Annotated in this window: 697 protein-coding genes, 7 tRNA genes, 8 pseudogenes and 1 riboswitch (1 of these 713 cut by a window edge); of the genes and pseudogenes, 381 read left to right on the top strand and 331 right to left on the bottom strand. The window is 67.2% G+C overall.

What is annotated here, in order from left to right:
• The 3 genes from ABNQ39_RS23595 to ABNQ39_RS23585 all read left to right on the top strand — a co-directional run.
• Nucleotides 1-3,430: the 3' portion of an AAA family ATPase gene (locus ABNQ39_RS23595; protein ID WP_376961077.1), read on the top strand. Its footprint begins 413 nt before the window's first position; only the last 3,430 of its 3,843 coding nucleotides appear in the window; its start codon lies off the left edge, out of view; its stop codon occupies nt 3,428-3,430.
• Nucleotides 3,431-3,966: 536 nt separating this feature from the next.
• Nucleotides 3,967-4,746, top strand: coding sequence for a phage tail protein (locus ABNQ39_RS23590; protein ID WP_376961076.1), 780 nt, complete (start codon nt 3,967-3,969; stop codon nt 4,744-4,746).
• Nucleotides 4,747-4,794: 48 nt separating this feature from the next.
• Nucleotides 4,795-5,574, top strand: a complete 780-nt coding sequence (locus ABNQ39_RS23585; protein WP_376961075.1) for a phage tail protein — start codon at nt 4,795-4,797, stop codon at nt 5,572-5,574.
• 114 nt (nt 5,575-5,688) lie between these two features.
• On the opposite strand, the gene ABNQ39_RS23580 is transcribed toward ABNQ39_RS23585, so the two are convergent.
• The 13 genes from ABNQ39_RS23580 to ABNQ39_RS23520 all read right to left on the bottom strand — a co-directional run bounded on the left by ABNQ39_RS23580 (nt 5,689) and on the right by ABNQ39_RS23520 (nt 18,975).
• A complete protein-coding gene (locus tag ABNQ39_RS23580; RefSeq protein ID WP_109050503.1) occupies nt 5,689-6,531 on the bottom strand; it encodes an AAA family ATPase in 843 nt (280 codons plus the stop codon).
• Between the two features lie 27 nt (nt 6,532-6,558).
• Nucleotides 6,559-6,891, bottom strand: a complete 333-nt coding sequence (locus ABNQ39_RS23575; protein WP_376961074.1) for a DHCW motif cupin fold protein — start codon at nt 6,889-6,891, stop codon at nt 6,559-6,561.
• Nucleotides 6,892-6,965: 74 nt separating this feature from the next.
• Nucleotides 6,966-9,635 carry an alanine--tRNA ligase gene (gene alaS / locus ABNQ39_RS23570; protein ID WP_376961072.1) on the bottom strand — a complete coding sequence of 890 codons (2,670 nt, stop codon included), beginning with the start codon at nt 9,633-9,635 and terminating at the stop codon, nt 6,966-6,968.
• Between the two features lie 184 nt (nt 9,636-9,819).
• Nucleotides 9,820-10,608: a twin-arginine translocase subunit TatC gene (gene tatC / locus ABNQ39_RS23565; protein ID WP_109050505.1), complete on the bottom strand. Its 789-nt coding sequence runs from the start codon at nt 10,606-10,608 to the stop codon at nt 9,820-9,822.
• Nucleotides 10,609-10,623: 15 nt separating this feature from the next.
• Nucleotides 10,624-11,163 carry a Sec-independent protein translocase protein TatB gene (tatB, locus tag ABNQ39_RS23560; protein ID WP_376961069.1) on the bottom strand — a complete coding sequence of 180 codons (540 nt, stop codon included), beginning with the start codon at nt 11,161-11,163 and terminating at the stop codon, nt 10,624-10,626.
• A gap of 74 nt (nt 11,164-11,237) precedes the next feature.
• The gene (locus tag ABNQ39_RS23555; RefSeq protein WP_376961067.1) at nt 11,238-11,477 is read right to left on the bottom strand and encodes a twin-arginine translocase TatA/TatE family subunit; all 240 of its coding nucleotides are present in this window, start codon (nt 11,475-11,477) and stop codon (nt 11,238-11,240) included.
• Between the two features lie 161 nt (nt 11,478-11,638).
• Nucleotides 11,639-12,256, bottom strand: a complete 618-nt coding sequence (scpB, locus tag ABNQ39_RS23550; RefSeq protein WP_376961065.1) for an SMC-Scp complex subunit ScpB — start codon at nt 12,254-12,256, stop codon at nt 11,639-11,641.
• A complete protein-coding gene (locus ABNQ39_RS23545; RefSeq protein WP_376961064.1) occupies nt 12,249-13,079 on the bottom strand; it encodes a segregation and condensation protein A in 831 nt (276 codons plus the stop codon). Before ABNQ39_RS23545 ends, scpB begins: the two co-directional genes overlap by 8 nt.
• An 11-nt stretch (nt 13,080-13,090) precedes the next feature.
• Complete coding sequence (locus ABNQ39_RS23540) at nt 13,091-13,768, bottom strand: site-2 protease family protein (protein WP_376961063.1); 678 nt, start codon at nt 13,766-13,768, stop codon at nt 13,091-13,093.
• Nucleotides 13,769-13,784: 16 nt separating this feature from the next.
• The gene (gene nagZ / locus ABNQ39_RS23535) at nt 13,785-14,903 is read right to left on the bottom strand and encodes a beta-N-acetylhexosaminidase (protein WP_376961062.1); all 1,119 of its coding nucleotides are present in this window, start codon (nt 14,901-14,903) and stop codon (nt 13,785-13,787) included.
• A complete protein-coding gene (locus ABNQ39_RS23530; RefSeq protein WP_376961060.1) occupies nt 14,875-15,960 on the bottom strand; it encodes an SPOR domain-containing protein in 1,086 nt (361 codons plus the stop codon). Before ABNQ39_RS23530 ends, nagZ begins: the two co-directional genes overlap by 29 nt.
• On the bottom strand, nt 15,957-17,717 hold the full coding sequence (argS, locus tag ABNQ39_RS23525; protein ID WP_376961058.1) for an arginine--tRNA ligase: 1,761 nt from the start codon (nt 17,715-17,717) through the stop codon (nt 15,957-15,959). Before argS ends, ABNQ39_RS23530 begins: the two co-directional genes overlap by 4 nt.
• A gap of 58 nt (nt 17,718-17,775) precedes the next feature.
• A complete protein-coding gene (locus ABNQ39_RS23520; RefSeq protein ID WP_376961056.1) occupies nt 17,776-18,975 on the bottom strand; it encodes a deoxyguanosinetriphosphate triphosphohydrolase in 1,200 nt (399 codons plus the stop codon).
• A gap of 206 nt (nt 18,976-19,181) precedes the next feature.
• Between ABNQ39_RS23520 and erpA the strand changes: the two genes are divergently transcribed.
• The 4 genes from erpA to ABNQ39_RS23500 all read left to right on the top strand — a co-directional run bounded on the left by erpA (nt 19,182) and on the right by ABNQ39_RS23500 (nt 21,239).
• Complete coding sequence (gene erpA / locus ABNQ39_RS23515; protein WP_376961054.1) at nt 19,182-19,538, top strand: iron-sulfur cluster insertion protein ErpA; 357 nt, start codon at nt 19,182-19,184, stop codon at nt 19,536-19,538.
• A 49-nt stretch (nt 19,539-19,587) separates the two neighbouring features.
• Entirely contained in the window at nt 19,588-20,361 is a 774-nt protein-coding gene (gene xth / locus ABNQ39_RS23510) for an exodeoxyribonuclease III (protein ID WP_376961052.1), read from the top strand.
• 130 nt (nt 20,362-20,491) lie between these two features.
• Nucleotides 20,492-21,064, top strand: a complete 573-nt coding sequence (locus ABNQ39_RS23505) for a hypothetical protein (protein WP_376961050.1) — start codon at nt 20,492-20,494, stop codon at nt 21,062-21,064.
• Nucleotides 21,065-21,149: 85 nt separating this feature from the next.
• Nucleotides 21,150-21,239 (top strand) — tRNA-Ser (locus ABNQ39_RS23500).
• 129 nt (nt 21,240-21,368) lie between these two features.
• On the opposite strand, the gene ABNQ39_RS23495 is transcribed toward ABNQ39_RS23500, so the two are convergent.
• Both ABNQ39_RS23495 and ABNQ39_RS23490 read right to left on the bottom strand, forming a co-directional pair.
• Nucleotides 21,369-22,049, bottom strand: coding sequence for a hypothetical protein (locus tag ABNQ39_RS23495; RefSeq protein WP_376961048.1), 681 nt, complete (start codon nt 22,047-22,049; stop codon nt 21,369-21,371).
• A 30-nt stretch (nt 22,050-22,079) separates the two neighbouring features.
• Complete coding sequence (locus ABNQ39_RS23490; protein ID WP_376961046.1) at nt 22,080-22,550, bottom strand: DUF488 domain-containing protein; 471 nt, start codon at nt 22,548-22,550, stop codon at nt 22,080-22,082.
• Nucleotides 22,551-22,925: 375 nt separating this feature from the next.
• On the opposite strand from ABNQ39_RS23490, the gene pepN reads away from it, so the two are divergent.
• Complete coding sequence (pepN, locus tag ABNQ39_RS23485) at nt 22,926-25,583, top strand: aminopeptidase N (protein WP_376961044.1); 2,658 nt, start codon at nt 22,926-22,928, stop codon at nt 25,581-25,583.
• A 120-nt stretch (nt 25,584-25,703) separates the two neighbouring features.
• Here pepN and ABNQ39_RS23480 read toward each other — a convergent pair whose 3' ends face one another.
• The 3 genes from ABNQ39_RS23480 to ABNQ39_RS23470 all read right to left on the bottom strand — a co-directional run bounded on the left by ABNQ39_RS23480 (nt 25,704) and on the right by ABNQ39_RS23470 (nt 27,562).
• Nucleotides 25,704-26,084 carry a c-type cytochrome gene (locus tag ABNQ39_RS23480; RefSeq protein ID WP_376961042.1) on the bottom strand — a complete coding sequence of 127 codons (381 nt, stop codon included), beginning with the start codon at nt 26,082-26,084 and terminating at the stop codon, nt 25,704-25,706.
• Nucleotides 26,085-26,213: 129 nt separating this feature from the next.
• Nucleotides 26,214-26,945 (bottom strand): SRPBCC family protein, encoded by a 732-nt coding sequence (locus ABNQ39_RS23475; RefSeq protein WP_376961040.1) that lies wholly within the window; start codon nt 26,943-26,945, stop codon nt 26,214-26,216.
• A 161-nt stretch (nt 26,946-27,106) separates the two neighbouring features.
• Nucleotides 27,107-27,562 (bottom strand): hypothetical protein, encoded by a 456-nt coding sequence (locus ABNQ39_RS23470; RefSeq protein WP_376961038.1) that lies wholly within the window; start codon nt 27,560-27,562, stop codon nt 27,107-27,109.
• Between the two features lie 218 nt (nt 27,563-27,780).
• Here ABNQ39_RS23470 and folK point away from each other — a divergent pair, with 218 nt between their 5' ends.
• The 3 genes from folK to ABNQ39_RS23455 all read left to right on the top strand — a co-directional run bounded on the left by folK (nt 27,781) and on the right by ABNQ39_RS23455 (nt 29,273).
• Entirely contained in the window at nt 27,781-28,314 is a 534-nt protein-coding gene (gene folK, locus ABNQ39_RS23465) for a 2-amino-4-hydroxy-6-hydroxymethyldihydropteridine diphosphokinase (protein ID WP_376961036.1), read from the top strand.
• A gap of 98 nt (nt 28,315-28,412) precedes the next feature.
• Nucleotides 28,413-28,820 (top strand): hypothetical protein, encoded by a 408-nt coding sequence (locus ABNQ39_RS23460; protein ID WP_376961034.1) that lies wholly within the window; start codon nt 28,413-28,415, stop codon nt 28,818-28,820.
• A gap of 294 nt (nt 28,821-29,114) precedes the next feature.
• Entirely contained in the window at nt 29,115-29,273 is a 159-nt protein-coding gene (locus tag ABNQ39_RS23455) for a hypothetical protein (RefSeq protein ID WP_167421726.1), read from the top strand.
• 148 nt (nt 29,274-29,421) lie between these two features.
• Here ABNQ39_RS23455 and ABNQ39_RS23450 read toward each other — a convergent pair whose 3' ends face one another.
• From ABNQ39_RS23450 to ABNQ39_RS23430, 5 genes are all read right to left on the bottom strand, one after another.
• Nucleotides 29,422-29,805: a response regulator gene (locus ABNQ39_RS23450; protein ID WP_376961032.1), complete on the bottom strand. Its 384-nt coding sequence runs from the start codon at nt 29,803-29,805 to the stop codon at nt 29,422-29,424.
• Nucleotides 29,806-29,816: 11 nt separating this feature from the next.
• Nucleotides 29,817-32,957, bottom strand: coding sequence for an efflux RND transporter permease subunit (locus ABNQ39_RS23445; protein ID WP_376961030.1), 3,141 nt, complete (start codon nt 32,955-32,957; stop codon nt 29,817-29,819).
• 6 nt (nt 32,958-32,963) lie between these two features.
• Nucleotides 32,964-34,115, bottom strand: a complete 1,152-nt coding sequence (locus ABNQ39_RS23440) for an efflux RND transporter periplasmic adaptor subunit (RefSeq protein WP_376961028.1) — start codon at nt 34,113-34,115, stop codon at nt 32,964-32,966.
• A 154-nt stretch (nt 34,116-34,269) separates the two neighbouring features.
• Entirely contained in the window at nt 34,270-34,572 is a 303-nt protein-coding gene (locus tag ABNQ39_RS23435) for a hypothetical protein (RefSeq protein WP_376961026.1), read from the bottom strand.
• Between the two features lie 102 nt (nt 34,573-34,674).
• Nucleotides 34,675-35,568 carry a glycosyltransferase family 2 protein gene (locus ABNQ39_RS23430; RefSeq protein ID WP_376961024.1) on the bottom strand — a complete coding sequence of 298 codons (894 nt, stop codon included), beginning with the start codon at nt 35,566-35,568 and terminating at the stop codon, nt 34,675-34,677.
• Between the two features lie 396 nt (nt 35,569-35,964).
• Between ABNQ39_RS23430 and ABNQ39_RS23425 the strand changes: the two genes are divergently transcribed.
• Together ABNQ39_RS23425 and ABNQ39_RS23420 are read left to right on the top strand one after the other, a co-directional pair.
• The gene (locus ABNQ39_RS23425) at nt 35,965-36,591 is read left to right on the top strand and encodes an ATP-dependent Clp protease proteolytic subunit (RefSeq protein WP_376961022.1); all 627 of its coding nucleotides are present in this window, start codon (nt 35,965-35,967) and stop codon (nt 36,589-36,591) included.
• Between the two features lie 137 nt (nt 36,592-36,728).
• Nucleotides 36,729-37,166, top strand: a complete 438-nt coding sequence (locus tag ABNQ39_RS23420) for a PRC-barrel domain-containing protein (RefSeq protein ID WP_376961020.1) — start codon at nt 36,729-36,731, stop codon at nt 37,164-37,166.
• A gap of 71 nt (nt 37,167-37,237) precedes the next feature.
• Here the strand turns inward: ABNQ39_RS23420 and ABNQ39_RS23415 are convergent, their stop codons facing one another.
• Nucleotides 37,238-37,534, bottom strand: a complete 297-nt coding sequence (locus ABNQ39_RS23415; RefSeq protein ID WP_098737565.1) for a hypothetical protein — start codon at nt 37,532-37,534, stop codon at nt 37,238-37,240.
• A 65-nt stretch (nt 37,535-37,599) separates the two neighbouring features.
• Nucleotides 37,600-38,778, bottom strand: a complete 1,179-nt coding sequence (locus ABNQ39_RS23410; RefSeq protein ID WP_376961018.1) for an OpgC family protein — start codon at nt 38,776-38,778, stop codon at nt 37,600-37,602.
• A gap of 578 nt (nt 38,779-39,356) precedes the next feature.
• Here ABNQ39_RS23410 and ABNQ39_RS23405 point away from each other — a divergent pair.
• Complete coding sequence (locus ABNQ39_RS23405; protein WP_376961016.1) at nt 39,357-40,010, top strand: peptidoglycan-binding domain-containing protein; 654 nt, start codon at nt 39,357-39,359, stop codon at nt 40,008-40,010.
• A gap of 96 nt (nt 40,011-40,106) precedes the next feature.
• Here ABNQ39_RS23405 and ABNQ39_RS23400 read toward each other — a convergent pair whose 3' ends face one another.
• The 8 genes from ABNQ39_RS23400 to ABNQ39_RS23365 all read right to left on the bottom strand — a co-directional run bounded on the left by ABNQ39_RS23400 (nt 40,107) and on the right by ABNQ39_RS23365 (nt 49,582).
• A complete protein-coding gene (locus ABNQ39_RS23400) occupies nt 40,107-41,948 on the bottom strand; it encodes a chloride channel protein (RefSeq protein ID WP_376961014.1) in 1,842 nt (613 codons plus the stop codon).
• Between the two features lie 61 nt (nt 41,949-42,009).
• Entirely contained in the window at nt 42,010-43,401 is a 1,392-nt protein-coding gene (locus tag ABNQ39_RS23395) for a hypothetical protein (protein ID WP_376961012.1), read from the bottom strand.
• 126 nt (nt 43,402-43,527) lie between these two features.
• Nucleotides 43,528-44,229 carry an ABC transporter ATP-binding protein gene (locus ABNQ39_RS23390; RefSeq protein ID WP_376961010.1) on the bottom strand — a complete coding sequence of 234 codons (702 nt, stop codon included), beginning with the start codon at nt 44,227-44,229 and terminating at the stop codon, nt 43,528-43,530.
• Nucleotides 44,226-45,950 (bottom strand): branched-chain amino acid ABC transporter ATP-binding protein/permease, encoded by a 1,725-nt coding sequence (locus ABNQ39_RS23385; RefSeq protein WP_376961008.1) that lies wholly within the window; start codon nt 45,948-45,950, stop codon nt 44,226-44,228. Before ABNQ39_RS23385 ends, ABNQ39_RS23390 begins: the two co-directional genes overlap by 4 nt.
• Complete coding sequence (locus ABNQ39_RS23380; protein ID WP_098737558.1) at nt 45,943-46,815, bottom strand: branched-chain amino acid ABC transporter permease; 873 nt, start codon at nt 46,813-46,815, stop codon at nt 45,943-45,945. The genes ABNQ39_RS23385 and ABNQ39_RS23380 overlap by 8 nt, the downstream gene beginning before the upstream one ends.
• A gap of 4 nt (nt 46,816-46,819) precedes the next feature.
• Nucleotides 46,820-47,971 (bottom strand): ABC transporter substrate-binding protein, encoded by a 1,152-nt coding sequence (locus ABNQ39_RS23375; protein WP_376961005.1) that lies wholly within the window; start codon nt 47,969-47,971, stop codon nt 46,820-46,822.
• An 82-nt stretch (nt 47,972-48,053) separates the two neighbouring features.
• Nucleotides 48,054-48,169, bottom strand: a riboswitch (TPP riboswitch).
• Between the two features lie 33 nt (nt 48,170-48,202).
• Nucleotides 48,203-49,117, bottom strand: a complete 915-nt coding sequence (locus ABNQ39_RS23370; protein ID WP_376961003.1) for a DMT family transporter — start codon at nt 49,115-49,117, stop codon at nt 48,203-48,205.
• A 132-nt stretch (nt 49,118-49,249) separates the two neighbouring features.
• On the bottom strand, nt 49,250-49,582 hold the full coding sequence (locus ABNQ39_RS23365; RefSeq protein WP_376961001.1) for a (2Fe-2S) ferredoxin domain-containing protein: 333 nt from the start codon (nt 49,580-49,582) through the stop codon (nt 49,250-49,252).
• A 186-nt stretch (nt 49,583-49,768) separates the two neighbouring features.
• Between ABNQ39_RS23365 and ABNQ39_RS23360 the strand changes: the two genes are divergently transcribed.
• The 6 genes from ABNQ39_RS23360 to deoA are packed head-to-tail and all read left to right on the top strand — an operon-like array spanning nt 49,769 to nt 55,318.
• The gene (locus tag ABNQ39_RS23360; RefSeq protein WP_376960999.1) at nt 49,769-50,908 is read left to right on the top strand and encodes an ABC transporter permease; all 1,140 of its coding nucleotides are present in this window, start codon (nt 49,769-49,771) and stop codon (nt 50,906-50,908) included.
• A gap of 3 nt (nt 50,909-50,911) precedes the next feature.
• On the top strand, nt 50,912-51,886 hold the full coding sequence (locus ABNQ39_RS23355) for an ABC transporter permease (RefSeq protein ID WP_376960997.1): 975 nt from the start codon (nt 50,912-50,914) through the stop codon (nt 51,884-51,886).
• A gap of 4 nt (nt 51,887-51,890) precedes the next feature.
• Complete coding sequence (gene cdd, locus ABNQ39_RS23350) at nt 51,891-52,310, top strand: cytidine deaminase (protein WP_376960995.1); 420 nt, start codon at nt 51,891-51,893, stop codon at nt 52,308-52,310.
• Nucleotides 52,311-52,325: 15 nt separating this feature from the next.
• Nucleotides 52,326-53,159, top strand: coding sequence for a purine-nucleoside phosphorylase (locus tag ABNQ39_RS23345; RefSeq protein ID WP_376960993.1), 834 nt, complete (start codon nt 52,326-52,328; stop codon nt 53,157-53,159).
• Nucleotides 53,156-53,995 (top strand): deoxyribose-phosphate aldolase, encoded by an 840-nt coding sequence (deoC, locus tag ABNQ39_RS23340; RefSeq protein ID WP_376960991.1) that lies wholly within the window; start codon nt 53,156-53,158, stop codon nt 53,993-53,995. The genes ABNQ39_RS23345 and deoC overlap by 4 nt, the downstream gene beginning before the upstream one ends.
• A gap of 3 nt (nt 53,996-53,998) precedes the next feature.
• Entirely contained in the window at nt 53,999-55,318 is a 1,320-nt protein-coding gene (gene deoA / locus ABNQ39_RS23335) for a thymidine phosphorylase (RefSeq protein ID WP_376960989.1), read from the top strand.
• A 51-nt stretch (nt 55,319-55,369) separates the two neighbouring features.
• On the opposite strand, the gene ABNQ39_RS23330 is transcribed toward deoA, so the two are convergent.
• Entirely contained in the window at nt 55,370-56,563 is a 1,194-nt protein-coding gene (locus ABNQ39_RS23330) for a nicotinate phosphoribosyltransferase (protein ID WP_376960987.1), read from the bottom strand.
• A gap of 434 nt (nt 56,564-56,997) precedes the next feature.
• Between ABNQ39_RS23330 and ABNQ39_RS23325 the strand changes: the two genes are divergently transcribed.
• From ABNQ39_RS23325 to ABNQ39_RS23310, 4 genes are all read left to right on the top strand, one after another.
• A complete protein-coding gene (locus ABNQ39_RS23325; protein ID WP_376960985.1) occupies nt 56,998-57,492 on the top strand; it encodes a flagellar basal body-associated FliL family protein in 495 nt (164 codons plus the stop codon).
• A gap of 131 nt (nt 57,493-57,623) precedes the next feature.
• Entirely contained in the window at nt 57,624-58,991 is a 1,368-nt protein-coding gene (gene gor, locus ABNQ39_RS23320) for a glutathione-disulfide reductase (RefSeq protein WP_376960983.1), read from the top strand.
• Between the two features lie 173 nt (nt 58,992-59,164).
• Nucleotides 59,165-59,647 (top strand): hypothetical protein, encoded by a 483-nt coding sequence (locus ABNQ39_RS23315; protein WP_376960981.1) that lies wholly within the window; start codon nt 59,165-59,167, stop codon nt 59,645-59,647.
• 278 nt (nt 59,648-59,925) lie between these two features.
• Nucleotides 59,926-60,822: a manganese catalase family protein gene (locus ABNQ39_RS23310; RefSeq protein WP_376960979.1), complete on the top strand. Its 897-nt coding sequence runs from the start codon at nt 59,926-59,928 to the stop codon at nt 60,820-60,822.
• Between the two features lie 49 nt (nt 60,823-60,871).
• Here ABNQ39_RS23310 and ABNQ39_RS23305 read toward each other — a convergent pair whose 3' ends face one another.
• Entirely contained in the window at nt 60,872-62,236 is a 1,365-nt protein-coding gene (locus tag ABNQ39_RS23305; RefSeq protein ID WP_376960977.1) for an AmpG family muropeptide MFS transporter, read from the bottom strand.
• 320 nt (nt 62,237-62,556) lie between these two features.
• Here ABNQ39_RS23305 and ABNQ39_RS23300 point away from each other — a divergent pair, with 320 nt between their 5' ends.
• Complete coding sequence (locus ABNQ39_RS23300) at nt 62,557-63,948, top strand: class II 3-deoxy-7-phosphoheptulonate synthase (RefSeq protein WP_109449780.1); 1,392 nt, start codon at nt 62,557-62,559, stop codon at nt 63,946-63,948.
• Nucleotides 63,949-64,025: 77 nt separating this feature from the next.
• On the opposite strand, the gene ABNQ39_RS23295 is transcribed toward ABNQ39_RS23300, so the two are convergent.
• The 7 genes from ABNQ39_RS23295 to ABNQ39_RS23265 are packed head-to-tail and all read right to left on the bottom strand — an operon-like array spanning nt 64,026 to nt 70,747.
• The gene (locus ABNQ39_RS23295; RefSeq protein WP_376960975.1) at nt 64,026-65,087 is read right to left on the bottom strand and encodes an ABC transporter substrate-binding protein; all 1,062 of its coding nucleotides are present in this window, start codon (nt 65,085-65,087) and stop codon (nt 64,026-64,028) included.
• A gap of 30 nt (nt 65,088-65,117) precedes the next feature.
• On the bottom strand, nt 65,118-66,236 hold the full coding sequence (locus tag ABNQ39_RS23290; protein WP_376960973.1) for an NAD(P)/FAD-dependent oxidoreductase: 1,119 nt from the start codon (nt 66,234-66,236) through the stop codon (nt 65,118-65,120).
• Nucleotides 66,236-67,621 carry an NAD(P)/FAD-dependent oxidoreductase gene (locus ABNQ39_RS23285; protein ID WP_376960971.1) on the bottom strand — a complete coding sequence of 462 codons (1,386 nt, stop codon included), beginning with the start codon at nt 67,619-67,621 and terminating at the stop codon, nt 66,236-66,238. The genes ABNQ39_RS23290 and ABNQ39_RS23285 overlap by 1 nt, the downstream gene beginning before the upstream one ends.
• Entirely contained in the window at nt 67,618-67,908 is a 291-nt protein-coding gene (locus tag ABNQ39_RS23280) for a (2Fe-2S)-binding protein (protein WP_376960969.1), read from the bottom strand. The genes ABNQ39_RS23285 and ABNQ39_RS23280 overlap by 4 nt, the downstream gene beginning before the upstream one ends.
• A gap of 40 nt (nt 67,909-67,948) precedes the next feature.
• On the bottom strand, nt 67,949-68,743 hold the full coding sequence (locus ABNQ39_RS23275) for an ABC transporter permease (RefSeq protein WP_376960967.1): 795 nt from the start codon (nt 68,741-68,743) through the stop codon (nt 67,949-67,951).
• Nucleotides 68,744-68,750: 7 nt separating this feature from the next.
• Nucleotides 68,751-69,656 (bottom strand): ABC transporter permease, encoded by a 906-nt coding sequence (locus ABNQ39_RS23270; protein ID WP_376960965.1) that lies wholly within the window; start codon nt 69,654-69,656, stop codon nt 68,751-68,753.
• Nucleotides 69,653-70,747: an ABC transporter ATP-binding protein gene (locus tag ABNQ39_RS23265; RefSeq protein WP_376960963.1), complete on the bottom strand. Its 1,095-nt coding sequence runs from the start codon at nt 70,745-70,747 to the stop codon at nt 69,653-69,655. The genes ABNQ39_RS23270 and ABNQ39_RS23265 overlap by 4 nt, the downstream gene beginning before the upstream one ends.
• Nucleotides 70,748-70,935: 188 nt before the next feature.
• Between ABNQ39_RS23265 and ABNQ39_RS23260 the strand changes: the two genes are divergently transcribed.
• From ABNQ39_RS23260 to ABNQ39_RS23230, 7 genes are all read left to right on the top strand, one after another.
• Nucleotides 70,936-71,808 carry an IclR family transcriptional regulator gene (locus ABNQ39_RS23260; protein WP_376960961.1) on the top strand — a complete coding sequence of 291 codons (873 nt, stop codon included), beginning with the start codon at nt 70,936-70,938 and terminating at the stop codon, nt 71,806-71,808.
• Nucleotides 71,805-71,972, top strand: coding sequence for a DUF2256 domain-containing protein (locus ABNQ39_RS23255; RefSeq protein ID WP_376960959.1), 168 nt, complete (start codon nt 71,805-71,807; stop codon nt 71,970-71,972). Before ABNQ39_RS23260 ends, ABNQ39_RS23255 begins: the two co-directional genes overlap by 4 nt.
• Nucleotides 71,973-72,259: 287 nt before the next feature.
• Nucleotides 72,260-73,285 carry a BMP family protein gene (locus ABNQ39_RS23250; RefSeq protein WP_376960957.1) on the top strand — a complete coding sequence of 342 codons (1,026 nt, stop codon included), beginning with the start codon at nt 72,260-72,262 and terminating at the stop codon, nt 73,283-73,285.
• A gap of 17 nt (nt 73,286-73,302) precedes the next feature.
• The gene (locus tag ABNQ39_RS23245; protein ID WP_376960955.1) at nt 73,303-74,871 is read left to right on the top strand and encodes an ABC transporter ATP-binding protein; all 1,569 of its coding nucleotides are present in this window, start codon (nt 73,303-73,305) and stop codon (nt 74,869-74,871) included.
• Entirely contained in the window at nt 74,861-75,910 is a 1,050-nt protein-coding gene (locus tag ABNQ39_RS23240; RefSeq protein ID WP_376960953.1) for an ABC transporter permease, read from the top strand. Before ABNQ39_RS23245 ends, ABNQ39_RS23240 begins: the two co-directional genes overlap by 11 nt.
• Before the next feature lie 6 nt (nt 75,911-75,916).
• Nucleotides 75,917-76,840 carry an ABC transporter permease gene (locus ABNQ39_RS23235; RefSeq protein WP_376960951.1) on the top strand — a complete coding sequence of 308 codons (924 nt, stop codon included), beginning with the start codon at nt 75,917-75,919 and terminating at the stop codon, nt 76,838-76,840.
• Nucleotides 76,840-78,132, top strand: a complete 1,293-nt coding sequence (locus ABNQ39_RS23230; protein ID WP_376960949.1) for an amidohydrolase family protein — start codon at nt 76,840-76,842, stop codon at nt 78,130-78,132. The genes ABNQ39_RS23235 and ABNQ39_RS23230 overlap by 1 nt, the downstream gene beginning before the upstream one ends.
• 63 nt (nt 78,133-78,195) lie before the next feature.
• On the opposite strand, the gene hisC is transcribed toward ABNQ39_RS23230, so the two are convergent.
• Nucleotides 78,196-79,287 carry a histidinol-phosphate transaminase gene (gene hisC, locus ABNQ39_RS23225; protein WP_376960947.1) on the bottom strand — a complete coding sequence of 364 codons (1,092 nt, stop codon included), beginning with the start codon at nt 79,285-79,287 and terminating at the stop codon, nt 78,196-78,198.
• A gap of 150 nt (nt 79,288-79,437) precedes the next feature.
• Nucleotides 79,438-80,334 carry a chorismate mutase gene (gene pheA, locus ABNQ39_RS23220; RefSeq protein ID WP_376960945.1) on the bottom strand — a complete coding sequence of 299 codons (897 nt, stop codon included), beginning with the start codon at nt 80,332-80,334 and terminating at the stop codon, nt 79,438-79,440.
• Between the two features lie 235 nt (nt 80,335-80,569).
• Here pheA and metX point away from each other — a divergent pair, with 235 nt between their 5' ends.
• From metX to ABNQ39_RS23200, 4 genes are all read left to right on the top strand, one after another.
• Nucleotides 80,570-81,787 (top strand): homoserine O-acetyltransferase MetX, encoded by a 1,218-nt coding sequence (gene metX, locus ABNQ39_RS23215; protein ID WP_376960943.1) that lies wholly within the window; start codon nt 80,570-80,572, stop codon nt 81,785-81,787.
• A 21-nt stretch (nt 81,788-81,808) separates the two neighbouring features.
• On the top strand, nt 81,809-82,417 hold the full coding sequence (gene metW, locus ABNQ39_RS23210) for a methionine biosynthesis protein MetW (protein WP_376960941.1): 609 nt from the start codon (nt 81,809-81,811) through the stop codon (nt 82,415-82,417).
• Nucleotides 82,418-82,494: 77 nt separating this feature from the next.
• Entirely contained in the window at nt 82,495-82,749 is a 255-nt protein-coding gene (locus ABNQ39_RS23205; RefSeq protein WP_376960939.1) for a DUF3072 domain-containing protein, read from the top strand.
• A 224-nt stretch (nt 82,750-82,973) separates the two neighbouring features.
• On the top strand, nt 82,974-83,543 hold the full coding sequence (locus tag ABNQ39_RS23200) for a PRC-barrel domain-containing protein (protein ID WP_376960937.1): 570 nt from the start codon (nt 82,974-82,976) through the stop codon (nt 83,541-83,543).
• Nucleotides 83,544-83,547: 4 nt separating this feature from the next.
• Here ABNQ39_RS23200 and ABNQ39_RS23195 read toward each other — a convergent pair whose 3' ends face one another.
• The gene (locus ABNQ39_RS23195; RefSeq protein ID WP_376960935.1) at nt 83,548-84,963 is read right to left on the bottom strand and encodes an MFS transporter; all 1,416 of its coding nucleotides are present in this window, start codon (nt 84,961-84,963) and stop codon (nt 83,548-83,550) included.
• Nucleotides 84,964-85,125: 162 nt separating this feature from the next.
• Between ABNQ39_RS23195 and ABNQ39_RS23190 the strand changes: the two genes are divergently transcribed.
• Together ABNQ39_RS23190 and ABNQ39_RS23185 are read left to right on the top strand one after the other, a co-directional pair.
• Nucleotides 85,126-85,311 carry a hypothetical protein gene (locus tag ABNQ39_RS23190; RefSeq protein WP_376960933.1) on the top strand — a complete coding sequence of 62 codons (186 nt, stop codon included), beginning with the start codon at nt 85,126-85,128 and terminating at the stop codon, nt 85,309-85,311.
• A gap of 3 nt (nt 85,312-85,314) precedes the next feature.
• The gene (locus tag ABNQ39_RS23185) at nt 85,315-85,512 is read left to right on the top strand and encodes a hypothetical protein (protein WP_376960931.1); all 198 of its coding nucleotides are present in this window, start codon (nt 85,315-85,317) and stop codon (nt 85,510-85,512) included.
• 48 nt (nt 85,513-85,560) lie between these two features.
• Here the strand turns inward: ABNQ39_RS23185 and cueR are convergent, their stop codons facing one another.
• Together cueR and ABNQ39_RS23175 are read right to left on the bottom strand one after the other, a co-directional pair.
• Entirely contained in the window at nt 85,561-85,947 is a 387-nt protein-coding gene (gene cueR / locus ABNQ39_RS23180; RefSeq protein WP_376960929.1) for a Cu(I)-responsive transcriptional regulator, read from the bottom strand.
• 8 nt (nt 85,948-85,955) lie between these two features.
• Entirely contained in the window at nt 85,956-88,409 is a 2,454-nt protein-coding gene (locus ABNQ39_RS23175; RefSeq protein ID WP_376960927.1) for a heavy metal translocating P-type ATPase, read from the bottom strand.
• A gap of 178 nt (nt 88,410-88,587) precedes the next feature.
• Between ABNQ39_RS23175 and ABNQ39_RS23170 the strand changes: the two genes are divergently transcribed.
• Nucleotides 88,588-89,148, top strand: a complete 561-nt coding sequence (locus ABNQ39_RS23170; protein WP_376960925.1) for a hypothetical protein — start codon at nt 88,588-88,590, stop codon at nt 89,146-89,148.
• A gap of 100 nt (nt 89,149-89,248) precedes the next feature.
• Nucleotides 89,249-89,893, top strand: a complete 645-nt coding sequence (locus ABNQ39_RS23165; protein ID WP_376960923.1) for a trimeric intracellular cation channel family protein — start codon at nt 89,249-89,251, stop codon at nt 89,891-89,893.
• 175 nt (nt 89,894-90,068) lie between these two features.
• Here ABNQ39_RS23165 and ABNQ39_RS23160 read toward each other — a convergent pair whose 3' ends face one another.
• Nucleotides 90,069-91,331 carry an ABC transporter substrate-binding protein gene (locus ABNQ39_RS23160; RefSeq protein ID WP_376960921.1) on the bottom strand — a complete coding sequence of 421 codons (1,263 nt, stop codon included), beginning with the start codon at nt 91,329-91,331 and terminating at the stop codon, nt 90,069-90,071.
• Between the two features lie 316 nt (nt 91,332-91,647).
• On the opposite strand from ABNQ39_RS23160, the gene ABNQ39_RS23155 reads away from it, so the two are divergent.
• Nucleotides 91,648-92,436, top strand: a complete 789-nt coding sequence (locus ABNQ39_RS23155; RefSeq protein ID WP_376960919.1) for a metallophosphoesterase family protein — start codon at nt 91,648-91,650, stop codon at nt 92,434-92,436.
• Between the two features lie 69 nt (nt 92,437-92,505).
• On the opposite strand, the gene ABNQ39_RS23150 is transcribed toward ABNQ39_RS23155, so the two are convergent.
• From ABNQ39_RS23150 to ABNQ39_RS23140, 3 genes are all read right to left on the bottom strand, one after another.
• Nucleotides 92,506-92,582, bottom strand: a tRNA-Pro gene (locus ABNQ39_RS23150).
• Between the two features lie 262 nt (nt 92,583-92,844).
• Nucleotides 92,845-92,921 (bottom strand) — tRNA-Pro (locus tag ABNQ39_RS23145).
• Nucleotides 92,922-93,067: 146 nt separating this feature from the next.
• Complete coding sequence (locus ABNQ39_RS23140; RefSeq protein ID WP_109490959.1) at nt 93,068-94,084, bottom strand: polyprenyl synthetase family protein; 1,017 nt, start codon at nt 94,082-94,084, stop codon at nt 93,068-93,070.
• 117 nt (nt 94,085-94,201) lie between these two features.
• Here ABNQ39_RS23140 and ABNQ39_RS23135 point away from each other — a divergent pair, with 117 nt between their 5' ends.
• The 3 genes from ABNQ39_RS23135 (at nt 94,202) to ABNQ39_RS23125 (ending at nt 96,129) form a co-directional block, all read left to right on the top strand.
• On the top strand, nt 94,202-94,408 hold the full coding sequence (locus ABNQ39_RS23135) for a putative signal transducing protein (protein ID WP_109449728.1): 207 nt from the start codon (nt 94,202-94,204) through the stop codon (nt 94,406-94,408).
• Nucleotides 94,405-95,175 (top strand): tRNA1(Val) (adenine(37)-N6)-methyltransferase, encoded by a 771-nt coding sequence (locus tag ABNQ39_RS23130; RefSeq protein ID WP_376960916.1) that lies wholly within the window; start codon nt 94,405-94,407, stop codon nt 95,173-95,175. Before ABNQ39_RS23135 ends, ABNQ39_RS23130 begins: the two co-directional genes overlap by 4 nt.
• A gap of 63 nt (nt 95,176-95,238) precedes the next feature.
• Entirely contained in the window at nt 95,239-96,129 is an 891-nt protein-coding gene (locus tag ABNQ39_RS23125; protein WP_376960914.1) for a S49 family peptidase, read from the top strand.
• A 13-nt stretch (nt 96,130-96,142) separates the two neighbouring features.
• Here ABNQ39_RS23125 and oxlT (ABNQ39_RS23120) read toward each other — a convergent pair whose 3' ends face one another.
• Entirely contained in the window at nt 96,143-97,438 is a 1,296-nt protein-coding gene (oxlT, locus tag ABNQ39_RS23120; RefSeq protein ID WP_376960912.1) for an oxalate/formate MFS antiporter, read from the bottom strand.
• A gap of 386 nt (nt 97,439-97,824) precedes the next feature.
• Here oxlT (ABNQ39_RS23120) and ABNQ39_RS23115 point away from each other — a divergent pair, with 386 nt between their 5' ends.
• Nucleotides 97,825-98,040 carry a hypothetical protein gene (locus ABNQ39_RS23115; RefSeq protein WP_376960910.1) on the top strand — a complete coding sequence of 72 codons (216 nt, stop codon included), beginning with the start codon at nt 97,825-97,827 and terminating at the stop codon, nt 98,038-98,040.
• Nucleotides 98,041-98,067: 27 nt separating this feature from the next.
• Here ABNQ39_RS23115 and ABNQ39_RS23110 read toward each other — a convergent pair whose 3' ends face one another.
• The 7 genes from ABNQ39_RS23110 to ABNQ39_RS23080 form a co-directional block, all read right to left on the bottom strand.
• The gene (locus ABNQ39_RS23110) at nt 98,068-98,475 is read right to left on the bottom strand and encodes a hypothetical protein (RefSeq protein ID WP_376960908.1); all 408 of its coding nucleotides are present in this window, start codon (nt 98,473-98,475) and stop codon (nt 98,068-98,070) included.
• 193 nt (nt 98,476-98,668) lie between these two features.
• Complete coding sequence (locus ABNQ39_RS23105) at nt 98,669-99,157, bottom strand: YajQ family cyclic di-GMP-binding protein (RefSeq protein WP_098737515.1); 489 nt, start codon at nt 99,155-99,157, stop codon at nt 98,669-98,671.
• A gap of 101 nt (nt 99,158-99,258) precedes the next feature.
• Nucleotides 99,259-100,272 (bottom strand): peptide ABC transporter ATP-binding protein, encoded by a 1,014-nt coding sequence (locus ABNQ39_RS23100; protein WP_376960905.1) that lies wholly within the window; start codon nt 100,270-100,272, stop codon nt 99,259-99,261.
• The gene (locus ABNQ39_RS23095) at nt 100,272-101,261 is read right to left on the bottom strand and encodes an ABC transporter ATP-binding protein (protein WP_098737512.1); all 990 of its coding nucleotides are present in this window, start codon (nt 101,259-101,261) and stop codon (nt 100,272-100,274) included. Before ABNQ39_RS23095 ends, ABNQ39_RS23100 begins: the two co-directional genes overlap by 1 nt.
• A gap of 4 nt (nt 101,262-101,265) precedes the next feature.
• Entirely contained in the window at nt 101,266-102,189 is a 924-nt protein-coding gene (locus ABNQ39_RS23090) for an ABC transporter permease subunit (protein WP_376960903.1), read from the bottom strand.
• 9 nt (nt 102,190-102,198) lie between these two features.
• The gene (locus ABNQ39_RS23085; protein WP_376960901.1) at nt 102,199-103,209 is read right to left on the bottom strand and encodes an ABC transporter permease subunit; all 1,011 of its coding nucleotides are present in this window, start codon (nt 103,207-103,209) and stop codon (nt 102,199-102,201) included.
• A gap of 239 nt (nt 103,210-103,448) precedes the next feature.
• Entirely contained in the window at nt 103,449-105,047 is a 1,599-nt protein-coding gene (locus ABNQ39_RS23080; RefSeq protein ID WP_376960899.1) for an ABC transporter substrate-binding protein, read from the bottom strand.
• Nucleotides 105,048-105,446: 399 nt separating this feature from the next.
• On the opposite strand from ABNQ39_RS23080, the gene ABNQ39_RS23075 reads away from it, so the two are divergent.
• Together ABNQ39_RS23075 and ABNQ39_RS23070 are read left to right on the top strand one after the other, a co-directional pair.
• A complete protein-coding gene (locus tag ABNQ39_RS23075) occupies nt 105,447-106,397 on the top strand; it encodes a DMT family transporter (RefSeq protein WP_376960897.1) in 951 nt (316 codons plus the stop codon).
• Between the two features lie 84 nt (nt 106,398-106,481).
• Entirely contained in the window at nt 106,482-107,357 is an 876-nt protein-coding gene (locus ABNQ39_RS23070) for a ChbG/HpnK family deacetylase (protein ID WP_376960895.1), read from the top strand.
• Nucleotides 107,358-107,362: 5 nt separating this feature from the next.
• Here the strand turns inward: ABNQ39_RS23070 and ABNQ39_RS23065 are convergent, their stop codons facing one another.
• Both ABNQ39_RS23065 and ABNQ39_RS23060 read right to left on the bottom strand, forming a co-directional pair.
• Nucleotides 107,363-108,997 (bottom strand): AMP-binding protein, encoded by a 1,635-nt coding sequence (locus ABNQ39_RS23065; RefSeq protein ID WP_376960893.1) that lies wholly within the window; start codon nt 108,995-108,997, stop codon nt 107,363-107,365.
• A 355-nt stretch (nt 108,998-109,352) separates the two neighbouring features.
• Nucleotides 109,353-109,856, bottom strand: coding sequence for a hypothetical protein (locus tag ABNQ39_RS23060; RefSeq protein ID WP_376962661.1), 504 nt, complete (start codon nt 109,854-109,856; stop codon nt 109,353-109,355).
• Nucleotides 109,857-110,803: 947 nt separating this feature from the next.
• On the opposite strand from ABNQ39_RS23060, the gene ABNQ39_RS23055 reads away from it, so the two are divergent.
• Nucleotides 110,804-111,607 carry a response regulator gene (locus tag ABNQ39_RS23055; protein ID WP_098737505.1) on the top strand — a complete coding sequence of 268 codons (804 nt, stop codon included), beginning with the start codon at nt 110,804-110,806 and terminating at the stop codon, nt 111,605-111,607.
• Between the two features lie 130 nt (nt 111,608-111,737).
• Here the strand turns inward: ABNQ39_RS23055 and purU are convergent, their stop codons facing one another.
• Nucleotides 111,738-112,604, bottom strand: coding sequence for a formyltetrahydrofolate deformylase (gene purU / locus ABNQ39_RS23050; protein ID WP_098737504.1), 867 nt, complete (start codon nt 112,602-112,604; stop codon nt 111,738-111,740).
• Nucleotides 112,605-112,827: 223 nt separating this feature from the next.
• Here purU and ABNQ39_RS23045 point away from each other — a divergent pair, with 223 nt between their 5' ends.
• Complete coding sequence (locus ABNQ39_RS23045) at nt 112,828-113,214, top strand: hypothetical protein (protein ID WP_109449699.1); 387 nt, start codon at nt 112,828-112,830, stop codon at nt 113,212-113,214.
• Nucleotides 113,215-113,370: 156 nt separating this feature from the next.
• Here ABNQ39_RS23045 and ABNQ39_RS23040 read toward each other — a convergent pair whose 3' ends face one another.
• Nucleotides 113,371-113,538, bottom strand: a complete 168-nt coding sequence (locus tag ABNQ39_RS23040) for a hypothetical protein (protein WP_199235334.1) — start codon at nt 113,536-113,538, stop codon at nt 113,371-113,373.
• 257 nt (nt 113,539-113,795) lie between these two features.
• On the opposite strand from ABNQ39_RS23040, the gene ABNQ39_RS23035 reads away from it, so the two are divergent.
• The 3 genes from ABNQ39_RS23035 (at nt 113,796) to ABNQ39_RS23025 (ending at nt 116,936) form a co-directional block, all read left to right on the top strand.
• Nucleotides 113,796-114,638, top strand: a complete 843-nt coding sequence (locus ABNQ39_RS23035; RefSeq protein WP_376960890.1) for an N-acetylmuramoyl-L-alanine amidase family protein — start codon at nt 113,796-113,798, stop codon at nt 114,636-114,638.
• Nucleotides 114,639-114,860: 222 nt separating this feature from the next.
• Nucleotides 114,861-115,466, top strand: coding sequence for a BON domain-containing protein (locus ABNQ39_RS23030; RefSeq protein WP_376960888.1), 606 nt, complete (start codon nt 114,861-114,863; stop codon nt 115,464-115,466).
• A gap of 12 nt (nt 115,467-115,478) precedes the next feature.
• On the top strand, nt 115,479-116,936 hold the full coding sequence (locus tag ABNQ39_RS23025) for a hypothetical protein (protein WP_376960886.1): 1,458 nt from the start codon (nt 115,479-115,481) through the stop codon (nt 116,934-116,936).
• A gap of 18 nt (nt 116,937-116,954) precedes the next feature.
• On the opposite strand, the gene ABNQ39_RS23020 is transcribed toward ABNQ39_RS23025, so the two are convergent.
• The 7 genes from ABNQ39_RS23020 to ABNQ39_RS22990 form a co-directional block, all read right to left on the bottom strand.
• Complete coding sequence (locus ABNQ39_RS23020; protein WP_376960884.1) at nt 116,955-117,953, bottom strand: NAD(P)H-quinone oxidoreductase; 999 nt, start codon at nt 117,951-117,953, stop codon at nt 116,955-116,957.
• A 422-nt stretch (nt 117,954-118,375) separates the two neighbouring features.
• Nucleotides 118,376-119,293: an IclR family transcriptional regulator gene (locus tag ABNQ39_RS23015; protein ID WP_109050104.1), complete on the bottom strand. Its 918-nt coding sequence runs from the start codon at nt 119,291-119,293 to the stop codon at nt 118,376-118,378.
• 124 nt (nt 119,294-119,417) lie between these two features.
• Nucleotides 119,418-120,293, bottom strand: a complete 876-nt coding sequence (sucD, locus tag ABNQ39_RS23010; protein WP_376960882.1) for a succinate--CoA ligase subunit alpha — start codon at nt 120,291-120,293, stop codon at nt 119,418-119,420.
• 1 nt (nt 120,294) lies between these two features.
• Entirely contained in the window at nt 120,295-121,494 is a 1,200-nt protein-coding gene (sucC, locus tag ABNQ39_RS23005) for an ADP-forming succinate--CoA ligase subunit beta (protein WP_376960880.1), read from the bottom strand.
• Between the two features lie 260 nt (nt 121,495-121,754).
• Entirely contained in the window at nt 121,755-123,029 is a 1,275-nt protein-coding gene (gene frc, locus ABNQ39_RS23000) for a formyl-CoA transferase (protein ID WP_376960878.1), read from the bottom strand.
• Between the two features lie 63 nt (nt 123,030-123,092).
• On the bottom strand, nt 123,093-124,856 hold the full coding sequence (gene oxc, locus ABNQ39_RS22995) for an oxalyl-CoA decarboxylase (protein ID WP_376960876.1): 1,764 nt from the start codon (nt 124,854-124,856) through the stop codon (nt 123,093-123,095).
• Between the two features lie 43 nt (nt 124,857-124,899).
• The gene (locus ABNQ39_RS22990; RefSeq protein WP_085083968.1) at nt 124,900-125,589 is read right to left on the bottom strand and encodes a GntR family transcriptional regulator; all 690 of its coding nucleotides are present in this window, start codon (nt 125,587-125,589) and stop codon (nt 124,900-124,902) included.
• Between the two features lie 294 nt (nt 125,590-125,883).
• Between ABNQ39_RS22990 and ABNQ39_RS22985 the strand changes: the two genes are divergently transcribed.
• Nucleotides 125,884-126,717, top strand: a complete 834-nt coding sequence (locus ABNQ39_RS22985) for an IclR family transcriptional regulator (protein ID WP_376960873.1) — start codon at nt 125,884-125,886, stop codon at nt 126,715-126,717.
• A 3-nt stretch (nt 126,718-126,720) separates the two neighbouring features.
• On the opposite strand, the gene ABNQ39_RS22980 is transcribed toward ABNQ39_RS22985, so the two are convergent.
• On the bottom strand, nt 126,721-128,436 hold the full coding sequence (locus ABNQ39_RS22980; protein ID WP_376960871.1) for a methyl-accepting chemotaxis protein: 1,716 nt from the start codon (nt 128,434-128,436) through the stop codon (nt 126,721-126,723).
• A gap of 214 nt (nt 128,437-128,650) precedes the next feature.
• Nucleotides 128,651-129,571, bottom strand: a complete 921-nt coding sequence (locus tag ABNQ39_RS22975) for a LysR family transcriptional regulator (RefSeq protein WP_376960869.1) — start codon at nt 129,569-129,571, stop codon at nt 128,651-128,653.
• Nucleotides 129,572-129,834: 263 nt separating this feature from the next.
• On the opposite strand from ABNQ39_RS22975, the gene ABNQ39_RS22970 reads away from it, so the two are divergent.
• Complete coding sequence (locus ABNQ39_RS22970) at nt 129,835-130,680, top strand: hypothetical protein (RefSeq protein WP_376960867.1); 846 nt, start codon at nt 129,835-129,837, stop codon at nt 130,678-130,680.
• A gap of 53 nt (nt 130,681-130,733) precedes the next feature.
• Here ABNQ39_RS22970 and gcl read toward each other — a convergent pair whose 3' ends face one another.
• Together gcl and uraH are read right to left on the bottom strand one after the other, a co-directional pair.
• Nucleotides 130,734-132,503, bottom strand: coding sequence for a glyoxylate carboligase (gcl, locus tag ABNQ39_RS22965; RefSeq protein ID WP_376960865.1), 1,770 nt, complete (start codon nt 132,501-132,503; stop codon nt 130,734-130,736).
• A 123-nt stretch (nt 132,504-132,626) separates the two neighbouring features.
• Complete coding sequence (gene uraH / locus ABNQ39_RS22960) at nt 132,627-132,977, bottom strand: hydroxyisourate hydrolase (RefSeq protein ID WP_376960863.1); 351 nt, start codon at nt 132,975-132,977, stop codon at nt 132,627-132,629.
• 189 nt (nt 132,978-133,166) lie between these two features.
• Between uraH and puuE the strand changes: the two genes are divergently transcribed.
• Nucleotides 133,167-134,084: an allantoinase PuuE gene (gene puuE, locus ABNQ39_RS22955; RefSeq protein WP_376960861.1), complete on the top strand. Its 918-nt coding sequence runs from the start codon at nt 133,167-133,169 to the stop codon at nt 134,082-134,084.
• Nucleotides 134,085-134,095: 11 nt separating this feature from the next.
• Nucleotides 134,096-134,608 (top strand): 2-oxo-4-hydroxy-4-carboxy-5-ureidoimidazoline decarboxylase, encoded by a 513-nt coding sequence (uraD, locus tag ABNQ39_RS22950; RefSeq protein ID WP_376960859.1) that lies wholly within the window; start codon nt 134,096-134,098, stop codon nt 134,606-134,608.
• 172 nt (nt 134,609-134,780) lie between these two features.
• On the opposite strand, the gene ABNQ39_RS22945 is transcribed toward uraD, so the two are convergent.
• The 7 genes from ABNQ39_RS22945 to oxlT (ABNQ39_RS22915) form a co-directional block, all read right to left on the bottom strand.
• Entirely contained in the window at nt 134,781-136,175 is a 1,395-nt protein-coding gene (locus tag ABNQ39_RS22945) for an NAD(P)(+) transhydrogenase (Re/Si-specific) subunit beta (protein WP_376960857.1), read from the bottom strand.
• A gap of 4 nt (nt 136,176-136,179) precedes the next feature.
• Nucleotides 136,180-136,599 (bottom strand): NAD(P) transhydrogenase subunit alpha, encoded by a 420-nt coding sequence (locus tag ABNQ39_RS22940; RefSeq protein WP_376960855.1) that lies wholly within the window; start codon nt 136,597-136,599, stop codon nt 136,180-136,182.
• A 13-nt stretch (nt 136,600-136,612) separates the two neighbouring features.
• A complete protein-coding gene (locus tag ABNQ39_RS22935) occupies nt 136,613-137,782 on the bottom strand; it encodes a Re/Si-specific NAD(P)(+) transhydrogenase subunit alpha (protein ID WP_376960853.1) in 1,170 nt (389 codons plus the stop codon).
• Between the two features lie 152 nt (nt 137,783-137,934).
• On the bottom strand, nt 137,935-138,438 hold the full coding sequence (locus ABNQ39_RS22930) for a CBS domain-containing protein (protein ID WP_376960851.1): 504 nt from the start codon (nt 138,436-138,438) through the stop codon (nt 137,935-137,937).
• A gap of 86 nt (nt 138,439-138,524) precedes the next feature.
• Nucleotides 138,525-139,553 carry a 2-dehydropantoate 2-reductase gene (locus tag ABNQ39_RS22925; RefSeq protein ID WP_098737473.1) on the bottom strand — a complete coding sequence of 343 codons (1,029 nt, stop codon included), beginning with the start codon at nt 139,551-139,553 and terminating at the stop codon, nt 138,525-138,527.
• Between the two features lie 226 nt (nt 139,554-139,779).
• Nucleotides 139,780-140,523 carry a sulfite exporter TauE/SafE family protein gene (locus tag ABNQ39_RS22920; RefSeq protein WP_376960848.1) on the bottom strand — a complete coding sequence of 248 codons (744 nt, stop codon included), beginning with the start codon at nt 140,521-140,523 and terminating at the stop codon, nt 139,780-139,782.
• A 302-nt stretch (nt 140,524-140,825) separates the two neighbouring features.
• Nucleotides 140,826-142,130: an oxalate/formate MFS antiporter gene (gene oxlT, locus ABNQ39_RS22915; RefSeq protein WP_376960846.1), complete on the bottom strand. Its 1,305-nt coding sequence runs from the start codon at nt 142,128-142,130 to the stop codon at nt 140,826-140,828.
• Between the two features lie 476 nt (nt 142,131-142,606).
• Between oxlT (ABNQ39_RS22915) and ABNQ39_RS22910 the strand changes: the two genes are divergently transcribed.
• Entirely contained in the window at nt 142,607-143,050 is a 444-nt protein-coding gene (locus ABNQ39_RS22910; RefSeq protein ID WP_376960843.1) for a GNAT family N-acetyltransferase, read from the top strand.
• An 89-nt stretch (nt 143,051-143,139) separates the two neighbouring features.
• Here the strand turns inward: ABNQ39_RS22910 and ABNQ39_RS22905 are convergent, their stop codons facing one another.
• Nucleotides 143,140-143,361 (bottom strand): hypothetical protein, encoded by a 222-nt coding sequence (locus ABNQ39_RS22905; RefSeq protein WP_098737466.1) that lies wholly within the window; start codon nt 143,359-143,361, stop codon nt 143,140-143,142.
• Nucleotides 143,362-143,788: 427 nt separating this feature from the next.
• Between ABNQ39_RS22905 and ABNQ39_RS22900 the strand changes: the two genes are divergently transcribed.
• Together ABNQ39_RS22900 and ABNQ39_RS22895 are read left to right on the top strand one after the other, a co-directional pair.
• Nucleotides 143,789-144,244, top strand: coding sequence for a CBS domain-containing protein (locus ABNQ39_RS22900; RefSeq protein WP_209798293.1), 456 nt, complete (start codon nt 143,789-143,791; stop codon nt 144,242-144,244).
• A gap of 98 nt (nt 144,245-144,342) precedes the next feature.
• A complete protein-coding gene (locus ABNQ39_RS22895) occupies nt 144,343-145,272 on the top strand; it encodes a histone deacetylase family protein (RefSeq protein ID WP_098737462.1) in 930 nt (309 codons plus the stop codon).
• Nucleotides 145,273-145,327: 55 nt separating this feature from the next.
• Here ABNQ39_RS22895 and ABNQ39_RS22890 read toward each other — a convergent pair whose 3' ends face one another.
• The 3 genes from ABNQ39_RS22890 to ABNQ39_RS22880 all read right to left on the bottom strand — a co-directional run bounded on the left by ABNQ39_RS22890 (nt 145,328) and on the right by ABNQ39_RS22880 (nt 148,549).
• On the bottom strand, nt 145,328-147,031 hold the full coding sequence (locus ABNQ39_RS22890) for a pyruvate, phosphate dikinase (protein ID WP_376960840.1): 1,704 nt from the start codon (nt 147,029-147,031) through the stop codon (nt 145,328-145,330).
• Nucleotides 147,028-147,576 carry an NAD(P)-binding domain-containing protein gene (locus tag ABNQ39_RS22885; protein WP_376960838.1) on the bottom strand — a complete coding sequence of 183 codons (549 nt, stop codon included), beginning with the start codon at nt 147,574-147,576 and terminating at the stop codon, nt 147,028-147,030. Before ABNQ39_RS22885 ends, ABNQ39_RS22890 begins: the two co-directional genes overlap by 4 nt.
• 190 nt (nt 147,577-147,766) lie before the next feature.
• Complete coding sequence (locus tag ABNQ39_RS22880) at nt 147,767-148,549, bottom strand: NUDIX hydrolase (RefSeq protein WP_376960836.1); 783 nt, start codon at nt 148,547-148,549, stop codon at nt 147,767-147,769.
• 200 nt (nt 148,550-148,749) lie between these two features.
• Between ABNQ39_RS22880 and pyk (ABNQ39_RS22875) the strand changes: the two genes are divergently transcribed.
• The gene (pyk, locus tag ABNQ39_RS22875) at nt 148,750-150,216 is read left to right on the top strand and encodes a pyruvate kinase (RefSeq protein WP_376960834.1); all 1,467 of its coding nucleotides are present in this window, start codon (nt 148,750-148,752) and stop codon (nt 150,214-150,216) included.
• Nucleotides 150,217-150,273: 57 nt separating this feature from the next.
• Here the strand turns inward: pyk (ABNQ39_RS22875) and ABNQ39_RS22870 are convergent, their stop codons facing one another.
• Nucleotides 150,274-150,963 carry a GntR family transcriptional regulator gene (locus ABNQ39_RS22870; RefSeq protein WP_098737452.1) on the bottom strand — a complete coding sequence of 230 codons (690 nt, stop codon included), beginning with the start codon at nt 150,961-150,963 and terminating at the stop codon, nt 150,274-150,276.
• Nucleotides 150,964-151,117: 154 nt separating this feature from the next.
• Nucleotides 151,118-151,813, bottom strand: a complete 696-nt coding sequence (locus ABNQ39_RS22865; protein WP_376960832.1) for a thiamine phosphate synthase — start codon at nt 151,811-151,813, stop codon at nt 151,118-151,120.
• A 332-nt stretch (nt 151,814-152,145) separates the two neighbouring features.
• Here ABNQ39_RS22865 and oxlT (ABNQ39_RS22860) point away from each other — a divergent pair, with 332 nt between their 5' ends.
• Nucleotides 152,146-153,453 (top strand): oxalate/formate MFS antiporter, encoded by a 1,308-nt coding sequence (oxlT, locus tag ABNQ39_RS22860; protein ID WP_376960830.1) that lies wholly within the window; start codon nt 152,146-152,148, stop codon nt 153,451-153,453.
• A gap of 80 nt (nt 153,454-153,533) precedes the next feature.
• Here the strand turns inward: oxlT (ABNQ39_RS22860) and ABNQ39_RS22855 are convergent, their stop codons facing one another.
• From ABNQ39_RS22855 to ABNQ39_RS22840, 4 genes are all read right to left on the bottom strand, one after another.
• Nucleotides 153,534-153,944 (bottom strand): flagellar basal body-associated FliL family protein, encoded by a 411-nt coding sequence (locus ABNQ39_RS22855; RefSeq protein ID WP_376960828.1) that lies wholly within the window; start codon nt 153,942-153,944, stop codon nt 153,534-153,536.
• A 203-nt stretch (nt 153,945-154,147) separates the two neighbouring features.
• Complete coding sequence (panC, locus tag ABNQ39_RS22850) at nt 154,148-155,056, bottom strand: pantoate--beta-alanine ligase (RefSeq protein ID WP_376960826.1); 909 nt, start codon at nt 155,054-155,056, stop codon at nt 154,148-154,150.
• 182 nt (nt 155,057-155,238) lie between these two features.
• The gene (locus tag ABNQ39_RS22845) at nt 155,239-155,403 is read right to left on the bottom strand and encodes a sugar tyrosine-protein kinase (RefSeq protein WP_098737443.1); all 165 of its coding nucleotides are present in this window, start codon (nt 155,401-155,403) and stop codon (nt 155,239-155,241) included.
• A gap of 215 nt (nt 155,404-155,618) precedes the next feature.
• A tRNA-Val gene (locus ABNQ39_RS22840) sits at nt 155,619-155,693 on the bottom strand.
• A gap of 254 nt (nt 155,694-155,947) precedes the next feature.
• Here ABNQ39_RS22840 and ABNQ39_RS22835 point away from each other — a divergent pair.
• Nucleotides 155,948-156,778, top strand: a complete 831-nt coding sequence (locus ABNQ39_RS22835) for a DUF3108 domain-containing protein (RefSeq protein ID WP_376960824.1) — start codon at nt 155,948-155,950, stop codon at nt 156,776-156,778.
• Here ABNQ39_RS22835 and ABNQ39_RS22830 read toward each other — a convergent pair.
• Nucleotides 156,723-156,989 carry a hypothetical protein gene (locus ABNQ39_RS22830; RefSeq protein WP_376960822.1) on the bottom strand — a complete coding sequence of 89 codons (267 nt, stop codon included), beginning with the start codon at nt 156,987-156,989 and terminating at the stop codon, nt 156,723-156,725. The genes ABNQ39_RS22835 and ABNQ39_RS22830 overlap by 56 nt on opposite strands.
• Nucleotides 156,990-157,491: 502 nt before the next feature.
• On the opposite strand from ABNQ39_RS22830, the gene ABNQ39_RS22825 reads away from it, so the two are divergent.
• The 4 genes from ABNQ39_RS22825 (at nt 157,492) to ABNQ39_RS22810 (ending at nt 163,150) form a co-directional block, all read left to right on the top strand.
• Nucleotides 157,492-157,902, top strand: coding sequence for a hypothetical protein (locus ABNQ39_RS22825; RefSeq protein ID WP_376960820.1), 411 nt, complete (start codon nt 157,492-157,494; stop codon nt 157,900-157,902).
• Nucleotides 157,903-158,713: 811 nt separating this feature from the next.
• Nucleotides 158,714-160,066 (top strand): bifunctional UDP-N-acetylglucosamine diphosphorylase/glucosamine-1-phosphate N-acetyltransferase GlmU, encoded by a 1,353-nt coding sequence (gene glmU / locus ABNQ39_RS22820; RefSeq protein WP_376960818.1) that lies wholly within the window; start codon nt 158,714-158,716, stop codon nt 160,064-160,066.
• 66 nt (nt 160,067-160,132) lie between these two features.
• Nucleotides 160,133-161,959, top strand: coding sequence for a glutamine--fructose-6-phosphate transaminase (isomerizing) (gene glmS / locus ABNQ39_RS22815; protein ID WP_376960816.1), 1,827 nt, complete (start codon nt 160,133-160,135; stop codon nt 161,957-161,959).
• A 738-nt stretch (nt 161,960-162,697) separates the two neighbouring features.
• Complete coding sequence (locus ABNQ39_RS22810) at nt 162,698-163,150, top strand: Rid family hydrolase (protein WP_376960814.1); 453 nt, start codon at nt 162,698-162,700, stop codon at nt 163,148-163,150.
• 3 nt (nt 163,151-163,153) lie between these two features.
• Here ABNQ39_RS22810 and ABNQ39_RS22805 read toward each other — a convergent pair whose 3' ends face one another.
• The 9 genes from ABNQ39_RS22805 to ABNQ39_RS22765 all read right to left on the bottom strand — a co-directional run bounded on the left by ABNQ39_RS22805 (nt 163,154) and on the right by ABNQ39_RS22765 (nt 172,466).
• Nucleotides 163,154-164,467, bottom strand: coding sequence for an amidase (locus ABNQ39_RS22805; protein WP_376960812.1), 1,314 nt, complete (start codon nt 164,465-164,467; stop codon nt 163,154-163,156).
• Nucleotides 164,468-164,571: 104 nt separating this feature from the next.
• A complete protein-coding gene (locus ABNQ39_RS22800; RefSeq protein ID WP_200190460.1) occupies nt 164,572-165,270 on the bottom strand; it encodes an RraA family protein in 699 nt (232 codons plus the stop codon).
• 20 nt (nt 165,271-165,290) lie between these two features.
• Nucleotides 165,291-166,085: an SDR family oxidoreductase gene (locus tag ABNQ39_RS22795; RefSeq protein ID WP_376960809.1), complete on the bottom strand. Its 795-nt coding sequence runs from the start codon at nt 166,083-166,085 to the stop codon at nt 165,291-165,293.
• A gap of 45 nt (nt 166,086-166,130) precedes the next feature.
• On the bottom strand, nt 166,131-166,988 hold the full coding sequence (locus ABNQ39_RS22790; RefSeq protein ID WP_376960807.1) for an aspartate dehydrogenase: 858 nt from the start codon (nt 166,986-166,988) through the stop codon (nt 166,131-166,133).
• A 65-nt stretch (nt 166,989-167,053) separates the two neighbouring features.
• Nucleotides 167,054-167,947, bottom strand: a complete 894-nt coding sequence (locus ABNQ39_RS22785; protein WP_376960805.1) for a polysaccharide deacetylase family protein — start codon at nt 167,945-167,947, stop codon at nt 167,054-167,056.
• A gap of 28 nt (nt 167,948-167,975) precedes the next feature.
• Nucleotides 167,976-168,938 carry a substrate-binding domain-containing protein gene (locus ABNQ39_RS22780; RefSeq protein WP_376960803.1) on the bottom strand — a complete coding sequence of 321 codons (963 nt, stop codon included), beginning with the start codon at nt 168,936-168,938 and terminating at the stop codon, nt 167,976-167,978.
• Complete coding sequence (locus ABNQ39_RS22775) at nt 168,935-169,942, bottom strand: ABC transporter permease (RefSeq protein ID WP_376960801.1); 1,008 nt, start codon at nt 169,940-169,942, stop codon at nt 168,935-168,937. Before ABNQ39_RS22775 ends, ABNQ39_RS22780 begins: the two co-directional genes overlap by 4 nt.
• Nucleotides 169,939-170,943: an ABC transporter permease gene (locus tag ABNQ39_RS22770; protein WP_376960799.1), complete on the bottom strand. Its 1,005-nt coding sequence runs from the start codon at nt 170,941-170,943 to the stop codon at nt 169,939-169,941. Before ABNQ39_RS22770 ends, ABNQ39_RS22775 begins: the two co-directional genes overlap by 4 nt.
• Nucleotides 170,940-172,466 carry a sugar ABC transporter ATP-binding protein gene (locus ABNQ39_RS22765; RefSeq protein WP_376960797.1) on the bottom strand — a complete coding sequence of 509 codons (1,527 nt, stop codon included), beginning with the start codon at nt 172,464-172,466 and terminating at the stop codon, nt 170,940-170,942. Before ABNQ39_RS22765 ends, ABNQ39_RS22770 begins: the two co-directional genes overlap by 4 nt.
• A 154-nt stretch (nt 172,467-172,620) precedes the next feature.
• Between ABNQ39_RS22765 and ABNQ39_RS22760 the strand changes: the two genes are divergently transcribed.
• Nucleotides 172,621-173,634 carry a LysR substrate-binding domain-containing protein gene (locus tag ABNQ39_RS22760; RefSeq protein WP_376960794.1) on the top strand — a complete coding sequence of 338 codons (1,014 nt, stop codon included), beginning with the start codon at nt 172,621-172,623 and terminating at the stop codon, nt 173,632-173,634.
• Nucleotides 173,635-174,039: 405 nt separating this feature from the next.
• Here the strand turns inward: ABNQ39_RS22760 and ABNQ39_RS22755 are convergent, their stop codons facing one another.
• Both ABNQ39_RS22755 and ABNQ39_RS22750 read right to left on the bottom strand, forming a co-directional pair.
• Nucleotides 174,040-174,207: a hypothetical protein gene (locus ABNQ39_RS22755; RefSeq protein ID WP_376960792.1), complete on the bottom strand. Its 168-nt coding sequence runs from the start codon at nt 174,205-174,207 to the stop codon at nt 174,040-174,042.
• 41 nt (nt 174,208-174,248) lie between these two features.
• Nucleotides 174,249-174,431 (bottom strand): annotated as a pseudogene (locus tag ABNQ39_RS22750) (DDE-type integrase/transposase/recombinase); the annotation flags it as partial.
• 219 nt (nt 174,432-174,650) lie between these two features.
• On the opposite strand from ABNQ39_RS22750, the gene ABNQ39_RS22745 reads away from it, so the two are divergent.
• The gene (locus ABNQ39_RS22745) at nt 174,651-176,303 is read left to right on the top strand and encodes a hypothetical protein (RefSeq protein ID WP_376960790.1); all 1,653 of its coding nucleotides are present in this window, start codon (nt 174,651-174,653) and stop codon (nt 176,301-176,303) included.
• Nucleotides 176,304-176,325: 22 nt separating this feature from the next.
• Here the strand turns inward: ABNQ39_RS22745 and ABNQ39_RS22740 are convergent, their stop codons facing one another.
• From ABNQ39_RS22740 to ABNQ39_RS22730, 3 genes are all read right to left on the bottom strand, one after another.
• Nucleotides 176,326-177,501: an FAD-dependent oxidoreductase gene (locus tag ABNQ39_RS22740; RefSeq protein ID WP_376960788.1), complete on the bottom strand. Its 1,176-nt coding sequence runs from the start codon at nt 177,499-177,501 to the stop codon at nt 176,326-176,328.
• 19 nt (nt 177,502-177,520) lie between these two features.
• Nucleotides 177,521-179,374: a LodA/GoxA family CTQ-dependent oxidase gene (locus ABNQ39_RS22735; protein WP_376960785.1), complete on the bottom strand. Its 1,854-nt coding sequence runs from the start codon at nt 179,372-179,374 to the stop codon at nt 177,521-177,523.
• A gap of 65 nt (nt 179,375-179,439) precedes the next feature.
• Nucleotides 179,440-180,750 (bottom strand): ferritin-like domain-containing protein, encoded by a 1,311-nt coding sequence (locus tag ABNQ39_RS22730; protein ID WP_376960782.1) that lies wholly within the window; start codon nt 180,748-180,750, stop codon nt 179,440-179,442.
• 329 nt (nt 180,751-181,079) lie between these two features.
• Here ABNQ39_RS22730 and ABNQ39_RS22725 point away from each other — a divergent pair, with 329 nt between their 5' ends.
• Nucleotides 181,080-183,023 carry a di-heme oxidoredictase family protein gene (locus tag ABNQ39_RS22725; RefSeq protein ID WP_376960780.1) on the top strand — a complete coding sequence of 648 codons (1,944 nt, stop codon included), beginning with the start codon at nt 181,080-181,082 and terminating at the stop codon, nt 183,021-183,023.
• Here the strand turns inward: ABNQ39_RS22725 and ABNQ39_RS22720 are convergent.
• The 3 genes and pseudogenes from ABNQ39_RS22720 to ABNQ39_RS22710 form a co-directional block, all read right to left on the bottom strand.
• Nucleotides 182,920-183,162: pseudogene (locus ABNQ39_RS22720) on the bottom strand (hypothetical protein); the annotation flags it as partial. The gene ABNQ39_RS22725 and the pseudogene ABNQ39_RS22720 sit on opposite strands and share 104 nt — an antisense overlap.
• Before the next feature lie 67 nt (nt 183,163-183,229).
• Nucleotides 183,230-184,636 (bottom strand): L-serine ammonia-lyase, encoded by a 1,407-nt coding sequence (locus ABNQ39_RS22715; protein WP_376960777.1) that lies wholly within the window; start codon nt 184,634-184,636, stop codon nt 183,230-183,232.
• 115 nt (nt 184,637-184,751) lie between these two features.
• Nucleotides 184,752-185,951 (bottom strand): HAAAP family serine/threonine permease, encoded by a 1,200-nt coding sequence (locus ABNQ39_RS22710; RefSeq protein WP_376960775.1) that lies wholly within the window; start codon nt 185,949-185,951, stop codon nt 184,752-184,754.
• A gap of 438 nt (nt 185,952-186,389) precedes the next feature.
• Between ABNQ39_RS22710 and ABNQ39_RS22705 the strand changes: the two genes are divergently transcribed.
• Entirely contained in the window at nt 186,390-187,478 is a 1,089-nt protein-coding gene (locus ABNQ39_RS22705) for a LytS/YhcK type 5TM receptor domain-containing protein (protein ID WP_376960773.1), read from the top strand.
• A gap of 27 nt (nt 187,479-187,505) precedes the next feature.
• Nucleotides 187,506-188,677 (top strand): IS3 family transposase gene (locus ABNQ39_RS22700; RefSeq protein WP_376960771.1). Its coding sequence is split into 2 segments (ribosomal slippage): nt 187,506-187,791 and nt 187,791-188,677, totalling 1,173 coding nucleotides; the frame shifts between segments, so codons are not numbered across the junction.
• A 91-nt stretch (nt 188,678-188,768) separates the two neighbouring features.
• Here ABNQ39_RS22700 and cas8c (ABNQ39_RS22695) read toward each other — a convergent pair.
• The 4 genes and pseudogenes from cas8c (ABNQ39_RS22695) to ABNQ39_RS22680 all read right to left on the bottom strand — a co-directional run.
• Nucleotides 188,769-190,613 (bottom strand): type I-C CRISPR-associated protein Cas8c/Csd1, encoded by a 1,845-nt coding sequence (gene cas8c / locus ABNQ39_RS22695; RefSeq protein WP_376960719.1) that lies wholly within the window; start codon nt 190,611-190,613, stop codon nt 188,769-188,771.
• Complete coding sequence (gene cas5c, locus ABNQ39_RS22690; protein WP_376960717.1) at nt 190,610-191,173, bottom strand: type I-C CRISPR-associated protein Cas5c; 564 nt, start codon at nt 191,171-191,173, stop codon at nt 190,610-190,612. Before cas5c (ABNQ39_RS22690) ends, cas8c (ABNQ39_RS22695) begins: the two co-directional genes overlap by 4 nt.
• A gap of 725 nt (nt 191,174-191,898) precedes the next feature.
• On the bottom strand, nt 191,899-194,049 hold the full coding sequence (locus ABNQ39_RS22685; protein WP_376962659.1) for a beta strand repeat-containing protein: 2,151 nt from the start codon (nt 194,047-194,049) through the stop codon (nt 191,899-191,901).
• A gap of 183 nt (nt 194,050-194,232) precedes the next feature.
• A pseudogene (locus ABNQ39_RS22680) lies at nt 194,233-194,445 on the bottom strand (calcium-binding protein); the annotation flags it as partial.
• A 265-nt stretch (nt 194,446-194,710) separates the two neighbouring features.
• On the opposite strand from ABNQ39_RS22680, the gene ABNQ39_RS22675 reads away from it, so the two are divergent.
• Nucleotides 194,711-195,787 (top strand): IS5 family transposase, encoded by a 1,077-nt coding sequence (locus tag ABNQ39_RS22675; protein WP_376960723.1) that lies wholly within the window; start codon nt 194,711-194,713, stop codon nt 195,785-195,787.
• Between the two features lie 542 nt (nt 195,788-196,329).
• Here ABNQ39_RS22675 and ABNQ39_RS22670 read toward each other — a convergent pair.
• From ABNQ39_RS22670 to ABNQ39_RS22620, 11 genes are all read right to left on the bottom strand, one after another.
• Complete coding sequence (locus ABNQ39_RS22670) at nt 196,330-196,602, bottom strand: hypothetical protein (protein ID WP_376960769.1); 273 nt, start codon at nt 196,600-196,602, stop codon at nt 196,330-196,332.
• Nucleotides 196,603-196,951: 349 nt separating this feature from the next.
• Nucleotides 196,952-197,374 carry a TIR domain-containing protein gene (locus ABNQ39_RS22665; protein ID WP_376960767.1) on the bottom strand — a complete coding sequence of 141 codons (423 nt, stop codon included), beginning with the start codon at nt 197,372-197,374 and terminating at the stop codon, nt 196,952-196,954.
• Nucleotides 197,361-197,846 carry a hypothetical protein gene (locus tag ABNQ39_RS22660; protein WP_376960765.1) on the bottom strand — a complete coding sequence of 162 codons (486 nt, stop codon included), beginning with the start codon at nt 197,844-197,846 and terminating at the stop codon, nt 197,361-197,363. Before ABNQ39_RS22660 ends, ABNQ39_RS22665 begins: the two co-directional genes overlap by 14 nt.
• Nucleotides 197,846-198,127 carry a hypothetical protein gene (locus tag ABNQ39_RS22655; protein WP_376960763.1) on the bottom strand — a complete coding sequence of 94 codons (282 nt, stop codon included), beginning with the start codon at nt 198,125-198,127 and terminating at the stop codon, nt 197,846-197,848. Before ABNQ39_RS22655 ends, ABNQ39_RS22660 begins: the two co-directional genes overlap by 1 nt.
• Nucleotides 198,128-198,852: 725 nt before the next feature.
• Entirely contained in the window at nt 198,853-199,263 is a 411-nt protein-coding gene (locus tag ABNQ39_RS22650; protein ID WP_376960761.1) for a hypothetical protein, read from the bottom strand.
• 73 nt (nt 199,264-199,336) lie between these two features.
• Nucleotides 199,337-199,903, bottom strand: coding sequence for a hypothetical protein (locus ABNQ39_RS22645; RefSeq protein ID WP_376960759.1), 567 nt, complete (start codon nt 199,901-199,903; stop codon nt 199,337-199,339).
• A 12-nt stretch (nt 199,904-199,915) separates the two neighbouring features.
• On the bottom strand, nt 199,916-201,520 hold the full coding sequence (locus ABNQ39_RS22640) for a hypothetical protein (protein WP_376960757.1): 1,605 nt from the start codon (nt 201,518-201,520) through the stop codon (nt 199,916-199,918).
• 410 nt (nt 201,521-201,930) lie between these two features.
• Nucleotides 201,931-202,146: a hypothetical protein gene (locus ABNQ39_RS22635; RefSeq protein WP_376960755.1), complete on the bottom strand. Its 216-nt coding sequence runs from the start codon at nt 202,144-202,146 to the stop codon at nt 201,931-201,933.
• A gap of 244 nt (nt 202,147-202,390) precedes the next feature.
• Complete coding sequence (locus tag ABNQ39_RS22630) at nt 202,391-203,005, bottom strand: hypothetical protein (RefSeq protein WP_376960753.1); 615 nt, start codon at nt 203,003-203,005, stop codon at nt 202,391-202,393.
• A gap of 216 nt (nt 203,006-203,221) precedes the next feature.
• The gene (locus tag ABNQ39_RS22625; RefSeq protein ID WP_376960751.1) at nt 203,222-205,714 is read right to left on the bottom strand and encodes a tetratricopeptide repeat protein; all 2,493 of its coding nucleotides are present in this window, start codon (nt 205,712-205,714) and stop codon (nt 203,222-203,224) included.
• 505 nt (nt 205,715-206,219) lie between these two features.
• Nucleotides 206,220-208,490: a tetratricopeptide repeat protein gene (locus ABNQ39_RS22620; protein WP_376960749.1), complete on the bottom strand. Its 2,271-nt coding sequence runs from the start codon at nt 208,488-208,490 to the stop codon at nt 206,220-206,222.
• 213 nt (nt 208,491-208,703) lie between these two features.
• Between ABNQ39_RS22620 and ABNQ39_RS22615 the strand changes: the two genes are divergently transcribed.
• The 4 genes from ABNQ39_RS22615 to ABNQ39_RS22600 all read left to right on the top strand — a co-directional run bounded on the left by ABNQ39_RS22615 (nt 208,704) and on the right by ABNQ39_RS22600 (nt 210,418).
• Complete coding sequence (locus tag ABNQ39_RS22615; protein ID WP_376960747.1) at nt 208,704-209,021, top strand: hypothetical protein; 318 nt, start codon at nt 208,704-208,706, stop codon at nt 209,019-209,021.
• Nucleotides 209,022-209,093: 72 nt separating this feature from the next.
• On the top strand, nt 209,094-209,261 hold the full coding sequence (locus tag ABNQ39_RS22610) for a hypothetical protein (protein WP_376960745.1): 168 nt from the start codon (nt 209,094-209,096) through the stop codon (nt 209,259-209,261).
• Nucleotides 209,262-209,862: 601 nt separating this feature from the next.
• Nucleotides 209,863-210,159, top strand: a complete 297-nt coding sequence (locus ABNQ39_RS22605) for a BrnT family toxin (RefSeq protein WP_376960743.1) — start codon at nt 209,863-209,865, stop codon at nt 210,157-210,159.
• A gap of 46 nt (nt 210,160-210,205) precedes the next feature.
• The gene (locus ABNQ39_RS22600; protein ID WP_376960741.1) at nt 210,206-210,418 is read left to right on the top strand and encodes a BrnA antitoxin family protein; all 213 of its coding nucleotides are present in this window, start codon (nt 210,206-210,208) and stop codon (nt 210,416-210,418) included.
• Nucleotides 210,419-210,493: 75 nt separating this feature from the next.
• Here ABNQ39_RS22600 and ABNQ39_RS22595 read toward each other — a convergent pair whose 3' ends face one another.
• The 10 genes from ABNQ39_RS22595 to ABNQ39_RS22550 all read right to left on the bottom strand — a co-directional run bounded on the left by ABNQ39_RS22595 (nt 210,494) and on the right by ABNQ39_RS22550 (nt 216,843).
• Nucleotides 210,494-211,351, bottom strand: a complete 858-nt coding sequence (locus ABNQ39_RS22595) for a hypothetical protein (RefSeq protein ID WP_376960739.1) — start codon at nt 211,349-211,351, stop codon at nt 210,494-210,496.
• Nucleotides 211,352-211,417: 66 nt separating this feature from the next.
• Nucleotides 211,418-211,738 carry a hypothetical protein gene (locus ABNQ39_RS22590; RefSeq protein ID WP_376960737.1) on the bottom strand — a complete coding sequence of 107 codons (321 nt, stop codon included), beginning with the start codon at nt 211,736-211,738 and terminating at the stop codon, nt 211,418-211,420.
• Nucleotides 211,739-211,967: 229 nt separating this feature from the next.
• A complete protein-coding gene (locus ABNQ39_RS22585) occupies nt 211,968-212,504 on the bottom strand; it encodes a hypothetical protein (RefSeq protein WP_376960735.1) in 537 nt (178 codons plus the stop codon).
• 155 nt (nt 212,505-212,659) lie between these two features.
• Nucleotides 212,660-213,910, bottom strand: a complete 1,251-nt coding sequence (locus tag ABNQ39_RS22580) for a type II toxin-antitoxin system HipA family toxin (protein ID WP_376960733.1) — start codon at nt 213,908-213,910, stop codon at nt 212,660-212,662.
• Nucleotides 213,876-214,079, bottom strand: coding sequence for a hypothetical protein (locus ABNQ39_RS22575; protein WP_233474981.1), 204 nt, complete (start codon nt 214,077-214,079; stop codon nt 213,876-213,878). Before ABNQ39_RS22575 ends, ABNQ39_RS22580 begins: the two co-directional genes overlap by 35 nt.
• A gap of 806 nt (nt 214,080-214,885) precedes the next feature.
• Nucleotides 214,886-215,260: a helix-turn-helix domain-containing protein gene (locus ABNQ39_RS22570; RefSeq protein WP_376960731.1), complete on the bottom strand. Its 375-nt coding sequence runs from the start codon at nt 215,258-215,260 to the stop codon at nt 214,886-214,888.
• 22 nt (nt 215,261-215,282) lie between these two features.
• Complete coding sequence (locus tag ABNQ39_RS22565) at nt 215,283-215,528, bottom strand: toxin-antitoxin system HicB family antitoxin (protein WP_376960729.1); 246 nt, start codon at nt 215,526-215,528, stop codon at nt 215,283-215,285.
• Nucleotides 215,528-215,842 (bottom strand): hypothetical protein, encoded by a 315-nt coding sequence (locus ABNQ39_RS22560; protein ID WP_376960727.1) that lies wholly within the window; start codon nt 215,840-215,842, stop codon nt 215,528-215,530. Before ABNQ39_RS22560 ends, ABNQ39_RS22565 begins: the two co-directional genes overlap by 1 nt.
• An 87-nt stretch (nt 215,843-215,929) precedes the next feature.
• Entirely contained in the window at nt 215,930-216,259 is a 330-nt protein-coding gene (locus ABNQ39_RS22555; RefSeq protein ID WP_376960725.1) for a helix-turn-helix domain-containing protein, read from the bottom strand.
• A 392-nt stretch (nt 216,260-216,651) separates the two neighbouring features.
• The gene (locus tag ABNQ39_RS22550) at nt 216,652-216,843 is read right to left on the bottom strand and encodes a helix-turn-helix domain-containing protein (RefSeq protein ID WP_376962657.1); all 192 of its coding nucleotides are present in this window, start codon (nt 216,841-216,843) and stop codon (nt 216,652-216,654) included.
• 321 nt (nt 216,844-217,164) lie between these two features.
• On the opposite strand from ABNQ39_RS22550, the gene ABNQ39_RS22545 reads away from it, so the two are divergent.
• Entirely contained in the window at nt 217,165-218,241 is a 1,077-nt protein-coding gene (locus ABNQ39_RS22545; protein WP_376960723.1) for an IS5 family transposase, read from the top strand.
• Nucleotides 218,242-218,718: 477 nt separating this feature from the next.
• Here the strand turns inward: ABNQ39_RS22545 and ABNQ39_RS22540 are convergent, their stop codons facing one another.
• The 3 genes from ABNQ39_RS22540 to cas5c (ABNQ39_RS22530) are packed head-to-tail and all read right to left on the bottom strand — an operon-like array spanning nt 218,719 to nt 222,153.
• On the bottom strand, nt 218,719-219,744 hold the full coding sequence (locus ABNQ39_RS22540) for a CRISPR-associated protein (RefSeq protein WP_376960721.1): 1,026 nt from the start codon (nt 219,742-219,744) through the stop codon (nt 218,719-218,721).
• A 4-nt stretch (nt 219,745-219,748) separates the two neighbouring features.
• Nucleotides 219,749-221,593 (bottom strand): type I-C CRISPR-associated protein Cas8c/Csd1, encoded by a 1,845-nt coding sequence (cas8c, locus tag ABNQ39_RS22535; protein WP_376960719.1) that lies wholly within the window; start codon nt 221,591-221,593, stop codon nt 219,749-219,751.
• On the bottom strand, nt 221,590-222,153 hold the full coding sequence (cas5c, locus tag ABNQ39_RS22530) for a type I-C CRISPR-associated protein Cas5c (RefSeq protein ID WP_376960717.1): 564 nt from the start codon (nt 222,151-222,153) through the stop codon (nt 221,590-221,592). Before cas5c (ABNQ39_RS22530) ends, cas8c (ABNQ39_RS22535) begins: the two co-directional genes overlap by 4 nt.
• Nucleotides 222,154-222,303: 150 nt before the next feature.
• Between cas5c (ABNQ39_RS22530) and ABNQ39_RS22525 the strand changes: the two genes are divergently transcribed.
• Entirely contained in the window at nt 222,304-223,203 is a 900-nt protein-coding gene (locus tag ABNQ39_RS22525) for a LysR family transcriptional regulator (protein ID WP_376960715.1), read from the top strand.
• A 416-nt stretch (nt 223,204-223,619) separates the two neighbouring features.
• A complete protein-coding gene (locus tag ABNQ39_RS22520) occupies nt 223,620-228,458 on the top strand; it encodes an NAD-glutamate dehydrogenase (protein ID WP_376960713.1) in 4,839 nt (1,612 codons plus the stop codon).
• 357 nt (nt 228,459-228,815) lie between these two features.
• Here the strand turns inward: ABNQ39_RS22520 and ABNQ39_RS22515 are convergent, their stop codons facing one another.
• On the bottom strand, nt 228,816-229,292 hold the full coding sequence (locus ABNQ39_RS22515; RefSeq protein WP_376960711.1) for a VOC family protein: 477 nt from the start codon (nt 229,290-229,292) through the stop codon (nt 228,816-228,818).
• A 447-nt stretch (nt 229,293-229,739) separates the two neighbouring features.
• On the opposite strand from ABNQ39_RS22515, the gene ABNQ39_RS22510 reads away from it, so the two are divergent.
• Complete coding sequence (locus tag ABNQ39_RS22510; protein ID WP_376960709.1) at nt 229,740-229,871, top strand: hypothetical protein; 132 nt, start codon at nt 229,740-229,742, stop codon at nt 229,869-229,871.
• A gap of 55 nt (nt 229,872-229,926) precedes the next feature.
• On the opposite strand, the gene ABNQ39_RS22505 is transcribed toward ABNQ39_RS22510, so the two are convergent.
• The 3 genes from ABNQ39_RS22505 to ABNQ39_RS22495 all read right to left on the bottom strand — a co-directional run bounded on the left by ABNQ39_RS22505 (nt 229,927) and on the right by ABNQ39_RS22495 (nt 235,123).
• On the bottom strand, nt 229,927-231,072 hold the full coding sequence (locus ABNQ39_RS22505; protein WP_376960707.1) for a glycosyltransferase family 9 protein: 1,146 nt from the start codon (nt 231,070-231,072) through the stop codon (nt 229,927-229,929).
• Complete coding sequence (locus ABNQ39_RS22500) at nt 231,072-233,714, bottom strand: tetratricopeptide repeat protein (protein WP_376960705.1); 2,643 nt, start codon at nt 233,712-233,714, stop codon at nt 231,072-231,074. Before ABNQ39_RS22500 ends, ABNQ39_RS22505 begins: the two co-directional genes overlap by 1 nt.
• Nucleotides 233,715-234,304: 590 nt before the next feature.
• On the bottom strand, nt 234,305-235,123 hold the full coding sequence (locus ABNQ39_RS22495; RefSeq protein ID WP_376960703.1) for a MarR family transcriptional regulator: 819 nt from the start codon (nt 235,121-235,123) through the stop codon (nt 234,305-234,307).
• A 1,130-nt stretch (nt 235,124-236,253) separates the two neighbouring features.
• On the opposite strand from ABNQ39_RS22495, the gene ABNQ39_RS22490 reads away from it, so the two are divergent.
• The 4 genes from ABNQ39_RS22490 to ABNQ39_RS22475 all read left to right on the top strand — a co-directional run bounded on the left by ABNQ39_RS22490 (nt 236,254) and on the right by ABNQ39_RS22475 (nt 240,987).
• On the top strand, nt 236,254-237,198 hold the full coding sequence (locus tag ABNQ39_RS22490) for a replication initiator protein A (protein ID WP_098737169.1): 945 nt from the start codon (nt 236,254-236,256) through the stop codon (nt 237,196-237,198).
• A 190-nt stretch (nt 237,199-237,388) separates the two neighbouring features.
• A complete protein-coding gene (locus ABNQ39_RS22485) occupies nt 237,389-238,411 on the top strand; it encodes an AAA family ATPase (protein ID WP_098737168.1) in 1,023 nt (340 codons plus the stop codon).
• Nucleotides 238,401-239,255, top strand: a complete 855-nt coding sequence (locus ABNQ39_RS22480; RefSeq protein ID WP_098737167.1) for a ParB/RepB/Spo0J family partition protein — start codon at nt 238,401-238,403, stop codon at nt 239,253-239,255. Before ABNQ39_RS22485 ends, ABNQ39_RS22480 begins: the two co-directional genes overlap by 11 nt.
• A 208-nt stretch (nt 239,256-239,463) precedes the next feature.
• Nucleotides 239,464-240,987, top strand: coding sequence for an ABC transporter substrate-binding protein (locus tag ABNQ39_RS22475; RefSeq protein WP_376960700.1), 1,524 nt, complete (start codon nt 239,464-239,466; stop codon nt 240,985-240,987).
• Nucleotides 240,988-241,114: 127 nt separating this feature from the next.
• On the opposite strand, the gene ABNQ39_RS22470 is transcribed toward ABNQ39_RS22475, so the two are convergent.
• Both ABNQ39_RS22470 and ABNQ39_RS22465 read right to left on the bottom strand, forming a co-directional pair.
• The gene (locus ABNQ39_RS22470; RefSeq protein ID WP_376960698.1) at nt 241,115-241,756 is read right to left on the bottom strand and encodes a hypothetical protein; all 642 of its coding nucleotides are present in this window, start codon (nt 241,754-241,756) and stop codon (nt 241,115-241,117) included.
• A 143-nt stretch (nt 241,757-241,899) separates the two neighbouring features.
• On the bottom strand, nt 241,900-243,882 hold the full coding sequence (locus ABNQ39_RS22465; protein WP_376960696.1) for an ATP-binding response regulator: 1,983 nt from the start codon (nt 243,880-243,882) through the stop codon (nt 241,900-241,902).
• Between the two features lie 258 nt (nt 243,883-244,140).
• Here ABNQ39_RS22465 and ABNQ39_RS22460 point away from each other — a divergent pair, with 258 nt between their 5' ends.
• The 10 genes from ABNQ39_RS22460 (at nt 244,141) to ABNQ39_RS22415 (ending at nt 260,895) form a co-directional block, all read left to right on the top strand.
• Nucleotides 244,141-247,329, top strand: a complete 3,189-nt coding sequence (locus ABNQ39_RS22460) for a response regulator (RefSeq protein WP_376960694.1) — start codon at nt 244,141-244,143, stop codon at nt 247,327-247,329.
• Nucleotides 247,330-247,494: 165 nt separating this feature from the next.
• Nucleotides 247,495-251,535 carry an NACHT domain-containing protein gene (locus ABNQ39_RS22455; protein WP_376960692.1) on the top strand — a complete coding sequence of 1,347 codons (4,041 nt, stop codon included), beginning with the start codon at nt 247,495-247,497 and terminating at the stop codon, nt 251,533-251,535.
• A gap of 270 nt (nt 251,536-251,805) precedes the next feature.
• On the top strand, nt 251,806-252,564 hold the full coding sequence (locus ABNQ39_RS22450) for a hypothetical protein (RefSeq protein ID WP_376960690.1): 759 nt from the start codon (nt 251,806-251,808) through the stop codon (nt 252,562-252,564).
• 172 nt (nt 252,565-252,736) lie between these two features.
• Nucleotides 252,737-253,630 (top strand): SMP-30/gluconolactonase/LRE family protein, encoded by an 894-nt coding sequence (locus tag ABNQ39_RS22445; RefSeq protein WP_376960688.1) that lies wholly within the window; start codon nt 252,737-252,739, stop codon nt 253,628-253,630.
• A gap of 18 nt (nt 253,631-253,648) precedes the next feature.
• Nucleotides 253,649-254,599, top strand: coding sequence for a LysR family transcriptional regulator (locus ABNQ39_RS22440; RefSeq protein WP_376960686.1), 951 nt, complete (start codon nt 253,649-253,651; stop codon nt 254,597-254,599).
• A 224-nt stretch (nt 254,600-254,823) separates the two neighbouring features.
• Nucleotides 254,824-255,324, top strand: coding sequence for a formate dehydrogenase subunit gamma (locus tag ABNQ39_RS22435; protein ID WP_376960684.1), 501 nt, complete (start codon nt 254,824-254,826; stop codon nt 255,322-255,324).
• Complete coding sequence (locus ABNQ39_RS22430) at nt 255,321-256,901, top strand: formate dehydrogenase beta subunit (protein ID WP_376960682.1); 1,581 nt, start codon at nt 255,321-255,323, stop codon at nt 256,899-256,901. Before ABNQ39_RS22435 ends, ABNQ39_RS22430 begins: the two co-directional genes overlap by 4 nt.
• 23 nt (nt 256,902-256,924) lie before the next feature.
• Nucleotides 256,925-259,780: a formate dehydrogenase subunit alpha gene (fdhF, locus tag ABNQ39_RS22425; protein WP_376960680.1), complete on the top strand. Its 2,856-nt coding sequence runs from the start codon at nt 256,925-256,927 to the stop codon at nt 259,778-259,780.
• 20 nt (nt 259,781-259,800) lie between these two features.
• Nucleotides 259,801-260,643 carry a formate dehydrogenase accessory sulfurtransferase FdhD gene (fdhD, locus tag ABNQ39_RS22420; RefSeq protein WP_376960678.1) on the top strand — a complete coding sequence of 281 codons (843 nt, stop codon included), beginning with the start codon at nt 259,801-259,803 and terminating at the stop codon, nt 260,641-260,643.
• A 24-nt stretch (nt 260,644-260,667) separates the two neighbouring features.
• Nucleotides 260,668-260,895: a formate dehydrogenase subunit delta gene (locus ABNQ39_RS22415; protein ID WP_376960676.1), complete on the top strand. Its 228-nt coding sequence runs from the start codon at nt 260,668-260,670 to the stop codon at nt 260,893-260,895.
• A 26-nt stretch (nt 260,896-260,921) separates the two neighbouring features.
• Here ABNQ39_RS22415 and ABNQ39_RS22410 read toward each other — a convergent pair whose 3' ends face one another.
• From ABNQ39_RS22410 to ABNQ39_RS22400, 3 genes are all read right to left on the bottom strand, one after another.
• The gene (locus tag ABNQ39_RS22410; protein WP_376960674.1) at nt 260,922-261,683 is read right to left on the bottom strand and encodes a class I SAM-dependent methyltransferase; all 762 of its coding nucleotides are present in this window, start codon (nt 261,681-261,683) and stop codon (nt 260,922-260,924) included.
• Nucleotides 261,684-261,826: 143 nt separating this feature from the next.
• Nucleotides 261,827-262,216, bottom strand: coding sequence for a VOC family protein (locus tag ABNQ39_RS22405; RefSeq protein WP_376960672.1), 390 nt, complete (start codon nt 262,214-262,216; stop codon nt 261,827-261,829).
• A gap of 7 nt (nt 262,217-262,223) precedes the next feature.
• Entirely contained in the window at nt 262,224-263,729 is a 1,506-nt protein-coding gene (locus ABNQ39_RS22400) for a L,D-transpeptidase family protein (RefSeq protein WP_376960670.1), read from the bottom strand.
• A 368-nt stretch (nt 263,730-264,097) separates the two neighbouring features.
• Here ABNQ39_RS22400 and urtA point away from each other — a divergent pair, with 368 nt between their 5' ends.
• The 7 genes from urtA to ABNQ39_RS22365 all read left to right on the top strand — a co-directional run bounded on the left by urtA (nt 264,098) and on the right by ABNQ39_RS22365 (nt 270,693).
• On the top strand, nt 264,098-265,408 hold the full coding sequence (urtA, locus tag ABNQ39_RS22395) for an urea ABC transporter substrate-binding protein (protein WP_376960668.1): 1,311 nt from the start codon (nt 264,098-264,100) through the stop codon (nt 265,406-265,408).
• Between the two features lie 175 nt (nt 265,409-265,583).
• Nucleotides 265,584-267,221, top strand: coding sequence for an urea ABC transporter permease subunit UrtB (urtB, locus tag ABNQ39_RS22390; RefSeq protein WP_376960666.1), 1,638 nt, complete (start codon nt 265,584-265,586; stop codon nt 267,219-267,221).
• Nucleotides 267,222-267,224: 3 nt separating this feature from the next.
• Complete coding sequence (urtC, locus tag ABNQ39_RS22385) at nt 267,225-268,385, top strand: urea ABC transporter permease subunit UrtC (RefSeq protein ID WP_376960664.1); 1,161 nt, start codon at nt 267,225-267,227, stop codon at nt 268,383-268,385.
• A 3-nt stretch (nt 268,386-268,388) separates the two neighbouring features.
• Nucleotides 268,389-269,135, top strand: a complete 747-nt coding sequence (gene urtD, locus ABNQ39_RS22380; protein ID WP_098737146.1) for an urea ABC transporter ATP-binding protein UrtD — start codon at nt 268,389-268,391, stop codon at nt 269,133-269,135.
• Nucleotides 269,136-269,149: 14 nt separating this feature from the next.
• Nucleotides 269,150-269,845, top strand: coding sequence for an urea ABC transporter ATP-binding subunit UrtE (gene urtE / locus ABNQ39_RS22375; protein ID WP_109048892.1), 696 nt, complete (start codon nt 269,150-269,152; stop codon nt 269,843-269,845).
• Nucleotides 269,846-269,957: 112 nt separating this feature from the next.
• Nucleotides 269,958-270,353, top strand: coding sequence for a COG4315 family predicted lipoprotein (locus ABNQ39_RS22370; RefSeq protein ID WP_376960661.1), 396 nt, complete (start codon nt 269,958-269,960; stop codon nt 270,351-270,353).
• 187 nt (nt 270,354-270,540) lie between these two features.
• A complete protein-coding gene (locus tag ABNQ39_RS22365) occupies nt 270,541-270,693 on the top strand; it encodes a hypothetical protein (RefSeq protein WP_167421718.1) in 153 nt (50 codons plus the stop codon).
• A gap of 41 nt (nt 270,694-270,734) precedes the next feature.
• On the opposite strand, the gene ABNQ39_RS22360 is transcribed toward ABNQ39_RS22365, so the two are convergent.
• Together ABNQ39_RS22360 and ABNQ39_RS22355 are read right to left on the bottom strand one after the other, a co-directional pair.
• Nucleotides 270,735-271,616, bottom strand: a complete 882-nt coding sequence (locus ABNQ39_RS22360) for a 5'-nucleotidase, lipoprotein e(P4) family (protein ID WP_376960659.1) — start codon at nt 271,614-271,616, stop codon at nt 270,735-270,737.
• 123 nt (nt 271,617-271,739) lie between these two features.
• Nucleotides 271,740-272,372, bottom strand: coding sequence for a glutathione S-transferase family protein (locus tag ABNQ39_RS22355; protein WP_376960657.1), 633 nt, complete (start codon nt 272,370-272,372; stop codon nt 271,740-271,742).
• A gap of 108 nt (nt 272,373-272,480) precedes the next feature.
• Between ABNQ39_RS22355 and ABNQ39_RS22350 the strand changes: the two genes are divergently transcribed.
• Nucleotides 272,481-273,380 (top strand): LysR family transcriptional regulator, encoded by a 900-nt coding sequence (locus ABNQ39_RS22350; protein WP_376960655.1) that lies wholly within the window; start codon nt 272,481-272,483, stop codon nt 273,378-273,380.
• 44 nt (nt 273,381-273,424) lie between these two features.
• Here ABNQ39_RS22350 and ABNQ39_RS22345 read toward each other — a convergent pair whose 3' ends face one another.
• Nucleotides 273,425-274,420, bottom strand: coding sequence for a formylglycine-generating enzyme family protein (locus tag ABNQ39_RS22345; RefSeq protein ID WP_376960653.1), 996 nt, complete (start codon nt 274,418-274,420; stop codon nt 273,425-273,427).
• 223 nt (nt 274,421-274,643) lie between these two features.
• On the opposite strand from ABNQ39_RS22345, the gene ABNQ39_RS22340 reads away from it, so the two are divergent.
• The 8 genes from ABNQ39_RS22340 to ABNQ39_RS22305 all read left to right on the top strand — a co-directional run bounded on the left by ABNQ39_RS22340 (nt 274,644) and on the right by ABNQ39_RS22305 (nt 280,560).
• On the top strand, nt 274,644-275,165 hold the full coding sequence (locus ABNQ39_RS22340) for a ferritin-like domain-containing protein (RefSeq protein WP_376960651.1): 522 nt from the start codon (nt 274,644-274,646) through the stop codon (nt 275,163-275,165).
• Between the two features lie 160 nt (nt 275,166-275,325).
• The gene (locus ABNQ39_RS22335) at nt 275,326-276,147 is read left to right on the top strand and encodes a hypothetical protein (protein ID WP_376960649.1); all 822 of its coding nucleotides are present in this window, start codon (nt 275,326-275,328) and stop codon (nt 276,145-276,147) included.
• Nucleotides 276,148-276,219: 72 nt separating this feature from the next.
• Nucleotides 276,220-276,717, top strand: coding sequence for a PaaI family thioesterase (locus ABNQ39_RS22330; RefSeq protein WP_376960648.1), 498 nt, complete (start codon nt 276,220-276,222; stop codon nt 276,715-276,717).
• Between the two features lie 182 nt (nt 276,718-276,899).
• Nucleotides 276,900-277,364 (top strand): 50S ribosomal protein L13, encoded by a 465-nt coding sequence (rplM, locus tag ABNQ39_RS22325; RefSeq protein WP_098737140.1) that lies wholly within the window; start codon nt 276,900-276,902, stop codon nt 277,362-277,364.
• Nucleotides 277,365-277,366: 2 nt separating this feature from the next.
• Nucleotides 277,367-277,855 carry a 30S ribosomal protein S9 gene (rpsI, locus tag ABNQ39_RS22320; RefSeq protein WP_376960645.1) on the top strand — a complete coding sequence of 163 codons (489 nt, stop codon included), beginning with the start codon at nt 277,367-277,369 and terminating at the stop codon, nt 277,853-277,855.
• A gap of 132 nt (nt 277,856-277,987) precedes the next feature.
• Nucleotides 277,988-279,064, top strand: coding sequence for an N-acetyl-gamma-glutamyl-phosphate reductase (gene argC, locus ABNQ39_RS22315; protein ID WP_376960643.1), 1,077 nt, complete (start codon nt 277,988-277,990; stop codon nt 279,062-279,064).
• 177 nt (nt 279,065-279,241) lie between these two features.
• Complete coding sequence (locus tag ABNQ39_RS22310) at nt 279,242-279,778, top strand: gamma carbonic anhydrase family protein (RefSeq protein ID WP_098737137.1); 537 nt, start codon at nt 279,242-279,244, stop codon at nt 279,776-279,778.
• A 170-nt stretch (nt 279,779-279,948) separates the two neighbouring features.
• Nucleotides 279,949-280,560 (top strand): OmpA family protein, encoded by a 612-nt coding sequence (locus ABNQ39_RS22305; protein ID WP_376960641.1) that lies wholly within the window; start codon nt 279,949-279,951, stop codon nt 280,558-280,560.
• A 136-nt stretch (nt 280,561-280,696) separates the two neighbouring features.
• Here ABNQ39_RS22305 and ABNQ39_RS22300 read toward each other — a convergent pair whose 3' ends face one another.
• Nucleotides 280,697-281,380 carry a pyridoxamine 5'-phosphate oxidase family protein gene (locus ABNQ39_RS22300; RefSeq protein WP_376960639.1) on the bottom strand — a complete coding sequence of 228 codons (684 nt, stop codon included), beginning with the start codon at nt 281,378-281,380 and terminating at the stop codon, nt 280,697-280,699.
• A 133-nt stretch (nt 281,381-281,513) separates the two neighbouring features.
• Between ABNQ39_RS22300 and ABNQ39_RS22295 the strand changes: the two genes are divergently transcribed.
• From ABNQ39_RS22295 to ABNQ39_RS22260, 8 genes are all read left to right on the top strand, one after another.
• Nucleotides 281,514-283,019, top strand: coding sequence for a PLP-dependent aminotransferase family protein (locus tag ABNQ39_RS22295; RefSeq protein WP_376960637.1), 1,506 nt, complete (start codon nt 281,514-281,516; stop codon nt 283,017-283,019).
• A 337-nt stretch (nt 283,020-283,356) separates the two neighbouring features.
• On the top strand, nt 283,357-286,707 hold the full coding sequence (treS, locus tag ABNQ39_RS22290) for a maltose alpha-D-glucosyltransferase (protein WP_376960635.1): 3,351 nt from the start codon (nt 283,357-283,359) through the stop codon (nt 286,705-286,707).
• 182 nt (nt 286,708-286,889) lie between these two features.
• Nucleotides 286,890-289,178, top strand: a complete 2,289-nt coding sequence (gene glgB / locus ABNQ39_RS22285; protein WP_376960633.1) for a 1,4-alpha-glucan branching protein GlgB — start codon at nt 286,890-286,892, stop codon at nt 289,176-289,178.
• Between the two features lie 554 nt (nt 289,179-289,732).
• Nucleotides 289,733-291,871 (top strand): glycogen debranching protein GlgX, encoded by a 2,139-nt coding sequence (gene glgX / locus ABNQ39_RS22280; protein ID WP_376960631.1) that lies wholly within the window; start codon nt 289,733-289,735, stop codon nt 291,869-291,871.
• Between the two features lie 154 nt (nt 291,872-292,025).
• The gene (locus ABNQ39_RS22275) at nt 292,026-293,111 is read left to right on the top strand and encodes a response regulator (RefSeq protein ID WP_376960629.1); all 1,086 of its coding nucleotides are present in this window, start codon (nt 292,026-292,028) and stop codon (nt 293,109-293,111) included.
• 121 nt (nt 293,112-293,232) lie between these two features.
• Complete coding sequence (gene malQ, locus ABNQ39_RS22270; protein ID WP_376960627.1) at nt 293,233-295,422, top strand: 4-alpha-glucanotransferase; 2,190 nt, start codon at nt 293,233-293,235, stop codon at nt 295,420-295,422.
• A gap of 156 nt (nt 295,423-295,578) precedes the next feature.
• A tRNA-Gln gene (locus ABNQ39_RS22265) sits at nt 295,579-295,652 on the top strand.
• A 132-nt stretch (nt 295,653-295,784) separates the two neighbouring features.
• Nucleotides 295,785-298,109 carry a tyrosine-type recombinase/integrase gene (locus ABNQ39_RS22260; protein WP_376960625.1) on the top strand — a complete coding sequence of 775 codons (2,325 nt, stop codon included), beginning with the start codon at nt 295,785-295,787 and terminating at the stop codon, nt 298,107-298,109.
• Nucleotides 298,110-298,237: 128 nt separating this feature from the next.
• On the opposite strand, the gene ABNQ39_RS22255 is transcribed toward ABNQ39_RS22260, so the two are convergent.
• The 4 genes from ABNQ39_RS22255 to ABNQ39_RS22240 form a co-directional block, all read right to left on the bottom strand.
• Nucleotides 298,238-300,433 (bottom strand): hypothetical protein, encoded by a 2,196-nt coding sequence (locus tag ABNQ39_RS22255; RefSeq protein WP_376960623.1) that lies wholly within the window; start codon nt 300,431-300,433, stop codon nt 298,238-298,240.
• A complete protein-coding gene (locus ABNQ39_RS22250; protein ID WP_376960621.1) occupies nt 300,430-300,858 on the bottom strand; it encodes a plasmid mobilization protein in 429 nt (142 codons plus the stop codon). Before ABNQ39_RS22250 ends, ABNQ39_RS22255 begins: the two co-directional genes overlap by 4 nt.
• Nucleotides 300,859-301,133: 275 nt before the next feature.
• Nucleotides 301,134-302,234 (bottom strand): DNA-binding protein, encoded by a 1,101-nt coding sequence (locus ABNQ39_RS22245; protein ID WP_376960619.1) that lies wholly within the window; start codon nt 302,232-302,234, stop codon nt 301,134-301,136.
• Between the two features lie 241 nt (nt 302,235-302,475).
• A complete protein-coding gene (locus ABNQ39_RS22240) occupies nt 302,476-303,264 on the bottom strand; it encodes a hypothetical protein (RefSeq protein WP_376960617.1) in 789 nt (262 codons plus the stop codon).
• A gap of 282 nt (nt 303,265-303,546) precedes the next feature.
• On the opposite strand from ABNQ39_RS22240, the gene ABNQ39_RS22235 reads away from it, so the two are divergent.
• Together ABNQ39_RS22235 and ABNQ39_RS22230 are read left to right on the top strand one after the other, a co-directional pair.
• Nucleotides 303,547-304,089 (top strand): hypothetical protein, encoded by a 543-nt coding sequence (locus ABNQ39_RS22235; RefSeq protein ID WP_376960615.1) that lies wholly within the window; start codon nt 303,547-303,549, stop codon nt 304,087-304,089.
• A 29-nt stretch (nt 304,090-304,118) separates the two neighbouring features.
• A complete protein-coding gene (locus ABNQ39_RS22230; RefSeq protein WP_376960613.1) occupies nt 304,119-304,418 on the top strand; it encodes a hypothetical protein in 300 nt (99 codons plus the stop codon).
• A 742-nt stretch (nt 304,419-305,160) separates the two neighbouring features.
• Here the strand turns inward: ABNQ39_RS22230 and ABNQ39_RS22225 are convergent.
• From ABNQ39_RS22225 to ABNQ39_RS22210, 4 genes are all read right to left on the bottom strand, one after another.
• On the bottom strand, nt 305,161-305,463 hold the full coding sequence (locus ABNQ39_RS22225; RefSeq protein WP_376960611.1) for a hypothetical protein: 303 nt from the start codon (nt 305,461-305,463) through the stop codon (nt 305,161-305,163).
• A gap of 295 nt (nt 305,464-305,758) precedes the next feature.
• Nucleotides 305,759-306,142, bottom strand: coding sequence for a hypothetical protein (locus ABNQ39_RS22220; RefSeq protein ID WP_376960609.1), 384 nt, complete (start codon nt 306,140-306,142; stop codon nt 305,759-305,761).
• A gap of 663 nt (nt 306,143-306,805) precedes the next feature.
• Nucleotides 306,806-308,167, bottom strand: a complete 1,362-nt coding sequence (locus ABNQ39_RS22215) for a hypothetical protein (RefSeq protein WP_376960607.1) — start codon at nt 308,165-308,167, stop codon at nt 306,806-306,808.
• A gap of 259 nt (nt 308,168-308,426) precedes the next feature.
• Entirely contained in the window at nt 308,427-308,972 is a 546-nt protein-coding gene (locus ABNQ39_RS22210) for a hypothetical protein (RefSeq protein WP_376960605.1), read from the bottom strand.
• 346 nt (nt 308,973-309,318) lie between these two features.
• Here ABNQ39_RS22210 and ABNQ39_RS22205 point away from each other — a divergent pair.
• The 3 genes and pseudogenes from ABNQ39_RS22205 to ABNQ39_RS22195 all read left to right on the top strand — a co-directional run.
• Nucleotides 309,319-309,444: pseudogene (locus ABNQ39_RS22205) on the top strand (transposase); the annotation flags it as partial.
• Nucleotides 309,445-309,679: 235 nt separating this feature from the next.
• On the top strand, nt 309,680-311,422 hold the full coding sequence (locus ABNQ39_RS22200; RefSeq protein WP_376960603.1) for a retron Ec67 family RNA-directed DNA polymerase/endonuclease: 1,743 nt from the start codon (nt 309,680-309,682) through the stop codon (nt 311,420-311,422).
• A gap of 71 nt (nt 311,423-311,493) precedes the next feature.
• Nucleotides 311,494-312,250, top strand: a pseudogene (locus tag ABNQ39_RS22195) (IS5 family transposase).
• Between the two features lie 355 nt (nt 312,251-312,605).
• On the opposite strand, the gene ABNQ39_RS22190 reads toward ABNQ39_RS22195, so the two are convergent.
• On the bottom strand, nt 312,606-313,199 hold the full coding sequence (locus ABNQ39_RS22190; RefSeq protein ID WP_376960601.1) for a hypothetical protein: 594 nt from the start codon (nt 313,197-313,199) through the stop codon (nt 312,606-312,608).
• A 540-nt stretch (nt 313,200-313,739) separates the two neighbouring features.
• Between ABNQ39_RS22190 and ABNQ39_RS22185 the strand changes: the two genes are divergently transcribed.
• The 9 genes and pseudogenes from ABNQ39_RS22185 to ABNQ39_RS22145 all read left to right on the top strand — a co-directional run bounded on the left by ABNQ39_RS22185 (nt 313,740) and on the right by ABNQ39_RS22145 (nt 328,136).
• A complete protein-coding gene (locus tag ABNQ39_RS22185; RefSeq protein WP_376960599.1) occupies nt 313,740-316,784 on the top strand; it encodes a BPTD_3080 family restriction endonuclease in 3,045 nt (1,014 codons plus the stop codon).
• Nucleotides 316,784-318,676, top strand: a complete 1,893-nt coding sequence (locus ABNQ39_RS22180; protein WP_376960597.1) for a GmrSD restriction endonuclease domain-containing protein — start codon at nt 316,784-316,786, stop codon at nt 318,674-318,676. Before ABNQ39_RS22185 ends, ABNQ39_RS22180 begins: the two co-directional genes overlap by 1 nt.
• On the top strand, nt 318,676-321,723 hold the full coding sequence (locus tag ABNQ39_RS22175) for a site-specific DNA-methyltransferase (protein ID WP_376960595.1): 3,048 nt from the start codon (nt 318,676-318,678) through the stop codon (nt 321,721-321,723). Before ABNQ39_RS22180 ends, ABNQ39_RS22175 begins: the two co-directional genes overlap by 1 nt.
• Before the next feature lie 50 nt (nt 321,724-321,773).
• Nucleotides 321,774-322,478, top strand: coding sequence for an EcsC family protein (locus ABNQ39_RS22170; RefSeq protein WP_376960593.1), 705 nt, complete (start codon nt 321,774-321,776; stop codon nt 322,476-322,478).
• Nucleotides 322,479-322,493: 15 nt separating this feature from the next.
• On the top strand, nt 322,494-323,309 hold the full coding sequence (locus tag ABNQ39_RS22165) for a hypothetical protein (RefSeq protein WP_376960591.1): 816 nt from the start codon (nt 322,494-322,496) through the stop codon (nt 323,307-323,309).
• Nucleotides 323,310-323,319: 10 nt separating this feature from the next.
• A complete protein-coding gene (locus tag ABNQ39_RS22160; protein ID WP_376960589.1) occupies nt 323,320-325,419 on the top strand; it encodes a 3'-5' exonuclease in 2,100 nt (699 codons plus the stop codon).
• 506 nt (nt 325,420-325,925) lie between these two features.
• The gene (locus ABNQ39_RS22155) at nt 325,926-326,231 is read left to right on the top strand and encodes a DUF6538 domain-containing protein (RefSeq protein ID WP_376962655.1); all 306 of its coding nucleotides are present in this window, start codon (nt 325,926-325,928) and stop codon (nt 326,229-326,231) included.
• Nucleotides 326,232-326,258: 27 nt separating this feature from the next.
• Nucleotides 326,259-327,429, top strand: a pseudogene (locus ABNQ39_RS22150) (IS3 family transposase).
• A gap of 257 nt (nt 327,430-327,686) precedes the next feature.
• A complete protein-coding gene (locus ABNQ39_RS22145; RefSeq protein ID WP_376960587.1) occupies nt 327,687-328,136 on the top strand; it encodes a hypothetical protein in 450 nt (149 codons plus the stop codon).
• Between the two features lie 118 nt (nt 328,137-328,254).
• Here ABNQ39_RS22145 and ABNQ39_RS22140 read toward each other — a convergent pair whose 3' ends face one another.
• The 4 genes from ABNQ39_RS22140 to ABNQ39_RS22125 all read right to left on the bottom strand — a co-directional run bounded on the left by ABNQ39_RS22140 (nt 328,255) and on the right by ABNQ39_RS22125 (nt 332,355).
• On the bottom strand, nt 328,255-329,016 hold the full coding sequence (locus ABNQ39_RS22140; protein WP_376960585.1) for an ABC transporter permease: 762 nt from the start codon (nt 329,014-329,016) through the stop codon (nt 328,255-328,257).
• Nucleotides 329,013-329,912 (bottom strand): ABC transporter ATP-binding protein, encoded by a 900-nt coding sequence (locus ABNQ39_RS22135; protein WP_376960583.1) that lies wholly within the window; start codon nt 329,910-329,912, stop codon nt 329,013-329,015. Before ABNQ39_RS22135 ends, ABNQ39_RS22140 begins: the two co-directional genes overlap by 4 nt.
• Before the next feature lie 113 nt (nt 329,913-330,025).
• Nucleotides 330,026-331,597, bottom strand: a complete 1,572-nt coding sequence (locus tag ABNQ39_RS22130) for a sensor histidine kinase (protein ID WP_376960581.1) — start codon at nt 331,595-331,597, stop codon at nt 330,026-330,028.
• Nucleotides 331,598-331,662: 65 nt separating this feature from the next.
• On the bottom strand, nt 331,663-332,355 hold the full coding sequence (locus ABNQ39_RS22125; protein WP_376960579.1) for a response regulator: 693 nt from the start codon (nt 332,353-332,355) through the stop codon (nt 331,663-331,665).
• A gap of 137 nt (nt 332,356-332,492) precedes the next feature.
• Here ABNQ39_RS22125 and creD point away from each other — a divergent pair, with 137 nt between their 5' ends.
• A complete protein-coding gene (creD, locus tag ABNQ39_RS22120; RefSeq protein ID WP_376960577.1) occupies nt 332,493-333,848 on the top strand; it encodes a cell envelope integrity protein CreD in 1,356 nt (451 codons plus the stop codon).
• The gene (locus tag ABNQ39_RS22115) at nt 333,845-335,257 is read left to right on the top strand and encodes a glycoside hydrolase family 3 N-terminal domain-containing protein (protein WP_376960575.1); all 1,413 of its coding nucleotides are present in this window, start codon (nt 333,845-333,847) and stop codon (nt 335,255-335,257) included. Before creD ends, ABNQ39_RS22115 begins: the two co-directional genes overlap by 4 nt.
• A 1,823-nt stretch (nt 335,258-337,080) precedes the next feature.
• Here the strand turns inward: ABNQ39_RS22115 and ABNQ39_RS22110 are convergent.
• Nucleotides 337,081-337,287 (bottom strand): response regulator transcription factor, encoded by a 207-nt coding sequence (locus tag ABNQ39_RS22110; protein ID WP_376960573.1) that lies wholly within the window; start codon nt 337,285-337,287, stop codon nt 337,081-337,083.
• On the opposite strand from ABNQ39_RS22110, the gene ABNQ39_RS22105 reads away from it, so the two are divergent.
• Nucleotides 337,256-337,429 (top strand): hypothetical protein, encoded by a 174-nt coding sequence (locus ABNQ39_RS22105; protein WP_376960571.1) that lies wholly within the window; start codon nt 337,256-337,258, stop codon nt 337,427-337,429. The genes ABNQ39_RS22110 and ABNQ39_RS22105 overlap by 32 nt on opposite strands.
• On the opposite strand, the gene ABNQ39_RS22100 is transcribed toward ABNQ39_RS22105, so the two are convergent.
• On the bottom strand, nt 337,426-337,770 hold the full coding sequence (locus ABNQ39_RS22100; protein ID WP_376960569.1) for a response regulator: 345 nt from the start codon (nt 337,768-337,770) through the stop codon (nt 337,426-337,428). The genes ABNQ39_RS22105 and ABNQ39_RS22100 overlap by 4 nt on opposite strands.
• A 464-nt stretch (nt 337,771-338,234) precedes the next feature.
• Here ABNQ39_RS22100 and ABNQ39_RS22095 point away from each other — a divergent pair, with 464 nt between their 5' ends.
• The 3 genes from ABNQ39_RS22095 to ABNQ39_RS22085 are packed head-to-tail and all read left to right on the top strand — an operon-like array spanning nt 338,235 to nt 345,954.
• The gene (locus ABNQ39_RS22095; protein WP_376960567.1) at nt 338,235-344,045 is read left to right on the top strand and encodes an MBG domain-containing protein; all 5,811 of its coding nucleotides are present in this window, start codon (nt 338,235-338,237) and stop codon (nt 344,043-344,045) included.
• An 11-nt stretch (nt 344,046-344,056) separates the two neighbouring features.
• Entirely contained in the window at nt 344,057-345,280 is a 1,224-nt protein-coding gene (locus ABNQ39_RS22090; protein WP_376960565.1) for a POTRA domain-containing protein, read from the top strand.
• Complete coding sequence (locus ABNQ39_RS22085; RefSeq protein WP_376960563.1) at nt 345,214-345,954, top strand: ShlB/FhaC/HecB family hemolysin secretion/activation protein; 741 nt, start codon at nt 345,214-345,216, stop codon at nt 345,952-345,954. The genes ABNQ39_RS22090 and ABNQ39_RS22085 overlap by 67 nt, the downstream gene beginning before the upstream one ends.
• A 50-nt stretch (nt 345,955-346,004) precedes the next feature.
• Here the strand turns inward: ABNQ39_RS22085 and ABNQ39_RS22080 are convergent, their stop codons facing one another.
• From ABNQ39_RS22080 to dapA, 6 genes are all read right to left on the bottom strand, one after another.
• A complete protein-coding gene (locus tag ABNQ39_RS22080) occupies nt 346,005-346,421 on the bottom strand; it encodes a DUF3830 family protein (protein ID WP_222528017.1) in 417 nt (138 codons plus the stop codon).
• Nucleotides 346,422-346,471: 50 nt separating this feature from the next.
• Entirely contained in the window at nt 346,472-347,896 is a 1,425-nt protein-coding gene (hydA, locus tag ABNQ39_RS22075) for a dihydropyrimidinase (protein ID WP_376960560.1), read from the bottom strand.
• 63 nt (nt 347,897-347,959) lie between these two features.
• Nucleotides 347,960-348,649: a GntR family transcriptional regulator gene (locus ABNQ39_RS22070; RefSeq protein ID WP_376960558.1), complete on the bottom strand. Its 690-nt coding sequence runs from the start codon at nt 348,647-348,649 to the stop codon at nt 347,960-347,962.
• Nucleotides 348,650-348,662: 13 nt separating this feature from the next.
• Nucleotides 348,663-349,358 (bottom strand): amino acid ABC transporter permease, encoded by a 696-nt coding sequence (locus ABNQ39_RS22065; protein WP_376960556.1) that lies wholly within the window; start codon nt 349,356-349,358, stop codon nt 348,663-348,665.
• 91 nt (nt 349,359-349,449) lie between these two features.
• Nucleotides 349,450-350,280 (bottom strand): ABC transporter substrate-binding protein, encoded by an 831-nt coding sequence (locus ABNQ39_RS22060; RefSeq protein ID WP_376960554.1) that lies wholly within the window; start codon nt 350,278-350,280, stop codon nt 349,450-349,452.
• Between the two features lie 47 nt (nt 350,281-350,327).
• Nucleotides 350,328-351,221, bottom strand: coding sequence for a 4-hydroxy-tetrahydrodipicolinate synthase (gene dapA, locus ABNQ39_RS22055; protein WP_376960552.1), 894 nt, complete (start codon nt 351,219-351,221; stop codon nt 350,328-350,330).
• A 137-nt stretch (nt 351,222-351,358) separates the two neighbouring features.
• On the opposite strand from dapA, the gene ABNQ39_RS22050 reads away from it, so the two are divergent.
• The 4 genes from ABNQ39_RS22050 to ABNQ39_RS22035 all read left to right on the top strand — a co-directional run bounded on the left by ABNQ39_RS22050 (nt 351,359) and on the right by ABNQ39_RS22035 (nt 357,463).
• Nucleotides 351,359-354,316 carry an FAD-dependent oxidoreductase gene (locus ABNQ39_RS22050; protein ID WP_376960550.1) on the top strand — a complete coding sequence of 986 codons (2,958 nt, stop codon included), beginning with the start codon at nt 351,359-351,361 and terminating at the stop codon, nt 354,314-354,316.
• A 47-nt stretch (nt 354,317-354,363) separates the two neighbouring features.
• Nucleotides 354,364-355,092, top strand: a complete 729-nt coding sequence (locus ABNQ39_RS22045) for an amino acid ABC transporter ATP-binding protein (protein WP_376960548.1) — start codon at nt 354,364-354,366, stop codon at nt 355,090-355,092.
• A 131-nt stretch (nt 355,093-355,223) separates the two neighbouring features.
• Nucleotides 355,224-355,889, top strand: a complete 666-nt coding sequence (locus ABNQ39_RS22040) for a GntR family transcriptional regulator (protein WP_376960546.1) — start codon at nt 355,224-355,226, stop codon at nt 355,887-355,889.
• A gap of 143 nt (nt 355,890-356,032) precedes the next feature.
• A complete protein-coding gene (locus ABNQ39_RS22035; protein WP_376960544.1) occupies nt 356,033-357,463 on the top strand; it encodes an MATE family efflux transporter in 1,431 nt (476 codons plus the stop codon).
• Between the two features lie 45 nt (nt 357,464-357,508).
• On the opposite strand, the gene ABNQ39_RS22030 is transcribed toward ABNQ39_RS22035, so the two are convergent.
• Entirely contained in the window at nt 357,509-358,318 is an 810-nt protein-coding gene (locus ABNQ39_RS22030) for an AraC family transcriptional regulator (RefSeq protein WP_376962653.1), read from the bottom strand.
• A 93-nt stretch (nt 358,319-358,411) separates the two neighbouring features.
• Here ABNQ39_RS22030 and ABNQ39_RS22025 point away from each other — a divergent pair, with 93 nt between their 5' ends.
• The 3 genes from ABNQ39_RS22025 to ABNQ39_RS22015 are packed head-to-tail and all read left to right on the top strand — an operon-like array spanning nt 358,412 to nt 361,661.
• On the top strand, nt 358,412-360,568 hold the full coding sequence (locus tag ABNQ39_RS22025) for an FUSC family protein (protein WP_376960542.1): 2,157 nt from the start codon (nt 358,412-358,414) through the stop codon (nt 360,566-360,568).
• Nucleotides 360,565-360,780 (top strand): DUF1656 domain-containing protein, encoded by a 216-nt coding sequence (locus ABNQ39_RS22020; RefSeq protein ID WP_376960540.1) that lies wholly within the window; start codon nt 360,565-360,567, stop codon nt 360,778-360,780. The genes ABNQ39_RS22025 and ABNQ39_RS22020 overlap by 4 nt, the downstream gene beginning before the upstream one ends.
• A complete protein-coding gene (locus ABNQ39_RS22015) occupies nt 360,777-361,661 on the top strand; it encodes an efflux RND transporter periplasmic adaptor subunit (RefSeq protein WP_376960538.1) in 885 nt (294 codons plus the stop codon). Before ABNQ39_RS22020 ends, ABNQ39_RS22015 begins: the two co-directional genes overlap by 4 nt.
• Nucleotides 361,662-361,678: 17 nt before the next feature.
• Here ABNQ39_RS22015 and ABNQ39_RS22010 read toward each other — a convergent pair whose 3' ends face one another.
• From ABNQ39_RS22010 to ABNQ39_RS22000, 3 genes are all read right to left on the bottom strand, one after another.
• The gene (locus ABNQ39_RS22010) at nt 361,679-362,203 is read right to left on the bottom strand and encodes a hypothetical protein (RefSeq protein ID WP_376960536.1); all 525 of its coding nucleotides are present in this window, start codon (nt 362,201-362,203) and stop codon (nt 361,679-361,681) included.
• A 90-nt stretch (nt 362,204-362,293) separates the two neighbouring features.
• Complete coding sequence (locus ABNQ39_RS22005) at nt 362,294-365,389, bottom strand: efflux RND transporter permease subunit (protein WP_428846408.1); 3,096 nt, start codon at nt 365,387-365,389, stop codon at nt 362,294-362,296.
• Nucleotides 365,386-366,510, bottom strand: coding sequence for an efflux RND transporter periplasmic adaptor subunit (locus tag ABNQ39_RS22000; RefSeq protein WP_376960534.1), 1,125 nt, complete (start codon nt 366,508-366,510; stop codon nt 365,386-365,388). The genes ABNQ39_RS22005 and ABNQ39_RS22000 overlap by 4 nt, the downstream gene beginning before the upstream one ends.
• An 83-nt stretch (nt 366,511-366,593) precedes the next feature.
• On the opposite strand from ABNQ39_RS22000, the gene ABNQ39_RS21995 reads away from it, so the two are divergent.
• From ABNQ39_RS21995 to ABNQ39_RS21980, 4 genes are all read left to right on the top strand, one after another.
• On the top strand, nt 366,594-367,508 hold the full coding sequence (locus tag ABNQ39_RS21995) for an oxidoreductase (protein WP_376960532.1): 915 nt from the start codon (nt 366,594-366,596) through the stop codon (nt 367,506-367,508).
• 181 nt (nt 367,509-367,689) lie between these two features.
• Nucleotides 367,690-369,021, top strand: a complete 1,332-nt coding sequence (locus tag ABNQ39_RS21990; protein WP_376960530.1) for an MATE family efflux transporter — start codon at nt 367,690-367,692, stop codon at nt 369,019-369,021.
• Nucleotides 369,022-369,093: 72 nt separating this feature from the next.
• Nucleotides 369,094-369,681 carry a TetR/AcrR family transcriptional regulator gene (locus ABNQ39_RS21985; protein ID WP_376960528.1) on the top strand — a complete coding sequence of 196 codons (588 nt, stop codon included), beginning with the start codon at nt 369,094-369,096 and terminating at the stop codon, nt 369,679-369,681.
• Nucleotides 369,682-369,724: 43 nt separating this feature from the next.
• Nucleotides 369,725-370,384 (top strand): TetR/AcrR family transcriptional regulator, encoded by a 660-nt coding sequence (locus ABNQ39_RS21980; RefSeq protein ID WP_376960526.1) that lies wholly within the window; start codon nt 369,725-369,727, stop codon nt 370,382-370,384.
• Nucleotides 370,385-370,426: 42 nt separating this feature from the next.
• Here the strand turns inward: ABNQ39_RS21980 and ABNQ39_RS21975 are convergent, their stop codons facing one another.
• Nucleotides 370,427-371,176: an SDR family oxidoreductase gene (locus ABNQ39_RS21975; RefSeq protein WP_376960524.1), complete on the bottom strand. Its 750-nt coding sequence runs from the start codon at nt 371,174-371,176 to the stop codon at nt 370,427-370,429.
• Between the two features lie 97 nt (nt 371,177-371,273).
• On the opposite strand from ABNQ39_RS21975, the gene ABNQ39_RS21970 reads away from it, so the two are divergent.
• On the top strand, nt 371,274-372,224 hold the full coding sequence (locus tag ABNQ39_RS21970) for an AraC family transcriptional regulator (RefSeq protein ID WP_376960522.1): 951 nt from the start codon (nt 371,274-371,276) through the stop codon (nt 372,222-372,224).
• Between the two features lie 21 nt (nt 372,225-372,245).
• On the opposite strand, the gene ABNQ39_RS21965 is transcribed toward ABNQ39_RS21970, so the two are convergent.
• The 8 genes from ABNQ39_RS21965 to ABNQ39_RS21930 all read right to left on the bottom strand — a co-directional run bounded on the left by ABNQ39_RS21965 (nt 372,246) and on the right by ABNQ39_RS21930 (nt 379,991).
• On the bottom strand, nt 372,246-373,094 hold the full coding sequence (locus tag ABNQ39_RS21965; protein WP_376960520.1) for an enoyl-CoA hydratase: 849 nt from the start codon (nt 373,092-373,094) through the stop codon (nt 372,246-372,248).
• Nucleotides 373,095-373,119: 25 nt separating this feature from the next.
• Nucleotides 373,120-374,187, bottom strand: coding sequence for an ABC transporter ATP-binding protein (locus ABNQ39_RS21960; RefSeq protein ID WP_376960518.1), 1,068 nt, complete (start codon nt 374,185-374,187; stop codon nt 373,120-373,122).
• Entirely contained in the window at nt 374,184-375,950 is a 1,767-nt protein-coding gene (locus tag ABNQ39_RS21955; RefSeq protein WP_376960516.1) for an ABC transporter permease, read from the bottom strand. Before ABNQ39_RS21955 ends, ABNQ39_RS21960 begins: the two co-directional genes overlap by 4 nt.
• Before the next feature lie 117 nt (nt 375,951-376,067).
• On the bottom strand, nt 376,068-377,123 hold the full coding sequence (locus ABNQ39_RS21950) for an extracellular solute-binding protein (RefSeq protein ID WP_376960514.1): 1,056 nt from the start codon (nt 377,121-377,123) through the stop codon (nt 376,068-376,070).
• A 60-nt stretch (nt 377,124-377,183) separates the two neighbouring features.
• Nucleotides 377,184-377,942 carry an SDR family oxidoreductase gene (locus ABNQ39_RS21945; RefSeq protein ID WP_376960512.1) on the bottom strand — a complete coding sequence of 253 codons (759 nt, stop codon included), beginning with the start codon at nt 377,940-377,942 and terminating at the stop codon, nt 377,184-377,186.
• On the bottom strand, nt 377,939-378,400 hold the full coding sequence (locus ABNQ39_RS21940) for a MaoC family dehydratase (RefSeq protein WP_376960510.1): 462 nt from the start codon (nt 378,398-378,400) through the stop codon (nt 377,939-377,941). The genes ABNQ39_RS21945 and ABNQ39_RS21940 overlap by 4 nt, the downstream gene beginning before the upstream one ends.
• The gene (locus tag ABNQ39_RS21935; protein ID WP_376960508.1) at nt 378,397-378,813 is read right to left on the bottom strand and encodes a Zn-ribbon domain-containing OB-fold protein; all 417 of its coding nucleotides are present in this window, start codon (nt 378,811-378,813) and stop codon (nt 378,397-378,399) included. The genes ABNQ39_RS21940 and ABNQ39_RS21935 overlap by 4 nt, the downstream gene beginning before the upstream one ends.
• Nucleotides 378,814-378,821: 8 nt before the next feature.
• A complete protein-coding gene (locus tag ABNQ39_RS21930; protein WP_376960506.1) occupies nt 378,822-379,991 on the bottom strand; it encodes a thiolase C-terminal domain-containing protein in 1,170 nt (389 codons plus the stop codon).
• 430 nt (nt 379,992-380,421) lie between these two features.
• Here ABNQ39_RS21930 and ABNQ39_RS21925 point away from each other — a divergent pair, with 430 nt between their 5' ends.
• The 22 genes from ABNQ39_RS21925 to ABNQ39_RS21820 all read left to right on the top strand — a co-directional run bounded on the left by ABNQ39_RS21925 (nt 380,422) and on the right by ABNQ39_RS21820 (nt 407,173).
• A complete protein-coding gene (locus tag ABNQ39_RS21925; protein WP_376960504.1) occupies nt 380,422-381,624 on the top strand; it encodes a CaiB/BaiF CoA transferase family protein in 1,203 nt (400 codons plus the stop codon).
• Nucleotides 381,625-381,758: 134 nt separating this feature from the next.
• Nucleotides 381,759-382,670: a LysR family transcriptional regulator gene (locus tag ABNQ39_RS21920; protein WP_376960502.1), complete on the top strand. Its 912-nt coding sequence runs from the start codon at nt 381,759-381,761 to the stop codon at nt 382,668-382,670.
• A gap of 70 nt (nt 382,671-382,740) precedes the next feature.
• The gene (locus ABNQ39_RS21915) at nt 382,741-384,261 is read left to right on the top strand and encodes a malonate--CoA ligase (RefSeq protein WP_376960500.1); all 1,521 of its coding nucleotides are present in this window, start codon (nt 382,741-382,743) and stop codon (nt 384,259-384,261) included.
• On the top strand, nt 384,258-384,758 hold the full coding sequence (locus ABNQ39_RS21910; RefSeq protein WP_376960498.1) for a thioesterase family protein: 501 nt from the start codon (nt 384,258-384,260) through the stop codon (nt 384,756-384,758). The genes ABNQ39_RS21915 and ABNQ39_RS21910 overlap by 4 nt, the downstream gene beginning before the upstream one ends.
• A gap of 94 nt (nt 384,759-384,852) precedes the next feature.
• Complete coding sequence (locus ABNQ39_RS21905) at nt 384,853-386,280, top strand: ABC transporter substrate-binding protein (protein ID WP_376960496.1); 1,428 nt, start codon at nt 384,853-384,855, stop codon at nt 386,278-386,280.
• Complete coding sequence (locus ABNQ39_RS21900) at nt 386,277-388,784, top strand: ATP-binding protein (protein ID WP_376960494.1); 2,508 nt, start codon at nt 386,277-386,279, stop codon at nt 388,782-388,784. The genes ABNQ39_RS21905 and ABNQ39_RS21900 overlap by 4 nt, the downstream gene beginning before the upstream one ends.
• A gap of 11 nt (nt 388,785-388,795) precedes the next feature.
• Nucleotides 388,796-390,142, top strand: a complete 1,347-nt coding sequence (locus ABNQ39_RS21895) for a sigma-54-dependent transcriptional regulator (RefSeq protein ID WP_376960492.1) — start codon at nt 388,796-388,798, stop codon at nt 390,140-390,142.
• Nucleotides 390,143-390,305: 163 nt separating this feature from the next.
• Entirely contained in the window at nt 390,306-391,661 is a 1,356-nt protein-coding gene (locus tag ABNQ39_RS21890) for an extracellular solute-binding protein (RefSeq protein ID WP_376960490.1), read from the top strand.
• A gap of 86 nt (nt 391,662-391,747) precedes the next feature.
• On the top strand, nt 391,748-393,460 hold the full coding sequence (locus ABNQ39_RS21885; RefSeq protein ID WP_376960488.1) for an ABC transporter permease: 1,713 nt from the start codon (nt 391,748-391,750) through the stop codon (nt 393,458-393,460).
• A 14-nt stretch (nt 393,461-393,474) separates the two neighbouring features.
• Nucleotides 393,475-394,590, top strand: a complete 1,116-nt coding sequence (locus ABNQ39_RS21880; RefSeq protein WP_376960486.1) for an ABC transporter ATP-binding protein — start codon at nt 393,475-393,477, stop codon at nt 394,588-394,590.
• Nucleotides 394,591-394,602: 12 nt separating this feature from the next.
• On the top strand, nt 394,603-395,289 hold the full coding sequence (gph, locus tag ABNQ39_RS21875) for a phosphoglycolate phosphatase (RefSeq protein ID WP_376960484.1): 687 nt from the start codon (nt 394,603-394,605) through the stop codon (nt 395,287-395,289).
• Complete coding sequence (locus ABNQ39_RS21870; RefSeq protein ID WP_376960482.1) at nt 395,283-395,810, top strand: histidine phosphatase family protein; 528 nt, start codon at nt 395,283-395,285, stop codon at nt 395,808-395,810. Before gph ends, ABNQ39_RS21870 begins: the two co-directional genes overlap by 7 nt.
• A 275-nt stretch (nt 395,811-396,085) precedes the next feature.
• Nucleotides 396,086-397,255 carry a transporter substrate-binding domain-containing protein gene (locus ABNQ39_RS21865; protein ID WP_376960480.1) on the top strand — a complete coding sequence of 390 codons (1,170 nt, stop codon included), beginning with the start codon at nt 396,086-396,088 and terminating at the stop codon, nt 397,253-397,255.
• Nucleotides 397,256-397,277: 22 nt separating this feature from the next.
• The gene (locus ABNQ39_RS21860) at nt 397,278-397,883 is read left to right on the top strand and encodes an ANTAR domain-containing response regulator (protein ID WP_376960478.1); all 606 of its coding nucleotides are present in this window, start codon (nt 397,278-397,280) and stop codon (nt 397,881-397,883) included.
• Between the two features lie 540 nt (nt 397,884-398,423).
• Entirely contained in the window at nt 398,424-399,671 is a 1,248-nt protein-coding gene (locus tag ABNQ39_RS21855; protein ID WP_376960476.1) for a transporter substrate-binding protein, read from the top strand.
• Between the two features lie 55 nt (nt 399,672-399,726).
• Nucleotides 399,727-400,596 carry an urea ABC transporter permease subunit UrtB gene (gene urtB, locus ABNQ39_RS21850; RefSeq protein WP_109446928.1) on the top strand — a complete coding sequence of 290 codons (870 nt, stop codon included), beginning with the start codon at nt 399,727-399,729 and terminating at the stop codon, nt 400,594-400,596.
• Between the two features lie 134 nt (nt 400,597-400,730).
• Nucleotides 400,731-401,870 carry an urea ABC transporter permease subunit UrtC gene (gene urtC, locus ABNQ39_RS21845; protein ID WP_376960473.1) on the top strand — a complete coding sequence of 380 codons (1,140 nt, stop codon included), beginning with the start codon at nt 400,731-400,733 and terminating at the stop codon, nt 401,868-401,870.
• Between the two features lie 14 nt (nt 401,871-401,884).
• Nucleotides 401,885-402,634, top strand: coding sequence for an urea ABC transporter ATP-binding protein UrtD (urtD, locus tag ABNQ39_RS21840; RefSeq protein WP_376960471.1), 750 nt, complete (start codon nt 401,885-401,887; stop codon nt 402,632-402,634).
• The gene (gene urtE, locus ABNQ39_RS21835) at nt 402,627-403,322 is read left to right on the top strand and encodes an urea ABC transporter ATP-binding subunit UrtE (RefSeq protein WP_376960469.1); all 696 of its coding nucleotides are present in this window, start codon (nt 402,627-402,629) and stop codon (nt 403,320-403,322) included. The genes urtD (ABNQ39_RS21840) and urtE (ABNQ39_RS21835) overlap by 8 nt, the downstream gene beginning before the upstream one ends.
• A gap of 116 nt (nt 403,323-403,438) precedes the next feature.
• On the top strand, nt 403,439-404,479 hold the full coding sequence (locus ABNQ39_RS21830) for an aliphatic amidase (RefSeq protein WP_376960467.1): 1,041 nt from the start codon (nt 403,439-403,441) through the stop codon (nt 404,477-404,479).
• 84 nt (nt 404,480-404,563) lie between these two features.
• The gene (locus tag ABNQ39_RS21825) at nt 404,564-405,364 is read left to right on the top strand and encodes a CbbQ/NirQ/NorQ/GpvN family protein (protein ID WP_376960465.1); all 801 of its coding nucleotides are present in this window, start codon (nt 404,564-404,566) and stop codon (nt 405,362-405,364) included.
• A gap of 42 nt (nt 405,365-405,406) precedes the next feature.
• Nucleotides 405,407-407,173, top strand: coding sequence for a nitric oxide reductase activation protein NorD (locus ABNQ39_RS21820; protein WP_376960463.1), 1,767 nt, complete (start codon nt 405,407-405,409; stop codon nt 407,171-407,173).
• Here the strand turns inward: ABNQ39_RS21820 and ABNQ39_RS21815 are convergent.
• The 4 genes from ABNQ39_RS21815 to ABNQ39_RS21800 form a co-directional block, all read right to left on the bottom strand.
• Nucleotides 407,152-408,297: an ABC transporter permease gene (locus ABNQ39_RS21815; RefSeq protein WP_376960461.1), complete on the bottom strand. Its 1,146-nt coding sequence runs from the start codon at nt 408,295-408,297 to the stop codon at nt 407,152-407,154. The two genes, ABNQ39_RS21820 and ABNQ39_RS21815, sit on opposite strands and share 22 nt — an antisense overlap.
• Nucleotides 408,294-409,520: an ABC transporter permease gene (locus ABNQ39_RS21810; protein ID WP_376960459.1), complete on the bottom strand. Its 1,227-nt coding sequence runs from the start codon at nt 409,518-409,520 to the stop codon at nt 408,294-408,296. Before ABNQ39_RS21810 ends, ABNQ39_RS21815 begins: the two co-directional genes overlap by 4 nt.
• Before the next feature lies 1 nt (nt 409,521).
• Entirely contained in the window at nt 409,522-410,508 is a 987-nt protein-coding gene (locus tag ABNQ39_RS21805) for an HlyD family secretion protein (RefSeq protein ID WP_376960457.1), read from the bottom strand.
• 216 nt (nt 410,509-410,724) lie between these two features.
• Nucleotides 410,725-411,720: a LysR family transcriptional regulator gene (locus ABNQ39_RS21800; protein ID WP_376960455.1), complete on the bottom strand. Its 996-nt coding sequence runs from the start codon at nt 411,718-411,720 to the stop codon at nt 410,725-410,727.
• A gap of 363 nt (nt 411,721-412,083) precedes the next feature.
• Between ABNQ39_RS21800 and ABNQ39_RS21795 the strand changes: the two genes are divergently transcribed.
• The 11 genes from ABNQ39_RS21795 to ABNQ39_RS21745 all read left to right on the top strand — a co-directional run bounded on the left by ABNQ39_RS21795 (nt 412,084) and on the right by ABNQ39_RS21745 (nt 423,022).
• The gene (locus tag ABNQ39_RS21795) at nt 412,084-412,209 is read left to right on the top strand and encodes a DUF4167 domain-containing protein (RefSeq protein WP_376960453.1); all 126 of its coding nucleotides are present in this window, start codon (nt 412,084-412,086) and stop codon (nt 412,207-412,209) included.
• Between the two features lie 331 nt (nt 412,210-412,540).
• Nucleotides 412,541-414,958 (top strand): PAS domain S-box protein, encoded by a 2,418-nt coding sequence (locus tag ABNQ39_RS21790; RefSeq protein WP_376960451.1) that lies wholly within the window; start codon nt 412,541-412,543, stop codon nt 414,956-414,958.
• A gap of 199 nt (nt 414,959-415,157) precedes the next feature.
• Entirely contained in the window at nt 415,158-416,444 is a 1,287-nt protein-coding gene (locus ABNQ39_RS21785; RefSeq protein ID WP_376960449.1) for an alanine racemase, read from the top strand.
• Nucleotides 416,445-416,465: 21 nt separating this feature from the next.
• The gene (locus ABNQ39_RS21780) at nt 416,466-417,134 is read left to right on the top strand and encodes an amino acid ABC transporter permease (protein ID WP_109046899.1); all 669 of its coding nucleotides are present in this window, start codon (nt 416,466-416,468) and stop codon (nt 417,132-417,134) included.
• Nucleotides 417,135-417,148: 14 nt separating this feature from the next.
• Nucleotides 417,149-417,799, top strand: a complete 651-nt coding sequence (locus tag ABNQ39_RS21775; protein WP_174475026.1) for an amino acid ABC transporter permease — start codon at nt 417,149-417,151, stop codon at nt 417,797-417,799.
• Nucleotides 417,786-418,514, top strand: a complete 729-nt coding sequence (locus ABNQ39_RS21770) for an amino acid ABC transporter ATP-binding protein (protein ID WP_376960446.1) — start codon at nt 417,786-417,788, stop codon at nt 418,512-418,514. The genes ABNQ39_RS21775 and ABNQ39_RS21770 overlap by 14 nt, the downstream gene beginning before the upstream one ends.
• Nucleotides 418,515-418,580: 66 nt before the next feature.
• Nucleotides 418,581-419,384 (top strand): transporter substrate-binding domain-containing protein, encoded by an 804-nt coding sequence (locus ABNQ39_RS21765; RefSeq protein WP_376960444.1) that lies wholly within the window; start codon nt 418,581-418,583, stop codon nt 419,382-419,384.
• Between the two features lie 33 nt (nt 419,385-419,417).
• Nucleotides 419,418-419,762, top strand: coding sequence for a RidA family protein (locus ABNQ39_RS21760; RefSeq protein WP_376960442.1), 345 nt, complete (start codon nt 419,418-419,420; stop codon nt 419,760-419,762).
• Nucleotides 419,763-419,867: 105 nt separating this feature from the next.
• Nucleotides 419,868-420,902, top strand: coding sequence for a succinylglutamate desuccinylase/aspartoacylase domain-containing protein (locus ABNQ39_RS21755; RefSeq protein ID WP_376960440.1), 1,035 nt, complete (start codon nt 419,868-419,870; stop codon nt 420,900-420,902).
• A gap of 43 nt (nt 420,903-420,945) precedes the next feature.
• Nucleotides 420,946-422,040 carry a LacI family DNA-binding transcriptional regulator gene (locus ABNQ39_RS21750; protein WP_376960438.1) on the top strand — a complete coding sequence of 365 codons (1,095 nt, stop codon included), beginning with the start codon at nt 420,946-420,948 and terminating at the stop codon, nt 422,038-422,040.
• Between the two features lie 373 nt (nt 422,041-422,413).
• Nucleotides 422,414-423,022, top strand: a complete 609-nt coding sequence (locus tag ABNQ39_RS21745; RefSeq protein WP_376960436.1) for an undecaprenyl-diphosphatase — start codon at nt 422,414-422,416, stop codon at nt 423,020-423,022.
• A gap of 59 nt (nt 423,023-423,081) precedes the next feature.
• Here the strand turns inward: ABNQ39_RS21745 and ABNQ39_RS21740 are convergent, their stop codons facing one another.
• The 4 genes from ABNQ39_RS21740 to ABNQ39_RS21725 are packed head-to-tail and all read right to left on the bottom strand — an operon-like array spanning nt 423,082 to nt 427,416.
• Nucleotides 423,082-424,653 (bottom strand): gamma-glutamyltransferase family protein, encoded by a 1,572-nt coding sequence (locus ABNQ39_RS21740; RefSeq protein ID WP_376960434.1) that lies wholly within the window; start codon nt 424,651-424,653, stop codon nt 423,082-423,084.
• Between the two features lie 56 nt (nt 424,654-424,709).
• Entirely contained in the window at nt 424,710-425,732 is a 1,023-nt protein-coding gene (locus tag ABNQ39_RS21735; protein WP_376960432.1) for an ABC transporter substrate-binding protein, read from the bottom strand.
• 28 nt (nt 425,733-425,760) lie between these two features.
• Complete coding sequence (locus ABNQ39_RS21730; protein WP_098737107.1) at nt 425,761-426,534, bottom strand: ABC transporter permease; 774 nt, start codon at nt 426,532-426,534, stop codon at nt 425,761-425,763.
• Nucleotides 426,535-426,537: 3 nt separating this feature from the next.
• On the bottom strand, nt 426,538-427,416 hold the full coding sequence (locus tag ABNQ39_RS21725; protein WP_376960430.1) for an ABC transporter ATP-binding protein: 879 nt from the start codon (nt 427,414-427,416) through the stop codon (nt 426,538-426,540).
• Nucleotides 427,417-427,650: 234 nt separating this feature from the next.
• On the opposite strand from ABNQ39_RS21725, the gene ABNQ39_RS21720 reads away from it, so the two are divergent.
• Nucleotides 427,651-428,367, top strand: a complete 717-nt coding sequence (locus ABNQ39_RS21720) for a GntR family transcriptional regulator (RefSeq protein ID WP_109447464.1) — start codon at nt 427,651-427,653, stop codon at nt 428,365-428,367.
• 22 nt (nt 428,368-428,389) lie between these two features.
• Here ABNQ39_RS21720 and ABNQ39_RS21715 read toward each other — a convergent pair whose 3' ends face one another.
• Entirely contained in the window at nt 428,390-428,788 is a 399-nt protein-coding gene (locus ABNQ39_RS21715; protein ID WP_376960427.1) for a nuclear transport factor 2 family protein, read from the bottom strand.
• 80 nt (nt 428,789-428,868) lie between these two features.
• Between ABNQ39_RS21715 and ABNQ39_RS21710 the strand changes: the two genes are divergently transcribed.
• The 7 genes from ABNQ39_RS21710 (at nt 428,869) to ABNQ39_RS21680 (ending at nt 437,569) form a co-directional block, all read left to right on the top strand.
• Entirely contained in the window at nt 428,869-430,104 is a 1,236-nt protein-coding gene (locus ABNQ39_RS21710) for an amidohydrolase family protein (protein ID WP_376960425.1), read from the top strand.
• Nucleotides 430,105-430,196: 92 nt separating this feature from the next.
• Nucleotides 430,197-431,087, top strand: a complete 891-nt coding sequence (locus tag ABNQ39_RS21705; protein ID WP_098737104.1) for a LysR family transcriptional regulator — start codon at nt 430,197-430,199, stop codon at nt 431,085-431,087.
• 131 nt (nt 431,088-431,218) lie between these two features.
• Entirely contained in the window at nt 431,219-432,232 is a 1,014-nt protein-coding gene (locus ABNQ39_RS21700) for a 2-hydroxyacid dehydrogenase (RefSeq protein ID WP_376960423.1), read from the top strand.
• The gene (locus ABNQ39_RS21695) at nt 432,229-433,449 is read left to right on the top strand and encodes an enolase C-terminal domain-like protein (RefSeq protein WP_199235409.1); all 1,221 of its coding nucleotides are present in this window, start codon (nt 432,229-432,231) and stop codon (nt 433,447-433,449) included. Before ABNQ39_RS21700 ends, ABNQ39_RS21695 begins: the two co-directional genes overlap by 4 nt.
• A 51-nt stretch (nt 433,450-433,500) precedes the next feature.
• Nucleotides 433,501-434,589 carry a maleylacetate reductase gene (locus ABNQ39_RS21690; RefSeq protein ID WP_376960421.1) on the top strand — a complete coding sequence of 363 codons (1,089 nt, stop codon included), beginning with the start codon at nt 433,501-433,503 and terminating at the stop codon, nt 434,587-434,589.
• 56 nt (nt 434,590-434,645) lie between these two features.
• On the top strand, nt 434,646-435,683 hold the full coding sequence (locus tag ABNQ39_RS21685; RefSeq protein ID WP_376960419.1) for a TRAP transporter substrate-binding protein: 1,038 nt from the start codon (nt 434,646-434,648) through the stop codon (nt 435,681-435,683).
• Entirely contained in the window at nt 435,680-437,569 is a 1,890-nt protein-coding gene (locus ABNQ39_RS21680; protein WP_376960417.1) for a TRAP transporter large permease, read from the top strand. The genes ABNQ39_RS21685 and ABNQ39_RS21680 overlap by 4 nt, the downstream gene beginning before the upstream one ends.
• Nucleotides 437,570-437,644: 75 nt before the next feature.
• Here the strand turns inward: ABNQ39_RS21680 and ABNQ39_RS21675 are convergent, their stop codons facing one another.
• On the bottom strand, nt 437,645-438,508 hold the full coding sequence (locus ABNQ39_RS21675) for an IclR family transcriptional regulator (RefSeq protein WP_376960415.1): 864 nt from the start codon (nt 438,506-438,508) through the stop codon (nt 437,645-437,647).
• Nucleotides 438,509-438,709: 201 nt separating this feature from the next.
• Here ABNQ39_RS21675 and ABNQ39_RS21670 point away from each other — a divergent pair, with 201 nt between their 5' ends.
• From ABNQ39_RS21670 to ABNQ39_RS21650, 5 genes are all read left to right on the top strand, one after another.
• Nucleotides 438,710-439,486 (top strand): enoyl-CoA hydratase/isomerase family protein, encoded by a 777-nt coding sequence (locus ABNQ39_RS21670; RefSeq protein WP_376960413.1) that lies wholly within the window; start codon nt 438,710-438,712, stop codon nt 439,484-439,486.
• A 119-nt stretch (nt 439,487-439,605) separates the two neighbouring features.
• Nucleotides 439,606-440,706, top strand: a complete 1,101-nt coding sequence (locus ABNQ39_RS21665; RefSeq protein WP_376960411.1) for an ABC transporter substrate-binding protein — start codon at nt 439,606-439,608, stop codon at nt 440,704-440,706.
• A 25-nt stretch (nt 440,707-440,731) separates the two neighbouring features.
• On the top strand, nt 440,732-441,829 hold the full coding sequence (locus ABNQ39_RS21660) for an ABC transporter ATP-binding protein (protein ID WP_376960409.1): 1,098 nt from the start codon (nt 440,732-440,734) through the stop codon (nt 441,827-441,829).
• Nucleotides 441,826-443,589 carry an ABC transporter permease subunit gene (locus tag ABNQ39_RS21655; RefSeq protein WP_376960407.1) on the top strand — a complete coding sequence of 588 codons (1,764 nt, stop codon included), beginning with the start codon at nt 441,826-441,828 and terminating at the stop codon, nt 443,587-443,589. Before ABNQ39_RS21660 ends, ABNQ39_RS21655 begins: the two co-directional genes overlap by 4 nt.
• Before the next feature lie 58 nt (nt 443,590-443,647).
• Nucleotides 443,648-445,186: an AMP-binding protein gene (locus tag ABNQ39_RS21650; RefSeq protein WP_376960405.1), complete on the top strand. Its 1,539-nt coding sequence runs from the start codon at nt 443,648-443,650 to the stop codon at nt 445,184-445,186.
• A gap of 112 nt (nt 445,187-445,298) precedes the next feature.
• Here the strand turns inward: ABNQ39_RS21650 and ABNQ39_RS21645 are convergent, their stop codons facing one another.
• From ABNQ39_RS21645 to ABNQ39_RS21615, 7 genes are all read right to left on the bottom strand, one after another.
• Nucleotides 445,299-446,213 carry an SMP-30/gluconolactonase/LRE family protein gene (locus ABNQ39_RS21645; RefSeq protein ID WP_376960403.1) on the bottom strand — a complete coding sequence of 305 codons (915 nt, stop codon included), beginning with the start codon at nt 446,211-446,213 and terminating at the stop codon, nt 445,299-445,301.
• Entirely contained in the window at nt 446,210-447,727 is a 1,518-nt protein-coding gene (locus ABNQ39_RS21640) for a tripartite tricarboxylate transporter permease (RefSeq protein ID WP_376960401.1), read from the bottom strand. The genes ABNQ39_RS21645 and ABNQ39_RS21640 overlap by 4 nt, the downstream gene beginning before the upstream one ends.
• Nucleotides 447,728-447,766: 39 nt before the next feature.
• Nucleotides 447,767-448,273, bottom strand: coding sequence for a tripartite tricarboxylate transporter TctB family protein (locus tag ABNQ39_RS21635; RefSeq protein WP_109447488.1), 507 nt, complete (start codon nt 448,271-448,273; stop codon nt 447,767-447,769).
• 170 nt (nt 448,274-448,443) lie between these two features.
• On the bottom strand, nt 448,444-449,409 hold the full coding sequence (locus ABNQ39_RS21630) for a Bug family tripartite tricarboxylate transporter substrate binding protein (protein ID WP_376960398.1): 966 nt from the start codon (nt 449,407-449,409) through the stop codon (nt 448,444-448,446).
• 51 nt (nt 449,410-449,460) lie between these two features.
• Nucleotides 449,461-450,111, bottom strand: a complete 651-nt coding sequence (locus ABNQ39_RS21625; protein ID WP_376960396.1) for a 2-dehydro-3-deoxy-6-phosphogalactonate aldolase — start codon at nt 450,109-450,111, stop codon at nt 449,461-449,463.
• Entirely contained in the window at nt 450,104-451,111 is a 1,008-nt protein-coding gene (locus ABNQ39_RS21620) for a 2-dehydro-3-deoxygalactonokinase (protein ID WP_376960394.1), read from the bottom strand. The genes ABNQ39_RS21625 and ABNQ39_RS21620 overlap by 8 nt, the downstream gene beginning before the upstream one ends.
• On the bottom strand, nt 451,075-451,908 hold the full coding sequence (locus tag ABNQ39_RS21615) for an IclR family transcriptional regulator (RefSeq protein WP_428846407.1): 834 nt from the start codon (nt 451,906-451,908) through the stop codon (nt 451,075-451,077). Before ABNQ39_RS21615 ends, ABNQ39_RS21620 begins: the two co-directional genes overlap by 37 nt.
• 280 nt (nt 451,909-452,188) lie before the next feature.
• Here ABNQ39_RS21615 and ABNQ39_RS21610 point away from each other — a divergent pair, with 280 nt between their 5' ends.
• Nucleotides 452,189-452,965, top strand: a complete 777-nt coding sequence (locus tag ABNQ39_RS21610; protein WP_376960392.1) for an SDR family NAD(P)-dependent oxidoreductase — start codon at nt 452,189-452,191, stop codon at nt 452,963-452,965.
• A 9-nt stretch (nt 452,966-452,974) separates the two neighbouring features.
• On the opposite strand, the gene ABNQ39_RS21605 is transcribed toward ABNQ39_RS21610, so the two are convergent.
• On the bottom strand, nt 452,975-456,238 hold the full coding sequence (locus tag ABNQ39_RS21605) for an efflux RND transporter permease subunit (RefSeq protein ID WP_376960390.1): 3,264 nt from the start codon (nt 456,236-456,238) through the stop codon (nt 452,975-452,977).
• On the bottom strand, nt 456,235-457,302 hold the full coding sequence (locus tag ABNQ39_RS21600; RefSeq protein ID WP_376960388.1) for an efflux RND transporter periplasmic adaptor subunit: 1,068 nt from the start codon (nt 457,300-457,302) through the stop codon (nt 456,235-456,237). The genes ABNQ39_RS21605 and ABNQ39_RS21600 overlap by 4 nt, the downstream gene beginning before the upstream one ends.
• Before the next feature lie 72 nt (nt 457,303-457,374).
• Here ABNQ39_RS21600 and ABNQ39_RS21595 point away from each other — a divergent pair, with 72 nt between their 5' ends.
• From ABNQ39_RS21595 to ABNQ39_RS21585, 3 genes are all read left to right on the top strand, one after another.
• Nucleotides 457,375-457,722, top strand: coding sequence for an ArsR/SmtB family transcription factor (locus ABNQ39_RS21595; protein ID WP_428846406.1), 348 nt, complete (start codon nt 457,375-457,377; stop codon nt 457,720-457,722).
• On the top strand, nt 457,719-457,922 hold the full coding sequence (locus ABNQ39_RS21590) for a YgaP family membrane protein (RefSeq protein ID WP_376960384.1): 204 nt from the start codon (nt 457,719-457,721) through the stop codon (nt 457,920-457,922). The genes ABNQ39_RS21595 and ABNQ39_RS21590 overlap by 4 nt, the downstream gene beginning before the upstream one ends.
• Nucleotides 457,923-458,100: 178 nt before the next feature.
• Entirely contained in the window at nt 458,101-458,352 is a 252-nt protein-coding gene (locus ABNQ39_RS21585) for a hypothetical protein (protein WP_376960382.1), read from the top strand.
• 12 nt (nt 458,353-458,364) lie between these two features.
• Here the strand turns inward: ABNQ39_RS21585 and ABNQ39_RS21580 are convergent, their stop codons facing one another.
• Complete coding sequence (locus ABNQ39_RS21580; RefSeq protein ID WP_376960380.1) at nt 458,365-458,910, bottom strand: GNAT family N-acetyltransferase; 546 nt, start codon at nt 458,908-458,910, stop codon at nt 458,365-458,367.
• A 5-nt stretch (nt 458,911-458,915) separates the two neighbouring features.
• Nucleotides 458,916-460,169, bottom strand: a complete 1,254-nt coding sequence (locus ABNQ39_RS21575) for an MFS transporter (RefSeq protein WP_376960378.1) — start codon at nt 460,167-460,169, stop codon at nt 458,916-458,918.
• Nucleotides 460,170-460,244: 75 nt separating this feature from the next.
• Here ABNQ39_RS21575 and ABNQ39_RS21570 point away from each other — a divergent pair, with 75 nt between their 5' ends.
• Nucleotides 460,245-461,144 (top strand): LysR family transcriptional regulator, encoded by a 900-nt coding sequence (locus ABNQ39_RS21570; protein ID WP_376960376.1) that lies wholly within the window; start codon nt 460,245-460,247, stop codon nt 461,142-461,144.
• A gap of 183 nt (nt 461,145-461,327) precedes the next feature.
• On the top strand, nt 461,328-463,724 hold the full coding sequence (locus ABNQ39_RS21565; protein WP_376960374.1) for a PAS domain-containing hybrid sensor histidine kinase/response regulator: 2,397 nt from the start codon (nt 461,328-461,330) through the stop codon (nt 463,722-463,724).
• A gap of 28 nt (nt 463,725-463,752) precedes the next feature.
• On the opposite strand, the gene ABNQ39_RS21560 is transcribed toward ABNQ39_RS21565, so the two are convergent.
• Nucleotides 463,753-464,451: a GntR family transcriptional regulator gene (locus tag ABNQ39_RS21560; protein WP_376960372.1), complete on the bottom strand. Its 699-nt coding sequence runs from the start codon at nt 464,449-464,451 to the stop codon at nt 463,753-463,755.
• 94 nt (nt 464,452-464,545) lie between these two features.
• Between ABNQ39_RS21560 and ABNQ39_RS21555 the strand changes: the two genes are divergently transcribed.
• On the top strand, nt 464,546-465,769 hold the full coding sequence (locus ABNQ39_RS21555; protein ID WP_376960370.1) for a benzoate/H(+) symporter BenE family transporter: 1,224 nt from the start codon (nt 464,546-464,548) through the stop codon (nt 465,767-465,769).
• A 79-nt stretch (nt 465,770-465,848) separates the two neighbouring features.
• On the opposite strand, the gene ABNQ39_RS21550 is transcribed toward ABNQ39_RS21555, so the two are convergent.
• Nucleotides 465,849-466,253, bottom strand: coding sequence for a 6,7-dimethyl-8-ribityllumazine synthase (locus tag ABNQ39_RS21550; protein ID WP_098737077.1), 405 nt, complete (start codon nt 466,251-466,253; stop codon nt 465,849-465,851).
• Between the two features lie 399 nt (nt 466,254-466,652).
• On the opposite strand from ABNQ39_RS21550, the gene ABNQ39_RS21545 reads away from it, so the two are divergent.
• On the top strand, nt 466,653-467,759 hold the full coding sequence (locus tag ABNQ39_RS21545) for a hypothetical protein (protein ID WP_376960368.1): 1,107 nt from the start codon (nt 466,653-466,655) through the stop codon (nt 467,757-467,759).
• The gene (locus ABNQ39_RS21540) at nt 467,756-469,210 is read left to right on the top strand and encodes a hypothetical protein (protein WP_376960366.1); all 1,455 of its coding nucleotides are present in this window, start codon (nt 467,756-467,758) and stop codon (nt 469,208-469,210) included. The genes ABNQ39_RS21545 and ABNQ39_RS21540 overlap by 4 nt, the downstream gene beginning before the upstream one ends.
• 16 nt (nt 469,211-469,226) lie before the next feature.
• Here the strand turns inward: ABNQ39_RS21540 and ABNQ39_RS21535 are convergent, their stop codons facing one another.
• Complete coding sequence (locus tag ABNQ39_RS21535; RefSeq protein ID WP_376960364.1) at nt 469,227-470,222, bottom strand: bile acid:sodium symporter family protein; 996 nt, start codon at nt 470,220-470,222, stop codon at nt 469,227-469,229.
• A 300-nt stretch (nt 470,223-470,522) separates the two neighbouring features.
• On the opposite strand from ABNQ39_RS21535, the gene ABNQ39_RS21530 reads away from it, so the two are divergent.
• From ABNQ39_RS21530 to ABNQ39_RS21475, 12 genes are all read left to right on the top strand, one after another.
• Complete coding sequence (locus tag ABNQ39_RS21530; RefSeq protein ID WP_376960362.1) at nt 470,523-471,695, top strand: isovaleryl-CoA dehydrogenase; 1,173 nt, start codon at nt 470,523-470,525, stop codon at nt 471,693-471,695.
• Between the two features lie 51 nt (nt 471,696-471,746).
• Entirely contained in the window at nt 471,747-472,928 is a 1,182-nt protein-coding gene (locus ABNQ39_RS21525; protein ID WP_376960360.1) for an acetyl-CoA C-acyltransferase, read from the top strand.
• 65 nt (nt 472,929-472,993) lie between these two features.
• Nucleotides 472,994-474,127, top strand: a complete 1,134-nt coding sequence (locus ABNQ39_RS21520) for an acyl-CoA dehydrogenase (protein ID WP_376960358.1) — start codon at nt 472,994-472,996, stop codon at nt 474,125-474,127.
• A gap of 30 nt (nt 474,128-474,157) precedes the next feature.
• The gene (locus ABNQ39_RS21515; RefSeq protein WP_310119496.1) at nt 474,158-475,765 is read left to right on the top strand and encodes a carboxyl transferase domain-containing protein; all 1,608 of its coding nucleotides are present in this window, start codon (nt 474,158-474,160) and stop codon (nt 475,763-475,765) included.
• A 10-nt stretch (nt 475,766-475,775) separates the two neighbouring features.
• A complete protein-coding gene (locus tag ABNQ39_RS21510) occupies nt 475,776-476,558 on the top strand; it encodes an enoyl-CoA hydratase/isomerase family protein (RefSeq protein WP_376960355.1) in 783 nt (260 codons plus the stop codon).
• 5 nt (nt 476,559-476,563) lie between these two features.
• Nucleotides 476,564-478,567 (top strand): acetyl/propionyl/methylcrotonyl-CoA carboxylase subunit alpha, encoded by a 2,004-nt coding sequence (locus ABNQ39_RS21505; protein WP_376960353.1) that lies wholly within the window; start codon nt 476,564-476,566, stop codon nt 478,565-478,567.
• 3 nt (nt 478,568-478,570) lie between these two features.
• Entirely contained in the window at nt 478,571-479,470 is a 900-nt protein-coding gene (locus tag ABNQ39_RS21500; protein WP_376960351.1) for a hydroxymethylglutaryl-CoA lyase, read from the top strand.
• Between the two features lie 867 nt (nt 479,471-480,337).
• Nucleotides 480,338-481,072, top strand: a complete 735-nt coding sequence (locus ABNQ39_RS21495) for a hypothetical protein (RefSeq protein WP_376960349.1) — start codon at nt 480,338-480,340, stop codon at nt 481,070-481,072.
• Between the two features lie 28 nt (nt 481,073-481,100).
• Complete coding sequence (locus ABNQ39_RS21490) at nt 481,101-481,925, top strand: response regulator transcription factor (RefSeq protein ID WP_376960347.1); 825 nt, start codon at nt 481,101-481,103, stop codon at nt 481,923-481,925.
• A complete protein-coding gene (locus ABNQ39_RS21485) occupies nt 481,906-483,525 on the top strand; it encodes a sensor histidine kinase (RefSeq protein WP_376960345.1) in 1,620 nt (539 codons plus the stop codon). The genes ABNQ39_RS21490 and ABNQ39_RS21485 overlap by 20 nt, the downstream gene beginning before the upstream one ends.
• A 153-nt stretch (nt 483,526-483,678) precedes the next feature.
• Nucleotides 483,679-484,173 carry an Lrp/AsnC ligand binding domain-containing protein gene (locus ABNQ39_RS21480; protein ID WP_098737064.1) on the top strand — a complete coding sequence of 165 codons (495 nt, stop codon included), beginning with the start codon at nt 483,679-483,681 and terminating at the stop codon, nt 484,171-484,173.
• A gap of 276 nt (nt 484,174-484,449) precedes the next feature.
• Nucleotides 484,450-487,413 (top strand): methyl-accepting chemotaxis protein, encoded by a 2,964-nt coding sequence (locus ABNQ39_RS21475; RefSeq protein WP_376960343.1) that lies wholly within the window; start codon nt 484,450-484,452, stop codon nt 487,411-487,413.
• 4 nt (nt 487,414-487,417) lie between these two features.
• On the opposite strand, the gene ABNQ39_RS21470 is transcribed toward ABNQ39_RS21475, so the two are convergent.
• Nucleotides 487,418-487,987: a TetR/AcrR family transcriptional regulator gene (locus tag ABNQ39_RS21470; protein ID WP_376960341.1), complete on the bottom strand. Its 570-nt coding sequence runs from the start codon at nt 487,985-487,987 to the stop codon at nt 487,418-487,420.
• A gap of 77 nt (nt 487,988-488,064) precedes the next feature.
• Nucleotides 488,065-489,816, bottom strand: coding sequence for an AMP-binding protein (locus tag ABNQ39_RS21465; RefSeq protein ID WP_376960339.1), 1,752 nt, complete (start codon nt 489,814-489,816; stop codon nt 488,065-488,067).
• 200 nt (nt 489,817-490,016) lie between these two features.
• On the opposite strand from ABNQ39_RS21465, the gene ABNQ39_RS21460 reads away from it, so the two are divergent.
• The 7 genes from ABNQ39_RS21460 to ABNQ39_RS21430 all read left to right on the top strand — a co-directional run bounded on the left by ABNQ39_RS21460 (nt 490,017) and on the right by ABNQ39_RS21430 (nt 498,417).
• Nucleotides 490,017-490,910 (top strand): ABC transporter ATP-binding protein, encoded by an 894-nt coding sequence (locus tag ABNQ39_RS21460; RefSeq protein ID WP_376960337.1) that lies wholly within the window; start codon nt 490,017-490,019, stop codon nt 490,908-490,910.
• The gene (locus tag ABNQ39_RS21455) at nt 490,910-492,844 is read left to right on the top strand and encodes a long-chain fatty acid--CoA ligase (protein WP_376960335.1); all 1,935 of its coding nucleotides are present in this window, start codon (nt 490,910-490,912) and stop codon (nt 492,842-492,844) included. Before ABNQ39_RS21460 ends, ABNQ39_RS21455 begins: the two co-directional genes overlap by 1 nt.
• 11 nt (nt 492,845-492,855) lie before the next feature.
• Nucleotides 492,856-493,743 carry a branched-chain amino acid ABC transporter permease gene (locus tag ABNQ39_RS21450; protein ID WP_098737060.1) on the top strand — a complete coding sequence of 296 codons (888 nt, stop codon included), beginning with the start codon at nt 492,856-492,858 and terminating at the stop codon, nt 493,741-493,743.
• A gap of 7 nt (nt 493,744-493,750) precedes the next feature.
• The gene (locus ABNQ39_RS21445; RefSeq protein WP_376960333.1) at nt 493,751-494,824 is read left to right on the top strand and encodes a branched-chain amino acid ABC transporter permease; all 1,074 of its coding nucleotides are present in this window, start codon (nt 493,751-493,753) and stop codon (nt 494,822-494,824) included.
• A 53-nt stretch (nt 494,825-494,877) separates the two neighbouring features.
• Nucleotides 494,878-496,170 carry an ABC transporter substrate-binding protein gene (locus ABNQ39_RS21440; protein ID WP_376960331.1) on the top strand — a complete coding sequence of 431 codons (1,293 nt, stop codon included), beginning with the start codon at nt 494,878-494,880 and terminating at the stop codon, nt 496,168-496,170.
• A gap of 77 nt (nt 496,171-496,247) precedes the next feature.
• Entirely contained in the window at nt 496,248-497,102 is an 855-nt protein-coding gene (locus ABNQ39_RS21435; protein ID WP_174470311.1) for an ABC transporter ATP-binding protein, read from the top strand.
• Between the two features lie 85 nt (nt 497,103-497,187).
• The gene (locus tag ABNQ39_RS21430; protein WP_376960328.1) at nt 497,188-498,417 is read left to right on the top strand and encodes a phenylacetate--CoA ligase family protein; all 1,230 of its coding nucleotides are present in this window, start codon (nt 497,188-497,190) and stop codon (nt 498,415-498,417) included.
• Between the two features lie 57 nt (nt 498,418-498,474).
• On the opposite strand, the gene ABNQ39_RS21425 is transcribed toward ABNQ39_RS21430, so the two are convergent.
• Nucleotides 498,475-499,098, bottom strand: a complete 624-nt coding sequence (locus ABNQ39_RS21425; RefSeq protein WP_376960326.1) for a glutathione S-transferase family protein — start codon at nt 499,096-499,098, stop codon at nt 498,475-498,477.
• A 105-nt stretch (nt 499,099-499,203) separates the two neighbouring features.
• Complete coding sequence (locus tag ABNQ39_RS21420; RefSeq protein WP_376960324.1) at nt 499,204-499,440, bottom strand: hypothetical protein; 237 nt, start codon at nt 499,438-499,440, stop codon at nt 499,204-499,206.
• 173 nt (nt 499,441-499,613) lie between these two features.
• Here ABNQ39_RS21420 and bla point away from each other — a divergent pair, with 173 nt between their 5' ends.
• Nucleotides 499,614-500,519, top strand: a complete 906-nt coding sequence (bla, locus tag ABNQ39_RS21415; RefSeq protein WP_376960322.1) for a class A beta-lactamase — start codon at nt 499,614-499,616, stop codon at nt 500,517-500,519.
• Between the two features lie 7 nt (nt 500,520-500,526).
• Here the strand turns inward: bla and ABNQ39_RS21410 are convergent, their stop codons facing one another.
• From ABNQ39_RS21410 to ABNQ39_RS21395, 4 genes are all read right to left on the bottom strand, one after another.
• Nucleotides 500,527-500,763 carry a hypothetical protein gene (locus ABNQ39_RS21410; RefSeq protein WP_376960320.1) on the bottom strand — a complete coding sequence of 79 codons (237 nt, stop codon included), beginning with the start codon at nt 500,761-500,763 and terminating at the stop codon, nt 500,527-500,529.
• 50 nt (nt 500,764-500,813) lie between these two features.
• Nucleotides 500,814-501,305: a hypothetical protein gene (locus tag ABNQ39_RS21405; RefSeq protein WP_376960318.1), complete on the bottom strand. Its 492-nt coding sequence runs from the start codon at nt 501,303-501,305 to the stop codon at nt 500,814-500,816.
• 38 nt (nt 501,306-501,343) lie between these two features.
• Complete coding sequence (locus ABNQ39_RS21400) at nt 501,344-503,389, bottom strand: protein kinase domain-containing protein (protein WP_376960316.1); 2,046 nt, start codon at nt 503,387-503,389, stop codon at nt 501,344-501,346.
• Nucleotides 503,390-503,808: 419 nt separating this feature from the next.
• Nucleotides 503,809-505,644, bottom strand: coding sequence for a PHA/PHB synthase family protein (locus tag ABNQ39_RS21395; protein WP_376960314.1), 1,836 nt, complete (start codon nt 505,642-505,644; stop codon nt 503,809-503,811).
• Nucleotides 505,645-506,082: 438 nt separating this feature from the next.
• On the opposite strand from ABNQ39_RS21395, the gene ABNQ39_RS21390 reads away from it, so the two are divergent.
• Nucleotides 506,083-506,385: a hypothetical protein gene (locus ABNQ39_RS21390; protein ID WP_376960312.1), complete on the top strand. Its 303-nt coding sequence runs from the start codon at nt 506,083-506,085 to the stop codon at nt 506,383-506,385.
• A gap of 129 nt (nt 506,386-506,514) precedes the next feature.
• Here the strand turns inward: ABNQ39_RS21390 and ABNQ39_RS21385 are convergent, their stop codons facing one another.
• Together ABNQ39_RS21385 and ABNQ39_RS21380 are read right to left on the bottom strand one after the other, a co-directional pair.
• Complete coding sequence (locus ABNQ39_RS21385; protein WP_376960310.1) at nt 506,515-507,930, bottom strand: HlyD family type I secretion periplasmic adaptor subunit; 1,416 nt, start codon at nt 507,928-507,930, stop codon at nt 506,515-506,517.
• 67 nt (nt 507,931-507,997) lie between these two features.
• Nucleotides 507,998-509,626, bottom strand: coding sequence for a type I secretion system permease/ATPase (locus tag ABNQ39_RS21380; RefSeq protein WP_376960308.1), 1,629 nt, complete (start codon nt 509,624-509,626; stop codon nt 507,998-508,000).
• Between the two features lie 451 nt (nt 509,627-510,077).
• Between ABNQ39_RS21380 and ABNQ39_RS21375 the strand changes: the two genes are divergently transcribed.
• From ABNQ39_RS21375 to ABNQ39_RS21365, 3 genes are all read left to right on the top strand, one after another.
• Nucleotides 510,078-510,605, top strand: a complete 528-nt coding sequence (locus tag ABNQ39_RS21375; protein ID WP_376960306.1) for a peroxiredoxin — start codon at nt 510,078-510,080, stop codon at nt 510,603-510,605.
• Between the two features lie 295 nt (nt 510,606-510,900).
• The gene (locus ABNQ39_RS21370; protein WP_376960304.1) at nt 510,901-511,893 is read left to right on the top strand and encodes an extracellular catalytic domain type 2 short-chain-length polyhydroxyalkanoate depolymerase; all 993 of its coding nucleotides are present in this window, start codon (nt 510,901-510,903) and stop codon (nt 511,891-511,893) included.
• An 8-nt stretch (nt 511,894-511,901) separates the two neighbouring features.
• Nucleotides 511,902-512,978, top strand: coding sequence for an extracellular catalytic domain type 2 short-chain-length polyhydroxyalkanoate depolymerase (locus ABNQ39_RS21365; protein WP_376960302.1), 1,077 nt, complete (start codon nt 511,902-511,904; stop codon nt 512,976-512,978).
• Nucleotides 512,979-513,047: 69 nt separating this feature from the next.
• Here ABNQ39_RS21365 and eno read toward each other — a convergent pair whose 3' ends face one another.
• Together eno and ABNQ39_RS21355 are read right to left on the bottom strand one after the other, a co-directional pair.
• Complete coding sequence (eno, locus tag ABNQ39_RS21360; protein WP_174470298.1) at nt 513,048-514,325, bottom strand: phosphopyruvate hydratase; 1,278 nt, start codon at nt 514,323-514,325, stop codon at nt 513,048-513,050.
• A gap of 147 nt (nt 514,326-514,472) precedes the next feature.
• Nucleotides 514,473-515,255, bottom strand: coding sequence for an alpha/beta fold hydrolase (locus tag ABNQ39_RS21355; protein ID WP_376960300.1), 783 nt, complete (start codon nt 515,253-515,255; stop codon nt 514,473-514,475).
• 131 nt (nt 515,256-515,386) lie between these two features.
• Here ABNQ39_RS21355 and murJ point away from each other — a divergent pair, with 131 nt between their 5' ends.
• On the top strand, nt 515,387-516,937 hold the full coding sequence (murJ, locus tag ABNQ39_RS21350; RefSeq protein WP_376960298.1) for a murein biosynthesis integral membrane protein MurJ: 1,551 nt from the start codon (nt 515,387-515,389) through the stop codon (nt 516,935-516,937).
• 229 nt (nt 516,938-517,166) lie between these two features.
• Here the strand turns inward: murJ and ABNQ39_RS21345 are convergent, their stop codons facing one another.
• Nucleotides 517,167-518,009, bottom strand: coding sequence for a sulfurtransferase (locus ABNQ39_RS21345; protein ID WP_376960296.1), 843 nt, complete (start codon nt 518,007-518,009; stop codon nt 517,167-517,169).
• A 269-nt stretch (nt 518,010-518,278) separates the two neighbouring features.
• Between ABNQ39_RS21345 and fliN (ABNQ39_RS21340) the strand changes: the two genes are divergently transcribed.
• The gene (fliN, locus tag ABNQ39_RS21340) at nt 518,279-518,581 is read left to right on the top strand and encodes a flagellar motor switch protein FliN (protein ID WP_014188019.1); all 303 of its coding nucleotides are present in this window, start codon (nt 518,279-518,281) and stop codon (nt 518,579-518,581) included.
• Nucleotides 518,582-518,730: 149 nt separating this feature from the next.
• Nucleotides 518,731-519,984 (top strand): diaminopropionate ammonia-lyase, encoded by a 1,254-nt coding sequence (locus ABNQ39_RS21335; RefSeq protein WP_376960293.1) that lies wholly within the window; start codon nt 518,731-518,733, stop codon nt 519,982-519,984.
• Here ABNQ39_RS21335 and ABNQ39_RS21330 read toward each other — a convergent pair.
• Entirely contained in the window at nt 519,965-520,687 is a 723-nt protein-coding gene (locus ABNQ39_RS21330) for a hypothetical protein (protein WP_376960291.1), read from the bottom strand. The two genes, ABNQ39_RS21335 and ABNQ39_RS21330, sit on opposite strands and share 20 nt — an antisense overlap.
• 252 nt (nt 520,688-520,939) lie before the next feature.
• On the opposite strand from ABNQ39_RS21330, the gene gatB reads away from it, so the two are divergent.
• Nucleotides 520,940-522,391, top strand: a complete 1,452-nt coding sequence (gene gatB / locus ABNQ39_RS21325; protein ID WP_376960289.1) for an Asp-tRNA(Asn)/Glu-tRNA(Gln) amidotransferase subunit GatB — start codon at nt 520,940-520,942, stop codon at nt 522,389-522,391.
• A gap of 165 nt (nt 522,392-522,556) precedes the next feature.
• Nucleotides 522,557-524,347, top strand: a complete 1,791-nt coding sequence (locus tag ABNQ39_RS21320; protein ID WP_376960287.1) for a PAS domain-containing sensor histidine kinase — start codon at nt 522,557-522,559, stop codon at nt 524,345-524,347.
• A gap of 41 nt (nt 524,348-524,388) precedes the next feature.
• Here ABNQ39_RS21320 and ABNQ39_RS21315 read toward each other — a convergent pair whose 3' ends face one another.
• The gene (locus tag ABNQ39_RS21315; protein ID WP_098737227.1) at nt 524,389-524,625 is read right to left on the bottom strand and encodes a hypothetical protein; all 237 of its coding nucleotides are present in this window, start codon (nt 524,623-524,625) and stop codon (nt 524,389-524,391) included.
• Between the two features lie 282 nt (nt 524,626-524,907).
• On the opposite strand from ABNQ39_RS21315, the gene ABNQ39_RS21310 reads away from it, so the two are divergent.
• A tRNA-Ser gene (locus ABNQ39_RS21310) sits at nt 524,908-525,000 on the top strand.
• A gap of 895 nt (nt 525,001-525,895) precedes the next feature.
• Here the strand turns inward: ABNQ39_RS21310 and ABNQ39_RS21305 are convergent.
• The 9 genes and pseudogenes from ABNQ39_RS21305 to ABNQ39_RS21265 form a co-directional block, all read right to left on the bottom strand.
• Nucleotides 525,896-526,090, bottom strand: a complete 195-nt coding sequence (locus ABNQ39_RS21305) for a hypothetical protein (RefSeq protein ID WP_376960285.1) — start codon at nt 526,088-526,090, stop codon at nt 525,896-525,898.
• A gap of 328 nt (nt 526,091-526,418) precedes the next feature.
• Complete coding sequence (locus ABNQ39_RS21300) at nt 526,419-528,578, bottom strand: M48 family metallopeptidase (RefSeq protein WP_376960283.1); 2,160 nt, start codon at nt 528,576-528,578, stop codon at nt 526,419-526,421.
• A 538-nt stretch (nt 528,579-529,116) separates the two neighbouring features.
• A pseudogene (locus ABNQ39_RS21295) lies at nt 529,117-529,824 on the bottom strand (methyl-accepting chemotaxis protein); the annotation flags it as partial.
• A gap of 314 nt (nt 529,825-530,138) precedes the next feature.
• Nucleotides 530,139-530,531, bottom strand: a complete 393-nt coding sequence (locus tag ABNQ39_RS21290) for a hypothetical protein (RefSeq protein WP_376960281.1) — start codon at nt 530,529-530,531, stop codon at nt 530,139-530,141.
• A 471-nt stretch (nt 530,532-531,002) separates the two neighbouring features.
• Nucleotides 531,003-531,548: a Hint domain-containing protein gene (locus ABNQ39_RS21285; protein ID WP_376960279.1), complete on the bottom strand. Its 546-nt coding sequence runs from the start codon at nt 531,546-531,548 to the stop codon at nt 531,003-531,005.
• 798 nt (nt 531,549-532,346) lie between these two features.
• Entirely contained in the window at nt 532,347-532,670 is a 324-nt protein-coding gene (locus tag ABNQ39_RS21280) for a PsiF family protein (RefSeq protein WP_376960277.1), read from the bottom strand.
• A gap of 280 nt (nt 532,671-532,950) precedes the next feature.
• Nucleotides 532,951-534,141 carry a mannonate dehydratase gene (uxuA, locus tag ABNQ39_RS21275; protein WP_376960275.1) on the bottom strand — a complete coding sequence of 397 codons (1,191 nt, stop codon included), beginning with the start codon at nt 534,139-534,141 and terminating at the stop codon, nt 532,951-532,953.
• 49 nt (nt 534,142-534,190) lie between these two features.
• On the bottom strand, nt 534,191-535,714 hold the full coding sequence (locus ABNQ39_RS21270) for a mannitol dehydrogenase family protein (protein WP_376960273.1): 1,524 nt from the start codon (nt 535,712-535,714) through the stop codon (nt 534,191-534,193).
• A 169-nt stretch (nt 535,715-535,883) separates the two neighbouring features.
• On the bottom strand, nt 535,884-537,257 hold the full coding sequence (locus ABNQ39_RS21265) for an MFS transporter (protein ID WP_376960271.1): 1,374 nt from the start codon (nt 537,255-537,257) through the stop codon (nt 535,884-535,886).
• Nucleotides 537,258-537,810: 553 nt separating this feature from the next.
• Here ABNQ39_RS21265 and ABNQ39_RS21260 point away from each other — a divergent pair.
• On the top strand, nt 537,811-539,520 hold the full coding sequence (locus tag ABNQ39_RS21260; RefSeq protein ID WP_376960269.1) for an ELWxxDGT repeat protein: 1,710 nt from the start codon (nt 537,811-537,813) through the stop codon (nt 539,518-539,520).
• 21 nt (nt 539,521-539,541) lie between these two features.
• Here ABNQ39_RS21260 and ABNQ39_RS21255 read toward each other — a convergent pair whose 3' ends face one another.
• The 6 genes from ABNQ39_RS21255 to fliG form a co-directional block, all read right to left on the bottom strand.
• Nucleotides 539,542-540,600 (bottom strand): biotin-dependent carboxyltransferase family protein, encoded by a 1,059-nt coding sequence (locus ABNQ39_RS21255; protein WP_376960267.1) that lies wholly within the window; start codon nt 540,598-540,600, stop codon nt 539,542-539,544.
• A complete protein-coding gene (gene pxpB, locus ABNQ39_RS21250; RefSeq protein ID WP_376960265.1) occupies nt 540,600-541,319 on the bottom strand; it encodes a 5-oxoprolinase subunit PxpB in 720 nt (239 codons plus the stop codon). Before pxpB ends, ABNQ39_RS21255 begins: the two co-directional genes overlap by 1 nt.
• 10 nt (nt 541,320-541,329) lie before the next feature.
• On the bottom strand, nt 541,330-542,631 hold the full coding sequence (locus ABNQ39_RS21245; protein WP_376960263.1) for a TRAP transporter large permease: 1,302 nt from the start codon (nt 542,629-542,631) through the stop codon (nt 541,330-541,332).
• Nucleotides 542,632-542,634: 3 nt separating this feature from the next.
• Nucleotides 542,635-543,144, bottom strand: a complete 510-nt coding sequence (locus ABNQ39_RS21240) for a TRAP transporter small permease (protein WP_376960261.1) — start codon at nt 543,142-543,144, stop codon at nt 542,635-542,637.
• A gap of 101 nt (nt 543,145-543,245) precedes the next feature.
• Entirely contained in the window at nt 543,246-544,280 is a 1,035-nt protein-coding gene (locus tag ABNQ39_RS21235) for a TRAP transporter substrate-binding protein (protein ID WP_376960259.1), read from the bottom strand.
• Nucleotides 544,281-544,490: 210 nt separating this feature from the next.
• The gene (gene fliG / locus ABNQ39_RS21230) at nt 544,491-545,513 is read right to left on the bottom strand and encodes a flagellar motor switch protein FliG (RefSeq protein WP_098737244.1); all 1,023 of its coding nucleotides are present in this window, start codon (nt 545,511-545,513) and stop codon (nt 544,491-544,493) included.
• Between the two features lie 171 nt (nt 545,514-545,684).
• On the opposite strand from fliG, the gene ABNQ39_RS21225 reads away from it, so the two are divergent.
• The 14 genes from ABNQ39_RS21225 (at nt 545,685) to ABNQ39_RS21160 (ending at nt 559,957) form a co-directional block, all read left to right on the top strand.
• Complete coding sequence (locus ABNQ39_RS21225) at nt 545,685-546,380, top strand: MORN repeat-containing protein (protein WP_376960257.1); 696 nt, start codon at nt 545,685-545,687, stop codon at nt 546,378-546,380.
• A gap of 122 nt (nt 546,381-546,502) precedes the next feature.
• The gene (locus ABNQ39_RS21220; protein WP_376960255.1) at nt 546,503-547,396 is read left to right on the top strand and encodes a MurR/RpiR family transcriptional regulator; all 894 of its coding nucleotides are present in this window, start codon (nt 546,503-546,505) and stop codon (nt 547,394-547,396) included.
• A 55-nt stretch (nt 547,397-547,451) separates the two neighbouring features.
• Nucleotides 547,452-548,297, top strand: coding sequence for a D-amino acid aminotransferase (locus ABNQ39_RS21215; protein ID WP_376960253.1), 846 nt, complete (start codon nt 547,452-547,454; stop codon nt 548,295-548,297).
• Nucleotides 548,294-550,207: an ABC transporter ATP-binding protein gene (locus ABNQ39_RS21210; protein WP_376960251.1), complete on the top strand. Its 1,914-nt coding sequence runs from the start codon at nt 548,294-548,296 to the stop codon at nt 550,205-550,207. The genes ABNQ39_RS21215 and ABNQ39_RS21210 overlap by 4 nt, the downstream gene beginning before the upstream one ends.
• Nucleotides 550,208-550,252: 45 nt before the next feature.
• Nucleotides 550,253-551,785 (top strand): glutathione ABC transporter substrate-binding protein, encoded by a 1,533-nt coding sequence (locus tag ABNQ39_RS21205; RefSeq protein WP_098737254.1) that lies wholly within the window; start codon nt 550,253-550,255, stop codon nt 551,783-551,785.
• Nucleotides 551,786-552,078: 293 nt separating this feature from the next.
• Complete coding sequence (gene gsiC, locus ABNQ39_RS21200; protein WP_376960249.1) at nt 552,079-552,999, top strand: glutathione ABC transporter permease GsiC; 921 nt, start codon at nt 552,079-552,081, stop codon at nt 552,997-552,999.
• Nucleotides 552,996-553,883 carry an ABC transporter permease subunit gene (locus tag ABNQ39_RS21195; RefSeq protein WP_376960247.1) on the top strand — a complete coding sequence of 296 codons (888 nt, stop codon included), beginning with the start codon at nt 552,996-552,998 and terminating at the stop codon, nt 553,881-553,883. Before gsiC ends, ABNQ39_RS21195 begins: the two co-directional genes overlap by 4 nt.
• The gene (locus ABNQ39_RS21190; RefSeq protein WP_376960245.1) at nt 553,858-554,952 is read left to right on the top strand and encodes a P1 family peptidase; all 1,095 of its coding nucleotides are present in this window, start codon (nt 553,858-553,860) and stop codon (nt 554,950-554,952) included. The genes ABNQ39_RS21195 and ABNQ39_RS21190 overlap by 26 nt, the downstream gene beginning before the upstream one ends.
• Nucleotides 554,949-555,782 (top strand): M55 family metallopeptidase, encoded by an 834-nt coding sequence (locus tag ABNQ39_RS21185; RefSeq protein ID WP_376960243.1) that lies wholly within the window; start codon nt 554,949-554,951, stop codon nt 555,780-555,782. Before ABNQ39_RS21190 ends, ABNQ39_RS21185 begins: the two co-directional genes overlap by 4 nt.
• Before the next feature lie 11 nt (nt 555,783-555,793).
• Entirely contained in the window at nt 555,794-556,765 is a 972-nt protein-coding gene (locus ABNQ39_RS21180; RefSeq protein WP_376960241.1) for an isoaspartyl peptidase/L-asparaginase family protein, read from the top strand.
• Nucleotides 556,766-556,928: 163 nt separating this feature from the next.
• A complete protein-coding gene (locus ABNQ39_RS21175) occupies nt 556,929-557,879 on the top strand; it encodes a zinc-dependent alcohol dehydrogenase family protein (protein WP_376960239.1) in 951 nt (316 codons plus the stop codon).
• 36 nt (nt 557,880-557,915) lie between these two features.
• On the top strand, nt 557,916-558,338 hold the full coding sequence (locus tag ABNQ39_RS21170) for a CopD family protein (RefSeq protein WP_376960237.1): 423 nt from the start codon (nt 557,916-557,918) through the stop codon (nt 558,336-558,338).
• An 84-nt stretch (nt 558,339-558,422) separates the two neighbouring features.
• On the top strand, nt 558,423-558,902 hold the full coding sequence (locus tag ABNQ39_RS21165) for a VOC family protein (RefSeq protein WP_376960235.1): 480 nt from the start codon (nt 558,423-558,425) through the stop codon (nt 558,900-558,902).
• A 161-nt stretch (nt 558,903-559,063) separates the two neighbouring features.
• Nucleotides 559,064-559,957: a DUF5677 domain-containing protein gene (locus ABNQ39_RS21160; protein ID WP_376960233.1), complete on the top strand. Its 894-nt coding sequence runs from the start codon at nt 559,064-559,066 to the stop codon at nt 559,955-559,957.
• Between the two features lie 50 nt (nt 559,958-560,007).
• Here ABNQ39_RS21160 and ABNQ39_RS21155 read toward each other — a convergent pair whose 3' ends face one another.
• From ABNQ39_RS21155 to ABNQ39_RS21120, 8 genes are all read right to left on the bottom strand, one after another.
• A complete protein-coding gene (locus ABNQ39_RS21155; protein WP_376960231.1) occupies nt 560,008-561,009 on the bottom strand; it encodes an ABC transporter ATP-binding protein in 1,002 nt (333 codons plus the stop codon).
• Nucleotides 561,006-562,010 (bottom strand): ABC transporter ATP-binding protein, encoded by a 1,005-nt coding sequence (locus ABNQ39_RS21150; protein WP_376960229.1) that lies wholly within the window; start codon nt 562,008-562,010, stop codon nt 561,006-561,008. The genes ABNQ39_RS21155 and ABNQ39_RS21150 overlap by 4 nt, the downstream gene beginning before the upstream one ends.
• A 35-nt stretch (nt 562,011-562,045) precedes the next feature.
• On the bottom strand, nt 562,046-563,104 hold the full coding sequence (locus tag ABNQ39_RS21145; RefSeq protein ID WP_376960227.1) for an alanine racemase: 1,059 nt from the start codon (nt 563,102-563,104) through the stop codon (nt 562,046-562,048).
• 81 nt (nt 563,105-563,185) lie between these two features.
• Entirely contained in the window at nt 563,186-563,569 is a 384-nt protein-coding gene (locus ABNQ39_RS21140) for a RidA family protein (RefSeq protein ID WP_149224340.1), read from the bottom strand.
• 22 nt (nt 563,570-563,591) lie between these two features.
• Nucleotides 563,592-565,196, bottom strand: coding sequence for an N-acyl-D-amino-acid deacylase family protein (locus ABNQ39_RS21135; protein WP_376960224.1), 1,605 nt, complete (start codon nt 565,194-565,196; stop codon nt 563,592-563,594).
• Nucleotide 565,197: 1 nt separating this feature from the next.
• Nucleotides 565,198-566,106, bottom strand: a complete 909-nt coding sequence (locus ABNQ39_RS21130; RefSeq protein ID WP_376960222.1) for an ABC transporter permease — start codon at nt 566,104-566,106, stop codon at nt 565,198-565,200.
• A 14-nt stretch (nt 566,107-566,120) separates the two neighbouring features.
• Entirely contained in the window at nt 566,121-567,062 is a 942-nt protein-coding gene (locus ABNQ39_RS21125) for an ABC transporter permease (protein ID WP_376960220.1), read from the bottom strand.
• 208 nt (nt 567,063-567,270) lie between these two features.
• Complete coding sequence (locus ABNQ39_RS21120) at nt 567,271-568,845, bottom strand: ABC transporter substrate-binding protein (protein WP_376960218.1); 1,575 nt, start codon at nt 568,843-568,845, stop codon at nt 567,271-567,273.
• 144 nt (nt 568,846-568,989) lie between these two features.
• Here ABNQ39_RS21120 and ABNQ39_RS21115 point away from each other — a divergent pair, with 144 nt between their 5' ends.
• The 6 genes from ABNQ39_RS21115 to ABNQ39_RS21090 all read left to right on the top strand — a co-directional run bounded on the left by ABNQ39_RS21115 (nt 568,990) and on the right by ABNQ39_RS21090 (nt 573,711).
• Nucleotides 568,990-569,790: an IclR family transcriptional regulator gene (locus ABNQ39_RS21115; RefSeq protein WP_376960216.1), complete on the top strand. Its 801-nt coding sequence runs from the start codon at nt 568,990-568,992 to the stop codon at nt 569,788-569,790.
• A gap of 326 nt (nt 569,791-570,116) precedes the next feature.
• Nucleotides 570,117-570,323, top strand: a complete 207-nt coding sequence (locus ABNQ39_RS21110; protein WP_376960214.1) for a hypothetical protein — start codon at nt 570,117-570,119, stop codon at nt 570,321-570,323.
• A 154-nt stretch (nt 570,324-570,477) separates the two neighbouring features.
• A complete protein-coding gene (locus ABNQ39_RS21105) occupies nt 570,478-571,437 on the top strand; it encodes an AAA family ATPase (RefSeq protein WP_376960212.1) in 960 nt (319 codons plus the stop codon).
• Between the two features lie 53 nt (nt 571,438-571,490).
• A complete protein-coding gene (locus ABNQ39_RS21100; protein WP_376960210.1) occupies nt 571,491-571,688 on the top strand; it encodes a hypothetical protein in 198 nt (65 codons plus the stop codon).
• Between the two features lie 226 nt (nt 571,689-571,914).
• Entirely contained in the window at nt 571,915-572,778 is an 864-nt protein-coding gene (locus ABNQ39_RS21095) for a cell wall hydrolase (protein ID WP_376960208.1), read from the top strand.
• 231 nt (nt 572,779-573,009) lie between these two features.
• Nucleotides 573,010-573,711, top strand: a complete 702-nt coding sequence (locus tag ABNQ39_RS21090; protein WP_376960206.1) for a CBS domain-containing protein — start codon at nt 573,010-573,012, stop codon at nt 573,709-573,711.
• A gap of 30 nt (nt 573,712-573,741) precedes the next feature.
• On the opposite strand, the gene ABNQ39_RS21085 is transcribed toward ABNQ39_RS21090, so the two are convergent.
• A complete protein-coding gene (locus ABNQ39_RS21085; RefSeq protein WP_376960204.1) occupies nt 573,742-575,037 on the bottom strand; it encodes an NAD(P)/FAD-dependent oxidoreductase in 1,296 nt (431 codons plus the stop codon).
• 166 nt (nt 575,038-575,203) lie between these two features.
• Between ABNQ39_RS21085 and ABNQ39_RS21080 the strand changes: the two genes are divergently transcribed.
• Together ABNQ39_RS21080 and hglS are read left to right on the top strand one after the other, a co-directional pair.
• Nucleotides 575,204-576,127, top strand: coding sequence for a LysR family transcriptional regulator (locus tag ABNQ39_RS21080; RefSeq protein WP_376960202.1), 924 nt, complete (start codon nt 575,204-575,206; stop codon nt 576,125-576,127).
• Between the two features lie 103 nt (nt 576,128-576,230).
• Complete coding sequence (hglS, locus tag ABNQ39_RS21075) at nt 576,231-577,649, top strand: 2-oxoadipate dioxygenase/decarboxylase HglS (protein WP_376960200.1); 1,419 nt, start codon at nt 576,231-576,233, stop codon at nt 577,647-577,649.
• A gap of 1 nt (nt 577,650) precedes the next feature.
• On the opposite strand, the gene ABNQ39_RS21070 is transcribed toward hglS, so the two are convergent.
• Both ABNQ39_RS21070 and ABNQ39_RS21065 read right to left on the bottom strand, forming a co-directional pair.
• Entirely contained in the window at nt 577,651-579,501 is a 1,851-nt protein-coding gene (locus tag ABNQ39_RS21070; RefSeq protein ID WP_376960198.1) for a sensor domain-containing phosphodiesterase, read from the bottom strand.
• A gap of 144 nt (nt 579,502-579,645) precedes the next feature.
• A complete protein-coding gene (locus ABNQ39_RS21065) occupies nt 579,646-580,182 on the bottom strand; it encodes a GAF domain-containing protein (protein WP_376960196.1) in 537 nt (178 codons plus the stop codon).
• Between the two features lie 460 nt (nt 580,183-580,642).
• On the opposite strand from ABNQ39_RS21065, the gene ABNQ39_RS21060 reads away from it, so the two are divergent.
• The 8 genes from ABNQ39_RS21060 (at nt 580,643) to iolB (ending at nt 591,636) form a co-directional block, all read left to right on the top strand.
• Complete coding sequence (locus ABNQ39_RS21060) at nt 580,643-581,785, top strand: HlyD family secretion protein (RefSeq protein ID WP_376960194.1); 1,143 nt, start codon at nt 580,643-580,645, stop codon at nt 581,783-581,785.
• A complete protein-coding gene (locus ABNQ39_RS21055; RefSeq protein WP_376960192.1) occupies nt 581,782-583,386 on the top strand; it encodes a DHA2 family efflux MFS transporter permease subunit in 1,605 nt (534 codons plus the stop codon). The genes ABNQ39_RS21060 and ABNQ39_RS21055 overlap by 4 nt, the downstream gene beginning before the upstream one ends.
• Before the next feature lie 92 nt (nt 583,387-583,478).
• Nucleotides 583,479-584,519: a LacI family DNA-binding transcriptional regulator gene (locus tag ABNQ39_RS21050; RefSeq protein ID WP_376960190.1), complete on the top strand. Its 1,041-nt coding sequence runs from the start codon at nt 583,479-583,481 to the stop codon at nt 584,517-584,519.
• A gap of 249 nt (nt 584,520-584,768) precedes the next feature.
• On the top strand, nt 584,769-585,779 hold the full coding sequence (locus ABNQ39_RS21045) for a Gfo/Idh/MocA family protein (protein WP_376960188.1): 1,011 nt from the start codon (nt 584,769-584,771) through the stop codon (nt 585,777-585,779).
• Between the two features lie 134 nt (nt 585,780-585,913).
• Nucleotides 585,914-587,845: a bifunctional 5-dehydro-2-deoxygluconokinase/5-dehydro-2-deoxyphosphogluconate aldolase gene (locus ABNQ39_RS21040; RefSeq protein ID WP_376960186.1), complete on the top strand. Its 1,932-nt coding sequence runs from the start codon at nt 585,914-585,916 to the stop codon at nt 587,843-587,845.
• 59 nt (nt 587,846-587,904) lie between these two features.
• Entirely contained in the window at nt 587,905-589,752 is a 1,848-nt protein-coding gene (iolD, locus tag ABNQ39_RS21035; protein ID WP_376960184.1) for a 3D-(3,5/4)-trihydroxycyclohexane-1,2-dione acylhydrolase (decyclizing), read from the top strand.
• A gap of 57 nt (nt 589,753-589,809) precedes the next feature.
• Nucleotides 589,810-590,700 carry a myo-inosose-2 dehydratase gene (gene iolE, locus ABNQ39_RS21030; protein ID WP_376960182.1) on the top strand — a complete coding sequence of 297 codons (891 nt, stop codon included), beginning with the start codon at nt 589,810-589,812 and terminating at the stop codon, nt 590,698-590,700.
• A 126-nt stretch (nt 590,701-590,826) separates the two neighbouring features.
• Complete coding sequence (gene iolB / locus ABNQ39_RS21025) at nt 590,827-591,636, top strand: 5-deoxy-glucuronate isomerase (RefSeq protein WP_376960181.1); 810 nt, start codon at nt 590,827-590,829, stop codon at nt 591,634-591,636.
• Between the two features lie 108 nt (nt 591,637-591,744).
• On the opposite strand, the gene ABNQ39_RS21020 is transcribed toward iolB, so the two are convergent.
• From ABNQ39_RS21020 to ABNQ39_RS20900, 25 genes and pseudogenes are all read right to left on the bottom strand, one after another.
• Entirely contained in the window at nt 591,745-591,990 is a 246-nt protein-coding gene (locus tag ABNQ39_RS21020; protein WP_098737311.1) for a hypothetical protein, read from the bottom strand.
• Between the two features lie 42 nt (nt 591,991-592,032).
• Nucleotides 592,033-594,717 carry a bifunctional acetaldehyde-CoA/alcohol dehydrogenase gene (adhE, locus tag ABNQ39_RS21015; RefSeq protein ID WP_376960180.1) on the bottom strand — a complete coding sequence of 895 codons (2,685 nt, stop codon included), beginning with the start codon at nt 594,715-594,717 and terminating at the stop codon, nt 592,033-592,035.
• A gap of 320 nt (nt 594,718-595,037) precedes the next feature.
• On the bottom strand, nt 595,038-596,069 hold the full coding sequence (gene arsB, locus ABNQ39_RS21010) for an ACR3 family arsenite efflux transporter (protein WP_428846416.1): 1,032 nt from the start codon (nt 596,067-596,069) through the stop codon (nt 595,038-595,040).
• 57 nt (nt 596,070-596,126) lie between these two features.
• Complete coding sequence (locus ABNQ39_RS21005) at nt 596,127-596,567, bottom strand: arsenate reductase ArsC (RefSeq protein WP_376962647.1); 441 nt, start codon at nt 596,565-596,567, stop codon at nt 596,127-596,129.
• Nucleotides 596,568-596,652: 85 nt separating this feature from the next.
• Complete coding sequence (locus ABNQ39_RS21000) at nt 596,653-597,702, bottom strand: tyrosine-type recombinase/integrase (protein ID WP_376960178.1); 1,050 nt, start codon at nt 597,700-597,702, stop codon at nt 596,653-596,655.
• Nucleotides 597,703-597,764: 62 nt separating this feature from the next.
• Nucleotides 597,765-597,827: pseudogene (locus ABNQ39_RS20995) on the bottom strand (hypothetical protein); the annotation flags it as partial.
• Between the two features lie 345 nt (nt 597,828-598,172).
• The gene (locus ABNQ39_RS20990; RefSeq protein ID WP_376960177.1) at nt 598,173-598,499 is read right to left on the bottom strand and encodes a hypothetical protein; all 327 of its coding nucleotides are present in this window, start codon (nt 598,497-598,499) and stop codon (nt 598,173-598,175) included.
• Nucleotides 598,486-598,788, bottom strand: coding sequence for a hypothetical protein (locus tag ABNQ39_RS20985; protein WP_376960176.1), 303 nt, complete (start codon nt 598,786-598,788; stop codon nt 598,486-598,488). The genes ABNQ39_RS20990 and ABNQ39_RS20985 overlap by 14 nt, the downstream gene beginning before the upstream one ends.
• A complete protein-coding gene (locus tag ABNQ39_RS20980) occupies nt 598,775-599,089 on the bottom strand; it encodes a hypothetical protein (RefSeq protein ID WP_376960175.1) in 315 nt (104 codons plus the stop codon). Before ABNQ39_RS20980 ends, ABNQ39_RS20985 begins: the two co-directional genes overlap by 14 nt.
• Nucleotides 599,082-599,582: a hypothetical protein gene (locus tag ABNQ39_RS20975; RefSeq protein WP_376960174.1), complete on the bottom strand. Its 501-nt coding sequence runs from the start codon at nt 599,580-599,582 to the stop codon at nt 599,082-599,084. Before ABNQ39_RS20975 ends, ABNQ39_RS20980 begins: the two co-directional genes overlap by 8 nt.
• The gene (locus tag ABNQ39_RS20970) at nt 599,579-600,346 is read right to left on the bottom strand and encodes a DNA cytosine methyltransferase (protein WP_376960173.1); all 768 of its coding nucleotides are present in this window, start codon (nt 600,344-600,346) and stop codon (nt 599,579-599,581) included. The genes ABNQ39_RS20975 and ABNQ39_RS20970 overlap by 4 nt, the downstream gene beginning before the upstream one ends.
• Before the next feature lie 3 nt (nt 600,347-600,349).
• Nucleotides 600,350-600,961 carry a hypothetical protein gene (locus ABNQ39_RS20965; protein ID WP_376960172.1) on the bottom strand — a complete coding sequence of 204 codons (612 nt, stop codon included), beginning with the start codon at nt 600,959-600,961 and terminating at the stop codon, nt 600,350-600,352.
• 14 nt (nt 600,962-600,975) lie between these two features.
• Entirely contained in the window at nt 600,976-601,290 is a 315-nt protein-coding gene (locus ABNQ39_RS20960; RefSeq protein ID WP_376960171.1) for a hypothetical protein, read from the bottom strand.
• A 39-nt stretch (nt 601,291-601,329) separates the two neighbouring features.
• Nucleotides 601,330-601,764 carry a DUF1367 family protein gene (locus ABNQ39_RS20955; protein WP_376960170.1) on the bottom strand — a complete coding sequence of 145 codons (435 nt, stop codon included), beginning with the start codon at nt 601,762-601,764 and terminating at the stop codon, nt 601,330-601,332.
• Nucleotides 601,761-602,135: a DUF968 domain-containing protein gene (locus tag ABNQ39_RS20950; RefSeq protein WP_376960169.1), complete on the bottom strand. Its 375-nt coding sequence runs from the start codon at nt 602,133-602,135 to the stop codon at nt 601,761-601,763. The genes ABNQ39_RS20955 and ABNQ39_RS20950 overlap by 4 nt, the downstream gene beginning before the upstream one ends.
• Nucleotides 602,136-602,141: 6 nt before the next feature.
• Nucleotides 602,142-602,831, bottom strand: a complete 690-nt coding sequence (locus ABNQ39_RS20945) for a hypothetical protein (RefSeq protein WP_376960168.1) — start codon at nt 602,829-602,831, stop codon at nt 602,142-602,144.
• 2 nt (nt 602,832-602,833) lie between these two features.
• A complete protein-coding gene (locus tag ABNQ39_RS20940; RefSeq protein WP_376960167.1) occupies nt 602,834-603,598 on the bottom strand; it encodes a hypothetical protein in 765 nt (254 codons plus the stop codon).
• Complete coding sequence (locus ABNQ39_RS20935; protein ID WP_376960166.1) at nt 603,595-603,852, bottom strand: hypothetical protein; 258 nt, start codon at nt 603,850-603,852, stop codon at nt 603,595-603,597. Before ABNQ39_RS20935 ends, ABNQ39_RS20940 begins: the two co-directional genes overlap by 4 nt.
• A gap of 10 nt (nt 603,853-603,862) precedes the next feature.
• Nucleotides 603,863-604,129 (bottom strand): hypothetical protein, encoded by a 267-nt coding sequence (locus ABNQ39_RS20930; RefSeq protein WP_376960165.1) that lies wholly within the window; start codon nt 604,127-604,129, stop codon nt 603,863-603,865.
• Between the two features lie 294 nt (nt 604,130-604,423).
• Nucleotides 604,424-604,732: a hypothetical protein gene (locus ABNQ39_RS20925; RefSeq protein ID WP_376960164.1), complete on the bottom strand. Its 309-nt coding sequence runs from the start codon at nt 604,730-604,732 to the stop codon at nt 604,424-604,426.
• Between the two features lie 2 nt (nt 604,733-604,734).
• Complete coding sequence (locus tag ABNQ39_RS20920) at nt 604,735-604,995, bottom strand: hypothetical protein (RefSeq protein ID WP_376960163.1); 261 nt, start codon at nt 604,993-604,995, stop codon at nt 604,735-604,737.
• 1 nt (nt 604,996) lies between these two features.
• The gene (locus tag ABNQ39_RS20915) at nt 604,997-605,350 is read right to left on the bottom strand and encodes a hypothetical protein (RefSeq protein WP_376960162.1); all 354 of its coding nucleotides are present in this window, start codon (nt 605,348-605,350) and stop codon (nt 604,997-604,999) included.
• 424 nt (nt 605,351-605,774) lie between these two features.
• Entirely contained in the window at nt 605,775-606,008 is a 234-nt protein-coding gene (locus ABNQ39_RS20910) for a hypothetical protein (protein ID WP_376960161.1), read from the bottom strand.
• Nucleotides 606,009-606,043: 35 nt separating this feature from the next.
• Nucleotides 606,044-606,223 carry a hypothetical protein gene (locus ABNQ39_RS20905; RefSeq protein ID WP_109046773.1) on the bottom strand — a complete coding sequence of 60 codons (180 nt, stop codon included), beginning with the start codon at nt 606,221-606,223 and terminating at the stop codon, nt 606,044-606,046.
• 27 nt (nt 606,224-606,250) lie between these two features.
• Nucleotides 606,251-606,490, bottom strand: a complete 240-nt coding sequence (locus tag ABNQ39_RS20900) for a hypothetical protein (RefSeq protein ID WP_109046774.1) — start codon at nt 606,488-606,490, stop codon at nt 606,251-606,253.
• A 180-nt stretch (nt 606,491-606,670) separates the two neighbouring features.
• Between ABNQ39_RS20900 and ABNQ39_RS20895 the strand changes: the two genes are divergently transcribed.
• The 4 genes from ABNQ39_RS20895 to ABNQ39_RS20880 all read left to right on the top strand — a co-directional run bounded on the left by ABNQ39_RS20895 (nt 606,671) and on the right by ABNQ39_RS20880 (nt 608,129).
• Nucleotides 606,671-606,856, top strand: coding sequence for a hypothetical protein (locus ABNQ39_RS20895; RefSeq protein WP_109046775.1), 186 nt, complete (start codon nt 606,671-606,673; stop codon nt 606,854-606,856).
• Nucleotides 606,857-606,891: 35 nt separating this feature from the next.
• Nucleotides 606,892-607,266: a hypothetical protein gene (locus ABNQ39_RS20890; RefSeq protein WP_211100331.1), complete on the top strand. Its 375-nt coding sequence runs from the start codon at nt 606,892-606,894 to the stop codon at nt 607,264-607,266.
• 211 nt (nt 607,267-607,477) lie between these two features.
• Nucleotides 607,478-607,711: a hypothetical protein gene (locus ABNQ39_RS20885; protein WP_146255346.1), complete on the top strand. Its 234-nt coding sequence runs from the start codon at nt 607,478-607,480 to the stop codon at nt 607,709-607,711.
• Between the two features lie 82 nt (nt 607,712-607,793).
• Nucleotides 607,794-608,129, top strand: coding sequence for a DUF2335 domain-containing protein (locus ABNQ39_RS20880; protein ID WP_158285483.1), 336 nt, complete (start codon nt 607,794-607,796; stop codon nt 608,127-608,129).
• 869 nt (nt 608,130-608,998) lie between these two features.
• On the opposite strand, the gene ABNQ39_RS20875 is transcribed toward ABNQ39_RS20880, so the two are convergent.
• A complete protein-coding gene (locus ABNQ39_RS20875; RefSeq protein WP_158285484.1) occupies nt 608,999-609,319 on the bottom strand; it encodes a helix-turn-helix transcriptional regulator in 321 nt (106 codons plus the stop codon).
• Nucleotides 609,320-609,430: 111 nt separating this feature from the next.
• Here ABNQ39_RS20875 and ABNQ39_RS20870 point away from each other — a divergent pair, with 111 nt between their 5' ends.
• The 4 genes from ABNQ39_RS20870 to ABNQ39_RS20855 all read left to right on the top strand — a co-directional run bounded on the left by ABNQ39_RS20870 (nt 609,431) and on the right by ABNQ39_RS20855 (nt 611,205).
• Nucleotides 609,431-609,637: a transcriptional regulator gene (locus ABNQ39_RS20870; RefSeq protein WP_199235169.1), complete on the top strand. Its 207-nt coding sequence runs from the start codon at nt 609,431-609,433 to the stop codon at nt 609,635-609,637.
• A complete protein-coding gene (locus ABNQ39_RS20865; RefSeq protein ID WP_376960160.1) occupies nt 609,634-610,464 on the top strand; it encodes a phage antirepressor N-terminal domain-containing protein in 831 nt (276 codons plus the stop codon). Before ABNQ39_RS20870 ends, ABNQ39_RS20865 begins: the two co-directional genes overlap by 4 nt.
• A 75-nt stretch (nt 610,465-610,539) precedes the next feature.
• Nucleotides 610,540-610,782, top strand: a complete 243-nt coding sequence (locus tag ABNQ39_RS20860) for a hypothetical protein (RefSeq protein ID WP_376960159.1) — start codon at nt 610,540-610,542, stop codon at nt 610,780-610,782.
• 3 nt (nt 610,783-610,785) lie between these two features.
• Nucleotides 610,786-611,205, top strand: coding sequence for a hypothetical protein (locus ABNQ39_RS20855; RefSeq protein ID WP_376960158.1), 420 nt, complete (start codon nt 610,786-610,788; stop codon nt 611,203-611,205).
• 97 nt (nt 611,206-611,302) lie between these two features.
• Here ABNQ39_RS20855 and ABNQ39_RS20850 read toward each other — a convergent pair whose 3' ends face one another.
• Together ABNQ39_RS20850 and ABNQ39_RS20845 are read right to left on the bottom strand one after the other, a co-directional pair.
• The gene (locus ABNQ39_RS20850) at nt 611,303-611,623 is read right to left on the bottom strand and encodes a hypothetical protein (RefSeq protein ID WP_376960157.1); all 321 of its coding nucleotides are present in this window, start codon (nt 611,621-611,623) and stop codon (nt 611,303-611,305) included.
• Nucleotides 611,624-611,800 (bottom strand): hypothetical protein, encoded by a 177-nt coding sequence (locus ABNQ39_RS20845; RefSeq protein ID WP_376960156.1) that lies wholly within the window; start codon nt 611,798-611,800, stop codon nt 611,624-611,626.
• Nucleotides 611,801-611,853: 53 nt separating this feature from the next.
• Here ABNQ39_RS20845 and ABNQ39_RS20840 point away from each other — a divergent pair, with 53 nt between their 5' ends.
• The 11 genes from ABNQ39_RS20840 to ABNQ39_RS20790 all read left to right on the top strand — a co-directional run bounded on the left by ABNQ39_RS20840 (nt 611,854) and on the right by ABNQ39_RS20790 (nt 615,640).
• Complete coding sequence (locus tag ABNQ39_RS20840; RefSeq protein ID WP_376960155.1) at nt 611,854-612,318, top strand: hypothetical protein; 465 nt, start codon at nt 611,854-611,856, stop codon at nt 612,316-612,318.
• Nucleotides 612,319-612,432: 114 nt separating this feature from the next.
• Nucleotides 612,433-612,609 (top strand): hypothetical protein, encoded by a 177-nt coding sequence (locus ABNQ39_RS20835; RefSeq protein ID WP_376960154.1) that lies wholly within the window; start codon nt 612,433-612,435, stop codon nt 612,607-612,609.
• On the top strand, nt 612,606-613,073 hold the full coding sequence (locus ABNQ39_RS20830; RefSeq protein ID WP_376960153.1) for a hypothetical protein: 468 nt from the start codon (nt 612,606-612,608) through the stop codon (nt 613,071-613,073). Before ABNQ39_RS20835 ends, ABNQ39_RS20830 begins: the two co-directional genes overlap by 4 nt.
• Before the next feature lie 2 nt (nt 613,074-613,075).
• Entirely contained in the window at nt 613,076-613,261 is a 186-nt protein-coding gene (locus tag ABNQ39_RS20825) for a hypothetical protein (RefSeq protein WP_376960152.1), read from the top strand.
• Nucleotides 613,261-613,683, top strand: coding sequence for a RusA family crossover junction endodeoxyribonuclease (locus ABNQ39_RS20820; protein WP_376960151.1), 423 nt, complete (start codon nt 613,261-613,263; stop codon nt 613,681-613,683). The genes ABNQ39_RS20825 and ABNQ39_RS20820 overlap by 1 nt, the downstream gene beginning before the upstream one ends.
• Nucleotides 613,680-613,928: a DUF2312 domain-containing protein gene (locus tag ABNQ39_RS20815; protein ID WP_376960150.1), complete on the top strand. Its 249-nt coding sequence runs from the start codon at nt 613,680-613,682 to the stop codon at nt 613,926-613,928. Before ABNQ39_RS20820 ends, ABNQ39_RS20815 begins: the two co-directional genes overlap by 4 nt.
• 1 nt (nt 613,929) lies before the next feature.
• On the top strand, nt 613,930-614,418 hold the full coding sequence (locus ABNQ39_RS20810; RefSeq protein WP_376960149.1) for an HNH endonuclease signature motif containing protein: 489 nt from the start codon (nt 613,930-613,932) through the stop codon (nt 614,416-614,418).
• Nucleotides 614,419-614,421: 3 nt separating this feature from the next.
• The gene (locus tag ABNQ39_RS20805) at nt 614,422-614,691 is read left to right on the top strand and encodes a helix-turn-helix transcriptional regulator (protein WP_376960148.1); all 270 of its coding nucleotides are present in this window, start codon (nt 614,422-614,424) and stop codon (nt 614,689-614,691) included.
• Nucleotides 614,688-614,876 carry a hypothetical protein gene (locus ABNQ39_RS20800; RefSeq protein WP_376960147.1) on the top strand — a complete coding sequence of 63 codons (189 nt, stop codon included), beginning with the start codon at nt 614,688-614,690 and terminating at the stop codon, nt 614,874-614,876. Before ABNQ39_RS20805 ends, ABNQ39_RS20800 begins: the two co-directional genes overlap by 4 nt.
• Nucleotides 614,873-615,094, top strand: a complete 222-nt coding sequence (locus ABNQ39_RS20795; RefSeq protein WP_376960146.1) for a helix-turn-helix domain-containing protein — start codon at nt 614,873-614,875, stop codon at nt 615,092-615,094. Before ABNQ39_RS20800 ends, ABNQ39_RS20795 begins: the two co-directional genes overlap by 4 nt.
• A gap of 3 nt (nt 615,095-615,097) precedes the next feature.
• Nucleotides 615,098-615,640: a hypothetical protein gene (locus ABNQ39_RS20790; RefSeq protein ID WP_376960145.1), complete on the top strand. Its 543-nt coding sequence runs from the start codon at nt 615,098-615,100 to the stop codon at nt 615,638-615,640.
• Nucleotides 615,641-615,666: 26 nt separating this feature from the next.
• On the opposite strand, the gene ABNQ39_RS20785 is transcribed toward ABNQ39_RS20790, so the two are convergent.
• Nucleotides 615,667-615,957, bottom strand: a complete 291-nt coding sequence (locus ABNQ39_RS20785; RefSeq protein ID WP_376960144.1) for an XRE family transcriptional regulator — start codon at nt 615,955-615,957, stop codon at nt 615,667-615,669.
• A gap of 114 nt (nt 615,958-616,071) precedes the next feature.
• Here ABNQ39_RS20785 and ABNQ39_RS20780 point away from each other — a divergent pair, with 114 nt between their 5' ends.
• The 42 genes from ABNQ39_RS20780 to ABNQ39_RS20575 all read left to right on the top strand — a co-directional run bounded on the left by ABNQ39_RS20780 (nt 616,072) and on the right by ABNQ39_RS20575 (nt 640,605).
• Nucleotides 616,072-616,683, top strand: a complete 612-nt coding sequence (locus tag ABNQ39_RS20780) for a YdaU family protein (RefSeq protein ID WP_376960143.1) — start codon at nt 616,072-616,074, stop codon at nt 616,681-616,683.
• A complete protein-coding gene (locus ABNQ39_RS20775) occupies nt 616,680-618,200 on the top strand; it encodes a DEAD/DEAH box helicase (RefSeq protein WP_376960142.1) in 1,521 nt (506 codons plus the stop codon). Before ABNQ39_RS20780 ends, ABNQ39_RS20775 begins: the two co-directional genes overlap by 4 nt.
• Nucleotides 618,181-618,564 (top strand): hypothetical protein, encoded by a 384-nt coding sequence (locus tag ABNQ39_RS20770; RefSeq protein ID WP_376960141.1) that lies wholly within the window; start codon nt 618,181-618,183, stop codon nt 618,562-618,564. The genes ABNQ39_RS20775 and ABNQ39_RS20770 overlap by 20 nt, the downstream gene beginning before the upstream one ends.
• On the top strand, nt 618,561-619,487 hold the full coding sequence (locus tag ABNQ39_RS20765; RefSeq protein ID WP_376960140.1) for a toprim domain-containing protein: 927 nt from the start codon (nt 618,561-618,563) through the stop codon (nt 619,485-619,487). The genes ABNQ39_RS20770 and ABNQ39_RS20765 overlap by 4 nt, the downstream gene beginning before the upstream one ends.
• Before the next feature lie 33 nt (nt 619,488-619,520).
• On the top strand, nt 619,521-620,060 hold the full coding sequence (locus tag ABNQ39_RS20760; protein ID WP_376962645.1) for an HNH endonuclease signature motif containing protein: 540 nt from the start codon (nt 619,521-619,523) through the stop codon (nt 620,058-620,060).
• A 31-nt stretch (nt 620,061-620,091) separates the two neighbouring features.
• On the top strand, nt 620,092-620,403 hold the full coding sequence (locus tag ABNQ39_RS20755) for a hypothetical protein (RefSeq protein ID WP_376960139.1): 312 nt from the start codon (nt 620,092-620,094) through the stop codon (nt 620,401-620,403).
• Complete coding sequence (locus ABNQ39_RS20750; protein ID WP_376960138.1) at nt 620,400-620,702, top strand: hypothetical protein; 303 nt, start codon at nt 620,400-620,402, stop codon at nt 620,700-620,702. Before ABNQ39_RS20755 ends, ABNQ39_RS20750 begins: the two co-directional genes overlap by 4 nt.
• Complete coding sequence (locus ABNQ39_RS20745; protein ID WP_376960137.1) at nt 620,699-620,983, top strand: hypothetical protein; 285 nt, start codon at nt 620,699-620,701, stop codon at nt 620,981-620,983. The genes ABNQ39_RS20750 and ABNQ39_RS20745 overlap by 4 nt, the downstream gene beginning before the upstream one ends.
• 330 nt (nt 620,984-621,313) lie before the next feature.
• On the top strand, nt 621,314-621,721 hold the full coding sequence (locus tag ABNQ39_RS20740; protein ID WP_376960136.1) for a hypothetical protein: 408 nt from the start codon (nt 621,314-621,316) through the stop codon (nt 621,719-621,721).
• Nucleotides 621,714-621,959, top strand: a complete 246-nt coding sequence (locus tag ABNQ39_RS20735; protein WP_376960135.1) for a hypothetical protein — start codon at nt 621,714-621,716, stop codon at nt 621,957-621,959. Before ABNQ39_RS20740 ends, ABNQ39_RS20735 begins: the two co-directional genes overlap by 8 nt.
• Nucleotides 621,952-622,329: a hypothetical protein gene (locus ABNQ39_RS20730; protein WP_376960134.1), complete on the top strand. Its 378-nt coding sequence runs from the start codon at nt 621,952-621,954 to the stop codon at nt 622,327-622,329. The genes ABNQ39_RS20735 and ABNQ39_RS20730 overlap by 8 nt, the downstream gene beginning before the upstream one ends.
• Before the next feature lies 1 nt (nt 622,330).
• The gene (locus tag ABNQ39_RS20725) at nt 622,331-622,585 is read left to right on the top strand and encodes a hypothetical protein (protein WP_376960133.1); all 255 of its coding nucleotides are present in this window, start codon (nt 622,331-622,333) and stop codon (nt 622,583-622,585) included.
• On the top strand, nt 622,575-622,883 hold the full coding sequence (locus tag ABNQ39_RS20720; protein WP_376960132.1) for a hypothetical protein: 309 nt from the start codon (nt 622,575-622,577) through the stop codon (nt 622,881-622,883). Before ABNQ39_RS20725 ends, ABNQ39_RS20720 begins: the two co-directional genes overlap by 11 nt.
• Complete coding sequence (locus ABNQ39_RS20715; RefSeq protein ID WP_376960131.1) at nt 622,873-623,166, top strand: hypothetical protein; 294 nt, start codon at nt 622,873-622,875, stop codon at nt 623,164-623,166. Before ABNQ39_RS20720 ends, ABNQ39_RS20715 begins: the two co-directional genes overlap by 11 nt.
• A complete protein-coding gene (locus ABNQ39_RS20710) occupies nt 623,159-623,701 on the top strand; it encodes a hypothetical protein (protein ID WP_376960130.1) in 543 nt (180 codons plus the stop codon). Before ABNQ39_RS20715 ends, ABNQ39_RS20710 begins: the two co-directional genes overlap by 8 nt.
• A gap of 2 nt (nt 623,702-623,703) precedes the next feature.
• The gene (locus ABNQ39_RS20705; RefSeq protein ID WP_376960129.1) at nt 623,704-623,910 is read left to right on the top strand and encodes a hypothetical protein; all 207 of its coding nucleotides are present in this window, start codon (nt 623,704-623,706) and stop codon (nt 623,908-623,910) included.
• On the top strand, nt 623,907-624,191 hold the full coding sequence (locus ABNQ39_RS20700) for a DUF6378 domain-containing protein (protein ID WP_376960128.1): 285 nt from the start codon (nt 623,907-623,909) through the stop codon (nt 624,189-624,191). The genes ABNQ39_RS20705 and ABNQ39_RS20700 overlap by 4 nt, the downstream gene beginning before the upstream one ends.
• A gap of 88 nt (nt 624,192-624,279) precedes the next feature.
• Entirely contained in the window at nt 624,280-624,975 is a 696-nt protein-coding gene (locus ABNQ39_RS20695; RefSeq protein ID WP_376960127.1) for a hypothetical protein, read from the top strand.
• A 463-nt stretch (nt 624,976-625,438) separates the two neighbouring features.
• A complete protein-coding gene (locus ABNQ39_RS20690; RefSeq protein WP_376960126.1) occupies nt 625,439-625,978 on the top strand; it encodes a hypothetical protein in 540 nt (179 codons plus the stop codon).
• A gap of 500 nt (nt 625,979-626,478) precedes the next feature.
• Nucleotides 626,479-627,261, top strand: a complete 783-nt coding sequence (locus ABNQ39_RS20685) for a DNA-methyltransferase (RefSeq protein ID WP_376960125.1) — start codon at nt 626,479-626,481, stop codon at nt 627,259-627,261.
• A gap of 9 nt (nt 627,262-627,270) precedes the next feature.
• Nucleotides 627,271-627,669: a hypothetical protein gene (locus ABNQ39_RS20680; RefSeq protein WP_376960124.1), complete on the top strand. Its 399-nt coding sequence runs from the start codon at nt 627,271-627,273 to the stop codon at nt 627,667-627,669.
• Nucleotides 627,663-627,932, top strand: a complete 270-nt coding sequence (locus ABNQ39_RS20675) for a hypothetical protein (protein WP_376960123.1) — start codon at nt 627,663-627,665, stop codon at nt 627,930-627,932. Before ABNQ39_RS20680 ends, ABNQ39_RS20675 begins: the two co-directional genes overlap by 7 nt.
• Complete coding sequence (locus ABNQ39_RS20670; RefSeq protein WP_376960122.1) at nt 627,925-628,161, top strand: hypothetical protein; 237 nt, start codon at nt 627,925-627,927, stop codon at nt 628,159-628,161. Before ABNQ39_RS20675 ends, ABNQ39_RS20670 begins: the two co-directional genes overlap by 8 nt.
• A complete protein-coding gene (locus tag ABNQ39_RS20665; RefSeq protein ID WP_376960121.1) occupies nt 628,152-628,367 on the top strand; it encodes a hypothetical protein in 216 nt (71 codons plus the stop codon). Before ABNQ39_RS20670 ends, ABNQ39_RS20665 begins: the two co-directional genes overlap by 10 nt.
• 45 nt (nt 628,368-628,412) lie before the next feature.
• Entirely contained in the window at nt 628,413-628,739 is a 327-nt protein-coding gene (locus tag ABNQ39_RS20660; protein ID WP_376960120.1) for a hypothetical protein, read from the top strand.
• Nucleotides 628,740-628,741: 2 nt separating this feature from the next.
• Complete coding sequence (locus tag ABNQ39_RS20655) at nt 628,742-629,935, top strand: PBSX family phage terminase large subunit (RefSeq protein WP_376960119.1); 1,194 nt, start codon at nt 628,742-628,744, stop codon at nt 629,933-629,935.
• 7 nt (nt 629,936-629,942) lie between these two features.
• Nucleotides 629,943-631,394, top strand: coding sequence for a DUF4055 domain-containing protein (locus ABNQ39_RS20650; RefSeq protein WP_376960118.1), 1,452 nt, complete (start codon nt 629,943-629,945; stop codon nt 631,392-631,394).
• 84 nt (nt 631,395-631,478) lie between these two features.
• Nucleotides 631,479-632,240 (top strand): DUF6651 domain-containing protein, encoded by a 762-nt coding sequence (locus ABNQ39_RS20645; protein ID WP_376960117.1) that lies wholly within the window; start codon nt 631,479-631,481, stop codon nt 632,238-632,240.
• A 137-nt stretch (nt 632,241-632,377) separates the two neighbouring features.
• Nucleotides 632,378-633,544 carry a P22 phage major capsid protein family protein gene (locus ABNQ39_RS20640; RefSeq protein WP_376960116.1) on the top strand — a complete coding sequence of 389 codons (1,167 nt, stop codon included), beginning with the start codon at nt 632,378-632,380 and terminating at the stop codon, nt 633,542-633,544.
• A gap of 73 nt (nt 633,545-633,617) precedes the next feature.
• The gene (locus ABNQ39_RS20635) at nt 633,618-634,286 is read left to right on the top strand and encodes an NUMOD3 domain-containing DNA-binding protein (protein ID WP_376960115.1); all 669 of its coding nucleotides are present in this window, start codon (nt 633,618-633,620) and stop codon (nt 634,284-634,286) included.
• A 10-nt stretch (nt 634,287-634,296) separates the two neighbouring features.
• Nucleotides 634,297-634,476 carry a hypothetical protein gene (locus ABNQ39_RS20630; protein ID WP_376960114.1) on the top strand — a complete coding sequence of 60 codons (180 nt, stop codon included), beginning with the start codon at nt 634,297-634,299 and terminating at the stop codon, nt 634,474-634,476.
• 4 nt (nt 634,477-634,480) lie between these two features.
• Nucleotides 634,481-634,876: a hypothetical protein gene (locus ABNQ39_RS20625; RefSeq protein ID WP_376960113.1), complete on the top strand. Its 396-nt coding sequence runs from the start codon at nt 634,481-634,483 to the stop codon at nt 634,874-634,876.
• A 1-nt stretch (nt 634,877) separates the two neighbouring features.
• On the top strand, nt 634,878-635,672 hold the full coding sequence (locus tag ABNQ39_RS20620) for a phage minor head protein (protein ID WP_376960112.1): 795 nt from the start codon (nt 634,878-634,880) through the stop codon (nt 635,670-635,672).
• Nucleotides 635,672-636,625 carry a hypothetical protein gene (locus ABNQ39_RS20615; RefSeq protein ID WP_376960111.1) on the top strand — a complete coding sequence of 318 codons (954 nt, stop codon included), beginning with the start codon at nt 635,672-635,674 and terminating at the stop codon, nt 636,623-636,625. The genes ABNQ39_RS20620 and ABNQ39_RS20615 overlap by 1 nt, the downstream gene beginning before the upstream one ends.
• Nucleotides 636,626-636,628: 3 nt before the next feature.
• Nucleotides 636,629-637,111, top strand: a complete 483-nt coding sequence (locus ABNQ39_RS20610; RefSeq protein ID WP_376960110.1) for a hypothetical protein — start codon at nt 636,629-636,631, stop codon at nt 637,109-637,111.
• Nucleotides 637,112-637,118: 7 nt separating this feature from the next.
• Nucleotides 637,119-637,553 carry a hypothetical protein gene (locus ABNQ39_RS20605; RefSeq protein ID WP_376960109.1) on the top strand — a complete coding sequence of 145 codons (435 nt, stop codon included), beginning with the start codon at nt 637,119-637,121 and terminating at the stop codon, nt 637,551-637,553.
• A gap of 8 nt (nt 637,554-637,561) precedes the next feature.
• Entirely contained in the window at nt 637,562-637,750 is a 189-nt protein-coding gene (locus ABNQ39_RS20600; RefSeq protein ID WP_376960108.1) for a hypothetical protein, read from the top strand.
• On the top strand, nt 637,737-638,465 hold the full coding sequence (locus ABNQ39_RS20595; RefSeq protein WP_376960107.1) for a hypothetical protein: 729 nt from the start codon (nt 637,737-637,739) through the stop codon (nt 638,463-638,465). The genes ABNQ39_RS20600 and ABNQ39_RS20595 overlap by 14 nt, the downstream gene beginning before the upstream one ends.
• 94 nt (nt 638,466-638,559) lie before the next feature.
• Nucleotides 638,560-639,060 (top strand): hypothetical protein, encoded by a 501-nt coding sequence (locus tag ABNQ39_RS20590; protein WP_376960106.1) that lies wholly within the window; start codon nt 638,560-638,562, stop codon nt 639,058-639,060.
• A gap of 54 nt (nt 639,061-639,114) precedes the next feature.
• Nucleotides 639,115-639,528: a hypothetical protein gene (locus tag ABNQ39_RS20585; protein WP_376960105.1), complete on the top strand. Its 414-nt coding sequence runs from the start codon at nt 639,115-639,117 to the stop codon at nt 639,526-639,528.
• A 28-nt stretch (nt 639,529-639,556) separates the two neighbouring features.
• Nucleotides 639,557-640,300, top strand: coding sequence for a hypothetical protein (locus tag ABNQ39_RS20580; RefSeq protein WP_376960104.1), 744 nt, complete (start codon nt 639,557-639,559; stop codon nt 640,298-640,300).
• Nucleotides 640,301-640,365: 65 nt separating this feature from the next.
• A complete protein-coding gene (locus tag ABNQ39_RS20575; protein WP_376960103.1) occupies nt 640,366-640,605 on the top strand; it encodes a hypothetical protein in 240 nt (79 codons plus the stop codon).
• Nucleotides 640,606-640,607: 2 nt separating this feature from the next.
• Here ABNQ39_RS20575 and ABNQ39_RS20570 read toward each other — a convergent pair whose 3' ends face one another.
• Nucleotides 640,608-640,988: a hypothetical protein gene (locus ABNQ39_RS20570; RefSeq protein ID WP_376960102.1), complete on the bottom strand. Its 381-nt coding sequence runs from the start codon at nt 640,986-640,988 to the stop codon at nt 640,608-640,610.
• 94 nt (nt 640,989-641,082) lie between these two features.
• On the opposite strand from ABNQ39_RS20570, the gene ABNQ39_RS20565 reads away from it, so the two are divergent.
• From ABNQ39_RS20565 to ABNQ39_RS20500, 14 genes are all read left to right on the top strand, one after another.
• On the top strand, nt 641,083-646,953 hold the full coding sequence (locus tag ABNQ39_RS20565) for a phage tail length tape measure family protein (RefSeq protein ID WP_376960101.1): 5,871 nt from the start codon (nt 641,083-641,085) through the stop codon (nt 646,951-646,953).
• Nucleotides 646,950-648,548 carry a hypothetical protein gene (locus ABNQ39_RS20560; protein ID WP_376960100.1) on the top strand — a complete coding sequence of 533 codons (1,599 nt, stop codon included), beginning with the start codon at nt 646,950-646,952 and terminating at the stop codon, nt 648,546-648,548. The genes ABNQ39_RS20565 and ABNQ39_RS20560 overlap by 4 nt, the downstream gene beginning before the upstream one ends.
• Before the next feature lie 9 nt (nt 648,549-648,557).
• A complete protein-coding gene (locus ABNQ39_RS20555; RefSeq protein WP_376960099.1) occupies nt 648,558-649,430 on the top strand; it encodes a hypothetical protein in 873 nt (290 codons plus the stop codon).
• Nucleotides 649,430-650,644 carry a hypothetical protein gene (locus ABNQ39_RS20550; protein WP_376960098.1) on the top strand — a complete coding sequence of 405 codons (1,215 nt, stop codon included), beginning with the start codon at nt 649,430-649,432 and terminating at the stop codon, nt 650,642-650,644. The genes ABNQ39_RS20555 and ABNQ39_RS20550 overlap by 1 nt, the downstream gene beginning before the upstream one ends.
• A 7-nt stretch (nt 650,645-650,651) precedes the next feature.
• On the top strand, nt 650,652-651,860 hold the full coding sequence (locus ABNQ39_RS20545; RefSeq protein ID WP_376960097.1) for a hypothetical protein: 1,209 nt from the start codon (nt 650,652-650,654) through the stop codon (nt 651,858-651,860).
• An 8-nt stretch (nt 651,861-651,868) separates the two neighbouring features.
• Nucleotides 651,869-652,504, top strand: coding sequence for a DUF4376 domain-containing protein (locus ABNQ39_RS20540; RefSeq protein ID WP_376960096.1), 636 nt, complete (start codon nt 651,869-651,871; stop codon nt 652,502-652,504).
• Between the two features lie 3 nt (nt 652,505-652,507).
• Nucleotides 652,508-652,792, top strand: a complete 285-nt coding sequence (locus tag ABNQ39_RS20535) for a hypothetical protein (protein ID WP_376960095.1) — start codon at nt 652,508-652,510, stop codon at nt 652,790-652,792.
• Between the two features lie 117 nt (nt 652,793-652,909).
• Nucleotides 652,910-653,479, top strand: a complete 570-nt coding sequence (locus ABNQ39_RS20530; protein WP_376960094.1) for a glycoside hydrolase family protein — start codon at nt 652,910-652,912, stop codon at nt 653,477-653,479.
• Nucleotides 653,480-653,556: 77 nt separating this feature from the next.
• The gene (locus ABNQ39_RS20525; RefSeq protein WP_376960093.1) at nt 653,557-654,033 is read left to right on the top strand and encodes a twin-arginine translocation signal domain-containing protein; all 477 of its coding nucleotides are present in this window, start codon (nt 653,557-653,559) and stop codon (nt 654,031-654,033) included.
• Nucleotides 654,030-654,248, top strand: coding sequence for a hypothetical protein (locus ABNQ39_RS20520; protein ID WP_376960092.1), 219 nt, complete (start codon nt 654,030-654,032; stop codon nt 654,246-654,248). Before ABNQ39_RS20525 ends, ABNQ39_RS20520 begins: the two co-directional genes overlap by 4 nt.
• Nucleotides 654,238-654,510 (top strand): hypothetical protein, encoded by a 273-nt coding sequence (locus ABNQ39_RS20515; protein ID WP_376960091.1) that lies wholly within the window; start codon nt 654,238-654,240, stop codon nt 654,508-654,510. Before ABNQ39_RS20520 ends, ABNQ39_RS20515 begins: the two co-directional genes overlap by 11 nt.
• Entirely contained in the window at nt 654,507-654,677 is a 171-nt protein-coding gene (locus tag ABNQ39_RS20510; protein WP_376960090.1) for a hypothetical protein, read from the top strand. The genes ABNQ39_RS20515 and ABNQ39_RS20510 overlap by 4 nt, the downstream gene beginning before the upstream one ends.
• 76 nt (nt 654,678-654,753) lie before the next feature.
• The gene (locus ABNQ39_RS20505) at nt 654,754-654,930 is read left to right on the top strand and encodes a hypothetical protein (protein WP_376960089.1); all 177 of its coding nucleotides are present in this window, start codon (nt 654,754-654,756) and stop codon (nt 654,928-654,930) included.
• 43 nt (nt 654,931-654,973) lie between these two features.
• Complete coding sequence (locus ABNQ39_RS20500; protein ID WP_376960088.1) at nt 654,974-655,288, top strand: hypothetical protein; 315 nt, start codon at nt 654,974-654,976, stop codon at nt 655,286-655,288.
• Between the two features lie 270 nt (nt 655,289-655,558).
• Here ABNQ39_RS20500 and ABNQ39_RS20495 read toward each other — a convergent pair whose 3' ends face one another.
• The 10 genes from ABNQ39_RS20495 to ABNQ39_RS20450 all read right to left on the bottom strand — a co-directional run bounded on the left by ABNQ39_RS20495 (nt 655,559) and on the right by ABNQ39_RS20450 (nt 660,054).
• Entirely contained in the window at nt 655,559-655,771 is a 213-nt protein-coding gene (locus ABNQ39_RS20495) for a hypothetical protein (protein ID WP_376960087.1), read from the bottom strand.
• A gap of 95 nt (nt 655,772-655,866) precedes the next feature.
• The gene (locus tag ABNQ39_RS20490) at nt 655,867-656,100 is read right to left on the bottom strand and encodes a hypothetical protein (protein ID WP_376960086.1); all 234 of its coding nucleotides are present in this window, start codon (nt 656,098-656,100) and stop codon (nt 655,867-655,869) included.
• Nucleotides 656,097-656,483, bottom strand: coding sequence for a hypothetical protein (locus ABNQ39_RS20485; RefSeq protein WP_376960085.1), 387 nt, complete (start codon nt 656,481-656,483; stop codon nt 656,097-656,099). The genes ABNQ39_RS20490 and ABNQ39_RS20485 overlap by 4 nt, the downstream gene beginning before the upstream one ends.
• Nucleotides 656,484-657,129: 646 nt before the next feature.
• Nucleotides 657,130-657,480 carry a hypothetical protein gene (locus tag ABNQ39_RS20480; RefSeq protein ID WP_376960084.1) on the bottom strand — a complete coding sequence of 117 codons (351 nt, stop codon included), beginning with the start codon at nt 657,478-657,480 and terminating at the stop codon, nt 657,130-657,132.
• 41 nt (nt 657,481-657,521) lie between these two features.
• Nucleotides 657,522-657,992: a hypothetical protein gene (locus ABNQ39_RS20475; protein WP_376960083.1), complete on the bottom strand. Its 471-nt coding sequence runs from the start codon at nt 657,990-657,992 to the stop codon at nt 657,522-657,524.
• Nucleotides 657,989-658,258 carry a hypothetical protein gene (locus ABNQ39_RS20470; RefSeq protein ID WP_376960082.1) on the bottom strand — a complete coding sequence of 90 codons (270 nt, stop codon included), beginning with the start codon at nt 658,256-658,258 and terminating at the stop codon, nt 657,989-657,991. Before ABNQ39_RS20470 ends, ABNQ39_RS20475 begins: the two co-directional genes overlap by 4 nt.
• Nucleotides 658,242-658,766 carry a hypothetical protein gene (locus ABNQ39_RS20465; protein ID WP_376960081.1) on the bottom strand — a complete coding sequence of 175 codons (525 nt, stop codon included), beginning with the start codon at nt 658,764-658,766 and terminating at the stop codon, nt 658,242-658,244. Before ABNQ39_RS20465 ends, ABNQ39_RS20470 begins: the two co-directional genes overlap by 17 nt.
• Before the next feature lies 1 nt (nt 658,767).
• Nucleotides 658,768-658,980, bottom strand: a complete 213-nt coding sequence (locus ABNQ39_RS20460; RefSeq protein WP_376960080.1) for a hypothetical protein — start codon at nt 658,978-658,980, stop codon at nt 658,768-658,770.
• 229 nt (nt 658,981-659,209) lie between these two features.
• Nucleotides 659,210-659,800 carry a GIY-YIG nuclease family protein gene (locus tag ABNQ39_RS20455; RefSeq protein WP_376960079.1) on the bottom strand — a complete coding sequence of 197 codons (591 nt, stop codon included), beginning with the start codon at nt 659,798-659,800 and terminating at the stop codon, nt 659,210-659,212.
• Nucleotides 659,797-660,054, bottom strand: a complete 258-nt coding sequence (locus ABNQ39_RS20450; protein WP_376960078.1) for a helix-turn-helix transcriptional regulator — start codon at nt 660,052-660,054, stop codon at nt 659,797-659,799. The genes ABNQ39_RS20455 and ABNQ39_RS20450 overlap by 4 nt, the downstream gene beginning before the upstream one ends.
• A 146-nt stretch (nt 660,055-660,200) precedes the next feature.
• On the opposite strand from ABNQ39_RS20450, the gene ABNQ39_RS20445 reads away from it, so the two are divergent.
• From ABNQ39_RS20445 to ABNQ39_RS20405, 9 genes are read left to right on the top strand one after another with little or no spacing between them, the layout of a single operon-like run.
• Nucleotides 660,201-660,575 (top strand): hypothetical protein, encoded by a 375-nt coding sequence (locus ABNQ39_RS20445; RefSeq protein WP_376960077.1) that lies wholly within the window; start codon nt 660,201-660,203, stop codon nt 660,573-660,575.
• Between the two features lie 49 nt (nt 660,576-660,624).
• Nucleotides 660,625-660,915, top strand: coding sequence for a hypothetical protein (locus ABNQ39_RS20440; protein WP_376960076.1), 291 nt, complete (start codon nt 660,625-660,627; stop codon nt 660,913-660,915).
• A gap of 1 nt (nt 660,916) precedes the next feature.
• Nucleotides 660,917-661,114, top strand: coding sequence for a hypothetical protein (locus tag ABNQ39_RS20435; protein ID WP_376960075.1), 198 nt, complete (start codon nt 660,917-660,919; stop codon nt 661,112-661,114).
• 5 nt (nt 661,115-661,119) lie between these two features.
• Nucleotides 661,120-661,344 carry a hypothetical protein gene (locus ABNQ39_RS20430; RefSeq protein WP_376960074.1) on the top strand — a complete coding sequence of 75 codons (225 nt, stop codon included), beginning with the start codon at nt 661,120-661,122 and terminating at the stop codon, nt 661,342-661,344.
• A gap of 10 nt (nt 661,345-661,354) precedes the next feature.
• On the top strand, nt 661,355-661,651 hold the full coding sequence (locus ABNQ39_RS20425) for a hypothetical protein (RefSeq protein WP_376960073.1): 297 nt from the start codon (nt 661,355-661,357) through the stop codon (nt 661,649-661,651).
• Between the two features lie 28 nt (nt 661,652-661,679).
• Nucleotides 661,680-661,880, top strand: coding sequence for a hypothetical protein (locus ABNQ39_RS20420; protein ID WP_376960072.1), 201 nt, complete (start codon nt 661,680-661,682; stop codon nt 661,878-661,880).
• The gene (locus ABNQ39_RS20415) at nt 661,877-662,089 is read left to right on the top strand and encodes a hypothetical protein (protein WP_376960071.1); all 213 of its coding nucleotides are present in this window, start codon (nt 661,877-661,879) and stop codon (nt 662,087-662,089) included. The genes ABNQ39_RS20420 and ABNQ39_RS20415 overlap by 4 nt, the downstream gene beginning before the upstream one ends.
• 11 nt (nt 662,090-662,100) lie before the next feature.
• A complete protein-coding gene (locus ABNQ39_RS20410) occupies nt 662,101-662,346 on the top strand; it encodes a hypothetical protein (RefSeq protein ID WP_376960070.1) in 246 nt (81 codons plus the stop codon).
• Nucleotides 662,343-662,552 carry a hypothetical protein gene (locus tag ABNQ39_RS20405; protein WP_376960069.1) on the top strand — a complete coding sequence of 70 codons (210 nt, stop codon included), beginning with the start codon at nt 662,343-662,345 and terminating at the stop codon, nt 662,550-662,552. Before ABNQ39_RS20410 ends, ABNQ39_RS20405 begins: the two co-directional genes overlap by 4 nt.
• A gap of 255 nt (nt 662,553-662,807) precedes the next feature.
• Here the strand turns inward: ABNQ39_RS20405 and ABNQ39_RS20400 are convergent, their stop codons facing one another.
• From ABNQ39_RS20400 to ABNQ39_RS20390, 3 genes are all read right to left on the bottom strand, one after another.
• Complete coding sequence (locus tag ABNQ39_RS20400) at nt 662,808-663,182, bottom strand: ArsR/SmtB family transcription factor (protein ID WP_376960068.1); 375 nt, start codon at nt 663,180-663,182, stop codon at nt 662,808-662,810.
• A 470-nt stretch (nt 663,183-663,652) separates the two neighbouring features.
• Entirely contained in the window at nt 663,653-664,147 is a 495-nt protein-coding gene (locus ABNQ39_RS20395) for a GNAT family N-acetyltransferase (protein ID WP_376960067.1), read from the bottom strand.
• A 44-nt stretch (nt 664,148-664,191) separates the two neighbouring features.
• A complete protein-coding gene (locus tag ABNQ39_RS20390) occupies nt 664,192-665,367 on the bottom strand; it encodes a PQQ-dependent sugar dehydrogenase (protein WP_376960066.1) in 1,176 nt (391 codons plus the stop codon).
• 209 nt (nt 665,368-665,576) lie between these two features.
• Between ABNQ39_RS20390 and ABNQ39_RS20385 the strand changes: the two genes are divergently transcribed.
• A complete protein-coding gene (locus ABNQ39_RS20385) occupies nt 665,577-666,611 on the top strand; it encodes a sensor histidine kinase (protein ID WP_376960065.1) in 1,035 nt (344 codons plus the stop codon).
• Between the two features lie 182 nt (nt 666,612-666,793).
• Entirely contained in the window at nt 666,794-667,867 is a 1,074-nt protein-coding gene (locus ABNQ39_RS20380) for an NAD(P)-dependent alcohol dehydrogenase (RefSeq protein ID WP_376960064.1), read from the top strand.
• Nucleotides 667,868-667,978: 111 nt separating this feature from the next.
• On the opposite strand, the gene ABNQ39_RS20375 is transcribed toward ABNQ39_RS20380, so the two are convergent.
• On the bottom strand, nt 667,979-669,247 hold the full coding sequence (locus tag ABNQ39_RS20375) for an ABC transporter substrate-binding protein (protein WP_376960063.1): 1,269 nt from the start codon (nt 669,245-669,247) through the stop codon (nt 667,979-667,981).
• A 278-nt stretch (nt 669,248-669,525) separates the two neighbouring features.
• On the opposite strand from ABNQ39_RS20375, the gene ABNQ39_RS20370 reads away from it, so the two are divergent.
• Nucleotides 669,526-670,275 carry a response regulator gene (locus ABNQ39_RS20370; RefSeq protein ID WP_376962643.1) on the top strand — a complete coding sequence of 250 codons (750 nt, stop codon included), beginning with the start codon at nt 669,526-669,528 and terminating at the stop codon, nt 670,273-670,275.
• Entirely contained in the window at nt 670,265-671,722 is a 1,458-nt protein-coding gene (locus tag ABNQ39_RS20365) for an ATP-binding protein (protein WP_376960062.1), read from the top strand. The genes ABNQ39_RS20370 and ABNQ39_RS20365 overlap by 11 nt, the downstream gene beginning before the upstream one ends.
• Nucleotides 671,723-671,886: 164 nt before the next feature.
• Here ABNQ39_RS20365 and ABNQ39_RS20360 read toward each other — a convergent pair whose 3' ends face one another.
• The 7 genes from ABNQ39_RS20360 to ABNQ39_RS20330 all read right to left on the bottom strand — a co-directional run bounded on the left by ABNQ39_RS20360 (nt 671,887) and on the right by ABNQ39_RS20330 (nt 679,789).
• Nucleotides 671,887-672,711: an aldo/keto reductase gene (locus ABNQ39_RS20360; protein ID WP_376960061.1), complete on the bottom strand. Its 825-nt coding sequence runs from the start codon at nt 672,709-672,711 to the stop codon at nt 671,887-671,889.
• A gap of 139 nt (nt 672,712-672,850) precedes the next feature.
• The gene (locus tag ABNQ39_RS20355) at nt 672,851-675,136 is read right to left on the bottom strand and encodes a xanthine dehydrogenase family protein molybdopterin-binding subunit (RefSeq protein WP_376960060.1); all 2,286 of its coding nucleotides are present in this window, start codon (nt 675,134-675,136) and stop codon (nt 672,851-672,853) included.
• Complete coding sequence (locus ABNQ39_RS20350) at nt 675,133-676,122, bottom strand: FAD binding domain-containing protein (RefSeq protein WP_376960059.1); 990 nt, start codon at nt 676,120-676,122, stop codon at nt 675,133-675,135. Before ABNQ39_RS20350 ends, ABNQ39_RS20355 begins: the two co-directional genes overlap by 4 nt.
• A complete protein-coding gene (locus ABNQ39_RS20345; RefSeq protein WP_376960058.1) occupies nt 676,119-676,664 on the bottom strand; it encodes a 2Fe-2S iron-sulfur cluster-binding protein in 546 nt (181 codons plus the stop codon). Before ABNQ39_RS20345 ends, ABNQ39_RS20350 begins: the two co-directional genes overlap by 4 nt.
• 165 nt (nt 676,665-676,829) lie before the next feature.
• Entirely contained in the window at nt 676,830-677,939 is a 1,110-nt protein-coding gene (locus tag ABNQ39_RS20340; protein ID WP_376960057.1) for an ABC transporter ATP-binding protein, read from the bottom strand.
• Nucleotides 677,940-677,946: 7 nt separating this feature from the next.
• The gene (locus ABNQ39_RS20335) at nt 677,947-678,837 is read right to left on the bottom strand and encodes a carbohydrate ABC transporter permease (protein WP_376960056.1); all 891 of its coding nucleotides are present in this window, start codon (nt 678,835-678,837) and stop codon (nt 677,947-677,949) included.
• Nucleotides 678,830-679,789, bottom strand: coding sequence for a carbohydrate ABC transporter permease (locus ABNQ39_RS20330; RefSeq protein WP_376960055.1), 960 nt, complete (start codon nt 679,787-679,789; stop codon nt 678,830-678,832). Before ABNQ39_RS20330 ends, ABNQ39_RS20335 begins: the two co-directional genes overlap by 8 nt.
• A gap of 333 nt (nt 679,790-680,122) precedes the next feature.
• Between ABNQ39_RS20330 and ABNQ39_RS20325 the strand changes: the two genes are divergently transcribed.
• Nucleotides 680,123-681,139, top strand: coding sequence for an oxidoreductase (locus ABNQ39_RS20325; protein WP_376960054.1), 1,017 nt, complete (start codon nt 680,123-680,125; stop codon nt 681,137-681,139).
• Nucleotides 681,140-681,158: 19 nt separating this feature from the next.
• On the opposite strand, the gene ABNQ39_RS20320 is transcribed toward ABNQ39_RS20325, so the two are convergent.
• The 8 genes from ABNQ39_RS20320 to ABNQ39_RS20285 all read right to left on the bottom strand — a co-directional run bounded on the left by ABNQ39_RS20320 (nt 681,159) and on the right by ABNQ39_RS20285 (nt 689,837).
• Complete coding sequence (locus tag ABNQ39_RS20320; protein ID WP_376960053.1) at nt 681,159-682,826, bottom strand: ABC transporter permease; 1,668 nt, start codon at nt 682,824-682,826, stop codon at nt 681,159-681,161.
• 189 nt (nt 682,827-683,015) lie between these two features.
• Nucleotides 683,016-684,002, bottom strand: coding sequence for an ABC transporter substrate-binding protein (locus ABNQ39_RS20315; protein WP_376960052.1), 987 nt, complete (start codon nt 684,000-684,002; stop codon nt 683,016-683,018).
• Nucleotides 684,003-684,124: 122 nt separating this feature from the next.
• Nucleotides 684,125-684,943, bottom strand: a complete 819-nt coding sequence (locus tag ABNQ39_RS20310) for a phosphodiesterase (protein WP_376960051.1) — start codon at nt 684,941-684,943, stop codon at nt 684,125-684,127.
• Between the two features lie 39 nt (nt 684,944-684,982).
• Nucleotides 684,983-686,032 carry an ABC transporter ATP-binding protein gene (locus ABNQ39_RS20305; RefSeq protein ID WP_376962641.1) on the bottom strand — a complete coding sequence of 350 codons (1,050 nt, stop codon included), beginning with the start codon at nt 686,030-686,032 and terminating at the stop codon, nt 684,983-684,985.
• A 28-nt stretch (nt 686,033-686,060) separates the two neighbouring features.
• Complete coding sequence (locus ABNQ39_RS20300) at nt 686,061-686,864, bottom strand: ABC transporter permease (RefSeq protein ID WP_376960050.1); 804 nt, start codon at nt 686,862-686,864, stop codon at nt 686,061-686,063.
• Between the two features lie 5 nt (nt 686,865-686,869).
• Nucleotides 686,870-687,757 carry an ABC transporter permease gene (locus tag ABNQ39_RS20295; protein WP_376960049.1) on the bottom strand — a complete coding sequence of 296 codons (888 nt, stop codon included), beginning with the start codon at nt 687,755-687,757 and terminating at the stop codon, nt 686,870-686,872.
• Entirely contained in the window at nt 687,754-688,770 is a 1,017-nt protein-coding gene (locus tag ABNQ39_RS20290; RefSeq protein ID WP_376960048.1) for an ABC transporter substrate-binding protein, read from the bottom strand. The genes ABNQ39_RS20295 and ABNQ39_RS20290 overlap by 4 nt, the downstream gene beginning before the upstream one ends.
• 29 nt (nt 688,771-688,799) lie before the next feature.
• On the bottom strand, nt 688,800-689,837 hold the full coding sequence (locus ABNQ39_RS20285; RefSeq protein ID WP_376960047.1) for a LacI family DNA-binding transcriptional regulator: 1,038 nt from the start codon (nt 689,835-689,837) through the stop codon (nt 688,800-688,802).
• A gap of 306 nt (nt 689,838-690,143) precedes the next feature.
• On the opposite strand from ABNQ39_RS20285, the gene ABNQ39_RS20280 reads away from it, so the two are divergent.
• A tRNA-Arg gene (locus ABNQ39_RS20280) sits at nt 690,144-690,220 on the top strand.
• A 418-nt stretch (nt 690,221-690,638) separates the two neighbouring features.
• On the top strand, nt 690,639-691,805 hold the full coding sequence (locus ABNQ39_RS20275) for a hypothetical protein (RefSeq protein WP_376960046.1): 1,167 nt from the start codon (nt 690,639-690,641) through the stop codon (nt 691,803-691,805).
• Nucleotides 691,806-691,866: 61 nt separating this feature from the next.
• On the opposite strand, the gene ABNQ39_RS20270 is transcribed toward ABNQ39_RS20275, so the two are convergent.
• The 8 genes from ABNQ39_RS20270 to ABNQ39_RS20235 all read right to left on the bottom strand — a co-directional run bounded on the left by ABNQ39_RS20270 (nt 691,867) and on the right by ABNQ39_RS20235 (nt 700,634).
• A complete protein-coding gene (locus ABNQ39_RS20270) occupies nt 691,867-692,685 on the bottom strand; it encodes a formate/nitrite transporter family protein (RefSeq protein WP_376960045.1) in 819 nt (272 codons plus the stop codon).
• 83 nt (nt 692,686-692,768) lie between these two features.
• Nucleotides 692,769-694,241 carry an MHYT domain-containing protein gene (locus ABNQ39_RS20265; RefSeq protein WP_376960044.1) on the bottom strand — a complete coding sequence of 491 codons (1,473 nt, stop codon included), beginning with the start codon at nt 694,239-694,241 and terminating at the stop codon, nt 692,769-692,771.
• A 294-nt stretch (nt 694,242-694,535) separates the two neighbouring features.
• On the bottom strand, nt 694,536-696,035 hold the full coding sequence (gene pyk, locus ABNQ39_RS20260; protein ID WP_376960043.1) for a pyruvate kinase: 1,500 nt from the start codon (nt 696,033-696,035) through the stop codon (nt 694,536-694,538).
• A gap of 87 nt (nt 696,036-696,122) precedes the next feature.
• Nucleotides 696,123-697,208, bottom strand: a complete 1,086-nt coding sequence (locus ABNQ39_RS20255) for an aldose epimerase family protein (protein WP_376960042.1) — start codon at nt 697,206-697,208, stop codon at nt 696,123-696,125.
• A 255-nt stretch (nt 697,209-697,463) separates the two neighbouring features.
• Nucleotides 697,464-698,186 carry a 2OG-Fe dioxygenase family protein gene (locus ABNQ39_RS20250; protein ID WP_376960041.1) on the bottom strand — a complete coding sequence of 241 codons (723 nt, stop codon included), beginning with the start codon at nt 698,184-698,186 and terminating at the stop codon, nt 697,464-697,466.
• 65 nt (nt 698,187-698,251) lie between these two features.
• Nucleotides 698,252-699,613, bottom strand: a complete 1,362-nt coding sequence (locus ABNQ39_RS20245) for an ATP-binding protein (protein ID WP_376960040.1) — start codon at nt 699,611-699,613, stop codon at nt 698,252-698,254.
• A 21-nt stretch (nt 699,614-699,634) separates the two neighbouring features.
• On the bottom strand, nt 699,635-700,294 hold the full coding sequence (locus ABNQ39_RS20240; protein ID WP_376960039.1) for a response regulator: 660 nt from the start codon (nt 700,292-700,294) through the stop codon (nt 699,635-699,637).
• A gap of 4 nt (nt 700,295-700,298) precedes the next feature.
• Nucleotides 700,299-700,634: a PepSY domain-containing protein gene (locus tag ABNQ39_RS20235; protein WP_376960038.1), complete on the bottom strand. Its 336-nt coding sequence runs from the start codon at nt 700,632-700,634 to the stop codon at nt 700,299-700,301.
• Nucleotides 700,635-700,849: 215 nt separating this feature from the next.
• On the opposite strand from ABNQ39_RS20235, the gene ABNQ39_RS20230 reads away from it, so the two are divergent.
• The 8 genes from ABNQ39_RS20230 (at nt 700,850) to ABNQ39_RS20195 (ending at nt 706,332) form a co-directional block, all read left to right on the top strand.
• A complete protein-coding gene (locus ABNQ39_RS20230) occupies nt 700,850-701,320 on the top strand; it encodes a cytochrome c maturation protein CcmE domain-containing protein (RefSeq protein ID WP_376960037.1) in 471 nt (156 codons plus the stop codon).
• A gap of 13 nt (nt 701,321-701,333) precedes the next feature.
• Nucleotides 701,334-701,465: a hypothetical protein gene (locus tag ABNQ39_RS20225; protein ID WP_376960036.1), complete on the top strand. Its 132-nt coding sequence runs from the start codon at nt 701,334-701,336 to the stop codon at nt 701,463-701,465.
• 24 nt (nt 701,466-701,489) lie between these two features.
• A complete protein-coding gene (locus ABNQ39_RS20220; RefSeq protein WP_376960035.1) occupies nt 701,490-702,026 on the top strand; it encodes a hypothetical protein in 537 nt (178 codons plus the stop codon).
• The gene (locus ABNQ39_RS20215) at nt 702,023-702,445 is read left to right on the top strand and encodes a DUF1924 domain-containing protein (protein WP_376960034.1); all 423 of its coding nucleotides are present in this window, start codon (nt 702,023-702,025) and stop codon (nt 702,443-702,445) included. The genes ABNQ39_RS20220 and ABNQ39_RS20215 overlap by 4 nt, the downstream gene beginning before the upstream one ends.
• Nucleotides 702,446-702,456: 11 nt before the next feature.
• Entirely contained in the window at nt 702,457-702,906 is a 450-nt protein-coding gene (locus ABNQ39_RS20210; protein WP_376960033.1) for a diheme cytochrome c, read from the top strand.
• A 425-nt stretch (nt 702,907-703,331) separates the two neighbouring features.
• Nucleotides 703,332-704,111, top strand: a complete 780-nt coding sequence (locus ABNQ39_RS20205) for a radical SAM protein (RefSeq protein WP_376960032.1) — start codon at nt 703,332-703,334, stop codon at nt 704,109-704,111.
• Nucleotides 704,087-705,016, top strand: coding sequence for a radical SAM protein (locus ABNQ39_RS20200; RefSeq protein WP_376960031.1), 930 nt, complete (start codon nt 704,087-704,089; stop codon nt 705,014-705,016). The genes ABNQ39_RS20205 and ABNQ39_RS20200 overlap by 25 nt, the downstream gene beginning before the upstream one ends.
• Nucleotides 705,013-706,332, top strand: a complete 1,320-nt coding sequence (locus ABNQ39_RS20195; protein ID WP_376960030.1) for a radical SAM protein — start codon at nt 705,013-705,015, stop codon at nt 706,330-706,332. The genes ABNQ39_RS20200 and ABNQ39_RS20195 overlap by 4 nt, the downstream gene beginning before the upstream one ends.
• 210 nt (nt 706,333-706,542) lie before the next feature.
• Here the strand turns inward: ABNQ39_RS20195 and ABNQ39_RS20190 are convergent, their stop codons facing one another.
• The 10 genes from ABNQ39_RS20190 to fliF all read right to left on the bottom strand — a co-directional run bounded on the left by ABNQ39_RS20190 (nt 706,543) and on the right by fliF (nt 718,462).
• Nucleotides 706,543-706,896 (bottom strand): hypothetical protein, encoded by a 354-nt coding sequence (locus ABNQ39_RS20190; protein WP_376960029.1) that lies wholly within the window; start codon nt 706,894-706,896, stop codon nt 706,543-706,545.
• On the bottom strand, nt 706,893-708,779 hold the full coding sequence (locus ABNQ39_RS20185; protein WP_376960028.1) for a hypothetical protein: 1,887 nt from the start codon (nt 708,777-708,779) through the stop codon (nt 706,893-706,895). The genes ABNQ39_RS20190 and ABNQ39_RS20185 overlap by 4 nt, the downstream gene beginning before the upstream one ends.
• Nucleotides 708,780-708,798: 19 nt before the next feature.
• The gene (locus tag ABNQ39_RS20180) at nt 708,799-709,596 is read right to left on the bottom strand and encodes a MinD/ParA family protein (RefSeq protein ID WP_098737810.1); all 798 of its coding nucleotides are present in this window, start codon (nt 709,594-709,596) and stop codon (nt 708,799-708,801) included.
• Entirely contained in the window at nt 709,593-710,864 is a 1,272-nt protein-coding gene (locus ABNQ39_RS20175; RefSeq protein ID WP_376960027.1) for a GTPase, read from the bottom strand. Before ABNQ39_RS20175 ends, ABNQ39_RS20180 begins: the two co-directional genes overlap by 4 nt.
• A gap of 46 nt (nt 710,865-710,910) precedes the next feature.
• Nucleotides 710,911-713,082 (bottom strand): flagellar biosynthesis protein FlhA, encoded by a 2,172-nt coding sequence (flhA, locus tag ABNQ39_RS20170; RefSeq protein WP_376960026.1) that lies wholly within the window; start codon nt 713,080-713,082, stop codon nt 710,911-710,913.
• Nucleotides 713,083-713,122: 40 nt separating this feature from the next.
• Nucleotides 713,123-714,667, bottom strand: a complete 1,545-nt coding sequence (locus tag ABNQ39_RS20165; RefSeq protein WP_376960025.1) for a sigma-54-dependent transcriptional regulator — start codon at nt 714,665-714,667, stop codon at nt 713,123-713,125.
• A gap of 4 nt (nt 714,668-714,671) precedes the next feature.
• Nucleotides 714,672-715,610, bottom strand: coding sequence for a motility protein A (locus tag ABNQ39_RS20160; protein ID WP_376960024.1), 939 nt, complete (start codon nt 715,608-715,610; stop codon nt 714,672-714,674).
• Entirely contained in the window at nt 715,610-715,927 is a 318-nt protein-coding gene (gene fliN / locus ABNQ39_RS20155) for a flagellar motor switch protein FliN (RefSeq protein WP_098737805.1), read from the bottom strand. Before fliN (ABNQ39_RS20155) ends, ABNQ39_RS20160 begins: the two co-directional genes overlap by 1 nt.
• A 34-nt stretch (nt 715,928-715,961) precedes the next feature.
• The gene (locus tag ABNQ39_RS20150) at nt 715,962-716,738 is read right to left on the bottom strand and encodes a FliH/SctL family protein (protein ID WP_376960023.1); all 777 of its coding nucleotides are present in this window, start codon (nt 716,736-716,738) and stop codon (nt 715,962-715,964) included.
• A 62-nt stretch (nt 716,739-716,800) separates the two neighbouring features.
• Complete coding sequence (fliF, locus tag ABNQ39_RS20145) at nt 716,801-718,462, bottom strand: flagellar basal-body MS-ring/collar protein FliF (protein ID WP_376960022.1); 1,662 nt, start codon at nt 718,460-718,462, stop codon at nt 716,801-716,803.
• Between the two features lie 651 nt (nt 718,463-719,113).
• On the opposite strand from fliF, the gene ABNQ39_RS20140 reads away from it, so the two are divergent.
• Complete coding sequence (locus tag ABNQ39_RS20140) at nt 719,114-719,635, top strand: helix-turn-helix domain-containing protein (RefSeq protein ID WP_376960021.1); 522 nt, start codon at nt 719,114-719,116, stop codon at nt 719,633-719,635.
• Nucleotides 719,636-719,665: 30 nt separating this feature from the next.
• On the opposite strand, the gene ABNQ39_RS20135 is transcribed toward ABNQ39_RS20140, so the two are convergent.
• Together ABNQ39_RS20135 and ABNQ39_RS20130 are read right to left on the bottom strand one after the other, a co-directional pair.
• A complete protein-coding gene (locus ABNQ39_RS20135) occupies nt 719,666-720,274 on the bottom strand; it encodes a transcriptional regulator (protein ID WP_376960020.1) in 609 nt (202 codons plus the stop codon).
• A gap of 162 nt (nt 720,275-720,436) precedes the next feature.
• A complete protein-coding gene (locus tag ABNQ39_RS20130) occupies nt 720,437-722,590 on the bottom strand; it encodes an ATP-binding protein (RefSeq protein ID WP_376960019.1) in 2,154 nt (717 codons plus the stop codon).
• Between the two features lie 248 nt (nt 722,591-722,838).
• Between ABNQ39_RS20130 and ABNQ39_RS20125 the strand changes: the two genes are divergently transcribed.
• The 3 genes from ABNQ39_RS20125 to ABNQ39_RS20115 all read left to right on the top strand — a co-directional run bounded on the left by ABNQ39_RS20125 (nt 722,839) and on the right by ABNQ39_RS20115 (nt 725,560).
• Nucleotides 722,839-723,270 (top strand): response regulator, encoded by a 432-nt coding sequence (locus tag ABNQ39_RS20125; RefSeq protein WP_376960018.1) that lies wholly within the window; start codon nt 722,839-722,841, stop codon nt 723,268-723,270.
• A 286-nt stretch (nt 723,271-723,556) separates the two neighbouring features.
• Nucleotides 723,557-724,228 carry an exopolysaccharide biosynthesis protein gene (locus ABNQ39_RS20120; protein ID WP_376960017.1) on the top strand — a complete coding sequence of 224 codons (672 nt, stop codon included), beginning with the start codon at nt 723,557-723,559 and terminating at the stop codon, nt 724,226-724,228.
• A 27-nt stretch (nt 724,229-724,255) separates the two neighbouring features.
• Nucleotides 724,256-725,560, top strand: a complete 1,305-nt coding sequence (locus ABNQ39_RS20115) for a hemolysin family protein (RefSeq protein ID WP_376960016.1) — start codon at nt 724,256-724,258, stop codon at nt 725,558-725,560.
• A gap of 41 nt (nt 725,561-725,601) precedes the next feature.
• On the opposite strand, the gene ABNQ39_RS20110 is transcribed toward ABNQ39_RS20115, so the two are convergent.
• The gene (locus tag ABNQ39_RS20110; protein ID WP_376960015.1) at nt 725,602-725,859 is read right to left on the bottom strand and encodes a hypothetical protein; all 258 of its coding nucleotides are present in this window, start codon (nt 725,857-725,859) and stop codon (nt 725,602-725,604) included.
• Nucleotides 725,860-726,080: 221 nt separating this feature from the next.
• Between ABNQ39_RS20110 and ABNQ39_RS20105 the strand changes: the two genes are divergently transcribed.
• Together ABNQ39_RS20105 and ABNQ39_RS20100 are read left to right on the top strand one after the other, a co-directional pair.
• On the top strand, nt 726,081-726,659 hold the full coding sequence (locus tag ABNQ39_RS20105; protein WP_376960014.1) for a TetR/AcrR family transcriptional regulator: 579 nt from the start codon (nt 726,081-726,083) through the stop codon (nt 726,657-726,659).
• Between the two features lie 137 nt (nt 726,660-726,796).
• Entirely contained in the window at nt 726,797-727,270 is a 474-nt protein-coding gene (locus tag ABNQ39_RS20100; protein ID WP_376960013.1) for a hypothetical protein, read from the top strand.
• 27 nt (nt 727,271-727,297) lie between these two features.
• Here ABNQ39_RS20100 and ABNQ39_RS20095 read toward each other — a convergent pair whose 3' ends face one another.
• Nucleotides 727,298-727,672 carry a DUF1636 domain-containing protein gene (locus ABNQ39_RS20095; protein ID WP_376960012.1) on the bottom strand — a complete coding sequence of 125 codons (375 nt, stop codon included), beginning with the start codon at nt 727,670-727,672 and terminating at the stop codon, nt 727,298-727,300.
• Nucleotides 727,673-727,824: 152 nt separating this feature from the next.
• On the opposite strand from ABNQ39_RS20095, the gene ABNQ39_RS20090 reads away from it, so the two are divergent.
• Nucleotides 727,825-731,322 carry a hybrid sensor histidine kinase/response regulator gene (locus tag ABNQ39_RS20090; RefSeq protein ID WP_376960011.1) on the top strand — a complete coding sequence of 1,166 codons (3,498 nt, stop codon included), beginning with the start codon at nt 727,825-727,827 and terminating at the stop codon, nt 731,320-731,322.
• Nucleotides 731,319-732,230 carry a response regulator gene (locus ABNQ39_RS20085; RefSeq protein WP_376960010.1) on the top strand — a complete coding sequence of 304 codons (912 nt, stop codon included), beginning with the start codon at nt 731,319-731,321 and terminating at the stop codon, nt 732,228-732,230. The genes ABNQ39_RS20090 and ABNQ39_RS20085 overlap by 4 nt, the downstream gene beginning before the upstream one ends.
• A gap of 76 nt (nt 732,231-732,306) precedes the next feature.
• Here ABNQ39_RS20085 and ABNQ39_RS20080 read toward each other — a convergent pair whose 3' ends face one another.
• A complete protein-coding gene (locus ABNQ39_RS20080; protein WP_376960009.1) occupies nt 732,307-732,774 on the bottom strand; it encodes a MaoC family dehydratase in 468 nt (155 codons plus the stop codon).
• Between the two features lie 226 nt (nt 732,775-733,000).
• On the opposite strand from ABNQ39_RS20080, the gene ABNQ39_RS20075 reads away from it, so the two are divergent.
• The 8 genes from ABNQ39_RS20075 to ABNQ39_RS20040 all read left to right on the top strand — a co-directional run bounded on the left by ABNQ39_RS20075 (nt 733,001) and on the right by ABNQ39_RS20040 (nt 743,395).
• Entirely contained in the window at nt 733,001-733,564 is a 564-nt protein-coding gene (locus tag ABNQ39_RS20075) for a chemotaxis protein CheW (protein WP_376960008.1), read from the top strand.
• Entirely contained in the window at nt 733,561-735,030 is a 1,470-nt protein-coding gene (locus ABNQ39_RS20070; RefSeq protein WP_376960007.1) for a CheR family methyltransferase, read from the top strand. Before ABNQ39_RS20075 ends, ABNQ39_RS20070 begins: the two co-directional genes overlap by 4 nt.
• Nucleotides 735,030-735,704 (top strand): chemotaxis protein CheW, encoded by a 675-nt coding sequence (locus ABNQ39_RS20065; RefSeq protein WP_376960006.1) that lies wholly within the window; start codon nt 735,030-735,032, stop codon nt 735,702-735,704. Before ABNQ39_RS20070 ends, ABNQ39_RS20065 begins: the two co-directional genes overlap by 1 nt.
• A 55-nt stretch (nt 735,705-735,759) precedes the next feature.
• Nucleotides 735,760-737,442, top strand: coding sequence for a methyl-accepting chemotaxis protein (locus ABNQ39_RS20060; protein WP_376960005.1), 1,683 nt, complete (start codon nt 735,760-735,762; stop codon nt 737,440-737,442).
• 22 nt (nt 737,443-737,464) lie between these two features.
• Complete coding sequence (locus tag ABNQ39_RS20055; protein ID WP_376960004.1) at nt 737,465-739,711, top strand: hybrid sensor histidine kinase/response regulator; 2,247 nt, start codon at nt 737,465-737,467, stop codon at nt 739,709-739,711.
• The gene (gene cheB / locus ABNQ39_RS20050) at nt 739,708-740,868 is read left to right on the top strand and encodes a chemotaxis-specific protein-glutamate methyltransferase CheB (protein WP_376960003.1); all 1,161 of its coding nucleotides are present in this window, start codon (nt 739,708-739,710) and stop codon (nt 740,866-740,868) included. The genes ABNQ39_RS20055 and cheB overlap by 4 nt, the downstream gene beginning before the upstream one ends.
• Nucleotides 740,869-740,891: 23 nt before the next feature.
• Entirely contained in the window at nt 740,892-741,632 is a 741-nt protein-coding gene (locus ABNQ39_RS20045) for a response regulator (RefSeq protein ID WP_376960002.1), read from the top strand.
• Nucleotides 741,633-741,901: 269 nt separating this feature from the next.
• Complete coding sequence (locus ABNQ39_RS20040; RefSeq protein ID WP_376960001.1) at nt 741,902-743,395, top strand: ATP-binding response regulator; 1,494 nt, start codon at nt 741,902-741,904, stop codon at nt 743,393-743,395.
• The last annotated feature ends 39 nt before the right edge of the window (nt 743,396-743,434 follow it).

Below are 743,434 nucleotides of genomic sequence, written 5' to 3'. Positions count from 1 at the left end.
GCGCCGCTTCGGCGATGGCAAGAAGAGCGTGCTTGAGGAGATCGAGCGGCGGCTCGGACTGAGCTTCGAACAGTTCCGGCGCGCGGTGCTGCTGGCCCAGGGCGACTTCGCCACCTTCCTGAAGGCGCCGCCGCGCGACCGCTCCGCCCTGCTGGAGCTGCTGACGGGGACGGAGATTTACTCGCGCCTGTCGATTGCGGCGCATGAGCGGTCGACTGCGGAGAAGCAGGCGCTCGACAGGCTGCTGGCGCAGGGCGGCGGCATCGGGGTGCTGAGCGACGACGACCGGACTGCCCTGCAAGCCGAAGCCGGCAACGCGACGGAGGCGGTGCGGAGCGGCGAACAGGCGTTGGCGCTCGCCCAGGCGGCTCTGGCCTGGCATGAGCGCGACAGCCAGCTTGCGGCGGCGGAGAGCAAGGCGGTCGCGGCGGCCGAAACAGCGGAGCGCGCGTGGAGCGACGCGGAGGAGCGGCGCAATGCGGTTGTCGCCCTGCGCGGGTTGCAGCCACTGCGGCCGGTGCTGGTGGACGCCGACCGCGCGCGCGACGAGGCGGCGGAGGCCGCAGCGGCAGTAGAGCGGGCGGAGACGGCCCTGGCCGCGGCACGGTTGGCGGTGGATGAGGCGACCGGCCGCCATGGCGAGGCCCGGCGGCGCTTCGAGGCGGCATGTGCCGGGCAGGCCAGGGCCGAGCCCGATCTCGACCGCGCGGCCGACCTGGATGGACGGATCGCGACCCTGACCGGCGAGCAGGGGACCGCCGACGCGGCGGCGAAGGTCGCGGTCCAGCGCAGCATCGCGCTGCGGAAGACCATGCAGGACATCGACGCCACGCTGTCCGCGGCCCGCAGCGATGCCGCAAGGCTGGAGGTCTGGCTGCGCGACCAGGCTGGCTTCGCGGCGGTGGCCGGACAGTGGGAGCGCTGGGAGCGGCTGCTGGCGCGCATCGTCGCCGATGGGCGGAGCGGAAAGGCCGCCACGCAGGAGCGCCAACGGCTGGAGCGGGAGCTTGCGGCGACCGAAGCCACGGCACGCACCATGGAAAGGCGGCTGGCCGAGGCACGGGAGCGGTGCCGTTCGGCCGAGCAGGCGCTGGAGAGCTTGCGCGGCATAGCGGTGCCGTCGCTGGAGGAAGCGCGGCACGCGCGGGCGGAGGCCGGACGCCGGCGTGACGGGCTGCTGGCCCTGCTGGCCACCGGAGAGGCGCGGCAACGGCTGGAAACCGAGCGCACCGCCGCGGACGAAGAGCGGCTGCGGCGGCTGGGCGAGGCGGAACGCGACGGAACGGCGGCGCGGGAGCTTGCCGAAAGCCGGGCCGGACGGCAGGCCGCGGTCGATGAGGCGGAGCGTACCCTGCAACGGCTGCTGCTGGCACAGCGCGAGGATGTCGAAAGCCTGCGCGGCCGGCTGGTCGAAGGCAAGCCCTGCCCGGTCTGCGGATCGGCGGATCATCCCTGGGCGGGCGCCGATGCGACGCCGCTGGGCCGGGTGAGGCGGGATCAGGAAACGCATCTTGCCGGATTGCGCGAAGCCCTGGCCGCGACGGTCGCCCGCCATGCGGCACTGGAAGCGGCGGAACTGGCGGCGCGCAAGGGGGCCGAGACGCTGACCGCGCGGCTGGCGGCGATGGTGCAGGAGGCCGACGGGCTTGAGGCACGCTGGGCCGCGCAGGCGGCGGCGGCCGATTGGGATGCCGAGGGCGGAACGCTCATCGACACACACACAGACATCCTCATGGCCATCCGCGGGCAAGTCGAGGCGGTGGACCGTGGGATGGCGGCCATCGCACAGGATGAGGAGCGGGCGCTCGACCATCGCCGGCAGCTGGATGCGGCGCAGTTGGAGCATCGGCGGCTGGAGACCGCGGCGGCTGGCTTGGCAAGCGAGTGCGAGGCGACCCGGCAGCGGCTGGCCGACGGGCGGCAGGCCCTGGCCCTGGCGGCGGCGGCGCTGGAGCGGGCGGAGGCCGACCGGGACTCCGCGCTGGCCGAGCTGGCCGACGGCTTGGCGGGAGAGGCCGGGTGGCAGGCGCTGCTGGAGCGGGACCCGGAGGCCTACCGGGCCGCTTTGGCAAGGCGGGTGAGCGAGTACCGGGAGAAGAGCGAGGGGCTGGCCCGTGCCGCCCGCGAGGTCGAGCGCGCGAGCGGCGAGCGGGCGGTGCAGAGCGCCGAACGTGAGGCCGCGCAGCGGGCGGAGGACGAGGCGCGCAATCGGGCAGCCGATCTCGCCGGGCGGCTGGCGGAGGCCCGGACGGCGCGCGGCGCGGTGCTGGGCGGACGGCCGGTGTCGGAGGTGCGGACGGCACTGGCCGCACAGAAGCACGAAGCCGAAGCCCTGGTCGAGAAGGCCACCTTTGCCCGGCAGGATGCCATCGCCCGACTGTCGGCCGCGGAGCAGGAGCGGGAAACCCGCGGCGAGGCGGCGAGACGCTGCACCGACAAGGCCCGGACCGTCGGCGAGCGGCTGGAGCGGGAGGTCGCCGGGCGCGGGGTGGGGCTTGAAGAGGTCCGCCGGCTGCTGGCTGTGCCCGAAAGCGAATTGGAAGCGGAAGAGCTGGCGCTGGCGGTGCTGGAACGGGCGCGCGGCGATGCGGCGCTGGTGGTCGCCGAACGGCGGCGTCAACGCGGCGACCATCAGGCTGCGGGCCGCCCGGCGCAGAGCGTCGAGGACGCTGCGGCTGCGGCGGAGAGCATCCGTGCGGTGCTGGAGCGCGACCGCGACCGCTTGGGCTCGGCGCGCGGACGGCTTGAGGCGGACGATGCCAACCGGCGGCGGCTGGCCGGGCTGATGGCGGACATCGAGGCGCAGCAGGCCCGTTGCGCGCTGTGGGGCAAGATGGCCCAACTGATCGGTTCGTCGACCGGGCAGAAGATGCGCAACTTCGCCCAGAGCCTGAGCCTGGACCTGCTGCTGACCCATGCCAATCGGCATCTGGAGGATCTCGCCCGCCGCTACCGGCTGGAGCGGGTGGCCGGGGCCGATCTGGAGATCCAGGTGGTCGACCGCGAAATGGGCGACGAGCGGCGCGGCGTGCACAGCCTGTCGGGCGGCGAACTGTTCCTCGTCTCGCTGGCCCTGGCGCTCGGGCTGTCGGCGATGGCGGCGGGGACTTCCGGCGGGATCGGCACGCTGTTCATCGACGAGGGGTTCGGCACGCTAATCCCGACAGCCTGGACGTGGCGCTGTCCTGCCTGGAAGCGCTGCAGGCCGGCGGGCGTCAGGTCGGCGTCATCAGCCATGTGCCGGCGATGGTCGAACGGATCGGCACGCAATCCGCGTGATGCCGCTGGGCGGCGGGCGCAGCCGGGTGACGGTTCAGTCTGTCGCTGGAGCGGCGCTCGGGCTGGCGATGGAGGAGGTGGAGGGGGTTTGAAGCGGAATGGTCGCAGCGGCCGCCCCTCCCCTTGGCGCCCCCTTCGCTTGGGCCGGTAATTTGAGCTTCATCCGCCGCCCGGTGGGCGGATCGGCCGGTGCAAGGTCTCAGCGCGGCTGTTGACAGACTGGCTTTGCCGATGCTGCCGTCATCCATGCACAGGCAGCGCATGGAATTGACCTTTGCCGAGCTACGCCAGTCTCTGACCTTTTGGTTTTCCGCGTGCTTCACGCTTCAAGCGATTCCGCTTGAAGCGATCACACTCTCACGTGGAGCGAAGAGCAGTCCGCTCCGGTCGGTGGCAATTGGCGTCTGAGCGGCTCCAATTCTGCCATCGGCACCTGGATTTTCCGCGGGCGGGCGACAGACGAAAAGATCACCGCCGCGAAGATGGATTGCCAGTCGCCTGAAGCACAGTCTTTGCGTGCAAAGACCAGCCGGCCGCCGGATACGTTCGATTGTAGAAGAATTTGTATTAAAATGTCGTTTTGCCACCATGGAGGGATGTGGGAGGATAGATGCGCGAAACAAGATCATTTGATCGCATCGTACCCTTTCAAAGGCATCCGGACACACCAGCCATCAGGGGCTCCTCATGCGCAAGACTTTCCTCTACGCCGCATTTGCGATGACAAGCGGCATGGCTCTGTTCAGCACGCCCGCCGCCGCCTGCAACGACAAGTTGTACATCGGCACGATCTGCACCTTTGCGTTCGACTGGTGCCCTCGCAATTACATTCCGGCCGATGGCCGGACCTTGGCGGTCCGTGAGTATCAGGCGCTGTTCTCGCTGGTCGGCTACCGCTACGGCGGCAACAATGCGGATCTCTTCGGCATCCCCGACCTGCGTGGCCGCGCCGCCATAGGCACCGGCACCGGCCCCGGCCTGACGAACATCGCCATCGGCGCCAAGGTCGGCCAGCAGCAGCTGCCGCTGTCGGCGGCGCAGGTTCCGCTGCAGCCCCACACCCACACCGCCACCTTCACCGGTACCGGCGGCGGATCGGGAGGCTCGACCACCGTTCCCTTCACCGGCACCGTCACCATGCCCATCACCGCCGCCGGCACCGGAACCCCGACGTCGGCCCCGGCCTCGGGCACCGTCTATCTCGGCGCCACCGTCTTCGACGATGCCAGCAGCGGTGCCTCGCTGACGGGACCGTACAACACCAGCGGCCCGGCTCCCAGCACCGCAGCCCAGGCCACCGGCACGGCCAGCGGCACCATCACCGTGCCGAACACCGGCATCACCGGAGGCACCGTGGCGGTTGCGCCCGCGGCGGCCGGCGCCACCCAGATGGTTTCCACCCAGTCCCCGGCCATCGGGCAGACCGTCTGCATCGTCGCCAACGGCCTTTACCCGAACCGTCCGTAACCGGACCCGATAGAACAGCCGAATACTTCAAACACCAAGGATATAATCATGCGCAAGATTATCCTCTCCGCCGCCTTCGCGATGACGAGCGCTCTGGCTCTGTTCAGCACGCCCGCCGCCGCCTGCAACGTCGAACCCTACATCGGTACGATCTGCACCTACTCGTTCGACTGGTGCCCGCAGGGCTACGTCGTCGCCGATGGCCGGACTTTGACGGTCCGCGAAAACCAGGCTCTGTTCGCCCTGATCGGCTACCGCTACGGCGGCAACAACGCGGATTTCTTCGGCATCCCCGACCTGCGCGGCCGTGCCCCGATCGGCACCGGCACCGGCCCCGGCCTGGCGAACATCGCCATCGGCGCCAAGGTCGGACAGCAGGAACTGCTGCTGTCGGCGGCGCAGGTTCCGCTGCAGCCCCACACCCACACCGCAACCTTCGTCGGTACGGGCGGTGGATCGGGAGGCTCGACCACCGTTCCCTTCACCGGCAGCGTCACCATGCCCATCACCGCCGCCGGCACCGGAACCCCGGCGTCGGCCCCGGCCTCGGGCACCGTCTATCTCGGCGCCACCGTCTTCGACGATGCCAGCAGCGGTGCCTCGCTGACGGGACCGTACAACACCAGCGGCCCGGCTCCCAGCACCGCGGCCAAGGCTGCCGGCACGGCCAGCGGCACCATCACCGTGCCGAACACCGGCATCACAGGCGGCACCGTAACGGTCGCGCCCGCATCTGCCGGCGCCACCCAGAAGGTCTCCACCCAGTCCCCGGCCATCGGGCAGACCGTCTGCATCGCGACCCAAGGCCTGTATCCGAACCGTCCGTAACGTCTCCCCGGCAATGCCCTGCCCAAAAGGAATGGGCAGGGCATCGTCGCAGAGATTGCGGGGCTTCCGGCGCGTCGTCGACCAGCAGGGGAAACCGGGTTCCGAAACTCCCGGTCACCGCCCCCGCTTGGCCAGGAACGCCAGCCGTTCCAGCGTGTGCACGTCCTGCTCGTTCTTCAGCAGCGCGCCGCACAGCGGCGGGATCAGCGTGCGGGCATCCTTGGCGCGCAGGGTCTCCGGATCGACGTCCTCGACCATCAGCAGCTTGATCCAGTCCAGCAGCTCCGACGTGGAGGGCTTCTTCTTCAGGCCCGGAACCTCGCGCAGATCGTAGAACAGGTTCAGCGCCTCGCGCAGCAGGGCCGACTTCAGGCCGGGATAATGAACCTCGACGATGCGCTCCATCGTCTCGCGCTCGGGGAAGCGGATGTAGTGGAAGAAGCAGCGGCGCAGGAAGGCGTCCGGCAGTTCCTTCTCGTTGTTGGACGTGACGATGACGATGGGGCGCTTGGCCGCCTTGATCGTCTGGCGGGTTTCATAAACGTGGAACTCCATGCGGTCGAGTTCCAGCAGCAGGTCGTTGGGGAACTCGATGTCGGCCTTGTCGATCTCGTCGATCAACAGGACCGGAGACTCCGGCGCTTCGAAGGCTTCCCACAGCTTGCCGCGGACGATGTAGTTGGCGATGTCATGGACCTTCGCCTCGCCCAGCTGGCTGTCGCGCAGCCGGCTGACCGCGTCGTATTCGTAGAGGCCCTGCTGCGCCTTGGTGGTCGATTTGACGTGCCAGGACAGCAGCGGCTTGTTCAGCGCGCGGGCGATCTCCACCGCCAGCACCGTCTTGCCGGTGCCCGGCTCGCCCTTCACCAGAAGCGGCCGCTCCAGCGTTATGGCGGCGTTGACCGCCACCATCAGATCGTCGGTGGCGACGTAGCGGTCGGTACCGGTGAAGCGCATGGACAGGCTCCCTCAAGCGAAGACGTTTCAGTCGACAATGAACAGGGTGGCGCCGATTTCGGTCGAGGAGCGGTGCGGATGATCGCCGAAATCGGAGACCTGATAGCTCATGCCGGCGGTCAGGACGAAGCGGCGGCCATCCTTCAGCTCGGTGATCAGCTCGCCGCTGACCACGAACAGCACATGGCCGCGGTCGCACCAATGGTCGGCCAGATAGCCCGGCGTGTAGTCGACCAGCCGCACCCGCAGCTCTCCGGCGTGGAAGCTGCGCCAGCGGGCAAGCCCGGTCTCGCCCGGATGTTCGGTGACGGGAACGGCGGACCAGTCGGTCACGATGAAGGGAAGAGTCGGGAGTTCCATCGCCGGACCTTATCAAGACGGCACGAACAGAAAAACGGCCCCCGGATCGCTCCGGGGGCCGGTGTTCATCACGATCAGGAGGCCTTCCTGGCCGCAATCGCCTTTTCGATGGCCTCGATGGCCGCCGGGGCCAGCGAGGCGTCGGGGCCGCCGGCCTGCGCCATGTCCGGCCGGCCGCCGCCGCCCTTGCCGCCCAGCGCCTCGGCACCGACACGGACCAGATCGACGGCGCTGACGGTCGCGGTCAAATCGTCGGTCACGCCGATGACGATGGAGGCCTTGCCCTCGTTCGACGCGATCAGCACGACGACGCCGGAGCCGACCTGCTTCTTCAGCTCGTCGGCCATCGGCTTCAGGTCCTTGGCCGGCAGGCCTTCGACCACGCGGGCGGCCAGCTTGACGCCGGCCACGTCCTTGGCCTCGTTGCCGCCGTCGGCCTTGGCGCCACCCCCCATCGCCACCTGGCGGCGCAGATCGGCCAGTTCGCGCTCCATCTTGCGACGTTCCTCGACCAGAACCGCCACACGGGCCGGAACCTCGTCGGGCTTGACCTTGAGGACGCCCGCCGCCTCGGTCAGCAGATGGTCGCGCTCGGACAGCCACGCCTTGGCGCCGGTGCCGGTCAGCGCCTCGATGCGGCGGACACCGGCGGCGACGGCGCCTTCGGAGACGATCTTGAACACGCCGATGTCGCCGGTGCGGCGGACATGGGTGCCGCCGCACAGTTCGATGGAGTAGTCGCGATCCTGCTCGCCATGCGGGCCGCCCATCGAGACGACGCGGACCTCATCGCCGTACTTCTCGCCGAACAGCGCCATGGCGCCTTGGGCGCGGGCCTCGTCCGGGGACATCAGACGGGTGATGACCTCGCTGTTGGCGAGAACGCGGCGGTTCACCTCGTCCTCGATGGCGGCGATGTCGGCACCGGTCAGGCCGGTCGGCTGGCTGATGTCGAAGCGCAGACGCTCAGGCGCCACCAGCGAGCCCTTCTGGGTGACATGGTCGCCCAGGCGATGGCGCAGCGCCTCGTGCAGCAGGTGGGTGGCAGAGTGGTTGGCGCGGATGGCGGAGCGGCGCTCGGTATCAACGCGCAGTTCGACCACGTCGCCGACCTTGAGCGTGCCCTTGGTGACCGTGCCGACATGGGCCCACACGGCGCCCAGCTTCTTCAGCGTGTCGGACACCGCGACCTCGGCCCCGCCGGCGGAGAAGATCACGCCGGCATCGCCGACCTGACCGCCCGATTCGCCGTAGAAGGGCGTCTGGTTGACGACGACCAGCACCTGATCGCCGATGCTGGCGGCCTCGACGCAGGCATCGCCCTTGATAAGGGCGGTGACCTTGCCTTCGGCGACTTCGGTGTCGTAGCCGAAGAACTCGGTGGCGCCCAGCTCGTCCTTGATCTCGTACCACAGCTTCTCGGTGCCGACCTCACCCGAGCCGGCCCAGGACTCGCGGGCCTTGCGGCGCTGCTCGTCCATCGCCGCCTTGAAGCCGGCCTCGTCGACGCCACGGCCCTGGCCGCGCAGCACGTCCTGCGTCAGGTCGAGCGGGAAGCCGTAGGTGTCGTACAGCTTGAAGGCGACGTCGCCGGCCAGCGGCTGGCCTTCGCCCAGATGGCCGACCTCGTCCTCCAGCAGGCGCAGGCCGCGCTCCAGCGTCTGCTTGAAGCGGGTTTCTTCCAGCTTCAGCGTCTCGACGATCAGGGCGCGGGCGCGGTTCAGCTCCGGATAGGCGTCGCCCATCTGCTGGACCAGCGCCGGGACCAGACGGTGCATCAGCGGCTCGCGCGCGCCGATCATGTGGGCGTGGCGCATGGCGCGGCGCATGATGCGGCGCAGCACATAGCCGCGGCCCTCGTTCGACGGCAGCACGCCGTCGGCGATCAGGAAGGAGGTCGAGCGCAGATGGTCGGCGATGACGCGGTGCGACACGGCATGCGCGCCGTCCGGCGAGGTCTTGGTCGCCTCGGCCGACGCCATGATCAGCGCCCGCATCAGGTCGATGTCGTAGTTGTCGTGCTTGCCCTGGAGGACGGCAGCCAGACGCTCCAGCCCCATGCCGGTGTCGATGGACGGCCTGGGCAGCGCCACCAGATTGTCCGGACCCAGCTGTTCATACTGCATGAACACGAGGTTCCAGATCTCGATGAAGCGGTCGCCGTCCTGGTCCGGGCTGCCCGGCGGGCCGCCGGCAATCGACGGGCCGTGGTCGAAGAAGATCTCGGAGCAGGGACCGCAGGGGCCGGTGTCGCCCATGCGCCAGAAATTGTCGTCGGTCGGGATGCGGATGATGCGGTCGTCCGACAGGCCGGCGACCTTGCGCCAGATGCCGGCCGCGTCCTCGTCGGAGGTGTGGACCGTTACCAGCAGCTTGTCGGCCGGCAGACCGTATTCCTTGGTGATCAGGTTCCAGGCGAACGCGATGGCGTCGTCCTTGAAATAATCGCCGAAGGAGAAGTTGCCCAGCATCTCGAAGAAGGTGTGGTGCCGCGCGGTGTAGCCGACATTGTCGAGGTCGTTGTGCTTGCCGCCGGCGCGCACGCATTTCTGCGAGGTGGCCGCGCGCTTGTAGGGCCGCGTCTCGGCACCGGTGAAGACGTTCTTGAACTGGACCATGCCGGCGTTGGTGAACATCAGCGTCGGATCGTTGCGCGGCACGAGCGGCGACGAATCGACCTTCTGATGGCTTTGCTTGGCGAAGAAATCCAGGAACGTGCGACGGATGTCGTTGGCGGTCTGCATACGGTCAAGGCTCCGGGTGCGCGGCTGAGGCCTTTTGTTGGCCGAACCGTGCTTTTAGCGCGAGAATGGCGGCATGTCCACGACGGACGGATTATTACCCTAGGTCAAGGCAGGCAAATTGCCACCGGCGAATTGCCCCAGGGAAATCGCCAATGACAAAATGCTGCGGGCGCGTTGCCGCCGATCACTCGGCTTCCGCGGCGGCCCGTGCCTTTTCGATTCGGCGCCCGATGATGATCGCGATCTCGTAGAGCGCGATGAGCGGCAGCGCCAGACTGACCTGACTGATCACGTCGGGCGGGGTCAGCACCGCGGCGGCGATGAAGGCCCCGACGATGGCGTAGCGGCGCTTCGACGCCAGGGCGTCGGTGCTGATGATGCCGACGCGGACCAGCAGGGTCAGCAGCACCGGCAGCTGGAAGGCGATGCCGAAGGCGAAGATCAGCGACATCACCAGATGCAGGTATTCGCCGACGCGCGCTTCGAACTCGATGGGCAGGGCGTTGCTGCCGTCCGGGTGGAACTCGAAGCCCAGGAAGAAGCGCCAGGCCATCGGGAAGATGAAGTAATAGACGATGCCGGCACCGGTCAGGAACATCACCGGGGTGGCGATCAGGAAGGGCAGGAACGCCTTGCGCTCGTGCTTGTAGAGGCCGGGGGCCACGAACATCCAGATCTGGCTGGCGATCACCGGGAAGGAGATGAAGCAGCCGGCCCAGAAGGCCACCTTCACATACGTGAAGAAAGCTTCCGTCAGGCCGGTGTAGATCATCCGGCGCCCCTGCCCCGCCAGGATGTCGGCCAGCGGCTGGACCAGGAAATTGTAGATCTTGTCCGACACCGCATAGCACAGCAGGAAGGCGATCAGGATCGCGCCTATCGCCCACATCAGCCGGTTCCGCAGCTCGATCAGATGATCGATCAGCGGCATCTTGCTGTCTTCGAGTTCGTCCTGCTGCGTATCGCCGGTCATGGGCCGTCTTTGTCTTCAGGTCTGCTTGTCGGTCGGCTGGGCGGCGGCCACGACGTCCGGCCGCGGGGCCGGAGCGGGCTGCGGCACCGGGGCCGGCGGAGCGGGTTCGGTGGTGATCGGCGAGGTCGTGATCGGCGACGGCGCGCCGGCCGGCCCCACGCTGTCCGTCACCGCCGGAGCAGCCGGTGTCAGCGGCTCCGGGGTTGGCGCCTGGGGCAGGTCCGGTTCCGGCGTGCTGCCGGCATGGCCGTTCAGGCCCACATCGAATTCCTTGGCGTCGAAGGCCTTGCCCACCTCCCCCTTCGGGTCGATGGTGTCCTCCATCATCTTCTTGATGTTCAGGTCGCGGGTCTTCAGCGCTTCCTTGCGAAGCTCGTCCAACTCGGTTTCCCGCATCATGTCGTCGATGTGGGTCTGGAATTCGCGGGCGACGACCCGCGCCTTACGCACCCATTTGCCGAGCGTGAAGATCGCCTTGGGCAGATCCTTGGGTCCAATGACCACAAGCGCGATGACGGCGATCACCATCAGTTCGGACCAAGCGATGTCGAACATGTTCTTCCGGCTTCACGAATGCGGTGGGCAGGGTGGCGTGCGGCGCCTGGTAGGGTCGGCCGCGCGCCTGCCGGTTAGCTGCGGACCGCCTCGTCCTTCTTGGCCGCGGCTTCGGCCGTGTTGGCCGGCTGGTTCGGAATGGTCTTGGCGTTGGCGCCGGGAGTGGCGTCGTCGCTGTCGTCCTGCAACCCAGCCTTGAAGGACTTCACGCCCTTGGCAAGATCGCCCATCACCTTCGGCAGCTTACCGGCGCCGAACAGCAGAAGAACGATCAGAAGAACGATGATCCAGTGCCAGATGCTGAAAGAACCCATGGCGCGCCTATCACGTTTGAACGGCCTTTGCGGCGGGCCGGCACTATGGCAGAAAGGCCGGAGTGCCGCAACGTTCGCCCCACCATCCTTAACCGGTTGTCATTGAGGTTTCACGGGAATTCGCGTGGGCGCCCGAGAAAAACCGAGCCCCCGCCTGCGGCTTACGTCTCGTCGCCCGTCCCGAGCGCGCTGTCGTCGGCCGTCGCCCCCAGCCCCAGCAGCACTGGACGGCTGTCCAGCAGGCCGGCGGCGCGCAGGTCGTCGACGCTGGGCAGGTCGCGCAAGGTCTCCAGCCCGAAATGGTCGAGGAAATGGTCGGTGGTGATCCAGGTCAGCGGCCGGCCCGGCGTCTCCCGCCGCTTGCCCGGCCGGATCCAGCCATGCTCCATCAGCAGGTCCAGCGTGCCCTTGCTGGTCGCGACGCCGCGGATGGATTCGATCTCGCCGCGGGTCACCGGCTGGTGGTAGGCGATGATCGCCAGCGTCTCGATGGCCGCGCGGGAGAGCTTGCGCGACACCTCCTCCTCGCGCCGCAGTTCCGGTGCCAGATCGACCGCGGTGCGGAAGGCCCAGCCGCCGCCGGTGCGCACCAGATTGACGCCCCGCGGGGCGTAATGGGCGCGCAACTCCTCCAGCAGCAGGCCGACCTCCGGCCCGATGCGGCCGGCCAGCGTCTCCTCGTCCAGCGGCTCGCTTGAGGCGAACAGCAGGGCTTCCAGCAGGCGCAGCTTGCCGATGCGGGCCTCCGCCTCGTGGGCGTCGGTGACTTCCTTAATCATGCGATTGCGCTTCTTCCGAAATGTCGCTGTCCTGGGAACCGGGAGCCCGCCCGCGGACATAGAGCGGAGCGAAGGCGCTCTCCTGCCGCAGTTCCACCCGTCCGGCCTTGGCCAGTTCCAGCGTCGCGGCGAAATGCGCGGCGAGCGCTGAGCGGGTCAGCAGCCCGCCGCCCTCCCCGCCCGGCAGGAAGCTCGCCAGCGTCGCCCAGTCCGGCATGCGGCCCAGCAGCGAGGACAGGCGCCGCACCGCCTCTTCCATCGAATAGAGGCGCACCGGGGCGATGTGCAGGACGCCGGATTCCTTGCGGGCGCGCTGCTGGCCGTAAGCGCGCAGCAGGTCGAACAGCGTGACCTCGTAGACCGACTTGCGGCGCAGGTCCAGATCCTCCGGCGCGCCGCGCGGGTGGAGGTCGATGCCCAGCCGCGGGCGGGCGAACAGCTTTTCGGCGACGCCCTTCATCGCTTCCAGCCGCTGGAGCTGGAAGGCGAGCGCCGCCGCCATGTCCTCGCCGGACGGCTCCTCCCCCTCCGGCTCGGGCAGCAGCAGCCGCGACTTCAGATAGGCCAGCCATGCCGCCATCACCAGATAGTCGGCGGCCAGCTCCAGCCGCAATTTCCGCACCTCCGCCACGAAGCGGAGATACTGGTCGGCCAGTTCCAGGATGGAGATGCGCGTCAGGTCGACCTTTTGGTCGCGCCCCAGCGCCAGCAGCATGTCGAGCGGCCCCTCGAAGCCGTCCAGAACCAGCAACAGCTGTTCGGACGCCGACTCCTCCGCGATTGCAGAGGTGTCGGCCTCGCGTTCGGCCAGCAGATCGGCCATTCGATACCCTATCAGTCGTTGCCGGTCAGGACGCGGATGAAGTCGATCACCGCATCGACGGGCGGACCCAGCACCCAATGCATGACGCTGAGGTCCATGCCGATCTGGCGCCCCAGCATCGGCAGCAGGAAGAAGGCCGCCATCAGGATCAGCAGCCCGAAGCGCTCCAGCTTCGCCAGCGGCACCGCCAGGACATCGGGCAGGATGCCGACCGCGACGCGACCGCCGTCCAGCGGCGGCAGCGGGATCAGGTTGAACACCATCAGGATGACGTTGACCAGGACCGAGACCTCGGCGGCGGAGCGGATCCACAGCTCGATATAGCTGTTTTCCGGATTGACCAGCCGCCAGATCACTGCCGAGGCCACCGCCAGCAGGAAGTTGGTCCCCGGACCGGCCAGCGCCACCCACACCATGTCGCGGCGCGGATGGTCCAGCCGGGCAAAATTGACCGGCACCGGCTTGGCCCAGCCGAAGACGAAGCCGGTGGTGAAATACATCAGCGCCGGCAGCAGCACCGTGCCGAACGGGTCGATGTGACGGATCGGGTTGAAGGTGACGCGCCCCAGCCGATAGGCAGTGTCGTCGCCCAGCCGCCAAGCGACGAAGCCGTGCGCCGCCTCATGCAGGGTGATGGCGAGGATGGCCGGCAGGGCCACGGCCGTCACCTGGAAGAGCCATTCCTCCATCGTCCGCTCCCGTCCGTCAGGTCTGCGCCGTGCCGAGAAGCTCGGCCAGCCGGTTGGTCAAAGCCGCGATGTCCGCCGGTTCCGGCGCGTGGCGCATCGCTTCCGCCCGCGCCCAGCGCTCCGCCGCCACCCCGCTCAGCAGCGGAACGGCACCGAGGATCGACCGCATCTCGGCCAGATCGCCGTTGCAGTGGAGCACAACATCCATGCCGGCCGCCAGCACCGCTTCAGCCCGCGCCCTCGGGTCGCCCCGCAGCGCGTTCATCGACAAATCGTCGCTGAACAGCAGGCCGCCGAAGCCGATCGACGGCCCGCGCACCACCTCGCGCACCACAATCGCCGAGGTGCTGGCGGGGGCGGTCGGGTCGATGGCCTTCAGCACCACATGCGCCACCATCGCCAGCGGCAGGTCGGCCAGCGCGCGGAAGGGGGCGAAGTCGGTCGCCTCCAGCGCGGCGCGGCCGGCCTCGACCACCGGCAGCTCGGCATGGCTGTCGGCGAAGGCGCGGCCATGGCCGGGGATGTGCTTGATCACCGGCAGCACCCCGCCGGCCAGCAGCCCGTCGGCGGTGGCGCGGGCGAGGTCGATCACCAATGCTGGGTCGCGCGAGAAGGCGCGGTCGCCGATGATGTCGTGCGCGCCCTCCACCGGAACGTCGCAGACCGGCGCGCAATCCACCGTGATGCCGACCTCCGTCAGCATGTGGGCGAGCAGCCGGCCATTGATCCAGGCCGCTTCGCGCCCGGCGGCGGCATCGCGTTCGCCCAGCGCGCCGATCGCGCCCATCGGCGGATGGGCCGGCCAGTGCGGCGTGCGCATGCGCGCGACCCGGCCGCCCTCCTGGTCGATCAGGACCGGGGCGTCGGCCCGGCCGACGCTGGCGCGCAGATCGTCGACCAGCCGGCGCATCTGATCGCGGCTGTCGCAGTTACGGCGGAACAGGATGAAGCCGAGCGGATCGGCGTCACGGAAGAAGGCGGCCTCGTCGGCCGTCACCTCCAGCCCGGCGCAGCCGAAGACGACCGCGCGCGGGTGGGAGACCTGGGTGGAACTCACAGACTCAAGTCCAACGGAATCGGGGCCGGAAGAATCAGGGCCAGAACAATTAGGGACGGACAACCACACACCCCACATTTTGCGCGCGCAGCTGGGCGCAGGCCGACTTTGCCCGCGACTCGTCGGCGCCGGCACCCTGCACCCGATAGAAGATGCCCTTCTCGCCCAGATCGACCTTGGCGACCTGCATCGACAGCCCGCCGAGCGCGTCGGGATGGCGGCCGGCAAGGCGGCGCCATTCGGCCGCGGCCTCGCCCTCGCTGCGTACCGAGGCCAGCTGGACACGCCAGCCGCCGCTGCCACCGGCCGCCGGGGCGGAGGTGGGAGCGGACCCCGCCGCGGGCTTGGCCGGCTGGGGCGCGGCCTTGGCCGGAGCGGCCGGCATCGAGGCCGCTTCCAGCTTGGCGATCAACTGGCCCATCGACGGGGCAGCGTTCTGCTGCGCCGGCGGGGCGGGAGGCTTGGCGACCGACGCGACCTGTTGTTGCGGAGCCGGCTTGGCCGGAGCGGCCGGGGGCTGCTGCGGCTTGGCGGCGACGCTGAGCGGCGTCTGGAGGGCTGGGGTTTGGATGGCCGGGGCCTGCGCCGCCGGGGCCGGAGCGACCGCCGTCGAGGTGGCGGCGGGCAGACCCGGCACCGGTTCCGGCGGCGCCAGCGGAGCCGCCGCCGCGACCGCCGCGGCAACGCTGTCGCGCGGGACGGTGGCGGTGGCGCCCGGCGGCAGCTGGGCCACCGACGGCACCGAGGGCAGCGGCACCACGGCCGGCATCTGCGGCGTCACCACCGGGCGCGGCAGCGGCACCTCCGGCGGCGGCAGCAGCCGTTCCACCTGATTGCCGCGGCCGCCGTCATGGTCGCGCAGCCGCTCATAGGCCAGGATGTCCTGATGCGGCACCTCCATCCCGCCCGGCTGGTCGGGACGGGCCTTGGACGGGCCGGCCTCCGCGGTCAGCAGCGGCGGCCCGTCGCCGGACAGCCGCGACGGGCCGCGCAGCCCGATCACCGCCGCACCGGCGAACGTCACGACGCCGACCACGGCGAAGCCGAGCGCCAGCAGCCCGCGTCTGTTCGCGGACTGTCGGGGCGGCATCCCATAGGGATTGGCCGCGTAGTTGACGTCGCCGTCGTACTTCATGAACGCAATTCCTCCACCGGTTCCACGCCCATCACCGTCAGGCCCGAGGCGATGACCGTCGCCACCGCGGCGATCAGCGCCAGACGGGCCGTCGTCAGCTCCGCATCGCCCTCGATCAGGAAGCGCAGCGAGGCGTCGTCGCGGCCCCGGTTCCACAGAGCATGGAAGTCGCTGGCGAGGTCGTAGAGGAAGAAGGCGATGCGGTGCGGCTCATGCGCCTCGGCCGCCGCCTCGACCACGCGCGGCCAGGTGGCCATCCGCTTGGCCAGCGCCATCTCCTCTTCGCTGTCCAGCCGGGCGAGGTTCGCCGCGGCGGCGAGCGAGGCCGGCGTCTGGTTCAGCTGCGGCAGGGCGGTCGCGGCATGGCGCAGCACCGAGCGGCAACGGGCGTGGGCATACTGCACGTAGAAGACCGGGTTGTCCTTCGACTGCTCCGTCACCTTGGCGAAGTCGAAGTCCAGCGTCTGGTCGTTGCGGCGGGTCAGCATGATGAAGCGGACCACGTCCCGGCCGACCTGATCGATGACGTCGCGCAGCGTCACGAAGGTGCCGGCGCGCTTGGACATCTTCACCGGCTGGCCGTTCTGCATCAGATGGACCAGCTGGCACAGCTTCACGTCCAGCTCCGCCTCACCGCCGGAAATCGCCCGCGTCGCCGCCTGCATGCGCTTGACGTAGCCGCCATGGTCGGCGCCCAGCACGTCGATCAGCGATGCGGCACCGCGCCGGTACTTGTCGTAGTGATAGGCGATGTCGTTGGCGAAATAGGTGAAGGAGCCGTCGGACTTCTTCAGCGGCCGGTCGACGTCGTCGCCGAAGTCGCTGGACTTGAACAGGGTCTGCGGGCGCGGCTCCCAATCGTCGGGCTTCTTGCCCTTCGGCGGCTCCAGCACGCCGGTGTAGATCAGGCCGCGTTCCTCCAGCGCCGCCAGCGCCGTCTGGACGGCACCCGCCGTCACCAGGGCGCGCTCGCTGCTATAGACGTCCATTGTGACGCCGAGAGCGCCCAGATCCTCGCGGATCCAGCCCATGATCATGCCGATGGCGAAGTCGCGGCAGGCCGGCAGCCATTCGGACTCCTCGGTGCCGACCCAGCGGTTGCCGTCACGCTCGGCCAGGGCCTGACCGACCTCCTTCAGATATTCGCCGGGATAAAGGCCGGCCGGGATCTCGCCGACCTGCTCGCCCAGCGCCTCGCGGTAGCGGATGAAGGTGGAGCGGCCGAGCACGTCGACCTGCGCGCCGGCATCGTTGATGTAGTATTCGCGGGTGACGGCATAGCCGGCCTTCTGCAGCAGTGCTGCCAGTGCGTCGCCGAACACCGCGCCGCGGCCATGGGCAGCATGCAGCGGGCCGGTCGGGTTGGCCGACACATACTCCACATTGACCGGAGTGTTGGCCCCCAGTTCGCTGTCGCCATAGGCGGTGCCGGCGGTCAGCACGTCGCGGATGCGGTCGCGCCAGACATCCGGCGTCAGGCGCAGGTTGACGAAGCCCGGACCGGCGATCTCGACCGACGCCACGTCGGCGCGGCCCTTCAGCTTGGCGACCAGCAGTTCCGCCAGCGCGCGCGGCGCCATCTTCGCCGGCTTCGCCAGGATCATCGCGGCGTTGGTGGACAGGTCGCCATGCGAGGCCTCGCGCGGCGGCTCGACCGTCAGACGGCTGCCGTCCAGCCCGGCGGGGATGGCACCCTCGGCAGCCAGCTCTTCCAGCAGCTTGCGAATATCGGTCTCGAAGGCCTTGAAAATATTCATCGTCTCAGGTCGTCTTTTCAGGAGGTCGCAGGAGCCTGACGGCTCAGGTCTTCACGTTTCAGGTCTTCACATGCAGGTCGAACAGCCGGTCATGTTCGGCCAGCGCGTAGCGGTCGGTCATGCCGGCGATATAGTCGGCCACATGACGGGCGCGCACCGCAAGATCGGCGTCGCCCCCATTCTTGGCGATGTCGCGCTGCCATTCGGTCGGCAGGGTGTTGGGCTCGTCCATGAACAGTTGGAACAGGGCGCGCACCACGCGCTTGCACTTGCTCATCTCGCGGTTGACGCGATAGTGCCGGTACATGCGCTGGCGCAGGAAGGCGCGCAAGGGCCGCTGCGCCTCCAACATCCCGTCGGAGAAGCTCACCATCGCCAGCGGCAGAGCGCGCAGTTCGGCCGCACTGCCCGGCCTGTGCTCCGCCAGCCGCCGCCGCGTCTCCGTCACCAGATCGACGACCATGGCGTTGATCATCCGCCGGATCGTCTCGTGGATCAGGCGCGAGCGCTCCAGACCCGGATAGCGGTCGCAGACCTCGCGCACCAGCGGGCCGACCAGCGGCAGTTCCGCCACCTCGTCCACCGTGAACAGGCCGGCGCGCAGCCCGTCGTCGATGTCGTGGTTGTTGTAGGCGATGTCGTCGGCCAGCGCCGCCACCTGGGCTTCGGCCCCCGGATTGGTGTCCAGCTCCAGATCCCACTCGCCCAGGAAGGCGGCGATGGTGGTCGGCAGGCGATGGCCGGGCAGCAGCGGCAACAGCGGGCCGTTGTGCTTGACCACGCCCTCCAGCGCTTCCCAGGTCAGGTTCAGCCCGTCGAACTCGGCATAGCGCCGCTCCAGCCGCGTCAGGATGCGCAGGGTCTGGTCGTTGTGGGCGAAGCCGCCGAACGGCTCCATGCAGGCGTTCAGCGCCTCTTCCCCGGCATGGCCGAAGGGCGTGTGCCCGAGGTCGTGGGCGAGCGCCACCGCCTCCGCCAGATCCTCGTTCAGGCCCAGCGTGCGGCTGATCGAGCGGGCGATCTGCGCCACCTCCAGGCTGTGGGTCAGCCGGGTGCGGTAATAGTCGCCCTCGTGATAGACGAAGACCTGCGTCTTGTGCTTCAGCCGGCGGAAGGCCCCGGAATGCACGATGCGGTCGCGGTCGCGCTGGAAGCACGAGCGCGTCGGGCTTTCCGGCTCCGCCACCAGCCGCCCGCGCGTGTCCGCCGGGTTGCAGCCATAGGGAGCCAGCCGATCGTGGGAACAGTCCGCCATCATGGGGCGGACACTACCGGCGGGGAATGGCAGGTGCAACGGCGAAGGCGTGCTATGCCCAGGCACCGGCCCAGCCGGCGGATGAGCGTGCCAGATGCGCAACGCTTTCCCGCAACGGTGCCCATACTTTGGCGGCCCATACTTTGACGTGGGCCCCGATCCCCCTTACATTTGTGGCAACTCCCGCACCGCACCAGAGGGGCCATCCCATGCCCGACACCGCGCTCCCCACCGAAACCCGCATCCTCGGCGTCAGCGAAAGCGCCGCCAGGCGCGTCGCCTTCCTGATCGAGCAGGAGGGCAATCCCAAACTGATGCTGCGCCTGACCGTGTCCGGCGGCGGCTGCTCCGGCTTCCAGTACGGCTTCACCTTCGACGAGACCGCGACCGACGAGGACCATGTCTTCGAGAAGGACGGCACGAAGGTGGTCACCGACGACGCCTCGCTCGACCTGCTGGCCGGCGCGACGCTGGATTATGTCGAGGACCTGATGGGCGCCGCCTTCCAGATCAAGAACCCGAACGCCACCGCGTCCTGCGGCTGCGGCAACTCGTTCGCGGTATAAGGCCGCGGTCTGAGACCGGAAGACCAAGAAAAGAAGGCAGGCCTGTTTCGTGAAGATCGCCACCTGGAACGTCAACTCGGCGAAGGCCCGCCTTCCGCTGATCACCGACTGGCTGCGCACGGCGTCCCCGGACGTCGTGCTCTTCCAGGAAATCAAATGCGAGACCGCCGCTTTCCCCGCCGCGGCCTTCGAGGAGCTTGGCTACCACGTCAACGCCGTCGGGCAGAAGGCCTACAATGGCGTAGCATTGCTGTCGAAGGCCCCGGCGGAAGACGTGCTGACCCGCCTGCCGGGCGAGCCGGAGGACGAACAGGCCCGCTATGTCGAGGCCACGGTGTCCGGCGTGCGCATCGCCTCGCTCTACCTGCCCAACGGCAACCCGGTGCCGGGCGAGAAGTTCGCCTACAAGCTGCGCTGGATGGACCGGCTGTACGACCACGCCCGCACGCTGCTGGCACAGGAAATCCCGGTGGTGCTGGGCGGCGACTACAACATCATCCCCGAGGCGCGCGACGTCTTCTCGCCGCAGGCCTTTGCCGGCGACGCGCTGTTCCGCCCGGAGTCGAAGGCCAAGTTCCGCGCCCTGCTGAATCTCGGCCTGACCGAGGCCTACCGCGCCCTGCATGACGACGACCGCGCCTATACCTTCTGGGATTATCAGGCCGGCAGCTGGCCGCGCGACAACGGCCTGCGCATCGACCATTTCCTGCTGTCGCCGCAGGCCGCCGACCGTCTGGCCGGCTGCACCATCGACCGCGGCCCGCGCGGGCTGGAAAAGGCCTCCGACCACACCCCGGTGATCCTGGAGCTGCGCGACGCCTGAGCGGCACAAGTGCGCTGGATGTGGAAAGTCCGTGACAAAAGCATTTTGTTAAAAGTTTCGCTTCTACGATGACCGCGCCGCCCCGCCGAAAAACGGGCCGGAGCAGTCATCGGGGAAGTGCGGAGCGGGCATGGCGTGGCGGCGCAACAACAGCCGGGAACGGGTGAAGTCTCTGCTGGCGGCATTGGAGCGCCAGGCGACCGAAGCCTCCCAGCTTGCCGACCGCGCCCAGCGCGACATGGGCGACGACCGCTTCGCCTCCTTCCTCGACTTCCGCCGCAAGCTGGAGGAAATCCGCGCCCTGTTCACCCTGACCGAGGAGCATCTCCAGGGCGTGGACGAGTCGCGCCTCAGCGACCTGCGCGCCGAGTTCGAGCGGATGGACCTTCTGCTGACCCGCATGCTGGCCCGCACAATGCGCAATTACTTCTCCAGCATGCGCCAGGATCAGGTTCTTCCCATCGGCGCCCGCGAGCTGTTCGAGCCCGAACTGCGCAGCATCGACCAGACCCGCACCCGCCTGCTGAGCCCCCGCTACGCCGACCGCATCGCGCCGGAGATTCTCGACGATCTGGACGCCACGGCCGAGCTGATCCGCAAGACGATAGCCCGCGCCCCCAGCCTGCCCGACTTCTCCGACAGCCCCAGCCCGCCGAAACCGACCCGCCGCCTGCGCACGCTGGGCCGCCCGATCCGGAACTGATGGCCCGCAACTGAGGGGCAAATCGCAGCAGTTTGCGCGCGACACTTGACCCACCGCGACGCATTCGCTACTCCCGTGGGCCGAGGGAAGAGTGGCCGAGTGGTTTAAGGCAACGGTCTTGAAAACCGTCGTAGGTGTGAGCCTACCGTGGGTTCGAATCCCACCTCTTCCGCCATTGCACCAGAAAATATTCAGCCAATAACGCTGCGCTGCATTCAAAGCAGACTCATCTGCTGTATATCACTTAAGCGAATTACACCGTTAATAAGCCAGCGATCTGGATAAACAGAATGCGTCCCCATTGCTAAAAGCATTCCGTCCCGAGGATATATTTCACCAAAGGTTTTTTGTATTTTTCTAAAGTAGATTTTTCCCCGTACTTCCGAGACCAGTTATAATAAGTTGCCTCAAGCTCCCAATCCTGGCATGTTCCATCGCGGTTCCCATCGTCTGTTTTATATCGATATTTGAAACGATACGGGCAGGGTTCGTACGGAATCAGATCTTTACTATTAAACATGTCCTTTTGCGCTCGAAGTTTATCAAATTTTCCTTTTTCGATAGCGAGTTCCTCAGCAGTCTTTTTCTCATAACGAAAATCTCGAATTTCAGCTTTTAAAAGAGCAAGACTTCTTCCCACTTCACGTTCACGGTCTAAGCTAGTTACGATCACGCGAGATAGAAATTTCTGACGTTCGGATGGCTTTAAACATCCAACAATAGACAAAGTATCTTGGTCAATCCTGCGTGATTCCAAGCGCCGATCATCATCCGGTAGACGCCAGCGAAAGCGAATTGTATCCCAGCGGGAAAATTTTTTACCATCTTCTAAGTAGCGAAATGAGACAGGATAGAGTCTTAGCCATTGCCCGTAAATGTCTAATGCTGCACAGCAGACGGTCTCACCATGCTTTTGCCCCACTTGAGGTGAGGCTTTGATTAAAATAACGGCCTCTGCTTCCCCTGACTTTAAATCACTTTCCATCGTCAGCCTTCCTCAAATAGGAATCGGCTGTTACCTGCCCTGCGGCACTCCAATGTGCTTCAAGGTGAACGCTCCGAGCCTTTTCATCTCACCCGCCACAATGTTTCGGTGGCAGAAGCGGTGATCCCGCTCGTAGCATAGTAGACAGGAGATGCTATCGCTCGCAATCTTGATCGCTTCACTCAATGCGCTCTGCGCGCTAAGCGTGCCAAGATGTGTTGAGAAGATCGTATGGAACTGTTCATATCGGCCTGCTCTCGCCGCCTCTCGCCCCTCTTTCGGATCTCCGAGGGGGCGTAGGTGAACATATGTCAGCCCTTGATCCACACAGTGTCGTGATAATGCAGACTTTGAGAATCCGCGACGACGGGATACGGGGATATCTCGAATATCAATGACCGTTTGGACGCCGACCTTAAGCAAGGTAGCTATGAAATCATCTACGACCGCACCCTCATAGCCAATCGTAAATAGTGTATTAGCTGTCACTTGCCCCACCATAATGGCCCTACACACTTCGCGGTCGTTACTGCGCGAACGCGCATGATGCCGAAACAGGAAATTTACCGATATGCGTTTTTAGACCAGATTGGGAGTTCGAGGGAATCGTTTTCCACCTGTGATCAACTGCAATATAAACCTGCAAAAATCAGGGGTATGTGAGCTTCAAAAGCGACATCAGAGCGGACGCGTCAAACGCGCTTCAATCATCAAACGTTTCCAAACTGCGCTATGTACGCTGCCAGCCCCCACCCCCATTCCCACCACCTTTCCTACGGAAGACAACCCACCCCCCGCCTTGCTACAGTCCCTGTTCCTCGGACCTGTCCCGAACGGCTTGATCCGCAAGACAGACACAGACCAGAGACAAGGCACATGGACAAAGGCACGCCGAAGGCCATCCGGCTTCAGGACTATCGCCCGCCGGCGCATCTGATCGACACGGTCGACCTGTTCGTCGACCTGGGCGAGGATGTCACCACCGTCCGCGCGGTGCTCGCGATCCGCCGCAATCCCGACCGGCCGGAGGCGGCGACGGAGCCGCTGTCGCTCGACGGGCAGAGGCTGGATCTGGTGTCGGTGGCGCTGGACGGCCGCACTCTGGGGCCGGACGAATACACCGTCACCCCCGATCACCTGATCGTGCTGGAGGTGCCGGCCAGCTATAAGCTGGAAACCATCGTCCGCATCAAGCCGCAGGAGAACACCGCGTTGGAAGGGCTCTACAAGTCCTCCGGCAACTTCTGCACGCAATGCGAGGCGGAAGGCTTCCGCAAGATCACCTATTTCGCCGACCGGCCGGACGTGATGGCGCGCTACAGCACCACCATCACCGCCGATAAGGCGCGCTATCCGGTGCTGCTGTCCAACGGCAATCTGGCCGAGTCCGGCGATCTCGAGGGCGGGCGCCACTGGGCGCGCTGGGAGGACCCTTTCCCCAAGCCCTGCTACCTGTTCGCGCTGGTCGCCGGCAGCCTCGTCCATGGCGAGGACCGCTTCCGCACCGCGTCGGGCCGCGACGTGACGCTGCGCATCTATGTCGAGCCGGGGAACGAGGACAAGATCGACCACGCCATGCGCTCGCTGATCAAGTCGATGCGCTGGGATGAGGAGGTCTATGGGCTGGAATACGACCTCGACATCTTCAACATCGTCGCGGTCGGCGACTTCAACATGGGGGCGATGGAAAACAAGTCGCTCAACGTCTTCAACACCAAATACATCCTGGCCAAGCCGGAAACCGCGACCGACACCGACTTCCTCAACATCGAGGCGGTGGTCGCGCACGAGTATTTCCACAACTGGACCGGCAACCGCGTCACCTGCCGCGACTGGTTCCAGCTGTCGCTGAAGGAAGGGCTGACCGTCTTCCGCGACCAGGAATTCTCGGCCGACATGCATTCCCGCGCGGTGAAGCGCATCGCCGATGTCCAGGGGCTGCGCACCGTGCAGTTCCAGGAAGATGCCGGCGCCATGGCCCATCCGGTGCGCCCGGACAGCTATGTCGAGATCAACAACTTCTACACCCCGACCGTCTACAACAAGGGTGCGGAAGTCATCCGCATGATCCACACCCTGCTGGGACCGGAAAACTACCGCAAGGGCACCGATCTCTACTTCCAGCGCCATGACGGGCAGGCGGTGACCTGCGACGATTTCGTCGCCGCCATGGCCGATGCCAGCGGCGTCGACCTGACCCAGTTCCAGCTCTGGTACCGCCAGTCAGGCACGCCCGAACTCGACATCGCCGGCAGCCATGATGCGGCGGCCAAGACCTTCACCCTGACGGTCAGGCAGACGGTGCCGCCGACGCCGGGCCAGCCGACCAAGCAGCCGATGCACATCCCGCTGGTCGTCGGCCTGCTCGGCCCCGACGGCCAGGATCTGCCGCTGCGCCTGGACGGCGAGGAAGAGGCCGCCGGCAACAGCCGCATCCTGCATGTGACGGCGGAAAGCCAGAGCTTCACCTTCCGCGACATCGCCGCCCGGCCGGTGCCGTCGCTGCTGCGCGGCTTCTCCGCCCCGGTGAAGCTGAAGACCGACCTGACCGACGCCGACCTCACCTTCCTGATGGCGCACGACAGCGATGCCTTCAACCGGTGGGAAGCCGGCCAGATCCTCGGCACCCGCATCCTGCTCGGCCTCGTCGCCGACAAGCAGGCCGGCCGCGATCTGGTGCTGCCGGAGGGCTATGCCGACGCCTTCGCCAAGATCCTGGACGATGCGGAGCGCGATCCCGCCTTCGCCGCGCAGGCGCTGGTGCTGCCGACCGAGGCCTATCTCGGCACCCAGATGCCGGTGGTCGATCCCGACGCCATCCATGCGGTGCGGGAATTCGCGCGCAAGACGATGGCCGGGCGCCTGCGGGCGCGCTTCCTCGACCTCTACCGCCGCAACAGCAGCCAGGAGCCCTTCTCCGTCGATGCCGACGCCATCGGCAAGCGGGCGCTGAAGAACCTCTGCCTTGCCTATCTGATGGCGCTGGAGGACGATGAGGCGCTCGACCTCTGCCTGACGCAGTACCGCACCGCCCAGGGCATGACCGACGAGATCGCGGCGTTGCAGTTCCTGTCCAACGCCACTTCGCCGGAAGGGGAAAAGGCGCTGGCCGACTTCTACGCCCGCTGGAAGGGCGAGGCGCTGGTGGTCGACAAGTGGTTCGGCGTGCAGGCGATGTCCAACCGCGCCGACACGCTGGCCCGCGTCACCGCCCTGCTCGGCCATCCGGCCTTCGAGATCCGGAACCCGAACAAGGTCTATGCGCTGATCGGCGGCTTCGCCAACGGCAACCCGGTCCGCTTCCATGACGCGAGCGGTGCCGGCTACCGCTTCCTCGCCGATCAGGTGCTGCGTCTGGACCCGATGAATCCCCAGGTTGCGGCCCGTCTGATGGGTCCCTTCTCCCGTCTGCGGCGCTATGACGCGGCCCGTCAGGGGCTGATGAAGGCCGAACTGCAGCGGATCGTCGCCACGTCGGGCCTGTCGCCGGACGTCTACGAGGTCGCGAGCAAGAGCCTGGCCGCCGCCGGCTGAGACTCGGAACCAAAGGACTATTCCCAAACGGAAGGGGAAAAGCAAAGGGCCGGTGGCATCGCCACCGGCCCTTTCGCCGTCCGCAGCGTCCCCCGGCCGCCGGACCGGGGGGCAGCGGCCTTACTTCTGCTCGGACAGGAAGGCGATCAGGTCGGCGCGCTTGGCGTCGTCCTTCAGGCCGGCGAAGGCCATCGTGCCGCCCGGGACGATTTCCTTCGGCGCCTTGATGTAGGCGTCCAGGTTTTCCGCGGTCCAGACATGGCCGGCGGCGCCCTTTTCCTTCATCGGGGCGGAATACTTGAAGCCCTCGATCGAGGCGGCCGGACGGCCGACGACGCCGAACAGCGACGGGCCGACCTTGTTCTTGCCCTGCTCGGCGGTGTGGCAGGCCATGCAGACCTTGAAGACATCCTTGCCGGCGGCGGCATCGGCCGCCTGGGCGGCACCGGCACCCATCACGACCGCGGCGATGGCGGCAACGCCCATCAACAGCTTCTTCATTCTTCGGCTTCCCTTCCGATGGATCCACCGGCCGACGGCGCCGACCGGAATCGCGCGGCAGCATACACATTCCGAAAGGGTGTCAAACCCCTTTGATGCAGCCGTACGACCAATGAACAATCTGACACGTCAACTCATCCAGGCAAGCGATACGAGCAGAACCACAACCACAAGAAGTGCAGCCCACGGCACGTAGAAATTGCCGCCGCCAACACCCGCGCCGCGCCCGACCGGCAGCGGCAGCGGGATTTCCGGCGGCACCTCCGCCATGCGGCTGGCAGGCTTCGCCGTGGGGGGAGCGGCCGGGGCGGGATCGGAATAGACGGCCGGGCGGACAGCCGGCTGGGGCGCCGCGGCGGTGGCCTCGGGCAGGGCGGCATCGAGCGCGGCGGGCTCGACCGCCGGCGGGGCCTCGGCCGGGGCGGGGCCGACGATCTGGGTGAAGCGGGCGAAGAACTCCTCCGCCATCTTGCGGGCGGTGGCGTCGACCAGCCGGGAGCCGATCTGCGCCAGCTTGCCGCCGACCTGGGCCTTGGCGGTGTAGCTGAGCAGCGTGGCGCCGCCGTCGTCGGCCAGCGTCACCGTGGCGCCGCCCTTGCCGAAGCCGGCGGCACCGCCCGATCCTTCGCCGGTGATGGTGTAGCCGTTGGGCGGGTCGAGGTCCGACAAGGTGACCTTGCCGGCGAATTTGGCGCTGACCGGGCCGACCTTGGCGACGACCTTGGCCGTCATCTCGGTGTCGGACTGCCGCACCACATCTTCGCAGCCGGGAATGCACTGGCGCAGGATGTCCGGATCGTTCAGCGCCGCCCACACCGCGTCGCGGCTGGCCTCGATCCGATGGCTTCCGCTCATGTCCATGGTTCGTGGTTCCTCCCACCCTGGTGGCAACCTGGATGCGCCCCGTTGCGGGCGTCGGTTCCCCGGCTGCGGCCGGGGTTGCGGTCGAGAATATGGCATAACCGGGCGCCGCGACAGCCCCGGCCGCCTCATCTCAAAGTCTTAAGCCGCGGCGGGCATGGTCAGCCGGGCGGCGGCGCCATGCAGGTGCTGACGATCGGCGTGCAGGACGACAGCGAGGCGCCGGCCGGGTAGCTGACCTGCTCCACCGTGCCGCGCGGGCCGATCACCACCGTCGCCTCGCATCCCGGAGCCGTACCGCCGCCGACCGGCACCCCGAAGCCGAGGCCGAGCCCGACGCCGCCGCTGCCGCCGAAGCTGCCGGCCCCGATGCCGATGCTGCTGCCGGGGCTGTAGGCCACCGCCGGATGGGCGACATAGGTGTAGTATTCGCGCCCCGACGCCGTCGCCTGCCGGTCCGGCACGCCGGCGCAGGCCAGCAGGTCGGCCTTGGGCATGCCGATCATGGCGGTCTGGGCACGGCGCGCGATCTCCGGGTCGGGGCCGGTGGCGCAGCCGGCAAGGAGGACGGCCGTGCCGCCGAGAAGGATCATCGCAGTGCCCACGGTCCTTGCCATAGCCTTGTTTCGGCCCATCTCTCGTCCTCCACCAGAATATCGTGTCATCGCCGGGTTCTTCTCAACCGGTTGATACAGTGCTGAAACCCCGCCGCTGCCCGTCCGTTCCCGAAGGGCGCCGGGCGCTGCGGACCTGCGGCCCGGAAGTGACGGGCGGGCCCGGATTTGCTAGGAGTTCCGCTTCCTGCCCATACCAGCATATCGGGACCGCCGACGCCATGGCCGAGCTTACGCCCCCCTCCCCCTCCTCATCGACCTCCGCCGCGACGGTCTATCTCGCGCTCGGCGGCAATATGGGCGACCGCGCCGCCAACCTCGCCGAGGCGATCCGGCGGCTGGGCGAGGCGGTGCGGATCGACGCGCAGTCCGCCCTCTACGAGACGGCGCCGATGTATGTGACCGACCAGCCGGCCTTCCTGAACATGGCGGTGCGCGGCACCACCGAGCTGGCCCCGGCGGCCTTGCTGCGCGTCCTGAAGGAGATCGAGGCGTCGCTGGGCCGCGACCTGGGCGGCCTGCGCTTCGGCCCGCGGCCCATCGACGTCGATATCCTGCTCTACGCCGACCGGGTGGTGGCGGAGCCGGAGCTGGAGATCCCCCATCCCCGCATGGCGGAGCGCGCCTTCGTTCTCTGCCCGCTGGCCGACATCGCCGCCGACATCGTCCACCCGCTGCTGAACCGGCGGATCGACGCGCTGTGCGACGAGGTGCCCGGTCGCGAAACCGTCGTCCGCATCGCCGAAGCGCTGTAATTCGGGCAGCCCAAGCGCGGTGGCAAGCGGCCTCCGCACCGCTTATAGTGCCGGCCTGATTGCAATGCCGGCGCCCGCCCGCCGGCCGGGAGAGAGTGTTGTCGGACGATAGCGTGAAACGGACCCTGCTGGTCCAGCCGGGCGGTGCGCCGCTCACCTACACCATCCTGGTGCGCGGCTTCGCCGCCGCGGTGGCGCTCGCCGGCCGCACCGACCGGCCGGAGGTCGGTTTCGACCTGACGTTGACCGTCACCCATCCCGGCCCCGGCTTTCCCGACGACATCGCCGCGGTGATGTCTTACGAGGATATTGTCGAAGACTTGCGTCGTCTTTGCGGCGAATCCAATGTACCCGGTGCCGATTATTTGGCGGACCGCGCCGCGGATTTGTGCCTGTCCCATGCCAAGGTGCGGCGGGTCCAGGTCGATGTCGCCATTCCTGCGGCCGACTCGGGCGGCCCGACCGCTGGCGCCAGCCTGACGCGGGCACGATCGGGGCAGGGCTGAGCGGCCGATCCCCCGGCCGCGCGCCCTAATACTGGAATACACAAAGATATAGCGGCTGTTGACAAAAGGACGGGTGACAATACCACTCCGTCTGAGTTATGGTCGCCATATTGTATTTCAGACCCACAATCCGGACCGAAGGGGGTATATCCCCGGAGGCAATCCGGACACCGAAAGCCGAGACGAGCGCGCAGCAGGGATTAGGCCAATCGCCATTGCCGGCTTCGTCCGTCCGCCGATCCCCCTTCAGGGACGGCTGCGGCACCCGGAGGCCGGACACTAAGGGAGGGACGCATGGACCGAAACACGACGCCGACCCTTTCCGAACTGCTCGAAGATCCGATCGTGATCGCCGTTATGGTGCGCGATGGGATCAGCCCCGACAGTGTCCAGCAGCTTTTCGAGCGCCTCCGCCGGAGCCGTCGAGTACAGGAAGAGCGGCTCGCCGCCTGACCTGCGGGAATCCTGACCTGGGCGTCACGGACGCCCCGAGATAGGCGCCGGATAAGGCCCCGGTCAGGCAAATCGGCTGGAACCCACGACAGCGAAGCGCCGCCCTCCCCTCGGAGAGCGGCGCTTCGCTTTTCCCGGGACAGGCGCTTCACCCCTCCAGAACCGCGCGCACGACCTCCATCACCTCGGCCGGGGTGAAGGGCTTGCGCAGGGTGCGGTGCGCGCCCAGCGCCTCCGCCACCGGCAGCACATCCAGCGACGCACGGGCGCCGCCACCGGAAATCGCGATGATCTTCAGCGACGGCGCACCGCGCCGCAGCTCCATGATCGTCGCCAGCCCCTCCTGGTTCGGCATGAAGATGTCGGTGATGACGAGGTCGAGCGGGCTGTCGGCCGGACGGCTGCGGAACCGCTCCATCCCCTCCACCCCGTCGCTGGCACCGACCGCCTCATGGCCGGCCATCGTCAGCGTGCGGAGCAGAACCGCACGCGCAACGTCGTCGTCATCGATGATCAGAACATTCGCCACCATGCCGCTCCCTGTCATTCGGCCGGATGGGGCGCACCGTGGCCCTGCCCGCCACCATGTCCACCGCCATGTCCACTGGCCGCCTGCTCCGCCTCGCCGGTGTCATCCTGCATCGGCTTCTTGCGGGCAAGATAACTGTAAACCGTCGGCACGACGAACAGGGTCAGCAGCGTGCCGAGCGTCATGCCGCCGACGATGACGGCGCCGATGGCCTGCCGGCTTTCGGCACCGGCCCCCTTGGCATAGGCCAGCGGCACGGCGCCCAGCACCATGGCGCCGGTGGTCATCAGGATCGGGCGCAGACGCAGCACGGCGGCCTCCTCCACCGCCTTGCGGATGTCGGTCCCGGCGCGCTGGAGCTGGTTGGCAAACTCGACGATCAGGATGCCGTGCTTGGTGATCAGCCCAACCAGGGTGACGAGGCCAATCTGGCTGTAGACGTTCATCGTCCCGCCGCTCATCTGCAAGGCCGCCAGCGCGCCGGTCATCGACAGCGGCACCGTCAGCATGATGACGAACGGATCGACGAAGCTCTCGAACTGCGCCGCCAGCACCAGATAGATGAAGGCCAGCGCCAGGATGAAGACGAAATAGAGCCCGGTCGCCGATTCGCGGAACTCGCGGCTCTGCCCGGCATAGTCGGTCTGGGCGGTTGCCGGCAGCACCTTGTTGGCCGCCGCCTGCATGACGGCCAGCGCCTCGCCGAGCGAGGTCCCCGGCGCCAGCGTCGCGTTGATGGTGGCGGAACGCAGCTTGTTGAAGTGGTTCAGCTCCTTGGGCGCCACCCGCTCCTCGACCTTCACCAGATTGGCGAGCGAGATCATCTGGCCCGCTCCGCCGGTCGCGCTGGTTCCGCCGCGCACATAGATGGACGCGATGTCGTCCGGGTTGCGGCGGTCGACGTTGGCGACCTGCACGATCACGTCATACTGCTTGCCGTCCTTCTTGAAGCGCGTCACCTGCCGGCCGCCCAGCAGGGTCTCCAGCGTGCGGCCGACGGTGTCGACGTCCACCCCCAGGTCGGCCGCCTTGTCGCGGTCCAGCGACACCCGCAGCTCCGGCTTGTTCAGCTTCAGATCGGTGTCGAGGTTGGTCAGGCCGGGGAAGTTGCGCGCCTCCGCCATCATGGCGTTGACCATCGCCTGCAGTTCCTCGAAGGGCAGCGAGGTCTGGATGACGAAGTTGACCGGCTTGTCGATCGGGCTCTGGCCCAGCGACGGCGGGTTGGTGACGAATCCGAGGATGCCGGGGATGCCGAACATCTTGGGGAACAGCTGGGCGGTGATCGCCTGCTGCTTCACCTCGCGCTCGTCCCAGTCGATCAGGCGGACGAAGGCGATGCCCTGGTTGACCACCGGGAAGCCGACGACGACGAAGAACTTCTCCAGCACCGGGATCTGGCGGAACAGCGCCTCCATCCGCTGGGCATAGCCCATGGTGTAGTCGAGCGTGGAGCCTTCCGGCGCGATGGCGATGCCGACGATGGTGCCGCGGTCCTCGACCGGCGACAGCTCCGATTTCAGGCCGGTGAACAGAAAATAGCTGGCGGCGGCGACGCCCAGCCCGATCAGCAGCACCAGCGGCCGTGCCCGCAGCGACAGGCGCAGCAGCCGGCGGTAGCCGTTGGTCATCCCCTCCAGGAACCGTTCGATGGCGCGGTAGAGCAGCCCGTGCTTGGCCTCGTGCTTCAACAGCTTGGAGCACATCATCGGCGACAGGGTCAGCGCGACGAAGCCGGAGACGATCACCGCACCGGCCAGCGTCAGGGCGAACTCGGTGAACAGCCGCCCGGTGCGCCCGGTCATGAAGCCGATGGGGGCGTACACCGCCGCCAGCGTGATGGTCATGGCGATGACGGCGAAGCCGATCTCGCGCGACCCCTTCAACGCCGCCTGGAAGGGGTCCATGCCCTCTTCGACATAGCGGAAGATATTCTCCAGCATGACGATGGCATCGTCGACGACGAGGCCGATGGCCAGCACCATCGACAGCAGGGTCAGCGTGTTGATCGAGAAGCCCAGCGCGTACATCAGGGCGAAGCCGCCGATCAGCGACACCGGGATGGTCACCAGCGGCACCAGCGTCGCCCGCAGCGAGCGCAGGAAGAAGAAGATGACCAGAACGACGAGGATGATCGCTTCGAAGATGGTGTGGAACACCGCGTCGATCGACTTGGCGATGAAGACGGAGCTGTCGTACCCGACATCCACCCCCATGCCGTCCGGCACCGCCGCACGGATCTTGGGCAGCGCGTCGTTGACCGCCTTCGACACGTCCAGCGGGTTGGCGGTGGACTGCTTCACCACGCCGATGGCGACGGCGCCGCGGCCGTTGAAACGGGCGCTGACCCGCTCGTCCAGGGCACCCAGCTCCGCCCGGCCGACATCGCGCAGACGGACCAGATAGCCCGCATCGTCGCGCAGGATGATGGCCTCGAACTCCGCCGGGCTGCGCAGGTCGGTTTCCGACACCACGGTGAACTCGCGCGCCACGCTTTCGACGCGGCCGGCCGGAATCTCGACATTCTGCCGGCGCAGCGCGTTCTCGACATCCTGCGGCGTCACCCGGTAGGCGGCCATCCGCTGCGGGTCGAGCCACAGCCGCATGGCGAAGCGGCGCTCGCCGAAGATGCGCACCTGCGCCACGCCGGGCAGGTTTTGCAACCGGTCCTTGACGTAGCGGTCGGCGAAATCGGTCACCTCCAGCGGCGAATGCCGATCGGAGGAGAAGGCGAGATAGATGATCGGCTGGGCGTCGGCCTCGACCTTGGCGATCACCGGCTCGTCGATCTCGCTGGGAAGCTGGGCGCGGACGCGGCCCACCCGGTCGCGCACGTCGCTGGCGGCGACATCGACATTGCGGTCCAGCCGGAAGCGCAGGGTGATCTGCGACTTCTCCGCCCGGCTGATCGAGGACATCACGTCGATGCCCTCAATGCCGGCGAGGCTGTCCTCCAGCGTCTGGGTGACCTGGCTTTCGATGATCTGGGCCGAGGCGCCCTTGTAGGTCGTCTCAACCGTGACGACCGGCTCGTCGATCTTGGGATATTCGCGGACCGACAGGCGCTGGTACGACACGATGCCGATCAGCATCAGCGCGAGGCTCATCACCGTCGCCAGGACGGGACGGCGGATGGAAATGTCGGAGAGGACCATGGCGCGTCAGCTCCCGGCTTTGGCCGGCAGCACCGTCACCGGCACGCCGTCGCGGATCTTCAGCTGCCCGGCGGTGACCACCATGTCGCCGGGGGCGAGGCCCTTGGCGATCTCCACCTCCGCGTTGCGGCGTTCGCCCAACACGACGCGGGTCTGGACCACATTGCCGTCCACCACCTTGAAGACGAACTGGTCCTTGCCGAAGGCGACGATGGCCTGCTCGGGGATCAGCACGGCGTCCGGCACCGTGGTCAGCGTCAGCGACACGCGGGCGAACAGGCCGGGGCGCAGCGAACCGTCGGGATTCGGTACGCGGGCGCGGATCGCCAGGGCGCGGCCGTTCACATCGACCAGCGGGTCGATGGCGTATACCGTGCCCTCGAAGCTGCGCCCGCCGAAGGCATCCACCGCCACCCTCACCGTCTGGCCGACCTTCACCGCCGGCAGGAACATCTCCGGCACGCGGAAGTCCAGCTTGAGGGTGTCGATGTCCTCCAGATTGACGATGTCCTTGCCGGCCTGGACGAAATCGCCGACCGACACCTTGCGCAGGCCGAGGACCCCGTCGAAGGGGGCGGCGATCACCTGCTTGTCGAGCTGCGCCCTGGCCAGCTGCACCGCCGCCTCGTCGGCCAGCAGCTTGGCAGAGGCCTGCTCCCGGTTGCGCAGGGGGCCGGTGTTCTGGCGGACCAGCTGGTCGGCACGCGACAGCTCGGCGCGCGAAAAGGCGATGCTCGCCTGCGCCTGGGCCAGGGTGGCGCGGGCGATGGCATCGTCCAGCCGGACCAGCACCGTGCCCTTGCCGACGCGCTGCCCCTCCTTGAAGGCGATCTCGCTGATGCGGCCGGCGATCTCGGGCCGGACGACCACCGATTCGTTGGACAGCAGCGAGCCGACGGCGGTCACCGTCCGCTCGACCGTGCCGACGCGGACCTGGGCCGCTTCCACCGGCATCGGCGGGGCTCCCCCCGGCGGCTTGGAGGCCCCGGCAGCCCCACCGGAGGCGCCGCCCTGGGCCGGTGCGCCGCCGGAAATGGCACCGTTCACCATCGCGGTCAGACCGGCAACGGTCCCGCCCTGCTTCACGAAATACCAGTAGGCCCCGCCGGCGAGTGCCGCCAGGACGAGGAGTGCAGCGATGCGAAGCGTGTGGCGCATGGGGCCATGATCCGGGCGGGTTTCGCTTTGCCGCAGTGCAACCGACGGGGGCACCGGGCAAACTGAACTATATCGTTCAGTTCACATCCGGAGTCGAGAAGGTTCAGCGATCCGAACCGTCCCTATGTACCGCATCTTTATGACCGCCTATCTCTCAGGTCTTTGCGGTTTCGAGCTTTCCCGCCCGCATCGGCACCGTCCGGCCGCCGCACAGCGTCACCCACAGGTCGGCCGGATCGCCGGCCATCGGCGGGGCATCTGCGTCCATACGCCGCACCTCGCCGCCGTCGAGGTCGAGCCCCGGCGCGCAGCAGGGCGACTCGCCGGCCGGCACCAGGGCGCGGACCCGGCCGTTCTCGATCCGGATATCGCGCAGGCCATCGTGAACGCGCGCGTTCTTCAGCCAGAATTTTCCATTGGCAGGGATGCGGGCGAGGCAGCAGGTCGGGGCATTCATGGGAGTTTACCCGTGTCCGGTCCGGCGATGTGCAACGCAACAAAGCTGACACAGAATGGTAAAGCAAAACCAGCGGGAGCTTGGCGGCTCCGGTTTTTGCCCCTACTGCAGGACCAGGAATTCCTGGAAATTGGCGCAGCGGCCGGCCTTGAACGCTGCCTCGTAGGCGGCGTTGCGGGCGCGCTTGGCGGCGATGGCCTGGGTGAAGCACCGGCGAAGCCCCACGTCCCGGATGCCCAGCCCGTCGCCGGCCAGCCGGTCCAGCACATGGCGGTAGCAGCGCTCCGCCCGCGCGCCACTGTCGGCGGAGAAGGTGATGGAGCCGGCGCGCTGCCGGTATTCATAGAAGGGCGTCGCCACCAGCGGCACCGGCCCGGCGGCGTCGAGAACCCGGACGTTGAAGACCACGTCGTCGCAGAAATTCACGTCGTCGTCCCAGCCCGGCACCAGATCGCGCCGCACCACCGGGAACATCGGCACGGAGGTCGCCAGGAAACCGTCGCCATCCAGCAGGGCCGGCGCCTGCCCGTCCTCATACAGCTGCTGCAACGGCGAATCGTCCTCGTCGCGGACCACGGCGACATTGTCGAAGGCGGCGCCGTTGCCGAGCGCCAGCGGCACCAGCGCGGACAGCCTACCGGGACGGAAACGGTCGTCGGCATCCAGCGGCGCCACCAGCCCCAGCCGCGCCGCCGCCAGCCCGGCGTTGCGCGCCGCGGGCGCCCCGGCGCCCACCCGGCCGGTGCCGGTGAAGACCAGCCGCGGATCGTCGATCCCGGCGGCCAGAAGGGTCGGGCGGTAATCGGTGCCGTCGTCGCTGACGATCACCGCCTCCCACGCCGTCCAGTCCTGCTCCAGCAGGCTTCGCACCGCGCGGGCGATGGTGTCATGGGCGCGATGGGCCGGGATGATGACGGAAACGCCCCCGGAGACACCCTCGGAGACGCTTGCCGATCCGCCCAAGAAGGCACCCTGCCCCGGTCCAGTCCCGCCCATGGCACCGCACTCCAGCACCGTCCGCCATCGGAGTTTGGCGTCGCGGCACGAACGGCGTCAATGCCCCGGCGCGGATTTCCAGCCTCCCCTTACCGGAAGCGTCACCGCATGGTAGGAAGGGTGGTCGTGCCTGCGATGCCGGAGGGCAGCCTCGTGTCGGACGGATGGAACGGTGGAACATCGCCGGAAAACTGTTGCACGGCGTTTCAAACGTCCCATCCGGAGGCGGCCCGACCCATCGATTTTGGCCCGGCGGACGTTGAACATGAAGCCCGGACGGGCTATGTGGTGAAGCAGGCAAGGCGCATGCGGCAGCGGGACAGCGGTCGGGGCATTCCTCCGGCGGCGAATCCCGGTCCCGATACCCCGCTTCCGATACCAGGGAGAAGAACATCAATGGCGCAGGTCGGATACACCCGGTTCGACGATGAACCCGAAAAGGAACCGGACGAGAAGTCGAAGGAAAGCGCCCAGCCGCAGTTCGCCGCCGTGCAGCAGAGCCTGTTCAAGGCGCGCACGGTCCTGATCTTCGGTCAGATCGACATGAAGCTGGCGCAGGTCGTGTCGGCCCAGCTGCTGGCGCTCGCGCATGAGAGCGACGACGACATCACCGTCGTGGTCAACTCGCCGGGCGGCCATGTCGAGGCGGGCGACACCATCCACGACATGATCCGCTTCATCAAGCCGCGGGTGAAGATGCTGGGCACGGGCTGGGTCGCCAGCGCCGGTTGCCACATCTATCTGGCGGCGAAGAGGGAAGACCGCTTCTGCCTGCCCAACACCCGCTTCCTGATCCACCAGCCGCTGGGCGGAACGGGCGGCCGGGCGACGGACATCGCCATCGAGGCGAAGGAAATCATCCGCATGCGCGAGCGTCTGAACAAGATCATCGCGCGTGAGACCGGGCAGACGTTCGAAAAGGTCGCCAAGGATACGGACCGCAACTATTGGATGATGGCCGACGAAGCCAAGGAATACGGCATCGTCAGCCACGTCATCGACACGATGGACGAGCTGAAGTAAAAGTTCCCGTGCCAGACGGAAGAAACCGGGCCTTTCTCCCAATGGGAGGAAGGCCCTTTTTCTTTTGGTAAATGGGAAACTTATCGGTCGGCAGCGGCGTTGATCCGCCACAACATCCAAGAAAGATGGAGCCAACGATGAAACGCTATCTCGTTCTGGGCTGCACCGCCGCGCTGCTCGCCGCCACGCCCGCGCTCGCCGCCTCGGACCACAGCGTGACCAAGTCGAACAACCCGTCGGTTGCGGCAATCGACGACAGCGTCGACCCGGCTCTGATGAAGCTGCACGTCGACCAGTTGAAGGGCAAGGACATCTACGGCGCCAAGGGCGAGAACATGGCGGAGATCGAAGACATCGTCCGCTATAACAACAAGCTCTATGCCGTGATCGATGTCGACCACACCATCGACGTCAGCGACAAGGACGTGGTCCTGCCGCTGAACAAGCTGCACCTGAAGGGCGTCCAGCTCACCCTCGACATGACCGAGCAGCAGCTCCAGGGCCTGGAGAAGTGGCAGAAGGGCCGTTACGAGACCGTAAAGGGCAAGGGTCCGCTGAGCGAACTGTCGCACTGAGTCGGTCCATGCCGAAAGGCGGCGGAGGGGAAGCCCTCCGCCGCTTTTCTCGTTTTTCGGGGATGCTTGCCTTAGACCGAAAGGTTCAGCAAAGATCCGCGCGGCTGGTAGCCCTGCGCATTGACCCTAGCGGCGAGCGTACCGGCGGTGGTGTCGACCGCCTGATTGCCCTGGGTTGCGGTGCGGGCGTCGCGGGTCTGGTCCGACTTGCCGGCCGCCTGCGGAGCCGCGACGGTCTGCGTCCGCACCGCAGGCGCGGTCTGCTGCGCCGCCTGGACCGCCGGGGACATGGCGACCTGCGCCGCGGGCGTCAGCTGCGGGGTTGGCTTCAGCGTCTGGTAGGACGGTATGGCCGGGTTGACTTGCATGGTCGAATTATGCGCTCACCCGGCGCAGGATTCAAGACGCCCAGCCGTAGCTTGCTTTCGCATGTTCACGGCGTTTCGGGCACCGCGGACGGCGTCGAGGCCGTGGACGGCACCGCCGGCTTCGACGGTTGCCGGCGGGTCCGCCGCCGCTCCAGCACCAGCGCCAGGGCCAGCAGCGCGGCGACCCCGACCAGATTGACCGCCAGCACCATCAGGGCACCGTCCTCCGCCACCAAGAGGGCGGAGCCGGCGATGGACAGCACCACGCCGACGCAGAAGACCGGCAGCGAATGCCGGCCGCAGGCGACCAGCAGGCGGGCGGGGGCGGAACGCAGCCACCCCGCATCCCGCGGCACCAGCAGGGCCGCCGCACAGGCCAGCGCCAGGAAATGCAGGAGCCGCATCGGCCCCAGCGTGTCCTTGTCGGCCCAGGGGATCGTCTCCTCCGGCAGCCAGCCCCGGAGCGCCACCGGCGTCACGGCATGGCCGATGTCGGAGGCGGCGAACTTCCACACCGCCATGCCGGCGAGCAGCGCCAGCACGGCCGGCAGCAGCCAGCGCGACTGCGGCAGCCGGACCCGCCCGCTGCGCACCACCAGCGCCAGGGCGGTGCCGAGGAAGAACACGCATTGCCAGGCCAGCGGGCTGAAGTTCCAGTCCTCGTCCCACAGGTTGGGTGGCACCAGCCCGGGGGCCGCCTGTGCCACCAGATAGAGCAGGACCGACAGCGCGACTGCCGCATAGCCGAAGCGGGCGTAGCTCCACAGGAACAGCGGCGCCACCGCCACCAGCAGGATGTAGAGCGCCAAGATGTCGAAGGCGAAGGGCAGATACATCAGCACCAGGGTCCACGCCATCGCCGTGACTGGGGTGTCGAACAGCGGCGCGAAGCTTTCCAGCCGGTTGGACGCCTCCATCGGCAGATCGCCGATATACACGGCGAAGGCCACCACCAGCGCGCTGACCAGCATGGTCAGGATGTTAGCGACCCAGAGTTGACGGCAGCGGTCGAGCGCCTTGCGCTGGCAGGCCGCGAACCCGCGCTCCGCCAGCACCGGCCCATAGGCCAGCGCGATGGCATAGCCGGAGATGAAGACGAAGATCTCGGCCGAATCCGACGGCCCGAAGCGGGCGGGCATCACCTTTGCCAGCGGATTCCCGCCGACATGGTTGATGAAGATGATCAGAAGGGCCACGCCCTTGAAAAGATCGAGCCGGGCGTCGCGTGTCTGACGTTGCTGCATGCAGCCCTCGCCTCTCCTGCTGTCGCGGGCCTCTGCGCCCCTTGTGGAAGCGGCCCCGGTGGGGGTCAGCAGACGAATCGCTACGGTACCCGACCACCTTGGGTCCGGCACCGCCACGACGGATGTAGCCCAACCATGGTGAATTTCGCCGGCCGGGTGTCCAACGCGATGGGGGAATCCTTCCAACGCGGCGCCGGAGGGGAAAAGCGTTAAGCCCTTCTCGGGAGGGGTGTAAAAACCAACCCGTTATCGGGGGAGGCAGGAATCGCGGGTGGACGAGGAGAGCGAAGCACATCGCCGCACCTCCTTCATTTTCATAGTGCCGGACAAGTCGTCCCCGGCGCATGCCGGGCGAGCAGAGCGAAGCGGTGGCGGAGTATTACTCCGGCCGAGGCTCCGTTTGCGCCATGGTGAACGGCGTATGCGGAAAATCGTGAGGCGACGTCAGGGAACAAGAAGGCCCGCTGTTGATTGTTCTTCACATGACCCAGCTGTCGCTTGCCGTGCGGCATGACAGTACAGGCCGCACCGGGCGGCGGGTCGCCAACATCGAAGCGTAATCGAGAAGGATGGCAACCATGCGTGGGATTTCGAAGATCGTCATGACCGCCACTGCGGCCGGCGCCCTGTTCGCGCTCAGCGCCTGCGGCAGCACCGAAACCTCGCGGACGGCCACCGGCGCCGGCACGGGTGCCGTTGCCGGTGCCGTCGTCGGCGGTCCGGTCGGTGCGGTGGTCGGCGGCGTCGGCGGCGCGGTGGCCGGCAACACCATGGACGAGAGCCTGAGCAAGAAGACCGACCGCGTGACTGACCGCGCCGCGGCCGAAGTGAAGGACGAGACCTCGGGCAGCTCCACGCGCCGGTCCTCGGCCAACCATTCGGGCAGCATGGCCTCCAGCACCCGGCTGAGCCACGATCAGGTCCGTGAACTCCAGCAGGCGCTGAACGACCGCAACGACGGCCGCGACATCGCCGTCGACGGCGTCTGGGGCGCCGGCACCCGCAGCGCCCTGATGAAGTTCCAGCGTGACAACGGCCTGCGCGTCACCGGCCGCGCCGACCAGCAGACGATGTCCGCCCTGAACATGGGCAGCACCGGTAACGCCACCTCGGGCAGCACGACCGGCACCACCACGGGCAACACCACCGGGACGACCGGCACGACGAACAACACGATGCCGGGCGACACCACCACCCCGGGTGCCACCGGCACGACCGGCACCAAGCAGTAACATCACCTCACAGCCGTAACCGCATCGCCGGTTCCGGGGCATCGTGACGGCAACCAGCCGCCACGGCGCCCCGGAACCGGCGATGTTGTTTTCCGTTCAGTCCCTTCCCCAGAGACCCCGTTCGCCCAGATCCTCGCCGCGCTGGCGTTCCAGCGCCTGGGAATAGCGGCGCAGCGCGAAGGACTCCGTCACATAGCCGATGATCCGCCGGTCGGTGGGGGAGGACAGCACCGGCAGTGCCTCCACCTCCTCGCTGCCGAAGCGGCTCAGCACGGTGCGGGCGTCGTCTCCGGGCATCAGGACGGCGTCGGCCTTGCTGGCGAGCGAGCCGACCCGGGTTTCGATGACCACAGCGTCCTGGTCGGGGTCGTGGATGGCAGACATGTCGACCATCCCGGCATAGCGCCCCATCTCGTCCACCGCGAAGACCGCCTTGGTCGAACCGAGGGGGTAAAGGAGGCGCAGCGCCTCCACCGTCAGGGTGGCCGGCACCGTCTTGGCGTCCCGGCGCATCAGCCGGAAGGCCGTCAGCTCCGACAGCCAGCCGACATCGTAGGCCCCGCGGATCGGCACGCCGCGCAGGTGGAAACGCCAGGTGGCGAAGGAGTAGCCGAAGGCCTGCCGAACCACGGTGGTCGACAGCACGACCCCGATCAGCACGCCCGACGCCGCCCACAGATCCTGCGTCGTCTCCAGCACCAGCAGCACCATGGTGACCGGTGCGCCGACGACGCCGGCGGCGACCGAGCCCATGCCAACCAGCAGCAGCAGGCCGCCGTCGATCCCCAGCCCGGGCAGAAAGGTCGCAATGCCCTGCCCCAGCAGGCCGCCGAACAGCCCGCCGATGAACAGCGAGGCACTGAACAGGCCGCCACGGAAGCCTGAGCCCAGCGATACCGCCGAGGCCAGGATCTTCGCCACCAGCGTCAAGGCCAGCGCCAGCGCGCCGCCCGCCAGCTCCGGCGGCACCGCGCCGGGGCCGCTGCCCATCACCGCCGGAACCGCCAGCGCCAGCGCGCCCACCATCAGCCCGCCGATGGCCGGGCGCATCCAGCGCGGAACCGGCAGGCGGTTGAAGCCGCGTTCAGCCATCGTCACCGCCTGCATGGCGAGGATGCTGAGCCAGCCGGCCAGGAAGCCGACGCCGCCGCAGGCGGCATAATCCCAGCCGGCGATCTCCACCGGCCGGCCGAGCGCCAGCGGCACCTCGCCGCCGGTCAGCAGGGCCGACGCCGCCACCCCCAGCGCCGCCGCCGCCCCGACCGGGGCCAGAACCGCCAGGGTGTAGCCGCCCAGCACCAGTTCGAAGGCGTAAAAGGCTCCGGCCAGCGGCGCATGGTAGGCCGCGGCAATGGCCGCCGCCGCCCCGCAGCCGACCATGGTGCGCAGGTCGGCCCGGCGCAGCCGCAGCCGCTGGCCCAGCGACGAGGCCAACCCGGCGCCGGCCTGGGTATAGGCCGCCTCCATGCCGACCGACGCGCCCGACGCGTTGGAGAGGGCGGTGGTCACCGTCAGGCGCAGGCTGTCGATCAGGGACATCTTGCCGCCGTAGAGCGCGTTCGCCTCCACCGCGTCGACGATGGCGTTGGGACGCCAGCGCCGCACCAGCAGCGACAGGATGCCCAGCAGCAGCCCGCCCACCGCCGGCACGCCGAGGGTGCGCAGCAGGTCCGGCGCGCCCTGCCCCAACCGCTCGCCATCGGGCACGTCGAAGGCCAGCGTCTGCATCAGCAGCACCGCCTCATGCAGCAGGCCGACCACCAGCCCGACCGCGCCGCCGACAAGTGCTGCCAGCACGACCACGGCGAGCGCGCTGTTGCGTACGCTCCAGCGCTCGGACACGGTGGTGGCGGCGGACGCATCGAGCGTCGCATAGGGATCGCTTCCGGCGCGGGCGTTGTCGCCCACGCCGTCGATGGACGCGGAGTTGTCAGGCATGGTCACGCTGATTGATGGCCCTTCCGTATAGGGTCAATGGGCCGGAAGGGCGTGAGTTCCGTCAGGGCTTCGACGGCTGCGGTTTCGATTGCGGCTTCACCGTCGGCGGAACGGGGGCCGCGGGGGTGGCCGCAGGAGCGGCGGGAGCCGCTGCTGGGTCCGGCGCGGAAGCCGCTGCCGGAGACTGGGCGGCAGGTGCCGGCGCAGCCTGGGCCGGGGCGGGTTGGGCAGGCGCTGGCTGGGCAGGCGGCGCGTCGGTGGTCGGAACGGGCGCCGGGGCGACGCCGGCACGGCGCAGCACCTGGGCGAGGTTGTCGCGCACCTTGTCGGCCAGCTGCACGTCGGGCTCGCCGGCCTCGTGGAAGATGACGGTGAACAGGCGGCGCTGCGACAGCAGGAAGTTCAGCGTGACGTGCAGCTTGCCCTGCGGCATCGCGCAGTCGACCGATCCGGTGCGCAGCCAGACGGCCCCCGCCTGTTCGGACTGGTTCAGGACGACGGTCGGCGTGCCCTCGCAACGCTGCTTCATCGCCTCGGCGAAGCTGTCGGACAGCTCGTCGATCCTGGCGCCTTCGCCCACCGCACGCTCGCGGATGCCGCCGACGATGGGGCCGAAGCGCCAGGCGACGTCGGCCGGACGGCGGTCCTGCGGGATCTTGTCCATCGGCACCAGTTCGGCGTCATGGACCCCGGCGGCGGCCAGCAGGCTGTCCAGCCCTTCCGGCAGGCGGTTCTTCCGCTCCTTGTCCGCCGGGCGGCCGGCCGCGACCTTGATCGGCGGGACGTTGCCGCCCTTGTCGACGCAGGTCTTCAGGTCGCCCAGCACCTTCTTGGTGCCGGCCAGCTTGAAGACGATGCGGTCGCTGGCCGACGAAACCACCAGCTCGTTGCCGCCCATCAGGGCGTTGATCAGCTCTTCGTCCTTGCCGTTGGAAACCACCAGCATGTCCGGCTGGGACGCGACGGCGGTCCGCTCCCGCTTCAGCTTCTTGTCGACCTCGATGGTCACCGGCCACTCGCCGCCCTTCGGCAGGTCGGCGCCGGGGATGCCGATGCCGATGTTGGTCTCGCCCTTCGGGCTGCGCGCGAACATCAGCACATGGCCGGAGGTGAATTCCCCCTCCGCCACGCAATAGGCGAAGCTGCCGTCCTTCTTCTTGGCGGCCCCGCCGTCCCAGCTCTCGATCAGCTCGCCCGGCCCGTCGGGCTTGGCGGGAGCCGAAGCGGACGGGTTGGCGGCCGGCTTGCCCGGAGCACTGTTCGGCGCATTGCCCGGTTTGGCGTCCTGCACCGGACCGCCGGGAACGACGATCTCGGCCTCCGGCTCGGGCAGTCCGTAATAGGCGGCGGGAGGAATCGTCGGCTGCACCGGCACCAGTTCGGCCATCGCCGGAGCCGACGCCACCCCCAGCAGGAGAAGCGCGGACAGCGATGCGGCGAAGCGGGCGGTCATGACGAGGTAATCCGTGGATGGTTGTGGCGGCGAAGCTATCCGCGCCTGCCCCCGTCCGCAAGCCCAACCGCCCGTCCTGTTGCACGCAGCAGACACCTGTTGCACAGGACACGCATAGGGAGGCGCCTAGCCGCCGAAGAAGGTCTCGCGCAGCCTCTCGTCCGACAGCGCCGCCACCGGCCCGTCGCCGACGACCCGCCCCAGCCGCAGCAGCACGGCGCGCGGTGCGACCGCCAGGGCGCGGGCGGCGCTCTGCTCGGCCAGCAGCACGGCCGTGCCGGTGCCGGCGATGCGGCGGACGGCGGCGAACAGCTCGTCGGCCAGCTTGGGCGACAGGCCGAGCGACGGCTCGTCCAGCAGAAGCAAGCGCGGCCGGCCCATCAGCGCCCGCCCCAGGCTCAGCATCTGCTGCTGGCCGCCGGACAGGCGCCAAGCGCTCTCGCGGCTCTTCAGGGCAAGGTCGGGGAACAGGGCGAAGACGCGCTCGACATCCTTTGCGCGGTCGCGGGCGGCGGGCAGGCCGGCGACCTCCAGATTGTCGCGCACGCTCATGCCCGCGAAGACCCGCCGCCCTTCCGGCACATAGCCGATGCCGCGCCGCACCCTCAACTCGGTGGCGAGGCCGCCGATGTCCGCCCCGTCGAAGCGAAGCTCCCCCTGCGCCGGCACAAGGCCGAGCAGAGCCTTCAGCAGCGTCGACTTACCCGCCCCGTTGGCGCCGAGCAGCGCCACCGTCTCCCCCGCCGCAAGGCTCAGCGACACATCGTCGAGCGCGCTCGCCCCGCCATAGCCGGCGGTCAGGCCGCGGATGGACAGCAGCGCGCTCATGCCGGCACCGCCCGGCCCAGATAGGCTGCGGCCACCGCCGGATCCCGGCGCACGCCGCCGGCCGGCCCGTCATAGATGACCCGGCCGCGGTCGAGGCACAGCACCCGGCCGGCGAGCGGCAACAGGAAGCCCATGTCATGCTCCACCAGCAGGATCGCCACGCCCTCCTCCACCAGTTCGCGCAGCAGGGCCGCCAGCTCCGCCTTTTCGCCGTCGGTCAGGCCGGCGGCAGGCTCGTCCAGCAGCAGCACCGCCGGCCGGCGGACCAGCGACCGAGCCAGTTCCACCCGCCGCCGCAGCGCCGCCGGCAGCGCGTCGCAGCCCTGGCCGGCGAGGTCGCCGACGCCCAGCCGGTCGAGCGCCCAGCGGGCATGCGCCTCCGCCGTCCGGGCGTCGGGATCGACGGCAAGGCGCGCGGCGGCGACCGCCTCCAGCACGCCGGCCCCAATCGGCAAGACCGCCGCCTGGAAGCTGCGGGCCAGTCCGGCGCGGGCCAGCCGGTCGGCACGCAGCCCGGTGACCTCGCGTCCACCCAGCCGCACCCGCCCGGCATCCGGCCGCTCCAGCCCCGACAGCAGGTTGATCACCGTGGATTTGCCGGAGCCGTTCGGGCCGATCAACCCGGTGATGGTTCCCGACCGCAGTTCCAGCGACACGCCGTCCACCGCCCGCACACCGCCGAAGGACTTGCGCAGATCGTCGACCGCCAGCCCGTCCGGGGAATTTGGCGGACGCGGCGGCTCCTTCGCCTCGACCGACGCCCGCGGACTGCGGCCGAACAGGCGGGCCGCGATGCGGTCGAGCAGGCCGGTGAGCCCGTCGGGCGCCAGCACCACGGTCGCCAGCAGGGCGACGCCATAGACGACCAGATAGCCGCGCTCCAGGAAGCGGAACCACTCCGGCAGATGCAGCAGAAGCACGGCGCCCAGCACCGCCCCGGCCATCCGCCCCCGCCCGCCGACGATGGCGATGGTGAGGATGGAGACCATGACCGGGAATTCCAGCACCTCCGGCGAGACGACGCGCTGGGTGTGGACGGCCAGCGCCCCGGCGGCCCCGGCGAAGAGCGCACTGATGCCGAAGGCGATCAGCCGCAGCCGCCCGACGTCGAGCCCCAGCGTTGCCGCCGCCAGCGGATCGTCGCGCAGCATCGCCAGCGAGCCTCCGAGCCGTCCCCGCGCCAGCCGCCAGCCGATCAGCCCGCCGAGAGCGACCAGCCCCCAGACCAGCCCGGCCATCGGCAGCCCGCGCGGCACCGCCCAGCCGAACAGCACCGCCGCCAGCACTCCGGCCAGCCCGTTGGAGCCGCCGGTCAGCTCCGGCAGGTTGACCGCCAGCAGATGGAGAACCTGGGCGATGCCGAGAGTCGCCAGGGCGAAGTAATGCGACTCCAGCCGCAGCACCGCCAGACCGACCGGCAGGGCCAGCAGCAGCGGCACCAGCATCGACAGCGGGAAGGTCGCTTCGAAACCGAGCCCGTAGCGGCTGCCGAGGATACCCGTCACATAGGCGCCGACGCCGAAGAAGGCGCCCTGCGCCAGCGACAGCGCACCGCCGAGCCCGAAGACGATCTGGAAACCGAAAGTCGCCAGCGCATAGACCCCGGCAACGGTCAGGACGCGCAGGCCGTAGGGGGACGCGAAGGCCAGCGCATAGACCAGCAGGGCAAGCGCGCCGGCGATCAGCGCGACAGTTTCCGCCGGAGAGTGCCGTTCACCCACGGCGCCGCACCGCTTCGCCGAACAGCCCTTGCGGACGCAGAACCAGAATCGCCAGCAAGGTCAAATACAACGCGCCCAGCGCCACCGGATATGAGAGCACCGACGACACCCCCACCTCGAACAGCGCGATCAGCAGGGCGCCCACCACCGCACCCGGCACGGAGCCCCAGCCCCCCACCGTCACCGCGATGTAGGCCTTCAGAATCAGGTCGCCGCCCGAGGTCGGCGTGACGAAATAGCGGTTGGCCAGCAGCAGCCCGGCCGCCCCGGCACAGGCCGCCCCGATGGCGAAGGTCACCAGGATCATCGCGGTGACCGGCACGCCGCAGGCGCGCGCCATCTCTGGATCCTGCGCCGTGGCGCGCAGCCGGCGGCCGAGCTGCGTGCGGGCGAACACCCATTGCTGCGCGCCGATCAGCAGCCCCGCCACCGCGACGATGGCGAGCGATTGCTCGGGCACCGCCAGCCCGGCGATGTGCAGCGTGTCGTCGCCGAACAGCGGCGGTGCGGCGCGCGGCTCCGGCCCGAACAGGATGGCGGCCCCGTTCTGCAGGATGATGCCGACCGCGATGGTGCTGATGAAGACCGAGACCGGCGGCCGGCGGCGCAGCGGCAGATAGGCCGCCAGTGCCAGCAGCAGCCCCAGCGCCGCCATCAGCGCCAGAACCACCGGCAGCAGGACGATGCCCGGCAGCGGGATCAGCGGCGCCAGCGCAACCGCCAGCAGCCCGCCGGCCATCACGAGATCGCCCTGGGCGAAATTCACCGCCGAGGTGGCGTTCAGCACCAGCACGAAGCCCAGCGCCACCAGGGCATAGGCCGCCCCCAGCGCCACCCCGTTGACCAGCAGTTGAAGCGCCGCCATCCGCTCACTTCGCCGCAAGCGTCGGGTCGTCGTACCGCTTCACCAGCACCGGCACGCGGCTGGCCCCGTCATAGCAGACGATGACGGCGGAATGGGCCATGTTGCCCTTGCCGTCGGACTTGTAGGTCATGGCGAGGCCCCGGAACGTCTCGGCGGACAGCGCCTTGCGGATGGCGTCCGGCGACCGGGCGCCGGCCTTCACCGCCTCCAGCACCATGGTCATGCCGTCATACTGGCCGAGCGCGAAGGCGTCCGGCTCCTTGCCGAAGGCGGCGCGGTAGGCGTCGGTGAAGGCCTTGACCTCCGGCGTGCCGCCCGAGATCGGCGATGCCGCGGTCTCGGCACAGACGCCATTCAGCTCCGCCGGTTCCAGCAGGGCGGCGGTGCTCGGCTGATGCATGGCGGAGCCGGCGACGATGGGCAGGGTCACGCCGCTGGACGCCGCCTGCCGCAACAGCAGCGCGGTCGGGCCGGAATGCAGGTGCAGGACCAGCACGTCCGGCTTGGCGGCGAGCGCCTTGGTCAGCACCGGCAGCAGATCCTTGGCCGCCGGGTCCACCCCCTCCTCGAAGACGGGCGTGACGCCCAGCGCCTTGAAGGCGGCGTCGAGATGGGCCTTGCCGCTCTGGCCGTAGGCGGTGGTCTGGTAGATGACGGCCGGTTGCCGCTTGCCCAGCTCCTCCACCACATAGCGGGCATGGGCGGCCTTGGTCACGGCGTCGCCGGGGAAGAAGCGGAAGACCCAGGGATTGCCCTGCTCGGTGATCGAGGCGGTGCCCGACACGGTGACCAGCGGCAGCTTCAGCTCGCCCGCCAACGGCAGCATCGCCAGCATCTGGGTGCCGAGCATGCTGGCGGCGACCGCGCCCACCGTGCCGCGGCCGGCCGCGCGCTCCAGCGCCGTCACCGCCGCCTCGGGCGAGGTGCCGGTGTCGACGACCTCCGAGGCGATGGCGACGCCGGCCGGTGTCTGCTTCAGCGCCAGGACGGCGCCGTTGCGCTGGCTGGTGCCCTCCAGCGACAGGAAGCCGGTCAGCGGCACCAGCACCGGGAAGGACAGCGTGTCGTCGGCACGGGCGGCGGACGACAGACAGACGGACGACAGGCAGGAGGATGCGGCCAGCAGGCCGATCAGAAGGGAAAGCGTGCGCCGCATGACCGAAAACTCCTCGACACGCGCCGGCGGTTGGGGCGACGCGGAGGGGACGGGGCGCTTTGCAGCAGCTTTCAGCGGGTCCGTCGGGTTCCGGTCGGCTCCCTTCGCCGGCATGACCCGGATCAGGTTCGATGGGTGTTGTCTCAGCCCCCACGGTTGCCGAACCGGCATCCGCATGAGGCACCCCAGCCGTGAACAGGCGGCGAGAGTGTCGCCGCCGGCCCCGTCCTGTCAAGAACCCAACCGGCGGCGCGCCACCATGGTTTCACGATGCAGGATGTAGAGCCCGCTGCCGATGATCACCATGGCGCCGGCCAGGACCGGCACCGTCGGCAGGTCGCCGAACACCAGCCAGCCGAACAGGCTGGCCCAGACCATGCCGGTATATTCGAACGGCGCCACCACCGCCGGCGGCGCGCGGCGGAAGGCCTGGGTCAGCAGGACCTGTGCCCCAGCGCCGATGGCCCCGACCAGCGCCATCAGCCCCAGCGCGAAAGCGGTGGGCGCCGTCCAGACCGGCACGGCCAGCGCCCCGCTGACCAATGTCGTCGTCAGCAGCAGGTAGAGCACGATGGACGCGCTGGTTTCCGTCCGCGACAGGCCGCGCACGGCCAGTGCGGCCAGCGCATAGAACAGGGCGGCGCACAGCCCGACCAGCACCGGCACCAGCGGCGCCCCGGCCGACGGCTGCGCCATCACCACCACGCCGCTGAACCCGACCACCACGGCGGCCCAGCGGCGCCAGCCCACCGGCTCGCCCAACAACGGCGCCGACAGCGCGGTGATGAACAGCGGACCGGCGAAGCTCAGCACATAGACGTCGGCCAAAGGCAGTTCGCGGAAGGCATAGAAGAAGCATCCCATCGAGATCAGCCCGGCGAAGGCGCGCCACACATGCCCCAGGGGCCGCCGCGTCCGCATCGCCGCGATCCCGCCGCCGCATGTCAGGGTGTAGCCGCCCACCAGCAGAAAGGCGACCAGCGAGCGCACGAACATCAGCTGCGGCACCGGGTAATCGGCGGTCAGGAACTTGATGAGCGTGTCCATCGCCGCGAACAGCAGGATGGCGCCCAGGAAGCAGCCGACGGCATAGGGAACCGAATCGGCCTCGGCAGGCAGCAGGTCGGCGGTTTCGGCGTCGGTCATGGACTCGGTTCGGAACGGCAATGGCGGGAGCTGCCCACATTATGGGCAAATGCGCCCGCGTCCCAATGCCGCAACCGCAGGTCTGGTAGGCGCAGCCATACTTAAAGGTTGGCTCGGGCGCCCCCCTTCGCCTCACCGCGTCAGAACCATCACCAGCCGTTCGACCGGCGCATCGTTCACCAGATGCGAGTCGACGATCTCGTCGATGTCCTCCGGGGTTTCCGGCCGGTACCAGATGCCGTCCGGATACACCACCATCAGCGGCCCGGCGGAACAGAAGCCGAGGCAACCGGTCATCGCCATGCCGACATCGGTCAGGCCCTTGCCCTGGATTTTCTGATCGAGCCGCTGCCACAGCGGATGCGCGCCCTTGGCGGCGCAGCTGCCGCGCGGATGGCCGGGCGGACGCTGCTGGGCGCAGCAGAAGACGTGGTGACGGAAGGTCTGCGGGATGTCGAGCGGCATCGGCGATGCTCCATAGCCATAAAATTTCTATGGGTAAGAAGCATGCCAGAATGCTGCGTTGCGGCAAGACTTTTTGTAATCCTTCCAACTCCAGGCGGCGCTTGGATTCCCGGCACCATGAAATGCTTGGTCGGCAGAGCATTGGCGGTTAAGAATCCCCGGCAAGGGGCAATCCAGGAGACGCCGGTGCTGCTGAGCGGATCGGGGAAGGGCCAGCCGGGCGCGGTGCCGGGCTGGGTCGGGTATGCGCTGCTGCCGGTTCTCAACCTCGTCGCGGCCTTCGTGCTGTCGGGGCTGGTGATCCTGGTGATCGGCGAGAACCCGGTGGACGTGCTGTCGCTGCTGCTGTCGGAGGCCCTGGGATATCCCGAGGCCATCGGCTACACCCTCTATTACACCACCGACTACATCTTCACCGGGCTGGCGGTCGCCATCGCCTTCCATTGCGGGCTGTTCAACATCGGCGGCGAGGGGCAGGCCTATCTGGGCGGGCTCGGCGCCGGGCTGGTGGCGCTGGCGCTGACCGGCTGGCCCTGGCCGGTGGTGGCGGTGCTGGCGGTGCTGGCGTCAGCCCTGTTCGGCGCCGCCTGGGCCTTCATCCCGGCCTGGCTCCAGGCCAAGCGCGGCAGCCACATCGTCATCACGACGATCATGTTCAACTTCATCGCCGCGTCGATCATGACCTGGCTGCTGGTGGACGTGCTGATCCGCCCCGGCAGCCAGTCGCCGGAAACCCGCGAGTTCGATCCCGGCGTCTGGCTGCCGTCGATGGACCGGGCACTCGGCTGGTTCGGCATCTCCATCCCGGCCTCGCCGCTGAACCTGTCCTTCCTGTGGGCGCTGGCCTGCTGCCTGCTGTTCCACATCTTCCTGCGCCGCACCCGCTGGGGCTACGAGCTGCGCACCGTCGGCCGCAACGAGCGGGCGGCGGTCTATGCCGGCATCTCGCCGGCGCGCAACATCGTCATCGCCATGCTGATCTCCGGTGCGCTGGCCGGCTTCGTCGGCGTGAACGAGATCCTGGGCGTGCAGCACCGGGTGATCCTGAACTTCACCGGCGGCGTCGGTTTCGTCGGCATCGCCGTGGCGCTGATGGGGCGCAACCATCCGGTCGGGATCATTCTGGCGGCTCTCCTGTTCGGTGTTCTGGCGCAGGGCGGCGGCCAGCTGTCCTTCGAATACCCCACGATCAACCGCGAGCTGGTGATGGTCATCCAGGGTCTGGTCATCCTGTTCGCCGGTGCGATGGAGAACTTGTTCAAACCGCAGGTGGAGGCGCTGTTCCGTCGCCGCGGCAGTGCCGCCGCCGATACGGGGAGGGGCTGAGCGATGGAAGACGCGCTGCTTCTGGCCTTGCAGCTGCTGGGCGCCACCATCCGCGTGGCGACCCCGCTGGTGCTGGCCGCCTTCGCCGGCATGTATTGCGAGCGGGCCGGCGTGGTCGACATCGGGCTGGAAGGCAAGATGCTGGCCGGCGCCTTCTTCTCCGCCGCCGTCGCCTCGGCCACGCTGAACCCGTGGCTGGGGCTGCTGGCCGGCATCGCCGCCGGGGTGGCGCTGGCGATGGTCCATGGCTTCGCCTGCATCACCCACAACGGCAATCAGGTGGTGTCGGGCATGGCGATCAACATCCTGGTCGCCGGGCTGGCGCCGACGCTGGCCTATGCCTGGTTCCAGCAGGGCGGCCAGACCCCGCTGCTGCCCAATCAGGCGCGCATCCCCGCGGTGGAGCTGCCGGGGGTGGAGGCGCTGTCCGGCATCCCGGTGCTGGGGCCGGTCTACCGCGAGCTGCTCAACGGCAACAATGTGCTGATCTGGGTGACGCTGGTCCTGGTGATCGCCACCCATTGGGTGCTCTACCGCTCCCGCTTCGGGCTGCGGCTGCGGGCGGTGGGCGAGAATCCGGCAGCGGTCGACACCGCCGGCCTGTCGGTGGCGACGCTGCGCTATCAGGCGCTGCTGGTCACCGGCGTGCTGACCGGCATGGCCGGCTCGTATCTCTCCACCGGCCATGGCGCCGGCTTCGTCCGCGACATGACCGCCGGCAAGGGCTATCTGGCGCTGGCGGCGCTGATCTTCGGCAAATGGCGGCCGGGCCCGACCCTATTCGCCTGCCTGCTGTTCGCCTTCACCGACGCGGTGCAGGTCCGCCTCCAGGGCGTCGTCCTGCCGGGCATCGGCGTCATCCCGGTGCAGTTCATCCAGATGCTGCCCTATGTGCTGACCGTCCTGCTGCTGGCCGGCTTCGTCGGCAAGGCCATCGCCCCCAAGGCGAGCGGCATCCCCTATGTGAAGGAACGCTGAGCCGATGGCCGACACCGCAGAGCTGCCCCAACTGATCGAAGCGGCCCGCGCCGCGCGCGAGAATGCCCACGCCCCCTATTCCAAGTTCAAGGTGGGTGCGGCGATCCTCGGCGAATCGGGCCGCATCTTCGCCGGCTGCAATGTGGAGAACGCGGCCTACCCGCAGGGACAATGCGCGGAATCGAGCGCCATCGGCGCCATGGTCACCGCCGGCGACCGCCGCATCCGCGCCATCGTCGTGATGGGCGGCGAGGCGGGCGCGGAGGAGATCTGCACCCCCTGCGGCGGCTGCCGCCAGCGCATCCGCGAATTTGCGGCGCCGGACACGCCGGTCCATATCTGCGACCCGGCCGGCCTGCGGCGGAGCTTTCCGCTGGAAACCCTGTTGCCCGAATCGTTCGGCCCCACCAATTTAGCCTTCTGAGCGGAGTTTCCCGACATGACCGCAGCCCGCGCCGCCGCGGACATCCTACACCGTGCCTCCGGCCATCGGCCGCGGGTCGGCATCGTGCTGGGCTCCGGCCTGGGCGGCATCGCCGACCGCATCGCCAACGCGGTCGCCATCCCCTACACCGACATCGCCGGTTTCCCGATCCCCAGCGTGTCCGGCCATGCCGGGCGGCTCGTCGTGGGGCAACTCGGCGGCGTCGAGGTCGCCTGCATGCAGGGCCGCGTCCATGCCTATGAGGGCAACGGCTTCGATGCGCTGAAGACCGCGGTGCGGGCGCTGAAGCTGGCCGGCTGCGACACGCTGGTGCTGACCGCCGCCGTCGGCTCGCTGCGGCTGGAGGTCGGACCCGGCCGGCTGATGGCGATCAGCGACCATCTGAACCTTCTGGCCAGCAACCCGCTGACCGGCCCGAACGACGAGGCTTTCGGCGAGCGCTTCCCCAGCATGACCGACGCCTGGAATCCGGAGCTGCGCAGCCTGCTGAAGGACGTCGCCGCCGGCCTGTCCATCGATCTGGCGGAAGGCGTCTATGCCGCCTATCCCGGCCCGTCCTTCGAGACGCCGGCCGAGGTGCGGATGATGAAGCTGCTGGGCGCCGACGCGGTTGGCATGTCCACCGTTCCCGAATGCATCGTCGCGCGCCATTGCGGCCTGCGGGTTGTCGGCTGCGCCGTCGTCACCAATCTGGGCGTCGGGCTCGGCGACGGGCCGGTCGACCACCACCAGACCCTGACCGCCGCCTCGGCGGCAGCCGCCGACCTGGAGCGCCTGCTGGTCGGCTTCCTCGAACGCCTGCATGAGAAGGACGGGTCCCGGTCATGAAACTGTCTGCCGACCTGCAAAGCGCGCTGGACGCCAGCGCCAACGCCCCGTCCGACGCCGATCTGGCGCGCCGTGCCGTGGGCATGCTCGATCTCACCAGCCTGAACGGCGACGACAGCGACCGGGTGGTGCAGGAACTCTGCGCCCGCGCTGTCACGCCCATCGGCCCGGTCGCCGCGGTCTGCGTCTGGCCGCGCTTCGTCCCCACCGCGCGCAAGGCGCTGGACGGCACGCCGGTGAAGATCGCCACCGTGGTCAATTTCCCGACCGGCGAGGCCGACGCCGCCTCGGTGGCGGCGGAAACCCGGCGGGCCATCGCCGACGGGGCCGACGAGATCGACGTGGTGCTGCCCTACAAGGCCTTCATCGACGGGGCCCGCACCCAGCCGATGAATGTCGTGAAGGCCTGCCGCGAGGCCTGCGGCGACAAGGCGCTGCTGAAGGTGATTCTGGAATCGGGCGCCTTCCCCGATGCCGACCTGCTGGCCTGGGCGTCGCGCGACGCCATCGCCGCCGGTGCCGACTTCCTGAAGACCTCCACCGGCAAGACGCAGCCGGCCGCGACCCTGTCGGCCGCGGCGGTGATGCTCGACAGCATCTATGAATCGGGCAAGAAGGTCGGCTTCAAGGCATCCGGCGGCATCCGCGACGCGGTGGAGGCGGCACGCTATCTGGCGCTGGCCGACCATATCCTGGGGGATGGCTGGGCGACGCCGCAGACCTTCCGCTTCGGCGCTTCCAGCCTGCTCGACGCGCTGCTGTCGGCGGCCGGTCATGGCGAGCGGGACGGCGAACGGGAAGGCGAACGCGAGCCGGCCCCGGCGGGAGGATACTGAGGCATGCTTCCGCAGGAAATCGTCCGCGCCAAGCGCGACGGCCAGCCGCTCGATGCCGCCACCATCCAGGACTTCGTCCGCGGCCTCACCGACGGCCGCGTGTCGGAAGCCCAGGCATCGGCCTTCGCCATGGCCGTCTTCTTCCGCGGCATGAGCCTGGACGAACGGGTGGCGCTGACCCGCGCCATGCGCGATTCGGGCACGGTGATGGAGTGGAAGTCCTTGGGCCTGCCCGGCCCGGTGATCGACAAGCATTCGACCGGCGGCGTCGGTGACAAGGTCAGCCTGATCCTGGCGCCGATGCTGGCCGCCTGCGGCGGTTTCGTGCCGATGGTGTCGGGTCGCGGTCTCGGCCACACCGGCGGCACGCTCGACAAGTTCGAGAGCATCCCCGGCTACCGCGCCAAGCCCGACAACGAGCTGCTGCGCCGGGTGGTGAAGCAGGTCGGCTGCGCCGTGATCGGCGCCACCGACGACATCGCCCCGGCCGACAAGCGGCTCTACGCCATCCGCGACGTGACGGCGACGGTGGAATCGCTCGACCTCATCACCGCCTCGATCCTGTCGAAGAAGCTGGCGGCCGGGCTGGACGCCCTGGTGATGGACGTGAAATTCGGTAGCGGCGCCTTCATGCAGCGCTTCGAAGATGCCGAGGCCCTGGCTGACAGCATCGTCACCGTGTCGAAAGGGGCCGGCCTGCCGGCGGTGGCCCTGCTGACCGACATGAACGAGGTGCTGGGCCGCAGCGCCGGCAACGCGCTGGAGATGCGCGAATGCCTCGCCATCCTGCGCGGCGAGCCGGCCGAACCGCGGCTCTACGAGGTGACCGCGGCGCTGGCCGCCGAACTGCTGGCGCTGGCCGGACTGGCACCGGACGCTGCGGCGGGCCGCGTCCTGGCCGACCGCTCCATCGCCAGCGGTGAAGCGGCGGAACGCTTCGCCCGCATGGTGGCGGCGCTGGGCGGGCCGGCCGACCTGCTGGAGCAGCCCGACCGCCATCTTGAAAGCGCCCCCATCGTCCGCCCGCTGTTCGCCGAGCGGGCCGGCTTCGTCGGCGCCATCGACACCCGCGGAGTCGGCATGGCGGTGGTGGCGCTGGGCGGCGGCCGGACCAAGACGACCGATGCCATCGACTTCGCGGTCGGCTTCGACGGGGTGGCCGGGCTGGGCGACGCGGTGGGGCCGGGCGACCGTCCGCTGGCGATCCTGCACGCCCGCAACGAGGCCCAGGCCGACGAGGCGGAACGCCGCCTGCGCGCGTCGGTCACGGTGACGGACACCGCGCCGGTCCGCGGACCGCTGATCGCGAAGCGTCTGGGGTGAGAGACAATGCCCTCTCCCGGAACAGGAGAGGGCGAATTCTCGGTCGGGACGCTACCGCCGGAACAGGAACTCGCGGCCGACCTTCACGCGGCGCTCGCCGTCATACTCGATGATGTCGGCGGTCGCGTAGGTTTCGGTCCAGCGTTCGGGCAGGTAGCTGCCGGTGCCGATGATGTCCACTGGCGCGTTGGCTTCCGCCATCAGCCGGCACTTGGCCGGGCCGAAGCCGCTGCTGGCGACGATCTTCACCGCCGGGAAGCCGGCATCGTCCAGCCTTTCGCGCACATAGTGGATCGCCGCCGCCGACACGCCGGTGCCAATCAGATAGCGCAGCTGCGTCTCGTCGCGATAGCCGCGGATGGCATGCGGCGCATGGCGCTCCAGCACGGCGTAGGAGCCGGGCGGGTCCAGCCCCTCGACGAACCGGCCGCCGGGGGTGTCGAGCCGCAGCGACAGCTTGCCCTGGGCGGCCAGCTGCGGGAAGCGGCGGCAGACTTCCAACCCGTCGGTGATCTCACGGCCGAAATAATCGACCAGAACGGTCAGGCCGAGGTCGGGGAAGGTCTCGTGGAACATCTCCGCCGCGCGCACCGTCGATCCGGCATAGCCGATCAGGGCGTGCGGCATGGTGCCCATGCCCTTCTCCTGACCGAAATAGGGGGCGGTGGCGTCGGTGGCGTTGCCGATGAAGCCCTTGGCCCCGACCTTGCGCTTGGCCCGGTCGGAGCCGACGGAGGCGGCATAGGCCATCATCTCCGCCATCTCCGTCCCGGCGCAGTGGCGGGCATCCATGGCGAGGAAGGCGACCTTCGGCAGGTCGGCGCACATGGTGAAGGCGTTGTAGGCGGCGACGCTGGCCGGGCCCAGCTTCTGCAACAGGATCGTCTCGCAATCGACCAGATGGTAGAAGGAGCCGGTGATGTACATGATCGGCTCGCCGGCGCCGACCCATTTGCCCTCGGGATAGTTCAGCTCGATCTGGAAGCTGGTGTTGCGTTCGCGCGCCACCGCCTCCAGCCATTCCACCGCAAGGCGCGGGGCACAGACCACGGGACGCCGCATGAAGATGGCGTAGGTGACGGTCTTGTCGCCGAATTTGCCCACCGCCTCCTTGGTGCGGCGGAAATAGGTGTCCGTCCAGTCGGGAACCGAGGCGGAGGACGGGAGGAGAGCCGTCGGCCCCTGTCCACCCTTCCGGCTGCCGGCCGCCTGGTTGCCAGCTGAACGGTTGTCGGTGTCACTCATACCCGTCACCCTCGCCTTTCGCCCCTGTCGGCACATGGCCCTGCACATGAGTCCACGCATCGGTCTGCGCATGGCGTTCACAGTGCTTCGTCGTCGCCGGCCCGGCCCCCGAACAGGGCAGCCGGACGGTTGTGTTGAAATCCCAGCATTATACGTCCCGGCCGGACGGGGGAAGAGCCTTCCCGTCCGGGCGACCCGCCGCGGATGGCTGCGTTGCGTTTTCCGCGGGAAGCCGGATTGCGGCCGTCACGGAATAGATCGGCTGCCGCCAAAGGCCATGTCCCAAGTCAGCAGTTGAAATCCGGCCGCCCATCGACAATCAAAGAAAAAATCCAATAAAATACCTTTATTTGACCTACCACTTCCGCGCTTTTAAGGTTTCAAGCATCGGTTCGTCGGCAACATCCAGGCAGAGCGGAATGAGCAAGGCAGCGATGTCCGCGGAATTGGAGTTCGCCGGATCCAACAGGAACGGCCTGCCCTCCTTCGATGGCACCGGAAACCGGATCGTCCTGGCCTTGCTGGGGCTGATGCTTGCCTTTGCCGGCGCCGGGGTCGGCGGTGTGCTGCTGCTGCGTCCGGTTCCCGCCCAGGGCGCCCATCCCCCGGCACGGGTCGAGGTTTCACCGGCCGTCTATGCCGCCCTGCCTACCCTGACGATCACGCTGAACGACGGCCGCCGCTTGCAGGAGTTGCGGCTGCGCGCCGTGCTGGAATTCGATCCGGCAACCCCGATGGAGGCGGTGACACCCCACCTGCCGCGCATCGCCGACGCCATGGGCCGGCGCCTGCTGGAGGTCGATCCGGCCGAACTGCGCGGGGCCGACGGGCAGGTCTACATCAAGGACGCGCTGCGCTACGTCGCCAACAAGACCATGCGCCCGCTGAAACTTCGACAAGTCCTGATCCAGGACATGCTGCTGCGCTGAGGGCGCGCTTCCCAACGCCCCGCACCTCCCCATATGCTGCCGGTCCACAGTGAACAGGCCCCGACCGATCGCAGGAATCGTCCGGGGGAATTGTTTGCAGGATCAGGGTCCAGTTGCGGAAGGAGACGGCCGTGGCCGAGTTCGATTTCGACCTCTTCACCATCGGGGCAGGGTCCGGCGGCGTCGCCGCCAGCCGGCGCGCTGCGTCCTATGGCGCCAAGGTGGCGATCTGCGAGGGCAGCCGCGTCGGCGGCACCTGCGTGATCCGCGGCTGTGTGCCGAAGAAGCTGCTGGTCTACGCCGCCCAGTTCCGCGACGGTTTCGAGGACTCCGCCGGCTATGGCTGGAGCGCGCCCATGGCGTCCTTCGACTGGGAAACGCTGATCGCACGCAAGGACAGCGAGATCGACCGGCTGAACGGCATCTACATCACCATGCTGAAGAACTCCGGCGTCACCCTGTATGAGGGGTTCGGCCGGATCGTCGACCGCCATACCGTTGAGGTCGACGGCAAGCGCTATACCGCCCGCAACATCCTGATCGCCACCGGCGGCTGGCCGACGCTGCCGCAGGTCGAGGGGATGGAGCATGCCGTGACCTCCAACGAGGCGCTGCATCTGGAAACGCTTCCCCACTCCGTCCTGATCATCGGCGGCGGCTATATCGCGGTGGAGTTCGCCAGCATCTTCCGCGGTCTGGGCGCGGAGGTGACGCTGATGATCCGCGGCGACGATCTGCTGAACGGCTTCGACGACGACATCCGCGTCGCCCTGGCGCAGGAAATGCGCAAACGCGGCATCACCATCATCTCGCGCTGCAAGCCGGCGAAGCTGGAAAAGGGGGCCGGCGGCTATACTCTGACCGACCATATGGGCCGCGAGCATTCCGCCGGTCTGGTGATGGCCGCCACCGGCCGCCGCCCGAACACGAAGAATCTGGGCCTGGAAGAGGTCGGCATCGCCCTGGACGAGGCCGGCGCGATTTCGGTCGACGAGTGGTCGCGCACCTCCGTCGACAACATCTATGCCATCGGCGACGTCACCGACCGCATGGCGCTGACCCCCATCGCCATCGCCGAAGGCCGCGCCCTGGCCGAGACGCTGTTCAACGACAACCCGATGCACATCGGTTACGACAATGTGCCGACCGGCGTGTTCTCCCTGCCGCCGCTGGGCACCGTCGGCCTGACCGAGATGCAGGCACGGGAAAAGTTTGCGAAAGTCGACATCTACAAGGCCGGCTTCCGCCCGATGAAGCACACCCTGTCCGGCCGGGACGAGCGGGTGCTGATGAAGCTGGTGGTGGACGGTGAAAGCCAGCGCGTGCTGGGTTGCCACATGATGGGCATGGACGCGCCCGAGATGATGCAGGCCCTGGCAATCGCGATGAACTGCGGTGCCACCAAGCGCGATTTCGACCGCACCATCGCCCTTCATCCCTCCACCGCGGAGGAATTCGTGCTGATGCGCGAAAAGGCGGAGCCGGAAAAGACGATCTGAACGGACAGCCCCACCGCAAGGCGGCGACGGGCCGTCCGCAACTGGACCATGAGCGGAATCCTCCGCTCATGGTCCAGTTGCATGCCAATAAGGACCGGAAATCCCTGGACCTTGGCCGATTGTGGTACCTACCATGGTGGTACGAATAATTTTCCCAGGGAATGGCTCCAAACATGCGTGGAATTTTTGCAGCGGCTGCCTGCGTTGCGGCGTTCGCCTCGGTCGGCGCGGCTCATGCTCAGACCAAGATCGGCGTCTGGGACGTCAAGATCGACAAGGACTGCGCCATCACGCAGGAGTGGAAGACGGACTCGAAGGACACCGCGACCATCGCCCTGGCCTACACCAACAAGGGCCAGGCGATGGTTCTGATCTTCGGCGATTCCGCCTGGAAGCTGAAGGAGAAGGAAGATCTCTCGATCTCCCTGTCGGTCGATAAGAAGTGGAGCGACAAGGTTCCGGGCGCCGCCATCGACAAGACGATGGCCGTCGTCGGCATCCCGGCCACCTCCAAGGCGATCGACGCCCTGATGAATGGCCGCGAGCTTTACATGGAGATCGACGGCAAGGGCGACGATTACGCCTACACCTATTACCTCGACGACACCCGCAAGGCGATCTCGGCCCTGGAAGCCTGCCGCGCCCAGGCGCAGTAAGCCTCCCCGGCACTTATCGGTGCTTGTCAGCAAAGGCGCCCACCCGGATGTGAAAAACCGGGTGGGCGTTTTTGTTCCACGACCAGCTTCTATACGGAAGGCAATCGTTTCCACCGCCGTTGTGATCCATCCGGCATAACACTCCGAAACAGGCATTCTTCCTGGAACGCTTCTAAAAATCCTGGGTTGAGGACATGAAGCGATCCGGTCCGGACCCGGTCGCGCCGATCCGCGGCCCCCCGCAAGGCGGGCCATCTGACCCAGGAGGAATTCCTCGCATGTTCATGCACAACAAAAAGCTCATGTACACGGTCCGCGTGTCCGAGCCGAATCCGGTGCTCGCCAGCCTGATGCTTGAACAGTTCGGCGGCCCGCAGGGCGAGCTGGCCGCGGCCATGCGCTATTTCACCCAGGGTCTGGCCGATGAGGATCCGGGCCGCAAGGACCTGCTGATCGACATAGCGACCGAGGAATTGAGCCACCTTGAAATCATCGGCTCCATCGTGGCGATGCTGACCAAGGGCGCCAAGGGCAAGCTGGCCGAGGGGGCGGAGGCGACCGCCGACCTGTACGCCAACATCACCCAGGGCAATGGCAGCCACACCCTGTCGCTGCTGTATGGCGGCGGTCCGGCCCTGGTGAATTCGGCCGGGCAGCTGTGGACCGGCGGCTACATCGACAGCATCGGCGAACCGACCGCCGATCTGCGCTCCAACGTCGCGGCGGAAGCGCGTGCGAAGATCATCTACGAGCGCCTGATCAACGTCACCGACGATCCCGGCGTGAAGGATGCGCTGGGCTTCCTGATGACCCGCGAGATCGCCCACCAGAAGAGCTTCGAAAAGGCGCTCTACGCCATCGACAACAACTTCCCGCCGGGCAAGCTGCCGGGCAAGCCGGAATACACCGACAAGTATTACAACACCAGCCAGGGCGAGGGCGACATGCGCGGCCCCTGGAACCAGGGCGCCCAGTGGGAGTTCGTGGACGTCAAGATGGGCGACGCCCCGGTCAACGGCGGCGACGGCAACCCGACGGTCAAGCTCGCCGCTTCGGAACTGGCGGCGGTCAACGCCGTGGCCGCCCGCACCATGTCGAAGCCCGACTCCGATCCGCTGACCGGCGCCGACCTGGGCGCCGGGCCGGGCGCCGGCAAGACCAAGAGCACCACCTGAGGCTAATGGCGGGGGCTGATAAGCGGCTCCTCGGGCATCGCCGTCCCTGTCACTGGGCAGGGACGGCGGCCTCTTCCTCGCGCCTGTGCAGGCCCATCAGCCAGATCAGCAGGCACAGGGCCGGAATGGCGCCGGCCATCGACAGCAGGAAAAAGCTGACCCAGTCCAGCCGCTCCGCCAGCCAGCCCGACGAGGCGCCGAACAGGTCGCCGCCCAGCTTGTACAGGCTGGACAGCAGCGCATACTGGGTCGCCGTGTAAGCGACGTTGCACAGGCTGGACAGGTAGGCGACAAAGGCCGAGGTCGCGATGCCGGCACAGACATTCTCCGCCGCCACGGTGACCGCCAGCATCGACACGTCGTTGCCGCTCCAGGCCAGCACGACATAGCCGAAGTTCGACACCATCTGCAGGATGCCGCCGATCATCAGGCCGCGCAGCACCCCGACCTTTCCCACCAGCAGGCCGCCCAGCAGACCGCCGGCGATGGTCGCCCACAGGCCGAACAGCTTGCTGACGTTGGCGATCTCAACCTTGGTGAAGCCAAGGCTGATGTAGAAGGTCGAGGACATCTGGCCGGCCAGCACCTCCCCCAGCTTGTAGCTGGCGATGAAGGCCAGGATGACCACCCAGCCGCGCCGCTCCATGAACTGGGCGAAGGGCGCCACCACCGCACCGTAGATCCAGGCGAGAAGCACGGCGCTGCGGCCCGACAGGTGCGGCCGGTGGCCCAGCCATTCGGCGATCAGTTTTTCACGGGCGTTCGGCGGCGGCTCCTTCGGTTCGCGGCACAGCAGGATGGTCGCCATGCCGACCAGCACCAGCCCGGCCATAACCTCGTATGCCGTGCGCCAGCCATGGAACTCGGCGATGTAGAGCGCGCCCGCCCCCGCCGCCATCATGCCGAAGCGATAGCCCAGCACCAGCACCGCGGCACCGGCGGCCTGCTGGTTTTCCTCCAGCACCTCGACGCGGTAGGCATCGACCACGATGTCCTGGCTGGCCGAGCAGAAGGCGACCAGCACCGCGCACATGGCGGTCCACCACAGATCCTGCCCCGGATCGGTGGTCCCGAGCCCCAGCAATGCCGCGATCAGCGCCGCCTGCGCCGTCAGCGCCCAGCCGCGCCGCCGCCCGAACAGCCGCGTCATCACCGGCAGGCGCAGCCGGTCGATCAGCGGCGCCCACAGGAATTTCAGCGCATAGGGCATGGTGACCAGCGCGAACAGGCCGATGTTGGTCCGGCTGACGCCCTGCTCGGTCAGCCAGACATTCAGCGTGGCGCCGGTCAGCGCCAGCGGCAGCCCTTCGGAGAAGCCGAGGAACAGGATCGCCAGCACGCGCGGGTCGCGGTAGACCGCCAGCGCCTGCCCCCAGGAGGACAGGCGCGTTGTCCGCCAGGATGTCGGTTTCACCGGGAGGGCTCCTCTAGGGGGTGGTCCGTCGCCCCCGATGTATAAAGGCCGCGGGCATCCGCCGCCAGCGGACCCTGCTCATCGCCCCCCTGCTCATCGACGGAAAGCACAAGGGCCCGACGCGAATTTCCTTTCATCTGAAATCACCCCCGGTGGCAGGCGGCCTATGCCCGCGGCACAGCATTGCCGGCAAGGGAGCCGAAACTATGGAAAAGTTTCCGCGAGTCGCGCTATAGAGTACCTCCCACGGGATTCGCCGCCGGTCGTTCGCCGCCCGCCCGGCCCCCGTTCCGCAATCGTCAAGGAAGAGCAGGCGCGTCATGGTCGAGCGTTGGACACCCGCCAGTTGGAGGACGAAACCGGCGAAGCAGTTGCCGACTTATCCCGACCTGTCCAAGGTCGAGGCGGTCGAACAGCGCCTGTCCTCCTATCCGCCGCTCGTCTTTGCCGGCGAGGCCCGCCGTTTGAAGGCCAAGCTGGCCGAGGCCGCCGCCGGCCAGGCCTTCCTGTTGCAGGGCGGCGACTGCGCCGAGAGCTTCGCCGAGTTCCATCCCAACAACATCCGCGACACCTTCCGCGTCCTGCTGCAGATGGCCGTGGTGCTGACCTTCGGCGCCTCGATCCCGGTCATCAAGGTGGGCCGCATGGCCGGCCAGTTCGCCAAGCCGCGCTCGGCCGACATGGAGACGATCGACGGGGTGGACCTGCCGTCCTACCGCGGCGACATCGTCAACGGCTTCGACTTCACCAGCGACGCCCGCGTTCCCGATCCGGAGCGCATGATGCAGGCCTACACCCAGGCCGCCGCGACGCTGAACCTGCTGCGCGCCTTCGCCCAGGGCGGCTATGCCGACCTGCACAAGGTCCATCAGTGGACGCTGAGCTTCGTCGAGAAGTCGCCGGCCGGGGAGCATTTCCAGGAGCTGGCCACCCGCCTGGACGAGACGCTGGCCTTCATGGCCGCCTGCGGCATCACCGCGGAGACCACCCCGCAGATCCGCGAGACCGACTTCTTCACCAGCCATGAGGCGCTGCTGCTGCCGTTCGAGCAGGCGCTGACCCGCGTCGACAGCACCACCGGCGACTGGTACGACGTGTCGGCCCACATGCTGTGGATCGGCGACCGCACCCGCCAGCCCGACGGCGCCCATGTCGAGTTCCTGCGCGGGGTGAAGAACCCCATCGGCCTGAAGTGCGGCCCGACCACCGACCCGGACGAGCTGATCCGCCTGATCGACATCCTGAACCCGACCAACGAGGCCGGGCGCCTGACGCTGATCGTGCGCATGGGCTCCGACAAGGTGGCGGAGAAGTTCCCGCCGCTGCTGCGCAAGGTCCAGCGCGAAGGCCGCACCGTGGTGTGGTCCTGCGACCCGATGCACGGCAACACGATCAAGTCGACCACCGGCTACAAGACCCGCCCCGTCGAACGGGTGCTGGCCGAGGCACGCGGCTTCTTCGAGGTGCATCAGGCCGAAGGCACCCATGCCGGCGGCGTGCATTTCGAACTGACCGGCCAGGACGTGACGGAGTGCACCGGCGGCGCCCAGGCGATCACCGATCACAATCTGGCTCTGCGCTACCACACCGCCTGCGATCCGCGCCTGAACGCCAGCCAGTCGCTGGAGCTGGCGTTCCTGCTGTCGGAAAAGCTGAAGGAAGGCCGCCAGTCCCGCGAGGCCCGGCGCCGCGCCGCGGTGGCGGCGGAATAAGGCATCCGCCGAAAGGTCCGGCCAAAAGAGAAGGGGGCGTTTCCGCCCCCTTTTTCATGCCCCGGTTATTGCCTGCGTTACCGTTCGATTTCCTTGTTCCAGCGCTGGTTCCAGTCCGGACGCTTCTCGTTGATGACGTCCCAGTCCACCGTGACGGCGTTCTTCATGTAGCCCTGGAACTTGTTCATCTCGTCGGCGACCTCGGCCGGCGGGGTGACCTTGGTGTTGGACGGGATCTGCGCGCCGTACTGCAGGGCGGCGAGCTGCGCCTCCGGCCCGAGCAGATAGGCGGCCAGCTTCTGCGCGGCCTCGTTGTCCGGGTTCTTGGCGACGACGCACTCGCCGACCATCAGAACGACCGAGCCCTCCTTGGGCTGGGCATATTCCACCGGGATGCCCTTGGCCTTCAGGCTGCCGACACCGGTCGGGGTCAGCGGGAAGATGGCCGCCTCGTTGGTCTGCACCATCTCGGCGATCTTGGCCGAGCTGGGGATGTATTCCAGCACGTTCGGGCCGATGGTCTTGCGCCAGGTGGTGAAGCCCGGATCGACGTTGGCCTCGGTGCCGCCCTTGATGCGGTTGTACATCAGGAAGGCGTGCAGGCCGAAGGAGCTGCTGGCGGCCGACTGGACGACGATCTTGCCCTTATACTTGGGATCGGCCAGATCCATCCAGCTGGTCGGCGGCGCCCAGCCCTTCTCGTCGAACATCGCCTTGTTATAGGCGAGACCGGTCATGCCCATGTTGACGCCGACCGCCATGTCGCCCTTCAGGCGCGCGGACTGGTAGACGTCGTTCAGCACCGGAGAGCTGTCCATCTTCTGGCACAGGCCCATGCCGATGGCGCGGTACATCAGCCCGTCGTCGAGGAAGACGACGTGCATCTGGGGGTTGTCCTTCTGGGCCTGCAGCTTGGCCAGGATGTCGGACGAGGTGCCGGGAACCACCACCACCTTGATGCCGGTCGCCTTCTCGAAGGCGGGGAAGACGTTCTCGGTGTAGGTCTTCTCCATCGTGCCGCCGTTCATGCCGATGTAGACCGTCTTGGTCTGGGCGGCGGCGGGGGTGGAGAGCGCGGCGGCGGCCGTGATGGCAACCGTGGCGAGACCGGTGAGCGACAGGGAACGCAAGGTGGGCATGCACGTCCTCCAATAGGCCAAGGGGGGATCTTAAGCGGTCGGTGTGAAGCGGTCGATGCGGAAGGGCTCCAGCGGCATCGGGGTCTCGCCGGTCGTGACCAGTTCGGCCAGCGTCTGGCCGACGCCGGGGCCGATCTGGAAGCCGGCGCCGGAGAAGCCGAAGGCGTGGAACAGGCCGGGCGTGGTACGGCTGGGGCCGATGATCGGGTTGCGGTCGGGCGTATAGCCCTCCACCCCGGTCCAGCAGCGGATGACGTGGGCGTGGCGCAGTTGCGGGAACAGCTCCGCCGCGTCGCGCATCAGGGTCAGCACGGCGTCGCGCTGCGGCCGGGCGCGGTCGGCGTCCAGCGCGAAGCCGCGCCCGCCGCCGACCACCATATTGCCGCGCGGCACCTGCCGGCCATAGACGCCGCCGCCCTCCACCCCGATGTTGACGTCGAGGAAGCGGGGCAGCGGTTCCGTCACCGCCATGTTGGGATGGAGCGATTCCAGCGGCACCGGCTCGCCGAAGGCTTCCGCCACCCGCCAGGACCAGGCACCGGCGGTGTTCAGCAGGAAGCGGGCGTGGACCTCCAGAGCGTCGCCGCTGAGCAGGACGAAGCGGTCGCCGTCCTTCTCCACGCGGTCGACCGGCGTCTGTTCGCGCACCACCGCACCCAGCCTCGCCGCCGCACGGGCGAAGGCGGGGGAGACGAGGCGCGGGTTGGCATGGCCGTCCTCCGGGCAGAGCGATCCGCCGATGGCGCGGTCGCCCAGCGCCGGCCAGCGCCGGCGGAACTCCTCGCCGGTGACGATCTCCAGCCCGAGGCCGAAGCCCTGGGTGCGCTCGCGATAGTCGATCAGGGAGGCGAGATCGGGTTCGCTGCGCGCCAGCTTCAGATGGCCGGAACGGATATATTCGGCGTCGGTGCCCAGCAGCTCCGGCAGCCGGCCCCAGATGGCATGGGCGCGCTGCGACAGCGGCAGTTGCTCCAGCGGGCGGCCCTGCCGGCGCACGCCGCCAAAATTGACGCCGCTCGCCTTGGCGCCGCACCAGTCGCGCTCCAGCAGCGTGACGGACAGGCCGGCCTGCCGCAGGAACAGCGCCGCCGACCCGCCGACGATCCCGCCGCCGACGATGGCGACATCGCACTCGATCCGTTCCCGCATCACGCGACCTCCCGCCGCTCGGCACCGGCAGTAACCGGCAGCGGCTTGATCGGCGGCTGCGCCCGCAGGCGCCCCACCCCATCGGGACCGGTGCCGAGCGTGCGGGACAGCAGTTCCGCGGTGGTGGCGCTGCACATGCGGCCCTGGCAGCGGCCCATGCCGGCGCGGGTCAGCGCCTTGGCTCGGTTCATCTCGCGGGCCTGCCCGCTGCGGGCGACCTCGCGCACCGCACCGGCGGTGACGCCTTCGCAGCGGCAGATCATCGTGTCGTCGGCAATCGCGTCGGCCCAGTCCGCCGGGAAGGGGAAGGCAGCCGACAGGCTGCGGCGGAAGGCTGCGATGCGGGCAAGACGGCCGTCCAGTTCCTTGACCCGCGCATCCTCGACCGGCCGGCCGAGATCCTCCAGCAGCGCCAGCGCCGCGCGCTCTCCCGCCAGTTCCGCCGCATCGGCACCGGAGATGCCGCTGCCGTCGCCAGCGAGATAGACACCGGGAACCGAGCTGCGCCCTGCCCCGTCCCGCTCCGGCAGCCAGGCCCGGTCGGCCTCGTCGAAGCGGAAGCGGCAGCCGGCGAGATCGGCCAGTTGGGTTTCCGACCGCAGCCCGAGCCCGAAGGCGACCGCATCGCAGCCCGTCCGCCGTTCCTGCCCGCGGGCATCGCGCCAGACCAGCGCCTCGACCCGCTCCGCTCCCTCGGCGCGCACAGGGCGGACGCCGTTATGGATCGGCACGCCGTGGGCGCGCAGCCAGCCGACAAACAGCAGCCCCTTCGCCAGCGTCGCCGGATCGCGCAGCATGCCGGCGGTGGCACGGGCCTGGGCGGCGAAGGGCGTGGTGTCGAACACCCCCGCCACTTCGACCCCGGCCTTCAGATACTGGTAGGCGACCAGATAGAGCAGCGGCCCGGTGCCGAGGAAGGCCACCCGACGGCCGACGGCGCAGCCCTGGAACTTCAGCGCCACCTGCGACCCGCCCAGCGTGAAGACGCCGGGCAACGTCCAGCCGGGGAAGGGCAGCACGCGGTCGGTGGCGCCCGTCGCCAGGATCAGATGGCTGAAGGGCAAGGCCTCGCTCGCCCCGTCGCTCAGCAGGTCGAGCGCCCCGGCCTCGCAGTTCCACACCAGCGTGCGCGGACGGTAGTCGACGCGGTCGCGGATCGCCGCCATGGCGCGATGGACCGCGTCGGCCTTGCCGGCCTCGAACCCATAGAGCGCTTTCTTCGGCCGGGTAAAGCCACCATCAGGCGGCTGGCGGTAGATCTGGCCGCCCCAGCGCGCCGCCTCGTCCACCACCACCGGACGCAGGCCGGCGGCGACCAGCCGGTCCGCCGCACGGATGCCGGCCGGGCCGGCGCCGACGATGACGGGGGGGAGAACTTCGCTCACGACGTCCACTCCCCGCCGCTCAGCAGGCGCAGGCCGTCGACGATGAAGGTGCCGCAGGCACGCAACCGCTCGCCCTCCTCCGTCCGCACCCAGCAATCCTGACAGGCGCCCATCATGCAGAAGCCGGCGCGCGGGGTGTCGGCGAACTCCGTCCGGCGCAGCCGGTCGCCGTTGGTGAGCATGGCCGTCAGGATGGTGTCGCCCTCGAGCGCCTCCACCGGACGCCCGTCGAGGGTGAAGCGGACCACGCGCCGGCCCTGTTCGGCCACACGCTGCAGCAAAGCCATGATGACTGGTCTCCGAAGAGAGGACGGCCGGAGCGGACGCTCAGTGCTGGCCGACCAGGATGCGGTCCAACCCATAGACACGGTCGAGCAGAAGCACGGCGACCGCGGTGATGCCGATGATCAGCGCCGAAACCGCCGCCATCATCGGATCGATGGATTCGGTGGCGTACATGTACATCCGCACCGGCAGCGTCACCGTGGACGGCGAGGTGATGAAGATGGACATGGTCAGCTCGTCGAAGCTGTTGATGAAGGCGATCAGCCAGCCGCCGGTGACGCCGGGCAGGATCATCGGCAGGGTGACGCGGCGGAACACGGTGGCCTCGCTGGCGCCCAGCGAGAAGGCGGCCTGCTCCACGCTGCGGTCAAAGCCGGAGATGGCGGCGATCAGCAGGCGCATCACATAGGGCGTGACGATCACCATGTGCGCCGCCACCAGCCAGCCGAAGCTGCCCGCGGCGCCGACGACGGCGAACAGCCGCAGCATGGCAACGCCCAGCACCAGATGCGGGATGATCAGCGGCGACAGGAACAGCGCATTGAGGAAGCCGCGGCCGGGAAATTCATAGCGCGTGATGGCGAGCGAGGCGGGAACCGCCAGCGCCACCGCCAGCGTCGCCGACAGGACGGCGAGCCACAGACTGTTCCAGAAGGACTGGACGAAATCCGGGTGGTGGAACACCGCCTCGAACCAGCGCAGCGAAAAGCCCCTGGTCGGCAGCGACAGCGTGTTTTCCGGCGTGAAGGCGACGAGGCAGACGATCACCAGCGGCGCCAGCATGAAGATGACGACCAACGTGTGGAAGAACAGGGCGACGGGTCCGTTGCGGGTCATGGCGTCTTCACCCCAGCCGGCGGCGGTAGTGGCCTTCCACCATGCGGTGGTAGGTCAGCATGATGATCAGGTTTGCGGCGAGCAGGATGACGGCGACCGCGGCCCCCATCGGCCAGTTCAGGTCGCTGAGATACTGGTCGTAGACCACGGTCGCGACCATCTTCAGCCGCCGCCCGCCGAGCAATCCTGGAATGGCGAAGGCGCTGGCGCTGAGGCCGAAGACGATCAGGCTTCCCGACAGGATGCCGGGCAGGATCTGCGGCGCCACCACCCGGACGATGGCCGTGGCGCGCGAGGCGCCGAAGGAGAGTGCCGCCTGCTCCACCGCCGGGTCCAGCTTCTGAAGCGAGGTCCAGACCGGGATGACCATGAAGGGCAGCATGACGTGGACCAGCGCCACCACCACCGTGCCCTCGCTGTAGAGCAGCTTCATCCGGCCGATGCCGAGCGCGATCAGCGCCCCGTTCACCGGTCCTTCCGGCCCCAGCAGCATGCTCCAGCCGAAGGCGCGGACGACGACTGACACCAGCAGCGGCGCCAGGATCACCAGCAGGAAGATGGAGCGCCAGGGGTTGCTCATCCGGCTGAGGATGTAGGCCTCCGGCACGCCGATCACCACGCAGATGGCGGTCGCCAGCGCCGAGATGCGGAAGGTGCGCAGGAAGATTTCCAGGTAATACTCGTCGGTCACGACCGCCAGATAATGCTCCAGCGTGAAGCCGCCGGTGCGCCCGGTCGCATAGTCGAACTGGTTGAAGGACAGGAGCGCCGTCAGGAACAGCGGGGTCAGCACCAGCGCCGCGAACAGCAGCGCGGCCGGCCCCGACAGGAACAGCGGAGCGGTGGGAAAGCGCCGCTCATGCGTCTCCTCGCCCGGCGAGGCAGGAGCGGCGTCGGGAAGGGTTGCGCTCATCCCGTCACCTCGAGCGCCACGTCGGGAGCCTCCGCCATGGCGCCGCGATGGACGCGGACGACCGACGGCGACCATTCCAGCCCGACCGGGGCGCCCTGCTCCGCCGGGGTGGAGCCGTCGTTCGGCGTCACCACCATCAGCGTGCCGAGCGGCCCGTCGATGTGATAGAGCCACTGGCTGCCCAGGAAGAAGCGGTCGGCGACACGGCCAGTCAGCAGCCCGCCCGACGGCGCGGTCAGGTGCAGCTTCTCCGGCCGGATGCACAGGGTCACCGTCTCGCCCACCGACAGGCCGGCAGTCTCCACCGGCACGGCGATGCCGGCCAGCGACACCGTGGCGCCGGCGCCGGTCGCGGTGACGACCTTGCCCGGCAGGAGGTTGGTCTTGCCGACGAAGCGGGAGATGAACTCCGTCTCCGGATGCTCGTAGATGCGGTAGGGCTGGTCGATCTGGGTGATGCGCCCGGCCTCCATCACCACGACGCGGTCGCTGATCGAGAAGGCTTCCGCCTGATCGTGGGTGACCATGACCGTGGTGGTGCCGACCTTGCGCTGAATCTCGCGCAGTTCGAACTGCATCGCCTCGCGCAGCTTGGCATCCAGGTTCGACAACGGCTCGTCCAGCAGCAGAACCGGCGGGCGGATGACGAGCGCGCGCGCCAGCGCCACACGCTGCCGCTGGCCGCCCGACAGCTCGCGCGGGTAGCGCTTGGCATAGGGCGAGAGGTGGACAAGCGACAGCGCCTCTTCCACCCGCGGCTTGCGCTCGCCCCTGGGCACGCGCTGCATCTCCAGGCCGAAGCTGACATTGTCGAACACGGTCATGTGCGGGAACAGCGCGTAGCTCTGGAACACGATGCCCAGCCCGCGGCTGTTCGCCTTGGCCCGCGTGATGTCGCGCCCGTCCAGCCGGATGGTGCCGGCCGACGGTTCGACGAAACCGGCGATCATCTGAAGGGTCGTGGTCTTGCCGCAGCCCGAAGGCCCGAGCAGGGAGACGAACTCGCCCTTTTCCACCGACAGCGAGACGTCGCCGACCGCGGTCATCGGGCCGTAGCGCTTGGTGATGTTTTTCAATTCGAGGAACGACACGGGGGAATTCTCCCTCTTGCGACAATTGGCCTCGGTCTCCGGGCCTCACCTGTTGCCCCGATGGTTCTGCCGCACCCCCGGTCGCGTCAATCCGCTTTTTCCACCAACAGAAAAGATTTTGCAAAAGCTTCCGATATGCGGAATAGATGGGGCAGCCAACATCACCGATTTTCAGAACGGAGCCGAACATGAGCGCCGACCTCCGCCGCAGGGCAAAAGACAGTGCGGGTGTCGAGAGTTCCGGTTCAGACGAGGCGGGCAGCAAGTCCAGTCTGCAGCGCGGGCTGGCGATCCTGCGCCTGCTGGCGTCCTCCAACGAAGCGGGGGCCCGGCTGACCGACATCTCCCGCGCGCTCGACCTCACCCCGCCGACCGTCCACCGCCTGCTGAAGATCCTGGTCGAAGAGGGGATGGCCGAGGCCGACAAGGCGACCAAGCGCTACCGGCTGGGCATCGACCTGTTCGGGCTGGCGGCGCAGGCCGGCAACCCGAACAACCTGCGCGACATCTGCCGGCCGATCCTGCTGCGCCTGTCGGCGACGCTGCGCGACACCATCTTCCTGCTGGTGCGCAGCGGCTTCGATGCGGTGTGCCTGGACCGCAGCGAAGGCCCCTTCCCCATCCGCTCCTTCACCGGCGACATCGGCGGCCGGGTGACGCTGGGCGTCGGTCAGGGCAGCCTCGCCATCATGGCCTTCCTGCATGCGGAGGAGCGGGAGGAGGTCATCCGCTTCAACCTGCCGCGCATGCAGGGGGTGGGCATCATCGACGAGGTCTATCTGCGCACGGAAATCGCGCGGGTGCGCGACCTCGGCTATGCCAGCCGGTCCACCGGCCTCTTGCCGGGCATGTCCGGCGTGGCGGTTCCGGTGCTGGACCGCGACGGCTATGCCGTGGCGGCGCTCAGCGTCGGCACGATCAGCGAGCGGCTGAACGAAGAGCGGCTGCCGGTGGTGGTCGACATCCTGAAACGCGAATCCACCGCGATCAGCCGCCAGTTGAACCCCTTCGACCCGGTCCTGCGCCGTCCCGCCGCGATTCTGGGCGGCGGCCCGGCATGAAGGGCGTGAAGAAGGCCGACCTGCCGGCCAAGACCTGCCCGGTCTGCAACCGCCCTTTCACCTGGCGGAAGAAATGGGAGCGGGTGTGGGACGAGGTGAAATACTGCTCCGACCGCTGCCGCGGCGACACCCGCAAGCGGGACGGAGATGCGCCGCGATCCTGACCGGATCGTCAGGAAGAATTGCCCTTTATTCAATCACATGCCAGCATTCTGAACAGCCGGAAGTTTCTGCCTGCGAGATGGCCAGCGCTCCCGGCGGATGGCATTTCCGTTGCATTCGAAATTGCGGCCGCACGGGTCCATGGATTTACGGGCACATTCCCGAGTATTCATGACTCCGGCGGCTCGGCCATACTGCCGTCGGCAACGGCGGCCAACGATACGCGACCAACGATACTCAGCGACGAAGGGGACTCATGATGTCGGTTCGGGGGATGGGGGATCGGGCGATGAACGTCTTTGGCAAGGCGGCCGGGGGTATGACGCGCCGTGCGGTGCTGTGCGGCGTCGCCGCAGTGGCCTTCGCGGCGGCGGCCGGCGGTTCCCTGCCGGCATTCGCGGACGGCAAGGTGAAGGTCGCCGGCATCTACACCGTGCCGATCGAGCAGCAGTGGGTCAGCCGCATCCATGTCGCGCTGAAGGCCGCCGCCGACCGTGGCGACATCGAGTATGTCTGGGCCGAGTCGGTCGCCAACACCGACTATGAGCGCGTGATGCGCCAGTATGCCGAAGCCGGCCAGCAGTTGGTCTTCGGCGAGGTGTTCGGGGTGGAGCGCGCCGCCCGCGCCGTCGCCAAGGATTATCCGAAGACCGCCTTCGTCATGGGTTCCAGCTTCAAGCCGCAGGAGCCGAACTTCTCGGTCTTCGACAACTACATCCAGGAACCGGCCTACCTGTCCGGCATGGTCGCCGGCGGCATGACCAAGTCGAACGTCATCGGCATGGTCGGCGGCTATCCGATCCCCGAGGTGAACCGCCTGATGAACGCCTTCATGGAAGGCGCGAAGGAGGTCAATCCACAGGTCAAGTTCTCGGTCAGCTTCATCGGCTCCTGGTTCGACCCGCCCAAGGCCAAGGAAGCCGCCTTCGCCATGATCGACCGCGGCGCCGACGTGATGTACGCCGAGCGCTTCGGCGTGTCCGACGCCGCCAAGGAGCGCAAGGTGCTCGCCATCGGCAACGTCATCGACACCCAGCCGCAATATCCCGACACCGTCGTCGCCAGCGCGCTCTGGCACATGGAGCCGTCGGTGGAGCGCGCCATCGCCGCGGTGAAGGCCGGCAGCTACAAGGCCGAGGATTACGGCCCCTACAGCATGATGGCGCACAAGGGTTCCAGCCTGGCGCCGCTCGGCACCTTCGAGGCGAAGGTCCCCGACGCCGTCAAGGCGAAGGTGACGGAACGCGAGCAGCAGATCCGCGACGGCAAGTTCACCGTGAAGGTCAACGACGCCGAGCCGAAGTCGACGATGTAAAGCCCGGCGTATCCGCAATGTCATCACCCGTGACAGTTGGGCCGGAGGTCGTCCTCCGGCTCGCCGGCATCTCCAAGCGGTTCGGCCCGCTGCTCGCCAACGACGGCATCTCGCTGACGCTCCGCGCCGGCGAGGTGCTGGCGCTGCTTGGCGAGAACGGTGCCGGCAAGACCACCCTGATGAACATCCTCTTCGGCCATTACGTCGCCGACGAGGGCACCATCGAGGCGTTCGGCCGCCCGCTGCCGCCGGGCTCGCCCCGCGCGGCGCTGGAGGCCGGCATCGGCATGGTCCACCAGCATTTCACGCTGGCGGACAATCTGTCGGTGCTGGACAACATCGCCGTCGGCACCGAATCGCTGTGGCGCTGGCGCTCCGACCGGGGCGCCGCCCGCCGCCGGCTGCTCGATCTGTCCCAGCGCTTCGGGCTGGAGGTGCGGCCGGACGCGCTGGTCGGCGAGCTGTCGGTCGGCGAGCGCCAGCGGGCGGAGATCCTGAAGGCGCTCTACCGCGACGCCCGCATCCTGATCCTGGACGAGCCGACGGCGGTGCTGACGCCGCAGGAATCGGCCGGGCTGTTCGAGACGCTGCGCAAGCTGACCGCCGACGGGCTCGCCGTCGTCTTCATCAGCCACAAGATGAACGAGGTCTTCGCCGCCAGCGACACCGTCGCCGTTCTGCGCGCCGGCAAGCTGGTCGCCACCCACGCCACCGCCTCCACCGACCGCGCCAAGCTGGCCGAGCTGATGGTCGGCCGCAGCGTCAAGCCGCCGGCCCCCGCCCCGCTCAGCCCCGGCGAACCGGTGCTGGAGCTGGCGGGCGTCACAGTGGCCTCAGGCCATGGCCGTCCGCTGCTGGACCGGGTGGACCTGACGGTGCGCCGCCATCAGGTGGTCGGCATCGCCGGCGTGTCGGGCAACGGCCAGACGGCGCTGGCCGAACTGGTCAGCGGCCTGATCCGCCCCGACTCCGGCCGGTTGTCCTTGAAGGGCAGCGTGGTCGAGCATGCCGATCCGGCCGACATGGTCCGGCGCGGCGTCGCCCGCATCCCGGAGGACCGGCACAGCGCCGGTCTGGTCGGCGCCATGGCGGTGTGGGAGAACCTGATCGCCGAGCGCTACCACGACTCATCCTTCTCGCGCTTCGGCGTGCTGCGGCGCGGGGCGGCGCGGGCATACGCCCGCGAGGTGATCGAGGAGTTCGACGTCCGCTGCCCCGGTCCCGATGCCCGCACACAGCTGCTGTCGGGCGGCAACATGCAGAAGCTGATCCTCGGCCGCACGTTGGCCCATGGGCCGGACCTGATCCTGGCGAGCCAGCCGACGCGTGGACTCGACATCGGTGCGGTGTCCTACGTCCACAGCCGGCTGCTCGACGCCCGCGCCGCCGGGGCTGGGGTCCTGCTGATCTCCGAGGATCTGGACGAGATCCTGGCGCTGGCCGATTGCGTCACCGTCGCCTATCACGGGCGCCTCACCCCGCTGCTGCCGCATGACCGGGTGTCGGTCAGCCAGCTCGGCCTGCTGATGGCCGGGCATTGGGACGTTTTGCGCGACATCCTGCCGGAGACTGTTGATGCGGCTTGAACCGCGCACCGATACCCCGCTCGCCCTGCGGCTGCTGGCACCGGTGGGCGCCGTCGTGGCGGCGCTGGCGCTCTGCGCCCTGCTGGTCGCCTGGACCGGCGCCCCGGTGCTGCGCGCCTACGGCCTGCTGTTCGAAGGCGCCGTCGGCTCCCGCTTTGCCCTGACCGAGACACTGACCCGCGCCACCCCGCTGATCCTCACCGGCCTCGCCGCCGCCGTCGCCTTCCGCGCCAAGCTGTGGAACATCGGGGCGGAGGGCCAGCTCTACATGGGCGCGCTGGCCGCCGTGGTGGTCGGCGGCGGCATGCTCGACCTGCCGGCCTGGGCGCTGATCCCGCTGGTGATGATCGCCGGCATGGCGGCGGGCGGCGTCACCCTGCTCGGCCCCGCCGTGCTGAAGGTCCGCTTCGGAGTCGACGAGGTGGTGACCACCCTGCTGCTGAACTTCGTCGTCCTGCTGCTGGTGTCGCTGCTGCTGGAAGGGGTCTTGAAGGATCCGATGGGCATGGGCTGGCCACAGTCGGCGCCGGTCGCCGAGGCGGCGGAGCTGCCCAAGCTGGTGGCGCGCACCCGCCTGCATGCCGGGCTCGCCATCGCGCTCGGCCTGTCGGTGCTGCTGTGGCTGATCGACACCCGCACCATCTGGGGCTACGAGAACCGCGCGGTCGGCGCCAACCCGCGCGCCGCCGCCTTCGCCGGCATGCCGGTGACGCGGGTGATGCTGCGCACCGCCCTGCTGTCGGGCGGGCTGGCCGGGCTGGCCGGGGCCGCGGAGGTCTGCGGGCTGAAAGGGTACCTGACGCTCGACCTGTCGCCGGGCTTCGGCTACAGCGGCATCGTCGTCGCCATGCTGGCGCAGTTGCATCCCATCGGGGTGGTCGGGGCCGCGCTGTTCATCGCCGGCATCTTCGTCGGCGCCGACGCCATGAGCCGGGCCATGCCGGTTCCCAACTATATCGCCGACGTCCTGGTCGCCACCAGCCTGCTCTGCATGCTGGTCGCCGGGCTGCTGGCGCGCTACCGGCTGCGGCGGGGGTAAGGGGTTATGGATTTCCTGTCGACCATCCTCGACATCCTGCTGTCGGCCGCCTTCTGGACCGCGGTGCTGCGCATCGCCACCCCCTATGTGCTGGGCACGCTGGGCGAGCTGGTATGCGAACGGGCCGGCGTACTGAATCTCGGCATCGAAGGCATCATGACGCTAGGCGCCATGGCCGGCTGGATGGCGGTTTATCAGGGCGCCGACCTGTGGACCGGCGTGCTGGCCGCAGCATCCTGCGGCGCGCTGCTTGGCCTGCTGCATGCGGCGCTGACCGTGCCGCTCGGCCTGTCGCAGCATGTGACGGGCATCGGCGTGACCCTGCTGGGCACCAGCCTGTCCTATTTCGTCTACCGCCTCGTCCTGCCGCAGGCCAGCACCCCGCCGACCGTCGAACCGTTCCAGCCGCTGGCCCTGCCCGGCGCCCTGGCCCAGACACCGCTGACCTACCTCGCCTTCCTGCTGGTCGCGGTGGTCGCCTATGTCCTCTACCGCACCCCGGTCGGGCTGGCGGTGCGGATGGTCGGCGAGAATCCGGCCGCCGCCGAGGCGCAGGGGCTGAACGTCACCGCCATCCGCATCGGCGCCGTGGTGGCGGGCAGCGCGCTAATGGCGCTGGCCGGGGCTTTCCTCACCCTGTCGGCCTTCAACGCCTTCTTCTTCAACATGGTCAACGGGCGCGGCTGGATCTGCATCGCGCTGGTGGTCTTCGCCTCCTGGCGGCCGGGCAAGGCCCTGCTCGGCGCCCTGCTGTTCGCGGTGTTCGACGCGCTGCAACTGCGGTTGCAGCAGGCGAGCGGCGGCGTTCTGCCTTACCAGCTGTTCCTGATGATGCCCTATCTGTTGAGCATCCTGGCGCTGGTGCTGGTGGCCCGCCGGGCCTCCTATCCGCGCGCCCTGATGATCCCGTACCGCAAAGGAGAACGCTGATGTTCGACCTGATCCTGCGCCGCGCCACCCTGCCGGATGGCCGTGGCAGCACCGATGGCGGCATCGACATCGGCATCCGCGACGGCCGCATCGCCGCGGTCGAGGCCAATCTTGCCGGCGAGGCGGGCGCCGAGATCGACGCCACCGGCCGGCTGGTCAGCCCGCCCTTCGTCGATGCCCATTTCCATATGGACAGCACGCTCAGCTACGGACTGCCGCGCGTGAACCAGAGCGGCACCCTGCTGGAAGGCATCGCGCTGTGGGGCGAGCTGAAGCCGCAGCTGACCCAGGACGCCATCGTCGAGCGGGCGCTCGCTTATTGCGACTGGGCGGTCGGGCGCGGGCTGCTGGCGATCCGCAGCCATGTCGACATCTGCGATCCGCGCCTGCTGGCGACCGAAGCTCTGCTGGACGTCAAGAAGCGTGTCGCCCCCTATCTCGACCTGCAGCTGGTCGCCTTCCCTCAGGACGGTGTTCTCCGTGCGCCGGGTGCGAAGGAGCTGCTGGTCCGGGCGCTCGACATGGGCGTCGACGTGGTCGGCGGCATCCCGCATTTCGAGCGGACCATGGCCGATGGCGCCGCTTCGGTCCGGCTGCTCTGCGAGATCGCAGCGGAGCGCGGGCTGCTGGTCGACATGCATTGCGACGAGAGCGACGACCCGCTGTCCCGTCATGTCGAGACGCTTGCCTACGAGACGCAACGGCTTGGGCTGCACGGCCGGGTGACGGGATCGCACCTGACCTCCATGCATTCGATGGACAATTACTATGTCTCCAAGCTGATTCCGCTGATGGCGGAGGCGCGGCTGGGGGTGATCGCCAACCCGCTGATCAACATCGTCCTCCAGGGCCGCCACGACACTTATCCCAAGCGCCGCGGCATGACCCGCGTGCCGGAGCTGATGGCCGCCGGGCTGACCGTCGCCTTCGGCCATGACTGCGTGATGGACCCCTGGTATCCGCTGGGCTCCGGCGACATGCTGGAGGTGGCGCATATGGGCCTGCATGTCGGCCAGATGACCGGGCAGGACGGCATCAAGGCCGCCTTCGACGCGGTGACTGTCAACCCGGCCAAGCTGCTGCATCTGGACGGCTACGGGCTGGAGCCCGGCTGCAACGCCGATCTGGTGGTGCTCCAGGCCGGCAACCCGGTGGAGGCGATCCGCACCCGCGCCGCCCGCCTGTTCGTCCTGCGCCGCGGCCGGATCGTCAGCCGCTGCGAGCCGGTACAGGCCAGGCTCGACCTGCCGGGCCGGCCGGAAACGGTCGATTTCCTGCTGAAGCGGGGGTGAGGCGAACATGAAAAAGCCCGCCGGAACGGCCGTTCCAGCGGGCTTTTCTGTGTCGGGAAGCCGTTACGCCTTCAGGAAGTCCCGCAGCGCGTCGGCCACCGCGTGCATTTCCTGCTCGGTGCCGATGGTGACGCGCAGGCAGCTCGGCAGGCCGTAGGACGGCATCTGGCGGACCAGGATGCCGCGGGCCTTCAGGAACTGGCGGGCGGCCTCGGCGTCGTCCTTGCCGGCGGGCTGGCCCTTGAAATCGACCAGCACGAAGTTGGTCACGCTCGGATGCACCGTCAGGCCGAGTTCCTGCACGGTGGCGGAGAACCACTCGCGCCACTGCTCGTTGTGGCGGCGGGAACGGTCGAGGAACTCGGTATCCTCAACCGCGGCGACGCCGGCGACATGGGCGGCGTTCGACACGTTGAAGGGACCGCGCACCCGGTTCAGCACGTCGACGATCCCGGCCGGACCGTAGCACCAGCCGATGCGGAGCGAGCCCAGCGCGAAGATCTTCGAGAAGGTGCGGGTCATCACCACGTTGGGGAACCGCTCCACCAGCTCCTCGCCGGCGGTGTAGTCGTCCTTGTTCATGTATTCGGCATAGGCCGCGTCGATGACCAGGATGACGTCCGGCGGCAGGCCGGCATGCAGCCGCGCCACCTCCGACGCCGGCAGATAGGTGCCGGTCGGGTTGTTGGGGTTGGCGAGGAAGACCAGGCGGGTGCGCGGGGTGACGCGGGCCAGCAGGTTGTCGACGCTGGCGGTCAGCCCGTCCTCCGGCGCCGTCACCGGGGTGGCGCCGACCGACTTGGCGCCGATCGGGTACATCAGGAAGCCGTACTGCGAATACAGCACCTCGTCGCCCGGCCCGGCATAGGAGCGGATCAGCAGGCTGATGATCTCGTCCGACCCGGCGCCGCAGACGATGCGGTCGGCATCCAGGTTGAAGCGCTTGGCGATGGCGCCGCGCAGCGCCGCCGAGCCGCCGTCCGGATAGCGGTGCAGGGTCCCGGCCGCCGCCGCATAGGCCTCCATCGCCTTCGGGCTCGGCCCCAGCGCCCCTTCGTTGGAGGCGAGGCGGATATGACCCTGATGCTCGCCGCCGACATAGGCGGCGATGTCGAGAATCCCCGGACGCGGCTGCGGGCCGTTCGGCTGGGTCATGGTCTGCTTACCTTCCGACGATGGTGGATGGGCGGTTCATGGATGGGGTGGAACAGGATGAAACACTGCCGACGGCACTGTTCCAACGTTCCACGAGGGCCGGCAGGATAAGGCAGGAGCTGCCCCGGCGGCTCGCCTCATTCGCGCACATCAGCCCAGAGCGAGTGGCACGGCATAGCCGCCGACGACGTTGACCCGCACCGGGATGTCGCCCGAGCGTTCCAGCAGCTTGGCGAGGCGCGGGTCGCCCTGGCCGACGAAGTCGGCGATCTCGACCAGATGGACCGACGGGCCGCCGCCGCTCATCCCGGTGGCGTGGCCGGCCGGATGCCAGGTGCAGAAGCCGACCGGCGGCAGGCCGCAGGCCTCCAGCGAATCCTTCAGCCGGCCGCGGCTGAGGTCGCCGCCGATCTCGATGCTCAGCAGGGTGCGGTCGTCGCCGGTCGGCTCGTGCGGGACGGCGGCGATGGCGAGCGCGTCGCGGTTCTCGCCGCGGGCATTGCCGCGCCCGCCGAAGGGCAGACGCGCCACCACCTGCGGCCGGCCGGCGTCGGCCGACACCAGGAAGCGCCACCAGGGATCCGAATCGTCCTCGGCCGGATAGGGGACCACGGCGACGGTCGCCGTCCCCTCCGACACGGCGCGGAGCGCTGCGGCGGGAGTGTTGACGGCGGTCATCGGCACGAAGCCGCCGAAATGGTCGCGGGCGACATCCCAGAAGCCGCGGCGGTCCTCCGGCGCATAGACGGCGACGGCGAAGGGACCCTGCATGCGGGTGAAGGCGGTGATCATCTCGCGCCAGATGCGGACGACGACCTGGGCGGGGAAGGTGCCGGCATGGCGGGCCATCAGGCGGCGCAGGATCGTCGCCTCCCGCGCCGGGCGGAGGAAGACGGGCTGGGCGCCGGCTTCGGCCGCGCCATTGCCCTTGGCCGCCCCGATGCGTTCCACCACGGCGGCGCGGCGCATCAGCAGGTCATGGATCGCGTCGTCGATCTGGTCGATTTCGCGGCGCAAATCGTCGAGCGGGGTCCGGGCGGAAGCCATGGGTCAAAAAACCATCGAATGCAGAGCCGGTTAGTAGTAGTCCGCATGCGCCCTGAAATCAAAGAAAACATTGACACTCCGAAGGCCGGCTTCGTAGCTATACGCTCCCGTTCCGCCACAGCTCGCCGGCGGTCTCCGCCAAGGCGCCGCAAGGCTTCCGGCAGCGGAACGCCCGAAGGCCAAACCGCTCGCCCAAAACCGTTTGCCCAGAACAGCGTCCAAGGCAAGAAACGACATGTCCGCGCCTCCCACCGCGCAGCAGCCTCCCCTGGTCCCCGCCACGGTCGCCGACAGCTCCACCATGCCGGGCAAGCGCGTGCGTCTGGCGGGCGACCGGCCGATGCGGCTGGACAGCGGGGTGGAGATCGGCGGCTTCCAGATCGCCTACCAGACCTACGGCACGCTGAATGCCGACAAGTCCAACGCGATCTTCATCTGCCACGCCCTGACCGGCGACCATTTCGTGGTGGAGAGGCATCCGGTCACCGGCAAGCCCGGCTGGTGGGAGATGCTGGTCGGCCCCGGCAAGCCGGTGGACACCGACCGCTATTTCGTCATCTGCTCCAACGTGCTGGGCGGCTGCCTGGGCAGCACCGGGCCGAAGGATCTCGATCCCGCCACCGGCCAGCCCTATGGCCTGTCTTTCCCGGTGGTGACCATCGGCGACATGGTGCGGGCGCAGAAGCTGCTGGTCGAACATCTCGGCATTGAAAAGCTGTTCTGCGTCATCGGCGGCTCGATGGGCGGCATGCAGGTGCTGCAATGGGCGGTCGCCTATCCCGAATCGGTGTTCGCCGCGGTGCCCATCGCCACCGCCGCCCGCCATTCGGCGCAGAACATCGCCTTCCACGAGGTCGGGCGCCAGGCGATCATGGCCGACCCGGAATGGCGCGGCGGCAACTATCTGCTGGAAGGCACCAAGCCGGAGGCCGGTCTGGCCGTCGCCCGCATGGCGGCGCACATCACCTACCTGTCCGAAACGGCCCTGCACCGCAAGTTCGGCCGCAATCTGCAGGACCGCAAGGCGATCACCTACGGCTTCGACGCCGATTTCCAGGTGGAAAGCTATCTGCGCTACCAGGGGGCGGCCTTCGTCGAGCGGTTCGACGCCAACTCCTACCTCTACATCACCCGCGCGATGGATTACTTCGACCTCGCCGCCGATGCCGGGGGCACGCTGGCCAACGCCTTCCGGCCGGGGGGCAAGACCACGCCGGTGCGCTTCTGCCTTGCCAGCTTCTCCAGCGACTGGCTGTTCCCGACCTCGGAATCGCGGGCCATCGTGCATGCGCTGAACGCCGTCGCCGGGAATGTCAGCTTCGTCGAGATCGAGACCGACAAGGGCCATGACGCCTTCCTGCTGGACGAGCCGGAGTTCCATCAGGTCATCCACGGCTTCCTGGAGGGCTGCGCCGAGCATCGCGGCCTGTCCGTCCGCCGCCGCGCGCGCTGATTTGGGACTGGACGACCGACCATGGTGGACATTCGCGACGACCTGAAGCTGATCGCCGAGATGGTGGAGCCGAACAGCCGCGTGCTGGACGTCGGCTGCGGCGACGGCGCCCTGCTGGATCATCTGTCCCACACCAAGAATGTCGACGGGCGCGGCATCGAACTCAGCATGGACGGCGTGCGCCAGTGCGTGGCGCACGGCCTGTCGGTGATCCAGGGCGATGCCGAGACCGACCTGAAGGACTATCCGGCGGAAGCCTTCGATTACGTCATCCTGGGCCAGACGCTTCAGGCGATGAAGCAGCCGCGCGACGTGCTGGAGATGCTGTGCCGCATCGGCCGGCGCGCCATCGTGTCGGTGCCGAATTTCGGCTATTGGCGCGTCCGCATGCAGCTGATGCTGACCGGCCGCATGCCGGTGACGGAAAAGCTGGGCTACCAGTGGTGGGAAACCCCCAACATCCATTTCTGCACGCTGCGCGACTTCGTCGTGCTGACGGAAGAGATGGGCATCACCATCGAGCAGACGCGGATCATCAACCGCGCCGGCCGGGTGACCAGCCACGCCCATTCCGGCTTCGCCAACCTACTGGGCGAACAGGGCGTTTTCCTGCTGCGACGGAATGGCTGAGGTTTTCGGGACGGGGGACGGGAACTTTCCGCCTCCAGATGTGTTCATGATGCGTTCCCCTTCGAGAGGCACGCATCATGACGACCAAGCACACCGCCGATACCCATGACCATGCCGGCCACGAGAATCCGAAGACCGGCGAGGACCATTCCAACCGCGACAAGAACCCCGACGACTGGACCACCGGCGACGAGCCGATGACCGGGGCCCAGGCCTCGTACCTGAAGACGCTGAGCGAAGAGGCCGGTGAAGCCTTCGATGACGGCCTGACCAAGGCGGACGCGTCCAAGCGCATCGACGCGCTTCAGGACAAGACCGGCCGCGGGAAGTGAGGGGGGAAGCAACGCAATATCCCCTCTCCCCCCCGGGGAGAGGGTTAGGGTGAGGGGGGCGCGCGGCGAGGATTCTCCAACAAGTCCGGCATGTGCATCCCCCTCACCCCGACCCTCTCCCCGGGGGGGAGAGGGAGACAGGCGCGGATTCATGTCGGCAACCCAAAGGCACTCTGCGCTGTTAACCAAGGCGATACCTGAATCCGAACGGAAGGGTCGCCCTCATGCTCCGCCCCCTCATGCTTGTTCCGGCCGCGGCGCTGCTGCTGACCGGCACCGCCTTCGCCCAGACCGCGCCGGGCGTCGCCACCTCGCCGCCGCTGATGACCGCGCCGCGGCCGGACGACCAGCCGGCAACCGGACAGATCGCCTCACCGCCGGGGGTCAGCGGCGAAGCGCCGTCGCAGGAGGTGCAGAATCCCGCAGCACCGGTGACGGGCGCGCAGGGCTCGTCACCGCCGGTGGCGGCATTGCCCTCCGCCGCACTCAATCCCGAGCAGGCGCGGGCGATGGTGGGGACGGAGCTGCGCACCCGCGACGGGCAGATGGCCGGCCGCATCCTCGACTTCACCATGGACCCGAGCAGCGACCGGGTCGATCGCATCGTGGTGGCGCCGAACGAGGTGCTGGGGCTGGGCGAGAAGCTGGTGGCGCTGCCGGCCGGCACGCTCGCCAACGGTCCCGACGGGCCGATGCTGGACATCGGGCAGGCCGACCTCGACAAGGCGCCAACCTTCGCCTATGGCAGTGAACCGACGCTGACCCGGCCGGAAAGCCAGCAGCCCAAGCCGTAACCGGTCAGGCGGCCGGGCGGCGGCGGAAGATGCCGGTCAGGCAGGCGAAGAGGCACAGCCCGGCGCCCAGCCACAGCACCACGACGCTGCCGTCCGCCTTACCGATGGCGGTGAAGACCAGTCCGACCGTGGCGGCGCCCAGCGTCTGGCCGAGCAGCCGGCCGGTCGCTTGGATGCCGCTGGCGCCGCCGCTGCGCTCCTTCGGCGCGCTGCTGACCAGCACCTTGTTGTTCGGGGTCTGGAACAGGCCGAAGCCGAAGCCGGCCAGCGCCATCCGCCAGACCACGTCCAGCGTCGACGGGTCGGACGGCAGCAGCGCCATCAAAGCGAGGCCGGCGGCGAAGGCCAGCAGGCCCGCCGCCGCCAGCCGCGTCGGCTCGTAGCGGTCGGCCAGCCGGCCGGAGATCGGCGCGACCAGCGCCACCACCAGCGGCCAGGGCGTCATCAGCAGGCCGGATTCGGTCAGCGACCGGTTCAGCACATCCTCGAAGAAGAAGGGCATCGCGACGAAGACGATGTTCTGCGCGGCGAAGGAGCAGACCGAGGTCACCACCGTCAGGGCGAAGACCGGGCGGCGCAGCAGATCCACCGGCAGCAGGGGGGCCGCCTGCGACAGCTCGCGCCGCACCAGCGTCACGCCGAGCGTCAGGGCCGCCAGCAGTTCCGCCGCCACCAGCCAGTAGGGCTGGCTGCCGTCCACCCCCTTGAAGCCGACGATCAGCAGGCCGAGCATACCGGCGTTCAGCGCGGCGCTCAGCCAGTCGAAGCGGTGACCGGCCGGGTTCGACGCCGGCATCGCCCGCGCCGCCACCGCCAGCGCCGCCAGCCCCAGCGGCACATTGACGGCGAACAGCCAGGGCCAGGAGGCCACCGACAGGATCAGCGCAGCGAGGCTGGGCCCCGCCGCGGAGGACACCGCGACGATCATCGCGTTGTAGCCGACGCCGCGGCCGAGATGGGTGGACGGATAGATGTGGCGGACCAGCGCCAGATTGACGCTCATGATTCCAGCCCCGCCGATGCCCTGCACGACGCGGGCGGCGGTCAGCACCGGCAGGTTCGGCGACAGCGCACAGGCCAGCGACGCCACGGTGAAGAGTGCGAGCCCGAACCAGTAGACCTTGCGGTAGCCGATGATGTCGCCCAGCGACGCGAACGGGAACAGCGAGACGGTGACCGCCAGCTGATAGGCGTTGACGACCCAGATCGCGCTGGCGGCATCGACCGCGAACTCGCGCTGGATGGTCGGCAGGGCGATGTTGGCGACCACTCCGTCCAGCACCGCCATGATCAGCGCGACGGTCATCGCCGTCATCGCCCAATAGCGCTGCGGGATCGGCAGCCCGTCGGACGCCGTCGCCGGCGGCTTGCGGGTTGCGGATTGGGTGGGGGCGAGAGGCTGGACGGGGAGATCTGGCATGGTGGGGATCAGCATAGAGTCCGATCCACTCTGCGCGGTCGCAGCAATTTCGCATGAAAGCATTGCGGACGCGGAGCGCAGGGCTGGGTCCATGTCCGGCCGGAACCCCTCCACCTTCCTTCTGTTGGAAGAAAACGCGAGCCAACAGGAAGGAGCGCCACCATGACCAAGCACATCCCGCCCGTCCCGCCCGAGGGCCGGAGCGACAAGGGGCCCGGCGAGCCGGCGACCAGCGCCTCGCCTGACGACGGCGTCAGCAACCGCGGTGCCCCCAACACCAAGGAACAGGACCAGCAGGGCAACAGCCGGCAGAACACCACCCACCAGGGTTATCAGCAGGATCGGTGAGGCATGAGCAAGCGCAACGAGGCGACCGACCGCCACCATGGCGGCCCCGGCAGCAGCCAGCAGAACGCGGACAAGCCGGAACCGGCGGTGGAAAAGCACCCGCACCCGGGTGAACCGACCAACGGTCCCCAGTCCGGCACATCCGGCGGCGGCGGCGAACGCGACCTCCACCACACCCACGATCCGAAAACGAAGCGGTAGGTGGATCGGGTGTAAAGCCCTCTCCCGCCCCGGGAGAGGGCGCTTACCTCACGACGCCAGATCCTTCAAGATCGGGCAGTCCGGCCGCTCGTCGCCGTGGCAGGCGTCGGCAAGCTCGTGCAGCGTGTCGCGCATCGCCTGCAACTCGGCGATCTTCGCCTCCAGCTCGTCGATGTGCTGGAGCGCGATCCGCTTGACCTCCGAGCTGCAGCGAGAGCGGTCCTGCCACAGCCCGACCAGCTTCTGGATGCGCTCGATCCCGAAGCCCAGCGTGCGCGCCCGCTTGACGAAACGCAGCACATTCACGTCGCGGTCGCTGTAGACGCGATAGCCCGACGCCGTCCGCCCGGCCTCCGGGATCAGGCCGATGGATTCGTAATAGCGGATCAGCTTGGCGTTGACGCCCGACGCCCTGGCGGCGTCGCCGATGGTCATGCCGTCTCTCATCGCGAATCCCCATTCTCGGGCTCATTTTGGGGCGGCGTCCAGCCGCGCAGGGTGAGCGCGTTCACCACCACGCTGACCGAACTCAACGCCATCGCCGCTCCCGCCAGCACCGGGCTGAGGTTGCCCGACGCCGCCAGCGGGATGCCGATCACATTGTAGGCGAAGGCCCAGAACAGCCCCTGCCGGATCTTGGCATAGGTCCGGCGCGACACGTCGATGGAACCGGCGACCAGACGCGGGTCGCCGCGCATCAGGGTGACGCCGGCGCTGTGCATCGCCACGTCGGTGCCGGTCGCCATGGCGATGCCGACATCGGCGGCGGCCAGCGCCGGGGCGTCGTTGATGCCGTCGCCGACCATGCCGACAATTTTGCCCTCCCCCTTCAAGGTCGCGACCACGGCGGCCTTGTCGCCCGGCAGCACCTCGGCGAACACCCGCTCGATGCCGAGCGCCGCGGCGACGGACCGGGCGGCCCCTTGGCCGTCGCCGGTCACCATCACCGGCTCGACCCCCTGCGCCTTCAGCGAGGCGATGGCGGTTATGGCACTGTCCTTCACCGTGTCGCCGAAGGCGACGAGGCCGAGCAGGCGCGGTGCCTCGCCGACCTCGATCAGCCAGGACAGGGTGCGTCCGCTCGCCGACAGTTCCTCCGCCTGCTCGGCGAGGGCGCCCGGCTGCAAACCGGCCTCCGCCACCGCGCGGGCATTGCCGAGTTGCAGGTGGCGCCCCGCCACCGTGCCGATGACCCCGCGGCCGGCCAGCGCGCGGAAACCGCTCGCCGATCCCGGCGCCATGCCGGCGGCGGCGGCGCGGTCGCGCAGCGCATGGGCGAGCGGATGCTCGCTGCCGGCCTGGAGGGCGGCGGCAAGGCGCAGCAGGGTTTCGCCGTCGGTGCCGTCTGCCGGGATCAGGTCGGTGACGCGCGGCTTGCCTTCGGTCAGCGTGCCGGTCTTGTCGAAGGCGACGGCCGTCAGGGCATGGGCGCGCTCCAGCGCCTCGGCGTCCTTGATGAGAATGCCGTGGCGGGCGGCGACGCCGGTGCCGACCATGATCGCGGTCGGCGTCGCCAGACCCAGCGCGCAGGGGCAGGCGATGACCAGCACCGAGACGGCGGTGACGATGGCGGCCTCCAGATCGCCGCCGACGATCCACCAGCCGGCGAGCGTCAGCGCCGCCACCGCCAGAACCGCCGGGACGAACACGGCGCTGACCCGGTCGACCAGCCGCTGGATCGGCGCCTTCGACGCCTGGGCGCCCTCGACCATGCGGACGATCTGCGCCAGCATGGTTTCGGTGCCGACCGCCGTCGTTTCCACCACCAGCAGGCCGTCGCCGTTGATCGAGCCGCCGGTGACGCGGGCACCCGGCTCCTTGTCGACCGGCAGGCTCTCGCCGGTCAGCATCGATTCGTCGACGCCGCCGGAACCCTCGACCACCCGGCCGTCGACTGGCACCCGTTCGCCGGGGCGGACCACCACGTGGTCGCCGACACGGACGCGCTCCACCGGCACCTCGGTCTCGACGCCGTCGCGGCGCAGCCGGGCGGTCGCCGGGCGCAAATCCATCAGGGCGCGGATCGCCGCCGCGGTCTGGCCCTTGGCCCGCGCCTCCAGCCATTTGCCGAACAGCACGAAGGTGATCAGCACCGACGAGGCTTCGAAATACAGGTGCGGTTCGTGTCCGGGGTGGGCCGTCAGCATCAGATAGAGGCTGAGCCCCCAGGCCGCCGAGGTGCCGAGCGCCACCAGCAGATCCATGTTGCCGGCCCCCGCCCGCAGCGCGTTCCAGCCGGCGCGGTAGAAGCGGGCGCCGAGCCAGAATTGCACGACGCTGGCCAGCACCAGTTGGACCGGACCGGGCAGCATCCAGTCGGCCCCGAACAGGTCGCCGGCCATGCCGGCCAGCAGCGGCAGCGACAGCGCCGCGGCGATCAGCACATGGTGCAGCTCGCGCCGGCTGCGGTCGGCCCGCAGTTCCTCTTCCGCCTGTCCGCCGCCTTGCGCGACCGGGGCCGCGCCGTAGCCGACCTTCTCCACCGCGGCGACCAGATCGGCGATGTCGAGGCTGCCGGCGAAGGCGACGACATGGGCACGCTCGGTCGCCAGATTGACCGACGCCGAGTCAACGCCGGGTAGCCGGTTCAACGCCTTCTCCACCCGGCCGGAGCAGGAGGCGCAGGTCATGCCGGTGACCGACAGGTCGAACTCGCGCCGTTCGGCATGGAAGCCGGCGGCCTCGACGGCTTCGGCCGCGGCCCTGGCATCGGGCGGACCGGCAAAGCTCAGCCGCGCCCGCTCCGTCGCCGGATTGACCGAGACGGCGGTGACGCCCGGCACCCGGCCCAGCGCCTTCTCCACCCGGCGGACACAGGAGGCGCAGGTCATGCCCGACACGCCGAGGTCGAGATCGGCGGTCGTCGCAGGGCTGCTGTCGTGCTGGGTCGTGGTCATGCCGGTTCTCCTTCGATTCCGCTCGGCATGACGGGATATGGGGCTTCCAGCGATTGGAAGGTCAAGGGGCGGATCGCCGCAGATCGGCAACATCCCCAACAAAGGGCTCCTGAACAAATCGCCGGAGAGGGCGTTCGTCTCCTGACCGCTTCGCAATTTGCCTGAAGGGACCAGCCCCTTGACCCGCCTGACCATCGCCGAGGCGCAGAGCCGCGTTTCCCACATGCTGACCCATGACGTGGTCGAGGATCTGCGGGCCGTCGAGTATGAGACGCCGCCGCTGGCCGACGCCCCGTCCGCCACGCCGCTGAGCGAACTGCGGCGGACCGAGGTGACCTTCAGCCATGCGCCGGGCTCTCCCGACTGCCTCTATCGCATCGGCGCCTTCGGCGATTCGCTGCTGATGCGGCTTCAGCTGAATGTCCGGCGTTTCGTCGCGCTCTATCAGGTGCCGGTGACGGATCCCATCGACAGCAACACCATCGCCCCGCATTTCGAACGCTGGGCCATCGGCGCCGGCCATGCCGGCTGGACCATCGGCTGGCGCGACGGCGTCGATCCGTGGAGGCAGGACATCCGGGTGGTGGAGACCTACTGCTACGCCATGCTGCCGGAAGACTTCCTCGACGAGCCGCTGACCCAGCTCTACTGGCGCACCGACCTGTTGCAGATGACCCGCGCCTTCATGCTGGAGGCGCGGCGGATGGGCATCCGGCTGTCGGCGCCCGACACGGTGTAGCGGAGGTTGCGGGAGAGGAGGTTTTGCTTGGCGCGGCCGGGGCGGCTGTGCTCAATCGCTGGGCAAACACCCTCCGCTGAGCCCGACCGAGAGCCCATCCATGCCGCCGCTTCCCATTCCGATGCCGACCGACCTCTCCGCCCTGCTGACGGTGATGGATTTCATCGGCGTGTTCGTCTTCGGCCTCAGCGGCGGCACGCTGGCGGTGCGCAAGCGGTTGGACCTGTTCGGGGTGATGGTGCTGTCGCTGGCCGCGGCGCTGGCCGGCGGCGTGGTGCGCGACCTGCTGATCGGCGCGCTGCCGCCGGCCAGCCTGAATGACGACCGCTATCTGATGGTGGCGCTGGCCGCCGGGGTGACCGCCTTCCTGTTCCACAAGCCGATCAACCGGCTGGGCAAACCGGTGATGGTTCTGGATGCCGCCGGTCTCGGGCTGTTCACCGTCGCCGGCTGCGGCAAGGCACTGGCCTTTGGGCTGAGCCCGCTGCCGGCCGCCCTGCTGGGGGCGCTGACCGCTTGCGGCGGCGGTGCGGTGCGCGACCTGCTGGTGGCCGAGGTGCCGCGGGTGCTGCGCGAGGAAATCTACGCCATGGCCTCGCTGCTGGGGGCCGCGGTGGTGATCGCCGGCAACCGCCTGGACCTGCCGCCGGTGCCGGTCGCGGTGGTCGGCGCGCTCGCCGTGTTCACGCTGCGCGTGGTCAGCGTGCTGCGCAACTGGAGCGCGCCACGGGCGCCGGGGAGTTGAGGTAGGCCCTCTCCCGCCCCGGGAGAGGGAGGGGGCCCGCGCCGAAGGCGTGGGGAGGGTGAGGGGTGATCCGAACATGGATCCGATTCTTGGAATCCCCCTCACCCTTCCCATGCTCCGCATGGGCCCCTTCCCTCTCCCGGGACGGGAGAGGGAGCGTTGGGAACGCTTCACATCAAGCGCGCTTGCCCCAGCCCGGCATCGGGAACACCGGCTCGGCTTCCGCCGAGGCCTTGGGCAGCACCACGGTCGGGCGCAGCTTGTGGTTCTGGATGCAGGCGGAGATCAGGTTGGTGTTCTGGCCCTTGTCGTCAAAGGTGATCGCCGGACCGACCATCAGCTTGTCCGACAGGTTGGTCTGGCGGAGCGCCGCCAGCATCGCCGAGGCTTCCGCCGTGCCGGCGCGCTTGAAGGCGTCGGCGGCGATCAGGATCGCCTCGAAGGTGAAGGCGACGTTGAAGGCATAGCCTTCGAACCGGTCGTTCGGGAACTGCTTCTTGAAGGCCGCCTCGACCCGCTTGGTCATCGCCGCCTTGGGATCGTACCAGGGCAGGTTGGTGATGGCGTAGTCGGCGTACTTGCCCAGCACCTTGTAGAACTGCTCGTCATAGAGGCCGGGCGAGCCGGGGGAGACGATGCCCTTGGGCTCCCAGCGCTGCTTCACCATCTCGCGCACCATCATGATGGCGTCGTTGGCGCGGGTGGTGACGATGGCGAGTTCGGCCCCGGTGCCCTTGGCCTTCGCCACCTCGACCGCCAGATCCTGCGCCTTGGGATCGTAGGAGATCGACTCCACGATCTGGAACGGCATGTCCAGCTTGGGGAACAGCGCGTCGATGGCGGCCTTGTTCGCCATGCCGAAGGTATCGTTGGCGTGCAGGAACACGGCCGTCTTCGGCGTGGTGCCGGTGGCGGCGAACAGCTCCTTCATCAGCGACATCCCGTTCGACACCAGCATGGTGGAGGTCGGGAAGTTGCGGAAGACGGTCTTGTAGCCCTGCTCGGTCAGCTTGTCGGCGGCGGCGATGTTCATCACCAGCGGCACGCCGCGCTGCTCGCAGACCTGGGCGGCGGCGGCGGTCTGGCCGCTGTCGAAGGCGCCGACGATGACATGGGCGCCATCGTTGATCAGCTTTTCCGTGCGCGAACGGGCGACGTCGGCGTTCGATTCGGTATCGGCCGACAGCACCTCGACCTTGTAGCCGAGTTCGGACAGCACCGCAGGCGCGATGTCGGCGCCGCGCTGGCAGGCCTGACCGGCCTGGGCCAGCAGGCCGGACCGCGGCAGCAGCACGCCGACCTTCAGCGTGGTGTCCTGCGCGAAGACCGGCGCACGGCCGAAGCCGGCCAGCACGCCGCCGGCAATGGCGGCCTGCCCCAGCGTGCGGCGGGAAAGGGCGAGTCCTCCGGTGGAACGGTTCTTATGGTCGTTGGTCATGATGCTGCGGGGGCCTTTTTTGGCTGGACGCACTGCGGATCGGGTCCGCTCTGATCGACCGAAGAGTTCACCGCGTCCGCCCTCCGTGTCAAAGTGGAATCGCCGAAGTCCTTCGTTTCGCAATGGCCTTCGTTTCGCGAGGGATTGAAAGCACATGCCCGCCAGCGGCCGGACCGTCACCCTCGACGAGGCGCTCGCCATCCCCGCGAATGGCGTGAATGCGGTGCAACAGAAGAAGCCCCCTTCGCCCCCTTGAAGAGCCGGCGGCCCGGACACAGCTGAGTGGGTGAATTGTGACAAAGTCGAGAGCTGCCGCGTGTTGAGCTTGGCACGGAAACTGTGGGCTGATGCCACGTCGGGCGCTTCCTCGGCCGGGCGGACGGGACCGGCAACGGTGCCGCGCGGCATGCGCGTCTATGCGGTCGGCGACATCCATGGCCGGCTCGACCTGCTGGAGCAGATGCTGGGGCAGATCGCCCGCGATGCCGACCAGGCGCCGAACCTGCTGAAATACCTCGTCTTCCTTGGCGATTACGTCGACCGCGGCCCGGATTCGCGGCTGGTGATCGAACGGCTGGCCTGCGGGCTGCCGCCGGCCTTCGGCGCCGTGTTCCTGCGCGGCAACCACGAGGACACGATGCTGGGCTTCCTGTCGGACCTGCGCGTCGCCCCCGGCTGGCTGACCTATGGCGGCGACGCGACCCTGGAGAGCTACGGCATCCCGGCCCCTGACCCCGATGCGCCGGTGGAGCATCTGCAACAGGCGCAGCTGATGCTGAACAGCCTGCTGCCCGCCCATCACCGCGCCTTCCTGACGGGCCTGCGCAACCATCTGACCATCGGCGACTACCACTTCGTCCACGCCGGCGTCCGTCCTGGCGTCCCGCTCGACCGGCAGGAGGACCAGGACAGGCTGTGGATCCGCGAGACCTTCCTGGCGTCGCGCGCCGACCATGGCAAGATTGTCGTCCATGGCCACACCATCGCGCCGGAGCCGGAACTGCTGCCCAACCGCATCGGCATCGACACCGGCGCCTACGCCACTAACCGCCTGACCGCCCTGGTGCTGGAAGGGACGGAGCGGCGGTTCCTGTGCACGGTGTGACACAGCCTTGAGACGACAGCTTGGAAACGACGAAGGGCTCCCGGATTTCTCCGGAAGCCCTTGTCTTTATGGTCGGAGAGAGAGGATTCGAACCTCCGGCCCCTGCCTCCCGAAAGCAGTGCTCTACCAGGCTGAGCTACTCTCCGGTCCTGTCACCACCGGCCGGTCACTCTGAAGTGCGCCGTCCGTCGGTGGAGCGGGTGTATAAACGGTTCCGGCCGGCGACGCAATGCAAAGTCACAGCCCGGCCGCTGCATTTTTGCCATGCCATTTTATGGGGCCATTTTGTCGGGGCATTTCATCCGGCCGTTCCGCCCTACCGGACGGCAGCGCTGAAACGACGGCCCCGAAACGACAGCTTGGAAACGACAAAGGGCTCCCGGATTTCTCCGGAAGCCCTTGTCTTTATGGTCGGAGAGAGAGGATTCGAACCTCCGGCCCCTGCCTCCCGAAAGCAGTGCTCTACCAGGCTGAGCTACTCTCCGGTCCTGTCACCGTCGGCCAGTCACTCTTGAGTGCGCCGTCCGCCGGTGGAGGGGGTGTATAAACGGTCCGGGTCGGGGGCGCAACGCAAAAAATGCGTCATCGTCAAAAAGATCCGGACCGTCGATCCACCCGCTCCGCAGCCTCGTCAGAAATCGCGATCGATCACGAAATCAATGACTTCCAGCAGCGCCTGCTTGACCGGCCCGTCGGCGAACAGGCCCAGGCTGTCACGGGCGATGGAGCCGTAATGGCGCGCACGCTCCACCGTGTCCTTCAGGGCGTTGTGGCGGGCCATCAGCGCCTGGGCACGCTCCAGGTCGCCGTCCTTCTGGTCCAGCTCCTCCATCACCCGGCGCCAGAAGGCGCGTTCCTCGTCGTTGCCGCGGCGGAAGGCCAGCACGACCGGCAGGGTGATCTTGCCCTCGCGGAAATCGTCGCCGACCGTCTTGCCGAGCTTCGCCTGCAAGGCCGAGTAATCCAGCACATCGTCGACCAGTTGGAAGGCGATGCCGAGATTCATGCCGTAGTCGTACAGCGCCATCTCCTCCGCCTGCGGGCGGTTGGCGACGACGGCGCCGACGCGGCAGGCGGCGGCGAACAGCTCGGCGGTCTTGCCCTTGATGACTTCAAGGTAAGCCTGCTCGCTGGTCTCGGTGTCGTTGGTGGTGCGCAGTTGCAGCACCTCGCCCTCGGCAATGATGGCGGAGGCACCGGACAGGATGCGCAGCACGTCGAGCGACTGCACCTCCACCATCATCTCGAAAGCGCGGGAGAACAGGAAATCGCCGACCAGCACGCTGGCCTTGTTGCCGAACACCGCGTTGGCCGAGGCCATGCCGCGGCGCAGGTCGCTCTCGTCGACCACGTCGTCGTGCAGCAGGGTCGCGCTGTGGATGAACTCCACCACCGCGGCCAGCAGCCGGTGATGCTCGCCCTGATAGCCGCACAGGTTGGCGGCCGCCAGCGTCAGCACCGGGCGCAGGCGCTTGCCGCCGGCGGCGATCAGATAGCCCGCCAGCTGGGGAATCATCTCGACCTGCGACTGCATGCGGTCGAGGATGATCTGGTTGACGGCGCTGAGGTCCTCGGCCACCAAAGCGGTCAGGTCGTCGAGCGGGGTAGACTTGCGCCGTTTCGGCTCGAAGTTGGTCACGACCGCCAAGGTCGACTCCACGGATGATTGACGCCAGAATTTGCGCTAGGGAGCATAACGGCCTAGGCTCTTCGGTCAAGTCCGCAGGGGGCCGTTATTTCGAGACGCCCGTCCTTTCGAGAAACCATGACCGAACTGCTGCGCACCACCGATCCCGTCCGCCTGTCCTGGCTGGTCGCCCTGCTGGCCGATGCCGGGATCGAGGCCATCGTGCTGGACAGCTACACCAGCATCCTCGAAGGGTCCATCGGTGCCATCCCCCGGCGGCTGATGGTCGATACCGACGACGCCGCACAGGCCGTCCGCATCCTGCGCGAGGCCGGCGAGGCGTGACCGGCACGATCATTCCGGTTCCGGAACAAGACATCGACGCGCCCGCCGATTTCCTGCTGAACGGCCGGGTCAGGCTGCTCCAGCCCGAGGGCGGCTATCGTGCCGCCATCGATCCGGTCTTCCTCGCCGCGATCACCGCCGCCAGCGCCGGCGAGCGGGTGCTGGATGTCGGCACCGGCACCGGGGCTGCGGCACTGTGCCTCGCCGTCCGGGTGCCGGGAGCGGCGGTGGTCGGACTGGAACAGCGGGCCGACGCCTGCGCCTTCGCCCGCCGCAATGCCGCGCTCAGCGGTGTCGCGGAGCGGGTGACGGTGGTGGAGGGCGACCTGCTGGCGCCGCCGGATGCGCTCCGCGGCGCCGGATTCGACCGGGTGATGATGAACCCGCCCTATCTGAAGGCGGGGGCCGCCAGCGTCCCGCCCGACGGCTGGAAGGCCGCCGCGAATGTCGAAGGCACGGCGCAACTGGCCGACTGGGTGCGCTTCGCCGGCTGCATGCTGAAGCCGCGCGGCACCCTGACGATGGTCCATCGCGCCGACCGGATCGAGGACATCCTGCACGCGCTGCGCGGCCGGTTCGGCAGCCTGGTCCTGGTGCCGCTGTGGCCCAAGCCGGGGGTGGAGGCCAAGCGGCTGCTGCTGGTCGCCCGCAAGGGCGGCAGAGCGCCGGCCCGGCTGACCGCCGGCCTGACGGTGCACAAGGCCGAAGGCGGCTACAGCCCGGAGGCGGAGCGGGTGCTGAGGGACGCGGAAGCGCTCACGATTTAGCGGGGCCGATTTAACGGGAACTGTGCCTTTCAATCGGGAGACTACACTCCCATCTCTGCCGGCATGAGCCTGAAATCCCTCCTCGCCAAACTCCCCTTCGGCCCCTGGCGCAAGGCCGGGCCGCTGGTGTCCGTCGTCCGCCTGACCGGGGTCATCGGCCAGGGCGGTCCGCTCCGCTCCGGCCTGACGCTGGCCGGCGTCGCCCCGCTGCTGGAGCGCGCCTTCGCGCCCAAGGACCAGAAGGCGGTGGCGCTGATCGTCAACTCGCCGGGCGGGTCGCCGGTGCAGTCGGCATTGATCGCCAAGCGGATCCGCGATCTGGCGGAAGAGAAGAAACTGCCGGTCTTCGCCTTCTGCGAGGATGCCGCGGCCTCGGGCGGCTACTGGCTGGCCTGCGCGGCGGACGAGATCTGGGCCGATGAAAGCTCCATCGTCGGCTCCATCGGCGTGGTGTCGTCCGGCTTCGGGCTGCATGGGCTGATCGAGCGCCACGGTATCGAACGGCGCCTCTACACCGCCGGCGACAAGAAGGTGCTGCTCGACCCCTTCTCGCCGGAGCGGGAGGATGGCGTTGCCCATCTGAAGGCGCTCCAGGCCGACGTGCACGAGGCGTTCAAGGCGATGGTGCGGACCCGCCGCGGCAGCCGGCTGACCGGTCCGGAGGAGGAGCTGTTCTCCGGCGCCTTCTGGGCCGGGCGGCGGGCGCTGGCGCTCGGGCTGATCGACGGGCTGGGCGACCTCCGCTCGGTCATGCGTGGGCGCTTCGGCGAGAAGGTCCGGCTGCGCGTGGTGCAGCAGGAGGGCGGCATGCTGCGGCGGCTGAGGCTGCGCGCCGGATACGGCAACGCCCCGGCCTTGGAAGCCGGGGCGCATGAGGCCTTCGCCGATGCCCTGGTCGCGGCCGCCCGCACCTCTCTCGACGAGTGGGCGGCCTGGGCGAAGCTGGGGCGTTGAGGAGAAGCCGCCGTCAGCGCTCGGCGGTGACCGGTGCCGCCTGAAGCCCGTAATCGTCGGCTTGGATGAAGGCCGCGCGCAGCGGCTTCAGGACGAACAATGCCAGCACCGCGGCGACCAGATTGAAGCTGGCGGCGATGTAGAACACGGCGTGCCACCCGAAATGGCTGGCGATGATGCTGCTGAGCGGGACCAGCAGCGCCGCCGTGCCCTTGGCGGTGTAGAGCATGCCGGCGTTGGTCGCCGCGAACTTCGAGCCGAAGGTGTCGCCGGCGGTGGCCGGGAACAGGCTGTAGATCTCGCCGAAGACGCAGAAGAACATCGCGGTGAAGATCACGAACATCACCGGGTTGCGGCCGAGCTGCGTCACCAGGATGATGGCGAGCGCCGCGATGCCGAAGGCGATGAACATGGTGTTCTCGCGGCCGATGCGGTCGGACACCCAGCCGAAGAAGGGCCGGCCGGCGCCGTCGAGGATGCGGTCGATGGAGATCGCCAGCGTCAGCGCCGGCAGGACGAGGCCGAACATGTTGATCGGCGAATCGGCGACGTGGAAGTCGTGGGCGATGGGCGCGATCTGGGCCGCCGCCATCAGGCCGCCGGAAGCCACCATCACGAACATGACGTAGAGCAGCCAGAAGACCGGGGTGCGGATGACGCGGGACGGCGGGTGGTCGATTTTGGTCTGGGCAAGCCCGCTCTTGCGCACCGGGCCGCTCGACTTCGGCGCCTTGCGCAGGAAGAAGGACAGCACGAAGATCACCACGCCCTGCCCGATGCCGAAGACCAGGAAGGCCTGCTCGTAGCCTTGGGAGGCGATCATGTTGGCGATGGGGATGACCGTGGCGCCCGCACCGGCGCCGAAGCCGGCGGCGGTGACGCCCGCGGCGAGGCCGCGCTGCTGCGGGAACCACTTCAGCGCGTTGCCGACGCAGGTGCCATAGACGCAGCCGGCGCCGATGCCGGAGATCACCGCCGCGGTGTAGAGCATCGGCAGCGAGGTGGCCTGGCTGTCGATCACCCAGGAGCCGCCGACCAGCAGGCTGCCGATCAGCACCACCACCTGCGGGCCGTAGCGGTCGACGAACCAGCCCTCGACCGGAACCAGCCAGGTTTCGGTGAAGACGAAGATGGAAAAGGCGATCTGGATCGCTGCGCGTCCCCAGCCATGCTTGGCATCGATGGGATCGACGAACAGCGTCCAGCCATATTGCAGGTTCGCGATCATCGCCATGCACAGCAGGCCGACGCTGAGCTGGAACCATTTGTTGTGCAGAAGACCGCGGTCTTCGGTCGTCTCTGTGGTCATGCCCCAAAGTCCCGTTGAGCGTGGGAGCGCAGGATCGGCGGGGTGTGGCTGTCCGCTGTGGCGGGCCACCCGTATCGCACCGCGTCGAGCGCCGTTCGGACATGACTGTGCGCCTCAACAATCCGTATTCCAAATACCGGATACCGAATGCGTTATTCTTTTCCACATCGTGGAATGCGTTGAAAAGTCTCGCTTTTTTACGCTGGCAGGCATGCACGGATTGCTTGCCTTGCGAACAGAACTGTCAAGGCAGAGCCATGCAGCGCACACATATTTGAAATACGGTATCTGGTATACAGAATATCTTGTTGCGGTGCGGGGACGGGCGCATGATCCGCTCATGTTCAACGGCGCTGACGAGCCGCGCCGCAGCCAGGGGAAATCGCATGATGTCCAGCATCCTGACCCGCCTGTTCGCCGGTTCCGCCACTCTGGCCCCCGCCGGCTTCGCCCCTGCGAGAGTCGACCTCCCCGCTTCGTTCCCGCACATCGCCCTACCGGATCTGTTCGCCGGTTTCCGCACCCGCCATGGCGGCGGCAAGCGTAAGCCGGAGTCGCCGGACGTCGCGCTGTCCTGGGCCGAGTTCGGCCGGGGTTTCTGAAGAGGGTTCTTCCGAACGCGGCCCGGATCAGGCCGCGGAGTTCTGGGTCAGCAGGGTGGTCAGCCAGCGGAAATTGGCCCCGTTGCCGGTCTGGATGGCGCTTTCCACCACCTGCATCGCGGTTGCGGGGTCCTGCGGGTCGGGCACCGGGGATGAGGCGGCCATGCCGGCCCCGCCCTGCCCGTCTTCCTGCGCGAACAGGGTGACGGCACCGACGCCGAGGCGCACGGAGGGTTGGGCGTTCGCCACCACTCCCGTGCCGCCGGCACCGGAGGCGTCGCCCTCCCCGACCCCGTTCAGCGTTTCCAGCATCGCCGCGAACTGGCCGGCCAGCGCGCCGGCCTGCCTGGACGCAGGAGTCCCTTTGCGCTCCAGGACGTCTTCCGCCCTGATGCGCATGGCTTGCGTGGCCTCGCTGTTGGCCATCATCGACATGGGACGATCCCCGGCGGTTTGTGGCGAACCGCAGGGATATACGCAAAAATCACGCCATCAACACAACCGGCGATTCACAAGGGCCGGACCGCTCCTGCGACGATTTGACCGGCAAAAATTTCCCAGCCGCCCGGCAGAAGATTCCCAGCCGCCCGGCAAGGCTTGCCGGGCCAGGGCTGGTCTGGCGGCTCCCTCAGTCGCGGAAGTTCTGGTACTGCAAGGGCTGCTCGATGCCCATCCGCTTGACCACGGCGATGGCGTCCTGCAGATCGTCGCGCTTCTTGCCCGTCACCCGCAGCTCGTCGCCCTGGATCGAGACCTGGACCTTCATCTTGCTGTCCTTGATCCCTTTGACGATGGTCTTCGCCAGATCCTGCGCGATCCCCTGCTTGATCGTCACGGTGTGGCGCAGGGCATCGCCCGCGGCGCGCTGCGGCTGTGCGGTGAAATCCAGCGCCGCGGCGTCGAGCTTGCGGCGGGTCACATAGACGCGCAGCAGCTCCTGCATCTGCGCCAGCTTCGGCGCGTCGTCAGCCAGCAGAACGATCTCGTTCTCGGTCCGCTCCACCGTGCATTTGGAGCCCTTGAAGTCGAACCGGGTTTCGATCTCGCGGCGGACACCGGCGAGGGCGTTGTCGATCTCGTGGACGTCCGTCTCGGACACGATGTCGAACGACGGCATGGCGGCACTCTCCCTGATAGGACTGCGAAACGAATCGGGCCAACCGTAAAGAAGACGGCCGCCGCACTCAACAGCCGCCTTCCGAACGATCGCCACTCCGGTCAGTCCATCTGTTCGGCGTAGTGGCAGGCGACCAGCCGTTCGTCCACGGCGCGCAGCGGCGGAACCTCCGCCGAGCAGCGCTCGGTGGCGAAGGGGCAGCGCTTGTGGAAGGAGCAACCGGGCGGCGGGTTCAACGGCGACGGCAGTTCGCCCTTCGGCACCACCCGGTCCATCCGCAGATCCGGGTTCACCCGCGGCGTCGCCGCCAGCAGGATGCGGGTGTAGGGGTGGCGCGGACGGCTGAACACCACGTCCTTGGCGCCATGCTCCACCGGCTTGCCCAGATACATCACCATCAGCGAATCGGCGATGTGGCGAACCACGCTGAGATCGTGGGAGATGAACAGGTAGGCGAGGTTCAGCTCTTCCTGCAAATCCATCATCAGGTTCAGCACCTGCGCCTGGATCGACACGTCGAGCGCCGACACCGGCTCGTCCGCGACGACGACGCGCGGGCTCAGCATCAGGGCGCGGGCGATGGCGATGCGCTGGCGCTGGCCGCCGGAGAACATGTGCGGATAGCGGTCGACCTGATCCGGGCGCAGGCCCACCTTCCCCATCATGGCGACCGCGCGGTCGCGCCGCTCGTGCTTGTCCATGGCGGTGTTGATGACCAGCGGCTCGGTCAGGATGGAGCCGACCGTCTTGCGCGGGTTCAGCGAGCCGTAGGGATTCTGGAAGACCATCTGCACCGTGCGGCGCAGCTCCTTCATCTCAGCGGCACTGCGCCCGACGACCTCGCGGCCGTCATAGAGCAGCTCGCCCGAGCTGGGCGGCTCGATCATGGTGACGGAGCGGGCCAGCGTCGACTTGCCGCAGCCGGATTCGCCGACCACCGCCAGCGTCTTGCCGGCCTGGAGGCGGAAGGACACGCCGTCCAGCGCCTTCACCGTCGCCATCGGCTTGAAGGCGCCGCGCTTGACCGCATAGTGCTTGCGCAGGTCGCGGGCTTCCAGCACGACCGAATTGCCGGCCGAGGCCTCGAAGATATGGGGTTCGGTCTCGATGCTCATCACAGCGCCTCCCCGGCGGCGGGATGGCCGTCCGGCAGCGGGTAGAAACAGCGCGCGCGCCCGTCGTCCACATCGAACAGCGCCGGGCGTTCGGCACGGCAGCGCGCGTCGGCGAAGCGGCAGCGCGGGCTGAACAGGCAGCCGGCCGGCCGGTCGGCGATTCCCGGCACCATGCCGGGAATCGTCGGCAGCCGGCGCTTGCCGAGCGCCCGCTCCGGCAGCGCGTCGAGCAGGGCGCCGGTGTAGGGGTGGCGCGGCCGTTCGAACAGGGACTGGACGGGCCTCGTTTCCGCCACCTGGCCGGCATACATGACGACGACGCGCTGCGCCGTCTCCGCCACCACGCCCATGTCGTGGGTGATCAGGATCAGCGCCATGCCGCGCTCGCGCTGCAACTGGACCAGCAGGTCGAGGATCTGCTTCTGGATGGTGACGTCCAGCGCCGTCGTCGGCTCGTCCGCCACCAGCAGGCGCGGGTTGCAGGCGATGGCGATGGCGATCATCACGCGCTGGTTCATGCCGCCCGACAGCTGGTGCGGGAAGGCGGACAGGCGGGTTTCCGGCGCAGGGATGCCGACCTGCTCCAGAAGCGCGATGGCGCGGTTGCGCAGCGCCTTGCCGGACAGCCCCTCATGCACGCGCAGGGTCTCCATGATCTGGAAACCGACGGTGAAGCAGGGGTTCAGGCTGGTCATCGGCTCCTGGAAGACCATGGCGACGTCCTTGCCGGTGATCTTCCGGCGCTGGGCGGCGGGCATGGTCAGCAGATCCCGGCCACCGAACATCATTCGGTCGGCGACGACGCGGCCGTTGGAGCCGAGAAGCCCCATCACCGCCAGCGAGGTGACGGACTTGCCGGAGCCGGATTCGCCGACGATGCCGACGACCTCGCCTTCGTCCACGGTCAGGTCGATGCCATCCACCGCGCGGAAGGTGCCGGCGCGGGTGGTGAACTCGACCGACAGGTTCTTGATGTCGAGAAGAGGCATGAGGTCAACGCTTCAGCTTGGGGTCGAGCGCGTCGCGAAGACCGTCGCCCAACAGATTGAAGGCCAGCACCGTCACCAGGATGGCGATGCCGGGCCAGGTCACGACCCAGGGGGCGCGCTGGAGGAACTGGAGCGAGGAGGCCAGCATGGTGCCCCATTCCGGCGTCGGCGGCTGCGCGCCGAGACCGAGGAAGCCCAGTGCAGCCGCATCGAGAATGGCGGTGGAGAAGCCCAGCGTCGCCTGCACGATCAGCGGAGCGACGCAGTTGGGCAGCACCACGATCAGCATCAGGCGCAGCGGCCCGGCCCCGGCGACGCGCGAGGCGACGACATAATCCTTGTTCACCTCGGCCAGCACGGCGGCGCGGGTCAGGCGGGCATAATGCGGGATCACCACCACCGACACCGCCAGCATGGCGTTCACCAGCCCCGGCCCGAGGATGGCGGCCACCACCACCGCCAGCAGCAGCGACGGCAGCGCCAGCAGGATGTCCATGGCGCGCATGATCAGCACGTCGGCCATGCCGCCGAAGAAGCCGGCGACCAGCCCCAGCCCCAGCCCGACGGCCAGCGACAGGGTGACGACGATCAGGCCGATCATCATCGACAGGCGCGCGCCGTACATCAGGCGGGACATCATGTCGCGGCCGATGTCGTCGGTGCCCAGGATGTAGCTCCAGGTCCCGCCCTCCTGCCAGACCGGCGGGGTCAGGATGGCGTCGCGGTACTGGATGTCGGGATCGTGCGGGGCGATGACGCCGGCGAAGATGGCGATCAGCGCGATCAGCGCGATCACCACCAGACCGCCCAGCGCGCCCTTGTTCTGCTTGAAGTGATACCAGAACTCGGTCAGCGGGTGCGGCGGGCGCGACACGGCGATCGGTTCCGGGACGGCGGGCTCTGGATTGGTCGAGAGTTCAGCGGACATGGATTGGCCTCACCGCGCGTGACGGATGCGGGGGTTGAGGACGCCGTACAGCACGTCCACCAGCAGATTGACCAGGATCACCGAGGTGGCGATCAGCAGGACGCCGCCCTGCAGGGCCGGATAGTCGCGGCGGTTGATCGATTCGATCAGCCATTTGCCGACGCCCGGCCAGGAGAAGATGGTCTCGGTCAGGATGGCGCCGCCCAGCAGCGTGCCGACCTGCAAACCGATGACGGTCACCACCGGGATCAGCGCGTTGCGCAGCGCATGCATGCCGATGACCCGGCCGCTGGCCAGCCCCTTGGCGCGGGCGGTGCGGATGTAATCCTCGCCCAGCACCTCCAGCATGGCCGAGCGCGTCATGCGCGCCACCACGGCCAGCGGCACGGTGCCGAGCACGATGGTCGGCAGGATCAGATGCGACAAGGCCGAGCGGAACGCCTCGTAATCGCCGGCCATCAGCGTGTCGATCAGCATGAAGCCGGTCACCGGCTCCACGTAATAGACCAGATCCAGGCGCCCCGAAACCGGGGTCCAGCCCAGCGCGACCGAGAAGAACAGGATCAGCAGCAGGCCCCACCAGAAGATCGGCATCGAATAGCCGGTCAGGCTGGCGCCCATCACGCCATGGTCGAACAGCGACCCGCGCTTGACCGCCGCCAGGATGCCGGCCGGCAGCCCCACCAGCGTCGCGAACAGCATGGCGCACAGCGCCAGTTCGAGCGTCGCCGGGAACAGGGTGACGAATTCGCTCAGCACCGAATTGTGGGTGACCAGCGACAGGCCGAAATCGCCCGACAGCACGTTGCCGACATAATCGAGGAACTGTTGCCAGAGCGATTGGTCGAGGCCCAGTTCATGGCGGAGGGCGGCCAGCCGTTCGGGCGCGATACCCCGTTCGCCGACGCGCACCTCGATGGGGTCGCCGGGAACCAGCCGGATCAGGATGAAGGTCAGAAAGGTGATGCCGAGAAAAGTCGGAATCACCAAGCTTACCCGCGTCAGGATGAAGCGAAGCATCGACGGGTACTCGTTTTTTAAAACTACGGTGAAAACTGGAACGGAGCGCTGGCCCGGCAGAAAAACCGCTCGGGCCGACACCCCGTTCCATCAGGGGCACCTGCCCCCACTCCGGCCCAACCCCGCTTGCGCAGGGTTGGGAACGCCACTCTGTTCAAAAGGTTGGAGGCGCGGAACCCCACGCCTCCAACCCGGTACACCCGGCGCCGCACCCCCTTGTTACAGGGGCGCGTCGCGCATCACTTCAGGTCGACGCCTTCGAAGCGATGGACGCCGAACGGGTCCATCTTGTAGCCGACGACGCTCTTGGCGAGGCCCATGTAAACCACCGAATGGGCGATGGTGTACCACGGGGCCTCTTCCTTGAAGATGACCTGCGCCTGCTCGTACAGCTTGGTGCGCGCGGCGATGTCGGTGGTGCGCTTGGCCTGGACGACGAGGTCGTCGAACTCCTTGTTGCACCACTTCGACAGGTTGTTGCCGCCCGGACGCGCAGCCTCGCAACCCAGCAGGGTGTAGAGGAAGTTGTCCGGATCGCCGTTGTCGCCGGTCCAGCCGAGCATGCCCATCTGGTGCTCGCCCTGCTGCATCCGCTTGCGGTATTCACCCCACTCGTACTGCACGATCTTCGCCTTGATGCCGACCTTGGCCAGATCGGCCTGCATCATCTCGGCGACGCGCTTGGCGTTGGGGTTGTACGGGCGCTGCACCGGCATCGCCCACAGGTCGGTCTCGAAGCCGTTGGGATAACCCGCGTCGGCGAGCAGCTTCTTGGCGCGCTCGACGTCGTAGGGATAATCCTCGATGGCGTCGTTGTACGACCACATGGTCGGCGGAATCGGGTTCTTGGCCGGGACGCCGGCGGCCTGATAGACCGCGGCGACCGTCGCCTTCTTGTCCAGCGCCATGCTGACGGCACGGCGGACGCGCACGTCGTCGAACGGCTTCTTCGTCACGTTGAAGGAGACGTAACCGACGTTCAGGCCTTCCTGCTCCTGAACGACGATGGAGGTGTCCTTCTTCATGCCGTCGATGTCGGCCGGATTCGGATACGGCATGATCTGGCATTCGTTGGCCTTCAGCTTGGCCAGACGAACCGCCGCATCGGGCGTGATCGCGAAGACGAGGTTGTCGAGCGGCTGCTTGCCGCCCCAATACTGTTCGAACGCCTTGTAGCGGATGACGGCGTCCTTCTGGTAGGCGACGAACTGGAAGGGACCGGTGCCGACGGGAACCTGGTCCAGCTTCTCCGGCGTGCCCTTCTTCAGCAGCATCGCGCCATATTCGGCCGACATGATCGGAGCGAACGGCATGGCGAGGTTGGCCAGGAACGGCGCCTCGACCGCGTTCAGCGTGAACTTGACCGTCAGGTCGTCGACCTTTTCGATCGACTTCAACAACTTGGGCATCGCCATGTCGTTGAAGTAATCGTAGGCGCCGCCGGAGATCTTGTGGAAGGGATGATCCGGCTTCCACTGGCGCTCGAACGAGAAGATCACGTCGTCGGCGGTGGCATCGCGGGTCGGCTTGAAATCGCCGACGCTGTGCCACTTGGCACCGGCACGCAGCTTGAAGGTGTAGACCAGCCCGTCGTCGGAGATGGTCCAGGATTCCGCAAGGCCGGGAACGACCTTGGTGCCGCCATGCTCGAACTGGACGAGGTTGTTGTAGACCGGAAGAGCAACGTCGAAGCTGGTGCCGGTCGTATTCAACATGGGGTTGAAGTTTTCGGGGCTACCCTCGGAGCAATAAACAAGGGTCTTCGCCGCCTGGGCCGGCGCCGACAGCGCCAGCGCCGCAGCCATACCAAGCCCGGCACCCAGCAGGATGCGCTTCATTCGTCTTGCCTCCCGATTCCGATTGGAGCGTATGCAAATTTGCCAGAACGCCTTTGGAAATAGCGCCGCCATTTGGCGCGTGCCCAAGGCGCCTGTCAACGCCTACATGCATACGTGGCTATACCGTGGCGCAGGGCACAATTCGTGGCGCCAATACGTCCGTATGGATACATTTTCGCCCCCGAAAACGAAACAGTTGCAAAGCCAACCATCCGGTTGACCGAACCGGCAGCTTCCTACCCCGGCGAATCAGGCCTACCGGGTGTGTCGCCGGGGAAATGCGCGCAGCCGATGGAGGCGGTCGGCTGCCATGCGCACCCGCCGTGAAGTCCGGCGGCGAACCCCATGCTAGGCTGGGTTGCACCTGTCATGAAACCATTTTTCGGATACCGGTCCGGCATGCCCTTTCCGCTTCTGCCGTCCTCCCTGCGGTCCGGGCCGCTGGCCGCCTACAGCCTCTACATCGTCGGGTCCGCGCTGCTGGCCTCCAACCCCGTGGTCGGGCGGGCGGCGGCGCATGTGGTGCCGCCGATCGGGCTGGCCTTCTGGCGCTGGCTGATCGCCTTCCTGATCGTGCTGCCCTTCGCCCTGTCGGGGCTGCTGGCCCACCGCGGCCAGTTGAAGGCGCAATGGCGGCGCTATCTGCTGCTGGGCGTGTTGGGCCAGGGGATTTCAGGGGCCATCGTCTATTACGGGCTGGAACGGACCAGCGCCACCAACGCCAGCCTGATCTATGCCACCAGCCCGGCGATGATCCTGGCGCTGGCCGCGGTCTGGCTGGGCGACGCCATCCGGCCGCGGCAGATCGTCGGCATCCTGCTGGCGATGGCCGGCGTGCTCGTCATCCTGACCCGCGGCGATCTGGAGGCTTTGCGGCACCTGTCCTTCAATGGCGGCGACCTCTTGGTGCTGACCGGGGCGGTGTCCTGGTCGGTCTATACCATCCTGCTGCGGCAATCTGGCACACCCCTGCCGGTGGTCACCGCCTTCGCCGCCAATGCGCTGGCCGGCGTGCTGGTGCTGGCACCTTTCTATGCGTGGGAAACGGTGGCGGTGCGGCCGGTCCCCTTTTCCGTGTCCACCGTCCTGTCAATCGTCGCGGTGGCGCTGTTCGCCTCGGTGCTGGCTCTGCTGGCCTATCAGAAGACCATCGTGATGATGGGCGCGGCCCGCGCCTCCACCGCGCTGTACGTGTCGCCGCTGTGGGCGGCGCTGGCCTCCTGGGCGATGCTGTCCGAGCCGTTGCAGGGCTTCCACCTGATGGGCGTGCTTCTGGTGCTGCCCGGCGTGATGCTCGCCACCCTGCAAGCCCGCAGACCGGCGGCGGAACCGGCGGGCAAAGCGGCCTGAGCGGCATGCCAACCGGTATCGCTTGATCGGCACGGGCCGCCCTCCCATCTTGGCCGGACCTTCGCCACCCGCATCCGCCCGGCCATGACCGATACCGCATCCACCCCCTTGCTGCTCTGCGCCGACGATTACGGGCTGGCGCCCGGCGTCAACGCCGCCATCCGCGACCTGATCGCCCAGGGCCGGCTGACCGCCACTTCGGTCATGAGCCTCTGCCCGCACTGGCGCAGCGGTGCGGATGCGTTGCGCGAGCTGAAGGGCAAGGCCGACATCGGACTGCATTTCACCCTGACAGACCAGCCGCCGCTGGGGCCGATGCCGACGCTGGCACCGGACGGACGGCTGCCGCCGCTGGGGCGGCTGATGGGCTGGGCCTATCGCGGGAGGCTGAACAGCCCGGCGGCACGGGCGGAGATCCGGGACGAACTGTCGCGCCAGATCGCCGCCTTCACCGACGCCTGGGGAGCCCCGCCCGACTATATCGACGGCCACCAGCACATCCACCAGCTGCCGGTTGTCCGCGATGCGGTGGTGGAGGCGCTGGCCTCCCTGCCCGGCGCTTACGTCCGCCTGTGCGGCGAGCCGCTGGCGGCGGTGCTGCGCCGGGGCGTGGCGGTGCCGAAGACGCTGCTGATCGGCGGGCTGGGCGGCGGGCTGAGGCGCATGGTGCAGGACCGCGGTATTCCGGCCAACGACCGCTTCGCCGGCGTCTACGACTTCGCCGGCAGCCGCCCCTTCGCCGACCTGATGTCCCGTTTTCTCGACGGAATTGGCGACGGGATCGGCGGCCGGACTCTGGTGATGGTCCACCCCGGCCTGCCCGACGAGGAATTGCGCCGCGTCGACACGCTGGTCGAGCCGCGTCTTGCCGAATACGACTATCTGCGCGGGCCGGAGTTCGCCGCCCTGCTGGAGGCACGCAACATCCGGCTGACCCGCTTCGCCGGCTTCTCCCGGTAGGAGCGCTACTCCGCCTCGTCCGGCTGCCAGGCGCGGCGGCGCAGCTTGAAGCGCTGGACCTTGCCGGTTTCCGTCCGCGGCAGGGCGTCGAGGAACTCGACCGCGCGGGGGTATTTGTAGGGCGCGATGTGATCCTTGACGAAGGCTTGCAGTTCCTCCGCCAGACGCTCGTCGGGACGGACATCGTCGCGCAGGACGACGAAGGCCTTGGGGATGGTGCCGCGCACCGGATCGGGGGCGGCGATCACCGCACATTCCTGCACCGCATCGTGGCTCAGCAGGATGTTCTCAACCTCCAGCCCGGAGATCTTGTAGCCGGCCGAGACGATCAGGTCGTCGGTGCGGGCGTGATACCAGAAGAAGCCGTCCTCATCGACGTGGAAGGCGTCGCCGGTCAGGTTCCAGCCCTGCTGGACATAGCTTTCCTGGCGCGGGTCGTCGAGATAGAGACAGCCGGTCGCCCCGCGCACCGCCAGCCGGCCGACCTGACCGGGGGGAAGTCGGCGGAACTGGTCGTCCACCACCATCGCCTCATAGCCCGGCACCGGCTTTCCGGTGGAGCCCGGCCGCACATTGCCGGGCACGGCGTGCAGCACGGCGTTCAGCAGCTCGGTGGTACCCAGGCTGTCGAGGATTTCCAGGCCGGTGGCGTCGCGCCAGCCTTCGAAGGTCTGCTGCGGCAGCGGCTCTCCGGCCGAGATGCACAGGCGCAGGCCGGACAGCCCCGTCGCCAGCGCCGGGTCGGCGGCCATACGGCCGATCATGCCGCGATAGACGGTCGGCACGGTGAACATCACCGTCGCCTTGTGGCGGGTGGCGGCCTCGATCAGCCGGTCGGCGGTCCCGCGCTCTAGCAGGATCACCGAGGCGCCGATGCGCAGCGGGAACAGCAGCAGTCCGCCCAGCCCATAGGCGAAGGCCAGCGTCGGCGAGCCGCAGAAGACATCCTCGGCCGTCGTGCCCAGCACGGAGCGCGGCGACAGGTCGGAAATCGCCAGCAGATGGCGGTGCAGATGGGCGGCGGCCTTCGGCGTGCCGGTGGTGCCGGAGGTGAAGGCGATCAGCGCGACGTCGTCCTGCGCCGTGTCGGCGGCCTGGAAGCCCGGCGGCTTGGTGGCGATGCGGTGTTCCAGCTCGCCGTCGCGGAAGCCGACGATGCGCAGCGACGGCAGCGCCGCCTCTTCCAGATCGTCGAGGAAATGGGTGTCGCACAGCGCCATGTCGATGGAGGCGCGCTTCAGCACGTCGGCCAGTTCGGGCGCGCGCAGCAGCGGCATGGTCGGCACCAGCACCCCGCCGGCCTTGATCACCGCCAGCCAGCAGGCGGCCAGCATCGGCGTGTTGGGGCCGCGCAGCAGGACGCGGTTGCCGGTGACCAGCCCGTAATCCTCGGTCAGGACGCGGGCGATGCGGTCGACGGTGTCGCGCATCCGGCCATAGCTCCAGACCTCGCCATCGCCGCCGATCAGGCAGGGGCGGCCGTCCCAGCCGCGCTCGCGCCAGCCGTCGATCAGGACGGATACGGCGTTGAGGCGCTGCGGATACTGGAGTTCGGGACGGTCGAGAATCAGGTCGGGGCGCTGCGACGGCGCCGGCAGCCGGTCACGGGTGAAGCTGTCGAGATGTCCGGATGGCGTCATGCGCTGCGTCGTCTCCCCCCGTTGCAGGACGGGAAGAACGGGGCCGGCGTGATCGGTGGGCGGACCCGGCCGCCACACGCGCGGTTCAGACACGGCCATGCCATCGGCCGGCGCGAATGCGCATCCCTTCATGGGCAATGCTCCATCTCCCCCCGCAGAGGACGCATGAACACGCCTCCGTCTTGTCTTTTATGATCCGACTATAGTGCCAGGGGGAGCAAGTGAGCCATGCAACGAACGAATGGTGGGTGCACCATCAATCGCCATTCGTGCCGGGACAAGTGACTGAAAAGGCCAGTTTTTCGTTGGTAAGACGCATGATCTGGAACGAAAGTACGGGTCGGCGTACCGATCGTCAGCCGTTCTGCAGGTAAAGATCGATCTCGCCCTGCTCCATCACGTGAGCGGTGCCGTGGATAATGCCGTTGGCGATCTGGATGATGCGGTGGATCATCGCGACGGAGGTCTGGCAGTCCATCCGCAGCTTGTCGGGATCGCCGCTGTCGATGTCGGTGCCGATCCGCTCCAGCGTGTGGGCGATCACCTGATGGGCCTGGGCGATGGTGTCCTCGAAGGGACGGAGGAACTTGGACGGCACATGGCCGTAGGCCTCGATCGCCAGTTCCTTGTCGGAGAAGCCGCTGTCGCGGAAATGCTCGGCATAGCTTTTGGGCTGCCAGATGCGGCATTCCTCCAGCATGTCCGGCATGTCCGGGATCATCTCGATCAGCATCACGATTTCGTTGAAGTGATTGAGATAGTCGGTCGCCAGCAGCGTCTTCTCGGAAATGTTCGTGCCGCGCACGCGCTCCCGCCACCGGGCGAAGTCGGCCAGCTCATCCGGCGGAATGCCGTCCATCAGGGACCGATCCAACTCTTGGTCTTCCATGCACAAACCCGGACCCGATGCGGCAGCCCACGCGATACCCCGGCCGGCACAGGTCCGCCGGCCTTGAAACGGCAGGGTGCGCCCAAAGACGCCATGCCCCAACCGTGTGCCGATGTCCTTAACGTTGGATTAAACGCGTTGCAAGTGCCGGCTTGTGAAAGTCCCCGATTGACGGAAGCGAAGCGGCGACATGGCCGTTATCTTGACAGATAAAAGTTCGCCGCCGACGCCACCCGCGTGATGTCGCGGCGGCGCCCGGCGGCGATTAGGATTGGCGGTTCAGGGAGGAATCACACCATGCCAATCTCAACGCCACCGCTGATGGTTGGTTCCCGAGCAGGACAGTCGGCGATTCCAATCGCTGCCTTGGCGGAAAAGAAAAACGCGCCGGCCTGGGGGTTGGCCGGCGCGCACGAGGATCGGGAACACTCGCCTCGCCCTCGCACGGCAGCGGAAAGACCGATGCCGGAGGGCAAAGACAGAGTGGGCTTGTAAGCCTTTCCGAACGGTTAAGTCCGCCCCTCCGGCATTCCCTATGCCTGCCGGTCATAGGCCGCACGCAAGGCCCGCCGTGCCCTGGCTGGCCTTGCTTCATACTATTCAGGCTGAGTAACCCATTGTCGGTATCTCGAATAAATCTTTCGAGTTCACTCCCGTTAGGCCGCGGACTGCGCCATATGAACTCCACCGCTGCAGCTCGGGATGAGTCAGTCTGCTGATCGAAGCAGCGGCGATGGCGTCGTGATCTTCGGCAGGGCCGCCCAGGCGGTCAGGTCGCCGGATTTCAGCGCCGGACATGCGGACCGGGAACAGGCGCCCGGGAGAGATCGAGTTGCACCGGCCGTATCCGGAATTCCGGAAACGGCACATCGGGTGGATGCCAGGAACACGCGCCGCAGAAAGGCACGGGGAGAGAGATGGAGCAGTACACCGGTCACTTCATGCAGCATTTGCCCTACCTGCGCCGCTACGCCCGCGCGCTGACCGGGACGAACGGGCGGGGGGACGCCTTGGTGACCCGCACCCTGGAATGGTACCTGGAGGCGGACGAGGCGGAGAGCGGCCGCGGCGACGACACGTCGCGCGGCACGCTTTATCGCCATCTGCACAAACTGCAGGACGAGGACGGCTCGCCCCCCGCGGTCGCGCCCTATCATCCGGTGGAATCGGCGCTGATGACGCTGGCGGAGACCGACCGCCGGCTCTACCTGCTGGTCAACCTGGAGGATCTGCCTGTCGGTGAGGCTGCCGCCGTGCTGGGTCTTGCCCCGGAAGACGCGGTGGAACGGCTGAGCCACGCCCGCGAGCGTGTCCGTGCCCGGCTGACAGCCACCATCCTGATCGTCGAGGATGACGCCATCATCGCCTACGATCTGGCAGAGACGGTGCGCGGCATGGGCCATATCGTCTGCGGCAACGCGGCGACGATGGACGAGGCGCTGTCGCTGGCGGCGGAGCACCGGCCGACGCTGGCCCTGATGGACATCCGGCTGGCCGACGGCGACAACGGGCTGGAAGTGGCGCGCGAGCTGCGGGCCCGCCGGTTCCTGCCGGTGATCTTCGTCACCGCCTTCCCGGACGATCTGGCCAAGCACGGGTTGGAGCATCTGGGCCCGGTGATTCCGAAGCCCTTCACCCGCGACCAGATCGAACAGGCGATCACGCGCGCCGTGTTCATGCCGCAGCCGGAAGACGCCCGCGAGACGGCGCAGCCCCATTGAGGGGCGGCGCTGCTTCACGCGGGAGGGTTTAGAGTTTTTCTGATGCTTATCGAAGCACCAGAAAAACTCTGAGCTTTTGGTTTTACGTGCTATTCACGCTTCAAACGATTCCGCTTGAACCGATCGCACTCTAGCGGAAGACCACCGTCTTGTTGCCGTTCAGCAGCACACGATGCTCCACGTGGTAGCGGACGGCACGGGCCAGCACGATGTTCTCGATGTCACGCCCGATGGCCACCAGGTCGTCGGGCGTCATCGTATGGTCGACACGCTCCGCCTCCTGCTCGATGATCGGGCCTTCGTCGAGGTTGGAGGTGACATAGTGCGCGGTGGCGCCGATCAGCTTCACGCCTCTCGCATGGGCCTGATGGTAGGGCTTGGCGCCCTTGAAGCTGGGCAGGAAGCTGTGGTGGATGTTGATCACCCGGCCGGCCATCCGCTCGCACAGCGCGCCGGACAGCACCTGCATGTAGCGGGCGAGCACCACGAGGTCGATTTTCTCCTCGTCGACGATCTCCAGCAGGCGGGCTTCCTGCTGCGCCTTGTTGTCGGAGCCGACGGGCAGATGGTGGAACGGGATGTTGTGCCACGCCGCCAGCTGATAGAAATCGCGGTGGTTGGAGACGATGGCCGGAATCTCGATCGGCAGATAGCCGGTGCGGTAGCGGTACAGCAGGTCGTTCAGGCAGTGGCCGAACTTCGACACCATGATCAGCACGCGCGGACGGCGCCGGGCGTCGTGGATCTTCCAGGTCATGCCGAAGCGCTCGGCCACCTGCGCCGCGAAGTCGGCCTCCAGCTGCGCCTTGCCCGGTCCGGCCGGGTTGCCGTTGAAGCTGACGCGCATGAAAAACAGGCCGGAGATGCGGTCGCCGAACTGTGCGCTGTCGATGATGTTGCAGCTCCGCTCCGCCAGGAAGCCGGACACCGCGAAGACGATGCCGACGGTGTCGGGGCAGGAAACGGTGAGGATATAGTCGGAGCCGGTCTCAGACATCGCGCGTCCACCATGGCGTAACAGCAAGAAAAGGGGGAAGCTTCCCTAGCACGAACGCCGCGATGTTGCACCCGCTTCATGAGCGGGTGTGCACATGGCTGTGCCGTCCGGCGCGATTCTCCCCGATGCCGGGCGGTCCACGCCGCTCTGGCATCGGCCGGCCGGCGGTGCGACAATCGGCGACGGCGGCCGGACCGGCCGGCGAAGGAAGACGGAGTCACCCATGGCATCCGGCGGCAAGATCATCGGTGAATACACCAAGGGCAAGGTCGACAAGCTGATGACGGCGGACGCCGCCGACAGCAGCCGCAGCCAGCGCATCCGCCATTTCCTGGAAAACATGGACGCCGCGATCCTGGAGGCCAACTGCGAGGTCATCGGACGCGAATTGCCGAACCTCAACCGCGACTCCTTCCTGCGCATGGCGGTGCGGGTGGCGGAACTGCGTGCCGACTATATCCGTGCCGGCCTGAAGATGTCGGAGTCCCGGCACCCGGACGCTGCCGCCGTCGCGGACCTCGCCCGCCTGCGCGCAGCCTACGAGCAGATGCTGGCGGTGTACGAGGCCGCGGAGCGGGTGATCGAACGCGGATACGCCAAGCTGGGGTGAGGCGCCAGGGTTTCGCCCTTTTCCCTGGAAACAGGACCCGGAAACAAAAATCCCCTTCCCCGCGATCCTGCGGAGAAGGGGGCGCGACCGATCGGTCACGGAATTCAGTGGCGACCCACCCAAAAGACCCCGGTCGGCCAAAGCCGACGGCCGGGGTCAAACGTCGTGGAAATGCTCCAACTCACGACGCAGGCTGGTGGCCTCCTGTTGCAGGCCGACGATCCGGCGGACGTCAGGACTCTGCTGCTGCTCTTCGCGTTCGAGCTTGTCCTCGATATCGCGCTGCTCTTGCCGGATGATGTTGAACAGTGCTTTCCTCAACATCGACACCTCCCGAGCTGATCGCTAAAATTTTAGCGCTTTTTCAATTCGCCATCAAGCAACCAATGACCTCTGTCGAATCCTCGGCACGTCAAGTCTGCCCCGGTTACCGAATGCCCACAAATATTCAGAAACGGTAATCTGGCCGGCCTTGACAATACTTTTGCGCCGCCGCATTGGTTAATGATTCAGGCTAGATGAACGGATGGCACGGCTTGGTGCCGATGCCTTCCCTCCTTTGCAGCACGGTATTTTTGGCCATGGATCGACGACAGCTGCTTGGGCTCGGGCTCAGCAAGCTTTGGTTAACCGCCGTCGGCGCCGCCGGTCTGGCGCTGGCCCAGCCTCTGGGCTCGGGCAGCGCCCAGGCGTCGGGCCGGCGGCCCGACCGCAAGCCGGCCGGCGGCACGTCGCCGCGGTCGCGGCTGGTGATGCTCGATCCCGGCCATGGCGGCAACGATCCCGGCGCCATCGGCACCCGCGGCACCTTCGAGAAGGAGGTGACGCTGGACATCGCCCGCGACGTGGCGCGCATCCTGGCGGAGCGGCATGGCGTCGCCGTCCGGCTGACGCGGCGCGACGACCGCTTCCTGGCGCTGGACGACCGGGTGGCGCTGACGCGCGAGGCCGGGGCCGACCTGTTCGTGTCGATCCACGCCGACAGCGCCCCCAATGCCGATGCCCGCGGCCTGTCCGCCTACATCCTGTCGGAGAAGGCATCGGACTCCTTCGCCTCCCGCCTCGCCCAGCAGGAGAACCAAGCCGACCGCTTCGGCAAGCCGGGGGCGGTCGGCGGCGGCCGGATCGTCAAGGACATCCTGATGGACCTGACGGCGCGCCACACCCGCCATGCCTCGCTGGCCGCCCGCCAGATTCTGGTGGAGGGGGCGGGCAAGGAGCTACGCCTGCTCGAAAACCCGATGCGCGCGGCCAATTTCGCGGTGCTGAAGGCGCCGGACGTGCCGTCGGTGCTGGTGGAAACCGGCTTCCTCTCCAACCCCAGGGACGAGAAAATCCTGCGCGACGCGACCGCCCGGCGGGTGGTTTCCCGCGTCCTGGCCCGTGAAATCGCCGGCGTGCTTTCCAGCCCAGCTTTCGCCTGATTTCGCCGTGAGACTGGCGAAGACGTCGCGGCGACCTGTGCTTCGCGGACATCCCTTCGCACTCGCAGCGACTGCAACATCCGTGCATCACATCGGGACAAAGTGACGATGACTGGTGAAAGCCTCGAATTTCCCCATTGCAAAGACCGTTCCGCCGTGACTTTTTCCGGCCGCGCGCCGATTCTGCCCGGCGCTGGACATGCAGGCGAAAGGAGGCACACTGTGACGGGTTCGAGCCGCCTTTGGACAGTCTTCGCACTCGCCTGCACCGCCGGTGTCTCGCTGGCCGGCTGCGGCCCGCTGGTGCTGGGCGCCGCGGGCGGGACCGCCGTCGTGGCGACGCAGGAGCGCGGTTTCGGCGGCTTCGTCAGCGACACCGAAATCCGTGCCCGCATCAATTCGCTGTGGCTGCAGCATTCCATCGACCTGACCAACCGCATCGGGCTGACCGTCGACCAGGGCCGCGTCCTGCTGACCGGCCGTGCCGCCGACGCGCAGATGCGGCTCGACGCGGTGCGCCTTGCCTGGCAGGCGCAGGGCGTCAAGGAGGTCATCAACGAAATTCAGATCGACAACGGGTCCAGCATCATGGACACCGCGCGCGACACCTGGATTTCGACCCAGATCCGCAGCCGCATCACCTTCGATGTGGATATTCATAGCCAGAACTACAGCATCGATACCGTCGATGGCGTTGTCTATCTGATGGGGGTCGCCAGTTCGCAGGAAGAGCTGGACCGTGCGCTCCAGCACGCCCGTTCGGTGCCCAACGTCCAACGCGTCGTCAGCTACGTCCGTCTGCTCCCGAACCCAAACATCCAGGGTTGAACCCCGACCGCCATGGCCCCCGCCCTATCCCGTGTCCTCGCCGTTCTCCGCACCGCCGCCGTCGCCGCAGCCTTGAGCCTGCCGGCGGCGTTCGCGGCCGGTCCCGCATCGGCGCAGGACGCGGCGGTACAGGATATGGTTGGACAGCAGGACGGGGCGAAGCAGACCGTGCTGGCGCAGGACCAGGACGGAGGCGGGGCGGACAACCCGGCTTCCGGCACCCCCGGCCCGGCCAACCGCCTGTTCGTCCAGGCCTTGCAGCTGATCCGGCAGGCCGACAACACCTATGACGTCGCCGAAGAGGGCCGCCTGCTGAAGGAGGCGGACAAGCTGTTCAACGACATCGTGACGAAATATCCCGACAGCCCGCTGGCGGTGCAGCTCGTCACCAACCAGTTCGTCGGCGATTTCGACTTCTACGAATTCCGCTCGCGCATCCGCGCGCTGGTCTGCAACGACGCGCTGAACAGCCTGTGCTTCCTCCACCGCATCGGCGAGATGCTGCCGCCGGTGGAGACGCCGATCAACGCGGCGCGCTGGGACTGGCTGTCGCTGGCCGTCGCCTACCAGCAGCTGGGCGATGTCGGCCGCGCCAAGGAGATCATGGCGCCCTTCGTCAGCGCGGTCCGCCGCGGCGGCGTCGCCGACAGCTCGGGCCAGGATCTGTTCGTCGCCCGCGCCCTGTCGCTGATGGGGCAGACGCCGCTGGCGCTCGACATCACCCGGCAGATCAACGACTGCTCGACCCGCATCTACAACCTCGCCGACATCGCCAAGGCGGCGGCGTGGCGCGGCGACAGCGGCCTGACCAACGCGCTGGCCGACGAGGCCAAGAGCTACGCCTCCAGCCACAATTGCGCCTGGGAGCTGGGGCTGGTCGCCCAGACGCTGCTGCGCGCCGGCAAGGAGGCGCAGGCCCGCACCCTGTTCCTCAACACGGTCGAGACGCAGTTCTCCAAGTTCAAGGAAACCCGCGGCGACTGCTGCCCGCCGGAACTGGCGGTGGCGGCGGCCGACATCGGTGAGCCGAAGCTGGCGCTGGGCCTGCTCAGCACCGTGCAGGACGAGAATCCGTGGACGATCCCGGCGGTGCTGGGACGGCTCGCCAAGCGCGGCGAGGCGGGGATGGCGGTCGCCTACGCCGAACAGGTGGCGGACATCGACACCCGCGGCGAGGCATTTGCCGAGCTGATCGAGGCGGCGATGAAGCGCGGCGAGCCGGCCGTCGCCAACGACCTGATGAACCGCCTGAACAAGCTGGTGGACGAGGCCGCCGGCCGCCGGCCCGGCCTGCTGGCGCAGCGGGCCAAGGCGGAGAAGGTCTTCTACAACGACGACCGCTGGCGCCGGAGCTTCCAGCTGGCGATCAACGCGGCGGAGAAGGCCAGCAACTTCGTCCGCCGCGACATCGGCGCCCCGCTGCTGGCCGCGCTGGTCCGCATCGAGACCGGGCTGCCGATGCTGGATTGAGCCGAAGAGAGTTTCAGTTCATCCCACCGCCAGCACCAGCTTGCCGACATGCTGGTTGCTCTCCATCAGCCGGTGGGCGTCGGCGGCCTGTGCGAGCGGGAAGACCTCGTGGACGACCGGCTTGACCGTGCCGGCGGCGACCAGCGGCCAGACGCGCGCCTTCAGCTGCTCGGCCACCGCCTGCTTGTAGGCGATGGGACGCGCCCGCAGGGTCGAGCCGGTCAGCACCAGCCGCTTGGTCATGACGGGGAAGAAGTTCACATTGGCCGTCGCGCCGCGGACAAAGCCGATGCAGACATAGCGGCCCTCGACCGCCAGCGCGTCGATGCTGCGGGCGACGTAATCGCCGCCGACGATGTCCAGCACCACATTGACGCCGGCCCCGCCGGTCGCCTCCTTGACCACCGCGACGAAATCCTCCTCGGCGTAGTCGATGGCGCGTTCGGCGCCGAGCCGGACGCAGGCGGCGCATTTCTCGGCGCCGCGGGCGGTGGCGAAGACCCGTGCGCCGAAGGCGGCCCCCAGTTGGATCGCCGTGGTGCCGATGCCCGACGTGCCGCCATGGACCAGCAGCGCCTCGCCGGGCTGGAGCGCGCCGCGCTCGAACACGTTCGACCAGACGGTGAAGACGGTTTCTGGCAGCGCCGCCGCCTCGGCCATCGACAGGCCGTCGGGGATCGGCAGGCACTGCGCCGCCGGCACCACGCAAAACTCGGCATAGCCGCCGCCGGCCAGCAGGGCGCAGACCGGATCGCCGATGCGCCAGCCCTCGACTCCCTCGCCCAGCGCATCGACGGTGCCGGCAACCTCCAGGCCGGGGATGTCGGTGATGCCCGGCGGCGGGTTGTACTTGCCGAGCCGCTGGAGCACGTCCGGCCGGTTGACGCCGGCGGCCTGGACGGCAATGCGGATCTCGCCGGGCGCCGGATCGGGAACCGGGCGGCGCGCCGGGACCAGCACCTCCGGCTTGCCGGGCTGGCTCACCTCGATCGCCGTCATCTGTCTGGAGTCTGCCATTCGGATCGTTCCCCTGCCCTGTTCTCATGAAAGGTCTGGGGGCACTCTGTCGTCGCGGCCGACGGCCAGTCCACGCGGCGATGGATCCGATTTCGTCCTGCGGAAAAGACAAAAAAATGGCCGTGCTGCACACAGCACGGCCAGTCTCCGAGAGAAGCGCGAACATGCAAAACAACACATCCGCCCGATGAGAAAGGAACGCCTTTCCCAAGACAGACAATCGCACGGGCTGCGCCGATTTTCCCGAGAAAAAAGCCGCTTTTCCATTCCGTGGAAACGGCTCTTTTCTCAAGAAAAAGGGCCGCATCCCGTAAGGAATGCGGCCCGAAGTGCGCCAGGGAGGAATGCCAACGTGCACCACCTGCCGTCAGCTCTTGGCGTTCTCTTGCTTTATGCGTCTCTTTGTCCGTGCGAGGAACGGGTCAGTTGGGAACCGGCACGCGGCCACCCAGCTCCTGGGTCACCGCCGCAGCGGCGCGCTTGACCATCTCGCCCAGGGCGCGCAGCCGCGCGTCCTCGATGCGCCGGCTGGAGCCGGACAGCGACAGGGCGCCCATCACACGGGAATTCTCGTCGAAGATCGGGGCGGCGACACAGCGCAGGCCGGACACCCGCTCCTCCTGGTCCAGGGCATAGCCGCGGGTGCGGACCAGGGTCAGGTCGCGGTACAGCGCCGGCAGCGACGACAGGGTGCTGCGGGTGAACTGGCGCATGCCGCGCTGGGTCACGATGGTCTGCACCTTGGTCTCGGGCATGCCGGCCAAGAGCGCCTTGCCGACGGCGGAGCAGTGCAGCAGCGTGCGGTCGGTCTGCGGAACCGCGACCTGGGCGGCGCGGGGACCGCCGACGCGGGCCAGATAGAGCGCCTCGCCATTCTCCTCGACCGCCAGATTGACGATCTCGCTGCTCTCCTCCATCAGGCGGCGCATGCGGGGACGGGCGACATCGACCAGATTGCGGGTCTTCAGGAAATTGGCGCCGGTCATGTAGGCCTGGACGCCGACCACCCAGCCGCGCGCGCTCTGGTCGAAGCGCACATAGCGCTCGTACTGCAGGGTCGTCAGCAGGCGGTGGGTGGTGGAGGGCGACAGGTTCGCGGCCTCCGACAGCTCGGTCAGCGTCATCGGACCGTCGTTGGAGCCGAGGATCGTCAGGATGTTCAGCGCGCGGCACAGCGACTGGACCACCTGGCCGCGCTCGGCCTTGGCCTCCTTGCCGTTGTCGTTCTTCACCCGCGGCGTCTCGATGATCGCGGTCTTGATGATGGCCGCGGCGCCCTCGCTGGGGTCGTCATGGATGATGCGGCGGGCCAGGATGCTGTTTTGGGCTTGCGCTTTCATGTCCCATCTCCCTCGGGGTCCGGCGCGTTGGTTGCGCCTGTCTGTTGCGGCTGATGGCGTGAGTGACAGAAGGCTTGGCTAAGGCCGCGGGACCGTCGCGGACGGCGGTCCCGCGGGGGAACGGTTACCCTTTGAAAATCGCCTGCATGGTAGAGCCCAGGCTGGCGGGGCTGTCGGCGACGGCGATGCCGACCGACTTCATGAAGTCGATCTTGAAGTCGGCGGTGTCGTTGCCGCCGGAGATCACCGCGCCGGCATGGCCCATGCGGCGGCCCGGAGGAGCCGTGCGGCCGGCGATGAAGCCGACGACCGGCTTCCTGGTGCCCGAGGCCTTGATGAACTCGGCGCCGCGGACTTCGGCGTCGCCGCCGATCTCGCCGATCATGATGATGCCCTCGGTCTCCGGGTCCTTCACGAACAGCTCCAGGCTGTCGACGAAGTTGGTGCCGTTGACCGGGTCGCCGCCGATGCCGATGCAGGTGGTCTGGCCGAGGCCGGCCGCCGTGGTCTGCGCCACCGCCTCATAGGTCAGCGTGCCGGAGCGCGAGACGATGCCGATCTTGCCGCGCTTGTGGATGTGGCCCGGCATGATGCCGATCTTGCACTCGTCCGGCGTGATGATGCCGGGGCAGTTCGGGCCGATCAGGCGGGTCGCAGAACCGGCGAGCGCACGCTTGACGCGGACCATGTCGAGCACCGGGATGCCTTCGGTGATGCAGACCACCAGCGGGATCTCGGCGTCGATGGCTTCCAGGATCGCGTCCGCGGCGAAGGGCGGCGGCACGTAGATCACGGAGGCGTTGGCGCCGGTCTTCTCGACCGCCTCGGCGACGGTGTCGAAGATCGGCAGGTCGAGGTGCTTGGCCCCGCCCTTACCCGGCGTGACGCCGCCGACCATCTTGGTGCCGTAGGCGATGGCCTGCTCGGAGTGGAAGGTGCCCTGGGCTCCGGTGAAGCCCTGGCAGATCACCTTCGTGTTCTTGTCGACGAGAACAGCCATGTTACGCGGCCTCCTTCTTCACGGCGGCGACGATCTTCTTGGCTGCGTCGTCCAGATTGTCGGCGGACAGGATCGACAGGCCGGACTCGGCCAGGATCTTCTTGCCCAGATCGACGTTGGTGCCCTCCAGACGGACCACCAGCGGCACATGCAGCTTCACGTCGCGGGCCGCGGCGACCACGCCCTCGGCGATCACGTCGCAGCGCATGATGCCGCCGAAGATGTTGACCAGGATGCCTTCGACCGCGCTGTCGGACAGGATCAGCTTGAAGGCCGCAGTGACGCGCTCCTTCGTGGCGCCGCCGCCGACATCGAGGAAGTTGGCCGGCTCGGCACCGTACAGCTTGATGATGTCCATCGTCGCCATGGCGAGGCCGGCGCCGTTGACCATGCAGCCGATGTTGCCGTCGAGCTTGACGTAGTTCAGCTCGTGCTTGGCGGCTTCGATCTCCGCCGGGTCCTCTTCCGCCTCGTCGCGCAAGGCGGCAACGTCCTTGTGGCGGAACAGCGCGTTGTCGTCGAAGCTCATCTTGGCGTCGAGCGCCAGGATGTCGCCCGAGCCGGTGACGATCAGCGGGTTGATCTCGACGATGGCGCAGTCCAGGTCCACGAAGGCCTTGTAGGCGGCCTGGATGAATTTGGCGGCGGCGCCGACCTGCTTGCCTTCCAGGCCCAGCGCGAAGGCGACCTTGCGGGTGTGATAGCCCTGGATGCCGGTGGCCGGGTCGACCGCGACCTTGACGATCTTCTCCGGCGTGTTGTGGGCGACCTCTTCGATCTCCATGCCGCCTTCGGTTGAGGCGATGATGGTGACGCGGCCGGTGCCACGGTCGGTCAGCAGGCCGAGATACAGCTCGCGCTTGATGTCGGCACCTTCCTCGACATAGAGGCGCTTGACCTCTTTGCCCGCCGGGCCGGTCTGCTTGGTCACGAGGACGCGATTGAGCATCTCGGCGGCGTTGGAGGCGACCTCCTCGACCGACTTGACGACGCGGACGCCGCCCTTGCCGCCCGGATTGTCCTGGAAGCGGCCGGCGCCGCGGCCACCGGCATGGATCTGCGACTTCACCACCCAGACCGGACCGCCGAGTTCGCGGGCGACCGATGCAGCCTCTTCCGGGGTGAAGGCCACGCCGCCGCGCGGAACGGCGACGCCGTACCCCCGCAGCAGATCCTTGGCCTGATATTCGTGAATGTTCATGGTTTTCGTCTCTGTCCCAGTCGGGAATTGTCTTTTGGAGACCGCGGGGAGCCGGAAATTCTTCGGCTGACGGGCGGCGGATTTTTAAAAGTCCGGGCTTCGGCGCCCGCTTCGGCTCTCAGGCGACCGGGAAGGGGACGGTCGGGGAGAGCGGAAGCGGGGTTTTTAAAAATCGGCAGGCTTTTCAAACATTGGGTGCCGGCCCTCCCCCACCCCTCTTCCGCCGAAGCGGGGTGGGTTGGGGAAGAAGGCGGAGACTGTTACTCCGCCGCCAGCCTCTCCACGACGCCGATGGCGCCGCTGTCGCGGATTTCAACGATTTCACGCTCGCCGAAGCCCAGCACGTCGCGCAGGATTTCGTCGGTGTGCTCGCCGAGCAGGGGAGAGCGGGTGACCTCCGTCGGGCTGTCGGACAGCTTGATCGGGTTGCCGACCGTCAGGTAGCTGCCGCGGGTCGGATGCTCCACCTCGACCAGCGTGCCGGTCTCGTAGAGCGACTTGTCCTCGGCGATTTCCTTCATCGACAGGATCGGGCCGCAGGGAATGTCGTACTTGTTGAGAAGGTCCATGACCTCGAACTTGGTCAGGGTCTTGGTCCACTCCTCGACGGTGGCGAAGATGCTCATCAGGCGTGGCAGGCGGGCCACCGGGGTGGCGTAGTCGGGATCGGTGATCCACTCTTCCTTGCCGATGACCTTGCAGATCGACTTCCAGACCGGAGCCTGGGCGATGAAGTAGATGTAGGCGTTGGGATCGGTCTCCCAGCCCTTGCACTTCAGGATCCAGCCCGGCTGGCCGCCGCCCGACGCGTTGCCGGCGCGCGGCACCGTGTCGCCGAACTCGCCGTTCGGGTATTGCGGGTATTCCTTCATCGGACCGTTGGCCAGACGCTGCTGGTCGCGCAGCTTGACGCGGCACAGGTTCAGCACGGCGTCCTGCATGGCGGCCAGCACCTTCTGGCCACGGCCGGTCTCCCGGCGCTGGTAGAGGGCGGTGACGATGCCGAGCGCCAGATGCAGGCCGGTGCCGCTGTCGCCGATCTGGGCGCCGGTGACCATGGGCGGGCCGTCGTCGAAACCGGTGGTCGAGGCGGCGCCGCCCGCACATTGGGCGACGTTCTCGTACACCTTGCAGTTCTCGAACGGCCCGGGCCCGAAGCCCTTGACCGACGCGACGATCATCGCGGGGTTCAGTTCCTGGATACGCTCCCAGGTGAACCCCATGCGATCGAGCACGCCGGGGGCGAAGTTTTCGACCATCACGTCGCAGGTCTTGATCAGCGCCTCCAGCACCTCCTTGCCCTTGGGCGTCTTGGTGTCGAGGGTGATGGACCGCTTGTTGTGGTTCAGCATGGTGAAATACAGGCTGTCGGCGTCCGGCAGGTCGCGCAGCTGGCTGCGGGTGATGTCACCCTCGCCCGGCCGTTCGACCTTGATGACGTCGGCGCCGAACCAGGCGAGCAACTGGGTGCAGGTCGGTCCCGACTGAACATGTGTGAAGTCGAGAATCCGCACGCCCTGAAGTGCCTTGCCCATGTATTTCTCCCCCTGCTTCTTAAGTCGTGTTGGTCGGACCAGGCGCTTCCCCGATGCCGTCCCTTAGGACGGCATCTTGCGGACCGAGCTGGTCGGATTGAGGCTGCCGATGTTGCCGCTTTCGGTGCCGGCGGCCGGGTCGATGACGGCGTTGATCAGGGTCGGACGGCCGCTGTCCATCGCCTCGTTGACGGCGCGGTACAGCTCGTCCGGGTTGGTGACATGGACGCCGACGCCGCCGAAGGCTTCCATCATCTTGTCGTAACGCGAGCCGGGGACGAAGACCATCGGCGACGGGTCGTTCCCGCCGGTCGGGTTGACGTCGGTCCCGCGATAGATGCCGTTGTTGTTGAAGATGACGATGCAGACCGGCAGGTTGTAGCGGCAGATCGTCTCCACCTCCATGCCGGAGAAGCCGAAGGCGCTGTCGCCCTCGACGGCCAGAACCGGCTTGCCGCTCTCCACCGCCGCAGCGACGGCGTAGCCCATGCCGACGCCCATCACGCCCCAGGTGCCGACGTCGAGGCGCTTGCGCGGCTCGTACATGTCGATGATGCCGCGGGCGAGGTCGAGGGTGTTGGCGCCCTCGTTGACCAGCAGGGCGTCCGGACGCTCCTTGATGATGCGGCGCAGAGCGCCCAGCGCACCGTGGAAGTTCATCGGCGACGCGTTGCTCATCAGCTTCGGCGCCATCTTGGCGACGTTCTGCTCACGCTTTGCGGCGACGGTGGCCATCCAGTCGGTCGGCGGGGTCAGGCCGCCGTCGATGCCCTTCAGCATCACTTCCATGACCGACGCGATGTCGCCGACCAGCGGGGCATGGATTTCGACGTTGCTGTCCATCTCCCGCGGCTCGATGTCGACCTGGATGAACTTCTTGGAGCCGGGCTTGCCCCAGGTCTTGCCCTTGCCGTGCGACAGCAGCCAGTTCAGCCGCGCGCCGACCAGCATGACCACGTCGGCTTCCTGCAGAACCAGCGAGCGGGCGGCACCGGCCGACTGCGGATGGGTGTCGGGAAGCAGGCCCTTGGCCATGCTCATCTGCAGGAAGGGGATGCCGCTCTTCTCGACGAAGGAGCGGATCGTCCCGTCGGCCTGGGCATAGGCGGCGCCCTTGCCGAAGATCACCAGCGGACGCTTGGCGCCCTTCAGCAGGTCGAGCGCGCGGTTGACCGCCTCGGCCGACGGATACTGGGCCGGGGTCGGATCGACCACCTTGACCAGCGACTTCGCGCCTTCCGCGGCGTCCATCACCTGCGAGAACAGCTTGGCCGGCAGGTCGAGATAGACGCCGCCCGGACGGCCCGACACGGCGGCGCGGATGGCGCGCGCCACGCCGATGCCGATGTCCTGGGCGTGCAGGATGCGGAAGGCAGCCTTGCACAGCGGCTTGGCGATGGCGAGCTGGTCCATCTCCTCATAGTCGCCCTGCTGGAGATCGACGACCTCACGCTCCGACGAGCCGCTGATCAGGATCATCGGGAAGCAGTTGGTGGTGGCGTTCGCCAGCGCGGTCAGGCCGTTCAGGAAGCCCGGTGCCGACACCGTCATGCAGACGCCCGGCTTCTTCGTCATGAATCCGGCGATGGCGGCGGCGTTGCCGGCATTCTGTTCGTGGCGGAACGAGACGACGCGCATGCCCTCGGCCTGCGCCATGCGCAGCAGGTCGGAAATCGGAATGCCGGGGACGACATACAGGTTGTTGATGTCGTTGAGCTTGAGCGCGTCGATGACGAGCTGGAAGCCGTCGGTCAGCGCCGGCGCGTCTTCGACAACAGATGCTTCCGTGGCCTGGTTCTTAGTGATCGTTGCAGCCGCAGTAGACATATGGGTGACTCCTCCCCGAGGCTCCAAAAAGGTTCAAAGTTGGTTAGTCGAGGAAGGCGCAATGCCGTTCCACGTACTGTGCGAGACCGAGCGTGTGTTCCCGGACGCGGCGCTCCGCGAGATCGGCATCGCGGGCGGCAAGCGCCTCGATGATGTCCCGATGCTCGTGGATGGACTGGTCGGCACGGTCGCCGAGGCCCATCGTCGCGCGGCGGATCGCACGCATATGGATGAAGAAGCGGTCGGTCAGGTCCGAGATCAAAGCGGACCCCGAAGCCTGGACGATGCTTTGATGGAAGACGATGTTGGCGTCCGAATACTCGGCGACATGCTCCGCCAGTTCGGCCTTCGTGTATTTGTCGAACGCGGCGTGCAGGAGTTCCAGCTTCTCCGTGGTGGCGTTTTCGACGAACAGGCGTGCCGCCATGCCTTCCAGGGCGGCACACACCGTGATCATCTCCACCAGTTCGGCCTTCGTCTTGCGCACCACGAAGATCCCGCGCCGCGGTTGGGAGCGGATGAACCCCTCCTGTTCCAGCAGCGCCATCGCCTCGCGCACCGGGGTGCGGCTGACACCCAACGCCTCGCACAGACGGCGTTCGTCCAACCTGATCTCGTTGCTCTGGCCGTAGATGTTCATCTGCGTGATGGCCTGTCGCAGCGATTGGTAGGCCTTGGCCTTGAAGCTCATCCCCTGTTCGAGGGGTTCGACACTGAATCTTTCCCGGTTCATCACGTTTCCGACCCTTTGCGCGCCGACGCCATCGGCGCCGCTTGTTGTCGTGAGCGTTGTTCGTGCGAGCGTTGGGACGATCGCCCTTGGCCCTTGGTACTGAGTGGCGCGTCGTTTTTGAATTATCGATACGGTATACCAGATGCCAGACACCCGCAAGGCCAATTGCGGGCACCTCGAACTATTTCTGCTGCCGACGGAGTTGCGGCCGATTCTGTTCGATTTCTCTGGCTATTGCGCGTTAATCGCCCTAATTTGGCCGTTCAGGATCGCTCATAGCGAAGGAACCCGCGCATGGCCGAAACCCAGCAACTGGCCGGGGCCGCAGACAAGACACCCTCCGGTGCGGCGGAAGAGGCGTCGGATCCGAACTTCATGACCTCGCTGGCGCGCGGGTTGTCGGTGATTCGCGCCTTCACCGAGCGTGAGCCGAACCTGACCATCGCCGACATCGCCAAGATCACCGGCCTGCCGCGGGCGGCGGCGCGGCGCTGCCTGCTGACGTTGATGCAGCTGGGCTATGCGGGGTCGGACGGCCGGACCTTCCATCTGAAGCCGAAGATCCTGGCGCTCGGCTATTCCTTCCTGTCGTCGGCCCCGCTGGCGACGATTCTCGACCCGCTGATCGAGCAGGTCAGCGGGGCGGTGCAGGAATCCTGCTCCGCCGCCGTCCTGGACGAGGACGACGTGGTCTACATCGCCCGTGCGGCGACCAAGCGGATCATGTCTGTCGGGCTGAATGTCGGCAGCCGCCTGCCGGCCTACTGCACCTCGATGGGGCGGGTCCTGCTGGCGGCGCTGCCGGAGGCGGAGCTGAACGCCTATCTGGCGCGGGTGCCGCTGAAGCCCTTCACCGAACGGACGATCACCGCGCCCGACGCGCTGAAGCGCGAGCTGGAACGGGTGCGCGACCGCGGCTTCTCGCTGGTCGACCAGGAGCTGGAGCTGGGGCTGCGCTCCATCGCCGTGCCGATCAGCACCGCCGCCGGAGGGGTTGTGGCGGCGATGAACATCAGCGCCCAGGCCGCCCGCGTCACCTGCCCGGAGATGGAGGTGCAGTTCCTGCCCCACCTGCACCGTGCGTCGGAGGAAGCACGCGTGCTTCTGGTGCGCTCGCGCGGGGTGTGAGGCTCAGCGCGCCCGGATCAGCATCTCTTCCAGATTGCGGTTGATCGCCTCGACGCCGCTCCGGGCCTGATGCATGTTCGACACCACCCCGTCGGTCAGGGCCATCTGTTCCTCGGCGCCGGTTGCAACGCCATGGACCGTGGATTTCACGCTGTCCACCGACTTGGCGATGCCGCCCAGCGCCTCCACAACCTGACGGACGACCTCCTGCATGGCGACGATCTCGACGCCGATCCGCTCGGTGGCGCCGGAGGTCTGTTCGGCCAGAGACTTCACTTCGGTGGCCACGACTGCGAAGCCGCGGCCGGCCTCGCCCGCCCGTGCCGCCTCGATGGTGGCGTTCAGCGACAGCAGCTTGATCTGGGAGGCGATGGCGTCGATGAATTTCGCCACACCGTCCATCGCCGCCGCAGCGTCGTTCAAACGGCCGGTGGCGCTGTCCGCCGCCGCCGTGCGTCGGTCGATCTCATCCACCACCTCGCGGGATTTCAGGATGTCGGCTGAAATCCGCGTTGCGGACATGCACATCTGCTCGACCGACCCGGCGACATCGACGACCTTCTGAACGGTCTGCTTGGAAAACTCGATGGCTTCCAGGCGCGACCTGATCATGCCGGTCACATCGGTGGCGAACTTCACCACCTTCAGCACCTCTCCCGTCTCGGACAGGACGGGATTGTAGCTGGCGTTGATCCAGACGTCGGACCCGTTCCTGGCCCGGCGGCGGTAGAGCGACGTGTGGAATTTCCCGCCGCGCAGGATCTCCCAGAACTCACGGTATTCGGCGCTGGTCTGCTGTTCCGGCGATACGAACAGGCGATGGTTCCGCCCCACCACCTCTTCCAGCCGGTATCCCATCGCCTTGAGGAAATTGTCGTTGGCGTCGAGGATCGTGCCGTCCGGCTTGAAATGGATCACCGCCTGCGACCGGTTGATCGCTTCGATCTGGGCGCGGAAGTCGGCGTTGCGGACCCGCTGCTCGGTCACGTCGGTCGCGAACTTCACGATCTTCCACGGCTTTCCGGTCGGGTCGAGGATCGGCGTATAGGTCGCCTGAATCCAGACCTGCGCGCCACTCTTGGTCAGGCGCCGGAACTCCCCATTGTGATGCTCGCCATGCGCGAGCCTTTGCCAGAAGACGGCATAGGACGGATTGGCGGCGTCCGTCTTGTCCACGAACATCCGGTGATGCTGCCCCTGCACCTCTTCCAGGCGGTAGCCCATCAGATCGAGGAAGCGCCGGTTGGCCGTCAGGATGGTTCCGTCCAATCCGAACTCGATCACCGCCTGCGACAGTTCGATGGCGGCGAGCTTGCCGTTGGCATCGGCCTCCTTCAGCTTCGCCTCGGTGATGTCGGTGGCGAATTTCACCACGCCGACCGGCCGCCCGCCGGGGCCGAGGATCGGGTTGTAAGTGGCGCGCAGCCAGATTTCGCGGCCCGACTTGGTCACCCGCCGGAACACCGCCGATTGGAAGCGGCCCGCCCTCAGCTCGTCCCAGAAATTGCGGTATTCGGCGCTCGCCGTATGGTCGGGGTGGACGAACATGCTGTGATGGCGGCCTCTCACCTCCTCCAGGCCATAGCCCATCACCTCCAGGAAATTCCCATTCGCATCCACCACCGTGCCGTCCATTGCGAACTCGACGACGGCCTGCGACCGGTCAAGAGCCTCAAGCTTGGCCCGCTCGTTGCTTACGCCCCTGGTGAACAGAAACATGGAGTCCTCCCTTCCTCATGCCGCGCCGGACGGATGCGGAAGGGCCAGGGCTTCCCAATTCACCGCTTCATTCCCGATACGAGCCACGATTGGGATCGTCTCCGGAAACAAAGTATCTTGGCAGGCCGACCTCAGCATACGGCAGCGCCAGGGAGGATAGATAAAGCATCCGGGCCGGCCAGTCAGGATTACCCCTAGGGTTTGGCGCCACCGATCACAAGATCGTCTCCGGCGATATTCCCAACAATGCCGACTTGATCTTCGGCACCATATGGTCGGCGAAAGCCCGTACCTTTGCCGGAACCAGCGCGCGATGGGGATAGAGCACGGCCAGCGTCACCGGCTCCGGCAGGAAATCGGGCAGCACCGGTACCAGGGCGCCGCTGGCCAGATGCTCCGCCACCTCCCACAGCGGCTTCATGGCGATCCCCCGCCCGTCGAGCGCCCAGCCGGTCAGCACGTCGCCGTCGTCGGCGTCGAAGCGGCCGGAGACCGGCAGCTTCACCGGCTCGCCGCCCTCCAGCACGCTCCACTGATATTGCTGGGTGCCGGGAAAGCGCAGAAGCAGGCAGTTGTGGCCGGACAGATCTGCCGGCCTTTCCGGCCGTCCGCGCTCCGACAAATAGGACGGGGCCGCCACCAGCACACGGCGCACGTCGGCGATCTTGCGCACGACGAAGCTGGAATCCTTCAGCGCCGCCATGCGCACCGCCACGTCGACCGCCTCGCGCAGCAGGTCGAGCAGATGGTCGGACAGGCGCAGCCGCACCTCGACCAGTGGGTGGGCGGCACAGAAGTCGGGGACCAACGGCGCCAGGATGCGGCGGCCGAAGCTCAAGGGCGCCGTCACCCGCACGCTGCCTGACGGCACGCCGGAGCCGGCGGCGATGCTGCTGTGCGCCCGTTCCACCGCCTCCAGAACCTCCAGGCAGCTCTGGTAGAAATCCATGCCGGTCTCGGTCGCCTGCAACTGCCGCGTCGTGCGGTTCAGCAGCCGGACGCCGAGATGGGTTTCCAGCTGCTGGATGCGGTGGCTGACCATGGCCGGCGACATGCGCAGGTTCCGCCCGGCGGCTGACAGGCTGCCCAGTTCGACGACGCGGACGAAGATGCGCATGTTCTCAAGCAACGCCATGCTCGCGCGGACTCCCTGCCAGACGATTGGGCCGAACCGGTGGGTTTACGGATCGGGACGGACGCTAGCACGCCTCACCCGCCGCTGGGAATTTGCCACTCCCGTTCGGAGCGTTGCAGTGCAAAAACCCACCCGTCCGGCGATTCTGGTGGAGATATGTACGGATGCCCGGCCAAGCAGGCGCCGTAGCCCGGCTTATCGTCAACGGAAGGTCGCGCAGAGCGGGGCCTTCGACAACGCAGACGATCAATCGGGAGGGCAGCATGGGCGAAGGCGACCGGTGGAGCGATCATGGCGGCGGACGTCACGGCAACGGTCATGGCACTGGACACGCCGGGCACGGCATCGGCCATGGCGGGCACCACGGCAATGGCTGGGGCCACGGAAAGGGGCATGGCTGGGGGCACGGCCATCCTGGGGACGGAGACGGCGACGATGCCTATGAGGGTCTGTATGTCCTCGATGTTCGGGGCACCATCGACCTGCCCGTCCCTTTCCTGGACGAGGACGTGCAGACCGGCGATCCGTTCCGCATGACCGTCGCGATGCTGTTCGATGATCCCGCGATCAGCACCGACGACACCAGTTTCCGACGCTATTTCGACGACCAGCCCAACCGGCTGCTTCTATCGGTTCAGGTCGGCGACAGCGAGGTGGAGCATGTGGTGGATGCCTTCGTCCAGCCGAACGACGGCACCACTCTGGTGATCGGCGACGACACGCTCTACCGTGAGTTCCTGACGATTCCGGAGCCGCCGCGGACGCCGGAGGATCTGCTCGCCGTCATCGCCGCCGGCACCTCCACCGACCCCGCCAACAACCAGCAGCTTTGGCTGCGGGCGCAGATCAGCGTGACCGATCCGTCCGGCGCCATGATCGACGATCTGAGCCTGGAGGACAGCGCGACCTTCATTCCGCCGCCCGACGGCGAAGCGGTGGCCACCTTTTCGCGATTCCGCGAAGGCCCGGTCAATTACGATGCCGACCTTTATGGCGTCGTGACGTCTGTGTCGCTGAACAGCATCGACCCCACGGATGTGTTCTCCGCGGAAAGCCTCGCTGCCATCGGCTATCCGCTCCAGACCGGCGGCAGCTGTTTCGCCGCCTGAAAACGCGAAAGGCGCGCCGCCGGGCGCGCCTTCCGTTGGGAAGGACCGGTCGGTCAGACCAGAACGGTCTCGCTCTCGTCCACCGGCAGGTCGAGGGTTTCCTCGAACTCGGTGACGCTGTCGATGTCGGCGCCCATGGAAATGTTGGTCACCCGCTCCAGCACCAGCTCGACGACGACCGGCACCTGATACTGGTCCATCCAGGCCTGGGCCTGGGTGAACGCCTCCTGGATGCGGTCGGGCTCGGTGACGCGGATCGCCTTGCAGCCCAGCCCCTCGGCCACCGCGACGTGATCGACGCCATAGACGCCGATCTCCGGCGCGTTGATGTTCTCGAAGGACAGCTGCACCTGGAAGTCCATCTGGAAGGCGCGCTGCGCCTGCCGGATCAGGCCGAGATAGGCGTTGTTCACCAGCACATGGATGTAGGGCAGCTTGTGCTGGGCGCCGACCGCCAGTTCCTCGATCATGAACTGGAAGTCGTAGTCGCCGGACAGCGCGACGATGCGCCGCTTCGGATCGGCCACGCGGACGCCCAGCGCCGCCGGCAGGGTCCAGCCCAGCGGGCCGGCCTGGCCGCAGTTGATCCAGTGGCGCGGCTTGTAGACGTGCAGGAACTGCGCGCCGGCGATCTGCGACAGGCCGATGGTGGTGACGTAGGTGGTGTCCTGGCCGAAGGCGCTGTTCATCTCCTGATAGACGCGCTGCGGCTTCATCGGCACCTGATCGAAGTCGCTGCGGCGGTGCATCGACCGCTTGCGGCCCTGGCAGTCCTTGACCCAGCCGCCGAGATCCTTGAAGCGCCCCTCGGCCTTCCACTCCTTGGCGACCTCGATGAACAGGTCGAGTGCCGCGCCGGCATCCGACACGATGCCGAGGTCCGGCATGAAGACGCGGCCGATCTGGGTCGGCTCGATGTCGACATGCACGAACTTGCGGCCCTTGGTGTAGACCTCGACCGAGCCGGTGTGGCGGTTGGCCCAGCGGTTGCCGATGCCCAACACGAAGTCGGACTTCAGCATCGTCGCGTTGCCGTAGCGGTGGGCGGTCTGCAAGCCCACCATGCCGGCCATCAGCGGATGGTCGTCGGGGATGGTGCCCCAGCCCATCAGCGTCGGGATCACCGGCACGCCGAGCAGCTCGGCGAACTCCACCAGCTTGTCGGAGGCATCGGCGTTGACGATGCCTCCGCCGGCCACGACCAGCGGACGTTCCGCCGCCGCGAACATCGCCAGCGCCTTCTCGACCTGGGCACGGGTGGCAGAGGGCTTGTAGACCGCCAGCGGCTCGTAGGTCTCGTCGTCGAACTCGATCTCCGCCATCTGGACGTCGATGGGCAGGTCGATCAGCACCGGGCCGGGGCGGCCGCTGCGCATCAGGTGGAAGGCCTGCTGGAAGACGTAGGGCACCTGCGCCGGCTCCAGCACGGTCACCGCCCACTTGGCGACCGGCTTGGCGATGTCGGCGATGTTGATCGCCTGGAAATCCTCCTTGTGCAGGCGGGCGCGCGGCGCCTGGCCGGTGATGCACAGGATCGGGATCGAGTCCGCGATCGCCGAATAGAGGCCGGTGATCATATCGGTGCCGGCCGGGCCGGAGGTGCCGATGCACACGCCGATGTTGCCGGCATTCGCCCGCGTGTAGCCTTCGGCCATGTGCGAGGCACCCTCGACATGGCGGGCCAGCACATGGCGCATCGTGCCGCGCCGCTGCATCGCCGCATAGAAGGGGTTGATCGCGGCGCCCGGGACGCCGAAGCAGACGTCGATGCCCTCCCGCTCCAGCACCCGCACCGCCGCTTCCGCCGCCGTCATTCTCGCCATCGCTCGACTCCTCACCAAACGCGATTGTTGCTGAAGACAGCTAAGCGCGCGGATGGTGGGTACGGCAAATCAACGGGTTGCCTTTTCCACAGGCTGGAAAGCGGTGCCGAATGGGGATGAGCCTCAGCTGCCGCGATACGTCGAATAGGCCCAAGGCGAAACCAGCAGCGGCACATGATAATGCTGGGACGCGTCCTTGATGCCGAAGCGCAGCGGAACCTCGTCGATGAAGTCCGGGCCGTCACCCGAGATCACGCCGATGCGGCGGAAATACTCGCCGGCCATGAACAGCAACTCGTAGCGGCCAGTCTTGAACTCCTCGCCCTGGAGCGCCGGGGCATCGAGCCGGCCGTCGGCATTCGTTGTGAACTCGCCGAGAACGGCGCCGGTGTCGAGCGAGGTCAGGCGGATGTGCATGCCCGGCGCCGGACGGCCGGCGGCGATGTCGAGGACGTGGGTGGTCAGGCGGCCCATGGGGTACGGTCTCCGCAACGATGCGACTTCGGACCCACAGCTTAAGCGCATCCGCCCTGCCCTGCCCACCCGTCCAGATCCGGAAACTGTCTTCGGCCGCCGGAAGACAATCGGCCGGTTGAACCCCCTGCCGCCAATGGCTTAGCGTAGGTTCCGCTTCGACCGCAGCGCGAAAAGGGCGAGACGACGATGACCGGCACCGCTTATCCCCGCGACATGATCGGCTATGGCGCCACCCCGCCGCAGGCCAACTGGCCGGGCGGCGCCCGCGTGGCGGTGCAGTTCGTCATCAATTACGAGGAGGGCGGCGAGAACTGCGTCCTCCATGGCGATGCCGCGTCGGAGGCCTTCCTGTCGGAGATCGTCGGCGCCCAGCCGATTCCCGGCGCCCGCCACATGAACATGGAGTCGATCTACGAATACGGCTCGCGCGCCGGCTTCTGGCGGCTGCACCGCCTGTTCACCGAGCACAACCTGCCGGTCACCGTCTATGGCGTCGCCATGGCGCTGGAGCGCAATCCGGAGGTGGTCGCCGCGATGAAGGCCGCCGGCTGGGAGATCGCCACCCATGGCTGGCGCTGGATCGACTACCAGCATCTGCCGGCGGAGGTGGAGCGCGAGCACATGCTGCGCGCCATCGAAATCCACACCCGCGTGACCGGCTCCCGTCCGCTCGGCTGGTATCTCGGGCGGTGCAGCCCGAACACCTGGCGGCTGGTCGCCGAGGAGGGCGGCTTCGTCTACAACGCCGATTCCTACGCCGACGACCTGCCCTATTGGGACGACAGCCATGGCCGGCCGCAGCTGATCGTGCCCTACACGCTCGACGCCAACGACATGCGCTTCGCGACCAACCAGGGCTTCAACAGCGGCGACCAGTTCTTCGCCTATCTGAAGGACAGCTTCGACACGCTCTATGCCGAGGGGGAGACGGCGCCGAAGATGATGTCCATCGGGCTGCATTGCCGTCTGGTCGGGCGTCCCGGCCGTGCGGCGGCGCTGGCGCGTTTCCTCGATTATGTGCGCGCCCACGACAAGGCGTGGGTGGCGACCCGGCTCGACATCGCCCGCCACTGGATCGCCGAACATCCCTACACCGCGAAGTGAGAGCGCAGCAGATGCCCTACAGCATGGACGATTTGAACCGGATGGACCGCGCCGACTTCGTCGCGGCGTTGGGTGCCGTGTTCGAGGATAGCCCCTGGGTGGCCGACGCCGCCTGGGACAAGCGCCCCTTCGCCGATGCCACGGCCTTGCGCACGGCTATGACCGGCATCGTCCGCGCGGCGGGGACGGAACGGCAGCGCGCCCTGATCCTGTCCCACCCCGACCTTGCCGACCGCGCCAGCCGCCCGGCCAACCTGACCGCCTTCTCGCAGACCGAACAGGCCAGGGCCGGCCTGAACGAGCTGACCGAGGCGGAGGCGCAGGAGCAGCGCAACCTGAACCGCGCCTATCGCGAGCGCTTCGGCTTCCCCTTCATCATGGCGGTCCGCTTCAGCAGCAAGCAGGAGATCCTGGCGGCAATGCGCGAGCGCGTGGCGAACGAGCCGGAGGTGGAGTTCGGCCGGGCGCTGGAGGAGATCTACAAGATCGCCGGCTTCCGGCTGGACGATCTGGTGACGGGATAACGCCGGCCCTTAGAGTGTGATCGGTTCAAGCGGAATCGCTTGAAGCGTGAATCACACGGAAAACCAAAAGCTTAGAGTTTGTCTGGTGCTTCAATAAGCATCAGACAAACTCTAAAACGAAAAAAGCGCGCCGCCCCAACAGGAGCGGCGCGCTTTCTTTTACCAGCAATCGTTACGCTTCCATGGCCTTGACGACCTCTTCGGTGACCTTCTTGGCGTCGCCGAACAGCATCATCGTGTTGGGGCGGAAGAACAGCTCGTTCTCGACACCGGCGTAACCGGCGGCCATGCCGCGCTTGATGAAGAACACCGTCTTGGCCTTCTCCACATCCAGGATCGGCATGCCGTAGATGGCGCTCGTCGGGTCGGTCTTGGCGGCGGGGTTGGTCACGTCGTTGGCGCCGATGACGAAGGCCACATCCGCCGTACCGAAGTCGCGGTTGATGTCCTCCAGCTCGAACACCTCGTCGTAGGGCACGTTGGCCTCGGCCAGCAGCACGTTCATGTGACCGGGCATACGGCCCGCCACCGGGTGGATGGCGTACTTCACGTCCACGCCTTCGTGCTTCAGGCTGTCGGCCATTTCGCGCAGGGCATGCTGGGCCTGGGCCACCGCCATGCCATAGCCGGGGACGACGATCACCGACTGGGCGTTCTTCATGATGTAGGCGGCATCCTCGGCCGAGCCGGCCTTGACCGAACCCTGCGGACCCTTGGCGGGACCGCCGGCAGCGGCACTCTCGCCGCCGAAGCCGCCGAGGATGACGTTGAAGATCGAGCGGTTCATGCCCTTGCACATGATGTAGGACAGGATGGCGCCCGAGGAGCCCACCAGCGCACCGGTGATGATCAGCAGGTTGTTCTGCAAGGTGAAGCCGATGCCGCAAGCCGCCCAGCCCGAGTAGCTGTTCAGCATCGAGATGACGACCGGCATGTCGGCACCGCCGATCGGTAGGATCAGCAGGAAGCCCAGCGCCAGCGCCACGACGACGATCAGCCACATCGCGGCATCGGCGTTCGACTGGACCAGCCAGCCGATCAGGATGACGGTCAGCACGCCGAGCGCCGCGTTCAGCGGATGCTGCATCGGGAAGACCAGCGGCTTGCCGGTGACCAGACCCTGGAGCTTGGCGAAGGCGACGATGGAGCCGGTGAAGGTAATCGCACCGACCGCGGTGCCCAGCGCCATCTCGATCAGCGAGCCCTTGGCGATGGCACCGCGGAGGCCGATGCCATAGGCCTCCGGCGAGTAGAAGGCGGCGAGCGCCACGAAGACGGCGGCCAGACCGACCAGCGAATGGAAGGCGGCGACCAGCTGCGGCAGCGCCGTCATCTCGATCTTCTTGGCCACCACATAGCCGATGGCGCCGCCGATGGCGATGCCGAGCACGATCATCCAGTAGGACTGGACGATGGGCGAGGCCAGCGTGGTCAGGATGGCGATGGTCATGCCGACCATGCCGTAGATGTTGCCCTGGCGCGAGGTCTCCGGGCTGGACAGCCCGCGCAGCGCCATGATGAAGCAGATGGAGGCGACGAGGTAGAGAAGGGCGGACAAGGTTTCCATGGTCTTACTTGCCCTTCTTCTTGAACATGGAGAGCATGCGCTGGGTCACGAGGAAGCCGCCGAAGATGTTGACGGACGCCAGGATGACGGCGAGGAAGCCGAGGACCTTGGAGAAGCCGAATCCGGCCGGACCGGCGGCGACCAGCGCGCCGACGATGATGACCGACGACACGGCGTTGGTGACGGCCATCAGCGGCGAATGCAGGGCCGGGGTGACGCGCCAGACGACGTAATAGCCGACGAAGCAGGCCAGAACGAGCACCGTCAGGCCGGTGACGAAGAAGCTGCCGTGGCTGGCCGCTTCGGTCACCGAGACCGGCGACAGCTGCGCCACCTGGACGGCCAGGGCATCGACCTGATTGGTCAGGGCCGCCAGGGTCTGGCGGAAGGCGGCGATGTTGCTTGCGGGATCCGGGTGTTCCATGGGATCCGCCTCCTCACGCGGGTTGCGCTTCGCGGGCGTCCGCGAAGGCAGGATGCACGATGGCGCCGTCGCGGGTCAGCGCGATGGCCTTGACGATCTCGTCGTCCCAGTTGACCGCCACGCCCGTCTCCTTGCCGTGCAGCGACGTCAGCAGCGCCAGCAGGTTCTTGGCGTACAGGAGCGAGGCGCTCTCGGCGATGCGGCTGGCGTAGTTGGCGTGGCCGACGATCTTCACGCCGTTGGCCGTGGTCACCACCTCGCCCAGCTTGGAGCCCTCGACGTTGCCGCCCTGCTCCACCGCCAGATCGATGATCACCGAACCCGGCTTCATCGACGCCACATGCTCCGCCGTCACCAGGATCGGCGCCTTGCGGCCAGGGATCAGCGCGGTGGTGATGACGAGGTCCTGCTTCTTGATGTGCTCGGCGACCAGGGCTGCCTGCTGTCGCTTGTAGTCGTCGGACATCTCCTTGGCGTAGCCGCCGGCGGTCTCGGCCTGCTTGAACTCGTCGTTCTCGACGGCGACGAAGCTGCCGCCCAGCGACTGCACCTGCTCCTTCACCGCCGGGCGCACGTCGGTGGCCGAGACGATGGCGCCGAGGCGCTTGGCGGTGGCGATGGCCTGGAGGCCGGCGACGCCGACGCCCATGATGAAGGCACGGGCCGGCGGCACGGTGCCGGCGGCGGTCATCATCATCGGGAAGGCACGGCCATACTCGCTGGCAGCATCGACGACGGCCTTGTAGCCGGCGAGGTTGGCCTGGGAGGACAGCACGTCCATGACCTGGGCGCGGGTGATGCGCGGCATGAACTCCATGGCGAAGGCGTTGACGCCGGCATCGGCGTAGGCCTTCACATGGTCGCGGCTGTTGTAGGGATTGAGGATGGCGAACAGCAGCGTGCCCTTACGGATCAGCGCCAGTTCGTCCAGTTCCCCTTCACCGGAAATCAGCGGCCTCTGCACCTTCAGCACGATGTCGGCATCGGCCAGCGCCGAAGCCTCGTCCGCGGCGATTACGGCCCCCGCCGCCTCATAGGCTGCGTCAGGAAGGCTGGAACCGAGACCGGCCCCGCTCTCCACCACCACGTCCAGACCGAGGGCTTTGAATTTCTTGACGGTTTCGGGAGACGCGGCGACGCGGCGCTCGCCCGGGCGGCGCTCCCTGGGTATCGCGATCTTCATGTCGTTTGCTTTCGAAAGCCGGCCTTGGCGGCGGGCAATAATCGGCCCACCCCTGGGTCAAGGCTCCCGGTCAGGGCCGGATCAGGGCGGGCAAGCGCCGAAGCGGCAACTCAGGTGGGGTGGCGGACATGCGCCGACCCCACCCGCAGCACTCACTGGTTGGCAACGACCGGGAAATCCCAGCCCTCGGCCGCCGTGGCGGCGGCTGTGGCGGCAGCCGTGACAGCGGCGGTGGCCGCCGGAACGCCCTCGCCCGACAGCTCTTCCAACTGGCGGCGGATCAGGTCGCGGACGCTGACGACGCCGACCAGGGTGGATCCTTCCAGAACCGGGACATGGCGGATGCCGTGCTCGTCCATCAGGCTCAGCACATGACGGACGGAGTCCGACGGGCTGCAGCAGTAGGGATCGCGCGTCATCAGCGCCGAAACCGCCTGCTCCAGGATGGCGGGACCGCGGTCGACCAGGGCGCGGACGACATCGCGTTCGGAAATGACGCCGACCACCGTGTTGCCTTCGGTGCGGCAGACGTCCTTGACCACCAGCGCGCCGGTGTTCTCCGCCTTCATCAGGCGCAGCGCGGTGGAGACCGTTTCATTGATGCGCACCATGCCGATGCGCGTGCCCTTCTTGCGGAGAATGTCCTCGACCTTCATGACGCTCCACCCCCCTTGAGGCGGCCGGCGCGAACCCAGTCCTGGTGTGCGCCGGCCGCGTCGCCTGACTCGATTTCTGGTTTTGCCTACTGGGCCGCCACCGCTTCCGGCGTGCGGGCGGGAGCGGCGGACTGCGGCCGGCTGTAGCAGCCGGCGGTCTCGCCGCGCTGCTTCACCAGCGCCAGCACCACGTCGATGGTCGGCGTCGGCACGCCCACCATGCGGCCCATCTCCTGCACCACCGACAGCAGCGGGTCGATCTCCATCGGCCGGCCGCGCTCCAGATCCTGGAGCATCGAGGTCTTGTGCGCGCCCACCGCGGCGGCGCCGTTGATGCGGCGCTCCACATCGACGCGGAAATGGACGCCCAGCTTGTCGCCGATGTCCTTGGCCTCCAGCATCATCGCCTTGGCGACGGCGCGGGTGTCGGCATCGCCGCAGATGACCTCCAGCGTGCCGTGGGTCAGCGCGCTGATCGGGTTGAAGCAGAGGTTGCCCCACAGTTTCAGCCAGATCTCGTCGCGGATGCGGTCCAGCACCGGGGCGCGCAGGCCGCCGGCCTCCATCGCCTTCGACAGGGCGACGACGCGGTCCGACTTCGATCCGTCCGGCTCGCCGAGAGAGAATTTGTCGCCATAGACATGCTGGATGACGCCCGGCTCCACCACCTCGGTCGCCGGATAGACGACGCAGCCGATGGCGCGCTGGGGACCAAGGCCCTTCCACTGGACCGAACCCGGATCGACGGTTTCCAGCGTGCGGCCGTCGAACTCGCCGCCGGTGCCGTAGAAATACCAATAGGGAATGCCGTTGACCGCGGTGACGACGGCGGTGTGGTCACCGAGAAGCGGTTGCATCGCGGGCACGACACCGGGGACGGAGTGGGCCTTCAACGCGACGATCACATAATCCTGCGGGCCGAGTTCGGCCGGGTTGTCGGTGCAGCGGGGGTGGACGACGGTCTTCTCCTCCCCCATCAGCAAGGTGACGCCGTTTTCGCGCATCGCCGCCAGATGCGCGCCACGCGCCACCAGACTGACTTCGGCACCTGCCTGATGCAGGCGAACGCCGAGGTAGCCGCCGATGGCCCCGGATCCGTAGATGCAGATCTTCATGCCGGATTCCCCTCTCCCCCGATTTCACTTTTTGAATGCTGTGGGGCTGGACGACGCCAGCCTGCCCGCACCGGCCGCATCCATCGGCTGACCGGTCGCTTTGCAGCGGCATCCAACAGTCTGTCGCGCAAACTGTGTCTGGAGTTTGGTATACCACATACCGTATGTCAATGCGGAATGTGGGGGCTCGGTTGAGATTGCGGACGCCGGATACACCCCGTTCGGATCAGGCTCCCTTCGCGAAAAAGTACAGGGTCAGCACTGCTCCGATGATAACCACCACGGTCTTCAAAAGCTTGGGATCGACCCGCTTCGCACCGATGGCGCCAGCATAGCCGCCGGCCACCGCCGCCAGGGCCATCGCCACCGTTTCCGGCCAGGACACCGCACCGGCGACGATGAAGGTGCCGACCGCCGCCGCGTTCATCAGCATCGCCAGCAGAAGCCGCAGCCCGTTCATGGCGTGGATGTCGCGCAGCCCGAACAGGGTCAGCGCCGCCAGCATCAGGAAGCCGATGCCACCGCCGAAATAACCGCCATAGATCGAGATCAGGAACTGCACCACCAGCACGCTGCGCCCGCCCAGCCGCAGCCTGGACACGATGCCCGGCGCATAGGCGCCGATGGCGAAGACGGCCGTTGCGAACAGCAGAAGCCAGGGCACGAAGCGGGCGAAGGTCGCGTTCGGCGTCACCAGCAGAAGCAGCGCGCCCACCAGCCCGCCGACGAGGCTGAGGGCGGCGAAGACCGGCACATTCACTTGGCCGCCGGCGGCGATCTCCCGCCGGTAGGCCCAGCTGCTGGCCGCCTGCCCCGGAAACAGCGCCACGGTGCTGGAGGCGTTGGCGGCCACCGGCGGCACCCCGGCGAACAGCAGGGCCGGAAAGGTGATGAAGGCGCCACCTCCGGCGACGGCGTTGAGAGCCCCGGAACAGAAGGCCGCCAGCATCAGGACAAGAATACCCAACATGACCGACCCACCCCTTTCGATCCGTGTTGACGGCACCAGCCGTATTCTGTATACAGAATATCAGTCTCCGAGCGTTCTCTGCCCGGACCTGTCAGTCGGGGGTGAGGGTCGTGAATGCGGTTCACGGCCGGCCTCCCAAAACGCGACAAACCGACACCGGGACCAATGCGGTGGTCCCGATGCCGGTTTGTCGTTTTTTCCGGCGGTACTTAGTCCGCCCTTACACTCTTCCGCCGTTACCTGGAGTTCCGGCTGGCCCCCCGGTCAACGGGAACCCTGTCGGCGGAAGGTCCGCGGTTCTTTCAGTCGGCGCCCTCGGTCACCAGCTTGCCGACCGGCTGGGTGGTGTCCTCGGCGATCTGGCGGGCACGCATCGGCTTCAGGACGAACAGGGCCATGAAGGCGGCGATGGCGTTGACCGCGGCGGCGAAGAAGAACACCGCCTGCCAGCTGCCGGTCGAAGACACGATCACGTTGGCGAAGGGAACGACCAGCGACGCGGTGCCCTTGGCGGTGTAGAGCAGGCCGGCGTTGGTGGTGGCGAACTTCGACCCGAAGCTATCGGCGCAGCAGGACGGGAACAGGCTGTAGATCTCGCCCCAGGCGAAGAACACCAGACCGGTCAGGACGACGAAGGCGACCGGGTGCTGGCCCCACTGGTTCAGCGCCAGGATGCCGACCGCTTCGATGGCGAAGGCGACGAACATCGTGTTTTCGCGGCCGATATGGTCGGACACCCAGCCGAAGAACGGACGGGTCACGCCGTTCAGCACGCGGTCGATGGTCAGCGCGAAGGTCAGCGCCGGCAGGGTCAGGCCCATGATGCTGACGGGCATGCCGTCGAGGTGGAAGTCCTTGGCGATCGGGCCGAGCTGGGCCGTGGCCATCAGACCGCCGGCGGCGACCATGACGAACATCAGGTACATCACCCAGAAGACCGGCGACTTCAGCGTCTCCTGCGGGGTGTAGTTGCGGCGGCTCTGAGCAATGTTGCTCTTGGTCTTCGGCAGCAGGGCCGGGTCGGCTTCCTTCAGGAACCAGGCCAGCGCGAAGACGATCAGGCCCTGGCCCAGACCGAACACCAGGAAGGTCTGCTCGAAGCCGGAGGTCTGGATCATGTTGGCGATCGGAACGACCGTCAGGGCGGAACCGGCACCGAAGCCGGCGGCGGTCAGGCCGGCGGCCAGGCCGCGGCGATCTGGGAACCACTTCAGCGCGTTGCCGACGCAGGTGCCGTACACGGCGCCGGCACCGACGCCGCCCACGGCCGCGCCGATGTAGAGCAGCGCCAGCGAGTCGGCGAACGAATTGATAACCCAGGCCAGGGCGCACAGGATGCCACCGACCACGACGACGATGCGGGGACCGAACTTGTCGACGAACCAGCCCTCGACCGGCACCAGCCAGGTTTCGGTCACGACGAAAATGGTGAAGGCGATCTGAATGGCGGCACGGCCCCAATGATACTTTTCATCGATGGGGTTGACGAACAGCGTCCAGCCATATTGCAGGTTCGCAATCATCGACATACAGATCACGCCGATGACCAACTGCATCCAGCGGCCGCCGAGCGGTGCTCCCTGCGCCTCCGAATTCGTATGCTGCATCTTCTATCTCCTCCTAGGAAGCGGTTCTCTGCCGATTCGGGCGTCGCTTCTGTTTTGATGCTTTAGGCGTTTTGTTTTGGTGTCTTCTGAGATGCTTCGGAATTTGATGCTGTTGTTTGCTGTGAGTGGCAGCGCGGCGGGGATGCGGCCCCGGGGCGCTTCACTGCTGTGGGAGGCGGGTTTTCGCCCCCCGCCAAATCGGTGCGGTCCTGATCCGATCTGGAATTATCAATATGGTATACCAGATGCCGAATGCCGTGCAAGCGATTAGTGGAAGGCACGAACTGTTTCCGCAGGCTGCATTCGCGCCGCTGCGGGGCCTACCTCCTGCCATTGGTTTTCCGGCACGCGGAAAGTGTGTCAGGCCAGCTTTTTGCCGGACAAGCTTCTGGCATATGGTATGCCAGCGCCGGGGACGTACCGTCGGTGCCGATGCCCTTTCCGGCAGAACCCATATTGATAAGGAGTCGACCGCCATGGACCAGCAGCAGAACATTGAGATCGTCGTGGCGCGTGACGATGCCGATATCGCCGCCAGCTACCCGGTCATGAAGGAGCTGCGGACCCACATGACCGACCCCGAAGCCTACCGCGCGCAGATCCGCCGCCAGATGGACGACGGCTACAACCTCGCCCTGCTGCGGCTGGATGGCGAGGTCGCCGGCTGCGGCGGCTTCCGCGTCCACGAGACGCTGTCGCGCGGCCGCTATATGTATGTCGAGGATCTGGTGACCAGCTCCGCCAAGCGCTCCTACGGGCTGGGCGACAAGCTGTTCGACTGGCTGGCCGGCGAAGCGCGGGAGCGCGGCTGCGCCCAGATGGAGATCATCTCCGGCATCCAGCGCGGCGAGGCCCACCGCTTCTATCACCGCAAGCGGATGACCATCAAAAGCTTCCAGCTGGTGCTGCCGCTCGCCTGACCGGACAGGGCGACAAAAGCCGGCACAAACGAAAAAGACGGCCCCGGGAGGCCGTCTTTCTCACGATGACAGGAAGGAAGAGGCGCGGATCAGAAGGCGCGCGGGAAGCTCGCCCAGGCCGGACCGGGCGGCAGTTCGTCTTCCGGTTCCTTGAGATCGGCCTCGGTCGGGTTGGCAAGGCGAAGCGGCGCGGAGGAGAAATCGCGCTGCGACTTGCCCGCGTTGGCGATCTGCATCGACAGAATATAGTGGACCGTGCCGCCGAAGACGGACAGCACAAGCGCCAGAACCAGCATTTCCAACATGTTCATCGCTCCAGTGTCTCGGTGGGGTGCTTTTTTGTTTGGTCGGCTTCGGCGTGACAATTCCGTTATGACGCGATGCAGCAATTGGTTCAAGTTTTTTGGTATACAAGGTACATGATGCCGGACATGCGCATACCGCATGCCTCAGCCCATTTGCATGCATAACAAACATATCGCATTACGAACAGTATGGCTGTGCTGCGTTGGTATCATGAGGCAACAGGGCGAGGCCCGTTGCGCTGCACCATCGTATGAGGCGGCCTGAAAATTGGGGCCGCCGCCAAAATTGGTCAGCGAAATTGTTTGATTGGCGTACAGTATTTGGCATACCATATTCAAAGCACGACGCCCGGCCGGGCGCCCTGCCGGCCCTGAAGACGGGCCGCCCCACAGATGGCTTTCCCGCCAGCCGCAGCCGATCAGGAGTCCCGCCATGAAGGTCGAACACATCCTGCGCACCAAGCAAGCCCGCGTCGTCGCCGTGCGGACCAGTGCGACGGTCGCCGACGCCATCCGCCTGATGAAGGCGGAGAACATCAGCGCCCTGGTCGTCAAGGACGTCTGCCGCACCGAAGGCAACACGCTGGCCGGCGTCCTGTCGGAGCGCGACATCGTGCACGCCCTGCTGGAACGCGGCAGCTCGCTGATGGCGATGCCGGTGTCGCAGTTGATGACCCGCCAGCCGGTGACCTGCGCCCCGTCCGACAGCGTGCGGCAGGCCTTGCATCTGATGGAGCAGCATCACATCCGCCATCTTCCGGTTCTGGAGGACGGACATCTAGTCGGCGTCGTCAGCGCCCGCGACTTCACCCGGCTGCAATTGCAGGAGCTGGACGGCACCGTCACCGCGGTCGCGGAACCGCCGGCCGCCGCCACCTACGCCCACTGATCGTTCCACCCGGCCGCCCTACCCGGGCCGCCCCACCCGACTGCGGCGCCGCCGGCACATCGAGTCCGGCGGCGCCTTTGCCATGGGAGTGACCCTCCGTGACCACCCTGATCTTCACCCATCACGACTGCTTCGCGCACGACACCGGCCCCGGCCACCCGGAGGCGCCGGAACGGCTGGCCGTGGTGTGGCAGGTGCTCGATCGGCCGGAGTTCCGCGACCTGGAGCGCCGGTCAGCGCCCGAAGCGGATGTGGAACAGCTGTCGCGCGTCCATGAGCGCTCTTATGTCGATGCGGTCCTGGCCGCGGTCCCGACCGACGGCTATCAGCGGCTGGACGGCGACACGCTGCTGTCGCCGGGGTCGCGCGGTGCGATCCTGCGCGCCGCCGGGTCGGTCTGCGCCGCGGTCGATGCCGTGCTGGCCGGCGAGGCGACCAACGCCTTCTGCGCGGTGCGCCCCTGCGGCCACCATGCCGAACCCGCCCGCGCCATGGGATTCTGCGTCTTCAACAACATCGCCGTCGGGGCGGAGCATGCCCGCAAGATCCATGGGCTGACCCGTGTCGCGGTGGTCGATTTCGACGTGCATCACGGCAACGGCACGCAGGCGATGTTCGCCGACGACCCCAACCTGTTCTTCGCCTCGACCCACCAGTCGCCGCTCTATCCCGGCACCGGCAATTCCTGGGAGCGCGGCGTCGACGGCAACATCCTGAATCTGCCGCTGGAGCCCTACAGCGGCTCCGTCGAGTTCCGACAGGCGGTGGAGCGCGTCATCCTGCCGGCGCTGGAGGCGTTCCAGCCGGAACTGCTGCTGATCTCCGCCGGTTTCGACGCCCACAAACGCGATCCGCTGGCGCAGCTCGGCCTCACCAACGAGGATTTCGAATGGGTGACGCGCAAGCTGGTCGAGCTTGCCGACCGCGTCTGCGGCGGCCGGGTGGTGTCGGCGCTGGAGGGCGGCTATGACGCCACCGGTCTGGCGGAAGGCTGCGCCGCCCATCTGACGGCGCTGATGCGGGCCTAAAAGGGGCGCGTTATCAAGGGGGAAGACGTTCCCTCCCCTCTCGATCTCCTGCCCCTCAATCCGTCGCCAGCCCCACCCCGCATTCGCGCGCCCACTCCAGCAGCCGGGCGGTCGCACCGTCCGGCGCCGGCCGCTGCAACGGGGCCGCCCCCAGCACCACGGCGCCATTGCTGCCGTCGATGGTCAGCAGGTCGCCGGTGCGGACGGTCACATCGCCGACCCGCATCACCCCCTCCTCGACATCGATGCGGAGCATGCGGGCGCCGCAGACGCAGGGCCTGCCCATGCCGCGGGCCACCGTGGCGGCGTGGCTGGTGAAGCCGCCGCGGGCGGTGACGATTCCGATGGCGGCGTGCATGCCGTGGATGTCCTCCGGCGAGGTTTCCGGCCGGCACAGGATCACCGGCGCCCCGCCGCGCGCCAGCCGCACCGCGTCGTCGGTGGTGAAGGCGGCCCGGCCGGTGGCCGCTCCGGGCGAGGCCGGCAGGCCGGTGGCGATGGCCGCCGCCAGCGCATCGGCCGTCAGGGTCGGGCGCAGCAGCTCGTCCAGCGCCTGCGGATCGACGCGGCGCACCGCCTCGTCGCGGGCGATGATCCCCTCCTCCGCCAAGTCCACGGCGATGCGGACCGCCGCCTCGGACGACCGCTTGCCGCTGCGCGATTGCAGGATGAACAGGCGCCCGCCCTCCACCGTGAACTCGATGTCCTGCATGTCGGCGAAGGCACGCTCCAGCCGCTCCGCCACGGTGCACAGCTCGGCATAGACGGCCGGCAGGCGGCGCTCCATGGAGCGGTCGGGGTTGAGCTGGTCGGCGCTCAGCGGGTCGGGGTCGCAGGTGCCGGACACCACGTCCTCGCCCTGGGCGTCGGCGAGGAACTCGCCGCACAGGCCGGGGGCGCCGGTCGAGGGGTCGCGGGTGAACAGCACGCCGGTGCCCGAATCCGGCCCGCGGTTGCCGAACACCATCGCCTGCACCGTCACCGCCGTTCCCAGATCCTCCGGAACGTCGTGCAGGGCGCGGAACGCCACCGCCCGCGGGTTCATCCAGGAGCGGAACACCGCCGCCACCGCCAGACGTAGCTGCTCGGCGGGATCCTGGGGGAAGGGCCGGTCGCAGCGGGTCTCCACCAGCCGCAGGAGGGACGGAAGCAGGCTGCGCCAATCCTCCGCCGTCAGGTCGCCGTCGCGCTGGAGCGCCCGCTCCTCCTTGTGCTCGTCCAGCAGCGCCTCGAACCGGTGGCCGGGCACGCCCATCACAACGCAGCCGAAGGACTGGACCAGCCGGCGATAGCAGTCATAGGCGAAGCGCGCGTCGCCCGACGTCGCCGCCAGCCCTTCGACGCTGCGGTCGTTGAGACCGAGATTGAGGATGCTGTCCATCATGCCGGGCATCGACACCGCGGCGCCGGAGCGGACCGACAGCAGCAACGGACGCCCGGCATCGCCGAAACGCCCCCCGGCCTGCCGCTCCAGCGCCAGGACGGCGCCGTCGATCAGCTCGATCAGGCCGGCCGGCAGCGCATCCTGCGCGCCCAGACCGCGCCCAGCCTCCGCGGCGATGACGAAGCCCGGCGGCACCGGAATGCCCAGCGCCGCCATCTCCACCAGACGTGCCCCCTTGTTGCCCAGACGCCCGACATCGGCCCGGCCGTCACCCAGCCCGGCACCGAAGGGAACGATCACGTCCGGTACGGCCGCCAGGAGGAGAGCGGCCGGATGGCGGAGCGGGGCGATGTCGGGAACGGTCAAGCTGTTCATGATGCACTCAACATGGGTTCGGCCGGCCCGTCGAAGGCCATCAGACGCAGCAGCCGGTGCAGTCCATCCGGATCGTCGTTCTTCCTGTCCGCAGTCCGGGCAAGATGCGCCCGCTGCCCGTCACCGGCTCCGCCGGCACGGACGACGCCATCGCTAAACAGCCGCAGCAGCGGTTCGGCCCGCGCGCAGGCCGCATCGCTGCCGCCCAGATCGATGGTGAAGCCGGGGGTGAAACCGGGAGCAAGCGGCGCATCGGCGGTCAGGACCCCCATGCCGGACAGCCGCGCGGCGTTGGCCACAGCCTCGGACGGCGGGATGCGGGACAGGTCGATCACCAGCGTGCCCGGCGGCAGGGCGCCGGCAAAGCCGTCATTGGCGAAGCGGGCGTCGCCGAACAGGGCGGCCTCGACCGCGCGGGCATCGGGCAACAGCATCATCACGACGTCGCACATCCCGGCTTGGTGACGGAACGCGCCGCGGCCATGGCGGTCGTGGTGCAGCCGGTGCCCGGTCTGCCGCAGCCTGTCCATGATCGCATCGGCCATCTCCCCATTTCCGACGAACCCGACATCCATTGCGCGATCCTCCTGCCTCCGCCCCCGCCGCCGTTACCGTTACCCTCAGCGGGATCCGGCGCCGTGCGTCAGTCTGGAGATTGATTGCGCATTCCGCGTCGCACAATAGCACCATCGCGCAATTTTCACATCGCGGAAACCCGTCCCGACTTACCTAATCTTACCCAAGCCTAACATGTTCGGCCGGTGTCTCCAGTGGCGAAAAGCCGCAGCCCTCCGGAATGCGGAGCACCGGACCGGACGGGGTTTCCACCAGCTGCGGCACGATCGGCGGTGGAAATTCCAATCCAAGACGGGCAAGTGACATCGCCGCCGCCACGTCGGCACAGCCCGCCAGCCGCAGCAGCGTCATCCGGGTGGCGTAGACCAGCCGCCGCCGTCCGGCCCCCGCCTCCGCCAGCAGGCGGCGCGGACTCGCCCACAGGGTGTCGACCGCCTCGCCGCCATCGCAGACCGGTTGCTGCCCGTCCGGGGCCGGGGCCAGATAGAACAGCGTGTCGAAGCGGCGCGGCAGCATCTCCGGCGTCACCCAGCGCGCCAGCGGCGCCATGCGGTCGAGGGCGGGAACGGCGCCCGCCCGCTCCAGCGCCTCGGCGAACCCCTCCCCCGCCGCCAGCGCGCGGCGCAGCTCGTCGAGAGCGCCGGGCGCAAGGGGATCGCGGGACAGCACAACGCCGCATTCCTCCGCGCACTCCCGCAAGGCGGCGACGCGGTGCGCCAGATCGGCCGACGGGTCCCCATCCGGCCAGAACCGGCGCCAATGCGGATCATGGTCCATCGCCTCCATCCGCCCACCGGGGAAGACGGTGGCGCCGGGGGCGAAACGCAGGCCGGCATGGCGTTCCATCACCAGCAGTTCCAGCCCGTCAGGCCCGTCCCGCAGCAGGATCAGCGTGGCGGCGGGATGGGCTGGAACGGGGCTTTGCGGCGCGGTCTCGGGCATGCCCCAGTGTCGCCGACGGGTCGGCCGGCTGTCCATGTGTCGCGGGTGGAACCACTCTCACGATGCGGAATAAGGATCGGGCGCCGTTTGACCGTCCGGCCTAAGACTTCCAGCATCGGCCCAACACCGAACCTCAACTCATCATCGTTCGCCAGTCCCGCCCCTTTTCGCAAAGGGCCGGGCGGAGGAAGGCTGTCGTCATGCCGTTTCACCGCAGCACAAAGATCGTCGCCACGCTGGGTCCCGCCAGCTCGTCGGAAAGCCAGATCACGGCGCTCGCCCGGGCGGGCGTGAATGTCTTCCGCCTGAACGCCAGCCACGGCACCCAGGCCGAACATGCGGAGCGCTTCGCCCGCATCCGTGCCGCCGAAAAGACCGTTGGCCGGCCGATCGGCGTCCTGCTCGACCTCCAGGGGCCGAAGCTGCGGGTCGGCACCTTCGGCTTCGGGCCGGTGGATCTCGCCATCGGCGATCGTTTCCGCCTGGATCTCGACCGCCGGCCGGGCGACAGCCGCCGCGTCTGCCTGCCCCATCCGGAGGTTTTCGCCAGCCTGGAGGCCGGCCTGGACCTGCTGCTGAACGACGGCCGCATCCGGCTGCGCGTTCTGGACTGCGGCCCCGACTTCGCGGAGACCGAGGTGGTGGCCGGCGGCACCCTGTCCGACCGCAAGGGCGTCAATGTGCCGGGTGCGGCGCTGGCGCTCAGCGCCCTGTCGGAGAAGGACCGCAGCGACCTCGCCTTCGGACTCGACCTCGGGGTGGACTGGATCGGCCTCAGCTTCGTCCAGCGGCCGGAGGACATCCTGGAAGCGCGCGAGCTGATCGGCAACCGGGCGCATGTGATGACCAAGATCGAGAAGCCGGCAGCCTTGCCGACGCTCGACCGCATCATCGAACTGTCCGACGCGGTGATGGTGGCGCGCGGCGACCTCGGCGTCGAACTGCCGCCGGAGGACGTGCCGGGCCTGCAGAAGAAGATGATCCGGCTCAGCCGCGCCATGGGCAAGCCGGTGATCGTCGCCACCCAGATGCTGGAATCCATGGTGTCGGAGCCGACCCCGACCCGCGCCGAGGCGTCCGACGTCGCCAACGCCGTCTATGACGGGGCCGATGCGGTGATGCTGAGCGCCGAGTCCGCCTCCGGCCGTTATCCGGTGGAGGCGGTGGCGATGATGGAACGCATCGTCCGCCGGGTGGAGGGCGACCCGCTCTACCGCCGCATCATGGATGCCGACCATCCCAGCCCGGAGGCGACGGCCCCCGACGCGCTGACCGCCGCCGCGCGACAGGTGGCGGAAACCATCAGCGCCGCGGCCATCGTCACCTACACCACCACCGGCTCGACCACCTTGCGCGCCTCGCGCGAGCGGCCCGGCGTGCCGATCCTCGGCCTCAGCGCCAACGAGGCGACGGCGCGGCGGCTGTCGCTGGCCTGGGGCGTCCATGCCGTGCTGACCGACGACGTGGCGAATTTCTCGGAGATGGTCGGCCGTGCGCTGACGGCGGCGGCGGAGACCGGCATCGGCAAGTCCGGCCAGTCGCTAGTGATCACCGCCGGCGTCCCCTTCGGCACGCCGGGCAAGACCAATTCCCTGCGGGTGGTGACCATCGACGGCGACGATATGCCGAAGCTGGAGACGGCGCAGAAGGAGGCGGTGACGGTCTAAGCACGCTGCGGTCGGGGCGGCGTAAACCGCCCTGGCCTGTTCCTCACTCCCGGAAACTTACTCCAGGAAATCGCAGTGCTTCTCCACATGTGCGGCCAGACCCATGGTGTGCTCGCGCACCAGCCGTTCGGCGAGGTTGGCGTCGCGGTCCTCCAGCGCCTTGATGATGGCGCGGTGGTCGTGGATGGAGCGCTCGGCCCGGTCTTCCTGGCCGATGGTCAGCTTGCGGATCGCCCGCATGTGGATGAACAGGTTGTCGGTGACGTCCTGAATCAGCTTCGACCCGCTCAGCTGGATGATGCTCTTGTGGAAGGCAATGTTGGCGTCGGAATATTCGCCGACATGGTCCTTCGGGCTGCGCTGCTCGAAGCTGCCGAACAGGTCCCACAGCTTGTGGATCTCGGCGGCCGGGGCATGTTCGGCGGCCATGCGGGCGGCCATGCTTTCCAGCGCGGCCCAGACCTGGATCATCTCGACGATCTCGGTCTTGGTCTTGCGCACGACGAAGATGCCACGGCGCGGTTGCAGGCGGATGAAGCCTTCCTGCTCCAGCAGGGTCAGCGCCTCGCGGATCGGGGTGCGGCTGACGCCGAGCTTGTCGCTGAGCTGCCGCTCGTCCAGCCGGATCTCGCGGTCATGGTCGTAGATGTCCATCTCCGTGATCGCCTGCTTCAGCGCGTGATAGACCTGACTGCGGAAGGTGGTTCCGGTGTCGAGGGGCTGGACGTTGAGAGCGGGAAAGGTCATGGAGTGGATGTCCTCATGTCTCGCCGGACGTTGCGGCGCAGCCGGGCGGGCCCCCGGTTCGGGACCTTCGGCGTTTTCGTATCCTACATACCAGATGCATGCAAGCCGTTGAGATGTCCAGGGGGACAGGCGTGAATTGCGCCCACGGCCGGCTTCAGCGCGGCAGATCGTCTCCCTCCGGCGCCAGCGCCGCCAGCAGAGGCTTGAGCGCCTGCGCATCGCGCATCGCCAGCCCCATCACCGCAATGCCCGCGGCCCCGGCCGCCCGGCATCCGGCCACCGCATCCGCCCGGTCGAGACCGCCCAGCCCGACCACCGCCATGCCGCAGCGCGCCCCGAGTTCCACCCATCGCCGCAGGCCCGCCTCGCCCAGGCAGGGCCCGTAGCCCGGCTTGCTGGCGGAGGGGAAAACCGGCGAGACGGTCACATAGTCGGCCTGCCCGGCCGCCCGCTCCATCGCCGCCGCACCATCCGAGTCGTGGAGCGACAGCCCGATCAGCGCCCCGGCCCCCAGCAGCGCACGCGCCGCCGCCGGATCGCCGCCGGCCGGCAGATGCACCCCGTCCGCACCGGCCGCAGCGGCCAGCGCCGGGTCGCCATGCAGGGTGACGCGGGCTCCCCACGGACGGGCGCACGCAATCAATGCGCGAGCCAGCTCCAGCCTTTCCCTATCGGGCAAGTCCTTGTCCCGCAAGGATAGCCAGCGCACGCCGCAGACGAACAGACGCTCCGCCACCTGCGGCAGCGGCCGGTCGGCCAGCCTGCGGTCGGTGATCGCCAGCAGCGGCGGCTCGGGCAATGGCGTGGGACGTGAAATGGGACCGAGTCCTTCGGTTGGGCCGATCATCATCGCAGGGCCCGTCCCTTTCGGCCAGTTCCGGGACGGTCATTTTCCCATCCTGCGGAAATCCAGCGGATACAAATCGACAATCCACATGCCCGTTGTCCGTCCGGCAAATGGTTCGTATTGACATCATCCGTTAAACTGATGATCGTAGAGGCGGGCATGGGGCATTTGGCATGCCAGCAACCCCAAGTTGGTGGCAGGGAGCCTCAGCCCGTCGCCTTTTTCCGGACCGGACATGAAACAAACGATGCGGCCACGCGGGAGCCCGAGGTCCGGCAATCCGAACGAAACATGTCGCCGAACAGAACATGTCGGGTGCAATGGGGAGGAAGGACATGGTGCGTGACACGCACGGCAATACGGCCCAGGTCGCACCCTGGGGCGGGCGCTGGATGCAGCTGGCCATCGGCATCGTCTGCATGTCGATGATCGCCAACCTGCAATATGGCTGGACCCTGTTCGTCGAGCCGATCGACGACAAGCATGGCTGGGGTCGCACGGCGATCCAGGTCGCCTTCACCATCTTCATCGTCACCGAAACTTGGCTGGTGCCGGTCGAGGGCTGGTTCGTCGACAGGTTCGGTCCGCGCATCGTCGTGCTGGTGGGCGGCGCGCTGTGCGCCCTGTCCTGGGCCCTGAACGCGGTGGCGGATTCGCTGACCCTGCTCTATCTCGCCGCGGTGATCGGCGGCATCGGCGCCGGCGGCGTCTATGGCACCTGCGTCGGCAATGCGCTGAAATGGTTCCCCGACCGCCGCGGGCTGGCCGCCGGCCTGACCGCCGCCGGTTTCGGCGCCGGCTCCGCCCTCACCGTCGTGCCGATCGCCACCATGATCGAGACCTCCGGTTTCGAGAACACCTTCATGACCTTCGGGCTGGGCCAGGGGATGGTCATCCTGGTGCTGGCCTGGTTCATGGCCGACCCGCCGAAGCACGGCTATGGGCAGGCGCGCAACGGCTCCGCCCCGCAGCGCCGCCACTACACCCCGCAGGAGATGCTGCGGACGCCGGTCTTCTGGATCATGTACGGCATGTTCACCATGGTCGCCGGCGGCGGCCTGATGGTGACGGCCCAGCTCGGCCCCATCGCCACCGACATGGGGCTGATCGATGCCCCGGTCAGCATCCTTGGCCTGACCCTGCCGGCGCTGACCTTCGCGCTCTCCATCGACCGGGTGATGAACGGCATCACGCGGCCCTTCTTCGGCTGGGTGTCCGACCATATCGGGCGCGAGAACACCATGTTCATCGCATTCACCATCGAGGCGGTGGGCGTGATGGCGCTCAGCGCATACGGCGCCGACCCGGTCGCCTTCGTCATCCTGACCGGTCTGGTGTTCTTCGCCTGGGGCGAGATCTTCAGCCTGTTCCCGGCCTGCTGCGGCGACACCTTCGGCTCGCGCTTCGCCGCCACCAACGCCGGGCTTCTCTACACCGCCAAGGGCGTCGCCGCCCTGCTGGTGCCGGTCGGCAACCTGATGGTCGAGGCGACCGGCAGCTGGCAGACCGTCTTCTACAGCGTCGCCATCGTCAACGCGCTGGCCGCCTTCCTCGCCCTGTTCGTCCTGAAGCCGCTGCGCGCCCGCTATGTCGCGGCGGCCACCAGCGCGCCCCCGCGCCTGACCACCCGGCTGGCCGACTGAAAGCCAACCGAGCAACGGCAAGAGCCGCCCGGCCTCTGCGGACAGTCCGCGGGGGCCGGGCTTCTTTTTTGGGGGGCGTGCTATCTGACCACCATCCGGTCGAGCAGGATTTCTCTCACCCGCACGCCGCGCAGTTCGCGGTCGAGGACTCCGGCAATCGTGCTCTTCATCAGCATCGCCCCGTCGGCCCCGGTCAGCTGCTGCGGGTCGAGCTGGCGCATGCGGTCGGACAGCCGGTCGGTGATGCGGGGAACATAGGGGTCGGCCACCTTGCCGTCCACCGACGGGTCGATCTCCAGCAGCACCTTGACGTCCACCATCCGGGCACCGTTGCCGCCCAGGCTGAAGGTCATCAGCGGCAGCGCCGCGTATTTCTTGTCGGGTCCCAGCTGTGTCTGGGAAGCTGGGGAACGGTTGCGGGTGGCAACCAAAGCGGCGGTGGCCCCCAACGCCGCCAGCACCAGCAGCAGGCCGGTCAGAAGGATTGGCATCAGGGAAACCGTTTCCCCCTGCCGGTTGCGACGAACGAGCCGCAAAGTGGCCTTTCCGCCCCCATCGCGGGGGCCACGAAACCCATCGGGGATCCTGCCCGTCCGGGAATGCTAGGCGCACAACAAATGCCGGTCAAATGCCGATCATGCCGGCAACTGCCGATGTTCAGGCCGCCAATGCCGGGGCCCCACTCTTCGGCCGGTCAGCCGGCGGGGATCACCGGCACATTGTCGATCAGCCGGGCCTTGCCCATCCAGGCGGCGGCCAGCAGGCGGGCCGGCCGAGCAACGGCGGTCACCGGCTCCAGCGTTTCGGCGTCGCGCAGCTCGACATAATCGATGGTGCCGAAGCCGGCCTCGGCAATGCGGCCGCGGATGCCGGTCAGCGCGCCGTCGACCTCCGCCCCTGCCGCCAGCGCGGCGGCGGCGGCGGTCAGCGCCCGGTTCAGTTCGGGTGCGCGGGCACGCTCGTCGGCGCTGAGATAGGCGTTGCGCGAGGACATGGCGAGCCCGTCGGCCTCGCGCACCGTCGGCAGCCCTTCGACCCGGACGGGAATGTCGAGGTCGCGGGTGAAGCGGCGGATCACCATCAGCTGCTGATAGTCTTTCTCGCCGAACACCGCCACGTCGGGCAGGGCCTGGAGGAACAGCTTGGTCACCACCAGCGCCACGCCGCCGAACATCTGCGGCCGGAAGGTCCCGCACAGCCCCTCCGCCGGACCGCCGACCGAAATGGCGGTGGCGAAGCCCTGCGGATACATGGCGCGCACGGTCGGCGCGTAGAGCGCGTGGCAGCCGGCCGAGGCCAGCTTGGCGGCATCGCCGCCTTCATCGCGCGGGTAGCGGTCGAAATCCTCGTGCGGGGCGAACTGGGTCGGGTTCACGAAGACGCTGGCGACCACCCGGTCGGCCAGCTCGCGACCGCGCCGGATGAGGCCCAGATGGCCGTCATGCAGGGCGCCCATGGTCGGCACCAGTGCGACGGTCAGCCCTTCCCGGCGCCAGGCGGCGACCTGGGACCGCAGATCCTCGACCGTCCGCAGGATCGGCAGGGTGCCGGCGGACAGGGTGCCGATCGGATTGGAAGACGACGGGGCGGCGGTCGGTGTCATGGCGTCGGTCCTTGGCACAGCGAAACGGGCGCTGGATACCCCGACGGACCGTTCCTGTCCAGAAAAGCTTTCCGCAGGACAGACTGTTGCCGAACCGTCATGGTTCGGCACCCGCGGCGGAGAGGGCGACCTCCCTCTCCGCCGCGGTTTCGGATCGGCGCCTGGCTATCGGCGCCTGGCTATCAACGCTTGAAGGTGATGCCGACCAGATAGGCCAGATTCGCCCAAGCCAGCAGCGTCGCCAGCAGCGCGGTGAAGGACGGCACCAGGATAACCGAACCGATGATGACGGCCAGGACGGCGACCAGCAGGGCGAGAGACAGCAAAGCGATACGGGTATCGTCCATGTGAGTTGCTTTCCGAAGCGGGTGACAGGGATGGCGTCCTGTCTAGCCCATTGCAGCGCAAAAGGGGCTGATCTGCGTCAATCGACCGCGGGATCGCCACTCACATAAGGATTTTACGATATTGGCTTTCCCGCTTCGCGCCTGCGCGGGCAAATCCCGTCGGCCGGGGGCGGAAAGCAAAAAAGGCTCCGGACAATCGTCCGAAGCCTTTTTAATGGTGGGCGCGACAGGGATTGAACCTGTGACCCTTCGCGTGTGAAGCGAATGCTCTCCCGCTGAGCTACGCGCCCGAACCTTGAAACTCTGTACCGAACTCTTTTGCGTCGCGACCGTCTTTCGTCGGCCCCGCCGCTGCGGTGGGCGGGTTTCTACGGCCTTCCCCACCGGGTGTCAAGCGCCAGATTCATCCCCATCTTAAAAAAGATTGCCCACCCGAAACGATGCCCCCGAAACGATGCGACGACCGCAGGAGCTTTGGACCGTGCCCCAGCCCAGCCCCCGCCGCCTTCCACGCCACCTCCGCCACCCTGCCCGGACAGCCCTGATGGCGGCCGGCCTTTCCCTGCCCCTGCTTCCCCTGACGATGGCCGCAGCATCGGCGGAACCGGTGAAGGCGACCTACCGGGTCTTCGTCGGCGGGGTGACCGCGCTGGATGTGACTGCGACGCTGGACGTGGCCGGCGACCGCTACCGCATCGCCGTGTCGGCGGTAACCGGCGGCACCATCGGCCGGCTGTTCAGCTGGCGCACCGACTCCGAGAGCGACGGTCATGTCCGCGGCGACGATCTGCGGCCGGACAGCCACCGCCAGACCAGCCTGCTGCGCGGCGAACCGCGCAACGTCACGCTGACCTACGGACCCCAGGGCGACGTCTCCACCAGCGTCACGCCGCCGGCGGACAAGGACGACCGCGAGCCGGTGCCGCCGGACCTGCAGCGCGGCACGCTGGATCCGCTGACCGCCGTGCTCGACCTGCTGTTCGCGGTGGGGGCGAGCGAGGGCTGCGACCGGTCGCTGCCGGTGTTCGACGGCCGCCGCCGCTACGACATGGTGTTCAGCGAGGTGGGGCGGCGGATCGTCGACCCGTCGCGCTACTCGATCTTCTCCGGCGTCGCCCAGCAATGCCGGGTAAGCTACAAGCCGGTGGCCGGCTATGCCCGGTCATCGTCGAGTGGCCGCTTCTGGCAGCGCACCAACCCTGCCGACCGGCCGCCGGTCAATCTGTGGCTGGCTCCGGTCGCCGCCGGCTCTCCGCCGCTGCCCGTCCGGCTGGAGACGGACAGCGATTTCGGCAGCGTGGTGGTCCACCTGACCGGGGTCACGCCGCCAGCGGCAGACCGCCGGACCGGAACCTCGCCGCAGACTGTGCGCTGACCGTGGCAGCCGGCCCGGCCGGTCCCGTTGTGGAGCGGGTGTCCAGGATCAGGTCGGACAGCGCGATGCCGGCCCGCCGCGCCGCGTCGCTCAGCGCCGTGGCCGACGGCCAGAGGAAACAGCCTTCCAGCTCGAGCATCCTGCCGTCCAGCAACGCCGCAAAGCCGCCCAGTTTGCCCATATGAACGATCCGAGCCATGCGAGAGGCCATGGTGGATTTCCTTCCCATCGGCTGCCGCCGTGACGCGGGCCGGACAACGGCGAAGCACGCCGCCGTCCGACCCGCACCCGGCAGGTTTTTGATTGATTGTCGTGCCTGCCGGCTGCGGCCAACGTCAGCAGCAGGACGGTGAAAGCCAGCGAGCCGGCCGTCAGGGCATCATCCTGCATCATGGCGCGTCCTCCCCCGGATCGGCGTCCCGTCGCCCGGCAGCGCCGGATCGACCCTTGTCAGTCTAGGGGCTTTGCGGGTCCGGCACGCGAGTCCTGAGGGATACCCCTTCCGTTCAAAGGGATAGTATCGGTGTATGTGTCCGTCGGCATCCGTATACAGATCGCCCCTGTGTTGGTGAGCGGCACGCCCTGAACCTACCGACGGTTGAAGCCATCACAGGTTAATGACAAAATTGAGACCGCGTGCAATATCGCGCCAGCCCACGAGTTACCGTCTCTGGAAATGTTCCGGACCACTCAAGGCTGGAGGGCATCGCACAGTGCCGGCGATCAAAGGGAACACTGTGGTTGTGTTGGAGCAGAACGCGGTTCTGCGCCTTGGCATCGAAGCATTGCTGGAGTCCTGGGGATGCCAAGTCGTTTCCGGCGACAACCTGGATGACATCATTGCAGACACCAGGGCGGACAATCTCCGTCCGACGGTGTTGCTTCTTCCTCCGACGAACGGCCAGGAGACCGGCGACCAGCTGGCCAGCCGCTTCGAAGCCGAAATCGGCTATCCCCTGCCGTGGATTGGCATCACCGGAGATTCCAGCCTTCTCCAGCGCTGGAAAGCCGGTGGGTTCAGCGGAATCCTGCTGGAAATGCCCTGCTCGCCCGAGACGCTCCGGGCTGCCCTGCTCAAGGCACTGCGGCAGAAGCACGGATCTTCCAGCCCCCCCACAGCCTGAAAACTCTCTGCACCGGGCATCGCGATATTCGGCCCTTCGTGCAGGACCGACCCCAGGCAGCCCGCCTGACCGTGCGCCCCGGCTCCGGTCAGGTTTCCGGCTGCGCCCTGCATGGCGCCCCCGGCCAGACGTCATCGGACCTCGCCAAGCAAATGGCAGGATGACTATGACGGCTCTGCGATCCAGGCTACCCAGAAAAAGACCGATAGCCGGCTGTGGGTACCATGCCGCGCGGACCTAAAGGCCGAGTTGACGCAGGGGAAGCGAAACGCTACTTGGGTGACAATACTGTTCAATCCCGCTTCCGAACAGCCACAGGACAGAATAGGATTTGGCGGCGCCCCACTCCTGCCAAGAAAAGATCATATGGAACCGAAAGGAAACATTTCCGTGGTCTGTGAAAGGCATCATCCTCTCTGCCGAAAGAATTCGGCCGTCCCGCTCTGGAGATCGCAGCCGTCATCGGATACATGTCACTGAAAGATCCCCGAGTTCCATCAGGTTGGTCAGACCGGCGGGAACGGGTGACCGCAGCCATCGCGAAGCCGCAGAACGACCGACGGAAGCCATAGGAAATCGGGCGGTTAACCCGTTGAAACTATTTGTTTATTGCAGATTGAAACAAAAGTTGACTTGGGCTTCCATGCTGTGCTGTGGCACACCAGTCTTGGAAATGCGGATGGTTCGGCGCCCACTCCGGAAAAAGCGCCGCCCTCTCCAGCAGTGATGTCTTAACGTTTACCGGCTCAAGTACGGCGCCTTCATCGACCGGCTTTCCCTTCCACTTCAAGGCTCGACCAGGAACATCACCATGGCCCATCGTCCGCTCGCCTGCGTGATCCTCGCCGCCGGCAAGGGCACGCGCATGAAATCCGATCTGCCCAAGGTGCTGCACCGGGTTGCCGGCCGGCCGATGGTCGGGCATGTGCTGGCCGCGGTGAAGACGCTCGATCCCGACCATGTCGTCGTCGTGGTCGGCCCTGGCATGGACAGCGTGGCCGCCGCCGTCGCCCCCTACCCCACCGCGGTCCAGCACGAGCAGCGCGGCACCGCCGACGCCGTGCGCGCCGCCTTCGGCCTGCTGGAGGGCTTCACCGGCGACGTCATCGTGCTGTACGGCGACACGCCGCTGGTGACGCCGGACACGCTGCGCGCGCTGGTGCAGGCGCGCCGGCAGGCGGCCGACCCGGCCGTGGTGGTGCTGGGCATGCGCCCCGACGATCCCGGCGCCTATGGCCGCCTGATCCTGAACGCCCGCGGCGGGCTGGAGAAGATCGTCGAGTATCTCGACGCCAGCGAGGAGGAGCGCGCGGTCACCCTGTGCAACGCCGGCCTGATGGCGTTCGACGGTGCGCGCATGGTCGACCTGATCGGCAGCGTCGGCAACGACAACGCCAAGTCCGAATATTACCTGACCGACGTGGTCCAGATCGCGCGCCGCGCCGGCATGGCCTGCGCCGTGGTGGAGGCCGCCCCGGCCGAGGTGGTCGGCGTCAATTCCCGTGCTGAACTGGCGGAGGTGGAGAAGCTGCTGCAACGCCGCCTGCGCAAGGTGGCGATGGACAATGGCGCCACGCTGATCGACCCCGACAGCACCTTCCTCAGCGTCGACACCCGGCTCGGCCGTGACGTGGTGGTCGGCCCCGGCTGCTTCTTCGGCGCCGGGGTGACGGTCGGCGACCGGGTGGAAATCAAGCCCTACTGCCATCTGGAAGGCGTGCGCATCGACAGCGGCGCCGTCATCGGCCCCTATGCCCGGCTGCGGCCGGGGGCGGAGATCGGCCCGGACGCCCACATCGGCAACTTCGTCGAGGTGAAGAACGCGGTGATCGAGGCCGGGGCAAAGGCCAACCACCTGACCTACATCGGCGACGCGCGGGTCGGGGCCAAGGCCAACATCGGCGCCGGCACCATCACCTGCAATTACGACGGCTTCTCCAAGAGCCGGACGGAGATCGGTGCCGGAGCCTTCATCGGCTCGAACAGCGCCCTGGTCGCCCCGGTCGTCATCGGCGACGGCGCCATCGTCGGCGCCGGCAGCGTGGTGACGATGGCGGTGGAGGCCGACGCGCTGGTGGTCGCCCGTGGCAACCAGAAGGCGTACGCCGGCTGGGCAAGGCGCTTCCGCGAACGGAAGCAAAACGAGAAAGCAAAAAAGGCGTAGGATCGGTCCGGGATCCGTTTCTCTCCGGCTCGTCAGCCGGCACCTTTTTCCAGGAGCATCAGGTCCATGTGCGGCATCATCGGCATCAACGGCATCCACGACGCGTCCCCCCGGTTGGTGGAGGGCCTGCGCCGGCTCGAATACCGCGGCTATGACAGCGCGGGCGTCGCCACCCTGGTGAACGGCCATATCGAGCGCCGCCGCGCCGAGGGCAAGCTGGTCAACCTGGACATGAAGCTGCGCGACCAGCCGCTGTCCGGGACCGTCGGCATCGGCCACACCCGCTGGGCGACGCACGGCGGCCCGACCGAGAACAACGCGCATCCGCACGCCACCAAGCGTGTTGCCGTCGTCCACAACGGCATCATCGAGAATTACCAGGAGCTGAAGGACGAGCTGACCGGCCACGGCTATGTCTTCGAAAGCGCCACCGACACTGAGGTGATCGTCCACCTCGTCACCTATTACCTGGACCAGCAGGGCATGACGCCGGTCCAGGCCTCTGCCGCCGCCTTCAAGCGCTTCACCGGCGCCTTCGCCCTGGTGCTGATCTTCGCCGGCGAACATGAGCTGATGATCGGCGCCCGCCACGGCACGCCGCTGGCCGTCGGCTATGGCGACGGCGAGATGTATCTGGCATCGGACGCCTTCGCGCTGGCGCCGCTGACCAACCGCATCTGCTATCTGGAGGACGGCGACTGGGTCGAGGTCAGCCGCACCGCCGCCATCGTCCACGACGCCTCCGACACGGTGGTGGAGCGTCCGGTGAAGACCACGGCGGTGTCCGGAGCCCTGATCGGCAAGGACGGCTACCGCCACTACATGCTCAAGGAAATCTACGAGCAGCCGCAGGTCATCGGCGACACGCTGAATGCCTACATCAACCCGGAGACCGGCACCTTCACCCTGCCGGACTTCCCCTTCGACCTAGCCGGCGCGTCGAAGCTGACCATCGTCGCCTGCGGCACCGCCTATTACGCCGGCTTCGTCGCCAAATACTGGTTCGAGACGCTGGCGCGCATCCCGGTCGAGGTCGACATCGCGTCGGAGTTCCGCTACCGCGAGGCGCCGCTGCCGCCGGGCGGCATCGCCCTGTTCATCTCGCAGTCGGGCGAGACGCTGGATACGCTGGAGGCCCTGCGCTACTGCAAGCGCCAGGGCCAGAAGATCCTGTCGATCGTCAATGCGCCGGAGAGCACCATCGCGCGGGAATCCGACGCGGTGCTCTACACGATGGCGGGGCCGGAGATCGGCGTGGCCTCGACCAAGGCCTTCACCACCCAGCTGACCACGCTAGCCTGCCTTGCCGTCACCGTCGGCCGTGCCCGCGGCGCCATCGACCAGGAGCGGATGCAGCAGATCGCCCACGCGCTGCGCGAAGTGCCGGCCCGCGCCGCCGACGTGCTGGCCCATGACGAGCGGCTGAAGGAACTGGCACAGGAGGTGTCGGAGGCCCGCGACGTGCTGTATCTCGGCCGCGGCGCCATGTATCCGCTGGCCCTGGAAGGCGCGTTGAAGCTGAAGGAGATCAGCTACATCCACGCCGAGGGCTACGCCGCCGGCGAGCTGAAGCACGGCCCCATCGCGCTGATCGACGACAATGTCCCGGTGATCGTGCTGGTGCCGTCCGACGCCCTGTTCGAAAAGGTCGTGTCGAACGTGCAGGAAGTCTGCGCGCGGTCGGGCAAGGTGCTGCTGCTGGCCGACCGGAAAGGCATCGACAAGCTGAAGGACAAGGTCCGCTGGTCGGTCGAGCTGCCCGCCTGCGACCCGCTGGTCGCCCCGCTGCTCTACGCCATCCCGGTGCAGCTGTTGGCCTATCACACGGCCGTGCTGAAAGGCACCGACGTGGACCAGCCTCGCAATCTGGCAAAGAGCGTTACGGTGGAGTAGGCGGGGTTTCTCCGTGAATACTGTTGTTCGCGGAGAATGAAGTCTGAGCATGGTCAATAAAGTTTGCACCTGCCGCCGGGCCAGACGGTAATGCAGACACAAAACTTTGCGCATGCTTGAGCTTTGCAGCGCTCCCGGGAAAGCGTGTCCTCAGTTGAGGAAACGCCTTCCCAGGGGCGAGCATGGCTCGCAATCGTTGTGGCTTCGAAGAAGACAAGGTCACGCTTTTCTATAAGGAAGGTCGTGGTAGCGATCGTGGGGCCGACTACAATCCTTGGTTCACCGTTTGTGATGCACCATCGGGTGGACGCTCGCATCGGCCGCATGGCCTCAAGGCTGGCCGCATCCATCCTCTGAACACCTCGATAAACCACCTTTGCACGCACGTTGAGGGCGACGAAAGAGCCGCCCGTGTGGAGAATCGGGGTCCTTTGGAGGTTGAACTCCCGACTTTTGCTGAAAATTTGTAGATTTGCGGCGTTTTCGGCGCCACACGTGTCCAGTTTGACCCTCAAGCCAGATCAGACGTGCGAACGACTGGCCATGCCTTGCACCGACGGCCGATTGGGGGCGGGACTGAGCGGTCGCAGCGCTGAAAGATGCCAAGTGGCCCGCCACTCGAATCAGCATGCATGAGCAACGGTCATGCATGGAGGCCGGATAAGTCGCTTGTGGAAAGCCGGCGGGATGAAGAGGTTTGGGCCGAGCTTTTCCGCATCGACGATTGGAGACAGTGCCTTGGCAAAGGGAATTGAACGATACCCGCTGGATGAGTCCTCGCCCTACCGGACCCAATTCCTGGAATCGGTGCGGGTGCCGGTCGATGGTACCGAGTTCCTGATGCTGAGCGGGCTGACGCCGCCTGTCATCGACGGCTCCGTGCCGAGCGACCGCGTCGAGGCCTATGGCGACACGGAGGTCCAGACCCGCAACATCTTAACGCAGCTGAAAGCCACGCTGGAGCGGCGCAGCTATGGCCTGAATGACGTGGTCAAGGTCCAGGCCTTCCTCGTCGGCGATGCGCGGATGGGCGGGCAGGCAGATTTCCAGGGTTTTTCCCGCGCCTACGCCGAGGTGTTCGGCACCGCCGGGACCCCGAACATTCCGGTGCGCACCCGTGTGCAGGTGGCCGGGCTGGTGGAGCCGGGCTGGCTGGTGGAGATCGAGGCGATGGCCGCCAAGGCGGGGTGAGGGTCAGAGCGGCATTCCGCCGAACCGCTCGGCGATGGTCAGGACCAGATCGTCCGCGCCCGGCCGCCCGACGATCTGGACCCCCACCGGCATCCCGTTGCCGTCGCGCCCGGCCGGCAGCGACAGCGCCGGCAGGCCGAGCAGGCTGAAGGGGCGGTTGAAGCGCAGGAAGGCCAGGGTGGTGGCACCGGCAATGGTCAAATCGTCGTCGTCGACCCCATCCAGACGCGGGGCCGGCCCGCCGATCACCGGACAGAGCAATACGTCCGCGGCAGCGAAAGCGCCCTCGATCACCGCCGTCCGATGGGCCTCGCGGTCGCGCAATGCCTGATCGTAGGCGTCGCGCCCCACCTCGGCCGCCGCGACCAGACGCCGCCGCACCGCCGCCGGGTACCAGTCCGGACGCTCGGCCAGCGCCGTCCGGTGCAAAGCCGACGCCTCGAACGAGGTGATGGTGCCGGCGCAGGCGTTCAGCGCGTCGAGCGGCGGCAGGGCGACCTCGGCCGCCACCGCTCCGTCCCCGGTCATCCGGTGCAGGACGGACCGGATAACCGCGGCGACCTCCGGATCGACGCCGGTGCGAAGCCATTCCGCCGGCAGACCGACACGCAAAGGGCCGGCACGCAGAGGACAATCGCGTTGTTCCCTGGCGTGTTGTTCCCTGGACACCGGATCGCGCACCACGGCGAACACCGCGCGCAGCAGGGCGGGATCCCGGGCGATGAGGCCGATGACGTCCTGCGACGGCGACAGCGGCGCGATGCCGGGATCGCTGACGGCTCCGGCCGTCGGCTTGAAGCCGAGGACGCCGCACAGGGCGGCCGGGATGCGCACCGATCCGCCGGTGTCGGTGCCGAGCGCGAAGGGCACGATGCCGGCCGCGACCGCCGCCGCCGACCCGCTCGATGACCCGCCGACGGCGAACCGCGCATCCACCGGGTTCAGCACCCGCCCGAAATAGGGATTGAGCCCAGTGGCGGCATAGCAGTGCGGATCGAGGTTCAACGCCCCGATGGCGATGGCTCCGGCCGCCGCCAGACGGTCGAGCGCCACGCTGGTCCGCGCCCCACCCCAGCGGTAGCCGTGCCCAACCCCCACCGTCGGCTGCCGCCCGGCGGTGACGAACACATCCTTGTGGGCGAAGGGCAGCCCCCAGAGCGCCGGTCGCGGACCGTCCGCCGAAACCGCCGACAGGGCCCGCGCCCGCTCCTCCGCATCGGGGAACAGCTCGATGAAGGCGTTGAGCCGGCTGGCGCGCGCCGCGGCCAGGGCGGCTGCGACGGCCCGGGCGGGGTCGCGGGGAGACGCGGCGGTCATGCTTGGGCCCTCTACAACAATGGTGCCGCGGCGCGGGGGGATGGCGGCGATCCCGGAACGGCCCCGTCTCCGGCAGGCGGAAAACGGGGCCGCCCGGCGGGGCGTCAGACGTGGCCGTAGCGTTCCAGCGCCTGCGCCAGGGTCAGGCCGTTCGACAGCTCCTCGCGGATGCGGATCTCGGTCGCGGTCAGCGCCTCCGATTCCGCCAGCACCTGTGGAACGATGGCCGCCGGGATGGCGAGCGCGCCGTCCTCGTCGGCCAGGATGAAGTCGCCCGGCTCGATCCTCACGCGCTCCACCGTGGCCCCGCGCAGGAAGACCGGAACCTGCCAGGCGTTGACCTTCCAGCGGCCGATAGACTGCACGGGCGTGCGGTAGCGGGCGTAGACCGGGAAGCCGTGATGGCCAAGCCAGCGCACGTCGCGGATGCCGCCGTCGACCAGCGCGCCGGTGCTGCCGCGTTCCTTCATGCCGATGGCGATCAGCTCGCCGAAATAGCAGATGCCGTCGCCGTCGCCGCTCCACACCGACACCTCGCCGGGCGACAGCCCCTGGCAGGCCGCCATCTTGTCGGCGTCGCCGCCCAGCGGATAGGGGGTCATCTGGCCGCGAATGGTGTAGGCCCAGCCGGCCAGCCGCCCGGCGGTGGCGGGATAGGGCATGAATTCCGCCGCCAGCCCCTGGTCGGGCCAGCCCATCACGTCGAGCACGTCGGCGACGTTGGAGGTGTCGACGGCCAGGAAGCGGGTGCGGATGTCCTCGCGCTCTGCGGCGGAAAGGACCGTGTCGGTGCTGCTGCTCATGCTGGGGATCCTTCGGACTGTCAGATGCTGGGGATGTAGCCGCCGTCCACCCGCAGGGTGGAGCCGGTGACGTAGGCGGCGCGCTCGCTGGCCAGGAAGGCGACGGCGTCGGCGTATTCGCGGGGCTCGCCGTAGCGGGCCATCGGGATGGCGGCGGTGCTCTCGGCGACGATTTCGGCGACCGGCCGGTTCTCGCGTGCCGCCTTGCTCTCGTCCAGGAAGCGGATGCGGTCGGTGGCGATGCGGCCGGGCAGGACGACGTTGACGGTCACGCCGTCGGCCGCCACCTCGCGGGCCAGCGACTTGGACCAGCCGACCAAGGACAGGCGCAGCGCGTTGGACAAGGCGAGGTTGGGGATCGGCGCGACGACGCCCGACGAGGCGCTGGTGACGATCCGGCCCCAGCGCCGCGTCCGCATGCCGGGCAACACCCGGTCGGTGATGCGGATGACCGACAGCACCATCGCCTCGAACTGCGCGGTCCAGATCTTCGGATCGACGCCGCTGGCCGGCGATGGCGGCGGGCCGCCGGTGTTGTTGACCAAGATGTCGATTCCGCCGAACCGCTCCTCGGCTAGGGCGACGTTGCGGTCGGTGGCGGTAGCGTCGCCGAGATCCCAGACGATGGGGAGGCAGGGTGCGCCGCCGCCGGCAATTTCGGTGAGAGCGGCGCTGGTGGCGGTGAGCGACGGCGCGTCGCGGTCGGCGATGACGAGGTTGGCGCCTTCGCGCGTCAACCCCAAGGCGATGGCGCGGCCGAGCCCGCCCCCGGCGCCCAGCACCAGCGCGGTGCGGCCGGAAAGTCCGAGATCCATGACGAATCCCCCTTCTGTTTTTCGTTTCTTACTGAAATCAGACGTTCAGGAGCCGACGCGCAGCGGCGCGCGCAGCTTGCGCAGATAGGCCAGCACCGACAGGGCGGTGATGCGGCCGGTCTTCGGGTTGTCGGTCGGGATGTTCTCGATGGCCATGGTGAAGGTCGCCGAATCCGCCTCGACCTCGATGCGGTGGGTGTTGCGCTCCAGCGCCGGATCGGCCCAGATCTCCAGCGTCGTGCGGTCGGGGCCGATGCCGGCCAGCGACAGCGCCACCGCCACGTTCAGGTTGGCCGGGAAGCCGACCGCCGCCTCGCGCGGGGTGCCGTGGAAGATGCGCAGCGGCCCGGTGATGTCCTCGATGGCGATGCCGTTCTCGACCAGATAGGGGGCGCCGACCAGCCCGCGCACCGGCTTGCGCGTCACCATGCGCACGGCGCGGATTTCCCCCTCCGCCGCCGCCGTCACCGCGTCGAGCCCGAGCAGCGCCCCGGTCGGCACGACGATCTGTCCGCCATGGGCGCGGGCGGTGGCGACCAGCCCCTCGTTAGCCAGCAGGGCGCCGGAGCTGAGCACCACCGCCGTCTTGCCGGCGCGGAGGAACGGCTCGACGATGGCCGGAAGCAGCGCTGCGGGGGCGCATTCGACGACGAGGTCGGCGAGCGGCTCCAGTTCGGCGATGTCCACCACCGGCACCGGATGGGCCAGGGCGGACAGGCGGTCCGCCGCCGCCGCCTTGTCGCGGGCCGAGACGGCGGTCAGGACGCAGCCGTCGAGCCCCTCGTCGAGCGCCTCGACGATCTTCAGCCCGACGGCGCCGAGGCCGGCGACGGCGACCCGCAGGGGAGGCAGAGCGCGGGCGTGCGCCGGGTTTTGCGACAGCCCAAGGGGCGTCTCAGTCATGATGGAACCTTTCGGATGGGAGCCGGCCCGAGGGGGCCGGCGTCAGGAACGGGTCAGGGACCGGTTCAGGGGGTGGTGGCGGCCGGCGGCGGCATCAGACCGGCGAAATGGTCGGCGATCTGGCCGGCGGTGGCGAACCAGACCTCGTCGCGATGGGCGTCGAGATGCTCCAGCACCCGGCGGAACTGCTTGATGCGGAAGGGCTGGCCGACGATGAAGCTGTGGATGGTGATGCCGTAGGCGAGCGGCTGGTCCTTCGACTGGCGCAGCATCTCGTCGAAATTGTCGATGGCCATATCGGCGAAGGCCGGTGCCGTACCGTCATGCAGGACCACCATCGGCACGTCGTTCACCTCGTGCGGATAGGGCACGCTCAGCAGCGGCCCGCCGGTGGTCCGCATCCACACCGGCTGGTCGTCCATCGGCCAGTCCAGCGTGTAGCGGTAGCCGGCCTCGGCCAGCAGATCCTCGGTGTTGGCGCTGGGATGGGCGCCGGGGCTCATCCAGCCGGCGGGGGGCTGGCCCTCGTGGCGGCGGATGGCCTCGGTCGCCTCGGCGATCAGGCGGCGCTCCTCCTCCAGGCCCATGCCGTTCTGATGCTCGCCGTTGGTGCGGCCATGGGCGACGATCTCGTCGCCGCGGTTCCTCAGTGCCGCGACCAGCTCCGGGCAATGCTCGTAGCATTCGGTGTTGAGCAGCACCGTCAGCGGCAGGCGGTGGGCGTCGAACAGGTCGATCAGCCGCCAGCCGCCGACCCGGTTGCCGTATTCCCGCCACGCCCAATTGTAGCTGTTGGGGTGGCTCAGCCCCGGCGAATAGGGCAGGCCAAGGCCGCTGCCATAGGGGAAATGCTCGACGCAGAGCGCCACATAGACGGCCAGCCGCTTGCCCCCCGGCCAGGAGAAGTCGGGACGGTCGGTGATGGCGGAATAGGGAAAGCGGTTGTGAGAGGGGAGCATCGCTTGTCCTGCCTTCGGTTCGATATGGTCAGGGCCGGTAATCGGCCGGGGCGACGACCGAGCTTAGATCGACCTCGCCCAGCGTGTCAGAGGTGACGAGCAGCGCCGGCAGCACGACCTTGGCCTCGACCGGCTTCTTGCCGGCGGCGGCCAGCGCCTGGGTGAAGGCGGCGCGGCCCTGCGCCACCACCTGCTGGATGGAGGTGCAGGCCAGCTCGCGGTCCTTCAGCAGCTGCTGCGCCGTCGGGCTGAAGTTGGAGGCGGAGACCCGCACCGCCGGCATGCGGCCGGCGGCCTTCATCGCGGCGACCACGCCGGCCGCCATGTCGTCGGTGGCGGCATAGACGCCCTTCAGCTCGGGGAAGCGCTGGGTCCAGTCCTCCGCCGTGGTCAGGGCGGCGTTGCGGTTGTCGGCCAGCCGGGATTCGGCGACAACGGTCACCTCCGGCGCCTCCTTCGCCAGCGTCTCGCGGAAGCCCTTGGCCCGCAGGTCGGACCAGGCCTGCCCGGTCGGCCCGGCCATCATGGCCACCTCGCCCTTGCCGCCGATGGCCTGGGCCAGACAGCGCGCCTGGAGACGGCCCATGTCGTAATGGTCGGCGCTGACCGTCGCGCTGAGCCGGTCGCTGTTGGGCGGCGAGGAAATGCCGACCACCGGGATGCCGCGGCCGACCGCCTGCTCCACCACCGCCCGCACCGCGTCGCCGTTGGTCGCGCCGACGATGATGGCGGCGACGCCGCGCTGGGCCAGATCCTGGATCTGGGCGATCTGCTGGCTGGTGTTGGCGTCGCCGCCGGCGTTCAGCTTGACCAGCGTGACGCCGGCGGCCTTGGCCTCCTGCTCCGCCCCGTAGACGGCGGAGATCCAGAAGGACGAGGCGAGGTTGGGGATGGCGAAGCCGATGGCCTTGTCCTGTGCCAGGGCCGGCGCGGTGGAGAGCAGAAGGAGAGCGGCAAGGCTTCCGGCGAAGCGGATCGGGGAGCGGGTCATGTCCGTGTCCTTGATTGGGAGGGGAAGGACGGCAGAGAGCGCAGAAGCGTTTCGAGAAGGCCGGAGGCGATGATGACCACCCCGACGGCGATCTGGGCGACGAAGGGCGAGACGCCCTGGAGGTTGAGACCGGTCAGCAGCACCTGGATGAAGGCGGCCCCGGTCACGACGGCGGCCACGCTGGCGATGCCGCCGCTGAGCGCGGTCCCGCCGATGACCGCGGCGGCGATGGCCTGAAGCTCCATCCCCGCCCCCTCGGTCGGCAGGCCGGAGCCGGCGCGGACCGTCATCAGCACCCCGGCGAGGCCGGCGAACAGGCCGCACAGGCCATAGGCCCAGAGCTGGACGCGCCGGGTGTCGACGCCGACCAGCGCCACCGCCTCGGGGTTCGAGCCGGCCATCAGGATGCGCCGGCCGGCGAGGCTGCGGCCGACCAGCAGGGCGGCCCCGACCGCCAGGACCAGCGCCGCCCAACTGGCAGGGGGCAGGACCGGCATCGGCTCGAAGCCGAGGCGGGTCACCGCGCCGGCCGCGTCGAGCGGCACCACCTGCCCGTCGCCGGTGATCAGCAGCGACAGGCCGCGCACCGCGATCAGGCTGCCCAGCGTGGCGACCACCGGCTGGAGGCCGAGCGTGCCGACCAGCGCGCCGTTGACCAGCCCGCAGAGCAGCCCGGCCAGCGCCCCGGCGGCCAGTCCGGGCAGGCCCCAGGCATTGCAGGCCATCGCCGCACAGACGCTGGACAGGGCGGCGACGGCGCCGACCGAGATGTCGAAGCCCCGGGTCGCCAGCACGAACATCTGGCCAATGGCGAGCAGGGCGAGAACCCAGACCTGCGCCCCGATGTTGGCGGCGTTGCCCAGGCTGAGGAAGCGCGGCGCGGTGGCCGCGAACACCGCGACCGCCAGGATCAGGCAGAGCGGCGCGACCCGGAAGGGGATGGGAAGGATGGAGCCGGCGGCGCGCAGGCCATCGGCGGAGCGGCGCAGGAGACGGGCGCTCATGACCGGTCCTCCTCCGGCTGGCGGGCGGGCCGGACCGGCAGCAGCAGGAGCAGCAGGGGCGCCCGCTGGAGGATCACGGCACCGAGGATCACGGCGGCGATCATCAGCTGCTGATAGGCGACGGGCAGGTTCAGCAGCACCACCGCGTTGTTCAGCATGGCGATGACCAGCACGCCGCACAGGGTCTGCACCGCCCTCCCCTGCCCGCCCGCCAGCGGGATGCCGCCGACGGCGCAGGCCGCGATGGTCTCGAAGGGCAGGTTGGGGGCGAGGCCGGGCTGGCCGGAGGCAACCCGGCTGGTCAGGATGACGGCGGCAAGCGCGCAGAAGGCGCCGGCCAGCAGATAGCCCGCCAGCACCACCCGCCACACCGGGATGCCGGACAGCCGTGCCGCCGTGCCGTTGGCGCCGACGAGGTACCAGAGCCGCCCGGCGCGGGTGTGGGCGAGCAGGAGGTGCAACAGGGCGAAGCTTGCCGCCGCCGCCAGGATCGGCACCGGGATGCCGGCGACCCGGCCGCGCGCCGGCCAGGAGAAGGCGTCGCTCGGCGGCGCGTCGATCGGCAGGCCGCCGGCCAGAACCGCCGCCCCGCCGCCGGCCACCATCAGCATGCCGAGCGTGACGAGGAAGGGGGGCAGGGAAAAGCGCGCGACCAGCGTGCCGTTGACGAGGCCCACCAGCAGCACCGACGCCGCACCGGCCGCGAAGCCGCCCGCCACCCCGGCGGACGGCAGGGCCAGCACCGTCACCACGCTGGCCAGCGCCGCCGACGCGCCGAAGGAGAACTCGATCCCGCCGAGGATCAGCACGATGGTCTGGCCGCAGGCGGCGATGCCGAGGATGGACCCGACCCGCAGCAGATTTTCCAGATTGCCGGCGCTGGCGAAGCGCGGCACCGCCAGGGCGAAGACACAGAACAGCAGCAGGACGACCCAGACGGCGGCGGGCGGGTTGAGACGGCCGGAGAAGCGGCGCGGCCGGGCGCCGGTCAGGGCCATCATGCCGCCCTCCGCCCGGCCAGCCGGTCCATCAGGGCGGCGCGGCCGGTGCCGCGCGGCAGCTCGCCGTCGAGGCTGCCATGCCGCACGACCAGGATGCGGTGCGACAGAGCCATGACCTCGTCGAGGTCGCTGGAGGCAACGACGACGGCGACGCCCCGGCCGGCGGCCTCGACCAGCGCGTCGTGGATGGTTTCCCGCGCGGCGATGTCGACACCGCGCGTTGGTTCCAGCACCACCAGGACCCGCAGGTCCGGCACCGCCAGATTGCGCGACAGCAGCAGCTTCTGCTGGTTGCCGCCGCTGAATCCGGCGGCCGGCCGCTCCGGCTGGAAGGGGTGCAGGTTCAGCCGGCGCAGCCAGGGCATCAGCGCCGCCGCCTCGCCGCCCGGCCGCAGCAGCCCGCCGCGCGAGAACAGCGCGACGGTCGAGGAGGAGGCGTTCTGGAGCGCCGCCAGCGGGCCGAACAGCCCCTCGGCGTGGCGGTCGGCCGGAACATAGCCGACCCCGGCGGCGACGGCCCGCACGCGGTCGCCCGGCGGCAGCGTCTCCCCCCGCACCGCGAGCGTGCCGGCGGCGACCGGCCGGGCCCCTGCCAGCGCCGCCGCCAGTTCCAGGGCGCCCGACCCGACCAGCCCAGCCAGCCCGACGATCTCGCCGGCCCGCACGGTGATGTCGGCCGCAGCGTCCGCCGGCCCCAGCATCAGTCCGGTCGCGGTCAGCACCGGACCGCCCGGCTGCGGCAACACGCGGTCGCCGGACTCCACCATGTCGCCCAGCATGGCGCGGACCAGCTCGGCGCGGCTGAGCGAGGCCAGCGGCTCGGCGTCGATCACCGCGACGCCGTCGCGCAGGACGGTGATGTCGTCGGCCAGCGCCTCGATCTCGTCGAACTTGTGGCTGATGAAGAGGACGGCGGTGCCCTCCGCGCACAGGCGGCGGACCACACCGAACAACCGGTCGGTCTCGTCATGGGTCAGCGCGGCGGTCGGCTCGTCCAGCACCAGCAGCGTGCAGCGCTGCCCCAGCCCGCGGGCGATCTCCACAAGCTGGCGCTCGCCAACCGACAGCCGCTCGACCGGCAGATCGAGGTCGCAGCCGAGGCCGACCGCGTCCAGCCAGGCCCGCGCCGTGGCACGCGGCACCAGGGCCGGCCGGGCACGCAGACCCGCCGCCCCTGCGATGGCGAAGGCCGATAGGTTCTCCAGCACCGACAGATGAGGAAACAGGCTGAGATGCTGGTAGATCGGGATCACTCCGGCGGCAATCGCCTGCCGCACCCCGGCGAAACGGGTCGGAACGCCGTTCAGCGCGATCCGCCCGCGGTCGGGCTGGATCGCGCCGACGACGATCTTCACCAGCGTGCTCTTGCCGGCACCGTTCTCGCCAAGAAGCGCATGGACCTTTCCCGGCCGCAGCCGCAACGAAGCGTTGCGGAGCGCGCAGGTCGCCCCGTAATTCTTGGCAATGCCGCTGACTTCGAGCGTCCAAATCTTACCGGGATCGCCCCTTGTCTGTCGTGTCATGGCTGTTCGTGTCACGGTAACCCTCGCGCTTGCCCTGTTTCTTTTGAACTCTGACGGTTCAGTGACAGGAAGCGTGCCGGAGGACACCGGACCTCACAAACGACTTGTTCGGCCCCTATGCATGACCTAGGCTCATCCATGGGAGGCCATGCCGATGCCGAAACGACCGCTGCCGCCGCTCAACACCCTGCGCGGGTTCGACGCCGCCGCGCGGCACCTCTCCTTCACGCTGGCCGCCGACGAGTTGCACCTGACCCAGGGCGCGATCAGCCGGCAGGTGCGCGACCTCGAGCTGGCGCTGGACTGCCAGCTGTTCCGCCGCATGACCCGGCGCATCGAACTGACGCCGGAGGGCGAGGATTTCGCCCGCACCGTCCGCGATACCTTGAGTGAGTTGGAGCGCTCGGCGCAGCGGATCGGCCGGTCGCGAACGATGCGCACCCTGACCATCTCGATCCTGCCGACCATCGCGTCGCTGTGGCTGATGCCGCGCCTGCATCTGTTCACGCAGGCCAACCCCGGCGTCGAGGTGCGGATCATCTCGTCGATCGAGCCGTCGAACCTGCTGGCGCACGAGGCCGACATCGCGATCCGCGTCGGCCGCATCCCGGGCCGCCGCTACGAGCGCGGGCAGCCGCGCATCGACCTGGACATGGTGACGAGCTGGGACGGCGTGCAGGCGGACGAGCTGTTCCCCGACATCCTCCGCCCGGCCTGCGCACCGGAGCTTGCGGGCGAAGCTGTGCTGGAGGGCGGGCGGCCGCTGGTGCGCCTGCCGCTGATCCACACCTCCAGCCGCCGTCACGCCTGGCCGGACTGGCTGAAGGCGACCGGCGGACAAGCCGTCGCCGGAACCGGCGGCGAGCTGGAGTTCGGCCATTTCTTCATGTCGCTCGACGCCGCCCGCCAGGGCCGCGGGATCGCCATCGTGCCCGACATCCTGCTGGCGCAGTACGACCGCCGCGCCGAACTGGCGATGCCGCTGCCATCCGAACTGCGCAGTGCCGGCGAATATTACCTGCTGATCCACGAAAGCCGGCTGGACGATCCCCGGACGCAGGCTTTCCGCGACTGGATCCTGGCGGAGGCCCGCAAGGCGCGCGACGGCTTGACGCCCCCGGCCGGCCGGAGCGTCGGCACAATTCCTTCGCAGCTTTCCGATCTTTAGCGCTGGAACCATCCATCATGACGGATCGATCTGCGGCTTCGATGCCATCCGTAGGGGCGGCTCCCCTTTTTTGGCGGCCGGCGCAGGAGGATTGAGGTCCGAAGGAGCCCGTAGCCGCCGTTCACAAATTGCAGCTCGTCGCATGTAACCGCGACCGAACGCATAGCCTCCTTGTCACGGCGGCGTGCCTCCGCTTTTTCGGCGGCGCACGCATCAGGATCTTAAAAACCGTACATGCATGTTTTCATTGCAGCTGCGATCCCGAACATTGTCCAAATCCCCACGGTAGGACAAGGTCGACAGCCGAACTCCCACTCCCGAATTGGCAGCCAGGAAGTGTAAAAGGCGCGTCTGCAGCCATTTCGCTGCGAAGCTGTGACCGGAGGCGATGACGAGGTGTCCGGTCTAGGATTGCGGGGCGGCCCGCCGGGTCGCTTCGGCAATCAGTCCCAACGCGTGTTCGATCTCGTGGGCGTAAGCCTGCCTCGTGGTCGTGAGAACCGCCCGGCCTGCATGCCACTGAAAGAACGCTGCCCCCAGAAATTCCTCCAGCTGCTGAATCTGATGGCTCACGGCTGAGGGTGTCACGCCAAGCTCTTCGACGCCCTGGCTGAAGCGGCCCGATAGGACCGGAGCTTGTCGGCGGTGACCCGAGTGGGCGCGAAGCCGCGCTTCTTCAGTAGCTTGCGCATCAACTTGCCGGCTGCCCTCTTGTTCCGCCGGCGCTGGATAAGAACTCCCAGCACTTGGCCTTCGTCATCGACGGCCCGCCACAGATACATCAGCTGGCCACCGATCACGCGACAACGCCAGCGTCCCTGCTCCAATCAGCGCCCTCTCCACGATTGAAAAATAAACCAAAGTATAGTCAAATATAAGTCCTGAGCTGTCGAAAATCATACACAGGTAATCATGGCGGAGTACCTGAATTTGATGCCGCGAGATACCTTTGTATTCTAAGTAATGATTTTTGTTTGCTCAAGAATCGACGAATCATTGATTGGAGCGATTGACTTATGAGCGTTGCATTGACCCAACTCCAGAACGACCGGCTGGTTCATATCCTGGAGGGACTGAAGGCCGGGAAGGTCCCGTCGGCGGGCGATCCGGCGCATACGGCGTTCCTGCAGGACAACGCCGAACGCAGCGGCCTGACCCCCGAGCGCTACCCGGGGCTGTTCAAGGCCATCGGGAGCGGAGGCGCGGCGACGAGCAGAGCGACCGAGAGCAGCGGCGTTACCGACGGCCAGTATGTCGAGTACATTTCGAGCAGTCAGAGCAACAAGGCGGTCACCGCCCGCGCCGTCCTGAGCCGGATCCGGCCGGTGGCCCAGGCCATCGTCTGGCTGAACGTCGTCAACGAGACCGGCGGCACCAAGACCTCGCTGGCCTCCGGTGTCGCGGTCAGCTTCGCCACCCAGACGATCTTCGTGGAGACCGACCCGGAAACCGCCCTGCCGCCGCTGCCGACGGGCACGATGACCGGCATCATTTCCTTCGCGATCACCTACCAGGACGGCACGGTCGAGGTGTCCTCGACCGCGGCTCCCTGGGCCTCTCAGGCGTCGCGCGACCCGGTCGTCGTCGATCCCGCTATCCGCAGCGACCGCAAGACCGGCGACCTGAACGACATCGTCATCGGTCTGGCGCGCGGCTACGATAACAACCAAGGCACAAAGAATGATACCGACGTTGATTACCGATATTACCAAAATATGCACGATCTTGGGACAAATCCTTTGCTTGTTCCTTTGTACGGGACCATGAGTTTTGACCACGAGCTGGCTCCGCTCGACAGCTACCCTCCGTTCTTGGAATTCTACCTGGCTCACAAGGAGGGCGGCATCTCCGAACTGACCGGCGGCGACGCTTCGCGCTACCTGTCGCACTTCCGAATCGACAGTAACGATGGGAAGACGCTGAAGTTTTTGCTGAGGGCGCCCTTCAACGATCCGGGCGCCGCCGTCGAATTCCCTTCCAAAAATTGGGTTGCGGACACGCGGGCCTTCTTCAGCGCCCGCTTCACCGTGACCTTCAAGGACTATGAAAGGTATGGATCGGGCTGGTCGAGCATCGTCAGCTCGCTGAAGCCGGACACCGATTCGAAGGACGGCGTCGCCTTCATCAAGCCCATCGTCTTTGTCTGGCACTGTCTGGTCGCCGGCACGCAGATCACGCTCGCCGACGGCACGACCAAGGCGGTGGAGGACTTCACGTCCGAGGACGTCGTCGTCAGCGGCGATGGAACGCGGCCGGTGCAGGCGACCCTGGCGCAGCCGCACAGCGGGCCGATCACCGTGCTGGAGTTCGCCGACGGCGCCACACTCGCCGGATCGGCCACCCACCCGGTGGTGACGCCGTCCGGCACGGTCCATGCGGGGGCGCTGGCGGTCGGCGACACGGTGCTGACCCGCCACGGCACGACGACGGTGACCGCCACCCGCCAGGAAACCCAGACCAACGGCAGCCTGTTCAACCTGTGGCTTGTGCCCGAGGGGGCCGGGCCGACGACCATGATCGCCAACGGCATCGTGGTCGGCGACTACCAGATCCAGGTCCAGCTTCTGCGGGACGCCGCCCAGGACGACCGTGCCGTCCGGGCCAAGCTGCCGGAAAGCCTGCATGTGGATTTCGACAGCTGGGTGGCCGACCGGGTGGCGTCGGCCTGATCCAGGCTCACCGCATCCACGCTCACCGCGCGGCCCGGCGGCTCCAGAAGGGGGCGTCGGGCCAGCGGCCCCCGGCGGTGTAATGGCGGGTCCGCTCGGCCAGATAGCGGCGCAGCGTGTCCTCGGCGCGCCGGGCGTAGCCGATCGCGGCGTCGCGCGCTGCGGCGCCGTCGCCGGAGAACCAACGCAGGATGGTGTCAGCGGCCGCCAGCGCGTCGTCGAGCGCCCCGGCGATGCCGGAGGAGGTCAGCGGGTCGAAGCCGATCAGCGCGTCGCCGACGGCGATCCAGCCGGCGCCGACCGCCCGGTCGACATGCTGCGAGGCAGCCGAGAAGACCGCCGGAGCCGTTCCGGCGCCGGGGCCGTCTTCAGGCGGCGGAACCAGGTTGCGCAGGCGCGCGGTGGCCGCCCAGGCGGAGCGGAAGGCGTCCGCGCCGGCCAGACCGCCGGCGCGGGCGATGTCGTCGTCCGTCATCAGGGTGACGATGGCCCGCCCGCCCGGCAGCACCGCCGCGTACCACCAGCCGATCTCCACCGCCTCCACGAAGGAGCGGCCGTGGAAGCCCCCGCCGGCGGGCCCGGCGGCCGGAGTGGCCTCGACCGCCAGGGCGATCAGGCGGTCGAGCCGCCGCCGCCGCGCACCGAGCGCGGTCGCCAGCGGCGCCCGCCGGCCGCCGGCGTCCACAACCACGCGGGCGGTCACGCTGCGCCGACCGCCCGCATCGCGCAGCCCGACGGTCCAGCCGCCTTCCGGCCGGCGTTCGATCCCGGCCAGGGTGGCGGGGGCCAGGAGGCGGGCGCCGCGCTCCGCCGCCGCCTCGCGCAGCCAGCGGTCGAAGCGGGCGCGGTCGAGATGCCAGCCGTGCCCGCTGCCCCGCCGCAGGAAGTCGTCGGCGCTCTCCCCGTCGCCGTTCCACAGGCTGAGATTGCCGTGGTAGGGGCGATGGCCGAGCCGCCCGAGATCGTCCGGCAGGCCGAGCCGGGCCAGCAGCGGTCCGACGTTGGGCGTCGCCGATTCGCCGACCCGCAGCGCCGCCCGCTCCGGCGAGCCGTGGGCGGCGCGGTCGACCAGGACCACGCGCGGCACGCCGGCCGCGCGCAGGGCGAGCGCGGTGGCGGAGCCGGCCGGCCCCGCCCCCACGATCAGGACGTCCGCCGCGTCCGTGCCCGGAGGCGCGCCCGGAATCGGGTCACGCAACGCTTCAGGGGACAACGCTTCAGGGGACATCGGCCACCAGCGGCCGCGCCGGCTCGCCGATCCCCGCGGTGTCGCCCTGGGAGCCGGGCGTGCGGGGAAGCCGGCGCGCCACCTCGACGAAATAGGGATCGCCGTCGGTGCCGATGTTGAAGACGAAGCCGAGCTGGTCCCACAGCTTCACCATGTCCAGGTCGTCGGCGAACTGGATGTAGTCGTCGGCCTTCTGGTTGTACTCGGTGCCGATCCACGACACCTGTGGCCCCAGGGCCGGGCTGGGCTCGGCTAGGAGGGCCTTGGGGTCGGGCGGCAGATAGACGAATTCCGGCCGCTGCGCCGGCCACCACCACAGGATCCGGCCCTCGATGGGCTGCGACGAGCATTCGTTGAAGTCGGCCTGCCAGGGGACGGCCATGTAGCGGCTGACGTCGCCGGGCTCCATGCCCGCCGCCGGATCGAAGCCGAGGCTGAGCGGGCCGGAGGCGTTCACCCGCGCCTTGATGCGGAAGGGGCCGTCGTAGATGGCCGGGTTGCGGGAGATCCAGGTCATCTCGATGCCCGGCGAGAAGGCGCCGCCGACGCAGTTGGCCAGCACGCCGCGGGTGACCGGATCGCCGGCGGTTCCGGCCGGTTCGGCCCCCCGCTCGAACCAGCCGTCGGCCCATTGCTGAAGGAGAAAATACTGGGTGTCGGTCAGGCGCAGGTACTTCGAGGTCGCCGCGGTGACGGTGCCGGGCTTCGAGGCGCCCAGCGCGTCGTCGCCGGCCAGATAGGGCATGGCGGTGGCGCCGGTGCTGGCGTTCACCAGGACGTTGTCCGCGCCGGGCGGGCGGATGATGTCGAGGATGTAGGCGCGGAAGCCGTTGAGCTTGGGATCCGGATCGCCGAGCCTGCCGAAATCGAAGCTGTGCGGCTTCGGCGGGATCGCCGCGACCCAGGGGTAGCGGGCGACCCGCTCGAAGATCGGCTTGATGTCGGTCTCGAAGAAGGGCTTGTAGCCGGTCGGCCCGGTCTTCCACATCCCGTCCGCGAACAGGTCGGGGCGGAGCCCCTGCTTGCGCACCACGACGTCGAAGATGGTGTCGTACAGCGTCACCAGATTGGGGATCTGCGGCGCGTAGGACGGCGGTCCGACCATCACCCAGGCGCCGCCGACCTCCACGTCGGGGGGGCCGTCCTCGTCGTCCAGCAGGCTGATCTTCACCGACACCGGCCCGTCCGAGGTGTCGTCCCACCAGCCGTCGTTGTTGGCGTACTGTCCGATGTGGGGCGACGGCCTGTCCGATCCGGAATGCCCCAGCCCGCCCAGCACCAGAAGGCGGCCCTCCTCGTCGGTGCGCAGCTCGCCCAGCGTGTCGATGGGGTAGGGCTTCAGCCCCTCCGGCGGAAAGCTGCCGGCGTAGCCCGGCGGGATGGTGTCGCGCGAGAAGTGCTCGGCCGGGGCGTCGCTTCCCTCGATCGAGCGGGGGCCGGCGTCGATCATCAGGGCGCGCCGATCCTCCACGCCGGTCCGGTCGGCGTTGCGCAGCGGGTGGTTCGACGCGTAGCCGTCCTCGCCCTTCGAGGTCTGGAACTCGTACCAGCTCGACTTCTTGTTGGCGAGGTGGACGTACCAGCGGATCGAGGCCACGCCCGCGCTTTTCAACGTGACCTCCTCGGGCGGCCCGCCGTCGACGCTGCGCATCAGGCGGAAGCGCGCCGCCTGCCGGCACAGCCGGCCCTCGGCGTCGCGGAAATCCTGCTCCCCGACGGGGCGGCCGTCGGGCAGGGTGGGCAGGGCGCCCTCCGTCTCGGGGCCGATGTAGAAGGCCGTCGGCGCGTTGCCGACGCGGGCGATGCCGATGGCGGGGACGATGGAATAGACGGTGTTGGACATGGTTTTCCCCTCGCTGTCCCGATCTGGCCGGGCTGGGTGGTGCCGTTTGGGCGGTGCCGGCCGGGTTACAGCCCGAGTCCGATGGCGTCGGAGCGGCTCTTCAGCGTCCGGACGCCGTCGATCACCCCATGCAGCGCCTCCCGGTGCTTGGGGGCCGGGCCCGGCGGGGCGGGCGGCGCCACCGGGGCGACGAGCAGCGCGGGCAGCCCCTGGCCGGCCAGCAGTTTGTCGAGGGCCTGCAGCGCCGCGAGGAAGCCGTCGAAGCTGGCGCCCTCGACATACTCGAAGGTCGGGGCGGCGTTGGGCCCGACCGCCGGGTCGCCGTCGGGGAAGACGGGAAGCTGCATCACCAGATTGGCCAGGGTCGGCAGCTGGTTGTGCATCAGCGGCAGGGCCAGCGTGAAATAGGAGTCCGCCGCGCCGCCCGCCTTGGTGAAGGAGGCCTCCAGGCTCTGCAGCATCACGCTGTAACCGATATTGAACGCCTTGACCGCCTGCACGGCCGTGGCGTTGGTGAAATCCGACACCCGCGGGTTGGAGACGATGGGAAGCGTGTCGGGGAAATCCGGCGCATCGGCCACGCGCAGGAACTTGTAATAGTGCGACAGCTCGTAGGGCGTGCCGAGGATCGGCCCGTAGGTGCCGTCGGTACGGGCGCCGTAATGCTCGTAGGCGCCGTAGGGCTGCTGGGGGACCAGCGGGTGGGTCGGGTTCACCGCGCCCTCGCCCTGCTGGACGATCTGCTGGATGCCGAGTTGGGCGCTGTCCGCGTCGGTCACCTTCACGGCCTTGCCGCCGAACTTGCCGAGGTAGATGTCGGTGCGCTGCTCGGCCGCCGGATTCTCGGCGAAGACCGCCGCCGGGCCGTACTGCTCGACACAGCGCTCGATGCCGTCCGAGAGGGCCTTGTAGAGCTGGCCGATGGTCTGATAGTCGCTGCCCTGCGGCGGCGCGGTGAAGGGGGCGGGGGTCTCGATCGCCATGAAGACGTTGCGGAACACCGCCTGCGAGGCCCGGTACAGCCCGACATAGGGTGTGGCGGTGGTGCTGGCCGAGGGCAGATAGGCCGGGTAGACGGGCACCACGCTTCCAGTCAGCTTGGGCTGCCCGCCGATGCCGACCAGGATGTTGGCCGCCTGGTTGAGGTGGAACATCTCCTCCACCACGACGCTGCGCAGCGCCTGGTAGGCGGCCGAGCTCTTGTCGGTGATCGAATAGAGCGCCGTCAGATAGGCGGGCACCGTGGTGAATTCGACCTGGATCGCCAGCTGTGCGGCGGCGCGCAGATCCGCGAGAGTCGAAATCGGCGTGTAGGCGACCGACAGCGGGGCCGCCGCCTTCCCCTGCGCCCGTTCCAGAAGACGTTGTTCAGTCATGGTCCGCGTCCCTCCCGCTCGGTGATGCCGCTCGCGCGCCGCTGTTCCGGCACGCGTTGATGCGTCGCGTCCGCCGAATATCAGGAAGAAATTTCAAATAATCAACGAGTCAATGTCCATTTCCGAATGCGCATACCATGATATGATTTCGGAAGCTTCGCATATTTCTCCGGACTTTATCTGAACGAGCACGAATAATTTTGGAGTTTCCGGCATTACAGGCCGCATAAAATTAGATTTCTAAGTATATTGACCTGAATTATTTGGTTTGATTTTCGAGAATGCTCCGACAGTATCGGGCGATACGCAAAAATCGGGAGTTCATGCGCATGGCAAGCGTTCGCGTCGCGGCATGGCCAATCGTTATAATGGGCCTTTCGGCGTTCCTCACCTCCAAGGCGGGTGCCCAGCAGGCCAACATCACCGAAAGCGTGACGATCCAGCAGCAGGATGTGATGAAGGGTAGCGTACCCCTGCGGCGGATCCTGGAATCCGGCGCGCATTTCTTCAGCTATCCCTACTTTCCGCAGGATGGCTGGGGCGAGGGCGCGGACGGCCCGCGCGCGTGGCAGCGCAAGGCGCTCTACCCGAATTCGCCGTTCAGCCCCTACGCGACGGCGGACGGGACCGTGCCGCCGCCGATCCCCTTCCTGCGCCTGAACGGCATTGACAGCCAGAGCTGCTACGAGTGCCACACGTCGATCGGCGCCACCGTCCAGCCCGACCTCGCCGGCGCCAACCCGCCCGGACCGGCGACCCGCACCCAGCCGGCGATCGGCGGCGCCGCCGGCATCGCCAACACCGCCTTCATCAACGGCCAGTTTCCCAACCCGCTGACCCAGCTGGTCCGCAACCCGCCGCACGTGTTCGGGACCGGCTACACCCAAGCGCTGGCCAACGAGATCACCGGGCTGCTACTCGGGCAGCAGGCCCTGCTCGCCGACCACGCCCGCTACACACCCGACAAACCGGTGACCCTGCCGCTGGCGGCCAAGACCCTGTCCTTCGGCTGGCTGGGCGCCACCTACGACAGCAAGGCGCAGCGGATCGTCTATGATTACAGCCGGCTGACCGGGGTCTCCCCGGATTTGGTCGTGCGCCCGTTCCAGTGGAAGGGCATCGCCTCGTCGGTCCGCCACTTCGCAGCCTCCGCGACCCAGTTCCACTTCAGCATGGAAGGGGTGGAGATCGTCGGGGAGAACAACGACAACGACGCCGACGGGGTGATCAACGAACTGAGCTATGGCAACGTCGGGGCGCTGACGAGCTTCGTTGCGATGACCCGGCCGCCGGTGGTCGAGACCCCGACCGATCCGGCCGCCAAGGCCAGGGGGGCCCGCGGCGCGGCGCTGTTCGCCGGCACGGCGGCCGACGCCGGGCTTCCGGCCGGCATGTGCGCGTCCTGCCATCTTCCGGTGCAGACGCTCAACCGGCCCGTGGTGACGATCGAGTGGGGCACCGTGCTGGGACATCCCGATCAAGCCGGCTCCGACGCCGGGATCGCGCTGCCCTCGCGGGTCCAGGGGCGCGCCGAGGAAACGCGCAGGCGGACCGTCGCCTCGCCGACGCTGGTCAACGCCCTGCCCGGCACCGACCATCTGCCGGTGGTGCGCGAGGCGCGGGCGCGGCTGGCCAAGGCGTCGGCGGATGCCGGCGCGGCCGTCCGCCAGGGCGCGCCGGACGCGGCGGTCGCCGCCCTCTACGCCAAGGCGGTCGCCGATGCCGACACCGTGGCGGTCGGCGGGCTGGAGATCAACCTGAACACACTGGCGAGCCGGGCGTCCACGACGCTGCCGTGGCAAAATCTGGACGGCGGAAAGGCCGAGGATCAGGCAGGGCCGCTGCCGGCCTACGCCCGCGCCCGGCTGCCCTTCAAGACGCCGGACGCTCCCCTGGACGTGCCGCTGCTGAGCGACCTGCGCCTGCACGACATGGGCCCCTGCCTCGCCGACATCGCGCCACAGGGCACCGACGTGGCTGACATCGCCGTTCCCCCGCAGCAATTCCTGACCCGACCCCTGTGGGGCGTTGCCGACAGCTGGCCTTATCTGCATGACGGACGCGCGCTGGATCTGGTCCAGGCGATCCGCTTCCATGGCGGCACCCGCCCGGACAGCATCGCAGCCGAGTTCCCCTACCAATGCGCCGGCAGCGAAGCGGACCCGGTGATCAACGCCTTCTACGCCTTGAAACCTGACGACCAACAGGCGCTGATCGCTTATCTGGCGAGTTTGCGTCTGCCGCCCCTGCCTGGAGCGGTGGTGCCGTTTTGACCGAATAGCGCGCTTCGGCTCCGGTGGGCGGAATGGTGTCGACGAATTCGAGGATGCGCCGGTCATCGAAACAGTCGACCCATTCCAAGCTGGCAAACTCGACGGCCTCCAGGCTGCGCCATGGCCCGCGGCGTCGGATCGGGTTCCGTTGCAAAGTTTGACGCAAAGTTTGACGGTGGGCGCGGAGAGGCGCAGCGCCCACGTCGTCAGGCGGCCCAGTTGATGCCATCGGCGTCCTGCGCCGAGCGCGAGGACAGCGCGACCACCTTGACGGCAAGGCCACCACAGGATGTCTCGCGGTATTTCGGATCCATGTCCCTACCGGTCTCGAACATCGTTTCGATGACCTTGTCGAGCGAGACGAGCGGTTCGCTGGTCCGGTGCAGGGCCATGCGCGTCGCGTTGATGGCCTTTATGGCACCCATGGCGTTGCGTTCGATGCAGGGAATCTGCACCTGTCCGCCGACCGGGTCGCAGGTCAGACCGAGATTGTGCTCCATCGCGATCTCGGCGGCGATGCACACCTGTTCGGGACTGCCGCCCATCAGGTCGGCCAAGCCGCCCGCCGCCATTGAGCAGGCGACACCGACTTCGCCCTGGCAGCCGACCTCGGCGCCGGAGATCGAGGCGTTCCTCTTGTACAGCGCGCCGATGGCGGCGGACGCCAGGAAGAAGCGCACGCAGGCGTCGTCGTCCAGCGGCTTGATGAAGGTGTGATAATAGGCGAGCACCGCCGGGACGATGCCGCAGGCGCCGTTGGTCGGCGCGGTGACGACGCGTCCGCCCGCCGCGTTCTCCTCATTCACGGCGAAGGCGAACATGTTCACCCAGTCGACCACATTCATCGGATCGCGCGACAGCGCTTCCGACGACGCCAGCTGGCGGCGCAGCAGGGCGGCCCGGCGGGGCACCCGCATCGGCCCCGGCAGCACGCCCTCGGTGGTCATGCCACGCTCCATGCAGGCACGCATCGTCTGCCAGATGGCGGAGAAATAATCGCGGATTTCCTGATGGCCGTGCAGGCTGAGTTCGTTCTGCAGGATCAGGCCGGAGAACGACAGACCGGTCTTGCGGCAATGCGCCAGCAGATCGGCGGCCGAGGTGTAGGGGTGGGGAAACTCCACCTCGTCTCCGCTCTGCCTGCCGAAATTCTCCTCGTCGACGACGAAGCCGCCGCCGATCGAATAATAGGTCTTGCCCAGCAGGAGCCGGTCGCCGTCGAAGGCCTGGATCGTCATGCCGTTCTCGTGCCGGGGGAGGTTGGACCGGTGGAAGGTGATGGCGGTCGGCGGGAAGTCGATCTGCCTGCCTTCCCGGCCAAGCGGAAGGCGGTGCGAATTGCGCACCTGTTGCAGAAAAGCGGGGATGGTGTCGATGACGACGCTGTCCGGCAGGTTGCCGGCGAGGCCCAGCATCAGGGCGGCATCGGTGTGGTGGCCCTTGCCGGTCAGCGCCAGCGAACCGTAGATGTCGACCGCGACGCGGGTGGTGGCATCGACACCGCCGCAGGAGCGCAAGGCATCCACGAACTGCTTGGCTGCCCTCATCGGTCCCACCGTGTGCGAGCTGGAGGGGCCGATACCGACCTTGTAGAGGTCGAACATACTGATCATGGCTTGCTTCTTTCCTGTGGGCGGCCCTGGGGCGATGGTCTTCTGGTCGACGCTTCAGGCGGCTGCCCGTCACGTCTGGACGGGGCACCGCCCGAAGCGGAAAGCGGTGTGGGCGTCAGAGGCTGAGCAGGGAGTAGAGGATGGCGGAGATCGCCACGCTGCCGATGAAGATCACCACCACGTTGCCCGGCTGGCCGGCATATTTGCGCATCGCCGGCACCTTGCGGATCGCGTACATCGGCATGATGAAGAGCAGGGCGGCGATGATGGGGCCGCAGAGCGATTCGATCATGCCGAGGATGCTGGGGTTCAGGGTGGCGGCGATCCAGACGGCGGCGACCATGAACAGAGCGCTGAAGCGGTTGATCGCCTTTTCGTCGACCGGCTTGTCCTGGCTGCGCAGATGCTGGGAGATCAGCCCGTTCAGACCTTCGCGGGCGCCGAGATAATGGCCGAAGAAGGATTTGGTGATCGCCACGAAGGCCACGGCCGGGGTCAGCAGCGCCATCAGCGGATTGTCGAACTTGTTGCCGAGATAGGACAGGATGGAGATGTTCTGGGCCTTCGCGTCGGCCAGTTCCTGCGGGCTCAGGCTGAAGACGCAGCTGAAGACGAAGAACAGAACAACCAGCACCATCATGGCGACCGCGTATTTCTCGATGCGGGTGGTCTGGGGTTCCGCCTCTTCGCCATAATGGTTCTGCTGGGCGACGACGAAACGCGAGATCGCCGGGGAATGGTTGAAGGAGAACACCAGGGCCGGGATGCTGAGCCACAGCGTCAGGCTGAACTGTCCGGCGGTCGGCACCTGGTCGAGGATCGCACCGTTCCAGTCGGGGGCGAGATACAGGCCGATGCCCATCAGGACCACGACGAAGGGGTAGACGAGCCAGCCCATGATCCGGACGACCATCTGTTCACCCAGCTTGATGACACCCATCAGTCCGAGAATCAGGCCGAGCGACAGCAGGATGCGGGGCGGCGGCACCATGCCCAGCTGATGCACCATGAAGCTCTGGACCGTGTTGGTCAGGCCGACGCCGTAGATCAGCAGGATCGGCAGGATGGTGAAGAAATACAGCAGGGTGATGAGCTTGCCCGCGGTGCTGCCGAAATGCTCGGTCACGACCTCGGTGATGTCGCTGCCCGGCTTCGACGAGGACAGGATGAAGCGGCACAGCCCCCGATGGGCCAGATAGGTCATGGGGAAGGCGATGACCGCCATGACCGTCAGAGGCCAGAAGCCGCTAAGGCCGGCATTGATGGGAAGAAAAAGTGTCCCAGCCCCAATTGCAGTTCCGAAAAGACCAAGCATCCACATTGTATCAAGCTTGGTCCAAGGCAGTGGAGGATTGCCGAGTCTCGTGGATTCCGTTGAGATGCTGACCATTTTATGCCTCCAGCATGCCTTCCATCGTGGATCTTCAAGCCATCACGATAAGGCTGCGCTTTGTTGACCTGGAGGAAGCCTATCAACGCTCCGCTGGCAATTCCCGGCCGAACTCAGGAGCGGTGGAATAGCGAAATGAGCGGCGGAATGGAAAAATGAGCGGAGGCCGCCGGAGGCGAGCGGTGTGATGGAGGGATGGGCGGTGCGGCAGGCGGTGCCTTTCGCCGCATCTCCAACCCGGTCCCGACCGCCGCTTCTTCCTGGCCTTTCGGCCGCGGATGGGCCAAACCAAGCGCCTCAACCAAGCATGAGCCGCCGCTCGCCTGCCCGCACCGGACGCGCAGGTGCAGGGAGTCCTGACCGATGCAAATTGATCCCGTGGGCCTCTCGCTGGTCCTTCTCCAGCAGATGTGCGTCTATCTCGTGGTGGCCTATCTCCTCAGCCGGACGAAGATCTTCATTCCGCTGACGCACGCCACGATCCGGCCGCCGCACAAGCTGGCCTGCTACGTCATCTTCTCCCTGTTCTGCATCATGGGGACGATCCTCGGCATGCCGGTGGTCCATGCCATCGCCAACACGCCGGCGATCGGCGCGGTGCTCGGCGGCCTTCTCGGCGGGCCGCTGGTCGGGCTTGGGGTCGGCATCACCGGCGGGCTTCACCGCTATTCGTTGGGCGGGGCCTTCGCGCTCGCTGCCGGAATCGACATCGTCGTACAGGGGATTCTGGGTGGCCTGATGCACCGCCATCTCATCCGGCAGGGCAGAACCCGCGCCCTGTTCGATCCCGTAAAGGCCGGTACCCTGACCTTTGCCGGGGTGCTTCTGGAACTGCTGATCGACCTTGCGGTGGCGAAGCCCTTCGACCAGACGCTGGAGATCGTGCGGCTGATCGCGGTGCCGGAACTGATCGCCAACTCACTGGGCGCCGCGCTGTTCATGGGGATTCTGATCGACCGCCGCGCCCTGATCGAGCGGCAGTCCAGCCTGTTCTCCGCCAAGGCGCTGGCCATTGCGGCGCGCGCCGACGGCGTGCTGCGCCGGGGCTTCAACCAGGAAAACAGCATGACCGTCGCGCGGATCATCTATGAGGAGACCGGGGTAGGCGCCGTCGCCATCACCGACCGCGAAAAGATCCTCGCCTTCATCGGCATCGGCGACGACCACCATCTTCCCGGCACACCGATCTCGTCGCTGAACACGTTGGAGGCCATCGCGCACAATGAAGTCACCTATGCCGACGGCAACGAGGTGTCCTATCAATGCTCGATCAGCCCGACCTGCCCGTTGGGGGCGTCGCTGGTCATCCCGCTGGTCGGCGAGGACAGCCATGTCATCGGCACCATCAAGTTGTATGAGCCCAAGACCAAGCTGTTCTCCACCATCAACCGGACGCTGGGCGAGGGCATAGCCAAGCTGAGCCTCCTCCGGATCGGTGGACACCTTTGTTAAGCTCCCGTTGGGAGCGGAGAGGTGGACATGACAACGACACGGCGCTTTTTCACGGACGAGTTCAAGCGAGAGGCAGTGGCCCTGCTGGAAAGCAGTGGCCGGCCCCTGGAACACGTTGCCAAGGAGTTGGGCATCCAGCCGTCGATGCTGCGCACCTGGCGGCGGCGCGTATCCGGGTCAGCGGGGCCAGCGCAGCTCCCCACCAAGCAGGCGCCGGCCCCGCTGGCCGCCGGCGATCAGTCGGCGGAGATCGCGCGCTTGAAGCGCGAACTGGATCGTGTCCGTATGGAACGAGACATACTAAAAAAAACTGTGAGCATTTTCTCGGAGCCTCTGAAATGAGGTTCCGGATCATTGAGGACTGCCGCGACGAATACCCGGTTCGATTGCTCTGCGACGCCCTCGGCGTGTCGTCTTCTGGCTATTATGCTTGGCGCACGCGACCGGAGAGCCCGCGCAAGGCGGCGAACCGGCAGTTGCTCGATGACATCCGGCGACTTCACGCCGATCACCGCGAGCGCTACGGAGCCCCGCGCATTCATGCCGCCCTGCGGGCACAGGGCCGGACCGTCAGCCGGGGGCGCGTCGAACGCCTCATGCACCGTCATGGCCTTCGGGCTCAGCGCCCCCGGGCCTTTCGGGTCTGCACCACCGACAGCCGCCACGCCCTGCCGATCACCCCCAACCTCCTGGACCGCAACTTCGCTCCAACCGCTCCGAACAAGGTCTGGCTCACCGACATCACTTACGTGCCGACCGACGAGGGCTGGCTGTACGTGGCGGTGGTCCTCGACCTGTTCAGCCGCAAGGCGGTCGGCTGGGCCATGCGCGATCACCTGCGCACCGAATTGCCGCTGGCGGCGCTCACCATGGCCCTCCAGTGCCAGCAGCCCGCCCCCGGCCTTCTGCACCATTCCGGCCGCGGTTGCCAATACGCCTCGGCAGACTACCGCAAGGCTCTGAAAAACCATGACATCACCCAGTCGATGAGCCGTAAGGGGAACTGCTGGGACAACGCACCAATGGAAAGCTTCTTCGGAAGCCTGAAATCGGAACTCGTCCACCATCACCGGTACGCGACACGCGAGAATGCCAAGCGCGACCTGTTCGCCTACATCGAAGGCTATTACAATCGCCAACGCCTCCACTCGGCAATCGGCTATAGAACACCTGAGCAGGCCGAGCTTCAGGCCGCATAACCCGGTGTCCATCGTTCCGGGGGAAACTCAGCCGTTCTTCACCTCGAAAAACAGGACGCACTCGTGGCGGTTGGAGACAGCAGGCATGGGCTCATTCCTCCGGTTGGGCAACCGTATCGGCAACCTCTGAATCAGGTTTGCGAGCGTGGCGTTGGTGGTAATAGCCGACAGCGAAGCGGCCTTGTGCCATCGGCTGCAGTTGGCGCGGAAGATTCATGTCCAGATCGCGCATGATCTCGTCGATCTCCCGCTCGAACCAGACAGCGAGGCCGCGGGTCACGCGCTCCCTGTGCAGTACCTTCAAATGATGGGGGGTGGTGCGCAGCAGCAGGGGAAAGACGCTGGCCGGCGTGGCCGAGGCCGCACCGTAATAGCGATCACGGACACTGGCGTTGAGCCGCCCCAAGGCGGCACGCTGGACGTTCTCGAGAACAGCGAACAGCCGTCCGAGCCGGTAGGCCTGGTCGAACTCCGTACGATCGAGGCTCACTGGCACCTCCCTGGCCGGATCGGTGTATGGATTGGCGCTGCCACGCCGGTGCCGGTGGGCAGCACGCTGGAGGATCGCTTTGCACAGGGCAGCACGCGGGCCATCGACAGGTTCACCGGCACGCAAGCGCTGAAGGACCGCCGCCAAAAGGGTCAACGGATAACGCTCTCCCGTCAAAATCGCCCGCATCAGGTCGCTGGCGAGTTGCTGAGGAACCGACCCGGAGCGTCCCTGCCGTGCCATGGCATAGAGCAGCGCCGCCGGTGAGGGAGGTATTTTCCAGGCCGGCGGCTCGATCCGCAGATCGCGCCAGTGAGCGGTCAGCCGATCGATCAGCGCCCCCGCCGTCACCTCCTGCCAGAACCGCACCGACAGGCGTGGGCCGTTCGGCATGAGACCGAGGATAGACACGCGGACACTGGGCTCTATGCCAAGAGCGGCGGCTTGCGCAGCGGCAGGCTTCTCCAGCCATTCCCAGCTACGGCGAAAAACCGGGCGCCCCTCTTCATTGATGGCAGGAGCGGGTGGTCCGGTAGGCGCCAACAGGCTGCCCACCAGTGCCTCGATCCGACGGGCCGCCGCCTCACCATTGACAGCGGCGTCAGCCCAGAACACCATGGTGATGTCCCCGATCCGGAGTTTGGATCGGGTGCCCGGTGCCAGCAGCGCGTTGAGCGCCGCGCCGTACCGGAAGGCAGCAGCTTCCGAGACGGGAGCGTTGTCACCCTGGACCTTGCCATGGGATCTGAAAGCAGGCTGGTGGAAAGACACCAGTGATGCGCCGGTCGTCGGGGCTCCCCACACACCCTTGATCGCAGGGTGCAGGCGAGCAACCGGGGCAACCTGGCCAGTGACCAAACACACCGCCTTGGGTCGGTCACCCTCGATGGCATGGGGTTCCCACGCGGCCTGGGCTGGTGGCCGATCATGCAGAAAGCGCGGCCGACCGGCGGCATCGACATCGTCGAGCAGGCGAAAAACAAGTGTGCGATCGAGCAGCGCCGGCGAGAACGGCGGTTGCCGGAAGCGACTTGGCGTCCAGCTGCGCAGAAAGCGCAAGACCGCCAGGAGGCCAGGATCCTCTGTGCCATCCAGCAGCCGCTCGTGCCAATCACGGAAGGCCTCGGCACGCGCAGAGTGAGCGGTTGGTTCCGTGCCCTCCGGCGGGCTGCCGAGCCCGAGAACGAAGTGACTGTTGTCCCAGAGGAAGAAGGGCCGGGGCTTGATGCCGGATCGCGTGAAGGAGCGTGGGACCGTCATCGACTGCCCGCCGCCGCGGTTCCGTCCGTCAGTGGAAAGGCGGAGGTCGTCACAGGCGACGGGCTCGCCGTCTGCCGACAGCACCAGCCCGAAGGCAATGCGCTCACGGGTGAAACCGAAGGACGGAACATCGCAGCGACGTTCCAGCCGACCATAATGGGAGGTGAGAGAGGCGAGGACCGTCATGACCGCACCGCCGTAACAAAGGGTGGAACGCTGATGACGCCGTCGCGCAGAATGGCGTGGAAAAACCGGGCGGCGTGATTGTCGGCGTAGTCGATATCGAGCAGCATCGGACCGAGATCGCGGTCGCGCTGGTCATCGGGCAATTGATGCTCAGGCATCCGCTCCTCCCACAGCACAACGTCGGCTGGAAACTCGCGGGTGCCAAGATAGGGCGAGCGGAAATACTGGCCGCGCCGGGCCCGGCGACGAAAGATGGTAAGGGGTTCATCCAGCCTGTCACTGCTTGGCGCATCATCCGTCAGATGAAGGCGAGCGGAAATCAAATAATCGACGTCAACCAAGAAAGTCGTGTCACGGCGCTGCCGGATGTCCGCGGCGTCCTGCGGCAGACTTTGAATGTCACCGCTCTGCTTTGCATGGCGCACGGAAATAGCCGAGATGCGGTCACCGATCTCGTTGCGCGTCAGCGACTGGAAGCGAATCGGTTTGAGCACATGAATTTGGTCGATGACCCAGCGCAGCCTGGGACGCCAGTAAACAGCTTCAAGAATTCCGCACAAGATGGCTATGTTAGAGGCTTTTATTCCACGTCGCTCTGTTGGCTCGGGCCGCCATTTTCAAACACGGTTGTGGCGAAACCATTTTATGGTTCCAGCGAGTGCGTTATATGGGTGCTCTCGTAACACTTTATGGTTCCATCCAGACCCGCTCTGGAAGGAACCATAAAAACACAATTGGCACCCTTTGATTTCATTGGGATATCGGCGAAATCTGGAACCATAAAGCGCAACGTTGGAACCATAAAATGGTCTTTGGAGGCCGTTTTGGAACCATAAATTAATACAGTGAAATCTTGGAAACAACGATGGAAGGCTGTATATTTTGTGAGTGTTTTTATACACCCAGAGCGCGAGTTTTGTCCCGAGTGTTGACGGCTGTAAAGGCACAAAATCATTGATTAGCGTATCAGAACTTTACCATTTCATTCCATAATGAGTCCAGCGCAGGCAATGATCTTATCGTCTTCTTTGTCGTAATGAACAATCGTAAGTTTAGCGACGCCAAAACCGTCGGAAACCAGTATGGTCAATTAGAGTATTTCAGCTGTATACTCCCATATTTCTGATTGATGGCGAGATTGACGCTTCAGGCATTTGTCTCTCACCTCCGCGACATTCTGATCTTTCCAGATCAGAATGTTCGCTCTATCACTCTTTGACGGACAACCGACAGCAGTTGGGGCATGCGTGAACGGGGGAAGCAGGAGCTTCCCCCGCTTGTTGGCTCAGAGTGTTACGAACCAGGCACTCGACACAGCCGCAGGTTGGATGCCGACCAGGGTGACGATATCGCTGGTGCCATAGGCGATCACCGCGTCGCCATTCGCATTGGTGTCCACACTGTAGCTCTGGCCGGCCGCCAGACCGATCCGGTCGCCCTGCGATGCGTCGAAATCGGTGATCGCGTCCAGGCCGTCCCCCACGGCGAACGCAAACAGATCGGTGCCGCTCCCTCCGGTCAGCACGTCGTTGCCCAGGCCGCCCAGCAGCGTGTCATTGCCGTCGGCACCATTGAGCGTGTCGTTCCCGGCGTTCCCCGCCAGCCAGTTGTCCAAGCCGTTGCCGATACCGCTGGCGTCATCGCCGCCCAGGAACAACAGCCGCTCGACGTTGTCGCCCAGTGTGAAGGCCGACAGGGTGGTCCGGACCTCGTCGATGCCGGTGCCGGCGCTTTCGATCACCGTGTCGCCGACGCTATCCACCAGATAGACATCGTCGCCAAGTCCACCGATCAGAGTATCGGCACCGAGTCCACCATCCAGCGTGTCGGCGCCCGCACCGCCCGCGATCAGGTTGTCCAATCCGTTGCCGGTGCCGGCAAAAGCCGACGCGCCGGTGTAGGTCAGGGCTTCCACCCCATCGGTCAGGGTGTAGCCGGTGAGGGCGGTCTGCACCTCGTCAATGCCCTCGCCGGCCAACTCGACCACCTGATCGCCAAAGCCGCCGACGAGATAGACGTCGTTGCCGGCCCCGCCGATCAGCAGGTTGCTTCCCGTCCCACCATCCAGGGTGTCGGCCCCATCGCCGCCACTGAGCGTGTCGTTGCCGAGGCCGCCGGCCAGCAGGTTGTCGAGCGCGTTTCCGGTGCCGACGAAGTCGCCGACGCCGCTGTAGGTCAGCAGTTCGACATTGGCGCCCAGCAGATAGCTCGACAGGCCGGTACGGACTTCGTCGGTTCCCTGGCCAGCCAGTTCCGTCACCACGTCGCCGGCATCGTCGACGATGTAAATGTCGTTGCCAGCCCCGCCGGCCATGCTGTCGGCCCCTAGCCCGCCGTCCAAGACGTTGGCGCCGCCGTTGCCGGTCAGCACGTTGTTTAGCGCGTTGCCAGTGGCGCTGATCGCCGCCGAGCCGGTCAGCGTCAGGTTCTCTACGTTGACGCCCAGCGTCCAACTGATCGACGCGTTCACCGTGTCGATCCCTTCGCCGACCAACTCCGTCACTACGTCGCCGGCATTGTCGACGACATAGGTGTCGTTGCCGATGCCGCCGACCAGCGTATCAGCACCGCCACCGCCGTTTAGCGTGTCGTCACCCTCAAGCCCGATCAGCAGGTTGGCTGCACCATTGCCGGTCAGTAGGTTGTTCGCCGCATTGCCGGTGCCGGCGAGGGCGGAGCCGGTCAGGGTAAGGTTTTCGAAATCGGCCATCAGGGTGTGGCTGATCGAACTCTGAACCGTATCGGTGCCTTCGCCCGGCAGTTCGATCAGCACGTCGCCGATGTTGTCAACGACATAGGTGTCATTGCCGGTGCCACCGATCAGGGTATCGGCCCCAGCCCCGCCGTTCAACGTGTCATTGCCGTCCAGCCCGGTCAGCAGATCGGCTCCTGCACCGCTGGTCAGGCTATTGTTCAAGGCGTTGCCGGTGAAGGTGACGGGGCCGGAGCCGGTATAGACGAGGTTCTCGACATTGGCGCCCAGCGTGTAGCTGGAAAGGCCGGTGCGCACGGTATCGGTGCCCTGACCGGCCAGTTCGGTGACGACGTCGCCCGTGTTATCGACGATGTAAGTGTCGTTGCCGGTACCACCCGTCAGGGTGTCGGCGCCGGCTCCGCCGTCCAGCGTGTCATTGCCGGCGTCTCCGGTCAGGCTGTCGTTGCCCACACCGCCAGTGATGAGGTTGTTACCAGTGTTGCCGGTGCCGGTGAAGGCCACAGTTCCAGTGTAGACGAGGTTCTCGACATTGGCCGCCAGGGTGTAGCTGGCGAGGATGGTGCGCACCTCGTCGGTGCCCTCGCCGGCGGCCTCGACGATCACGTCCCCGGCGTCGCTCACGAGGTAGGTGTCGTTGCCGGTGCCGCCGCGCAATGTGTCGATCCCGGCGCCACCATCCAGCGTGTCATTGCCGAAGCCGCCCTGGACAAGGTTGGCCAACTCATTGCCGGTCCCAGTGAATGCGCCACTGCCAATAAAGGTCAGGTTTTCTACGTTAGCAACCAACGTATAACTAGCCAGGGTAGTGCGCACCTCGTCAGTGCCTTCACCGGGCATTTCGACCGTCCTGTCTCCGACATCATCCACGACATAAATGTCGTTGCCGGGTCCTCCCAGTGCCAGGTCCGGCCCTTCCCCGCCGCTCAGCATGTCGTTGCCGGTGCCACCGACCAGGATATCGCTTCCCCCGCCGCCGTTCAGCATATCGGAACCGTCGAACCCATATACCACATCACGCCCGCCTGCGCCGTACAGCTGGTCGTCCTCTGGGGTGCCAGAAATCACAGTGAACGGGTTGGCGCTTTCACCTGCAGCCAAGCCGGTGAATTCCCTCATCCGCACGCCCAATCCAGATCCGTCCTGCCCCGCCCATACGGCGACGAATCCGCCATCAGGAAGAGCTGCAAGAAGAGGACGGTTCTGGTCGCCTGCCGAATCGTCAGTCAACAGGACATTGCCCCCCTGTGCAACACCGGCCGAGTCGTAACGCTGAATATAGACGCTCTGCTTCCCACCATTAGCAGGCCGCGGAAAAAGGCTATGCCCGGCCTGCCGGTCGTGATTCTCTGCGGTCGCAGAGAAAGCGGCCGGTGAGGGGACGATGCGGGGATCGGACGAACACAGCGAGGGCCTGTTCAGCTATGTGAGCTGTGAGGCCCGTGTTCCGGCGAGCCATCCTCTACGACCGATCCGTGCCATCGTTGATGAAGCGCTGGAGGTGATGTCGCCGGCGTTCGAGGGGCTGTACTCGACGATCGGGCGACCGTCGATCCCGCCGGAGAAGCTGCTGCGGGCGCTGCTGCTCCAGGCCTTCTACTCGGTGCGCTCGGAACGCCAGCTGATGGAACAGCTCGACTACAACCTGCTGTTCCGCTGGTTCGTCGGTTTGTCGATGGACGCCCCGGTGTGGGACGTTACGGTGTTCACCAAGAACCGTGAGCGCCTGCTGGCCGGCGATGTGGCGGCCAAGTTCCTGGCCGCCGTGCTGGGTCAACCCCGGGTCAAGGCGCTGCTGTCGGACGAGCACTTCTCGGTGGATGGGACGCTGATCGAAGCCTGGGCGTCGGTGAAGAGCTTCCGGCCCAAGGACGGCAGCGGCGAGCCGCCGGGGCCGGGACGCAACGGCGACCGCGACTTCCATGGTGAGAGGCGGTCCAACGAGACCCATGCCTCGACCAGTGATCCCGAGGCGCGGTTGTACCGCAAGGGCAACGGGCAGCCGGCGAAGCTGGCCTTCATGGGCCATGCGTTGATGGAGAACCGTCACGCCCTGGTGGTGAATGTCCGGCTGACGGCAGCCACCGGCTTGGCCGAACGCGAGGCGGCGGTTTCCATGGTCGAGGCCATCCCCGGCCGCCACCGCGTCACGGTGGGCGCCGACAAGGCTTACGACACCAAGGATTTCGTGGCGAACATGCGCGAGTTGGGCGCCGCTGCGCACGTCGCGCAGAACACGCGCAATCGCCGCTCGGCGATCGACGGACGGACCACCCGCCACCCTGGCTATACCGTGTCCTTGCGCATCCGCAAACGGATCGAGGAGGTGTTCGGCTGGATCAAGGGAGCTGGCTTGCGCAAAACGCGTCATCGCGGCATGGCCCGTGTCGGTTGGATGTTCACCCTGACCGCCACCGCCTACAACCTGATCCGCCTGCCCAAGCTGCTGGCGGCGGCATAATCACGCCCGGACTCCGCCTCAACGGCGGCTCCGGGCGTCTCGCAGCGCGAAAACGTGCTCCATTCTGACAAAAACGGGCGCCGAAAACGTCATTTCCAAGCCTCAGCGCAGGCAAAAAGCCGGAATATGTTCGTTTTTCCGCGACCTGCTAGTGGCCAACTGATGGAGCATTCTGACCGGTGCCATCAGTGCCGACGAGGTGGCCAACCTGGGTTTCGTCGACGTCCAGTTGTCCCATCAGCAGGACCTGGAGGAGGTCGCCGGTGGCAGCCTTCCGCTTTCAGCGCTCGATGTCCCCGCTTTCCAGTCGCACACGCAGGGTGCGACCGGAGCGAAGCGGAGCAGACGGCCGGACACCTCGCGCACTCACAGCGCATCAGAGGTGTCCGGCCCTCTTGTGGTAAGCGGGGGCATCGCATGGTAGCCCGACGCGATCCATAATGCTGAACCCGGAACAGATGGCCCTGCCACGCGCCAGGGCCTCCTAATCTGGATAAGAGATATCGTCGATGATCGTGTTCTGGATCGACCGCCTTTTGATGTTAGCGCAGGCCGACGGCACGAGGATCGCTATCGTCAACCACCGTCGCTTCCCGCAACACGCGTCGGCCATTCTCCGTTATCGTGTATTCGCCATAGACACCGTAATCGGACGGCAGGCCGCTCTGAGCGTTTGCACGGACAGCCCAATCGCTGGATACAAAACGGTCCATCATGGGGTTGTTCTTTTCGCTACCATCATCACTGATTTTTCGGGGGTATTCAGCGAGCCGTTTAAGAAGGTCATGTGCTGATTTCGCAATATAAATGGTCACTTGTATCACTCCATTTCCGTACGTTACATCCCCTACGGGCACACAATGTCAACCTTGTGTCTCACGAGGTTGCCGTTCTGGTCGATGATGTGGAGCGGGCAGAAGAGTCCCGCCTTCATCGGGCGACGAGTGTTGATTCTACGTTGTACATCGTCGGTTGTACGAAATTTTTCCAGCTTACTCGGCACTGCGGCGTTGTGCTGCAGGTCCTGCACGCCACTCAGTCAGTTCGCTGTGACTGACCAAGCAGCGCCTCTGCAGTGACCCAAGCTGCAGGACATTTTCATAGGTAGTAGGGCGAGCGAGAAGGCAGTGCATTGGGCCATCAAGGCCCGGTGCACTGGCCGCATCAGCGCATGACTTTGTTCCAGTCGATTTGGTGCCCCGCCGCCTGCAGCTCTTTGCCCAGCGCCTGCTTCCATCCGTTGCCGTCGTTCATCGGAGTCCAAACGACACCGGCAAAGTCACTGGGGATCTCCACCCGGCCCCGCATCAGGGCGCAGACGTTTTCCCGGCCAAGGCGGCCGATAAAGTAGCCGAGTTCCAGCAGCACGTTCTGGCGTGCCCTGGGTTCAGGCGCGCCTCCCTTGACGTTGCCTTCGTCGTCTGGAGTGAGGAGGACGACCGCAAAGCTGACGTCGCTGTTCGCTTCCACTTTCTCGATGATGGTCCGGCCACGATTCGCCTGCTCATGGAGGATGATGGGATCGAAACCAATGGTACTGAGGAAACGCGCAACCGTCTCACGCGCCTCTCCGTCATGCCCATGCACGATGAAAATCTTGTTGGTCAGCGGTACAACCAGCTGAGGGCGTACATTGCCATGGTTCAGGACATACGCTTTGTAATCGCGCACAAAGGGAATGATAATTTGGCTTGTAACGGCCTGCACCCCCCGACATGACTGAGTTACCAGAGTAACAATACATGTGACCAAAGTCCGCCATTGAATCAGGATTCTCGGCAAACCGTTCAATCAGCTGCAAGGTTAGCCCGAGCATCTGCTCGTGACTGTCGGGCCAAACAAGTTGAGCGCTGCCGACCATGCCCCCCTGAGTTTTCGCACTCTCAAGAAAGTGATCAAGATTCAGCCCTTCCGTCAGAGCTTTGTTGGCTGCAGCGAGGTCAGGATGCAACAGCAGGCGCCCAAGGGTCTTGAGCGGTCGCGGGTACGATTGCAGCTGAGCCGACTGGAGGTCCAACACCGCGTTGTTGATCTGCCCAAACAGATCGTTTCCGATCATCACGCATTACCCTCCAGGCGCGCCGCGGCGGCCTTCTCCAGAATGGCTTCCCGGTACCGCTGCTTCATTCCCTCAATCATGGGGGCAATAAGTGGGTTGGAAGCATAGGCGCCGAGCCGCTCATCAACCATTCCATTGACTGCGCTGATCGCAGCTTCGATGCTGCCAGGGTCATGCGGGTCGAATCTGACGGTGCCGAGTTCGCCACCAATTTCCTGCAGTGCATCCTGCGCCTCTTGCAGCTGGCGCTGAAGCTGGTCAAGTCCTGTCATTTTGAGCATCGCTGACTCGCCTCCCTTTCTCGACACCCTTTTGCCGAGTGTATTCTACCTCGAGTCTGATCAGATACGCGAAAATTTTGATCTCCACTGGCATGCCGGCGAGCGGATCACCCAGGGTGGCGCCATGGAGCGAGCATCAGGCGCAAGGACTCGACGTCGACGTGCTGGCGGCCGCGTTGGAGATCGAGGAGCCAGCCAGGCCGGTGCTGGCCAGCCTGGTCAAGGTCCGCATCGCCACCGGCGGTGCCGGCGAGGTGGCCATAGGCCCCTTTCGCTACAGCGGCCGAACGCTTCGGCCGCTCCTTTGGCAGACAGCAGCAGGTCAATGCCTGCCTGGACATCTCAGCGCCAGCGCGGCGGAGTCGCTTCGCCAAGCCCCAGTTGTGGGCGAACGCTAATGTTTCATCCGGGTATTTGCGTAACCAATTGATATTTCGTATCTGTGGGATCGCTGCTTTACTCAATGAATCATCCTGATTCCGGCGTCAGGCCTGTGTGCAACGGGAAAGCTGACCCCAGAGTATCACCCCTGCCTGGATTTGCGAAACCGGTCCAGTATTCGTTCCGCCTCCTCGATCCTCCCGAGAATCAGAAGGAATTGGACCTTCGGCTGCGCCGCCGCGTGGCCGCCATTCTCCGCAATGGTGGAGGTAGTCATCGCGCACTCTGGATTGGAGCGTCGCGTAGATAGACTCGACGCTCCAATCCCGATCAAACTCACGCAATTAGACGGGGGTCGGAAACCCAACTTTCGCCGGAGCCCCGGTTGCCGAGGTGAACAGTTGAACGATGGTGATGGCCAGTTGTACGGCGCGGTCACCCGCCTTCGCCTGACCGATCAAGTCGTCGACCCGGTTAGCCATCTGTGTGAGCTTGTCGACCGTCGCGGCCGGAGGGGGCACGAGCGCCACCAAGTTGGCATAGAACGCGATCTTGAGCTGATCATGTGCTTCGAGCCGCTGATTGATCTCGTTGATCTGCCCGTTGGTCCGTTGCTTTTCTGCCCCATCGGGCAGGTCAGCGCGCTCAATCTCCAAAACCATGCGAGCGTCCTCCAACCCGTGGCGGGTTGCCCGCCACGCCTGCAGCCACGCGTTGATCTCGTCATCCGTATAGTGGTCGAACGGCCTGGCCATGGGAACCTCGCTGGTAATATTCAGGTCAACGGGACTGGACATTCGGGCACGGCCATAGGTGTCCGCCGCAGCCTCACTGCTTTGGCGCAGTTGGCTTGGCGTCCTGCTCGGCTTTTCGGGCTTCTTCCTGCTTCTTGACGTCATCACGGACCGCCTTTGAATAATTGATGAGGAACTTTGCTCGCTGGTACAGCGGCTCGGCTTTAGACAGTGCGTCGGTTGCCTTCGCCGTCGCCGAAATCGCGTCGATGGCCGGCGTGGGCTTCAACTCCAGCTCAGGCGAACGAGAGGGCGCGAGGTCCGCCGGAATGCTGCTGGTGCTGCCGCGCAAAACGTTGAAGCGGCGGACCTTTTCCTTTTCCCCGGCGGCATCCCAGATGACGATTTGATCGCGCAGAGTAGCTTCGCTTCTGTCGAGTTCAGCGGCTCGGCGCTGTTGAACGGCAAGGCGGGCTTTGTTGACTCGAGCCGTGTCTGCGGCACTCCGTTGAAACTCCTGGTCCAGCATGACCAGGGCCTTCGTAGTCTCCTTAGCGTAGTCTCTAAGGTCGCCGGGCGTATCGCAGCCGGCGAGCGTCACCGACGACAGGCAGCCGCAAACGATGGCAAGCCTGCGTAAGCAATAGTGATTGCACAGCATGGTCGTTCCCCCCTACAACCGGCCAGCGATCGCGCCGAGCCCGGCGCCGGTGACGATCAGCCGGGCAAGTTCCTCCGGTTTGACACCGGCCGCATGGTAGGCGGCGATCTGGTTGATCGGCGTGTCGAGCACCGCTTGGTATGCAGTGTAGGCGTACAGGCTGCTGTCCACCGCCATCTGGTGATCGATGTCGTTCAACTGCGCATCGGCAAGCGCCCGGCCTCGCTCACCCTGGTAGACCGCATCGGCGTAGTGCTTGGCAGCCGCCGCGAACTGCTTGTTATTCAGCCGCGCCTGTCGCAGTCCGGATAGTTCCAGCAGCAAAGCCTCAAATTGGCTTTCTAGTGCGCCGATGCGGTCCTGCGCCCGCGTGATTGTACGCTGTGCCTGTTCGAGGATGGCCTGTTGCCGCGCACGTTCCATGAGCAGTGCGGAAATTGGCGGGGCATTGAGATCGGCGTCAATGGCCGCTACTTGGTCAGCTAGCGTCGGCATCGTCTTGAGGATGGCCTTAGCCGCCGCGATCTCCGACTTGCGCTCGGCTGCGGCAGCGGCGTTGGGCTCCGCCCCGGCGTCGTCCTTCGCAGGGGCCTTCGCCTCCGCTTCCGGCGGATCGATAACCGCCTTCAACACGGTATTGATGGACTCGATGCGCTTGCGCGCGGCGGCCTCCTTACCCAAGCCGACCGCGATTGCAGCGCCATCAAGGCCCTCCAGAGCCTTCGACAGATCCCGGCCACGGGCCAGGACCTCTGGAGCGACCAACGAGGGCGCCTTGACCACGGCGTCCTTGACGGCTCGCTCGCTTCGGGCAACCTCCGCTTTCGCCCTTGCGGCCTCCTTGATGTTGCCATTTAGGCGGACCCTGGCGTTAAGGATTTCGCCGTATGTACTCTTGAGGGCCGAGCCATCCGGCAGGGCAAGAACACTGGTGGCGAGCCTATCGGATCGCTGAACAAGAGTCTGGCAGCGCAGGACATAGTCGTCGTAGCTCTCCTTGAGGCGAGTTTTCAAGGCGGGTATTTGTTCCCGTTCCAGGTGCGTCTGGAATTCTCCCGGCAGGGCAGCCGCGTCCGGTAGTGCCGCGTCGCACGCCGGTGGCTCCAATCCCCAGAGCAGCCAGACGTCCTGCGCCGCGGCGGTGAGTTCCCCGCGAGCACTAGCCAGCGTAATGTGCTGGACTTCGATCTTTCTGGAAAGATCTGTGGTTCCGGCCTGGACGCCTAACGCACTCTCACGCTTGGCGATCATCGTGTTCAGAGACTGGCCTTCAAGCAGCCGCACAATCGCGTTGTCCCGTGCAAAGCGCGCGTGGCGTTCGGCCAAGGCACCGCTACGCTCAGCGAACGCCTTCAAGTTTTCACGCTGGGGATCATAGACCGCTACGGCGGTCGTTTTGGCAAATTGGGCTTTCGCCTCTTTTCCAAGCGCATCTTTGTCTGCGTCGTACAGATGCGCCCCGCCGCACCCAGCAAGCACTAAGACCAGCGCGGCCGGCGCTATAGGCATGAGCCTTTGGCGGTCATGCAACTGCGATGCAAGTATCCTTGAGGTGTGGATGCTGACTCTGTCCGCAACACAGCGCAACATTGTTGCAATAAGGGGAGTTTGCTTCACGACACTCTCCACGCCTATTAACTATGTCTATGCATATTACGCAGATAAATAACTTAAATAATATTGTCCGTAGGTAATAGTGTAGTTCAGATGCTAATATTATAGTATGCATGGCCTATGCATGCGACCAAATGAGAAGCTCTCCATAATCATGATTAAGCTCAAACACATAAGATGTGCCGCGTCATACCAACGGCGCCCGAAGGTTCCATTGAGATGCCGCTGTACCATCTGTTTGAGGCTGAGCAGCAAAGTTCACTTGAAGCCGATGAACTGCATCGCCTGTACAAGGAAGCGAAGAATGCGACGGAGCGGGCGCACATTCAGATCATCTGATTGCTGACCAGCTGGCGCTCGGCCCTGTTCGTTGCCGAGGTGATGAACCGCTCCGGGTTTGTCGGAAACTGTATTCAGGCTGCTTCGCGTAGTTGGTAATCGGTCCCCATGGCGATCACCGCGTTTAGGGTGAAGAGGAGCTTCCTTGCCGTGGCGATAAGAGCGGCTTTGCCCGGTTTTCCGGCGGTCTGAAGCCGCTCCCAAAACTCTCCCTTTTGCGACACCTCTTCACGGGAGAATTCTACCGCGCACATCATCGGATGCGCGAAAAATATGATCGCTGCCGGCATACCGGCGAACGAATCGCGCAGGGCGGCGCCGTGCCGTCGGTGCAGCGGCGCACCAGGCGCAGGGCCTCGACGTCGACGTGCTGGCGGCCGCGGTGGAGATCGAGGAGCCGGCCGGGCGAATGCTGGTCAGCCTGATCCGGATCGCCGCCGACGGCGCCCCAATGCTGGCGCCGGGGCATTCAATTACGTTGAATTTTCCCTGGCGTTCTGCTTGCCACTAGCGCCGTTCTAACATCTTCACAATTCAAATTTCTGGCTCTTTTCCTGAATATTTCTTAAGTGCTTTTGAGAAAAATCTTCTAACGAGGAATATAAATCCAATTAATATAACGATAGCAATGGATATACGATACACCGGCCCGTAAGGATCCTTCATACGTGTGGTAGCATAAATTTGGGCATACCCGGCCGTGTTAACATCAGCATTACCTATTGCCCATATCAAGTCACAATAAACTGTCTTTTCTGCATTAAAACCACTGCTTTGTCCATATGGATAATTGTGCCTCCAGTCGCCCTTACTATTTTGATCGTTGCAAATGAATTCAGTTCTTGGGTTTTCTAACACCCATCCATCGTTTGCTCTAATGCAAAATGTTTCGGATTGTCTCGTTCTTCCATTTAAATAGTAATTTTTTCGGCTATCGGAGGCGCAATTATTCTTTTCATCAAACAATTTTACTTGGTGACTGAGACCAAAAATCTCTTTAATCCATGGTTCGCCTGCCGTATCGCTCAATTCTTTTAAAGAGTGAATAAATTTATTGACTTCCTGAACAACAATGTTGCCTTTTCCGATGGCAACAGCGATCGCTGCAAGGACAGCCGCAAAGAACAGGATGCGGAGACGTATACCCATTTCGGCTCACACCTTATGTTAAAATTGCAATATAATTTTGAAAGCGGAAGATCGGGTTACACACACTTTCATCACTCCCTTTCGCGACATCCCTTCACGGGAGAATTCTACCGCACGCATCGCTGGATGCGCGAAAAATATGATCACCGCCGGCATGCCGGCGAGGTGGCCATGCGCCCCTTTTGCGACACCATCAATGCCGCAGTATAACCACAATCATCGGCCCGCTGCTTCGAGCAGGTGACCGACTAATTCCTTCGCCTTAGGCAATTGAGCCTCATAATAATTGGCATGGGCGTGTTCAACGTCTCGGAAAAAGTTGTAAGCATGCTCGATTTGGTTCAAGGCCCGGCGTGCTATGGCAGGGTCGCGACGCTTTTCAGCAAGGAGCATCAATGTGACACCCTGGTTTCCAAGGCTCATCGCCCAGTCGAGCGGCGCCTGCTCGCAAGTGTATTCTTCCAGCGCAGCGCAGTAGGCGGCGATGGCCTCTTCCAGTAGTTCGGCCCTTCCTTCACGCTCCCCGAGTGTCTGCAGCGCGGTACCGAGATTGTTCTGGGTCATCGCCCAGTCGAGCGGTGACCGCTTCCGGGTGCGCTCCTCCAGGGCAGACCGGAACGCAACGACGGCCTCCTCCAGTAGGTCGGTCTCCCCCTCGCGCCTCCCGAGCGTGGACAGCGCGGTGCCCAGGTTACTCTGCATTGTCGCCCATTGGAGCGGGGCGTCCTCGCGGCTGTATTCCTCCAAGGCGGCTTGATAGGCGACGACGGCCTCCTTCAGCCGGCCGGTCCCTGCTTCGCGTTCATCGAGCATGCACAACACGTTCCCGAGGTTGTTCTGGGTCATTGCCCATTGGAGTGGGGCGCGCTTGCGGCTGCGCTCCTTCAGGGCAGACCGGAACACAACGACGGCCTCTTCCAGCCGACTGGTCCCCGCCTCGCGCTCCCCAAGCTTGGACAGCGCGGTGCCGAGGTTGTTCTGGGTCATCGCCCATTGAAGCGGGTTATGCTCGCGGGGGCGATCCTCCAGGGCGTCCAGGACGACACGGAAGGTCGCGACGGCCTCCTTCAGCCGACTGGTGCCCGCCTCGCGCGCCCCGAGCACGGATAGCGCAGCGCCGAGGTTGTTCTGCGTCTTGGCCCATTGGAATCGCTCGCGCTTGCTGGCTGGCTTCTCCAAGGCGTCCAGGGCGGTCCGAAAGGCAATGACGGCCTCCTTCAGCCGACTGGTCCCCGCTTCGCGCTCCCCGAGCCTGGACAGTGCGCTGCCCAGGTTGTTCTGGGTCATCGCCCATTGGAGCAGCGTGCTCGCACGAGTGTATTCCAACAGGGTGGTGCGGTAGACCGCGACCGCAACAAGCAACGCCGCATTCTCACCCCGGCGATGGCCGCGCTCGTAATATTCTTCAGCCTTATTGAACAGCCATTTTCCCAGCGCATTCTGACTGTTGGCACCCTCGATCACCGCCATCTTCCGGAGCTTTGCCGCAGCCGCTTCTCCGTCGAGGGCAAGTTCATCGAAGCGCACAGCCTCTTCCAATAGACGGACTTGTCGGCGCCGACGCTTCTCCTGCCGGCCCGCCTCCTCCCGCTCCTCCCGAGCCAGTTCCTCCATGAAAGCCGAAGACGCTTCCTTCAATTGGCCTGCTAGAAAGCATCCTTCGGCCTTGCGCCGCGCCGCCTCGAATGTCTTGTCCTCGTTGCTGTGGCGCCCCAGCTCTCGGCTGGCAGTTTCGATCCAGTTGTCCAGCCAGGGAATCAGATCGTCCCGGTCGAGATCTTCTCCGCCGATCCGCTTCAGAATTGCCCGGATCGCTGCTTCCGGAATGCCCTGCGCCACTGCTTGCAGCAGGGTGCCTTTGCCGTGCAACATGGCTAGGATCTCATCAACCTTCTCTTCCGTCCGCTTGGCATACCCATCAATGCGATGCATCGTCTTGGCGGCATCGCCAGCCAGCAAGTTCAGCGTGTCCAAGCCCGCGAGGATCGCCGGAAGTCCGCTGTTGACGCTTTCCAGCGCCGCCAGGGTCTTTCTGGCGAGCTCTTGGGCCACGCCCTGCGTCGCCATGTGGAACCCAGTGGTCGCCTGGGGGTATTTCGTCGGATCCTTGAGCGTCTCGGCGAAGGAGGCAAAGACCAGATCGCCGAAAGATCGCCGGTCGCACCCACCCAGTTGCGCCACCCCCTCGGCGGCGATGCGGACGACGATGGGCGGTACCTCGCCGACGTCGCCCCCGGCGACCAGGGCGGCGAGGGTGGCGGCAAAGCCGGCCGTGACTGCCCCGGCTTCGCCATAGCGATCAGCCATCCCGAGGGAAACCGTCTCCGCGGCTCCCCGCACCACCAGCGGAAGATGGCGGTCGATCGCGGTCGTGCCGGGCGCTGTCCGCCGATCGAAGGTGGCGTCGCGGATGGCGCGCAGCTGCGCGATGGCCAGCCCGTGGAAACGGTCGATGTCGGCGCGCTGGAGGTCGGTCCACTCTGGCGAGCGAGCCGCCTTGCGACCGGCATCAAGGACGTGTTCGGCCGCGTCGATCCAGGCGACGCGCAAGACCCGGATGAGGTCGTGGTTGTCGGCGATGATCGCGAAGGGGTCGAAATCCTGAAGCCGCTCCAGCGCCCACTTCTTCCGGTGTTCCGGGATCAGCGCGAGAGCGGCTTTGGGCAGAGTGCCCAGAATGGCATCGAGGAGCTTTTCCGTGAACGACACTGCCCGCTTTCGCCTTCCCGGTTGTGCATCCTAACTCTATACAGGGCGTTCCGGACTTGGAAGCTGAGGAAAACACAGCCGGGATGATGCGAATAGCGGTGTTGCTCGGGCAAGGCGGTTTGGCCGGGTCGGAGGGCCAGCGAACTGGCTACGTGCCTCCTTTTCGCGACGCGCATTTTACCGCCCCCGTTTCGTGCGCGCATCTTCGGATGCGCGAAAATTTGGATCGCTGCCGGCGGCGCTGAGGTGTAGAACCTGCCGGCGGGTGTGGGCGCCGCGGTGGCGCGGGCATCGTACGCCGGCGGCTTCGTCGACATCGAGCACCAGGCGGAGGCAGCCGACCGGCCGGGCCGGTGGCAATGTTAACTAGACCTCCCAGAGATTTGATACTGGTGAAACGAAGATTCTCGCCATTTTTATTTAAAATTACGTTAGAATATCAAAGAAAATCTAATCATTTCCCTTATTACCGTGGAAGCTTGTTCTAATTTATCTATTTACATTCTCACTGCGCTGATAGATATGCCGGGACGATCTTCCTCAGTGCCTCATTTATTTTTTTAACCTGTTTGGTGTAAGTTCTCGGAGTATCCACCGACAATGCCCGATAGATGGCGAGGGCCTCCTTGTAGGCGGTCTCCGCTTCGGCCAGCCGGCCGGTGTCGCTCTGGAGAATGCCGAGGTTGTTCAGGGTCGAGGCGAGGTCGGGCCGGTAGGCGCCAGGGTCGTGCGCTGCCAACTCGCGATAGATGGCGAGGGCCTCCTTGTAGGCGGTCTCCGCCTCGGCCGGCCGGCCGGTGTCGCTCTGGAGAATGCCAAGGTTGTTCAGGGTCGAGGCGAGGTCGGGCCGGTAGGCGCCAGGGTCGTGCGCTGCCAACTCGCGATAGATGGCGAGGGCCTCCTTGTAGGCGGTCTCCGCTTCGACCGGCCGGCCGGTGTCGCTCTGGAGAATGCCAAGGTTGTTCAGGGTCGAGGCGAGGTCGGGCCGGTAGGCGCCAGGGTCGTGCGCTGCCAACTCGCGATAGATGGCGAGGGCCTCCTTGTAGGCGGTCTCCGCCTCGGCCGGCCGGCCGGTGTCGCTCTGGAGAATGCCAAGGTTGTTCAGGGTCGAGGCGAGGTCGGGACGGTAGGCGCCAGGATCGCGCGTCGCCAACTCGCGCCGGATCGCGAGGGCCTCCTTGTAGGCGGCCTCCGCTTCGGCCGGCCGGCCGGTATCGCTCTGGAGAACGCCGAGGTTGTTCAGGGTCGAGGCGAAGTCGGGCCGGTAGGTGCCAGGATCGCGCGTCGCCAACTCGCGCCGGATCGCGAGGGCCTCCTTGTAGGCGGCCTCCGCTTCGGCCGGCCGGCCGGTATCGCTCTGGAGAACGCCAAGGTTGTTCAGGGTCGAGGCGAGGTCGGGACGGTAGGCGCCAGGATCGCGCGTCGCCAACTCGCGCCGGATCGCGAGGGCCTCCTTGTAGGCGGCCTCCGCTTCGGCCGGCCGGCCGGTATCGCTCTGGAGAACGCCGAGGTTGTTCAGGGTCGAGGCGAGGTCGGGCCGGTAGGCGCCAGGGTCACGCGTCGCCAACTCGCGCCGGATCGCGAGGGCCTCCTTGTAGGCGGTCTCCGCTTCGGCTGGCCGGCCGATGTGGCTCTGGAGAACGCCGAGGTTATTCAGGATCGAGGCGAGGTCAGGCCGGTAGGCGCGAGGGTTGTGCGCTGCCAACTCACGCCGGATCGCGAGGACTTCCTTGTAGGCGGCCTCCGCTTCGGCCAACCGGCCGATGTGGCTCTGGAGAACACCGAGGTTATTCAGCGCCGAGGCAAGGTAAGGCCGGTAGGCGCCAGCATCGAGCGCTACCAACTCGCGCCGGATCGCCAGGGCCTCCTTGTACGTGGCCTCCGCCTCGATCAGACGGCCGGCGTTCCTCTGAAGGATTCCGAGATTGTTCAACGTCGAGGCGAGGTCATGCCGGTAGGCACCGGGGTTGAGCGCTGTCAACTCGCGCAGGATCACCAGAGCTTCATTATAGGCGTCCTCCGCCTTGGTTGGCTGCCCAGTGTCACTCCAGAGTTTACCGAGACTGTTTAGCGTTGAAGCTAGGTCATGCCGGTAGGTGCCAGGGTCACGCGCTGCCAGTTCGCGCCGGCCCACAAGGGCGGCGGTCCATGCCTTTTCCGCTAAGGAAAACTCCCGCTCTTGGTAAGCAGCCCTTCCATAGCCATCGGCGTAAAGCAGATTTTCCGGCGCGTAGCGGAACGCCTTTTCGAAATGAGGCAGCGCCTGCGCCGGAGCGAAGCGCAGCATTTCAAGATTGCCCATGTCGTATTGGATCGCTGCCGCCCTCAGCACGCTGGCTTCCTCCCTAGCTGCCATTTCCTTCAACATCGCTTCTGCCCGATCGAATTCTCCTCGCTTGACCAAATCCCGCGCCTCCTGGACGAGTGCGCTTTGGTCGGGATTATCGGCCAAGCGCACCTCAAGCTCATGATAGCGCCGCTCCCAATCGTCCACTCGCTGGCGTAGGATGTCTGTCAGGTCGTTAAGGTTGCGCAACGTCCGAGAGGTATCGGCCTGCACAAAGAACTCTCGGACTAACTCAGAAAGCTTCGCTTCGAGATAGCGCAGCGCCTCCGGATCGACGTTGGTGCATGAAATCGTCACCTGACCGGAGTTATTGACGATCGGCGGGCTGCATTGACCGCTAGACCGCTGCTCAATGCGGCTTCCTGGAGGTAGGTCGGCCGTATAAGCCGAAGGAACATCGCCGCAGAGAAAAGCCGCCACGATAAACATTATCAACCGCCTGACTGCCATCGTACCGCCTCCCTAATCCAAACGGCTTTGCATCTCCTAGAGGACTCTTCTCCAGACGGGGATAGTGGTATAACAGCATTTGAAAAGGGGTGGGGAGATGAAGAAATGCCCTCAGGGAACGAACCCGGATCGGAACACAGGATTGAACGCATAGCGGCAACCTTTTCAGCAATTGCGATCGTTGGCACAGCCATGTGGCTGCTGATCCGCAACGAGCCGATCGCAGATCCGAAGCTGTTCTTCGCCCTGCGTGTCATCGTGAGCGTTGCCGCCGCCGTCCTCGGCGCCGCTATCCCCGGCTTTCTCCAAGTCCGTTGGTCCCGAGGCGGGCTGGCCGTTCGAGCCGGAGGGGCGCTCGCCCTCTTCGTGCTGACCTTCGTCTACACGCCAGATCTGGTCACTGGCCATGATGCCGGTCCTACGAACGTCATCCAGTCCTCTACCGGAGATGCCAGCCCACCGATCAGCGGAAACTCCGGCAGCATCACGATTCACAATGGGAAGCGGTGAGGCCACAACTGGCGCCGTCGCTCCCTTTCGCGACACCCCTTCACGGGAGAATTCTACCGCGCGCATCGCCGGATGCGCGAAAAATATGATGGCCGCCGGCATGCCGGCGAGCAGATCGCCCAGGGCAGCGCCGCGCCGTCGGCGCCGGACAGTAGGCACCAGGCGCAGGGCCTCGACATCGACCTGCTGGCGGCCGTGGTGGAGATCGAGGAGCTGGCCGGGCCGGTGCTGGCCAGCTGATCGCCACCGGCATGCCGGCAAGGTGGCCATGGCCCTTTTCGCGACAGCGGCCGTCCGCTCCAGGCCGCCTGGTGACGCGATCAGGTGGGGACCGCTTGAGGGTGCTGAGCATGGCCATGCGGCGAGGCGGACGCAAGGGATCGGGCTTGGTCGGGTCCTGTTCGGGGCCTGCGACTCGTCCAGTTGCGACCATCGTTTGCTGCACCCGGCCCCTACATGTGGAGCCAAGGGGATATGATCCCTCGGCTGGTAGCGTCCCACTCGGCCGCGGATGGGGCATAATTCCCCTGCCCGGCTAAGTGCTTGTTCCATATGACACAACCGGAGCGCGGAACAGATTATATGGAAAACGAGCCTGCACAACCGAAAGCGAGGGGGGCACTCGCGGGCGGGGGCTTGACGGAGAACTGAGGAAAATGTATATACATGCGTGTTGCGTTTGTGGTCTGCCTGCCACCTGCGCAACGCAACAACGCACCTGTCGTTAAACAAAACGGTTCATCCGCCGGCGAACCAAACCTGAAGGGGATTAGTATGGCTGGAATTATTAACTACCACACAATCAGATGGCGAGATGCCATCTCCATGGAGATGTTCGAAAATGGACTTCGAATGGGATCAGCGTAAGTACGAGACGAACATCGCTAAACATGACATCGACTTTGAGGATGCTATCTACATCTTCGAAGGAGTTGTATTGGAGAAAAACGACCCACGCGAATACAACGGAGAGACACGCATCATCGCCTACGGCGAGGTGGATGGCCGGCTGCTGGTGGTCGTTTATACCTGGCGCGACAGCGCCCGCCGCATCATCTCAGCAAGGAAAGCCAATGGACGCGAACAACGAGCGTATCACGCGACGCTCTCTAGCGTCGCCCCGCAACCGGACGGCTGACTGGTCGCGGGTTGACCACCAGACCGACGCCGACATCGAGGCCGCCGTGCGCAGAGACGCCGACGCGGCGCCGCTGGCCGACAAATCCTGGTTCGAGACGGCCCGGATCGTCGAGCCGCCGGCCAAGCAGGCCATCAGCATCCGTCTGGATACTGATGTGCTGGAGTGGTTCCGCACCAACAGCGACCGCTACCAGAGCAAGATCAACGCCGTGCTCCGGGCCTACATGGAGCATGAGCGCGCTAAGAAGCGTGCTTAACCCTCCCGCCCGTCCGGCAGCAGCGCCCTGAGCAATCAGTGGCGCAGCTCCCGCCTTCTCTATTTAACTTAAACATCATTGTGATGATTTAAGTAATTCCATTACTTTTGGGTCAAGCTTAATTGAATCAAGCATCCATGCTGCCCCGTCCAATAGAATTTTATCAATATCGCCTTTCTCTCTGGCGCTCATTGAGCTACAGAGTATGTATAACAACGAGTTCCTAGCGGGGCCGATGATTGTTGACATGGAAGGTGGAAGCGGTCGATCAAGATTAGATGACATGTCTGATATTTGGAAATTCCACAGTTTTAAACAATCTGCGATGTCTTCTCCCGATAAGAGCGCAGGAGACGAAACAATTTTAAAGCCCTCTCGGACCTGATATGTGGGCTTCATACGCAACACTTCCGCAAATAATTTCCCAGCAAATTCAGCTATTTCTGAGTTGATTTTGAAATCTTCACCAACGATCCAATTGATGCCGATTGTGCAACGGCGAAGACTAAAGACAAGGATGTCAAGTTTTATAAGGTCGCTGGGCCGGTTAAACCACGATGTCATTCCATATCGGCTATCTGGGTTTCCTTGCTGATAAAGGAAGCGGAGAAACCGTACTGTTTCTTCATCGTTCCAAAGTTCTTGCGGGAACTCCGCCGGGCACTCAAAGCGAGGCACTACCAGATCGCCGAGCCGCGCACAGCAGCGGTCAAAAAGTTTTTCGATATTGTGTCCGATTTTAATTACACTCTCACCATTAAGGACAAGAATTGCTTTGCAGTATTTCTCAATTGCTTGAACCGCCTGCCAATAAAATTCCCGGTGAAAACCATGTATTTTTGCCCATCGGGCCAACTGATAATTTTGGTCAGCCGGCTCAACAAAGAACTCATTTGCAAATACGGACTTTAAGTGATTCAGAGTATAGAACATATATAATCCTCGCTAATATTGAATGCAGCCAACCCGCGCCGAAACTCTGAGGCATAAGAGGTCAAGTTAGCCTCGACCGCGGCTGCGCCGATAGAGGATCATCGCTACAATAGTGGCGATACCGCCAATCAGATAAGCCCCCTCTCCAGCCCCAACCAGCCCCTTATAGAAGCCGCCGAGCGCAACCACCCCGGCTATGATGATCCATCCATAGATCGCACCTGTGCGATCATTGAGCAGCTTCCAGAGGCCGTAGAGGGCGAACGGCGCGAGCAGATACAGGCCGAGCATACCGCCATAACCGCCATATGAACCTCGGCCGTCAGCAAACGCTGATCCGGCAAGCGCGAAAAGCGTTAGCAAACTGGCCAATGCCACACGCCCCATTGCTCGCTCCATCGATCACGCCTTTTCAGGCTCATCCTTTCCCATAGACGCACCGCTCGCTAGATAAAACAGCTAGGAGCTCAACCTGGGAAAGCGGGTCGGTTGTGACGAGGGAAAGCACAGTACGGGCGTTATGACAAGCTGACCCACCGGGATGTCGGAAGGCACGGTCTCACCGTGTTCCCACTTTCCGGACAATCCGCGCACTCTGCAGTGGTGATTCAGTCCTTCAGGAACGATGAGGCGGAGCGAGCTTCGCCAAGTCCAGCTCGCCCTCAGCCCCCCACCCGGCCGTGCCAGCCTTTACCTCAGGTCTGAAGCCTTCGTAGAGCCCAAACGCCCGCCGGGCCAGCTCTGTCGCCGGCAGTGACTCCGCCAGCACTGTCATGGCTTGGCGCACGTCATCCAGATCGTCCCCGAACTTGCTGGCCAAGTAGCGGTCCACCGCCGCGGGCTTGATCTGCTTTCCCCGACTCACCGCGCGCAGCCCGTCCTTTGTGTGCACGGCCGGGATCGACCGCCCCATGAGGTCGATCGGAATCTCCTCGCCCTGCTGGAGCGTCTTGCGCTTGTCGCTCACCGTCTCTGGGGTCGGCTCATAGATCCCGAGCCGGACGCCTTTGGCATGCGCCGTGAGGCCTGATAGAGCCTTTCCCATGGTGAGCGCCTCGTCGCGGTCGAGGCCCAGCCGTTCTGCGACCACCGCAGCCCACAGCGTCAGCACCGGTGCCCTGTTGATCGTGACCTTGCGATGTGAGGCCGACATGATCCCATCCTGATGTGGACACCATCTCCTGAACGGAGCCTCAGGTCGGCGGTTCCTCCGGCTGAAACAGCAGCAGCGCCGGCCGATGCCGAGAAAGATCGTTCTCGCTTGCGTACCAGCCGTCCGCGGTCCGGTGTGCGCACGGGTAACCCCGTTTACGGCAGGTGCGGGACCCTGCGCATGACGACCTCGCGGTCCGTCGCGGACACCTTGTGACGGTCGAGCCACTTGGGGAAGCTCGCAGCGGCCGCACGTATGCGTGCGTAGCACTCGTCGGCTTCCTCGCGGGACAGCCCGAACGCCTCGTGCGCCTCCAGCGCCTTTGACGGGTCCGCCTCGGCCGACTGGTGTCGGGCAGGGCGCAGGACCAAGGCGCGTCGTGCCTGCGGCACCACGTCGAACACCGGCGACAGGCGCCAGCCGTCGCCGTCGTCGATGAAGCCGTGGTTGTGCAGGTGGTCGTCCGTGTTGTTGAGGAAGCAGTTGAGCAGAAGGCGCTCGAACAGCAGCTTGGCGCAGTCGGCGATCCCCGTGCGGCGGGCAGCGATGGCGAGGTCGGCGTAGGACGCGCCTAAGGCCCCGTAAGTGCCGGGCGGCTGGCCAAGGACGGTAGCCGCGCTGGTGTAAGCGTGGCGCACGGCTCCCGTGCGGTCGAACCGCTTCACCAGGAGGACCGAGCGTCCGGCGACCTCCGTCACCCTGTGGTCGGGGGTCTCGATGCCCGCCTCCCGCGCGACGGACAGGCAGGCGGCCTCCACCCGCTGGTGATCGAAGGCGTCGTCCCTCGCCCGCATCTTGACGATCCACGGCTCGCCGTCGACGAAGAGCCTGGCCTTCGGCCGCGCGCCTCCTATGTCGGCGCCGCTGTCGAGCAGCTTGGCGAGGTGCGATCTGGTCGCGACGCCATTCTCGACCGCGTCGGCGGCGTCGGCCAACCCCTCCAGGTCATCCTCATCCCCCGGCAGGTCGATCATGGCCTTGGCCGGGACCCATACCTCGGGCGCCTGGTCGTCCGGACCGAATTGGAGATGGCCGATGCGGTCCCCTCCGGCGGCCGCAATGTACTCCGGCGCCGCCAGCGGGACGTCCGGATATGCCATGGACAGGATCGCCTTGCCCCAGCCGTCCGGGGACGCGTCGTAAAAGGGCAGCGGGATTTCGTGAGGTGGAAGGCTCTGGAACGAGCGTCGGAGCGGCAGGCCGGTCGCCGCCAGTGGCTTCGCCCCCGGACGGCGGCGCCACGCCTCGTCGTAACGGAAGACGCCCTGCCGCATCCGTCCCGGAACGCCCTTGAACGACAGGACGCCCGCCGGAACGGGGGCCCCGTCCACGTCTGCGAAGACGACCATCTCCATCAGACGGCCGTCCGCATCAACCTTCCAGGTGCCCGCCCCGCTTCCTGCCATGAATCTCCTCCAATTCCTCGCCCAACGGATCCGACGCCAGCATGTCGGGCAACCGGTCGGCGTAGCCGAGGACCGACATGACCTTGACCAGCAGGCCGACGTTGACCGTCTCCTTGCCCTTCTCCAGCGCGATATAGGTCTTCTTCGTCACGCCGGTCCTTACGGACATTTCGTCCTGCGATAGGTTCCGCCTCAGACGGGCCAACCTGATCCGCCTGCCCAGCCGCTCCAAGGCATCCGCCTCGGGCGAACTAAGAAGCACCGGCCTCTTCATTTGAGACCCCTTTAATACACATTATCCATCTTTATGTACCTTAAAGGGGCCGTTCGTCAATCCAGCTGTGCGATGCGCCGGAGGTTCGGGGGCGTTCGCAGGAGAGCGCGCCATACGGACAAGGACAGCATGAACCCGCCGAAGCAACGCGGTCCTGTGCCACTCATCCAGAGGACGGCACAGGGTCGAGCCCGACGCACGCCCGTCCGCCGCCCGCAGCTCGCGCCATTGGACGCCCTCACGCAGGAAGAAGCGGAGTGTTTCGATGACTTCCACAATGGACATTGGCGGACGCCCGGGACCGACAAGCCGATCCTCGATCCGGTCGATGATCCCCGCCACCAAGTCCGCAACTGTCGGTCCCATGCCCGCCTCTCTGTGCCAAAGGCACAGGAAACCGACAACAGATCAGAGGGTTTCCGGAGGGGTGTGCATCGGACGAGGGTTCTGGAAACCGCCTCTTAGCAGGGAGACCATATCGCCAACGGAGTGGCGAAGGCTTATCGGGAAAGGTCTAGCTTGTCGGCATCATGCTCCAGCATAGCGACCAGCCGCTCCAGATCACCAGCGACTGACGCTGCATCAATCGGTCGGCCGGACTCGGCCAGTGATCGGTAATGCAACCACAGACGCCGTGCCTGCGCTAATCCTGCGCGCGGTGTGGTTTCGTTCATCTCGCTCAGCCTCCTTTTCTGGACGGTTCAGACAGCCCGTTGAAGGTCGTAGGGCCGGATCAGCACCTCGGGGGGAATCTGGAGCGCTTCGGACAGCCGCCGGATCATCGAGACCGAAAGTGCCCGGCGCCGGTTCAAGACCTCCGACACCCGTCCGCTCGATCCGATAATCGGCTCCAGGTCGGCGCGCGTCATCCCGCGCTGCTCCATCATGAATTCGATCGCCCCGATCGGGTCTGCCGGCGGCATGGGGTGGTGGCGCCGCTCGTAGGCGTCCACCAGCGTCATGAGGATGTCGAGACGGTCGTCCTCCGTTGTGTTGGGCTCGGCATCCCAAAGACGCTCGATCTCGGCAAGCGCAGCCCGGAAGTCAGCTTCAGTCTTGATCGGGGTTACGTCCATCAAATGCACCCTTTCTGGACGATTATTCTATGCGATCGTCATCGCACGGTGCGTTTCCGGCGCCGGACCGGCTCAGGATGTCCTTGGCGCGTCCAGGGGTCGTGCGAGCCGCCCGAGCGGCGAAGTAGCGCGCCGCCTCCGCTTGCGCACCAACGCGCGACCCCAGGGCCGACACGAGGTACTGGTTGAGGCTGACACCGGTCGCGTCGGCGAGACGGGCCGCCTCGTCCTTCAGATCGTCGGGCATGCGGAGGGGAAAACTGGCCATCATAATCTCCTGAGAGCGTTCACCAGCTGTTCGGCGGCGATTCCGAAAGGCCGGGCGCCGGCCGCGAGGTCGGTGATGTTCAAACTCGCGATCATATCGGCCACGCCGTCGATCGTAGTTTCGAGAACATGATCGTCGTCCGGATCATTCGCCACCGGCCGCCAGCGGTAGTCGAAAACCGCGGGCACGCCCAGCGCCGCCAGCGGCATTTGATCGTAGACGTGCTGGGCAGCGCCCTCTGCCGCTGTGCGCACCAGATCGGCGGGATACTCGATCGCCTCGATCTCATACTGCTTCAGCGACACCTTCGCCACGGGAGGCTCCTTTTCGCGACACTCTGATCCCTCAGGACCAGAGTGTCCATTTTGCCACCGGTTGTGCAACTCCACGGGAGGTGAGTTTCAGCGTGTCGGCCACGCCGGCCAGCCGACGCTCTTCTGCGCCACCACAGCGGCCACCAGTTCCGGCTCTCGCTCAATCACCAGAAGCAAAATCTGAGTGGAGGCGTCGGGCTGAGTCTGGTTCTGCTCCCAATCGTGCAGGTGATTGACCGAAAATCCGAAGCGGACGGCGAATTCTTCCTGGGTCAGGTCAAGCTTGGCGCGGATTCCGCGAACGTTGACACCGCCAGGGGGGTGGATGACGCGCACCAGTTCGGGTGGGGCGTTGGATAGATCAGGGGGAGCGTCAGGGTCCTCAGCGATTTGGCGGGCAATGTCCTCGTCAGTCATGGCATCGATAGCTTCCCAGTCAATGTCAGCAAGAGCTGTGGCAATCTCAGGGGTGACGGGTAGGTGAGTCATCGCGCTTTTACCCCTTGTAATTCGAGGCGAAGCAATTCCCTTGTCCTTCTTGCGATGGATTAGGTTTTTGGTATGGTCACAGCGCTACACTCCAGCCCCTGTTGTTATGAATGCAACATGGACTGCCTATACTAACATCAAAGGGAAACTACAGGCATCCCGCATTAAGTGGGATGCAGGTGAATCCATATTATGGCGGACGCAATCTAGCCGTAGGCCACAAAGGCATTGATATAAGCAAATCCACAAGACAGTGTAAAAAATACGATAAAGCGGAATATGATAATACCCCTATCAGGAAATCGAGAAATAAAATAAATCTACTTTATATATTCTTCAATAATATGGATGGCTTCATACGGGTCGAACTCCAGTGCTTTGCTAAGCGAAAGGAACTCTATCACATCGAGACGCCTCTCTCGGCTTTCGTACTTCGCCACAAACGATTGAGGCCTGCCCAAGCGCTTTGCCAACTGATCCTGCGTCAATCCAGCGGTGTGTCTGGCGTCCACCAGAACCGTGATCAGAGCACGGTAAGCAGGGGTATGGATGGACTTCACGAGCGGGCGCCGAAGGAGAAAAAGCCGGCACCTCCGCTAAACCCATTTCCGGATTATCCCAAAATCGGATATTGCTCTCTTCCCTTTCCGTGGCTCATGACCACCCCGCTATGACCATGCCATTGCAATCAGATGCCTCACATGTGACCTCAGCTACGAGCAGGGACAATGTTCTAGCTGTTCTTGACGCTAACAGGCCGCGGAAAAAGGCTATGCCCGGCCTGCCGGTCGTGATTCTCTGCGGTCGCAGAGAAAGCGGCCGGTGAGGGGACGATGCGGGGATCGGACGAACACAGCGAGGGCCTGTTCAGCTATGTGAGCTGTGAGGCCCGTGTTCCGGCGAGCCATCCTCTACGACCGATCCGTGCCATCGTTGATGAAGCGCTGGAGGTGATGTCGCCGGCGTTCGAGGGGCTGTACTCGACGATCGGGCGACCGTCGATCCCGCCGGAGAAGCTGCTGCGGGCGCTGCTGCTCCAGGCCTTCTACTCGGTGCGCTCGGAACGCCAGCTGATGGAACAGCTCGACTACAACCTGCTGTTCCGCTGGTTCGTCGGTTTGTCGATGGACGCCCCGGTGTGGGACGTTACGGTGTTCACCAAGAACCGTGAGCGCCTGCTGGCCGGCGATGTGGCGGCCAAGTTCCTGGCCGCCGTGCTGGGTCAACCCCGGGTCAAGGCGCTGCTGTCGGACGAGCACTTCTCGGTGGATGGGACGCTGATCGAAGCCTGGGCGTCGGTGAAGAGCTTCCGGCCCAAGGACGGCAGCGGCGAGCCGCCGGGGCCGGGACGCAACGGCGACCGCGACTTCCATGGTGAGAGGCGGTCCAACGAGACCCATGCCTCGACCAGTGATCCCGAGGCGCGGTTGTACCGCAAGGGCAACGGGCAGCCGGCGAAGCTGGCCTTCATGGGCCATGCGTTGATGGAGAACCGTCACGCCCTGGTGGTGAATGTCCGGCTGACGGCAGCCACCGGCTTGGCCGAACGCGAGGCGGCGGTTTCCATGGTCGAGGCCATCCCCGGCCGCCACCGCGTCACGGTGGGCGCCGACAAGGCTTACGACACCAAGGATTTCGTGGCGAACATGCGCGAGTTGGGCGCCGCTGCGCACGTCGCGCAGAACACGCGCAATCGCCGCTCGGCGATCGACGGACGGACCACCCGCCACCCTGGCTATACCGTGTCCTTGCGCATCCGCAAACGGATCGAGGAGGTGTTCGGCTGGATCAAGGGAGCTGGCTTGCGCAAAACGCGTCATCGCGGCATGGCCCGTGTCGGTTGGATGTTCACCCTGACCGCCACCGCCTACAACCTGATCCGCCTGCCCAAGCTGCTGGCGGCGGCATAATCACGCCCGGACTCCGCCTCAACGGCGGCTCCGGGCGTCTCGCAGCGCGAAAACGTGCTCCATTCTGACAAAAACGGGCGCCGAAAACGTCATTTCCAAGCCTCAGCGCAGGCAAAAAGCCGGAATATGTTCGTTTTTCCGCGACCTGTTAGACTGCACACCCGCACGCGACATGAACGATGCGGTGATAAGGCCGGCCTCTGAGATATGCAGTTTTCAATCCGCGCACCCGCAAAAGATGCAGTCTTTCCGAGTTGAACAGGCAAGCGGCATCCACGCTGCAAGACCTTAAGCGTCATCTTTACCAGCGTCTGCTGGCGATGATTCAATCCGCGCATCCGCAGGGGATGCAATCGCTTTATGACCTCCCTTAACACGCAGATGTTCAGCACTTTGGACCAATTACGAACCTTCCGACATTCGGCTGCGCTTAAGGTTCGCGCAGAACAAGAACAAGCAGCCAAACCACAAGCTTCTTCAAAACCGGACGATCGCTTCTACACCGGCCGGCATGTTGGTGAGATCAAGGTCGATCTCGTAATCCTCGAACCGCCGTGCCGGCGGTAGAGTCTCCAGCTCGGAGCTGGCAAGGTCATACGTTGCCCCCTGTACCCGGCGCCGAACCGTGACACGGCGAAATAGGCTGGCGGGAGATGCATTGCCGAGGGCGCTATCGTGACGGAAGACGATCAACCGCCGGCTGGCCATTTCCCCACGCGCAGCCGAGTGGTCATGGTCGAACATCCGCTCCAACGCCGTCCACAGCAGCTCGAGGTCACTCTCATCGAAATTGATGCCCTCTGCTTGTTTGGCCGAGATATAGCCATGGACACGATAAAGGGCGTAAGGCACCCGGTACTTGCGTCCCATTGTCCGGTTTTCAATGCGCTCGTCGTCAGAAGCCGCCTCTCCCTCGTGCAGAGGCGTGAGACTATCCAAGTTGGTCCTTAGGTCCGGATCGGGCCGCTTTGCTCTCTGCGTCTTCCGGTTCCGCCCTTCCGGTTCTGCGGTGGCTGCCATACGGGTGATCGTGATCTCTTGCGGCAGGATCGGCTCGACCGATTCGGCGAAGCACAGCTGTACCGGGCCGAGAACCTGACCGCAGTTCACCCCAAAGCCCATCACAGCGCCAAAGGTGCGCACGTCGAAGAAATGATCGAACATAAACCGACGCAGAGCTGCCGCCTCGTCATCGTCCCGCGGTGACAGCCGGGCGGCCGTTGCCACCGCTGCTTCGCCAGGACGTACCGCCCGATAGGCGTCACGGTGCGTCCGGTTGAGAATGGCACCATCGCGCAGGTAGATGCCAAAGCGAGGATCATCGCCGTGAAACAGGCTGACGTAATTGCGGATTTTACGCTTCAGACAAACATCGGTCACCAGCCCATGACTGGTTTCCGGATCGAGGCGCGGCTGGTTGCCAAGGTCGGGGTCGCCGTTGGGGTTGCCGTTCTTCACCTCGAAAAACAGGACGCACTCGTGGCGGTTGGAGACAGCAGGCATGGGCTCATTCCTCCGGTTGGGCAACCGTATCGGCAACCTCTGAATCAGGTTTGCGAGCGTGGCGTTGGTGGTAATAGCCGACAGCGAAGCGGCCTTGTGCCATCGGCTGCAGTTGGCGCGGAAGATTCATGTCCAGATCGCGCATGATCTCGTCGATCTCCCGCTCGAACCAGACAGCGAGGCCGCGGGTCACGCGCTCCCTGTGCAGTACCTTCAAATGATGGGGGGTGGTGCGCAGCAGCAGGGGAAAGACGCTGGCCGGCGTGGCCGAGGCCGCACCGTAATAGCGATCACGGACACTGGCGTTGAGCCGCCCCAAGGCGGCACGCTGGACGTTCTCGAGAACAGCGAACAGCCGTCCGAGCCGGTAGGCCTGGTCGAACTCCGTACGATCGAGGCTCACTGGCACCTCCCTGGCCGGATCGGTGTATGGATTGGCGCTGCCACGCCGGTGCCGGTGGGCAGCACGCTGGAGGATCGCTTTGCACAGGGCAGCACGCGGGCCATCGACAGGTTCACCGGCACGCAAGCGCTGAAGGACCGCCGCCAAAAGGGTCAACGGATAACGCTCTCCCGTCAAAATCGCCCGCATCAGGTCGCTGGCGAGTTGCTGAGGAACCGACCCGGAGCGTCCCTGCCGTGCCATGGCATAGAGCAGCGCCGCCGGTGAGGGAGGTATTTTCCAGGCCGGCGGCTCGATCCGCAGATCGCGCCAGTGAGCGGTCAGCCGATCGATCAGCGCCCCCGCCGTCACCTCCTGCCAGAACCGCACCGACAGGCGTGGGCCGTTCGGCATGAGACCGAGGATAGACACGCGGACACTGGGCTCTATGCCAAGAGCGGCGGCTTGCGCAGCGGCAGGCTTCTCCAGCCATTCCCAGCTACGGCGAAAAACCGGGCGCCCCTCTTCATTGATGGCAGGAGCGGGTGGTCCGGTAGGCGCCAACAGGCTGCCCACCAGTGCCTCGATCCGACGGGCCGCCGCCTCACCATTGACAGCGGCGTCAGCCCAGAACACCATGGTGATGTCCCCGATCCGGAGTTTGGATCGGGTGCCCGGTGCCAGCAGCGCGTTGAGCGCCGCGCCGTACCGGAAGGCAGCAGCTTCCGAGACGGGAGCGTTGTCACCCTGGACCTTGCCATGGGATCTGAAAGCAGGCTGGTGGAAAGACACCAGTGATGCGCCGGTCGTCGGGGCTCCCCACACACCCTTGATCGCAGGGTGCAGGCGAGCAACCGGGGCAACCTGGCCAGTGACCAAACACACCGCCTTGGGTCGGTCACCCTCGATGGCATGGGGTTCCCACGCGGCCTGGGCTGGTGGCCGATCATGCAGAAAGCGCGGCCGACCGGCGGCATCGACATCGTCGAGCAGGCGAAAAACAAGTGTGCGATCGAGCAGCGCCGGCGAGAACGGCGGTTGCCGGAAGCGACTTGGCGTCCAGCTGCGCAGAAAGCGCAAGACCGCCAGGAGGCCAGGATCCTCTGTGCCATCCAGCAGCCGCTCGTGCCAATCACGGAAGGCCTCGGCACGCGCAGAGTGAGCGGTTGGTTCCGTGCCCTCCGGCGGGCTGCCGAGCCCGAGAACGAAGTGACTGTTGTCCCAGAGGAAGAAGGGCCGGGGCTTGATGCCGGATCGCGTGAAGGAGCGTGGGACCGTCATCGACTGCCCGCCGCCGCGGTTCCGTCCGTCAGTGGAAAGGCGGAGGTCGTCACAGGCGACGGGCTCGCCGTCTGCCGACAGCACCAGCCCGAAGGCAATGCGCTCACGGGTGAAACCGAAGGACGGAACATCGCAGCGACGTTCCAGCCGACCATAATGGGAGGTGAGAGAGGCGAGGACCGTCATGACCGCACCGCCGTAACAAAGGGTGGAACGCTGATGACGCCGTCGCGCAGAATGGCGTGGAAAAACCGGGCGGCGTGATTGTCGGCGTAGTCGATATCGAGCAGCATCGGACCGAGATCGCGGTCGCGCTGGTCATCGGGCAATTGATGCTCAGGCATCCGCTCCTCCCACAGCACAACGTCGGCTGGAAACTCGCGGGTGCCAAGATAGGGCGAGCGGAAATACTGGCCGCGCCGGGCCCGGCGACGAAAGATGGTAAGGGGTTCATCCAGCCTGTCACTGCTTGGCGCATCATCCGTCAGATGAAGGCGAGCGGAAATCAAATAATCGACGTCAACCAAGAAAGTCGTGTCACGGCGCTGCCGGATGTCCGCGGCGTCCTGCGGCAGACTTTGAATGTCACCGCTCTGCTTTGCATGGCGCACGGAAATAGCCGAGATGCGGTCACCGATCTCGTTGCGCGTCAGCGACTGGAAGCGAATCGGTTTGAGCACATGAATTTGGTCGATGACCCAGCGCAGCCTGGGACGCCAGTAAACAGCTTCAAGAATTCCGCACAAGATGGCTATGTTAGAGGCTTTTATTCCACGTCGCTCTGTTGGCTCGGGCCGCCATTTTCAAACACGGTTGTGGCGAAACCATTTTATGGTTCCAGCGAGTGCGTTATATGGGTGCTCTCGTAACACTTTATGGTTCCATCCAGACCCGCCATGCGCTTCGACCTGACCGACTTGCGGCTGTTCCTGCACATCGTGGAGACCGGCAGCATCACCGCCGGGGCGGAGCGCAGCGCCATGGCGCTTGCGTCGGCCAGCGCGCGGGTGCGCGGGATGGAGGAGGCGCTGGGCATCCCGCTGCTGGAGCGCTTCCGCCGCGGCGTCCGCCCCACCCCGGCCGGCCGCGCGGTGGTCCACCATGCCCGCCTCGTCCTGCACCAGTTGGAGCGGATGCGCGGCGAGCTGGCGGAATACGCCAAGGGGCTGAAGGGCCACGTCCGGCTGCTGTCCAACACCGCGGCGATCAACGAATTCCTGCCCGATGCGCTCGCCGGCTTCCTCGCCGACAATCCCAGCATCGACATCGATCTGGAGGAACGGCCGAGCCACGCCATCGTCGAGGCGGTGGCCGCCGGGCTGGCCGACCTCGGCGTGGTCGCCGACATGGTCGATCTCGGCGGGCTGGAGACCCGCCCCTTCCGCAGCGACCGGCTGGTCGCCGTGCTGCCGCTGTCGCACCGGCTGGCCGGGCACGACCGGATTTCCTTCGCCGACCTGCTGGACGAGCCCTTCGTCGGCCTCAGCGCCGGCAGCGCCCTGCAGGACTATCTGAACGGCCACGCCACCCGCGCCGGCCGCAGCCTGTCCTACCGCGTGCGGGTGCGCGGGCCGGTGGCGCTGTGCCGGCTGGTCGAACGCGGGGTCGGGGTCGGCATCGTGCCGGAAACGGCGGCGCTGCGGGCACTCGACAGCGGCCTCCTGCGGGTCATGCCGCTGTCCGACCCCTGGGCGCCCCGCCTGCTGGTGCTGTGCGCCCGGAATTTTGCCGATCTTTCCGCCCACGCCCGCCGGCTTGTCGATAGCTTGTCCGAAAACGCCCCGGCGCCGATCTGAAACGCCGTTAGGACAGTATAGCTTACCTGTTCCCTCGGTGGTTTTCCTGAATTTCCGCCGCTTTGCCGGTTCCGCCCCCCTCCTGCCGAATCGAGTCGGCCTCTTCCCTGCCAGCGCACCGCTCCGCCCACCGCCGGATGCGGCGGATGGGCGCTGTGCGCCTTTGCCGCGGCATCGGCGAGGGAGGGGCCATGGCGGGGATGTGAATGCGCTATGGATAAATTCGGCGAACATGTGACTGGGTTGTCCGAATCTTTGGACAAATACCCCCAAAGGGGTGTGAATCGCCGCTTGGTCAGAAATCCTGCCGTTTATTTGCCGTCGAAAAGTCATCGGGGGGGTGGTACTACCAATCAAAAGAAAAACACGCCCAAAGCAAGCACGTCCGAAAAACCCGAGAGGAGACAACCACCATCATGCGTACGGCGACGAAGGATCTGGCAGGCGACTTGCGGCAGCAACTGGCCGAACTGGTGCGCAGCCGGGTTCCGAACGCGCGGGCGGAGCGCTTCGTGAAGCGCTTCTACGCCAACGTGCCCCCCGACGACCTGCTGCGCGGCACCCCGGAACAGCTTTACGGCGCCGCTCTGGCCATGTGGCAGTGGGGGCAGCAGCGCAACGCAGGCACCGCCAAGGTGCGCGTCTACGCCCCGCGTCTGGACGAGCATGGCTGGCAGGCCGAACGCTCGGTGGTGGAGATCGTCAACGACGACATGCCCTTCCTGGTCGATTCCGTCACGGCGGAGCTGAACCGGCAGGGCGTCACCGTCCACCTTATCATCCATCCCGTCACCCGCGTCGTCCGCGATGCCGACGGCCGCATCGTCGAACTGCTGGAGCCCGGCGAAGACGCCGACGGCGCCCACGACGAATCCTTCATGCACTGCTCCATCGACCCGCTGTCGGACCCGGCCGCCCAGGCCCGTCTGCGCGAAGGGATCGAGCGGGTGCTGGCCGACGTCCGCGCCGCGGTCGAGGACTGGACGCCGATGCGCGAGCGCGTGCGCGCCGCCCGCGACGACATCGCCCACGCCCCCGACGCCGAGGAATCGCAGGAGGCCGCCGACTTCCTGACCTGGGTCGACGACGGCAACATGACCCTGCTGGGCAGCCGCCTCTACACCGCCACCATCGGCGGCGCCGGCCAGGAGCCCTGGCTGGAGCTGGTCGAGGGCAGCGGCCTCGGTGTGCTGCGCGCGCCGGAGATCACCGTGTTCGATGAGCACGGCCACGCCGCCGTGCTGCCGGAGGAAATCCGCGCCTTCCTGCACCAGCCGCGCGCGCTTCTGGTGACCAAGGGCACCCGGCAGGCCACCGTCCACCGCTCGGTCCCGCTCGACGCCATTCTGGTCAAGCGCTTCGACGGCCAGGGCAAGGTGGTCGGCGTCACGCTGGCGGTCGGGCTGTTCACCTCGGTCGCCTACAACCGCAGCCCGCGCGAGATCCCGTTCCTGCGCCGCAAGGTCGCCCGCGTCATGGGCCGCGCCGGCTTCGACCCGTCGGGCCATGACGGCAAGGCGCTGCTGAACATCCTTGAGACCTACCCGCGCGACGAGCTGTTCCAGACCCCGTCGGAGGAGCTGTTCGAGACGGCGGTCGGCATCCTCTATCTGCAGGAACGCCAGCGCCTCGCTTTGTTCGTCCGCCGCGACCCGTTCGAACGCTTCGTCTCCGCCCTGGTCTTCGTGCCGCGCGACCGCTACGACACCGCGCTGCGCCGCAAGATCCAGTCGGTTCTGGAATCCGCCTTCCACGGCACCTGCACCTCCTACTTCACCCAGCTGTCGGACAGCGCGCTCGCCCGCCTGCACCTGATGGTGAAGACGGAGCCGGGCAAGCTTCCCCCCGTCGACATCAGCGAGATCGAGGCCCGGCTGGTCCAGGTCTCCCGCAGCTGGGCCGACCGCATGCGCGACGCGCTGGTCGAGGCCCATGGCGAGGAGACCGGCAACGCCCGCCTGCGCCGCTATGCCGATGCCTTCCCAGCCGGCTACCGCGAGACCTTCCCGGCGGAAACCGCGGTCCACGACATCGACCGCATCGAACGGGCGCTGACCGAACAGCGGCTCGGCATCGTGCTGTTCCACCCGCTGGAGGCCGACGGCGACGAGCTGCACGTCAAGATCTACCATCAGGGACGGCCGGTGCCGCTGTCCGATGTGCTGCCGATGCTGGAGCACATGGACCTGAAGGTGATCACCGAGCAGCCCTACGAGGTCCGCCCGGCCGGCGGCTCCATTCCGGCCCAATCGGTCTGGATCCACGACTTCGCCGCCCGCACCCAGAACGGGATGCCGGTGGACTGCGTCAAGGTCAAGCAGACCTTCCAGGACGCCTTCGCCGACATCTGGGACGGCCGGATGGAGGATGACGGCTTCAACCGTCTGGTCCTGCGCGCCGGTCTGGCCGGGCGCGAGGTCACGATCCTGCGCGCCTATGCGAAGTACCTGAAACAGGCCCGCTTCGCCTACGCCCAGGACACCATCGAGACGACGCTGGCCGCCCATCCGCAGACCGCCCGCCTGCTGGCCCGCCTGTTCGCCGCCCGCTTCGACCCGAAGAACCTTTTGGATGAAGCGCCGATCCTGGAGCAGATCGAGACCGCGCTGGATGCCGTCACCAATCTGGACGACGACCGCATCCTGCGCCGCTTCGTCAACCTGATCCGCGCCACGCTCCGCACCAACGCCTACCAGACCAGGCCGGACGGGGCGCCCAAGCCGCATTTGTCCTTCAAGCTCGACAGCGGCTCCATCGAGGAGCTGCCGCTGCCGCGCCCGTGGGTGGAGGTCTTCGTCTACAGCCCGCGCATGGAAGGCGTCCATCTGCGCGGCGGCAAGGTCGCCCGCGGCGGCATCCGCTGGTCCGACCGCCGCGAGGATTTCCGCACCGAGATCCTGGGCCTGATGAAGGCGCAGATGGTGAAGAACACCGTCATCGTGCCGGTGGGCTCCAAGGGCGGCTTCGTCGTCAAGCGTCCCCCGCCCCCGAGCGCCGGCCGCGAGGCGGCACTCGCCGAAGGCATCGAGTGCTACAAGATTCTGATGCGCGGCCTGCTCGACATCACCGACAACTTCGCCGCCGACGGGTCGGTCGTGCCGGCGAAGGATGTCGTGCGCCATGACGCCGACGATCCCTATCTGGTGGTCGCCGCCGACAAGGGCACGGCCACCTTCTCCGACATCGCCAACGGCGTCTCCATCGACCATGGCTTCTGGCTGGGCGACGCCTTCGCGTCGGGCGGCTCGGCCGGCTACGACCACAAGGTGATGGGCATCACCGCGCGGGGCGCCTGGGAATCGGTCAAGCGCCATTTCCGCGAGATGGGCACCGACATCCAGACCACCGACTTCACCGTGGTCGGCGTCGGCGACATGTCGGGCGACGTGTTCGGCAACGGCATGCTGCTGTCCTGCCACATCCGCCTGCTGGCCGCCTTCGACCACCGCCACATCTTCCTCGACCCCGATCCCGACGCGGCGACCAGCTGGGAGGAGCGCAACCGGCTGTTCGCCCTGCCCCGCTCCTCCTGGGCCGACTACGACCGCTCCAGGCTGTCCAAGGGCGCCATGATCGTCGAGCGCAGCGCCAAGACGGTGGAGCTGACGGCGGAGGTCCGCGCCCGCTTCGGCATCGAGCAGGCCCATTTGTCGCCGGTCGAGCTGATGCGCCGCCTGCTCACCGCCGAAGTCGATCTGCTGTGGTTCGGCGGCATCGGCACCTACATCAAGGCCTCGACCGAAACCAACGCCGAGGCCGGCGACAAGGCCAACGACGCGCTGCGCATCGATGGCGGCCAGATCCGCGCCAAGGTGGTCGGCGAGGGCGCCAACCTGGGCGTCACCCAGCGCGGCCGCATCGAGGCGGCGCAGAAGGGCCGCGATGGCAAGGGCGTGCGGCTGAACACCGACGCCATCGACAACTCGGCCGGCGTCGACACCTCCGACCATGAGGTGAACATCAAGATCCTGCTGGGCGATGTCATGGCGCGCGGCGACATGACGCTGAAGCAGCGCGACACCCTGCTGGCCGCCATGACCGACGAGGTGGCGGGGCTGGTGCTGGCCGACAATTACCGCCAGTCCCAGGCCCTGACCATCGCCGAGGCTCAAGGGGCCGGCCTGCTGGAGGCCCAGCTGCGCTTCATCCGCAATCTGGAGCGCAACGGCCGGCTGAACCGCGCCATCGAGTATCTGCCGACCGACGAGGAGCTGGCCCAGCGGATGGCCGAGCGCCGCGGCCTGACCCGGCCGGAGCTGGCGGTGCTGCTGGCCTATGCCAAGATCACGCTGTACGACGATCTGCTGGCCTCGGAGCTGCCGGACGATCCGGCGACGGTCGAGGATCTGCTGCGCTACTTCCCGCAGCCGCTGCGGGACGGCCAGGGCGAGGCGATCTCGCGCCACCGCCTGCGCCGCGAGATCATCGCCACCGCCGTCACCAACAGCCTGGTCAACCGCGTCGGCCCCACCTTCGTCCGCGACATGGTGGAGAAGACCGGCCTCGGCCCGGCGGACGTCGCCCGCGCCTACGCCATCGCGCGGGACGTGTTCCAGCTTCGCCCGCTGTGGGACGCCATCGACGCGCTCGACAACGTCGTGCCGGCGGCCTTGCAGACGGCGCTGATGCTGGAGACCATCCAGCTGCTGGACCGCTCGGTGGCCTGGTTCCTGGCCCACAGCCCGCACCCGCTGGATCTGGGCCGCGAGTCCGCCGCCTTCCGTCCGGGGGTGGAGGCTCTGGCCGCCGGGCTGGACCGCTTCCTCGACGCCGAGGAGTCCTCGCGCCTCGCCACCCGCATCGCCGATGCGATGGCCCAGGGCGTGCCGGAGGAGCTGGCACGCCGGATCGCCGCCTTGCCGGTTCTCGCCGCCGCCCCCGATCTGGTGCGGATCGCCGAGCGCACCGGCCGCGCGGTGGAAGGCGTCGCCTCGGTCTATTTCGGCCTCGGCCGCCGCTTCGGCCTGGAATGGCTGCGCGACCGCGCCGCCGGCGCCAAGGTCGACAACCACTGGCAGCGTCAGGCGGTTGCCGCCATCGTCGACGACCTGTTCGCCCACCAGAGCGCGCTCACCGTGCGCGTGCTGGAAAGCGAGGGTGACGAGGCCGCGGCGGTCGATGGCTGGATCGCCAACCGCAGCCTGGTGGTCGAGCGGGTCGAACAGCTTCTGGCCGAACTGCGCGCCCAGCCGGCGGTCGATCTCGCCATGCTGGCTGTCGCAAATCGGCAGCTGCGCGGCCTGATCGCCGGGTAACCCTGTCACAGGAATAGGAGACGCTCGGTTCGGATGGCTTGGCTGCACTGTCCTGTGCAGCCGGGCCTCCGGAGTGCCGGTGCCTTTACAGGCACGTTCGGGTACCGGCTTTCAGTCTCCTCGCCTCGGGCGGATCCACGCACTCCGTGGATCCGCCCATTTTCTTTTCTCCTGCGTATCTCGGGGGTTGGGTAGCAACGGAACAGAAAACCTACACAAGGAGCTTTCCCGGACCGAAGGGGCGTTATACCAGCGGCTCTTGATCCTGACCTGTCAGGATCAAGAGCTTCGGCGGCATGTGCCGCCGCCGTGCCGGTCGGCACGGATACCAGCGGTCATCATCAATGACCGCTGGTATTACACGACGCGGGAATGTTGAACGGGCGGCTGCATCAGTTCGATGGTGATACCGTCCGGACCGGAGATGTACGCGACCATTGTTCCGCATCGGGGGCCGGCTGGTATCGGCTGCGGCGAACCCTTCACTGCCCACCCCGCCGTCTCAACCCGCGCGATCGCCTTGCGGATATCCGCAACCGTGATGGCGATGTGCGCGGCGCCGATCGCACCTGCGCTACGAGGTGTCTGGCCCAGCGTACGGCCTGTCGAATATTCGAGGAGTTCGACAGGGTAGCCGTTTGGAGCCGTCACCAGCGCCATTCGGCAACGCGGATCGTCAACCCCCGTGGCCTCCCGTAGGAACTCCCCACCCATCTCTCCGCGGCGAGCAAGGTTGAAACCCATCGCCTCAGTCCAAAACTGGATCGCCTCCTCCAACGAGGTGACCGAGAATCCCGTATGGTCCACAGCTATCACGCCAGCATCTTCGGCCATTTTCAATCCTCTCATATCGACCAGTTACGTCTGTGCCCGAGCTAACGATGGCTTTGCGGCTTCACCGCTCGGCCTATCACTACGATGGCGGCTACCGGTCACATATGGTCCAACGAACTCCGGTTTGACGTTACGCAGCAAGGCCAATCCAGACGACAAACCGTGAAATCCTCATGTAGGTTTTCTGTTCCGCTGCTACCCAGCCCCCTATCTCCCACTTGCGGCGGGGAAATGCTCTCTCCCGCCTCTCGCACAAACGAAGTTTGTACTGACGGCGTCAGGCGGATCGAAGATCCGCTGAGAGCCCCGGGAGAGGGAGGCATATGCGACAGCTCTCTGAACCGTGGCAGGCTTTCCAACTCGAAAGCAACTTTAACGATTTGGCCTGTCGCAGCCGATTCAACCGCCAATGCGCCCCGGATGGCCGCTGTCCAGCAGCGCCTTCACATGATCGCAGAGCGGGCCGGCTCCAGCGGCGCGCTCCAGGACGAGAAGCGCACGCGGGTGCCGAACCGCTGCCGCAGCGCCTCGAACACATGGCGGCTGAGCTGGGCATGCCAGTGCAGCGTCTGCGGATAGGCGTCCGGCGGCTACGGGAAACTGACGTGGATGATGGGGTGGATGATGGGATCGCTCATCCCTGCTCTCCCATGGTGGCGGCCGCCAGGGCCAGAATGCGCCGGGCGGCGTCGGCTGGATCGATGGCGGCGATGCAATGCGCCTCGGCCGCCAGACAAGACACGGTGCAGGGCGGCACCGTTGTGGCCGGGCGCAGGACCAGTGCCCGCTCGTCCCGCCCGCCGGTCCAGGGGCGGAAGCGTTCCGGCGCATGGAAGTGGTTCGGATCGCCGCCGATGGGATGGCAGGAGAACACCGCCACCGGCACCCCGGCCGCCGCGGCCAGATGGGCCGGGGCGGAATCCATGGTGATCGCCAGCGCCGCCTCCGCCATCACGGCGGCGGCAACCCGCAGCGGCGTGGCCCCGGTCAGGTCGATGGTCCGTCCCGGCAATGCCGCCGCGAGCACTGCCGCAGCATGATGCTCCGCCGCCGTGCCCAGCACGGCGACCCGCGCATCGAGCGCGCCCGCGACGGCGGAGACCACCGCAGCCAGCCGGTCGGCCGGATAGTCGCGGCGCGGACTGGCCGCGCCCGGCGCCACCGCGATCAGCGGGCGACCATCGCCAGGGCCATCGGACAAGCCGAGAAGCCGCTGCGCCTCCACCCTGTCCTCCGCCGTCAGCGCCAGTTCCAGCGGCCCCAGATCCGCCCCCGCGCCGAGCGCTTCCAGCAGGGCGGCGTTCTGCTCGACCTCGTGCCGCCCCGGCGGCGGGGTCAGCGCCAGCCCATAGGCGCGGTCGAAGCCCTGGTTGCCGTCAGCCTTCCACGGCGTGACCCGCTCGGAAAAGCCGGCGACCAGCTTTGCCCGGCTGTTGGCGGCCAGCGTCGTCGCGCCATGGCGGTCGAAGTCGTAGCGCGGCACCAGCGCCAGATCGAAGCCGGCGCGGTAGCACTCGGCGAACAGCTTCAGCCCGCCGGGGGTGATGCCGCGGAAATCGATGCCGCCGCCCTCCTTCGGCTGCGGCGCCACCACCCCGTCGACCCAGCGGCAGGTCAGGGCCAGATCCGCCACCGCCTCGCGCACCGCCAGCAGGATGCGCGCCTGCGGGGCGGCGGCGCGCAAGCCCCGCAGGAAGGGGGTCGCCATCACGAAGTCGCCGGCCTCGTCCAGCTTGACGACCAGGATGCTGCGGACGGCCGACAGATCGCAGACGCTCATCACCGCCCCTCCCCTTCCACAACATCGAAGGCGACCGCCGGCAACCCGGCGCACCAGCGGCGCCACGCGGTGCGGTAGCCGGCCTCGACCGCGCGGGCATAGCCGGGCTCGTCCATCAGGGCCGAGCGTCGCATCCGCTCGCGCAAACTCTCCCGCTGCGCGTCGAGGAAGGCGCGGTCGGTCGCCAGCCGGACACCCTGCGCCAGATAGGCCTCGTCGTCGCGCGTCACCAGCGCCGCCATCCCGACGGCATCGAGCAGGGTCGCCCCCCAATGGCCGATCAGGGTCGGCCCGGTCCGGTTTAGCACCGGCACGCCCATCCACAGCGCGTCGCAGATCGTCGTCCCGCCATTGGCGAAGACGGGGTCCAGCGCCACGTCGATGGCGACGTAATCCTGGTAGGGATCCGGGGTGATACCGCGCAGCTCCAGCCGCTCCGCCCCGATGCCATGCCGGGCGAAGGCGGCCAGCAGGCGCCGGTCGGCACCGCCGCCGCTGCCCAAGCCCCGCCATTTCAGCACCAGCGTCGCCGTCGGCACCAGCGCCAGCAGCCGCGCCCACAGCGCGATGGTGGCGGCGTTCACCTTGGTGATGTTGTTGAAGGACCCGAAGGTGATGCGGCCGTTGCGGTCCAGCGGCGGCAGGATCGGCGGCGCGAAGGCGGAGTCCGCCGGCCGGTAGCACAGAACGCAGCCGGGCAGCTGGATCAGCTTTTCGGTGTGCAGCGCATCCGCCCCCGGCGGCGCCAGACGGGGGTCGGCGATCTGGTAATCGACGGCGCTAAGCCCGGTGGTGTTGGGATAGAGTGGCAGGCTGACCTGAACCGGCGCCGGGCGGCGCGCCATCAGCGGCATGCGGTTGCGCGACATGTGGCCGCCGGCATCGACCAGGATGTCGATGCGGTCCTCCCGGATCCGCCGGTCGAGCTCCTCGTCGGTCAGCACCGCCACGTCGCGCCAGCGGTCGGCCGCCGCCTGGAAGCGGTCGGTGGTGGCATCGCGGCTGCGGTCGTTGTGATAGCAGGTGACCTCAACCCTCCCGCGGTCGTGCCCCTCGATCAGCGGCAGCAGGAAGTGATAGCCCGGCCCCGGATAGCGCTGGAAATCCGGCGACAGGTAACCGACGCGCAGGATCCGCTCCGGATCACGGCTCTCCACCGCATGGGGGACGGCCGGGACCGCCGGCAGATGGCGTTCGAAGGCGCGATGCTCGCGGAAGACCTCGACCGGATCGGTCTGGTCGTCGAAGCACATGCAGAACAGCATGTTGGAGCGGATCGCCGCATCGTCCGGTGTCCGGTCGAGCGCCGCGCGGAACGCCGCCACCGCCTCCCCATGCAGCCCCAGCGCCATCCGGGCGACCCCGAGATTGGAGTTGGCGAGCGCCAGCTGGTCCATGTCCCCGGCGATTTCGCCAAGCCGTCTGGCGCGGTCGAGCGGCGGGATCGCCTCCTCCGCCGCGTTGGCCTCCAGCCGCAGGGTGCCGATGTTGGTCCAGGCCGCCACAGTGTCGGGCGTCAGAACCAGCGCCCGCCGGTGCCAGGACAGCGCCGCCTCCGGCTGCAAGGCCAGTTGGAAGGTGGATCCGGCATTGGCGGCCAGCGCCGCGTCGTCGGGCGCCACCCGCACCGCACGCAGCACCGCCGGCGCGGCACCCGCCATCCCCAGCGTCGCCCGCGCCAGTCCCAGCCCCGACAGCGCAAGGCCGGAGTCCGGCCTCAGCGCCAGCGCGTGGCGGTATGCCCGCTCCGCCGCCGCGCTCCGCCGCCGGCCATAGAGCCGGCTGGCCAGCGCCAGCACCACGTCGTCGGCCAGCGGTTCGAGCCGCGCCAGCCGTGCGAGCCAGACCGGCTCCTGCGCCGACCCGGTCTCGGAACCGCCCAGGCTGCGGACCGCCGCCGCCTGCGCCGGCACCAACGCCAGCAGCCGGCGCGCCGCCGCCAAAGCAGCTTCGTCGTCGCCCATCTGCCGGCGGAGCTGCATACACTGCTCCAGCGGCTCCACCATTTCCGGCGCCCGTCCCGCCAGCGCCCGGAAGGCCGCCGCCGCCTCGGCGATCCGGCCGGCGTCGCGCAGGGCCGCTCCCCGGTTGAAGGCCGCCAGGACCCGATGCGGCTCCAGCGCAGCCGCCCGCCCGTACCAGTCCGCGGCCGGCAGGAAGCGCCCGCAATCGTACAGCGCGTCGCCCAGATCCGCCGCGGTCCCGGCATCCGCCGGCTCCAGCGCCATCGCCCGCAGCAGCGCCTGCGCCGCCGCGTCCTGCCGGCCCAGCTTTGTCCAGGCCGCCGCCTCCATCCGCGGCAGCGACGGGTCGAGCGGCGCCAGACGGCCCGCCAAGCGGAAGGCCGTCGTCGCATCCTCCCACTGCTCCGCCGCCTCCAGCAGCCGGCCCAGATTGGCATGGAAGAGCGGCTGGCGTGGGTCGGCCTTCACCGCCTGCCGGATCCGCTCGACCCCCTCCGTCAATGCTCCGGTCTGCGCCTTGATCAGCCCCGACAGATGCAGCGCGTCCGCCTGCTTGGGCACCCGCTTCAACACCTGTTCGTAGAGCGTCGCCGCCTCGGCCAGTTGCCCGGTCTGATGATGGGTGACGGCACGGGTCAGCAGCGCCTGTGCGTCGGCGGTCCCATTCGGACGATGCAACGGACGTTTCGGCGGGCGCTGGTTCGGTTTCATCCGCTGTCGGCACTCTCTGGTGGTCCGGCGGATAATGCTGCTCGCCCGGCCCGCGGACAAGCAGGAGTTCGGTTGCGCGCTGAAGCGCCAGTTCGCGCTGCCGGTTCGCCAGGGCGGCTTCGCGGGCACGGGCGCGGCGGCGCTGCTCTTCGGCGCGGGCGCGCAGCTGCTGTTCCTGGCGCAGCCGGCCCGCCAGCCGCCGCAGATCGTCGGCGGCGCGGCTTTCCACCGCCGGCGGCAGGGCGCCCAGCGCCTCGCGAAAGTCGCCCAGCGTCGGAAAGCGGCTCCAGCCGCTGCGGAAAGCCGCCCACACCGCGTCGAAGGCCGCCATCCAGCGGTCGGCCGGCCAGTCCGCCATCGCCCGCACGTCGGCCTCCAGCAGGTCGGCGTCGGGCAGTTCCAGCGCAAAGCGGTCGGCCAGCTTCTCCAGACCGATCAGCACATTCTCGATGCCGATCGGCGGGGTCAGCGTGCCGATGGCCCGCTCGACCCGGTCGGCGAGCGCCCCGATCTCCTCGGGCGCCAGATCCTGGGTTTCGAACCGCAGATCCGCGGCATCAAGCCTGGTCAGCGAGGCGAAGGCGCAAGGCTGCGAGGGTTTCACGGTTGCGGCCGGCGGCATCGGACGCAGGGCCGGCACGCAGGGCACCGCTTCGAAGTTCGGCACGGAGTTCGGTGCGGCGGTCATTGCGGGGCTCCCGGCGGAGTTGAGGGGCGGAGGACTGGACGAAGAGCTGGGCGGATGGCGGAACCGGGCTGGCTGGCTGTTCTGCCGGGGCCACCAGCTCCCGGGCGATCCAGCGGCGCCATGCGGCCCCCGGATCCGGCGGGCGGTAGCCGTTGCGGCGGTGGGCCTTGCGGCACCAGGACACGAACTTCGCCGTCACCCGGCCGGCGTCGACCTCCGGACGCTCCAGCGCCGCCCAGGCCAGATCGGCGGCATCGGGCTGCCAGTCGGCCGACAGCGCCTCGTCCTGCCGAGCCATCTCCCCGCCCTGGAGGGAGGAGGAGGATTCAGGATTCTGGTAATCAAAGGAGATGCCGGCCGGGGAACCGCTGCTGTCAGCCGGCTGACAGGACATGCCGGCGGTGACGCCCTCCATCCCCGCCAGCTGATAAGCGAATCCGCGCAGGCCCCGCCGCGGCTTGGCGCAGACCAGCGCCGATTCCTGCGCGGCTTTCTCCTGCAGGCCCTTCAGCACGGCGTTGAACCAGGCGCGGCTTTGCCCAAGCTCCTCGGCCAGCTCCCCTTGCGTGGCGGTGCAGACACCGTCGCGGTCGGCATGGGCGTAGAGCGCGGACAACACCGCGATGTCGGCGGCCTGGATGCCGGGCATGGCAATCCAGCGCCTGTACATGTCGATGTATGGCTTCATTGCGTTCCCCGTCTGTCGGTCGATCCTTAGGACGGGTGAAGACAAAGGAAGAGCGTCAACGGATTCGCACTGAATCCGCTTGGCTTTGCGGGCCTGCCCTGCCATCATGGAGTCGCCAAACCGCCAGATGTGGGGTGCCCGGGGTTTTCCTCGGTCTCCTCCGTCCGACACGAAGGGCCCGGAGCAATCCGGGCCTTTTGTGTTTTCGGAGGTCGGTGCTCCGTTACGTCATTGTGCTCTCCGTCTGGAGGCCGCGCTTCGCGGTGCCTGGATTCACGTTGCCCGGTGTCATACCGCCCGTCACACCGGCGCGTGGCGCCGGCCAGGAGCTGGCATGGGCGCAGGACGACGGCATGAGGGCGGTTTTCGCCCGTTTTTTGAAATGTGTACGTGGCGTTGCGCGTCTGTCCACGGTCTTGGAAGAATCGCCCGTGGACGGCATTTCGCGGACACCGGGCTGGATTCTTACGGAGGAATCAAGCACTTGCCGCGCCTCTCCTCTCGCCGTCCGGGCCGAAGTGTCGCCGTTGTGCCGAAAGATTCGGCTCCAAACGTCGCCGTTGTGCCGAAAGATTCTTGGCCGTCGGCGGCTTGGCCGGACGGGATGGCTCCGTCGAACGTCGCCGTTCTGCCGAATGATGGAGCGGATTCCGCCCCTCCCCTCCCCGCCCTCGCAGGGAATCGGCGGAGAATCGGGCGGGAATCGGCCCTGCGGCGGATCGTCCGAACGTCGCCGTTCTGCCAGTCGATGCCGTCCCCAGGGGCCTTCGCGCCCGATCCGGGGTACCCAGTCCATACAATAACCGAGCAAAATCAACATGTTGACGTGAGCGTTCCCCGTCCCCCTCCCCACCGGCACGGCAGAACGCAGACGTTGCCGCCACCATTGGCCGGCCGGAGCGGTTCCCTCCCCCGTCGAATCCGCGTCCGGCGCCAGTCCGACCGTCCTTGTCCGTCACGGGCCGCAAAAACTGGCAGAACGGCGACATTCGACCGGGCATTCGGCGCCGGCCGTGGGAATCTTTCGGCAGAACGGCGACGTTTGGCCCGGCAGTGTGGAACCGGGCGGCAGGCTTGTGGATTATGGGTTCAACCCACTTGAGGCCGCCGAGGACCAGCGGAGAGATCGCATGACCCAGACCATCAACGCCGAGCTGCTCGACCGGCCGCTGCAATTGGCTCTGCGGCTCGATTCACCGCTGACCGGCGACGTGCAGAACGACCGCCACATGATGGTCTACAGCCTGTTCGGCCTGTCGAAGGACAAGGCGGAATCGCTGCCGACCTACGATGACGGCAAGGTGCGGATCGAGGTGCGGGCGCCGAAGAATGTCGGCGTTGCGACGATCTGGGACAAGGCGGTGCTGCTCTACGCCATCTCGCTGCTGCGCGAGAAGATGGACTCCGGCAAGGGCTCCAAGCTGGGCGAGCTACACTTCACCACCAGCGACCTCCAGCGTATCGTCGGCAAGACCGCCGGCGGCAGCGCCTACGACAAGATCGAAGGCGCGCTGGAACGGCTCCAGGGCACGCAGATCAAGACCAACCTGGAAACCGGCGGCGAGGGCGAGAGCGGCGCCTTCTCATGGATTTCCGACTACAAGCTGCTCTACCAGCGCAAGAAGGACGGCGAGCGCGCGGTGCGCGGGCTGAAGCTGACGCTGTCGGGCTGGGTCACCCGCGCGGCGCTGGGCCACAATCTGCTGAGCTACGACGACCAGTATTTCGCGCTGAAGCCGGTGGAGAAGCGGCTGTACGAGATCGCGCGCGCCCACCTCGCCCGCGGCCATGCCTTCTGGATGGCGCTGGAGCCGCTGCGCAAGCGCGTGGGCTCCGACAACGACCTGCGCAAGTTCAAGAACGCGCTGAATCCCGTCCTGGCCGCCGACCGCATCCCCGGCTACGGAGTCCGCATCGTCGAGACGGCGGAGTACAAGGAGACGATGAAGGCGCGCGGTGCCGTGCTGGGCCGCGTGCTGAACGCGGAGCTGCCGGTGCTGTTCTGGAAGAAGAGCCAGGGCCAGCCGGAAAACTGGATCGACGTTCCCAAGGTGGAATACGACGAGACGGTTTGAAATTGTCCTCTCCCGCCTCTCGCACAAACGAAGTTTGTGCTGATGGCGTCAGGCGGATCGAAGATCCGCTGAGAGCCCCGGGAGAGGGCCCAATCGCAAACACCCTCCCCCTTCGGTAGACACCCGTTGCCGGAGTCGCGACGACTTGATAGGGTCGCTGCCGACCGGTGCCGGGGCAGGAGGACGGGGCGTGACAGGGGAACAGTTGAAAGCGTTGCGGGAACGGCGCGGCCTGACCCAGACGCAGATGGCGGCGTTCGTCAATGAACTGACGGGCCGCAAATATGACAAGCAGCGGCTCAGCAAATGGGAAACCGGCAAGGAGGCCCTGCCCCGCGACGTGCTGGGCCGGTTGCTTCTACTGGACCTCGAACGGCCGGAAAGCCCCCTGCCCCGCCGCGGCACCACCGTCGCCGTCGGTTTGCAGAAGGGCGGCACCGCCAAGACGGCGACCTCGATCAATCTGGCCTTCATCCTGGCCCGTGCCGGCAACCGCGTGCTGCTGGTCGATGCCGATCCGCAGGGCAACGCCTCCGTCCATGTCGGCGTGCCGCAGACCGACATCGTCGCGCTGACGGAGGCGGGCAGGGTTCTCTACCATGCGCTGATGGGCAAGACGCCGCTCGACGCGGTGATCCGCCCCACCAGCGTCGAGGGGCTGGACGTCGTGCCCTCCAGCATCGCGCTGGCGAGCGCCGACACCGAGCTGCCGGGCAACCTGACCAACGCCCAGACGGCACTGGCCGAGATGCTGGACGGGGTGCGGGACCGCTATGACGTGATCGTCATCGACTGCGCCCCCAACCTGGGTGCCGTGACGATCAACGCGCTGACCGCCGCCGACTATGTGCTGGTTCCCTGCCAGGCGGAGCCGCACGCCATCCTCGGCGTCAGCGCCTTCCTCGACACCGTCGCCAAGATCCAGCGCCGGCTGAACCCGCGGCTGGAGGTGCTGGGCATCCTGCCGACCATGGTGAACCCGCGCCAGACCCAGGACCGCTCGTCGCTCGACGACATCCAGCGCCTGTGGGGCGAAAGCCGCCGGGTGTTCCCGCCGGTGCCGCGCGCCACCATCTACGCCCAGGCCGCGGGCGCCAACGTCATCACGCTGGATGCCGACATCGGCGCGCCGGGGGTGGAGAGCTATGCCGCCATCGCCTCGGCGCTGCTGACCGCCATGGGCCGTTTGCAGGAGACCGTCGATGCCGCCTAAGAAGCTGACCCGGCAGACCGCCGCCACCGTGCTCCAGGCCAAGGAGGCCGGCTTCGCCGCCGAGACCGACCGCATGTTCGGGCTGAGCGGCATGCTGCCCCGGCTGGTCGAGGTCGATCTGGACGCCGTCGAGACCAATCCCGGCCAGCCCCGCACGGTGTTCGACGACGAGGCCCTGCGCTCGCTGGCCGACTCCATCGCCCGCCACGGGTTGCAGCAACCTGTCCTCGTCCAGGAGGGGGAGCAGAAGGGCCGCTACCGGCTGGTGGCCGGCGAACGGCGGCTGCGCGCCCACCGGCTGCTCGGCCGCGGCACCATCGCCGCCATCATCACCAAGGGCCGGCCCGAAGAGATCGCGCTGATCGAGAATGTCCAGCGCGTCGATCTCGACGCCATCGACCTCGCCCGCGGCCTGTCCCAGCTGATCGAGGCGCACGGCTACACCCAGTCGGAGGTGGCGGCGGCGGTCGGCTGTTCGGAGGCCGAGGTGTCGAAGCGCCTGAAGGTGCTGCGCCTGCCCGACGACATCCTGGCCGATTACCGCGCCAACCCCGATGCGGTGTCGCGCTCGGCCCTGGTCGAGCTGGCCTTCGTCGAGGATGAGGCGGAGATGCGCCGGCTGTGGCAGACGGCGCGCACCGGCGGGCTGACGGTGGGTGCGGTGCGGGCTGCCCGCCCGGCGGCCTCCAGCACGGCGGAGCCGATGCGGGTGCTGGGCAAGGCCATCAACCGGATGGACAAGGATCTGGCCGCCATCGACACCGTCGCCCAGGCCTTGCAGCGCGAGCATCGGGAGCGGCTGCAGGCGCTGCGCGACCGCATCGACGCGCTGCTGAATGCCTGACCCAGCGGAGCAGGGCTTTCGATTGCGAAAGCCCGCCCCGGTTGTCCATCTCTCGAAAGGCGCGCTAAAGTTGCTTTCGATTGCGAAAGCATCTGGCGCTCGGGCAGGGTGACCACCTGCCCTGCCCCGTGTTAAGGATCATCCGTCAGGTGATTGAGGGTACGGGGGGTACGGGGCGGCGATGCAGGCGGTGCGGAGACGACATTTCTTGAGCCTGCTCGGCGGCCTGATCGGGGGCGCCGGTCTGGCCGCGGCCCTGCCCCGGCCGGCGATGGCCGCCGGTACCCTGCGGATCGGCTTCAAGTCCCTGCCCGGCGGCCTCAATCCGCTGACCGTCAGCGATCTGGTCGCGCGTCAGGTCCTTGGCTCGATGTATGAGAGCCTGACAACAGTCGATACGAAGGGCCGCATCCTGCCCGGCCTCGCCACCGCCTGGGAAGCGTCCGGGGATGCCCGCCGCTGGCGGCTGACCATCCGCGACGGGGTTACCTTCCACACCGGCCGGCCGCTGACCGCGATCGACGTCAAGCGCAGCTTCGAGGCGGCGCTGGGCGGCGACGGCACCAATTTCGCCGTGCTGGCGCTGTCGAAGGTGCGGGGCTTCCGCGAGCTGCGGGCGAAGACCGCCGGTGAGCTGTCCGGCATCACCGTGATCGACGACCGGACGCTGGAGGTGGTCTGCGACGAGCCCTGCGCCGTCTTCCCCTTCGCCCGCCTGAACATTGTCGATGTCGAGGCGGCGGGGCAGGCCGGTCCCGACTGGTTCCGCACCCTGTCGGCGGGAACCGGACCCTACCGGCTGGTGCGGTCGAGCGACGGCATCCGCATGGATGTGGAGGCCAATCCCGGCTGGCGCGGCGGCTCGGTGCCGTTCGAACGGGTGTCCTTCCTCGCCACCGGCATCGGCAATGACGGCATCACGCTGTTCAACGACAGCCAGATCGACTTCACCTTCGTCGACACCGATGCCCTGCGCGGGGTGATGGACGATCCCGGCTTCAAGCGCTCGCTGTCGAATGTGCCGCGCATGCAGATGCGGGTGGTGGCGCTCGACCCGCGGCGGGTCAAGGCGTTCGGCGATCTGCGGGTGCGCCGGGCGATGTCGCTGCTGATCGACCGCGGCGCCATGGTGGAGCGCTTCTTCCGCGGGGTGGCGAGCGTCCACAACGGCATCGTCCCGCCGGCCCTGCTGTCCAACGAAAGGCTGGAGCCGCTGGCTTACGACCCGCTGCTGGCCAAGCGCCTGCTGGAGGAGGCCGGCTATCCGGAGGGGCGCGGCATCGAGCCTTTCCAGGTCACCGTCGTGCCGGAATACCGGCGGGAGTTCGTCTATTACGTCTCGCAGTGGAACAATGCCGGCATTCCGGCGAAGCTGGTGATGGCGCCGCGGCAGGAGTTCATCGCCCGCTCCCGCCGGCGCGATTACGACGCCTTCCTGTTCGGCTGGACCGCCACCTATCCCGACCCGATGAACTTCCTCGACGAGCTGTTCAGCAGCAACAGCCGCTTCAATCCCGTCGGCTGGAGCAGTGTCCAGTTCGACGGCCTGATCGAGCGCGCGATGGCGATCCCCGATCCCACCCTTCGGGCGGAGGTCTACAAGGACGCCGAATGTCTGGTGATGCGGGATTTGCCGGTGATCCCGCTGGTGGTGCCGGACTATGTGGCGCTGCGCGGCAATGTGCTGAGCGACAATTTCATCACGCCGTTCGGCGGCCTGAACTTCGGCTGACGCTGGTGAAAGGCAGGGGGGCGAAGGGCAGGGTGCGGAGGGCAAGGGGCCAAGGTCACGCCCGCATGAAAAAAGCCCCTGTCCGCTGCCGGACAGGGGCCTTTCCGTCGTTACAGCGACGGGATGGTCAGGCGGCGCCCTGCGGCCGTGCTTCGCGCAGGCAATCCGCGGGCTTCGCCTCGCGCAGGCAATCGGCCGGCTTGGCTTCCCGGAGGCAATCGGCCTGCGCGGCCTCGCGCAGACAATCCGCGGCCTTCGCTTCCCGCAGACAGTCGGCCTGTGCGGCTTCCCGCAGGCAATCGGCGCTCTTGGCTTCCCGGAGACAGTCGGCCTGTGCAGCCTCCCGCAGGCAATCCGCCGCCTTCGCCTCGCGCAGACAGTCGACCTGTGCGGCCTCGCGCAGGCAGTCGGCGCCGGCGAGCAGGCGGGCGCTGTCGCTGCGGGCGGCGTCCATGCGTTCGGCCGGGGCGGTCACGCCGTTGTGATGGAGATACTCGCCATAGACCGCGTCGCAGAACCGGAAATAGGCGCGGGTGTCGGCGACGATGAACTCGTGCCACAGGTCGTCGCAGGCGGCCGATTGCGGAACGATGTCGCGGTCCGGATGCTCGGCGCAGGCCAGAAGGAATGCCTTCAGCTGGGCCAGCGCGATTTCGGACGTGGGGCGGGACATCCCCGCGGCGACCGCGCGGTCGACGACATAGCCGAAGTCGAAGCCAGCGATGATGTCATGGGCACGGGTGGTGTCGGTCTTGGTGGCGCCGCGCATGGGATCCTCCGAAGCTGCTTTTTCGGTTCGCTCTCTGATGGGGGACAGAGATATCCGAGAGCGCCGCTCGGATGTTGTGACACAACATAATCCGATATGTGAGATCATTTTTGGTCCTAAGCCCCAGGATGAGGGTAGGGACCTCAAATCGTCGGAGTCTTATGCGGAGCGGCGATGTCGAGCGCCCCGACCGCCGCTGCCCCCGCCCCCGCCGGCCGGGCCGCCGTCATCTGTTCCACCAGTGCCGACAGGCGGTCCGGCATGATCGGCTTGGCGGCGACGATGACGCCCATCTCCGCCGCGCGGGCGGTTACGGCGCCGTCGAGCCGGCCGGAGATCAGCACCGCCGGGATCCTGAGGCCGAGCCGGTGCCAGACGGTGTCGATGAAATCCAGCCCGTTCTCGGTGGCGGACAGGTGATAGTCGGCGATCATCGCATCGGGCAGGATATCGCCGCCCTCCACCGCACGCAGCCCCTGGGCCACGCTGGAGGCGCCGACGACGCGATGGCCGGCGGTGGTGAGGAACATCGAGATGGCTGACAGCACGAACTGGTCGTCGTCGATCACCAGGATGGCGATCTCGCCACTCTTCGCCGGCGCATCCGCCAGCGTCGCCAGCCCGGCGACAGCCGCCGGGGCAGGGGTGGCAACCATGGCAGGAATGGCCGCGGGGGCAGGGGCGGGGGCAGGCGGAATTTCCGTCCGCAGCATCGGCTCCAGCGCCGGCTCCACCGGCGCCAGCGGCAGGGTGACCGAGAAGACCGAGCCCTTGCCCGGCGTGGAGCGCACCTTGACCGGGTGGTCCAGCACGCCGGCCAGCCGCCGGACGATCGACAGGCCGAGACCGATGCCGTTGTCGCGGTTGCGCTCCGGGTTGCCGATCTGGTGGAACTCCTCCCAGATGGCGTCCAGCCGGTCTTCGGGAATGCCGATGCCGGTGTCGCGCACCTCGACGATCAGGCTGCCGCCGGACTCCAGGCAGGCGACCTGCACCTGTCCGCTGGGTGTGTAGCGGATCGCGTTGTCGATCAGGTTGCCCAGCAGGCGCAGCAGCAGCACCCGGTCGGTCAGCACCGGGGCGCGGTACTGCGGCACGGAGAAGGCCAGCCCCTTGTTGCGGGCGACCGGTCCGTACTGCGAGTCCAGCGCGTCGAACAGGTCGGCGACCTCATGCACCGCGATGTTGGCGGTGACGCCGCCGGCATCGAGCCGCGACACCTCCAGCAGCTCGTCCAGCAGCTGCTTCAGCGTCATCACCACCTGTTCGATCTTGCGCGCCGATTCCGCCACCTTGGGGCTGGGGGCGGTGGCGCGCAGCATGGCGGTCAGCATCAGCAGCGACTGGGCCGGCTGGCGCAAATCGTGGCTGGCGGCGGCCATGAATTTCGCCTTCGACGCCACTGCCTGCTCCGCCCGCTCCTTGGCGATGTGCAGGTCGATGGCGTTCTGGCGGAAGGTGTCGAGCGCCTTGGCCATGCGGCCGATCTCGTCGTCGCGGTGGCGCACCGGCACGGTCACCGTCACGTCGCCGGCGGCCAGATCGGCCATGGCGCGGGTCATGCCGGCAATCGGCAGCGTCACCCCGCGCGTCGCCCAGATCACGCCCAGCACCACCAGCAGCAGCGTGATGGCGCCGATGCCGCCCAGCACCAGCACATGGTGGCGGATGGCCGCGTCGGTCGGCCCGGTGTCGAGCCGGACCAGCAGCGTGCCGATGGTGCGCGATCCGCCGGTGCGATCCTGCCGGGTCAGCGGCACGGCCGCGGCGGTGGCGGCGGGATTGGCCGCCCCATCCGCGACGGCGGGCGAGCCCGGCTTGCGGTAGATGGCGAAGCGCTCGCCATGGGTGCCCAGGATCACCGCCTCGGCGAAGCTGTCGATCGAGCGCAGCGGGCTCAGCGCCGTCAGCGCCTCCTCCGGGTCGAGATCCCACAGCGCATTCGTCACGTCGTCCAGCACGATGCGGGTCGCCATCTCCGCGCGGATGGCCAGCTCGGCCCTGGTGTTGCGCACGTCGGACTGGATCAGCACGACCATCGGCACGGCGACCAGCACCGACACCAGCACCACCGCCGATGCGGTGGACCGGGCAACCAGGCTCCGTGAGAAGATCTTCAAGAACATGCCGAAGCCTACGAAAACACGATCACCACGAACGATGCGCGGCGGCATTCTATCCGAATCGGACGCCAAACACGACAGCGACGTAAATGCCAGCGGTTCATGCGGCTGGCATCCGTAGTAGTAAGAAAAAAGGCAGTATGACTGTTTCGAATCGTTTCTTCTTCTTGTTAAGTTGCGTGTGTAAAAATCGTGGCCGGGTTTCGACGCAATCTGTTGGGAGCGGGGTAGCCGTTGGCGTAGCCGCCGGGGAGCGGAGCAATGGGAACGGGCATCATCATCGCCCTTGCACACGGCGTCGGGCTGCTGGCGCTGGTTCTGCTTGCCTATCGCCATGTCCTGCGGCGGTTCGGCGCCCGGCGCAACGCCTTCGCGGCGCTCTCCGGCCTGCTGTTCGGCGTGGCCGCCGTCCTCTCCATGCTGGACGGCTACCCGGTGGCCGACGGGGTGCTGGTCGACCTGCGCAACGCGATGGTCGGTCTGGCCGGCCTGTTCGGCGGCTGGCCGGCGGCGCTGCTGTCGGCCGCCATCGCCGGGGCGGTGCGGCTGTGGCTGGGCGGGGTGGGAGCGACGAGCGGGCTTGCCGGTCTGGCCCTGACCGCCCTGGTCGCCCCGCTGCTGGCCCGCCCGATGGAGCGTCGCGCCTCCGGCCCAAGAAGCGGCAGCGGCAAGGGCGCCTTCGGCTTCGGCCTGCTGGCGCTGTTCGGTCTGGCGCTTGCGCCGCTGACCCTGCTGGCCTTCCTGCTGCTGCCCGATTTCGCCCTCGCCATGCGGGTGATGGAGGAGGCGGCGCTGCCGCTGATGGCCTTCACCACGCTGGGCATCGGCCTGCTCGGCACCATGCTGGCGCGCGAGCACCGGCGCATCGCCGACGAGGGAGCGCTGGCCGAGAACGCCGCCCTGTTCCGCGCCGTCTTCGACAGTTCCGCCGACATCCATGTCGTTCTCCGCGTCACCCCCGACGGCGGCTTCACCCTGCATTGCGCCAACGAGGCCGCCGCCGGTACCATGGGCGACCGGGTGGCGCAGGCGAAGGGCAAGCCGCTCGACGCGCTGCTGCCGCCCGACCTCGCCGCCAAGGTGATGGCGGACCTGCAATCCTGCATCGACGCCGACGCCCCCACCCGCTTCGAGGAGCAGCACACCCATGACGGCGTCACCCGCTGGTGGGAGGTGTCGCAGGTGCCGATCCGCGACGAGAGCGGCGCCATCGTCCTGCTGTCGGTCGGCGCCCGCGACATCACCCGCCGGCACGAGGCGGAGCGGGCGATCCGCGCCAGCGAGGCGCGCTACCGCCTGCTGGCGCGCAGCGTCACCGACATCATCGGCCGCATCGGACTGGACGGCGTGCGCCGCTTCTGTTCGGAGGCGACGCGCGACAGCCTGGGCTGCCCGCCCGCCGATCTGGTCGGCCGGCCGCTGGTGGAGCGGGTGCACCCCGACGACCGCGACGCCCTGTCCGCCGGCCTCGCCCGCCTGACGCCCGACCGCCCGACCCTGAAGACCACCTACAGGCTGCGCCATGCCGACGGCCGCTGGGTGTGGATCGAGGCGGCGGTGCGGCTGGTTACCGACGACTGGGGGGCGCCGCAGGATTACGTCAGCGTCGAGCGCGACGTCACCGCCCGCAAGATCATGGAGGCGGAGCTTCAGGACGCCCGCCACGCGGCGGAGGCGGCCAGCCGCAGCAAGTCCGAATTCCTGGCGAGCCTGAGCCACGAGCTGCGCACGCCGATGAACGCCGTCATCGGCTTCGCCGACCTGATCGCGCGCGAGTCGGAGGGGCCGGTCGGCAACGCCCATTACCGCGACTTCGCCGTCAACATCCGCGACAGCGGCCAGCATCTCTTGGAGCTGATCAACGAGATCCTAGACCATGTCCGCGCCGAATCCGGCCAGCTGATCCTCGACGACGAGCCGGTCGATCTCGACGCCGCCGCCGTCTTCGCCGTCCGCCTGCTGACCCCGCGCGCCGCCCGCGCCGGCATCGCCCTGTCGGCGCGGGTCGCCCCCGCCGCCCGCCATCTGCGCGGCGACGAGCGGCGCATCCGCCAGATCCTGCTGAACCTGCTGTCCAACGCGGTGAAATATACGCCGTCCGGCGGGGCTGTGTCGCTGACCGCCGATCCGGCGCCCGACGGCGGCCTGCTGCTGGAGGTGCGTGACAACGGCGTCGGCATCCCCGAACAGGATCTGGACCGCGTCCTGCTGGCCTACGCCCGCGTCGCCACCCCGGAGAACCGCCAGACCGAGGGCGCCGGCCTCGGCCTGCCGCTGACCCGCCGGCTGGTGGAGCTGCATGGCGGCACGCTGACCCTGGCGAGCCGGGTGGGGCAGGGCACCACCGTCACCATCCATTTCCCGCCCGAGCGCCTCGCCGGTGAGATGGCCGGAGAGATGGCCGGCGAGGCGGGCGGCGAAGCGGCCGCTGAACCGGCGGCCCAGTCCATGGGGGGCCGGCCCGGCCTGTCGATCCTGATGGTGGACGACGACCACAACATCCGCGAGAACGGCAGCGCCCTGCTGCGCAGCTGGGGCCACCGGGTGACCGCCGCGTCCGGTGCCGGCGAGGCCCTGGTGGTGCTGCGCGGGTCCGAGCCGCTGGACCTGCTGTTCAGCGACATCGTGATGCCGCCGGGGATGAACGGGGCGGAGCTGGCGCGCGAGGCGCGGCGCCTGCGCCCCGACCTGCCGGTTCTGCTGGCGTCGGGCTTCGCCGCCCATGCGGTGGTGGCCGACGACGTGGCGATGGGCGGCTACGACCTGATCGCCAAGCCCTATGACCCGGCGGAGCTGCGCCAGCATCTCGACCGCCTGCGCCCGCAGCCCGTCCCCCCTCCGGCTGTCCCCGCTCCAGCCATCCCCTCTGCGGCCGTCCCCCCGCCGCCCGCGCCGCTTTCGCGCCCGGAGCCCCGGCCCGAGCCGGATCCCGCCCCGGCCCCCGCCGCCGAGCCGTCTCGATTGCCGTCTCCACCGCCGCCGCCGGCCGCGGCCGAACCGCCGGCGCTGCGTCCCGCTCCCGCCCCGCCCGCGGGCGGGGCCTTGCACATCCTGGTGGTGGAGGATGTGGAGATGAACCGCCTGCTGGTCGTCACGCTGCTGAAGCAGGCCGGCCACCGGGTGGCGGCGGTGGAGAACGGCGCCCAGGCGGTGGAGGCGGTGGTGCAGGCCGCGGCGGGCGAGCCCTTCGACGCCATCCTGATGGACATCAACATGCCGGTGATGGACGGCCTGGAGGCGACGCGCCTGATCCGCGCCATGCCGGGTCCGGAGTCCCGCGTCGCCATCGTGGCCCTGACCGCCAACACCTTCCCCGACGACATCGCCCTCTGCTACGAGACCGGCATGGACTGCCACGTCCCGAAGCCCATCGACCGCGCCCAACTGCTGAGCGAAGTCACGCGTTGTGTGGCGTCGCGTCGGGTGGTGGGGGCGATGGGGGAGGGGTGAGGAGGAATACCTCTGCATGGGATTAGAAAATTGCCGATTGGTGAGCAATCGATGAAGTCTGCTTTGCCCTAAGAGCGGGTGTTGCGCTATTGTAGCTGCTCTGTTCTGTAGCAGTACCCGGACTGGACGTATGCCAGAGCCTTGGGTGAGCACGAAAGTTGAGAAGTGACGGCCGTTTACATTCCAAGGGCTCTCGTTGTTGGCGAAAGGACCTTTACTGAAGAGCAGTTGCTTCAGGAAGGAAGAGTTTTCGTCGTTCTTGCGGAGCCCGGTGCTGGAAAAACCGAACTGCTTAAGACTTTGGCGAACCTTCTCCAGACAACGCGGATAAAAGCGAGTATCTTTCGCAATAAGCTCAACATCTCGGATGCGGGTCACCTTGTTCTCGACGCGATGGATGAAGTCGCGCGAATCGACAGTGGTGTTACTGATCAGATCATCGCTCGGGCAAGCGAGCTATCTGCCTCGACCGTAATTTTTTCCGGGCGCTCTGGGGAATGGGATCGGGGACGAACAGCATATGTTGAGCAATGTTTTGGCGTTAAGCCAATCATTGTTCGCCTCGAGCCGTTTAATGAAAACGAACAGCGCCAGCTTTTTAATGCAGAATTTCCCAAGGAAGATTTTCAGGATTTCGCTGAAAAGGTACAGAAGTTTGAACTCACGCCTTTGCTGGGTAACCCTCAATTTTTACAGCTTTTAGGGGCAGCATACCTTCAAAGTGACCGCGTATTCACATCAAAAGCAAAGATATTCGCAGACGCTGTGAAACGACTTGCTCATGAAGCAAATCCTGAGTTGGGGCGGCAGAAAGCTAGGCCGCCAACAGATGAGATCATTGTTCTCGGCGGCGAAGTTTTTGCAAAGCTGATGCTGGCAGGTGCGACTGGGATCGCAACTGTTGAGCAGCTGAGTGATCGTGACTTTCCTTATATCAACAGCTTGTGCCGTAACGTCCCGCAATCAACTTTCTTGGTCGATACACGGCTGCTGAAGCCCTCAGACGACGCTGACAAACACGAACCTATCCATCGAATTGTCGCCGAATACTGCGCGGCAGGATACCTTGTGAGGCGCATAGAGGACCCGGCGGATCGCCTTTCGCTGGAGCGCGTATTTGCGATCATTGCGCCAAATGGTGTTACACGCGACGAGCTCCGTGGAATGCTAGGTTGGATGGCAGCTTTAGGTCGCGAACCGCTGCAATTAGCAGCGATCAAGCTTGATCCATACGCCGTTCTGGCAAACGGTGATCCGAGCCAGCTGACTGCAGCTGCGAAGCGCATGCTCTTAGCGGCGCTGGATAAGCTTGCGGTAAGCGACCCATTATTTCGTCGCAGCGATGTCTGGCGTCGTTTCAACGTAGGTCACTTTTTCAGTACCAATATTCTAGATACTGTGTGCATTATCTTAGGAAAAGCAGGCGCTCTGCGTAGCCTAATCCTTGAACTGCTGATCGGCACTGAAGCCGTATCTAGCCTTATCCCCGAACTTACTGCATTGATGAAAAATCCCGCTGTTGACGGCGACACACGAAAGCTGGCGCAGCAAGCCCTGTTAAGCGCTCCAGCTTATGACTACGCAAGCGACTTCGCTGATCTGATAGCCGAAGGCTCTGCCGATGCACTCGAGGTTGCAGCCAGAATTGTAACTAGGCGTGGCGTATCAGCGGTTAGCGTATCACAGATCAGCGCGCTTCTCGCAAAATTGAGTGATCTCTATCCGAAGAATGGAATGCGACATCGGGACGGGATATCGCGTTACTTTATCAATTTGCTCGTCCGGTCATTTGATTTACCCAATGTTATTGCCTACTTGGATGATCTTTCGGCCGGTCTCACCTGTATATGTTCTCCAAAATATGAATATCAGTGCACATGTCGCTACGAAAAAAGCAAGATCATCGGAAAGCTACTCGACCGGTATTTCGAAATTTCCGCAGGCATTAATGACCCCGTACGCATTTGGTCATGGTTGAAAGATCTGCGTTTTAAGTACGGCATAAACGGTGACCGTAGCGCAGCGGTAAAGCATCTAAGTTACGATCACGATCTGCGGAGGTCGATACAGCAGCTGGCTTTGCAAGGGGTCAATAATCAAAAGGCTGCACAAGATGCAATAACATATTTTTATTTAAGTAATGGTCATTCTGGTCTGAATATGCGTGAGGGCGACCGTCATGCCTTAAGCCAGTACGCCTTCGATCATGGGCTAGTCGATGTGTGGGCTGAACTTCTGTTCGACCATAATATTCACAGTAATACAAGAGAGCCAAATCCCACACGCGCGCTTCAGAGGCGGCAGAGCAGGACATCGCTCGATTTTTTGGCGCCATGGTCCCGGAGGGAAAAGCTGCGGCGCGAATTCATCAAGAAAAAGAGAAATTTTGGCTATAGCCGAAGTAGAAAAAGGTATGCGCAACGCGAAGCCGCAATAGAGAAAGTCAATCGTGCTCACTTGCGGGAAAACCTTGCCGAGATCGAAGCTGGACGACACTGGGGGTGGTTAAGGCAGTTTGCCCAGAACTATCTTCTGAAATCAGAGGAAATCAGCAATCTTGTCGATGACCCGGAAACGCCACTAAAGGCCTTGCGGAATTGTTTCCCCATGCTCAATTCGCATATTCCTACGGTTGAGAGACTGGGGAGCCGTAACGAACAAATCATTGCTCAAGTACTCCTCGCAGCTTGCATAGTGCGATTCAGGGACGGGGAAAGCCTAGACGCAATCGACCCGCATATCCTAGCAGCTGCTAAGACGGAGGTATCAGAATACCATACGTTTGCAGATGGTGAAGACATAGCCTTTGAGGCAGCGCTCGATTCTGCACTGTTCAAAGAATCTAATTCCGCCGAGTCGTTTGTTCGAGCCTATATGGAGCAACAGCTGACTGCAACCGAAGAGGTTCCAGTTCATGTGTATTGGCTCAATCACAAATCCTCTTTTCAGCACCTCAGGGCGACGTTACCTGTTGAATGGCTTGAGCGTTTTCCGCAAATGCCGCTTGAGGCTGCTCGAACTCTATTCAGCATGGCTGCAAAATATGGGAGTCGGAAAGAGCTCCTTGCGTTGATTGACCGACGCTTGACCGATCCAATCGTTGGTAGTGGGAACAACACGGAAGCCGATGAACGAGCAGGAGCGCGCAGGAAGTTTTGGCAAATAAACGCATTCTTATATCATGCGTCGGGGAGCGACGTAGCCTGGAAAGGGCTTAAGGATAATCCGAAGGCGATCTTTGATTTGGAGCATCGACTAGGGCGCAATTACTTGGGGGAGGGCGATAGCCGTCCTCCCATGACCGCTGAGAAGGTGTTCCAGATCATGGATGCTTACATCGAAAAGTGGCCAAAGGTGCCACTGCCCAGCAGTTGGGGCTCGGCGGATCCTGAGGATGAAAGGGCCTATCGCTTCCTTCGCGATCACATCTGGACTATCGCCGAGGATACGCCTGAGCGACGTATTCCTGTTCTAGATCGGATGATCGATGATCCGAGATTTTGGGATTTCCGTGAGATCGCATTGACGTTGCGAGCCGAGGCCAATCGGAAAATTGCACTTCAGGATTTTCGCGCCCCGCATCCCTCAGAGGTTGTCAAGTTGCTCGATGAAAATGAGGTGGCGTCAGTCGAGGATTTGCGCGCCGTGATGGTCGAGGAACTGGGCGAAGTCCAGAAATGGCTCGAAGGCTCGGAAACCGATCCGCTAGATGCATTCTATTCTGGTGGCGAGCGGGTCGATGAAAACACTGCTCGTAATCGTATCGTGGACCGACTGCATGGTCGGATGATAGCGTTGGGCCTATCTGTTGTTATTGAGCGCCATATGTCTGGCGGCAACCGTTGTGACATCACAGCATCAGCGACAATCGAGGGCACCAATCGCTTGCTTGTAATTGAAGTTAAGGGACAGTGGAACAAGGAACTATATACCGCTGCCTCAGCACAACTGAACCAGCGATATGCGATACATCCCGACGCAGCTAAACAAGGGGTCTATCTTGCGCTTTGGTTCGGCAATGGTGAGAAGGTCGCGGGGCTTTCCAATTCGACGATAGCGACAGCAGCTGAATTGAAGGATAAGATTATCTCGACCATGTCAGAGGATTTGCAAAGCCGGATTGATGTTGTAGTCCTTGACCTGTCCCGGCGGTCACCAGTGCCCAATTCACCGAAGCTAAAGCGTGATGGAAAGGCGAAAACTTAGCTTTCCATTTTTTGTTCAAGGTTGCGACTTGGGTGCACAATAATCTCCGCGAAGAGCATAATCTTCCTTGATCCGGTACTCCATAGCAATGAGTACCAGCAGCCATTTCTGCCGCAAATTGGGCTTGTCCAAAATCACTCCATAACAGCTTTTCTAATAGAGTTGGTCACTCCCGCATCCACCTGCTCGCCATTTTCCCAAAACCTCCCCACGGCAGGACCAAATTCCTATATTCTTTCCGCAATGCCCACTCATTCGCGGAGCCACGCCATGCCCCTCGACAGCCGCAGCTTCACCACCGACAACTTCCCCCGCTGGGCCGAAGAGCCGCCGACTCCGTCGGAAGGCGCGCTGGTCCCCGGATCGCAGTTCCATGAGGAACAGTGGATCATGGCCGCCGGCATGCTGGCCCGTGGCAACAGCTTCCTCCAGGTCTCGCGCGCCATGGGGTGCAGCCGCACCACGCTGTGGCGCGCCTATTACGGTTCCAAGGATTTCCGTCACAGGGTGTGGTGGGAGCGGCAGGCGCTGAACCGCGAGGCCGAATTGCGCCTGTCCTCGCTGCGGGTGCTGGTGGCCGAGCAGATCGAGCGGCTGGTCTCCGCTGGCGATCCCGCCACCGTCCGCTGGCTGGCCGAGCGGCTCGGCCTGTTCGCCGGCCTCGACCTGCCCGCGGCCAAGCGGCAGGCCGCGCAGCCCGACCGGCGCTCCGCCGGGCACGCCGCTCCTCAGCCCGCCGTCGAAACGGCTGCCGGGCCCGCCGCGCACCCCGCCCCCAGGCCGGCCCCGAAGCCCGAGGACCCGCCCGCCGTCACCGTCCCCGAACTGGACGACGACGACATCCCCGGCGCCATCCGCGAGCGCCATCCGCCCAGCCCGGCGATGATCGCCGCCGTTGTCGCCCAGCCGGAGGCGGCGGGGCCGAAGGGTGTCTTCCCCTACACGCTCAACCAGTATGAGGAGTATCCCAACCTCAACCCCGGCCCGGTCGGCCGCCGCGCGGCCGGCGCCTTCTCCTGGCGCCGGTAGGGGGCGGCCGGACGATGCAACATCCGCCGGAAAGCGTTCCACGCCGTTCCATCCTCCGCCGGGCGCGGGACCGCTCCCGCCGGGGGGACTGCCGGGGTGCGTGCCGGGGCGCTTGATCCGGCGGCCGAACTGTCCGACCCTGCGGGTCCGTTCGACTCCCGAGGATCATGCGATGACCGCCAGCCCCGCCTTCACCTGCGTGCTCGATGCCCGTGCCAGGCTGGGGGAGGGGCCGGTCTGGTCGGTGGACGAGCAGGCGCTCTATTGGGTGGACATCAAGGGCAAGGCGCTGAACCGCTTCGATCCGGCGACCGGGGCCAACCGGGCGATGGCCCTGCCGGAGGAGATCGGCTGCGTCGCCCCGCGCAAGGGCGGCGGCTTCATCGCCGGCCTGCGCTCCGGCCTGTGGCAGCTGGACGGGGAGGGGCGGCCGGTGACCTGCCTCGCCGCCAATCCGGAGGACCAGGGCGCCAGCCGCTTCAACGACGGCAAGACCGATCCCGCCGGCCGCTATCTGGCCGGCACGCTGGACGAGCCGAAGGCCGGCGGCAAGGCGCATCTCTACCGCTACGACCGCCGCGGGCTGGCGGTGCTGGCCGGCGGGCTGCTGACCTCCAACGGGCTGGCCTTCAGCCCGGACGGGCGGACGCTCTACCACGCCGACACCCCGACCTTCACCGTCCGCCGCTACCGCTACGATCCGGCGACCGGCGCGATCTCCGACGGCGAGGTCTTTTTCCGGCTGGAGCCGAAGGACGGCGACCGCGGCCGGCCGGACGGGGCGGCGGTGGATGCCGAGGGCTGCTATTGGTCGGCGCTGTACGAGGGCGGGCGGGTCGTGCGCTTCTCGCCGGAGGGCGCGCTGCTGTCGGAACATCCGCTGCCGGCGCGCTGCCCGACCATGGTGGCTTTCGGCGGTCCCGACCTGCGCACGCTCTACGTCACCACCGCCAGCGCCGGCCGCCCGGCCGACGAGCTGGAGCGGCTGCCGCAGTCGGGCGGGCTGTTCGCCATGACGGTCGATGTGCCGGGCCTGCCGGTCCCGCCCTTCGATCCGGCGGCCTGACGGGAGGGGAGGGGGCCGATGTTCCGCAAGTTCGTCTATCTGCTGGCCCTGGCGCGCGAGAAGCATTTCGGCCGCGCGGCGGAAAGCTGCCACGTCTCGCAGCCGACCCTCTCCAACGCCATCCGCCAGCTGGAGGAGGAGCTTCAGGTTCCCATCGTCGAGCGCGGCCAGAAGTTCGAGGGCTTCACGCCGGAGGGGCTGAAGGTGCTGGAATACGCCCGCCGCATCGTCGGCGAGCGCGACAGCCTGCGCCACGAGCTGCTGGCGCTGGCCCAGGGCGTCACCGGCCATCTGCGGCTCGGCGCCATCCCCACCGCCCTGCCGGTGATCCCGCATGTGCTGACGCCCTTCACCACCCGCTTCCCGCACATCCGCTCCAGCGTCGTGTCGCTCAGTTCGCGCGAGATCCAGCGCGGGCTCGACGAGTTCGAGCTGGACGCCGCCATTACCTATCTCGACAACGAGCCGCTGAACAACGTCCGCACCCTGCCGCTTTACACCGAGCGCTACCATCTGCTGGCCCGCCGCGACGACCTGTCGGACGAGCTGATCGCGCAAGGGGCGGTGCCGTGGGAGAAGGCGGCGAGCTTGCGGCTCTGCCTGCTCACCCCGGACATGCAGAACCGCCGCATCGCCGACACCGCCTTCCGCATGACCGGGCGGACGGTGGAGCCAGCGATGGAGACCAACTCCATCGTCACCCTCTACACCATCGTCCGCGCCGGCAGCTGCGCCAGCATCGTGCCGGGCCAGCTGCTGACCTTCGTGCCGCCGCACCCCGACATCGTCGCCCTGCCGCTGGTCGATCCGGAGCTGAGCCATGTCGTCGGTCTCGCCTATGCCGACCGCGACCCGCCGCCGCCGCTCGCCAAGGCGCTGGCGGTTGCAGCCGCCGACGCCGACATCGCCCAGCGCGTCGCCATCGGCGTCGCCGACGCCATGATCCCCTGGCGGCTGGCGATCCGCTGAGCGGTCGCCGCGGCGCTTGATAGCCAAAAGCTATCAGCCCATCGGAAAATACAATTTGCTGGCATACCGTATCCTCAGCCACTCTGACGGTGCCGGGCGACGAGAGACGTCCGGAAAAAGCCAACAGAGCCAAGCCAGAACGACGCCGACCTCAAGTGCGGCGCGGACGATCGCAAGGAGGGATACCCGTGAACGCTTGCCATCCGTGGAGCGCTGAGCGCGCCATGACGATTGTCGAAGACAATCGGCATCTGCGCGGCGCCCTGCTGCCGATCCTCCACGCCCTGCAGGAAGAGTTCGGCTACATCGACGAGGAAGCCATCCCCCTGCTGGCGACGGAGCTGAACCTCTCGCGCGCCGATGTGCATGGCGTGGTCTCCTTCTATCACGAATTCCGCCGCGAAAAGCCCGGCCGCCACACGATCAAGGTCTGCCGGGCCGAGGCCTGCCAGTCGATGGGCGCCAACGCCCTGGTCGACCACATCAAGACGCGGTTGCAGGTCGATTTCCACGGCACCACCGCCGACGGCGCCTTCACGCTGGAGCCGGTCTTCTGCCTCGGCAACTGCGCCCTGTCGCCCGCCGTCATGATCGACGAGAACCTGCACGGCCGGGTCTCGCCCGACCGCTTCGACGAACTGGCGGCCGAGACGCGGGCCAACCCGCACGCTCATCAGCAAATTCCCCGCGCTCTCAGCCACTCCCACAAGGGTCACGCGCAATGAGCGGCCATCTGATCACCGTCTTCGTCCCGCGCGACTCCGCCGCTCTGTCCGTCGGCGCCGATGCGGTCGCCGCCGCCATCCGGGCGGAAGCCACCAGGCGCGACCTGCCGCTGCGCATCGTCCGCAACGGCTCGCGCGGCATGCTCTATCTGGAGCCGCTGGTCGAGGTCGAAACCGCCGAAGGCCGCGTCGCCTACGGCCCGGTCACCCCGGCCGATGTGCCCGGCCTGTTCGACGCCGGCTTCCTGACCGGGGCCGAGCATCCGCTGGGCCACGGCCTGACCGAGGAAATCCCCTACTTCAAGAAGCAGGAGCGGCTGACCTTCGCCCGCTGCGGCATCATCGATCCGCTGTCGGTCGAGGATTACCGCGCCCATGGCGGCTTCCGCGGGCTGGAGAACGCGCTGGCGATGTCCCAGGCGGAGATCGTCAAGGCGGTGACCGACAGCGGCCTGCGCGGTCGCGGCGGCGCCGGCTTCCCCACCGGCATCAAGTGGAACACGGTGATGCAGGCCCCGGCGGACGAGAAGTTCGTCTGCTGCAACGCCGACGAGGGCGACAGCGGCACCTTCGCCGACCGCATGATCATCGAGGGCGACCCCTTCTGCCTGATCGAGGGCATGACCATCGCCGCCATCGCGGTGGGCGCCACCTCCGGCTACGTCTACATGCGCTCCGAATACCCGCACGCCACGGCCACCCTGCGCCATGCCATCAAGCTGGCCTATGACGAGGGCTGGCTCGGCGACAACATCCACGGCACCGACCGCACCTTCCACCTCGACGTCCGCGTCGGCGCCGGCGCCTACATCTGCGGCGAAGAGACCGCGATGCTGGAAAGCCTGGAAGGCAAGCGCGGCATGGTGCGCGCCAAGCCGCCGCTGCCGGCGCTGGAAGGCCTGTTCGGCAAGCCGACCGTGGTCAACAATGTGCTGTCGCTCTGCTCGGTGCCGATCATCCTCGACAAGGGCGGCGAGTATTACCGCGACTTCGGCGTCGGCCGGTCGCGCGGCACGCTGCCCTTCCAGCTCGCCGGCAACATCAAGAATGGCGGCATCGTCGAGAAGGCCTTCGGCATCACCCTGCACGAACTGCTGTACGAGTATGGCGGCGGCACCATCACCGGCCGGCCGATCCGCGCGGTGCAGGTCGGCGGTCCGCTGGGCGCCTACCTGCCGCCCTCGCAGTTCGACCTGCCCAAGGACTACGAGGCCTTCGCGGCGCAGGAGGCGATGGTCGGCCATGGCGGCATCGTCGTCTTCGACGACAGCGTCGACATGGCCCAGCAGGCCCGCTTCGCCATGGAGTTCTGCGTCGCCGAGTCCTGCGGCAAATGCACCCCCTGCCGCATCGGCTCGACCCGTGGGATGGAGACGCTGGACAAGATCATCGCCGGCAAGAACGTCGATGCGAACTTGGACCTGCTCGCCGACCTCTGCGACGTGATGGTCGACGGCTCGCTCTGCGCCATGGGCGGCATGACGCCCTATCCGGTGCGCAGCGCGGTGAAGCACTTCCCGGAAGATTTCCGCAAGAAGCAGCACGCCGTCCGCGTCACCCACATCGCCGCCGAATAACGAGCGACCCAGGAGCACCCGAGATGACCCTCATCCACGAGACCGACTACGGCACTCCCGCCCGCGTCTCCGAGACCCTGGTGACGCTGGAGATCGACGGTCGCAGCATCAGCGTTCCCGAAGGCACCTCCGTGATGCGCGCCGCGATGGACGCCGGCATCACCGTGCCCAAGCTGTGCGCCACCGACAGCCTGGAGCCCTTCGGCTCCTGCCGCCTCTGCGCGGTGGAGATCGAGGGGCGCCGTGGCACCCCGGCCTCCTGCACCACCCCGGTCGCCCCCGGCATGAAGGTCCACACCCAGACCGACAAGCTGGCCAAGCTGCGCCGCGGCGTGATGGAGCTGTACATCTCCGACCATCCGCTCGACTGCCTGACCTGCGCCGCCAACGGTGATTGCGAGTTGCAGGACATGGCGGGCGCCGTGGGCTTGCGCAACGTGCGGTACGGTTTCGAAGGCGAAAACCACCGCGCCGCCGCAAAGGACGAGAGCAACCCGTACTTCACCTTCGACGCCTCCAAGTGCATCGTTTGCTCGCGCTGCGTCCGCGCCTGCCAGGAAACCCAGGGCACCTTCGCGCTGACCATCGACGGGCGCGGCTTCGCCTCTTCGGTGTCGCCGGGCGCCAACGAGAGCTTCATGGACAGCGAGTGCGTGTCCTGCGGCGCCTGCGTCCAGGCCTGCCCGACCGCGACCCTGACCGAGAAGTCGATCATCGAGCACGGCCAGCCCGAGCACAGCGTCATCACCACCTGCGCCTATTGCGGCGTCGGCTGCTCCTTCAAGGCCGAGCTGCAGGGCACCACGGTGGTCCGCATGACGCCGTGGAAGGACGGCGGCGCCAACGAGGGCCATAGCTGCGTCAAGGGCCGCTTCGCCTGGGGCTACGCCACCCACAAGGACCGCATCATGAAGCCCATGGTGCGCGAGAAGATCACTGACCCGTGGCGTGAAGTGTCGTGGGAGGAGGCGGTCGCCTACGCCGCCGAGCGGCTGAAGGCGGTGCAGGCCAAGTACGGCCGCGGCTCCATCGGCGGCATCACCTCGTCGCGCTGCACGAATGAAGAGGTCTATGTCGTCCAGAAGATGATCCGGGCCGCCTTCGGCACCAACAACATCGACACCTGCGCCCGCGTCTGCCATTCGCCGACCGGCTACGGCCTGTCGCAGACCTTCGGCACCTCGGCCGGCACCCAGGATTTCCGCAGCGTCGACAAGTCCGACGTCATCCTGGTCATCGGCGCCAACCCGACCGACGGCCACCCGGTGTTCGGTTCGCGCATGAAGAAGCGTCTGCGCGCCGGGGCCAAGCTGATCGTCGTCGATCCGCGCCGCATCGATCTGGTCCGCAGCCCGCACGTCCAGGCCGAGTACCATCTCCAGCTCCAGCCCGGCACCAACGTCGCCGTGGTCAACGCCATCGCCCACGTCATCGTCACCGAAGGGCTGGTCAACCGCTCCTTCGTCGAAGGGCGCTGCGATCCAAAGGAGTTCGCGAAGTGGGAGGCGTTCATCGCCGAGCACCGCAACTCGCCGGAATATCTGGAGTCGCGCACCGGCGTTCCGGCCGATCAGGTCCGCGCCGCCGCCCGCCTCTATGCCACCGGCGGCAACGCCGCGATCTATTACGGCCTGGGCGTGACCGAGCACAGCCAGGGCTCCAGCACGGTGATGGCGATCGCCAACCTTGCGATGGCGACCGGCAACATCGGCCGCGAGGGCGTCGGCGTGAACCCGCTGCGCGGGCAGAACAACGTGCAGGGCTCCTGTGACATGGGCTCCTTCCCGCACGAGCTGCCGGGCTACCGCCACGTGTCGGACGACGTCGTCCGCCAGGAGTTCGAGACCGCCTGGGGCGTCACGCTGGATCCGGAGCCCGGCCTGCGCATTCCCAACATGTTCGACAGCGCGCATGACGGCAGCTTCCGCGGCCTGTTCGTGCAGGGCGAGGACATCGTCCAGTCCGATCCCAACACCAACCACGTCACCTCGGCCCTGGAAGCCTTGGACATCGTCATCGTCCAGGACCTGTTCCTGAACGAGACGGCGGCCTTCGCCCACGTCTTCTTCCCCGGCACCTCCTTCCTGGAGAAGGACGGCACCTTCACCAACGCCGAGCGCCGCATCAACCGCGTCCGCAAGGCGATGCCGTCGAAGGTGGGCCGGGACGAGCATTGGGTCGCCTGTGCGCTGGCGACGGCGATGGGCTATCCGATGCACTACGAGACCACGTCCGAGATCATGGACGAGATCGCCCGCCTGACCCCGACCTTCCGCGGCGTCAGCTTCGAGAAGCTCGACCGCGTCGGCAGCGTCCAATGGCCCTGCACCGGCTTCGAGGATGACGACACCGGCATGGCGATCATGCATGAGGAGAGCTTCGCCCGCGGTCTCGGCCGCTTCGTGATCACCGAATATGTGCCGACCGACGAGCGGACCACGCGGATGTATCCGCTGGTTCTGACGACCGGCCGCATCCTCGCCCACTACAATGTCGGTGCCCAGACCCGCCGCACCGCCAACGTGGCCTGGCATCCGGAGGATGTGCTGGAGATCAACCCGGTGGATGCCGAGATCCGGGGCGTCAAGGATGGCGACATGGTGTCGCTCGCCAGCCGCATGGGAGCAACGACGCTGCGCGCCGTCATCTCCGACCGCATGCCGGCCGGCGTCGTCTACACCACCTTCCACCATCCGGTGACCGGTGCCAACGTCATCACCACCGAGAATTCGGACTGGGCGACCAACTGCCCCGAATACAAAGTGACGGCGGTGCAGGTCGCCCGCAGCAACCAACCGTCGGACTGGCAGGTTGACTACGCGAAGAACGACGTCGAGCGCAAGCGCATCGCCGCCGCCAACGTGATCGCCGCCGAGTGACGGCCTGAGGAGTGGGAAGCATGACCGCGATGCCTTCTGGGTCCATCCGTCCGGACGATAACTCCCCCCTCTCCACGGCGATGTGCTCCATCGCCGTCACCGGCACCGGCTTCTCCGCCGGTGTCGGGATGGAGGAGGGAGCGTACGTCGAATGGCAGGTGCCGGAGGAAACCGCGGTCGCTTTCGAATACAACGGCCGCTCCCATGCCGTGATGATGGCGACCCCCGCCGATCTGGAAGACTTCGCGCTGGGCTTCAGCCTCGCCGAGGAGATCGTCGGGTCCGCCGCCGATATCGAGAACATCGCCGTGCGGGAAACCCCGCTGGGCTTCGTCGTCAACCTGACGGTCGATCCCCTGCGGCTCCTGCGCGGAAGTCTGCGCAGCCGCTCCATGGAGGGGCGGAGCGGCTGTGGCCTGTGCGGCGTGGACAGTCTTGTCCACGCCGTTCGGGAGCCCCGCAAGATCGAGACCTCGCTGGAGGTGGACCCGGCCGCCGTGGCCGCCGCCTTCCGCGCCCTGCCGGACCACCAGCCGATGAACCGGGCCAACCGCTCTGTCCATGCCGCCGCCTGGTGTGCGCCCGATGGCGCCGTCCGCATGGCCCGCGAGGATGTCGGCCGCCACAACGCGCTGGACAAGCTGATCGGCGCCGTCGTGCGCTCGGGCGCCGATCCGGCCACCGGCTTCGTGGTGATGACCAGCCGGTGCAGCTTCGAACTGGTGCAGAAGACCGCCGCGGTGGGCATCCCGCTGCTGGCGACCATCTCCGCCCCGACGGCGCTGGCGCTCGAACTGGCGCGCACCGCCAACCTGACCTTAGGCGCGCTGTCGCGCCGCGACACCGTTATCCTGTTCCGTTGATTCAAACCCAGTCCGGAGACACCGATGAGCCACACGAACCACGCCAAGGATCTGGTCCGGATGGCGAACCAGATCGCCGTCCATTTCGCCACCTACCCCCATGAGGAGGCGGTGACGGAAACAGCGACCCACATCCGCAAATTCTGGGATCCGCGCATGCGCGCCGGTCTGTTCGCCCATGTCCAGTCCGGCGGCGAGGCCGACCTGCACGAGGTCGCGCGCGGTGCGGTGGGCGTGCTCCAGAGCCGCTGAGATCGGCCGGGCGTCGCCGGGAGCCGTCAGACCTTGCGAAAGGCGAACATCGCCGTTTCGTAGGGAAAGGCGATCTCAGTGGCGCCCGCCAGTTCCGGCGTGTTCGCGATCACCGCGCGGACATCCCGTTCGACCTCCGCCTGCAGGTCGGAGGGAAGCGCCGCGATGAAGCTGACCGAAAGCGTGCGCCTGACGATGACGTCGTCCGGGCTTCCGACATGGGCATGGCGGACATGGCGCTCGTCGATGGCTTCGAAGCCCGGTGCCGGGAAGACCCGGCGCCAGTCGCCGGTCCGGTAGCGCGGGGTGCCGGCCTCCCAGGGGTCGGTGATGGCGGACAGCGCCGCCAACCAGGGCTTGCTTTCGTCCCGGACGTTCCAGATCAGTCCCAGCGTGCCGTCCGGTTTCAGCACCCTCCGCATTTCCTGGAGGGCAGCCGCCGTGGCGAACCAGTGGAAGGCCTGCGCACAGACGACGGTGTCGACCGAACCGTCGGGTAGCGGAATCGTCTCGGCGGTCCCGGCCAGCACGGTCAGATCGGGGAAGCTGTGGACCAGCTGCTCGCGCATGCCGGCAATCGGCTCGACGGCGACGACCTCGCCGCCGCACTCCTTCAGCACCGCGATGAACTTGCCGGTGCCGGCGCCGACCTCCAGCGTTCTGCGGCCGGGTCCGACGCCGAGAACGTCACGAAGCCACACCGTCGCTTCGGCCGGATAGCTGGGGCGGCCTTTGACATAGGCCGCGGCCCCGGTTTCGTAGCCCTTGGAAGAGTGATGAACCGACATGACGCCCCCGATCCTTCCAGCGTGCTTGAAAGCGGGCCCTCAGAGGTAATACCAGCGGTCATTGATGATGACCGCTGGTATCCGTGCCGACCGGCACGGCGGCGGCCCATGCCGCCGAAGCTCTTGATCCTGACATGTCAGGATCAAGAGTCGCTGGTATAAGTGGCGATCTCGACCAGATTGTCGTCGGGATCGCGGATATAGACGGATCGGATCGGCCCGGTGGCGCCCGTGCGGCTCACCGGGCCTTCTTCGATGGCGATGCCGCGGGCATGGAGTTCGGCGATCACCTGCTCCAGCGGCGTGTCGGCGATCAGGCAGAAGTCGCCGCTGCCGGCGGTGGGGCGGGCGGCCTTCGGCTCGAACTCCCGTCCGACCTCGTGCAGGTTGATCTTCTGCGCGCCGAAGGACAGGGCGCGACGGCCGCCGGCGAAGGTGACGACCTCCATCCCCAGCACGTCGCGATAGAAGGCGCAGGTCGCCTCGATGGAGGCGACCGTCAGGACAAAATGATCGATCCGGCCGATCCGCAAGCCGGCCTCACATCCCGGTCGAGGTCGGCAGCGGCTTGGCCGGCGCCGGGATCGAAGCCGAGGACAGCGGCGTCGGCGCATGGGCGGTCGGGACCGGCAGTGGCGCCGGCTTGGACAGAGGGCGCGGCGTCGACACCGGAGTCACCGGATTGGTGGCTGCCGGATTGGCCGACATGGCCGGTGCCGCAGATCCCGACTGGCCCGACGGTGTCGCCAGCGTGGGCGGATCCTCGTAGATGTCGGGATGGACGCGCACCACCCCGGCGGTGTCGACCGAGGCGTTCCAGTAGACGAAGCGCACGGGGATGGCGTTCGGCAGCCGGATCGTCTTGGTCTCCCCGGTGTCGAGCTGCTGGCCGATGCCGGCCGGCGTCACCTTCGCGGCACCCAGCAGCGTCTCCGCCATCATCCGGGCATCCTCCAGCCGCACGCAGCCGGAGCTGGCGGCGCGCAGGTCGCGGCTGAACAGGCGCGGGTCGTTGGTGCCGTGCAGGAAGATGCCGTCGCCGTTGGTCAGGTTGAAGCGGAAACGGCCCAGCGCGTTGTCGTCGCCCGGCCTCTGGACGATGCGCACGCGGCCGGGATCGACCGACCACCAGTTGACCGACTGGGTGTTGGCGACCTCCGACCCGTCCAGATAGACGGCGGCGTTCTTGATGCCGGTGGTGCCCTTCTTGCGCAGGGCCGGCAGCTTGTCCTCGCTCAGCACCGTCGGCGGCACGGTCCAGGTCGGGTTGATGGTGACGCTGGTCACCTTGTCCTGGAGCAGCGGCGTCTTGCGCGACGGCCGGCCGACCACCGCCCGCATGGTGAAGGCCGGGCGGCCATGCTCGATCAGGGTGACGGACTGGCCGGGCAGGTTGACCAGGATGGTGGTGTCGGGGATGGAGGCCTGCTGCGCCCGCATCGCCGCGGCGGCGCGGCGCAGAAGCGCCACGGTCTGGGCCGGGGTCCGGTCCATCGCCTGACGGGTCACCTCGCCGACCTTGCCGTCGGGCTGCAGCCCCTCGGCGAGCTGGAAGGCGCGCACGGCGGTCTCGACATCGTCGTTGAAGCTGTCGGTCCACTTGTCGGCGGACAGGAAGCCCATCTCGATCAGGCGGCGCGACACCTTGCCGACGCGGTCGGCCAGCGGCGAGCGCACGGTGATGACCACCGGCGGCGCCGGCTCCACCGGTTCCAGGCCTGGCAGGGTGGGGGCCTGCGCCTGCTGCACGTCGGCAGGGGGCACGTCCATCGCCGGGGCGACGCTCTCGATCATGCCGCCGTCGCCCTTCTTGACGACGGCGCCGTAGCCGATGCGGGTGACCGGCGCCTTGGGCGCGTTCTGCACCTCCAGCGCACGCTGTTCCAGCGCCGCGGCCCAGCCGGCTACCAGCGGCGGCTTGGCGGCGTGCACGGCCTCCTTCGCCGCCGCGGCAAGCGCCGGACCGCTCAGGACGATGCCGACCAGTCCGCCGACCATGCAAAGGGCGGCGGAGCGGCGGGAGATCGGGCGACGGATGTCATGCATGGCGACGGGACCGGAACGTGAACGGAAAGGATCGAACGCTGCAACCTTCGACAAGCCTCTCATGAATCGCAAGCGACATTTGGTGACGACAGGCCTGCTGTTCACACTGTTGCTCCCTTGCATCGCCATCTCGCCCGTGGAGGGCTGTTGCCGTTACACGCGCTCATCCACTGGTTGGACGCCGTGGCGGCGGATTTATTCCGAACCTTCGCAGGAGGTAACGCCGCGAAGACGGCCATGGAGCCGGGGGGCGTGGCCGTATGTGTCATTTGACGTAGATACCGCCTTTCGCATGCGCTGTAGCTTTTCCTTCGACGATGTGGCGAAGCCCCGGAGCAACCGGGGCGCCAAAGGAAGGGGGCAACTTCATGCGGACCAAGCAACTGACGTCGAGCTTCGGGATCAGCGCGCTGGCCGGTCTGGCCATGGGTGCGATGGCATCCTTCGCGATGCCCGCCCAGGCGGCGGACGACACCATCAAGGTGGGCATCCTGCACTCCCTGTCCGGCACGATGGCGATCAGCGAGACGACGCTCAAGGACGTCATGCTGATGCTGATCGACGAGCAGAACAAGAAGGGCGGCCTGCTGGGCAAGAAGCTGGAGCCGGTGGTGGTCGATCCCGCCTCCAACTGGCCGCTGTTCGCCGAAAAGGCCCGCGAACTGATCAGCAAGGACAAGGTGTCCGCCGTGTTCGGCTGCTGGACCTCGGTCAGCCGCAAGTCGGTTCTGCCGGTGTTCGAGGAACTGAACAACATCCTCTTCTACCCGGTCCAGTATGAGGGCGAGGAGTCCTCCCGCAACGTCTTCTACACCGGCGCCGCCCCGAACCAGCAGGCGATCCCGGCCGTCGACTACCTGATGTCGAAGGAAAAGGTCCAGCGCTGGGTGCTGGCCGGCACCGACTACGTCTATCCGCGCACGACCAACAAGATCCTCGAAGCCTACCTGAAGGGCAAGGGCGTCAAGCCCGAGGACATCATGATCAACTACACGCCGTTCGGTCATTCCGACTGGCAGTCGATCGTGGCGGACATCAAGAAGTTCGGCTCGGCCGGCAAGAAGACCGCGGTGGTCTCCACCATCAACGGCGACGCCAACGTTCCCTTCTACAAGGAACTGGGCAACCAGGGCGTCAAGGCGCAGGACATCCCGGTCGTCGCCTTCTCCGTCGGCGAGGAAGAGCTGGCCGGCATCGACACCAAGCCGCTGCTCGGCCATCTGGCCGCGTGGAACTACTTCCAGTCGGTCGAGACCCCGGCCAACACCGACTTCATCAAGGCCTGGAAGGCCTACACCAAGAACGACAAGCGCGTCACCAACGACCCGATGGAAGCCCACTACATCGGCTTCAACATGTGGGTGAAGGCGGTCGAGGCGGCCGGCACCACCGAGCCGGACAAGGTCATCGACGCCATGGTCGGCGTGGCCGTGCCCAACCTGACCGGCGGCTATTCGGCGATGCTGCCGAACCACCACATCACCAAGCCGGTGCTGATCGGCGAAGTGCAGGAGAACGGCCAGTTCGACGTCGTCTCCAAGACCTCGGGCCTGGTGCCCGGCGACGAGTGGTCGGACTTCCTGCCGGACAGCAAGGACCTGATCGCCGATTGGCGCAAGCCGATGTCCTGCGGCAACTTCAACGTGAAGACCGGCAAGTGCGGCGGCAAGGGGTCGTGAGGGCCGCGTTCCCTCTCTGACCTGTCCTTATCTGAGCTTGAGTGGTTGCGACGCTTGCCCTTTCCCCTTTCCCGCCGGGCGGGGGAGAGGAGAGGGCAAGCGTTTCGCGTTTCCAGTCCCCCGCACCGCTCCTCCCGCACCGCCCCTGGATCGCCCCTGCACCGAAGGACTCCCGATGCGACGCGCTCTCCGCTGGCTGATGGCCGTCTGTGTGGTGGTCGCCACATCGACCGCCGCTTACGCCGCCGATCCCCGAGCAATTGATTTGCGCCCGCTCGTCCAGGCCCTGGGCAGCGGCGGCTATTCCGGAACCGAAAAGGCCCTGACGCAACTGTCGGAGGCCGGCGACCCGGCCGCCGTGCCGGTGATCGAGGCGCTCCAGGCCGGCGACCTCTATGTGCGCAAGGCCGACGGCACCGTCGTCGTTGCCCGCAAGGCCGGCGACGCTTTCACCCTGACCGACCCGCTGACCCGCGCCGCGCTCGGCGATGCGCCGTCCGCCGCGGTCGAGAAGATCCGCATCAACAATTCGCTCCGCCGCGCCATCAGCGCCTCGCTGGGCGCCCTCACCCTGATGAGCCCCGATGCCGGCGTCCGCCGCTCCGCCGCCGACGCGGTGTTCAAGAGCCGCGACGCCTCCGCGCTGGAGACGCTGAACGCCGCCCTCGCCAAGGAGCAGGACAAGGGTGTGCGCGCCGCCATGGAGCAGGCGCGCGCCGCCATACTGCTGACCGGCGAGGCCGCGTCGAAGATGACCGACGCCGAAATCCAGTCGGCGACCGACACGCTGACCGCCCGCGGCGACCGCGACGCGCTGGTGCTGCTGAACATGGTCGCCGGCTCCGGCGCGTCCGACGTCACCAAGCGGTCGGCCGCTGCCGCCGTCTCCACCTTGGAACAGAAGCTGGCCTTCTGGGCCGCCTTGCAGAATCTCTGGTACGGGCTGTCGCTGGGCTCGGTGCTGCTGCTGGCCGCCATTGGCCTCGCCGTCACCTTCGGCGTGATGGGCGTCATCAACATGGCCCATGGCGAGATGGTGATGATCGGCGCCTACACCACCTTCCTGGTGCAGGAGTTCTTCCGCGCCCATGCCCCCGGCCTGTTCGACCTGTCGATCCTGGTGGCGCTGCCCGCCGCCTTCCTCGTGTCGGGCGGCGTCGGCATCGTCATCGAGCGCAGCGTGATCCGCTGGCTCTACGGCCGTCCGCTGGAAACGCTGCTCGCCACCTGGGGCCTGTCGCTGGCGCTCCAGCAGGCTGTCCGCTCCATCTTCGGCCCGACCAACCGCGAGGTCGGCGCGCCGAGCTGGATGTCCGGTGCCTTCGAACTGGGCGGCCTGACCATCACCTACGGCCGGCTGTGGATCGTCGTCTTCGCCTTCGCCGTCTTTGCGGCCCTGCTGGTGGCGCTGAAGCGCACCTGGTTCGGCCTGTCGATCCGCGCGGTGACGCAGAACCGGTCGATGGCCAACGCCATGGGCATCCGCACTGCGCGGGTCGATGCGCTGACCTTCGGACTCGGCTCCGGCATCGCCGGGCTGGCCGGGGTGGCGCTGAGCCAGATCGATAATGTCAGCCCGAACCTCGGCCAGGGCTACATCCTCGACAGCTTCATGGTCGTGGTGTTCGGCGGGGTGGGCAACCTGTGGGGCACGCTGGTCGGCGCGCTGACGCTGGGGACCATGAACAAGTTCCTCGAACCCTATGCCGGGGCGGTGCTGGGCAAGATCCTGGTGCTGATCTTCATCATCCTGTTCATCCAACGGCGTCCGCGCGGCCTGTTCGCGCTGAAGGGCCGCGCGGTGGAGGCCTGACCGATGCTGCTGCGCTTTTTCCTGATGGGCCTGGACCGCAAGGCCGGGATCGTCCTGGCGATCCTCGCCATCCTGGCGGTCGCCGTGCCGGCGATGACGCTGTGGGTGCCGGCGGACTCGCCCTTCCACCTGTCGATCTTCACCGTCTCGCTGCTCGGCAAATACCTGTGCTTCGCTTTGCTGGCGCTGGCGCTCGATCTGGTGTGGGGCTATTGCGGCATCCTGTCGCTCGGCCACGCCGCCTTCTTCGCGCTCGGCGGCTACGCCATGGGCATGTACCTGATGCGGCAGATCGGCCCGCGCGGCGTCTACGGCAACCCCGAGCTGCCCGACTTCATGGTCTTCCTGAACTGGAAGGAGTTGCCCTGGTACTGGCTCGGCTTCGACCATTTCTGGTTCGCTGCGCTGATGGTGCTGGTGGTGCCGGGCGCGCTGGCCTTCGCCTTCGGCTGGTTCGCCTTCCGCAGCCGCGTCACCGGCGTCTACCTGTCGATCATCACCCAGGCGCTGACCTTCGCCCTGCTGCTGGCCTTTTTCCGCAACGATATGGGCTTCGGCGGCAACAACGGCCTGACCGACTTCAAGGATATCCTCGGCTACGACATCCAGGCCGACACCACCCGCGTCGCGCTGTTCGTGGCGACGGTCGCTGCCCTGGCGCTCTCCTATATGATCGCGTCCGGCGTCATCGGCTCGAAGCTGGGCAAGGTGCTGGTGGCGCTGCGCGACGCCGAAAGCCGCGTCCGCTTCATGGGCTACGACACCGAGAGCTACAAACTGTTCGCCTGGACCCTGTCGGCCTGCATGGCCGGCGTTGCCGGCGCCCTCTACGTCCCGCAGGTCGGCATCATCAACCCATCGGAATTCGCTCCGGCCAGCTCGATCGAGGCGGTGATCTGGGTCGCCGTCGGCGGACGCGGCACGTTGGCCGGCGCCATCCTCGGTGCGGTGCTGGTCAACATGGGCAAGAGCTATTTCACCGGCGCCCTGCCGGAGCTGTGGCTGTTCGCGCTGGGCGGCCTGTTCGTGGCGGTGACCCTGTTCCTGCCCAAGGGCCTGCTCGGGCTGGGCGCGCAGTTGAAGGCGAAGCTGCCCGGCCGCAAGAACTCCGCCCTTCCCAATGCCCAAACCACCCCCCGGACTGCCGACCAGAAGGGAGCCTGACCCATGAGCGCGGAATCGACCCTTCTCTATCTCGACGGCGTGTCGGTCAGCTTCGACGGCTTCAAGGCGCTGAACGGCCTGTCGCTGGTGATGATGCCCGGCGAGATGCGGGCGATCATCGGCCCCAACGGCGCCGGCAAGACGACGATGATGGACGTCATCACCGGCAAGACCCGCCCCGACACCGGCACCATCCTGTTCGAGGGCGACACCGACCTGACTCGCCTGCGCGAGGCGGCCATCGCCAACCTCGGCATCGGCCGCAAGTTCCAGCGCCCGACCGTCTTCGAGCCGCACACGGTGTGGGACAATCTGGAACTGGCGCTGAAGGCGCCGCGCCGGCCGCTGAAGACGCTGACCTACGCCATCAGCCGCGACGACCGGGCCCGCATCGAGGAGATCCTGGACATCACCCGCCTGTCGGCCCTGCGCAGCCGGCAGGCCGGCAGCCTGTCGCACGGCCAAAAGCAATGGCTGGAGATCGGCATGCTGCTGGCCCAGGACCCCAAGCTTCTTCTGGTCGACGAGCCGGTCGCCGGCATGACCGACGCCGAGACCGAACAGACCGCCGAGCTGCTGTGCAGCATCGCCGGCAAGCACTCGGTGATCGTCGTGGAGCATGACATGAGCTTCGTCCGCGCGCTCGGCGTCAAGGTGACGGTGCTGGCCGAGGGCTCGGTGCTGGCCGAAGGCTCGCTGGACGCGGTCAGCGCCAACCAACAGGTCATCGACACCTATCTCGGCCGCTGACGGGAGACATTATAATGCTAGACGTTCGCTCTCTCGATCTGCATTACGGCGCCGCCCAGGCCCTGCGCAGCGTTTCCATGAAGGCCGAAATCGGCAAGGTCACCTGTCTGGTCGGCCGCAACGGCGTCGGCAAGTCCAGCCTGCTGCGCGCCATCGTCGGGCTGAAACCGGTGTCCGGCGGCTCCATCGGCTGGGACGGCGCCGACGTGACGAAGATGGCGCCGGCCGACCGGGCGCGGCGCGGCATCGCCTATGTGCCGCAGGGGCGCGAGATCTTCCCGCTGCTGACGGTGCGGGAGAATTTGCTGACCGGCTACGCCCCGCTGCCGCGCGCCCAGCGCTCGATCCCCGACGAGGTGTTCGAGCTGTTCCCGGTGCTGAAATCCATGCTGGAGCGCCGTGGCGGCGACCTGTCGGGCGGCCAGCAGCAGCAGCTCGCCATCGGCCGCGCCCTGGTGACGCGCCCGCGCCTGCTGGTGCTGGACGAGCCGACCGAGGGCATCCAGCCGTCGATCATCAAGGACATCGGCCGCGCCATCTCCTACCTGCGCGACAAGGGCACCATGGCGATCCTGCTGGTCGAGCAGTATTTCGACTTCGCCCGCGACCTTGCCGACGACTGGGTGGTGATGGAGCGCGGCGAGGTGATGCTGTCCGGTCCGCGCAGCGGCCTGGACGAGCAGGAGGTCCGCAAATACCTGACGGTATAACCCCGATGGCATGGCGTTCCGGCCGGTGACGGGGGGAATATCCGCGGCCCCGTTGCGTCCTCGATTCATCGGGCCTGCCGTCCGGCGGGCCTGTTTCGGGAGGAATTGCGCAATGAAGTCCGCACTCCGTATCGCCGCCGCCGCCATCGGCCTGGGGGCCGTCCTGTCCGGCGCCCCGGCATTTGCTCAGGACAAGGAACCGGCCATGACGGGCAAGACCGCGATGGGTCCTGTCCTGACCGACGCGAAGGGCATGACGCTCTATGTCTTCGACAAGGACGGTACCGGCAAGTCGGCCTGCAACGGGCCTTGCGCGACCAACTGGCCGCCGCTGATGGCTCCCGCCTCCGCCAAGCCGATGGGCAAATACAGCGTCGTCACCCGCGACGACGGAAGCCGGCAGTGGGCCTACAATGGCAAGCCGCTCTACAACTGGGCCAAGGATGCGAAGCCGGGCGACACCACCGGCGACGGCGTGAACAACGTCTGGCACGTGGCGAAGCCATAACGTTCGGGGTATCGCGGGGCCGTGGTTACTGTCGTCCGGCGCCACGGCCCTGCCTTCGCCGGGAGTATACTTATCCGGTCGAGGTAATGCGCAAACGCCGTCTTCGTGGGCTGCGCTCTTTAAAGGTCGTTAAGGATCCGAACCGCATGATGACCTCAACGCCATCTTGCTCACGGAGCCGCAGGTCATGTCGATCTACAACGCCGCCTCGTTCGAAGCCGCCCCCTCCGCCGAACCGAAGGTCCGCAAGATGAGCGGCCTGCCGCGTCTGGCGGTCTGGACCGTCATGATCGGCACGCCGTGGCTGCTGATCGTGGAAGCGGTGCGCCTGATCTTCTGAAGCTCGACACTCCAGGCCCGGCGCACCGTCCTTTCAAACTGTTATTGGGCCGGTGCCACCCAGGGCTCCAGCGCGCCGATCTTCTTGGCCCGCTTCTCATCCGCCGACAGTTTGAAATTATGCCCGAAGGGCGCGCTCTCGAACGAGCCGTAACCGGGATTGGCCAGCATCAGCCAATCGCGCCCGAAATGCTCCTTCGCCGCCTCGAACGCCTTCAGACGGTCGGCCTCGCTGCCGTTGTAGGCATCGCTGAAGTCGCCAAAATTGTCGCCGAACAGCAGAACGATCCGGTACTCCTTGGCGATGTAGGCGCGCCGCGTCCCCTTCGCCGAACCCCAATCCGGCTTTTCCTTCGACATCAGGAAGGTATCGACGTTGCCGCCCATCGGGAAGCCTAGCGCCTGCGCGTTGCGGCGGGTCGGCTCTTCCTGGTCGGCGTTGCGGTTGGTGACGTAGAACACCTTCACGCCCTTCGATTCGGCGTATTGGGTGAACTCGACCGCGCCCGGCACCGCCGTCGCCTTCTCCGCCTTCACCCAGGCATCCCAGGTCTTGGGCGAGAATTCGCCGTTGGTGGTGACCAGCCCGGCCTGATAGGCGGAGTTGTCCATCGCCGTCTCGTCCAGGTCCAGCACCACCGCCGGCGGCAGATCCTGGTAGTTGCCGGTCTGCTCGGTCGCCGCGGTCCAGGTCTTTTCGGCCAGCGCCTTGTCCAGCTGGATCCTGCCCAGCGCATAGACCGCCAGCGAGTTCGCCTTGTATTCGACCGACCGCTGCATCCACAGCTCGGCGTTCAGCAGATCGCTTTGCGGCACCGGGCCTTGGGGAGCCGGATCCGCCGCCAGGGCGGGGCCGGCCAGAAGGGAAAGGGCAACCGCACCGGACAGCAGCGACCAGCGCCCGGAACAGGCGGAATTGCGCATCGACTCAATCCATCCATCAAGTGTCATGGAACTGTCATCGAAGCACAGATTCGGGTGCTTGGCGACGGTCCCGTGACGCTTGCGTCATGGTAATGGGCACGCTTGCGTCATGGCGGCCGGTCTTCAGGCCGGCTGGGGGATGGTGCTTTCCGGCATCGGGGTCAGCGCCGGGATCGCCTCCACCCGCTCCAGCCAGCGCCGCACCGCCGGATAGGGATCGAGCGGGATGTGGCCTTCCGGGGCGCGGGCGACATAGGCGTAGCAGGCGATGTCGGCGATGGTCGGCCGCTCCGCCGCCAGCCAGTCGCGGGTCGCCAGATGGCTGTCCATGAAGCGCAGCAGGTGTTCCGCAATCCTGTGCGCGTCGGCCAGCGTCCCGGCCCCGCCCCACAGCGTCAGGATGCGCGCCAGCGCCGGCCCGAATCGCAGGTCGCCGGCGGCGACCGACAGCCAGCGCTGCACCTGCGCTGCCTGATCCGGCGCCTTCGGGTTCCACAGGCCGGAAGCGTCGTAGCGATCGGCGAGATAGACGAGAATGGCGACCGAGTCCGGCAGGACGAGATCGCCGTCGACCAGCACCGGGATCTGTCCGAAGGGATTTAGCGCGAGGAAGGCATCCGACCGGCGAACCTCGGCGTTTGCTTCGACATAGCGGTATGGCAGGCCGAGGATGTTCAGGAAGGCTTCGACCCGGTGGGCATGCCCCGACAGCGGCGTGCCGTACAGCGTGATGGTGGGATCGGTGCTGGTGCTCATGGCAAGGCCCCTTCTCTGTAGATCGCGGATGCCCACAGCCAACCACTTGCGCCGTTCCGCAGGAATGGGTTTTGATGAAAAGGGACTCTTTCAGGAATTGGAAGAATTGTGGACCGGCTGGATGAACTGACGATCTTCGTCGCGATCCTGGAGACCGGCAGCCTTGCCGGTGCGGCCAAGCGGCTGCGGCGGTCGGCGCCCGCCGTCACCCGCGCGCTGTCGGGGCTGGAGGAGCGGCTGGGCGTCCGGCTGATCGAGCGGACCACCCGCAACCTCGCCCCCACCGATGCCGGCCGGCGATTGGCCGAACAGGCGCGCCGGCTGCTGGCCGATTACGACGAGGCGCTGGCCGCCACCGGAACCGACCGGCCGATGCGCGGGCGGCTGCGTGTCACCGCGCCAGTGATGTTCGGGCGCAAGCATGTGACGCCTCTGGTCCTCGACTTCATGCGGGAGTTTCCGGACATCCGCGTCGAGCTGACGCTGTCCGACGGCAACCTCGACCTGATCGAGGAGGAGCTGGACGTGGCGATCCGCATCGGCCCGCTGCCCGACTCCGGCCTCGTCGCCCGGCGGGTGGGGCAGGTCGGGCGCTTTCTGGTCGCCAGCCCCGGCTATCTGGCACGGCGCGGCACGCCGTCGATGCCGGAGGATCTGTCCGGCCACGACATCATCCTGACGACGGCCCGGCCCGGTCCGCCGGACTGGCGCTTTCTGATCGACGGGCGGGAGCGGGTGCTGCGGGTGACGCCGAAGCTGGCGGTCAGCCACATCGAGCCGGCCCTGCTCGCCGCCCGCGACGGGCATGGCATCGCCCGCCCGCTGTCCTATCAGGCGGCGGACGACCTCGCCGCCGGCACGCTGGTGCGCCTGATGCCGCACGCCGAGCCGGAACCGCTGCCGGTCCATGTGGTGGTCCCGACCGCAAGGCTGATGCCCGGCCGGGTGCGCGCCTTCCTCGACCATGCGGTGCAGGGCCTGTCGGCGCTGGAGGTCCTGCGCGGCTGATCCCCCAGCCTCGTCAGGGATCGCGGGGGCAGGGATCGCAGACTCTAGGGATCGCGGGCGACGCGGATGCCGTAGGCGGCATAACCGCTCTCCGCCGCGTCCACCCGGCGCACGGCGGAGCGGACATAGCGCGGGTTGCTGTGCCACGACCCGCCGCGCATCGTCCGCTGTGAACAGGTCGCTTCGGACCGGCCGTCCGGCGCGCAGTCCTCCACCCATTGCCAGACATTGCCCAGCATGTCGTAAAGGCCGAAACCGTTGGCGCGGTAGCTGCCGACCGGCGAGGTGAACAGGGCGCCGTCGCGGCAGTTCGCCACCTCCCAGTCGGTGAAGCGGTCCTTGGCCGTCAGGTCGGCGACGTTCGCCGCATCGCATCCCCTGGCCGGATCGTCACCCCACCAGCGCGCGGTCCGGGTGCCGGCGCGGGCCGCATATTCCCACTCCGTCTCCGTCAGCAGGCGATAGCTCTTGCCGGTCCGGCGGCTGAGCCAGTCCACATAAGCCTTGGCGTCGTACCAGCTCACACAGACCGCCGGGTCGTTGTTCGTCTGCGCGAACCCCGGCCGGCGCCAGGAGAAATGCCAGCGCGGCAGCAGCTCCGTCTCTCCGGCATAGCCGCGGCAGACCGTCCGTGGCCGATAGCCGCTGTCCTGGATGAAGCTGGCATATTCGCCGCGGGTGACCGGATATTTGCCGACGGCGATGGGATGTTGGACCGACGCCGGGGTTTGCGGCGGCTCGTCGGGAAAGCGTTCCGTCTCCGTCGCCGGGGAGCCCTGAAGATAGCTGCCGGCGGGGATGGTGACCAGGACGGGCGCGTCGGGATGGTCCCAGACCTCGCGTGCCGGGCTGCCCGCCTGCCAGACATGGAAGGTCGCCAGCCTTTCGGTCCGCCAGGCGGTCAGATCGTCGGGCTCCACCCGGCGCCAGGCGGCCAGGGCCGTCAGCATCAGGATGAGGGCGACGACCGCACCGACGGAGCCGGGCAGGGTGACGGTCATGGCGGGGATGTCTCTTGCTGAGGTGCCGGTGCGGATCATGGAGCCATTTCCCCGCAGCGCGCCGCATCCGGCAACCGCGCGTCCGTGTCCCGGTCGGGGCACTTCCAGCCGCTACCCCAACCGGGCTTCAACGGGTACTGGGGCACCACAGCCGGAGGTTTGCCCCTTTGCGGTATGGCGCAAGCGGTAAGCGTCGAAGACGGCGCCCTGCTGTTGGTGCGGGCAGACGTTCAACGGAGCGTTGATGCCACAGGAGAAACACATGGCTGCCTATCCCGCGGACCTCACGCGCGCGCTGTTCGTTACCGGCTTGCGCAACGCCCATGCGGTGGAACAGCAGGCTCTGGCTCTGATGGACCGCCAGCTTGACCGTCTGGTGAACTATCCCGAGGTCTCCGACCACCTGCGCATGCACCGTGGCGAGACCGAAGGCCAGATCACCCGCATCGAGCAGATCCTGGACCAGCTTCAGGAAACCCATTCCGGGCTGAAGGACACCGCCCTGTCGATCATGGGCAATCTGGCCGCACTCGGCCACAGCTTCGCCGAGGACGAGATCCTCAAGAACTCCTTTGCCAACTACGCCTTCGAGAATTTCGAGGTGGCGAGCTACCGGTCGCTGCTGACGGTGGCGGAGGCCGGCAACTTCGCCTTCGCCACGCCGCTGCTGCAGACCTCGCTGCGCGAGGAGGAGGCGATGGCCTCCTGGGTGATCGAGAATGTGCCGACGCTGACGCTGAAGTACCTGTCGCTGAAGGCCAGCGACCAGACCGCTGGCCGCTGAGCCGTTTTCTGCAGTCATGGTGGCCGGGAAGGACAGGCTCTTTCCCGGCCATCGCTCTGTTGCAATGCAGTATCCCCGTCGTGCCCGGATTTTGCCCGGTGACGAGTCGGGGGACTTTGCCGTAAGAAACTTGGCGGGTTTCAAAACGGATGGTTCGCCCGTGCTTCGATCGGTCTCTCTCTGCCTGTTCATCGCCGCGGTCGGCGGTCTTGCGGGCTGCACCTCCGACTATTCTCCCAACACCTACGCCTCCAGCGCGGTCCAGCAGGCCAACAAGGTCGAGCCGGGCATCGTCGTCGGCTTCCGTCAGGTGGCGATCAGCGCCAACGGCACCGTCGGCGCCGTCAGCGGCGGGGCGGCCGGCGGTATCCTGGGCGCACAGGTCGGGACGGGCGGCATGAACGCCGCGCTCGGCACCGTCGGCGGCACGGCGATCGGCGGTCTGCTGGGCACGGCGATGGAGCACATCGCCGGCGACACCAACGGCTGGGAATACATCGTCCGCAAGTCGAACGGCGAGTTGCTGTCGCTGACCCAGAAGGAGCCGCAGCCGCTGCCCATCGGCCAGAAGGTGCTGGTCATCACCGGCAGCCAGGCCCGCATCGTCCCCGACTATTCCACCCCCGCCGATCCCGACTCTGCGAAGGCCGATTCGGCGAAGCCCGAGCCTGCCAAACCCGAGTCTGCCAAGGCCGAGACGCCCAAAGCCGACATGCCGCGGTCCGAAACACCGAAATCGGACATCAAGGCGGTGCCGCTCGCCCCACCCGCCGAGCCGGCCCCGGTCGCCGGCCCCGCTTCGGCCGAGCAGTCCGCCACCGGTCCGGCACAGCCTTCCAGCGGCGGTGGGCCGGTCCACCTGACCGCCCCCACCGACAATCCCCCCACCGCCCCCGCGGCGGGAACGGAACCCGCAGCGGCGGCCCCGGCCTCGCCCCCTGCCTCTCCCTCGGCCCCGGCGGAGACGAAGCCGGCCGACTAGCACCATACTTGTCCGAATGGACGGGATGGCGCACAGTTCGGTGGTCCAACCAAGATCACCGGCAGAGGCTCCATGTCCGTCGTCGATTGCACCGCCGCCGCTCCCGTTCCCACCATGACGAAGGAGGAGCTGGAGGGTCTGATCCACGAGGGGGTTCCTCTGATGAGGAACTTCGGCGTCGTCGTCGAAAGCCTGGGCCACGGCACGATGCGCCTGCGCCTGCCTTACAAGGACGATTTCGCCCGTCCCGGCGGCACCGTCACCGGTCCGGCGATGTTCGGGCTGGCCGATGTGGCGCTTTACGGCGCGGTGCTGAGCCTGATCGGCCGGGTCGAGATGGCGGTGACCACCAGCATGACAATCAATTTCCTGCGCCGCCCGCCGCCCGTGGCCATCGTCGCGGACGCGCGCGTCCTGAAGCTGGGCAAGCGGCTGGCCTATGGGGAGATCCTGCTGTTCTCCGACGGCGATCCGGAACCGGTCGCCCATGTGACGGGAACCTACTCGATCCCGCCGCACGACCCCGTCTCCGTTGCGGTATCTCATTACCGTATAAATGAAGCGTCATAAAAATTCTTTTAGAATCAATGGGTTTGGGGCAACGGTATCTCGTTACCGCTCTTGCAAGTCATTGAAATCAAAGAATAATTTTTCCGTTGACAGAGGCGTGCTCCGGCCCGTAGAAAACCGTCCGCTTCGGCGCCCCGGTATCGGCGGCCAGCCGATCCGTATTCGAAGAAACGAGTGTGGCGATGAAGACCTTCAATCTGAAGCCGACCGAGATCGAGAAGAAGTGGTACGTCGTCGACGCCGACGGCCTCGTTCTCGGCCGGCTTGCCAGCATCCTGGCGAACATCCTGCGTGGCAAGAACAAGCCGACCTACACCCCCCACATGGATTGCGGCGACCACATCGTCGTGATCAATGCTGAGAAGGTGAAGCTGACCGGCAACAAGCGCGACGCCGACATCTTCTACTGGCACACCGGCTATCCGGGTGGGATCAAGGGCCGTTCCAAGGGCCAGATCCTGGACGGCAAGTATCCGGAGCGTGTGATCGAGAAGGCCGTGGAGCGCATGGTTCCGCGCGGTCCGCTCGGCCGCCAGCAGATGACCCACCTCAAGGTCTACAAGGGTGCCACGCATCCGCACGATGCGCAGCAGCCGGTCGCCATCGACATCGGCGCCCTGAACCCGAAGAATAAGCGGAGCGCGTAAGCATGGCCCAGGTCACCACCACCCTCTCCGGCCTTAAGGAACTGACGGGCGCCGCCGCCACCGCGACCGTCTCCGAGGAGCTCGCCGCTCCGAAGCTGGACGCCCAGGGCCGCGCCTATGCCACCGGCAAGCGCAAGGACGCCGTCGCCCGCGTGTGGATCAAGCCGGGCTCCGGCAAGGTCACCGTGAACGGCCGCGACCAGTCGGTCTACTTCGCCCGTCCGGTGCTGCGCATGATGATTGCCCAGCCGTTCGGCGTGACCGAGCGTTCGGAGCAGTTCGACGTCGTCGCCACCGTCGCCGGCGGCGGTCTGTCGGGCCAGGCCGGTGCCGTCCGTCACGGCATCTCCAAGGCGCTGACCTACTTCGAGCCGTCCCTGCGCCCGCCGTTGAAGGCCGCCGGCTTCCTGACCCGCGACGCCCGTACGGTCGAGCGTAAGAAGTACGGCCGCGCCAAGGCCCGCCGCAGCTTCCAGTTCTCGAAGCGCTAATCCCTACACGGGCCTGCTGCTTTACGGTACAAGCGAGGGGCGCCCCGAAAGGGGCGCCCCTTTCTTTTTGTCCTCACCTCACGCCTACCCAAACCTCAACGTTCCTCCCGTCAAGCGAAGGACATCGGTTCCATGGCCTCGACCAGCATTCCCGGCAGCACGTCCGGCGGTTCGAAAATCCGCGTCGGCATCCTGGGCGCTTCCGGTTACACCGGCGCCGAACTGGTGCGCATGCTGCTGCGCCACCCGAATGTGGACATCGCCGCGCTGACCGCCGAACGACAGGCCGGAAAGCCGATGGCGGAGGTGTTCCCACATCTGAGCGGCTATGGCCTGCCCGATCTGGTGAAGATCGAGGAGCTGAAGTGGGACAATCTCGACTTCATCTTCTGCGCCCTGCCGCACGGTACGACGCAGGAGGTGGTCGCCGGCCTGCCGAGCGGGCTGAAGGTGGTCGATCTGTCCGCCGATTTCCGCCTGACCGACCCGGCCGAATACGCCACCTGGTACGGGCATGAGCACCGCGCCGTCGACCTTCAGAAGGAGGTCGCCTACGGCCTGACCGAGTTCAACCGCCAGGGCGTGCGCAAGGCGCGGGTGGTGGCGAACCCGGGCTGCTATCCGACCTGCTCGCTGCTGCCGCTGCTGCCGCTGCTGCTGGAGAACCAGATCGAGCCGGGCGGCATCGTCATCGACGCCAAGTCCGGCGTGTCGGGCGCCGGCCGCGACGCCAAGCAGGCCAACCTCTTCACCGAGGTGTCGGAGGGCTTCAACGCCTATGGCGTCGGCCATCACCGCCACATGCCGGAGATCGAGCAGGAGCTGCGGCTGGCCGCCGGCCGTCCGGTCACCGTCTCCTTCACCCCGCATCTGGTGCCGATGAACCGCGGCATGATGGCGACCATCTATGTCCGCATGGCCGATGGCGTCACCGCCGACGATCTGCGGGCGACGCTGGCCGCCCGCTATGCCGACGAGCCCTTCGTCGGGGTGACCCCGGCCGGCGTGGTGCCGGCGACGCGCCATGTCCGTGCGTCCAACCACAATCTGATCGGCGTGGTCGCCGACCGCGCCCCGCGCAGCGCCATCATCGTGTCGGTGATCGACAATCTGGTGAAGGGCGCGTCGGGTCAGGCCATCCAGAACATGAACGTCATGATGGGGCTGGGCGAGACGACCGGCATCGATCAGGCGCCGCTTTTCCCGTAATCGGCTACCGCGAAAGGATAGGCGGGGGGCTGTGACAGCGTTGTGGCCCCCTGTCCGCACTGTTGCACAGAGGCACCAATCGGGATTTGCTTTGGCCTGTCAATGCGAAATCAGGTGGTGCCTTAAGCCTTACGGTGCTTCAATCCGGCCCGTCATGCACGACTTCGGTACGACCTGATGACTGGCCTTGTCCGCGCCTTCAACGGCATCCTGCCCACCGTCGACCCGACCGCGTTCATCGCGGAAACGGCGGCGGTGATCGGCGATGTCGTGATCGGGGCGAACAGCAGCATCTGGTACGGCTGCACCGTGCGTGGAGACGTCAACGAGATCCGAATCGGCGCTCGCACCAACATTCAGGACGGCACCGTGATCCACGTGGCCTCCGAAGGGCAGGGCACCTACATCGGCGACGACATCACCGTCGGCCACATGGCGTTGCTGCACGCCTGCACGCTGGAAGACGGCTGCTTCATCGGCATGAAGGCCTGCATCCTGGATGGGGCCTATGTCGAGTCGCGGGCGATGGTCGCGGCCGGTGCTCTGGTGACGCCCGGAAAGCGGGTTACGTCCGGATTTTTGTGGGCCGGCAGCCCTGCTAGACCGGTCCGCGAGCTTACGGAAAAGGATCTCGCGGTTTTTCCTGTGCTCAGCCACCGTTATACGGATTTGGCAGAATCCTACAGGAAAAGCTGCTATGGAAGTGGAGCATAGGTCAAGGTACAGGTACGGTTCGGCCGAACGGCTGAGGTGTCGGAACATCGCCGCACACCACATGTTGGGAAGGTCGCTGCCGCGCTTGCACGTGGGCCGTTGCTTCGATTGATACGTTCATCCCCCGCAGGCACTCTGATGGGGAAGGGTTCTGGAAGGGAGTGAAGACAATGAAGACTATTGTTCGCGCGGGTCTGGCTGCCATCCCGGCCGCCATCGTCGCTTTCGGTCTGTCGGCGGCCGCCAATGCCCAGGACGCGAGCCTGGTCGGCAAGGGCACCCAGTGGTGCAACCCGGTCATCGGCTGGACCGGTCAGGTTGCGGAAGGCGTCGCCGCCCGCACCGCTGACGGCGGCTACGTCATCCATCAGGGCAGCTATCCGTGCCCGCCGGCCGCTGCCGCTCCGGCTCCGGCCGCCGTTGCTGCGGTCCAGAGCGAATATCTGGTGTTCTTCGACTGGGATAAGTCGAACATCACCCCGGCCGCCGATCGCGTGATCGGTGACGCGGTGTCGGCCATCCTGAAGAACGGTGGCGCCAAGATCCACGTCGTCGGCCACACCGACACCTCGGGTTCGCCGGCCTACAACCAGAAGCTGTCGCTGCGTCGCGCCGACGCGGTCAAGAAGGCCCTGGTCGCCAAGGGCGTCCAGGCTGCCAACATCACGACCGAAGGCAAGGGCGAGAGCCAGCTGCTGGTCCAGACCGGTCCGAACGTCCGCGAGCCGTCCAACCGTCGTGCGCAGATCCTGCCGCGCCTGCTGAACGCTCCGTCGTCCTAAGGACGGTTGGCAGGGGGGCCGCTCCGGGGGTTTCGGAACGGTCTTCCCGCCTGCGGGAGAAACCGCAAGAAAAAGGCCGCGCCGGGCTTCCCGGTCGCGGCCTTTTTCTTTTCCAGCTGTCAGCGTCGTCAGCGCGTCACCCCGCGGTCTGGGCCGGGTCCTGTTCCGGTTCGCCGGCGGTCAGCCGCAGGGGCACCACGCCCGCCCACACCGGGTGGGCCATATCCTCCGGATCGTCGGCGGGCGGGCCGGAGCGCCGCTTGGCCGATGCCTCGGCGATCGGGAAGGCCAGAACCGACGTGGCCTTCAGTTCCTGCCCGTTGGGCGCCCGCACCTTGGCGCTGCGGCCGGGTTCGATCTTGTCCATCAGCGCATCGAGGGCGGCACGCTTCTCCGTCTCTTCCGACACCAGCCGCGGCCGGCCGAACAGCATGACCGAACGGTAGTTGACGGAGTGATGGAAGGCCGAGCGTGCCAGCACCCAGCCATCGATCAGCGACAGCGTGATGCAGGCCTCACCCCCCTCCTGCAGCCGGCGGATCATCCGGCTGGACGAGGCGCCATGGATCATCAGCTCATCGCCCACCCGCCAGGGGACCGTCGGGATCACCATCGGGGAGGGGGTGCCATGGCCCTTGATCGCATCGTCGACGAAGCCGACGTGGCAGATCGGCGCCTCGTCGATGATGGCGTGGATCTGGGCGACGTCATGACTGCCGCGGTCGCCCAGCCGCACCGGACGGGTGCGCGGGGTCTGCGCCAAGGCGGCGGAGGAAACGGCGGAATCGCTGAGGGCGGAATCGGCGGGAAGGCTGGTCATTGTCGTGCTCAGGGCCGGACTGTTGCGGTGATCCAGAATGGCCCGCAGAATGGCTCCTTCAAAAGGTCCAGAATGCCGATTTCATAGGGACCAATTTCACCGACCGCTTTGCTTGACCCTCGCGAGGATCGCCATGGCCCGTTCGGCACGTCCGGTTCTGTCCAGCCTGGGGCCGGTGGCGCTCGACCGGGACGGGGCGGAGCCGCTCCACCGCCAGCTCTACCGCGCTCTGCGTCAGGCGGTGCTGGACGGCCGCCTGCGCCCGGGCGAACGCCTGCCGCCCAGCCGGGCGCTCGCCACCGAATGGGCTTTGTCGCGCAACACGGTGGTCACCGCCTACGACACGTTGCTGGCGGAGGGGTACGTCACCGGCCGGGTCGGCGCCGGCACCTTCGTCGCCGCCTCCCTGCCCGATGCGGCACCCGGCGGTATTTCAGGCCGCGACGAGGGGCGCCGGGGTGTCGGGCTGTCCGCCCGCGGCCGGGCGCTGGCAGAGGCGCCGTCCATCGCCCGCGACCGGGTGGGGCGGCCCTTTGCGCTCGGCACGCCGGACCTGGGGGCCTTTCCCTTCGCCCTGTGGGCGCAATTGATCGGCCGCTGCTGGCGCCATGGCGGGCGGGTGCTGGCGACCGAGCCCGACCCGTTGGGCTACGGCCCCTTGCGGGCGGAGATCGCTGCCTATCTGCGGGCGGTCCGCGCCGTGCGCTGCGAGCCGGAGCAGGTCGTCATCGTCTCCGGCGCGCAGCAGGGCTTGGCGCTGATGGCGCAGCTGCTGCTCGACCCCGGCGACGAGGCCTGGGTGGAGGAGCCGGGCTGGCCCGGCAACCGCGCCGCCCTGCTGGGCGCCGGGGCGCGGCTGGTGCCGGTGCCGGTGGACGGGGAAGGCATCGACGTCGCCGCCGGCATGGCCCGCGGGGCCGGTGCCCGGCTGGCGCTGGTCACCCCGTCCCACCAGTTCCCGCTGGGTGTGACGATGAGCCTGGCCCGCCGCCTGCGCCTGCTGGATTGGGCCGCGGCGTGCGACGCCTGGATCGTCGAGGACGATTACGACAGCGAGTTCCGCTATGCCGGCCCGCCGCTGGCCGCCCTCCAGGGGCTGGACGGTGCCGGCCGCGTCATCTATGTCGGCAGCTTCAGCAAGGTGATGTTCCCGGCGCTGCGGCTCGGCTATGTCGTGGTGCCGCCTGATCTGGTGGAGCCGGTGCGCGCCGCGCGCCGCCATTTCGACGGCGGGACCAGCGTGGTGCCGCAGGCGGCCCTGCACCGCTTCCTGGCCGACGGCCATTTCGCCTCGCACCTGCGGGCCATGCGTTCGCTCTACGCCGTCAAGCGCACGGCCATCCTGGCATCGGTCGAGGAGGCCTTCGCCGGCTTCGCCACGGCCGAGGCGGGCGAGGCCGGCATGCATGTCCTGCTGCGCCTGCCGCCGGACTGTCCCGACCATGCCCTGGCCGGGCACGCCGCCCGCATCGGCCTGACCACGCCGCCGCTGTCCAGCTATTACCGCGCCGACTCCAGCGCCACCGACGCGGGCCTCGGCAATGGCTTCCTGCTCGGTTTCGCCGCCCATGACCCGGCGGCGCTCGACCGCGCGGTGCGCGATCTGGCGCGGATGGCGGCCGATATGCCGAAAGGCTGAATCGTCCTCGCCATTTGCTCCTCCACTGGCAGGCGCGGCGAAAGAACCCAACTTGACTTCCCGTGTACGATATGGGTCCAGAGCGGTACGTACGACTGGGCCGCCGGCCCGACCCTTCGGGGGCACTCCCTGTCCACTCCGGAGTGCCGCGCATTCGAACGGAGCCCCCGGCACCCTCGCTGAAGGGTGTACGCCTTGATTTCCGCCATCCCGCCTATCCGGAAGTCAGGGGTTGCCGGACGGTCGTTGGGGTGAAACCTTCGACCCTCTGGCTTGTTTCCGTCCCGTGTTCCCGCGACACGTGTTCCGTCAATCGCTTCTCGAAAGTGCTGGACTCATGATCGATCGGCAGGACCGGCTCTGGTACAAGGACGCCGTCATTTATCAGCTGCACATCAAGGCGTTCTTCGACGCCGACAATGATGGCATCGGCGATTTCGCCGGCTTGACCCAGAAGCTGGACTACATCCAGGAGCTGGGTGTGACGGCGGTGTGGCTTCTGCCGTTCTATCCGTCGCCGCTGCGCGACGACGGCTATGACATCGCCGACTACACCTCGGTCAACCCGACCTACGGGAACCTGGATGACTTCCGGCGCTTCATGGAGGAGTGCCGCAAGCGCGGTCTGCGGGTCATCACCGAGCTGGTGATCAACCACACCTCCGACCAGCACCCCTGGTTCCAGCGCGCGCGGGAGGCGCCTCCGGGCTCCAACCAACGCGACTATTATGTCTGGTCCGACAGCGACCAGAAGTACCAGGGCACGCGGATCATCTTCTGCGACACGGAGAAGTCCAACTGGACCTGGGATCCGGTCGCCAACGCCTATTACTGGCACCGTTTCTATTCGCACCAGCCCGACCTGAACTTCGACAATCCCGAGGTTCTGGAGGAGGTGTTGAAGGTGATGCGCTTCTGGCTGGACATGGGGGTGGACGGGCTCAGACTCGACGCCATTCCCTACCTGAAGGAGCGCGAGGGCACCAACAACGAGAACCTGCCGGAGACGCACGACGTCCTGAAGGCGATCCGCGCCGCGCTCGACGCCGAGTACCCCGACCGCATGCTGCTGGCCGAGGCCAACCAGTGGCCGGAGGACGTGCTGCCCTATTTCGGCGATCCGGAGAAGGGCGGCGACGAATGCCACATGTCCTTCCACTTCCCGCTGATGCCGCGCATCTACATGGCGGTGGCGATGGAGGACCGGCATCCCATCGCCGATATCATGCGCCAGACGCCCGACATCCCTGCCGACTGCCAGTGGGCCATCTTCCTGCGCAACCATGATGAGTTGACGCTGGAGATGGTCACCGACACCGAGCGCGACTATCTCTGGAACTTCTACGCCGCCGACCGGCGCATGCGGATCAACCTCGGCATCCGCCGCCGCCTCGCCCCGCTGCTGGAGAACGACCGCCGCAAGATCGAACTGCTGAACAGCCTGCTGATGTCGATGCCCGGCACGCCGGTGCTCTATTACGGCGACGAGATCGGCATGGGTGACAACATCTATCTCGGCGACCGCGACGGCGTGCGCACGCCGATGCAATGGTCCATCGACCGCAACGGCGGCTTCTCGCGCGCCGACCCGGCGCGGCTCTATCTGCCGGCGGTGCTCGACCCGATCTACGGCTTCATGGCCGTCAATGTCGAGGCGCAGTCCCGCAACCCCTCCTCGCTGCTGAACTGGATGAAGCGGCTGGTGGCGGTGCGCAAGCAGCGCCAAAGCTTCGGCCGCGGCAGCTTCTCGCTGCTCTATCCCGGCAACCGCAAGGTTCTGGCCTATATCCGCTCGCTTGAGACCGAGAACGGGTCGGAGATCGCGCTGTGCGTCGCCAACCTGTCGCGCTCGGCCCAGGCGGTTGAACTCGACCTGAAGAACTGGAAGGGCCGTATCCCGGTCGAGTTGCTGGGCCGCACCGTCTTCCCGCCCATCGGCGACCTTCCCTATCTGCTGACCCTGCCGGCCTACGGCTTCTACTGGTTCGCCCTGACCGCCGAGGCGGAGCTGCCGACCTGGCACGAGACCCCGCCGGAACCGGTGCCCGACCTGCTGACCGTCGTCGTCCGCGACGGCTGGCACAGCCTGACCAGCGGCAAGGCGGCGGACGAGCTGGGCCGCGATGTCCTGCAGGGCTTCCTGCCGCAGCAGCGCTGGTTCTCGGCCAAGGACCGCCGCATCACCCGCTCGCACGTGACGCTCGCCGCCCAGCTTCCGGGGCCGGGCGACGGCTTCATGCTGGTCCGGACCCAAGTCGGCTTGAGTGGTGTCGGGCTGGACGGCGACGCCGCCGACCAGAGTTATTTCCTGCCGATGGCGATGAGCTGGGAGGACGGGGCCGGCGGCACCGGCTGGCCGCTGCTGCCCTACACGCTGGCCAAGGTGCGGCGCGGTCCGCGGACCGGCGCCATCTATGACGCCGTGCAGGCCGACGGCTTCGCCCTGGCGCTGATCGAGGCGCTGCGGCGCGGCGACACGCTGAAGGCCACCGCCGGCGAGGACAGCATCCGCTTCACCGCGACCGAGGCGCTGACCGCCATCGAGCTGTCGCCGGAGGCCGAGGTGCGGCGCCTGGGCGTCGAGCAGAGCAACACCTCCGTCCTGGTCGACAGCCAGATCGTGCTGAAGGTGCTGCGCCGTCTGGTGGAGGGCGAGCACCCCGAGGTCGAGATGGGCCGCTTCCTGACCGAGGTCGGCTTCGCCAACACCCCGGCTCTGCTGGGCACGGTGGAGCAGGTCGCCGCCGACGGCACGCCGACGGCGCTGGCGGTGGCGCAGGCTTTCGTCCGCAACCAAGGCGACGGCTGGGCCAGCACGGTGGAGGAGCTGGAGCGCCAGCTGGAGGACATCCGCCTGGGCGTCGCCGGCAGCACCGAGGACGCCGCCGAATCGGGCGAGCCTTTCGGCATGCATCTGGTGATGATGACCACTCTGGGGCAGCGCACCGCCGAACTGCACCGGGCGCTGGCGCAGAGCACCGGCAAGCCGGCCTTCGAGCCGGAGCCGATCACCTCCGGCGACCTTTCGCTTTGGGCCGATGCCGTCCGCACCCAGGCCGAGGCCGCCTTCGCCGCCCTGCCGGGGACGCTCGACCGCCTGTCGGCCGAGGTGCGGACCGACGCCGAACAGCTGCTGGCCCGCCGGGGCGAGGCGATGGAGCGCATTTCGGCGCTGGCGTCGATGCCGGCCGGCGGCGTCAAAACCCGCATCCACGGCGACTATCACCTGGGGCAGGTGGTGCGGGCGCAGAACGACTGGTACATCCTCGACTTCGAAGGGGAGCCGGCCAAGACGCTGGAGGAACGCCGCGCCAAGTCCAGCCCGCTGCGCGACGTGGCGGGCATGCTGCGCTCCTTCAACTATGCGGCCTGGGCGGCGCTGTTCCGGCTGGACAGCGCCGGCGAGGGTGCCAACAGCGGCGACAGCCCGGCTCTGGCCGCCGCCCGCGACTGGGAACGCCGCAGCGCCTGTTCCTTCCTCGACGGCTACCGCACGGCCATCGAGGGCTGCCCGGCCTGGCCGGAGGCGGAAGAGACCGCGCGCGGCCTTCTGACCCTGTTCCTGCTGGAGAAGGCCTTCTACGAGATCGGCTACGAGGCGGCGAACCGGCCGGGCTGGATCGGCATCCCGGTGAAGGGCGTGCTGGGCCTTCTCGACGATGCCAAGGAGGCGGTCGGGAAGGAATAACCGGACAAATCCGCGGCGGGCATGGTGTGACGAAACCGCCGCGGGTATGTTCACTTCCGGAGACGGCGTTCCGGCGTCGGCCGTCATTCCTGCCTTTGCGGGGATGACGGCGTTGGGACAGGTATGGTCCACGAGACGACAGAGCCTCCACGAAGAAGGGCACTTGGCCAATGGCGAGCGACATGACGACGGACACCCGCAAGGACCAGGCGCAAACCGGCGTCTCCGAAAGCCGCACCCCCGAACAGCGGGCCGCCGACCATCGGGCCGAGGCCCTGCGCGCGGCGGCGGACGCCATTGCGCGGGCCGACCATGGCGATCCCTTCGCCGTGCTGGGCATGCAGCAGGAAGCCCCCGGCCGCCCGGTGGAGGTCCGCGCCTTCGTGCCCGGCGCGGGAAAGCTGTGGGTGATCGACAGCGCCACCGGCGAACCGGCCGGCGAGGCCGAACTCATCCACCAGGACGGCTTCTATCTCGCCGTGATGCCCGACCGGACCGAGCGTTTCCGCTACCGCCTGCGCGCCCAGTACCCGCTGGCGACCCAGGAGTTCGAGGACGTCTATCGCTTCGGCAACATGCTGGGCGAGCTGGACGTCCATCTGCTGGCTGAAGGCACCCATCTGCGCAATTACGAGAAGCTGGGCGCCCACCCGCGCGAGGTCGATGGCGTGGCCGGCGTGGCCTTCGCCGTCTGGGCGCCGAGCGCCCGCAGCGTCAGCGTCGTCGGCGATTTCAACAATTGGGACGGCCGCCGGATGCCGATGCGCCGGCGCGTCGAGGTCGGCGTCTGGGAGATCTTCGTTCCCGGTGCCCATGCCGGCCAGCGCTACAAGTTCGAGATCCGCGGACCTAACGGCAACCTGATGCCGGCCAAGGCCGACCCCTACGCCTTCCAGGCGGAGATGCGCCCAGCGACCGCCTCGGTCGTCCACGGCCTGTCGTCCTACGACTGGCGCGACCAGGACTGGCAGAGCCGCAAGCTGGCCGCCTCCGAGCGCACCGCGCCGATCTCGATCTACGAGGTCCATCTCGGATCCTGGGCGCGGGTGCCGGAGGAGGACAACCGCTTCCTGACCTATCAGGAACTGGCGGAGCGGCTGATCCCCTACGCCAAGGACATGGGCTTCACCCACATCGAGCTTCTGCCGATCACCGAGCATCCGTTCGACGGTTCCTGGGGCTACCAGCCCATCGGCCTCTATGCGCCGACCGCCCGCCACGGCTCGCCGGAGGATTTCAAGGACTTCGTCAACGCCTGCCACCGTGCCGGCCTCGGCGTGCTGCTCGACTGGGTGCCCGGCCATTTCCCGACCGACCCGCACGGGCTGGGCGATTTCGACGGCACGCATCTTTACGAACATGCCGACCCGCGCCAGGGCTTCCATCAGGACTGGAACACCCTGATCTACAATTTCGGCCGGACGGAGGTGCAGAACTTCCTGCTGGGCAACGCGCTGTTCTGGCTCGACCAGTACAAGCTGGACGGGCTGCGCGTCGATGCCGTCGCCTCTATGCTCTATCTCGACTACAGCCGCAAGGAGGGGGAGTGGGTCCCCAACAAGTTCGGCGGACGCGAGAACCTCGAATCCATCGCCTTCCTGAAGCGGATGAACGAGCTGGTCTACGGCCAGCAGCCGGGCGCCATGACGGTGGCGGAGGAATCCACCTCCTGGCCGATGGTTTCGAAGCCCACATATCTCGGCGGTCTCGGCTTCGGCTACAAATGGAACATGGGGTGGATGCACGACACGCTGCACTACATGCAGAGCGACCCGATCCACCGCCGCTACCATCACCACGAGATGACCTTCGGGCTGATCTACCAGTTCTCGGAAAACTTCGTGCTGCCGCTCAGCCATGACGAGGTGGTCCATGGCAAGGGCTCGCTGATCAACAAGATGCCGGGCGACGACTGGCAGAAATTCGCCAACCTGCGCGCCTATTACGGCTTCATGTTCGCCCATCCCGGCAAGAAGCTGCTGTTCATGGGCGGCGAGTTCGCCCAGTGGCAGGAGTGGAGCGAGGCCCGGAGCCTGGACTGGCACCTGCTGGACCAGCCGATGCACCGCGGCATGCGCGACCTCGTGCGCGACCTGAACGGCCTCTACCGCGAGCTGGAGCCGCTGCACAAGACCGACTGCGACCCGTCCGGTTTCGAGTGGATCGAATCGAACGACAACGAGAACTCTGTCTTCACCTTCCTGCGCAAGGCCGACGAGTCCGGGCACATCGTCATCGCCGTCTGCAACTTCACGCCCGTCCCGCGCCAGGGCTACCGCGTCGGCGTCCCGCTTCCCGGCCGCTATATTGAGCGGATGAACACCGACGCCGTGACGTACGGCGGCAGCGGCGTCGGCAACCCCGGCGGCGGCGTCTATGCCGAGGAAATCCCCTGGCATGGCCGCACCCACTCGTTGGACCTGACCATCCCGCCACTGGGCACGCTGATCCTGGAACGGAAGGCGGAGTAGCGCCGCCTGCTAACTCGCACCCGCCCAACCCGACCCCATCCCTTCTCCCCCCTGGGGAGAAGGTTAGGATGAGGGGGTGCCGAAGGCACGCCTACGCCAGGGGATTGCCAAGGGGCAGCATGCCCCTTGGCGACGCGCGATCCGCGCGCCGGCCCTCTCACCCTCTCCACGCCCGAGGCGTGAGGAGGGTGAGGGGCCAACCGCCGCGACCACCAGCCTGACCTCGCTGCCCTGTCCACTTTGCCAACCTCCCTTGACGCCGCCGGGGGGAGGCTTTCTTATTGGATCCCTTGTGTCTTTTCGGGGAACCGGTGAGGCGTGCGCTGGCTGATGGTCGACAGGAACCCCGTTCCCTCCTTTGATGACGCGATGCGGACCCGGCGGGAAAACCGCAAGGTGCGGTGCTGCCGAGGGTGTGGAACACTGGAACAGCGCCCGAAAACTGTTTCATCCTGTTCCAAACGTTCCATCCGCCAGCCTCCCGACCGGCGATCTGCCGGACCGGCGGCGCCGATAATCATCTCCAAGAAATCCACCACACAGGCCGACCGCTGATGCCCTCCACTCCCGCCCGCACCCCGGTCTGGCCCGGCAAGCCCACTCCGCTCGGCGCCACCTGGGACGGGTTCGGCGTCAATTTCGCGATCTTCTCCGCCCATGCCGAGCGGGTGGAGCTTTGCCTGTTCGACAAGACCGGCCAGCGCGAGGTGGAACGCATCACCCTGCCGGAGCACACCGACGAGGTCTGGCACGGCTACCTGCCCGACGCCCGGCCCGGCCTGCTCTACGGCTACCGCGTCCACGGGGCCTACGAGCCGGAGGAGGGGCACCGCTTCAACCCGAACAAGCTGCTGATCGACCCCTATGCGCGGGCGCTGTTCGGCGGCTTCAAATGGTCGGACGCCCATTACGGCTACCGGGTCGGCTCGACCAAGGAGGACTTATCGTTCGACCGGCGCGACAACGCCCGCGGGATGCCGAAATGCCGGGTGGTGGACGGCGCCTTCACCTGGGGCCATGACCGCCACCGCCGGGTGCCCTGGACCGACACGGTGCTGTACGAGACCCATCTGCGCGGCTTCACCATGCGCCATCCGGATGTGCCCGCCCATCTGCGCGGCACCTTCGCCGGCATGTCGACCCAGAATGTCGTCGAGTATCTGCGGGCGCTCGGCATCACCTCGGTGGAGTTCCTGCCGGTCCAGGCCGTCGCCGACGAGCAGCATCTCGTCACCCGTGGCCTGACCAACTACTGGGGCTACAACACCATCGGCTTCTTCGCGCCGGAGCCGCGCTACATGAACACCGGCGTCCTGTCGGAGTTCAAGACGATGGTCGCCCGCCTGCACGAGGCGGGGATCGAGGTCATCCTCGACGTCGTCTACAACCACACGGCCGAAGGCAATCATCTGGGGCCGACCCTGTCCTTCAAGGGCATCGACAATCTCAGCTATTACCGGCTGATGCCGGACAGCCCGCGCTACTACATCAACGACACCGGCACCGGGAACACGCTGGATTTCAGCCACCCGCGCGTGGTCCAGATGGTGATGGACAGCCTGCGCTACTGGGTGACGGAGATGCATGTCGACGGCTTCCGCTTCGACCTCGCCACCGTGCTGGCGCGGGAGCCCTACGGCTACGATCCCGGTTCGGGCTTCCTCGACGCCGTGCGCCAGGACCCGGTGCTGGCCGACGTCAAGCTGATCGCCGAGCCGTGGGACGTCGGTCCCGGCGGTTATCAGGTCGGCAATTTCCCGCCGGGCTGGGCGGAGTGGAACGACCGCTACCGCGACACCATCAGGCGCTATTGGCGCGGCGACGACGGCATGCTGCCGGAACTGGCCGGCCGCATCGCCGGCTCCGCCGACCTGTTCGAGAAGCGCGGGCGGCGCCCCTGGGCCAGCGTGAACTTCATCACCGCCCATGACGGCTTCACCCTGCACGACCTCGTCTCCTACAACGACAAGCACAACTGGGCGAACGGCGAGGAGAACCGCGACGGCCACTCGTCCAACTGTTCCTGGAACCATGGGGTGGAGGGGCCGACCGACGACCCTGCGGTGACGGGGCTGCGGGCGCGGCAGAAGCGCAACATGCTGGCGACGCTGATGCTGTCGCAGGGCACGCCGATGATGCTGGCCGGCGACGAGCTGGACCACAGCCAGGACGGCAACAACAACGCCTATTGCCAGGACAACGACATCACCTGGCTGGACTGGAGCCGGCGCGACGGGGCGCTGGTGTCCTTCGTCCGCCGGCTGATCGCGCTTCGGCGCGCCCATCCGGTGCTGCGCCGGCCGCTCTTCCTGCATGGGCGGGAGGTGGCGGAAAACGGGCTGAAGGACATTGTCTGGTACAACGCGCAAGGGGTGGAGAAGACGGCGGAGCATTGGCGCAACACCCAGGCGCGCTGCATCGTCCTGCTGCTGAACGGCCGCGCCGGAACCCATGTCGGGCCGGACGGGCAGTCGCTGTCAGACGGCGTCCTGCTGATCGTGCTGAACGCCCATGCCGACACCCTGACCGTGACCCTGCCCGACGTGCCGGGTGGCCGTGGCTGGCGCTGCGTGCTCGACACCCGCATCGACGACGGGGCGGGGGACGAGCGCATCCATCTGGCCGGACGGTCGGCGCTGGTCGACGGGCGGACGGTGCTGGTCTTCACCCTGGTGGAGCAGCCGGGCATGTGAGGAGGCGGGCAGGAGAGGGGCATGCGGTGCCCTGCGATCCTTTGCCCACTGTCCCTCTGCCGGGTGGAGATGCTACCGCGACGGGCGGAGACAACGTGTGTTACGCTGTGCGGTGCGTTTCCGTCACAGCCGCAGCGGAGCTTCGGGTAGGACGATGCCGGATTACGATTTCTCGCAGGTCGACGCCGCGATCATCGACAGCCAGCTCAACACCGCGCGCGTGTTCCGCGACGTGCTGATCCGGCTGGGCTTCCGGCGGGTGGAGCTGTTCGATTCGGTGAAGGCCGCCGCCGGCCTGCTGGGGTCGGTCATGCCCGATCTGGTGCTGGTCGATGCCGACGGCGAGGACTCGGAAGCCTTCCAATTCATCCGGGCCCTGCGCAACGAACCGACGGCGCCCAACCCGTTCGCCTGCGTCATCGTCACCACCTGGGCGCCGACCCCGGCGCTGCTGACCCGCGTCACCAATGCCGGCGGCGACGATCTGCTGATGAAGCCGGTGTCGCCCAAGCAGGTGCGCGACCGCATCGTCAGCCTGATCGAGTCGCGCAAGGGCTTCGTCGTCACCGCCGACTACATCGGGCCCGACCGCCGCAAATCGCCGCGCGAAGGGGCGCAGGTTCCGGTTCTGGACGCTCCCAACACCCTGAGGCTGAAGGCGACCGGCCAATGGACACAGTCCGGCGCCCGCATGCTGCTGAACGAGGCGGTCGCCACCGTCACCACCCAGAAGCGGCTGCGCGCCAGCATCCAGGTCGCCTTCCTGGTGGAATTCGCCCTGGCCGGCCTGGCGCGGCCGGCTCCCGACCGCATGTCCATCGACCATGTCGGCCGCATCGGCGGCTTCCTCGACGATCTGCTGCGCCGGCTGGGCGACGATGGCGACCATGCCCCCGTCGAGGCGGTTGCCCGGGCGATCAAGACGCTGGCCGACAAGGTGCGCGCCGCCGCCGAAGCCGGTCCGGTTGCCGCCGACGACCGCGACCAGTTGCAGGCGCTGTCCCGCGCCCTGATGCAGGCCGTCGATCCCGACCGGGCGCTGGAAGCGATGACGCGCGAAGTGTCGTCTGCCGTCGCCGGATACCGCGGCCGGCTGGAGCAGATCGCCCAGGCCAAGGCCGCGGCGGCGGCGGCGCTGACGGCGTCCACCGCCGCTGCGGCCGACGAGGATGCGAACGAGCCCGTCGCATTGTCCGCTCCGCCGCCGGCTGCCGCCGGCACGGCCCTGTCCGCCGGCTGATGGGAGCCGGCTGATTGGAGAGCGCCGATGGCATAGGCCGCCGTGCGGCATTGACGCCGGCAGTCGCCGCCCCAATCCCTAAGCCCCACCCTTCCTTCCGTACAACCCGCGGGGACCCTGCATGAGTGATCTCGACCGGCTGGCCGATCTGCTTGGACTAGAACCCCACTATCACGACATCTGGGGCAACCGGCGCGAAACCTCCACCGCCACAAAGCGGGCGCTGATCGCCGCCATGGGGTTACAGGCCGCCACGGACGGGGAGGTCGCCGACAGCCTGCGCACGGTCGAACGCCGGTCCTGGAGCCGTCCGCTGCCGCCGGTCCTGGTCAGCGGGGAAGGGCAGGGGATCGGTCTTGAGGTCGCCCTGCCGGCCGGTCTCGACGAGGCCGCGCTGGTGTGGGAGCTGACACCGGAGGGGGGAACCGCCCAGGGCGGCCGCGTCGCGGTCCGCGACCTGCCCGTCACCGACCGCACCTCCCTGGACGGCACGGCCTACGAGCGCCGTGCGCTGGGCGCCCTGCTGCCGGTGTCCCTGCCCATCGGCTATCACCGGCTGGACCTGCATGTGGAGGCCGCCGGCGGGACGGGACCGTCGGGTTCCACCACCCTGATCGTGGCGCCGGAACGCTGCGTGACGGTGGAGGAGATGGTGTCGGCCGGCCGCAGCTGGGGCATCGGCTTGCAGATCTATTCCCTGCGGTCGGAGCATGACTGGGGCATGGGCGATTTCGCCGACCTCGCCGGCTTCGCCGACGTCGCCGGGCGGCTGGGCGCCGGTCTGGTCGGCCTCAACCCCTTGCATGCCCTCTTCCCGGCGGACCCCAACCACATCGGACCTTATTCGCCATCCAGCCGCCAGTTCCTCAACATCCTGTACATCGACCCGGCCACGGTTCCCGAATTCGCCGGCGCCGACGATCTGCAGGCCCGGATCGCGGATCCTGCTTTCCAGACGGCGCTGGTGTCCGCCCGGCAGGCGGAACTGGTCGACTACCCCGCCGTCGCCGCGCTGAAGCTGCCGCTGCTGGAGGCCCTGCACGCCCGCTTCCGCAGCCTCCCCGACGACCATCCGCGCAAGATCGCCTATGCTGCCTTCCGGCAGGACATGGGGGCGGCGCTCGACCGCCATGCCCTGTTCGATGCCCTGCACGAGCATTTCTTCCGTGAGGACTCCGCACAGTGGATGTGGCGGAGCTGGCCGGCCGCCTTCCAGGACCCGCAGAGCGCCGAGGTGGCGGATTTTGCCGCGACGCACGCCGACCGTGTCGGTTTCTTTGCCTGGGCGCAGTTCGAAGCCGACCGCCAGTTGGGCGAGGCTGCGGCACGCGGGCGGGCTTCCGGCCTCGCCATGGGCTTCTACCGCGACCTTGCCGTTGCCGCCCACCCCGGCGGCGGCTCCGCCTGGGCCGATCCGGCGATGCTGGTGCAGGGCGCCAATGTCGGAGCTCCGCCCGACCAGTTCAACATGAACGGCCAGAACTGGGGCTTGGCGCCTTTGTCGCCGCTGGGCCTGCGCGAGTCCGCCTATCGCCCCTTCATCGAGCTTCTGCGCGCCAACATGCGCCATGCCGCTGCGCTCCGCATCGACCATGTGATGGCCTTGCAGCACCTGTTCTGGATTCCGGAGGACGGCAGCCCGGGTGCTTATGTCGCCTATCCTTTCCACGACCTGCTGCGCATCGTGGCGCTGGAGAGCCGGCGCAATCGGTGCGTCGTGATCGGCGAGGATTTGGGCACCGTGCCGGACGGCTTCCGCCCGGCCCTGGAGCAGTCCGGCATTCTCAGCTACCGCGTGCTCTATTTTGAGCGCGCCGCCGACGGCGGCTTCAAGTCCCCCGGTGAGTATCCGGCCGGTTCGATGGCGACGGTCAGCACCCATGATCTGGCACCCTTCAAGGGCTTCTGGACCGGCCGCGACCTCGACTGGCGCAAACGGCTGGGCCTTTATCCCGACGATGCCAGCCGCGACCAGGACCGCTGGGACCGCGGCGTCGACCGCTGGCGCCTGTTGCAGGCCCTGTCGCGGGAGGGGCTGCGCCCGGACAGCTACCCCACGGAGGACGGCGACCAGCCGTTTCGCATCGAGCTGTCCGCCGCTGTCCACGCCTATCTGTCACGCACGCCATCCCGCATCGTGATGGTTCAGATCGAAGATGCGCTGGCCGACGACGAGCAGCCCAACCTTCCCGGCACGGTGGACCAGCACCCCAACTGGCGCCGCCGCCTTCCCCGCAAGCTGGGGGAGTTGGAGGCTGACGAAGACCTTCGCCACATCGTCGCCCCGATGACCGGCATCGTTCCGCGATGACATGAAGGGCCGCCGGCCTGGGGAAAACCGGGCCGGCGGCGGCGGTTGGAAAAAAATGCATCCGGAGCGAAAAAAGCTCTTCACAGCCCGGCACATGGCCGCTATAAACCCGCCCACACCACGGGGCACGGCGAACGAGCCGCCCCGGTGACGGTCTGGGGGATCGTCTAGCGGTAGGACAGCGGACTCTGACTCCGCCAGCCTAGGTTCGAATCCTAGTCCCCCAACCAACTCCCAGTTGTTTCCCTTGTAAATCAAGCACTTAGGGCCGACTGCTCCGGGACCATCCCGGTGAGTCCCCCAACTGTGCCAGCGGCCTGTGCCCTCACGCGCGCGCGGCGCTCCTCAAGACGGAGCCGCCTATGCCGCTTGCCCCTCACCTCTACCGCCGCGGTTCCGTCTATTGGTGGCGCCGGATCCTGCCGGCATGCGGGGCCGCCGCCGATGTGGACGGCACTCTTAAAAATTTTTCGGAAAAATGTGACGATCGGGAGATACGTCTCTCCTTGCGGACAAATATGGCCGACCTCGCACGGCAGCGAGGGCGGCGTCTCAGCGTCGTCGTCGATGCCGTGCTTAGGCTCCTGGGCGAGGTCATGCAGGCCGGCATCATCAACAACAGCGCGCTCCGCGCCCTTCTCAAACCGATCCTGCTCGGCGAGCTGGAACGGGCGGAAGTGGCGCGTGCCCTGGGCGGGGAGCGGGGGCCGGAGGAGATCGCCCGGCGGGTCCAGGCCGAACTCGACGCCGTCGCCACCATCGAGGACGCCGTCCGGCACAACCGGCTCGACGCTGCCCGCGCGGTGCTCGAGCGTGCCGTCACCGTTGGCCTGCCGGTGCCTGCGGCCGAGACGGCCGAGCACAGCTACCTCGCACGGCTGGTGCTGCGCGGGCTTCCCCGCATCCATCGCATCAACGCCGTTCGCGAGCAGATCCCCTACGACGACGACCTCGAGGAACTCATGCCGCCCTTGCCGGCCGGCCTTGGGACGACCGGGATGCCGTCGGGCAACCCGGCTTCCGCAGCGGAGGTTCGCCCCGCCATGGTTGTCACGCCGACGCCTCCGATGCCAGCTACCATGCCTGCGCAGATGGCGATGCAATCCGTTTCGGTCGCCGCCCCCGCGGCATCGGTCGGCATCGTTGAACGCGGCACCAGACCGGTGCCTGATCGGCAGGAGGCGACACCCTCCCTGCATCTCCAGCAGCCCTATCCCGCCGCCGTCGCGCCGGCGCCCGTCCTCGTCACGGCTCGTCCTGCCATGGAGCCGGCGAATTCGCTCGGACCCTCGGCCTCGATCGTCGAGCCGGCCTCCGATGCGGCGGAGACGGTCTCTCACCGGCAGGCACCCATGTCCAACCCGGCAGCGGACTGGACGATCGAGCAGGCTATGGCCGAATGGGTCCGCCACCGCCAGCGTGGTTCGAATGCGGTCAAGTCCGCCTCCTTGTGCAAGGAGGAAGAGCGGAATTACCGCGTCGCCGCAGAACTCTTCGCCAGTCTTGTCGGGGACCGCCGTGTCGTCGACCTGACGGAGGAGGATTTGTTGCGGTTCAGAGATGAGCTGCACCGGGTCCCCAAACTGCTCGGCCGCGGCGTTTTTCGCAACCTGACCGGCGCCGACGCCGCCGCCAAGGCGGACGCGATCACGGCTTCCCAGAAGGCGGCGGTCATGGCGCGTGCGGAGACCGGACAGATCGACCGGCACAATATGGCCCATGAGAAGCGTGATGCCGAGGTGCCGCGCCTGGCCATGAAGACCGTCAACAAGCATCTCGACAAAATCAAGGGCCTGCTCCGCTGGCTCAAGGAGACGATGAAGATGAAGATCAACCGCGACCTGCTCGATCTCAAGATCCGCTACAACAAGAAGGACATCGGACGCGCTGCGAATGCCGATCGGGAGGCCCTCTCGAACGCCGAGGTCCGCAAGCTGTTCGCCAGCGCATGCTGGACCGGCTGCGCGAGGATGGACTACCGTCATCGGTCCGGTCCCCTCATGGTGAAGGACGGCAAGTTCTGGATTCCGCTGCTTGCGGCGCTTGAGGGATTGCGGCTCGGCGAGGCGGCGCAGCTGCTGACTGGCGATATCCATTTGCGCTGCTTCGATGAGGAGGACTTCATCGACTGGGGCGTGGATCTCGACGATCCGTCGGGACCATGGGCCCGCCTGCGGGCGTTCTCGCCCAAGGATGAGGACGGTGTTCCGATCGTCGGCATCTGGTGCATCGACGTGGCTCCTGAGGACGGCAAGAGTGTGAAGACCACCACCTCGAAGCGCATCGTACCGATTCATCCGTTGCTGCTCGAACTCGGTTTTCTCGACTACGTCGACGCACAGAAGCGCGCCGGCAAGCGGGATCTCTTTCCCGGCCTCAAGCCGGAAAAGGCGAACCGTGCCGGTGAGAACCTCGGGGAATGGTTCAGCCGCTACCTCGAGTACATCGGGATGAAGCGGGATCGTGTGTCGTTCCATTCGCTGCGCCACAGCTTCGACACGCACCTGCTCAACCGCGAGATTCCGGATGTCCGCGTGAGCGAGCTGATGGGGCATGCGCAGCAGGGGCAGACCAGGAACCGCTACTACAAGGGCGCAAGGCTGGCGAAGCTGACCGAGGCGATCGCCTCGATCGACTACCGCCTCCCCACGGCCATGGTCAACGGACAGTTGTGCCTGATCAGCTAGCATCCAGGCGCATGGTGCAGCGGTCGGGAACGGCCAGTGAGGCTCCGCAGGGCACCGCACAGGGGTGCAAAGCGTCCCTGGCCGTTCTCAACAAGCTGCTCTAAGGAAGGCCCGACTGGGAGACAGCACTATCCGCCAGTCCGTTGGCGCTCCGGACCCGTTCCAAATCTCAGGCCATCGTTGTGTCTGACTGAGATGGGGCCTTCCGATGTACGGTCTATGACGCGGACGGCGGCTGCGGCCGGCTGATAGACGCGGTCGAGCCAACCCTCATGAGCTTCGCGCGCGTCCGGGTGGTTGCGGCCGATCTCGCGGGCCAGGAATGCCTGGACCGTTTCCGAACTCCTGCCAGCGCCTCTTTCAGACAACCACTTCCGGGCGGCGGCGAGAAGAGCCCGCCATGCCTGGTCCAGCCGACGCCGAAGGGCATCAGTGTCATGACCCGGGAGCCGGCGAGAGTTCCACCAGTCCATCAGGGCGCCGGCATAGGACCTGAGGAGGGTCACGATGCTGTCATCGGGAGCGGGGGACGGGATGTGATCAGACGACGTCTCCGCCGTCGACGTCGTGTGATTCGGTGTCTGCGCCGTCAGTTCGTTGATCAATCGGGTGGTCAGCTTGGTGTTGTGCGCAGCGCGCCGGCAAGCCTCCTCCATCTGCGAGACGGTCGGCAGGTCCGACGACTGGCGGGCGCCGTAGTCCTTGTGCTCCAGCCGGTCAGGCAACCGTGGTGGGGATGGCGGGCGTCGATCACGGCTCAAGGGCCGGAGCCGGTCCATTTGGCCGGCGGCCGGCATGTCGATCGGCATTGGCGGCTTGGTGCCCGCGCGGTTCCCGCTCCGGTCGACAGCCACGGGGGGACCGTCCCGCTCGGGAGCGGGATTCTTCCGCCGATCGGCAATCGGAGATCGTTGAGCGGACGTCTGCGACGGGATCTCCGCTCTGGCTGCTTCCTCTTGGGCCTTCGCCACCTTCCTGCGCCGCGGGGGCGCCGCCCTGACATGATCGATGCCCGGTGGAACGTCGGCGCTTGAGGCGGTTCCGGACCGCACATCCGGCGTGACAGGCGCAACGGCGGCCGTTCCCGTCGCCGTCGGCAATGGAGAGGAAGCTGTAACGGGCCGGGCCGGCTCCATCAACGGACCGTCCACCTCTCCCTCCTCGACGTCCGCGGTGCCGTGGAAGCCGAAGGCGGAGCTTGCCTCTGGAATCGACGCGTCGGCCCCCAGCCGGCAGATGACCGGCATCGGCAGTGCCGGTGCCGATATCACGGGGATCTCGGCGTCGAATTCGCTTGCCCAGTACGCCTCGGCCTCATCCTCCAGTGTCGGCGCCGGCGTGGCGGACGTCTCGAGTTCGGCCGGCGGGACTGCCGGTGCGCCAACGAACGGTTCGGCTTTGTTCGAGCGCAGCCCCTTACCCTGCTGATCGGTTCCTCCATGCCGGCTGCTGCGAAGCTCCTCGACACTCGGAAGCGCATCGATGACGCCCTCGAGGTCGCGGCGCACCCGCGCCGCCGTCCAGGCACCCCGCTCGCCGGTCCCCAGCAGGCGATGAAGCGCCCATGACTCGCCGCCGGTGTCGACGGCGAGCACCGTGTCGCGCCGGTCGCCCCGGGCGAGGGCGAAGCCGGCCTCGGCCAGGGCGGCACGGCGCGCGTGCGGACCGTCAGCGGAGCGCCATGCCGCGGCGACGATCTCTGCGGCGGCGGCCTTGCTGCAGCCGGAGCGGCTTTCCTGCTGCGCTTCGCTCTCCGAGCGTGCAGCGCGCGGACGCCGCCTCATGGTCAGTCCCCGCAGCTGATCGGCCTCTTCGCTGTAGCCGTTCTGCTCGAGATGGGCGACGACCGCCCGATTGTGGGCGCCTTTGGTGACGGGATGGCCGAAGCGCAACTCGCAGAGCCGGGCGACGACCTCGTTGACGCGGTAGGAATGATTGAGCGGGATGGCTCGTCCATCCTGTCTGATCCTCAGGTAGACGCGGTGCCGATGACTTGGGCGTCCCGTCTCACCGGGTTTGGCATGCTCGACCTCGATGTAAGGCTGGCCGATGAGGACATGTTGCGATTCGTACAGGTCCCAGGCTTCCGCCCACTCGCCATCCGACAGGGGGTGGTGCGGCGAAAGGACTGCATGGATGAGGAAATCGCGGGCACGTGTGGGCGATGCACGCCACTGCGCGTCGAACTGGCGCAGGGCGCAACGGACGTCCAGCGCGATGACGCCGCGTCCGCCGACGATACGCACCGCCTCGTTGGTGTCCGTCCGGGTAAGGTGGGCGGCGAGCCAGCCGGAACCGCTGCGCTGGGACGTCTTGACGATCATGATGCGCGTTCCTCCCCGAGGATGGCGGCGACGATCCGCTCGGACAGCCCCTGGACGACGGTCTCGGCCTTGGCGTAGCCGGCGCAGGCGGGGGCGACCGCGCCGGCGTTGGCCCTTGCCGCCAACTGGTTCAGCAGTGTGCGGATGTGCCGGATGTCGCCGAGGAGAGCAGTGAGGACAGGCAGCGCCGATTGGAGTTCGGGCGGCGCGTCGGGGCGGCGCCGCGCGATCGCGGGGATCGTCTGGCCAGCGTCGGTCAGGACGACGGCGCGGGCATACTGCGCCGGCGACCAGCCGCGGGCTTCGCCGCTGCGGGCGACCGCCGCGTATTCGTCCGGCGTCAGTCGATAGGTGAGCTGGCGGGTCCGGACGCGGGTTTCGCTGCCGGATCCGATGGCGGGCGGGCGTCGTGTCGTCTTCGGCATCTGACCTTCCTCGAGAGTCCGGGGAGGTGGGCCTCTCCGTCGGGTGGGTCCATGGGAGGGCTGGCCCTCCCTGGCGGGGTCCACGGGGCGCGGAGCCCCTGGCCGGCTTGCGTGGTTGAGGCTCCCTTGGGAGCGAAAACCGCGCATGGCTGGCCGTCGGCCCCGAGGGGGCCAAGACGATCGGGAGATTGCAGCGGACGGCGTCGGCGCAACGGGGTGAGCGGCGGTTGGGAGGAGAGAAAGAACGGCGACGGCAGTCGCCGCCGTTCAGTGCCTCAGGTGGGGGGGACCGGCGACGTCGGCGGCCTGGGCGATTCCCCGTCAATCGGGGGCGGCGCGGCCAGCACCAGATCAGCGAAGGGCAACGGCTGATCGGCGGATGTCGTTTCCTCACTCGTCGGCGAGTTATCGACGTCTTTCACCACGTGGCCGGCGCCCGTCGCCTTACCGGTGGAGTGTTTCGGCGAACGAGCGCCATTCCGAGAGGGCGCCGACGCCTTCGGCACGGCGGCGTGGGGCGCCACAGTGAGGCGGTCGACGACCTGCTCCAGCGCCTTGGCCCGCCCGATGGCCTCGGCGCCGGCAGCGGCGGCGGCCGACAGCTCGGCGATGCGGAACTCTGAGGCCTGCGCAGCGGCTTCCAACGCAGGAACACGGGCGGCGATCCTGGTCAATTCCTCGCATTTGCGCTCGGCCCGGCCGGCGGCCTCCCGAAGTTCCTCGACGCGGCCCTCAACCGTCCGAAACTCGGCCATCCGCTGCTCGAGGTCGGCCTCCAACGCGGGAACGCGCGCCGCCGCCGCCGTCAGCTCGCGAATGCGGTCGATGGCGCGATCGGCAATGGCGCGCAGGTCGTCGAGATCGTCGGACGTCTCGAGATCGACGGCTACCAGCAGGGTGGTGACGATCTCCTGCAGCGCTTCGACCTCGCTGGCAGCGATGGCGAAGTCCGCTTCGGCCTGTTTCCGGCTTTTCTCCCAGCCCTGCCGCAGCGTCTCAGCCTCGGCTCGCATGGCGGCGACGGCGGCGCCTCGAGCCGACGCTTCCGCCTCGAGGAGCTGCATGGCGCGTTCCCGCTCGGCGGCGATCGTCCTGGTCAGGATGTGGGCGAAGGTCCGGGTCAACCCGTCCGAGGCTTCCCGCCATTCGAGCGGCAGTTCGACCGGCGCATCGTCCGACGGCGGCGCGGACGACGGCACGGAGAGCGTCGCCGACGGCGGAGAGGCGGCGGCGATCTCGTGCAGATGCCGGCAGACCGTCGTCTTCGATCCGCCGGTCCTTTGAAGAACCTGCTCGGCCGTGGGCTCGACCCCTTCGGCTCGGAGCGCATCATAGGCGGCTTGCACCGCCGCACGCGTGGCTTTTGTGGCAGACATGTGATCACCTCCCGTGTTGGTGGCATCGGAGATAGGGGCACCAGAAGGGCGATCCACACGACGGAGGAACCGGTACGGTACGGCCTGGAACGGTACAGGCCGGTATCGTCCGGTATGATCTCGATCCGGTATGGTACGGCGCCGTCTCCCAGGCCATATCGAATTGTGCTGCCCTGGCGTCCTCCGCGACGGAAGGCGCCAGGGCAGGTTGTCACGCTGTTCCCGGTCCCGGCCGAGGTCGTCAGGGGTCGTAGGGGTGCTCGACGCGCGAGAACGGCAGCGAGCGGCAGATGCCCTGCAGCGCCTGTAGGGTTGGACGCTCGAGCTCGAGGCGCAGGCGGTCGAGCTGCGCGTCGGGTACCGCGACGACGAATCCCCCATCCGGCGCCCCGGCGGCCGCTAGAACGTCGTTGAGGCGGACCAGAGCCTTGGTCGCCTTGCCGGCGTTGGTCTCGATCTCGTAGAGCCGGTGGAGCCGGCCACCGCGCAGCACGACGACGTCGACCTGGGCGAGGCTCCGTTCGGCGGCGGCCTGACCGAGCGCCGGCAGGGTCAGCGTCAGCCGGCTTCGCAGGGCGGGGTGCCGGCCACGGTCACCGGGCGGCAGATAGACGGCGTCGCCGAGCAGGAGGTGAACGCTGGCCAGCAGCCCCTGGAGCCGCTCGTGCTGCGAGAGCGGGCGGGGGAGGCCGGCGACCGTTGCCGGCGCTCCGGCCCGCGGCAGCGCGATGGCACGGATGAGGGATCCGGGCTGCACCTCGATGTCGGGATAGGGTCGCTTCCGGGCCTGGGTCAGCAGCTTGGCGCGCAGCTCGTTGGCGATCTGCGCCGTCGCCTTGCCGGCACGGTGCGAGCCGGAGGAGGCGGCCAGCAGTTCGGCGAGGCGGTCGGCATGGAGCCAGGCGCCGAGGACGTGCGGATGGCGCAGCACTGTCAGGGCGTCGTCGGCGAGGGAGCCCGGCCGATGGCGGACAGGGGCGGGCCTGATGGGATCGACGATGGCGGAATCCAACAGGTCGGGATGAAGCATGGCAATCTCCTGCCCCATGATCTGCCGGCCGGCAGGATGCCGGTGGCGGGGCAAGACGGACGGAATGACCGGCCGGTGCCGCTGTTCTGCCGGATCGCCCCCATGGATCGCCACCCCGCCGAGCGGCGGCGGTGCGTCCCAAGGCGGTGCAAGTGGATCAGGAAGTGAATGCGCATTTTTCGGGAACCGCCCCGCCGGCACGATCCCATATGAGCGTCAGACCCTGCTCTTGACCGCGCCGATCCACGGATCGGCCGCTGTCGTCATGACAGGAGGTCCTCCATGCGCGTTGTCTACATTATTCACTCTTCCGCTTCTTCGACGGCCGATCTGCTCGATCGGCACGCCGCCGCGATCGCCGGCGCCCGCATCCTGAGGGACAGCAGCGCCGATCAGGCCGGCCGCGACACCCTGCTGACACTCCTCACAGATGGTGACGAACTTCTCGTTCCAGGTCTCGAGCATCTCGGCGCCACCAGCAGCATGATCCTGGCGTCATTGCGCCGCGCCGTTGAGGTCGGCGCCCGTGTCACCCTGCTGCAGGACGGCATCGACGGCGTCAGCATTCTGCGGGCCGCCGCTCTCCTCCAGGGTCTACCGGACCCCGCCGATGTGCCGTCATTCCACCGGGGCCATCGCCCTTACCGCCGCGCGACGTCCGAGCGTGTCGCCGAGATCCTCGCCCTGTCGGCGAACGGCACGCCGATCCGGGTGATCGCAGAGACGGTCGGGCTATCGTCCGGCACGGTCATGCGTGTCCGGCGCATCCATCGGGTTCTGCCGCATGCATCCTGGCCTTCCGACTGCCTGGGCAGCGCCGACTGAGTCCCACCGTCAGAAGCGAGAGCCGATCCATGCAGCCCAACCGTCACATCCTCATCCACCTCGATGGCCGACGCCCGACACGAACGGTCGCCATATCCCTCGAGCGTTGCGTGGTGATGACCCACCGCTACACGCCCGACGGACTCTACGATTCCAGCGAGGTGATCGACCGCCTGCCGACTCCGGCCGAAGCGCGTGAGGCGCTGTGCCTGGCGCATCTGAGTGACCGCTTCGCCGGGTTGTCGCGGGACGATCGGGCGAACGTCCTCTGGCGGCTCGCCCTTATCGCGGTGGGAGATGCACCGCCGAGTGAGCATCGCACCTGGTAAGGCTGTCGGCGTAGCGGGATCGGGGATGCCGTGCAGCCGGTCAGCTGGGAGTGGGCTTCGGGATCGGCCCCCATTCCCTATGGTCCCTCTCCGTCCAGGCGACGGCCGTTGGTGTAAGGCGATGCCGGCGGTCACTCCATTCAGGGTAACAACCCGGCAATCACCGAGCGCGCCGATCCAATACGCCCTGTCCTGTCACCGGGGGATCACCGGCCCTTGTCGATGGCCGGAAATTCCTCGTGGCGGTTGTCGTAGGTGACGCCGGCGAGCAGATCATCCAGGGTGTAAGACTTGATCGTGCTCGAGGGCACAGCGACCGTACCGTAGGCCCGGACCGCGCCGGTTCGGCGCGGTGCCGGTGAAGGCGATGCCCGGCAGCTGCGCCAGAAGCGCCGTCACACGCCTGACCTCGTCAGGATCGTCCCCCATCAACCGGATCTGCACAGCTTTGCCCATCGTCCATCCCTTTCGCGTAGAAGTTCCGCCCGCTGGTGTGCCGTCAGCATCTCCATCAGCGCATTTTCAGCCGACCGCTGCGCCTCCATTTGGCTCTCCGCCCGCCCGATCCCAGACTGGATGGGCGCATAGAGGTTTGTCCGCCACCCCCATTCGATTCCCGGTTGGAGGGAGGGCCAGACCATCAGAAGCCAGCTTTCACCAGCGGCATCCGGTGGCCTCCAGGATGTGAGGGCACCCCGCCTGCCGGAGCCTTTGAGGGGGGACCAGTCCAGGAGCAGATCGCTCATTCTTTGCCCCTGCGCCGAGGCAGCCGCTGCCGGATGAGCTCCGACGCCGTATGTGCGGACAGTGCGCCCTGTTCCACCATGACGGCTTCGGCCGCCTGCTGCGCCTCCGCACGCTTCTGGAAGCCCCGCTGGCTCTGGATCGACGCCCCGATGAACCCGCCGGCACGTTCGCCGCTGTGGACGAGGTAGTGCCATCCATCGCTCTTGCGTGCCACGAGAGCCGTCCAGGATCCGTTGCTGAGGCATGTCACGCCTGTGACGGCGTCGGTCTCCCAAAACGCGCTGTCTTCGTTCGTCATGATTCCCCCCTTTGACTCTTTCACCACGATGAGCTGCGATTTGTCCGGTACGAAGGCGGCCACCTCCGCCGCCGGTCTTGAGTCCTCGAGGGATGCGGCGGCCCGGCGCGCCGCTTCAGGTACGATCGACCGCATGCTCCCAAGGTCGAGTGCCCACCCTCGAGAGCCGCAGCCACCTCATGCGTTGCACCCGTCAGGCTCCTCCAGGTGGCGTTGCGGCGCATGAAAGGTCCTGTTCGGACCGGACAGGACGGCGCGCAGGAGTTCCGACACCTGAAGCGCCAGACCGGCCTGATCACCTCGACCTTCCCGGCCCATAGCGCTGCACAACGTCTCGAACCGCGGCGGTCCGCTCGTGGAACGTCAGAGTGGCATAGCGCGTGGATTCGATCAGCAGTTCCACCGCGACAACCGGCGACGTCTGATGCCGTCCGGCGCGGAGGCGGGCGAGAAACCGCTCGCTCGTACGCAGCGCCTGCCTGCTGCACGCAATGCCCCAGCCGCGGGTCCATCTCGGCCCCTTCAGCAGCATGCCCGGAGGCGCCTGACTGAACCGCGCCCCATAGTGGCTCCATCGGCGGTTCCGCCACAGGGAGAGGGTCGGGTACCACCGGCGATAGACGTTGTACCAGCCCTGCGGCCCCACGGCGCGGGAAGGCAGGAAGATGCGTTTCCTCATCCTGCTCCTCCTCGTCGCCCGCCGCTCTACCCGATCGCCCATCTCGATCTCCCCACCAAGCTCGCGTAAAGTCTAGCCCATGACTCCGCCCGACCGAATCCCCCACCGATGGCTGCTGCGCGTGCAGTTCGCATGCGCGCTGGCCCTTGCCTCGCTTGGTGTCGCCTGGTTGGCGCTACGGTCGGAAGGGCTCCTGCTGCCGGCGGTCGCCGTGGCCCTGATGGGGCTGGCGTTAGCGGTCTATTTCAGGGCATGGCGCTGACGCGTCCCTCCGGAGCGGAAGATCGGCGTCGCCGCCGAGCGGCACGCCCAGCCTCGAGATGCCGTCGGCGAGGCCGCACACACCGGACGGATTGACCGCATCTTCGATATCGCGGCCGTCCGTCCGCTGAAGTGTAAGGTGTCCGTATGGCGTGGAGCGGTCGTTGCGCTGGAACATCCATAGTAGGCGCACACGGCGGTCGATGAGGTGCCCCGGCGCGTGGAGCGCCGCCGGTGCGCGGCGCCGGGCGTTCTCGTTATCCACCCGGGCAGCCGCGGATCGGCGCTGAGGCGTCAGGGAAGGGCGGCGGATGAGGTGGTTGTGGGGACGGGTTTGCCTTGGGTCCCGTTGGCCTTTGGGCCCTCTCCGTCCCCGTTGCGTAGATGTAGGGAGGACCTGTCTCATCCGGTGCCGGCGGCCGCTTGCTGCCTCCGGTACCAGGTCGCCCGGGAAATGCCTTCGGCTTCCCAGGGCTTATCGCGGCTCACACTGTTGGCGGCCAGATAGGCGGTCCGGTCCTGGCCGGTGTGGTCGGCGCGCCACGCTTCGCGGTCGCGGCGGCGCTTCTCGTCGCCGTCGATCAAGCGCGTCATCTGCCTCATCTCTGTGGGAGTGATCTCGAGGAGGTCGATCAGCGTGTCCTTGTTGTAGGTCCAGTTCGGGCTGACGCTCCTGCCGCCGTGCTGTACCCGCTCGCCGGCGGCTGCCTGGCGCGCGCGATCCAGCAGCGTCGAGCAGTGCCGGCTGAATTCGCCGTCGATGTACCAATCAGGCAGAATTTGGCGTCCCCACGCTTCGATCTCAGCCGGCAGCTGAGGGGCGGGGATGACCATGGCGAGTTGGCAGGCGCCGAGGTGTCCGAAGAGGTCCAGCCCGGCTTGACGGCCGGCTCCGGCGACCTGGACGATGCCGGAGTCGTGGCGAAGCTCCGCGAGACGGCGCAGGTCCGCGAGAACACCCAAATGCCAATCCGCGCGGTGGAAGAGCTTACGGCCGAGCCGCTGCTGTTGCTCAACGGTCTCCCAGGGCGCGTCTTTCCGCCCGGCCCTGGCCGGCCGCGTCGGCGCGACCCCTCCCGCGCGGGCGAGCGGAGGGCGAAGAAATTCATCGGCAAAGGTGTTGAAGTCGTAGCGTAGGACATCGCCGCCCACATCATTGGTCCACAGGACTTCCACCCTGTTACCGGACCGGCTGTTGACGGAGCCGACCACCCGCAGGATGCGGCTCATGTCGACTGCCGCGCGGTCGGCGCCGAAGTCCCGGAAGAACTGGACCAGCGCCCGGTTGATGGCAATCGCTCGGCCGGCTTCGGAGCTGGGAACCGGCTGCCGCCAGAACCACTTCAGATACAAACCACGACCGGAGTGGATGATGCAGGACGGCTTGGGGATACCGAAATCGTCGCAATCAAGCAGGACCATACGAGCGACGATGTCGATGCCCTTCCCGTTGCTCATGACCTCGGTCTTATAGACGTCGAGATCGACGTAGGCATGTGTGATGTGGGTCAGATCCACCGTGCGCCGCGACTTCTTCCCGAAGATGCCCTGCGACATGTAGACGTCGATTCCCTTCCCCTTGGCGGCGAGGACGGTAGCGAGTTGATTGAGCTGATAATGAACTTGGCGCATGGACTTTCTGCCTTGCCCCTGGATGAGCGACCACCAGCCGGAGGGGGGCAGCACTCTGCCCTCAAGGGGATTTCGGGAAGTGAACGGCAGGCTGGAGGGAGGAGGGAAGGAACTGGTCGGCAATGTGGTCATGGAGGGGGCTCCTGGGTGCCGGAGACCGCTGGATGCACAACGGGCCTGATCCCGCGTGGGACAAGCTGTTGCTCTGCCGTCTCGCGTGCATGGCCGGCGCCGGGCCGCCTATAGCCCCGCGCCGTGCCGGTTCAAAGGTCCAAGCCGGTGCGCTTGGACCCTCCTCGTTGTGCGGCGGAGTTATGGGGATTGAATGCGGGCACAAGCGGCGGCGATGTCCGGCCTGATGCCTGCCGAATCGGACGTGTTGCCCTTGGTGTCAGCCGGTCTGATGACGCTTGCGGATCATGTTGATCCTGTACCAGGTCACGTCGAAATCTCGGGCAATGGAGCTCACGGCTTCGCCGCCGGCCAGGCGGAGCAGCACATCGTCCTCGTTCATCGGCCGGTTCGGTTCCCGTCTTTCGCAGCGCCGATCCGGCACGCGGCCGGCCTGGGGGGCCGGGGAAGGGTCACTCGCCTCAGCGGCGTCAGTCGGTGGGCATCTCGAGGAGAACGCACGCACCAGTTCCAAGGATTGAACGATGCTCTGGGTCGTGTGGTTGCCGACAAGGATCGACAGCTCCGCCTTCGCGGTCACGACATCTTGGACCAACAACTCCAGGTCCTGAATGGTGTCGGCGGCCTGCCGGGCCGCTCGGATGACCAGGGTGTCGTCGGCGCGCAAAAGCATGCGGATGTTCCGCAGCGTCTGACGGCCATGCCCCATGCGGTCATGCAGGCAGCGATCGCAGCCGGCTTTGGTGAGGAAGGCCTCATTCTCGTCGTAGGCGTCGTTGGAACAGAAGGCGTAACCGATCTTCATGATGGCGCTCGTGCGGTTGGTTGCAGGCGCCGCCGAAATGGGTTCGACGAGAGAAGCGCGTCCCTCGGGCTCCAGGGATATATTTTTCCGCAACGAGGAACCGGCCGTCGGATATGGACCCATATCGACCCGACCCGGTCCGCAAGCGACAATTCCTCAAAATAGCTCGCCCGCCCTGTCCAATTCGCTTGCGAGCTGACCGCCTTTCCCTAAGCTCGATCCCTCTACTTGTAGGGACGGACTCCGGTGGACGGGTCCGTCTGGCCATCGCTAGGGTCCGGACCCATAAAATGGCTTTCCTTGGCAAAAGCGCTGTGATTCAAAGCCTTTGGGCAAGGAGGCTTTAATGAGCGACGGTCCGTTCTGGTTGACGGTTGAACAGTTTTCCCGGCTTGAACCGTATCTTCCGCGCGACACCCGTGGGAAGCCGCGCGTGGACGATCGGCGCCTGATCAGCGGGATCGTCCAGATTGCGTCCATCTAAAGAATGTCGGCTTATGTAGAGGAACGGACTTGCCCAAAGTGGGAAAATCCTTCATACTCTTAAACGCTTACGGGCAGACTTCCTGCTGCGCATCGCGGCAAATGCCAACAACGGTAGGCAGGCTGCTTACTTTCAGCCTTCTTTGCGGTATTTTCGGTTTTCCGGTGTATCGCTGATGTTCGCTTAAGAGTGCCCGTAAGCACCCAATACAGAGTGCAGGTATTTGAGCTTGTTAGAAAAATTACAGAAGGCGCAAAGCCTCACCGACTTGGCCAAGCTCCTTGGCTTTACCCCGAAGGGCGTTAGCTACGTCCTTTACAAGAAGGACGTGGTCAAAAAGTACCGTTCTTTCGACATCCCCAAGAAATCAGGCGGCGTCCGCACCATTCATGCACCTGAGCCGCAGTTAGCGCTGCTACAAACCCGCCTTGCTGAACTGCTCTACGCCTGCGTGGGCGAGAGAAAGCAGGTAAATGCGCGCTTCTGGTTTGCCTCCCACGGCTTCCATCAAGGCCGAACCATCGTCTCCAATGCCGAGGTTCACAGGCGGCGGCGCTATGTCTTCAATCTCGACCTGGCAGATTTCTTTGGCACTATAAATTTCGGGCGTGTACGCGGCTTTTTCATTCGTGATGCCATGTTTTCACTGGAGCCAAAGGTCGCTACAATCATTGCCCAGATCGCCTGCCACGATAATGCCTTGCCGCAGGGAAGTCCCTGTTCGCCAGTCATTTCAAATCTAATAGGAAATATTCTGGACTTACGGCTGCTTGCACTAGCCCGAGATGCCCGATGCACCTACACGCGCTATGCCGATGATCTGACTTTCTCGACCAACGAAGTGCTCTTTCCTACCGAGATAGCCGTGAATGTACACGGCGCTGATTGGGAAGTAGGGGCAAAGTTGAGGAAGATCATCGAGGGAACGGGCTTCGTTATTAATCCGGTAAAGACCCGCATGTCCTTGCGCCGGTCTCGCCAGACCGTCACAGGGCTCGTTGTAAACGCTAAGACCAACATCAATCAAGATTACTACCGCGCCACGCGGGCGATGTGTAATTCTCTTTTTCAGACGGGACACTACTTTCGCCCAGGCGACGATCCCGCGAATGTAACTAATAAACTAGGGCCACTAGAAGGCACGCTCTCGCACATCCATTTCGTCAAGGCGCGGCGTGATCGTCATCCAAAAGTCAACAAGCTCGCAAAGGCCGCAGGAGAGTTTCATCCGCCATCCGCGCCAGAAGAGTTGTACAGAAAGTTTCTATTCTACAAGTATTTCGCTGCGCCCGCCGCTCCGCTGATCGTGACAGAGGGCATCTCGGACATCACGTACCTACAGTGTGCAATCAAGGCTTTGGTCAAAAAGTTTCCGCTGCTGGCCAAGGAAGTGAGCGGTAAGACTGTCCGGCTTGTACACTTCCTGAAGTCGTCCGGCACTTCACGAGAGCTTTTGAATCTCGGCCATGGCGCCGCGGGGCAAGGGGCATTGATTTCCCAGTATGAGAACGTGCTTAAGAAGTATAAGCACAAACCCATGGCGCATCCGGTCATCATCTTGTGCGATAATGACGACGGTCTTAACTCTGTGATCAAGAACGCGAAGTCCAAGATTGGCAAGACGGTATCCACTAAAACGACCGACCCGTTCTATCATCTTGGGCTTAATTTATATCTAGTAAAGGTGCCGGAAGGAACGCCTCCAGTCGATAAGGATATTGAATCGCTGTTCGACCCAGCACTGCTTACGAGAATGTTGGACGGCAAGAAATTTAATCCCAAGAAGGAACATGCAGATCATACTGAGTATGGCAAAGTTGTATTTGCTGAAGCGGTGGTTAGGGCAAGTGCTGGGACTGTGGACTTTTCGGGGTTCGAAGGCCTGCTCACCAGAATTGAAGATGTTCTCAAACATTATGCAGCTCACTTGGCAGTGGCGGTGCCAAGCGTAGCGACGGCACCTTAGGGTCCGGACCCATAAAGGTCCTTTCCTTGATGGAATCGTTGTGATTCAACGCCCTGGAAAGGGACTTTGTGATGAATGACGGTCAGTTCTGGTTGACGGTCGAGCAGTTTGGACGGCTTGAGCCGCACCTTCCGCGCGACACCCGAGGCAAGCCGCGCGTGGATGACCGACGTGTGATCAGCGGGATCGTCCATGTGCTGAAGTCGGGCGGGCACTGGGTGGATGCTCCGCCGGTCTACGGCCCTCGCAAGACGCTCTACAACCGCTTCGTCCGCTGGGCGGCCAAGGGCGTGTGGGAGGACATCTTCCATGCGTTGGCGGCGGCGGGTGGTCCACCGGCCCAGGTGATGATCGACTCCACGGCGGTCCGCGCCCATCGTTCGGCAAGCGGCGGGGAAAGGGGGAGCGCGCCCAGGCCATCGGACGGTCCCGAGGTGGGAGAACCACCAAAATCCACGCCCTGAGCGATCCGCGTGGTCGGCCGCTCGCCTTCCTGTTGACCGGCGGTCAGGTTGCGGACTGCACCGCCGCCGACCGTCTGCTCGACCGGATGCCCGCAACCGAACTCCTGCACGGCGACAAGGGGTACGATAGTGCCGCCATCCGCCGGAAGATCGAAGAGGCCGGGCGGCGCCCAACATCCCCCCAAGCGCCAACAAGCGCTGGAAAAACTGCTTCTCTCCCTACCTCTACCGGAACCGTAACGTCATTGAGCGCATGTTCGGACACCTCAAGGATTTCCGGCGCATCGCCACCCGTTATGACCGGTCCGCCATCAACTTCATGGCCGCAGTCCACATCGCCGCAACCGTCGCCTACTGGTTATGAGTCCGAACCCTAAGGCCGATATGCTCGAGGGCTACGCCAGCGACCTAGCGGAGGCCACTCCGCAGGGTAGCGAAACGTTTTCACCATCGTCGTGGCACTGGAGCCCTGTGAACGGAACCGGCTGCCTTATACGGCAACGAACGAGTGGTGATAGCTTATGTGCCGTGAAGGGGATGGAGCCGCAAGTTCCATCCCCTCCTGTTGACGACCATGCAGCTGGTCTGATGGCAGTTACCGCGGGGTGTAGGATCGGACCGGATTTACCTGAATTCCGTCAAGCCTGACTGCTTAGTTTGTTGCTGTACAGAACATATCAGCCGTTGAGCATTGCCAAGCCGACCAATCCTGACATTTCCTACGGGAGGTTGGGATGCAGCGCCTGCCATTCCCTCTCGAGTGCCGCAACTACCGCGTCATCATTTCGCTTCGACACATTGTGGAGGGCACGGACGGCCTCGATGGCGGGACCATTCCATTTCTTGTACTCCACGCTCCAATACGGCAGGAGGTTTTTATAGCCGGCGACGAGGGGCGGACAGCCGTACTTCTGAAGCACGATCTGGCTGGGAATTTGAGCTCCGCGCGGTTGCAGTTGGCCCAGTGTGGGATCGAATACAATCTGGCCGATTGACACGATCACATGGCCCTGGAAGCCTGACGACGGATCGCCGCCCTTGCCGTACACTGCGGCTTTTCCGCGCATCTCCCAACCGCCGGGGCCCAGAACCCAAGCCTTGACATAGGCGTTCACCGGCAGCGGTACGGCTGCAAACCCGTGCATGGTAAGGAATCTGCTGACGCTGGCGGCGGCGGGCACACAGGCACCGAGGATTTGGGTTTGCTGGCATTTCAGAACCGAGGCCGCGATGGATGTGAAGGCCTTGAGGAAAACCAACAGCTGCAGCAGATTCGGGCTGAGATTAGGCAGATTCGTCCTGAGTTGGGACATAATGCATCTCCGTCATAGCTATGACGGCGCGAACGAAGGCGACGCGCCAGATGCGCAGCCCCAAGGCGGTCAGATAGCTATTCCTATTCGGAGAGTGCAGTTCCAACAGGTCATCATAAAGCCCCTGGCGTTGGTCTGAGCGTGTAACGCCTGTGAGAAGGGAATGTTCCCATCCTCACGTGTCAATTTGGCGGTTCGAGAGTGACCTAGTACCATGCCAAAGCACCTGATCTCAGGGCATTCAGGAGGTTTGCCGAGATGCGAGGCCAAGCAGCCAAAAGTTCCCACGATGGAGCAGCTAACGTATCCGCAACATACCGTAGTATGCAATAATCAAAAAGTTGTGCGCACTCGTGGGGAACGCTGGATTTTGGGAGATTACCTAACTAGGCTACCCAATGTGAAGTAGATGCGCAGGGGGCAGGTTGCGGCCTTGTTGATCGAGTTGTAAGAAAATTACAAAATCGGCACCGGAGCTGTTATTCGACGTGTCGTCCGTATCCATAAGCTATGTGCGTGCGTGGTGAACAAGGTGATTAAATGAGTGAACGGTTCTTTGAGCAGCCGATCCTGAATTCCCCTTACGAACCGCCCCAGTTCCATCACCATCTCGACGCAGACGGTCAGCCGACAGATCTTCCTCCTGTCGTCGGCCGCCGCCGGTCTGAACTGATCACGCCGGTTCCGAAGCCGAAGAAGAAGAAAGGTAAGGCGGCGCCCGCCGATCAGGCCGGCTTCGTCTTCGCCGACCAGCAGGGTCTGACGACTGCGGAGGTCGAGTACAACCCGACTCCGATCATTAACGAGATCCGGCAGCACGTCGACTCCTGGCGCAACCTGCCCAATCCCACTGACTGGAAGGTGACGCCGGCGACCGCAAGGCTGCTCCAGCACTGGCGCCATCACGAGTTCAACGGGGTTCGTCCCTTCTTCTGCCAAGTCGAGGCGGTCGAGACGATCATCTGGCTGACCGAGGTCGCCCCGGGCAACAACCAGTACAAGAAGGTCCTGGAGCACGTCGAGGGCGCGAACCTCCAGGCGAACCCGGAACTGCTGCGCATGGCCATGAAGATGGCGACCGGCAGCGGCAAGACGACGGTCATGGCGATGCTGATCGCGTGGCAGACGGTGAACGCCGTCCGCCATCCCAACAGCAAGCGGTTCAGCAAGGGCTTCCTGATCGTCACCCCCGGCATCACCATCAAGGACCGCCTGCGCGTCCTCCAGCCGAACGACCCGGACAGCTACTACAAGAACCGGGAACTGGTGCCGGCGGACATGCTGCCGGACATCGATAAGGCCAAGATCGTCATCACCAACTACCACTCCTTCAAGCTGCGCGAGCGAATGGAGGTGTCGAAGCTCGGCCGTGCCCTGCTGAAGGGACGCGACGGCGACCTGAACACCGCCGAGACGGAAGGGCAGATGCTTCAGCGCGTCATGCCCGATCTGATGGGCATGAAGAGCATCGTCGTCCTGAACGACGAGGCGCACCACTGCTACCGTGAGCGGCCCGGTGTGGACGATGGGCTGACGGGCGACGAGAAGAAGGAAGCGGAGAAGAACAACGAGGCCGCCCGCCTCTGGATCACCGGCATCGAGACGGTGAAGCGCCACCTGGGCGTCCGCGGCGTCTACGACCTGTCGGCGACCCCCTTCTTCCTGCGCGGCTCGGGCTACGCGGAAGGTACGCTGTTCCCCTGGACTGTCAGCGACTTCTCGCTGATGGACGCCATCGAGTGCGGCATCGTCAAGCTGCCCCGCGTCCCCGTCGCCGACAACCTGCCGACCGGAGAGATGCCGGTCTACCGGAATCTGTGGGAGCACATCGGCAAGAAGATGCCGAAGAAGGGACGCGGCAAGGGCGGCGAGCTCGATCCTCTCTCCCTGCGTTCCGAGCTTCAGACAGCGTTGCAAGCCCTCTACGGCCACTACACCAAGGTCTTCGACCTGTGGGAGGAGAAGGGCATCGGCGTGCCGCCGGTGTTCATCATCGTCTGCAACAACACGTCGTCGTCCAAGCTGGTCTACGAGTTCATCTCCGGTTGGACGCGGACGGACGAGAACGGCAACACCCAGTTCAACCAGGGCCGGCTGGAGCACTTCCGCAACTACGACGATTACGGCAACCGCCTGCCGCGCATGCGCACCCTGCTGATCGACAGCGAGCAGCTGGAGTCCGACGAGGCGCTGGACACGGAGTTCCGCGCCGCCGCCGCCGAGGAGATCGAGCAGTTCAAGCGTGAGCTGATCCAGCGGGACGGCGCCGGCGCGGCCGACAAGCTGACTGACAAGGACCTGCTGCGCGAGGTGATGAACACCGTCGGCCGCAAGGGCCGCCTGGGCGAGCAGGTCCGCTGCGTCGTGTCGGTGTCGATGCTGACCGAAGGCTGGGACACCAACACCGTCACCCACATCCTGGGCGTGCGCGCCTTTGGGACGCAGCTTCTCTGCGAACAGGTCGTCGGCCGGGCGCTGCGCCGCCAGTCCTACGAGCTGAACGACCAGGGCCTGTTCAACGCGGAGTACGCGGACGTCCTCGGCATCCCCTTCGACTTCACCGCCAAGCCGGTCGTCGCCAAGCCGGCCACGCCGCGGGAGACGGTGCGCGTGCACGCGGTGAAGGAGCGGGCAGACCTGGAGATCCTCTACCCGCGCGTCGAGGGCTACCGCGTCGAGCTGCCCAACGAGCGGCTGTCGGCGACCTTCTCCGAGAACTCGACCCTCTACCTGACCCCGGAACTGGTCGGCCCCTGCTCCGTCCTCCTCGAGGGCATCGTCGGCGAGGGCGTGACGCTGAACGTCGACCATCTGGAGAAGGTCCGCCCCAGCACGATCGCCTACAACCTCGCCAAGCACCTGCTGTTCAAGCATTTCCGCGACCCGGGGGAGGAGCCGAAGCTGCACCTCTTCGGCCCGTTGAAGCGCATCACCAAGCAGTGGCTGGACGCTGGCCACCTGAAGTGCGCCGGCGGCACCTTCCCGGCGCAGCTGATGTACCAGGAGATCGCCGATCAGGCGGCCGAGCGCATCTACCTCGCCTGTCAGGCCGGGCTGGAGGGGGAGCGCCGCATCAAGGCGATCCTCGATCCCTACAACCCGACCGGCTCCACCCGCTTCGTCAACTTCACCACCAGCAAGGAACTGCGGTGGGAGACCAGCGCGAAGCGCTGCCACGTCAACCTCGTCATCTGCGACAGCGAGTGGGAGGCGGAGTTCGCCCGCGTCGCCGAGGAGCATCCCAGCGTCCTGGCTTACGTGAAGAACCAAGGCCTGGGGTTCGAGGTGCCGTACCGCGACGGCTCCACGCCGCGCAAGTACATCCCCGATTTCATCCTGCGCGTCGACGATGGCCATGTCTCAGGGGGCCACCCCGATTCGCTCAACCTGATCGTCGAGATCAAGGGCTACCGGCGCGGCGACGCCCAGCTCAAGGCCGAGACGATGAACAATCTCTGGGTTCCGGGCGTGAACAACCTCGGCCGCTACGGCCGCTGGGCTTTCGCCGAGTTCCACCACGTCTTCGAGATCGAGCAGCGCTTCGGCGAGCTGATCCAGTCATTCCTGCAGGACAAGGCCGCCTGATGTTCGACTCCACCAAGGAAGACCTCCGGGACATCCTCCGTTCCGCCGAGGAGGGGCGCCTCCAACTGCCCGAGTTCCAGCGCGACTACGTCTGGGGCGACGCCGACGTGCGCAGCCTCGTCGCCTCCGTCGCTAAGGGCTTTCCCGTCGGCGCGCTTCTGACGCTGGAGACCGGCGGCGAGATCGAGTTCAAGCCACGCCTGCTCGCCGGCGTCCCGGCGAAGGATGTCCGGCCGGCGGAACTGCTCCTCGACGGGCAGCAGCGCATCACCTCCCTCTACCAGGCGACGCGGTCCACGCAGCCCGTCCGCACGCGGACGCCCAAGGGAACGGAGGTCGAGCGCTACTACTTCATCGACATCAAGAAGGCGGTTGCCGGCGGCGTGGACTTCGAGGAGGCCATCATCGGGGTGCCCGCCGACCGAGTCATTCGGCGCAACTTCGGCCGGGAGATCGTCCGCGACCTGTCCACCCCGCAGGGGCAGTTCGAGGCCGACGCCTTTCCGCTGAACCTGGTCTTCGACAGCCGCGACTGGTTCTACGACTGGCGCGACCACTGGCGGGCGCGCGGCCGTGATGTCGGCGACCTCGAACGGGACTTCCACCGCGGCGTGGTCGATCGCATCAGCCGCTACGAGATGCCGATCATCCGCCTCGACAAGCGCAACAGCCGTGAGGCCATCTGCCTCGTGTTCGAGAAGGTGAACGTCGGCGGCAAGAAACTGGACGCCTTCGAACTGGTCACCGCCATCTACGCCGCCAGCGGCGCCAACCTGCGCGAGGACTGGGCGGCCCGCCGCGCCCGCATCATCGGGTCGCCGAACCGCCGCGACGTCCTCAGCCAGATCGCCAGCACCGACTTCCTCCAGGCCTGCACGCTGCTGCACACCCGCGAGCTGCGCCTCGCCCGCGCCGCCGAGCTGATGCAGGCGAAGGGCAAGATCGAAGTCAAGGAACTGCCGCAGGTCAGCTGCAACCGCGACGCCCTGCTGGGCCTGCCGCTGCACGCCTACCAGAAGCACGCCGACGCGGTGGAGAAGGGCTTCGTCGAGGCCGGCAGCTTCCTGAACGAGCACAAGATCATCTGGCACAAGGACGTGCCCTATCCCACGCTGATCGTCGGGCTGGCCGCGACCTTCGCCATCCTTGGCAAGACGGCGCAGACCGCGGCGGCGAAGGAGAAGCTGGCGCGCTGGTTCTGGTCGATCACGCTGGGCGAACTCTACGGCTCGAGCACGGAATCGCGCCTCGCCCGCGACGTGCCGGAACTGGCCGAGTGGCTGTCCGGCGCCGGCCAGCACCCGCGGTCGGTGGACGAGGCGCTATTCCAGCGCGACCGTCTGGGCTCGCTCCGCCAGCGCATCTCCGCCGCCTACAAGGGGCTGCACGCACTGCTGATGCGCTCCGGCTGCCGCGACTTCATCAACGGCCGGCCGACCGACCTGATGACCTTCTTCAACGACAAGATCGACATCCACCACATCTTCCCGCAGGCCTGGTGCAAGAAGAAGGGCATCCCGCCCAACGTCTTCAACTCCATCGTCAACAAGACCCCGCTGTCAAAGGCATCGAACATCGCCATCGGCGGCGACGCGCCGTCCGTCTACCTGCGCCGCATCGAGCAGCGGCAGGGGTTGAGCCCCGAGGCGCTGGACGACATCCTGCGCAGTCACCTGATCGAGCCGGCGCATCTGCGCAACGACGACTTCGACGCCTTCTTCGCCGCGCGCATGGACGCGCTGGCCGGCGTCGTCGCCACGGCGCTGGGCAAGGCGGTGGTTGACGAACACGGGGCCGATGAGGCCGAAGAGGAGGTCGCCGCCGAGCAGATGGCCGAGGATGCGGCCGAGGCTGGCGACATGGACAACACGGTTGAGCTGGAGACTGCGTGATGGCGCGCAACGGTAAGGACGTCGACTCCCTCGTCCACAAGAAGGCGACGCGGAAGAACATCCCGACGGCCGAGCAGCAATCCTTCGTCGAGGCGGAGGACGCGGCGCCAAAGGCCGTGACCTACCCGCGCGACACGCCGCTGGAGCCTGGCACGACGCGCCCGCGCAACTCCGACCTCGACCCGCAGCTCGTCTGGCGCGGCAAGGACCAGCAGGACTGGTCCGACCTCGTGGTGCAGGCGCCGCCGATCTACATCCAGGAGAAGATCCACCCCCAGGCCATCATCGACGACCTGCGCCGCCGCAGCGAGGCTGCGCGCGGCGAGGCGGCTGGCACCCAGTTCGACTTCTTCAGCGACTTCAACGGCCTGCCCGACGAGGAAGCCAAGCTGGAATTCTACCAGCACGACAAGCACTGGGCGAACCGCATGATCCTGGGCGACAGCCTTCAGGTCATGGCCTCGCTGGCGGAGAAGGAAGGGCTGCGCGGGCAGGTGCAGTGCATCTACTTCGACCCGCCCTACGGCATCAAGTTCAACTCCAACTGGCAGGTGTCCACCCGGTCCCGCGACGTGAAGGACGGCAAGATCGACCAGATCAGCCGCGAGCCGGAACAGGTCAAGGCCTTCCGCGACACCTGGAAGGACGGCATCCACTCCTACATGACCTACCTGCGCGACCGCCTTACCGTGGCGCGCGACCTGCTGACCGAGAGTGGGTCGATCTTTGTGCAAATCGGGGATGAGAACAGTCATCTTGCGCGCGCACTTCTGGATGAAGTATTTGGGCGCGATAATTTTATTTCTCAAATTATCTTTTCAAAGACCGCTGGGGCGACATCAGAATTTCTTCCTGGGACCTATGATGTAATTTTGTTCTTCGCGAAAAGTCGAGAGCATTTGAAGTATCGGCAGCCTCTTTCTGTAAAGCAAGTTGGAGGAGCGGGAGGGAGCGCCTACAAGAAGCTTTTGCTGCCAAACCTATCAGAGCGACCGCTCAATAATGATGAGCTTTCTGGAGCTGCATCAATTCCGCTTGGCTCTAGAGTATTTCGCCTGGACAATCTAACCAGCCAAAGCGTTGGCAGGGCCAAGGGTGAAGGGGCAGCATCTTGGTTCCCGGTTCAACATCATGGAAATGTATTCCGGCCCTCAGAAAAAGTCCGTTGGAAGACTAATGAAGACGGAATGCGCCGCCTTTCAATGTCATCTCGTCTTGGGGGAACCGATGGAGGTCTATATTACAAGCGATACTTTGAAGATTTTGCGGCGTTTCCTGACACAAACATTTGGGGAGATACAGGAATAGCAGGGTTCACTTCTGACAAGAGATACGTCGTCGAGACATCAACAAAGGTCGTCCAACGTTGCATCTTGATGGCTACCGACCCCGGTGACATCGTTCTCGATCCCACCTGCGGATCGGGCACGACGGCCTATGTCGGCGAGCAGTGGGGGCGGCGCTGGATCACCATCGACACCTCGCGGGTGGCGCTGGCGCTTGCCCGCGCGCGGCTGATGGGCGCCAAGTACCCCTACTACCACCTCGCCGACTCGCCCGACGGGCTGGTGAAGGAGGCGGCGGTGTCCGGCACCCCGCCGGCGCAGCGGGCTACCTACGGCGACATCCGCCAGGGCTTCGTCTACCGCCGCGTGCCGCACATCACGCTGAAGTCCATCGCCAACAACGCCGAGATCGACGTCATCTGGGACCGCTGGCAGGCAGTGCTGGAGCCGCTGCGCCACGACCTCAACGCCGCGCTCGGACGGAACCAGGACTGGCAGGAGTGGGAGATCCCCCGTCGCCCGGCCGATCCCTGGCCGGAGGCCGCGCAGACCCTGCACGCCGCCATCCGCAAGCGCCTCGCCGACGGCGGCTCGGTCGCTCCGCAGCTCAAGAAGCTAAACGGCCTCCTCAAGCGCTCCTACACCCCGGAGACCCTGCCGGAGTTCCCCGACGATCCCTGGACCGACGCCAATGCCATCGACCTGCACGGCCGCTGGTGGGAGGCGCGCATCGCCCGCCAGCAGGAGATCGACAAGTCGATCGCGGACAAGGCTGACCAGGAGTTCCTCTACGACAAGCCCTACGAGGACCCCGACCGCGTCCGCGTCGCCGGCCCCTTCACCGTGGAGAGCCTGTCGCCCCACCGCGTCCTCCCCACCGAGGAGGAGGAGCTGTGGGACGAGCTGGTGGCCGCCGACGCCCTGGAGGCCGGCCGGCCGGAACCGCGCCGCACCCAGGCTCCTGTTCGCAAGAAGGCTCCGCACCAGTGGGAGGAGACCGACTTCGCCACGGTCATGCTCGACCACCTGAAGACCAGCGGTGTCCACCAGGGGGACAAGAAGGACCGCATCACCTTCACCAGCCTGACCCCCTGGCCCGGCGAGTACGTCGCCGCCGACGCCCGCTACATGGAGGGCGACCGCGAGCGCCGCGCCGCCATCTTCATCGGCCCGGAGTTTGGCACCGTCTCCCGCCCGGACCTGACCGCCGCCGCGCGGGAGGCCAGGGACGCCGGCTTCGAGCTGCTGATCGCCTGCGCCTTCAACTTCGACGCCCACGCCTCGGAACTGGCGAAGATGGGACCGTTGCAGATCGTCCGCGCCCGCATGAACCCCGACCTGCACATGGCCGACGACCTGAAGAACACGGGCTCCGGCAACCTGTTCGTCGTCTTCGGCGAACCGGACATCGAGATCCGGAAGGAGGAGGACGGCGAACTGCGGGTGCGCATCCTTGGCCTGGACATCTTCGACCCGCAGAAGGGCGAGGTCCGCGCCGGCGGCACCGACGACATCGCCGCGTGGTTCATCGACACCGACTACGACGAGGAGAGCTTCTTCGTCCGCCACGCCTACTTCCTCGGCGCCCAGGACCCCTACAAGTCGCTGAAGACGACCCTTAAGGCTGAGATCGACGAGGAAGCCTGGGAAAGCCTCTACCGCGACACCTCCCGCCCCTTCCCCCGCCCCTCGAGCGGCCGCATCGCCGTGAAGGTGATCAACCACTTCGGGGATGAGGTGATGAAGGTGTATCGGGTGTGAGAAATCGCTCAAGCATTCTAAATGCCTAAATGAATTTAGAGAGGTTTGTTATGACAGATGCTGCTGCTGGTGACTTAGGCGACCAGAAAAATTGGGCAGTCCAGCTTCTCGACAAAGCCTGGAGCGGGGTCGTTCTGGCGGATAATAGCTGGAATCCCGAGCAATCTTGTTATGATTTGTATGAAGAATACAAGAAGAGTGGCAGGACACCAGACGAGTGCGTTGAAAACTTTATCGATTGGCAAACTGCAAAGGCGGCAGGAACGGGATTTGTTCTCGGCATGCCGGGATTGGTTTTCGGTGCGGTGACCATCCCCGCCGACCTGACCATTACCACCTACCTTCAGATGCGGATGATTGCCGTTATCGCGCTTCTCTACGGTTGGGATGCGAAGTCAGACCGCCTGAAGACTTTGGCTCTTCTCAGCATGCTCGGTTCTGGCGGCGGCGAAGTGCTTCGCTCAGCCGGGGTGAAGGTCGGAACCAAATTGACAGCCCGGGTCATCGCGAAGATTCCTGGGCGTGTGCTGATCGAGATCAACAAGGCCATTGGCATCAAGCTGTTCACGAAAGCCGGCACTACCGGGATCATCAATCTGACGAAGCTTGTGCCAGTAGTCGGCGGCTTGGTCAGTGGTGGATTGAACGGCTACATGACCCGACAGATCGGTTACGCCGCCAAGTCAATACTCTGTGAAGGGCCGGATTGTATTCAAGATGCCGAGTCCGATCCAGAGCCGGCGCCTGCTGTATGATTGGGAGATATTCCGATGCCATTACCAGAGCCAGTGAATGAAACACAACGTCGTTTTGCTGAATTGTGCAGGTTAGGTGGAGGGCAGAAAGGAGGACCAGCGCGCGGCAAGGTCCTTGAGCTTCTCTACGAGTCGGGTAGCACACTTAATCGTCACGCGCACAAAGAAGTGACGTCAATGCTCGCGGAATTTTCTGAAGAAAATCCGTGGCACGTTTGTTTTGCGATTGGCATCTGTTGGGGCCGACTTGCTCAATTGACGCCAGAATTCATTGCTCCGGCGGTTAGGCTCCTGAGGAATTGGAATTCCGAAGATCTGAAAATTGCTAAGAAGTATCATTACGAACGAGGACCCATGCCGATTGAAGAGTCATTGTCGGGTGGACACTCAATGTTCAAAATTATTACGCCATCGCCTGAGTTACCAGATAGCCTTGAAAAATACCAAAAATTTCAACAGAGGTGGCTAAGCCCTATCCTTGGGCCAAGCAGGCCAAAATACATGGGAAGTTGGAATGCAACCGCAATGTTCATGGTTGCATTGTTTTCAAACAAAGATTTGTCGGCGCAACTAGTCTCACCGTTGATCATGTTGCCGCCTGGAGGTCCAGTTCATAAAGGACTATCTATACTTTACGATTGTCACATTCTTTCTGAAAAGCCCTTCGAAAAAGCTTTGAACGACAAGGAAACCGACTACTCATCCCTATACCACAACAACACGCTCATGGAAGGCGTCCTAAAAGGTCGATCAAACTGGAGCTTGTTGGACGTCCACAGTGGGCTGTACATGCTCGGTACGCGATTGGCTGAGTCTGACCATTGGTTCTGAGAATATAGTCATGGAATTCCGCATCGCTGAAACCTTTACCCAGAGCCTCGCCCGTCTGCCGGCGAAGGAACAGAAGGCCGCCAAGACGACGGCCTTCGACCTTCAGATCGACCCGTCGTCGCCAGGACTGAAGCTCCATCGGGTAGAGCGATCGCGGGATCCCCATTTCTGGACGGTGCGGGTGAACGACGATCTGCGCATCGTCGTTCACAAGACCGACGGCAACTTCCTGCTCTGCTACGTCGACCATCACGACGACGCCTACGGCTGGGCGGAAAAACGGCGCATCGAGGCGCATCCGACCACCGGGGCCGCCCAGTTCGTCGAGTTCGTCCATCATGTGGTGGAGGAGACTGCGTTCGGCGGCACGGCGCCGCGCTCCGGCTACGGCGCCCAGGCGCCGCTGGCGCCGGCCGCGCCCGGCATCTTCGTCCATCTGACCGACGAGATGCTGTTGAGCTACGGCGTCCCGCCTGACTGGCTGGATCGGGTCCGCCAGACCGACGAGGATGGGCTGTTCGACCTGGAAGGGCATCTGCCGCAGGAGGCCCTCGAGGCGCTGCTCGAACTGGCGGTGGGAGGCAAGCCGGTGCCGCCCGTGGTCACCCCGCCGTCGGCCGATCCCTTCGCTCATCCCGACGCCCAGCGCCGCTTCCGCACCGTCGCCAACCTCGACGAACTCCGGCAGGCCCTGGAGTCGCCGTGGGACAAGTGGACGGTCTTCCTCCACCCCAGCCAGCGAGAGCTGGTGGAGCGGCGCTACGGCGGGCCGGCGCGGGTCACCGGCTCGGCCGGCACCGGCAAGACGGTGGTGGCGCTGCACCGCGCGGTCCATCTGGCGCGCCGCTCCGACGACGCGCGCGTGCTGCTCGCCACCTTCTCCAAGGCGCTGGCCCAGGCGCTGAAGGTGAAGCTCTCCCGCCTGCTCGACGCCGGCGACCCGGCCGCGGGGCGCATCACCGTCACCTATGTGGACGGGGTCGCCCACCGCCTGTTCGAGGACGCCTTCGGGGTCACGCCGAACATCGCCTCCGTCTCCCAGGTCGAGGCCGCGCTGACGGCCGCGGCGAAGGAGCGGGGCGAGGCGCGCTTCTCCCACCGCTTTCTGGTCAACGAGTGGCGTCATGTGGTGGATGCCTGGCAGCTCCGGACCTGGGAGGCGTACCGGGACGTCTCTCGCCTCGGCCGCCGCACCCGGATCGGCGGCAACCAGCGCGAGGCGCTGTGGGCGCTGTTCGAGCGCGCCCAGGCCATCCTGAAGGCGCGCAACGTGGTTACCTGGGCCGAGGCCGTCGCCCGCGTCGCGGAGCACCACCGCGGTCGCGAGAAGAAGCCCTTCACCGCCGCCGTGATCGACGAGGCCCAGGACATCAGCATCCCGCAGTTGCGCTTCCTCGCCGCCCTGGTGCCGGACGGACCCGACACCCTGTTCTTCGCCGGCGACCTCGGCCAACGCATTTTCCAGCAGCCATTCTCCTGGCTGTCGCAGGGGGTGGATGTCCGCGGGCGCTCCTCGACGCTGAAGGTCAACTACCGCACGTCCCACCAGATCCGCCGACGGGCCGACCTGCTGCTCCCGGCTCATGTACGCGACGTGGATGGCATCGAAGACCAGAGGAAGGGCACGATCTCCGTCTTCGATGGACCGGAGCCGGATGTCGGCCTATTCGACACGGCGGAGGACGAGGCAACCTACGTCGCCGCTTGGATCGCTGGCGTCGTCGCCGACGGCGTGGCCCCGGAGGAGGTCGGTATCTTCGTCCGCACGTCCGACCAGCTCGACCGTGCCAAGGCTGCGGCCAAGCAATCAGGCCACCCTTGGGTGACGCTGCAGGACCGCGGCGATATCGAGAGCGGCCGCATCGCAATCGGTACCATGCACCTCGCCAAGGGGCTCGAGTTCAAGGCCGTTGCCGTGATGGCTTGCGACGACGAAGTCATGCCGCTTCAGGAACGTATCGAGTCCGCTTCGGAGGAGTCCGAGTTGGACGAGATCTTTGAGACCGAGCGCCACCTGCTCTACGTCGCCTGCACACGCGCGCGCGATCGCGTTTGTCTTACCGGCATCGAACCAGGGTCTGAGTTTCTGGCTGATCTGATGGGAGGCTGAGAATTATGCGCTTGGACTACCGCAGGGGGACTTGGGAAATATTATCTTTGTCCGCAGTATCAGGTGGATGACCTTCCCCCGGCTGAAAGAACACCGGGTTATGCGGCTCGAAGCTCGGCTTAGTCTCGGGTGATGTAGCCAAGAACAGCGACGAAATCCTGCCACTGACCATCTGTCAAGGGTCGTAAGCCGATTTTGGTGGCCTCGTCCAGCGACAGTTCCTCCGCTTCGCAGCGAGCAAACTCTCTGCACCCCTAATCCATGGCCTTGAATGTGCCACGCGACTGTGCCATCTGTGTGCCGTCGCTTGGCGCCGAAATCGTGGTGAGCCAAGGCTGGCAAGGGTTTCAGCAAAAGTCAGTTGGGGGTCCTAGTCCCCCAACCACCCTCTCCCTAAGCAATTCAATAGCTTACCAGATTTCAGCCCGAACGGGCGGGAAATCGGGCACGTAGCCGGTGACGGTAGCCGGCGACGGTTTACCGCCTTGGGCACTGCCGCTGTGGACATGACGAAAGGTTGTGTGTCCATGGCCGCGAACGCCAAGAACCGCTTTCTTCGCGCCCTCGGTGGGCGGTATGATTTCGTCCGTCGCATTCCTTCCGATCTTCGGCCCCGGTTCGGTGGCCGCGCCAACATCGTGCGATCCGTCGGCGCGGTGCCCTATCCCGAAGCCTTGGAACGGGCGCGACGCCTCGCCGCTGTCACCGACCGCTTGTTCCGAACGGTTGCCCGTAAGCCCGATCTGACCGCTGATCAAATCGCCGAACTGGTAGAGGTGAGCCTCCTCCGGATCGGTGGACACCTTTGTTAAGCTCCCGTTGGGAGCGGAGAGGTGGACATGACAACGACACGGCGCTTTTTCACGGACGAGTTCAAGCGAGAGGCAGTGGCCCTGCTGGAAAGCAGTGGCCGGCCCCTGGAACACGTTGCCAAGGAGTTGGGCATCCAGCCGTCGATGCTGCGCACCTGGCGGCGGCGCGTATCCGGGTCAGCGGGGCCAGCGCAGCTCCCCACCAAGCAGGCGCCGGCCCCGCTGGCCGCCGGCGATCAGTCGGCGGAGATCGCGCGCTTGAAGCGCGAACTGGATCGTGTCCGTATGGAACGAGACATACTAAAAAAAACTGTGAGCATTTTCTCGGAGCCTCTGAAATGAGGTTCCGGATCATTGAGGACTGCCGCGACGAATACCCGGTTCGAGTGCTCTGCGACGCCCTCGGCGTGTCGTCTTCTGGCTATTATGCTTGGCGCACGCGACCGGAGAGCCCGCGCAAGGCGGCGAACCGGCAGTTGCTCGATGACATCCGGCGACTTCACGCCGATCACCGCGAGCGCTACGGAGCCCCGCGCATTCATGCCGCCCTGCGGGCACAGGGCCGGACCGTCAGCCGGGGGCGCGTCGAACGCCTCATGCACCGTCATGGCCTTCGGGCTCAGCCCCCCGGGCCTTTCGGGTCTGCACCACCGACAGCCGCCACGCCCTGCCGATCACCCCCAACCTCCTGGACCGCAACTTCGCTCCAACCGCTCCGAACAAGGTCTGGCTCACCGACATCACTTACGTGCCGACCGACGAGGGCTGGCTGTACGTGGCGGTGGTCCTCGACCTGTTCAGCCGCAAGGCGGTCGGCTGGGCCATGCGCGATCACCTGCGCACCGAATTGCCGCTGGCGGCGCTCACCATGGCCCTCCAGTGCCAGCAGCCCGCCCCCGGCCTTCTGCACCATTCCGGCCGCGGTTGCCAATACGCCTCGGCAGACTACCGCAAGGCTCTGAAAAACCATGACATCACCCAGTCGATGAGCCGTAAGGGGAACTGCTGGGACAACGCACCAATGGAAAGCTTCTTCGGAAGCCTGAAATCGGAACTCGTCCACCATCACCGGTACGCGACACGCGAGAATGCCAAGCGCGACCTGTTCGCCTACATCGAAGGCTATTACAATCGCCAACGCCTCCACTCGGCAATCGGCTATAGAACACCTGAGCAGGCCGAGCTTCAGGCCGCATAACCCGGTGTCCATCGTTCCGGGGGAAGCTCAGTCATCAGCCGCTCCTGTAAGGTGGTTTCTTCAACGACCTCAGTTTGACACCGTTTCCCGGTGAAAGGGCCGTCCACCACATCACCTCAGTGTCGTTCTGGAGCGTGGTGAAAGATGCGGCCGGTTGTGGTCCGGCTCACATCGGCGGCGGGCGGGGTCGGCTAGGGTCCTGTCATCGAGACAACCCGCCGGATGCACCGCACCGGCCCCACCCAGGAGACCACACCATGATCCGCATCTCCCTGCTCGCCGGCTTCGCCACCCTGGCCCTGCTCGCCGCCCCCGCCATGGCGCAGAATGTGTCCAACCTGTCGAACACCGCGGCCGGCATCGGCAATGGCGCCACCCAGAGCGTCACGACGATGCAGCGCAGCGGCGGGCTGTTCGGCGGCCCGAACGCGGCGAACGTCTCGAACCTCGCCGCCGGGATCGGCAACACCGCCAGCCAGGGCGTGCTGGTCGGCCAGCGCAGCGGCGGGCTGTTCCCCGGCGGCTCGGCCGCCACCGTGTCGAACACCGCGGCGGGCATCGGCAACTCGGCGATGCAGGGCGTGACGGTGCTCCAGCGCTCCGGCGGCCGGACGCCGTTCGGCGCCCCGAACCTCGCAAACGTGCAGAACCTCGCGGCCGGCATCGCCAACTCCGCCGGCCAGGGCGCCCTCGTCCGCCAGCGCTGAGCACCGGGTTACGTCTCAGTCCTCCCCGACTTCGGCCCATAACCTCGGCCCACGGCCCCGGCCCCGAGCGGTTCATCCGCCGGGGCCTTCTCTTTTCCTGCTTTTCAGGCAAGGTCGGTCAGTTCTTCAGCTTGTAGCCCGTGCGGAAAATCCACCACACGACGGCAAGGCAGATCACCAGCAGCAGGGCGGTCATGCCGAGGCTCAATGCGACGGGCATGTCGGCGGCGCCGTAGAAGCTCCAGCGGAAGCCGCTGACCAGATAGACGACCGGATTGAACAGGGTGACCGTTTGCCAGAACGGCGGCAGCATTTTGATCGAGTAGAAGCTCCCGCCCAGAAAAGCGAGCGGTGTCACGATCAGCATCGGCACGATCTGCAGCTTTTCCCAGCCGTCGGCCCAGATGCCCAGAATGAAACCGAGCAGGCTGAAGGTCACCGACGTCAGCACGAGGAAGGCGATCATCCAGACCGGATGCGCGATGGAGAAATCCACGAACAGCCGCGCCGTCAGCAGGATCAGCGTTCCCAGGATGAGGGACTTGGTCGCCGCCGCGCCGACATAGCCGATCACCGTCTCGAAGGCGGAGACCGGGGCCGACAGCAGCTCGTAGATCGTGCCGGAATAGCGTGGCATGTAGATGCCGAAGGATGCGTTCGACACGCTCTCCGTCAGCACCGACATCATGACGAGGCCGGGGACGAGGAACGCGCCGTAGCTGACGCCCTCGATCGATGCGAAACGCCCGCCGATCGCCGCCCCGAAGACGACGAAATACAGCGAGGTGGAGATCACCGGGCCGGCGATGCTCTGCGCCAGCGTGCGCCAGGTGCGGGCCAGTTCGAAAATATAGATGGCCTTGATCGCATGAAGGTTCATGCCCGCTCCCTCACCAGATTGACGAAGATCTCCTCCAGGGAGCTCTCTTCGGTGCGCAGGTTCGTGTAGGTGATGCCGTGGTCGCCCAGCTTGCGCAGAAGCCCGGCGATGCCGGTGCGCTCCTGCTGCGTGTCGAAGCTGTAGACCAGTTCCCGCCCGCCTTCCGACAGGGTCAGGGGATAGTCGGCGAGTTCGGCCGGGATGGCGGTCAAGGGGCTCTGCAATTGCAGGGTCAGCTGCCGCTTCCCCAGCTTCTGCATCAACGCGGCCTTTTCCTCCACCAGGATGATCCGGCCGCCGGAGATCACGCCGATGCTGTCGGCCATCTCCTCCGCCTCCTCGATATAGTGGGTGGTCAGGATGATGGTGACGCCGCTGTCGCGCAGGCGCCCGATCATCTCCCACATGCCGCGGCGAAGCTCCACATCCACGCCGGCGGTCGGCTCGTCCAGGAACAGGATGCGCGGCTCGTGCGACAGCGCCTTGGCGATCAGCACGCGCCGCTTCATGCCGCCGGACAGCGCCATGACCTTGGTGTCCTTCTTGTCCCACAGGGACAGATCCTTCAGGATCCTCTCGATCACTGCGGGGTTGGGCGGCTTGCCGAACAGGCCCCGGCTGAAGCTGACGGTCGCCCGGACGCTTTCGAACGACTCGGTCGTCAGTTCCTGGGGGACCAGACCGATCAGGGACCGCGCGGCGCGCCAGTCGCGCCGGATGTCGTGGCCGTCCACCGTCACGCTGCCCGAGGTCGCCCGGACGATGCCGCAGACGATGCTGATCAGCGTCGTCTTGCCGGCACCGTTCGGACCGAGCAGCGCCAGGATTTCGCCGCGGCGGATGTCGAGATCGACTCCTTTCAGGGCCTGGAAGCCGGATGCGTAGGTCTTCGTCAACCCACGTATCTCAATTATAGGCTGCATATCTTTCCTCGGCTTGGGGCCAACTCCCGGCTGCGGACGCCACCAGGGCGGGGCCACCATAGCGCCGTGCCGCGCCCGGCGGAATTTTACCTGAGTGGTAGGACCCGGCGCAGGGCGACCTCGAACAGGGCGCCGCGTTCCGACGGCAGCAGGGCGATGCTTCCGCCATGAGCCTCCACCAGCCCCCGCGTGATGGTGAGGCCGAGACCGGTGCCGCTGCGGTCGCGCGCGGTGGTGAAGAAGGGGACGAAGACCCGGTCGGCGTTCGCCGGCGAGATGCCCGGCCCGTCGTCGGCAACCCGCAGGATCGCCCGCCCGCCCTCGGCCCGCAGGGTGACGGTCACCCGCGCATCCGCGCCGGCATGGTGTCTCGCATTCTCGATCAGGTTCGCCAGGACGCTTTCCAGGGACTCCTGACCCATGGCGACCGGCAGCGACGCCGGCAGCGACGCGTCTGCGCCATGGCGCTCGGCCAGATGGGCGGCGACCGGCACGGCGTCGGTCACCGCATCGTCGGTCACGGTCATCACGTCGGCACGGGCCAACTCCAGCAGGCGGCGGACGAGGCGGGACAGCCGCCCGGCCTCGGCGTCCATGTTGGCGAGGAAGCGGTCCCGGTCTTCGGGAGGCATGCTGTCCATATGGTCGCGCAGCAGCTCGACGGTGCCGCGGATGGTCGTCAGCGGTGTCTTGAACTCGTGCGAGACATGGGCGGCGAAGTCGCGGATGTAGTCGGCCCGCTCCTCCAGCGTCCTCGCCATCCGGGTCAGCGCGTCCGACAGTTCGGCGACCTCGCGCACCACCGGGCGAGGCAGCGGGACCATCACGCCCCGTTCGCCGTCCGCCGTGCGCTTCGCCAGTTCCGTGACCGCCCGCAGCGGGCGGGCGATGGCGACCGTCCCGAGCCGCGCCAGCACGCCAACCGACACCAGCAGCAGCACCGCCAGCCCGGCGAGGTGCCAGCGCTTGCCATAGAGGGTGTCGGCGATGCTGCGCGGCGTGCGCGACACCACCACCACGCCGACGACGCGTCCGTCGTCGAGCACGGGTTGGGCGGTGAAGACCCGCACCGACCGGCTGCGGTCCGGCACGGCCGGGCTGTCCGAACCGAACCGGTAGCTCACCCTGTCGTGACTTGTGCGTTCGCGCAGGACGCTGGCTGCCTCGCCGGCCAGGGCGCGGCGGACCTCGTCCTGCCGTGCCAGCGACAGCCCCATCTCCTCGCCGGTGCTGGCGACGACCACCCCCTGGCGATCGGTGACCCTCATGCCGGCCAGGGTGATGCGCTGCGCGTCGCGCAGGATCGGGCCGAGCGTCGATCCGGCAATGGCGGCAGACGGGTCGCTCGCCGCCGCCGGGACCGGATCGGGGGCGGGGGGAAGGATCGGATCCTCGGCCAGATCGAGGCTGGCGAAGCGGGGTGTCCAGGGCGGATCGAAGCCCGGCGGGCGTGTCCAGGCCGGATCGACCGGGGGGCCGAGGTCCTCCGCCTTCCCGCCGGCCCGGCGCCAGGCGTCGCGGTAGAAGGCCGCGATCACCCCGGCCTGGGCGATCAGTTCGGACTCGGTCTGGCGGATCAGGGCGCTTTCGTAGAGACGCAGGATCCACAGGCCGCTCAGCGGCAGGACCAGCGCCGCCACCGTCATGACCAGCAGCACGGTTCCGATGGACGTTCGCCGTGCGGATAGCGACCTCCCGGACGGCGACCTCCCGAACGGCGTTTTCATCGGCAGTCCGATAGCTTGTAGCCCAGCCCATGCACGGTCTCGACCGGAGCGCCGCCCACCGCCTGGAATTTGGCCCGGACCCGGCGGATGTGGCTGTCCACCGTGCGGTCGGCGACATAGCGTTCGGTGGCATAGGCGCCGTCCATCAGGGCGTCGCGGCTGAACACCTTGCCCGGCCGGTCGGCGAGGGTGCGCAGCAGGCCGAACTCGGTGGCGGTCAGCACCACCTCCGTCTCGTCCCAGAAGGCGCGCACGCCGTCGAGGTCCAGGCGCAGGCGGTTGTGACGGAGGACCGGGGCCGGCACCTCCTGCACCGCGGGCTCCGGCGGGAGCATCCGCCGCAGCACCGCCTTGACCCGCGCCGTCAGCTCGCGCGGCGAGAAGGGCTTGGTGACGTAATCGTCGCCCCCCAGTTCGAGGCCGAGAATCCGGTCGATCTCGTCGTCGCGCGACGACAGGAAGATGATGGGGACCCGGCTGTCCCGGCGCAGCCGGCGGCAGACCTCGGTGCCGTCCATCTCCGGCATGCCGATGTCGAGCAGGATCAGGTCGGGGGAGTCCGCCTGGGCCAGCGCCAGCCCCTGGACGCCGTCCCCCGCCTCGACCACGGCGAAGCCCTCCCGGTTCAGGGCGAAGCGGACGATATCGCGGATGTGGGGATCGTCGTCGATCAGCAGGATCTTGGTCATGGCAGCGCAAGCCTATCCGATAATCTGCACAAGTTCTGCACGGAGATTCCTTCCCGGCTGCACAACCGCGTCATCGCCGCGGCATGCCGGGACGCCACGCTGGGGGCCTGTTTCCCATCACCCCGTGGAGTGTCCGAATGACCGTGCCGCCCGCTTCCCCACTCAGTCCGCCGGCCAATCCTCCACCTGCGCGCCGGAACCGCCGGTCCGCGAAGTTCCTGCAGATCGTCCTGCTTCTGGTGGTGACCCTGATTGCCGGCCTGCCGGTCTCCGGCATCATCGGCGAACGCTCTGACCGGCAGGCCGAGATGCAGGAGGAGTTGGCGCGGAGCTGGAGTCCTGAACAGACCGTGCGGACGCCGGTCCTGGCGGTCCCCTATCTCGCCGCCGACGGCAAGACCCGCGGTTACCTGAAGATCGCGCCCGCGACCCTGGCGACGCAGGCGGCCCTAGTGCCGGAGCGCAAGAAGCGCGGCCTGTTCTCCGCGACCGTCTATACCGCGGCGCTGGAGATGACCGGCAGCTTCGCGGTCCCGTCCGCGTCCAGCCTGGAAAAGCTGGTCGGGCGCGGCGGCTCCATCTCCTGGCAGGACAGCGTCTTCCTGCTCCAGCTGTCGGGGCTGGCCGGCATGACGGCCGAGGACCGCGTGGTCTGGAACGGAGAGACCATCCCCTGGCGCGGCTGCCAGGAGCTGGTCGCCCGCGCCGAGGACTGCTGGGGCGCCGCGCTCGCCGCCCGTCCAACCATTGCGGCGGCCCCCGCGGCAAGTGTGGAAATGAAGTTCCAGGCGACGGTGACGCTGCGCGGCACCGGGGCCTTTCACCAGACCCTGGACGGCCGGCAGGCGACGGCGGCCATCAAGGCGCCGTGGCCGACGCCGAGCTTCGTCGGCACTGTGCTGCCGTCCGACCCGACCGTGACCGACGATGCCTTCGAGGCGCGGTGGACCGTCTCCGACTATTCCAGGCCTCCGCTCCGCTCCGACGCGGCGCTGCTGGACTCCGCCGAAGCCCAGTATCTCCCCTCGGTCGGCGTCGAGCTGCTGGAGGCGGTTCCCACCTACCGCATGATCAACCGCGCCTCGAAATACGCCAGTCTCTTCGTCGTGCTGTCCTTCACGGTCTATGGACTGTTCGAGCTTCTCTCCAGCGTGCGCATCCACATCGTCCAGTATGGCCTGCTCGGGCTGTCGATGACGCTGTTCTCCCTTCTGCTGGTGTCCTTCGCCGAACCGTTCGGCTATGTCGCCGGCTATTGGATCAGCGCGGCGCTCGTCCTGGTCCAGGCGACGGCCTACACCGCGGCGGTCACCCGGCGCGCGAGGTCGACCCTGGTCTTCGCAATGGCGCTGGCGAGCCTGTTCGCCTTCCTCCACCTCCTCATCGGGCTGGAAAACTACTCCCTGCTGGTGGGGACGGTCGCCCTGTTCCTGGTCCTGTCGGCGGTCATGGCCGTCACCCAGCGCGTGGACTGGCAGGGAGATGAGTCGTGAGGGCTTTTGCCTGGTGGGCTGGCGGCCTGCTGCTGGCTCTCGCCGGCGCCAACATCCACGATCCCTACCTGACCCCGGTCAAGGGCTGGTCGCTGCCCCTGATCGCGGCGGCCGGGCTGTGCGGCCTGCTCGTCCTGCGGCGGAGGGGCTTCGGGCGGCGGCCGATGCTCGCGCTGCTCTGGCTGGCGGTGCCGCTCTGCACGGTGGGGGCGGAGGCGGTGTTCCAGATCCGCAAGGCGCATGTCCTGGCGATGCAGGAGCCGCTGGCGGTCGAGCTGGGGCAGCACTTCATCGTCGGTTACCGGCGGGTCGAGGAGGTCGAGGCGCTGGCGGTACGCGGGCTGATCGGCGGAATTTTCGTGTCCCGGCACAATCTGGCCGGACGGTCGGCCGAAGCGCTGCGCGACGAGATCGGCCATTTGCAGGAGATCCGGCAGCGGGCCGGGCTGCCGCCGCTGGTGGTGGCAGCCGACCAGGAGGGCGGCATCGTGTCCCGGCTGTCGCCCTGGCTGCCGCATCGCCCGGCCCCGGCGGCGCTGGCCGGCCTGCCCCCCGACGAGCGCCGTGCCGCCGCGCACGCACTCGGGCAGGCGCATGGGCGGGACCTGCAATCGATCGGCGTGACCGTCAACCTCGCGCCGGTCCTCGACCTGCGCCGCGAGCGTTCGCCCGATCCGCTGGATTTCCACAGCCTCATCGCCCAGCGGGCGATTTCCGACGATCCGGAGGTGGTGGCCGAGGTCGCCGCGGCCTATGCCAGGGGCGTCGCCGACGGCGGCGTCCGGCCGACGGCGAAGCATTTCCCCGGGTTGGGTCGGGCGCAAAGCGACACCCACCATTTCCGCGCCGTCATCGGCGAACCGCGCGAGGTGTTGGAAGCGACCGACTGGCTGCCCTTCCGCCGCGTGCTGGCCGCCGATCCGCAGACCCTTCTGATGGTCGGCCATGCCGTCGTGGCGGCCATCGATCCCGACCGGCCTGCCTCCCACTCGCGGCGGCTGATCGACGGGGTGATCCGCCGGGATTGGGGGTTCGACGGCCTGATCGTCACCGACGACATGGTCATGACGCCGGTCTATCAGTACGGTCTGTGCCGGGCGGTCGTCGAGGCGCTCAACGCCGGCGTCGATCTTCTGCTGTTCGCGCTCGACGGCAGCCAGTTCTACCGGGCCATGTCCTGTGCCATGGATGCCGGGAAGCATGGCCGGCTGGATCGGGCCATGCTGACGGCGAGCGACAGCCGCTCAAGAAACGGGGACTCCGGGGAAACCGGTGAGGCTCACAAGGACAGCGGTCCGGGTATTTCGGCCGGCAGGTCCAGGGTGACGGCGGTCCCGCCGGGGCCGGACTGGATGTCGAGCGTCCCGCCCAGCGCATCCGCCCGCCGGCGCATGTTTCCCAGGCCGTAGCTGCCCGGCCGGGCGGCCACCCCGCCATGTCCCTGGTCGCGCAGGCACAGGCGCACGCCATGGCCCGGCCGCGGAGACGAACCGCCCTCGATGGTCAGCGTGGACGAGCCGCTGTGGCGGGCGGCGTTGACCGAAGCCTCCTGCAGGATGCGGAAGATGTTGAGGGTGGCGCCGGGGTGCAGCCCCTTCACCTCCGGCAGCGCGGAAGCGCGCCAGACCAGCGTCATGCCCTGGGCCATGAGCTGCGGCTCGATGCGTTCGCGGAACAGGGCGAGCATCACGCCGAGATCGTCGCCCGAGTTCTCCAGCGATGCCACCACCAGCCGGAGGTCGGCCAGCGCCCCGCCAACCGAGACGGCGACCTCGCCCGAGGACTCCCCCCGCAGTTCGCACAGCGCCAGGATCGAGACGAGCTGTCCAGCGATGCCGTCGTGCAGGTCGCTCATCAGGCGCACCCGCTCGGCCTCCAGCACTGCGGCCTTGGCCTGCTGCTGCTCGCGGGCGAAGCTGCGGCGCAGGGCGCGCTCGGCGGCCGCCACCTCGCTCTTCAGGCGCTGGCTGAACTGGTCCAGCACGTTCATGGTCTGGGCGAAGCGCCAGATCAGCACCGCGGAGACGACCGCCATGATGACGGGCCAGGCGAAGCGGCCGAGCAGCACCCGGCTTTCCCCCAGGGAGTCGCGGGTGAGCAGGATGTCATGCACCGCGATGACCAGATTGAACAGGAAGGCGCCGGCCAGCGCCGTGGCCGCGATGTCGCGCTCGCGGACCGCCACGCGCACCACCACGAACAGCACCCACAGCGCGGCGACGCACATGAGCGGAAAATAGACGGTCGTGAGCAGCCAGCGGTGCAGATCGACCGGGAGGGTGAGGAAGCTGACGGCAACCATGAAGGGCGGCAGCAGGAAGACGCCCAGAGGGACCGGGAGCGGGCGGTGGACGAACAGCAGCGCCATGGGCAGGATGAGGCTGGTGGTCAGGAAGCGGGTGTGGTTGATGAGTTGGAGCGAGGTTTCGCTCAGCATCCCATCGCCCAGGATCGCCGGCAGCGACACGGCGGCGTGCGACAGGATAACGCCGCTGGTCACCAGAAAGACCTGCTTGCGACGGCAGGCGAGCCAGATGATGAACAGCGACAGGCCCATGGTGATGTGCCAGCCGTCGAGCATCCGTTGCAGGGTCGCGAACAGGAACCGCCGCCTGTCATGGTCCGGGCGCAGCAGGGCGTCGGGCCCGATGGCGACGCGATCGAGGAAGGCGCTGATGACGCCGCGCTTCGACAGGGCGATCTCGAACTCGTTCAGGCCGGGGTGCAGACCCGGCACCGTCACCAGGAACGGAACATTGCCGGAAACATCGGCTTCCGCCCGCGACCAAGCGCTGGTGGCGAGGAAAACGCCGTTCAGGGAAACGGTGAGCACACCCTGGAAAGAGGGCGCATAGAACGACACGACGCCCTGGTCCGCGGGCCGGGCGGCCGGATCGTACCGGTATCCGATGCGGAAGGTGACCGCGCAGCCCTCCGCGGCGGCCGTGGTCGGGCAGCGGTAGGGCAGAGACACCGGCGACCAGGCCTCCGGGCCGGCAGCCCGGTCGCCGGCCCAATCGCCGGGCACCGTCAGCAGCGCCTCGCCGATGAACAGGGCGGCCGCATCGTCGGACAGGGTGGGGTTGACGATGAATGCGAGGGCGGTGAGGACGGGAATCAGGATCGCCAGACACAGGGCGGACCGCCATGCCCAGGCTGGCCGGGACAGCGGGGCGGGCGCCGCACCGCCGCTCATGCCCGGAACGGCGTCCGTCGACGGCATGGCGGTCCCTCAGCCCTTCAGGTTGATGATGTTGTGGTTGATCGCGGCGAACACCGCCTCGCCGCGGGAGTTCACCTCCAGCTTGCGGTAGATGTTCTTGATGTGGGTCAGCACCGTGTTGCGGGAGATGCCCAGCCGCTCCGCGATGTCGCCATAGGTCAGTCCCTTGGCGACCCCCCACAGGATGTCGGTCTCCCGCTCGGTCAGCGACGGCACCGGCTATGCCGGCGGTGTGGCCGACGGAGCGTCCGGCCGGCTCTGGACGCGGCGGACGATGGTGCGGGCGATGGATGTCGAGATCGGCGAGCGCCCGGCCACCAGGTCGAGCACGGAGCCGACCAGATCGATCGCCGCCTAATCCTTCAGGATATAGCCGGCCGCTCCCGCCTCGATGGCGGTCAGCACGCTGCGCTCGTCCCCCAGCACCGAGACCACCATGATTTCCATGGCCGGATAGAGCCGCCGGTTTTCGTGGATCAGGTCGAGGCCGCTGCCGTCGGGCAGCTTCAGGTCGGTGACCAGGACCGCCGGCACATGGGCGGCGCAGAGCGCGCGGGCCTCCGCCAGCGTGGCCGCGGCGGCCACCAGATCGATGGGGTCGGCGGCGCGCAGGATCGCGGTCATGCGCTCGCGGATCGGGCGGTCATCCTCCACCAGGAGGACGCGGATGCGGTGGTCCGGCGACGGGGGTGCGGGCAAGTCACTGGTCACCACAGGGGAACGCCTTTCGTCCAAGAGGGATCGCGTCTTGGTCTGCGCGCGCAGGAAGGTACGCGAAACCGTGACAACACCCAATCACAGGGCGAGGGCGCGGACAGTGCCCCCATGGGGAGACTACCCGCAACGGGTTCGCCGCGGCATCCCATGAACATGTGAGGCGGCGCGGGCCGCCACGCCCGCCCCCATCGCACCCCGCTCCCTCACACGATGTTGGGATACCGCGGCATGGCGGGCCTGACTATGGTTGAGCCGCGTGTCGCCCAATCCTCCTCAGCGGGAACCACGCCCGACGGAGCGGCCGGAGGCGGTCCCCCAACAGCACCGCGCCGACCGTCGGTTCCGGCACGGCAGCTTGGCGCCCCGAAAAGGGCCGGAAGCCGCCGTGTCCAGGCCGACCGGCCCGCCTATTGCCCAATCAAAAGACAGAAAACAGGGGTTAGCGGATGACCAGCGTCGATTCTCAAGCGTTCCGTGGGGCCGGATCGTCGAGCCGGCCATCGCGGCTGTTGCTGAGCCTGATGGCGAGCGTCGCGCTGCTGGCGAGCCGGGAGAGCACGGCCCTGGCGCAGCCGCTGCCGAGCGGGCCGGCCGTCGCCGCCGGCTCGGTGTCCATAGCGACACCGTCGGGCACCAGCCTCATCATCGACCAGTCGTCCCCCAACGCCGTCGTCAACTGGCAGTCCTTCTCCATCGGGGCGGGGAACACGGTCCATGTCAACAACGGCGGCGGCGCCACGCTCAACCGCGTCACCGGCAACGTCCCCTCGCGCCTCGACGGCAGCCTGACGGCCACCGGCTCGGTCTATCTGATCAACCCCGCGGGGGTGGCGGTCGGACCCGGCGGACGGGTCGCCACCGGCGGCTCCTTCGTCGCCTCCACCCTGGACGTCCGCGACGAGGAGTTCCTGCGCGGCGGCGACAAGACCTTCGCCGGCACCTCCAAGGCGACGGTGACCAACGCCGGGTCGATCGGCTCGCTGGGCGGCGACGTGGCGCTGATCGCGCGGGCGGTCGAGAACAGCGGCACCATCGCGGCGCCCAAGGGCACGGCCGCGCTGGCCGCCGGCTACGAGGTGCTGGCGCGGGACGGCACCGTCAACGGCGGCAAGTTCCAGGTCAGGGTCGGCGGGGCGGACACCGAGGCGAAGACCACCGGCACCATCACCGTGGCGGTGGCCGAGCTGCGGGCCAACGGCGGCAACGTCTACGCGCTCGCCGGCAACACCGGCGGCGTCATCGCGGCGACCGGCACTGCGGCCAGCGGCGGGCGGATCTACCTGACCGCGGGCGACGACGGCGCGGTGGAGGCCGGTGGCACCATCGCTGCCACCCGGACGATGGCGGATGGCGCCCGCCAGGGCGGCGACATCCGGGTGTCGGGCGGGCGGGCCACGGTCACGGGAACGCTGACGGCCAAGGGATCGGCGCCGCCCATTCCCGGCGTCAAGCCGGTGCTGGGCGCGGGCGGCACCGTGGCGGTGACGGGCCGGGCGGTGACGGTGGCCGGGACCGCCACGGTGGACGCAAGCGGCACCAGCGGCGGCGCCGTGGCGATCGGCGGCGATTACCAGGGCGGCAAGGATGCACGGACGAAAACCCTCGCCGAGACGGTGGCCAACGCCGCGACCACCACCGTCGAGGCCGGGGCGCGGCTGTCGGCGGACGGAAGCGCCGGGAACGGCGGCAGCGTCGTGGTGTGGTCGGACGAGCGCACGGCATTCGACGGCGCGATCAGCGCACGGGGCAACGGTGTCGGCGGCAACGGCATCGCTGGCGACGGCGGCCGGGCCGAGGTGTCGGGCAAGGCGTCGCTGTCGTTCCGCGGGACCGCCGATCTGCGGGCCGAATCCGGCCGGACGGGATCGCTGCTGCTCGATCCGTACAACCTGACGATCTCCAACGGCAGCGACAGCGGCATGTCGGGCTTCGATGCCGCCGGTGACGACAGCGTGCTCAGTGTCGGCACGCTGACAGCGGCGCTGGCGACGGCCAACGTGACGGTATCGACCGGGTCGGGCGGCAGCCAGGAGGGCAACATCACGGTGGCGGACCCGGTGTCATGGTCGGCCGACACGACCTTGACCCTCCAGGCCGCCGGGCGCATCGCGGTCAACGCCGCGGTGACGGCGACGGGCAACAGCGCCGGGCTGGTGCTGGAGTACGGCATCGGCAAGGACTACAGCGTTTCCGCGCCGATCACCCTGTCGGGGAACAGCGCCACGCTGCAGATCGGTCCGACCGGCAGCCTCACGAGCTACACCCTGCTGCACGCGCTGTCGGATATCGACGACATCGACTTCAACCGCGGCAATGCGGACCGGACCGGCAACTACGCGCTGGCCCAGAGCCTGGACGGCGACGGCAACACCTACAGCAACGCCCTGGTCGACGGGCGTTTCGTCGGCACCTTCGCCGGGCTTGGCAACACCATCGCCAACCTGACCATCGAAGCGGGGGCCACGGAGGGTGTCGGCCTGTTTGCCAACGCCGGTCCCGGATCGGTCATCCGCGACCTGTCGCTGACCGGAGGAATCACGGGCGGTGCCCACACCGGCGGTCTGGCGGGACGCGGCAGCGGCATCGTCACGAACGTCACCGCGGCGGCGACAGTGACGGGGACGAACTTTGTCGGCGGCCTGATCGGCGAGATGACCGGCGGCAGCGTCACCGACTCGTCCGGCAACAGCGATGTGACCGGAAAAAGCTATGTCGGCGGGTTGATCGGCCGTGTCGACGGCGCCGGCATCACCCTGACGCGGGTCCACGCCAGCGGCACCGTCATCAACAATGCGAACGGTGGACGTTTCTACAATGGCGGGCTGGTCGGCTACAACAACGGCGGGACCATCGAGTCCTCCTACGCCACCGGCGACGTGAAGCCCGACTGGGGCGACGGCAACAACTCCGGCGGGCTGGTCGGCGAAAACACCGGCACGATCCGCGATTCCTATGCAACCGGGTCCGTCCCCGACTCCTGGTTCGCCGGTGGGCTGGTCGGCGTCAACTCCGGCACCATCACCAACTCCCATGCCACCGGTTCGGTCGGCAGCGACGGCAGGAACTTTCTCGGCGGACTGGTCGGCATGAACAACGACGGCACGCTGTCGAACGTGTACGCGACCGGTTCCGTCAACGGCAACGGGCCGGTCGGCGGACTGGTCGGCAGCATGGCGGGAGGGGCCGTCACCGACGCTTACGCTTCCGGCGACGTAAGCGCCCACTGGAGCCCGGTGGGTGGCCTGATCGGTGAACTGGCCTGGGATGTCGGCGTCACGCGGGCCTATGCCACCGGGGCGGTCAGTTCCACGGTCGAGGCAGCCGGCGGTCTGATCGGAACAAGCGCGGGCACGGTGTCGCAGGCCTATGCCACCGGCACCGTCGACGGCGTCGGCAAGGCCGGCGGCCTGATCGGAAACAACAATGGTACGATCCGCGATTCCTACGCAACCGGGGCTGTCCTCAACTCCCCGGAGGCCGGCGGGCTGGTCGGCCTAAACTCGGGCACCATCACCAATGCCTATGCCACCGGCTCGGTCGGCGGCGACAACATGACCAATGTCGGCGGACTGGTCGGCAAGAACACCGCCGGCACACTGTCGAACGTATACGCCACCGGTTCCGTCGACGGTGCCGGGCCGGCCGGTGGCCTGATCGGCTACCTGGAGGATGGGGCCGTCGCCGACGCTTTCGCCTCCGGCACCGTGACCGGCAGCACAAACGCGGTGGGCGGCCTGATCGGCGCAATGAACATCGGCAGCGTCACGCGGGCCTATGCCACCGGCGCCGTCAGCGGCAACACCATGGTCGGCGGCCTGATCGGGATAAGCGGCGGCACAGTGACCCAGGTTTATGCCACCGGCGACGTCATCGGCACCAGTCAGGTCGGCGGCCTGATCGGGCTCAACGCCGGCACCGTGACGCAAGCCTACGCCACCGGCATGGTGAGCGGCTCGGGCACCGACATCGGCGGCCTGATCGGAAGCGATGCCGGCACCGTGACCGCCTCCTATTGGGATAAGGACAGCACCGGGCAGGCCAGTTCGGCCGGCGGCAGCGGGGCGGTCGGCCTGACCACTGACCAAATGGCGAGGAGCCTCTTCCATGGCTGGGATGCGACGGTGTGGGCGCTGCCCGTGCCCGGCAGCCGCCCGCCGGAACTCTACGGCGTCTCCGGGGTGGTCGGGGGAATCCGGACGATCACCTATGGCGACGATCCGACCGGCGCCACGGTTCGCATGGTTGGCGACGGCTGGTGGAACACCGTCACCGGCACCCTGTCCGTCGGCCCCCTCACCGCCACCAATGCCGGGGCGCAGTCCCTCGCCGTGTCCGGCCTCAGCGGCACCTTCGTCACAGGCGGCGCCACACGCTTCGCCGGTGCCGGCATCGTCAATCCGGCGGCGCTGACCGTCACCGCCGCCGGCAGCATGACCTATGGCGACACCCCCCCGACGAACATCACCTACACCGCCACCGGCTGGAAGAACGGTCAGGACAGCACGCTGCTGACCGGGGTCACCACGGCCACCGCCGCCACCGCCACCTCGAACGTCGGCAGCCACGCCACCACGGCCTCCGGCGGCACGCTGGGTGGAGCCGCCACCGGCAACTACATCCTCAGCTACGTCAACGGCGTGATGAGCGTCACCCCGGCGACACTGACCGTGACGGCCGCCGGCAGCATGACCTATGGCGACACCCCCCCGACCAACATCGCCTACACCGCCACCGGCTGGAAGAACGGGCAGGGCGACAGCCTGCTGACCGCGGTCGCCACGACGACGACCGCCACTGCCGCCTCGGACGTCGGCAGCTATGCCACCTCGGCGTCCGGCGGCACGCTGGGCGGAGCCGCCACCGGCAACTACACCCTCAGCTACGCCGCCGGCACGATGAGCGTGACCCCGGCGACGCTGACCGTCACCGCCGCGGACGGCAGCATGACCTATGGCGACGCTTCCCCGACAAACATCGGCTACACCGCCACCGGCTGGAAGAACGGGCAGGGCGACAGCCTGCTGACCGCGGTCGCCACGACGACCATCGCGACCGCCGCCTCGGACGTCGGCAGCTATGCCACCTCGGCGTCTGGCGGCACGCTGGGTGGAGCAGCCACCGACAACTACACCCTCAGCTACGTCGATGGCGCAATGCATGTGACCCCGGCGGCGCTGACCGTCACCGCCGGCAGCGGCAACATGATCTATGGCGGCAGCGTGCCCGCGATCGGCTACGCCACCGCGGGCTGGAAGAACGTGCAGGACGGCAGCCTGCTGACCGGGGTCAGCACGGCGACCACCGCGACCGCCTTCTCCAATGTCGGCAGCTACGCCACGACCACGTCCGGCGGCACCCTGGGCGGCGGTGCGGCCGGCAACTACACCATTCTCCATCAGTCCGGCACGCTGTCGGTCACCGCGCGCCCGATCAGCGTGGCGGCGGACGGCAAGAGCCGGCTCTACGGCAACGCCAACCCGGCGCTCACCTACAGCGTCGGCGGCGACGGGCTCGTCAACGGCGACACGCTGCCGGGCGTGCTCGCCACCGCCGCCGGGACGGCGTCGTCGGTGGGATCCTACGCCATCGGCCAGGGCACGCTGGCGGCCTCGTCCAACTACAGCCTTGTCTTCAACCCCGGCACGCTGTCGGTCACCGCGCGCCCGATCACCGTGACGGCGGACGGCAAGAGCAGGGTCTACGGCGATACCAACCCGGCGCTGACCTACGGTGTCGGCGGCGGACTCGTCAACGGCGACACGCTGTCGGGGGCGCTCGCCACCGCCGCCACCGCATCTTCGCCAGCCGGCTCCTACGCCATCACGCAGGGAAGCCTCGCAGCCTCGTCCAACTACGCGCTCTCCTATGGGCCGGGCGTGCTCACCGTGCAGCCGGCCGACAGCGGCAACAGCGTGCCGCCGGCCGACGCCCCGCCGCAGGAGGCGATCCGCCAGATCATCGTGGCGACGCTGCCGCGCAACATGGTCGAAACGACGGCTCAGAGGACGGACACCGCCTTCTCCGGCGGCGGGATCGTCCTGTCCGGCGGCGACAACGCCCCCACCGCCGGAACCCGAAGTGCTGCGGCGTCCGCCGCGCCGGGCGCCGACACCCAGGGCGGGAGCGGCAACGGCGTGCGGGAGGACAAAGGCGACGCCGGCTGCATCGGCGGGGCCGCCGGAGCGGCGTGCGCCAGCCAGCCGCGTCCGGCCAACACGCGGGTCGGCCGCTTCCTGCGCTTCTTCCAACAGCCGTGACGGATTCAGTGATGATGTTTCAGATGTACGGAACCGAAGCCCGTCCGTCGCGGTCCCATGGATCCGCCCTCCGGCTGTTCGGGGTGGTGGCGGTGACCGCGATGGGGCTGGCCGGCGGTGCGCCGGGCGTTGCCCTTGCCCAGTCCACGGCGATGGAACGCCACCTGCCCCCGGCGGCGGAGGGAAGCGGCGGCGGGCTGCGCCCCGGCCCGGCGCCGACGGGGTCGGGGGACGACACCCCGCTGGGCGTCGATGTCGCCGGCTTCCGCCTCATCGGGCTGGACGGCGCGATCATCCCCCATCCGCCGGCCGGCATCACGGTCGCGGGGGCGGAGGGGCTGGACGATGCCGGGTTGCGGAAGGCCCTGAGCCCCTTCATCGGCAAGCCGCTGTCGCGCAAGCTGCTGACCGAGGTCCAGGCGGCGGTGGCGCGGGCCTACCGCGAGGCGGGCCGCCCCTTCGTCTCGATCACGGCACCGCCGCAGGAGATCACCTCCGGCGTGCTGCACCTGCGCGTGGTGGCTTTCCGGACCGGCCGCGTGCAGGTGCAGGATGGCGACGGCGGGCCGCAGGAGCCGGATCCGGCGCTTGCCGCCGGTCTGCGCGCGCCAGCCGGCCAACTCATCGAGGCGGACCGAATCTCCGAGGATCTCGACTGGCTCAACCGCTTCCCCTACCGGCAGCTCAACGGCGTGTTCGAGCCGGGGTCCGATCCCGGCACCAGCAATTTGACCCTGGAACTCAGCCGCCGCCAGCCCTGGCAGGCCTTCGCCGGCTGGTCCAACACCAGCACCGTCAGGGATCACGACAGCAACCGCCTCTTCGCCGGCTTCAGCGCGGGCATCAAGGCGATGCATGACATGACCGTCGCCTATCAGTTCACCGGCAGCCCGGACGTCGTCTCCGATCCCGCCTCGGTCAGGCTGTCGGGAGGAAACTGGCCGGCCTATGTCAGCCATGCCGGGCGCATCGCGGCGATGACCTTTCCGCGGCAGGCGGTCAGCATCGCCCCGAACTTCGTCGCGACGGGGCAGGAGAGCGCCGGCAACATCCTGACCTTCCACACCACCACCGTCGAACTGCCCATCCTCTACCGCTCGGTGCTGTCCAACCTCGACGAACGGCTGGCCGGGTGGGGGACGTCTATGGCGGCGTCGCGCCGAAATGGATGTCGCGCAAGACGCTGTACCGGGGTGCTGGCCTCGCCGACGGATCGGCCGGGGTGTTCGACCTGACCGTCGGCTGGGCGGCCGCCTGGCAGCGCGCCGGCGGCGATACCGCCGATCTTGACGTCCGCGCGGTGGTCAACCGGACCGGGATCGTGCCCGGCAACACCGATGCGGCCTGGAACAGCGTCACCAACGGACGGGTGACCGGGGCCGACTATGCCTATGCGTACGGCACGCTCAATCAGGCGACGTCGCTTGCCGCCGTTCCCGGCCTGAACGGCTTCACCTGGACCACCGCGTTCACCGGCCAGATCGCCGGCAAGGCGCTGCCCGAGACCGAGCAGCTTGCGCTTGGCGGCTATTATGCCGCCCGTGGCTACACGCTGCGCGACGGCAGCGCCGATACCGGGTTCGTGCTGCGCAACGAGCTGCGGCTGCCGGCATTCCCGGTCCTGGGCGCTCTGGAGACCGCGGGTGTTCCCGGCGCCGGGCGGGTGGAGGATGCGGCCTCTCCCTTCGCCTTCCTCGATGTCGCCTATGGCCACAATTACAATCTGGATGCCCTGCAGGGGGTGAACGAGCGGGCCGACACCAGACTCGTCGGCCTCGGCCTCGGGCTCGACTACACGCTTGGCCGGAGCCTGCAGGGCGGGTTGAGCGTCGGCGTCGCCCTGACGGGCGGGCCGGAGACGGACCGCGGCACCGTCACCGCCCAGGCCCGGCTGCTGATGTCGTTCTGACCGCCAATGCCCTCTGCCGCGTCAGCGGGCCAGGTTCAGCGGGGCCAAGTTCAGCGGGCCAGTTCGAAGCGGATCGGCTGCGCGCCCTGCCACAGGGTGCGCTTGCCGAGTTCTGCCAGATTCTCCAGCCCCTCGGTGATGGTGATGAAGTGGTTGCCGGCGAGCTGGCCCATCTTGCTGGAGAACTGGACGCCGCCATAGGCCAGCAGGATCTCGGTCTCGCTGATGCCGCCGGGATAGAGGATGAACTGGCCCGGCGCCGGGTGGCTGGTGTGGTTCTCGTAGCCGAGGCCGAAATCGGTGTCGCCCAGCGGAATCCACACCCCTTCGCCGCTCCAGCGGACATGGACGATCTGGCCCTCGTAGGGCAGCAGGCTGCGGAACTTGGCGCAGGTCTTCGGCGCGGCGGCCGTCTCGAAGCGGGCGCCGAAGGTGAAGGGGCCGGCGGTGATGGTCAGGGCGTCCATGCTTGGGGGATCCTCGCGTTTCGTGGTCGTCGGGTGGAGTGATCGTCTTTTCAGGCGGCGCCGACCTTCGGCCGTGCCAGATCCGGCGTGTCGCAGCGCAGGAAGGCGCCGCGGCCGGGCTGCGCCACGCAGGTGCCACCCTCCACCACCACCTCGCCGCGCGACAGCACGGTTTCCGGCCAGCCGGTCACCTCCAGCCCCTCGTAGGGGGTGTAGTCGACATTGTGGTGCAGCATGGCGTTGGTGATGGTGACCTTGCGGTCCGGATCGTAGATGACGATGTCGGCATCGGCGCCGATGGCGAGGCTGCCCTTGCGCGGGTGCAGGCCGTACATCTTGGCCGGGTTGGTCGAGGACAGCTCGACGAAGCGTTGCAGGCTGATGCGGCCCTTTTTCACCCCTTCGGAGAACAGGATCGGCAGCCGCGTCTCGATGCCCGGCACGCCGTTGGGGATCCAGTTGAAGGGGGTGTCGGCGCCGTGCAGCATCTTGCCCTTGGGGTCCTGGTAGCGGAACGGCGCGTGGTCGGACGACACGATGTGGAAGGTGCCGCCGGCCAGCGCGTCCCACACCGCCGCCTGGTTGGCCTTGTCGCGCGGCGGCGGCGAGCAGATGCACTTGGCCCCCTCCATGCCGTGGCCGTGCAGGTCATGCTCGGTCAGCACCATGTATTGCGGGCAGGTCTCGGCGTAGATGCGCATGCCGCGGCCCTGCGCCCAGTGGATCTGCTCGATGGCCTCGCGGCCGGAGACATGGACGATCAGGATCGGCACGTCGGCCAGCTCGGCCATGGCGATGGCGCGGTGGGTCGCCTCGCGCTCCACCAGCATCGGCCGGGAGTCGGCGTGGTAGCGCGGTGCGGTGTGGCCGGCGGCGAGCAGCTTGTCGGTCAGCCAGCCGATGAAGTCGGCATTCTCGGCGTGGATCATCGCCATGGCGCCGTCGCGCCGGGCGACGCTGAGCAGCTCCAGCACCTGCCGGTCGTTCAGCTTCATGTCGTCGTAGGTCATGTAGATCTTGAACGACGTGTAGCCGTCATGGATCAGCGCCGGCAGGTCCTGGCCCAGCAGCTGGTCGGTCGGGTCGCTGACGATGAGGTGGAAGGCGTAGTCGATCACCGCCTTGCCGTCGGCCCGGCGGTGATAGTCGGTCACCGCGTCGCGCAGCGACTGGCCCTTGAACTGGCAGGCGAAGGGGATGACCGTCGTGGTGCCGCCGCAGGCCGCCGAGCGGGTGCCGGTCTCGAAATCGTCGGCCGACTGCGAGCCGTCGCTGGTCGGCTGGTCGAGGTGGCAATGGCCGTCGACGCCGCCGGGCATCACCAGCCTGCCGGTGGCATCGATCTCGCGGGCGCCCGGCCCCAGCCCGGCGCCGATGGCGGCGATGCGGCCGCCGATCACGCCGAGGTCGGCGGCGAACACGTCGGACGCGGTGGCCAGCGTGCCGTTGCGGATTACGGTGTCGAACTGCGGCATGGAACTCTCCCTCGGTCCCGAAGGACGGGTCTTGCGGTTGCCGGGATCACAAAAAAACCGGGATTACAAAAAATAGCCGCCCGGATTGGCCTCGGCGGCGATGGCGCGGCGGGCGTCGTCCTGGAGGTTGCGCAGATGCGCCAGCATGGCGGCCTTGGCGGCGGCGGCGTCCCGCCGCTCCACCGCGTCCAGCACCGCCCGGTGCTCCGTATCGATCTCGCCCTTGCGGTGGAAGCTGCTGGAGATGCGGAACAGGCGGGCGACCACCCGCATGCGCGTGATGGTCTCGGCCAGCGTGGCGTTGCCGCTGACATGGGCGAAGAAACTGTGGAAATGGTTGTCGTAGAGCCAGTGCTGCATGTCGTCCTCGCCGTCCTCCAGCGCCTCGAGGCCGCGCCGCAGCCCGGCCAGATCGGCGTCGCCGACCAGCGGCACCGCGGTTTCGATGGCGTGGCACTCCAGCAGCTCGCGCATCTGCATGCATTCGAAGAACTCGCGGGCCGAGACGATGCGGACGCGGTAGCTGCGCTCGCTGGTGCGCTCCAGCAGCCCCTCGCCGACCAGCCGGACCAGCGCCTCGCGCATCGGCGTGCGCGACACGTTCAGCCGCTCGGCCAGCCGTCCCTCCGGCACCTCGGCGCCGCCGGGGATCTCGCGGCTGAGGATCAACTCGCGCAGATGCGCGAAAGCGCGGTCGCCGAGATTGGCGGTCCGGGAGGATGGCGGGAGGGCCGGTGGGAGAGGGGGACTCATGGCCGAGCGCCCTTCACTGGCCGTCGACGATGGCGATGTTGCGGTAGGCGCGGCCGAAATGACGCTCGATGCGGCGCTGGACGATGTCCCACAGCGAGGTCATCAGCAGATAATAGAGGGCGGCCACCGTGAACAGCTCCAGCACCATGAAGCGCTCCTGGATGAGCAGCTGGGTGCTGCGCAGCAGCTCCTCCATCGAGATGACCGAGGTCACCGAGGTGGTCTTCAGCAGCCCGTTCACGCTGTTGCCGAGTGCGGGAATGATGATGCGGACGGCCTGCGGCAGCACGATGTAGGCCATCACCTGGGCGGAATTCAGGCCGAGCGCGCGGCCGGCGTTGCTCTGCCCGGCGGCGACGCCGAGGATGCCGCCGCGGATGATCTCGGCCAGATATGCCGCTTCGTTGAGGATCAGGCCGATCAGCGCCGATTCCGTGACCGACAGCTTGATGCCGATCTGCGGCAGGCCGGTGTAGATGATGATGAGCTGGACCAGCAGCGGCGTGCCGCGGAACACCCAGATGTAGGTCTGCGCCACCCGTGCGACCCAGCGGTAGGGCGACAGCCGCAGCAGCGCCAGCAGGCAGCCGACCACGAGGCCGCCGGCGATGCCGGCCAGCGTCAGCCACAGGGTGGTGATCGCTCCGCTGAACAGGTACCCGTTGAACAGGTACTCGAAGAAACCGTCCCAGTTCCAGCCGCTGGTCATTCCGTCACCCTTTCACTCTTGTCCGATGCGCGGGCGGCGGCGAGGACATGCCTCTTCCGCCGCCCGCGTTTCCCCTCCCTTGGCCCGCGTCTCACATGCCGGGGCCGTTGACCTTGAAGGCGCCGTCGTTGGGCAGCAGGCCGTATTCGTCCATCAGCTTCTTGTAGGAGCCGTCCTTCTGCATGTCGTTGAGGACGCCGACCACGGCCTCGCTCAGCGCCTTGCTCTTCATCGCCAGGGCGACCGGGGTCGGGAACAGGCCGTGCAGGGCACGCTCGAAATCGCCGCGCTTGGCGTATTCGGCCGCCGTCGGGTCGATGGCCACCGACGCCTCGGTCTGGCCGGCGCGCAGCGCCTGATAGGCCGTGGCGAAATTGTCGAAGGTCTTGATCTCGATCGGCTTCAGACCCTTGGCGACCACCATCTTGTCGAGTTCACGCAGCTTGCGCTCCTCGAAGCCGCCCAGCTCGACGCCGACCGGACGGCCCGACAGATCCTCCGGCTTGGTGATCTTCAGCGGGTTGCCCTTGGTCACCGAGATGCTGATCGCCTGCGATTCATAATTGATCATCGGCATCATCTTGGCCCGTTCCTCGGTCCAGAAGATGCCGGTGTTGATCAGGTCCCAGCGGCCGGCCTGGAGGCCGGGGATCATCGCCGAGAACTCGATGCGGACATATTCAGGGGTCAGGCACAGGCGCTTGGCGATCTCGTTGCCCAGCGTGATGCGCATGCCCTTCAACTGGCCGCTGCTGTCGACGAACTGCATCGGCGGCAGGGTCGGGTTGGTCGACATCACCAGCGTGCCGGGCTTGACCAGCTCGGAATCGGCGACCGCCGGCTTGCAGGCGGCGGTTTGGGCGGCAGCGGGAAGGGCGAACAGGGTCAGGCCGGCGGCGATCAGCAGCGTGCGAATGGTCATCGTAAACCCCTTTTCTCGTGTTCGAATCTCGGATTCGGGCGAAGCGGTCAGGCGAGGGAGTCGATCAGGCCGTAGGCCGCCAGATCGGCGCGCAGGGCCAGGGCGTCGGCCTCCGGCAGCGGCAGGCGCGGCGCGCGGGGGTCGCCGACCGGCAGTCCCATCATGCCGAGCCCGGTCTTGGAGGCGGCGACGTAGCGGTGGCCGCCGACCCAGCGGACGATGGGCAGCATCTTCTTGTAGAGCGCCAGCGCCTGGTCCTTGTCGCCATGGTCGGCCACCAGCTCGAACAGGCGGGCCGAATCGCGCGGGATCAGGTTGGAGCAGACCGCGACCCAGCCCTGGGCGCCGAGCCAGAAGGATTCATAGCCGAGGATGCCTGCGAACACCGTCATGCGGTCGCCGCACAGCTCGATGATGTCGCGGACCCGCGTCACCTCCAGCGTCGATTCCTTGATGTAGAGGACGTTGTCGATCTCGCTGAGCCGCGCGACGATGGGCGGGGTGAGGTCGACGTTGGCGGTCGCCGGGTTGTTGTAGATCATCACCGGCAGCGAGATCGCCTCGCCGATGCGGCGGTAATGCTCGAACAGCTCGTCGGGCGTCGGCGAGCTGTAGTATGGCGGGATCACCATCACCCCGTCGGCGCCCATGCTTTCCGCTTCCTTGGCCAGCGCGACGGCGTCGCGCGTCCATTCGGCGCCGGTGCCGATCAGCACGGGCACGCGGCCGGCCGCCTCGGTCACGCAGATCTCGATGACCTGCGCCCGCTCCTCCGCGGTCATCGACAGGAACTCGCCGGTGCTGCCGAGCGGGATCAGCCCATGGATGCCCTGCTCGATCTGCCAGTTCACCAGCTTCTTCAAGGCCGGAACATCCACCGCGCCGCCATCGGCGGTGAAGGGGGTGATGAGGACCGTGTAGGTGCCGCGCAATGCCGTCATGGGTTCCCCCAAGCTCCTGCCTAATTTTTGACCTTGCCTAAATACTACTCGTATACTACCTGTATACAGGAATCCAGCGCTAATTGACGCAGCCTCGAAAAGCGCTTTCCACCGCATCCGGACAAAGCCGACCGCCCATGCGCCTCGAACATCCAAGCGTCCGCCGCACTGGCGCTCCCATCGAGATCACCTATGACGGCGAGCGGATTCCCGCGCTGGCCGGGGAGACGGTGGCGGCGGCCCTGGCGGCGCACGGCGTCGCCGCCTACCGCCACAGCCGCGACGGCGGCCGGCGCGGCCTCTATTGCGGCATGGGCGCCTGCTTCGAATGCCTGGTGACGGTGGACGGCAAGGCGAGCCAGCGCGCCTGCCTGACCAAGGTGGCCGACGGCCAGACCATCCGCTCGCAGCCGCCGGCCGGCACGCCGGAGGATCCGCTGGTCCCGCTGGTGCCGCCGCCGGTGGGCGACGCGCCGGAGGAGCGGGCGGTCGACCTGCTGGTGATCGGCGCCGGCCCGGCCGGTCTGGCGGCGGCGGAGGCTGCGGCGCGGCGCGGTGCCGACGTGGTGGTGCTCGACGAGCGGCCGCAGAGCGGTGGGCAGTATTTCAAGCCGCTCGCCCCTTCGCACCGCGCCGACCGGCCGACCGACCGCCAGTTCCGCGCCGGCCTCGCCCTGCTCGACGCGGCGAAGGCGGCCGGCGCCGCCATCGTCCAGGAGGCGACGGTGTGGGGCGCCCATGCCCCCGACGAGGTCGTCGCCGTCGTTGCCGGGCGCGAGACCGTCTACCGGCCGCGCCGGCTGGTGATCGCCGGCGGCGCCTATGAGCGGCCGGCGCCTTTCGCGGGCTGGACGCTGCCCGGCGTGATGACGACCGGGGCCGGCCAGACCCTGGCCCGCGCCTATCGCGTGTCGCCCGGCCGCCGGGTGGTGGTCGCCGGCAACGGTCCGCTCAATTTGCAACTGGCCTGCGAACTGGTGGAGGGCGGCGCCGCGGTGGCCGCCGTGCTGGAAAGCGCGCCGCGCCCGTCGCCTGCCCAATGGCGGCAGATGCTGACCGCGCTGCGCGCCGCCCCCGGCCTGATCGGCGATGGCGCCCGCTACCTGCTGAGGCTGCGGCGCGCTGGGGTGCCGGTGCTGTGGGGACAGGGCATCGTCGCGGCGGAGGGGGAGGGCCGAGTGGAGCGGGTGCGCTATGCGCCGCTCAGCGCCGATGGCGCTCCCCGGCTGGCCGAGGCCGTCACCGTTCCGGCCGATGCGCTGTGCCTGGGCTACGGCTTCATCCCCTCGACCGAGATCGCCCGCGCGCTCGGCTGCGCCCACCGGTTGGTCGAGGACCGCCATCTCGGCTATCTCGCCACCGAGATCGCGGTGGACGGCGCCACCAGCGTGCCGGGGGTCTTCGCCGTCGGAGACGGCGTCGATCTCGGCGGGTCGCGGGTGGCGCAGGCGCGCGGACGCCTCACCGGCATCGCCGCCGCCACCCAGCTCGGCCTGAGCGACAGCGACCCGGAGGAGGGCCGGCGGGCGCTGGCCGATTTGCAGCGGGCCGAGGGTTTCCAGGCGGCGCTGTGGTCGATCTACCAAGCCCCGCCGCCGCGTCTCGACACCGTGCCCGACGACGCCATGCTGTGCCGCTGCGAGGAGGTCACCTTCGGCCGGGTCCGCGCCGAGATCGCCGCCGGCCATGACAGCCTCGCGGCGCTGAAGCGCAACACCCGGCTCGGCATGGGCCGCTGCCAGGGCCGCTATTGCGCGGCGACCGCCGCCCTGCTGCTGGAGCAGACGACCGGCAGGAAACGGGCGCCCGAGCAGTATCTGGCGCCGCGCCTGCCGGCCAAGCCGACGCCGGCCGGCGCCTTCGCCTTCGAGAAGCCGGAATGGGGCGGCCACCAGCGCGCCATCACCCCCAACCTCGCCCGCCCGCTGGAAGACGGCCCGCTGCCCGACCAGGAGGCGGAGATCCTGATCGTCGGCGGCGGCGTGGTCGGTTCCTGCCTCGCCTATTACCTGACCCAGGCCGGGCGCGACGTGCTGGTGGTCGAGCGCGGCGACACCAACCTCCAGGCGTCGGGCGCCAATGCCGGCAGCCTGCATGTCCAGCTGCTGTCCTTCGACTTCGGCGCCAAGGCCGAGGCGGGCGGCGGGCCGGCGGCGGCGACGCTGACGCTCGGCCCGCGCTCCATCGCCTTGTGGCGGGAGCTGGAGACGGCTTGCGGGGCCGACTTCGAGCTGGCCGTCACCGGCGGGCTGATGGTGGCGGACAGCCCGGCCGGCATGGAGTTCCTGCGCGCCAAGGCGGCGCTGGAGCGGCGATACGGCGTCGAGAACGCCATCATCGACGCGGCCGAACTGCGCCGCCTCGCCCCCGCCTTGTCGGACGGGCTGATCGGCGCCGAATACGCCCCGCAGGAGGGCAAGATCAATCCGCTGCGCGCCACCTATGCGGTGCTGGAGCAGGCGCGCCGCCAGGGCGCCCGCTTCCTGCGCGGGGTGAATGTCACGGGCATCGCCGCGGCTCCTGCGGTCGAGGGCGGCGGCTGGCGGGTCGAGACCTCGCGCTGCCGCATCCGCGCCAAGCAGATCGTCAACGCCAGCGGCCCGTGGGCGCGCGAGACCGGGCGGCTGGTCGGCATCGACGTGCCGGTGCACAGCGCGCCCTTGCAGATGATCGTCACCGAGCCGGCGCCCAAGCTGGTCGGCCAGTTGGTCGCCCATGCCGACCGCCATCTCAGCCTGAAGCAGGCGGTCACCGGCGGGCTGATCATCGGCGGCGCCTGGACCGCCGTCTTCGACCCGGCGCGGCGCTTCAACACGGTGTCGCGCTCCAGCATCGAGGGCAACCTGTGGGTCGCCCGCCATGTGCTGCCGCAGATCGCCGGGCTGCATGTGGTCCGCGCCTGGGCGGCGATGAACATCAACATCGACGGGGCGCCGATCCTCGGCCCGGTGCCGGGCTTGCCGGGCTTCTTCAACACGGTGACGTCCAACGGCTTCACCCTGGCGCCGGTCGTCGCCCGCATGACCGCCGATTTGCTGCTCGACGGCCGCACCGACATCGACCCGACCCCCTTCCTGATCGACCGGTTCGGCTGAACCGCCGGCTCATCCATTCAACGCCCCCATCGCCAAGAGACGCCCCAATGATCGCCATCGAGAATGTCAGCAAGAGCTATGGTACCTTCCAGGTCCTGAAGGACTGCACGACCACAGTGCGGAAGGGCGAGGTGGTGGTGGTCTGCGGCCCCTCCGGGTCGGGCAAATCGACGCTGATCAAGTGCGTCAACGGACTGGAGCCCTTCCAGTCGGGCCGCATCGAGGTGGACGGCATGGATGTCGGCGCGCCGGGCACGAAGATGTCGGCGCTGCGCGCCCGCGTCGGCATGGTGTTCCAGAATTTCGAGCTGTTCCCCCATCTGACCATCATGCAGAACCTGACCCTGTCGCAGCGCAAGGTGCTGGGCCGCCAGACCGCGGAGGCCGAGGCGAAGGGCGAGGCGTTGCTGGCGCGGGTCGGGCTGGCGACCCAGGCGCACAAGTTCCCCGGCCAGCTGTCCGGCGGCCAGCAGCAGCGCGTCGCCATCGCCCGCGCCCTGGCGATGGACCCCATCGCCATCCTGTTCGACGAGCCGACCTCGGCGCTCGACCCGGAGATGATCAACGAGGTGCTCGACGTGATGGTCGAGCTGGCGAAGGAGGGCATGACGATGATCTGCGTCACCCACGAGATGGGCTTCGCCCGCAAGGTCGCCCACCGGGTGATCTTCATGGACCATGGCAGCATCATCGAGGACTGCACCAAGACCGAGTTCTTCGAGACCCAACGCTCGGAGCGCGCCACCCAGTTCCTCGCCAAGATTTTGCAGCACTGATCCCCGGCCGGATGAGCCGCCGCCCCCTCTCCCGCCGGACAAGCCGATCAGAACCTTTGCAGGACAACGGTTCGTCTGCTTTGTTAGGGGAAGATCAGCGTCAGGTGGCAGGACTTGGTATGAGCATGGACATGGGCGATTCCAAAGCCGCGACGCCGGCCGCAGCCGGCGTCAATCTGGCGAGCATGGCCTACCGCACCATCCTGGAGATGATCCTCGACCGCCGCATCCCCAGCGGCGAGGTGATCGTCGAAGACCGGCTGGCCACCGCGCTCAGCATCTCGCGCACGCCGATCCGCGAGGCGCTGGTGCGGCTGGCGAGCGAAGGGCTGATCCGCAAGGAGTTCAACCGCCCCTACCGGGTGCGCGAGGTCTCCAACCGCGAATATTTCCAGAGCATGCGCCTGCGCGAGATCCTGGAGGGGGAGGCCATCGCCGCCGCCGCCTCCAGGGTCGATCCGGTGCGCTTGCAGGCGATGAAGGCCGAGATGCTGCGGCTGCGCGACGAGCCCAAGATCCGCTTCGAGGACCATTGGGCCGCCGATGAGGAGCTGCACACCCTGATCGCCGAGGCGTCCGGCAATGCGGTGCTGGCGCAGATCATCCGCGACCTGCGGGTGACGACGCGCCTGTTCGAGCTGTCCGGCCTGCCGTCGCGCATCCGTCCCGACTGCGACGAGCATCTCGACGTCATCGCCGCGCTGGAGAGCGGCGATGCGGCGGAGGCGAGGGCCGCCATGGAGCGGCACATCCGTAGCCTCGCCAAGGATGTGCTGGGCGAGATCGCCAAGAGCTGAGCGGTTGCTCTGGGCGGTCTCCGCTTGCGGCAGTGTGGCCAGGGACGAGTGTGGCCAGGGACGACTTGATGGGAAGGGCGGCGGACCAACCTCATAACGCCAGGGGCCGCCAACCCGGGGCCACCCAAAAGGAGACCGCTGCAATGGCCGAAACCGCCGTAGGCCGATTCACCACCGGTTCGCCGATGCGCCATGTGATGGTGATGACCGCCACCGGCTCGGTCGGGCTGATCGCGGTGTTCGCGGTCGATCTGCTGAACCTGTTCTACATTTCGCTGCTGGGCGAACGCGAGCTGGCGGCGGCGGTGGGCTTCGCCGGCACCGTCCTGTTCCTGCAATCATCGCTGTGCATCGGGCTGTCGATCGGCGCCGGAGCGCTGGTCGCACGCGCCATCGGCGGAGGCCGGCGCGCGGAGGCGGCGAGGCTGGCGGGATCCAGCCTGATTCTGACCGCGCTGGTCGCCGCGGCGGTCGGCCTGCTGACCCTGCCGCTGCTGGGACCGGCGATGGATCTGCTGGGCGCGAGGGGAGCCACAAAGGATCTTGCCGTCGGCTATCTGACCATCCTGTCGCCGACCCTGCCGCTGCTCGGCCTCGGCATGGGCTGTTCGGCGATGCTGCGGGCGCAGGGCGATGCGCGCCGCGCCATGACCGTCACGCTCTATGCGGCGCTGTTCACCGCGGCGCTCAACCCGATCCTGATCTTCGGCCTGCGGCTGGACCTGACCGGTGCGGCGGTGACGGTCGTGCTGTCGCGCTGCCTGCTCGCCGCTGTCGGCTGGCATGGCGTGGCGCGGGTGCACCGGCTGGTCGCCGCCCCGGGCTGGACCGGCCTGATGACGGATGCCGGGACCCTGGCCGGCATCGCCGGTCCGGCGGTCCTCACCAACCTCGCCACCCCGGTCGCCGGCGTCTATGTCACCACCAGCATGGCGCGTTTCGGCGATGCGGCAATCGCCGGGGCGGCCATCGTCGACCGCCTGGTTCCGGTCGCCTTCGGCACCATCTTCGCCCTGACCGGCGCAGTCGGCCCGATCCTGGCGCAGAATCTGGGTGCCGGCCGCCCCGACCGGGTGCGCGCGACCCTGCGGGCCAGTCTGGTGCTGATCGTCGTCTGGGTGCTGGCGGTCTGGCTGGGTCTGTTCCTTGCCCGCGATCTGGTGGTGGGCGCCTTTTCCGCCGAGGGCGTGTCGGCCGATCTGGTCCGCCTGTTCTGCACCGCGGTGGCCGGCGGCTTCCTGTTCGTCGGATTCCTGTTCGTCGGCAACGCCGCGTTCAACAATCTGGGCTTTCCCCTGCTGGCGACCGGGTTCAACTGGGGCAGGGCGACGCTGGGGACCATACCGTTCGTTGCGGTTGGCGGTTGGCTGGGCGGGGCGCCGGGGGTGCTGATCGGACAGGCGGCGGGATCGGTGCTGTTCGGCATCGCGGCGGTTCTGGTGGCGTTCCGGGTGACCGGGCGGCTCGGCCGGAGCGGAGGCGGCCCGGCACCGGAGGCCGTGGCGGTGCCGGCCGACGTTCCGCTGTCCGGCAAGGCGGCGGTCGCGCTGGCCGTGCAGGTCAACCGGCCGTGAGGCGGCGGCCGGGGGATCTCCACACTCTCCTGCATGTCGGCTCAGCTATCGCGACAAGGCCGACAGCTTCGCCCTGCGCTGGGTGAAATATTGTGCCGGCGTGCTTCCCAGAGCCTTCTTGAACATCGTGATGAAGGCGTTGACCGACTCGTAGCCGAGCGTGTCCGCCACCGTCTGCACCGCAGCCCCGCCGGCCAGTTCGCGAAGCGCCACGACAAGGTGCAGCTGCTGCCGCCAGCGCCCGAAGGTCAGGCCGGTCTCGCGGAGCATCAGACGGGCCAGCGACCTCTCGCTCATGGCGACGCGCCTCGCCCAGTCCCCCAAGGTGCTGCGGTCGGACGGTTCGAGCGTCAGGGCATCGGCAATCGCCCGGATCTTCGGATCGTTGGAGATGGGCAGGTTGAAGTGTTCGCGCGGCATCCCGGCCAGTTCGTCCAGCGTCACCCGTGCAAGCCGGGCGGCATGGCTGTCCGGCGGATAGTCCAGAACCTCGCCGGTCAGCCGGTTGACCAGCTCCCGCACCAGTGGAGAGATCGACAGGGTGCAGCAGACCTCGGGCAGGTTTGCCGCTCCCGGCTCGACGAACAAATAGCTGAGCCGGGCATTCGCCGTCGTCCTGACGCTGTGCGGCATGCCGCCCGGAATCCACACGCCGCAATCGGGCGGCACGATCCAGATCTCGTCGTCCGCGGTGCAGGTGACGGCGCCATGCAGCGCCAGAATCAGCTGCCCCCGCCGATGCACATGCACCGGCACCTCCGCCTCGTAGTCCGCGAAGTCGAGCAGGCGTGCGACGGCAGGCCGGTCCGCAAGATCGGGGTCGAAGACGGAAACGGCGGACCGTGCCCCGGACATCGCGTTCGGCATGATCGGTTTTGGCATGATTCAGTGATTTTTTGACAGGATACCTAATTTATCTGGCTGCGCAACGCGCCGATACTCGGGGGCATGAGAACCCACCATCCTTCGAACCGGCTCCTGACCGCCACCGGGATCGCGCTGCTGCGGACGGATGCGGACGCGCTGCTCTTTTCGGCGAAGAGCTTCGCCGCGGCGATGCTGGCCTATTACATCGCGCTGCGCGCAGGGGTGCCGAAGCCCTCCTGGGCCATCGTCACCGTCTACATCGTTTCCCAGACCTCGGCCGGCGCGTCGCTCAGCCGCGGCGTCTACCGCTTCGCCGGCACGATTGTCGGTGCGGCGGCGACCGTGGTGATCGTCCCCTGTTTCGTGAACGATCCGCTTGTCTGCAGCGTGATCCTCGCCGGCTGGATCGGCCTGTGCCTCTATCTCTCGCTGCTCGACCGCACCGCGCGGGCCTACGCCTTCGTTCTGTCCGGCTACACCGCCAGCCTGATCGGCTTTCCCGGCGTGTTCAATCCCGCTGCCATCTTCGATACGGCGTCGGTGCGGGTCCAGGAGATCTCCATCGGGATCCTCTGCGCCGTGCTGGTCCATCGCTTCGTCCTGCCCAAGCGCATGACCGGCCAGTTCACCGCCAAGCTGTCGGCGACGCTGCGGGATGCCCGCCGGCTGGCGGGCGATGCGCTCCATGGAAGCCCCGGACCGGAGATCCGCCGCGACCGCGACCGGCTTGCCGGCGACCTTCTCGCCCTGCAAGGTCTGGCCGGTCATCTGCCCTACGATCCGGTGCCGGTGACGCCGAGCCGCGAGACGCTGCACCTGATCCATGACCGGCTTGCGCGGCTGCTTCCGCTCGCGACGGAGGTCGGGGACCGCATCCATGCGCTGCGCAGCGCAGACCGCGGCCTGCCCGACGAGCTGCCCAACGAGCTGGCCGCGCTGCTGGATGAGGCGGGGCGTTGGCTCGCGGCCGCCGATGCGGCCGGGCGGGATGCCGTCGCGATCCGGCTGATCGACCGCGCCCGGACGCTGCGGACACGCATCGCCGCGGAGGCTGTAACGGCCGGCGGCAGGCTCGCGGCCAACCTCGCCGGCCACCTCGCCGAGCTGATCGGCCTGCTTCACGAGTGCGACCGGCTCGGGCGGATCGTTGCACGGAGCAGCGCACGGACCGCCATTGCCGCCACCATGCCGCCGGAGACCGCATCGCACCGCCGCGCCGGGCGCGCGACGGGCTATGTCTATCACCGCGACCCCTGGATGGCCGCCTGGAGCGCGCTGGGCGCGGTCGCCGGCATCGTCATCGGCTGCGCGTTTTGGATCTGGTCGGCCTGGCCGGAGGGCGGACTGGCGGTGTCGATCCTCGGCGTCTGCTGCGCCCTGTTCGGCAACGTCGACACGCCGGCACCGAATGTCGTCAAATACATGACCGGCTCGCTCGTCGGGGTGGCGGTCAGTCTGGTCTACGGCTTCGCCATCCTGCCCCGCGTGACGGATTTCGCCGGTCTCGCCGCGGTGCTCGCGCCTTCCTTCCTGGTCGCCGGCTCGCTGCAAGCCCGGCCGCCGACGACCTACATGGCGCTCGGCATCACCCTGACGATCCCGATCCTGTCGGGGCTGGGCGCCAGCTATGCCGGCGACTTCGCCGGGTCGCTCAACAGCGTCGTCGCGCTGTTCGCGGCAACAGGATTTGCCGTCGTCAGCATGAGCCTGTTCCAGACCATCCCGGTCGATGCGGCAATCGGCCGGCTGCTTCGGCTGAACCGGCGGGATGTCAGGCGGCGGGCCCTGGGCGGCGCACCCGACGAGGCGCTCTGGACGAGCCTGATGATCGACCGGACGGCGCTGCTGCTGCCGAGGCTCCGGCTGTCCGGGGCATCCCACCCGGATGTGCTCGACGACACCCTGCGCCATCTGCGCGTCGGTCACGCCGCCGGCCGGCTTCATCGGGCGATCCGGCATCTCGACGGCAAAGACGGCCAGATCGCTCATGACGGGTTCGAGCTTCTCACCGCGATTGCCCTGCGCTTCGGCTCCGGATACCGGGCCGGACCTTCCGATGCCACGGCACTGCACCGGCGCATCGAAGCGCTGACGGCGCGGATTGCCGAGAGCCCGACTGCTGCTGGCCCGATTGCCGACAACCCGATTGCCGACCGCGCTCTGCTGCTCGATCTGCTCATCGACCTCCGGTTCGCCCTCGGTTTGGGCGGTGCGGTGGCTTGGGGGACCGACCGATGATCCTCGATCTCGATGTCGGGGGCGTCTTCCTCCCCGGTCTGCTGGTGCTTGCCCTGGCGGCGCTCGCCGGCACCGTCGCGCTGGTCCGCCTCTTCGCGGCTGCGGGGCTCTTCCGCCTGACCGCCAGCCGGCCGCTCGTCGAACTCGCCACCTTCGCCCTCCTCTACGGCCTGCTCTTGCAGGCTCTGCCCTCCAGCGGAACATTCCAATGAAAGCTGTGCTGTCCCTGCTCGGGCGCTATGCCCTGACCCTTTGCTTCGGCACGGCTGCCGCCTTCGTGGCGTTGCAGGTGTGGAACCGTCACGAGCAGACGCCGTGGACGCGGGATGCCAGGGTGAGCGCGGAGGTGGTCCAGATCGCGCCGGAGGTCTCCGGGACCGTGGGCGCCGTTTCCGTCGCCGACAACCAGTATGTGCATCGGGGCGATGTCCTCTATGCGCTCGACGCCAGGCGGTTCTCGCTCGCGGTGGCGTCCGCACAGGCCGAGGCCGAAGCCCGGCGCCAGGACATGCTTGTCCGTCAGGCGGCGGCGCGGCGGCGAAGCCAGCTCCGCGAGGTCATCTCGCAGGAGGATGTGCAGCAGACGGCCGGCGCCGCCGCACAGGCGGCGGCGACCTATGACGGCGCGGTGGCGGCGCTCGATCTCGCCAAGCTCAACCTCGCACGGGCGACGATCCGGGCGCCGGTCGACGGGTATGTCACCAATCTGCGGCTGCGGCCCGGCGACTATGCCACGGCCGGCGTGACGAAGATCGCCATCCTCGACGCCACCAGCTTCTGGATCACCAGCTATTTCGAGGAAACGAAGCTGCGGCGGATCCGTGTCGGCAGCCCGGCGCGGATCATGCTGATGGGCTTCGACGAACCGCTGTCCGGCCATGTCGAAAGCATCGGCCGGGGCATCGAGGACAGCAACGGAACGCCCGGCCCCCTCGGCCTGCCGAACGTCGAGCCGACCTTCAGCTGGGTCCGCCTCGCCCAGCGCATACCGGTGCGCATCCACATCGACCGGGTGCCGCCCGGCGTCGAACTGGCGGCGGGCATGACGGCGACCGTCGCCATCGGGTCCGGGACGGACTCCGACGCGCTGTGACCGGTCGCGACTGCCGCTCAAGGCGGCGGGGGCAGCCGGCCGCGGGCGATTTCGACCGGGTAGTCGGCGAAGAAGACCGGAAAGCTGCCATGCTCGGCGCCCCCCAGCATGGCGACATACCAGCCGGCATAGGGCCAGTCCGCACCCTGGCCGTCGCGGGCGATCTCGGGGAACCGTTCGACGAACTTCGCGGCGAGATGGCGGGCGGAATCCTGCGCCGAATCCTCCCATCCGAAATAGCGGTCTTTCTGGCCCGTGCTGTAGCTGGCGACCTGCCGGCTCCAATCGAGCGGCTCCCACCCGTTCGCGGCCACATTGCCCGCCGGCGTGACGTGGCAGCGCCAATGGCATCCGGACGGGGCCATGCCGGGCGCGATCCTGAGGCGCTGATACCCGACCTTGTGAAGCTCGCCCACCATGGCGAGCAGGCGGCCGGCCCAGCGGATGGCCGGATCGGTGGGCGGAGACAGCGACACCGGCATGACCTGCACCCCGTCCATCCGCATCTCCTCCCATGATTGGCCGATCACCGATTCAGCCATCGCCGTGCCGGCCTTGCAAGCGTCCAGGGACAGCCCGGCCCCCGACCGTCACGGCGGTTCCCCGTTTCGGAGAACCGCCCCGAATGCCTTTCAGATCGCTCCGAGGCGGGCATGGGAGCTGGACGCCTCCTCGACGGCCGCCGGCTTGATGCGGAACCATGCCGCATAGAGAGCGGGGAGGAACAGCAGGATCAGCACGGTGCCGACCGCGGTGCCGCCGATCAGCGTGTAGGCCATCGACCCCCAGAAGACGGAATGGGTGAGGGGGATGAAGGCCAGCACGGCGGCAAGGGCGGTCAGGATCACCGGCCGCGTGCGCTGCACCGTGGCTTCGATGACGGCGTGATAATCGTCGAGGCCGGCGGCCCGGTTCTCCTTGATCTGTTCGGTCAGGATCAGCGTGTTGCGCATCAGGATGCCGGCCAGACCGATCAACCCCAGGATGGCGTTGAAGCCGAAGGGCTGGTTGAAGGCGAGCAGCATGGGCACGACGCCGACGAGGCCGAGCGGTGCGGTCAGCATGACCATGGCCATCGTCGAGAATGAGCGAACCTGCAGCATGATGACGATCAGCATCGCCGCGATCATGACGGGAAACACCTTGCCGAGCGCCGTGTTGGCCTTGACGGATTCCTCGATGGATCCGCCCATTTCGATGCGGTAGCCGGGCGGAAGCGAGGCGATCAGCGGCTGAAGCGCCGTCATGATCTGCTTGGAAACCTCCGGCGGCTGGGTCGCCTCGTTATAGTCCGAGCGGATGGTGATGACCGATGTCCGGTCCCGGCGCTTCATGATCGGCTCTTCCAGGCGGATCTCGGCATGGCCGATCTGGTCGAGCGGGATCTGCTGGCCGCTCCGGCTCGTCAGCGAGAAATCGGCCAGACGCGCCGGATCCAGCCGCTCGCCGCCGGCACTGCGCGCCACGATGGGAACATTGCGGATGTCCTCGCGGACCTGGGTGACGGCAATCCCGGTGAGCAGGAACTGAAGCTGCTGGCCGACTTCGGCCGGAGAGAGGCCGATGAGGTTCAGGCGGTCCTGGTCGGGCGTGAAGCGCAGCACCGGCGTGCGGTTGCCCCAATCGCGGCTGGCCTGCCGCACATCCGGAACGCTCCGCATGATGGCGAGGGCCTTTTCGGAAATGCCGTAGAGCTGCGACGGATCCGGACCCATCACCCGGAATTCGACCGGGAAGGGCGTGTAGGGGCCGAACACGATCTGGGTCACGCGGACATTGGCTTCGGGCGCCAGCCCCTGCGCCACCGCCTGCCGCAGCCGGTGCTTCAGGGCTTCGCGCGCCTCGGCGTCCGGCGTGAGCGCGACGATCTTGGCGAAGGCGGGATCTGGCAGCTCCGGCGCCATGGCGATGAAGAAGCGGGGAGCGCCCTGGCCGACATAGCTGGTGACGATCTTCGCCTCCGGCTGATCGGCCAGCCAGCGTTCGATCTTCCCGACCGTGGCGGTCGTGGTCTCGATGCTGGTGCCTTCCGGCAGGCGGACCTCCACCAGCACCTCGGGACGGTCGGAGGTCGGGAAGAACTGCTGCTTGACACCACCCATGCCGACGATGGCGAAGACGAAGGCGAGGCCGACGATGCCGCAGGTCAGGGCCTTGTGGCGCACCGCGAAGGCGATGACCCGCCGCAGGCGCCGGTAGTTCGGGGTGCCGTAGATCGCCGCGTGACCGCCGGCGACCTTTTCGATCTCGGGCAGCATCCTGACGCCCAGATAGGGCGTGAAGACCACCGCGACGATCCAGGAGACGATCAGGGCGAAGCCGACGACCCAGAAGATGTTGCCGGCATATTCGCCGGCGGTCGAGCGCGCGAACCCAACCGGCAGGAAGCCGGCGATGGTCACCAGCGTTCCGGACAGCATCGGCGCCGCGGTGTGGCTCCAGGCATAGGCGGCCGCCCTGATGCGGTCGACGCCCTCCTCCATCTTCACCACCATCACCTCGATGGCGATGATGGCGTCGTCCACCAGCAGGCCGAGCGACAGGATCAGCGCGCCGAGCGTGATACGGTCGAAGAAGCGGCCGCTCTCCAGCATGATGAGGAACACGACGGCGAGCGTCAGCGGCACGGCGGCGGCCACGACGATGCCGACGCGCCAGCCGAGGCTGAGCAGGCTGACCAGCAGCACCACGCCCAGCGCCATCGCGAATTTGATCATGAACTCGTCGACCGCTGAGGTGATGTTGACGGCCTGATCGGTCACCTTGTCGAGCGTCATCCCGAGCGGCAGCGACCGTGCGATGCCGGCCGCCCGGTCCTCCAGCGCCTTGCCGAGCGCCAGCCCGTCCCAGCCCTCCTGCATGACGGCGGCCAGCATGACGGTGGGTTCGCCCTGATGACGGATGATGTAGGTCGGCGGATCCTCGTAGCCGCGGCGGACCTCCGCGATGTCCGACAGCTTCAGCGTCCGTCCGGCGGCGACGATGGGCGTGTCGGCGATCGCCTGCACCCCGTCATAGGCGCCGTCGATCCGGATGAAGACCTGCGGCCCCTGGGTGTCGATCGAGCCTGACGGCGTGACGGTGTTCTGCCGTTGCAGGGCGGCGACGATGTCCTGGGCCGACACGCCGAGCGTCGCCAGCCTGGCATAGGAGAACTCGACGAAGATCCGTTCCGGGCGCTCGCCCAGGATGTTGACCTTCTTGACGCCGGGCACATGCAGCAGGTCCTGGCGGATCGTCTCCGCCTGCCGTGCCAGCTCGCGCATCGGCAGGCCTTTGGCCTTGAGGGCATAGAGCGCGAAGCTGACGTCGGAATATTCGTCGTTGACGAAGGGCCCCAGCACGCCGGGCGGCAGGTTGCGCGTCTCGTCGCCGATCTTCTTGCGGGCCTGATAGAACTCCTCCTGCACCATGGCCGGCGGCGTGCTGTCCTTCAGCGTGAGGGTCATATAGGCGTAGCCGGGCCGCGTGGTGGTCTCCACCCGGTCGTACCAGCTCAGCTCCTGAAGGCGCTTTTCCAACGGTTCGGCGACGAGATCCTGCATCTCGCGCGCCGTGGCGCCCGGCCAGACGCCGGTGACCGTCAGGGTCTTGATGGTGAAGGAGGGGTCCTCCGCCCGTCCGAGCATGACGAAGGCGTAGGCGCCCGCCGCCGCCAGCAGAAGGATAAAGAACAGAGTGACGGCCCGTTCGCGGACGGCGATAGCGGAAAGATTGAGGCTCATCATTTGCCCCCGCTCTCGGAGGCGGTCCTGACACGGGCCCCGTCCTGCAGGAGATGGGCGCCGAGCGACACCACCGGATCGCCGAGGCCGGGACCGGAGATCACGGCGGTGTCGCCGCTCACCCGGACCAGCCGGACCGGCTGGAAGCGCACCGTCGAGCTGGCCCGGTCCAGGGTCCAGACACCGGTCCTCCGGCCGTCGTCGAGCACGGCGCCCAGCGGCACCTGCATGTTGTCCGTCTGGCCGGCCGGGTTCGTCAGCCGGCCCGCCAGCTTGATGGTGACCGTCGCGCCGAGCGGTGCCGCCGCGGCGTCGCCATCGAGCACATAGCGCGCCTCGTAAGTGCGGGTCTGGGCATCGGCGGCGTCCGACAGCTGGCGCAGCCGCGCGCCGTAGCGCTGCCCGTCGGCGCCATAGAGGCTGGCCTCGGCCGGAGACCCGAGCGGCGGCCGGATGGTTTCCGGAAGCGCCACCACCGCCTCGCGGGGGCCGGCCTGCGCGATCCGGACGACGGTCTGGCCGGCGGCGACCACCTGCCCCGGCTCGCCCAGCGTTTCGACCACCGTGCCGTCGCTGTCTGCCAGCAGGACCGAGTAGGTCGCCTCGTTCTCGGCGACCCGGGCATCCGCCTCGGCGCTGGCGAGCTGCGCCCTGGCGGTGTCCAGCGCGGCCTTCGCCTGTTCATGACGCTGCCGGGTGGCCCAACCGTCGTTGACGAGACTGGCATAGCGCCGCTCGTCCGCCTGGGTCTGCACGGCCGTTGCACGCGCCGCGGCGACCGCGTTGCGCTTGGCCGTGAGGGCGAGGCGCAGGTCGGTCTCGTCGATGCGCAGCAGCGGCTGACCGGCCTTGACCGGCTGCCCGACCGTCGCCAGCCGTTCAATGATCTTGCCGGGGACGCGGAACCCGAGATTGCTCTGCACCCGCGCTCCGACGACGCCGGTGAAACCGCGGTCGGACCCGGCTACCGGGACCGTTGTGGCAAGCCGGACAATCGGGGCGTCCTGCCGGGGGTCGCTCACCGCCGACGCTTCCTGCGTGCGCATGGACAGCGTCACGAAGGCGGCCGCGCCCAGCGCCGCCGTCAGAACGCCACCCAGCACGATCATGGGTCTCTTCTTCATGCCCGTCCCCCGGTTAAATTAGATTGCGTACGACTTCTATATTGGATATAGAGGTCGAACGCAATCTAAATACGGCCACCCAAATGCGGTTGCCCGACCGCAAGAGGGAACGGCCCGACGGACATCGCGACATCCGGCCGGCCTCGGCGTTCCGGACCCCGCAAGAAGAGGACAGCATCACCATGGACAAGACCAATCGTGCCGTCGCCCTGGTGACGGGCGCATCGTCCGGCATCGGATTTGCCGCAGCCAAAGCGCTGCAAGCCGCCGGCTTCGACGTGTTCGGGACCAGCCGTCATGCGGCCGCCGAAGGACCGGACGGTGTCGACATGCTGACCTGCGACGTGACCGACGACGCGTCGGTGGCGACCCTCGTCGAAGATGTCCTGGCCGAGGCCGGGCGGATCGACCTCCTCGTCAACAATGCCGGCGTCGGCCTTTTCGGCGGTGCGGAGGAGTCCACGCTCCGGCAGGCCCAGGCCCTGTTCGATGTGAACGTGTTCGGAGTCATCCGCATGACCAACGCGGTTCTGCCGATCATGCGCCGGCAGAAAAAGGGCAGGATCGTCAATCTGAGTTCGGCGCAGGGATTCATCCCGGCCCCGTATTTCGCGCTCTATTCGGCAACGAAGCACGCCGTCGAAGGCTATTCCCAATCGCTCGACCATGAGCTGCGCACGCTCGGCATCCGGGTCACGCTCGTCGAGCCGGCCTATACGCGAACGTCGTTCGACGGAAACCTCATCAAGCCGGACCGATGGATCGATGCCTATGAGTCCGCGCGGAAGGGCATGACCCTGGCCGTGGGGGAGGCGATCAGGAACGGCGACACGCCGGAGATCGTGGCCGAAACCATCGTGAAGGCCGCACTGGCGTCCGAACCGAAACTGCGCTACCCGGCCGGGAAACTGGCGCGCCAGGTCAGCATGCTGCGCCGTTTCGTCCCGGCTGCCGCCTTCGACAGGAGCCTGCGCAAGATGCTGCGGCTGCCGGTCTGACCGGGCCAAGGACATCGCCCGCGCCCGAGTGGGACGCAATCGAGTGGGACGCAATCACATCCACGTCCGGTCCGATGAAGGAAATGCCATGACCGCCCTGTCCCGCCGGGAGGGTCCAGCGGCCCCAGCGCCGGCTTATAAAGTGCCATCCGGCGTTCTTGCCGGTCCGATAGCACCGACGATGCTCCGCCTTGCCGTGCCGACGACGCTTGTGCTTGTCATCCAGACACTTGTCGGGGTGGCCGAGACCTGGTTCGTCGGCTTTCTCGGAAAGGAGGCGCTTGCCGGGGTCGCCCTGGTGTTCCCCGTTCTCATGCTGATGCAGATGATGGCGAATGGCGGGATCGGCGGCGGTGTCTCCTCGGCCATCGCACGGGCCTTGGGAGCGGCGCGCCGCGACGATGCCGAAGCACTGATCTGGCATGCGTTCGTCCTGGCCTGCGCGTTCGGCATCCTCTTCACAGTCGCGGCCCTGCTTGCCGGACCGGTTCTCTACCGGGCGATGGGAGGCGAAGGGCCGGCGCTGACGGCGGCGCTCACCTATTCCGGGGCCGTGTTCGCCGGCTCCATTCCGCTCTGGATCACCGCCTTGCTGTCGTCGGCCCTTCGGGGCGCCGGAAACGTGACGGTGCCGGCGCAGGCGATCTCGTCCGGCACCGTCATCCTTCTCCTGCTGTCGCCGGCCCTGATCTTCGGCTGGGGGCCTTTTCCCCGTCTCGGCATCGCGGGCGGCGGGATTGCGGTGGTCGTCTATTATGCATGCGTGGCACTTGCCCTGATCCTGTATCTGCGCTCCCCGAAGAGCCTGCTGAAGCTCAGGGTCGTTCCGCTGCGCGCGGCCCTGTTCAGGGACATCATGAGCGTCGGCCTCCTGTCGGCGGTCGGCACGGTGCAGGTCAATCTCACCGTCACCTTCGTCACCGCCGCGGTCGGCCGGTTCGGTGCCGACGCCATCGCCGGCTACGGCATCGCCTCGCGCCTCGATTACCTCCAGATTCCGCTGATCTTCGGGCTCGGCACCGCCATGGTGACCATGGTCGGCCACAACATCGGGGCCGGGCAGGGCGCGCGGGCGCGCCGCGTCGCCTGGATCGGGGCCGCCATCGCTTTTGGAATGACCGAAGTCATCGGTCTTGCCGCCGCGGTCTTCCCGCAGGCCTGGATCGGCCTGTTCAGCGAGGATCCCCAGGTTCTGGCGATGGGCACTCTCTATCTGCGCACCGTCGCGCCGGTTTACGGTGCGGTGGGAGTGGGATTGGCGCTCTATTTCGCAAGCCAGGGAGCCAAGCGCGTGCTGTTTCCCGTCCTGGCGGGCACGGTGCGCATGATCGTCGCGGCCTTCATCGGCTGGTCGGCGGTCGCATGGTTCGGCGCCGGCCTTTCGACCCTGTTCCAGGTCACTGCCCTGGCAGCGGTCTCCTACGGCCTTCTCACGGCCGCCGCCATGTTCGGCGGTGCCTGGGGCCGCCAATCCACCTACCGGCTGCCGGCCCGGAAAGACCCTGCCGGATAGGGGGATGTGGAGAATTGCATTCCCCCTTCCCATCTCTTATAGAGTTCGATTGAAATCTAAATGAGGCTTGTCATGCGTGTGAGCCGTGTTCAGGCTGAGGAAAACCGGCAGACTGTGATCAACGTGGCAAGCCGTCTTTTTCGGGAGCACGGCTTCGACGGCATCGGCCTCAAGGATTTGATGGAGGCGGCCGGCCTCACCCAGGGTGCCTTCTACAAGCAGTTCGCATCGAAGGAGGATTTGGAGATCCAGGCCTCCAAACGGGCGCTGGAGAGCGCCTCCTGCCGATGGACGACGGCGATGACGGCAAATCCCGAAGACCCGCTCGGTGCGGTGGTCGGGTTCTACCTCAGCACCGGGCATCGTGAGGAAAGGACGGATGGCTGTCCGATCGTCGCGCTCGGCTCGGATGCAGCCAGACACGGCGACGAGGTGAAAGCATCGTTCGAAGCCGGCATCAGGACACATCTCGAAGTCCTCGAGCGGCTCATCTCGCAAACGCAGGGCGAAGAGTTCAAGGGCAAGGCGATGGCGATTCTCTCGATGATGGTCGGTGCGCTGACGATCTCGCGTGTCGTCAACGACCCCGACCTCGCCAAGGCGTTTCTGGATACGGCCGTTGCGCAGGTCCGCACCATCGCCGCCGGGAACATCGAATGAGCGCGGGCGGGACGGGAGCCGGTTCACCGGGAAAGGCGTGGTGATGCCGGTCGGCACGTCCAGCCGGCGCGCTGCGATCCTGGCGGTTGCCGGGCGAAGCTTCCTTCGGCACGGCTATGCCGATGCCTCGATGGATGGCATCGCTGCGGAGGTCGGCGGTTCCAAGAGCACGCTCTACCGCTATTTCCCGTCCAAGGCGGCGCTGTTCGCGGCCTATGTCGAAGAGGTCGCGACCTTGGCTTGCACCGCTCTCGCCGCTGTCGAGGTCGAGGGAAAGGAGCCCGAGACCGTGCTGGCGGACACGGCCCGGGCCTATCTGGACCTGATGCTGACCCCGTCCGCACTGGCCGTGACCCGCCTCGTGATGGCCGAGGTTGGCCGGTTCCCGGAGGTCGGCCGCAATTTCTACGAGCGCGGGATACAGCGCTCCGAACAGCAGATCGCCGCCATCCTGCACCGCCTCGCCGAGCATGATGGGCCGGGGTGGCGATCCCTGGCACTGCCCGGCGCCGCCGCCCATTTCAGGGCTCTCTGCGAGGCCGGGCCGCACGAAGGATGCCTGTGGGGGCGGTGTGAGCCGGTATCCGGGGAGGAGATCGCAAGGGCTGCCGGTCAGGCGGTCGCCTCCTTCCTGCATGGCTGGTTGGGGCAGGGGAATCGCGAGGCTGTCGGCCGGGCGACGGTTCCCTCCCGCTGGGCGTGAGCCGGTCGTTGCGCCCCCCACGGCTTCGCGGTGTTCCGGAGTTCAACCCGCCTCGGCCATCCACGCTTCGGCATCGGCGCCTGCGGGGATGCGCAGCGGTGCCGAGGGATCGGTCGCGGTGCGCCAGATCGCCTGGGCGACATCCTCGGCATGGGTCACCGGACCCGAGTTGCTGCGCATTCCCGTCAGCATGCGCTCGATCAGCGGCTGGTAATCGGGGTCGTCGAGGCCGCGCAGATGCTGGCGCGCGCTTTCGCCGAACTTTGTTTCGGGCGAACGGCCGGGCATCACCAGATGCACCCGGATGCCGAAGGGCTCCAGTTCGACCGCCAGGGATTCGGTGTACGCATCCACCGCGGCCTTGCTCGCGCGATAGACGCCGATCAGCGGAAGCGGCTTGAGGAGGGCGGCCGAGGTGACGTTGATCACCACGCCCGCACGGCGTTCGCGGAACTGCGGCAGTGCGGCCTGGAGCATCGCCAGCGTGCCGAGCGTGTTGGTCTCGAAAAGGGATTTCGCCGTTTCCGGGCTCGTCAGCTCCACCGGGACGGGTGCGCCGAAACCGGCATTGTTGACCAGAACGTCGATTGGACCGGCATCGCCGATCAGCCGATCGATGCTGCTCCGGTCGGTGATGTCGAGCGGCAGGACGCGCAGACGCTCGGACGCGGGCAGCATGTCCGCGCGCCCGCTGCGCGTCGTCGCGACGACAGTCCAGCCGCGGTCGAGGAAAAGCCGGACGGTCTCAAGGCCGAAGCCGGAGGAGCAGCCGGTGATGAGGATGGTGGACATGCGAGGCCTCGTTTCATTGGTGTGGCCTGCATGCTAGCCAGAGAGGGCAGGACGGTATACGGTTGGGCGTCCTCATTTCTACGCAGATGGTCCTGATTTGCGCGTCGATCCGCTTGCCGAAGTCGTCAGTCTCCTGAAACCCGCCGCGCGGTTTTCAAAATTCGTGGAGTGTGCCGGGTCCTGGCGCATCCGGCGCGAAGGCACCGGGGAGCCGTTCTATTGCGCGATCCTGGAAGGCAAATGCCGGATGATGGTGAACGGCCACACGCCGGCGGTGCTCGAAGCCGGGGATTTCGTCATGGTCCCGGCCATGCACGAACTCATCAACGAGAGTCCCGTGCCGCCGCCGCCCGGTGTGTTCGAAAGGCCGGCGGAGATTGGGCCTGGTCAATTCCGGGCCGGCCATTTCCGGGCCGGATGTGCGGAAGGGTCTCCGGATATGCGCATGCAGGTCGGGCACTGCGTTTTCGATTCGCCCGACGCCCCGCTTCTGGTGCCCCTGCTGCCCCGCACCGTGATCGTCCGGGGCGAACCGCGTCTTCTGACGGTGATGCAGCTCGTCAGCGACGAATCGCAGGCGCGCAGGTCGGCCCGCGACCTTGTCCTGGAGCGGTTGCTGGAGGTGCTGCTGATCGAAGCGTTCCGCTGTGCCGGCAGCGTGGACGGCGCGCCGGGCCTGGCGCGCGGGCTTGCGGATCCGCGGCTGGCCGACGCGTTGGGCGCGATGCACGCCGAGCCGGACCGCAGTTGGACGGTGGCGGACCTCGCCGCCGAAGCGGGCATGTCGAGATCCGCCTTCTTTGCCCGCTTCAACCGGGTCGTCGGCGTGGCGCCGATGGAATATCTGCTCTCCTGGCGCATGGCGCTGGCCAAACAGCTTTTGCGCGACAGCGAATTCGGGGTCGAGGAGGTCGCGGAGCGTGTCGGCTACAGCTCGGCCAACACGTTCACCGTCGCCTTCACGCGCTTCCAGGGGGTTTCGCCGGCACGCTACTCACGGTCGCCCGGGACCGGCGAAGGCCCGGTGTCGGCGAAGGATTGGCGCTGAGTTTTCAAATCCGCGCTGCACTCAGCTCCCGCTCCAGACCGGGGGGCGCTTTTCCAGGAACGCGGCGATGCCTTCCTGATAGTCGGCCGACAGGTAGCAGCGGCGCAGCAGGTCGCCGTCGATGTCGCGCGGCAGGCTGTTGTCGCGCAGCCGGCGCAGCCCCTCGCGCGTCGCCCAAAGGGTCAGGGGAGCCAGCGCGGCCAGTTCCTCGGCCACCTGTTGCCCATGGGCGGTCAGCTCATCCTCACCGGCGACGACGGTGCGCACCGCCCCGGCCGCCGCCAGATCGGCCGCGCCCAGCAGGCGGGCGCTGAAGATCATCTCCCGCGTCCGCGCGGTGCCGAGCAGCGCCGACAGCCTCGCCAGATTCTTGACGCTCAGGCAGTTCCCCACCGTACGGGCGATGGGAAAGCCGAAGCGCACCGACGGCGAGGCGATGCGCACGTCGCAGCTGGAGGCCAGCAGCGCCCCCTCGCCGATGCATGGGCCCGAGAGAACGGCGACCGTCGGCACGCGCACCGCCTCCAGGGCCATCGCCGCCGCCTCGGCGCGGGTCTCCAGGATGGTGAAATCCTCGGGCGAGGAGACGCTTTGCAGGCAGGACAGGTCGGCCCCGGCCATGAAGGCCGGCTTGTCGCCGGCCGCACCGGTCAGGGCAAGCGCCTTCACCGTGGGATCGGCATCGACCGCCCGGCAGATCTCGATCAGCCGGTCCTCCATCCAGGGGGTCATGGCGTTGCGGGCGCGCGGACGGTTGAAGATCACCCATTCCACCGCGCCGCGCCGCTCCGTCAGGATTTCGGGGGCAGGTTCGGGGGCGGCACCCGTCGGGGCGCCGGTCATCGGGGCGCCGGTTGTCGGATCGGTCATGATCTAGAATATCCTTGGAAGGCCGTCAGGCGGAGGGGGCCAGGATCTGGCAGGCGTCGATGGGGAGATGGACCGTCGTCACCGCTCCCGGTCCGTAACGCCGCTCCGGCGGCACGAAGGCGCGGATCGTCCGCCCCTCGCCGATGTCGACCAGCACGTCGCGATGCTCGCCGAGATAGGCGGAGCGGACGATCGTGCCGGGCAGGCTGTTGCAGGACAGGCCGCCGTCATCGTCCAGCCGCACCTTGGAGGGGCGCACGCAGAGCGAGACGGAACCGCCGCGCGCCACCCCGCTGCGGTCGGGAGCGGTCAGCACACGGTCGCCGATGCGGATGCTGCCCTCGCCCTCGCCGGTGCCGGGCAGCTCGTTGTTCGAGCCGATGAAGCGGGCGACGAAGGCGTTGGCCGGCCGCTCGAACACGTCCTCGGGCGTGCCGAACTGCTGGACCGCCCCCGCCTTCATCACGGCGATGCGGTCGGCGGTGACCAGCGCCTCCGACTGGTCGTGGGTGACATAGACGGTGGTGATGCCCAGGAGGTCGTGGACCTGCCGGATCTCGAAGCGCATCTCCTCGCGCAGATGGGCGTCGAGGTTGGACAGCGGCTCGTCGAGCAGCAGGATGGAGGGCTCCACCACCAGCGCGCGGGCCAGCGCGACGCGCTGCTGCTGGCCGCCCGACAGCTCGGACGGGTAGCGGTCGCGCAGGGCCTCCAGCCGGACGGTGCGCAGCGCGCGGGTCAGCCGCTCGGCGATCTCGGCCTTGGGCAGGCGGCGGATGCTGAGCCCGAAGGCGACATTTTCGGCCACCGTCTTGTGCGGCCAGACCGCGTAGTTCTGGAAGACCAGCGAGATGCCGCGCCGCTCCGGCGGCAGCACCCCGCGCGGCGAGGAGAGCAGCACGTCGTCGGCCCAGATCTCGCCCTCGGTCGGGCTTTCGAAGCCGGCCAGCAATTGCAGGGTGGTCGATTTCCCGCAGCCCGACGGTCCCAGCAGCGCCAGCAGCGTGCCGTTGGGAACCTGGAGGTCGATGCCGTGCAGCGCGGTGTAGCTGCCGAAGGACTTGCGCAGATTGGTGATGCGGATGCCGCTCATGAGGGAACTCCGGCCGCCGTGGCGGTCTTGCGGGAGGTGCGCCGGGCGCCGGTCAACCCGGCGAGCGGGCGGGCCACCGCCACGAGGAACAGCGTGATCAGGAGGAGAAGGACGCTCATCGCGCAGACGGCTTCGTAATTGCCGCCGTCCTTCGCGTTGTAGATCAGCGTGGTCATCACGTTGGTCTTCGGCGTGATCAGGAAGACGGCGACCGACAGCTCGCGGATGATCGGGATGAAGACCAGGAACCAGCCCGACACCAGCCCGCCGCCCATCAGCGGCAGGGTGATCGACAGGAAGGTCCGCGCCTCGCCGGCGCCCAGGCTGCGGGCGGCGCGCTCCAGCTCCGGCCCGATGCCCTTCAGGATCGACCCGCCATGGGAATAGGCGATGGGCAGGAAGGTGGCGGCGAAGGCGGCGATCAGCAGCAGCGGCGTGCCGTAGAGGTTGAGGGGGGCGCGGGTGTAGGCGGCGAAGAAGCCGACCGACAGGACGATGCCGGGGATGACGATGGGCACCGTCGCCACCGCTCCGAGCAGGGAGGCGCCGACCATCAGCCGCCGCTCGACGATGTAGGCGACCAGCGTGCCGAGCGCCACGCACAGAGTCGCCCCCAGCGTCGAATAGACCAGCGAGTTGACAATGGCGGTGTGGGTTTCCGAATTGCCGAAGATCGCCCACCAGTACCAGTAGAGCGACAGGTTCTCCCAGCTCAGACCCTGGCCCCAGGCACGGGTCAGCGACACCATCAGCAATGCTGCGTAGGGCAGGAAGACCGACACCAGCGGCACCAGCAGGGCGAGGAACAGCGCGGGCCAGCGCCAGCCGCCGAGCCGGATCTGCCGCCCGGCGCGCGTCTTGCCGGAGATGGTGACGTACTGCTTGCGGCCGAGATAGCGGCGGCGCATCCAGAACAGGGCGCCGGTGACCAGCAGCAGTGGCATGCAGTAGGCGGCGGCCAGATAAATCTCCGGCGGGAAGAGCTGGTAGAACTCGGCCAGCTTGGTGGTGACCACCGGAATGCCGGTCGGCGTCAGCAGGAAGGCCGGGACGCCGAACAGCGTCAGCCCCTGGATGAAGGACAGGATGAAGCTGGCGATCACCGCCGGTGCGGCCAGCGGGATGGTGATGCTGACCATCGTCCGCAGCACCCCGCAGCCGAGCGTCGTCGCCGCGTCCTCCAGCTCTACCGCCATCTCGTCGAGCGCGCTCGACACCATGGTGAAGCTGTAGGGGACGGTGTAGATGCCGCAGACGAAGATGGCGCCGGCCATCGAATAGATGTTCAGCGGCGCCCCGGCGCCCTCGCCGGCCAGCCAGCGCCATGCCGTGTTGAGCCAGCCCGAGTTGGGGGCGGCCAGCAGGATCCAGCCGGTGGCGCCGATAAAGGACGGGGTGACGAAGGCGGTCAGCGTCAGGACGCGGATGGTGCGCCGCAACGGCAGGTCGGTGCGCGACACCAGCCAGGCCAGCGGCACGCCGATGCCGACCGCGATCAGCGCGGTGGCGGCGGCCAGGATCAGGGAATTGACCAGCGGTTCGATCAGCTCGGCCGACTGGACGACGCGCGCGTAGTTGTTCAGGGTCCAGGCGCCGGTTGCGTCGTCGTGCAGGCTGTTGAACAGCACCCAGCCGAAGGGCTGGACCACCAGCAGCACCAGGAGAAGGATGACGGCGCCGAGGACCGCCGCCTTGACGAGCGGCACCCGCGCCATGACGGGACGGGATTCGGCGTCGCGGGAACTGGTTGAAATGACCCCCATTGGGTCCGCCTCCCGTTGCCAGGGATGGGCCCTGCGGCCCAGCATGATGGAGTGTTCCCGAACCTGCGGCCGGGTGGCAACCGCCGCCGGTCCGGGATTTGGAACCTTTCGGGGAGGCTAGCGCACCAGCTCCTTCCACTTGGCGATGCCCTCGGCCACTTCGGCGGCGAGGTCGTCGCCGCTGTTGCGGTACCATTTCAACTGGTCCAGCGAGCGGCCCTCGGCCCAGGCGACGTCGGTGCGCAGCGTCGGCCAGTAGTTCTTCGACAGGATGTCGGAGACCTCCTTGGAATAGAGGAAGTTGGTGAACAGCCGGGCGGCGTTGGGGTGGGGCGCCTTCACCGGGATGCCGGTCAGGCCGAGGTTGAGGATGGCGTCGTCGGTTGGCACGCTGACGTCGATGGGGTTGCCCGCCGCCTTCTGGGTCAGCGTGTAGCTGAAGGGCGCGCCGGACCCGACCACGCGCTCGCCGGCCAGGATGTCGGTGACGGTGTCGACGTTGGACTGGCCGACCTTCGGCTTCTGCTGGCCGAAGCGGCGCAGATAGTCGTCGCCGTACTTGCGGCGGATGGCGACCACCCAGCTCGCCACGTCGCCGGAGAAGGCGGGGCTGCCGGTGGTGATCTTGCCCTTCCACTGGTCCTCCAGCAGCGCCATCCAGCTCGTCGGCGGAGCGGAGACCTTGCCCGGCGCGTAGTTGATGCTGGTCAGGCTGATGGCGCCGACATGGTACATGGCGTCCTTGTCCAGCCCCTTGAAGGCGGTGGGCAGCATGGCCGCGTCGGGCGGGTCGTAGGCGGCGAGCGCGCCGATCTTCTTCAGCTCGGTGTAGTGCAGCAGGTTGGTGGTGCCCAGGGAGTCGCACTCGGCGACGCCGTTCTGCAATTCCAGCCGCAGGCGGGTGTAGACGGTCTGCGAGGCCTGGCGGAGAAGCTGGACCTCGATGCCCGGATACTTCGCCTTGAAGGCGTCGCGGATCGCCTCCATCGTCTGCTGCTCGTAGGAGCCCCAATAGAGCGTCAGCGCGCCTTCCTTGCGGGCGGCGGCGTAGAGCGGATCGTCTTGTGCGGCCGCCAGCCGGGCGAAGCCGGTTCCGGCGAGGCCGCCGGACAGCAGCGCCGCCCCGGCCAGTCCACCCGTCTTCAAAAGCCCGCGGCGAGAGATGTCCGTCATGTTCGTCGTCCCTGTTCGGTGTTGCGAGGATGCCGTTTTCGGCTTGGTTGGTTTTCGTGCTCAGTAGTCGCCGGTGGTGGCGCCGCCGTCGGCGACGATGGTCTGGCCGGTGATGTAGGACGCATCGTCCGACGCCAGGAAGGCGACGATGGCGGCGATCTCCTCCGGCTTGCCGAGGCGGCCGATGGGGGTCTTGCCGACCCATTGCGCGCGGATCGCCTCCGGCACGCCTTCGACGATGCTGGTCTCGACCACGCCGGGGGCGACGGCGTTGACCAGGATGCCGCGCCGGGCGCCTTCCAGCGCCGCCGTCCGCGTCAGCCCGACCACGCCGGCCTTGGAGGCCGAGTAGTTGGCCTGCCCGAAGGTGCCGAGCATGGCGGTGGAGGCGATGTTGACGATGCGGCCCCAGCCGCGGTCGCCGACCAGCCGGAAGGCGGTCTGGCAGCCGAGCCACGTGCCGCGCAGGTTGACGTCGAGGACGGCGCTCCAGTCCGCGTCGCTCATCTTCACGAGCGAGCGGTCGCGGACGATGCCGGCGACGTTGACCAGGATGTCGACGGCGCGGAACGGCTCGGGCAGGGCGGCGACGGCGGCGTCCCAGCTCGCCCGGTCGGCCACGTCGAGCTGTACGGCGAAGGCGTCGGCGCCGCCGTCGCGCAAGTCCGCGGCGACCCGTTCGGCCGGTTCCAGCCCGATGTCGGCGACGATGACGGCGGCGCCCTCGGCCGCCAGCCGCCCGCACACCGCGCGGCCGATGCCGCCGCCGCCGCCGGTCACGAAGGCCGTGCGGCCCTTCAGACGATCCTGCCTGCTCATGCCGTCACCTGCCCCTTGACTTGGCGTCCGATGGAGAAGACGTCCTCCCCCTCCTGCACCGTGTCGCCTTTCTGGTTGCGGACGGTGATGCCGACGCGGACGATGCCGCGGTCGGGCTTCGACGCGCTGGGGCGGACCTCCAGCACCTCGGCCTCGTACTGGATGGTGTCGCCGGCGAAGACCGGGCCGACGAAGCGGCGGCGGGTCTCGAGGAAAGCCAGGATCGCCCAGTCGTCGATGGCGGAGCGCAGTCCGGTGCTCATCGAATGGGTCAGCATGCCGTGGGCGATGGTGCGGCCGAAGCCGTTCGCCCTGGCCGCCTCGGCGTCCATGTGCAGCGGGTTGAAGTCGCCGGTCAGCCCGGCGAACCACACGATGTGCGCCTCGGTCACGGTGACGCGGCTGGACAGCGCGCGGGCGCCCGGTTCGATGTCGTCGAGATGGATGGTCTCGGTCATGCGTCGCTCCCTCCTGCGGTGCTGGGGGGCCGGAAAATCGGCAGGCTGATGGTCTCGTCCAGGCGATGGAAGGCGACGGCCAGAGGCAGGCCGGCGCGCAAGCTCCCTTCGGCGATGCCCTCGACCCGCGAGAAGATTGTGACGCCCTCCTCCAACCGGACCAGCGCGCAGGTGTAGGGATCGCCGCGCGTGTTGCCGCGATGGACGACGGAGTAGGAGAGCAGTTCGCCGCGCCCGCTCGCCTCGACCCACTCTGGGGTGGCGTGGGGCGCATGGATGGAGTGGGCGCGCGGGTACCACTGGTACAGCCCGGTCTCCGGGCAGCGCTGAATCAGGAAGCGGCCCTCGCGCGCCGCTTCCCAGAAGGGGGCCGAGGTCTCGTCGGGGATCGGCAGCGTGGTCATTGCGGTCATGGCGACACCTAAACGGCGAGGATGGCGGTGGCGGCGGAGCAGAAGGTGCCGCCCAAGCCATGGGCCAGCGCGACCTTGGCGTCCGGCACCTGGATGCTCGGCGCGTCGCCGCGCAGCTGGCGGACGCTCTCGATCAGGGTGAAGATGCCGCGCTTGCCCGGATGGTTAGAGGAGAGGCCGCCGCCGTCGGTGTTGGTCGGCAGGCTGCCGCCATCGGCCGACAGATTGCCGGCCGCGACGAAGGGGCCGCTCTCGCCGCGTCCACAGAAGCCCAGATCCTCCAGCGCCAGCATCGGCGTGATGGTGAAGGCGTCGTAGATCTGCGCCACGTCGATGTCGGCGGGGGTCATCCCGGCCATGGCGAAGGCGCGCGGGCCGGACAGGGCGGCGGGGGTGGACAGGTCGTCGGGGATCTGGCTGTTCTGGGTCCGGGCGACGGCGGCGCCATAGCCGGCGAGATAGACCGGGCGGCGTTTCAAATCGCGCGCCCGCTCGCGGCTTGTCATCACCAGCGCGCCGCCGCCGTCGGTGACGACGCAGCAGTCCAGCCGGTGCAGTGGCGAGGCGATCATCGGCGAGGCCAGCACGTCGTCCACCGTGATCGGCTTGCGCAGCCGGGCCTGTGGGTTGGCGGCGGCGTGGCCGCGGAAGGTGACGGCGACCTGGGCCAGCTGCTCCGGCGTCGTGCCATAAAGATCCATGTGGCGGCGGGCGAACAGACCGTAGGTCGAGATCAGCGTCGGCGCATAGGGGATCTCGTACTGGCCTGGCCCGGCCGGGAAGACGAAGGGATCGAAGGACGGGGTGGAGAGCGGCCACCAGCGCGGGCAGGCGGCATAGCTGATGACCACCACCTCGGCCAAGCCCATGGCGATGGCGGCGGCGGCCTGACCGGCCTGGAGGATATAGGAGCAGCCGCCGACGTCGGTGCTGTTCACATAGGTCGGCTGGATGCCGATATACTCGGCCAGCTCGATGACGTCCATCGTGCCGCCGCCCTCGGCCCAGTCGCCGGACGCCGCGCAGAGCCCGTCCACATCCGTCAGCGTCAGCCCGGAATCGTCGAGCGCGCCCAGGATGCACTCCATCTGGAGGGCGAAGGGATGGACGCGCGGCGCATCCCGGCGGGGGGACTCATAGGCGCCGACGATGGCGGTCTTGCCCGAAAGCTGCTTCACGCGCTGGTCGTCCTTTCACGGTTGCAGGAGCCCTGGCGCCGACGGTGGGGCGTCGGCGTGCAAAGAGGGTCCATCGAACAAGTATTGGAAGACAGGGCGACGGGGCGGCACGGGGAACGCGAAGATGTCCCGGCGTCCATCATAGAACTCGATCGCCGCCGGTGCGCTGCCGGCAAGATCGAGAATACCGGACACCCTCCGTGTCACAAGCAGAAAAAAGTGTGCGCTCCGGTGCATGGAGCGCACCAATGACCGGCGGTCGTCCGGTGCGTTTGCTGCACCGGATTGGGCCAAACTAAGCGATTGTTTTCGGAGCGCCGCGGCGCAAGCCTTTGGGCATGCCTTTCCCGTCCAAACTCCGGTCGGCGCCTTGCGGCGCGGCCATCTCCGGCCCGGACCACCGGTGCCCGGCAGCCCCGAAGGACCGCTCATGACCAACACGGAAACCCAACGCCGGGACGGCCCGCTGGCCGGCGTGCGCGTTGTCGATCTCACCCACATGTTGGCCGGCCCCTACAGCACCTGGCTGCTCGGCGCGCTGGGCGCCGACGTCATCAAGATCGAGCGTCCGGGCAAGGGCGATTTCACCCGCGTCATCGCCCCCTTCAGCGACGACGAGAGCATTTACTTCATGAGCGTCAACCGCAACAAGCGGAGCCTTACGCTCAACTTGAAGGAGGAGAAGGGAAAGGAGATCTTCAAGCGCATCGTCGCCACCAGCGACGTGCTGGTGGAGAACAACCGGGCCGGCACGATGGACCGGCTGGGGCTGGGCTACGACGACCTGAAGCCGGTCAACCCGAAGCTGGTTTACGCCTCGATCTCCGGCTTCGGGCAGGACGGACCCTACCGCCACCGGCCCTGCTTCGACGTGGTGGCCCAGGCGATGTCCGGCATGATGAGCATCACCGGCGAGCCCGGCGGCCAACCGGCCCGCGTCGGCGCCTCCATCGGCGACATCGGGTCGAGCCTGTTCGCCACCATCGGCATCCTGTCGGCCTTGCAGAAGCGGGCCGCCACCGGGGAGGGCAGCTTCATCGACGTGGCGATGCTGGATTGCCAGCTGGCGCTGATGGAGAACGCCATCGCCCGCTATCTGAATGCCGGCGACGTGCCGCGGGCGCTGGGCAGCCGCCATCCGCTGATCGCCCCCTTCCAGTCCTTCCCCACCGCCGACAAGCCCATCGCCGTCTGCGTCGACACCAACGAGCAGTGGGAACGGCTGGTCGGCGCCATGGGGCTGCGCCATCTGCTCGCCGACCCGCGCTTCCTCACCGGCTCCCTGCGCAACGCCCACCATGCCGAGCTTGAGCCGCTGCTGATTCCGGTCTTTGCCGGCCGCACCCGCGACGAGTGGCTGGAGCGGCTGGAGGCGGCGGACGTGCCGTCCAGCCCGATCAACAGCGTGGCCGACGCGCTGGTCGATCCGCAGGTGGTCCACCGCGGCATGGTGGTGGAGGTGCCGCCGAACTCCGGCAAGCGCTTCGCCGCCGTGCCGATCCACATGCAGGGCGCTCCGCTGGCGGCCGAGGCCCCGGCGCCGCGGCTGGGCGAGCACACCGACGCCATCCTGGCCGAGCTGGGCTTCGCCGCCGCCGATATCGAGGCGCTGCGCACCGCCGCGGTGGTGTGAGGATGGACGGGCGGATGCCGAAGGAGGGGGGCGGAAACGGGGCGCGTGCGGTGCTGGCGAAAATGCTTCATGATGGCATCGGATCCGCCCCGTTGCACACCGCCCCGCCTTCCGCACCGATGACCCAGCCCCGCATGGCGCGCCGCCTTCCTCCGCTCCTCGCGCTTCGCGCCTTCGACGTCTTCGCCCGGCTGGGCACCGTGCGCGCCGCCGCCGACGAGCTGGCGGTGTCGCACACCGTGGTGTCCCGCCACATCCAGAACCTGGAACAGTCCGTCGGCGTCAAGCTGGTGACCAAGTCGGGGCGGGGCCTGTCCCTGACCCGCGAGGGCACCCGCTTCGCCGCCCAGATGCACCGCGCCTTCGATCTGATCGCCGACGCCAGCAACGAGCTGCGCAACGGCGGGATCGAGGCGGTGCACATCTGCTGCCTCGCCGGTCTGGCCTCGCGCCGCCTGCTCGGCCGGCTGCCGGATTTGGAAGTGGCGATGGACGGGCGCGAGGTGATCCTGCAACCGACCTCCGCCCGGCCCGATTTCAGCCGCGGCGAGGCCGATGTCGAGATCATGTATCTGGAGGATGGCGCCGCCGCCGTCGCCGAGGGGCTGCGCGCCGAGATGTTCGCCAAGCCGCGCATCCTCGCCATCGCCAGCCCGGAGTTCAAGGCGCGCTATCCCGACGTGCGGACCGCCGCCGATCTGGTCGGGCTGCCGCTGATCCACGAGCAGTCCACCGGCATGTGGGAGGCGTGGCTGGAGGAGGCCGGTGTCGGCGACCTGCCGCGGCTGCGCGGTCCGCGCCTGTGGCAGGCCCATCTGACCATCGAGGCCGCCCGGCTCGGGCGCGGGGTGGCGCTGGTCAGCGACCTGCTGGTCATCGACAATCTCGCCAGCGGCGAGCTGGTGGAGATGGTGCGCAGCGACGTCACCATCGGCGGCTATTACCTCATCGCCCCGGCGCAGAAATGGAACACGCCGGTCATCGCCGCGATCCGGCAATGGCTGCGCGACGTTTTCCCTCCATCGGAGGCCCCGTCGACCTCCTGATAGGCCGATCTCCTGAATTTCACCATCCGGGGCGGCGCCGTCCGGCTCCCGGCCATCGCGGAACCCGACCATGTCCCACACTCTGCCCAACCACTCCCTGTTCGACCATCTGCTGAACCCGGCCACCGACCCGGCCCGCCTTGCCATCGAGACCGCGGACGGCGGGCGCCTCACCCGTGGCGATCTGCGCGCCGCCACCGGCCGCATGGCGAACGCGCTGGTCGCCGCCGGCGTGCGTCCCGGCGACCGCGTCGCCGTGCAGGTCGAGAAGTCGGTCGAGGCGCTGGTGCTCTACCTCGCCTGCCTGCGGGCCGGGATGGTCTATCTGCCGCTGAACACCGCCTACACCCCGGCGGAGCTGAGCTATTTCGTCGGCGACGCCGAACCGGCCCTGGTGGTCTGCGATCCGGCGCGTCTCGACGCCACCACGGCGCTGGCCGGGGCCGTCGCGGTGCGCACGCTGGACGCGCGCGGGCAGGGCAGCCTGACCGAGGCGGCGGCCGGACAGCCGGAGGAATTCGCCACCGTCGCGCGCGGGCCCGACGATCTGGCCGCCATCCTCTACACCTCGGGCACCACCGGACGGTCGAAGGGGGCGATGCTGACGCAGGAGAACCTGCTGTCCAACGCGCGGGTGCTCCAGTCGGAATGGCGCTTCGGGCCGGACGACGTGCTGCTGCACGCCCTGCCGATCTTCCACACCCACGGGCTGTTCGTCGCCTGCAACCTCGTGCTGCTGTCCGGCGCCTCGATGGTTCTGTTGCCGCGCTTCGACCCGGCCGACGTGCTGGCCCGGCTGCCGGCCGCCACGGTGATGATGGGGGTGCCGACCTTCTACACCCGTCTGCTCGGCCAGGAGGGGCTGACGTCTGAGGCCTGCCGGTCGATCCGGCTGTTCGTTTCCGGCTCCGCCCCGCTGCTGGCGGAGACCCATCGCGCCTGGGAGGAACGCACCGGCCACCGCATCCTGGAGCGCTACGGCATGACCGAGACCGGCATGCTGACCTCCAACCCCTATGATGGCGACCGCGTGGCCGGCACCGTCGGCTTCCCGCTGCCGGGCGTCGAGCTGCGCATCGCCGACCCGGTGACCGGCGTGCCGCTGACGGATGACGCCATCGGCGCCATCGAGGTGCGCGGCCCCAACGTCTTCAAGGGCTACTGGCGCATGCCGGAAAAGACGGCGGCGGAGTTCCGGCCGGACGGCTTCTTCATCACCGGCGACCTCGGCCGTGTCGACGGGCGGGGCTATGTCCACATCGTCGGGCGCGGCAAGGATCTGATCATCAGCGGCGGCTTCAACGTCTATCCCAAGGAGGTCGAGGGCGAGATCGACGAGCTGCCCGGCGTGCTGGAAAGCGCCGTGATCGGCATCCCCCATCCCGATTTCGGCGAGGCCGTCGTCGCCATCGTGGTTGCGGACGGCACCGCACCGGTCACCGAGGCCACCGTCGCCGCCGCCCTGAAGGACCGGCTTGCCCGCTACAAGCAGCCCAAGCGCGTGGTGGTGGTGGACGAGCTGCCGCGCAACAGCATGGGCAAGGTGCAGAAGGCGCAGCTTCGCGATACCCACGCGGGGGTGTTCGGATGAGCGGCGCCGCCCTGCCGCCGCTGCCCACCGAAATCCTGACCTCCGGATCGTTGCGGGTCGCGGAGGAGTGGATCGACCTCTACGGCCATATGAACATGGCGCGCTATGTCGCCCTGTTCGACGAGGTCGGCTATGCCCTGCAAGAGCGCTGGGGCTTGGGGGAGACCTATACCGGCGAGACCCGGAAGGGGCTGTTCGTGGTCGATGTCGCGGTCAGCTACAAGCGGGAGCTGACGGCCGGCACGCCGCTGATGCTGGCGCTGCGGCTGCTGGAGGCCGACGCCAAGCGGATTGTCAGCCTGATGGAGCTGCGCCGCGCCGACGACGGCACGCTCGCCGCGACGATGGAGCAGCTGTCCGTCCACGCCGACCTGACGACGCGGCGGGTCGTCCCGTTCGAACCGCCGGTGGCGGAGCGGCTGCGTGATCTGGCGGCTGTCCATGGCGCACTGCCGCTGCCGGCCGGTCACCGGCGCCGGCTGACCTGCCAGGGCTGAGACCGGACTCCGGCAGGAAATTTGCTGGCTATCAAAACAATACTGCCGCATGCAAGCTGTCCCGCATTGGGAAGTCGTTGTCGGTGGGCGCAGTATGGTCGGTCGTCTTGGCGTTTGGGTGGTGCGGACGGTGGCGGGCATGGTCCTGCTGCTGCCGGGTGCCGGGGCTTCCGGCCAGGAGCTGCCGGGCGGTGCGGAGGCGATCACCGTCCTGACCTCCTTTCCCGCCGCCTTCTACGAGCCGGTGCGCGACGCGTTCGAGCAGGCTTATCCCGACCGGCGCCTGCATGTGATCAACACCAAGACGACCGCGGCGATCACCCAGTTGCAGGATCGCGTGGCGAAGGACGTCGACCTCTTCTGGGCATCTGCTCCCGATGCCTTCGAGGTGCTGAAGGCCGCCAGACTGCTGGCGCCGGTGACGCCGCGTAAGACCGGCGCCCCGGCGACCGTCGGCAACCAGCCCATCGACGACCCCGACGGCCTGTACCTCGGCTTCGCGCTGTCGGGATACGGGCTGATCTGGGACCAGTCCTATCTGGACCGCCATGGCCTCGCCGCGCCGCGCCGCTGGGAGGATCTGCGCCGGCCCGGCTATGCCCGGCATCTCGGCATCACCTCGCCGTCGCGTTCCGGCACCATGCATCTGATGGTGGAGACGGTGCTGCAACTCCATGGCTGGGAGCGCGGCTGGGCGACCTGGCTGGAGATCGCCGGCAATCTGGCGACCGTGACGGCGCGCAGCTATGGCGTGGTGGAGGGCGTCGGCAAGGGGCGCTTCGGCATCGGGCTCGCCATCGATTTCCTGGGGCAGGGGACGAGGCCGGAGTCCGGGCCGCGCGAGGGCGGGGAGATGGGAGGCCGGACGCCGGACAACGGCAATCTGCGCTTTGCCTATCCGGCCGACAGCGTGTTCCTGCCGGCCAGCGTGGCGATCCTGCGCACCGCCCCCAATCCGGCCGGCGCGAACCTGTTCATCGATTTCCTGCTGTCGCCGGCCGGGCAGGCCCTGATGCTGCGCCCCGACATCGGGCGCCTGCCGGTGCGGCCCGACGCCTACGCCGCGGCACCCGCCGGCTATCCGGCCCCGTATGCGGGGGAGACCGGCGACGACCTGTTCCTCTTCGACCGCGCTTTATCCGGCCGCCGCTATGAGCTGGTCAATCTGCTGTTCGACGAGCTGATCACCTTCCGCGTGAAGACGCTCAACCGCGTCTGGCACCTGATCCATCAGGGCGAGAGCCGTCTCGCGGCCACGCCCGATCCGACCGCGCGCGACCTGCTGCGCACGGCCCGCGAGGCGGCGACGGCGGTTCCGGTCGACGCCGCCCAGGCCATCGACCCGGCCTTCTCCACCGCCCTGCGCCGGCCGGCGCGCGGCATGCCGGTGTCCGCCCGGCAGGGCGAGCTGGAGGAGGAATGGCGCGCCTTCTCGCAGGACCGGCTGGAAACGGCGCTGTCGGCGGCCGAGCGCGCGCTGGTGATCCTGCGCGCCGCGGCCGGCGAAGGGGTCTGGCCGTGAGCGCGCTGGCGACACCTTCCGGCACCTTGGCAGCAGGGCCGGGCAACGGCACGGGCAGGCCGCGCTTCGGCATCCGGGCCCGGCTGTTCCTGGCCTTCGTCGCGGTCGCCACCCTGTCGGTGGTGGCCTGTGCGCTCGGCTGGCTGTCCTACGACCGGCTGGGCGGCACGCTGGACGAGTTCGCCGAAAGCCACCTGCCGGCCTTGGGCGTCGCCGCCAAGCTGGCGGAGGAGGGCGGCGCCATCATCGCCACCGCCCCCATCCTGGCCGGCAGCCGCACCGAGGACGAGATGGACGCGATCCGGGACGCGCTCGGCCGCCGCCTGACCACCCTGAGGGCGCTGACCGGCGCCATCGAAGGCGGCGTTCCCGGCCTGCGCCCGGTGGTGGACTCGCTGGGCCGCAATCTGGCGGCGCTGGACGGCACGGTGCGCCAGCGGCTGGCGCTCGCCCGCCGAAACCAGGAGGCCATCGAGCGGCTGCGCTGGCTGCATGCCGATTTCCTCGACGAGATCGATCCGCTGGTCGCCGACGCCCGCTTCAACATCCAGAGCGCGCTTGCCACGGTGGAGAGCGGGAAGCCGTCGGCCGATGCCGTCCGCATCCTGCGCGAGGAGAACCGGCGCAGCGAGGCGCTGTTGCAGATCGGCGCCAACGGAAACCTTGCGGTCGGGCTGGTCGCTAGGGCGGCGACGCTCGCCACGGCGGAGCTGCTCGACGACAATGCCGGCTTCCTGGACGAGACCGCCGACCGGCTGCAACGCGACCTAACGGCGCTGACCGGCTGGGCGGACGGCGTCTCGCTGCGCCAACTGGTGGGCCAGCTTCTCGACCTCGCGCGCGGGGCCGACGGCAGCGTGCCGGCGCTGCGCCGGGAGGAGCTGGAGACGGCGGCGCGCGGACAGGCCCTGCTGGCGGAGAACCGCGACATCGTCGCCCGGCTGAACGGGCTGATCGCCCGGCAGGTCCAGGCGGTGGAGCAGGATTCCCGTGCCGCCGCCGCGCGCTCCGCCGGGGCGGTGGCGTTCGGCCGCTCCGCCCTGCTGGCGAGTGCGCTGGTCAGCCTGCTGGTGGCGGTGCTGGTGGCCTGGCTCTACGTCAACCGCAACCTGATCTCCCGACTGACCCGGCTGGGCGATGCCGCCCGCGCCATCGCCGCCGGCGACCTCAAGGCCGACATTCCGCTCGGCGGCGGCGACGAGCTGTCGGACATGGCGGCGGCGCTGCTGGTCTTCCGCGACACCGCCATCGCGGTGGAGGAGGCGAACGCCCAGGCGATCATCGACAATGCCCAGGCCGGGCTGGCGATCACCGACGCGCAGGGCGTGATCGAGTTCGTCAACCCGCTCGCCGCCGCGCTGATCGCGCCGCCCGACGGCCGGGACGGGACGGGGGAGGGCGAGGGGGACGCCGGGCGTCTCGCCGACCGTCTGGACGCGGAGGCCGCCGCCCGCGTCGCGGCCTTCTTCGCCCAGGTGCCGGTCGCCCAGATGCCCGGCGGGAGCGACGGTCCGGCGCCCACCCTGTCCATCCTGGCGACCGGGCGCCGGCCGGACGGCGGCGCGGTTCCGGTGCAGGTCGGCGTCCGTCCCTTCTGGCGGCGCCAGCGGCAGCGCTTCATCGTCACCCTCACCGACATGACCGAGCGGCTGGAGGCCCAGCATGTGCTGGAGCGCACGGTGCAGGAGCGCACCACCGACCTGCGCGCCACCAACGACCGGCTGGAGCGCGCCATCGCCGAACACCAGCGCACCGAACGCGAGCTGCGCGAGGCGCAGGCGGAGCTGGTGCAGGCCGGCAAGCTGGCGGCGCTCGGCCAGCTCGCCGCCGGGGTCGGGCACGAGCTGAACCAGCCGCTGGCCGCCATCCGGTCCTACGCCCACAACGGCCGCAAGCTGATCGGTTTGGGCCGGGTGGAGGAGGCCGAGGGCAATCTCGGCAAGATCGCCGACCTGACGGCCCGCATGGCGAACATCACCAACCATCTGAAGCGTTTCGCCCGCCGTCCCGACAGCCGGCTGGGTGCGGTGGAGCTGGCGCCGGTGATCCAGGGCGCTTTGTCGCTGTTCGGCAACCGCCTGCGCGAGGAGGCGGTCGCGGTCGAGCTGGCGCTGCCGGATGCCGACCCCGCCTCCGGCACGCCCTTGCGGGTCCGCGCCGAGGAGGTGCGGCTGGAGCAGGTGCTGGTCAATCTGCTGAGCAACGCGCTGGACGCCGTGGCCGGCGCGCCGGTCCGCCGCATCCTGATCCGCGCCGAAATCGTGGAGGATGGGGAGGAGGGCGCCGCCGTCCGCATCGAGGTGCGCGACAGCGGGTCCGGCATCGCCGCCGATCCGGTCGCCCAGATCTTCGACCCCTTCTTCACCACCAAGCCGGTGGGGACGGGGCTGGGTCTCGGCCTGTCGATCTCCTACAACATCGTCCGCGACTTCGGCGGCGTGCTGTCGGTGGCCGAGAGCGGCCCCGATGGAACCGCCTTCGTCCTCACCTTGACCCGCGCGTGAAAGTCTTACCTATGACTGTCCTGCTGATCGACGACGATCCGGAAGTGCTCGATTCCAGCCGCCAGACGCTGGAGCTGGAGGGCTTCGCCGTCGAGGCGGTGACGGAGCCGGAGGCCGGGCTGGCCCGGCTCGGCGCCTCCTGGCCCGGCGTGGTGGTGACCGACGTGCGCATGCCGGGGATGGACGGTTTCGCCCTGCTGGAGCGGGTGCGCGCGGCGGACGCCGAGGTGCCGGTGGTGCTGGTCACCGGCCATGGCGACATCGCCATGGCGATGCGGGCGGTCCGCGAGGGCGCCTACGATTTCATCGAGAAGCCGGCCGAGCCCGACCATCTGGTCGAGGTGGTGCGGCGTGCGCTCGCCCATCGCGGGCTGGTGCTGGAGAACCGCCGCCTGCGGGCGCAGCTGGCGGAAGGCGGGCCGGAGGGGCGGATCATCGGCCGTTCACCGGCCATCGAGCATCTGCGGGCTGCCGTTGCGAACCTCGCCGACGCCGAGGTCGACGTGCTGCTGTTCGGCGAGACCGGGACGGGGAAGGAGCTGGTCGCTCGCAGCCTGCACGAGGGTGGGCGGCGGCGCGCCGGCAATTTCGTGGCGCTGAACTGCGGCGCCATGCCCGACACCATCATCGAGAGCGAGCTGTTCGGCCACGAGCCGGGCGCCTTCACCGGGGCGCAGGCGCGGCGCATCGGCAAGCTGGAATATGCGGCCGGCGGCACCCTGTTCCTCGACGAGATCGAGAGCATGCCGATGCATCTCCAGGTCAAGCTGCTGCGCGTGTTGCAGGAGCGGGCGATCGAGCGGATCGGCGGCAACCGGACGATCCCGCTGGATCTGCGGGTGGTGGCGGCGACCAAGGTGGATCTGCTGCGGCTGGCGGCGGAGGGGAAGTTCCGCGAGGATCTCTATTACCGCCTGAACGTCGTCACCGTGCCGCTGCCGCCCCTGCGCGAACGGCGCGGCGACGTGGGGCTGCTGTTCCGCCATTTCCTCGACGCGGCCCTGGCGCGGTCGCGGCGGACGCCGCCGCCGCTCGACCCCGCCCTGCTGGCGCGCCTCGCCGCCCATGGCTGGCCCGGCAATGTTCGCGAGCTGCGCAACGTCGCCGAGCGGGTGGCGCTCGGGCTGGGCGACGGGCTGGGAGCGGTCGGCGCTTCCGCCGCCACGGTTGGATCGGTGGAGATCGAGCCGCTGGCCGACCGGCTCGACCGCGTCGAGAAGCAGCTGATCGAGGACGCGCTGGCCCGCTGCGGCGGCCGGGTCGGCGAGACGGCGGAGCGGCTGGGGATCACCCGCAAGACCCTGTACCTGAAGATGCGCCACCATGGCCTGAGCCGGGACGATTTCGCGGAGGAGTGAAAAGCGGGGGCTGGGATGTTCCCCGCATTACCCAGGAAAGCCGGGCGATGTTCCCGTCCTGACCCATCGATGTTGCGCAAAGCCAGAGCGTGCAAGGGCTGACCGTCTGGCATGCGGATTGCTGAATGAGCGAGCATAAGACATCAAGGGAGGGACAACACCCATGCTTCGCACCTCGCTCAACCTGTGCAATGCCGCCGCCGCCCTGGCCGTCCTGCTGCTGTCCGGCACCGCCGCCTTTGCGCAGGATGCCAGCGGCAAGCTCGTCATCGTCACCTCTTTCCCCAAGGACATGACGACCGCCTTCCAGCAGGCCTACCAGAAGGCCAACCCCAAGGTCACGGTCGAGATCCTGAACCGCAACACCAACGCGGGCGTGAAGTATCTCCAGGAAACCGCGTCCAACAACGGCGTCGACCTGTTCTGGGCGTCGGCCCCCGACGCCTTCGAGGTGCTGAAGGGCGCCGGGCTGCTCCAGCCCTACAAGCCCAAGGTGGAGGGCATTCCCGAGAAGGTCGGCGCCTATCCGGTCAACGATCCCGAGGGGATGTATGCCGGCTTCGCCGCGTCCGGCTACGGCATCATGTGGAACAGCCGCTACATGAAGGCCAACGACCTGCCGATCCCCAAGGAATGGGCCGACCTGACCAAGCCGGCCTATTACGACCATGTCGCGATCTCCGCCCCGTCGCGCTCCGGCACGACGCACCTGACCATCGAGACGATCCTCCAGGGCGAGGGCTGGGAAAAGGGCTGGCGCACCAACAAGGAGATGGCCGGCAACTACCGCACCATCACCGAGCGCAGCTTCGGCGTGCCGGACGGTGTGAATTCCGGCGCCTTCGGCGTCGGCATCGTCATCGATTTCTTCGCACTGTCGTCGCAGGCGTCGGGCTTCCCGGTGGAGTTCGTCTACCCGACCGTCACCACCATCGTTCCGGCCAATGTCGCCGTCGTGAAGAACGCCCCCAACAAGGCCGCCGCCGAGGGCTTCGTCGATTTCCTGCTGTCGCCCAAGGGGCAGGAGGTCCTGCTGGAACCGGCGATCCGCCGCCTGCCGGTCAACCCGGTCACCTACGAGAAGGCGCCCGCCGGCTATCCCAACCCGTTCAAGGACAAGTCGCTGGGCGCGCAGGTGAACTTCGACGTCAACGTCTCGCAGGCCCGCTACAACGTGGTGGACGCGCTGTTCGACCAGCTCGTCACCTTCCAGCTCGACGACCTCAAGGCGGCGACCCAGGCCATCCACAAGGCCGAGGCGGCGCTTGCCAAGAAGCCGAACGACAAGGCCAAGGCCCTGCTGGCCGAGGCGCGCGACCTCGTCGCCGCCATGCCGGTGACGGCGGAGCAGGCCGCCGACCCGCAACTGGCCGGCGCCTTCACGGTGGAGCGCAAGTCGGCCAAGGACGCGGTGCCGGAGCGCCAGGCGCAGGTCGAGCAGAAGTGGGCCGCCTTCGCCAAGGAGAACTACGCCAACGCCCGCAAGAAGGCCGACGAGGCGGCTGCCCTGGCGCGTTGATGCCGTTGCGCTGACGCTGGTTGCGTCAGCCTAGGGGGGCGCTCCAGGAGCGTCCCCTCCTTTCTCCTCAGCCGACAGGCCTTTCCATGACGTCACTTGCGCTCACGCGCGACCGCATCGCGCGCGTGCGGCCGGGGCCGGCGCTGGCCGCGCTGCTGATCGCCGCATTCCTGCTGCTGTTCCTGGTCGTTCCGGTGGTCCAGGTCATCTTCGTCGCCTTCCAGGACAAGACGACCGGCGCCTTCACCCTGGTGAACTTCGCCGACTTCTTCCAGAACGACCTGTTCATGCGGTCGTTCGGGAATTCCTTCTACGTCTCGGCGATGTCGGTGGTGGTGGCGAGCCTGCTGGCGCTGCCGCTCGCCTACCTGACCACGCGCTTCGAGTTCCGCGGCTCGGTGCTGATCCAGAGCCTGGGCATCATCCCGCTGATCATGCCGCCCTTCATCGGCGCGGTGGCGATGCAGCTGCTGTTCGGGCGCAACGGCTCGGTCAACCTGCTGCTGCGCGACCATTTCGGCTTTTCGATCCCCTTCATGGAGGGGCTGAACGGCGTCATCTTCGTCCAGAGCATCCATTATTTCCCCTTCATCCTGATCAACCTGTCGGCCAGCCTGAAGAACATCGACCGGGCGATGGAGGAATCGGCGCAGAATCTCGGCTGCCACGGCTTCCGCCTGTTCCGCCGCATCGTCTTCCCGCTGGCGATGCCGGGCTATGTCGCCGGTGCCTCGCTGGTCTTCATCAAGGTGTTCGACGACCTCGGCACGCCGCTGCTGCTGAACGTCAACGACATGCTGGCGCCGCAGGCCTACCTGCGCATCTCCTCCATCGGCATCGCCGACCCGATGGGCTACGTCATCTCCGTCGTGCTGATCGCCTGCTCGCTGCTGGCGCTCTGGGTGTCGGCGCTGGCGATGCGCGGCAAGGACTACGCCACCGTGCAGCGCGGCGGCGGCGGCCTCGCCAAGCGGCGCCTGAAGCCGCTGGAGATGGTGGCGGCCTACGGCATCGTGCTGCTGATCCTGGTGCTGGTGCTGGCGCCGCATGTCGGGCTGGGGCTCTTGTCCTTCGCCACCATCTGGTCCTTCAGCCCGATGCCCGACGCCTTCACGCTGAAGCACTACCACACCGTCTTCTCCGAGAGCGGGCAGTACATCACCAACACGCTGCTCTACGCCTCGCTGGCGGCGCTGCTCGACGTGGTGATCGGCACGGCCATCGCCTATCTGGTCCTGCGCACCAAGCTGCCGGGCCGGCAATGGCTGGACTACATCGCGATGGCGGCGCTGGCGGTGCCGGGCGTCGTGCTGGGCATCGGCTATCTGCGCAGCTTCTACGGCGTGCCGATGCCCTTCACCGGCCAGCCGCTGTCCAACTTCTGGCTGATCCTGGTCTTCGCGCTGGCGATCCGCCGTCTGCCCTACGCGCTGCGCGCCTGCACCGCCGCCTTGCAGCAGGTCAGCTCCTCGCTGGAGGAGGCCGCCGAGAATCTCGGCGCCACCAAGCTGCGCACCGTCGGGCGCATCGTCGTGCCACTGATGTCGGGCGGCATCCTGGCCGGCTTCGTCACCAGCTTCGCCACCGCGGCGGTCGAGCTGTCGGCGACCATCATGCTGGTGCATTCGCAGAGCGACGCGCCGCTGGCCTACGGCCTCTACGTCTACATGCAGTCGGCGGCCGGGCGCGGTCCGGGGGCGGCGCTGGGCATCTTCGCCGTCATCATCGTCGGGCTCGGCACCTACCTGTCGCACGTCGTCATCGAGCGCGGCCGCCGCGAGCGCGGCCAGGACCACTGAGGGAAACCATCGTCATGAACCACCAGTTTTCCCCGGCCGCCCTTGCCGCGCAAATCCAGAGCGTCGGCGTCGACATCGAGGGCGTCAACCTGTCCTACGGCACAAACCATGTGCTGAAGGACGTGAACCTCGCGATCAAGCCCGGCGAGTTCTTCGCCTTCCTCGGCCCCTCGGGCTGCGGCAAGACCACGCTGCTGCGGCTGATCGCCGGCTTCAACACCGCCCAGCGCGGCGAGGTCCGCATCGGCGGGCGCGACATCTCCACCCTGCCGCCGCACCGGCGCGACGTCGGCATGGTGTTCCAGAGCTACGCCCTGTGGCCGCACATGACCGTCCGCCGCAACGTCGCCTTCGGGCTGGAGGAGCGCCGCGTTCCCCGCGCCGAGATCGAGCGGCGGGTGGATGCCGCGCTGGAACTGGTCGGGCTGAAGCATCTGGCCGACCGCCGCCCCTCGCAGCTGTCGGGCGGCCAGCAGCAGCGCGTGGCGCTGGCGCGCACCGTGGTGATCGAGCCGAAGATCCTGCTGCTCGACGAGCCGCTGTCCAACCTCGACGCCAAGCTGCGCGTGCAGATGCGCCAGGAGCTGCTGAGCCTCCAGCGCAAGCTCGGCCTGACCACCATCTTCGTCACCCACGACCAGGAGGAGGCCAACACCATCTGCGACCGTATCGCGGTGATGGAGGACGGGCGGGTGCAGCAGGTCGGCACCCCGCAGGACCTCTACGACCATCCGGCCAACCTGTTCGTCGCCGGCTTCCTCGGCACCGCCAATGTGCTGGACGGCGCGGTGCGGGACGACGGGGCCGGGGGCCGCGCCTTCGTCGGCACCGGCTTCACCCCGGTGGCGCTGCCGGCGGTGGAGGCCGGAACTGGCGGCAAGCTGATGTTCCGGCCGCAGAACCTCGCCATCCGCGCCGACGGCGGCCCGCCGGCGCCCGGACACTCCCGGCTGACCGGCACCGTCCGTCACCGCGAGTTCCTCGGCGCGTCGATCCGCTATGCGGTGGATGTCGGCGGGCAGCTGGTTCAGGTGGACGCGCCGCATCAGGCGGGCGATGCTCTGCTCCCCCCGGATGCCCCGATCATCCTAGACCTCGCGGCCGACAAGGCCCGCTTCCTTCGCCAGTAAGGTGCCGCAATCGTGACCGATACCGTGAACCGCCCCGCCATCCGCGCCGTTGCCTTCGACCTCGACGGCACGCTGGTGGACAGCGTGGCCGACCTGATGCACGCCTCCAATGCCCTGCTCGCCGAACTGGGGCGCCCGCCGGTCGATCTGGCGGCGGTGCGCTCCTTCGTCGGCGATGGAGCGCCCAAGCTGGTGGAGCGCGTGCTGGCCGCCACCGGCGGGGTTCCGGCTGCGGCGGACGAGGCCGCCCGTTGTCTCGAACGCTTCCTGGCGATCTACGAGGCCGACCCCAGCGCCCACAGCACGCTCTATCCCGGCGTCGCCGAAACGCTGGACCGGTTGGCGGAGGCCGGGCTGCGGCTCGGCGTCTGCACCAACAAGCCGATGGCGGCCACCCTGCGCCTGCTCGAGGATCTGGGCATCGCCGGCCGCTTCGCCGCGGTGGTCGGCGGCGACAGCTACCCGACCCGCAAGCCGTCGCCGGAACCGGTGCTGGGGCTGCTGGAGCGGTTGGAAGTCACGCCGGCGGAAACCGTCTTCGTCGGCGACAACGAGCATGACGTGGCAGCCGCCCGCGCCGCCGGGGTGGCGCGGGTGCTGGTGGTTCCCTATGGCTATGCCCGCGTCCCGCTCGACGGCCTGCCGCATGATGGCATCCTCGGCGGCTTCGCCGATCTGGCGGAGCGGCTGTCATGCTGAGGTCGGTGATCTTCTGCCGGCACGGCGAAACCGAGAGCAACCTCGGCGGCTGGCTCGCCGGCTCGAAGGACGTGGCGCTGACCGAGCGGGGCCGGGCGCAGGCGCGGGAGGCCGCCGCCAGCTTGCTCGCCGGCGGGCAGTCGGTGACTGCGGTCCACAGCAGCCCGCAGCGCCGGGCCCTGGAGACGGCCGGCATCCTGGCGGAGGCGCTGGGCGTTCCGGTGATCCCGGTGGCCGGACTGGAGGAACGGCGCTGGGGCGATCTCGAAGGCGGCGCCATCCCGGCCGACCTGCTGCGGGAGGAAGTGCCGAACGGCGAAAGCCTGACCGGCTTCCGCGCCCGCGTCACCACGGCGCTCGACGGGCTGCCGGTGCCCGGCGACGGCGGCCCGCTGCTAATCGTCGCCCATGCCGGCACCTGGCCGGTGCTCTGCCGCTGGATGGGGGTCGAGTCCGACCTGCTGTGGCCGCCCAACGCGTCGCCCGTCACCCTGACGCGGGAGGGTGTGGCGGCCCAGTGAGCGGCCGTGTGAGCTGATATCGCGCAAAACAGGAGTCGCCAAACAATCCGGCCTTGTCATAGTATGGACGCACATATGTGTCCGACGTCACGCCAGGGGGCCGCAGCTGGGTTTCAGCAGGGGTCCCGACGTGATGGAGCGGGCCGGAGCAATGGCGCTCCAATCAGGGCCGACCGCCCTGATTGGGGCTTTTTTTGTTCTATTTTCAACCGGGTAGCTGCCGGTTGGGCTGGGCGCGGATTACGGCTGCGAGTGTGACGAAGAGGTGGATGCAGATGGATTGTACCCCCAAGAGCGGTGAACCGTGGAGAGTCGGCGTGCTGTTCTCGCAGACCGGGGTCACGGCGGGAATCGAACGCACCCAGCTCCAGGGCACGCTGATGGCAATCGAGGAGATCAATGCCGGCGGCGGGGTCAACGGCCGGGAAATCCTGCCCATCGTCGAGGATCCGCGGTCCGATCCGGCACTGTTCGCGGCGCTCGCCGAGCGGCTGATGACCGGGGAGCGGGTCAGCGTCCTGTTCGGCTGCTACATGTCGAGCACGCGCAAGGCGATCCTGCCGGTGGTGGAGCGGCGCAACGGGCTGCTGCTCTATTCGACCCTCTATGAGGGCTTCGAATGCTCGCGCAACGTCATCTACACCGGCGCCGCCCCCAACCAAAACGGCCGGCAACTGGCCGATTACCTGACGCGGGAATATGGCAGCCGCGTCTACATGGTGGGGTCGGACTACATCTATCCCTATGAATCCAGCCGGATCATGCGGGAGCTGGTGCTCCAGCGGTCGGGCAAGATCCTCGCCGAGAAGTACCTGCCGCTGAACGCGACGCAGAAGGCGTTCGCCCCGGTCATCCGCGACATCCGGCGCAAGCAGCCGGACTTCATCTTCTCCACGGTGGTCGGCGCCGCCACCGCCCACCTCTACCATGCCTATGCCGAGGCCGGGTTCGATCCGGCGCGGATGCCGATTGCCAGCCTGACCACCAGCGAGGCGGAAATCAGCGACATCGGCGTCGCCGCCTCGCGCGGGCACGTCACCGCCGCCCCCTATTTCGATTCCATCGACAGCGAGGCCAACCGCCGGTTCGTCGCCCGCTACCGCGAGCGGTTCGGGGAGCATGAGCGGACCAACGCGTCGTGCGAGGCCGCCTATTTCCAGGTCCATCTGTTCGCCCAGGCCCTGCGCATCGCCAACTGCATGGACACCGACCGGCTGCGCGACGCCATCTTCGGGCAGGAGTTCGATGCGCCCCAGGGACGGGTGCGGATCGATCCGGACAACAACCACACCTACCTGTGGCCGCGCGTCGGCCGGGTCGATGCGGATGGCCGGTTCGAGATCGTCGCGGAGTCGCCGGTGGCGATGAAGCCCGATCCGTATCTGGTGGATCACAACGCTGCCGACGAGGCGGATATCCGCTGGCGGCGGCAGGCCACGGTCTGACCGCAAACGGGGCGAACGCCGCATGTCGATCAACCTACTCCGCGACATCCGCTCCTTCCGCGTGGTGGTCATCCACCCGCAGGACGCCGAGGCGGAGGAGCTGCTGCGCCAGCTCCACCGCATCGGCTGCCAGGCCCGGTCCGAATGGCCGCCGCCCAAGGACCGCCCCAGCGGCGTCGACCTAATCTTCCTCGACATGACCCAACTGCTGTCGGGACAGGGACGGCTGTCCTGGTCCACCGCCGACGACGGGCCGCCTATCGTCGCCGTACTCGACTATGAGAGCCCGACCGTGCTGAAGGCCCTGGTCGATTACGGGGTGCGCGGCTTCGTCAGCAAGCCGATCCGCGCCTTTGGCCTGCTGACCACCATGTTCATGGCCCACCGCGCCGCGGAGGGCGAGCGCGGCATGCGCAAGCGCCTGCATAAGGTCGAGCAGCGGCTGGACGGCATCAAGAAGGTGAGCAAGGCCAAGGCGATCCTGATCGAGCAGCGCCGCATCACCGAGGAGGAGGCCTACCGCTTCATCCGCGAACGCGCCATGGCCCGGCGGACGACCATCGAGGCGGTCGCCGCCGCCATCATCGACGCCAGCGAAATGCTGATGGCGGAAAATCCGACTCGCTGAGCATTTTTGTTGTTGACGGTAAGGTGGCGCACTGTGCATCTTACTGAGCAACCGAAGCAAATCGCCCGCGTCCGCCAATGATGTCGGATCGACGGGCAGGCGATGAAGCCCCAGAAGGTGTGACAGCCTTACCGGGGCTTTTTTTGTGTTCGAACCTGACGTACCGACGCTCACTCCGGCACCACAGATGCGAGGGACGCCGATGGATGGGTTTGTGCAGGGATAAGTTTGACTATCAACCCTCTGCTGATTGACGCGACGAATGCTTTGTCGCGCAACGGCCTCTTTTACCCGGCGCCTCACTCATTGGCCGCCGGAAAGAACAATACTGCATGATCGACGCCACCATTCGTTGAGTATTTTAAAATCAACTGACACGACTTGAGACCGCATCAGGCACACCCCGCCGATGACGCCGGGATCTCGTGCCGAGGCAATGAAGCCCCAGCAGGCCGCAGGCCTGGGTGGGGCTTTTTTTGTGCGCTTTCCTGTCCGTGCCGAAGAACCAGCAAAAACAGGCAAACAAGGAGGAAACGCGTCATGACCTTCACACGGCGAAATTTTCTGAAATCGACGGCCGCCGCCGGGGTGGCCGGATCGGTCGGCTTTCCGCACATCTGGATCAAGGACAGCGGCGCCGCCTGGGCCGCGAACGGCGAGATCAAGGTCGGCGTCCTCTTCTCGCTGACCGGCACCACCGCGGTCGTCGAGAAGTCGATGCACAACGCCACCATGATGGCCATCGACGAGATCAACGCCGCCGGCGGCATCAACGGGATGAAGCTGACCGCAATCGTCGAGGATCCGGCCTCCGACCCCGCCACCTTCGCCGACAAGGCCAACAAGCTGGTGCTGAACGACAAATGCGTCAGCGTCTTCGGCTCCTACACCTCCGCCTCGCGCAAGGCGGTGCTGCCGGTCTTCGAGAAGCGCAAGAACCTCTACTGGTACCCGACGCTCTACGAGGGCCGCGAATGCTCGAAGAACGTCATGTACACCGGGGCGGTGCCCAACCAGCAGCAGAAGGACTTCATCCCCTGGCTGGTCAAGACTTTCGGCAAGAAATTCTACCTGATCGGCTCCAACTACATCTATCCCAAGGAAGAGAACAACGTCTGCAAGATCCTGCTGAAGGAACTGGGCGGCGAGGTGGTCGGCGAGGAATATGTGCCGCTCGGCCATTCCGAATTCGGCTCGGTGCTGAACAAGTTCCGCGAGACCAAGCCGGACGTGATCTTCTCCACCGTGGTCGGCGACAGCGTGATCGCGCTGCACAAGCAGTACAAGGCGGCCGGGTTCAGCCCGGACAGGATGCCGATGGCCAGCCTGACCACGTCGGAGGTGGAGATCGCGGCGATGGGCGGCGAGTATGCCGCCGGCCATTTCACCTCCGCCCCGTACTTTATGGGCCACCAGTCCAAGGAGAACGAGGTCTTCGTCGAGAATTACCACAAGCGCTTCGGCAAGGAGTCGGTGACGCACTTCGTGTCGGAGGCGGCCTATTTCCAGATGCACCTGTTCCGCAAGGCGGTGGAGAAAATCGGCAAGGGCGACATCAGCCCCATCGCCGTCCGTGACGCCACCGCAGGGCTGGAGATCATGGCGCCGCAGGGCAAGGTGAAGGTCGATGGCGACAATCTGCATTGCTACCTGTGGCCGAAGATCGGCCAGGCCCAGGCCGACGGCCAGTTCAAGGTCATCCAGCAATCGTCGGATTGGGTGAAGCCGGAGCCCTATTGGGCCTATCCGGGCCAGAGCTGCACCAAGGACGGCCTGAAGGGCGCGTGAGCAATGAACGGGCAGGGGAGGGCGTCGCCCGACGCTCTCCCCGTCGGAGGGGCTTATGGATATTTTCTTCGGTCAACTCTTCACCGGGCTCAGCATCGCGTCGATCCTGCTGCTGGTGGCGCTCGGGCTTGCGATCATCTACGGCGCGATGGGGGTCATCAACCTCGCCCATGGCGAGTTCGTCATGCTGGGCGCCTACGGCACCTGGTTCCTCCAGTCGCAGTTCGGCCTGCCGCTGATCCCCTGCCTGCTGCTGGTGTTCTTCATGGTGGCGGCGGCCGGCTGGGTGGTCGAGAGCACGGTGGTCCGCTTCCTCTACCACCGGCCGCTCGACACCATCCTGGCGACCTGGGGCATCGGCATCATGCTGCAACAGGCGGTGCGCCTGTCCGCCGGGGCCGAGCTGCGCTATGTCCAGACGCCGGAATTCCTGTCCGGCAGCATCGACATCGCCGGGGTCGGCATCCCCAGCTACCGCCTGTTCATCCTGGCGCTGACCGCCGCCCTGCTGGCGCTGACCTGGTTCGTCATCCAGCGGACCGAGTTCGGCATGAAGCTGCGCGCCGTCACCCAGAACCGCGAGATGGCCAGCTGCTACGGCATCAACAGCGCCAGGATCTACAGCCTGACCTTCGCCTTCGGTTCCGGCCTCGCCGGGCTGGCCGGCGCGCTGGTGGCGCCGATCAAGAGCGTGGCGCCGGACATGGGCACCAACTTCGTGGTCGATGCCTTCATGGTGGTGGTGGTCGGCGGCGTCGGCAGCCTGATCGGCACGGTGGTCAGTTCCGGCCTGCTCGGCAGCGGCACCGCCGGCATCGCCTTCCTGCTGAACGACACGCTGGCCAAGGCGCTGGTCTTCCTGGCGGTGGTGGTCCTGGTCCGCTTCCGTCCGCAGGGCCTGTTCGTCGACCAGCGGCGCCGGTGAGGAGGGCCAAGCCGATGACCAGCGTCCAGTTCCCCGACGACCAGCCCGCCGGCCTCGGCCAACCCGATCTCCGCCATCCCGATCTTCAAAACCGGGCCGGTTCCCCGGTCGGTCCCGTCCCCCGGAGCCCGCTTATGTCGAAATCGACCCTGTCGCGCAGCAAGCCCTATGCCCAGATCGCCGCCTATCTGCTGTTCTGCGCCGTCATCCTGGCGGTTCCCAGTTTCGTCACCGATGCCTTCCTTTTGAACAAGTTCGCCCGCTATCTGGCGCTCGGCCTCGCCGCTGCCGCGCTGGCCTTGAGCTGGGGCTATGCCGGCATCCTCAATCTGGGGCAGGGGGTCAGCTTCGGCATCGGCGCCTATGCCGTCGCCATGCATCTGAAGCTGAAGACCAGCCCGGTCCACACCGGGTCGGCCGGGCTGCCGGACTTCATGGTGTGGAACAACCTCGACCACCTGCCCTGGTTCTGGCAGCCCTTCCATTCCAGCCTGTTCGCGGTGGCGGCCGGCATCCTGGCCCCGGTGGTGGTGGCGCTGCTGCTGGGTTCCTTCATGTTCCGGGCGCGGATCGCCGGGGTCTATGTCGCCATCATCACGCTCGCCATGCTGGCGGTGGTCAATCTGCTGTTCATCGACCAGCAGGCCTACACCGGCGGCTTCAACGGCATCACCGATCTGGCGTGGCTGGAGGCCGGCAGCGTCACCTTCGATCCCTACAGCCCGGCCTTTTACTATCTGTCCGCCGGGGCGCTGTCGCTGTGCCTGCTGCTCGGCCTCGCCTTCACCCGCAGCAAGGCCGGGCTGATCCTCCAGGCCATCCGCAACGATGCCGACCGGGTGCGCTTCTTCGGCTACGACGTCGCCGCCTACCAGTCGCTCGCCTTCGCGGTGTCGGCCGGCATGGCCGGGCTGGCGGGCATGCTCTACGCCATGGTGCTGGAATTCGCCTCGCCCACCTTCATGGGGGTGCCGCTCAGCCTGTCGATGGTGATCTGGGCGGCGGTCGGCGGGCGCGGCTCGCTGCTGGGGGCCGCCATCGGCGCCATTCTGGTCAACTTCATGCAGGGCAGCCTGTCCGAAAGCTTCCTCGACACCTGGCAGCTGATCCTCGGCGGCATGTTCATCCTGGTCGTGGTCTTCCTGCCCAACGGCCTGTCGAGCTTGATCGGCATCCTGGCCGACCGCCTGACCCGCCCGGCCCGTCCCAAGGCGGACGCCGCCCTTGCCGCCGCCCTTTCCGAGGCGCCGCATGCCGGCCGCACGCCGAGCTGAAGGAGACGATCCCCATGGCCTATCTCGAACTTCACGGGCTGGAAGTCAGCTTCGACGGCTTCAAGGCGGTCAACGGCCTGGACCTGACGGTCGAGCGCGGCGAGCTGCGCTGCCTCTTGGGCGCCAACGGGGCCGGCAAGTCCACCACCCTGGATCTGATCTGCGGCCGCACCCAGCCGACCGGCGGGCGCATCCTGCTCGACGGGCACGACATCACCCAGGCGCCGGAATACCGGCGCGCCCGCCACGGGGTGGGGCGCAAGTTCCAGGTGCCCAGCGTGTTCAAGGAACTGACGGTGCGCGAAAACCTGGAGGTGGCGCACTCCCGGCACCCCGGCCCGGCCCGGACGATCCGCCTGTTCCCCGGCCTCCGCCTCGACCGGCGCATCGCCGAGGTGCTGGAGATCGTCGAGCTGGCCGACGAGCTGGACACCAGGGCCGCCTTCCTGTCGCACGGCCAGACGCAATGGCTGGAGATCGCCATGCTGCTGGTCCAGGACAGCGCCCTGATCCTGATGGACGAGCCGACCGCCGGCATGACCATCCAGGAAACCGGCAAGACCTCGCGCATCTTCCAGCGGCTGCGCGGCCGGCACACGCTGATCGTGGTCGAGCACGACATGGGCTTCGTCCGCGAGATCGCCGAGACCATCACCGTGCTGCACCAGGGCAAGCGCCTGTCCGAAGGATCGATCCGGCAGGTGGAGAACGATCCCAAGGTGCGCGAGGCCTATCTTGGAAGCGGGGGCATCTCCCATGCTTGACATGACCGACGTCTATTCCTTCTACGGCAGCAGCCCGGTGTTGCAGAATGTCAGCTTCGCCGTGCCCAGGGGCAGCCTGCTCAGCGTGCTGGGCCGCAACGGGGTGGGGAAGACCACGCTGATGCGCACCGTCATGGGGCTGACCGACCGGGTCATCGGCCGGATCGGGCTGGGCGGCAGCGACATCCGGGGAGAGCCGACCCACCGCCGCGCCGGCCTCGGCATCGGCTATGTCCCGCAGGGGCGCGGGATCGTCGGCAAATTCACCATCCGCGAGAACATCCTGATGGGCAGCTTCGCCCGCCCTGACGGCAAGCGGGAAATCCCGCCCCTGGTGTTCGAGATGTTCCCCTATCTGCGCGACAATCTGAACCGCAAGGGCGGCGACCTGTCCGGCGGGCAGCAGCAGCAGCTGGCGATCGCGCGGGCGCTGGCGGCAAATCCGCAGGTCCTGCTGCTGGACGAGCCGACCGAGGGCATCCAGCCCAACATCGTCGAGCAGATCCAGAACGTGATCATGACCCTGAACCGCCAGTACGGCATCACCGTCGTGCTGGTCGAACAGAATGTGAGGTTCGCCCGGCAGGCCTCCGACCTCTTCCTGATGCTCGACAAGGGGCGGGTCGCCGCCCACGGGCCGACGGAGAGCCTGACCGAAGATCTGGTGCACCGGCACATGGCGGTTTAGGCCGCAGCTCCGGTCCCGTCTCTCTCAAACCCCCTCACACGGGTTCGCCGTCCAGCCTCGCGCCGGGACGGAACGCCCCCTCCTTATCGATCCACAGACCAGAAAGGGAATGCACCATGTTGCACGGCGATATTTCCAGCAGCAAGGACACCGTCGGCGTCGCGGTCGTGAACTACAAGATGCCGCGCCTGCACACCAAGGCCGAGGTTCTCGACAACGCCCGCAAGATTGCGGAGATGGTCCAGGGCATGAAGGTCGGCCTGCCCGGCATGGATCTGGTGATCTTCCCGGAATATTCGACCCACGGGATCATGTACGATTCCAAGGAGATGTACGAGACCGCCTCGTCGGTTCCGGGTGACGAGACGCAGATCTTCGCCGACGCCTGCCGCAAGGCCAAGGTCTGGGGCGTCTTCTCCCTGACCGGCGAGCGGCATGAGGAGCATCCGCACAAGGCGCCCTACAACACGCTGATCCTGATGAACGACAAGGGCGAGATCGTCCAGAAATACCGCAAGATCATGCCGTGGGTGCCCATCGAGGGCTGGTATCCCGGCAACTGCACCTTCGTCACCGAAGGGCCGAAAGGGCTGAAGATCAGCCTGATCATCTGCGACGACGGCAATTATCCGGAGATCTGGCGCGACTGCGCCATGAAGGGCGCCGAACTGATCGTCCGCTGCCAGGGCTACATGTATCCGGCCAAGGAACAGCAGGTCATCATGTCCAAGGCGATGGCCTGGGCCAACAACAGCTACGTCGCGGTGGCGAACGCCGCCGGTTTCGACGGGGTCTATTCCTACTTCGGCCATTCCGCCATCATCGGCTTCGACGGCCGGACGCTGGGCGAGTGCGGAACCGAGGAGAACGGCATCCAGTACGCCCAGCTCTCCACCTCGCTGATCCGCGACGCGCGGAAGAACATGCAGTCGCAGAACCACCTCTTCAAGCTGGTCCACCGCGGCTACACCGGCAAGATCAACTCCGGCGAGGATTCCAAGGGCGAGGCGGCCTGCGCCTACAGCTTCTACCATGACTGGGTCAACGATCCGGAAGGCACCCGCGCGCGGGTCGAGGCGATGACCCGCGGCACCGTCGGCACCGAGGAATGTCCCATCGACGGCATTCCCAACCCGGAAACCGCCCTGCATCGCTGAAGAGCAGGATGGACGGAGCGGCGGGGGTCGGGAGACGCCCGCCGCCTTTCCCCGGAGCGAGACCAAAGATAAGGAGATGCGCCGATGGCGCTGGATGCACACCGGATTCCGGAGGAGCCCTATTACCGGCCGGTCGTCGGGGAGGTGGCGCTGTTCGAGGCCGCCTATGCGGCGCGCATGCCGATGATGCTGAAGGGCCCCACCGGCTGCGGCAAGACCCGCTTCATCGAGCATATGGCATGGCGGCTCGGCCGGCCGCTGGTGACGGTGGCCTGCCACGAGGACATGACCGCGTCGGATCTGGTCGGGCGCTTCCTGCTCGATCCCGGCGGCACGGTCTGGCACGACGGGCCGCTGACCCAGGCGGTGCGGCACGGCGCCATCTGCTATCTCGACGAGATCGTCGAAGCCCGCCAGGACACCACCGTGGTCATCCACCCGCTGACCGACGCCCGCCGCATCCTGCCGCTGGAGAAGCGCAACGAGCTGGTCCAGGCCCATCCGGACTTCCAGCTGGTGATCTCCTACAACCCCGGCTACCAGAGCGTCCTGAAGGATTTGAAGGAATCCACCAAGCAGCGCTTCGCCGCCATCGAGTTCGGCTATCCGGCCGCCGCGGTGGAGGCGGAGATCGTCGCCCACGAATCAGACGTCGCCGCCGGCACCGCGGAGCTGCTGGTCCGCATCGCCGCAAGCTCGCGCAACCTGAAGGGCCATGGGCTGCAGGAGGGGGTGTCCACCCGCATGCTGATCCATGCCGGCCGGCTGGTCGCGCAGGGGATCGCGCTGGAGACCGCCTGCCGGATCGCGCTGGTGCTGCCGATCACCGACGACGCCGACGTGCGGGACGCCTTCTCCGCCGCCGTGTCGGCGGCGATTGCCTGAGCCGTCCCTGTTCGGGGAGAGGACGAGAGGACCGGAGACCAGATGCCCGACGACCAGTCGCACCAATTTCCCGCTGGCCAATTTCCCGCCGACACAGCTTTTTCCTCCGTCGAGCGCCGGCTGGTCGCCTATCTGGTCGCGCTGTGGCGGTTGCGGGTGCCGATCCGCCATGCCAGGCCGGATGCCGCCGGCAACCCGCCGCGGCGGGTCAGCCTGTCGGACGGGCTGATCTGGATGCCCGGCACCTTCCGCGGCGTCGATGGCCGCCGCTCCGGCGCGCTGTTCCGTGCCGCCCTGGTCCATGCCGGGGCGCATCTGCGCTTCACTGGCCCGCGCTTCCCGGCCGCCGGGCTGAAGCCGTTGCAGCTGGCGCTCGTCTCGCTGATCGAGGATGCCCGGGTCGAGCAGCTGGCGATGCGCGAGCATCCCGGCCTGCTGCGGGTCTGGCGGCCCTTCCACGTCGCCGAGCCGGACGGCGCCGGCACCGCGCCCGCCCTGATGGCGCGGCTGGCCCGCGCGCTGATCGACCCCGACTACCGCGACGACGACGCCTGGGTCGCCAAGGGCAGGCGCCTGTTCTTCGAGGCGGAGGCCGGGTGGGACAGCCCGGCGCTCAGCCGCCGGATCGGCGGGCTGCTCGGCAACGATCTCGGCCAGATGCGGGTGCAGTTCAATTCCAAAGACTATGTCGTCGAGCCGGCCTACCGTGACGACAACCTCGGCCTGTGGGACCATGGCGAGGCGCCGCCGAGCCCGCCCAGCGACGCCGAGACGGTGTTCGAGGCCTTCCGCACCGAACAGCAGGAGCGCGACCATGGCCGGCCCGACGAGCAGCTGGGGGAGGGCGCCACCCCGGCGCGGCTGTCCGCCACCGATGTTCCCGCCCGCGCGGTGGGGGAGGAGGAGATCACCGCCCCGCCGCTGCGCTACCCGGAATGGGACTACCGCGTCGGCATCGACCGTCCCGACTGGGTCGTGCTGAACGAACGGCGGACCGAGCCCGGCGACCCCGCCGCCATCGCCCGCATCGTCGAGCGTCATCAGGCGACCGCCGACCGGCTGACCGCGCTGGTCCGCTCGGCCAAGGTCAGCCGGCCGGTGCGGCTGCGCCGCCAGCCGGAAGGCGACCGCATGGATCTGGACGCCTGCATCGACGCCATGGTCAGCCACCGCCGCGGCGAAGCTCCCGACCCGCGGGTGCATGAGGTTCTGGTCCGCCGCAACCGCGACCTGTCGGTCCTGCTGCTGCTCGACGTCTCCGCCTCGACCGGCGATCCGGTTGCGGGGGGTGGGCGCAGCGTGCTGTCGGTGGAGCGGGAGGCCGCGACGCTGTTCGCCCAGGCGCTGGACGGGCTGGGCGATCCCTTCGCCATCCATGCCTTCCGCTCCAACGGGCGGCAGGATGTCAGCTATTACCGGATCAAGGCGTTCCACCAGCCTTACGACGACGCGGCCAAAGGGCGGCTGGCCGGGCTGAAGGCCGGTCTGTCCACCCGGCTCGGCACTGCGCTGCGCCATGCCGGCCGGCTGCTGGAGCGGCAGGCGACCCATCGCCGCCTGCTGCTGGTGGTGACCGACGGCGAGCCGTCGGACATCGACGTCGCCGACCGCCGCTATCTGCTGGACGACGCCCGCCGCGCCGTGCTGGGGCTGGCGGCGCGGGGGATCGACTGTTTCGTGATCGGGCTTGATCCCCAGGGCCGCGATTACCTGACCCGGATGTTCGGAGCGCGCAACGTCATGGTGATCGACCGCGCCGAGAAACTGCCGGAGGTGCTGCCGACCTTCTATCTGCGCCTGTCGACATGACCGTACCGGTCGCGCCGGGCTGCGAGCGCAACGGCGATTGCGCCATAGAGCCCGGCCAGCGCCCACAGCGTCAGGAAGGGTTCGGCGACCTCGGAGAGGGGCGCCCCGAGCTGGGCCGTGCGGACGAGCCCGTCGATTGCCGATGTGCTGGGCAGCAGCCGGGCGACCAGACGAACCGCGTCCGGCATCGATTCCTGCGGCCAGGAAAAGCCCGCCAGGAAGAAAAAGGGCAAGCCGACCGCCGCGGTGGCGAGCTGCACCGCGAGCGGCGTGCGGAAGACCGCCGCGGCGATCATGCCAAGCCCGTTGACGGCGAGGGCGAACGGCAGCGCGAAGAGGAGAACGGTCGTGGGCGAGCCCAGGCGCGGGATGCCGTACAGATAGGGCAGGGCAATCAGGTAGAAGGGCAGGATCAGGGCTGCCGGCACCAGATAGGCCATGTATTTGCCGGTCACCGTCGCCAGCGGCCCCGCATTTGGTCGGCCGGGGTCGGGGATGGTGCCGAGCAGGCCGGTTCCGATCAGCAGGAGCTGTTGCAGGATCAGGATGAAAGCCGCCGGCAGCAGATAGGTCGCATAGCCTCCCTGCGGATTGAACAGCGGCACCGCCGTCAGCGGCATCGGGTCGACGACGGCGCCGGCCAGGGCCGGATCGACGCCGGCAGCGACCAGACGCGCGCTTTCGACCTCCGCCCCGAGCGTCCTCGCCACCGCCGAGACGGCCCCGGCGATCCGCTGATAGATCAGGAAATAGCTGGCGTCCGCATAGAGAGCGACCGGGGAGGGCCGCCCATGCAGCAGGTCGCGCTCGAAATTCCCGGGGATCAGCAGGATGCCCGACACCGCGCGTTCATAGACGGCGCGCTGGGCGCTTGGGAGGTCGGGCAGCACCAGGGCGACGCTGACGTCGGAGGTCGCGTCGAGCCGGCGGACCATCTCCCGGCTGCTGCTTGTCCCGTCGCGGTCCACAACCACGATGGGGACGTTGCGCAGCGCCTCGGTGAGGTAGGGCTGCGGATAGAACACGGCATAGATCGCCGCCGCCAGGATGAACACGGAAAAGACCGGGCGGACCGTGAAAATGCGGCGGAGTTCGTGGCGGAAAACGGCGAAGACCGCTCTCATGACGCCTTCCCCTCGTGAACCGCGATGCTGCGCCCTGTGACCGCCCGCCGGCGCCGGGCGCGCAGCCCCTCCAGCCGCCCTGCGGTCAGCCCGGCCAGTCCGATCACGAAAGCGGCGAGGACCAGCACCGGCGGCCAGGACAGGTCGGACGGCGTGCCGCGGACGGTCTGGTCGATCCGTGCCGTCAGGTACCAGGTTCCCGGCAGCAGCGCCCCATAGCCCTGGGCGAAGCCGCCCATGCCGAGGCGCGGAAAGCCGATTCCCATGAAGCCGAAGGCCGGTGCGGTCAGCAGCGTCCCGATGCTGACCGCCATCGCGGTGGAGCGCAAGAGCAGCGCCAGCAGGACGCCGAGCAACTGGCAGGCCAGCAGGAACAGGATGCCCGCGAGGAGCAGAATCCCCCGCTGGCCGCGCAACGGCAGATCGAGCAGGCCGAACAGGACGGAGTCGGCGATACCCAGAACCATCATCGACAGGATCGTATAGGGCAGGACCTTTCCCGCCATGGCCGGCCACAGGCCGCCGCCAAGCCTGCGCAGGATCGCCAGCCGGTGCCGCGTCTCGACATCCAATCCCACCGAATAGGCGGACGCCACGACCACCACCACCTGAAGCAGGCTGGGCAACAGGGCCGCCAGCAGGAAATGGGCGTAATTCATGGTGGGGTTGAACAGGCCGTGGACTTGCACCGGGATCGGTGCCAGCGAGGCCTGGGCGGCATCCATCGGCTGGCCCTGGGCCGTGCGCAGCGACAGGCGGATGCCGGCCGCCACCGTCGGGACGGCATTGTTGACCCCGCGCAGGACGAGGTTGCCGGTGGTCAGCGTCTGGGCGTTGTAGAAGAACACGATTTCCGGCCGCCGCCCCGCCTTCACGTCCCGTTCCAGATCGCGCGGAATCATCAGCAGCCCGTGGACGGCGCCGGACAGGATCAGCCGGCGCCCTTCGGCAAGGTCGGCGACGCGCCGCGCCACCGCGGCATCGGGCGTGGCATCGACGGTGCGGACGATGGTGCGCGAAAGGTCGGACCCGTCGAGGTCGAGCACGGCGACCGGCAGGCGGGTGGCGAGGCCGGCGCTGAAAATCGCCATCAGCAGCCCCATCAGGCCAAGCGGCAGAAGGGTCACCAGCACCAGGAGACCGGGACGGCGCCGGCGCAGCCAGACCAGTTCACGCTGGAAGACCAGCAGGAAGCCGGGACGCAACCCGGTGCGGGGCCGCATCTCAATGCCCCTGCCGGACCCAGATGGCGCTCATTCCCGGCCGCAGTCCCTCCACCGGCGCGGCCGGCACGGCCCGGACCTCGAAGGTCCGCAGATCGAAATCGCCGGTGGCGCGGGTCGCCCGCCACGTCGCGTATTGCCCCTGGACGTTGATCGTCGTCACCCGCACCGGGATCTCCGCCGAGCCGATTTTTGCCGACTTCAGGGCAGGAACGGTGACCCGGAAGCCGTCGCCGACGCTGAGGCCCGCCAGCAGATCTTCGCGCAGGTTGAAGGTGAACCACGGGTGGGCGATGTCCACCATGGAGAAGAGCGGCGCGCCGGCGCTGAAATTCTCGCCAGGCTCCGCCACCCTGGTGGTGATCTGGCCATCCATCGGCGCGCGGACGACCAGCTCCTCCACATCGACGGAGCGCTGGCGGAGGGCGGCCTCCGCCTGCTTGACCTGGGCGGCGGCGAGGGCGCGCTCCTCCGGGCTGGCGCCGGTGACCGCGAGATGCAAGGCAGCCTCCGCCGATTCACGCTTGCGGACGGCGGCCTCCAGATTGCGCGCCGCCTCGTCGAGCCGGGCCTGCGGGGTGTTGCCCGAGCGGATGAGCTGGGCCTGCCGGCCGTAATTGTCCTGATAGAGGGTGACGTCGGCTTCCGCCGAGGCCAGATCGGCCCGTCTCGCGGTGATGGTCTCGGCCCGCGTGCTGTTGACCCGGTCGAGGTCGGCCCTGGCCACGCCGAGCGCCGCCTGGGCGGCGGCCAGCGCCGCCACCAGCTGCGGGCTTTCCAGCTCGACCAGCACCGTCCCGCGCGCCACCCTGTCCCCGGTGTCGGCGCCCAGTCTGGCGACGCGGCCGGAAACGCGGGGGCTGATGTCGACCCGGTCGGCCGACACCTCTCCCTGGACGGTCAGCGGCGGCGGCCGTGTCGCAAACCACAGGGTCGTGCCGAGCGCCGCGATGGCGGCAACCCCGATCGTCCAGCGAAGAGCCCTCATTCCGCTCATCCCTCAACCTGTCCCGGACCAGACGCCGGTCCCGTTTCCCTGTGTGTTCAATGGGCCGATGTATTCGGTGAGAATACAGCGCGAGCCCGCGCCAATGGCTCGCCGTCATTCATTGGCGGCTGACGAGCATGTTCCGGCTTCAAGGATGAAGAGGCGCTTCCGGTCTCGAATAGCTACTTTGAAATTCCTGGAGCCGGCAAATGAAGTTTATACAGCGCCATGATGAACGGCGTTCAGTGTGTCCGGGTCGGCCATCGCGGCAACAATCTGCCGGATCAGCCAGCAGGCGCCGGGGTCACGCTCGGCACGCTGGTGCCGGATCATGTCCAGGTTCACCCGCTGCGGTTCATAGGGAAGGTCGAGAATCGCCAAGCCGGACTGTTCCACGGCCCGGAGGGCCAGGAGCCTGGGCAGGGTCGCCACCATGTCGCTAACCTGCAGCAGCGGAGGGACGGCGGCATAGTGCGGGACCGAGACGGCCACCCGCCCGGTCAGCCCCCTGTCGCTGTCGGCCGCTTCGAGGATCAGCCGTTCGACCCAGACCCGCCGGGATACGCCGCGGTCGTCGATGAACCCGTCGGTCGCCCCCTCTTCGCTGCCGGTCAACTCCACGACGACGTGGGGAAACTCGAACAGGCGTTCCCGCGTCACCGGCCCGGCGGTCAGCGGATGTCCGCGGCGGACCACCACGGCTTCCGATTCCTGGAAAAGCGTGGTGCGGCGCATGCGGTCCGGCAGGTCGGCAAACCAGCCGATCACGAAATCGACCCGTCCGTCGTCGAGTTGACGGACGACGTCCATGCGGTTGACAGGGAAGACCCGCAGGTCGATCTGCGGCGCCAGCGGGGCGATCCGGGCGACGATGCGCGGCAGGACGATCACCGCCGCATAGTCGGTTGCGGCGATGCGGAAGGTCCGCACCGCCTCTGACGGGATGAAGGCCTTCGTGCTCATCGCGTCGGCGATCCGTCCCAGCCCATCGGCGATGCCGGACGACAGCTGGAGGGCGCGGGCAGTCGGTTCCATCCCGGAGGTGCCGGGGACGAACAGATCGTCCTCCAGCGACTGACGCAGCCGGGCGAGCGCATGGCTGACCGCCGAGGGCGTGATCCGCAATTCCCTGCTGGCGCCGATCACGCTGCGATGCTGCATGACGGCTTCGAACACCCGAAGGAGATTCAGGTCCAGTCTGCGGATCGGCACGGCGTCGGTCCCATCCATGTCGGTTGAGGGGGACGGTTGAGGGGGATGGTTGAGAGGGTGAGCCGGGTCCGGTCGCTTCGCATCGCCACGCATCGCCGCCGGTCCGTATGCTGACGCGAATATGGCCGTCCGTCAAAGGGCGGCAAGGCGCGACAGAATTTCCGCGCATCGCGGCGATGGGGAGGGTAGACTCTGCGGGATCGGAGGATGCCCCTCCCGTCTCCTTAAAGGAAGTCCGTAAGCCCCATGCCACCCTCCAGGCCCCGCGTACCAGTGCCGCGACCGAACTTCAGCAAGTCCCGCTCCAACAGCGGCGCATCGACCGGGGTCCGGCCAGCACCCGCCCGTGTGAACGGATCGGCGGTGCAAAAACAGACGCAGTGGCTCGCCCGTGCCACCGATGCCGAACGCACGGGCGACAGTGTGGAAGCGGAGCTTTGCCGGCAGTATGCCGAGCATTGGTTTCGCGTCTCGCGCGGCCAGGATTGAAACCGGGCTGTCGCGACGGCGAGCGCATGGACGCTTCCACCCGGTAAAGACGGCCGCCGGCGTCTTTCCCGGGACGTGAGCCCACCTTGTCCGGGGCAGTTCCACCGTCTATAAACAGGCATGCTTCAACGGAAGACCGTTTCAGTCCCGCCCGGTCCCGAACATCGAGCGGTTGCCGGACGATTGCCGGCTGAGAGCCATCGCACAGGCAGGGCAGAGGGTCAGTGAGCGCATGAGCACCACCCTGCCGGACCTCGAAGCATGCGATTGGAGCGCAACCCCGCTCGGACCGCGTGAGGGCTGGAGCCCTGCCCTCGATGCGATCTTCACGATGATGCTCGCATCCCCCTTCGCCATGTGCGCGACCTGGGGATCGGAACAGACGCTGCTCTACAACGACGCCTATGTTCCCTTTCTGGGCAAGCGCCACCCGGCGGCGCTGGGGCAGCCGATTGCCTCCGTCTGGTCCGACGTGTGGGACACGATCGGCCCGCTCATCGCGCGCGTGCTGGAGGGCGAGGCGGTAAGCTTCACCGACATGCACCTCGTGATGACCCGCAACGGCTGCGAGGAGGACACATGGTGGACCTTCGCCTACAGCCCGCTGCGCGACGGCGGACGGGTCGTCGGCATGCTCGACATCGCGATGGAAACGACGGCGGGGGTCATCGCGGCCCGGCAGCGCGACGCGGTCGAGGCAGAACTGCGAGCGCGCAACGTGGCGCTGGAGCAGGAGGTTGCTGCCCGTACCGAAGCCGGCAACCGCTTCTCCACCCTCATCCAGCATCTTCCGGTCGGGGCGTGCCTGCTCGACGCCGATGGACGGGTGTTGCTGTCCAGCCCGCTGTTCCGCGAACTCCTGCCCGATCAACCCATGCCTTCCAGAATGACGAAGGCGGAGAGTGCCGACCGGTGGCGCGCCTTCGATGAGAATGGAAATCGGCTTCCCCCCAGCCGCTATCCCGGTGCGCGCGCCCTGCGCGGCGAGGTGGTCTCGCCGGGCATCGAGTTCCTCCACAGAGAGGCCGACGGGTCCGAGCGCTGGTTCGCCGTCAGCAGCGTGCCGCTGACGGACGGCGCCGGACAGGTCACCGGCGCCATCGCCATGCTCGAAGACATCGACCATCGCAAGCGCGCCCTCGAAACTGCCCGCACCGATGCCGAACGGGTCCAACTGGCCCTGTCCGCCGGTGCGATCATCGGCACATGGTTCTGGGACATCGCGGCAGACCGCTTCACCATCGACGAAGCGTTTGCGGCGACCTTCGGGCTCGATCCGGCGCTCGGGCGTGACGGCATCAGCCTGGCGCAGCTGGTCGAGACCGTGCATCCGGATGACCGGGCCGGTTTGGACAAGGCGATCCGCGAAGCGATGGCGTGGGGCGGCCGCTACGCCCACCAGTACCGCGTCCGCCGGCAGGACGGACGCTATTACTGGATCGAGGCCAACGGTCGGGTCGATCTGAGCGCCGATGGGACCGCGCGGGGCTTTCCCGGCGTGCTCATCGACGTAGAGGAGCGGCGCACCATCGAAGCGGAGCGCGACCGGGCGATTGCGGAGCTGCGCTTCCTCAACGACACCTTGGAGCAGCGCGTCGCCGAACGCACGGCCGAGCTGATACAGGCCGAGGAGACGCTGCGGCAATCGCAGAAGATGGAGGCGGTCGGCCAGTTGACCGGCGGCATGGCGCATGATTTCAACAATCTGCTCCAGGCGATGTCGGGCTGCCTTCAGCTGGTCGGGCGGCGCGCCGGCCACGTCGCCGGAGTGCAGAAGGTTCTGGAGTCCGGCCATCAGGCGGTGGACCGCGGCGCCAGCATGATCCGGCAGCTGATGGCCTTCTCGCGCCGTCAGAACCTGGAACCCGAAGCCTTCGACGTCCGCGACCGCCTGTTGGGGATGCGCAGCTTCCTCGACCGGGCGCTGCGTGCCGACATCCGGCTGGAGTTCGATCTGGAGGGTGGATTGTGGCCGGCGATGGCCGATCCGGTGCAGTTCGAGCTGGCGATCCTGAACCTCGCCACCAACGCCCGCGACGCCATTGCCGGAGCCGGCCGGCTGATGATCGGTGCCGGCAACGTCGAGCAGTGCGGCGAGAGCGGGCTGCAAGGCCACTTCGTCCGGATCTGGGTGCGGGACAGTGGCCATGGCATGGCCCCGGCAATGCTGGAGCGGATCTTCGAGCCCTTCTTCACCACCAAGCCGGTGGGCCAGGGCACCGGGCTGGGGCTGGCGCAGGTCTACGGCTTCTGCCGGCAGTCCGGCGGGATCGCCACCGTCGACAGCGTGGAGGGGCAGGGCACCAGTGTTACGCTGCTGCTGCCGCGCGCCGAGACCATGCCGGTGGCGGCGGTCGATGCCCAGCGGGCCATGGTCGATGGCGGCGGCGCCAGCGTGCTGCTGGTCGAGGACGACCCGGTGGTGGCGCTGGTGATCGTGGCGGCCCTGGAGGAGATGGGGTATCAGGTCAGGCGCGCCACGACCGGGGAAGAGGCGTTGCGCCTGTTGCGGGACGGGGAACGGCCGGATCTGCTGTTCACTGACATGGTGATGCCGGGCGAGATCGACGGCGCCGCCCTGGCCGCGGCGGCGCGGGCACTGCTGCCCCGGCTGGCGGTGGTTTTGACCACCGGCTACAGCGAGGACCGGGCCGGGCTGAAAGGCTTCCCCGTCCTGTCGAAGCCCTACCGGATCGAGGATCTGGCGCTGACCCTGCGTCAGGAGATCGACCGGAGCGCGAAACTTTAAGTCTCCCACGTTCGGCCATTCCATCGCACCCGGCCGGTTTCGCGGCAGAACCGGTCACGTTCGATCCCCCGGTTGGTCGGGAACGACTCTTTGTGCGCGGAAATGACAACGTTGTCATTGCATCGATGCGGCAATATGATAACGTTGTCATCGGACGTTCGACGCTTCGTCCTCATCTGGCTGATCAGGATTGCCGCCCATGAGCCTGTTTCTCGATGCCCTGCTCGACAGCAGTTTAGACGACAGCATCCGTGGGGTGCCGCCGGGGACGGCGCCGCTGCGGCTGCGGGATGTCGGCGCACAGGGCTGGCGGCCGGCTGCCGGCGACATGGCGCTGCCGGTCCTGACGCTCGACGAGGATGCCTTCGCTGCCAACCGCGACCTGATCCTTGCCTATGCGCGACATCATGGTGTGGCGCTCGCTCCGCATGCCAAGACGCCGATGGCGCCGCAGATCGCCTCCGGGCTGGTGGAGGCCGGCGCCTGGGGCGCCACCGTCGCCAATCTGCAGCAGGCCGCCGTGCTGCTGCGCGCGGGCGTGACCCGGCTGATCCTCGGCAACGAGATCGGCGGCATCGCCAGCGGCAGGCGGCTGGGCGCGCTGCTCGCCGCCCACCCCGACGCCGACCTGCATGCCTTTGCCGACTCCCCGGCCGCGGTCGAGACGCTGGCCGCGGCTGCCCAGACCTCCGGCCGCCCGCTGGCCGTCCTGGTCGAGGTCGGCGCCGGCCGCGGCGGCGCCCGCGACCGTGCGGCGGTGGACGCGATCCTCGCCGCGGTCCTCAAGCATCCCGGCCTGCTGGTGCTCGACGGTATCGCCACCTATGAGGGGGCGGTCGCGACCTCTGACCCGGTAGCGACCGCCGCCAACATCGCCGCCCTGATGGAGCGGACGGCGGAGGCCTTCGCCCTGGTGCGCGCGCTGGTGCCGGACCGGCCGCTGCTGCTCACCGCCGGCGGATCGGCCTTCTTCGACATGGTGGTCGCCGCTCTGGCGCCGGTCGCGCAAGCCGACGGCAACGCCACGCTGGTGCTGCGCAGCGGCGCCATCTTCTTCCACGATCACGGCACCTACGAACGCGCGCTCGGCGCGCTCGATGCCCGGCAGGGCTTCGCCTGCGGCGGCGCCACCGCCGCCGATTTCCGCCCGGCCCTGCGCCTGTGGGCGGAGGTGCTGACCCGGCCGGAGCCGGGGCTGGCGATCTGCGGCTTCGGCATGCGCGATTCCTCCTTCGACCAGGATCTGCCCCGCCCGCTGCGCATTCACCGCGACGGCGTGGCGCTGCCCGCGGACGGGTTGCGGGTGACCCGGCTGAACGACCAGCACGCCTTCGTCGCCGTTCCGGCCGGTCAGGAGCTTGTGGTTGGCGACATCGTCGAGTTCGGCATCTCGCACCCCTGCACCTGCATCGACCGTTGGCGGGTGTTGTTCGGCCTCGATGCCGACGGGCGGGTGTGCCGCGCCTACCGCACCTTCTTCGGCTGACCCGAGGCGGCCAGATTCCCCATGCAGACATTGAATTTCCAGCAGCTCTGGCGCTATCAGGACCAGCTGATCGACGGCACGCTGCACACGCTGCTGCTGACCCTGGTCGCCGCGGCCATCGGCACCGCCATCGGCGTCGCCGCGGCGGCGGCGGTGCGCAGCGGGCCGCGCCCGGTGCGCTGGGCGATCCGCGGCTATGTCGAGCTGATCCGCAACACGCCGTCGCTGATCCAGCTGTTCGTGGTCTTCTTCGTGCTGCCGGGCTTCGGCCTGCGGATGGGGGCCTTCGAGGCGGCGTCCATCGCACTCGGCCTCTATTTCGGCGCCTACTGCACCGAGATCGTCCGCGCCGGGCTCGACGCCATTCCCGGCAGCCAGGTCGAGGCCGGCCAGTGCCTGGGGCTTAGCCGCTGGCAGGTGTTCCGCTACATCGTGCTGCCGCCCGCCCTGCGCAGCGTCTATCCCGCCTTCACCAGCCAGTTCGTCCTGCTGCTGCTCGGCACCTCGCTGGCCTCGCAGATCTCGGCGGAGGAGCTGTTCCACACCGGCGGCTTCATCGAGACGCGCACCTACCGCAGCTTCGAAGTCTATGCCGTGATCTGCGGCATCTACTTCGCCCTGGTGATGACCTTCAAACTGCTGTTCGCCGCGGTGGGGCACCTCGCCTTCCGCTGGCCGGTTCGGCGCTGACGGAGACACCGGCCATGCGTTCCTTCTCCCTCGCCGATTTCCTGTCGCTGCTCAGCGCCCTGCAATGGACGGCCGTCCTCGTCCTCATCGCGCTCGGCCTCGGCGCGCCGCTGGCCCTGCTGCTCGCCCTGATGCGGACCAGCGCCAGCCGTGCGCTGCGCTGGACCGCCACCGCCTTCCTGCAGCTGGTGCAGGGCGTGCCGCTGCTCGGCCTGCTGATGTTCTTCTATTTCGGCATGCCGGTCTTCCTCGGCATCGAGATGCCGCCGCTGGTCGCCGTCGGCATCGCCATGACGGTCTACACCGCCTCCTTCCTAGGCGAGATCTGGCGCGGCGGCATCGAAGCGGTGAAGCACGAGCAGTGGGAGGCCGCCGCCTGCCTCGGCCTGTCGACCTGGCACCAGTTCCGCTACGTCATCGCGCCGCAGGCCTTCCGTATGGCGCTGCCGCCGACCGTCGGCTTCCTCGTCCAGCTGATCAAGGGCACCTCGCTGGCCTCCATCGTCGGCTTCGTCGAACTCGCCCGCGCCGGCCAGCTGGTCAGCGCCGCCACCTTCCAGCCCCTGCTGGTCTATTCGATCGTCGCGGCGATCTACTTCGCCGCCTGCCTGCCGCTCACCCTGTGGGCCCGTTCCCTGGAGGTCCGTCTCAATGGCGCTCGTTGACATCCGAAACGTTTCCAAGAGCTATGGGTCGACCCAGGTGCTCAAGGGGGTGTCGCTCGACATCAAGGAAGGCGAGATCGTCACCATCATCGGCAAGTCGGGCTCCGGCAAATCGACCCTGCTCCGCTGCATCAACGCGCTGGAGCGCATCGACGGCGGCGAGATCACGGTGGAAGGCCAGCCGGTGCGCACCGACATGCCGAACCTGCGCGACTTCCGCCAGCGCGTCGGCATCGTCTTCCAGGCCTTCAACCTGTTCCCGCACATGACGGTGGAACGCAACATCACGCTGGCCCCGGTCCTCAACAAGCGGATCGCCAAGGCGGAAGGCCGGGCGCTGGCGCTGGACGTGCTGGAGCGCGTCGGGCTGGCCGACAAGATCGACGCCTATCCGGCCCAGCTCTCCGGCGGGCAGCAGCAGCGCGTCGCCATCGCCCGCTGCCTCGCCATGCGCCCGCACCTGATGCTGTTCGACGAGGTGACCTCGGCGCTCGACCCCGAGCTGGTCGGCGAGGTGCTGAAGGTGATGGAGGACATGGCGCGCCAGGGCATGACCATGGTGCTGGTCACCCACGAGATGGGCTTCGCTCGCAACGTCGCCTCCAAGATCGTCTTCATGCACCAGGGCCGCGTCTGGGAAGAGGGGCCGCCGGCCGAGCTCTTCGCCAACCCCCGCACCCCCGAATTGCAGAGCTTCATCGCCTCCGTCCGCTGAGGCATGGCCGAACCAACCACCGGTTCCCCGAGGACCGGACAACCACCAGAACAGAGGAGCAATGTCGTGAGACTCTTCCGGACCCTCGCCGCCGCCGTGGCGGTCTGCGCCACCGTCGCGCTCTCCGCCGCCGCCCTGCCGTCCGCCGCGAAGGCCGATGCCCTGCAGAACGTGCTGTCGGCCGGCAAGCTGCGCGTCGGCGTTCTGATGGACGCCGCCCCCTGGGGCTTCAAGGACGCCAAGGGCGAGGCCGCCGGCCTCGACATCGATCTGGCGAAGCTGATGGCCGCCGACATGGGCGTGAAGTTGGATCTGGTCCAGGTGACCGGCGCCAACCGCATTCCCAGCCTGCTCGCCAACAAGGTCGACGTGCTGATCGCCGCCGCCGGGGCCACGCCGGAGCGCGCCCAGCAGGTGACCTTCACCCAGCCCTATGCCGCGGTCAATCTCGGCGTCTACGGGCCGAAGTCGATGGCGAACGCCACCGATCCCGACGGGCTGAAGGGCCGCAGCATCGGCGTCGCCAAGGGCTCGACGCTCGACATCTGGCTGACCGACAACGCCCCCGGCGCCAAGCTGGTCCGCTTCGAGGACACCCCCGGCGCCATCGCCGCCTATCTGGCCGGGCAGGTCGACACCTTCGCCGAGAACAGCGCCATCGCGCTGAAGGTCGCGCAGGACAATCCCGGCAAGGAGGTCGAGCAGAAGTTCCTGATCCGCCAGTCGCCGGCCCATGTGGCCGTCCGCCATGGCGAACAGGATTTGGTCAACTGGATCAACACCTTCCTGTTCTACAACCGCCTGAACGGCAAGCTGGGCGCCCTGCAGATGACGTGGTTCAAGGAAAAGCAGACGCTTCCGCAGATGTAACCCGCCGTTCGGCATCCAAGAGAGGTTTTTTCGATGATCACCAGGTTCCAGGTCGGTTCGCGCATGAGCCAGGCTGTCGTCTGCCAGGGCATGGTCCACATCGCGGGTCAGGTCGCCAACAACCGCACCGGCTCTATCCAGGAGCAGACCCGCGACGTGCTGGCCAAGATCGACGCCCTGCTGGCGGAGGCCGGCAGCGACAAGTCCAAGCTGGTCGCCGTCAACGTCTTCCTGCCGCACATCACCGACTTCGACGCCATGAACGAGGTCTACGATGCCTGGATCGATCCGGCCAACCCGCCGGCCCGCGCCTGCACCGAGGCGCGGCTGGCCGACCCGGACCTGCGCGTCGAGATGACGGCGCTGGCCGCCCTGTAAGCGGGCTTCCTCGGTGAACCGGACGGGGCGCCGGGCAGCCGCTTGCCCCGGCAAACGCTGAAGGCAAGCGCCGCTGAGGCGCCCCTCCGCCAGAAGGTTTTTGGAATGCACACTGGCCTCTACCACGCGCTCGATTTCGCCGCCGACGGCAAGTCGCTGGATTTCCTCAGCATCCCGTTCTCGGTGGATCGCTCCCCCTATTATCAGGTGAAGGTCCCGGTCTGCCGCGTGCGCAACGGGACGGGCCCGCGCGTGCTGCTGATGGCGGGCAACCACGGCGACGAGTATGAAGGCGAACTGTTGCTGGGCCGCCTGTTCCGCCGCCTCGATCCCGCGCGCATCCGTGGCGAGGTGACGATCCTGCCGGTCGCCAACGCGCCGGCGGCGATGGCGGCGCGGCGGCGGTCGCCGCTGGACGAGGGCAACCTCAACCGCGCCTTCCCCGGCGACCCCGCCGGCACGCCTACCTTCCGGCTGGCGCATTTCCTCGAACACGAGCTGTTCCCGCGTCACGACGTGGTGTTCGACATCCATTCCGGCGGCACCTCGATGGCGCACCTGCCCTGTGCCCTGATCGAACGGCAGGGCACGCCCGACCGGCTCGGCCGCGCGCTGGAGCTGATGCGTGCGCTCGGCATGCCCTACGGCTTCGTGGCGGAGAACGGGGCGACGGCACCGACCTCGATGGCCGCCGCCGCACGGGCCGGCGTCATCGGCATCAGCGGCGAGTTTGGCGGCGGCGGCACGGTGACGCCGGAGACCATGGCCTACACCGCCCGCGCCATCGACAACCTGCTGATCGCCACCGGGTTGACAGACGCGCCGGTTCTCTCGGTTCCGGCCCCGGTTCCGACGCCGATGCAACTGCTTCAGCTTGACAGCCACCGGCAGGCGATCTACGCGCTGCGGCGCGGCTGGTTCGAACCGGCGGTCGATGTCGGGGCGCGGGTCGCCGCCGGCGATCTCGCCGGCTGGTTCCACGACCTGACGCGGCTCGACCAGCCGGAGGAGGAGCTGCGCTTCCAGGAGGCGGGCATCGTCATCTCGCGGCGCCTGCACAGCGACAGCGAGGCCGGCGACTGCCTGATCCAGGTGGCGCGTCCGGTGGAGGAGGCGGGCATCCTGGGGCGCGCGGCCTGACCGGGCGGCATCGCAGGGACAGGCGGCCAGGGAGACGGGCGACATGAGTGAGAGCAGCGCGGCCAAGCGTCCGCCGACCATCGACGACGTCCTCCGCCTCCGGGCGGCGGAACCGGTGCCGTCGGCAGACGGGGACGCCGCCGGGGGTGCGGCTCCGACGCGCATCGTCGAGATCGCCCGGCTCGCCGGGGTGTCGCCGATCACCGTCTCGCGCGCCCTGCGCCAGCCGGAGAAGGTGGCCGAGGCCAAGCGCCGGAAGATCCTGGAGATCGTCGAACGCACCGGCTACGCCACCAACCCGCATGCCCGCGCCCTGCGGTCGGGCCAGTCGAACATCGTCGCCGCCTTCGTCTCCAACCTGCAAAGCCAGCAGTTCTGCCTCGCCGTGCAGGGCTGCGGCGAGGTGCTGGAGCCGCAAGGCTATCAGCTGATGATCGGGCAGACCTCCTACTCCTACGCCAAGGAGACGACGATGATCCAGTCGCTGCGCGAGATGCGGCCGGCGGCGGTCATGTTCACCGGCGTCATCGAGATCGAGGAGAACCGGCGGGCGTTGCGGGCGCTCGGCATTCCGATCATGGAGACCTGGGCTTATCCCCGCGACCCCATCGACATGCTGGTCGGCTTCTCGAACATCGACGGCGGCCGTCTGGCGGCCGAGCATTTCGCCGGGCGGGGCCATCGCCGCGTCGCCTATATCGGCCGCCGCAGCGGCCGCGGCGCTTTGCGGCTCACCGGTTTCCGCGAGGGCGCCCGCGCCGCCGGGCTCGACATCGTCGCCGAGCTGTCGGTCGACAGGGTCACCAGCATGGTCGACGGCCGCCGCGCGCTCGCCGAGCTGCTGTCGCGCAACGCGGCGGTCGAGGCGGTGTTCTGCGCCAACGACCTGCTGGCGACCGGGGCGCTGCTGGAGGCGCGCCGGCTGGGCATGCGCCTGCCCGACGACATCGCCATCCTGGGATTCGGCCACAATGACGTGGCCGAGGAACTGCCGCCCGGCCTGACCACCATCGGCATCGACAGCCGCGACCTCGGCCGGCAAGCCGGATCGATGATCCTGCAACGGATGCGCGGAGACATGCCGCCGGAGCCGATCCGCGCCGTCGAACTGACGCTGACCCACCGCGGGAGCAGCTGATACCAGGGTCAGAAAGTTTTGACTTTTGACCCTGGTATCGGCCACGACGGCGGCCGCACGGGCACATGCCCGCGAAGCCAAGGCCCGCGGACGCGGGCCGCCCGGCGTCTGAGGCGCTGGAAAGTGCCGACCGCAGGTCGGAACTTTCCGGCACTGGTATGAGACGGGTCCGCCGGCCTGCGTGCCGACGTGCCCGGCGCGCCATGAGGACCGTCTTCATCGGGGGGCCGATTGGAGCGTTCGCTATCCTCATCGCTCTCCTGAACTCAGCCGAACGCCCCGGTTCTGGCCATTCGCGCCCAGGCAGGCGCAAGCGCCACGGCCTATCTGTCTGGCCTGCCTGTCATCGAATCGAAACGATCGGACCCCGCTTATGGAAGCTCTGAACCAACATCTGTTCCTTCTGCTGAACGCTCCGCCCGATCCGCCGGCCGGGCTTCTCATGCTGGCGCGCTTTCTGGCGGACGACGTGGTGGTGCTGGTCGCGGCCCTGGTCGCGGCGTTGTGGGTGTGGGGACGGCAAGACGGGCGCGCCGTCCTGGTCGGTGCCGGCTGCGCGCTGCTGACGGCGGCGCTGGTCAACTCGGCGATTGGCGCGCTCTGGCATCATCCGCGCCCCTTCATGATCGGGTTGGGGCATCAGCTGATCCCGCACGCCGCAAATTCATCTTTCCCCAGCGACCATGCGACCTTCATGTGGACGATCGGGATCAGCCTGCTGCTGCGCGGGTCCTGGCAGCGGCTGGGCTGGGGGATGATGGCCTTCGGGATGGGCGTCGCATGGGCACGCATCTATCTCGGCGTTCACTTCCCCCTGGACATGGCGGGCGCGCTTCTGGTCTCCGCCACCGCTTCCCTGCTGGTCATTCCGGCTCGCCCCATCGTCGATGGGGTGCTGACGCCGGCCATCGTCCGGCTTTACGAGGGAACCGTGCGGCTGCTGCATCTGCCCGCCGCCCTGTTCCCGCTGGACCGCAAGTGAGGGCATGATGGGACCGGCCGCACCGGCGGTCGGTCCGGTGAGCCGGTCGAGGCGGTTCGTCATCCCGGCAGCGGCCTCTGGCATCGGATCGCGTCGCCTTCGCCACGCGGATCGTGGGTGCCGCTCAGGGTGTCCGCATCGGTAAGCCTGATGGCGCCCGCCTGGCCGAAGATCGGCGACAAGGCCGGAAGGGGCGCCACCTCATGCCCCAGAGCGGCAAGAGCCCCTATCGCGGCCCCGCCCAGGGAGGCTTCGATCTTGAGGCTGTCGCGGCTGTCGGAGAATGTCTTGCCCAGAAGGAAGCGGGGCTGGGCGAGCGCCTCCTCGGGCGTCATGCCGTGATCGATCAGGCCGCTGAGCAGCACGGACAGGGTCTGCGGCTGGCCGTCCGCGCCTTGGGTGCCGTAGAGAAGGTGAGGGGTCCCATCCTTGAGGGCGATGCCGGGATTGAGGGTGTAGAAGGGGCGCTTGCCCGGCTCGATCCCGTTGCGGTCGCCGGGAACGGTGGAGAATGCCGCGCCACGGTTCTGCCAGAGGATGCCGGTGTCGCCGACCGGGACACCGCTGCCCCAGTCGAAATAGGTGCTTTGCAGGACGCTGGCACAGCGCCCCTGTTCGTCGGCCGCGGCGAAATAGACCGTATCGCCATGTTGGTAGGGATGGGGCCAGGGCAGGGCGCGTGCCGGATCGATGGCGGCGGCCTTGGCGGCCAGACGTTGCGGATCGAGGAAATCCCAGGGAGGCGGTTCGGCACAGTCCGGATCGGCGATCAACCGGCGGTCCAGGAAAGCCTGTTTCACCGCCTCGACCAGCAGATGGTAACGCAGCGGGCTGGTGGGCGACAGGGCCGGCAGATCGAAGTGGGAGAGGATGCCCATGATCGCCAGCGTGGAAAGCCCCTGCGTCGGCGCGGGCGGCGCCAGCAGGGTCAGCCCGCGATAGTCCAGGCTTGCAGGAGCCTCCTCCCGCGTCCGGGTCACTGTCAGGTCCGCGGCACGGAGAGGGGAGCCGGCAGCGGCCAGCCCCTCTGCCAGCTGCTTGCCGAGCCGCCCGTCATAGAAGGACCGGTAACCGTCCTCCGCCAGCAGGGAGAGGCTGCGGGTGAGGCCGGGCTGCCTGAAGAGGGCGCCGGGGGTTGCGCTGAAATGCTCCGCGAAGCCTTTCCACTGCGGGATCTCGTCGCGGCGGAAATCGAACCAGAACTGTTGCGAGCGGCTCGGGACATAGCCGTCCCGGGCCAGGGCGATGGCGGGGGTGAGGAGGTCGGCGAAGGGTTGTGTGCCGCCCCAGCGGTCCGCGCTGTAGGCAAGGGCGTGGCCCCAGCTGTCGACCGCGCAGGCCGAGGTGACGGTCGAGGCCGGTCCGCGCAGAGGGATGGCAGCGTCGTAGGCGGGCAGGGTCTCCGTCGCCTGTCCGATGCCAAGGAAGCAGCGCTGCCCTCCCTGCCGGTCCGCCACCAGCCAGACGGCGTCGCCGCCGATCCCGCAGAAATGCGGCATGACGACGGACAGGCAGGCGGCGATGGCGACCGCCGCTTCGATGGCGGTGCCGCCCCTTGCCAGAACGGCGGCACCGGCTTCGGAGGCCAGGGGATGCGGGCTGGTGACCATTCCGGGCCGGGCGGCGTTCATCTCTTTCCCCTCTGCTGGAACCCGGCCGTCGGTCCGGCCGGGCCTGTTCCCTGCTGTCAGTTGGTCTTGTAGGCGAGCTTGCGGTCGGCAGCCGGCGGCAGGAACCGGCGGGTGAAGATCTGTTCCGGTTTGGGCGTGGCGGTCAGCTGATAGCCTTCGACGACGATGCCGATGGAGCGGGCGAGACGGGCATCGTCGACATCGCCGAGGCCGAGCCTGGCGACTTCCGGCGAAACGATGAGATGCTCGTAGGAGAAGATCATGCGGGCGCGCTCAAGCTCTTCCTTGGCCAGATTGTCGTAGGCCAGCACCGCCTTCAGCCCGGCGGCAGGATCGCCGCCGATCTCGACCGCCGCCTTGTTGACGGCGCGGACGAGGCCGGTGACGGCGGCCGGGTTCTCCCGGATCAGCTTCTGGGAAACCATCATGCCGTTGGAATAGAGGTCGAGGCCGAAATCGCCGAACAGCAGCCAGTTGTAGTCCTTGGCCGGATCCTGGCGGTTGTTGATCAGGTTGAACCAGCTGGTGATGTTGAAGACCAGGGCGCCGTCGATGTCGCCCTTGATCAGCATCGGCTCTTGCAGGTTCGGCCCCATGTTCTCGATGGCGACCTTGGTCATGTCGACCTTGTTGAGCGTGCCGAGCACGGTCACGAGGCGGGTGGTCGGGGTGCCCTGGGCGCCGCCCAGCTTCTTGCCGACGAGATCGGCGGGTGTGGCGATGTTGGTCGCCTTCTTCGAGACGATGGCGAAGGGTGGCTTGTTCCAGAGCTGATAGACCATGACCGGCACGTCGCCGGGACGGGTCGCCGCATTCTGGATGATCGCGTTGATGTCGCCGAAGCCGGCGTCATAGGCGCCCGACATGATGCGGGTCACGGTGGCCGCCGACCCTTCGCCCTGGTCGATGGTGACGTTCAGCCCCTCCGCCTTGAAATAGCCCTTCTGCAACGCCAGCAGGAACGGCGCGTCGGAGCCCTGGGTCTTCCAGCCGAGCGTGAATTTGATGTTGGTGTCGGCCAACGCCGTCCCGCCCAGGCAAAGGCCGAGCGCAAGCGTCGCGAGAAGCTTTTTCAACATGGGGAGGCTCCGTTTCGGAAATGATGGGTCAGGCGGAGGCGAAGCCCTGCCGGCGGGTGGCCCAGCCGGTGACTCGCGCCTCGACCAGCGAGAAGGCGACGTAGAGCAGGATGCCGAGAGCGGCGAGCAGGAAGAGGCCGGCGAAGACCAGCGGCACGTCGAAGTTGGAGGAGGCCGTCATCATCACGTTGCCGATGCCCTTGTTGGAGGCGACGGTTTCGGACAGCACGCTGCCGACGAAGGCGAAGGTGACGGCGATTTTCAGCGAGGCGAAGAAGAAGGGCATGGTGCGGGGCAGGCCGACGTTCCACAGGATGTCGAACCTGCTGGCTCCCAGCGACTTCAGCACGTCCTCCAGTTCCGGCTCGGTGGTGGCGAGGCCGGTCGCGATGTTGACGACGATGGGGAAGAAGCACATGGCGAGTGCGGTGAGGATGGCCGGCGTCGCGCCCGATCCGAACCACAGCACGAAGATCGGCACCACCGCGACCTTGGGGATCGAGGAGAAGCCGATCAGCAGGGGATAGACCGTGTCGTAGGCGGTGCGCGAGACGCCGATGGCCGCCCCGATGACCACCCCGACGGTGACGCCCAGGACGAAGCCGATCATCGTGGTCCAGAGGGTCTGCATCACATGCGGCCACAGGATGCCGAAGCGCGCGGCCAGTGTCGCGAAGACCTGGGTCGGGCGCGGCAGGACAAGGTCGGAAACCTGGAGGACGAGGCAGAGGATCTCCCAGGCCGCGAAGAAGCCGAGGATGAGGAGGGCGGCCCAGAGGCGGCGGCGCAGGTCGTAGCTCACGGCTCAGGCTCCCTGGATTGCGGCATCGCTGCGCGCATCGATGATGAGGTCGCGCAGGCGCTGGTTGAGGGCGACGAAATCGGCGTTGAAGGTCATGTCGACCGTGCGCGGCCGGGGGAAATCGACGGCGCTGTCGTCGATGATGCGGCCGGGACGGGCGCTCATCACGCAGATGCGCGAGGCGAGGAAACCGGCCTCCTTCAGGTCGTGGGTGATCAGCAGGACGGTGGGTTTGCGCTTCAGCCACAGGGACTGCATCGTTCCCCACAGCTCCTCGCGGGTGAACTGGTCGAGCGCGCCGAACGGCTCGTCGAGCAGCAGCAGGCTCGGTTCATGGATGAGGGCGCGGCACAGGTTCGCGCGTTGCAGCATCCCGCCCGACAGCTGCCAGGGGTAATGGTTGGCGAACTTGTCGAGCCCGACATCGGCCAGCAGGGCATGCACCCGGTCGCGGAACTCCGTCCTGCGCTTGGCGCGATAGTCGGACCGGAAGGGCCGCACGATCTTCAGCGGCAGCATGACGTTCCGCTCGATGGTGAGCCAGGGCAGCATGGTCGGGTTCTGGAAGGCCATGCCGATGCGCAGCGCCTTGGCCCCGACCTCGCGCCCACCGACGATGACGGCCCCCCGGGTCGGGTTCAGCAGGCCGGCCGTCAGTCGCAGGATCGTCGATTTCCCACAGCCCGACGGCCCGACCAGGGCGACGAATTCGCCTGCCGCGATCCGAAGGTTGGTCTCCTGCAAGGCTGCGACCGTCTTGCCCGGCTTGCCGAACGAAACGGCGGCTTGCGAAAGCTCGACGGCGATGGCCGGGGCGACGGACGGGGAGATGGAAGAGGCGCTGGACGGGTGGCCTTGCGGGATGGCTTGGGATCGGGACATGCGGCGTACCTCGTGGCGGATCGGTAAAACTGTATGCAACGGGTGCGCCAGTTTCCCTGAGGGGCCAAGCTCCACGGAAGAGAAGTCGCGCGGCGGGCGAGGAAAAGTGCATACAGTTTTTGCATGCACTTATTTTATGCAAGCTAGCGGGGCCGCTGCATTCAAATGCGGCACTTGGCGAGTTGCTTTCCCAACTGGCCTCGCTTATGGAAGGCAGAGCAGGCGGGGGCGGTGATGGCCGAGGAAAAACGCGAGCAAAAGCGTTCAGGGAAAACCGGTGGCGACCGTGTCGCGGCGATCTGCACGGCCTTGCGGCGTGCGATCATCGAGCGGGCGCTGTCGCCGGGAGACCGGCTGCCCGAGGATTCGCTGGGCGAACGCTTCGGCGTCAGCCGGACCATCGCCCGCAGCGCGCTCGGGCAGCTGGCGGCGGAGGGGCTTGTCGACCTGCGCCGCAACCGCATCGCCGTGGTCGCCGTGCCGTCCTTCGAGGATGCGCGCGACATCTTCGACATCCGGGTCGATCTGGAGCGTCAAGTCGTCCGCCATCTGGCCGGCAAGCTGACCGAGGCCCAGGTCAAGCAGCTGACGGCGATTGTCGAGGCCGAGCATCAGGCCCGGCATGGCGCCGAGGGGATCTCGATCCGCCTTGCGACGGAGTTCCATGTCCGTCTGGCGGAAATGACCGGCAAGCCCGTGCTGATCCGCTACGTGACGGAAATCTGTTACCGCGCCGGACTGTCGCTGGCGGTCTTCAGCCGGCCCCATTCGTCCGAATGCGCAGTGAATGAGCATCTGGAACTGATCGAGGCGATCCGGACCGGCCCCGCCGACAAGGCCTGTGCCCTGATGGACGAACATCTGGAGGCCGTGGCCTCCCGCGCGCTGCTGCAAAGCTCAGGCGCGCGGAGCCGCGACCTCATGGACATCCTGGCGCCCTACACCGAATAAGGGCGCCAGGACTGGCGGTAATTCAGCGGGCGCAGGAGGGATCGAGGATCCATTCGGCGCTGTCGTTCCAGACATCGGTTTCGACGATCAGCCCGTCCTGCACCACGAAGCGGTCGACATAGCGGTTGTTGTCGAAGGGCGTGCCGTCTGGCCAGGCGCCATACAGGTAGCCCAGGCTGTAGACGATGGTTTCCGTCTCGCCCGGCACCACATCATAGCGCTCGATCCGCTTCTTCACCCATTTGTAGCGGGCGGCGTTGAAGCCGGTCGGCCCGCTGGGGGTGTCGAACACGCGATGCCCGGTGAAACGGCAGACGAAGCCCGGCGCCACGTATGTGGCCGCGCGCACGGGATCGGGGGCCATCGACGCCTCCAGATAATCCTTCACGGCTTGCAGATCGCGTTCAGTCGTCTCACTCATCTGGACCTCCGTAAGTGTCGGCATATTGGTATCAAAAGTGCATGCGATTTTCGCATGCAAACGACACGCCGGATTTCGAGATGCCGCAGACCAACAGTTTCGATCTTCTCCTGCGCAATGCCCGGCTCAGGGGAGGGCAGGGCTTGCGGGACATCGCGGTCAGGCAGGGACGGATCGCCGCCATCGGCCCCGACCTGACCGGGACCGCCGCCCTGGAAGAGGATGCCGGCGGGCGTCTCGTCCTGCCGGGGCTGGTGGATAGCCACATCCATCTCGACAAATCCTGCCTGCTCTGCCGCTGCCGCGATGCCGGCGGCGGACTGAAGGGGGCGATTGCCGCGGTCTCCGGCCTGAAGCGGGCGTTCACGGTCGAGGATGTCTACCAGCGCGGCGCCCGCACCCTGGAACGCGCGATCACGCAGGGCACCATGCACATGCGCGCGCATGTGGAACTCGATCCGCTGGTCGGTCTGCGCAGTTTCGAGGCAATGACGCGGCTCAAGCGCGACTATGCCTTCGCCATCGACCTGTCGATCTGCATCTTCCCGCAGGAGGGGATGACCCATGACCCGGCGGTCGAACGGCTGCTGGTCCAGGCCCTGGCGCAGGGGGCCGATCTGCTGGGCGGCTGTCCCTACACCGATGCCGATCCGTCCCTGCAGATGGAGCGGATCTTTGCGCTGGCGGTGGCGCATGACGTCGATCTCGATTTCCATCTGGATTTCGATCTCGACCCCAGCTGGTCGCATCTGGAGGAAATCTGCCGGCGGACGATGGCGGCGGGCTGGCAGGGGCGGGTCGCCGTCGGCCATGTCACCAAGCTCGCCGCCATCGACGATGCTGCGCTGGAGCGCATGACCGCACTCCTGGCCGAAGCCGGCGTGGGGGTGACGGCCTTGCCGGCGACGGACCTCTATCTCAATGGGCGCGATCAGAGGCACCGGGCGCCGCGCGGAGTGGCCCCGGTCCATCTGCTGGCGGACGGCGGCGTCACCGTCTCGGTCGCGACCAACAATGTCCTGAACCCGTTCACGCCCTTCGGTGACGGCTCGCTGATCCGGATGGGCAACCTCTATGCGAACCTCATGCATCTGGGGCCTGAACGGTTCGGCGATTGCCTCGACATGGTCTCGACCACCGCCGCCCGGCTGATGCGGATTGCCGATTACGGCATCGCGGTCGGCGGACAGGCGGACCTGATCGTGCTCGACGCCGATGACGAAGCCGACGCCTTCGGTGGCATCGCCACCCCCCTTATGGGGTTCAAACGCGGCCGCAAGAGCTTCGTCAGACCCGCCGCCACGCTGGTGAGATAGCGGCCAGTCGGGATGGCGGGGTCTCCGCGCAGCCTCGCCACACCGTCCATCGCGCCTTTACAGCGCCGGCCCAATGATCTTATCTCCGCATCATGGATCGTCGCAGGCTCCAGTTCTTTGTCGCGCTCTGCGAGGAGCTGCATTTCCACCGTGCCGCCGCGCGGTGCCACATCACGCAGCCTGCCCTCAGCCAGCAGTTGCGGCAGCTGGAGGACGAGCTTCAGGTCCAGCTGGTCCACCGCAACAAGCGGCGGGTTTCCCTGACCAGGGCCGGCGAGTCCTTCCTGGGCGAGGCCCGGAAGATCCTGAACCAGATGGATCGGGCCGCGCAGCTCGCGCGCCAGACCGACCGCGGCGAGATCGGGCAATTGTCGGTCGGCATGACCGCACCGGCGCTCTACATCGTCTTCCCCGAGATCATGCACCGGTTCCGCACGGCCTTGCCCAATTTCGGCGTGAACGTCCATGTCATGACGACGTCCGAGCAGGAGGAGGCCCTGAGGGCGGGGGCCATCGATGTCGGCATCTTCCATCCCCCGCTCGATGACCAGTCGCTGTCGTCGCACCTCATCGCGCGCATCCGCTTCAATGTCGTGCTGTCGGACCGCAATCCGCTGGCGGAGCGGCCCCGCCTGCGGCTGGAGGATCTGTCCAGGCAGCGCTTCATCATCTTCCCGCGCGTGATCGGTCCGCGCCTGTACGACGAGATCATCAGCCTGTGCCAGCAGGCGGGGTTCAGCCCGGAGCTGATCCTCGAAGCCTCGCCCGCCCAATCGATCATCGCGCTGGCCGCCGCCGACTTCGGCATCGGCCTCATCGCCTCCGATCTCCAGCAGTTCGCGCGGCCGGGTGTCGTCTACCGCCCGCTGGACGGGCCGGCTCCCTACCTGACGCTCGGCGTCGCCTATCAGAGCGACGACACATCCCCGGCGATCCAGACATTCCTCGACGTCGCCGCGACCGTCGGCGAATTGGTCTCCTGAGCGGATGTCCTCCGTCACGGGGACCGATGACGCGGGTCAGTGAAAACTTTTCCTTATCAATCGATCATTTTTAAAAGTTGGACCTACTCAGTTCGTTGGCCCTATCGTTTGCATAACGGAGGATCAAGCCAATGAAAGTCTTCATGATTGGGGAAGCCGCCAATCACAAGGACAAGCTCGGCGCTTTCCTGACGACACCCTGCGAGATCATTCCCCTTCCCCGTGAGGCCGCCCACTCGCCCGACTTCGATTCGGCGATCACCGCGGACGACGTGGTCGTGTCTTTGCGCTTCTCCCGTAACGATGGGTCCATTCCGGATTTTCGACTTCTGCATGTGCCGGGGGCCGGGCTGGACGGCATCGACATGGCCTCCCTGCCGTCCGGGGCCAGCCTGTGCAACGTCTTCGAACATGAGATTCCCATCGCCGAATTCGTCATGGCGGCGATGCTGAACTGGGAAATCCGTCCCGACGCCCTGCGCGGCTCCTTCGCCACCGACACCTGGTCCGACACCTACCGGGCGCGGGTGCCGCATGGCGAGATTCACGGCCTGACCCTGGGGCTGATCGGCTTCGGCCGCATCGGGCGGACGATTGCCCGGCGGGCGGCGGCTTTCGGCATGCGCATCCTCGCCGTGGATCAGTTCGCGGCCGACCCCGATGGTCTGGCCGAGGCGATCCTGCCGCCGGACCGCCTGCCGGAGATGCTGGCGCAATCGGATTTCGTGGTGATCGCCTGCCCGCTGACCGACGAGACGCGCGGGCTGATCGGAGCGCCCGAACTCGCCGCCATGAAGCCGACGGGCGTGCTGATCAACGTATCGCGCGCGCCCATCGCCGACGAGGAGGCGCTGTACGGTGCCCTGCAACGCCAAGCCATCGGCGGTGCGGTGCTCGACGTCTGGTACGGCTATCCGGCCGGGGCGGACGACCGGGTGGCGCCCGCGCGCTTCCGCTTCGAGGATCTGCCGAACGCGGTCTGCACCCCGCATTCCTCGGCCTGGACCACCCGGCTGCCCGAACGTCGCTATGCCTTCATCGCCCGGAACATCGACCGGCTGACTGCCGGCGAACCGCTGCTGAACCTTGTGCGGGCGCCTGCTCCGGCAGCACCGCTCGCCCGCCAGAACACGAGCTTCCCATGATCCGAGACACCGAGGACCTCGCCCGCCGCAGTGCCGGCGTGCCGATCAAGATCACCGGCGTGAAGACCTTCGTCGTCAACGCCGAGATGCGCAACTGGATCTTCGTGAAGGTATTGACCGACCAGCCCGGCCTGTATGGCTGGGGCGAGGCCAGCCTGAACTGGAAGACGCGGGCCGTCACCGGCGCCGTCGAGGATCTGGAGCCGACCGTGCTCGGCCGCGACCCGCGCGACATCGAACAGTGCGTCCGCGCGATGAACAAGTTCAGCTATTACAAGCTGGGCATGGTCGGCGTCACGGCGATCAGCGGCATCGAGCATGCGCTGTGGGACATCTTCGGCAAGAGCGTCGGCCTGCCGGTGTGGCGCCTGCTGGGCGGCAAGGTCCGCGACCGCGTGCGCGTCTACACCCATCTCGGCCTCGGCGAGATGAAGTCAGTGTATGAGACCTTCGACATCGGCTCGCTGAAGGAGCGCGCCGCCGCGGTGACGGAGAAGGGCTACGACGCGCTGAAGGTGGTGTTCATCCCCTACGGTGCCCACAGCGCCCCGGTCCCGGCCCAGCGCCATGTCGGCAAGATGATGCAGGCGCTGCGCGACACGGTGGGCGACGGCGTCGACATCATGATCGACTTCCACGGCCGCCCCGGCTCCATCGCCGCCGCCATGGGCTATATCCGCGAACTGGAGCCCTACCGGCCGATGTTCTGCGAGGAGCCGGTCCAGCCCGGCGACACCGAGGCGCTGCGCCGCATCGCCGAGCAGGCCGACTGCCCCATCGCGTCGGGCGAGCGGCTGGTCGGCTTGAGGGAGTTCATGCCGGTCTTCGCCCAGAAGGCGGTGCACATCGCCCAGCCCGACCTGAACCACACCGGCGGCCTGCTGGAAGGGAAGAGGATCGCGGCGCTGGCGGAGGCGGAACTGATCGGCATCGCGCCCCACAATCCCAACGGCCCGCTGGCCGGTGTCGCCGCCCTGCATTTCGACATCTCCACCCCGAACTTCGTCATCCAGGAGGAGATGAGCGGTGCGGTGCCCTGGTACGACGACGTCGTGCAGACGCCGATCCGCCGCACCGGCAGCCACTGGGAGGTGCCGGACGTTCCCGGCTTCGGCATTGAGGTGAACGAGGCGGAAGCGGCCAAGCATCCCTTCAAGCCGGAGGTGATGCACACGACCTCCGCCGTCCTGGACGACGGCACCATCGTCGATTGGTAAGCCGCAACCGGTAAGGCGCTGCCTCCCTGTTTCATCGGACGGATTTCCATCATGAGAGAATTCAGCACCCCGGGCGACGTGTTCAACGCGCTGCCGTCGCGGGTTGTTTTCGGGGCGGGCGCGGTCGACCGCATCGACGGGGAGGTGGAGCGGCTGGGGGCCAAACGCGCGCTCGTCGTGTCCACGCCCGGCCGCAGCGCCATGGGCGGGCGTGTCGCCGACCGGCTCGGCAGCCGCTGCATCGGCATCCTGCCGGAAGCGATTTCCCAGGTGCCCATCGAACTGGCGATCCGGGGCCGGGCCAAGGCGCGCGAGATGGGCGCCGACTGTCTGGTTAGCGTCGGCGGCGGCGCCTCCATCGGTCTGGGCAAGGCCATCGCGCTGGAACTCGGGCTGCCGATCATCGCCGTGCCGACCACCTATTCCGGCTCCGAGATGACCGGCTTCTGCGGGATCACCATCGACGGCGTCAAGCGGATGCACCAGAGCCTGCGCATGCTGGCCGGCACCGTCGTCTACGATCCCTCGCTGACGCTCGGTTTGCCGGTGGACGTCAGCATGGCCAGCGCCATGAACGCGCTCGCCCATTGCGTCGATGCCATCTACACCCCCACCATCAGCCCGGTGATCGTGCCGGCGGCGATGGAGGGCGCACGGGCGATCATGGACGCGCTGCCGCGGGTGGCGGCCCGTCCGGACGATGGGGATGCGCGCGCTGACCTGCTCTACGGCGCCCACCTCGCCGGTGCGGCGCTGGCCGGCGGCTTCGCCCTCCAGCATGGCGTCGCCCATGTGCTGGGCGGCACCTACGGCGTGTCGCACGGGCTGTCCCATGCGCTGGTGCTGCCCCATGTCGCGGCCTACAATGCGCCCTTCGCCCCCCAGGCGATGGACCGGCTTGCCGCCGCCATGGGGGTGGAAGACGTCGGCGCCGCCATCTTCGACGTGATGGAAACGGTCGGCCTGCCGACGCGCCTGACGGAGGTCGGCTTCTCCGCCGACCGGATCGCGGAGGCCGCCCGCATCACCGTCGAGACCGACAACCGCTACAACCCCGGACCGGTGACCGAGGAGGCCGTGCGCGGCATCCTCGCCGCGGCGGTGGAGGGGCGTCGTCCGGGTCCGCATCCGGGCCGGTAGAGGCCGGCGCTGGGAGCCGAACCGGAGCAGAGAACGCAAAAAAGGGAGGAACCACCATGACGATCAAGCCCACCATGACGATCAAGCGCAGACAGTTTCTGGCCGCCACCGCGGCAGGCGCCCTGGCCGTCCCCCTGGCCGCCCCCTTCATCTCGAAGGCGCATGCCGCGGAATTCGCCTGGAAGTTCGGTCACGGCTTCCCCGCCAGCCACCCGCTGCATGTCCGCGCCGTCGAGGCCGCCGAGCGCATCCGCAAGGAGACCAACGGCAAGGTCGACATCGCCGTCTTCCCCAACAGCCAACTTGGTGGTGACAGCGACCTGCTGGCGCAGGTCCGCTCCGGCGGCATCGAGTTCTTCAGCACCGGCGGGCTGATCCTGTCCACCCTGGTCCCGGTGGCCTCGATCAACGGCATGGGATTCGCGTTCAAGGATTACGACGCGGTCTGGAAGGCGATGGACGGCCAGCTCGGCGGTGTGATCCGCAAGGGCTTCGACAAGGCCGGCCTCCACGCCTTCGAACGGATCTGGGACAACGGTTTCCGCCAGATCACCACCGCCACCAAGCCGATCACCGGTCCGGCCGATCTCGCCGCCTTCAAGATCCGCGTTCCGGTCAGCCCGGTCTATGTGTCGCTGTTCAAGGGGCTGGGCGCATCGCCGACCAGCATCAACCTGGGCGAGGTCTATGCGGCACTCCAGACCGGCGTGGTCGATGGGCAGGAGAATCCGCTGGTGGTCGCCGACACCGCCAAATTCTACGAGGTGCAGAAATTCTGCTCGATCACCAACCATGTCTGGGACGGATCCTGGATCGTCACCAACGGCCGGTCCTGGCGCGGGCTGCCCGAGGATCTGCGCCAGATCGTCAGCCGCAACCTGAATGACGGCGCGCAGCAGCAGCGCCAGGACATCGCCGGCCTGAACGAGGCGCTGCAGAACTCGCTTTCGCAGAAGGGGCTGACCTTCAACAAGGTCGATCCGGCGCCCTTCCGGGAGGTCCTGCGCAAGTCCGGCTTCTACGGCGAATGGAAGGCCAAATACGGCGAGGAAGCCTGGAGCGCCCTGGAAAGCTCGGTGGGGGCCCTGACATGACGACGGTGGTGGATCACAAATCCACCGCCGGCCCGTCCACCGCCGGCCCATCCGACAGCGCCAGCCCGTGGCTGACGCAGGTCGACCGGCTCCTGGGCTGGCTGTCCGAATTGCCGGTGGCGCTTCTGGTGGCGGCGGAGGTGGTGATCCTCTTCACCGGCATCGTCGCCCGCTACGTGCTCCACGCGCCGATCACCTGGTCGGATGAGCTGGCGTCGATCCTGTTCCTGTGGCTGGCGATGCTGGGGGCCGTCGTCGCCTTCCGCCGCGGCGAGCATATGCGGATGACCGCCTTCGTCAGCTGGGCATCGCCCCGCGCGCGGGCGTTCCTCGACGTCTTCGCGGTGGCGGCGGCACTCTGCTTCCTGCTGCTGGTCATCCTGCCGGCCGGCGAATTCGCCTGGGAAGAGCTGGAGATCACCACCCCGGCTTTGCAGATCTCGAACATGTGGCGTGCGGCGGCCCTGCCGACCGGTCTCGGGCTGATGATCGCGACGGCGCTGGTCCGGCTGGCACGGGTGGGCGATGTCCGGCTGGTGGCGGGTGCCCTGGCGGCGGTGGCGGCCATCGCCGCCCTGTTCACAATCCTCCAGCCGGTGCTGGCCGATCTCGGCAAGCTCAACCTGCTGGTCTTCTTCGTGGTCGTGGTGGCCGGGTCGGTGTTCGCCGGCGTGCCCATCGCCTTCGCCTTCGGGCTGTCGAGCTTCGGCTATCTTGCCCTGACCACGAAGGTGCCGCTGCTGGTCGTCGTCGGCCGGATGGACGAAGGCATGTCGCACCTGATCCTGCTGTCGGTGCCGCTGTTCGTCTTCCTCGGTCTCCTGATCGAGATGACCGGCATGGCCCGGGCCATGGTGGCGGTGCTGGCCAACCTGCTCGGCCATGTGCGCGGCGGCCTGTCCTATGTGCTGATCGGTGCGATGTATCTCGTCTCCGGCATTTCCGGTTCGAAGGCCGCCGACATGGCGGCGGTCGCCCCTGTGCTGTTCCCGGAGATGAAGAATCGCGGTGCCAAGCCGGGCGATCTGGTAGCGCTGCTGGCCGCGACCGGCGCGCAGACCGAGACCATTCCGCCCAGCATCGTCCTGATCACCATCGGCTCGGTCACCGGCGTGTCCATCGCCGCGCTGTTCACCGGCGGCCTGCTGCCCGGCCTGCTGCTGGCGGTGATGCTGTGCCTGGTCGTGCGGCACCGCTACCGCAACGAAGACCTGTCGGGCGTGCGCCGGCCGACCGGCAGCGAGTTGGGCAAAAGCCTGGTGGTGGCGCTGCCGGCGCTCGCCCTGCCTTTCGTGATCCGCACCGCGGTGATCGAGGGCGTCGCCACGGCGACCGAAGTGTCGACCATCGGCATCGTCTATGCCGTCGCCGTCGGGCTGCTGGTCTATCGCCGCTTCGACTGGCGGCGGGTGGTCCCGATGCTGGTCGAGACCGCCGCCCTGTCGGGAGCGATCCTGTTCATCATCGGCACCGCGACGGGGATGGCTTGGTGCCTGACGCGCTCCGGCTTCTCGACCGATCTGGCCCATTTCATGGCCAGCCTGCCGGGAGGCTCCTTCACCTTCCTGGCGGTGTCCATCGTCGCCTTCATCATCCTGGGCAGCGTTCTGGAAGGCATCCCGGCCATCGTGCTGTTCGGCCCGCTGCTGTTCCCCATCGCCCGCGAGATGGGCGTGCATGAGGTGCAGTATGCGATGGTGGTGATCCTCGCCATGGGCCTCGGCCTGTTCGCGCCGCCCTTTGGGGTCGGCTTCTACGTCGCCTCGGCCATCGGACGGGTCAATCCGGACGAGGGCATGCGCCCGATCATGGGCTATCTGGCGGCGCTGCTGGCCGGACTGGCGCTGGTCGCGGCGATTCCCTGGATCTCGACCGGCTTCCTGTAACCCGTACCTTCAGGTTTGTGGCAGCTTGCTCAAGCCGGCCCCGGTTCATTCCGGGGCCGGCTTCGTCTTTTCAGGTCAACGCTGCGAGACCGATCCGGCCGCCGCCACCACCAGGGGGGCGAAGCGCTCCTCCATCTCCTCCGGCGTGAAGCGCGCGCGCGACACGGCGATGTTCAGCGCGCCAACCGGCACGCCGCCCGATCCGGTGATGGCCGCCGCGACCGACAGGTCGCCGTGATAGAACTCCTCGAATGCGGTGGCATAGCCGTTCACCGCCGATTGCGCGATTTTGGCCAGCAGCTCGTCGCGCTTCCAGGTGGTGGTGGGCGTGTAGGGCTTCAAATCCATCCGGTCGACCAGCGCCGCCGCCTCCGCCGCCGGCAGGCGGGACAGGATGGCGATGCCGGGCGCAGTGCAGTAGGCCGGCATCCGCGTGCCGACGATGACGTCGGTGTTCAGCACATGCCGGCTCATGAAGCGCGACACGAAGACGATGTCCGTCCCGTCCATCATGGTCAGGTTGATCGTCTCTTCCGTCGTCTTGCTGAGATGCATCAGATAGGGCATCGCGCGCTGCAGCATCGCGTTGCTGTGCAGATAGTGATGCGCGATGTCCAGGCTGCGGACGGTCAGCTCGAACCGCTTGGTGACCGGATCCTTCCGCAGATAGCCCAGCTTCTCCAACGTGTAGGTGAAGCGCTGCGCCGCACTCTTGTCCATGCCGACGGCGGCGGCGACCTGGGTCAGGCTCATGGACGGCCGCGAGGAATCGAAGGCGTGCAGCACGCGGAACGCCTTGTCCACAGACATCACCATCAGCGGATCGCCGGCCCGGCCCTCGGAACCGGGATTTTCGGCAATGACGGTGCCGGCATCGATGTCCGTGCCGGCGGGAACGCCCGTCCTGGGCGCTGAAGAGGCGGATCGGCGCGGTGCCATGTCGGTCGGTCCTGACTGTGCGCGGTGAGAGATACCGTTGACAGCGTACCGAAAGCAAGCCAAGCTAATCAATACAAAGTATTGCATTTCAATACACCGCTTCGCGATCACCCTTCGATCCCCCATTCCCGCGGAGGCCCCCGGCTGCCGGCCACAATTCGCCGGGCCGGACCGGCCTCCCGCATCGACAGGAGCGCACCAGTGACCGACTTCATCCTCACCGAGACCCGCGGCCCGGTCGGCATCATCACGCTGAACCGTCCCAACGTGCTGAATGCCTGGAACAAGGCGATGCGCGACGATCTGGTCGTCGCCTTCGACCGCATGGAGGCCGACGAGTCCATCCGCGCGATCATCCTGACCGGTGCCGGCGACCGTGCCTTCGGGGCGGGCCAGGATCTGAACGAAACCAAGAGCTTCGATGCCGACCGCGCCGAGGAGTGGGTGGCGGAGTGGGAGCGGCTCTACAACCACATGCGCAGCCTGTCGAAGGCGCTGGTGGTGGCGTTGAACGGCGTCGCCGCCGGTTCCGCCTTCCAGGTGGCGCTGCTGGGCGACCTGCGCGTCGGCCATCCCGGCGTGCGCATGGGCCAGCCGGAGATCAATTCCGGCATCGCCAGCACCACCGGCCCCTGGATCATGAAGGAGATGATCGGGCTGGCCCGGACCATGGACCTGACGCTGACCGGCCGTCTGATGGATGCGGAGGAATGCCACGCCATCGGCCTGATCAACCGCATCGTTCCGCAGGACCGCGTGATGGCCGAGGCGCTGGAACTGGCCGGCGAACTGGCCGCCAAGCCGCCGGTCGCCATGCGCCTCGACAAGCAGCGCTTCCGCGAGATGACCGAGGCCGGGTTCCGCGACTGTCTGGCCGCCGGCGTGCGCATCCAGCGGGAAGCCTACGCGTCGGGCGAACCGGCCCGCATGATGGAGGAGTTCCTGGCCAAGCGCGCCGCGCGCAAGACGGCCGCCTGACCGGCCGTTTCGGCCCGTCTTTTAAAAATGGGACGGTTCGCCGCCGTCCCACCCACCCGACAGCTCCTCCATCAACCGGACGATTGCCAAGATCCGGCCAGCGAACAGGGAATACGACAATGGGAAAGAATGACGGTTTCTCCATCGACCGCCGCGGCCTGCTCTCCACCGCGCTGAAGGGGGCCGCGGGCACCGCCGTTGCGGCGGCCCTTCCGCCGGTCCTGGCGGCCGGGATGAGCGGCCCGGCGCTGGCGCAGACCTCTCAGATTACCGTGGCCGATCCGGGTGGTCCCTACAGCCCGGCCTTCCGTAAGGCGTTCTACGACCCGTTCGAGAAGGCCACCGGCATCAAGGTGGTCAATGTCGCCCGCGAGGCCGAGCCGACCGCCCAGTTCAAGGCAATCGTCGAAACCAAATCCTACAGCTGGGACGTCTGCACGCTGACGCTGTCGGCGCGCGACATCTTGACCCGCCAGAACCTGCTGGAACCGCTGGATTTCGCCGCCGCCGACGCGCCGGGCCTGATGCCGGATGCGCTGACCGGCCAGTGGATGGGAACGGACGTCTATTCCACCATCCTCGGCTACCGGACCGACAAGTTCGCGTCCAACCCGCCGCAGAGCTGGGCCGATTTCTGGAATGTCGAGAAGTTCCCCGGCCGCCGCTCGCTGCGCAAGAACCCCATCGACACGCTGGAGCAGGCGCTGCTGGCCGACGGCGTGCCGCTGGACAAGCTCTACCCGCTCGACGTCGACCGCGCCTACAAGAGCCTGGACCGCATCCGCCCGCACATCGCCGCCTGGTGGACCGGCGGCGCCCAGTCGACCCAGCTGATCCAGAGCGGCGAGGTCGACATGATCGCCCTGTGGAACGCCCGCGCCCAGGCCGCCATCGACGGCGGCGCGCCGGTGAAGATCTCGTGGAACCAGGGCCTCTATTCCATCGAGGGATGGGGCATCCCGCGCGGCAACCCGCGCGCCGACGCCGCGCGCAAATTCATCAAGTTCTGCGCCGATCCGCAGCGCCAGGCGATCTTCACCGAGGTGCTGGCCTACGGTCCGACCAACCTCAAGGCCTATGACGAGATCCCGAAGGAGCGGGCGCAGGCGCTGCCCACCTTCCCCGAGAATCTCAAGACCATGACCATCGCCCGCGAGGATTGGTGGGGCGCCAACCGCTCCAAGATGAGCGAGCGCTTCAACGCCTGGATCCTCGGCTGACGACCATCACAGGAGACCCGCCGCCATGCTCCCCTCCCACGGAACGGCCCCTCCCGCCTGCAAGCTTCTGGTCGATGGCCTAACCAAGAGCTACGGGTCCGTCGTCGCCCTCCAGCCCACCCGGCTGGAGGTTCCGGCGGGCGAATTCCTGACCCTGCTGGGCCCCTCCGGCTCGGGCAAGACCACGCTTCTGCAGATGATCTGCGGGCTGGTGGAGCCGAACGGCGGGCGCATCCTGATCGATGGCCGCGACGAAACCCGCACGCCCGTCCACAAGCGCGACATCGGGCTGGTCTTCCAGCATTACGCCCTGTTCCCCCATCTGACGGTGGCGGAGAACATCGGCTTTCCCCTGCGCATGCGCGGGATCCCGGGCGCCGATGTCGACCGCCGGGTCCGCGAGGCGCTGGAGATGGTCCATCTCGGCCATCTCGGCGACCGCTTCCCCAAGGAGCTGTCGGGCGGCCAGCAGCAGCGGGTGGCGCTGGCCCGCTGCTTCGTCTACCAGCCCTCCGTCATCCTGATGGACGAGCCGCTGGGGGCGCTCGACAAGAAGCTGCGCGAGCATATGCAGTACGAGATCAAGCGGCTGCACCGCGAGACCGGCGCCACCATCATCTACGTCACCCATGACCAGGAGGAAGCCCTGGCCATGTCCGACCGCATCTGCCTGATGAACCACGCGCGCATCGAGCAGATCGGCACGCCCCACGACATCTACGCCCGGCCGAAGACCGCCTTTGCCGCCGACTTCATCGGCGTGTCCAACATCTTCCGCGGCAGGCTCCAGCGCGACGAGGGCGGGGCGCCGATCCTGGTGACCGGCGGCGGGCGGTTCCGCCTGTCGGCCGCCACCGCTGCCGCCGCGGGCGCCGTGGCCGGCCAGGGCGAGGCGTCGCTGATCGTCCGGCCCGAGCAGCTCGACCTCGACGGCGAGGGCGACAACGAGGTGTCGGGCCAGGTGGTCGACACCGTCTATGCCGGCTCGGAGACCCGCGTGCTGGTGGCGCTGGGCGACCAGTCCACCGTCACCGTCCGGCTGCGGCGCGGCATGTCGCCGCCGCCGCTGGGCAACCGCGTCGCCGTGCGCTGGCGCAGCGACGCCGGGGTGCTGGTGTCATGAGCGCCGTTCTTCTGCACGGCACCGACGAGGGCGGTCTGAGGCAGCGGCTGCGCTTCGGACCGCTCTGGCTGGCGGCGCCCGGCATCGCCTTCCTCGCCGTCTTCTTCCTCTATCCGGTCCTGCGGCTGCTCGGCCTCAGCGTTCAGGATGCCGACACCGGCGCCTGGACGGGGGAGCATTACGCCCGCATCGTCGACACCGGCGTCTATTTCCGCGTGCTGATGGGCACCTTCCGGATCGCCGGGCTGACGGCGCTGTTCTCGCTGCTGCTGGGCTATCCGCTGGCCTATTGGCTGGCGCAGCTGCCGGAGCGCAGGCGCGGCGTGATGATCCTGGCGGTGATGGTGCCGTTCTGGACCAGCTATCTGGTGAAGACCTTCGCCTGGATGGTGATCCTGGGCCGCACCGGCGTCATCGGCGGCCTCCTGGCGGCCGGCGGCCTGCCGCGGCCGGAGATGCTGCACAACGAGTTCGGCGTGATGATCGGCATGGTGCACGCCATGCTGCCGCTGGCCGTGCTGACCATGCTGCCGGTGATGACCGGCATCGACCGCCGGCTGGTGCAGGCGGCGGAAACGCTGGGGGCGGCGCCGGGCCATGCCTTCTGGCTCGTCTATTTCCAGCTGTCGCTGCCGGGCATCGCCGCGGCGGGGCTGCTGACCTTCATCTCCTCGCTGGGCTTCTTCATCGTTCCCGCTCTGCTGGGCGGGCCGCAGCAGACCATGCTGGCGCAGCTGATCATCGCCCAGATTCAAGAAATGCTGAACTGGGCCTTCGCCGGGGCGCTGGCCACCTTCATGCTGGCGGCGGCCCTGGTCACCTGCTGGGTCTATGACCGCATCTTCGGCCTTTCGACTTTGTCCGGCGAAGGATCCCGGCGCAAAAAGGGCGGCGGCCGCATGCGCAGGGCCGGGCAGGGCATCCTGGCGGCGCTGGCGACGCTGACCGCAGCCGCCGCGCGCGTTGCCGCGCCCGTGCTGGGCGAGCGTGGCCGCGACCGGCTGCCGGCGGTCTATTCGACCCTGGTGCTGGTCTTCCTGGTGGCGCCGGCCATCGTGGTGGTGCCCATCGCCTTCACCAGCTCGCCCTTCCTCGATTTCCCGCCGCCGGGCTACAGCCTGAAATGGTTCGAGGTCTATTTCGGATCGGATCTGTGGCTGGGCGCCACGCTGCGCTCCTTCGGCGTCGCCTTCGCCACCGCCATCCTGGCGACGCTGATCGCCGGGCTGGCGGCCCTGGCGCTGGCCCGCTCGACCTCGCGCTGGCGCGGCGCCATCTTCGCCCTGTTCCTGGCGCCGATGATCGTCCCGCGCATCGTCATCGCGGTCGGCCTGTTCTATCTGTTCGCCCAGATCGGGCTGGTCGCCACCGACCTCGGCCTCGTCATCGGCCATACGGTGCTGGCGCTGCCCTTCGCCTTCGTCGCCATCGCCGCGGTGGTCAAGGGGCATGACTGGCGGCTGGACCAGGCGGCGGCGACGCTCGGCGCCAACCGGGTGCAGACGCTGATGCGGGTCACCGTTCCACTGATCCGCGGCGGTCTGGTCGCCGCCTTCCTGTTCGCCTTCATCACCTCCTTCGACGAGCTGACGGTGGCCATCTTCGTCAGCGGCGGGGTCAAGACCACGCTGCCCAAGCAGATGTGGGACGACATGATCCTTCAGCTGAACCCGACCCTGGCCGCTGTGTCGGTCGTCGTCTTCCTCATCGTCATGGCGCTACTGCTGATCGCCGAACGGCTGCGCCGGTCCGGCCGCTGAGCGGCGGATTGTGCACCGTCCGTTCACCCCGAGATTTCCCGAGCCGAGATTCCCGACCATGTCCGATTTCTCCACCGGGTTCGCCGGCCTGCTGACCCAGGCCGCGCGGACCGACGGCGAGCGTCTGTTCGCCCGCTACAACGGCGCCCCGCTGACCGCCGGCACCCTCGACCGCCAGTCCGACAGCATGGCGGCGGAGCTGCGGCGGATGGGTCTGGTCCCCGGCGACCGCGTGGCGCTGATGCTGCGCAACAGCCCGGCGGTGCTGTCCACCCTGTTCGGCATCGCCAAGGCCGGGCTGGTGTGGATCCCGATCAACGCCCAGCAGCGCGGCGACGGGCTGCGCTACATCCTGGAGCATTCCGATCCGGCGGCGGTGCTGGCCGACGCCGATCTCGTGGCGACCATCGCGGAGTGCGGCGCCGACCTGTCGGGCAAGCCTCTGATTGTCGCCGGCGCCGACGAGGCCTCGTCCCTGCCGCGGCTGGAGCCGATGCTGGACAGCGGCGCCCTGTTCGAGGGTACGCTCCCCGGAGCGGACGACCTCTTCGCCATCATGTACACGTCGGGGACCACCGGCCGGCCGAAGGGCGCGCTGGTCACCCACCGCATGATGCGTCTGGCGGGCGAGGCGGTGGCGCGCGTCTCGGCGGCCCGCGATGGTGACGTGCTGTTCGTCTGGGAGCCGCTCTATCACATCGGCGGCGCGCAGATGATCGTGCTGCCGCTGATCGCCAAGGTGTCGCTGGCGATGGTCGACCGCTTCAGCGCCAGCCGCTTCTGGGATCAGGTCCGCGACTATGGCGCCACCCACATCCATTATCTCGGCGGCATCCTGCAAATCCTGCTGAAGCAGCCGGCTGACCCGCGCGACCGCGACCATCCCGTGCGCATCGCCTGGGGCGGCGGCTGCCCCAAGGAGACCTGGACGCCGTTCCAGGAGCGGTTCGGCGTCGAGATCCGCGAATGCTACGGCATGACCGAGGCGTCGAGCATCACCACCTGCAACGACGAGGGCATTGTCGGCGCGGTGGGGCGGCCGATGCCCTGGTTCACCGTGGCTTTGCTGGACGAGGCCGGCAAGCCGGTCGCCCGCGGCGAGCGCGGCGAGATCGTGGTGCGCACCGACACGCCGGGCGCCCTGTTCGCCGGCTATTTCCGCAATCCCGAGGCGACGGCGAAGGCCCTGCGCAACGGCGCGCTGCACACCGGCGACCTCGGCTCGCTGCTGCCGGACGGCACGCTGCTGTTCCACGGCCGGATGACCGACAGCATGCGCTGCAAGGGCGAGAACGTCTCCGCCTGGGAGATCGAGCACATCGCCGCCACCCATCCCGCCATCGAGGACTGCGCCGTCATCGGCGTGCAGGCGGACATCGGCGAGCAGGACATCAAGCTGTTCGTCAAGCCCAGGCTGGGCGCCACGGTGGACATCCCGGCCCTGTCCGACTGGCTCGGCCGCCAACTGGCGCCCTACCAGAACCCGCGCTACATCGCCCTGGTGGAGGGGTTCGAGCGCACGCCCAGCCAGCGCATCATGAAGCACCGCCTGTCGCCCACGGTGAACGACAGCTGGGACCGGCAGGCGGTGCGCTGAGGCCGTCCCGCCTCGCCTTCACCCTCGCCAACGACGGACAAAGCCGGCTGTGAGACACAGCCGGCTTTGCCGTTCGACAGGAATGGATCGCCTTGGTGCGAGGCCCTCGCCCTCAGCGGGTCAGGCGCGGCTCCGGCAGGCCCTGGACGCCGGGGTCGAACATCAGAACCCGGCCGCCGTGCGGATCCTCGGCCAGATCGGCCGGGCCGCGGCTGAGCGAGGTGACCATCATCGTCCGCAAGCCCTCCCCGCCGAAGGCGCACATGGTCGGCTTGCGCATCGGCACCTCGATGCGGCGGTCGAGATCGCCGCGCGGGGTGAAGCGCTTGATGCAGCCCTCGTCCAGGCAGCAGATCCAATAGCAGCCGTCGGTGTCGACCGCCGCACCGTCCGGCCGCCCGACCATCGCCCGCATGTCGATGAAGGGACGCCGGTTGACGGCGGTGCCGCTCTCCGGATCGTATTCCCAGGCCCAGACCATCCGCACGTCGCGGTGGGTGTCGGACGCGTAGAGCGTGCGGCCGTCCGGGCTGAAGGCGGAGCCGTTGGGGATGACGAAGCCGGTCAGCCCGGTCTCCACCAGCCCCTCGGCGCGGGTGTAGCGGTACCACGCGCCTGACGGGTCGCCCTTGGCGATGTCCATCACCATGGCGGACACCCACAGCCGCCCCTGCCGGTCGCAGCGCCCGTCATTGAAACGCATGCCCTCCGTCGAGAACGGGCTGTCGGCGAGGCGGCCGAGCACCGCGTCGCCGCCTGCCTCGGGCAGCTCCGCATCGAAGAGACCGGTCTGGCAGGCGACGACCGCACCGCCGTCCGGCCGCAGCACGAGGCTGCCGATCATTTCCGGCAGCGTCCAGTCGCGCCGCACGCCGCTGGACGGATCCAGCCGGTGGATGCGGCGGCCCGGAATGTCGATCCAGGTCCAGTTGCGGCGGTCGGCGTCCCAGACGGGATTCTCGCCGTTGCCGTTGCGGAGGTCCGGTTCGATGACGGCGTCAAGGCCGATGGTGGCGACGGCGGTCATTTGGTTGCTTCCACCGGTCCACCCGATACGCCCGCCCGCTCGGCCCGCCAGCGCTTCACCAGCGGAAGCAGCAGCGTCAGGATGGCAACGGTCAGCAGAACCGCGGTGATCGGCCGGCTGTAGAGGAAATCGTAGCTGCCGGCCGAGAGCGACAGCGCGCGGCGGAAGTTGGCCTCGGCCATCGGGCCCATGATCAGCGCCAGCACCACCGGCGAGGCCGGGAAATCCCACTTCTGCATGAAGTAGCCGGCGACGCCGGCGGCCAGCATGATGCCGATGTCGAACAGGCTGTTGTTGATGGCATAGGTGCCGACCACGCAGAGCGCCAGGATGACCGGCGTCAGCACCGACTTCGGCATCTGCAGGATGCGGCCCATGAAGCGCAGCGAGCCCAGACCCAGCACCAGCATGCCGACATAGCAGAAGATCATGCCGGCGAAGAGGGTGAAGACCAGATCGCCGTGTTCCTTGAACAGCAGCGGACCCGGTTGCAGGCCCTGGAGCGTCAGGGCGCCCAGCATCACCGCGGTCACCGCGTCGCCGGGGATGCCCAGCGTCAGCATGGTCAGCAGCGCGCCGCCGGTGCAGCCGTTGGCGCCGGCCTCGCAGGCGGCGACGCCGCCCAGCTCGCCCTTGCCGTAATTCTCCGGCGTCTTGCTGAAGCGCCGCGCCTCGTTGTAGGCGACGTAGGCGGCGATGTCGGAACCGGCACCGGGAATGATGCCGATGACGATGCCGAGGATCGAGGAGCGCGACACGACGCCGAGCAGAGACTTGTAGGTCGCCCAGGGCGGGACGATGCGGCCGAGCGCCGCCGCCATGCCGAGGCGGACCTTCGGGTCCTCCATCGACTTGAAGGCTTCGGCGGCGGCGAACAATCCGATCATCACCGGGATGAAAGGAACGTTGAACAGCTCGGTGTAGCCGCCGGTGAAGCGCGGGAAGCCGCCCATCGGGTCCATCCCGACGGTGGCGATCAGCAGGCCGAGGAAGCCGGCGATCAGCCCCTTCACCACCGACTTGCCGGAGATGCTGGCGATGATGCTCAGCCCGAAGACGGCGAGCGCGAAGCTTTCCGACGCGCTGAACTCCAGGGCGAAGCCGGCGAGCACCGGCGCCAGGAAGATCAGCACGAGGATGCTGGCCATGCCGCCGAGGAAGGACGACAGGGTGGCGGTGCCGAGAGCCACGCCGGCCATGCCCTTCTTGGTCAGCTCGAAACCGTCCATCGCGGTGGCGGCGGCGGCTGGGGTGCCGGGGATCTTCAGCAGGATGGCGGTCACCGACCCGCCATAGACGCCGCCGAAGAAGACGCCTGAGATCATCAGCAGGCCGGAAACCGGGTCCATGCCGAAGGTGAAGGGCAGCAGGATGGCGACGCCCATCGTCGCGGTCAGGCCGGGAAGGGCGCCGATGACGATGCCGAGCGCCACGCCCACCAGGGACAGCAGCAGCGCCATCGGGTTGGCGGCCAGCGTCGCGACGCCGTTCATCAGCATGCCGAGTTCATGCATGGTGGCGCTCCTTCGCAGGCGTGGGGCGGGACGACGGGGTCATTCGAACAGGCTCCCGACCGGCAGCGGCACCTGGAGGGCGCTCTGGAAGGTGAAATAGATCACGGCGGTCACGACGACGGCGATCACCGGGTTCCACAGCGGGCTGCGCTGCCCCATCAGCCACATCAGGGCTGCCATGTAGACCACCGTGGCGACGGCGTAGCCGACATACTCCATGGCGTACAGGCAGGCGGCGGTGGCGAGGATGCCCAGCGCCACCCCGGCATAGCCGGCGACGCCGACCGGCGGGGTGTCGTCGGCGATGGTCGGCATGCGCAGCGTGTTGGCGATCAGGATCAGGCACAGCACGATCAGCACGGAGGCGTGGATGATCGGGAACCGGGCCGGGCCGACGTCGGCGGCCAGCATGGTCTTGGGGAAATCGCCGGTCGATGCGATGGCGGCGGCGGCCACCGCGATCAGCACGACCGCGATGACCAGATTGGCGATCTTGGTGGAGAGGGGCGCGCCGGCCCCGCCGCCCTGGACAGGTGCGTTGCTCATCAGTCGGACTCCTCGGAAACGGAACGCCGGCCCGGCGGCTGGATCGGATCGCGTGAAATCGGGATCGATTTGACGCGTGAATCCGATCCTCTAACATTGGGCCATGGCTTCGTGCGTTTCATGTCAAACGCACGAAGCCATGGCCGCCGCCGGACCGGCGCGTTTCCGTGTTACTTGGCCATGCCGAGCTTGGTCATCAGATCCTTGAAGAAGGCGTTGTCCTTCTGCATGGCGGCGCCGAACTCCGGACCGTCGGCATAGGCCCAGGTCAGGTTCATCTTGGCGAGCTGCTCACGGAAGGCCGGCTCCTCGGCCGCCGCCTTGCTGGCCTTGCGCAGGGTCTCGACGACCGGCGCCGGGGTCTTCTTCGGAACGACGATGCCGCGCCAGGTGGCGACCGACAGGTCGATGCCCTTCTCCTTCAGGGTGGGCACGTCCGGGAACGCCTTGGAACGCTCGTCGGCCATCACCGCCAGCATGCGGAGCTGGCCGCCGGCAACCTGGCTCGACACCTCGGCCGGGCTGACCGACACCGCCTCGATGTGGCCGCCCAACAGGGAGGTCACGGCCGGGTTGGCGCCGTCGAACGGGATGTGGTTGAAGGTCAGGCCGGTCTTGTTCTGCAGGGCCTCGGCGGCGAGGTGCCAGATGGCGCCGGTGCCGGAGTTGCCGATGCGGACCTTGCCGGGGTTGGCCTTGGCGTCGGCCAGGAATTCCTCGATGGTCTTCCAGGGCGCGTCGGCCTTGACGGTGATGGCGCTCGGCTCGGCGTTCAGGCGGGCGACCGGGGTGAAGTCGTCGACCGAGAAGCGGGCAACGCCCATGTGCGGCAGCAGGGTGATCTCCACCGTGCCCATGCCGACCTTGTAGCCGTCGGCGCGGGCGGCCATGATCTCGGTCAGGCCGACGGCGCCGCCGCCGCCGGTCTTGTTGACGACGCCCATCGCCTGCGGCAGATGCTTCTTGGTGGCGTCGGCATAGGCGCGGGCGACCAGATCGGTGCCGCCGCCGGCGGCATAGGGGACGATCAGCTCGATCGGCTTGGTCGGGTAGTCGGCGGCCTGCGCGCCGGCAATCAGGCTGGCCGTGGCCAGGACGCCGACGACGGCGCCGGTCAGGAGGCGATAGCCCTTCATAAACGTTCTCCCTCGAATTTTGCTTGGTGGGGTGCGGAAAAGAAAAGCGGGTCAGCGCGGGTTGAGCGCTTTCCAGGACGCGACGAAGGCCTCGGCCCGCCCGGCGATCTCGGCGGCGGTCATGCCCGGCTTGTAGAGCGCCGATCCCAGTCCGAAGCCGGCGACGCCGACCTCCAGGAAGGGGGCCATGGTGTCGGGAGAGATGCCGCCCACCGGCAGCAGCCGGGTGCCGGCCGGCAGCACGGTGCGGATCGCCTTGACGATGGTCGGGTTGATCTGCTCGGCCGGGAACAGCTTCAGCGCGTCGGCGCCGGCCGCCAGCGCGGCGAAGGCCTCGGTCGCCGTGGCGACGCCGGGAACGCAGGCCAGACCGGCGGCCTTGGCGGCGCGGATCACCGCGGTGTCGGCATGCGGCATCACCACCAGATCGGCGCCGATCTCCTTGAGGCGGGCGACCTGCGCCACCTCCAGCACGGTGCCGGCGCCGACCAGCGCATCCTGCGGCAGGATGCGGCGGATGGCGGCGATGCTGTCGAACGGCTCCGGCGAGTTCAGCGGTACCTCGATCAGCCGGAAGCCGCGGTCATAGAGAGCGCGGGCGGCGTCCTCGCATTCGACGGGCTTCAGGCCGCGCAGGATGGCGACCAGCGGCAGGGCGGCGAAGGCGGCGTCGAGCCGGGCCTTCAGGCTTTCATCAGACATGAGTGTCCTTTCCGGCCGGCGGCGCGATCAGGCCGGCGGCGATGGCGAACTGGAACAGCCCCTTGGGCGCGGTGTTCTCGAGCCGGGCGGTGGGCTCGATGCCCAGCAGGGCCAGGCCCTGGACGTAGCGGCGGCACAGCATGCCGTCGCCGATCAGCAGCAGCGGCCGGCCGCTGCCCAGCGCCGCCCCCATCCGGGTGAGGCCGGAGACCATCTCGTGCCCGATCAGCAGGCCGGACAGGAAATCCTTCAGCAATTCCGGCGCCATGCGGCGGGTGATGCCGAGCGTGCGCGCGGCGAAGATCTGGTGCGTCAGGTCTCCCGGCCCGCTGGCCTGCGCCGCCCGCACGCCGTCGGCGAAGGCCGCGTCGCGGGCGTCCGCATCGGCCTCAACATCCACCGGCATCAGACGGCCCAGGATCGAGTGCTTGGTCAGCACGGCGAACAGCTCGCCGGTCATGTAGGTGGCGAAACGAGTCATCCGCCCGTCCTGGATCTGCACCCATTTGGAATGGGTGCCGGGCAGCACCATGCAGGCCTCGCGCGCCCAGTCGGGGCGGTCGGCCAGCACGCCGGCGATCTGGATTTCCTCGCCGCGCAGGATGTCGGGCGGCGCGTCGGGCGGGGCGTAGGTGACGCCGGGGGCGATCAGGATGCGGACACCGGCGGCACTGTCCACCGCGATGGCTTGGCCGGCGAGCGTGCTGGTGTCGGCCGGGCAGGCGACATAGGGCGCCTCGGCCCAGCCCTGGGCGCTGCCGACCATGCCGCCAGCGACCACCGGGACGCCCGGATTGCCGGCCAGCCAGTCGCCGCACAGCTCGGCGAAGGCCTGCTCGAAGCCGGGCAGGCCGGGTTGCGGCAGATTCTGGATGCCGTGCGCGTTGGCGCGCTGCTCCAGCACCGTGCCGGCGCCGTCCATGAGGAATCCGCGCAGACTGGAGGTGCCCCAGTCCAGCGCGATCAGGGCCGCCCCGTCGCGCTTCCGTCCTGTTTCCATCCCAATTCCTTCGATATCGCGTCGGCCGCCGCGCGGACGACCGGTCCGAGTTCAGCCATCCGTTCGTCCGGCATGTAGGGCACCGCGCTCGCCACGCTGATGGCGGCGACCACCTGATTGCTGATGTCGCGCACCGGCGCGCCGACGCAGCGGACGCCGATCTCGTTCTCTTCCAAGTCGAGCACCCAATCCCGCCGCAGGAAGCCCGCCATCAGCTTTTCGTATTTCGGCCAGGGCAACGGTCCGGGCCGTCCGCCCACCGTGTCCGGCGCCGTCGCCACCGCGTCGTGCAGCGCGCGCCAGCGCGACGGCGGCATCCCCAGCATCAGCGCCTTGCCGATGCCGGTCGAGGCCAGCGGCATGCGCAGGCCGACGCGAGAGCGCATCTCCAGCCCGCGCGTGCTCGGAATCTTGTCGAGATAGAAGACCTCGTCGCCGTCGACCACGCCGAGATGGACGGTGTCGCCGGTGCGCTGGGCCAGCGCCTCGATGTGGGGCCGGGCCAGCGCCACCAGCGGCCGCTGCTCCAGCGCCTTCATGCCGAGTTCGATCAGCTTCGGTCCCAGCAGATAGCCCTTGTAGGGGACATGGTGCAGGTACCCCTCCGCCACCAGGCTGTTCAGCATGCGGTGGACGGTGCTGCGCGGCGTGTTCAGCCGGGCCGCGATGCCCTTCACCTCGGTCGTGCCGGTCGCCACGCACTCGATCGCCGCCAGCCCGCGGAGCAGGGTCTGCGTTCCGGCGGCCTGCCGCCTTTCGGGCGTGGCCGGGTCGATCGCGTCAGCAGGCTGGGTCATGGGATCGGCTCTGGTGGGCATTCGTGTCGCCTCGATGACGGGACCTTAGTGGCCGCGTTGTATGTTGTCAAATCCAACATAGATGATGCCACATAGTGAGACATTTATAAAGAAGGCAATATGACCTGCCGACACGGCCAATCTTGACCGGCCCACTCTTCACCCCTAACATCCAAGCGATATTGAGAATGACATCTCAATATTTGAGACATTGGCCGCGCAGTATGCCGGCCGTCCCGCGCTCCGCGGTTTTCAACACGAGGGAAGGAAGGGCTCACGCATGTTCGGTGATCTGAAAGGCCGGCGCGTTCTGGTGACGGGGTCGAGCCAGGGAATCGGTCTGGCGGCGGTCGAGGCGTTCGCCCGCCACGGCGCGCTGGTCGGCATGAACGGCCGCAAGGCGCCGGCCGACCTCGACTCCACGCTGGACCGGCTGAACGCGCTGGACGGCGAGGTCGCCTTCCTGCCCGGCGACGTGTCGTCCAGCGAGGGGGCCAGGCGTCTGGTCGAGGATTTCGTCGCCCGCTTCGGCGGCATCGACGTGCTGATCAACAATGCGGGCGGTCTGGTCGCGCGCAAGCCGCTGGAGGAGATCGACGACGAATTCTTCGACGCGGTGACCGACCTGAACGCACGCTCCGCCCTGATGGTCACCAAATACGCGCTGCCGCACCTGAAGGCGTCCGCCACGCAGAGCGGCACCACCGCGTCGGTGATCCTGGTCGGCTCGGTCGCCGGCTACACCGGCGGCGGCCCCGGCGCCGGGCTGTACGGTGCGGCGAAGGCGTGGCTGCACAACATCCAGAAGAACTGGGTGGCCTTCCACACGAAGGACGGCATCCGCTTCAACACGGTGTCGCCCGGCACCTTCGACACCGCCTTCCACGCCGACAAGGACACGGACACCAAGGCCCGCATCGGCGCCGGCTTCCCGATGGGACGCTTCGGCAAGCCGGAGGAATGCGCGCCGACCTTCCTGTTCTTCGCCTCGCACGCTTGCAGCGGCTACATCACCGGACAGATCCTCGACGTCAACGGCGGCCAGTACATGCCCTGAGCCGGCTGGTTACTCCCTCCGGTCCGAAGTTTCGGCCAATCGGCCGCTCCGGGCCGGCAGGGCAGGGGCATCGTCGCGCAGCACGACGTAGATCGCCGGGATGACCAGAACGGTCAGCAGCGTCGAACTGAGCAGGCCGAACAGCAGCGAGATCGCCAGCCCCTGGAAGATGGGGTCGGTCAGGATGAAGGCGGCGCCGATCATCGCCGCCACCGCCGTCAGCAGGATCGGCTTGAAGCGGATCGCCCCGGCCTCCAGGACGGCCTCCCGCACCGGCAGCCCGCGGTCGCGAAGATGGCGGATGAAGTCCACCAGCAGGATGGAATTGCGCACGATGATGCCCGCCAGGGCGATGAAGCCGATCATCGAGGTCGCGGTGAAGGCGGCCCCGAACAGCCAGTGTCCTGCCACGATGCCGATCAGGGTCAGCGGCACCGGCACCAGGATCACCAGCGGCAGCGTGAAGCTGCCGAACTGCGCGACCACCAGCAGATAGATGCCGAGGATCGCCACCGCGAAGGCGGCCCCCATGTCGCGGAAGGTGACGTAGGTGATCTCCCACTCGCCCTCCCACAGCAGCGCGGGTTTGCTCTGGTCGTCGGGTTGTCCATGCAGCAGGATGTCAGGCGCCGCTGTGAGCCCGGCGGCTTTCCAGTCGATCCGTTTCAGCCGCTCCTGCACCGCCAGCATGCCGTAGACCGGCGCCTCGTAGCGTCCGGCGAGATCGGCCATCACCATCTCGGCGAAGCGGCCGTTGCGGCGGAACAGCGGATAGGAGGCCGGTTCCCGCGTCATGGTGACGAGGTCGCCCAACTCGACCGTGCCGCGGGCGCCGGGCACCGGTGTCGCCAGGATGCGCTCCGACAGGAACAGGCCCGACTTCGGCAGCCGCACCGATATCTCGATGGGGGTGCGTCCGGCCCCGCGATGCGAGTAGCCGACCGGCACGCCGCTGACCAGCGCCTGCAACGTGTCATAGACCGCCTGCTCCTCAACGCCGTGGAACTCCAGGCTCTCGCGGTCCAGCGCGAAGCGCAGCCGCTCGCCGGGCGGGCGGACGGTGTCGTCCACATCGACGATGAAGTCCACGCTGCGGAAGGCGTCCCGGACGATGCCCGTCGCCTTGCGCCGCGTCTCCGCATCGGGGCCATAGACCTCGACCAGCAGGGTGGAGAGCACCGGCGGGCCGGGCGGCACCTCGACGACCTTGATGGAGGTGCCGTCGGGAACCGCCAGATCCCTCAGCCGCGCCCGGATGTCGAGCGCGATGTCGTGGCTGCTGCGCCGGCGCTCGCCCTTGGGGGCGAGGTTGACTTGCAGGTCGCCCTGCTCCGGCTGGTCGCGCAGATAGTAATGGCGCACCAGACCGTTGAAGTTGAAGGGCGAGGCGGTGCCGCCATAGGCCTGGACGCTCGCCAGTTCGGGCAGGTCGGCGATCTTCCGCGCGGCGGCCAGCAGCACGCGCCCGGTATCCTCCTGTGCCGCGCCGCGCGGCAGGTCGACGACGACCTGGAGTTCCGACTTGTTGTCGAAGGGCAGCAGCTTGACCGCCACGTCCTTGGTGTAGAACAGCGCCGTCGAGGCCAGCGTCGCCAAGCCGACCACGAGCAGGAAAATCCAGGCCCGGCGCCTGCTGCGGATGACCGGGCGCGCGACGGAGAGATACAGGCGGCCCAGCAGACCACCATGCCCGCCGCCCTGTTCGATGCCATGCTCATTGCCGTGCCCGGCCGGGGCCTCGCCCGGCCGCAGCTTCACCATCAGCCAGGGGGTCAGCACCATGGCGACGAAGAAGCTGAAAACCATGGCGGCCGATGCGTTGGCCGGGATCGGGCTCATGTAGGGGCCCATCAGGCCGGACACGAACATCATCGGCAGCAGCGCGGCGATCACCGCCAGGGTGGCGACGACGGTCGGGTTGCCGACCTCCGCGACCGCTTCGACGGCGGCCTGGACCTTGCTGCGGCCGTCGCGCATCGACCAGTGGCGGTCGATGTTCTCCACCACGACGATGGCGTCGTCCACCAGGATGCCGATGGAGAAGATCAGCGCGAACAGGCTGACGCGGTTGATGGTGTAGCCCATCAGCCAGGACGCGAACATGGTCAGCAGGATGGTGGTCGGGATGACGATCAGCGTCACCATGCCCTCGCGCCAGCCGATCGCCAGCACGATCAGCGCGACGATGGTCACGGTGGCGAGCGCCAGATGGAACAGCAGTTCGTTGACCTTCTCGTCCGCCGTCTCGCCATAGTTGCGGGTGACGGTCAGCGTCAGGTCCCTGGGCAGCGATCCGGCCTGGATGGCCTGCACGCGCTCCAGAACGCGCCCGGCGATGGTCACCGCATTGGCCCCGGCGCGCTTGGCGATGGCGATGGTGACTGCCGGCGTCTGGACCAGCCCGCCCTTGCCGTTGGGCAGCAGGTTCCAGGCCGTGCTGTCGTCCGGCCGCGCGCCCATCACGATGTCGGCCACATCCTTGACATAGACCGGGCGGCCGTCGCGGGCGGTGACCAGCAGCAGGCCGATGTCGGCAGTCCCCTGGAGCGTCTGGCCGGCCAGCGCCGGCAGGCTGCCGCCCTGGGTGCGCACCGAGCCGACCATGAAGGACCGGTTGGCGCTTTTCACCTTGTCGACAAGCTGGTTGAGCGTGACGCCGAACAGCGCCAGCCGCTCCGGATCCGGTTCCACCCGGATCTGGTCGGGACGGCCGCCGACGATGACGCTGCGGCCGACATCCTCCACCTGCACCAGTTGGGCGAGCAGCTCGTCCGCCACGCCATACAGAGCGGTGTCGGTCCAGCGCGACGCCGCGTCCGGCCTGGGGGCCAGCGTCAGGGTCAGGATCGCCACGTCGTTGATGCCGCGCCCGACGATCAGCGGCTCCGGAATGCCGAGCGGGATGCGGTTCAGGTTGGCCCGCACCTTCTCGTGCACGCGCAGGATCGCCTCGTCCGCCGAGGTGCCGACGAGGAAACGGGCGGTGACGACCACCCGGTCGTCCAGGGTCTGGCTGTAGGTGTGCTCGACCCCGTCGATGCCCTTGACGATCTCCTCCAGCGGCTTGGTCACCAGCTCGACCGCGTCGTCCGCCTTCAGCCCGTCGGCGCGAACCAGGATGTCCACCATCGGCACGCTGATCTGCGGCTCCTCCTCCCGCGGCAGCGAGAGCAGGGCGACCGTGCCGACCACCAGCGAGGCCAGCAGCAGAAGCGGGGTGAGGGGCGAGCGGATGAAGGTCCGCGTCAGCACCCCGGAGAGACCGAGTCTCATCGCGCACCGTCCGGGCGGACGATCACGTCGCCGGGCCTCAGGCCGGACAGCACCTCGATCCCGCCGAGCTGGTCGCCGACCCTGGGGATCGGACCGCCGACCTGGACCGGCGCCTCCGTCCCGTCGGCCAGCCTTACGAAGTCGGTGCCGAAGCGGCGCAGGACATAGTCGGGCGGAATGACGAACGCCTGCCGCGTGCCGGTGGCGACGTAGACGCGCACGCGTTCGCCCACGAAGAAGTCGCCGAGCCCGCTCACCGTGGCGTCTGCCACCACCTGTCCGCCGGACATCTCCGGATAGACCTGACGGACGGTGCCGCGCTTGAGGTCGAGTGGCTTCGCGTCCTGCGCGGCCTCGCCGCCGGGCGGCGCGACCGGGGCGAGGCCGCGGTCGCCGACCAGCACCGGGTCGCCCTCGTGCATGAAGCGGGCGTGGCGTTCGGGCAGGCGCAGGCGCAGCACATAGGTTTCCGTCGCGATGCTGGCGACGGTCTCGCCGGGCATCACCACGGCGCCGTCGATGACCTTGACCTGGAGGATGCGGCCGTTGGCGGGGGCCGACACCGCGCCCTCGCGCAACTGCTGCTCCACCACCGCACGCTCCGCCGTCATGGCGGCGATCTGGGCGCGGGCCACGTCCACGGCGGACTGCGCGTCGTCGAGCCGCTGCTGCGTCCCCGTTCCGCTCGCCCGCAGCTGCCGGGCGCGGTCCAGTTCCAGGCCGGCCTGATGCTGCTGCGCCTGGAGCGCCTGGATGCGCGCATCCAGCGCCGCCAGTTGCAGCGGCAGCTTCGGGTCATGCACGGTGGCAACGACCTGACCCATGCTGACCTTGTCCCCTTCCTTTGCCGTCAGATCGGCGATGGTGCCGCCGATGCGGGTGCGCGCCAGCGTCTCGTGGACGCTTTCCACGGTGGCGAAGACGGCCTTCAGATCCTCCACCGCACGGGCGCGCACGGTGAGCCGGCCGGTGTCGGCGTCAGCCTGGGCCAGCGCGCCGGACAGCGGACCGGTGGCGAACAGGAGCGTCGCGGCCAGAGCGAGGCCTGCGGGTCGGCGGGGCATGACGGGCTACCTTGACTGGGATGGATGAACTACCTCTTGACCATTAATTAAGAATAATCTAATTTAGTGTCAATGAATGAATTGGACCGCAGCCATGTGAGCTCGGCGGCGCGCCTGCTGAAGGCGCTGGCCAACGAACGGCGCCTGTCCATCCTCTGCCTGCTGGGGCGCGGGGAACTCTGCGTCGGCGACCTCGCGGACGCGGTCGGGCTCAGCCAGTCGGCCTTGTCGCAGCATTTGGCAAGGCTGCATGCCGAAGGCCTCGTGTGGACCCGGCGCGACGGGCTGACGATCTTCTACAGGCTGGCCAGCGCCGAGGCCGCCGCCGTGATCGAGGTGCTGGCGGGGCTGTATTGCGATCCTTCGCCGGAGAATCCTCCGTCTTCGAACCAATCCTTGCATCGGGAGACATCGACATGAGCATCGACCGCATCGTGATGGCCTTCGCCGGGGCCGTCGTCCTGCTGAGCCTGGCCTTGACGCAGCTGCACAGCCCGCAGTGGCTGTGGCTGACCGCCTTCGTCGGCGCCAACCTGTTGCAGGCCGCCTTCACCGGCTTCTGCCCGCTGGCGGTCGTCCTCAAGCGGCTGGGCGCCAGGGCGGGCGCCGCCTTCACCTGAGCGGGGACGGACCCTCGTAACGCCGCCCCGGTTGAATGCCGATCCGCATAGGTCCTGAGGCCGCAGTCTGCCTTCGCCTGAACCGAAGGCAGACTGCGGCAAAGCCACATTGTGACGTTCCGCCGCATCGATCAAGCTTGTCCCAGACACGGAGGACGAGAGGACGGGAGGACGGAACATGGCCCTGCTGGATCGCGACAACGCCGAAGCCGATGGCAAAGGCCCGATGGCCGGGGTGGACCGCCGGCTGCTGGTGGTCGCGCTGGCCCTGGCGCTGCTGACCCTGCTGGCGGTTCTGGACCAGTACCGGCCGACGCCGGGATCGGCACCGCCGATGGACTGGCAGTTGCCCGGCGTGGAGCTGCCGCGGACGGTGCCGATGGCGAAGGCGCCCAGCCCGCGCCCGGACGAGCTGCTGGGGGCCGACTGACCGGGGTTCCGGTCAGCCGGCCGGCGGGCTGTCGCTCCCGTCGCCGAGCGGCCGTTCCATCAGAACGCCGTCCAGCCAGCGGCCGAACTTGAAGCCCACGGCGGGCAGGATGCCGACAGGACGGAAGCCGCAGGCGCTGTGCAGGCCGATGGAGCCGTGGTTGGCGCTGTCGCCGATTGCCGCGATCATCCGGCGGTAGCCCGCCGCCTCGCACATCTCGATCAACGGGTCCATCAGCGCCCGGCCGATGCCGCGCCGGCCCATGCCGTCGGCGACATAGACGGAATTCTCCAGCGTGAAGCGGTAGGCGCTGCGGGTGCGGTACAGGCCGGCATAGGCATAGCCGACCAGCCGTCCCTCGCACTCCGCCGCCAGATAGGGCAGCCCGCGCCCCAGAATGTCGGCGCGGCGGCGGGCGATCTCGGCCTCGTCCGGCGGAACCTCCTCGAACGAGGCGGTGCCGTGCAGCACATGGCGGGCGTAAAGGGCGGTGATGGCGGGAATGTCGGCGTCGGCGGATGCCCGCACGGTGATGGCGGGCCCGGCAATGGAGACCATGTGAATCAACTCCGGTCAGGACGGTCGGCGGGAAGAAGAAGGGCGCAGACGGTCGCCAACCCGCCGCCGACGCCGAGAAGCGCGAAACCCCAGCCCCAGCCGGCACCGGCTGCGCCGCCGGCCCGATCAAGCACCAGGCCGACCGCCAGCGGCGCCGCACCTCCGGCGCCGAAGCCCAGGATGGAGCGGACGGCGAGCGCCGCCCCCAGGCTGCCCGGTTCGACCGATTCGGTCATCGCCGTCGACAGCACGGGGGAGTCGCCCAGCGCGGAGAAGCCGTAGAGCGCCGCCACCGCCAGGACCAGGGCCAGCGGCATCCCGTCCATCCAGCCGATGGCGAAGGAGCAGGCGGCGCCCAGCGCGCCCATCGCCACCAGCACTGCCCGCCGGCCCAGCCGGTCGGATGCGCGTCCCATCAGCAGCGACGACAGGAAGCCCGAGATATGGATGGCACCGGCGATCCACAGCCCGCGCATGCCCGCCCCGTCGCCGCCGGCGCCGGCCAGACTGGCGGTCAGGAAGGCCGGCAGCCACGCCCACATGCCCAGCAGTTCCCAGCAATGGGCGGTGTAGCCGGCGGTCAGCAGGAAGGACCGGCGGTCGGACAGGAACCGGAAGGCGCCGCGCAGCCGGCGCGCCCCCCCGCCCGCCACCAGATTGGGCCGTCCGAGCAGCCCCGGCGTGGCGAGCAGCGCCGCCAGCAGCGGTCCCAGCCCGCAGGCGATGAAGGCGGCCTCGTAGCCGAACCGCTCGGCCAGCCCGGCGGCGAGCGCGATGGAGGCGAAATAGCCGAGCGACCCCGCCGCCAGCAGCCAGCCCACCGCAGCACCGCGCCGGTCCGCCGGCACGCCTTGCGCCACCAGCATGATGGAGGGGGCATAGGTGCCGCCCTGGGTCAGCCCCATCAGCGCGAACAGCAGCAGTCCGCTTTCCGCCGAGCGGGCGAAGACGGCGAAGGCGATACCGGTCAGCGCCGTCGCCCAGCTCGCCCACAGGAAGACGCGCCTGGCGCCAAGGCTGTCGGCGAACCAGGAGGAGCCCACCAGCGACAGGGCGTAGCCGACGTTGAAGGCGGTCTGGATCGACCCGGCCTCTCCCGCCGACATGCCCCAGGCCTGCATCGCGGGCACGAGCGCGCCGGCATAGACCATGAAGGACAGCGAGGTGGCGAAGCGGCTGGCGCAGAGCAGCACGAACCAGATCGGCCGGGGCGCTTCAGCAGGGGCAGGGGCGGGAGTGGCGATGGCGGCGGTCGTCATGCCCACACCGTCGCGGACCGCCGGGGAAAAGGCAAATTTATTGATCTGATCGAAATCATAAGGAAGACTAGGGGTATGCGCGGCCTGAACCTCGACCAGCTCATCACCTTTGCGACCGTCGTCGAACATGGCGGCTTCACCGAAGCCGCCGGCCGGCTCGGCCTGACCCAGCCGGCGGTCAGCATGCAGATCCGCAATCTGGAGGAGCGCTTCGGCGTGCGGCTGGTGGAGCGGGTGGGCAAGCGCGCCCTGCCGACCGCGGCCGGCCGCGACCTCCTGCCCTTCATCCGCCGCCTGCGCGAGGAGATGGAGGCGGCATCGGCCGCCATGGGCCGCCACCGTGCCGGGCAGGTCGGGCGCGTGCGCATCGGCACCGGGGCCACCGCCTGCATCTACCGCCTGCCGCCGATCCTGACCGCCCTGCGCAGCGCCCATCCCGGGCTGGAGATCATCGTCGTCACCGGCAACACGCCGGACATCCTGGATGCGGTGGAGGGTGGAACGCTAGATCTGGCGCTGGTCACTCTGCCGGCCGGCCGCCCCGGCCTGTCCATCGAGCCGGTCTGCGCCGAGGAACTGGTCTGTGTCGGCCCCCGCGGCGGCGCGGCGCTAACGGAGCGGGCCGTCGCCCCGGAAGTCGCTCCGGCGGCGCTGGCGGACGAAACGCTGATCCTTTACGAGCGCGGCGGGACCATGCGGGCGGTGATCGACGGCTGGTTCATGGCCGGCGGCATCCAGCCGCGCCCATCGATGGAGTTGGGCAATGTGGAGGCGATCAAGAACCTCGTCGCCGCCGGGCTCGGCCGGTCGATCCTGCCGTCGGTCACCGTGGCGGGGCCGCAGGATTGCGACCGGTTCGCAGTACAAGCTCTGACGCCGCCATTGATCCGCACCCTTGGGTTGGTGTTGCGGCGTGACAAAGTGCTCGATGCCGGCGTGCGGGCAATGGTGAAGGCAATCACCGATATGCGGTAACGACATCGTTTGCATTTCGGACATCGCAATCGTCCGGAATATTGCTTTTGGAAGGTTTACAGCGGCTTTGGGCATTGCGCACTCTCGACGAATGAGCGTTTCGTTTTTCTTTGGGCGCCTATGACCAAACAGCCGTCCGTCCCGAACGAGCCCGCCGATAACCGAACGGGAGCCGGGCCGGATTTGCCTGCCCGACCAGACGCGGAACTGCTGGCAAGGCTGGAGGAGCTTGAACGGGAGAACGCCCGGCTCCAGTCGGCGCTGTCCACCGCCTACAGCGGCCGCGACGACCTGCTGACGGTCACGGCGCTGAACGAGGATTTGCGCACCGCTTTCAATGCGCTGGAGCGCAGCCGAGCCGCCCATGCCGACAGCGAGAGGCGGCTGCGCGCGATCCTCGACAGCGCCATCGGCCATGCCATCCTGACCCTGGCGCCGGACGGCCGGATAACCAGCTGGAACCCTGGCGCCGTCCGCATCCTGGGCTGGAGCGAGGAGGAGGCGAGAGGGCAGCCGGTCGACATCCTGTTCCCGGCGGAAGAGGTCGCCTCCAGCGCGCCCGACGCCCTGCGGGTCCGCGCGCTGGCCGAGGGCCGCATCCAGGAGGAGCGTTCCTTCTGCCACCGGGACGGCTTCGCCGTCTGGGCTGCGCTGACCGTCCTGCCGCTCCAGGGCGACGAGGAGGGATTCCTGTGGATCCTGCATGACCGGTCCGACGAGCGGCGGATGGAGGAGGCGATTGCCGACGTGCGCCGGCGCGCGACCGACATCCTCGACAGCATTGACGAGGCGCTGGTGGCGCTGGACGGCGAGTACCGCGTGATCTACCAGAACCGCAGCGCCGAACAGCTCGACCGCCAGTCGCTGTCGGCGATGCGCGGCCGCCGCCTGTGGGAGGTGTGGCCGCAGCTTGCCGGATCGGACCTGGAGGCGCTGTGCCGCAGGACGATGACGGAACGGCAGCCGACCAGCATGGAAAAGCGCTTCGACGGCGAAGGCACCACCCTGTGGCTGGAGATCCGCTTCCTGCCGACGGCGGAGGGGGTGGGCTGCTTCTTCCGCGACATCACCATGCGCAAGCGGGCGGAGGAGGAGGCCCACGCCTCGCACGAGCGGGCGGTGAAGATTCTGGAGAGCATCAGTGACGCCTTCTATGCCGTAGACCATGACTGGCGCTTCACCTACATCAACCGCAAGGCCGAGCAGCTGTGGCGGCGGTCGCGCGAGACTCTCCTAGGCCGCCGCGTCTGGGAAGCCTTCCCCAAGGTGGTGGGCAGCGAAGCCTTCGAGGCGCAGAAGCAGGCGGTGCGCGAAGGGCGGGAGATGACCATCGAGGTTCTCTCCCCCATCCTGGGAGACTGGGTGGAGATCAGCATCTATCCCAACGCCAATGGGCTGTCCGTCTATTTCCGGGACATCACCGCCCGCCGTCAGGCGCAGCAGGCGCTGTTGCAGGCGAAGGAAACGGCGGAGGCCGCCGACCTCGCCAAGGGCAAGTTCCTGGCCGCCGCCAGCCACGACCTGCGCCAGCCGTTGCAGGCGCTGCTGCTGTTCGTCGACGTGCTGAAGCCGCATGTCCAGGGCAGCCAGGGCGCCACCGCGCTGATGCATCTGGGCCGCGGGCTGGATGCGCTGAAGGAACTGCTGGACAGCCTGCTCGACATGTCGCGGCTGGATGCCGGCGTGGTCCAGCCCAACATCGAGAATGTGCCGGTCGCCCCGCTGTTCGACCACATCGCCGCCTCCTACCGACCGGTGGCGGCGGCCAAGGGGCTGGAACTGCACGTCCTGTCCTGCAACGCCGCGGCCCGGACCGACCGCACCCTGCTGACCCGCATGGTGCGCAATCTGGTGGAGAACGCCCTGCGCTATACCGAAAGCGGGCGGATCGACATCGAATGCCGGCGGGCCGGCGGGCGGCTGCTGATCGAGGTGCGCGACACCGGCATCGGCATTCCCTCCGACCATCTGGAAAGTATCTGGGAGGAGTTCCATCAGGTCGGCAACCCGGAGCGCGACCGCAACCGCGGGCTTGGGCTTGGGCTGGCCATCGTGCGGCGGCTGTCGCTGCTGCTGAACCATCCGGTGGACGTCACGTCGAAGCCGGGGCAGGGGACCAGCTTCGTCATCGCCCTGCCGCTCGGCCGCAAGGTCGAGACGCCGGTGACCGCGGCGGAGGCGGCGACTGTCGGCCGCGGCCGCTTCGCCGTGGTGGTCGACGACGACGCCATCGTTCTGCTGGGGCTGGAGACGATCTTCCGCGAATGGGGCTATCAGGTGCTGGTCGCCGGCTCCGCCCAGAAGGCGGTGGAGGGGTTGAGCCGCATGGGCCGCCGCCCCGACCTGATCGTCGCCGATTACCGGCTGCGCGAAGGGCGCTATGGCACCGAGGCGGTCGCCCGCATCCGCGCGCTGTACGACGATCCCGGCAGCGCGCCGGTCCCCGGCCTGATCCTGACCGGCGAGACCGGTCCCGAGTGCGAGCGCGACGCCGCCGCCCATGGGCTCGGCATCATCCACAAGCCGGTGACCCCGCGCCAGCTCAGCCACGCGCTGGGCGAACTGCTGGGCGCGCCGTAGGAGAGGCAAGGCGCCATCCCCGCCAACCTCACCCCCGCCCGTCCAGGAAGGCGCTCAGCTGCTCGCCCGCCTGGATGACGTGGCGCACGACGATGTCGCAGGCGGCGTCCGCATCGCCGGCACGGCAGGCCGCCAGCAGGGCGTGATGCTCGTCCTGGGAGCGGGGATGGTAGCCCAGCGCCGAGAACTGGAAGCGCAGATAGCGGTCGGCGGCGGAGAGATGCTGTTCCACCAGCGCCAGCAGGCGCGGCCGGCCGGCGCGGGAATAGAGCGTCATGTGGAAGCGCCGGTTCAGCTCCCCCATGCGGCCGGGATCGGCCTCCGCATCCATCTCGGCGATCAGTTCCGCCGCCAGGGCGAGGTCGTCCGCCGTCAGATGCGGCAGCGACAGCCGCAGGGCCGCCGGCTCCATCGCCGCCCGGATGGCGCCGATGTCCGCCGAATCCTCCGCCGAGATCTCCGCCACCACCGCGCCCCGGTGGGGATGGAACTCCACCAGCGCGCGGGCCTCCAGCTGGCGCAGGGCTTCGCGCACCGGCATGCGGCTGACGCCGAAGGCGGCGGCGAGATCCTCCTGGCGCAGCGGGGCGCCGGCCGGAAGCACCCCCTCCAGGATCGCCTCGCGCATCGCTGCCTCGACGAATTCGGTCGCGGTGCGGAAGCGCGGCCGGTTGCGCGCGATCAGCACGGCCAGATCGGGAGCCTGTCTGTCGGATGGTTGGGACATGGGGACCTGAAAAGTGAGAAAACCGCTTGCCTGGATATTGGATCCAATTTACCTGTCGGATCCTCTCCTGTCCATGCATGCGAAAGGACCGGCCATGACCGGCTCGTCATCCGCCGACCAGAGCGTTTCCGACGCGCCCACAGCTCCGGGGGGCCGCGGCCTGTCGCCCTCGGCGCTCGCCACCGGCGGTCTGGTGGCGCTGGTCGGCTATGCCAGTTCGGTCGCGGTGGTGATCCAGGGGCTGGCGGCGGTCGGGGCGGACACGGCGCAGATCACCTCCGGGCTGGTGGCCGTCGGCTTTTCCATGGGGCTGTCGGCGATCTGGCTGGCCTGGACGCAACGCAAGCCGATCAGCGTCGCCTGGACGACGCCGGGCATGGCGCTGCTGGCGGCGACCGGGCCGGTGGCCGGCGGCTTTCCGGCGGCGGTGGGGGCCTTCCTGACGGTCGGCGCGCTCATCATGGTGGCGGGGCTGTGGCGGCCGCTCGGCCGCTGGATCGCGGCGATCCCGAAGCCGCTCGCCAACGGCATGCTGGCCGGGCTTCTGCTGAAACTGTGCCTGGCGCCCTTCATGGCGATCGGGCAGGCGCCGGGGCTGGGCCTGCTGGTGCTGGCGACCTGGGCAATCGTCGGACGCTTCGCCCGGCTCTATGCGGTGCCGGCGGCGGTCGCGGTGGCGCTGGCGGCGATGGCGATGAACCCGCCGGTGTCGGGCGCGTTGCCGGCCGACCCCTGGCCGACCCTGTCGCTGGTCGCCCCGGCCTTCACCTGGGAGGCGCTGGTCGGGCTGGCCCTACCGCTGTTCGTCGTCACCATGGCGTCGCAGAACATCCCCGGTCTGGCGGTGCTGGCGACCTTCGGCTACACGCCGCGGGTGCCCCCGGCCTTCCTGGCGACCGGCTTCGCCTCGGCCCTGACGGCGCCGCTGGGAGCGCCGACGGTCAATCTGGCGGCGATCACCGCGGCGATGTGCGCCGGCCCCGATGCCGACCCGAGGCCGGAGCGGCGCTGGCAGGCCGCCGTCACCGGCGGTGTCGGCTACATCGCGCTGACGGCGCTGGCGGCGGTCACCGCCACGCTGGTCACCCGCTCGCCGCCGATCCTGATCGAGGCGGTGGCCGGTCTGGCGCTGATCGGTGCCTTCGGCGGTTCGCTGCTGGCGGCGGTCCAGGCGGAGGAGGAGCGCATCCCCGCCCTGGTCACCCTGCTGGTGACCGCGTCCGGCCTGTCCTTCTTCGGGGTCGGATCGGCCTTCTGGGGCCTGCTGTTCGGCGGGGCGATGCATGTGCTGCACCGGTGGCGCCCCACCAAAGCGTGAGACCGGGGTCGGAGGTTTCAGAGGCTTTATTGGCCGTCATCCCCGCGAAGCGTGGATGACGGCCGAGAGACGCCGATCTTCAGCCCTGTTCGATCAGGTCGGCGCAGGCGTTCACCGCGGCGGCGGCGTAGGGGCGGATGCGCGGCAGGATCTGCGACGGGTTGATGCCCGGCCCGAGGATTCCGACGCCGACCGGCTTCATGAACTGGAGCTGCAGGTCGATCAGGCTGCCGATGACCGCATGGCCCATGACGTTGCCATGTTCGGTCTCGCCCCGCTCGATGATGCCCAGCGCGACCGCGCCGGCGACGTCCTCGCGCATCAGCAGGCGCTTGATCGCCAGCGGCTTTTCCATCGAACCGGGAACCCAGACCTCCGCCACGATGCCGAGGCCGCGGCTGGCGGCGACGGTGCGCGCCTCGTCCAGCATCTCTTCCACCTCTTTGCGGTGGAACCGTCCGAGCACGATGCCGATGTTGCTCACCCTCTGCTTCTCCCATGATCGCGGTGTAACGTCCGTCCAAACTGTCGCGTCGCCGCGCAAAGCGCAAGGGCCGTCGCGCGGCATCCGGAAGGCGGGCGGCGGCACGGAGATTTCCGTCCGGCTTTATAAAGTTACCTGGGAGAAACGCGCCGCTTTGCGGTGATGTCCAAGCGTCCGGAAAGCAGATCGGGGACAAACCTTATGGATAGGCCCGCTTTCGTCGTGCACGCTGTTGCCAACCGCGACAGGCCGTCGCATGGCGCTACAATTCAGAACAAATTGGTCGCCGCGGCATTTCTTACGACCATGTAATAATGGAGCGTGGCGCAATCGCGGGGTCCGGCCAACGGGCCCGCAGTGGTGCCGGCAGAGCGATCAGGCGAATCCGGAACGGCAATCATGTTGAAAGGTGCGATCGAATACGCGCCGTCGACCTTCGAGGAGCGGGGGGCCGCGGTGGCCTTCACCACGCCGCTGCTGTCCCAGACCCGCGTGCGCCGCGGCGAACGGTCGAAGCTCGAAGTGCTGATCCCCAGCCTGTCGCAGGGCATGGGCATCTATGTCGTCGCCTGGAAAGCGGTGCCGGACATGGTGTCGATGACCATGCACGACCGTTACCTGCACGACCTGATCGTGAAGGAGGAGGCCTGCTCTCCCTACGAGATCCGCCGGGCGACGCTGAAGGCGGCGCGGCGCGGGCTCGCCGGGCCGAAGGCGGCGCAGGCCGCCCGCCGCGCGCTGGACGAGGATGACGAGCAGGGCACCCTCACCCATTATCTGCTGATCCTGTCGATCCTGAAGGCGGTGGGGCTGGAATCGCCGGAGATGCTGAAGGCCGGCATCGACACCGACGAGGGCCAGCGCCTGACCCGGCAGCTGATGACCCGCGCGGCGGAAAGTCTGCGCATGGACGCGACGCTGCTCTATGCCCGGCTGGCCGACATTGCCGCGGTCACGGCACCGGTGGGGCTGGCGCACTCGCCCCGGCCGGGCCGGCTGACGCGCGGGCTGAACGACCTGAAGCTCTTCCGCGACGGCATGATGGACTGGGCGCGCGACGTGCCGAGTGACGCCGCCCCGGTCGCGGAGTTCTGCGCGGAGGTGGCGCAGCACACCATCGCCATCGGCGAAAAGGTGCTGGGCGATTTCCACCGCCGCATCGAGGCCATCGGGCCGCTGATGCGCGACTGGGACGACGCCTTCATCCGCGTCCGCACCCAGGCCGCCCGCATGGCATGGCTGCTCGACGGCTGGAGCCACATCACCGGGGCATGGGAGGTGGCGCAGCCCGAGGACCGCCACCAGCAGGCCGCCACCGTCAACGACCTCTTCCGCATCCTGCCGCTGCTGCCCCGCCGGGAATCCAGCCGCGATTTCGTCGAGGATGCCAAGCAGGTCAAGACCGCCCACCGCCGTTCCGTCCGCATGCTGGAGGATTGGCGCACCGGCCAGATGGACATCGACACCATCCGCCGGATCGAGGCGGTGAAGGCCCGCGCCCCATGACCGGACCGGCGGACGGGCAGGGCGGGGGCGACCGCCTGCCGGGGCTGGAGAACCGGCTGTTCGACATTCCCGAGGACAAGTTCATCGAGGTGGTCCGCCTGCTGGAGCGGGTGCGCGACCATCCCGAGGTGCGCCAGACCTTCGCCGCCATCCGCCCGCGGCTGGTCCAGGTGCGCCCGAACCGCCGGCCGACGCTGAAACGCGTGCTGTGCATGCCGTTCGAGGATGTGCTGGAAAGCTTCAGCGGCCTCGACGTGCCGGTGGGCCGCATCGAACGGCGGGTGATCGACCCGGTGTGGCGGCTGGTGACGGAGTGCGGCGACCGCGCCCTGATCGACCAACTCGACCGGCAGGTGCAGGAGACGGCGCCCGGCAATCTCAACGCCCTGCGCAACATCGGGCGCCGGCTGTGGCCGATGGCGGCCCAGGCCATACGGGGCGCTGTCGGGGGCGCTGGGGAGCAGGACACCGGCGGCCAGCCGCCGTGGCGCGTCCTGCAGGGCGACGAGGAGATGCGGCGGCAGCTGCTGGACGTCGCCGCCTTCCTAGAGATCGGGCTGACAATCGAATCGTTGAAGGACGCGCTGGCGCCGAGGCCGTTGGCCGCGCTGGACGACATCCATGTGGACGCCATCGAGCAGGCGGCCCAGGCGGTGGCGCGGCAATCGGCCGGGCTGGTCTATTACCTGCTGCTGGTCGCCGCCTCGCGCATGGCGAACCCGGCGGACCTGCTGACGGTGCTGAACGATCTGGATTTGGGCAAGGCGCGGCGCGAACAGCCGGCGATCTTCGCCCAGCTGAGCGGTCTGGTCGTCACCAATCTGGAGGAGCGCTCGGCCCGCCTCGAAAGCAAAGGCGGCGGCAAAGGCGGCGGCACTGGCCACAGCGCCGGGCAGGGCGAAGCCGCCGTCGCCATCGCTCCGGAAGAGGCCATCGCCATTGCCGAGCGGCTGGTCGCCAGCATCGACACCACCGCCGCCGTCATGGATGTCCGGGCCGACCCGCTCTATCGCGAGCGGCTGGACGCGGTGAAGGCGACGGTGCGGACCATGGTGTCCGGTGCCGTTCTGGACACCGCGCCCGCCGGCATCCTGACCGCCGTCCCGTCCCCCGCCGCGAATGGCCGTCCCGCCCCGGTGGACGAGGACGCCCAGGCCGCTGCCGAGGATCACGCCCGCGCGCTGCGCCGCTGCGAGGGGCTGGCCGGCGCGCTCGGCCTGCACGAGCCGCTGAAGGACACGATGGCATCGATGGAGAAGGGGCTGATGGCGCGGGCGCAGGCGCTGCTGGCGGACTATCCCAAGGCGGCCGGCGACCCGGACGATGCCGAGACGGCGGAGATGAACCTGTTCTACGCCCTGCGCCTGCTGGAGCTGGTCGCCGGTCCCGCCAAGGCCGACCGGCTCCGTACCGCCATCATGGCCGCGACGGGAGAGTTCACGGAGGAGTAGCGCGCCCCCCGCTTCCTCACGAGGTCGCCGGCAGGGCGTCCCGCGCCTCGTTCTCCTCGGCATAGCGGCGGGCCAGGACGGCGCCGACCATCAACTGGATCTGGTGGAACACCATCACCGGCAGCAGCACCAGCCCGGCGGTGGCGGGGGCGAACAGCACGCCGGCCATCGGCACGCCGCTGACCAGCGACTTCTTCGATCCGCAGAAGACGATCACGGCCTCGTCGGCGCGGGAAAAGCCCAGGCGGCGGCTCAGCAGCGTCGTGCCGACCAGGAAGACCGCCAGGATGGCGCAGTCGATCACCACCACCATGCCCAGTGCGGACGGCGGCACCTGATGCCACAGCCCGTTCACCACCGCCTCGCTGAAGGCGAGATAGACGACCAGCAGGATCGAACCGCGATCGGTGAAGCGCAGCATCGTCTTGTGCCGGGCCGCCCAGGCGCCGATCCAGCGCCGCAGCAGCTGGCCGGCGACGAAGGGCAGCAGAAGCTGCGCCGCGATGGTCTGCAAGGTGTCGAGCGACAGCGCCGATCCCTGCACCTTCAGGAACAGCGCCACCAGCAGCGGCGTCATCAGGATGCCGGAGATGTTGGACAGGGTGGAACTGCACACCGCCGCCGCCACGTTGCCTCGCGCCATCGAGGTGAAGGCGATGGAGGACTGAACGGTGGAGGGCAGCAGGCAGAGGAACTGCACGCCGATGGCGACGGCCGGCGGCAGCAGGCTGTGCGGCAGCGTTTCCACCACCGCCCAGCCGATCAGCGGGAAGGCGGCGAAGGTCAGGCTGAAGATCAGCAGGTGCAGGCGCCAGTGCGCCATGCCCGCCACCACCTCTTCCCGCGGCAGGCGGGCGCCGTGCAAAAAGAACAGCAGCGCGATGGCCGCCTCCGCCAGCCAGTGCACACCCTGGGCGAACTGCCCCTGTACCGGAAGCACGGTCGCCAGCCCGACGGTCGCCACCAGGGCCATGGTGAAGCCGTCCATGTTGGGCCGAGGCACGCGGATCATTCGTTGGTCCCCCAAATCGATATCACTGGCCGGATATAACGCGTCGGCTCCCGTTATAATCGCCTTCGCCGCTCTGGAATACAGTATCCAACATGCATGGCAGCCTTGAAACGATTGGGGAAAATCGGGCTGCCCCTTGTGGATTCCACGATGCGGAAACGCTGATGCTCCCTCTTGGGCGGCCAAACGGCTGACCCGGAACGGCTTTTCGATCCACTCAGCAACCCCCTTGCCAGCCGCACTGCCATACGGTAACGTATGGTCAAAGAACGGATGATTTCCCAGGGGAGCGATACGTCCATGCTGTCCAACCAGTACCCGAGCCTGAATTTCGACCTCGGTGAGTCGGCCGACATGCTGCGCGATTCGGTGCGGAGCTTCGCCGCCAACGAGATCGCCCCCCGCGCCGCCGAGATCGACCAGACCAACGAGTTCCCGAACGAGCTGTGGCGCAAGATGGGCGACCTCGGCATCCTCGGCGTGACGGTGGAGGAGGAGTATGGCGGCGCCGGCATGGGCTATCTGGAGCATGTCGTAGCGATGGAGGAGGTGTCCCGCGCCTCGGCCTCGGTGGGCCTCAGCTACGGCGCGCACTCCAACCTCTGCGTCAACCAGATCCGCAAGAACGGCAGCGAGGAGCAGAAGCGCCGCTACCTGCCCAAGCTGATCTCCGGCGAGCATATCGGCGCGCTGGCGATGTCGGAGCCGAACGCCGGGTCCGACGTGGTGTCGATGAAGCTGCGGGCCGAGAAGAAGGGCGACATCTGGGTCCTGAACGGCACCAAGATGTGGATCACCAACGGCCCCGACGCCGACACGCTGGTGATCTACGCCAAGACCGACATCAATGCCGGCCCGCGCGGCATCACCGCCTTCCTGGTCGAGAAGGGCTTCAAGGGCTTCTCGGTGGCGCAGAAGCTGGACAAGCTGGGCATGCGCGGCTCCAACACCGGCGAGCTGGTGTTCGAGGATTGCGAGGTGCCGGAGGAGAACATCCTGGGCGGCGTCGGCCGCGGCGTGAACGTGCTGATGTCCGGCCTGGATTACGAGCGCGCGGTGCTGTCCGGCGGGCCGCTCGGCATCATGCAGGCCTGCATGGATGTGGTGATCCCCTATGTCCACGACCGCAAGCAGTTCGGCCAAGCCATCGGCGAGTTCCAGCTGATGCAGGGCAAGATCGCCGACATGTACACGATCATGAACGCCGCCAAGGCCTATGTGTACGCCGTCTGCAAGGCCTGCGACCGGGGCGAGACCACCCGCAAGGACGCCGCCGCCGCCATCCTGTTCTCGGCCGAAAAGGCGACCTGGATGGCGCTGGAGGCCATTCAAACGCTGGGGGGCAACGGCTACATCAATGAGTACCCGACCGGCCGCCTGCTGCGCGATGCCAAGCTCTACGAGATCGGCGCCGGCACCAGCGAGATCCGCCGCATGCTGATCGGTCGCGAACTGTTCAAAGAAACGGCGTAAGGCCGGGCGGAAAAGTCAGAAAAGAGCATCGAGGGAAAGGGACCGACCACCATGACCGACAGCATCGTCATCGCCGCCGCCGTCCGCACGCCGATGGGTGGCTTCCAGGGCGACCTCATGGGCCTGACCGGCCCGCAGCTGGGCGCCGTCGCCATCCAGGCGGCGCTGGAGCGCTCGGGCCTCGCCGCGGACGCGGTGGACGAGGTGTTCATGGGCAACGTGCTGTCGGCCGGTCTGGGCCAGGCCCCGGCGCGTCAGGCGGCGCTGGGCGCCGGGCTGCCGAAGGGCGTCGGCTGCACCACCATCTCCAAGGTCTGCGGTTCCGGCATGCGGGCGGTGATGTTCGCCCATGACGTGATCAAGGCCGGCTCGGCCAGGGTCGTGGTGGCCGGCGGCATGGAGAGCATGTCGAACGCCCCCTACCTGCTGGACCGCGCCCGCGCCGGCTACCGCATGGGCCACGGCAAGGTGCTGGACCACATGTTCTTCGACGGGCTGGAGGACGCCTACGAGAAGGGCCGCCTGATGGGCACCTTCGCCGAGGAATGCGCCAGCAGCTACAGCTTCACCCGCGAGGCGCAGGACGATTTCGCCATCGAAAGCCTGAACCGCGCCCGCAAGGCGGTGGAGGACGGCTCCTTCAAGGCGGAAATCGCGCCGGTCCTGGTCAAGGGCCGCAAGGGCGACGTGCTGGTCGACACCGACGAGCAGCCGGGCAAGGGCGATCCAAAGAAGATCCCGACGCTGAAGCCGGCCTTCGCCAAGGACGGCACGGTGACGGCGGCGAACGCCTCGTCGATCTCCGACGGCGGCGCGGCGCTGATCGTCACCACCCGCAGCGAGGCGGACCGCCTCGGCCTGCGCGTGATCGCCGAGATCAAGGGCCATTCCAACCACGCCCAGCAGCCGGCGCTGTTCACCACCGCGCCGGTCGGCGCGATGCAGAAGCTGTTCGAGAAGGTGGGCTGGTCGGCCCGCGACGTCGACCTGTTCGAGATCAACGAGGCCTTCGCCGTGGTAACCATGGCGGCGATGCGCGATCTCGATCTGCCGCACGACAAGGTGAACGTCCATGGCGGCGCCTGCGCGCTCGGCCACCCCATCGGCGCGTCGGGTGCCCGCATCCTCGTCACGCTGCTGGCGGCGCTGGAGAAGTACGACCTGAAGCGCGGCGTGGCCAGCCTGTGCATCGGCGGCGGTGAGGCGACGGCCATCGCGGTTGAGCGGGTTTAAGGCACTCCCGCCGGTATCCCCCTCTCCCCCGGGGAGAGGGGCCATAAAAAATAGGGAGGAGCAGCATGCACCTGACCGAAGAACAGACCATGGTCCGCGACATGGCCCGCGCCTTCGCGCAGGACCGGCTCGCGCCGACCGCCGCCGAGCGCGACCGCAGCGGTGCTTTCCCCAAGGCCGAACTGGCCGAGATGGGTGAACTCGGCCTGATGGGCATGCTGGTGCCGGAGGAGTTCGGTGGTGCTGCCACCGACCATGTCGCCTACGCGCTCGCCATCGAGGAAATCGCCGCCGGTGATGGGGCCGTCTCCACCATCATGAGCGTGCACAACTCGGTCGGCTGCATGCCGATCCTGAAGTTCGGCAATGAGGCCCAGAAGGACCGTTTCCTGAAGCCGATGGCGCGCGGCGAGATGCTGGGCGCCTTCTGCCTGACCGAACCGCAGGCCGGCTCCGACGCCTCGGCGATCAAGACCCGCGCCCGGCGCGACGGCGACCACTGGGTATTGAACGGCACCAAGCAGTTCATCACCTCCGGCTCGCAGGCCGGTGTCGCCATCGTCTTCGCGGTGACCGATCCGGCCGCCGGCAAGAATGGGCTCAGCGCCTTCATCGTGCCGACCGACACGCCGGGCTATCAGGTGGCGCGGACCGAGGAGAAGCTGGGCCAGCACTGCTCCGACACCTGCCAGATCGTCTTCGAGGACTGCCGGGTTCCCGCCGAGCTGATGCTCGGCGCCGAAGGCGCCGGCTACAAGGTGGCGCTGGCCAATCTGGAAGGCGGTCGCATCGGCATCGCCGCGCAGTCGGTCGGCATGGCGCGCGCAGCGCTCGACCACGCCATCCGCTATGCCCAGGAGCGCCAGAGCATGGGTGTGCCGATCATCCAGCATCAGGCCATCGCCTTCCGCCTCGCCGACATGGCGACCCGCGTGGAGGCAGCGCGCCAGATGGTGCTGCATGCGGCGTCCCTGCGCGATGCCGGGGTGCCCTGCATGAAGGAAGCGGCGATGGCCAAGCTGTTCGCCTCGGAGATCGCGGAGAAGGTCTGCTCCGACGCCATCCAGATCCATGGCGGCTACGGCTACCTCAACGATTTCCCGGTCGAGCGCATCTATCGCGACGTCCGGGTCTGCCAGATCTACGAGGGCACCAGCGACATCCAGCGGCTGGTCATCAGCCGTGCCCTTGTTCAGTAATCAAGACCGCCAAACCGGGAGGAAGACGGCATGACCGTCCTGAAGAGCGCCCTGAACGCGCGCTCCGCCGAGTTCCAGGCCAACGCCGACGCCATGCAGGCCCTGGTCGACGATCTGCGCCGGAAGGTCGCCGCCATCCAGCAGGGCGGCGGGGCCAAGGCGCGCGACAAGCACCTCGCCCGCGGCAAGCTGCTGCCGCGCGAGCGCATCCGCCAGCTGCTCGATGTTGGCTCGCCCTTCCTTGAGCTGTCGCAGCTGGCCGCCGACGGCGTCTATGCCGAGGACATCCCGTCCGCCGGCATCATCGCCGGCATCGGCAGCGTCGCCGGGCAGGAATGCATGATCGTCGCCAACGACGCGACGGTGAAGGGCGGCACCTATTACCCGCTGACGGTCAAGAAGCACCTGCGCGCGCAGGAGATCGCCCAGCAGAACAACCTTCCCTGCATCTATCTGGTCGACAGCGGCGGCGCCAACCTGCCGAACCAGGACGAGGTCTTCCCCGACCGCGACCATTTCGGCCGCATCTTCTACAATCAGGCCAACATGTCGGCCGAGGGCATCCCGCAGATCGCCGTGGTAATGGGAAGCTGCACCGCCGGCGGCGCCTATGTTCCGGCGATGTCGGACGAGGCGATCATCGTCCGCAACCAGGGCACCATCTTCCTCGGTGGTCCCCCGCTGGTGAAGGCGGCGACCGGCGAGGTGGTGTCGGCCGAGGATCTCGGCGGCGCCGACGTCCATTCCCGCACCTCGGGCGTCACCGACCATTACGCGATGAACGACGCCCATGCCCTGGCGATGGCCCGCCGCGTGGTGTCGAACCTGAACCGCGCCAAGCACATCGACCTCGATTTGCGCGAGCCGGAGGAACCCGCCTTCGACCCGCGTGAGCTGTACGGCGTCATCCCCAGCGACGCCCGCAAGCCCTTCGACGTGCGCGAGGTGATCGCGCGGGTGGTCGACGGCTCGCGCTTCGACGAGTTCAAGCCGCTCTACGGCACGACGCTGGTGACAGGCTTCGCCCACATCTTCGGCTATCCCGTCGGCATTATCGCCAACAACGGCATCCTGTTCAGCGAATCCGCCCTGAAGGGCGCCCATTTCGTCGAGCTGTGCTGCCAGCGCCGCATCCCGCTGGTGTTCCTGCAGAACATCACCGGCTTCATGGTCGGCCGCAAATACGAGGCCGGCGGCATCGCCAAGGACGGCGCCAAGCTGGTCACCGCGGTCGCCTGCGCCAAGGTGCCGAAATTCACCGTCATCATCGGCGGAAGCTATGGCGCCGGCAATTACGGCATGTGTGGCCGTGCCTACAGCCCGCGCTTCATGTGGATGTGGCCGAACGCCCGCATCTCGGTCATGGGCGGCGAGCAGGCGGCCGGCGTGCTGGCCCAGGTCAAGCGCGACGCCATGGAAGCCCAGGGCAAGCCGTGGTCGGCCGAGGACGACGAGGCGCTGAAGGCGCCGATCCGCGCCCAGTTCGAACGCGAGAGCCACGCCTATTACGCCAGCGCCCGGCTGTGGGACGACGGCATCATCGACCCGGCCGACACCCGCATGGTGCTGGGCCTCGGCCTGTCGGCTTCGCTGAACGCCCCGGTGCCGAAGACGCCCTTCGGCGTCTTCCGGATGTGAGGAGGCGACCATGAGCGACATCCTCATCGACATCGCCGCCACCGGCATCGCCACCGTCACCATGAACCGCGGCGACGTTCACAACGCCTTCAACGAGCAGGTCATCGCCGACTTGACATCGGCCTTCCGCCGGGTGGGCGAGGATCCGGCGGTGCGCGTCGTCCTGCTGCGCGGGGTGGGCAAGAGCTTCTCGGCTGGGGCCGACCTGTCCTGGATGAAGAAGATGGCCGGCTACTCCCACGAGGAGAATCTGGCCGACGCCATGGGCCTCGCCACCATGCTGCGCACGCTGGACGAATGTCCGAAGCCGACGGTCGCCGTGGTGCAGGGGCCGGCCTTCGGTGGCGGCGTTGGCCTCGTGTCGGCCTGCGACATCGCCATCGGCGTCGAGACCGCGACCTTCGCCCTGTCGGAGGTCCGGCTGGGCATCATCCCCGCCGCCATCAGCCCCTATGTCATCGCCGCCATCGGCGAGCGCGCCTGCCGCCGCTACTTCCTGACCGGCGAGCGCTTCAGCGCGGCGGAGGCCCACCGCATCGGGCTGCTGCATGAGCTGACCAATGCCGACGGGCTGGAGGAGACGGTGGCGAAGACGGTGAAGACCCTGATGGACAGCGCGCCTACTGCGGTCGCTGCCGCAAAGGAGCTGATCCGCGCCGTCTCCCGCCGGCCGCTGACCGACGACGTGGTGCGTGACACGGCGGAGCGCATCGCCCGCCAGCGCGCCAGCGCCGAAGGCAAGGAGGGCGTCGGCGCCTTCCTCGACAAACGCACCCCGTCCTGGCGGAGCTGATCCACATGTTCGACAAGATCCTGATCGCCAACCGCGGCGAAATCGCCTGCCGGGTCATCCGCACCGCCCGCCGCCTGGGCATCAAGACCGTCGCCGTCCATTCGGAGGCCGACGCCAAGGCCATGCATGTCCAGATGGCCGACGAGGCCGTCTGCATCGGCCCGGCCCCGGTCGGCGAAAGCTATCTGCGCGGCGACATCATCCTCGACGTGGCGAAGCGCACGGGCGCCCAGGCCATCCATCCCGGCTACGGCTTCCTGTCGGAGAATGCCGGCTTCGCCGCGGCCTGCGCCGAGGCCGGCGTCGTCTTCATCGGCCCGCCGATCGAGGCGATCCGCGTCATGGGCTCCAAGGCCGAGTCCAAGCGGCTGATGGCGAATGCCGACGTGCCGCTGGTGCCGGGCTATCACGGCACCGACCAGGACTTCGCCACCCTGTCGGCGGAGGCCGAACGGATCGGCTATCCGGTGCTGGTCAAGGCGTCGGCCGGCGGCGGCGGCAAGGGCATGCGCGTGGTGCGCGCCGCCAACGAACTGGCCGATGCGGTTGCCGGCGCCCAGCGCGAGGCCAAAGCGGCGTTCGGCGACGACAGCCTGCTGCTGGAAAAGTATCTCGGCCGGCCGCGCCATGTCGAAATCCAGGTCTTCTGCGACACCCACGGCAACGGCGTCTACCTGTTCGAGCGCGACTGCTCGGTCCAGCGCCGCCACCAGAAGGTGATCGAGGAGGCGCCGGCCCCCAACCTGCCCGACGACCTCCGCCGCCGCATGGGCGAGGCCGCGGTCGCCGCCGCCAAGGCAGTCAACTATGTCGGTGCCGGCACCGTCGAGTTCCTCTATGAGGATGGCGGCTTCTACTTCATCGAGATGAACACCCGGTTGCAGGTGGAGCATCCGGTGACCGAGAAGATCACCGGCCTCGATCTGGTCGAGTGGCAGCTGCGGGTGGCGGCCGGGGGCGAGCTGCCGCTGCGTCAGGACCAGCTGACCCGCAAGGGCCATGCCTTCGAGGCGCGGCTCTACGCCGAGGATCCGCAGCGCGACTTCCTGCCCGCCATCGGCAAGCTGGTCCGGCTGCGCCCGCCGGCAGAGAGCGACCATGTCCGCGTCGACACCGGCGTCCGCGAGGGCGATTCGGTGACGATGTATTACGACCCGATGATCGCCAAGCTGATCGTCTGGGACGAGGACCGCGACAGCGCCCTGCGCCGCCTGCGGGTGGCGCTGGCCGACTATGAGGTGGTCGGCGTCACCACCAATGTCGCCTTCCTCGGCGCCATCGCCGGCCATCCGGCCTTCAAGGCGGTGGAGATCGACACCGGCTTCATCGAGCGTCATCGCGCCGACCTGCTGCCGCCGCCGGCCCCGGTCGCCGACAAGGCGCTGGCCGCCGCCGCCTTGTCGGTGCTGCTGACGCGCCGGGAGGAGGCCCAGGCCGCCTTGCGCGCCCGGTCGGATCGGTATTCCCCGTGGCTGCTCGCCAATGGCTGGCGGCTGAACGAGGAGAACCATTACGACCTGCGCCTGATGGACGGCGACACCGCGCGCGAGGTGACGCTGCATTTCCGCAGTGATGGCTATGAGGTCGCGGTGGATGGCGGCAAGCCGATGCCGGTGACCGGGGTCAGCCTCGCCGACGGGCTGCTGACGGCGACGCTGGACGGCATGCGCACCCGCGCCACGGTGGTGCGGCAGGGGCTCGACCTCACTGTCCTGATCGACGGCGCCGTGTCCCGCCTGACACTGGACGACCCCAGCGCCCGCGCGGCGGAGCAGGAGGGCGGCTCCGGCCGTCTGACTGCGCCGATGCCCGGCACCGTCGTCCGTGTGCTGGTCGAGCCGGGCCAAGCCGTCGAGGCCGGCACGCCGCTGATGCTGCTGGAGGCCATGAAGATGGAGCACACTATCAAGGCCCCGGCGGCGGGCACCGTCAGCGCGGTGAATTTCGCGGCGGGCGATCAGGTGTCGGAAGGCGTCGATCTGCTGGTTCTCGACATCGCGGAGGCCTGACCGATGCTGCTGCCGAAATTCGTCCGCATGGTGGAGGTCGGCCCGCGCGACGGCCTCCAGAACGAAAAGTCGATGGTGCCGACTGCGGTGAAGGTGGAACTGGTCAACCGCCTGTCCGACGCCGGCCTGGGCGTGGTCGAGGCAGCCAGCTTCGTCTCGCCCAAATGGGTGCCGCAGATGGGCGACAGCGCCGAGGTGCTGGCCGGCATCGCCCGCAAGCCCGGCGTCCGCTATGCCGCCCTCACCCCCAACCTGAAGGGGCTGGAGGGCGCGCTGGCGGCCAGGGCCGACGAGGTGGCGGTGTTCGGCGCCGCTTCGGAGAGCTTCAGCCAGAAGAACATCAACTGCTCCATCGCCGAGAGCTTGGACCGCTTCGCCCCCGTCATGGAACAGGCCAAGGCGGCCGGCGTGCCGGTGCGGGGATATGTGTCCTGCGTGCTCGGCTGCCCCTATGAGGGGGAGATCGCGCCCAAGGCGGTGGCCGATGTGGCGGAGCGGCTGTTCGCCATGGGCTGCTACGAGATCTCGCTGGGCGACACCATCGGCACCGGGACCCCGACCAAGGCGCAACTGATGATCGCCGCGGTGGCGGAGCGGGTGCCGGTGGAAAAGATCGCCGTCCACTTCCACGACACCTACGGGCAGGCGCTCGCCAACATCCTGGCGGCCTTGCAGATGGGGGTGGCGGTGGTCGACAGCTCCGTCGCGGGCCTGGGCGGCTGCCCCTATGCCAAGGGCGCCAGCGGCAACGTGGCGAGCGAGGATGTGCTCTACATGCTGAACGGCCTCGGCATCGAGACCGGGGTCGATCTGGACAGGCTGATCGCGGCCGGGGCGTTCATCAGCGACGCCATCGGCCGCCCCACCGCATCGAAGGTGGCCCGCGCTCGTGGTTGTGCGTAAGGGAATCTTCGGCAACGAAGGGCCGCGCTTCCGAAAGGGGGCGCGGCCCTTTCGTATTTGGGGGGGCGCAATCCGCCTGGAATGGTCATCGATCCTCACCCGGCTTTATGGGCCAAGGCTGGCCCGTGTCATGCTGTTAAGCCCCTGGCCGGAGCCAAGCGGTTTGTGGAATGTGTGGAGCAGCGCCTCCTCCCATCGTCCGGATATGCGGCATCCCAAATTGTACGTGCTACAAACTTGACGCTGAGGCCCGGTCGGCGCATCATGATCTTCGTGATGGATGGTGCCGAAAACGCAGCGTTCCCACGACGCCGACCGGCCTGACGGCCGGCCGGAACCACGGCTGGAGTTCCAGTGGCAACGACCCACGGCCGCTTCACGCGCGCCGCTCCATGACCTGTTGCCCGTCCGGCTGAACGGCGGCGGAGCCATACCCGGGTGGCTCCGCCGCCGATTATTTTTGTGCCGATTGTTTTTTGGGCAATCGCCACGATCCCGACCCGTTCCGGCCATCCTCCCGCCTCATTTCTGTCACGTCCTGTCGCCCCGCACATCTTCAACGAAGCGGCTGGCGAGCAATGGATTTGACCGGTTTTCATACCACTTTTGAGCAAAGAGCCCCGAGATCCGCTGTGGATTCGCTCGAAAATCAAACGAAACTTCGAAAAATATTGATCCGCTTTCGCAAAATGGGGGTAAGGGCTGTGGCTTTAACGCGCCATTAACCAGACTGGATTGAGTTTAGGGACATCAGACGCGGCCAACTCCAACCAGCACGCGAAGTTGACTTCAAGGCTAGATGGAAATGGTTCGTCCCGTGTTAATGCCGTTATGTCCGTTCCTCCTGGATTTGAAAGGCCCGCCCCCATGACCGTGCCGGCAGTCCTCCGCGATGTGGCGCAGTTCGGCGCCTACGCCGCCGGCCGGGGCCGACATGCGGGCCTGCTGGTCGCGGTCCTGCTGCTGGCCGGCTGCCCGGCCAACACGGCCGGGCCGGGATGGGGCGGGGCGGACGTGACGTCGGCCAACCCGAACGCCCGTGCGGCAACCCCGCCGGTGCCCAGGCAGAAGCCGGCCCGCAAGGTTCCCGACGCCGCCACGCTGGCGCCGGCCCTGCCGATGCCGCAGCCCGGCCCGCCGGTGACCACCGGCGACGTGGCGACCGCCGCGGCGTCCGCCCAGTCATCCACCCAGGCCTCCACCCAGCTGGCGGCCATCGCACCCGATACCGCTTCCCAGGCGGCGAACGCCGCTGCGGTGCCGATGACGGCGCCGGCCATGGGGGGCATGTCCACCCCACCCGCAACCCCCAACGCCGACCCCGACAGCCTTGTCGGGCTGGACGAAGTCCAGACTCTCAAACTCCTGGGGTCCCCCGTTGCACGGGAAGAGGCGCCTCCCGCCAAGATCTGGCGGTATGCCAAGGGCGATTGTACCCTCAAGGTCTTCTTCTTCATGGATATGACCTCGTCCCAGGACTTCCGCGCCCTCTCCTACGACATGAAGAGCAGCCAAAATGTCCCTGACGCCGACCACCGATGCTTCGCCCAACTCCTCGCTCAAGCTGACGCAGGGCGCCCTGTCCGCCCCGGGTTTCAGTAAGCCGGAGTCGAACAAGGGAATGTCCGCGATGACCGATCCGACCATTGCCCGCATCGCTCTGGTGGACGACGACGATCTGTTCCGTGAGTCGCTCAGCCTCAACCTCGGCGACGAGGGCTACGAGGTCATCACCTTCGACCGCGGCGAACCGGCGCTCGATTTCTTCGCCGAGGGCGGGTCGGTCGACATCGTCCTGCTGGACTGGCGCATGCCCAAGCTGGACGGCATCGACGTGCTGCGCCAGATGCGCGCCCGCGGCATCGCCACCCCGGTCATCTTCCTGACCGTGCTGTCCGACCAGATTTATGAAGAGGCGGCGCTGGCCGGCGGTGCGCTGGACTTCGTGGAGAAGTCGCGCAGCCTGTCGATCCTGCTGAAGCGCATGCGCCTGATCCTGGACGGCATCAAGGGCGACGGCGCCAAGGGCTCTGAGGACGGGGAGGCCGGCGGCAGCGCCACCAGCCACCGCCTGGGCGAGCTGGAGCTGCGCCTGGACAACAGCCGCGCCTTCTGGAAGAGCAAGCGCATCGACCTGACGCTGACCGAGTTCAACATCGTCAAGCTGATGTCGACCCGCCCGGAAGAGGACGTCTCCTACCGCGAGATCTACGACCTCGTCCACGGCAAGGGCTTCGTCGCCGGCTACGGCCCGTCGGGCTACCGCGCCAACGTCCGTGCCTTCATCAAGCGCATCCGTCAGAAGTTCCGCTCGGTCGACGCCAGCTTCGCCTGCATCGAGAACTATCCGGGCTTCGGCTACCGCTGGGGCAAGGGTGAGAACGCGGCCAACCAGGGCCGTGACGAAGACGGTATGGGCGAGGATATGCTGATCGATGGCGCTGCTGCCGATTGACCTTGCGATGCGGGCGCCCCGACGGGCGTCCGCCCGCCTGCTGTGGCTCTGGCGCTCGATGGCGAGCCGCCTGCTGCTGCTCACCCTCGTCTTCGTCGCCGTGCCGGTCCTGCTCTACGACCAGTTCCAGCGGGCCGACGAGGCGTCGCAGCAGCTTCTGCTGAAAAGCGCCCAGCGCCAGGGCGAACTGATCGCCCGCGCGCTGGAGCCCGAACTGCTGGGCGTCGACCGCACGGCCCTTCCCAGCCTGAGCATCGCCCTTGCCCGCTACGGCGACGACCGCACGCGGCTGAAACTGCTGGTGCGCCCGCGCGTGACGGCATCCGCCAACGCCACCACCGCGTCCGGCGCCAAGGCCGGGCCGGAACCCTTCTTCTACGTCGCCGCGGCGCCCAGCCTGTCGACCGCCGACATCGACGCCGAACGGCGCCTGCTGCTCGAACAGGGCGTGCTGGACCGGCTGGGATCGAGCTGCGCCGGCAACGCGACGCTGGCGATGCGCGTGCCCCATGCCGAAGGCGGGGAGGAGGTGCTGTCCTCCATCACCCCGATCAAGACCAGCTTCGGCTGCTGGGCGCTGGTGACCAGCCACGCGACCGAAGCCTACATCTCCTCCTCCATCGGCCGTCCCTATTGGAGCACGCCGGCGGTGCAGGCCGCCGCGGCGATCTATCTGGCGATGGCCGCCCTGGTGCTGGCCGTGCTGGCGGGCATCTGGCGCAACCTGAACCGCTTCGGCGATCTGGCCCGCCGCATCGTCGGCGGCGAGGACGTGCCCGACCAGGACAGCGGCAACGCCTCCTTCGCCGCCCGCAACACCGTGCCGGAACTGGCCGGCGTGGCCGAGGATTTCGACCGGCTGGTCTCCACCCTGCGCGACAGCGCCCAGTCGCTGCGCCGCGCGGCGGAGGACAACGCCCACGCCTTCAAGACGCCCATCGCCGTGATCCGCCAGTCGGTGGAACCGCTGCGCCGCGCCCTGCCGGCGGAGAACGCCCGCAGCCAGCGCGCCTTGACCATGATCGAGAAGTCCTTGGACAAGCTCGACGGCCTCGTCTCCTTCGCCCGCCGGATGGACGAGGCGGCGGCCGACCTGCTGGCCCCGGCCCGGCGCCGCGTCGACCTGTCGTCGCTGGTGGAACGGATGGCCGGCGGCTACACCGGGTTGCTGGCCGAACGCCGCCTGCACATGCGCTCGCGCATCGATGCCGGGCTGGTGGTGCGGGCCAGCGAGGAGACGCTGGAGACCATCGTCGAGAATCTGGTGGAGAACGCCGTCAGCTTCTCGCCCGCCGACGGGACGGTCAGCGTCCGCCTGACCCGCGTCGGGTCCTGCGCCGAGCTTGTGGTGGACGACGAGGGGCCGGGGGTCGATCCCGCCAATCTGGAACGCATCTTCGAGCGCTATTTCTCCCACCGCGAGCCCGGCCGCGGCATGCCGGAGGACGAGGCGGCGGCGCATCAGGCCGGGGCGGCGCATTTCGGCATCGGCCTGTGGATCGTCCGGCGCAACATCGAAGCCTTCGGCGGCCGGGTGCGTGCCGAAAACCGCCCGACCGGCGGCCTGCGCATGACGGTGACCCTGCCGCTGGCGGCCTGAAACCATCCGCTGGCGGCTTGAACCGCCAAGCTGCCGGCAAACAGGCTTCGGAACCGCATCGCTCCAACCGCTGCGGCTACGGTCCGGCATGGCTTGGCCCCGTTTTTTCCGTTAGGATCGGCGCCGTCAGCCGAACAGCATTCCGAGCCGCCGATGGACCGCAGCCTCGATTCCACCGACATCAAGATCCTGCGCGAGTTGCAGGATGACGGACGCCTCAGCAATGTGGAACTGGCGCGGCGCATCAACCTCAGCCCGGCCGCCTGCCTGGAACGGGTGAAGCGCCTGCAATCCGAGGGCATCATCCAACGCTATGTCGCGCTGCTCGACCCGCACCGGCTGGAAGCGGGGATGCTGGTCTTCGTCGAGGTGGTGCTGGACCGCACCACGCCGGACAATTTCGACGACTTCAAGGCCACCGTCCTGCGCATGCCGCAGATCATGGAATGCCACATGGTGGCGGGCGGCTTCGATTATCTGGTCAAGGCCCGCGTGCGCGACATGAACGAATACCGCCTGTTCCTGGGCGAGCTGCTGTCCACCGCCCGCGGCGTGCGGGAAACCCACACCTACGCGGTGATGGAAGAGGTGAAGAGCGTCACCGCCATCCCGCTGGACGGGCTGTCCAACGGGCCGTTGCGCGGCTGAACGGTCAGACCATATAGCAATTTCCAAATTGCGTAATGCTTTGGGGGCCGGGCCGCTTTTCCGGAGGCATTTTGCGACGAGCGATGCCCGCCGGTTTCGCGTCGCCGTTGCGCCCGAACGCCGAGTTTGTTCGCTTACCGACAAAATGATGCGGCATGCCGCTTGCAGCGCAAGCTCCGGTCCTGGAGGCCGACCGATGCTTTCATGCTGCTGCCATCGGTTCGCCACCATGCCCGACCGACTTGTTCGAGGCTATGGCTGGAGCGGAACCGCGACATGCGCGTCAACACACCGATCACCGACCGAGAAGTTCTTCTGACCGACGGGGTTCCGCTGGTGTCGCGCACCGACACAGGCGGGCGCATCACCTTTGTGAACCGGGCTTTCGTCGAGATCAGCGGCTTTGACGAGTATGAGCTGATCGGCGCCCCGCACAACATCGTCCGCCACCCCCACATGCCGAAGGAGGCCTTCGCCGATCTGTGGGCGACGGCGAAGGCGGGGCGGCCCTGGGAAGGGCTGGTGAAGAACCGCACCAAGGGCGGCGATTTCTATTGGGTGCGCGCCAACGTCACGCCGGTGATGGAGGACGGCGCCGTCACCGGCTTCATCTCCATCCGCTCCAAGCCGTCGCGGGACGAGATCGCGGCGGCCGACAGGCTCTATGCGGAGATGCGCGACAACCGGGCAACCATGGACCTCCGCGGTGGCGAACTGTACCGGAAGGGGCCGCTTCGCTGGCTGGATGCCGCGTGGACGAGCATGACCGGGCGGCTGCTCGGTGCTTTCGTTCTGCTGATCGCGGCGATGATCTTCGTGGGTGGCTTGGGGTTGGAGGGCATGTCGGCATCGAACGACGCCCTGACGCGCGTGCACAGCCAACGTCTGGCTGCCGCCAGGATCAGCAACGATATCCTGACCCGCATGGCGGACAACCGGCAGATCATAACCAGCCTGATCATTGAGGTGCGGGATGGCGCCCAGCCGGCGGCGATCAAGGATCTGCTGTCCCGGATCGAAGGCAACATCGCGGCCATCACGACGGTCTGGGCCGAATACAGCGCCTTGCCGAAACTGCCCGAAGAACAGGTGTTGGCCGACCGTTTCTTCGAATTGCGTTCGAAATACGTGAAGGACGGATTGCGGCCGACGATGGATCACATCAAGGACGGCGATTCGCTTGCGGTCGAACGGGATGTCCGGACGGTCGTCACGCCGCTGTTCGCAGCGGCTTTCGAAGCGAACCGTGACCTGCTGAACTTCCAGATGAAAAGCGCCGGGCAAGAGGTTTCGGAGGCACAGAGCGACTTCTCCGTCCGCTTCATGGAGACGGTGGCAATCGTGTCCGCCCTGGCGATTGCGTCCGGGCTGATCTCCTGGGGGCTGCTCATGACCTTCCGGAGGCCGCTGAGATCTTTCGAAAGGACGTTCGCCCGCATTTCCGGTGGAGATTTCGTCAGCCCGGCTGAAACCATCGGCGTGCCGGAATTCCGGCGCGTGGCGTCGGAGCTGAACGCGATGAAAGCGAAGCTGGCCTATGGCATCCACGAGAAGCACGAGACCGAGCTGCGCCAGAAGGCGGCGACCCGTCAGGCCCTGCTGGAAACCTGCAAATCCATCGAAAGCGACCTGGATTCCACCTGGATGGGCGTGGAGCTGGCGAGCCGGCGGGCCGGCGACGGCATCGAGCACCTGATGGGGGCGCTCGGCGTTGTGCGCGAGAACACCGTGGTGGTGTCGGCCGCGTCGGAACAGGCCAGCTCCAATGCCCAGTCGGTCGCCGCCGCGACGGAGGAGCTGAATTCCTCCGGGCAGGAAATCGCCCGGCAGGCGGCGCGCTCCAGCGCGGTGGCGCGGCGCGCGGTGGACAGCGCCCGCGGCTCCGCCTCCGCCATCGGCCGGATGGAGATTGCGACGGAGGAAATCGCCAAGGTCGCCACCCTCATCAACGAGATCGCCGGCCAGACGAACCTGCTGGCGTTGAACGCCACCATCGAAGCCGCCAGGGCGGGGGAGGCCGGCAAGGGCTTCGCCGTCGTCGCCAGCGAGGTCAAGACGCTGGCCAACCAGACCGCCAGGGCGACCGAGGACATCGCCCGCCAGATCGAGCAGCTGAAGCATGCGGTCGGCGGCAGCGTCTCGGCCATCCAGACCGTCATCTCGGTGATCGAGGAGATCGACGAGGCGGCCACCGCCACCGCCGCCGCGGTGGAGGAGCAGTCCGCCGCCAATGCCGAGATCGGGCGCAGCGCCACCAACTCCGCCGGCGGCGCCTCCCAGGTAACGGGCAGCGTGCTGCGGATCCGCGACCAGACCGACGAGATCACCGGCATCGCCACCGACGTCAGCCGCCGCATGACCGACACCCAGGGCGCGGTGGCCGACCTGAAGCGCCGGCTGGTCATCGCGCTGCGCCAGTCGGTGGCGGGCGACCGCCGCGTCTCCAACCGCATCCCCTGCGAGGAGCCGATCGTCATGACCGTGGCGGGCGACCGCCGCACCGTCACCATGCTGGATCTGTCGCTGGACGGGCTGCTGATCGACAGCAAGGGGCTGCCGGAGCTGCCCGAGCAGACGAAACTGACGGTGACCCTGCGCGAGGTTGGCGATTTGCCGGCCATCGTCGCGGGAACCAGCGATCTCGGCCTGCATCTGGCGTTGGACGAGCTGTCGGACGCCCAGAACCGCCGCCTGGAAAGCGTCTACAACGCGATGGTCGAGGCTGATTCCGCCATCATCGCCACCGCACAGGACGCCGCGGCGGCCCTGGGCAAGGCATTGGAAGGTGCGCTTGCCAATGGCGGCATCGGCGAGGAGGCCCTGTTCTCGACCGAGCTGTCCAGCATTCCCGGCACGGAACCGGAACAGTGCCTCGCCCCCTTCACCGACCTGACCGACCGCCTGTTCCCGGCGATCCAGGAGCCGATCCTGGCCGCCAACCCGCGCATCCAGTTCTGTGCGGCGGTCAACGCCGTCGGCTATCTGCCGACCCATAACACGCGTTATTCCGACCCGCAGCGGCCGGGCGATGCCGCGTGGAACGCCGCCCACTGCCGCAACCGCCGCGTCTTCGCCGACCGCTCCGGCCTCGCCGCGGCGCGCAACACCCGGTCGTTCCTGTTGCAGGCCTACCGCCGCGACATGGGCGGCGGCCAGATGGTCCGCCTGAAGGAGGTCGATGCGCCGATCATGGTGTGCGGCCGCCACTGGGGCAATCTGCGGCTGGCCTACATGCCCTGACGGCTCAGGACTGCGGCTGCGCCGCCGGCACCAGCACGTCGGCGCAGATCGCCCGCACCACCTCGGCCCGGTCGGCCGCGGCGCCGGGGGCGAGCAGGCCCTGGCCGAAGGCGAAGGCGTAGAACAGGTAGGCGCGGGCGAAGGCCTGGTCGGCGGGCAGCCCGAGCGCCACGAACAGGCCGGCGACGCTGTGCAGGCGTTCGCGGTCGACCTCGGCGATCACGCTTTCCGCCTCCGGCGCGCGCCGGGCCCAGTCGCGCACCGCCAGCTCGATCGCCATGCCGCGCGGCTTGCTGCCGCCATAGAGCGCCAGCAGGTCGCGCAGTTGCTGCGCCGGTTCGCGCCCGTCCAGCCGGGTCTGTTCCTTGATCGCGGCGATGCGGCCCAGCTTCCAGCTGTCCAACAGGGCGCTCATCAGCTCGGTGCGGTCGCGGAAATGCCAGTAGAAGCTGCCCTTGGTGACCTTCAGGGCCTTCGCCAGCACCTCCACCCGCACCTTGTCGACGCCGCCTTCGGCCAGCGCCGCGAAGGCGGCGGCCAGCCAGGATTCGCGGTTCTTCGTCTTGGATTCCATACCCGTCCTTCGCGTTCTTCCCGTTGCCGCAGCCGCAGTCCCGAACGCGTTCTATACCCGAAAAGGGTGGTCCGTGACTATTCGCCCTGCTGCATCTGGATCGCGTCGGAGGCCCGGCCGCGGTAATGGATGTTGCCGTCGCCGTCCAGGAAGGCGCGGTCGCCGGTCAGGTAATAGCGCCGGCCGTGGCGGAAGCGCTGGGCGGTGCGCTCCGGGTTGTTGGCGTAGGATTCGAACCAGAACAGCGGCGAGTGGTCGACGTCGATGGCGATCTCGCCGGCGCCGCCCACCGGCGCCTCCCGCCCGTCGGGGTCGAGGATGACGACGCGGAAGCCCGGCATCGGCCGGCCGAGCGAGCCGCTCGCCGGCTGGACCGCATCCGCGCCGTCCGGCCCTTCGGACTCGTGGCGGCCGATGCCGTCCGGATCGTACCGGTTCACGATGAAGATGCCGGTCTCGCGCTGGCCATACTGGTCGAGCAGGGGCACCTTCACCGTCCGGTTGGCCCAGGCGATCAGGTCGGGCGGCAGCGGTTCGCCCACCACCGACAGGATGCGCAGCGCGAACTGGTGCGACACGCCGGGGTCGGCGCCATGCCAGGCGCGGATCTGCGACGGGGCGGCGGTCAGGTTGGTGACGCCGAACTTGGTCAGCATGCGGTAGCCCTGCCGCACGTCGTAGGGACCGTCGCAGAAGATCGTCGTCCGTCCCAGCAGCAGCGGCCCGACCAGCCCGTAATAGGCGCCATAGGCCCAGCCGGGATCGGCCATGTTCCAGTAAATGTCGTCGTCGCGCAGGTCGAGGCCGATGCGCATGTACTGTTCGATCCCCGACAGCGCCTTGACCGGCAACGAGACGCCGAGCGGCGTCGGCTCCGACTCCGAGGTGTAGATCAGGGCGAAGGCGTCGCCTTCGCGGTAGCGCGACACCTCGGCCAGCGGGACGGCCTCGTGCAGCGACGACCAGAAGGGCACGGCGTCGGGACCGAAGGCCTCGTCGCCCTCCACCGTCACCACAGGGCGGGTGTTGTCGCGCGGCACCTTGCGGCGCAGGAAGCCGTTGGTGACGATGGCCCGTGCGTCGCTGTCGGCCAGCCGGTAGGCGACGGCCGAGGCGGTGTAGGTGGTGAACAGCGGCATGTAGACGCCGCCCAGCCGCCAGATCGCCAGCGCGGTGATCAGCAGCTCCGGCCCCTTCGGCAGCAGGACCGCCACCCGGTCGCCCGGTCCCACCCCCATGCCGGCCAGCACGGCGGCGAAGCGCGCCGAATCCCGCGCCAGCCGGGCGAAGCTCAGCTCCGTCGTCTGTCCGGCGACGCTTTCATGCAGCAGCGCCGCCCGCGCGCCGTCGGCGGCACGGACATGGCGGTCGCACAGCAACGCTGCCAGCGCGATGGAGTCGCCGCGGTATTCCGGCCGCAGGAAGGCCGACGGCCTCACCATCAGGACGGGCGGCGAGGGCTGCGGTGTGGGTGCCGCGGCCTCCGGCGGCTGCGGCGGGACAGGGGGAGGCGGCGGTGCCGGCGGGCGGTGCCGCAACGCCGCCAGATCGCCCAGCGCCACCAGATCGGGACCCAGGTGATAGCGCTTGCTGCGACCGTCCTGCTCGACCAGCCCGTCGCGCGCCAGCGCCATCAGCAGCCGGTGGGCGGTGGCCTTCGACAGCCCGACCCCGGTCATCAAATCGGCCAACCGCGCGCCGTCGGTTTCGGCGTCGGCGACCGCGCGCAGCAGCGCGATGGCGCGCTCCAGGCTTTGCGTGCCACCCGCCGCGCCCGGAGTGGAAGGGGAAGCGGCCGGAGTGGGGACGATGTCGGCGTGACTGTTCATGAGGTCCATCATATGGACCGCGAGGCCGTCCATCGCAACAAAAAACATGCAGTGGCGGAATGTCAGTGTTGAAAACAGAACGCGGCCCGGTATATAGTGCGGAAGTTGCTCATGAAACGGTCCACAATATGGACCCCGCCGGCCGCCAAAGAGCCGGATCGTGACCCGAAGAAGCGGTACCAACAGCAACGGAGGAGGAAATGTCAGGCGCGCCCGTCGCACCACACCCCGGCCCTGGCCAAAATTCCCCTGGCCAAAAGTCGCCCACCACCCAGGCGGAGACCATCTTCGAGGCTCGGGGCGTCAATCTGCGCTTCGGGGGCGTCCATGCGCTGACCGACGTCAGTTTCGGCATCCGTAAGGGCGAGTTGTTCTCGATCATCGGCCCGAACGGGGCCGGCAAGACCTCGATGGTCAACTGCATCTCCGGCCGCTACCGTCCGACCGACGGCAAGGTCTATTTCAAGGGCCGCGACGTGACGGGGATGACCCCGAACCACCGCGCCGCGCTCGGCATCGGCCGCACCTTCCAGAATCTGGCGCTGTTCGGGCACATGACCGTGCTCGACAACATCATGGTCGGCCGCCACCACCTGCTGAAGAACAACTTCCTGACCGGGTCGCTCTACTGGCTGACCGGCGCCAGGAAGGAGGAGCTGTCCCACCGCCGCGAGGTGGAGGAGATCATCGACTTCCTCGAAATCCAGCATGTGCGCAAGGCGACCGCCGGCACGCTGTCCTACGGCCTGCGCAAGCGGGTGGAACTGGCCCGCGCCATCGCGCTGAAGCCCGACCTGATCCTGCTGGACGAGCCGATGGCCGGCATGAACCTCGAAGAGAAGGAGGACATGGCCCGCTACATCGTCGACCTCAACGAGGAGTTCGGCATGACCGTGGTCATGATCGAACACGACATGGGCGTGGTCATGGACATCTCGCACCGGGTGATGGTGCTGGAATTCGGCAAGAAGATCGCCGAAGGCAGGCCGGAGGAAGTCCTGGCCGATCCCCGCGTCCGCCGCGCCTATCTGGGCGAGGACGACGAGGAAGAGGCGCCGGCGACGGCGGTCCAGCCGCGCAAGGAGGTCGCGTGATGTCCAGTACCGCTCTTCCTGATCTGGCCGTCAACGACACCCTGCCGAAACTGCTGGCCCTGCACGCCCGCCAGCATGGCAACGACATCGCCATGCGCGAGAAGGATTTCGGCATCTGGCGCACCTTCACCTGGAGCCAGGTCCATGCCCGTGTCCGCGCCTTCGCGCTGGGCATGACCAAGCTCGGCGTCGTGCCGGGCGAGGTGGTCGGGCTGCTCGGCGACAACCGTCCCGACTGGGTGATGGGCGAGATCGCCACCCATGCGGTGCGCGGCTACAGCCTTGGCATCTACCGCGACGCGCTGGACGAGGAGGTCGCCTACCTCATCACCTATGCCGACGTGAAGGTGGTGTTCGCCGAGGACGAGGAGCAGGTCGACAAGCTGCTGAACCTCGCCGAGCGGCTGCCGACGTTGCAGCACATCATCTATTCCGACCCGCGCGGCATGCGCAAATACCACGACCCCCGCCTGATGCCGGTCACCGAACTGGTGGCGATGGGGGAGGAGCTGCATGCGCAGCAGCCGGATCTCTACGACCGCATGGTCGCCGCGACGAAGGGTGAGGAGGTCGCCATCCTCTGCACCACCTCGGGCACCACGTCGAACCCGAAGATGGCGATGCTGCCGGCCGGCCGGCTGATCCGCCATGTCGCCAGCTACCTGTCCGCCGATCCCAAGGGTCCGGAGGACGATTACGTCTCGGTCCTGCCGCTGTCCTGGATCATGGAACAGGTCTATGCGGTCGGCATGGGCATGGTGTCGCGGATGCGCGTGAACTTCGTCGAGGAAGCCGAGACGATGATGCACGACTTCCGCGAGATCGGGCCGAGCTTCGTGCTGTTCGCTCCCCGCCTGTGGGAGCAGATCGCCGCCGACGTGCGCGCCCGCATGATGGACGCCTCGCCCTTCAAGCAGAAGATGTTCGAGCTTGGCATGAAGCTGGGGCTGGAGGCTCTGGCGAAGGGGCAGCGCTCGGCGATGGCCGACGCCATCCTGTTCAAGGCGCTGCGCGACCGGCTGGGCTTCACCAACCTGAAATCGGCGGCGACCGGCGGCGCGGCGCTCGGCCCCGACACTTTCAAATTCTTCCAGGCGCTGGGCGTGCCGCTGCGCCAGATCTACGGCCAGACCGAGACGATGGGCGCCTACACCGTCCATCGCGGCACCGACGTGGATTTCGACACCGTCGGCGTGCCGTTCGACGGCGGCATCGAGGTGAAGGTGATCGAGCCCGACCACAACGGCGTCGGCGAGATCGTCACCCGCCACCCCAACATGTTCGCCGGCTATTACCGGAACGAGAAGGCGACCGTCGCCGACATGCGCGATGGCTGGATGCACACGGGCGATGCCGGCTTCTTCGACAAGAAGGGCCATCTGGTCATCATCGACCGCATCAAGGACATCGCCACCACCGCCCAGGGCGACCGCTTCAGCCCGCAATACATCGAGAACAAGCTGAAGTTCAGCCCTTACGTGGCCGAAGCGGTGATCCTGGGCGACAAGCGCGACTATCTGTCGGCGATCATCTGCATCCGCTTCCCCATCGTATCGAAATGGGCGGAGAAGAACCGCATCGCCTTCACCACCTACTCCGACCTGTCGTCGAAGCAGGAGGTCTACGACCTGCTGCGGGCGGAGGTGGAGCGGGTGAACCAAACGCTTCCCGAGTACCAGCGCATCTCCAAGTTCCTGCTGCTCTACAAGGAGCTGGACGCCGACGACGGCGAGCTGACCCGCACCCGCAAGGTGCGCCGCGGCGTCATCGGCGAGAAGTACGGCACCATCATCGACAGCATCTATACCGGCCAGCCGAAGATCGACGTGGACACCACGATTGCCTTCCAGGACGGCACCAAGCAGCGCATCCGCACCACCCTGACCGTCATCGACCTGCTGCCGCCGAAGGGCGCGCAGCGGCAGGCCGCCTGAGGGGAAACGCCATGACCCTTCTGTTTCAGCTTCTCGTCAACGGCCTGATCGTCGGCGCGCTGTATGGCGTGGTCGCCATGTCCTTCGTGCTGATCTACAAGGCCAGCCGTATCGTCAACTTCGCGCAGGGCGAATTCCTGCTGATCGGCGCCTGGACCTGCTGGTGGCTGCTGACCCACTGGCAGCTGCCCTTCTGGATCGGCTTCCCGATCACGCTGGCCTTTATGCTGGCCTTCGGCGTCATCCTGCAGATCGTCGTGCTGCGGCCGATGATCGGCGAGCCGATCATCTCCGTCATCATGGTGACCATCGGCCTGTCCATCGTCTTCCAGGCGGCGATGAAGTGGATGTTCGGCGTCTTCGCCAAGCCCTTCCCGCCGATCTTCGCCAGCCCCACCATGAACCTGTTCGGGCTGGAGGTGCAGACCGTCTACGTCATGTCGCTGCTCATCTCGATCCTGATCATGGCGGGCTTCGGCTGGTTCTTCAAATACTCGCGGACCGGTCTCGCCATGCGGGCCACCGCCTTCGACCAGCAGGTGGCGCAGTCGCTGGGCATCTCGGTCCGCCACATGTTCGCGATGAGCTGGGCGATCTCCGCCATGGTGTCGGCGGTGGCCGGCGTCACGGTGGGCGTGGTCAACGGCGTGTCGTCGGCCCTGTCCTTCTTCGGCATCAAGGTGTTCCCGGCGGTGATCCTCGGTGGCCTCGACAGCGTCATCGGCGCCGTGGTCGGCGGGCTGATCGTCGGGGTGCTGGAGAACATGGCGCACTACCTGGACAGCCAATGGCTGAACTGGGGCAACATGTACGAGATCGCACCCTTCTACGTTCTGATCGCCATCCTGATGATCAAGCCCTACGGCCTGTTCGGCACCAAAGACATCGAGCGCGTGTGAGGCCCCCATGGCATCCGTCAGCATCATCCCGAGCGGCGATTACAAGACGTCCTACGGGTCCGACACCACCATTTTCCCGACCAGAACCAGCCGCAACTTCGCGATCCTGGGCGTGGTCCTTCTGCTGGCCTGCCCGGCCTTCATGGACCGCTACTGGCTCAGCCTGCTGATCCAGATCAGCTATCTCGGCATCGCGGCGCTCGGCCTGAACATCCTGGTCGGCTTCACCGGCCAGATCTCCATCGGCCATTCCGCCTTCTTCGGCTTTGGCGCCTTCGCCTCGGCCTGGCTCAGCAACAGTGTCGGCGTCCCGGTGGCGCTGGCCATTCCGCTGGCGGGCGTGATCACCACGCTGGTCGGCCTCTTGTTCGGCATGCCGGCGGCGCGGCTGAAGGGCCTGTATCTCGCCATCGCCACGCTGGCGGCGCAGTACATCCTGCAGGACTTCTTCGCCCGTGCCGACTGGTTCACCGGCGGCACCGCCGGCACCATCGCCGAGCCGCTGACCATCTTCGGCTTCGCCTTCGACACCGACGAGCGCTTCTTCTACGTGGCGCTGGTGGCCGTGGTGGTGATGTACATCCTCGCCACCAACCTGATGCGGACCCGCGACGGCCGCGCCCTGGTGGCAGTGCGCGACCATTATCTCTCCGCCGAGATCATGGGCATCAACCTGACGAAGTACCGGACGATGTCCTTCGGCATCTCCGCCTTCTACGCCGGCATCGGCGGCGCGCTGTACGCCCACTACCTCCAGTTCGTGTCGGTCGAGGGCTTCACCATCCTCTTCTCGATCCAGTTCCTGGGCATGATCATCATCGGCGGGCTGGGCTCGATCATGGGCACGCTGATGGGCACCGCCTTCATGGTCTTCCTGCCGGAAGCGATGCAGGCGCTGACCAAGCTGGTGAGCGGCACCGCGCTCGATACCGCGCTGAACCTGAAGGACAACATCGCCTTCCTGCGCGAGATGTCGATCGGCCTCGTCATCATCCTGTTCCTGGTGTTCGAGCCCGACGGGCTGGCCCACCGCTGGAAGCAGATCAAGGCCTACTGGAAGCTCTATCCCTTCTCGCACTGATGCGTACGCTTTTGCTGATCAACAAACAGAACAGACTGGGGAGTCAACGCACCATGTCGATCAAGACCGCGCTCTTCGCGACCTCTGCCCTCCTGCTGGCGACCTCCGCCACTGGCGTCACCTCCGCTTGGGCCGACATCCCGGTCGGCCATCTGGCGGACCAATCCGGCGCCACCTCCGACGTCGGCGTGCCCTATGCGCAGGGCGTCGCGGATGCGCTGGCCTACATCAACGCCAAGGGCGGCATCAACGGCACCAAGCTGGCGGTCGACAGTGTCGATTACGGCTATCAGGCGCCGCGCGCCATCAGCCAGTACAAGAAGTGGTCGTCGGGCAGCGACAAGATCGCGGCACTCCAGGGCTGGGGCACCGCCGACACCGAGGCGCTGACCGGCTTCGTCGGCAAGGACGAGATCCCGGCCTATTCCGGTTCCTATTCCGGTCACCTGACCGACCCGACCGGCAAGGGCCCGCACGGCTCCAAGCCGGCGCCCTACAACTTCTTCTACGGTCCCTCCTATTCCGACGCGCTGCGCGGCATGCTGACCTGGGCGGCGGAGGACTGGAAGAAGCAGGGCGGCCAGGGCAAGCCGAAATACGTCCACATGGGCGCCAACCACCCCTATCCCAACGCGCCCAAGGATGCCGGCGAGCAGCTGGCCAAGGAGCTGGGCTTCGACGTGCTGCCGGCCGTGCAGTTCGCCCTGACCCCCGGCGACTACACCGCCCAGTGCCTGACGCTGAAGCAGTCCGGCGTCAACTACGCCTATCTCGGCAACACCGCCGGCTCCAACATCTCGGTGCTGAAGGCCTGCCAGACGGTCGGCGCCAAGGTGCAGTTCATGGGCAACGTCTGGGGCATGGACGAGAATGCCGCCAAGGCCGCCGGCTCGGCCGCCAACGGCGTGGTGTTCCCGATGCGCACCGCGGTCACCTGGAACGGCGACGCGCCGGGCATGAAGACGCTGAAGGACATCTCCAAGATCTCCGACGCCTCAGGCAACGCCTATCGTCCGGTGCATTACATGGCCGGCGTCTGCACCGCCTTCTACATGAAGGAGGCGATGGACTGGGCCTCGGCGAACGGCGGCGTCACCGGCCCCAACATCCGCAAGGCGATGTACCAGAAGAAGGACTGGGTGCCTGCCGGGCTGGAAGGCGTCTGCGTTCCCTCGACCTGGACCGACACCGATCACCGCGGCATGACGGCGGTCAACATCTACCGCGCCCAGGTGACCGGCGACACCGGCGCCAGCGTCGACGATCTGGTCAAGGCCGGCACCATCAAGCTGGAGAAGCTGACCACCGTCGACGTTCCGCGCAAGCCGGAATGGCTGGGCTGGTAAGCCGATAAGCACGCGGCGCCTCCGCCTCCTTATCCGGCGGGGGCGCCCCCGATCTTTACGAACAGTTCAGGTGCCGCATGCTGAACACCGCCACGGCCGCTTCGACCAACGCTCCAGTCGCACCGCCGGTCACGGCCGCGAAGAAGCTGATGCTGTCCGTCAACAACATCGAGGTCGTCTACAACGACGTGATCCTCGTGCTCCGCGGCCTCAGCCTGGAGGTGCCGGAGGGCGAGATCGTGGCCCTGCTCGGCGCCAATGGCGCCGGCAAATCGACGACGCTGAAGGCGATCTCCGGCCTGTTGAAGACCGAGGACGGCGAGGTCACCCGCGGCGACATCACCTTCAACGGCGAGCGCATCAACGGCATCGATCCCGACCAGATCGTCCGCAAGGGCATCTTCCAGGTGATGGAGGGCCGGCGCATCATCGCCGACATGACCTGCCTGGAGAATCTGCGGCTCGGCGCCTACACCCGCCGCGACAACGGGGTGAAGGACGACCTGGACATGGTCTTCAGCTATTTCCCCCGGCTGAAGGAGCGCACCGGCCTCGCCGGCTACCTGTCCGGCGGCGAGCAGCAGATGCTGGCCATCGGCCGCGCGATGATGGCCCGGCCGAAGCTGATCCTGATGGACGAGCCGAGCATGGGCCTGTCGCCGCTGATGGTGAAGGAGGTGTTCAGCATCGTCCAGCAGATCAACAAGGACCTTGGCGTCACCATCCTGCTGGTGGAGCAGAACGCCCGCATGGCGCTGCAGGCCGCGACCCGCGGCTACATCATGGAGAACGGCAAGGTCGTGCTGGACGGCACCGCCGAAGAGCTGCGCAACAACGAGGATGTGAAGGAATTCTACCTCGGCGGCGGCAATGAAGAGCGCAAAAGCTTCAAGAACCTGAAGAGCTTCAAGCGCCGCAAGCGCTGGATTTGAGGGGAGTGGCGGGGCGTCGGCCTGCCGATGCCCCACCGCCGATGCCCGCCACCTGATCGGCCGACCCCTGAACGGACGAACGACCATGACCGATTTCTACGACGACCTCGAAACCCGTTCCTCCGACCGGCGCGAGGCCGAGCAGTTCGCGGCACTGCCTGCCCATCTGCACCACGCCAAGGACGCGGCCCCCTATTTCCGCCAGCTGCTGGCCGAGGTCGACCCGGCGTCGATCCACGACCGCACCGCGCTGGCCACCCTGCCGGTGACGCGCAAATCCGACCTGATCGCGTTGCAGCAGGCCCACCCGCCCTTCGGCGGGCTGGCGGCGGTGGAGATCGGCCGGCTGGCCCGGGTCTTCGCCTCTCCCGGCCCGATCCACGATCCCGAACCGCATGGCGTCGATCCCTGGCGCAGCGCCCGCGCGCTGTTCGCCGCCGGCTTCCGCGGCGGCGACCTCGCCCACAACTGCTTCGCCTACCACCTGACCCCCGCCGGCTCGATGTTCGAGACGGGCGCGCACGCCCTCGGCTGCGCCGTCATCCCCGCCGGCACCGGCAACACCGAGATGCAAGCCCAGGTCGTCGCCAGCCTGAAGCCGCGCGGCTACATCGGCACGCCCGACTTCCTGAAGATCATCCTGGAAAAGGGCGACGCGCTGGGGCTGGACGTGTCCTCCATCCGCATCGCCGCCGTGTCGGGCGGCCCCTATCTGCCCGACGCGCGCGCCTTCTACGAGGCGCGCGGGCTGGACGTCACCCAGAGCTACGGCACCGCCGATCTCGGCATCGTCGCCTACGAGACCAAGGCGCGCTCCGGTCTGGTGGTGAACGAGGGCTGCATCGTCGAGATCGTCCGTCCCGGCACCGGCGACCCGGTTCCCGACGGCGAGGTCGGCGAGGTGGTGGTCACCATCTTCAACCCGGCCTATCCGTTGATTCGCTTCGCCACCGGCGACCTGTCGGCGGTGCTGCCGGGCACCAGCCCCTGCGGCCGGACCAACATGCGGTTGAAGGGCTGGATGGGCCGCGCCGACCAGACCACCAAGGTCAAGGGCATGTTCGTCCACCCGAGCCAGGTGGCCGAGGTGCTGCGCCGCCATCCCCAGATCGCCCGCGCCCGCCTGGTCGTCGGCCGCCAGGACGCCAGCGACACCATGACGCTCCGCTGCGAGGCGGAGGAGAGCGGCGAGGGTCTCGCCGCCGCCATTCGCGAGACCTTGGCGTCGGTGACGAAGCTGAAGGGCGCGGTGGAGTTCGTGGCGCCGGCAAGCCTGCCCAACGACGGCAAGGTGATCGACGACACGCGGGGGTGACCGTACGGGGGTGAACGGTCGCGGCGGGGAACCGCCGCAACCGTCCGTCTTCCTATATCAGCACTCCGCGTCGGCCTGCGGCACCAGCTCATACTGCGGCTTGTAGCCCGGCTGCGCGCGGATGCGGTCGGCCCAGGCCTTGACGTTCGGATAGTCCTTCTCTTCGATCCCGGATTCGCTCAGCAGGTCGATCCAGGGGAAGGCGAAGATGTCGGCGATGGTCAGGCGCTCGCTTTGGATGTAGCTGTGGCCGGCCAGATGCTGGTCGAACAGCTTCAACCCGCTGGCCGCCGCGCCGTCGAGCCAGGGCAAGGCGTTGGCATCGCCGTTGAACTTGCGCACGGCGCGGGCGCGCTGGACCGGCAGCAGCACGTCGGCCAGCCAGCTCAGCCATTCGGCGAGGCGCAGTTTCTCGGCCTCGTCGCGGCCGCCGAACTGGCCGGTCTGTTCGGCCAGATAGGTCAGGATCACGCTGGATTCGGAGATCGAATGGTCGCCATGCACCAGCGTCGGCACCCGGCCGAAGCGGTTGATCGCCTGATATTCCGGCGACTTCTGCTGACCGGCGCGCAGATCGAGGTGACGGTACTGGAAGGGAACCCCGGCCAGCCGGAAGAACAGCGCGATGCGGGTCGCGGGCTGGGAATTCACGTTGCCGTAGAGGATGAAGGGCGCGGTCACGATCTCTGTCTCCCTGATTTAGCAGTCCCGAACGGGTCGGGACTGGTGTTGCCGGGAGGATGGCCTCAACCGCCCCGGCCACGCCAGCGGAAAGCGCGGGCGGGTTTAGCCAATCCGACGGATCGCCAGCCCCGAGGCGGCGATGCGGAACCGGCCGTCCGCCGTCTGCTCCACCGCGTCGCCGCCGTCCAGGCGATAGCTCTTGCCCTCCGGCACCCAGCCGGCGGGGCCGCGGAAGGTCACCATCTGGATGTAGCTGGTCGTCTCGACCACCGCGTGGACGCTGCCATCCTCGGCCGTCGCCTCGAAACGGTCCGTCTCCATCTCCTGACGCATAGGCATCGGCCTGCTTCCTTCCCTTGTCTGTCTCTTGCCGCGGCGCCCCACAGCCTGCCATGGCGATGCTCCGGCAAGGCATAAGTTTAATTTGGGTCTTCCGTGAGGAAAGCTCGTTTGCCGGCCCCCGCCGGGATTTCTATCGTCCGGCCATCGCAACGATGCAGAGGGAGGTTGGAATGATCGGAAGGCGGGAATTCCTGGCGGCGACGGGCGGGGTTCTGCTGCTGTCGGCGGCCGGGGCACAGGCTGCGGAAATCGGCAGGAACAAAGGCGGGAAAGCCACGGGAAGCGATGCGTTCGCAGCGCGCATGACCGAGCTGGAGGGGCGCACCGGCGGCCGGCTGGGCGTCGCGGTGCTCGACAGCGCAAACGGCCGTCTGCATGGCTGGCGCGGGGACGAGCGGTTCCCGATGTGCAGCACCTTCAAATTTCTTTTGGCCGCCGCCGTCCTGAAGACGGTGGACCAGGGCAAGGACCGGCTCGACCGGCGGATTCCGGTGACCAAGGCCGATCTGGTCCCCTACGCACCCTTCTCGGAAACCCGGCTCAACGGCACGCCGCCGACGGTGGCCGAACTGTGCGAGGCGGCAGTGACGCTCAGCGACAATGTCGCGGCGAACCTGCTGCTGCCCGGCGTCGGCAACCCCGCCGGCCTCACCGTCTTCCTGCGCGGCATCGGCGACACGGTCACGCGGCTGGACCGCAACGAGCCGAGCCTGAACACCGCCATCCCCGGCGACCCGCGCGACACCACCACGCCGGCCGCCATGGTGCGCAGCATGGAGCGCCTGCTGGTCGGCGACGTGCTGCGGCCGGAGTCCCGCAAGCAGCTGACCGACTGGATGGTCGCCAACAAGACCGGCGACAAGCGTCTGCGCGCCGGGCTGCCGGCCGGCTGGCGGGTCGGCGACAAAACGGGGACCGGCACCAACGGCACCGCCAACGACATCGCCATCCTGTGGCCGGAGGGCCGCGCGCCACTGCTGGTCGCCAGCTACCTGACCCACACCGCGAAGGACTTCAAGCAGCAGGACGCCATCCATGCCGATGTGGCGCGGGCGGTGGCCGGCCTGATCGGCTGAGGCAGAGTCAGAGAGGGGATGTGGGCTGCGGATGCGGCGGCACCGCCCCCGCCCATCTGACGATGGAGCGGACGGCGTTCAGGGCGTTCACATTGTCCTGAATGTGGAAATGCCGCCGCAACTCGACGACGGCCGCCCATTCGCCGCTTTCGTGAAACGCCCTCTGGATCGCGGCGGCTTCATTCTCGCTGACGCTGAACATTCCAACCTCATGGCCGACCCGGCGGCCCTCGGCACGGATCATGCCCTGATGGTGAGTCCGGTTGCAAGCCCGGCGGTGAAGCCGTCGCCCGATCAGGCGTTCGCCATTTCAGAATCCGGCTCCATGCCGCCGGACTCGTCGAAGTAATCGCCGGCCACGTCCGGTCCCCATTCCTGGACCAGCGCCACCTTCTTCTGCTTCAGCACCTCGACCCGCTTTTCGGCGCGGCTGACCTCCATCCCGGCGACCAGCGGCGGGATGCCGTAATAAATGCCCCAGCCGACGGCGGCGGCGCTGTACATCACCATCCAGGCCAGCGGGTCGGCGAAGATCTTCGCGGCGGCGCCGATGGTGTGCTGGTGCTTCCACAGATCGATGGCGAAGGGCATGCAGCCGCAGAAATTCAGCCCGCCGACGGTGATCGGCGCCGATTTGTCGGGATCGCGGTCGACGACATAGGCGACGATGGTCGGGATCATGCCGATGCCGAACAGGATGGTGGTCGGCAGCACGATCAGCGCCGCCGGCACGATCAGCAGGATCAGCGTAAGGGCGCCGCCCTTTTTCTTCTTCTTGCGCGCCATGGCGGTCCCCCCGTCGATTCAGATTTTATGAGATCCGGTCAGAAGGCGAAGAACAGGATGATGCCGGCGACCAGCACGGTCGACAGCAGGCTGGACACGATGGCGGCGACCTGCCGGCCCGACGTCTCGATGATGGAGTTGCGGTCGGCAATGGTGTGGCGGATCTTGTCCATCTCGGCGTCGGCCTCGCGGTAGGCGATCTGCGCCGCTTCGAATTCCAGCCGGTCGCGGCGCAGCGCGTCGGGATCGTCGACCACCTTCAGCAGTTCGGTCAGCCGGCCGTTGTGCGCGGCGGCGTCCGCCATCTTGCGCACCTCCTGCTGCTGCGGCCGGTTGTGGAAGCGGCGGAAGGCGGGGTCGAGCATCGCCACCACCCAGCTGGCCAGATGGGTCAGCCCATCGACGCCGGTGCGGGCCTGGATGTCCGACAGGATGGTCAGCATGGCGATGATGCGCCGCATCGGCTCCACGCCGCTGCCGAGCTGGGTGAACAGCAGCTCGTCCCCGCGCTTGTGACGGGCGCCGAGGAAGGCGGCGATATGCCGGTCGATGGGATCCTTGTGCCGCTCGCCCCCGGCGGCGATCCAGTCGAGCGCCCTGAGCAGTTCGGCCGGCGAGGTCGGCAACTGCTTGACCACCAACCCGCTCATGCAGGGCATGGTCGGGTTCATCTCGTACAGCATGCGTTCCACCCCCAGCCCGTGGCTGGAGCGGTCGAGGAAGCCGCGCAGCTGGTCGAAACTCTGGACCAGCGGCACGAATTCCGGCTTGAAGTCGGATTGGACGTTGACCCAGAACATCGGCAGCTGGTTGGCGATCACCTCGGCCACCGCCTGGGGGGATTCGCCGCGCAGGAAGGCGTCGGCCAGCATGGTGGCGATGCCGTCCGGCATCATCGCCCGGCCGCGGTAGCGGATGGGGGCGGTGGGGTCGAGCGCGATGCAGACGCGGGCCACCAACCGGTCGCCCTGGGTGCCGCCCTTGCCGCTTGAGGCGGTCTGGATAGCATGGCCCACCGCTTCCGCCCGCACATCGTCGCCCATCGACCGGCGCAGCCACTTGTCCAGTTCGCCGCTTTCGATGACGGAGGCGGCGGCGGGGGCATGGCGGGCGAAGGCGCGGGCCAGCGTGCGGCAATGCCAGTATTCCGACCCCTGGAATTCCAGCGGACGGGCGGCGCGGCGGGAAATCTGCGGCTGCTTCGGGCTGAGCCGGCGGCCGGCCACCCACAGATCGAGGTCGTTCAGGGTCCAGCGCTGCTTGGGATCGTCGACCAGCAGGCCGCGCACCACCTCGTTGATCGCCAGCGGCAGCCGTTGCTGCTGGACCAGCGCCGGGTAGGACCCGCGCTCCATCTTCGCCTGCAGCACCGCCTCGTCGTCCAGCCCGGCCAGCGGGTTGCGGCCGAGCGCCAGGATCAGCAGGGTGACGCCCAGCGAATAGAGGTCGTCGGCCATGGTGCCGGTGCCGCGCCCGGCCGGGCTGGCCATGCCCCGCTCGATGGTTTCCAGCAGCACCGGCTGGCCGTAGCCGGGCTGGGCCGACACGCAGTCGCCCAGCATCAGCGTGCCGGACGCGAGATCGCGGTAGAACAGGTTGGTCGGGCGGATCGCGCCATGGACGACGCCGCGGCTCGACAGCTCCTTCAGCGCCGACACCAGCGGGTGGACGATCTGCCTGGTCAGCTGGTCTTCCGGCATCGGATCCAGCGTGTCGGTCAGCGACCCCATCAGCCGCTTGCCGCCCGGCCGTTCGAACACCAGACAGAAGCGCCGCCCGCGGTCCTGCGGCCAGTCCACCAGCCCCCAGTCGAGCAGCCGCATGTTGGTGGCGTTGTCGAGGCTGCCGACGGTGGAGCAGATGTCCATCCGCGGCAGCACCGACGCATGGCAGATGATGGCGAAGGGCTCGATCCGCTTTTCGCGCAGCGCCTTGGCGGTGAAGGCATTGCCGCCGACGGCGTTCAGCAGCGGGATCGGCGCGCCCGGCTGGATCTCGTAGCGCTCGGCGAGCTTGACCGGTTCGGCGTTCGCCATCGCTGCCGTGGCGGCTCCCATCATACCTGTCTGGGCGTCGGATGGCATGAACGGCGGATCCCCGGGGCGTGCGAATGTGCGCAGGCCTTAGGTGGCGTGAAATGGGCAAACAAACCCTTAACGTGCGCGTGCGTAACACTATCGGATTGGACGGAAAAGGAAAACCCCCGCCGGGATGGGCGCTGAAGCTTTGCGAGGGGGGCGGGGACGGCTGGCAAGATTTACACGGATTTCACGGATTGGAGCACGGATTTCACGGATGTGGAGTCACGAAGCGGTGGCTCTCGGGAAAAACCGGAGCGTCGCCGCGATCAAGAAAACCGTGTAATCCGTGTCTAAATCCGTGACATCCGTGTAAATCATGCCAGCGCGGCCGGACAATCCAAAAGAGAAAGGGCCGCCTTTCAGCGACCCTTTCCACAATACTGCTCATCCACCAGGGAAGAAGGGGCTCGGCGACGAACCGGTTACCCGTTCTTGACCGCGACATAGGACCCCGGCGCGTCTTCCAGGGCGGGCAGGGCGCCGTCGCCAGGCTGGCGGGCGGGAACCTTGCCGTTGGCGTACTGGCCGACCCACTTGTTCCATTCCGGCCACCAGGAGCCAGGGGTCTGGGTCGCCTTCTCCAGCCACTCGTCGGAGGTCTTGGCCAGCTTGTCGCTGGTCCAGTAGCAGTACTTGTTGGCCGCCGGCGGGTTGACGACGCCGGCGATGTGGCCGGACGCCCCCAGCACGAACTTGACCGGGCCGCTGAACAGCTGGGCACCGCTGTAGGTGCTCTTCCACGGCGCGATGTGGTCTTCGCGGGCCGACAGGAACAGCGCCGGCACCTTGACCTTGCCGAGGTCGACCGGAACGCCCTTCAGCGTCACGGCCCCCGGCTGCGCCAGCATGTTCTTCTGGTACATGTTGCGCAGATAGAAGCTGTGCATCGCCGCCGGCATGCGGGTGCTGTCGCTGTTCCAGTACAGCAGGTCGAAGGGGAAGGGGTCCTTGCCCAGCAGGTAGTTGTTGACGACGAACGACCAGATCAGGTCGTTGGCGCGCAGCATGTTGAAGGTGGTCGCCATCTTGGCGCCGTCGAGATAGCCCTGCTCGGCCATCTGCCCTTCGATGAAGGTCAGCTGTTCCTCGTCGATGAAGATCGACAGCTCGCCGGCCTCGGCGAAGTCCAGCATCGTGGTGAAGAAGGTCGCCGACTTGATGCGGTCGTCCTTCTTGACCGCCATGTAGGCGAGCGTGGAGGCCAGCAGCGTGCCGCCCAGGCAATAGCCGATGGCGTTGACGTCCTTCTCGCCGGTCGCCTTCTCGATGGCGTCCAGCGCCGCCAGCGGGCCTTCGACCATGTAGTCTTCGAAGCCCTTGGCCGCCAGCGTCTCGTCCGGGTTGACCCAGGACAGGACGAAGACGGTGTGGCCCTGGTCGACCGCCCACTTGATGAAGCTGTTCTTCTCGCGCAGGTCGAGGATGTAGAACTTGTTGATCCAGGGCGGCACGATCATCAGCGGACGCTTGTTCACGTCCGGCGTGGTCGGGGTGTACTGGATCAGCTGCATCAGGCTGGTCTGGAAGACGACCTTGCCCGGCGTAACCGCGATGTTCTTGCCCAACTGGAAAGCGTCGTAGTCGGTCATCGAGATGCGCAGCTCGCCCTTGCCGCGCTCCAGATCCGTCAGCAGATGCTCCAGGCCCTTGACCAGATTCTCGCCGCCGCTCTCGATGGTCGCGCGCAGCACCTCCGGGTTCGTCATGACGAAGTTGGAGGGCGCCATCGCGTCGACGAACTGGCGGGTGTAGAAATCGACCTTCTTGGCGGTGTGGTCGTCCAGCCCCTCGACCTGATTGACGGTCGACTGCATCCACCGGGCGCTCAGCAGGTAGGACTGCTTGATGAAGTCGAACAGCGTGTTCTCGTCCCAGGCGGCGTCCTTGAAGCGGCGGTCGTCCTTGGCGGGCGCGATGACCGGCTGGGTTTCCTGCCCGAAGAAGCGCTGGGTCGTGCGCTGCCACAGGGTCAGGTAGTCCTGCCACAGCGACATCTGCGCCTGCATCAGCTTGGCCGGGTCGGCCATCATGCGGGTGGTCATCTCAAGGAAGGCATGGCCGACGCCCATCGGATCCGGGCTCTTCGGGCCGGCGCCGTCGGCGGCCTGACGGGCGAGGAACTCGGAGACCAGCCGCTGGCTCTGCTCGGCGATGCGGGTCATCGCCCGCGACATTTCGACCGGATCGGGCAGCTTGACGTCGGGCACCTGGGGGGAAGCCGGGTTGGAAGCCTGAGGGGGGGCCTTGGTCTCGGCCATGAGCACGGTCCTTCTTCTTTGGGCGGGTGTCGCGTCGTCTCGGTCACGTCGCCTGTGTCACCTTGGGTCCGCGGGAGCGGGCTTGCGCCAGATTGGGCTTTGGGCCTTGCGGACGGACGGCTATACAGGCTTGCAGGCGATGGTCTTCGGGAGCGGTCTTCGGGAGGCGGTTTGCACCATGTCGCTGTGGGTTGCGTGCGGCGGTCCGACTTTATGGTGCGGTGCAGGAGAAATCCGAAACCTCTCATACACCGCAGATGTGAACATTTCATTTCAAGGATCGTCGCACAAGTGTGGCGTATCGGCCAGACACGGGGAAGGATGATGGTGACGGGCAGTCAGGGTAACGGTCGGGGTATCGCGGCGGCCGGGCCGGCGTTCAGCCTGCTAATCGTAGCGATACCAATGGTTTTCGGGCTGTCGGCCTGCAGCGACCGCATGCTCGACACCGGCCCGCTGGGGGCCATCACCGGCGAGGCTTCGCCGGTCAGCGACAATTCGTCGCCCATCCGCAGCATGAGCGGGGAGCGGAGCGACTACCCCAACCTGGGCACCGTCCCGCCGCGCCCGACCGACCTGACCACCGAGGCGCAGCGCCAGCAGGCGATGGACCGTCTGGCCGAGGACCGCGCGGCATCCCGCCGCACCCGCGAGCAGACGGAGGCGATCCAGGTGCCGGAGCCGCTGCCCACCCCAATGGCGGTTCCGCCGAAGCCGGACCTGCGGCCCGGCAAGAGCTGAGGCCGGCAAGAGCTGAGGATTGCGGGCAAGGAAAAGCCCCCGGCCGGACGGTCGGGGGCTTTTTCCTGCATACGGGCTGCCGGGGGTGAGGGGCTGCCTCACCCCCGGCTCGTCACTCCTGCCCGCTCGTCACTCCTGGATGAACGCCTTCACGTAGGACTGGCGCAGCGGCTGGATCAGGTAGTCCAGCGGGGTGCGGGCGGACAGCACGATGCGGGCCTCCACCGGCATGCCGGCCTTGATCTTCATGTGACGGACCTCGTGGCTGTCGGCGTCCTTCAGGCGGATGCGGGCCAGGTAATATTCCTGGCGGGTCGCGTTGTCGGTCAGGCGGTCGGCCGACACATAGGACACGGTGCCGTCGATGGTGCCGACGACGCGGCTGTCATAGGCGGTCAGCTGCACCTTCACCGGCAGGTCGACGGCCATCGACTTGATGTCCTTCGGCTGGATGCGGACCTCGGCCAGCAGGGCCTTGTCGTCGGGGACGATATCCAGCACCGGCTCGTTGGCGGTGATGCTGCCGCCGACGGCCGGGTGGCCGTACATCACGACGTTGCCGGCGTCCGGCGCCTTGACGGTGCGGTTGTCCAGGCGGTTCTTTGCGTCGCGGATCTGCTCGGCCAGCTTCTGGGCGTCGCCGCGGGCCTTGTCCAGCTCGACCAGCACCTTCTCGCGGAAGTCGCTGCGGCGGCGGACCAGATCGCCCTGGGCATCGACGGCCTGCTGGCGCGACTGCGACATGCGGGCTTCCAACTCATGGTCCTGGGCGTGGAGCTGCGCGTTCTCCTTCTGCGCCGCCACCAGCTTGGTGCGGGTGGAGTTGCCGCGGTCCAGCAGGCCCTGGGTGATCTGGATGTCCTCGTCCGACAGCTTGATCTCGCGGGCCAGGAAGGCGCGCTGCTTCTCCAGGCTCTGCACCTCGTCGCCCAGCGTGGCGATGCGGTCCTTGGTCAGCTTGGCTTCGGTGTCGAGCTGGGTGCGGCGGACCTGGAACAGCTTCTCCTGGTTCGCCATGGCGTTCTCGACCGCCGGCTCCTTGGCGCGGCGGGCGGCGAGAGCGTCGGGCCATTCGATGGCCGGCTTCTCGAACAGCTCGGCCGACAGGCGCGCTTCGGAGGCCAGCGTGTCGAACAGGGCGGCGTTCAGCATCTCGAGCCGGGTCTGCGCCTCGGTGCTGTCCAGCCGCATCAGGACCTGGCCGGCTTCGACCCGGTCGCCCTCATTGACCATGATGGCGCTGATCACGCCGCCCTCGGTGTTCTTCACCACCTTGCGGCCGGTTTCCGGCGCCAGCGAACCCGAGGCGCTGATCGCGCTGTGCAGGGGGGCCACCGCCGCCCAGCCGGCCATGCCGCCGAAGCCGACCGCCAGGACTAGGAAGCCGCCCAGCAGCAGGCCGCGGGCATTGGTTTCCGGCATCGCCGCCCGCAGCGCATGGATCGAGGTGATGGTCGCCGTCTTGCGCGACGGCTTGCCGGCGGGGGTCTCGGGGCCGTTGTCGCTGGAGAGCGGGGCGGGGAAGGTCGTGGTCATCGTGGTCATGGGACTTCCTTGGCTCTGTCGGGTCTGGCGTCAGCCGGATGGTCGGTCTCGGGGGCGGTGCCAGCGGTCAGCCGGCGGCCCCTGCCGTGGCGGCGGCCGGACCCTGAGGGCCGAGATTGCGCAGACGGGCGAGGTTGACGGCGCCGGGCTGGGCCTGCTGCTGCTCCGGACGCGGCAGCTCCATCGCCATGCCGTTCTTCAGGACATAGGTGTGGTCGGACATATCGACGAAAATCGGGGCGTGGGTCATGACAATGGTGGTCGCCCCGCGCTCCTTGCTGGCCGCGACGAAGGCGCGGACCGCCTTGATCCCCAGCTCGTCCAGGCCGGCGGTCGGCTCGTCCAGCACCAGCAGCGGCGGCTGGCCGAAGGCGGCGCGGGCAAGGCCGATCAGACGGGCGCTGGCGCCGGTGATCGGGGACAGCGGGTCGTTGACCTCGGTCTCGTAACCCATGGGCAGGCTTTCGACCCACTCATGGATGCCGACGGCCTTGGCAGCCTCTTCCACCTGTTCGCGGGTGGCGGTGGTGAAGCGGGCGATGTTGTCGGCGATGCTGCCGGGCAGAAGATCGACCTGCTGCGGCAGGTAGCCGATGCCCTGGTCGGGGCTGTCGGGGGTCAGGGTGGCGACGGACAGGCCGCCCAGCCGCACCGTGCCGGCCGACGGCAGGGCGACACCGGCCAGCAGGCGGGCCAGCACCGACTTGCCCGACCGGTTGGGGCCGGCGATGCAGACGGTCTCGCCCGGCTCGACCGACAGGGTGACGCTGCGCAGGATCGGCTTCTGGTCGCGGGGGGAGACGAACAGCAGGTTCTCGACGGTCAGGCGCTCGCTCTCGACGGGCACGGAGGGACGCTCCGGCTCACGCGACAGGCGCTTCAGCAGCGGCAGCAGGCGGCGGACGGCCTGGGCGGAGCGGACCAGCCCGCCCCAGGCGCCGGCGGTCTGTTCGATCGGGGCGAGGCCGCGGCCGACCAGCATCGAGGTGGCGATCATGCCGCCGAAGGACAGGTGCTGCTCGATCACCAGCCAGGCGCCGATGCCCGTCACGGCGATCTGCAGGACCATGCGGACCCACTTGGTGGCGGCGCCGATGGCGGCGCTGCGCTCATAACCCTGACCCTGCATGGCGCTGGCGGTCAGGAAGTCGCGGTTGACGGCGTCCAGCGAGGCGTTGCCCATGCGCAGGCCGCGCACGGTGTCGGAGCGCGACGCCAGCGCTTCGAACAGCTTCTGGGCGCGGCCGGCCGGCAGCTTGCTCTCGTCGTTGATGTCCTTGACGGCCACATAGCCGATCCACCCCATCACCGCCATGATCAGCATCGACACGACCAGCACCAGCGCCAGCATCGGGTGGATGACGTAGATGCCGATGACGTAGAGCGGGGCCCAGGGCAGGTCCATCAGCGCCGGCAGCGACGGACGCGAGAAGGCGCCCTTCAGCTCGATCAGGTCGGCGAGCGGGCCGTTGTCCGGACGGCCGCGGCCGGCGGCGTCCAGCGCGTCGGCGGTCAACCGGCGGCGCCACCGCACCTCCAGCGCGTTGCCGGCACGGGCCAGCAGGCGCGAGCGCACCATCTCCAGAAGACCGCTCAGCGTCAGCGCCATCACGACGATGACGGTCAGCATGGCCAGGGTATCGTAATTGCCGGACGGGATGGCGCGGCTGAACACCTGAAGCGAATAAAGCGGCATGGCAAGCATCAGCGCATTGATGGTGGCGCTGAAGATAAATGTACTAACAAGTATCCTGGTGAAATAACCGCGATTGAATGAGGCTTCCGGCTTATCATTGCCGGGCTGTCGAATAGAGTTGGACTTGGTCGAAACAGGCATAAAACAGCCCTCCAATTGTCACCGGTCGGCGCAGTGCCCACTGGATGCAGGCGAGACCAGAGAACGCGATCTTGGTAAATGGGACCTTAACATTCGGGGACGTCACAGGATTGCCACCGGATGCCACCACTTTTGCGCAGAATTACCTCGGTATTGTTTGTTCCTTCGGAGGTGACTTGGTGCCGGTGCTGGCGGAGGGGGCATGACCTATGGCCGGTTGGAGGGGGCAGGCATTACCGCTATCGTGCCAGCTTTGGCGGTTCCCTGCGGCGGTTCTGCCGGTCCACCCCAACCACAGCCGGAGATGATGATGGAAGGGCGCAAGGTCCCCTCGGTGGTGTTCAAGACCCGCGTGCGCGACGAGAGCGTCGGCGGACCCAACCCGTTCCGCTGGCAGGACGTGCGGAGCGACGAGCTGTTCAAGGGCAAGCGGGTGGTGGTGTTCTCGCTGCCCGGCGCCTTCACGCCGACCTGCTCCAACGAGCAGTGCCCGGCCTTCGAGCGTCTCCATGACGACTTCAAGGCTCTGGGCATCGACGAGGTCTATTGCATCAGCGTCAACGACGCCTTCGTCATGTACCAGTGGGGCAAGAGCTTGAACCTGCAGAAGGTGAAGCTGATCCCCGACGGGTCGGGCCATTTCACCCGTCGCATGGGCATGCTGATCGACAAGGACAGCCTGGGCTTCGGCTTCCGCTCCTGGCGCTATGCCATGGTCGTGAAGGACGGCGTCATCGAGAAGTGGTTCGAGGAGCCGGGCATCAACGACGAAGGCGAGAACGGCGATCCCTACGGCGAATCCTCGCCGGAGAACGTGCTCGCTTTCCTGCGGAGCTGAGCGGCCCGATTCGGCGCCCGGCCGGCCCGGCCGCCGGGATGATCTCGGACTGACGGCGCAAGGCCGGCGGAGCGGCGGCTCCGCCGGCCTTTTCCATGGCTGCCCGAAGCCCCGCCGGCGACCGTCGCCGGGGTTGGGTTGCGCATGGTCGTGCATGTGCGTGTATCAGAAATTTATCAGGGCTTTTTGTTAGACAATCACCATTCTCTTGCTACCTTCCGCAGAGGTTCCGGCGGATGGAGTGCAGCAGGTGGCAGAGAATCGGCCGCTCCTGTGTTTTCTGGTTGCATGTTTCGTGGCGGTGCTGGCGCTGCTGTCGTCCTTCGGTGCCGCTCCGGCCAGTGCCGATGCCACCGCGCCGCCGCTCGCTCCCCACAATGTTGTGCTCGCCAAGAGTTCGGTGTCGGGGCTGGCGGCCGGCGCCTTCATGGCGCTCCAGTTCCACGTCGCCCATTCGGGCGAGATGGCCGGTGTCGGTCTGGTGGCCGGCGGTCCCTATCTCTGCGCAGCCGAGAATCCGCTTCTGGCGGCGGCCTGCATGCAGGGCAATCCGCTCTGGCCGCGCGGCCAGCCGCTGTACGAAGCGGCCCAGCCGCTGGCGGCGGCCGGGGCCATCGACCCGCTCGACCGGCTGGCGCAGGCACAGGTCTACCTGTTCAGCGGCCGCGCCGACATGGTGGTGAACCGCAAGGCGGTGGAGGAGGCGGAGGCCTTCTATCGTGCCGCCCATGTGCCGGCGAACCAGATGCGGATGGAAACCGGGCTGGATGCCGGCAACGGCTTCATTGCGCCGGGCGGGGCCAACGACTGCAACGCCAACCGCAGCCCTTATGTCAATGCCTGCGGCGACTATGACCAGGCCGGCCGGATCCTGTCGCACATCTATGGCGGGTTGAACCCGCCGGCTCCCGACATGCCGGCGGCCACTCCCTTCGACCAGACGCCGTTCGGCGATCCGGACCGCACGGGGCTGGCCTCTGCCGGCTATGTCTATGTGCCCCCCGCCTGCGGGCGCGGAGCGGCCTGTGCCGTGCACATCGTTTTTCACGGATGCCGCCAGTCCGCGGCCGAGGTCGGCGATGCCGTGACCACCGGCGCCGGCTTCAACCGCTGGGCGGCCAACAACAATCTGATCGTGCTCTACCCGCAGCTGTCGCCGCGCAATTCCGCGGATCCGATTGCCTGCTGGGACTGGGTCGGCAGGACCGGGACGGAATACGCGACCAAGGGCGGGGCGCAGATCGCCGCTGTCCACGCAATGTTGACAACCCTTTCAGGGCAAAGGTGACCCTTTTCATGACCATTTCGAACAAAGCGATTCTCAAGACCGCGTTTGCGGCGCTCCTCGTCCTGGCGCCGCTTCCCGTGGCCGCGCAAAGCGCTGCCCAGATCAGGCTGTCGGACCTGAGGCTGAAGATCGACCCGGCCCAGACCACGGTGTCGGGCATTTCGTCGGGCGCCTATATGGCCGGGCAGTTCCAGGTCGCCTATTCGGGGCTGGTCAAGGCGGCCGGGCTCGTCGCCGGCGGTCCTTACGACTGCGCCGAGGTGTCGACGGGCGGCGTCGCCACGGCCATCGTGGCGCTGAAGCGCTGCATGGACGTGGCGATGGGCGCGCCCGATGTCGATGCCCTGGTCGCCAACGCCAAGGCGCGCGAAAAGGCGAAGGAGATCGACCCGCTGTCCAACATGGCGCAGTCGAAGATTTACCTGTTCAATGGCGACAACGACGTGACGGTGAAGCGGCCGGTCGCCGACGCCACCGACCGCTTCTACCGGGCGCTGGGGGTGGCGGAGGCCAACCTCTCCTATGTGAAGCTGCCGAAGGCGGCCCATGCCTACATCACCGACGGCTATGGTGCGGCCTGCGACTTCATCCCGAAGGAGGGTGAGAAGAGCGAGTATATCAACAACTGCCAGTACGATCAGGCGGGTGCCATCGTCCGCTTCTTCTATGCCGATGCCAGGACCCCGAACGCCCCCGCCGCGGCCCGCCCGCCGCAGCTGTTCAACCAGGCACCCTTCGTCGGCGACACCAGCCGCAGCGGCATGGCCAAGACCGGCTACATCTATGTTCCGGAAGCCTGCGAGGGCGGCCAGCAGACCTGCCGCATCCATGTCGCCTTCCACGGCTGCCAGATGGCGTCGAACCTGATCGGCGACCATTTCGCCGTGAATGCCGGCTACAACCGCTGGGCCGACGTCAACAACATCGTCGTGCTGTATCCGCAGATCGACGGCGCTGCCAAGCCGACCTCCAACCCGAAGGCCTGTTGGGACTGGTTCGGCTACACCGGCTATGATTTCGCCCGCAAGAGCGGCTTCCAGATGACCGCGGTGCGTAAGATGATCGGCGCGCTCGCCGGGGAGTGAGCGTCCGCTTTCCATAAAAAAGCCCCTCTCCGGCGGACCGGAGAGGGGCTTTTCCTGACCTTGGGGCGATCAGGCCTTGAGGATGCCGCGGCCGGCGAAGCGGGCTGCGACGCCGAGCTGCTCCTCGATGCGGATCAGCTGGTTGTACTTGGCGAGGCGATCCGAACGGCTGAGAGAGCCGGTCTTGATCTGGCCGCAGTTGGTGGCGACCGCCAGATCGGCGATGGTGCTGTCCTCGGTCTCGCCCGAGCGGTGCGACAGGACGGCGGTGTAGCCGGCCTTGTGCGCCATGTCGACCGCTTCCAGCGTCTCCGACAGCGTGCCGATCTGGTTGACCTTCACCAGGATCGAGTTGGCGACACCTTGGCGGATGCCCTGGGCCAGACGCTTGGGGTTGGTGACGAACAGGTCGTCGCCGACCAGCTGCACCTTGCTGCCGATGGCGTCGGTCAGCGCCTTCCAGCCTTCCCAGTCGTCTTCCGCCATGCCGTCCTCGATCGAGATGATCGGGTAGCGGCCGGCCAGATCGGCCCAGTAGGCGACCATCTGCTCGGGCGACAGCGACTTGCCTTCGCCGGCCAGCTCATACTTGCCGTTCTTGAAGAACTCGGTCGAGGCGGCGTCGAGCGCCAGCATGACGTCGTCGCCCGGCTTGTAGCCGGCGGCCTCGATGGCCTTCATGACGAAGCCGAGCGCCTCGTCGGTCGAGCCGATGTTGGGGGCGAAGCCGCCCTCGTCGCCGACATTGGTGTTGTGGCCGGCGTCCTTCAGCTTCTTCTTCAGCGACTGGAAGATCTCGGAACCCATGCGGATGGCGTCGGCGCCGGTCTCGGCACCCACCGGCATGATCATGAATTCCTGGATGTCGATGGGGTTGTCGGCGTGGGCGCCGCCGTTGATGATGTTCATCATCGGCACCGGCAGCAGCGAGGCGAAGGCGCCGCCGACATAGCGGTAGAGCGGCAGGCCGGCATCCTCGGCGGCGGCGCGGGCGACCGCCAGCGACACGCCCAGGATGGCGTTGGCGCCCAGACGGCTCTTGTTCTCGGTGCCGTCCAGGTCGATCATCGCGAGGTCGATGCCGCGCTGGTCGTCGGCGTCCAGACCGGCGAGCGCGTCATAGATCTCACCGTTGACGGATTCGACCGCCTTCAGCACGCCCTTGCCGCCGAAGCGGGACTTGTCGCCGTCGCGCAGCTCGACCGCCTCATGGGCGCCGGTGGAGGCGCCCGACGGTACCGCGGCGCGGCCGAAGGCGCCGCTGTCCAGCGCAACGTCGACTTCCACGGTCGGGTTGCCGCGGCTGTCCAGGATTTCGCGGGCGTGAATCTCGGTGATGACGCTCATGATCGGTCGATCCTTCGAGGAATGGCAGCCGCGTTGTCTCGCAGGCCGCGTTTTAAGGCGCGCAGGCTTGATAGCCCCGACGTCCGGGCGATGCAATATCTGCTTCGGCTTACAACCCCGCACGGATGCGCGGATTCAAGCCGGAAATCAGAGAAATCCCTCCACCATCGCGGCGAATTCGGCCGGGCGCTCGGCATGCAGCCAATGCCCGACCCCCTCGATCATGCGGATGTCCGCCTTGGGGAAGTGGCGGCGGATGGCGTCGTGATGCTCCGGCCGGATGTAGTCCGACGCGCCGCCGCCGATAAACAGCGCCGGCCCGTCATAGCGGGCGCCGCCGAAATCGGGGAAGCCGATCAGCTTGTCCATGTTCGCGCCGATGGAGTCGAGGTTGATCCGCCAGGAGAAGACGCCGTTCTCCAGCACCAGATTCTGCATCAGAAAGGAGCGCAGCGGCGCTTCCGGCACGGCATCGGCCAGTTGCGCCTCCACCTCCGGCCGGCGCGTGGCCCCCTCCAGCTTCGCGGCCTTCATCGCGGCGACGAAGGGGGCGTGGGTGTGGGTGTAGGCGACCGGGGCGATGTCGGCGACCACCAGCCGCTCCACCCGGTCGGGATGGGCCAGCGCCAGCGCCATGGCGGTCTTGCCGCCCATCGAATGGCCGACGATTGTGGCGCGGGCGAAGCCGCGGTCGTCGAGGAAGCGCAGCACGTCGGCCGCCATCTCCGGATAGCTCATGCCCTCGGCCCAGGGCGCACCGCCATGGTTGCGCAGGTCCAGCGCATAGACCCGCCGCGATTCGCCGAAGCGGCGGGCCAGGGTCTGCCAGTTGCGGGCCGAGCCGAACAGGCCGTGCAGGACCAGCATCGGCGTTCCGCCGTTGGCTTCGCCGGCTTCCAGATAGGTCAGAGGGAGGGCTTGCTGCGGCATGTCGGGGCCTTCGACCGTGGAGGAATGAGATGCGTTCTGGACGAATGCGGGCCGCGATCCTATGACGAACGCGGCCGCATCGCTAGGATGCCGCCGGGCATCATCCGCATCACAGAAGCGACCCTGCCATCGTGTTCCGTCATATCCTGTCCGTCGGCGGCCTGACCCTGGCCAGCCGGGTGCTCGGTTTCCTGCGCGACGTGCTGACCGCGGCGCTGCTCGGCGCCGGGCCGGTCGCCGACGCCTTCTTCGTCGCCTTCCGCCTGCCGAACCATTTCCGCGCCCTGTTCGCCGAGGGTGCCTTCAACTCCGCTTTCGTGCCGCTGTTCTCGGGCAAGCTGGTGCAGGACGGGGCAGCATCCGCCCGCCGCTTCGCCGACGAGGTGATGACCCTGCTGGTCATCGTGCAGTTGGTGCTGCTGCTGGCGGTGCTGGCCTTCATGCCGCAATTCATGACGGTCTTCGCCCCCGGCTTCGCCGACGAACCGGAGAAGTTCCGGCTGGCCGTTCTGTTCACCAGCATCACCTTCCCTTATCTGCTGCTGATCTCGCTGGTGTCGCTTTATGGCGGCGTGCTGAACAGCATGAGCCGTTTCGGCTCGGCCGCCGCCGCACCGATCCTGATGAATCTGTGCCTGATCGCAGCGCTGGTGATCGGCACGCCGCTGATGCCGACGGCCGGGCATGCGCTGTCCTGGGGCGTGCTGGCGTCGGGGGTCGCGCAGTTTCTCTATCTGGCCTGGGACGCAAGGCGGGCCGACATGGCCCTGCGGCCGGTGATGCCGCGCCTGTCGCCCAACGTGAAGCGCTTCCTGGCGGTTCTGGGGCCGGCGGCTCTGGGGTCCGGCCTGACGCAGATCAGTCTGTTCGCCGACACGCTGATCGCCTCGGCCCTGCCGACCGGGGCGGTGTCCTACCTCTATTACGCCGACCGGTTGAACCAGCTGCCGCTGGGGGTGATCGGCATTGCCGTCGGGACCGTTCTGCTTCCGGAAATGTCCAAGCGGATCAAGAGCGGCGACGAGGCCGGCGCGGTCGACAGCCAGAACCGCGCCATCGAGCTGTCGCTGGTGCTGACCCTGCCGGCCGCCATCGCCTTCCTGGTGGCCGGCACGCCGATCCTGTCGGTGCTGTTCCAGCGCGGCGCCTTCGGCCCGTCGGACGCCGCGGCCTCCGCCCTTACCCTGCAAGCCTATGCGCTGGGCCTGCCGGCCTTCGTGGTGATCCGCAGCCTCGTCAACGGCTTCTATGCCCGCCACGACACGGCGACGCCGGTTCGGGTGGCGCTGGCGGCGGTCGGCATCAATGTGGCGCTGAAACTGGCGCTGATGGGGCCGCTGGCCCAGGTCGGGCTGGCGGTCGCCACCTCTGTCGGTGCCTGGGTCAATGCCGGGCTGCTGGCGCTGCTGCTGCACCGCCGCGGCCTGTTCCGGGCGGATGCGCGGCTGACCCGCAACCTGCCGCGCATGGCCATCGCCGCCGTCGCCATGGCCGGCGCCCTGTGGCTGGCGACCGAGCGGCTCGCCCCCTGGCTGGGTGCCGCCGGCATGGTAGAGCGGCTGGGCGGCCTGGTTGTGCTGGCGACGGTCGGGCTGACGGTCTATGCCGTGGCTGCGGTGCTGCTGGGGCTGGTGCGGCGCAGCGACCTTGGCCGTCTGCGCCGCCGCCGGGCGAAAGCGTGAGTTGGGGGGATGGAGCTTTGTCCTCGTGTTGCTTTGTCGGGCAAGATTTACACGGATGTCACGGATTTAGACACGGATTACACGGATTTTCTTTTTGACTTGCTTCGCTGCGGGCTGGCGGTGGGTCTGCACGCTGCGGTGACGCGATCCGTGTAATCCGTGCATAAATCCGTGAAATCCGTGTCGATCTTGCCGAACACGCCTGCTCCTCTCCAAGTATCCTCCTGCCTCACCCCTCTGTCTGCAAAGGCCGTTCCGGATCGGCGCTCCATTCCGACATGGAGCCGTCATAGAGCCGCACGCCGGGCACCCCGGCGATTTCGCTGAGCGCGAACCAGGACACCGAGGCGAGGTGGCCGGTGTTGCAGAAGGTGATGGGCTGGTCGCGCAAGGGCAGGCCGGCCCGGTCGGCCATCGCCTTCACCGCGTCGGGCGTGGCGAAGCGGTGTTCGGCCGCCGAGAAGAGCGGGGCGATGTCCAAATTGACGGCGCCCGGGATGGTGCCGGGAGCGCGGGCCTGCGGGCTCTTGGCCTTGCCGGCGAACTGCTCGGCCGACCGCGCATCGTGCAGCGGCACGGCCCCGGCCGTCACGGCGGCCTCGACATCCTCCACGGTGGCGCGCAGGCCGGCGCGCGGTTGGGTGGAGAAGCTGGTCGGCTTGCGCACCGCCGGCTCGGGCGTCACCGGTCCGCCGGCGGCGACCCAGGCGGCGAAACCGCCATCCAGCACCGACACCGCGTCATGGCCCAGCATCTTGAAGGTCCAGTAGACGCGGGTGGCGTTGCCCATGTCGGACGCGTTGGCGCCGGCCGCGACCAGCACCACATGGTCGCCGTTGCCGATCCCCAGCCCGCCGATCAGCCCAGCCAGAACCCCAGGTTCCGGCAGCATTCCGGCCCCGCCACCGACCACAGTCCGCCAGCCGGCCGTTGCGTAGTCGGAATGAACCGATCCCGGAACGAAGCCGCCGGCGGGCGGGGTTCGCACGTCGAGGACGACGATGCCGGGGCTGTCGAGCCGGCTTTTCAGCCAGGAAGCGTCCACAAGCGGGGAAATGCTGCTGTCGGTCATCACGGTGAACCCGGTTCCGGTTGGTCGGTTGCCTTGCCCTACCGTGATCGTTGCTCAGTCGCAACGGATTGCCCGGCAGGCCGGCGGATGCCCGCCCGGCGGGCTGCCGGTAGGGGCGAAGCAGTGTGGGCGAAGCGCCGGTGCGGGAAAAGCCCAATCTTGTCGCAATCCCGGCCGGTCGGTGGCGTTGCCGGCTAACCCGTCCGGGGTGTAGGATGTTCCGTTCGTATAGGAAGGCGCCCCTTTCCGGCGCGGGAGCTTGGACAGCCATGGCCAACATCGACGACCTGCTCGGCGCGCCCGACCCCAACGACGGCGACGCCTCGTCCTTCGCTATCGGCGACGCGCCGGTGGAGATCAAGGTCGTTATCGGCACCGCCATGCTCCGCGTCCGCGACCTCTTGAAGCTGGGCCGCGGCGCCGTCGTGGAACTCGACCGCCATCTGAAGGACCCGACCGACGTCTATGTCGAAGGCGTGCTGGTCGCCCGCGGCGAGGTTGCGATCATCGACGACAAGATCGGCGTCACCCTGACCGACTTCATCAAGTCCAGCCGCGAATGGAAGCGTTGATCGCGGTCCTTTCCCTTTATCGATGCTTCATTCGGTAGCAGCCCCGTTTGCGCTGGCGTCTTGACGGCGGGCGATGGCTTCTGGTGTCGTTGTCTCCGGTCGTGGGAAGTGCCGTCGCCGACGGCGTCGCCGGCCCGGAGAGCGAAGCCATGCCCCACACCGCTGTCTCCCCCTGCCTGCCGCGCCATTTCTCCAATCCCCACGCCGACCATGAGCGGGTCTACGGCCCATCGGAACGCGCGATCCTCAGCCGTGCCGCCTTCGAGGAGGCGATGGCCGAGATCGGCGCCTGGCCCGGCTACACGCCCACCCCGCTGCGCTCCCTTCCCGGGCTGGCGCGGGAGGCCGGGATCGACCGCCTCTGGTACAAGGACGAAGGCGCCCGCTTCGCGCTCGGCAGCTTCAAGGCGCTGGGTGGGGCGTACGCTGTGTTGCGGCTGCTGGCGCGGGAGGTGACGGCGCGGGTGCCCGGCGTGCCGGTGACCGCCCTGGATCTCGTCGTCGGCCGCTATGCCAAGGTGACGCGGACGCTGACCGTCACCACCGCCACAGACGGCAACCATGGCCGCTCGGTCGCCTGGGGCGCGCAGGTGTTCGGCTGCAATTGCGTGGTGTATGTGCCCGCCGCCTGTACGCCCGGCCGCCGCGCCGCCATCGAGGCGTACGGGGCGCGGGTGGTGGTGGTGGACGGGCCGTACGACGAGGCGGTGCGCCGTGCCGCCGCCGACGCGGCGCAGCAGGGCTGGTTCGTCGTCTCCGACACCTCCTACACCGGCTATATGGATGTGCCGCGCGACGTGATGCAGGGCTACACCGTGATGGTGGAGGAGGCGATCTCGCAGCTTCCCGCCAGCGAACGGCCGACCCACGTCTTCGTGCAGGGCGGCGTCGGCGCACTGCCCGCCGCGGTCTGCGGCCATCTTTGGGAAAGCTGGGGACGCCAGCGCCCGCGCTTCGTGGTGGTGGAGCCGCACAGCGCCGACTGCCTGTACCAGAGCGCCGTCGCCGGCCGGCCGACGCGGGCGGAGGGCGACCTCGACACGGTGATGGCCGGGCTTGCCTGCGGCGAGGTCTCGCTGCTGGCCTGGGCGATCCTGGAGCGCGGCGCCGACGATTTCCTGACCATTCCCGACGAGGGGGCGGTCACCGCCATGCGCAAACTGGCGGACGGCGGGCATGGCGGCCGTCCGGTGGTGGGCGGTGAGTCGGGCGTCGCCGGGCTGGCCGGGCTGCTCTGTGCCGCCGCCCACGAGGAGGTGCGGCTGGCGCTGGGCCTCGTTCCCGATGCGCGGGTGCTGGTGTTCGGGACCGAGGGGGCGACTGACCCGGAGGTCTATGAGCGGATCGTCGGCCGCTCGCCGGAGGCGGTCGCCGACGGGCTGCTCAGCGCAACAGGTCGGTGACGATGTTGGCGCCGTCGGCGGTCAGCCGGTCGGCGGTTTCGCGATGGTCGCGGGCGCCGGAGAAGCCGCCCTCGGCCTTCACCCGTTCGATCCAGCTCTGCGAGGCGCCGAGCGACACCAGCCGTTCGACCATCATCTGGGTGGAGCGCAGGGTCATCCGGCCATTCTCCGCCATGCGCGGGGCATGCACCATGAACTCCGCCCGCGGGGCGGCGTAGCGCGGATAGCCGGCCAGATAGAGACCGACGCACATGCTTTCGCAGGATTCGCCGTCGCGCACCCGGGTGGCGACCGGCCGTCCGCCCTTGCGCTCGGCCAGGACGGCGTCGATCATCCGGTAGCCCGCGGCGGTGAAGCCGCCGGGGCTGGACAGCTCGATCACCAGCGGGCGGCGGGCGGGCAGGGCGTGCAGGGCGTCGAGGAAGCTGCGTTCGGCTCCCGGCGTGATGATGCCGTCGAGCCGCAGGACGGTGACGTCGCCCTGGTCGTTGCGGGACATCGCCGCGTCGGGAAATTCCGAAGACGGGGCCGCGGGCACCGGATTGACGGTGACGGGGCCGATGGCGGCCGGGGCGGAGCCGGCCGGATTGAGCGACAGGCCGTCCGGCTGGGTTGCGGCATGGCCGAGTGCGGCGCCCGCGATCAGCAGGGCACCGAGACCGGCACCGAACCCGACCTTCCGCAGCAGCTTCCACACCGACATCGCACCCTCCCGCGCTCGACCCACCCAGCGTGGCGGGCAAAGCTTGCCCGAGTGTTAACGGCATGTCTGTGGCGGGCCACACAATGGAGGTAGGGGGGGTAGGAATGGGGACGGGACGGATGCGGCGCGATAAAGCGTGCGCGCGAACGCAAAGGGCGTTAGAAGAAACAGGATTCCAAGGGTATGGCCGGGGCGTCCTCATCAGGGCGATGCCCGTCCCGTCCCGTGCCGTGAACGTCGAAGAGCGGAACGATGTCGTACATCCAGGGTGAAACGGGCGATTGGGAAGTCGTGATCGGGCTTGAGGTCCATGCCCAGGTGATTTCGAATGCGAAGCTGTTTTCCGGCTCCGCCACCGAATTCGGGTCCGCGCCGAACAGCCAGGTCAGCTTCGTCGACGCCGCGTTCCCCGGCATGCTGCCCGTCATCAACGAATATGCCGTCGAACAGGCAGTGCGCACCGGTCTGGGCCTGAAGGCCGAGATCAACCTGCACTCGGTCTTCGACCGCAAGAACTACTTCTACGCCGACCTGCCGCAGGGCTATCAGATCAGCCAGTTCCTGCAGCCCATCGTCGGCAAGGGCGAGATCGTGCTCGACCTGCCGGACGGCACCAGCCGCACCGTCGGCGTCACGCGCCTGCATCTGGAGCAGGACGCCGGCAAGTCGCTGCACGACCAGCACCCGTCCAAGACCTACATCGACCTGAACCGGTCGGGCGTGGCGCTGATGGAGATCGTGTCGGAGCCCGACATGCGGACCTCGGAGGAGGCCGGCGCCTATGTGCGCAAGCTGCGCTCCATCCTGCGCTATCTCGGCACCTGCGACGGCAACATGGAGGAAGGCTCCATGCGCTGCGACGTCAACGTGTCGGTGCGCAAGCCGGGCGACGCCTTCGGCACCCGCTGCGAGATCAAGAACGTCAACTCGATCCGCTTCGTCATGCAGGCCATCGAGTATGAGGCGCGCCGCCAGATCGAGATCATCGAGGATGGCGGCAAGATCGACCAGGAGACCCGGCTGTGGGACACGACCAAGTTCGTGACCCGCTCCATGCGGTCGAAGGAAGAGGCGCACGATTACCGCTATTTCCCCGACCCCGACCTGCTGCCGCTCGAACTCGATGCGGCGTGGGTGGAGGACATCAAGAAGACGCTGCCTGAGCTGCCGGACGACAAGAAGTCCCGCTTCATCGAAGACTACAAGCTGTCGGTCTATGACGCCGGCGTGCTGGTCTCGGAGAAGTCGAAGGCTGACTATTTCGAGGCGGTCGCCAAGGGCCGCGATCCGAAGCTGGCCTCCAACTGGGTCACCGGTGAGCTGTTCGGCTATCTGAACAAGGCCGGCAAGGAGATCGAGGAAAGCCCGGTGTCCGCCGAAGACCTCGGCGGCCTGATCGACCTGATCGCCGACAACACCATTTCCGGCCGCATCGCCAAGGAAGTGTTCGAGACGATGTTCGAGACCGGCGAGAAAGCCGCCGACATCGTCGAGAAGAAGGGGCTGCGCCAGGTCACCGACACCAGCGCCATCGAAGGGTCCATCGACGCCGTGCTGGCCGCCAACCCTGACAAGGTGACGGAGTTCCGCAGCGGCAAGGACAAGCTGTTCGGCTTCTTCGTCGGTCAGGTGATGAAGGCGACCCAGGGCAAGGCCAACCCGGCCATGGTCAACGAAATCCTTATGAAGAAACTGAAAGGCTAACCCGCCTGTCCCTGTCAGCGGACGGAAATCGCCGTCTTGCCCGAAAGAAAGCCTCTCCGTTCGGCGGAGGGGCTTTTTTCTTGGGTGCTACCCGCCGTTACGGTAAAGCCGCAGTTGAATTTTCCCGGTTTCCGCCGTCACAGTGCTGGAAACGGTGGAGGAACCATGGCGGCGGAGCCGGTGATGATGGCGCTGGCGGCTGGTGCTGTCGGCGGTCTGCTCGGGGTGCTGCTGGGCCGGTATGCCGGTCGCCGGGCGGCCCGCCATCCATCGTCGCCACACCCCGCCAACCCTGCTGGCGCCCGGCCGGCGCATGCCCTCCACGAACCGGACGTTGGCGAGCGGCTGGAGATGGCGCTGGAGGCCACCGGGGCCGCGGTCTGGGATGCCGATCTGGTGGCCGGCACCTGCTGGTGGTCGGACACCTTCCCGCGCATGCTGGGCTATCGCACGCGCCCGGCGATGCCGCCCGATTTCTGGGAGCGGCGGCTGCACGCGGAGGACCGCGAACGGGTTCTGGCCCATATCGCCTCGCATCTGGCCGGCGAGACCTCTGCCTACGCCTACAGCTACCGCCTGCGGCACGAGGGCGGCGGCTGGGTGTGGATCGCCGCCAAGGGCCGCGCCTTCCGCGACGACACCGGTCGGGCGGTGCGCTATGCCGGCATCATGACCGACATCACCGAGGCCCGCCGGCAGGAGGAGCGGCTGCGGGCCAGCGAGGAACGGCTGCTGAAGATCATGGAGGCAGCCCCCATCGCGGTGAACGTCACCACGCGCGACGGCCGCTGGCTGTTCTGCAATGCCCAGTCCGTGCGGCTGATGGGCCGTGACCGTTCGGAACTGATGCGCACCCCGGTGGCCGATCTCTATGCCGACCCCACCGACCGCGATGCGCTGATCGCCCGATTCGACCGGGAGGGCGCCTTTCGCAATGCCGAGATCCGGTTCCGCAGGCCGGACGGCAGCGTCGTCTGGGTCCTGTCCTCATGGAACAGCATCGAGCTGGACGGTGAAGCTGCACTGCTGACTTGGCTCTACGACATCACCGACCGCAAGGCCGCCGAGTCGGCGATGATCCAGGCCAGGGAAGAGGCCGAGCAGGCTCTGGCCGACCTGCGGGAGGCGCAGGAGAGTCTGATCCAGGCCGAGACCATGGCCTCGCTTGGCCAGCTGGTGGCGGGGGTGGCGCACGAGATCAACACGCCCATCGGCATCGGCCTGACCGCCGCCAGCCACATCGGCGAACAGGCGCAGGTCCTGCGGGACCGCTACACCGGCAACGCGCTGCGCCGGTCGGAATTCCTGGAGTTCCTGGATGGTCTCAGCGAGAGCAGCCGCCTGCTGATGGCCAACATCGACCGCGCGGCGTCACTGGTGCAGAGCTTCAAGCAGGTGGCGGTCGACCAGTCCTCCGGCGACCGGCGGGTGTTCGAACTGGGCGGCTATATCCAGGAGCTGCTGTTCTCGCTGCGTCCGCGGCTGAAGCGCACCAATCTGCGGGTGGCGGTGGAGTGCGACGACGACCTGACGATGGACAGCTTTCCCGGTGCGCTGGGGCAGGTGCTGACCAATCTGGTCATCAACGCCGTCGTGCATGCCTATGGCGACGGGGATCGGAGTGGCGACCGCTTGACCGATGATCCCGCCGGCACGATCAGGATCACAGCGCAGGCGGATGGAACCGAGCGGGTGCGGATCGACTTCATCGACGACGGTGCCGGCATCGCGCCGGAGCACCTGTCCAAGGTCTTCGACCCCTTCTTCACCACCAAGCGCGGGCAGGGCGGCTCCGGCCTGGGGCTGCACATCGTCTTCAACACCGTCACCGGCCCGCTGGGCGGCAGCGTGTCCGTCCAGTCCTGGCCAGGGCAGGGGACCCGCTTCACCATCCAGCTGCCCCGCGAGGCCCCGGCGATGCAGCCGGCCATCGCGGCGGAGCCGGCCCTGGGCTGAACCCGTGGCGCGGCCCCGCGGCCGATCAGGCGCAGGTTCAGTCAGGCGACGTGAAGTTCGTGGAATTGCAGATGCTTGGGCCGCCGGCCACGACGCTTCGGCGCCGCGAAGTTGGCGAGCGCGCCGTTCTCGCCGCGCAGCTCAGCGGTCAGCTCCTGCACGCAGCGCTGGAGCAGTTCCTTTTCGCGCTGGTCTTCACGATCGGTGATTTCCAGGCAGCTCAGCTTGATCTCGACGAGGTCGATCAGTGTTTCGGCGCAACGGCGTGACAGGGTCATGGCATCCTCCACGGCGACGGGGTGCGGCGTCACTGACCGGCGGGGCTTTGTCGGGATCAGCCCCCACGCGACCGAGTCGTTCGACACCCGGGCTTTTTATTGCTCATGGTGGCATCATAAGCGCCTTCCGTTAAAAAGTACCTAAAATTTTATACAGATTTGTCCCTTTCCGAAGATTTTCAGGAAAAGCGGATTTGTGGCTTTGTAAGCGTTGACAAGGCTACGGCCGGCCGTTAGAACCCTCCCCACGCCAGCGGTGACCCACGGGAAACCGCACTGGCTGGAGGGGTGGCCGAGTGGCTGAAGGCAACGGTTTGCTAAACCGTCATAGGGTTTAAAGCCCTATCGTGGGTTCGAATCCCATCCCCTCCGCCACCGCGTGGCTAGAGCGTTGATTTAGTTGCTAAATCCGCCTTGGCTCTTTCATTACCCCCACATCTTTCCCCACATTTAGGTTCGGCTGGGCATGATCTCCAGCGAGCCGTCGCGGCTGATTCAGGCTTTCTGGCAGAGCCAAGCGCATGCCTGCAAACCAACGATATCACAGTCACTCGGCAGCCACTTTGAAACGATTATCGCGGTGTTCCTGCCGTAGATGTCAGGACATCAGGCTACCCCTAGAAACGCGCCAGCGATCCGCGGGGGTGCCGTGGTGGGCTTCGTTTGCTGCACCTCCGCCGCCAAACCGCAGCGGCACCACCGCACATCAACCGCACTCCGGCAGCGCGTCGGCAGCGCGCGCCGCAGCGCCCCACAGCGGCGGTTTCGGCCCGCTTCCGCGGTGCGCTGGCGATGGCTTTCAGTGTGATCGGGGATGTAGGCGTAATAACGCAAACTGTTAGCAGACCGGTCGGACGCCCCCGCGGCGCCTCCATGACGGGCGGATGTCGCGAGCCTCACCCAGCAAAGGTGCGGATCATCGCGGAGCCAGTCACTTCCTACCCTGGCAACTGTGCCTGCCCTTACAGCGCGATGTGTAACGGTCACCGGTGTGGTGGCCGAACCGCCTACAGCCGGCCTGGAGGGCGTTCACCGATCTGCTATGCCGACGACGTCACGGAGACCATGGTGAAGCATTGGCGGTGGGCGCACGGAGAACGGCAAGAGTGATTGGATTTACCTCACCGCTCGCGCGGCCATACCGGACCTGCCGGTCTAGTAGCTGATCTTTGAGCGCATCTAGATGACCGATAGCCGGCCCGTTACTTGCCTGGCGAACTTTCTGCTCTCAATCAGCCGAGCTTGGCTCGCGCGATCTGCAAGCCCGCGTTCAGAACAGCTCCACATCATCGTCACTCTGCATGCCGAATACGGCCGCAGTTTTGCCAGCATCATCCAAGACTTCGACGGTCACACCATGCTCGCAGTCGTCCGAGATCGCCTGCGCGATTTCTAGGAGGGGACTGAATGATCTCAGTTTTCCAGCGATCTTGTGGGGCGAGCAGGGAGAAATAGTAACTTTCATGCCGCGCACCTTTCCGATCAGTTCGGTGAGATCCTTCCTTTATAATGCTAAAGTTGTATTCCCTAACGCATAGGTGATTGCCCTAATCTTAGACGCCTGTGCGCGCGAGTCCGGCACGGTTGATAATCGTGAGACGGCCAGGCACCTATCTGCTAGGTCCCTCAACCCCGCCGACCGCCTGATCATCCGCCGCTGCGGCGTCCGTGAGGAGGCGAATGCCCCTATCCGCTGGTTCGACATTCTGCGGGAAACGAAGGCAAACGGATCGCGGCGGTTTCCGGACAAAGGAGTGACGGGCGAGGTGCCTTGAAGCCCGTCGCTTATCGCGTCAATCCCCGGCGAGTTGGCGGCGGGCATAGGCGGCGTTCAGGTAACGGCTGACCAACGCCTCGAATTCGGCCGCCTTCATGCCGCGGATGCCCATCGCCTCCAGCACCACGGTCCGCTCGCGTCGGTTTACTTTGTTGTAGATGGAAAAGCCGATGCGGTTGGGCAGAGGCGCCTCCTCATGCAGCGCCAGCACCAGCGCCAGCCGTCGCGCTGCCGACACCTGCATCCCGGCCACATCGGTCCAGGCGATGGGCTCCCGCAGCCGTGCCGACATCAGGGCGTCGGGCGTCAGGGTCATCAACGGCGCTTTCGTCTTGTGGTGGACCCAGGCCGCATAGCCCAAAGCCATGCAGATTCCCAACCCCGCCACTGCCCCGATGAATGCCTTCGTCCCCGGATCGTTGCCGATGCCGAGTTCCCGCCCAAAGACGGTGGTGCCGATGGTGAAGGCGGCGAACATCGCCGCGATGAAGGCCATGGCCAAGATCATCGGCCTGCCGTTCTCATAGAGCACCGTGTGCTCCGCCGGAACGGCGGCGGCGGCGGCCTCCAACTCCTCCCGGTTCAGCCGGTGCACCTGCCGGGCCTCATCGAGGAAGGCCGCAGTCAGCGCATGGCAAAGCCCGCTCCAGTCGGCGAACAGCCGATGTGGCAGGCTGGTGTCCTCCGCCATCGGCCCGCGGGCGGCACGGGCCAGCAGGCGTTCGTCGAGCTGGACGCCCAGGGTGCTGATCCGCAGGGCAGTCGGCGGATGGCTGTCGGTCGGGTGCGGCTGGCACTCCTCCAGATGCGCGGCGGGATCCGGGAGGCCATCTTCGACGCGCCGCAGGATTTCGGCCATCATGTCCGGCCCGGCCGTGTCGGGGGCGGCGAAGGCGTCATTGAGCGTCTCGAAGATGGCCGGCGCCAGCGCCGCGTTGCGAAGCAGGGCAAGGGGAACGCTTTCCGGACCGCTGACCAGGCTGGCCCGGCGGTCGGCCTCCAGCTCGCGCTGCCGCCTGTGCTGGGCCACCGAGAGATCGAAGCTCTCCAGCGTATGGAAGCCGAGATGCAGGGCCGGAGCGAGCATGAAGCCGCCGGTCCCGGTGCGCTCGCCAAGCGCGGTCAGGGTCCGCCACAATCCGGCATGGATCGGAGCGAAGCGGCGGCTGTAGGTGGTATCCCCGCCGGAGAAATGGGCCAGCTCGTGGCCGATGACCGCCGCGAGTTCGGTCTCGCCGATCAGCGGCAGGCAGGGAGCCGGCAAATGGAGGGTGCGGCCCGACAGCACCCGCTCCCCGTCGAGCGGCCGGACCGGTGCCTCAGTGACGAAGAAGCCCTCGGTCAGGCCGATTAGGATGCTGTCCGGCATCAACGCCTCGTGCCGGGTCGCCAGATCTTCGACGAAACGCCAGAGACCGGGCGCCTCGTCCCGGCTCACCACCACCCCGCGGATGTCGAGCGGCTCCACGGTGTAGAGATCGAAGACGCGGCGCATCGCGATGATCGCCATCACGGCACTATAGGCGGCGAGGCCCGCGAGCATCACGGCCGCGGCGAAGAGCTTGACGCTGCCGGTCGACAGATGGTCCCAGAACCACAGGCTTGCTGCTTCGAACAGCGAGGCCGAGACACTGGCGATGCTGAGGCCGACGAGCACGGCAGCGAGCGCGAAGGGCAGGCCCCGCCTCAAACGGTCGAAACTGCGGATCAGGGCCTCGCGCGACCGCCGCGCCCGCAGGGCTGAGATGCGTGCCGCCAGCAAGCCGGTCAGCCCGGCAAGGAAAGCCAGCAGGCCGCCGGCCATCGTGCCCCAGCTCAACGGGTAGCGGATCTGCGATACTTCAGCGCCCTCTTCCATTGTGTCGATGGCCCTGCGGACCCCGGCAACGGCCATCGAGACCGGCATGCGGCGGCCGTCCGGCCCGCCCATGGTGACGAAAGCCGATGGAGTCTTCGCTTCGATCTGTTGAAGCAGTGCCAGAACCTGCGGCAATTCCTGTCCGGCCTGGCGGTACTCGTCGAGCGTGGCGGCGGCCCGCTGTTCCTGCCAGATCCCGAGCGCCACGAACGACAGTGGAAGGATCAGCAGCCAGATGACGCGAACGAGCCACAGAGGGAAGCGAATGGCACGTCGGACGGTGCCTGCCCTACCGCTGGAAGCAATTGCATCGGCCACGACCGATCTCCCATTTATCGATGTATCGCGCGGGAGGATCGCGGAATGCGCGCAACGGGGCCAGCCGCCCGGAAGGGGTAGCAATTTCAAGTCACGCCGGCATGGACTCCGCCTTTCCAGCATGATGGCCGAATGCCCGTCTTGCAGAACAGGATTATCGCAGCATCAAGCGGCGGGAGCGGCAGCACCCCGAAGGCTCTTGGTCCAGCCCGTCGGCTATCCGCTGACGGAGTGGGCTCTCTCGATCTGGTCGCCTGGAGCATGGATGCCGACCATCGACACCGATACGCTGATGGGGCTGCTGGTGCCGATGCTCTGGCTAGGGGCGTACCAACCTTCGAGAATGTGAAGGGGGGTGGCACGCTGAACTGCGGCGGGAGGCGCTCCGAGGAAGTGGGGGGCTACGCCGCCTTCCCCGGCCAAGGCCAAGGCCCCTCATACCAGACGCCCTCGCCTTGCTCGTTCAGCGCACCAGTCAGTGTCTCGGCTGTTGCCTGAGAACCTCCACAGCTGCGCCTTTACGCCGGTGTCGTTTTCCTTATGCCGCCTTGATGGCGCTGAGGAATGTTTCAACTTCCCGATGGAGGGTTTCTGACTGCATGGCCAGCTCTCCAGCCGCGCTCAGCACCTGGGCGGAGGCCGCCCCGGTTTGCTGTGCGGTCTCGGTGACCTGGATGATGTTGCCCGACACCTCTTGCGTGCCCGAAGCCGCCTGGTGGACGCTCCGAGAAATCTCGGCGGTTGCGGCCCCTTGCTCTTCGATGGCGGCAGCGATGCCGGTAGAGATGTCGTTCACCTGATTGATCGTCCCGCTGATCCCGTCGATTGCCTGTACTGCCCCCTGTGTGGCCTCTTGGATCGCGGCGATCTGGATGGCGATCTCTTCAGTCGCTTTCCCGGTCTGGTTGGCGAGGCTCTTCACCTCACTGGCGACCACGGCGAAGCCCTTTCCGGCCTCTCCGGCGCGGGCGGCCTCGATGGTAGCGTTCAGCGCCAGCAAGTTGGTCTGGCTGGCGATATCGGTGATCAGCTTCACTACGTCTCCGATCCGCTGCGTCGCGTCGGCCAGCCTACGCACGGTACCGGTCGTGCGAGCCGCTTCGTCCACCGCCTGCCCGGCAATGCGGGTCGACCGCGTCACCTGATCGCCGATCTCGTGGATTGATGCCGCCATCTCCTCAGCCGCAGTGGCGACCGTTTGCACATTGGCGCACGTCTGCTCGGCCGCAGCCGCTACGCCGGCGGAGCCTTGGGCATGATGGAGGGGAGGAAAGGGCGCAATATAAAGAGGCCCGCCTCGGGAGAATGAGGCGGACCTGAGTTGATTAAGCGCTCTCTCGGCGCGTCACGATTAGGGTTCGTATGGTTCAGTGACGCAACCAAAAATATCACATCGGCGGGTAGGCCATGGGATTGGCTGGTATGTGAAATTGTCGGAATTGCGCTGCCGATTGGCACAAGAAAGCCCGCCGGCCGGGTGGCGGGCGGGCTTCTGAAGCCAGAGATGCGACTATATTGTCAGGCGGGTGGTTCGGCCCAATCCATGCCGAACGTCCAGCGTCACGGTGCCATGCAAGCCTCGACAGCATATGCACACTGCTCACCAGCCGTCAGCAGGCCACCGGTGCGGCCCAAGTAATTTATCCGGCTCACCCGCCCCCCGTTCATGACGACGTTGACGGTGCAGTTCCTTGCGTGGGATTGCGTGACGGCAAAGTTCGAACCACCGGTCGTGACCGTGTCGTAGGTTCCCGGCGCCGAGACATAGGTCCAGACTTCCGTCCCGCCTTCAGCGGCACGAGACGTCGGCGCTCCCATGCACGACAGGATATTCTCGCGGCTCATGCCGATGAGGTGCGTCTTGGCCGCTTCCGCGGTTTGCGCGCGTTGAACGGAGCAGCCAGAAACAGCCATCACCGCACCCATGACACCAATCAACAACGCCTTGTGCATTCACTTCCCCGTATCAACGCGCGAACGCATATCGCACATCTCAACTTGATTATGCGGGGGCAAACATCATGAGTCGAGGGCCAGCTTCGGCTTGGCGGTGCGGCAATGCGGCGGAACGAGCAAGGGCCGCCCAGTGAGGAGCGGCCCTTGCCGGTCACCAGCAATAGGTATGCGGACGCTTGGTTCCGGTGTAGGCCCAGATGACGCCATCGGCGTCCTCGGGACTTTGCGGAAGCGACCGAAGGGTCTGATGATCTCGGTAGCGCTGAGGCCGGGTGTCGAACATCCGGACCCACCAGCCTCGGGCCTCGCCGCGTCGGCAACCGCCGCTGATCCAGTTCCCGTGGGGATGTTCCAGCGGTGACGAGGCCCATGCTTGCAGGAATGATGAAAGGTGCGGGCCATACGGCAGGGACCGCCTCGAAGGACGGTCCCTGCCATGTCAGTTCGACAACCGTTGCCGAAGCAGCTTCAAGCTATCTCGGTCAGTTCGATCTGCGCGGCACGCTCGTTCACATTGCTCCGGATCCGATCCAGCGCTGCCAGCGGAATGTCGATCTTCACGCAGGGCTGCTGAACGCGCGGATCGTCTCCCGGATACAGCGCCTCGTATTCGGCGGCATTGTCGTAGGCCTGGCGGTTGTCGGCTTCGAGATAGGTCTCGACCGGCAGCCCCGCGGCATACATGCCGTCATGGCTGTCGAGTTCGATGTGGAAATACTCGATCTCCTCCATCGCATCGACTTGCCGGATCGACGAGCCGTTGATCAGCAGGCGGGCCGAGACACCATACTCGCCGATCAGCAGCGCATGGCCGGGAGAGATGTAGAGGTCACGAGCCGGCAAATCCTGGGCAATCGCGTTACGGGAGATCCTGACCGGCAGGTGGACTTTGCGCTGATCGGCATCGAAGGTGGAGCCGTCCAGCAGGCGCCGGCCGATCCAGCGAACGGCGCGATATTCGCCGGTCACCGACGATTGGATCAGGTCACCGATCTTCAAGGTTTCGACGGGCACGTCTCCGAGCAGTGAGCTAACACGGGTGCCGCGGAGCAGGCAGGTCGGCGTCGGAAAAGTCATCGGATACTCGCACCTTGAGGGTTTAAGCAAATCCACCCAGAGACATTCAGCCCGGAATGCAAACTTTTCTCAGGGTGAATACAACATATAGGCTAACCTATATGGGTATGTAGAGGTCCGAAATTGCAGCCAAATGTGATGACTTGCGACGGTGGACTGTTGAGCGGTGGCGAAAACACAGCCAGCCGTTCCGCAAGGCCCGTCTGGCACACCCGGGCCGCAGATCGATACCGACAGGCTGACCAGCCTGCTGGTGCCGATGCCGGGGCTGGGCGCCTGTCGGACCTTTGCGAAGGTCAAGGGAGTGGCGCGGTGATCCCCCTGCCGTGATCAGGTGGCATCTTCTTCGGCCGGCTGACGGCGTCTTTCCGTGAGATCGCGGGTGTCGTCAAGGAGCGAGGCCGGAGGCGGCCGGCATCCGCAGGCCTGGGAGTGTTCCAGATGCCATTCGACGCGCTGTTGTCGGGTCGCCTTCGCCGGCATGGGATGGGCTTCGTGCCAGGGTCTGTTCATGGATGCCCCTATCGACTGCGGAGCAAGTATGCCCGTCGATAGGGGCGGCTTCCATGGGCTTCAGGCCTGCCGCATATCATGCCGCAGGCCCTCTCCATCCCTGACACATGGCCTCACAAGACAGGGAGCGACGTTGACGGCCGTCCGGTACTGACGATCGATGGGCAGTCGATTGCCGGTACCTTCCCGTCCCAGTTCCGGGCGGCCAGATTCGTCCCGCGGTCAACCCTTCAGGCAGCTTGCCATGAAGGCTTTCCGATCCTCCCCACTCTTCCCGGCGGCATCGGCGTTGCACTTCTTCATCTTGTCCTGCTGAGCCGTCAGCGGCTTGGCCGGTTCGGCGGCTGCGGCCGGCTTGTTCGAGAGGCAGCTGCTCATATATGCCTTGCGCTCGTCGCCTTTCAGGCTTTTGGCGGTCGCATCGGCATTGCAGGCCTTCATCTTTTCCTGCTGCTTCTCCTGCTGCGGCGTGGCCGCAGTCGACGCACCGGAACCGGCAGCCAGCGTCACAGCAACAGCGGCAGCTGCAATCACGTACCTCAGCATCTTCAGATCCTCCCAGGCACGCCGCCTCGCACGAGGCATGTCGCGACCGGTGGAGGATCGCACGGGCAGAATCCAAGCGCCAACGGGCGCATCCGGACAATGGATGGCGGCTGGATGGCTCGCTTGGTCAGGCTCCCTATACCGAATTGCACCGGCTTCGCCGTGTCTGCCGCGCTCCACGCGCAGGCCGCTCTACCCGGCGGCGGAGGATACGGCCGGACGGAGGCGGGACCTCTCTCCCCGCACTGGAAAGAGGTCCCGCCTCCGGTCCAACAGCAGGTCAGGCGACCCGCTTGTCGCGGAAGGCCTCGATGGTGCGCATCACGCCGCGCAGTTCGGCCAGACCCTTCAGGCGCCCGACGAAGGAATAGCCGGGGTTCATCGTCTGGCCGATGTCGTCGCCCAGCAGATGGCCGTGGTCCGGGCGCATCGGGATTTGGGCGTCGGCGCGGCCGGCCTGCCGGCGGCGGGCCTCCTCGTCGATGATCGCCGCGGCCACGCCGATCAGGTCGGTGTCGCCGCCGAGATGGTCGGCCTCATAGAAGGAGCCGTCCGGCTCGTGCGTGGTGTTGCGCAGATGAACGAAGTGGATGCGCGGGGCGAACTCCTTCGCCATCGCCACCAGATCGTTCTTCGGGTTGGAGCCGAAGGACCCCGTGCACAGGGTCAGCCCGCAGGCCTCCTGCGGCACGGCGGCGAACAGCGCCCGCACATCCTCCGCGGTGGACATCACGCGCGGCAGGCCGAAGATGGGGAAGGACGGATCGTCGGGGTGAATGCACAGCCGCACCCCCTCTTCCTCGGCGACCGGGGTGATCTCGCGCAGGAACGCGATCAGGTTGGCGCGCAGATCCTCGACGCCGATCTCCTGGTACAGCTCCAGCATGGCGCGGAAGCTGTCGCGGTCATAGGCGAAGTCGCGGGCCGGCAGCCAGTCGATCAGGTTGCGCTCCAGCTCCGCCACCTGTTCCACCGTCATCGCCTCGAACCGCGCCTTGGCGGCGGCGACATGGGCGGGATCGTAGCTGGCCTCCGCATTGCGGCGCTTCAGCACGAACAGGTCGTAGGCGGCGAAATCGACGCTGTCGTAGCGCAGGGCATAGCCGCCGTTCGGCAGCCGGTGCATCAGGTTGGTCCGGCTCCAGTCGGTGATGACCATGAAGTTGTAGCAGATCACCGGGATGCCGGCCCGCGCCACATTGCGGATCGACTGCTTGTAGTTGTCGATCTTGGTCTGGAAGTCGCCGGTGCGGGTCTTGATCTCCTCGCCGACGCCGATGCTTTCCACCACGTCCCAGGTCAGGCCGGCGGCCTCGATCATGGCGCGGCGCTTCTGGATTTCCTCGGGCGTCCAGACGCTGCCCTGGTTCATGTGATGCAGCGCGGTGACGATGCCGGTGGCACCGGCCTGACGGGCCTTTTCCAGGGTGACGGGATCGTCCGGGCCGAACCAGCGCCAGGTTTCCTGCATGATGATGTCCTTTCGAAGAGGGGTGCGTTTGGCGGAAGCCGCCGTTCGGTCAGGGGGTTGCGAGGAAGCCGGTCAGCGTCTTGGCGACGCCGACGTGCATCAGGCTGTCGAGATGACGGACGACCGCGCTGCGGAAGGCGTCCTCCGCGACCAGTTCGGGGTCGAAGATGTCCTCCACGGCGAACAGCGCCGCGGCCAGGGCGCCGGCATCCTTGCCATGGGCGCCGGCGATGCCGGTCAGCTGTGCCGCCATCGGATCGGCGACCGCATAGGCGGTGCCGGCCTCGTCCTTTTGCAGCAGGAAGCGCATCCAGGCGGCGACGGCCAGTGGGATCACCCTCGGTGCCGTGCCAGCGGCGAACAGCTCGCGCGCCGGTTCAAGCAGGCGCGGCGGCAGCTTCTGCGAGCCGTCGGAGGAGATTTGAAGGGTGCGGTGGCGGATGCCGGGGTTGCGGAAGCGGGCCTCCAGCGCCGCGGTGTAGGCGGGGATGTCGGTTCCCGGCACCGGGGGCAGGGTGGGGATCAGATCCTCTGCCCACAGGCGCCGCACGACGGCCGGCAGCTGCGCGTCGGCCATCGCCCCGGCGATGGTCTCGATGCCGGCGATCACCGACAGGTAGGCCAGCAGCGAATGGGCACCGTTCAGGCAGCGCAGCTTCATCAGCTCGAACGGGTGGACGTCCTCGACCATGATGGCGCCGGCCTTTTCCCAGGCCGGGCGGCCGAGCGGGAAGCGGTCCTCGATCACCCATTGCTTGAAGGGCTCGCTCACCACCGGCCAGGCATCGACGCAGCCGGTCGCCTCCTCCACCGTCGCGCGGTCGGCGTCCTGGGTGGCGGGGGTGATGCGGTCGACCATGGTGCAGGGGAAGCCGACCTGATCCGCGATGTAGGCGGCGAGGTCCGCATCGCACAGTTCGGCGTAGCGGACGACGATGCCGCGCACCTTGATGCCGTTCTGGGCGAGGTTGTCGCAGACCAGCACGGTGAAGGGCGCCACCCCGGCGGCGCGGCGGCGGCGGATCGCCTCGGCCAGCAGGCCCGGCACGCTGCGCGGCTTCGTGGGATCGGCGAGGTCGGCACGGATCAGCGGATGCGCCTCGTCCAGCGCGCCGGTGGCGGCGTCCTGGCAATAGCCCTTCTCGGTCACCGTCAGGGTGACGATGCGGATCTCCGGCTTCGCCATCAGCGCCAGCACCTCGTCCAGCTGGTCGGCGGTGGCCATGGCGTCGAGGAAGGATCCGATGACGCGCAGCCGGTCGCGGTTCTCCTCGCGCACCAGCAGGGTGTAGAGGCAGTCCTGCGGTTTCAGCGCGTCGCGGATCGCCGGCGACAGCGGATCGACGCCGACGATGCCCCAGCTCTTGTCACCGGTCGCCAGGACATCGTCGGTGTAGGTGGCGAGATGGGCGCGGCAGAAGGCGCCGAGACCGATATGGACGATGCCCGGCGTCACCGCGGCGCGGTCGTAGGCGGGGCGCTCGACACCCGGGGCCAGATGGTCGAGGGAGGCGGTGGAAAGGCGGGTTTGTGAAGGACGGGCCGCCAGCAGGGCGGTGTTCGCGTCGGGCATGATGGGCTCCGGGTCGCGGCGGTCGCTGCGGTCTCCCTGTCCGCTGTCGCCCCGGAGGGGCGGCAGTGCGGGTGGGCCGGTGCACCGTCATTCTGGTGAAGTGGTGGTGGTCGATTGCGGACTCCGGGGCGGGGCGCCCCGGAGTGTTTGGATGCAGTGGGCGTGGAGATCAGACCTCGATCCCGGCCGGGGTCATGCCCGACCCGGTCTTCGGCAGGATGAAGTGCATGATCGCCAGACCGACGAGGTAGAGGACCGAGGCGATGCCGAACAGCACCTGATAGTTGCCGCCGGTCGCATCCAGCAGGCGGCCGACGCCCATCGACACGAACATGCCGACGAAGTAGGCGCAGAAGCCGCCGATGCCGACCACCGACCCCACCGCGTTGCGCGGCATGGTGTCGGAGACGATGGTGTAGACGTTGGCCGAATAGCCCTGGTGGGCGGAGGCGGCGATGCCGATCAGCAGGACGGCGACCCACATGCTGGACACGGTGGAGGCGAAGAACACCGGCAGCACGCACAGGCCGCAGATCAGGAAGGTCAGCTTGCGGGCCCGCAGGGGCTTCACGCCGCGCTTGATCAGGTGCGAGGAGAACCAGCCGCCGCCGACGCTGCCGAAATCGGCCATGGTGTAGATGATGATCAGCGGCAGCATCGCCCCGAACAGGTTCACGCCATACTGCTTGTTCAGGAAACCGGGGACCCAGTTCAGGTAGAACCACCACACCGGGGCCGAGAAGCAGGTGCCGACGATGTTCGCCCAGGTGCCGCGATAGCTCAGCAGCTTGATCCAGGGAATGTTCTCCTGCGGCAGCACCGGGTCGCTGCGGATATAGGCCAGCTCCTCGGCCGTCAGCTTCGGATGGTCTTCCGGCTTGCGGTAGATCAGCAGCCAGGCGATGACCCAGAAGAAGCCGATGCCGCCAGTGACCAGGAAGGCGGCCTGCCAGCCATAGGCGACCAGCAGGATCGGCACCAGGATCGGTGCGACGACGGCGCCGACGTTGGAGCCTGCATTGAAGATGCCGGTGGCGAGCGCCCGTTCCTTGGCCGGGAACCACTCCGACACCGCCTTGATCGAGGCCGGGAAGTTGCCGCCCTCGGTCAGGCCGAGGCCGGCGCGGGCCATCTTGAAGCCGAAGACGCTGCCCATCAGGGCATGGATGCAGGCGAAGAAGCTCCAGCCGGCGACCGCCGCCGGCAGGCCGATGCGGATGCCGATCTTGTCCATCAGCCGGCCGCAGCCGATGTAGCCGAAGGCGTAGGCCAGCGAGAAGGCGGCGACGATGTCGCCGAAGTCGGACTCGGTCCAGCCCATGTCGCCCATCAGCGTGGACTTCAGCAGGCCCAGGACCTGACGGTCCATGTAGTTGATGGTGGTCGAGAAGAAGAGCAGGCCGCAGATGGTCCAGCGGTAGCGGCCGATGGCCTTGCTCACCGTGACCGCCGCTTTGCCTGCCGCTTGGCCGATGCCGCCGGCCCGATGGGCCGGTTCCGCCGACTGGCCGGGTCCGGCGTCGGCAATGATCTGTTCGCTCATGATAGGCGTCTCCAGCCAGGACGCACGCCGCCGCCCGGTGTTCGCACACCGGCCCCCATTGAGGCATCGAGCCTTCATTGCTTGGGCGCGCCGGATGGCTTCGCGCGGGAGCCGGTCATTCGGCAGCCCCACAGCGTCGTCCGGCGGCGGTCGCACGTTTCAGAACTGTTTCCTGGATCAGTCAGGCCATCGTCGGGAGCGGTGCCGTTTGGGAACCGTTCATGGCGTCGCATACTACCATTCCAGTTGCTGGTATGGTAGTTGCGCTCCCGGCCGGCGGTCAACCGCATCGTCTGCGGCATTTCGTCAGGCGATGCCTGTCCGAAATTCCGGGAGGCCGGTGCGAGGGCATCGGTGTCGATCTTCCGAGCGGGAAGGGGCTGCTGCATTTTCGATTGGATGGTTCAAGGATGTCCTGGCCCGGACCGGGGTAGCGGCGCGGTGCGATGGATCACTGGCTGCCTGCACGTGCCGGGAAACACACCGGCGATACGGTAGAATTGCCTCTCCCTGCCGATGCCGGGCGCGTCGGCACCCAAGGGAGGGAGTGGTCATGGGATTGGATCAAGCGCAGGCGCACGGCGCGTCCGGCCGACGGATCGCGGGCAGCGCGCATCGAGACCTTCTGTTCGGCGGGACCGGCGACGACACCATCGCCGGCCATCGCGGCAACGACTACATGGAAGGCGGCGCCGGCAGCGACCGCTTTGTCCTCGATCCCGGAGACGGCTGGGATTGCATCGGCGACTTCCAGGGCGGTGCGGGCGGCGATCTGCTGGATCTGAGCGGCTGGGGCGGGATCGGCAGCCTGGAGGATGTGCTGGCCCATTCCCATCAGGACAGCGACGGGCTGGTCCTCGATTTCGGGCCGTGCGACGGGGTCAAGCTGATGGGGCTGTCACGGGACGATCTGACGGCCGACAATCTGCGGCTGAAGGCCAGCCGTTTGAAAGCGGACGCCGTGTTCGCGGCCTCCGACAGCGGTCATGGCGGCGAGTTGTGGGGGACGGACGGGCGCCGGGCCTTCCTTCTGCGGGACATCGCCCCGGGGACCGCCTCATCGGATCCGCAGGGCTTGGTCGAGGCGGACGGGCACGCCTATTTCAGCGCCGACGACGGCGTGCATGGCCGCGAGCTGTGGATGACGGACGGTACGCCGGGTGGCACCCGCATGGTGGCCGACATCCATACGGGTGCCGCGGGCTCCGGGCCGACGGCGTTGACCGTCGTGGACGGCAAGCTGTACTTCCAGGCCGACGACGGACAGCATGCAACGGAGCTGTGGGTCAGCGACGGCACCGCCGCCGGGACCCATATGGTGAAGGACATCGCCGACAAGCCGGCCGGTTCCTATCCCTACGATCTGACGGCGGTCGGGGATGAGCTGTTCTTCTCCGCCACCGACAGCGAGCATGGGCGGGCCCTGTGGCGGTCCGATGGAACGGCGGCCGGAACGGTGCTGGTGAAGGACTTCTTTCCGGGAGGGTTCGATCCGCCGGTGCCGCTGCCCATCTTCCCCGGTCATCTGACGGCGGGCGGGGACGATGGACAGCCGCACCGGCTGTTCCTGACAGGCTGGGACGGCACCGGCTCCTACAGCCAGCTGTGGGTGACCGACGGGACCCTGGCGGGGACAGTCAAGCTGCTGGAGGGGCTTGGCGAGGATCCGAAGAGCGGGCACACCCTGTCTCTCGCCATGGCTGGAGATACGCTGTTCTTCAATCGGGGCGATGATCTGTGGAAGAGCGACGGCACGCCGGCGGGCACGGTCCTGGTCAAGGATTTCCCGTCCCTGGGCTTTTCCCGTTCCAAGCAGTTCTTCGCCTTCGACGGTCAGGTCGCTTTCGTTGCCGGGAGCGAGCAGAACGGCTACGAACTCTGGACGTCGGACGGGACGGAGCTGGGAACGCGGATGGTCAAGGACATCGCGCCCGGCCGCGCCGACGCCAACATCGCGAACATCACCGTCGTGGACGACACGCTGTTCTTCACCGCCGATGACGGCGTGCATGGCGACAGCCTGTGGCGAAGCGACGGCACCGCGGCGGGCACGCGGATGGTCGCGGACAAGGCCCACCACACGGGTTGGACGCAGCCCACCAGCCTGGATGCGGCCGGCGGCAACCTGTATTTCAGCGCGACCGATTCCACCCAGGCAGCGGCCCTGTTCCGACTGGATGTGGACAGGGGGGTGGTGACGGAACTCGCCGGTGCGCAGCCCTTCAGCCTGCCCAACGGCGGTTTGCAGGTCGTCGGGGTCTGACCTCTCCGGCGGCCTCCGGCGTCACAGCAGGGGCAGGTCGCTGCCGCCATTGACGATGTCGACGGTGCCGGAGATCAAATTCTCCCCATAAAGCGCCTCCAGATCGATGCCGCCGGCCGGGCGCACCGGGCGGATGGCGCGGATCCAGCTGGCGATGGCCTGCTCCTGGCGGCGGCGGATCGTTTCGGCGTCCTCGACCGTCACGGGTTGGAAGGACAGGCTGTCGCCGGGGCGCAAGCGGCCGGCGCGGGCCAAGTCGGCGGAAATCACCGTGGCGATCTTGGCGTAGCCGCCGGCCGTCTGGTGGTCGTTCAGCAGCAGGATCGGCTGCCCGTTGCCCGGCACCTGGATGGAGCCGGTGACCAGCCCGTCCGACGGAATGTCGGCGGAGCCGCGATGCTCCAGCGCCGGTCCCTCCAGCCGCAGCCCCATGCGGTCTGCCTGTTTGCCGACGCGGTAGGTCGCGGACAGGAAGGTCTCCAGCGCCGCTTCGGTGAAGCGGTCCTCCTGCGGCCCCGGAACGACGCGCAACGGCCCGGCGCCATAGTCGGGCGGCTGTGGCAATTCGACGTCCGGGCCGTCCGGGGCGGCGTCCAGCGCCAGCGGCAACCGGTCCCCCTCGGCCAGCGGCCGTCCGCCCAGCGGACCGATGCCGGCGCGCACATAGGTGGACAGGCTGCCCATCACCGGTGCCAGCGCGAAACCGCCGGCCACCGCCAGACAGGCGACCGACGCCCCGTCCACCGCCCCCAGCCTCAGCACGTCGCCTGCAAGCAGGGTGTGGCTGCGGTGGGGCTCCAGCTGCTGCGCCGCGGCGCCGTCGCGCTCCAGCGTCAGGGCCAGCGGGCCGACCGCGGCGATGCGGACCGACGGCGCATCCACCCGCAGGGCAGGGCCGAGCAGGGCGATCTCCAGCCCGGCCGCTCCTTGCGGATTGCCGACCAGCGCATTGGCCAGCCGCAGCGCCACCGGGTCGAGCGCGCCGGCCACCGGCATGCCGAGTTCCTGGAAGCCGAAACGTCCCAAATCCTGGACCGTCGCGAACAGGCCCTGCCGGACCACCGTCAGGAAGGCGGCCATCACGCCGCCCTCAGGCTGGCGGGATCGAAGCGTCCGGCGGATGCCGCCTCGGCGATTCCGTCGAACGCCGCGCGGTCCACCGCCTCGAAGCGCACCCGGTCGCCGGCCGCCAGCAGCACCGGATCGGGCCGGCCGCCGTCATAGAGCGGCACCGGGCAGCGGCCGATCAGGTGCCAGCCGCCGGGACTTTCCCACGGATAGACGGTGGTCAGCCGCCCGGCGACGGCGACGGAGCCGGCCGGGACCCGCACCCGCGGCTCGGTCCGGCGCGGCCGGTCCAGTTCCGCCGGCAGGTCGCCCATATAGCCGAAGCCCGGCATGAAGCCGAGCATATAGACGAAATACTCCACCGACCCATGCAGCGCCGCCACCCGCTCGGCGGTCAGGCCGAGCTGGTCCGCCAGTTCGGCCAGATCGGGGCTGAGGTCGGGGTCGTAGCAGACCGGCAGCCGCCACAGCCGCCCCTCCGCCGGTGTGGCGCCGCTGCCGGCCAGTGCCGCCTCGACCGCCGCCTGCATCTCCCGCCGCCCGGTGGATACCGGGTCGTAAACCACCAGCAGCGAGCGGAAGGTCGGCACCGTCTCCACCAGCCCCGGCGGCGGGGCCGCTTTCAGCCGGGCGTGCAAATCCATGACGCGGGCGTTGGTCGCCCGGTCGATGGTCTCGCCGAACTCGACATTGAAGGCGGTGTCGCCGGCACTGGTGAAGCGGACTTGCACGTTTTCCTCATTAACCGATCATCATCGACGGCAGCCACGACACCATGCCGGGGAACACCCACAGCAGCGCCACCATCACCACCATCAGCAGGAAGAAGGGCAGGCTGGCCTTGCCGATGGTGAAGATGTCCTTGCCGGTCATCGATTGCAGCACGAACAGGTTGAAGCCGACCGGCGGGGTGATCTGCGCCATCTCCACCACGATGATGATGTAGATGCCGAACCACAGCAGGTCGATGCCCGCCCGCTGCACCATCGGCAGGATGACCGAGGTGGTCAGCACCACCATCGAGATGCCGTCGAGGAAACAGCCCATCACCACGAAGAAGGCGGTCAGCGCCACCAGCAGGGCCGCCGGCGACAGCTGCATGGTGGTGATCCATTCCGCCAGCAGGCGCGGGATGCCGGTATAGCCCATCGCCACCGTCAGGAAGGCGGCACCCGCCAGGATGAAGCCGATCATGCAGGAGGTGTGGGCGGCGCCGAACAGGCTGTCGCGGAAGGTCGTCCAGTTCAGCGTGCCGGTCACCAGCGCCAGCACCAGCGACCCCAGCACGCCGATGCCGGCGGCCTCCGTCGGGGTGGCGATGCCGACATAGATCGAGCCCAGCACCGCGGCGATCAGCAGCATCACCGGGATCAGCGCGCCGGTGTCGCGGATCTTCTCTCCGAAGCTCTGCGACGGTTCGGGCGGCGGCACCCGGTCGGGGTTCAGCAGCGACCAGCCGCCGACATACAGCATGAACAGGCCGGTCAGCACGATGCCGGGAATGACGCCGGCGATGAACAGCCGGGCGATCGACACGTCGGCGGCGACGCCATAGACGATCATGATGATCGACGGCGGGATCAGCAGCCCCAGCGTGCCGGCCCCGGCCAGCGAGCCCAGCGTCATCATCGGGTCGTAGCCGCGCCGGTTCAGTTCCGGAATCGTCATGCGGCCGATGGTGGCGGCGGTGGCGGCGGACGAGCCGGAGACCGCGGCGAAGATCGAGCAGCCGATGATGTTCACGTGCATCAGCCGGCCGGGCAGCCAGCCGGTCCAGGGCGCCAGCCCCTTGAACATGTCGGACGAGATGCGGGTGCGGAACAGGATCTCGCCCATCCAGATGAACAGCGGCAATGCGGTCAGCGTCCAGGAGGTGCTGGCCCCCCAGATGTTGGTCGCCATCACCATGCCCACCGGACGTGCGGTGAACAGCGCCATGGCGACGAAGCCGACGCCGGCCAGCGCCAGCGCCACCCACACGCCGGCTCCCAGCATCAGGAACATCGTCACCACGACGACGATGGATGCGGTCGTCTGATCCATCGCTCAGCCCTCGCTCTGCATGCCGGCATGCTGGTAGGAGGCTTCACGCCCCTGCAGCACGGCCAGCAGGTCGTCGATCAAGGCGATGACCAGCACCACCAGACCCACCGCCATCAGCGCCTGCGGCATCCACAGCGGGACCGGCAGCACGCCCTGGCTGAGATCGCCGAAATCATAGGACTCATAGGTCATGCGCACCCAGTACCAAGCGAAATAGCTGCTGAGCGCGGTGGCGAAGCCCAGGCAGAGCAGCTCCATGACGCGGCGGGCGGCGCCGTTCAGCCGCTCCACCAGCACGCCGACGCGGATGTGCGCGCCGCGGCGCAGCGCCGGCCCCAGCATCAGGAAGAAGGACGCCGCCATGCAGTAGCCGGCAAGCTCGTCGGCCCCCGGCACCATCACGTTGAGCAGCCGGGAGGCCACCTGCGTCACGATCAGGACGGCGATGGCGGCGAGAAGGACCGCGCCCAGGATCTCGGCGGCGCGGTAAAGGATGGACAGTGCGGTGCGCATGGCGCAACCACCTCCTGCGGTCGGGACGGAGCGAAGGGGCGTGGAGGGGGCCGGCCGGCCTACCTTTTTCGGGCGGTGCCGGCCGGACGCATCCGGACCGGTTACTTGTTGAAGGCGGAAATGATCGCCTCGCCGTCGGCGCCGGCCGCCTTGGTCCATTCCGCGGTCATGGTCTTGCCGATGGCGGACAGGCCTTCCTTCAGCTTGTCGGACGGCGGCAGCACCTTCATGCCGTTGTCGGACATGGTCTTGTTCAGATCGGCCGTCTTCTTCTCCCACTCAGCCCAGCCGGTGGCCTCGGCCTTCGCCGCGGCGTCCTGGATCGCCTTCTGGGTACCGGCGTCCAACCCCTTCCAGACCTCGGTGTTGACGAACACCATGTTGCGCGGCAGCCAGGCCTGCACGTCGTAATAGACCTTCACGAAGTCCCAGGCCTTGGTGTCGACGCCGGTGGCGGCCGAGGTGATCATCGCGGTGACGATGCCGGTGCCGAAGGCCTGCGCCACTTCGGCCGCTTCGATCTTCACCGGGATGGCGCCGCTCAGCTCGGCGATGCGGGTGGTGGCCGGGTTGTAGGCGCGGAACTTCTGGCCCTTCAGCCCCTCGATGGACTGCACCTCGTCCTTCACATACAGGCCCTGCGGCGGCCACGGGATCGAGTAGAGCAGCTTCAGGCGCTGGCGCTCCAGCTTCTTCTCCAGATAGGGCTTGGAGACCTCGTACAGCTTGTGCGCCGACTTGAAGTCGGTGGCGAGGAAGGGCACCGAATCGAGGCCGTAGAGCGGATCCTCGTTCGCCCAGGAGCTGATCAGCACCTCGCCCAGCTGGGCCTGACCGGACTGGACCGCGCGCTTGATCTCCGGATGGCGGATCAGCGAGCCGTTGGAATGGACGGTGATCTGGATCTTGCCGGCGGTGGCCGCCTTCACGTCATCGGCGAACTGCTTCACCACGATGGTGTGCAGGTTGGTGTCCGGATACGGCGTCGGCATGTCCCAGGTCTCGGCCACGGCAGCCAGCGGCCCGGCGGCGACGCCCAGCCCCAGCAGGCCGGCCACGACCGGACCGGCCATCCGGGCAGTGGCCGAACCGGCCATCCGGCCAATGAATCGGGAATGCAGCGTGTGAGCGGTCATGATGTTCGGAAACCCCCTGTTGTTGCCCGATGCGGCATCCGCCGGCCTTCTGGCCGGTCGGAGGAGGGCGCTTGGCCGCCCCCCTGATCCCGCCCTTGATCGGACTCCAAAGGTTCACCGTTCCGGACCGTCCGTCAAACCCCGTGTGAGGGCTGCCGGGAAAAAAGTCAGCGCCGCCCGCCGCTTATCGGAGGCAACCGCACCCGCCGGTCAGTAGATCAGCTCGTTCTCGCCGCTGCCCTCGGCCAGGACCAGCTCGCCGCGGGCGGCCAGATCCTTCGCCAGCTGCACCATGTACATCTGCGCCTCGTCCACGTCGCGGACGCGGACCGGACCCATCGCCGCCATGTCCTCGCGCAGGATCTTGGCGGCGCGCTCGGACATGTTGGAGAAGAACAGATCCTTCAGCGACTCCGACGCGCCCTTCAACGCGGTGCCCAGCTTCTGCTTGTCGACCGTGCGCAGCATCGTCTGGACGCCCGAGGGGTCGAGCTTCGACAGATCCTCGAAGGTGAACATCAGCGACTTGATGCGCTCGGCGCTGTCGCGGTTGCGTTCCTCCAGCGCCGCCATGAAGCGGTGCTCGGTGGTGCGGTCCAGCCCGTTGAAGATCTCCGCCAGCATCTCGTGGCTGTCGCGCCGGCTGGTGCGGGCGAGGTTGGTCATGAACTCGGTGCGCAGCGTGCGCTCGACGTCGTCCAGAACCTCCTTCTGCACCGCCTCCATGCGCAGCATGCGCATGATGACTTCCATGGCGAAGCTTTCCGGCAGCTGCGCCAGGACGCGGCCGGCATGGTCGGAGCGGATCTTCGAGAGGACGACGGCGACGGTCTGCGGATACTCGTTCTTCAGATAGTTGGACAGCACCGACTCGTTCACGTTGGTCAGCTTGTCCCACATGGTGCGGCCGGCCGGACCACGGATGTCCTCCATGATCTGGTCGACCTTGTCCTTCGGAAGGGTCTTCAGCAGCAGCCGCTCGGTCGAATCGAAGGAACCGACGACCGTGCCGCTCGACGACATCTGTTCGGCGAACTCGACGAACAGGCGCTCGATCAGGTTGGCCGACACGGTGCCCAGGTTGGCCATCACCTGGGACAGCTCCTTGATCTCCTCGTCGTCCATCAGGGAGAACAGCTTGGACGAATGCTCCTCGCCCAGCGCCAGCATCATGATGGCGGCCTTTTCCGGGCCGGTGAGGGTCCGGTAGTCCTCACGAACCTTCTGAGCCATTGCTAACCTTCACGATCCGCTGATCCGACGATGCGCGATATTTGCGGCAAACATCGTTAACAAACGATAAGGAAGACACCAGGAGCATACGAAAACAGGCATTTCGGAACCGAATCCGGACAGGGACGGTTGGAGATTGCATCCCCCGTCCCCCCGCGAAAGGTGGCCTTGATGTCCGCTCGTGCCGCCCTTCTGCTGCCCTGTCTGCTCACAGTCCTGCCGGCGTCCGCCCTGGCGGAGCGCGCGGTGACCGTCGAGGGCTCCGACTGCCGGGTGTGGGACCAGTATCCCGACCGGCGCAAGACCGTCCGCTGGTCCGGTGCCTGCCCGGACGGCTGGGCCAGCGGGCCCGGCGTGCTCAGCTGGTTCCATGACGGCCGCTACGACGGGCAGGTGGAAGGCACGCTGGTCGGCGGGCGGATGGAAGGGCAGGGGCGCGTCACCTGGCGCGACGGCCGCCGCCTCGACGGGAATTTCAGCAATGGGCTGGTCTCGGGTCAGGCGACCCATGTCTGGGCCGATGGCCGCGTCTATGAGGGGGAGTGGCAGGACGACCGCCGGACCGGTTTCGGCACGCTCACCTTCCCCAGCGGCAACAAATATGTCGGTCGCTTCCAGCGCAACCGCCCGACCGGCGAGGGGGAGTTCGTCACCGCCGACGGCCGCCGCTATCGCCCGCGGATCGACGCCCGCGGCACCGTCGGCGCCGGTGCCCCGCTGGACCGCCCGCCGCAATCGGCCTCGATCCCGGCGGCGGCGGACGCCGACCCCAGTCCGGCAACGCCGCCAGCCCGCGCCGGCCGGCCGCAGAAACTGGAAGACTGGCTGAACCAGTCAGACCAACTCCTTCGCGACCGTTCGCGCTGACGGCGTCGGCCCCCGCACTGACGGCATACGGCCATATGTGAAAATGGATTTACAGAAATATGGCGTTCCTGTAATTCTATGCTCACAAGGGCCGTGCCGACGCAGGTGAGGGGGATCGGGGGATGGAGCCGCCCATTCAGACGGGATCGCTGCTGATCCGCATGCAGAACTGCCAGCAGCAGCTTCCGGCCGCCCTCGCCAAGGTGGGTGAGTGGGCGCTGGCCTATCCCTTCCGCACCGCGACCCTGAAGATCGGCGAACTGGCGGCGGCGGCCGAAGTGTCGGTGGCGTCGGTCAACCGCTATGCCCGCTTCCTCGGCTATGACGGCTTTCCCGAGTTCCGCGAGGATCTGCTGCGGGCTTTCGAATCGACCTTCGCGCCGGTGGAGAAGCTGCGCGTCGCCGTCCAGCGTGACACCTCGAACGCCGAGATCATGCGGGAATCGCTGGCCAGCGACGCCGGCAACATCGCCCGCACCATGGATCTGCTCCAGCCTGAGCAGTGCGAGGCCGCCATCCGGCTGATCCGCGAGGCCGGCCGCGTCGTGGCGCTCGGCCTCGGCGACAGTGCCTATCTCGCCCTGTTCCTGGCCGACGTGCTGGAGCCCTATGTCGACAATGTCCGCGAAGCCATCGAGTTCGCCGGCACCGAGCGCACCATCCGCCGGCTGTTGACGGTCAGGCCCGGCGATCTGGTGATCGCCATCACCTCGCCGCGCTACTCGCGCCGGACCATCGAGCATCTGCAGCTGTGCCGGGAGCGCGGGGCCAAGGCCATCGCGCTGACCGATGCGCCGGACAGCCCCATCGTGCCGCTGGCCGACGTCACCCTGCTGGCCGGGGCCGACCATGGCGTGCGCCACAGCTCGCCCACCGGGCTGATGGCGCTGATCGTGGCGCTGGGCACCGCGCTGTCGCGCTCCGGCCCGGACAGCGTCGGACAGGCCGCCGACGTCGCCGAGCGCATCCTGCCCTATCTCCACGTCGTGCCGAAATCGAACCGCCCGACGGAGTGATCCGGGCCGATCAACCGGGGCCTCCCCCTCCACGCGCCGAAGAAGTTGGAAAGCGATGACGATCTCCTATTGGAACGGGCGTTACCTGCCGCTGGACGAGGTCCACGTGTCGCCGCTGGACCGCGGTTTCCTGTTCGCCGACGGCCTCTATGAAGTGACCGCGGCCTACAATAGCCGCCTGTTCGAGCCGGAGGCCCACATCGCCCGCCTGCAACGCGGCATGGCGGAGCTGCGCATCGACTGCGCGCTGTCGGCCGGCGACTGGCTGGGCATCATGGAGCGGCTGGCCGCCGACTCCGGCATCGCCGGCGACCTGACGGTCTATCTCCAGGTCACCCGCGGCGCCGCATCCAGCCGTGGCCACGCCTTCCCGGCCGGCGTCACCCCGTCGGTGTTCGGCATGGCGAGCCCGCTGAAGCGCCCGCCCGCGGCGTGGCGCGACCAGGGCGTCGCCGCCATCACCATTCCCGACATCCGCTGGGGCCGCTGCGACCTGAAGACGGTGGCGCTGCTGGGCAGCGTGCTGGCGCAGCAGGCGGCGACCGATGCCGGCGTGGTCGATGCGCTGCAACTGCGCGACGGCCTGGTGACCGAGGGCGCCGCCACCAACATCTTCGTGGTGAAGGACGGCGTCATCGCCACCCCGGTCAACGACAACCGCATACTCCAGGGCATCACCCGCATCGTCGTCCTGCGGCTGGCCGCCGAGGCCGGCCTGCGGCTGGAGGAGCGCGACATCCCGGCGGCCGAGCTCGACAGCGCCGACGAGATCTGGATCGCCAGCACCACCAAGGAAATCACCCCCGTCACCAGCCTGAACGGCAAGCCGGTCGGCAGCGGCGCGCCGGGCATGGTCTGGCGCCGCCTGTTCGCGCTGTTCGCCGAAAGGCTGTCCCGATGAGCGGTGCCGCTGCCGTGAAGGCGGTCGACACCGCGCCGGCCCTGCTGTCGGTCGAGGGGCTGAGCGTCGCCTTCGACGGCGAGCACGGCCCGCTCCGCGTCGTCGACGATGTCAGCTTCACCGTGGCGCCCGGCGAGACGGTCGCCATCGTCGGCGAATCCGGCAGCGGCAAGTCGGTGACCTCGCTGTCGCTGATGCGGCTGGTCGATTATGCCGGCGGCCGCATCGTCGGCGGGCGCATCCGCTTCAAGGGCCGCGACGGGCGCGAGCGCGACCTCGCCACGCCGCCGGCCGAAGCGCTGACCGACATGCGCGGCAACGACATCGCCATGGTCTTCCAGGAGCCGATGACGTCGCTGAACCCGGTCTTCACCATCGGCGACCAGATCGCCGAGGCGGTGATGCTGCACCAGGGTCTCGACCGCAAGGCGGCGCGGGCGGAGGCGCTGCGCATGCTGGAGAAGGTTCGCATTCCCGAGCCGGCCCGGCTGCTCGACCGCCATCCGCACCAGTTGTCGGGTGGCATGCGCCAGCGCGTCATGATCGCCATGGCATTGTCCTGCAAGCCGTCGCTGCTGATCGCCGACGAGCCGACCACCGCGCTCGACGTGACCATCCAGGCGCAGATCCTGCGGCTGATCCGCCTGTTGCAGGACGAGATGGGGATGGGCGTCATCTTCATCACCCACGACATGGGCGTGGTGGCCGAGGTGGCCGACCGCGTCGTCGTGATGTGGCGCGGCCGCAAGGTGGAGGAGGGGCCGGTCGAGCGCATCTTCCAGGCGCCGCAGCACCCCTACACCAAGGCGCTGCTGTCCGCCGTGCCGAAGCTGGGCGCCTTGCGCGGCCAGGACCTGCCGGTGCGCTTCCCGCTGCTGGTGGTGGACGACGCGAAGGCCGAGGCTGCGCCTCCGGCTCCGCCGCCGGTGCAGGACACCGTGCGCGCCGCCGACGCCCCGCTTCTGGAGGTGCGTGACCTCACCACCCGCTTCGACGTGCGCAAGGGTATCTTCGGCTCGCTGAAGGCCCGCGTCCATGCGGTGGAGAAGGTCAGCTTCGCCGTCCGTCCGGGCGAGACGCTGGCGCTGGTCGGCGAGTCCGGCTGCGGCAAGTCGACCACTGGCCGCACCATCATGGGCCTCCAGTCCGCCACCTCCGGAACCATCCGCTTCGACGGGCTCGACACCGCGACGCTCGATTCCAACGGTCAGGCGAAGCTGAAGGAGAAGATCCAGTATATCTTCCAGGATCCCTTCGCCTCGCTGAACCCGCGCATGACCGTCGGCTTCAGCGTCGCCGAGCCGATGCTGGTCCACGATTATGCGCCCGCATCCAGGCCGGGCCTGTCGCGCCGCCGCGCCATCGAGGAACGGGTGGCGGATCTGCTGACCCAGGTCGGCCTCAAGCCGGAACATGCGCGCCGCTATCCGCACGAGTTCTCCGGCGGCCAGCGCCAGCGCATCTGCATCGCCCGCGCCATCGCCTGCGACCCCAAGGTGATCATCGCCGACGAGGCGGTGGCGGCGCTCGACGTGTCGATCCAGGCGCAGATCGTCAATTTGCTGATGGAGCTTCAGGCCAGGCGCGGCCTGTCCTACCTGTTCATCAGCCACGACATGGCGGTGGTGGAGCGGGTCAGCCACCGCGTCGCGGTGATGTATCTCGGCCAGATCGTCGAACTCGGCCCCCGCCGCGCCGTGTTCGAGAATCCGCAGCATCCCTACACCCGCCGCCTGATGGCGGCGGTGCCGATCGCCGATCCCAGCCGCCGCACCCGCGACCTGCGGCTGCTGACCGGCGAGATCCCGAGCCCCATCCGCAGCCTCGGCGACGAGCCGTCGGTGCAGCCGCTGGTGCCGGTCGGCGAGGACCATTTCGTCGCCCGCCACGCCGTAGGCGGGGACTTTTAAGTCCGTCGGCGGCGATTTCTGAACCAAAAAACAGGGAGCCTACACGTGAACCGCTTCGCCCTTCCGCTTCTCGCCGGCCTGCTCGCCGGCACCGCTCTCGCCGGCCCGGCCTTCGCGGCCAAGGATCTGGTGGTCGGCCTGCCCGACAACATCACCACGCTGGACCCGGCCGACATCAACGACACGCTGTCGCAGTCGGCCAGCCGCACGATGATGCAGGGCCTGTTCGGCTTCGACAAGGACATGAAGCTGGTGCCGCTGCTGGCGGAAAGCTTCACCGTCAACGACACCGCCACCGAATACACCTATCGCCTGCGCAAGAACGTCACCTTCCATGACGGCACGCCCTTCAACGCCCAGGCGGTGAAGACCAATTTCGACCGCCTCGCCAACCCGGCCAACCGGCTGAAGCGGCAGAGCCTGCTGGCGATGCTGGCCGAGACGGTGGTGGTCGACGACACCACCATCACGCTGAAGCTGTCGCAGCCCTTCGGTGCGCTGAACAACAACCTCGCCCACCCCGGCGCCATGATCCACAGCCCGAAGGCGCTTGAGACCTTCGGCAAGGAGATCGGCCGCCACCCGGTCGGCACCGGCCCCTACAAGTTCGTCAGCTGGGAAGCGGACACGCTGAAGGTCGAGAAGAACGACAAGTACTGGAAGCCGGGCCTGCCGAAGATCGACCACGTCACGCTGAAGAGCGTGCCGGAGAATGGCAGCCGCATCGCCATGCTCCAGACCAACGAGGCGCAGTTCATCTATCCGCTGCCGCCCGAGATGGTGAAGATGGTGGAGGCCAACAACCAGCTTGAGCTGATCGACGCCCCGTCGATCATCGCCCGCTATGTGGCGATGAACACCATGAAGAAGCCGTTCAACGACCCGCGCGTCCGTCAGGCGCTGAACTACGCCATCGACAAGAACGCCTACGCGAAGGTGGTCTATCGCGGCTATGCCGGCCCGCTGGATTCGGCGATCCCGTCCAAGCTGGGCTTCCACGTCACCCAGCCCAACCAGTACACCTACGACCTCGCCAAGGCGAAGGCGCTGCTGGCCGAAGCGGGCTATCCGAACGGCTTCGAGGCCGAGATGTTCGGCCGCAACAGCACCAACTTCATCCGCGGCATGCAGTTCGTCCAGCAGCAGCTGTCGCAGATCGGCGTCAAGCTGACCGTCACCCCGCTCGAATCCGGTGTCGAGACCGCCCGCGTCTGGGGTGTCGAGAAGCCGGAGGATGCCACGGTGCAGATGCAGTATGGCGGCTGGTCGGCCTCGACCGGCGATGCCGACTGGGGCCTGCGCCCGCTGCTGTGGGGCAAAGGCTTCCCGCCGAAGTTCTTCAACGTCGCCTACTACAAGAACGACACGGTCGACGCCGCCATCGAGACCGGCATTGGCACCGCCGACACCGCCAAGCGCGCCGAGGCCTACCGCGTCGCCCAGGAGCAGATCTGGAAGGATGCGCCCTGGATCTTCCTCGGCGTCGAGAACCTGCTGGCCGGCAAGTCGAAGAAGCTGACCGGCTTCTACTACGTCGCCGACGGCGGCCTGCAGATGGAAGAGGCCGATCTGCAGTGATGTGAAAAATCGCCCTCTCTCCCCCGGGGAGCTAGCGGGTTCACACAACTCAGAGCAACATTAAGCCTCTGGAATCAAAGGAACTCTGCGTCATCCCCGCGAAGGCGGGGATCCAGAAACTCCGCATAGAAGCGGCTGAAACGGCTGGATTCCCGCCTTCGCGGGAATGACGGCCGAATAAGTCAATTGATTCCATTGCCTTAATGACCCGTGAGATCTGTGAATGCCGTAGCCCTTGGGGAAAGGGGATTTCTCGTCCGCCCACCCAGGCCCTCCACCAGGACCTCTGCCCCATGCTGAAATATCTCGTCGGCCGTCTTGCCGGCATCCTGCCGGTTCTGCTGGTGATCTCCGTCTTCGTCTTCGGCTTCGTCCATCTGCTGCCGGGCGATCCGGCGCGGCTGGTCGCCGGGACGGATGCGACCCAGCAGGACGTCGAACTGGTGCGCCAGGATCTCGGTCTCGACCAGCCGCTGTGGGTGCAGTACGGACGCTTCCTCGGCAATGCGGTGCAGGGCGAGTTCGGGCGGTCGATGAAGTCCAAGCGGCCGGTGTCGCAGGAGATCGGCGAACGCTTCATGCCGACCTTCTACCTCACCGTCGTCGCCATGGTGTGGGCGACGCTGGCGGGCCTGCTGATCGGTGTCGCGTCCGCCACCAAGCGCGGGCGCTGGCAGGACCATGTCGGCATGGTGGTGGCGGTGTCGGGCATCGCCTTCCCGTCCTTCTGGCTCGGGCTGCTGATGATCGACCTGTTCTCGGTCAAGCTCGGCTGGCTGCCGACCAGCGGCTACGGCACGTGGCAGCATTACGTCATGCCGTCGCTGACGCTCGGCCTCGGCGTCGCCGCTGTCATGGCGCGCTTCACCCGCTCCGCCTTCATCGAGATCGCGCGCGAGGATTACGTCCGCACCGCACGGGCCAAGGGCGTGCCGGCCCGGCTGGTGGTGTGGAAGCACACGCTGCGCAACGCGCTGATCCCGATCATCACCATGGTCGGCTTGCAGTTCGGCTTCCTGCTCGGCGGGTCCATCGTGGTGGAGACGGTGTTCTCCTGGCCGGGGCTGGGCCGGCTGCTGGTGGATAGCGTCAACTACCGCGACTACACCGTCATCCAGGCGGAGATCCTGCTGTTCTCGCTGGAGTTCATCATCATCAACCTGCTGGTCGATGTGCTGTACGCCTTCGCCAACCCCGAGATTCGCTACTCATGACCACGACAGACGCAACCGGCGTGGCCGCCGCGACCCATGAAGCCGTCCGCTCGCCGCTGCGCGAGTTCTGGCGCAAGTTCCGGCGCAACCGCACCGCCATGGCGGCAGGAGTCTGTCTGCTGGCGCTGGCGCTGGCCGCGGCGGCGGCACCGTGGATCGCCCCCTTCGACCCGGCGGCCTTCGATTACGACCGCATCCTGGAAGGCCCCTCGGCCGACCATTGGGCCGGCACCGACGCCTATGGCCGCGACATCCTGAGCCGCATCCTGTGGGGTGCCCGCATCTCGCTGGCGGTCGGGCTGCTGTCGGTGCTGCTCGGCGGGGTGGCCGGCGTGGCGCTGGGGCTGATCGCCGGCTTCCGCGGCGGCTGGATCGACAGCCTGATCATGCGCGTCTGCGACGTGCTGCTGGCCTTCCCCGGCATCCTGCTGGCCATCGGCATCGTCGCCATCCTCGGGCCGGGGATCGAGAACGTCATCTATGCGGTGGCGATCTTCAGCGTCCCCGTCTTCGCCCGTCTGGTGCGCGGCAGCACGCTGTCGCTGAAGCGCGCGGTCTATGTCGACGCCGCCCGCGCCATCGGCGTGCGCGACCGGCTGCTGATGGTCCGCCACATCCTGCCGGGCACGCTGCCCAGCGTGATCGTCTATGTCTCCATGCGCATCGGCACCTCGATCCTGACGGCGGCCAGCCTCAGCTTCATCGGCCTCGGCGCCCAGCCGCCCAGCCCGGAATGGGGCGCCATGCTGGCCGACGGGCGCAGCTACATCGGCGTCGCCAGCCATGTCACCTTCTATCCCGGCCTCGCCATCTTCCTGACGGTGCTGGCCTTCAACCTGCTCGGCGATGGACTGCGCGATGCCCTCGACCCCAAACTCCGCTGACGGAGCCCGGCGCGCGCGGGCCGTCGGGCTCGCCTGCGGCCGGCTGACGCCGGGGCCGCGCAACGCCATCACCGACGTTCCGGGCGTGCGCGTTGCGCACGTCACGCTCGATGACGGCGCCATCCAGACCGGCGTCACCGCCATCCTGCCCCATGCCGGCAACCTCTACCGCGACAAGCCCGTTGCTGCCGCCGAGGTGCTGAACGGCTTCGGCAAGAGCGTCGGGCTGATGCAGGTGGAGGAACTCGGCGCGCTGGAAACCCCGATCCTGCTGACCAACACCCTGTCGGTCGGCACCGCCTCCACCGCCCTGGTCCGCCACGCCATCGCCGCCAACCCCGACATCGGCCGCAGCACCGCCACCGTCAATCCGCTGGTGATGGAGTGCAACGACGGCCCGCTGAACGACATCCAGGCGCTGGCGGTGACGGAGGCCCATGCCGCCGCTGCGCTCGCCGCCGCGCTGTCGGAAGCGGACGGTGCGGAAATCGCGGTCGGGTCGGTCGGGGCCGGGCGCGGCATGTCCTGCTTCGGCTTCAAGGGCGGCATCGGCAGCTCGTCGCGCCGCCTCAAGCTGGACGGCAAGCGCCATCATCTGGGTGTGCTGGTGCTGGCGAATTTCGGCCGGCCGGGCGAGCTGCGGCTGCCCGACGGCCGCCGCGTCGCCGTGCCGCAAAAGGACGATGCGCCGGAGAAGGGCTCCGTCATCGTCATCGCCGCCACCGACGTGCCGCTCGACCACCGCCAACTGCGCCGGGTGATCCGCCGCGCCGGGGTCGGGCTGGCGCGGGTGGGGTCCTTCTGGGGCCATGGCAGCGGCGACATCGTGCTGGGCTTCACCACCGCCAACCGCATCGACCATGACGAGCGGGCTGACATCTTGGCCCTGCGCATGGTGAACGAACACCGCATCGACAGGCTGTTCGAGGCGATGGCCGACGCGACGCAGGAGGCCGTCCTTGACGCGCTGGCCGCCGCCACGCCGGTGGTGGGCCGCGACGGCGCCACCCGGCCCTGCCTTTCCGATACGCTCACCCCCGATATGTTGACTGCCGGGAGCACTCCGTGAAGATCTACATCTCCGCCGACATCGAAGGGGTGGCCGGCGTGGTCTCCCAGCAGCAGGTGACGCCGGGCAATGCCGAGTACGAGCGCGCACGCCGCCTGATGACCGCCGAGGTCAACGCCGCCATCGACGGCGCGCTGGAGGCCGGGGCGAGCGAAATCCTGGTCAACGACAGCCACGGCCCGATGGTCAACCTGCTGCCGGACGAGCTGCACCCAGCCGCCGAACTGATTCTCGGCCGGCCCAAGCCCATCGGCATGTTCGCCGGGCTGGAGCCGGACACCGCCGGGGTGATGTGCGTCGGCTTCCACACCTCGGCCCGCCAGTACGGCATCCTCGCCCACACCACCAACAGCTTCGCCTTCGGCCGCGTCCGGGTGAACGGGCTGGAACTGGGGGAAGCCGGCAATTACGGCGCCTATGCCGGCGAGATCGGCGTGCCGGTGATCCTGCTGAGTGGCGACGACCGCTTCGCCGCCGAGATGGCGCCGCTGTTCCCCAACGCCGAACAGGTGGTGGTCAAGCAGGCGCTGGGTCAGCGCGCCGCCCGCTCCGTCGCGCCGTCGGTTGCCCGCGACCGCATCCGCGAGGCCTCGGCCCGCGCCGTCCGCCGCGCGTCCAGCATCCCGCCCTTCCGTGTCCCGCCGCAGGCCGATGGCGCGCCCTACCGGCTGGAGATCGAGATGAACAGCCCGGCGCTGGCCGATCTGGCGTCGCTGATCCCGGTGTCGGAGCGGCTGGACCCCGTCACCATCCGCCTGCCGGCCGCCAGCATGGCCGCCGCGCTCGGCTGGATCAACACCCTGTCGGCCATGTCGGCCACCCTGCGCTGAGACCCGCCCCCATGACCTTTTCGCACCCGCAGCCCTTCGCCCTTGCCATCCATGGCGGCGCCGGCACCATCAAGCGCAGCGCCCTGACCCCGGCGCTGACCGAGGGCTACCACGCCGGCCTGCGCCGGGCGCTGGCCGCCGGGCACGAGGTGCTGGCCGACGGCGGCAGCGCGCTGGATGCCGTGACATCCGCCGTGATGGCGCTGGAGGACGAGCCGCTGTTCAACGCCGGCCGCGGCGCCGTCTTCACCGCCGAGGGCGTGCAGGAGATGGACGCCGCCATCATGGATGGCCGCGACCGCGCCGCCGGTGCGGTGGCCGGGCTGTTCGGCCCGCGCAACCCGATCCTGGCCGCCCGCGCGGTGATGGAGCACACAGAGCATGTCCTGCTGATCGGCGAGGGCGCGCTCGATCTCTGCCGCCGTCATGGTCTGCCCATGGAGGAGGCCCCCTATTTCTTCACCCAGCCGCGCTGGGACGCCCTCCAGGCCGAGCTGGAGCGCCGCCGCTCCGGCACCCCCGATGACAACTCCGATGGGGGCGCCGACCAGCGCCGCCACGGCACCGTCGGCGCCGTCGCCCGCGACCGTGACGGCAACCTCGCCGCCGCCACCTCGACCGGGGGCATGACCGCCAAGGCCAAGGGCCGCGTCGGCGACAGCCCGGTGATCGGCGCCGGCACCTTCGCCGACAACATCACCTGTGCCGTCTCCGCCACCGGCCATGGCGAGCATTTCATCCGCCGCTGCGCCGCCCACGAGATCGACGCCCGCATGCGCTGGGCCGGCCAGACCCTGGAGCGCGCCGCCGGCGACGTGGTGGACGAGCTGGGCGTGATCGGCGGCTCCGGCGGCCTGATCGCCATCGACCGCGACGGCCGGGTGGCTCTGCCCTTCAACTGCTCCGGCATGTATCGCGGCGCCATCGGGCCGGAAGGGCTGCCGATGACCGCGATCCACCGCGAGGAGTTCCGCATCGGCTGACGCCAATCCCCTCTCTCCCCGGGGAGAGGGTTAGGGTGAGGGGGATGCACCGCGAGGAGTCCCAAGAGTCGTCCGCCGCCCCCTCTCCCCCGCTGGACAGGCGGGGGCCGGCGTCCCACGTTGCTGCTTCATCAGTGCAACAGCCGGAACGGAGGATGGCGTCATGCGGGCGATGGTGATTTCGCGGTTCGGCGGTCCCGACGTGTTCGAACGTCAGGACCGGCCGCGCCCGGTGGCGGGGCCGGGCGAACTGCTGGTGCGGGTGGTGGCGTCGGGCACCAACCCGGTGGACGCCAAGATCCGTCAGGTCGGAAGCTGGGCCGGCATCCCCTTCCCGGCGGTGCTGGGCTATGACGTGTCGGGCGTGGTGGAGGAGGCCGGCCCCGGCGTGACCGGCTTCAAGGCCGGCGACGAGGTGTTCTACACCCCGGAGATCTTCGGCAATCCCAACGGCAGCTATGCCGAATACACCGTCGCCGCCGCGTCCATCGTCGCGCACAAGCCGTCCGGCCTTTCCCATGTCGAGGCGGCGGGCATCCCGTTGGCCGGCGGCACGGCGTGGGAGGCCATCGTGCGGCGTCTGGCAGTGCGGCCGGGCGAGACGGTGCTGATCCATGGTGGGGCCGGCGGCGTCGGCAGCTTCGCCATCCAGTTCGCCAAGGCAGCCGGCGCCCGCGTGCTCGCCACCGCCAGCAAGGCCAACCACGAGGCGATGCGCGATCTCGGCGCCGACGTGACGCTCGACTACCGCGACGCCGACGTGGCGGACCAGATCCTGCGCGAGGCGGGCGGGGCAGGGGTGGACGCGTCCTTCGACACCGCCGGCGGCAATGTGCCGCTGAGCACCCAGGTGACGCGCCCCTTCGGCCGCATCGCCACCATCCTGCCGCCGACCGACGACCTGAATGCGCTCTATGTGAAGAACCAGACCCTGTACGGCACCTTCCTGACCCGCGAGGGCGCCCGCCTGCGCGAGATGGCGCCGCTGTTCGTGCGCGGTCAGGCGAGGGTGATCGTCGATGCCGTCCTGCCGCTGGAAGAGGTCGGCAAGGCGCATGAACGGCTCGATTCCGGCCACGGCCGCGGTAAGATCATCCTGCAAGTGGGCGCCTGACGCGAGGTCGGGCCGGGCTTTCGAAGGACGGTCGTGGTGTATATCTGGTTGATCGGGCTGCACGTCACGGCGGTGACGCTCTGGATCCTGGGGATGTCCGCCGCCGCCATCCTGATCAGCGCCCTGGACCCCGCGACCGCCGCCGAGGAGGGACCGGCCCGCCTCCTGCGCGCCGCCGGCCGTTGGGAGCGCCGCGTGACCTCCCCGGCGATGGGGCTGGCGTGGCTGCTGGGCATCACGCTGGTGGTGGTAGGCGGCTGGGGCTTCGAGCCGTGGCTGGTGGCGAAGGTGGTCATCGTCACCGCCCTGTCCGCCCTGCACGGCACGCTCGCCGCCGGACTGCGCCGGCTGGGCGAACCGGGTGCGAAGCCGGTCTCCGGCCTGCTGCGCTTCTCCCCGCTGGCGGTGATCGCCGGGGCCATCGCCATCGTGACGCTGGTGGTGGTGAAGCCCTACTGAACACGGTATGGTGTCGGACCGGGACGGGCCGGCCCGTTCGACCCTGTGCCCGGCCGGTTCGGTTCCAGCGCGAAAGGACCCGCCATGGCCGTCGCCAAGACCACGATCTGCCTCTGGTTCGACAAGGACGCCGAGGCTACCGCCCGCTTCTACGCGGAGACCTTCCCCGGCAGCGCGGTGACCGCCGTCCACCGCGCGCCCGCCGACTACCCGTCCGGCAAGGCGGGCGACGTTCTGACGGTCGAGTTCACCGTCGCCGGCCTCCCCTGCCTCGGCCTGAACGGCGGCCCGGCGTTCAAGCACAGTGAAGCCTTCTCGTTCCAGATCGCCACCGACGACCAGGAGGAGACCGACCGCTATTGGACCGCCATCGTCGGTAACGGCGGCCGGGAGAGCGCCTGCGGCTGGTGCAAGGACCGCTGGGGGATCTCCTGGCAGATCACGCCCCGCGTGCTGACCGATGCGCTGGCGGCGGGTGGGGACGAGGCCAAGCGGGCCTTCGAGGCGATGATGGGGATGACGAAGATCGACGTGGCGGCGATTGAGGCGGCTCGGCGGGGGTGAGTGGCGGCTTCTGACCCCCAGCAGTCGTTAACGGTTTAGGCTTTTTCTAGAGTCGGATGGTCTGATGTCTTCGGTAGGATGCAGCCGAGGCGATTTTGTCTGCTCGAATGTTTCAATTCTCATTGCTCGGATTTAGAGCGCCATACCAATAGGATTCTTCAATGAACAACGATTCATCAATTCATGCTTTGCAGGAAGTAAATCTTCAATGCCTTACCCATATACGCGATGAGATTCAGAGCCTTTTTTCACGTTACGGTTCTGACTCGTTCCCAGAAACGCAGACGTTAAAGTGTCTTTTTTGGTACCTTTCTTCAAGAAATCAGGCCGTTTCATTTCTCATAAGTCACGGTTATTTATGGGATTCTGAAATTATACTTAGGTCATTTTATGAGGTGGCTGCAAAAATATTATTCATCTCATTTTCGGAAGACAATGAAAAAGCCGTGCTTATCGACGAATTTTGGAACGGTTTAGGCTCAATAAATGATCGGAAGAGGGCACGCAAAGCAGCGTACGCTGAGCAGATCTTTGAGGCAGGGAGCATGTCTGCTGAAGTATTCTCTGCATTGCAGGACGACAGAACTTTTGACTTGCAGGCCGAAGGGTCAAAAACGCAACGAAAAAGAATTGAGCAAAAATGGTCATTCTCAGAAATTATTGAGCAGCTGGACCAGAAAGTTTCTCATGGGAAACCATTAGAAGGGATTAAATCTATGCTTCACATGTATGGTATAGCTAGCCATTTGATTCATGCTGATCAGGCTGCCATGGATCTGATGCATGATCGGGCAACGCGGGAGCATGGCGAGCGGGAAATCCTTGAAGCTGCTCATGTAGCTCGCATTATGAGTGATCAAGTTAATATTACGTGGTTTTGTGCTGACGCTCTTCGTCAAAACTTCAAAGGAGAATTTATAGATAATGTCAAATTGCGCGAATTACTTAAAGAATTTGCAAAACTAAGCGATCCTTTCCATGCTAATTTTTCCGAAAGTCAGAGGGATTTCTATGCGCTTCGTCAAGCTAAAGCCAATCAAGATCCTATTAAATAGGCCTTGATTGGCAACTATGCAGATAATCATTATCAGCGCGAAGCAGACTCTCACCCCACCCCCACATCATCCCGAATGCACGCCACCGAATGCCCCGGCGCCACCTCGCGCAGCGCCCGGGCTGCCGGCTCGGCACAGGCCGGCAGCGTGAACGGGCACCGCGTCCGGAAGACGCAGCCGGACGGCGGGTTCATCGGGCTCGGCACGTCGCCGTCCAGCAGCATGCGGGACTTCGGCGCGTCGGGGTCCGGGTCGGGGGCGGCCGACAGCAGGGCCATGGTGTAGGGGTGGCGCGGGCGCTCGTAGAGGCTGTCGCTCGGCGCGATCTCCATCAGGCGGCCGAGATACATCACCGCCACCCGGTCGCTGATGTAGCGCACCACCGCCAGATCATGGGCGATGAACAGCACCGCCAGCCCCAGCTCGCGCTGCAAATCGCCCAGCAGATTCACCACCTGCGCCTGCACCGAGACGTCGAGCGCCGACACCGGCTCGTCGGCGACGATGAAGTCGGGCTCCACCGCCAGGGCGCGGGCGATGCCGATGCGCTGGCGCTGGCCGCCGGAGAATTCGTGCGGGAAACGGTCCATGGCGTCGGCGCTCAGGCCCACCTTCTCCAGCAACGCCGCCACGCGGTCGCGGCGGTCGGCGCGGGTGCCGATGTTGTGGATCGTCAGAGCCTCGCCGATCACCTCGCGCACGCGCTGGCGCGGGTCGAGGCTGGCATAGGGGTCCTGGAAGACGATCTGCATGCGGCGGCGCTGCGCCCGCATCTCCGCCGTGCCCAGACCGGTGATCTCCTGACCGTTGAAGCGGATGGAGCCGCCGGTCGGCTCGATCAGCCGCAGGATGCTGCGCCCGGCGGTGGTCTTGCCCGACCCGGATTCGCCGACCAGCCCCAGCACCTCGCCGCGGTTCAGGTCGAAGGAGAGGTCGTCCACCGCCTTCACCCAGCCGACCGGCCGTTGCAGCAGCCCGCCGCGCACCGGAAAGCGCTTTTCCAGATTGCGGACGCTCAGCAGGGGCTGTTCGGTAACGGTATCGATGCTCATTGCACGTCTCTCCAGCGGCGGCAGCGGGCGGAATGGTCGGGGCCGACCGGCTCCAGCACGGGTTCGGCGGCGAGGCAGGCCGGTTCGGCCAGCGCGCAGCGCGGGGCGAAGGTGCAGCCGGCCGGGCGGTTCACCGGGCTCGGCACGCTGCCGGGGATGGCGTAGAGCCGGCCGCCGTCGCCGCGGCGCTGGCCCAGATGCGGCATGCAGGCCAGCAGACCGCGGGTGTAGGGGTGCTTGGGCGATTTCAGCAGGGAGCGGACATCGCCTTCCTCGACGATGCGGCCGGAGTACATCACCACCACCCGGTGCGCCACTTCGGCCACCACGCCCAGATTGTGGGTGATGAACAGGATCGAGGTGCCGGTCTCCTCCTGCAACCGCCGCATCAGGTCGAGGATCTGCGCCTGGATGGTCACGTCGAGCGCCGTGGTCGGCTCGTCGGCGATCAGCAGGGTGGGGCGGCAGGCCAGCGCCATCGCGATCATCACGCGCTGGCGCATGCCGCCCGACATCTGGTGCGGATACTCGTCCAGCCGCCGCTCCGCCGCCGGGATGCCGACCTTCTTCAGCATGGCGAGCGCCTCCGCCCGCGCCGCCCGGCGGTCGAGGCCCTGGTGATAGCGCAGAGCCTCGCCGATCTGGTCGCCGACGGTGTAGACCGGGTTCAGCGAGGTCATCGGCTCCTGGAAGATCATGCCGATCTCGTTGCCGCGGACGGTTCGCATCGCCCGCTCGCTGAGGCGGGCGAGGTCGCGCACCTGGCCGTCGCGGCCGCGGAACAGGATCTCGCCGCCGGCGATGATGCCCGGCGGCGACGGGATCAGCCGCATCGCCGACAGGCTGGTCACCGACTTGCCGCTGCCGGATTCGCCGACGACGGCCAGCGTCTCGTTGCGGCGCACGGCGAAGGACACGCCGTCCACCGCCTTCGACACGCCGGGATCGGCGGTGAAGTGGGTTTGCAGGTTGCGGATGTCGAGCGTGAGGTCAGCGTCCATGACGGGATCCCGGAGCTTGGGCTATCGGAGACAGATCAGCGGGTGCAGCCGCGCGCCGGCACCGGCCAGTCGCCGACGACCTCGCCGTTGCGGGTGATCGCCATGCGGTCGTGCAGGTTGGTCACCACGCAGACATGGTTGGGCAGGATCATCACGCGGTCGCCGATCTGCGGCTTCGCCTCGCTCCGGCTGAGGTCCACCACCGCATGCTCCTCGTTGACGCGGACGATCACCGCGTCGGGGTAGTCGAGGATCAGGCCGAAGCCTTCGCCGACCGACGGGGCGACGCGGTCGCTCGACAGCGTCTTGCTGCCGCAATCCAGAACGGCGCGGTCGGCGGTGGGGCGGCTGACCACGGTGGCATGGACGTGCACGGCGCACTCCTCCAGCGTCGCCACCCCGGCGCCGACGGTGGCGCGGTCGTGGTAGATGTAGGTGCCGACGCGCAGCTCGGTCACGCCGGGAAGCTCGTGGGTGTCCCAGCAGCCGGGGGTGCCGCCGACCGACACCGTCTCCATCGCGATGCCGGCGCCGTCCAGCAGGGCGCGGGTCTCGCTGACGAAGGGCACGGTGCGGGGACCGCGCGGGTAGGTCATCAGGCCGCGGAAGCGGGTCAAGCCATTGCCGGCGGCGCGGCGGGCCAGCGTCAGAACCTCGTCCGGCGTCTGCACGCCGCAGCGGCCGTCGCCGCTGTCGAACTCCACGAGGATGCCGATCTCGACGCCGGCCTCGGCCGCGGCGGCGGCCACGGTGTCGAGGGCGACGGCGTTGTCGAGCGCCACCGTCAGCTTGGTCTTGCCGGCCAGCTCCGCCAGCGGCGAGACCTTGGCGGCGCCGACGATGGGGTAGGTCAGCAGGATGTCGGCGCAGCCGGCCTCGGCCATCACCATCGCCTCGCTGATCTTCTGGCAGGTGATGCCGACGGCGCCCAGCTCGATCTGGCGAAGGGCGAATTGGGGAAGCTTGTGGGTCTTGATGTGCGGGCGCAGCGCCAACCCGTGCCGGTCGCAGTATGCCTGCATCTTGCTCAGGTTATGCTCGACCCGGTCGAGGTCGATGACGGGGACGGGGGTGTCGAGATCGTCGACGCGCATGGGACCGCTCCGGAACACGAATTCGGGGAATGGGCCGATCCCGGCCATGAGGGCGGCAGGATCGGCCGTGTACGCACGATGTTACGCCGTCGGCAGGACGGCGATGCAGTCGATTTCGACCTGGATGTTGTTCAGCTGGCAGCCGATGGTGGTGCGGGCCGGCGGCTCGGTCGGGAAGAACTCCGAATAGAGCGCGTTGTATTCCTGGAAGCGGCCGAGGTCGCTGAGGTAGCTGTTGACCTTCACCACATGGGCGAGGTCGGTGCCGGCGGCCTTCAGGATGATTTCCAGGTTGCGCAGGGTCTGGCGCACCTCGCCGGCGAAGTCCTCGGGCAGCGCGCCGGTCTCCGGATGGTGCGGCCCCTGGCCCGACACATAGACGAAGCCGTTCGCGACGATGGCGTGGCTGTACTGGCCTGCGGGCTTCGCACCCTTTTCGGCGAAGATCGGCTTGCGGTTGGTCATTCGGTCCTCACAGGTTGAAAGATCAGGCGCGGGTCAGGGCCTTGCCCGGACGGGCGCCGGTGTGGCCGCCGTCGCGCAGGACGAACTGTCCGGCGACGAGCACGTCGGTGATGCCGTGGGGCGGGCGCGTCGGATCCTGGAAGGTCGCGCAGTCCGCCACGTCGGCGGTGAACAGGGTCAGGTCGGCCACCATGCCCGGCCGGACCAGCCCGCGGTCGGACAGGCCGAAGCGCTGAGCCGGGACGGCGGTCATGTGGCGCACGGCATCCTCCAGCCCCAACCCGCCCTCGCCCCTGATGGCGCGGGCGAGATAGCGCGGGAAGCTGCCGAAGGCGCGGGGATGCGGCTTGCCGGTCTCGCGCGGCAGCCCGTCCGATCCCAGCATGTGCAGCGGATGCGACAGCGCGGTCTCCAGATCGGCCTCGGCCAACTGGAACATGACGATGTTGGTGCGGCCGCGGTCGGCGCGGATCAGCCGGACTAGCGTGTCGAAGGGAGCCTCCTTCGCCACCCCGGCGATCTCGGTCAACGACAGCCCTTCCAGCGGGCGCAACTCGTCGGCGGAGACGCCGCCGATGCGGACATTCTCCCAGCCGATCAGGCGGATCTTGGATTCCCAGCCGGTGTCGTTCGGCGCCTCGCCGTCCTCCACCGCCCGGCGCAGCGCCGCCAGCCCGTCCGCGTCGGCCATGCGCGCCAGCAGCGCCTCGACCCCGCCGGCCAGCGCCGAGGGCGGCAGCAGTTGCAGGATGGTGCTGGAGCCGGCCGGGTAGGGATACATGTCGAAGCTGACGTCGGTGCCGCCCTTACGGGCGATCTCCAGCCGCTCCACCGCCCGCGGCAGGCTGCCCCAATAGGGCTTCCCGGCGGCCTGCAGGTGGGAGAGCAGGCCGCTCGCCCCGCCCGCCTTCAGCAGATCGAGGAACTCGTCCACTGAGGCGATCAGCCCGCCCTCATAGGAGCGGACATGGGCGGTCAGCAGGGCGCCATGCTCCGCCACCACCTCCGCCAGCCGCACCAGCTCGGCGCGGTCGGCCCAGGCGCTGGGCGGATAGACGAGGCCGAGCGACAGGCCATGCGCGCCCTGGCGCAGCTGGTCGGCCAGCAGGGCCGCCATCGCCTCGCGCTCTTCCGTCGTGGCGGCGCGGTTCTGCCAGCCCATGACGGCGAGGCGCAGGGCCGCGTGCCCGACCAGCGAGACGAGGTTGATCGCGGTGCCGCGCTCGTCGAGCGCCGCCCGATAGCCGGCGAAATCGGCGAAGGTCTCCTGGTCCGAAACGGTGCCCAGCAGGTTGCCGAAATGCTCGCGCAAGGGGGCGCCGCTGTCCGGGCTCTGCGGATAGAGGCCGAAGGAGCAGTTGCCGACGACCACGGTGGTGACGCCCTGCGCCACCTTCTCCGGCCGGCCGGGCTGGCGCAGCTGGATCAGGTCGTCGTGGCAATGGGCGTCGATGAAGCCGGGGGCGAGGAAGCGCCCCTGCGCCTCCAGCGGTTCGGCGTCCGGTGCGTCCAGCATCGAGCCGATTGCGGCGATGCGTCCGCGCTCCACCAGCACGTCGGCGGGGAACCAGGGGGCGCCGGTGCCGTCGATGACGCGGGCGCCCTTGATGAGGAAGGTGGCGGTCATCTCACTTGGCCTTCTGGAGCCGGGGGTCGAGCGCGTCACGCAGCCCGTCGCCGACGATCTGGAGCGACAGCACGGTCAGGACGATGGCGCAGCCGGGGAACAGGATCAGCCAGTCGGCCTGCTGGAAATACTGCTGGGCGCTGGCGATCATGTTGCCCCAGGTCGGGGTGGTCGGCGGCACGCCGACGCCGAGGAAGGACAGCGCCGCCTCCGTCAGAATGGCGTAGGCGAAGATGAAGGTGGCCTGCACCAGGATCGGCGACATCAGGTTGGGCAGGATGTGCAGGAAGACGATGCGCGGGGTTGAGGCGCCCAGCGCCGTCGCCGCCTCGATGAAGGGCATCTCGCGCACCACGAGGCAGGCAGCACGGACCACGCGGGCGACGCGCGGGGTGTAGACGATGCCGAGCGCCAGCACGACGTTGTAGAGCGACGGCCCCAGCGCCGCCATGAAGGCGATGGCGAGCAGGATGTCCGGGAAGGCCATCAGCGCGTCGGTCAGCCGCATCAGCAGCCCGTCCAGCGGCCGGATATAGCCGGCGGCCAGCCCCAGCAGCGTGCCGAGCACCGTCGCCACCACCACCACCAGCAGGCCGACCAGCAGCGACAGCCGGGCGCCCAGCATCACGCGGGACAGCACGTCGCGGCCATACTCGTCGGTGCCGAACCAGTGGGCGGCGGTCGGCGGCTTCAGCCGGCCGAGGATGTCCATCTTCGCCGGGTTGAACGGGGTGATCCACGGCGCCAGCAGCGCCACCGCCAGGATCGCCGCCATGATCAGGAAGGACAGCACCACCAGCCGGCGGCGGAACAGCTGGCGCAGCAGCAGGGCGGCCGGCGACCGGCTGTTCCCGGCTTTGGTGGAGGAGGGAAGGGGGATGCTGCCGTGACCGGCGGGGACGCTTGCCATGGAAACCCTCCCTCTCAATAACGGACCCGCGGATCGACCACGGCATAGAGCAGGTCGACCGTCAGGTTGATCAGCACATAGATGGCGGACACCACCAGCAGGGCGCCCTGGATCACCGGATAGTCGCGGCGCAGCACGGCCGACACGATCAGGTTGCCGACGCCGGGCAGGCCGAACACGGTTTCCGTCACGATGGCGCCGGCGATCATCACCGCGGTGGTCAGGCCGATCACCGTCAGGATCGGGATCATCGCGTTGCGCAGCGCATGCTTCAGCACGACGACCAGCGGCGGCAGCCCCTTGGCCCGCGCGGTACGGACGTAATCGTGGCTCATCACGTCCAGCATGCTGGTGCGGGTGAAGCGCAGGATCAGCGCCGAATTCGGAATGCCGAGCGCGATGGCCGGCAGCACCAGATGGCGCATGCGCTCCAGCAGGTCGGCGTCGGGCGGGCCGTAGCCGGCGACCGGGAACCAGGCATGGTCGACCGCCAGATACTTGATCAGCGTCAGCCCGATCCAGAAGCTGGGGATGCTGGCCGCCAGCATGGCGAGCCCGACCGCGGTCTGGTCGACCAGACCGCCGCGCTTGGCCGCCGACAGGATGCCGACCGGCACGCCGATCAGCATTGCGATGCCCACCGACATCATGGTCAGCAGCCCGGTCAGCTCCGACCGTTCGGCCAGCGCCTGCGCCACCGGGCGGTTGAGGAAGATGGAGTCGCCGAGGTCGAAGCGGACGATCTGCCCGAGATAGAGCAGGAACTGCGTCAGCAGCGGTTCGTCGAGCCCGAGCCGGCCGCGCAGCGACGCGATGTCCTCCGGCGTGGCGGAGGACCCCAGCATGACGGCGGCGGGATCGCCCGGCACGACGCGGGCGATCAAAAAGACCACCATGGCGACGAGCAGCATGACGACCATCATGCCGGCGAACCGGCGGACGATGTAAACGAGCATGGTTGCGGTCCCGGACCGAGAAAATCGCGAGCGAGCGATCCCCTCTCCCCCCTGGGGAGAGGGTTAGGGTGAGGGGGAAGCGCGGCGAGAACTCACAAGAACCGCGAGCCTTCCATCCCTCACCAAATCCACCTTATGCATCCCCCTCACCCCGACCCTCTCCCCGGGGGGGAGAGGGGGATTTATGGAGAGGGAGCCTTCAGCTTCCTCAGCCCTTCAGGTCGGTGTTCCAGAAGAACGGCCAGGGCGTCGGGGTGTAGCCGGTCAGCTTGTCGCTGCTGGCGGCGAGGTTGTAGAACTCGCCGACCTTGATGCTCGGCACCTCGCTGTAGAACAGCGATTGCAGGGTCACCCACTTCGCCTTGCGGGCCGCCGGGTCCATCTCGCGGTTGAAGGCGGCCAGCGCCTCCTTCTTGGCCGGGCTGTCCCACCAGCCGGGATAGCTGGGATTCAGCACGGTGATCAGCGACGGCTCCGGCACGAAGGTGTGGTAGGTGAAGAAGGCATCCCACCCCTTGTCGTCGCCGCGGCGTTGCAGCAGCGTCGCCCAGTCCAGCACCTGGAGGTCGACCTTGAAGCCGGCGAGTTCGAGCTGGGCCTGGGCCACCATGCTCATCTTGTACAGGAACTCGTACTGCACCGAGGTCATGATGCGGATCGGCTCGCCCTTGTAGCCGGCGGCCTTCAGCAGCTCCGCCGCCTTGCCGGCCGCATGGTCGCTGTAGGGCTTGGCGCTGGCCGCATCGTAATAGGGCGTGCCCTGGGCGTAGATCGACCCCTCCGCCTGGACGAATTCGGGATCGCCGAAGCCGGCCAGCAGCATGTCGTTCGGCTCCAGCGCCGCCAGGACCGCTTGGCGCATCTTCGGGTTCGCCATCACGCCGGTCTTGGTGTTCATGATCATCAGCGGGAAGCCGAACGGCTTGACGATCACGGGCTTGACGCCGGCCGCACCCTTGATGCGCGGCAGGGTTTCCGCCGGCAGGCTGTCGGCGAACTGGTACTGGCCGGCCAGGACGCCCGACACGCGGGTGGCGGCGTTCGGCACCGGGACGAAACGGACCTCGCCGATGTTGGCCTTGCGGCTGCCGGCATAGCCGCTGGGTGTGCCGTCGGGCGAGGCGTAGGCGTCGTGGCGCACCAGCCGGATATACTGGTCGGGCTTGTGCTCCAGCAGCTTGTAGGGGCCGGTGCCGATCAGCGACTTCAGGGCGCCCGGCCCGTCGATGACCGACTTCGGCACGATGGCGGCGGCGCCGTTGTTCATCGCCAGGAGCGCGGTCAGCGGCGCGAAAGGCTCCTTCAGCGCGATGACGACGGCGTCCGCACCCTTGGCGGCGATGCTCTCCACCAGCGGGGCGACGGTCTTGCCGCGCGGCGAGGCCTTGGTCCAGTGATCCAGCGAGGCGACCACGTCGTCGGCCGTGACGGTGCTGCCGTCATGGAAGGTGACGCCGCTGCGCAGCGGGATGGTGTAGGTCTTGCCGTCCGCCGACACCTGCGGCAGGGCCGACGCCACCAGCGGGGCCAGCTTCCAGTCGCCGTCGAAGGTGAACAGCGTCTCGAACATGTGCTGGGTGATGATGCTGACGAGGTCGGAGGTGGTGCCGACCGGGTCCAGCGTCGGCGGCTCGCCGATGGTGGCGACCGTGACGACCGATGCGCCGCCCTGCTGGGCCTGCGCAGGGGTGGTCCAGCTTCCGAGAATTCCAGTGGAAAGCCCGCCTGCGGCCAGCGTCGTGCCGAGGGCAGTGTTGAACAGACGTCGCGTGATCCCTGTCATTTCCGTCTCCCGAACCGTTTGTCCGAAATATCGGACGTCGGTCTTGTATTCCAGACAAGCGAACGGTATATCGGACAAACACCGCTGGCAAGCCGAAAATCCGCGTGCTAATCGGTTGTGCGACGATCAGGGAGCGTGGATCAGATGACGGGCGATGGCGTGGCGGAGAAGCAGGTTGCGGAGAAGTCGCCGGCGGAAAAACCGACGGGCCGGGCCCGCGGCATCGACCGTGTCATCGCGCTGATGGAGCATCTGCACGACCGGCGCGCTCCCACCCGCATCGCCGACATCGCCCGCGACACCGGCACCCCGCGCTCGACCATGTACGAGCTGGTCAACACGCTGGTCGAGGCGCGCTGGCTGGAACTGCGCGACGGCGACGGCACCGTCTATTTCGGGCCGGCGATGCATTACTACGGCAGCGATTACCTCGACAGCGTCGACCTGATCCGCAAGGCGCGGGTCGAGGTCGCCCACATCGCCGAGACGGTGGGGGAGACCGCGCAGTTCTGCACGCTGGACGGCGACAAGTATCTGGTCGTGCTGAACGAGCCGGGCCGGCGCATGTTCCGCATCAGCTCCGAGATCGGCATCAAGGTGCCGATTCCCTGGACGGCGTCCGGCCGGCTGCTGGTCGACCACTTGGATGCCGAGGAAATCCGGCGCTTCATCCCGCCCGAGGATTTCACCCTGCCCGACGGCCGCCGCATCGCCGAAGACGAGTTCCTGGAGGACATGCGCCGCGCCCGCACCCAGGGCTATGTCCGCACCACGGCCCTGGTCGACCGCTTCACCACCTGCCTTGCCGCCCCGGTCCGCGATCCGTCCGGCCGCTGCATCGCCACCATCTGCTTCGTCGTCCCCGCCGACACGACGGAAGAGGCGCAGCAGATGATGATCGACACGCTGAAGGCCAGCGCGGAGCGTCTGTCGCCCGGCCGCTGATGGATGCACCGGCTGGGGCGCAGAGTGGGGCGTCGGGTGGTTGTCATTTGACGAAGGCGCACCACATGTTTTAAATGGGGCCAGGAAACGCGCAGTAATAGCGCTGCGAAAGCCCCATAATCCCCGATAGAGCGCTGCGAAACATAAAGCCGTCTTAAGAATTGACCACATCGCCGTCTTTCGCAGCGCTATGCTGCAATGCAAAAGAGCCAGTACAGCAATGTGATGTCTCCTCTTTTGCGCATGCGGGATCGTGTCAATATCTTCCTCAACAGGCCGCGACACCGGCCGCCGGAATTCAAACCCGAAATTGAAGGAAGACCGCCATGACCTCCTATGATGTCGAATCCGCCAAGTTCGCCGCCAAGTTCGCCATTGCCCGCATCGTTGTCGGCGCCATCGTCTTCGCCGCCATCGCCGCTGTCTCCCACATGAACCCGAACGCCGTCCTGGCCGCCGACGAAGCCCGCGCCGCCGTCGCTCTGGAAATGGTCAAGACCATGCCGGTGACCGTCGCCGACGCCGCCCACTGAGTGGGTCGCGTTTCTAAAGTAATCGAAGTATAGCTTAAGCTACGCCATATAAAAGATTCAGCACAAAACGGGAACATCTTGCTATGATCCAAGCAAGCATGCCGCGCCGGCTTGTTTGGACGAGTTGGGCGGTTCACCGTTGTGAGGTTCTTCCATGGCGTTCAAACGTGTCAGCCAGACGACGTTGCCTCCCCGACGCTGGGCGTTGAAGGGGTATTACGGCGAGGGCAAGTCCACCTTCATCCTGGCCATGCAGCAGCCCACGCTGATGATCGACGCCGACGGGCGCCGGCATGAGTTGAAAGGGAGTGAGCTGTATGAGTTGAGCGAGGAGGCCGCCGATCACCGCTCCGTCGAGCGCATCCAGGATCTGCTCGACGCCAACATGCCGGGATCGGACATCCGGACCATCGCCATCGATAGCGTGACTTCGCTGATCGGCGTGTCGATTGCCCGTGCCATGCTCGACAATGCCGCCGACCGCAACAGGAACAAGAATCAGGCCTGGGTCGACAAGGCCGAGAAGATGCGCCTTCTGCAGGACGCGGTGACCGCCCATGGCAGCCACGTCCTGTGGATCTGGCACCTTGAGGACGCGCAGCTCAACGGTAAGGCCCAGATCCGCGAAACCCTGCCGGAGACCGAGCGCGAGTGGCTCTACCGCTCGCTCAACGCCTCCCTGCGCATCGTGCGCGAGGATGGCCGCCGCGGCGTTCTGGTCGAATGGTCGCGCGAGGGGCCGTCTGGCATGATCGTCTGGGACGACGAGGGTTACTGGAAGGGCGTGCCGGAGCGGATCGAGGCCGCGATTTACGGCCAAGATGGCGGAGCCCGGCCGACGCCCTCCGCGGCCGTGACGGCCGGTACAAATCCGTCTAGGCCGGCTGGCTCCAGTTGGGAGGGGGTTGCTGAAGAGGCGTCGGACGGCGTTCTGACTTTCTACAGCCCGGCGGAGGCGGTGGCCTGGGGTGTGGACCAGGGCGCCTTCCCGACCGCCGAAGCGGCACAGGTGGCCTACGACCAGCTCAAGGCGGACTGTAAGCCGCGCAATGCGCGGGAGATGTATGCGGCCTGGATCGACCTCGTTCAGCGTCCCCAGCGCCGCCGGGCGTAACCTTGCGGGCTTCCCCCTGTTTGCTGGGATTCCCGGCTGACAAGGAGGAGCCCATGTCCATCACCACCGATCCCACAAATGGCCAATCCGCAGATGACCGCCAGTCCGGTCAGGCCCAGGTGCCGAAGCCGCCCTCCCACGCGGAAGTCGAAGAGATCAGCCGCTCGCAGGAATATCTGACCGACGACTGGACCGGCGACGGCGGCACCAAGCCCCCGGGCGATGAGCGGGGCGACCGCAAAGACGGCTGAGGCCGCCGTCCTCTTCACAGCATTCGCACTCCACCGAACAGGCTGGAAACCGGAGGATTCCGACGGTTTCCAGCCTGTTCGGCTGTCCGGCAGTCTCCATCGGAATCCGAACGGCGTACATCCTCCGCCCTCAGGCTTAAGCTCTCTGAGAGATGGACGAATCCGGGAACTTGCGGTCCGCGCTCCTGTCGAAGGAAGTCCCCCTTCCTGAACCGGAGAGACTGGGATGCGCAACCTCCTCACCACTCTGCTGCTTGCAGCCGCCCTGTTGCCCACGGCAGCGGCTGCGCAGGCTGTCGGTGCAGATGACGGCGATACCGTTTGCCGGCCTGGAGACAAGGGCTGTGCGCGCTTTGTCGGCGACGAGAAGGGCGGCGTTCCGAAGCGGGGCGGTGCCAAGCAGCCTGTGATGATCGGCACGTCGGTCTTCATGCTGACCCCGTGGCAGGCCGAACGGGAGCGCCGCTGCCTCGCGCTGGCCGGCTGGGCCGAGGCGCGGGGGGAGGGGGCCGACGCCATGGCGGCCGTCATGTGGGTGGTCGCCAACCGCGCCGCCTCGGCCGATCAGCCGTCGCTGCCCTGCCGGGTCGTCGTCGCGACTGGCCAGTTCGAACCCTTCACGGCGGCGCCCGTCGAGCCCGCCAACCAGAAGAAGGCCAAGCCGGTCAAGGCAAAGGGCAAGCAGGCGGAGAAGGCGGCCCGGCAGGCGAAGGCCGAACAGGCGGCGCTGGCGGCCGATCCGCGGGTGGAAAACCGGCGCATCCTGGCGGAAATCCGCCGGCAGGCCGCGGTGATCCGGGCGGGCGGCATGCCGTCCTGGCCGAAGACGCGCCTCGCCCCCGACCAGGAGGCGCTGCGCACCGCGCGCGGGCTGGCCTGGAACCTGAACGACGACGACATGCCCGATCCGACCGCCCGCGCCTCGATGTTCTACAGCCCGCCGGCACAGGCCGCGCTGCGCCGCCAGAAGCCGGAGTGGGCGGAGGCGCGGCTGAAGACCGCCTCCATCGGCGGCCATTCCTTCTACCGCGCGCCGACACCGCCCGCGGAGCGCACCATTGCCACCCTGGTGGCGGAGATTGCGGAGTAAAGTGCTGGAGTATGCGGCCTCCAGCCAAAATGGTCGGGAGGATGCCCGGTCCGGTTAAGTCGATGTTTTCTGTCAAGTACTTGACACGCCAATCCAGACCGGAATTTCAGAGGTCCGGCTTGTATTTTTCATCATGCGGAAAGGCTGGCGCCGAATTGCTGTAGATCAATCGCTCTCGTCTGTCGACCTCCTAGGCTGTCTGTGTTCAACGACATCGAAGGGAGAGAAACGATGAAAGCAATCGATCTGATGACGCCGCGGGTCATCACCATCGGTCCGGACGCGACCGTCGCCGAAGCCGCCCGGACGATGCTGGAGAACCACATCAGCGGCCTGCCCGTGGTCGATGGCTCCGGCAAGGTGGTGGGGATCATCAGCGAAGGCGACCTGCTGCGCCGGGTGGAGCTGGGGACGGAGCGTCACCGCTCCTGGTGGCTCGGCCTGATGTCCGGCGGCACCCTGCCGGCGGAGGATTTCATCAAGTCCCATGCCCGCAAAGTCGCCGACGTGATGACCACCCACGTCACCACGGTGGACGAGAGCGCCTCGCCCGAAGAGGTCGTGCGGGTGATGGAGACGCGGCGGATCAAGCGCGTGCCGGTGGTGCGCCGCGGCGCCCTGGTCGGCATCATCAGCCGCGCCAACCTGCTGCGCGCGCTGGCCAGCGTCTCGCCGGAAACGCCGGCCGCCGCGGCGGACGACCGTGACCTGAAGGACCGGGTGACCGCCGCCGTCAAGGAACTGTCGTGGGAGTCGCGCTCGCACGACGCCATCGTCGTCCGCAACGGCGTCGTCCAGCTCTGGGGCTTCGTCAGCAGCGGATCGCAGCGGGACGCGCTGCGCGTCGCGGCGGAGCGCGTCCCCGGCGTGAAGGCGGTGGAGAACAACATCCAGGTCGTCGACCCCGCCGAAAGCGGCGCCTGGGGCCTCTGATTTAGAGAGCGGACCGGGGAAGAGGCGCGGTCAGATCTTCCCCGGCAGCCGCGCTCCGACCAGATGGGTCGCCTGCGCGCCATACTCATAGACGGCCTCCTGCACCGCCCGGGCCGACAGGGTGTCGGGCGCGGTGCTGGGAAGCGGCATCTCCGCCTCCGGCAGCTTGCCGGTGATGTGCTCGGCCAGACAGCGGCCGAGCACCGTGCCGGGGGCGATGCCGCGGCCGTTGTAGCCGCTGAAACCGATGACGTTGCGGTCCAGCCGGTGGAAGCGGGGCAAATTGTCCTTGGTCATGCCGATCTGGCCGTACCACTCGGATTCGAACCGCACCGGACCCAACTGCGGGAATAGGGCGGCCAGCGAGCGTTGCGCCCAGGCGCGATGGACCGCGGTTCCGGTCCCACGCAGCGCGCCGACGCTGCCGAACACCAGCCGGCCCCGGCGGTCGAAGCGGTAGGAACTCAGCACCGACTTGGTGTCCCACACCCCCTGGCGTTCCGGCAGGATGGCCTTCTGCATGGCATCGGACAGCGGCTCCGTCGCCAGATTGAAATAGGGCAGGTGGACCTGCTCGGTGCGCAACTGCACCCAGGGGCCGATGCTGTAGGCGTCGGTGGCGACCACCACCCAGTCGGCGGTGACCGATCCGTTCGGCGTCTTCACCTCCCATTTGCCCCCGCTCTGGCTTGCCGACTCCACCGGGCTGCCGGTGAAGATGCGGGCCCCCGCCGCGATGGCCGCCGTCGCCAGACCGCGGGCATAGGCCAGCGGCTGGATGGTGCCGGCCCGCAGGTCCAGCAGCGAGCCGGTGTAGGCCGTGGTGCCGACCTTCTCCGCCGTTTCCTTGGCGTCTAGCAGGCGCACGGGCGCGCCGCGCTTCTGCCAGATGTCCGCGCGCTGTTCCAGCTCGCGCAGGCCGGCCGGGCCGACGCCGCAATGAAGCGTGCCGCTGCGCTCGTCCTCGCAGGCGATGCCGTGCCTGGTGATCAGGTCGAAGACGGCGCGCGGCGCGTTGCCCAGCAGCTCGATCAGCCGCTCGCCATAGACCGGTCCCAGGGTGCTGACCAGCTGGTCGGGCATCACCCACATGCCGGCATTGACCAGCCCGACATTGCGCCCGGCGCCGCCGAAGCCGATCTCCACCGCCTCCACCACCACGGCGCTGACGCCGCTTTCTGCTAGATGCAGCGCCGCCGACAGGCCGGTGTAGCCGGCGCCGACGATCACCACGTCGGCGCGGACGCTGCCGGTCAGCGGCGCGGTCGGCGGCGCCGCCGGTGCGGTGCGTTCCCAAAGCCCATGCGACCGCGGATCGTTCAGCATCCCCTGAGGTCCTTTTCGCGTCTGTTTTCGTGCGCCAGTCATTCCCGGTGCGCAAGATTGACTTGCCTACCCCCTTCGGCCAAATGATGTTTGTTCAACCAGTCATTCCATCCCGGAATGAAATCCGCCCACACCCCGCTACAGACACCCCGCTACAGAGCCCGTGATGCAGAGCCCGCGCCGCTTCCTTCCCTCCCTGGCCCTGCTGTCCGCCTTCGAGGCGGCGGCGCGCACCGGCAGCATCACCGCGGCGGCCAAGGAGCTGTCCCTGACCCAGAGCGCGGTCAGCCGCCAGATCAAGGCGCTGGAGGATCTGCTGGAGGTCGAGCTGTTCCACCGCGAACGGCAGACCATCCGCCTGACGGCCGGCGGCGAGTATTATGTGCGCGAGGTGCGCGACGCCCTGCGCCGCATCAGCACCGCGTCGCTGAACCTGCGCGCCAACCCCTATGGCGGCACGCTCAGCATCGCCATCCTGCCGACCTTCGGCGCGCGCTGGCTGGCGCCGCGCCTGCCGAACTTCCTGGCCGGCAATCCCGGCATCACCATCAATCTGGTTACGCGGATGGCGCCCTTCGATTTCCGCCTGGACCCGGTGGACGCGGCGATCCATTTCGGCCGGCCGGACTGGCCGGGCGGAGAGATGGCGCTGCTCCGCCGGGAGACGGTGATTCCCGCTTGCAGCCGCAACCTGCGCGACCGTTTCGATTTCCGCCAGCCCGCCGACCTCCGCCTCGCCCCGCTGCTGCACCTGACCAGCCGTCCCGACGCCTGGGAGCGTTGGCTGACCCTGCACGGCACGCCGGCCGACGGCGTGCACGGCATGCTGTTCGACCAGTTCGCCACCGCGTCCCAGGCCGCCGTCGCCGGGCTCGGCGTGGCGCTGCTTCCGCTGTTCCTGATCGAGGAGGAATTGCGGTCGGGCCAGCTGGTGCCGGCGCTCGATCTGCCGATGGAGAGCGAGAACGCCTATTACGTCGTCTGGCCGTCGGAGCGGGCGGGTTACCCGCCGCTGGCCGCCTTCCGCGACTGGATCCTGGCGGAGACGGCGGACTGCCGCACCCCGGCAGGTCATGAGCTTTCCTCATGAAGTCGGGAAAAACAATCGCAATCCAACCCGCCGCTTCGTTGCTATAGCTGGACCATGTCAAGGACCGCGCAGGTCCGGCCAGCCAATGCGAGCGAGATTTGGAATGAGCGTCCAGACGATTACCCGCGCCGATGCCACCAGAGCCGATTTCATCGGCCCCGATGCGATCCGCACCCTGTTCTCGACCGCCATGTCGGAGATGTATCGGACGGAGGTGCCGGCCTACCAGACGCTCGTCGAGCTGGTGGAGGAGGTGAACGCGGCGCTGTTGGCCGCCGATCCGGCGGAGCGTCATCGTCTGGAGTCCGCCGGGGGCCTCGCCCGCATCACCGAGGAACGCCACGGCGCCATCCGCCTCGGCACTGCGGATGAGCTGTCCACCATGCGCCGCCTGTTCGCGGTGATGGGGATGCAGCCGGTCGGCTATTACGACCTGTCGGAGGCCGGCGTCCCCGTCCATTCCACCGCCTTCCGCCCGGTGGACGGGGAAGCGCTGAGCCGCAACCCGTTCCGCGTCTTCACCTCGCTGCTGCGGCTCGACCTGATCGCCGACGCGGCCTTGCGGCAGGAGGCGGAGAGGGTGCTGGCCGCGCGCAGCATCTTCACCCCCGGCTGCCTCGCTTTGATCGAGAAGGCCGAGGCCGACGGCGGGCTGGATGAGGAGGATGCCGGGCGCTTCGTCGCCGAGGCGCTGGAGACCTTCCGCTGGCACAGCCGGGCCAATGTGCCGCTCGACCTCTACAACCGCCTGCACGACGCCCACCGGCTGATTGCCGACGTGGTGTCCTTCAAGGGTCCGCACATCAACCACCTGACGCCGCGCACGCTCGACATCGATGCGGTCCAGCGCCTGATGCCGGAAAAGGGCATTGCGCCGAAGGCGGTGGTCGAAGGCCCGCCGACCCGCCGCTGCCCGATCCTGCTGCGCCAGACCTCCTTCAAGGCGCTGAGCGAGCCGGTCGATTTTCAGGCCAGTGACAGCGAGGGCGACGGCTGGCTGTCCGGTGTCCACACCGCCCGCTTCGGCGAGATCGAGCAGCGCGGCATCGCCCTGACCCCGAAGGGCCGGGCGCTCTACGACACGCTGTTGCAGGAGTCCCGCCGCCTCGTCGCCCCGGCGGCCGACGGCTCCAACGCCGCGCAGTACATGGCGGCCCTTCAGGAGGTGTTCGCTCCCTTCCCCGACAGCTGGGACGGGATTCGCCGCCAGGGGCTCGGCTATTTCAGCTATTCCCTGACCGAGGCCGGGCGCCGCACCCCGCCGGCACTGGGCGCCGATCTGGAAACGCTGATCGGGAGCGGCGCCGTCCGCTTCGATCCCGTCGTCTACGAGGATTTCCTGCCGGTCAGCGCCGCCGGCATCTTCCAGTCCAACCTGGGCGACGAGGCCCGGCAGGATTTCGCCGCCAGCCCGAACCAGCAGCGCTTCGAAGCCGATCTCGGCGCTGCGGTGCTGAACCCGTTCGACCTCTATGCCGAGATCGAACGCGCCTCCATCGCCGCCTGTTTCGCCGCGAGGTAACTCAGACCGGCACGGCGGCGGGGCGGAAGGCTCCCGCCGCCAGCCAGTCTTCGAAGGCCGCCGGTGCCAGCGGCCGGGAAATCAGGTAGCCCTGGCCGAAGTCGCAGCCATGCAGGCGCAGCCAGTCATAGGCCTCATCCGTCTCCACCCCTTCGGCGATGACCAGATATCCCAGGTCATGGGCAAGGTCGATGGTCGAGCGGACCATGATCTGGTCGCTGCGCTCATGGGCGATGGAGCGGATGAAGCGCTGGTCGATCTTCACCGCCGTCGCCGGGATGTCCTTCAGGTAGGACAGGGCGCTCTGGCCGGTGCCGAAATCGTCGATCTCCACCGCGATGCCCAGGCAGCGCAGGCTTCGAAGCTGGCGGTCGACCTCCGCCCGGTCGGTCATCAGGGCGCTTTCCGTCACCTCGAAATCGATCCAGTCCGCCTGCACGTCATGGCGGTCCAGCAAGGCTTCGACCCGGTCGGCGAAGTCGCCGCTGCCGAGATCCAGCATCGAGATATTGATCGACACCGGCAGGGCGATGCCGCGCCGGTGCCAGTGCGCCACCTGCGTCAGGACGGCGCCGATCACCCATTCGGTCAGCGGACGCACCAGCGCCGTGCGTTCGGCCAGCGGCACGAATTCGGCGGGCGAGATCGGCCCCAGCTCCGGATGGGTCCAGCGCAGCAGCGCCTCCGCCCCGATGCAGCGGTCGGTGCGCAGATCGACCTTCGGCTGATAGGCGATGTGCAACTGGTCCTGCCCGCCCATCGCCTCGGTCAGGCTGCGCAGCAGCAGGAAGGCGCGGTGAGCGGCGCGGTCCTGCTCCTCGTCATAGGCGCACCACGGCTTCTGCGTTTCCAGCGACTGGTGGGCGGCGCTGGTGGCGGCTCGCAGCAGCTCCACGCTTTCCGCCGCGACGTCCGACCGGTGCACGAAGCCGATGCCGGCGGAGGTGGCGATCGGCACGCCCTGATACTGGAAGGGGCTGCGCACCGCAGCGCTGATGCGGTCCAGCGTGGCGGCCAGATCGCCGTCGCCACCGGACAGGATGCCGGGCAGCATGAAAGCGAAGCGGGCCGGCGACAGATGGTAGAGCCGTGTGCGGTCCGGCAGGCAGGCGGCGATGCGGCGGGCGCAATCGACCTCGAACGCGTCGGCGCAGACCTGCCCCAGCACCCGGGTCAGCTCGGCATATTGCTGCGACGCCGCGGCATCGATCACCACCGCCGTTCCCGAACCCGTGGCCGGGCCATCGATCAGGGGGGTGGCCACGGGGGTAGCCAGGGCATCGGCGTCGGCCAGGAAGCGGAAGCGGTTCGACAGCGAGGTGACCGGATGCAGATAGCCGACGGCGCGGCGCGCCTCGATATGCGCCATCGTCATCGCCGACAGGTCGCGCAGCGCCTCCTCCTCCTCCGGGGTCAACGCCGGGCGCGGCTGGTCGTCGATCACGCAGATGGTGCCAAGCGCCAGCCCGTCCGCCGTGCGCAGCGGGGCGCCGGCATAGAAGCGGATGTTGGGATCGCCGGTCACCAGCGGATTGTCGGCGAAACGCTCGTCCTGCCAAGCATCGCCGACGACGAGCAGGGTGTCGGACTCGAGCGCATGGGCGCAGAAGGCATGTTCGCGCGGCGTCTCCTGTACCGGCAGCCCGACCCGCGACTTGAACCACTGGCGGTCGCGGTCGACCAGCGAGATCAGCGCCACCGGCACCTTCAGCAGCTTGGCGGCCAAACGCGTGATCTGGTCGAAGGCGGCCTCCGCCGGCGTGTCGAGCAGCTCGTACCGCTGGAGCGTCGCCAGCCGGTCCTCCTCGCGGGCCGGGACCGGCGGCAGGCGTTTCGCCGTCGCGGGCGTCATCTCGGTGTTCATCCTGTTCCCGGCACTCTCGTCTTCAATCAATTCCGGCACCGATCCTGCCGACAAGTCCATCGAAGCGCCAATGACAATGGTGCAATGCGGCATGGAAACAATCGTCGGTCTCCAGGCCGGCTGCCGTCCGTCCTACCGCCGCTCAATCGCCACCAGCGCCGTTACGGTCAGTTGTGCCAGCACCATGCGGTCGACCATGCCGAAACTGCGCGGCGCCGTGTCGATCAGGCAGACGGACCCGAGCGCCAGCCCCTGCCGGTTGATGATCGGCGCGCCGGCATAGAAGCGGATGTGCGGTTCGCCCAGCACCAGCGGGTTGTCCCGGAAACGCGGGTCGCGGGCGGCGTCCTCCACCACCATCGGCAGGCTCTGGCGGATGGTGAAGTCGCAGAAGGCGACGTCGCGCGGCGTTTCCTGCACGGGCAGCCCGCGGCGCGCCTTGAACCATTGCCGGTCGGTGTCCAGCAGCGACACCAGCGCGATGGGCACACGGAAATGGTCGCAGGCCCAGGACACCAGATCGTCGAAGGCCGGCTCCGGCTCGCTGTCCAGAAGCCCGGTGCGGCGCAGCGCCGCCAGCCTCGCCGCCTCGTCATCGACCGGGACGGCGCCGCGGCCGACGGTCTGCGGGGCGGCCCCGCTGGCGATGGTCTCCTTCAGAAGCGTCATGGGCTCGGCTCCGCGGTCGTGTTGGAAGGGCTGGCGGCCCGGCGAGGGCGCAATTCTGTTAAGAAACAAATAATCCATCGGACCAGTAGATATGAGGATTGCCGTGACTTGCGCGTGGACTCTTTCCTTTTACGCATGAGACGGAACTTGGATCTGTTGGCTTCCATATTATTTCGGAAGGCATAGTCATATCTGATGTTATGATTGTCTAATGAACCGATGGTTGCCCGTCTTCAGGGAAGTCCGCGCCGTCCGACCTCGACCATCCACCCGTGGCATGGCTGTTCTGCGGATGCTTCCGCCGGCTTTCTGCCAAGCCCGTGCAACGATCGGGTGGTTCCGGTGTTTCGCGCTGGGGAGCGGGGCCGCTCCCATGCGAAAAGGGAGCGGCCCCGCTCCCGCACGGCAACGACCGGGCCCTTGCTGATCGCCCGGCATTTCGGTCAGGAGCGTCATACCCATGCCGGACGACCAGCAGCGCAGGGACGTCGTCGATCTCACCGGACAGGAAGCGGACAGCCAGGGCGGGCGCAGCGAGCGCGGACAGCCGGCCGCGGGCGAAGACCGCAAGACGCCGGGCTTCATCCGCCGTCACCCGATTGCGATCCTCGCCGGGCTGGTGGTGGTCGCCCTGCTGGCGGTGGCCGGCTACATCTACTGGCAGCGCAACATCCACCCCTACGAATCGACCGACGACGCCTTCATCGACACCCGCCAGTTCCCGGTGGCGGCAAAGGTGGGCGGCTATGTGACGGAGGTGGCGGTCGGCGACAACCGGCATGTCAATGCCGGCGACCTGCTGTTCCGCATCGACACGCGCGACTATCAGACGGCGCTGGACCAGGCGCAGGCGCAGATCGACTCCGCCCAGGCGGCGATCACCGGCTACGACGCCCAGATCGACGCCCAGCGCGCCCAGATCGAGCAGGCCAAGGCGGAGGTCTCGCAGGCCGAGGCCGCCGTCGGCTTCGCCAAGGAGGATGCGGCGCGCTACCGCGACCTGCAATCCCGCGGTGCCGGGACGGTGCAGCAGGCGCAGCAATCAACCGCCAACCTCCAGGAACAGCAGGGCAAGCTGACCAGCGCCAACGCCGCGGTGATCGCCGCCGAACGGCAGGTCGGGGCGCTCCAGGCGCAGCGGACCAGCGCCGTGGCCGATCTGGCGCGGGCGAAGGCGCAGCTGGCCCAGGCCCAGCTGAACCTGTCCTACACCGCCGTCACCGCCGCGCAGCCCGGCCGGGTGGTGCAGCTGAGCGGGGCGGTCGGCCAGTTCGCCCAGGCCGGCCAGAGCCTCGCCATCTTCGTTCCCGACGACATCTGGGTCACCGCCAACTTCAAGGAGACCCAGATCACCGACATGCGGCCGGGCCAGCCGGTGGACATCAAGATCGACGCCTATCCCGGCCGCAAGGTCACCGGCCATGTCGACAGCGTGCAGCCGGGCTCCGGCACCGCCTTTTCCCTGCTGCCGGCCGAGAACGCCACCGGCAACTATGTGAAGGTGGTGCAGCGGATTCCCGTGAAGATCGTCGTCGACCAATGGCCGGACGGCGTCTCCATCGGCCCCGGCATGTCGGTGGTGCCGCGGGTGACGGTGCGATGAGCGCCGCTGCCGAAGGCGCGGGGCCAGAGGGAGGGGCGGGCGGCTTCGATGCGTCGCAGAGTGCCGCCGGCGGCCGCAACCCGTGGCTGATCGCCGTGGTGGTCTCCATCGCCACCTTCATGGAGGTGCTGGACACCACCATCGCCAATGTCGCCTTGCGCTACATCTCCGGCACGCTGGCGGTCAGCGCCGACGAGGCGTCGTGGGTCGTCACCTCCTATCTCGTGGCGAACGCCATCGTGCTGACGGCCAGCAGCTTCATCGCCAAGCGCTATGGCCGCAAGCGCTTCTATCTGGCCTGCCTGGGGCTGTTCACCGTCAGCTCGCTGGCCTGCGGCTTCGCCTGGAATCTGGAATCGCTTCTGCTGTTCCGGGTGCTCCAGGGTTTTGCCGGCGGCGGCATGGTGCCGATCTCGCAATCGATCCTGGCCGACAGCTTTCCGCCGGCCAAGCGCGGGCAGGCCTTCGCCATCTTCGGCATCGCCGTGGTGGTGGCGCCGGTGGTCGGGCCGACGCTGGGCGGCTGGCTGTCGGACAACCTGTCCTGGCACTGGTGCTTCCTGATCAACGGGCCGGTCGGGGTGATGGCCTTCGCGCTGGTCGGCTTTCTCGTGCAGGAACCGAAATCCGCCATCGAGGAACGCCAACGGCTGAAACGCCAGGGCATCCGCATGGATGTGGTCGGCTTCCTGCTGGTGGCGACCTTCCTGGGCTCGCTGGAGGTGGTGCTCGACCGCGGCCAGACCGACGACTGGTTCGCGTCGGGCTTCATTATCGCCTTCGCCATCGTCTGCGTGGCGTCCTTCTGCCTGATGATCCCGTGGGAGATGACGCGGGAGAACCCGATCCTCGACCTGCGGATGGTGGCGACGCGGCAGTTCGGCTCCTGCTTCCTGGTGATGATGGCGACCGGCGCCATCCTGATTGCGACGACGCAGTTCCTGCCGGAGCTTCTCCAGCAATATTACGGCTTCACCGCCACCTGGGCCGGTCTTGCCCTGTCGCCGGGCGGCATGGTGACCATGGTGATGATGCTGGTCGTCGGACGGCTGGCCGGTCGCATCCAGCCGAAATACCTGATCGCCACCGGCGCCAGCATCGTGGCGCTGGCAATGTGGGACCTGACGCGGTTGAACCCGGATTCGACCTTCTGGTTCTTCGCGTGGTCGCGCATCTATATCGGCATCGGCCTGCCGCTGATCTTCATCCCGATCACCACGGCGTCCTACGACGGCATCCCGCGCGACAAGACCGATCAGGCGTCGGCCCTCATCAACGTCGCGCGCAATGTCGGCGGCTCCATCGGCGTGTCGATCGCCCAGAATGTGCTGGCCTTCCGCGAGCAGTTCCACCACAGCCGGCTGGCCGAGCATATCGTGCCGTCCAACCCGGCCTATCAGCGGACCATGGAGCAGGCGACGACTTATTTCTCCATGGCCGGCGGCGAGGCGGGCGCGCGCGAACGGGCGATGGCCTACATCGGCCAGCAGGTGCAGATGCAGACCGCCTACTGGTCCTACATCGACGTGTTCTTCGCGCTGATGCTGATCTCCGCCTCGGCGGTGCCGCTGGCCCTGATCCTGCGCAGCGTGAAGCGCTGACCGGCAGGCGCCCGTGCAAGGGTCTCTCATTCCCTCATGCGTCGTGATAGACAGCGCCGGTTCCCGCCCGTGACCGGATGAGGTCTCCGCCCATGAAGCGCCCGACCAAGCGCCCGACAATTTCCGACCTCGCCAAGGCGGCGGGCGTCAGCGTCGCCACCATCGACCGGCTGCTGAATGGCCGGCACCCCGTGCGGGAGGAGACCGCCCGCCGCATCTTCGAGGCGGCGACCGGGATCGGCTTCCACGGCGCCAACGCCATCCGCCAGCGCACCCTGGCGCAGCAGCCGGATTATCACCTCGGCTTCATCCTTCAAAAGGAGCGCCACGCCTTCTATCAGGAGTTCGCGGCGCGGATCGAGGAGGTGGTGCGCAGCCATCCCGACCGCCGGCTGCGCGCCACCATCCGCTTCGTCCAGTCGACATCCCCGGCCGAACTGGCCGAGCTGATCCGCGGCATGAAGGGGAAGGTGAGGGCGGTCGCGGTGACCGGCATCGACCATCACGACGCTACCGCCGCGGTGGCCGAACTGAAGGCGGCCGGCATTCCCACCTTCTCGCTGCTGTCCGACTTCGCCCAGGGCGTGCGGGAAAGCTACATCGGCACCAACAACCTGAAGGCCGGCCGCACCGCGGCATGGCTGATGTCAAAGACCGCGCGGGGGCCGGGGCGCATCGCCGTCTTCATCGGCGCCTTCCGCTATCACGGCCATGCCCTGCGCGAGACCGGATTCCGCAGCTATTTCCGCGAGTTCGCACCCGAGTTCACCCTGACGGACAGCATCGTCAACGTCGAGACGCGCCAGCTGACCTACGAGGCGACGCTCGGCCTGCTGGACCGGCACGACGATGTGGTCGGCATCTATGTGGCGGGCGGAGGCATGGAGGGCGCCATCGCCGCCTTGCGCGAGCTCCGCCGGCCGGACGAGGTGACCTGCATCGTCCACGAGCTGACGCCGGAGTCGAGGCAGGGGCTGCTCGACCGCCATGTCTCGGTGGTGATGGCGACGCCGCTGCCGGCGCTCTGCGCCGACCTGATCGAGATGATGGTCCACAGCATCGAACACGGCATGGCGGAAAATCCCGGCCAGCGCTTCCTTCCCGCCCAGCTGTGGACGCCCGAAAGCCTGTAAGGAAAAGCCTGTAGAGAGAAGCCTTCCTACGCCATGATGGAAAACCATCATGGCGTGCCGCAAATTCTCTCATGTTTGACGGACATCCGGCCGGCAGGCGCGTTGACCGAACCGTGCGCGATGGTGAATGCTTCCCCTGCCAATCAAAACCGAAAACGGCAATCGACCCCGGTGAACCGCCCGGGCGCGGCGCGCAGGACTGCGCGCGTGGCCCCGCTCGCCCACCGAACGACAGGAGGCTTTGGAAACATGACCGTCAGAATCGGCATCATCGGCACCGGCGCCATCGGCCGCGACCATGCCCGTCGCATCGAGCAGGTGCTGGCCGGCGGCAAGATCGTCGCCCTGACCGACGTCAACCGCGGGTCCGCCGAGGCGGTGCGGGCCGACATCGCCCCCGATGCCGAGATCTTTGAGACCGGCGAGGAGCTGATCGCCTCGCCGCTGGTCGATGCGGTTCTGGTCACCTCCTGGGGCGCCAGCCACGAGCAGTATGTGCTGGCCGCCATCGCCGCCGGGAAGCCCTGCTTCTGCGAAAAGCCGCTCGCCACCACCGCCGACGGCGCCAGGCGCATCGTCGATGCCGAGGTGGCGCATGGCAAGCGTCTGGTCCAGGTCGGCTTCATGCGCCGCTACGATGCCGGCTACATCGCGCTGAAGGAGGCGGTGACCAGCCGCACCGGCGCGCCGATCATGGTCCATGCCGCCCACCGCAACCCGACGGTGCCCCAGCACTACGTCACGCCGATGGCGATCCACGACACACTGATCCACGAGATCGACGTGTTCCGCTGGCTGCTGGACGACGATTACGTTTCCGCCCGCGTGATCTTCCCGCGCCGCGCCGCCCGCAGCCATGGCAAGCTGCGCGACCCGCAGGTCGTGGTGCTGGAGACGGCGAAGGGCGTCGTCATCGACGTCGAGATCTTCGTGAACTGCCACTATGGCTACGACATCCAGTGCGAGGTGGTGGGCGAGGACGGCATCGCCCGCCTGCCGGAGCCGATGGCGGTGCAGATGCGCCTGAACGCTAGCCTGCAGAACCCGATCCTGACCGATTGGAAGGATCGCTTCATCGCCTCCTATGACGTGGAGCTTCAGGACTTCCTGAAGGCCGCCGCCCAGGGCACCGCCACCGGCCCGACCTGCTGGGACGGCTATGTCGCCGCCATCACCTCGGATGCCTGCGTCACCGCGCAGGAGCGCGAGGGCGAGGCCGTCGCCATCACGCTGCCCAGCCGTCCGGCGCTCTACAGCTGAACAGGCCGCCGTCCGTCTGCCCGCCTTCGCGGGACGGGACGAAGCCGACCGGCCGCCTGTCCGGCGCACGGGTCCGCCGGTCCGTATCCAACGCCATCGCCAATCCGACGACCGGATTACAGCGGAGCTGACCCATGCCAACTCAACGCGGTCAAACCGAGCGCGAACTCGACGTCATTTCCATCGGCCGCTCCTCCGTCGACCTCTATGGCGAACAGGTCGGCGGCCGGTTGGAGGACATGCAGAGCTTCGCCAAATATGTCGGCGGCTGCCCCACCAACATCGCGGTCGGGACATCGCGCCTCGGCCTGCGCTCCGCCCTGCTGACCCGCGTCGGCGACGAGCATATGGGGCGTTTCATCCGGGAACAGCTGGTCCGCGAAGGCGTCGACACCCGCAGCGTCATCACCGATCCGGAACGGCTGACCGCCCTCGTCATCCTGGGCATCCGCGACAAGAAGACCTTCCCGCTGATCTTCTACCGCGAGAACTGCGCCGACATGGCGATCTGCGAGGAGGATGTCCGGGAAGACTTCATCGCCTCGGCCAAGGCCGTGGTGGTCAGCGGCACCCATTTCTCCACCCCCACCACCGAAGCGGCCATGCGCAAGGCGATGCGGCTGGCGCGCGGGAACGGCACAAAGGTGGTGTTCGACATCGATTACCGCCCGGTGCTGTGGAAGCTGACCGGCCATGGGCTGGGGGAAGAGCGCTTCGTCGCCGACGGCGGCGTCTCCGCCCTGTTGCAGACCATCCTGCCGGGCTGCGACCTGATCGTCGGCACGGAAGAGGAATTCCACATCGCCGGCGGCAGCACCGACACGCTGGCGGCGCTGCGCCGGGTCCGCGACCTGACCGACGCGACGCTGGTGTGCAAGCGCGGCCCGATGGGCTGCGTCGTCTTCCCCGGTGCCATTCCCGACAGTCTGGAACAGGGCATCCGCGGTCCCGGCTTCCCGGTCGAGGTCTACAATGTGCTGGGGGCTGGCGACGCCTTCATGTCGGGCTTCCTGCGCGGCTGGCTGCGCGACCGTCCGCTGGAGGAGTGTTGCGCCTTCGCCAACGCCTGCGGCGCCTTCGCGGTGTCGCGCCACGGCTGCGCGCCCGCCATCCCGACCTGGACGGAGCTGTCCTATTTCCTGGCCAACGGCAGCCCGACGCCGCGGCTGCGCGAGGATGCCCGCCTCTCGCACATCCACTGGGCGACCACGCGGCGCCGCGACTGGCCGGAGGTGATGGCCTTCGCCATCGACCACCGCGCCCAGCTGGAGGCGATGGCAACGCGGCTGGGCGCCGATCCCGCGCGCATCGCCGGCTTCAAGCTGCTGGCCCTACAGGCGGCGCAGCAGGCCTCCGACGGGCGCGACGGCTTCGGCATGCTGCTGGACGGCATCCACGGCCAGGACGCGCTGGACGCGCTGACCGGCACCGGCGCCTGGATCGGCCGCCCGGTGGAACTGCCGGGCTCGCGCCCGCTGCGCTTCGAAGGCGGTCCCGACATCGCCGTGACCATCCGCGAATGGCCGGCCGAGCATGTGGTGAAGTGCCTCGCCTTCTACCACCCGGACGACGAGGAGGCGCTGCGCACCGAGCAGGAGCGTCAGATCCAGACCCTGTTCGCCGCCTGCCGCGCCACCGGCCACGAGCTTCTGCTGGAGATCATTCCGCCGCGCGGCATGCCGGTCGGCGACGACACCATCTCCCGCGCGCTGAAGCGCTTCTACGGGCTCGGCGTTTATCCCGACTGGTGGAAGCTGCCGTCGCCGGCCAGCCAGGGGGCCTGGAACAGCATTGCGAGCGTCATTGACCGCCATGACCCGCTGTGCCGCGGCGTGCTGATCCTCGGCCTCGACGCGCCGGAGGAGGAGCTGAAGGCCGGGCTGGCGCTGGCCGCCCGCCAGCCGGTCTGCAAGGGCTTCGCCGTCGGCCGCACCCTGTTCGGCAACGCCGCTGAGGCGTGGCTGGCCGGCAGCATCGACGACGCGGCGGCGGTCGCGGCGATGGAGGCCGCCTATGGCCGGCTGATCGCCTTCTGGCAGGAACAGCGCAGCCGCCACGCCGCCTGATCTTCAAGCCATCATCAAGAACAACAGGGGCAGGACCGCCCCGGTAGGGAGAAGCCATCATGGACAGCGTGCGCCTCACCGTCGCCCAGGCCGTCGTCCGCTATCTCAGCGCCCAGTATGTCGAGATCGACGGCCAGGAGCTGCCGCTGTTCGCCGGTGTCTGGGCGATCTTCGGCCACGGCAACGTGGCGGGCATGGGCGAAGCGCTGCATGCCGCCCGCGACCTGCTGCCGACCTACCGCGCCCACAACGAGCAGGGGATGGCGCATGCCGCCATCGCCTATGCCAAGGCGCAAGGACGGCGCCGCATGATGGCCTGCACCACCTCCATCGGGCCGGGGGCCGTCAACATGGTGACGGCGGCGGCGCTGGCCCATGTCAACCGCCTGCCGGTTCTGCTGCTGCCGGGCGACGTCTTCGCCACCCGCGCTCCCGATCCGGTGCTGCAGCAGGTCGAGCGCTTCGAGGACGCCACCGTCAGCGCCAACGACTGCTTCCGCCCGGTGTCGCGCTTCTGGGACCGCATCACCCGCCCCGAACAGCTGATGCCCAGCCTGCGCCGCGCCATCCAGGTGCTGACCGACCCGGTGGAGTGCGGGCCGGTGACGCTCTGCCTGCCGCAGGACGTGCAGGCCGAAGCCCATGACTTCCCGGTCTTCGTCTTCGAACGCACCGTCCGCCGCACCCGCCGGCCGGAGCCCGACCGCGACGAGCTTGCCGCGGTGACGGCGGCTTTGCGCGGCGCCAAGAAGCCGCTGATCGTCGCCGGTGGCGGCGTGTTCTACAGCGGGGCCTGCGACGCGCTGGCCGACTTCGCCAAGCGCCGGGGCATCCCGGTGGCGGAGACCCAGGCCGGCAAGGGCGCCCTGGTCTGGGACCATCCCTGCAACGTCGGCGCCATCGGCGTCACCGGTTCCAGCGCCGCCAACGAGCTGGCGGCGGAGGCCGATCTGGTGCTGGCGGTCGGCACCCGGCTCGCCGACTTCACCACCGCCTCCTGGACAATCTTCGCCAACCGCGGCGCCCGCCTCGCCGGGCTGAACGTCGCCGCCTTCGACGCGGTGAAGGGCGACGCCCTGCCGCTGGTCGCCGACGCCGGGCGCGGTCTGGCGGCCCTCGACGCCGGGCTCGGCGACTGGTCGGCCCCGCTGCCCTGGCAGGCTTTGGCGCAGGAGCGCACCGATGTCTGGACCCGCGTCGTCGACCGGGCGACCGCCGATGCCGGGCTCGACCTGCCGACCGACGCCCAGGTGCTGGGGGCAGTCAACCGCGCCGCCGGCCGCGACGGCACAATCGTCTGCGCTGCCGGCGGCCTGCCGGGCGAGCTGCACAAGCTGTGGCGCAGCGGCCGGCCCGGTGGCTACCATCTGGAATACGGCTTCTCCTGCATGGGCTACGAGATTGCCGGCGGGCTCGGCGTCAAGATGGCCTGCCCGGACCGCGAGACCTTCGTCATGGTCGGCGACGGCAGCTACATGATGCTGAATTCCGAACTGGCCGTGTCGGTGGCGATGAAGCGCAAGCTGATCGTCGTCCTGCTCGACAACCGCGGCTATGGCTGCATCAACCGGCTGCAGAACGCCTGCGGCGGCGCCCCCTTCAACAACCTGCTGCGCGACACCCATTACAAGACCGAGACCCTGCCCGACATCGACTTCGCCGGCCACCTGCGCGCGCTGGGCGCGGTAACGGAAAAGGTAACGGGCGTCGCCCAATTGGAACAGGCGCTGGAGCGCGCCAAGGCGTCCCCCGTCACCTACGCCATCGTCATCGACACCGACCCGCTGCCCTCCACCCGGGACGGCGGGGCGTGGTGGGACGTGCCGGTGCCGGAACTGTCCACCCGTCCCGAGGTCGCGGCGGCGCGCGAGACCTACGTCGCCAACAAGGCCCGCCAGCGCCGCTGACCGCGACCCTTCTCCCCCAATTTCCACCATCTTCTTCCGTCTTGGGAGCATCCGATCATGACCGTTCGTCTCGGCGTCAACCCGATCGCCTGGAGCAACGACGATATGCTTGAGCTGGGCGGGGCGACGCCGCTGGAGCAGTGCCTTGCCGAAGGGCGCGAGGCCGGTTTCCGGGGCTTCGAGCTTGGCAACAAATTCCCGCGCGACGCCGCCGTGCTGCGCCCGATCCTCGACGGTTACGGCCTGTCGCTGGTGTCCGGCTGGTACAGCGCCGGCCTGCTGGAGCGAACCGTCGCCGAGGAGATCGAGGCGGTGCAGCCGCACTTGGCGCTGCTGAAGGCGATGGGCTGCCCGGTGATGGTGGTGGCCGAGACGACCGGCTGCGTCCATGGGTCCCGCGGCACGCCGCTGTCGCAACGTCCGACGCTGGAGACCGGCCAGTGGGCGGAGTTCGGCCGCCGCATGGCGGAGTTCGGCGACTATTTGCGCAACCAGGGCACGCCGCTCGCCTACCACTACCACATGGGCACGGTGGTGGAGACGCCCGACGAGATCGACCGCTTCGCCGAGGTCACCGGCGACAGCGTCGGCATCCTGCTCGACACCGGCCACCTGACCTTCGCCGGCGGCAACCCGCTGGACCTGATCGCCAGATGGGGCCGCCGCATCAACCACGTCCATTGCAAGGACGTGCGTGCCGACGTGCTGGCGCGGGCCAAGGCAACCGACAGCAGCTTCCTCGACGCCGTCATCGACGGGGTGTTCACCGTGCCGGGCGACGGCTGCGTCGATTTCCCCGCCGTGCTGAAGGCGCTGAAGGACGCGGACTATCGCGGCCAATGGCTGGTGATCGAGGCGGAGCAGGACCCCGCCAAGGCCCATCCCCTGACCTACGTCACCAAGGGCCGCCGGCATCTGAGCGCGCTCGTCGCGGAATACGGCCTGTGAGCACCCGAATGACCAGCATCGTTCCGCATTTCATCGATGGCGACACCGTCCGCACCTGAATCCAACACGGCTTCGCCAGGGGGCGGAGACGCATCGCGAGACCTTCCGGCATCACAGAGGGCGACCATGAGCAAGCTGCTGCTGCGCAACCACGCACCGGACCCGGCCGGCCGGGTGCACCATGTCACGCCCGAATCGGCGGGCTGGTCGTGCATCGGGTTCGACCTCTACCGCCTGGAGGCGGGCATGAGTGTTTCCGGCGAGGATGCGGACCGCGAGACCTGTCTGGTCTTCGTCGCCGGGCGCGGTGCGGCGATGGCCGGCGACCGGGAGTGGGCGGAGCTTGGCGACCGCATGTCGCCCTTCGAGGACAAGCGGCCCTACGCGATCTACCTGCCACAGGGCACGCCGTGGCGGGTGCGGGCCACCACCGCGCTGGAGCTGGCGGTCTGCACCGCGCCCGGCCTGAATGGCGGGCTGCCGGTGCGGCTGATCCGTCCGGAGGATGTCGGCGCCTCGGTCCGCGGGCAGGGCAGCAACACCCGCCATGTCTTCGACATCCTGCCCGAATCGCAGCCGGCCGACAGTCTTCTGGTGGTGGAGGTCATCACCCCGGCCGGCAACTGGTCCAGCTATCCGCCGCACAAGCACGACAGCGACGACGGCACGGCGGAAACCCAGCTGGAGGAGACCTATTACCACCGCATCGACCCGCCGCAGGGCTTCGCCTTCCAGCGCGTCTACACCGACGACCGCTCGCTGGACGAGGCGATGGCGGTGGAGAATGGCGACCTCGTCATGGTCCCGCGCGGCTACCACCCGGTCGGCGCCGCCCACGGCTACACCGGCTATTACCTGAACGTGATGGCCGGCCCGCGCCGCGCCTGGCATTTCAACACCGCCCCGGAACACCGCTGGCTGCTGGCTCCGGTCTGAGCGGGGGAGCGCGGTCAAGGTCCCGGCAATGGAAAGCCCCCGCCCGGCGATCCGGACGGGGGCCTTTCAAACAGATCGATTTGCCGGCCGGCGGCGGCGTGTTTCGCCTCAGAGGTCGCCGAGCGACCGGTCGATCTCCCACACCAGCCGGTCGGCCAGCTTGATCGAGCGGGCGAGGTCGGCGGGGCACATCCCCAGACCTGGATCCTCGACCACCGGGAAGCTCTCCGCCTTGTCGAGCCCCAGGCCCTTGGCGGTGACCAGCACCTCGTAGCTGCGGTTGTCCTCGTTGAACATGCATTCGGTCTCGAAGCCGCGGGCATCGCTTTCGGCCCACATGATCGCTTTGCTCATGGTCTCGTATCCTGACTTGAGGGGGTTCGTTATCTGGCGAGTTTACTTGGCGAGCGCCGCGTCCTTGCGGGCGGCGGACTTGCCGGCAGGCTTGACCTCGACCGGTGCGGCATCCTGGGCCGACGGCTCGACATAGGCGCGGCCATAATAGCTGTCGACCAGCAGCTGCCTGATCTCGGCGACCAGCGGATAGCGCGGGTTGGCGCCGGTGCACTGGTCGTCGAAGGCGGCTTCGGCAATCGCGTCGACCCGCGCCAGGAAGGCCGCCTCTGGCACCCCCGCCGCCTGGATCGAGGCAGGGATCTCCAGCGCCCGCTTCATCTCCTCCACCCAGCCGATCAGCTTTTCCACCCGCTCATGGTCGCGGCTGCCGCCCAACTCCAGATGACGGGCGATCTGCGCATAGCGCGCCACGCCCTTCGGCCGGTCGTACTGGCTGAACGCCGTCTGCTTGGTCGGGATGTCCGCCGCGTTGTAGCGGATCACGTTGGCGATCAGCAGCGCGTTGGCGATGCCGTGCGGGATGTGGAACTCCGCCCCCAGCTTGTGCGCCATCGAATGGCACACGCCGAGGAAGGCATTGGCGAAGGCGATGCCGGCCAGCGTCGCCGCATTGTGAACCAGCTCCCGCGCCTTCGGATCCTGGCTGCCGTTGCGGTAGGCCGACGGCAGATGCTCCTTCAGCAGCTTCAGCGCCTGCAACGCCTGACCGTCCGAATACTCGTTCGCCACCACCGAGACATAGGCCTCCAGCGCGTGCGTCACCGCGTCGATGCCGCCCGCCGCCGTCAGGCCCTTGGGCATGTCCATCACCAGGTTGGCGTCGACGATCGCCATGCTCGGCGTCAGCTCATAGTCGGCGATCGGGTACTTGGTCCCGGTGCGCTCGTCGGTCACCACTGCGAAGGGCGTCACTTCCGATCCCGTCCCCGACGTGGTCGGCACCGCCACCAGCTGCGCCTTCACGCCGAGCTTGGGGAAGGTGTAGATGCGCTTGCGGATGTCCATGAAGCGCAGGGCCAGATCCTCGAAGGCCACCTCGGGCGCCTCGTACATCACCCAGATGATCTTGGCCGCGTCCATCGGCGAGCCGCCGCCCAGCGCCAGGATCACGTCGGGCTGGAAGGCGTTCGCCAGCGCCACGCCCTTGCGCACCACCGCCAGCGTCGGGTCGGCCGAAACCTCGAAGAAGGTCTCGACCTCCAGCCCCAGCGATTTCAGCACGCGGACGCTGTCGTTGACATGGCCGTTCTCGAACAGGAAGCGGTCGGTGACGATCAGGCAGCGCTTCCTGCCGCGCAGCTCTTCCAGCGCAAAGGGCAGGCAGCCGCGGCGGAAATAGATCGACTTGGGCAGCTTGTGCCACAGCATGTTCTCGGCCCGCTTGGCCACCGTCTTCTTGTTGATCAGATGCTGCGGCCCGACATTCTCCGAGATCGAGTTGCCGCCCCACGAGCCGCAGCCCAGCGTCAGCGAGGGGGCGAGGCGGAAGTTGTAGAGGTCGCCGATGCCGCCATGGGACGACGGCGTGTTGATCAGGATGCGGGCGGTCTTCATCCTGTCGCCGAAATGGCGGATGCGCTCGGCCTGCCGGTCCTGGTCGGTGTAGAGCGCCGAGGTGTGGCCGATGCCGCCGAGCGCCACCAGGGCGGCGGCCTTGTCGCAGGCCGCGGCGAAATCCTTGGCGCGGTAGAGCGCCAGGGTCGGCGACAGCTTCTCATGGGCGAAGGGTTCGCTGTCGTCCACGTCCGAAACCTCGGCGATCAGCACCTTGGTGGCGAGCGGCACGTTCAGGCCGGCCATGGCGGCGATGGCGTGGGCGGGCTGGCCGACGATGTCGGCGTTGAGATGGCCGTCGGTCAGCAGCACCTTGCGCACGGCGTCGGCCTCGCGCGGCGACAGGATATAGCCGCCATGGTGGGCGAAGCGGTCGCGCACGGCGTCATAGACGGCCTCGACCACCACCGCCGACTGTTCGGACGCGCAGACCACGCCATTGTCGAAGGTCTTGGACATCAGGATGGAGGCCACCGCGCGCTTGATGTCGGCGAACTCGTCGATGACGGCCGGCGTGTTGCCGGCGCCGACACCGATGGCGGGCTTGCCGGACGAATAGGCGGCCTTGACCATGCCCGGCCCGCCGGTGGCGAGGATCAGAGCGATGTCGGGGTGGTGCATGACGGCGTTGGACAGCTCCAGCGAGGGCTCGTCGATCCAGCCGATGATGTCGTCGGGGGCGCCGGCCTCGACCGCGGCGGCGAGCACGAGGCGGGCGGCCTCGCAGGTCGATTTGCGGGCGCGGGGATGGGGGGAGAGGACAAGGCCGTTGCGGGTCTTCAGCGCGATCAGCGCCTTGAAGATGGCGGTGGAGGTCGGGTTGGTGGTGGGGACGATGCCGCAGATCAGGCCGACCGGCTCGGCGATGGTGAGGATGCCGGCGTCGTTGTCTTCGGACAGCACGCCGCAGGTCTTCTCGTCCTTGTACTTGTTGTAAATGTATTCGGCGGCGAAGTGGTTCTTGATGACCTTGTCTTCCATGACGCCCATGCCGGTCTCCGCCACCGCCATCTTGGCGAGCGGGATGCGGGCGTTGGCGGCGGCAAGGGCCGCGCTGCGGAAGATCAGATCGACCTTCTCCTGCGGGTAGTCGGCGAAGCGCGCCTGCGCCGCCTTCACCCGCGCGATCAGGGCGTTCAGGTCGGAAAGGGTTTTAACGGTCGTGACCATGATCGGGCGTCTCCCGTCGGGTGTCGCCAAAGGGCCGGTTTCCCGGCCCGGAACCCCCGAATCTCTCGGTTCCATGCAGTATGTAGGAAACCTACATCCAGCCCGACGGTGACGCAAGAGTGGTCCTACCACTTGGCGCGAGAATTGATCTGGATCATGTCACGCCAAGCGGATGATGAAGGTTATTAGCAGGAGAGGCGCATTATCTCCGCATGTATCGGTATAAATCCGCCATAAGACAAATGTAGTTTCACTACATAGCGACGGCGCGCCCGAGCAGCCTCAATCTTGTGCAGCAAAAGCCCATGAAAAGGTGGAGGTCACGCCCCCGCCTGTCCTTCGTACCAGGGCTTGGTTGCCTTGACGATGCGCACCACCGACAGCATCACCGGGACCTCGACCAGCACCCCGACCACGGTGGCGAGCGCCGCTCCGGAGCCGAGCCCGAACAGGCTGATGGCCGCTGCCACCGCCAGCTCGAAGAAGTTGGAGGCGCCGATCAGCGCGGCCGGCGCCGCCACGCACCACGCCACCCCAAATCGGCGCGACAGCCAATAGGCGAGGCCGGCATTGACATAGACCTGGATCAGGATCGGCACCGCCAGCAGCAGGATCACCAGCGGCTGCGCCAGGATCTGCTCGCCCTGGAAGCCGAACAGCAGAACCAGCGTGGTCAGCAGCGCCAGCAGCGACACCGGCTGGATGCGGCCGAGCACGCGCGTCAGCGCCGGCTCGCCGCCGGTCGCCAGCAGGCTGCGCCGCCAGAGCTGGGCGGCTACCACCGGGATGACGATGTAGAGCAGCACCGACAGCAGCAGCGTGCCCCACGGCACGGTGATCGACGCGACGCCCAGCAGCAGCCCGACCAGCGGCGCGAAGGCGAACACCATGATCAGGTCGTTCAGCGCCACCTGGCTCAGCGTGTAGTGCGGCTCGCCCTCGCACAGGTTCGACCACACGAACACCATGGCGGTGCAGGGGGCGGCGGCCAGCAGGATCAGCCCGGCGATGTAGGAGGAAATCTGCTCCTGCGGCAGCAGCGGGGCGAACAGATGGCCGATGAACAGCGTGCCGAGCAGTGCCATCGAGAAGGGCTTGACCGCCCAGTTGATGAACAGCGTCACGCCGATGCCGCGCCAATGTTCCTTGACCTGCCCAAGCGCGCCGAGGTCGATCTTCAGCAGCATCGGCACGATCATCAGCCAGATCAGCAGAGCGACCGGCAGATTGACCTGGGCGATCTCGGCCGCGGCAATCGCCTGGAACAGGCCGGGCACCAGATGGCCCAGCGCGATGCCGGCGACGATGCACAGCGCCACCCAGAGGCTGAGATAGCGCTCGAAAGTCCCCATGGCGGGACGCGCCGCCGGGGCGGACTGGATATCGACGGTCATGGATTTTCCCCCGCGTCAGGACTCTGCCCGCGCCATCTCGTCCATCCGCCGCTTCAACGCCATGCGGTCGAGCGACGTTATGGGCAGGCTGGCGAAGGACCGGATGCGGCGTTCGATCTGCCCGAACACCGCGGCGGTGAAGGCGGCCTTCTGGGCCTCGCTTCCTTCGGCGCCGGACGGGTCGGGAAAGCCCCAATGGGCGCTGATCGGCTGCCCCGGCCACACCGGGCAGACCTCGCCCGCGGCGTTGTCGCAGACGGTGACGATAAAATCCATCTGCGGGGCGCCGGGCAGGGCGAACTCGTCCCAGTTCTTGGAGCGCAGGTCCGCCGTTGGGAAGCCCAGCCGCTCCAGCAGCTCGCGGACGCTGGGGTTGATGCGCCCGGACGGCTGGCTGCCGGCGCTGAAGCCGCGGAAACGGCCCTTGCCCTCCCGGTTCAGCAGGCATTCCGCCATGACGCTGCGGGCGCTGTTGTGCGTGAACAAAGAACACCATTGAAATATAACGTTAAATCCGGAGGATGGCAAAGACACGTCGAAGCTACGCTCTGTCAAGCGCCCGACGCGCCCGGTCCAGATGGTCGGGGGCAAGATGTCCGTACGTGCTCTGGACCTGAGAAATCGTCTTGTGTCCGAGCCATCTTGCAACCTCGTAGAGCGGCACCCCTTTCTGCACCATCCAAGACGCGGCGGTGTGGCGCAGCGTGTGAGGGATCACGTCTGGCCCTAGACCGGCCCGTTTCCTAGCGTATGCCCAGCCCCCCTTCACGGTCTTCACTGGATGCCCCTGGTAGGTGATGACGTGCCCCGTGTCCGAGCCCTTCTTGCGGGCGGCTTTCAGGAAGGTCATCAGCCGTCGTGGAATGGGGATGACAGCCCGCCCCTTGCTGGTCTTGGCTCGGCCAGGAATGTTGAAGTCTATCACCCCTCGCGCAAGATCAACCTGCGGCCATCGTAGCGACAGGATCGCTTCCTTGCGCGCCCCGGTGTACAGGCCGATGAGGATGAACAGGGGCAGATGACTGCGTATCCGCTTGAAGGAGCGTGCCGCGCGAAGCAGCGCGGCAACCTCGTCTCTGGTCAACCATCTTGTTCGTGGTTCAGGCCTTGGGGGCACCCATACCGGAACCAAGGAGGATAGGCGGCGGTGGCGCCAGTCGTGCTTTACAGCAGTGTTCAGCACGGCAAGCTCATTTCCCCATGCCCCCTGCGTCACTGCCCGCCGGGACTTTCCTGACCCGCGCCATGCGCCATAGGCTCGGCACTCGCGTTCAGTGATCTCATCGACGGTTCTTTCGCCCCACCACTCGCCAAGCCGCTCCACAGCGTAGATCACGCGGTCGGGATGGGTCAGGTGGCCGATGTGCTCGGTGATGAAGTCGGTCAGAAGGTCTGAGATTTTCCGGGCAGCCGGATCACTTGGGCCGGTGTTGCTGCCGGAGAGGTGGCGCGCAAGTTCGCTTTCAGCGCGGCGACGGTCTCCTGTAGTCGTTGAGCGGACGCGGGCCTTGCCGTTTTCGAACCAGCGGATGTACCAGACCTGACGGCGTTCGTCGAAGTGGAGGTGCGGCCCTTTGTTGCGTCTCGGCATGTACGGCGTTCCGTCAGGTAGGCTTTGAGGTCTTCTTGGGCGATCAGATAGCGGCCGGCGACGAGTGTAGCGTTTAGGCGACCTGACCGGCACTCGTCTTGCACGAAGCGCGACGAACAGCGCATCACGTCGGCCACCTCTTGAGGGGTGGCGAAGTCCGGAAGGTCTTCAATCCTCTTCGGCTCCCTCATTCTCACGTCCTCTTTCCCGCCAACGTCTCCGAGACGCGCCCTATCTGCGTCCCAGTTGCCGTAGCGATCTCATGATAGTCCGCATGCGGATTGGCTGCATGATACGCCAGTATCGCGGGGGCTGCCTTAGCCAAGCCGTTGCGGCGGGGCGGAGAGCGATGGACGGGCGTCCGCCGCCGCATCTCCGGCACCAGTTCAGCGATCCTTGCCGCCCCGTCCGCCGCCGTGGCCCGTCCTGCAGCCAGATCGGCGGCAAGCTGGGTGAGGGCGTCTCGTACTTCAGGAATGCGCATTCCCCACCTCCCCACCGCTGCCGGCGCACCACTCCACATAGGCGCGCTCCAGATTGGTCAGGAAATCGACCGACACGCCAAGCGCCTTCGCCATCGGTTCGGCCATATCGCCCATCCGCAGGCTAGGGTCTTCGACCGTCAGCAGAAAATCGACGGCCAGCATGTCGATGGACCGCTGCCGAACCGACTGGATCGGGAACATGCGGGTCACAAATTCCTGAACCGTCCAGCCGCGCGCCTCCAGCTCGTCGCGGAGATAGCGGACGACCGGGAACGCCTTCGCCGGCATCGTCACCTCGTCAGGCTTCGACATCTGCTCTCTCCTGGTTCGCCTCGAAATGCTCCCTGAATGCCGCCAGCTTGCTTGGGTCCCAGCAGGCGAGTTCGGCGGATGCGGCGTGCGCCTGCCGCTCCAGCCAATTGCAATGCGGAGCGCGAAGTGCGCTTGCCTCTGCCAGCTTGGCGCGTGACTGTGCGGCCAGTTCGGCGGCTTCCCGATCCAGCGCTGCGGCTGCGGCCATGGCGTCCGCCTTGACCGCCGCGCACTCTTCGTCGCGTATCGTTGCATTGCGGGCTCTGGCGAGCAGGTCAGCGGTCGACATGGTGGGGATCCTTTGTCAAGGCGCCGATGCGTTTCCGGTAGGGCAGCGGCAGGGACGACCAGTCGAAGGTGTCTCGAAAGTCGCCGCATCGGTGATTGCGCGTCGTCAAAATGTGCCCTGCGCCCGGATCGATGCTGGCGCGCTCCATGCCGAGCATGGCTATCCGGTCGCCAGCAGCTACCGGTGCGGACTTTGTGCATTCCCCGACGCTGCTGTTGATGCTTCCCCACCAGTCACAGCCTGCGCAGCACGGGCCGACTGCCCAGTAGAACGCGTCGATGTTCTCTTGCCGGTCAGCCATTGGCCGGCTCCTGGGGCTGGAGGGCTGCGGGAAGGGGCTTGATCAGCGGTTCGACAAGCTGCTGCGTGCGGGTGATCAGGTCCTTCAATTCGTCCAGCCATTCGCCCTGGTTGTCCTTGTTGCGGGCGCGCCAGTTGATGCACGCGGCCCACGTGGACAGGTCATAGGCGACGGTCAGCGCCTCGCGCATCGCCGTCTCCCGCGCCTGCGAGGCGGCCAGTGCAGCGCGCATGTGCTCCAGGGAGCATTCCAATGCGCCGGCATGTTCGTCCAGCCGTTCGGCCTCGGCTTTCTCGCCGCGCCAGTCGGCTACCCAGCGGTCCCGCTCGGCCGTCAACTCGGCGATCTTCACCGCCTGCGCCCGGATCATGGCGGCGGCTTCGTCGCCCAAGTCGACGGCATCGTTCGGGCTGTAGAGGAGCGAGATGTCGCTCATGTGGTCCAGCTTCTTCGCCAGTTCTCCCGGCGTCTGGGCGGTGGTGGTGTCGGTCATCGGGCGGGCTCCTGAGTGCGGGCGGCTTCTGCGGCCAGAATGGCACGGCCGATCATTTCCGGGATTTGCGGGACGACGGCGTTAGCGCATCGGTTGTATCCGTCCAGCCGAAACCGTACCCCATCATCCATTCGGCTAAGCGTGTCAGCGACCATGACCGCATCGTCACCCCACGCAGCTTCAAGAAGGCCCTCAGGTGCACCTGAACCTTCTTTCCGTTGTGGTAAGGTGTCGCGCCACGCCAATCGGTCACATGCGACAAGGATCGACCGCCGTTTTCCAGAACTGGGGTAGGCAACAACCCACGCTCTGTCACGGATGTGAGGGGCGCCAACGGACGCCGCCGGTATGCAATCCCATTCCGCATCATACCCGCTCTCGGCCAGGGCTCCTGCCACAGTGCCCATCCCGCGACCAAGCAGCGCTGCCACGTTCTCCAGCAGGACGTAGACGGGTCGTACCACGCGAATGGCTCGCACCACCTCCCAGAACAGTCCTGAACGAGCCCCGGCCAAGCCGGCGCCTCTCCCCGCGAGACTGATGTCTTGGCAAGGAAATCCGGCAGTGATGATATCGGCGTCTGGGAACTCAGCGGCGGAAACGTCTCCAAGGCAAGGCACCCCAGGCCAGTGCCGGGCGAGGATTTTCTGCGCCGGCTCGTTGTTTTCTACAAAGGCTATGGTCTCGAAGCCGCCGGCTCGCTCCAAGCCGACCGAAAAACCTCCAAGGCCGCTGAACAAGTCCAGCACGCGGAGCTTGGCCATCCTTCACCCCTCCCTGCGGGCGGCGGCCAGGGCGGCGCGAAGCTGTCGCTCAGCGTCCACCGTCTCCGGGTCTTTGTCTTCATCCGGCACGTCGTGCAGATCGGGCGCCTGCAACAGCGTCTCTGCTGCTTTGATCAGCGCCTCCCGCACTTCCCCGGCCGGCGGGGTGGCGGACGCCTTGCCTGACAGCACGTCACGGACGCGGGCGGCCATGGCTTCCTGATTGGTCACCCACCCATCGCCTTCCCACTGCTCCAGCAGCCATTGCAGGACGGTCAGCGCCTCACCCTGCACCGCCTGGGCAGGTGGTGCGGACGGGGCGGCCGCGTTGATGGCCGCGATGGTCAGCGCCACGATGCGCGCGACCGTGGCTTCCCCGCCTTCCGCATTCACCTGCTCTTCGACGGTGCGCGCCAGATGCAGGACTTGCTGCATGGGGGTGACGGCCGGCGCAGGTGAGGCCGGCAGGTCGGCCGGAGTGGCGCGGCAGTCCTTACACAGGATCGGCGCATCGTCCAATCCCAGCGCTTTCAGCCCGTCCAGGATCGTGTCCTCGGCGTCGTAGACGATCTTGCAATCGCAGCGGTCGCACAGGATGTAATCGGCTTTTGCCATGGCAGTCACTCCGATCACAGGCGAGCCAAAGCCGCATGCGCGCGGCTGGCGATCTGCCTGAATTGTTCACGGGCGTTCTCAACCGCTTCCGCCCCGATGGCAGGGGCCTCGCCGTCAGGCATGGCGAACCAAGCGCTTCGAGCCATCGCCCGGTAGCGTTCCTGATCTTCGCCAGACAGCAGAAAGCGGTACGCATGCACGCCGTCATGCTCGCGGAGCCCGTCATCGCCCTCGAACTCGGGCCATGCTCCTTGTGCATCGTCGTCCGCATCGGCGATGGCTGCGGCGATCTTGTCTATTTCCTGATCGGTGGGGTTGCGGCGGGTCATGTCGGTATCCTCTTGCGCCATAGGCGGCGCGGGGTGGGGCTAAGCGGCGGGGGCTATGCCGGCTATGTCGCGTATCTCGCGCTCAAGCTCTGCGGCACTAACGCCCGGCAGCAATTCGGAGGCAACGTAGTCAACAACACGTGACCAGTAGACTTGCCATTCGTCACGGCCCATTTTATCAAATGCAACCGAGTCTGGCACCCAAATTTCGCGTCCGCTGCGTTCTTTGATGAGGCGACGGCAACCCGCTCTCATCTTGAGTAGCATATGAACGTCCTCTGTGGTGTAGCTGCTGTTGTCTGCGATAAGATTTACCAAAGCGAAGTATCGGCGGTGCCAAGCGAGGGAGCGCGGGCGCTTGATCTCCAGCCGCACGTCGTCGCCGATCTTCACCTTCGCCATAGCCTCGCGGGCCATGTCGTTGGCCGGCTCAAAGCCGCGGAGCGTGCGGCGGAAGATCATCGCCGGCTTCATCGGATCGGCCTCGCGCGCTCCACCGCCCGGACGCCTTGCTCATGGTCGCCGGTCACGCACCACAGCCGAAGGGAGAGGGCGCGGGCATCAATCCCGCGCAGGCTCATCCATTCCGTCTCGTCTCCGTAGGCATGAAGCGCCATGTGGTCAGCGTGGCACAGGGGTACGGTGTATTTGTCCGGTGCCTTCATCCCCATCCCCCTGGTGCCGGCCCCGGCGTCCAACAGGTGGTGCGCTTCTGCCGGCGCGCCGCAGACGACGCACGGCAGGGAGCGGACGAACTCCAGATGCTTGGCGGACATGCCTTCCCGCGGCGCCTTGCTGCGACGGGGCGGGAGGCCGGACTTTTGAATGCGAGCGGCGAGTGCCATGGTCCGTTACTCCGCCGCTACCGAAGGCGTCAGCGCACGCTTGCGGTCGCCGGCATGGTTGACAAGCTCCTGCTTCAGCGCTTCCGGAAGGCCGTTGATCTCCTTGATGTGCTTCTTCCAGAACGCGGTAAGCGCGTCAGTATCCTCGCACTGGTCGATGCCCATGCGGACGGTGGCGGCAACGGCCTTCTGTCCGTCATTCGGGCCGGCGGCTTCCCGACGCTTGCCCTCAAACTCAGCGGCGACAGTCTCCCGGTACTTGCTGTCGTCGAACTGTTTCAGGAATACGTCGGCAGATACGCCAAGCTTCTTAAGCGCGTTTCCTTCGGCGTCGGTCTGCGCCTTCTTGAACGCCTCGTCATCGCTCAGCGGCTTTTCGTAGCGGGTGCCGATGACCATGTCTCCGCCGGTTCCGTAGAACGGCTCGGAGCGGGTGCTGGTGGTAGGATCGACGAACCAAGCGCCAACCGTGCAGAACACCAGAACCTCATGGCCTGCGCCGGGCATAGTGGTGAACTCCGGCTTGGTGAAGCCCCAGCCGATGCCGACAGGGCCGAACGCTTCCGTCATGCGCAGCATGCGCCACGTCGGATTGATGTCCGTGCCCTTGAACCCGCCGGAGCGGCTGAACGGCTTGGTGAACTTCGGGTCCGTGCGCGACAGGTCGGACCAGTGGCGGAGGTTGGTGTCGGTCATGGTCAGACCACCTTCGTTTCAGCGTGGACGGTGACGCCCGGCAGTTCACGGGCGCCGTTGGTGACGAGGCGCTGCGCCAGCCCGGCCAAGAACTCGCTCATCTCGTCCGCATGGTTCGCCCACACGTACCGGGCAAAGTCGGTGCGGTTGGTGACTTCGGCGCGGTGAAAGGTGCGGGTGGAGACGGCGCGGCCGAACTCGCCATTGCCCGCCTTGGCGCCGGACTTCTCCGCCTTCTTGGCTGCGGCTTCGGCCTTCTTGGCGTCCTTCAGCAGGGCTTCGGCAGCGGCGGTCTGCTCCAGGTTGGCGGCGTCGCGGGCGCGGATCGCATCCTCTGCGGCCTTGCGCTTCTCGTCAGCCTCGCGACGTGCGGCTTCTGCGGCGGCGGCCTTCTCGGCTTCGACCTTCGCCAGCCACGGCGCCAGAGCCTTCTTGCAGGCATCGGCGGCCATCTTGGCGCGGTCCAGAACCGGCTTGTACATCGCATCGACGGCGCGGCCGGCTTCGAGGTGCGGCTCCTTGTCGGCCTTGCGGGCGGCGTCTGCGGCCTTCTCCGCGGCGCGGAGCAGGTTCAGCAGGTTGGCGATGCCGTCAGCCGTGTCCTGATCTTCGACCTTGGCGCCGTCCAACCAGAGGGCGCATTCATCGTAGACCTTGGTGACTTCCGCTTCCGCCTTCTCGAAAGCGGTGGCGGCCGGCGGCATGTTTCCACCGATCACGGCGCGCGGGTTCACGTCGTCGGTCGGGATGCGAGCGATAGCGTTCATAGTCCGTACCCCACATGCGAAAGGCGATGTTCGCGGTTCTCGTCGCGGAAACTGACGGGCTCACCGTCTTCGATCAGGCCGCGCAGTTCCGACATGGCATCGGACAGCAGGCCGTGAACGCCGGAGAGCTGCGGCATCCATGTGCCGTTCGGCCCCATCAGGTCGGTCACGGCCTTGTGTTCGGCTTCGATGCGAGACAGCAGGGCGGACGCGGCGGACAGTTCTTCGGCGTCCAGTCGAGACATGTAGGCCATGGCGTGTCCCTCACTCGGCAGCGATTGAGTAGGCGGCGGGGGCTTCGTCACGCAGGCGGTTCGCCGCGACGTAGCGATCCATCGCCTCCATGCATTCGTCGAATGTGCCGGACGCCACTGCCTTGCAGTTCTCGGAGAGAGCGTAGGCATCGGGCCGGTGCCAGAAGGTCAGATAGCAGTCTTCCCGGCCGTCCATGGCGAAGGTCAGGGCGAAGCGTCCGTAGCCGATGCGGGCCTTGGCGGCGCGCAACGTGGCTTGCAGTTGGTCGATGGTCATATCAGCGCTCCTATGATGCGGCCGGCGGCCCACAGGAAGCCTTCGGCGGTTAGGATGGCGGCGGCGGTAAGCAGGATGCGGCTCATGACGGGCGTACCCTATCGAGCGGCACACGGCCCTGCCCCATGACCCACACCACAGGCGTGTTGCCGCAAAGGTGCGCCTTGCTGGCGGTCACAGTGGAGTACCGGCGCAGGCCAGATCGGTAGGTGACGGACGTGCCCACGTCACAGGCGGCGTTGAAGCGCTCAACGGACAGGCGGGCGCGGGACAGGGTGGGGGAGGGGCGGGAGTTCATGCGCCGGCTTCCTCAATGAGAGCGCGCCGTGCGACCATCAGCGCCACCTCGTGCGCGGCAGCTTTCACATTGGCGACGCGCCCGCCCGCCGCCATCAGAAGCAAGGCGTCAATCACTTCTGGCGGCTCCATCACGTCGGCGAACAGTTCTTCCGACTTCATGGAAATCAGGGCCGTCCGCTCCGGCTGTGGCCCGCGATAGGACGTGCTATCAATTGGTCCGACGCGCTCGTACGACAGGATGCCGGCCATGTTGACGCGGATCGGCTTGCCGCAGGTCAGGGTCAGGGTGATGAAGTCGGCCATGATCAGCGCTCCGTGTTCGAAATTGCAGCGCGGCCGGCATCGGTGAGGCGGACGAAGCCAACGCCCATGACGGCGCCACGGCCGGCGGGAAGGATCGGCGCGAAACGCTGGTGCGTCTCAACCAGCCCTTCCGGAAGCTGCTCGATGAGTGTCCAGATCGTGCCGGACATGACGGGCGCCCAATCCTTCGCGGATAAGTCTTTGCCCACGTCCTTGTCGATCATGCTCAGCAAAAGAAACTGCTGTTCGGTCAGGTCGGCCATGTCAGCCCTCACCACGGGCGGAGGCGATGGCGGCGCGGGCCTGAACCACGATGGCGTCGTCATCCATGAACTTCGCCAGTTCGTGGCCTTCCATCTTGGCGTCCACGGTCATGAAGTCCTTGGAAGCGCCGATGTAGGCGTCCAGCGTCTTCTCCAGCGCCTCCAGCAGGGACGGCGCGGCGGCGAACAATGGGCCGTCATGCTTGGCGTTCGGGAACTCTTCTGCCGCCACCCACATGACGCCGTATCCGCGGCCGACTTCCGGGTTGTCCGAAAGGATCGCGTATCCTTCGCGGCCATCGGCGCCAGTGAACGGCGTGAAGCGGTGCGGGCCTTTGGTGAACTTGTCGGTCATGTCACTCTCCATTTCAGCTTGCCGAAACCCGCTGTCGGGCTTGGGGAAGCTGGGAGGGTTGCCGGGGATGACGCTCCCCGGCGTGGCGTCTCCCGGCTTCGTCTGCGACTTCGGGAGCATTGGCCCGGCGGGCCTCTGGTTCCGGCTCACGAGGCCGGCGATGGCGTCTTCCGCCGATGTAGCCGGGGCCTGTCTCCCGGTACGGCGCTGCATTACATCGTCTCCCCCATCGTTCGTTGCTCATCGCTACAGTTGCGATGCCCGGCCACACGGCAGCGGGCTTCTGTGACGCCTTAAGCCCGACCCTGCCGACGTGGCGCGGGTAACGGGCTTGGGAGAAAGAGCCGCCGGACCCGAAAGCCCGGCGGCGAGGCTGGAGGAACGCCCAGACGGGCAGGTGGACGCGGCAGGGCCGCGAAACTGGTCAGGCGGCTTGGGCAGGGGCCTTTTTGATGGCGCCGAAGATCGTCTTGCCGAGACGCTCGCGGGCCTTGTTGGCCGCGCCCTCGGGGATGACGCCGCGCACCGAAAGTCGGCTGATGGCGTCGGCGTCCTTTTGCAGATGGTCCAGAATGTCGGCGTCGATCAGGTCGGCAAAGCCTTGCTCGGCAAGCGTGTTGGCAAAGGCGCCCATCTGGATTTGCTTCGGAATGCTCATGGGTGTCGTCCTCTATGGATTGGCGTGGTGGAGGGTCAGGCGGCGCGTTCTTTCAAAGTCGCGCAAATCTCGTTGTAGGCATCGTACAGGTTCCTCAGTGCGGCGCCCTGCGGCGTGCCGTATCCAAAGTCTCCTGGCGATCCGACAGCCTTGTAGACTTCCCGGATCGCATCCTTTGCCTTCACCAAAAGCTCACGGTCGGCATTGGTAGTCATATTTCCCTCACGGCAGCGAGTTTTTGATTAGGCGGCGCGCTTGAAAGCCTTGGAGCCCATCTCCGCGACGTGCGGCGGCATCTCGTCCGCGTAGTAAATCTTCGGGTCGTAGAGGAACCAGTTGCGCCCGTCGTCGGTGCGGTAGATGACAAAACGCCCAGGCAACTCCGACGACGCCTTGCAAGCCGCTTGGTATGTTGAGAAACGGGCGTGATCGAAGCCGTTGTTGTCCACAAGCTTCCAGGGCTGAGAGTTGCGCTTTGCCATGTCGTCCCCCGGTTGGGGGCGTCATGTCGTCCCCGTGTTCCGATGACATGACTGTACCCGCGTCGGGTACACGTGGTCAACAGAAAAATGTACCCAATGCAGGTACAGACCGAAATTTCGGAGAATGGCATAATCGGTTGCGCTTGGCCGCGTGGGCTCGCGCGACGATAGGGGGGTGATATGACGAAGGTTCTTTGGCTTTTGACCGCAGTGGCGTCAGTGATCGCCGGGCTTGTGATGTTTGTCGGGATATCGAAGGCGAACGGCGCGCCGCAGGAGGCCGCAGTCTCAGCAATGGCACTAGGGATCGCCATCATCCCCTATGTTTTCACGCGTGCGTGGGAAGGCATGGCGAGCGACAAATGAGGAACTTAATGAATGGCCTAGGGCTTGCCGTTGCCATGCTCGCGCCATCTGCCGCCCTCGCGCAGCCGGATGCAGCATTAGCCGGCGCGCTTGCCCAAGAGGATCGCCCCATAAAGGCGATGCTCAGGCAGGCGACAGATGTTTGCCAAGACGCGATGGCGTCGGTCAGCCGCACAGCTTTGGACGAGTGCAACCGGCGGCTCCAGGTGGCTCAACAGATGGTGCGAGGCGATGCCGTCCGTGCGGAGGTCAAGAAACTCCACGACGCGGAGTTCTCTGTAGCACTGGCGTGGATGATGAGCATGCAGGATGCGATTGATAAGTCGAAGGCCGCGATCCCGGTTTACGTGCGGTTCAGCGAGGCGCTAGACGCCGCAGATCGGCCGGCAAAGCCGAAGAAGAAGCAGTAGGTAGAGAATAACTATCGATTGCCGCCATAAACTATTGATTTCACATAATAATGAAGGAGATGCATGAGTTGGCAACCCCCATACGAGATACCCATTTTCTCCACATTGCAACCTGTGATGCGTTGCGGCGACATACGTGGAATGGGACAAGAATGATGCCGATGCCGGAACCAACTACGGGGAGCGTCGGTTTTAACGGCGGGAGGGACATATGGCTTACTATCAGATTACTGCACCCCGCGCGCGCAACCGGACTCGCAACACCATGCTTGACCGCTTTCTGGTCGGCCTTGGTGGATTGGTGTGCTTCGCGGCCCCTGTCCCGCCCTACCGCATTCCTCATCGGTCGGCGCGTGACGCGATGCGCTCCGATTGGCGCCGCCTCGGCCTTGATTTGCGTCGTGTGATGGAGCGACGCTATGAGGCCATCAAAGAAGTCCCGTAACAACCTACCTCAACGCACGGATGGGGGCGATTTATCGCATTCCCAAGAGCAGAATACAGGCGACCGGGAAGCCCAAATCCACATGCAGGCAAGCATGATGGCTGAGCACTGGTCTGGTCCACTCCCATCTCCCGTAGCGCTTGAGCACTATAAACAGCTCGTGCCAGATGGCGCGGAGCGCATCTTTACCGAATGGGAAGCAGAGAGCGCGCATCGTCGCATAAGCGAGCGCAGGGCTTTGACGGCGGAAATTTGTGAGCGCCTTGGGAGCCGCATCCTGGCGTTTCTTTTTGCTATTGGTGCGCTTTTGGTTGCGTCATTTTGCGCATGGATCGGCCAGCCCTGGCCGGCCGCTGTTATAGGAGGGGCGACCATTGCTGCCGTTGTCGCCGCTATGGTTCAGAAAAAGGACGGCTAGCAAGTCAATTTGAGAGCATCCTCCCGCGCCTCGATATGCCGCGCACCTTGCCAGCCCGCCGCCTCTCGGTCGGCGGGCTTTTTACGACCATCCACCAGTGAACATGCGACAACCTGTCGCACGTCACAATTCGTCAATTCGCATTCTGCAAATCAAACTGGCCTAGAGCCTGCATTTCATTGGCTTTTTGCCCCGATTGTTGCGGAACTGTGTCAGCCATCCTGATCCGCCATCGCCACGCCTGAATACTGGACTATGCAACGTTACGGCTGTGTAACCCAATCTGGCTACACACATTGGTAAGCTTTGGCTAGTATATGGGCATCGCTGCGCCCCATCATTGGGGGAAGGGCGGCCGATCTGCGCTAACAGACCGGCCGCCTTTAGCGAACGAAGTGCATTCGCCCAGGGTATTGTCCCAACGCCACTGGCGCCAGGGGATGGTCCTCACCTGTCCGGCCCGCGGGGGCCGACACTATAAATGCACGGTTCGCACCAATGGCAAATGAAAGACATATCGGGGCATGCCCCTATTGCCGCAAAGGCAACAGTCTGACAGCGGAAATATCGCTGACCAGCTTACGGATGCTTGAGATGTCGGTCATGGAGATTGAGCGGATGCTTGATCGCATGGACCACACGCGCGCGAACGAAATCTTTCGAGAAACTCACGCGCAACGCGCTTGAGATTATGTTCCCAATTTGTTCTAATGGGTGCCGACCAATGACGAGGTGCGAAGTGCAGTCCCTGGGTGATTGCGACTACATCCTGACGGGTTGCGACAATGACGACCGGGAGTTCCTCGCCGCGTATCTGTCTCTCCCGGCCGCCGGGCGCGCTGATGTTCTCGCAATGGTGCGAGAGTTGACTACTCCGCGGGGTCAGGTTTTTCAGGGGGGATTAGGCGCATTACGTTGAGGACGGATGCTTTGCCGTCCTTCCCCGCCGCGCGCCAGCGGAGCATCAGCTCTAGAGCCTCCTCCGCTTCCGACTTGTCGTCCCGCAGCATATCCCAAGGCTTGCACCCCAGCGCGGAAGCCAATTTTTCCGCCCACTCCACTGTGATCGGCAGAGTGCCGTTCTGAAGCTTCACAATCGTTGAGCGGCCCGTGCCGACGATTTCGGCAAGCCGGTCCTCTGACAGCTTCCGCTGCTTCCGCAGTTCTTTGAGTTTGTTCGGCTCGGTCATTGCCCCCCGACTGTACCCGGAATGGGTCCGGAGGGGCACTGCCGACGTTAGGTACAGAGAGCGTTCAGATTGCGCTTGCATTATGTACCCCCCGTGGGTACAGTTTTGCTCATGACGAACCTCACCCAAATTTGCCGCAGCCGCGGCATGACGCTTGAACAGTTGGCCGTTGCGGTCAACCGGAAGCGCGACACCGTGAAGAAGTGGGGCCGCGAGCGCCGCATCCCGGCTGAAGCGGTTCCGGCAGTGGTCAGCGCGTTGGGCGGTGCCGTCACCGCCCACGAACTCCGTCCCGACGTGTTTGGAGAAGCTGCATGACCGACCTGACCACAGTCGATTTCCACGGCGCCAAGCTGGTCGCCATCAAAGGCTCCACCCCGGCGGAAACGCTGGTGGCGATGAAGCCCGTCGTCGAGGGCATGGGCCTGGATTGGGAGGAGCAGCGCCGCAAGCTGCACCGGCACCCCGTCTTGGCACCTGACCTGACGTTTGCCACGGTCCAGATGCCGGGCGACGATCAGCGCCGCGAATGGGCCTTCCTGCCGCTGACCCGTGTGAATTTCTGGCTCGCCACTGTCCAGCCCGGCCGCATCCATAACGATGAGGTCAAGGCCAAGGTGGTCGACTACCAGCGTGAATGCGCCGACGTCCTGTTCGCGCACTTCTTCGCCAAGGCCGGCGGTGAAGTCGTCGCCAAGCCCGATGAAATGCTTCGTCGGATGGACGGGATGCTCAAGATGCTGTCCCACAAGGGCACGGTGACGGAGAAGACCGTCGTTAGCCTGGAGCGCGACGTTGCCTCGCTGGCGTCCATCGTCCGTGACTTGGTGAAGTGCGCGGATGGCCGGTTCGCCGTGATCGACGCTGTCCCTGCTCTCCAGATCGCCACTGACGCCAAGGTGCCGAAGGCTGGCCGCCGTCCCATCGTTCAGGAAATCAGCCGCAAGCTGACGCGCTTCTGCGCCGATCACGGCTACGTCGTCCGCCGGGATGCACGGGGCACGAAGCTCTACACCGTCAATGCGGTGAACGAATGGCGTCTCCAGGGCGGTGACAGCCTGATCCGCAAGCTGGTGGCTGCCAACACCGTGCTCGGCCCGCTCTTCGCGGTCGTCCCCGGCGGCAAGGGCCAGCCCTCCGCCTAACCCCCAGACAGACGAACGCCGGCCCCAATCCCCATCGGCAGCCGGCGCAAGTCTCATCAACTGACGGAGCACATCATGCCCCAAGACTACCATACCCCGCAATCCTACTCGTTCCACGGCCCCCTCTGCGAGATCGCAAAGGGATGCGACGAGCCCCTCTGCGGCAGTAGCGCCTCCTCCTTTATCGCGGTCCTTCTGCTTCTGGCTGCGATCCTTGCCGCCGGCACGGCGTACATGGCCGGTGGCGCTGAGGAAGTGGTCTACCGGCGCCATGCGGAAGTCCGTGCGCTCGCCTCCACCCAAGTCGGGGAGCGCTGAGCCATGCTGATGACCGAAGAACAGGCCCGCACGAAGTGGTGCCCATTGGCGCGCGTCGATAGCGGTTTCGCCGGCTGCGGCGTCGTCAACCGCTACCCCGCTCGCGACGCGCGGGGCTCCGACTGCTCGGGTCGACGAGAAATGATGAATGAGACAGTAGTCTGCGTTTCCTCCGACTGCATGGCATGGCGATGGGGTGAGTGCGAACCATCCCCAGCATTCGAGATATTCAAAGACAACCCATGCACCGAAAGCCTGGAAGAAATTCATCGGCCAGAAGGCATCCCAGAAGCATGGGAATGGTGCCCGGCCAGAACTGACGAAAATAGCGTCACCCACTCGGCTGGATACCGTGAGCCGCTGAGCGAGGCCAAGGCGCGCCGTCGCGGCTACTGCGGCGCCTTCGGCAAGGCGGAGGGCTAAGCCATGCGCATGGGCACCGCAGTCCTCATCCTTGGCGCCGTCTGCATGGTGATCGTGCTGGCCGCTGGTGCGATTGAGGCTCACTTCGTCCACCACTTCATTGGGGAGGGCTGACATGGCCTCCCATAGCTTCAACCTCCAACTGGCGCGCCCACGCGATCATTTCGTCCCGAGCGGCCGGCAAGTCCTCATCCGCGGCGGCCATTCGCAGCGTCGCGGCATGGATCAGCAAGTCTACCGGATTAGCAAAGGCCAAGGTGGGCTCTCCCGTGTCACGTTGGTGGCGCATTTCAATGCAAATGGCCGTCGCCATCAGGCGCGAGTGCCAGTATCCGCCGACAGCGTGGAGCGCCGCCTCCTTTCGGAAGTGAGCGGCACGCTCCAATCCGTTGGCGGGACAGCGCGGGATGTCGCCCATTCAGCGCTTCTCAGTGGCGGCCATGACGGAAATCGCAATGCCTTCGGCGCGCGGCGCTTGGTCGGTCAGCCGGCCCCAGATGCGCAGCAGGACGATGACGGACCGGATCAGGTCTGCCGCGTCGTCTCGCTCGGGCTGAGTGACGCGAAGTTCGCTGTTGTCTCCCGGAATACTCATGGTTGCGTGTCCATCAAGTTTCGACACCAACATTGTGCCCTTGGGGGTGCGTCATGAACACATTGACGGCATGCACCCACGTGCCCAAGGCATGCACGATTGTGCGCGGTGCCGCAAAAACGGACGTTAAGGCCGCCGGGAAGGCCGCCGCGGCCTGGATTGCCAAGCGTGCGGCCTCTGTCGCCAATGGCACGAAGCTGCTGACCGCATGGACCCTGAAATGCGCCCGCACGGTCTCCCACTGGAAATCCGGTGAGCGCATCCCGGATAGCGCTGATCTTCTGCTGATTGGCCGGCATTGCCCGGATACGCAGCGGCGCGTCATTGCCTTCTGGACGATGCCTGACGAAGCCATGCGCGATCCTGCGGCCTTTCTGGAGCAGGAAGAGCATGTCGCCAAGATTGATGGGCTGCTGCGTCGTCTGGCGCGCGGTGCCGTCAATGGGTCCAAGAAGGCCGCGCAAAAGACCGGGCTTAGCCGCCTGCGGTTCCGTCGTCGGAAGGCGGTGGCGCCATGACCCCACACGAACCCGCCGGGAATAGCCAGCCTCCCCGCCCGGCGCAGACTGGCGAGGAGGGGCAGAGCCTCCCCGCCGCTTTCCTCTCCCCATCGCCAGCCCGGACAGCCAGCCATGACGACTAACCGCCTCATCGCCGCAGCCACGCAGGACAACTCGGAACTGATCCGGAAGTTCGGCGCTGACCTTCACACCATGCCGGCCCTGTGGGGCCGCTACCAGCGCAACCGCGACCTCATCACTGCCGAGACGGTCAAGGCCGCCGCCAAGCGCAAGGAGATCGCCGCATGACCAGGGAAGAGCGCGAAGACGCCGTGCGCCGGCTCAACGCCAAGGGCATGAACGACATCCAGATAGCGGATGAGACTGGCATGCCGTACGGCACCGTGTCTGACGTCCGCACCCGGCTTGGCTTGCCAACGAATGGCGTTTCAGGGCGCAAATCGCCTGCCACCGATGCGGATATCAGCGCGTGGATGGCCGAAGGTCTAAGCCGCGTGGAGATGGCTGAGCGCAGCGGCTTGGCCGTCTCAACGATCAAGCGCCGCGTGCAGAAGATCAGGGGTGTCAGCAGCACAGTGCCGACGGTCAGCCAGCACGTTCGCCAGATTGACCGCTTCCTCGCGGCTTTCCGCCCAGGCTGCTACCTGAAGCCCGCCAACTCCCGCATGGCTGAGACCAGCAACCGCGACGGCAACCGCATCATCGGCCTTCCTGTGGCGATCTGCACCGCCTCCAGCCTGTACGGAGCCTGACCATGGCAACGCTCGATACCGAAATCCTCATTTCCCGCCTTGCCTTCAACCGTCGCGACCGTGACATAGCCGCTGAGTTCAGCATGCCGGAAGCCGACGTGCACCGCATGGTGAGCGATCTGGCAGCCCGGCACGGCATCCTGACCAAGGCAGAGCTTTGCGCCCGCGCCGCGCGGGGAATGCTGTAATGACCGGCGGCGTCTCCTTCGTCGTCCCTGGGAAGGTGCAGGCGTGGCAGCGCGCCGGCCGTTCTGGTGGCATCTCCTTCACGCCAAAGGAGACGCGCTCCTACGAGAGCGCCGTCCGGCTATTCGCGTCGCAGGCTATGGCCGGGCGCGCCCCGCTGGATTGCGCGCTGCGGATTGAGGTGGATGCGGTCATGCCGGTCCCCTCGTCGTGGTCGAAGCGGAAGCAGGCCGCCGCCCTTGCCGGCTCCATCCGCCCGACCAGCAAGCCAGACTACGACAACCTCGCCAAGGGCATTTCTGACGCCTGCAACGGCATCGCCTACCGCGACGACGCGCTGATCTGTGAAGCGCTCGTCCGCAAGGTCTACGGGCCGGCTCCGCAGGCTGTCGTTCGCATCATTCCGATTGGAGAAGCAGTATGACCGACGTTGGCGGCATCGCCGCAGACCGCCTGAAGAGCTTTGTCGAACGCATCGAAAAGCTTGAGGAGGAGAAGGCCGGCATCTCTGAGGACGTGAAGGAAATCTATGCCGAGGCGAAGGGGACTGGCTTCGATACTAAAATAATTCGGCAGATTATCCGTCTACGCAAGATGGACAAGGCGGACCGGCAGGAAGCGGAGGCGATCCTTGAACTCTACAAACAAGCCCTGAATATGGTGGACTAACATGGAAACTGTTGAACGATTTAAGAAGTTCACGTCTCCAGACCGCCGTACCGCTTGCGTCAACTGGATCGGCGCTAAGGCCGGGCGCGGATATGGCGTTTTCGCCATTGATGGGAAGCAAGTGTATGCGCACCGCTTCGCTTATGAAATGGCGAAGGGACCGATCCCTTACGGCCTGGAGATTGATCACCTCTGCCGTAACCCGGCATGCGTCAATCCGGATCATTTGGAAGCGGTAACGCACGCCGAGAACATGCGGCGCAGCACTGCTGTGGCCGCCGCAAGGGCGTCTGCCGCGCTGATCCGGTTCTGCCCCAAGGGGCATGAATACACCGCAGAGAACACGCGCATGCACAACGGCAAGCGTAGTTGCCGGAAATGCTCGGCTCAAGCTGCCAAGGAATACGACGCTCGCAATCGGGATGTGCGCGCGGCCAAGGCGCGGGACCGTCGCGCCGCCGCTCGTCAAGCCCTCGGGATGGCGGAGTGAACCATGTCCATTTCAAGTGACTACTTTGTCATCCGCAACGCCATCGTCCGCGCCCGTGAGGCTGCCGGCATGTCGGTTGCGGAAGCCGCCCGGCGGTTAGGCGTGGCCCGCTCCACCGTTTCGGCGTGGGAGACCGGCCAGAACTTCATCCCGGCCGACAAGCTCTTTGGCTACGCCAAGCTGGTTGGCCTGCGCATCGTCGCCAACGTCGAACCGTCTCCCATCGAACTCGCTGTGCGCCGCGCTGCGCCCGCTCTGGAGGCCGTCCAATGACCCCATACGAAACCATCGTCATGACCGCCAAGCCCCACGGCAACGGCTTCGTCGCCGATCTGCGCCGGGGCTACGACAAGGCGGAGCAATACCCGCTGCTGACCCGCGCATGGTGGAGCAATCACCCGGTCAACGGGATGAAGGCGCCCGTCGTGTGGCCGCCGGTCCAAGGAGATGCGCAATGAGCAAGGTTTCAAAGCTTGGTCGGCCGCCGCTGTCTCCGTCCGATCTGGTCAAGACGCTGTGCCTCTACCACGACCACGGCGCCACCAAGGCCGCGGCGGAACTCGGCATCAGCCGGAACGCGATCTACAAGCGCCTGAAGCTTGCCGGAGCCGTTACGGCCCGGCCGCATCAGCCCGTCTGGACGCCAGCCGATATCCGCCACTATCCGGAGGCTTGAGCCATGACCCGCGACGAACGCCTCCTGATCACCGGCATCCGCATGAAGGCAGGCCGCCGGGCTCATCTGCGCCACAGCCTGCCGCCGCTGCTGCTGTTCCGCCCCGTGGCTGTCATCGCCGATCACCCGGAAAGCACACCGGAGGAACGCCAGTGGGGTGCGCCCGTCTTGGGCCACCTCCGTGCCGCCTGCCAAGAGCCGTACTTGGAACTGTCGCCGCGGGACCGTGGCGAGTGCGAAAGCCTCGCCCTGGAAATTGCTAAGTGGGCAATGCGCGAGACTGCCGAGAACAAGCCCCGTGCTGCGATCTGGGCTGCGCTGACAGTCCTGTACTGGCTGGCCGGCGACGAGGACCACGGCCTGTTGGTGGAGGAAAGCCACCTCCACCATGCGGTCTACAGCCTGTTGGAAGCGTCCGAGCGGCACCCGGACATCATCGCCCGGTACGAGAACAGCGCCCGGAAAGCGGCAAGGCGTCTGGCAAAGGTGCTGGCTCGGATAGAGCTGTTCCCGACAGCCGCCGCACCCATGAAGGTGGCCGCATGAACCCCTTCACCCAAGACGACAGAGGGCTAGGCGTCGGTGCGCTGCTTCTCAGTGAAGCCAACGGAGCCATCGGGGCGGAACTCGACGCCCTCAGCCTCAAGAACCTTCTGGACGGCGGCAACGCGGTCAGACCCCTGCTTAGGGTGCCCGTTCACGTGCTGCATGCGCTGAACAGTGGCCCACGGCACGCCAGAACGCTCTGCAAGCGTCTTCAGCGACCATCCGATCATCGCCATCGCGGCACGTATTTGGCGTCCAGTAATCATCGGCGCGATCCTGAACATCACGGACCGCTGTGTGCAAGCTTGGATTTGCATGTCGATCTCTCATGTGATATGGTTGATCGCAGTACGCCGAGCGATCATATCGTAAGTGCGTAACTTATTCAACGCGCATATGGTGCGCGCCGCATTCCCAATGAGGTTACCGCCATGGACCGTCCTGACTCTTGGATGCCGCTCTATATCGGGGACTATCTGGCCGACACTGGCCGGCTCTCCACCGAAGGGCACGGCGCCTATCTGCTTCTGATCATGGATTACTGGAAGGCGGGTGGGCCTCCTCCAGATGACGACGTGGCTCTCTCAAACATCACGAAGCTGTCTGTCACATCGTGGCGTCGCCTTCGCCCGACGCTTGCCAGCTATTTCGTCATCGTTGATGGGAAGTGGCGGCATAGGCGCCTTGAGAGGGAGATTTCAAAGGCGCAAGCCGGGTACGCAAAGCGGGTTGACGCGGCGAAAAAGAGCCACGAAGTGCGCCGCCAAAATCGTGCAATGCAAGTGCAAAGCAACATGCAAAGCAATAGCAATGCACATGCAACCACAACCACAACCACCTATACGCTAGCTAGCGCTGCGTATGACGGACGGCATAGCGCTGAAGGAGGGGCGGTTACCCAAGAAAATCGGCGCCAGGAGGGCAGTCATGATGGCGATGCGCCGGCAACTGGGCGCCCTGATTGGGGCCTCATTGGCGATGACGCCACCGACCATCCTCCTGCCACCGTCATCCCACTGCGTCGCGCGGTAGGTGACAAATGATCCGCGCCCTCCGTCCCTATCAGGAGCGCGCGATCATCAGCCTCCGTGAAAGCCTGAAGGCCGGCAAGAAGCGCCCGGTCCTCCAGCTTCCCACGGGTGGCGGCAAGACCCGCGTGGCTGGCGAAATCGTCCGTATGGCTCGGGCCAAGGGCAAGCGAGTAATGTTCACCGTCCCTTCGCTGTCTCTGGTCAACCAGACGGTCGCCTCTTTCCAGCGTGACGGCATCGCTGAAATCGGCGTGATCCAGGCCGATCACGAGATGACCGACCCGAACCAGCCGGTGCAGGTTGCCACGATCCAATCTCTCAGCCGCCGGAAGCGTCCGGACGTTGATCTGGTCATCGTGGATGAGGCCCACACGATGTTTCGGGCCTTCCTCGAATGGATCGCGTCCGACGAGATGAAGGACATCCCTGTCATCGGCCTGTCTGCCACGCCGTGGGCCAAGGGCATGGGGAAGCACTACGACGACCTGATCGTCTGCGCCACGCTCAAGGACATGATCGACCAGGGCTATCTGTCGCCGTTCAAGGTCTTCGCGCCGTCGCATCCCGATCTGTCGGGCGTGAGCGTCAGCAAGGGTGACTACGCCGTTGGCGAGCTGGCCGACGTGATGAGCAAGCCCAAGCTGGTGGCCGACGTGGTTGACACTTGGATCAAGATGGGCGACGGGCGCCCGACGCTGGCGTTCTGCGTCAACCGGGCGCATGCGCGGCACGTTCAGAACAGCTTTGAGGCGGCCGGCATCCCCTGCGGCTATGTCGATGCCTTCACGGAGTTGGATGAGCGTGAGCGCATCAGCCAGAAGTTCCATTCTGGCGCCTACAAGATCGTTGCCAACGTCGGCACGCTGACGACGGGCGTTGATTGGGATGTGCGCTGCATCATCGACGCTCGCCCGACCAAGAGTGAAGCCCTGTTCGTCCAGATTTACGGACGTGGCCTGCGCACCGCACCGGGCAAGGCTGATTGCATCATTCTCGACCACGCCGACAACTACACCCGGCATGGCTTCGTGACCGACATTCACCACGAAAGCCTTGACGACGGCTCCGTCCGCACCGCGTCGAAGCGCAAGGGAGCGCTGCCGAAGGAGTGCCCGAAATGCACGTTCCTCAAGCCGCCCAAGGTGGCGCAGTGCCCGTGCTGTGGCTTCAAGCCGGAAGGATCGCCGCGGAGCGATATCGAGACGGAAGACGGCGACCTCAGCGAGATCGTGCGCGGCAAGGGGACCAAGGCGACCGGCCCGAAGAACACGGTCAAGATCGGTGGCGTTTGGCTGCATCTCGCTGACTTTTACGGGCAACTCAAGTTCCGTGAGCGCGAGCGTGGGTACAGGAAGGGGTGGGCTGACAACCAATACCGCTCCGCCGTTCAAGTTTGGCCGAACGCCTACAAGAACGCTCCTCCCAAGCCGGTGACGTGGGAGGTCGATATCTGGCTGAAGGCCCAGCAAATTCGCTTCGCCAAGCGGCGGGAGAAGGAGCGGGCTACCCATGCTCAGCCAGCCGCATGACGACGAATACGAGGAACGCGCCGCCATCATCGAGCATGACGGCGGCCTGCCAAAGCGATGGGCTGAGCCTTTAGCCCGCCTGCTGACCGCTCCGAAGCCGGGCGCATACCTGCCGGAGCGGTGGGAAATCATCAAGGCTGATGCCGCGGAACTGGTGGGTAGGAATTGGGCGCGGCTGGACACGGTGGGTTGGTCGCCGGGCGACGTGAAGGCCCTGATACCGATGATCGACGGCCGACGCATCCTAGCAATCCACATGGGCGAGTTGGTCGTCGAGATGCCGAGCGGTGGGCGATCGACGATTTGCCGGCGGCCGGTCATTGACGGCCCGGCGAACTGGAATGAGGGAAGGAGGACAGGGTGAGCCAACAGAACAGAGAACCGGTTTGGGAGCGCGCGTGTGGTCGCTGGCGTTCCGTCCTCCTGCAAGCCGGCATCCCGGCCGCGCACCTGACCGGCAAGCATGGCCCGTGCCCGATCTGCCAAGAGGGGAAGGATCGTTTCCGCTTCACGGATCACAACGGCACCGGCTCATGGGTCTGCAACGTCTGTGGTAACGGCACAGGAACGGATTTGATCCGCCGGTTTTTCGGAATTGGCTTCAAGGAAGCGGCGGAGCGGATCGAAGCGGTTCTTGGGACGGCGACGCGCGACGCGCCGACCAAAACCGAACCTGACCACGTGCTGCGCCAGCGGATGAACGACCTGTGGAAGGCATCCGCTGCCATCCGCCCCGGCGACGTGGTGACGCGCTACATGGCCTCCCGCGGGATCGTCCTGCGGGAGTGGCCCAAGCCGCTGCGCTTCGTCAACACGCCGCGCTGCTTTGGCATGGTCGCCAAGGTCATCAATTCCGATAACGTGCCGGTCAACATTCACCGAACCTTCCTGACGCGCGACGGGCAGAAAGACCCGGAGAAGGTGCGCAAGGTCATGAAGGGTGAATGCCCGGCCGGTAGCGCCATCCGCCTGTTTGACTTTGAGGAAGTTTTGGGCGTGGCGGAAGGAATTGAGACTGCCATCTCGGCAAGTCTGCTGTATAATGTTCCCGTCTGGTCGCTGTTGAATGCCAACGGGATCAAAGAGTTTCAGCCGCCGAAGCAAGTCAAGCGCCTTATGGTGTTTGCCGACAATGACGAGAATTACGTCGGGCAGCACGCGGCTTTCTGCCTCGCCATGCGAGCGCGGACGATGAAGATTGACACGGAAGTCCTCATTCCTGCCGCCGTTGGTGATGATTGGAATGACGTGTTGATCAGGAAGCATGAGAAAAGCCACGCAGCTTGATCGACATTTGCCGCGAAGGAAAATCAAGTGGAAATGCCAACGCAAGAACGCATCAAAGAGCTTTTGGCCTATGACCAAAACACCGGGATGTTCGTGTGGAGAGTGGCGCCAAGCCGTCGCGTCAATATTGGAATGCCTGCCGGGTGCATCAACTCGCGCGGATATGTCCGCATCAAGATTGATGGCCGACTGTACATGGCTCACCGGCTTGCTTGGCTCTACATGACGGGTGAATGGCCTGATGAAGAAGTTGATCACATCAACCGGAATTCTGCTGACAATAGATGGATAAATCTAAGGGCGGCAAACAGATCGCAGAACATGGGGAATATATCGAAGAACAGAAACAACACTTCTGGCGTAAAGGGGGTTTGCTGGGATAAGAAGCGTGGGATGTGGCAGGCCAGATTGCAAGCATCTGCTCGTTTCAAGCATCTTGGTCATTTTGCAGACATCAACGACGCAGCCGCCGCATACGCCGATGCTGCGCGGAAACACTTCGGCCGGTTCGCCAACCCCGTTTTGGATGCCGATGAACTTCTCAAGCGCAGCCGCAACGCGCGTGCTGCCTGACCCATTCCCGACCGCCCTGGGAGACCAAACGATGTCCACCCGCCACACCTACCAAACCACCTACGAGCAGACGCGCGACGACGGCACGGTAACGGCCTCCGTCGATGTCCGGATCACCTACGACTACAGCGAGGGCCGTCCGGGTTACTTCAACGCGGCTATCGGCGTCGGTGAGCCGCCGACCGATGACGAGATTGAGTGCGTCATGGTCGAAGAGTCCTGCCCCCGCGGCTGGCAGAAGGCGCAGCCGGCGGTGAGGGAGTGGGCGCTGTCACTGTGCGATGAGAAGCGCGACGAGTTTGCCCAAAGCGCGATCAACGACCGGTGGGGGGACGCCCAATGACCGCGGCCAACAACTCCAACCCCATCCGCCAGATGCACCGCCCGGTCTCTCCGCCCCACTGCCTGCTGATCGGCGGAGAGGACGAAGCCCGTGCTTTGCCGATCCGGGCGCCTTGGTCCAAAGACGGCGGGGCCTCTTGTCGGCTGCACGCTACGCCGGCCGATAGCGAAGACGCTCTCTGGCACACGGGCGGCTGTGTCGGGTGCTGCCGCAAGCTCCGGGCGGAGATGATCCGCGACAAGGTGCTGGAGCCGCACCCGCGCACTATCACCAACCCTCAACGAAAGACCGCAGCATGATCACCGCCACCCTGACCGGCGACGATACCGCCGAAGCCCTGGGCATCACCGTCACGCACCGCACGCCGATCCTCGCGCTTTGCCGCAAGCTGGAGGAAGCCGGACACGCTGACCAGCCGATGACCGTCCTGCGTGACGGCAAGCCCTGCCTGAACGTCTCCAGCATCCACGGAGCGGCCAAGCGGACCGTCGTCGAGAACGACAAGACTTCCGCTCGGTGGGGTAAGTTCGTGCCGTTCGTCCGGTTCATGGACGAAGAGGGGGTTGAGGCTGCCGCTTAAAATCGACGCCAGCCCCCTTGCGTCGGCCCAAGGAGTGCGATGAAGCCCGTCGGCTATACGGACGTAGCCGACGGGGGTGTCAGAGGCGCTTACTGAGCGGCATCTCCGAACGTCGCCGTTCCTACAGCACGCCGCGCCATCAGTTAAGACTTCGCAAGCATTGTGGCGAGCGTGACGTAATGTTGGCAAGACTAAGGCGAGCGGCGTTGAAGTTTTTGCTCTTGCCGACGCCTGATCCGTGATAGAATACGGCGCAGACAAAGCGGGCCGCTGTGATGCGCTAACATCGACAAGCGGCCCTGACCACCAACGAACAACGGGAGTTCGAAAATGGCTGACCAGATTGTTACTGAAACTGTGGGTGCAAAGCAAGTGCATACGCCCGGCCCTTGGGCCATTGAGCGTAACGGACGCGATGGGGACGAGATCATGATCGTCTCGGAAACCGCCAAGGACGAAGAGGGCGACCGCATCCCCGTGGCTGACCTGTTCCGCGGCGGATATGACTACAGCGACATTGGGTTCAGCTTGGAGGCGAATGCGCGCCTGATCGCCGCCGCGCCTGAGGCTGTTGATGCTCTTAAAGCGCTTGATGCTGTTTTCGATTTCGATACGGACGAAGACGCCACCGATGCGCTCGCCGCCCAGCTTGGCATTGCTGACAAAACCGCGCTGGTCGCTGCTATGTGGGCGGTTCGGACGGTGCTCGCCAAGGCAGAGGGCCGCTCCAATGGCTGACGACCTGTTTGCCCGCGCCAAAGGGCCGCGCCGCGCCATCGTCGGCACTGAGGACTTTGATTGTCCGTGGTGTGGTGGCGACTGCACCGACGCCTTCGACGACAACCCGGTCACGGCCTGCCCCCACTGCCACCGTGAGTTCGTCTGTCCTGACGAGAATGGCGACCTTGTGTGCGTCGGCCTTCTGTCGCCGGCTGACATGAAGTATCTCGCTGCCAAGGAGGCGCGTCATGGCTAACGACCTCACCTCCCTCATCTCCCGTCTGGAAGCGGCAGAAGGACCGAGCCGGGAACTGGACCGGATCATCGGCTCTGCCATGGGGTATCCGCCCCAACCAATTGATGGCGGCGTTGATGCGAACATCGCCTGGATGGGCGGGCTCCCGCACTTCACGGCCAGCATCGACCAAGCGCTGACGCTGGTTCCGGAGGGATGGATTGTTGATATGGGCCATGACGCAGCCGGTAGCGTTGGAGCGCTGAAGGTGATCGGCGGCAGCGCCGAGGTCAGCGACGGGGACGTGACGTTGCAGGGGCAGGGGCGTTCGATCCCGCTCGCCCTCTGCATTTCCAGCCTTAAGGCCCGCGCCAAGCTCTCTGAGGCCTGACATGACTAACCCCCAAGAAGCCCTCACCCGCCTGACCCGCTGGCGCAAGGCCGGGGGCGCTGCCGACTACACCCGTCAGCAGTTCAACGCCGATGTCTCCGCCCTCCTTGATCTGGTGACCCGCCAACAGCACGCGCTGAAGAACCTCATCGACATCCGCGAGGGGGAGGGCGGAACCCTTCGGATCAATCCTGCGACCGGCTGGCCTCTTGCCTGGGGTGACATGCCCATGGTGGAGGCCCCTCATGACCGCTGACCCCCATCCCGCCGCCCTGACGCCGGAGCAGATGGCAAAGCAGATCGTCCACGACAGGTGGCGGCCGGAGCTTGCGATGGGAGCGCCGGAATACCTGTCAAGCCGCTGCGCCGGGGCCCTGCGTGACGCCATCGCCAATGCGATCCGCTCCGCCGTAATGGCAGAGCGCACCCGCTGCGTTGATGCCGCGAAGGGCCGGATGATCGAGCATCTTCCAACGGTGTTCGCCCAGCGCAACGAGGTGTGCCAAGAGGTAATCGCCGCCATCCTGTCCGGGGAGACCGACCATGACCGCTGAACGCCTGATAGACGCCATGGCGGAGGCCATCTGCAACGCCGGACGCGGGCACGTCAGCTATTGGCTGACCGCACCGCCGGAGGATCGCGTCATGTACCGCAGGGAAGCCCGTGCTGCCCTCCGCGCTCTACACGACCACGGACCAACCCCGGCAATGCTTGAGGCGGTGGTAAAGCCGCGCGTGACCGACCCGGAATGCGCGGCGTCGCTCTGGCGCTTCGCTGTGACGGAGGACTTTCGCGCCATGCTGGTCGCCGAACTGGAGGAGCGCACCGATGGCTGATTGCGATCCAATGGACCCCACCAGCTACAGCACGCAGCCGCCGGCCGCACCGCTGAGCGCCGATGAGCTTGCCGAGATGCGGGCGCGGTGGGCGCGCGTCGTCGCTGACGTTCCGGTCGGCGCCATGGACAATTCCGAGCGTGGCGAACGCCTGGGCCACCTCATCGGCTCCGACATGTACCGCCTCCTATCCGCACTGGAGGCAGAGCAAGCCAACACCAAGCGGGCCGAAAGCATGCTGCGCCGCGTGTGGTCTATTGTGGCGCCGGACGAGCGACCTGATTTTTACGACATTGACATGAAGGTTCGCGACGCACTGGAGGCGCTTACCGCCGAAAACGCCCGGCTGAACGCCGAACTCCGCGAGGAGCGGGCGCAGCACCTTGCCGACCTGGGGCAGTTGCAGCAGCCCGAGTGCTACGTCACCGGCGACGAATACGACGACGTAACGTCCCGCACCCTTCGCAACCTCTCCAACCCGGAGTTCATGGCCGCGGCGTTTGGCGAGATAGACGGCGCCAAGGAGGAGCGATAACCATGCGCCAGTTCATCGCCGGCTTTGCTGCCTGTTATCTGCTGACCGGGCTCATGATCGGCATGTCGTTCGCCTCAGTGTCTCGCGGCGGCATGTTCACTCAGGGCGCCATGACGGCATCCGCTGTGTGGATCGTGTACTGGCCTGTCCCGGTGATTGGCAACCTGATCGACGGACTATCCCGAGCCGCCAAGGAGGCCGCAGAGTGACCACCCGCGGCGACATATTGGCGGAAGCAAGCGACCTGATCCACGGCGAGCGGCTGAAGGCGTACGGAAGCCCAGAAACGAACTTCGTCCGCATCGCCGCCGGATGGCAAGTCATCTTTGCCGACGGAGTTGTCACGCCGGCCAAGGTGTGCTTGGCGATGGATTGGTTGAAGACGTGCAGGCTGCTGCAAATGCCGACGGCGCGTGACGGGTGGGTTGATAAGGCCGGATACTCTGGGCTTGGCGGTGAACTCTCTGGGGCTCCCGCTAAGTCACCATAATACCACGCCGCGCTGATGGAAAACACTGCGCGGCGTCTTGGTATCTGCTACAATCCGCCCGTGCGAGTGTTCCGGCCAAGGATGCGATATGCCAGTTTACATCAACGTGCCTGACGGTATCGAGTTCAACCGGCCGGTGCGTATGCCAGCCGCCGTTTTATCGGCTCCGATCCGACGCGTGGAAGCTGACCAGCCCGAGAGGCCGCGCAAGCCGCTAGACCCTGCCAAACTCAACCGCTCCATCCGTGCTGCCGCCGAACGCCGCCGCCGCGAACTGGAGCAAGAAGCCAAGGAAGAAGCGAGGCGCCCCGAATGTGACGCCGGCACGCAAGAGACGCGCGACCGTATCGGCGAAGACCCGCTCCTTCGCATGCTCTCCCGTGACCAACTCACACAGGAGCAGTATACCGCCGCCGTCCAGATTGCCGCCGGCTACCGCCTCGATACGCTGGGGATGGATGCGCAGATTGCGAGTTACGGACACCGCATCCCCGGCGGCCCTGGCTCGTCGTCCGTCGAATACGCGGCGCGCATCGTCTCGGCTTATGCCGCGTGGCGACGTGAGTTCGACAAGCGCGAACAGGCCGCCGGCCGGATGCTTCATGGATGCCGGAAATCCCGCTTGCTGGCCGTCATGGACGTGATTGTCAACGGGCTGACCTGCCGACAGGTTGAAGGCCGTCGCCGCATGAAGAACGGCACGCTTGCGTCGATCCTGCGTGACGCTCTCGACCTCTATGACGACGTTCGATCCGGCAAGGTAAAGCGCCAAATGGCCGCATGAGGTAGCCCAGTTGCGGTGCGGCGTACTTTTGCGCTTGACCCGATGGGGACTCAGAGTGTAGTGGTTATTCAATCCTGATAATTGCGCCCGGCGGAACCCCGCTCGGGCGCTTTGTCGTTCCGGGGTTCGTGATGCGCGGTCGCTCTGTCCAGATCGTCCGCGGCTCCGACTGGTGCGTTCCTTGGGAAATCCGCAACGCGCCTGACGATGGCTGCGTACTGGCTAGTTTCTCCACACAGGGCAAGGCCCTAGGCTACTGCGCTGCTGTAGGTGCCAAGGTGACGGAGGTCATCCATGCCGGACAGCCCCGACGCACCGTTACCTGAAGGTGCCTGTATCATACAGGTGCCTTTGCCCGACGTGCCCACCGATGAGGCGGACCCCAATGCCTCTGCTATCTCATTGTATGCCGCACTTATTCCACTCCGGCCGTTTATGGTGTGGGGTGTAGAGGACTGATGCCATGCCCGATCCTGCCGTCTCAACAGAAGCCGTGGTTGGCGTGGCTGGCGGCGGAACGCTGGCTCTATTGGGTCGCATGGCGTGGGACTTCTGGCGTGGCCTGAAGGCGACGGCCCGAGATGACCGCCGCACGGAGCAGGCCGACAAGGTCGAGAGCGCCGCCATCAAGCAGCTTGAAGCGCATTTGGCCCGCATGGAGAAAGCGCAGGAAGCCGCTGAGGCCCGGCATAAAGCCGAGATCGAGGGGCTGTACAAGCGGATAGCTGAGCAGGACGCCAAGATCGAGGAGCTTACCGACAGGCTCACGGACGCCATTGACGACCGGTTGAAGGCCATCGAAGAGGCCTCCCGGCTCCGCGGCGATCACGTTCAGCTTGAGACCCGCCTGATGCAGGAGATCGGCGAACATACATCGTTGGCCCGCAGCCACGCTGACTTCGTGCAATGGGTCCGCAGTTTATCGCTGCCGGACGACCAGCGCTGCTCGCCCATCTACCTGCGGGCCATGAACTGGTACGAGCACTACCGGACAAGGTTATAGGGCGCGGTGTGACGCCGTCCCCCATGGGGCCTGCCGGTGATAGAGCGCTGCGCATGCAAGGGCGGTGCGCTGGTCGATTGGCGCAGGCTTCCCGTCCCGGCGCTTCCCGGCCAGCCAGTTGCCGAACGTCTCGGCTGACACGCCCAACGCTTCCGCTGCTTTTGCCTGCGACTTGAAGCCCATCACGGTCATCCACTCGCGCAAATCCTTCGGTGTCATGGCGTTCCCTTGTGTGGCGAATGCGGAATTGTACGCCGAAATGCGAGGCTCAGGTATTCGAATTCTTACGGAGTTCGCCCATGACCAGTTGCCAGGAGTTCTGCCGATCCGCTTCCGACTGCGCCCCATGCTCCGCCCTGGACGCTGAGCTTGACCGAGTGAGTGCCACGCGCCGCCAGTCCCGAGAGGGCGCCAATCCAGACGGCAGCCTCTGGTACGAATACGCCGGGCGCATGCTTCGCGGGACGCACAGAGACGACTGATCAATCCGAGGTTCCGCCATGACCGACATCCAGCGTGACAGCGTCTGGCTGATGCTGGGCGACTGCCTTGAGCGGATGCATGAGATACCGGACGGCTCGGTCGATATGGTGCTGGCGGACCTGCCCTATCAGGCGACGGCGAACGAGTGGGACCGCATGATCCCCTTCGCGCCTCTGTGGGAGCAGTACCTGCGGGTTGCCAAGCAGACGGCGGCCATCGTCCTGACGGCCAGCCAGCCATTCAGCAGCATGCTTGTGATGAGCCGCCATGCACTGTTCCGGCATGAATGGGTCTGGCTCAAAAACATGGGCAGCAACTTCTGCAACACGGTCCGAGAGCCGATGAAGGAGCACGAGGTCGCCTTGGTGTTTTCGCGGGGCGGCTGGACCTACAACAAGCAGATGCAGCCGCGGTCGCCAAGGGGATTGGAGCGTATCACAACGCCGGACAACCCGCTGACCAAGAGCGACAACACCCGCGCATTCACCGGCCAGCGTGCGCCTCGTGGCGTGCTCAGGGTGCCATCGTCATACCAGCGCTTCAACGTGCAGCGCGGCCAGCACCCCACCCAAAAGCCGGTGGACCTGATGGAATACATGATCCGCACCTACAGCAATCCAGGCGAGACGGTGCTGGACAATACGATGGGCAGCGGGACAACCGGATGCGCCGCGGTAAACACCGGCCGACGGTTCATCGGGATAGAGAAAGACCCCGGCTACTTCGATACGGCCACGCGCCGCGTTGGCGAGGCTATCGCCGCCAAGCCCGCTCAACTGGACCTGATCGCTGCTGAATAGGAGGTCGCCATGCCCGCCTGTCTCGACTGCGGCCGATCCGCCGGACACTTCGACGGCTGCCCCTCTGCCCCCGAACTCGGCACCATAGCCCGCATCTCCACTCGCCAAGCCTATGTTGTGATTGAGCGCTCGAATGGCTTGGAAGCAGTTGAGATGACGGACGACGCCGGCTTCTACGCCCCGCCGCCGAACGTGGGTGACGTGCTGATCCGACTGGCTGACGGCACGCTGGCGCATCGGGCATCGTCTGCCGCGCCCATGGTCCACATGACCACGGTCGGCTATGGCGTCCCGCTGTCTGATGTCGCTGACCATCCGGACAACGTCGCCATCTGCGGCCCGGCCATCCTCAACGACAGGCTGGACCGCATGACACAGACGCTCAACGAACGTACACGGGAGTGGTGACGATGAAGACGCTGGAGACGGTCAACACGGCCCGCTGCCTCTACGAGTGCCACGACGCTTCGTCCGGCATCTACGACGGCGGTGTCAGGCTGGTGTGTGATGGAGATGTGGCTGACGGCGCGGGCGATCCGCAGCCCGGCCACTACCGCATCTCCGCCGCCCTTGGTCTGGTGCAGGTCGGAGCGCTGCCGGTGTTCGGCCTGACTGCCGGCTATCCGCATGACGCCGATCCGCACGAACTGGCAGGGGCTGCCCATGGCTAAGCTCATCCCCGGCCGCTGCCCAGCCTTTTCCCGCGCTGCTGACGGCAAGATAGACGCCAGCACACAGACGGGCGCCGCTCGCTTGGCCCGAAAGATCGAAGCCAAGTGGAAGCGCGCCGGCTGCGCTGACGTGAAGGTGTGGGTGGAGATGATCCCTCCGGCTGAGAACGCCATGCCCCGCCCGGTGATCCGCAGCAATCTCGTGAATGGGATGCCGCCATGCCCCTGATCGACAGCATGTACATGGAACGCCCCCGCTCCATGGCACCGACCATCGCCAAGCTGGACAGCATGGCAATCCGCACACCCAGTGAGATCAGCGGCTCCAACTACCGTGCAGGCTATGAAGCCGGCAAACGTCACGCCTACAGGCGCATAGCCTACACACTCACGGCTATCGCGCTGTGTGCGGGCATCGCTTGGATGGTGGTGTAAGCCGACTGTCTGAAATCCAATCAAACAATCAAACGGAATTCAAAGATGCCCAGAGGCGGAGCAAGGCCCGGCGCAGGTCGCAAGGTCGGCGCCGTCCAGAAGGTAGCGCGTGAGGCGAGGGAGAAGGCTGCTGCGGCTGGAATGCTTCCTCATGAGTTTCTGTTGGCGGTGATGCGGAACGATCTACCCGGAGAACAGCCGACGTTTGATCAGAGGTTGGACGCGGCAAAGGCTGCGGCTCCCTACTACGCGCCCAAACTCGCGGCGGTGAGCAACGAGCACAGCGGGCCGGATGGTGGGCCTATCCAGACGGACGGCTCGCTCCGCATCGAGTTCGTTGCTCCTTCGAAGGGTGACGGCAACGAGGGTTGACGATGCCAACGATCCAGATGCCGGAGACCTTCCGCTTCCTGTTTGAAGACGGGTGGCGGTACAAGGCAAGCTACGGCGGTCGCGGTTCCGGCAAGTCACATGCCTTCGCTCAAGCCCTGGTCCTACAGGCCGCACAGAAGCCTCTCCGCATCCTCTGCGCCCGTGAGATACAGCGCAGCATCAAGGACAGCGTGAAGCGGCTGTTGGACGACAAGATCGCCGCCTCTGGCCTGTCGGGCTTCTACACCAGCACTGACACGGAGATACGCGGGGCGAATGGCTCGCTCTTCGTGTTTGCAGGGCTCCGGACGAACCCGGACAGCATCAAGAGCCTGGAGGGGTTGGACAGGGCATGGATCGAAGAGGCCGCGACGGTCTCACAGAACAGCCTGAACATCCTCATCCCGACGCTTCGTAAGCCAGGCTCCGAAATATGGATGACGTGGAACCCACGGCTTCCGAACGATCCGGTTGAGACGCTGCTCCGGGGCTCAGACGCGCCACCGAATGCCGTGGTCAAGCGGGTGAACTGGGACGACAACCCCTGGTTTCCCGACGTGCTACGGGACGAAATGGAATGGGACCGCCGCCGCGACCCTGACAAGTACGCTCACATTTGGCTTGGCGAGCATCAGCGGAACAGCGAGGCCCGCGTCTTCAAGAACTGGCGCATCGAAGCGTTCGACACGCCAGCCGATGCGCGGTTCTACTTCGGTGCGGATTGGGGCTTCTCTGTCGATCCTACCGTCCTGGTGCGGTGCTGGATCAACGGCAGGACGCTCTACATCGACAAGGAAGCCTACAAGGTGGGCTGCGAGATCGACAACACGCCCGCCCTGTTCCGCACGGTCCCTGGCTCCGACAAATGGCCGATCCGGGCAGACAGCGCGAGGCCAGAGACGATCAGCTACATGCAGAAACACGGCTTCCCCCAAGTCGTCGCGGCGAACAAGGGGCAAGGCTCCGTTGAAGACGGCATAGAGTTCCTGAAGTCCTACGACATCGTCGTCCACCCCGACTGTAAGCACACAATCGACGAGCTAACCCTGTACTCCTACAAGGTGGACAAGCTGACCGGCGAAGTCCTCCCGCAGTTGGAGGACAAGGAAAACCACGTCATCGACGCTATCCGCTACGCCCTGGAACTGGTCAGGGTGCCGCAGACTGTTACCGCGGTCACGCCGCTTCGCCTCTGAGGTTCCCATGCCGAACGAAGTCAACAGCCAATCCGCTGCCGTCTGCGCTATGGCGGAGCATTGGCCGATGATAGAGGCGCTTGTCGGCGGCACGGGAGCGATGCGGAAGGCTGGCGAGAAGCTGCTGCCCAAGTTCCCTGCGGAAGACCCGGACAGCTACAGCGCCCGGCTATCGACGGCGACGCTGTTCCCCGCGTTCAGCCGCACGACTGAAGTGTTGGCCGCGAAGCCGTTCAGCAAGCCGGTCCATGTCGAAGGCATCGACGACGATATGGAGGAGCTGCTTGAGGACATCGCAGGCGAGGGCGTCACGCTGCATGCCTTCTCCGCCGGGCTGTTTCTCGAATGCACGCGGATGGGCCTGTCTGGCGTTCTGGTGGACATGCCGCCAAAGCCTGATGGGGTGCGAACCAAGGCTGACGAGGCCGCCGCCGGGCTGCGACCATACTTCGCCGTCTACCGCGCTCCGTCCATTCTCGGATGGCGGGCTGAGGGGGACACGCTGACGCAGCTCCGCTTGCTCGAAACGGTGATGGAACCTGACGGGGAATGGGGCGAACAGTGCGTTGAACAAGTCAGGGTCTTGACCCCCGGCGCTTGGGCCACATACCGAAAGGTCAGAGGCGCTGATGGGCGCGAGGTGTGGCGGGTGCATGAAGAGGGCAGCACGACGCTTGACCGCATCCCGTTCGTGTTCTTCTACGGCATCCGCGAGGGGTTCGGGGCCGGACGGCCGCCGCTCCTTGATTTGGCGTTTATGAACGTCGAGCACTACCAGTCATCGTCCGATCAGCAGACGATCCTTCACACGGCCCGCGTCCCGCTGCTGTTCGTGAAGGGGCTGGGGGAGAAGGAAGCCATCACCCTTGGCGCAGGGTCGTTCGTTCGCACCACCTCCGCCGATGCCGACATGAAGTTCGTGGAGCACAGCGGGGCGGCTATTGAAGCTGGCCGGCAGTCGCTCTTGGACCTTGAGGACAGGATGCGCCAGACCGGCGCTGAACTCCTCGTCCAGCGGCCAAACACGGCGACGGCGACGCAAACGGTCAGCGAGACGGAGGGCAGCAAGTCCATCCTTCAGCGGATCGTGGAGATTTTCGAAGAGAGCTTGGAAGAGTGCCTTGAACTCATGGGGGCGTGGCTGGGCAAGCCAGACCTTGAGGTAGAGGTTTCCCTGTTCAAAGACTTCGGGGCCACGAACCTGTCTGACCAGTCCATGACCACGCTGCTTGCAGCTCGTCAGGCTGGCATCGTCTCCAACGAAACCGCCTTCAAGGGGCTTCAGCGGCGCGACATCATCCCATCCGACATCCCGTGGGACGAGGAGCAAGCCCGCATCGCCGGTCAACCTGCGCCGGAAGAGGCGGAGGATTTGGACGAAGACGGCATTGACGTTGACCGGGGTGACCCGACCAAGCCGCCGAAACAACCGCCGGCCAAACAGCCGGAGATGGCCTAACCGAGCCCGCCACTCCGGCGGGTTTTTTCATGCCCTGACGCGGATGCAAGGGGCGCACGGCCTGGATGGGCCAAAGGAGAGCACATGGAACTCGTTCTCGACGAAGCCGGACACGTCAAGTTGCAGGACGGCAAGCCGCTGTACCGACACAGTGACGGCAAGGAAATCCCCTTCGACGCAGCTACCACTCTGGCGACGATCAACCGTCTGAACAACGAAGCCAAGGGGCACCGGATCAAGGCGGAGGAATTCGAGGCCAAGGCCAAGGCGTTCGACGGGCTGGACCCTGAGGCCGCCCGCAAGGCCCTGGACACCGTCGCCAATCTCGACGCCAAGAAGCTGATCGATGCCGGCGAGGTGGACCGCGTGAAGGCGGAGACCGCCAGGGCATATGAGGACAAGCTCACCGGAATTCAGAAGCAGATCGAGGCGTTGACGGGGGAGCGTGACGCGCTTGGGAACAAGCTGACGCAGCAGACCCTCGGCAACGCCTTCGCTGGCTCGTCCTTCATCCGCGACAAGATCACCATCCCGCCCGACGCGGTGCAGGCCATCTTCGGCCAGCACTTCAAGGTCGAGAATGACGCGGTGGTCGCCTACCGCGGTCAGGACAAGGTTTACAGCCGAGAGCGTCCGGGCGAGGTGGCCTCGTTCGATGAAGCCATCGGCATCCTCGTGGACGGCTGGAGCGGTCGAGACACCATCGTGAAGGGCTCTGGCGGCTCCGGCGGTGGTGCCCGCGGCTCTGGCGGTGCCGGTGGCAAGTCGATGACCCGCGCCGCGTTCAACGCGCTCCCGGCAACCGAACAGATGGCCGCCGCGAAGTCGCACACCATCACCGACTGACCAATCAGTCATCAACCAATCCAGGCGCCGTGCTCTGCGGCGCCTTAACCTTGCCCGCTCCTCGGATGGGGAGAGGCGAACCGGGCCGGATAGCCCACCACCACAACTGAAACTCCCCATCTTCGGAGCACGCTACCATGGCAAATACGCTTACCGGTCTTATCCCGACCATTTACGAAGCACTCGATGTCGTCTCGCGTGAGCAGATCGGCTTCATCCCGGCCGTCTCCCGGAACTCGTCCGCCGAACGCGCCGCGCTGAACCAGGCCATCATGATCCCGGTTGCGCCGGCTACCACTCTGGCTGACAACACGCCTGCCGTGACCGCCCCGAACACGGGCGATCAGACCATCGGCAACGTGACGATGACGATCAGCAACAGCAAGCACGCGCCGATCCGCTGGAACGGCGAGGAGCAGCGCGGCCTGATCAACGCCGGCTCCTATCAGGGCATTCTGGTCAACCAGTTCGCTCAGGCGTTCCGCGCGCTGTCCAACCAGATCGAAACCGATCTGTTCAACGCCACCTACAAGGCCGCTTCCCGCGCCTACGGCACCGCCGGCACCGCCCCGTTCGGCACCGCTGGCGACCTCTCGGACATCGCGCAGGTTCGCAAAATCCTCGACGACAACGGCGCGCCGCAGACCGATCTGCAACTCGTCCTGGGCTCGGCCGGCATCGCCAACCTGCGCGGCAAGCAGAACGTCCTCTTCAAGGTGAACGAAGCCGGCACCGACGTTCTGCTGCGTCAGGGCATCATCGGCCGCTTGGAAGGCATGGACATCCACAACTCCAACTCCATCCAGGCCGTCACCAAGGGCACGGGCGCCAGCTACACCACGGACACCGCCGGGTACGCTGTTGGCGCCACGCAGATCACCCTGATCACCGGCTCCGGCACCATCCTTGCCGGCGACACCATCACCATCGCTGGCGACAGCAACAAGTACGTCGTGACCAGCGGCGTCAGCGCGGCCGGCGCGATCACCATCGCCAACCCCGGCCTGAAGGTCGCCATCGGAACGTCCGCCACCAACGTGACGGTCGGCAACACCGCGACCCCGAACGTCGCCTTCTCCACGTCGGCGGTGCAGCTCATCACCCGCGCCCCGGCCCTGCCGGTCGGCCCGACTGGGCAGCCGATGGACAGCGCCGATGACATGATGCAGGTGACCGACCCGGTCAGCGGCATCACTTATGACATCGCCGTGTATAAGCAGTTCATGCAGCTAGTTTATCATGTGCGCTTGGCGTGGGGCGTAAAGTGCATTAAAAATGAACACGTTGCGCTGTTGCTCGGCTAACGTGGCGCTTCACTAATACATGAACTGGCGGTATAATCGTGCGGTGTCCACCGTTGCGAGGAGCCGCCAGCCCATGGATTACAAGCGTATCTATGACAGCCTGATAGACCGGGCGAGAGCGCGTGGTTTGGTTGACGGATACACGGAAGCCCATCATGTCGTGCCGCGCTGTATGGGTGGCGGAGACGAGCCGTCAAACATCGTCAGGCTGACTGCCGAAGAACACTTCGTTGCGCATGAGCTTCTAGTGAAGATGTTTCCCGGCAACGCAAAGGTCGTGTACGGCCTTCTTGCCATGAGCATGGGAAACAGGGGGATGCGCCCCACGAACAAGACGTTCGGGTGGGTGCGCAGGCTCGTTGCGCAGGCAATCGCCGAAACGAAGCGCGGCGTTAAGCGCGACCCCGAGATGATGGCGAAAATCTGGGCAGGGAACAGAGGCCGAGTGGCGCCGGACGTTGAGCGCGACAGGATAAGCGCTGGTCTGAAGGGCAAGCCAAAATCAGACGCCCACCGAGCGAAACTCAGCGAAGCGATCAAGGGCCGTGAAAGCCCGATGAAGGGGCGCGCTCACTCGGAAGAGACGAAGCGCAAGATGCGCGAGGCGGCTACTGGCCGAAAGATGAAGCCAGAGGACGTGAGCAAGATGATCAACAGCAAAACGCCAGAGCAGCGCCGCGCCGCAGCCCTGAAGGCTTGGGAAACCAAGCGAGCAAAGAAGGCCCGAGAGGGCGAAGGTTAGGAGAGTGACGATGGAACACCCCAAGACGGTGCGCGTCGTCTCGCCTGTGACTGCCGAAAACCCCCTAGGGTACATCGTCATCAACGCCACAGACGTGACGGACGAGCACGAACTGTATGGGCAGGCCGATCCTGCCGATGAGGCGCCACGCCGCCGCGGACGGCCTCCGAAAGCCCTTTCTCAGGAGTGACGCTATGGCCCTGACCGACGCGCAACTGGCGGACGTGAGGCGCTACGCCGGGTACTGGGTTGCCGGCACGTCCCAGCCGGTGAACGACGACCAAGACACGGTTTACATGCGCTTCGGCATGGTCATCATGTCGCTGCACAAGCGGCTGACGACGCTGTCCGTCTCAGAAGAAGCGGTGCTGGTCAACACCTACCTGACCAACCTTGCGACGCTGGAAACCGGCATCCTTGGCGCCGCAGACAATCTGGATACTGCGTCCGCCGCGGTATGGGTCAGGAATGCCAACGAGGTGGGCGACCGAACGTCGCTGTTCCGCCAGTGGCGATGCGCCATGTGCGATTTCCTTGGGCTTCCCTACGGCCCCGGCCTTCAACAGCAGAGCCGCCTTGTGAGGTGCTGATATGGCCGACGACCTGACGCGCGACCAGAAGGAGGCAGAGCGAGCCGCCGAAGAGCAAGCCGCGGTGATCGCCGCTGCTCTGGTGCTTGCCCTGCTGTCCCTGCGCCCGCGCATGTCGGTCGTCATGTGGTGGATACCGGACACATGGGCGGACTTCGCCGATGATGTTGCAAAGGCCATAGCGCCGGCCAGCAAGGCGCACGACCGCGCCGCTCGGGCCGTGTGGCTGGGGTACGATCCTCTGGACGAGGCGACCGTTGCGGCGGAAGCGGCAGCGCGTGAGAAGGCAATCCGCGACATCGTGGACAACACCCGCAAGGCGGTCGAGAAGGTCGTCGCCTGGGGGCAGATGAATGGCGTCACGGGCGATGACCTGTCCGCCATCCTAGAAAAGGTCGCCGGCATCAACGCCAATCAGGCGGGGCCGCTTCTGGACATCTGGGAAAAGGCGATGGAGGGCGGGGCGGCAGCAGAGAAGGCCGCCAAGTTGCTCGTGGATGCCGCCGACAAGGCCGTGAAGGACCGGGCCAAGACGCTAACCGGCGATCTGCTGTGGGACGCTGTGCAGGCCGGGCGCATGGCTGCCGGGAAGCAAGAGCAGCGCGCCACGAACGCCGTGGTCACGAAGCGCTGGGTCACTCAGAGGGACGAACTCGTGTGTTCGACCTGTGGCCCGCTTGACGGCGTGACCGTCCACATCGCTGACCCATTCCCCGGCGGCTTCATGATGCCCAAGGCACATGCGAGCTGCCGGTGCCATACCGAGATAACCGTCTCTGAGGAAGGGATGTTCTGATGGACGGGACCAAGCTTCAGGCGAAGGTGTACGGCGGGTATGCGAAGGCAGCCCAACGCATCGGCCTTCCCTTCGACGTGTACCGCCCATCCGACGCGACAGACCCGCTTGCTACTGGCAACAAGGTGGTGACGGCGCTGCCGGCGCACTTCACCGCTGACGGCAACTACACGAAGCCGAACACCTACGGCCAAGCCACATGGCAGGCGATGGTTGACGGCTCGCAAGTGGCTGTTGGCGACTACCTGACGGGCGATCCCGGAACGTTCTTCATCGCAGCGAAACAGCCGCTCCTGCCGATCCTCGCGGTTGGCTGCAACCGAACGGTCAGCCTGACGCAGGGCGGAACGTCGCCCGTCGCTGTCGGCTGGCCTGCGTCGATCCTGGTGGAAAGCCCCCGCGGCGACCTGCCGCTAGAGGACGTGGCAGGCAACCCGGCCAATCCGTCGTGGCGCGTCCTGCTGCCCGCGGTGACAAGCGTCCAGATCGACGTTGCCGACCTGCTGACCGACGAACTGCTCCGGCAGTACATCATCAACAGCGCCGAACTGACGGACCTTGGCTGGCGCATCTCAGCGGTGCAGACCACGCTCCTGACCGACAGCGTGATCCACCATTACGCCACGGTCATCCGCCTCATCGGCAAGACGGTCACGCTCAGGAAGCAGACCAAGAGCGGCGGGGCGAACCCGGTCATCACGAACACGGATTACTCGGTCAAGGCGCTGATTGCCGGCTACGACGCGAACCTGATCAACGGCACGACGATCACGGTCAAGGACTTGCGGGTCATCGTGGGAACCAAGGACGTGAACGGGAACGCCATCCCGACACCCGCCCCGGCTGACTGGCAAGTCATCATCGACAGCGCCGCGCCGCGGTCGGTCGTGACGGTCAAGCCCGAGTATGCCGGAGACGTGGTGGCGGTCTACGAAATCCAGTCGCGGGGGTAGGTCGTGACCATCATCTGCCGCACTCCCGACGAACTGCTGGCCGCTCTCAACCGGCTGACGGACGAGGTGATTGAGCCCGCAGTGGTGGAGGCGCAAAAGCAGGTGGTGGAGTTCGCATTCGCTACTTGGTCGGCCGGCAAGTTTACCTGGAGCAGATTTCAGGCCGACGACGTGTGGTCCGGTCAAAGCCGGGCGTCCATCAGGATCGGCATCGGCGCTCCGGACGGCTCCTATGAGCCCGACAACCCCGGCAGTTGGCCCCACCACGAAACCCCGTACCCGGCGCCCGATGTTTTCCAGGCAATGGGTCGGCTGGACGGCCTGCGGGCTTACCAGACGGTCTACCTGTCTGACAGCGCGCCGCACTACAGCCGGGTTGAGCAGCACACGCAGGTTGGCAGGATGGCTGCCGAGTTCACCAAGAGCCACTTCACGCCCGGCTATAGCTGGGGCAGCAGCCTGATCGCATCCGACATACCGTTCTGAGGCCACGATGACCGCGACTGCTGACCAGATCGAGGCCGCTCTACTGGCGCCGTGGCTGTCCGTCGCTGACGGCGGCACGGGGGAGTGGACGGCAACGCCTTACGCAAACGTCGGGTGGGACAACGTCTCGTTGGACCCTGCCACGCTGACCGATCCTTCCGCTTGGATGGAGGTGTCCACATCCGCCGGGACGCGGCGCAAGATCGGCGCGGGCGATGTCTACGCCGGCTATCCCACGGTGCTGGTATCGGCTCACACGCCCATCGGCACCGGCAAGCAGCGTGCCCGGCAACTGATCGACGCCGCAAGCGCCCTGTACCGCGAGCGCATCTTCACGGTCGGGCCATCCAAACTGTGGGCCTACTCGTTCAGCCAGCCGATGGAACTGCCGAAGGACGGCTGGTTCAAGCTGGCATGCCAGATCAGCTTCCGCATCCAATAGGAGCCATCATGCGCATCCGCTTCCTGATCAACCTGCCGGGCTCAATCCTTGGCGGGGATGCCCCCTTCGTGGCCGGTGAAGCCTACGAGGTGAGGGACGACTACGCCGAAAGCTTTGTGGCGCAGGGCGTGGCGGTTCCTGCCGCTGATGAGCCTGTGCCGGAGGCTGTAGAGGCGGTTCACGATGCTGACGCCTGACGAGGCCACCACGGTCGAAGGTTGGGAGGCGCAAGGGTTGTCGCTGGATCGCGCTCGCAAGCGGTCGGTAATGCTCGCCTTTCCCGTCTACGACCGGCCACATTGGCAGCACGAGGCCGCTGCAATGGGCACGGTGGCGCTGCTGTCCCGGCTGGGCATCCATCACGGATGGTGCCACGTCGCCGGCCAGCCGATCCACACGGCGCGGAACCAGTTGGTTGCCGGCTTCCTCAAGGCGGACTTCACCGATCTGCTGTTCATCGACGCGGACATGAGCTGGTCGCCATGGGACGTGGTCCGGCTTCTGGCGTCTCCTCATCCCTTCATCGGCGGGGTAGGGCGAAAGCGGAACGACGCGCCCGACAGCGACATGAACGCATGGTGCTTCCGCCCGCTGGACGACGCTCCGGCGCACGACGCGGCCGGAGCCTTCGAGGTCGCCATGATCGGCACCGGCTTCCTGCTGCTGAACCGGCTGGTCTTCGATGCCATCGAGAAGCACGGCAACCCGGAGCGCGTCACCAAGACGGACGGCCAGCCCTACACCCGCTTCTTCCGCTGGCAGTTCCGAGATGGCTACGAGCTGTCGGAAGACTACGGCTTCTGTGACGACTACCGCCGCATCGGCGGAAAGGTCGTGGCAGACCCGCACATAGAACTCAGCCACTACGGCAACAGAGACCACAAGGCGCGGCTGCACAGCCTGCTTGCCTGACCATACCCGGCGCCGCCGGTAGCCCCGCACTGTCGGCCTTGGGGCGGGCCTTCACAGGGAGCCGCTTGGCTCCCTTTTTTCATGGAGAGCCATCTTGGCGCTGTCTTACACCACCGCGGCGGCCACGCCGACCACCATCACCGTCGCCGGCACCCGAGTGTTTCTCGGCACCACGGCGACCGACCCCACCACTGACACCTACACGGAAATCGGCGGCGTCCTGACGATCCCGTCGTTCGGCCCGGCCGATGCAGAAGTCAAGGTCGAGTGCGTCAACCAGCCGGTGCAGCGCGCCAAGGGCTCGACCGACTACGGCGCCACCACCATGACCGCCGCCCGTGACCGCTCGGACGCCGGACAGGTCGCTCTCGTCGCCGCTCAGGGTGTCAAGGCCGGCAACTATAACCTGCGTCTGGTCTTCCCGGATGGCGTGTCCGGTCGCTCGGTCCTGACCAGCGCCAGCCACGGCACGCTGGTGGATGTCAAGGTGCAGGTCGCCACGGCGATGGAGAAGCGCGACGGCCCCAACAACGTCGTCACGCTGGAGAGCAACCTCTTCATCAACTCCGCCCCGATCATCACGGCGGCGACCTAACCGAACCCGGCCGACACCGGAACCCGATCCCTGCGGGGATGGGGAGCGCGCGCAATGGCGGGTCTTGTCGGAGGCCCGCCGCCCCTCACCGACATGAGGACAAAAATGCTGCGGATAACCAAAGAAGCCGATGGCGGCGTGAAGATCGTCGAGACAGAAAGTGGCGCCGACCTGACGAAAGCGCTGATGATCTCCTATGGAGCCACCATCACCCTAGAGAATTACGCTCAGACCACATTGCAGGCGCAAATCCTCATGATTGAGCCGGACGTGATTGTCAGCGGTGCGGAGTGGCGCACCAGACATCCGGTTACTGGGGAAATTGCCGCAGTGGAGGCTATCCACTTCCGAGACGGCACGACTGTCAAGTTCGGCGAAGACGGCACCCCTGAGATTGTGCCGCCGCCTGTCAGCGTCGCTGTCGTCGGCTCCCCCGTCGTTCAGAAATTCCGCGGCAAGTCCGCCTAACTCCCCTTCCGACAAAGGACAATTCCCCATGGCTACCCTCCCGATTTCGTCCAAGGACACCGTTGAGTTCCGCCCGGCTTCTGCCGCCGTGAAGGTCGCCCGTGAGGCGCTCGAAAAGGCGCAGGCTGCCGTCAACGAGGCTGACGCTGCCCGCGCCGCCGCGGCGGCTGCTCGAGATGCCAGCCCTGATGACGAGGCGCTGTCTGCCGCATGGGGCGATGCCGTCGCGAAGGCCAACAGCGCCAATCTCGAACTGATGGCCGCACAGAAGGCTCTGGGCGCCGCCGAAGAGGCCCGCGCCAAGGCCGACCCGACCTTCAGCTTGATCGTCCCGACCGCCCGCACCATGGCCCTGGTCGAATACGACATGGAAATGGACCCGGACCTGCCCACCAAGGCCAGCCTCCGCGACATGATCGGCGACATTCTGGCGGAAGCCAAGGATGAAGGCCTCGCTGACGACGCCATTGCCGCCATCGAGCGCGCCGCCGCTCTGGCTGAGGCTGGAGACAGCGTGTCCGGCGCCGATTGGGAAGCCTTGGCGAAGGCCGCAGGCAAGCTCTACGCGTGGCGGACCCTGATGGCCCCGTACAAGCTCTATGCCAATCTGGAGGCCACCTACCGCATCCGCCGGCACCTCGCCCTGCATCCGTCGCGCAAGGTGCTGTCGGAGGCGGAACTGGAGGACCCTGAGGTCAAGCCGTATCTGGCCGCCATCAACGGCGAGCTGGTGCGCCTGTCCACGCTGACGGAGAACGACGCAAAAAACTAAGACGCGCCCTCATTGCCAGCCACAGGCAACAGGGCAAGGCCGATGTAGAGCCGTGGGCGTGGCAGATGGTGAACATCCTGCGGCTCTACCAAGGCGGCGGCATGGGCGGGACGATCATCCTGCCCAATGACGTGATGGAGCAACCCGTCGCTATGATGGCCGCACTCAACATGATGTCTGACTTCGACAGCCGCTTGCGGAACGAAGAAACCGGCCGGCTGCTGAACGAGGACGACGGCATCGACCCGGTGCAGCAGGCTAAGGCGGAAGGCGACGCGATGGCGTCTTGGCTGGTGAAGCGATAGCGTTACTTCCGGGGGAAGATGACGAAGCGCGTCGGTTCGGCTTGGCAGAAGAGGTTGACGCTAAGGGCGTGAAGACCTCTGAAGCCTTCCCGCCAGAGCATTTCGTCGGCAACCCCCACCACGCGGCCGGTGGCGTCATAGGCCACGCACTGGACCGTCACAGAGGCGTCTAGGACGTGTCCGATGCCGGCAAGCCCGATGACTTCGGCCATGACCCTGATGAAATGGCGTCCATCGGCCATGACGCTGTCATGGTGCGCCGAAATCCCACCGATCCGCACGCCGCATAGGTCTTCAAGCCGCTCAATCCGCTCAACGAACGGGGTGAGGTCTTTCGCATCCTGTAGCTCAGGCTCCCAAGGGAAGCGGGTCAGTTCGGCCATCGTCTCCGGCGCGCTCAGTTTCAAACCACACACCGTACCGTGATAACCAAGGCGCGTCCATGCGGCGCGTCTTCCTACTTATGGGATAAGCGCCATGGCTGACGCAGTTGCCTTTTCCATTGGCATCCATACGGATGAGGCGAAGAAGGGCCATGAGCAGATCATCGCGTGGAACACGGATATTGCTGCTTCGTATGGCAAAATCCTGTCCGCCGCGAAGGAAGCCGGGGCGGGCTTGGGCCTTGGAGCTGCCAACGGCAATACGGCCGGCATTCTCGGGCTGGAAAAGGCTGTCAACGGTCTCTCCGCGTCGATGGAGAAGCTTGTCCAGTCGCAGGCGGCGTTCATCAAGTCGGCACAGGAAAGCGTCCAGTCGTCCACCGCCCGGACCACGGCCAGCAAGGCGGCGGCGCAGGCAGCGGAGACTGAAGCGCAGGCCCTAGACCGCATTACGCAGCGCATGGCCGCCGCCAAGGCAGCCCGCGAGGCGCAGACGCAGGCCACGACGCAGCAGAAGGCCGCACAGGACGCGCTCAACGCCTCTGTTGCCGCTGGTGCCGGTGGGCAGGTGTCCAATGCCGGGCTCCTTGCAACGGCCAAGGTGGCGCAGGACGCGACCGCCAGCGTCGAGAAGCTGACCAAAGCGCGGATTGACGACGAAGCCGCTTCCGCTGCCCTGGTGAAGTCGGCCGACACGCTGGTTGGCAAATACGCCCCCCTCATCAAACAGCAACAGCAGCTTGCGGCCGACAAGGAGGCGTTCAACAAGCTCCAGAAGGCAGGCACGCTGACTGCCACGGAAGAAGCGGCAATCCTGTCTGGTCTGACCGCCAAGACGCAGATGATGGACGCGGCGCAGAAGTCGCTGGCCGGCTCAATGAAGCTGAGCCACAACAACACGCTGGCGCTCAACGCGGCGTTCGTGAACTTCGGCCAGTCGATCATGGCCGGCATGAACCCTCTGACCGCGCTCACGACGCAGCTTGGGCAGGCCGCCCCGGCACTTGGCGAAATGGCGGTCAAGTCCGGGACTTCTGGAGCCGCTATCGCTGGCATTGCTGTGCCTGCCATCGCCACGGCAGCCGCTATCGCCATCGCTGTCGTGTCGTATGAGAAGTACACGGGCAGCCTGCGTGACTTCGACAACGTCAACAAGCTGGCCGGTAACTCGGTGGGGATGACGCGCGACCAGATGGCCGCCTATGCCGACAGCATCGCTTCTGCCACTGGAGTGTCTTCGGCCTTCGCTCGCGAGACGATTGCGGCATATACCAAGCTGGGGTCTGTTGCCACCCCGGTCATGTCCAGCCTGATCGCCATCACGAAGGACTATGCTGCCGTCACCGGGCAGTCTAAGGACGAGGCGGCCAAAGCCCTTGGCGCCATGTTCACTGATCCCGCAAAGGGTGCGCAGGAACTGGCGACCAAGTACGGCGTCATCAACGGCGCTCAGCTTCTCTACATTCAGCAGCTTACGGCGAGCGGTCAGAAGACGCAGGCGCAGACCCTCCTGGTCGATGCCCTTGGCCGGCGAATTGCTGGGGCGGCGGAGCAGACCAGTTGGTGGGCGCGGACATGGGATGCGGTCGGAACGTCTGCCAGCGAAGCAGCTACGAAGATCGGCCGTGCTATCGACGAAGCCGTCAACGGCATGTCGCCGCAGCGGCAGTTGGCGCAGACCGAGAAGCGGATATCAGAACTCCGCGCCAACCTGAGTAAGCCCACCTATTCGATCCCGCTGTTCGGTGAGTACGAAAGCGGTTCCGGCAAAGCCGTAGACACCACAAAGGACCGGGCCGAACTTGCAGCGCTTGAGGCGTCTGTCTCTCAACTCCGCCTGCGGATTACGGAGGACAACCGCCGTTCCTTCATCAAAGGCATGGTGAACGACGCCAACAAGGCCAGCGTTGCCGCGGTCGAGACGACACAGCGGTACGATGACCTTGGGCAGATGCTCAACAAGGCAAACGCCGATCTGGCCGTGCTCCAGAAGGGCATGGGGCCGGGCATGGGCGCTGCCGCCGGCGAGGGCGGAAAGGCTGTCGAGGCGCTTCAGAACCAGATCAAGGACCTTAACACCGTCCGCACCTCTGGCCTGGACTTGGCGACCTACAAGAGCCAAGAGCTTGCCAAGATCGACGCCAAGTATGCCGGAAACACTTCGCCGCAAGTTGCGGTGCAGATCGCTCAGGAAAAGGAGCGCATCAACGTTCTCGGCACGGCCACGACCACGGCGCAGCGCAAGGCGCAGGTGGACACGGCCACGGCATCGGCACAGGCCGGCGTGACCCACGCCGCGGCAGAAGCCACGGTACAGCTATCGCTCCAGACGCAGGCCCAAGAGCGGCTTGCGGCGGCAGCGGGGCAGGGTGAGGCGGCGCAGCGTCGGGCTGCCATCGAGAACCAAGTCGCCGCGGCTGCGGTGAAGGGGTTGGGCGATGCGACCCGGCAGGCGTTGGAGGCGCAGGAAGCATCCGCTCGGACGCAAATCCACGCCGACTTCGCCGGGTCGATCAAGCTGGAGGTGGACGCTACCGAACGGCTCGTTGCCGGCATGCAGAAGGGGGCGGAAGCCACCCGTGACGCACAGGTCTACAACGAAGCATATGCCCAGACGATCAAGGAGGCGGTGCCGACGGAAGCCGACTTCGGCAAGAAGCTGGCAGACAACATCGTTCTGCTGGAAAAGAAGGCCAAGTCGCTAGATAGCAAGGCGTTTGAGGACTACAACAAGCAGATTGAGGGCCAGACCCGCCAACTTCAGCTTCAACAGAAGCTTGTCGGGGCGACGCCGCAACAAGCCGCTCGCCTACAGTCCGAACACGACATCAATGAGCTGCTGATCAAGCAAGGCAGGAATTATGAGAACCTGTCCGAAGGTGAGCGGAAGATCATTGATGCGGCCCGTGATCGGTCAATCCAGAATGCCGAGCTTGAGCAGCAGATCGCTCGCCAAAAGGATGCCTACGACACCATCGCCAACAGCTTGGAGAAGTCCTTCGAACGGGTTGGCGATGCCATCGTAAACGCCTTCGTGGAAGGCAAGGGAAGCGCTGTTGACTTCGGCAACATCGCCAAGGGCATCGTCTCGTCGCTCATCACCGATCTGGTGAAGATGGCGGCTATCCGGCCGCTGTCGAACGCCATGTTCGGGACGAACTACGGGACGCTGTGGGACTTGAGCGTCTCGTCCCCTGGTGCAGCCGGTCAGGGCGGCGGCAGCAGCCTGACCAACTCCCTTTTGTCCAAGGGGGTATCGTATGGCGCCGACAAGCTGTTCCCGTCGGCGACCGGCGGCATCACCAGCGCCATTGACAGCTTTGGCTACAGCACCCTCGGCATCGGAAGCGTCAGCTATGGCGCTCCCATGGTTGCCTCCAACGGAATGCTCGCAGGTGGCGGTGCCACAAGCCTCGCGACGCCGACAGGCATATCCGGCGGCCTGGGAACGACGCTAGGAGCGGCGGCGCCTTACGGCTTCTTGGGCGGCATGGGGGGCGCATACCTGAGCAACCAGTTCATGGGTGGTAGCAAGGTAGGCGGCGCGCTGTCTGGTGCAGCTCTCGGCGTAGGCTCCATGGCGGCTGGTACTGCCGCTATGGGCGCCATGGGCATGGGCGCGGCAGCTTCGGCGGCTGGTGTCAGCGGCATGGCTGGCGCTACGGCAGCTCTGTCTGCCATCCCGGTCTATGGCTGGATTGCTGCGGCGGTGCTGGCGGCGATCACAGCCATCGCTGGCACGCAGAAGCCGACTGTCGGGCCTACCGCGTCGGCTGACGTGACCATCAACGCGGGAGGGAAGTCAGCCACCTACGGCAATGTCCAGACGGACAATGACGGCGATCCGGCCGCCGGCAAGGGGCTGGGCAACGCGCTTTCCACCATCTTCTCTTTGGCGGCGATGGGTGGCGGCACGCTGACCAAGGATTTTGGCATCGGCCAGACGGCGGCGAAGGGTCTCTATGTCGCCGGCAGCGTCCCCTACAAGGAGTTCGGCAAGGGTGATAACGCGCTTGGCGACGCCCTTAGGTACATGCTGATTGAGCAAGGAGGTCTGAAGGGCGGCGGGGCCAACACCATCAAGGCCCTGCAAAACACCAAGGCCACGGATTGGGAGGAGGCGGCCAAGGACATCGGGCTAGGAGCGCAGATCGACGCAGGCAATACCGCGCTTAAGTCGATGATCAAGACATTGGGCGGGCTCACTGACGCAGCGAAGAAGGCCGCGGACGAGAGCTTCAAGCCAATGATCGATGATCTGATCAGGGCTCAGAAGCTTGGCATTGGCGACGCTTATAAGGCACTCGCCACTGACCAGCTTAAGGAGTACTTGGACCAGCTTCGAAACCCGCCCAACTTCACTCAAGCCGAACAGGACATGGCCGCGCTGAAAGGCCAGTTTCAATCGGCGCGTGAAGCGTATGCCCAGCTCAACCCTGAGATGGTGACTTATGTGGACCAAATCGAGCGCGAGACGCGAGCGCGCTTGGCGGCGGGCCTTAACTTGGCGTTGGATCAGCAGACCAACGAAGCCTCTGGCCGCGGTTACGTGAACCAGATCAGTGGCTTCCTGACGACGCTGAGCGAGAACACGCGCTCTCTGGCCGCTGTTGGCGAGCCGGCGACACGGGCTAACAACCTGTTCAACGCCTCGCTGGGTGGACTGCTGAAGACCCTCACTACGGATCAGCTTTCGGACGTGGTGCGGACATTTGGCGGCGACATCGGGCGCCTTGCCACGCAACTGACGACGGCGAACGATAACGCTCAACAGACTGCAAACACCCTGCAACAGACCACGCAGTTTGAAACGCTGCTTGGGAAGATCAGGCAGGACAATGCTCAGGCACAGATCACCGCTCTGAATGAGCAGAAGTCGGCCGCGAATTCGCTGCTGTCTTCGTGGAAGAACCTGCAATCGTCCATTGGACAGGCCCGCCAAAGCCTGCTTGTTGGCGATTTGTCCACTCTCGACCCTAGGTCGAGAATGGACGCCGCTCTTTCCTCCTACCGTGATGCGCTCAGCAGGGCGCAGGGCGGTGACGTGGACGCGGCGGGTCAGGTGTCAGGTCTGGCGCAGACTGCGCTCACGGCAGCGCGGGCCTACTACGCCAGCAACGAGGATTACGCCCGTATCTTCAATGAAGTGACGGGCGGCCTTGGTGATGTTGAAAGCGTGGCTTCACGTCAAGTGACGCTAGCATCGCAACAGGTCAGCAGGCTCGATACGCAGATCAGCATTCAGCAGGACACGCTGAGGGCGCTGCAAACCGTTCCGGCCGACATTGCTGCCATCATCAGGGGCATCAACAGCGGCAACTCTGCCGATATCTGGCAGTGGTCTAGAAACCAGGACAGTGGAACGCGGACCCAACTTCAAACGGCGGTGCTGAACTCCTTCAGCAACGCTGACATTGAGGCGAAGTTCGGCGGGTTTTCGGACATCCAGGCGGCTCGTGCTGCTGATCCGTCGTTCAATCTGGCCGATTGGTTCCAGAAATACGGCAAGAACGAGGTGCTGTCCGGCGCCCGGTCGATCCCCGGCTTTGCGGCCGGCGGTATCGTCGGCAACGGCATGTTCGGAGTGGATAGTGTCATCGCCAGCTATGCCGGCGGAGGCAATATCGCTCTGGCTGGCGGCGAGTATGTGATGCCGGCCAACCAGACGGCCATGTACCGGCCCGCCCTGGATGCGATGCGAGCGGGGGCATGGGGCGCGGCGAACGACCGGTGGAGCGGCTCCAATGTGGTGCCGTACCAGCCGCGGTATTCCGGCAACTCGGGCGGCCAGTCTGCCGACATCAAGCGGCAAAACGAACTGCTTGAGGAGCAAAACCGCTTGCTGACGGCCCTTCTCAGGACCACAGCGGCGGCCGGGGACGGCACGCTCAACGGGCTGGCCGAAGTGGCGGACAACGTGAAGGCCGTCGCCAAAAAGGCGGCCGGCGGGGGGCTTCGTGAATGACGATCTTGTTGTTTGAAGCGACTGTCTACGACCCGGTTTCGGCCGGGGCAAAGACCATCCTCGCTGGCTCCGCAGCCTATGCCCACCCTTCGGCCCCCGGCTTCTACCGGGGCGCCGTCCTGGGTGACGCGCAGGCCACCGCTACGGTGTCGCGCTCGGTCTGGCAATCGGAGAGCGAATACGGCGCGGGCAAGCTGGACTTGGCGGAAATCGACATCGAGAACATCGACGGCTGGCTGGACTGGCTGGTGACCAATGCGGCAACGTATGGGTTCTCCGGCCGGCTCCTGCTGCTGCCCGATGCCACGACCGCCTACAGCTCGGCAACGGTGCTGGCGACGGGAGTGATAGAAGGGGCGGCGTTCGCCTGGGACCGTGTCACCTTCCGGTGGCGAGACCAGATCGCCTACCTCTTGGACAAGGCGGCGCAGTCCACCAAGTTTGCCGGCTCCAACAGCCTTCCCGCCGGGCTGGAGGGGGTGGACGACATCAAGGACCAGTGGAAGCCGGAATGGTGGGGAACGAACTACAACGTGCAATTGGTCTGCGTGAACACGGACAAGCTGATCTACCAAGCATCTGTCCGCGCGATGCAAGCCCTTTCCAAGGTCTACGACAAAGGGTCGACGCTGACCGCTGGTGGGGCGTTCTCGACCATCTCCGACGTTCAGAACGACGCCGTGAAGCCGTCCGCCGGCCAGTGGAAATGGTATACCGGGACGGACGGAACCTATGTCCGTCTTGGCTCCACGCCGGCCGGAGAGATCACCGCAGACGGCAGCGAGGGAGCCAACAGCGCCGCCCGTACCGTCGCGCAGGTGTGGAAGCGAATGCTGGCCGTGTGGGGCATCTCCACGATCAGCAGCAGCGACGTGACGGCGGCTGATACGGCGCAGTCCGGTGAGGTCGGCATCTGGCTCGGGACCAGCGAAGAGCAGCGGCGCGACGCCATCACCAACCTCCTGTCGTCCGGCGGGTTCGTGACGTGGCTCGATGCCGGTGGCACATGGCGGATAGCCCGCGTGGAAGAACCGAGCGGAAGCGGCGTGGTCATCTTCAAGGTGCTGCGTAACGGCACGCCGGCCCAAGCAAGCGATGGCGACATCCTCGAATGGGAATGGGAGAACCCCGGAGACGGCACCGCCAGCCCGGCCTACAGCGTCGCGCTGACCTACGCCAAGAACTGGCTGGTGCAGTCCAAAGACAGTTTGGCCGGCATCTCCCTTGCTTCCACGTCCACGACCCACGGTCTGCAATTCCTGACGGAGCAAACCCGGCAGGTGAAGCAGGAAGACGCCACGACGCTGACCAATGCCCCTCTGGCTCGGCAGACGACGGAAGACACGCTCTTCATCGACCAGACGGTGACATCGACGGAAGCGGGCCGCCGGCTTGCCCAGCGCAAGAAGGGTGGCCCTCGTCGGGCGCGCATGAAGGTGAAGTTCGGCCCCACCACCGCGGCGGCGGTCGATCTGATGAAGATCGTCACCATTCAGCTTCCCCGGTTCGGCATGTCGGCGGGGCGCCCGGCCCTGGTGACCGGCATCACGCCTGATTGGTCCAACCAGACGGCTGACCTCAACCTCTACCTCTGAGGCCCAACCATGGCAGACAATGCAGCCGTCGTGGGGTTCCCCCGCTGGACGGACAGGATCACCTTTACCCAACCGGGAGGGTCGTCTTCATCGGCGACCTATCCCGTCACCAACCTTGGCAGCCTGCCGCTGGCGCAGGTGTGGCGCTCATCCTCCGCCAGCACGGCCAACGCTCAGTTCGTGGCGACGCTGGACAAGCAGCGCGGCGTCCGTCTGGTGGCTTTGGTCGGGCACAACATCAGCCTGTTGGGCAAGATCAGGGTGCGGCTGTACTCCGACACCGGGCTTACCACTCAGATTTACGACAGCGGGTGGGTCGATGCTTGGCCGGTGGTCTACGCCTGGGATGCGTTGGAGTGGGAAGACGATAACTGGTGGTCTGGTCAGTATACCGACTTGGAAATCACCGGATACCGCTGGACCCGTCCACTCTGGCTTGATGCGCAGTATCTTGCACGCGCTATCAAAGTCGAAGTGAGCGACATCACGAATGCAGCCGGCTATATCGAGTGCGGCATGTTCGAAGTTGCGCAGGGATGGCAAGTCGGCATCAACTTTGGTTACGGCGCTCAATACGGCTTCCGCTTCCGCTCTCAATCTGTCGAAGCTATCGGCGGCGCGAAATACTTTGAGCGCAGAGACAAACCGCGTGTGTTCAAGGGCCAAATCAGCTATCTTGAGCGAGACGAGGCCATGGCGAAAGCATTCGAGCATCAGCGTCAAATGGACCTCGACACTCCATTCCTATGGATGCCCGATCCGACCAGCACAACCAACTTGCTCCGCGAGGTCTTTCTTGCGAGGAATGTTGACCCTGGATTGATGTCGTATGCGACTTACGCCCGCGACCAAGTGCCGTTGGCCTTCGAAGAGGTGATGTGATGACCGCAGTTACTTTCCCCAACGGCAACCAATATTCAGACGATGGCACAACCGCCAACGACATGCGCAACGGCGGGTTCAGAACGAGCCTGCTGCCCATGATCGGCGACACCATCACGGTCGCGAACAGCGCCGTCACTGCTGCCGCCTCCGCCGTTCCGGCTGCCACCACGGCAACGTCTGCCGCCAGCACAGCCTCTGCCGCCGCCGCCACGGCCTCTGCCGCCGCCGCTACGGCAGTAGGGGTCAGCCTCATCAAGCAGCCTAGCGAAATCGCTGGCGTAGACCCCACCGTTGACTTTGTCTTGTCGTCCAGCGTGGCCCTGCCGGCTGGCGTTATGGCTGGGACTTCAGCGAAATACGTTTTTGACCGGACCGGGGCTCTGACCAGCACCGCAGCCGGAACGCCGCCCATCGAATTTGACGCCGTCTCGGGCGCATTGCGCGGAATGCGGGTTGAGACTGCCGCCACGAACCTGATCCTTGGCTCCGACGCTCCATCCACTCAGACAGTCAGTGTCACGGCGCAGGCATACACGCTGAGCTTCTACGGCACCGGCTCCATCGTCCTGTCCGGCACCTACTCGGCAACCGTGACCGGCACTGGCGCATTTCCGACGCAGAAGACGCTGACCTTCACGCCCACGGCTGGGACGCTGACCCTGACTATTTCCGGAACGGTCCAATATGCCCAGCTAGAGGCCGGGTCATTCCCAACGTCGTACATCAAGACAGTCGGATCGACGGTCACCCGCACTGCCGACAGCAACATCATGTCGTTGTCTGGGGTCAGCGGATGGAACTCTGCCGAAGGAACGGCCTACGTAGAGGCAGACCTTCCGCAGACGACCACGTATCCAGGCGTCTTCCAAATTGATGACGGCACGCTGAACAACTTCGTGCGCATCATCGGCGTTGCGAATTCCACTGCGGTTTGGGCGGAAATCTACGTCGGCGGTGTGGCGCAGGCCACTCTGGTGCTCGGCAACATGACGCCTGGGACGACATTCAAGGCCGTCGTGGCATGGAAGGCGAACTCCTTCGCTGGATGCCTCAACGGCGGCACGGTCGCGACCGACACCAGCGGCTCAGTGCCGACGCCGACGCAAATCCGCCTCGGCTCAGGGTCTGTCGTCAGCGGCGGTCATGTGCGGCGGCTGACTGTTTTCCCGCGGCGTCTGCCTGACGCCACGCTTGCTCTCCTGACCGCGTGAGGCCGTCATGACCTATCCCCCCGCATCCAAGCATCGCGCCGGCATGATGATGCCGCGACAGGCGCATCTCGTCGAGACAACCATGATCTGGGGCGGCACGTCCACCGGATCGGCCAACGCCCAAGTCATCGCGCCCGAGTTCCCGGCAGACCTCAAAGGGCACCCCACCTACGTTTTCATCGCCGGCTATTCCAACAGCGGCGCAACAACGCTGTCTCTTGATGGCGGCACGACAAACACCAGCCTGCGGAAGCCCGACGGCACCGCCATGATCGGCGGAGAGGTTGTCTCTGGCACAGCCTATACCGTCGTCTTCGATGGCACCTATTGGCGCTTGGCTGGCGGGGCCGGTGGCGAGGACACGGCAGCGTCGATTGCGGCTGCGTCCACTGTCAACATCGGCGGCACGTCGGCTCGCGCCATCACGGTAACGTCCGGGGCCGGCCCGATCACGGCGTGGGGCACGGCTCCGGCTGGCGCTCACCGCGACATCACATTCGCCGCGAATGTCACGCTGACCTACAACGCGACAAGCGCGATCCTGACCGGAGGTGGCGACATCAACGCCACAGTTGGCGATACCTGCCGGCTGGAAAGCCTTGGGTCTGGCAACTGGAAAATGCTGAGCTTCCAGCGGGCGAACGGAAGCGCGCTTGGAGCCTACACCACTCAGGCGCTTAGCACGTCCGACAAGTCCAGCAACGCGACCCTGTCGAACAGCAACCGCACCGTCACGACGGCTGACGGGTCCGTCGCGTCTGGCCGCGCCTCCAACTACATCACCACGCCGACATATTGGGAGGCGCTGATTGTCACCGCCGGGACCAGCAACGTTGGTGTTGCCGGGGCATTGGCGCCCACGAGCGACTACCTGACGAACAGCGCCTATGGTTGGGGCTATCTCAGCAACGGCAACAAGGCCACCAACGGCGGGGCAACGTCTTTCGGGAGTTCGTGGACCTCTGGTGACCGCTTGTGTTTCGCCTACCACCCCGGCACCCGACAGCTTTGGATGGGCAAGGTAGTGGGGGGCGTGCCTGTGTGGGGCGCTAGCGGCGATCCGGTGGCGGGAACCAATCCAGCCTATACCACGACATCCGGCACAGCAGTTTTCCCGTCCTACTCGGTCAACGGCAGTGGCGGCTCTGTGACCTTTAGCTTTGCCGGCGGCACGCTGACGGCGACGCCACCCGCCGGCTTCACGGCCTTCAACTGAGGTTAGTCATGGACATCACAAACATGGTGCCGGCATTCGATGCTCGCACGCAGCGCATGGCGTCCACCTATACCGACACGGACGACCCGGAGCATGACCGGATCGTGCGGGTGTGGGATGTGGAGGAAATCCCGATTGAGGAAATCCGGGAGACGCGCAAGGCCGCAGCCACCGAGCGCCGCAAGATTGAGCGAGATCGCGGCGTGGTCATCAGCGGCAACCGTTGGCACAGCGACAAGGGAAGCGCTGACGACATCGCTACGGCGGTAGCCATGGCCCGGCTGTACGAGGCAGGGGCGGGGGAGGGGACTTTCCGCACATCGTGGAAGACGGCAGACGGCTTCGTGACAGCAACGCTGTCCGACTTGCTGGCCGCCGGTCTGGCCGTGGGCGGGTTCGTTCAGGCGTGCTTTGCCAACGAGGCGGCGCTGTTCACTACCATCGACGCGGCGGTGACGGCCGAAGACATCATTGCGATTTCGCTGGACGAAGGCTGGCCGGACGATGGCTCCACAAAGGACGCCGCGACCATCCAGGCAATCCTTCAGTCCAACGCACGGCTGGAGCGACAGGCGAAGGAGTACGAGGCGCAGGGAGACACTACGAACGCTCAGCTAACCCGTCTCATGATCAAGGAGATTTGACACATGGCTACCGGTTTTCGGCGATTAGGTAACGGTGACGGCGCGACCCTGGTTAAGGATGCCGTTGCGAAGCTTCACGCTGCGATGGATGGACTGGAACAGGCCGCAGCGATGGCCGGTGCAGTGCTGGCGCGCGGCTCTGCCACTGAACTAGAGGGCGCTGAGTTTGGCGCTCAGTCTGGCGAAGGGCAGGCGGTGCATGACGAGGTGAACAGCCTCTCGTCCGCGCTCGCCACCTTCATGAGCGACAACGCAGTGTTGATTGCACGCTACAACCCCGGCGGCTGATCCGCCACCGCGACAAAAATCCAGGGGCCGCTCCTTCGTGGGGCGGCCCTTTTCTCATGCCCGGAGACTTGAACTTTGGTAACGGTGACACCCCTGACGCCGCCTGAAGCGGTGGATATGATCGTCGGCTTCGAAGTGACGAGCCGGGCGGTCTACGAGAAACTGTACGCCAAGCCGACATGGCCGGGCGGAGAGAGCGGCGCGACCATCGGCATCGGCTACGACCTTGCCCATCACGACGCTGACGACTTGGCATTGGACTGGCCAACGCTGACATCTGCGGCGCGGTCCACACTCGCCACAGCGTGTGGCAAGTCCGGCGCTGCGGCCAAGGCGCTTATCCCCTCGCTGGCGTCCGTCGTGGTGCCGTGGGATGCCGCCTATCAGTGCTTCCGGGGCAAGTCACTGCCCAAGTACGAGCGCATGACGGCCGATGCCTTCGGTGGCTGCCTTGACCTGCCTCCGCTGTGCTTCGGCGCGCTCGTCTCGCTCGTCTACAACCGGGGTGCCGGAATGGTGGGGGACAGCAGGGCGGAGATGCGGGCTATCCGTGACCTGATCGCCGCCGGGAAACTGGATGAGGTGCCGGCGCAGTTCCAGGCCATGAAGCGCTTGTGGACGGTGATAGGCTTGCTGAACCGCCGCGATAAGGAAGCTGCTCTTTGGTCGAAAGGGCTTAGGGGCTGAGTCCTGCGGTGGTACAATGTGGCGGTCGGCGGGATGCAGCCCGCCCGGCCGAAACCGAACCGGAAAGAGGGTTTCCGATGACCGCCAAGGACAGCATACACCACAAGGGCACTGGCGACGCAATGACACGTCGCGGCTTCCTGATGGGATCGACAGCTATTGCCGTAGGCGCGGCGCTGATCGGCGCCCCTGTCGCCACCAAGGCAGCTACATCCGCTCTGCCGCAGACCGTTAAGCCGATAGTGTTTGGCCGTGTGCTGAACGCAGAGCCGACCTTCACGATTGACCACTTCGGCAAGCTTCGCGGTTCAATTGAGGGCGTCGTGAAGTGGGAGGCCGTGTACGACGGCGGGGTGAAGCTTGCGCGTGTTGATCGCGACCCGCGCCCCGGTGAATGGACGGTTGATGAAGGAAACATCGTCCTTGGCGGGATGCCCGTATTTACGGTCCTCGCTGATGTCGAAGGGCATCCAGCGCCTATGAGCATGCTTCAGTCGCTTCAACTTCCCACCGATGGCACGGCCGGTATCCGTTTATACGAGGTGACGGCATGACCAGCGCATACGCCAAGTACCAAGACACTTCCGCCCGCGCTAAGGCCGGTGACATTGAGGCTGCCGAGCAACTCCAAGCCGATGCCATGGCGGTCTTGGCCGAATTTCGTGCGCATTCGCTAAGCGACGAAGACCACGCGACGCTGAAGGAAGCTGCCGCAGAGGTGGGCGCTCGGTTGCGCGCCGCTCTGAAAGGGGAAAGCTATGACCGCTGACCTGATCGCTGAACTCAAGGCCATAGACGACGCCGCCGGCATTGGCACGCTCTGCCGCGTGACCGATGTCCGCTATCAGCCCGGCACCGCTAATCAGATGGCCGGATACCTCATCACATGGGAGAACGGAGCTGTCACGCTGGTGGGAGCGGAGAGCGACGCCCAACGGTTTGCGGCTGCGCAGCAGTGTGGGCAGCCCGTCCCGGTTGAGGGCCATGTCTACTACGTTCCGGCCGCTCTGAAAGGGGAGGCGCAGCCATGAGCGATCCATTGACCGCCAAGGACGTTTTTGCGGCTGTTGCTGGCGGTATGGTCATAGCCTACGCCGTATACAGCTTGGCTGTCCTGTCGTGGCATGACTTCTTCTTCTATGGCCGCGATGAGTGGTGGAAGGACAAGCTGCGTCGGCTGCATATCATTCGCCGCTAAACTCCTTAAGCCTCCTAAACCCCACCAGCCCGCCCGGCCAGTCCGCGGCGGGCTTTCGCTTTTGTGGAGACCGACAATGGACGCCACATTCATGGAATGGCTCGGCTACGCGACCCTGTATGCGGTCGTCGTCAAAGCCGTGCTCGCCAGCACCCCAACCCCTCCGCCTGACCGCTGGTACGGAAAGCTCTACCGCGCCCTGGAATGGTCCGTGATGGTCGTTGGCCGTGTGAAGGAAGGCGCAGGGAGATGAAACTATACCGAAATATAACGCCGTCTAGCGTGGGAGCGTAGACATGGACTTCCTTGCTTCCGTCGTCGGCTCCAGGCTCGGCTTGGCCGGTCTGGTAGCCGCCATCATGGGCTTGGTCATAGGCGGCCTGTTGCTGGATAGGGCAGGGCTGAAAGCCGACGTGGCGGAGAGGGACGCCACCATTGCCGCCAGAGACGCGACGATTGCCGAGCAGAACGCCGCAACGGAGAAGATGCGCGCCGATGCACTGGCCGCTCAGACCGCCGCAGATGCCCGCGCCCGCGTCGCCCTCAAGCCCCGCCCGAAACCCCAGACTGCGACCGTGGGAGCGCTGAACGATTGGCTGAGCTCAAAGTGACGATGGCAGCCGTCCTGCTGCTGTCCGCCTGCGCCTCCGATCCGGTAAGGGTGGAGGTCCCGGTAATGCAACGCGCCGTGCCTCCGGCTGAGCTGGTGGCGCCCATACCAACACCGGGCGCTATCTTCTCCGCTCCGTCGTCATCCTCCGTGGCGTGCCTCGATCCGGCCGGGCGTGATGCCTTGGTCTCGTATGTCGATCTGCTGCGCCAGAGGGTCAGCGCGTGGGAGGCGTGGGCGGCTCCGTGACCGCCCACCGCACACGGGGCCACTACAGCTTGAAAACCCGCTTGCTGACGTAGGCATCCTGTTCGATCCTCTCGCGCCATTCCGCCGTTGAGACATCAATCTCAGCCCGACAGACCTTGCACTCGACCGAATTTGCGTGCTCAAGCTCCTTGATCTTGTGGAGCGTGCTTTCGCCGCATTTCTCGCACTTAACCGGGATTGAGGCGAAGTCGTAGGTGGTGCCTGTGAGCGTCATCGGTTCCTCGCATGCTTTGACGTGACCATCAAAATGTGAGTACCGCGACAAGCGCCCGAAAGCCCCCAAACGGGCTAGGCAGATTGCAGGGGCAGTCACTCCGGCCGCAGAGCCTCCACTTCCTTGGCCGCCCATAGCTCGAATGTGTTCAGCATCGTGTTGCCATAGCCGGAAGGGCTCCACCACCGGACGCCCGGCGCCATAGGGTTACGGTAGTTGGCCGGCGGGATGCCTTCAATCTTTGGGCGGTACTGGACGCCGATAGCCACGACAAGGCGATGCGACGTTCCCTTCTTGTTGGAATAGGTGCGCCCGATTTCGATCTTCATTTCGCTGCCCTCAAAATGGCGATGGCCTTTTCCAGATCGTCGGCAATGCAGCCGGCCTCAACGTCGCCATGCTTTGCCATTTCATAGGCGCGAGCATATGCCGCCGTGACATAATCCAGGGCAGCGGCCTTCAATGCCGGCTTGGTCTCGGTCGCGGCCGGCTTCTTGCCGCTCTTGCCAAGATCGTAGAACCGTTCCGCGTCTTCCTGCGTGATCCACTTGCCGACCAGCCGGCGGCGCCAGCCGTGTTTCGGAGGCCATGCGATCCCGACTGCGGCGAGCTGCTTAGCGTTCCATCCGCCGCGTGGCGTCTTGGCTGCTTCGATGAACTCTTCGGTAATTTGCACCCTGTCTGTCGGCCTTTCGTATTCGCTCAGTGTCATCGTTTCCACCGTATCAATGGTTCCTAGGAACAGGTGATCTCAGTCTCAATTCCTTTGCGTGGGACCAGATAGGCATAGCTTCGCCAGTAACGGCGAAGCAGCCTCAATTCCCCCGGAGCCGACCGAGATGAGACATAGGTGCAAGACGTGACCATCTTACTGGCGGCCGGGGTCAGCGCTCGGCCTTTACCACTACTTCATTCCAACGCAGGCAATCCGTCACCTCTTGCACCTAATGACGGCACCTTCCGGGGCGCAAGCTTCACGGGGCCCGGTCCTGACTTCCCCGCTCGTCTCTCGACGTTCGGCTGGCCTTGGTCTTCCACTTTCCCTTTGGCCCGCTCAGAGGCTTCCCTGCTGGCGGTGGTTGCTGTGCGCGCACGGTGTGCCGCCTCGGGATATGTGACCCGAAACGGAGGTAAGACGTAGATGGAAGTTGACCGGGGCAGGGAGCTAAGCTACACCTGACAGCGGATACGATCCATCGGTGCCTCAATCACCGATCCAGGGCCGGCAGCGTTGGAAGCGCTTCCGGCCCTTTTACTTTGGGGCAATACAACCGCGCAGTCAACGTTCACGTAACGTCCCGTGAACAAACGTCGCCGTTCTGCCGAAAGATTTTTCTGGATAGGACGGAAATCAGCGTCTACCTAGGCTCCCTGATCCGCTTGCAAGCCGCCTTGATCTCCCGCCGATGCTTCTTCCTGCGCTCCAAGCGCTCACGGATGGCGTCGGCGTCGTTCACCTCCAGGGCGGCCATGATCTCATTGTGGACGCAGTTCCTGACGCTCAGCTTGGCTGTCCCTGCCACCGCCTCAAACATGGCCGGATACATCGTCTCAATGTGGTGGACGACCGCCTTGCCGATGTCCATGGCGATCTCTTTGATAAGCTCGCGGTCGGCGTCGATGGCAGGCTTTGGCTCTGGCTGATCGATCCTGGCGACCTCTGTTCCGCCAAGCGTCGGGGGCCGTTCCTGTAGGGTGGGCTTGCTCATGATTGCTTCTCCAGTCCGTCAGGTATCGCAGGGCTACCGCATCACTGCCGCGTGCCGCTTTCCTTGACCAGCGAGTATTGGCACTCCGTCGAGAGGACCAGCCTGCCGTCGTCCAGTTCGATGATCATCCGGCCGGGGGCTTCGTCATCCTCCCGGCGGACGGTGCCAAGGACGGCGTTGGCTGTGTCATAGTTGAAGGCAACCCGCACGCGGCGCCCGAGAAATCTTCCCTGTTTTGGGAAGGTGTTGTGAGTGATGGCGTCATCGGGCAGCCTCTGCATCACCGCCCATCCTGCCGCCTCTAGCGATCCCAGATAGGAGCGGATCACCTCTGCCGCCGCCCTGTCGCACATCTGCCGAACCATCCTTTGGCAGTCGGCCGGCGTCTCTGACATGTTGGACACATAGGCCGTGTCGGACAAGGCGCAGGCGAATGTGTCGCCGCCCAGCGTGACGTGGTCGTAGAGCCGCCTGGATGCGGCCTGGATGATGGCGTCGTCTTCCTTGCTCATGCTGGCTCTCCCTCTGCGCTGTCCAGCGCATCGGTCCTGTAGCGCGAGAGGGCGGCGCGGCCGGCGTCGGTCAGCCCAACGGCAAATTCGGGCCGGTTGTCGTCATAGAGACGGAGGTATTCCCAGCCGACGAGCCAATCCAGTTCGCCGCGGTCATCCGCTGTGACGATCACGCCCGCTGACCGTGCGGCGGCCAAATCCACCCATTCAGCGTTGAACATCTCGACGAACAGCAGGATGTCCCGTTGCTTATCGGTCAGCGCCATGGCCTTCCTCCTGTGTATCGGTGTCGGTGGCAGAGGGCAGACGCGCTGCCTCAATGGCCTTGGCAAGCTCTACGAGGCGTGATGCCTCTTCCTCGGTCAGCGGCCATGCCGATATGATGGCGTCCAGAGCCTTCGCCGCGGCATAGTCCTCTGCCTTCGCTGCGTGGCCCATGCGCAGGGTCTTGTCGTGGATGTTGTAGAATGTTACGCGCGCATCTCTGGCCTTCCGCTCGGCATCCTTCGCGGCCTTCACCGCTTGTACCAGGGCAGGGTCTCCGCGATACAGACGGGTGAACGCGTCTCCGCCGTACATCTTGTAGAGGTTTCCAGACCTAGCGAACTGCGTCCCATCCTCCAGAACGATCCGTCCGCCGGGAGTGTGGCGCTTCACCACCCCGACCGTTGCTTTGGTCAGGTCGCCAACCCATCCCGCCGCAACCACGAGCCCATCAATGGGGGCATGCTCCAGCGCCGTCACGGCGAAGTCGGTCAGTTCCAGCTTGGTCATGTCATTCCACTTTGGTTTGGGTGGCGGACAGAGCGGTACGGCCCGCCGTGGTAATGATGTGCCACGAGCGGCATTCAGGGTCTTCGATGGTCAGTCCTTTTCGAAGACACGACGTTGCTGTTTGTGGAGACGGGGCAAGCGCTGCCGCCGTTCCGCCGCTTCGATAGGACGCCAGCTTGCGGAGCCATCGCGCCTGCGCTTCAGTCAGCTTCATGGGCTGGGCTCCTGGGAAGGGGTGGCGGAGGGCAGACGCGCTGACCAAAGCCCACGCTCCGCCCATCTTGCGAAGCTGCGCAGGAACATGCCGCGCTCCTGAGCTTCCCCCGGATACCGGTAGCGCACGCATCGCTCTCTATGCTGGTCGTCGAACAGTTGGACAACCTCACGGTACGGCCCCGTCTTCCCGTAGTAGATGTAGCCAACCTCAATGTCGGACTGGCGCATCACTCATCCCCCTTCTCGCGGCGGACGCCTGCACCGCCTGACAATGCCTTCTCCGACTGCACTTCCTTGAGGCGCAGGACGAGGCGCTTCCGCTTTGGGTCGGGAAGCAGCTCGTACGCCTCGCAGAATGCCGCCAGTTCGTCGGAAACCGGCCGGTGGTGCTTGTTCTCCGGGGGCAGGGTGTGCCGCCAGATTGAGTCACGAGCGCGCCCGAACCACGAGCCGAATTCGGCTTGGGTCAGGTCGTGTCGTTCCAGGAAATCGACGAGGAAGTTGCCCGCCTTCGGGTTGATGCGAACCGGCGCCTCATGCGGCTTGTCCAGTTCCTCCATCGCCTCTCGAATGGCGTCTTGGGCCTCATCCAGAGTGATGTCGAACCACTCCCCGGACTTGCGCCTTTCCCTGAGCATGGCGTGGGCGGCAGCTTCTACGGCGCGCGCCTTACCGTCCGGAATGTCGGTCGAGTAGTGGACTGACAGCTTGTCGGCGCTGCCAGTCTGGAGCGCAGCAAGGCGCTTATTGATGTCAGAAGAAATGCCGATCTTGAGAGGGCCACTCTCAGGCCCGATCACATATACCGACTTGCTCATTCCGCTTCCCTCCGGATCGCCACGCCGATCTTGTCCGGCATCTCTGTGAACTCGATGCCTTGGGCCTTGAGGGTATCGACCACCTTCTTCTCAGTGGACCGCTTCGGGTCTCCCTTGTCGGTCTCCAAACTGATGACGGTGCGGCGGCTCACCTCTGCCTTTTCGGCAAGTTGATCCTGGCTCCATCCAAGGAGCGTTCTGGCGGCGGCGATGAGCTTTCCGTTCATATCGACGGCGTATCTCAGCCCCAGCATCAAAGCAACTCCAATCCCGTTTTCATGCTCATACCGTACCACGGCATTGCTCTATATGTCACCCTGAAAATGCACAAAACGAGCAAAACCGCTTGCGTCAAGTCTGTCTGTGTCATACAGTTAGGCATCAGACAACGGAGCCTCATATGCCCAACGCCATCACCGAAGACCAGATCGAAGCCCGCGCCCGCGCCCTGTATGAGGCGCGCCGCATGACCGTGTCGGGCCGCCCGTCGTGGGATCTGCTGAACCACAACGACCCGTACGACATGGGCATGAAGAACGCCGCCGTTGAACTGGCGCGGAAAGGCGCTGACGCCTCGATTGAGGAGAAGGCCAAAGCCTTGTTTGCCCACATGGGCGGCAACGCCAACAAATACGCTGTCGGCATCGGCTCCGACTGCCTGCACGTCTACGTCTATGGGAAATGGCCGGTTCGTGATCGGTTCGACGAATGGCAGGGCGTCGGCGTCTTCTGGAGCGTGAACGTCGGAAGCCCGAAGGCCATTGGCGCCGCCTAGCCTCTCCTCACCCACCCCCGATCCCCCAGCGGAAAGACGGAGCCTGACAATGAAGGGCCAGACCAAGCCGACGCCCGTCACGCCCATGGACCTTCTGGAAATGGCCCATTGGGTGAAGAAGCACCTTCACCGCTACCGCCCCGACGCGGCGGAGCTTGCCGACGCATCTCACCGCCAGATTGCCACCATGCTGGAAAGCGCGGCGGAGCAACTGTCTGGCCGCCTGCATCCCGATCAGGAATGCGCTCTGCCGGGCATCTGGTTCCGCGACGGGCTTAACCAGTGGCATCGACTGCCGAAGGCTTCCGGCGCCGCACCCGCGACTGACTTGGAGTGGTGACATGAAATTTCCCCAAAAGTCATTTCTGCAAGCCCGCATCTACGCGAACATCGCTTGGCGATACGACGTGGAGACCTGTTTCGAGAAACGGTTCCCACGCGATGAGGCGTTAGCGCAGGCCATGTGGAAGGCCGTCGATGACGCCAACCCGAACAAGCGCAAGTACGGTCGCAGCGACTTCGTCACCCATCAGGACTGACCACCATGCCCAAGCCCACCGGCCTTCCCCACGGCCATGTCCCGCGCTTCGCCCCGCCTGCTGACCGCTCGCCCCTGTTCGGCAGTCACACAGAGGAAGCCAAGCGCCTCCGTCGTGCCGCCGATGAGGCCGACTGGGCAGGCAATCCCGACACCGCCAAGCGCCTTTATGCGCGGGCAGAATACCACCGGGCAGAGGCCGCTGTGTCGGACCTCATGCCGCTGTTCTGAGGAAACCGACATGCCGACATTCTACGTGACAAAACCAGCTATTGCCGTCGCCATGACGCTAGCGTTGGTGGCGTGCGAGCAAAGGACCGTTGCCGAGCAGGCGGCCAAGGAGAAGAAGGATGAAGCCTATCAGTCCGAGCAAAAGCCAAGGATGATATCGGAGCATGATGGCGTCCGTGTCTGGAAGGTCAAAGACACCACGCCCGGCGGGTCAAGCTACGTATACTTTACCACGCGCGGCGATACATTTGAACAGCATGGATGCGGCAAAGGCTGCATTCAGCGAAACCTTATTCAGTCGCAGTGACCGCCCCTATTCCTAGAGGACACGATCCATGACCGACGTGATTTGCCGAGACTGCCGCTTCTATAAGCCGGTCGCCGCGGAAGACAGGTGGCGCTCCCCTGGAACGGGAGGGCGGTGCGGCATCCAGTTGCCGCCAATGCTGGCTAGCCTGACGTGGGGCAAGCACAGCAGCAACGTCATCACCAACGAAAACACCGGGTGCTCGCTCGGTGAAAAGGAAGCTGCATGATGACCGCCCAAGAGAAAGCCCGCCAGATCACCGCCCGCATGATGGGCTGTGGCCCAGACCAATCCCTCTACACCTTCCACCGTGAAGGCCACTTCTACCCTCTGGTGCTGGGAAGCGATGCCGAAGCCATCGCCAATGCCAAGTGCAATCCCGGCACTCTCAAGGTGGTCAACGAACTGACCGGCGCCACTGTCTGGCCGACGAACTGAGGAAACGATCCATGACCGACATCGAGAAACTGAAGCTCATCGCCCCATACGCCAAGCAGATCAAGGAGCTTGAGGCCGCTCTCTCCACAGCAGAGGCCGCCAAAACCGCAATGGCGGAAGCACTGGGGCCATTCGCCAAGCTTGGGTTGGAGCCATCGCCCGGCAGCGTGTGGCGAGAGGTTCACGTCTCCGATCTTCGGAAGGCGGCAGAGGTGCTGTACGGGCTGCGCTCTGAGGCGGAAGGGAAGACACCATGATAGACCCTGCCGACATCACCATAGAGACGTGGCCGCCACGGCAGGAAGGTGGGCAGCAAGTCGGATGCGCCCGCATGTTCGGCGTCAAGGTCACTCATGCCGCCGGGATAACCGTCTGCGTCGAAATTGCGCGGTCGCAGCACAAGAACCGGCAGATCGCTCTCGACGCCATCGAAGGCGCCATGACATCGCCTCACTGGCGGTAGGGCAGGGCGCCTAGCACTCCTTCACCACGACAGAACGACAAAGGGCCGCTCACTTGGGCGGCCTTGTTGCATCTGCGTCAAAGCAATAACTGCGACATGTCACAGCATCAGGCGACATTGGGTGCGTTTATCGGCAACGGTTGCGGAACACGGCCTAGGATTTCCAACGGTTCCAGTCCGGGCGCTGTTGTGCGTGCACAGGAACAGCACGTTGTAGACGCGGTTCTCGGCCATTCTTCGCTCCTGTCTCGGGTCTCAGCAGCCGCAGCGCGGGCTTGCGGTCGTCTCGCCGTTGGCCGCTTCCGGCGTCGGCGCGCAGACCGGGATGCAGGCGCCGGCATTGGCCGACCGGCCGCAGCAATTCTCCGACAGGAAGCCGACGATGCCGGTCATCCGCTCGAAATCGGCGGAGTAGATCAGCGACCGGCTCTCCCGCCGCTGCAGGATCAGCCCGGCATTGGTCAGTGCCGACAGGTGGAAGGACAGGGTGGCTGGGGCGACCGCCAGCGCTTCCGCAATCGATCCGGCGGAGCGGCCCTCTGGCCCGGCCTCCACCAGCAGGCGGAAGATGTCCAACCGCGTTTCCTGTGCTAGCGCCGCCAGTCCGGCCAGGACATCCTTCTTTTCCACGCCGACACTCCTAGATTTGATGATTCGACAAATATCGAAATGACAGCCCGCGCCTCAGCTGTCAACGATATTTCCATGAATGTCGAAATGACCTGCCGTTGCTCGCCGCCCGATGCGGGGAGGCCGGAAAAACCAAAGGCCTCCGCGGCGAAGCCGGCGGAGGCCTTGGTGGAACGAACCCGTGCAATCGGGAGATCAGAAGCCGATGATGCCCGTCATCCACAGCAGGATCACGATAATTCCGGGAACGCCCAGAAGCCAAAGCAGGATAGGCATGCGTTTCCTCCATATTCAGATGGTCAGGCTGCAAGAGCGCTGCTCTTCGATGCTGCTGAATGAACGGAGTGACTTGCCGATCTGTTCCCTCGTTTCTCCCGCCGAGACCACGGTTCGCGTAAAAATTTTGTCGGTACCGCCGATGGCACCGCCCGTGATTGCGTCGCGGCGACCGCTCTGTGGCGCCCCGGCCCTCACGCCCGATTGAGGCGCGCCGCCGGGACCAGCCACTTCTCCATGGCGTAATTGTGGATCGGCACATCGCCGATTTTAAGCTCCCGGCGGGCCAGCAGGGTGAAGCCGCGGCGCAGCAGGAAGGGGCGGGCGGCCTCGCTCGCCTCCACATGCAGGCGGGGGTGGCCGAGCGCCAGGGCACGCGCCTCCAGCACGTCGACCAGCGCCGACATCACGCCGCGGCCGGCGGCTTCCGGGGCGCAATAGAGGAAGTTGATGTGGCCGTCGGTCTCGACGTCGCTGAAGGCCACCGGCCGGTCGTCGCCGTCCACCGCGACCAGGGCGACGCGGCCGTCGCCATAGGCTTCCCGCACCCGCTCCACCGTCGGCGCCCGGGCAGCCCAGGCCTCCACCTGCTCGGCGCTGTAGAAGCGCGGGCCGATGCCGCGGACGGAGCGGGCGTAAAGCTGCACTAGGACGGGGGCGTCCGACGGCCGGTAATCCCTGATCCTCATCTGTCCCATTTCCTGGCCCATCTTTCGGCCCGTTCTTCAGGCGGTCATTTCGCCGGCGCCAGCCGCAAGACCGCGCCGTCCGCGGCATCGGTGATGACATAGAGGGCGTCGTCGGGACCCTGTGCCACATCGCGGATGCGCGCGTCGAGCGGAATGCGCTCGACCTCCCTCGCCCCTGTGCCATCGATGGCGACGCGCACCAGCCCCTTGGCGCTGAGGCCGCCGATCAGGGCGCTGCCCTGCCAGTCGCGGAACAGCCCGCCGGTGTAGAAGGCCATGCCCGACGGCGAGATCACCGGCGTCCAGTGGATCGCCGCGTCGGTGAACTCCTTGCGGGTCGGCGGGTCGGGAATGTCGCGGCCGTCGTAATGCTTGCCCCAGCTGACCAGCGGCCAGCCGTAATTCTTCCCGGCTTCCGGCCGGTTCAACTCGTCGCCGCCCATCGGACCCATCTCGGCGATCCACAGCGCTCCGCTGCGCGGGTCGATGGCCGCCGCCTCGATGTTGCGATGGCCGTAGGACCAGACGGCGCCGGCCGCCGCCCCCTCACCGGCGAACGGATTGTCCTTCGGAGCCGAGCCGTCGCGGTTCAGCCGGACCACCTTGCCCAGCGTGTTGTCGCGGCTCTGCGCCGGATCGAACTTGTAGCGCTCGCCCAGCGTCAGGAAGATGTGGCCGTCGGGCGCGAAGGCGATGCGGGTGCCGAAATGGTTGCCGCCGTCCACCTTGGGCGTCTGGCGGAAGATGACCTTGAAATCCTCGATGCCGCGGTCGCCCAGCGTGCCGCGCGCGAGCGCCGTCCCCGCCGTGCTCCCACCTCCGCTGCCATCCCCCGGCTCGGCATAGGCGAGGTAGATCGTCCGGTTGCGGGCGAAGTCGGGATCGACGGCCACGTCCATCAACCCGCCCTGGCCCTGGTTGAAGACCTTGGGCGTGCCGGCCAACGGGGAGGAGAGCGAGCCGTCGCGCGCCATGATGCGCAGCCGCCCCGGCTTTTCCGTTATCAGCGCCCGGCCGTCGGGGAGGAAATCGATGCCCCAAGGCCGCTCCAGTCCGTTGGCGACGCGGCTGACCGATACCGGCCCGGCGCTGGTGCGGACGGTCTTCACCGTCTGCGTATTGCCCGCCTGTTGTGCCTGCGCCGGGGCGAGCGGGATGGCGAGGGCGGCAATGAGAGCGGCAATCGGGGCGGTGGCCGACAGGGTCAGGGTGCTGCGCATCACGATCCTCCGGTTTTTCGGGATTGGCCTTGCAGATGGGGGTGCGGGGCCGGCGGCCAAGGCCGGCTCCCCCGAAAGACTCCCCCGCCGGTATGGCCGGCCGGAGCTTGGACGCAATTCGTCACATGATTGTGTGCATACCCGGGTCATCCGATTTCACATGTCGGCTGTTACCGTTCCGTTGCGTCGTTCGGAGCAGGGCACGGGGTATGGAAGACTTTTTTCGCCGGCTGTCGTCCAGCCTCCCACGCGCCGCTTGGGCACAGTACGGGATCACGCTGCTGCTGGTCGGGCTGACGGCGCTGGTGCGCTATGCGCTCGATCCGCTGCTGTTCAAATACCCGTTCCTGCTCTTCATCCCGACCATCTTCCTCGTCGCCCTGCTGTTCGACCGCGGGTCGGGCTATTTGGCGGTGGCGCTGTCGGGTCTGTGTTCGGCCTGGCTCTTCATGAAGCCGGAGGGGATGCTGTGGGTCGCCGAGCCGGGCGACCGTCTGGCCTTCCTCATCTATATGGCCCTTGGTTTCGGCATTGCCGGCGGCGCCCATGCCCTGCGCCGGGCGAACGAGCGGCTGCGCGAGTATTCGGACCGGCTGGCCGCCGCCAATGTGGAAAAGGATCTGATGCTGCACGAGATCCATCACCGGATCCGCAACGACCTGCAACAGATCTGCGCCCAGCTGACGCTAGCCGCCCACAAGGCGGGGGCGGGGCAGGACATCGTCAGCGGCACCATCGAGCGGATCGGCGTGCTGGCCCGCGTCTATGTCCGGCTGCGCCGGGTTGAGGGCGTCAACATCGTCAGTTCGAAGGATTTCCTGGAAAGTCTGGTCGAGGACATCCAGCTCGGCGTCGTCGGGGTGCAGCCGGTGGCGATCAGCGCCGAGGTGGACGATGCCGATCTCGACATGGGGGTCGCGGTGGCGGTCGGCACCATCGCCAACGAGCTGGTCACCAACGCGCTGAAATACGCCTTCCCCGACGGCCGGGCCGGCCGCATCGAGCTGAGCTTCCGCAGGGAGGCGACCGGGTGCGTGCTGTGCGTCTGCGACGACGGGGTCGGCATCCTGTCCGACCGGCCGCAGGGGACCGGGCTGGGCGGCCGGATCATCCAGCAGCTTGCCCTGCAACTGCGCGGCAGCCTCGACATCGAACCGCGGCCGGAGCGCGGCGTGAAGGCGACCCTGCGCTTTTCCTGCTGCCAAGGGGCGGTACTGCCCGGCGACGGCCCCACCGTTTCCTGAAAAACGGGCCGCACCGGCGTGAGGGAGGGCGATTTTCGGCGGCCGTTTAATCTGCATCAACGCGGTTCCTCCCCAATCGTGCCAGACTGGCCGGCGTGAAGCACAGCGCCGGCCACGGGCCGTTTGCCAAAGTCACGCCAAACAGCCCCCCGACCGGCAGCCACCATAACTGGGAGGACGCCATGGTCATGATGAAAGCAGCGGTGTTCGTCGAACCGGGCCGCATCGTGCTGGACGACAAACCGATCCCCGACGTCGGGCCGCTCGACGCGCTGATCCGCATCACGACGACGACGATCTGCGGCACCGACATCCACATCCTTAAGGGCGAATATCCGGTTGCCCGCGGCCTGACCATCGGCCATGAGCCGGTCGGCATCATCGAGAAGCTGGGCTCCGCCGTCACCGGCTACCGCGAAGGACAGCGGGTGATCGCCGGGGCCATCACCCCCAGCGGCCACAGCAACGCCTGCCTGTGCGGCTGCCATTCCCAGGACGGCGCCGGCACCCGGCATGGCTGGAAGCCGCTGGGCGGCTGGCGCTTCGGCAACAGCATCGACGGCTCCCAGGCCGAATATCTGCTGGTCCCGGACGCGATGGTCAACCTCGCTCCCGTGCCCGACGGGCTGACGGACGAGGAGGTGCTGATGTGCCCCGACATCATGTCCACCGGCTTCGCCGGGGCGGAGCGCGGCAACATCCGCATCGGCGACACAGTCGCGGTCTTCGCGCAAGGCCCCATCGGCCTGTGCGCCACCGCGGGCGCCAGGCTGAAGGGTGCCACCACCATCATCGCCGTCGACACCGTGCCGGTGCGGCTGGAGATGGCGCGGCGGATGGGGGCCGACCATGCGGTGGATTTCCGCCAAGCCGATCCTGTCGAGGAAATCATGCGGCTGACCGACGGCCGCGGCGTCGATGTTGCCATCGAGGCGCTGGGCACCCAGGCGACCTTCGAGGCGGCGCTGCGCGTGCTGCGGCCGGGCGGTACGCTGTCCAGCCTCGGCGTCTATTCCAGCGATTTGCGCCTGCCGCTGGGACCCTTCGCCGCCGGTCTCGGCGACCACACCATCGTCACCTCGCTCTGCCCCGGCGGCAAGGAGCGGATGCGCCGGCTGATGGGCGTCGTCGCCTCCGGCCGCGTCGACCTCAAGCCGCTGGTCACCCACCGCTTCCCGCTGGAGCGGATCGAGGAGGCCTACGATCTGTTCGGCCACCAGCGCGACGGCGTGCTGAAGGTGGCGATCACGCCCTGAGTCCTGCCCCGACGCGCACATGAAAAGAAGCCCCCCTCCCATGCGGGAGAGGGGCTTTTCAAGGTCACACGCAACACCAGAGGAGAGAGGACAAACAAGGAAAGCAGAGGCTTACTTCGCCAGATCGACGGCTTCGGCCAGACGCTTCACCGCCTCCTGCGAGGTCATGGTGGAGTTGAAGTGGGCGGTCACCACGTCCAGGAAAGCGCCGCGGACGGCACCGGGCACCGCCATCTCGTGGGCCATCGAGGGCACGGCGCTGTTGGTATCGATGGCGGTCTTCAAATCGTCCATCGACTTGACGGCGCATTCGTCGAAGCTGTCGCGCGCCATGTCCTGGCGGGCGGGGATCGAGCCCTTCAGCACGTTGAAGGTCTCCTGGAACTTCTTGCCCAGGATCAGCTTGGCCAGCAGCTTCTGGCCGGCGGCGCGGTCGGCGTTGGCCGAGCTGAACATGACGAAGCTGTCGGAATTGACGATGTAGCCGAACTGGCCCGGCACATGGGCGCAGACGAAATCCTTGCCCGCCACCTTGCCGGCGGCGGTCAGCTCGCCCTTTTCCCAGTCGCCCATGATCTGCATTGCGGCCTGACCGTTCATCAGCAGCCCGGCGGCGAGGTTCCATTCGCGGCCGGGGAAGCCGTCATCGACATAGCCGCGCAGCTTGCGCATCTGGTCGAACACCTTGACCATCGTGTCGCTGGTCAGCGACTTGGCGTCCAGCTCCACCAGCGCCTTGCGGTAGAAATCGGGACCGCCGAGACCGAGGACGACATCCTCGAACAGCGCGCCTTCCTGCCAGGGCTGGCCGCCATGGGCCAGCGGGATGATGCCGGCGGCCTTCAGCTTGTCGGCGGCGGCGTTGAACTCGTCCCAGGTCTTCGGGATGACGACGCCGGCCTTCTCCATGACCTTCGGGTTGACCCACATCCAGTTGACGCGGTGGATGTTCACCGGAACGGCGTAGTAATGGCCCTTGTAGGTCACCACGTCGCGGATCTGCGGCGGCAGGATGGCGTCCCAGTTCTCCGCCTTGGCGACCTCATCCAGCGTCGCCAGCTTGCCCTGCGCCGCCCAGTCCTTGATGTTCGGCCCCTTCAGCTGCACGGCGTTCGGCGGGTCGCCGGCCAGCACGCGGGAGCGCAGCACGGTGCTGGCCGCGTCGCCGCCGCCGCCGGCCACCGGCGCGTCGATCCACTTGCCGCCCGCCGCCTCGAAATCCTGGCGCAGCGCGCCCGCCGCCTTCGATTCGCCGCCGGACGTCCAGTAATGCAGAACCTCCACCGTCGGCTCGGCCTGGGCGGGGGCGGCCATGAGGGCGCCTGCCATGATGGTGGCGAGCGCGGTCATGCCGAGGATGGATTTGCTGAGAGACGGCATTTTGGACATTTCCCCCTGTTCCCTATCTTCGTTCGATCTTCGAGTTGGCCCCGGCTGTCCACCGTCCGGCCGCTGGAGGAACTCTATCCCGCGTGCAATTCGGCGCCCGGATTATTTGGTAACAACGCCTTATCACGGCCGCGCCGCTGTTACGCAACCGTTACAAAGCGGCCCGCGCGCCGCACTGTACCCAGACCGGCGGGGGAGGCTACACTTGGGCCCAACCAACAAGAAAGCCGCCCTCCGCGGGGCTGGGAATGGAAAAGGGAAGGGACGCCATGGAGCGCGCGCGCCATCTCCTGGTCGTGGACGACGATCCCGAGATCCGGGACATGCTGCATGATTTCCTGGTGAAGAGCGGCTTCCGCGTCTCCACCGCCGGCGACGGGCGCGAGATGGCGCGGGTGCTGGCGCAATGGCCGGTCGATCTCATTGTGCTCGACGTCATGCTGCCGGGGGAGGACGGGACCAGCCTGTGCCGCTCGCTGCGTGCCAAGTCCGAAACCCCGGTCATCATGCTGACCGCCATGGGCAGCGAGGTCGACCGCATCGTCGGGCTGGAGGTCGGCGCCGACGATTATCTGGTCAAGCCCTTCAGCGCGCGTGAACTGCTGGCCCGCATCCGCGCCATCCTGCGCCGCTGCGGCGGGCCGGAGCCGGTGCGCGAACGGCCGCGCGTGCTGGGCTTCGCCGGCTGGTCGCTCGACCAGGGGCGGCGGGAGCTGCGCACGCCGGACCGGGTGGTCGTCCATCTCAGCCAGGGCGAGTACGCCCTGCTCGGCACGCTGCTGGAGCGCGCGCCCCAGGTGGTGGAGCGCACCGAACTGCTGGAAAAGCACCGCGGCGACACCTCGATCCCCTTCGACCGCAGCATCGACATCCAGATCAGCCGCCTGCGCCGCAAGCTGGAGGAGGCGCCGGGCGGTTCCGGGCTGATCAAGACGGTGCGCGGCATCGGCTATCAGTTCACCGCAGCGGTGGTGGACCAGGGCGAAGCCGCCTCTTCCGGATTGAGCCGTGGCGCTTGAGCACCTGCTGCCGGCTCACCTGCGCGCCGCCCGGCTGCGCCACCGCATCCTGGCGGCGATGGTGGCGCTGCTGGTGCTGACCCATGGCGGGGCGCTGGTCGGCATGCAGCTGGTCGACGACCGCGCGCGGGAGCTGTTGACCGCCCACCGGCTGGGGCCGGCGATGGCGGCGGCGGTGGAGGCGGCCGACCGCGCGGTTCTCGACGGCATCGCCGCCGGGCCGGCACTGGCGTTGAGCGGGCTGCCCGACCTGTCGGTGTCCTGGCAGGGTCCCGGCACGCCGACCGTGCCCGCCGGCTGGGTGATGGAGGGGGTGGCCGATGCGCCGCGCCCGGTGTTCGTCGCCGTCCAGCGCGCCCTGCTGTCCGTCCATTCCGCCCGCGCCCAGACGCTGGCGGAATCCCTCTCCCTGGTGGCGGAGGACACGGCGGCGCAGCTGCGCGACGCCCGCGTCTATGTCCAGCTTGCCGGCGGCGGCTGGCTGGAGTTTGCCAGCCCGCGCTTCTGGCGGCCACGGACCACGCCGTTCGAGATGGTGCTTGCCGGTCTGGCGGCTTTCGGTCTGGCGTTGGGGCTGCTGCTCTGGCTGCCCGGCCGGCTGGTCCGCCCGCTGGAATCGCTGGCCGAGCAGGCCACCCGCCCGCACGACCGCCTGCATCCCCGCCCCCTGCCGGAGGACGGGCCGGAGGAGGTCGCCTCGCTTGCCCGCGCCTTCAACCAGGCGCGCAACGCGCTGCGCGACCTGATGGAGGGGCGCACCCATCTGCTGGCGGCGATCAGCCACGATCTGCGCACCCCGGCGACGCGGCTGCGGCTGCGCGCCGAATATGTCGATGACGATGCGCTGCGCGCCAAGATGATGGCCGACATCGACGAGATGGCGGCGATGGTCACCGCGACGCTGGAGTTCCTCGGCGACGACGTGCTGCGCGAGGAGGTCGAGGTGGTCGCCTTCGCCAGCCTGTTGCAGAGCCTGTGCGACGACTATGCCGACACCGGCTCGCCGGTGACCTACCACGAGCCGCCGCCGCTCCAGTTCGCCGCTGTCCGCACCATCTTCGGCGGCATGGAACGCAGCGACCGTTTCGAGCAGGCCCGCCAGCTCCGCCTCGCCGGCCGGCCGTCCAGCCTGCGCCGCGCCTTCGCCAACCTGATCGACAACGCCATCAAGTACGGCGAGTGCGCCACCGTCTCCGTCGATGCTGACGCCGTCGAGATCGTCGTCGATGTCTGCGACGAGGGACCGGGCATTCCGGAGGCGGAGATCGCCAACGTCTTCAAGCCCTTCGTCCGGCTGGAGGGCTCCCGCAACCGCAAGACCGGCGGCAGCGGGCTCGGCCTGTCCATCGTGAAGTCCATCGTCGAGGCCCACCAGGGCCGCATCGAGCTGAGCAACCGCGCCAGCGGCGGGCTGCGGGTTCGGGTGACGTTGCCGCGGATGTTGTGAGGGGATGGTTCGGCGATCCGGGATAATCCCCCTCTCCCCCCGGGGAGAGGGTCGGGGTGAGGGGGATGCATAGGGTGGATTCTTGGGATGGGGCCGCCACGCGACCCCCTCACCCTAACCCTCTCCCCGGGGGGAGAGGGGACTACGCGCCGGCCACCCCCAACTCACTTGTCCCAAGCCGGCGCCAGTCCCGCCGGGCTGACGATCCGCCCATCCGGCCGCGCTAGCTTCCCAATCGCGGCCATGTCGCCGTCGTCCAGCGTGAAGTCGAACAGCGCGAAATTCTCCGGCACCCGTTCCGGCTTGGCGGTCTTCGACAGCACGACGTGGCCCAGCTGGATCAGCCAGCGCAGCGTCACCTGGGCCGCGGTCTTGCCATGCTTGGCGCCGATTCGCTGCAACTCCGGATCGCGCGGCACCTTGCCGTCGGCCATGGCGTAATAGGCGGTGATCGCCACGCCCAGCTCCCGGGCCGCCGCCGCCATCGCGCTCTGGTCGAGATAGGGGTGGACCTCGATCTGGTTGGTGACGATGGGGGCCTGGCTGCGCTCGACCGATTCCCGCAGCTGGGCGATGTTCTGGTTGCTGACGCCGACGAAGCGGGTCTTGCCGGCGGCCTGCACCGCGTTCAGCATCTCGATCTGCTCGGCGATGGCGACCTGATCGGCCGGCCAGTGCAGCAGCAGCAGATCGACCCGGTCGACCTTCAGTTTCTCCAGGCTTTCATCAACCGACGCGGCGAACAGCTCGGGGCTGTATTTGTCGACCCAGACCTTGGTGGTCAGGAACAGCTCGTCGCGGCGCGCACCGGCCGCTTGCAGGGCACGGCCGAGGGCGGCCTCGTTGCGGTAGATCTGCGCGGTGTCGAAATGGCGGAAACCGGCTTCGAGCGCCGCCGGCACCACCCGCTCGACCTCCTCGTCCGACATGCGGAAAACGCCGAAGCCCAGCGCGGGGATCTCGGCGCCATTCGCCTTCACGGTCTGCATCCTGTTCTCTCTCCTGATCGGCGCAATGGCGCCTTCTCGTTTCTCGGATGGAGACATAGGGCGGGAGAGGCCGTCCGCAAACCGCCTCTCCCGCCCAATCACCTGTGAACTGAATTCCCAAATCGAACCCGACGAAGCGTCACATCAGCTTGTCGAGCGTGATCGGCAGGTCGCGGATGCGCTTGCCGGTGGCGTTGCAGACGGCGTTGGCGACGGCGGCGCCGACGCCGGTGATGCCGATCTCGCCGATGCCGCGGGCACCCATCGGGGTCTGCGGGTCGGGGATGTCGGTGTAGAGGATCTCGATGGCGGGAACGTCCATCTGCACCGGCACGTGATAGTCGGCCAGCGAGGCGTTGACGATGCGGCCGGTGCGCGGGTCGAAGTTGGTCTCCTCGGTCAGCGCCAGCCCGATCCCCATGATGATGCCGCCCTTGAACTGGCTGGTCGCCGTCTTGGCGTTCAGGATGCGGCCGGCGTCGAAGGAGCCGAGGAAGCGCGAGACGCGGACCTCGCCGGTCACTTCGCTGACCCGGACCTCGCAGAACTGTGCGCCGTAGGAATGCATCGAGAAGGCTTCCATCTCCGCCGGCGGCGGGGCTTCGGCCTCGCAGACCAGCTCGCCGCGCCCCGACCGGCGCAGGATCGACTCATAGCTTTCGAAGCGCGCGGCGTCGTCGCGGTGGCCGATGCCGCCGTCCCGAGTCTCCACATCGGGCAGCGACAGGCCGGCCAGCGGCGAATCGTTGCCGGCGAGCTTCAGCAGCTCCTCGACGAAGACCTCCGTCGCGGCGATGACGGCGCCGCCGATGGAGGCGGTCTGGGTCGAACCGCCGGCGATCACCCCGCGCGGCAGGGTCGTGTCGCCATATTCGAAACTGACCTGGGCAAGCGGAAGGCCGAGCCGGGCGGCGATGTGCTGGACCTGCGCCGTCGCCGTGCCCATCCCCATGTCATGCACCGCGGTCGAGACGGTGACCTGACCGCCGGCCGTCAGCCTGATGCGCGCCGCGCCGCCGGGGAAGCGGTGGTAGGGGTAGGTCGCGGTGGCGCATCCCATGCCGATCAGCCACTCGCCGTCCCGTTGCTGGCGCGGCGTCGGGCTGCGGCGCTCCCAGCCGAACCGTTCCGCTCCCTTGTCATAGGCGTCGATCAGGTGGCGGGCGGAGAAGGGCTTGCCGCTGGTCGCATCCTTATCCGGCTCGATGCGCCGGCGCAGCTCGATGGGGTCGAGGCCGAGCTTTTCGGCCAGTTCGTCGATGGCGCATTCCAGCGCGAAGGTGCCGACGGATTCGCCGGGCGCCCGCATGAAGGTGTTCGCCAGCATGTCCATGTCGGCGACCTCCTGGGTCAGCCGGACGGACTTGGCGGCATAGAGGTGGCGGGCCGGGAAGGTGAACTGTTCGGGGCAGGAGTTGTGCGCGGTCATCGCCGCGATGCCGGTGTGGATCAGCGCGTCGAGCCTGCCGTCGGCGCTGGCGCCCAGCGCCACCCGCTGCTCCGTCAGCGTCCGGCCGCCGACGATGCGAAACACCCCCTCGCGCGACAGCATGATGCGCACCGGCCGGCCGGCGAGCTTCGCGGCGGCACAGGCGAGGATCTGGTGGTCCCACAGGCATTTGCCGCCGAAGCCGCCGCCGACATAGGGGGAGGAGACGCGGACCTTGTCCGCCTCCAGCCCGAAGATGTCGGCCAGCTGCCCGGCGGTCAGGTCGAGCAACTGGCTGGCGTCATGCACGCGCAGCTCGTCGCCGGTCCAGGCGACGGTCGCCGCATGCAGTTCGATGGCGTTGTGGTTGTGCCGCGGCGTCCGGTAAATCTGGTCCACCTGCACCGCCGCCCCCTTCAGCGCGGCCTCGGCATCGCCGATCTCGACCACCGGCGGCTGGCCCAGGATATTGTCCAACTGGCGCGGCGTTTTCCTGGCCTCGTCGAACGAGGTCACCGCCTGCAGCGGCGCATAGTCGGCCGTCACCAGCGAGGCGGCATGGTCGGCCTGCTCTTGCGTCTCGGCGAGGACGACGGCGATGGGCTGGCCGTTCCAGTGGATCTCGTCGGTCTGCATGACCGGCAGGTCGCTCGCCCCGGCGGCGGTCGGCGACGACATCATCAGCGACGGCGCCTTCATCCGCGGCGCGTTGCGGTGGGTCATCACCAGCACGACGCCGGGCGCCGCCTCGGCCGCCGCGGTGTCGAGCGCCGTGATCCGCCCGCGCGCGATGGTGCTGAAGGCGAGTGCGGCGTAGCAAAGCCCCTCATAGGGGAACTCGGCGGCGAACCGCGCCTTGCCCTGGACCTTCAGCGGCCCTTCGATGCGCGAAACCGGCTGGCCCAGCGCGCCGTGTTTCTGGAGCAGAGGATCCTGCGTGACCGCCGGCTGCCAGCGGCCGGGCCGGGAAGCGGCGGCGTCGGAGTGCGCGCTCATGCCTCGTCTCCTGTCAGGTCGCCGAGGACGGCGACGATGGTCCGTTTCGCCAGCTCGATCTTGAAGGCGTTGTCGCGAAGCCCGGTCGCGGCGGCGAGTTCCGCCTCCGCAGCGGCGCGGAAGCTCTCCGGGTTGGCCGGCCGGCCCTTCAGTGCCGCTTCGGCCGCCGCGGCCCGCCACGGCTTGTGGGCGACGCCGCCGAGCGCCAGCCGCACGTCGCGCACCGTCCCGTCCTCGGCGAGGTCGAGGGCGGCGGCGACCGACACCAGCGCGAAGGCATAGCTGGCGCGGTCGCGCACCTTGCGGTAGGTCGAACGGCGGGCGAAGGGCAGGGGCGGCAGTTCGACCGCGACGATCAGCTCGCCCGGCTTCAGCTCCGTCTCGATGTCCGGCCGGTCGCCGGGCAGCCGGTGCAAATCGAGAAGTGGGATGCTGCGCGCTCCCGCCGGCCCGTCCAGATGCACCGTCGCGTCGAGGGCTGCCAGCGCGACGCACATGTCGGACGGATGGGTGGCGACGCAGGCCGGCGAGGCGCCGAGGATGGCGTGGTAGCGGTTGAAGCCGTCGCGCGCGTCGCAGCCGGCCCCCGGCTGGCGTTTGTTGCAGGCCGCGGCGTTGTCGTAGAAATAGCGGCAGCGGGTGCGTTGCAGGATGTTGCCGCCGACCGTCGCCATGTTGCGGATCTGGGCGCTGGCCCCGGCGAGGATCGCGCGGGCCAGCAGCGGATACTGCGTGCGGACATGGCCATCGGCGGCCAGCGCGGTGTTGGTCGCCGCCGCCCCGATCAGCAGGCCGCCGTCGGCGCGCGGCTCGATCCCGCTCGGCAGGCCGGTGACGTCGACCAGCATCTCCGGCCGCTCGACCGTCTCGCGCATCAGGTCGACCAGATTGGTGCCGCCGCCGAGATAGCGCGCCGCGGCGTTGCCCTTGGCCAGCCCGATGGCGGCCGCTGCGTCCGTGGTCCGTTCGTAGGTGAAGGGGTTCATGCCCGTGCCCCCTCCTGCGTTTTGGCCTGTGTCTGGGAGGCCGGGGTCTTGACCAGCGTTTCGGAGATGGCCTCGATGATGCCGTTGTAGGCGCCGCAGCGGCAGAGGTTGCCGCTCATGCGTTCGCGCAATTCGGTCTCGTCGATGGCGACGCTGCCCGCCGACAGGTCGGCGGTGACGACGCTCGGGATGTTCCGCTCGATCTCGCGCGCCATGCCGACGGCGGAACAGAGCTGGCCGGGCGTGCAATAGCCGCACTGGAAGCCGTCATGCTCGACGAAGGCCTGCTGCAACGGATGCAGGGCGCCGTCGCTGCCCAGCCCTTCGACGGTGGTGATGCTGCGGCCCTGGTACTGCACCGCCAGCGCGAGGCAGGAATTGATGCGTTCGCCGTCGACCAGCACGGTGCAGGCGCCGCAGGCGCCCTGGTCGCATCCCTTCTTGGTGCCGGTGAAACCCAGACTGTTGCGGAGGAGGTCGAGCAGCGAGCTGCGGATGTCCGCCTCGACCTCGACGCTTTGCCCATTGATGGTGAAGTTCATCAGCGCATTCCCCATGTCGGAACGGGTCCTGCCCGACGGCAGACCACGGCCGGCCCCCGCCTTGCGGACGGATCGAGCCGGCCTGTCAACCGTCAACGACGCTGGAAATCACGCGGGCTTGGTAAAAAAGCCCTCTCCTGCCTCGGGAGAGGGGATTATCACCATTCAAATCCGCTGTTCGGTCTTCGGGTCGAACAGGTTCGCCCGTGCCATGTCGATCATGAAGTCGGCGGTCTCGCCCTCCGCCACCCGGTCGCTCGGCTTGATGCGGGCGACCACCTCATGGCCGTTCAGCTCGACATAGGTGATGGTGTCGGCGCCGGTCGGCTCCAGCACATTGATGCCGCAGGCGACCTTCACCAGCGCCGGGTTGCCGGCGGCAATCGCCGGGTCGTAGCAGGTGATGGCCTCCGGACGGATGCCCAGGATCACCTCCTGGCCCAGCCAGTGGCCGGCCTGCTCCGGCGCCTGGAACAGAGGCAGGAAGCCGCTACGCTCGCGCCCGATGCTGACGCCCAGCCGGTCGCCCTCGGCCGACAGTGTGCCGCGCACGAAGTTCATGGTCGGGGAGCCGATGAAGCTCGCCACATACATGTTGGCCGGCCGCTCATAGACCTCCTGCGGCGGGGCGAACTGCTGGACGACGCCCTCCTTCATGATGGCGATGCGGCTGGCCAGCGTCATCGCCTCGATCTGGTCGTGGGTGACGTAGACCACGGTGGTGCCGAGCCGCTGGTGCAGCTTCTTGATCTCGGTGCGCATGTCGACGCGCAGCTTGGCGTCCAGGTTGGACAGCGGCTCGTCGAACAGGAACACCTTGGGGTCGCGGACCAGGGCGCGGCCCATGGCGACGCGCTGGCGCTGGCCGCCCGACAGCTGCGCCGGCTTGCGGTCGAGCAGATGCTCGATCTGCAGCAGCCGGGCGACGCGGCGGACGGCGCCTTCGCGTTCCGGCTTCGACTGGCCGCGCATCTCCAGCGAGAAGCCGATGTTCCGCGCCACCGTCATGTTGGGGTAGAGCGCGTAGGACTGGAACACCATGGCGATGTCGCGGTCCTTGGGATGGACCTCGTTGACTACGCGCTGGTCGATGCGGATCTCCCCGGCGCTGATCGTCTCCAGCCCGGCGATCATGTTGAGCAGGGTGGATTTCCCGCAGCCGGAGGGCCCGAGCAGGACGAGGAATTCGCCGTCCGTCAGGTCCAGGTCGATGCCCTTCAGGACCTCGACGCTGCCATACTGCTTGCGGACGTTGTTGATGCTGAGAGTCGCCATCGGAAGATCACCCCTTGACGGAGCCGGCGGTCAGACCGCGGATGAAGTATTTCCCGGCGAGCACATAGACGACGAGGGTGGGCAGGCCGGCGATCATCGCCGCCGCCATGTCGACGTTGTACTGCTTCACGCCGGTGGTGGTGTTGACGAGGTTGTTCAGCGCGACCGTCACCGGCTGCGCGCCGCCCGCCGCGAAGGACGCCCCGAACAGGAAGTCGTTCCAGATCTGGGTGAACTGCCAGATGATCGTCACCACCAGGATCGGCAGCGACAGCGGCAGCATGATCTTGGTGAAGATCTGGAAGAAGCCGGCGCCGTCGATGGTCGCGGCCTTCACCAGATCGTCGGGGATGCTGACGTAGTAATTGCGGAAGAACAGGGTGGTGAAGGCGAGCCCGTACACCACATGGACCAGGATCAGCCCGCCGGCACTGCCGGCCAGCCCGAGGAAGCCCAGCGTCTGCGCCATCGGCAGCAGGATCACCTGCGACGGCAGGAAGCTGCCGAACAGGATCATGCCGAAGACGACGTTGGCGCCGCGGAACCGCCACTTGGTCAGGGCATAGCCGTTGAGCGCCCCGAAAACGGTGGAGATGACCACCGCCGGCCCGACGATGACGATGGAGTTGAGGAAATAGGGCGCCATGCCGCGGCAGTCGGCGCCGATGCAGGCGCGGTTCCAGGCATAGCTCCAGGCATCCAGGCTGAAGTCGCGCGGCAGCGACAGCAGCGACCCGGTGCGGATTTCCTCCGGGCTCTTGAAGGAGGTGGCGATCATCAGCAGCAGCGGCAGCAGGTAATAGGCCGCGAACAGCAGGAGGATCAGGTACAGGCCCCAGCGGGCGATGCGGGCGCCGGTGCCCTGCGCCGGCGGCAGGGCGGAGGTCAGGCTAGACACGCTTGCCTCCCTTCAGTTCGGAATAGAGGTAGGGCACGATGATCGCCACCACGGTCGCCAGCATCATCAGCGCGCTGGCCGAGCCGATGGCGATCTGGTTGCGGCGGAAGGTCATCTCGTACATGAAGGTCGCCGGCAGGTCCGACGCATAGCCGGGACCGCCGCCGGTCAGCGCCACCACGAGGTCGTAGCTCTTGACCGCGAGGTGGGCGAGGATGACGAAGGCGCTCATGAACACCGGCCGGACCGACGGCAGGACGATGCCCCAATAGATACGCGGCAGGCTGGCGCCGTCGAGATAGGCGGCCTTGATGATCTCCTGATCGACGCCGCGAAGCGCCGCCAGGAACAGCGCCATGACGAAGCCGGAGCTTTGCCAGACTGCGGCGATCACCAGCGTGTAGACGGCGGTGTCCTGCTGGACGATCCAGTCGAAGGTGAAGCCGGGAAAGCCCAGGTCGCGGACGAACTGCTGGATGCCGATGCCGGGGTTGAGGATCCATTTCCAGGCGGTGCCGGTGACGATGAAGCTGAGCGCCATCGGGTAGAGATAGATGGTGCGCAACGCCCCTTCGCCGCGGATGCGCTGGTCGAGCAGCACCGCCAGCAGGATGCCGACGATCAGGCTGATGCCGATGAACAGCCCGCCGAAGATCAGCAGATTCTCGATGGCGACGTACCAGCGCTCGATCCGCCACAGCTTCGAGAAGGCGTCGGCGCCGACCAGCTCGTAGGACGGCAGCATCTTCGAATTGGTGAAGCTGATATAGACCGTCCAGACGATGAAGCCGTAGACGAACAGCAGGATCGCCGCGAAGGACGGGGCGACCACCAGTTTCGACAGATGCCGCTGCGCCAGCGCGCGCAGCCCGCCCGCCTTGGGCGGGGTGGCGCTGCTGGGGGTGGCCTCTCTTCCGGCTGCCGGCCGGTAGGATGGGGTCTGCAAGGTCATGGTGCGAGCCTCATCGGCTTTTGGGCCGGCTTTCGGGCCGGCCTCGCACACGGATGCAGGTCGCGCATGTCGGTTCCCTCCCGTGACGCGGTGCTGTTGGACCGCTGCAAGACGGTCGTTCGCTTGGCGGTCACTGTACGCTGCCGATGATGGGCGGGGCGGACAATTTGGTAACGCGGCGCTTTCCCGGCGCCCGTGTTGTTACGTGGCTGTTACACAGAGCCCCGCCCGCCGGGCCGGGACGATGCTATGCCGATGCGGGCGCTGTTGCGCCGGGGCCGGGCGGACGCCATGGTCTCTCGGGTAAGTCTTTTGCGAAGAGGACACGAGACGATGAAGAGCCTGTCGGTCGGTCTGCTGGGGTTCGGCCTCGCCGGGTCGGTGTTCCACGCGCCGCTGATCCGCAGCGAACCGCGCCTGCGCCTGACCGCGGTCGCCAGCTCGCGCACCGACGACATCCGCCGCGCCGCGCCGGGGGCGGAGGCGACGACGGCCGAGGCGGTGATCGCCGACCCAGGCATCGACCTCGTGGTGATCGCCACTCCCAACACCAGCCACGCTCCCCTGGCCCGCGAGGCTCTGCTCGCCGGCAAGCATGTGGTGATCGACAAGCCGATGGCGACCACGGCTGCGGAGGCCGGCGAACTGATCGACCTCGCCAAGCGGCGAGGGCGGCTGCTGACCGTCTTCCACAACCGGCGCTGGGACAACGACTTCCTGACCCTGCGCGCCTGCCTGGAGGCGGGCGAGGTCGGCCGCCCCTATCACTACGAGGCGCATTACGACCGCTTCCGCCCGCAGATCAAGCAGGGCTGGCGCGAACGGACGCTGGCAGGCTCGGGCGTGCTGTTCGACCTCGGCGCCCACCTGATCGATCAGGCGGTGACCCTGTTCGGCCTGCCCGACCGCATCCTCGCCGATGTCGGCGCCCAGCGGCCGGACGCTGAGGTCGACGACTGGTTCCACATCGTGCTGGGCTATGGGCCGATGCGGGCGATCCTGCATTGCGGAACGGTGGTCTGCCGGCCGGGGCCGCGCTTCCAGTTGCACGGCGATGGCGGCAGCTTCCTCAAGCACGGCATCGACGGGCAGGAGGCGGCGCTCCGCGCCGGCCGGATGCCGACCGAGCCCGGCTGGGGCGCCGACGATCCCGAGAATCACGCCCTGCTGGTCCGGGCCGACGGGACGGAGCGCCGGGTGGAGACCATTCCCGGCGACTATCCCGCCTTCTATCGTGGCGTGGCGGCGGCCATCCTTGACGGCGCTCCGCCGCCGGTCACCGCCGAACAGGCGCGCGACGTGCTGAGCGTGCTGGAGGCGGTGCGCAAGGCGGCGGGACTGCCGGCCTGACAGCACCTGACTCCGCCCTTCAACTCCGCCAGGGCACCACGCCCGGCGGCAGGCGGCGGCCGAACCTGCCGGCGGCGAGCATCGCGGCCAGCACCACCAGGATGGCGATGACGCCCAGCGCGGCGCCCAGCGTCGGGCTGCCGCCTTCCTCCAGCGCATAGACGACGACGCCCAGCGTCTCGCGCCCCTGCGACCACAGCAGGATGGAGACGGTCAACTCGTTGAAGGCGGTCAGGAAGACCAGCAGCCCGCCGGCCGCCGCCGCCGGGGCGACCAGCGGCGCCACCACCGTCACCAGCCGTCGCAGGGGCCCGGCCCCGAGCGCGCGGGCGGCTTCCTCCACCGTCGGGTCGAGTGCGGCGCAGGCCGCCTGCACCGGCCGCAGGGCCAGCGGCAGGAAGCGGACCAGATAGGCCGCCAGGATGATCCACAGCGTGCCGTACAGGCTGACGCCCAGCCCCGGCAGCGGTTTCAGGAACAGCAGGATGCAGCCGATGCCCAGAACCACCCCCGGCACGGCATGCGGCAGTTCCACCAGCACGCCGACCGCCCGCGCGATCCGCCCGCTGCCGCCGGACAGCGCCATGGCATGGGCCAGCGGCACCGCCAGCAATGCCAGCAGCGCCGCCGCCGATCCCGACAGCAGCAGCGAATTGGCGAAGGCCCGTCCGACCTGATCGAGCGCCAGCACCTCGCGGTAATGGGCCAGCGTCAGCGTATTGAGGCCGATGGGCAGGCCATAGACGCTGACGAGGCTGGTCGCCAGCAGCGCCGTCAGCGGCGCGGCGACGAGCAGAGCCAGCACGCCCCACGCGAGCAACTCCACCGGCGCGCGCGCCGCCCCGAGCGGCAGCTCGGCCAGCGGCCGGGCGCCGCCGGGCAGTCGGCTGGCGATGCGTGCCTGGAGGATGGTCTGGAGCGCGATGCCCAGGCAGGCGACGAGGCCGATCAGCGCTGCCAGCACCGCCACCTCCGGCAGGGACGACGGCCCGAAGCCGGCCAGCCGCCGGTAGATCAGCGTTGGCAGCATCGGAATGCCGGCCGGCACGCCGAGCAACGCCGGCACCCCGAAATTCCCCAACGCCGCGACGAAGGCCATGGCGAGCCCGGCGACCAGCCCCGGCAGGCAGAGCGGCAGCACCACGCTGCGCACCGCCCGCCACGGCCCGGCCCCGGAGGCCCGCGCCGCCTCCAGCACGTCGCCGGGGATGGCGCGCAGCGCCGCGCGCAGGGCGAGGAAGACCAGCGGCGCATGCTCGATCCCCATCACCAGCATCATGCCGGCGGACGACTGCACCGGGTTCGCCGTGCCGACCGGGGGAGCCAGCCCCAGCGGCTTCAGGATCGGGCTGCCGGAGCCGGCGAGATGGGTCCAGGCCATCGCCACGATCTGCGGCGGGATCATCAGCGGCAGGATCAGGGCGAAGCTCATCGCCGTGCGGGCGCGCAGGTTGGTCAGCCCGATCAGCAGCGCGAACGGCCCGCCGATCATCGCCGCGGCCAGCGTGGCACCGGCGGCGATGGCGATGCTGTTGGTCGTGGCCCGCCATGTCATGGGCGAGTTCAGCGCGCGCCCCAGCACCGCAGCGTCGCCGGCTTCCCACAGCAGGCGCAGCACCGGCAGCAGCACCAGCAGCCCGACGAGCAGCGGCCAGCCGGGGAAGGTGTGGAAAGCGCCTTTCCCCACTCTTCGACCACCCGGGGCAATCCCCCTCTCCCCCCCGGGGAGAGGGTCGGGGTGAGGGGGATGCACGGCGTGGATTTTCACAGACGGGTCGGGGTACGCGGTTCTTGAAGCTCCTCGCAACGCATCCCCCTCACCCTAACCCTCTCCCCGGGGGGGAGAGGGGACCACCCGTTTTCGCAAGCCACATCCTCACCCGCCGAACAGGTCGGCGAAGGCGCGCTTGTTGGCCTCGTCCTCGGCCAGCGCCTTGGCGGGGTCGTAGGGCAGCAGCGTGATGCCGGCCGGATCGGGGAAGCCCGGCGGCGGGTTCACCCCCGGCAGCGCCGGCAGGAAGCCCTGGGCCGAGGCAAGCTCCTGCCCCTCGCGGCTCAGCAGAAAGTCGATGAAGGCCTTTGCCGCCGCCGGATTCTTCGCGGTGCTGAGGATCGCCACCGGCTCGCTGACCGCGCTGACGCCCTCCTTGGGGAAGACGAAGGCGACGGGCGCGCCCTTCAGATGCTCGCGGATCGGCAGGTAATCGACGATCATGCCGTAGAGCTTCGCCCCGCCGGCCACGTCCTTCAGGATGCCGCCGTTGCCCTTGGCCGCGGTGACGGCATTGCGCTGCAACGCCTCGTAATAGGCCACGCCCAGCGCCGGCTGCGCCTTGATCGACGCCATGTGGATGGCGGCGGCGCCGGAATAGAGCGGGCTCGGCATCACCGTGGTGCCCTTGGCCTCCGGCTTCAGCAGATCCTGCCAGGAGGTCGGCTTCATCGCTGCTGCGGTGTTGTAGACGATGCCGGTGGTGATCAGCTTGGTGCCGAACCAATAGCCCTGCGCATCGTGCGTGCCGGGGCGGAAGCCGGCGACCGGAGCGCCCTGGTAGGGTTGCAGCCGCTTTTCCGCCTTCAGCGATTCCATCGTCACCGCGTCGGCGATCAGCAGCAGGTCCGGCTGCGGCGCCCCGGCGGTGAACTCGGCACGCAGCTTGTTCATCAGCTCGGTGGTGCCGTTGCGGATCCACTCCACCTCGACGCCGGGGTTCTTCGCCTTGAAGGCCTCCACCGTCTGGCGGGCGTCCGGCTCCAACTGCGAGGTGTAGAGCACCAGCTTGCCGGTGGCACTTTCAGCCAGGGCGCCATGACCGAGCGCCAGCGTCAGGACCGTGGCAAGGGTGGCGAGGAACGCCTTCATCTCTGTCGTCTCCGTTGGATCGGGAGCCTTGTCTTACGCGATACCGATGACAGGCGCGTGACAATGGACGGAAAGGGCCAAATCGATCAATAGGGGCTGGCAATAGGGGCTGGTGATAGGGACTAGTCGATCAGCTTCCCGTCCTTGAAGAAGGGATAGGGGCCGTCATAGACGCCGACCATTGCTGTGTGGCTGACCACCCCGGTGTCGGCGCGCCACATGTGGATCTGATAGCCCGGCGGCTCCATCACGAAGGCCGACGGCGCGTCGTCGCGCAGGTCGAGCGCCACCTGATGCGCGGTGGAGGGGGCGGTCGAGGCGATGGTGCCGGCCCAGCGCACCTGGATCGGCCGGTGCAGATGGCCGCACAGCACCCGCTCGACTTGGCTATGGCGGCGCACCACCGCGGCCATATCTTTCGCGCCGCTCAACCCCAGCCGGTCCATATGGCCGATGCCGGTGTCGAAGGGCGGATGGTGCTGGAAGATTATGGTCGGGCGGTCCGGCTGTTCGGCCAGCCGCGCGTCGAGCCAGTCGAGCCGCCCGGCGCAGACCTCGCCCGCGCCGGATCCCGGCAGGACGGTGTCCATGGCGATCAGGCGCACCGGCCACTCCTCCACCGTGTAGTGGAAGAACGAGCTGCCGCCCACCCGCGCCGCCAGATCGGGGAAGGCTTTGGCGAGACCGGCACGCTCGTCATGGTTGCCCGGCACCGCGAAGAGCGGGATGTCGAGCGGCCGCAGCAGGTCGAGCAGCCGCTCATACTCCTCCGCATCGCCGGCATCGACGAGGTCGCCGGTGGCGAGGATGACGTCGGGGCGCGGGGTGAGCGCCAGGACGGCGGCGACGGCGCGCTCCAGGAACGGGGCGGTGTCGACGCGCCGGTAGGCGAGGCGGCCGGGCGGCTTGATGTGGGTGTCGGTGATCTGGACGATGATCATGGGTGGGCTCTCGGGGGTTCGAGTGTTCGTTCGGGAGCGTTACGGAACCGCCAGGACGCGCGCCGGATCGACGCGCAGCCAGACCCGGTCGCCGCGCCCCAGTTCGCTGCGCCCGGCGGCATCCACCGTCAGCGCCGGCCCGTCCGCCGGCTCCACCACCAGCCGGGTGCGGTCGCCCAGGAACACCGCGGCGGCGACGGTGCCGCCCAGATGCCCGTCGGCCTCGCCGGCCAGCGCCAGATCCTCCGGCCGGACCAGCAGCTCCACCGCGCCCTCCGGCCCGCTCCAGGGCAGAGTCGCCGACCCGATGGACAGCGTGCCGCCGCGTGACATTCCGCCCAGCCGGTTCATCGTGCCGATGAAGTCGGCGACGAAGCCGTCCGCCGGCTGGTAGTAGATCTCGCGCGGCGTTCCCACCTGCGCCACCCGGCCCTTGGCCATCACGACGATGCGGTCGCCCAGCGCCATCGCCTCGCCCTGGTCGTGGGTGACATAGACGGCGGTGATGCCCAGCCCGCGCAGCAGCCGGTCGATCTCCAGCCGCAGGCTGTCGCGCAGCTTGGCGTCCAGCGCCGTCAGCGGCTCGTCCAGCAGAAGCACGCGTGGCCGCACCACCAGGGCGCGGGCCAGCGCCACCCGCTGCCGCTGCCCGCCCGACAGCTGGTCGATCCGCCGCCCGGCGAACTCGCCGAGATGCATCAGATCCAGCATCTCCTCCACCCGGCGCCCGCGGTCGGCACGGGCAACTTTGCGCACCTTCAGCCCGTAGGCGACATTCTCCGCCACCGTCATGTTGGGGAACAGGGCGTAGCTCTGGAACACCATGCCGACATTGCGCCGCTCGATGGGGAGCGCGGTGACGTCCTCCTCGCCGAACAGCACGCGGCCCCCCGGATCGGGGCTTTCCAGCCCGGCGATGATGCGCAGGGTCGTGGTCTTGCCGCAGCCCGACGGCCCCAGGAAGACGACGGTCTCGCCGCCGCGGATGGTCAGGTCCAGCGGCTCCAGCGCGCGGGCGCCGCCCGCGAAGGTCTTGCCGCAGCGCTCCAGGCGGATCGGCACGGCGTCGAGGTGGAAGCTGTTCTGCATCACGCTGTCTGGCATTGTGGAGAAGACCTCAAACGGACGGACGGCCGCGCCTGGACAGACCCTGCATCAGGATCAGGCTCGGCACAATCATCAGGAAGAAGACGAGGGTATAGGCGCTGCCGATCTCGATCCGCAGCGAGGCATAGCTGTCTGCCAGCCCGACCGGCAGGGTCTTGGTCAGCGGCGTGTGCAGCAGCCAAGTCAGGTTGAATTCCCCCACCGACAGGGTCAGCACCATCAGCGACCCGGCCAGGATGCCGGAGCGGCAGTTGGGCAGAACCACCGTGGCGAAGCGGCGCAGGAAGCCGGCGCCCAGGCTGGCCGCCCCCTCCTCCAGCGTCGTCAGGTCGATGGAGCCCATCACCGCCAGCACGGCGCGCACCATGAAGGGCAGGGTGAACAGCACATGGCCGATCAGGATGAACAGCCAGCTGCTGCGCAGATCCCCGACGCCGCCATAGGTGACGATCAGCGCCAGCGCGGTGGCGAGGCCGGGAATGGCGACCGGCATCATCAGCATCTCCTCCACCAGCCGGGCGATCCGGCCGGGGCGCCGTGCCAGCGCATAGGCCGCCGGCACACCGAGGACCAGCGTGCAGGCCAGACAGGCGAAGGCGATCTGCAAGGACAAGAGGATCGTGCCAGAATAGACCCGCAGAACCTCGTCGACCCAGCGCAGGGTCAGGCCGCTCTTCAAGCCGACGAAGTAGTTGGCGGTCAGCCCGGCCAGCATCGACATCGCCATCGGCACGGTCAGCAGGGCGCAGACCAGCAGGGTGAAGCCCAGTTGCAGCCAGAACCCCCAGCCGCGTCGTTTGGACAGGTCACGCATCGTCCTCACCCCGCCGCCGCGACGGAGGTGCCGGCGACGCTGCGCGCCACCGCCAGCGCCGCCCAGGTGATGAGGCCGAGCAGGACGCTGAGCGCCGCCGCCGCCGCGATGTTCGCCTGGAGCGTGAATTCGGTGTAGATCGTCATCGGCAGCACATTGATCCGGGTGGCAAGCGTGAAGGCGGTGCCGAAGGCGCCCATCGAGGTGGCGAAGCACAGCGCGCCGGCCGAGATCAGCGCCGGTTTCAGCGCCGGCAGGATGACGTCGGCGACCACGCGCCAGGAGGACGCGCCCAGCGAGCGCGCCGCCTCCTCCAGCCGCGGGTCGAGCTTCTCCGCCGCCGCCATCACCGTCAGGATGACGCGCGGGATCGAGAAATAGACGTAGCCGAGGAAAAGCCCGGCCATCGAATAGGCGAAGACCAGCTTTCCCGCCCCCAGCGCCTGGGTGATGGTGCCGATCAGCCCCTGCCGCCCGGCCAGCATGATGACCATGAAGCCGATGACGACGCCGGGAAAGGCCAGCGGAAAGGTCATCAGCGCCACCAGCAGGGCATGGCCGGGAAAGCGGTTGCGCACCAGGAACAGCCCGGCGACGGTCGAGACCGCCAGCGTGACCAAAGTCACCCCCGCCGACAGCGCCAGCGTGGAGACCAGGCTGTCGAGATGGCCGGGATCGGCCAGCGTGGTCAGATAGGCCGACCACCCCGCCGTCCCGCCGGCGCCGATCAGGATCAGCCGGACCAGCGGCAGCAGGAAGAAGGCGGCGAACACCGCCGCCGCCGGCGCCAGCAGGGCCGCCAGCCGCAGCGGTTCGCCCGCCCACCCCGGCCGGACCGGCGGACGCGCCGCCGGCCGGTGGGGAAGGGGGGCGTCCTGCACGCAGGCGCTCATTTCACCTCCGCCTGATAGCGGTCCATGAAGCCCTTCTGCGCCTCGGCCATCCGCACCAGATCCACCGGCTTGGCGCGGGCATAGTCGGCGGCCGGCAGGAACTTGGCCGCGGTCTCCGCCGACATCGCCTCGGCGCGCACCGGGCGCATGAAGGCGTTGGCCCACAGGGTCTGGCCCTTGTCGGACAGCACATAGTCCAGCACCTTCTTCCCGTTGTCCGGGTTCGGGCCGTTCCTGACCAGCGCCATCACATAGGGGACCGACACCGTGCCTTCCGTCGGGATGACGAAGGCGACCGGCGCCTTGTCGGTGTATTTGGCGCGGTAGGCGTTGAAGTCGTAATCGATCAGGATCGGAATCTCGCCCGACAGCACGCGGGCGTAGGAGGTCTGTTTCGGCACGATGGGCTGGTTCTTCTGCAAGTCCCTGAACCAGCCGACCGCCTTGTCGAAGCTGCCGTAGTCGCCGCCCAGCGCCAGATTGACCGCCACCGCCCCGACATAGCCGACGGCGGCGCTGGTCGGGTCGAGATAGCCGACCATGCCGGAATAATCGGGCTTCAGCAGGTCGGCCCAGCTCTGCGGCACCGGCTTGCCGCCCAGCGCCTCGGTGTTGACGAAGAAGCCCAGCGTGCCGCTGTGGATTGCGAACCAGTTGCCGTCGGCATCCGTCATCCCGTCGGGGATGTCGGCCCAGCCCGCCGGCTTGTAGGGGGTGACGAGTCCGGCGGCCTTGGCCTGGATGCCGACCGGCCCGCCGAGATAGGCGACGTCGGCCACCGGCTTGTCCTTTTCCGCCAGCATGGCGGCCATCGCCTGACCCGAGTTCTTGTTGTCGAACGGCACGGCGATGCCGAGATCGGTCTTGATCGCCTTCAACTGCGACGCCCAGTCGGCCCATTCCGGCGGGCAGTTGTAGCAGATGGCGGTCGGCTCCGCGGCTGCGGCGGGCGTTGCCGCCGTGGTCAGGGCGGCGGCCAGCGCGGCAGCGCCGAGAAGGAGCGGCTTCATCATGATTGCGTGTGTCTCCGTTCGGAAAGCGCTTAAGTCGTTTTCGATGGCGCCGGGCCGAGCGATTCGCCCGGCCGCAGGGTGAAGGGCAGCATCACGGCGCGGCCCTGCAATTCGCCGGAAAACCCGGTGCGCAGGCATTCGAAGGCGGTGGCGCCCATCGCGCGGGCCGGCTGCACCAGGGTGGCGAGGCTGGGCGCCATCAGCCGCCCGACCTCGATGCCGTCGAAGCCGCAGACCGACACGTCGTCCGGCACCGACAGGCCTAGGTCGCGCAGCGCCCGGATGGTGGCGAGCGCCAGCATGTCGTTGGAAGCGAAGAAGGCCGTCGGCCGCTCCGACCCCTCCAGAAAGGGCGCCAGCCGGTAGGCCAGCCGCATCTCGCTGAAATCGACCTCCACCACCGGCCCCGGCGGCAGCCCGGCATCGCCGAGCGCTGCCAGCCAGCCGGCATGGCGCCGGCGCGAGCGGTCGGACTGGCGGAACCGCCCGGCGATCATGCCGATGCGCCGGTGGCCGAGTTCCGTCATCCGCTCCACCACCGCGCGGGCGGCCGCGACATTGTCGACCGACACATGGGCGCGCGGCACCCGTTCCGGCTGGTTGTAGGCCAGCACATAGGGCAGCCGCACCTCGTCCAGCGTGTCGAGCGACCCGCTGCGGTCGGCATCGGCGACGGTCAGCACCAGCCCCTCGACCCGGTTGGACAGCAGCCCCTCGATGGCGCGCACCTCCCGTCCCGGATCATAGTCGGTGGAGGCGATCAGCACGCTGTAGCCGGCCTCCGCCGCCGCATCCTGGATGCCGGCGACGCTTTCCGCGAAGACGGGATTGGTCAGCGACGGCACCAGCACGCCGACGGTGCGGGTGCGCGCCGCCTTCAGGTTGCGGCCGATGGTGCTGGGGCGGAAGGACAGGTCGGAGGCGGCGGCGCGCACCTTCTCCATGGTTTCCGGCGTGGCGTTGCCGCTGCCGTTGAGGACGCGCGACACGGTGGCGATGGACACCCCGGCGCGCGCCGCCACGTCGCGGATCGTCGCCACGCGGTCCATCGCGCGCCCATCCGCCATCCGTCCATCGCCTGCCCGCATTCCGCCCCGCACCATCCGCCACCCGTGTTCCAGGCTGCTGTTTCCGGCGCCGGCCGATCCGGCGCGGGTGCAGAGTGGCGGCGCTGTGTTGCAATCGCATGACGCCGTGAAAACGGTTTCGTGAAGAATGGAAACGTTTCCATCCGCCCGAACCGGTTGAAGCGCTGCCCTCCGAAGGCAGTGGCCGCATGGTGGACGGGGGTGTCCGCAAGCCGTCGAAAAAACTGTGATTTTTGTGTTTGCGTCCCCGAATGGCTTGGGCTATGTTGCGCCTCCACCAGCGATGGACCCGTAGCTCAGCTGGATAGAGCGCTGCCCTCCGAAGGCAGAGGTCATGAGTTCGAATCTCGTCGGGTCCGCCATCGATTTGCGCTAGAGCGTTGATTTAGCAGTTAAATCCGCTCTAGCGCGTATCGCCTCCCAAGAAGTTTTGGAAACGGTTTTCAGCGGCGGTCAGTCAAGCTGGACCTTGCATGCCCGCGGCCGTCAGCGTCCGGTTTGGACAATCCCTCGCATCGGGTCTTCCGGGGCATCGGCTGCTGCTCCGATGGGGCCTCAAGCCAGCTCTCTCCCGCCGGGACAAACCACTCTTCCGGTTACGAGTGATGCGTTTACGTGACAGAGCGAAGTTTCCTTCGCTGTCGCGTGAAATTTTTCATCTTCCGTCTCGACACGTCCTTACCCCTTTTGCACAATCCCCTTAAGTTGCATTCTGCAACGTAGAGATTTAACGACGATTGGTGCCCTGACACTGCGTGTTGGGTAAAAGGAGACTTTTCGATGGCGAGGAACCAATATTGGACCGATACCAACGCGGCCCAGGAACAGTCCTACTCATGGTGGAGGTACCCTGCATCCGCAGTTACCTTCGCTCCCGCCACCGTGAGCACCTATGAAGCTGCCGGAACTGCTTCGGGCACGCACGATTATCTGGCTTCCATCGAAATGGTGACAGTAAAGCTGAGGTCAGACGCGACCTACAACTTTTACTCCACCGGGGCATACAAACAACGCCTGACGATTTTCGATTCGTCGGGCTACCTGCTTAACGTAAAGCGCGATGAAACTGGATCCATCGCGAGCATCAATCAGGATGATAGAATTATATCATTCAAGCCGGATACAACCGGAACCTACTATGTGAGACTTGATAACTCATCAAGCTCCAACATGGCATCGTGGAATTTGTCCGTCACCGAGGACATTGGAAGCGACTCCAGAAACACGCCCGGCTTGATCATCGATTCCGGTCGCCCGATCTATCGCTTCTTCAACCGGTCGACCGGCACCCACTTCTTTACCTCGTCCGAAGATGAGCGTGACAACATCAGGGCCGGCCTCAACAACTTTTCCTACGAAGGTCCGGCCTTCAACGCGGCGACGACGGCCTCGTCCGACCCGATCACGGTCTACCGGTTCTTCAACAAGCGCATCGGCACGCATTTCTTCACGTCGAGCACAGTCGAACGCGACAATGTGATCGCCACGTCTTCGGACACCTATTCGTTCGAGGGGGAGGCTTACAAGGCATTGTCGTCCGATAGCAGCAACCCGAACGCCAAATCCCTTTACCGGTTCTTCAACAAAACCAACGGCACCCATTTCTACACGTCGAGCGACGTCGAGCGCGACAGCATCATCAGGAACTCCTCGGCCAGCTACAATTTCGAAGGCGTCGCCTACAAGGTTCTGGATTCGACCATCGCTCCGGCAGGCGCGCCGGTGGTCCAGGCCGCCGCCATGCCGCCGCAGGGCGAGGCCGCGTTGCAGTCCGGCGTCGTCGACATCGCACCCGCCGATCTGACGGCGGCCATTGGCGGATTGCAGGCTGCCGACCCGCAGCCGGTGGCCTTCGGCCCCGGTGCGTTCACCGGCGAAGCGACCGGCGGCTTTGCCGGCCTGTTCCCGCAGCAGCGGAGCGACTGGGCCGCGATGTTCGCCGCCTGATGCTGCCGGCCCCCGCTCCGACCGGGGCGGGGGCCTTTGCAGCAAGGCACCGGCATCCCCCTCAGCGGTCGTCCCGCACCTGGGCGTGGTTGATCAGCGCCACCAGCCCGACGCCGCCCAGGACATTGCCGATCAGCGACGGCAGCAGAAAGCCGAAGGCATAGCGGCCCCAGCCGATCTCGCCGGACATGGCGGCGAAGGACACCTCCACCGATCCGGCGACGACATGGGCGAACTTGCCGAGCGCGATCAGCCAGGTCAGCGCGACGATGACGAAGAAGCGCGCCTGTCCGACCGACGGCGTGATCCAGACCAGCAGGGCGATCAGCCAGCCGGCCAGCACCCCGTGCAGGGTCGTCGTCATGAAATCCGACCGCGCGGCGGTGGTCCCCAGCTCGACGAAGGCGGCGCGCAGCGGCGGGGAGAAGGCCTCCGTGCCCACGGCGAAGGCGGAGAACAGCAGGGTGCCGACGATGTTGGCGACGAAGACCAGCGCCCACAGCCGCACCACCGCCGTCAGGGTGCCGGACGACCAGCGGTGCAGCAGCGGCAGGATCACCGTCAGCGTGTTCTCGGTGAACAGCTGCTGGCGGCCCAGGATGACGATCACGAAGCCGAAGCAATAGCCGAAGCTGGCGATCAACGGCCGCCAGGGCTCGTCCGGCAGATGGGTGGTCAGCAACGCCTCGCCCACCATGGAAAAGCCCATCGACAGCCCGGCCGCCAGACCGGACCACAGAAGGGAGGAGGTGGACCGCTTCAGCTCCTCCTGACCCTCCAGCCGGATCGCTTCGTGCAGGATCAGGGCCGGCGGGTTGGACCGCTCCTTGATCTCTGCCCGCTCATCCTGGTTCAGGCCGGTGTCGCTGGCGTCGGGCAAGGGCGGTGTCCTGGCAGGGGTGGTCCCTCACCAGAACAGCCCTCACCGCAATGCGTTGCGGAAGGCGTTAGCGATCCGGGGCCTTATTCGGCGGCGTTAGCTTCCGCCAGCAACGGCGGAGTGTGCTCCTCGTCGACGAAGCGTCCGCGGATCGCCACCATGACGTCGAGCCTGTCGAGGAACACCGTCACCAGTTCGGGATCGAAATGGAGACCGGCCTGCTCCCGCATGAAGCTGACGACCTTCTCCAGCGGCCAGGGCTCCTTGTAGGGGCGTGCGGACAGCAGGGCGTCGAACACGTCGGCGATGGCGACGATGCGGCCGGACAGCGGTATTTCGCTGCCGCGCAGGCCGGCGGGATAGCCGGTGCCGTCCCATTTCTCGTGATGCGTCCCGGCGATCTCGGCGGCGAGGTCGAGCAGGGGCAGCCCGCTACCGGCCAGCAGCCGCTGCCCGATGCTGGCATGTCGGCGCATGATCACCCATTCCTCCGGCTCGAGCCGGCCGGCCTTCAGCAGCACCTGATCGGGGACGCCGATCTTGCCGATGTCGTGCAGGGGGGCCGCCTCTAGCAGTTGCGCGGCATAGTTGGCGGTGCAGCCGGCGGCGAGCGCAAGCTGATGGGAGATCTGCGCCATGCGCGCGACATGCTGGCCGGTCTCGTTGTCGCGGAATTCGCCGGCGCTGCACAGACGGCGGATGATCTCGCGCTGGTTCGCCTCCAGCTGCAGGCGGGCCGCCTCCAGCTCCAGATTGGCGATGCGCAGGGCGGCGGCCTCGCGCGCCGACGCGGCGGAGACCTTGCGGTCGGCCATGGCCGAGACCAGCGCCAGCAGCAGCAGGCCGAAGGCCGCCACCGCCACCAGAACGGCCAGGGGGCCGCTCGACACCCCGTCGCCGAGATTTCCGTCCGCCGGCATCAGCGTGGGATCGAGCTGCACCACCAGGGCCGCCATGCCGGTGTAATGCATGCCGCAGACGGCCACCGCCATCACCAGGGCGGCCAGCGTGCGTTCCAGCAGGCGGTGGATGCGGGTAGCCAGCCATAGCCCCGCGGCGGCGGCCGCCGCGGCGATGGCGACCGACAGGCTCCACAGGGCGGGTTCGTAGGCGATGCGGGCCGGCAGAACCATCGCCGACATGCCGAGATAATGCATCGTCGCCACGCCGAGCCCGACGATGACGCCCGCCGCGGCGATGGTGGCGGGGGAGCGGCGGCGCTGGATGATGCGGAAGCCGACGGCGACGAAGGCGACCGAGGTCACCAGCGACAGCAGGGTCTTCACCGGATCGTAGGCGATCGGCGTGTCGATGGTCAGCGCCAGCATGCCGATGAAATGCATGGCCCAGATGCCGCCGCCCAGCGCCGCCGCGGCGCAGCCCTGCCACATCATGCGGGCGGCGCCGTCCGTCCGGTGCATCCGCTCCGCCATGTCCAGCGCGGAGTAGGAGGCGAAGGCGGCGACGGCATAGGACAGGGCCACCAGCCAATGGTCGTGGGAGAACGGCAGGCCGGACGCCGTCGTGAAGCACAGCCCGGCCAGTTGGATAGACATCCACCAAACTCCTGAAAACACCCGACCGTCGCCGACCTTCGTGCCGCCGATCTTCGATATAACCCGTCCAACCGGCCAGGTTTCAAGAAGCGGGAAACCCCAACCCCGACGGTCGGGTATCGAGCGGCACCGGTCAACGTCCGGTAGTTAGCTAAAAAGCTATCTTTATTTGATCGATGTCAAGAGCGTTGGAGTCGATAGAACGCCAGGCCGATGCACTGTGCGTTTGGTACTCCGCCAAGCCTCCGCTTATACGAAACGGAAGCCTGGCGGTCGGCGGAAGGTAAGATGCGGTCAGGCGTCGGCGAGGGCCATCGGCTGGTGGGCACGGGCCTCGCGTTCGCGCTCAAGGCGGCTCGGCGCCTCGACCCAGGCGATTCGTAGGATATTGGTCGATCCCGGCATGCCGAACGGCACGCCGGCGGTGATGACCAGCCGCTGCCCCTCCTCGGCCAGCCCATGCACATAGGCCAGCCGCGCCGCCTTGTGCACCATGTCGGAGAAGCTCTGGACATCCTCCGTCAGCACGGCGTGGACGCCATAGGCCAGCACCATCCGGCGGGCGATGGCGGCGCTTTCGGTCAGGCAGAGGATCGGCACCTCCGGCCGTTCGCGTGCTGCCCGCAGGGTGGTGGAGCCGCTGGTGGTGTAGGTGGCGATGGCCGCCGCCTTCACCGTATGGGCGACCTGACGGGCGGCGGCGGTGATGGCGTCCGATTCCGTCTGTTCCGGGTCGGCATGCTGGGCATCCATCAGGCCGCGATAGAGCGGGTCGCCCTCCACCCGCCGGGCGATGCGGTCCATGATCGACACGGCTTCGACCGGATAGTCGCCGGACGCGGTTTCGGCCGACAGCATGACGGCATCGGCGCCGTCGAACACCGCGGTGGCGACGTCCGACGCCTCGGCGCGGGTCGGGGCGGGGGCGGAGATCATCGATTCCAGCATCTGGGTGGCGACGATCACCGGCTTTCCGGCCGAACGGGCGGCACGGATGATGCGCTTCTGGATCGACGGCACGTCTTCCGGCGGCATCTCCACGCCCAGGTCGCCGCGCGCCACCATGACGCCGTCCGACATCTCGACGATGCGGTCGAGATGCTGGATCGCCTGCGGCTTCTCCAGCTTCGACAGCAGCGCGGCCCGGCCGGCGATCAGCTTGCGCGCCTCCGCCACGTCCTCCGGCCGCTGGACGAAGCTCAGCGCCACCCAGTCCACCCCCTGGTCGAGGGCGAAGTCCAGGTCGGCGCGGTCCTTGGGCGTCAGCGGCGACAGCGGCAGCACCACGCCCGGCACGTTGACGCCCTTGCGGTCCGACAGCTTGGTGCCGGACACCACGACCGTCTCGGCGAAATCGGCGCCGCAGGCGGTCACCCGCAGCCGCACCTTGCCGTCATCCAGCAGCAGCTCGGCATCCGGCACCAGGGCGGCGAAGATCTCCGGATGGGGCATGCCGACGCGGCGGGCGTCGCCCGGCTCGGCCAGCAGGTCGAGGCAGAAGGGCTGGCCGGCGGTCAGCGTCACCGGCCCGTCGGCGAAGCGGCCCAGCCGCAGCTTCGGCCCCTGGAGGTCGGCCATGATGGCGATGGGGCGGCCGGTCTCCTCCTCCAGCGCGCGGATGGCGCGGACGCGTTCGCCATGGTCCTGGTGGCTGCCGTGGCTGAAATTCAGGCGGAAGACATCGACGCCGGCCTCGAACAGGCGGCGGATCATCTCGGGCGAGGAGGAGGACGGACCCAGCGTGGCGACGACTTTCGTCTGCCGGTAACGGCGGATCGGCTTGGCGGTGCTCATGGCGTAACGGACTCCGAGGGAGAAAAGGGGCGGCCGTGCGGGGCGCTTGCCGTGAAGGGCTTTGGGGGCGGGCGGCGCGGCGCCGCCTCAGGCGACCCCGAACCGGTAGACGATGGACCCGGCGGTCCATTGGCCGGGACGCAGCACGGTCGAGGGGAAGGAGGGCCAAAGGGAGGGGAGGTTGACGGCGTTGGGGAATTTCGACGGTTCGGCGCAGAAGGCGCTGTGTTTGGTGTAGAGCGTGCCGCCCTTGCCGACGTCCCGCGGGGTTTTGCCCTCCAGGAAATTGCCGGTGTAGAGTTGCAGGCCGGGTTCGGTGGACAGCACCTCCAGCGTCCGGCCGCTGGCCGGGTGCAGGAAGCGGGCGAGAAGAACAGGCGCTGCGCCGGTCGCCGGCCGATCGATCACGTAATGCAAGTCATAGCCGTTGCCGAGCGCCAGCATGCGGTCGTCGGCGTCGATGCGGGCGCCCAGCGCCGCCGGGGTGCGGAAGTCGTGCGGCGTGCCTGTGACCTCCACCATCTCGCCGGTCGGCACCCCGGTCTCGCCGAGCGCCAGATAGCGGCCGGCCTGGATGGTGGCGACATGGTCGAGGATCGACGACCCCAGATCGCCCGACAGGTTGAAGAAGGTGTGGTCGGTGAAGTTGGCGATGGTGGTCTTGTCGGCCGCCACCGCGGTCCAGGCGATGGTCAGGGCGTTGTCGTCGCCGACCGTATAGACCAGCCGCAGCGGCAGGGTGCCGGGAAAGCCCTCCTCGCCATCCGCGAAGACATAGCTCAGTTCCAGGCTGGCCTCGTCGATCTGCCGGGCGTCGAAGACCCGGAAGCGCGAGCCGCGCTGGCCGCCATGCAGGGTGTTGGGCGGGCTGTTGACCGTGGCCTGATGGGCGATGCCGTCCAGGGTGAAGCGCCCGTCGGGAATGCGCCCGCAATAGCGCCCGATGAAGGAGCCCATCGACGGCTGCCCGCCCATCGCGCCCTCGATCCCGTCATAGCCCTGGACCACGTCGCCCAACACGCCGTCGCGGTCGGGGACCAGGATCTGCTCGATCTTGGCGCCGTAATTGGTGATGCGCGCCACCATGCCGCGCCCGTTGCGCAGGGTGAACAGATCCACCGGCTTGCCGTCGATGGTGGCGGAGTAGGTCTCTCGCTTGAGGTCGGTCGCCATGGTCAGGCATCCCTGTGGAAGAAGTTAGCAGAAACCGAGAAGCAGCAGCCCCAGGATCACCACCACGCGCAGGAGCAGCGCCGTCTCCAAGGGATCCGCGGTCATGGCTCGGCCTCACCGGATAACTCATGGCATTATTATACTAATATATTAGCGCTGGAAGCAAACCGGTTCCGGTGCCCAACGCGGTTGTGGACAGTATGCCGCAGGATTCCGGTTAAGGCCGTGACGGCGCGGCCAATCGGCTGTGCGGCATCAGGCGTGCCGCATCGTCACCACCAGCACGTCGCGGAAAGCCGGACGCGCCGGATCGGTCGGCTCGACCGGCGTCACGCCGTGGAACACCCGGGCGTCGTCCACCACCGCCGATTCCTGCGGATGGCGCAGGGTGAAGCTGCCGAGCGGCCGGCCGGCGAGGTCATGGATGCTGGTCGTGCCGCTGGAGACGTTCTCGCGCCGGATCAGCATCACCAGCACCCAGTCCACGCCGTCGCGGTGCATCCCTTCCGGGGTGGGCCGTCCGGCTTCGCCGGCACGGGCTTCGATGCGGAACTGATGCACCTCGGTGTGCCAGACCTCCGGCCTGGTGCCGGCGGGGGTGAGCGGGTCGAACAGCGCGAAGCAGGTCTTCAGGATCGCATCCAGGGCGGGGTGGGTCGCGACCGCCTCGGTGATCGGCTCGAACCAGCGTTCCAGGCCGCCGTTCAGCGGGTTGTAGTCGCGGCTCTGGTAATGGGGCTGGTGCGGCTTGCGCCGGATGTCCCCGGCCGACACCGCGAAGGCGGCGTGGCGCCGGCGGCGGTAGCGCCCGCCGTCCGCCATGTAGGTGTCGAGCCCCAAATCGTTCCAGCTGGCGCTGAACCCCTCCCAATCCCGCAGCCCGGCGGCGTCGAGCACTCCCTGCATGGCGTCCGCCGCGACGAAGGAGAAGCCGTCCGCCGCCACAGCGTCACGGACCGCGCGAAGATCATCGGTCATCTGGCCTGTCCGCGTTCAGAAGCGTTTTTGTGCCCGCACCTTATCACAACAGCCGCGGCCCCTTCTCATCCCGCAGCCGCCGGCAGACGCAACACTGCCCTCAGCCCGCCGAGCGGCGAGGCGTCCAGCCGGATGTCGCCGCCATAGAGCCGCGCCACATCCCGCACCACCGCAAGGCCGAGCCCCGTTCCCGGCATGCTTTCGTCCAGCCGCACCCCCGGCTCCAGCGCCGCGTCGCGGCTGTCGCCGGGCAGGCCGGGGCCGTCGTCGTCGAGCGTGACGCTCAGCATGCCGCCGGCCTCGGCCCGGCAGGTCACCCCGACCCGGCCGCGCGCCCATTTGCAGGCATTGTCCAGCAGGTTGCCCAGCATCTCGTCCAGATCCTCGCGCTCGCCGGCGAACAGCAGATCGGCGGGAACATCGACGGCGATGTCCACCCCCGCCGCGGCATGCAGCTTGCGCATCACCCGCGCCAGCGCCGCGACGCAGTCCGCCACCGGCGTGCCGACGCCCGGCACGCCGCGGGCGGCGGCGGCGCGGGCGCGGGCCATATGGTGGTCGAGGTGGCGGCGCATCAGCTCCACCTGCCGGACCATCGCCGGCCCCACCGCGCGCGCGTTGCGCTCGTCCAGCGTGCCGGCCTCGTTCGCCAGCACGGCGAGGTTGGTCTTCAGCGCATGGGCCAGATTGCCGGCCTGCAGGCGCCCGCGGCCGACGACCTCCTCGGCATGGGCCAGCAGCGCGTTCAGATCCTCCACCAGCGGCCGGATTTCCGTCGGCATCGTCCCGTCGAAGCGCTTCTTGCGGCCACCCCGCACCTCTGTCAGTTCGCCGCGCAGGCGCGAAAGCGGGCGCAGCCCGATCTGCACCTGGATCAGTGCCGCGGCGATCAGGGCGGCGGCCAGCACCGCCAGCGACAGGGCCAGCGTGACGTTGAAGGCGCGGGTGACGCCGGCAAGCTCGGCCCGGTCGGCGGCGACGGCGATGCGGATCGGCTCCGTCCGCTCGGGCAGCAGGACGAAACGCTCCAGCACGATCAGCGACTGGTTGGCCGGCCCGGCGGCATCGTGCCGGTGCAGCCCGCCGTTTTCCACCCGGTCATCGGGCAGATCCAGCACGCTGTCCCACAGCGAACGCGAGCGCAGCGGTGCCGCGGCGCTCTCCCCCACCTGCCAGTAGAGCCCCGACAGCGGCCGGCGGAAGCGCGGATCGCTGAGCGGCTGGCGCAGCGCCGGTCTGCCGTCGGCATCGGTCTCCAGCACCGCGGCCAGCTGTTCCAGATGGTTGGCCAGTTCGGCGTCGAAGCGCTGGCGGACATGGGTCTGGAACAGGTCGGCGATGATCCATCCCGCCAGCATCAGCGCCAGCGCCACCCACACGGCGGCACCGGCCAGCAGGCGGAAGCGCAGAGACTCCGTCCATTTCATTTCCTGCCTCCGGCCCTTCCCTCAGGGCTCGTCCGCGCGATAGCCCAGCCCGCGCACGGTCCGGATCACGTCCACCCCCAGCTTGCGGCGCAGGCGGCCGACGAAGACCTCGATGGTGTTGGAATCGCGGTCGAAATCCTGGGCATAGACATGCTCGGTCAGCTCGGTGCGCGACACCGTCTGCCCCTTGCGGTGCATCAGGTAGGACAGCACCCGGTATTCGAAGGCGGTCAGCTCGACCGGCTGGCCGTCCACCGTGACCCGCCCGGTCCGGGTGTCGAGCACCACGGAGCCGCAGGCGATCTCGGCGCTGGCATGGCCCTTGGCGCGGCGGATCAGCGCGCGGATGCGGGCCAGCAGCTCCTCCATGCTGAAGGGCTTCGCCAGGTAATCGTCGGCGCCGGCATCGATGCCCTGCACCTTCTCGTTCCAGGCGTCGCGCGCGGTCAGGATCAGCACCGGCACGGCCACCCCCGCCCGCCGCCACGAGCGCAGCACCGTCAGCCCGTCGATCTTCGGCAGGCCGAGATCGAGGATCGCCGCGTCATAGGGCTCGGTCTCGCCCAGGAAACGGCCCTCCTCGCCATCGGCGGCGGTGTCCACCGCATAGCCTTCGCCTTCCAGCCGCTGTTTCAGCTGCCGGGCCAGTTCGGCGGTGTCCTCGACAACCAGCACGCGCATGCTGTCACCTCCCTCTACTCTGGCTCCCGCCGTGGGACTGGTGGCGGCCCCTGCTTCGCAGCAGCTCCCCGGTGGCGGCGTCATAGTCGAGCTTCATGATCCGGCCGTCCGGCGCGATCAGCTTCAGCTCGTACTGGAAGCCGTCCTCCTCGTCCTCAAGATCGACGTCGAGCACCTCGCCGCCGAACCGCTGTCTGGCGCTTTCGACAATGCGCTCCAGCGGCAGGATGCGGCCCTCGCGCAGGGCGGCGCGGGCGCGCTCATGGTCGTCGCCGGCCTGTGCCGCCGGTCCTGCCGCAAGGAGCAGGGCAACAAGGAGCAATGCGGGACCGGTCCTCATGATCGACCTCTCTGCCGGGGACAGCATCGCGCATCGGGGACGCGCGTTCGAACCAGCATATCGTCGCATCCCTGAACCGCCGCTGAATGCGCATGTCCTGCCGTCTCCAGCCTGAACGGCGGATGAACGGCCCGTTCAGGCTCGGGTCAGGCCGGGTGGGGCAGAGTGCGGTTCATCGGGCGCTTCGGCGCTCCTCCCGCACCACAGGTGATGCCATGCTGAAAGCCGCAACCTCCGCCACTCTCCTTGCCGCCACCCTCCTCGCCGCCACGCTCGCTGCGGGCGCCGCCAACGCCGCCCGGGCCGACGACGACCACCGCCGCGCCGCCGCGGTCCAGCCCGCCAGCCCGCAATCCATCGCCGAGGTGACGAAGGCCGGCGGCGGCACCGTCGCCGGCACGGTCGAGAAGGTGGCTGCGAACTGGTTCGTCCTGACCGACGGCCGCGACCGCATCGACGTCGCCAGCCGCGGCTTCCTTCCCGACGGCATCCAGTCCGGCGACCAGATCACCGTGGTCGGCGGCGTCAGCCAGGGCGCGATCCAGGCCGGCCAGATCATCCGGCAGGACGGCACCGCCTTCGGCCGCGACGCCATGCGGATGCAGGAAGGCCGCCGCCACGGCGATGAGAAGGGCCACGGGAAGGGCAAGGAAAAGGGCCGGCACGGCGACCGCGACGACGACTGAACGGAGCCCCGCCATGCTGAAGAAAATGATCCTCCACACCCTGCTCACCGCCCTGGTCATTGGCGCTCTCGCCGCCGCTTGGCAGGCCAGGGCGGACGGCGCCGCGGGCATGGTCGCCCTGCTGACCACCGGCAACGGCGACTGACCTCATCTGAGAACGGAGACCGCCATGTCCGCCCGCAAGCCAAGCGCCGCCGAGATGACCGCGCTGCTGGCCTTCCACGCCACCGTCTCGGGCGCCTTCATCGTCGCCTATCTGACCGGCGACGAGGACAGCTACGGCATGCATGTTTTCTCCGGCTATGCCGTCCTTGCCGCCATCCTCCTGCGCGCCGGGGTCGGCCTGCTGGCTCCGGCGGGAAGCCCGCTGCGCCTGCCCCGGCCTTCCGCCAGGGCAGTGACGGCATGGCTCGGGCGGCTGTTCGCTGGCGATGCGAAGGCCCGGACGGACCGCAGCCCGCTGACCGCCTGGATGGCCGCCGCCCTTCTGGCCGGCGTCGGGCTGGCGGCGGCGAGCGGTGCCGTCGCCGATTTCTTCGTCACGGTGGAGCATCTGCACAAGGAGATCGGCGAGGCCTCCCTCCCGCTGATCCTGGCGCACATCGCCCTGGTCTTCGCGCTGCATGGCCTGAAGCGGCTGCCGCCCGGCCTCGCATCGCGCTGGACGGCATGGCGCTCAACCCCGACCAACCGGATGATCCCATGAAAACGATCCTTCTTCTCGCCGCCGCGGTGGCGTTCGGCACCGGCGTCGCGCTGGCGGCGTCGGGCGACGCCGAGCGTACCCGCATCCTCGACGGCTACGCCGCCCAGGCAAAAGCGCCCGACTTCACCGGCTTCTCGGCGGAGCGCGGGCAGGCGCTGTATCTCGGGCCCCATGCCGGCGGCACGGTGGCCGAAACCCCCGCCTGCGCCAGCTGCCACACCCGTGACCCGGCCGCGACCGGCCGCCATTACAAGACCGGCCGCGACATCCTGCCGATGGCGGTCTCCGCCAACCCCAAGCGCTTCACCGACCCCGCCGAGGTCGAAAAGCGGTTTGGGCGCGACTGCGTCAACGTCCTCGGCCGCGCCTGCACCGCGCGGGAGAAGGGCGATTTCATCACCTTTCTGTCGAACCGATAGGGAAGCAACCGATGCGTTCCGACCCAACATCCCGCAAGCTCGCCGCCTTCGCCGCCCTCACCCTGCTGGCCCTGAGCGCCGGACCGGCAACCGCCAGCGAGTTCGAGCGGGTGCCCCCCGTCACCGATGCCGCCACCCGGAAGGAATGCGGCGAGTGCCACATGGCCTTTCAGCCCGGCCTGCTGCCGGCGGCGTCCTGGAACCGCATCATGGACGGCCTTCAAAACCATTTCGGCGAGAATGCCAGCCTGCCGGCCGACACCGCCGCGGCCATCCGCAGCTATCTGACGCAGACAGCCGGAAGCGGCGACGGCCGCCTGATCCGCATCACCGAACAGCGCTGGTGGCTGCGCAAGCACGACTTAGACCCGTCGATCTGGAGCCGTAGGACGGTCGCCGCCAAAAGCAACTGCGAGGCCTGCCACCGCACCGCAGCGCAGGGCCTGTTCGAGGACGACTGACGCCAGTGAGCCTAAGTCCTGATTTGCGCCTGCTGGGAAGAGCCGCGACTGCTGTCATGCAGGCCCATTTCAGAATGCGTGCCGTTTTGTCGCAGATCGATAATAATATCATTAATGAATACGGAAGAAATCTTGGGAGATTCAAATATGGGAATTTACTTGCTTTTACAAAGCGCGAATACAAGTGTGTGAATCATCGGCGAAAGTAATTTAATTCTGTTCGTACGATTGAATTCCGATTTTTGCATTGATAGATACATGGGCTTTATTCATCATTGGTCCCGGCAATAAGCCAAACTCTTATCGGGAAAGGATAGTGCCATGAAGTACGTCAAGCCCTCGATCAAGTCGTCCAAGACTTCGTCCAGCCAGTGCGCCTAACGGTGAGGGAGGTCCCCGGCTCGTCCGGGGGCCTCTTTTCCAGCATGCTGGCACACCCCCCCACCGGCTGCCGCCACTGCATTGACGGTGCGAAAGCTCAGATTCACCTGACCTTTCGTTGCAATCTTTCCTGCGGGTTCTGCCCGGTTCCAGCCGAAAAATTCGGTCGGGACGTCATGGAACTGGCCGGAACGGAAATTGACCCGTCTTCCATGGAACGGTTGGTCGACGATGTCGCCGGCAGGTCCGAACTGCGTGGCGTGGCGATTTCCGGCGGAGAGGCGCTGCTGTTTCCGCAACGGCTCCTGGCCCTGGTTGGCGCCTTGCGGGCCGCCCGCGGTCCCGGCTTCCACATTCACCTCTATACCAACGGGGTTGCCTCTTCCCGCACCCTGTTGGAGGAGGCGGTGGCGGCCGGTGTGAACGAGTTCCGTGTGAACAACCAGTCGCCCCGCATCTTCGCGAAGTTCGCCGGATTGGCGGTCGAGGCGATCTGCGAGGTACCCTGCCTGCCTGGGACAGAATTTTCAGAACGCATGCGCCGGCTGATCGAGGCGATGCCCGGTATGGGGCTGCATCGGGTGAACCTGAACGAGGTGGAAGTCACCCGTGAAAACCGCGATTGGCTGGAAAAGCGGGGTTTTTCGCTGGCCGGCCACCGGATTGCCGGCTGTGCCGAGGCGGCGGCATCACTCGCCAGGCATGGCGGATATCACAATGTAAGCGTGTTTTATTGCGACCATGAGACGGCAGACCGCATCCGGATTGCCCGCAACCGTCTGACAAATGAGGCCAAGCCATGCCATCGCCCTATCGGCGGCTGAAGCTGTCGCTGACCGAGAGTTGCAATCTGAACTGCGGCCATTGTTATCTGGGCGACAAGCAGGGTGGACACGCTCCGGTCGACGGCATTTTCAAGCGCATCGCCGAGGCGGATGCGCTGGGCGTGGAGATTCTGGATCTTACCGGCGGCGAACCGACCACGCATCCCAAGTTCGTCTACATCATGGATGCCGCCGCGCGTGGCGGTTTCCAGCGGATCAACATTTCCACCAATGGCGTCATCCTGTCCCGTCCGCCGATCCTGGCTCGGCTGGCGGACACGCGCTTCCATTGCAACATCAGCCTCGATGGCGCCAGTGCCACCACCATCGACGCCATCCGCGGCTCCGGCACGCATGCCCGCCTGCGCCGGTCGCTGGCCGCGATGCAGGCGGCCGGCATTCGGTTCTCGCTGCGGTTCTGCATCAACCGGATCAATGCCGGCGAGGTGGGCGCCATGGTGGACTGGGCGGTTGAGATGAGCGCGTCCGCCGATTTTGAGCCGACCCAGATGGCCGGCAATGCGGGGGCGGACCTTCTGCTCGATCGTGACACCGCGCTGGAGACCGGCCGCTATCTGGACATGCGGACTCCGGATTTGCCGATCTCTCTCACGCATAGCCTGACCGTTTCAATACCGTGCGACGGGGCGCAGGACGACCTGCTGTCGATGAATGCGATGGGCCAGGCGGTATCATGCCTGATGATCGAACGCGATCGCGGCAGCAGGCTGCAGGCCCAATGGGATGTTCCTCTCGCCGTGGCATGGGGCGAGGCACTGGAGCGCAAGGCCAAGCTCGCGGCGTTTACGCTGGAGGAAGCCCGCTGCGGCGGCTGCAACTATCTTCACCTGTGCCGGTCCGGCTGCTGGGTAACGGCGCACGACCAAGGATGTCTGACGACATGACCACTCTTTTTCTCGACCGTTACGTCTATCGGGGCGACGCGGCGCTGCTGTTCGAGCCGGCCACGGGGCTCCGGCAGGCATTGGACCCCATAGCCGACGAGATGGTGCGTGAGCTGGTCGAAGGCGTCGGGGTGAGCGCAGTCGCCGCGCGCATGGCATCGACCTACGATGTTCCGGCCGCGGAGATCGAGGCCGACATCAACGACCTGCTGTGTCAGTTGAGGGAGGCCTCGGCTGACGGGACGAGCACCGGGACCGGTGGCCCCGATCCGGAAAAGGCGCTGGGCAAACCCCCGGCGGCTCCCTTCGCACTGGAACTGGAGCTGACCCGTCACTGCGATTGGGCCTGCAGCTTCTGCTACAACGTCTGGAAAGCGAAACGTCCGGGGCAGAAGCCGCCCGAGACCATCCACCTGCCCGCCGATCTGGCCTGCTCGGTCCTGGATTCGGCGGCCGGCATGACCGTGCTGCGTGTCCGGTACAGCGGCGGCGAACCGACCATGCACCCGGAGTTCGACCGTATTCTCACGCACGGCGCCGCCTTGGGGCTGTATCAGGTCCTGTTCACCAATGGACGCACGCTGAACCGGGAAACCGCGCGCCGGTGGAAGGACTGGAACGTGCGGGAGGTTATGCTTTCCCTCCACGGCAACGAGCCGAGCCATGATGCCCTGACCCTCCGGAAGGGAAGCTGGCGGCGCACGATGAACGCCATCGGAGCGGCCATCGACAATGGACTGGAGGTGGTCGTGGAGATGACCGTCACCAGCGGCAATGTCTCCGATGTCCTGGATGTCTTGAAGACCGTCAAGTCGATGGGCGGGCGGGAGTTCCGCCTGATGCGCTACGTTCCCACCGGGCGCCGGGACGAGGAACTCGCACCGCCGGAGGGGATCCTTGCCGATCTGATCGCGCAACTCGAGCAGGAGGACGAGGGCAGCCTGCCCAGGGTCCAGTTCCCCTGTTCCCCCCGCTTCTGTTTGAGCGAACCGCTTGCTCCCCTGACCGATTCTGATGTTCTGAAGCTCCGGGAAAAGTATCTGGTTCCGCATTGTGCCGCTGGGATCAATTGGGCTTCCGTTTCCCACGACGGCAAGCTGCGGATCTGCCCTCATTCCGACCGCTATCTGGGGGACCTGTCCCAGCCGGGGGCGTCCCTACCGGCATTGTGGCGGGACTCGGTGCAGCCATCCGCGGTGGCGGCCTTGGAACGGAACGAGCGCTCCTGTGGTTCGTGCCCCGCTCTGGCAATCTGCCGGGGCGGCTGTCATCTGGCGCAGTTCACCAGCACCGCCAAGACCCCCGCACGGTTTTGAGATGCTGTCCGTGCTGGAGGAATCCCGCCTTTTCCCATCCAAAATGACCTGAGCCGGATCGGCCGGAGGCGGTGTGGTCCGAAGCGTGCGGCCATGGCGGGCGCTGTCATCCGGCAGCATCGCCGTCGCAGGCATGGACCTGAGGGGCCGCAGTCATGGCCCTTACCGGTGAGCGTAGCCAGCACCTGCTCTCACCGGCATGAGCCTGCTTCAGAGGCGGCGCAGCCGCCCCAGCAGCGACGGGTTGTCCCAGGTCGGCTGCCGGTCCTCGATCACCACGCGGTGGGGCAGGGGGGCGTCGCTCTCCACCGCCACCTCGACCCAGCGCGGGACCAGCTCGTTGTTGACGTCGTCTAGAATGGCGACGGCCAGCGCCTCCAACCCGTCGCCAAAGCCGGCGAACTCCGCCAGATAGGCCACGACCGACGCCGGATCGGGCACCAGCAGGTCGGGCACCAGCCGCAGGGTCAGCCGCACCCCCGGCAGCGGTTCGCCGCGCAGCTCCACCAGGAAATCGTGGCGGGCGTCGGGGGAGGGGCGGGTGGACAGACGCTCCCGCCTCATGCCGACACCCCCAGACCGGCTTGGCCGGCGCGGGTCAGCTTCACCCAGCTGCGCGCGCCCGACTGGAAGGACAGGCCGCCGGTGTAGCCGACGGCCCGCACGCTGTCGGCGAAAATCTGGATCAGCTCGACCCGCAGCTCCGGCGGCAGGGCGGCATGGCTGCGCAGGATCAGGTCGAAATGGTTTGGCCGCACCAGACCGTCCAGCTGCATCGGCCCGAAGCGGCTGAGGTCGAGGTCGATGACGAAGCGGCTGCCGGGCTTCGACCGCTCGCCGCCGCCGCTTTCCTCATCCTCCTGCAACGGGTGGACATGCAGCCTGATCGGCTTCGGCCCGTTCGCGTCCATCAGCGGGATGGTGTAGCTGCGCCAGTCGCCTGGCAGCGGTTCCGCCGCCTCGCGGCGCAGCCCGTCGAAATCCTTCTCCAGCCGCTCCAGCAGGTCGCGCCGCCCCGCCTTGTCGAGGGCGGAGGCGGCATCGTCGCCCAGCCAGCCCTGCGCGTCGCCGCCGCGCATCGCAGACAGGAAGAAGCCCAGCGCCGCGGTCAGCTTGCGGTTCGGCTGCGGCATCGTCGCCAGCATCGCCTTGGCCGCCGCCGGATCGGCCGCTGCCAGAGTCGCCATCAGCTGCCGCATCGCCGGCCAGTCGCGCCCGTCCAGCGGCCCCGGCGGGCCGGGCAGGGTGGGGGCCGCCGCCTGGGTCGCGCGGGCGAGGTCGGCCAGCGCCGCCGTCACCGTGGCCCCTTGCGGCAGGCTGGCCGGAACGTTCAGCGCCAGCATGCCCTGCCTAGTTGCCAGGATCGGCTGGCCCTGCGGCGTGCTGCCGGCCACCGTGCCGCGCAGGATGGGGGTGTCGGGCGGCAGGGCCGGCTCGTCGGCCTGCGGCGTCGGCAGAGCGGCGGCCTGTCTGCCCGCCTGCTGGTTGCGCCCGTTGGCCTCCGGGTTGTTCGCCCCCGGATTGCCCGGCTGCTGGGGCTGTTGTGGCGGTGGGGTGATCGTCAGGATCTTCAGCGCGACCGTGGCGCCGCGCGGCAGGTCGGGTGGTTCGGGATTCCCGGCGGCTTCCCCCGGTGGGGTCGAGCCCGATGCGTTGGAGCCGGGCGGAGTGGGTGCCGCCGGCGTCTCGGCGCCGGGATGGGCCGCGTTGCCGCCGAGCTGGACCGGTGTGCCGAAGGTGGCGCTGCCGCTGCCCATGGTCGGGGGGGCGGGCGTGGAGGGTCCGCCCGTCGCCGCGGCAGGCGTCCCGGCGGCCGGAGCCTCCGGCTTCGCGACTCCCGTTGGGGTGGCGGGGGCCGGTGCCGTGGGAGCGGGCTGTGCCGGCGGCGCGGCGGCGGTCGGCAGCTTGGCGCCCGACCCGCCGGCCAGCACCAGCGCCGGCACGACGGTGCCCGGCAGCAGCGGCGGCAGATTGGTCGGGAGGGTGGTTGGCGTCGGGGTGGGCGGCAACAGGACGGCGGGTGTCGCGCCGCTGCCCACCGCCGGGGTCGGCGTCGCTCCGCCAGCCTGCCCGGCGTTCTGCGGCGTGGCCGGGCTCGCCAGCGACTGCAGCAGGATCAGCGCCGTCGGCTTGCCCGGCAGCGCCGTGGCCGGGGCGCCCGTCGGGGCCGTGCTGCCGGGGGTCAGCTGCACGGTGACCGGCTTGTCTGGCGGCAGTTCCACCGCGCTGTCGAGCAGCAGCTCGCCCACCGCGGTGCGCACGCGGGTCAGCCCCTCCGGCGTCTGGCCGGCGACGGTGCCGGTCAGCACCACCGGGCGGGTGACCTCCGGCAGCCGTTCGGGAAGCTGGACGACCGTGGCCTCGGCGGTGACGGGGGCGGGCGTGGCGGGGGCTGCCGCAGCGGTGGCGGCGGCCGGCGTGACCGACGGTGGGATCGCCCCGCCCATGCCCACCCGTCCCGGCCGGTTACCGGGCGCTGGCGAGCAGCCGCTGCACGATCGCTTCGACGTCGCGGGCTGCGTCGCTGGCGGGCGAGCGGGTCAGCAGCGGGGTCTGGTTGCGGATGGCGTCGCGCACCTTCAGGTCGCGGCGGATGATGCCCGCCAGCGCCGGCTTGTATTTCAGGAAGTTCTGGCAGGCCTTCAGGATGGTGCCGTAGGTCCGCTCGCCGTCCTTCACGCTCTGCGCCATGTTCACCACGATCCGCAGGTCGGCCGACGGGTTGGTCGCATGGGTCAGCTTGATGAAGGCATAGGCGTCGGTCAGCGAGGTCGGCTCGTCCGTCGTCACCACCAGCGTGATGCCGGCCGGACCCGACAGGGTGCGCACCGTGCGGTCGACGCCGGCGCCCATGTCCATCACCACCCGGTCATAGCTCCGCGCCAGCTCCAGCAGGTCGTTGCGCAAGGACGACAGGCGCTGGCTCGGCAGCTGCGCCAGCGTGCCCGAGCCCGAACGGCCGGCGATGATGTCGAAGCCGGTGTCGGCGAAGCGCTGCGCCGCCTTGGCCAGCGTCACCTCGCCGTTGATGACGGCGCCCAGGTCGTTCTTGGGCGAGAATCCCAGCTGGATGTCGACGTTGGCGAGTCCGAGATCGCCGTCGAACAGCAGGGTGTTCATGCCCGCCTTGGTCAGGGCGTGGCTGAGCGTGATCGAGAACCACGTCTTGCCGACGCCGCCCTTTCCACTGGCCACGGCGATGACGTTGGCGCCGCGCAGCGGGCGAACGTTCTTTAGGGCGGCCGGGAACACCGGATCGGTCATGGCAGGGTCCTCGACGAGGGGGAACTGGCGGCTTTAGCCTTGGTTGCGGGTTTTGCGGTTGCGGGTTTCGTCGGCTTGGCTGCCGCGGCGGCCCTGCGCGGTGGTGGCGGCGGCGGTGCCGGCTCGATCTCCGGTTCCTCGTCCTCCGGCTCATACCCCCGACCGAAGCTCGGCTTGCGCTCGGGGGTGCGATCCGGCTCGTGGTCCTGATGGCCCTCGTCGTCGTCCTCGTCCCAGCCTGTGCTCCGGGCGGAACGTCGCGGCGCCGATTCCTTGACGGCGGGCGCCTTCTCCTCGGCCGGGATCATCATGCGGGCGAGCGCCAGCGGGTTCAGCGCGGTCAGCCCCTCCGCCACCTTGGACGAGATGCTGGCGTCGCAGAAGGACAGCCGGGCCCGCGCGGCGATGGCAAGGACACTGCCCAGCCGGCGCGCAATGTCCAGCCGGGTGACCAGCATGCGCCGCACGCCCACCGCCTTGAAGGCCATCGCCATGTCGGCGGCCTCCAGCGCGTCGAGCCCGGCGGGCAGCACCAGGATCGGCTCCACCTCGCCGGCGGACAGCATGGCGCGCAGGTCCTGCATGTCCTCGGCGTCGAACGGGTTGCGCCCGGCGGTGTCGACCAGGACCAGATCGGTCCGGCGATGCACCTCGAAGGCGCCGGCCAGCGCGTCGGGATCCTCCACCGTCGCCAGCTTCAGCTTCATCAGCCGGGTGAAGGCGGCCAGCTGGTCCACGCCGCCGGCCCGCACCGTGTCGGTGGTGATGACGCCGACCGAGCATTTCCGGAAGACGGCGCGCGCCGCCAGCTTGGCCGCGACCAGCGTCTTGCCGGACCCCGGCGGGCCGACCAGCGCCAGCGGCTTCACCGGCGACCGGCCGTCGGGCAGCGGGTTGAAGGTGAAATAGGAATCGAGCGCCGAGCCCAGGGCCAGCCGCGGATCCTCGGTGTCCAGCCCGGAGGCCGCGTCGATCAGCTGTTCGGCCAGCGACGCCGGCACGCCGTGGCGTTGCAGGGCGTCGGCCACCACCTCGCCCACGTCGATCTCGGGTTCGACCGGCTTGGCCGGTGCCCTGCCGCGGCCGCCGCGCGCGGAACCGGATGCCGGGGCCGGCGGCAGGTCGTCCTCTTCCACCGCCGCCGTCACGCGCACGCCGCCGCCTTCCTCCTCGCGCGTGGCGACGATGATGGCGTCGTCGCCCAGCGACTGGCGCACCATCCGCATGGCGTCGGACATGGTCTTGGCGTGGAAGGACTTCAGCCGCATCGGCAGCGCCTTCCGTCAGCTAAGGGGGTGGGAACGCCGCGCGCCATCAGATCTGCCCCAGCGTCTTGATGCGGGCCTTCGGGTGGATCTCGTTCTGCGACATGACCACGGTCGCCGGCCGGAACCGCTCGACGATCGAGCGGACGAACGGACGGATCAGCGGGCTGGTCAACAGTACGGGACTCTCGCCCATCATGGCATGTCGCTCGAAGGTTTGGCGGACGGAGGTGATGAACTGTTGCAGGCGGGACGGGGCCATCGTCAGCTGCCGGTCGTCGCCGTCGCCCACCAGCGATTCCGCGAAGCCCTGCTCCCATTCGGGCGACAGGGTGACGAGCGGGATGAAGCCCATCTCGTTGGTGTTCGCGTCGCAGATCTGCCGGGCGAGGCGGGAGCGCACATGCTCGGTGATCTGGGTGATGCTGCGGGTCTGGCTGGTCGCTTCGGATACCCCTTCCAATATCGTGGGAAGATCCCGGATCGAAACCCGTTCGGCAAGGAGATTCTGCAACACCCGTTGCAGGCCGCCCACAGTGATCTGTCCGGGCACCACGTCGGCGATCAGCTTCTGGTGTTCCTTGTCGGTCTCGTCCAGCAGCTTCTGCGTCTCGGTGAAGGACAGCAGCTCCGGCATGTTGTCCTTGATCAGCTCGGTCAGGTGGGTGGTCACCACGGTCGACGGATCGACCACGGTGTAGCCCTTGAACAGAGCCTCCTCGCGGTATCCCGGCTCGATCCAGATGGCGGGCAGGCCGAAGGTCGGCTCCACCGTCTGCTCGCCGGGCAGGCTCATGGCGTCGCCGCGCGGGTCCATCACCAACAGCATGTTGGGCCGGATGTCGCCGCGCCCGGCCTCGATCTCCTTGATGCGGATGATGTAGGTGTTGGGCGGAAGCTGCAAATTGTCCTGGATGCGCACCGCCGGCATGACGAAGCCGACCTCGCCGGCGATCTGCCGGCGCAGCCCCTTGATCTGGTCGGTCAGCCGGTGGCTGCCGGCCTGGGGCTGGTTGATCAGCGACAGCAGGCCGTAGCCCAGCTCCAGCCGGATCAGGTCGATGGCGAGCGCCGTGGCGATCGGCTCGTCCGGTGCCGGACCGGCGCCCGGCATGCCGCCGCCGCCCGCCCCGGCCGCCGCAGCTTCCTCCGCCGCCGCGGCCTCTTCCGCCTCCTTCTTGGCGCGCAGGCGCGGCATGTACCAGGCGGCGAAGCCCACCGCGCCGATGACCGGGGCCAGCGTCAGGATCGGCATGCCCGGCAGCAGGGCCAGCACGCCGACGGCGCCGGCCGACAGCGCCAGCGCTTGGCTGTGGCCGGTCAGCTGGCCGATCACCGCCTTGTCGGTGGAGCCGCCCATGCCGGCCTTCGACACCAGGAAGCCGGCGGAGATCGAGATCACCAGCGCCGGGATCTGCGACACCAGGCCGTCGCCGATGGTCAGCTTGGTGAAGGTGTCCAGCGCCGTCATCACCGGCATGTCGTGGCGCAGCACCGCGATGGTCACGCCGCCGATGATGTTGATGAACATGATCATCAGGCCGGCGACCGCGTCGCCCTTCACGAACTTTGACGCACCGTCCATCGAGCCGAAGAAGGCGCTTTCGTCCTCCAGCTCCTTGCGCCGCGCCCGCGCCGTGCTTTCCTCGATCATGCCGGCCGACAGGTCGGCGTCGATGGCCATCTGCTTGCCGGGCATGGCGTCGAGGGTAAAGCGCGCCGCCACTTCGGCGATGCGGCCCGAACCGGCGGTGATGACCTTGAAGTTCACGATGGTCAGGATGGCGTAGATGATCACGCCGATGACGAAATCGCCGCCCATGACGAGGCTGGCGAAGGCCTCGATCACATGGCCGGCGGCCGACGTCCCCTCATGCCCCTGCGTCAGGATCAGGCGCGTCGAGGCCATGTTCAGCGACAGGCGCAGCAGCGTGGTGATCAGCAGGATCGTCGGGTATGACGACAGCTGGAGCGGCTTCTCGATGAACAGCACCACCATCAGGATCAGGATGGAGATGGTGACGTTCAGCCCCAGCATCATGTCGAGCATGACGGCGGGCAGCGGCATGATCAGCCCGACCACGACGATCAGGATGCCGATGGCCATCGCCACGTCGCCGCGCTTCAGCGACGCCTTGGTGACCGCCCACATCTCGCCGAAGGCGGCCATGTTGCCGGGACCGCCGCCCCCGCCGCCGCCATTATGCTCCGTCAGCGCCATGGATGCTCCCGCCGCTCAAGGTCCCGGTCCCGGACGGGAATCAGGCCGTCGCCCGTTCGTCGTTGCCCGGGGTCGGCACGCTGCGGCCCTCGTCGCCATACTGCTTCAGCTTGTTGCGGAGCGTGCGGATCGAGATGCCCAGGATGTTGGCGGCGTGGGTGCGGTTGCCCAGGCAGTGGGTCAGCGTCTCCAGGATCAGGTCGCGCTCGACGTCGGCCACCGTGCGGCCGATCAGCGCCGCCAGACCGGCGCCGCTGGTGCCCGCGTTGGCGGCAGCCGCGGCGCTGCTGTTGGCGGCCATGCCGTAGGGGCCGGGCTTGCCGCCCTTGGGCGGGCCGTAGCTGGTCGGCAGCCCGCCCGGCTGGGCCGGCGGGGCCGGCTGGCTCGGGGCGGCGGCCGGAACCGTGCCGCCGGGGCCGGCGAACGGGTTGGCGACCGGCGAATCCGACGGGATGGAGGCCTGGGCGCTGCCTTCCGGGGCCAGCATCTTGCTGGTCAGCATGATCGCTTCCGGTCCGACCTCTTCGCCGCGCGACAGCAGGACGGCGCGGTGCATGGTGTTTTCCAGCTCGCGCACGTTGCCGCGCCAGTGATGCGTCTTCAGCATCAGCATGGCGTCCTCGGTCAGGCGCTTGTCGCCCAGACCGTTGGCCTCAGCATACTTCTTCAGGAAATGCTCGGCGATCATCGGGATGTCGGCCGGGCGTTCGCGCAAGCTGGGGATCGCCACGCTGAACACGTTCAGGCGGAAATACAGATCCTCGCGGAAATTGCCGGAGCGGACCTCCGCCTCCAGATTGCGGTTGGAGGTGGCGATCAGGCGGACATTGACCTTCACCGGCTGGCTGGAGCCGATGCGGTCGATCTCCTTCTCCTGGATGGCGCGCAGCAGCTTGGCCTGGAGCCTGGGGTGCATCTCCGACAGCTCGTCCAGCAGCAGGGTGCCGTTGTTCGCTTCCTCGAACTTGCCGAGCCGCCGGGCGACGGCGCCGGTGAAGGCGCCCTTCTCGTGGCCGAACAGCTCCGATTCCAGCAAATTCTCCGGGATCGCGGCGCAGTTCACCGCGACGAACGGCTCGCCGGAGCGCCGGCTCTTGCGGTGGATGAAGCGGGCCATCAGCTCCTTGCCGGTGCCGCTCTCGCCGGTGATCATCACCGAGGCGTCGCTGGGCGCCACCTGCTCGGCCAACCGCAGTGTCGCCAGCATCGCCGGGTCGCTGCACACGATGGAGTGGCTTTCCTCGGCCACCGCCTCCAGCACCGCGGCGATCAGCTCGGCATTGGGCGGCAGCGGCAGATACTCCTTGGCGCCGGCGCGGATGGCGCGCACGGCGGCGGCCGCATCGGTGCCGATGCCGCAGGCGACCACCGGGATGGTGATGCGCTCCGACTTCAGGCTGTCGATGAAGGTCGCGATGTCCAGCTTGACGTCGATCATCACCAGATCGGCACCGGCGGCGGCACGCAAGGCGGTCAGCGCCCCTTCGATGCTGTCGGTGTGCGACACCTTGGCCCCCCGCTTCATGGCGATCTTGCCGGCGGCGGTGATGTAGCCTTCCAACGTTCCAACGATCAGCAGACGCATAGCCTTACGCTCCCACTCTCGGGGCTTCCCGGTCGAAATACTGGATCCGCTTTCCAGGCGGCAGGACGGCGTTCAGGAGCATCTCCAGACGCCGCGGATTCTCCTGGCGCGCGATGGACACGGCGCCGATGGTATAGAGGGTCTTGACCAGCGCGTCCTCCTCCGCCGCCCGCTCCACCTTGGCGGCGAGCGGGGACAGGACGACGTTGCCGAGCACGGCCCCGTAGAAGGTCGTCAGCAGAGCCAGAGCCATCGCCGGGCCGATGGCCGACGGGTCGCTCAGGCTGCCCAGCATCTGCACCAGCCCGACCAGCGTGCCGATCAGGCCCATGGCGGGCGCCACTTCCGAGGCGCGGCGCAGCACGCCGGCGCTCTTGCCGTGGCCGCCGGCGGTCGCCTCGACCTCGCCGGTCAGCATCCGCTCGATGGCGTCGGGCGGCAGCCCCTCGGTGATCAGGGTGACGCTGCGGTGCAGGAAGGGTTCGGCGCGCAGTTCCGGCAGGACGTTGCGCAGGGTCTCCGGCCCGGCCCTGCGGGCGGCCTCGGCCAGCAGCAGGACCTGCCGCGCCACGCCCTTGGGGTCGAGCGTCTGGTGGACCAGCACCGCCGCGGCGTTCTTCCAGGCCACCGCCACGTCGCCCAGCGAGAAGGAGGCGGTGGTGACCGCCAGCGTCCCGCCCAGCACGATCAGCAGCGACGGCGGATCGAGGAAGGCACGCGCCGACCCGCCGGTGGTGATGGCGATCAGGATCACCCCGGCCGCCGCCGCCAGCCCGACCAGCGTCGCCACGTCCAGCCCGCCGCGCAGCCGCACGCTCCGCCCCGGCGCGGTCGCGCCGGTGGGATTGCCTGCCGCCGCCGGCTCGCCCTGCGCCGCGGCACGGGTGCCGCCGCCGGAGGCGGCCTTGGCGCGGGCGCCGCCGGTGTCGGACGACACCGCCATCAGCCGCGGTCCGACTTGATGATTTCCGTCATGGTCACGCCCAGCCGGTCTTCCACCACCACCACCTCGCCGCGGGCGACCAGACGGTTGTTGACGTAGATGTCGATGGCCTCGCCGACCTTGCGGTCCAGCTCCACCACGGCGCCGCGGCCCAGCTTCAGCAGCTGCGCCACCTGCATGGTCGATTTGCCCAGCACCGCGGAAATCTGGACGGGGATGTCGTACACCGCCTCCAGATCCTTGGTGATTCCGGGGCTGGCATAGTCGTCGCCATCGCCGCCGTGCAGATCGTTCAGCGAGAAATTGTCGCTCGGCATGTCGGTCTCGGACCTCCCTCATTCCGGTCACCCCTTAGACGGGGGCCGGAGCCTCCAGCATGTGCGCCGCGCGGCGTTCGATTTCGTCCAGCAGCTGGGCGGTGTCCCGCTCCACGCCGCCCTCGGCCCATTCGATGCGGCAGCCGCCGGGAGCGACCGACGGATCGCCGATCACCATCAGCTTCGCTCCGAAGCCGCGCGACCCGACCGTCTCGTCGAGATGGTCGCGCACCAGCCCCATCGTGTCCTCCGCCACCCGGATGACCAGCCGCGGCTCGTCGATCAGGTCGGTCAGGCAGGCGCGGACCATTCCCTCCACCTCGACCATGCCGCCGCGCCGCGCCCATTCGGGCAACAGCTTGCGGACGATGGCGAGCGCCAGATGGACCGGCTGTTCGCTGCGCGCGGCGTTGCCCGCCTCGTGCGCCGCCAGCAGACGGGCCACCCCGTCGGCGATCTGGGAGAGCGCGTTGGCGATGCGGGCGTTCACCGTCGCCTCGATCTCCGTCTTGCCGCGCTCGTACCCGGTGTTCTGGCCGGCGGCCATGCCGTCGGTGAATCCCTTGCCATAGCCCGCGGCGGTCCCTTCCGACTTGCCGGCGGCCATGCCCTCGTCATAGCCCTGGGCGCGGGCGGCGGCCAACTCCGCCTCGCCGAAGGTCGGGGCCGGCGGCGGTTCCGGTTCCGGCTCGGGCGCCGGCATGGCCGACAGCTCGTCCTCGGGCAGCAGGTCGTCGTCCTCCACATGGGTCATGCGGGGGACGGCGTCCACGTCGAAGGACTCGTCGAAGAGGAATTTGCGCACGCTCATCGCCGCGATCCCCCTGCGGACAAGGTGGCCTCAAGCGGTGTGGGTTTGGAGGCCGGCATCGCTCAGCTCTCCTGATACAGCCAGTTGCGCAGGATGGAGACCGCCTCTTCCGGATGCTTGTCGACGATCTCGCCGACCTTGCGCAGGGAGGACGCACGGACGCGGCCTTCCACCCGGTTGATGTCGATCATCTGCTCCAGCTCCTCGTCGGCCTGCGCCGCCTCCAGCGCCAGATCCTGGGCCAGCGCGCCGGTGGGGGCGGCGAGCGCGGCCGGCATGCCGGCCTGATCGCTCAGCAGGCGGTCCATCTCGTCCTCCTCCTGCATCTCCGCCTTCTCGAAGGCGCGGGAGATCAGCGGGCGGATGACCAGCAGGATGATGAGGACGGCGACGATGCCCAGGACCACCATCTCCGCGATGCGGAACAGGTCGTCCTTGGTCATGCCCATGAACAGCTCTTCCGGCTTCTGGATGTCGTCCTCGGGCGACCAGAAGCGCATGTTGATCACCTCCAGCGAGTCGCCGCGCACGGCGTCCAGCCCGACGGCGGACCGCACCAGCGCCTTGATGCTCTCGATCTCCTGCTCGCTGCGCGGCTGGTAGGCCGGCGGTGCGTCCTTGGAGAGCTGGTAGGTGCCGTCCACCAGCACGGCCACCGACAGGCGGCGGACCTGACCGGCCTCGCGGACATGCGACTTGGTGGTCTTGGTGATCTCGTAGTTGATCGTCTCTTCGGCGCGGTTCGACTTGTTCGAGGACAGCGGGCTGGCGCTGCTGCTCGCCTGCGCCGTCGGCAGGTTCTGGTCCACCGTGACCGGAGCCAGCGGGTCGCGGTCGCTGCTCTCGTTCGATTCGTTGACGGTCTGGGTCGAGCGGACGACCTGGCTTTCCGGATCGAAGATTTCCGACTGGGTGGTGATGCGGTCGAAGTCGAGGTCGGCGGACACCTCCGCCCGGACCTTGCCGTAGCCCAGCGTGCGGCCCAGCAGATCCTCGACGGTGCGGGCCAGCCGGCCCTCATAGGCCTGCTTCTTCTCGTCCGCGTTGGCCGCCATCGCCTCGGCGCTGTCGTTGCCGGTGCCGCGGGCCAGCAGCTTGCCCTTGTCGTCGACGATGGAGATGCGGCCGGGGTCGAGGTTCGGCACCGAGGCGGCGATCAGCTGCTGGATCGCCTGGATGTTCTCGCGGCTCAGCTGGGCGCCGGGGCGCAGCTTCAGGAAGACGCTGGCGGTCGCCGGGTTCTGCTGGCGGGCGAACAGCTCGCGCTTGGGCAGCACCAGATGGACGCGGGCCTGCTGCACGCCGTTCAGCGTCTGCACCGTGCGCGCCATCTCGCCTTCCAGCGCGCGCAGGTGGTTGATGTTCTGCATGAAGCTGGTGGCGCCGAAGCCTTCGCCCTTGTCGAACAGCTCGTAGCCGACCGAACCGCCGGACGGCAGGCCCTGGGCCGCCATGCGCATGCGCATCGGCCCGACCTGATCGGCCGGGACCATGATCTTGGTGCCGGACTTGTCGACGGTGTAGGGGACCTTGGCCTCGTCCAGCTTCTTGGCGATGGCCGCCGCTTCCGTCTGCTGGAGTTCGGAATAGAGAAGCTCCATCTCCGGCGTGGAGAGCCGGGTGGTCAGATAGACGAAGAATCCGATCAGCAAGAGCCCGACGCCGCCGATCGCCGCGAGGCGGGCGGGCCCGAGATTGCGCAAGGTCTGCAGCAGGTTGTTCACGCGCGGTCCCCGATCGGAAGTCTTTCCGGCATGGTCTCCACACAGTCTCCGTTCGCGGTTGCGAGACGGTTTCTGCAAGTTCCGCGCCGGGCTTGCCTACGTTGGGGCATGCTGCGGCGTCTTGATGAAGAGAGGGTTAATCGGCGGCAGTTTTTGCCGGGCGCCCGGCAAAATATGCCTAGTGCCCCGCAAATGTTGCAGCCCTGCGACCGCGGCGCCACAGCGGGTTCCGCAACCTTGGGTCACAATGCCGCAGTCAAACCTCGGCATGGGCGGCACGACACCGATTGCGCGACTTTCGGTAAAATCATACCGCTCAATACGCGAGAAGAGTGCGGTCCTATGACCAACAGGCCGATTCCCGCGAACAGGCGCCTGCCCAAAAGAGGTATCTGGTCCAGCCAAGGTTGACATCGGCGGCACCCGATCATAGCTGAGTTGCATTCCATGCCCGAAATCGGCCGATTCGTCTTCCCGGCGAGGTGTTTCCAGGCTCGGCCGCCGGAAGCGGTGCTTCAAGGCGGGCGCCAACCGGCTTCACGGCCGGCGGGTGCCGACCGGCCTTCGGGCCGGCGGGTGCTGACCGGCCTCACGGCCGGCAGCGGGAAGAATCGGCTGCCGGGACCAGGACAGGATCGAAGGGGAAGAGCTATGAAACGGCGTGGCCGCGAAAAGAAGGAAGGCCTGAACGAGGTCGATGTGTTCGTCGGCCAGCGCCTGCGGGAACTGCGCATGCTCGCAGGGCTCAGCCAGAGCGACGTCGCCTCGGCGCTGGGGCTGACCTTCCAGCAATTGCAGAAGTACGAGCGCGGCTTCAACCGCGTGTCCTCCAGCCGCCTGTTCAAGCTGGGGCAGTTCTTCCGTGTCCCCGTCTCCGTCTTCTTCGAAGGGCTGGAGAATCGCCAGCCGGCGGCCGAGGGCGGCGAGGTTCCGGCGGCGGGCGGCGGCGAGGAGCAGGAGAACACCCTGCAATCGCGCGAGGCGCTGATGCTGGCCCGCTATTTTCAGAGCATCCGCGATCCGCAGATCCGGGCCGCCATCCGCGAACTGGCCGAGCGCTGCGCCGAGCAGCAGGCCGACGGCGGTGCGGCTGCCGGCGGCACGGCGTCCAGCGGGGCGTCGGCGTCCAGGCGCGGCCGTGGCCGCCGGGCGGAGCAGGGCGGCCACGCCTGAGGCCCGTTGCCGGAAACCGCTCGGACGCTTTCAGGCCGGTTTCAGCCGCCGGTAATGGTCCAGGAAGTCGGCCAGCGCCTCTTCCGGGCCGAGCGGCACGATGGCGGCCTCGTCGGGGTCCGGCAGGTCGCGCCAGTTGACGCGGTGCGGCGCGCAGAGGTCGCGCAGCTCGGTCGCCAGCGCCCGCTGGTCGGCCAGCTTGACCGCTTTCGGCTCCGGATGGCGGAAGCCGAAGCGCAAGGCGAGCGCGCTCTTGATCGGCTCCACCGCCTGCCGGATGGCGTCGCGGCCGATCCGCACCTTCCACGGCGTCGGCCAGTCGCCGGTGAAGGCCTCTTCGCTGTCATGCATCAGCGCGTCGTAGGCGTAGCCGTCCGGCGCCAGCCGGCTGGCCAGCACGCAATGCTGGGCAACGCTGAAGAAGCGCTGGGTGTTGCCGACGAACCGGCACTGGTAGGCCAGCGGGCGGGCGATGTCCTCGATGTCGAACGGGCCGAAGTCCGGGTTCTCCAGATCGACGGTGCGCCCCGAATAGGTGATCATGACCGCCGTCGGCTCGGGCACGTCGAGCAGATCGAACTGGTCGGGATGGGTGATGCGCGGCGACCCGCCGCGCCGCTTCGGCGCTGCTTTCTTCATGGTCTAGAATCTCTAGCAGATCGGCCGAAGCGCGCTCAACCGCGCGTCGGGCGGATGCGCTATGCCTGAGAAAATCTCCCTCTCCCCCCCGGGGAGAGGGGCGGGGTGAGGGGGATGCACTGTGTGCCCTTTCGAGAATCCCTGCCCCGCGCCCCCCTCACCCTAACCCTCTCCCCGGGGGGGAGAGGGGATACTGTCCGCTTGATCGCGCACCAGGCTGCTGGTGGCGGCGACGGTGGTTTCCAGCAGGGGCAGCAGGGCCGCGACCTTGTCGGTGTCGGTGGAGCTGTCGTTGATGGCGCGGGCGATGGCGGCCATGCGCGGGGTGCCGAAATTGGCGGCCAGCCCGGCCAGCGTGTGGGCCGCCTGCTTCAGCTCCTTCGGCCGGCCGGCCTGCAGGGCGGACCGGATCGCCGTCAGCTCGCGCAGCGCCGTCTCCGGCAGCAGTTGCAGCATGCCGTCCAGCGCCTCGCCGCCCAGCGCCAGCCGCAGTTCGGCCAGCTTCACCCGGTCGACCAGCGGCAGGGCCGAGAAATGGCCGCCCTCGGCCGCCGGGCGGCTGGGCACCGGCACCACGCGCCCCTCCTGCGGCCGGGTCGCCAGATCGATCAGCACGGCGTTCAGCTGGTCCCAGTCGATCGGCTTGGTCAGATAGGCATCGAGCCCGGCGGCCAGATGGCCGTCGCGATGCTCCGGCAGGGCGTCGGCCGACAGCCCGACGATGGGGATGCGCGCAACCGGCCCGTCCATCCGCCGGATCGCCCGCGCGGTCGACCGCCCGTCGAGCACCGGCATCTCCATGTCGAGGATCAGCGCGTCGTAGTCGGTCGCCGCCAGCGCGTCCAGCGCCGCCCGCCCATCGGTCACCGCGTCGATCCGGTGGCCGATGCGGGTCATCATGGCGACGACCAGCATGCGGTTGATGTCGTTGTCCTCGGCCAGCAGCAGCCGCAGCGGCACCCGTGTCGGCTCCGGCGTCTCGGCCGCCCCGGCGAGCGCCGGGCGGGCCCCCAGTTCGCCGACCGGCGGCGCCTCCGCCAGCCGGCTGAGGATCGAGAAGCGGAAGGTGGAGCCGCGGCCGGGCGTGCTGGCGACGGTGATCTCGCCGCCCATCGCCTCCACCAGCCGCTTGCAGATCGCCAGCCCCAGGCCGGTGCCGCCATATTTGCGGCTGGTCGACACGTCGGCCTGGACGAAGGCGTCGAACAGGCGGGCGCTCTGTTCGGGCGTCATGCCGATGCCGTTGTCCTCCACCTCGAACCGTAGGGTGACCGGCGCGTCGGCCGGCGCAGCATCGGCAGGCGGGTCGGCAGGGGGATCGGGCGACCACACGGCGATCTCGATGGTGCCGCGGTCGGTGAATTTGATGGCATTCGACACGAGGTTGAACAGCACCTGCCGCAGCCGGGTCGGGTCGCCGCGGATGTGGCGCGGCGTGTCGTCGGCGATGGAGGCCGACAGGCTCAGCCCCTTGGCCGCCGCCCGCACCAGGAACAGCTGGACCACGTCGTCCACCAGCCGCGGCAGGGAGAAGTCGATCTCCTCCAGCGTCAGCTGCCCAGCCTCGATCTTCGAGAAATCCAGCACGTCGTTCAGGATGGTCATCAGCGTGTCGGCCGACGACCGCAGCGTCTTGACGAAGGCCTTCTGCTGGTCGTTCAGCCCGGTGCCCATCAGCAGGTCGCCCATGCCGATCACCGCGGTCATCGGCGTGCGCAGCTCGTGGCTCATCATCGCCAGGAAACGCGACTTGGCGCTGCTGGCATTCTCCGCCGCGATGCGGGCGGCCTCCGCATCCTCGCGCGCGCCGTCCAGCTTTTCCGCCAGGGCGAAGGTCTCGGCCGCCAGCCGGGTCAGCTGGTCCTCGGCGGCGCGCAGCTCCTCCTGCGACCGGCGGCTCTGGGTCACGTCGGCGCAGGAGCCGGCGATCCAGCGCGCCCGGCCATCGGACGGCCCCCCCGCTTCCGGCACCGGCCGCAGGGTCAGCGCGTTCCAGAAGGCGCTGCCGTCCTTGCGGTAGTTCAGCACCTCCACCGACAGGGGCCGCGCCGCTGCCAAGGCGGCGCGGATCGCCGCCGCGGTGTCCGGATCGGTGTCCGGCCCTTGCAGGAAATCGCCGTTCCGCCCGATCACCTCGCCGGCCTCATAGCCGATCATGTCGAGGAAGGCGCGGTTGCAATAGACGATGGGATGGTCGGGCCGGGTGGCGTCGGACACGACGAGGCCGGCCCCGCTGGTCTCGACCACGGCGGCCAGCATCGCGGCATCGGGCGAGCCGCCGAAGAGCGTCGTTGGGGAGGAGGGCGGCGCGGTCAAGGGCGGATCCCGGTCGGTTCAAGAAAGAGCGCGCGAGGGGGCAGGATAAGCGGTCGCGGGGCCGATTGCCATTGCCCGGCTGGAGGGCCCGGCCATGTGGGCCGGTCGGGCAGACAAGGCATGCGAAACATTTTCTGTCGCCACCTCATAGCGATTCCTTTAACGACTGTGCAATGCTGTAGTCAGAAAACTGTGTGGGCCGGCCATGCCGATAGCGGCCGGAGAATTTTGGCGGAGCGGAGAGCGTCATGGTGGTGGAGGCAGGCAACCGGACCCGCCAGGTCCGGACGATACACGATCTCGGTGTGCTGCTGGTCGAGGATGACGACTTCACCCGCAGGCTGATCTACCGGCTGCTGCACGACATCGGGCTCCGCACGGTGTTCGAGGCGTCGGACGGCATAAAGGCGCTCGAAATGCTGCGGGTGAACAGCGAGGACATCGACCTGGTGATCTGCGACCTGGAGATGCCGCGCATGGGCGGGCTGGACCTGCTGCACGCACTGCGCACCGCCACCGGCAACCCGCTGGCCGACCTGCCGGTGCTGGTGCTGACCGGCCATCGCGAGGCCGACGTGGTGAAGCGCGCCATCGCCTACGGCATCTCCGGCTATCTGGTGAAGCCGGTGTCGAAGGCCGACCTGATGAAGCGCCTGACCTTCGCCATGCAGAAGCGCTGACGGCCGGGACCGGCGGACCGCAGCTCCCTTGCGGCTCCGTTCCGGCTCCGTTGCGCACCGCAACCCGCTCTGGCGCTTTCGCCGTCCTTGCTGTAGAAGGAAGGCTGATGCCGCCGTGACGCGAAAGGTCCATGGGTTCCTTCCATCCTTCGCCCGGCCCGCTCCGATCCCGTTTCCGGCCTCGGGGAGAGCCGTGAGCAAAGATCGACCTTCCGGGTCGTCCCCCAGGTCGCATGACGCACGCCCCGCCGGCGCGGACCGGTCCTGCGCGCGCGTTTCCGATTTGTTGGACGACTTCCTGACGCGCGGCGACGTCGCCGAGTCCGGCGGTTGCGATCCGGACGATCCATCCCCGGCAAGCCCCCCGCCCGGCGGGGATCGCTCTAAGATCTCGCTCGGCGAGGACCGTTCTAAAATCTCGCTAGCCGAGATCATGGACGCGCTGGGCGACCGCGCCTTCGGCGCGCTGCTGCTGATCCTGTCGATTCCCAACGTGCTGCCGGTCCCCGGCCTGTCGACCGCCACCGGCGTGCCGATGATCCTGCTCGGCGCCCAGATGGCGGCGGGCCGGCACGGCCCCTGGCTGCCCCGCCGCATGCTGGCGGCCAGCTTCGACCGCAAGGCCTTCCTGGGCGTCATCCGCCGGGCCAAGCCGTGGGCGGAGCGGGTGGAGCGCCATCTGCGCCCGCGCCTGCCGGCGATGGCCGGCCCGACCGCCGAACGGCTGCTCGGGCTGGCGGTGGTGGTCCTGGCCGTCATCCTGTCCCTTCCCATCGTCTTCGGAAACCAGCCTCCCGCCCTCGCCATCGCGCTGATCGCGCTGGGGCTGATGGAATCCGACGGAGTGTTCGTGTCGGCCGGCCTCGTCGCCGGCCTTCTTGCCATCGTCATCGTCGCCGCCGTCCTGCTCGGTCTCGGGCAGGCGGCGGTCGCCGTGGCGCAACAATTGATCGGTTGAGGGAGCGCCCCCAAAGGGCACAAAGCCATGATTTGGGAATTGTTGGTCATCGTCCTGCTGATCCTGCTCAACGCCTTCTTCGCGATGTCGGAGATGGCGCTGGTGTCGGCGCGCCGCGCCCGGCTTCAGCAGATGGCCGAGGAAAAGGGCGGCGCCGGTGCCCGCGCGGCCCTGGAGCTGTCGGAGGATCCGAGCCGCTTCCTGTCCACCGTTCAGGTCGGCATCAGCCTGACCGGCATCATCGCCGGCGCCTATGGCGGCTCCACCCTGGCCGAACGGCTCGGCGGTGTGCTGGACGAACAGGTCGCCTGGATCGCGCCCTACGGCCACACCGTCGCCTTCGCCCTGGTGGTCGCCGCCATCACCTATTTCTCGCTGATCATCGGCGAGCTGGTGCCCAAGCGCGTCGCGCTGATCTCGTCGGAGCGGATCGCCTCACTGGTCGCCTCCCCGATGCGCACGGTGTCGCGCCTGTCGGCCCCGGTGGTCTGGCTGCTCGGCGTGTCGAGCGACGCGGTGCTGAAGCTGCTGCGCCTGCCGACCTCGCGCGAGCAGACGGTGACGGAGGAGGAGGTCAAGACCCTGATCGCCGAAGGCACCCAGAGCGGCGTCTTCGAGCCGGCCGAACGCCAGATGATTGAGGGGGTGATGCACCTGTCCGACCGCACGGTGCGGTCGATCATGACCCCGCGCCCCGACCTGATGTGGCTCGACATCGACGACAGCCCCGAAACCCTGGCCCGCGAGATCTGCGAAAGCGGCTATTCCCGCTTCCCGGTCTGCCGCGGCGACGTCGACGAGGTGCAGGGCATCGTCGCGACCAAGGCTCTGCTCGACCAGTCGTTGAAGGGGATTTCCTTCGACCTGCGGACGGCGATGGTCCAGCCGCTGGTGGTCCATGACGGCACGCCGGTCTTCCGTCTGCTCGACCTGTTCAAGCAGGCCAGCGTCCATATGGCGGTGGTGGTCGACGAATATGGCAGCGTCGAAGGTCTGGTCACCATGACCGACATCCTGGAGGCCATCGCCGGCGAGCTGCCGGACAGCACCCAGGAAGGCGAGGCCGGCGCCGTCCAGCGCGAGGACGGCAGCTGGCTGGTCGACGGCATGACCCCGGTCGAAGAGGTCGAGGCGCTGGTCGGCGTCAAGAACATGAAGGGCGAGGGCGATTTCCACACCATCGCCGGCTTCCTGCTCGACCATTTCGGCCATGTCCCGACCGCGGCCGAGCATTTCCACTGGAACGGCATCCGCTTCGAGGTCGTCGACATGGACGGCCGCCGCATCGACAAGGTGCTGATCCAGCTGAACCCGGAGGTTTCCGAGGGCTGAGCCGGGCGGAGGGGTGGGAGCGGGAGAGGCAGGCGCCCCCCTCAATGCAGCGCCGTCTTCCCGCCGCAGAAGCGCACCCCTTCGTCGCCCTTGGTCATCCGCACCGCCTCGACCAGATCGCGGACCTCCTCCGACAGATCGTTCGCGTTCCAGCCATGGCCGTCGGCGCCAGCCACCACCAATAGACGCAACGTGGTGCGCAGAAGGTCGCCGGCCTCCCAGCCGTTGGACCGCTCCGCCTCGCGCGCCATGTGCAACAGGCCGGTGGCGCAGTTCAGGACCTCGGGGTCGACCTTCATCGGGCGCTCCTCCTCGCCCGCAAAGGGCGAACTCTGTTGGTCTGACGAACAATTATTGGAACGCCACCTTGGTCTGTCAAACCCATCCTTCAGCGGCAGAGGAAGGGCTTAGGTGCCGCGTACCGGTTGGGGGCTGCTCTCCAAAGCCATCCTCTGTAGCCGCCACCCCAGCGGTCTCACTCCGTTATTGACAGGCTCCCTACTAGTTGGTAGGTTAAGGAATGAACATGCAATCGACCAGGGCCGCCGACATTCTCGACTGTGCGCGCTCGCTCATCGTCAGGGGCGGCTACAACAGTTTCAGCTATGCCGACATCTCCAAGGTCGTCGGCATCCGTACGGCGAGCATACACCATCATTTCCCAAGCAAATCGGATCTGGTGCGAGTGCTCGTCGCGCAATACCGCAAGGAGGCTTCGGACGGACTGGCCCAGCTGGAGCAGCTTGTCCCCGATCCGCTGGACCAGCTCCGCGCCTATCTCGGCTATTGGGAGAAGTGTTTCGCCGATACGGCCGCCCCCTTCTGTGTCTGCGCGCTGCTCGCGGGCGAAATCCCGGTTCTGCCGGACGATGTCGCCGCGGAAGTGCGGGCACATTTCCGCCGGCTCGCCGACTGGTTGACGGGAGTCCTCGAACGCGGCGGCGCGCAAGGCCGCCTCCGCCTGTCCGAAAACGCCAGGGCCGACGCCGAAATGTTCATGGCGGCCACACACGGCGCGATGCTGTCGGCCCGTGCCTACGGCGACGCCACGGCCTTCGGCGCCATAACCCGTCCCCTGCTGGAGCGGATCGCCGCCTGAAAGCGTGGCCTTGCCCGCTGGGCAAACACTCGGACCCAATGCCTACCAACCAGTAGGTAGCTTTAACTCCCATGAGGCGGGGCCTGTCCTGCCGGCCCTTCCGCTCCCGCTGCTCTCGACTTGAAAGGCAATCGCCGATGTTCGGAATTTCTCCCATTGGCTGGGTTCATACACTCGGCAGTCTGCCGGCCATTCCCGTAGCCGCCTACATGTTCGCCCGCCATGGCCGGATCGTGCCGCGTTCCGTGCCCGGTGTTGTCTATTTCGCCTCCATGCTGATCGGGGCCTCGACGGTTTTCCTCGTCGCCCATCAGCCGGTCAGCGTCGGCATCGGCGCCGTGACCATCCTGCTGCTGCTTGCGGGTTATGGGATCGGGTGGGCACCAGCGGGGCGTGCGGCCCGCTACGTCGAGACCGTCTGCCTCAGCATCAGCGCCTTCCTGCTGATGGTGCCGACGGTCAGCGAAATCCTGCGCCGGGTCCCGGACGGCCACCCTCTGGGGACCGACCTGAAGTCGCCGCTGCTGCTGGGCGCCCAAGGCGCGCTGGCGGTCCTCCTCGTCATCGGGCTGACCGCCCAGATCGTCCATCTGGCGCGGCGCCGGCAATAGACCGTCTCCCCCGCCGGACGCAGCGGTTCACTCCTCCAGCGGTGGCAGGCGGGAAATGAAGCGGCCCTTGACGCCCTGGGGCCATTGCTTGAACGGAACGATGCCGTCCTCGGTGGCGGCATAGGCGCGCAGATAGGCGGTCAGCGTCTCCACCGTCATCTCGTCCGGGGCGAAATCGCCCAGCACATAGCTCATCCGCGCGGCGGAGCGCACGGCGACGGCGCAGGGGCGGCGGCAGCTCATCAGGCAGCGCATCGGGCGCAGACGCACCGCGGCGGCCAGATCGGGATTGTCGGCCAGCGCCCGCTCCATCAGCGCCACCAGCTCCGCCCCCGGCCGGACGGCATCGGGCGGGTCTTCCGGACGGCGGCAGGTCTCACAGACGACAAGCTCGACGGTCATGCTCTGGCTTTCAAAACTGTTCGGGGGAACCGTGAGGTCTGACAGCTAGAGCCCGGTCCGGTGACTGTCAACGCGCTTGCGGCTTGCCAACCACCCCGAAACTCCCGACGATGCGGGCCATCGGGGGCGACGGGCGGGAACGGCGGACGGGCATGAGCGCGAGGCAACGGATCGTCCGTGAACGCCGGCAATACAACCAGCTCGCCGCCGACCAGACGCTGGAGGATTATGCGCTCCGCTACACCGCAGAACGGGCGCGGCGGTGGAGCGCCTGGCGCGTCGCCAACACGGCACTCGGCGCCATCTCCTTCCTGGCCTGCGAGGCGCTCGGCGCCGCCGTCACCCTGACCTACGGCTTCGAGAACGCCATGGCCGCTATCCTGGCGGTGGCGGTTCTCAGCATCCTGGTCGGGTTGCCGATCACCTACCATGCGGCCAAGGCCGGTGTGGACATCGACCTGCTGGCCCGCGGCGCCGGCTTCGGCTATCTCGGCTCGACCATCACCTCGCTGGTCTACGCCTCCTTCACCTTCATCCTGTTCTCCATCGAGGCCAGCATCATGTCGGCCGGGCTGACCATGGTGCTGGGCATCCCGGCCGCGGTTGCTCATGTCATCAGCTCGCTGGCGGTGATCCCCATCGCCGTCTACGGCATCCGCTTCATCAGCCGCATGCAATGGGCGACGCAGCCGGTGTGGATCCTGCTGCAATGCGTGCCGCTGGCCTATTTCTTCCTGCTCGACAGCGAGACGCTGGCGCAATGGACCTCGCTGCCGGGCGTCTACGCGCCGGACGGCGGGCTGTCGCTGCTGCCCTTCGGCATGGCGGCGTCGGTCCTGCTGTCGCTGCTGCCGCAGATCGGCGAGCAGGTCGACTATCTGCGCTTCCTGCCCTCGCAGGCCCGCATCGGCAAGGTCCGCTGGTGGGCGGCGATGCTGGCCGGCGGGCCGGGCTGGGTGCTGATCGGCAGCCTGAAGCTGGCGGCGGGATCGCTGCTGGCCTTCCTCGCCATCAAGCACGGGCTGCCGCTGGAGGACGCGGTGCAGCCCAACAGCCTGTACCACATGGCCTTCCTCGACGTGTTCGGCTCGCCCGCCGCGGCGCTGGCGCTGACCGGCATCTTCGTCGTCGTCTGCCAGATGAAGATCAACGTCACCAACGCCTATGCCGGCTCCATCGCCTGGTCGAACTTCTTCTCCCGCCTGACCCGCAGCCACCCCGGCCGCGTCGTCTGGCTGGTGTTCAACGTGCTGCTCGCCCTGCTGCTGATGGAGATCGGCATCCTCGGCGTGATCGAGAGCATCCTCGGCCTCTACGCCAACGTCGCGGTGGGCTGGCTGGGGGCGGTCGCCGCCGATCTGGCCGTCAACAAGCCCTTGGGATTCAGCCCGCCGGGGATCGAGTTCAAGCGCGCCCACCTCTACGACATCAACCCCGTCGGCACCGGCGCCATGGGCCTGTCGGTCCTGTGCTCCACCACCGCCTTCTTCGGGCTGCTTGGGCCGGTGGCGCAGGCGCTGGCCCCCTTCATCGGGCTGGTCGTCGCCTTCGCCGCCGCCCCGCTGATCGCCTGGAGGACCGGGGGGCGCTACTACATCGCCCGCAGGTCCGACAAGCTGCCGGGCGACGCCGCGACCATCCGCTGCTCGATCTGCGAGAACCCGTTCGAACGGCAGGACATGGCCTTCTGCCCGGCCTACGACGCGCCGATCTGCTCGCTCTGCTGCACTCTGGAGGCGCGCTGCCACGATCTGTGCAAGACCGACAGCCGCTTCGCCGACCAGATCGCCCGCAGCCTGCAACGGGTGCTGCCGAAGCGGATGGCGGCCGGCGTCCACACCCGCACCGGCCATTTCATCGGGGTGATGACGCTGTTCTCGCTGGTGCTGGGCGGGGTGCTGGTGGTCATCGATTTCCAGTACGCCAATGCCGAGGCGGCGGAGCGGGCGGCGATCCACACGGCGCTGGGCTCCGTCTTCGTCTGCCTGTTCATCCTCTCCGGCGTCGCCGCCTGGCTCCTGGTGCTGGCCCATGAGAGCCGCCGCAAGGCGGAGGAGGAGACCGGCCGGCAGACCGCCATGCTGATGGACGAGATCGCCGCCCACGAACGCACCGACGCCGCCCTCCAGAAGGCCAAGGAGGTGGCGGAGGCCGCCAACGCCGCCAAGAGCCGCTACATTATCGGCGTCAGCCACGAGATCCGGGCGCCGCTGAACGCCATCTCCGGCTATGCCCAGCTGCTGGAGAGCAACAGCACCCAGCGCCCGCAGGACGCCGTCCGCGTCATCCGCCGCAGTGCCGAGCATCTGTCGAACCTGATCGACGGCCTGCTCGACATCTCCAAGATCGAGTCGGGCCTGCGCCGGCTCAGCCGCGACAAGGTGCAGCTGATCGACTTCCTCGACCAGCTGGCCGACATGTTCCGCATCCAGGCCGCCGCCAAGGGGCTGGAGTTCCGCTATGCCCGCGTGCCCCACCTGCCGGCCTGGGTCCACACCGACAGCAAGATCCTGCGCCAGATCCTGATCAACCTGCTGTCGAACGCGGTGAAATACACCGAGAGCGGCCATGTCGCCCTGACCGTGCGCTACCGCAGCCAGATCGCCGAGTTCGAGATCGCCGACAGCGGCATCGGCATCCGCGAGGAGGATCTCGACCGCGTCTTCGAACCGTTCGAGCGCGGGCGCGGGGCGGCGGTGCGGGCGGTGGCCGGCACCGGGCTCGGCCTGACCATCACGCGGGTGCTGACCCGGATCATGGGCGGCGACATCGCGCTGCGCAGCAAGGCGGGGGAGGGCAGCGTCTTCACCGTCCGCCTGCTTTTGTCGGAGGCGATGCACCGGCCGGGCGAGCAGGCGGAGCGCCGCGCCATCACCGGCTATGCCGGGCCGCAGATCACCATCCTGCTGGCCGACGACGACCGCGACCATCTCGCGCTGATGACCGACATCCTGCGCCCGCTGGGCTTCGTGCTGTTCACCGCATCCGACGCCGCCACCTGCCTGGAGCTGGCGGCACAGTGCAAGCCCGACGTCGCCATGCTCGACATCTCGATGCCGGGCGAGAGCGGCTGGGACGTGGCGGAGGGCTTGCGCCGGCAGTTCGCCGACCGCATCCGCATCATCATGGTCTCCGCCAACGCCTACGAGGCGCAGGGGCCGGGCGACGGCCGGGCGCCGCACGACGCCTTCGTCGCCAAGCCCATCGAAATCCACGCGCTGCTCGACCGGCTCCAGGCGCTGACCGGGCTCGAATGGATCCATGCGGTGGAAAAACCGGCGGAACCGCTTGCGCCGCCCGCGCTGCCGGCCGATCAAGTCCCCGTACCCGCCCCGCCGTCCGCCCCACCGCTGGCATCCGGCCCGCCGGAGTCGGCGCTGCGTCATCTCGACGACCTGCGCCAGCTCGGCCGGATCGGCTATATTCGCGGGATCGAGGCCAAGCTGCGCGAGATCGAGGCGGAAGACGCCGCCGCAACGTCCTTCGTCGAACGGCTGCGAACGCTGGTGCGCGCCTTCGACCTGAAAGGGTATATGCGTGCGGTGGACGAGGCAGTGGCGCAGCGCGACGCTGCCCAGGGAGAACCAGTGCAGAGCGACACTGAGCGGGCCGAAGATGATCTGGCAGAAGACGGGGCCGTGACCGGATGAAGCGCCGCGACATGATCCTGGTGGTGGACGACACCCCCGACACGCTGGGATTCCTGACGGAGGCCATCGAACAGGCCGACCTGACCGTGCTGGTCGCCATCGATGGCGAGAGCGCGCTGGAACTGGTCGGCCAGATCACGCCGAACCTGATCCTGATGGACGCGGTGATGCCCGGCCTCGACGGCTTCGAGACCTGCCGCCGGCTGAAGCAGATCCCCCATTTGTCGCACATCCCCGTCATCTTCATGACCGGCCTCAGCGAGACCGAGCATGTGGTGAAGGGGCTGGAGGCCGGCGGCGTCGATTACGTCACCAAGCCCATCGTGGTGGACGAGCTGATCGCCCGCATCCGCGTCCACCTGACCAACGCCCGCGTCGCCTACGCCGCCCGCGCCGCGCTCGACGCCACCGGTCGCTTCCTGCTGGCGACGGACGGGGAGGGCAGGCTGCTGTGGTGCACCCCGCAGGCGGAGCGGCTGCTGGCCTGCATGCCCCCCGAAGCGGCCTCCGCCCTGGCCGCCGGTCTGGCCGGCCTGCGCCGGACGGCCTCCCCCGGCGGATCGGCGGAGACCTTCACGGCGGAGCTGCCGGACGGCGAGGGCGTGCGGCGGCTGGAGTTCACCTATCTCAGCCCGGCCGCCCCCGACGAGTATCTGTTCCGCCTCAGCGAACCGACCGCCGGCCGGCAGGAGGCGGTGCTGCGCGACGCTCTCGGTCTCACCGCGCGCGAGGCGGAGGTTTTGCTGTGGATCGCCAACGGCAAGCCCAACCGCGACATCGGCGAGATCCTGGGCATCAGCCCGCGCACGGTGAACAAGCATCTGGAGCAGGTCTTCACCAAGCTGGGGGTGGAAAACCGCGCCTCCGCCGCCGCGCTGGCGATCCGCACCCTGGCCGCGCGGGGGTGAGGGGTCCGCCACTGGCCCCGTCACCGGGGCCGCCACTGGGGCCGCCACTGGGGCCGTCACGCCCACCGAACGGCGGTCAGACCTCGACCGTCGGCTCCGCGCCGCTGCGTCCGGCGATGATGTGGTTCATGATGCAGATCATCACCGGTTCGCCGCGCTGGTTCAGCGTGGTGTAGGCCAGCCGCACCGTGCCACGGCCGCCGCGGCGCGACGGGATCGTCTCCACCACCTCCACCCGGACGCGGATGGTGTCGCCGGGCCGCACCGGCCGCAGCCAGCGCAGCTCGTCCATCCCCGATCCGCCCAGGCTGGTGCCGGTGATCAGCCCGATGTCGCGGAACAGCCGGAAGGTCAGCGACAGCGTGTGGAAGCCGCTGGCGATCAGCCCCTGGAACGGCCCGTCCGCCGCCGCGACCATGTCGATGTGGAAGGGCTGCGGGTCGAAGCGCAGGGCGAAATCCATGATCTGGCTCTCGGTCAGGGTCGCCCCTTCCGAGTCGAACACCTCGCCGATGCGGAAATCCTCGAAATGGCGGCCGGTCATCGTTTCGTGTCTCCCAGTGGTCAGGTCTTGTCGTTACCGGAGAGTAGCCCGCCCGCCGCATCCGGCAAAGGGCAGGGACGTCACGGCCAGGGCATAGGTCCTACGTCGTAAACCGTTGGCGTTATTCGCATTCCGGTCGTGATCGGGCATGTTCCCGGTCGGATTCCAGACCATCGACGGACGGATGTCACCACTCCCTGCGCACAGTACCTCCCAAGGCACGTCGATGCCGCCGCCATTCCGTTGCGTCGTGTTTTCGGTTGCCGGGCAAACCCTGGCGCTGCCGGTGGAAGCCGTGCGGCGCTTTTTGCCGTTGCCGCGGCTGGAGCGGCTGCCGACCGCGCCGCTGCCGGTGGAGGGGGTTTTCCGCTACCAGGGAGAGATGGTGCCGGTTCTGCGCCTGGATGTCCTGCTCGATCTCGTGCCCTTCGATTCTGTTGCAGGCGCCCCGGCGCCCGGCCTCTATTCGCCGCTCCTCCTCGTCACCTGGCAGGGGCGGCCGGCAGCGCTGCTGGCCGATCAGGTCCACGGCGACACGCTGGTGGAACCGGCGGAGCGCACGCAGTCCGACCCGGCGCTGAGCTTCAACGGCTGTGCCGCCGGTGCCTTCCCGGACCGGGTGACCGGCCGCGGCGGCAGCGTGACCCTGCTCCAGCCCGACCGGCTGCTGAGCGAGGCGGAGGGCCGGCTGCTCGATGCCTTCCGGGCGTCGGCGGAGCGCCGTCTGGCGCAGTGGCAACTTCCCGCCGAGGCAAGCGACGAGGCATCCCCCGGAAACGGTGCCGGATGATGGCCAACCCTGCCGCAACCATCGAGGCGATCCGCCGCGACCCGCATTTCCCGCGCCTGAAGGCGATGGTGATCGATGCCACCGGCCTTGCCTATTACGCCGACAAGGACGCCGCCTTCGCCGAGCGGATCAACCGCCGGCTGCCCTTCGGCACCGTCACCACCGTCGCCGGCTATCTGGCCGCATTGGAGGCGGAGGGGCCGGGCGGCGCGGAATATCAGGGACTGATCAACGAGCTGGCGGTGGGGGAGACCTTCTTCTTCCGCTACATCGAGCAGTTCGACGCGCTGCGTGCCGTCGCCATCCCCGAATGCATCCGCCGCAACCAGTCGAGCCGCCTGCTGCGGATCTGGAGCGCCGGCTGCTCCATCGGGCCGGAAGCCTACACCATCGAAATCCTGCTCAAGCAGCATTTTGCCAGCCAGCTGGAGGGTTGGCAGGTCCACATCGTCGGCACCGACATCAACAACGCCTTCCTGGAGCAGGCGCGGCGCGGTGCCTATGGCGACTGGGCGGTGCGCGGCCTGTCGCCGGAAACGCTGGAGGCCTGCTTCGACCGCCAGGACAGGCTGTGGTCGGTGAAGCCGAAATACCGGCAATGGACGACCTTCATGCCCTTCAACCTCGTGGAAGGGGCGATTCCCTCCTACCCGCACGGGATCGGACATTTCGACATCATCCTGTGCCGCAACGTCATGATCTATTTCGACGAGGCGACGCGGCACCGGCTGCTCGGCAACCTGCACAAGGCGCTGGCCGACGGCGGCTGGCTGGTGGTCGGCCATGCCGAGGCCGGGCCGCAGATGAACGAGCTGTTCATCCCGGTGTCGGTCCCCGGCGCCACCCTCTACCGCAAGCAGGCCGAACCGCCCGTCACGACCGCGGTCAACCGCAAGGCCACCCCGAGCCCGGCGGCGGCCGCGCTGACCCTGGCGGCAGCACCGCGCCGCGCCGCGAGAGCCCCGGCGAAGCCTGCGCCGCGATCCGCAGCCGATGCCGCCTCGCAATCCGCCGGCCCGCAATCCCGCTCGCCTGCTTCCCCCCAGTCCGCGTCCCCCTCGTCCGCCTCTCCCTCGTCCGGTGTGCCCGCTCCGCCGGATGCAGCCGAAGCCAGCGAGCGCTCCTCGCAGCTGGAAGCCTGCCTGGCACGGGTCGAGGCGCAGCGGCTCGACCCCGCCGCCCACTACCAGCTCGGTCTGGTGGAGGAGGAGCTGGGCGTCGGCGACCCGGTGGCGGCCTTCAAGCGGGCGCTCTATCTCGACCCGCGCTTCGTCCTGGCCGACTATCATCTGGCCTTGGCCTATTGGCGGCGCGGCCGGCTGGTCCCGGCCCAGCGTCATTTCCGCAACGCGCGCGAGGCGCTGGAGAACCGCGCCGACGGCGAGGCGGTGACGGAAGGCGGCGGCCTGACCGTGCAGGAGCTGCGCGGCATGCTGGACCTCTGGCTGACCGGTGAGGAGGGCTGATGGACGAGACGCTTGCCGGCGCCGGGGCCGCACCGCTCATCGCGGCCCTCGACAGCGCATCGCCCGACCGTGCCGCCAACCGGGGCTCGGTCCGGGCCTCCATCGACTGGGACGCGGTGCGCGACAAAGTGGCGCACCGCAGCGCCGATCTGGAGGCGACCTTCGCCGGCCGCGGTCCCTGGGCCGACGCCGTGCTGGCCCGCCGGGCCGAGGAGCTGGCCGAAGTCCCGCAGCGCGACGACGAGGCGGGCACCGGCACGCCGATGCTGGTCGCCCGCGGTGCCGAGACCCTCTATGGGCTGGAACTGCGCCATCTCGGCCATATCGTGCCGATGCCGCGGCTGGCCCGGGTGCCGGGGGCGCCGCCCGCAATCCTCGGCGTGATCGCCGTCGCCGGCAAGGTGATGCGGCTGTTCGATCTCGACAGCCTGTGCAGCGGGACGCATGCCTCCGCCGTGATCGACCGGCCCGGCCATGCCGGCTACGCCATCGTCCTGCGCACCGGCACCGGCCGTCCGGCCGCCCTGCGCCTGCACGAGGTCGAACGGGTGGCCGACATCGTGCTGCCGCGGACCTCCGTCCCGGCGGAGGCCGGGCCGCTGGTCCGGGCGATCACTGCGGACCGCATGGCGATCCTCGACATGGCGGCATTGCTCGACCTCGTGAAGACCTGAAAAGCGTCCGATCCACCTTAAAAAAACCGCCTGGGGCCGGAGTGGAAGAATGAACATGAAAGTCGCACACAAGCTGGTCCTGGGATTCGGCATCGTCTGTGTCCTGACCGCATTGCTGGCGCTCTACCAGATGTCGCGCTTCTCCGACGCGCTGTCGGTGATCATGGCGGTGTCCAGCTACGACACCGAGGCCGCCGACATGGTGGTGCAGGTCGGCAACTATCAGGCGGAGCTGCGCAGCACCCGCGAATCGGCGCTGAACGCGGTGTCGGTCGCCAATGCCGAGGGGCGGGCCGCCGACATCCCGGCCATCATGGCGCCGATGCGCAGCCAATATGAACAGACCGGGCAGAAGCTGCGCGAGACGCTGGGCAAGCTGCGCTCGATGGTCGCCGAACGCTCGCAGAACAGCGTGACCGACAGCCGCCGCAAGGGCTGGGTGGAGCTGGACACCTCGGTGACCGAGATGAACCGCGCCATCGGCGCGGTGGGCGACGAGGCGCGGACCATCTACACCCTGCTGGAGCGCAATCAGGTCACCGAGGCGCTCCAGCACCGCCAGCAGGTGGACCAGTTGCGCAAGGTGATGGAGCAGCGCATCGACGCCGCCCAGACCGCCATCGATCATCTGACTGCCGCCGGCCGCGACGACATCCGGGCGATCTACAACTCCGCCATCCAGTCCTCGGTCATCGCGCTGGTGGCCGTCTTCCTGATCGCGGTCGGGGTGGCCTACACCATCGGCAGCTCCATCACCCGCCGGCTCGGCCGCGCCATCGACTTCGTCACCAAGGTCGGCCATGGCGACCTGACGCAGGAGATCATGATCGCCGGCAAGGACGAACTCGCCGTCCTCGGCCAGCATCTGAACGAAATGGCTGGCCGGCTGAAGTCGATGGCCCGCACCACGCGGGAGACGGCCGAGAGCGTCCACGCCGCCACCGCCCAGATTCGCGCCTCGACCCAGCAGCAGTCGGCCAGCGTCGCCGAACAGCTGGCGGCGGTGGAGCAGACCACGGCGACCCTGTCGGAGATCACCGAGTCCGGCGCCCAGATCAACCGCCGCGCCCAGGACGTTTCCCACGGCGCCCAGACGGTGGCGGCCTCCAGCCATTCCGGCATGAAGGCGGTGGACGACACCATCCAGGCGATGGACGCCATCCGCGAGCAGGCCGAGGCGGTGGCCGAGAACATCGTCATGCTGTCCGAGCGCACCCAAGCCATCGGCGAGATCATCGTGACGGTGAACGACATCGCCGAGCGCTGCCACCTGCTGGCGCTCAACGCCGCCATCGAGGCGGCGGCGGCCGGCGAGCATGGCCGCACCTTCTCCATCGTCGCCGGCGAGATCAAGAGCCTGGCCGACCAGTCGAAGGAGGCGACCTCCCAGGTCCGCTCCAACCTGTCGGAGATCCAGCACGGCATCAACGCCTCGGTGATGCTGACGGAGGAGGCGGTCAAGCGCGTCGCCGCCGGCAAGCGCCAGACCGACGCTACCCAGTCGACCATCCGCACCATGGCCGAGAACATCCAGGAGAGCGTGCTGGCCTTCCAGCAGATCGTCGCCGGCACCAACCAGCAGCAGATCGGCCTGGAGCAGGTGATCCAGGCGCTCCAGAACATCCGCGAGGCGAGCAGCCAGACGGCGGCCGGCACCCGCCAGCTGGAAGGCGCCGCCGCCAACCTGAACAACCTCGGCCAGGGTCTGGTCGAGGCGGTGCGGAACTATCAGGTGTGACGATGCACCGCCGAGGCCCCTGATGGACATCCGCCAGCGCCTGCTCGCCGCTTTCGACCTGGAGCACAAGGACCATCTCGCCGCGATCCGCAACGCGCTCCGCGATGCGGAGGCGACGGGCGATGCGCCGGATCTGGTCGACATCCACCGGCGCGCTCACAGCCTGAAGGGCGCCGCCCGTGCCGTCGATCTGCCGGAGGTGGAGGCGATCTCCCACCGGCTGGAGGCCGCCTTCATCGCCGTGCAGAAGGGCGAGATTCTGCTCGACCCCGCCAGCGTCGGCGTGGTGCGCCGGTCGCTCGACGCCATCGAGGATTTGGTCGCCTGGTCGCTCCAGGGCGGCGACGCGGTGGAGACCGCCGGGGTGCTGGCCGATCTCGACGCGCTGGCCGCCGGCGGCGGCGGCGGGCCGGTCCGGGCTCCGGCCGCAGCCCGCCCAGCCGCCCGCCGGCCGCCGGCCCAGCGCGACCGTGCCGCCGACGCCGACAGCGCCGCCCTGGTCCGCATCGCGGCGCAGGGGCTGGAGCGCCTGTCGGAAACCGCGTCCGCCCTTCTGCCGGAGGTTGAGGCCCAGGCCGGCCTTGGCGAACAGCTTCGCGTGATGCGTCGGGAGTGGCGGGCGCTCGACCGGGCATGGCGGCATCTGCGCGTTCAGATCGGCCGCGGCGTCCGCGCGGCAGACGCGGGGGCGGGGGCCGACGCGCTGCCCGACGCGCTGGAGGGGCGGGGCGCGCTGCCGGCATTGATGGCTTTCGAACGCCGCTTCCGCGCGCTCGGCGGCGCGCTCGACAGCGCGCACCGCAGCCACGACCGGCTGCTGTGGTCGATGCGGCGCTGGGGCGGCGGTCTCCAGCAGGACATGCGGCGGCTGCGCATGCTGCCGGCGGAAAACCAGCTGAGCGGCCTCGGGCGCATGGTCCGCGACATCAGCCGGGCCGAAGGCAAGGAGGTCGAGGTCGATGTCCGCGGGCTGGAGGTCGAGGCCGACCGCACCGTGCTGCAACGGCTGAAGGACCCGATCCTGCACATCGCCCGCAATGCCATCAGCCACGGCATCGAGACGCCGGCGGAGCGGCTGGCGCTGGGCAAGCGGCCGGCGGCGCGCGTCACCATCGCCGCCTCGGTGGAGGGGGCGCGCCTGCGCCTGCGCATCGAGGATGACGGTCGCGGGCTGGACCGCGCGGCGATCCTGCGCAAGGCGGCCGAGCGCGGCCTGATCGACGCCGCCGACCTGTCGGCCAGCGCGGAGATGCCGCAGGAGCGGCTGACCGAATTCCTGTTCCATCCCGGCTTCTCCACCGCCGCCCAGACCACCGAGCTGGCCGGGCGCGGCATGGGGCTCGCCATCGCGCGGCGCGAGGTGGAGCGGCTGCAGGGCAACCTGACCATCGCCGACCGCGCGGACGGCGGCACCGCGGTCACCATCGAGGTGCCGCTCAGCCTGCTGAGCCAGCGTCTCGTCTTCGTCCTGGTGCAGGACCAGACCATGGCGATCCCGTCCGCCGATGTCGTCCGCCTGCGCACCGCCAGCGCCCAGTCGCTGTTCTCCGGCACCGGCACGCCGATGACCCGCATCGGCGAGGAGGAAATCCCCGTCACCTCGCTGGCCGCCCTCTTGGGCATGGAGGCGCCGGTGGTGCCGTCGGCCGAGCGCGGGCTGTCGCTGGTCGTGGTGCGGGCGGGGGACCGGCGGCTGGCGCTGGCGGTCGACCGCTTCGTCGCCACCCGCGAGACGGTGGTGACGGCGGCGGAGGAGACCGGGCTGGACAGCGGCCGCTATCTCGGCACCGTGCTGATGGACGATGGCGGACCGGCGCTGGTGCTGAACATTCCGGGCCTGATGCCGCTGCCCGGCAGCACCCTGCCGGCCCCGGCCCGCCCGGCCGAAGAGGCGACCCCTGCCCGGGCGCATATCCTGGTCGTCGATGACAGCATCACCACCCGCACGCTGGAAAAGAGCATCCTCGAAGCCCATGGTTATCGGGTGACGCTGTGCGTGGACGGGCGCGAGGCCCTGGAGCGCCTGTCGGAAGGGATGGAGGTTGGCCTGATCATCAGCGACGTCGAGATGCCCCGGATGGACGGCTTCGCCCTGTTGCAGGCGGTGAAGGCGGACAAGCGGCTGGAAGAGATCCCGGTGATCCTGGTCACCTCGCGCGCCAGCGACGAGGACCGCGAGCGCGGCCTGCGGCTCGGCGCCGACGCCTACATCGTCAAGACGCGATTCGACCAGAACGAGCTTCTGGCCGGCATCCGGCGGCTGCTGTGAGCGGGCAGTCGAACGGCGGACCCCTCACCACCGGAACCCGTCGCATCCGCGTGCTGGTGGTCGAGGACAGCCCGGTCATCCAGCAGCTGCTGAGCCATGTCATCAGCGCCGACCCGCGGCTGGAGGTGGCGGGCATCGCGTCGAGCGGCGAGCAGGCGCTACGCATGATCGAACGCACGGCGCCCGACGTGGTGTCGCTCGACATCCGCCTGCCGGGCATCGACGGCTTCGAGGTGACCAGCCGCATCATGCGGCAGACCCCGCTGCCGATCGTGGTGGTGGCGTCGGACGTGCGCGACCTCGACATCCCGATGCGGGCGCTTCAGGCCGGCGCGCTGGCGGTGGTGGAGAAGCCGGGCAGCATGGCGCGCGCCGACTACCAGACGGTGGCGCACCATCTCTGCACCCAGCTGGTCATCATGAGCCAGGTGAAGGTGATCCGCCACCGCATCACCGCCCGCGGCGCCAAGGCGGCAACCGGAATGGCGGCCGAGGCGGCCCCGGACGGCAGATTGGCGGACGGCAGGTTGGCGGATGGCCGTTTGCCGGACGAGGCCGTAGCGGCCGACGGCCGGCTCCGGCGCTTCCGCGCGGTGGGGCTCGTCGCTTCCACCGGCGGGCCGGCGGCGCTGGCGAAGATCCTCCGCGATCTGCCGGCCGACTTCCCGCTGCCGGTCTTCGTGGTCCAGCATATGGGCGCGCCCTTCATGGCCGGCTTCGCCAACTGGCTCGGCACCGTCTCCGCCCTGCCGGTGCGGCTGGGGGAGGCCGGGCTGACCCCGCGGCCCGGCACGGTCTATGTCGCGCCGGGCGACCGGCACCTGCTGGTGGACGGCGCCACGCTGCGCCTGACCGCCGACCCGATGGTGTGCGGCCAGCGCCCGTCGGGCGAGGTGCTGTTCCAGTCGATGGCGCGCGCCTATGGCGCGTCCGGCATCGGCGTGTTGCTGACCGGAATGGGCGAGGACGGCGCGAGAGGGCTGGTGGACATGCGCACGGCCGGCGCCTACACCATAGCCGAACACGCCTCCACGGCGGTGATCCACAGCATGCCGGGCACCGCGGTGCGGCTGGGCGGCGCGGTGGAGGAACTGCCCCTCGACCGGGTGGCCGGACGGCTGCTGCAATTGACCTCAGACGATAAGATGGCGTCATGAACGGACCCCGCACCTTGGTTGTCATGGGTTCCCAGACGCAGGGGCTTCTGCTGAAGCTGCTGCTGGAGGAACGTGGCGTGGAGACCGTCTGCGTCGACGGCGTCGAGCCTGCCCTGGCGGAGATCGCCGGCACCCCGCGGGATCTGCTGATCGTCGAGGGCGAGCTTGCCGGCCCGACCGGCCTGGCCGAGCTGCGCGCCCGCAGCGACGCCGCCGTCATCGTGCTCGGCCGCGGGCAGGGGGAGAGCGACCCCTCCGACCCCAAGGCGGTGGTGGAGACCGCCTGCACGCTGATCGAGCGGCGCAGCGCCCCGCCGACGGCGCCGGAGATCTTCCGCCGCGCCCGCATCCTGATCGTCGACGACAGCGCGACCTACCGCGAATTCCTGCGCGCCGAGCTGGAGCAGGAGGGCTGCACCGTCACCGCCGCCCGCAACGCCGACGAGGCGGTGGCGGCGTTGTCCGGCGGCGCGCTGGACTGCGTCATCCTGGATCTCGTGATGCCGGGCACCAGCGGCACCCAGCTCTGCGAAAGATTCGACAGGTTCCGCCGCCAGCGCGGCCTGTTCTTCCAAATCGTCATCCTGACCAGCCAGGACGATGAGGAACAGCTGATGATCAGCCTGAACGCCGGAGCCGACGATTTCGTTGGAAAGGGGCAGACGATGGATGTCCTCAAGATCAGACTGATGGCGCTTCTTCGGCGCAAATACTTCGTCGAGGACCATCTTATCCGTTTGCCGCGTCCTGTACCTTCCGCATAGGAGGGGAGTAGGGCCATCGTTTGATTTCGAAAGCCGGCTTGTCCGTTTATTCTCTGCGGGCTTTACGAAACTGTCCGACGGTCCGACAGGTGCCCATGGCGATCAGCCTCCAGCCCATCCAAGAGCATCCGATCTCCAGAGACACCGACGCAAGAGACACCGACGCGATGCACCGATCTTCGGCCACCCCCACGTCCCCGACCGATCTTCGGTATCGCGAGTGCCTTGAGAATGCCCGGCGCGTCTGCGCGGCCGGGACGGTTCCGACCATGCTGGTAATCGGCGGGCCGGAGATGGCCGCCGTCCGCTGCAACGAGTCCCTGGCCACCCTGCTGAACCGTCCGCGCGCTGCCGCCCGTGACGAAAGCGGGCCGAGCCTGCTGCCGGGCGGCTGGACCGCGGTGGCTGAAGCGCTGCGCCCGCTCTACCGCGAGGGAACCGCCGACAGCCCGGCCTCTCCCCCCGACAGCGTCCGGCTGACCCTGCCCAGCGACCCGCCGATCGGCCTGCGCGCGACGCCGCTGCTGGTCGACGGCCGGGTGGTCGGGGTGCTGGCGACGGCGACCTTGGACGGCGCCATCGCCCAGATGGCCGAGACCATGCGGGCGGAGGTGGCGCGCACCACCGCGGCGCGCTCCCGCTTCCTGGCCTCGGCCAGCCACGACCTGCGCCAGCCCTTCCAGGCGATGCGGCTGTTCCTCGACGCCCTGACCAACCAGGTGGAGGGCAACGCCCGGGCGTCGCGCACCGCCGGCATGCTGGCCAACGCGATGACGGCCGGCGAGCAGCTGCTGAACGCCCTGCTCGACATCTCCACGCTGGATGCCGGCACGGTGGAGGCCGACATGCAGGCCGTGCCGCTCGACGCGCTGCTGCACTCGCTGGCCGACGAATTCCGCCCGCAGGCCGAGGAGAAGGGTCTGCGCCTGCGCGTCCATCTGCCCTGCCGGGCGGTGACCCGCAGCGACCCGGTCCTGCTCGGCCGCATCGTCCGCAACCTGCTGGCCAACGCCATCCGCTACACCCAGCGCGGCGGCATCCTGCTGGGCCTGCGCAAGCGCGACGGCCGCTGGCGCATCGAGGTGTGGGACACCGGCTTCGGCATTCCCCAGGACAAGCTGGACGTCATCTTCGACGAGTTCCACCAGCTGACCAACCCGGCGCGCGACCCCACCCGCGGCCTCGGCCTCGGCCTCGCCATCGTCCGCCGCCTGTCGGTTCTGCTGAGCGCCCCCATCGACGTGCAGTCGCGCTCCGGCCGCGGCTCGGTCTTCGCCGCTACCGTCGAGCGGCTGGCGGCGGAGGAGGCGCCCGTCGAAGCCCCGGCGGCGGTAACCTCGTCCGACCAGGGCGCCGCCGCCGTGCCGCTGGACGGCATGCGCATCTTGGTGGTGGACGACGACAGCATGGTGCTGTCCGGCCTGCTGCTGACCCTGGAAAGCTGGGGCTGCGCCTTCGTCTCGGCGTCCAACATGCGCGAGGTGTTCGCCGCGGTCGACGGGCTGGAGGGTCCGCCCGACGCCATCCTGACCGACCTGCGCCTGCCGGGAAAGGTGTCCGGCTTCGACGTGATCGACCGCGTCCGCAAGCTGTTCAAGACCGACATCCCGGCGGTGGTGCTGACCGGAGAGACCGCGCCCGAATCCCTGCTGGAAGGCCAGCGCCGCGGCTGCGCCTTCCTGCACAAGCCGCTGCACCCCGGCGACCTGCGCCGCGTGCTGGAAGAGGTGCGGCGGGACGGAACGGCGGGATTGGCGCGTTAGTCCCCTCTCCCCCGCTCTCACGCAAACTTCGTTTGCGCT

The organism is Azospirillum sp. A26 (genome assembly GCF_042604635.1).
Lineage (GTDB): Bacteria > Pseudomonadota > Alphaproteobacteria > Azospirillales > Azospirillaceae > Azospirillum > Azospirillum palustre.
This window is presented reverse-complemented; position numbering and strand designations above follow the sequence as displayed.

Excerpts from the sequence above, each read along its gene's own strand:
- ABNQ39_RS23055 (WP_098737505.1), top strand. The coding sequence starts at position 110,804 with ATGGAGCAGTACACCGGTCACTTCATGCAGCATTTGCCCTACCTGCGC.
- ABNQ39_RS23205 (WP_376960939.1), top strand. The coding sequence starts at position 82,495 with ATGACGACCAAGCACACCGCCGATACCCATGACCATGCCGGCCACGAG.
- ABNQ39_RS22400 (WP_376960670.1), bottom strand. The coding sequence starts at position 263,729 with ATGCATGACATCCGTCGCCCGATCTCCCGCCGCTCCGCCGCCCTTTGC.
- ABNQ39_RS23045 (WP_109449699.1), top strand. The coding sequence starts at position 112,828 with ATGGCATCCGGCGGCAAGATCATCGGTGAATACACCAAGGGCAAGGTC.
- ABNQ39_RS20210 (WP_376960033.1), top strand. The coding sequence starts at position 702,457 with ATGCGTTCCGACCCAACATCCCGCAAGCTCGCCGCCTTCGCCGCCCTC.
- ABNQ39_RS22545 (WP_376960723.1), top strand. The coding sequence starts at position 217,165 with ATGCGGGGATCGGACGAACACAGCGAGGGCCTGTTCAGCTATGTGAGC.
- ABNQ39_RS20635 (WP_376960115.1), top strand. The coding sequence starts at position 633,618 with ATGGATTACAAGCGTATCTATGACAGCCTGATAGACCGGGCGAGAGCG.
- ABNQ39_RS22510 (WP_376960709.1), top strand. The coding sequence starts at position 229,740 with ATGATCGCAGAGCGGGCCGGCTCCAGCGGCGCGCTCCAGGACGAGAAG.
- ABNQ39_RS22935 (WP_376960853.1), bottom strand. The coding sequence starts at position 137,782 with ATGAAGATCGCGATACCCAGGGAGCGCCGCCCGGGCGAGCGCCGCGTC.
- ABNQ39_RS22710 (WP_376960775.1), bottom strand. The coding sequence starts at position 185,951 with ATGCTTGGTCTTTTCGGAACTGCAATTGGGGCTGGGACACTTTTTCTT.
- ABNQ39_RS21145 (WP_376960227.1), bottom strand. The coding sequence starts at position 563,104 with ATGCGCGTCGACGATCTCGACACCCCCGTCCCCGTCATCGACCTCGAC.
- ABNQ39_RS22175 (WP_376960595.1), top strand. The coding sequence starts at position 318,676 with ATGGCGCGCAACGGTAAGGACGTCGACTCCCTCGTCCACAAGAAGGCG.
- ABNQ39_RS20820 (WP_376960151.1), top strand. The coding sequence starts at position 613,261 with ATGACCGGCGGCGTCTCCTTCGTCGTCCCTGGGAAGGTGCAGGCGTGG.
- ABNQ39_RS21365 (WP_376960302.1), top strand. The coding sequence starts at position 511,902 with ATGACCATTTCGAACAAAGCGATTCTCAAGACCGCGTTTGCGGCGCTC.
- ABNQ39_RS20370 (WP_376962643.1), top strand. The coding sequence starts at position 669,526 with ATGGAGCGCGCGCGCCATCTCCTGGTCGTGGACGACGATCCCGAGATC.
- ABNQ39_RS22170 (WP_376960593.1), top strand. The coding sequence starts at position 321,774 with ATGACAGATGCTGCTGCTGGTGACTTAGGCGACCAGAAAAATTGGGCA.
- ABNQ39_RS23040 (WP_199235334.1), bottom strand. The coding sequence starts at position 113,538 with ATGTTGAGGAAAGCACTGTTCAACATCATCCGGCAAGAGCAGCGCGAT.
- ABNQ39_RS21470 (WP_376960341.1), bottom strand. The coding sequence starts at position 487,987 with ATGGAATCCAAGACGAAGAACCGCGAATCCTGGCTGGCCGCCGCCTTC.
- ABNQ39_RS20940 (WP_376960167.1), bottom strand. The coding sequence starts at position 603,598 with ATGAACGCTATCGCTCGCATCCCGACCGACGACGTGAACCCGCGCGCC.
- ABNQ39_RS22155 (WP_376962655.1), top strand. The coding sequence starts at position 325,926 with ATGACGAAAGGTTGTGTGTCCATGGCCGCGAACGCCAAGAACCGCTTT.
- ABNQ39_RS22805 (WP_376960812.1), bottom strand. The coding sequence starts at position 164,467 with ATGACCGCCGCGTCTCCCCGCGACCCCGCCCGGGCCGTCGCAGCCGCC.
- ABNQ39_RS20555 (WP_376960099.1), top strand. The coding sequence starts at position 648,558 with ATGGCAGACAATGCAGCCGTCGTGGGGTTCCCCCGCTGGACGGACAGG.
- pepN (WP_376961044.1), top strand. The coding sequence starts at position 22,926 with ATGGACAAAGGCACGCCGAAGGCCATCCGGCTTCAGGACTATCGCCCG.
- ABNQ39_RS22930 (WP_376960851.1), bottom strand. The coding sequence starts at position 138,438 with ATGAAGGTCGAGGACATTCTCCGCAAGAAGGGCACGCGCATCGGCATG.
- ABNQ39_RS23165 (WP_376960923.1), top strand. The coding sequence starts at position 89,249 with ATGCCGCCGCTTCCCATTCCGATGCCGACCGACCTCTCCGCCCTGCTG.
- ABNQ39_RS20665 (WP_376960121.1), top strand. The coding sequence starts at position 628,152 with ATGCCCCTGATCGACAGCATGTACATGGAACGCCCCCGCTCCATGGCA.
- ABNQ39_RS20075 (WP_376960008.1), top strand. The coding sequence starts at position 733,001 with ATGCCGCCGCCATTCCGTTGCGTCGTGTTTTCGGTTGCCGGGCAAACC.
- ABNQ39_RS22015 (WP_376960538.1), top strand. The coding sequence starts at position 360,777 with ATGAAAGCTGTGCTGTCCCTGCTCGGGCGCTATGCCCTGACCCTTTGC.
- ABNQ39_RS20440 (WP_376960076.1), top strand. The coding sequence starts at position 660,625 with ATGAAGGGCCAGACCAAGCCGACGCCCGTCACGCCCATGGACCTTCTG.
- ABNQ39_RS22555 (WP_376960725.1), bottom strand. The coding sequence starts at position 216,259 with ATGACTGACGAGGACATTGCCCGCCAAATCGCTGAGGACCCTGACGCT.
- urtC (WP_376960473.1), top strand. The coding sequence starts at position 400,731 with ATGTCGAAATCGACCCTGTCGCGCAGCAAGCCCTATGCCCAGATCGCC.
- frc (WP_376960878.1), bottom strand. The coding sequence starts at position 123,029 with ATGGGCAAGGCACTTCAGGGCGTGCGGATTCTCGACTTCACACATGTT.
- ABNQ39_RS21245 (WP_376960263.1), bottom strand. The coding sequence starts at position 542,631 with ATGGATCAGACGACCGCATCCATCGTCGTCGTGGTGACGATGTTCCTG.
- fliN (WP_014188019.1), top strand. The coding sequence starts at position 518,279 with ATGGCCAACATCGACGACCTGCTCGGCGCGCCCGACCCCAACGACGGC.
- ABNQ39_RS21480 (WP_098737064.1), top strand. The coding sequence starts at position 483,679 with ATGGACCGCAGCCTCGATTCCACCGACATCAAGATCCTGCGCGAGTTG.
- iolE (WP_376960182.1), top strand. The coding sequence starts at position 589,810 with ATGACCGTTCGTCTCGGCGTCAACCCGATCGCCTGGAGCAACGACGAT.
- ABNQ39_RS21560 (WP_376960372.1), bottom strand. The coding sequence starts at position 464,451 with ATGTCCCAACCATCCGACAGACAGGCTCCCGATCTGGCCGTGCTGATC.
- ABNQ39_RS21775 (WP_174475026.1), top strand. The coding sequence starts at position 417,149 with ATGCGTTCCTTCTCCCTCGCCGATTTCCTGTCGCTGCTCAGCGCCCTG.
- ABNQ39_RS20275 (WP_376960046.1), top strand. The coding sequence starts at position 690,639 with ATGGCGAGGAACCAATATTGGACCGATACCAACGCGGCCCAGGAACAG.
- ABNQ39_RS21085 (WP_376960204.1), bottom strand. The coding sequence starts at position 575,037 with ATGCTGAACGATCCGCGGTCGCATGGGCTTTGGGAACGCACCGCACCG.
- ABNQ39_RS21165 (WP_376960235.1), top strand. The coding sequence starts at position 558,423 with ATGGCCGTCGCCAAGACCACGATCTGCCTCTGGTTCGACAAGGACGCC.
- ABNQ39_RS21210 (WP_376960251.1), top strand. The coding sequence starts at position 548,294 with ATGAGCGGTGCCGCTGCCGTGAAGGCGGTCGACACCGCGCCGGCCCTG.
- ABNQ39_RS20255 (WP_376960042.1), bottom strand. The coding sequence starts at position 697,208 with ATGGCGACCGACCTCAAGCGAGAGACCTACTCCGCCACCATCGACGGC.
- ABNQ39_RS21505 (WP_376960353.1), top strand. The coding sequence starts at position 476,564 with ATGTTCGACAAGATCCTGATCGCCAACCGCGGCGAAATCGCCTGCCGG.
- ABNQ39_RS22025 (WP_376960542.1), top strand. The coding sequence starts at position 358,412 with ATGAGAACCCACCATCCTTCGAACCGGCTCCTGACCGCCACCGGGATC.
- ABNQ39_RS23545 (WP_376961064.1), bottom strand. The coding sequence starts at position 13,079 with ATGGCCGATCTGCTGGCCGAACGCGAGGCCGACACCTCTGCAATCGCG.
- ABNQ39_RS20965 (WP_376960172.1), bottom strand. The coding sequence starts at position 600,961 with ATGGCAAAAGCCGATTACATCCTGTGCGACCGCTGCGATTGCAAGATC.
- ABNQ39_RS23060 (WP_376962661.1), bottom strand. The coding sequence starts at position 109,856 with ATGGACGGCATTCCGCCGGATGAGCTGGCCGACTTCGCCCGGTGGCGG.
- gsiC (WP_376960249.1), top strand. The coding sequence starts at position 552,079 with ATGCTGAAATATCTCGTCGGCCGTCTTGCCGGCATCCTGCCGGTTCTG.
- ABNQ39_RS20190 (WP_376960029.1), bottom strand. The coding sequence starts at position 706,896 with ATGAGGCGGGAGCGTCTGTCCACCCGCCCCTCCCCCGACGCCCGCCAC.
- ABNQ39_RS20630 (WP_376960114.1), top strand. The coding sequence starts at position 634,297 with ATGGAACACCCCAAGACGGTGCGCGTCGTCTCGCCTGTGACTGCCGAA.
- ABNQ39_RS20415 (WP_376960071.1), top strand. The coding sequence starts at position 661,877 with ATGATGACCGCCCAAGAGAAAGCCCGCCAGATCACCGCCCGCATGATG.
- ABNQ39_RS21540 (WP_376960366.1), top strand. The coding sequence starts at position 467,756 with ATGACCGGACCGGCGGACGGGCAGGGCGGGGGCGACCGCCTGCCGGGG.
- ABNQ39_RS23105 (WP_098737515.1), bottom strand. The coding sequence starts at position 99,157 with ATGCCGTCGTTCGACATCGTGTCCGAGACGGACGTCCACGAGATCGAC.
- ABNQ39_RS21630 (WP_376960398.1), bottom strand. The coding sequence starts at position 449,409 with ATGAAGGGCTATCGCCTCCTGACCGGCGCCGTCGTCGGCGTCCTGGCC.
- urtB (WP_109446928.1), top strand. The coding sequence starts at position 399,727 with ATGGATATTTTCTTCGGTCAACTCTTCACCGGGCTCAGCATCGCGTCG.
- ABNQ39_RS20860 (WP_376960159.1), top strand. The coding sequence starts at position 610,540 with ATGCCCCAAGACTACCATACCCCGCAATCCTACTCGTTCCACGGCCCC.
- ABNQ39_RS22705 (WP_376960773.1), top strand. The coding sequence starts at position 186,390 with ATGCAAATTGATCCCGTGGGCCTCTCGCTGGTCCTTCTCCAGCAGATG.
- ABNQ39_RS22240 (WP_376960617.1), bottom strand. The coding sequence starts at position 303,264 with ATGCTTCATCCCGACCTGTTGGATTCCGCCATCGTCGATCCCATCAGG.
- ABNQ39_RS20560 (WP_376960100.1), top strand. The coding sequence starts at position 646,950 with ATGACGATCTTGTTGTTTGAAGCGACTGTCTACGACCCGGTTTCGGCC.
- ABNQ39_RS23450 (WP_376961032.1), bottom strand. The coding sequence starts at position 29,805 with ATGGTGGCGAATGTTCTGATCATCGATGACGACGACGTTGCGCGTGCG.
- ABNQ39_RS20805 (WP_376960148.1), top strand. The coding sequence starts at position 614,422 with ATGTCCATTTCAAGTGACTACTTTGTCATCCGCAACGCCATCGTCCGC.
- ABNQ39_RS23095 (WP_098737512.1), bottom strand. The coding sequence starts at position 101,261 with ATGCCTCTTCTCGACATCAAGAACCTGTCGGTCGAGTTCACCACCCGC.
- ABNQ39_RS23325 (WP_376960985.1), top strand. The coding sequence starts at position 56,998 with ATGTCCGCGGAATTGGAGTTCGCCGGATCCAACAGGAACGGCCTGCCC.
- ABNQ39_RS23330 (WP_376960987.1), bottom strand. The coding sequence starts at position 56,563 with ATGAGTGACACCGACAACCGTTCAGCTGGCAACCAGGCGGCCGGCAGC.
- ABNQ39_RS22470 (WP_376960698.1), bottom strand. The coding sequence starts at position 241,756 with ATGCGCGGCGCCACCAAGACCGACACCACCCGTGCCCATGACATCATC.
- ABNQ39_RS21880 (WP_376960486.1), top strand. The coding sequence starts at position 393,475 with ATGAACCACCAGTTTTCCCCGGCCGCCCTTGCCGCGCAAATCCAGAGC.
- ABNQ39_RS22620 (WP_376960749.1), bottom strand. The coding sequence starts at position 208,490 with ATGTTTATCGTGGCGGCTTTTCTCTGCGGCGATGTTCCTTCGGCTTAT.
- ABNQ39_RS21760 (WP_376960442.1), top strand. The coding sequence starts at position 419,418 with ATGATCACCAGGTTCCAGGTCGGTTCGCGCATGAGCCAGGCTGTCGTC.
- ABNQ39_RS22050 (WP_376960550.1), top strand. The coding sequence starts at position 351,359 with ATGCGCCTCGAACATCCAAGCGTCCGCCGCACTGGCGCTCCCATCGAG.
- ABNQ39_RS21945 (WP_376960512.1), bottom strand. The coding sequence starts at position 377,942 with ATGAGCAGGCAGGATCGTCTGAAGGGCCGCACGGCCTTCGTGACCGGC.
- ABNQ39_RS20475 (WP_376960083.1), bottom strand. The coding sequence starts at position 657,992 with ATGAGCAAGGAAGACGACGCCATCATCCAGGCCGCATCCAGGCGGCTC.
- ABNQ39_RS21000 (WP_376960178.1), bottom strand. The coding sequence starts at position 597,702 with ATGCCGAGACGCAACAAAGGGCCGCACCTCCACTTCGACGAACGCCGT.
- ABNQ39_RS21065 (WP_376960196.1), bottom strand. The coding sequence starts at position 580,182 with ATGACGCTTCTGAAGGAGACCATCGCCAGCGGGGCCGCCCCGCAGACC.
- ABNQ39_RS20900 (WP_109046774.1), bottom strand. The coding sequence starts at position 606,490 with ATGGCAAAGCGCAACTCTCAGCCCTGGAAGCTTGTGGACAACAACGGC.
- ABNQ39_RS20895 (WP_109046775.1), top strand. The coding sequence starts at position 606,671 with ATGACGAAGGTTCTTTGGCTTTTGACCGCAGTGGCGTCAGTGATCGCC.
- ABNQ39_RS23540 (WP_376961063.1), bottom strand. The coding sequence starts at position 13,768 with ATGGAGGAATGGCTCTTCCAGGTGACGGCCGTGGCCCTGCCGGCCATC.
- ABNQ39_RS21385 (WP_376960310.1), bottom strand. The coding sequence starts at position 507,930 with ATGACCACGATGACCACGACCTTCCCCGCCCCGCTCTCCAGCGACAAC.
- ABNQ39_RS20300 (WP_376960050.1), bottom strand. The coding sequence starts at position 686,864 with ATGCGTGACCTGTCCAAACGACGCGGCTGGGGGTTCTGGCTGCAACTG.
- ABNQ39_RS21810 (WP_376960459.1), bottom strand. The coding sequence starts at position 409,520 with ATGCGGCCCCGCACCGGGTTGCGTCCCGGCTTCCTGCTGGTCTTCCAG.
- ABNQ39_RS21375 (WP_376960306.1), top strand. The coding sequence starts at position 510,078 with ATGGAAGGGCGCAAGGTCCCCTCGGTGGTGTTCAAGACCCGCGTGCGC.
- ABNQ39_RS22095 (WP_376960567.1), top strand. The coding sequence starts at position 338,235 with ATGACCAGCGTCGATTCTCAAGCGTTCCGTGGGGCCGGATCGTCGAGC.
- ABNQ39_RS21260 (WP_376960269.1), top strand. The coding sequence starts at position 537,811 with ATGGGATTGGATCAAGCGCAGGCGCACGGCGCGTCCGGCCGACGGATC.
- ABNQ39_RS21105 (WP_376960212.1), top strand. The coding sequence starts at position 570,478 with ATGGCGTTCAAACGTGTCAGCCAGACGACGTTGCCTCCCCGACGCTGG.
- ABNQ39_RS21490 (WP_376960347.1), top strand. The coding sequence starts at position 481,101 with ATGACCGATCCGACCATTGCCCGCATCGCTCTGGTGGACGACGACGAT.
- ABNQ39_RS20390 (WP_376960066.1), bottom strand. The coding sequence starts at position 665,367 with ATGCGCAGCACCCTGACCCTGTCGGCCACCGCCCCGATTGCCGCTCTC.
- ABNQ39_RS22345 (WP_376960653.1), bottom strand. The coding sequence starts at position 274,420 with ATGATCCGCACCGGCACCTCAGCAAGAGACATCCCCGCCATGACCGTC.
- ABNQ39_RS23490 (WP_376961046.1), bottom strand. The coding sequence starts at position 22,550 with ATGGTGGGGCAAGTGACAGCTAATACACTATTTACGATTGGCTATGAG.
- uraD (WP_376960859.1), top strand. The coding sequence starts at position 134,096 with ATGCCCTACAGCATGGACGATTTGAACCGGATGGACCGCGCCGACTTC.
- fliN (WP_098737805.1), bottom strand. The coding sequence starts at position 715,927 with ATGCCGAGCGACAATTTCTCGCTGAACGATCTGCACGGCGGCGATGGC.
- ABNQ39_RS21590 (WP_376960384.1), top strand. The coding sequence starts at position 457,719 with ATGAGCATCGACCGCATCGTGATGGCCTTCGCCGGGGCCGTCGTCCTG.
- ABNQ39_RS20745 (WP_376960137.1), top strand. The coding sequence starts at position 620,699 with ATGATCACCGCCACCCTGACCGGCGACGATACCGCCGAAGCCCTGGGC.
- ABNQ39_RS21110 (WP_376960214.1), top strand. The coding sequence starts at position 570,117 with ATGACCTCCTATGATGTCGAATCCGCCAAGTTCGCCGCCAAGTTCGCC.
- ABNQ39_RS20195 (WP_376960030.1), top strand. The coding sequence starts at position 705,013 with ATGACCACTCTTTTTCTCGACCGTTACGTCTATCGGGGCGACGCGGCG.
- ABNQ39_RS21715 (WP_376960427.1), bottom strand. The coding sequence starts at position 428,788 with ATGAGTGAGACGACTGAACGCGATCTGCAAGCCGTGAAGGATTATCTG.
- sucC (WP_376960880.1), bottom strand. The coding sequence starts at position 121,494 with ATGAACATTCACGAATATCAGGCCAAGGATCTGCTGCGGGGGTACGGC.
- ABNQ39_RS20760 (WP_376962645.1), top strand. The coding sequence starts at position 619,521 with ATGCCAACGCAAGAACGCATCAAAGAGCTTTTGGCCTATGACCAAAAC.
- ABNQ39_RS21925 (WP_376960504.1), top strand. The coding sequence starts at position 380,422 with ATGACCAACACGGAAACCCAACGCCGGGACGGCCCGCTGGCCGGCGTG.
- ABNQ39_RS23175 (WP_376960927.1), bottom strand. The coding sequence starts at position 88,409 with ATGACCACGACCCAGCACGACAGCAGCCCTGCGACGACCGCCGATCTC.
- ABNQ39_RS21395 (WP_376960314.1), bottom strand. The coding sequence starts at position 505,644 with ATGGCCGAGACCAAGGCCCCCCCTCAGGCTTCCAACCCGGCTTCCCCC.
- urtC (WP_376960664.1), top strand. The coding sequence starts at position 267,225 with ATGCTGCTGCGCTTTTTCCTGATGGGCCTGGACCGCAAGGCCGGGATC.
- ABNQ39_RS21680 (WP_376960417.1), top strand. The coding sequence starts at position 435,680 with ATGACGACGGTGGTGGATCACAAATCCACCGCCGGCCCGTCCACCGCC.
- ABNQ39_RS22660 (WP_376960765.1), bottom strand. The coding sequence starts at position 197,846 with ATGATCGGAAACGATCTGTTTGGGCAGATCAACAACGCGGTGTTGGAC.
- ABNQ39_RS22940 (WP_376960855.1), bottom strand. The coding sequence starts at position 136,599 with ATGGAACACCCGGATCCCGCAAGCAACATCGCCGCCTTCCGCCAGACC.
- ABNQ39_RS21595 (WP_428846406.1), top strand. The coding sequence starts at position 457,375 with ATGAATGAATTGGACCGCAGCCATGTGAGCTCGGCGGCGCGCCTGCTG.
- ABNQ39_RS20545 (WP_376960097.1), top strand. The coding sequence starts at position 650,652 with ATGACCTATCCCCCCGCATCCAAGCATCGCGCCGGCATGATGATGCCG.
- ABNQ39_RS22465 (WP_376960696.1), bottom strand. The coding sequence starts at position 243,882 with ATGTTCTTGAAGATCTTCTCACGGAGCCTGGTTGCCCGGTCCACCGCA.
- ABNQ39_RS22210 (WP_376960605.1), bottom strand. The coding sequence starts at position 308,972 with ATGAAGATCGGTTACGCCTTCTGTTCCAACGACGCCTACGACGAGAAT.
- ABNQ39_RS20755 (WP_376960139.1), top strand. The coding sequence starts at position 620,092 with ATGTCCACCCGCCACACCTACCAAACCACCTACGAGCAGACGCGCGAC.
- ABNQ39_RS22970 (WP_376960867.1), top strand. The coding sequence starts at position 129,835 with ATGGGCGAAGGCGACCGGTGGAGCGATCATGGCGGCGGACGTCACGGC.
- ABNQ39_RS21770 (WP_376960446.1), top strand. The coding sequence starts at position 417,786 with ATGGCGCTCGTTGACATCCGAAACGTTTCCAAGAGCTATGGGTCGACC.
- ABNQ39_RS21905 (WP_376960496.1), top strand. The coding sequence starts at position 384,853 with ATGGTCGGTCGTCTTGGCGTTTGGGTGGTGCGGACGGTGGCGGGCATG.
- ABNQ39_RS20945 (WP_376960168.1), bottom strand. The coding sequence starts at position 602,831 with ATGACCGACACCAACCTCCGCCACTGGTCCGACCTGTCGCGCACGGAC.
- ABNQ39_RS20830 (WP_376960153.1), top strand. The coding sequence starts at position 612,606 with ATGACCAGGGAAGAGCGCGAAGACGCCGTGCGCCGGCTCAACGCCAAG.
- ABNQ39_RS23375 (WP_376961005.1), bottom strand. The coding sequence starts at position 47,971 with ATGCGGCGCACGCTTTCCCTTCTGATCGGCCTGCTGGCCGCATCCTCC.
- ABNQ39_RS22945 (WP_376960857.1), bottom strand. The coding sequence starts at position 136,175 with ATGGAAACCTTGTCCGCCCTTCTCTACCTCGTCGCCTCCATCTGCTTC.
- ABNQ39_RS23435 (WP_376961026.1), bottom strand. The coding sequence starts at position 34,572 with ATGAATGCCCCGACCTGCTGCCTCGCCCGCATCCCTGCCAATGGAAAA.
- ABNQ39_RS21870 (WP_376960482.1), top strand. The coding sequence starts at position 395,283 with ATGCTGAGGTCGGTGATCTTCTGCCGGCACGGCGAAACCGAGAGCAAC.
- ABNQ39_RS21675 (WP_376960415.1), bottom strand. The coding sequence starts at position 438,508 with ATGGCACCGCGCCGATCCGCCTCTTCAGCGCCCAGGACGGGCGTTCCC.
- ABNQ39_RS21510 (WP_376960355.1), top strand. The coding sequence starts at position 475,776 with ATGAGCGACATCCTCATCGACATCGCCGCCACCGGCATCGCCACCGTC.
- ABNQ39_RS21450 (WP_098737060.1), top strand. The coding sequence starts at position 492,856 with ATGACCCTTCTGTTTCAGCTTCTCGTCAACGGCCTGATCGTCGGCGCG.
- ABNQ39_RS23270 (WP_376960965.1), bottom strand. The coding sequence starts at position 69,656 with ATGAGCGCAACCCTTCCCGACGCCGCTCCTGCCTCGCCGGGCGAGGAG.
- ABNQ39_RS20290 (WP_376960048.1), bottom strand. The coding sequence starts at position 688,770 with ATGATGAAGCCGCTCCTTCTCGGCGCTGCCGCGCTGGCCGCCGCCCTG.
- ABNQ39_RS20225 (WP_376960036.1), top strand. The coding sequence starts at position 701,334 with ATGCTGAAGAAAATGATCCTCCACACCCTGCTCACCGCCCTGGTCATT.
- dapA (WP_376960552.1), bottom strand. The coding sequence starts at position 351,221 with ATGACGGCATTGCGCGGCACCTACACGGTCCTCATCACCCCCTTCACC.
- ABNQ39_RS22070 (WP_376960558.1), bottom strand. The coding sequence starts at position 348,649 with ATGAGTCCCCCTCTCCCACCGGCCCTCCCGCCATCCTCCCGGACCGCC.
- ABNQ39_RS21125 (WP_376960220.1), bottom strand. The coding sequence starts at position 567,062 with ATGCTCGTTTACATCGTCCGCCGGTTCGCCGGCATGATGGTCGTCATG.
- ABNQ39_RS21215 (WP_376960253.1), top strand. The coding sequence starts at position 547,452 with ATGACGATCTCCTATTGGAACGGGCGTTACCTGCCGCTGGACGAGGTC.
- ABNQ39_RS21660 (WP_376960409.1), top strand. The coding sequence starts at position 440,732 with ATGCTCCCCTCCCACGGAACGGCCCCTCCCGCCTGCAAGCTTCTGGTC.
- ABNQ39_RS21825 (WP_376960465.1), top strand. The coding sequence starts at position 404,564 with ATGGCGCTGGATGCACACCGGATTCCGGAGGAGCCCTATTACCGGCCG.
- ABNQ39_RS20085 (WP_376960010.1), top strand. The coding sequence starts at position 731,319 with ATGAAGCGCCGCGACATGATCCTGGTGGTGGACGACACCCCCGACACG.
- ABNQ39_RS20360 (WP_376960061.1), bottom strand. The coding sequence starts at position 672,711 with ATGCAGACCGTGAAGGCGAATGGCGCCGAGATCCCCGCGCTGGGCTTC.
- ABNQ39_RS22365 (WP_167421718.1), top strand. The coding sequence starts at position 270,541 with ATGTCGATCTACAACGCCGCCTCGTTCGAAGCCGCCCCCTCCGCCGAA.
- ABNQ39_RS21100 (WP_376960210.1), top strand. The coding sequence starts at position 571,491 with ATGTCCATCACCACCGATCCCACAAATGGCCAATCCGCAGATGACCGC.
- creD (WP_376960577.1), top strand. The coding sequence starts at position 332,493 with ATGACCGTGCCGCCCGCTTCCCCACTCAGTCCGCCGGCCAATCCTCCA.
- ABNQ39_RS22310 (WP_098737137.1), top strand. The coding sequence starts at position 279,242 with ATGACTGGCCTTGTCCGCGCCTTCAACGGCATCCTGCCCACCGTCGAC.
- ABNQ39_RS22880 (WP_376960836.1), bottom strand. The coding sequence starts at position 148,549 with ATGCCCGAGACCGCGCCGCAAAGCCCCGTTCCAGCCCATCCCGCCGCC.
- ABNQ39_RS20160 (WP_376960024.1), bottom strand. The coding sequence starts at position 715,610 with ATGGCGGTGTCGTCCGACACCGGCGGCGCCCGCGCCAAGGCCGCCTCC.
- ABNQ39_RS22430 (WP_376960682.1), top strand. The coding sequence starts at position 255,321 with ATGAGCGGCCATCTGATCACCGTCTTCGTCCCGCGCGACTCCGCCGCT.
- ABNQ39_RS22160 (WP_376960589.1), top strand. The coding sequence starts at position 323,320 with ATGGAATTCCGCATCGCTGAAACCTTTACCCAGAGCCTCGCCCGTCTG.
- ABNQ39_RS22520 (WP_376960713.1), top strand. The coding sequence starts at position 223,620 with ATGCGTACGGCGACGAAGGATCTGGCAGGCGACTTGCGGCAGCAACTG.
- ABNQ39_RS20890 (WP_211100331.1), top strand. The coding sequence starts at position 606,892 with ATGCTCGCGCCATCTGCCGCCCTCGCGCAGCCGGATGCAGCATTAGCC.
- ABNQ39_RS20100 (WP_376960013.1), top strand. The coding sequence starts at position 726,797 with ATGTTCGGAATTTCTCCCATTGGCTGGGTTCATACACTCGGCAGTCTG.
- ABNQ39_RS21495 (WP_376960349.1), top strand. The coding sequence starts at position 480,338 with ATGACCGTGCCGGCAGTCCTCCGCGATGTGGCGCAGTTCGGCGCCTAC.
- ABNQ39_RS21240 (WP_376960261.1), bottom strand. The coding sequence starts at position 543,144 with ATGCGCACCGCACTGTCCATCCTTTACCGCGCCGCCGAGATCCTGGGC.
- ABNQ39_RS23380 (WP_098737558.1), bottom strand. The coding sequence starts at position 46,815 with ATGGCGGCGCTTCAACTGCTGGTCAACGGGGTGGCGCTGGGGGCGGCC.
- ABNQ39_RS21400 (WP_376960316.1), bottom strand. The coding sequence starts at position 503,389 with ATGCCATCCGACGCCCAGACAGGTATGATGGGAGCCGCCACGGCAGCG.
- ABNQ39_RS21960 (WP_376960518.1), bottom strand. The coding sequence starts at position 374,187 with ATGAGCGGCATCCGCATCACCAATCTGCGCAAGTCCTTCGGCAGCTAC.
- ABNQ39_RS23245 (WP_376960955.1), top strand. The coding sequence starts at position 73,303 with ATGTCATCACCCGTGACAGTTGGGCCGGAGGTCGTCCTCCGGCTCGCC.
- ABNQ39_RS22645 (WP_376960759.1), bottom strand. The coding sequence starts at position 199,903 with ATGCTGTGCAATCACTATTGCTTACGCAGGCTTGCCATCGTTTGCGGC.
- ABNQ39_RS20715 (WP_376960131.1), top strand. The coding sequence starts at position 622,873 with ATGACCGCTGAACGCCTGATAGACGCCATGGCGGAGGCCATCTGCAAC.
- ABNQ39_RS21130 (WP_376960222.1), bottom strand. The coding sequence starts at position 566,106 with ATGGCAAGCGTCCCCGCCGGTCACGGCAGCATCCCCCTTCCCTCCTCC.
- glmS (WP_376960816.1), top strand. The coding sequence starts at position 160,133 with ATGTGCGGCATCATCGGCATCAACGGCATCCACGACGCGTCCCCCCGG.
- ABNQ39_RS21620 (WP_376960394.1), bottom strand. The coding sequence starts at position 451,111 with ATGGAAACAGGACGGAAGCGCGACGGGGCGGCCCTGATCGCGCTGGAC.
- ABNQ39_RS20330 (WP_376960055.1), bottom strand. The coding sequence starts at position 679,789 with ATGACCTTGCAGACCCCATCCTACCGGCCGGCAGCCGGAAGAGAGGCC.
- ABNQ39_RS20580 (WP_376960104.1), top strand. The coding sequence starts at position 639,557 with ATGGCTACCCTCCCGATTTCGTCCAAGGACACCGTTGAGTTCCGCCCG.
- urtE (WP_109048892.1), top strand. The coding sequence starts at position 269,150 with ATGCTAGACGTTCGCTCTCTCGATCTGCATTACGGCGCCGCCCAGGCC.
- ABNQ39_RS20705 (WP_376960129.1), top strand. The coding sequence starts at position 623,704 with ATGCGCCAGTTCATCGCCGGCTTTGCTGCCTGTTATCTGCTGACCGGG.
- ABNQ39_RS23475 (WP_376961040.1), bottom strand. The coding sequence starts at position 26,945 with ATGGACATGAGCGGAAGCCATCGGATCGAGGCCAGCCGCGACGCGGTG.
- erpA (WP_376961054.1), top strand. The coding sequence starts at position 19,182 with ATGCCCGACACCGCGCTCCCCACCGAAACCCGCATCCTCGGCGTCAGC.
- ABNQ39_RS23300 (WP_109449780.1), top strand. The coding sequence starts at position 62,557 with ATGGTCGAGCGTTGGACACCCGCCAGTTGGAGGACGAAACCGGCGAAG.
- arsB (WP_428846416.1), bottom strand. The coding sequence starts at position 596,069 with ATGGGGACTTTCGAGCGCTATCTCAGCCTCTGGGTGGCGCTGTGCATC.
- ABNQ39_RS20855 (WP_376960158.1), top strand. The coding sequence starts at position 610,786 with ATGCTGATGACCGAAGAACAGGCCCGCACGAAGTGGTGCCCATTGGCG.
- ABNQ39_RS21305 (WP_376960285.1), bottom strand. The coding sequence starts at position 526,090 with ATGAAAGTTACTATTTCTCCCTGCTCGCCCCACAAGATCGCTGGAAAA.
- ABNQ39_RS20175 (WP_376960027.1), bottom strand. The coding sequence starts at position 710,864 with ATGCGGCTGAAGTCCTTCCACGCCAAGACCATGTCCGACGCCATGCGG.
- ABNQ39_RS20540 (WP_376960096.1), top strand. The coding sequence starts at position 651,869 with ATGGACATCACAAACATGGTGCCGGCATTCGATGCTCGCACGCAGCGC.
- cueR (WP_376960929.1), bottom strand. The coding sequence starts at position 85,947 with ATGACCATCGGCGACGCCGCCAGGGCGTCGGGCGTCAACGCCAAGCTG.
- argC (WP_376960643.1), top strand. The coding sequence starts at position 277,988 with ATGGCCTCGACCAGCATTCCCGGCAGCACGTCCGGCGGTTCGAAAATC.
- ABNQ39_RS23480 (WP_376961042.1), bottom strand. The coding sequence starts at position 26,084 with ATGAAGAAGCTGTTGATGGGCGTTGCCGCCATCGCCGCGGTCGTGATG.
- ABNQ39_RS21655 (WP_376960407.1), top strand. The coding sequence starts at position 441,826 with ATGAGCGCCGTTCTTCTGCACGGCACCGACGAGGGCGGTCTGAGGCAG.
- panC (WP_376960826.1), bottom strand. The coding sequence starts at position 155,056 with ATGACACCGACCGCCGCCCCGTCGTCTTCCAATCCGATCGGCACCCTG.
- ABNQ39_RS22060 (WP_376960554.1), bottom strand. The coding sequence starts at position 350,280 with ATGACCATTCGCACGCTGCTGATCGCCGCCGGCCTGACCCTGTTCGCC.
- ABNQ39_RS23310 (WP_376960979.1), top strand. The coding sequence starts at position 59,926 with ATGTTCATGCACAACAAAAAGCTCATGTACACGGTCCGCGTGTCCGAG.
- ABNQ39_RS20265 (WP_376960044.1), bottom strand. The coding sequence starts at position 694,241 with ATGTCTATCCAACTGGCCGGGCTGTGCTTCACGACGGCGTCCGGCCTG.
- ABNQ39_RS22900 (WP_209798293.1), top strand. The coding sequence starts at position 143,789 with ATGAAGGTCGAACACATCCTGCGCACCAAGCAAGCCCGCGTCGTCGCC.
- ABNQ39_RS23280 (WP_376960969.1), bottom strand. The coding sequence starts at position 67,908 with ATGGCTTTGCTGCAGCGTGTGGCCGAACAGGGCCGGCGCGTGGTCCGC.
- ABNQ39_RS23020 (WP_376960884.1), bottom strand. The coding sequence starts at position 117,953 with ATGGCAGACTCCAGACAGATGACGGCGATCGAGGTGAGCCAGCCCGGC.
- ABNQ39_RS20090 (WP_376960011.1), top strand. The coding sequence starts at position 727,825 with ATGAGCGCGAGGCAACGGATCGTCCGTGAACGCCGGCAATACAACCAG.
- ABNQ39_RS22800 (WP_200190460.1), bottom strand. The coding sequence starts at position 165,270 with ATGAGCAGCAGCACCGACACGGTCCTTTCCGCCGCAGAGCGCGAGGAC.
- ABNQ39_RS21225 (WP_376960257.1), top strand. The coding sequence starts at position 545,685 with ATGTCCGCTCGTGCCGCCCTTCTGCTGCCCTGTCTGCTCACAGTCCTG.
- ABNQ39_RS21935 (WP_376960508.1), bottom strand. The coding sequence starts at position 378,813 with ATGACCGCAATGACCACGCTGCCGATCCCCGACGAGACCTCGGCCCCC.
- ABNQ39_RS21815 (WP_376960461.1), bottom strand. The coding sequence starts at position 408,297 with ATGAGAGCGGTCTTCGCCGTTTTCCGCCACGAACTCCGCCGCATTTTC.
- adhE (WP_376960180.1), bottom strand. The coding sequence starts at position 594,717 with ATGGTCACGACCGTTAAAACCCTTTCCGACCTGAACGCCCTGATCGCG.
- ABNQ39_RS23085 (WP_376960901.1), bottom strand. The coding sequence starts at position 103,209 with ATGCTTCGCTTCATCCTGACGCGGGTAAGCTTGGTGATTCCGACTTTT.
- ABNQ39_RS21745 (WP_376960436.1), top strand. The coding sequence starts at position 422,414 with ATGGAAGCTCTGAACCAACATCTGTTCCTTCTGCTGAACGCTCCGCCC.
- ABNQ39_RS20605 (WP_376960109.1), top strand. The coding sequence starts at position 637,119 with ATGACCGCGACTGCTGACCAGATCGAGGCCGCTCTACTGGCGCCGTGG.
- ABNQ39_RS20135 (WP_376960020.1), bottom strand. The coding sequence starts at position 720,274 with ATGAAGAAAGCAGCGCCGAAGCGGCGCGGCGGGTCGCCGCGCATCACC.
- ABNQ39_RS20355 (WP_376960060.1), bottom strand. The coding sequence starts at position 675,136 with ATGAGCGCGCACTCCGACGCCGCCGCTTCCCGGCCCGGCCGCTGGCAG.
- ABNQ39_RS20670 (WP_376960122.1), top strand. The coding sequence starts at position 627,925 with ATGGCTAAGCTCATCCCCGGCCGCTGCCCAGCCTTTTCCCGCGCTGCT.
- glmU (WP_376960818.1), top strand. The coding sequence starts at position 158,714 with ATGGCCCATCGTCCGCTCGCCTGCGTGATCCTCGCCGCCGGCAAGGGC.
- ABNQ39_RS22765 (WP_376960797.1), bottom strand. The coding sequence starts at position 172,466 with ATGACACGACAGACAAGGGGCGATCCCGGTAAGATTTGGACGCTCGAA.
- pheA (WP_376960945.1), bottom strand. The coding sequence starts at position 80,334 with ATGGCTTCCGCCCGGACCCCGCTCGACGATTTGCGCCGCGAAATCGAC.
- ABNQ39_RS22655 (WP_376960763.1), bottom strand. The coding sequence starts at position 198,127 with ATGCTCAAAATGACAGGACTTGACCAGCTTCAGCGCCAGCTGCAAGAG.
- ABNQ39_RS20230 (WP_376960037.1), top strand. The coding sequence starts at position 700,850 with ATGCTGAAAGCCGCAACCTCCGCCACTCTCCTTGCCGCCACCCTCCTC.
- ABNQ39_RS21180 (WP_376960241.1), top strand. The coding sequence starts at position 555,794 with ATGACCTTTTCGCACCCGCAGCCCTTCGCCCTTGCCATCCATGGCGGC.
- ABNQ39_RS23495 (WP_376961048.1), bottom strand. The coding sequence starts at position 22,049 with ATGGAAAGTGATTTAAAGTCAGGGGAAGCAGAGGCCGTTATTTTAATC.
- ABNQ39_RS23110 (WP_376960908.1), bottom strand. The coding sequence starts at position 98,475 with ATGTCGATGATGGCCAACAGCGAGGCCACGCAAGCCATGCGCATCAGG.
- ABNQ39_RS22245 (WP_376960619.1), bottom strand. The coding sequence starts at position 302,234 with ATGTCTGCCACAAAAGCCACGCGTGCGGCGGTGCAAGCCGCCTATGAT.
- flhA (WP_376960026.1), bottom strand. The coding sequence starts at position 713,082 with ATGGCGCTGACGGAGCATAATGGCGGCGGCGGGGGCGGCGGTCCCGGC.
- purU (WP_098737504.1), bottom strand. The coding sequence starts at position 112,604 with ATGTCTGAGACCGGCTCCGACTATATCCTCACCGTTTCCTGCCCCGAC.
- ABNQ39_RS23455 (WP_167421726.1), top strand. The coding sequence starts at position 29,115 with ATGGACCGAAACACGACGCCGACCCTTTCCGAACTGCTCGAAGATCCG.
- ABNQ39_RS20240 (WP_376960039.1), bottom strand. The coding sequence starts at position 700,294 with ATGCGCGTGCTGGTTGTCGAGGACACCGCCGAACTGGCCCGGCAGCTG.
- ABNQ39_RS20775 (WP_376960142.1), top strand. The coding sequence starts at position 616,680 with ATGATCCGCGCCCTCCGTCCCTATCAGGAGCGCGCGATCATCAGCCTC.
- ABNQ39_RS23090 (WP_376960903.1), bottom strand. The coding sequence starts at position 102,189 with ATGTCCGCTGAACTCTCGACCAATCCAGAGCCCGCCGTCCCGGAACCG.
- ABNQ39_RS21405 (WP_376960318.1), bottom strand. The coding sequence starts at position 501,305 with ATGGCGCGCAAGAAGAAGAAAAAGGGCGGCGCCCTTACGCTGATCCTG.
- ABNQ39_RS20980 (WP_376960175.1), bottom strand. The coding sequence starts at position 599,089 with ATGGCTGACCGGCAAGAGAACATCGACGCGTTCTACTGGGCAGTCGGC.
- ABNQ39_RS21615 (WP_428846407.1), bottom strand. The coding sequence starts at position 451,908 with ATGACCCAGCCTGCTGACGCGATCGACCCGGCCACGCCCGAAAGGCGG.
- ABNQ39_RS20430 (WP_376960074.1), top strand. The coding sequence starts at position 661,120 with ATGCCCAAGCCCACCGGCCTTCCCCACGGCCATGTCCCGCGCTTCGCC.
- ABNQ39_RS22565 (WP_376960729.1), bottom strand. The coding sequence starts at position 215,528 with ATGGCCAGTTTTCCCCTCCGCATGCCCGACGATCTGAAGGACGAGGCG.
- ABNQ39_RS22610 (WP_376960745.1), top strand. The coding sequence starts at position 209,094 with ATGCGCGAAAAATATGATGGCCGCCGGCATGCCGGCGAGCAGATCGCC.
- ABNQ39_RS23555 (WP_376961067.1), bottom strand. The coding sequence starts at position 11,477 with ATGGGTTCTTTCAGCATCTGGCACTGGATCATCGTTCTTCTGATCGTT.
- ABNQ39_RS21315 (WP_098737227.1), bottom strand. The coding sequence starts at position 524,625 with ATGACCCTGTCACGCCGTTGCGCCGAAACACTGATCGACCTCGTCGAG.
- ABNQ39_RS20465 (WP_376960081.1), bottom strand. The coding sequence starts at position 658,766 with ATGACCAAGCTGGAACTGACCGACTTCGCCGTGACGGCGCTGGAGCAT.
- ABNQ39_RS21780 (WP_109046899.1), top strand. The coding sequence starts at position 416,466 with ATGCAGACATTGAATTTCCAGCAGCTCTGGCGCTATCAGGACCAGCTG.
- ABNQ39_RS22715 (WP_376960777.1), bottom strand. The coding sequence starts at position 184,636 with ATGATCAGTATGTTCGACCTCTACAAGGTCGGTATCGGCCCCTCCAGC.
- ABNQ39_RS21445 (WP_376960333.1), top strand. The coding sequence starts at position 493,751 with ATGGCATCCGTCAGCATCATCCCGAGCGGCGATTACAAGACGTCCTAC.
- ABNQ39_RS22865 (WP_376960832.1), bottom strand. The coding sequence starts at position 151,813 with ATGATGATCGGCCCAACCGAAGGACTCGGTCCCATTTCACGTCCCACG.
- ABNQ39_RS22480 (WP_098737167.1), top strand. The coding sequence starts at position 238,401 with ATGCCGCCTAAGAAGCTGACCCGGCAGACCGCCGCCACCGTGCTCCAG.
- ABNQ39_RS20040 (WP_376960001.1), top strand. The coding sequence starts at position 741,902 with ATGCTGGTAATCGGCGGGCCGGAGATGGCCGCCGTCCGCTGCAACGAG.
- ABNQ39_RS21980 (WP_376960526.1), top strand. The coding sequence starts at position 369,725 with ATGCCGGTCGGCACGTCCAGCCGGCGCGCTGCGATCCTGGCGGTTGCC.
- ABNQ39_RS20720 (WP_376960132.1), top strand. The coding sequence starts at position 622,575 with ATGACCGCTGACCCCCATCCCGCCGCCCTGACGCCGGAGCAGATGGCA.
- ABNQ39_RS21140 (WP_149224340.1), bottom strand. The coding sequence starts at position 563,569 with ATGACCAACCGCAAGCCGATCTTCGCCGAAAAGGGTGCGAAGCCCGCA.
- treS (WP_376960635.1), top strand. The coding sequence starts at position 283,357 with ATGATCGATCGGCAGGACCGGCTCTGGTACAAGGACGCCGTCATTTAT.
- ABNQ39_RS20350 (WP_376960059.1), bottom strand. The coding sequence starts at position 676,122 with ATGAACCCCTTCACCTACGAACGGACCACGGACGCAGCGGCCGCCATC.
- ABNQ39_RS21005 (WP_376962647.1), bottom strand. The coding sequence starts at position 596,567 with ATGGCGGAATGCCTGCTGAACCGGGAGGGCAAGGGCCGTTTCCGCGGC.
- ABNQ39_RS20305 (WP_376962641.1), bottom strand. The coding sequence starts at position 686,032 with ATGCAGAACAGCTTCCACCTCGACGCCGTGCCGATCCGCCTGGAGCGC.
- ABNQ39_RS20500 (WP_376960088.1), top strand. The coding sequence starts at position 654,974 with ATGGACTTCCTTGCTTCCGTCGTCGGCTCCAGGCTCGGCTTGGCCGGT.
- ABNQ39_RS20420 (WP_376960072.1), top strand. The coding sequence starts at position 661,680 with ATGACCGACGTGATTTGCCGAGACTGCCGCTTCTATAAGCCGGTCGCC.
- ABNQ39_RS22225 (WP_376960611.1), bottom strand. The coding sequence starts at position 305,463 with ATGACGAACGAAGACAGCGCGTTTTGGGAGACCGACGCCGTCACAGGC.
- ABNQ39_RS22330 (WP_376960648.1), top strand. The coding sequence starts at position 276,220 with ATGTCCGTCGTCGATTGCACCGCCGCCGCTCCCGTTCCCACCATGACG.
- iolD (WP_376960184.1), top strand. The coding sequence starts at position 587,905 with ATGGACAGCGTGCGCCTCACCGTCGCCCAGGCCGTCGTCCGCTATCTC.
- ABNQ39_RS23370 (WP_376961003.1), bottom strand. The coding sequence starts at position 49,117 with ATGACCGACGCCGAAACCGCCGACCTGCTGCCTGCCGAGGCCGATTCG.
- ABNQ39_RS21420 (WP_376960324.1), bottom strand. The coding sequence starts at position 499,440 with ATGCCTATGCGTCAGGAGATGGAGACGGACCGTTTCGAGGCGACGGCC.
- ABNQ39_RS22300 (WP_376960639.1), bottom strand. The coding sequence starts at position 281,380 with ATGACCAGCCTTCCCGCCGATTCCGCCCTCAGCGATTCCGCCGTTTCC.
- ABNQ39_RS21055 (WP_376960192.1), top strand. The coding sequence starts at position 581,782 with ATGAGCGCCGCTGCCGAAGGCGCGGGGCCAGAGGGAGGGGCGGGCGGC.
- ABNQ39_RS23240 (WP_376960953.1), top strand. The coding sequence starts at position 74,861 with ATGCGGCTTGAACCGCGCACCGATACCCCGCTCGCCCTGCGGCTGCTG.
- ABNQ39_RS21265 (WP_376960271.1), bottom strand. The coding sequence starts at position 537,257 with ATGAGCGAACAGATCATTGCCGACGCCGGACCCGGCCAGTCGGCGGAA.
- ABNQ39_RS20060 (WP_376960005.1), top strand. The coding sequence starts at position 735,760 with ATGAAAGTCGCACACAAGCTGGTCCTGGGATTCGGCATCGTCTGTGTC.
- ABNQ39_RS20925 (WP_376960164.1), bottom strand. The coding sequence starts at position 604,732 with ATGGCCGACTTCATCACCCTGACCCTGACCTGCGGCAAGCCGATCCGC.
- ABNQ39_RS20645 (WP_376960117.1), top strand. The coding sequence starts at position 631,479 with ATGGAACTCGTTCTCGACGAAGCCGGACACGTCAAGTTGCAGGACGGC.
- ABNQ39_RS20180 (WP_098737810.1), bottom strand. The coding sequence starts at position 709,596 with ATGACCGATCCGGTGTTCCCGGCCGCCCTAAAGAACGTTCGCCCGCTG.
- ABNQ39_RS20325 (WP_376960054.1), top strand. The coding sequence starts at position 680,123 with ATGAAGAGCCTGTCGGTCGGTCTGCTGGGGTTCGGCCTCGCCGGGTCG.
- ABNQ39_RS21270 (WP_376960273.1), bottom strand. The coding sequence starts at position 535,714 with ATGCCCGACGCGAACACCGCCCTGCTGGCGGCCCGTCCTTCACAAACC.
- ABNQ39_RS22870 (WP_098737452.1), bottom strand. The coding sequence starts at position 150,963 with ATGACCTTTCCCGCTCTCAACGTCCAGCCCCTCGACACCGGAACCACC.
- ABNQ39_RS21530 (WP_376960362.1), top strand. The coding sequence starts at position 470,523 with ATGCTGTCCAACCAGTACCCGAGCCTGAATTTCGACCTCGGTGAGTCG.
- ABNQ39_RS21735 (WP_376960432.1), bottom strand. The coding sequence starts at position 425,732 with ATGTTGAAAAAGCTTCTCGCGACGCTTGCGCTCGGCCTTTGCCTGGGC.
- ABNQ39_RS21920 (WP_376960502.1), top strand. The coding sequence starts at position 381,759 with ATGGCGCGCCGCCTTCCTCCGCTCCTCGCGCTTCGCGCCTTCGACGTC.
- ABNQ39_RS22515 (WP_376960711.1), bottom strand. The coding sequence starts at position 229,292 with ATGGCCGAAGATGCTGGCGTGATAGCTGTGGACCATACGGGATTCTCG.
- eno (WP_174470298.1), bottom strand. The coding sequence starts at position 514,325 with ATGAGCGTCATCACCGAGATTCACGCCCGCGAAATCCTGGACAGCCGC.
- ABNQ39_RS22650 (WP_376960761.1), bottom strand. The coding sequence starts at position 199,263 with ATGGCCAGGCCGTTCGACCACTATACGGATGACGAGATCAACGCGTGG.
- ABNQ39_RS21320 (WP_376960287.1), top strand. The coding sequence starts at position 522,557 with ATGGCGGCGGAGCCGGTGATGATGGCGCTGGCGGCTGGTGCTGTCGGC.
- ABNQ39_RS22760 (WP_376960794.1), top strand. The coding sequence starts at position 172,621 with ATGCCGAAACGACCGCTGCCGCCGCTCAACACCCTGCGCGGGTTCGAC.
- ABNQ39_RS20570 (WP_376960102.1), bottom strand. The coding sequence starts at position 640,988 with ATGGCCGAACTGACCCGCTTCCCTTGGGAGCCTGAGCTACAGGATGCG.
- puuE (WP_376960861.1), top strand. The coding sequence starts at position 133,167 with ATGACCGGCACCGCTTATCCCCGCGACATGATCGGCTATGGCGCCACC.
- ABNQ39_RS21805 (WP_376960457.1), bottom strand. The coding sequence starts at position 410,508 with ATGAGGGCTCTTCGCTGGACGATCGGGGTTGCCGCCATCGCGGCGCTC.
- ABNQ39_RS23345 (WP_376960993.1), top strand. The coding sequence starts at position 52,326 with ATGACCGCAGCCCGCGCCGCCGCGGACATCCTACACCGTGCCTCCGGC.
- ABNQ39_RS21080 (WP_376960202.1), top strand. The coding sequence starts at position 575,204 with ATGCAGAGCCCGCGCCGCTTCCTTCCCTCCCTGGCCCTGCTGTCCGCC.
- ABNQ39_RS21665 (WP_376960411.1), top strand. The coding sequence starts at position 439,606 with ATGGGAAAGAATGACGGTTTCTCCATCGACCGCCGCGGCCTGCTCTCC.
- ABNQ39_RS20785 (WP_376960144.1), bottom strand. The coding sequence starts at position 615,957 with ATGCAAATCCAAGCTTGCACACAGCGGTCCGTGATGTTCAGGATCGCG.
- gatB (WP_376960289.1), top strand. The coding sequence starts at position 520,940 with ATGTCGTACATCCAGGGTGAAACGGGCGATTGGGAAGTCGTGATCGGG.
- ABNQ39_RS20525 (WP_376960093.1), top strand. The coding sequence starts at position 653,557 with ATGACCGCCAAGGACAGCATACACCACAAGGGCACTGGCGACGCAATG.
- ABNQ39_RS20520 (WP_376960092.1), top strand. The coding sequence starts at position 654,030 with ATGACCAGCGCATACGCCAAGTACCAAGACACTTCCGCCCGCGCTAAG.
- ABNQ39_RS21585 (WP_376960382.1), top strand. The coding sequence starts at position 458,101 with ATGGCCCTGCTGGATCGCGACAACGCCGAAGCCGATGGCAAAGGCCCG.
- ABNQ39_RS22445 (WP_376960688.1), top strand. The coding sequence starts at position 252,737 with ATGACCGCCAGCCCCGCCTTCACCTGCGTGCTCGATGCCCGTGCCAGG.
- deoA (WP_376960989.1), top strand. The coding sequence starts at position 53,999 with ATGCTTCCGCAGGAAATCGTCCGCGCCAAGCGCGACGGCCAGCCGCTC.
- ABNQ39_RS21050 (WP_376960190.1), top strand. The coding sequence starts at position 583,479 with ATGAAGCGCCCGACCAAGCGCCCGACAATTTCCGACCTCGCCAAGGCG.
- ABNQ39_RS20125 (WP_376960018.1), top strand. The coding sequence starts at position 722,839 with ATGGTGGTGGAGGCAGGCAACCGGACCCGCCAGGTCCGGACGATACAC.
- ABNQ39_RS23075 (WP_376960897.1), top strand. The coding sequence starts at position 105,447 with ATGCCCTTTCCGCTTCTGCCGTCCTCCCTGCGGTCCGGGCCGCTGGCC.
- ABNQ39_RS23255 (WP_376960959.1), top strand. The coding sequence starts at position 71,805 with ATGAAGGGCGTGAAGAAGGCCGACCTGCCGGCCAAGACCTGCCCGGTC.
- ABNQ39_RS20510 (WP_376960090.1), top strand. The coding sequence starts at position 654,507 with ATGAGCGATCCATTGACCGCCAAGGACGTTTTTGCGGCTGTTGCTGGC.
- ABNQ39_RS21460 (WP_376960337.1), top strand. The coding sequence starts at position 490,017 with ATGTCAGGCGCGCCCGTCGCACCACACCCCGGCCCTGGCCAAAATTCC.
- ABNQ39_RS22065 (WP_376960556.1), bottom strand. The coding sequence starts at position 349,358 with ATGACCAGCGGCTGGAACTGGGACGGTTTCTTCGAGTACCTGTTCAAC.
- ABNQ39_RS21705 (WP_098737104.1), top strand. The coding sequence starts at position 430,197 with ATGGATCGTCGCAGGCTCCAGTTCTTTGTCGCGCTCTGCGAGGAGCTG.
- ABNQ39_RS21095 (WP_376960208.1), top strand. The coding sequence starts at position 571,915 with ATGCGCAACCTCCTCACCACTCTGCTGCTTGCAGCCGCCCTGTTGCCC.
- ABNQ39_RS20730 (WP_376960134.1), top strand. The coding sequence starts at position 621,952 with ATGGCTAACGACCTCACCTCCCTCATCTCCCGTCTGGAAGCGGCAGAA.
- hydA (WP_376960560.1), bottom strand. The coding sequence starts at position 347,896 with ATGCCGCAGTTCGACACCGTAATCCGCAACGGCACGCTGGCCACCGCG.
- ABNQ39_RS21485 (WP_376960345.1), top strand. The coding sequence starts at position 481,906 with ATGGCGCTGCTGCCGATTGACCTTGCGATGCGGGCGCCCCGACGGGCG.
- urtD (WP_376960471.1), top strand. The coding sequence starts at position 401,885 with ATGGCCTATCTCGAACTTCACGGGCTGGAAGTCAGCTTCGACGGCTTC.
- ABNQ39_RS20960 (WP_376960171.1), bottom strand. The coding sequence starts at position 601,290 with ATGACCCGCCGCAACCCCACCGATCAGGAAATAGACAAGATCGCCGCA.
- ABNQ39_RS22145 (WP_376960587.1), top strand. The coding sequence starts at position 327,687 with ATGATCCGCATCTCCCTGCTCGCCGGCTTCGCCACCCTGGCCCTGCTC.
- ABNQ39_RS20535 (WP_376960095.1), top strand. The coding sequence starts at position 652,508 with ATGGCTACCGGTTTTCGGCGATTAGGTAACGGTGACGGCGCGACCCTG.
- ABNQ39_RS20395 (WP_376960067.1), bottom strand. The coding sequence starts at position 664,147 with ATGAGGATCAGGGATTACCGGCCGTCGGACGCCCCCGTCCTAGTGCAG.
- ABNQ39_RS20710 (WP_376960130.1), top strand. The coding sequence starts at position 623,159 with ATGGCTGATTGCGATCCAATGGACCCCACCAGCTACAGCACGCAGCCG.
- ABNQ39_RS22925 (WP_098737473.1), bottom strand. The coding sequence starts at position 139,553 with ATGAAGATCTGCATCTACGGATCCGGGGCCATCGGCGGCTACCTCGGC.
- ABNQ39_RS23235 (WP_376960951.1), top strand. The coding sequence starts at position 75,917 with ATGGATTTCCTGTCGACCATCCTCGACATCCTGCTGTCGGCCGCCTTC.
- ABNQ39_RS20915 (WP_376960162.1), bottom strand. The coding sequence starts at position 605,350 with ATGACCGACAAGTTCACCAAAGGCCCGCACCGCTTCACGCCGTTCACT.
- ABNQ39_RS20295 (WP_376960049.1), bottom strand. The coding sequence starts at position 687,757 with ATGAGCGCCTGCGTGCAGGACGCCCCCCTTCCCCACCGGCCGGCGGCG.
- ABNQ39_RS22255 (WP_376960623.1), bottom strand. The coding sequence starts at position 300,433 with ATGATCGTCAAGACGTCCCAGCGCAGCGGTTCCGGCTGGCTCGCCGCC.
- ABNQ39_RS20140 (WP_376960021.1), top strand. The coding sequence starts at position 719,114 with ATGAAACGGCGTGGCCGCGAAAAGAAGGAAGGCCTGAACGAGGTCGAT.
- urtB (WP_376960666.1), top strand. The coding sequence starts at position 265,584 with ATGCGACGCGCTCTCCGCTGGCTGATGGCCGTCTGTGTGGTGGTCGCC.
- ABNQ39_RS20460 (WP_376960080.1), bottom strand. The coding sequence starts at position 658,980 with ATGAAGCTGACTGAAGCGCAGGCGCGATGGCTCCGCAAGCTGGCGTCC.
- ABNQ39_RS20235 (WP_376960038.1), bottom strand. The coding sequence starts at position 700,634 with ATGAGGACCGGTCCCGCATTGCTCCTTGTTGCCCTGCTCCTTGCGGCA.
- ABNQ39_RS22890 (WP_376960840.1), bottom strand. The coding sequence starts at position 147,031 with ATGAACAGCTTGACCGTTCCCGACATCGCCCCGCTCCGCCATCCGGCC.
- ABNQ39_RS21625 (WP_376960396.1), bottom strand. The coding sequence starts at position 450,111 with ATGTCTGATGAAAGCCTGAAGGCCCGGCTCGACGCCGCCTTCGCCGCC.
- ABNQ39_RS22230 (WP_376960613.1), top strand. The coding sequence starts at position 304,119 with ATGCAGCCCAACCGTCACATCCTCATCCACCTCGATGGCCGACGCCCG.
- ABNQ39_RS21390 (WP_376960312.1), top strand. The coding sequence starts at position 506,083 with ATGCTCGACACCGGCCCGCTGGGGGCCATCACCGGCGAGGCTTCGCCG.
- ABNQ39_RS23065 (WP_376960893.1), bottom strand. The coding sequence starts at position 108,997 with ATGACGCCATCCGGACATCTCGACAGCTTCACCCGTGACCGGCTGCCG.
- ABNQ39_RS22910 (WP_376960843.1), top strand. The coding sequence starts at position 142,607 with ATGGACCAGCAGCAGAACATTGAGATCGTCGTGGCGCGTGACGATGCC.
- ABNQ39_RS22165 (WP_376960591.1), top strand. The coding sequence starts at position 322,494 with ATGCCATTACCAGAGCCAGTGAATGAAACACAACGTCGTTTTGCTGAA.
- fdhD (WP_376960678.1), top strand. The coding sequence starts at position 259,801 with ATGACCGCGATGCCTTCTGGGTCCATCCGTCCGGACGATAACTCCCCC.
- urtA (WP_376960668.1), top strand. The coding sequence starts at position 264,098 with ATGCGGACCAAGCAACTGACGTCGAGCTTCGGGATCAGCGCGCTGGCC.
- ABNQ39_RS21555 (WP_376960370.1), top strand. The coding sequence starts at position 464,546 with ATGACCGGCTCGTCATCCGCCGACCAGAGCGTTTCCGACGCGCCCACA.
- ABNQ39_RS21645 (WP_376960403.1), bottom strand. The coding sequence starts at position 446,213 with ATGACCGCCGTCGCCACCATCGGCCTTGACGCCGTCATCGAACCGGAC.
- ABNQ39_RS23410 (WP_376961018.1), bottom strand. The coding sequence starts at position 38,778 with ATGCAGCAACGTCAGACACGCGACGCCCGGCTCGATCTTTTCAAGGGC.
- folK (WP_376961036.1), top strand. The coding sequence starts at position 27,781 with ATGGCCGAGCTTACGCCCCCCTCCCCCTCCTCATCGACCTCCGCCGCG.
- ABNQ39_RS21150 (WP_376960229.1), bottom strand. The coding sequence starts at position 562,010 with ATGGACGCTGACCTCACGCTCGACATCCGCAACCTGCAAACCCACTTC.
- ABNQ39_RS20790 (WP_376960145.1), top strand. The coding sequence starts at position 615,098 with ATGACCCGCGACGAACGCCTCCTGATCACCGGCATCCGCATGAAGGCA.
- ABNQ39_RS20835 (WP_376960154.1), top strand. The coding sequence starts at position 612,433 with ATGACGACTAACCGCCTCATCGCCGCAGCCACGCAGGACAACTCGGAA.
- ABNQ39_RS21885 (WP_376960488.1), top strand. The coding sequence starts at position 391,748 with ATGACGTCACTTGCGCTCACGCGCGACCGCATCGCGCGCGTGCGGCCG.
- ABNQ39_RS22790 (WP_376960807.1), bottom strand. The coding sequence starts at position 166,988 with ATGACTGAGACGCCCCTTGGGCTGTCGCAAAACCCGGCGCACGCCCGC.
- ABNQ39_RS22990 (WP_085083968.1), bottom strand. The coding sequence starts at position 125,589 with ATGAACCGGGAAAGATTCAGTGTCGAACCCCTCGAACAGGGGATGAGC.
- ABNQ39_RS21720 (WP_109447464.1), top strand. The coding sequence starts at position 427,651 with ATGGCCGAGGAAAAACGCGAGCAAAAGCGTTCAGGGAAAACCGGTGGC.
- ABNQ39_RS21220 (WP_376960255.1), top strand. The coding sequence starts at position 546,503 with ATGGAGCCGCCCATTCAGACGGGATCGCTGCTGATCCGCATGCAGAAC.
- ABNQ39_RS21175 (WP_376960239.1), top strand. The coding sequence starts at position 556,929 with ATGCGGGCGATGGTGATTTCGCGGTTCGGCGGTCCCGACGTGTTCGAA.
- ABNQ39_RS21155 (WP_376960231.1), bottom strand. The coding sequence starts at position 561,009 with ATGAGCATCGATACCGTTACCGAACAGCCCCTGCTGAGCGTCCGCAAT.
- uraH (WP_376960863.1), bottom strand. The coding sequence starts at position 132,977 with ATGGGCCGCCTGACCACCCACGTCCTCGACATCGCCGCCGGCCGTCCG.
- oxlT (WP_376960846.1), bottom strand. The coding sequence starts at position 142,130 with ATGCAGCATACGAATTCGGAGGCGCAGGGAGCACCGCTCGGCGGCCGC.
- metW (WP_376960941.1), top strand. The coding sequence starts at position 81,809 with ATGGTGGACATTCGCGACGACCTGAAGCTGATCGCCGAGATGGTGGAG.
- ABNQ39_RS20935 (WP_376960166.1), bottom strand. The coding sequence starts at position 603,852 with ATGGCCTACATGTCTCGACTGGACGCCGAAGAACTGTCCGCCGCGTCC.
- ABNQ39_RS21190 (WP_376960245.1), top strand. The coding sequence starts at position 553,858 with ATGCCCTCGACCCCAAACTCCGCTGACGGAGCCCGGCGCGCGCGGGCC.
- ABNQ39_RS21610 (WP_376960392.1), top strand. The coding sequence starts at position 452,189 with ATGTTCGGTGATCTGAAAGGCCGGCGCGTTCTGGTGACGGGGTCGAGC.
- ABNQ39_RS23070 (WP_376960895.1), top strand. The coding sequence starts at position 106,482 with ATGACCGATACCGCATCCACCCCCTTGCTGCTCTGCGCCGACGATTAC.
- ABNQ39_RS20585 (WP_376960105.1), top strand. The coding sequence starts at position 639,115 with ATGGCGGGTCTTGTCGGAGGCCCGCCGCCCCTCACCGACATGAGGACA.
- ABNQ39_RS21750 (WP_376960438.1), top strand. The coding sequence starts at position 420,946 with ATGAGTGAGAGCAGCGCGGCCAAGCGTCCGCCGACCATCGACGACGTC.
- ABNQ39_RS20200 (WP_376960031.1), top strand. The coding sequence starts at position 704,087 with ATGCCATCGCCCTATCGGCGGCTGAAGCTGTCGCTGACCGAGAGTTGC.
- ABNQ39_RS21830 (WP_376960467.1), top strand. The coding sequence starts at position 403,439 with ATGTTGCACGGCGATATTTCCAGCAGCAAGGACACCGTCGGCGTCGCG.
- ABNQ39_RS20530 (WP_376960094.1), top strand. The coding sequence starts at position 652,910 with ATGATCGTCGGCTTCGAAGTGACGAGCCGGGCGGTCTACGAGAAACTG.
- ABNQ39_RS20410 (WP_376960070.1), top strand. The coding sequence starts at position 662,101 with ATGACCGACATCGAGAAACTGAAGCTCATCGCCCCATACGCCAAGCAG.
- ABNQ39_RS20185 (WP_376960028.1), bottom strand. The coding sequence starts at position 708,779 with ATGGGCGGGGCGATCCCACCGTCGGTCACGCCGGCCGCCGCCACCGCT.
- ABNQ39_RS22775 (WP_376960801.1), bottom strand. The coding sequence starts at position 169,942 with ATGAGCGCCCGTCTCCTGCGCCGCTCCGCCGATGGCCTGCGCGCCGCC.
- ABNQ39_RS20470 (WP_376960082.1), bottom strand. The coding sequence starts at position 658,258 with ATGGCGCTGACCGATAAGCAACGGGACATCCTGCTGTTCGTCGAGATG.
- ABNQ39_RS20455 (WP_376960079.1), bottom strand. The coding sequence starts at position 659,800 with ATGAGCAAGTCGGTATATGTGATCGGGCCTGAGAGTGGCCCTCTCAAG.
- ABNQ39_RS23025 (WP_376960886.1), top strand. The coding sequence starts at position 115,479 with ATGGCCCCCGCCCTATCCCGTGTCCTCGCCGTTCTCCGCACCGCCGCC.
- fdhF (WP_376960680.1), top strand. The coding sequence starts at position 256,925 with ATGACCCTCATCCACGAGACCGACTACGGCACTCCCGCCCGCGTCTCC.
- ABNQ39_RS23290 (WP_376960973.1), bottom strand. The coding sequence starts at position 66,236 with ATGCGGGAACGGATCGAGTGCGATGTCGCCATCGTCGGCGGCGGGATC.
- ABNQ39_RS23315 (WP_376960981.1), top strand. The coding sequence starts at position 59,165 with ATGCGTGGAATTTTTGCAGCGGCTGCCTGCGTTGCGGCGTTCGCCTCG.
- ABNQ39_RS22635 (WP_376960755.1), bottom strand. The coding sequence starts at position 202,146 with ATGCCGGCAGCGATCATATTTTTCGCGCATCCGATGATGTGCGCGGTA.
- ABNQ39_RS22630 (WP_376960753.1), bottom strand. The coding sequence starts at position 203,005 with ATGGGTATACGTCTCCGCATCCTGTTCTTTGCGGCTGTCCTTGCAGCG.
- ABNQ39_RS20380 (WP_376960064.1), top strand. The coding sequence starts at position 666,794 with ATGGTCATGATGAAAGCAGCGGTGTTCGTCGAACCGGGCCGCATCGTG.
- ABNQ39_RS21790 (WP_376960451.1), top strand. The coding sequence starts at position 412,541 with ATGATGCTCGCATCCCCCTTCGCCATGTGCGCGACCTGGGGATCGGAA.
- ABNQ39_RS21160 (WP_376960233.1), top strand. The coding sequence starts at position 559,064 with ATGAACAACGATTCATCAATTCATGCTTTGCAGGAAGTAAATCTTCAA.
- ABNQ39_RS22000 (WP_376960534.1), bottom strand. The coding sequence starts at position 366,510 with ATGAAGAAGAGACCCATGATCGTGCTGGGTGGCGTTCTGACGGCGGCG.
- ABNQ39_RS20870 (WP_199235169.1), top strand. The coding sequence starts at position 609,431 with ATGACGAACCTCACCCAAATTTGCCGCAGCCGCGGCATGACGCTTGAA.
- ABNQ39_RS23520 (WP_376961056.1), bottom strand. The coding sequence starts at position 18,975 with ATGATGGCGGACTGTTCCCACGATCGGCTGGCTCCCTATGGCTGCAAC.
- ABNQ39_RS20800 (WP_376960147.1), top strand. The coding sequence starts at position 614,688 with ATGACCCCATACGAAACCATCGTCATGACCGCCAAGCCCCACGGCAAC.
- ABNQ39_RS23355 (WP_376960997.1), top strand. The coding sequence starts at position 50,912 with ATGGAAGACGCGCTGCTTCTGGCCTTGCAGCTGCTGGGCGCCACCATC.
- ABNQ39_RS22885 (WP_376960838.1), bottom strand. The coding sequence starts at position 147,576 with ATGGCCGATGCGATCATGGACAGGCTGCGGCAGACCGGGCACCGGCTG.
- ABNQ39_RS20505 (WP_376960089.1), top strand. The coding sequence starts at position 654,754 with ATGGACGCCACATTCATGGAATGGCTCGGCTACGCGACCCTGTATGCG.
- ABNQ39_RS20115 (WP_376960016.1), top strand. The coding sequence starts at position 724,256 with ATGATTTGGGAATTGTTGGTCATCGTCCTGCTGATCCTGCTCAACGCC.
- ABNQ39_RS22295 (WP_376960637.1), top strand. The coding sequence starts at position 281,514 with ATGGCCCGTTCGGCACGTCCGGTTCTGTCCAGCCTGGGGCCGGTGGCG.
- bla (WP_376960322.1), top strand. The coding sequence starts at position 499,614 with ATGATCGGAAGGCGGGAATTCCTGGCGGCGACGGGCGGGGTTCTGCTG.
- ABNQ39_RS21785 (WP_376960449.1), top strand. The coding sequence starts at position 415,158 with ATGAGCCTGTTTCTCGATGCCCTGCTCGACAGCAGTTTAGACGACAGC.
- ABNQ39_RS21990 (WP_376960530.1), top strand. The coding sequence starts at position 367,690 with ATGCTCCGCCTTGCCGTGCCGACGACGCTTGTGCTTGTCATCCAGACA.
- ABNQ39_RS22980 (WP_376960871.1), bottom strand. The coding sequence starts at position 128,436 with ATGTTTCTGTTCACCAGGGGCGTAAGCAACGAGCGGGCCAAGCTTGAG.
- ABNQ39_RS23125 (WP_376960914.1), top strand. The coding sequence starts at position 95,239 with ATGAGCCTGAAATCCCTCCTCGCCAAACTCCCCTTCGGCCCCTGGCGC.
- cas8c (WP_376960719.1), bottom strand. The coding sequence starts at position 190,613 with ATGACGGTCCTCGCCTCTCTCACCTCCCATTATGGTCGGCTGGAACGT.
- cas8c (WP_376960719.1), bottom strand. The coding sequence starts at position 221,593 with ATGACGGTCCTCGCCTCTCTCACCTCCCATTATGGTCGGCTGGAACGT.
- malQ (WP_376960627.1), top strand. The coding sequence starts at position 293,233 with ATGAGTGATCTCGACCGGCTGGCCGATCTGCTTGGACTAGAACCCCAC.
- ABNQ39_RS20055 (WP_376960004.1), top strand. The coding sequence starts at position 737,465 with ATGGACATCCGCCAGCGCCTGCTCGCCGCTTTCGACCTGGAGCACAAG.
- ABNQ39_RS22030 (WP_376962653.1), bottom strand. The coding sequence starts at position 358,318 with ATGTCCGGGGCACGGTCCGCCGTTTCCGTCTTCGACCCCGATCTTGCG.
- iolB (WP_376960181.1), top strand. The coding sequence starts at position 590,827 with ATGAGCAAGCTGCTGCTGCGCAACCACGCACCGGACCCGGCCGGCCGG.
- ABNQ39_RS21650 (WP_376960405.1), top strand. The coding sequence starts at position 443,648 with ATGTCCGATTTCTCCACCGGGTTCGCCGGCCTGCTGACCCAGGCCGCG.
- ABNQ39_RS21475 (WP_376960343.1), top strand. The coding sequence starts at position 484,450 with ATGCGCGTCAACACACCGATCACCGACCGAGAAGTTCTTCTGACCGAC.
- ABNQ39_RS21910 (WP_376960498.1), top strand. The coding sequence starts at position 384,258 with ATGAGCGGCGCCGCCCTGCCGCCGCTGCCCACCGAAATCCTGACCTCC.
- ABNQ39_RS21380 (WP_376960308.1), bottom strand. The coding sequence starts at position 509,626 with ATGCCGCTTTATTCGCTTCAGGTGTTCAGCCGCGCCATCCCGTCCGGC.
- ABNQ39_RS20345 (WP_376960058.1), bottom strand. The coding sequence starts at position 676,664 with ATGAACTTCACCATCAATGGGCAAAGCGTCGAGGTCGAGGCGGACATC.
- hisC (WP_376960947.1), bottom strand. The coding sequence starts at position 79,287 with ATGACCCAGCCGAACGGCCCGCAGCCGCGTCCGGGGATTCTCGACATC.
- ABNQ39_RS21040 (WP_376960186.1), top strand. The coding sequence starts at position 585,914 with ATGCCAACTCAACGCGGTCAAACCGAGCGCGAACTCGACGTCATTTCC.
- ABNQ39_RS22080 (WP_222528017.1), bottom strand. The coding sequence starts at position 346,421 with ATGGACGCCCTGACCATCACCGCCGGCCCCTTCACCTTCGGCGCCCGC.
- ABNQ39_RS23430 (WP_376961024.1), bottom strand. The coding sequence starts at position 35,568 with ATGGGCGGGACTGGACCGGGGCAGGGTGCCTTCTTGGGCGGATCGGCA.
- oxlT (WP_376960830.1), top strand. The coding sequence starts at position 152,146 with ATGGTGCGTGACACGCACGGCAATACGGCCCAGGTCGCACCCTGGGGC.
- ABNQ39_RS23135 (WP_109449728.1), top strand. The coding sequence starts at position 94,202 with ATGACCGAACTGCTGCGCACCACCGATCCCGTCCGCCTGTCCTGGCTG.
- ABNQ39_RS20640 (WP_376960116.1), top strand. The coding sequence starts at position 632,378 with ATGGCAAATACGCTTACCGGTCTTATCCCGACCATTTACGAAGCACTC.
- ABNQ39_RS22575 (WP_233474981.1), bottom strand. The coding sequence starts at position 214,079 with ATGTCCGTAAGGACCGGCGTGACGAAGAAGACCTATATCGCGCTGGAG.
- ABNQ39_RS21855 (WP_376960476.1), top strand. The coding sequence starts at position 398,424 with ATGACCTTCACACGGCGAAATTTTCTGAAATCGACGGCCGCCGCCGGG.
- cdd (WP_376960995.1), top strand. The coding sequence starts at position 51,891 with ATGGCCGACACCGCAGAGCTGCCCCAACTGATCGAAGCGGCCCGCGCC.
- ABNQ39_RS20680 (WP_376960124.1), top strand. The coding sequence starts at position 627,271 with ATGCCCGCCTGTCTCGACTGCGGCCGATCCGCCGGACACTTCGACGGC.
- gcl (WP_376960865.1), bottom strand. The coding sequence starts at position 132,503 with ATGGCGAGAATGACGGCGGCGGAAGCGGCGGTGCGGGTGCTGGAGCGG.
- ABNQ39_RS20975 (WP_376960174.1), bottom strand. The coding sequence starts at position 599,582 with ATGACCGACACCACCACCGCCCAGACGCCGGGAGAACTGGCGAAGAAG.
- ABNQ39_RS20770 (WP_376960141.1), top strand. The coding sequence starts at position 618,181 with ATGCTCAGCCAGCCGCATGACGACGAATACGAGGAACGCGCCGCCATC.
- ABNQ39_RS21605 (WP_376960390.1), bottom strand. The coding sequence starts at position 456,238 with ATGAGACTCGGTCTCTCCGGGGTGCTGACGCGGACCTTCATCCGCTCG.
- ABNQ39_RS21090 (WP_376960206.1), top strand. The coding sequence starts at position 573,010 with ATGAAAGCAATCGATCTGATGACGCCGCGGGTCATCACCATCGGTCCG.
- ABNQ39_RS21500 (WP_376960351.1), top strand. The coding sequence starts at position 478,571 with ATGCTGCTGCCGAAATTCGTCCGCATGGTGGAGGTCGGCCCGCGCGAC.
- ABNQ39_RS20750 (WP_376960138.1), top strand. The coding sequence starts at position 620,400 with ATGACCGCGGCCAACAACTCCAACCCCATCCGCCAGATGCACCGCCCG.
- ABNQ39_RS21345 (WP_376960296.1), bottom strand. The coding sequence starts at position 518,009 with ATGACCGACAGCAGCATTTCCCCGCTTGTGGACGCTTCCTGGCTGAAA.
- ABNQ39_RS20955 (WP_376960170.1), bottom strand. The coding sequence starts at position 601,764 with ATGAAGCCGGCGATGATCTTCCGCCGCACGCTCCGCGGCTTTGAGCCG.
- ABNQ39_RS20825 (WP_376960152.1), top strand. The coding sequence starts at position 613,076 with ATGGCAACGCTCGATACCGAAATCCTCATTTCCCGCCTTGCCTTCAAC.
- ABNQ39_RS20650 (WP_376960118.1), top strand. The coding sequence starts at position 629,943 with ATGCCGAACGAAGTCAACAGCCAATCCGCTGCCGTCTGCGCTATGGCG.
- ABNQ39_RS21725 (WP_376960430.1), bottom strand. The coding sequence starts at position 427,416 with ATGTCCCGATCCCAAGCCATCCCGCAAGGCCACCCGTCCAGCGCCTCT.
- ABNQ39_RS21955 (WP_376960516.1), bottom strand. The coding sequence starts at position 375,950 with ATGGGGGTCATTTCAACCAGTTCCCGCGACGCCGAATCCCGTCCCGTC.
- ABNQ39_RS20445 (WP_376960077.1), top strand. The coding sequence starts at position 660,201 with ATGCCCAACGCCATCACCGAAGACCAGATCGAAGCCCGCGCCCGCGCC.
- ABNQ39_RS23160 (WP_376960921.1), bottom strand. The coding sequence starts at position 91,331 with ATGACCAACGACCATAAGAACCGTTCCACCGGAGGACTCGCCCTTTCC.
- ABNQ39_RS22450 (WP_376960690.1), top strand. The coding sequence starts at position 251,806 with ATGCCCCTCGACAGCCGCAGCTTCACCACCGACAACTTCCCCCGCTGG.
- ABNQ39_RS22415 (WP_376960676.1), top strand. The coding sequence starts at position 260,668 with ATGAGCCACACGAACCACGCCAAGGATCTGGTCCGGATGGCGAACCAG.
- ABNQ39_RS21410 (WP_376960320.1), bottom strand. The coding sequence starts at position 500,763 with ATGATCCGTGCCGAGGGCCGCCGGGTCGGCCATGAGGTTGGAATGTTC.
- ABNQ39_RS23200 (WP_376960937.1), top strand. The coding sequence starts at position 82,974 with ATGCTCCGCCCCCTCATGCTTGTTCCGGCCGCGGCGCTGCTGCTGACC.
- uxuA (WP_376960275.1), bottom strand. The coding sequence starts at position 534,141 with ATGCAGGAAACCTGGCGCTGGTTCGGCCCGGACGATCCCGTCACCCTG.
- ABNQ39_RS21070 (WP_376960198.1), bottom strand. The coding sequence starts at position 579,501 with ATGACGCCCGCGACGGCGAAACGCCTGCCGCCGGTCCCGGCCCGCGAG.
- ABNQ39_RS22830 (WP_376960822.1), bottom strand. The coding sequence starts at position 156,989 with ATGGCCTCTCGCATGGCTCGGATCGTTCATATGGGCAAACTGGGCGGC.
- ABNQ39_RS22215 (WP_376960607.1), bottom strand. The coding sequence starts at position 308,167 with ATGACCACATTGCCGACCAGTTCCTTCCCTCCTCCCTCCAGCCTGCCG.
- ABNQ39_RS21695 (WP_199235409.1), top strand. The coding sequence starts at position 432,229 with ATGATCCGAGACACCGAGGACCTCGCCCGCCGCAGTGCCGGCGTGCCG.
- ABNQ39_RS20165 (WP_376960025.1), bottom strand. The coding sequence starts at position 714,667 with ATGCGTCTGCTGATCGTTGGAACGTTGGAAGGCTACATCACCGCCGCC.
- ABNQ39_RS22590 (WP_376960737.1), bottom strand. The coding sequence starts at position 211,738 with ATGGGGCGTGTGGCATTGGCCAGTTTGCTAACGCTTTTCGCGCTTGCC.
- ABNQ39_RS20340 (WP_376960057.1), bottom strand. The coding sequence starts at position 677,939 with ATGGCGACTCTCAGCATCAACAACGTCCGCAAGCAGTATGGCAGCGTC.
- ABNQ39_RS21895 (WP_376960492.1), top strand. The coding sequence starts at position 388,796 with ATGACTGTCCTGCTGATCGACGACGATCCGGAAGTGCTCGATTCCAGC.
- ABNQ39_RS20595 (WP_376960107.1), top strand. The coding sequence starts at position 637,737 with ATGCTGACGCCTGACGAGGCCACCACGGTCGAAGGTTGGGAGGCGCAA.
- ABNQ39_RS23250 (WP_376960957.1), top strand. The coding sequence starts at position 72,260 with ATGAACGTCTTTGGCAAGGCGGCCGGGGGTATGACGCGCCGTGCGGTG.
- ABNQ39_RS22570 (WP_376960731.1), bottom strand. The coding sequence starts at position 215,260 with ATGGACGTAACCCCGATCAAGACTGAAGCTGACTTCCGGGCTGCGCTT.
- ABNQ39_RS21290 (WP_376960281.1), bottom strand. The coding sequence starts at position 530,531 with ATGCACAAGGCGTTGTTGATTGGTGTCATGGGTGCGGTGATGGCTGTT.
- ABNQ39_RS23080 (WP_376960899.1), bottom strand. The coding sequence starts at position 105,047 with ATGAAGCGCATCCTGCTGGGTGCCGGGCTTGGTATGGCTGCGGCGCTG.
- ABNQ39_RS20070 (WP_376960007.1), top strand. The coding sequence starts at position 733,561 with ATGATGGCCAACCCTGCCGCAACCATCGAGGCGATCCGCCGCGACCCG.
- scpB (WP_376961065.1), bottom strand. The coding sequence starts at position 12,256 with ATGATTAAGGAAGTCACCGACGCCCACGAGGCGGAGGCCCGCATCGGC.
- hglS (WP_376960200.1), top strand. The coding sequence starts at position 576,231 with ATGAGCGTCCAGACGATTACCCGCGCCGATGCCACCAGAGCCGATTTC.
- ABNQ39_RS22490 (WP_098737169.1), top strand. The coding sequence starts at position 236,254 with ATGACCCAGACCATCAACGCCGAGCTGCTCGACCGGCCGCTGCAATTG.
- ABNQ39_RS23585 (WP_376961075.1), top strand. The coding sequence starts at position 4,795 with ATGCGCAAGATTATCCTCTCCGCCGCCTTCGCGATGACGAGCGCTCTG.
- rpsI (WP_376960645.1), top strand. The coding sequence starts at position 277,367 with ATGGCCCAGGTCACCACCACCCTCTCCGGCCTTAAGGAACTGACGGGC.
- ABNQ39_RS22305 (WP_376960641.1), top strand. The coding sequence starts at position 279,949 with ATGAAGACTATTGTTCGCGCGGGTCTGGCTGCCATCCCGGCCGCCATC.
- ABNQ39_RS21690 (WP_376960421.1), top strand. The coding sequence starts at position 433,501 with ATGAGAGAATTCAGCACCCCGGGCGACGTGTTCAACGCGCTGCCGTCG.
- ABNQ39_RS22275 (WP_376960629.1), top strand. The coding sequence starts at position 292,026 with ATGCCGGATTACGATTTCTCGCAGGTCGACGCCGCGATCATCGACAGC.
- ABNQ39_RS21135 (WP_376960224.1), bottom strand. The coding sequence starts at position 565,196 with ATGACCGCCACCTTCCTCATCAAGGGCGCCCGCGTCATCGACGGCACC.
- ABNQ39_RS20480 (WP_376960084.1), bottom strand. The coding sequence starts at position 657,480 with ATGAGCAAGCCCACCCTACAGGAACGGCCCCCGACGCTTGGCGGAACA.
- ABNQ39_RS22185 (WP_376960599.1), top strand. The coding sequence starts at position 313,740 with ATGAGTGAACGGTTCTTTGAGCAGCCGATCCTGAATTCCCCTTACGAA.
- ABNQ39_RS21255 (WP_376960267.1), bottom strand. The coding sequence starts at position 540,600 with ATGGCCGCCTTCCTGACGGTGGTCCGGCAGGGCCTGTTCGCGACGGTC.
- ABNQ39_RS21545 (WP_376960368.1), top strand. The coding sequence starts at position 466,653 with ATGTTGAAAGGTGCGATCGAATACGCGCCGTCGACCTTCGAGGAGCGG.
- ABNQ39_RS21600 (WP_376960388.1), bottom strand. The coding sequence starts at position 457,302 with ATGCCCCGCCGACCCGCAGGCCTCGCTCTGGCCGCGACGCTCCTGTTC.
- ABNQ39_RS22745 (WP_376960790.1), top strand. The coding sequence starts at position 174,651 with ATGAGCGTTGCATTGACCCAACTCCAGAACGACCGGCTGGTTCATATC.
- ABNQ39_RS20990 (WP_376960177.1), bottom strand. The coding sequence starts at position 598,499 with ATGTCGAAGCCTGACGAGGTGACGATGCCGGCGAAGGCGTTCCCGGTC.
- ABNQ39_RS21455 (WP_376960335.1), top strand. The coding sequence starts at position 490,910 with ATGTCCAGTACCGCTCTTCCTGATCTGGCCGTCAACGACACCCTGCCG.
- urtE (WP_376960469.1), top strand. The coding sequence starts at position 402,627 with ATGCTTGACATGACCGACGTCTATTCCTTCTACGGCAGCAGCCCGGTG.
- ABNQ39_RS22905 (WP_098737466.1), bottom strand. The coding sequence starts at position 143,361 with ATGAACATGTTGGAAATGCTGGTTCTGGCGCTTGTGCTGTCCGTCTTC.
- ABNQ39_RS21700 (WP_376960423.1), top strand. The coding sequence starts at position 431,219 with ATGAAAGTCTTCATGATTGGGGAAGCCGCCAATCACAAGGACAAGCTC.
- ABNQ39_RS21535 (WP_376960364.1), bottom strand. The coding sequence starts at position 470,222 with ATGATCCGCGTGCCTCGGCCCAACATGGACGGCTTCACCATGGCCCTG.
- ABNQ39_RS23100 (WP_376960905.1), bottom strand. The coding sequence starts at position 100,272 with ATGAGCATCGAGACCGAACCCCATATCTTCGAGGCCTCGGCCGGCAAT.
- ABNQ39_RS21435 (WP_174470311.1), top strand. The coding sequence starts at position 496,248 with ATGCTGAACACCGCCACGGCCGCTTCGACCAACGCTCCAGTCGCACCG.
- ABNQ39_RS20970 (WP_376960173.1), bottom strand. The coding sequence starts at position 600,346 with ATGGCCAAGCTCCGCGTGCTGGACTTGTTCAGCGGCCTTGGAGGTTTT.
- ABNQ39_RS20105 (WP_376960014.1), top strand. The coding sequence starts at position 726,081 with ATGAACATGCAATCGACCAGGGCCGCCGACATTCTCGACTGTGCGCGC.
- ABNQ39_RS20795 (WP_376960146.1), top strand. The coding sequence starts at position 614,873 with ATGAGCAAGGTTTCAAAGCTTGGTCGGCCGCCGCTGTCTCCGTCCGAT.
- ABNQ39_RS20625 (WP_376960113.1), top strand. The coding sequence starts at position 634,481 with ATGGCCCTGACCGACGCGCAACTGGCGGACGTGAGGCGCTACGCCGGG.
- ABNQ39_RS23440 (WP_376961028.1), bottom strand. The coding sequence starts at position 34,115 with ATGCGCCACACGCTTCGCATCGCTGCACTCCTCGTCCTGGCGGCACTC.
- ABNQ39_RS23505 (WP_376961050.1), top strand. The coding sequence starts at position 20,492 with ATGGCGTGGCGGCGCAACAACAGCCGGGAACGGGTGAAGTCTCTGCTG.
- ABNQ39_RS22785 (WP_376960805.1), bottom strand. The coding sequence starts at position 167,947 with ATGCTCCCCTCTCACAACCGCTTTCCCTATTCCGCCATCACCGACCGT.
- ABNQ39_RS20065 (WP_376960006.1), top strand. The coding sequence starts at position 735,030 with ATGGACGAGACGCTTGCCGGCGCCGGGGCCGCACCGCTCATCGCGGCC.
- ABNQ39_RS23425 (WP_376961022.1), top strand. The coding sequence starts at position 35,965 with ATGGCGCAGGTCGGATACACCCGGTTCGACGATGAACCCGAAAAGGAA.
- ABNQ39_RS21115 (WP_376960216.1), top strand. The coding sequence starts at position 568,990 with ATGACGGGCGATGGCGTGGCGGAGAAGCAGGTTGCGGAGAAGTCGCCG.
- ABNQ39_RS21685 (WP_376960419.1), top strand. The coding sequence starts at position 434,646 with ATGACGATCAAGCCCACCATGACGATCAAGCGCAGACAGTTTCTGGCC.
- ABNQ39_RS20490 (WP_376960086.1), bottom strand. The coding sequence starts at position 656,100 with ATGAAGATCGAAATCGGGCGCACCTATTCCAACAAGAAGGGAACGTCG.
- ABNQ39_RS23445 (WP_376961030.1), bottom strand. The coding sequence starts at position 32,957 with ATGGTCCTCTCCGACATTTCCATCCGCCGTCCCGTCCTGGCGACGGTG.
- ABNQ39_RS23365 (WP_376961001.1), bottom strand. The coding sequence starts at position 49,582 with ATGCCGCTCGACATCCCGCAGACCTTCCGTCACCACGTCTTCTGCTGC.
- ABNQ39_RS22360 (WP_376960659.1), bottom strand. The coding sequence starts at position 271,616 with ATGCGCAATTCCGCCTGTTCCGGGCGCTGGTCGCTGCTGTCCGGTGCG.
- ABNQ39_RS21940 (WP_376960510.1), bottom strand. The coding sequence starts at position 378,400 with ATGACCGAGACCATCCATCTCGACGACATCGAACCGGGCGCCCGCGCG.
- ABNQ39_RS23260 (WP_376960961.1), top strand. The coding sequence starts at position 70,936 with ATGAGCGCCGACCTCCGCCGCAGGGCAAAAGACAGTGCGGGTGTCGAG.
- ABNQ39_RS20865 (WP_376960160.1), top strand. The coding sequence starts at position 609,634 with ATGACCGACCTGACCACAGTCGATTTCCACGGCGCCAAGCTGGTCGCC.
- ABNQ39_RS22780 (WP_376960803.1), bottom strand. The coding sequence starts at position 168,938 with ATGACCCGCTCCCCGATCCGCTTCGCCGGAAGCCTTGCCGCTCTCCTT.
- ABNQ39_RS21860 (WP_376960478.1), top strand. The coding sequence starts at position 397,278 with ATGTCGATCAACCTACTCCGCGACATCCGCTCCTTCCGCGTGGTGGTC.
- ABNQ39_RS23195 (WP_376960935.1), bottom strand. The coding sequence starts at position 84,963 with ATGCCAGATCTCCCCGTCCAGCCTCTCGCCCCCACCCAATCCGCAACC.
- ABNQ39_RS22770 (WP_376960799.1), bottom strand. The coding sequence starts at position 170,943 with ATGATGGCCCTGACCGGCGCCCGGCCGCGCCGCTTCTCCGGCCGTCTC.
- deoC (WP_376960991.1), top strand. The coding sequence starts at position 53,156 with ATGAAACTGTCTGCCGACCTGCAAAGCGCGCTGGACGCCAGCGCCAAC.
- ABNQ39_RS21525 (WP_376960360.1), top strand. The coding sequence starts at position 471,747 with ATGACCGACAGCATCGTCATCGCCGCCGCCGTCCGCACGCCGATGGGT.
- ABNQ39_RS23275 (WP_376960967.1), bottom strand. The coding sequence starts at position 68,743 with ATGACCCGCAACGGACCCGTCGCCCTGTTCTTCCACACGTTGGTCGTC.
- ABNQ39_RS21635 (WP_109447488.1), bottom strand. The coding sequence starts at position 448,273 with ATGAGCAACGCACCTGTCCAGGGCGGCGGGGCCGGCGCGCCCCTCTCC.
- ABNQ39_RS23230 (WP_376960949.1), top strand. The coding sequence starts at position 76,840 with ATGTTCGACCTGATCCTGCGCCGCGCCACCCTGCCGGATGGCCGTGGC.
- ABNQ39_RS23575 (WP_376961074.1), bottom strand. The coding sequence starts at position 6,891 with ATGGAACTCCCGACTCTTCCCTTCATCGTGACCGACTGGTCCGCCGTT.
- ABNQ39_RS22605 (WP_376960743.1), top strand. The coding sequence starts at position 209,863 with ATGGACTTCGAATGGGATCAGCGTAAGTACGAGACGAACATCGCTAAA.
- ABNQ39_RS22410 (WP_376960674.1), bottom strand. The coding sequence starts at position 261,683 with ATGTCGGTTCATCACTCTTCCAAGGGCTACGAAACCGGGGCCGCGGCC.
- ABNQ39_RS21995 (WP_376960532.1), top strand. The coding sequence starts at position 366,594 with ATGCGGTTGCCCGACCGCAAGAGGGAACGGCCCGACGGACATCGCGAC.
- ABNQ39_RS20250 (WP_376960041.1), bottom strand. The coding sequence starts at position 698,186 with ATGACCGATGATCTTCGCGCGGTCCGTGACGCTGTGGCGGCGGACGGC.
- ABNQ39_RS21430 (WP_376960328.1), top strand. The coding sequence starts at position 497,188 with ATGACCGATTTCTACGACGACCTCGAAACCCGTTCCTCCGACCGGCGC.
- ABNQ39_RS20885 (WP_146255346.1), top strand. The coding sequence starts at position 607,478 with ATGGCTTACTATCAGATTACTGCACCCCGCGCGCGCAACCGGACTCGC.
- ABNQ39_RS21640 (WP_376960401.1), bottom strand. The coding sequence starts at position 447,727 with ATGCATGAACTCGGCATGCTGATGAACGGCGTCGCGACGCTGGCCGCC.
- ABNQ39_RS20690 (WP_376960126.1), top strand. The coding sequence starts at position 625,439 with ATGCCCGATCCTGCCGTCTCAACAGAAGCCGTGGTTGGCGTGGCTGGC.
- ABNQ39_RS22725 (WP_376960780.1), top strand. The coding sequence starts at position 181,080 with ATGGCAAGCGTTCGCGTCGCGGCATGGCCAATCGTTATAATGGGCCTT.
- ABNQ39_RS22540 (WP_376960721.1), bottom strand. The coding sequence starts at position 219,744 with ATGCCTGCTGTCTCCAACCGCCACGAGTGCGTCCTGTTTTTCGAGGTG.
- ABNQ39_RS23115 (WP_376960910.1), top strand. The coding sequence starts at position 97,825 with ATGATGTCCAGCATCCTGACCCGCCTGTTCGCCGGTTCCGCCACTCTG.
- ABNQ39_RS21985 (WP_376960528.1), top strand. The coding sequence starts at position 369,094 with ATGCGTGTGAGCCGTGTTCAGGCTGAGGAAAACCGGCAGACTGTGATC.
- ABNQ39_RS20695 (WP_376960127.1), top strand. The coding sequence starts at position 624,280 with ATGCCAGTTTACATCAACGTGCCTGACGGTATCGAGTTCAACCGGCCG.
- ABNQ39_RS20850 (WP_376960157.1), bottom strand. The coding sequence starts at position 611,623 with ATGGGCGACATCCCGCGCTGTCCCGCCAACGGATTGGAGCGTGCCGCT.
- ABNQ39_RS23185 (WP_376960931.1), top strand. The coding sequence starts at position 85,315 with ATGAGCAAGCGCAACGAGGCGACCGACCGCCACCATGGCGGCCCCGGC.
- ABNQ39_RS20215 (WP_376960034.1), top strand. The coding sequence starts at position 702,023 with ATGAAAACGATCCTTCTTCTCGCCGCCGCGGTGGCGTTCGGCACCGGC.
- ABNQ39_RS20880 (WP_158285483.1), top strand. The coding sequence starts at position 607,794 with ATGCAGGCAAGCATGATGGCTGAGCACTGGTCTGGTCCACTCCCATCT.
- ABNQ39_RS23390 (WP_376961010.1), bottom strand. The coding sequence starts at position 44,229 with ATGAGCGCGCTGCTGTCCATCCGCGGCCTGACCGCCGGCTATGGCGGG.
- ABNQ39_RS20815 (WP_376960150.1), top strand. The coding sequence starts at position 613,680 with ATGACCGACGTTGGCGGCATCGCCGCAGACCGCCTGAAGAGCTTTGTC.
- ABNQ39_RS22595 (WP_376960739.1), bottom strand. The coding sequence starts at position 211,351 with ATGTTCTATACTCTGAATCACTTAAAGTCCGTATTTGCAAATGAGTTC.
- ABNQ39_RS20905 (WP_109046773.1), bottom strand. The coding sequence starts at position 606,223 with ATGACTACCAATGCCGACCGTGAGCTTTTGGTGAAGGCAAAGGATGCG.
- ABNQ39_RS21965 (WP_376960520.1), bottom strand. The coding sequence starts at position 373,094 with ATGACCGATCCGACAACCGGCGCCCCGATGACCGGCGCCCCGACGGGT.
- ABNQ39_RS21580 (WP_376960380.1), bottom strand. The coding sequence starts at position 458,910 with ATGGTCTCCATTGCCGGGCCCGCCATCACCGTGCGGGCATCCGCCGAC.
- ABNQ39_RS20685 (WP_376960125.1), top strand. The coding sequence starts at position 626,479 with ATGACCGACATCCAGCGTGACAGCGTCTGGCTGATGCTGGGCGACTGC.
- ABNQ39_RS22035 (WP_376960544.1), top strand. The coding sequence starts at position 356,033 with ATGGCCGAAACCGCCGTAGGCCGATTCACCACCGGTTCGCCGATGCGC.
- ABNQ39_RS22460 (WP_376960694.1), top strand. The coding sequence starts at position 244,141 with ATGGGAACGGGCATCATCATCGCCCTTGCACACGGCGTCGGGCTGCTG.
- ABNQ39_RS20310 (WP_376960051.1), bottom strand. The coding sequence starts at position 684,943 with ATGATCATCGTCCAGATCACCGACACCCACATCAAGCCGCCCGGCCGC.
- ABNQ39_RS21330 (WP_376960291.1), bottom strand. The coding sequence starts at position 520,687 with ATGTCGGTGTGGAAGCTGCTGCGGAAGGTCGGGTTCGGTGCCGGTCTC.
- ABNQ39_RS20045 (WP_376960002.1), top strand. The coding sequence starts at position 740,892 with ATGGGTTCCCAGACGCAGGGGCTTCTGCTGAAGCTGCTGCTGGAGGAA.
- ABNQ39_RS20405 (WP_376960069.1), top strand. The coding sequence starts at position 662,343 with ATGATAGACCCTGCCGACATCACCATAGAGACGTGGCCGCCACGGCAG.
- ABNQ39_RS20205 (WP_376960032.1), top strand. The coding sequence starts at position 703,332 with ATGCTGGCACACCCCCCCACCGGCTGCCGCCACTGCATTGACGGTGCG.
- ABNQ39_RS20110 (WP_376960015.1), bottom strand. The coding sequence starts at position 725,859 with ATGAAGGTCGACCCCGAGGTCCTGAACTGCGCCACCGGCCTGTTGCAC.
- ABNQ39_RS23295 (WP_376960975.1), bottom strand. The coding sequence starts at position 65,087 with ATGCCCACCTTGCGTTCCCTGTCGCTCACCGGTCTCGCCACGGTTGCC.
- ABNQ39_RS21020 (WP_098737311.1), bottom strand. The coding sequence starts at position 591,990 with ATGAGCAAAGCGATCATGTGGGCCGAAAGCGATGCCCGCGGCTTCGAG.
- fliG (WP_098737244.1), bottom strand. The coding sequence starts at position 545,513 with ATGGCTCAGAAGGTTCGTGAGGACTACCGGACCCTCACCGGCCCGGAA.
- ABNQ39_RS22105 (WP_376960571.1), top strand. The coding sequence starts at position 337,256 with ATGTCGGTCTCCCGCTCGGTCAGCGACGGCACCGGCTATGCCGGCGGT.
- ABNQ39_RS20095 (WP_376960012.1), bottom strand. The coding sequence starts at position 727,672 with ATGACCGTCGAGCTTGTCGTCTGTGAGACCTGCCGCCGTCCGGAAGAC.
- ABNQ39_RS22440 (WP_376960686.1), top strand. The coding sequence starts at position 253,649 with ATGTTCCGCAAGTTCGTCTATCTGCTGGCCCTGGCGCGCGAGAAGCAT.
- ABNQ39_RS20385 (WP_376960065.1), top strand. The coding sequence starts at position 665,577 with ATGGAAGACTTTTTTCGCCGGCTGTCGTCCAGCCTCCCACGCGCCGCT.
- metX (WP_376960943.1), top strand. The coding sequence starts at position 80,570 with ATGTCCGCGCCTCCCACCGCGCAGCAGCCTCCCCTGGTCCCCGCCACG.
- ABNQ39_RS23530 (WP_376961060.1), bottom strand. The coding sequence starts at position 15,960 with ATGAAGTACGACGGCGACGTCAACTACGCGGCCAATCCCTATGGGATG.
- ABNQ39_RS23015 (WP_109050104.1), bottom strand. The coding sequence starts at position 119,293 with ATGAAAGCGCAAGCCCAAAACAGCATCCTGGCCCGCCGCATCATCCAT.
- ABNQ39_RS20615 (WP_376960111.1), top strand. The coding sequence starts at position 635,672 with ATGGACGGGACCAAGCTTCAGGCGAAGGTGTACGGCGGGTATGCGAAG.
- ABNQ39_RS23400 (WP_376961014.1), bottom strand. The coding sequence starts at position 41,948 with ATGCCTGACAACTCCGCGTCCATCGACGGCGTGGGCGACAACGCCCGC.
- ABNQ39_RS20910 (WP_376960161.1), bottom strand. The coding sequence starts at position 606,008 with ATGAGCATTCCGAAGCAAATCCAGATGGGCGCCTTTGCCAACACGCTT.
- ABNQ39_RS22140 (WP_376960585.1), bottom strand. The coding sequence starts at position 329,016 with ATGAACCTTCATGCGATCAAGGCCATCTATATTTTCGAACTGGCCCGC.
- ABNQ39_RS22005 (WP_428846408.1), bottom strand. The coding sequence starts at position 365,389 with ATGATGAGCCTCAATCTTTCCGCTATCGCCGTCCGCGAACGGGCCGTC.
- ABNQ39_RS20740 (WP_376960136.1), top strand. The coding sequence starts at position 621,314 with ATGGCTGACCAGATTGTTACTGAAACTGTGGGTGCAAAGCAAGTGCAT.
- ABNQ39_RS20875 (WP_158285484.1), bottom strand. The coding sequence starts at position 609,319 with ATGACCGAGCCGAACAAACTCAAAGAACTGCGGAAGCAGCGGAAGCTG.
- ABNQ39_RS21195 (WP_376960247.1), top strand. The coding sequence starts at position 552,996 with ATGACCACGACAGACGCAACCGGCGTGGCCGCCGCGACCCATGAAGCC.
- ABNQ39_RS22525 (WP_376960715.1), top strand. The coding sequence starts at position 222,304 with ATGCGCTTCGACCTGACCGACTTGCGGCTGTTCCTGCACATCGTGGAG.
- ABNQ39_RS21520 (WP_376960358.1), top strand. The coding sequence starts at position 472,994 with ATGCACCTGACCGAAGAACAGACCATGGTCCGCGACATGGCCCGCGCC.
- ABNQ39_RS23415 (WP_098737565.1), bottom strand. The coding sequence starts at position 37,534 with ATGCAAGTCAACCCGGCCATACCGTCCTACCAGACGCTGAAGCCAACC.
- ABNQ39_RS21820 (WP_376960463.1), top strand. The coding sequence starts at position 405,407 with ATGCCCGACGACCAGTCGCACCAATTTCCCGCTGGCCAATTTCCCGCC.
- ABNQ39_RS20985 (WP_376960176.1), bottom strand. The coding sequence starts at position 598,788 with ATGTCGACCGCTGACCTGCTCGCCAGAGCCCGCAATGCAACGATACGC.
- ABNQ39_RS21465 (WP_376960339.1), bottom strand. The coding sequence starts at position 489,816 with ATGAACAGTCACGCCGACATCGTCCCCACTCCGGCCGCTTCCCCTTCC.
- pyk (WP_376960834.1), top strand. The coding sequence starts at position 148,750 with ATGCCGTTTCACCGCAGCACAAAGATCGTCGCCACGCTGGGTCCCGCC.
- ABNQ39_RS22045 (WP_376960548.1), top strand. The coding sequence starts at position 354,364 with ATGATCGCCATCGAGAATGTCAGCAAGAGCTATGGTACCTTCCAGGTC.
- ABNQ39_RS21440 (WP_376960331.1), top strand. The coding sequence starts at position 494,878 with ATGTCGATCAAGACCGCGCTCTTCGCGACCTCTGCCCTCCTGCTGGCG.
- ABNQ39_RS22370 (WP_376960661.1), top strand. The coding sequence starts at position 269,958 with ATGAAGTCCGCACTCCGTATCGCCGCCGCCGCCATCGGCCTGGGGGCC.
- ABNQ39_RS22125 (WP_376960579.1), bottom strand. The coding sequence starts at position 332,355 with ATGACCAAGATCCTGCTGATCGACGACGATCCCCACATCCGCGATATC.
- ABNQ39_RS20485 (WP_376960085.1), bottom strand. The coding sequence starts at position 656,483 with ATGACACTGAGCGAATACGAAAGGCCGACAGACAGGGTGCAAATTACC.
- ABNQ39_RS22180 (WP_376960597.1), top strand. The coding sequence starts at position 316,784 with ATGTTCGACTCCACCAAGGAAGACCTCCGGGACATCCTCCGTTCCGCC.
- ABNQ39_RS20435 (WP_376960075.1), top strand. The coding sequence starts at position 660,917 with ATGAAATTTCCCCAAAAGTCATTTCTGCAAGCCCGCATCTACGCGAAC.
- ABNQ39_RS21950 (WP_376960514.1), bottom strand. The coding sequence starts at position 377,123 with ATGACGGACATCTCTCGCCGCGGGCTTTTGAAGACGGGTGGACTGGCC.
- glgB (WP_376960633.1), top strand. The coding sequence starts at position 286,890 with ATGACGACGGACACCCGCAAGGACCAGGCGCAAACCGGCGTCTCCGAA.
- ABNQ39_RS23035 (WP_376960890.1), top strand. The coding sequence starts at position 113,796 with ATGGATCGACGACAGCTGCTTGGGCTCGGGCTCAGCAAGCTTTGGTTA.
- tatC (WP_109050505.1), bottom strand. The coding sequence starts at position 10,608 with ATGACCGGCGATACGCAGCAGGACGAACTCGAAGACAGCAAGATGCCG.
- rplM (WP_098737140.1), top strand. The coding sequence starts at position 276,900 with ATGAAGACCTTCAATCTGAAGCCGACCGAGATCGAGAAGAAGTGGTAC.
- ABNQ39_RS21060 (WP_376960194.1), top strand. The coding sequence starts at position 580,643 with ATGCCGGACGACCAGCAGCGCAGGGACGTCGTCGATCTCACCGGACAG.
- ABNQ39_RS22090 (WP_376960565.1), top strand. The coding sequence starts at position 344,057 with ATGATGTTTCAGATGTACGGAACCGAAGCCCGTCCGTCGCGGTCCCAT.
- ABNQ39_RS23470 (WP_376961038.1), bottom strand. The coding sequence starts at position 27,562 with ATGGCAAGGACCGTGGGCACTGCGATGATCCTTCTCGGCGGCACGGCC.
- ABNQ39_RS20840 (WP_376960155.1), top strand. The coding sequence starts at position 611,854 with ATGAACACATTGACGGCATGCACCCACGTGCCCAAGGCATGCACGATT.
- ABNQ39_RS22190 (WP_376960601.1), bottom strand. The coding sequence starts at position 313,199 with ATGTCCCAACTCAGGACGAATCTGCCTAATCTCAGCCCGAATCTGCTG.
- ABNQ39_RS22010 (WP_376960536.1), bottom strand. The coding sequence starts at position 362,203 with ATGGCTGAATCGGTGATCGGCCAATCATGGGAGGAGATGCGGATGGAC.
- ABNQ39_RS20655 (WP_376960119.1), top strand. The coding sequence starts at position 628,742 with ATGCCAACGATCCAGATGCCGGAGACCTTCCGCTTCCTGTTTGAAGAC.
- ABNQ39_RS20780 (WP_376960143.1), top strand. The coding sequence starts at position 616,072 with ATGGACCGTCCTGACTCTTGGATGCCGCTCTATATCGGGGACTATCTG.
- ABNQ39_RS21280 (WP_376960277.1), bottom strand. The coding sequence starts at position 532,670 with ATGCTGAGGTACGTGATTGCAGCTGCCGCTGTTGCTGTGACGCTGGCT.
- ABNQ39_RS22730 (WP_376960782.1), bottom strand. The coding sequence starts at position 180,750 with ATGACTGAACAACGTCTTCTGGAACGGGCGCAGGGGAAGGCGGCGGCC.
- ABNQ39_RS21915 (WP_376960500.1), top strand. The coding sequence starts at position 382,741 with ATGTCCCACACTCTGCCCAACCACTCCCTGTTCGACCATCTGCTGAAC.
- ABNQ39_RS21865 (WP_376960480.1), top strand. The coding sequence starts at position 396,086 with ATGGATTGTACCCCCAAGAGCGGTGAACCGTGGAGAGTCGGCGTGCTG.
- ABNQ39_RS22735 (WP_376960785.1), bottom strand. The coding sequence starts at position 179,374 with ATGTCCAACACCGTCTATTCCATCGTCCCCGCCATCGGCATCGCCCGC.
- ABNQ39_RS20375 (WP_376960063.1), bottom strand. The coding sequence starts at position 669,247 with ATGCCGTCTCTCAGCAAATCCATCCTCGGCATGACCGCGCTCGCCACC.
- ABNQ39_RS22675 (WP_376960723.1), top strand. The coding sequence starts at position 194,711 with ATGCGGGGATCGGACGAACACAGCGAGGGCCTGTTCAGCTATGTGAGC.
- alaS (WP_376961072.1), bottom strand. The coding sequence starts at position 9,635 with ATGCAGACCGCCAACGACATCCGTCGCACGTTCCTGGATTTCTTCGCC.
- ABNQ39_RS20565 (WP_376960101.1), top strand. The coding sequence starts at position 641,083 with ATGGCTGACGCAGTTGCCTTTTCCATTGGCATCCATACGGATGAGGCG.
- ABNQ39_RS20315 (WP_376960052.1), bottom strand. The coding sequence starts at position 684,002 with ATGAAGGCGTTCCTCGCCACCCTTGCCACGGTCCTGACGCTGGCGCTC.
- ABNQ39_RS22615 (WP_376960747.1), top strand. The coding sequence starts at position 208,704 with ATGTGGCTGCTGATCCGCAACGAGCCGATCGCAGATCCGAAGCTGTTC.
- ABNQ39_RS21975 (WP_376960524.1), bottom strand. The coding sequence starts at position 371,176 with ATGTCCACCATCCTCATCACCGGCTGCTCCTCCGGCTTCGGCCTTGAG.
- ABNQ39_RS22260 (WP_376960625.1), top strand. The coding sequence starts at position 295,785 with ATGCCGCTTGCCCCTCACCTCTACCGCCGCGGTTCCGTCTATTGGTGG.
- ABNQ39_RS22795 (WP_376960809.1), bottom strand. The coding sequence starts at position 166,085 with ATGGATCTCGGACTTTCCGGCCGCACCGCGCTGGTGCTGGGCGCCGGG.
- pyk (WP_376960043.1), bottom strand. The coding sequence starts at position 696,035 with ATGAGCACCGCCAAGCCGATCCGCCGTTACCGGCAGACGAAAGTCGTC.
- ABNQ39_RS20495 (WP_376960087.1), bottom strand. The coding sequence starts at position 655,771 with ATGACGCTCACAGGCACCACCTACGACTTCGCCTCAATCCCGGTTAAG.
- urtD (WP_098737146.1), top strand. The coding sequence starts at position 268,389 with ATGAGCGCGGAATCGACCCTTCTCTATCTCGACGGCGTGTCGGTCAGC.
- ABNQ39_RS23580 (WP_109050503.1), bottom strand. The coding sequence starts at position 6,531 with ATGCGCTTCACCGGTACCGACCGCTACGTCGCCACCGACGATCTGATG.
- ABNQ39_RS20515 (WP_376960091.1), top strand. The coding sequence starts at position 654,238 with ATGACCGCTGACCTGATCGCTGAACTCAAGGCCATAGACGACGCCGCC.
- ABNQ39_RS20080 (WP_376960009.1), bottom strand. The coding sequence starts at position 732,774 with ATGACCGGCCGCCATTTCGAGGATTTCCGCATCGGCGAGGTGTTCGAC.
- ABNQ39_RS23590 (WP_376961076.1), top strand. The coding sequence starts at position 3,967 with ATGCGCAAGACTTTCCTCTACGCCGCATTTGCGATGACAAGCGGCATG.
- ABNQ39_RS21355 (WP_376960300.1), bottom strand. The coding sequence starts at position 515,255 with ATGCCGCAGCAAGCCCTCCCTCTGACCTATCTGGAAGCCGGCGAAGCC.
- sucD (WP_376960882.1), bottom strand. The coding sequence starts at position 120,293 with ATGGCTGTTCTCGTCGACAAGAACACGAAGGTGATCTGCCAGGGCTTC.
- ABNQ39_RS20810 (WP_376960149.1), top strand. The coding sequence starts at position 613,930 with ATGGAAACTGTTGAACGATTTAAGAAGTTCACGTCTCCAGACCGCCGT.
- ABNQ39_RS21755 (WP_376960440.1), top strand. The coding sequence starts at position 419,868 with ATGCACACTGGCCTCTACCACGCGCTCGATTTCGCCGCCGACGGCAAG.
- ABNQ39_RS20930 (WP_376960165.1), bottom strand. The coding sequence starts at position 604,129 with ATGACCATCGACCAACTGCAAGCCACGTTGCGCGCCGCCAAGGCCCGC.
- ABNQ39_RS21570 (WP_376960376.1), top strand. The coding sequence starts at position 460,245 with ATGCGCGGCCTGAACCTCGACCAGCTCATCACCTTTGCGACCGTCGTC.
- ABNQ39_RS20285 (WP_376960047.1), bottom strand. The coding sequence starts at position 689,837 with ATGGCGGATGGGCGCGCGATGGACCGCGTGGCGACGATCCGCGACGTG.
- ABNQ39_RS21575 (WP_376960378.1), bottom strand. The coding sequence starts at position 460,169 with ATGACGACCGCCGCCATCGCCACTCCCGCCCCTGCCCCTGCTGAAGCG.
- ABNQ39_RS22235 (WP_376960615.1), top strand. The coding sequence starts at position 303,547 with ATGCGCGTTGTCTACATTATTCACTCTTCCGCTTCTTCGACGGCCGAT.
- ABNQ39_RS23395 (WP_376961012.1), bottom strand. The coding sequence starts at position 43,401 with ATGACCGCCCGCTTCGCCGCATCGCTGTCCGCGCTTCTCCTGCTGGGG.
- ABNQ39_RS21890 (WP_376960490.1), top strand. The coding sequence starts at position 390,306 with ATGCTTCGCACCTCGCTCAACCTGTGCAATGCCGCCGCCGCCCTGGCC.
- ABNQ39_RS22855 (WP_376960828.1), bottom strand. The coding sequence starts at position 153,944 with ATGCCAATCCTTCTGACCGGCCTGCTGCTGGTGCTGGCGGCGTTGGGG.
- ABNQ39_RS22835 (WP_376960824.1), top strand. The coding sequence starts at position 155,948 with ATGGCGGCCGGCCTTTCCCTGCCCCTGCTTCCCCTGACGATGGCCGCA.
- argS (WP_376961058.1), bottom strand. The coding sequence starts at position 17,717 with ATGAATATTTTCAAGGCCTTCGAGACCGATATTCGCAAGCTGCTGGAA.
- ABNQ39_RS20220 (WP_376960035.1), top strand. The coding sequence starts at position 701,490 with ATGTCCGCCCGCAAGCCAAGCGCCGCCGAGATGACCGCGCTGCTGGCC.
- oxc (WP_376960876.1), bottom strand. The coding sequence starts at position 124,856 with ATGTCTACTGCGGCTGCAACGATCACTAAGAACCAGGCCACGGAAGCA.
- ABNQ39_RS21710 (WP_376960425.1), top strand. The coding sequence starts at position 428,869 with ATGCCGCAGACCAACAGTTTCGATCTTCTCCTGCGCAATGCCCGGCTC.
- ABNQ39_RS20575 (WP_376960103.1), top strand. The coding sequence starts at position 640,366 with ATGGTGAACATCCTGCGGCTCTACCAAGGCGGCGGCATGGGCGGGACG.
- nagZ (WP_376961062.1), bottom strand. The coding sequence starts at position 14,903 with ATGTGGGGTGTGTGGTTGTCCGTCCCTAATTGTTCTGGCCCTGATTCT.
- ABNQ39_RS20600 (WP_376960108.1), top strand. The coding sequence starts at position 637,562 with ATGCGCATCCGCTTCCTGATCAACCTGCCGGGCTCAATCCTTGGCGGG.
- ABNQ39_RS21235 (WP_376960259.1), bottom strand. The coding sequence starts at position 544,280 with ATGACCGCTCACACGCTGCATTCCCGATTCATTGGCCGGATGGCCGGT.
- ABNQ39_RS20550 (WP_376960098.1), top strand. The coding sequence starts at position 649,430 with ATGACCGCAGTTACTTTCCCCAACGGCAACCAATATTCAGACGATGGC.
- ABNQ39_RS22020 (WP_376960540.1), top strand. The coding sequence starts at position 360,565 with ATGATCCTCGATCTCGATGTCGGGGGCGTCTTCCTCCCCGGTCTGCTG.
- ABNQ39_RS20620 (WP_376960112.1), top strand. The coding sequence starts at position 634,878 with ATGGCCGACGACCTGACGCGCGACCAGAAGGAGGCAGAGCGAGCCGCC.
- ABNQ39_RS22505 (WP_376960707.1), bottom strand. The coding sequence starts at position 231,072 with ATGAGCGTCTGCGATCTGTCGGCCGTCCGCAGCATCCTGGTCGTCAAG.
- ABNQ39_RS22920 (WP_376960848.1), bottom strand. The coding sequence starts at position 140,523 with ATGTTGGGTATTCTTGTCCTGATGCTGGCGGCCTTCTGTTCCGGGGCT.
- ABNQ39_RS22985 (WP_376960873.1), top strand. The coding sequence starts at position 125,884 with ATGGCCGAAACCCAGCAACTGGCCGGGGCCGCAGACAAGACACCCTCC.
- ABNQ39_RS21045 (WP_376960188.1), top strand. The coding sequence starts at position 584,769 with ATGACCGTCAGAATCGGCATCATCGGCACCGGCGCCATCGGCCGCGAC.
- ABNQ39_RS22435 (WP_376960684.1), top strand. The coding sequence starts at position 254,824 with ATGACGATTGTCGAAGACAATCGGCATCTGCGCGGCGCCCTGCTGCCG.
- ABNQ39_RS23420 (WP_376961020.1), top strand. The coding sequence starts at position 36,729 with ATGAAACGCTATCTCGTTCTGGGCTGCACCGCCGCGCTGCTCGCCGCC.
- glgX (WP_376960631.1), top strand. The coding sequence starts at position 289,733 with ATGCCCTCCACTCCCGCCCGCACCCCGGTCTGGCCCGGCAAGCCCACT.
- ABNQ39_RS22580 (WP_376960733.1), bottom strand. The coding sequence starts at position 213,910 with ATGGCAGGAAGCGGGGCGGGCACCTGGAAGGTTGATGCGGACGGCCGT.
- ABNQ39_RS22340 (WP_376960651.1), top strand. The coding sequence starts at position 274,644 with ATGGCTGCCTATCCCGCGGACCTCACGCGCGCGCTGTTCGTTACCGGC.
- ABNQ39_RS22495 (WP_376960703.1), bottom strand. The coding sequence starts at position 235,123 with ATGAAGCCATACATCGACATGTACAGGCGCTGGATTGCCATGCCCGGC.
- ABNQ39_RS20660 (WP_376960120.1), top strand. The coding sequence starts at position 628,413 with ATGCCCAGAGGCGGAGCAAGGCCCGGCGCAGGTCGCAAGGTCGGCGCC.
- ABNQ39_RS22845 (WP_098737443.1), bottom strand. The coding sequence starts at position 155,403 with ATGGACGATACCCGTATCGCTTTGCTGTCTCTCGCCCTGCTGGTCGCC.
- ABNQ39_RS23405 (WP_376961016.1), top strand. The coding sequence starts at position 39,357 with ATGCGTGGGATTTCGAAGATCGTCATGACCGCCACTGCGGCCGGCGCC.
- ABNQ39_RS20950 (WP_376960169.1), bottom strand. The coding sequence starts at position 602,135 with ATGGCACTCGCCGCTCGCATTCAAAAGTCCGGCCTCCCGCCCCGTCGC.
- ABNQ39_RS21740 (WP_376960434.1), bottom strand. The coding sequence starts at position 424,653 with ATGAACGCCGCCCGGCCCGGAATGGTCACCAGCCCGCATCCCCTGGCC.
- ABNQ39_RS22355 (WP_376960657.1), bottom strand. The coding sequence starts at position 272,372 with ATGAGCACCAGCACCGATCCCACCATCACGCTGTACGGCACGCCGCTG.
- ABNQ39_RS22585 (WP_376960735.1), bottom strand. The coding sequence starts at position 212,504 with ATGTCGGCCTCACATCGCAAGGTCACGATCAACAGGGCACCGGTGCTG.
- ABNQ39_RS20735 (WP_376960135.1), top strand. The coding sequence starts at position 621,714 with ATGGCTGACGACCTGTTTGCCCGCGCCAAAGGGCCGCGCCGCGCCATC.
- ABNQ39_RS20725 (WP_376960133.1), top strand. The coding sequence starts at position 622,331 with ATGACTAACCCCCAAGAAGCCCTCACCCGCCTGACCCGCTGGCGCAAG.
- ABNQ39_RS20245 (WP_376960040.1), bottom strand. The coding sequence starts at position 699,613 with ATGAAATGGACGGAGTCTCTGCGCTTCCGCCTGCTGGCCGGTGCCGCC.
- ABNQ39_RS20450 (WP_376960078.1), bottom strand. The coding sequence starts at position 660,054 with ATGCTGGGGCTGAGATACGCCGTCGATATGAACGGAAAGCTCATCGCC.
- ABNQ39_RS21515 (WP_310119496.1), top strand. The coding sequence starts at position 474,158 with ATGACCGTCCTGAAGAGCGCCCTGAACGCGCGCTCCGCCGAGTTCCAG.
- ABNQ39_RS22085 (WP_376960563.1), top strand. The coding sequence starts at position 345,214 with ATGTCGCGCAAGACGCTGTACCGGGGTGCTGGCCTCGCCGACGGATCG.
- ABNQ39_RS22220 (WP_376960609.1), bottom strand. The coding sequence starts at position 306,142 with ATGAGGAAACGCATCTTCCTGCCTTCCCGCGCCGTGGGGCCGCAGGGC.
- ABNQ39_RS20150 (WP_376960023.1), bottom strand. The coding sequence starts at position 716,738 with ATGAGCGTGCGCAAATTCCTCTTCGACGAGTCCTTCGACGTGGACGCC.
- oxlT (WP_376960912.1), bottom strand. The coding sequence starts at position 97,438 with ATGACCACAGAGACGACCGAAGACCGCGGTCTTCTGCACAACAAATGG.
- ABNQ39_RS23190 (WP_376960933.1), top strand. The coding sequence starts at position 85,126 with ATGACCAAGCACATCCCGCCCGTCCCGCCCGAGGGCCGGAGCGACAAG.
- ABNQ39_RS21120 (WP_376960218.1), bottom strand. The coding sequence starts at position 568,845 with ATGACAGGGATCACGCGACGTCTGTTCAACACTGCCCTCGGCACGACG.
- ABNQ39_RS22975 (WP_376960869.1), bottom strand. The coding sequence starts at position 129,571 with ATGGCGTTGCTTGAGAACATGCGCATCTTCGTCCGCGTCGTCGAACTG.
- ABNQ39_RS22040 (WP_376960546.1), top strand. The coding sequence starts at position 355,224 with ATGGGCGATTCCAAAGCCGCGACGCCGGCCGCAGCCGGCGTCAATCTG.
- ABNQ39_RS22250 (WP_376960621.1), bottom strand. The coding sequence starts at position 300,858 with ATGCCGAAGACGACACGACGCCCGCCCGCCATCGGATCCGGCAGCGAA.
- tatB (WP_376961069.1), bottom strand. The coding sequence starts at position 11,163 with ATGTTCGACATCGCTTGGTCCGAACTGATGGTGATCGCCGTCATCGCG.
- ABNQ39_RS20845 (WP_376960156.1), bottom strand. The coding sequence starts at position 611,800 with ATGAGTATTCCGGGAGACAACAGCGAACTTCGCGTCACTCAGCCCGAG.
- ABNQ39_RS20425 (WP_376960073.1), top strand. The coding sequence starts at position 661,355 with ATGCCGACATTCTACGTGACAAAACCAGCTATTGCCGTCGCCATGACG.
- ABNQ39_RS20920 (WP_376960163.1), bottom strand. The coding sequence starts at position 604,995 with ATGGCCGACCTGACCGAACAGCAGTTTCTTTTGCTGAGCATGATCGAC.
- ABNQ39_RS21335 (WP_376960293.1), top strand. The coding sequence starts at position 518,731 with ATGCCCCACACCGCTGTCTCCCCCTGCCTGCCGCGCCATTTCTCCAAT.